Raw genomic sequence first — 771,116 nt, 5'->3', positions numbered from 1 at the left:
CGTTGCGGGGCCCGGTCTGGCGTGATGTCAGATGCAATTGGGGAGTTGACGAGTGCTTCGCACTCGTCTGAGGGTGTGTCCGCTGCGCTCCCCCACCCCGGGCCCTTCCGGCTTCGCCTTCAGGGCCTGAAGCCCGCTACGCGGGCTCGGCTGGCCATGCAGAGGTGGTGGGCATTCGTTCGTTTCGGGCTTCGGTGTAGTGGGTGCATCCAGTTTGATGCACATGTACTGTTGGCGGAAAGATGGGACACCCCGCCATCTGGAAAACTCCCTCACGTTCGAGAGGAACGACCGCTGATGACCAGTCACGGCGAATCTACCGGAAAGGCTCAAGCGCTGAGCAGCGATTTCCGTTCGGAAGGTGAAGCAGTACCAGACGGGGGGGGGCAGCAACGCCCAGTTGAAGCTGTTCGCGCTCCTGGTCGCCCAGGGCGCACCTGCGGCTGAGGCGGACGGTCTGGTGGCGGCGCTGGAGGCCTGGGCGGTCGCCGGGGCCAGTGCAAGGTCGTGGAGCTGGACAGGATGGCGCCGGCCTCTCGGGGTGAAGCGTTCGAGGATGGCTGGGATGAGGGCGCCATGGCCGTGAGCGAGGCCCTGGTGGGCATCTCGGACCGGGACTGGTCACGGCGTGGCGGCCGGCCGGGGCCGCTGAACTGGCTGCACATATCGCGGACGTGAGGCAGCGTGAGCGGGCGGACCTGGTGCGCCTGAAGATGTTCGTCCGGGAGACGGTGCTGCCGCGCATGTACCCGCACACCAAGGAGCGCCGCCACGTCCTGGAGGCGCTGGGGGCCAGGCCTGTGGTGGTCGGCCACCACCGGACGGCACGTCGCCGCGGGGTCGAACGCGATGCGCACCCAGCTCATGGTGCTGGACCGCGACCCCGACGTGACGGGCCTGGCTGGGCGGCCGGTACAGCTGCTGTGGCACGACCGGCTCGGGCAGGCGCGGTCCTGGGTGCCGCAGCTCTTCGCCCAGTACCGCGACGGCACCGCGCTGCTCGCCGACTGCCCCGGCCACCCCGACGCCGGCGGCGAACGCGCAATGAACGCCGCCGAAGCGATGGCGCAGATGCACGGACGTCGGCTGGGCCTACCGGCGCCTTGCACCGCTCGACGATGTACCGGCCGCCAATCCGAAGTGGCTGGCTGGCTACCGCCACCCCCGCAACGCCAGCCACCCGGGCCTGACGCCCACGGTTTTGGAGGCGTTCGCGCGGCCGCGGCCGCTGCTGGAAGGAGCCGAAGCTGTCGGTGACCCGATCAAGGTGCTTCCCGCCCTCTACCATGCCCTGTGGCACGGACAGCTCACGACGGACCTGGAGGCGCCGCTGCACGAACGCGTCCTCGTCGGCCCGCAGGGCACGAACGAGCAGGACAAGGCCGGAGGTGCCGGATGAACGCACGGCACAATACCCAGCCGGCCGCGTCCAGGACCGTGGTCCAGGAGGTGGCGCCCGGCTCCAGCACGGCGACAAAGGAGTAGGGCCAGCCCGGGATGAACTACGATGCCGTCTTCGACCGGCCGTAGACGTGGCAGAACAGCCGGTCCGCTGAGCACGGCGCGTCCGAGCGAAGCCACGGCGACACATCTACCGCGAGGACCAGCCGCCCGCCGGCAAACCGAGGCAGCGACAGTCCGGCCAGCACCGTCCGCAACCGACCGACGTCGATCCGGCCGTGGTTCAGGCCGTGGTTCAGGCCGCCGTACATCGCTCCGTGCCCACGTCGATGTTCGGGCAGCAGCGTCAGGTCCACCGGGGACTTCACCGCACCGTCCGCACACAGCACCGCGTCCACCAGCTCGAACAACTCGTCGCGCCGTGTGGTCAGACACTCATAGAACTCACCTCGAAGGCTGACGCTTGCGCGAACGCATCCCTCCGGACAGCACCAGGCAGCAGACTCACCCTCACGGCCTTCGTCTTGGTCACGTGCACCCTTGGCCGGAGCACATGATCAGACGAAGGCCGTTCCTGCGTCCGATGATTGCCAGGCTTACGATCAATTCCGACGGCCGTTCGAGGCCCACATGGGGGCGCAATGTCAGAGATCGCTCAGTGGCTCAAGGACTGGTATGCCGCACATGAACACGAGCTTCGCTCTCGTGGGATCAGCTCTACGGTAAAGCGACCCGTCCCAGGAACCCCATCCCGAGGACGGCCGAAGGCCACAGCAGTGAGCCTCACACTGGAATCCGACGAGCGCACAGGGATCATGTTCCTCTGGGAATCGGGTACTACTTCACTGCTCTTCATCGACTCCGGAACCGAGCACACCTGGCAGGACCAACCGGTGCTCACCTCCGAGAACGAACTGCCACAAATCCTGGCACCCCTCGTGAAGCTAGTCGAAACAGCTACCCACGGTAATCAAAGAACAAGCTGAGTCCTGACTCGTGAAGGAGCCGACGACCATGATGCTCAGCCACCTGGTCCCCACCTCATCCATGACCGCCGCTCGGACGACCTCCACTATCAGGGCCGGTGAGCGGGACGCTTCCGGGGCCCCCTGTTCGCAGGCGAGACGATCGCAGTGCGGGTGGAAATAGTTGGTCGTCGCCGTCGTAGAACACGATGTCCTCGCCCAGCCCGAGACACTCGGGCGCGGGGCCGTCTTCCTTGACCCCTGGGGCCCGCCGAAGACGATCATGCAGGGTGTGTCCTGAGACACTATGAGGGCCAGAGGCGGCAGGACATCCTCTCGGACGATCTCCGTGATCCCTTCGCCCGTCAGCAGCCGTGTCGCCTCTCACTCTTCACCCACCGCTGCCGCCTTCACGGACGGCAGTCAGCTGGTCGGGCACCTCGCGCAGGATCACCGCGATGCGGTCCTGGTCATCGGCGGCCATCCGATCACGCGCTTCGAGCAGCAGGGCCCGCTCAGCACGAAAGGCCCGGGCAGCCCCGCGAATCGATGCGTCCCCGATCCTGCCGCTGCAGGCGGCAATCACCACGTTCAATAACGCCCTCGCCCATTCGAAGACATCCACCTCCGCCGACGTCCAACGCGACAGCCTCATCCGATCAGACATGTCCCTCTCCCCCCTACCCCGCAGAATCAACGCCCCAAGGCATCCGACTCTGCACTCTCGTTACGACCAGGAGGATCATCATGACGCTCCCACTCATGAACTGCTGGCATAAGAGCAGCTACAGCACCGAATTCGAGGACGCCTGCGTGGAGGCCGCCCGGGCAGCCGGCGGCGTTCTCGTTCATGACACCAAGGACCTCAGCCACCACCCATTCACCACCCCCTCCCCCACCAGGACCACATACCTCAAAACGCTCGACGAAAACATACGAATCCAGCTCAGACACCCCCGGACCCCCACACACTGGGGCACAAGCCCCGGTATCCGGTGGGTGACTTGGTGCCCGCCCTTGATACAACCCGCGAAAGGGCCGGAGGAGCCGCGCAGCTGCTCGGCGCGGCGGGCGCAATAGCTGGCGATCGCTGTGGTCACCGCGGCTGTGCACAGGGGAACCTGCCCCTGGTCACCAGGGGCATCCAGCCGGACAGGTCCATGCACACGGAGGTCTGCCCGCTCGTCCACCACGGGGGCACGATCCCGGACAGCCATACGGCGTCGGCGACAGCGTGGCCCGAGGCCGCCCCTTTGCCATTTACTCCCCCTCTCTTCATGCCTGGTCCCGGAGCGGCTCCGCGCTACTGCCGTCCACGCCGTCGCGATGCAGGGCCGCCGCCCTGTCCCCGGAGCGGGTGGACCAGCTGTCCCAGGTCGGAATGCGGTGGTCGTGATGGGCGTCGTCACCGCGGTTGTCTCGCTCACGCCCCGGGCTGTGGGAAGCCCCCCAAACTGCTGTCGAACGCTGTTCTGTGAAGTGAACCGAGCCCACAGTGACTGCCGGCTATCGCTCCTGGCTCGGACAGGGGGCGCTGTAGGGGATGCCGAGCGCGTACTCGTTCCACTGGTCCTTGGACATGGACGTGCCGGTGTAGGAGCAGACTCGATCGGCGAGACCCGCGAGATCGGAGCTGTAGAAGGCGATCCCGTCCCTTCGGGCGACAGCGAGTGTGTCGCCCGAAGGGAGGAACTCTGTCCTCGTGATGTTGTTGTCCTGTGACGAAATAGTCGCCTTGTGGACCGGTTGGGCAAGGTCGCCGATGTCCCACAGCTGGATTTCGTCCATAGTCCGGACAGCCACCATGCGGCCGTCCTGGTCGAATGAGACGCCCTGGGTGCCTGCGGGGGTACGGACGCTGGCACGGAGTCGTGGGTGCCGGGGGTCGGAAATATCCCAGAAGCGCACGGAGCTGTCACCGCTGCCCGTGGCTGCGAACACCCCGGTGTCGGCGCTAAAGTTCAGTTCCGCGCCGACGGTCCCCTGGAGCCTGGACGACGCGGTCACCTTGCCTGCGCTGACTCTGAGCAGCCGGACGATGTTGCCGCCGCTGAAGTCGGAGGACTCCTGCGGGGTCGAGACAACCACCAGGTCACCGTCGGTTCCCAGACTCACCTTGTTCGCATTGGCGAGCCGTGTGGTGCCCCTGCGGACCGGATGCCGGGGGTCGCTAGTGTCCCACCACTCGATTCCCTTCGTGGTGGCGACCAGAGCGGTGCGTCCGTCAGGCATGATGCCGCTCCAGTTGTCGGGGTCAGAGAGAGGGAAGGAGCCGACCTCGGCCGCATGGTGTGCGTCCGTGACATGCCAGATGTGCACGCGGCGGTCGGTTCCCTGGACCGTGACAAGGTCGCCGGCTTCATTCGCAACGACTCCCGTGCCGACGATGACGTTCCCGATGGTGGGAAAGTGGGCGGCACCCAAGGACGTACCCCGTACCGGGTGGTGCGGGTCACGCAGGTCCCACAGCTGGATCTTGCCGTCGTGGGCGACGCTCAGCAGCGAGGTCTGACCGGCGAACTCCGCTTGCTGCACCGTGTCGGACAGCTTGATCGTGGCGACACGACGCGCGGTCGAGGTGTCCCAGACACCGATGGACGATGAGGAGTAGGGCGAGATGGCCCCCACCATCAGCCGTCCGTTGGCGCCGAAGTCCCACGACGAGTCGAGGTAGGGGGATTGCGCGTCGGCGACCAGAGGCAGGGGTGAGCGCCACGACCGCACCACGCCATCGGGGCCGCCGCTCAACAGTGCGCCGCCAGGCAAATACGCAAGCGCCAGGATACCGAAACCGGTCGGGGTACACGTGGCAGACGGGGAGTCGGACTGATTCGCTGCGGCAAGACCAAGCAGGCACAAATTGCCGTTTCTGGAGCTGCCCAGGCCGCTGACCGCCAGCGTGGCCCCGTCCGGGCTGAAGGCCACCGCCATCATGTTCGTCAAATCCGAACTGGCAAGGCTGAAGCCGTCGGCCCCCACCGACCGGGGCTTGGCGGGGTCACTGACCTTCCAGAGACCGAAATCCCTGTCCCCGGCCGCGGACAGCAGGGCGCCATCGGGGCTGAAGGCCACCGCAGCGTATCCCTTGGCGATCGTAGCCTTAGAGGCTGGAGCGGACGGGCGGGAGAGGTCCCACAGCCGGGTCTTTCCGCCCAGGACGGTGGTCGCAAGCAGGCTGCCGCGCGGGGAGAAGGCTACTGCGCCAAGGCCGTCAGACTTCCTGCTGGTCGGGGCTGGTATTTCGGCCACGAGTCGAGGCCGCGCAGGGTCGGCGATCGACCATACGAAGGTGATGCCCAGCCCTGATGCCGCAGCCAGGAGCTTGCCGTCCGAGCTGGTCGCCATCGACATGATCTTGTACATACTCTTGCCGGCAGGCCGGGGCAGGGGCGCGGCAACCTTGGGCTTGTGAGGGTCGGACAGGTCCCACAGACACAGACGGCGTTCGGTGGGACAGGTGGCCGCCAGCAGCCTGCCGTTCGGGGTCAGCGCGGTTGCCGCCGTTCCGGCGGTGCGAAGCCTGGCCTCCAGGACGGGTGCGGAGGCATCGGCGAAGTTCCAGATGCGAACGGACCCGTCGGTGCTGGAGGCCGCGGCCAGATCGCCGTCACGCTGAGTGGAAATCCGCATGATCTGACGGCCGGTCTTGCCGACGACGCTGTCAAGCGGCGTGGCGAGTGAGCTGTAGAGCTGAGTGGTGGCGTCCTCGGTCGGCGCGGAACGATAAGAGGCGACGGCGAGTTGGGCGGCCAGCCCCGGATCGGTGGCGGTGACCATGCTCGCGTCGGCGGCCAGGCTGGCCGAGCGGATCCGGGCCGTCTGGTGCATGGCCTGCCGGTGCTCACGCACGGAGATGAAGGTCACCACGGAGGCCAGCAGCGCCAGAACACACACCGCGGAGGTCACCCCACGGCGAGTGCGGCGCGCGCGGCGCTTCGCATGCTCCTGGATGTGCCGGTGTTCGAGACTTCGGTCCAGGAAGGCGCGCGTGACCGGGCCAAGGATCCGGTCCGTGCCATCGTCAGCCTGTTGCCCCCTCGCCGCGTGCACGGCGGTGTCCAGGCGAGGTCCGCGGTGCAGATCCGTCTCCTGCCGTCCGGCCTGGTCCCAGGCGAGGGCGGCGTCGGAGAGTTGTTGGAGGGTGAGCAAGGCGGCCCGGTCTTCGTCAATCCACGCGCGCAGCCGCGGCCAGGCGTACAGCAGCGCCTCGTGGGCGATCTCGACGCTGTCCGTGTCCACGGTGACGAGGCGGGCATCGGCCAGCGCCTGCATTACCTGCTCGGCCGAGGCGAGGTAGTGGGGAGAGGCCAGGTCGCCCAGAGGCAGTCTGCGGCGGGTGTCCTCGATGCCCTCACCCAGGCGCACCAACCGCAGCAGCAGGCCGCGCACGTGGGGCTGATCTTCATTTCTCAGGGCGTTGTACACCGCTTCCGCGGTGTTTGCGACTGACTTTTCAATCCCACCAGTGGCCTGGTACCCGGCCAGGGTCAGTTCGGTGCCCGACTTCTGCTGCCACGTGGCCAGCAGAGCGTGCGAGAGCAGTGGCAGCACAGCGGTCTGCCCGCCGGCGTGATGCACGCGGGCATGGTGGAGCAGAGTGGCGACCAGCCCTTCTTCCAGGAGCAGCCCGGCGGCCTCGGCCGGCCGCTCAATCACTGTTAGAAGCTGCTCGGGGGTCATGGGGCCGACGACTACCTGACGGCCTTCCAGTGCTTTGAACAGGGCCGGGTAGCGGGTGCAGGCCTCGTAGAAGTCGGCCCGGACGGCGATGACGACAGTGGTCGGGCCGCCGGCGAGGGCTGTGAGGTCCGAGATGAAGCGTTCCCGCTCGTCCTCCGGAACGTCCGCGGTGAAGAGTTCCTCGAACTGGTCGACCAGGAGCATGGCCCGGTCGTGGTCCGCGAGCGCATTGGAGTAGTTCGAGAGCGTGGCGGTCGGGGTAGCCGTTCCGGGCTTCATGGTGGCGGCCTTCCACCCCTCAGAGAGCGCTTCCAGCGCCGGGATCACCCCCGCACGCAGCAGGGACGTCTTGCCGCTGCCAGAGGCTCCCACGATCGCTATCAGGCCGCCGTCGCGGACGAGGTTAGTGATGTCCGCGACGGCCTTTTCTCGGCCGAAGAAGTACCGAGCGTCGGTAGGCCCGAAGGACTCCAGGCCCACAAAGGGGCACGGTACGTCGATTGTTTCGGCGCCCGGACCCTGGGACGCAGAGGCATCCGGGGCGGATCCTTGCTCCGCGGCCGGCACCGGGTGGCGAGGGCGGTAGGCGGAGTTGGTGGCGAGGACCAGCTCCCCGGCCTGGTCACTGCTGTGCCGGCGCGGCCTCGGGGCACCGGCGGCGGGCAGCGTCCGGTTGAGGTAGCGGTAGACATGATCGAGTGTCAGCCGCTCGGGCCCGGTGGGATCACCCTCCCGCAGCAGCTGGATCAGGCCACCAGTGAACGCGGTGTACATCTCGCCAGGGCGGGCCAGCCCGTGCTCTTCGCGCGCGGTGGAGGCCAGCAGAAAGCCTCCCCGCACCAGGCTCTGCTCAAAGATCGCGTCCAGAGCGGGAGGCCCCAGCGGCGTCTGAGCCCGGCCGGAGAAGCAGCAGTCCAGGATGACTGCCACGACATGAGCACTGCTGCGCCGGACCGCCTGACGCACGGCCTCGTACGCCAGCGCCTTGTAGGAGAGACCGTCCATCAGATCGTCGGTGGCGCACGTCGCAAGGTGCAGCTCGTTGTCGGGGCCCACCAGGCCATGGCCGACGACGTAAACCAACAGGGCGCGCGTCGCTTCCGCGGCCGCCCTGTCGACCGCTTCCCCCAACCTCAGCGGACTGGCCGGATCCACCAGAACACGCAGGTTCTCCTCCGGCACATGGCCGCGCTCCCGCAGGGCTGCGGCCAGCTCCCACAGCGACGGCTCCACCGCAGGAATGGAAGGTAACTGCGATCCTGGTGGGTGGGAGCCGGTCCCCACGAGCAAGACACGTGATCCCGGCTGGGCCAGCGCGCCCAGGCCCATTCCGGTGGGCCTGCCGCCGTGGTCACTCACCGTCGGGCCCGCTGATGCTGGCGTCCGAACGGACGGCCCCCGTATCACTGGCCCTCGCGCCTAGCTCGTGCCCGGGGCCGTCGGGCCACGCGGCTGAGAACAACTGGTCTACCTGAGCGCGCAGTTGTATGGCGTCCATGGCCCGGACCCGGTCCGCGTTCACTTCGAGTTCGAAGCCGTCCGGCCTCGTGACACGTACGGACACGCTCCCGGTACGACGTCTCAGCCAGGCCACAATCACGCTGGCCGCGGCGGTCGCAACCCCGCCGGAGGCCAGGCCCACCACTAGTTGCTGAAGGTCCCCGCCAAGAGCCCCCTCGGGGACGGGACTGGCCTCACGTCGCACGTGCCCGCGCAGGGTGTCCTCTTCATCCAGCCAGGCGGCCAGGTCGGCGGTCTGAGCCGCACCCTCGCTGACGGACAAAACGATGTTCCGCACCACGTCACCTTCTCCCTCGTCCCGATTCCCCGAAGACCGCTGTGCCCAAGCGTTCTCCCCGATGGCTACGACGTTCCCGCCTGAATGCGTTCTACGGGAGAGGGTCACACAACTCCACTCGGCGCGGCAGGCTGCCCGCAATCTTCCGACTGCGCTGGCAGCCCAATCCTCGGCACAGCGAGGCCACTGCGGCGCGATTCACCGTCTTCCAGGCCCTGGCGGCCGTCGGGATCTCGAACGAGCGGGCCGACGACATCGCCACCACCGGACGCGGGCGCGCCGCCTCCAGCGCCATACTGCTCGCCCACCTCCATCAGCCGGTCTCCCTCGCCCCGGAGAAGACGACGGCGGAAGAACCCGCCCTGGCTGCGTAGGTGAGAACGGAGAGCGAATGTCGATGGGGCTTGGCATCGGTTCTTGATCGACATGTCCAGGAATGTTGATGAGAACTGGTAGCACCCAGAGGTCGCGGCTCGGGCGTGTCGGCACTGGCGGACATAATGCGGTTGTGGATCTGAGACCGGAGTTGTTGCCGCCGCCTGTGAGTCGGCAGCGGCTGGACGAGCTGTGCGCCGAGGTGGAGCGGATCGCTGACCTGTTGGAGGCTCGCGCGGAGGTGGCGGGCGAGGCGATCGCGGCGTTCAACGCGACGACCGGTCACGACTATGTGGCGCTCGACTTCGTCGAATACGCCGAAAGCAGGAGCCTGGAAGAGTTCGCTCGGGAGGCGGCCAGGCCGGCTCGTCCCGAGGTTGCGGACATCACCCGGGACGAGCTCGTTGAGATCGTTCGCAGACTCCTGACGGCAGCATCGGAGAGCGACTACTACCTGCTGCTCCTGGAGACGAATGTGCCGCATCCCCGGGTGCGTGACCTGGTCTTCCATCCGTTGGACGGCCTTCAGGACGCGTCTGCGGCGCAGATTGTCGACGAGGCTCTGAAGTACCAGCCGATCGTGCTTTGAGCTGTGTGGGGAGTCAGCTGGCCGTGGCCTGATGTTCGGCGTGGGCTCGGGTGGTGGCGAGGCGGTAGGAGTCGGTGCCGGTCTCGATGATGTTGCCGCCGAAGGTGAGGCGGTCGACGATGGCCGCGCAGAGGCACGGGTCGGTGAATGTCTTGGTCCATCCGGAGAACGACTCGTTGGACGCGATGGCGACGCTGTCTTCTCCTCGCGTTTGGTCAGGACCTGGAAAGGGAGCTCGGCGCCGCGGCGGTCGAGTTCCATGTAGCCGAGTTCGTCGATGCAGAGGAGGTCGACGCGGCCGTAGCGGGCGATGGTCTTGGTCAGCTGCTTCTCGTCGGCGGCTTCGACGAGCTCGTTGACCAGTTTGGTCGCGAGGACGTACTTGACCCGGTGGCCCGCCATCGCGGCCTCGGTGCCGAGAGCGATCAGAAGGTGTGACTTGCCGTTGCCAGAGTCGCCGATGAGGCAGAGCGGCAGCCCCTTCCTGATCCATTCGCATTTGGCGAGGGTGTGGATCATCACCGGGTCGATGTTGGGGTTGGCGTCGAAGTCGGACTTGCGCAGCGACTTGTCACGGGGGAAGCCTGCGGCCTTGATGCGCCGCTCGGAGCGGCGGCGGGCCCGGTCGTCGCACTCGGCTAGGAGGAACTCGGAGAGGAAGCCGAGGTAGAACATCTGCTCGCGGCCGGCGGTTTCCGCGAGTTCGGGGAGCTGAGACCGGATGGTGGGCAGCCTCAGCATCCGGCATGCCTGGTCGATCGCGGCCGTGGCGGCCTGCTCAGTGAGTCCTCGCTGGCGGGGGATGGACACGCTGTTCTCCTTCAGGGGGTGGGGCGGTCGCGGCGGAGCCGCAGGACCTGGTCGTAGGGAGCGACCGACGGCAGAGGCCGTTTGTCGGGTGGCAGGTGGGCCCGGACGGAAGCAGGCAGCGGGGCGATGCCGGTCCGGCTCCCAGCCGAGGGGGCCGGGACTTCGGCGGTGTCGGTGTCTGCTGCCTTGCGGGCTTCAAGAGCGACGGCGTCCGCAGTCAGCGCCCCGGTCTTGAGGGCCGCGGCGAGTCCCGCGACCAGGTGTTCGTGGGGCAGGTGCCGGCCGAGGAGGAGAACTTCGATGAGCGCGCGGTTGCCGTCCCGCTGGCCGTGGGCCTTGACCGCGGCTTCCCACCAGGCGTCGTGGACGGGAGTGAATCGGCCCGCGGAGCGTGCCTGGTCGAGCGCGGTCGCTCCCGGGAGGGCGCCGGGCTTGCGCACGAGAGCTTCCAGGTAGTGGTCCAGTTCGAGGCGGGTACCACCGTCGGCGATCAGCCGCTCACGCCGGGCGACTTCGTCCCGTCCGTCATAGACGACCAGCTCGGAAGCGTGCAGCATCGCTCGGACGTTCCGGCCGATCAGCCGGACCGGCACCGAGTAGCGGTTGGTGCGGACGCTGATCTGGCCGTAGCGGTCGACCCGCAGCGTGAAGAGCCGACCAGTCTCGAAGGACTCCTCCGGAAGCGGTGCCAGCAGCGGTTGCTCGGCCGCGAAGTACTCGCCGATCGTGCGAGGACGCGAGCGGATCCGGCGGGCGTCGTCCTCCTGGTCCCACCGGTCGATCAGCGCGTTGAGCTCGGCGAGCGTCGCGACCTCGGGCACCGGGACGAGGTGGTTGCGGCGGAACCAGCCGATCTCGCCCTCAACGCCGCCCTTCTCGTGGGCCCCGCGGATCCCGGGCTGGCAGTAGAGGGCTTCCAGGCCATAGTGGGAGCGGAACGCGGTCCAGTGCTCGGCCTCGACGCGATGCCGGGAGAAGCCCAGCACCTGGGCGACCGCGGCCCTAAGGTTGTCGTAGCGGACCTTCCCGGTCGGCACCCCGCCCAACGTGTTGAGAGCGTGGACGTGGCCCTCGAAGAACGCCTCCTGACCTGCCGAGGCGAAGATTCGGTGAACGGCTTTGCCCGAGTACGACAGCCGGAACGCGAACAGGTAGCAGGTCACCAGCTCGCCGGCCAGCCGCACCGTCACGTCACCGAAGTCGACCTCTGCCTCTACTCCGGGCTTGTGCGTCTGCGGGACGAAGGCCTCCACCACACCCCGCCCGGCCTGGATCCGAATCTCCTCACGCCGGTCAGCGACGTAGCCGCGGACCATCTGGCACGAGATCTCGTCCGCACCGTGCTCGTCCAGCAGCCGCTCGAAGATCCGCTTCACCGTGTGGCGCTGCTTCCGCGGCGCGTCCAGGTCGGCCCGCAGCATCTCGTCGATCATCGGCTTGTACGGATCCAGCCGCGTCGGCCGCGGCGGAAGCTTTTTCCTCGGCTCAGGCCATGCCGACGTCAACGCCTTCTGCACCGTCAGGAACCCGACACCGTACTTTCGCTGAAGAGCACGGATCGACAGACCAGCCTTCGCATCACGGCGGATCGCCGCGTACAGATCGACCTTGCACTTCGGCAACACCCCGGCCCCCTCGTCGTGCAGAGCACAACCATGGTCCCGAAGCAAGCAGCCAGGCGTTCTCAAAACTCAGCGACATCACTCTCCCGTGAACGAGGGCGCTCTCACCCCTGGGCTACAGGCGCTCTCGCAACTCAGGTTCTGGCTCACTTTCCGTGAAGCGGTAACTGATCGTCACCGGGGAGATGTCTTCGAGGCGGCCCAGGTACCGACCACTCCTCCCAGGGCCGGTCCGGCCCATATCGCGATGGCGACGGGAACGGAGAGCGAGAGGTCCCAGATGGTCAGGGCGGTGATCAGCACACCCAGCCACAGCATTTGCAGCGCCGCAGCGGTAGTCACCTTGCGTCGTGTACTCCACTCACGCATTGCCAATGTCGGTCGCATGCGTTCCCCTATCCCTGTCTGTCTGCGCCTCGGCACGCATCCTGGCAGTCGCACGACATCCACGGCCAGAACTGGATGGTCGTGATGCTCGGCCAGGTTGTTAGCGAGGAGGACTCGCTTGCGGAGGAGCGAGAATCCCGCGCGTCCGAACATCTGGCGCTTGAGCATCTTGATCCGGTTGACGTGCCCTTCGACCACGCCTGAGTTCCAGGGCAGGGTGAGGCCGGCGATCACAGCGTCGCGGTCGCGGTCGATGCCCGCGGCGAGGGTGTGGAGACTGGGCAGGTCGTCTTGGCGAACGGCGTCGAGCCATTCGGGGAGTCGATTACCTTGGCGCTCGGTGAGCATCTGGGCGAAGGACCGGACGTGGCCAGTGAGGGCGTCAAGCTCGGGGCAGTTGGCCAGTACGGCCTTGAGCCGGAGCTGCTCGATTTCCGTGAGCGTTTCTGGGCGGCTGAGAATCCATTTGGCCACCTGGCGGGGTGCCGGGGGTTGTGCGGTGACCGGCCGGGGTGAGGTGCGCTTTTTCCTGATGTAGGCGCTGACGATGCCGTAGCTGCCCTTGTAACCGAGCGGGACGATCTCCTCCCAGAGCTTCCAGGCGTTGGTGCAGCCCTCGTTCCAGCGGCCGTCGAGGTGGGGCTTGTACTCGTCCAGCGCGGAGGCTCGGTTGAACTGGTACTGACCGGTGAAGAGGTCTTCCGGCCTGGCGGCGTCGGCAAGGCTTTTGACGGTGCGGTGCGTCATGTGGAGTTGGCGGCCGATGGAACGGCGGCTGTGGCCAGCTTCCAGCATCACGTGGACCGTGGCGTGCCTGGTCCGGATGCGGTTGGCGAACCGGTCGCTCTTCCAGGGCGAGGCTGGGTCCACCACGGAGGGTGCGGGTTCGGCGAGTTCCTCCTCGGCCGGTTCCGGGGCCAGGACGCGCAAGCATTGGCGGTGGTGGGCAACAGCCCGCTCGGCGGCCTCGCTGAGGTTGTGCCGCAGATGCCACCGGTCAGCGACCTGGATCGCTTGGGGTGCCCCGGCCGACGCGCCTTCGGCGAAGAACGGAGCGCGGTCCCGGCAGATCATCTCGATGCCGGGCCGTTTCGACAGCCACTCGGCCAGGCTGGACGCCTCCCGGTCAGGCAGCAGGTCCACCGGCCGACGGGTCTCGCAGTCGACCAGTACGGTGCCGTAGACGCGGCCCTTGCGCGTGGCGTACTCGTCGACGCCGACCACTCGCGGGGTCGGAACATCCGGCTCGGGCAGCATGTCGACCAGCCGCAGCACCGTACTGCGGCTGACGGGTACTCCGAAGACGCCCGCCATCCGGGCACCGGCCCGGCCCGCGAGGGCGAGCCCGACCATGGCCAGGGTCGACCGCAGACGTTCGGTCCACCGGCTGTATCTCCTGGTAAGCCCTGGCATCTGCTCGACGAACGTCCGCCGTCCGCATACAGCATCCAGGCAGAAGAACCTGCGGACTTGCAGGCACAGAACCACCCGTCGTCCCCCACTGGGCACATCGGCGGGAAACCGCAGGTAGGAGCTGTGTATTCGGCTTGAAGAGCACCCGCAGCTCGGACACACCGCCTCGGCCGCCGTACGGCGGGCCTCGACGCGTACCGCCTCGTCGCACATGTCTACCGACAGCACCGTCACGTCCGCGACCGAGGGAAACAGCAGAGCTTCCAGCCGGAGCAATCTCTCTTCCACGACGTCGAACTGTCGGCCACCCCGAGAACGGCACTGATCATTTTCAGGCAACTTCCCTAAGCCGCCGCGGACGTCAGCCGTCACTCAACGTATGCGCTTCACGGAAATTGAGCCAGAACCGCAACTCACCAACAAAGCCACCCGCCCCGACCTCGGCGCCGCCGCCGTACGCGAGGGTCTGTCAAACGAGCGGTGAAACTCTGGTTGTTGAGGGTTACTGACGGGCTGCGGAGAGCCGACCGTCGATGGTGATGTCGAAGGCGTTCAAGGCTTCTTCCAGCGCATGGTCCAGCGAGCCTGGCCCTGACCGGTCGGGTCCAGCGACATGATTGCCATGTAGACGCACTTCAGGGCGGCTTGCTCGTTCGGGAAGTGGCCGCGGGCTTTCACCGCCCGTCGGATCCGCGCGTTGACGGACTCGATCGCGTTGGTGGTGCAGACGATGCGGCGGATCTCGGTGTCGAAGCGGAGGAAGGGAGTGAACTCCTCCCAGGCGTTCTCCCAGAGCCGGGCTATCGCCGGGTACTTCTTGCCCCACGCGTCGGCGAACTCGGCGAACCGCTCGAGTGCGGCTTCCTCGGTTGCCGCGGTGTAGACGGGCTTAAGGAACTTGGCGATCTTGTCCCAGTCCTGGCGGGCGGCACAGCGGAAGGAGTTCCGCAGCAGGTGGACCACGCAGGTCTGCACGACGGCGCGGGGGCAGACGCTCTCGACGGCGTCGGGCAGGCCCTTGAGCCCGTCGCAGACCAGCATGAGGACCCCGTTCACGCCGCGGTTCTTGATCTCGGTGAGGATGTGTATCCAGTGCCTGGCGCCCTCGCCGCCATCACCGGCCCACAGCCCGAGGATGTCCCGCCGACCCTCGGCCGTGACCGCCAGGGCGACGTAGATGGGCCGTCTGGCGACCGCCACCAAGACTTCCTGGGCCTCGTGGGCAGATACCCGCCCCGCACCCCGCCCCGCTGGCACAAGCCAGTCTCCCTCCGGGTGACTGCACGGCCCGGCCCGTAACCGCGGCGGTGGCAGGATAGCCGCCATGTCCAACTCATATGCGCTACCCATCCTGAGAACTAGTGATCTCGCCGAGGCTGTTCGGGTTGTGGAGGTATTGCTCGAGATCGCCGATCTCAGAGACCTCGAAGTTGACTACGAGGCGGCGGTTTCCTCACCCAACACACTGAAAATGCTGCTGGAGTTACTGCCGTATGCCCGATGGTATGCCCGAGACGGCGAGATCACATCGTCACAGGCGAGTGACGAGTCGTCGATGCACCTGCCGCTCCGCTTGCGGGCTTTGGCCGAGCCACCGGAAACCGTCCACGGGTTTACCGCTACGTTGAATGGCACTCCGGCAACCGTGCGCTGGGACTTCATGGGGTGGCCTGCTGCCCCTGAGATCGGAATGGACATTGGTGGCGCCAGGGGGGCTTTCGTGACACTGTGTATCAACCTCCATGACCTTGAACTGGAGGAGCCTGCGAGCGATCACACCGTCTACGTTCACGTCAAGTACTTTGAGACTCAGCGCGCCCACTGGTTGGCTGAGCAAGTGGGACTTCAGGTAATCGGCGACGGGGTGGAAGCTCCATACTAGGCCCGCTGGTCCCCACGAAGCGCGTATTCCCTTCCTTGTCCTCGAACACCCCATTTTCTATCATGGGGTTGCGGTCATCCTGCGAAAGCCACACTTCTCCGGTACCCGGGTTATCCGGGTCAGTCCACACACCGGCTGTCTTTAAGGCCATCGTTCATAAATGACAGAGCGAACGTAGAATTCAGGTTATCGGGTGACTCGCCGACGATGTGCGGGATTCCGTATTGGTCATAGATCACAGGGCGGCGACCGTCCGGCGTTGTCCCCGTTGCCAGCTTAGGCTGGGACTTGCCTGAGCCTGAATGTACGTTACCGCTATCTTCGGTGACGATTCGTATCAGACCAGTGGGGTCAAATGCCGTTACCGGGGTGTTCTCTGCGTAGCTATACCCGTTAACAACCGCTAACACAATGACGTGGATCGGTCCTGTGACCGTGTCCGCGTCAGGAGTTGGGCGTTGTGCGGTCATGGGGACTTCGCCGTGGATCGTGTCGGATGACCTGTGGGAGCGGATCGAGCCGCTGCTGCCAGGCAAGGAACGCCGGGTTCGGCACCCGGGTCGCAAGCCGCTGCCGGACCGACAGGTGCTGTGCGGCATCCTCTTTGTCCTGCACACCGGCATCCAATGGGAGTACCTGCCCAAGGAGCTGGGCTTCGGCTCGAGTATGACCTGCTGGCGGCGACTGCGAGACTGGAACGAGGCTGGCGTCTGGCAGCAGATGCACGAAGTGCTGCTGGCCGAGCTCAACGCGGCGGCCCGCCTCGACTGGTCGCGTGCGGTGGTCGACTTCAGCCACGTGCGAGCCATAAAAGGGGGGACCGGACGGGACCGAGTCCGGTCGATCGTGGCCGAGCCGGATCGAAACACCACCTAATCACCGACGGACACGGCACCCCACTCGCCGTGATCCTGACCGGCGGCAACCGCAATGACGTCACCCAACTCATGCCGCTGATCGACGCCATCCCACCCATCAGAGGCCGAGTCGGGCACCCACGGCGCAAGCCGGACTCACTCTTTGCCGACCGCGGGTACGACCACGACATCTACCGCGACCAGGTCCGACAACGCCGCATCGTGCCGGCCATCGCCCGCCGCGGCACCCTCCACGGCACAGGGCTGGGTACCTACCGCTGGGTCGTCGAACGCAGCTTCGCCTGGCTCCACGGCTTCAAACGCCTCCGCATCCGCTGGGAGCGACGAGCAGACATCCACGACGCCTTCCTGAAACGCGCCTGCTACCTCATCACCCACCGACAGCTCAGGGTTCTGCGCTGACCCCGAACAGCGAGATTGGGACTGCTGCACGGATAGGTGACACCTGACCTGGCTTGCTGAGAGGCGGCCTGGAAGGATGTTGCAGTGCCCAAGCCGTATCCGAAAGAGTTCCGCGAGGACGTCGTGCGGGTCGCACGCAACCGCGAGCCCGGCGTCACGCTGGAACAGATCGCCGCCGACTTCGGCGTCCACCCGATCACGTTGTCGAAGTGGCTGCGCCGCGCCGACACCGACGAGGGCGGCGCCAAGCCCGCGCCGGTGTCGGGTGAGTCGGCCGAGCTGCGCGAGGCCCGTAAGCGCATCCGGCTCCTGGAGCAGGAGAACGAGGTACTGCGCAGGGCTGCGGCGTATCTGTCGCAGGCGAACCTGCCGTCAAAATGATGTACCCGCTCGTCCGCGAGCTGGCCGCCGCCGCTGCCCCTGACCGGGTGCCGGTGGCGGTGACGTGCCGGGTGCTCAATCTGGCCCGCCAGCCCTACTACCGGTGGCTGGCTTCACCGGTCACCGACACCGAGAGGGCCGAGGCATACCGGGCCGACGCCCTGTTCGACGCGCATCGCGACGACCCGGAGTTCGGACACCGTTTCCTGGCCGACGAGGCCCGGGCGGCCGGTGAGGCCATGGCCGAGCGGACCGCCTGGCGGATCTGCCGCGACAACCGCTGGTGGAGCGCGTTCGGCAAACGCCGAGGCCGAGGCAAGAACACCAAGGCCGGCCCGCCGGTCCACGACGACCGGGTCCGGCGGGACTTCACTGCTGCCGGGCCGAACCGGCTGTGGCTGACGGACATCACCGAGCACGCCACCGGCGAGGGCAAGCTCTACCTGTGCGCGGTCAAGGACGTGTACTCCAGCCGCATCGTGGGCTACTCCATCGACGCCCGGATGAAGTCCAGCCTTGCCGTCAAAGCCCTGGAATCCGCCGTCGCCCGCCGCGGCCAGGTCGCTGGATGCATCGTGCATTCCGACCGAGGGTCGCAATTTCGTTCCCGGAGGTTCGTTGCCGTTCTCGCACGTCACAGCATGATCGGATCGATGGGCAGAGTCGGTGCCGCCGGCGACAACGCGGCCATGGAAAGCTTCTTCGCGCTGCTGCAGAAGAACGTCCTCGACCGCCGCACCTGGGCCACCCGCCAGGAACTGCGGATCGCCATCGTCACCTGGATCGAGCGCACCTACCACCGACGCCGGCGTCAGAAACGCCTGGCCCGATTGACCCCCATCGAGTACGAAGCCATCATGACCCCACCCGCAGCCCTGGCTGCATAGAACCCGCTGTCACCTACGCGTGCAGCAGTCCCCCACCCGCCCGTCTCGCCGGCCGGTCCGAGGTGCCTCGCGTAATCGGGAAGCCGTATGGGCGCGGGATGCGGCAGACTTCGCCGGGTGATCGTCGTGCACCCCGTCCTGGAGACGTACGCGCCTGAGGGCTTCGGCCTCTGGCCTGTCACCGAGATCGAGCCGTTCAGCTGGCTGCCCCTCAGCGGTGAGCTCACGCCCGCCGAGGTCGGCACAGCCATGATGTGCATCGTCAGCTGCAATGACATCGACCCCGACGGCTCTCGGCCTCCTCGGCCCGCCGCCCCGCTCGACTCGTTCCTTCACGGGCTGCTGACGTTCGACAGCCTCTTCGCACCCGGCGGCCTGCGGGTCACCGACCAGTCCACAGGCGCAGCCTTTCTGCCCGGTTGTTGTGATGGGCTGGAGGACTGGCGTGACTGGTACCAGTTCGTCGGCGACGGCCGCACGCTCGGCTTCGGCCACGACCCCGTGTCACCGCTCGCGGAGCGTTTCGGCGACACCGCCCGTCTCACTGTCAACGCCGAGCAGAGCGACAGTCCCGTGATCGAGCTGTCCGTCGCCGACCTCCGCCATCTGATCGACGGCGCCGAGCGCGACTTGGCCGCCTTCCACGCGCTGGCCGTCGATTGGTCCTCCAGGTATCTGCCCGACCACCGCGCTGCCGTCACAGCTGCCCTCGCCCGCGTTCTGGACATTCCTTCGATGGTGTGCCCGGCCCGGGTGTAGGGCTTGGGTTTCAGGCCAGTGACGGTGAGGCAGCCGGCATTCGCGGCGACGAACTGGCGTAGCGGTGCTGTGCGGTCCGGTGGATGCGTGCGTTGTCTTCGCGCGCGCCACTGCCCCTCACGCCGAGTTGAACACGTTCAAAGGCTCTGGCAAGGTACCTCTCCATGGCCCTCCACTCCCCTACCGGTCGGCCAGTGCGGGCTGAGCGTGGGAGGTCCTGGTGGCGGGCAGAAGCAGGCTGCGTGCGTGGGAGGCCCTCGGCGGCCTGATGGTGGTGCCGGCCGTTCTGACGGCGTGCGCCGGCCCATCTCAGTACTACGAGGGAACAGGGCTCCACGACACTACGGCGGCCGAAGTCGCCGGGGGCTGGGGAGGCTTCGACGGGACCCGCGTGGCGCTTCACAAGGACGGAACGGCACTTCTCGAAAAGCTCGACGGGCAGGACTTCGACTTCGACGACGGCTGGCGCCTCTCCGGGACGGGAACTTGGCGACTGAGCGACAGCGATGGCGGACAGGTCGTCCGGCTCGCGCTGACGACCCGGAAACGAGTGGAGATGCGCTCCACCGCCGCGGCCCCTGACACCGAGGCTCCCGAGCCCCCGTCGACGTATGCGTGGTCCTTCTACGTGGACCGCGATCAGCACGATGCGTTGAAGCTGTTCTTCTTCTACGGCGATCCCGACATCGGCAACACCTACCTGATGACGCGAGAGACAAGGCCGTAGCCGTGCTCGCTCGGAGGTGGGCTCGGCCGCGTTCGTGGGTGAGCTGAGCGGGGACCGGGATGGTGAGGTGCCCGGGGTGCCGATGAAGCCGGGCAAGCCGGTGCGGGTACTGACAGACAGGGTGACTTCGGTGGGGCGCCCGCGCCTGCCTGGTATCTTCCGGCGTGAACTTCACTTCGGGCGGGACGAGCGGGCCACGTCTCGACGCTGCCGCCATGGCACAGGCTGATCGTGGCAACAACATATGCGGGTCCTTCACAGCAGCCGTCGGCGCTCGACTCGCGGCCGACGTGTTCCACTCAGCGGGCTGGAGGGTCCGCCGTTCGGGCCGGGCTGAGTTCGAGGTCGAAAGCGCCTATGCGGAGCTGGGGCTGACGCCTCTCGTTCCCGTGACCTTCAGCGGATTCGTGGACCCCGGCCGCATCGCCGTTCTTATAGCGGCTCTGAGCGAGATGGGCCTGTCATTCACCATCGAGTTCGAGTTCGACGACAGCGACGGTCGGATTCACCTTTATCAATGTGCGGGACCTCCCAGTTGCTGACCGGTGACCGTTCGGCGGGCCGCACCCGGTCGGGCCCGTGGGTCAGGCGTGCCGGTGCCTCGTGTGTACGCATGGCTCGGGAGCGGTACGGCTGAAGTGGACGTGCCAGTCGAGCCCTGCCGTCCTTGCTCTGCCTCTGTCCGCTGGGAGCCGCAGCCGGCAATCCAGGTCTCGACGCGATAGATCACGCCATGCCCACTTCATCGATGCCCAGGAAGAACCGGCCGTGGTCAGCCGGCCGAGCGGGTGAACCGATCGGACCCTCTGCGCCTGCCGCCTCAAGGCTGACGTCCTCGCGCGTCGTGCGATCTGTGTTCAGCTATCGGTGTACGTACGTCACGTCCCTGGAAGCCGCGCGGGCCGAGTTGCGGCTCCCGCACAGCCGGGACCTGCGCCCCGACCGGAGAGGAACGAACCACACCATGCGTGAGCGCACTCCCCAGCTCGTCGACCGCAGCGGCCGCCGCTACGCGCCCGACCAGCCCCGTTGGCGCGGTGACGACGGCACGCCGCTGATGATGGAGCCCCTGGCCGGCATCACCCGCCGGCAGATCGACGCCGGCGTCAACTCCCAGTGGCGCTACCGCGCCGCGCTCCCCCTGCCTCAGAGCGAACCCGTCACGTTGGGCGAAGGCCGCACGCCCTTGCTGCGACGCACGCTCGCCGGGCTCCAGGTCTTCATAAAGCCCGAGTCCATGAACCCCACTGGAAGTTTCAAGGACCGCGGCAGCTCCGTCATGATCAGCGCGCTGCGCCACCAAGGCGTCCGGCAACTCCTGGAAGACTCCAGTGGCAACGGCGGCTCATCCGTCGCCGCGTACAGCGCCGCCGCCGGCATCGAGGCCCGGATCATCGCTCCCGCGTCCACCTCGCCCGCGAAGATCGTGCAGAGCCGACTGCACGGAGCCGGCGTCGACCTTGTCCCCGGCAGCCGCCAGGACGTCGCCGACGAAGCAGTCCGCCGGGCGGGCACCCGCTTCTACGCAAGCCACAACTGGCACCCCCAGTTCCTTCAGGGCGTCAAGCTGATCGCCTACGAGATCTGGGAGGACCTTGGGTTCACCGCTCCATCGGCCGTCATCGTCCCCGCGGGGGCCGGCAGCCTCGTTCTGGGCTGCGCCATGGGCTTCGCCGAACTCGAACGGTCCGGCGAGATCGACCGGGTGCCCCGCATCCTGATCAGCCAGCCCGAGCGGTGCTGCCCTCTCGTCCGTGCCTTCGACGCCGGGGCCGCCGAGGTCGACGCCCGTACCTGGCCCAAGACGCTCGCCGAGGGGACGGCCATCGCGCAGCCGGTACGCGATCGGGAAGTCCTCCAGGCGATCCGGGACAGCGACGGCGCCGCCACCGCAGTGGCCGAGGACGAACTCCTGCCTGCCGTCCGAGAGCTCGCCGGCAGCGGCGTGTTCGTCGAGCCCACCAGCGCCCAAGTTCTGCCGGCCCTGCGCCGGTTCCGCTCCGCCGGACACGTCGGCGCGGACGACACCATCGTCCTGGTCCTTACCGGCTCCGGGCTGAAGGCCGCCCAGGCTCTCAGCCAGCTCGTCATCGGCTAAGGCAGTTCGTTTGGATCACCACCGGCGGGGAGTTTTGCGTCCTGCGGGCAGCCGCGCTGTCAGCACCACGGTCTACGGTGCGACCACGTCGTTTGTCCTGCCCGATGCTCTGCCTTCCGGCCGGCTTCTGTCCTTCGGTCCCACACGCTTGGGGGTCTCTGACGGATTTCCTCAAGACGTCGATCAGCTGTGGCCTCGCTTGCTGAGCGAGCAGAAGGCCCGTGGCCCGGTTCCGTTCCTGTGCTGGCCCGATGCCCTGGGAAGACCGCTCGGCCCGGACCGCGTCGATGCCGTTCGCCCGGAGGAGGTGGCGGCCACGGACTTCGCCGAGTACCGGCGCAGGAGGCTGCCCCTCTGGATGGACCCGGCACCGGCCCCGGTGCCTGAGGGAGTCGAGGTGCAGCCGCACGACCCCTGGCCACCCTTCGAGCAGTGGCCGGGCCTGGCGCCGCGGATACCGGCTGCGTCCGCAGATCCAAAGCCCGAGGAAGCGGCGGCAAGCCCGCTGGCCCGGCTCATCCAGACGGGCCAGTTCGGGCTGGACGAGTGCCGACTCGTTCTCGTCCCTGCCCGTCGCAGCAGTGACGCTCTGGCCTCGATCGGCTGGTCCGCGGAGGCACCGCTGCCTCTGCTGTGTGCACTCCTGCGGAGCTGGGAAGACCGCTTCGGCGCCCGGGTCGTGGCGGTGTTCCGCAGCGAGCTGCAGGGACTAGGCACGCCGGCCATGCGCGCTGCCCGCGTCGTTGGTTCGGGTGTGCCGTTGACTGCTGCCCAGTGGGCGAGGATCGAGCCGTTGCTCCCTGCTAGTACACCAGCCGTAGATCGTGATCTTGCTGGTGAAGGCTGCTGATGACGCTCTTCGAAAATGGCCAGGCATGCTCGTTGCCCTGCGTGGTTCGTCGTTCAACAGACCACGCGCCTGTGGCAACGACTGCCGGACAGCCGGACGTCAGCCTCCGTGCGAAGGGCGGCAGCCAGTCTTCACGTGCTGCGAGGCAGATCGAGTCGAGCGGTCCTCGGCGCCGAGCGCGGTTCGGTTGAGTCAGCCGGCCTGGCGGTTCGGGTCGGCCTCGTGCTCGGCGGCGGAACGGGCCGCCGCCGCGACTGCCTGGAGCGCGTCCAGGTGGGCTGCGAGCGCGTTGCCACCCTCAGGAGTCAGGGCGAGCCAGGTTCGGGCTTTGCGACCGGCACGTCCCTTTCTGACGTCGGTGTAGCCAGCTTCTTCGAGCGTCTTGGCGATCTTGCTCAGTGCCGAGTCGGACAGTTCGCATCGGTCGCGTACGAGCGCGAAGTCCGCCTCGATGCAGCCGGAGAGGAATGCCAAGACAGCCAGTCGGCTCGGATGATGCATGAGCTCGTTGAAGCCCGCTCCGGCCACGACCCCATCACCGGGCATGGACTGCTCCCTCAGGGCCGGGAGGCAGCGCCCGGTTGCGCCGCGCGAACAGACTCGAGGCCGCTGCGGCGCCAACGACAGCGGGTACAACGATGCACGTGGCGTGACTGCCGCCACCGAGGCGACACACTGCCCAGACGGCAACGCACAATGCGCAGAGCCCCACCGCCTCACCCACGAGCCGTATGTTGCGCAGGCGCTTGGAGGGGGCATCCCTCACCCCGGTGACCTGGACACTCATCCGGCGGATCAACCATGCTATGGGCCAGGTGAGCAATGCTCCCGGCAGCGCAGCGAGCGGTACCTCTCGCGTGGCGGCAAGCGCCGCCACGTCCACGCCGACGAGCAGGCCTGCCAGCATCGGGAACCAACCCGGTGCCCGTCGACCCCGCACCCCGGCACGAATCGACTCCACGCGGGCCAGCGCGCCCGCTGCCTGGTCCGGGGACACCTCCACAAACTGTGATTCGCCGCTATGAGCACCAAGGGACACGAGACCGCACGACCTTCCCGCCAGTAAGACGATGAGGTTGCCAGCATGGCACACACTTTCCTAGCCGGAAAGTCACGTGTCTGACTCGAGAGGCATGGCCACCCGCCGTGACATTGATGGGGAGATCCAGCGAGCAACTGTGGAGACAGCTCTGAGCAAGGGGTGTCCGTTTTCAATGAGCGTCATCCCTGCTGGGGAACGCATACGGCCACCGTTGATCATCGACGCGTGAAGGCAAACGATCATGTGGTGGCCGTAGGTCACAGCGTAGACTCTGCCCGCTGGGCCGAGGCATTCGGGCGCCTGATCGGCCGGATCGCGGGACGGTTCGCGCGGGTGGAACCGCGATGACGGGTCCGGCATCTGGTCCTCGGACTACTCTGTCGGACCTGCCGCGCAAGAACTGCTGGACCATCGCCGAGTGGGCCGGCGAGGCCACTCCGCACGGCATGCAGCACCTGCTCGGGAGGGCCAAGTGGGACGCGGACGCCGTCCGCGACTACGTGGTGGAGCACCTGCACGACGACCAGGCGGTGCTGGTGGTCGACGAGAGCGGCGACGTGAAGAAGGGCACCGGCACGGTCGGCGTCCAGCGCCAGTACACCGGCACCGCGGGGAGAATCGAGAACGCCCAGGTTGCTGTCCACCTGGTCTACGCGGGTCAGCGTGGGCGTGCCGCGGTGGACCGGGAACTGTACGTTCCACTCCTGGACCTCCGACCCCGCCCGCTGCCTCGCCGCCGGACTCGGCAAGGAGACGTCCTTCGCCACCAAGCCGGAGCTGGCCGCACGCATGGTCGCCCGGTTCCTGGACGCCGGCCACCAGGCCGCCTGGGTCACGGCGACGAGGTCTACGGCGGCAACCCCAAGCTGCGAGTCGGGCTGGAGGAACGCGGCACCGGCTACGTCCTCGCGGTGGCATGCTCGCACGAAGTCACCACCGGCGCGGGCAAGTTCCGCGCCGACGTCCTGGCCAAGAGGGTACCCAAGCGGGCCTGGCAGAAGCTGTCCGCAGGGACCGGGGCGAAGGGCCACTGCTTCTACGACTGGGCCGTCATCGACCTCGCCGACCCCGCCCCCGGCAGCCGCCAGTTGCTGATCCGCCACAACCGCACCACCGGCGAACTGACCTGCTACCGCTGCTACTCGCCCCGCCCGGTGCCGCTGGCCGAGCTGGTGCGCGTCGCTGGATCAAGGTGGCGGGTGGCGGAGTTCTTCCAGGCCGGAAAGGGCCTGGCCGCACTGGACGAGCACCAGGTCCGCCGCTACGCGTCCTGGTCCCGCTGGATCACCATGGCCATGCTCGCGCACGCCTTCCTCGCCGTCGTCCGAGCAGACGAACACGCCCGTCATCCCGCATCCGACACCCGCATACCGCTCACCCGCAACGAGGTCCAGCACCTGTTTATCCCGCTCGTCGTCCGCCCTGCACAGGACGCCCTCCACCGGCTCGGTTGGTCCGACTGGCGACGCCGCCGCCAAACACGATCCCAGACCAGCCACTACCGGCGGCAAGCCGCTCAAGCATGAAGATCACGATCTACGGCTGGAGTACCAGGCACGCCGGCCGTGCGCGCTGCCTGTGTCGTTGGTTCGGGTGTGCCGTTGGCTGATGCCCAGTGGGCGAGGATCGAGCCGTTGCTCCCGGCCAGCTGCAATGGCTCAGGATCGAGGCCGGCGACGAGCTGCGACTGGGCGTGGAAAGCTGCGTTCTGGAGCGCGTCTCCGACGATCCGATTCGCTTTCACGCCAACTAGAGCCCGCCAACGCCGGCCGACCGCAGCCTTCGTTCCTCGGCGGGACGGCCGGCCGTCCCGCGTTCGCGGTGTCCTCGGACAAGGTCTCAAGAATCGAGCACGGCGGCGACGCCTTCGATCTCGACGAGTTGGTCCTTGTAGCCGAGCACGGTGACGCCCATCAGGGTGCTGGGGACGTCATGGTCGGCGAACAGGTCCCGGACCACCTGCCAGGCAGCCACCAGGTCCTCCTGGCGAGCCGATGCGACGAGGACCCGGGTACTGATGACGTCCCGCAGTGAGGCCCCTGCGGCAGCGAGAGCGGCCTGCATGTTCTCCATGGCCTTCGCTGCCTGGCCCGCGTAGTCCCCGATCGCCGCTGTGGAACCGTCGTCGTTCAGCGGACACGCCCCGGCGAGGAAGATCAGGCGGGACTCGGCGGGCGCGGTGGCCGCGTAGGCGTACTCGGCGATGTCGGACAGGGCGGCAGAGCGGATCAGAGTAACGGCACGAGCCACGGTTGGCGGGTCCTTTCCCATCGGATAGTGAGCGAGGACATCCTGCCAACGGTCAGTCGGCTCCGCCTTCCCATTTTCTCGCGCACCCCCGGCCACGCTGTCCTTGCTGTCAGCCTGGGTGGTGTAGCCACGCCGGGTGGTCAGCGGATGGGTGGGGCACTGCGGGTCGCTGAGTCAGAACGGCGGGTCTTCGCTGTATCCGCCTGGCCAGTCGCCTCTCCGGGGAGCACATTAAACCGGTTGCCCGGTCGCGGGCCGGTGCGCAGAATCTCCTCCGTGATCCCTCAACGTCGTGACCGCCGCCGTCCGGACACCGCCGCACATGTCGAGGATCACTGTCTTGAGCTACGTCATACGTGAGTACGCCCCCGCCGACGAGACTGCCTGGCTGCGCTGCCGGGTGCTCTCCTTCCTGAGCACCGCCTATTTCGACGATGTTCTCAGGGCCAAGCCCGTGGTCGCCGCGCCAGGCTTCCAGTTGGTGGCAGCCGAGGAGCCGGGTGCCGTCGTCGGGATTCTGGATGTCGGCGTCGAGGGGGCGCTGGCAACCGTCGACACCGTCGCCGTCCACCCCGATCACCAGCGCCGCGGTATCGGCCGCTCCCTGCTCGCCGAGGCCCGCACCCGGGCCGGCGCCCTCGGTGTGCGGACGCTGGACGCCTGGACGCGGGACGACCCGGACACGCTGCGCTGGTACCGGGCGATGGGTTTCGCCGAGAGCGAGCACTACCTGCACGTCTACGCGAACTACTACACCGACGCCGCGGAGCCGGACCGGGCCGTCGCCCAACGGCGCCCGGGGCTACGGCCGATGCTGGCCTTCCTGCACGCCGACCTGCGTGACGAGGCGCTGCTGCGGGAGCAGTTTGCCCGGGTACACGTCTGCCGCCGCTTCGCCTTGGAGCTCTGAGCCCGGCGTACGCGCCCCGGCCCGTGGCCGGTCGTTCCGGCCACGGGTCCCGGCGTTCTCAGGCAACCGACCGGCGCCCCGTGGCCCCGTCGCGGAAGGTCTGAGGAGCCGGGCGCCAGGTCAGCGCACGATCCGGCCCCGCAGAATCACTCGTTTCGGTTGTCCGAGAACCTCGGGCTCCGCAGCAGGGTCCCGGTCGTACGCGACGAGGTCGGCGGGGGCTCCATCGACCAGGCCCGGCAGCCCGAGCCAGTCCCGCGCCGTCCATGAGGCGGCCCCGAGCGCCTCCTTGGCCGGCATCCCTGCCCGGAGCAGCCATCGGGACTCGTTGGCGACGGTGCCACAGGGGAAGGTGTCCGTGCCGGCCAGGACCGTGACGCCCGCTTCATGTGCCAGACGCACATTGTCGATCATGCCCTGCCAGCCGAGGAGCCAGTCCGAGCGCTTGGCGCTGGATTCGCGGCCGCGCCAGACCTCGGCGCTCTCGGCGAATGCCGAGAGGGTCGGTACGTACGCGGTGCCCTGCCCTGCCATCAGGTCCAGGAGATCCGGATCGAGGTGCATGCCGTGTTCGAGGCTGTCTGCTCCGGCCAGGACCGCGTTTCGCGAGCCCTCACCGGTCTGGCAGTGCACGGCGACCCGCCCACCGGTTGCATGCACCGCCTCCACGGTCGCCTTCAGCACATCCAGGGGCACTGCCGGCTCGTCCCACCGCCAGTCACCGATGACCTTGCACCATCCCGACGAAGCCGTGGCCTCCTCGACCGCGGCCCCCGCCAACTCGTGCTCGCCGACGTCTCGTCCTGCCCCGGGGAAGAACCGCCCGGGAGTCGCCAGCCACTGGCCCGCCGATCGGACGCGCGGCAACTCGGCTTCCGTGTCGACCCAGCCAGGCATCCGCTCCACGGTCCCCGGTGTCCGCACCAGCAGCACGCCCGCGTCCCGGTGCTCCGACAAGTGCCGCCGCAACAGTTCCTCGTCGAATCCGTCACCCGGGCTCTCCGCTCCCGGATGCGTATGGACATCGACAAGACCCGGCAGCAGCCAGCCGCCGTCCACCACGGTCTCCACCTGCTTCGCCGCCGCTTCAGCCGGTGGTTCGGTGCGCAGGTGCTCCCCGTCGACCCAGAAGGTGCGCTCCTCGCGCTCGGGCAGTACGACACCGCGTATACGCATGATCATGGTTACGAACCTACGCGCCTCGGCCGGAGCGTCCCCAGCCCTTGGGCAGCCCTTGAACGGCTCACGCTCTGAGCTTCCGGGCAGGAACTCGGCGCAGCTGCTCGGCCAGCCCGACGATGATGCCCTCCGGACCGCGGAGGTAGCAGACCAGATAGCTGTCCTCGAACCGGGCGATCTCACCGACGAGTTCCGCGCCGTGGGGGCGCAGGCGGGCGACGGTGTCCTCAAGGTTGTCGACGGCGAACATGACGCGGTGCGTGCCGAGAACGTTGTGCGGCCGGTCGCGCGGACCCTCGCTGATCGCTGCGGGGCTGTTGTACTTCGACAGCTCAAGCCGGCTGTGGCCGTCCGGGGTGCGAACCATCGCGATGTCGCAGCGGACGCCGTGGAGTCCGGTGCACCGGTCGGCGAAGGGGCCTTCGACCGTCGCTCTGCCTTCCAGTTCCATACCCAGCTCCACGAAGAACCCGATGGCGGCGTCCATGTCCTCGACGACGATGCCGACGTTGTCCATCCGCTGGACCGCCATGCTCGTTTCTCCTTCTCGCGCGAGCGGCCGGTGGGGGCCGCTGATCCGTCCCGCCTGCTCGCCTCCCCAGCCGGCGGAAACGGGGCGTCAGCTCCGAATCTCGCACACGTACTGGGTGAGGGCCCGGCCTGGAATCGAGCCGGAGGGAACTCGGCCGACAGGGACGCCTCCCATGGCCTCGTAGAACGGCTCGGCGTTCGGGTCCGCGTCGATGGTGAACCGGGTGAACCCCAGGGCCCGAGCGGTCTCGACCGCGCGGGTGAACAGCAGACGGCCGATGCCCTGTCCGATCGCGTCAGGATCGACGAACATCATGCCCAGAACGCCGTGCGGCGGCTCCCCCTCGAAGGTCGTGAAGCCCACGATGGTGCCGGCGCGCTCCGCAACGGCTGTGCGACGGCCTGCGAGCTCCGGGCCTGTGAGCGTGAGTTCCTCGCGACACGAGGCAAGGAACTCGGCGTCATACCCCCAGTGGGCCTTCGAACGGAGGGCCAGGTCGGACAGGAAGCTCGCTTCCTCATCCCGGGCAGCCCGAATCGCGATCGTCATGCAGCACCTCCACTTCGGTGTGGGAGGTTCCTCCCGGAACTTCCTGCCGAGCCAACGCGCGACCAGGGCTGCCGGTTCCGTCGCGTCCTTGAGCGCCGCATCAGCGCAGAGGCCGGAGCGCATTCCGAAATGCTCAGTACGGCCTGCCGGCGGCGCAGGGCCCCGCAGCCCCGCGCCGCCGGTCCTCCGGTCCGGCCGGGGTCACTTGCTGGTGATGCTCCACGTGCCGTCGTCGGCCGTAGCGGCGTTGTCGAGGGCGGTCCACGCGGCGGCGTCGAGGGCGAAGGTGTTGAGGAGGTACGCCGAGATCGCGTCGGCGACGAGGGCGACGCGGGCGGGGTCCTCGTCGGTGGTCTCGGCGGCGGCCTCGCCGGCTATGCCGCCCAAGGTGTGCTCGCCCTCGGCGATGGTGAGCAGGCTCTTCGGGGAGGGGCTGAGGTGGTAGGCGTCGGTGAACCACTCCGGTCCCCGGGTGGAGAGCTGTGACTGGTCCTTGCCGCCCGCGATGATCAGGGCCGGGGTGGTCATGGTGGAGTAGTCCGGCCTCATGAACGGGAGGTGCTCGGCGGCGAACGGGGTGAGGGTGTCACCGGTTCCGGTCGCGGCGATCAGTGCGCCGGCGGTGGGTGCGGCGTGGGAGAAGTCCTCTCCGGGTGTGCCGTCGGCGTCGAGCACGCGTGCGCCGAGGAGCGCTCCGGCGGTCTGGGCTCCCCAGGAGTGACCGACGATCGCGATGCGCTCGCGGTCGACGCGGGGCTCCAGGCCGCCGGCCTGGGCGAGGATGTCGCCGAGGCCGTCGAGGACCGCGTGGAGGTCGGCGATCCGGACGCGCCAGATGGTGGCGAAGCGCGGGTCGTCCCACCCGAGGCCGTTGCGGCGGGAGTCCAGGTGGGTGGGCTGCACGACGACGAATCCGGCGGCGGCCCATCGGTCGACGAGGGGCTCGTATCCGTCCATGGACCAGGCGTTGCCGTGGGAGAAGACGATGACGGGCAGGTTCTGGCCCGCGAGCGGGGCGGTGACCTTCACCAGCAGGTCGGTGCCGCGGCCGGGCGCGGGGACGGTGATGGGCTTGACCGCGACGATCCGCTGGTCGAGGTGGCTGGAAGACATGGGGGTCCTGCGCTTTCCCGGTGAGATCGCTCTGCCATACTTTGGCGGAGCACCGTTCCGCCAACTTAGCGGAACATTGTTCCGCGAGCAAAGGAGGGCGTCGTGCCGGAACCGGTCGGGGTACGCCAGGCACAGGCACAGCGCACCCGCAACGGCGTGCTGGCGGCCGCGGCGGCGGTCTTCGTGGACCAGGGCGTCCAAGCCCCCATCCGTGATATCGCCGAGCGTGCAGGCGTTGGCATCGGCACGATCTATCGGCACTTCCCGACCCGGGCGGATCTCGTCACAGCCGTCTACCGGCACCAGATCGACACGTGCGCCGCACTCGCGCCCCAGCTCCTGGAGGAGTCGGCCTCCCCGTTCACCGCGCTATCGCGCTGGGTGGACGCATTCGTGGAGTTCCTGGTGACCAAGCACGGGCTCGGCGCCGCGCTGGGATCCGGTGACGCGGGGCTGGAGAACCTCCACAAGCTCATGCTCGACACCCTGGTCCCGGCCTGCGCGACGTTGCTCGACGCCTGTGCCGCCGCCGACGAGGTCGGCCCCGATGTGACCGCCTATACGCTCATGCGCGCCATCGGGAACCTCTGCATCACGGGCCCCGACTACGACCGGGCCGACGCCGGGCGCATGGTCGCCACGCTCCTCGCCGGGTGCCGCCACCGCGGGAAGGTTTAGGGCCTCCCGGCGGATCTTCGCGGGCCCGAGAAGATCCGCGCGCAGGCTCCGGCGGCCCGCCTTCACCACCCCGCCGGGTCCGACATCGCTTCGGCTGCCGCGTGGAAGACGACGTCGTGAAGGTGACGTCGTGGAGGTGGAGCCGTGGAGGTGGAGCCGTGGCGTCCACCGCGCGGCGGCCCACCGACGCTGCTGCCCGCCCGCGCCTTGTCAGGGCCCGCATCCGGTCGCGGTGGGCGTAGGACGTCCCTGCGTGATGCCGTCGGCATGACGGTTTTCCCGCACCTCATTCCAGTTTCTTGAACCGGTGGCCCGCCCACATCAGGGCCCCCGCACCGCTGATCAGGAGCAGGGCCGCTTCCACGGGAAGGGGCAGCTGCCGGCCGGCCCATTCGACGCCACCGACCGCCGCGCTGTTGGGCACCCGCAGGGCGATGCTGCCGCGGAGCATGTCGACGCCGTAGGCGAGCGGGTTCGCGGCGGCCAGGACGTGGGTCCAGCCGGGGAGGGACCGGAGTGGGAAGAAGCCTCCGGAGAGGAACAGCAGGGGCATCATCACCACGCCGAGCAACGTGTGGAACGCCTCCGGTCTGCGAAGGCTTACCGCCAGGGTCAGGGCCAGGGCGGTGATGGTGAACGAGATGAGGACCATGCCGACGAGCAGCAGCGCCAGAAGGAGCGGGTCGTAGGGCAGACCGACCACGCCGGCCAGGCTCAGCAGTACGGCGCCCTGGGCCGTGGCGACGAGGGTGCCACCGGCGCAGCTGCCCAGGAGCAGCGTCGAGCGGTTGACCGGAGCCATCAGGAGTTCGCGCAGGTAGCCGCTCTGCCGGTCGGTGATCAGGCGGATGCCGACCAGGATGGCCGGTGTCTGCACCGTCATCATCAGCATGCCGGGGTAGAGGTAGGTCTGGTAGCCGACGCCCAGCGATGAGCTGGGGATGAGGGCTGCCAGTCCCCCTCCCAGGATCAGCAGGTACAGCACGGGGTGGAGCAGCATCAGCGCGGTGTGGGCGCGTTGGCCGGCCAGCCGCAGCAGGTCGCGGTAGATCAGGGCGTGGATCGCGCGCAGTTCGTGTTGCAGGCGGGTCGGGCGTTCAGCGGACGGGGCGACCGGGGTGTCGAGAGGGAGTGTGGTCATCGGTCGCCGCCGGTTGCCTGTGCGGGGTCGGCGGAGGTGGAAGTGGCCGGTGCCGGGTCGGGGCGTGCGCCGTGGATGCTGCGGCCCGTGTGGTGGAAGAAGACGTCGTCGAGCGTGGGCGGGGTCGCGGAGGCGGCGCGGACGGCGATGCTGTGGCCTTCCAGCGCCGCGCACAGGCGGGGGATCCAGGAGCTGCCGTCGGGTACGCGCAGGCATACGCCGTGGGGGTCCACGGTGACGGAGTGTTCGGGCGGTGCGATCCGGCGGACGATCCGGTGTGCTGTGGTGTCGTCGCTGGTGTGCAGCATGACGCTGTCGTCTCCGATCGCCGCTTTCAGTGCGCGGGGGGTGTCCTGTGCCACCAGTCGGCCGCGGTCGATGATGGCGACGCGATCGCAGTTCGCCGCCTCTTCCAGGTGATGAGTGGTGACGAAGAGCGTGGTGCCCTGCCGCTCGCGCAGGGCGTGGAGATGTGCCCAGATCTGCGCGCGGGCATGGGGGTCGAGGCCGGTGGTCGGCTCGTCCAGGAACAGCAGGCTGGGTGCGTGCAGCAGTTGCCGGGCGATTTCGAGGCGGCGCCGCATTCCGCCGGACAGGGTGCGTACGGGAGAGCGCCGCCGGTCGGTCAGTCCGGCGACCTCCAGTACCTCGGCGGCGCGCTGTCGGACGTGGACGCGTCGGATCCCGTAGAGGCGTGCGTGAATGCGAAGGTTCTGTTCGGCGGTCAGGTCCGGGTCCAGGGCGCTCTGCTGGAAGAGCATGCCGACCCGTTGCCGTACCTGGTGGGGCTGTGTGCGCACGTCCGCGCCCGCCACCGTGGCGTGTCCGGCGGTGGGGCGGGCCAGGGCGCACAGCATGGCGATCGTGGTGGACTTCCCCGCGCCGTTGGGGCCGAGGAAGGCGAAGGTCTCGCCTTGTCGTACGTCCAGGTCCAGCTCGCGGACGGCGTAGGTGGTCGTGCCGTCCGGGCCGGGGTAGCTCTTGACGAGGCCGCGGGTGCTGATGGCGTACTCGGGGTCCGGGGGGTGGTGTGCGGTGTGCGGGCTGGCGATGGCGGCCGTTGCGGGGGCCGCGTGGGCGAGATGGTCATCACCGGTGTGAAGCTGCATGGATCCGGTCCTCGTCTGGTGGTCACCATTCGGTTCCGCTCGGCCTGTGGCGCGAGGCCGTGCGCTGTCCGGTCCGCGTGCCGCGTGTCGGGGGAACAGTCGTGTCGGGTGTCGGGGCCGGCGGTCCGGCCGGTGGCTGCCCCGGGGCAGCCACCGGCCGGACGTGGTGCCGGTCCTAGGCGCAGCTGATGCCGATACAGACCGTGTTGAGCACGGTCAGCAGGCCGACGCACTCGCAGGTGGCCGAGAACTGGGCTCCGTCGGCGCCGACGGGGTCGGTCTCGGGAAGGGCGTGCAGGTGGGCGAGCAGTTCGAGGTCCTGGGCTTCCATTGGATTCTCCTTCTCCTGGGGGGTGGGCGGCAGATTTTCTGCCGCTCAGCCCGGCACCTGGACGAGCCAGTGCCGGGGGTCTGTGTGGCGGAGCCGTAGGAGGAACGCCAGGATTCCGGCGGCCCCGTCGCTCCAGCTGGTCGAGACGTCCGCGTACTCGTTGGGGAAGACCACGTGCCCGTGGCGGCGCGCTCCTTCGGTGAGGAGTAGGCGGCCCATCTCATCGGCCATCGCGCGGTAGGCGGGTTCCCCGGTGGCGGCACTCATGTCGAGCAGGAAGTCGCCGTTGCCCGCCAGTCCGTGGCACTGGGAGAGGGGGGCGCGGGAGGCGCGTTCCATGACGGCCCGAGTACTGCGCCGTGCGAGGTCACCGAATCTGTCGTCACCGGTGACCTGCCACAGCCGCACGAGGAAGGTGCCGATGCCTGCCGCGCCGTGGCACCAGTACGGGGCGGTGGGCTCGTCAGCGGCCTGGGCGGGCCACTGGGCTGCTTCACCGATGAGTACGGCGCTGTGCAGCAGGTGTTCGCCGACCTCGACCGCAAGCTCCAGGTGTTCCCGGCGTTGCGTCACCACCGCGGTGGAAAGGATGAAGCAGCCGATGCCGGCGGATCCGTGGGCGAAGCCCAGGTATCGCTTGCCGGTCTCCCCGGTGACCGCTTCCGCGGGTACCGCCCAGCTGACTGCGGAAGGGCCGCGCTGGGCGGCGGCCGTCAGCCGGTCGGCCGCGTCGGCGGCCAGTTCGGCGAAGCGCGGGTCGCCGGTGCGGTGCCACAGGTGGAGGGCGGCCATACCGCTGCCGGCGGTGCCATGGGTGATGTCCTGGTGGAGCGTGGGTTCTTGTGGGGCCAGGGCCAGTGTCAGCGCGTGTTCGACGAGCGCCGGGTCATCGATGGCGCGTCCGGCGTCGTACAGCGCCCAGGCCGTTCCGCGGCCCCCGAAGTGCAGGCCGGGGCGGGTGGAGCGGGTGTCGGTCCGGTCCGCGACCCAGTGGCCGGCGGTGGAGATCAGCTCGGGCAGTCCGGGGTCCGCGGTGAGTTCGAAGTACCGCGTCAGTACGGCGAGGGGGCCGGCGGCTCCCTGCTGCACGGTGCAGGGGTCGGTCTGCCCGGCCGTGGTGGACACGGGCCACAGGCGTCGGTCGTCCGCCGGGGTCATCGAGTCGATGAGGTGGTTCACGAGTCCGGCGACCGCGTCGTGCCGGTCCTCGTCCCGCACCGCGGGACCCTGGCTGCCGTGCCGGGGCGCCGCGGGGCGCGCCTTTTCCGTCCTGCGGAGGGCCTCGCGCGCCCGGGAGGGGTCCCAGCGCTCGGCGGGATCGTCCCTCATGAGCCCCAGGATCATGTCCGCCACGCCATCGGGGAGATCCGCGGGTCCGGCGCAGGCGCTCAGCCAGGCGGCGAGTCGCTCCTCGTCGGATCTCGTGGGCGGTTCCTCGGGCAGCAGGTTCGGCACCTTGCCGGCCAGGACGAGGCAGGCGGTCGCGCCGAGACTGTAGTAGTCGGCGGTCACGGATACGGGTGCGTCGTTCAGGCGTTCGGGGGCGCTGAAGCCGGGGGTTCCCACCCGGGTCGGCAGGCAGGAGGCGGCGTCGACGGTGGCGAGCTCCAGGTCGATGAGGCGTAGTTCGCCGTCCGGGCGCACCATGACGTTGCCGGGTGTGAAGTCGCGCAGGACGCAGCCGTGGGCGTGGGCTGCCGCGACCAGGTCGACCAGTCGCGCGACCTGGGCCAGAGCGTCGGCCCGGTAGCGTTTCGCGCCGACGTCGCGGAAGTGCTCGGCGACCCAGGTGCGCAGGCTGACGCCGGGGACTTCGCTCTGGGCGAGGAACAGGTGGTGGCCGTGCTCGAAGAGCCCCAGCGCGTCCGGGGCGAGTTCCGTGCCCCTGAGCGCTTCCAGCGTCCGGGCCTCGGCGCGGAGCCAGTCGCGGACGTCGTGGCCGGAGGCGTCGCCCTCCACGTGCGGCCGGGTTTCCTTGATGATGACGGGTGCCCCGGTGTCGATGTCGGTGGCCCGGTAGACACCGCCCTTGTTGGTGTGCCGGATCGCCTCCCGTACCGTGAATCGGCCGCCGAGCAGGACCTGGCCGCCGGCCGCCTCCCCCTTGGCGGGAGGCAGGGGCACCGCGGCGGGGAAGGGGCAGACCGCCCAGGAGGGCGGGCAGTAGCGGCCGCTGCGCTCGTCCTCCACGGGATTGCCGTCGGGGTCCTCGATGTACCAGATCAGCAGGCCGTCGTCGGACAGCCGCTGCCGGCCGGTGAAGGCCCCGTAGCGGTAGTGCACCAGGCTGTGCGGGGCGTAGGGCTGGTCGGAAAGGATCCGGGGGCCGGCCAACCCGGCTGTCACCGCGTGCAGTTCGCGGGCGAGCCGGACCGCGTCGTCGTCCGAGCGCGGGTAGACGGTGAGGAACTTGCCGGAGCTGCCGCGCGGCGTGGCACGGGAGTTGAGTGCGTTCACCTGGTCGAGGGAGCGGGCGAACTTGAAGGGGGATTCGTCCCGCAGGAGTACGTCCAAGGCCTTCGCGAGGACGGTCGGCGCGGTGGCGGCCGTTGCCGACAGGTGCAACTTCCAGCCCTGGTCGCGACCGGTCCCGGACCGCGCGGCGACCCGGCACCACGTCTCGTCGGTGGCGGCTGTCCAGCGCGCGGCCGTCCGGGTGTTCCGCAGGGCTTGGTGGAGAAGGCTTTCCAGCTCGGCTTGGGTTGCTTGGCTCGTCATGTGTGTCCCTCTCAACGGTGAGGACCGCTGATCGGAAATTGCCCATGTCACGTGAACGTGGAACGCGCACAGGCCGGAATCACCTGCTCCAGCGAGCGCACAGGGCTTGCTCTTGCCGTGTGCGGCGCCGCCCGGCGCGCGGTGAGGCGCACGGGTGGTGAGCGTCGGACGGTGGTCGGCCGAAGGTCACGGGATCCGGGGAGATGACGGGCCGGGAGGCGGGCCGGTCGCCGCGTCGCGGCCGGACGGGAACCCGTCCGGCGCGCGTCGCGGCCCGGCGGGTTCCGTTACCAGCCCGCCTTCGCCGCGTCGTACGCGGCACGGCAGTCGGCGTTGGTGGCGCCGGCGGTGAGCTTCTCCATGGAGCTCTTCCAGATCCGCTTGGCCAGCTTCTCCAGTTCACGCGTCTCGGCGGGCACGTTCGGAGCGTACTTCTTGATCGTCGCCAGGGATGACTTGGCGAACTTGTTGCACACGGGCCCGGCCGCGTTGCGGTAGCGGGTGTCCAGGTCTGCTGCGACAGCCTGGCCGTTGTCGGTCGCCCAGGTGTTCCAGGCGGCGCACGCCTTCTCGGTGAAGACCTTCTGGTCGGCCTCGCTGAGGCCGAGGACCTCGCCGAGCATGGTGTTCTTGGCCTTGTCCGGGACCGTGAAGTCGACGACGGGGAACTTGTCGAAGGTTTCCAGCAGTGCTTCCTGACACGCGGGCGGCAGGCCGGCGGCCTGCGCCGGGGACGGGACGGCGAGCGCGGACGCGGACAGGAGGGCGACGGCGAGGACCGTGCTGCGGGCGGTACGCGAAAGGGTCATGGGGGTGGTGCTCCTTGCACGAGGGGGTGTTGTCGCGGGCGCCGCTTCGGCGCCCGCGGCTACAGAACGATCACCGGCATTCGTAGGTCACGGCTGTCGCGAGCGGGATGGGCGCCGGGGTGTTTCCGGCCGGCCGGGGGCCTCCCTGGACCGGGCGGGCGCCGGGACGCTCGCCGTCCGCTGGGGCGGCAGCGCGTCGCGGGTGCGCCTGCGGAAGACCAGCAGTCCCGCGCAGGCGGCCCCGGTGAGCCAGAGGGCCTGGATCGCGAGGCCCTCGCCCACCGGGGCGTCGGAGAAGGCCGCGGCCATGCTGGCCTGCACGGCTCCGTACGTCGGCAGGAAGTGCACGACGGGGCTGTCCGAACCGGAGCTGGAGAGGGGGTTCTGCAGGGCGACGTCGAGGATGCTGATCATCAGGATGGCGAACATGCCTTCCACCTCGCGGCGGAGCACCGAGCCGAAGACCACGCCGAGCGCCCCGTAGGTCAGGGCGGCGAGGAACAGTCCGGCGGCCAGCATGAGGGGCTGGCGGGGGGACCAGGCGAAGCCGGCCGCGGCCGTGGCGTAGGCGGCGACGGCCGTGCAGACCAGGGTGAGCGCGGAGAGCTTGGCGAGGACGAGGTGGTAGCGCGGGTAACCCGCCATGGCCAGGCGGCGGTCGAAGGCGCCGCCGGTGAAGGTGGCGGCGAACATCATGAAGCCGGCGATCAGGGTGACCGCGTTCAGCGCGCCGGTGATCTGGGTGAGGTGGTTGCCGGGCGGGGACAGGACCTCGCCCGTGGCCCGCAGCCGGAACGGTGCCGGCCGGTCGGGGATGGCCACGTAGGCCAGGCCGATCCACACGGGGATGTACACAACGACCAGCAGCATCGCGAACCGGTTGCGGGCGTGGCCGATCAGCGCGTACCGGGAGGCTGTGGTGAACAGGGACCAGTGCCGCCTCACGCCGTCGCCTCCGTACGTGTGTCCTGGCGGTGCAGTCGCCCGCCCTCCAGACGCCACAGCAGGTCGAGCCGGTCGATGTCGTACGCGAGGTGCGAGACGACCAGCACCGAGCGTCCGGCGTCGCGCAGGCTCGTCGCCAGCTCCCAGAAGCGCAGATATGTCTCCCAGTCGAACCCCTGGTAGGGCTCGTCCAGCAGCAGGACGTCCGGATCGTGCATGAGCGCCAGGGTGAGGTTCAGCTTCTGCCTGGAGCCGCCGCTGAGCAGGCCCGCCCGGTGGTCGAGGTACTCGGTGAAGGCGAGGATCTCCATCACTTCGCGGGCCCGTAGCAGGTCGGGGAGGCCGAACGCGCTCCGGAAGAAGTCGAGGTGCTGGCGGACGGTGAACGAGTCGTCCAGGACGACGGCCTGCGGGCAGTAGCCGAATCTGCCGCGGTGTCGCACCGTCCCCCGGTCGGGCCTGAGTTCACCGGCGAGCACCTTGAGCAGTGTGGTCTTGCCCGCGCCGTTCTCCCCGACGATCCCGGCGAGCGTGCCGGGCCGCAGACGGAGGTCGACTCCTCCAAGCACGGCGTGCTGCCGGTAGGAGTGGTGCACATCCGTGACGTCCATCGCGCTGCTCCGTCGTGACAGGTCTTCCCGAGGGGCCCCGGGACGGGAGGTTCCGTGGCCCGGCGGGTGGTCCGGCCGGGCGTCCGGCCGCGTGAGCGGCCCGCCCGTGACACCAACGAGCGGACCGCACAGGGGAAACGGTGGCGTGCGGGTGCCGTGCACGGCAGGCCGTGCGGCGGCCGCCCGCCTCATTCCGGCGCCGAGCCGTCCTCCAGTTCCTTCACGGCCTGCTCCCACAGCTCCGGCAGGAGTTCGCCCAGCGGCAGGCCGCGGTGGGCGACCATGGAGACCTCGGCCCACTGACCGAAGAACGAGAGCCCGACCGCGAAGAGGTGTCCGGGCACGAGCAGGGGCAGCAGTGCGGTGCCGGTCACCTGGCTCTCCCCGAGGCTGCCCTTGTCGGCGAGGGGCATGGAGGTGGCCATGACGTTGGTGACGCGTGGGGAGAGGACCCTGCGCATGTACCACTCGGTGGGGCGGGCCGGCATGAAGCGGACCAGGTCCCCGATGGCCTGCCGCCACACGTCACCCCGGAGCTTCCGGGTAGCCGCCATGACGTGGTCCAGTCGCCGCAGGGCCGCGTCACGGTCCGGGGTCCCGTCCGGGTGGGACGAGGCGATCCGCACCGGGAGTTCCAGCGGCAGGGCGAAGCAGCGGTTTCCCCAGGTCTGTTCCTCGTCGGGGCGCCGTGCGTCGACGGGCAGTACGGCCGTCACCCGTGGGAGAGGTACACCCGAGCGCTGTGACCAGGCCCTCAACGCCCCGGTGAGCGCGGCGAGGTGCACGTCGTGGACCGAGCCGCCGCGGGCCTCGCCGATCCGGCGGAGGGTGTCCACCGGTACGCGGCCCCGCCACAACTGCCGTTCCCCGGCGGGGACGGACACGGCGACGGGGCGGTGTCCACGCACGACGAGGGTGCGCGCGACGAACTTCACGGCCAGACCGACGGCCGAGGCCACACGCCGGGGCATCGCGGCCCGACGGCTCCGGTCCGGCACCGGCCGGGCCGAGGGCTCCCCCTCACCGAGCATGGCCCGGAAGGTCATGGCCGCGGCCGAACCGTCCTGACAGGCGTGGCGGAAGCGGTAGCAGACGGCGTACGCGTCGGGGGCGTGGCCGTGGATCAGCCAGACCCCCCAGTAGGTACCGGCCGCGAACGGGGCGTTGAGCGCGGTGTGCAGGGCGCGGTCCCACCCGGCCGGGCCTTCGGCGACGACCTCGTGCACACGCAGGTCCACGTCGAAGCCGGCGTCCGGCTGCCAGCGGGGCCGCCTGCCGCCCTCGATCCGGCTCGTCAGCAGGGGCAGCTTCCCCAGGCCGTGGCCCACGTATGCGCGGAGGTCGGCGAGGGCGGGGGGCGGGCCGCTGAAGTACGCGACGCCGCCGGCGTCCCAATGGACGTCGGGGCGGCGGCGTTCCAGGTTGAGGAAGGCACGGTCGACGGAGTGGGCGGGCCGGTGGGGAGGGGAAGCGGGGCGCTCGGTCCGGCCCGGCTCGCTGGGGTGGTCCGGCTGAGCGGACGGGGCGGGCCGGGCGGGCGGGATCGACGGGGCGGTCGGCGTGGGTGCCGACTGCGCCGGGGAGCCGGACTGATCGGAATCGGACATGGGGCTTCGGCTCCAATGCGTGACGGTGCGTGCGGGCCGGCGGGGCGGAGGTACGGGTGCGGGCCGCGGACCGGCTCCGTGGCGGGACGTTGTGGACGGCGGCCGGCCATCCAGCCCCGCCGCGTTCCTCAGGATGACCGCGCGCGACGGTGTGCCGGCCCCGGCGGCCGACGCACGCCCTTCCCGAACGGCCCGCATTCCCGCGCGGTGCGGCGGCTGGTTCCGTAGCTCGTTTCGGACCGCTGCGATGCCCGTCGCCCGTGCCGTGTCTGCTCTCCCTCGGCTCGGAGGCCACGGCTGTCCGGCACGGCACGGTCGAAGACGCCTCGGCCGTGGCGCGCTCGGCAAGATCCCTCGAAGGGGGGACGGGCCTCTTGGGCGGGGACGGACGCGGGGACGGTTTCCGCCTTCGGTGGCGGCGTGCGCCTGCCGTCGTGCGCCGTACTCCGTTCGGGTGAGCAGGCCGAATCGGGGGCGTTCGCTCCGGCCGCCGTCTGTCATCGTGTGCCGTGCGCCGGAGATCATCGCGCCCGGAAAGGGCCGACGAGCTGATGGCGAGGCCGGGGACGTCGGGGAAGCGGCGAACGCTCGCAGCACCGGACCGGACCGGCCGGTCGAGCCGCTCGTGGCGTGCCCCGCCGCCGGGACGGCGTGTCGTGTCCCGTCCCGGTCGCCCCACCGACGCTCCCCTCCCCCGCCTCCGCGCGGGCCCGTCCTTCCGAAGCCCTTGGAGCCATGGCCGTGCAAGTCGCCCTCACCGGCGCCACCGGATTTCTCGGACTGCGCCTGCTGCGTCGTCTGCTCGACACGCACCGGTCGCTGACAGTCCTGGCCCACGCGGGATCGGGGGACGCGCTGCGCCGGATCACCCGGTTCTTCGAACTGACGGGCGCACCCGAGGCGTTCACCGCCGAGCTTCCGGTCCGGCTGCGGGTGGTGGAGACCGATCTCGCGCTGCCCAGGCTGGGGCTGCCGGAGCGGGCGTTCCGGGAGCTGGCCGACACCACCAGCGCGATCTGGCACAGCGCGGGCAGCATCAACCTGGAGGGCGACCTTCCCGAGCTGCGCCGGACCAATGTCGAAGGGACACGGCATGTCCTGGAGCTGGCGGCGGCGAGCCGTCTGCGGCCCCGCGTGCACCACGTGAGCACCGCCTTCGTGGCGGGGTCACGGAGCGAGGGGGTGGCGTACGAGGACGAACTCGATGACACCTGCGGCTTCGAGAACGCCTACGAACGCTCCAAGTACGAGGCGGAGCTGCTGGTTCACGCCTGGTCCAGGGAGCACGGCCGGCCGGTCCTGGTCCTGCGGCCGAGCATCCTGGTCACCGACCTGCCGCCGCACCCCGAACTTCCCTCGCATCCGCTGCTCGTCATCGAGCGGATCCTGCGGGAGGCGCTGCGCGCCGCGGGGCCGGCGGGCGACAGTGGTGTGTCACCGCACGCTCCCGGGCGTCACGCCGGGTCCGCCCCGCGCGTCCGGATGGTGGGGCACCGGCACGGCCGGCTGAACCTCTTGCAGGTGGAGCACGCGGCCGAGGTCATGGTGCGGCTGGCCGGGCGGACGCCCTCGGGCGGGGTCGACACGTACCACGTCGTCCATGACCGCGATGTGCCCGTGCCGACGTTCGTGGCCCTGCTGGAGCGGCTGGGTCCGTTCTCGATCGACCTGGTCACCGGCCGCTCGGGGAGGCCGTCGGCCCTGGAGGCTCTGCTGGACTTCTACCCGGGCATGACGGCCTACCTCGCCCACCGGCGACGGTTCGACGACACCCGCGTCAGGGCGCTGCTGGGCCCGTCGGCCGCATCCGCCCCGGTGGGCCTCGACTACCTCTGGTCCGGCCTGGCCCCGGGCCCCCTGCCGCTGTCCGGACCACCCGCGGCGGCGTCCCCGCCCGCTCGCTGCGCCTGACCTCGGGCCAGTCCACCTCAGAGCCCTTCCCCCTCGACCGATCCGCGTCCTGCCCCGTTGGAGCCTTCCCGTGCCCCTCCTCGCCACTGTTTCCGGCTCCCCTGCCGCGTCCCCGCCGGCCTTCGCGCCCGACGGGATCGCGGCCTGCGCCCGGCGCATCCGTGAGCCGGTCCACGTGGTCAGTGGGCCGGACGGCCGTGAGCTGGGGCTGGCGCACGGTCCCACGCCCTCGGGCCGGGTCGTCGGAACGCTGCCTCCGCTGTACCCCGAGTGGCTCGGCGGCCGTACCTTCTGCGAGGCGCACGGTGTCCGGTTCCCTTATGTCGCGGGCGAGATGGCGAACGGAATCGCGACCACGGCCATGGTGTCGGCGATGGCCCGGGGGGACATGCTCGGCTTCTTCGGCGCGGGCGGGCTGGCGTACGGGGAGGTGGAACGGGCCGTACGCACGCTGGTCGACGAGCTGGGCGGGCGCCGGAACTGGGGTGTGAACCTCATCCACTCACCGGCCGAACCGGCCCTGGAGACGCGCGTCGCCGAGCTTCTCGTGCGCTGCGGTGTGCCCCGGGTCTCCGCGTCGGCGTACATGGAGCTGACCCCGGCCGTCGTGTGGTGCTCGGCCCGGGGGCTGCGCCGGGGCGCGGACGGGGACATCGTCCGGCCGACCCGGATGCTCGCGAAGGTCTCCCGGCCCGAGGTGGCCGAAAGGTTCCTCTCCCCCGCCCCGTCCGCCCTCCTGGACTCCCTGGTGGCCGAGGGCAGGCTGACCCGGGAGGAAGCGGATCTGGCGGCCCGTGTGCCGGTGGCCGAGGACATCACGGTGGAGGCGGACAGCGGCGGGCACACCGACAACCGGCCGCTGTCGGTCCTGCTGCCGAGGATCGCCGCGCTGCGCGACACGCTCTGCCGGAGGTTCGGATACCGCCGGCCGGTCGGGATCGGTGCGGCCGGCGGCCTCGGCACTCCTGACGCGGTGGCCGGTGCCTTCGCACTCGGCGCGTCGTACGTGGTCATCGGGTCGGTGAACCAGACCTCCGTCGAGGCCGGTCTGTCCGACGAGGCCAAGGCGATGCTGTGCGACGCGGACATCGCCGATGTGGCCATGGCCCCGGCGGCCGACATGTTCGAGCTGGGGGTGAAGCTGCAAGTGCTGTCGCGCGGCACGATGTTCGCGCAGCGGGCCGGCCGGCTCCACGCGGCGTACCGGGCGCACGGCTCCTTGGAGGAGATCCCGCCCGCCCTGCGGGCCCTGCTCGAACGTGATGTGCTGCGGGCCCCGTTCGAGGAGGTCTGGCAGCGTACGCGGGCGTTCTGGGAGGAGCGCGACCCCGCCGAGATCACGCGCGCGGAGGCGGATTCGAAACACCGGATGGCGTTGGTCTTCCGCTGGTACCTGGGCAGTTCGAGCCGCTGGGCGATCACCGGGCACGGGGCGCGGCGGGCCGACTACCAGATCTGGTGCGGGCCGTCGATGGGTGCCTTCAACCAGTGGGTGGCGGGCAGCCGGCTGGCCGAACCCCGGCACCGGACCGTGGTGCAGATCGCTCTCAACCTGCTCGAAGGCGCGGCCGTGCTCACCCGCGCCCATCAACTGCGTACCCATGGAGTTCCTTTGCCGCCCCAGGCTTTCACCTACGTGCCGTGCGAGCTGGCGTGAGCGGCCCCGGCGTTCCGAAGGCGCCGGCCCTGCCGATGCCCCCGATTCCAGGAGATGCCGTGGACGCCGCCCCGTCCGGCCGCAACCCCGTCGCCGTGGTCGGGGTGGGCGCTCTGGTGCCCGGCGCGACGGACGCGGCCGGTTACTGGCGGATCGTGTGCGGCGGGAGGGACCTGATCACCGAAGTGCCCGCGTCCCGCTGGCGGGTGGAGGACCACTACGATCCGGACCCGGCCGCGCCCGACAAGACGTACGCCCGCCGGGGCGCGTTCCTGCCGGAGGTGGACTTCGACCCGATGGCGTACGGGGTGCCCCCCACCGGTCTGTCGTCGACGGACACGTCGCAGCTCCTCGCTCTGATGGTCGCCGACCAGGTGCTGGCGGACGCCGGGGGCCGGGACCGGGTGGACCGGGAGCGGACCGGTGTCGTCCTCGGCGCGGCCGCCCTGGAACTCCTCCCCCACATGTACGGGCGCACCCATCGCCCGGTGTGGCTCGCCGCGCTGCGGGAGAGCGGTCTCGGGGAGGCGGAGGCGCAGGCCGTGTGCGACCGCATCTCGGCGCGATTCGCTCCGTGGCGGGAGTCGACCTTTCCCGGCCTGCTGGGCAATGTCGTCGCCGGCCGGATCGCCAACCGGTTCGATCTGCACGGCATCAACCACACCACCGACGCCGCGTGTGCCAGTTCCCTGGCGGCGCTGTCCACGGCGGTCGGTGAGCTGGCGCTCGGCCGGGCCGATCTGGTGATCAGCGGGGGTGTGGACACGGGGAACGACGTCGGCATGTTCCTCTGCTTCTCCAAGACGCCCGCGCTGTCGCCCAGCGGTGACTGCCGGCCGTTCTCGGCCGCGGCGGACGGCACCATGCTCGGCGAGGCGGTCGTCATGTACGCGCTGAAGCGATTGGCGGACGCGGAGCGGGACGGCGACCGGATCCACGCGGTGATCCGGGGCATCGGCACCTCGTCCGACGGCAGGAGCACGGCGATCTACGCCCCGCTGCCCGACGGGCAGGCGAAGGCCCTGCGACGCGCCTACGAGGACGCGGGGTACGGGCCGGAGACCGTGGAACTGGTCGAGGCGCACGGGACGGGCACCAAGGCCGGGGACACCGCCGAACTGGCCGCTCTGGGCGAGGTGTTCGGGGCGTCGGGCCGTACGGACGGCCCCTGGTGTGCGATCGGTTCGGTGAAGTCGCAGATCGGCCACACCAAGTGTGCGGCGGGCGCGGCGGGGCTGCTCAAGGCCGTCATGGCCCTGCACCACAAGGTGTTGCCGCCGACCGTGAAGGTCGAGCGGCCCAACCCGGCGGCCGCCGCTCCGGACGGCCCGTTCTACGTGAACACCGAGACGCGCCCCTGGGTGCGGCCCGCCGGGCATCCACGCCGGGCCTCGGTGTCGAGTTTCGGCTTCGGCGGAAGCAACTTCCACGTCACGCTGGAGGAGTACGAACCCTCGGGCGCCCCGGGCCGCGTGGCCCTGCGCCACCGGACGGCGCCGGGCGAACTGGTCCTGTTCAGCGGCGCGTCCCCGGCGGACCTGGCGCTCCCGGGTCCGGACGACGGCCGTCCGCTCGCCGCGCGGGCGCGGGAGAGCCACACCGCCTTCTCCCCCACCGACCGGGTGCGCCTGGCGATCGTCGCCGACGACGGTGAGGACCTGAGGGAGAAGTACGGGCAGGCGCTCGCGCTGATCGGACAGCGGCCCGGCACGGCGTTCTCCACACCGTCCGGAATCCGGTACGCGTACGGGGAGCCCGAGCCCGGCCGCATCGGCTTCCTGTTTCCCGGACAGGGCTCCCAGTACGTCGGGATGGGCGCCGACCTCGCGATGCTGGCGCCCGCCGCCCAGGCCGTGTGGGACCGGCTGGGCGGCACCCGCTTCGAGGGGCGGCCCCTGCACCGGGCCGTGTTCCCGCCGCCCGCCTTCACCGAGGAGGAACGGGCGGCCCGGCGGGCGCTGCTGGACGCCACCGAGTGGGCGCAGCCCGCGCTCGCGGTGCACGCGCTGGCGGTGCTGGAGGTGGTGCGGGAGCTGGGGTTGCGTCCGGACTGCGTGGCGGGGCACAGCTTCGGTGAGCTGGTGGCGCTGCACTGCGCGGGTGTGCTGGACGCCGAGTCGTTGGTGGGGCTCGCCCGTCGCCGTGGTGAGCTGATGCGGGACGCGGCGGGTGTGCCGGGTGCGATGCTGGCCGTGGCGGCCGACCGGGAGCAGGTCGCGGAGGTGCTGGCCGGGGGCGGATTCGGTGATCTCTGGCCGGCCAATCACAACGCCCCCCGCCAGGTGGTGCTTTCGGGGTCCGCGGAGGCTGTCGGGCGCGCCGAGACGGCGTTCGCCGACGAGGGGGTGGTGACCCGGCGGCTGGCCGCGTCGAACGCCTTCCACAGCCCGCTGGTCGCACCGGCCGCCGAGCCGCTCTCCGCGTATCTGCGCACTGTGCCGCTCACGGGGCCCGGGATCGAGGTCTACGGCAACGCCGACGCGGCGCCGTACCCCTCGGCCCCCGAGGAAGTGCGCCGCCGGATCACCGGTCACCTCGCCTCGCCTGTGCTGTTCCAGGACCAGATCGGGGCGATGTACGCGAGCGGCGTGCGGACCTTCGTCGAGATCGGCGCGGGGAACGCGCTGACCGTCCTGGTGGGACAGATTCTCGGTGACCGCCGGCACGCGGCCGTCTCCCTGGACCGGCCGGGCCGCAACGGGGTCACCAGCCTGCACACCGCGCTCGGTGAACTCGCCGTGCTCGGTGTCCCCCTCGACCTCGGCACTCTCTGGGCCCCTTACGACTCGCCCGAAACCTCTGCGAAGGAGCGCGCGCCCCGAATGACCGTGAAGATCAGCGGAGCCAACTGCCACGCGGCCGCCGAGCCGGCCCCCGGGCCGGAGGGCGAACCGGAACACCGGCCGGAGCCCGCGCACGTATCCGAGTCCGACACCGAGGCGGCCCCCATGCCCGCGTACGCCCCCGCGTCCGCTCCCGTTCACGCCCAGCCGGCGGCGCCCGTACCCGCACCCACGCGCGCGCCCGAGGCCATCCCGCACAGTGCCGGCCTGTACGCGGCGGTCGACCAGGTACACCGGCAGACGGCCGAGGCCCACGCGGCCTGCCAACGCATGCTGGCGGACAGTCACATGGCCTTTCTCCGGATGACCGAGGCGAGCCTGGCCGCGATGCTTGGAATGCCTTCCGTCGGGGACACGGACACACTCACCGCACCCGTTCCCCCGGGACCGCTGCCGCTCTCCCTCCCCTCGTCACCGCCGCGGACGCCGGTCACGGGGGCGATCGGCACCACGGCGGCCGTGCCCGCTCCGGCCGCACCCGCCGACCCCGTACCTCGGGCACCCGCCGATCCCGTACCCGTACCGGCTCCGGTTCCGGTTCCGGTTCCGGTTCCGGTTCCGGTCGATGGTGACGGTGATGGTGTCGTGTCCCTGTCGCCGTCGGAGCTGGAAGAACTCCTCCTGTCGGCGGTGGCCCGGCTCACCGGCTATCCGGCCGACATGCTCGACATGGACATGGAGCTGGAGGCGGACCTCGGAGTCGACTCCATCAAGCGGGTCGAGATCCTGTCGGCCGTACGCCGTGAGCTGGGTGACCTCGCGGCCGGAGACTTCGGGCACCTCGGCCGGCTCCACACCCTGCGCGAGATCGTCGACGCGCTCGCCACGGGCCCCGGACCCGCGTCTTCCGCCGGCACCGCCGCTCCGGAGGGTGCCGGGTTTCCCGGACTCCACGCCGCGTCCGGCGAGCAGGCCGCGCTGACGAGGCTCGTCCCGCGCATGGTGGAGTCACCGGCCGCCGGCCTGGCGACAGCGGGGCTGCTGGGCGGTCCGGTCGTCGTGACCGGTGAGGGCCCGGACGGGTGCGGGCTGACCGGCCTGGTCGCCCGCAAGCTCGCGGAGCACGGCGTGAACGCCGTCTTCGCGGCGACGGTGCCCCCGGACGCACGGGCCGTCGTCCATCTCGGCGGGCTGACCGCGGCCGCCACGCGGGAGGCGGCCGGAGAGGTCCACCGGTCGGCGCTCCGTGCGGCGCGTACGGTGGCGGCGCGGGCGGCCGAAGGCGGCGCCCTGTTCGTGACCGTGCAGGACACCGGGGGCGACTTCGGGCTCGGCGGCCGCGCCGCCGGCCGTGCCTGGCTCGGCGGGGTCGCCGGTCTGGCCAGGACCGCGGCGAAGGAGTGGCCGGACGGCTCGGTCAGGATCGTCGACTGCGAGCGGGGCGGCCGGGACGACGAGACCGTCGCCGACGCGGTCGTACGGGAACTGCTCGAAGGCGGCGCCGACAGGGAGGTCGGCCTCCGCGCGGACGGCACCCGGGCCCTGTTGCGGATGGTGCCCTCCGCGGTGACGTCCTCCGGCGACGGTGCCCGGCGGATCACCTCCTCGTCCGTGATCGTGGCCACCGGCGGCGCGCGCGGTGTGACCGCCGCCGCCCTGCTGGACCTGGCCAGGACCCACCGTCCGCGGATCGTCCTGGTGGGCCGAACCGACCCGGGCACCGAACCCGAGGGGCTCCAGTCGGCGTCCGACGAGCCGTCGCTCACCCGCCTGCTCGCGGAACGCGCCGGTGCGGGCGCGGCGGCCTCCTCGCCCGCGCGGATCGCGGCGCGGGCCAGGGAGATCCTGGCGGCGCGCGAGGTGCGCGCGACGCTGGCGGCGCTGGAGGCGGCCGGCTCACCGGTCAGGTACGTCCGGGTGGATGCCCGCGACGGTGACACCCTCGCGGCCGCCCTTCGCGAGGTACGGGACACCTGGGGTCCGGTCACCGGCATCGTGCACGGTGCGGGTGTGCTGGCGGACAAGCGGATCGCCGACAAGAGCGACGACCAGGCCGAGCTGGTGATCTCCACCAAGGTGGACGGTCTGCGGGCTCTGCTGGCGGCGACGGCGGACGATCCGCTGGAGACGATCTGCCTGTTCTCCTCGGTGGCCGCCGTGTTCGGCAACCCGGGGCAGAGCGACTACGCCATGGCCAACGAGGTCCTTCATCAGGTCGCGTCGGCCGAGCAGGCCCGCCGCCCCGGCTGCCTGGTGCGGTGCGTGGCCTGGGGGCCCTGGCAGGGCGGCATGGTGACGCCGTCCCTCGCGGCGCACTTCGGCCGGTCCGGGGTTCCGCTCATCCCGCTGGAACAGGGCGCCGCCGCCTTCACCGCCGAGTTGGGCACCGCTCCCGGGGAGGCCCGCGTCGTCCTGGTGGCCGGGGACGACCCGGCCGCCCTGGCGCCGGCCGCCGGTCCTTCCGGGGCGCAACTGCTGGTCCGCTCCGACTCGCTGCCGCAACTGGCCGACCACGCGCCCGCCGACGTCCCCGTGCTGCCCGTGGCGATGGCCCTGAACTGGTTCGCCGGCGCGGCCGCTTCATGGCTGCCGGCCGGACCGTTCGCCTTGCGGGACCTGCGGGTGTACAGGACGTGCCCCCTGCCGGATCTCGCGGGTACGGGCCACCTGCTCTCCCTGCTCGGCAGCACGGGCGCGCCCGGTGCGCCCTCGGGGCTGGAGGCTGAGCTGCGGGGCGAGGACGGTCTGGCGTTCTACCGTGCGGTGCTGGACACCTGGGCCGACAGCCCGGTTGCGGACCCGTGGGAGACCCCCGAGGGTCTGAAGCCGCTCGACGCGTCCTCCCCGTACGCGGGGACGGCCCTGTTCCACGGGCCCCGGTTCCACGCGCTGCGAAAGGTGAGCGGCGTGTCGGACGACGGGGCCGAGGCGACCGTGGTGGGCGTGCGCGGCCTGGAGTGGGCGGGCGCGCACTGGCCGCTCGACGCCGCTGCCGCGGACGGCGCCCTGCAACTCGCCCTGCTCTGGGCGGAGGCGGTGCTCGGGGCGGGGACGCTGCCGATGGCCGTCGCCGAGTGCAGGGTGCACCGGCGCGGTCCGGTGGACGGCGCCGTGCGGTGTGTGGTCCGCGGGCGCAAGGCGCACACCACGGGGGCGCGCTGCGACGCGGCACTGGTCGATGCCGACGGGTCCGTCCTGCTGGAGCTGATCGGTGTCGAACTCGTCCGCCGTCCTTCCTGACACCGCCGTCGGACCCACGCCCTGCCGGTTTCCCGCCCTGTCCTCGAAGTGAGCGCCCGTATGGATTTCGAACCGATCGCCGTCGTCGGCCGGGGCTGTGTGCTGCCCGGTGCGCTCGACCCGGACACGTTCTGGGAGAACATCGCCGCGGGCCGCAGCAGCCTGTCAGCCGCCCCGGCGGGGCGGTGGCGGGTCCCGCGCCGCTGGGTGATGGGCTCGGTGGACGACCACCTCGACCGCACCTGGAGCGAGGTCGGCGGCTATGTCGAGGGGTTCGGTTCCGTCTTCGATCCGGGCGGTTTCCGCGTCGCCCCGGAGCGGATCTCCTCACTGGATCCGCTGTTCCACTGGGTCCTGTACGGGGTGCGGCAGGCGCTCGCCGAGGCGGGCCGGGTGGGTCCGCTGCCGCGCGGCGGGCTGGTGCTGGGCAATCTGTCGTACCCGACGCAGACCGGGGCCGCCTTCGCCGAACACGTCTGGCTCTCCGCGCAGCGACCGCCGCTGCGCGACGCCCTGCTGGCGGGTGCGCGCCGCCCACGTCCCGACGCCCGCAACCGCTTCTCCTCCGGGCTGCCCGCCGTGTTCGCGGCCCGCGCGCTCGGGCTCGGCGCGGGGGCGTGGTCCCTCGACGCCGCCTGTGCGTCCTCGTTGTACGCGGTCAAGCTGGCGTGCGACCGGCTGCATGACGGCACGGCAGATCTGATGGTGGCGGGTGCGGTCAGCCGGCCCGATCCGCTCTACCTGCATGTGGGGTTCTGCGGGCTGTCCGCGACCAGCCGTACCGGGCGCAGTCGCCCGTTCCACCAGGACGCGGACGGGCTGGTGCACGGCGAGGGCGCCGGGTTCGTCGCCCTGATGCGGCTGTCCGACGCCAGGGCCTCGGGTGTCTCCGTGCTCGGTGTGATCCGGGGCGTGGGGCTCTCCAACGACGGACGCGGATCCGGGCTGATCAGCCCGTCCGAGGAGGGCCAGGTCCGGGCCATGCGCCTGGCGTACGACATGGCGGGCGTCGCCCCCGAGTCGGTTTCGCTGGTCGAGTGCCATGCGACGGGGACGCCGGTCGGGGACGCGGTGGAGGCGCGTGGCATGGCCCGGGTCTTCGGTGCGGCGGATGACGTGCCCGTCGGCTCGGTGAAGTCCAATGTCGGGCATCTGCTGGCGTCGGCCGGTGCGGCCGGGCTGCTCAAGGTGCTCGGGGCGCTGCGGGCCGGGGTGCGTCCGGCGACGCTCGGGGTGCGACGGCCGCTCGACGCGCTGGCGGGTACGCCCTTGCGGGTACTCTCGGCGCCGGAGGAGTGGACGGGGCCGCGCAGGGCGGCGGTCAGTGCCTTCGGGTTCGGCGGCACGAACGCCCACCTGATCGTGGACCTTCCCGACGACGTGTCACGGCCGGCCGTGCCCCGGCCGGCGCGGGGCTCGGGGCGGACCGGCCGCGCTCAGGAGTCCCGCCAGGATTCCTACCCGGATTCGGCTGCGACTTCTGGGGCGGCGGCCGGGAGGGCGGACGGCCGTGCCCCGGTGGCGATCGTCGCGATCGGTGCCCGGGTGGGCGAGGGGAAGTCCGCGGAGGACTTGCGCCGGGCGGTGCTGGGCGGTGAACGGCGTGGTCCTGCCGCGGAGTTCGCCGTGGGGCTGACGGATCTGTGCTTCCCTCCGCTGGGTCTGGAGCGGACCGTACGCCATCAGCTCCTGGTGCTGGAGGCCGCCCGGGAGGCGGTGCGGTCGGTGCGGCTGCCCCGCGAGCGGACCATGGTCGTCATCGGGACGGGGGTGGACCCGGAGGTGGCTCGGGCCGGTGCCCGCTGGCGGGTGCCGCACTGGCTGGAGGAGGCGGGACCGAGCGCCCGCGTACCGGCGGACGCCGCCCGGGACGCGTTTGCTCCGCCGATGACGGCGGAGGGCGTGGTGGGCAGCATGCCGAATCTCGCAGCCAACCGCATCAGCACCCAACTCGACCTCGGCGGGCCGGGGTTCACGGTGTCCGCCGAGGAGGCCTCCGGGACGGTCGCGCTGGAGCTCGCGGCCAGGGCCCTGCGTGCGGGCGAGGCCGACGCCGCGCTCGTCGGTGCCGCCGACCAGTGCTGCCAGGCGGTCCACCGGGCCGCCCTGCGGGAGTTGGGGCACGAGGACGTGCCGGGGGACGCGGCGGTCGTCCTCGTCCTGAAGCTGCTGGACGCCGCGCGCGGGGACGGTGACACCGTCGTCGCCCTGCTGGACGAGGAATGCGCCGACGCGCCGGACGTGGTCATCGGCGACGGCCCCGACGTGGCGTTCGACCCGGCGGCGGCCTTCGGGCGTGCTCATGCGGCGTCCGGGCTGGTCTCCGTGGCAGTCGCCGCGCTCGCCCTCCAGCACCGCGCGGTCCCCCGCCCGGGTGAGCCGGCCGACACCGGGGCCGTTCCCCGGACCGCGCGGGTCGCGGTGGCGCCGCTGGAGGGACCGGCCGTGAGCGTACGGCTGCGCGCCGGGGACGCCCGGCCGTGGCTGCGCGGTCCTGCTCCGAGCCTGCACGTCTTCTCCGGGGCGGACCGCCGGGAGGTACTGGCCGCGCTGGATGCCGGGGTGGAGTCCGGCGCGGGCCCGGCCCGGCTGGCCCTCGTGGCCGACGGGGACACCGTGCCCGCGCACCGCAGGGAAGCCGCCCGCCGCTGGCTGGCGGAGGGCGGGGCCCGGCCGGCCGACGTGCTGTACCGGGACGCGCCGGTCGAGGGGCGGACCGCGTTCGTGTACACCAACGGCTCGGCCGCCTACGAGGGCATGGGCCATGAGCTGATGCTCGCCCTGCCGTCGCTGGCCGAGACCGTCCGCGACCGACACGGGGTACGGGGTACGCGGTTGCGGTCCGGGGTGCGACAGGGGGTGCTCCAGCAGATCTGGACCGCCGCGGAACTGGCGGTGTGCCACACGGTGTTCAGTCGCGAGGTGCTCGGGCTGCGGCCGGATGCCGCGATCGGCTACTCCTCGGGCGAGTCGGCCGCGCTGGTCGCGCTGGGGGCGTGGCCGGACGCGAAGGGGCTGTACGAGGCCACGCGGGAGAGCGGCCTGTTCACCACCGAGCTCAGCGGCGAGCTCCGGGCGGTGCGACGGCACTGGCAGCGGCGGGGCGTCCGGGGTTCCAAGTGGGCGAGTTACCTGGTCGGTGCCCCGCTGGACGTGGTCCGTGCGGCGCTCGCCGAGGAGGCCGCCGTGCATCTGATGGCGGTGAACGCTCCCGGGATCTGCGTCATCGGCGGCGAGTCCCGGGCGTGTGCGGGAGTCGTGGCCCGGCTGGGTGCCGGCCTCGCCATCGAGCTGGACTACGACATCGCGGCCCACGCACCGGAGCTGGCGGAGGTCAGGGAGGTGTGGCGCGCGGTCCATCACCGTCCCACGGTGGACGTGCCCGGTGTGCGGTTCTACAGCGGAGCAACCGGGCGGTCCTACCGGCCGACGACCGAACGGGCGGCCGATGCGATCACCGCGCAGGGCATGGGCACGATCGACTTCGCGGCCATGATCGAGCAGGCCTGGGCCGACGGGGTCCGGGTCTTCGTGGAGCACGGGCCGCGGAGGCTGTGCACCGGCTGGATCAGGCGGGTGCTCGGCGACCGGGAGCACGTGGCCGTGGCGCTGGACGCCCCGCAGGACACGGGTCTGCGGCAGCTGTGTCTGTCGGTGGCCGAACTCGTCGTCGCCGGAGTTCCGGTGCGCCACGAGGAGTTGCTCGCCCGGCTCGGCGGTGCCTCGACCGGACTCCCGGATCCCGGGCCCACCGTCACCGTTCCCGTGGTCCCGTCCCCGTCCCTGCCCCACCTGGAGCCCGCTGTGACGACCCTGCCCCGAGCCCCGGAACTGGCCCCGGTTCCCGACCACGGCAGTCCGGCCGCCCCGGCACCCCGGGTCTCCGAGAGCCCCGCCACGCTCCCGGCCGCCTCCCCCGCCGCTGTGCCGGTGCCGGAGGGCGCGCGGGCCGCGGTCGTCCGGCTCGGTCTGCGGGCCGCCGAGCTGCACCGGGAGGTGATGGCCTGCCACACCGGGACCCACCAGCGATTCCTGCGGATGTCGGCGCTGACCGTGACCGCGTTGGCTTCTGCCGGAACCCGGGCCCCCGCCCCCGGCCCCGTGCAGTCGCCCGGGCTCGCCGCGCCCCGTCCGGCCGGCCGGCTCGCTTCGCCCGCCCCGGTGCGGCCGAAGCCCGCCCCCGTGCCGGGTGCGCCCGCTTCACCGCTGCCCGCTTCACCGCCGTCGCCCGAGCCGAAGCCGGGACCGAAGTTCGACCGCGCGCAACTGGAGTACCTCGCGGCGCACGAGATCTCCGCCCTGTTCGGGCCCCGGTTCGCCGAGCAGGACGGATACGCGGTGCAGACCCGGATGCCGGGCCCTCCCATGCTGTTCGCCGACCGGGTCACCGGAATCGACGCGGTGCCCGCGGCCCTCGCCATGCCGGGGCCGGTGCGCACCGACGGCAGGATCTGGACGGAGACCGACATCCGGTCCGACAGCTGGTATCTGGACTCCACGGGGCGCATGCCGTCCGGCCTGCTGATCGAGGCGGGCCAGGCCGACCTGCTCCTGCTGAGCTGGCTGGGCGCCGATCTCCTCAACCGGGGTGAACGCGCCTACCGGCTGCTCGGCTGCGAGGTGACCTTTCACGGTCCCCCGCCGGGAGCCGGTGACACCCTGTCCTTCGAGATCCATATCGACGGCCACGCGGAGGCGGAGGGCGTGCGGCTGGCCTTCTTCCACTACGACTGTTACGTGGACGGCGAGCTACGGCTCAGTGTCCGCGAGGGCCAGGCCGGCTTCTTCACCCCCGCGGAACTCTCCGGAAGCGGCGGGATCCGGTGGGACCCGGCCGAGTGTCCGCCGGACGGCTCCCTGCCCCTCGACCCGCCCGCCGTGCCCTGCGAACGGACCCGATTCGGCACGGAGCGCCTCCGGGCCCTGGCCGAGGGGCGGCCGGCGGACTGCTTCGGTCCCGGCTGGGAGGCCACGGCGGCCCACATCCGCTCGCCGCACCTCGACGGCGGCAGGCTGCGGCTGTTGGACGAGGTGAGCGCCTTCGACCCGGCCGGAGGCCCGTGGGGCCGGGGCTATCTGCGCGCCGAGACGGCGTTGGCACCGGAGGACTGGTTCTTCGCCGGGCACTTCAAGAACGACCCCTGCATGCCCGGCACCCTGATGTTCCAAGGCGGCCTCCAGGCGATGGCCTTCTACCTGACAGCCATGGGGTACACCGTCGACCGGGACGGCTGGCGCTTCGAACCGGTCGACGGCCGGCCCTACCGGACCAAGTGCCGGGGCCAGGCGACGCCCGGGAACCGACGCGTCGTCTACGAGGTGTTCGTACGCGGTGTCTCGGCGGGCCCGGTGCCGACACTCCACGCCGACGTGCTGGGCTCGGTGGACGGGGCGAAGGCGTTTCTGGGCCGCGGCATGTCCCTGCGGCTGGTGCCCGACTGGCCGCTCTCGCAGTGGCGGCTGACGGGCCCCGGTGCCGTACAGACCGATGCAGCCCCGGTACCTCTGCCTCGGTTGGGCGGGCTGGTGGGCCATCGTGAGGACGGGCCGGTGGCCACGGCCGGCGACGGGTTCCCCTTCGACTACCCGTCGCTGCTGGCGTGCGCCTGGGGCAGGCCGAGCGAGGCGTTCGGCACGATGTACGAGCGCTTCGACGGCCCCCGGGGGGTGGCGCGGCTCCCCGGTCCCCCGTACCACTTCATGAGCCGGATCGTGTCGGTGGACGGGGCCCAGGGAGGGATGCGGGAGGGCAGTTGTGTCGTCGCGGAGTACGACGTGCCCGACCGGGCGTGGTTCTTCGAGCAGAGCGGTGGCCGCACCATGCCGTTCGCGGTCCTCATGGAGACCGCGCTGCAACCCTGCGGCTGGCTCGCCTCGTACGTGGGCAGCGCCCTGACGACCGACGTGGACCTGCTGTTCCGCAACCTCGACGGCACGGGGACGGTGACCGGCGAGGTGACCCCGGCGGCCCGCACGGTCCGTACCCGCGCCGAACTGACGCGCGTCTCGCGCAGCGGCGACCTGATCATCGAGTCGTTCCGGGTGTCGTGCTCGGCCGACGGCGTGCCCGTGTTCGCTCTCGAAACCGTCTTCGGCTACTTCCCGAGGTCGGCCTTCGAGGACCAGCAGGGCCTGGCCGCGTCGGCGGATGACCGGAACCGTCTGGCCGAGCCCTGCGACCGTACCGTCGACCTGACCTCGCGGCCCGACCGCTACTGCGGCGGCGAACTGCGTCTGCCGGGGCCCATGCTGCTGATGCTGGACCGGATCACGGGCTACTGGCCGCAGGGGGGCTGTGCGGGGCTGGGCCGGTTGCGGTCGGAGAAGGACGTCCGCCCGGACGCCTGGTTCTTCCGGGCCCACTTCTTCCAGGACCCCGTACAGCCGGGCTCCTTGGGCATCGAGGCCATGTGCCAGCTGCTCCAGTTCCACCTGCTCGACGGCGGTGCGGCCGCCGGTGTGCCGCGCCCCCGGTTCGAGCCGGTGCTCCCCGACCGGGAGACGGCCTGGACGTACCGCGGCCAGATCACCCCCGCCCACCGGCTGATCCGGGTGGACATGGACATCGTGGAGAGCGGCACGGACGAGCGGGGCCCCTACGCGGTGGCGGACGCGTCACTGTGGGGCGACGACACCTGCATCTACCGGGTGCGCGGGCTGGGCATGCGTGTGGTGTCGGAGCCGGACCGGGGATGAGGAGACCGAGGAGCCGGCGCCGGCTGCCGCCCGGCGGTGTCAGTGGCGTCCCGTAGGTTCGTTCCATGAGTTCTTCGCTGAGCGTCTACCTGCTCGATGTCGCGGCAGCACGCGCCCTGGTCGGTTCCCGCGACGACCAGTTGTTCGAGGTGCTGCGCGCCCGGTTCGCGGACAGTCTGGCGCGCGACGACGACTATCACGGCGACGAGATCGAGAAGGGCGCCCCCACGGCGGAAGCGGCTCTGCGCGCGGTCATTCATGGCGGGCCGTTCAGCGAGGACCGGAACCACGCCTTCCAGTACGGGTATGCCTACGAGCGGCTGTGCTCGTTCTCCGGCGCGTTCCTTCCCAACGACTGCTTCACACCGCACCGGGGCGACTGGCTGTCCGTGGTCGATCAGGGGCTCGGCGCCCTGGGCATCACCGCCGTGTCGGTGGAGTCCTTCAGCCACGGCGGCCCACCCGATCCGGTGCCGTACAGCTTCACGCCGGGCTGCGGAGAGTGGCCGCCCGACCGCGTCGCCCAGGCTCTGGAGCAGTACGGGGCCGCCAGGGGCGCGGACGCCGGGTCGGGTCCGGCCTCGCCGCGGGAGCCGGAGGCCGTGCGGGCTGTCGAGCAGTGCCTCGACTGGATGCGGCGCGCGAAGGCGCTGCCCGGCTTCGGCATAGTCGGCTTCCGGTACTGAGCCCGAGGACCGGGCCGGTAGGGCCTCAGTACGCGTCGGGCCGGGGCCCCGGTCCGGTGGGGGCGGCCGCCTCGGACCGCGGCCGCTGCTGCCGGTCGCGCAGGGCGGCGGACAGGATCGCCACCACGATTCCCCCGAAGGCCCAGGCGCCGAGGATCCACAGGGCCCCGGTGGTGTTGTTGCCGTCGAAGTAGACGGTGTTGCGGACCACCGTGGTCCCGGCTCCGGGCGGCAGGGCCTGGCCGATCGCGGCCCAGAACGGCGGCAGCAGCGACGCCGGATAGACCCCGCCCGAGCTGGGGTTGCCGAGAATGGTGAAGATGAGGATGGTGAGCCCCAGCCCGATCGTCCCGGCCAGCGACTGCAGGGCCACGCCCACGGCGCCCGAGGCGAAGACGACCAGCGTGCCGATGCCGACGAGTTCCCAGAAGGCGCCGGGCAGACAGTGGAGCACGGGCCCGACGATGATCGCGCCACCGATGCCGGAGACGAGGGCGTAGGGCAGCATCGCCGCCAGCCGCACGAGGGAGCGCAGGAGAGTGGGCCGCTTGGATCCGGCCGCCATGTTCAGCGCCGACGCGGCGAGGTAGCCGCCGATCGTCCAGCTGAGCACCAGGTAGAAGGACGAGAGTCCGCGCGAATCGCCTGCGGCGGGCGAGCGGATGTCGCGGACCACCAGGGCACGGTTCTGCGTGCGCTCCACGGCCTGCACGATCTTCGTGGCTGCGTCGGCCGCGGACGGCCCGCCCGCCGAGGCGACCAGCAAGGTGTCGGTTCGCCCGGTCACCGACACGATCAGGGCCGCGTCGGTCCTGCGCTCCAGCAGCCGCGCCCGGGCCTTTTCCCGGTCCTGGACCGGGGTGACGTGCAACGGGTCGCCGGGCAGTGCGTCGAGCCGGGCCACCAGGTCTGCCCGCACCGCCTGCGGGGCAACCAAGGTGATCGGGATCCGGTGGGGCTCGGGAGCGTGGAATGCCCCCATGTACGAGAGTGCGAAGCCCAATTGGAGCAGCAGCACTCCCACCATGACGAGTACGGCCCTGGTCGTGATCGCGTCGCGCACCTCCGTCCACGCGCCGGTCTTCGTCGAGGAGCCTGTTGCGTCCGCCACGTGAAGTTCCCGCTCTCAGCTGTGATTGGCCGGTGGCCCATACCGTTCACATCCTCGGCCTCGTCCAACGCCCCGCCGAGAGAACACGCATGTACCACTCCACGCCCACCCCATTTGGCGGAACGCCGCGGTGAGCGTGGAGTTCAACGGCTGCCCCTGGCGCGGCGGCGCGATGTCACCAGTCCCGGGGAGCGATCAGTTCCTCCGCGTCGGCGTCCGTGAATCCGTAGGACGAGGCGACAAACCAGAAGTCCTCGGCGATCTCCTCGCGCGCCACCGTTTCTATCTCGCTCCCGGCCGCCTCGAACTCCGCCTCCAGCCGGTTGAATTCCTCCGTCGCCGCGTGGGTCAGCGCGTACAGCCCCGTCAGGTCCCTGGGTTGCTCCGCCTCGATCCGCTCGCACAAGCGGATCAGGATCGCTCTGCCCTTGTCGAGGACATGGTCGGGGAAGTACGTGTCCGCGTACAGCGGCCGCAGAAACTTCCGTTCCGCCACCCGCTGATTCGTGATCGGCATAGCGTTCCCATCCGTAGGTTGAACCGATGCGCCGATCATGCACCGGACCACTGACAGGCCCGGGTCGGGGCATTCGCCCGCGCCCGGCCCGTGAGGAGGCGGCTGGCCTGCCCGTCAGGTGCGGACGCCGGGGGTCAAGGGGCCGGCGGGGGCGTGGCACGATGCCTGCCTGTGGCTTTCCGTACGGTGCCCGCCCGTGAGCGGCTCCCACCGTTCGGGCGCGTGGGCGAGGAGGGCGGACATGGACCGCGACGGTCTTGGGGAGCGGTTGTCGACAGCGGTCGGGTGCGGCGACGCGGCTGCGGTGCGGGGCCTGCTGGAGAAGGGCGCCGATCCGGACACGGCGGGCGTGGACGGGGTTTCGGTGTTGTGCGCGGCGGTCGCGGCATACGACACGGCGGTCGTGAACGCCCTGGTGGAGGGCGGCGCGGACCCCGATCTGGTCCAGCCTGACGGATCCACACCGCTTGGGCGTGGCGTGGACGGGGGTTCCCCGGACATCGTCACGGCGATGCTGGCCGGCGATGTGGTGCCGCGGCTCTCCGGAGCGTCCCGTGACCGGCTGCTGTCCTCCGCCAGGACCTGGTACGCGAACGGAGCCGCCGATGAGCTGCGGCGCAGGACGGGTGCCTGCGGCCCGGTCGTGTCCGTACGGCTGCTGGACGACGGGTACAACTACGTCGATGAGGTGTCGCTGGGCGGCCGCACCGTACGAGCGGGGCACGGCGCGGTCCTGACCGAACTGGAATGGTCCTTCCGTGTCCTGACGCCGGTGGACGAGCTCGTCGACCGGGCGATCCGTTCCGATGAGGACCACGTGGACTGGTGGACGGCCTGCTGGACCCTCAGCAGGCGCCGCAGTCCGCAGACATGGTCGGCCGTGGTGGCTCACCGGTCCCATCCCTCCCCCGAGCACCGTCGTTTCGTGGCGCTCTACCTCTGGCTCCTGGCATCGGCCATCGGCGACACCGCCTATCGCACGGCGGAATCCGGCGATCTGCTGGCCGTCTGGGCGCTGGAGGAGACCGACGGGGGCGTCCTCGCGAAAGTCCTCGACACGTACACCGAGCACGAGCACCCCCTTCTGGAGTCCGTCGGCCTCCGGCTCCGCACCCACCCGGACCCGCGCGTGCGCCGCAAGGTGCCGTACGCCCTGGTCGAGGAGCAAGTCGCCACGTCCCCGTCCGCCGGGGCCGCTCTGGCCGTCCTCGCCGACGACCCGGACCCCTGGGTGAGAGTGGAGGCGTGCAGGGCGGCCGGCAGGGACAGCGGTCTGCAACTGGACCTCATCCGTGCTCTGCTGGGGCTGGCCGAGGACTCCGACCCCCTTGCACGCCAGGCGGCAGCCGAACAGCTCGCGTTCTCGCCGGACCGCTCGGCCGCCGTCGCGGATGCGCTGGCGGCCCTTACCGGCGAGGAAAGCCAGTGGACACGGCTGGAAGCGGCCTACGGTCTCGCCCTGCGCGACGATCCCCGCACCGCGGAGGCGATCGAACGTGTCGGGCACCTGGGCGAGGGTTACGAACATGACCACCGCCCCGGCGTGCTGTGGACGTGGCAGTGGGACCGGAAGAAGCCGAGTCCCGCATGACCTCCGCTCCGGGCGCCGGGGGCGGCAGGGGGGCGTGTCACGAGTTCGGGTACGGCGACGCGCTCGGCCGGGTGCGGCGTCTCATGAAGGGGCAGGCGGCCCGCCGGAGAGTCGGTCCATGACCACTCGGACCCCTTCGAAGCGGATCCGCGCCGACAGACGGCAGCTACACCTCGCCCGTGGCGAACAGTTCGAGGTGGCCGCACTTAGGGCAGCGGAACGCCTCTATCTGCCGCCGAAGCCGGCCCATGCGCTTGGCTCCCCCGAAGACTCCCCGCTCCAGCGCGCCTTCGATCCATCGCGCGTATCCGCGCGAGTGGTCGCCCGCGTCCTCGACAAAGCCGTCGGCCAGGCCGACCGTCCCGCAGTGGGTACACCTGAGGCTGTTCATCCCGCGAGTGTAGGAACTCGCGGGCCGGGACGGACCAGCGGGGACAGGCCGCCGCGACGGCGCAGGGGAGAACGGGCCGGGTGCGCCCGCATGACACGGCGTTCGGCCGTGGTCCCGTACGGAGCGGAGTCCGAGGAGTTCCTTCTGAGCGACCTCTCCGGTTGGGCTCGGCATCACTTGGGGCAGGCCCTCGGGAGGCAAGATGGGCGCGTGCCGAAGAATCCTCTGGAATGGATGCGGCGGCGACTGAACCGCCGCGCCCCCGACCGCGCGGGCGACGTTCGCCTCGGCGCTCCCGCCCCGGCCGTCCGGGTCCCGGCAGGGCTCATCGTCCTCGTGGGCCCACCGGCTTCGGGCAAGACCAGCTTCGTTCAGGCGCTGATCGCGGGCGGGCAGATCCGTGCGGAAGCCGTGGTGTCCAGCGACGAGATCCGCGCGGAGCTCTTCGGGGCCCCGGCCACCGAAACGGAATCCGAAGTGGAATCCGGCGCCGAATCCGACGCGGCGGACACACGGATCTTCGAGGAACGCGACCGCAGGATTGTCGCCAGGCTCGCCGCCGGACGCAGCGCGGTCGCCGAGTCGACGAACGTCACGCCACAGGCACGCGCGCGGCTCATCGCCCTCGCCAGGCGCTTCGACGCCCCGGTGACCATGCTGCGGTTCGATCCGGGCGTCGCCCACCTCCTCCAGCAGTACACCGAACGTGGCCGCACCGACCTCACCGCCGCGGACATCCGCGCCTACGCCGCCCTCACGGCTCGGGACGCCGGTGCCGACCAGCTGCGTTCCGAGGGTGCGTCCGCCGTCCACGATGTCCCCGGGCGTCGTCAGGCGGTCACGCCCGCCGAAGCCGCCGCCCTCTTCTCCTTCGCGTGACGGATCCGGCGTGCCGCCTCGGAGCGGGCACCGGGTGCCCCGGTCCGTGGCGGGGCCGGGGAACGTCATACGGACGTCTCCTCCCTCGTCCAGGTGACCGCCCGCTTCCCGCGCCTGCTCAAGGAGTTCACCTTCGGCGGCGGCATACCTTACTCTGAAGTAAGTTTACTTCGGAGTAAGGAGTTTGCCTTGACTGCCTATCGGACCCTGTTGGTCGGCACGGATGGATCGGAATCGTCGTTCGCGGCGGTCGAGGCCGCTGCGCGGCTCGCCGCGGTGTGCGGGGCCGAGCTTGTGGTCACCTGCGCCTACGCACCCATGCGCGGCCCTGAACTCGCCCTCGCGAAGGACCAGTTAGGAGCGGAGGCCTATCAGGTCGTGGGGTCGGCGCCCGCTGAGGAGACCTTGAGGACCGCCCGGGACCGGGCCCGTCTCCAGGGCGCGGCCGAGGTGCGGTCGGTCGCCGTGGAAGGCGATCCGGTTCCGGCGCTCGTGCGCACCGCGCGGGAGTGCTCGGCCGATCTGCTGGTCGTCGGCAACCGCGGGCTGCGCTCACTGGCCGGGCGGCTGCTCGGTTCCGTGCCGGCGGATGTCGCCAGAAGGGCCGGCCTCGATGTGCTGATCGTGCACACCACGTGAGCGCCACGACTCCCGGGAGGCCGAAGGACTCGGCGCCGCGGTCCGTCGAGGAGGTGCTGCTCGGCGGGGGGCGTGTGTGGACGCGGCGGGAGGTCGCCGAGCGGGCCGGGGTGGGGTTCGAGCATGCCGTGCGGGTCTGGCGGGCGCTCGGTTTCCCCGCGGTCGACGAGGACGCGAGGGTGTTCACGGATGCCGATGTCGAGGCCCTGCGCGCCGGGGAGCGCCTGGTCGCGGCAGGGCTCATCACCGAGGAGAGCGAGACGATGATGGCCCGTGCGCTCGGGCATCATCTCTCCCGGCTCGCGGACTGGCAGATGCACACCCTGCGCGACTGGACGGACGGGGACGAAGGCCCGGCGCCCGGCCGGGACGCCCTGCTGGACCACATGGCGGCGCTGCTGCCGGAGATCGAACTGGTCCAGCGCTACGTGTGGCGGCGCCACCTCGTGGCGCACGCCGGTCATGTGCTCTCCGAGGTCCGGGAGGACGGCTCGGCGCCGGGCGCGCCCGGTGATGGTGCGCATGTACGTGACAGGGCGGTGGGTTTCACCGACATGGTGGGCTACACGCGGTTGAGCCGTGGACTGGACGGGGCCGCGCTCGTACGGGTGCTCGACCGGTTCGAGACCATGACGGGTGACGTGGTGGCCGAGGGCCTCGGGCAGGTGGTGAAGACCATCGGCGACGAGGTGCTGTTCGTGTGCGACTCGGCGGCGGCCGCCGCCGGCATCGCCCTGGAGCTCACCGCCCGCGCCGACGCCGACCCGGTGCTGCCGCAGGTGCGTACCGGGCTGGCCCACGGTGCCGTCATCGGGCGCTTCGGTGACGTGTACGGGGCGGCGGTGAACATCGCGGCCCGTCTCACCGCGGTGGCCCGGCCCGCCTCCGTACTGGTGAACACCGCGCTCGCCGGCGAGCTGGCGGGGACTGCGGGCTATGCGCTGCGGCCGCTGCGTCCCGTGTCCGTGCGGGGCTACAGCCGGTTGCGGCCGGTGCTCCTCCGGGCGGGCAAGCCGGCTTCGTAGCCCGGGGAGGTGGCGGGTCGCGCGGCGGTGGCGTACGGCCCGGCCGGCACGGCGTACAACAGCGAAGGCAGGGAGAACACTCTCCCTGCCGTGCCCAATTTATAGCGCACTGGGGGGCTTGCGGCAAGGCCCGGGGGTTGGCGCACAATCGTCGGCCAAGGCCACAACCTGCGGAAATGAGGCACTACGTGCGAGCAATGGTGGGACCGGCAGTGCGGGTGCGGAAGGCGGCCGCCGACCGGGCGCCCGAGGCACCGCGACGGGGCGCGGCCGGTCCGGAGGTCTCACGATGAGTGAGCCGTACGTGGTGGATCTTCACGAGGCCGGCGAGGAGCGGATCGCGGTCGTCGGCGGCAAGGGCGCGCATCTGGGGGCGCTGTCGCGGATCGAGGCGGTCCGTGTGCCGGACGGGTTCTGCGTGACGACGGAGGGCTTCTGGCGGGTGGTCGCCGCGGAGCCGTCCGTCGCCGCGCGGCTCGGTCAGCTGGCGCGGTTGGACGCGGACGACCGGGAGGCGGTCCGCGGGCTCAGCGCGGAGATCCGCCGGACCATCGAGGGCCTCGCCCTGCCGGGCGATCTCACGGCGGCCGTCACGGACGCGCTGGCCCGGCACGGAGGGCGGGCCGCCTACGCCGTACGGTCCAGCGCGACGGCGGAGGATCTGCCGACGGCGTCCTTCGCCGGCCAGCAGGACACGTATCTGAACGTCATCGGGGCGGAGCAGGTCCTGCGGCACATCAGCCGGTGCTGGGCCTCGCTGTTCACCGAGCGGGCCGTGACCTACCGGCAGCGCAACGGCATCGACCACCGCACGGTCCGGATGGCCGTGGTCGTGCAGCACATGGTGTTCCCGGAGGCGTCCGGCATTCTGTTCACGGCCGACCCCGTCACGGGAAACCGGAAGGTCTCCACGGTGGACGCCGGTTTCGGGCTGGGCGAGGCACTGGTGTCCGGTCTGGTGAACCCGGATGTCTTCAGGGTGCGCGGCGACGAGATCATCGACAAGTCGGTCGTGGCCAAGCGGCGGGCCGTGCGGGCCCTGCCGGCGGGCGGTACGCGGGAGGTGCCGATCGGCCCGGAGCAGCAGGAGCAGCCGGCGCTGACGGATGAGCAGGTGGTGCGGCTCGTGAGGCTCGGGCGGCGGATCGAGGCGCACTTCGGCAGCCCGCAGGACATCGAGTGGTGCCTGGCCGACGGCGAATTCCGGATCGTTCAGAGCCGGCCGGTCACCACGCTCTTCCCCGTTCCCGAGGCGGACGACGAGGAGAACCACGTCTACGTGTCCGTCGGACATCAGCAGATGATGACCGATGCCATGATGCCCCTGGGGCTCTCCCTGTGGCAGCTGACCGCCATGGTGCCGATGCACGCGGCGGGCGGGAGACTGTTCGTCGATGTCACGGCGCGCCTGGCCTCGCCGGCGAGCCGTGCCGGGCTCCTGGACCTCATGGGGAAGGGCGATCCACTGGTCAGGGACGCTCTGGAGACCGTCATCGGGCGCGCCGGATTCCTGCCGTCGCTCCCGGACGCCGCTCCCGGTGGGCGGCCCACCGGTGGGGCCTCCCCGGTGCCGGTCGAGACGGACCCGGCGGTCGTGCGCGAGCTGATCCGGCGCAGCGAGGAGTCCGTCGCCGCCCTGGAGCGGGGTATCCGGGCGCGGTCCGGTCCGGCGTTGTTCGATTTCCTGCTGGAGGCCTTCGACGAGCACAAACGCGTCCTGAGCGATCCGCTGAGCATTCAGGCGATCATGGCGGGGATGGAGGCCACGTGGTGGCTCAACGACAAGCTGTGGGAGTGGCTGGGCGAGAAGAACGCGGCCGACACGCTCACGCTGTCCGCGCCCGGCAACGTGACGTCCGAGATGGGGCTCGCGCTGCTGGATGTGGCGGATGCGGTGCGACCGTGTCCACAGGTGGTGGCGTATCTGCGGGGCGTCGGGGACGACGACGGCTTTCTCGACGGGCTCGCGAAGGTCGCGGGCGGGGCCGGGGCGCGGGACGCCATCGAGGCGTACCTGGACCGGTACGGCATGCGGTGTGTCGGCGAGATCGACATCACGAGGCCGCGGTGGCGTGAGCGCCCTTCCGCGCTGGTGCCCGTGGTCCTCGACAACGTGCGGATGTTCGAGCCGGGTGCCGCGGGGCGGCGCTTCGAGGAGGGGCGGCAGCGGGCTCTGGCGAAGGAGCGGGATGTGCTGTCCCGGTTGCGGGCCCTCCCGGACGGGGAGCGGAAGGCCGATGAGACCAAGCGGATGATCGACCGGGTCCGCACCTTCATCGGGTACCGGGAGTATCCGAAGTACGGCATCGTCAGCCGCTACTTCGTCTACAAGCAGGCCCTGATGCGGGAGGCCGGGCGGCTGGTGCGGGACGGGGTGCTCGCCGAGAAGGAGGACGTCTTCGCGCTCACTTTCGAGGAGTTCCGGGATGTCGTGCGCGCGAACGAGGTGGACGCGCGGCTCGTCCGGGGGCGCAAGGAGGCGTTCCGGGCGTACTGCTCGCTCACGCCGCCGCGGGTGCTGACGTCGGAGGGGGACGCCGTCAACGGGGCGTACCGGCAGCGGGACGATGTGCCGGACGGTGCGCTGACGGGTCTGCCGGTTTCCGCCGGGACCGTCGAGGGACGGGCGCGCGTCGTCCTCGATGTGGCCCAGGCGGATCTGGAGGCGGGCGACATCCTGGTCACGACGTTCACGGACCCCAGCTGGTCGCCGCTGTTCGTCGGCATCGCGGGGCTGGTGACGGAGGTGGGCGGCCTGATGACACATGGTGCGGTGATCGCCCGGGAGTACGGTCTGCCGGCTGTCGTGGGTGTGGAGAGGGCGACCCGGCTGATCCGGGACGGGCAGCGTATTCGTGTGCACGGAACGGACGGGTACGTCGAACTCCTGTCGTGACCTCGGGGTGGCGGGGCCCGTTCCGTACCCTGGAGGCATGCGCATGCGCCCCACTCTGAGCTGGACTCCCTCCGCCGGCCTGCCACCCGCCACCACCGATCCGGCCCCCGTCGTCGAAGCGCTCCGGGCCGGCGGTGTGCTGGTGCTGAGCGGGGCGGGCATCTCGACGGAGTCCGGCATCCCGGACTACCGGGGCGAGGGTGGCAGCCTGAGCCGGCACACTCCGATGACGTACCAGGACTTCACCGCCGGGCCTCAGGCCCGGCGCCGCTACTGGGCACGCAGTCACCTCGGCTGGAAGACCTTCCGGCGGGCGCGCCCGAACGCCGGGCACCGGGCCGTGGCCGCGTTCGGGCGCGGCAGGCTGCTCTCGGGGGTGATCACGCAGAACGTCGACGGTCTGCATCAGGCGGCGGGCAGCGAGGATGTCGTGGAACTGCACGGGGGCCTGGACCGGGTCGTCTGTCTTTCCTGCGAAACGTTCGTCTCGCGCGGGGAGGTCGCGCGGCGGCTGGAGGAGGCCAATCCGGGGTTCGAACCGGTGGCCGCAACGGTCAATCCGGACGGCGACGCGGACCTCACCGATGAGCAGGTCGGTGACTTCCGGGTGGTGCCGTGTGCGGTCTGTGGCGGTGTCCTCAAGCCGGATGTGGTGTTCTTCGGCGAAACCGTACCTGCGGCGCGGGTGGAGCACTGCCGGGAACTGATCGACGGGGCGACGTCGCTCCTGGTCCTCGGCTCCTCGCTGACGGTGATGTCCGGGCTCAGGTTCGTCCGGCAGGCCGCTGGGGCCGGAAAGCCGGTGTTCATCGTGAACCGGGAGCCGACCCGGGGCGACGACCGGGCCGTCACGCGGATCTCGCTGCCGCTCGGGCAGGCCCTCGGCACGGTCGCCGGCCTGCTGGGCATCGCCGTCGAGGACACGGAGGCGGCGGCCCGCCCGGGTGGCGGCGAGGGGTGTGTGAGCGCGTGAGGTGAGGCTGTGCGGGGCCTCGTCCCGTTCAGCCTCCTGCGTTGCGGTCCCGTCGTGCGGAGGGGGCCAGCTGGTCGCGTACCCATGCCGGGTCCGGGTTGGTGTGGGGTGTGCCCGCCACGACGACGGTCGGGACCGTTTCGTTGCCGTCGTTGGCCGCCCTCACCACCGCCGCACCCTCCGGGTCGCGCCAGATGTCGACCCAGTGCAGTTGGCGGGCACGGTGGCCGAGCCGGAAGCGCAGGCGCAGGCAGTACGCGCAACCCGGGCGCCAGAAGACGACCGGGCGGCCGTCGAGCGCGCTGCGGCGTTGTGCCTCCCGCGCGCCGAGCGACCTGGGAAAGATCAGGGGCGAGTTCAGGTACGCGAGCAGCGTGAAGGCCGCCGCGATGGTGGCGCCCTCGGCGATGTGTCCGCTGCGGAACGACCCGGTCGCGACGGCGCAGCCGCAGACGAAGAACACCATCGGCAACAACCAGGCACGCGTCATGGGGCAGCAGGCTACCCCTGACCCGGAGCGCTCCGCGGACCGGGTCGAAGCCGCCACCACCGGCGGCGCCGCGCGGACTGCCCGGGACCGGCCCGCCCGGGACCGGCCTGCCCGGGGTCCGGCAGTGGGGGCTCCGCGTAGATCCGGGCCCTGCGCTCCGGTTCCAGGCCGACCCGGCCGGGGTGTACGCAGACCGGGGTCCGGGTGTCCACGGTGTACCGGTAGCCGTCCGCCGCGTCGAACGGCCAGTCCCTGCTGGGCCGGTCCGCGACGAGGAAACCGGTGCGCGGAAACCGCAGGGCCGGGCAGAACCAGCAGCACGGGTAGTCCGAATCCGGGTCGATGAAAGGTGCCTCGGCCTCGTCGTCCATGGTCTTCAGGAAGGTAGCGCAGGGGCGGGGCGGCGCTCGCGGCGGGCGGGCCGAGCCGGCAGCTCACGGGGGTCGTGGTCTACGCCCTCGTGCTCCTGGCGCTGGTCGTGCGGCTCCTCGCCTGAGCCCGGGGAGGAGCCGCGGCCGCCGCGCCGGGTGAGGAGCGCGGATTCACGGTGCGGATGACGACCCGGCGGGACGCCAGGCGGCGGGCCAGGCCACGTCCCGGGCGACGGCCCCGGTCACACCGAGGCTGGCCCGTGCGCGCTCGACGTAGCGGTCTCGCGCGTTGCGGAATTCCAGATAGGCCTGGTTCCAGTCCTGTCCGGCCTCCATCTCCACGCCCCGGGCCAGGGACTCCAGCCGCCACAGGCAGTGGTCCAGCGACTTGGACGCGGTATTCGCCTCGGTGTCGCCGAGCAGTCCCAGCGTCTCCGACAGCGCGGAGCGCCGGGACTCCAACTGGCCCACCTCGGACAGCACTTCAGGGGTCGGCTCCAGCGGGACGGGGCCCGACGTCAGGCCGCGGGCGGCGGCGATCATCTGATAGCGCGCCGCCAACTCCTTGACGGCATGGGCGTACTCGGCGTACGCGGCGAGGCGGCGCTCGTCCCAGCGGACGGCCTGCTGTCTGCGCCACCTCGTACGCTCGGTCGTGCTGCTCACCAGGAACGACAGGACGGCTCCCAGGGCGACGCCCGCGAGCGGAAGTATCTGTTCGGCCGGGCTCACAAGGGACCTCCCCGTCGGGTAACACGCAACGCAGGCCATTCTCTCCACCGCGTCGTCTTCCCGGGGCGGGCGGGCCCGCGCACAATTCCGTGCACCGCCCGGCCGGTTCGGGGAACACTGAGCCGATGAGTCTCCCCTCCTCCATCCGGACACCGCAGCGGCGGGCCCTGGACCACGTCGCCTCGCTGGCATCGGGCCCTCGGGCGGACCCCGCGCTTCGGGTGACCCTCAACTTCCACCCGGACCGTCCGGTGCGTGGCGTGCCGATCCTGGAGTCGATGGCCCGAACCGGCTCCTACTGCTCGCAGTTCGTCACCGGAACCAGCAACGGCGGCCTGACCGCGTACCCGGGCGGTGACCGGTGGCGCTGGGAGAGCCGGATCTTCGCCGGGGCGTACGACACGGCACTCGCCCACGAGCGGCCTGTCTACGGAGCGTTGAACTTCCGCCGGCAGCCGGCCGGTGGGGCGCCGCGGTTCGGTTCGGCGCACTTCCGGCTGGGCGTCGAGACGCTGGAGCGCACCACGTTCTGCTACCCCGACAGCTTCCTTGAGCCAGTGGATTTCGGGGTCGTCTCCCGCATGGGGCTCGTCGGCCTCGCCCTGGCCGGCCGTCAGGACGCCCTGGACGACTACATCGAGGCGCAGGTGCACGGGCCGGTCCGCCCGGACTGCCATGTGGAGGCGCTGGTGCTGGACCCCTGCTACCGGGACACGGCCGTCGAGGCCGCCGCCCGGCGCCTCGGCTGCCCCGTGGAGTGGCATCCGGGATTCCGGCTCACGGTCGGGGAACTGCGCCGTCACCCGGGGTACCGCGGTCAGGAGTACGTCGACCTGGGCACGGCGATCGCCGTCGATGGTGTGCTCGACCCCCGCGTCATCGGGGCGGCGGCCCGCACGGGGCGTTTCGACGCCCAGGCGGTCAAGAAGGTGTGGCACTACGTGGCACGGTTCGGCCGGGTGTGGTGCGCGTAGTCTCCGCCCGTCGGACTCCTTCGGGGTCGGACGGTGCGGGCTGTGAACCGCCGAAGCACAGCATGCCCGGCGCGGGTTCAGTTGGCCGGGGGGCCTGCCGTGCGGGTCCTGTTCGCGACTTCCGCAGGGCGGCCTCCCCGGCCATGTCCCACGTGTGCCCCGTACGAGCGGCGGTATCGGGCCGGGCGACCCGTCGAGGTGGCCGGAATACGGGGAAGGTGGACGAACGTGTCCCTCAGGCGCCGGGGAGGAAGAGGCAGAACGGGTGGCCGTGGGGGTCGCGCAGGACGCGTACGTTCTTCTGGGGCTGGAGCTCCTCCAGCGTCGCGCCCAGGGCGCGGGCCCGCCGGGTCTCCGTCTCCAAGTCGTCGACCTGGATGTCCAGGTGCGCCTGCATCTGCTGGGTTCCCGGGAGTTGGGGCCAGACCGGGGGTGTGTGGTCGGCCTCCAGCTGGAAGCTGAGGCCGGGGCGCTCCTGTTCCGGGGCCCTCAGCCTGACCCATTCGGGCTCCCGGTCGACCTCCTCCCAGCCCAGCAGGGCGCGGTAGAAGTCGGCCAGAGCGGGCGGGTCGGGCGTGCCGAGGACTACGGCGCCGAGGATCGTCGTCATGTCCCCCACCTTGCCCCGCCGACTGCACCGGGTGCACGCACCGTGCGCCGCGGGCCGCGCCCTTCTGACGTGCGACGGGACTGCGTGGACACGGCCTAAGGGCTGTCCCGCGGCTCGGGGCCGGCGGTTCCGGCGCGAAGGGTGACCACGGCGAGCACGGAATCGAGAGGCGTCACGAGTCCGGCGGCGGCGACGGCCACGAGGTGCGCGGGCACATCGCCGTCCGCCAGGCCGTTGACGTATGCGAGGGCCGCCGCGGGCAGCAGTTCCGGGACCTTCCCGCGCAGCGTGCGCACCGCGTGCAGGCGTCCGCGCGCCGCGGCCACCGCGCGCAGTTCGTCGTGCAGGTCGTCCAGGGCCGTGCGTACGGGCAGTCCGCGTATCCGGGCCCGGTAGTCGTCCTCCCAGGCACCGGTCGCCATGGAGACGGCGCCGATGCGGTGCAGACCTCCGTCGGTGCGGTCGACCAGGTACGGGCCGCTGCCGATGAGCATGGACCGCGGGTTCCGGGTGCGTACGAATTCCTCGGACTGCCAGGAGACGATCCACACGAGCTCGTGTTCCTCCACCTGGACCACGACCGTGCGCACCGCGCCCACGTCCACCGCGCGCCACTTCCGGTAGTCGCGCTCCAACTGCTCTTCGACGGTGCGCACGGCGGCTTCTCGCTCGATCATCTGTGCAGCCTTGCGTACGGGCCCGGCCCCGGCCGGTGTTTCTCCTATTCGGTACGCAGGGACGCCGCCGTCCTGGCCCTGGCGGCCCGTCCCGCGGGCAGCAGGGCCCCCAGGGTGGCGATGACGAGGCCGCCGAGCGCCAGCGGGAGCAGCCCGGCCGTGTGGTAGACGGCGAGGACCTGTTCGGGGAGGCGCAGGCCCACGCTCTCGCCCATCGCGGGCAGGACCCGGCGGTGCAGGGCCACCCCGAGCGGTACGCCCAGGCAGCCCGCGACCAGTCCGGTCGCGGTCACCGAGGTGAGGACCGTTGCGACGGTCTGGCGGGGCGTCATGCCGAGCGCCTTGTGGATGCCGATCTCCCGTACGCGCTCGCGGGTGTCGAGGAGCACCCCGTTCAGCACGCCGAGCGCGGCGACGGCGACGAGCATCAGGGTGAGGACCGCGGACAGCGCGTTCAGTGTGACGACCATGTCGCCGCCGGCGTCGAGCGCGCCGGCTCGGGCGGTGGCTCCCAGCGGTGCCAGGGTCTTGTTGAGCGCGTCGGCGTAGCCGTGTGCGTCGGTGCCGGGCGCGAGGGCGATGTGGTGGCCGGCGTCGGTCAGGTCGGGGTGGGCGGCCTTGAGGGTCGCGGCGTCGGTGAAGACCTGCATGCCGTCGTTGCGCGGGTCGAGGACCTCGCCGACGATCCGTACGGTGACCGGTGCGGCCAGTCCACCGAGGGTGAGGCTGTCGCCGATCCGGGTGCCGGTGGCGGTCAGGAAGGCGGTCGGGACCGCTGCCTCTCCGGGCCGGTCGACCAAGCGGCCGGAGACCATGGTGTAGCCGCCCCAGGAGGCGTCTCCGGTGAAGGCGATCACATCGGGTGCCGGTGAGTCCGCCCACGGTCGCGCGTACCGTCGCGGCGCTGTAGTGCTTCGCGGTGCCGGGGGTGGCCCGGACGGCTCGGGCGACGGCGGCGGGATCGGGCCGCTCACCGCGGCGGCCGGCGGCGCCGGGCCCGACGTCCGGCAGGGGCGGGAGTACGACGACGTCGGCCGCGTCATGGGCCTTGGCGCTCATCACCTGGCCCAGCGAGGCGGCCATCCCGACGGTGAACGTGACGGCGACGGTGCCGAAGAGGACCGCCGCGCCCATGGCGAGGGAGCGGGCGGGCCGTGCGAAGGGCCGGACGAGACCGAGCGCGACCGGCTGCGGCAACGGCAGGCGCCCGGCCAGGCGGGCCGCCCACCGGCCGCGTCCCGCCGGGGCGGTGCGTCCGACGGCGAGGGCGTCGACCGTACGCAGCCGGCCGGCCCGTCCGGCACCGGCCCACGCGGTCACCGCCACCAGGCCGAGTGTCCCCGTGACGACCACCACGTCGACCCAGGGGGCTACGGCCAGGGACGAGGTGCCGTAGGCCGCTTCGGCCTCGGCCATGACGGGGACGGCGAGCAGGTGGCCCGCGACGATGCCGAGGGCGGTGCCGAGGGCCGCGGGGATCAGCGCCTGGGCCACGTAGGCCCGTACGACCTGGGCGGGGGTGAAGCCGACGGCCTTGAGGATGCCGATGCGGCGTGTTCCCGTACCGACGGCCGAGGCGACGACGTTGCCGACGGTGAGCACGGACATGACGAGGCCGAGGGTGCCGAACGCGAAGAGGAAGGGGACGTACAGGGCGGTGTCGCGCTCGGCGGACTCCTTGACGGTCAGCCACGACTGTTCGCCGATGGCGGCCTGCGGCGGCAGGGACGCCTTCACAGCGTTGCCGCCCGCGGTGATCTGTGCGGCCGTGGCCGCGTCGGTGAAGCGGTAGAGCATCTGGTAGCCGCCGCTGCCGGGTGCGGTGAGGGCCGGCATCTGGGACGGCAGCACCCAGGCGTCGGCGGTCCGGGTGACCGAGCGGGCCACGCCGACGACCGTCGGCGCCACGCCGGCGGCCGTACCGGTGAAGTGGATCTTCTTGCCGATGACCGGGATCAGGGCGGAGTCGGCGGACAGCACGATCTCGCCGGGGCGGGTGGGCCACCGCCCCTGGATGAGGTCGGCCTCGTCCACGTCCCGGCCCGGATCGCCGCGGCCCGCCACGGTCATCGGCCACCCGGGGCCGTCCGCGTCCGGGCGCGGGGTGAGCGTCGCCGTGCGGAAGGGTCCGGCCGCCTCGCTCACCCCTTCGGCGTTCCCGGTCCCCGCCAGTTGCCCGGCGCTCACCTCGTCCGCGTCGAACTGTACGGACAGGTGCGCGCCGTGCTGCCTGGCGAAGGCGTCGTCGAAGGGGGCCCCGGAGACGACGAGCAGCGATCCGGCGAGGACGGACGCGGCCACCGCCATCATCGCGGCGAGCCCGATGACCAGCGTCTGCACCCGGCGCCGCCCCACTCCGGAGCGCACCACCCTGCCGAGCGCGCTCATCGGACGGCCTCCGGGGCGACGGCCCGCGACGGCTGGTCGTGGGTGATCCGGCCGTCGGCGATACGGATCGTGCGGCTGGTGCAGGAGCGGGCCAGCGCGAGGTCGTGGGTGACGAGGACGACGGTCTGGCCCTCGGCGTTGAGTTCGGTGAGCAGCCGGCTGACGTCCTGTCCGGCGGCGGTGTCGAGCGCGCCGGTCGGTTCGTCGGCCAGGAGCAGCGCGGGCCGGTTCATCAGCGCGCGGGCCACCGCGACGCGTTGCCGCTCGCCGCCGGAGAGCCGGTCCGGGTGGGTGCGGGCGTGCCGGTCGATGCCCAGCCGTTCCAGGAGTTCCGCCGCCCTGCGTTCCGTCTCACCGCGTGGCAGTCCGGCCAGGCGGGCGGGCAGGGCGACGTTGTCGGTGACGGTCAGATCGTCCAGGAGGTGGAAGAACTGGAAGACCATGCCGATCCGGGTACGCCGGTGGAGCGCCGCACCTGTTTCGCCCAGTTGATCGATGCGCGCCCCGTCCACGGTCACCGTGCCGGTGTCGGGCCGGTCCAGGCCCGCGATCAGGTTGAGGAGCGTCGACTTGCCGCTGCCGGAGGGGCCGAGGATCGCGACGGCCTCGCCCGGCCGCACGGTGAGCGACACCTCGTGCAGGGCGGGCGGGCCGTCGTCGTACCGGCGGCTCACCTCGCACAGTTCGATCAGCGGCATGCTCATGAAGGGCTCCTTGCGCAGGGGAAGTCGGTGGACCGAACGCTAGGAGCGAGCCGGGCGGACGCGCGTCCGCCGCCGGGATCCCTTGCCGTCCGGCGCCGGGATGAGCGGCGGGTTCGTCGTCCCTGCGATGTAGGCGAGTGGTGTACGCGCCCCGGCGGGAATCGGTACCGGGTCGGACTCCGAGGGGCTGCGGGCCCGCGAGAATGAAGCGGTGACGGACGTACGTACACGGTTGGAGCGGCTGGGCGAAGGGGCCCGCCGGGCGGTTCGGGACGCCGGTTTCCCGAGCGGTCCGCCGCCCCGTCCCTCCCGGCGCGCGTGGCAGTTCGACGCGCTGGTGGCGCTGGCCCTCGGCGTCACCACCGTCTACTACGGCATCGACAACGCCGGCAACGTGGTGGTGCGGGAGATCGCCGGGGTGGCTCATGTCATGGCGCGCCCGTCCGGGCCCGGCGGCCTGGCGTTCATGGTGACGCTCGCGGCCGTCGCTTCGGCTGCCCTGGTGCTGCGCCGCCGCTGCCCGCTGGCCGTGCTGTGCGTCGTGACGGCCGCGACCCTGGCGACTCCGCAGAGCGTGATGCGCCTGACGTTCTACGCGTTCGTCATCGCCGTGTACAGCGCCGCCGTGTACAGCCCGCACCGGGTGGCGACGCTGGCGGCGCTTCCGGTGTCCGTCACCCTGGTCGGCACGGCCGGGAACTCGGTGACCCCGATCGTGCCCAACGAGTACATCGCGCTGCTGATCCTGGTTCCGATGGCCGTGGCGGCCGTGGGGCTGCGTACGTGGAAGCTACGGACCGACGAGGGCCGGTCCCGGCTCTCCGCGCTGGAACGCGAACAGGCCGAGGCGCTGCGCCGGGCCGTGGAGCACGAGCGGGCCAGGATCGCGCGTGAACTGCACGACGTCGTCACACACAACGTCAGTGTGATGATCATTCAGGCGGGGGCGGCGCGCACGATCATGAAGTCCGCTCCCGAGCAGGCCGGCGAGGCACTGCTCGCCGTGGAAGCGGGCGGCCGGGCTGCCATGACGGAGCTGCGGCACGTTATGGGGCTGCTCACCGTGGCCGACGAGGACGAGGCGACGGACACGGGCCCCGACCTGCCGGGTGCCGGGGTGCCGGCCCCTCAGCCGGGGCTGGACCAGCTGGAGGTGCTGATCGGCCGGGTCCGGGACGCCGGGCTGCCGGTGGGTCTGACGGTGACGGGCCGGCCCCGGCCGCTGCCGCCGGGCCTCGAACTCGCCGCCTACCGCGTCGTCCAGGAGGCGCTGACGAACACCGTGAAGCACGCGTCCGGCGCGGAGGCGGCCGTGACCGTCGCCTACGAGCCGCGGCTGCTCCGGGTCGAGGTGACCGATACCGGTGGGCGTCCGGGCACGGCCACCGGGAGCGGGCGGGGGCTGATCGGTCTGCGCGAACGCCTCACGGTGCTCGATGGCACCCTGCACACCGGCCCGCACCTGGCCGGTGGCTACCGTGTGGAAGCCCTGATCCCCTTGGAGACGCCGTGACCGAGCCGCCGCGTGTGCTCATCGCCGACGACCAGACCCTGGTACGCACCGGATTCCGGTTGATCCTGGGCGCCGACGGCATCGATGTCGTCGCCGAGGCGACCAACGGGGCGGAGGCGGTCGACGCGGTCCGCCGCACACGGCCCGACGTGGTCCTGATGGACGTCCGGATGCCCGAGATGGACGGCCTGGAGGCCACGCGCCGAATCCTCGCCGGAACCCTCGACCGGCCGCGCGTGATCATCCTGACGACGTTCGACCTCGACCGCTACGTGTACGCGGCGCTGTCCGCCGGCGCGAGTGGCTTCCTCCTCAAGGACGTGACGCCCGAGCAGCTGACCGCCGCCGTGCGCACCGTCCGTACCGGCGACGCCCTCCTCGCGCCCGCCATCACGCGCCGCCTCGTCCAGCGCTTCACCCGGCGCGGCGGCGAGACCGCCGCCCTCCACCACGACCTCGCCGCGCTCACCCCGCGCGAACTCGAGGTGCTCGGCCTGCTCGCCCGGGGGCTGAGCAACGCCGAACTCGCCGCCCGCCTGCACCTGGCCGAGGCGACCGTGAAGACGCATGTCGCCCGCATCCTCGCCAAGCTCGGGCTCCGTGACCGCGTGCAGGCCGTCATCGCCGCCTACGAGACGGGGCTGGTCAGCGTCGGCGAACGGGAAGCCGATGAGGACGAGGAGGGGACCGGCCCCTGACCGCGGGCGAGGACGGACGGGTCCGGCCCCGGCCCGATGCCCGATGCGGGGCAGCAGGCTCTGCGGGCTCAGCACCGTGGCCGCGAGCGTGCTCCTCAGGCCGTGTCCGGCATCGCCGGGCCCCAGGGGGCGTGGCCCGAACCCTCGGCCCAGGCGGCGAGCGAGGCCCCGTCCACGCAGTGGATGCCGCAGGCCCGCGCGTACTCCAGGGCGGGCGCCGTGAACTCACTGGTCGTCACCACGGTGGCGAGCTGTGCCCCGTGGACCGTCCAGCAGGTGCCTCCGAAGCGCTGGAGGTCCTGGGAGCCCACCTTGTGCGCGGGTCCGTACTGCTTGCACTGCACGACGACGCGCCGGCCGTCCGGTGCGGTGGCGAGGACGTCGGCGCCGAGGTCACCCGCGCCGCCGGTGACCTCGACCTCCTGGCAGCCGTCCCGTTCGCACAGCGCGGCCACGGCCGCCTCGAAGCCGTCGGGGTCGAGTGCGCCGAAGTCGAGCGCGGCCGGGTCGGCAGCCGGCGGCGGGAGTACGGCGGTGAGCCCGTCCCGTGCGCCGGGGACGGGGGCGGGTCCTGCCGCCCGGACCGGGGTGGAGGGGAACGGCTCCGGGACCTCGCCGTCGCGGGGCGCGCCGGCCGCTTCGCCGGGGGGTGGTGCCATGGCCTCGCGGGCGGCCCGGCGCAGTTCCCGGGTACGCGGCATCGCCCGGAACAGGATGTAGAGCACGGGGACGGCGAGCACGGCCAGGGTCCCGGCGGTGACCGGGTGGGCGCCGGCCCAGTGGGCGAAGCGCAGGAAGAGGAGGGCCGCGCCGCAGATCAGGGCGCCGGCCAGGGCGAGGATGAGGAGGGGGCTGCGCAGCGGTTCGGTGGTGCGGGCACGGCGTGTGCCGCTTCCCGGTCTGCGTATCGGCACGGCATCTCCCTCGGCAGGTCACGAACGTCGTCGATCGCCGTGTGCCCCGAACCGCGCGTTTCATGATCAGCGGGCCCGCCGCGAGGGTGCTGACCCGGCGGGCGGCCCTCAGGCCTGCCGGACGCAGTCGTGGATCTCGGGGCGCCGCAGAAGACCCGCCGACTCGTACGTGGCCACGGCGCCGGTGCGGGCGCTCGGGGTGCAGACGAGTGCGCTGGAGGCGCCCATGTCCCGCAGTGCGGCCGCCGCGGCGAGAGTGATCGCCCGTCCGTAGCCGCGGTGGCGGTGTTCCTGGTGCACGCCCATCGGTTCGAGCAGTCCAGGCCGTCCCTGGCCGGCCGACCACACCGTCACGGTCGCCACCGCCTCGCCCCGCTCGTCGCGGGCCAGCAGGCACCGGGCCTCGGCGAAGGGGAGCCCGGCCGCCATCGCGTGCCAGTGCCCTTCCGTGAACCGTGACCCGTCGAACGCCGAGCGGTGCACGGCGACAACGAGGCGTGCGTGTTCCGGCCCGGCCACGTCGATCCGCACGCCCGGGTCCTCCACGGGCCGCGCGAGGTCACGGGCCAGCGGCGTCCACGGCTCGTCGGCGTCCCAGCCCGCCTCGCCGAGCAGCTCCCGGAGCAGCGCGTCCTCCGGCGCCTCGACGTTCGCCCTCCCCCCGGGCAGCACACCGCGCGCGGGGCGGGTCACGTCCTCGGCCAGCCGGTGTGCCAGCTCCTCGTCGCCGCGGGCGTCCGGAGCTGTTGTCAGCCGCACCAGCCCGGGACCGTCGAGCAGCCCGACGGCGAGGATCCGGCCGGCCCGGCTCCAGGTCCGGACCCCCGCGGCGGCGGCCTCCGCGCCGAACCGCCGGAACCAGCCCAGGTCTCCCGGATGCAGCTGCATCGGCGCGCCCTCGTGCTGCCACTCCCACAGTGCGCCGACGGCGGCGCCCAGCCCGTCTGCCCGCGGTGTCGCGAGTGCGATCGTCATGCCGCCGATCCGACATCACCATGAGGGCGGTGCACAACCGGTTTTGGGCGCCGGGGTCACCTGGGCCCGGAGCTGAGCGGTCGTCACGGGCCCCCGGCGTCGCTCAGGTGCCGGACGCCGTCTGCGAGAGCGGCGTCGCGATGTCCTCCAGGGAGCGCTGCTCGGCGTCGACCGCGAGGAAAGCCGCGACGATCCCGGCCGCGCACATCAGGGCCGCGCCGATGGAGAAGGCGAGGGCCGTGTCGCCGGGGACCCCCGATTCGGTGAGGTCGGCGAAGATCAGGGGGCCGCTGATCCCGCCGACGGCGGTACCGACCGCGTAGAAGAAGGCGATGGCCATGGCCCGCGTCTCCATCGGGAAGACCTCGGAGACCGTCAGGTACGCGCTGCTCGCGCCCGCCGAGGCGAAGAACAGGACGACGCACCAGCACGCGGTGAGGGTGTTGGCGGTCAGCGAGCCCCGGTCGAAGAGCCAGGCCGTGATGAACAGCAGGATGCCCGGCAGGATGTAGGTACCGGCGATCATGATGCGCCGCCCGATCGTGTCGAACAGCTTGCCGAGCACGAGCGGTCCGATGAAGTTGCCGGCCGCGATCACCGCGAAGTAGTAGCCGGTGTGGCCGCTCCGCACGTCGTAGAACGTCGTCAGGATCGCGCCGAAGCCGAAGGTGATCGCGTTGTAGAGGAATGCCTGCCCGATGAAGAGGGAGAGGCCGAGCACGGCGCGCTTGGGGTAGCTTCGGAAGACGGTCCTGGCGATGAGCCCGAAGCCGATGCTCCTGCGTTCGTGGATGGTGATCTCACCGGCCGGGGGCGGCAGCTTCTCGTGCTTCTCGTCCTCGATCTCCCGCTCGACGGACGTGACGAGCTTGTCCGCCTCGTCCCCGTGGCCGTGGATGAACTGCCACCGGGGGCTCTCCGGCACATGCCGCCGCACGAGGAGGATCACGAAGCCGAGAACGACGCCGAGGGCGAAGGTGAGCCGCCAGCCGAGGTCCTTGGGGAAGTAGTCCGTGTTCAGCATGACGATCGACAGCAGCGCGCCCCCGACCGCGCCCAGCCAGTAACTGCCGTTGATGATGAGGTCGACGCGGCCCCGGTACTTCGAGGGGATCAGCTCGTCGATGGCCGAGTTGATGGCCGCGTACTCGCCGCCGATCCCGAAGCCGGTGAGGAAGCGGAAGAGGAAGAACCACCAGGCGCTGAAGGAGAGACCGGTCATGGCGGTCGCGGCGAGGTAGACCGCGAGCGTCACCATGAACAGCTTCTTGCGGCCGAACCGGTCGGTGAGCCACCCGAAGAACAGCGCCCCCGAGCAGGCACCCGCCACGTAGAGGGCCGCGGCGAGTCCGGTGACCTGCGCGGACGTGATGTCGAGGCCCGAGCCGTCCTCCGAGAGCCGGCTCGCGATGTTACCGACCGTCGTGACTTCGAGGCCGTCCAGAATCCACACGGTGCCGAGCCCGATGACGATCATCCAGTGCCAGCGCGACCACGGCAGCCGGTCGAGCCGGGCCGGTACGGCCGTCGTGATGGTGCCGAGTCCGGAATCACCCGGCGCCGCGGCCTCCTCGCGCGGATCGCGGCCTCCTCCCCCGCCGCGCCCCCCGTCCGGGCGTCGCTCCCTGCCTCCAGGTCCCTCCGATGCGGCGGGGGTTGTCACGGCAGCTACCTCCTCGTCCGGCGAACGCACACTGCGGGGCCGCAGAGCATCCAATATCCGCCAGTTGCCCGGGCGGCGCCCCCGCACACGCGGCCACTCGCCCACATGAGGTGCGCACACGGCACCATGACGGCCTGTCGGGTGAATCCCGGCCCGTATCGGGTGCGGTGGGGAATAGCGGGAGCCGGGCGCTGTTTTATCCCGGCATGACTTCTGAGACACATGAGGTATTCGGCCGGGTCGGCATCTGGAGCGGCGCGCTGCACCCGTCGAAGGTGGACGCCGCGGGGAAGGCGGCGATCGCGGAAGCGGTCGCCGAGCTCGAAGCGCTGGGGTACGGGACGCTGTGGATCGGCGGCAGCCCCTCGCCCGACGACGCCGCCGCGATCGTCGGCGCCACTCGCACGGCCGCCGTCGCCACCGGCATCCTGAGCATCTGGGACCACACCGCCGAGGAGGTCGCGGCGCGGGTCGCCGCGCTCGAGGCGAGCGCCCGGGGGCGGTTCGTCCTCGGCCTGGGCGTCAGCCACGGCCCGATGGTCCCCCAGTACGCGAAGCCGTACAGCGCGATGGTGGCCTACCTCGACGCGCTGGACACCGCCGAGCCGTCCGTGGGACCCGGCCACCGGGTGCTGGCGGCGCTCGGCCCGAAGATGCTGGAGCTCGCGGCGGGCAGGGCGCTGGGCGCCCACCCCTACCTCGTCACCACCGCGCACACGGCGGAGGCACGCGAGGCGCTCGGGCCCGGCGCGCTGCTGGCCCCCGAGCTGTCCGTCGTACTCGACACCGATCTCGACCGCGCCCACGCCACGGCCCGCGCCATGCTGGCGATGTACCTGAAGCTCCCCAACTACACCGACAACCTGCTGCGCCTCGGATTCGCGGAGAGCGACTTCGACGGCGGTGGCAGCGTCCGTCTCCTGGACGCCCTCTTCGCGCTGGGCGACGCCGACCGGGTGAAGGCGCGGGCGCGGGAGTACTTCGACGCGGGCGCCGACCATGTCGCGCTCCAGGTGGTCGCCGCCGGCGGGAAGAGGGACGGCCTGCCGCTCGCCGAGTGGCGTGAACTCGCCGACGCCTTCGGCGACGAGCTGTAGCGGGCCGGCGCCCGGTCCGCGCCGGCGCGGACCGGGCGCGCCGCCACTCTTGCGGGCGCGCCACCGCGTACGTACATTGTGAACCTGTTCGATGAACAGGTTCAGTCAACGCGTGCGGCGCAGAAGCTGCGCACTGCCACCCGGATCACGGAGACCGCCGCGCGGCTCTTCGCGGAGCACGGCTTCCAGAGCACGACGGTGCGTCAGATCGCGGCGGAGGCAGGGGTTTCCGTGGGGGCGGTCATGGCGGTCGGGGACAAGGAGTCCCTGCTGGGCCTGGTGTTCGACCGGGCCATCGCCGACCGCATCCCTTCCCCGCCGGAGCCCCCGGAGGCGGGGGCCGCCGCACCGTCGGCCGTGGCGTATCTGTCCCACTACTTCGACCCGTTCCTGGGTCTGTTCGCCGAGAACGACGACCTCGCGCGCGCCTACTTCCGGACGCTGGCCCGGGGCCAGGACGAGAACGCCTCCCTGGGCGCGCTGCGCACGCTCACCGAGGACAACCTCAGCGCCGCGATGGTGAACGCCGGTGTGCCCGAGGCGCGTGCCCGGCTCGGCGCACAGGTGATGTTCGCCGCCTACCTGGGTGAGCTGATGCTGCTCGCCGCGGGATCGACCGATCCCCGGCAGACGGCGGCGAGGATCAGGCGCACCGCCGCGTTCGTCACCGCACAGGAAGGGCTCTGACCGATGTCGCTCTCCGAACTCCCCTCCCCCGTCTGGCCGGTGGTGGTTCTGCTCGTCATCCAGGCGGGCGACGCGGCGATGATGCTGCGCCCGCCCCGGTTCATCGCCGACTGCCTGGAAAGCGTACGGCTGCCGCGTGACTGGTGGTGGGTGCTGACCACGGCGAAGACGGCTTCGGTCGTGGGGCTCGCCGTCGGCTTCCGGGTGCCCGGTGTCGCCATGACGACGACGGCCGCGATCGTCGTCTACTTCCTCGCGGCCGCCGCCGCGCACATCCGGGCGCGGGCGCTGAGCAGCGCGTTCTGGGTGAACTGCCTCGGCATGCTGGTGGTCTCACTGGCCGTACTGGTGGGCAGTTTCGTACGGGTGTGACACCCGGCCCGTGACCGCTGCCCGTCACCGAGGCCAATTTCGGCCGGGGCGACGGGCCGGCGCGTCAGGTCGTGTAGTCCGCGTTGACACGGATGTAGCCGGCGGACAAGTCGCAGCCGTAGACGGTCGCTTCGGCGGCGCCGAGACCCAGCGTGACGACGATGTCGACCTCGTCCCGGCTCATGGTCTCCACGAGCCGGCCGAGGGTGTCCGCCTCGGGCTCCTCGGGGTACACCTCGATGTCGCCGAACCGCACGGTGACGTCGCCCGGCACGATGTCGGTGTCGTCGGTGTTCTTGCCGATGGCCATGAGCACCCGCCCCCAGTTGGGGTCCGCGCCGTGGACGGCGGTCTTGACCAGCGGGGAGTTCACCACACTCTTGGCGATGCGCTTGGCCTGCGCGTGGTCGCGGGCGCGGGCGACGGTGACGCGCAGGAGCTTGGTGGCGCCTTCACCGTCACCGGCCAGTTGCAGCGTGAGGTCCAGGCACAGATCGGCGAGCACCTCGGCGAACAGCGCCGGGTCGACCGCTCCGGCCGCGCCGTTGGCGATGACCGCGACGGTGTCGGAGGTGGAGGTGTCGGTGTCGACGCTCAGGCAGTTGAACGTACGGTTCACCGCCCCGCGCAGGGCGGTGTCCAGGTCGGCCGGGGACAGCTCGGCGTCGGTGAACACGTAGGCGAGCATCGTGGCCATGTCGGGCTCCAGCATGCCGACACCCTTGGCGACGCCCACGATGCGGGCCTGCCCGACGGTGCGGACCGCGATCTTCGGGCGGGTGTCGGTGGTCATCATCGCGCGGGCGACGTCCAGCGGCCCGGCCGTGAACGCGGCGACCCCGCGCTCGGCGGTCCGGTCGAAGTGCGGAAGGATCGTGGTCATCGGCAGGGGACGGCCGATGACCCCGGTGGAGCCGATGAGCACCTCGCCCTCGGGGACGGCCAGGATCGCGGCGACGCGCCGGACCACCTCGGCGGCGTTCCGGTCGCCCTGGCGCCCCGTGGCGACGTTTGCGTTCTGCGCCAGGGTCGTCACGGCACGCAGACCGCGCCCTGCGGCGTGCCTGCGGCTGAGGACCACGGCCGGGCCGGCGAAGAGGCTCCGCGTGAACATCGCGGCACTGACCGCGGGGCGGTCGGAGGCGACAATCGAGATGTCGTCACCCTGCTCGCGCAGCCCGCCGTGCCCTGTGTACGCGAGGAAGCCTTCGGGCCAGGTCGCGGTGAAGACCGACCGAGTATGTGCATGATCATGCGTCATGACGCATATGTTTGCAGCAAGGGGGCGGGGTGTCCACCCCCTTTTCCCACCCCGCTCACGACGGGAGCCGCACTCACCCCGACCCGCAGAACCCGGGTGGTCGCCCGCGAATCCCCGAAGGGGCGCAGCACCCTCCACCGCGACCACTCCACCCCCTGGCTTCAACTCATGAACGACAGACAGCCCATTGACATGCCCATGGCTCTATCGCTTTGATGGCGCCGGGCCGCCGGTCATCGGCCCCGATCTCCGGGCAACGGGACGTCGCCACGGAGGGCCGGGGCGGCAGGCGCCCGCGACACCCCCGTCCCCCTGCCACAGGCGGTACGGCGCACAGCGAGGTGGGAGCGCTCCCATGTACGCCGGGCCGTACCTCCGAGAGAGGAACCAGCACCGTGCTTCACCCTCTCCGCACCCTCCGAAGAGCCGCCAGAACCGCCGCGGTGACCGCGGCGGCCCTGCTTCTCCCCGTCGCCGGCGCCCAGGCCGTCTCCGCCGCCGAGATCTCGTCCGGCTCCGGCTACTGGCACACCAGCGGCCGGCAGATCCTGGACGCCGGCAACCGGCCGGTCCGCGTCGCCGGCATCAACTGGTTCGGCTTCGAGACCGCCAACTACGTGGCCCACGGCCTGTGGTCCCGCGACTACAAGAGCATGATCGACCAGATGCGGTCGCTGGGGTACAACACCATCCGGCTGCCCTACAGCGACGACATCTTCACGGGGACGAAACCCGCGAGCATCAACTATTCCGGCGGAATGAACAGCGACCTGGAGGGCCTCGACTCGCTCCAGGTGATGGACCGCATCGTGGACCACGCGGGCAGCGTCGGCATGAAGGTCATCCTCGACCGGCACCGCCCGGACTCCGCCGGCCAGTCGGCGCTCTGGTACACCTCGGCCGTGCCCGAGTCCACCTGGCTCGCCAACCTCACATCGCTGGCCGGCCGGTACGCGGGCAACGACGCGGTGATCGGCATCGATCTGCACAACGAGCCCCACGACCCCGCCTGCTGGGGGTGCGGCGACACCACGAAGGACTGGCGGCTGGCGGCCGAGCGCGGCGGGGACGCGGTCCTGGCCGCCAACCCGGACCTCCTGATCTTCGTCGAAGGTGTGCAGACCTTCGACGGGGTGTCCGGATGGTGGGGCGGCAACCTCATGGGCGTCGGCCAGTACCCGGTGGAGCTCAGCGTGCCGGACCGGGTCGTCTACTCGGCGCACGACTACGCCACGAGTGTCGCCCAGCAGCCGTGGTTCGAGGACGCCTCGTTCCCCGGCAACATGCCCGGCGTCTGGGACACCTACTGGGGCTACATCTTCAAGCAGGACATCGCCCCGGTGTGGGTGGGCGAGTTCGGTACGACGCTCCAGTCCACCACCGACCAGAAGTGGCTGAAGGCGCTGGCCGACTACCTGCGGCCGACCGATCAGTACGGGGGCGACAGCTTCTCGTGGACCTTCTGGTCCTGGAACCCCAACTCCGGTGACACCGGCGGCATCCTCAAGGACGACTGGACCTCGGTCGACACGGTGAAGGACGGCTACCTGGCCGGCATCAAGGCGCCCGACTTCACCAACGGCGGCGGCAGCGGCGGCGGTGACACGCAGGCGCCCACCGCCCCGGCCGGTCTCACCGTCACCGCGACCACCGGCACCTCCGTCTCCCTCTCCTGGACGGCCGCGTCCGACGACACCGGGGTCACGGGCTACGACATCTACCGCGGCTCCACCAAGGCAGGCACGGCCACCGGCACCACGTACACCGACACCGGTGTGTCCGCCGGAACGTCGTACACCTACACCGTCCGGGCCCGTGACGCGGCGGGCAACACCTCGCCGCCCTCCTCCTCCGTCACCGCCCTCACCACCGGCTCCGGCGGCTCCGGCGGCGACAGCGGCTGCACGGCCGCCTACACGGTGAACGACGACTGGGGCACCGGCTTCGGGGTGGACGTGACCGTGACCAACACGGGCACATCGGCCGCCGCGTCGTGGAAGGTGACCTGGACCTGGGAGGGCAGCCAGAAGGTCACCAACATGTGGAACGCCTCCTACACCCAGAGCGGGGGCGCCGTCACCGTCACGAACACCGACTACAACGGCAGCCTCGCGGCCGGCGCCCACACCGCCTTCGGTTTCCAGGGGACGCCGGGCTCCGGCGGCGTACCGACCGTGAGCTGCACCCTGTCCTGACCCCGGCCGTCCGCGCCCCACCCGGCTCCGCAGGGAGCGCCGTAGCCCGCCCGCAGTCGGCGGGCTACGTCTCATTCGGGACGTACGCCTCGGCAGCCGCCACCCGCTGACGTAGGGTCCACGCCAGGAAGTGGCCGGGGTTTCCCGTCCATGGCTCGGCGGCCAATACTGAACCTCCGGTCAGGATTCCGCGTCCTTCCTACCAGCGATGACCAGCGAATCCCGTCCGTACCCCCTCCGCTAGCATGATCGCACCCCCGGCGACCGCCCTCATCGCCCGCACAACCATGCCATCCGGCATGAAAAGCGACCTATTTGACCAAAACCTAAGACATCGGCCAGAGAATTGATATCTATAGCATCGCGGGTGTTTTCGCGAATAAACCGCCGAATACCCTTCGCCGCGTGGCGCCAACCGCGAGCGATACTGTGGACGGCGGCGGCGGTGGTGACACTCGCGTTCCTCGTCGCGCTGGAGATCGCCGCACGCCACTACGGCTTGCCGGGGCCGGTCACCACGCAGGCCCAAGAAGTGATATTCGCCCCCAAATCCGGCTTTCTGCTGTACGCCAGCATGGGTTTGATGATGGTGGTCCTCACCTGGCGGCAGCGGTTCATCGCGGTCGGCGTCGCGGCCGGTATCGACGTCGTCATCGCGCTGGTGCGGTGGGTGGCCGACGCCCCCGTCACCGAAGGCCACTTCTTCGGCAACGGCGCGCTGTGGGTGATCCTGGGGGTCGCGGTCATCGCCGTCACCCGCCGCACGGGCCGGGAACGCGTCCTGCTCCTGAAGGGCGTCGGCCTGGGGCTGCTTCTCGTCGCCGGCCGCAAGACCGGTGACACCTGGCTGCTCATCACCTCCAAGACCCGCCCCGATGTGCTCGACCAGTACATGGCGAACGCCGACCACGCACTCGGCAGCCCCTCCTGGGCCGTGGGGCGGATGATCGAGGCGACCGGCCCGGTCGGCGCCCGCTTCCTCGACTACGTCTATACGCAGCTGGCGGTGGCCGCGGTCCTCGTCGCGCTGTACCAGCTGCGCAATGTGGCGGCCGACCGGCGTTTCCCCGGTCACCACCTGGTGCGCACCTTCCTGGTCATCGGCCTTCTCGGCCCGGCCATCTACATGATCTTCCCCGTGGTCGGACCGATCTTCGCGTACGGGGCGGACGGCGGACACTGGGCGGTGGCCAACCTGTGGCCGGACACACCGACGCCGATCGGGACTCCGCACCACATGCCCTTCGACGAGATCACGCCGCGCAACTGCATGCCCAGCCTGCACACGGCCTGGGCCACCGCGATCTTCATCCATTCCCGCAAGGGCCCGAAGTTCCTCCAGTACGCGGGCGCCTTCTGGCTGGTGGCCACGCTCGCCGCGACGCTCGGTTTCGGCTACCACTACGGCGCCGACCTCGTCGCGGGTGTGGTGTTCACGCTCACGATCGAAACGGGTATGCGCGCGCACGACCGCGGCTGGGACCGTTCGGGCATTCGGCTCGTCGCCTACGGCACCGCGGTGTTCGCGCTGCTCCTGGTGTCCTATCGCTATCTCTCGCTGGAAATGGCCCACTATCCCTGGGTGTTCGGGCCGCTCCTCATTCTGGCCATGGGCTCGGTGATTTACGGCTACGTACGGACCACCAGGCGGTGGGAGCCGAAGGCCGCTCCCGTCCCGAAGCTGGAACCTCAGCCCGAAATGGCCTGACCCTCCCGCTCACGTCCCGCGCCCGCCGGAACAGGAACTCCTCCTGCCCCGGCGGGCGCGTCGCCGTACGGGCGCACACACCCTGATCCGCAGTCCGGACTGCGCAAGCTAACCTGGAGACATGGACGAGGTCACCCGCACCAGCCGCACCACCGCCGACGGAGTCTCGGAATCGGCGGCGCGCGCCGCCCATGAGGTGCGTGTGGTGTTCAGCCGGCTCAGACGCCGGATGCGCGAGACGTACGACCCCGGCGACCTCACCCCGACCCAGACGTCCGTGCTCAGCCGGCTCGACAAGGACGGCGAGGCGTCGGTGAGCGATCTCGCGGCCGCCGAGCGCGTCCGCCACCAGTCGGTGGCCGCCACCGTCGGCGTGCTGGCCGAGCGCGGCCTCGTCGCCCGCCGCCCCGACCCCGGGGACGGCCGGCGGCAGCTGGTCTTCGTCACCGGGCAGGGCCACGCCTTCCTGGAGGACCGCCGCCGCGCCGGCGAGGGCTGGCTCACGCGCGCCCTGGCGGACGAGTGCACCGAGGAGGAACGGCGTACGCTCCTCGCCGCGACAGCCCTGCTGGAACGGATCATCCGGGCGTGACCGGGATTCTGCGGCGCATCCGTCCCGGCGGGGCGAACAGGCCGGCGGACGGCTTCGACCGGCGGCTGCTGGCCCCGATGATGCTGGGGTCGGTGCTCAATCCGGTCAACTCGTCCATCATCTCCGTCTCGCTGGTACCGATCGGCGCCGCCTTCGGCGCACCGCCCTCGCAGACCGCCTGGCTCATCTCCGCCCTCTATCTGGCGACCGCCATAGGGCAGCCCGTGGTGGGACGGCTGATCGACCTCTTCGGCCCCCGCCGCCTGTTCCTGGCCGGGACCGCGCTGACCGGTGTCGCGGGCGTCGTCGGGATGTGCGCGCCGAGCCTGGGCGTACTCATCGCCGCCCGCGTGCTCCTCGGCTTCGGCACCTGCTCCGGCTATCCGGCCGCGATGTACCTCATCCGCAGCGAGGCCGGGCGCACCGGGCAGAAGAGCCCGGCCGGTGTGCTCACCGCCCTCGCCGTCACCACCCAGACCATCGCCGTCATCGGGCCCAGCCTCGGCGGTCTGCTGATCGGTGTCGGCGGCTGGCGCGCCACCCTGGCCGTGAACATCCCGCTCGCGGCGGCCGGCCTGTACCTCGGCGCGCGGCGTATCCCCGCGACGCCGGCCCGGCGCCGCGAACCGGGCCACCATCCGGCGGGCGACCTGGACCTGCCGGGCATGGGCCTGTTCGCCTCGGCCCTCGTCTGCCTCCTGCTGTTCCTCATGGACCCGGGCGGCGGCACCTGGTACCTGCCCGTCCTGACGGTGTGCGCGGGCGTCGCTTTCACCTGGCGCGAGCTGCGCGCCCGGCAGCCGTTCATCGACGTACGCGTACTCGGCAGCAACCTGCCGCTGGTCGCCACGTACGGCAGGGCGCTGCTGTGTTTCGTCGTCACGTACGCCTTCCTGTACGGCTACACCCAGTGGACGGAGGAGGGGCGCGGGCTGACCGCTTCGCAGGCCGGTCTGGTGCAGTTGCCCCTGTTCAGCGTCGCGATCCTGGTGTCCACGCTCACCGGGCGGCGCCAGGCCGTCCGGGGCAAGCTGCTGGTCGGGGCGGCGGGGCAGATCGGCGCCTGTGCGCTGCTGTTCCTGCTGCACGCCGACAGCCCGGTGTGGATGCTGCTGGCCGTGGTGGTCGTGCTCGGGGTGCCCCAGGGGCTGAACAGCCTCGCTCTGCAGAACTCCGTCTACCATCAGGCCGACGCCGACCGCATGGGTTCCTCGGCGGGGCTCCTGCGTACCTTCGGCTATCTCGGCGCGATCATCGCCTCCGCCGCCAATGCCGCGTTCTTCGGCCATCACATCGATACCGTGGGTCTGCATCACCTCGCCTGGTTCATGCTCGCCGTCAGCGTGCTGTTCCTGGCGGTGACCGTGGCCGACCGGTCCTTGCAGGCCATCGGATCCGCCGAGCCGGATCGTCCTCGGCGTACCGACCGGTGAGGTGGGGTCGCCCACCTCCCGCGTATCAGATCCCGGACAGGAGCCGCCGCCCGTGACCGACCTGGGCCCGTTCACCGAGGCGCTCGACTGTCCGATGTATGTGGTGACCGCGGAGGCGGGCGGTGAGCGGGCCGGCTGTCTGGTCGGCTTCGGTTCGCAGTGTTCGATGCGGCCTGCCCGGTTCATGGTGTGGCTGTCGAAGGTGAACCGGACCTACCGGGTCGCCGCCCGTGCCGACCGGCTCGGCGTCCATCTGCTCCGGCGGGACCAGGACGGCCTGGCCCGCCTCTTCGGCGGTGAGACCGGTGACCGCACCGACAAGTTCGCGCGGGTCCCCTGGCACCCCGGGCAGGGTGGGGTGCCGGTGCTGGACGAGGCGCCCGCGTGGTTCGTCGGGCTGGTCGAGAATCGTGTCGACGGCGGGGACCACGTCGGATTCCTGCTCGCGCCGGAAGAGGTGCGGCACCCGGCGGACCAGGGATTCCGGCTCCTGGCCCTGTCCGACGGGATCGGTATCACGCCGGGCCACCCGGTGGACTGACCGTGGGGGTGGCCGGCGACAGGTCCTGAGGGCTGTCCCGCAATTCCTGGCGGGACAGCCCCTAGTCCAGCCAGGTCAGCGCGGCGACCACCAGGGCCTCCACCCCCGTGCTCAGCGTGGGCTCGACGACCGGGGCGAAGTGCGGGGAGTGGTTGCCCGGCAGCTCGTCCAGATGCCCTCGCGCGAGCGCGGCCATGGTCTGCTCCGCCTCCAGCCCGCCCCAGAACCAGAACACGGTCGGCACGCCGAGCGTCTCACCGAACACGCCGACGTCCTCACTCGCGTTCACCTGGGGCATCGGCAGCATCCGCTCCGCGCCGAAGTACGCGGAGAGCGCCGCCACGGTCGTTCCGGTGGCCTCCGGGTCGCTGACGAGGGCCGGTGCGGAGCCGAACCAGTGCAGTTCCGGCGGCCGCACCGCACCCGCGGCCTGTGCCTCGCCGGCCACGACACGTTCGATCGCGCCTCGGACCAGGTCGCGTACGGCCGGGGTGAACGCGCGGATGTTGATGCCGAGTTCGGCGGTGTCGGGGATGATGTTGTCCTTCGTGCCCGCTTGGAGGCGCCCCACCGTCACCACGGCGGATTCGGCCGGTGGCACCTCGCGGGCGACGATGCCCTGGAGTCGGGTGACCACGTTCGCCGCCATCAGCACGGGGTCGACCGTCGCCTCCGGCCGGGAGCCGTGGCCGCCCTTGCCATGGAGGGTGACGTTCAGCGAGTCGGCGGCGGCCATGAGCGGGCCGGAGCCGTGGCCGATGAATCCGGCAGGCAGCGGGCCCACATGCTGGCCGAGCACGATGCCGGGTTTCGGGAAGCGCTCGAAGAGCCCGTCCCCGACCATGTCGCGGGCGCCGACGGCCAGTTCCTCGGCCGGCTGGAACACCACCAGCAGGGTGCCCTTCCACTGGTCGCGGGCCCCGGCGAGCAGGGTGGCGGCGCCCGTCAGGCAGACGGCGTGCATGTCGTGCCCGCAGGCGTGCATCACCGGCACCTCGTGTCCCTCGCCGTCCGTGGCTCGGACCGTGCTGGCGTACGGCAGTCCCGTCTTCTCCTCGACGGGGAGGGCGTCGAAGTCCGCGCGGAGCATGACGACCGGGCCGTCCCCGTTGCGCAGAACGCCCACCACGCCGGTGCCGCCGACCTGCTCGGCGACCTCGTCGAACCCGGCGTCCCGCAGGCGCCGGGCCAGCAGGGCCGCGGTGCGGGTCTCCTGGCGCGACAGCTCCGGGTGCCGGTGCAGGTCCCGGTAGAAGCCGGCGAGATCCTCCCGGAGCTCCGCCAGTCCCGCGGTCACCGTCTTGGCCATGGCTCATGCCCTCCTCCGTGCCGGTTCCCGCACCGTATCCTCCGTCCGGTCCGCGGCGGGCGAGGACACCGGGTGCGGAGCGGCGGACGGCCTGTCACTTTCCGGCGGGGGCCCAGCCCTCGATCGTGGGCAGCACCTTCTCCGCGATGCGCGTCAGCGTCGCTTCGTCCGGGAAGCCGCCGTCCTCGCGCCACACCACCAGGTCGAAGGAGCCGCCGCTGTCCTCGGCGTCGAGGGCCACCGTGAGGGCGTGGGCCGCAACGCCGGGACCGCTCTCGGATTCGCCGCCGTCGAACCGGAACCTGATCCTGACGGTCTGTTCGGTGTGGAGGAACGCCGGGTGGCCGAGAACGGTCCGCTTCCGCGCGTCCCGCAGGTAGGTGCCGGACCCTGCCACCGGGGAGCCGTCGTAGGTGGCCGACAGATGCACGGTGTACGTGTCGAATCCGACCTCCGCGGTGGGGTGGGCGATGTGCTTGCTGCCGGGGAGTCCGATGGAGCCGTCGCCGCCGTGCGCGGACAGCGGGATCTCGCCGGGGACGCCGAGCAGGCCGGCGAGATCGGGGCGGTTCAGCGCCTCGCACAGTGCCGCACCGGAGACGCGCCGCGCGCTCCCCGGGCCGCTCGCGGACGTGTCCGGGGTCTTCGAAGACTCGTCGGCCGAGCAGACGGCGGGTGAGGGCGGGTCCTCGGCGGCTGAGGTCTTCGCCATCAGCCAGAACCCGCCCCCGAGCATCCCCACCAACGCGAACGCCGCGATGGCCTGACTCCACGCGCCCGGCTTCCTGTCGGACGCTCTGACATCTACGGCCATGTCCCCCACCTGCGCTGATCTCCCGTTACGTGCCCGGGGGACCGTAACCTGTGATGATCAAGTGGACAAGGCGGATTCGTCCGCTACGGCACGCCGGTTCCGGCCCCCGGGTACGGGACCGTCAGAAGTCGCCCCGCGCGCCAGGCAGGGCCGGAACGCTGACCGGCCGGCGGGCCGCCGGTCGGAGTTCCGGGGCGGCGCGTTTGACGTAGGACGTGATCAGCGCGGATTCCAGCCGGTCGACACCGTCGAGCAGGCCGAACCGTTCGGTGAGGTAGGTGTCGAGGGCCGCGGTGTCGCGGCAGACGGCGATGGCGACCAGGTTGTGGGGGCCGGTCGTGGTGGCGACGAAGGCTGCTTCGGCGTCGTCGGCCAGGGCGCGGGCCACGGCGCCGAGGCGGCCGGGCGCGACGGTCAGCCGGAGCATGCACTGCACGGAGAAGCCGAACAGCCCCGAGTCGATTTCGACGTCGAGCCGGAGGACACCGGAGCGGCGCAGTTCGTGCAGTCGGCGGCGGACCGCGGATTCCGACCAGCCGACCTCCCGGGCGAGGTCCGGGTAGGCGGCGCGGCCGTCGGCGGCGAGGGCGGGCAGCAGCCGGCGGTCGAGGTCGGTGAGTTCCACCGGCCGGGCGTCCTCGGTGGCGTCGGGTGTCAGCGCGGCGATCTGTTCGTCGGTGAGCGCCAGGGTGCGGCCGATCCACCGGCGGTCCATGACGGGGCGCAGGAGCCGGTGGGCGTCGATGTGGGTGAGGTGCGGCAGGCGGCCCAGTGAGGCGAGGGGTGCCGGGCCCTCGTCGGGGACGCGGAAGACGCAGACGACCTCGGTGCCGCTCGACAGGACGGCCACCCAGGCGGTGTCGGGCCGGTGGGCCAGTGCGCGGGCGAGGGCGGTGCTGCGGGAGGGCGGCAGGTGCAGGCGTACGAGCCATTCGGCGTGGCCGAGGCGCCGGCTGTCGGTCACACCGGCCACGCGGGCGATTCCGGCGGCCCGGAGTCTGCCGAAGCGCCGGGCCGCGGTGCGGTCGGAGACGTCGAGGACGTCGGCGATCCTGCTGAAGGGGGCCCGGCCGTCGAGCTGGAGGGCGTGCAGGAGCCGCAGGTCGAGTGCGTCCAGCGTGACCGATTCCATCCGGGCAGTGTAGGCCGGTGTCGGATGCCGTCCGGGCCGGGCGCGTTGGGGCCGGGGCGGGGGTCGGGCGGGGAAGCATGGCGTCGTGCCGGGCCGCGCGGGGCGGCCACGGATCCACTCGTGGAGCCCGAAGCCGCCGGTTCGACCCCGGCGCCCCGTGCTTTCCCTTTCTCTCGGAGGACATCCATGTTCGAATCCCTCCTGCTGTTCGCCGTTCCGGCGCTGGTGTTCCGGCTCCTGGGCGTCCTGGGCATCCGCCGGTTCGCGACCTGGCGGGCCGCCGTCGTTCACGGTCTCGCGGCGCTGCTCGTGGCGAGCGGGTCGGCGCACTTCGTCCCGGACGGCGGGAGCCTGATGCCCAGCCATGACGATCTGACGGCCATGGTCCCGCCGTTCGTCCCGCTCCCCCACCTCGTGGTGTACGTGACCGGTGTGCTGGAGCTCCTCGGGGCCGCCGGGCTGGTCCGGACGGCGACGCGCCCGGCGGCCGGGTTCTGCCTGGCGGTGCTCTTCGTGCTTATGCTTCCAGCCAATGTGTACGCCGCCATGGAGGACGTCCCGCTCAACGGTGATCCGGCCACCCCGTTGTGGTTCCGGGTTCCCGAGCAGTTCGTCTACATCGCCGTCGCGCTGCTCGCGACCACGGACCGGGGCACCGGCCGCACGGTCCGCGGGCGGCGCGCCGAGGTTTCATGGAGGTGAAATTTCTCGCCGGGCCGCGGCAACACCGCAGTTCGGCGACTTCTCCACTGGTCCAGACCTCAGAGGCCGGCCCGAAACCCTTTACGTCACAGTGGAGTTCATGCGTCACTCGTGACGTGCACCCGTCAAGCCAAAGGCCGTTTCGCCGCACCGACTGATGCACACCCCCGGATCAGACAACGCCGTTCCGTATCGCTTCGTGCTACGCGAGTAGACCATTCGGGTAGCCCACACCAGGAGGCCTCCTTGTCACGCATCCACAGCCGCAGACCCGCACTCCGCAAGCTGGTGGCCGCCGGAGCCGTCAGCCTCGGCATGGTGCTCGTTCCCGCCGTCTCGGCGACCCCTGCCTCGGCCCAGCCGGCCGGCGCGACCATCCCCTTCGGCGACGGATACATGGGCGCCGGCTATCTCGGGGACGGCAAGACCTTCGCACCGGACACCCGCGAGCTCCAGCTGGGTGCCGGGAACTCGGTCTCCGTGCAGGCGACGCAGCTCCCCGGTATCGACGTCTCGCACTACCAGGGTTCGATCAACTGGTCGTCGGTGAAGTCGGCGGGCATCAAGTTCGCCTACATCAAGGCCACCGAGTCCACCACGTACAAGGACCCGACCTTCAACACCAACTACGTCAACGCGTACAACGCGAAGGTGATCCGGGGCGCGTACCACTTCGCCCGCCCCAACCTGTCCAGCGGTGCGGCGCAGGCCACGTACTTCGCCGGCCACGGCGGGGCCTGGTCGCGGGACAACCTGACGCTTCCCGGCATGCTCGACCTCGAAGGCGGCTGCTACGGCAAGTCGGCCTCGGCGATGCAGTCATGGATCCTGGACTTCTACAACACGTACAAGGCGAAGACGGGGCGCGACGTCGTCATCTACACCAGCGCGAGCTGGTGGAACTCCTGCACCGGCGGCTGGAGCGGCATGTCCGCTCGCAGCCCGCTGTTCACCGCCCACTGGACGAGCGCGTCGAGCCCCGCCATCCCGAAGGGCTTCTCGCACTACACCTTCTGGCAGTACACCGACTCCGGTTCGGTGAGCGGCATCTCCGGTGCCGTGGACCGCGACCGGTTCAACGGCGACGCCAGCCGGCTGCTGGCCCTCGCCAACAACACGGCGTGACGAACGACTGAGCCGTCGCTCGGAACGGAGGGCGGCCACGCGGTACCGGGGCTCGGGGCCCGTGCCGCGTGGCCGCCCTTCCCGCCGTCTCAGCGGGAACCGGCGGCGAGCCACTCCTTGTACGAGGTGGGGGCGATGCGTGCGCCGGGGCCGGCGATGAGGACGTCACCGTCGACAGCGGCGAACATGCCCGCCTCGCCGTCGGTGACGACGGCGCGCCGGTCCTGGCGGGCGGCGAGCGTGAGGCGCCCGATCTCGTCGAGGGGGAAGACATCGGGGCCCGCGACATCGACCGTGCCGTCCAGCGGCTCGGCGGTGGCGACGTCGGCGAGGGCGGCGACCACGTCGGCCGTCGCGATGGGCTGGACACGCGTGCCGGGCAGGCGCACGGTCTGCTCGTCGGAGGTCCATGACATGACCGCGTCCATGAACTCGAAGAACTGCGTGGCGCGCACGATCGAGTACGCGGTGGGCCCGTTGCGCAGGAGTTCCTCCTGGAGCGTCTTCGCCCGGTAGTAGTCCAGCTGGGGCACCTGGTCCACCCCGACGATCGAGAGAATGACCTGGTGCCGTACACCGGCCCGCTCGCCCGCCGTCAGCAGGCGCCCCATGCTCGTGCGGAAGAAATCGGGGGACGCCGCGTCGAACGTGGGTGAGTTGGTCACGTTGACGACCGTCTCCGCGCCTTCGACCGCCGCGTCGAGCCCCTCCCCGGTGAGCAGGTCGACTCCGGTCGACAGGGACGCGGGGACCACCGTGTGGCCGCCCTCGCGGAGCCTGGTGACGAGCTGGGAACCGATCAGCCCGGTACCGCCGATGACTGTGATCTTCATGGTCGAGCCCTTCCGTGAGCCGAGCGCGGGCACCCCGCCACCGCTAACTCGGACATCTATTGTCCGTGATGCTACTCGGATAGTATGTATCCGAGTAGAGCGGGAGGGTGACATGAAACTGTCCGGCGGGGTGGAATGGGCACTGCACTGCTGCGTCGTACTGACGGCGGCGAGCGAACCGGTGCCGGCTGCCCGGCTGGCCCTGCTGCACGACATCTCGCCCAGTTACCTGGCCAAGCAGATGCAGGCACTCTCCCGGGCCGGCCTGGTCCACTCGGTGCAGGGCAAGACGGGCGGGTACATCCTGACCAGGAACGCCGCCAGGATCACCGTTCTGGACGTGGTGCAGGCGGTCGACGGCGCCGACCCGGCCTTCGTCTGCACCGAGATCCGTCAGCGGGGCCCCCTCGGGACGCCGCCCGAGAAGTGCACGGCGCCGTGCCCCATCGCCCGCACCATGGCCGCCGCCGACGCCGCCTGGCGGGAATCACTGCGAGGGGTCTCCATAGCGGACCTCGTCGGCTCGGTGGAGGAGACCGGCGGGCCCGGGGCACTGCCCGGCATCGGTACGTGGCTCAGCTCGGGGAGCGAGGCGAGCGGCTGAGCGGGCGCACCCGCGGGGCCGGCCGTCCAGCTCAGTGCGGCCCTGACGATGCATGCCGCCACCGGCCTGTCGGCGCCCTTGCCCAGGGTCACCACGGCACCCAGCCTGCCCGCCGGCGGTCCGCCGGGCCGGGCCGGTAAGTCGGTCCGCTCCGCGTCACGGCGGTTCGCCATAGCGAGGCACGCCGCAGTTTTGCAATGCTTGCGCGAATAATTTCAAGCTTGGCGTCGAGTCTTGCGGGCACATTCTCACGTCGTTACGATCCCCGGCATCGAGTCCCGGTCTGCTGCCTGCCCATGCAGGCGCGTCACGGCGGGAGTCGGCCTAGCCGGAGGAGCATCCAGATGGGTTTAACGCGCCGCACGTTTCTACAAGCCGCCCTCTCGGCCGGTGCGGTGGGCGCGGTCGGGGGCGCACAGACCGCCCTCGCCGGGCCCGCGTCGGCGGCCGGCGGTCCGCCGGGTGATGTGGTGGGCAAGGTCACCGTCGGCTACCAGGGCTGGTTCGCCTGCAAGGGCGACGGCGCGCCGATCGACGGCTGGTGGCACTGGACCCAGGACTGGGGCCGGTCCCCCTCCCCGTCGAACACCGGCATCAAGTGCTGGCCCGACCCGCGCGAGTACACGCATACCTACCCCACGGCGTACGGCAGCCTCGGCAACGGGCAGCCCGCGACGCTGTTCTCCTCGTACGACCAGCAGACCGTGGACACCCACTTCCGGTGGATGCGGGAGTACGGGATCGACACCGCGGCCCTCCAGCGCTTCAATCCGACCGGGGGCGAAGGCCCGACCCGGGACGCGATGGCGGCGAAGGTGCGGTCCGCGGCGGAGTCGAACGAGGTGAAGTTCTATGTGATGTACGACGTCACCAACTGGGACGGCATGCGCTCGGAGATCAAGGCCGACTGGACCGGCAAGATGAAGGCGCACACGGCGTCCCCGCAGTACGCCACCCAGAACGGCCTTCCGGTGGTGTGCGTCTGGGGCTTCGGCTTCAACGACGCCAACCACCCGTTCTCCGTCGAGGAGTGTCTCGACGTCATCAACTGGTTCAAGGCGCAGGGCTGTTACGTCATCGGCGGGGTGCCCCGCGAATGGCGTACCGGCGGGGCCGGCAGCCGCACCGGATACGCGGAGGTGTACCACGCCTTCGACATGATCTCGCCCTGGATGATCGGCGCCATCGGCAGCGCCCAGGACGCCGACAACGCCTACACCACCTACACCCTCGGCGATGAGGCGGACTGCGCCGCGCACGGCATCGACTACCAGCCGTGCGTGCTGCCCGGCGATGTGTCCGCCCGCCAGCGCGCGCACGGCGATTTCATGTGGCGGCAGTTCTACAACATGTGCCGGGCCGGAGTGCAGGGCCTCTACATATCGATGTTCGACGAGTACAACGAGGGCAACCAGATCGCCAAGACCGCTGAGTCCCGGGCCTGGACCCCCGTCGACTCGGGGTTCCTGGCACTGGACGAGGACGGGACCGCCTGTTCCTCCGACTACTACCTCAGGCTGACCGGAGACGGCGGACGCATGCTCAAGGGGCTGATCGCCCTCACCCCCGTCCGCCCCACCCCGCCCACGGCGGACTCCGCCGGTGACACCGACCTGGCCCTGCGGCGGCCGACCGAGGAGAGCAGCCACACCCAGAACTACGGCTCCGCCAACGCGGTGGACGGCGACCCGGACAGCTACTGGGAGTCGGCGAACGACGCCTTCCCCCAGTGGATCCAGGTGGATCTGGGGGCGGCGACAGCCGTGCGGCGGATCGTGCTCACCCTGCCTCCGTCCAGCGCCTGGGAGGCTCGGTCCCAGACCGTGTCGGTGCAGGGCAGCAGCGACGGCGGCGGGTTCGCCCCGCTGCTCGCCGCTTCGGACCACGCATTCGACCCCGCGAGCGGCAACCGCGTGACCCTGTCCCTCCCGGCGGCGGTCACCACGCGCCTGCTGCGGCTGGTCTTCACCGCCAACACGGGATGGCCGGCCGCCCAGCTCTCCGGGTTCGAGGTGTACGCCGCCTGAGCACCGGCCGCCCTCAGCCGGTGGCCGGCCCGGTCCGCGGTGCGAGGTGGTGCCACAGGAACGTATGCACCAGCGCGCTGTTGTGGGCGGCCTGTTCGTTGTCGCCGGCGCCCGCGTGCCCGCCACCGGTGTTCTCGTGCAGCAGGACCCGGTGGCCGAGTGCGCGCAGCCGCGCGGCCGCCTTCCGGGCGTGGCCGGGGTGGACCCGGTCGTCACGGGTGGAGGTCGTCAGGAGCACGGGCGGATAGTCCTGGTCCGCGGAGAGCCGGTGATACGGGGAGAGGTCCATGAGGTGCGGGCGGTCCTCCTCCCGGTCCGGGTCGCCGTACTCGGCGATCCACGACGCGCCCGCGAGGAGCTCGTGGAAGCGGAGCATGTCCAGCAGCGGCACCCGGGCGACGATCGCGCCGAACAGGTCCGGGTAGCGCGTGACCATCGCCCCCATCAGGAGGCCGCCGTTGCTGCCTCCGACGGCGCCCAGCATGGCCGGGGTGGTGAGGCCGCGCGCGACAAGGTCCGTGGCGACGGCCGCGAAGTCCTCGAAGGCGCGCGGCCGGTCCGCGCCGAGGGCGGCCCGGTGCCAGCCGGGACCGTACTCTCCGCCGCCCCGGATGTTCGCCAGCACATACGTCCCGCCGCGCTCCAGCCAGGCACGGCCGGTGACCCCGTTGTATGAGGGGGTCAGTGACACCTCGAAGCCGCCGTAGCCGTAGAGCAGGGCGGGCCCGGGGCCGGTGGCGGAGCGGTCGGGGCCGATCACGAAGTAGGGGACGCGGGTGCCGTCCTTCGAGGTGGCGAAGAACTGCCGCGCGGTGAGTCCGGCCGTGTCGAAGTGGGACGGGGCCTGCTTGAGGATCTCCGGCTCCCCGCCGATCCGCCCGTGGTGGAGGGTGGCCGGCTGGAGGAATCCCGACACGTCCATGAAGTACTCGTCGGAGGTGTCCGCGTCCGTGTCCACCACGGAGAGGGCCGACAGCGCGGGGACATCGGCGAGCGGTGCGCGTTCCCAGGTGCCGGGGGCGGGGGTGGGTGTGAGGACCTCGACGCGGGTGCTGACGTCCCGCATCGTTTCGAGAATCAGGTGGTTCCGGGTCCACGTGTGTCCGGCCAGGGCGGTCCGTTCGTCGGGCGTGAACAGCACCTGGGCAGTGCGGTCGCCGGCCAGGAAGGCTTCGAAGCCGAAGGCGAGCAGGGAGCCCGCCGGATGCCCGAGCCAGGCGGTCTTCGGAGCGACGATCAGATGCTCGCGGTGGGCGTACGCCCGGGCGTCGTCCGGGACGTCGATGCGGACGGGGGCGGTGTCGGGGGCCAGCAGGTACAGCTCGCTGGTGTGGAAGTCCGGCGAACGGCTGACGAAGCTGCGTTCGAAGCCCGGGGTGGCGTCGTGCAGGCCGCTGACCGACACATCGCGCGGGTCGCCCTCGAAGACCACGGTGGCCTGTTCCAGGGGTGTGCCGCGCCGCCAGGTGCGTACGGTCCTCGGATAGCCCGAGTCCGTGAGCGAGCCCGGTCCGAAGTCCGTGCCGATGAAGACGGTGTCCGCGTCGATCCACTCGATCCGGGTCTTGGCTTCGGCGACCCGGAAACCGCCCTCGACGAAGGTCCGGGTGGTGAGGTCGAACTCGCGGACGACCACGGCGTCGCCGCCGTCGCGCGACAGGCACACCAGCGCGCGGTCGTAGTCGGGCCGCCGCACCACGGCGCCGTCCCAGATCCACTTCTGGTCCTCGGCGGCGGCGAGCGCGTCGATGTCCAGGAGGACCTCCCAGACGGGTGTCTCCTCGCGGTACTGCTCAAGCGTCGTACGCCGCCACACACCCCGTACGTGCTCGGCGTCCCGCCAGAAGTTGTAGAGGAAGGCTCCGCGGCGCCGGGTGTACGCGATCCGGTCCGAAGCGTCCAGCACCTCGCGCAGGCGCTGTTTCAGGGAGGCGAAACCGGCTCCGGCGGCCAGTGCGGCGGCCGTCTCGGCGTTCCGCTCGGCCACCCAGGCGAGCGCGGCGTCGCTCTCCACGTCTTCCAGCCACAGGTACGGGTCGTTGTCGATCACATGCCGCATTGTGCCGGACCGCGTGTCGTGCCCCGGACGCGCGGTCCCCGGCCGGCACGCCGCTGACGCGTGCCGGCCGGGTTTCCGCGCTATTCGTGGATGAGCGTCCGGCCGGCCAGGCCGGCCAGGCCGTTGATGACGAACTGTGAACCGGGTTCGATCACCACGTCGCCGTCGGCCGAGCCGGTGATGGTGACATCGGTCAGGGTCGCGCTGCCCCGCGCCCCTCCATGGGCGAGGATTCCGGATCCGTTGACGGAGTTGTCGATGCGGACGTTCGAGATCTGCGCCCCGGGCACGGCGCCGCCGCCCGACTTGAACTGGATCCCGTCGTAGGTCGAGTCATGGATGTCGGTGTCGCGGATCGTGACCCCCGGGATGTCCTGTCCGGCCGCGAAGAGTGTGATCGCCCCGAACTCCTGGGCCTCGCCCCAGAACGCCCCGCCCGTGCGGTGGAGCGCGTTGTTGGCGATCAGCGTCTGCCCGGAGAAGGGCAGCGGGTCGTGGTCGGTCGCCAGCATGATCCCCGGGTAGTTCATCGTGTCGGAGATGATGTTGTTCTCGATGGTGTTGCCGTAGCCGCCGTAGACAGCGATCCCGTTGGCCCTCCAGGGCAGCTGGATGGTGTTGTTGCGGAAGTGGTTGTCGTGGCCGATGTCCACCGAGGGGTTCTTCACGTACTTGCTCGACCACACGGCGAGGGAGTCGTCGCCGGTGTACCTGAGCGAGGAGTTGAACACCGTGGAATTGCGGGTGCCGTTGGCGAAGTTGATGCCGTCGGCGTACGTGTTGCGGATGCGCATTCCCGTGAACTCGACGCCGTCGGCGGGGCCCCAGAGGTCCGGGATGTTGTCGTAGTCGCGTCCGACCCACACGCCCACGTTCGCGTGCTCGATCCAGACGTTGGTGATCTTGGTGTTCTTGCCGAAGCGGCCGTTGAGCCCGACGCCGCCCTCGGCGTTTCCGTCGCCGCCCCGGATGGTGCCGGAGCCGAAGATCGCGATGTCCGAGATCTTGGTGTTGTCGTCGATGTCGAAGCCGAAGTTGCCCTCGTGCGGGTGGTTGATGCCGCCCGCGTCCTGCGGCGGGGTGAGCGTGTAGAGCTGGGAGTGCCACATGCCGGCGCCCCGGATCGTGACGTCCCTGATGCCCACCTGGTTGTACTGTCCCCGGTCGAGCGGGTCGTCGGTGAGGATCTTCTGTTCCTGGCGCCACTGCCCCGGCGGAATCCAGACGCAGCCGATGTCACCGTTCTGGTTGGCCGTCACGGCACGCTGGATGGCGTCCGTGTCGTCGATCCCGTCGTTCGGCACCGCTCCGTAGGCCGTGATCGAGGTGCATCCGGCCGGCTGCGCGGTGGGGGGAGCCACCTGCTCCAGGTCGACGAGGTCGATGATGTAGAAGGACGCCGAGTCGTCCGCGTCGCGCTGGAGCCGGAACTTCGTACCGGCCGGGTAGGTCTCGCCGAGCAGCGCGCTGGACTCGTCGAACAGTCTGCGGGCGTCCGCCTGCGGCTGGTTGGTCAGGCCCTCCGGGCTGTCCGTGTCACCGTAGAGCCAGCTGTGCTTGGAGGAGAGGGTCAGCTTCCGGACGAAGGTGTCGTTGGCGTACAGGCTGATCGTGGCCTCCGTGCCCCCGCCGTTCGGGGCGTCGGGGATGGAGTTGCGTACCACGATCGAGTTCGACGGGACGGTCGATGTGACCTCGACGTACTGGCCGGTGGAGTCCAGCCGCACGGACTGGCGGCCGGAGGACTCGGTGGCGAAGTTGGTGTGCCCGAAGGTGCGCTTCTGGTCGGACTTCAGCAACGTGCCCCGGTAGTCGCCCGCTTCCGCCTCGTACTCGGTGTACGGGACCGCGGCCCCGCGGCCGACCACGATGGTGCGGGAGAAGACGTTGTTGTTCTCGTTGGTCTCGGTGACGGCGCCGGTCGCGTCCGCCGTCGCGGTCAGAGTGGCGCCACCGCTCTTCGCGGTCCAGCTGCCGGTGACGGGCACGGAGACGGTGCCACCGGCGGGAATCGCCGCGGTCGCGCCGTTCAGCGTGGTGCCTTCCACGAGGAGCCGGGTGACCGTCGGGGTGCTGACGGCCGTGGTCCCGCGGTTGTGCACGGAGACCGTGAAGGTGACGGCGGCCCCCACCGCGGGGTTCGAGGGGCTGGGCGTGATGCCGAGCACCTCCAGGTCCGGGCCCGGACTCTGGGCGATCACGAGCTTCGACGCCGCGGTGCGGCTGTTGTTGCTGTTGTCCTGCTCGATGACCGTGTCGGCCGGGTCGACGACCGCGGAGAGGCTGTACGCGCCCATCGGGTGCTTGCCCACGTCGACCCGCACGGTGGCCGAGGCTCCGGCGGCGAGGCCGCTCACGGGTGCGCTGCCGGCGACCACGCCCTCCACGCTGACGTCCAGCGTCGTCGCGGCGGACGCCGCCGTACCCACATTGCGCACGGTGGCGTCCACCGTGACGTCGTCCGTCTCGGACGGCGAGGCGGGAGACCACGTCAGCTCGGTGACGGTGAGGTCCGGGTTGGGGGCCGCGGTGCCGACCACCTGCATCTCGGCGACCTGGGCGCCGGGGGCACCGGTGTTGGAGAAGAACGTGAGCCGTACGTCCGCGTACCGCCCGCTCACCGGGATCGTCACCGTGTTCGCGTTGCCCGAGGGGCTGAACGCGTAGTCGGCCCTGTCCTTCAGCGAGGTGAATCCGGTGGCGGACTGGGCGCGTCCGAGCACCTGGATGCTCTGGGTGCGGGCCGCCCAGGCCTGGTCCGGGGAGAGCTTGACGACGACGGCCTCGATATCGGCGTCGGCGCCGAGCTTCACCGTCAGGGACGCCGGGTATCCGTTCGACTCCCAGTACGTGCCGGCCTCACCGTCGTTGGCGTTGGCCGGCACGAAACTCTGCACGGACGACGATGCCTCGATGGGCTTGTTCAGCGCCAGATCGGAGCCGACCGCCGGGGACGGGCCGGAGTCGTCGCCGGAGTCCTCACCGTGCACCTCGACCTGGGAGAGCTGAGCCGCGTCCCAGCCGCTGTTGGCGGTCACCCGCACGCGGACGTACCGTGCCTGCGTCGCGGCGAAGCCGATGGTGACGGTGTTGCCCGCCTGAGGGCTGAACGCCCGTGCGGCCGAGGCGGACAGGGTTCTGAAGCTGCTCCCGTCCGTGCTGCCCTCGATGCCGAGGGTCTGGGTCCTGGCCTCCCAGGCGGCGGGCAGCTTCAGCACCACCTGGTCGACGTCGAACCGGCCGCCGAGGTCGATGCGGACCCACTGCGGGAGCGCGCCGGAGCCCTCCCAGTACGTCTGCTGGCTGCCGTCCGTGACGTTGGACGCCGGGTAGGCACCGTGCGCCCCGCTCGTCGTGACCTGCTTACCGAGTGCCAGGTCGGGATTCTGCACGGTCGCCGCCGATGCGGCGCCCGGCACGAGCCCGACGGTCATCAGCGCGGCTGTCACCGCGCCGATGACCAACCGCCATCTGTATTGCTTCCATCTCATGCTGTCCTCTTGTTCCGTGGGCCGCGGGACCGGGCGGGCACGGGCAGGCGTCACCGTTCCGCACGACGCGTGACGCGCCCTGCGGAAGGCGTGGGCCGGGCGCGGGCTTCCGGTACACCGAGGGGACGATCGGGGACGCCGACAGGAGCGGGACCACCACGCCTGCCGGAAACTCACGCTCATTACCTAGATTTTTGAGTGATCCAGTCAATAATTTGCGGTGCTGCGGTGACAGGTTTCTAGCAGGCGACGTTTTTGTCAACGGTTCGCGCAGCGGCTGTCGTTGACCGGCGTGCGCCCGCCTCTGCCAGACTCGCCCCATGGCTGAGAACGACCCTGAGCACGGCTACCTGCTCGACAACCGGCAGACCGAGGCGGGGGTCCGCTTCGGTGCCCTGAGCGAGCTCTTCGATCCGGTGACGTTCCGCCATGTCGACGCGCTCGGGATCGGCGCCGGCATGCGGTGCTGGGAGGTCGGCGCGGGCGGGCCGTCCGTCCCCCGGGGCCTGGCCGAGCGCGTCGGCCCGGGCGGAGCGGTGGTCGCCACCGACATCGACGTGTCCTGGACCCAGGACGTGGCCGGGGGCGTCATCGAGGTGCTGGCGCACGACGTGGCGGCCGACCCCCCGCCGGGCGGCGGCTTCGACCTCGTCCACGCCCGGCTGGTCCTGGTGCACGTCGTGGACCGCGCCGAGGCGCTGCGCCGGATGGTCCGGGCGCTGCGGCCCGGTGGCCGGCTGCTCCTGGAGGATGCCGATCCCGGGCTGCAGCCGCTGCTGTGTCCGGACGAGTCCGGCCCCGAGCAGCGGCTCGCCAACCGCCTCCGGTCCGGATTCCGGTCCCTGATGGCGGCGCGCGGAGCCGACCTCGCGTACGGCAGGACCCTGCCCAGACTGTTGCGGGAGGCGGGCCTGGAGGACGTCCGGGCCGACGCGTACTTCCCGATCACCTCACCGGCGTGTGCGGTCCTGGAGGCCGCGACGGTCCGGCAGATCCGGGGCCGTCTGGTGGCGGCGGGGCTGGCCACCGACGAGGAGATCGAGCGCCATCTGGCGAACGTGGCCACCGGGCGCATCGACCTCGCCACCGCGCCGATGATCTCCGCGTGGGGGCGCCGCCCGTAAACCCCGTCCCGGGGTGGTGCGGTTCGGGGCGCGTTCATCCCTTCGGCTGGACCTTGGCCGTAAACGCCGCGAGCCGCGTCGGCTCTGATGGTGAATGGACGCGTATGCCGGATTCGGCACCACGGGCCCCGGCCCGTGGCCGGTGTCCGGCGGCAGCCCCCACAAGCACAAGGAGCGTGAAACCACCGTGGACAACGCAGACAGCGAGCCGCAGAGCGTGCAGAGGGTGTACGCGGAGCGGTTCGCCGCCGACCTCGCCGCCAACCGCTCGGAGCAAGGAGAACTCACCGCCCACATCGCGGAGTTGCAGGAGCGTGTGGGGCAGCTGAAGGAGGACGAGGGCTGGCTCGTGGGGATGCGGGACGCGCTGCCCGGTGAGGCCGCGTCACCCCGGCCGTCCCTCACCGCGGAGGCCGGCACCGCGGCGGTCGGCAAGGACGCACCGGCCACCGGAGCCGTCCCGCAGCCACGGCCGGCCAAGGGCTCGCAGACGACGGCCGCCCGCCCCGGGCCCACCGGCAAGGCATCGGCCGCCACGAAGGGAAGCCGGCGCAAAGCACCCAGGAAGGCGGCGGAGAAGAAGGGTGCGGCGGCGGGCGCTCCCGGGGCCTCCGGTGCCCCGCTGCACCAGCTGATCCACGCGCTCATGCCGGCCGGTGAGCCGCAGTTGGCGCGCGAGATCCACGTGGCCCTGGAGAAGGCGCACCCGGATCGTAAAACCTCTGTTCAGGTGGTGCGCAACACCCTGGAAACCCTCGTCAAGAAGGGCCTCATCGGCAAGAGGATCCAGAAGGGGGCGGCCATGTACACCGCGACCGGGCCGGCCGGCACGGCGCCGACCGCCGGACAGCGGGCACGCGCGGGGGCCGCGGCAGGATCCTGAAGCGGCCACGGCACAACCGGGTCGTCCCGCGCCGCCGGCGGCGCGAGGCCGGCACCGACGCGGTCCGGCCCCCTCGGAGCGTGCTCCGAGGGGGCCGGACCGTTGTGCTGTGGCGTCAGGCGGCCGTGATGTTCTCGGCCTGCGGGCCCTTCTGGCCCTGCGTGATGTCGAAGGTCACCGCCTGGCCCTCCTGGAGCTCACGGAAGCCGGTGGCGTTGATGTTCGAGTAGTGCGCGAAGACGTCCGGCCCGCCGCCGTCCTGCTGGATGAAGCCGAAACCCTTTTCGGCGTTGAACCACTTGACGGTTCCGCTGGCCATGCCGGTGCCTCTCAGTCGATATCGGGAGCCGCACCACGCGGTCCCGGTGGCGTCGTGTGTCCACCCTGCACAGCAAGGCGCCCGCGCCGGAGCACGGGCAGGTTCGGCGAACCACGACTTCCGGCAGTGACGCTACATGGCGAAACCGCTCTCCACCAGAGAGCAACGAGTTCGCGTCGCACCGGAATACGAAGGAAGGCGCTGATGGGGCGGCGCCCGCACACGACCGCCCGCCGGTGAACCACCTGGGCGGCCGGAGGCTCCCGCTCCCCCATCGAACAGGAGTCCTGCTTGAAGTTGCATGTAGTGGCAGCTGTTTGAGCAACTATTGACACGATCGAGCCCATGTACTGCACTGAGCGAGCACGCTTGTCATGTTCACCTTCACTGACTGGAGTTGCGGTTCATGTCGGAGAGAACACACCGGTCCCACGGATGGCGCACGGCCCTCACAGCCGTGGCCGCAGCAGTCGCGCTCTCGGGAGCCCTGGTCGTACCCGGCGCCCAGGCCTCCCCCACAGCCACCAGCCCGAGCGGCAACGCCCTGGCACTCACCCCGCCGATGGGCTTCAACAACTGGGCACGGTACGGCTGCGACACCGACTCCCCGAACACCGGGGACCAGGGGCCGAGCCAGCAACTCATCCTTGAGCAGGCCCAGGCCCTGGTGGACACGGGGCTGGCGGCCAAGGGCTACGACACCGTCACCATCGACGACTGCTGGACCACCACCGCTCGCGACTCCGAGGGGAATCTCGTCACCGATACCGAGAAGTTCCCGCAGGGCATGGCGTACATCGGCAGCCGGCTCCACGAGATGGGTCTGCGGTTCGGTATCTACAGCGACATCGGCACGGCGACCTGCGGCGGCTTTCCTGGCAGTTGGGGCCACTTCCAGCAGGACGTGGACCTCTTCGCCGCCTGGGGTGTGGACTACATCAAGCTCGACGGCTGCAACATGCCGTCCTCCGCCTCCGACGCCGACGGATACATCGACGCGTACGGCGACTTCGCGGCCGCGATGAGAGCGAACTCCTCGGGACGCGACATGGTGTTCTCCGAGTCGTCACCCGCCTACTTCTCCATCGGCGCCACGGACCTCTCCGACTGGTACGACGTGATCGACGGGGCTTCGAGGACCGGGCAGCTCTGGCGCGAGGGCTACGACGTCAAGATGCGCAACGGCGGCGGATCCGCCTGGGACAAGAACAGCAACGGCGCCGGAGTCATGACGCAGTACGGCTACAACTCGCTCCTGTCGCGCTACGCGGCCCCCGGCAGCTGGAACGACCCCGACTTCCTCATCACCGGTGACGGGCTGACAGCCGAGGAGTCCCGCTCCCAGTTCGCCCTCTGGGCCATGATGGCCTCGCCCCTCATCCTCAGCACGGACGTCGCCTCGCTGAGCACCGACTCGCTCGCCACCCTCGGCAACACCGACCTCATCGCCATCGACCAGGACCCGCTCGGCAGGCAGGCGGGTGTCGTCTCCCGGGACGGCACCGTCGACGTACTCGCCCGGCCCCTGGCCAACGGCGACCGCGCGGTATCGCTCCTCAACCGCGGCACCACGGCCGTCCCCGCGAGCACCACCCTGTCCGCGGTCGGCTTCCTCGGCGGCGCGGGCTGCTCGGCATCGGTCAAGGACCTCTGGACCGGGGCCACCACGACCACGTCCACGATCGGGGCCACCCTGCCCCCGCACGGCACGGCCGTCTTCCGGGTCACCCCGGGCGCGGGCTGCACCGGCCAGCAGCCGACCGGGCAGATCACCGGCATCGGCGACAAGTGCGCCGACGACAGCGGCTCGGGCACAGCTGCGGGCAACCCGGTCATCCTCTTCCACTGCACCGCGGGAGCCAATCAGCGCTGGACGCTGCCGAGCGACGGCACCGTCCGCGCGCTGGGCCAGTGCCTGGACGCCGTCCACCGGAGCGACAGCACCTACACCGGCTACCGGGCCGTCCTCAACCCCTGTGACGGCGGCTCCACCCAGAAGTGGTCGTACGAGCGCAACGGCTTCCTGGAGAACACCGGCCTGCCCGGTCGATGCCTGGACGCGTACGCCTCCGTGACCACCGACGGCAACCCCCTGATCGTCGACACCTGCGCCAACTCCCGGCCCAACCAGCAGAACCAGATCTGGGCCCTGGCCGAGTAGCGCGGGCAGGAGGGAAGGCGGTCCCGGAGGCATGAAGAAGGTGCGGTCGGCAGGGGGGCTGCCGACCGCACCGAGATCCGCCCCGCCTCGGTCCGGGAGATCGAGGTGGGTGACGGAAAGAGCCAGATCAGCGGACCATCCTGCGAAGGATGCCCCTCGGAGGGACGAAATACGGTCTGCTGGTCAAGCCCTTCCCGCCACCGTTCTGAACGGGCACGGAATTCCGGCTGCAAGCACTGCCAGGAGAGGACAGCAGGAAATCCGCACGTCAGGCACGGGCCGGCAGTTTCGAGGGGCCGCAGGCCAGTGCCTCACGCCGTCCAGCATGGAAGGTAAACAGACCGTTTTCTACGTCCAGTTTTTAGCGCTAAGCCACGTCGCGCCAATTAGGCTCACGCCCGCGCAACGTGGCCCTAACGCGGGGGATTTGATCGCATGACCAGCACCGACAAGGCAGCACTGCGGACTCTTCTGAGAGTCCGTCGTGCACTGATCGACCCCACAGGGCACGGTTTTCACCGTTCGTCCGGCCAGGGGCGCCGTGCGCCCGGCCTCTCGCAGCACCAGGTCGACCAGCTCCTGCACCGGACACCCGGTACGTACCGCCGCCTCGAATCCGGAGCGTGGCCGAGGCCCGACACCGGCTTCCTCCGTGATGTCGCGATGCTCTTCGCCCTCAACGAGCAGGAGTGGGTGTCGCTGTGCCGGTACGCCGGTATAGGCGACCCGCCCGGACCGCTCACCTCCCGCTCGGGCAAGGAGGTGCCCGGTGTGTGGCAGGAGGCCGTCGACGGGATGACCCATCCCGCGTACGTCACCGACGCCTCGTGGGAGCTCATCGCGCACAACAGGGAGTTCGCCCGGCTGTTTCCCGGCGGGCAGGTCCCGGCGAACACGATGCGGTGGATGCTGCTGGAACCGCAGGGGCGTTCCATGCTCATGGACTGGGACCGGGCCTGGGCCCCCCTCGTCGTGCCCCAGCTGCGGGCGGCGCTCGCCAGCCGGCCCGAGGACGAGGTGCTCCGCCGGATCGAGAAGGACGTCCTGGCCGACCCGCAGTGCGCGCCGATCTGGGACTCGGGCAGTGCGCACATCCATCCCGACGGCGACGAACGGCCCATTCGCCACGCCGTCGACGGGCCGGGCTGGGTCACCATGTGCGCGGCACAGCCCATGGCCGCACCCGGCGCGCGCCTGATCGTTCTCATCTTCCATCCCGGAGCGCGCCGCGCGCACTCCCGGATCCCTGTTCTGCGCGCCCCCTGACGTCTTCCCTCCGGCTTCCGCGATGCTCTGATCAGGGCATCGCGGCCTCTCGTGGCTTAGGTTGTGCCCTACCCCCACAACGTCGCCGCAACGTGCCCGCCGGAGGATGTCGTGCCCGCCTACATAGCCCGCCCCACCACCGTGTTTCCCGCCCACAAGATCACCACCGGAGAGATCGCCGACGACATCGGCGCGCATCACCCCGGCCACCCCCGGCTCGCCGCGATCCTCCGGATCGTGGCCAACACCGGTGTCCGCAGCAGGTACTTCACCCGGCCGCTGGACGCGCCGACGGTGTCGGGGAACGCGGGGGTCGCGGAGCGGGGTACCACGGCCTTCGGCGACGCGGTGGACATGGCGGAGCGGGCGGCGCACGGCCTCCTCGGCACGTACGGTCTCGGCCCCGGTGACGTGGACGCGATCATCACGACGCACTCGACGGGGTGGGCCGTGCCGAACATGGACATCCATCTCCTGGACCGTCTCGGACTGCGGCCCGGGGTCCGGCGGATCGCTCTGACATCGTTGGCATGCGCGGGTGGCGCCCAGGCGCTGATCCGGGCGGTCGACATGGTGACCGCGAGACCCGGCTCGACGGTCCTCGTCGTCGCGGCGGAAGTCATCTCCGCCGTCTACAGCCATGAGGACGACGCCGTCGAGCACATGATCTACAAGGCGCTGTTCGGGGACAGCGCCGCCGCCGTTCTCGTCACCAGCGAGCCTCTGGGCCCGGGCTTCCGTGTCGACTCCCCGGCCGGCACCTACGAGCACGTCCTGCCGCAGAGCCTGACGCGCTACGCCGGCCGCGTCGATCACACCGGTTTCCACTTCGACAGCACCAAGGAAGCGCTGAGCGCGGCCGACGACGTCCTGCCCGATCTGCTGGCGTGGCTCGGCCCGTCCGTCGTCGGCTTCGGGGTCATCCACCCCGGCAGCGCCCGCATCATCAGCGACACCGCGTCGGCGCTCGGCCTCGACGCCCACGACACCCGTCACTCCACCGCCACCCTCCGCGACGAGGGCAATCTCGGCGCGGTCTCCGTGCTGCGCATCCTCGAACGCACGCACGCCGAGCCCCCGCATGACGGCGCCACCGGAGTCATGGTCGCGTACGGACCGGGGTTCGCCACCGCCGCCCTGCGCGGCACCTGGACCGCCTGAGCGTCCGGCCCCGAAGGACCGGAGCGGTGCGCGAGGGAATCAGGCCGCCGGGCGCGGCAGCCGCCGGTAACCGGAGCCGTCCTTGTTCCGGCCCAGCAGCCCGCCGACGACCAGGTAGCGGCGGAGCGCGGCACAGTCGTCATGGACGGTGCGCAGAGCCTCGTTGACCTCGCGTTCCGTGTAGGTGCGCCCGGACTCGAAGAGCGTTTCCGCGAGGTGGACGAGGAGTTGTTCGCGGCGGGCCGTCTTGCGCGGGATCGCGGTGAGGCGGCCGTGGGAGAAGAGGGCGTGCACGCCGTGGCTGCTGCTGGTCTGCTGGTCGGACATGGCGCCGAGCCTGGCAGGGGGCCATGGCGGGGGGCAACTCGTTTCCGTCGGCCGCGTGCGGGCCCGGACGGGTGGCTGCTCGGGTTGACGGGTGGTCGGGGAGCCGGTTTGCTGACGCGATGACCGATCTTCGTATCGAACAGGTGGACGGCGACGCCGCCCTCCTGGACTGGCAGTTCGTCCACAACGCCATCATCCCGACGGCGCCGCTGTCATTCGCGGAGGTGGGTGAGCGCGCGCGGCGCAACCGGCTGTGCGTCGCGTATCGGGATGATGTCCTCGTGGGCTGTTCGACCGTGCGGCCGCCCACCGCGGACGCCTCGGTGGCGACCGTGATCGCGCGCGTCCTGCCCGCCCATCGCGGGCTGGGATTCGGCGGGGAGCTGTACACGCATGGTCTGACGCTCGCCAGGGGGCTCGGCGCCGGGGTGATCGAGACCTGCGTCCTGGAGTCGAACCCCGAGGGGCTGAGGTTCGCGCTGAGCCGGGGTTTCGTCGAGACGGAACGGTACGTACTGCCTGGTGACACCGTGCCGTTCATCGATCTCCGGCTCGCCTGACGGCCCCCGGCACGGCACGCACGAGCCCGGGGCCCGCCGTCACGTCCGGCAGGCCCCGGGCCCGGTGCTGGTGCTGGTGCTGGTGCTGGTGCTGGTCAGGCTGTGTGGAGCGTCAGCCCGTACCGGTTCAGGATCTCGTTGATCGGCTGGTGCCAGGTCTCGCCGCCCGAGGCGCAGTCTCCCCATCCGCCCGAGGTGACGCCCTGCGCCTGGTCACCACTGATGAACGAGCCGCCCGAGTCTCCGGGTTCGGCGCAGACACTGGTCTTCGTCATCTCGTAGACGGCGCCCTGGCTGTAGTTGACCGTGTCGTTGGTGGCGAGCACGTTGCCGCAGTGCCAGTGCGAGGTGGAGCCGGAGCGGCAGATCGACGCACCGATGGGGGCCACGTTGGAGCCCCGCACGAGCTGGTCGGAGACCGTTCCCCAGCCGAGGACCACGGGGACGGTCCACCAGCCGTTGCCGACGCTGACCCACGCGTAGTCGTCGCCGGGGAAGGAGGAGCCCTGGAAGTTGCCTATCGCCGAGCCGTCCCAGCCACTGACTCCGGCGCCTGCCTGGCCGCAGTGGCCGGCCGTGACGAAGCCGCCGTACACGGAGAAGCCGATGGAGCACCGCACGTTGCCCGTGTAGTACGGGTCACCGCCCACGGTTCCCGCCGAGAAGGTCCGGGGTGCCTCGGCGGTGTGCTCGACCGTGACCGGACCGGTCTTCTCGGCCCGCTCGATGAACTTCTGGACATCGTTGTCAGACTGCTTGGACGCGACGACGCCGATGACGACCTTGTTGACGCGCGGGTCGACGTGCCAGCTGCTGACGCCCGCCGGGGCGTCGAGCTTGTCGAGCTTCGCCTTCACCGAGTCGAGGCGCTGCTCGGTGTGGGTCACGAGCCGGACCGCGGCGCCCGTCGCCCGTACCGCCGCCGCCTGCTTGTCGTTGGTGACGGCGACGGTGAGGTCACCCGTCGCGGGGTCGAACCAGGAGCCGCCGTACGAGGCCCCGGCCGCGTGGCGCGCCTTGGGCTGGAGTGCGGTGGCGGTCTTCTCGGCGGAGAGCCGCGCCCTGGCCTGGCCTTCCGTCAGGCCGAGGTCCCTCTGCATGGCGGTGAGCAGCCCGTCCGAGGCCGGCGCGGCGGCGCGGGACGGGGCGGCGGGGGTGTCCGCGGCGGAGGCCGACGGGAATCCGGCACCCGCCCAGGCTCCGGCGAGGAGCACGACGGACAGTGCGGTTCTCAAGGCTGTGGTGCGTCTCAAGGTTTTGGCCCTTCTGGTGTTCCGGCTGGGTGGGGGAGGAACAGCAGGCGTCCGAGGCGTCTCTTCTGAGAGCGCTCTCAGAGTGTGCCGTTCGGGACTGTAGCCGAATACATGTGAGCAGGTCCATGCCAATGACATGAGTGGCCGTACGGTCCGCCCGATGAGTAGGCGTACTCATCCCCCCACACGCCCGACGGTCCTACTGTCACATCGGACACGCGGGCAGGTCCGGGCGCAGGGGCGTACCGGGATACGGAGCGGGCATGGGCAGATCGTCGAGAACACGCAAGGCCGGAGCGGGAGTTGCCGGCGCGCTGGCGTGCGCGCTCGCACTGGCGCTCACGGGGTGCGGGGTGGTGAGCACGAAGGAGGACCGCAAGTTCGCCGCGAAGCTGGCCGACACCTACTACCCGGGTGTTCTCAAGGTGATCGAGGCCCACAAGCTGTTCCCGCAGGCGGGTGGTTCGGAGATCACCTTCGCGATGACCGACGACCCCGACGCCGTGGTCCGCATGAGGGTGGACGCCGACGCGGGCACGTGCAACACCCACACGTGCCGGGGTGTCATGGACGACGCGGTGGAGCGCGGGCGGCGGGAAGCGGCCGCGCTGCGGGTGCTCGTGGACACCTTCCGGCGCTGCGGCCACGAGGTGATCGCGATCGAACCGCAGACCGGTGCTCCGTGGATCGTCGCCTCCCCCGCCAATGCCACGGTGACCGCCCTGCTGAAGGACATCGGCTCGTGCGTACGGCAGTGGAAGGAGGAGGCGGGCAGCGGAAAGGAGGGGACCGAGGTGAAGGGCGCCGCGGTGAACCTGGCCTCGCCGTCCGTCGCCGAGGGCCGGCCCAGGGGAAAGAAGTCGCAGCCGACGGCGATGCGGCTGGGCTCGACCTCCCTGCTGGCGGCCCTGACCTCGCACAACTACTACTCGGTGGGTTACGCGGCGACGGACGGACGCATCGACCCCGCTTCCGGCAGCGCCCGGATCGTCCGGCCGTTCGAGGCGCGGGAGAAGTTCGCCGCGGCCGTGCACGAGGCCGTGGGGAACCGGCTCCGGGCGACGTACCCGCGCGTGCAGGTCAGCGACTACGACTGGGTGTGGCGCCTGGAGCCCGGGACCGTCGACCGGGTCACCGGTTACGTGCTCTACTGCGAGGAGCCGGACGGGGACAAGTCGTGCCTGGGTGATCAGGCCGTGCTGGTGACCACGGATCTGCACGGCGAGCCGCTGGGCGAGCTGCGACACGTCGGCAAGGTGCGCGAGGGCCGGGGACCTCTGCGACTGCCCCCGATGTGACCCCCTGCACCGCCGTCTCCCCCGTCAGGTGAGGGCGGGACGGTAGGTGTACGTGCCCCACAGCGCGCGGACCGACGCGCTGTCGCGCCAGTGGCCCGGCGCCGCCGACGCGCCCTGCGCCCCCCACACCCGGACATGGCCGTCGCCCGGTTCCCAGCCCGGATCGCCGGTGGCCGCGAAGCCCGACCAGGCCGCGGTCATCAGCTCCGCGAGGCGGCGGTCCCCGGGCGTCGGCGCGCCGCCGATGAGGAAGTGAACGCTCTCCTCGTCCACGTTCCCGAAGGCGAAGGGCACGTCCGCGCAGTGCCAGGCGCGCACCCTCGACCGTCCTTCCCCTCGCCGCCGGTCGAACCGGGACAGGAACACCCGGCCACCCGCGCGGGCGTGCGCGTCGGCGAGCCGGTTGCTGTACTCGCCGAACATCAGGTCCCCGTAGACCGCGAGGTGGAGTTCGTACGCGCCGGCTTTGGGCATGAGCGCGCGGTATCCCTCCATCAGCGGGCCGGGGAGGCCGAAGTCGGAGGCGAAGCGCCGGAGCCGCTCGGCCGTGGCGACGTCGGCGCTGCTGCCGACGGCGTCCATCAGCCAGTACTCCTCGGTGGTGTGGCAGACGAGCAGGTCGATGTCCCGGGCGGTGCCCTCGGCGATCAGGGCCAACGGGTCGTCGCGCAGCAGGTGCCCGTCGGCGACCGGCCCGTAGACCACCGGGTCCCAGTGCAGCCGGCCGGAGTCCGGGTCCTTCCGATACGCCTCGGTGACCGCGTCGGACGCCCTGACCAGCGCCTGCGGGGACGCTTCGGCCAGTGCGGCGCCGGTCGCCGGGACGCCCGCCTCGGCGGCCACCCGTGCGGTGACGCGCCCGGCGAGCTCAGGGGCGAAGCAGGGGCCGACCGCGCTGTGCGCGATGACGCGGCGGAAGAGGCCCCGGGCGCCGTCCATCGTCATCAGGCAGACCGCGGCCGTGGCGCCGGCCGACTGTCCGGCCAGGGTGACGTTGTCCGGTGCCCCGCCGAACGCGGTGATGTTGTCGCGGACCCATTCCAGCGCGGCGATCTGGTCGAGCAGTCCCCGGTTGGGCGGGCAGGCGTCCGTGCCGTCGGCGGGTACGTGGCCGAAGCCCTCGAAGCCGAGGCGGTAGTTCAGGGTGACGACGACCAGTCCGGTGCGGGCGAGCGCGGCGCCGTCGTAGTCGGGCTGTGCGCCGGAGCCGAAGGTGTAGGCGCCCCCGGGGATCCAGACCAGCACCGGCAGCGGGCCGGACGCGCCCGCCGGCGCCCAGACGTTGAGGCTCAGCACGTCCTCGTCGCCGGGCGCCCAGGACGGGGCGCCGGGCAGCTCTGCCGACTGCGGCGGGACGGGGCCGAAGACCGTGCAGTCACGGACGCCCTCCCAGGGCGCGCGGGGGCGCGGCGCCCGGAAGCGGTTCGCGCCGAACGGGGGCTCGGCGTACGGGATTCCGAGGACGGCGACGACTCCCCGCGCCGGGCTCCGTCCGCGTACCCGCCCGCAAACCGTCTCGTACACACTGCTCATCAACGCCTCGCCGCTGCCCTTCACTGTTCGCCCCCCCCCCCCCCCCCCCCCCCCCCCCCCCCCCGGGCGGAGGCGGTGCTCAGGATCACGTACCGACCGGCCTCGGCGCGAACCGATTAAGCGGGGGTGACGAGGGCGAGGCCGCGTGCGGGCGGTGTACGGGAGCGGTGTCAGCCGGCCTGGCCGATGGCGCTGCGGAGCATGGCCACCGTGGTCGCCGCCGCGTCCCGTTCCGCCTCGTCGCCGGTGGCCCGTACCCGTTCCTCCAGCAGCACCACCGCCGCCTGGAGCACCCCGACGCGCACCGGAACGCTGCGCATGGCCGTCAGCACGGCTGCCGCCTGTTCGGCCGGCGAGGTGGTCGCGGCCTGCGGGATGAGGGTGGAGATGCCGCGCCCGAGCGCACGGTCACGAGGCGGCTGGGCCGCGGGTGTGGTCACCACAGAAGTCTGCCGCACGCGGCGCGCCGAATCGGTCAACGACCTGGCCGCGCCCCCGCGGTGTCCGGCGCCCCGTCGTGCACGCGGCGCAACAGGGCCGTCAGCCGGGCCCGTTCACGGGCGTTCAGCGGGGCCAGAACCTCTTCCTGCACCGACAGCGCGTCCGCCTTCAGGCTTTCGAGCAGGGCGCGGCCCTCGGGGGTGACGGTGACCGTGACCCGCCGCCGGTCGGCGGCGTCGCGGGCCCGCTCGACCAGACCCGCCGCACCGAGCCCGTCCACGATCTTCACGACGTCGCTGCGGTCGATCGAGAGCCGCCCGGCCAGCTCCCGCTGCACATGGGGGCCGAAGTCCGTCAGCGCGGCGAGCACCGCCATGTGCCAGAGCCGCAGCCCGCGTTCGGCCAGCCGGTCGGCGAGCCGGCCGCGCGCCGCCTTGCCCGTCTTCGTCATGAGGTAGGTCGTGAGTCCCAGGAGGCTGGGCGGGGTCTCGTTCACCGGACATATCGTAGGGCCGCACCCATGATGGGTGTGCACCTACTCAGGACGGGTCAGTTGCGCGCCCAGGTACGCATGGCGGAGCGCGAGGAGAAGTTCGCGACGTCCTTGTCGAGCGGGTGGTCGGTGTACTGGTGGATGCGCCAGGACGCCTTGACGCGCGGCTTTCCCGCGGTCACGTAGTCGGCGATCCAGAGCCCGTCGCCCGCGTAGGACGTGGTGTCGTGATTCAGCCAGAAGTAGCGGTTGCAGTAGAGCAGGACGCGGTGGTGCGGCCGCAGGCGTTTGACCTCGCGGATGAAGCGGTCCTTCTCGGCGTTGCTCGCGTGGGTGCCCTCGCCGTTCTGCTCCCAGTCCACGGCGAGCAGATCGCCCGCCTTCTCGGGCGCCTTGCTCACGAAGTACTCGGCCTGGGCCGCGATGTTCCCGGGCCACAGGAAGTGGTAGAAGCCGACGACGCAGTCGGCGTCGCGGGCCCGTTTCGTCTGGTCGGTCAGACGTGGATTGACGTAGGAGCGGCCCTCGGTGGCTTTGATGAAGACGAAGTCGAGTCCGTCCGCGTCGAAGGAGGACTGATGGGCGCTGACATCGACACCGTGCAGCATGGGGCACCGCCTTTACAAATGACTAGCACTGTTCCGGTTACCTTCCCCCCGCATCCGCTCCTCACCCCCGCGATGGCCTCACCGAAGCGTGAATGCGCATGTGTGCCGGGGCGCGCGCTCCGGCACACATGCGCGGGCCGCTCACTTCTCGGCGCTGTCCCCGGCCTCGGGCGCGGCCGGGAGGCTGTCCATGAAGGAGCTGACGGAGAACACGGCCTGCCCCGGTCCGGGCGGGCCGTAGCCGGGGGGCGAGCTGAGCCCGTACTCCTCCATCGTCGCGCGGTAGGCCTCCAGGAGCCGGATGTGGTACTCCAGCGGCGCACCGTCCGGGTTGGTCCTGCCGAGCGGCGTCGTCGGCTCGGGGCACCAGGTGGTGAAGCGCGGAGTGATGCCGTGCGACATGAAGAAGCGCAGGCCCTCGGTGGTGGAGTCGATGGCCTCCTTCACCGTGGTGAAGCCGAACGGCTCGGCCATCTCCACTCCGGCGACGAAGTTGGGGATGACGTTGCGGGCGCCGAAGACGTCGGCGGAGTCCAGGATGCGGCGGTGCCACTCGTCACGGCCGACGTAGCGCTCCTTGCCGGGGCAGTACAGCTCGAACAGCCGGCGGTCCCACACCTCGTAGTTGGGGTGGTAGATCTGCACCCCGTAGTCGTGGAAGCGCTGGACGTCGGCCTTGGGCAGGGCCTGGGCGACGACCTTGCCGATCCAGCGGCCCGGGAAACGCTCCTCGATGGCCTTGGCGTACTGGCCGTAGAAGTCCGCCTCGTCCCGGCCGCCGATGTGCGAGGTGATGGCGCCGCCGGTGAGGGTGTACGCGGTGGAGGTCTTCGCCGTGTCGTACCGGTCGATGACGGCGAGCGCCTCCAGGACCTCCTCGACGGGCTTCACCCCGGTGTACGGGCGGCCGGCCGCCTTGTGCTGGCGCCAGTTGTGGTTGATGTCGCAGTACTGGCACTCCTCCTTCGCGCCGAAGTACTGGCAGACGCGGAAGACGGTGAGGTAGACGAGGTAGCCCCACTGGATGGTCGGGGCGACCTCCATCACGGACTTGCCGTTGGCGAGGGTGTGCCGGTAGTAGTCCGGCATGGGCGGCAGGCCCACGTCGGAGATCCGCCTGCCGTCGAGGTAGAGCCCGAGCACGCCGTCGTCGTCCGCCGCGACCCGGTAGGGGGACGCCGGGTTGACCCGCACCGAGACGACGGTGCGCCGCAGTTCGTACGGGCCTCCGGTGAGCACGATCTCCTCCGGGGGGCGGCGCAGCGCGGCCGCGCCCAGCTCGGGCAGGGTGCCGTGGTCGAAGGAGAAGATGAAGTAGGACTTCGGCTTGACGTCGCCGTCCTCGTTGTCGCTGAGCGCGGACTCGTCGAAGGCGAGACCGCCGCGCAGCAGGTCCTCCTTGATGACGGCTTCCCGCGGCACGTGCGGGAACTGCTCCATCAGCCGCTCGATCAGGCGGGTGCGGCCGGTGTCGGTGCCGCCGGGCTCGGTGCGGCTGGGGTCGGTGCGGCTCGGCATGTGCGGGCTCCTCGGTCGGTCGTCGGCGGTGTTGCGGGTGCGACGTTCTGTGCAACGAACCACGGCCGCGGGGCGTTCTCGTTCCGGCTGCCGGATCCGTCACTCCCCGCCGCCGGATCCTAAGTGACCGGTCAGTAAGGTGTGGGGGCGGGAGCCCGTCGGCCGTGCGGCCGGCCCGACGCCCGGTGGTGACCGCAGCCGGCCGCGGAACGGAAGTGCCCCATGCCCCGCACCATGACCGTGTCGGACAGCATCGTCGTGCTCGCCGATCCCGCCGATGTGTACGCCCGGCTGAGCGACCCGACGGCGATGGGCCGCTGGAGCCCGGAGAACCGGGGAGCGCGGGTGCGGGGTGAGCGTCGGGACGCGTATGTCGGCATGGTCTTCGACGGCCGCAACAAGCGCGGCCCGGTGAGCTGGACGACGCGGTGCACGGTGACGGCGGCCGATCCGGGCCGCAGGTTCGCCTTCCGGGTCCATGCGATCGGTGTCCGGCGGCCGTTGCTGCGCGGGCCCATCGCCACGTGGGAGTACCGCTTCGAAGCCGTGGAGGGCGGTACCCGGGTCACGGAGACCTGGACCGACGACCGCAGGGCCTGGCCCGATGCCGTGGCCAACGCCTTCGACCGGGTGGCCACCAGGGGGCACACCTTCGCCGTGTTCCAGCGCCGCAACATCCGCACCACGCTCGAACGCCTCAAGGCGGCGTTGGAGACGCCGCGGTCCTGACGTGCTGGTGTCCCGTCACTTCGCCCAGTGCGCGGGACGTTCGAGCGACGGCGGGAGCCGGGTGGCGCCGCTCCCCCGGGCGGCGTTCAGCTGGGCCTGCGTCAGGAAGAGCGCACCGGTCAGGTCGGCGCCCGACAGGTCCGCGTCCCGGAAGTCCGCGCCGATGAGGTCGGCCAGGCGGAGGTCGGCGCCGCTGAGGTCCGCCGCGATGAGGTAGGCGCCGCGCAGATCGGCCCCTCGCAGGTCGGCGCCCCTGAGCCGGGCGCCGATGAGGTCGCCGCCGCGGTGGTTGCGCTTCCTGCGGCCGGGCGCCGTGGCGCGTACGAGTTCGCTGCCGCGCGCCAGCAGGGCGGCGACCTCGCCCCGGTGCGCCGCGACGTCGAGGTCCGCGAGGGCGTCGGCTTCGAGGCGGGTGAGGCGTTCGGTCGCCTCCAGGGTGCGCCGTATCTCGCCGTGCAGGGGGCGCGCCGGCGCCAGGGTGGCCGCCTCGGTGAGGTACCAGAGCAGTTCGTGGAGCTGCCGGACGACGGGGAAGACGTCGAACATCTGCCGCGCGGTCTCCGGGGCACCGCGCCAGTCCCGCCCTCCGAAGGTCTCCTGCGACACCTTCTGGCCCGCCCCGAAGCAGTCGTACACGGTGCAGCCGGAAAAGCCCTCGGTGCGCAGCCGGGTGTGGATGCCGCAGCGGAAGTCGTCCCGGAGGTTGCGGCAGGGCGTACCGGCGGCCTTGTCGACGGCGAAGTCGGCCGACCGGGTCAGGGTCAGTGCGACGCAGCACAGGGCGAAGCAGTTCCCGCAGTCGGCGCGCAGTGCGGCGCGGCCGGCTCCGGCCGGGCGGTCGTGGTCGGGCACGGTACGTGGATCCTCCGGGGCGGGGACTTCGTGAGCGGCTCTGGGGCCTGTCCGGCCCTGGTCCGCCGGACAGGTCCAGAGCCTATCGGCCCCGCGTGCCGTCCCTGGTCCGCGGAGCGGGCGGCCCCCGCGCGATAATGATGCGTAGTACATCCAATGTGGGAGGTGGCCACTCTCGTGGCGAACGCACCAGTCGACAGCATTCCGGCCCAGCGGGTGCTGACGGATCCGGCGGGCCTGGGCCGTTACCAGCACGACGAGGCCGAATGGGCTCCGTACGGGACTCCGATGGCCGTGGTGCGGCCGCAGAGCACCGCCGAGGTCCAGGAGGTGGTGCGCCACTGCCTGGCCCACGGCATTCCCCTGGTGCCGCGCGGCGCGGGCACGGGTCTGTCCGGCGGTGCCAACGCCGTGGACGGGTCGATCGTGCTGTCCTTCGAGGACATGAACCGGATCGTCTCCATCGACCGCGCGGAGCGGCTGGCGGTCGTGCAGCCGGGTGTGGTCAACGACGACCTGCGGGCGGCGAGCGCGGAGCACGGTCTGTGGTACCCGCCGGATCCGGCCAGTTCGCCCTGGTCGACCATCGGCGGGAACGTGGCGACCAACGCCGGCGGGATGTGCTGCGTCAAGTACGGCGTGACCCGCGACTACGTGCTGGGCCTGGAGGTCGTCAACGGTCTCGGCGAGGTCGTGTCGCTGGGCCGCCGCACCGCGAAGGGGGTGGCCGGATATGACCTGGCCGGGCTGATGGTGGGGTCGGAGGGCACGCTCGGGGTCATCACGGAGATCACCGTGCGGCTGCGTCCGGCGCGGCTCCAGGAGCGGACGGTGGCCGGATACTTCTCCTCGGTGGTCGCGGCGGGTGAGGCCGTGAGCGCCGTGACGGCCTCCGGGGTCATCCCGTCCGCGCTGGAACTGGTGGACCGGCACTGTCTCGCCGCGGTCGACGCCTGGAAGAAGATGGGGCTGTCCGCCGACGCCGACGTGGTGCTGCTCGGCCGGGTCGACACACCGGGCGCCGAGGGCGACGCCGAGGCCGAGCTCATCCGGGACTGCTTCGAGCGGGCCGGGGCGACCTGGGCCGCCGTCTCCACGGACCAGCAGGAGGCGGACGCGCTGTTCCAGGCGCGGCGCCTGGCGTATCCGGCGCTGGAGCGGCTGGGTCCGGTCCTGACCGAGGACGTCTGTGTGCCGCGCACCGCGGTCCCGGAGATGCTGGCCCGGATCGAGCGGACGGCCGCCCGGCACGACATCCTGGTGGCCAACATCGCGCACGCGGGCGACGGCAACCTCCACCCCCTCATCATCACGCCTCCGGGCGACGAAGCGGCCCGGACCCGCGCCCAGTCGGCCTTCGAGGACATCCTGGACGACGCGATCGCGCTCGGCGGCACGGTCACGGGTGAGCACGGGGTGGGGCTGCTGAAGATGCGCGGCATGGACAAGGAGCTGGGACCCGCGGTGCTCGGCATGCACCACGCGGTGAAGGCGGCGCTCGACCCGCACGGCATCCTCAACCCGGGCAAGGTGCTCGGAGCCGCCCGGCCCTGACCGCCGGTTGTCGGTGGGGCGGCGCACACTGGCACCAGGACGGTACGGCGGAGGGGATGCGGATGGGCGCCGAGGCGGACGGCGGCTTCGAACCGGCCACGGGGGACGGCCCGTCGGAGCCGGGACCGGCGCGGGCCGCTTCGGTGCGGACCGCGTTCGACGGACTGCTCCAGATCAGGCGCCTGGCCAATGCCGGCCACGCCGCCCCGGAGTCCGTACCGGCGCCATGGGAACTGCACCGGCCGGTGCGGGCCGTCGCCCTGGCGCTGGAGGCGGCGGGGCTGCCCGCCTCGGCCGTCGGCCTGTCAGGGCGGCGCACGGCGAAGGGGTACCGGGTGGCCGCCGGGTCCTCGCCGGGCACGGCGCGGGTGGAGTGGCCGGGGCCGCCCGGCAGTGGGGCCGCCTACGAGGAGGAGGGCGAACTGACCCGGTGCGCGGCGGCGCTGCGGGAGGCGGGGTGGACGGCGCTGTTGTACCGGGGACCGCGCGGCCGCCGGTTCCTGGAGGTCGAGCCTCCGGTGGGCGGGCGTCGGCCGGACGGCCGATAGAGGCCGTGCCGCACCCCTGACCGGGGGTGACTGTCAGACCCGTGGGGGATGCTTGTGGGTCCGACACCTCTGACCGGGAGATGCTGAGATGCGCAAGGACGAACTCGCCGCGGCGCAGGCCTATGTCCGTTTACTGGAGGCGACCCGGGCGGTCCTCTCCGATCCGCGGGACGCCCCGCTGTACCTGCCGTTGCTCGCCTCGCCGATCGAGGAGGCCGACGGGGCGCTGCGGCGCGCGGGGCTCTCGGGCAACGAGACCCGGTTCTTCGACCTCGTCCGGTCGATCCGGCCGAGCCTGTCGGGCAGCGGCGGCCACTGAGCCATTCGCCCCGACGCGCCGTGCGAGGTCTCGGGCCCCGGACGGACCGCTTCGGGTTCAGCCGGCTTCCGGTGCCGGTCCGAGACCGAGTTCGCGGTCGCCGAGGGGCGCGAAGTGGCGGGCGACGTCCGCGGGGGTGACGCGGGAGAGCTCGGCCGGGTTCCAGCGGGGGTCGCGGTCCTTGTCCACGATCTGCGCCCGGACGCCCTCCACCAGGTCGGGCCCGGCGAAGGCGGTGGTCGAGACGCGGTATTCCTGGTCGAGCACCGCTTCGAGGCCGCCGAGCCGGCGCGCCCGGCGCACGGATTCGAGGGTCACCTTCAGTGAGGTGGGTGCCTTGGCCAGGATGATGGCCGCCGTCTCCTTGGCCGCGGGGGCCTCGTGGCCGGTGAGGCGGTCGATGATCTCCTCCACGGTGTCCGCGGCGTAGCAGGAGTCGATCCAGGCCCGGTGGCCGGCCAGCACGCCGCCGGGTGCGGGGCGGGCGTGCCGCCCGGCGGTCGCGGTGACGGCCTCGGGCGTGGTGCAGGCACCGAGGTCGGCGACGAGGGCGGCGAGCCCCTGGGCGGGCACGAAGTGGTCGGCGAGGCCGCAGAGCAGCGCGTCGGCGGCGCCGATCGCCTCGCCGGTGAGGGCCAGGTGCGTGCCGAGTTCGCCGGGCGCGGTCCCCAGGAGGTACGTTCCGCCGACGTCCGGAACGAATCCGATTCCCGTCTCCGGCATGGCGATGCGGGAACGCTCGGTGACGATCCGGACGGAGCCGTGGGCGGAGACTCCGACGCCGCCGCCCATCACGATGCCGTCCATGAGCGCGATGTACGGCTTGGGGAAGCGGGCGATCCGTGCGTTGAGCCGGTATTCGTCACGCCAGAAGTCCAGTGAGGCGCGGCCGCCGGCCACGGCGTCGTCGCGGACGGCGCGGATGTCGCCGCCCGCGCACAGGCCCCGCTCCCCCGCGCCGGTGAGCAGCACCGCGGTGACGCCGGGGTCCTGCTCCGCCGCGTCGAGCGCTTCGGCCATGCGCAGCACCATGGCGTGGTTCAGCGCGTTCAGGGCGCGGGGGCGGTTGAGCGTGAGGTGGCGGACGCGTCCCTCGGTGTGCAGCAGGACGGGATCCTCGTGGTTCATGCGTGCGCTCCGGTCTGCCCTGGTGCCCTACCGTCCGCGGGGCGCGGACGATCTTCCGCTGCCATTGTGCGCGGCGCGCCGCGGCAGGGGGCACGAGGGGTGGCCCGGGGTGCCGGGCGGCGGTGCGGGGCGGTTCCCGCTGTGGCAGACGTACCGCACCGGCCCGACAATTGGGGCACGCCGTACGGCAGACCCGCCGGACGATCCTCGGAGCTGGAATGACCGATCAGAACGGGCCGCCGGTCATTCCCGGCCCGCCGGGCCGGCCCACCGGCAAGGCGCCGGCCTGCGAGACCGGTACGGCGGAGCGGCTTGCCATGAACCGGACCGGCAGCTTCGAGTGGGATCTCGGTGCCGGGACGCTCGACATCGACGAGGCCGGCCTGCTGGTCTTCGGCCTGGACCCGGCCTCCTACGACGCGCGGCCGGAGACCCTGGCGGAGCGTCTGGAGCCCGGGGAGCGCATCAGGCTCGGCGTGGAGACGGACGACGCGCTAAAGAGTTCTGTCAGCTCGTACAGCGTCCACTTCCGGATTCCGCTCGCCGACGGCCGCGAACAGTGGACCCATGTCCAGGGGCGCATCCTGCGCGGCGAGGACGGGAAGGCGCGCCGGGTGATCGGTCTGGTGCGTGACGCGACGGCCGAGGTCACCCATTCGGCCTTCGTGCTGGAACTGGAGAAACGCCGCCGACGGCAGACCGATATCGTTGAACGAACAACGAGTGCGTTGTCGCGGGCGGTGACGGTGGACGACGTGACCGCGGCCCTGACGGGGCCCGGTGGACTGGCACGGCTGGGCGCCGACGGGCTCGCGCTCGGGCTGCTGGACAACGCGGTGCTGAACGTCATCGCGGTGAGCGGCGAGTCCCTGGAGGCCATCGGCGACCTGGGTTCGGGCCGCCTCGACCCGAAGTTCCCGCTGGCCGACACCGTGCTGAGCGGCCGGCCGAGATTCGTGAGCTCCCTGGCGGCACTGACGCGGCGCTACCCGGTGCTCGAACCGTACGTGGGGCGTCTGAGGTTCCAGGCTGCGGCCTACCTTCCGCTGGTCGCGCAGGCGCGGTCGCTCGGCGGGCTGGCCCTCTTCTACCGTGAGCGCACCTCCTTCAAGCCCGACGAACGCATTCTCTGTCTGGGGCTCGCCGCGATCGTCGCCCAGTCCCTCCAGCGGGCCAAGCTGTTCGACGAGGAGCGCGAGTTCGCCACCGGGCTCCAGTCGGCGATGCTGCCGCCGCGCATCCACGACATCGAGGGCGGCGAGATCGCCGTCCGCTACCACGCGGCGTGGAGCGGCCGGCAGGTCGGCGGCGACTGGTACGACGTGATCGCGCTGCCGAAGAACCGCTTCGGGATCGTAGTGGGTGACGTCCAGGGCCATGACACGCACGCGGCCGCGATCATGGGCCAGCTCCGGATCGCGCTGCGCGCGTACGCCGCCGAGGGGCATCCGCCGTCGACGGTGCTGGCCAGGGCCTCCCGCTTCCTCGCCGAGCTGGACACGGAGCGGTTCGCCACATGCACCTACGCCCAGGTCGACCTGGAGTCCGGAACCGTACGGGTGGTGCGGGCCGGTCACTTCGGGCCCCTGATCCGGCACATGGACGGCCGGGTCGGCAGCCCCCAGGTGCGCGGGGGCATGCCGCTGGGCATTTCGACGGACTTCGGTGACGAGGAGTACCCGGAGACCCGGCTCGATCTGGTGCCGGGCGAGACCCTGGTCCTGTACACGGACGGGCTGGTGGAGGAGCCGGGCGCCGACATCGACGCCGGGGTGCGCACGCTGATCACCGAGGTCAGTGCGGGACCGGCGGGTGCGGAGGCGTTGGCCGACCATCTCTCGGACCGGCTGTGGGAACGCTGGGGCTCCGGTGACGACGTCGCGCTGCTGGTGCTGCGGCGCAGTCCCGACCCGGGCTCGCCCCGGGCGCCGCGCCTGCACCAGTACATCCACCAGGCGGATCCGGAGGGGCTCTCCGAGGCGCGGACGATCGTGCGCCAGGCCCTGACCGACTGGGAGATGGCCGAACTCGCCGACGATGCCGAGCTGGTGACCGGCGAACTGCTGGTGAACGTGCTGCTGCACACGGAGGGCGGCGCCGTCCTCACCCTGGAGGTGCTGCCCGAGCCGGTACGCCGGGTGCGGCTTTCGGTGCAGGACCGCTCCAGCACCTGGCCGAGGCGCCGCTCGCCGGGCGAGACCGCGACCTCGGGCCGCGGTCTGCTGCTGCTGGACGCCGTCGCCACGCGATGGGGCATCGAGCCCCGGGGCGAGGGCAAGGCGGTCTGGTGCGAGATCGGACCGGCGGCGCCGCCCACCTCGCCCCCCGTACACCGAAGCGTCGCCGAGCCGTTGAAGGACAACGGCGCCAACGGACCGGCAGCCGCCAACGGACCGGCAGCCGCCAACGGACCGGCAGCCGCCAACGGACCGGCAGCCGGCAACGGACCGGCGGCCGGGGACGGACCGCGGTGAGACCGGGCGGCCGTGTGTGTGCGTGTGTGTGGCGGACAGCGGCGGGAACAGGCAGCCGCGGGAGGCGGACAGCATGAGGGGCGTACCGCACACGCCCTGCGTGTGCGGTACGCCCCTCCGCCGGCTACCCGGGCGCGCTGTGCGCGTCAGGGCCGCCGGACCGCGTCAGTGCTGCGCGGTACGACGCTTGCGCACGGACCACATGATGCCGCCGCCGGCCAGCAGCACGGCAACGGCCGCGCCACCGATGATCGGAGTGGCGGACGAGGAACCGGTCTCGGCCAGATCCGGGCTGCTCGGGCTCGGCGTGGCTGCGGCGGGCGCAGACGGCGAAGCGGAGTCGCTCGGCGTGTCCGTCGGGGTGGGAGACGACGTGGTCGGCGTCTCGGACGGCTTCGTCTCGGTCGGAGTCGGCGTGGGCGTCGACGGCGGGGTCGGGGTGCTGTCCTCGCACACCGGCGCCTGCTTGGTGTCTTCCTTCGAGTACTGGTCGCCGTCACCGGCCTTGACGACCAGGTGCACCGTCAGGGGCTGGTCGTGCTCCGGGAGCGCGATCTTCTTGTCGAACCCCTTGCCGAACTTCTCCGTCGGCAGCAGGTCCTTGCCGTCCACGGTGACGGTCACCTCGTTGGTGACACGGTCGTTGTACTGGGTCAGGTGCAGGCTGACTTCGTCACAGGTCACGGCCCAGGTGGGGGTGTGAGCTGCGGCCGGACCGGCGGTGAGGACCGCGCCGGACAGACCGACAACCGCGGCGGCGGCGAGCGTTCCCGCAGCGCGCCACGATCTCCTGGGTATGGTCATGGATTTTTCCTCCGCAGATGTTTCATCGCCCGAATGGCGGTGGAGCGCACAGTACTGCCCTCGTCCCCGATGTGTGCACCCGCCCCACAACCGATTCCGTGTCACAACGGCCCCCACACCGTCGCCGGTTGGGACATGCCGGACACCGGGTCGGCCGGGGCGCCCGCCGCGTGGTGGCGTGAAGTGAGCGCCCGGCGCCGGTCCGTGCCGCCCGCCCGCGCCCCGGACGCCCGTCCGGCACCGTCGGGCCTCGCGCGCTCAGAGCCGGCGGTACATGATGTGCAGTCCCACGAAGCCCTTGGCCGGGTGGTTGAAACCCTCCGGCAGCGTGCCCAGGATCTCGAAGCCGAGCGAACGGTAGAGTCCCACCGCGGCGGCGTTGGTCTCCACCACCGCGTTGAACTGCATGGCGCGGTACCCGGCCGCACGGGCCCAGTCGAGCGTGTACTCGCACAGGGCCCGCCCTACGCCCTGCCCGGAGTGCCGGGGGTCGACCATGTAGCTGGCACTGGAGATGTGCGACCCGTTGCCCATGTGATTCTTGTTCATTTTCGCCGTGCCGAGGACGGTCCCGTCGTCGGCGACCGCCACTACGGTCCGGTGCGGTGGCTTCATGAGCCACCAGTCGACGGCGTCGGCCTCCTTGAGATCCAGCGGGTAGGTGAAGGTCTCGCCCGCGGAGACGATGTCGTGGAAGAAGGTCCAGATCGCGGGCCAGTCCTCGGTGGTGGCTTCCCTGATCAACATGGCGAGAACAATGCCTTGCCGACGCCGCGTCGACCAGCGTTTATCCGGGGTTCCCCACGTCTCCGGCCGCCGGCCCGCCTTCCCGCCCGGCGAACGCGCGGCCCCTGTCCGCCGCACGGCGACGGCGGCGGGCGGGCCGCCGCGACCCGGCTGCCGTCCCCTGCCTCAGTCCGCGCCGCCCCCATCCCCGGGCCCCGCGCAGCCGGAGCCGTGCCAGCAGCCCGCCCGGCCCTTCGGACCCGACGGCCCGGCAGGACGTGACCGGTGCGCCCGGGGCAGCCGCCGCTCCGGGTCCGCCCGCCCCGGCAAGCGGCACCGACTCGACAGGCCCGGCCACCTCGGTGGCCGGCACCGGTTCGCCGGCCGCAACCGGTGCGCCCTCCTGCCCCGGTCCCGTCGGCGGCTCGTCGCCCGGTCGCGGGGCCGGGCGGTGTTCGCGGGCGGCGTCCAGTTCCGCGATCAGGCTGACGCGGCGCCAGAGGATCTCGTCCGGTTCGTCCGCCGGCATCAGCCGCGCCATCGCTTCCCGCCCGGCGACCGTCCCTCTCCGGCCGAATACGGTGCCCGGACCGACCTTGCCGAAGTAGGCCCGCTCGTACGGATCGTCGACCACCTCGGCCAGCTGGACCGGGTCCAGTCCTTGCGCCACGATCGCCGCGCGCGCCCAGGGGTCCCGGGTGAGGGCCAGCAGGCGTTCGATCCTGCGCGAGCGCCAGTTGCGCGGCCGGCAGTCGCCCCCGCCATCGAGCCGGTCGCGCAACCAGGGCGGGCTGTTGCCCACCAGGAGTTCGGGCGACCGGGCCGCCAGCGCCCGTACCTCCTGGGCGAGATAGACCCATACGACCGCCCGGTAGCGGTTGAGGTAGAAGGCGACGGGCGTGACGCACCCGGCCCTCGCCAGCCGGGTGAAGCGGACCGGGCTGATCCCGAGCAGGGCCGCCCCCTCCGCCGTCCCGACCGTACGCACCCGCTCGCGCAGCGCGCCGGGGAAACCGTCCTGGGCCCGGAGGCTCTCCATCTCCTCCCGGTGGACCCCGGGCCGCACGCCGTCCGGGCCGCCACTTGTCACCCTGACCGCTCCCAGGTACACCGCCAGCTCGAACTCGCCCCGCTTGAGCCCGAGTTCTGTCGCGGCCCGGCCGGCCGCCATCGTATGGGCGCGGTCGTAGCGCGAGATAGCCGCTTCCGGCATCCCCGCTTCCCGTGCTTCCACCGCGAACGAGCGGATTCCAGGCACATTTCCGCGCGTCTCTGTTGTCGACATGGCGATACTCCCCCGTATGAACCAATTACTCTCTGTGACCAGAGTAGTCCGGGAAAGTCAACGGCCGCCCGGCCTGTGGATAACTCCACGGGCCGGGCGGCAGTCTGCGGTCGAGCGTCGTCAGATCCGGCTGATTCCCCCGGTGCCGTCCTGTCGTGACGACACGGAGAGGTGCTCTCCCACCCGGTTGACCATGAGCGTCATCTCGTACGCCACCTGACCGACGTCCGCCTCCGCCTCGCTCAGTACGCACAGGCAGCTGCCGTCCCCGGCCGCCGTCACGAAGAGCAGTGCCTCGTCGAACTCCACCATGGTCTGCCGGGCCCTTCCGGCGCGGAAGTGCCGTCCCGATCCGCGGGCGAGGCTGTGCAGCCCGGACGAGACGGCCGCCAGGTGCTCGGCGTCCTCCCGGGCCAGTCCGGCGCTCGCGCCGGTCACCAGGCCGTCGTTCGACAGCACCAGGGCGTGCCGTATGTACTCGACCCGCTTGGTGAGATCGTCAAGGATCCAGTCGAGTTCCTTGTCCAGCGCCATTGCGTTTCCTCCCCGTTCACGCGTTCCCCGTGCCTCGCTTGTGTACAAGCCTTGCGCACAGGTCACGTACGGGCAAGCACCCCCCTCGGCCCACCGGTCCGGAAGCGGTCGCCGGAGCTCACCCGTAGGACAGGTCCTCGCACGGGTCGTCGTCGGCGGAGCGGGCCCCGTCGGCGACGTCAGCCGGTACGCCGGACGCCGCGGAGGGGGACGAGGCGTCGGGGGCGGGCGACGGGGCGTCCGCGTAGTCCTGTCCGACGATCAGCTGGATTCCGGCGTCGGTGGACTGTTCGATCAGCGCCCCGGGGAAGAGCCTGGCCGTCGTACGGGCCTCGTCGCGCAGGCCGGGGCCGTAGGCGACGACGGTGCGGGAGCGGTTCTGGTCCTGCGCGGTGGCCCTGCCGGTGACACCGAAGTCGTGTGCGCTCAGGAGGCCGGCCGCCCGGGCCGCGAGTCCGGTCACCGTGGTGCCGTTGTAGACGGCGACGTCGATGCCCATACCGGAGACCGGCGGCTGCGATGCCTCGGGTGAGGCGCCGGATCCCGCCCTGCCGCCCTTGGTTTCCTTGCCGTCGAGCGTGCGGTCGGCCTTCAGCGCGGCCCACAACTCGTCCGCGTCCGGTTCCACGACGGCGACGCGGGCGCCCTCGTAGCGCCAGGGCACGGTGACGAACTTGGTGTTGTGCAGGTCGACGTTCTTCATCGACAGGGCGAAGGAGAGCAGTTTGTCGGCCGATCCGAGCCCCGGGTCGACGGTCATCGCGTCCGTCGCCGCATCGGCCAGTGGCAGCAGGGTGGTGGGGTTCATACCACGGGACTTGATCTTCTTCACCAGGGAGCCGACGAAGGCCTGCTGCCGCTTGATCCGCCCTATGTCCGAGCCGTCGCCGATGCCGTGCCGCAGCCGGACGTAGTCGAGGGCGCGCTGTCCGGACACCGTCTGCTCGCCCTTGGCGAAGACCCGTGAGCCCCGGGTCGCCAGCTTGGGGTTCAGATCGCGCTGGTACACATCCTGCGGCAGACAGACCCGCACCCCGCCGACGGCCGAGGTGAGTGCGGAGAATCCGGCGAAGTCGATCACGACCGTGTGGTCGACGCGCAGTCCCGTGAGGTGTTCGACGGTGTTCTGGGTGCAGGCGGGATTGCCCTCGGCGGTCTCCCCCACCGAGAACGCCCCGTTGAACTGGCTGTGCCGCCGCGGGTCCGTCCAGGTGCCGTCCGGCTTCCGGCAGGCCGGGATGTCGACCATGGCATCCCGCGGGACGGATACGGCCACGGCGTGTTTGCGGTCGGCGTAGACGTGAAGGAGGAACACCGTGTCGGAACGGCCGACCGCGCCCGTACTGCCGCCGAGTCCGCTGTTGTCCCCGGAGCGCGTGTCCGAGCCGATGACGAGGACGTTCTGCCCTCCGGCCGTGCCCGGTGGCCGGTCGCCCGAGATGCCGTCGGCGCTGAACGTATCGATGTTGCCGGTCAGTTTCAGGTATCCCCAGCCGACCCCGGCGACCAGCAGGACGAGGAAGGACAGAGCGGACACCGCGGTCCGCCGCAGGCGGCTCGCCCTGCCCCCCGCTCCCGTTCCCTTGTTCCTGCTTGTCATGGGCCACCCCGTTCATCCGGCTGACGTGCGGGGCGGCCTGTCGGCGGCACCGGCACGGTCGTGCTGTCGTGCGTTGTCAAGGTCGTGCAACTCTGTCGTAGGGCTTTGTCGTGAGGCTTTGTCGTAAGGCTTTGTCGTGAGGCTCTGTCGTGACGTGCTTGTCGTGCGGCGCTGTGAGGCGTCTCCATCGTCAATCCGATCCCCTGTCCCCACACGGACACCGGAAACATTGACCGGAAGACACCAGGAGAGAGCGCGGGAAGAGCGCTTCCGTTCACCGGACCCTTCCAGGAAGCGGGCCGGACCTCGCCCACGCCCTGGGCAAATCCTCTCGAATCGTGAAGAGTAAGGGCGGGGCCGCCGCCTCTTCGGCGACGGCCGGTGAACCACTGGATCATTGGAGGAAGTTCATGGGTGTGACCCTGGCCAAGGGCGGCAACGTCTCCTTGTCGAAGGAGGCGCCCGGCCTGACCGCGGTGACGGTCGGCCTGGGCTGGGACGTACGGACGACGACCGGTGCCGACCACGATCTCGACGCCAGTGCGCTGCTGTGCGCGGACCACGGGAAGGTCCTTTCCGACCTGCACTTCGTCTTCTACAACAACCTCAACAGCCCGGACGGTTCCGTTCAGCACACCGGTGACAACCTGACGGGTGAGGGCGAGGGCGACGACGAGTCCATCAACGTGAACCTCTCGGCGGTACCGGCCGATGTCGCGAAGATTGTCTTCCCGGTATCCATCCACGACGCGCAGAGCCGGGGGCAGAGTTTCGGCCAGGTCCGCAACGCGTTCATCCGCGTGGTGAACCAGGCCAACGGCGTGGAGCTCGCGCGCTACGACCTCAGCGAGGACGCGTCGACGGAGACCGCGATGGTGTTCGGCGAGCTCTACCGGCACGGCAGCGAGTGGAAGTTCCGCGCGGTCGGCCAGGGTTACGCCTCCGGTCTGGCGGGCATCGCGTCCGACTACGGCGTCAACGTCTGACCGCGACCGCCCCACCGGCCCGGCTCCGTGTCTGCGGCGGCCGGGCCGGCTGTGTCCGCACGGCCGTCACGCGGAGGCCGACGGCTCCGCTTCCCGCGCGGTCCGGCTGAGGGTGCTGGGCCACCATGCCCGGGGCCCGATGTCCACGACGAGCGCCGGAGCCAGCAGCGACCGCACGACCAGCGTGTCCAGCAGGACGCCGAAGGCCACGATGAACGCGATCTGGGCGAGGAAGGCGAGCGGGATCACGATCAGCGCGGCGAAGGTGGCGGCCAGCACCACACCCGCCGATGTGATGACCCCTCCCGTGCTGACCAGGCCCCTGATCATGCCCTTACGCGCCCCGTGCCGCAGCGCCTCCTCGCGGACCCGTGACATCAGGAAGATGTTGTAGTCGACGCCGAGGGCCACCAGGAACACGAACCCGTACAGCGGCACCGAGGCGTCCGTACCGCTGAAGCCGAAGGCGTGCTTGAAGACCAGGGACGAGACGCCCAGGGTCGCGAGGAAGTTGAGGCCCACGGTGGCCACCAGCAGGACCGGGACCAGGACGGACCTCAGCAGGCCCATCAGGATCAGCAGAATGATCACGAGCACCACCGGCACGATGATGCCGCGGTCGCGCTCGGCGGTGCGCTGGGTGTCGTACTGCTGCGCCGTGTAGCCGCCGACGAGCGCGTCCGCCCCGGGAACCTCGTGCACAGCGGTACGCAGGCGCTTGACGGTCGCCGTGGCCGCGTCGCTGTCCGCGGCGTCGTCCAGGGTCACGTCGATGCGCACCCGGCCGTCCACGACGAGCGGCTTGCCCCCGCCGGGCCGGCCCGACGCGGTGACGGGCGCCGCGGAGGACACCCCGTCGGTCGCCTCGGCCGCCGCGGTCACCTCCTCGGCCCGGCCGGCCGCCGCGACGACGACGGCCGGGTTGCCCGAGCCGCCGGGAAAGTGCTTGCTGAGGGTGGCCTGGGCGGAGACGGAGGGGGCGTCGTTCACGAAGATCTCGTCCAGCGGGACACCCTGGGACTTCAGCGTGGGCGCGAACGCGGCGCAGGCGACCAGGACCAGCGCGCAGGAGAGCCACACCTTGCGCGGGGACCCGTCGACCCGGGCGGCGATCCGGCGCCAGATGCCGTGCCCGCCGGTCGCCTCGTCGGCGGGGCGCGGCTTGGCGGGCCAGTACGCGGCCCGTCCGCACAGCACCAGGACGGCGGGAAGGAACGTCATCGTGCTCAGCACCGCGCAGACGATCCCGATGGCCCCCACGGGTCCCAGGGCGCGGTTGTTCGTCAGGTCACTGAGCAGCAGCGCCAGGAGTCCCAGGGCCACGGTGGCGGCGCTCGCGGTGATCGCCCCGAAGGAGCGGCGGAGCGCGGCCACGGCAGCGGTCGTCCGGTCGCCGTGCGCCGCCAGTTCCTCCCGGAATCGCGCGGTCAGCAGGAGTGCGTAGTCGGTTGCCGCCCCGATCACCAGGATCGACAGGATGCCCTGGACCTGGCCGTCCACGAGGACGACGTCGTGGTCCGCGAGGACGTAGACGACGGCGCAGGCGAGCGCGAGGGCGAAGACGGCGCTGATGATGATGAGGAAGGGCAGCAGCACACTCCGGTAGACGAGCAGCAGGATCACCAGCACGGCGGCCAGCGCCACCCCCAGCAGCAGCCCGTCGATGCCCGCGAACGCGTCCTTCAGATCGGCCTGAGTGGCGGCGGGCCCGGCGATCTCGACGGTCGTACCGGCCACCGACCCGGCCGCGTCACGCACCCGGTCGAGGGTGTCCGGCAGTTCGTCTCCCAGGTCCGAGCGCAGCTGCACGACGCCCGACAGGGCCTCGCCGTCTTCGGACGGCTGCGCGGGCGAGGGCCTGCCGACCACGCCGGGCTTCCCGGACAGTGAGGCGAGCGCCCGGGTCGCCGAAGCCCCGGCGTCGCTCGGGAGCCCGTCCTTCCCCGCCGTCCACACGACGATCGCGGGTACGGTCCCGGAGCGCTGGAAGGCCTGTTGTTCGTCCGCGACCTTGGTCGACTCGGCGCTGCGCGGCAGGAAGGCCGCCCGGTCGTTCGTCGCCACCTCGCCGAGCTTCCCGGCGAAGGGGCCGAGGGCGCCTCCGATGCCGAGCCAGACGACGAGCAGCGCTACGGGCACCAGCCATCGGACAACACGGTGCCTCGGTGCGGGCTTCATTGCTTCCCCAGGGGTCGACGCAGGACAGACATCCCGAATGTATCTCGTTCATTCATTATCTCAATGATCAAGAGATATTACTCTAGGGGCATGCGCACCGCAGACGAGAGCCCGGACAGAGGCACGGACGGCGGGCCCACGGGCCTCCAGTCGTTCGCTGTGCTGCTGCGCCGTATGAACAGTGAGTTCAACCGCATCACGCATGAGTTCGCGCAGGCCCAGGGGCTGCACCCGACGGATATGCAGGCTCTGGTCGCCGTCCTGGACGCGGACCGCGGCGAGGGAGGGCCGGCCATGACGCCGGGGCGGCTGCGCGAGCAGCTGGATCTCACCTCGGGTGCGGTGACGGCGTGTCTGGACCGGCTGGAGCGTGCGGGGCACATCAGGCGGGTACGCGACAGCGGCGACCGGCGGGTGGTGCATCTTCACTACGCCGCCCCGGCGAAGCGCGTCGCCCGCGATTTCTTCCAGCCGCTGGCGGCGGGGACGGAGGCGGCCCGTCAGCAGTTCGACGAGGACGAGCTGCTCGTCGTGGTGCGGTTCCTGCACGCCATGAACGACGAGCTGGGCCGGCTGCGGCGTACGGGGCCCCGGCCCTAGGGGCCTGTCCGGGCCTCCGGCGCGGCGAGGTCCCGGACCGGGCAGCCGCCGGTGCCCGGGGTGGGGAACGTGCCGAGCGCGGCGACCTCGTAGCCTCGTGGGTAGCCCTTGATCTCCGGGTTCTGCCTGGCGTAGTGCGGCGTGCCGCGCGGCGGCAGAAGGCGGACGGCGCGGGCCCTCAGACGCAACGCGCCCCGGGTGAGGCCGCGGGCCACGGGGGCCGGCCGCTCGTAGCGGAAGGCCCTCAGCAGCGAGTCGTCCAGGAGCGCGAGGCTCGCGCCCCGCACGAGCGGGGCGAGGGGGCGCGGATACCAGGAGGCCATCAGGTCCAGCGTGGCGTCGGACACCGCACGCGCGCCTTCGTCCCAGCCGAAGTGGGCGTCCTCGTAGGTGTCGAGGGTGTGCTCGAAGTCCGCGTACGTCTGCGGCAGGTCCTTGATGCCCATGCGCGCGCCCAGGGTCCGGTAGTACGCGGCACACGCCCGCAGCTCGTGGTCGCAGAGCCGGCGCCAGCCGTAGGCGTCGAGCCATCGTTTCGGCGTGACGACGAAGGTGCACAGGACGTAGCGCATGTCGTCGTTGCTGATGTCGTACGCGGCGTGCATCCGGTTGATCCGGCGCAGGGCGGTACGTCCGGGGTCGCTGTCGAAGCCGTGCTCGACGACGGTGTCCAGGAGCAGTGCGGTGTCGTCGTACCGCTTCTGGGAACGTTCCGTCAGTTCGGCGGTCTCGGCGAGCAGTCGTCCGATGCTGGGGACGGCATAGGTGCGGTACAGGGCGAGTTCGAGGGCTCGGGTGATGTCCCAGGGGAACTCGTACGTCGCGGTGATCCGATAGATTTCGAGGAAGTCCCGTTCCGGATCGAGGCGTTGGATCTCCTTCAGCCGGTCGTAACGCTTCACCGCACCGTCCCCCTTTGTCCAGGTCGAGTGTTCCAGCGTACGTCCGGGGGCAGGACGGTGAGTATGCGCGACGCACGCGCGTTGACGGAAGGCGGTTCCCCCATGACCGAGATATTCGGCGCCCTGCGCAGAGCCGTGGCTCCGGGCCGCAGGGGCGGCCGCTCGGCCGCGGCCCCGCCGGCGCCCGCACGCCGGCAGCACAACCTCTTCGAGGCGGCGGCCACCTTCGTCGCGGCGTCGGCCGAGGACGACGAGGAGCGGATGGACGAGGCGAGCGGCTGGGTGTCGCCGGAGCAGCTCTCCTTCGGCGTGAGCGAGCTGGCCTGCCGTGCGCTCATCGCGCTCGCCCGCGAGCGGAACGAATCACCGCAGAAGGTGGCCCGCGAGCTCCTGGGCCTGACCGACGGCTGAGGCACGCGCCGCGGGGGCCGCCCCGGGGATCGTCCTGCCTCGTCAGGGCCTCGACTAGGGGGTTACCCACTGGTTAAGGTGCGCCGACGGAAATCCATGACGGACGAGGAGGGTGCAGTGGCCGGGACGGACGACACAGTCGCCGACAACGACGCTCTGTATGTGCTGACCGCTGTCCTGCTGACTCCGGCGCAGTTCCCCGGCGTGCTCGGCGACGACTATCCGGCGGCGTGCGCGGCGCTGCGGCTGGAGCCGTACGCCGAGGGGTACGGACTCGTGATGGGCCAGGACGGCGACGGCGCCCGGTGGACCGTCGTCATCGACGACGTGTCGCTGGTGGCGGTGGCGATCGCGTCGTGGGACTGCGGCATGGAGTACGACCTCTCGCCGGACGACCGCTCGGTGGTCTGCGCGCTCCCCGGCTGGCCCCTCGCCATCGCCGTCGCCGCCCCCGGGGTGCCCGCCCCGCACGACCCGGCGCCCGACCCCGGGGCGGACGGTGAGGATCCCGCGCTGCTGTCGCCGCCCGACACCGAGGTCTGGGGGCCCGCGCAGCGGCGTCTGGGTGCGGACGCGATCGCCTCGCAGTGGGCGCACTGGCGCGACCAGATCGACGACGCGACGGCGTTCGCACCGCCGGGCGGCGAGAGCACGGCGGGCACGGAGGGCGGCGCGAGCGCTGACCCCGACAGGACCGGCACCGAGACCGGGGCTGGGAGCGGAGCGGCTGCCGTCGCGGGCACGGAGGCCGAGGACGGCCCCGAGGCGGGCCCCGGCGCCAAGCACGCTTCCGCCGCACGTCCCGGGGTGCGCAGGGCCCTGGCCGAGGCGCGGGCCTATGCCGACGAGCCGCCGCCGCCCGGCCGGGTCCGCTCCTCCTTCGCGCCGGGGGACGCCCGGATGATACGGGCCGACGGCCCCGGCTGGTCGATGGTGGCGAGGACCGACGACATCGCGTTCGTGCTGCTGGACGAGGTGCCGGGCGAGATCCTTCCGGTGGGGCGCGGCACGGAACTGCCGGGGCTCCTCACGGCCCTGGACGCGCTGGCCGTGCGCCCGTCCTGACCGCCGGCGGTCAGACACGCTCCAGGGGGCGGTGCGGCTCGGTGGGAAGCTCGACCTCGACCCGGTCGCCGGGCCTGACCACACCGCCGACCGCGACGACGCTCATGATCCCGGCCTTGCGGACCACATGGCCCTCCTCGTCCCTGCCGACGACCTGCTTGAGAAGGCCGCTTCGGAAGTTGTCGATCTGAAGGCAGGGGTTGCGCAGCCCGGTGACCTCGACGACCGCCTCGTCACCGAGGTGCAGCAGGGTGCCGACGGGCAGGCCCAGGAGGTCTATGCCGCGGGTGGTGATGTTTTCTCCGAGGTCTCCCGGGGCGACCTCGAAGCCGGCCGTGCGCAGCTCGTCGAACAGCTCCTCGTGCATCAGGTGGACTTGTCGCAGATTGGGCTGCGTCGGGTCCTGGGCGATCCTGGAGCGGTGTTTGACCGTCACCCCGGCGTGCACGTCCCCGTCCACCCCGAGGCCGGCCAGCAGCGTCACGCTCTGCCGGTTCGGCTTGGTGAAGGTGTACGTCTCGTTGCTGCTCACGACGGTGACTGTGCCGCTCACGGCGGGATCCCCCTTCTCGGTGGCCGGCTCTCAGCGGCCGATCTCCTTGCGCGTGATCCTACGGAGCCTGCGGCGCTGGGACGGGTCCAGTGCCAGATAGGCGAGCGTGGGGACTCCGACGAGCACCAGCAGGGACAGCCAGAAACCGATGAACGGCATCAGGACAACTGCGGCGACGACTCCCCCGATGGCGATCTTTGCGCTGTTCGACATCGTCAGTGCCTCCTTCGCGGCCTGTGGCCGCCTCTGATGTGAGAACGCCTGTGCGTGCCCATCGGTTCCGGCTTCCGCGTATTCGTCGCGGCGGTCATCGCAGCGGCGCGCCGACCTCGTGCATGTGGGCGAGCGCCTGCCGGTAGGACTCGATGAGTCCGGTTTCCGCGTACGGCAGGCCGATGGCCTCGCAGTGGGCCCTGACCAGGGGTTGTGCCAGGCGCAGGTGCGGGCGGGGCAGGCTCGGGAAGAGGTGGTGCTCGATCTGGTAGTTGAGACCGCCGAGGAACCAGTCGGTGAGGGCCGCGCCGCGCACGTTGCGTGAGGTGAGGACCTGGCGCCGCAGGTGGTCCCAGCGGTCCCCGTCCGGGTCGGGCATCTCCATGCCCTTGTGGTTCGGGGCGAAGGCCATGCCGAGGTGGAGGCCGAAGAGCGCGTGGTGCACGAGCGCGAAGACGACCGCCTTCCCGGGGGACATGACAGTGAGCAGCAGGGTGGCGTAGAGGCCGAGGTGCGCGGTCAGCAGCAGGGCCGACAGGGCACGTTCCCGTACAGGCTGCCGGCGCAGGTACTGGAAGCCGGAGATCTTCAGCGCGATGCCTTCGAGGAGCAGCATCGGGAAGAAAAGGCGGGCCTGGTTGCGGGTGAGCCGGCGGGCGAAGCCCTCGCGCTGGGCGGCCTGCTTCTGGGTCCAGACGAGGGCGCCGACGCCGACGTCCGGGTCCTTGTCGATGTGGTTGGGGTTGGCGTGATGGCGTACGTGCTTGTCGTTCCACCAGGCCTCGTTCATGCCGAGCAGCAGGTTGGCGTGGACCAGGCCGATGGCGCGGCCCGCTCGGCGGTTCCCGGTTATCTGGGCGTGTCCCGCGTCGTGTCCGACGAACGCGGTGCGGGACCAGAAGACGGCGAGGGGCAGGGTGAGCAGCAGGACCCACCAGGTGTTGCCGAGGAGGGCGATGCCGGTGAACACGGCGGCGAGGGCGAGGAGATTGACGGTGATGCCTGCCGCGTACCAGCCGGTGCGCCGTTCGAGGAGTCCTTGCCCCTTGACGGTTCGCAGCAGGGGCGCGAAGTCACTTCCGGTGGTTCCGGCGCTGTCGCGGGTGCGTTCCGCGACGGCCATGGCGGCCTGGGGCATGTTGTCTCCGGTCTCGAATCCGCTCTGACCTCATAAAACGTATGGTTCAGGGGGGTTCGGGAGCCATGGAGCCACCACCCGGGGTGTGCGGGGGCCAGCCCCCTCGCCGGGTGGGGGGCCGACTGCACCGGGTAGCCCCACCGAGGTCCAGGAGTGGCGTGTATCACAGCCCTCTGGGGCCATTCATCGGCATTGTTGGGGTACCCTCGGCGACTTCAGCCGACTAGTCAAATTTGAGGACTCTGACATCGCTGTGCACAGCCTCCCTGCCGTTTCGCTCGCCGAGATCTCCGCGCTCACCGGCTGTTCCGTGGTCTTCCAGCCCTCGGACCCCTCCCGCACCGGCCGCTTCGCCTTCTGGCGCCCCGACGGCAGCGGCCTGCCCGACGGCCCCGGGGAGGCCGGGGAGCTGACCGTGGCCGGTGCCGACGACCTCCCGTACGAGGTGCCGGCCCGCCTGCTGCCGGTGCGCGACGCGCTCCCCGTGCTGACGCGCGCGCGTGCGGCGGCCGAGGCGTCCGCGTCGATGGCGTTCTGGGGCGCGGCGGGGCTGCTGGCCCTCCAGTTCGCGGCCCGGGGCCTGCTCCTGCCGGGTCTGAGCGCGACGGACCACGACACCTGGCGGGCCGGGCCGCTGACCGCCGACGACCAGACCCGCATCCGTACCCTGGCCGCGTCCATGCCGCCCACGGCCCACGCGGTCCCGCTCGACACGACCGCTCGGCCGCTGCTCCTGCCCGAACCGGAATGGCTGGTGCGGGCGTTCCTCGACGCGGTCGCGGACTGCCTGCCCAGGACGCCCGCCGCTTCCCTCGCCGCGGGCGGTACCGCGTTCACCGCACGGGCGCCGCAGCTCGTTCCCGGCCATCGCGCGTGGGCCGCCGATGTCGCGGCCGGTCATGACGCGGGGGTCCGGCTGTCGCTGCGCGTGGAGGTGTCGGGACTCGGCCGGGACGACGCGTCCGCGGCGGGGCCGTCGTTCCGGGTGGTTCCGCAGATCCACAGCGTCAGCGATCCGGCCGTGGTCGCCGACGCCGCCGAGATCTGGGCCGGCGGCGGCCCGGCGGCGGCGGCCTTCGGCCCGCGCGTCCGGATGGACGCCCTGCTGATGCTGCGCCGGGCCGCCCGCGCCTGGCCGCCCCTGACCCCGCTGCTGTCGGCGGCCGTGCCCGATGCGGTGGAGCCGGCCGACGAGGAGATCACCGAACTGCTGGGGCCCGCCTCACGGGCGCTGGCCGCGACGGGCGTGCAGGTGCACTGGCCCCGGGAGCTGACCGCGCGCAAGCTCACGGCCCGCGCGGTGATCGGACCGGACGGCGAGGACGGCGACGTGCCCGGGAAGCAGTCGCGTTCCGCGTCGGATGCCGTGCCGCTGCTGTCCTCCGACGCCCTGCTGGCCTTCGACTGGTGGTTCGCGCTCGGGGACCAGAAGCTCAGCCGCGAGGAGCTCGACCGGCTGGCCGAGGCGGGCCGTCCGCTGGTGCGGCTGCGCGACCAGTGGGTGCTGATCGACCCCGACGAGGCGCGCCGCGCCCGGGAGGCCCAGGACCGCAAGGTGACCCCGATCGACGCGCTCGGCGCGGTCCTGACGGGTTCCACCGAGGTCGACGGCCGCCGGGTCGAGGTCCGGGCGACCGGCTGGCTGGAGCGGCTGCGCGAGCGGGTCGCCGACCCCGCGTCGCAACAGGACGGCGGCGGGGAGCCGGCGGTCGGTCAGCCGGCCGCGCTCACCGCGACGCTGCGGGACTACCAGCTCCGCGGCCTGAACTGGCTGCACACCATGACCTCGCTCGGACTCGGCGGGTGTCTCGCCGACGACATGGGGCTCGGCAAGACCATCACCCTGATCGCCCTGCATCTGCACCGCCAGAACCTGGACGGGGCCGCCGGGCCCACCCTCGTGGTCTGCCCGACCTCGCTGATGGGCAACTGGCAGCGGGAGATCGAGAGGTTCGCCCCGGGCACCCCGGTACGCCGCTTCCACGGCGCTGCCCGCGGCCTGGACGACCTGGCGGGTTCGGGGTTCGTCCTCACCACGTACGGGACGATGCGGCTGGACGCCCCGAAGCTCGCCGCCGCGGAGTGGGGCATGGTCGTCGCGGACGAGGCGCAGCACGTGAAGAACCCGTACTCGGCGACGGCCCGCGCCCTGCGCACCATCGGCGCGAAGGCGCGCGTGGCGCTGACCGGCACCCCGGTGGAGAACAACCTGTCCGAGCTGTGGGCGATCCTCGACTGGACGACCCCCGGGCTGCTGGGGCGGCTCGGCACGTTCCGCACCCGGTACGCGCGCGCGGTGGAGGGCGGCGACCCCGCGGCCGCAGAGCGGCTCGGCGCGCTGGTGCGCCCGTTCCTGCTGCGCCGGCGCAAGTCCGACCCCGGCATCGCCCCGGAGCTGCCGCCGAAGACCGAGACGGACCGGGCGGTGTCGCTGACGGCCGAACAGGCGGGGCTGTACGAGGCGGTGGTGCGGGAGACGCTCGCGGCGATCGCCGAGGCCGACGGCATGGCCAGGCGGGGTCTCGTGGTGAAGCTGCTGACCTCGCTCAAGCAGATCTGCAACCACCCGGCGCAGTACCTCAAGGAGGAGGAGCCGCGCATCGCGGGTCGCTCGGGAAAGCTGGAACTGCTCGACGAGCTGCTGGACACGATCGTGGCGGAGGGGGCGGGGGTCCTCGTGTTCACCCAGTACGTCGGGATGGCCCGGCTGCTCGAACGGCATCTGGCGGCGCGTGGGATCGGCACCCAGTTCCTGCACGGCGGCACGCCGGTCGCCGCGCGGGAGGCGATGGTGAACCGGTTCCAGGCGGGTGCCGAGCCCGTCTTCCTGCTGTCGCTGAAGGCGGCGGGAACGGGGCTCAATCTGACCCGGGCGGGCCATGTGGTGCACTTCGACCGCTGGTGGAATCCGGCGGTGGAGGCACAGGCCACCGACCGCGCGTACCGCATCGGGCAGACGCAGCCGGTGCAGGTCCACCGGCTGATCGCCGAGGGCACGATCGAGGACCGGATCGCGGACATGCTCGCCCGCAAGCAGGGGCTGGCGGACGCGGTGCTGGGCTCCGGCGAGAGCGCCCTGACCGAGCTGAGCGACGCGGAACTGGCCGATCTGGTGGAACTCCGAGGGGGGACTCGATGAGGGACGGATACGAGGCGGACGTCTTCGCCGACGGGGGCGACGGCGACGAGCGGGAGGACGCGCCGTCCGGTCAGGAGCGCACCTTCGCCGCCCTGCCCCCGGCACACGGCCGCGGTTTCGCCGACTCCTGGTGGGGCAGGGCGTGGCTCAAGGCGCTGGAGGACACCGCCCTGGACGGACGGCAGCTCAAGGAAGGGCGCCGGTTCGCCCGCGAGGGTCTGGTCGGTGCCGTTTCGGTGCGGCCCGGCCGGATCACCGCGGTGGTCCGCGAGCGGGACGGGAGCACGTACCGCAGCGATGTACTGCTCCAGGAGCTGGACGAGCAGGACTGGGACCGCTTCCTGGACATGGCGGTCGAGCGGGCCGGGCACATCGCGGCGCTGCTCGACCGGGAGATGCCGCCGCATCTCGTCGAGGACGCGGCGGCGGCCGGGATGGACCTGCTCCCCGGCATCGGTGACCTCGACCCCGAGTGCTCGTGCGAGGCGTGGGACCACTGCCCGCACACCGCGGCCCTCTGCTACCAGGTGGCGCGGCTGCTGGACCAGGACCCCTTCGTGCTGCTGCTGATGCGGGGGCGCGGTGAGCGGCGGCTGCTGGACGAGCTCCAGGAGCGGATCGCGTCCCTGGCCGGGGAGCCGGACCCCGTCGCCGGACCCGGGCAGCGGGCAGCGGGCGGCCGTGAGGTGCCCGGCGTACCGGCGGCGCAGGCGTACGCCGAGGCCGGCATCCTGCCCCCGCTGCCTGCCCCTCCGGAGCTTCCCGACGCGCCGGGCGCGGCGCCCTCGCTGGACACGGAGACCGATCCGGAGCCCGGGGTGGACCCGGCGGCGCTGGAGATGCTGGCGACGGACAGCGCGGCGCGGGCTCACCGGATGCTGGCCGACGCGCTGGCACCGGGCCACGAGCACCGCCCGCCGGCGGCGGAGCCGACGGTGCGGCAGGACGCGGTGCGGCTGGCCGCCGAGGCACGCCCCGAGCCGTGGATCGTGAAGCGGCTGGCGGCCGGCTCGGGGCGCCCGCGCGGCGGGCTGCCAGCAGCGGTCGCCGCCTGGCGGTACGGCGGCGCGGCAGCCCTGGCCGTGCTCGACGAGGACCGGGCGCCGGACTCCGATGTCCTGGTCCGGGCCAGGGCGCGGCTCGCCGAGGCGTGGGAGGAGGACGAGGCTCCCCGGCTGCGGGCCGAGCGCAACCGCTGGACCTCGGCGGACGGCGGCCTTCAGCTCCGCTACGGCCCCGACGGGCGCTGGTACCCGTACCGCAAGGAGAACGGGCAGTGGTTCCCGGCGGGTCCGGCCGACGACGATCCGGCGGCGGCGTGGGCGCAGGCCCGTGGCCTCTGAGGGGGCGCGGGCCGCCGGAGGGGCGCGCGTCGGATCCGCGCGCCCCCTCAACACCCTCTCCGTGGAAAGGATTTGGTGTTCCCGCCGTCTTCCGCGACCCGCGCGGCGCCCGTACGGTGGGGCCCGCACATCGCTCGGCCGCACATCGGACAGCGGGTTCCGGTCACCGGACAGGCCGCCGGCCCCGTGCCCGGCAGCCGGGCCGGCCGGACCCGAATCACCCACCCCCCACAGGAGTACGCATGGACCGCAGAAGAATCCTTCAGGGCGCCGCGGTGGCCGCGGCGGGAGTACTGCTTCCCCCTTCCGTCCGGGCGACCGCGGCGACGACAGGCGCCACGGACTACCCGTCGGCGCACTGGGTGCCCGCTTCGGCATCCAACTACACGGTCTCCACGCGCCCTTCGGCGTACCCCGTCCAGTACGTCGTCATCCATGTCACGCAGGAGACGTTCTCCGAGACGGTGGCGATCTTCCAGAACCCGGCGAAACAGGTCTCCGCGCACTACCTGGTGCGTTCGGGTGACGGATACATCGACCAGTGCGTGCGGGAGAAGGACGTCGCCTGGCACGCCGGGAACTGGGACTACAACACCCGCAGCATCGGCATCGAGCACGAGGGGTGGGTGGACCAGCCCTCCTACTTCACCGACGCCCTGTACGAGAAGTCGGCACTGCTGACGGCCGACGTCTGCGACCGCTACGGCATCCCCAAGGACCGCGCGCACATCCTCGGCCATGTCGAGGTCCCGGGCACCGACCACACCGACCCGGGCCCGCACTGGGACTGGACCCGCTACATCCGGATGGTCAATCTCCTCAGCGCGGGCTGAGCGCCGCCCGGCGGGCGGGACGGCACGGTCAGCCGGCGCCCCGCCCGCCGCGCCCCTCCCCCGTGACCGGGTAGCGCACGAAGAGAACGCCCTGCACATCGCCGTCGGGGGCGCCGTAGACATGGGGTTCGTCGGCGCTCCACCGCGCCGAGGCTCCGGGCCCGACCGTGCTGAGGTCGCCCGGCCGCCCGACGACCGCGGTGCCGGCCAGCACCATCAGGCTCTCGGACGTACCCGGCACATGGGCCCGGGACTCCTGGACCGCGCCGGCGTGAATGGTCACGCGGAACACATCGGTGACCGCCTCCCCGTCCTCGTACCGCTCCAGCAGGACCGCGGTGACGCCGCTGCCCGAGACACCCGGCCCGTTCCCCGTGCGGATGCCCGGGGGCGCGGGGTCGCTCAGGACCGCGCTGAGCGGGCGGCCGAGGGCGGTGGTCAGGGCGTACAGCGTCTCCAGCGTGGGGTTGCGCCGTCCGCTCTCCAGCTCCGACAGCGTCCCCTTGCCGACCCCGGAGCGCCTGGCCAGTTCCGACAGCGACACGTCCATGCCGCGCCGCAGGGCCCGCAGCCTGCGTCCGACGTCCTCGTTCAGCCCCATCGCCGCCCGCTCCGCTTTCGTGGTTGACGGGCACCGGCCCGTCTCTTTAGTGTTCCACAAACAGAACGTTCCATATACGGAACGCATGCACCGGGAAGTGGCTCACTCATGCTCGCGATCACCCGCATACGTTCGGCCGCACCCCCATCCGCCGTGGCCGCGGGGCTCATCGCCGTCATGGTCGGGGTCACCAGCTCGGCGGCGCTGGTGTTCACCGCCGCGAAGGCCGCCGGGGCCGACGCGCGGGAGATCTCCTCCTGGATGCTCGCCCTCGGCATCGGCCTCGCCTGCACCTGCGCGGGCCTCTCGCTGCGGTACCGGGCTCCGGTCGTGACCGCGTGGTCGACGCCGGGGGCGGCGCTGCTGGCGACCAGCCTGAGCGGGGTCTCCATGCCGCAGGCGGTCGGCGCGTTCATCTTCTCGGGACTGCTCATCCTGGTGAGCGGGGTGACGGGATGGTTCGCCCGGGTCATGAACCGCATTCCCGTGCCGCTGGCCTCCGCCCTGCTCGCCGGGGTACTGCTGCGGTTCGGCACGGGTCTCTTCAGCACCATGCACCACAGCTTCGCCGTCGCGTTCCCGATGTTCGTCGTCTACCTGCTGGGCCGCCGGCTGATGCCCCGTTACGCGGTGCTGCTGGCGCTCGCCGCGGGGGTGGTGGCCACCGTGTTCACCGGAGGCTGGCAGCCCGGCCAGGTCCGGCTCTCGCCGGCCGTACCGGTCTTCACCGCGCCCGAGTTCGACTGGAAGGTGCTCGTCAGCGTCGGCGCGCCGCTGTTCGTCGTCACGATGGCCTCGCAGAACCTCCCCGGCGTCGCCGTGCTGCGCGGCTCCGGATACGACGTGCCGGTCTCCCCGCTCATGACGTGGACGGGCGCGGCCAACGCCGTGCTGGCACCGTTCGGGGCCTTCGGGCTCAACCTCGCCGCCATCACCGCCGCCATCTGCACCGGCGAGGAGGCACACCCGGACCGTGACAAGCGCTATCTGGCAGCCGTCTGGGCCGGGGTCTTCTACCTCTGCGTGGGACTGCTCGGCGCGACCGTCGCCTCGCTCCTCACCGCGATGCCGCAGGAACTCGTCCTGGCGATCGCGGGGATCGGCCTGCTCGCCACGATCGAGTCCTCGCTGGCATCCGCCCTGGCCGACAAGGCGTCACGCGAGGCCGCCGTCGTCACCTTCCTGGCCACCGCCTCGGGCGTGTCCCTGCTGGGCATCGGCTCCGCCTTCTGGGGGCTGCTCGCCGGCCTCGTCACCAGCGCCGTCGCCTCGCTCGGCCGCCCCGCCCGGAGGGAACCCGCACCCGAACCGCGGCCCCGCGAACTCCCCGGGCGCTGACCACTCCCGGGCCGCCGCACGGACACGTGTCCCCTCCCTGGAACACAGTTGCCCCGGGCGCCGGCCGCGGGGTGGGATGGTCACCATGCAGAAAGCGGTCTCTCCACCCTCCGCCGAATCCCTGGCGCCCTTCGACCATCTCGACCACCGCTACCGCGGCGAGCACCCGGTGCGCACCCTCGCACTCCTCTTCCGCCCCGACCGCGGGCGGCTCGCGCTCGCCGTCGTCCTCTTCACCGTGAAGCACAGCCCCATATGGCTGCTGCCGCTGATCACCGCGACCGTCCTGGACGTGGTGGTCCAGCACGGTCCGGAATCCGGCCTGTGGAAGGCCACCGGGCTCCTCCTGTTCATCCTCGTCCTCAACTATCCGCTCCACCAGTGGTATGTGCGATGCCTGGGCGGCAGCGTCCGCCGCATGGGCATCACCCTGCGCTCGGCACTGTGCCGCCGCATGCAGCAGCTGTCCGTCGGCTACCACGCCCGGGTCAGTTCCAGCGTGTTGCAGGCCAAGGTGGTCCGGGACGTCGAGGCGGTGGAGCAGATGATGCAGCAGAGCGCCGACATGGGCCTCGGCGCCGTCGTGACCCTGGTCGGCGGGCTCGTCGTCATCGGCTTCCGGGTCCCCTCGTTCCTGCCCGTCTTCCTGGTCGTCGTCCCCGCCGCGGGGTTCCTCGTGATGAAGCTGCGGGCCCGGCTGCGCAGCCACAACGAGTCCTTCCGCCGCGAGGTCGAGCAGCTCTCCTCCCGCGTCGGCGAGATGACCACCCTCATCCCCATCACCCGCGCCCACGGCCTGGAGCGCACCGCTCTGGGGCGGGTGGACGGCTCGCTGCGGCAGGTGTTCGCCGCCGGACTGCGCCTGGACATGCTCAACGGCCGCTTCGGTTCCCTGGCCTGGGTCCTCCTCAACACGCTCGGTGTGCTGTGCCTGACGGGGTCCGCCCTGGTCGCGTACCACGGCTGGATGCCCGTCACCGCCGGTGATGTGGTCATGCTGAGCGCCTTCTTCACCGTCCTGACCGGCTCGGTGACCACCCTGCTCGGGCTCGCCCCCATCCTCACCAAGGGGCTGGAGTCGGTGCGTTCGGCCGGTGAGGTCCTCCAGGCGCCCGACCTGGAGCACAACGCGGGAAAGGCGCAGGTGGAGCACGTCACCGGCCGGATCGACTTCGAGGACGCCGGATTCGCGTACGACGACGCGGAGCCCGCCGTGGACGGGTTCACGCTCTCGGCGCGGCCGGGCGAGACCATCGCGCTGGTGGGCGCGTCGGGGGCGGGCAAGTCGACCGTCCTCAACCTCCTCATCGGCTTCATCCGTCCGACCTCGGGCCGGATCATGCTGGACGGAGCCGACATGGCCGGGCTCGACCTGCGCAGCTACCGGCGGTTCCTCTCGGTGGTGCCGCAGGAGTCGATCCTCTTCGAGGGCAGCATCCGCGAGAACGTGACGTACGGTCTCGGGGACACCGACGAGGCGACCCTGCTGGCCGCCCTGGAGGACGCCAACGCGATGGAGTTCGTCCGCCGTCTGCCGCACGGCCTGGACACGGTGGTCGGCGAGCGCGGAGCACGTCTGTCGGGTGGTCAGAAGCAGCGCCTCGCCATCGCCAGGGCCCTGATCCGCGACCCCAGGGTCCTGGTGCTCGACGAGGCGACCTCCGCCCTGGACAACCGGTCCGAGGCGCTCGTGCAGGAGGCGCTGTCGCGCCTCGTGCACGGCCGGACCGTCTTCGTCGTCGCCCACCGGCTCTCCACCATCCAGGGCGCCGACCGCATCGTGGTGATGGACGGCGGCCGGATCGCGGAGATGGGTACGCACGAGGAGCTGCTCGGCCGGCACGGGACGTACGCGGGCCTCCAGCCGGCGTTCCCGTGACAGCGGCCGGGCGGGGCCGCCGGGGCGATGACCGTCCCGGTGGCCGCGCACGGCCGGTCACCAGTCGTGGACGGTGCCGTCCCGGAGCCGGTTGACGGGCAGGTAGCTCTGCTCGTACGGGTGCGCCGCCGCCAGTTCCTCGTCCAGTTCGACACCGATTCCGGGTGCCTCGCCGGGATGCAGGTGGCCGTCGGTGAAGGTGTACGCGTGCCGGAACACCTCCTCGGTGAGGGGATTGTGGCCGGAGTACTCCTGGATGCCGAAGTTGTGGACGGCGAGATCGAGATGGACGGCCGCGGCCATCCCGACCGGTGAGATGTCCTCCGGCCCGTGCACCGCGCTCCGGATCTGGTACTGCGCGGCGAAGTCGAAGAGCTTGCGCAGCGGGGTGACGCCGCCGAAGTGGGTGACCGCGCTGCGCACGTAGTCGATCAGCTGCTCGGTGATCAGCGTCCGGTAGTCGTACACGGTGTTGAAGACCTCGCCGATCGCGAGAGGCGTGGTCGTGTGCCTGCGCACCAGCCGAAGCGCCTCCTGGTTCTCGGCGGGTGTGCAGTCCTCCAGCCAGAAGGGGCGGTACGGCTCCAGGTCCTTGCCGAGCCGGGCCGCCTGGACGGGCGTGAGCCGGTGGTGCGCGTCGTGCAGCAGCGGGAGCCCGGCGCCGAACTCGGCGCGGACCGCCTCGAACACGGCCGGTGTGTGCCGCAGATAGGCGTCCGTGTCCCAGTCCTCGACCAGGGGACGGGCCCGCTGGTGGAGGACGGGCGCACCGTGGTCGTCGGTGGCGTGCACCCCGTAGACGGCCCTGAGGCCGGGGATGCCCGTCTGGATGCGGACGGCCGGGTAGCCCTCGGCCAGCCGGGCGCGCACGGAGTCGAGGAGTTCGGGGATGTCGCGGCCGTTGGCGTGGCCGTAGGTGGTGACGCGGTCACGGGAGGCGCCGCCGAGCAGCTGGTAGAGCGGCAGCCCGGCGGCCTTCGCCTTGATGTCCCACAGCGCGACGTCGACGGCGGCGATGGCGGCCATCGTGACGGGGCCGCGCCGCCAGTAGGCGCCCCGGTAGAGGTACTGCCAGGTGTCCTCGACGCGGTGCGGGTCCAGGCCGGTGAGCAGGGGCGCCACATGGTCGGTGAGGTAGCTGACGACGGCGAGTTCCCGGCCGTTGAGCGTGGCGTCGCCGAGACCGGTGAGCCCTTCGTCCGTCGTCAGTTTCAGCGTCACGAAGTTGCGGCCGGGGCTGGTGACGACGACCTTGGCGTCGACGATCCTCATGGTGCTCTCTCCTTCGGGCCGCGACGGGCGGCGGCCCCCGCCATTGTCGGAGGCCGGCCCCCGCGCCGCGCACCTGCCCGTATGGCGGTACGTCACTTCGCCGGGCGCCGCCCGCCGGGACCCGGGGGCCGGCGCTGCATAGAGTGGCGTGCGTGAGCGTGCGCGAGGATGCGGAACGGACGGGCGGACACCGGGCGGGCTACTTGGCCGCGGCCGTCGTCTTCGCCATCGGCATGGCCGGCACCACGCTGCCGACCCCGCTGTACGGGCTCTACCAGAAGGAGATCGGCTTCTCCGAGCTGATGGTGACCGTGGTCTTCGCCGTGTACGCGGTCGCGGTCATCTCGGTCCTCCTGGTGGCGGGCAACTACTCGGACAAGGTGGGGCGCCGGCCCGTACTGCTGGCCGCCATGGCGCTGTCCGCCGCGAGCGCGGGCTGCTTCCTCCTGGAGAGCGGACTGCCACTGCTCTTCGCCGGCCGGGTGCTGTCGGGCGGCGCGGCCGGGCTGCTGAGCGGCGCGGCCACGGCTGCGGTCATCGAGCTGGCGGGCCCGGGGCAGAAGGGGCGCGCGGGTTTCGCGGCCACGGCCGCGAACATGGGCGGGCTGGGCTGCGGGCCGTTGCTGGCCGGGCTGCTGGCCGAGTACACGCCGTGGCCGCTGAGCCTGCCGTTCTGGGTCCATCTGGGCCTGGTCGCGCTGGCCTGCGTCATCATCTGGCGGCTGACGGAGACGGTCGCGGAGCCGAAGCGGTGGCCCCGGCTGGAACCTCAGGGTGTCAGGGTGCCCGCGGAGGTGAAGGGCGTGTTCGTGCCGGCCGCGCTGGCCGCCTTCGCGGGGTTCGCGCTGCTCGGCCTGTTCACGGCGGTCGCGCCGAGCTTCGCGGCCAGGACGCTGGGCGTGCACAACCTGGCGGTGACGGGCGCGGTGGTCTTCTCCGTGTTCTGCGCCTCGACGATCGGCCAGTCACTGGCTCCGGGGATCGGCGCCCGGCGCGCGCTCCCGCTGGGCTGCGCCGTGCTGATCGTCGGGCTCCTGCTGGTCGCCTCGTCGTTGCTGGCGAAGTCGCTGGTCCTGCTCGTCCTGGGCGCCGTCTGCGGGGGGATCGGGCAGGGACTCGCCTTCCGGGCCGCGCTCACCCTGGTCAGTGAGGCCGCCCCGGCCGAGCACCGGGGCGGCACCATCTCGGCGTTCTTCGTCGTCGCGTACGCCGGGATCTCCGTGCCCGTGGTGGGGGTGGGCGCGCTGGCCACCTGGCTGGGTCTGCGCGACGCCGGTCTGGTCTTCACCGGCTGCGTGATCCTGCTGGCGGCGGCCGCCGGTACGTACGCCGCGCTCCGGGCACCGACCCGGGCCTGACGTCCCCGTCAGCCGCACCCCTTCCCGTTGAGGGTGAAGGCGGCCGGGTCCGCCGCCGGGGCGCCGTTCGCCTGGAGCCCGAATGAGACGCTGCCGCCCGCCGCGACGGACGCGTTGTGCGCGGCGCCCGTCACGGTGACCCGGGTGCCGGCCTGCGCGGCGGTCGCGTTCCAGGCGTTGGTGACGCTCTCGCCTCCCTGGAAGTCGAATCCCAGTTGCCGGCCGTCGAGCGGCGTCGGCCCGGTGTTCTTCACCGTCACGTCGGCGGTGAAACCGGTGCCCCGGGCCTGGCGCGGTTGCGGCAGAACGCCCTGGTGCGATGAGCGGTCCCGGAACCCGGGGAGGATCGCGTCGGCCGTGCTCGCCGCCCACGGCGGGGCCGCCCGGAGCAGGGGCGTTCGGCCGCGCGGAGGTGTGCGTCGGACTCAGGCGAGGGCGGTGTCCCCGGTGTCGGCCGGTGCCGCCTCCATGAGTGCGAACCAGGCGGTCTTGCCCTCGGGTTCGGGCCGTACGCCCCACTGGTGGGCGAGGATGTCCAGGAGCAGCAGTCCGCGCCCCGAGGAGGCGAGTTCGCCGGGGGTGCGCTGGTGGGGCAGTTCGTCGCCGCGGTCCATGACCTCGACAAGCAGCCTGCGTGTGCCCGTCTCCCCGGTGACGGTGGCGTTGAGGGCGCCGTCCTGGTCGGTGTGCACGAGGACGTTGCCGAGAAGTTCGGTCGCCAGGAGCACGGCGGTGTCCACCTGGTCCGGCCGCGCCCAGTCGTGCAGCAGCGCCTTCAGTTCGGCCCGCGCCTCGGCCAGCCCCTCGCCCTGGTCCTGGCCCACGGTGAGCATCAGCCGGCGCTGGCTGACCTCGGCGCGTACGTGTCCGGCGTCGCGCCGCAGCAGCAGGAGGGCGATGTCGTCGCCGTCCCGCGCGGCCGCGCCCTCCCGGCCGCCGGGCCCGGGGCTGAGCACGGCGGCCATGAGCCGGTCGGCCATCGCCTCCAGGTCGTCGACGGGACCGGGTGCGAACGCGTCGCGGACCCGCACCCAGCCGGTGTACATGTCATGGCCACCGTTCTCGATGAACCCGTCCGTGCACAGCATGAGGATCTCGCCCTCGTGCAGGCGCACGGTGTCGACGGGGTAGTCCTCCTCGCCGGGCATGAGTCCGAGTGGCAGCCCGCCGCTGACGTGTTTGAGCACACAGGTGCCGTCGGGCATGCGCAGGACGGGGTGCGGGTGGCCGGCCCGCGCGATGTGCAGGTTTCCGGTGGAGGGGTCGGCCTCGATGTAGAGGCAGGTCGCGAAGCGGTCCTCGTCCAGGGTGGTCAGGAAGCGCGAGGCACGGGCCAGCACCGCGTCGGGGCCGTGCCCCTCGGCGGCGTACGCGTGGACGGCGGTCCTGAGCTGGGCCATCAGCCCGGCGGCGTGCACATCGTGCCCCTGGACGTCGCCGATGACGACGGCCATCCGGCCGTTCGGCAGGTCGATGCTGTCGTACCAGTCGCCGCCGACCATGAGGCCGCCGCCGGTCGGCACGTAGCGGGTGGCGACGCTCAGTCCGGTCGGGGCGGCGCCCGCGGTGTGCATGCTGCGGCGCAGACCGCGGGAGAGTTCGAGCTCGGCCCGGGTGGCGCGGGCGCGTTCGAGGACCTGGGCGATCATGCGTCCGGTCACGGTCAGCAGCGAGCGCTCGCCGGCGGTGAAGGTCAGCGGCGAGCGGAAGGCGGCCAGCCAGACCCCGACGACGCGGCCGGCGGTGACGAGCGGCAGGAACGCCCATGCCTCGCGGCTCTTGCGGGAGGACAGGTGCCAGGTCGCGGGGAAGCGGCGGCGGTACTCGTCGGTGGAGCCGAGGAAGACGGCGCGCCCGGTCCTGGCCACCTCGGCCGCCGGGTAGCCGGTGGTCATCGGCATGCGGAAGCCCCGGCCCGGCCCTCCGGGGCGGAATCCGTACTGCCCGAGGGCGGTCAGGTTCCCGTCGGCGACGCCGAACACGCACTGTCCGTCCAGCGGGAAGTCGGGGGCGTACAGTCCGGCCGCCAGCCGCAGCGCCTCGTCCAGGGTGTCGGCCTCGGCCACCGCGTGCCCGGCCGAGAGCAGCAGGGAGTCGCGGCGCCTGCCCTCCTCCGGCGTACCGTCGGCCCTGGCCACGTCGTCCGGTCCCGGAAGACGCGCCGGGCCGGAGCCGGACGCCTCCATCCGGTTCAGCGCCTCGATCTGGCGCAGCTCGGCCTCGAACGCGTCGGTCGGTGGCTCATGCCTTTCACCACCCATCCGGCTTCCCTTCGTCCCGATGTCGTCGCCGACTGTTCGTTCCATGCTCCGACGGGAGAGCCGGGTCCGCAGTACGAGACATCGTCGGCCGGCCGCCCCGGAGGTGTGCCGTACGGGGCGGCCGGCGGGAGCCGGGGGTGGCCCGTCCTCACGGGCCGCAGGCGGGTGAAACGCCGGATCGACAGGGCTCGGTCGGGGCTGAACGGGAAGGGTTCAGGGGCTACCGGTAAGCCGCTGACCTGCGTACATCACTGAAGTCGATGGCCCGGTCGGCCTCGCGCATGGTCTCCTCAGCCACCCGCCGCACCTCGGCCGGCACATCCCCGTGTTCCTCCACGAGACCGGCGTAGATCGGTGCTTCGGAACTGTCTGTGAAACTCACGTCGAACTGCCTCAATCGGTCGTGTCTGCCGTGGTCCGGCCGGAAACAGGGGCCGATTCTACGCAGGTCCGTGCCATGCTCCGCACCGGGCACCGGAAGAGTTGACCTCAAGTTCGATTGAGCTTTTAGCGTTCTTCCTGTGCCCCGGGTCCGCCGTCCGGCCGGCCCTGGGCCGACCCGACCCGCCCTGCCCCGGAGGCACCGCATGAGTATGGAAGTCACCGCCTGGTCGTCGCTGCACAGCGCGATGAACGCGCAAGCGGACCACAGGCCGTTCTCCCGGGCCACCGTGCGCCGGATCGCGTCCTTCGCCCGGCCCCGCCGCCGTGCGCTCTACCGCTTCCTGCTGCTCAGCGTGGTCACCGCGCTGCTGGCCGTGGCGACGCCGCTGCTTGCGGGCCGGGTGGTCGACGCGATCGTGCAGGGCAAGGAGAGCGGGACGGTGGTCCGTCTCGCCCTGCTGATCGCCGTGATCGCCGTGGCCGAGGCGGGGCTCGGCCTGCTGACCCGCCTGCTGTCGGCGACGCTCGGCGAGGGCCTGATCCTGGATCTGCGCACGGCGGTCTTCGACCACGTCCAGCGGATGCCGGTCGCCTTCTTCACGCGGACCCGGACCGGGGCGCTGGTGAGCCGGCTCAACAACGATGTGATCGGGGCGCAGCGGGCGTTCAGCAACACCCTTTCGGGGGTGGTCTCCAATCTGGTGACGCTGGTGCTGACGCTCGCGGTGATGCTGACCATCTCCTGGCAGATCACGCTGCTCGCGCTCGTCCTGCTGCCGGTGTTCGTCGTCCCGGCGCGGCGGATGGGTTCCCGGATGGCCCGCATGCAGCGCGAGGCGGCCGCGCACAACGCGGCGATGGGCACGCAGATGACCGAGCGCTTCTCGGCTCCGGGCGCGACCCTGGTGAAGCTCTTCGGTCGGCCCGCGGACGAGTCCGCCGAGTTCGCCGCCCGCGCCGGCCGGGTACGGGACATCGGCATCCGTACGGCGATGGCGCAGTCCACGTTCATCACGGCGCTGACCCTGGTCTCCGCGCTGGCGCTGGCACTCGTCTACGGGCTGGGCGGGTACTACGCGCTGCGCGGCAGCCTGGAGCCGGGCGCGGTCGTGACGCTGGCACTGCTGCTGACCCGGCTCTACGCCCCGCTGACGGCGCTGGCCGGTGCGCGGGTCGAGGTGATGAGCGCGCTGGTGAGCTTCGAGCGGGTCTTCGAGATCCTGGATCTGAAGCCGCTGATCGCCGAGAAGCCGGAGGCCCGCAGGGTGCCCGAGGGGCCGGTGTCCGTGGAGTTCGACGGTGTCTCCTTCGGCTATCCGTCCGCCGACAAGGTCTCGCTCGCCTCGCTGGAGGAGGTCGCGACGCTGGACTCCCGGGGCGGTACGCGGGTGCTGCACGATGTCTCCTTCCGGGCCGAGCCCGGCCGGATGGTCGCCCTGGTCGGCTCGTCGGGCGCCGGCAAGTCCACGATCGCCCAGTTGCTGCCCCGGCTGTACGACACCGACGAGGGAGCGGTGCGGCTCAGTGGTGTGGACGTACGCGATCTGACCGCCGAGTCGATCCGCGAGACCCTCGGCATGGTCACCCAGGACGGGCACCTCTTCCATGAATCGGTGCGCGCCAACCTGCTGCTGGCGAGGCCGGGCGCGACCGAGGACGAGATCTGGGACGCGCTGCGGCGCTCCCGTCTCGACGGGCTGGTGGCCTCGCTGCCCGACGGGCTCGACACGGTCGTCGGCGAACGCGGCTACCGGCTCTCCGGCGGTGAGCGCCAGCGGCTGACCATCGCCCGGCTGCTGCTGGCCCAACAGCGCGTGGTCATCCTGGACGAGGCGACCGCGCACCTGGACTCCACGTCCGAGGCGGTCGTGCAGGAGGCCCTGGCCGAGGCGCTGGAGGGGCGCACCGCCGTGGTGATCGCCCACCGGCTCTCGACGGTGCGGGCCGCCGATCTGATCCTGGTCGTGGAGGAGGGCCGGGTCATCGAACGCGGGACACACACCGAGCTGCTGGCGGCGGGCGGCCGCTACGAGGAGTTGTACCGCACCCAGTTCGCGTCGCCCGAGGGCCGGGAGCCGGCGGAGGAAGAGGAAGAGGGCCGGCAGGAGCCCGTGCGGTCCGTCTGAGGCGGGCAGAGGTGTGTCGCCGGGACCCGGCGGGTGAAGAATGGGGCCCCGGCGGCACTACTGCGATCGGGCGAAGGCGGCATGGACTCTTTTGACTTGGGGCGTCTGACGGACCACGACTTCGAGGTCGTCTGCCGCGACCTGTTCGGCGAGATCCTCGGCGTTCCGCTGGAGCTGTTCCCGCGCGGCCGGGACCGGGGCATCGATCTGCGGCACACCGCCGCGGACGGCACCACCACCGTCGTCCAGTGCAAGCACTGGCTCAGGGGCACCCAGGCGACGCTGACGACGCGTCTGGTCAAGGACGAGCTGCGCAAGGTCGTCGCGCTGAAGCCGGACCGGTATCTCATCGCCACGAGCGTGGGTCTGACCGTGGACGGCAAGGAGAAGATCCGGGACGCCTTCACTCCGTATGTACGCACCACCGGCGACCTCTACGGGCTGGACGACATCGTCGCGGAACTGCGGAACAGGCCGGCGCTGGTCCGGCGCCACTTCCGTCTCTGGCTGAGCAGCACCGCCGTACTGCAGACGGTGCTGAACCAGGAGAAGTACGTGCGCTCCTCCTGGCTGGCCAAGCGGATTCCGCGCGCGGCGGAGACCTTCGTACCGCACGAGGGTTTCGAGCGGGCGCGGGCGATCCTCGACGTGCAGCGAGTGTGTGTCATCTCCGGGATTCCGGGCGTGGGCAAGACGACGGTGGCCCTGATGCTCGCGGCCTGGCTCATGGGCGACGGGTACGAGGTGCACGAGATCTCCCAGGACGCCGAGGAGATCACCACGCTGTGGCGCGAGGGCACGCCCCAGCTCTTTCTGTACGACGACTTCCTCGGCCGGACGACGCTGGAGTCCCAGCTCAACAAGAACGAGGACGCCCGCCTCATCGACATCATCCGCGCGATCCGGGAAGCCCCGGACAAGGCCCTGGTGATGACGACCCGTGACTACATCCGGGAACACGCGCTCCTGAAGCACGAACGGCTGGGTTCCCCGGACGTGTCCGAGGCGACCAGCGTCGTCCACCTCACCGACCTGGGCCTCGGCGTCAGGGGCCGGATCCTCTACAACCACGTCCACCGGGCCCGGCTGCCCGCCGAGCGGAAACACCCCTTCGTCGACCCGGCCGTGTGGCAGCCGATCGTCCAGCACCGCAACTTCAGTCCGCGGCTGATCGAGGAGACCCTGCGGCTCGCCCCGGTCAGGGAGCAGGATGTCGCGGCCGCGGTGCTGAAGAACCTGGACGACCCCCGGCGCGTCTGGGAGCGGATCGTCGAGAACGACCTCACGGACGAGGCCGTTCATCTGCTCGAAGTCCTCTTCACCTTCCGTACGGTGGCAACGGACACCCTCCAGGAGTCCTGGACGTGGTACCGCAGGGAAATGGACCTGGAGGCGGATGCCCGGACCTTCCGCAGGGCGCTGCAGGTACTGGACGGCACGATGATCGCGGTCGACGAACACGGGGTGTCCTTCCACAACCCGTCCATCGCGGACTACCTCCGGTTCCACCTCGGCGACGGCCGGGCGCGGATGCGCGAACTCCTCGGCGCGCTGGTCGATCCGGTGCAGATCCACAGCCTGACCGAGGCGGCCGGATTGCCGGACGGAGCCGGCATCCTGGCGCAGCTCCGGGCCGAAGCCGATCGGACGGCGGCCGCGGTGGAGGAGACGGCGGAGTTCGTGGAGTGGTCCCCCTCCCCCGGGGAAGAGAGCGAGGCGTCCCATCTCCAGTGGGTCCTGGAGGTGGCCGAGCTCCTGGACTCGGCCCCGCTGGCGTCGTATGTGGCGAAGGAGGCGGGCATCGGCCCCTGGCACGGTGAGCATGTCGAGCACCTCGTGGCGCTGGTGCGCGCCGTGGATCACAGCCGGCTGATTCCGCAGGAGGACGCGGAACGTCTCGCCGGGGAAGTGGCACAGGGGATCCGGCTCGATCTGGCGGAGCGGCTGGAGGCCGACGACTGGTACGGGGCCATCGGTCTCTACCAGGAGCTCGAGGAGATTCCCCTGGGCTCGCTCGGGGGGTCTCTGCTGGACTCCCTGGTGGAGTGTGCGCTGCGCGAGGTTCACAGGCTCGCCGGGCAGGACCGCTCCGGTGTCGACAGCGGCCGGGTGTATGTGCTGGACCAGCTGCTGGAGTTCCTGTTCGAGCAGGGCTACGAGGGCGGCACCGGGGACGGGGCCGATGAGGCCGACGAGGACATCGCCGCCGTCCGGGAGCTGACGGAACAGCTCAGGGCGCCCCGCAGCACGCGACGGTTCGTGCCCTGGGAGGAGACCGCCGCTCCGGGCCCGTACACCGACGAGCTGCGGGACCGGCAGCTCGTCGCCGAGCTGATGAAGGGGCTGACCGACCCGGATGTCACGCCCGGGGAATAGGTGAGGCCCCCGGTCCCTGCGGGCCGGGGGCACAGCATCCGTGCTCCGCGTCAGTCGCGGTCGGTCTCCTCATGCGTGATGGAGCCGTTGTCCGCGTCGATGTCGAAGGTGGTCTTGTTCCAGTCCTTGGCGACGACGTCGACCTTCCAGACGAGAGCGTCGCTGTCGTTCTCGTCCAGGTCGAGGGACGTCACCGTGCCCTTCTTCTTGTCCGTGGCGGCCTTCGCGGCCTGCTGGGGCGTCTGCTTGGCGTTGGCGATCCGCTTGGCCGCCTTGCTCTTGTCCTCGGCGTCCTGATCGGTGTCCTCGGAGTTCTTGACGACCTTGCCGGAGACGGCGTCGATGCGGACGGTGTGCTTCGTCCCGTCCGTCGCGACGACGGCGGCGACCCACTGCGGAGCGGCGCCGGGCGTGGCGCTGCCCGTCGGCGAAGGGCTTCCCGTCGGCGAGGGGCTGGCCGACATGTCGTCGTCCGCGTCTCCCGGGCCCTTGAGTTCCAGCTCGGTGAGCTTGCTGTCCTTGACGGCGCCCTCGGCCGTGGTGATGGCCTTGTCGTAGGTGACCTTGGTGGCCGAGATCAGCTCCTTGCGTTCCTTCTGGTCCTCGGTCATCTGCGCGGGCGAGGCGCTCTTGCTCGCGCTGGGTGACGGGCTGCCCGTGGCCTCGGGGACGGCGCGGGCCGCCTCGGAGGTCTCGGCGGCCGTGGAGGAGCTGCCGCTGTCCTGGCCGCAGCCGGTCAGGAGGCCCGCGGTGAGCAGGACGCAGGCGGCGCCGGCCGCGCGGAGGCGGTGGGCGCGGAGGAATCCGGTGTTCTTGGGGTGGGGATCATTGGTCATGCCCGCATGCCTAACCGCCTCGCGGCTCCGGCATGTGGGATGAGCGGCCTGTGTCACCCGTTCGACCGCCATCCGGCCCCCGACCTGCTCATCGGCCCGGTCCGGAGCCTCTCATCGCGCTGTGGCCGGCGTCGGCGGACGGCCGGGGATTCCCCGTTCACGCGGGTCGCGATCCGGGCGCTTTGGTGCGAGCCTGGATACATGACCTGGGCGTCCTGGACAACACGCGGAGTCTATTCGGGGCACGGCGGCGTGCTCACCGAGGAGGTGGGGCCGCTGTCCGGAGACCTGACGATTCACACGACATGGGCCGAGGGCACGGCGCAGATAACCGTGCAGTACACCGACGCGGCCGACTGGTTCACCATGGCGGGCAGTCCCGTGCCCTGTCCGTCGGAGGAAGCGAGCCGCGCCCTGCACGCGGCCGCCGTGGAGGCGGTGCGGGAGGGGTCGGCGGCGACGGTTCCCGCGCTGCGGACCACCCCCGAGCAGGCCGCGGACGAAGCCACCGCCGAGTAGCCGGGCCCGTACGGGTACGGGCCCGGCCGCCGGGCGATGGTGCGCGCGAGCGGTCAGGGCCTGATGCTGCTGACCACGTCGGCGGTGGCCATGATGCCGTCCTGGATGGTGGGCGCCATGCTCGTGCCCGCCAGGAAGAAGCCGAGCAGCCCGCAGACCAGCGCGTGCGAGATCTTCAGTCCGCCGTTGCGGAGGAAGAGCACCGCGAGAATCAGCAGAAGCAGAACCACCGAGATCGAAATAGCCATGGCCAACCTCCTCCGCCGCACCCGATTTGCGGCATTCGGCGCAAGTGTGGCCCAGCCGGGGAGCGGCCCCGCGCACTGGCGTGTCCGCCAAACGGGTAGGGCTTGAGTCGCCCTGCCCGGAGCGGGGAAGGGGCGGTCCGCCCGGGAGCGGGGGGTGCGGCCTCGCGCACCCCCCGCTCCCGCGTACCCAAGGCCCGTTACGGTGCCGGCAGCTCCATGAGTGCCGCGACCGTCTCCCGGTGGCGTCCCGCCGTGCCGTACGCGGTCGCGTCGGCCTTGGCCCGCTTCAGGTAGAGGTGTGCCGGGTGCTCCCAGGTCATCCCGATCCCGCCGTGCAGCTGGACGCACTCCTCGGCCGCGTGGACGGCGACCTTCGAGCAGTACGCCTGGGCGACGGCCACGGCCAACGGCGTGTCGGGGCTGCCCGTCGCCAGGGCGTCGGCGGCGTTTCGCGCCGCGGCCCGAGCCGAGACGACCTCCAGCCAGAGCTGCGCCATGCGGTGCTTGAGCGACTGGAAGGAGCCGACCGGCCGGTTGAACTGGTGGCGCTCCCGGGTGTGTCGCACTGTTTCGGTCAGGCACCACTCGGCAAGTCCCAGCTGCTCCGACGCGAGCAGCCCGGCCCCTGCCAGCAGCCCCCGGTCCACGGCGCGTGCCGAGGCCCCGGCGTCCGCGAGCCGGGTTCCGGTGGCGCCGGTGAGTGCGACGGTGGCGAGCGGGCGGGTGAGGTCGAGCGGGACGAGCGGCTCGACGCGTACGCCGGGCGCGTCCGTGGCGACGGCGTGCAGGCCGTCGGCCGTGGGGACCAGCAGCACGTCGGCGGCGGCCGCGTCGGCGATCGGGCCGAGCGTCGCGTCGAGGGAGCCGGTCGCGGCCGGGGTGCCCGCGGACGCGGCGGAGAACGGGACGGCGAGCACCGCGACCTTGCGGCCCTCGGCGAGTTGGGCGAGGAGTCCGGCCACCGGCCCGTCCTGCGCGCCGAGCGCCAGCAGGGTCTCGGTGGCGACGACGGAGCTGGTCAGGTACGGCGCGGGCGCGACGCTGCGGCCCAGCTCCTCCAGGACGACTGCGGCCTCGCGGTGGGTGGCGCCCTGGCCGCCCAGTTCCTCGGGCACGAGGAGCCCGGCGGCGCCGATGCCGGTGGCGAGCGCCGTCCAGAGCCGCGGGTCGTACGGCGTGTCGGACTCGGTGCGGGCGATCACCGACGGCGCGTCGGCCCGGTCCGCGAGCAGGGAGCGGACGGCGGCGCGCAGGTCCTCCTCGGCCTCCGAGTAGAGGAGGTCGGGCGCCTGGCCCACTGCGGTCTGTGCGGTCATCGGGAGAGGTCCTTCCAGGCGACGTCCTTGTCGTTGCGCGGTTCGGCGGGCAGGCCGAGCACGCGTTCGGCGACGATGTTGAGCAGTACCTCGCTCGTGCCGCCCTCGATGGAGTTGCCCTTGGAGCGGAGGTAGCGGTAGCCGGCGTCGCGGCCGGTGAAGTCGACGAGTTCGGGCCGCCTCATGGTCCAGTCGCTGTAGAGCAGCCCCTCGTCACCGAGGAGTTCCACTTCGAGGCCGCTGATCTCCTGGTTGAGCCGGGCGAAGGCGAGCTTCATGCCGGAGCCCTCGGGGCCGGGCTGTCCCGCGACGAGCTGCTGGCGCAGGCGTTCGCCGGTGAGCCGGGCGACCTCGGCCTCGACCCATAGGGTCAGCAGGCGCTGGTGCAGGTCGGGGGTGCGCAGGCCGGGGCGTTCGCGCCAGGTCCTGGCGACGGGGCCGATCATGCCGCCCTCGCGTGGGATGCGCGCGCCGCCGATGGAGACGCGTTCGTTCATGAGGGTGGTCTGCGCGACCTTCCAGCCCTCGCCGACGGGGCCGAGCCTGCGGCTGTCGGGGATGCGCACGCCGGTGAGGAAGACCTCGTTGAACTCGGCCTCGCCGGTGATCTGGCGCAGCGGCCGGACCTCGACGCCGGGGTCGGTCATGTCGCAGATGAAGTAGCTGATGCCGCGGTGCTTGGGCACGTCCGGGTCGGTGCGGGCGATGAGGATCGCCCAGCGCGCCACGTGGGCGCTGGACGTCCACACCTTCTGCCCGTCGACCACCCAGCTCTCGCCGTCGCGCACCGCGCGCGTACCGAGGGCGGCCAGGTCGGAGCCGGCGCCCGGTTCGCTGAAGAGCTGGCACCACACCTCCTCGCCGGCCCACAGGGGCTTGAGGAAGCGCTGCTTCTGCTCGTCGGTGCCGAAGCCGAGGATGGTGGGAGCGGCCATGCCGAGGCCGATGCCGATGCGGCGGGGGTCGTTGTCCGGGGCGTTCGCGGCGGCGAGTTCGGCGTCCACGACGGGCTGGAGGGAGCGCGGGGCGTCCAGGCCGCCGAGGCCCACCGGGTAGTGCACCCAGGCGAGTCCGGCGTCGAAGCGTGCCTTGAGGAAGTCGGTGCGGCCGGTGGTGGCCGGAGGGTGTGCGGCGAGCAGTTCGCGGGTGAGGCGGCGCAGTTCGCCGGCGTCGGGGGCGGTCATCGGGCGGCTCCTGACGGGAGGACGACGATGCGGCCGGTGCTGGTGCCGTCGGCGACGCGCTGGACGGCGGCCGCCGCCTGCTCCATCGCGACCCGCTCGCTGATCAGCGGCTTGATGACGCCTTCGGCGGCGAGCCGGGTGAGTTCCGCGTGGCAGTCGCGTACCGCCTGCGGGTCCTTGGTGTTGTAGAGGCCCCAGTGGAGTCCGAGGACCGAGTAGTTCTTCACCAGTGCGTGGTTGAGCGCGGGGGTGGGAATGACGCCGCTGGCGAAGCCGACGACGACGACCCGCCCCTCGAAGGCGATGCACTTCACCGACTTGGCGTACGCGTCGCCCCCTACCGGGTCGTACACGACATCGGCGCCGCGGCCGCCGGTGAACTGCTTGACCGCCGCGACGATGTCCTCGGTGCGCCGGTCGATGACGAGGTCGCAGCCGAGTGCGGCGGCGGTCCTCGCCTTCTCCGGTCCGCCGACGACGCCGATGACGGTGGCGCCCGCGGCCTTGCCGAGCTGAACGGCCGCGCTGCCGACGCCGCCCGCTGCGGCGTGCACGAGAAGGGTCTCGCCCGCCTTCAGGTGCGCCCGGCGGTGCAGCCCGAACCAGCCGGTCTGGTAACCGATGTGCAGGGCCGCGGCCTCGGCGTCGTCCAGCGCCTCGGGGGCCGGCAGCAGGGCCGCCTCGTCGGCGACGACGTACTGCGCGAAGCCGCCGTCGGGCAGGGCGGGGGTGGCGAGCACCCGGCGGCCGTCCTCGGTGCGGCCGCAGATCTCGACGCCGGGAGTGAACGGGAGCGGTGGCCGTACCTGGTACTGGCCCCGGCAGAGGAGCGCGTCGGGGAAGTTGATGTTCGCCGCGAGCACCTCGACGGTCACCTGCCCGTCGCCGGGCGTGGGCCGATCCGTCTCCTCCAGCCGCATCACCTCGCTCGGCTCGCCGTTCCGGTGCACTCGCCATGCCTGCATGAGGGGCCTCCACAACACTGTCGGCATTACCACTGCTCCGGGGCATACTAAGCGGTCGCTTGCCTCTGTGGGAACAACCCTCGCGCATCCGGTCCGGCCGGCCCGCGACATGGCGGTGCGCCCGGCCCGCCCGCAGGACCGCGGGGGCGCCGGGCGCACGGCCGAGCGGTGGTGCTACTTCCCCACGACCACCTCGGCGACCTGGGGCGCGGCCGAGCCGGCCCGCCAGGCCAGGCGTACCGCGTCGGCGGTGCGCCCCTCGGTGTCGACGCGGGTGTACGCGCCGCGCAGCGCGCCGACGGTGTGCCAGGTGCCGTCCGCCTCGCGCAGCTGGATGTCGGCGGCGGCGCCGGATGCGGCCGGCCGCAGGACGGTCACGGAGCCGACCGTACGCGCGGCGACGAGGTCCACCTGGAGCGATTCGCCGTCCTCGGTGGCGCGCGCCGCCCGGTAGACGGTGGCCGGGTCGCCGTCGGCCGCCGCACGCAGCGTGGAGCCGGTGGCCGCGGGCGGGTTGCCGGTGACGGCGCCGTCGGTCGTCGTGACCTGGAATTCACGGACGACGACCCAGCTGGTCTGTCCGGCGGTCGCGCGGGCCCGCACGTAGCGCGCCTCGGTGCCGGCGGGCGGGGTCGCCGTGACCTCGGGCTTTTCGGAGAAGTCCGCGAGCTTCTGCCAGCTCTGCCCGTCGTCCGAGTACTCCAGGACCCCGGCGTGGAGGTAGTCGTCGGTGCTGCCCGGCTTGGCCATGACGAGCGTGATGTCACCGATGGACCGGGACTCTCCGAGGTCGACGGTCAGCTGGTCGCCCGCCGCGGGCGCCCCGTCGCTCCAGAAGTACGTGGAGTCGTCGCCGTCGAGCATCCGGGCGGCGGTGTTGTTCTGGTAGGTACCGAGGCTGGTCGAGGCCGTGGGCCTGCCGCTCACCCCGAGCAGCCGGTCGTACTCGGCGGTGGCCGCTTCGACGAATCCGTCCAGCTGCCCGTCCCCGACGAGGACCGGCACTTCGCGGCCGTCGAGTCCGGTGTACGTGAAGGAGGCGGCCCGCTCGATCTGTGCGGGCAGCTTCTGCCTCAGCTCCCAGGCCTGGGCGCCCTTGCCCGCGCGGGCGGCCTCGACCATGCCGAGGGCGGTGCGGGCGGCGGTCGCCCAGGACGCGGTGGCGTCCAGCCAGGGGCCCGAGTCCTCGATGAAGCCGCGGTCGGGGAGGTCTGCGCGCAGCCGGGCGGGGGCCGCGCCCAGCGAGGTCAGGACGGAGGTGAGCCGCCCGGCGTCGCCGGACTTCCAGTAGCGGGCGAACTCGGCGGACAGCTCGGGCGCCTTGTCGGTGTTGAGCGCGGAGCTGTAGTTGACGTCGGCGAAGGCCCTCAGTGCCTTCTCGGTGCGGGCGTCGCCTCCCGCGTATTCCTTGAGGCCCTTGCCCCAGGACTCGCGCGGGTCGTAGGCGGCGTCGTTCCAGGCGTAGTCCGCGACGGTGTACAGGGAGAGCTTCGAGGCGAACGGCTGGATCATCGGGTTGGCGGTGATCCCGGCGAGCCGCCCCGGCAGCCCCTTCTCGCGGCCGTTGAACGGGCCGAGCAGGAGGCGGTCGGTCGCGTAGTCGTTGACCGGGTAGTTGTCCCAGGTCAGGATCGGGTGCCCGAACACCTCCCGGGCCGCGTCGGCCTGGGCCACCGTCATGGTGGGGGCGACGACGCCGACGCCGGTCCACTCGACGAGCACATGGGGGTCGAGCTGTTCGGACAGGGCCGTCTTGTACGCCGAGGAGCTGACGTTGTAGTACTCGGTGGGCACCATCTGGAGCGGCTGGGCGCCGGCGTGGGTGGCGATGAACTCCTGGTTGACCCGGTTGAGCAGATGGGCCTGGGCCGCGCCCGCCGCACCGCCGCCGGTCCCCCACTTCTCCTGGTCGGCGTCGCAGTTCCAGTCGGTGTAGCTGATGTCGTCGAGCGGGACCGCGAAGGTGCGGACCCCGATGTCCCACATCGTCTGGAACTTGTCGACGAGCGCCTTCACGTCGTCCTCGGAGCTGTAGCAGACCGACAGGCCGGGTGAGAGCGCGTAGGTGAACTCGACATGCCGCTGGGCGGCCCGGTCGGTGAGGTCCTCGATCTGGGCCAGCTGCCCGGCGGGGTACGGCTCGCGCCACTTCGCCCGGAGGTAGTCGTCGTCCTTGGGCGAGTACACGTAGATGTTCATCTTGTGCTCGCCGTAGTAGTCGAGCTGGTCGAGGCGTGCCTCGTGCGACCACGGGGTGCCGTAGAACCCCTCGATGACCCCGCGCAGCGCGGTTCCCGGCCAGTCGCGCACGGCGAGGCCGGCGACCTTGCCTCCCGGCCGCGCCCGGTGCGGGAGCACCTGGCGCAGGGTCTGCGCGGCGTAGTAGGTGCCGGTGGTGTCCTTGCCGGCGAGGACGATCCGGCCCGCGCCGATCCCGAGCACGTATCCCTCGGCGGGCAGCGCGGAGGGGCCTTCGAGCTTCTGGGCGGCCAGGGCCGCGGGGTCACCCGCGTACACGGTGAGTCTGCCGGGGGCGGGCCGCTCCGCGCGGACGACGTGCCGGGCGCCCGCCTCGCGCAGGGCCGCCTCGACCACGTCGAGGGCGGGACCGTCGGCCGTCCCTCCCGCGACGAGCGTGACGGTGGGGGTGATGGTCACCCGGTCCGTGCGGTTGTTCACCGACCGCGGGGTCGGGGTGATGGCCGGGGTGTCCTGGGCCTTGGCCGAGGCGCCGGCCGGGGCGCCGTCAGCCGCGTGGGCGGACGGCCCGGCGGCCAGCAGGCCGCCTCCGAGCAGGGCCGCCGCGGCGGTGAGTGCGGTGATGCGGGGCGAGCGAGGCGTCACAGATCCTCCATTGGTCACTCAAGTCACCAGAGTCGCGCAACACAATGAGACTGAATTCAACATCCTGGCGCTTGCATGTCAATGGTCTGGACAACATCGATGCGCTGACCTGCGATTTCTCCTTCCGAAATGCCACTTCTGCACGGAGGAGTGCGGGTGGACCCCCGCCCGGAGTCAGCGGCCGAAGAGCTCGAACGGGATGGCCGGACGCCCGCCGAAGCGCTCGGCCGCCACCTCCGCGTTGGCGGTGAGGAAGGTACGGCAGTACGTCTCGGGGTCCTCGTCCGTGAGCACCTCGATGTACGTGCGGTGGGCCAGGAGGGACTGCACGGACCGTTCGAGCCCGGCCGTCGCGTCCACCGCGTGGGTGGGGGTGGACGATCCGGCCACGGCCACCCAGCGCACCCCGTCCCACGGTTCGAGGCCCTCTTCGGTCAGCTCGGGAAAGATCCAGCGGTTGCCCGCGTCGGCGGCCGCGTCGAGGGTGGCGCGTCCGACCGCACGGTGGTCGGGCGTGTTCCAGGCGACCGAGCCCCAGGTATCGCGGTGGTTGAGCGTGATCACCAGCTCGGGACGGTGCCGGCGGATGGCCGCGGCGATGTCGCGACGGAGCGGGACGCCGTACTCGATGACCCCGTCGCGGTGGTCCAGGAACTCGACGCGCGAGACTCCCACGGCGGCGGCGCTCGCGCGCTGCTCCCGTTCACGCAGCGGCGCGCACTCCTCCGGTTCGAGCGTGTCGATGCCGGCCTCGCCCCGGGTGGCCAGCAGATAGGTGATGTCGCGCCCGCCGTCGGTCCACCCGGCCACGGCCGCCGCGCAGCCGTACTCCAGGTCGTCGGGGTGGGCGACCACGGCGAGCGCGCGCCGCCAGTCCTCGGGCATGGGCTTCAGCTGCTCGGTCATGTCGGCAGGCTAAACCGGCAAGGAGGCCCCCGAGACCCATGACACGGCCGGTTCAATACCCCGAGGGGTATCCTGGGCCATCCGGGGCAGGAGAGAGCGTGTGCCTGCCTCACACCCGGTGAACGAAAGGAAACACAGCTCGTGACCAGCCCCGTCCCCGCATCCCTCTCCCCCGCCCAGGCCGCCGCCCGGCTCCCGGAGTTCACCGTGATCGATGTGCGGGCCCCCGGTGAGTACGCCGCAGGGCACGTGCCGGGTGCGCTGAACATACCGCTGGACCGTCTCTCCGACGCGGTACCCGCCCTCAAGTCCGCGTCCGCCCGCGGCGCGCTGCTCATCGTGTGCGCCTCGGGCGTCCGCTCGACGCGCGCGTGCGACATCCTCTCGGCAGCCGACATCGAGGCCGCGACGCTCACGGGCGGCACCTCCGCCTGGGAGAGCGAGGGCCACGGCCTGGAACACCCGGAGGGCGGCAGGGCCACCTGGCCGATGGAACGCCAGGTGCGGCTGGCCGCCGGCTCGCTCGTGGTGGCCGGGCTGCTGGCCGGGGTCAGGTATCCCGCCGCGCGCTGGCTGGCCGCCGGCGTCGGCTCCGGCCTCGTCTTCTCCGCGGTCACCGACACCTGCGGCATGGCGGCGGCCCTGTCCAAGCTCCCGCACAACCGCGCCCCGCGCTCTGCGGCCGGCCTGGACGCGACCCTGGACGCCCTCCAGGCCTGACGGGGCACCGCGGGGGCCGGCCGCACGACGCGTGCGGCCGGCCCCCGCGCGTTTCGCGGACTCGGCCCGGGTCTCAGACCTCGTCGCGGACCACCGCGAGCAGCCGGTCCAGCACGCGCGGCCCGCCCGCGCGGACCCCGTCGTGCTCGAACTCGTCGGTCACCCAGGTGCGCAGCCCGCGAATCGCGGCGGCGGTGCGCAGCGCGTGAGCGGTGTCGACGTACATGTCGTCGTGGTAGACGGCGGCGGCCACCGGGACCTCGTTGGCGGCGAGGCGCTCGGGGTCGTACAGCGGTGCCCAGTCGGTGCGGGCCGCGAGGAGTCCGGCCGTCTCGCGCAGCGGGCGCAGCGCCGGGTCCACGTCGAAGTGCCAGGGGTGGATGGACTCGCCCGTGAACAGGACCGGCCCGTCGCCCTCCAGCGCCTTCACGGCGTCGAACTGCGGGAACTCCGCCCGGACCCGCTCCGCCGCCCAGTCGGTGGGCCGGCCGTCCTGGCCGTAGATGGCCTCGTGCATCAGGGCGTACAGGGGGTGCCCGGCGAACGACGTCGCGGTGCGCATGGCTTCCTGGAAGGTGTCGGAGAGCTCCGTGCCGTGCGGGGTGCGGACGAAGGCGTTCTCCAGGAGGTAGTGCAGCTGGTGGCTGCCGCTGCCACCGCCGAGCAGGATGCCGAGGGACTGGAAGCCTTCGGGCGTCAGCCGGTGCCCGGCGCTCTCGGGGCGGTGCTCCGCGAGGTGAGCGGTGATCTCCCGGGCGCGTTCGACGTCCTGCGGGTAGCGGGCGTAGTGCGCGGCGACCTTGCGTTCGATGCGGGGGTACGCGGCCCGGTAGACGTCGTCCGCGTGGGCGTCGAGGGAGGGCAGGCCGCCGGTGATCAGGACCGTGCTGAGGCCCTCGGGAGCGGCGGAGAGGTAGCGCACGGCGCAGAAGCCGCCGAAGGACTGGCCGAGGACCGTCCAGGGCGCCCCGCCGGTCAGCTGCGGGCGGATGAACTCGCAGTCCCGCACGATGCTGTCCGCGCGGAAGTGGGCGAGGTAGTCGGCCTGCTCGCGCGGTCCGCCGCGCAGCGGGAGGGTCTGCCGGTTGGCCGGGGTGGACAGGCCGGTGCCGCGCTGGTCGAGCAGGAGCACCCGGAATTCGCGGACCGCCCGTCCGAGCCAGGCCTCCGCGCCCGCGAAGCGGCGGGCGCCGAAGCCGGGGCCGCCCTCCAGGTAGAGCAGCCAGGGCAGCTCCTGGTCCGCCTTGGAGGCGGCCACGATCTCCCGGCCGAAGATCTCGATCCGTTCACCGCCGGGGTCGGCGTGGTCGAGCGGGACGCTGAAGTGATGGTCGGTGAGGACGAGGCCGGGCTGACGGTAGCTGTTCAAGGGTGCTCCTGGATCGGACGGTTCCCGGACAGTTCAGCACACCGCTGTGCCCCGGACGGTCGCGGCCCGTGTGCGGGGCGGGCGCCCGGCTCCTACCGTGCAGTCATGATCCGGTTCGAACAGGTCGGCAAGGTCTATCCGGACGGTACGGCCGCGGTCGACGGGCTGTCCTTCGAGGTCGCCGAGGGGGAACTGGTCACCCTGGTGGGCCCGTCGGGCTGCGGCAAGACCACCACGATGATGATGGTGAACCGGCTGATCGAACCGACATCGGGCCGCATTCTCGTGGACGGCGAGGACATCGCGGGGACCGACCCGGTGAAGCTGCGCCGCCGCATCGGCTATGTCATCCAGCAGGTGGGGCTCTTCCCGCACCGGACGGTGCTCGACAACACGGCGACGGTGCCGGCGCTGGTCGGCTGGAAGCGGTCCAGGGCACGGGAGCGCGCGGCCGAGCTGCTCGATCTGGTGGGCCTGGACCCGTCGACGTACGGTGCGCGCTACCCCGCCCAGCTCTCCGGCGGCCAGCGCCAGCGGGTGGGGGTGGCGCGGGCGCTGGCGGCCGACCCGCCGGTGCTGTTGATGGACGAGCCCTTCGGCGCGGTGGACCCGGTGGTGCGGGAGCGGCTGCAGAACGAGTTCCTCAACCTCCAGTCCAGGGTGAGGAAGACGGTTCTGATGGTCACCCATGACATCGAGGAGGCGGTGCGGATGGGTGACCGGATCGCGGTGTTCGGCCAGGGGCGCATCGAGCAGTTCGACAGTCCCGGCGCGGTGCTCGGCTCCCCCGCGACGCCGTATGTGGCCGGATTCGTCGGCGCCGACCGGGGGCTGAAGCGGCTGTCGGTCACCGCGATCGAGCCGGACGATCTGGAGGAGCCGCCCGTGGCCCGGCTGGACGAGCCCGCCGGGGCCGCCGCGGCCCGGCTGGGCGCGGCGGGCTCGCGGTGGGCGGTCGTGCTGAACGCCGGGGGCGAGCTGCACGGCTGGGTGTCGGCGGACGCCCTTCGGATCGCCGGGGACCAGGGCACGGTGGGTGAACTGGCGCGCCGGATGGACGCGTGGGTGCCCGTCGGCGCCCCGCTGAAGCAGGCGTTCAGCGAGATGCTCCAGCACGACGCGGGGTGGATCGCGGTGCTGGACGGGGCGCGGTTCCTCGGGGTGCTGACTCCGGCGAAGCTCCATGAGGCGCTGCGGCGTTCGGTGGACGCGGACGCGCAGGGTGTGGGGCGCGACGAGGTCCGGTTCGACTCGGTGGCGGACGCCTGAGCCACGCCCCGTCCGGGGTCGGGCGCTCGTGGTGTACCGCCGGAAGTCGCGCGTCGGCCGCGGCGGGGATCCCTCACCCGTCCTTGCCGGGGATGAGGTGCTCGGATCTCAGGTAGGTGCGGGCCACGTCCTCGGGGAGCCGCCGCCAGCTGTCCACCTGTTCGTTCAGCCGGGCCAGGTCCGCGGTGGTCAGTACGGTGTTGAGCCTGCCCAGCGCCTTGCGCACGCCCGCGCCGCCGGCACGGGAGCGGTTCACGACGGGGACGAGGTAGTCGGCGTTCTGGAGGTGCTTGTCGTCGGCGAGCAGGACGAGTCCGAAGTCGTCCAGGGTGGCGTCGGTGGTGGTGGTCAGGACCATCTGGTCCCGGCCGCTCTGTACGGCCTGCTTGGCCTGGGTGGTGCCGACGCCCTTGGGGTCGACCGCGGTGATGTCGATCCCGTACGTCTTCCTCAGCCCCGGCGCGCAGTAGGGGCGCTCGACGCATTCGTCGCCGGCCGCGAGGCGTACCGGCAGACCGGACCGGCCCAGGTCGCCGAGCGTCTTCAGGTGGTGTTTCCCCGCGTAGGCGGCGGTGACGGCGAAGGCGTTCTGGTCGACCGCCCTGCCGGGGTCCAGGACGGTCAGGCCACGGGGTGCGGCGAGGGCGCGCAGGGCCTTCATGGTGGCGGCGAGGTCCGGCGATCCGACGGGGTCGGCGTCGGATCCGTTCTTCTTGGCGTTCAGCCAGTCGGCGAACGTGGCCGCGTACTCGGGGACGATGTCGATCTGGCCGTTCTCCAGGGCGGGTTCGCAGATCTCCCGGTTGGTGACGGAGATGATCTTCGTGGAGTATCCGGCGCGCCGGAGCAGCAGGGCGTACATCTGGGCGAGCAGGTCGCTCTCGGTGAAGCCGGCGGAGCCGATGGTCAGGTGCTTGCTGTCGCCGGGCGGTGCGGTGACCTCGCCCTGGTTCTCCAGGGCGGGGCCGGTGGAGCAGGCGGTGGCCGCCAGCAGCACGAGCGCGGTGAGCGGGCGCCGGGACCTCACCCGGTCTCCCCCGCGCGCAGCCCGAGCCTGCTGGGCGCGAGCCGCTGCGCCGCCTCGAAGATCCCCTCGACGACCAGCGCGAACACGGCGACCAGGACCGCTCCGGCGACCACCTGGGCGGTGGAGGCGAGGTTGAACCCGGCGGTGATGATGCGGCCGAGCCCGCCGCCGCCCGCCAGGGCCGCGATGGTGGCCGTGGCGACGAGCTGGACGGCCGCGATGCGCACGCCGGTGAGGATGAGCGGCAGGGCGAGCGGCATCTCCACCTGGAGCAGCAGTTGCCGGCCCGTCATGCCCATGCCCCGGGCGGCGCGGACGACGTCCTGGTCGACCTCGCGCATGCCGACGTAGGCGTTGGTGAGCAGTGGGGGCACGGCGAACAGGACGAGCGCCACGATGGTCGGGCCCTCGCCCCAGCGGCCGACCGGGGTGAGCAGGAGCAGCACCAGGACGGCGAAGGTGGGGACGGCCCGCCCGATGTTGGAGAGGTTGACGGCGAGTGCGCCGCCCTTGCCGAGGTGGCCGAGGAGCAGCGCGACGGGCAGGGCGATGAGGCAGCTGACGAGCAGGCAGACGGCGGTGAGGTAGAGGTGCTGGACGAGCCGGGCCCCGATGCCGTCCTGGCCGTGCCAGTGCGCGGAGGTCGTCAGCCAGGACCAGGCGTCCAGGAGGGTGTTCACGACCGGCTCCTGGTCCACGGGGTCAGCAGGCGTTGCAGCAGCAGGAGGAGCAGGTCGGCGGCGACGGCGATGACGACGCACAGGACGGACGCGGTGAGCACCTGGGCCTTGAAGTACGTGTTCATCCCGGAGTAGATGAGGTTGCCGAGTCCTCCGTAGCCGACGATCGCGCCGATGGTGACCAGGGAGACCGCGGAGACGGTGGCGATGCGCAGGCCGGCCATGGCTGCGGGCAGGGCGAGCGGGAGCTCCACGGCCAGGAGCAGTCGTACGGGTCCGTATCCCATGCCGCGCGCGGCCTGCCGGGTCTCCTCGGGGACCGCGCGCAGCCCGGCGAGGACGTTGCGTACGAGCAGGGTCAGCGAGTAGAGGACGAGGCCGGCGACGACGAGCGAGGCGGACAGTCCGTACACCGGCAGCAGCAGGGAGAACATGGCGAGCGACGGAATGGTGTAGAGAATCGTCGTCACCCCGAGCACGGGGCCGGCCGCCCAGTGCCAGCGGCGGGCGGCGAGGGCGAGCGGGAGCGCGAGGACGAGGCCGATGAGCACGGCCACCGCGGTCAGCTGCACGTGTTGCAGGACGGCGTCCCAGAGGATGTGCCGGCGGGAACTCAGGTAGGCGCCGCAGACCCACTCGTTGCGCGCGAGGCAGTCGTCGGGGGGCGCGGTCACCCGTCCATTGCAGCCCGCGCGCCGCGGGTGCGCGCCTTCTGGGCGTCCGTTCGGGGCGCGCGCACGGGCGACGGCGGGCCGAGGGGGCGGGCAACGCCGCCCGACCCGGGCTTCCCCCCGGCCGCGGCGCGGCTGTCCAGGATCTCCAGGACCCGCTGCCCCCACCGCAGGTTCTCCTCCTCGAAGGACCGGCCGCGCATCAGGGTCAGATAGGGGCCGATGCGTTCGGTCTCCGCGATGAAGGCAGCCTCGTCGCGGCCGGCCAGCAGGCGTTCGCGCAGCCGTTCGTACCGGTCGAGCTTGGCGCGTGCCCATTCCATGCGCTCCTCGACCGACGCGCGGACCGCGTCCCGGTCGCCGATGTCCACGGCTTGGGTCATCACCAGGAGCTCGTCCCGGATCGCCGTGGGGCGGGGCGCTTTCGCGGTGAACGCGGCGAGCGCGTCGTGGCCGGCCCCGGTCAGCGTGAACACCTTCTTGTTCGGGCGGCGCTGCTGCTCCACCACGCGTGACTCGATCAGCCCGTCCGCCGCCAGCCGGTCCAGTTCCCGGTAGAGCTGCTGCGGTGTGGCGGACCAGAAGTTCGCCACCGAGACGTCGAAGACCTTGGCCAGGTCGTATCCGGACGCCTCGTCTTCGAGCAGGGCCGCCAGGACGGCGTACTTGAGTGACATCTGGACACGCTAACACCGATGTGATTAATCTCGTTCACACCTATTCAACAAATTGACTATGGGAGTCCGGGATGCTTGCTTTCCGTAAGGCCGTCGAGGCACACGACATCGCGGCCGCCGAGGCCACGCTCGCCGAGGACGTCGTCTTCACCAGCCCGGTGGCATTCAAGCCCTACGCCGGAAAGCCGCTCACCGCCGCGATCCTGCGTGCCGTGTCCGAGGTGTTCACGGACTTCCGCTACGTGCAGGAGATGGCGAGCGCGGACGGACGCGAGCACGCTCTCGTCTTCACGGCGAAGGTGGGCGACCGCGAGATCAACGGCTGCGACTTCCTCCATCTGAACGAGGCGGGCGAGATCGACAGCCTCATGGTGATGGTCCGGCCGCTGTCCGCGGCACAGGCCCTGGCCGCGGAGATGGGAGCGCGGTTCGAGCAGATCGGCCGCGAGGCCGCAGCCGGCTGACCCGGCCCGGGGCGAGCCCGCACCCCGGGAAGCGCGCCATGACGGCGGGCATCACGGTGTCGACCGGAAGCGCCGGGCGTATTGTCCGCTTATGGGCAATGTCGGTCCTGTGACGGACTCCGTGGACGATCTCCTGGACGCGGCGGTGGCGCGTGCCGTGCGGGAGACGGGGGCCGCGGTGGCCATGCTGTACGTGCTGCCGCCCGGGAGCCCCACCCTGCGGCTCGCCGTGCTCGCCGGGGTGCCGCAGGAGATGGCCGACCCCTGGCTCCGGGTGCCGCTGTCCGCTCCCATGCCGGTGGCCGACGCGGTGAAGGACCGGCATCTGGTGTGGCTGGGCAGCCAGGAGGAGCTGGCCCGGAGCTATCCGCGTCCCGCGCTCGTCCTTCCCTACCGTTTCGCGCTGGCGGCCGCGCCCGTCCTGGCGGGGACCGAGGCTCTCGGCGGTCTCGTGCTGCTGTGGCCCGGCTCGCACCCGCCGCAGCTGGCACCGCGGGAGCGGGCAGCGGTCCACGACTGCTGCGGCGAGGCAGCGCGGGTGCTGCACGAGGCGCGGGAGAAGGGGCGGCCGGTCGGCGCGGGGGCCGGGCCCCGGGTGCTGCCGCCGGTCACCACCGCCCCGTCCGCACGCGCCGAGGCGGTCGCCGCGGCCGACTTCGTCGCCCGGCTGCCGGGCGGCTGCTGCACCCTGGACACGCACGGACGGATCACCTACCTCACGGACGCGGGCGCCGCCCTGGTCGGCAAACCGGCGGACGAGCTGGTGGGAACGCTGCCCTGGGAGTCGCTGCGCTGGCTCGCCGATCCGCACTTCGAGGACCAGTACCGGGGAGCGATGATCAGCCGCGAGCCGATGTCCTTCACCGCGCTGCGACCGCCGGACCAGTGGCTGTCCTTCTGCCTCTACCCCGACGCGTCCGGCATCAGCGTCTACATCACTCCCGTCGCCGCGCCGCACTCCCCCACGCCTCCCACGGCCGCCGCCGCACCGCCGAGCACCCCTGGCCGGGCGGTGGCGCTCTACCAGTTGATGCACCTGGCGGCGACGCTCACCGAGGCCGTCGGCATCCGCGACGTGGTCGAGCTGATCTCCGAGCAGTTCGTGCCGGCCTTCCGTATCCAGGCATTCGCCGTGATGACGGCGGCGGAGGGGCGGCTGCGGATCGACGGACACCGTGGTTTCACCGCCGAACTGATGGAGTGCTTCGAGGGCGCGCCCCTGAGTTCGCACGCCCCTGTCGCACACGTCCTGACCACGGGGGTGCCCGCCTTCTACCGCACTTTCGACGCGTTCAAGCGCACCTTCGAGCCCGCCACGCTCCAGCAGGACCTGGCCGCATGGGCGTTCCTCCCGCTGCTCGCCTCGGGACGCCCGGTGGGCACGCTGGTGCTCGGTTACGAACGTACGCGCCCCTTCGAGCCGGAGGAGCGAGCCCTGCTCACCTCGATCGCCGGGCTGATCGCCCAGGCCCTGGACCGGGCGCGCCTGTTCGACACCAAGGAACAGCTGGCGCACAGCCTCCAGGCCCACCTGCTCCCGCACACCCTCCCCGCGATCGACGGCCTGGACGTGGCCGCCCGCTATCTGCCGGCCACCCGGGGCATGGGGATCGGCGGCGACTTCTACGACGTGATCCGGCTGGACGCCACCACCGCCGCCGCGGCCATCGGCGACGTGCAGGGCCACAACGTGAAGGCCGCCGTCCTGATGGGCCAGGTCCGCACGGCGGTGCACGCCTCGGCGGGCGCGCCGCCCGCCGAGGTCCTGGAGCGGACCAACCGTCTGCTCACCGATCTCGACCCCGGCCTCTTCACCAGCTGCCTCTACGTCCACCTGGACCTGGCCGGCCACCGGGCCCTGCTGGCCACGGCCGGGCATCCGCCGCCGCTGCTGCGCCGTCCCGGAGGGCAGACCGAGGTACTGCGGCTGCCTCCCGGGCTGCTGCTCGGCATCGACCGGGCGGCGCGTTACCCGACGACCGAGATCCCGCTGCCGCCCGGCGCCGCCCTCGCCCTGTACACCGACGGCCTGGTGGAGGTGCCCGGCACCGATCTCGACGCGTCGACGGCGGCCCTCGCCGGCCAGTTCGCCCGGGGCACCGGCCGCTCCATGGACGCCCTGGCCGACAGCCTCGTCCGGTACGCGCAGCACGCCACGCCGGGCAGCGACGACATCGCGCTCCTCCTCATCGAGGCGCTGGGGAAGGAGCACGGCTGACGCGCCCCCGCCCACGGCCCGGGGCGTTGATACGATCACCGTCCCATGGACACTGCCGGCACGATCCCGATGGTCACCGTCCCCGCGGGCCGGGTCACCCTCTCCGACCGCCGCACACAGCGCAGTTGGGACGTGGACCTCTCTCCTTACCGGCTCGCCGCGCACCCCGTCACCCAGGAGCTGTACGCGAAGGTCACCGGCGAGCGGCCCAGCAGCGCGCGGGGCGAACGGCTCCCCGTCGAGGGCGTGTCCTGGCTTGACGCGGTCCGGTTCTGCAACGCCCTGTCCCGGCAGGAGGGCCTGGCACCCGCCTACCGCCTGGGCACGGCGGCCGAGGACACCGAGTGGGACGGGCACGCCGACGGATTCCGGCTGCCGTCCGAGGCGGAGTGGGAGCACGCCTGCCGCGCCGGCACGGACACGGCGCGGTACGGGGAACTGGACGAGATCGCCTGGCACCGGGGCAACTCCGGGGAGCGGCCGCACGAGGTCGGCGGACGGAGGCCCAACGCGTGGGGGCTGTACGACACGCTGGGCAATGTGTGGGAGTGGTGCTGGGACGTCTACGACGCCGAGGTGTACGGCAGTTACCGGGTGCTGCGCGGCGGCGGCTGGTTCGACGAGCGCTGGAGCTGCCGGGCCTCGGTGCGGCGGCGCAGCCACCCGACGTTCCGGATCGACGACACGGGGTTCCGAATCGCCCGCTCCGCTCCGCGCTGAGCCGTGAAGCTGCCGGGCCCGGCCGCGGCCCCCCGGGGCGTCCGGTTGCGGGGCGCTCCGGGGTGGCCTTGACTGGAACGAGGTGGGCGATTTCCTCCTCCCCTCCCCCCGTCTGGGGGTGAATGCCGTGCTGTTCGCCGACCGCGCCGACGCCGGCCGACGGCTCGCCGAGGCGCTCGGACCGCTCGCGCAGAGCGACCCCGTCGTGCTGGGCCTTCCCCGCGGCGGTGTGCCCGTGGCCTTCCATGTCGCGCGGGAGCTCGGCGCTCCGCTCGATGTGATCGTGGTCCGCAAGCTGGGCGTCCCCCGCCATCCGGAGCTGGGCTTCGGGGCCATCGGGGAGGACGGGGTGCGGATCATCAGCGAGGACATCGTGCGCCGGGCCGGGGTCGGTGAGGCCGACATCGCCGCCGTCCAGCAGGCCGAGGAGGCCGAACTGTCCCGCCGGGCAAGGGAGTTCCGAGGCGACCGGCCGCGCGTGCCGCTCGCGGGGCGCACGGTGATCCTCGTGGACGACGGCATCGCGACCGGTGCGACGGCCCTCGCCGCCTGTGCCGTGGCCCGTGCCCAGGGCGCGGCCCATGTGGTGCTGGCCGTGCCGGTCGCGCCTCCTTCCGCCGCCACCCGGCTGCGCGGGGAGGCGGACGAGCTGGTGTGTCTGTCGGCGCCGGCCGGGTTCTCCGCGGTGGGCGAGTGGTACCGGGACTTCGGCCAGACGCCGGACGAGGAGGTCGTGTCGCTGCTGGAGCGGGCGGCGCGGCGGTCCGGGCCCCTGGCGTCCAGCGACGTGCTGGTGGAGGCCGGCGGGGTGGCCCTGCCCGGCAGTCTCACCCGGGCCGGTGACACCGGGGCCCTCGTGGTGTTCGCGCACGGCTCCGGCAGCAGCAGGCACAGCCCGCGCAACCGGTCCGTGGCGGCGGCACTGAACCGGGCCGGCCTCGGCACCCTGCTGTTCGACCTGCTCACGCCCGACGAGGAGGCCGAGGGCTCCCACGTCTTCGACATCTCGACGCTCGCCGGACGGCTCGTGGACGCCACCGCCTGGCTGCGGCTCCACGCACCCGGCCCCCTCGGCGTGTTCGGGGCGAGCACAGGGGCCGCCGCGGCCCTCCAGGCGGCGGCGATGGTCGGGGCGGAGCCCGGCACGGGGATCGGCGCGGTCGTCTCGCGCGGCGGCCGGCCCGACCTCGCGGGTGCCCGTCTCGGCGAGGTCCGCTCCCCGACCCTGCTCCTCGTGGGGAGCAGGGACACCGAGGTACTCGAACTGAACCGCAGGGCCCAGGCGGAGCTGCACTGCGAGAGCCGGCTCGACATCGTTCCCGGCGCCACTCACCTCTTCGAGGAACCGGGCACCCTGGACGAGGTCGCGCAGCGGGCCCGCGCGTGGTTCATCGACCACTTGGCGCCGGGTACCGGCTGACGGGAGGCCCCGCCACCGGGTCCGAACGGATTCGCGCACACGAGGCAACCCTCGCCGTGGATACGCCGTCTTGATCCACAGCAAGGCGGCACACCGCACACACGACGACCCCACCCCTCCCCCCTTCACGAATGCACGGGCCGGAGAGCCGGCCAACTATACCCTCCATGTATACATGCGGCGTATAGTTGCGGCCGGGCCGGTCCGCCTATGCGCGAAAGGCTCCCATGCACAGCAAAGCACTGGCGCCCGAATACCAGGGCGCCCTCACCAAGATGTCCGTGAACGCATCCCTCACGGACGTCCTGGCCGAGGGGATACGCCACCTGGAAGCGGCCGAACGCTCCGGCTCCGCGCGGGAAGTGGCCCGGACGGGGCTCGCCGTGGCCGAGGCGCACCGCCGGCTCGGCCACGTGGCGGACGCCGACCGCGCGTGGAAGGCCAGTTACCGCGCCGCCCGGTCGGCGGACGACGCCGGGGCGATGGCCTGGGCGCTGTGGAGCGGTGGGACGCTCGCCCGCCAGCGCGGCCGACTCCGCCTGGCCTTCCGTCTGCTGGGCCTGGCGGCGGACATGGGCAAGCGGGGTGGCGACGTGGTCGCCCGCGGCTACTCGCTCGCCGGGCTCGCGGAGACCGGGCGGATCCAGGGCGACTACCGCACCGTCGCGTCCCTGCACGAGCAGTTGCTCGCCGAGGCCCGCGCCCGCGGAGAGGCCCGCCACACCGTCTGGGCCCTGGAGGGCATCGCGCAGATCCACCGCAACACCGGCTCGCTCGACACCGCGCTGGCGATGTTCGAAGAGGCGGCGCAGCTGGCCGGGGACGCCGACGACCGGCGGGGCCGGGCCTGGGCGCTGCGCGGCATGGCCGACATCATCTCCGTACGCGACAACGACCCGGACCGGGCGCTCGGCCTGCTCGCGGAGGCCGAAGTCACCTGCCGCGAGATGAAGTTGTCGAGCGCCCTGGCCTACAACCACAAGATGCGCGCCAACGTGCTCTACCGTGCCGGACGCTACGAGGAGGCCAGGCAGGTCTACGAAGGGGCTCTGGAGGAGTTCCGTGCGATGACCGAGCCCCGGGGCGAGGCACTCTCCCGGCTCGGTCTGGTGAAGTCGCTCGCCCGGCTCGGGCGTGACAGCGGGGAGACGGCCGCCGATCTGGACGCGCTGCGCGCCACGCTCGACGGGATCGGGCTGCTCAACGCCCGGGACATGGTCGACCGGGCCTACACGGAGCTGGGCGTCGGGCCGGCCGGTGACAGGGTGCCGGCCGCGGGCGGACGCCGATGACGCCTCCCGTGACCTCGCCGGCCACCGCGCCGCAGATACTCGCCCGCTGCCGCGGACTGATCCGTCCCGCCCTGTGCCGGGCCGTGCGGCAACTGCACCCGTGGCACGGTGAGATCACCGCGTTCTCGCTCGGCTGGGACGGGGTCGACGGCGGGGACGTGCCCGGTGCGCAGGGCAAGGGCGTCCGCCAGGCTCTGGCGGTGCTCGGCGCCGAGGCGGTCGGGGCGAAGGCGGGGAGCGCGGTCGCCGGAGCGGTCGCCGTCGAGCTGATCCACACGTTCTCCCTCCTGCACGACGACATCATGGACGGCGACGAGACGCGCAGGAGGCGGGCCACCGCCTGGAAGGCGTACGGGACCGGGCCGGCGGTGCTCGCGGGGGACGCACTGTTCGCGCAGGCCGTGCAGACCCTGGCCGACGCACCGGGCGGCACCTGTGTGCCGGCGGTCCGGCTGCTCGCCGCGACCCTCACCGACCTGGTGCGCGGCCAGGCCGACGACCTGCTCTTCGAGTCGCGGCCCTGGACCGGGCCGGACGCCGTCCGGCCGCACGAGTACCGGCTGATGGCCGAGCACAAGACCGGTGCGCTGCTGGGGTGCGCGGCCGGTCTCGGCGCACTGCTCGGCGGCGCCGGACGCACGGAGGCCGACGCCCTCACCGCCGCCGGGAGGCATCTCGGGGTGGCGTTCCAGGCGGCGGACGACGTGCTGGGCATCTGGGGCGATCCCGCGGTCACGGGCAAGCCGGTCCACAGCGACCTGCGGCGCGGCAAGAAGACGTACCCGGTGCTGGCGGCGCTCGCCTCGGGCGGGCCGTCGGCGACGGAGCTGGGGGCGCTGCTGCGCGGCGGCCTGCTGGACGACGCGGCCGTCGGGCGGGCGGCCGGCCTGGTCGACGCGGCGGGCGGGCGCGCCGCCGCCACGGCCGAGGCCCGCCGCCACCTGGAGAGCGCGCGGGCCTGCCTGGAGAGCGTTCCGCTGGCACCGCAGGCCCTGGAGGACATGCTCACGCTGCTCCCGTACGTGGTCGAACGCACCGGGTGACACGTCGTCGGTGGGCGGGGCGGGCCGCCCCGCCCACCGGGTGTCAGGGGTGCATGGACGCGCCCTTGAGGATCTTGTCCACGGCGTTGCGGGGGCCGTGCACGGCCAGGCCCACCAGGTCCATCCCGTCCCCGCGCACCGCGCGCACCGCCGCCCGGTTGTCCCGGTCGTTGCCCGTGGCGAAGAGGTCCGAGGTGAACACCGAAAGGGGAACTCCCCGGCCGACGGCGCGGCCGTGGGCGGTGGTCAGCAGTTCCTTCGTGCCCTCGAAGACCAGCACCGGCTGACGGAACATCGGCAGGTACGGGGTGTCGTCGGCGTCGGCGTAGGGCTCGCCGACCACCTCGGGGACGGCGGTGCCGAGGCCGCTGACCAGGAAGGCCGTGACGTTCAGCCGCTGCCAGGTCTCCAGGTCGTCCCGGAGCAGTACGGCGATCTTGGTGTCGAAGCGGACGGGGGCAGGGGCGGTGGTATCGGCTGTCATGCCCCGAGCCTGCCGGGCCGGAGGCGCCCGGTCTTGTACGAACTTTGCACGTCGGCGCGCGACCGCGTCCGGCGTACGATCGGCACATGGCTGCCCGTCCGGACATCACCGCCTGGTGTCCGCCCGTGGAGGGAATCGCAGAGGTCTTCCACGCGCACTTCACCGACCACGTCTACCCCATGCACACGCACGACGCGTGGACGCTGCTTCTGGTGGACGAGGGCATGGTCCGCTACGACCTGGACCACCACGAGCACGGCGTACTCACCCACACGGTGACGCTGCTGCCCCCGCACGTGCCGCACAACGGCGGGGCGGCCACCCCGGAGGGGTTCCGCAAGCGCGTCCTGTACCTCGATGTCCCGCAGGTGGACGAGCGGCTCATCGGCCGGGCCGTGGTCCGGCCCGTCCTCCACGATCCGGCGCTGCGCAGCCGCATCGACAGCCTCCACCGGGCCCTCGCGGGTCCGGGCGACGAACTGGAGGCGGCGAGCCGGCTCGCCCTGGTGTCGGAGCGTCTCGAACAGCATCTGCGCGACCGGCTCGACCCCGTCCCCTACGTCCACGACAGCAGGGTCGCGCACCGGCTTCGGGATCTGCTGGACGAGAAGTACGTCGAGGGCATCACGCTCCGGGAGGCGGCCGCCCGGCTGCATGCCCACCACGCGCATCTGGTGCGGGCCTTCAGCCGCGAGTTCGGCATGGCACCGCACCAGTACGTGACGGGGCGGCGGGTCGACCTCGCCCGCCGGCTGCTGCTGCGCGGAGTCCCGGCGTCGGCCGTGGCGTCTTCGGCGGGCTTCTACGACCAGTCCCATCTGACCCGCCACTTCAAGCGGGTGGTCGGCACGGGCCCGGGACACTACGCGCGTACGCGCGGGGCGTGAGCCGGGGTTCTAGCGGCGTTCCAGCACTCCCCGGACGAAAGCCGCCTGGCCCGCGTGCTGGAGGTCGTCCGACAGGACGCTCATCAGACGCACCCCCAGGGTGACCGGCGGCGACCAGGCCTCGTCGACGACCCGGTCCAGCGCGTGGCCGTCGAGGCCGCCGACGAAGCCGAGCGTGTGGTCGTGCACGGCGTCGTGGTAGCCGAGGAGCAGGTCCGCCGAGCCCACGCGCACGGCCCCGACCTGCTCGCTGCTCTGCCCGTACCCGGTCGCGTCGGCGGTGAACGGCAGATCGAAACGGCCGGCCCAGTCCTGGGCGAACCAGATCTGTTCCGTGCCGGCCGCGTCCGCGATGTGATCGTCCTGCACACGGGTCAGATGCCACACCAGCCAGGCGATCGAGTTGGCGCCGTCGTCCAGCCTGGCGTGGAGGTCGTCGGGTTCGAGCCCTTCGACGGCCATGTGCACGGTCTCCCGGATGCGGGAGTATCCATCCGTCAAAATGTCAGCGACGTTCATGCTGTCACCTTGGCCGCTCCCCGCGCCCGGAGCGCCCTCGACACGCCCTGCGGCGGGCGCCGGCGGGAAGGACCCGTCCGGCGCCCGCCCGGTGCTCAGCTGTAGACGCCGAACTCCCAGAGCGAGTAGCCCCAGGCCGTGCCCCGCTGCGTGAGGTCGAGCTTCACGTAGCGGGCGGTCTGCGCGATGTCGAGGTCGTCGGCGTCACCGTTCCCGTCGGTGGTGGTGTACACCGACCGCCAGGAGCTGCCGTCGTCCGAGACCAGCACCTCGTAGGACTTGGCGTACGCCGGGTCCCACACCAGCTGGAGGTGGCTGAAGGACTTCCGCTCGCCGAGGTCGACCTGGATGGACTGCGGGTCGCTCCAGTCGCTGGCCCACCGGGTGTCCAGCCGTCCGTCGGTCGCCATCCCCGCGGTGCAGGGGCAGCCGCTGCTGCCGGTCTGCGCGGAGGTGGCGGTGGCGGGGCGGCCGAGTGCCAGGTTGGTGCCGCTGACCGGGGGCACCACGACCTTCACCGACTTGGTCTCGATTCCGGCGTTGCCGTGCCCGTCCTCGGCCTGGATGTACACCTTCCACACGCCGAGCCGCGCGGGCGCGGTCACCGCGAAGGTGCCGTTGCCGGTGGACCGCCAGTCGGCCTCGACCAGGCCCTTGTCGCCGGTCGCGTAGTTGCCGCTCAGATAGATCTTGTACGTGACCGGGTCGTTGTCCGGGTCGCGCACGTCGGCCCGGACGGTGAACTCCCTGCCCGCGGGCGCGCCTCCGGCGTTCTCGACGGTCATGCCGCTGATGACGGGCGGGGTGTTGTCGCCCGCGGTGGAACCGGTGTACGCCTTCTTCAGGGCGTAGTACGAGAGCCGCTTCTTGCCGTCGGGCACCAGGTTGAACCAGACACCGCCGAAGTCGTGCTCCGTGCCGTAGTGGAAGAAGGTGGCGCCCAGAGCGACGCCCTGGTGGGCGGTGACGCAGTTCCACGCCTGGGTGTAGCCCTCGGCCTTCTGCACGTCGGTGGGCTCGTCCGGGACGCCGTTGGCGTCGTTCGGGACCTCCCACTCACCGGCCGGGCCGCCCTCGGTGATGATGTAGGGCTTGGTGTAGCCGCCGGCCTCCCAGGTGGCGCGGACGCCGCAGATGTCGCCGTAGGAGTTGACCGAGTACAGGTCGAGGTCGGGGGCGTTGCGCTTGTAGTAGGGCCAGGCGCCCGTCCAGGCGTCGGTCGAGGTCACGGGGTGGTCGGGGTCGATGGTGTGGATCTTCTTCGCCACGTCGTTGACGAAGGTGGTGTACGCGTCGCGCTGCCTCTCCAGCTCGTCACCGCCGTAGCAGTTCTGCAGCCCGAGGACCGACTCGTTGCCGACGTTCCACATGAGCACACCGGGGTGGCTCTTGTACGTGTCGACCCACTTGGCGAACTCGGTGAGCGAGGAGGACTTGTACGCGTCGTCGGTGAGGTAGTCGACGCAGCCGCCGCTGCCCGGACCGCCGCCGGGCTGGAGCCAGAAGCCGCTGACGACGCGGATGCCGTTGGCAGCCGCCGCGTCCAGGAGCGGCTTGGAGGTGCCGTCGGTGCCCCAGGTGCGGATGGTGTTGACGCCCATCGACTTGAGGTCGGGCATGTAGCGTGCCGCGTCGTTGACGGACGGCCCCCAGGTCAGGCCCTTGACCTGGTACGGCTTGCCGTCGACGGTCAGCTGCCAGTTGCCCTGCGATCCGGTGACGCGGACGGCTCCGCCGGTCGCCGGAGGTGTTCCGTCGGTGGTGCCGTACACCTGGAACTCCCACAGGGAGTAGCCGTATCCGCCGGAGCGGGCCGTGCCGTGCATCCTGACGTACCGTCCGGAGCCGGTGACCGCCAGATCGTCGGTGCCGCCGTCGCCGTCGGTGACGGTCTTCAGGGTGCGCCAGTCGGACCCGTTGTCGGACGCCTGGATCTCGTACGCCTTGCCGTAGGCGGATTCCCAGGTCAGGACGACCCTGCTGAGGTCCGCGGTGGCACCCAGGTCGACCTGGATCCACTGGGGGTCGCTCCACTCGCTGGCCCAGCGGGTGGAGGTCAGGTCTCCGTCCACGGCGGCCGAGGCCGCGTAGCCGTCTCCCTCGTGGGAGGAGTCGGTCGCGGGCCGGCCCTGCGACAGCAGGGTTTCCGCGGCACGGGCGTGCGGCGCGGTGAGCAGCACCAGCGACGACGCGAGAAGACCGAGAAGAGTGATCAGCAGCGTGCCCGTGCGGGGTCTCGCGGGCAGGGCTGCGCCGGGTCTGTGCACATTCTCTCCTGGCGGAAGAGTGCGGGAGGGTGTCCCGCTGCGGGTTGGGAGAGCGCTCTCCCAGGAGAGTGACGTGTACCCGTCCAGCTGTCAACGATCAGGACGTGCCCGGTTACCCGGATCGCCGGGGAAGGGCTACGACAGGACCCCGCGCCCGGCGTCGGCGGGCTCCTCCGGGCGCCCGCCCACCCCCGCGGCCCGCGCGGCCGCGTGCAGCGAGCGCAGCGCCAGCAGGAGGAACCCGATGTCATCGAGGTAGACGGGGTCCGGCAGCAGGTCGACCGGCGAGACGGTGTAGAGCACCGCAGCCCACACCAGCGCCTTGTTGTGCAGCGGGACACCCGCGTCGACCAGCAGTTTCCTGGCTCGCACCACCCGCACCAGCAGGACGCCCGCGACGGCCACGGTGAGCAGCACGAGAAACGCGCCGATGACGATCCATGCCGTGGTGTCCATGCTTCATCTTCCACCCTCCGGCCGCGAGAAGTCCGCGAACCGGGGCATCCGCCGGTGTGACACTGCCCTCGGTCCGGTGCCGTGCGGCGGTCTCATCCCGAGCCGTGCGAACCGTGCGCCCGCCGGCGGCCGCGGCGCTTGAGCGCGCGTCGTTCGTTCTCTCCCAGGCCGCCCCACACCCCGGCGTCCTGGTTGTTCTCCAGGGCCCACCGCAGGCACTGCTCCCGCACGGGGCAGCCCCGGCACACCGTCTTGGCCTCCTCGGCCTGGACAAGTGCCGGACCGGTGGTTCCGATGGGGAAGAACAGATCCGGGTCCTCGTCACGGCAGGCCGCGTGCATGCGCCAGTTCTCCATGAACTCCCACTCCTGACAGTCGTGTGCGTCGCGTTTGCCTCGGTACGCTGCGGGTGACCGGCATTCCGCGCCCGAAACCCCCGGCGGGGGCCTCTTCGCGTCCCGCGAAGCTGCGGGGGCGGTGGCTCAGGGGCGACCATGGGAGTTGGCGGGCCTGCTTCCGGGCGCGGTGACGGCATGGGAAGGATCGTCCGTGGGCGGCACTGATGACTTGCGGATCGGCTGGGGCGAGGCCCGTCGGGCGGGCGCGCACCGGTCGCCCGAAGGCGGTCTGCTCGACGTCCTCGGCGTCGCCGCACTGGCGCTGGACGCCCAGGGCCACATCGTCCTGTGGAGCCCGCAGGCGGAACGGCTGCTCGGCTACTCGGCCCAGGAGGCGCTGGGGCAGTTCGCCGCCCGGGTCCTGGTCGCCGAGGAACACTTCGAGCTGGTGCTGCGCCTGTTCGGCGAGGTGATGCGCAGCGGCGAGGCATGGTCGGGGGTCTTCCCCGTACAGCACAAGGACGGCACCACCCGGCTCCTGGAGTTCCGCAATATGCGGCTGCAGGACGACCGGGGCGAGTTCTACGCCCTGGGTCTGGCGGCGGACGGGGAGGTGCTGCGCCGGGTGGAGCGGGATCTGGCCCTGTCGGTGGGGCTGGTCGACCAGTCGCCGATCGGGCTGGCGGTGCTGGGCGACGACCTGCGCTATCTGGCGGCCAACGCGGCGCTGGAGCGGATGGACGGCATGAGCGCCGCCGGTCATCTGGGCCGGCGGGTGGGCGAGGCGCTGCCGTTCCTCGACTCCGAAGGCATCGAGGCGGCGATGCGGGAGGTGCTGGCCAGCGGGGTGCCGCAGGTGTCGCACCAGGTGGTGGGCCGCAGCCCGGCCGATCCCGGGACCGACCGCGCCTGGTCGGTGTCGCTGTACCGGCTCGACGACTCCGGGGGCCGGGTGCTGGGGATCGCCGTGTCGCTCATCGATGTCACGGACCGCTATCGGGCGGGGGCCGAGGCGGAGCGGGCCCGGCAGCATCTGGCACTGATCGCGGATGCCTCGGTGCGCATCGGCACCACGCTCGACCTGGAGCAGACCGCCCGGGAGCTGGCCGAGGTCACCGTGCCGCAGCTCGCCGACGTCGCCGCCGTCGATGTGCTGGACAGCGTGCTCAAGGGGCGCCCGGGGTCGACCGAGGGCCCCCTCCTCATCCAGGCCCTGGCGGTCGTCGCCGCGCGGCCGACCCCCGTGGTGGCGGCGGCCGACCCGCCGGGCCACGCCGCCCACTACGGCGCCGACCGCCTGGTCACCCGCTGTGTGCGGACCGCCTCACCGGTACGGGAGCCGTATCTCGACGCGGAGAAGCTCGGCCGCATCGCCCGCGACGCCCGCTCGGCCGCGCTGCTCGCCGAGGCCGGCGCCCACTCGTACCTGGCGGTGCCCCTGATCGCCCGGGGCGAGGTGCTGGGCGCGGTCGACCTGATCCGGACGGACAACCCGCTGCCGTTCACCGCTCAGGACGAGGCGCTGGCCGGCGATCTGGCCGCCAGGGCCGCGATCGCCATCGACAACGCGCGGCTCTACCGGCAGCAGCAGGAGACCGCGCTGACGCTCCAGCGCAGCATGCTGCCGCGCAACCACCACCACCCGGAGGACCTCGACGTGGTCTCCCGCTACCGGCCGGCCGCTTCGCGGTACGAGGTCGGCGGCGACTGGTTCGACGTGATCGGGCTGCGGGGCGGCAGGACCGCGCTGGTGGTGGGCGATGTGATGGGCAGCGGGATCAACGCGGCGACCACGATGGGGCGGCTGCGTACCGCCACCCAGACGCTCTCCCGGCTCGGCCTGGAGCCCGGCGAGGTGCTCCGGCACCTGGACGAGATCACCGCCGATCTGGACCCGTGGTTCGCCACCTGCGTCTACGTCGTGTACGACCCGGACGCCGGGCTGTGCCGGCTGAGCACCGCCGGGCATCTGCCGCCGGTGCTGATCCCGGAGGGCGGTGCTCCGGTGCTCCTCGATCTGCCGGCCGGGGTGCCGCTCGGGGTGGGCGGTGTGCCGTTCAGCGATGTGACGGTGCCGATCGGGCCGGGCGACCGGCTGGTCCTGTACACGGACGGGCTCGTGGAGACGCGTGACGACGACATCGACAGCCGTCTGGAGACGCTGCTGACCTTGCTGCGCACCCCGGACCCGTCGCTCGACGCGACGTGCGACCGGCTGCTGCGGGAGTTGCGGGATCCGGACGACCACGACGACGTGGCGCTGCTGATGGCCCGGGTCCGTACGTGAGGGCGGGCGGTGGCGCGGGGTGCGCCGCCGCCCGCCGTCGCCGCCGTCCGGTCAGCGGCCGCACCCGCGCCGGGTGCGGCAGTGCGCCTGGGCGCGGACCCGGTAGCCGCCGGCGCCCAGGAAGCCCAGGCCGATGCCGAACATCCAGGAGTCCTTGGCCAGCGGGACACCGCTCTGGCTCGGCCGCAGGCTGCCCGGCTCACGCATCCCGGGGGTGCGCAGATAGAGGCCGAGGAGGCCGCCGGAGAACCCGGTGAGGACGAGGCCGGCGAGCCTGGTCGGCACGAACGGGGCCAGCAGGGTGCCGCCGACCGCGATCTCGGACCAGGCGAGCAACCGGGTGAACCGGGCGGGTTCGAGCTTGCCGAGGAACGGATAGGCGGTGCTGGCCATACCGTGCAGTCCCTGGGCGGTCGCCTCGTCGGCCTTGAGCTTGCCCAGGCCGGAGTTGAGGATGAACGCGCCGGTGGCGAGGCGCGGCGGGATATCGCGCGGTTCGGGCAACGGCATCATGGCGTGAGCCTCCACGGATCAGGTTGTCGGCCCCCGACCGAGCCTAGCCAGCGGGTGTGCCGGGCGCGCGCCGAGAGCGCCCGGGTGCCGTAGCGAGGTGGGCCATACTGATCACGGCGGGAACACGAGAGGGGGCTCAGTGGTCCAACAGCAAACGGAATACGACGTCGTGGTGGTCGGCGGCAGCGGGGTGGACACGATCGTCCGCGTCGATGCCCTGCCGGTGCCTCTGGCCGACTCGGTCATGGTCGGCCCGATCCGGGAGTGGCCCGGTCAGACCGGGGGCAATGTGGCGCTCGGCGCCCGCGCGCTGGGTCTTGAGGTGGCGTTCCTGGACTGCATCGGTGACGACTGGACCGGGACGCAGGTCCGCGAGCGGCTGGCCGGGGGCGGTGTGGAGTTCCATCCGGTGATCTCTCCGGCGGGAACCCGCCGCGCGGTGAACCTGGTGGACGCGACGGGGCGGCGGATGTCGTTCTACGACGCCCGTGACCCGGAGGACCTGCGGATGCCGCGGGACTTCTATCTGCCCCGGCTGCGCCGGGCACGCCATGTCCATCTGTCGATCACGAACTTCACGCGGTTCCTGTTCGACGACATCGAGGAGCTGGGGGTGCCGGTCTCCACCGATCTCCACGACTGGGACGGACTGAGCGACCACCAGCGGGAGTTCGCGCTCCGCTCCGATCTGGTCTTCTTCAGCGCGGCGAAGACGGGAGAGCGTGCCCCCGCGCTGATGCGGAGGATCCTGAGCGAGGGCCGGGCCACCACGGTGGTCGCCACGGCGGGCGCGGAGGGCTCCTACCTCCTGACCCGCGAGGGCGGCGAGGACCCGGTCCATGTCCCGGCGACCGTGCCGCCCGCGCCGGTGGTCGACAGCAACGGGGCGGGCGACGCGTTCGTCACCGGCTTCCTGTACGGCAGGCTCGACGGCCGGGAGCCCGTGGAGTGCGCCCGGCTGGGCGCGGTCGCCGGTGCCCACGCCTGTACGGCCCCCGGGTCGACGGCCATGATCGGCCGGGCGGAGCTGCTGGGCTCGTAGCCGGCAGCCCTGCCGCTGCGGAGCACGAAGGCGCCCCGACGCCCGGAGTACCGGGTCCGTCGGGGCGCCTGTGCGTGCGGGGCCGTACGGGCTACTTCAGGTAGGGGCCGGCGGTCCCGATCCTGCCTGGGCCGTCCAGCACGTAGACGCGCATGTTGCCCTTGCCCGGGGCGGTGACGGTGAGCTTTCCGTCGGTGACGACGCGGGTGTCTCCGGTGACGGCGTCCGTGTAGGTGCCGTTGGGGATGCCGGTGTACGAGGCGCCGCCCGTGACGGTGACGAGGGCGAAGCTGTCGGTCGACCCGCTGGTGTAGCGGCGCTTGTACGCCATCTGGCCGGTGATGCCCTCCGTGGAGTACTGGCCCATCTGCAGGGCGGGCACGGCCCGGCGGATCCGGTTGAGCCGCTGGAGGTGTTTGACCAGGGGCTGGGACAGGGTGGTGGCGACCTCACCGGAGGCGGAGTCGACCTGCGAGAACTCCGAGGCGGTGACGTTGCCTTCGAGGTGGTCGCCGTAGTAGGCGCGGCCGGTGGTGGCCAGCGGGCAGCTGGGGCCGCAGTCGATCTGTTTGCCGGCCTGGAATTCGATCTCCGATCCGTAGTAGAGGGTCGGGATGCCGCGGAACGTCCACATCAGGGACATGTTCTCGGCCCAGGCGTCGGTGCCGCCCGCGTAGCGCTCGCTGCTCTTGTTGGGCCCGTAGTCGTGGCTGTCGACGTAGACGACGTTGTAGGTGGCGTCGTTGGTCGAGTCGTCGGAGTCCTTGCCGTTGTTGAACGCGTTGGTGGCATCACCGAAGTTCATGTGCATGCGCATGTCGATGATGTTCATCCCGGAGAACTTGCTGTGGTCCGGGGTGTGGTAGTCGTTGCCGTCCAGGAAGGCGTTGGTGGAGGTCGGCTGGGAGCCGGTGCCGAGCTGCTCCTCGTAGTCGTACATCTCCAGCGCGGCCTCGGCGTCGTCGGCGGCGTACTCCTTGCGTTCCTTCCACGTGAAGAACTGGGCGGAGTGGTTGACCGATCCGCGGTTCCACTTGTCGTTGACGAAGGCACCGACCTCGCCGAAGACGAGGAAGTTCTTCGCGGCCTCGGCGCCGAACTGCTGGGTGACCCGTTCCTGGATCGCGGGCAGGAAGCGGCGGTTCCAGGTGGTGCGCGGGATGTGGACCGCGGTGTCGACGCGGAAGCCGTCCACGCCCATGTCGATGTACTTGTTGTAGGCGCCGATCAGGTAGTTCTGCACCGGGGCCGATTCGGTGTTGAAGTCGGCCAGGTCCTCGTGCAGCCAGCAGGAACGGGAGTCCTCGCCCTCCCAGTTGCCCAGCCAGCAGGTGTGGTAGTACTCCTTCGGGAACATTCCGGATGTCGGGTTGGGCCACTGGCAGTTGTAGATCTTGTAGCCCTCGGCGGAGGTCCCTCCGGTGGGCTTGCCCCAGTCGAGGCAGGTGTTGCCCGCGGGTTCGGCCGTGGACCACAGGTCGCCGTTGTAGTACGACTTGCCGCTCTTGGGGTCGACGGTCAGGCCGTCGTACTCGAAGCCCTCGTTCTTCTCGTCGTAGTACCAGCTCCACTGCTCGTCCCGGACACCGTAGACCGTCGGGGTGTACAGGCCCTTGGCACCCCAGCGCGAGGAGTGGTTGTAGACGACGTCCTGGTAGATCTTGATGCCCTTGGCGTGGGCGGCGTTGATCAGGTCCTGGTAGGAGGCTCCGGCGGACTCCAGCCGGGGGTCGACCTTGTAGAAGTCGTATCCGTGGTAGCCGTGGTAGTCGTAGTCGGACCGGTTCAGGACGACCGGGGTGATCCAGATGGCCGAGAAGCCGAGCCCCTTGATGTAGTCGAGCTTGTTGACCAGACCCTTGAAGTCGCCGCGGAACATGGGGTCGTTGTTGGCGGCGTTGCCAGACTTCACGTCCTGGCTGCCGCCCCGGTTGTTGCTCGCGTCCCCGTCGTCGAAGCGGGCGGTGAGGACGAAGTAGATCGGGTCCTTGCGGGGGTCGGTGCCCAGCGGCCGGCCCTGCGCGGCGGCGGGCGGCCTGACCCCGGTCGTCGCTTCGGCGGGCGCCGAGGCGGCGGAGGTGTTGCCCGCCGCGTCGGCCGCCTTGACGGTGTAGGTGTAGGTGGTGTTCTCCTCCAGGTTCGACTCGGAGAGAACCGTCGACGTCACATCGGTGACGACGCTGCCCTTGGTGCCGCCCGTGCGGGTGACCTGGTACTTCGTCACCTTGGTGTTGTCGGTGGACGGTTCCCAGCTCAGGACGACCGCCACACCGTCCGCCTCGGCGCTCACACCGGCCGGCACGGTCGGCGCCTCGGTGTCCGCGGGTTCGGCGGCGCAGGGGTCCTCCGCGTTCTTGACGACCGCCTGGTTCTTCACGGTGCTGACGCCGGCGGGGATCACATAGTCGCTGCCGTTGTTGTTGTCCCAGACGCCGTTGCCGTTGTTGAACGCGGCCTTCATCGACGTCGCGGTGCCGAGGCCGACCGTCTTCTTCACCCAGCCGGTGCAGGCCGGCTCCATGCCGACGCCGGGCACGGTCGTCCAGGACCCGCCGGCCGGCTGGTAGTGCAGATTCGTGGTCGTCCAGCCGACGGTGGTGGTGGAGTAGTACACCGACGCGGTGTTGGCGCCGTCGGTCGGGTCCGGGCTCGGATCCGGGTCGTTGCCGCCGCCGCTGTCGCACGGATCGCTGTGGGCGACGACCCCGTCCTTGACGGTGATGTTCCCGCTGCCCAGGTCGTAGTTCCCGCCGGCGTTGTTGTCCCACACGCCCGAGCCGTTGTTGAAGGTCGCCTGGATTCCCCCGGCGCCCGAGAGCGGGACGGTCTTCTTGACCCAGTCGGTACAGGCGGCCTCCATGGCCACGCCCGGCACGGTGGTCCACGCGCCGCCGTCCGGGGCGTAATGCAGGTTGTACGCGGCCCAGTTCTTGGTCTTCGTGTAGTAGAAGACGGTCGTGGACGTGTCGGAGGCGGCTACGGGCCGCGCGTCGAGGCCGGACGCGGACGGCAGCGCCGTGAGCAGGGCGCACACTGCGGCGGCGGCCGAGGCGGACGCCAGGGTGCGTCTCAGCAGCCGGTGAGGGGTGCGTTTCATGGTCGTGTCTCCAGGGAAGGGCCACGGCGGCGGCGAAGCCGTGGCGACCGGGGCACAGGAAAGGGGCGACCTGCGCCGTTCCGCCGGAAACCCTGACGCGCCTCAAGGTCCGAGCGAGGGGGATCATCCGCCTGTAAGCACAGCCGGAATGTTGCTGAAATCTCTTGCGGCAAGAAAGTTACCGGCACATGACAAGGCCGTAAAGAGGTGCGACGCGGCCGTCCGGCCCCGCTCCCCCGCCGGCCCTCCCCCGCTCAGAACGGCACGGTCAACTGCGCCTGCACATGGGCCCGCAGAACGCCCGCCATGTCGGTCGCCCCGCCGCTGAGGAGCCACTGGGTCTGGAGCCCGTCCATCAGCGCGATCAGCTGCTGAGCCGCCGCGCCGGGGGTGATTCCCTCGCGCAGCACCCCCTTGTCCCGGGCCTCGGTGTAGGAGACGCGCGTGGTCAGGACCGAGGTGCGGTACCGCTCCACGAAGTAGGCGTGCGCCGGGTGGTCGGCGGAGGTCGCCTCGGCGGACAGGACGCAGAACAGCTCCACGATGCCGCGCCGCTGGGCGTTCAGCGCCGCGAGATCGACCAGGCGGCGCAACCGGTCGACGCCGGTGGGCCGGCCCGCCTCCAGCCACTCGCCGTCCACGGCGTCGCGGTGTTCGAGGACCGCCAGCAGCAGCGACTCCTTCGTCGGGAAGTGGTGCAGCAGTCCGGGATGCGAGATGCCGCAGCGGTTGGCGATCACCCGCAGCGAGGCGCCCCGGTATCCGGCCTCTCCGAACATGGCCATGGCCTGGTCGAGGATCTCCTCGCGTTTGGCCCGGCCCTTCGCGTAACCACGCCGCTCATCGCCGGTCACTCGGCACGCTCCCCGGTCACATCGGACTGCTCCGCTGGGTACGCTCGCATACTCACATACTTACCACCCGGTCGGGATTCAGCGTACGGTGGACCCGGAGCGCGGCCTCCGCGTACCGCCCCGACGAGAACGTCGCCGACGTCCTGAAAGGAACTCCTGTGGGCTCCTCCCTGCCCTATCTCGACCCCCGCCTGTCCGTACCGGAGCGCGTCGCCGACCTGGTCGGCCGGATGACGCTGCCCGAGAAGGTCGGTCAGATGCTCCAGCTGAACGCCAAGGACGGGGTGCGGCACCTCATCGAGGACATGCACGTGGGGTCGATCCTGCACGCCTCGCCCGAACGCGTCCTGGAGGCGGCCGAGCTGACCGGGCGGACCCGGCTGGGCATCCCGCTGCTGGTGGCCGAGGACTGCATCCACGGGCATTCGTTCTGGGAGGGCGCCACCATCTACCCCACCCAGCTCGGCATGGCCGCGAGCTGGGACCCGGAGCTGCTGGAGCGCGTGGCGCGGGCGACGGCGGTGGAGGTCGCGGCGACCGGGGTCCACTGGACGTTCTCGCCGGTGCTGTGCATCACCCGGGACCTGCGCTGGGGCCGGGTGAGCGAGACGTTCGGCGAGGACCCGTTCCTCATCGGCGAGCTGGCGTCGGCGATGGTGCGCGGTTACCAGGGCGAGGGGCTGGACGACCCGACGGCGGTCCTCGCGTGCGCCAAGCACTTCGCGGGCTACTCGGAGACCCAGGGCGGGCGGGACGCGAGCGAGGCCGACATCTCGCGGCGCAAGCTGCGCTCGTGGTTCCTGCCGCCGTTCGAGCGGGTGGCCAAGGAGGGCTGCCGTACGTTCATGCTCGGCTACCAGTCGATGGACGGCGTCCCGGTCACGGTCAACAACTGGCTGCTGAACGAGGTGCTGCGGGGCGAGTGGGGCTACACCGGGACCCTGGTGACCGACTGGGACAACGTCGGCCGGATGGTGTGGGAGCAGAAGGTCTTCGCGGACCACGCGCAGGCGGCGGCCGCTGCGGTCCGGGCGGGCAACGACATGGTGATGACGACGCCGGACTTCTTCGCGGGCGCGCAGGAGGCGGTCGCGGCGGGACGGCTCGACGAGGCGGCGGTCGACGCGGCGGTCGCGCGCATCCTGACGCTCAAGTTCGAGCTGGGCCTGTTCGAGAACCCGCGCCACCCGGACCGGGCGCGGCAGGCGGCGGTCATCGGCAGTGCCGGCCACCGCGAGCTGAACCTCGAAGCGGCCCGCCGCTCGCTGGTGCTGCTGGCCAACGACGGCACCCTGCCGCTGGACGGCGGTTACGAGGCGGGCGCGGACGGGCGTGCGGTCGCGGGGGCCGGCGCGGCACCGCGTACGGTCGCCGTGATCGGGCCCAACGCCGACGACGCGCAGACCCAGCTCGGGGACTGGGCGGGGTCGTCGGGGCAGGCGGACTGGCTGCCGGAGGGCCATCCGCGCGCCATGATCCGTACCGTACTCGACGGTTTCCGGGAGCATGTGCCCGCCGGCTGGTCGGTCACCCACGCGCGCGGGGCCGACATCCTGACGGTGGGCCCGGACCCGGAGGGTGCCTTCTTCCCGGACGGGCAGCCCCGGCCCGAGATCGTGGTCCCCGCCGAGCCGTCCGAGGCGCTGATCGCCGAAGCGGTCGCCGCCGCCGAGGCCGCCGACCACGTCGTCGCCGTGGTGGGCGACCGCATCGAGCTGGTCGGTGAGGGGCGGTCGACGGCGACCCTGGAGCTGATCGGCGGGCAGATCGCGCTGCTGGACGCGCTCGCCGGGACGGGCACACCGTTCACCGTGGTGGTCATCAGCTCGAAACCGCTCGTGCTGCCGCCGTCCGCGTACCGCGCGGCGGCCATCGTGCACGCCTTCAACCCGGGCATGGCCGGCGGCCGGGCGGTGGCGGAGCTGGTGCTCGGCCTCGTCGAGCCCTCGGGACGGCTGCCGGTGTCGTTCGCGCGTCACGCGGGGCAGCAGCCGACGTACTACAACCAGCTGCGCGGCCAGCACGGCACGCGGTACGCGGATCTGACGCAGCGGCCGGCGTTCGTGTTCGGGGAGGGCCTCAGCTACACGACCGTGGCCTACTCGGACCTGGAGGTGCTGACCGATGTCCTGGGCGCGGGCGACACACTGCGGGCGCGCGTCGTCGTCAGCAATACCGGCGGGCGTCCCGCGCTGGAGACGGTGCAGGCGTATGTGAGTGACACGGTCACGTCGGTGACCTGGGCCGAGAAGGAGCTCAAGGCCTACCGCCGGCTCACGCTGGCTCCCGGTGAGTCGCGCGAGGTCGTCATCGAACTGCCGGTGGCCGCGTGCAGTCTCGTCGACGCCGAGGGCCGCCGGGTGGTCGAGCCCGGCGCCTTCGAACTCCTCGTCGGTCCCTCGTCGCGTGACGAGGACCTGCTGCGGGCGGGCTTCACCGTCAAGGGCTGACGTCGAGGGCTGACGCCGAGGGCGGGCGGCCGGGTGCTCACGGGCCCGGCCGGCCGCTGCCGCGCAGCCGCTCCAGGTCCGAGGGGCGCACCTGGATGACGAACAGCGCGATGAGCGCGGCGACGAGGGCGAAGGCCGCGGCGGCGAGGAAGGCCGTGGAGACGCCCGAGGCCAGCACCTGGTCGCCCCAGTGGCCCGGGAGCTGTCCGGTCCTGCGGAACTGTGCCAGCTGCGCCGGCGTCGCCTCGGCCATGAACTTCGGCACCTGGTCCGTCGCCTCGTTGCGGCTGGCCGTGCCGAAGACCGTGACGAGGATGGACAGGCCGAGGGATCCGCCCACCTGCTGTGTGGTGTTGAGGATTCCGGAGGCCGCGCCGGACTCGTGGGGTGCGACGCCGGACAGCGCCATCAGCGTCAGCGACACGAACTGCAGGCCCATACCGAGGCCGAACACCAGCACCGGGCCGAGCAGACTTCCCAGGTACGAGCTGTGCACGTCGGTCTGTGTGAGCCAGCCCAGGCCCACCGCCGCGAGCACGGCCCCGGTCACCATGAAGGGCTTGGGGCCCCAGCGCGGCAGCAGCCGGGAGGTGAATCCGGCGCCGATCGCGATGACGACGCTGACCGGCAGGAAGGCCAGGCCGGTGCGCAGGGGGCTGAAGCCCAGGATGTTCTGCACGAACAGGGTGAGGAAGAAGAACATCCCGAACATCGCCGCGGCGAGGCTCAGCATCATTCCGTAGGTGCCCGCGCGGTTGCGGTCGCGGAACATCCACAGCGGTGTGATGGGCTGCCGGGACCGGTTCTCGATCGCGATGAACAGCCCGAGCAGCACCACGGCCGCGGCGAACGCGCCCAGGGTGAGGGCGTTGCTCCAGCCCTCCTCGGAGGCCCGGATGAAGCCGTAGACCAGGCACACCATGCCCAGTGTCGCCGTGAGGGCGCCGATGACGTCGAAGCGCCCCGGGCGGCGCTCGGACTCCGCGATGTAGCGGCGGGTGGCGAGCACGATGAGCACACCGATGGGCACGTTGACGAAGAAGATCCACCGCCAGTCCAGCCACTCCACCAGCAGGCCGCCCGCGAGCAGCCCGATGGCGCTGCCGCCCGCGGAGACGGCCGCGAACACGCCGAACGCCCGGTTGCGGGCGGGCCCTTCGCGGAAGGTCGTCGTGATGAGGGAGAGCGCGGTGGGCGAGGCGATCGCGCCCCCGACGCCCTGGAGGGACCGGGCGGCGAGCAGCTGCCACGACTCCTGGGCGAGGCCGCCGAGCAGCGAGGCGAGGACGAACAGGGCGACGCCGGTCATGAAGACCCTGCGCCGACCCAGGATGTCGCCCAGCCGCCCGCCCAGCAGGAGCAGACCGCCGAACGTCAGCGTGTAGGCGTTGATCACCCAGGAGAGGTTCTCGGTGGAGAAGCCCAGGGCGGTCTGGATGTGCGGGAGGGCGATGTTCACGATGGTGATGTCGAGGACCACCATCAGCTGGCACGAGCAGATGACGAGCAGGGCGATCCCGCCGCCTCGCCCCTTCCTAGGGGTTTCGGTGGCCTTCGGGGTTGTCGCGTGGGAGCCCGTCATAGGTTCGTACGTTCGTTCGCCGGCGCTCGTGTGCCGTCAGTGAACGCGATCGTTCACTCCCCCGACGTTAGACCTGCCCGTGTGCCGTCGCGAATCGATCTCCGGGTACGGCGGACGGGCGGCCGGCACCGGCGGTCCGGGGACCGCCGGCGCCGGCCGGGGCTCACTCGAAGGCGGCCGCCGCCTCCTTCAGCGCCGCCGCCACTGCCTCCGGGGAGTCGGGGCCGGGCTCACCGGGGGTGTAGGTCACCGACCGCAGCCGGCCCCGGTAGCGGAAGGAGCGGTGGCGTTCGAACAGTGGCCAGGAGACGGGTGACTTGCGGTCGACGCCGACGCTGATGCCCTGGAAGGGGGCCATCCCGATGAGCTGGTGAACGCTCGGCGGGGTCGCCCGTTCCTCGCCGTCGACGCCGACCGCGAAGCTCCAGCGCAGACCCGTCTGCGCCGTGGCCGCGAGGACGACGAGGTGCTCACCGGGCGCCAGGGGCCCGGCGTCGCTCTCGTGGAGCACGCCGTACTCGTTGTACGCGAAGCGCAGGCGGCCGTCCTCGACGTACAGGCTGTAGCCGCCGCCCTGGTCGCCGTGCGAGACGAGCACCCCCTCCCCCGTCTCCTCGATCGCGACGGCGATCTCGAAGGAGCGCAGGGCGACCAGCCGCGAGGAGCGGTAGCGCTCCAGCTCCGGGGTGCCGGGCAGCAGGGTCAGCGGGCGCGTGAGGCGCTGCTCGGCCGGGTTGCGCCGGGCGAGCGCCCCGCTGCCGTCGGGGAGCGGGAAGACGCCGTTGCGCCAGGCGGCCTGCTCCCAGGCGGCGGAGAGTTCCTTGACGAGGCCGGGCTGCCGGGCGGCCAGGTCGTGGATCTCGGTGGGGTCGGTCCTGATGTCGTAGAGCGCCCACTCGGAGTCGTCGTAGGGCGCGCCGGGCCGGTGAAGGGTGACGAGTTTGCGGCCGTCCCGGTAGTAGCTGCGGTTGCCGGTCATCTCGCAGTACTGCTCGGGGTGGGTGGAGGCGTGTTCCGGGTCGGCGAGCACGGGTGCGAGGCTGACGCCGTCCGGCTCCTGGAGTGTGACGCCGCGCCGCTGTTCCGGGCGCTCCAGGCCGGCCAGCTCCAGCAGGGTCGGCGCGATGTCGGTGACGTACTGGTACTGCGGGCGCAGCCCGGGGGCGAGCCGGCCCTCGCGGGTGCCCCTGGGCCAGGACAGTACGAAGGGCACGCGGACGCCGCCCGCGTAGGTGTGGCCCTTGTAGAGGCGGAAGGGCGTGTCGGAGGCCATGCCCCAGCCGCGCGGGTAGTGCACCAGGCTGCGCGGCCCGCCGATGAGTCCGGGGTCGCGGTCGACGTCGGGGGTCCAGTCGCCGGGCAGGGCGGGGTGGTGGACGAAGCGGCTGAAGTAGGAGCGGGTGCCTTCCGCGCCGCCCTCGCCGGTACCTCCGTTGTCGGAGGTGAAGACGATGATGGTGTTGTCGAGTTCGCCGAGGGCGTCGAGGGTGGCGGTGAGCCGGCCGAGGTTCTGGTCGATGTTGTCGACCAGGGCCGCGTACACCTCCATGTAGCGGGCGTACAGCCGCTGTTGCTCCTCGGTGAGGCTGTCCCAGGCGGGCACGTCGAGCCCGGCCTCGCTGTTGCGTTCGGGCAGTTCGGTACCGGGCGGGAAGAGGCCGTCGGCGAGCTGGGCGGCGAAGCGGCGCTCGCGCAGCACGTCCCAGCCCTCGTCGTATCGTCCGCGGTGGCGGGCTATGTCCTCCTCCTTGGCCTGGAGGGGTCCGTGGACGGCGTTGTGCGCGAGGTAGAGGAAGAAGGGCTTGTCCGGGTCGTGGGCGCGCAGCGACTTCACCATGGAGACGGCCTGGTCGGTGATGTCGTCGGTGTAGTAGTAGTCGTCGGGGAACTCGTCGATGTCCAGCGGGCTGTTGTCGCGGACGAGCTGGTGCGGGTGGAAGAGGCTGGTCAGTCCCTCCAGGACGCCGTAGTACTGGTCGAATCCCTTGCGCAGCGGCCAGTTGTCGCGGTCGTCGGCGGCGTTGGAGGCGGAGTCGCGGACCAGGTGCCATTTGCCGACGGCGTAGGTGGCGTAGCCGGTGTCGTGGAGGAGTTCGGCGAGGGTGGGGATGTCGTCGGCGATCTCCATTCCGTAACCGGGGAAGCCGGGGTCGGAGTTGGCGACCATGGCGTAGCCGACGCGGTGCGGGTTGAGGCCGGTGAGGAGGGCTGCGCGGGCCGGGGAGCACAGCGGCATGGTGTGGTAGTTGCTCAGGCGTACGCCGTCCTCGGCCAGGGCGTCCAGGGTGGGCGTCTCGATCTCGGAGCCGAAGGGGCCGATGTCGCTGTAGCCCATGTCGTCGATGAGGACGACGACGATGTTGGGGGCCTTCTCGCCCGGGGTGCGGGCGGCCGGCCAGGCCGGTTCGGAGGCGGCGAAGGTACGGCCGACGCGGCCGGGGAAGCCGTCGTAGGGGTCGCGGCGGGTGCTGGTGGTCATCGGCGGGAGGCTCCGTCGTGGGTCGGGGCGGGCGGGGGAAGGCGCGGGGTGAGGTCGCGGGCGCAGCGGAAGCCGCCGTGGCCGGTGGAGGAGTCGGGGGTGTTGTGGGAGCGTGCGGCGACGCGGTAGCGGTTGCAGTACGAGGCGTGGCACAGGTAGGAGCCGCCGCGGATGACGCGTTCGCCGGGTCCGAAGGCGTCGGCGCACCACTCCCAGACGTTGCCCGAGGTGTTGTGGAGGCCGTGGCCGTTGGGGGCGTACGCGGTGACGGGCACCGTGCCGGTGCGGCCGCCGGGCCGCTCGGAGCGGTGCGGGAAGGCGCCGCGCCAGATGTTGCACATCTCGCGTCCGCCGGGGGTGAGTTCGTCACCCCACGGGTAGCGGGCGCCGTCGAGTCCGCCGCGGGCGGCGTACTCCCACTCGGCCTCGGTGGGCAGGCGCAGCCCGGCCCAGTCGCAGTAGGCGCGGGCGTCGTCGTGGGAGATGTGGACGACGGGGTGGTCGGGCCGGTCCTCGGCCGAGGAGCCGGGCCCGCCGGGGGCGTTCCAGCCGGCGCCCTCGACGCCGAGCCACCAGGGCGCGCCTGGCACCTGCCCGATGACGTGGCGGGTGGCGGCCGGGGCGAGGAGCAGGTGGAACACGTAGGAGCTGCCGTACCGTTCGGCGTCGGTGCGGTAGCCGGTGGCGTCGGCGAAGCGGGCCCAGTCGGCGTTGCTGACGGCGGTGGTGTCGATGGCGAAGGGGGCCACGGTCACCTCGCGCACCGGGCCCTCGCGGTCGGCGGGGTAGCCCTCGCCGAAGGCGTCGCCCATCCGGAAGACCCCGCCGGGCAGTTCGGCCATCCGCCGCTGGGCCACGGCCGGCGGCGGGGCGGTCCGGCGCACCGACGGCAGGGGCAGTACGCCGGCGCACGGGCGGCCCGGTGCGCAGCACGCGCTCATGCGAGGGCTCCCGTCTTCTCGGCGTGCTCGGCACGGGCGGCCGGGGGTACGGGTTCGGGCGCCGCCGCGAGCAGGGCGCGGGTGTACGGGTCACGGGGGTGCTCGCAGACTTCGTCGGCGCTGCCGGTCTCCACGACGCGGCCCCGGTGCATGACGGCGATGCGGTGGCTGACCTGCCGGACGACCGCGAGGTCATGGGCGATGAAGACGAGGGACAGGCCCAGGTCGCGCTGGAGGTCGGTGAGCAGGCCGACGATCTGTGCCTGCACGGAGACGTCGAGCGCGGAGACGGGTTCGTCGCAGATGAGGACGGAGGGTTCGGGGGCGAGGGCGCGGGCGATGCCGATGCGCTGGCGCTGGCCGCCGGAGAAGGAGCGGGGGTGCCGGGCGGCGACGGCGGGGTCGAGGCCGGCCAGTTCGAGGAGTTCCGCGACGCGCGCCCGGCGGGTGTCCCGGTCCCCGAGGCCGAAGGCGATCAGGGGTTCGGCGACGATCTCGCCCACCGTCAGGCGGGGGTTGAGCGAGGCGTAGGGGTCCTGGAACACCATCTGGATCTGCCGGCGCACCGTGTGCAGCGCCCGCCGGGAGGGCCGGGTGATGTCCTCGCCGCGCAGTCGCAGGGTGCCGCCGTCCGCGCTGTGGGCGTGGGCCAGCACCCGGGCCAGGGTCGACTTGCCGGAGCCGGACTCGCCGACGATGCCCAGGGTCTCGCCCTGCGCGAGGGTCAGCGACACCCCGTCGAGTGCCGGTGCCCCGCGCCTGCGGGAGCCGCGGCCCCCGTAGGTCTTGGTCAGGCCGTCCGCCTCCAGGACGACCGCGCCGGGTGCGGGGCGGTCGATGGGGGCGGGCGGGGCGGGGGCGGGCAGGGGTCCGGTGCGTCCGGCGGCGGGCAGGCAGGCCACCCGTACGTCCGCCGCCACCCGTGCGAGGGGCGGGGTGGCGGTGCGGCAGCGGTCCTCGACGAGGGTGCAGCGGTCGGCGAAGGCGCAGCCGTCACCGAGCAGGGTCAGGTCGGGCGGGCTGCCGGGGATGCCGGTGAGGCGGGTGCCGGAGGGGGTGGCGAGGCGGGGTACGGCGGCCAGGAGGCCCGCGGTGTAGGGGTGGCGGGGGCGGGTGAGCACCTCGGCGGTGGGGCCGTCCTCCACGACAGTGCCGCCGTACATGACGAGGACACGTTCGCAGGCGCGGGCGACGACGCCCATGTTGTGCGTGATGAGGACGAGCGCGGTGCCGGTCTCGCGGTTGAGGTCGGCGAGGAGGGTGAGGATCTGGTCCTGGACGGTGGCGTCCAGTGCGGTGGTGGGTTCGTCGGCGAGGAGGATGTCGGGTTCGCCGGCGAGGGCCATCGCGATGAGGACGCGCTGACGCTGGCCGCCGGAGAACTGGTGCGGGTGGTCGCCGGCGCGGCGGTGCGGCTCGGGGATGCCGACCCGGTCCAGGAGTTCGACGGCACGGGCGCGGCGGGCGGCCCTGTCGCGGTTGCCGTGGGCGCGGAGGACCTCCTCGATGTGGCGGCCCGCCGTGAGGACGGGGTTGAGGGCGGTCATCGGGTCCTGGAAGATCATGCCGATGCGGGCGCCGCGCACCGCCCGCAGCTCCTCGTCCCCGGCGGCGGCCAGGTCCCGGCCCTCCAGGCGGACGGTGCCGGTGGTGATGCGGCCGGTGCCCGGCAGCATCCGGGTCAGGGCGAGCGCGGTGGTCGACTTGCCGGAGCCGGACTCGCCGACGACGGCCAGGGTCTCCCCCCGGCGCAGGGTGAACGAGAGGCCGCGCACGGCGCGCAGCGGCGACCCGTCGGGGGCGGTGAACTCGATGCCGAGGTCACGGACCTCCAGCAGTTCCTGGGCGGTCATCGGCGTATCTCCCGGTTGAGCGCCTCGGCGACGAGCGAGAGTCCGAGGACGAGCGCGGTCACGGTGATCAGGGGGCCGGCGGCGAAGTGGGGTGACTGGGCGAGGTAGGGCATGGACTGGCTGAGGACGGCTCCCAGGGTGGGTTCCGGTGGCCGTACGCCTACGCCGAGGAAGCTCATCGCTCCCTCGATGAAGACGGCGACGGTCAGCGAGACGGCGATCTGCACGACGAGCGGGTCGGCCGCGTTGGGCAGGATGTGCCGGACGAGCAGCCTGGGGGCCGAACTCCCGCCGACCCGGGCGGCGGTGACGTACTCGCGTTCCCGCTGGACGAGGACCCCGCTGCGCAGCAGCCGGCCGAACACGGGGACTTCGGCGAGGGCGATGACGAGGACGACGGGGATGCGTCCCGGGCCCAGGATCGCGGTGACGGCGAGCGCCAGGATCAGGCCGGGGAAGGCGAGGAGGAGGTCGAAGACCCGTTGCACGACGACGTCGGCCACCGGGTGGGCGGCCGCGACGAGGGCGAACAGGCAGCCGAGCACGGCCCCCGCCGGCACGGCGAGCGCGATGATGCCGAGGTCGGCGCGGATGCCGTACAGGACCCGGCTGAGCAGGTCCCGGCCGAGGTCGTCGGTGCCCAGTGGGTGCCCGGGGGTGCCGAGGGCGGCGAGGCTCTGGCCGCTCTGGTCGGTGGGCCCGTGTCCGGCGATGAGCGGGGCGAGCAGCCCGGCGAGGACCACCGCGCCGACGAGGACCAGGCCGGTGCGGGCGCGGGCGGTGGACAGGGCGCTGCGGTAGGGGTGGCGGTTGCGGGCCGGGCGGCGCGCCTTGCGGGCGGCCGGGGGCGGGGCGGCGGTGAGGAGGTCGGTCGTCGGGGTCATCAGGGTTACTCCCACCTGATCCGGGGGTCGAGCCAGGCGTGCACGAGGTCGGTGAGCAGCTGGACGAGGACGAAGACGGCGACCAGGAGCAGCAGGAGGTCCTGGACGACCGGGTAGTCGCGGCGCTGGAGGCCCTGCTCGGCGAGCTGGCCGAGGCCGGGCCAGGCGAAGATCGCCTCGACGAGTACGGCTCCGCCGAGCAGGTTGCCGACCTGCATGCCGAGCAGGGTGACGACGGGCGGGAGGGCGTTGGGCAGGGTGTGGCGCCACAGCAGCCGGCGCGGGGCGATTCCGGCGGCGGTGGCGGTGCGGATGTAGTCCTCGGCGAGGCCGCGTTCGATGCCGTCCTTGAGGTAGCGGCCGAGTACGGCGGCGCTGGGCAGCGCCAGGCAGAGCGCGGGCAGCACCAGGTACTGGACGGCGAGGTCGGGGGCGGTCAGGAAGGCGACCCGGCCGCCCGGCGGAAGCACCGGGAGGGCGACGGCGAAGAGCAGGACGAGCAGGACCCCGCTGACGAAGGGCGGTACGGCCAGGGCGGCGGTGGTGATCACGCGGACGGCGGCCGTGAGCCAGCGGCTGCGCGAGGTGGCCCCCAGCACACCGAACGCCGTGCCGAGCACGATCACGAACACGAGGGCGGCCACGGTGAGTTCGGTGGTGGCGCCGAGGCCGTCGCCGATGAGGTCGGCGGTCTGTCCGCCGATGGCGTACGAGGGTCCGAGGTCGCCCGTCAGGAGCGAGCCGATCCAGTGGGCGTACTGGGTGAGCAGGGGTGCGTCGAGGCCGAGCCGGCCACGGATCGCGGCGACGGTCGCCGCGTCCGCGTCGGGTCCGGCGAGTGTGGTGGCGGGGTCGCCGGGGACCAGCCGGAGGATGGTGAAGATCAGGAAGGAGGCGGCGAGCAGGACGAGGAGGGCGGACGGCAGCCGCCGGATCAGGTAGGTGCGCATGTCACACCAGGTAGGCGTTGTCGAGGTTGAGGTAGGAGAACTTGTTGAGCGTCACGCCGTGCAGCCGGGCGGCGGAGACCTGGAGTTGCCCGCGCACGACGAGGTCGATGAGGAACGCCTCGTCCAGGAGGATGGAGGAGATCTTCTCGTGGAGGGCGTTGGCGGCGGCCGTGTCGGTCTCCGGCTTCGTCCAGGCCTCCTGCACGACCTCGGTGTACTCGGCGGAGCGGTATCTGGACGTGTTCTTCGCCTCGTTGAAGGGGTACGCGCTCACGGCGAGGGTGGAGGGCTGCACCTGGGCGAATCCGTGTCCCATGGACCACAGGGCCGGCATGCCCTGCGAGATCAGCTTCTTCTGCGCGGTGGCCCCGTCGGTGGGCTGGAGCGTGACGTGGACGCCGATCTGCTTCAGGTCGTACTGGATGGACTCGGCGATCGCCGTTTCGCCGGGCAGCGCGATGTGCAGCATCGGAAGGTCGAGCCTGCTGTGCCCGGCGGACTTCAGGAGCGCCCGCGCCTTCGCGGGGTCGTGGGTGTAGTGGGTGCGGTGGGCCTCGGTGAAGGCGGGCGAGGACTTGGGCCAGGGCGCGGCGGAGGCGAGACCGTAGCCGCCGAGGGTCTGGGCGACCAGCCGGTCGCGGTCGACGGCCCGGGCAAGTGCCTGGCGGACGGTCCGGTCGTTCAGCGGGGCGACGGTGGTGTTGACGCCGAGGTAGATGGCTCCGGCGCCGGTGTCGTAGTCGCTGATGGTGAGGCCGGATTCGCTCTTGACGACGCCGATGCTCTTGCCGGGGACGTCGAAGGAGAGCTGGGACTGACCGGAGCGCAGCGAGGAGATCAGCGCGTCGGCCTGGGCTATCACCCGTAGCTCGACCCCGTCGAGGTAGGGGCGGCCGGGCTGCCAGTACGCGTCGTTGCGGGTGAGGCTCAGGCCGGAGCCGGGGCTCCACTTCTTCAGCTTGAACGGGCCGGTTCCGATGAACTTCTTCCCGGCGACGGCGTCCTCGACGCTCTCCGGGTCCGTGATGATCATGAACTCGAACAGGTCGAAAAGGTTGTTGACCGGGTGGGCCAGCTTGAGGACCAGCTCGTGGTCGCCGCGTTTCTCGAACCCGGTGATCGTGGCCGCCGTGCTGCGCAACTGGGCCGCGCGTACCGGGTTCTGAAGGTTCTTCACGGCGAAGACGACATCGTCGGCGGTGAACTCGCGCCCGTTGTGGAAGGTCACGTCGTCACGCAGCCGCAGCGTGATGCTGCGGCCGTCCTTGGCATACGTCCAGGAGGTGGCGAGCTCGGGTTTCGGGCGGAGGTCGTCGTCGTAACGGGTGAGGGTGTTGTAGATCAGCCGTTGCTGGAGCGACTGGCCGCTCTGGGCGAACAGCAGGGCGGGCGTGAAGTCGGCGTTGACGGCGACGTTCAGCACGCCGCCGCGGTGGGGTGCGGCGCTCGCGCCCTGCGGGCTGGACGAGGTGTTGGACACCGCCGAGCGGCAGCCCGCAAGACCCAGTCCGAGGAGCAGGGCGCCGCCGCCTGCGGCGCGCAGGGTGGAGCGCCGGGTCGGTCCGGAGGGCGTGAAGGGGTACAGCTCGGTCATCGATGCCTGCCTGTGACGGTGAGGAAGGGTGAAGGTGAGGGCGCGCCGGCGCGCGGGGCCGCATTCGTTCCGCTGCGGGATAAATGGAGCGACGGGGCGGCGCTGATCGAAGGACGTGCCGGGCCGCGTGGGCGGCGCACGGCATCAGCACGGAGGCGGAAGAGAGGGAGCCCGCCGCGAGGAGGAGTGTGCGGCCGGCCGGGCCGTGACGAGGAACCGGGCCCGGGTGATCCGACGGTGCCCGGGGAGTACGGCTCCCCGGAGACGGGTCAGCGGGGCGACGGGAGCGGCCGGGCGAAAGCCCTGGGAACTGCGGTCCGGGTCAGCTGTGGACGGCACAGACCGCGCTGGCCTGCCGACAGAGGTCGACGTGCCTGCGGGAGATGAGGCGCATGTCCGGGTTCACGGGAGCAATATGACAGCGGCCTCGGCGGGCGGTCAACCTGCCGCGTCCGCATCCTGGTACGACGCGTCTGTCCGCCCCCAGCGTGCGGCTACCGCAGGGACGCCGTCAGGGGGCTTCTGAAAAGGGAGTTCAGCACGACGGCGCCGGCCGCGACGGGGAGGACGGCCGTCCCGGCATGCGGACTGACGATGCGTTCGGGGTCCTGGCAGACGTGCGAGTGGTCGACCGCCGCGCCCCTGATCTCCTCCAGGTACTCGGGATTGATCAGGCTGGCGTGCTCGGTGACGACGACCAGGTCCGGGTTGAGGACGTCGAGCAGCAGGGCGGTCGCCCGGCCGACCGCGCGGGCCCGCTCGCGCAGCAGCCGGTCCGCCCGCCGGTCCCCCGCCGCCGCCGCGTCCACCACCAGCAACGCGTCCGGCCAGGGCACGATGCCCCGGCGTACGGCCGTCCGCGCCATGGCGACGTTGGAGACCGTCGCCTCCAGGCAGCCGGACCGGCCGCACGGGCAGACCACCGTGGAGTCCGGCACGGGCAGGTGTGCCACGTCCCCGGCACCGGACCCCGGCCCCTGGTGGACCACCCCGGTGATGCCGAGCGCCGCGTCGACCACGTTGCCGATGAACAGGTGGACCAGGCTCCGCCGTGCCTCGGGCCGGCCGAAGAGGATCTCCGACTGGGCGACCGCGCGGGCGTGGTTGTCGACGCGCACCTCGAAGCCGTCCAGGCCACGGGCGAGTTCGGCGGCCAGCGGACGGCCGGCCCAGCCGAGCATGGCGTGCCGCACGGCCGTGCCCGTGCCGGGGTCGACCCAGCCGCCCAGGGCCGCGCCCACCCCCAGCAGCCGCCTGCCGCGCCCGGCGACCCGGAGGAAGGCGCGCAGCCCCCGGACGATCTTCGCCGGCAGGTCGCCGGGGGCGATGCCGTCGTGCGGGAAGGCGCGCCGGTCGAGCAGGCGGCCACGCAGGTCCAGCAGCCCGAACGTCGAGTAGGGCACCCCTATGTGGACGCCGGCGGCCAGGGGCCCGTCGCCCTCCCCCGTGTGCAGGTCGACCGGGATCTGCGGGCGGCCCACCCCGTTGCTGGCGACCAGCTCCGGCAGCTCCCGCACCAGGCCCAGGTTCACGAGGTCGGTGCACTGCCGCGAGACGGCGGCCTGACTCAGGCCGGAGCGCTCGGCGATCGCCCGGCGGGCGACGGGTCCGTGGTCCAGGACGGTCCGCAGCACGGTGGCGGCGTTGGTCTCGCGCCGTCCGTCACCGGTGGCGCGGAAGAGGCGGGGAGCGGCAGTCATGAGGGCCTTCCTTCGGTCCTGCGCCGGCGGGCGCTCGCAACGTTACGGCGGCGTGAAATCGCGCGGGGCCTGTCACCCGACCCGGTACCGGCCTTCGCCCGCTACCCGACACCATGGATGAAATCCCAGGTCGGGCTGGGTTTTTGGGCGTGCTTCCGGAGGGATGGGGGCCGCGTGCAGGCGCCGATTGAACCACTGCCGCACGCCCTGCGGGGTGCCGGAGGGCGCTTGACGTACGCGGCGGGGCGCTGGAAGTCTCCGGGACATGTTCGCGACGGCACTTCCCGATGCGCGGCCCGCCCGCGCCGGCCGCCCCGCACCGCAGCCCGTGTGTCCGGGCCCCTGTACCGCCGCCTGACCGGCGGACACCTCACCGCGCTCCCGCGTCAACGCCCCGATCCCGCGCACCGTCGCGCCGGGCATCGCCCCGTCTCCACCCGTGGGCCGCGTTCCGCCCGAATTACTTCCTCTCCAAGATTAATCAGCTCGCCGTCGGCCGCGCCGTATCTCCGGCCGGGGACGAGCACGTCCTCCCGAAGGGAATCCGTCATGTCCTCCACCACCACCGCCGCACCCGCCGTCACCGTCCAGAAGCTCGGCGGCCGCATCGGCGCCGTCGTCTCCGGTGTCCGCCTCGGCGGCGACCTCGCCCCGGAGACGGTCACCGCCGTCCGGGACGCCCTGCTCGCCAACAAGGTGATCTTCTTCCGCGGCCAGGATCACCTGGACGAGGAGAGCCACGAGGCCTTCGGCCGGCTGCTCGGCACGCCCGTCGCCCACCCGACCGTCCCCTCGGCGGACGGCCGTTACTCGCTCGGCATCGACTCCGACCACGGCGGCCGGGCCAACCAGTGGCACACCGACGTCACCTTCGTCCCCGCCTACCCGGCCTTCTCCATCCTGCGGGCCGTCGTGATCCCCCCGTACGGCGGCAACACCCTGTGGTCCAACACGGCCGCCGCCTACGCGGAGCTGCCCGAGCAGCTGCGCACCCTGGCGGACGGTCTGCGGGCCGTCCACTCCAACGACTACGACTATGTGTCGGTGCGGCCCAACGCCCTGCCGGAGGCGCTGGAGCAGTACCGGGAGGTGTTCACCTCCACGAAGTTCCTCACCGAGCACCCGGTGGTCCGCGTCCACCCCGAGACCGGTGAGCGCGTCCTGCTGCTGGGCAACTTCGTACAGCGCGTCAGCGGTCTGACCGGCCGCGACTCGCGGGCCCTGGTCGACCTGTTCCAGTCCCACATCGAGCGCCCGGAGAACACCGTGCGCTGGGACTGGCAGGTGGGCGACGTCGCCATCTGGGACAACCGCGCCACCCAGCACTACGGCGTGGACGACTCCGACACCCACGAGCGCAAGCTGCGCCGCGTCACCATCGACGGGGACGTCCCGGTCGGTGTCGACGGCCGCTCCTCCACCCTGATCAGCCCGGAGGCGGTCCCGGACCCGTCCTTCGGTATCGCGTCGGGCGCCTCCAACGCCGAGGCGCCGGCTGCGTGAGCGCGTACTCCGCACTCCCGGCGGGCGGCGCTCCGGCGCCGCCCGCCGGGGCGCCCCCTCAGGTGATCGTGGTCCTCACCGACCAGCAGCGCTGGGACACGGCCGGTGTGCACGGCAACCGGGCGGGCGTGACACCCGAGTTCGACCGGATCGCCCGCGAGGGCACCCTGTTCGAGCAGGCCATCACGCCCAACCCGGTCTGTGCTCCGGCCCGTTCGGCGCTCCAGACCGGCCGCTACCCGACGTCGGCCGGCGTCTTCCGCAATGGGCTGCCGCTCCCCCAGGGCATCCCCACGCTGGCCGGCGAGTTCGCGGCGGCCGGATACGCCACCGGCTACATCGGCAAGTGGCACCTGGCGGGTGACGACAATCCCGACGGCCCCGTACCGCCCGGACGGCGGGGCGGCTACGACAGCTGGCTCGCCTCGGACAGGCTCGAATTCACCTCGGACACGTACCGCACGGTGGTGTACGACGAGGACGGGGAACCGGTCCGGCTGCCCGGCTACCGTTCCGACGCGCTGATCGACGCGGCGATCCGCTTCGTGGCCGACCACCACGACCGGCCCTACCTCCTCTTCCTCTCCCTCCTGGAGCCGCACCACCAGAACCCCACGGACGACTACCCGGCCCCGGACGGCTACCGCGAGCGGTACGAGGGTGCCTGGCTGCCGCCGGACCTGGCCGCGCTCTCGCCGGGTGCCGCGCAGGGCGGAGCCCACCGTCACCTGGGCGGGTACCTCGGGCAGATCAAGCGGGTCGACGAGGGGGTGGGCCGGCTCCGCGACGCCCTGCGGAGCCTGGGCACCGAGGAGAACACGGTCCTGGCGTGGACGGCGGACCACGGCTCCCACTTCCGTACCCGCAACAGCGAGTACAAGCGCTCCGCCCACGAGGCGTCGGTCCGGGTCCCGCTCGCCGTCACCGGCCCCGGCTTCACGGGCGGCGGGCTCGTCCGCCGGCCCGTCGGCACGCTGGACCTGATGCCGACGCTGCTGGCGGCCGCGGGGCTCACCGTTCCGCCGGGGGTGCAGGGGCGCTCCCTGCTGCCGCTGACCGGTGGGGGCCGCGATCCCGGCCGGCCGGATTCCGCGTTCGTCCAGATCAGCGAGGACCGGGTGGGGCGCGCGGTGCGCACCTCCCGCTGGAAGTACGCCGTCCAGGCACCCGGCGCGGACGCCTGGAACGACCCGGACGCGGACCATTACACGGAGACGGAGCTGTACGACCTGGCGGCCGACCCGTACGAGCTGGACAATCTCGCCGGCCTGGAATCGCACCGCGCGGTCGCCGACGAGCTGCGCCGGGAGCTGCTCGGCTGGCTGGAGCGGATCGAGGGCGCGAAGCCCACCGTGGAACGGGCTCCGGCGCGCCCGGCCGGGCAGCGCCGCGCGGAGTCGTTCCCGGACGGCACACCGTGGGAGGGGGCCCGTTTCGGCCATCGCCCGCGCCCCTGACGCGGTCCGGTCCCGCCTCCGTCCCGCGGCCCTGGGCCGGAGGCGGGACCGGACCTCCTGCTAGGATTGTCACGCTGTTCAGCGTGTACCGAGGAGACCAGACATGGCAGGCGACGACGACATCTCCGGGTGATACCCGGGGCCGATAGCCACAGCGGGCGCCGAGGGCGCCGCCGCGGTGGCCATGTCGTTGTTCCCTTTGGCCATTCCTCCGGGGCCGCGGTCCGTGCCGACCCCGGGTTCACACGCGAGGTCTCACGCATGTCCGACGCACCCGTCATCTGCTCGAACCTTTCCTTCTCCTGGCCCGACGACACGCCGGTCTTCGCGGGCCTGTCCTTCACGGTGGGCAACGGCCGCACCGGGCTCGTCGCCCCCAACGGCTCAGGGAAGAGCACGCTGCTGAAGCTGATCGCCGGTGAGCTGCGGCCCACCGCCGGTTCCGTCACCGTCGACGGCACGCTCGGCTACCTCCCGCAGAGCCTGCCCCTGACCGGCGGCCTGTCGGTGGCCGAGGTGCTCGGCGTCGACGCGGTGATCCGCGCACTGGACGCCGTGGAGTCCGGTGACGTGGGCGAGGAGCACTTCGCCGTCATCGGCGACGACTGGGACATCGAGGAGCGCACCCGTGCCCAGCTCGACCGGCTCGGGCTGGACGGCATTGCCCTGGACCGGAGCATCGGCACGCTCAGCGGCGGCCAGGTCGTCTCGCTGGGTCTGGCCGCCCAGCTCCTGAAGCGGCCGGACGTCCTGCTGCTGGACGAGCCGACCAACAACCTCGACCTCGACGCCCGCCACCGCCTCTACGAGACGCTGGAGGCGTGGAGCGGCACGCTGCTCCTGGTCAGTCACGACCGCGCGCTCCTGGACCGCATGGACCGCATCGCCGAACTCGGACCGGAGGAACTACGCCTGTACGGGGGCAACTTCACGGCCTACGAGGAGGCTGTGCGGGCCGAGCGCGAGGTGGCCGAGAAGAACGTCCGCAACGCCGAGCAGGAGCTGAAGCGGGAGAAGCGCGAGATGCAGCAGGCCCGCGAACGGGCCGAGCGCCGCGCGAGCAACGCGGCGCGCAACCTCAAGAACGCCGGACTCCCGCGCATCTTCGCCGGAAACATGAAGCGGGGTGCCCAGGAGTCTGCGGGCCGGGCCGGCCAGACGCACGCCTCCCGGGTCGGCGAGGCCCAGGCCCGGCTCGACGAGGCGGGGCGTGCCGTACGCGATGAACAGCACCTCACGCTCGACCTGCCGGACACCGACGTGCCCGCCGGGCGCACGGTCCTGCTCGGCGAACGGATGCGCATCCGCCTCGGCGGCCGGGAGCTGTTCACGGGCGAGGGTGCCGGCCTGACGGTCCGGGGGCCCGAACGCATCGCGCTGACCGGGCCCAACGGCGCGGGCAAGAGCACCCTGCTGCGGCTGGTCAACGGCGACCTGGAGCTGGACGGCGGCCTGATCAAGCGTGCCGACGGGCGGATCGCCTACCTCTCGCAACGCCTCGACCTGCTCGACCTCGACCGGACGGTGGCCGAGAACTTCGCCGCTTTCGCCCCGCACCGGACGGAGGCCGAGCGGATGAACCTGCTGGCCCGATTCCTCTTCCGCGGTGACCGCGCCCACCTGCCGGCCGGTGTGCTGTCGGGCGGCGAACGGCTGCGGGCCACGCTGGCCTGCGTGCTGTGCGCGGAGCCGGCCCCGCAGCTGCTGCTCCTGGACGAGCCGACCAACAACCTCGACCTGGTCAGCGCCGGTCAGCTGGAGAGCGCGCTCGCCTCCTATCGCGGGGCGTTCGTGGTGGTCAGCCACGACGAGCGGTTCCTGGAGCGGATCGGGGTGGAGCGGTGGCTCCGGCTGGCCGGCGGAGAGCTGCGGGAGACGGGGGCCCCGCAGACGTGAACCGCTGACGTGCCGTCCAGGCCCGCGCCCGAGGCCCCGTGCCCGGCGGGCCCAGAACCGATCACGTCGGAGGTACCCATGCCCGCCACCACCCCGCCGCCCGCCCTGCTCGCCCACGACCTCGTCCGCACCCTCGGCACGCAACGGGTCATCGACGGGCTGTCGCTCACCGCGTCGCCCGGCCACCGCATCGGGCTGATCGGCGAGAACGGCGTCGGGAAGTCGACCCTCCTGCGGCTGCTCGCCGGAGCGGACGAGCCCGACGCCGGCCAGGTCACCCGGCCCGCCGATGTGGGCTTCCTGCACCAGGAGATGCCCTTCGACGCGCACTCCACCGTCGCCGGCGTCCTGGACGACGCGCTGCGCGAGGCCCGCGCGGACCTGGCGGAACTCGACCGGCTCTCCGGGCTGCTCGCCCGTACGCCCGAGAGCGCCCCGGACCACGCGGAACTCCTGGAGACGTACGGCCGGCGTCTCGAACAGGCCGAGGAACGGGAGACCTGGGACGCCGACCGGCGCGCGGCCGTCCTGCTCGGCGGGCTCGGCCTCGCCGCGTTGCCGCACGGGCGGACCCTCGGTTCGCTGTCGGGCGGGCAGCGCGGCCGGCTGGCGCTCGCCGCGCTGCTGGTGCGGCGGCCGTCCGCCCTGCTGCTGGACGAACCGACCAACCATCTGGACGACGAGGCCGCCGCGTTCGTGGAGGAGCAACTGCGCACGATGCCGGGGCCCGTGGTGATCGCCAGTCACGACCGGGCCTTCCTCGACGCCGTCTGCACGGATCTGATCGACCTCGATCCGGCAGTGGACGGACCCGTGCGGTACGGGGGCGGGTACAGCGACTATCTGGCCGGGAAGCGGGCGGAGCGGGCGCGGTGGGAGCGGCGGTACGCCGAGGAGCAGGAGGAGATCGGGGCCCTGCGCCGCTCCGCCGCGGTGACCGCACGCCGGGTCGCGCCGGACCGCGGGCCCCGCGACAGCGAGAAGATGGGGTACGGGCTGCGGGCGGGCCGGGTGCAGAGCCAGATCGCACGCAGGGTGCGCAACGCCTCCCGCCGCCTCGACGAGCTGGAGCGCCGCCAGGTCGCGGAGCCGCCCGCACCGCTGCGCTTCCGCTACACCGCCCGCGCCGAGCCGTCCGTGCCGGGCACCCTGGTGTCCCTGCGCGGGGTGCGGGTCCCGGGCCGGCTGGCCGTCAACCGCCTCGACATCGCGGCGTCCGAACGTCTGCTGGTCACGGGTGGCAACGGGGCGGGCAAGTCGACGCTTCTCGCGGTGCTCGCCGGGCGGCTCGGCGCTCGGGGCGAGATGGACCGGCGGCCGGGTCTGAGCGTCGGGGTCCTCACGCAGGACACCGTGTTCGCCCGGCCGGACCGTACCGTCGGCGACACGTACGAGGGTGTGCTGGGCGTCGAGCGGGCGGAGCGGGTGCCGCTCGCCTCGCTCGGTCTGCTGCACGAGGCGGACGCGGACAAGCCGGTGGGGCAGTTGTCGGCGGGTCAGCGGCGCAGGCTCGCCCTCGCCCTGCTGATGGCCCGCCCGCCGGAACTGCTGCTGCTGGACGAGCCCACGAACCATCTCTCGCCCAGGCTGTGCGACGAGTTGGAGGAGGCGCTCGGCCCCGGGCCCGGCGCGGTCGTGGTGGCCGGCCACGACCGCTGGCTGCGCCGGCGGTGGCGGGGGCGCGAACTGCGCCTGGACAGCCCTTAGGGTCTGCTCTCCTGTCCGGGATCGCGGTGGATGGGGGTGTGCGAGCCGGTGAGCGGGGTGCCCGTGCCGCCCCGGCGCACCGCGACGATCTCCGCCGCGATGGACAGGGCGGTCTCCTCGGGTGTGCGGGCACCGAGGTCGAGGCCGATCGGGGAGTGCAGCCGGGTCAACTCGTCTTCCGTGACTCCGGCTTCACGCAGGCGCCGGTTGCGCTCCCGGTGGGTGCGGCGGGAGCCCATCGCGCCGACGTACGCGACGGGCAGCCGCAGGGCCGCCTCCAGGAGGGGCACGTCGAACTTGGTGTCGTGGGTGAGGACGCACAGGACGGTCCGGTCGTCGGTCGTGGTGCTCCGCAGATAGCGGTGCGGCCAGTCGACCACCACCTCGTCGGCCTCGGGGAAGCGGGCCCGGGTGGCGAAGACCGGCCGGGCGTCGCACACGGTGACGTGGTAGCCGAGGAACGCGCCCGCCCGGACGAGCGCGGTCGCGAAGTCCACGGCGCCGAAGACGATCATGCGGGGCGGGGGCAGGCTCGACTCGACGAGGAGCGTCAGGCCGCCGGGGCAGTGCGAGCCGCCCTCGGCGATCTCGACGGTGCCGGTGCGGCCGGTGTCCAGCATGGCGCGGGCCTCGGCGGCGGCCGACCGGCCGAGTTCCGGACGGCCGCCGATATGCCCCTCGTACGCTCCGTCGGCCGACACGGACAGCGCCCCGCCGAGCAGGTCGTCGGGGCCGCGCACCACCCGGGCGAGCGCCACCGCCTCCCGCCGGGTCGCGGCCGCCACCGCAGCCCGCAGCACCGGTGCGGCCGGGCGCACCGGTGCGATCAGGATGTCGATGACGCCGCCGCAGGTGAGACCGGCGGCGAAGGCGTCCTCGTCGCTGTACCCGAAGCGCCGGCGCACGGTCCGCCCGTCGTCCAGGGCCTGTTCGCAGAGCTCGTACACCTCCGCTTCCACGCAGCCCCCGGAGACGGAGCCCACGACGGTTCCGTCCCGGTCGACGGCCAGGGCGGCGCCGGGGCCGCGTGGCGCGCTGCCGTCGACGGCCACGACCGTGGCGACGGCGAAGTCCCGGCCGTCCTCGAACCAGGGGTGCAGCCGGTCGGCGATCTCAAGCACCCGGGGTGTCACCCGCCGCTCGCAGGACCCGGTCGGGGCGGATCGGCAGGTGCCGGTGGCGGACGCCCGTCGCGTGCCACACCGCGTTGGCGACGGCGGCTGCGACGCCGACGACGCCGATCTCGCCGATGCCCTTGATGCCGACGGGGTCGCCGGGCACGTGGTCGTCCACCCAGTCCGCCTCGATGAGCGGCACGTCGGCGTGGGCGGCGACGTGGTATCCGGCGAGGTCGGCGTTGACGTGACCGCCCGACGCCTCGTCGCGGACGGCCTCCTCGTGCAGCGCCATGGAAAGACCCCAGGTCATGCCGCCGATGAGCTGGCTGCGGGCGGTGAGCGGGTTGACGATGACGCCCGCGGCGAAGATCCCCAGCAGTCTGCGGGCGCGTACCTCGCCGGTGGTGATGTCCACGGCGACCTCGGCGAACTGCGCGCCGAAGGAGTGCCTTTCCTGCTCCGGGAGGGCCTCGATGGCGTCGGCGGTGTCCGAGCGGGCGGTGATTCCCTCCCGCGGGACGGCGCCGCCCAGGGCCAGCCGTTCGCGCACATCGCTCGCCGCGAGCCGGACCGCCCAGCCCCAGGAGCGGGTGCCGGTGGAGCCACCAGCGATCGCGGCGGGGCCCAGGTCGCTGTCGCCGATGCGTACGCGGACGCGGTCCGGGTTCACCTGAAGGGCGTCGGCGGCGACGAGCGCCATGGCGGTACGGGCGCCGGTCCCGATGTCCGCGGCGTTGATCCGTACGGTGAAGGTGCCGTCGGCCTCGGCGGTCACGGCGGCCGTCGACCGGCCGACCCCGGAGGGGTAGGAGGCGGCGGCCGTGCCGGTCCCGAGCAGCCAGCGGCCCTCTCGGCGCAGGCCGGGGCGCGGGTCGCGGTCCGCCCAGCCGAACCTGCGGGCGCCTTCCTCGAAGCAGGCGAGCAGGTTGCGGCTGCTGAACGGCAGGCCGGACACCGGGCCCGTCGCGGGTTCGTTGCGCACCCGCAGCGCGATCGGGTCCACACCGCATTTCCCGGCCAGTTCATCGAGGGCCGATTCGATGGCGAAGGAACCGGGCGCCTCCCCGGGGGCACGCATCCAGGTCGGTGTCGGCACGTCCAGCCGTACCACGCGGTGGCGGCTGCGGTGGGCGTCGGCGTCGTACAGGACGCGCCCCAGCACCGCGCTCGTCTCGACGAACTCGTGCACGGTCGATGTGAGGTTCAGCGCCTCGTGGTCGAAGGCGCGCAGCCTGCCGTCGGCGTCGGCCGCGAGCCTGACGCGCTGGGCCGTGGGGCTGCGGTAGCCGACGAGCGAGAACATCTGACGGCGGGTCATGACGACGCGTACGGGCCGCTGGAGGAGGGTGGTGGCCATGACGGCGGCGACCTGGTGGGCGCTCAGACCCTTGGAGCCGAAGGCGCCGCCGATGTGCTCGGAGCGCACCCGCACCGATGCCGGGTCCAGGGAGAAGAGCTGGGCGAGTTCGGCGCTCACCCAGGTGCTGCCCTGGTTGGAGTCGATGACGTCGAGCCGGCCGTCGTCCCAGCGGGCGGTCGCGGCGTGCGGCTCCATCGCGCAGTGGTGTTCCTCGGGAGTGGTGTACTCCTCGTCCACGAGGAACGCGGCGCCCCCGATCCGCGCCTCCAGGTCGCCCTTCTCGGCGTCCGCCCGCACCATCGGGGAGTCCTCGGGCCGGTAGGCGTCGTCGCGTCCGGCGCGGAACGCCACGTCGTGCGGCTCCTCCTCGTAGCTGACGGCGAGCGCTTCGGCCGCCTCCCTGGCCTGCTCGGACGTCTCGGCCACCACCAGGGCCACCGGCCAGCCGACGAACGGGACGCGGTCGTGCTGGAAGAGCCCGACGACCGGGTTCGGCCGGCCCAGCATCCCCACGTAGCCGGCGTCGACGCGGGGCGCGTTCCCGTGGTGCAGTACGGCGAGGACGCCGGGCATGGCGAGGACGGGCCCGTCCGCGACGGCGGTGATCCGTCCCCTGGCCACGGTGGAGAGGACCAGCCAGCCGTGGGCGAGGCGGGCGAAGGGGACCTCACCCGCGTAGCGGGCCGCCCCGGTGACCTTGTCGCGGCCCTCCACCCGGGTGCGGCCCGAGCCGACGGCTCCGGTGGCGGCGCTCGGGCCGGTGGTGGTGGTCATCGGGCGGCCTCCTCGGCGAGTCGGGTGAGCACGGCCACGACGAGGTTGCGCATCAGCGTCACCTTGTAGCCGTTCGCGGGGAGCGTCTTCGCGGCGGCCAGTTCGGCGCCGGCCGCCGCGGCGAAGGCGTCCGCGTCGGCCGGGCCGCCGGTCAGCGCCCGCTCGGCGGTGCGCGCCCGCCACGGTCGGGAGGCGACCGCCCCGAACGCGAGGCGGACATCGCGTACGACCCCGTCGCGTACGTCGAGGGCGGCGGCGACCGAACCGATCGCGAACGCGTACGAGGCGCGCTCGCGGACCTTGCGGTAGTGGGAGTGCGCGGCGGCCGGTGCGGGCGGCAGCGTGATGCCGGTGACGACGGCGCCGGCCGGGAGGGCGGTCTCGATGTGCGGGGTGTCGCCCACCGGGAGGTAGAAGGCGTGGATCGGCAGGTCGCCGGGGCCTTCGGCCGTTTCGTACGAGATGACCGCGTCGAACGCCGCGAGGGCGACCGCCATGTCGGAGGGGTGGGTGGCGACGCAGTGCTCGGACGCGCCGAGGATGGCGTGGTTGCGGTGCTCCCCCGCGATGGCGGCACAACCACTGCCGGGTGTGCGCTTGTTGCAGGGTTTGCTCAGGTCGGCGAAGTAGCCGCAGCGGGTCCGCTGGAGGAGGTTTCCGCCGACGGTCGCCATGTTGCGCAGCTGTCCGGACGCCCCGGCGAGCAGCGCCTGCGCGAGGGCCGGATAGTGGCGCCGTACGTCGGGGTGGGCCGCCAGATCGCTGTTGCTGACGGTCGCGCCGACGCGCAGTCCGCCGTCCGGGGTGAACCCGATGTCCCCGAGGGGGAGTTCCTGGACGTCGATGAGGAGCGTGGGACGCTCCACGCCCGCCTTCATCAGGTCGACGAGGTTGGTGCCCCCGCCGAGCAGCCGGGCCCCGGGGTCGCTGCCGAGGAGGGCGACCGCCCCGGCGACGTCATGGGCCCGTTCGTAGCCGAACTCCCTCATGCCACGGGCTCCTTGGTCTCGTCGGCGGCGTGCTCGGCCGCTCGCGCGACCGCCTGCACGATCGACGTGTACGCGCCGCAGCGGCACAGGTTGCCGCTCATCCGCTCACGGATCTCCTCGGCGGTGAGCGCGGGCGCCGCGGCTTCGGGCCGCACGTCCTCGGTGACGGCGCTGGGCCAGCCGGCGGCGTGCTCCTCGATGACCGCGAGGGCGGAGCAGATCTGGCCCGGTGTGCAGTACCCGCACTGGTAGCCGTCGAGATCCAGGAAGGCCTGCTGCACGGGATGCAGCCGGTCGCCGTCGGCCACGCCCTCGATGGTGGTGACCTCACGCCCCTCGGCCGCCACCGCGAGCTGGAGACAGGAAAGGGCCCGGCGGCCGTCGAGCAGTACCGTGCAGGCGCCGCACTGGCCCTGGTCGCAGCCCTTCTTGGTGCCCGTCAGGTCGAGATGCTCGCGTAAGGCGTCGAGCAGGGTGGTGCGGTGGTCGACGGGCAGCGTGTACTTTTCGCCATTGATGTGCAGGGTGAGGGCACTGGACGTCGATGGGGCCATGATCAGCCTTCTTTCGCATTGCTCGGGAGCGTCGGACGCGACGGTGCCGGAAGTCGAAGGGCGATGCGTGCGGGTGCGGGGCCCATGGGCACCGGTCGGCCAAGTGGCTTGATCCGGCGCTATGGTGGAGCCAAGCGGACAGCTGTCCGCTTGATTGTCGAACCTAACGGACAGCTGTCCGGTGAGCAAGGCCGTACCCGGCCGTGGCTCCGGGAGGGGAGAAGGCGTGCGGGAAGACCGGAGCACTCCCACGCGTCCGGACGCGCAGCGCAACCGCGAGCGCATCCTCGCCGTCGCGCTCACCGAGCTGACGCGCGACGCCGACGCGCCCGTCAGTCTGATCGCGAAGAAGGCCGGCGTCGGCCAGGGCACCTTCTACCGCAACTTCCCGCACCGCGAGGCGCTCGTCCTGGAGGTCTACCGCTACGAGATGCAGCAGGTCGCCGACACGGCCGCCCAACTGCTCCGTGACCGCCCCGCCGACCGCGCCCTGCGCGAGTGGATGGACCGGCTCGCGCGGTACGCCATGACCAAGGCCGGCCTCGCCGACGCCCTCCGTGCGGCGACGAGCGGACACGGCACTCTGGCCCAGGTCGGCCACGGACCGGTGACCGAGGCGATCACGCTCCTCCTGGAGGCGAATGAGCGGGCGGGGGGCATCCGCCCCGGGATGACCCCCGACGACTTCCTCCTCGCCATAGCGGGCCTGTGGCAGCTCGACCCCCGCAGCGACTGGCAGCCCCGCGCCGCCCGCCTCTTCGATCTCGTGATGGACGGGCTGCGCGCGGGGGCCGCGGGCTGAGGCGGCGCGTGTCCGGGGCGGGTGCCGCGTCAGCCGGCCAGGCCGGCCGCGAGGGTGGCGCCCAGTTCCCAGCACGCCTCGGTGTCGGCCCTGCCCGGCTCCCCCGTCACCTTCACGGCGTCCGCCGCCCGGCGCCAGCCCAGTCCCGTGGTGATCGTCTCGATGCCGCGCACGGCCCCGGTGACGTCGTTGCCGCCGTGCACGTAGTAGCCGAACGGACGGCCGCCCGTGGTGTCGAGGCACGGGTAGTAGATCTGATCGAAGAAGTGCTTCAGCGCCCCGGACATGTACCCGAGGTTCGCCGGGGTCCCGAGGAGCAGCCCGTCGGCGGCGAGTACGTCGGAGGCCGTCGCGGCGAGCGCGGCGCGGCGCACGACGCGTACGCCTTCGATCTCGTCGGTCGTCGCACCGGAGACGACGGCCTCGAAGAGGGCCTGGCAGTTGGGCGAGGGTGTGTGATGCACGATCAGGAGAGTGGGCACAGCACCGAACCCTGCCGTTCCCGTCCCGCCGCCGCAAGCGGGACGCGCCCCGCGAGCGACGGGGTCAGGAGCGGTGCCCGAAGAACTCGACCTCGGCGACCGCCACCCGGCGGCCCTTGCCGGTGCCGAACGCGGAGTCGAGCGTGAGCCGGACACGGACGGTCTGCGAGCCCCGTACGTCGAAGGTCTGCTGTCCCGCCTGGTCCGCCGGCCGGATCGTGTGTGTGCTCGTGCTGCCGTCCTTCGCGGTGAGTTCCGCGGTGATCCCGGCGGGCCTGGCCTGTGTGAGGAACTCGTCCTTGCGGGCCGATGTCCCGGAGAACACCACCATCTTGGTCAGCCGGACCGGCTGGTCGAAGTCGCACTCCAGGTACTCCCCCTGGCCGTCGCCGGGGTCCTTGGGCGCCCAGTACCGGTTGTTGAAGCCGTCGAACGCCGCGCCGGCGGCGTGCCCCGGTGCCGCGCTCGAACCGTGGCACGCGGAGGGCGGCAGGGACTCCGGCGCGCCCGTCTCCTCCTTGGCGAGGCCGAGCAGACCGGACAGGTGCGGGAGCGCGAACCACACGCCGGCCAGTACGACGAGCAGCGCGAGGGGCACCCCGAGCCTCGGCAGGCTCCGGCGCCGCCGGGGCCGCGCTCCGGCGGAGTGCGACCGCGCCGGGCCCCGGTGGAAGATCCGGCGCCACCACGGCGGGCGTACGGCGGGAGGGGCTCCCGGGTCGAGGAGCAGCGCGCACCGGACGCACAGGGTGCGCTCCGGAGCGTTCCGGGTGCCGCAGCCGGGGCAGACCACGGGCTCGCCGGCAGCCCTCGGGGCGGGGTCCGGTGGCGCGGGCGTGGTGGGTTCCTGGTCGGGCGTCCACGCCGCGGGGCCGGGCAAAGGCCCGTCCGGACCGTCGCCCGGCCGCCGGGGCGCGGCCCCCGCGGGCTGCACGGAGGCGCGGGCCGGGCCGGGGGGCGTACGCGGCGGGGCCGGGGCGGGCTCCCCAACGGGAGGGGCGGCTCCCGGCGGCCGTTGCGCGGGGACGGCCGGCAGGAGGCCGGCGGACGAGGGACCGGTAGCGGGCGGCCCTGGCGAAGGTCCGGCAGCGGGTGGCCCCGGCGGCGAGGCCGGAGGCACGGGCGCCGGGGGCACGGGCGTGTGGGCCCGGGGCGGCGGGGGGCCGGGCGGCGTGGACGCGTCAGCGGCAGGTCCGGTCATCCGCGGTGGCGGCTCGGGGGCCGGCGGGCCGGGTACGGGGCCCGACCGGCCGCCCCGGCCCGTCCCCGTATCCCCCTCGTCCGGCTCCCAGGCGAGAAACGCCTCGCAGGAGGCGCAGAATTCGCGCCCCGGCTCGTTCCTGCGCCCGCACGACTCGCAGATCACTGGGCAGCACCCCCCGCGCCCCCGTCCGGGGGCAGGATCTCCAGCGTGAAGCCCACATGGGCCGGGACCTCCGCGGCGATGAGCTCCTCCAGACGCGCCCGGTCGATGTCCCGGCCGCGCCGCTCCCGGACCCGGATCGTCACCCAGGGACGCGGGGCGCCCGGAAGCGCGGTCCGCGGCCCTGTGGACCAGGCGGTCCCGCCGCTCTCCGTGATCTCGGGTTCCGTACCCGTCCGCAGCCGTACCGCCTCGGCGAGGCCGCCCGCCGTGCCGCGCCGGGCGTGCCGGGCGACCGCGCCCCGCACCGTCTCGCGGCGTCGCACGTCCGGGCTGTCCTCGTGGGGCTCCGCCGCCACCCACTGGGCCAGCCAGGCGAGGAAGTCGTCCGGGGCGCTGCGCGGGTCCAGGTGGGCGGGCAGGTTGTCGATCGTGAGCAGGACCGGGGCGAGGACGTCGTCGAGGGCGCCGAGGAAGCGCCGGAGGAAGTCCTGCTCCAGGTAGACGGCGGGCAGTTGTTCGATGAGCGGGTGCGGGGTGGCCAGTCCGGGGACGCCGGTGCGCATGGTCTCAGGCCCCTCTCACCCGGAGCTGGTGCTCGTAGCTGAAGACCAGCGCGTGCCGGTCGAGTGCGATCTTGGTGGTGGCGTCGGTGCGCTCGCCGGTCACCGGGTCGGCGCGGTAGAGGCGTACGTCCTCCACCAGGTCGACGCCCGGCACCCGCTGGAGCACGGCGAAGGCCTCGCCCGCCTGGACCGGCCGGCCGAAGGGCCAGCCCTGTCCGTTCGGCCCGCCGGACAGGGGGTTGAAGTACCCGTAGAGCGCGGCCAGTGCCTCGTCGCGCACGCGGTCGCGGACCGCGCCGGGCTCGGCCTGCACCGAGGCGACGACGGTGACGCCCTGGTAGAACGGCGGCTCGACCACGAGCCGGGCGCCGATCGGGCGGCGCTCCTCCAGGTGCCCGGCGATCAGACGCAGGGTCGGGGCGGGCGGGATCAGCTCGTCGAACCCGATCCTGCCCTGTTCGTCGCTGCGCCCGGCGGGCACGACGAGGAGCCGTACGCCCTGGGCCTCGGCGCCGCTGTCGTCGCCGTCGGCCCCGGCCCGGATGCAGTGGACGCGGGCCGCGTCCGGGGCGACCTCGCGGGCGAGGAGTTCGTAGTCGTGGGGGACGACGGCCCGGTGCAAGGTGCGCAGCGTCATCGGGCCGCGCACCCGGGCGCTGTCGACGCTCTCCCCGTCGACGCCGCCCAGCGCGGGCCTGCGGTTCTCCACCCGTGCCACGTACGGGATCGCGCTGCGCAGGATCTTCAGGGTGGACCTGGCGACGTTGCCGCGCAGCCCGCCGCCCGTGCGGTAGGAGCGCACCCGCACGGTGGCGCCCTTGGCGGGGACCGCTCCGTAGTAGCGGATGGAGCCGTCCCGTTCCCGTACGGCCGGGCCGAACTCGACGCGGCCGGAGTTCGGGTCGAGCGTGATGTGCCGGTCCTCGGGTCCCGAGTGCGCGAAGTCGTCGACCCTGGTCCAGTGGGTGTACTGCGGATCGGGGCCGCTCGCCGGGTCGGCGACCTCGACGACGAAGTCCCCCGGCACCACGGGCGGCCGGGCGAGCGCGAAGGTCTGGCCCGGTACGCCTTCGGCGGCTCCGAGCACCTCGTCGGTGATGGTCTCGGCGTGCTCGGCGGCGGCGGTCGCGCCGATGGTGAACGCGGTGATCCCCCGGAGCACGGGCGGTGCCAGATAGGTCGGGCGGCCCGGCTCGGCCTCGATCAGGCGGCAGCGCAGCCAGCCTCCGGTACGCCGGACGACGGCGGCCGGGGTGTGGGTCCTCGGGAGGTGGAGGATGAGTTCGCCGGACCGGTTGAAGCCGCCGGTGCCGTCCTTCTCGACCTCGCAGACCGCCCAGCCGGTGCCGTCCCAGGCCTCCCAGACGAGCGGCGGCCGCAGCGGGTCGACACCGACGCCCTCGACGCGGCAGTCCAGCCGCAGCACGACGACCCCGGCCGGTACGGCGGCCGACAGACCCACGTAGAGGCAGTCGCCGGGCGCGGGAGTGGCTCCGAAACAGGCCACGTCACGGCCGATCGCCAGCTCCTCCGTGCGGTCGGCGACCTCCTCGGCGGCCGGCCAGGTGGCGAGGTGGGCGAACGAGCAGGGGACGACGGCCAGTTCGGCGGTGGTGGTGAAGACGACCGCCTCCTCCGTCTCGGTCCGGACGGTCGCCACCTCGGTCCCGGCGCGCACCACGACGGGGTCGGGGCGGGGCGCGGACAGCCGGAACGTCACATCGGTGCGGGCGGCCGTGGGCGGGTGCAGCTGGACGCCGATCAGGTCGAGGAAGGTGAGGTAGCTCTTCTCCGGCACCCGGTTCACCCGGTAGACGAGCTGGTCGACCATGGTCGCGAACGCCTCGATCAGCGTGACGCCGGGGTCCGAGACGTTGTGGTCGGTCCACTCCGGGCAGCGCTGCTGGACCAGGCGCTTGGCCTCGTCCACCAGGCCCTGGAAGCGGCGGTCGTCCAGATGGGGACTGGGCAGGGTCACGCGCCGGCCTCCTCGTCGTCGTGGCTCGTCTCCGGCCCGTGCTGGGGGATCACGTAGAACGGGAAGACGAGGTTGCGGGGGTCGTTGGAGCCGCGCACGGTGTAGCCGATGTCGATGTAGAGGACCCCGTTGTCCGCCGCGTCGAAACGGACGGTGACGTCGGCCACCTCGATCCGGGGCTCCCAGCGCTCCAGGGCGAGGCGCACCTCGTACGCGAGCTGCCCGGCCGTCCCGGCGTCGGCGGGCGCGAACACGTAGTCGTTGACGGCGCAGCCGAACTCCGGCCGCATCGGGCGCTCGCCGGGCGAGGTCGCCAGGATCAGCCGGATCGATTCCTCCAGTTCCCTCTCGCCGCGCACGAGTGCGATGGACCCGGTGGCGTCGGTGCGCGGCGGGAAGGCCCAGCCCGCTCCGATGAACTGCTCTCCCATGCCCGCTCAGCCTCCGATCAGCACGGTGGCGCAGCCCGCGACGATCGGTGATCCGCAGGCGCTCAGGTCTCCGACGCGGGCGGCGGGCCTGCCGCCGATGAACACACTGGTGCTGCCCGGGGGCGCGATCACGGACGGCGGGTGGACGAGCGGGGACGCGCACTGGTGGGGAGTGCCCACCGTGGCGGCGGGCCTCCCGCCGATCAGCACCGAGATCACCCCGGGCGGCCCGACCGTGCCGGGGTGTCCGGTGGGGTCGGCGACCCGTGCGGCTGCTGCTGGCGGCATGCGGTCCACTCCTGTTCACTGCGTGCGTGCGGTACGTCAGTTGAGCTGGATCATCGGTGCGCTGACGGAGACCGATCCCCCGCTCTTCACGTCCGTGCGCCGGCTGCCCTCGACCGTGACCTGGCCGCCGTGCACCTCCACCGCGCCGTCGGTGGAGAGCGCGACCCTGCCGTTCCCGCCGTTCAGGGCGAGGCCGTTGCGTGAGGTGAGGGTGACGCTGTCGCCGGTCAGTTCCAGCTCCCCGCGTCCGGCGTCCACGGTGACGCCCTTGGCCGCCTTGACGGAGACCTGCTCCTTGGCCTCGATGGTGACGCTGCCGTCGCTGTTGATGACGACGGCGGTGCCCCGCCGGTCCAGGTCGATGGTGAGCTTGCCGTCCCCGGTGCGCAGCCGTACGCCCTGCGGTCCGTCGGCCGCGTCCAGCAGCTCCAGCTGGTTGCCGCTTCTGGAGGCGAAGGCCCGGCGGTTGACGGCCCCGGTGGTGGGGTCGACGAGGTCACCGCCGCCCGCGTCGGGGGCGGCCGCGGCGCCCGGCCCGCCACCGCCGGGCCGGTCCTTGCCGTTGTACAGCCCGGCCAGCACGTACGGCCGGTCCAGGTGGCCCTGTTCGAAGCCGACCAGCACCTCGTCCCCGACCTCGGGGATGAACGCCTCGCCGCCGCCCGTCCCGCCGGACTGCGCGGTACGCGCCCAGTCGCTCGCGTACTCGTCCGACAGCCAGGGGAAGCGCACCTTGACCCGGCCGGAGCCCTCCGGGTCGTGGGTGTCCGTGACCGTCCCGCTGACCAGGCCGGCGCAGCGCGGGCCGCCGCTCTCCGGCCCGCCGCCCGCGGTGAGCCCGAACAGGGAGCGTTCCTGCTGCCCGGACACGGTGATCCAGGTCTCGTATCCGCGTACGGCGTCGAAGACGTGGCGTGAGGTGGTGACGGTGTAGCGCCCCTCGAAGGGCGCGCCGACGGCGTTCAGCGCGACGGCGCTGCCGGCCGTGACCTCGGGGTTGCCCCGGATCACGGCGTCCAGTTCCGCGAACGATCCGGCGATGCGCTCGGCCAGTGCCTTCGCCGCCTGGTCGACCTGGGCCTGGGTGCCGTAGGCGGCGTCGGTGACGACGAACCGCGCCTCGCCGAAGGGGGCGGTCACCTCGGCCGCGGTCACGCCGAGTTCGAGCGTGGCGGACGTACCGGCGGGTGCCTTGCCGACCAGGGGTTCCTTCGCGCCGACGTCCCAGCCGCGCACCTCCACCTCGGAGACCTGTTCGGCTGCCGAGACCCCGGCGCGGCAGCGGAGCAGGTTGCCGCCGAGTTCGAGGACGAGGGGATCGCGGTCGGCGCGCGCGGAGCTGTCCGGCGCCCCGCTCGCCTCGGCGGGCCGGGTGATGTGCAGCTGCCCGTCGCGTACGTACGCCTGGGCGCCGGCCTCCTCGGCGAGGCCGCGCACGAACTCCCAGTCGGTGACGTTGGGCTGGGCGATGTGTTCGATGACGGGGCCTGCCACGTCCACGTTGCCGGGTTTCAGTCCGGCGCGCTGGGCGACCTGGCCGCAGATGTCGGCGAGCGTCATGTTCTGGTAGGTGGCGACGCGCCGGCCCCGCAGCAGCCGGTGCGAGGCGTCGAGCCCCCGGATCACGGTGAAGGTGCCGGTCTCGTCGAGCTCCACCTCCAGGGCCGTGACCGCGCCTTCGAGGAGCGGTTGGGGGGCCGTGCCGCCGCCCACGCGGGCCAGCAGCCGGGCCTCGCTGCCGATCTTCAGGCCGGTCTGCCCGAGCAGGAGGCGGTCGGGGTCGCGGAACCGCAGCAGGAACAGGTCGGGGAGCGTGCGGCTGTCGTCCACGTACCCCTCGACCAGGGCGTTCATGAAGGTGGCCGGCAGCGGTCGGCCGTCGAACTCCACCACCAGCGCGCTGGCGACCCCCTGGTGTGTCATCGGCCCGCCCCCCGGTCCCCGGCGTCTCGCAGCCGGCTCAGCTCGTCCAGGGCGGGCAGCAGCAGCTGGGTGCCGGGGACGAGCCGCAGCGGGTCGTCGATACCGTTCGCCTCCGCGATGACCCGCCAGGCGCCCGCGTCGCCGTACTCCCGGTGGGCGAGCGACGGCAGCGAGTCCCCGGAGCCCACCCGGTGCACCCGCCGCGCCGCCAGCGCGCCCGAGGTGGGGTTCTGTCCGGGCGTCTCCCCGCTGATCTCCTCCATGGTGACCTGGCACACGGCTCGGATCGGCACGCCGGATGTCGTGAACAGGGTGTATTTCGCGGCGACTTGGCTCACGTACCCGGGGAATCCGGTCAGTCCGCCCCAGTGGAACACCACCCAGGGCGGCGAGGAGCGCTGCTGCTGCCTCGTCTCGCTCGTCGGCACACAGCACGTGAACAGCTGCTCCACCGCCGTGACGACGCGGGTGTCCTGGGTGTCGCCCGCGTCGAAGAACATCTCCACGGTGAGCTTGCTGGGCTGCGATCCCTGGTACTCGGGCGGGCCCGAACTCTTCGCGCCCTTGGCCGGAGTCCGCTTCCAGGACGCGGCCTTCGTCAGGCTCAGCTCCTTGGGGTTGAACTGGAAGTCGATCCGCCCGCACGGCCCGCCGGGGGTGAGGCCGCCCCCGGTGGGCGGCGTACGCAGCTCCAGGTAGGCGTGTTCCAGCTTGGGCCTGGCCGAGCCGCCCTTCGCGGCCGACGCAGCCCCGGACGTCCCGGCCGCGCTGAAGGCGATGGGTCCCGCGCCGCTCACGCCGCTCAGCCCTCCATCACGTAGCCGTGGTGGGCGATCTCGATCGTCTCCATCGCGACCTTGGGCGACTCCGGGGTGAACGAGGGACCGGTCCAGCGCACGGGCACGACCTCCAGCAGCCCCCACTGGGCCACCTTCCGGCCGTCACCCGTGCGCGCCTCGATGTGCGCGGTCTTGCGGCTGAACCCGGTGGTCATGGTGGCGAACCAGCGGGCCACCTTCTCCGTCTCCCGGGTGAGCGGCCGCGACAGCTTGACGTTGGAGTACTTCAGCCTGGTCGGCAGCTGCCACACATGCCCGTTGTTGCCGCCCTCCTCCCGGGTCTCCAGGACCACTTCGCAGCCCAGCCCGTCACAGGTGTTGAACGACCCGAGCTCGATGTCGTCGATCGTCACGACGAAGCAGACGCTGACGGCGGGGTCGTCCGGGGCGGAATCGGTGGCCATGGCACGTGCCTCTCGATCAGTGACGGGTGTTGATCAGGAATCCGGAGCGTTCGCGTTCGAGCCGCAGATCGGCCTTGAGGAGCCTGCTGAGCGGCGCGTACAGGGCGCGGACCAGCTCGTCGGTGACGGGCGGCGCTCCTCCCGCCCCCGTGGCTCCGCCGGCGCCGCTGCCCTGCTCCGCCGTCGGCGGCTCGGCGCCGGAGGGCGGCTCGGCGCCGGGCTCGGGCTGGGGCCCGGTCTCGGGTTCGGGCAGGGGCGGTGGCGGGGGCTCCTCCGCGATCTCCGAGTCCCGCTGGACGACCGGCCGCGAGGTGCCGGCCCGTGGCGCGGAGGCGAACACCACGCTCCCGTCGGCCATGCGCTGAGCCACCCCGGCAGCCACGGCGACCGCCCCGGCCGTCGGGGCGGAGGCCGGCGGGCGGCCCCTGGGCGCCGGCTGCGGCCGGGCGGGTGGGGCGTGCGTCTGCCGCTGTACGGGGGACACCGCGGGCGGCAGCGAGCGCGGGACCTCGTCCGCGTCGGGGAGGATCCAGCGGACGGCGGCGGCCGGATGCGACGGGACGGCGGCCGGATCAGGCGCGGACGGCTTCCCCGGACCGGCCTCGGCGGCACGCTGGACGGCCGCCGGGGTGCCGGCCGGGGCGCCGGACGCGCCAGGGGCGTCCGCCGTACGGAGGGTGAGCGGCCGGTCCCCGAGCAGGGGCGCGGTGGGTCGGTCCTGGGCCGGCGGGGGTACGGGCGTGGCGCCCGGCGCTACGGCGGAGCGCTGGACCGGGGCGGCGGGTGGCGGGCCTGCCGGGGCCGCGCCGTGCCCGCCGGACGTCTCTGCCGGCTCTCCCCCGGTCACCGCCGGGCCCGTCAGGGGGTCGTCGCCCAGCAGGGGGGCCACGGCCTCCGTCCCGTCAGGGGCATCCGGGGAGCCCGGCGTCTCGGGATCCGCCGGCCCCGACGCGCTCTCGGCGGGACCGTTCGCCGGGGCGTGGACCTCGTCCGGGGCCTCCCAGGCGGTGTCGCGTTGCACGAGCGGGGGCCGGGGCGCGGGCTCCGGAGCGGCGGGCGGCCGGACGACCCGGCGCTGGGCGGTGGGCGGGAGGCCAGGCAGCGGCGCCCCGAGCCCGCCCGCGGTGGGCCGGGGTGGAGGCGGCTGCGCGGCAGCGGCGGTGCGCTGAACGGCCGGGGCGCCCGGGGACGCGTCCGGCGGGGGAAGGGGCCCCGCGTTCGTGCCGTCGGCCACCCTCTCGTCCGCCGGTTCGGGTTCTACGAGCGGTTGCTCGCCGAGCAGTTGGCGTACGGGAAGACCGGCCGACGCGGACGAGTCCTCGGCGGAGGTCAGGGCCGGCGGGCCGTCTCCGTACGCCCGCTGGACGGCGACGGCTCCGGGCTGCGGCTTCCCACGGGCCGGCATCGGCATGTCCACGGATCGCTGCACCGCCGGGGCCGGACTCCCGGGGGCCGGGTCCGCAACGCCGCGCACCAGGCCCGCGGGCGCCTGCGGACTGACCAGATGCCCCAGCGGCCGACCGAGCGACGGCTCCTGACGTGTGATCAGGGATGCCTCGAATCCGCCGGGGTCGGTCAGGAGGTCCTGTCCCGTGACGGACCGCTGGACCGGATCCAGCCGGTTCACGTCGACCCGGTCGGCCCGGTCGCCCCGGCCCGGGGCCTCCGGGGGCATGGCACGGCCGGTGGTGCGGCCGCCGCGCAGCCAGGACATCAGCCCCATGGTTCCTCGTCCTCCTCCGCGCTCCTGGCTACTGCCCGTTGAGGCGGGCGACCTGTGCGACGAACTTCAGGCGTTCCGGGTGTTCCAGGTCCAGCAGGTCGTCCAGCGGCCAGTGGAAGTGGTAGGCGAGGTACGCGACCTCCTCGTAGAGCAGGTCGGCCGCGTACGTCACGATTCCCCCAGGCGACCGCCGGCGAGATTCACCGCGAACTCCTCGTCGCAGGAAGGACAGGTGACGGCGGCGCGGGTGTGCCCCTCGGCGTTGATGCGCCGGTAGAAGTCCTGGAGGAACGCCAGATCGGAGGCGAACAGGTCCTCGATGACACCCGGGTGGATGTCCTCGACCGTCCCGATCCGGGTCACCACCCGGGAGATCAGGACGACGGACAGATACGCGGAGTTCTCCCGCACCCGGTCGTCGCGCAGCGGCACCAGTTCGTCGCGTGCGGTCGCGAGCCGCATGACGCCGTCGCGGTGCACGGTTCCGGCCTCGTCCACGTAACCGCGCGGCAGCTCGAACGAGAACTCGGTCCGCAGCGGCTCGGACCCGCCCGCACCGGAGTCCCGGTCCGGGGGCGCCTGGAACTGGACCGAACGCCGCATCAGTCGAGCTCCATGCTCTCGTACGTGATCGCCAGCTTCTCCGTGAGCACCGAGGTGTCACCGGCCTTGAGCGTGCCGATCTCCAGCGACTTGGGCCAGGCGTTGATCAGCTTGTACCGCTTGATGGGCAGGCCCTCGTAGTCGTACACGATGACAGCGCCGTTGCGGCGGGCGTTGGTCATGCGGCCGAACCGCGAGTCCTTGATCCAGCGCTCGAAGCTGTTGTCCTCGGTCAGGCCGCGGGTGACGGTGACCTCGCCGGCCTTGGGGCGGCCGGGCAGCTTCTTGATGGCGTACTTGCCGTCGGCGGTGTTCTGCTTGAGCTCGATGACGTCCTGCTCCATCTTCAGACCGCTGACCTCGGTGATCTGCTTGATGACGACGCTGTCGAATTCGAGGCCGAAGGAGTGCCCGACGGAACTGTCGAGATCGGGAAGTGGCACAACAGGCTCCTTACGCGGGGTTCGGGGACGGGCCGGTCACTGGAGCGGCGAGCGGGCCGGTCACTCGTCCACGCCCCCGGAACCACCGGTCAGCTGGGAGAGCCGGAACACGACGAACTCCGCCGGCTTGACGGGTGCGACGCCGACCTCGCAGACGACCTGACCGGCGTCGACACTCGAAGGCGGGTTGGTCTCCCGGTCGCACTTCACGTAGAACGCCTCGTCGGGGGTGAGCCCGAACAGCGAACCCTTGCGCCACTCGTTCACCAGGAACGCCGAGACGGTGCGCCGGATACGCGCCCAGAGGGCGTCGTCGTTCGGCTCGAAGACGACCCACTGGGTGCCGGCGAGGATCGACTCCTCCAGGTAGTTGAAGAGCCGCCGCACGTTCAGGTAGCGCCAGGCCGGGTCGGAGGCCAGCGTGCGGGCGCCCCAGACCCGGATGCCGCGCCCGGGGAAGGCTCGGATGCAGTTCAGCCCGATCGGGTTGAGCAGATCGTGCTCACCCTTGGTCAGCTGTGTCTGCAACGCCACGGCTCCGCGCACCACTTCGTTGGCCGGTGCCTTGTGCACCCCGCGCGAGTCGTCGTTGCGCGCCCAGATCCCGGCCACGTGCCCGCTCGGCGGAATGAGGGTGGCACGGCCCGAAGCCGGGTCGGCGACGCTGATCCAGGGGTAGTAGAGGGTCGCGTACTTGGAGTCGAAGTTCGCCCGGTCGGTGCGCCAGGCCCTGATCTGCTGCGGTGACAGGCCGGGCGGCGGGTCGAGGATGGCGACGCGGTCACCCATCAGCTCGCAGTGCGAGATGAGCCCTTGCTGTACGGCGATGACCGAATCCAGGTCGAGCAGGCCGCGTTCGTACGCGCCCATCAGGTCGGGCACGGCGATCATCGTGACGTCGTCCACCGCTTCCAGCCCGCCGAGGCCCGTGCGCCGGTCGGCGTCACCGACGTACACCTCGGGGGCGAGCGCACCCGCGCTGCCGGCCGCGGGGGCGGCGGGGGCGAGGGTGACCGACTGGGGCGCGGGCCGGGCGGGGGCGGCGCCGCGCCCCGGCTCCCGGATCTCGATGAGCTCGGACTTGGCGTTGACCCGGGTGGCGACGTTCTCCTTGCTGCGCTTGGTGGTCACGGCCGGATACGTCTCCGCGACCTGGCCGTCGCGCTTCACGACGAGCTGGAACACGTCGGATGGCGGGTCGTCGCCCTCGGCCTCGGCGACCTCGACGCTGATCTCGCCGGCCACGCCCGGCCTGGGCTTGACGGAGTAGGGCCCGATCTGGACCTCGGCACCGGCCGCCAGTTCCCCTTCCTCGCCGCCGGCCACGGTGTCGGAGCCGTCGCCGACGCGGACGACGTAGCAGATGCCGCCGCCGTTGGCGAAGAAGCCGTAGACGCTGGAGGCGAGGTACGTCCCGTCGACGAAGTCGCCGAACGTGCTGACGAACTGGCTCCAGTTCGTGATCAGTGTCGGCTCGTCGAACGGGCCGCGCTGGGCGAAGCCGACGAAGGCGGCGACCGACGTGCCCACCCCTTCGATCGGCCGGGAACCCGACTCGACCTCTTCGACGTAGACGCCCGGGGACAGGTACGACGGCATATGGGCCTCTCCTCGACACTCCTCGACGTGCTTCCCACCCCGTTCCGCGGCCCGTGGTGCGACCGGGGAACTCCGGCGATTCTCGCCACTTCGGCGATCACCGGGAACGGATACTCGGCCGCCCTGCCGTGCACGGGGGGCTGCCCGATGAGGCAAGCGGGTGGCAACGGCCGCGCCACTCGTCGGTGCCCCGGGCGTGGCCCGAACCCTCTGCGCGCGTGCTGCGCGCGCCCGGCACGCTGACACATCGACCGCGTCCGGGTGGAGCTGTGCCGAGTTCCGGGCGGAGCTGTGCCGGGGGAGGGAGGGGCGGATGAAGGCGGTTCCGGAGAAGCCCCCCGCCGCCCCGTCCCACACTCCTCCCTCCCGCGCGGACGCCCCCCGCACGGCCCCCTCTCCCTCCCCCGCTCCCGCGTCCCCGGACCGCCGCGCCCTCCAGCGGCTGCAACGGGCGGCCGGCAACGCGGCCGTCTCGCGCCTGGTGGCCCAGCGCTACACGGCCCCGGTCAAACCGTCACCGGCCCAGGCCCCCGGCTTCCGCGGCGTCAAGGCGGCCGTGGCGGCGAAGAAGCAGCACCTCGCCCAGCACCGGCCGGCCGGTACGGAGTCCAAGGCATCGCAGGCCGCGGCTGTCGCCCCTCCGGACGACAAGGAGGCGCAGGGCAAGGCGGCCAACGCGGAGAAGATGAACACCGCGAAGCCGGGCGAGTTCGACAAGAACGCGTTCGTCGAGGCCGTGAACAAGGCGATCGACGCGCAGGCGCCGAAGAACCTCGACGAGGCCGACAAGTTCTCCAAGTCCGGTAAGGCGGACAAGATCAAGTCGGAGGTCGACGGCAAGGTCACGGACGGCAAGGAGTCGTCGGCCAAGGACATCGACACGGCGACGAAGGCCCCGCCGGACACGTCCGCCGCCAAGGACAAACCCGTCACCCCGCTGACCCCGGACCAGCCTCCCGGCAACCCGGGCGCCCCGTCCGCGGCGGCCGCGATCCCCGAGAAGCAGCCGGCGTCGGTCACGGACTTCTCCGAGGGCCCGGCCCAAAACGACAAGGCGATGGCGGACGCGGAGGTCACCGAGGACCAGCTCGCCAAGGGCAACGAGCCGGAGTTCAACGAGGCCCTCGGCGCGAAGAAGACCGCCGAGGCCGACTCGGCGAAGGCCCCGGCGAAGGGCAGGTCCGCCGAGAACCAGCAGCTGAACACCGCGAAGGCGGGCGCCGCCGCCTCGGGCGCCGCCGCCATGAGCGCGCTGACCGCGACACGCGCCCAGGCCGGCCAGAAGGTCGACGGCGGCAAGGGCGAGACGAAGTCGAAGGACGAGAAGAAGCGCGCCGAGGTCACGACGAAGCTCCAGAAGGTCTACGACGGCACGAAGAAGGACGTCGAGGCAACACTCGACGGCCTGGACAAGAAGGTCGACACGGCCTTCACGACCGGCGAGAAGGCGGCGCGGGACGCGTTCACCGCGGACCACAAACGCCGGATGAAGAAGTACAAGGACAAGCGCTACTCGGGCTGGCGGGGAAAGGCCCGCTGGGTGAAGGACAAGTTCGCCGGTCTCCCGGATGAGGCGAACAACCTCTACCAGGAGGCCCGCAAGCTCTACGTCTCGCAGATGCAGACGGTGATCTCGTCGGTGGCCGACATCATCGGCACGGAACTGGGCAAGGCGAAGGCGCGTATCGCCAAGGGCCGCAAGGAACTGAAGGCGGAGGTCGACAAACTCCCCACGGATCTCCGTCAGTTCGGCGAGGAAGCCGCCAAGGACTTCGCGGGCAAATTCGATGACCTGGAATCAACGGTCAACGAAAAGTCGGAACAACTGGTCCAGGACCTGGCATCGAAGTACACCGCCGCCCTGAACAAGATCGACGAGGACATAAAGAAACTCCAGGAGGCCAACAAGGGCCTGATCGACAAGGCGAAGGACGCGATCGTTGGTGCGATAAAGACGATCAACGACCTGAAGAACCTCCTCCTCGGCATCCTCGCCAAGGCCGCCGGCGCGATCATGAAGATCATCAAGGACCCCATCGGCTTCCTGGGCAACCTGGTATCGGCCGTCGGCGCGGGCCTGAACCTCTTCATGACGAACATCGTCGACCACCTGAAGACCGGGGTCGTCTCCTGGCTGCTCGGCACTGCGGTCAAGGCAGGCTTGGAATTGCCCCAAAAGTTCGACATAAAGGGAATTATCCAGCTCATCGGCTCCCTCTTGGGCCTGACCTGGGCCAACATCCGCGCCCGCGTGACCCGCAAGGGCGTCCCGGACCAGGCGATGACGGCGGTCGAGTCCTCGGTCCCGGTAGCGAAGAACATCGCGAACGAGGGCCCCGCGGGCGCGGTCAAGGAAATCCAGGAAGAGGCCGGCGACCTCAAGTCCACGATCCTGGAAAAGCTGACGAGCTATTTGATCCCGACGGTGATCATAGCGGGCATCACCTGGATCCTCTCCCTCCTGAACCCCGCCTCCGCGTTCGTCCGCGCGGTCAAGGGAATTATCGACATCGTCACGTTCATCGTGAACCAGGGCGCTCAGATAGTGGAGTTCGTCAATTCGGTGCTGGACGCGGTGGTGGCGATAGCCAACGGCGACAAGGCCGGCGTCCCAAAGATGGTCGAAACCGCCTTGGCCGCGAGCGTACCGCTATTGATCGGTTTCCTGGCTTCGCTGCTTGGTATCGGCAGCCTGGCCGCGAAGGTGAAGAGCGTCTTCCATGCGGTGGCGCGCCCGGTGAATCGAGCGATCGACAAGATCGTGAACTTCATCGTCAAGAAGGGGAAGGCGCTATGGCTGAAGCTCAAGGGCAGTCGGAGTAAAACGGAAAAGGCCGAGGAGAAGGACACCGAAAAGAGCATCGATGTAAAGAAGCAGGCACGTGATCAACTCGCTCCGCACACGTCTAAGCCCTTGCCGACGAAATCTGCACTCGATTCAGCGGTATCCAGCACTTTCAATCGGCTGCGACCGAAGGGGCTCAAGCAGCTTCACACAGAATCCGCAGGCGGGGATCCGGAACGATTCTCCGTCATAGCCAAGGCGAGCCCTCCAGAACCGGTCGCTCAAGCGACTGTGGAACTCACCAGCAAAGACTACAAGCTCATTCTGAGAAAGGCGATTCCCGGCGCCGCAGACATCGTCAGCTTCCTCAAAAAGATGGCACTGAATGAATCCGTAGAAGTGGAGTACGAGGGGTCCAAGATCAAGGTGGACTTGGAGTTCTTCAAAAAGGCCTGGGACAAGAAGCCGTACGGGCAGGCCCGCGGGTTCGTGAAAAAGCGCTTCAGGGATGCAACGCCAGGACATCACGAATGGATTCCGAGCGACTACATTCTCATTGTGATCGATCGCGCACAGAAAGCTGAAACCATCGTCGCCGGACAGAAGTGGATCGACGATCACCACGATTTGCGTAGCGACACGTCTCTGCTGGTGTTCCACAACCTCACTGAGGCCCCTCCGCACGTGGTATCAGATACACAGAACGGAAGGCGCCAGAATTTCACCGTTCCCACGGGACATGTCGGAGCAGTTTACTACAAGGGGAACCAGAAGACAAAGCACGAGAATAAATTCCACAACGCCGCACGTGACGTATTTAATAACGCGAATGACATATCCGGAGTGGCCGGCAACCTCAAAACGGTCGCCCAAAACTGGATTTGGGACGGCGACCGGGCATACCCTCATGAACTACACCCGGAGTGCCAGGACAAAAGAGGGATACAGATCACCGCGACTCGCCAGAAAGGGAATTACGCTCAAATCATCAGCAAGATAGAGACCTTGATCGATTAGGGAGTCGAGCATGAGCTCAGAGGAAACTCCGGATCGGATCGGCAGTTGCCACAACGCGCTCCAGTGGATCTCCGCTTCGCGCTTACCAATGATGCACAAACGGCACCTCGAAGTCTTCGTCACAAAATTCCAGCCCTTTACGTTTTTCCGCGACTCTCCGGAGCAACTCGATAACTATGAGAGCGCGGACCGATTGTCACTTCCTACCTGGTTTCGAACAGTTCGAGAAGTGCTTGGATTCATTCATACCACCTCACCGACCCATCCACCGGTACTCGCCCAGTTCGATGCACCGGACTATGACTGCAACATGGCCGATGCCGAACAGGTACAGTGGTACCAATTGAAACTTGGAGTCATGGGAGAAGACGACGCGGAACTCTTTGTGAATCAGGCAGGCTTATATCCGATTGCAACGTGGTTCGGGACCGATCAGTCGTACCTTGCAATCAACTTGCGAGATCGGGAAGACAAAAGGATTCACGAATTTTCAGGTGCAGACTTTTGGGACATGTCCTTCAATGGAGAGTCATTGAATGGGTCCAGTCAGCCCGCATTTTCTTCATACTCAAAAATGCTGTCACACATCTCACGACTAAAACTCCCCGACGGGGCCATTTTTTCAGCTCGGCATGAGTAGTAAACTTTGCATCATAAATAGCTTGACATGACCCCGTCATCTTCATGTGGGAACCGCCCTTGGCGCGAAGGCGATTGGCTCACACATCCACCACCCCCACCCGCAGCGACTTCACCCCGTTGATGAAGTTCGACACCAGCCGCCGCGGCGGCGCCGCAAGGCTGAGTCCCCCGGCCGGAAACACGCCGCACACCTCCTCGTACAACACCCGCAGCTGCAAGCGCGCGAAGTGCGCGCCCAGGCAGACGTGGGGGCCGTCGCCGAAGGAGATGTGGGGGTTCGGGGAGCGGGTGAGGTCCAGGGTGAGAGGGGACGGGAAGACGCGTTCGTCGTGGTTGGCCGAGGCGTGGAAGACGACCACCTTGTCGCCGGTGCGGATGCGCGTGCCCGCCAGGGCCGTGTCCTGGGCAGCCGTGCGGCGGAAGGTCAGGACCGGTGGGTGGCGGCGGAGGAGTTCGTCCACGGCCGTGGCGAGACCGACCTCGCCGTTGCGCAGGCGGGCGTACGCCTCGGGGTGCTCGGCCAAGAGGTGCAGGCCGCCCGGGGCCGCGCTGCGTACCGTGTCGTTTCCCGCGACCACCAGCAGGAAGAAGAACATCTCCAGCTCGGGCGCGGTCAGTTCGGGGTCCGTGGCCAACGCTGTCATCACGTCGTCGGCGGGGTTCCGGCGCTTGTGGACCGCCAGGGCGTGCGCGTAGTCGAACATGTCGCGCAGCGCCGCCGGGGAGCGCGGGTTCACCGGCTTGCCGTCCGGGCCGAGTGTGGGCACCCCGGCCTCGTCCGGGTCCTGGTAGCCGATGACGCGTTGGGTCCAGTGGAGGAGGAGCCCGCGATCGGTGTCCGGTACGCCCAGCAGGTCCGTGAGGTTGAGCAGGGCGTAGTCGTCGGTGACCTGGGTGACCAGGTCGCAGGTGCCGTCTCCGGCGCGCGCCTCGGTGACCGCGCGGGTCAGCAGGGAGCGGGCGCGCTCCCGTACGACCGTCTCGAAGCGGTCCACACGCTTCGGCGTGAACGCGCGGCTGACCAGGACACGCAGGCGGCGGTGGTGCGGCGGGTCCTGGTTCAGCATCATCCGGCGGATGAACGGCAGGTCCGCGGGGTCCGGGTCACGGATCTGGGTGGCGCCGAGGTAGGAGGAGTACGTCGAGGAGTCCTTCAGGACCCGGACCGCGTCCTCGTGCCGGGTCACCGCCCAGAAGCCCGGGCCCGCCGGCCAGCCCAGGACCTCCGGCTCCTCCTGCCACGCGACGGGGTGCTGGTCACGGAGCAGGCGGTAGCGGTCGTGCGGGACGCCGCGGGCATACTGCCTCGGGTCGAAGACGTCCGGTACCGGTACCGGGGAGGTGGGCCCGCTCACGCCTTCGCCTCGCCGGCCCCCGCGTCGGCCCGCAGGAAGTCCTCCATCACCCGGATCAGGTCGAGCGGCGCCTCGTCCATCGCGTAATGCCCGCACGAGGGCAGCTCCACGAGTTCGGCGCGCGGGAACCAGCGCATCCAGGTGGCGCGTTGCAGATCGGCGGAGAGAGCCGGGTCGAGCGCCCCCACAACCGTCAGGGCCCGCACCCGCGAACCGTCGATCCGGTCGTGGAAGTCCTCGCCCGTCCAGGAGTCCAGCCAGGTCCGGAACGCCTTCGCGTCGCTGCACTCGACCGAGCGGCGCACCATGCGTTCCAGCCAGGCCGCCGGGCGCCGGCCTCCGGTGGTGATGTCGAGGATGGCCCGGCGGTTGCCCGGGATCTGCGCCGCCCCGGCGAACAGCTCCCACTGCTCGGGCGGGAGGGACAGGCCGGATGCCGGGACCGGTGACACCCCGACGATGCTCCGCACCCGCTGCGGCGCGGTGGCCAGCGTCCGCTGGATGACGGACCCGCCCATCGAGTGGCCGATCAGCGAGAAGCGCTCCCAGCCGAGCCGGTCGGCCAGTGCGAGGACGTCCGCTGCGCCCTCCGTTGTCGTGTAGGAGCCGGCCACGTCCCTGGCCTCGCCGTACCCGCGCAGGTCCGCGACCGCGTACTGGAAGGAGCCGAGATCGAGGTCGCGCACCACCGGGTCGTACGCGGAACGGTCGGCCAGCCAACCGTGCACGGCGATCACCTTGTGCGGGCCGTCTCCGTGCAGTGCGTGGGGCAGAACTCCGTCAGGCAGAACAGGTAATGCGGTCACACCGGCTCCCGTCACCGTACGAATCGGACCTGTCGGCCAATGCACCGGCCGCGACCAACGGTGACGGCAAGGCCCGCCCCCGCGCAAGGGCGGCGCGCGCCCGCCGGTGCCGAGCAGGCGTCATGGGGCGGTCAGCAGCCCCAGATACGGCCCGAACTCCGAGGCCAGCGTCAGCCGCCCCAGCTTCTGGTACTCCCGCTGGATCGCGTGGATCAGCGTGGCCATCGTCACCGCGCCCCCCGAGTCCGCCGCCAGGTACGCCGCCGTGACCGCGATCGAGCGGATGTTGCCGCCGGCCAGTTCGAAGTTCTCGGCGCAGAAGGGGAGGTCCACATCCGCGTCGCGCGGCAGGACGCGGCCCAGGCAGCGCTCCCACAACACCAGGCGCTGTTCCGCGTCCGGGACCGGGAAGTCGATGACCAGGTCCAGGCGGCGGGTGAAGGCGTCGTCCAGGTTGGCGCGGAGGTTGGTCGCGAGGATGGCCAGGCCGTCGAAGGACTCCATGCGCTGGAGGAGGTACGCGCTTTCGACGTTCGCGTAGCGGTCGTGCGCGTCCTTCACGTCCGAGCGCTTGCCGAAGATCGCGTCCGCCTCGTCGAAGAGGAGCACGCCGTTGACGCCGGCGGCCTCGGTGAAGATGCGTTCGAGGTTCTTCTCCGTCTCGCCCACGTACTTGTCGATGACCGTCGCCAGGTCGACGGTGTAGAGGTCGAGGCCGAGGTCGGCCGCGATGACTTCGGCCGACATCGTTTTGCCCGTGCCGGAGTCCCCCGCGAAGAGCGCCGAGACCCCACGGCCCCGGCCGCCGCCCGGCCGCATGCCCCACTCCCCCAGGACCCGGTCGCGGTGGCGGGCGCGGGCGGTGAGTTCGCGCAGTTGTGCGTGGGTGTCGGGTGGGAGGACCAGGTCGTCCCAGGTCACCGTGGGTTCGATACGGCGGGCGAGGCGGTCGAGGCCGGCCGCGTTCTGGGCGCGGGCTCCCCGGCGTACGTGGTCCGGGGTGAGGGTCCCGCCGTCGAGCCGTGCCGTCTGGGCGGCGCTGACAGCCGCGCCCGTGACCTGCTCCGGTGTGAGGAGGAAGGGCGCCAGCAGGCCGTCCGGGTCGATGGCGGCCGGGACCGGGGCCGCTGCCGAACGGCGGTACGCCTCGCTCCACAGCGCGCCCCGCACCGAAGGCTCGACCCTCGGGGCGTGCAGGAGCAGCGGCGGGACCGGGGACCAGGAGGCGTCCCACGGCACCCGGCCCACCATGACGGTCGGTACCGGGGTGGCCGTCAGCAGCCTCAGCAGATGCGGGTGTTCGCGGGAGACGGCGTCCAGTGGGGCGCAGACCAGGCCCGCCCCGGTCAGCCGCGCCTCGCGGACGAGGCTGCGGACCGCGTCGGCGGGGGCCGGGTCGGCCGCCAGCCGGGCGAGGTCCACGCCCAGGACGCCCCGGCCCGCCAGCTCCAGCGCCGACGCGGCCAGGGCCGTGCCCGCGCCGCCCTGGTCCTCGCTCAGGTAGGCCAGCCGGACGCCGCCGGCCAGGACCCGGGCCAGGGGTGCGGGGTCGCCGACGCCCGCCATCGCGTGCCAGGGCGCTGTCAGGTCCGCGAGGCGCGGGTCCCTGGTGTCGTCGCCGAGGAGGTGGGCCGTGACCCGGTCGGGTACGCGCAGCGCGCGGCTCAGGAACGGGCGGTCCTGGTCCTCGGCCAGGAGTAGGGCGGCCTCACGGAGCGGGGCGCCCGCGGCGAGCCGGCCCCGGGCGACGGCATCGGCGGGCGGGACTCCGCACAGGCCCAGGGCCAGGCCGATGGACGGGCGCCGGCGGGTCACGTCGTCGTTGAGGTAGCCGTAGAACGCCTCGAACCGGTCGTCCAGATCCGGTACGAGCGCGATGATCAGGATCTCGGTGTCGAGTGGCGTGAGGCCGAAGTCCGTGGCCAGGGACGTGAGCCGGGAGGGCCGGGTGGTGCCTGCCGCCGCCTCGTCGTCGGGCGGCATCGGCACGGGGAAGCCCCTCGCCTGCTCCTCGTCCAGCAGCCGCGCGATGTTCTCGTCCGTCAGGTAGAGCCCCCGGAACGCGTCCTCCGGGTCCGGGTCGGTGCGCTGCCGGGTCTCCACCGCGTGGCGGACGCGTTGCTCGACGGCAGTCGCCCGGGCGAGCAGGTGGCGCAGGTCCGGGTTGCCGTCCGGGAGGGGTGGCCGGTCGCCGCCGTCGTGGTCCTCGTGGCCCGGGGGCGTCATGCGGTGGGGTCCTTCGCGGTGCCGTCGGCGGGCGGGCCGGTGACCGTACGGGCTTCGCGGGAGCCGCCGTCCGCCGCCCGGTTCTCCGTGATCCGCAGCGCGAGTCCGCGGCGGCTGTCGGGGGCGGCGGGCTCTTCCCGTGCGGGCCGGCCGGGGCGGCTCCCGTACACCGGGAGGCCGTCCCGGCTCCCTTCCGGGGACCGCGGCACGTCCCCGAAGCGCGCCCGCAATCCGTCGTCGCCCACCGGAGGCCCCGCCGGATAGGTCGGCGAGGCCGTCACCGGCACGCTCACCACCAGGTCCAGCGACGGTTTCAGCTCGCCGCCCAGCGCACTCCACACGTCCGCGAACGAGCGGTCCTCCGGTGGCGGCAGGGCGATCGACATCGGGACGGCCGCCCCGATCTCCGCGAGGGAGCCGGTCAGCCGCTCCGGGGGCAGCGCCTCGTACGCCAGCAGGCAGCCGAGCAGGGAGGACAGCAGCCGGTGCTCGTCCTCCGGGCGCTTGGTCCATGCCGTGATCAGGTAGGAGAGCTTGAAGTAGCGCGGCGGTCGGCGGCGGGCGACGACGGCGCCCCGCCCGTCGTACTCGTTGTGCAGGCCGCGCTCGCGCCTTCGCATGTCCTCGCGGATGTCGTACAGGTAGAGGTTGACCATGGGGGCGTTGACCTTGGCGGCCCACTCGCGGGTGGGGGCGTCGAAGACGACCGTGAACCGGCTGCCTCCGAGCACCTCCGCCCGGATCAGGGACCGCAGTACGTCGTCCACCTCATGGATCATCCGGAGACCGCCCCTCTCACGTGCGGCCTCTGAAGTCCGGTGGCTGGAGGTTGCGCTGCACGACCAGGACGGACTTCTGGAGCCGGGGAAGGCGGGCGATGTCCGCCCGCAGGACGCGGGGGCCGAGGGCGTCCTTGCGCAGTACGAGCACCTGGACCTCGAAGGTTCCGTCGCGGCCCACCCGTACGCCGGAGCGGTCGGCGGTGATGCCGGGGCTCCACGTCAGGTGCACGGTCTCGCCGGGCGGGTAGTCCTTGCCGCGGGCGAGGACGGGCTGTCCCGGCCTGGCGACCTGCGGGGTGACGGTGAGGGAGGGTTTGAGCACGCGCAGCCGGGCGGTGTCCTGGTTGTTGACGGGGCGCAGGTCGCCCAGCATGCCGCTCACCGTGGCGCGTACGTCCCCGGTGATCGCCTCGTGGTACGTGCCGGTCTGGGTCACCTCGATCCGGCCGCCGGGCGGGAGGGTGCAGGGCGCGGCGGCCGTGCAGCGGTTGAGGGAGGTCGGAGCGCGGTCCTCCGCCTTGCCGGGCTTCGGCCAGGTCGTGGCGACGACGACGTCCCGGGCGGTGTCCGGGCCCGCGTTGGTCACGGTGAAGCGGGCGTGGGCCGGGCGGCCGATGTACGTACGGTCGGGGCTGACGTCGGCCTTGACGGCGACGTCCGTCGCGGGCGGCGGGGGCAGGGGTGGCGGCGGCGGGTCGAGCACCTGGAAGACCGCCGTGTCGGTGGCGGTGTTGCCCGCCGAGTCCGTGGCGGTGCAGGTGACCGTGGTCGAGCCGATCGGGAAGAGGGACCCGGAGGCGGGTGCGCAGGTGACGGGGAGCCGGCCGTCCTGGGCGTCGCTCGCGGTGGCCCGGTAGCTGATCCTCGTACCGTTCTCGTCGTCCGCCCTGGCGATGCGGTCGTCCACGGTGACGACGGGGGCGTCGACGTCGTTCACCTCGATCGTGATCTGTTCCTCGAAGTCGGGATCGGGGGCCGCCGAGGGGGCGAGGGTGTTGGTGCCCGGAATCTGTGTGCCCAGCAGGAACTGGACCGTGCAGGTGAGAGTGGCGCCCTGCGGGGCGTCGGCCGCGACATCGACGGTCTCGGCGAAGTGGGCGGTACCGCCGCTGGTCAGACTGCGGGTGGGCGGGTCGAGGGCGACCGTGAGGTAGGGGCTGCACGCGTGGAGCTGGTGGCCGACGGAGGTGGGCAGGTTGTCCATGCCGTCGACGATGGCCTGGGCGACTTCGTCTCCCTGGATGCCTTCCAGCAGCCGGCCCTGGGTCGCGTTGATGATGCGGGTGGCCTGGCCCGCCTTGGTCCGTGGGTTCTCGATCTGTCCGGGGACACCGGCGTCGCCGGTGCCGTTGAGCCCGTCGCCGAGCTCACTGTCGACGTCGACGCCGACCACCCGGACGCCCTTGTCCTGGAGGGCGAAGATCGTGTCGTCGATGGTGTGGCCGGCGCTCGGTGAGTGGCTGGACGCGTCGCTCACCAGCACGATCACCGGGTTGGAGCCCTCGCGGAAGACCGTTTGACCACCGGCTCCGTTGGCGATCTGCCACAGTCCGTTGATCCAGTCCTCGGACGGGCCCATGCTGTAGGCCCCCCGGTCCGTCGTGAGCGCGTCGACGCCGTCCTGCACCTTGTCGAGGTCGTTCGTCAGTCCCTGAAGGACCGCGAATTCGCCTCCCGTGGGGTCGAATTGCTGGTCTCCGAAGGTGGCGACGGCGAATCGGGACTCGGGCTGCTCGGCGAGGACCTTCTCGGTGATGTCCGACAGGTTCTCCTGCACGTCGGCGATGGGCTTCTCCATGCTCCCCGTACCGTCCACCAGCAGGACGACCTCCGGCTTCGGGGGGATCGCCGGCGTACGCACCGACTTGTCGACGCCGGTCGAACCGCCCGGGTCGAGCGCCTCGTGCAGGACCGCGGGGGTGACCCAGGGGTCCGGAGGTACGGGCACGGCGGGAGCGGCGCCCGCCGCGCCCGGCGCGGGGACGAGCGCGGTGCTCAGGAGCAGCAGTGCGAGCGCCACCGAACGGCGTGCCCCCGGCAGTCCGCGTGGGCGTCCCGCCGGCCGAATCCACCGCACAGCTTCTCTCCCCCGCACCCGGACCTCCCACCGAAGAACAGCGCCCACACGATCCCTCGTGTGCACGGTGTCCACAGCGGGAAGTCAGCCCTTTCGGCGGGTAGCGCCCGCTGCCCTTTGGGGCAGCTCCCCCGGGACCCGGGCCCCGGGGAAGCCGGTCCGACGCCTCGTCAGATCAGGCCCTGCCGCATTGCGTACGCCACCGCGTGGGAGCGGTTGCGCAATTGCAGCCGGGTCATCACCGAGTGCAGGACGTTCTTGATCGTGCGCTCGGAGTAGGCCAGCTTCGTGGCGATGTCCGCGGTGTCGTACCCCTCGGCGACCAGGCGCAGCACGTCCACCTCGCGGGCGGCGAGTCCGGTGAAGTGCAGTCCGCGCGGTGCCAGCACCTGGCCCTGGAGCCGGCCGACCTCCGCGAGGAGCCTTCCGAGCAGGTCGGAGGGCAGGTGGCCCTCCCCGCGCGCGACGGTCTCTATGACGTGCACCAGGTGTTCGGGCGTGGACTCCGCACGCTTGATGACCCCGACGACCCCGCACTCCGCCGCGCTCACCAGCTTCTGTTCGTCGATGTCGGTGGTGACCAGCACGGCGCGGGACTCGGTCGTGCGCTGGATGTGGCGCAGCGCCGTCAGTACGTCCTCGTCGACTGCGTCGACGACCATGACGACCACCTCGGGCCAGGGCCCCTCTTCGTTCCATTCCACGACGCTGACTTCGGGCCGCGCTCTCAGCTGGCTGGCCACGCCCGCCTGCGAGATCGGGTCCTGGGCCCGTAACGCGACAGTAGTGCGCTCCATATCTGTGCTCCCCCCTGGACAACAGCTGGAAGGCCCACCGTGCACACGCCTCGCAGCCGTGTTCGTCGGCCCCACTGGTGGTGAGGCGGACGGAAGATGCCCCTCTTTACTGATGAGGAAACTAGAATGTTTGCCGGGGGCATCGGATGTGCCCGAAAGTGTTCCTTCCGGGCCGATGTACGACCCCTGTCGCGTCTTTACGGTCCGGCGTATGAGTCTCACGGCAAGCCTCGACGCAACCACCGTCAGCGCCGCTCCGGGCGAGGAGACGGCCGTCCCCCTTCAGGTCCGCAACTCGGGTCGGACCGTCGAGGAGTACCGCTTCGAGGTGGTCGGGGCGTGTGCCGCCTGGGCGGCGGTGGAGCCGGCGGTTCTGTCGCTCTATCCGGGTGACTCGGGGACCGTGACGCTCATGCTGCGGCCGCCCCGTGACGCGACGGTGCCGTCCGGTGAGACGCCGTTCGGGGTCAGGGTGGTGCCGACCGGCGAGCAGGACGGGACGGTGGTGCCCGAGGGCCGGGTGACGGTGCCACCGTTCACGGAGACGACGGCCGAGCTGGTCCCGCGCAGCTCGCACGGCGCGCGCAACGGACAGCACCGGCTGGCCGTCGACAACCGGGGCAACACGCCGGTGACGGTACGCCTGGGTGCCCAGCCCGGGACCGAACGGGCCCGGGTCGTGTTCGCCGCGACGGAGATCCACGTGGCCCCGGGCAAGGCGGAGTTCGCGAAGATGCGGGTGCGCCCGGTCAAGCGGATGTGGCGCGGCAACCCGGTCACGCACCCCTTCCAGGTGTTCGCCGCGACCCAGGTGGCCGAGGGCCAGGACCCGGTGGAGCCGGTCCTCGTGGACGGCTCGTACCAGCAGGAACCCCTGCTCCCCCGCTGGCTGCCGCGGGCCCTGATCACCGCGGCCGTCCTGCTGATCGCGCTGGTCGGCGTGTGGTACGCGCTGCTGCGCCCGGCGGTGAAGTCGGCGGCACGGGAGGCGATCACGCCCGAGGCGGTGCGTTCCGCTGCCGCGGCCGACAGGAGCAAGGCCCCGGAGCAGGGTGGTACGGACGGTTCCGGGGACAGCGCGGGCAGCGGGGGCGGGTCCGCCGGGACCGGATCGGGCGGCGGCGGGTCGAAGCCGACACCCGAGCCGAGCGCCTCGTCGGCGGCGGACGCGGGGGCGGCGACCCCGACCAGTGCGCAGGTCAGGGTGCAGGACTCGGTGGGCGGCGGGACGAACGTCGGGACGGCGCTGACCGTCCCGGCCGGGAAGACGTTCCAGCTCACCGACATCGTCGTGCAGAACCCGCAGGGCGACGCCGGAACGCTGGTGGTGTCCGCAGGCAAGGAGACCCGGGTGCTGAGCCTGGGCCTGGAGAACTTCCGTGACTCCGACTACCACTTCGTGACGCCGATCCTGGTCCCGGCGGGCGGCAAGGTCACCATGACCATCGACTGCCGCAAGGTGGGCAAGCCGGTGGGCGCGAGTACGCCTTCACGATGCTCGGAGTCGATGTTCCTCGGCGGCACGATGCGCGCCGCCGACGGAAACTGACGCCACGCCATCCCCCTTGGCCTGTGGCCGTCAGGCCGGCGCGGCGTCGTCCTCTTCCTCCTCCGCGCCCTTCTCCTCGGCGCGCTGGACGAACGACCCCTGTACGTCGGCGGGTTGCTCGTCCTCGTCCTCCGTGGCCTCCCGCTGGACGGCGGGGGCGGCCGACGGCGCGGTGGAAGCGGGGGCCGGGGTGGCCGCGGGCGCCGGGTCCGAGAGCACCCGGTCCGCGTTCGTGACGGCCTCGCGTTCGAAGCGGTCCGACGGGTCGCTGACCCGGATCCCGCCCGGCGCCTCGGTCCCCTCCACCGGCCCGTCGCGCTGTTGGATCACATGGGTCAGCTCGTGGGCCAGCGTCGTACGCCCCTGGGGTGAGGACGGGTCGTAGGCGTCGCGCTGGAAAACGACGTTGTTGCCCACGGTGTAGGCGTGCGCGCCGACGCCCTTCGCCGACTCGTGCGCGGCCGAGTCGTTGTGGATGCGCACGTCGGAGAAGTCGGCACCCATCCGGCTCTCCAGGTCCACCCGGGTCTCGCTGTCCAGCGGTGTGCCGCCGCCTGAGCCGACGACGTCGTGGACGGGCGAGCGCGTCTCCGCCTCCTCGGAGTGCTCGGCGGCTCCTGCCCGAGCGCGCTGGATCACCGGGCCGAGCGCGGCGTTGCCGACCGTGCGCTGGAGCATGCCCATGCCGGCCGCGCCCACCACGTCGGCCCGGCCGGTGGCGGCTGCCCGGAAGAGGTGGTGGGCCTCCGGGCCCCCGTCGCGGGTCTCCGCCGTGCCAGGGGCCGTCGCGCTCTCACCGTGCAGGTGCTCCGCCGGCAGGCGCTCGGGCCCGCCCCCGGTCTCCCGGGGCAGGGCGTGGTGGTCCCGTTCGACGTCGTCGTGCTGGTGATCGTGGTCCTGTGCGTTCATCGTCATCTCCCCTGACCGCACCGGGGCCGGCCCACCGCGCGGGGCCGCGGCGGCCCGCCCTCCTACCGGCCCTCCACCCTCGTGGACGCCTCCCTGCCCCGTCCAGCCCGCCGCTGTCCGGCACGGGGCATCGGATGCTGCCTCTTCGGGCAGCGGGGCGGTACGGATGCCCGGCGCCCGGGGCGGCGCAACCGGTCAGGAATCGAGAAGCGGGGCCGGGAGGCGCTGCCTAGCATGATCTTCATGGACATCACCATTCACACCAGCTTCCTCCCGCACGACGACCCGGACGAGTCGCTCGCGTTCTACCGCGACACGCTGGGCTTCGAGGTCCGCAACGACGTCGGCCGGGGCAAGATGCGCTGGATCACCGTCGGCCCGGTGGACCAGCCCGGCACATCCATTCTGCTGGCCCCGCCGGCCGCGGACCCCGGGGTCACCGACGACGAGCGGCGCACCATCACCGAGATGATGGCCAAGGGCACCTACGGCTGGATCCTGCTGGCCACCCGCGACCTCGACGCCACCTTCGAGAAGGTGCAGTCCGGTGACGCGGAGGTGGTGCAGGAGCCGACGGAGCAGCCCTACGGCATCCGCGACTGCGCGTTCCGGGACCCGGCGGGCAACCTGGTCCGCATCCAGGAGCTGCGCTGACCCCTCGGCCCGCCGGCCGGTGCGACGCCCCCGAGGGACGTACCGGCCGGCCGTGCGCGCTTCATGTGGTCAGTTCGACCCGGACCAGCGCGGCCGCCAGCCGGGGAAGGTCGTCGTCGCCGACGAGCGCCGCCAGTTTCTCCGGGGAGTGCGGCAGCCCCAGTCCCTCCGCGGCGCCCCGGGCCCGCTTATCGAACGCCGGGCGCAGTTCGGGCCAGACGCCCTGCGCCTCGCGGCTGAAGATGTCGGCGCCCACGGGCCCGATCCGGGGGAACTCGCGCAGCAGTCCGCGCAGCTTCTCCGGGTCGCCGCCGGCCTCGTCGCGCAGCCGTCGCAGGTCTCCGTGGTACCGGTCGAGCACGAGCCGCGCGCCTTCGCCGAGCGCGGTGGCCGTGCTCTCGTCGTAGCGGCGGTAGTGGGCGCGGCCCAGTGCGTCGACCCGGTCCTGCCAGGTGGCGTCGGCCATGCCCCTGGGTGTACTCATTCCGGCGTGGAAGAGTTCGCGGGCCGCGGCCACCGCGATGTCCGCCTTGATGCGGACCGAGAAGAGCACGCACAGCGTCAGCAGCTGGTACAGCGGCATGGGCGTGTCCTTCAGCCGGATGCCGGCTTCCTCGGCGTACGTCTGCCCGTGCTCGTCCAGCAGCCGTTTCACCTTCGTCGCTCCGGACATGGGTTCCTCCGTCGTGGGTCGGCTCTACGCGGTCAGCGCGTCGAGCAGGGTGCGGGCCCGGCTGAGGGAGCGGGGCCGCGGCGGGTGGCGCCAGGGGTTGCGTGCCAGGAGCGCGTCGGCGCCGCGCAGGGTCCAGCGGCGGGCGTCGAGGTCCGGGTCCTCGATGTCCTCCCAGGCCAGTGGGGCGGCGACGGGGGCGCCGGGGCGCGCGCGTACGGCGTAGGGGGTGACGGCGGTCTGGGCGTACGCGTTGCGCTGGACGTCGAGGTAGAGGCGGTCCCCGCGCGCCTTCTTCCTGGCCTCGGTGGTGAACCGGTCGGGCCTGCGGGCGACCAGGACGTCGGCGGCCGCGCGGGCGAACGCCCGTACGTCGTCGAAGGCGTCGCGGCGGTCGAGCGCGACCACGACGTGCAGGCCGCGCGATCCCGTGGTCATGACCAGGGACGGCAGCTCCAGCTCGTCCAGCAGGCCGTGCAGGGCGAGTGCCGCTTCGCGTACCGGGGCGAAGTCGTCGCCGGGCGGGTCGAGGTCGAACACCATCCGGTCCGGGTGGTCCGGCCGGTCGGCCCGGGAGAGGAAGCGGTGCGGGGTGACGCAGGCCTGGCCGGCGAGGTACACCAGCGTTGCGGTGTCGTCGGCGATCGGGTAGGTGACGGTGCCGTCCTCCTTGGGGAGTTCGACGCGGTGGACCCAGTCGGGGAAGTGGCCGGGCACGTCCTTCTGCACGAAGCCGTGGCCGCCGATCCCGTCGGGGAAGCGTTCCAGCATGAGGGCCCGCTCCCGCAGGTGGGGCAGCATGCGGCGGGCCACCGTGCGGTAGTACCCGGCGAGTTCGGCCTTGGTGATGCCGTCGTCGGGGAACAGGACCTTGTCCGGGCGGCTGATCTCCGGTACGCGGCGCGTGCGTGCGGTCATGTACGCTCACCGGCCCCCGGCCGGGCGTCCGCCGGCGCGTTCCTTCCTGCGGCCATCCGGTTCCTCCTCGTCGTGCGTCTTCGAGCCCGGACGGGCGTCGTGCGTCTTCGAGCCCGGACGGGCCCAGCCTCGTACGAACCCGGTACCCGAAGCCGGCACCTTCACCGGTCCGCGGTGCGGCGACTGCCCCGATCGGCCCTGTGGGCCCCGGCGGCCGGGTGCACGGGCCGCCCGCCGTGTCACCCGAGCGCGCGGCCCGGTGGGCGTACCCGCGTCGGCGGTGCCATGTTTCGGACGTGGCCCCCCGGCAACCCGGGGGTATGCCCGGGGACCGGGTCCTACAGGTCCTACGGGTCGAGGACGAGCACAAGGAGGACAGCGTCATGCCGGCAGGATCGAGCCCCAAGCGCGAGCGCCAGTACGAGCACGTGAAGGAGGGCGCGGAGAAGCGCGGCACGTCCGAGAAGCGTGCCAAGGAGATCGCCGCCCGCACCGTCAACAAGGAGCGCGCCCGCTCCGGTGAGTCGAGGACGGCGAGCAGGACGTCCACGCGCGACCCCAAATCGGCCTCGGAGCGCGGCGGCGAGCGCTCGCACAAGGGCGCGCGGGGCCGCACGAAGGACCAGCTGTACGAAGAGGCGAAGAAGAAGAACATCGAGGGCCGCTCCACGATGAACAAGGAGCAGCTCCTCAAGGCAGTGAGCCGCTGAACCGGCCCTGTGACTGGTGGGCGCGACGGCACTGTGGTTTTTCGTCCGCCGGTTCGTCCTTCCCTCCTGGGCGCTCGCCCGGTCGTCCTCCTCGTCGGACCGCGGGAAGCAGCTCTGCGCGCGCGTCCGTGTTTCCCGGCCGGATGCCGGGAAGCACGGGCGCGCGTACGCATGTCACATGGCGCGCAGAGCGGGCAGCAGCTTCTCCTGCGCCCAGTCGATGAACGGCCTCTGGTGGCCGCCGCCGATCTGTACGAGAGCGACCTCGGTGAACCCCGCGTCGACGAACGGGCGTACCGCCTCGACGAACTGCCCGACGTCGTCGCCGCACGGAACCGAGGCGGCGATGTCCTCGGGGCCGACGTACTGCGTGGCCTGGTCGAACGCGGCCGGGTTCGGAAGTTCGGAGTTCACCTTCCAGCCGCCGACCGACCAGCGGAACTGGTCGTGCGCCCGCTTCACCGCCGCGTCCCGGTCGGTGTCGTAGCAGACGGGCAGCTGGCCCACGCTCGGCTTTCCGCCGCCACCGTGCCGTTCGAATCCGGTGACCAGCTCCGCCTTGGGTTCCGTGGCGATGACGAGGTCCGCCAGCCGGCCCGCGATCTCGCACGACCGGTCTCCCGAAACGGCGACACCGAGGGGTACGGCCACGTCGGGAACGTCCCACAGCTTGGCGTTGTCCACGTCGAAGTGGGCACCGTGGTGGGTGACGGTGCCGCCGCCGAGGAGCGCCTTGATGATCTCCACCGCTTCCTCAAGCTTCTCCAGCCGCACCCGGGCGTCCGGCCAGCCCTCGCCCACCACGTGCTCGTTGAGGTTCTCGCCGGACCCGAGCCCGAGCCGGAAGCGGCCCTCGGAGAGCAGTTGCAGCGTGGCGGCCTTCTGGGCCACGACGGCGGGGTGGTAGCGGGTCGTCGGACAGGTCACGTACGTCATCAGCGGGATGCGCGACGTGGCCTGCGCCGCCGCGCCCAGCACGCTCCAGGCGTAAGGGGCGTGCCCCTGGGACGCCAGCCAGGGGAAGTAGTGGTCGGAGGTGACGGAGAAGTCGAAGCCTGCCTGCTCGGCCGCCACCACGTCCTCCACGAGGGCCCGCGGTCCCGACTGCTCGGTCATCATCGTGTATCCGAATTGCACCGTATGGGATGCCATGGATTTCATGGTGGCATCCGTTCGCTTGCGAGGCGAACTGTCGGCCCGGGAGTCCGTGCGCCTTTTCTGCCGGTCCGGGCGCCGCCCTCAGCTCCACCGGCTGCCGGCCGGCGGGGCGAGCGCCCGCGCGCCGTCAGGGCGCGGGAGGCCGCCCCTGCCCCACTCCACCCGGGGCAGGGTGAGGTCGCGCAGCCGGCGGGCGAGCCCGGGACCGAGCCCACGGCCGGGTCCCGTGACAGCGCCCGGACGAGGCTCGTTCCCACGTTTCCCGTCGCGCCCGTGACCACGACGCGCAGTCCTTGCGATGCGTTCACCGTGACTCCTTCCGTGCGGCGCTCCCCCGGTGGCCCACCGCGGTCCGCGTGCCGGTTCAGGGCCGCAGGAGCGTCTTGACCATGCCGTCGGACTTCGACTGGAAGGCCGCGTACGCCTGCGGTGCGTCCTCCAGGGGCAGGTGGTGCGTGGCGAAGCCGTCCACACCCAGCGGATCGTCGTCGCCGAGCAGCGGCAGGATGTCGGGCACCCAGCGCTTGACGTTCGCCTGGCCCATCCGCAGCTGGATCTGCTTGTCGAACAGGGTGAGCAGGGGCAGCGGGTCGGCCGCGCCCCCGTAGACCCCGGACACCGAGATCGTGCCGCCCCGGCGCACCACGTCGATCGCGGTGAGGAGGGCGGTGAGGCGGTCGATGCCCGCGCGTTCCATCAGCTTGCGGGCCGCGGCGTCGGGGAGGAGCCCGGTGGCCCACTGGCCCGCCCGGCTGATCGGTGCGCCGTGGGCCTCCATGCCGACGGCGTCGATGACCGCGTCGGTGCCGCGCCCGGCCGTGAGGTCCCGGACCGCCTGTGGCAGGTCCTTTCCGTACCGGCCCAGGTCCAGTACCTGGATGCCACGCGCCGCCGCGCGGGCCAGGCGTTCGGGGACGAGGTCCACGCCGATGACGAGGCCCGCGCCCCGGTGCAGGGCGATCCGGGCCGCCATGTCACCGATCGGCCCGAGGCCGAGGACCGTGACGCTGCCGCCGGGCGGAATGCCGGCGTACTCGACGGCCTGCCAGGCGGTGGGCAGGACGTCGGAGAGGTAGACGAAACGGTCGTCCGGCGGGCCGTCGGGGACCTTGACGGGCAGGGTGTTGCCGAAGGGGACCCGCATCAGCTGGGCCTGCCCGCCGGGCACCTGTCCGTAGAGCTTGGTGTACCCGAAGAGTGAGGCCCCGGTGCCGTACTCCTTCACCTGGGTGGTCTCGCACTGCGAGTACAGGCCCTGGTCGCACATGAAGCAGGTGCCGCAGGAGACGTTGAACGGGACGACGACCCGGTCGCCGCGCGCCACGGCGGTCACTTCGGGGCCCGTCACCTCCACGACACCCATCGCCTCGTGCCCCAGTATGTCCCCGGCGTCGAGGTAGGGGCCGAGCACTTCGTACAGGTGGAGGTCCGATCCGCAGATGCCCGTCGAGGTGACCCGGATGATGATGTCGGCCGGGTCCTGGATGACCGGGTCGGGAACGGTCTCGACGCGGACTTCGCGCTTTCCTTGCCAGGTCAGTGCACGCATGTCATCTCCTCGCTGTCGGGTGACGGCCGTGCCGCCCGTTCGGTCGTCCTGCGGGGGCGCACCCTCTCGGAGGCTTCCTTGCGACGGGTGCCCAGAGAGCGCGACTTCCACCAGAATGCGCGGTTTCGTCCCCTTGGGCCCGTTCCCGGCCCGGGGGGTACGAAAACCCCCGGACCCTCCCGCATGTCCGGGGCGGTTCGGGTACCCGCCGGCCGGGCGCCCGGCGTACGCGGGGGCAGGGGCTGACGATGGGGACAACAGCCGCAGCGCCGCCCTGCGGATTCCGGGTCGCGGACCGTGCCCGGTGTGCCCAGGACGGTCGTGCTGCCCGGGGAGCGGCTGACCGAACCCGTGCCGCGCTACCTCCTGAGCGGCCTCGAAACGGGCATGAACCTGCCCGATCCGGCGGACCCGGCGCCGCACACCGTGCGGGTCCGTGCGAACGACGGCTCCTGAGGCGACCGCTCCCGCACATCCGGTCCCGCGCCCAGGTCACCGAGGGCCGGGGCCGCACCTGCCGCCGCGCCGCGGCTCAGTCCCGCGGATTCCCGTGGGCCCCCGAAGATCCGCCGGACAGACCCCGGGCCGGGGCGCGCCAGTCGGTCAGGAGGCGGTCGGCGAGGCGGTTCTCCAGGAGGGCGGTGGTGTCGATGCCGAAGACGACGTCCGCCTCCAGGGCGGGTTCGTCGTCCAGCAGACCGCGTACGACGTCGTGGCGGACGACCTGTTCGTGGACCGCGTCGGCCTCGACGTGTTCGGTGTAGAAGTGCTCGGCGGCGGACCCGGCGTCTGCCCGTTTCATCGCGAGGGCGAGGCGGCGTGACGCGGGGGACGAGGTGATCTCCACAGCGGCGAAGTGGCCGACCAGCGCGCCGCGCAGCCTGCGGTGCAGGCCGAAGAGGGACATCAGGTTCACCAGGGCCAGCATTTCGGCGTGGCCCCGGTCGAGGTAGTGGCCGTACGCCGTCTCCAGTCCCAGGTCCGCCATGAGGTCGGCGAACAGCCGGGCGTGGACCCGTTCGGCGCGGCCGGCGCCGAACTCGTCGTACTCGATGGCGGCCATGCCCGCCTTGGCGCGCCCGCTGAGGCGGGGCAGCACCCAGGCGTGCGGGTCGGCCTCCTTCAGGTGGTAGAGGGAGCGCTGCACGGCGTACGCCCGCAAGCGCTCGCGTGTGCTGTGCTCCTGGAGGAAGTGGGACACCCCTGTGCCCTCGGCGGGTTCGACGAGCAGGGCGTCCAGGGCTTCGGTCAGACCGGTGCCTGGCGGGGTGTCCGCGCGCAGGGCCGACTCGAAGCGGCGTTCCAGCGCGGCCCTGACGGTGAGCAGGTCCGGGTCCCACTCGTGGTCGGGGTCGACCTCCGCGAAGCCCCGGTAGTGCAGTTCGTAGCAGATGTACAGGGCGAGTTGCAGATCGTCCCCGTAGGGCTCGGCCGCGTCCGCGAGGGCGGGGTCCGGCAGTGTGCCGCTCCCCCGCAGATGGGCGATGACCGCCGCCGAAAGGTCACCACGGGCCCGTGGAAGCGCCGGTCCGCCCGTCCGACCTGCCATGGCGTCACTCCTCGAACGTCTGCTCGCGCTGAACGGCCTGGTCCGCCGGCCGCCTCCGGGTACCCGCGGCCCGGCGCGTCAACCGCCCGGAGGGCCGCCCGCTCTCTCTCCCACCATGAGCGCCCGCCACGGATGCCGCTACAGCGGGGGCCGGGCGGCGGGTGTGCGGTTGCGGGGGCCTCTGCACCGCAGGAGGCTGCCGGAGGAGGGGCGGTCCATAGGGATGACCGCCGCCGTGGGGGGAACCCAGAGGCTGCGCCCGGGAGCAAGGTCACCGGGCGTGTTCCCCGCACGACGGAAGGACGAACGCACATGAGCGGCAGCGACAGCAAGCGCAGGGTACTGGCCATCGTCACCAACTACGGCGTGGAGCAGGACGAACTCGTCGTCCCGGTCGAGCACCTGCGGGGACGGGGTGCCCAGGTCGATGTCGCCGCGCTGAAGAAGGACGACATCGAGACCCTCGTCGGCGACAAGGACCCCGGCAGGACCGTACGCCCCGATCTCACGCTCGACGACGTCGATCCGGCGGCGTACGACCTGCTGCTGGTGCCGGGCGGCACGCTGAACGCCGACACGCTGCGGCTTCAGCGCACGGCGTGCGACATCGTGCGGTCCTTCACCGCCTCCGGCCGCCCCGTCGCGGCCATCTGCCACGGCCCCTGGCTGCTGGTGGAGACCGGCAGCGTCCGAGGCAAGCGGCTCACCTCGTACGCCTCGTTGCAGACCGATGTGCGCAACGCGGGCGGCGACTGGGTGGACGAGCCCGTCGTCACGGACGAGTCGGGAGGCTGGAAGCTCATCACCTCGCGCGACCCGGGCGACCTGGACCCGTTCCGCAAGGAGATCGACGCCGCGCTCGCCGGGCGCCCCTGAGGCGTTCTCAGAAGGGTTCGGGCACGAAGGGAAGGAACTCGTCCGTACCCGGCTGGACGACGCCGTAGCTGCTCTCCGGCACTTCCTTCCACACACCGGGCAGGCCGCCCAGCGGCTCCGACACCACCAGGCGGGTGGTGTCGGAGACGCCCCGCAGGAAGTCCAGGTCGGGGTGGAGGGCGCGTACGGTCTCCGCCTTGCTGCTGTGGAACAGCGAGCGGGACTCATGGAGGCTCGAATAGCGAAAGGACCACAGCCGAACGCCGTCGGACACCGCCACGGTCATCTGCAGCGGGTGCTCCACCCCTTCGTCGTGCCCCACACGCTCGATGAACCCGGCCATGCGCGCCACCGCGCCCGGCACGTCCTGGTCCAGCCCGAACGTCAGGGCGAGGTAGAACATCACCTCGGAGTCCGTCGACCCCTCCAGGGCGGAGAACAGCGCCGGGTCGAGCTCCAGGGCGAGGCTGCGGCGCAGGCGGTGGAAGTCGGCGATCTCCCCGTTGTGCATCCACAGCCACCGGCCGTGCCGGAAGGGATGGCAGTTCGTCTGCTGGACGGCCGTGCCCGTGGACGCCCGCACGTGCGCGAAGAACAGCGGCGAGCTGACGTGGGAAGCGAGTTCACGCAGGTTGCGGTTGTTCCAGGCGGGCCCGGTGTCGCGGATGATCGCGGGTGTCTCCCCGCCGGGCCCGTACCATCCGACGCCGAAACCGTCCCCGTTGGTCGTCTCGACGCCCATGCGTGAGCGCAGGCTCTGGTCGATGAGCGAGTGCTCGGGTTTGTAGAGGAGATCGCTGAGCACGACACTCGTGCCGGAGTAGGCCAGCCATCTGCACATGAGCGGCTTCCCTTCCCGGGCTGCGGTCAGGGGCCGTGGCCGGGCGTAACGGCGGTGGCTTCCCCGGTACTCGGTCCCTGGGCGTCCGGTCTCGTCGGTATGTCCACGCTACCGACTCCCCGGGCCGGTCGCCCGGCCGCGCCTCTACGGGACCGGAGCGACCCTGCGCCGGAAGGTCTCCGACAGGGCGGTGTTGATCACGACGAGGACGCCCAGGACCGCGGCGGCCGTGGGGTGCCCGACCCCGTACAGCGCGAAGGCGCTCCCGCCGAGCACCAGTGCCTTGACCGCCAGCACTCCGGCGAGCGGCGGGCGGAAGCGGGCGCGCGGTGCGGCGAACAGCGCCCACAGCACGATGGCCGCCGCGAGCACGGCGCAGCCGAGCAGGAGCCGGACGGCCAGGTTGTCCGCGAGGGAGAACCCCCACCGGAAGAGACAGGCCAGGGCCACCAGTTCCAGGAGGAACGCGAGGAGTTCGTTGGCCGCCCACCAGGGCCGCCCGGCCGTCGGGTTCGCCGCCGCCGTCTCCGCCGGTCTCTCGCGCACTGTGCCCCCATGTCGTTCGGTGGCCGCAAGCGTACTGGGGGCTCCGCCCAGCGGCACCGCGCCCTCGGCCGGGGCGGAGACGCCGGATGGCGCAACCCATGTGTCCCGCCGAGGGCCGGGGGGTACGCGTGGTCAGGCGATGCCGTCCCCGAGCGCGTGCCGACCTCTCCGCGCACGGCACTGCCCCTCCCCCCGCGAGATTGGAAGTCAGTGAGCGAGAAGAAGAATCCGGTGTCAGCCGCCGCGGAGAAGATCGCGGGCAAGGTGCAGGACGCCATCAGCCCGGGCAACGAGCTGCCCGGCGCCCCCGGCTCCGAGGCCCCCCAGGTCGAGGAGCCCACGAAGGCGCGCGAGCCGTTGCCGCCCAAGCACGACCAGACCGGCCCCGACACGTACAGCCCCACCGGGCAGCCGACCGGCGCCCCGCAGGACAGGGTGGCCCAGGGCGGCGCGTACCTCACCACCGCGCAGGGTGCGCGCCTGTACGACACCGACCACTCGCTGAAGGCCGGTCCCCGGGGGCCGGTGCTGCTCCAGGACCATCACCTGCGGGAGAAGATCACCCACTTCGATCACGAGCGCATCCCGGAGCGGGTGGTGCACGCCCGTGGGGCCGCCGCGCACGGGGTGTTCCGGGCCTATGGCGCGGCGGCGGGCATCACCAAGGCCGCCTTCCTCGCCGAGGGCGCCGAGACGCCCGTGTTCGTGCGCTTCTCCACCGTGCTCGGCTCGCGCGGCTCCGCCGACACGGTGCGCGACACCCGGGGGTTCGCGACGAAGTTCTACACCGATGAGGGCGTGTTCGACCTGGTCGGCAACAACATGCCGGTGTTCTTCATCCAGGACGCGATCAAGTTCCCCGACATCATCCACGCCGGCAAACCGCACCCGGACCGTGAGATCCCGCAGGCGCAGAGCGCGCACGACACGTTCTGGGACTTCGTCACCCTGCACACCGAGGCGACCCACCACACCCTGTGGAACATGTCGGACCGGGGCATCCCGCGTTCGTACCGGATGATGGAGGGCTTCGGCATCCACACGTTCCGGCTGGTCAACGCCGAGGGCGCGACCACGCTGGTGAAGTTCCACTGGAAGCCGAAGCTGGGGGTGCACTCGCTGGTGTGGGAGGAGGCGCAGCTCACCGCGGGCATGGACCCGGACTTCCACCGGCGTGACCTGGCCGACGCGATCGAGGCGGGCGCCTTCCCCCAGTGGGAGCTGGGGGTGCAGACGTTCCCCGACACCGAGGACGAGATGTTCGAGGGGATCGACCTGCTGGACCCGACGAAGATCGTTCCGGAGGAGCTGGCGCCGGTCCGCCCGATCGGTCTGATGACCCTGAACGCGAACCCGTCCAACTATTTCGCCGAGACCGAGCAGGTCGCCTTCCACGTCGGCCATCTGGTTCCGGGGATCGACGTCAGCAACGACCCGCTGATGCAGGGGCGTCTCTTCTCGTACGTCGACACGCAGATCACCCGGCTCGGCGGGCCCAACTTCGCGCAGCTGCCGATCAACCGGACCCACGCGCCGGTCAACGACATGCTGCGTGACGGCATGCACCAGACGGCCGTGCACCGGGGCGTCGCCCCGTACCGGCCGAACTCGCTGGACGGCGGCTGCCCGTTCGTCGCGGGCGCGGACACCGGCGCGTACATCGAGGTCCCCGCCGAGGTCCCGGCGGCACGCAAGGTGCGGGACGCGGCGGCCTCCTTCGACGACCACTTCAGCCAGGCGCGGCTGTTCTGGCTCAGCATGACGCCGACGGAGCGCGAGCACATCGTCGCCGCGTACACCTTCGAACTCGGCAAGTGCTGGGAGCCGGCGGTCAAGGAGCGGGGGCTCAGGTCGCTCGCCAACATCGACCCGGAGCTGTGTGCGCAGGTCGCGCGGGGGCTGGGCCTGGAGGCACCGGAGGCGACGGTGGCCCTGGCGTCGGTCGAGCCGAGCCCCGCGCTGTCCCAGCTGGGCCGCACCTGGCCGGTCGACGGCCGGGTGATCGGCATCGTCACCGACGGGAAGACCGGTCTGGACGCCGTGCGGGAGGCGCGCGGGGGCATCCTGGACGCCGGAATGGTCCCGCTGGTCATCGCGCCGACGGGCGGCGAGCTGGCGGCCGGCGGCGACCCGGTCGCCGTGCAGCGCACCTTCACCACCGCCCGGTCGACCGAGTTCGACGCGGTCCTCCTGGCCGGGTCCCCCGCTCCGGCCGCCGACGCCTACGGGGCCCGCGACGCCAAGACCGACGACGCCGCGGCCGCGCGTACCGGCGTCGACCCGCGCGTCCTGCTCCTGGTCACCGAGGCGTTCCGCCACGGCAAGGCCGTCGGCGCCTGGGGCGACGGGGCGACGGTGCTGGAGAAGGCCGGCCTGGCCGCGGACGCGGCCGGGGTCGTGTCGGGCGGCGCCGCGTCCACCGTGCTGGACGGCGTCGCCGCGCTTCTCGCGGGTCACCGTGCGTGGGACCGCTTCCCGCCGGCCCTGTGAGGATGCGCCGATCCCGAAATAGGGCCGCCCGAAACGACGCGGAACAGCCGCACACCTAGGGTGACAAACGGGGTGTTTTCACCGTGCCCGGCAGGGCACTCGCAAGGGTGTGAAGGGAAAGCGGCCGGGTGGCGGAATGCCACCCGGTGGCACCCCGGACACCCATGACGCCTCCGACGGAAGGACGAATCATGCCGACCGAGGCACGTGGCGACGACGTCTACCAGCCGCAGGACGATGGCCAGGACCCGCCGAACGACGAACTCGACATGGAGAACACCCTCGGCGAACGAGGGCTGGACGACCAGATGGAAGAGGGCTACTCCCCGCCCGAGCGTCCGCTGGCCGTCGACAAGTACGGAACGACGGGCGAGGAGGAGCGCCGCGGCGAGTCCCTCGACCAGCGCCTGGCCCAGGAGGTCGAGGACATCGAGCCGCCGGACGGCGACGGCATCGGTGACCTGCCCGAGGGCGAGGGCGAACCGGTGGAGCCGAAGGACGGCGACACGCGTTCCGGCCGGCTGAGCGCGGCGGACGACGTGCCCGGACGGCGCACCGACGTCTACGCCGACGACGTGGGCATCGACGGGGGTGCGGCGTCCGCCGAGGAGGCCGCCGTCCGTACGACGGACGACGAGGAGGACCAGGGCCGGGAGGCCTGACTTCTCCTCCTGAGCACCGTCCGGTCACTCCCCCGGTCCCGTGCCGGGCGAGGGAGGCGAGAACACCGCGTCTCCCGGGCACGGACGCCGCCCTGCGGAATCGGGCGCGGACAGGGAAGTGGCCGGGTGCGCGCCCCGGGCCGCGGGAGGATCGTTCTTCTGGGAGCGCCCCCCGGCGAAGGAGTGCCGTATGCCCAGCCTCGAGTGGAAGACGCCAGTGCCCGGTGCGCCCTGCTGGGTGAGTCTGACGGCGCGCGATCTGCGCGCGTCGCGGACGTTCTACGCCCAGGTCATGGGGTGGGAGTACCACGAGAGCAGTCTCGGCAGCGACTTCGTCCTCGCCCACGCCCACGGCAGGGGGGTCGCCGGGATCGGCTGCCCCGGCCCGGCCGCCCCCTCACCCGCGTGGATTCCGTACTTCGCCGTACCGGCTGCCGACGAGACGGCCGACCGGATCAGGGAACGCGGCGCCACGCTGGCCGTGGGGCCCCTTCCCCTGGGAGAGGGACGGGCGGCCATCGCGGCCGACCGCGAAGGGGCCGCCTTCGGATTCTGGGAGGGCCCCGCACCCGTCTGGTCGGACGGCCCGCGCGCACCGGCACGCGTCGACCTCCAGGCACGCCACGCCTTCGAGGCGGCCATCTTCTATGCCGAGGTGTTCGGCTGGGCCAGGCCGCAGAGCCGGTGCACGGTCGACTACGCGCAGGAGAGCGTGCTCGTCCGGGCCGGCGGGCACACCGTGGTGACACTGCGCGGCGGGGGTGTGGAGAACGATCCCGACCCCCGGGTCCGGGCCCGCTGGATCATCGACTTCTTCGTGGAGGACAGCCGCGCGACGGCGGCCGCGGCGGTGGCCGCCGGGGGCGAGGCGGCCCCCGCGGGCGGCCTTCCGGGGACGGCGTACGTGATCCGCGATCCCGAGGGCGCGCTGTTCACCGTCTCCGAACGGGACACCGGGACCTGAACCGTCGAGGGGGCCGGAGTCCGGACGGCTGGTGCCGCCGTGCCGCCGTGCCGCCGTGCCGCTTCGGCAGGCCCTCCGGGCACCGGGCGGACACCGTGGGGACGGGCGTCGGCGCTCACCCGTACGCCACAGGGCGGCCGCGTCAGTTCGGCTGGCCGATCGGCCGGACGACCAGCGTGTTCACGTCCACGCCGCGGGGCTGGGAGATCGCCCAGACGAGCGTGTCCACCAGCTGCCCGGCGGAGATCATCGGGCCGGCCGCCTCGGCGCCGCCCGGGCGGTCGTCCCAGAACGGCGTCAGCACCCGGCCCGGCGCGATCAGGGTCGTCCCGACGCCGTAGCCGGTCGTCAGCATGCGGACGTTCTCGGCGAGGCCGGTCACCGCGAACTTCGTCATCGAGTAGAGGTTGCCAGGGGTGTTCTTGAACCCCGCGACGCTCCCGATCAGCACGATCCGGCCCTGGCTCTCCTTCAGCGCCGGGAGCGCCGCCCGTACCAGCAGGGCGGGGCCCAGCACGTTGGTCAGCACCATGCCCCGCCACTTCTCGGGGTCGCCGGTCTCGACGTGGGCGTCGGCCGAGTACCCGGCGTTGGCGATGGCGTGATCAAGTCGGCCGAACACACGTACGGTTTCCTCGACGGCTGCCGACACATGCCCCCAGTCCGCCGCGTCCCCTTCGAACGTCAGCAGCCGGTCGCCCGTGCCCGCATCGGCCGCGGCACGGGCCAGCGCGGCCAGCTTGTCCGCACTGCGTCCGGTCGCCGCGACCCGGTGGCCGAGACCGAGCAGGCGGTGCACGCTCTCTGCCCCGATACCGCTCGAACCGCCCGTGATGAAGGTGACGGGGGCTTCGGTGTTCTCGGTGGACGCGTTGCCGTGGGTCATGGTCTCCCCGTGTTCCGGTGCGGTGCCGCGCACGGTGCTGCACCGTCGCTGTCCCGCCCGACGCTAGATCCTCCGCAGGCGCGGCGTCCACGATTCGCGGATCATGGACCGGTCCCGGAGCGGAACCGGAAAAAAAACTGGGCGAGGATGTCGAGAACCCGTCACCGGCTCCGTCCCCGTAGTGAAAGCGGCCGCAAGGGGCCGCACCGGCAAGGAGAGACACCATGGCGAAGTACCTGTTGCTCAAGCACTACCGCGGCGCCCCGGCAGCGGTCAACGACGTGCCGATGGACCGGTGGACGCCGGAGGAGATCTCGGCGCACATGCGGTACATGAACGACTTCGCGGCCCGGCTGGAGAAGACCGGCGAGTACGTCGACGGCCAGGCGCTCGCCCCCGAGGGGGCCTGGGTCCAGTACGGCGGTGAGGGGCGCCCGCCGGTGACCGACGGCCCGTTCGCCGAGACGAAGGACCTGATCGCCGGCTGGATGGTGATCGACGTCGACAGCCAGGAGCGCGCCTACGAGCTGGCCGGGGAGCTGTCGGCCGCCCCCGGGGCGGGCGGCAGGCCGATCCACGAGTGGCTGGAGGTGCGCCCGTTCCTGACCGCACCGCCCACCATCACGGAGTGACCTCTTCCATGGACGAGACCCTGCTCCGGAGTCTCACACCGAGCGTGCTCACCGTCCTCGTCCGCCGCGGAGCAGACTTCGCGGCGGCCGAGGACGCGGTCCAGGACGCGCTGATCGAGGCGGTCCGGGTCTGGCCGGCCGACCCTCCGCGTGACCCCAAGGGCTGGCTGGTCACCGTGGCCTGGCGCCGGTTCCTCGACGCGACGCGCGCGGATGCCTCGCGCCGCCGGCGTGAGGACCTCGCCGACGAGGAGCCCGTACCGGGCCCCGCGCCGGGTCGCGACGACACACTCCAGCTGTACTTCCTGTGCGCGCACCCGTCACTGACGCCGTCGTCGGCGGTCGCGCTCACCCTGCGCGCCGTCGGCGGGCTGACCACCCGGCAGATCGCGCAGGCGTACCTGGTGCCCGAGGCGACCATGGCGCAGCGCATCAGCCGGGCCAAACGCACTCTGGGCGGCCGGAGGTTCGACCGCCCCGGCGATGTCGCCACGGTGCTGCGCGTCCTGTATCTGGTCTTCAACGAGGGCTACTCCGGCGATGTCGACCTGGCCGCCGAGGCGATCCGCCTGACCCGGCAGGTCGCGGCCCTGGTCGACCACCCCGAGGTGGCGGGGCTGCTCGCCCTCATGATGCTCCACCACGCCAGGCGCCCCGCCCGGACCGCGCCCGACGGGAGCCTGGTGCCGCTGGCCGAGCAGGACCGGAGCCGTTGGAACTCCGCCGCGATCGCCGAGGGCGTGGCGATCCTGCAAGCGGCGCTCGCACGGGACCGGCTGGGCGAGTTCCAGGCCCAGGCCGCCATCGCGGCCCTCCACGCGGACGCGCCCACGGCCGAGGAGACGGACTGGGTGCAGATCGTCGAGTGGTACGACGAGCTGGCCCTCCTGACGGACAACCCCGTCGTACGGCTGAACCGCGCGGTGGCGGTCGGCGAGGCGGACGGCCCGCGCGCCGGTCTGGCGCAACTCGCGGCGTTGGACGGATCGTTGCCCCGGTACACCGCGGTGGCGGCCTACCTCCATGAGCGGGCCGGCGACCGGGCGACGGCGGCGCGGCTGTACGCCGAGGCCGCGCACCGGGCCTCCGGGATCGCGGAACGCGACCACCTGACGCGTCAGGCTGCCCGTCTCAACACCCTCCGGGGTGGCTGAAGGTGAGGCGCGGCGGGGCCCGCCGCGCCTCGTCCGGGAGGCCGGAACCTATGAGAGGTGCTTGCGCATCAGCGTGCACACCGTCTCGTAGCGGCGCGACGAGCCGTCCGGGGCCGTCTCGTCCCACGAGTCCGGCCGGCGGTCGAACGCGACGTAACCGAGCCGTTCGTAGAGCGCCCGAGCCCGTGGATTGCACTCCTCCACGCCGAGCTCCGCCCGCCACAGACCCCGCTCCCGGATGCGCCGCTCCGCCGCCGCCACCAGGAGCGTGCCGATGCCGCACGATTGCAGCGCGGGGTGGACCGCCAGCTGCCACAGCGTTCCGGCGCCTTCCTCGGCCCGGTAGTCGACTCCGCCCTTCGCCACTGGGATGCCCGTCGGGGGGCAGACAGCGAGATAGTCGACCTCCCCGAGCCGGGCGCGCTCCAACTGCCGTGCGACACCGGCCAGATGCTGCTCGGACCCCGACCACCCGCAGTGCTCCAGGTCCGCGGGCACCAGGTCGCGCACCGACAGCCGCAACTCGACCTTGACCATCCTCATCACCTCCGGCCGCACAGCCTCCACGCCCGCACCCACGGGACGCAACGCCGTTTCCTGTCTCCACTCCCGCTCGGAGGACTGTCGGCGTCTCCCGCCTCCCCGGCCACACCGGGCACAGCAAGTACGCGGGGTGGCGAGCCCGTCTCGCGGACGGCGGACGGCGACGCAGGGTGCCCGCTCGACGTGTCCCCGCGCACAGAGCGGTGACGAACCTAACCGAAGGGGTGGTCCGGGGCGTCGAGGGCCCGATAGCGGTCGAATGCCTCTCGGGCATCCGGGACGAACCCGGACCGCCGGACGGCCGCTTCGAGTTCGGGTGCGGTCAGCCAGTCGAACCAGGCGACTTCGCGGGGGTCGGGCCGAACCGGCGTCGTGATCACGGCTTCATGGACGCCCAGCCAGTAGGGGCTGATCGCGCCGTCGCAGAGGAATTTGAGCACGAAGCGGGGAGCGGCGTGCACCCCGAGCTCCTCCGCCAGCTCCCTGGCCGCGGCTTGCTCGTACGACTCACCCACGTCGACGGCGCCACCGAGCAGCCAGTTGAGCCGCCCCGGGAAGCGGGACGTGTGGTCCGGGCGACGGTGCACGAGGAACCGTCCGTCGCCGTCGCGGCACACGATCGTCGCGACGCGGTGCAGCCAGCGCTCCCGGATGGCCTCGCCACGCTCGACGACCGCCATGACGTGGTCCCGCTCATCGACGCGTTCCACCAGCTCGCCCATGGGACACATGATCGCAGGGGCCTTGCCGGCGGTCCGGGCCGGAGCACCGGCACCACGCGAGCCCTCCCCTACCGCGCGGGCCGACACCGCGGGAAGGAAGGGCTCAACGAACAGGATGCGCGGGAACGCTCAGCCGTCGCAGGCGCAGCCCGCGGCGGCCGTCGCGGGCTGCGCGTTCTCGTCCCGGCCGCCGCAGCAGGCGTCGCCCTCAAGGGCCTGGCTCTTGCCCATCCGGTCGGCGTCGGCCTTGACCACGTAGACCTCCCACGGCTCCTTGCCGGGGCCGTGGACCCACACCTTGTCCTGGAGGGCGTAGCAGCAGGATGTGTCGTTCTCCTCGAACGTGGCGAGTCCGGCGTCCTTGAGCCGGGTCGTGGCGGCGGTGACCTCGTCGGTGGAGTCGACCTCGACACCGAGGTGGTCCAGGCGGGTCTCCTGGCCCGGCTCGCCCTCGATGAGGACGAGCTTGAGCGGCGGGTTGGTGATCGCGAAGTTCGCGTAGCCGGGGCGCCGCTTGGCGGGTTCGACGCCGAACAGCTTGGAGTAGAAGGCGACCGATGCTTCGAGGTCGGCGACGTTGAGCGCGAGCTGGGCACGGGACATGACGGTCTCCCCGATCGGGTTGCATTGATGTCTGTCGATGCAACCTTGCGCCTTGCATCGAAAAACGTCAACATAGAAGCATGTCGAAACAAGAGCTTGTGGTGCTCGGCCAGGACGGCGCCGAAGGCTGCTGTCCCACTCTGCTGACCGCCCCGTTGGACGAGGACCAGGCCACCGGTCTGGCGAAGGTGTTCAAGGCCCTGGGCGACCCCGTACGGCTGCGGCTGCTGTCGATGATCGCCTCCCGCGCCGGCGGGGAGGTCTGCGTCTGCGACCTCACCCCTGCCTTCGACCTGTCGCAGCCGACCGTCTCCCACCACCTGAAGCTGCTGAAGCAGGCCGGGCTCATCGACTCCGAGCGACGCGGGACCTGGGTCTACTACCGGCTGCTGCCGGAGACGACCGACCACCTGGCCGCGGTCCTCAGCCGGCCCGCCGGGCAGCCGCTGCCCACGGTCACCGCCGCCGAGTCCGCCTCATGAGCGCCGAAGCCGCCACCGCGGCCGTGCCCGCCGGCCCGGTGGCCGGCCGGCTGTCGTTCCTGGACCGCTTCCTCGCCGTGTGGATTCTGATCGCGATGGCCGCCGGTCTCGGTCTGGGGCGTCTCGTGCCCGGCCTGGGGGACGCGCTCGCGAAGGTCACGGTCACCGGGGTCTCGCTGCCGATCGCGCTCGGTCTGCTCGTGATGATGTACCCGGTCCTGGCGAAGGTCCGTTACGACCGTCTGGACACCGTCACCCGCGACCGCCGCCTGCTCGTCCCGTCCCTGGTCCTCAACTGGATCGTCGGTCCGGCCCTGATGTTCGCGCTCGCCTGGGTGTTCCTTCCCGACCTGCCCGAGTACCGCACCGGCCTGATCATCGTCGGACTCGCCCGCTGCATCGCCATGGTCATCATCTGGAACGACCTCGCCTGCGGCGACCGCGAAGCCGCCGCCGTGCTCGTCGCCCTGAACTCCGTCTTCCAGGTGATCGCGTTCGCCGCGCTCGGCTGGTTCTACCTGACCGCGCTGCCCGGCCTGCTCGGCCTGGAGCAGACCACCCTCGACGTGTCGGTGTGGGAGATCGCCCGCTCCGTCCTGATCTTCCTCGGCATCCCGCTGCTCGCCGGCTTCCTCACCCGCCGCCTCGGCGAGAGGGCCGGGGGCCGCACCTGGTACGAGACGAAACTGATCCCGCGCATCGGCCCGTTCGCCCTGTACGGACTGCTGTTCACCATCGTCGTACTCTTCGCCCTCCAGGGCGACGCCATCACCTCCAAGCCGTTGGACGTCGCACGGATCGCACTGCCCCTGCTGGTGTACTTCGCCGTCATGTGGGCCGGGTCCCTGGCCGCCGGCCGTGCGGTCGGACTGGGCTACCCGAAGGCGACGACGCTGGCGTTCACCGCCGCGGGCAACAACTTCGAGCTCGCGATCGCGGTCGCCATCGCCACCTTCGGCGCCACCTCCGGCCAGGCCCTCGCTGGAGTCGTCGGCCCCCTCATCGAGGTGCCGGTCCTCATCGGCCTGGTCCACGTCTCGCTGGCCGCCCGCCGCTTCTTTCCTCAGCCCGCACCACCGGCCGGACCGCCGGTCTCCACGAACGGCCCCGCCCGCGCCTGAGTCCGGGCCGTCCGTGGTGTTCGTGGTGTTCGTGCTGTTCGTTGCGTCCACAACGCCGGACGCCCGCAGGCGGCCGCCGGCATCAACGACAGGCGATCCCGCCTCTCCTGCCGGAAGGTCACACCAAGGTCTACCGGACGTCACCCGAGCCCAGCACAATCGCCCGTATGACGATCACCACGGGTGCGCCGCCGCCCACGCACCGTACGCCCCTCGTCCTCGCGCGGGGGTTGCTGACCGGTGGTGTGGCCGGCACATCGCTCGCCGCGCTCGTCGTGGGCGGGATCGCCGAGAACGTACCCCTGTTCGTCACCGGGTTCGTCCTGCCCGCGCTCTACGGGCTGCTGTTCTTCCTCGCCGGGGTGCCGAGGCGTGCCCGGGAGGCGGCGGTCGTCCCGCGCACGGCGCTCGCGATGATCGAGAGCCTCCAAGCCGTCGGGGGCGAGTCGGGCGACATACCGGTGCGGTTCGACCTCACCGTCGCACCGGACGACGGGCCGGCGTACCGGGTGGAGATCACGCAGGACATCAACCTCGTGGACCTGTCCGACTACCGGCCGCGCGGCGTCGTGGTCGTCCAGTACCCGCCGGACAGCCCGTGGCGGGCGCGCATCGTCAAGCGGCCGACACCCGAGTGGGAGGACCGGGCGGACGCGGCCCGCATCGACTCGGCGCCCGGGACGGCCGAGGTGGCCGCGCCCCCGGAGGGCTGTGCCTTCGGCTCCGTCCTGCTCCTCGGCCTGCTGCTCGGCGCGGCCGTCGTGGTCCTGCTGTTCCGCGCGGACCTCTTCGACCGGGACGACACCGCGCAACCGCCCCCGGGCGCGCCACCGTCCGTCTCCGCCACGTCGTCCACCACGGTGTCGTCGTCGGCGTCCGGAACGGTCTCCCTGGGACCGGGACAGACGTTCCTCGACAAGGGCGAGCTGGACCGGGCCGTCGGCACACTCACCGGGGACGAGGACACACACCGGGCGCTCACCGTCGTCGTGCGGGAGCGCCTGCTGTCGGTCGTGTTCTCGCCGGCCGGTGCGCAGACCCCGGGGCTCGATCCCCGTGCGCTGCCCTACGACCGTTTCCCCGCCCTGGTCGAAGAGGCCACCTCCACCCTCGGTGTCCACTCCCCCCGCACCTGGCAGATCACCGCCGACCGTCTCACCGGCTCCCTCGTCATCAGGGTCGTCGTGACCGGGCCCGAGGACACGGCGTCGCTGGAGGCGAATGGAGCGGGCGAAGTGGTGCGGCGCGCGCCCGCGCAGTGAGGTGCCCCGGACCTCGGTGCTCCGGACGGCAGGGGTGCGCCCGGTGGCCGTCCCCCGAAGCGACAGGAGGAAAGACGGATGAGCCGGCACGGATATCTGGTGCTGTGGTGCGGTGTGTTCGGCACGGTCGCGCTGGTCGGCTACGGGATGGCGCTGGCCGGGATGACCCGGGCGCAGCGGGCGGTCCGGGTGAAGGGGCGGATCGAACGGGTGGGGGAACCCCGGCACGGCGGCTCCCCGCGCGACGGGATCGCCGTGGTCGTCTCCTTCCAGGACCCCTCCACCGGGCAGGAGTTCACCGTCACCAACGACGGGGAGCGGGGCGAGAGGATCAGCGTGGCGTGGACGGGCCGGGAGATCGGCGTCCGCTACCCGCCCGGCAGGCCCCACGCCTTCCGGTTCACCGATGACCCTTCCGAGGGCGGGCGCGGGCTCGGCCTGCCGGCCTTCGCGGTCTTCCTCGTCTACGCCGGCCTGGTCGTCGTCGCCGCGATCGACCGGGGCTGGCCATGGGCCCTGCTCGGCTTCTGCGGGCCGTGGGCCCTCTCCGGCGCGTACCACCTGCCCGGGAACGTACGCGACAGGAACCGCCGCCTCGGTACCCTGGCCGCCATGGCCGCCGTGCCCGGCCGTGTCGTCGCCGTACTCAAGAGCGTCCGCACCGACGACGACGGACACACCTCCACGTACGTGGTGCCGGTCGTCACCTTCACCACCCTCGACGGTACGGCCGTTACGGCCTACTGCGAGTCGGGGCTGCGCGACCCCGCCGGATCGCAGGGCCGGGACGTCACGGTCCACTACTCCCCCGACGACCCGGCGGCCCTCACCCTGGACGCCGAAGCCGAACGCCGTTCCTGGAAACGGGACATGGCCGTCAACGTCGTGGGTCTCGTGATCGTGGCGGCGGCGGCCGTGGTGGGGGCGGTCGCGCTGTGACGCGGGAGGCGGGCTGCCGGCGGTCGGCGGTCGGCTTCGTCGCCGCCTTGCGCGACAACTCGCCGAAAAGGTGCTGCTCCGCCCCGGAGACGACGCCCCGGCCGTTCCCGCCCCGCCCATCGGCTCCCTGCCCGGCAGGCCGGGCCCGTGGTATCCGATCGGCCACGCCGTACGCGGACGCTCCGTCGAGTGGTTCATCGCCTGGCGCATGTGCCTGGCCGCCGGCATCGCCGGGATCATCAGCCAGGTGGCCGGCGTCGGCCACCCTTACTGGGCCATCCTCACCAGCACCATCGTGATCAACCAGTGGACGGCCCGGGTCGCCGCCACCCGCCGGGCCGCGCACCGCACCGCCGGCACGCCCCTGGGCGTCGGAGTCGTCCGGGCCGTCGCCGGTCTCGCCCCCTGACCTGTGGTGGACCGCGGTCGTGGTCGTGGTCTGCATGATCGGGCAGTACCTGCTCTTCCCCCTCAACTACGCGCTCGCGCCGGCCGGTACTTCCCGCGCCGCCTCGTCCGAGCCCGGCCCGGGCGCGCCGAGCCAGCCGTCCCGGCTGCCCGGCGTGGGCCACGCATCCCGCGGGCCCGCGCGGCCGGTGGTGTTCACCGTCATCACCGCTCGCGTGTGCGCCGGGGGACACGGGCTCCCGTAAAGCAGACTGAAACGGAAATGCGTGCTCGAACGCTGAAGCCCGGTGCCGCACCGGACAGGGCTTCCGCGCGGCCGGCCCAGGGCGAATCCCATCCCCGTTCTTCCGCGACGGCGGAAGACCTCTCCCAGGAGCACCACCCGATGCGCGCAGCGACCGGACCGTCTCCCTGAAGGAGGTCCCGGCCGCCTACCAGGACATGGCCGACGGCGTGTCCTCAAGGCCCTCATCGCCCTCTGACCCATCCCCACCGCTCACAGGAGGCACTCATGGAAACCGTCACCCTGAACAACGGCGTCACGATGCCGATCCTCGGGTTCGGCGTCTTCCAGATCCCGCCGGAGGACACCGAACGGATCGTCAACGACGCGCTCGCCGCCGGATACCGGCTGCTCGACACCGCCGCCGCGTACGGCAACGAGGAGGCCGTGGGCCGCGCCATCCCGCGCGAGGAACTGTTCGTCACCACCAAACTGTGGATCCAGGACGCCCCCGCCGAGCAGAACACCGAGCGCGCCTTCGAGACGTCGCTGCGCAAGCTCGGCCTGGACCACCTCGACCTCTACCTGATGCACCAGCCCTTCGGTGACGTGTACGGGCAGTGGCGCGCCATGGAGGCGCTGCATCACGAGGGCCGTATCAGGGCGATCGGCGTCGCCAACTTCTACCCCGACCGGCTCGTCGACCTCCTCAGCAACAACGACGTGACGCCGGCGGTGAACCAGATCGAGACCCACCCCTTCTTCCAGCGCACCGCGGACCAGGACGTCATGCGCGAGCACGGCGTCCAGATCCAGTCCTGGGGCGGCTTCGCCGAAGGGAAGAACGGCCTCTTCACCAACCCGGTCCTGAGCGGCATCGGCGAGGCGCACGGCAAGTCCGTCGCCCAGGTCGTGCTCCGCTGGCTCATCCAGCGCGGTGTCGTCACCATCCCCAAATCCGTGCGGGCCGAGCGCATGGCGGAGAACTTCGATGTCTTCGACTTCGCACTCACCGACGACGAGATGGCTTCCATCGCCACGCTCGACACCGGCGCCTCGCTCTTCTTCGACCACCGGGACCCGGCCGTCGCCGGACAACTCGGGAAGCGGCGGCTGACCGACTGAGACCACCACGGCTCCCGGGTCCGTGGGCGCCGTCGGCCCGCCCACGGACCCGGGCTCCTGCGGCGGCCCGGTCCGGCGACCGGCCGGTACGCTTCCGGGATGAGCCAGCCCCTTGTGCCCGCCGAGCGGCGGCCCGCGAATCACGGGCCGAAGGTGGCTGCCCGCAATCGGAACGCTCTGATCGCCGCCGCGCGGGAGATCTACGCGACCCATGGACTGGATGCCCCGCTCTCCGCGATCGCGCGTCGCGCCGGGGTCGGACAGGGCGTCCTGTACCGGCATTTCCCCGACCGGGCGGCCGTGGCGATCGCGGTCCTGGAGGAGAACGTGCGGCAGGTCGAGCAGGCTGCCGCGGCCGAGGACGCGCGCTTCGCCGATGTCCTCGGCGTTCTGACCTGGCACCTGACGGAGTCGGCCGCCTTCCTCGGCCTGCTGCACAGCAACGGGGCCGCCGGCCACTCGGAGGCCCTCGCCCACGCCCTGGTCCTTTCGGACCGGGTCGAGTCCGCGCTGCGCCGGCACCTGCCGAGGAGGCACCGGCTGGGCGCGTCGGGAGACCTCATGCTCGCCGTCGCCATGGTCTCCGGCGCCACCGGCGGTCCCACACGCGAGGTGCGGGAGCGCCGGGCGAAGGCGGCGTGGCGGCTCCTCGATGTGGAAGTGGGTCCGGTCCGGCCCTTCGAGGGATGAGCGCCGGGGGTGTCAGCCCCCGTTGGACTGCCGGATGCCCTTCCCCAGCGCGTCGAAGGTGTACAGGTAGCCGCCGCCCGGTCCGCTGACGGTCATGTAGGCCTTGGTCCCGCCGGGCGTGATCGCCACGTTCGTCGCCGATTCGAGCCCCTTGGTGCCGGCGGGGATCTCGACGGTCGCCAGGCGTTCGCCGTGCTTGTTGTACACGATCATGGCGGCCCGGCCGTGGAGTGCCTGGTAGAGGTTGCCGTCCGCGTCCACGGCGATCGAATCGGTCTGGGCGATCCCGCCGTCCACGCGGATGGCGGTGTGCCGGGAGGTCACCGTTCCCGCTCCGTCGAGGCGGAGGTAGGAGATCCGGTCCTGCGTGAGTTCGCTGATCCACAGCCCCTGGTAGTCCGCGTCGAAGGAGATCCCGTTCACCGGGGCGAGACCCTCGGCGAGGACGGTGGACTTCTTGCCGTCCCGCTCGATCCGCACCACACGCCCGTGCGCGTCGCCCGTGGACAGACCGCGTGAGTCGCTGACGTACAGGTTGCCCTCCTTGTCGAAGGCGATGTCGTCCGGGTTCATCCCGGCTCCGTCGACTTCGCCGGAGAAGAAGGTCCGCGGGTCGCTTCCGTCCGGTGCCAGGCTGACGATCTCGCCGTGGGCGTAGTCGGTCAGGTAGAGGCGGCCGTCGTACGGACTGAACTGTGCCGAGGTGTAGGCCCCTCGGTCATCCGTGTGCACGGCCTTCGACGTCTTCCTCCTCACGTCGACCCGCATCACCTTCGGCTCGCCCGCGGGTGCGGTGACGTCGACGACGAGCAGATCGCCGTTCTCGTCGAAGGTCGGGCCTTCGAGCAACGTCATGCCGGTCTCCGCGTGCACCTCGGTCAGCCGCATGACCTGGTGGGCGCGGATGGTCCTGCCGGCAGCGGCGGTGGCCGGTGCGCCGCCGCCGGCGGTTTCCGTACCGCATCCGGTGAGGGCCAGCGTGCCGACGGTGGCGAGCACCGCGAGGGAACGGACCGGGAGTCGTCGCATGGAGGGATCACTCTTCCTGTCTGCGGGGAGCCCGCCGGGCCAGGTGGTTCGCCCGGCCCGTACGGGGGCGCGGCGGCGCCCTGCGCGCGTGTGAGGGTCACCCGCGCAACAACCGGACAGCACTGTCCGGTAGTTGCTACCGTAGCGGACGGCGGCCGTTCGATCCGGCGCGGCCGCCCGATCGGAGGCAGACCCCCACATGACGATCACTCAAACCCCTGACCCTGCTGGGCTCGACGCCCTGAGGCAGCGCTACAGGCTGGAACGCGAACGGCGGGTGCGGCCCGACGGCGCCCGCCAATACCGTTCGGCGGACGCCGAGTTCGGGTATTACGCCGACGACCCCTACGCGGGTGAGGCCGCCGAGCGCGAACCGGTGCGGAACACCGTGGATGTCGCGGTGGTCGGCGGCGGCTTCGGCGGCATCCTCGCCGGCGCGCGGATGCGACAGCGGGGTGTGGGACGCGTACGGATCGTGGAGAAGGGCGGCGACTTCGGCGGCACCTGGTACTGGAACCGCTACCCGGGCATCCACTGCGACGTCGAGTCGCACGTCTACCTGCCGATGCTGGACGAGACCGGCTACGTGCCGGAGTGGAAGTACGCCCCCGGCGAGGAGATCCGCCGTCATGCCATGCGCATCGCCCGGAAGTACGACCTCTATCCGGACGCCCTGTTCTCCACGGCGGTCACCTCGCTCACCTGGGACGAGGCGTCCGAACGGTGGCTCGTGGCCACCGACCGGGGTGACACCTTCCACGCCACGTACGTCGTCACGTCCACCGGGACCCTGTCCGATCCGAAGCTGCCCGGGATACCCGGCATCGAGAGCTTCCGGGGCCACACCTTTCACACGTCGCGCTGGGACTACGCCTACACCGGGGGCACACCGGACGGTGGCCTGACCGGCCTGAGCGGGAAGCGCGTGGGGATCGTCGGCACCGGCGCCACGGGGGTCCAGGCCATCCCGGTGCTCGCCGAGGACGCCCAGCACGTCTACGTGTTCCAGCGCACTCCGTCCAGCGTGGATGTGCGCGCCAACCGCCGCACCGGCGCGGAGGACGTCGGTGCCGATCACGTCGGCTGGGCCAGGGAGCGCCGCGAGAACTTCCTGCGCATCGTCTCCGGCGAGCCGGCCGGCCACGACCTCGTGGCAGACGGGTGGACCGCCTCGGCCGCTCTCCTGGAAAAGCTCCTGCCCAGCTTCCGCCGCGACGAGAAGGGGGCGGCCTTCGAAGCGGCCTACGAAGCGGCCGACGCCGCGAAGATGAACGAACTGCGCGCCCGTGTCGAGCAGACCGTCACCGACCCCGGGACGGCGGCGAAACTCAAGCCCTGGTACCGGTACGCCTGCAAGCGCCCCACGTTCTCCGACACGTACTACGCCGCGTTCAACCGCGACAACGTTTCCCTGGTCGACACCGCCGACACCCACGGCATCGAGCGCATCACGGAGCACGGGGCCGTCGTCGGCGAGAACACCTACGAACTCGACTGCCTGATCTTCGCCACGGGGTTCTCCGTGGGGGTCTCCGGCATCCACTCGGGCAAGCTCCCCGTCCACGGCCGGGGTGGCACCCAACTGCTGCACGCGTGGGCGGAGCGGGGCCCGCGGACTCTGCACGGCTTCACCGGCAACGGCTTCCCGAACCTGATCCACATGGGCACCCTGCACAACGCGAGCAGCGTCAACTTCACGCACGTACTCGACGAGCAGGCCGTGCACGCCGCCGCGCTCGTCGCAGCGGCCGAGAGCGGGCATGCCCTCATCGAGCCGTCCCCCGAGGCCGAGGACGCCTGGCTGGCCGTTCTCGCCGAGGACGCCGCGGACCACGAGTGGTTCCACGCCGAGTGCACCCCCGGCTACTACAACCGTGAGGGGCTCGGCCGCCCGAACTCCGCGAGCGCCTACCCCCACGGCTCGTTCGCGTTCCACGAACTGCTCAAGCGGTGGCGCAGCGAGTCCATCGCCGAGGCCCTCCGGCCCAGGACAGCCCTCCGGTCCTCCGGCTGACCGCACAGGTCCCGCATGGCGCCGGGACCGGTGGCGGAGCCGGACCGTTTCGGGCCCGGCTCCGCCGACTCGGTCTCAGCCGACCGCGCGACGGCGGCGGGCGGCGGCGAACACCCCTCCTCCGACGGCCGTTGCCGCCAGGGCGACGCCCGCGATCACGGCGGCGGAGGATCCCGTCGACGCGAGGCCGCCCGCGGGCTTCGGGTCATTGAAGGCACCCGCCGCGCCGCTCCCGGCAGCCGGCCCGGTGACCACGGCCGAGGAGGACGTCGCCGTCGCAGACCCGCCCTCCGGACCGGCGGAGCCCGACGCCCCGGGTGGGGGCGGCGTGGACGACGGCACCGAAGTCGGCTCCGACACCGACGGGGTCGGCGTCGCCGTGGGGGACGAGGTCGGCTCCCCGCCGTCGCCCGGGACCACTGCCGAGGGGTCGGTCCCGTTGCCCACGACCCAGGCCAGGGTTTCGGTGTCACGCACCGTACGGCCGTCCGCGAGCGTGGCGCTCACCGTGAAGGTCGTGCGGTACACGCCCTCGGCCGTGAACGCCCAGTTCCAGTGGCTATGGGCGTGCGCCGAGTGGGCCAGGACGTCCGGCAGCCCGTCGCGGCTGTCGAGACCGATGGTCACCGAACCCGTCGCACCGGTCGAGAACACCGCGACCGAGCCGGGGCCCTCGGCGGAATCCAGGCTGAAGGAGACGTCACCCCTCACATCCGAGGTGGCGAACTCCTCCGTGCTCCACCCCGGCCACACCAGCCCGTCGATCTGCTGCATGGGCAGCAGCCACATGGAGGAGCCCACATCGCCGACGAACTCGTACCCCTCCACGACCTTGCGTCTGGCCGCCGGCTTCACATGCAGGACCACCTCGTCGGGCTCGTGCCACGTGTGGACCTGGGCGCTGCCCTCCTTGATCTCGAACGAGAGCCCGTCATCGGCGGGGCGAGCCGCCAGGTCGAGATGCCCGTTGTCGATCACGTGCGCAGCCGGCGGTGTGGTCGTGGCCGGAGGGCTCACCGGAGGAGTCGCCGACGGTTCGGTGGGTTCGCTTCCGTCCCCGGGCGTCACCCCGGAAGGGTCGACGTCGTCGCCGACCACCACCGCCAGTGTCTCCGTGGCCGACAGTTCTCCCGCGGTCACGGTGAAGGTCAGGCGGTACACCCCTTCCTCCGTGAACGCCCAGGTGGGTTTCATCCCTCCCTCGCCCGCCGACAGGGTGAAGGACCGGGGCGCGTCGGCGTCACTGCCCAGGTACGGAACGGCCGGCTCGTCGTCGGAGTCCATTTCGGGCGTGTACGCGTAGAGAGCGAAACGCCCCGGCCCTTCGAATCCCGTGAGACCCACCTCGCTGTCCCCACCCGATTCGCCGCCCTTCCACACCGGCTCCGGGGCGTAGATCCGCCCCGAGTTGAGGAAGCCGTTCAGGAAGTACGCGTCGACCAGTTCGCCGAGGATCGGGTATGCGGGACTGACCACGGTCTCCTTCGTCGCCGGTCCCGCGTGCACGACGACCTGCGAGGGTGTGCGCACCGTGGGCGCGCCGCCGCTGCGGTCGTCGATCTCCAGCTTCAGCGCACCGTCGACGACGCGCGGGACGAGGTCCAGCTCGCCCTCTTCGATCACGGCCGCACCGCCGGCGGCGCGGGCGTCCCCGCTGCCGCCGGCGATCAGCCCCGCCGCGCCGATGAATACCGCGGCACACACAGCCGTCACGGCGACGGCCGGCGACCGCGAGCCGCGCGTCAGGGCCACCATCACGAACTGACGACCACGGTGTACGTCTCAGTGGCGGTCTCGGTGACCCCTGCCACCGTTCCGGAGACGCTGAAGGTCAGCTTGTACGTGCCCGCCTCCTCGAAGGCCCAGTTGGCGTGGTTGTGGGCGCCCACGGGGAACGCCTTCGACTTGTAGGACGTGGTCGCGGTGTTGCTGTCGTACCAGCGGGTGCCGCTGCCGGCGTAGACGCTGAAGTCCTCGGTCGAGGCTCCGTCGCGGGTGGCACCGACGAGACGGTACGAGACCGAGTCACCGGCGAACACACCGGTCGTCAGGGCTTCCGTGGAGAATCCCGCGAAGAGCACCCCACGCGCGTTGGCCACCGCCTGATCCTCCGGCAGCAGCCAGACCTCGCTGCCGGAACCCAGGAAACCGTAGCCGGGGTTGGCGACCTTCGCCGCGGCCGGGACGGACAGCACGACGTCGGCCGGCTCGTACTCCGTGTCGTTCTCCTCGTCGTGGACGTGGAGGTGGAGGCCGGAGCCGTCCCACTCGGCGTCGAGCACGTCGACGTGGCCGACGCCCAGAGTGGTCGCCGCGGTCGCCGGAGTGGCCACCAGGGCCGTCACGGCCAGCGCCGCTGCCACCGAACCGGCCACGGTCATCGTGCGGACGGGAATACGCATAGTGATCCCCCCAAGGATCAAGGGCGCACGTGTATGTGCGCGAACACTGAAAATGATAATCGTTTTTAATAGGACCGCAAGAGCCTGCCAGGACAGTCCTGGTGACGACGGGTCACCTCAACGATGCGGCCGGCCCGGAACGTGTCTCAAGGGTGGCTGCCGACAGGCGTCCGCCCCCGGTCGCGGCGCCGCCGCCCTGCGGCCAGGAGTCCGTGACGTGGCGCCAGGAGCCAGCAGAGAACGAAGACGCCGGTCACCACAAGGACGATCAGTCCCCCGGCGGCCAGGTTGTAGGCGTAGGAGAGATACAGACCGACAACCGCGGACCCGGCGCCGATGGCGGGGGCAAGCGTCATCATCACGCCGATCCGGTCGGTCAGCAGGCGCGAGCAGGCCGCCGGCGTGATCAGCAGGGCCAGGACCAGGATGTTGCCCACCGCCTGGAGCGAGATGACGACCGTGACGGTCACCAGGGCATACAGCACGATGTCGAGCGCGAACACCGGAAGCCCGGCAGCCCGGGCCGTCTCGCGGTCCAGACTGACCGTCACGAGTTCCTTGTGCACCGCCCCCGCCACCGCGAGCAGGACCAGGCCCATCACCGCGACCGTGCGCACATCGCCGTCGCTGATACCCAGGATCTGGCCGAACAGGAACGACTCGAGTGAGCCGCTGTAGCCGGGTGCCGTACTGAGGATGACAATGCCGAGGCCGAAGGCGGCGGCGAAGAACACCCCGATGACCGAGTCCTCCTTCAGCCTCCGGTTCTGCGAGAACACCGCCACCGCCAGCGCGGTCAGGAGACCGGCCACCGCGCCACCGAGAACCAGGTTGAACTGGAACACGAAGGCGATCGCGACACCCGGAAAGACCGAGTGGGACACGGCATCCCCGATGAAGGCCATTCCCCGCAGGACCACATGGCTTCCGACGACACCCGAGACGATGCCGCACATCACCGCCACCGCGAACGCCCGCTGCATGAACAGGTGCTCCCACGGACCTGCCAGGAAGTCTCCGAGCCCGCTCATCGCGACACCCCCAGGGAGGTCAGAAGCTGATCGGACTTCGTGACGCCGAAGGCCCGCAGCCAGACAGCAGGGTCGCGCAGCTCGTCGGGTGGCCCGTCGGCGATCACGGTCCTGTTGAGCAGACACAGCCGCGTCGCCATACCGGCGGCCGCGGGAAGGTCATGAGTTGTCATGAGCAACGCCTTCTCCTCCTGGCGCAGCTGCCTGAACAGGTCCGTCAGAAGTTCCTGGGTGGGCACGTCGAGCCCGGTGAACGGCTCGTCCAGCAGCATCAGGGTGGGGCGCAGAGCGAGTGCCCGAGCCACCAGCACGCGCTGCCGCTGGCCCCCCGACAGTTCGCCGATGGGGCGCTGTCCCAGATCGAGCATGGCGACGCGTTCGAGGGCTTCCTCCACAGCCTCCCGGTCGGCCGCCCCCGCGCGCCTGAGCCAGCCGATGCGGTGGGTACGACCGGTCAGCACGGCCTTCTCGACGGACAGGGGGAAGTCCCAGGCGAACTCATGGCGTTGAGGGACGTAACCGATGGTCCCCCGGCTCCCGCCGACGGCCTCGCCGCCGACGTGCACGGTGCCGGAGTGCGGGGCGAGCAGTCCGAGTGCCGCGCGGAGCAGGGTCGTCTTTCCCGCGCCGTTCGGGCCGATCAGACCGACGAGTTCACCGGTTCGCACGGTCAGATCCACGCTGTCGAGGGCGAGCCGCTCCCCGAGCCGCACGGAGATCGCCCGCACTTCGAGCGCGGGTGCCCCGCCGACGGGCGTGCGGTGGTCAGTCATCGCTGGTCCCTTCAGAGCGTTCGGTGGCTGCCGACGAGCCGGTGTCACGACGGCCGCGCCGCACCAGGGCGACGGCCGCCGCGGCCACGGCCACGGCCGCTCCCCCTCCCCACCACAGAGCGGCCGGGGAACCACCGGGATTCGCCTGCTGGTCCGTGCCGTCCCCCGCCGGCCCGTGGTCGCCGGTGGGCCGGGCGGCGAACGCCTGCCCGGGATTCTGGGGGCCCACGGAGAACCGAAGGGTGCGCCGGCTGTCATGCCGCTCGCCGTCCTTCGTCTCCGCGTACATCCGGATGCCGAGCAGGTACGTACCGGGCTCGGTGAACGCCCAGTTTCCGTGTACGTGACTGTTGATCTCGATGCCGGTCTCCTGTGGGGCCTTCCGTCTGCTGTCGAAGACCACCTTCGGAGTTCCGAAACTGCCGTTGAGGAAGAGGACGAAGTCACCCGGCCCCTCCGCACCGGTCAGCTGCCAGTTGACCTCTCGTCCCACCCTGGCCACCACTTCGGGGTCCTGGCTGTTCCAGCCGGGCCAGAGAACGCCGTCCCGCTGCGCCTGAGGCAGCAGCCACACGTCGTCGCCGGGGTCGCCCAGGAAGGCGAACGTCTTCCCTTCCGGCACCTGGGTCCTCGCCGTGTCCTTCACCTGAAGCACCACATCCGAGGTGTCGCGCCACGTCGCGGGGCGGGTCGTGTCATCGCGGATCTGCACGGTCCACGTGCCGCCGTCGAAGCGCGGGCCGAGATCCACGTGGCCGTCCCCGATGACCTTTCGGCCGGTACCGGTACGTGGTGCGGCGCCGGGGGGCAGGGTCTCGGAGGTGTGAGCGGGAGCGGCCGGGCCCAGCGCCAGAGCCAGGGCAGCGAGCGAGAGCGTTGCCCGCCGGGCGAGTGTGCGGGTCATTTCTGCGCACCCCCGAGGCAGGAGCGGAGCGCGTCGGCGTTGTGCCTCATCATGTCCGTGTAGTGCCGGACGTCGTCGTCGAAGGCATCGCCGTACAGCGTGCACACCTTGACGTGCTGGTCCTCGGCGACCTGGTTGAGCACGGTGGCGCGCTGCACGAGGTTCGGCTCCATGAACACCGCCGGGACCTTGAGGTTCCCGATGGTCCTCGACAGTTTCCCGACGTCGTCCGCGCTGGGCTCCTGCGCGGGGTTCGGCACGACGAATCCGGCCACCGTCATTCCGTAGGCGTCGGCGAGATATCCGAACGCGTCGTGCGTGGTGATCAGCTGACGTCTGCCGGACGGAATCGCGCCGACCTGGCGGCGCACGTACGTGTCCAGTTCGTCCAGCCGCTGCTCGTAGCGACGGCTGTTGGAGGTGTACCGGTCCGCCCCGTCCGGGTCCTCCTTCCTCAGGGTGTCCCGGATCAGCTGGACGTAGGACTTGGTGTTCCGCACGTCCTGCCACAGGTGCGGGTCGATCTCGCCGTGTACGTGCTTGCCGAGGACCGCCTGTGGAAGCTGGTAGACCTCGGCTCCGGGCTTGCCCAGGAACGCGAACCGCTTCTGGGCCGGAATCCTCTCCAGCGTCCGGTTGGGTACGTCGATGACCACGTCACCGGGCGGGATCTCCTCCTGCGCCTTTCCCTCCGTTCGCAGGTCGGTGAACGCGGACATCCTTCCGCTGTCGATGTTGACCGTCAGATCCGTGTGCCCGTTGTCGAGGACGGTGTCTCCGGGGCCTGCCACGGTGTGCGGGTCGACGCCGACGGCGAACGTGAAGGTGCCGGTGCCCACCGGCTGCGTCGTACCGTCCGCGTTCCTGAGCTTCGCGGCCAGACTCACTTCGTAGACACCAGGTTTTGTGAAGGCCCAGTTCAGGTGCGTGTGCGCGGCGGGCGGCAGGCTGGTGGTGTCCTCGGCCGAAAGGCCGTCCGCGGAGTTGAAGTAGATCTCGGGCCGGCCGAGGGACTCGGTCAGATACGCCACGAGGTCTCCCGGGCCCCGGACATCGGTGGCTGACAGGAGGACGTCGGAGGACCGGGTCGCGCCCCGGGACTCGCCCTCTCCGCGTACCCGCAGCCCGAGCCAGAGGACGTCCAGGCCGATGTCCTCGACGAGCGGAATGACGTGTGCCCCGTATGTTTCGGAAGCCTCGGCGAGGGAGACATTGGGAGTCCCCTTCCGGGCGTTCGCGTCGACCGTCTTGATGAGCGCGTGCTCTTCCAGCAGAAGATGGTTGGTGAACGTCACGTCCGCCTTCGAAACGGCAGTCGCGTCGGCAGGTGTGGGCTCGTACGAATGGGGGTCACCGCCGGGCGGCACGACCGAGTCGACCTGCACCCGCTCCCCGCCGACCTGGCGGACGAGATCGGCCAGGATCTCCGTCGTGGTCACGACGCGCAGCACGGCGTCCGGGTTGTCGGTCCCGGCTGCCGTCCCGGCATGGCCCCTGCACCCGGAGAGAACGGCTCCGAGGGCGGTCACGGTGACCAGGGACCGTACGACCGGTCTGGGTATACGCATGTATGAACTCCCGCTGAAGAAGGGGCCGGCGCCGGGGAGAAGGGACCGGGCGCCGGCCGTGGAGGAGTGCTCGCGGCCCCGGAGGGCCGCGAGCACCCGATCAGATCCGGACGGCGCGGTGGCCGGCGGCGGTACGCCGCCTGTTCGCCCTGCTCATCGCGATGGCGGCGCCACCGCCGGCCACCAGAAGCCCGGCGCCGATCCCGAAGGGGACGGCCAGGTCCGTCCCGGTGTGGGCGAGGCTGCCCTTGCCGTCTCCCCCGGTCGCGGCCCCGCCACCGGCTCCGCCCGTACCGCCGGTGGAGCCGGACGCCGAGCCGTCGGTGTCTGCCGGACCGGACGCCGCACCGTCCTCGCCTCCGCCGCTGCCGGTGGCAGCACCGTCGCCGTCCCCGTCTCCCGGGGTGGCGGCGTTCGGATCCCCGTCCCCCACCACGAAGGTGTACGTCTGGGCGTCGGACATCGCCGTTCCGTTCGCCGACGTGCCGCTCAGCTGGAAGGTCACCCTGTACGTACCTTCCTTGCTGAAGGCCCAGTTGCCGTGCGCGTGCACGCCGGGGTTCACCTTCTGAGCGTCGGGAAGGCCGTCGGCACTGTTGTAGAGCACCTGCGCGCCCCCCAGACCAGCCGTCTCCCAGATGGCCAGGGTTCCGGGCCCACTGACCTTCGTCAGCTTCATGTCGACCTGACCTTTCAGGTCGCCGTCGCCCAGCGCCTCCGTGTTCCATCCGGCCCAGACGACGCCTTGCTTCTGCACCTGGGGAATGAGCCAGAAGTCCCCGCCCGCCCTGCCGAGGAAGGAGTAGGTGTCGCCTGCCGGTATCCGCTCCTTGGCGGCGGGGCTGACGTGCAGCACCACGGAGGAGGGCTCACGCCAGATGATGTCGCCCGGGTCGCGGCTGTCCCTGAACAAGGTCCGCAACGTGCCGTTCACCATCTTCCCGGCGATCGCGTCGACATGGCCGTCCGCGATGACGGCCCGCTCGCTCGCGATACCGTCCGCCGCGGCCTTCCGGTCCGGGGCCTCGTCGGTGCGACTTCGGGCGGGGGCGGAGTCGTCGCCCCGCTGCACGGCGCCTTCACCTCCGTCCGGGGCGGCAGGCGGCCCGGCGGGCGGAGCGGACCGCTCGTCGGTGACCCGCACCGTCCACACCGTGTCCGTCCGGGCGCTGTCGCCGGACGCGAGTTCAGCGGTGGCCCGCGAGGAGATCCTGTAGTCACCGGCCCGGGTGAACGCCCATGCCAATGCGCCGCGCCGGGCGGCCGGAAGAGCCAGTGCGTCCGGCAGACCTTCGGTGCTGTCGAACACCACCTTCGGCTCCGCTGTCGCCCCCTCCCCCTCAACACCCCCGGGCTCAAAGGCCATTACGTCGCCGGGGCCTTCGACCCCGGTCAACTCCCAGTCGATGCGCGCGTCGGCAAGCTCCTCGGCCGGGACCCGGGTGGTGTCCCACCCGATCCCCGTATCGGCCGGGATCTCCTCGCGGGCCGGGGCCCGTCCGCCCACGATCCACAGGTCGTCGCCGGGCAACCCGGGAGAAACGGGGGCGCCGTCCTCCGGCACCGTCGTACTCGCCTCGCTGCCGATCGTCAGATCAGGGCGTCGCTCTCCGCCGGAAACACGCCCGGTGCCGTCCGAACCACCCTGCGACATCTCAAGCGCGAGGGCCTCACCCTCCAGCGACAGCACAACGCTTACGGACGGGGCAGGTGGCTGAGCGGCGTCCTCGGAGGTGCCGGCGAAAGCCGCCGGGGCAACTCCGGCCAGCGCGACCGACCCCACAACTCCGGCTGCTGCCCAACGGCGCTTCCTGGGTGATGACATGGTCAATGTGCTCCTCTGCAGATGGGCGCCACTCGGTGCGGACGATTCGCGGTGCCGGCTGGGGCGCGTGCGCTCAAGACCTCCCGGTCCTGGCGGATCAACAACGTGCGGCCTGCCGGTGGAGGGCACCTTCACCGCTGCCGGTACGACGCGGCTCGGCGGCCCGCGGTGCCGCCCCGAGCCGCTGCCCCCGCGTGACCACACCAACCCTAAGCACGATGGTAATCATTTTCAACTAGACATCAGCGGGTTGCCCGTAGCGGGATCCCATTCACCATGCTTTGCCCCATACCCGCATCGATCGGCGGCGCGCCGAGAGCGTTGAGGGGCACGGCGTTCGCCGGACGGTCGCCGCCGCGGTTGAAGCGACGGCGCCGCCGGCGCCCCGAGGAAACGTACTTACGCCACTGTCCGGGTCAGCCGCCGACCGTGAGCTGGATGTTGCCGATGCGCCCCATCCCGTCGAAGGAGACAACGGCCGCACCGGTCGGCAGGTCGGCGATCAGCCGGTCGCCCTCCACACGCTGCGGCACCCCGTAGTGCTCGAAGTACCCCGTGACGGCCTGTCGTGGCGAACGCCCGATGAGCGAGACCCCGGTCATGAGCACGCGCGGCAGGGCGACGGGATCGAGATCGGCGCTCGGGACCTTCGGGTCGTCGGGCAGGAAGTACACCTGTGTACCGGGCCCTGCGGGCTGCCCTATGTACCCGGGGGCGTCGGCCACCCCCATCCCCGCGAAGGCCAGCATCTCGGCGGCCCGCCGGGGATCGTCGAAACCGGACAGATCGATTTCCTCAGCGGTGAACTCGGGAATCCCGTGCGCCTGCCCGTACCGTGCCACGGCAGCGGACAACGCCACGACCTCACTCCCGCCGAGCCCGGGATTTGCCCAGCCCCACAGCCAGGAACCCCCCTCCATGTCGTATGTCCCCAGGACACCGACCCGTAGCCGCACCTCCCCCTGCTGGTAGGAACACGTCGCCAGGTCCGCGTTCCACGGCGCCTCGGGCAGGAACTCCATGAGCGTCTCGAGCTGAGCGGCGCCCCAGACGGAGTGCCGTTCCGCCTCAAGCAGGAACTGGTCGCTGAATCCGTTTGCCATGATCACGAGCGTAGAGGGCAAGCCCCGCTCAGGGAGAGCCAGCCCGGGGCCCAACTCCTGAGCGGCCGCGCCGGCGTCGGAACATTCCGCCCAGATGCCCTACCGGCATGGTCGCCTGACCGCGCACCGGCCCGGGGCCGGGCCGGTCGTGACCATCCGCAGCTGCCTGGCCGGCCATGGCTGGGGCCTGTTCGTTCATCCGTCGGGACCCGTCGAGCCGGCGACCCGGCGGGTGTCACGGGGCGGCGTGCCCGCCGCTCCCGTCCGTCTCGGCCCGGCGCGGGGAGCCGCGTCCGTCCGTGATCCGCAGCAGATACGTGTCCATGATCCAGCCGTGCCGCTCGCGCGCCTCCGCGCGGACCTGCCGGATGCGGTCGGAGACCTCGTGGAGCGGCCCCGCGACGAGGAGTTCGTCCGGGGTGCCGAGGTAGGCACCCCAGTAGATCCACACGTCGTTGCCCGCGACCTGGGTGAACGACTCGTGGGCGTCGAGCATGACGACGATGTCTCCGTCGTCGTTCTGGCCGACTTCGGCGAGGCGGCGGGCCGGGGTGATGTGCACCGGGCGGCCCACCTGGTTGAGCGGGATGCGGTGACGGGCGGTCAGGGAGGCGACGCTCGTGATGCCGGGGATCACCTCGACGCCCACCAGGAGCGCGCCGCGGTCCTCGATGTCCCCGAGGATGCCGAGCGTGCTGTCGTACAGGGACGGGTCGCCCCAGACGAGGAAGGCCCCTGTCTCGCCGGCCGTCATCTCCTCGCGCATCGCCCTCTCGAAGATCTCGCCACGCCGCTCGCGCCAGTCCTGGACGGCCGCTGTGTAGTCCGAGCGGCCCATCGCGCCCCGGTCGCGGCTGGGGTCCTCGACCTCCACCACACGGTAGGAACCCTCCGCGTGCTCCTCGATCATCCGGTGGCGCAGGTCGGTCAGGGACGCTTTGTGGGGTCCCTTGCCGACGATGAAGAAGACGTCGGCGCGCCGTATCGCCTTCACGGCCTGAAGGGTCAGGTGGTCGGGATCGCCGGCCCCGATGCCGATGACGAGGATCGCGCGCTGCTGCGTACTCATGCGGACAGTCTTCCAGGGACCTCTCCCCTGCACCTCGGCGCCCGACCCCGGTTTCCTCGTCCACCCGGTCACTACGTACGATCACCAGGTCAAAGCCGCGGCAGGAGCCAGGAAGCCGGTGCGAATCCGGCACGGTCCCGCCACTGTGACCGCGCACGTCCCTCGGGGCGTCCGCGGAAGTCAGGTCACTGACCTGCCGCGGGCCCGATCCGAGGAGCGCGGACTCCGCAGGAGGCTTCCCATGCACGACGGTCACAGCCGTCCCCATTTCTCGTTCTTCCCCTCGCACGCGGCGTCCGCGGCCTCACGCGGGCGCGGTCCGGCGCGCCTCGCCGCGGCCGTCACCGCGCTGTCGGCGATCCTGCTGACGGCCGGCTGCGGCTCCTCCGGCACCGCCGCCGGCTCCCCGGAGGCAAGTGCCTCGACGGCGAAGGGCTTCCCCGTCACCATCGACAACTGCGGTGTCAGGACGACGTACACGAAGCCGCCGTCCCGCGCGGTGACCATCCACCAGCATCCGGCCGAGCTGATGCTCGCGCTCGGGCTCAAGGACCGGATGGCCGGTACGTCGTACCCCGACTCGGCGGTCCTGCCCGCGCTGCGCGAGGACTTCGCGTCGATCCCGCAGCTGTCGAAGCAGGCGCCGTCGTTCGAGAAGGTCCTCGATACCGATCCCGATTTCGTCTACGGCGGGTACGCCAGCGCGTTCGCGGAGAAGGAGGGCCGCTCGCGCAAGGCGTTCGAGGACGCGGGCATCGACACCTACCTCAACCGGGAGAACTGCGCCGGGAAGAAGGGGGTGACCATGCAGGACACGTACACCGAGATACGCACGATCGGCAAGATCTTCGGCGTCTCCGACCGCGCGTCCGCACTCGTCTCCGAACTGCGCACCCGCGTCGACAAGGCGAGCGAGACCGTGAAGGACGCGCGCGACGTCTCCGTGTTCGTCTACGACAGCGGCGACAAGTCCGCCTTCACGGCCGGCGGCAAGGGCCTGGGCAACGAACTGATCAGGCTGGCCGGCGGCAAGAACGTCTTCTCCGACCTGGACGACGTGTTCGGCGACGTCTCCTGGGAACAGGTCGTCGACCGCAGGCCGGACGTGATCGCCATCTACGACTACGCGGGGACCGGCGTCGCCCAGAAGAAGAAGTTCCTGCTCTCCCAGCCCGCACTCGCCGACGTGCCCGCGATCAAGAACAAGCGTTTCGTGGTGCTGCCACTGACCGACACCCTCGTCGGCGTCCGCTCGGCGGACGCGGTGGGCGACCTGGCGCGCGGGCTGCACCCGGACAGCTTCAAGTGACCGCGTCCACCACGGGCGCCGCGAGCACCGCTGTGGTGAAGCCGCGCCGCCGGGCCGCGTTCGCCGTCACCCTGGTCGCGCTCACCGTGCTCCTGGCCGCCTGCCTGACCGCAGGACTCGCCGTCGGCTCGGTGCGCGTGCCGCCCGCCCAGGTGTGGGGCATCGTGACGCACGCGTTCGGCGCCGACTGGACGGAGCCCACCTGGACCCGGGCACGGGAGACGATCGTCCTCGACGTGCGCGGGCCACGCGTCCTGCTCGGCGCGGTCACCGGCGCGGGCCTCGCCGTCGTCGGAACGGCGTTGCAGGCACTGGTGCGCAACCCGCTCGCCGAGCCGTACCTCCTCGGGGTGTCCTCCGGTGCCTCGCTCGGGGCGGTCGCGGTGATCGTGTTCGGGGTGAGCCTCTTCGGCGCGGTGTCCCTGTCGGCGGCCGCGTTCACGGGGGCGCTGGGCGCGCTCGTACTCGTCTACGCCGCCGCCCGCACCGGCGGCCGCATCACCTCGCTGCGGCTCATCCTGGCCGGGGTCGCGGTGGCGTCGGTGCTCAGCGCGCTGCTGAACCTGCTGCTCCTGACGACGGACAACGGCAACGAGGCGCGCACCGTCCTCGCCTGGACGCTGGGCGGTCTGGGCGGTGTGTCCTGGAGTTCGCTCTGGCTGCCCGGTCTGGCGCTGCTGCTCGGGATCGCCGTCCTCATGGTGCAGTCCCCGAACCTGAACCTGCTGCTCGCCGGGGAGGAGGCCGCCGCCACCATGGGTCTGGATGTCGCTCGGTTCCGGGCCCGGATGTTCGTGCTCGTCTCGCTGGTCACCGGTGTGCTGGTCGCCGCCGCCGGACCGATCGGTTTCGTCGGTCTGATGCTGCCGCACGTCGTGCGGCTGCTCGTCGGCGGCGACCACCGGCGTGTGCTGCCCGCCGCCGCGCTGGGGGGTGCGTCGTTCCTGGTCCTGGCCGACATCGCGGCGCGAACCGTTGCGGCACCGCAGGAGATCCCGGTCGGCGTGCTCACCGCCCTGTGCGGAGGGCCGTTCTTCCTGTGGCTGATGCGGCGCGACGCGCGCAAGAAGGCGGGAGGCGCGGCATGACAGCGGCCGAACTGCGCGTCGAGGGCGTCACACTCACGGCCTGCGCCCGGCGACTGGTCCACGACGTCACGCTCACGGCCCGTCCCGGCGAGACCATCGGCCTCGTCGGCCCGAACGGCAGTGGCAAGTCGAGCCTGCTGCGCGCCGTCTACCGCGTCCTGCGCCCGGAAGCCGGAACGGTCCGCGTCGACGGCGCCGACGCCTGGACCCTGCCCCCACGCCGGCTCGCGCGCACACTGGCCGCGGTGGTGCAGGACACCCCGTCCGGCCTCGATCTGAGTGTGCGGGAAGTCGTCGCGATGGGCCGGACCCCGCACAAACGGCTCCTGTCGGGCGACACGGCCGAGGACGCCGCCACGATCGAGACGGCGCTCGCCTCGGTCGACGCCGTCACCCTGGCCGACCGCCCCTTCGACCATCTCTCCGGCGGCGAGCGGCAGCGGGTGCTGATCGCCCGTGCCCTGGCCCAGGAGCCGTCACTGCTCGTCCTGGACGAACCGACCAACCACCTGGACATCCGGCATCAGTTGGAGATCCTGTCCGCGCTGCGCCGACTGCCCGCGACGGTTCTCGTCGCCCTGCACGACCTCAACCTGGCCGCGTACTACTGCGATCGCCTGTACGTTCTGCGCGACGGCGGTGTCGTCGCGTCCGGACCGCCGCACGAGGTGCTCACTCCGCGCCTGCTCGCGGAGGTCTACGAGGTGACGGCCGAGGTCGCGGTGCATCCCCGCACGGGCCGCCCCCAGGTGACGTTCCTGCCGGCGGACGGGCCGCCGTTGCCCGGCGCGGAGAGGTGACCTCCGGTCCGGTGCCTGATCTCGCGACCGGACCCGGTCACCGGACCAGGCAGCAGTCCCCGCACTTCGAGCCGTTCGGCGCCCGGTAGTAGAGGCAGCAGCTGCGGCGGCGGAAGGTCAGCTCGGGGCCGGTGATCCGGCCGGTCCCGCGCAGCCGTCCGGTCTCCAGGAGTTCCCGTGTCAGCTCGGTGAGCGGCGCCCGCAGGCCGGGCCGGGATCTCAGCAGCTGCGCCGCCGAACCGGCCAGCGCGGAAGCGGAGTTCCCCGCGAGCAGCCGCGGCGCCATCTTGACGGGCAGGTGGCTCTCGACGCGCTGAAGGACGCCGTCGGTCTGCGTGGCCACGGCGTCCGCCGGTGACGACCCGGACGGGGGGACGCGGCTGCCCCGCGGCCCGGCCAGCCGAAGGGCTGAGCCGTCGCCGGCCCATTCCACGGTGGTCATCACCGGCACGATCCCGTGGACCAGGGCGCAGGCGAGGACCGGCGACCACAGGCGTGCCGCGAGTCCGAGGTGGGCGATGGAGACGCCGATACGGGTTTCGGCAGTGCCGTAGCGTTCGTTGACGGTCCTGGCCCGCGCCGCGAAACCCTCCCGCGTGAGACGCTCCTCACCGGAGCCGGAGCCGGAGCCGGACGCGAGCCCCCGGACCGTGTCGAGGGCGAAGAAGCCTCCCAGCCGCGCGACGTCCCGCAGCGCCTCGACGACCTCGTCCGCCGGTACGTCGTATGCCGGTACGTCGTCCATCGGTACGTCGTCCATCGGTACGTCGTCCGCCGGTACGTCGTCCGCCGTGCCCCGGCCGCCGTTCATGAGGCCGCTGTCCCGACGCGGCGGGGCGCGGCGATCACATAGAGGTCCAGGATCTCGGGGCGGGCCGCGACACCCGGCCCGCCGGCCCGCACCCATTCCACTATGTCCTCCGTCGCTGCCGGGTCATTGACCAGCCCGAGCCAGACCGGGCGGGCGCCTGCCGCCCGTGCGGCCGCCGAGGGCTGCACGACGACGACGTTGGCCTGATCGCACACGTCCAGGCACTCGGAGATCCGCACCGGGGCGATCTCCCGCAACCGCGCGGTCTGCGCCGCGTGATCGGCGTCGACCTTCACGGTCCCGCAGCAGCAGTCGCGGCACACCACCACCCGGCACGGGACCGCCCGGTCCGCTGTCGGTACGTTCTCGTCGGCGGGCTGTTCAAGCATGCCGCGTCCTCCCTCTCGCCGGGGAGTTCCGCCCCGGGGGTACGTCGAGGGGGCGACAGCGTGAGTCTCTGGCTCTCGGGCAAGCGCGCGCCCCGGTGCCCCGCCCGCGCGGGGCAGTGGCACGTCGGGATCCGCTCGCCGATCACAGTGGCGGTACCGCACCGGATTCACACCGGTTTCCTCGGAGCGCTGCCGCCCAAGTCACCAGCCATGATGCCACCCGTCCCTCACCGGAGGGACGTCGCCGGCGGAACAGCGCTCGCCCGCCCAGTCGTCGTTTCCGGCTGCGGATGCGCTCCGGCCCGGCATGGGTGATCCGGGCCACGCCCGGCGAGCCGGTTCAGGAGGCCGACGAGATCGCGTGGTCGGCGGCCCACGAGGCGAGGATGCGCAGCCGGTCATAGGTGGGTGATCCGGCCTCGGCGGTCCACAGGACGAGCTGCTGGTCGGGGTCGGTGCCGGCGGTGAGGGTGTCCCAGTCCAGTGACAGCCGCCCGGCGACGGGATGGTCGAGGACCTTGGTTCCGACGCCGAGGGTGGCGACGTGGTGGGCGGCCCACCACCTGCGGAAGTCTCCGTCCTGGACACACAGTTCGCCGACCAGGGCGGTCAGTCTCGGGTCGTCCGGGTATTTCGCTGCTTCCATGCGCAGTTGTGCAACCGCCATGCGTGCCACGCTTTTCCAGTCGGCGTAGAGCGTTCGCATGGCCGGATCGGTGAAAAGGACGCGGACGTAGTTCCGGTGCTTTTCCGGAACGGCTGCGAAATCGGTCACCATGGCGGCGGCGAGGGAGTTCCAGGCGAGAATGTCCATGCGGCGGCCCATGACGACGGCCGGGGTGGCCGCGAGGTCTTCCAGCACCCGGCGCAACTGCGGCTGGACCCTTTGGCGGGCGCGGCGGCGCGGCTTGTCCGCTTCCTTGCCCGCGAGCCCGAAGAGGTAGCGGCGCTGGTCTTCATCCAGGCCGAGGGCCTGTGCAACAGCTTCGAGTACGGGGGCAGAGGCAGGCAGACGCCCCTGTTCGAGTCGGGTGTAGTAGTCCGTGGAGATCGCCGCCAGCTGTGCGACCTCTTCACGGCGCAGACCCGCCACCCGGCGCTTTCCGGCCTTGTCGGGCAGGCCCACGGCGCGGGGGGTCAGCTCGGATCGGCGTGCCTTGAGGAACTCCCCCAGCTCGTTCAGATGCGGTGATGGGCTCATGCCTCCAGTCTGGCAGTGAACGCACCAGCTGTGAGGGGGAGAAATTCTTCCCAGGATGCCCTTCTCCCGGGAAGACATTCTCCTCTGCACGCGCGCCGGCAGGCGTGGCAGCGTGGAATTCGGCACGACAGCGCGTCACCGAAGGCGAAGGACAACGGGCTGCCCGAGGACGAGCTGAGCGAGGACGGGCTGAGCGAGGCCATCACCCGCCTGGCCTCCTACGCCGGACGGCCGAACGCCGTGGACGCCGGATCCAGCCCGCCGAGGCGTTCCGGAGCAGGCACAACACCATCAGGGTCACGGAGGCAGCCGATATGACCGACCACGGATTCGAGCAGATCTTTCCGCTCGGAGAGACCAACGACGCCTACGCCGAGAACTTCATCGGGCAGAGCTACCTGGCTCCCCTGGCCGGCGGAAGCGTACCGGTCAGCAACGTGTCGTTCGAGCCGGGCTGCCGCAACAACTGGCACATCCACCACGGCACGGGCGGCGGCGGTGATCAGGTCCTGCTGTGCACGGCCGGCAGCGGCTGGTACCAGGCCGAAGGGCAGGACGCGGTCGGCATGGAGCCGGGCACCGCGATCCGCGTCCCGGCGGGCACCAAACACTGGCACGGCGCGAAGGCCGACTCGTGGTTCTCCCACGTCGCCTTCATCACGCCGGGAGAAGACGTCAGCAACGAGTGGCTGGAGCCCGTCACCGACGAGGTGTACGGCCGACTGCCGAAGAGCGGAGAGAACGCATGAGCATCCTGACCGAGACCTACACCCTGTCCAATGGTGTCGAGATCCCGAAGCTCGGCCTGGGCACGTGGTTCATCGACGACGACAAGGCATCCGACGCCGTGCGCGCGGCGATCGGGACCGGCTACCGCAACATCGACACCGCTCAGGCATACGGCAATGAGCAGGGGGTCGGGGAGGGCATCCGCACCAGCGGCGTCGCCCGCGAAGACCTGTTCGTATCCACGAAGCTGGCGGCGGACATCAAGGACTTCGACCCGGCGGTCGCCGCGATCGACGCGTCACTGGCGAAGCTGGACATCGGCTACATCGACCTGATGCTGATCCACGCCCCGCAGCCGTGGGACGACTTCCGTGGCGGCGACTACGCCGAGGGCAACCGCCAGGCGTGGCGCGCACTGGAGGAGGCCCACGGGGCGGGCAAAATCCGCGCCATCGGAGTCTCGAACTTCCTCCGCTCCGACCTGGAGAACATCCTCGCCCACGGGACCGTGGCACCGCATGTGAACCAGGTACTCCTGCACGCCGGAAACACCCCGGCCGAGCTGCTGACCTTCTGCGAGGAGCAGAACATCCTCGTACAGGCGTACTCACCGATCGCACACGGCACGCTCCTCGGCAGCCGCCGGATCACCGCGATCGCCGAGAAGTACGCGGTCGGCGTCCCGCAGCTGTGCATCCGCTACGCCCTGCAACTGGGCACCCAGCCGCTACCGAAGACGGCGAACCCCGAGCACATGCGCTCCAACGCCGATGTCGACTTCGAGATCTCCGAAGCGGACATGGCCGCGCTGCGCACGCTCGACGAGCGGGACTACGGCGAGCACGCCGCCTTCCCCGTCTACAGCGGCAAGTAACCCGCATCCGGGGCGGCACCGCACTGCGAGAACCGTGCCGCCCACGTCTCAAGGGGAAGCCGCAGCTTGTTGGTGACGTAGGAGACCATGCAGTAGGAGCCGCAGAGCATCAGGATCTCCAGGCAGGGGGTGCGGTCAGGCATCAGGGTCTACTTCGGGGTGCGTGAACCGTACGGGCTTGCCCAGCGACCGGGCGTAGGCGATTTCCGCTCGGGTGCTGTCTCCGATGTAGTCGCCGACTACGAGCACCTCATCAGCGAGGCGGATCTTCGCCCGGTGCAGATCATCGAGTCGAACCTTCAGCGCCTCGGCCTCGACCGGATCAGCCCAGAGTTCGTGCGGCGACTTCATGTCACAGCCCGGTTTGACGACAATCCTTCCGTCTTTCGTCTCCCGCAGATCCGCCTCGGTCATCTCGGTCATGAACCGGGTGGACCCGCAGATCACGACAACAGGCGGAAGGCTCAACAACCTCTTCGCGTCAGCGAGCCTCTCCTCGGGGGTGAGCAGCTGCGGGTTCGACACTGGTTCCTCCTGGTGGTGTGACCCAAGGGGTGTCTGCGGAAACCGACCCCAAGATCGTTTCGCGACGAGCTACGCAGACACCCTTGCGCCGGCAACCGCACTTTACTGGCTCGCCCCCGATGCTCCACGACTCCCGCTCGGCTGCATCCGGCTCCGCTGGGAACCCGCGTCCCTCGCTGCTGGGACGTCACCGCCGCCCTGGGCCTCGCCACCACCGGGGTACATCTGGCGGCCTGGCCGGCCGCTCGCGACGACTGGCTCGGACTGGTCCGCGCGACTGGAACTCGATCAGACCGCGATCATCGTGGGTGCCCTGCGGTGGCCGGGCCGACAGAGTCCGGGAGGTGCGCCAGGGCCAGCGCCACCGCCTGCGCCGCGGTGGCGGTCTCTCCGTGCACGCCGGTGTTCGGGTACCGCAGCACCAGGTACGGCCCATCGCCGTACTGCGGAGCGATCGCCACCTCGCACCGGTAGCGGCGCCCGGTGCAGGAGCTGAAGGCGACCGTCCAGTGGCTGGTGAAGGGGAAAAGCGACCGCAGCCGGGGCTCCGCGTACGCAGCCTCCAACACCGCGGCGAACTCAGGGAATCTGGGTATGGCCGCCGCCTTGTCGCACAGCATCTCCCACTGGGCGGCGACCGCTGCCTCGGGTCCGCGCTCGTGTGCCTCGGCGACCGAGTCGAACTGCAGGAAGGGGAATGCCTCCCGCATCCGTGGCACGTCCGTGCCCACCCCCCAGGCGGCGCCGACCGCCACGACCTCCCGGAGGTCCTTAGTCACCCCGATGACGATGTTGACGCCCCCGGACCTGCCGATGATTTGGAACGCACGGCTTTCGATCCGGGGGAAGACCTCCAGTGGGAGCCGTCCGGGTGCGGTGGAATCGATGGTGACCGATTCGGGATTTCGCCCTGGCTTCTGAGTAACGGTGATCGGGGTGTGAGGTATCGCTGCACATTCCTCGAGCGCGGCGGCCAGGCCGCCCGCCCTGATCACGTCCGGATAGAAATCGGAATTCATCCGGGCAGTTTCGCATCACCGGCACGCTCTGACGTGCGTTCCCGCCGATCAGGCGCCGCGCTTCCGCCGCCGAGACCGGGTTCGACCCCGGACCTGGTGAGCCCGCAAGCCCGCACCAGCCCTGGTGCACGGCTACGAGCCGATGGCCCTGGCCGATACGCACCTCGATCAGCCAGTCGGGAGGCGGCGGAGGCGGCCCGCTCGCACGCTTCGATCCCCGGAGCTCACCCCCGATCGTCGAAGACTGGTCCGCCTCCGGAATGCCGATCGACCTCGGGAAGGAATGGACCGACCGCCTCGACCGAGTCGAAGCTCTCACCGTCAGCAAGAAGATCTCGGCCGAGGGCCGCAGTCACCTCGCGGCATTCCCCGAGACCGTGGTGCTGACGCACCTGATCCTCGACCCGCCCACAACCGCCCTCGACCCCAAGGAGCTCTACCTGGCGACGACCGCCGAGCTGAGCCGACGATTCGCACAGGTCTACACCGCCCTCGGAACCCAGGACCCCCTCTACCGACGCTTCTGTCTTTACCGCGAACGAGACTTCCGTGAGGCAGCAGGCCAGAGGACCGTCCGAGGGGTCGTCTGACGGGCCCCGCCGCTAGGCCAGCCCAGATGAAATAGTCTGTCAAGCTGCTTCGGTGTTCGAATATCGTCTCTGGCTTGCCGCAGTCCCGGAACCCCTACCTGAAGCCGAAGCCTGTATCTACTGGAACCTGAAGGATCTCCCCACTCCGACCCTCGACGGAGCGTTGAAGCAAGCGGACTACGCCTACGTCGGCTCCTGGCAGGACAGGCATCTGGCGGAAATGCCGCAGTCTGGCCGCTGCCCTGCTGTCCGGATCTTCGACTGGCTGTTCTACCGAGGAACCATCGACCGCTACCAAGCACCGATTCTGGATGCTCGGCTGCGGGATGAACTGATTGAGCTCTACCAGCCCCGGCCGGATGACCTGCCTGCGGAGTCCACCGATGCGGATGAGATCGCCACGTTCCTCACGGCGCACCTCGGCTGGAGCCTGCTGCCCGAGGAAGCGCCACCACCAACCACGGCACCGTCTCCGGACGACCACGGGCACCCCGGCCGACGAGCAGGACGACTGCGCTGACATTCTTACCGTCCAGTCCTCCGCAAAAGCCATGTCGTCTGAGAACGCCGCGAGGCAACGTCCTCAGACGACATGGCACGTCAGCAGCCCTCTACCCGCCAGACGAACTGCGACAGGACAACCAGACGCCGAGGTCGCCTCCCGGCAGGGACACGAACCTCCATCCTCCAGGTCCTGTGATCTGCCACGCCTCGAACGCCGCATCGGTTGGACACGTCAGATGCGTGCCATCCTCGAACACCATCCGAAGCGTGCCGGACTTGAAGGCAACCGCAGAGACGACCTTCGTCCCGAAGATCGGGAGGGCTGCGGCCACGTCCTGAGTCTCCGGCACCAGAAGCACGCCGGGATTGATGTGGGCCGGCCAGGATGAGAGCCGAGCAGGCGTTTCGAGGACGACTTCCCAACCTTCGTCGAGGGCCAGCGTGAGTCGGTAGTCGACAGTGATCCCAGCAACGCCCCGCCCTCGGAGATTCAAGATCCACCGGTCATCGTGTTCGACCGGTTCTGCCTCGGTGCTCATCACCCCACCATGGTGCACGGCCCAGCCGGGGGCGACGGACGGCCATCAGAGATTCCGCCGAAGCCACGCCTGTTGAGAATCCGGCGAGGTGCGTTCTCGATCCACTTGGCGAACCCCCAGCTCAGACCAAGATCCAGAGACAGCTCCGATGCGACAGGACAACTAGGTTGGTGTGCGTGGAGACACGGGGGCAGAGGTATCGGCATGTGGGTCCGGCTGAGCTGAAGGAGCTCGTCCGGGCGGGTGGTGAGGGGCGGAGCATCCGCTCGGCGGCGGACTTCGGCGAGTGGGTCCCGGCGCTGACCCTGGACGAGTTGACCGAGCCGTTCACGTTCATCGTCGATGGCGACGGGGTGCTGCGACTGGCTCCGCGCCGCAGTGAGCACGTGGTGTGAGAGGGAATCGGCACGCCGCGTACGCGAAAAGGCGCAGCTCAGCGCACCCGCCCCCGCGGCTTCAACGGCACATCGGGCAGGGCGGGAGCCTGGAGGGGCGGGCCGTCATAGCCGTGGACCGTGCCGAAGCGGTTGCCGTTCATCCAGTCCTCCCGAGCCCGCGCGATCTCGTCCTGGGTGCGGCCCACGAAGTTCCACCACCACTTGATTGATCAGCGTTTGCGCAGGTCAGATGGCATGAAGTCCGTCGAGGTCAGCAAAAGTCAGCGTTAGAGTGCCGCTTAGGGGCGAGGGCGGACAGCAGGGGCGGATGTCCTCACCTCGGCCGGGCCGCCGGCCGGAGCCAATCGCTCTCTTTCGGAGAGAGGCACCCACAACGCCAGTGCGACGCCGCGAATCCTGGATCCGAACCCCGGGCGACGTTCTTGACCCGGAGTTTGTGAGCTGCCGCGCTTTGAGCCGAGCGGCCCAGCATGGGCAAAGAGCTCGCGGCTGCAACTCAGGAACAAGAACCCCTGGCGTGCACTGAACAGCCGTCAGCGACGGGCGAGGGATGTGAGTGATGCGGGCAGCGGCAAGGTCGATGACCGGTTGGTGAGCAGGACGGTTGATGCGAGAGCGGCTTCCTGCGCGAGGCTTTTGTGTGCGCTGGAACTGACGTTCTGGGCTGGGGTCGGAAGCGGGTTGTCGACGAGGCCGTTGGCGAACATGGTGAGCAGAATGCGACGGGTGGGTCGACCCGGAGGATTGGAAGCGGTGGCGAGCCATACTGACGCGCCTTCGCGCACTGCTATCCCCGCCCCCCTTCCGCTGCGCTCTTCGATGTCCAGCCCTAACGGAGCCTCGCTCAGCACGGAAGATGAGCCAGAACCCTTTGAGACTGAACGAAGCCATCTGCCCGGCGGGCGGGAGTGTCCACTCGATTCGAGATCGGCTCGTGCGTCTCCTGGAAGCCGTGGATCACCGACCCGTCGCCTCGCCCGGGACGGTGATCCATGAGACGGCCGTCAGGGCGTGGTCCGGGGGCGGGTTGCGGCGAGGTCGTTGAGGGCGCCGTTCACCACCTGCCAGGAGACGTTGAACGTGTCGCGGTCGGGCCGGTATGCCTCGCGGTACTCGCGGTGGGGGTGGATGAAGTTGCGGTAGTCGCGCAGGGCGTGGCTGAAGGAAGTCACGTCCGCGTCGATCCAGCCGGCCTTGCGGCAGATGTCGATCAGCTCTTGAAGGCCGATGTTGCGGGGGCTCTTGTTGCCGAGCAGGGTGGCGTCCCGTTCCTGGACGGCGGAGAGGAGGACGCCTTCGAGGAGGCTGCCGAGCATGATGGTGGCCGCGACGTGGGCGCCGTTGGCGAAGCAAGTGCGGGCCTCGTCCAGGCGGTGTTCGAGTAGGGCGGCCATGCGTTCGTCGCCGATGATGTCGGACATGGTTGCTTTGAGTTCGAGGGGCGCGTGCTGGCCGGGGTGGGCGAGTGCGGGGTCGCATGGCACGAGACGTGGGCGGCCTCCCGGGTTCTCCAGGCGCAGGCCCTCATGAACGAGGAAGGTGTTGACGGCCGCGACGACCCTGGGAAGCTGCTCGGGTTCTTCGTAGTACTCGCGGGCGTCGGCGAGCCGGAGCAGCACGTCCTCCAGGGCACCGGGGTCCGTGCGGCGCTCCACGAGACGTTCGAGGGTCCACTCCGCGCGGGACTCCCCATCGATTTCGGGAAGGTTGCGCCAGCCGGCGTTCTCGAGGAACTCGGAGATCTTGTAGGCGGGGCGGTAGAGGAGATGGTCGTCGCCGCACAGGACGCGGACGAGTTCCTTGAGGGTGTTGGTGTCCAGCGGAGCCGCGATGGCGGCCGCGTGCGTCTGTGTCATGCGGGGTCCTTGATGGCGTGAAGGGTTTCGGCAGCCGCGTTGATCTCGTCTGCGGCGTCTGTGTGTGATGCTTCGGGGCCGGCGTCGGTGGTGTCGTCGTCCGGGGCGTCCGGGAGTTCGAGTGGCGTCCAGGGTGTGTCATCGGTGGGAGCGGGGGCGGGGCGGGAGTAGTCGGCCGGGCGGATGTCCAGCCGGTCGAGTTCGTCCCACAGCCCGCTCAGCGCTTCGTCCGGGTCGAAGCGGAACTCGCTCTCCCGCACCCGCCAGAACCGCCAGCCGACGCGGCGAAGTTCACGGTCGCGCTGGTGGTCGCGGTCGATCTGTTCGCGTGTGGTGTGGTGGAAGTACTCTCCGTCACATTCCACTGCCAGTCGTCCACGGGCGCCGACGACAACCAGATCGATGCTCTTCGTCCCCGCCGGGTACTGCGGCAGAACGTGATAGCCCAGCTCCTTGATCTTCAGATAGACCTGCTGTTCGAACAGGGACTGGAACGGCGGCCTGTGCACATCCGGGCGGACCGGGCCGATGTCGTCATTCGCGGCGAGGGATGCGGGCGGGTTCTCCATGTAGGTGAGGAGGTTGAGCCGCAGGTCATTCGGACGGAGACGATCGGGCGGAACCGAGTGGAAGAGCCACATCTGATCCTGGGCGCGGCTGGCGGCGACGTTGTACGCCTGCTGCTCGCTGCGGGCGCCGCCAGCAGCGCGGTGCGGGTCGGTGACGACCATCGACAGGAGGATGACGTGGCGTTCGTCGCCCTGGAAGGAGGCGGCATTGCCAGCTCGGATGCGGTGGTGTTCGCGTACTGGGGCGGGGATGCGTTTCTTGATCAGGTTTTCCAAGAGTCTGATCTGCCCGAAGCCCTGCAGCACGATCACGCCGATCGTCTTGTCACGGTACGCCTCGTCCGAGGTCAGCCGCTCCAAGGTGTCAACAATCGCCTCCGCTTCCTTGGGATTGTGGATGCGCCCTTCCCGGCCCACGGTCGCGGCGTCTTCGACGAAGGTGGTGCACAGCGGGTCGAGACGTTCGCCGCCGTACTGGCGCAGGGGCAGGAGCTTGTTGTCGTAGAAGGTGCTGGACGACCAGTTGATGATCTCCGGAACGCAGCGGAAGTGCTCGTCCAGCCGTACGACTTCGGGAAAGAACGTGGTGAGCAGGCCGTAGAGGTTGGTGTGCGGCATGTACAGCTCACGCAGGCCGGTGGGCATGTCGGGGAGGTGGGCCGCAAGCTTGTCGCGGATCGCCTGATGGCGTCCCTTGCCACTGACTGGGGGCGCGCACTGTTTGTCGTCGCCGACGACAATGACGCGGGGAGCGAGCCACAGCAGGAAAAGCGCGTCCATGCCGGCCTGACTGGCCTCGTCGACGATGACGACATCGAACGTGTCGTGCTGGGCCTGGACCATTTCGGCGACCTGGGCAATCGGCATGACCCAGGCGGGCACCGCCCCCTGCGCCACCGCCATCCGCTCGCGGGCGGCAGCCCGGAAATGCCCTGCGCTGCGGCCTTTGCCCCGTCCGACGGACGCCATGTGGGTGCGGTACGCCTGCAGGGCGGACTTCTGCTCCTGCGTCATGTTCTGTCGGCAGTGCAGCCGCCCCCACGCGGCGGCGAGGTCACCGGTTACTTCCTCCAGGCGGTCCTCCTGTTCGGTCAGCTCGGTGTCCAGCCGGCGTTCGAGTCCGGGCGCGCGGCGCACCCTGACGAACTGCGCCGCCTTGCCCCATGCCCACGCCCGGTCAAGTGCCGCCAGGCGTGACTCCCACGCGGGGTCGTCCGCCTCGTCAAGAAGCCGACCGGTGAGCAGCGGATGCGCGGCCCGCAGATCGTCGAGAAGCCGTCCGCACCGCCTTCGGCGGGTATCGCGAACGTGGGCGTGCTCCAGCGCGTCGACAGCCTTGGCGTAGGCATCGATGTCCTGGTCGCGCAGGGCCGAGACCAGTGACCTGGCCTCCTCACACATGTGCTCGCCCTCCTGGGTGGCACTCAGTTCCTCGTCCCAGGCGGCCAGCCGGGCGAGCGCCTCGTCGGCCGCGCGGCGTCCGCCCAGCGCGGTGACCGCGACTGCGAGGTCCTGCCACGCCTCCGGCGTGGTGAGCAGCATGCGGACGCCGTGCCGCACCAGGATGTCGTCGGCGCTCTCACGGGCCCGGGCGAAGGCGTCTACGTGTCCCAACTGAACCCTGCGATTGCTCAGTTCGGCCAGTTGCACCTCGAGGTCCCCGGGGGGCAGGGGTGCGTCCGCCTGCTTCCAGCGCAAGGCCACCGCGTCCAGGGCGATGTGGGCGCGTAACCGGGACAGGATGTGGTCGAGGTCGGCGGCGGTGCGAGGCGCATGGCCGTCGATGGTGCACGAGGTCAGGATCTCTTGGGCGTCCTTCTGCGCCCGAGAGGCGAAGCGCGGCAACCGGTCGCGTACGGTGCGGCCCTCCTTGGCCGCGAGGTGGTCACGCAATGCCTGCCCCGTGGTGACCATGCGCCCCGCCCGGTTCGCGTCCAGGTCTTCCGGGAGACGGACCGGGCGTAGGCCCGCCGCGTCCAGGGCCTCACGCGCGCCGGCGATGTCGGCACCCGTGGTGGTGACGCGCTCCCACAGCCCCAGACCGCCACGCGACAGCCGCAGCGTGAGCGCTCGCGTTACCCAGGAACCGGCATCCCAGCGGGTGGCATCAGAAGAGACACCGAGATGGTGCAGGGCCGTGGCCGCTTCCTCCAGCCGCAGCGCCAGCTCGTCGGTGACCGCCGGATCGAGCGAGGCCAGCAGGTTGCGCAACTCCACCGTTTGTGACGTCAGCCCGTCACTGGTGACACGGCTCGCACCGAATGTGTCCGCAACCTCGCTCACCGGCGGCACCTGTTCGAGCAAAGGCAGCGCACCTCCGGAGCGTGGTTCGCCTGCGCCATCGCGCAACAGAAGGAGCAGTTCCTGGGCCTGCTCCGCGGTGACCGCGGGCGAGGTTCCGGCGCCTTCCGGCAAAGCCCCGATCCAGCCGTGTGCCCCGCTCTGGTCCTGGACCTGCTGAACGATCCGGGCCAAGGTCCCGTCGTAGCCCGGGGCCACGGACCGGTGCCGGTACTCCTCCTCACGCAGGGAAAGCACCTGGTCGGTGAGGGTGTTGATCCTGCCGCGGATATCGAGGTGCAGCTTGGTGAGGCGGTCGATCTCGGCGCGGAGCATCTCGGTGTCCGCCCCAGCGACCTGCTCGGTCAGGGCGGTGACGGTGCGGTCCAGCTCACTCGTTCCGCCGTGGCGGGTCGAACTCAACAACAGGACACACAAGTCACGTACCGCCGAAGGCAATTTGTCCCGCAGCACGGTCAGCGGCTGGTCACGCGCACTGGTGACCAGAACACGCTGCCCCTGGGCAAGCAACGCCGAGACCAGATTGGCGATCGTATGGGTCTTGCCCGTACCGGGAGGGCCCTGCACCACGACCCCGGTCTCCTTCTCCAGGCGTCGCAGCACACTGCGCTGCTGCTCGTTGGTCTTGCCGGGAAAAAGCGGATCGTCACCGAACAACGGCGCCCGCCGCCCACCACGCACATCCCAGGCCGCACGCTCGGGAGGATCGAGGTTCATCACCATCTGGGCCAGGCCGAGCGGCGCGTGTGCCTCAGCCACTATGGCGTCCGAGATCTGACCGTACACACGCAGCAGCGCATTCATGTTCCGGGGCCGCAGCACCAGCGCCGGAGCATACGTCAGCCGCGCCACTGGCTCAGGAACCTGCGGCGGCTGCCACCGCGCACTGAACACGACGCGTTGCTCGGTCGCCCGCTCCTGCCACTGCGCCAGCAACTCCACCGCGTCGGGATGCAACGGATGCGTCGACCGGGCGGCGATCTCTTCGGCCAGTGCCGCCCCCCGTTCCCTCACCCAGCCGTCATCGGTGTCCAGGAAGTCCTGGTCCTCCAGCCTCAACGCGCCCTCGGCCGACAGCCGCACCGTCACCTGCGCCGTTCGGCGATCCATCGACGTCTCCACCCGCTGCGTGAGCAGATGTCGGTGCACCGTCTCCTCACCGGGCCTGGCCCACGCCAACAGCCCAACAGCCAGCACGAGTTCCGTGCGGTCGTCCTCCATCGCCAGCTGCTGATGCCACGCGTAGACCTTGTCGTACAGCGCCCGCAAGGGTCGTTCCTGGCGCTCCCGCTCGGCCCACTTGCGCCACCGCTGCAGCCAGGGGCCGTACGCGCGCAACACCTCACCGGCCTCATCGCGCGCCATGGTGGTGGCCGCGTCTTCTTCGTCCTCCTCGGTACCGCGCGCGGGAAGCAACGACCGGCCCGGCCCCGCCTCGGCCAGCGGCGGATCAATGCCGTCGGCGTCCAGACAGGCCGCCTGGTCCACCCACCCGTCGAGTACTTCGGGAAGCTCCGGCGGTGTGGTTTGCGAGACGTGATCGAGGCGCAGCACAATGCCGTCCTCGTGTGCGGTTGGTCGGCGCACCTGTTGAGGGAGGTCGTCCAGCCACAGCCGCTCCCGTCCACGGTCGTCGCGCTGGCGCTGATGGCTGCTGTGGACCATGTCCCGCAGAAAATTCACGAGCCCGGTGGTCTGTGCGATGACATCCGGATCGGCTGCATGGCGTCGCGGGGCGTTCACTTCTCTCCTTCCGGTCGATGACGAACGGTCCAGAATGAGGGATGCTCCGGTCAGCAAGCACACACATTGCCGAAGATGGCCAGATTCACTCCATGGAACAGAACCACGACAGACGACCCAAGAGATAAAACGCCAGTTCGACAGAGGAGGCGGAGCAGGAGGTAGAAGCGTTTCCGCAGGACCGAAGAGACGCACGGCCGGTGTCACGCGCAGCCGTCGAACAGCACCTCTCGATCTGGCAGGAACTGGCAGCTCCAACGCGGCTTATGGGGGGGGCGTCGGACCGCCCCGAAGGCGGTGAGCCTTCTCCGACCTGACGCAGGTTCTGGACGGAAGACACTGAAATAGCGCGGACGCTGGGTCGGAAAAGGCTCAGCGAATACCCCCGAGAATTCCGGGTCATCGGCAGGTGCAGATGACTCTTTCTTGGAGGCTGCGAGCAGACATCGGCCGTCAGGCCGGAAACCACCTCGCCTGAGCAGCCACATCGGCAAGATACATCGTGGCAACACGGCCGCCAGATGTAGCTGCCGCATCCACAATCGACATCGGATAATCAAATGGAGAGCTGAGGATGGTGGCAGCGACCTCCGAGGGAAAGACGACTCTGGTGGCGTTAATTTCGCTCTTGGGGCCAAGCGCCTTGAATGTCTGGAGCACGGAGAAGTCGAAGTTGCGATGATCATTGAGTGTGCGGGCCATAAGCGGCATGTGTACCGGCCAGGCGGCGGCAGAGAATAGGGCCATATCTGTCAAGGTCTCAGTGGAGAGACCAGGAATGTCGCGCCCCTCGAATGGCACCCGATCAGGTCGGTGTGCGTAGTGGGATATAGCGACGGCCATAGCGGGGGAGAGTGCGGCTGCCGCTAGCAACGTATCGTGGCTCAAGGGCCGGGCGATGGTGAGGCCTATACGACTGGAGCTCATCAGGAGAGCCTGCCGCATGTTCTCGGGCAGAGCGTTGAGGGTGGCGTTCATGAGCGGCAGGTACTGGTTGACCACATGCTCCTCGGCGACCGCGAACAGGCCGAGCAGCCATGTTGCACGCGTCAGCGGATCGGAATGGGCGCCGTGTTGTTCGCTCCACCAGGAGGCATCGGTGCGGTTGCGCCGGAGTTCGGCCAGGAGACGGCCGTGGTCGAGGGCCGGCCCCAGAGGTTGCGAGCCGGGGGTGAGATCCCCACCCGTGGTGTAGTTCGCTGCAGCAGCGCCGATCACCGTGATTTCTGCGGCCAGCCATGAGGGGCCGAAGAGAGTGGTGAGGACGCGTGCGGTATTGCTCCAGGGAGAGGTAGTGCGGCTCTGACCCTTCTGAAATTTCAGTGCGGTCTGAAGGCCGGCGAAGCGCGGATCGCGTTCTTTGAGGCGCTTGAATCCCCTTTGGCGCTGCTGGGCGTCAACGTCCGCAGCCAGATGGCCAACGACCGCGAGCAGGTGGGCAGCAGCATTGTCCGCCATTCTGAGGAAGTTCTGCGGCCGAAGTACGCGCATCAAGCTGGCGGCGAAGGTTGAAGCGGAACACGGCAGATCACTTGCATGCCCGTTGAGCACGGCCTGGATCATGCGATGTTCCTGCTGGGAACCTGGAGCGGGTGTCAGGCCGGCATCGAGGGCAGCAGCAGCCGCGAGGTCATCGGCAAGGGCGAGACGGGTGGTCTCTTGTGGCGTGAGTCGGCCGGCGCTGTGAAAGGCGATGCCTGTCCGCAGCCATGCGGTCTCGTGGCCGCTTCCCATGGCACGCTGCATGTGGGGGTGCCACCACTCGTAGAAGGCATCTGCGTCGTCAAGAAGGTAGACGGCAAGATCCAGCCGCTCCGGGGTGGCCTGCGATGCGGGGGCCTCGCTGACGAGGTCGAGGAGTTTGTCGGCAAGGTACTTTGCGCCGCGGTCGAGTGTGGGGACGGGAAGATCGTCCTGTTGCGTCAGGGCTTCGTGGATGAAACGGACGCTTAGGTCATCCAGGAACATGTCCGCGGCCCGGTTCTGGGTCTTGGACCGGCCGCTGAAAACCCCGTCGGCCAGGAGTACCCAGGCAGAAAGCCGTAGCTGTCTCGGCCGGGCGCCTTCGTCGCGCTCTTCTTCCAAGGCTTCCACCAGCCCAGCGAGCTCGTTGGGCCGTGCGAAGCCGGCGAAGAAGCGGCTGGTGTTCAGCCAGTAGCTCCGGCGTACGAGGTGACGCAGGATCTCGGAGCGGTCGAAGGTACGATCGTCGGCGCCGGCGAACTCGTACATGTAGCGCGCGGCGAAGTACTCGCGCAGAGGCTGAACGTCAAACTCGAAGGTTCCTTGCGTCTTGCTTGCCAGTGCCCACACGCGGTCGGTGACGCCGGTGAAGAGGTCGTCAACGAGGGTGATGTTCTTGTCCACGCTGAAGAGGTAGTTCAGGATCAGGCGCTTCAGCTCCCGGATGGGCAGCTGGCCGTTGCCGCTTTCCTTCTCCGCATCAGCTTGCAGCTGCCACCCGAGGAAGGCGGTCACTTCCTCAAGGTCGGTGCGGTGTTCGTTCACCGCCGGTGTCTTCGCGGCTTCCCGGTCGAGGAACGTCTCCATGTACGAGGTGTAGAGGTCGGTTCGGTTAGCCGGGACCGAATTGTCACGCTTGTACATCAGGGAGAGCAGGATCGTCAGCTGCATGGGGTTGTTGGCGAGCTGAGCGATATGCGGTTCGGCCGAGCGCTGATGGAAAATGCGCTCCAGATTACGGTGTTCTTTCTCCGAGATGGACCTGGCATCCACCCACTTGTGCAGATAGGTGGTACGCAGACTGTCACTGAGCCGGTCCAGGGCGATCATTTCGAAGCGGTCGGGGGTGGGCTCGGCCAGGCCGCCAACATTGGGACGGGTGGTGACGACCAGCTGTGCGTCGAAGGCGGTACGCAGCCGGGCGGTGAAGCGATCGATCTCCTCGACGACACGTTCGCGGGTCTGCGCCCGTGCTACTTCGTCCAGACCGTCCAGGACGATGAGTACGGGCAGGCGCTCGAGAATACCGGCGACCTCGACCGCTGTCGCCGACAGACCGCCGCTATGAACCGTGAGCACGTGTGCGAGAAACTCCTCCAGAGTCCCCTCGCGGCGGAGCGTCGCGCGAGGCTTTTGGACGGCGGTATCGAAAGGATCTATCCCCGCGAGCCAGGCCGCGTAGTCGTGCAAGTCCACCCGCAAAGGCAGACGCGGGTCCCCGCCTGGCTCCCTGGCGGCTGGTGCGCCATTCGGGATTGCTTCCCCCAGGTAGGCGGCACGATGGAGCTGGCACACGTACTGTCCGAGGGTGGACTTGCCCTGCCCGGGCTCACCTCTGATCAAGGTGAATGGCTGACGTGTGTTCATTAAGGTAGCTTGCAGCTCCGCCCAGGCCGGCGCTGTCGGGCTGCACGGATATGCGACCAACGATGTTGTTGGGCACTGCCACACGGACGGCTTCGACGTCGATGAACAGGTCTTCCAGGCGGTGTGAGGTGAGTTCCACCTGCTTGAACTTGACCTTCGCATCGTCTTCCTACTGCGTGGCGATCACGTTCATAGCGAGCTTGCGAAGCGCGTGATCGTGCGCCTGCGCTTTCGCACCATGGATGAGGTAGTGGACCAGGTCATGACCGGCCAGCATGTCGGAGTAAGCCCATTTGAGCGCGTCGGGGGCCGCATCCACGCGCGCGTCGATATCGGCACGCCACCACACGTGGATAGGAATACCCAAGTCTTCTGCGTGCTTGTCGAGAAGATCGTCCAGCCTGTCCATTGATCCGCGTTTCGGCACGGCTGTCCCGGTGACCGAGGTCATCAGATAGTAGGCCCTAGCGCCTTCCCTGACGAGCCGTCGAATGTTGTCGGCTTCGCCCGCGATTGCTTCGTTCAGCCAGGCCGCCGGCTTCTGCTGCGCCTTGCTGGTCCACTTCACCTGGTAGACGACCAGCTTTCCGTCCACCTCACGGGTGGCATCACGTCCCCCGTCGGAGTGTCCGACCGGATAGCAGCGCGTCTCAGGAAAGTTGTGAGCCAGCAGCGCATTGCACAGTCGCTGAAACGTCTTCTCATCGAGCCGCTCGTACAGGTAGCGCCCGTCGGCCTGCACTGCCCCACTCATACGCCCAGCCCCTGTTCTACGGCTCTGATCAGCACATCCAGCAGCACATCCAGCCTAGGCGACGCCGCTGACACAGTGAGCCCCTTCCATCTTGATCAGGTGGCGACTTCTAGAGCGACGACGGCACGGAGGACGGCAGTGATCCGGGTGGTGCTGCAGGGGGAGCTTCCGTAGTAGACGCCAGCCGCGCAGGATCTTGCCTCGGCACGGGACGCCAACAGCAGGTCGTGCGCCTTGATCCGCCTCTTTCCGCCCAGAACTTGATGTCGTTGGCGGCGAGAACGGCGGGAATGTGGTGGGTCCGGTCCGCGGTCAGATCGCGCACGTCTCCTGGTAGCGCGTCCAAGGCCCAGATCAGGCGACCGGCGGGATCCGCGAGGACCTGCACGTTCATCCTGTGGTGCTTCTTCTCCGAGCAGTACGGCCTGTCGGCGGCATTGCGGTCGATCGGCAACACGGCGGCGCCGGGACAAGTTCGTCACCGAGGCCATGGGCGACCGCACGAGCCCACACAGAGACGGGCGGGGGGCGAGGGCCAGCGTGAGAGCCCTCTCAACTCACAGAATCGCTGGGAGGAGTCAACACGGCGCTTACGGGGCGGCCCTCAAGGTGGCTGGGCTTGCTCTCCCTCTGCTGCCCCAGCTCCCGGCCGGCCCCCGCCGCCGCCAGCGCCGTGCTCGACTTCTCCATGCACAACCGCGTCAGGGTTTCGGTGAGGTTTCCCCGCGCACCCGAACCGGGTTCCTCACGCCGCCTCCTGGGCGCGCACCGTGGCAACTATGACAGCCCGAGGAGCAAGCGCCTGACATTGCTGGGCCGCAGCCACGCTCACCGGGGAGCGCCCAGAGCTAGCACCCCGGTCGGCGATCGGTCTCAACTGACACCTCATCAGGAAAGTCAGCATTAAGTCAGCATCCGTCCTGGCAGACGCGGAAACACGCTGGCACAGATGAGATAGCGCCGCCCAGCCCCAAGCGCCGCCCAGAGCGGTCTCGGCCTTGCTTGCACGCCTACCCCCACACGGCTCACCTCCGAAAAGGAAGCCACACTCCGCGCAAGCGAAGAACCGCAGATCAGCGCACCCGCCCCCGCGGCTTCAACGGCACATCGGGCAGGGCGGGAGCCTGGAGGGGCGGGCCGTCGTAGCCGTGGACCGTGCCGAAGCGGTTGCCGTTCATCCAGTCCTCGCGGGCCCGCGCGATCTCGTCCTGGGTCCTGCCCACGAAGTTCCACCACATGATCAGCTCCTCCTCGAAGGGCTCGCCGCCCAGGAGCATCACGGCGGCGTCGGACTCGGCGCGCAGCGGGAGTTCCGTGCGTCCGCAGCCGAGGTAGAGCATCGAGCCGGGCAGCACCGGGACGCCGTCGACCTCGGTCTCGCCGGACATCGACAGCACGGCGTACTCGAAGTCGGGGTCCAGCGGCAGACGGGCCTCGGTGCCCCGGTTCAGAGTGAGGTCGGCGCCGACGATGGGGGTGTAGGCCGTGCCGGGCGAGACGGCGCCGTCCAGTTCGCCGAGGATGACGGTGGCTGTGAGGCCCGGGGCGGTGACGGTGGGCAGGTCGCTGTGGTGCTGGAAGTGCGGCTCGACCGAGCGGTGCGCGTCGGGCAGCGCCACCCAGAGCTGGGCGCCGTGCAGCAGGGCGGCGTGCTGCTTGGGGCTCTCCTCGGAGTGGCTGATCGCCCGGCCGGAGGTCATCAGGCCGAGTTCGCGCGGGCGCACCGTCTGGAGGCTGCCGAGGCTGTCACGGTGCAGAACCTCGCCCTCGTGCAGCCAGCTGACGGTCTGGAGGCCCATGTGGGGGTGGGGCGGCACCTGCATGCCGGGTTCGTCGGCGATGTCGTCGGGGCCGTAGTGGTCGACGAAGGCCCAGGCCCCGACCATGCGGCGCCCCAGGTTGGGCAGCAGTCTGCGGACCTCGGTGGACTCGCCGAGGCGCACATGGCGCGGGGCGAGGAGTTCACGTACCGGTTCGGCGACGACGAAGCCCCGTCCTCCGCAGACGGAGGGGACGGCCTGGCGATCGAGATTGCTCATGGCCCTCAACCTATTCCGCCCCGGGTGGGCGCGGGTGATACCCACGCCGAAGAAGTAGTGGAATGTTCAACGACCTGCGGGTGTTGTGTGGACCGTACCGAGCACCTGCGGGAACGGCCCGGGGGGCCGGCCTGCGACCGCTCGACCGAGGAGGGCACATGAGCGACAGCTACTACGAGTTCGGCACCGCCGCCGAGCGCTGGGAGCGAGCGGGGTTCTTCTTCGACGCGAAGGAGTACATGACCGCCGCCCGCATCCTGGGCGGCCTAGTCGCGGAGGTTCCGGAGCAGGTCGCGCCCCGGCTGCTGCTGGCGCGGGCCTACTACCACTCCGCACGCCTCGCGCGGGCCGAGACGGAGCTGCGGGCGGTGCTGGAGCGCGACCCCGTGGAGCACTACGCGCGGCTGATGCTCGGCCGCACGCTGGAGCGGCAGGGGCGCCAGGCCGAGGCGGACACGCAGTTGCGGCTGGCCGCCGCGCTGTCCGGCGACTTCGGACCGGGCGGGGACGCGTAGTCGCAGATAACGGTGGTCATGGGCTACGGCTCCGGACACGTGGCCGCGGGTGTCGCGGCCACTGGCCCGGACCATGTAGCCGCGGGTATCCCGGCCACTCGCCCGGACATGCAGCCGCGGATATCCCGGCCACTCGCCCGGACCATGTAGCCGCGGATATCCCGGCCACTCGCCCGGACATGCAGCCGCGGATATCCCGGCCACTCGCCCGTACGCGTAGTCCTCGGTGGGCGCGGTCATGGCCGGGGCGCGTAGTCGCCGGTAGCGGCCGCTATATTCGCGTGCCCGGTCCCAACCGCCCGTGATAGTCCACATGTCCATGGACGACGATCTCGGAACCTCCCGTCTGCTGTTGCACGCGATGAGCGTCACCGACGCCGAACACGTGGTCGCCGGTAGCGCTCCCGCAGGCGTGCGCTGGGCCCTCGGCTACCCCTCTCCCGGTGACAAGGGGGCAGCCATGCGCTTCCTCACCACGTGCGAGGGGGTCGGCGACCCCAGCCCGTTCGGCTTGTACGAGATACGGCTGCGCGAGGACGGTGCGGTCATCGGCGGGGTCGGGTTCCACCGGGCGCCGGACGAGCGGGGAAGCGTCACCATCGGCTACGGGCTCGTGGAGTCGGCGCGCGGCAAGGGGTACGCCTCCGAGGCGCTCCGGGCACTGCTCCGGTTCGCCCGGGACCAGGGTGTCGCCCAGGTGCTCGGGGACGCCGACGCCGACAACATCGCTTCTCAGCGCGTCATGGCGGCGGCAGGCATGCGCCTGGTGGCCGAGGACGCGTCGGTGAAGTACTACCTCGTCGACTGGGGTGACGACGACGGGGATGAGTGAACGGGCGGAGCCCGCCGGATCGGTCCGGCGGGCTCCGCCCGTCGCGCGTGTGGGTAACGGCAGAGGGGCGAGGCTCATCCCACAGCCGTGGCCGCCCGGCCACGGGCGCCGGGCAGTGCCTCGGCCCTCGGCGCCAGCAGCCGTTCGGTGAGGTGGCCGAAGAGAAGGCCGAACGTGGTCCAGAGGGTGACCTGCACCGCGAGGGTGGCCAGCCGGAACTGCCACAGCAGCGTGGCCGGGAAGTCCGCGCCGACCTCGTTGAACGACGGCAGGAACACATAGGCGAGGGCGATCAGCAGCACATAGCCGGCTGCCGCCACGACCGTCGCGTTCCAGTTGCCCAGGCGGGGCGCGAGCCGCTTGCCGATGATGACCGCGGCGACGGCGAGCAGCACACTGAGGGCGACCATGAGGAAGAACAGCACGGTGCGTTTGCCGATGGTGTCGGGGTTGCCGACGGCCGGCGGGTTGGCCGGGTACTTCAGGAACGGCACGATGTACACGCTCAGCAGGGCCGCACCCGCGATCAGCGCGGCCGTGGCCCGCGGGCCGAACCGGCCCATCCGGCCGAGGGCGTAGCAGAAGACGAGCGCGGCGATGCCGCCGATGGCCACGCCGAACACGAGTACACCGGTGGCCAGGCCCGCGGTGGACTGCATGCTCCGGCTGACGAGTTCCTCGGCGGCGCCGTGGTCGTGGCCGTGGCCGCTGTGGGCGGCCTCTTCGAGCGCGATGGCGGCGTCCACCCGGGACTCGCCGAGGAAGTACGCGACGAGCATCGCGAGCGCACCCGCGACCAGTCCGGCCAGCATGCCGCGGACCAGCAGGGCTCTGACAGATATGGAGTTCATGAGGGATTCCCCTGGATCAGCAGGCAGGTCAGTGGCAGGGGAAACCGAGGAGGTGGCGGCCGTCGTGGACCCACTCGTGCACGCCTTCGCCCGAGATGACGGCCGTGGCACCCTGCTCGGCGCCGACGAAGTAGAGCAGGACCAGCATGAGAATGCCGAAGAAGACCGCCCAAGGGGCAAGGGCCTTCAGGGAGATGGGGGTGATGGCGGATGCGCCGGTGGCGGGGGCAGCAGTCTGCGCCATGGCAGAACCTCCTGTGGGAACACGCGTCCCGATCGTGGTGCCTGAGACGAAGGTGCTGGGTCTGACTTCCCGCGGGCGTGCGGGTACACAGTGGCGCGACCGTGCCGGATTCTCACCGGACTTCCGTCACACCCTCGTCATGTCGCCGAGACCATACCCCCTGGACACGGACGTCCGCCATGGCCCGTCCGGACCGCCCGAAGGCCCCGGATGCCATGGTGTGCTTGGCCGTGTGGCCACTGTTCGGGGAGTTGAGGGCGGGTATGACGGTACGGGTGATGTTGATCTCACCGGCGATGAACGCGGCGCTGCGCGAGGCCCGGTTCGCCGGTGACTCCGCGCTCGACGCCTCCGGCGTCGAGGCGGCGCGGCTCGCCGCCCCTCAGGTGCCCGCCGCGGACCGCGCCGTGCACGGGCCGTCCCAGCGGTGCGCCCTGACCGCCGAGGCCCTCAGGCTCCGGTCGGACGGCGAACCCGCCCTGGCCGAATGGGCGTTGGGGCGGTGGGCGGGTGCCCGGCTGGACGCGGTGAGTACGCGCGAACCGGAAGCGGTGGCGGCCTGGCTGGCGGACCCCGCCGCCGCCCCGCACGGCGGCGAGTCGTTGCTCGGCCTGTGCGCCAGAGCGGGCGCCTGGCTCGACTCACTGCACGACGGCGGCGGGAGCGGCGACGGGGGCGGGGGAGGCGACGGCCGGGTGCTGGCCGTCGCCGAGCCGTCCCTGGTGCGGGCGGCGCTGGTCCACGCGCTGGCACTGCCGCCCCAGGCGTTCTGGCGGCTCGATGTCGCCCCGTTGACCCTGACGGAACTCAGCGGCCGCTCGGGGCGGTGGAACCTGCGCTGCGGCCGGCCGCTCGCACCGGAGCGGGCCGGCTGACACACGACACGCCTCACGCGGCTCGTCAGCCCCGGTAGGTCTCCAGCAGCCGGAGCCAGACCTCGCTGATCGTCGGGTAGGCCGGCACCGCGTGCCAGAGCCGGGCGATGGGGATCTCGCCCACGACGGCCGTCGTCGCCGAGTGGAGGAGTTCACCGATGCCGGGGCCGACGAACGTGACGCCCAGCAGGACTTCGCGGTCGAGGTCCACGATCATGCGGGCGCGGCCCCGGTAGCCGTCCGCGTAGAGCCCGGCCCCGGCCACGGACCCGAGGTCGAAGTCGACGGCACGGACCCGGTGACCGGCCTCTTCCGCCTCGGCCAGGGTGAGGCCCACCGAGGCGGCCTCCGGGTCGGTGAAGACGACCTGCGGGACGGCCGCGTGGTCGGCGGTCGCCGCGTGGGCGCCCCAGCGGCCGGTGTCCAGCGGCGTCCCCTGGGCGCGGGCGGCGATCGCGGCGCCCGCGATGCGTGCCTGGTATTTGCCCTGGTGGGTCAGGAGCGCCCGGTGGTTCACGTCGCCGACCGCGTAGAGCCAGTCCGTGTCCTCGACCAGGCAGCTGTCGTCCACGGTGAGCCACGAGCCGGGTTCCAGGCCGACCGTCTCCAGGCCGAGGTCGTCGGTGCGCGGGGCGCGGCCGGTGGCGAAGAGGACCTCGTCGGCCTCGACGCTCTCGCCGTTGTCGAGTCCCACGGTGACCGGACCGTCCGGGCCCGCACGGCGGACGGAGGTGGCCGACACGCCCGTACGGATGTCGGCGCCGGCCTCGGTCAGCGCCTCCGCGACCAGCTCGCCCGCGAATGGCTCCATTCGGGGGAGCAGCCCCTTGCCGCGCACCAGCATGGTCACCTCGGAGCCGAGGGCGGCCCACACCGTCGCCATCTCCACGCCGACGACTCCCCCGCCGACGACGACGAGCCGGCCGGGCACCGCCTTGGCGCTCGTCGCCTCACGGCTGGTCCAGGGGCGGGCGTCCTCGACCCCGGGCAGGCCGGGGACCACGGCCCGGGTGCCCGTGCAGACGGCGACGGCGTGCCGGGCGGTGAGGCGGTGTTCCGTGCCGTCGGGCGCGGTGACGGTGACCTCCTTGGGTCCGGTCAGCCGGCCGTGGCCGCGGAAGACGGCGGCCCCGATCCCGTCGAGCCAGGCGACCTGGCCGTCGTCCTTCCAGTGCGAGGCGTAGTCGTCGCGGTGGGCGAGGACGGCGGCGGAGTCGAGCGGCCCCTGCACGGCGCCGCTGAGGCCGGGGACGCGGCGGGCGTCCGCTCGGGCGACGACCGGGCGCAGCAGGGCCTTGCTGGGCATGCAGGCCCAGTAGGAGCACTCGCCGCCGATCAGCTCGGACTCGACGACGGCGGCGCTCAGCCCGGCGGCCCGCGCCCGGTCCGCCACGTTCTCACCCACCGGACCCGCACCGATGACCACGACGTCGTACACGGCAGGCTCCGCAGCATGTGTCATGCGTCCATGATGTCCGGGGGTGTGGGTCGCGGCCACATGGGCAGGCGGAATAGCGCGAGTCCGGGCACCGTTGTCCGGGACACGTCTCATACGGGCAGAGGAAGAGGTAGCAACGCATGAGCACCGTAGAGCTCACCAAGGAAAACTTCGACCAGGTCGTCAGCGACAACGAGTTCGTACTGATCGACTTCTGGGCTTCCTGGTGCGGCCCGTGCCGGCAGTTCGCCCCGGTCTACGACTCGGCATCCGAGCGTCATACGGATCTGGTCTTCGCCAAGGTGGACACCGAGGCCCAGCAGGAGCTCGCGGCGGCCTTCGAGATCCGGTCGATCCCCACGCTGATGATCGTCCGGGACAACGTGGCGGTCTTCTCCCAGCCCGGCGCGCTGCCGGAGGCGGCGCTCGAGGACGTCATCGGCCAGGCCCGGAAGCTGGACATGGACGAGGTCCGCAAGTCCATCGAGGCCGAGCAGAAGGCGCAGCAGGAGGGGCAGCAGTAACCGCCGCCCCTTCCGGCGTCGCGCGTACCGGCCGGTGAACCGGTCGGTACCGCTCGTGTATCGGCCGGTTCCGGTCGTGGACCGGGACGGCGGACGAGGGGCGGGCGGCCTCAGCCGTCCGTTTCACGCGGGGTGCGGTCGCGTTCCGCGATGCGCGCCGCAAGTCCGTAGGCCAGTTCCGAACCGTCGATGAGCAGGCCTTCCACGGACTGCGTCCTCGGGTCGATGTCCGCGACCATGCCCTCGCCCGCGTAGCGCGGGTAGCCGGTCTCGCCCGTCTCGCCGGTGGCGGTCACGACGGCGGAGCGGATGGCGGCGCCGGGGCCCCCGCCGTCGGAGCCCTTGGCCGCCGCGCCCCGGACGCTGGAGCCGGTGGCGTCGCCCCGGGCTCCCTCGGTCCCGGGGGCCTTGTCGTCGGTGAACTCGGGGACGATGAGGATTTCGTAGCTCTGCGGATGGCTCATGGTCATGACGCTAAGGGCTGTCCCGCGATTACTGGTGGATCAGCGCGCGGCATCGGATGCGGCGCGCTCAAGGCGCAGGGCCGCCCGCGCACAGTGCCGCGCGGGCGCACGCACTCAGCTGGATTCCCGCCGCACCGGCCGCGCCCGCAGCAGGTCGTGGCGCTCGGGCGGGGTCCTCGGATGCCGTACCAGGCGGTCCACCAGGTCCGCCAGCGGCTGCGCCGTCGCCAGTTCCATCCGCACACTGCTGAGCCGGGGCCGCAGCAGCCGCCCGAGCATGGAGTCGTCGGCGCCCACCACGGCGGCGTCGGCCGGCACCCGGACCCCCACGTCCTGCAACGCCCGCATCAGGAGCATCGCGTAGGTGTCGTCGTACGCGAACACGGCGTCCAGGCCGAGTTCGGGCCATCGGGCGGCCAGCGTCGCCGCCGATTCCTCGTCGTAGCGCAGCGAAAGCGCCTCGATCCGGCCGCCCCCGGTCATCGCCGCCGCGCGGGCCCCGGCCAGGCGTGGAGCGGCGAACACGGCGGCGCCCGGGTCGTCGGGCATCACCACGCCGATGCGGCGCCGGCCGCGCTCCAGCAGATGGCGCACCGCGCAGCCGCCGACCTCACGCTGATCCATGATCAGGGCGTGGGCGCCCTCGACCGGCTGGGGCCCCAGGGTGATGACGGCCTTGGCTCCGGAGCGCCGGAGCACGGCTATGCCCTGCGGGGCGAGGGGGACGGATCCCGGCACGATGACGGCGGCCGGGCGGAGTTCGGCCCAGGCGCGGGCCGCGTCGTCGGCGCCGAGCCCGAGGGAGCCGTACTGGACGACCGTGTAGTCGAGGTGCCGCAGCCCCGCCTCCAGTTCGTGCAGGAAGCGCAGATGCAGGGGCCCGGTGGGCATGTTGCCGGTGGGCAGCAGCACCATGCGGGAGTGGCCCGCGCGCAGGGTCCTGGCCGCCGCGTGGGGTACGTAGCCGAGTTCGTCGGCGGCCTCCCGTACCCGGCGGCGGGTCGGCTCGCTGATCCGGACGTGCGCGTTGTTGTTGAGGACGTAGGAGACGGTGGCCCGGGAGACGCCGGCCAGTCGCGCCACATCGGCGCTGGTCGGTACGGGGCCTTCGGTGGGCTGCTCGGATAACTGACTCATGGCAGCGGGCAGTCTCGCAGACCTGGAGATCCCCGGACGCCATGGCCCCGTGCCCGCCCCGCTCCGCACGGACGGCGGGCCAGGTTCTACGGTGTTGCGATGACGATCCAGCACCGCACCGACAGCCATGACGATCCGGCCGCCTTCCCCGGCCGCTCGGGTTCCACCGCCACCGCGGAGGCCGAGCCGCGCGATGTGGGCCCGGTCCGCACCTCCTACGCCCCCGACCGGGACGGCAACCCCGATCCCGGGGAGATCGTCTGGACCTGGGTGCCCTTCGAGGAGAACGACGGGCGCGGCAAGGACCGTCCGGTGCTGGTGGTGGCGCGGGAGGCGGCGGGCACGCTGCTGGCCGTGCAGCTGTCCAGCAAGCAGCACGACCGGGACCGCGAGTGGGTGGCGCTGGGCGCCGGCCCCTGGGACAGCTCGGGGCGCCAGTCGTGGGTGGACCTGGACCGGGTGCTGCGGGTGCACGAGGACGGGATGCGGCGCGAGGCGTGCGCCCTGGACCGGGACAGGTTCGACCTGGTCGTCGGGCGGCTGAGGGAGCGCTACGGCTGGTCGTGACGGTGGCGGCCCTCACCCTGGACGTCAGGGTGAGGGTTCACACCACTGGGCGAAGACGCGCTCGAACGCGGTCTTCGTCGGTGAGGTGTCGTCGCGGCCGAGGATGCCGAACACGATCTGCTCGAAGTGGCCCGCGAACCGGCCCTCCCCGGTGAGCAGCGCGCGGAACGCGCCGGCCACCTCGGCGGGGTCGTTGCGGAAGACGCCGCATCCCCAGGCGCCCAGGACCAGCCGGCGGTAGCCGCGTACGGCCGCGACCTCCAGCACCCGTTCCGCGCGGGCGGCGAGCGCGGCGGGGATGCGGTGCGCCTCCTGCGGGGTCCGGGCGCGGATCACTCCGGCGTTGGGCGCGGGCGAGGTCAGGAAGCCCGCCGCGTACGGGGTGTCGAGCAGCCGGCCGCGGTCGTCGCGGAAGACGGGCACGCCCGGTGAGTGGATGACCCGGTCGGTGTAGAACGCGCCGCGTTCGGCGCGGTGGTGGGCGTAGTACTCGGGGGCCCGCAGCAGCGTGGCGTACAGGGCGGATGCCCGGCACAGGGCCTCTTCCTGCGCCTGGGCGCCGTTGAGGTAGCCGCCGCCGGGGTTGCGGGCGGACGCGTAGTTCAGGACAGCCACCTTGCCGGGCCGCTCGGCGGTCATCCGGGCGGCCGCCCGCAGGCTGCTCTCGCCCGTTACCTCGATGTCCGGGGCCCGGTCGCGGTCGAGCACGGCGACGGGCACCGGCTCGGGGCCGTACAGACGGGTGCCCGAAAGCGCGGCGGTCAGGGCACGTTCGATACTGATGTCGCGGCCCTGTGCGGTGCGGTAGGAACCCGCCCGGACGATGGCTTCGGTCTCCCGCGCGATGCCGCGCAGCCGGGCGCTCACGGCCTCTCCCCCTTAAGGTGCATACGGGGCATGGTCGACGCCCCTCCGCAGGAGACGCAACCCAATATTCGGCGCACAGGGCACTCTTGTGCGATCCCTTTACAGGGGTTTGGGTAGGACGGACGCACCGGAAGAAGGAGGCCCGGCATGTCATCCGACACACCCGGCGGCCACGGTCCGCCCGCTCCGGCCCCGCCCATCGGCGAGGGCGAGGCGGAGGATTTACTGCGCGGCATCTGCTTCAAGACGGGACCGCCGCGCACCGTGGGAGTCGAACTCGAATGGCTTCTGCACGATCGTGAACACCCCCACCGCCCCGTCCCGCCCCACCTGCTGGAGGCGGCCGCAACGGCCGTCCGGGCGCTGCCCCTGAGTGCGGCGCTCACCTTCGAACCCGGCGGACAGCTGGAGCTCAGCTCGCGCCCCGCCGCTTCCCTGATGGCGTGTGTCGATGACACCGCCGCCGATCTCGTCGCCGTACGGGCCGCCCTCGCCCGGCTGGGTCTCGTCCCCGCCGGTATGGGCGTCGATCCGTGGCAGTCACCGCGCCGGGTCCTGCGCGAGCCCCGGTACGAGGCCATGGAGAGCGCGTTCGACCGGCGGGGGCCGGCCGGCCGCGCCATGATGTGCACCACCGCCTCGGTCCAGGTCTGCCTGGACGCCGGGGAGGAGGAGCCGGGGCCGCTCGGGTACGCGCGGCGCTGGCAGCTGGCCCATGTGCTGGGCGCGGTGCTGGTGGCGGCCTTCGCCAACTCGCCGTTCCAGCGGGGCGCGCCGACACCCTGGCGGTCGACGCGCCAGTCCCTGTGGGCCGACCTGGACGCGTCACGGACGCTGGCGCCTTGCGATGCGTTGCCGCCGCGCGACGCCTGGACCGCGCATGTCCTGGACACGCCGGTGCTGTGTGTCCGGGGCGAGGGTCCGTGGGCCGTGCCGGAGGGGCTCGCCTTCCGGGACTGGATCCGCTCGGGGCTGCCCGGACGCCGCCCGGACCGGGGTGACCTCGACTACCACATCACCACGTTGTTCCCGCCGGTCCGGCCGCGCGGACACCTGGAGCTGCGCATGATCGACGCGCAGCCCGGTGACGGCGGCTGGATCGTGCCGCTCGCCGTCACGACCGCCCTGTTCGACGACCCCGAGGCCGCCGAGACCGTCTACCGCGCCGTGAAGCCGCTGGCCGAGACCGCGGGTGCCTCGGCCGCCCCGCGCAATCCGCTCTGGACGGCCGCCGCCCGCGACGGACTGACCGATCCGGAGCTGCGCCAGGCGGCTGCCGTCTGCTTCGCGCTCGCCCTGGAGGCGCTGCCCAGGATCGGCGCGTCCCGGGCGGTGGTGGACGCCGTGGCCGGCTTCCACGACCGCTACGTCGCCCGTGGCAGATGCCCGGCCGACGATCTGCGCGACCTGCTCACCACGGGCCCGGCCCACCGCCCGGACCATCCGAAGGGGACCCTGTCATGACCGAATCCCCCGCTCCCCCGCACACCGGGGACGCCGAGGCGCTGCGCGAGCGGGCTCTCGCCGCGCTGCTCACCGCCCGCAAGCGCACCACGCTCCTCACCGACAGCGTGGACGACCACGAACTGACCGCTCAGCACTCGCCGTTGATGTCCCCGCTGGTGTGGGACCTCGCGCACATCGGCAATCAGGAAGAGCTGTGGCTGCTGCGCGGCGTCGCGGGCCGGGAGGCGATGCGCCCGGAGATCGACGGCCTGTACGACGCCTTCGAGCACCCGCGTGCCACCCGTCCCTCGCTCCCGCTGCTGGCGCCGTCCGAGGCCCGTTCGTACGCCTCGGAGGTACGCGGCAGGGCGCTGGACGTGCTCGAATCCACTCCGCTCGACGGGGGCGCCGCACTGGTGCGGTCCGCCTTCGCCTTCGGGATGATCGCCCAGCACGAACAGCAGCACGACGAAACGATGCTGATCACCCATCAGCTGCGTTCGGGGCCGGTGGCGCTGACGGCGCCCGAGCCGCCCCGCGCGGTGGACGCCCCGGTGCTGTCCGCCGAAGTGCTGGTGCCCGGGGGCCCGTTCACCATGGGTACGTCGACCGAACCGTGGGCGCTCGACAACGAGCGCCCCGCGCACCGCCGGGAGGTCCCCGGCTTCCACATCGACACCGCCCCGGTGACCTGCGGCGCCTACCGGGCGTTCATCGAGGACGGCGGATACGGCGAGCGGCGCTGGTGGGCGCCCGAGGGCTGGGCGATGGTCCGCGAACACGCGCTGGAGGCCCCGCTGTTCTGGCACCGGGAGGCCGGTCAGTGGCTGCGCCGCCGCTTCGGGGTGACCGAGCCGGTGCCGGGCGACGAGCCGGTCCTGCACGTGAGCTGGTACGAGGCCGACGCGTACGCGCGCTGGGCGGGCCGCCGCCTGCCCACGGAGGCGGAATGGGAGAAGGCGGCCCGGCACGACCCCACTTCCGGACGCTCCCGCCGCTATCCGTGGGGCGACGAGGACCCGGCCCCGGTCCACGCCAATCTCGGTCAGCGCCATCTGCGGCCGGCGCCCGCGGGGGCGTATCCGGCCGGGCGGGCGCCGTGCGGGGCGGGGCAGCTGATCGGTGACGTGTGGGAGTGGACGGCGAGCGATTTCCTGCCCTATCCGGGGTTCGCGCCGTTCCCGTACCGCGAGTACTCGGAGGTGTTCTTCGGCCCCGGGCACAAGGTGCTGCGGGGCGGCTCGTTCGCGGTGGACACGGTGGCCTGCCGGGGTACGTTCCGCAACTGGGACCTGCCGGTCAGGCGGCAGATCTTCTCCGGTTTCCGGACCGCGAGGGACCTCTGATGTGCCGCCATATCGCCTACCTGGGGCAGCCGGTGGCCCTGGGCGAGGTGCTGACGCGGCCGGCGCACTCCCTGGTGCGGCAGTCCTGGGCGCCGCGCCGGCAACGGTACGGGACGGTCAACGCCGACGGCTTCGGGGTCGGCTGGTACGCGGACGGCGACCCCGTTCCCGGCCGGTACCGCCGCCGGGGGCCCGTGTGGGGCGACCAGACCTTCGCCGATCTGGCCCGGGTGGTCCGCAGCCACGCCCTGCTCGCCGCGGTCCGGGACGCGACCGCGGCCGACCCGGACGGTGAGGCGGCGGCCGCGCCGTTCGCCGCGGGCGACGTGCTGTTCAGCCACAACGGGGCGCTGAAGGACTGGCCCGGCTCGGCGGCGGCCCTGGCGGCCACCCTGCCCCCGGCCGAGCTGCTGCGGCTCACCGCCCGCAGCGACTCCGCCCTGGTGTGGGCCCTGGTGCGGCACCGGCTCGCGGCGGGCGACGCGCTCCCCCAGGCCGTGGCGGACACCGTCCTGGAGGTCGCGGAGGCCGCCCCCGGCTCCCGGCTCAACCTGCTGCTCACCGACGGCCGCACCATCGTGGCGACCGCCTGGGGCGACACCCTGTGGCATCTGTCCGAGCCCGGCCGGCACACGGTCGTCGCCTCGGAGCCGTACGACGACGATCCGCGCTGGTGCGAGGTCCCCGACCGCACCCTGCTGACCGCGACCAGTGCCGATGTCCTGCTCACCCCCCTGAAGGAGCCCCACGCGTGAGTCCCTTCCTGCTGACCCGCACCCTGCCGGTGGACGCGACGGACGCGGCGCTGCGCGCCGATGTGCTGCACGGCCTGACCCGGCAGCCGAAGACACTGCCGCCCAAGTGGTTCTACGACGCCCGGGGCAGCGAGCTGTTCGAGGAGATCACCCGGCTCCCCGAGTACTACCCGACGCGTGCCGAGCGGGAGATCCTGAGCGGCCGGGCCGCCGAGATCGCCGCCGCGTCCGGGGCCCGCACCCTGGTCGAGCTGGGTTCGGGCTCCTCGGAGAAGACCCGGTTCCTGCTGGACGCGCTGCCCGGCCTGGACACCTACGTGCCGGTCGACGTCAGTGAGAGCGCGCTGCGCGGCGCCGCGGACGCCCTGCTGGCCGAGCGGCCGCAGCTGTCGGTGCACGCGCTGATCGCCGACTTCACCGCCGGGCTCTCGCTGCCCGACACCCCCGGGCCCCGGCTGGTGGCGTTCCTGGGCGGCACGCTCGGCAATCTGCTGCCCGGGGAGCGGGCGGTGTTCCTGGAGTCGGTGCGCTCGCTGCTGGCGCCCGGTGACGCGCTGCTCCTCGGCACGGATCTCGTGAAGGACGAGGAGGTGCTGGTGGCGGCGTACGACGACGCGGCGGGGGTGACCGCCGCGTTCAACCGCAATGTGCTGTCGGTCGTCGACCGGGAGCTGGGGGCGGACTTCTCGCCGGACGACTTCGAGCATGTGGCCCGGTGGAATCCGCGCGAGGAGTGGATCGAGATGCGGCTGCGGGCCCGCCGGGCGCTGACCGTGAAGATCCCGCAGCTGGATCTGGTGGTGCCGTTCGACGCGGGTGAGGAGCTGCGCACGGAGGTGTCCGCGAAGTTCCGTGAGGACGGTGTGCGCCGTGAGCTGGCCGGTGCGGGGCTGCGGCTGACCCACTGGTGGACGGATTCCGGGGACAGGTTCGCGCTGTCGCTGGCGACGGTGGACTGAGCGGGGCGAGGCGCGGGGCGGGACCGGTCGTCCACCCGGTCCCGCCCCGCGCCGCCGGCCGGCTCGCCCGGCCCGGTCAGCTGCCGATGAGCAGCGCGGTGATCTTCTCGGAGGCGTCCTTCGCCTCGGTCCGCAGGTCCCCGCCCTGGAGGACCGCCGTCATGTAGGGCTTGATCGGGTTGTCGGCCTCGACCGCCGCCCATTGCGAGGAGTTCGGGGTCGCGTGGCCCTGCGTGGCACCCTCGGCCATCGCGGCGGTGCTCTCCTCGCCCTCGATGACATGGGCGAGGGAGGGCTTGTTGGGCACGTAGCTCATGGTCTTCGCCAGCTCCTCCTGCCACTTGGCGCCGGCCAGCGCCTTGATCACCTCGTACCCCGCGCTGCGCTGGTCGGCCTTCTGCGGGACGATCAGGTCGGAGCCGCCGGTGAACACCGAGCCGGGCGCCTTCGAGGTCTTGCCCGGAATGGGGAAGTAGCCCAGTTTGCCCTTGAGTTCGGGGTTCGTCTTCTCGATCAGCGTCGCGGTACTGGGGGTTGAGATGATCTGGGCGACATTCCCCTCGGCGAACACATCCGCCTGCGGGGGCTTTTCCTCGTCGGCGTCCTTGGGGCCCTGGCCCAGCGCCTGGAGCTGCGAATAGAACTCCATGCCCTTGAGCGCGGCGGGGCTGTCGAGAGTGCCCTGCCAGTCGCCTTCCTTGTCGGAGGCGAGTTGCCCGCCCTCGTCCCAGATGAACCCGGCCAGCACATACCAGTTCTGCCCCGGCAGATACATGCCCTGGTTTCCGTCGTGGTTGAGTTTTTCGCTGTCCTCGATCCACTCGGCGCGCGTCTTCGGCGGGTTCTTGATGCCCGCGTCCTCGAAGAGGTCCTTGTTGTAGATGACCACGCGGTTGGCCGCGTACCACGGGATTCCGTACTGGACGCCGCCGATGCTCCCCGGCTCGGCGAGACCGGGCAGCCAGTCCTCGCTTCCCAGGTCACGCATGGATTCCAGGGTCAGGTCGCGCAGGTTGCCGCTCGCGGCGTACTGGGCGACCTGGGTGTTGCCGACCTCGATGACATCGGGCGTGTCCTTTCCGCCCAGCGCCTCAAGAACCTTCGGGCCGATGCCGCCCCATTCCTGGATCTTGAATTCCAGCTCGACCGATGAGTGCTCGTCCTCGTACGACTTCTTGAAGCGGTCCAGGAAGTCGGCGGTCACGCTGTCCTTCATCAGCCAGATCGTCACCTTCTTGCTGCCGGAGCCGCCTGATCCCGGGATCATGCCGCACCCGCCCAGCGCAACAGTGGAAATCAGGGCAACAGCTCCGACGAGCATGCGGTTTTTCACGGAGTCACCTTCTGCGGAACGGCAGGACGAAATTGCGGACCCGGTGTGGGGGGACTGCGGGCTGCGCTCGCACGGGCGTGGCTGGATTTTGGTATGGACCAATACTTTGGTCAAGGGCCGTTCCGGACATGCGGGACCTCCGCGACCCCTCGCGAACCGGGCCGAGGTAGGGCACCTTGGTAAGGGCGAGAGGAGACATTCCATGTCAAACCACACGTATCGCGTCACTGAAATCGTAGGAACCTCCCAGGAGGGCGTGGACGAGGCCATCCGCAACGGCGTCGCAAGAGCCTCGGAAACGTTGCACAATCTCGACTGGTTCGAGATCACCCAGGTGCGCGGACAGATCGAAGATGGCCGAATCGCGCACTACCAGGTCGGCCTGAAGGTGGGCTTCCGCCTCGATGACCCGCAGTGACGCGAGCGGGGCGCGCACGGCGACCGGGCGGGTGCGGCGCACTTGGCCGGATCAGGTACGGCCCTCGCGCTCCTGTGCGTCCTTCAGCGCGGGTGACGCCGGCGTCCACCGGGCGCGCACCACGCGGATTCCGGCCAGCTCCGCGGCGTCGCAGACCAGCTCGTCGTCGTCGACCAGCATCCGCACCGTACGGTCGCGGCCGAGCCGCTGAAGGATCTCCAGCTTGGTCCGCCGGGCCGGCCGGCGGTCGTCGTTGCGCCGCATGTGCAGCGCACCCTCGGGCAGCCCCTGCCGCGCCAGCCAGGCGACGGTGTCCTTGCGGCACCGCTCGGGCCGCCCGGTGAGGTAGACGACCTCGCACTCCCGCGCACTGCTCAGCGCCAGCCGTACGCCTTCGGCCAGCGGCGGGTCGTCCACCGCGGCGGCGAAGAAGCCGGCCCAGTCCCGGCGGCGGCCCTCCAGATAGTGCCGGCGGTGGGCGGTGTCGGCGAGCGTACCGTCGAGATCGAATACGGCCAGCGGCCGGGCGTCGTTTCGCATACGGCCAGCAAACCAAGGGGCCGCGGTGTCCGGCGAACCGGCGCGGCACCGGCCGGCACGAACAGTTCGATACCGAGCGTACGGAGACCTCCTCCCCCATGACCTCCCCTCACGATCCGTACGTCCGGGTCCGCGGCGCCCGCGAGCACAACCTGCGCGATGTCGACGTCGACATCCCCCGCGACACCCTGACCGTCTTCACCGGGGTCTCCGGTTCCGGCAAGTCCTCGCTCGCCTTCGGCACGATCTACGCGGAGGCCCAGCGCCGCTACTTCGAGTCCGTCGCCCCGTACGCCAGGCGGCTGATCCACCAGGTCGGCGCGCCCGCGGTCGGCGAGATCACCGGACTGCCGCCCGCCGTCTCGCTGGAGCAGCGCAGGTCGGCGCCCGGCGCGCGGTCCTCCGTGGGTACGGTGACGACGCTGTCCAACTCGCTGCGGATGCTGTTCTCCCGGGCCGGGGACTATCCGAGGGGCGCGGAGCGGCTGGACTCGGACGCGTTCTCCCCGAACACCGCCGCCGGCGCCTGCCCCGAATGCCACGGCCTGGGACGGGTCCACCGCACCAGCGAGGAGCTGCTGGTCCCGGACCCGGACCTGTCGATCCGGGACGGGGCGATCGCCGCCTGGCCGGGCGCCTGGCAGGGCAAGAACCTGCGCGATGTGCTGGACGCCCTCGGTTACGACGTGGACCGGCCGTGGCGCGCGCTCGATCCCGCCGACCGGGAGTGGATCCTGTTCACCGACGAGCAGCCGGTGGTGACCGTGCATCCGGTGCGCGAGGCGGGCCGCATCCAACGCCCCTACCAGGGCACGTACATGAGCGCGCGCCGCTATGTGATGCACACCTTCGCCGATTCCAGGAGCGCCACCCTGCGGGCGAAGGCCGAGCGCTTCCTGACCAGCGAGCCCTGCCCGGCCTGCGGGGGCAGCCGGCTGCGGCCGGAGGCCCTGGCGGTGACCTTCGCGGGCCGTACGATCGCGCAGCTGGCGGGCCTCGCGCTCACCGAACTCGCCGGTGTGCTCACGGCGACGGGCGGTGGGGAGACCGCCCGGGTCCTGACTGCGGACCTGCTGGCCCGGATCGGGACGGTCACCGAGCTCGGGCTCGGCTACCTGAGTCTGGACCGCACGGCTCCCACGCTCTCCTCCGGCGAGCTCCAGCGGCTGCGGCTGGCGACCCAGCTGCGGTCGGGCCTCTTCGGTGTGGTGTACGTCCTGGACGAGCCGTCCGCGGGCCTGCACCCGGCGGACACCGAGTCGCTGCTCGCGGTGCTGGGCCGGCTGAAGGAGGCGGGCAACACGGTCTTCGTGGTGGAGCACCAGATGGACGTGGTGCGGCGGGCGGACTGGCTGGTGGATGTGGGTCCGCTGGCCGGTGAGCACGGCGGCCGGGTGCTGCACAGCGGTCCGCCGGCCGGGCTCGCCGACGTCGCGGAGTCCGCGACCCGGCGCTTCCTCCTCGACGACGGCCCCGCCCCGGTACGTGCGGTGCGCGCGCCCTCGGGGTGGCTGCGGCTGCACGGGGTGGAGCGGCACAACGTGCGCGGGGTGGACGCGGCTTTCCCGCTCGGGGTGTTCACGGCGGTCACCGGGGTGTCCGGGTCCGGCAAGTCGACGCTGGTGGGGCAGGTGCTGGCGGGCGCGGCGGCCGACCGGCGGGCCGCCGGAGCCGAGGAGTCGGAGCCGGAGCAGCCGGTGACGGGGTGCGTCCGGGCGGAGGGGCTGGAGGCGGTGGACCGGCTGGTCCAGGTCGACCAGCGGCCGATCGGCCGTACGCCCCGGTCCAACCTGGCCACGTACACCGGGCTCTTCGACGTGGTGCGCAAGCTGTTCGCGCAGACGCCCCTGGCCCGGGAGCGCGGCTACCGGGCCGGGCGGTTCTCGTTCAACGTGCCGGGCGGGCGGTGCGAGACGTGCCAGGGCGAGGGGTTCGTCTCGGTGGAGCTGCTGTTTCTGCCGAGTACGTACGCCCCCTGCCCGGACTGTCACGGCGCGCGCTACAACCCCGCCACGCTCGACGTCACGCTGCGGGGGCTGGACATCGCCTCCGTGCTCGATCTGACGGTGGAGGCGGCGGCGGACTTCCTCGCGGACACCCCGGCCGCCGCGCGCAGCCTGGGCACGCTGCTGGACGTGGGGCTCGGCTATCTGCGGCTCGGGCAGCCCGCGACGGAGCTGTCCGGCGGCGAGGCGCAGCGGATCAAGCTGGCGGCCGAGCTTCAGCGGGCCCGCCGGGGCCACACGCTGTATCTGCTGGACGAGCCGACGACGGGGCTGCATCCGGCCGATGTCGAGGTGCTGATGCGGCAGTTGCACGGGCTGGTCGACTCGGGCGGCACCGTGGTGGTCGTGGAACACGACATGGCCGTGGTCGCGGGCGCCGACTGGGTGATCGACCTCGGGCCGGGTGGCGGCGACCGGGGCGGCCGGATCGTGGCGGCGGGTCCTCCGGCGGAGGTGGCACGGTCCGAGGAGAGTCGCACGGCCCCGTACCTGCGGGCCGCGCTCCGTCTGGGCTGATCGCCCAATCCTCACCAACTCCCCTATTTGCCGCATGAGTTGTCGGCTCCGGCAAGCGACTGGGCATGAAACAGTAAAGAACGTTGACAGTTATCTGGTCCAGACCAATCATGGGCATGCCTCACGGCAATCCGCCCGTTGTCCCACCCCGCTGGGAGCTGCCCCATGAGACGTCCAAGAACACTCGGCGCCGTCCTGAGCGCCTTGGCCACCACCGTCGCGTCCGCAGGTCTGATCCTCGGATCGGGCGCCGGCGCGCAGGCCGCCACCACCGCCGCCACTCCCCTGCCCGCGCATGTCTTCGCGCCGTACTTCGAGGCGTGGAACGGGGACAGCCCGGCCGCGCTCTCACAGGCGTCCGGTGCCAAGTACCTGACCATGGCCTTCATCCAGACGGACAACCGTGGTTCCTGCACGCCGTACTGGAACGGTGATTCGAGCACGCCGATCACCCAGTCCGAGTTCGGCGCCGACTTCGCCACGATCCGCTCGCGCGGTGGCGATGTGATCCCGTCCTTCGGCGGCTACACCGCCGACAACACCGGCACCGAGATCGCCGACAGCTGCACGAACGTCGACTCGATCGCCGCCGCGTACGAGAAGGTCATCTCGACCTACGACGTGTCCCGCCTCGACATGGACATCGAGGACAACTCGCTGGACAACAGCGCCGGGATCGACCGCCGCAACAAGGCGATCAAGAAGGTCCAGGACTGGGCCGCCGCCGAGGGGCGCCCACTGCAGATCTCGTACACCCTGCCCACCACCACCCGTGGCCTCGCCGAGAGCGGGCTCGCGGTGCTGAGGAACGCGGTGTCCAACGGGGCGAAGGTCGACGTCGTGAACCTCATGACGTTCGACTACTACGACGGCGCCTCGCACGACATGGCCCAGGACACCCAGACGGCCATCACCGGCCTGAAGGGCCAGCTGGCCTCGCTGTACCCGTCGAAGACCGAGGCCCAGCTGTGGGGCATGACGGGGATCATCGAGATGCCCGGCATCGACGACTACGGACCGGCCGAGACCTTCACCACGGCCAACGCGCCCACCGTCTACGACTGGGCCGTCTCCAAGGGCGTCGGCACCCTGTCGTTCTGGGCGCTCCAGCGCGACAACGGCGGCTGCCCCGGTACCGGCGGGAGCGACACCTGCTCGGGCATCGCGCAGGACACCTGGTACTTCAGCCACACCTTCGCCCCGTTCACGAGCGGCGGCAGCGGTCCCGTGACCGACGACTACTCGGTGGCCGTCACCCCCTCGTCGGCGACGGTCGAGCCGGGCAAGTCGGCCACCGCGACCGTGAAGACCGCGGTGACCTCCGGCGCCGCCAAGACGGTCGCGCTGACCACGAGCGGCGCCCCGGCCGGGGTGACCGCGACGCTCAGCCCGACCTCGGTCACGGCCGGCGGCTCCTCGACGCTGACGCTCAGCGCCTCGGCGTCGGCCGCCCCGGGCACGTACACCGTCACGGTGACCGGCACCGCCGGCACGCTCAGCCACTCGGCGGCGTTCACCCTGACGGTGCCCGGACCGGGCGGCGGCACGGGATCGCTGGTCAACGGCGACTTCGAGACGGGTTCGCTGGGCCCCTGGACCTGTGAGTCCGGTGGCTCGGTCGTCTCCACGCCGGTCCACGGCGGTACGCACGCGCTGGCCGTCGCGGCCACCTCCTCGCAGACCGGCGAGTGCGCGCAGACGCTCACCCTCGCCCCCAACACCACGTACACGCTTCAGGGTTACGTGCAGGGGAACTACGCCTACCTCGGTGTCCGGGGCGGCGCGACGGCGAGCACCTGGGGCCTGTCGAGCGGCTACACCAAGCAGTCGGTGTCCTTCACCACGGGCGCGAGCGGCTCGGTGACGGTCTATGTACACGGCTGGTACGGCCAGGGCACGGTCTACGCCGACGACCTCTCCGTCACCCAGTCCTGAGCCGGGACACGTACGGGCCTTCCGGCCCCGGAGGCGGGCGGACTCCGGGGCCGGAAGGCGGTGGCCGGTTCAGCGGCGCGCCTTGCGGGTGGCCCGCAGCCACTCCTTGTTCATGGCCGAGATCGACGGCAGCGGAATGCCCTTCGGGCAGGCGGTGGCGCACTCCCCGGTCAGCGTGCAGCCGCCGAATCCCTCGCTGTCCATCTGCTCCACCATGTCCAGCACCCGGGTCTCCCGCTCGGGGGCGCCCTGCGGCAGCACGTTCAGATGGTTGACCTTCGCCGAGGTGAAGAGCATCGCCGAGCCGTTGGGACAGGCCGCGACGCAGGCGCCGCAGCCGATGCACTCGGCGTGCTCGAAGGCGAAGTCGGCGTCCGGCTTGGGCACGGGCGTGGCGTGCGCGTCGGGAGCCGTACCGGTCGGGGCGGAGATGTAGCCGCCGGCCTGGATGATCCGGTCGAAGGACGAGCGGTCCACGACCAGGTCCTTGACGACGGGGAAGGCCGAGGCGCGCCAGGGCTCGACGTCGATGGTGTCGCCGTCCTGGAAGGCACGCATGTGGAGCTGGCAGGTGGTCGTACTTCCCCCAGCTCTCGAACCCGCTTGAGCAGGGGAGACCCCATCCGGGCCATGGGCATCGCCGTTGATGACGAGGCTGCACGCGCCGCAGATGCCCTCGCGGCAGTCGTGGTCGAAGGCGACGGGATCGTCACCGGCGAGGATCAGCTCCTCGTTGAGGGTGTCGAGCATCTCCAGGAACGACATGTCCTGCGAGATGCCGTCCACCTGGTACGTGGACATGGCTCCGGATGCGTCGGCGTTCTTCTGGCGCCAGACGCGCAGGGTGAGCTTCATGCGTAGCTCCGCTGGGTGGGGTGGACGTACTCGAAGACGAGGTCTTCCTTGTGCAGGACGGGGGCCTCGCCGGTGCCGGTGAACTCCCAGGCGGCGCCGTAGGAGAACTCCTCGTCGCGGCGGGCGGCCTCGCCGTCCGGGGTCTGGGACTCCTCGCGGAAGTGGCCGCCGCAGGACTCGGCGCGGTGCAGGGCGTCGAGGCACATGAGCTCGGCGAGCTCCAGGTAGTCGACGACGCGGTTGGCCTTCTCCAGCGACTGGTTGAACTCGTCGCCGCTGCCGGGGACCTTGATCCGGCGCCAGAACTCCTCGCGGATCAGCGGGATGCGGGCGAGCGCGGTGCGCAGCCCCTCCTCGGTGCGGGCCATCCCGCAGTACTCCCACATGAGTTCGCCGATCTCCCGGTGGAAGGAGTCGGGTGTGCGGTCGCCGTCCACGGCGAGGAGCAGGCTGAGCCGGTCCTCGGTCTCGGCGACAGCCTCCTGGACGACGGGGTGTGAGGCGTCGACCTCCTCCTGCCGCGGGTTGCGGGCGAGGTAGTCGTTGATGGTGGAGGGCAGGACGAAGTAGCCGTCGGCGAGGCCCTGCATCAGCGCGGACGCTCCGAGCCGGTTGGCTCCGTGGTCGGAGAAGTTGGCCTCGCCGATCGCGAACAGGCCCGGAATGGTGGTCTGGAGGTCGTAGTCGACCCAGAGCCCGCCCATCGTGTAGTGCACGGCCGGGTAGATCCGCATCGGCGTCTCGTACGGGTTCTCCGCGGTGATCCGCGCGTACATGTCGAAGAGGTTGCCGTACTTCTCCTCGACCTTCGCCCGGCCCATCCGCCCGATGGCCTCGGCGAAGTCCAGGTAGACGCCCTGGCCGCCGGGCCCGACGCCGCGCCCCTCGTCGCAGACGTTCTTCGCGGCGCGGGAGGCGATGTCGCGGGGCACCAGGTTGCCGAAGGCGGGGTACTGGCGCTCCAGGTAGTAGTCGCGCTCGTCCTCGGGGATCTCGTTGGCCGGGCGGGTGTCGCCCTTGGCCTTCGGCACCCAGATGCGGCCGTCGTTGCGCAGCGATTCGCTCATCAGGGTCAGCTTGGACTGGTGGTCGCCGGTGCGCGGGATGCAGGTGGGGTGGATCTGGGTGAAGCAGGGGTTCGCGAAGTAGGCGCCGCGCCGGTGGGCCCGCCAGATGGCGGTGGCGTTGGAGTTCATCGCGTTGGTCGACAGGTAGAAGACGTTTCCGTAGCCGCCGCTGGCCAGGACGACGGCGTCGGCGAAGTAGGTGTCGGTCTTCCCGGTGACGAGGTCGCGGGCGACGATGCCGCGCGCCCTTCCGCCGACGACGATCAGGTCGAGCATCTCGGTACGGGGGTGCAGCTCGACGTTGCCGGCGGCGATCTGCCGGGACAGCGCCTGGTAGGCGCCGAGGAGCAGTTGCTGTCCGGTCTGACCGCGGGCGTAGAAGGTGCGGGAGACCTGGACGCCGCCGAAGGAGCGGTTGTCGAGGAGGCCGCCGTACTCGCGGGCGAAGGGGACGCCCTGCGCCACGCACTGGTCGATGATCTCGACGGAGATCTGCGCGAGCCGGTGCACGTTGGACTCGCGGGCGCGGAAGTCGCCGCCCTTGACGGTGTCGTAGAAGAGCCGGTGGACCGAGTCGCCGTCGTTGCGGTAGTTCTTGGCCGCGTTGATGCCGCCCTGGGCGGCGACGGAGTGGGCCCGGCGGGGCGAGTCCTGGAAGCAGAACTGGACGACGTGGTAGCCCTGTTCGGCCAGGGTGGCGCCGGCCGAGCCGCCCGCGAGGCCGGTGCCGACGACGATGACGGTGTGCTTGCGGCGGTTGGCGGGGTTGACCAACCTGGCCTCGAAGCGGCGGGTGTCCCAGCGTTCGGCGACGGGGCCTTCGGGGGCCTTGGTGTCGGCGACGGGTTCGCCGGTCGTGTAGTGCGTGTAGTCGTTCATGTCAGCTCACCACTCCGGTCATGACGGCGACGGGTACGGAGACGAAGCCCACCGTCAGCACCAGCGCGAGGACGTTGGCGAGGGTCTTCAGGACGCGGTCACGGCTCGCGCGGCCGGCGCCGAGGGTCTGCGCGGCGCTCCAGAACCCGTGCTGGACGTGGAGTCCGAGGGCGAGCATCGCGACGATGTAGATGGCGTTGCCGTACCAGGTGGAGAAGGTGTCGATGACGTTCTGGTACGGGTGGCCGGACTGGAATCCGCCGGAGTGCACGGTGCCGGTGGTGAGGTCCAGGACGTGCCAGACGATGAACAGGCCCAGGATGACGCCGCCGTAGCGCATGGTGCGGGTGGCGTAGCTCGCGCGCGCCCTCTTGTGCACATAGCGGCTGGGGCGCGCCCTGAGGTCGCGCCGGCTGAGCTGGTACGCGGATACGGCGTGCAGCACCACGGCCGCGACGAGCACCACGCGCACGATCCACAGCGCCCACTCGTGGTGCAGGAACGGCTCGCCCATCACCCGCAGCCAGTGCGCGTAGCCGTTGAACTCGTCGGCCCCGAAGAAGATCTTCAGGTTGCCGATCATGTGGACGACCAGGTAGAGGAGCATGACCAGACCGCTCACGGCCATGATCGCCTTCTTGCCGACGGTCGAGCCCCAGAGCGTGCGCGTCATGGACGGCCGTCGGTCCGTCCGGGTTGCCAATGCCATGGACACGACGCTAGGGCCGAATGGCCCGATCGGTCCAAGACATGGAATGCCTCATGTCCATAGGCTGTACCTATGTGAGGCGGTAGCGTGGGGTGATGCAGTTCCAGCAGCTGACCTATTTCGTGGCCGTCGCCGAGGCCCGGCACTTCACCCGCGCCGCCGAGGAGGTGCACGTCTCGCAGCCCTCGCTCTCCCAGCAGATCAGGGCTCTGGAGAACGAGCTGGGCGCCGAGCTGTTCAGCCGGGCGCGCGGGAACATCACGCTGACGGACGCGGGCGAGGCCCTGCTGCCGCTCGCCCGGCGCATCCTGGCCGACGCCGACACCGCTCGGCACGAGGTCCAGGAGCTGGCCCAGCTGCGTCGCGGCCGGGTCAGGCTGGGCGCGACGCCCAGCGTGTGCACGGGGCTGCTGCCCGAGGTGCTGCGCGCCTTCCACGACCTGCATCCCGGCATCCGGCTGCTGCTGGAGGAGGGCGGCTCGCACGACCTGGTACGGGAGCTGGCGCGCGGGGCGCTCGACCTGGCGCTGGTCGTGCTGCCGCTGCCGGCCGCCTCACCCGCGCTGACCACGGTCGAGGTGCTCCAGGAGGACCTGGTGGTCGTCTCGTCGGCGCACCGCCCCCGGCCCGGGAAGGGCGGCCGGGTCCGGATCGCCGACCTCCAGGGCGAGCCGCTCGTGATGTTCCGGCACGGCTACGACCTGCGGGAGCTGACGGTGGCCGCCTGCCGGGCCGAGGGCTTCGAGCCCTCGTTCACGGTGGAGGGCGGCGAGATGGACGCGGTGCTCGGCTTCGTCCGCGCGGGCCTGGGAATCGCGGTCGTCCCGAGCATGGTCGCCACCCGGGCGGGCGTCGGCCTGCGCACGACACCGCTGGCCCGGCCGGGGCTGCGCCGTACCATCGCGCTGGCGCACCGCAGCGACGTGGCCCCGCCGCGCGCCGCCCGGGAACTGCAACGGGTCCTGCTGGCCGGGCGGGCGGACACGGCCTCTTCGTAGGCCGCGCCCGCCCGGCTCACACCGCGTCGGCCAGCAGCAGCGAGTGGATGCGGTCCGGGGCCCCCGGGCGCGCGTAGTACCAGCCCTGGGCGGTGTCGCAGCCCAGCTGCCGCAGCTGCTCGGCCTGTGCGCCGGTCTCGACGCCCTCCACCGTGACGGCCAGGTCGAGGCTGTGCGCGAGCGACACGATCCCCTCGACGATCTTCAGGTCCACCGGGTCCGCCGGGTGGTGCTGCATGCCCTGGGTGAAGGAGCGGTCCAGCTTCAGCACGCTCACCGGAAGCCGCCGCAGGTTCGCGAGGTTGGAGTATCCGGTGCCGAAGTCGTCGAGCGCGATGTCGACGCCCATCTCGGCCAGCTGGCGCAGCGGCTTCAGCAGGTCCTCGTCGGCGCCGATGAGCGCCGACTCGGTGACCTCCAGGCAGAGCGCGCCCGCTTCCAGGCCCGAGCGTTCCAGGACGTCGATGGTCTCCGCGACCAGCTGCGGGTGGTGCAGCTGGGCCGGTGAGAGGTTGACGTTGATGCGCAGCGGACCGCCGTCGGTGCGCCGCTCCTGCCAGAAGTTGGCCTGGCGGACCGACTCCTCCAGTACCCAGCGGCCGAGCGGCACGATCAGCCCGGTGTGCTCGGCGAGCGCGATGAACCGGTCGGGCCCCAGCACCCCGTGCTGCGGGTGGCACCACCGCACCAGCGCCTCCGCGCCGTGCACCGTCCCGTCGCCGAGGTGCACCAGCGGCTGGTACTCGATGAAGAACTCGCCGCGTTCCAGGGCGGCCGGCAGCGCCGTCGTCAGGCCGTGCCGGGTGATGGCGCGGGCATCGGCCTCGGAGTCGGCCAGCTCGAAGCGGTTGCCGCCGGCCGACTTGGCCCGGTACATGGTGATGTCGGCGCTGCGCAGCACTTCCGCGGCGCTGCGTTCGCCCGCGGGTCCCTCGACGACGCCGATCGACCCGCGGACGGTCAGCTCGCGCCCGTCGAGCCGGATCGGGGTGGCGAGCACGCCGAGGATCCGGCAGGCGAGTTCGTCGACCTCGGCCGGTGAGTCGAAGTTCGTCGTCAGCGCCACGAACTCGTCGCCGCCGAGCCTGGCCACCATCTCGCCCGGGGCCGTGGCGCAGCTCTGGAGCCGGTCCGCGACCTCGACCAGCAGCCGGTCGCCGGCGGCGTGGCCGAGGCTGTCGTTGATCGCCTTGAAGCCGTCCAGGTCCAGGTAGCAGAGGCCGAAGCGGCTGCCGTCACCCGCTGAGAGCGCTTTCTCCAAGCGCTCGAAGAAGAGGGTCCTGTTGGGCAGTCCGGTGAGCGCGTCGTGGGTGGCCTCGTAGCGCAGCCGCAGGTTGAGCAGCCTGCGCTCGGTGGTGTCCTCCAGCAGGGCCAGCTGGTATTCGGGCCGGCCCTCGGAGTCGCGCAGCAGAGACACCGTCAGGTTGGTCCACAGGACGGTGCCGTCGTTGCGGTAGTACGGCTTCTCGACCCGGTAGTGCTCGCGCTCCCCGCGTACCAGCTCGTTGTAGAACCTCCACACGTGCGGGGAGTCCTCGGGGTGGACCCACTCGTTGACGCGGTGGCTGAGGACGTGGTTCTCCAGGCCGCCGAACATCCGGGTGAGGGTGTCGTTGACCTCCAGGACGTTGCCGTCGAGGTCGGCGATCCCGATACCGATGGCCGCGTCCTTGAAGACGGCCCGGAAGCGTGCCTCGGTGGCGTGCAGGGCCTGTTCGGCGTCGGTGCGGGCGGTGAGCGCCGAGCGGGCGATGGCCTCCTGCTCGGCCAGGGTCCGCTCGCGCAGGGCCTGGGTGAAGCCGGCCGCGACCGCGTGCTGGATGCGCGCGCAGCGCGAGCGGCTGTCCTCGGTGGTCAGGGGCGACGGCCCGTTGCTGCCGCAGTACAGCACCAGGTAGGAGTCGACGACGCCGAGCGTGGAGCTGAGGGCGTCCGGATCCGTGCAGTGTGCCGCGACGAGCGCGCCGCCCACCTGGTTCGCCGCGGCCGCGTCGAACGGGCGGGCGTGCAGGGTGTCGCTGAGCGTGCGGGCGAGCGGCAGCAGGTGCCGCTCGAATTCCGGCCGGGTCAGCGAGGTGGCCGTCGACGGGAAGATGGCCCGGCTCCAGATGGTGGCGAACCTGCGGAGCCGGTCCTCGGGGCCGTCGGGTTCCGCGTCCGGTCCTGCGGACGGCTGGGCGGGAGTACTCACGCCTTGCGTCCCACTCCCGCGATGCCCGAGAAGGCGTACGGGTCCTCGTTGTCGGGCGCTGTGGAGTTGTCGGGGCGCCATTCCGGCATCGCGACGAGGCCGGGCTCGACCAGTTCGTAGCCGTCGAAGAAGCGGCTGATCTCCTCGCGCGTACGCATGACGAGCGGATTGCGGATGTTCCGGTAGACCCCGACGGTGCCGCCGGCTTCCTCACGTGTCAGCGGAATGCCTTCGTAGGCGGCGTGGGTGACGACGAGGAGGCTGCCGGGGGCGAGCAGGTCGCGGAGCGCGGCGACGGCGGACCGCGGGTCGTCGGCGTCCTCGATGAAGTGGAGGACGGCCACGAGCAGCAGCGCCACCGGGCGGTCGAAGTCGAGCAGTTGGCCGACTTCGGGGTGTTCAAGGATCTCGGCCGGCCTGCGCAGGTCGGCGGCGGCGATCACCGCGCCGTCATTGCCCTCCAGGACGGCCTGGCTGTGCGCGACGGCGACCGGGTCGTGGTCGACATAGGCGACCTTGGCCGCGGGGTCGATCCCCTGGGCGACCTCGTGGACATTGCCGAAGGTGGGTATCCCGGAACCGATGTCGAGGAACTGGTCGATACCCTCGCCCAGCGCGTAGCGCACCGCGCGGCGCATAAAGGCCCGGTTCGCCTGCATGGCCTTGGGAAGTCCCGGCATGAACTCCATGGCCTTGCGGGCCGCTTCCCGGTCCACCTCGAAATTGTGCGAGCCGCCCAGATAGAAGTCATACATTCGGGACACGCTCGGCACCGAAATGTCAATGCCTTGCGGTGCCCAGGCGGGACGCTCCATCGATGTCTCCAACAAGTCGCCACGGCGATCCGGCCATGTCCATGGTCAGTGTTGACCAGAGGTTACTGATCGACCGCCAGGAGAGCGAGCCGAAACGGAAATTAGCCGTCCGTTATTGGTCACACTCCCGTGGCATGTGCAACCGGTCCGTCGCTGCCAGTTACATTCGGCGAACGGGAAGGGCCAAATAGTTCACTCCCGGACTACTTCGGCGCTCCGGCGAAATCGGACTCGGCCGGGTCCCGGCCTCATGTGCCCCCACCCGCTTGGCCGTTGGTGTCTCCAGGCCCGATGTCCGGAATGCGGGTACGGGGGTTGCGGCGACCGGTCACCTTCCGCTCCCGCTCCTCGCGGCCGTTCGGCGGCGACGAATGCTCGCGACCGGTGACGTCTCCTTTGCGGCCATTGCCGGAGGCAGGGTCGACAATCGGCCATTTCCAGAGAGAGATGGCACCGCGCACCCGTCCCATTTCGCTGCGGCCAAGGGCCCCGGCGCCGCCCGCCCCTTCGGCCGACGGGTCCGAGAGCACTTCCCGGGCCGCAAACCCCCAACGCCCCAGGTCCCCTCCATCAGGCGAATCCGGAAGCCGTCCGGCGTGCCGTCGCACGGCCCGGAACATGCTCCCCGTCGTGTACGGATCACTCTTCTGGCGGCTGACAGCGGCGGTCGCGCTCATCTGGCTGCTGACCGCCCCCGCCCCGGCGATCGCCGACAGCTGCGCGTACGCGTCCATCGGGGACGACGGCGGCGGCTCGGCCGTGGCCATCAGCGGTGACGGCGGCTGCTTCGCCGGGCCGGAGCCCGAGCCCACTCCGACGCCCACGCCGAAACCGGCCCCGCCCCCGCCGCCACCACCCCCGGCACCGTCCCCGCCGCCACCGCCGCCCCCTCCACCGCCGCCCGAGCCGGAGCCCGAACCGGCGCCCCCTCCACCGCCGCCCCCGCCCCCACCCGCGCCCCGGCCCGCGCCTCCGCGCTCGCCGTCGCCCTCGCCGTCGGCGCGACCGCCGTCCCCCGCGCCCGTGGCGCTTCCCTCCTACCGCCGCCCGGTCCGCAAGGCACCGGAGCGCCACACCTCCCTGGTCACGCTCACCCTGATGATCACGGCCCCCGCGGTGTTCGCCGTCGCCGTGCTGCGGCCTCGTTCCCGATGACCCCCGGAGACGCTCATGTCGGAATGGCTCGTCCTCACCATCGCCCTGGTCGCGGCCACCGCCGTCGTCCTGACCATCGCCCTCCTCAACAACCGCCGGCTCCCCGAGGACGACGACCCGTCCCAGACCCCCGATGTCATCGAGTACATGACGATGATGATCGGCGTGGTCTACGCCATCGTGCTGGGCCTCGCCATCGCCGGTGTCTGGGAGGGCCGCAGCGCGGCACAGGAATACGTACGCCAGGAGGCACAGGCCCTGCACGAGGTCAGCGCGCGCTCGTCCGTCTATCCGCAGGAGGTGCGCACCCGCATCCGGGCCGACGTGGACGCCTATGTCAGCTACGTGCTGCACGACGAGTGGCGCACCATGACCGAGCAGGGAAGGCTCAGCGACCGCGGCACCGAACTGCTGGACCGGGTCCGCGCCGATGTGACGGACTACCGGCCGAAGACCGACCACGAGGGAGAGGCCTACCAGCCGCTGGTCGACCAGGTGGCCGCCGCCGACGACGCCCGCAGCTCCCGGGGCCAGAGCGCCGGCGCCACGATGCCGGGTGTCGTGTGGTTCGGTCTGATCATCGGGGCCCTGGTGACCGTGGGACTGATCTTCACGCTCCAGATCCGCCGGACGTTCCGCGAACTCCTGCTGGCGGGCCTCTTCAGCGTGCTGATCGCGTTCCTCCTCTTCCTGATCTGGGACTTCGACTCACCCTTCGGGCGGGGCTTCTCGGCCACCACCGCACCCTTCGTCGATCTGTTCCCCGGGGCCGCCGGCGGGTAGCGGAATTCTCTCCGGGCGGGTCCGCCGCCCGGGGGACAGCGGTGCCCCATTCGCCGGACCCCGATCGCGGGCGAAATGCACCACTTCTAGCGTGGGCCGCATTCGAGGTGCATTTCTGACACTTTGTGGAAATCCGTTCCGCAGTTGCTCCTCGGGGACCCGGAGGATTCACCATGCGCGCAATACGTGTCGCCCCGCTCGCTCTGCTCGGGGCCGCGGCGCTCGCCCTGACCGCCCCGGCCGTCGGCGCGTTCGCCGCGACGGCGGGCGGGCCGTCGGGCGGCGGGAACGGATACACCGTCACACCGTCGGTGGTCGCGCCGGGCGGCAAGGTCACCCTGGCGGCCAGGGGCTGCTCGACCACGGCCACGGCCTCCTCGGGGGTGTTCGACACCGTCACCATCCCGGTGAACGGCAGCGCGTCGGCCACCGTCGACTGGGACGCCAAGCCGGGCGCCGCCTACGAGGTGACGTTCATCTGCAACACCTCGCCCAGTTCCACGGCCAAGGTGAACCTCACGGTCGGCGCGGCCACGAGCACGCCCACCACGAGTTCGACCAGCACCGCGGCTGCCTCGGCCTCACCGGCCGGAGTGCAGGGCGGGCTCGGCGGCAGCATCGACAGCGTGAACTCCGGTGAGATCGTCGCCGGCACCGCGCTGGCCGTGGCCGCCGGGGCCGGTGTCGTGTTCTTCGTGCGACGACGCAGGGAGAGCCGCTCGCACTGACGGGTGCGAGCGATGGGGAACGAGAGTCGCCCCGGGTCCTGTCACAGGGCCCGGGGCGACTTCGGTTATCGGTCCGGCGGGGACGTCCTCGCGGTCAGACCGCCCCATGGCCCGTCCTGCGACGGCGCATGAGGTACATGCCGCCGCCGAGCGCCGCCGAGGCGACCAGGCCCGCTCCGACACCCATCTCGGCCGGGGTCGTGGCCATCGAGCCGCCGAGGCCGCCCTGCGCGCCCCGGCTGTCGAGCACGGTGAAGCGGTGGCCGGCCGTCCGGTCGGTGCCGTCGCACCGCACGGTCAGGTTGTACGAGCCGGGCGTCGCGTCGTTGAGGATGCGGACCCGGGCGTGGCCGATCCGGCCGGCCGAGAGCCGCGTGGTCCGGAACGCGTTGGACGAGACGCTGCCGCCCCGGCCGCAGCCCTCGGCGCTGACCTGCATGGCCGCGCCCTGGTGCACGCGCTCGGGGTCGACGGTCACGTTGTTCGGGCCGTTGTTGCGCCCGTTTCCGTTCCCGTTGTTGTTCCCGTTGCCGTTTCCGTTCCCGTTGTTGTTGCCGTTGTTGTTCCCGTTCCCATTGCCGTTGTTGTTGCCGTTGTTCCAGCCGTCCTGGTCGTTCCAGCCGTTCTGGTTGTTGCCATTGTTCTGGTTGTTCCCGACATCTCCACCGGCGGCCGCCATCGGGGCACCGAGCCCGAGAGCGGCGACGGCGGTCGCGGCGACAACGAGAGCGCGTGTAGCACGCATCGTTCGAACCTCCACCGGGAAGCGCCCCGGGCTCTGTGCGCCCGGGATGGATCGACGAGAACGCCTCCCATGACGAACCCTCACCAGATCCTTGATCCACCGCATGTCGGCACTACTCCACACCAGCGATCCGACACGCCGGGCGCGCGCGCCGCGAACTGATGGACGCGCAGGTCACAGACCGTCAGAACTTTTATCCGCGCGCTACTCCGATAAGCATCCGGGTGCGTCGCCGCCACCCGTTCGCCCTTCTCTGATCGCCGCCCGCCCGCACCGCGCCTAGCGTTCTGCTCGTCGCGACGAAGGGATGACCATGGGCCGGGACAACTGGCGACCCGAACGGATCAGATACTCGCCCTGGGGCGCGCTCGCCCTGGCGATGCTCACCGGTCTGGCACTGATGCGCAACGGTGCCGACCTCTCCCCCGGCCCCCCGCAGCCGGTCGCCGCCGCCTCCGTCGGCCAGCAGAAGAACGCCCCCGCGGCCCCGGTGACGGTCCCGTCGGTCAAGCCCCTGGCGTACGCGCCCGTCGCCCGCGTGGCCATCCCGGCCATCCAGGTCGACGCGCCGGTCATCGATGTGAACCTCGATCCGGACGGCTGGATCGAGACGCCGCCGCCGGAGGACCCCAACCTGGCGGGCTGGTACCAGAACGGCATCGCCCCCGGGCAGCTCGGCACCTCCGTCGTCGTCGGCCACGTCGACAACAAGGCGGGGCCCGCCGTCTTCTACGGCCTCGGTTCGATGAAGAAGGGCGACCGCGTCGAGATCGAGCGCAGCGACGACCGGGTGGCAGTCTTCGAGGTCTACGGCGTCGAGGTCTACGCCAAGAACGACTTCCCCGGCGCCCGCGTCTACGGCGACACCGGACAGGCGGAGCTGCGGGTCATCACCTGCGGCGGCGGATACACCAAGGCCAACGGCTACGACGGCAACGTCGTGGTCTTCGCCCGTCTGGTGGAGACCCGCTGAACCCCCCATCCGCCGACTGCGCCGAACACGCTGTCAGCGGCGGTGCGGCACGGTGAGCCGGTATCCGTCGGCCAGCAGCTCGGGCAGATACCGGCCCAGCGCCGCCACGCTCTGCGAGCGGTTGCCGCCCGCGTCGTGGGAGAGCACCACGACGCCGGGGCCCGCCCCCTGGGTGACCCGGCGCACGATGCTGTCGGTGCCGGGCACGGTCCAGTCGAGGGTGTCCACGGTCCAGGCCATCGGCTCCATGCCCAGCGCGGCGCCGATCTCGAAGGAGTTGCGGTTCCAGGCACCGTAGGGCGCCCGGTACCAGAGCGGCGCGGCGCCGGTGATCTTCTCGATCACGTCGCTGGTGCGGCCCAGCTCGTCGGTGATGCCCGCCCGGGAGAGCTTGGTGACCAGGGGGTGCGTCCACGAGTGGTTGCCCACGGTGTGCCCCTCGTCGGCGATCCGGCGGACGAGGTCCCGGTTGTCGTTCGCCATCTCGCCGCAGAGGAAGAACATCGCCCGGACATCGTGCTCGCGCAGCGTGTCCAGGATGTGCGGGGTGTAGAGCGGATCGGGACCGTCGTCGAAGGTCAGCACCATCGCGTGGCCGATGTCGGTCAGCTTCTCGAACGGCCGGGTGCGCACCGGTGGCGCCGCCGGGCGGTAGCGGGGCGGCGTGTGTCCCGTCATGGGCCGCAGTTTATAGGCGAGCGGTCCGGTCCTGAGGGCGGCGGGCCGTGATCCCGCCGCTCCCGCGGCCTTCGGCGCGGGTCGTGGCGGGGAGCCGACGGGGTCCGCGGCGACGAGGCGCACGGCGGTGGCGGCGCCCAGGCCCGCGGCCAGCCGCAGGAGCGTTCTGCGCAGGGGCAGACTGTGATCACTCTTCATGCCCCACTGCTCGCACGTCTGCTCGGCCGCCGGCTTCAGCGACACCGCCCGCCGGGGGTTTTGCACCCGGATGGAGGGAGTACGTCCGCGCACGTGGCGGCGGGGGCGTCGCCTCCGGGAGGCCGGGGCGGGGGCGCGGGGCCGAGCCGATAGCCTCACTGCCGTGACAGCTCAGCAGCCCCACCAGTTCGAACGTGGCACAGACGGACCCAAGGTGATCGTCGCGGGCCTCGACGGTTCGGAGTCCTCGATGCGTGCCGCGGCCTATGCCGCCGGGCTCGCCCGCCGCCAGGGGGCCAAGCTCGCCCTGGTCTACGTCCAGCCGGTGCTGCCCGCGGGCGCCGCGCTCGGGGCTCCGATCGGTGACGCGACGGCGGAGGTCGCCGAGGGACTGGTGAGCGAGATCCGCGCGGCGACGGAGCGACTGAAGGACATATGGGACGTGCGCTGGGAGTTCCACACCTTCCGCGGTGACCCGTACAACGGTCTGGTGACGGCCGCCGACGAGCTCAAGGCGGACGCCGTCGTGGTGGGCGCCTCGGAGTCGGCGGGCCACCGCTTCATCGGCTCGGTCGCCGTCCGTCTGGTGAAGGCGGGCCGCTGGCCGGTCACCGTGGTCCCGTAACACCCCGCCCGGCAGCCGCCCGACCGCTCACCGCACCATTCGCCGCTCTGTGCGACCGCTCGTCGCACGGGGCGGCGTTTGTCCTGTCCCTCGTGGCCTGAATGCGCTCGTATACGCCAGTCAGCAGCGAGGCGGCAGGGCCTTGGCGGAAAGGGCGTTCACCATGACCACGACGACGACCGATGAGCGGGCCCTCGCGGAGCTCCAGCGTGAACACGGACCCGCCCTGTTCCACTTTCTGCTCGGCCTGACCTTCGGCGACCGGCAGCGGGCCGAGGACCTCCTCCAGGAGACGCTGGTGCGGGCCTGGCAGCACCCGGAGGCCTTCGACGGGCCGTACGAGTCGATGCGACCCTGGCTGTTCACCGTCGGGCGCCGGCTGGCGATCGACGCCCGACGCTCGCGGCTGGCCCGGCCCGCCGAGGTCAGCGACGTGGTCCTGGAGTGCGCCCCGGCCGGGACCGACACCGCCGAGTCCGCGGTCGCCGCGCTCGACGTACGCGAAGCCGTACGCGCTCTGAGCCCGGAGCACCGGTCGGTGCTCGTGCAGATCTACTTCCGCGGGCTGAGCGTGGGCGAGACGGCCCAGGTGCTCGGGATACCGGCGGGCACGGTCAAGTCCCGTTCGTACTACGCGCTGCGGCTGCTTTCCCGCAATCTGCCCGGTTACTCCAGCAGATCCTCCTCCCGCACCAGTGCCAGCAGCTGCGCCGCCTCCGCGACCGCCGCGTAGTCGGCGGCGCAACGGTCGCAGCGGCTCAGGTGACGGGCGACCGTGCGGGCCTCGGCGGCGGGCAGCGCGTCCAGGACGTAGGCGCCGAGCAACTGCCGCATGTGCGGTCCCTCCCCGGGGTCGGCGGTCATCGCAACCTCATGTCTGTGACGGATCGGGTCCGGCGGATCCTGCCCTTCTGGCCACGCGGGGCGCGCTCCCCCGGTTCAATGCTGCGTGGGGAACCGGCCGGGGGCCCGCGGCCGCACGGTCCCCGCACCCGGTGCCGAGAAAAGGAAATGAGGCGATTCGGGATGCGCCCGGAACGTCATGAGGGGTCCGGCGAGGGCGAACTGCCGGTCCCGATGGCCTGGATGTACGCGGAGTACCTCGCCGACGAGCTGCTGCTGACCGGTGACCTGATGGAACCGGCGACGCTGGAGTACCGGGCAGGGCGCGACGCGCTCGCGCTGACCATCTTCCTCCTGGACAGCGCGGTGGCCGAGGCCCTGCCCGCGGCTCGGGTGGACGAGCTGCGCCTGCTCACCGCGTACGGGCCGCCGTGGCGCCGGTGGGTGTGCGACCGGCTCGGTGCTCCCGCACCCGGATGCACGGACGCCGATCTGGCGCTGGCGCGGGCGGCCTGGCGGTGGCTGGAGGAGACCGAGCTGCTGGCTGCCGACCTGGAGGCCATCGGCCCGCTGCCCTGGGAGGAGGACGACGGCGCGGACCCGGTCGCCGAGGACGCCGCCCAGGTGTGGACCCCGGCGTGGCAGCTGGGCCTGCCGCTGGGGCATCTGGCGGTCCACCTGTACTGAGAGGCCGGCCAAAGTGGCGGGCGGTCAGGAACCGTGCACGCCCGCGCGGTACTTCGGCAGCCGTACGGTGATCCGCATCCCGGCGCCGATGCCCGTCTCGATGACGAGGCCGTAGTCGTCCCCGTACACCTGGCGCAGCCGTTCGTCCACGTTGAGCAGGCCGATGCCGGTGGATCTGCCGCCCTCGCCGCGCAGGATGTGGCGCAGCCGCTGGGGGTCCATGCCCGTGCCGTCGTCCTCGATGACGACCTCGGCCTCGGAGCCGGCGTCCAGGGCGCTGATGGTGATGCGGCTGGAGGTGACGGCGCCTTCGAGGCCGTGTTTGACGGCGTTCTCGACGAGCGGCTGGAGGCAGAGGAAGGGCAGGGCGACGGGCAGTACCTCGGGGGCGACCTGGAGGGTGACGGAGAGCCGTTCGCCGAAGCGGGCCCGGACCAGGGCGAGGTACTGGTCGATGGAGTGCAGTTCGTCGGCGAGGGTGGTGAAGTCGCCGTGGCTGCGGAACGAGTAGCGGGTGAAGTCGGCGAATTCCAGGAGCAGTTCGCGGGCCTGTTCCGGGTCGGTGCGGACGAAGGAGGCGATGGCGGCCAGGGAGTTGAAGATGAAGTGCGGGGAGATCTGCGCGCGCAGGGCCCTGATCTCCGCCTCGATGAGCTGGGTGCGCGAGCGGTCGAGTTCGGCGAGTTCCAGCTGGACGCACACCCAGCGGGCGACCTCGCCGGCCGCCCTGGCCAGGACGGCGGACTCGCGCGGGGCGTAGGCGACGAGGGTGCCGAGCACCCGGTGGTCGACGGTGAGGGGCACGGCGACGGCCCACTTCAGCGGGCAGTCCAGGTCCTCGCAGTCGCTGCGGAAGGCGGTGTCGCGGCCGGTCTCCAGGACGCCCGCGACCTGTTCCATGACGTGCCGCCCGTGGTGGTCGCCCTCGCCGTGCCAGACCAGGACCCGGTCGCGGTCGGTGAGGCACAGGGCGTCGGTGCCCAGCAGGGAGCGCAGCCTGCGGGCGGACCTGCGGGCGCTGTCCTCGGTGAGCCCGGCGCGCAGCGGGGGCGCGGCCAGGGAGGCGGTGTGCAGCGTCTCGAAGGTGGCGTGCTCCACGGGCGTGCCCACGTCGCTGGTGCGCACGGGTCGGGCGGTGCGCCGGCCGATCAGGAGGCCGCCGCCGAACAGGAGCAGGGCGAGCAGGACGATGACGGCGTATCCGGCCCCGGTCACCGGTGCCTCCCGGTGGTGAGCGCCTCGGGCAGGTGGAAGCGGGTCATGGCGGCGTTGGTGCCGGGGGGGATGCGGCCCGGGGTGGCGAGCGAGACCAGGATCATGGCGAGGAACCCGACGGGCACGGACCAGACCGCGGGCCAGGCAAGCAGGGCGTGCGGCCAGCCGGGCGGGCGTACCGCGCCGCTGACCGTGATGGCGACGGACAGCAGCGCGGAGCCGCCGCCCAGCAGGAGGCCGGCGACGGCGCCCGGCGGGGTGAGCCGGCGCCACCAGATGCCGAGGACCAGCAGCGGGCAGAAGGAGGACGCGGAGACGGCGAAGGCCATGCCCACGGAGTCGGCGACGGGGACCCGGCTGACCATCAGCGAGCCGGCCAGCGGGACGGAGATGGCGAGGACGGTGGACAGCCGGAAATGCCGTACCCCGCGCGAGGGCAGCACGTCCTGGGTGATGACCCCGGCGACCGCCATGGTCAGTCCGGACGCGGTGGACAGGAACGCGGCGAAGGCGCCCCCGGCGACGAGCGCGCCGAGCAGGTCGCCGCCGAGGCCGCCGATGACCCGGCCCGGCAGCAGCAGCACGGCGGCGTCGGCGTCGCCGCCGTGGATGAGCTCGGGGGCGTACAGCCGGCCGAGCGCGCCGTAGACGGGCGGCAGGAGGTAGAAGACGCCGATCAGTGCGAGGACGGCGACGGTGGTGCGGCGGGCGTCGCGGCCGTTGGGGCTGGTGTAGAAGCGGACGACGACGTGCGGCAGGCCCATGGTGCCGAGGAAGGTGGCGACGATGAGGCCGTAGGTGGCGTACAGCGGGTGGTCGGCGCGGAAGGCGGAGAGATGCTCGTCGAAGGTGATGCGGGGCTGCCCGTCGCCCTGCCAGGCCAGCACCAGGAAGATCGCCGGGACGAGGAGTGCGGTCAGCTTCAGCCAGTACTGGAAGACCTGCACGAAGGTGATCGAGCGCATGCCGCCGGCGGCGACGGCGAGGACGACCCCGGAGGCCACCAGCACGTTGCCGAGCCAGCCGGGCGCCCCGGTGAGGATCTTGAGGGTGAGGCCGGCGCCCTGGAGCTGGGGGACGAGGTAGAGCCAGCCGGCGCCGACGACGAGCACGCTGACGAGTCTGCGTACGTGCAGGGACTCCAGGCGTCCTTCGGCGAAGTCGGGGAGGGTGTACGCCCCCGAGCGGCGCAGCGGGGCCGCGACGAAGACCAGCAGCACCAGATAGCCGGCGGTGTAGCCGACCGGGTACCACAGCATGTCGGGCCCGTGGACGAGGACGAGCCCGGCGATGCCGAGGAAGGAGGCGGCGGAGAGGTATTCGCCGCTGATGGCGGCGGCGTTGAGCCGGGGGCGCACGGTGCGCGAGGCGACGTAGAAGTCGGAGGTGGTGCGGGAGATCCGCAGCCCGAATCCGCCGACGAGGACGGTGGCCAGGACGACGACGGCGACGGCCGCCACCGCGTACGTGCGGCTCACGGGGCGGGGCGGCCTTCCACGAGCCGGGCGAAGTCGCTCTCGTTGCGTTCGGCCCGGCGCACGTACCACCAGGCGAGCAGGGTGAGCGGCGGGTAGGCGGCGAAGCCGAGGACCGCCCAGACCACGGCGGAGCTGTGCAGGGCCTCGAAGACGAGGGGCAGGGTGCCGACGACGGCGGCGAGCACGGCGAAGGCGGTGAGCCCGGCCCGCAGCTGCCCGCGCATCAGCGAGCGTACGTACGCGCCGCCGAGTGCGGTCTGCTCGTCGATCTCCGACTGGGTGCGGTAGCGCGGCAGCGGGCGGACCCGCCGGGGCTCCCCCGTCACCACTTCGCGCCGGGGTGTGGGCTCTGCGGACATGGGGCCGGAGTGTAGGCGGCACCCGGCCCCGCTGGGAAGGGGTTTCGGGCCCGGTCGGCGCTGGTCAGCGGCCGGTGCGGCGCATCAGCAGATCGCGCAGCGCGCGGGTGTGGCGGCGGCTGACGGCCAGCTCGGCGGTGCCGATGCGCACGCTCATGCTGCCGGCGTCCAGGCGCAGTTCGTCGATCCTGTCGAGCGCCACGAGGTGGCGGCGGTGGATGCGGACGAAGCCGCGGGCGCGCCAGCGCTCCTCCAGAGTGGTCAGGGGGACGCGCACGAGGTGGCTGCCGGTGTCGGTGTGCAGCCGGGCGTAGTCGCCCTGGGCCTCGGCGTAGGCGATGTCGTCGATGGGGACGAAGCGGATGACGCCGCCCAGTTCGACGGGGATCTGGTCGTGGGCGGTGTCGTGGACGGGCGCGGTGCGGTCGCCGACCTGTTCGGCCACGCGCCGCACGGCCTCGGCGAGCCGTTCGCGGCGCACGGGCTTGAGTACGTAGTCGACGGCCTTGAGGTCGAAGGCGTGGACGGCGAAGCCCTCGTGGGCGGTGACGAAGACGATGAGCGGGGGCGCGGCGAAGCCGGCCAGCAGCTGGGCGACGTCGAGTCCGGTCAGGCCCGCCATGTGGATGTCGAGGAAGACGACGTCGATGGCGGACGGGTCGTCGGGGCCGGCGTCGACGGCGCCGCCGATGCGGCGCAGCGCCTCGGTGGCGCCGGTGGCTCCTTCGGCGCTGCGGATGCGGGGGTCGGCGCGCAGGAGGTAGAGGAGTTCCTCCAGTGCGGGTTCTTCGTCGTCGACGGCGAGTACGCGGAGCATGGGCGGGAGTGTAGGGCCTGCTCCTGACGTATGGGTGTCGCTACTTGAGCAGTCTGGACAGGCGGCGGTCCGCGAGGGGTTTCCCGCCGGTCTGGCAGGTCGGGCAGTACTGGAGCGAGGAGTCGCTGAAGGACACCTCGCGGATGGTGTCCCCGCAGACCGGGCAGGCCTGGCCGGTGCGCCCGTGGACGCGCATCGCGCTCTTCTTCTCGGCCTTGAGACGGCCGGCCTCCACCCCGCCGGAGCGGGCGACGGCATCCTCCAGCGTGGTGCGCAGGGCCGTGTACAGCCGGGTGATCTCCTCATCGGTGAGGCGGGCGGTGAGCTTGAACGGCGACATCTTCGCGACGTGCAGGATCTCGTCGCTGTAGGCGTTGCCGATGCCGGCGATGAGCGACTGGTCGCGCAGGGCGCCCTTGATCTGGCGGCGTTCCCCTTCGAGCAGTGCGGCGAACGCGTCCCGGCCGAAGGAGGGCACGAGCGGGTCGGGCCCGAGCCGGGCGATTCCGGGCACATCGGCGGGGTCGCGCACGAGGTGGACGGCGAGGCGTTTGGTGGTGCCGGCCTCGGTCAGGTCGAAGCCGTCGCCGCCGGTGAGGACGGTGCGCAGGGCGAGTGGGCCCTTGCCGGGGCGGGGCGGGGCCTCGGGGAAGCCGTCCTTCCAGCGGAGCCAGCCGGCCCGGGCGAGGTGGGTGATCAGGTGCAGCGGGCCGACGCCGATGTCGAGGAACTTGCCGTGCCGCGTCACGTCCGTGACCGTGCCGCCGTGCAGCGCGGTGAGGGGCGGGTCGTACGTCTTCAGGACGCTGATGGCGAGCGGGAGGACGCGGTCGATCTCCCTGCCGACGAGATGGTCGTCGAGGAAGAGCCGCAGGGCTTCGACTTCCGGCAGTTCGGGCATGGTTCCAGCCTGCCGCAGCCGCGACCCGGGCGCCTACCGGAGGCCGTACACCCGCTCGGCGGTGGTGGCGAGCACGGCGTCGCGCTCGTGGTCGTCCAGTTCCCCGATCAGGGTGCGGGCGGTGTCCAGGACCTCGGTGTAGGTCGCGGCGAGCCGGCACACCGGCCAGTCGGAGCCGAACATGAGGCGGTCGGGGCCGAAGGCGTCGATGACGGTCCCGGCGTACGGGCGCAGGTCCGCCGCGCTCCAGGTGCGCCGGTCGGCCTCGGTGACGAGCCCGGACAGTTTGCAGACGGTGTTGGGGAGCGCGGCGAACGCCCTGAGGTCGTCGGCCCAGGGGTGGGTGAGGCCCGCGGCGACGGGCGGTTTGCCGGCGTGGTCGAGGACGAGGACGAGTCCGGGCAGCAGGGCGGCCGCCCGGGTGGCGGCGGGCAGCTGGTGCGGGAGGACCACCAGGTCGTAGACGAGCCCGGCGTCGGCCACGGCGGCCAGGCCGCGCAGCACGTCGGGCCGCAGCAGCCAGTCGGGGTCGGGTTCGCCCTGGACCTGGTGGCGCAGGCCGACGAGCCGGTCGCCGCCCGGGAGTTCACGCAGGGCGGCCAGCGTGTCGGCGATGTCCGGGGCGGTGAGGTCGCTCCAGCCGACGACACCGGACACGAGGTCGCTGCCGTCGGCGAGCGCCAGGAGTTCGGGGGTCTCCTCGGCCACCGTGACGGTCTGGACCAGCACCGTCGCGCAGACCCCCGCCGTCCGGGCCTCCGGCTCCAGGTCGGCGAGGGTGAAGTCGCGGCGCAGGGGCGCCAGCTCCTCGCCCGTGATCCAGTCCTGGTCGCGCACCGCGAGGTCCCACACGTGGTGGTGGGCGTCGACGACGCGCGGCCGGGCGGTCATCTCACAGCTCCCAGACGACGGGGAGACCCGCCTCGGCGCCGTCGGCGGAGTAGTCGTGCGCGACGTCCAGGAGCCCGTCCATCCTGGCCTGCCAGGCGACGTTGACGGGCAGGTCCTCCAGTTCGGCGAGGAGGCGGGCGTAGTCGTCGCACTCGATGAGGTGGAACAGGTCGGTGCCGCTGCGCCAGATCGTCCAGGAGCCGGCGCCCGCGGCCCGGATCGCGCGGGTCAGCTCGGGCGGGACCTCGCGGTGCGCGGCCTCGTAGGCGGCGACGCGGTCGGCGCGGACCTTGGTGTGCAGGGCTATACGCATGTCAGTGTCCGTTCCCGGGCAGCAGGCCCTGGTCGCGCAGGTCGTCCCAGAGTTCGTCGGGGATCTCCCGGTTCAGCTGTTCGGCGGCGTCGCGCACCTCGTCCGGGGAGCGGGTGCCGACGAGCACCCCGGCGACGGCCGGGTGGGTGAGCGGGTAGTGCAGGGCGGCGGCGCGCAGGGGCACGCCGTGCGCCTCGGTGACGCTCTTCAGGTGCAGGGCCCGGTCCAGCAGGTTGAGCGGGGCGGTGGTGTAGTCGTAGGTCGCGCCGGGGCGGGGGTCAGCGAGGAGGCCGGAGTTGAACACCCCGCCGACGACGACGCTGCGGCCGCGTGCGGCGGCGGCGGGGAGCAGGCCGGTGAGCGCGGACTGGTCGAGGAGGGTGTGGCGGCCCGCGCAGAGGACCACGTCGACGTCGGTGTCCAGGACGAAGCGGGTGAGCATCGCGGTCTGGTTCATGCCGGCGCCGATCGCCCCGACGACCCCTTCCGCGCGCAGCCGCTCCAGTTCCGGGTACGCCTCGTGGAAGGCGGCTTCCGGGTGGTCGTCGGGGTCGTGGAGGTAGGCGATGTCGATGCGGTCGAGGCCGAGGCGTTCGAGGCTGTCCTCGATGCTGCGGCGGACCCCGGCGGCGCTGAAGTCCCAGCGGCGGCGGTGCGTGGCGCGTACGGCGAAGCCCTCGGAGAGCCCTTCGGGGGCGGTTTCCCCGGCGGGCAGCGGGTCGAGCACGCGGCCGACCTTGGTGGAGAGGGTGTAGGCGTCGCGCGGGCGGCTTCGCAGGGCTTCGCCCAGACGCCGTTCGGAGAGGCCGAGCCCGTAGTGCGGCGCGGTGTCGAAGTAGCGGATGCCGGCGTCCCAGGCGGCGTCGACCGCCGCCGCGGCGCGCTCCGGCTGCACCGCGCTGAAGAGGTTGCCGATGGCGGCCGCGCCGAAGGAGAGCGCGGTGACTTCGACCGTGCTGCTTCCCAGCCTGTTGCGCTGCATTCCTTCGCCGCCCTGCCCGATGATCGCTGCCACACAGCGAATATTCATCGGATCACTTGGGCGCGTCAACACCCCTGCAACGATCGAATACGACAACAGGGCGGTGATCTGTCCGATCTATGGCCGGGCTCAGGGCCTCTCCCCCACCACCGAGAGGAGTTCGGCCGCCTCCTGTTCGACGCACCGCGCCAGCCGCTCCAGATCCGGGAGCGCCTTGCCGTCGGCGACCAGACCGATGTGCACGCGCGAGCCGTACGTGGTCAGCGCGACGGCCATGGACTGCCCCCGGGCCAGCGGGGCCATCGGATAGAGGGCGCTCAGGGGGCAGCCGGCCAGCGAGAGCCGCGAGCGCGGCAGAGGCACGCTGGTGACCAGGACATCGAAGAGCATCCGGGCCGCGTTCCCGGCGAGCGGGGCGCCGAAACGGTGGGCCAGCGAGGGGAGCTGATCGGCCAGTACGGCGACCGCTCCGGCTCCCCGCAGCGGCCCCGCCGCCTTGTTGCGGTCCATCGCCTCGCGTACCGCCCGCAGCCGCTCCCAGGGGTCGCCCTCGGAGACGGGGAGGCCGAGGAGGTAGGCGGAGAGGCGGTTGCCGGTCGCGGCCGCACGGCCCGGCCGGCGGCGGGAGACGGGGACCAGAGCGCGCGGATCGTCGCCGGGCAGCGACTCGCCGCGCTCCAGCATCCAGCGGCGCAGCCCGCCCGCCACGACCGTGAGCAGCACGTCGTTGCCCGTGCCGCCGGAGATCCGGCGGATGCGCCGCACGGTTTCGAGGCCGAGGTCGGCCGTGGCCAGCCGCCGGGTCCCGCTGGAGCCGGCCCTGAGCGCCGGTGCGCCGCGCGGGTCGAGGCGGCCCGCCCGTACCAGTGACGCCCCGACACCGAAGGCCCGGCCGAGGTCCTCGATCCGGCCCAGGGCGAGCCCGGCGACCTGGCGCGGGCCCGGCATCCAGGAGCGGGGCGGCACCGGGCGCGGCCGGGCGGACGGGGCGGCGGACCGGGGACGGGCGGTGGCCGAGGCGATCTCGTCGAAGATCCCGGCCCCGATGGCGACCGCCCGCATGCCGTCGGCCAGCGCGTGGTGGAGCTTGACGAGTACGGCGAAGGGGCCGCCGGCGGGGCCGTCGATGAGGTACATCTCCCAGGGCGGCAGCCCCCGCCGCAGCGGCCGCTCCATCAGCTCGCCCGCCAGCCGGGTCGCCGCGGGCATGAAGCCCCCGTCCCGGGGAGCCGCCTCCTCCACGGGCAGCCGTACCCGGGTGAGATGGCGGTCCACGTCGAAGTCCTTGTCGGCGAACCAGGCCGCGCCGCCGACGGGCAGCAGCACGTCGCGTACCCGCATGCGCAGCCGGGGAATCGCCGAGGCCCTGGCGCCGAGCAGCCCGAGGAGCGCGTCGGGGCCGGGGGCGCCGCCCGGAGGCGGGGCGAACACGGCGAGCGCGCCGAGGTGCATGGGGTGGGCGGCGGACTCAAGGTGCCAGAAAGCCAGGTCGAGGGGTGCCAGCAGCTCAGTGCCCAACGGGTCCTCATGTCATCGAAGACGGAGACCGACCACGGCCAGCCAATCTCTCGCGGTCCATTACGGTCAAGTACGGTCATGTTACGTTGCGTTACATCCCTGTTCCGCTCAAATCGCGCTCCGTTCGGGCGACGCGCGGGCCGGTCAGCCGCGTGGCGGAATGACGAACTCGCACCAGACGCACTTGCCGGTTCCCCGGGACTCGACACCCCAGGCGTCCGCCAGCTGGTCGACCAGCATCAGTCCGCGCCCGGAGACCCCCGACTCGCCGGCGTCCCGGCGGCGCGGCAGCGCGCTCGACCGGTCCTCGACGTCGACCCGCAGCCGCCGCTCGGGGCCCGTGAGCACCCGGATGGTGACGATCGCGCCGCCGTCGGTGTGCATCAGGGCATTGGTGGTCAGCTCGTCGGCGGCCAGTTCGATCTCGTCGGCCCGGTCCTTCGCCCCCCAGGCCCGCACCGCCGCGCGGATCATGTGGCGGGCCGAGCTGAGCGCCTCCGGGTCGTTCTGTGCGACGTGCTGCTGGAGCCGGCCGCCCGGCTGCGGGGCCTGCGCGGCCTTCCGGCGCAGGAGCAGGATCGCCACGTCGTCCTCGCCGCCGTGCTCGTCCACCGATGTGCAGAGCCGGTCGGCCAGCTGCTGGAGGTCCTGCGGGCCGCTCCTGATCAGTTCGGTGAGCCGCTGCGTGCCCTCGTCCAGATCGGAGCCGGGCAGCTCCACCAGGCCGTCGGTGAACAGCACCATGGTCTGTCCCGGGTCCAGCTCGACCGTGCCGACCGGATACTCGAGCCGCCCGAACTCGGCGGAGAGCCCCAGCGGCAGCCCGCCCTCCGACGGCACCCTGCGGCAGCTGCCGTCGGTGTCGCGCAGCAGCGGGTCCACATGGCCGGCCCGGACCAGCTGGACCACCCCGGTGGTCAGGTCGGTCTCGGCGTAGGTGCAGGTCGCGAAGCGGTCGGTGTCGAGTTCGTGCAGGAAGACGGAGGCCCGCGCCATGACCGTGGCGGGACTGTGCCCCTCGGCGGCGTACGCCCGCAGGACGATGCGCAGCTGCCCCATCACGGCGGCCGCGTGCGTGTCATGGCCCTGGACGTCACCGATGACGGCGCCGACCCGGCCGCCGGGCAGCGGGATGACGTCGTACCAGTCGCCGCCGATGTCCCGGCCCAGCCGGGCCGAGCGGTAGCGCACGGCGATCTGGGCGCCCGGCACGTCGGGAATCCGGCGCGGCAGCATGGCCTGCTGGAGCCCCTCGGCGAGGTCGTGCTCCTGTTCGTAGAGCATGGCGCGCTGGAGGCTCTGGGCGATGGAGCTGCCGAGAGCGAGCAGGAGGTTGCGTTCGTCGGCGCTGAAGCCGTCCTTGCCGCTGTAGAGCAGGCCGAGCGCGCCGATGGGGCGGGCCTGGGCGATCAGCGGCAGATAGGCGGCGGAGGTGATGCCGAGGTGGCTGATGTGGGGCCACAGTCCGGGGTAGGAGGCGGCGAAGTCGTCGGCCGACTCGATGAAGCGGGGGCCGAGCGTGCGGACGACCTCGCTCATCGGGTACTGCTCGTCCGTGCGGGTGTAGCGGGTTCCCGGAACGAACGAACCCTCGGGCCCGTCGGCCACCAGGTGGATGCGGCCGGCCTCGATCAGTCCCATGACCAGGCTGGTCGCGCCGAGCAGGGCGAGCCCCTCGGAGTTCTTCAGGACCTCGATGACGTCCTTGACCGTACGGGCGTGGGCCAGCGCCGCCGTGGTGGCGTCCACGAGGCTGGTCCGGTGGCGCAGCCCTTCGTCCAGTCCGCGGCGGGCGGCGGATTCGGCGAGCTCCTGGGTGGCGTCCCTGACGATGCCGATGATCCGGCGCGGCCGTCCGGTGCCGTCGCGCCGCACGAAGCCCTGGGTGTGCGTCCAGCGCAGCGTCCCGTCGCGCCGCTGCACGCGGAAATAGGCGCCGTAGTTGCTCCGGCCGCTCTTGAGCGCCTGCGACACCATGGCGTCCAGCCGGACCGCCTCATCGGGCGGCACCCGCCGCCCGAGCGACTCCGGCCGGTTGTCGTACTCGTCGTCCCTCAGGTCGAACACGTCGAGGGCATAACGGTCCATGTGCATGAGGCCACTGTCGAGATCCCAGTCGAAGCTGCCCATTCGGTTCAGGGCGAGGCTGAGATCCGGGTGGGCGGGCCAGTCGTCCGGGAGTGACAGGGCACCCGCTACCCGATCATCCATGTGCGTCACTCTGCCACCATTTGTCCGAATCTTCGACCGAACCGTCCACCTGGTGAATGTGCAATGGAACACATTTACGGAAGGTCCGGAAGGGCCGGTTTCCAAGGAATTACGGCATCGGCCGACCGGGACGGAGGCCGGATACCACCTGGTAACACGGCACCCGCCCCGAAACCGGGCCGAAGCAGCGGCTAACGTGTCCGGCGGGGTCGACTAAGCCTTGCCTTACCAACCCGGCCCCGCTTCTGCTCATCCGTTCGAAGGAACAGCTCGCCATGACACGCCCCGTCCGCGTCGCCATCGTCGGAGCCGGTCCCGCCGGCATCTACGCAGCGGACGCGCTGCTCAAATCCGACGCCGCCGCCGACCCGGGCGTCTCCATCGACCTGTTCGAGCGGATGCCCGCGCCCTTCGGCCTGATCCGCTACGGCGTGGCCCCCGACCACCCGCGTATCAAGGGCATCGTGCAGGCGCTGCACCAGGTGCTGGACAAGCCGCAGCTGCGGCTCTTCGGCAACGTCGACTACCCGAACGACCTGGGCCTCGACGAGCTGCGGACCTTCTACGACGCGGTGATCTTCTCGACCGGTGCCGACGCGGACCGCGCCCTGGACATCCCGGGCAACGAACTGGACGGTTCCTACGGGGCCGCCGACTTCGTCTCCTGGTACGACGGCCACCCGGACGTGCCGCGCACCTGGCCGCTGGAGGCCGAGAAGGTCGCCGTGCTGGGCGTCGGCAACGTCGCCCTGGACGTGGCCCGCATCCTGGCCAAGACGGCCGACGAGCTGCTGCCCACGGAGATCCCCGCCAACGTCTACGACGGCCTCAAGGCGAACAAGGCCCTGGAGGTGCACGTCTTCGGGCGGCGCGGTCCGGCGCAGGCCAAGTTCAGCCCGATGGAGCTGCGGGAGCTGGACCACTCGCCGAACATCGAGGTCATCGTCAACCCCGAGGACATCGACTACGACGCGGGTTCGATCGAGACCCGGCGCGGGAACAAGCAGGCCAACATGGTCGCCTCCACGCTGGAGAACTGGGCGATCCGCGATGTCGGCGACCGGCCGCACAAGCTGTTCCTGCACTTCTTCGAGTCCCCGGTGGAGATCCTCGGCGAGGACGGCCGCGTCGCCGGCCTGCGCACCGAGCGCACCGAGCTGGACGGCACCGGCAATGTGCGCGGCACCGGCACCTTCCACGACTGGGACGTGCGCAGCGTCTACCGGGCGGTGGGCTACTACTCGCAGGAGCTGCCGAAGCTGCCGTTCGACGTCGCGTCCGGCACCGTGCCGCACGCCGCGGGCCGGGTGCTGGCGGGCGGGGAGCCGATGGAGTCCGTGTACGTCACCGGCTGGATCAAGCGGGGACCGATCGGCCTGATCGGGCACACCAAGGGCGACGCCAACGAGACGGTCGCCTGCCTGCTGGAGGACCACGCCGCGGGCCGGCTGCCCGCCCCGGCGCAGCCCGAGCCGGACGCGGTCACCGACTTCCTCCAGGCGCGCGGCATCCGCTACACGACCCGCGAGGGCTGGTACCGCCTGGACGCGCACGAGCGGGCCCTGGGCGCGGAGCAGGACCGCGAGCGGATCAAGGTCGTGGAGCGCGGGGCCATGCTGGACGCCTCGGAGTCCGGCAGCTGACGCGTACGGCGAGGGCCCCGCACGACCCGGACCGGGTCGTGCGGGGCCCTCGCCGTACGCGGGGCGGGCGTCAGCGTCCCTGGAGCGCCTTCACGTTGTCGCCGAAGGTCCAGTTCTTGGAGCCGTCCCAGTTCAGCGACCAGGTCATCAGTCCCTTGAGGCTGTCGCCGTAGTGGTTCCATGCCTGCGAGACGAGGCCGGGCGCCATGTAGCCGCCGCCTGCGCCTGCCTGGGCGGGCAGTCCGGGGACCTGCTTGTCGTAGGGGACCCTGATCGTGGTGCCCTGGATGACGAGTCCCTTGTCCAGGCAGTCCGTCTGCGCGGTGAAGCCCTCCACGGTGCCGGCGGAGTAGGAGTCGCCGGAGCAGCCGTACATGCTGCCGTTGTAGTACTGCATGTTCAGCCACCAGAGCCGGCCGTTGTCCGCGTATTTCTTCACGATGGGCAGGTAGGCGCCCCAGATCGAGCCGTAGACGACGCTGCCGCCCGTGACGTACGCCGTCTCGGGCGCCATCGTCAGGCCGAAGTCGGACGGCATCCGCGCGAGCACACCGTCGATGATGCGGATCAGGTTGGACTGCGAGGGGGACAGCTGGTTGATGTCGCCCGTGCCGCTGAGACCGGTCTCGATGTCGATGTCGATGCCGTCGAAGTTGTACTTCTTCAGGATCGGCACCACCGTGTCGACGAAGCGGTCGGCGACGGCGCTGGAGCTGAGGTCGATGCCCGCGGTGGCGCCGCCGATCGACATCAGGGTGGTGAGCCCGGACGCCTTCGCCTCGCACATCTCGGCCGGGGTCGGGACCTTGACGGTCGAGTCCATCCCGTCCTCCCACTGGACGGTGCCGTCCGAGAGGATGACCGGGAAGGCCGCGTTGATCACGTTGTAGCCGTGCTCCGTGATGCGGCTGTCGGTGACCGGGATCCAGCCCAGTGGCGGGTGCACCCCGTTGGACGCGCCGTCCCAGTTCTCCCAGTACCCCTGGAGCACCTTGCCCGCGGGCTTCGGCTTGACCGCGCAGGTATCCTCCTGCGCCACGGCGCCCGGCTTGGCCGCGACGAGCATCGGTACGATGCACGCCGCCGCGAGGCCGACCCCCAGCAGACGTGATGTGCGACCGAACATGGCGCTCCCTCTTCCTGGTTTGGCATGCCCCTGACAACAAGCAACCGGATCTCGAACGCCGCCCAACGTAAAGTGGTCCAGACCTTCCGTCAATAGGTCTGGACCAAAGTGGGGCCGCTGGGCTCATGGGGAGGCGTGCGCTTCACGGGCCCGCTCGCGCACGTGGTCCGGGTAGCGCTCGGTGAACCGGACGGCGAAGACCAGCAGGACGACGGGGATGATCCAGTTGTACCAGTCGGCGCCGGACGAGGTGTGCAGCGCCAGGAGGCCCAGCAGGGCCGTGACGGCGAAGACCGCGCCCCAGAGCAGCGTCAGCACCCTGTTGACATGGCGGAACACGGGCGAGCCCCACACCTCGCGGGGCGTGGACTGGCGGGCGTACTGCTCCGTGAACGGGACGAAGGCCAGCGAGCCTAGCGCCACCACCGCGATCACGCCGCTGGACAGGACCTGGGCGTATCTCTCCACCCAGTACAGGTCGTGCCGGTCCAGGAACAGCGCCAGGACGCTGAGGACCGCGAAGAAGACGATCCCGGTGACTTCCAGGATCTTGAAGGAACCCCGGCGCATGTCCGGCAGGTTGAGGACCACGGCGGCCACCAGGGCGGCCAGCGCGGCGTACTCCCAGGTGCTGGGAGAGGCGATGACGATGAAGAGGATCCACGGGGCGAACGCGAAGAACAGATTCCCGGTCCGCCGTCCCGGACGGGCTTGGTTCACCGGACACCTCCGGGGGTGTGGCCGCGCGGCGACCTGCCGCGTCTTCCATGGTGGGCCCGGGGCCGGGCCGCCGCATCCCGCGCGGACGGCCCCCGTTCCGCGTTGCGACGCGTCGGGGCCGGGGATTCAATTGAGGGTCAGCCCGGCCCGCGGCCGGGTGCGTACAGCCCCCGGCGAGGGAGGCCCGCCATGGCCGCACATGCCGCACACCCCTTCGACCCGAGCCGCGTCGTCCATCTCTCCGGCCGCTTCGCCCCGGTCACCGAGGAGGTCGACGAGGCGGACCTCCGGGTGACGGGCGTGCTGCCGGACGAACTGGACGGGGTCTTCCTGCGCAACGGCCCCAACCCCCGCTTCACCCCGATCGGTTCGTACCTCTACCCCATCGACGGGGACGGCATGCTGCACGGGGTGTGGATCTCCGGCGGCCGGGCCCGCTACCGCAACCGGTTCGTGCGGACACCGGCCGTGGTCGCCGAGGAACGGGCCGGGCGGGCGCTGTGGGGCGGGATCGAGTCGATGATCCTGCCCCGGGAACCCGACGTCGGGCCGGAACTGGCCGGCACCTTCCGCGACATGCCCGACATCAACGTGGTGCGCCACGCGGGACGGCTGCTGGCCCTCGCCGAGTCCGACTGCCCGTTCCTGATGACACCGGAGCTGGAGACCGCCGGGAAGGAGACGTTCGGCGGGGCGCTGCCGGCCGGGATCACCGCGCATCCGAAGACCGACCCGGTCACCGGCGAGATGCTCGTCTTCTGCTACGGCCTGGAGCCGCCCTACCTCACCTGGTCCGCGATCGGCCGCACCGGTGACGTGGTGCGCGGCCCGACCACGGTCGACGGGGTGGACGAGCCGATGATGATCCACGACATGGCGCTGACACCGCGCTTCCTGGTGATCGTGCTGGCGCCCGTGTTCTTCGACATCGACGCGGCCATGCACGGCGGCTCCATGATCGACTGGCGGCCCGAGCACGGCACCCGGGTCGCCCTGGTCCCCCGCGACGGCGGCCCCGTGCGCTGGGCGTCCGACGACGCCTTCTGGCTGTGGCACACGGTCAACGCCTTCGACACCGAGCCCGACGGCGGGAACGTGGTGCTCGACTACGTGCAGTGGACGCGCCTGGCCATGGGCACACCCGACGAGGGCGGCCGGCCCAACCACGCGGGCCTGGTGCGCGCGGTCATCGACCCCGAGGCGGGCACCATGCGCCGCACCGTGCTGGACGACGCCAGGATGGAGCTCCCCCGCACCGACGACCGGCTGATCGGCCGGCGCCACCGCCAGCTGGCCGTGGCCGCGGATTCGGGCAACCCGGATCTGCTGCCGGGCGAGTTCGACGAACTGCGCTGGTACGACGGCAGCGATCCCTCGGGCCGGCACCTCGCGTGGCGGGCCGGAAACCTGTCGGTGGGCGAGCCGGTCTTCGCCCCCGTCCCGGGCACCGGACCCGGCGAGGGCGGCTACTGGATGACGTACGCCACCGACCGCACCGATGCGAGCAGCTGGCTGCTCGTCATCCCGTCCGAGGACCCGACGGCGGGCCCGGTGGCCCGGGTGCGCATCCCGGTACGGGTCCCGCTGGGCCTCCACGGGAACTGGCTGCCCACCGAGGAGTGAACCCGCCGCCCCTCACCGCCGCCGCGCCGCGCCGCCGTCCACCGGCCGCTCGTGCCGGGGCAGCCGGATGGACGTCTGCGGCTCGCCGGTCATGGACGGCACGGGATCGCGCGGCGGCTCGTCCGGCTCGGGCTCATCGGACCGGGGTTCATCCGGCCGGGGCTCGGTGGGAGCCCCGGTGGGCGTGGGACAGTTCGTCTCCCCCGGCGATCTGGCGGGTGCGCCGGTGGCGCCCGCCGGCTCGCCGGGCGGCGTCGGCCCGGCGGACGGCGGGCAGTCGCCGGGCGGCCGGGAGCGGGACGGCGTCGGCTCCGCCGGCTCCTCGGGCCGCTCGGACCTCTTCGGCGGCCGGGGTTCCTTCGTACCGGCCGGCGGCAGCTCGGGGAGCGGGCCCGTGATGTCGGTGCCGGGGCCGTAGGGCGGCGGCACCGCGGGGGCCCGGTCCCCGGCACCCTCATCGCCCGAGGGCCGCGCGATCCACGCCCGGCGCTCCACATCGACGATCACCAGCTCGGCCACGGGCCGGGCGGCGGGCTCGATCACCACCGTCCGCGCCGGGTCGAACCCCGCCCAGCGCTCCCCCTTGCCGGCCGCCACGTCCGCCACGCCCGGCGGGTCCAGGGGGTTGCCGCAGGCGCAGCGGACGCGCGGGAGGCCGCGGCCGTCGACCATGACCGCGGTGCCCGCCTGGAGCACCGACCGGAACGCGGTGACCGAGCCCGCGCGGTAACCGTGGCCGGTGACCAGGGTGTCGGCGCGCAGCAGGACGGGGGTCAGGGCGCGCAGGAAGGCGGGGACCCGGGCGGGGCCGACGGACACGGTGCGCGCGAAGGCCGCTTCCCTGGCCGGGTCCGCGGCGAGCATGCGGATCTGGGTCTCGACGTCGCAGGACGGGACGGCGCGCGTTCCGCCGTAGAGGCCGGGCGTCGATCCGGTGCGGGTGAGCGGCTTCCCGCCGCCGGGCGGTGCCGGGGAGCGGCTGTCGGGGTGCGTGCCCGGCGCCGCAACGGGCGCGCCGGCCGAGGAGCCGGTGAACGGGGACGGGCCGGGGTCGGCGGCCGCCTGGAGCAGGACGTCCGCTGCGGCCGTCCTCGCGGGCCGGGAGGTCTCCTGTGCGCAGCCCGCGGCGAGGAGGAGGCCGGCGGAGAGAAGGGCGGGCGCGGTGCGTCGCAGACGTATGCGTGAGTGCACGAAGGGGTCTCCTGCCTGGTCACCGGTCTCCCGGTCGCTCCCCTCATGTCTGCCGCACTTCCCGGCCCGCCGCAAACGGACGGCGCCCCGGGCCTGTTCGGCGCGCGGAGGCTGGGGGCCCGATACTGGTAGCGATGGAGTGGTTCACCGCGGACGGGTACTGGCTCGGCCGGCTGGTCTTTCAGAAGGCCCTCGCCGTCGTCTATCTGGCCGCGTTCCTCGGCGCGGCGCTCCAGTTCCGGGCGCTGATCGGTGAACGCGGCATGCTGCCCGCCCCGGAGGTCCTGCGGCGCACCGACTGGCGCGGCGCGCCCGGCCTCTTCCGCCTCCACTACTCCGACCGCTTCTTCGCCGTGGTCGCCTGGACCGGCTGCGCGGTCGCCGTCGCGCTGATCGTGGGCGTGGACAACCGGGTGCCGCTGGGGGCCGCGATGGCGCTCTGGGCCCTGCCGTGGCTGCTGTATCTGTCGATCGTGCAGGTCGGCGGCGTCTGGTACGGCTTCGGCTGGGAGTCGCTGCTCCTCGAAACGGGATTCCTCGCCGTCTTCCTGGGCAACGCGGACACGGCGCCACCGGTGCTCGTGCTGTGGCTGCTGCGGTGGGTGCTGTTCCGGCTGGAGTTCGGCGCCGGGCTCATCAAGTGGCGCGGCGACGCCTGCTGGCGGAATCTGACGTGCCTGTACTTCCACCACGAGACCCAGCCGATGCCGGGGCCCCTGAGCTGGTTCTTCCACCGTCTCCCCCGGCCCGTGCACCGGGCGGAGGCGGCGGCCAACCATGTGACCCAGCTGCTCGTCCCGGTCCTGCTCCTCACCCCGCAGCCGGTGGCGAGCGTGGCGGCCGGGCTGATGATCGTCACGCAGTTGTGGCTGGTGCTCTCGGGGAACTTCGCCTGGCTGAACTGGCTGACCATCACGCTCGCCCTGCCGGTCATCGACTGGTCGCCGCTGACCGAGCCGCCGGCCCAGCGGGGCGCGCCCGTATGGTACGAGGCCGTGGTGATCGCGGTGACCGTGCTGATCCTCGCCCTCAGCTACCACCCGGCCCGCAATCTGGTCTCCCGCCGTCAGGTGATGAACCGGTCCTTCGACCCGTTGCACCTGGTCAACACGTACGGCGCGTTCGGCAGCGTCAGCCGGGTCCGGCTGGAGGTGGTGGTCGAGGGCACCGACGACGCGGTGGTGCACCCGGGCACGGTGTGGAAGGAATACGGCTTTCGGGGCAAGCCGGGCGACCCGCGCAGGCTGCCGCGCCAGTTCGCCCCGTACCATCTGCGGCTGGACTGGCTGATGTGGTTCGCGGCGCTGTCGCCCGCGTACGCCCGTGCCTGGTTCGGCCCGTTCGTGGAACGGCTGCTGGAGAACGACCGGGACACGCTGCGGCTGCTGCGGCACAACCCGTTCCCCGGCGCCCCGCCGGCCCAGGTGCGGGCCAGGGTCTTCCGCTACCGGTTCACCACGTGGCGCGAGCTGCGGGCCACCGGCTGCTGGTGGCACCGCACCTTCGTCCGCGACTTCCTGCGCCCGACCAGGAGGTAGTGGGGCTCGTCAGCGGTCCTCGCGGGCGCGCAGCAGGCGGCTGATCTGCTTGACCAGCTCGTCGTCGCTCGCCACCCGCTTGCCGGAGACCAGCGCGCCGAGGCGCTCGGCGGTCTGGAAGTCGTAGGCCCGCTCCGCCTCCGCGCCCGGAACGTTCCCGTACTCCTCCTTGGCCCGGAAGCCGACGGTCAGGTCGACCACCTTGGCGATGATCCAGGTGAGGATGAACGAGAAGGCGATCATGGAGACGATCGCGACGAGCTGCTTGCCGAGCAGGCCCCAGCCGCCGCCGTAGAAGAGGCCCTCCTTGCCGCTGACGCGCGCGGTGGCGAAGAGGCCGACCATGATCAGGCCGACCAGCCCGCCGACGCCGTGCACCCCGACCACGTCGAGCGTGTCGTCCACGCCGAACCGGAACTTGAGTGTGATCGCGAAGGCGCACACGGCGCCGACGACGAGACCGGTGATCACCGCGCCGAGCGTGTTGATCTCACCGCACGCCGGGGTGATGGCGACCATGCCCGCGACGGCGGACGAGACGACGCCCGTGGTGGTGACCCGCCCGGTGCGCCACTTCTCGACCAGCGGCCAGGTCACCATGGCGCCCGCGGCCCCGAGCTGGGTGTTGATGAACGCGGCGGCGGCCGTGCCCTGGTCGGTCAGCGCGGAGCCGGAGTTGAAGCCGAACCAGCCGAACCACAGCAGCCCGACACCGACGACCACGAGCGGGATGTTGTTGGGGCGCTCCTCGCGGCGGGCGAAGTCGCGCGGTGCCCGTAGCACGAGGGCTACGGCGAGTCCGGCGACCCCGGAGTTGAGCTCCACCGGCAGGCCCCCGGCGAAGTCCAGGGCACCGAGGTGCTTCACGATCCAGCCGTCCTTGTCGAACACCCAGTGCGCGGCGGGGACGTAGACGATCAGCAGCCACAGCACGACGAAGACGAGCCAGCCCCGCATCGTGGCGCGGTCGGCGATCGAACCGCTGATCAGCGCCACGGTGATGATGGCGAAGCCCATCTGGAAGGTGCTGTAGATGTACGTGGGGATGGCGCCGCTCAGCGTGTTCAGCTGGATGCCCTTCATGAACACGTGGTCGAGGTTCCCGATGAGCCCGGCCCCTCCCACGTCGGGCCCGAACGCCAGGGTGTATCCGATGACCCACCAGAGCAGGGTGCCGAAGGCGAGCGCGGCGAAGCTCATCTTGATCATCATGAGCACGTGCCGGGTGCGCACCATGCCGCCGTAGAAGAACGCGAGGCCGGGCGTCATGAGCAGGACCATGGCGGTGGCGGCGAGCAGCCAGGCGGTGTCCCCGGAGTCGTACGCGGCCGGCATGGGCGCGGGAGCGGTGATCATCGGCGGTCCCTCGTGTGGGGGTGGTGGGCGGGAGGGTCTACGGCTTGCGCAGGTCCGGCGCCGGGTGGCCGGTGAGCTGCCGGCGTACGGCGTGCCAGGCGGCCCGGTGCGCCGCGGCGACCCGGATCGGGCTGTCGTCGATGAGCCGCATCCAGGCGCCGCAGTCCCGGGGCAGCACGCTGACCCCGTACAGGACACCGAGGGGGGCGAGCGCCTCGTGCAGGGTGTCGGCCAGGCCGGAGGCCGGGACGCGGTCGGTGACGACGAAGAGCGAGGCGACGTGGTCGTGCCCGGCGAACACCCCGGGCCCGAGGACGCCCTGACCGGCCGTGCCGGGGGCCAGGCGCAGGGTGTCGACGGCGAGGAGGGTGCCGTCGGGCCTGCTGACGCGCAGGTCCGTCGCGAGTGTGCGGTAGACATGGCGTTCGCCCCGGGCGAGCCGGCCCGCGGTGAGGGTGTCGCCGATGAGGACCGTGGCACCGGGTGCGACGGTGACCTCGGTGCGCTGGTAGAAACGCGCGTCCTCGAACGGGATCAGCGGGTCGGGCAGGTATTCGACGTAGCTGCCGGCCTCTGCCGTCAGGTGCACGCGCTGGCTCGCGTAGTCGTGCTCCATCTTGAAGACCTTGGTGGCGGCCTGGGTGGTCAGGTGGACCTGGGTGTCCGGGCCGCAGTGGAAGTCCATCCGGTAGCGGTCGGCCTGGGCGATGCCGCCGCCGGTCGCCATCAGGTAGACGTAGCTCATACCGGGCAGCGCGGGGTCGATCCACAGCGGCCGCATGATCTGCAGGGGTGTCTTCTGGTAGCGCCCGACGAGTTCGGTGCGCTCGCCCCGCACGGCGAAGGCGAGGTCGAGGATGCCGACCTTGGCCGGCGATCCGGGGGCCAGCGTGTCCGGGACGGAGGCCAGGGCCGCGACGTCCGGGGGCACGCGGACCGCGGTGTAGTACTCCTCGGCGAGCCGGCCGGCCGTCGGCCGCTGCGGGGCGAGCGGCATGTCAGATCAGCACCTTGCGGCGCGATTCGAGGTAGCCCGCGATCTCGTCGATGCCGATTCCGGTCAGGCAGTCGGTGAGGACGACGGGGCCCTCTCCCCTGACCCGGTGGGCGTCGGACTCCATGATGCCGATGTCCGTGCGCACGTACTTCGCGATGTCGATCTTGTTGATGACGAGGAGGTCGGATTCGGTGATGCCGGGGCCGCGCTTGCGGGGCATCTTCTCGCCCTCGGCGGTGTCCAGCACGAAGAGGAACAGGTCGACCAGGGCCGGGCTGAACGTCAGGGTGAGGTTGTCGCCGCCGGACTCGTACAGCAGGGTGTCGACGTCCGGGTAGCGTTCCAGCATCTCGGCGCCGGCCGCCAGGTTCATCGTGGGGTCGTCGCGCACGGCGGTGTGCGGGCAGGCGCCCGTCTCGACGCCGACGACGCGCTCGGGTTCGAGGACGCCGGCCAGCGTGCGGCGCACGTGCTGGGCGTCCTCCTGGGTGTAGATGTCGTTGGTGATGACGGCGGGGCGGTGGCCGCGTTCGATCAGTACGGGTACCAGCGCCTCGATGAGCGCGGTCTTGCCGGAACCGACGGGTCCGCCGATGCCGACCCGCAGTACGTTGTCGTCCATGGTGCTCCCTGGTGTGGCGGGGTGTGTGGGTGTTCAGCTGGCGAAGAGCCGGGCCTCGGCGCGTTCGTGACGGCCCGACATGACGTCCGACGCGAAGACGGTGGCGCCGACGTCGTCGAGTTCCCTGCGCAGTGCCGCGTCGACGGTCGTCTCGATGACCGGCGCCGCTCCTCTGATCAGGGTCTGCGCCGTGCGGTGGTCGGTCAGCCGGAGCCGCAGGGCGGCGCCCGCGAAGCTGACACAGAACGCGAACAGGTCGGCGGCGACGGCCTGTCGGACCGGGACGCCGGTCGCCGCGTAGACGACCCCGGCCGCCACCGCCTGGGTGCCGGGGGCCTCGCGGCGTACGACCCGGCCGAAGTAGTCGCCGATCTCCGGGCGGCCGAAGACCTCCTGGCCGAGGTCCAGGAGCTGGCGCCCGGTCCGGGTGGCGGCCTGGCGCATCTCCCGGCCCAGCTTCGTGGCGAACAGGTGCTCGTCGATCCTGACGACGGTCTCCGGGTCGCCCGCCGCGGTCGCCCGGTGCGCGAGGGCGAGGGCGGTGGCGTCGGCGGGGCCGACGCCGTGCAGCAGCAGGTCCTGGAGCAGCAGCGGCAGGCTCGCGGCGTCCACGGCGCCCGCCTGGGCGAAGCCCTCCAGGCTGTGCGAGAGCGTGTAGAAGCCGCTCGGGAACGCGGAGTCGGTCAGCTGGAGGCTGACCAGCAGCGGTCCCAGTCCCACGGCGGGCGTGGTCCGCGTCGGGCCGGGTTCGCCCGCGATGTCGCCCTCCTTGCGGTACATCGGCCCTAGACCAGGAAGTAGAGGTGGTTGAGGGGCAGCGTCTCGGCCGGGTCGATGGTGGCGACCTTGCCGTTCAGCGTCACCTTGAACGTCTCCGGGTCGACCTGGACGTCCGGCAGGGCGTCGTTGCGGACCATGTTGTGCTTGCCGATGGTGCGGGTACGGCGCACGGGCAGGACCTTGCGTTCCAGGCCGAGCGTCTCCGGTACGCCCGCGGCGATGCCCGCCTGCGACATGAACGTGGCGTGGGTGGCCTGGAGCGCCTTGCCGTACTGGCCGAACATGGGCCGGTAGGTGACCGGCTGCGGGGTCGGCAGCGAGGCGTTGGGGTCGCCCATCTGGGCCCAGGAGACGAGGCCGCCCTTGATGATCATCTTCGGCTTGGCCGCGAAGGAGTGGATGGGCCACAGCACGATGTCGGCGAGCTTGCCCTTCTCGATCGAGCCCACGTAGTCGGAGATGCCCGTGGCGATGGCGGGGTTGATGGTGACCTTGGCGAGGTAGCGCAGCACCCGCTGGTTGTCGTTGCGCTCCGAGTCGCCCTCCAGCACACCGAGCTTGTCCTTGCAGTGGTGCGCGGTCTGGAAGGCCCGGGTCACGGACTCCCCGATCCGGCCCATGGCCTGGGAGTCGGAGGAGAACATGCTGATCACGCCGAGGTCGTGCAGCACGGATTCGGCGGCGATCGTCTCGGCCCTGACCCGGCTGTCGGCGAAGGACACGTCCTCGGGGATGTCATGGCTGAGGTGGTGGCAGACCATCACCATGTCGAGGAGTTCGTCCACCGAGTTCTTGGTGTAGGGCAGCGTCGGGTTGGTGGAGGACGGCAGGACGTTCGGCTCGCCGGTGACCCGCAGGATGTCGGGGGCGTGGCCGCCGCCCGCGCCCTCGCTGTGGAAGGTGTGGATGGCGCGGCCGTCGATCGCCGAGCGGGTGTCCTCGAAGAACCCGCCCTCGTTCAGGCTGTCGGTGTGGATGGCCACCTGGACGTCGTGCTCGTCCGCGACGTTGAGCGCGTTGTCGATGACGGCCGGGGTGGAGCCCCAGTCCTCGTGCACCTTGAGCGCGCAGGCACCCGCGACGACCTGCTCCTCAAGCGCCCCCGGCAGGCTGCCGTTGCCCTTGCCCATGATGCCGAGGTTGACCGGAAGGGTCTCCGCCGCCTGGAGCAGCAGGCCGATGTTGTACGGCCCGGGGGTACAGGTCGTGCCGTTGGAGCCGTCCGTCGGGCCGGTGCCGCCGCCGATGAGCGTGGTGATGCCGTTGGTCAGCGCCTGCTCGGCCTGCTGCGGGGCGATCAGGTGGACGTGGCTGTCGATGGCACCTGCGGTGGCGATCAGGTGCTCGCCGGCGATGGCCTCCGTACCGGGGCCGATGACCAGGTCCGGGTCGACGTTGTTCTGCGTCTGCGGGTTGCCGGACTTGCCGATGCCGACGATGAAGCCGTCCTTGATGCCGATGTCGCACTTGACGACGCCCACCATCGGGTCGATGACGACCACGTTGGTGATGACGGTGTCGAGCGCGCCCTGGGCCGCGGTGGCCTGGGGGTCGGACGCCATGCCGTCCCGCATGGTCTTGCCACCGCCGTAGACGACCTCGTCGCCGTACAGGCCCTCGCTGTAGTCCTTCTCGACCTCGACGACGAGGTTGGTGTCGGCGAGGTAGAAGCGGTCGCCGACCGTCGGGCCGAACATGTCGGTGTACTGCTTGCGCGGCAGGATGGGCATCAGCGCGAACCCTTCTTCTTGTCCTTGGCGGCCTTGGAATCCTTGGATCCGCCCTTGCCCGCGCTCCTGGACTCTCCCTTGGAGCCGTCCTTGGCGCTCTTGGCGGCGGGCGCGGCGCCCTGGTAGCCGCGCTCGATCGCCTTGCGGACGGCTTCGACGCGGGCGGGGTGGGAGGCGAGGCTGCCGTTGAGCAGCCCGCTGAAGCCGGTGAGCCGGCCGGTTCCGGCGTACGCGCAGAGCTCGACCTCGCGCGAGCCGCCGGGCTCGAACCGTACGGAGGTGCCGGCGGCGATGTTGAGGTGCATGCCGAGCGTCGCCTCGCGGTCGAAGGAGAGCGCCGAGTTGACCTCGAAGAAGTGGTAGTGCGACCCGACCTGCACGGCCCGGTCTCCGGTGTTGCTCACGGTGACCTTCAGTGTGCGGCGGCCCGCGTTGAGTTCGACGGGGTCCTTGCCGTACAGATAGTTCTGACGGAACGTCATGCGATGCTCCTGATGGCTCGGTCCGCCCCATCGGCGGACGGGTGGTGGTGCCGGTGCCCGGTGGCGGGGCCGTGGTCGTGGGCGTGTCCGTGCGTGTGGCCGTGCGTGTGGCCGTGGTCATGGCCCTCGCCCGGTGGGTGGGTATGGGCGTGGCCGTGGTGGTCGGCGGCCACGAGCCCGGTCGCGACGCCGTCGTCGCCGTGCTCGGCCCAGCGCCGCCGGGCGTCGGCCACCCGCTCGTCCAGCACCCGGCGCAGCGCCGAGGCCGGCATGAGGGGTCCCGCGCTCTCGGCGGGCACGGGCGGGGCGCCGCCCGCGTCCACGGGTGCGAACGAGGCTGGCAGCAGCGCCACGCGCTCCGCGCCGAGCAGGGCGCAGCGCCGCACGCCGTCGGCCGGGTCCGGGTCGCCGCCGCCGAACGCGACCTCGACCAGATCGTGCCGGCCGTAGCGGCGTACGAGCGCGGCGACGCGGTACAGCTCGGCGTCCTCGAAGGGGTCGCCGGAGGGGGCGGTGACGAGGAGCGCGGAGCTTGCGGGCACCCGGCCGGCCGCTGCGCGGAGATGGGCGACGAGGTGCTGTGTGGTGCCGAAGGGCTCGGCGAGCAGTGCGGCGCCGGGCCCGCCCGCGGGAAGCGCGCGCAGCGTGCGGGCGGTGTCGGCGACGAGGCCGGGTTCGCGGCCCAGCGTCATGGGGACGACCACGCTGTCCTCGCCGCGGCGGCGGTGTGCGGCCACGGCCCGGAACAGTGCGCGCCCGTTGGGGACCACACTCACGTGCGGGCCGAGCCGCCCGTCGAGCGCACGTCCGTAGTCGGCCTCGTGGCCGCACACGGCGATGACGGCCCCGCTCACGGTCATCGGTCAGCCACCGATGGGGTCGTGGCAGGAGACGAGCTTGGTGCCGTCCACGAAGGACGCCTCGACCTGGAGCAGGCCGAGCATCTCCCGTACGCCGGGCATGGTGTCTCCCTCGCCCACGACGTGGCGGCCCAGTTCCATGCAGTCCGCGACGCTCTTGCCGTCGCGGGCGGCTTCGAGGATCGCCTCGGTGATCAGCGCGACCGACTCGCTGTAGTTGAGCTTGAGGCCGCGGCCCTGGCGCTTGCGGGCCAGGTCGGCCACGACGTAGACCAGCAGTTTGTCGATCTCGCGAGGGGCGAGGTTCATCGTGGGTACCTTCCTCGGGATGGTGCGGTGGGAGAGCGGGAGGGACGGTGGCCGGGCCTTGTCAGTCGCTGCGGCGCAGGCGTGGCAGCAGGGGAACGGCCGCCATCAGAACCCAGGTGGTGAGGATGAACGGCCACGTGAAGGTGTGACCGCCGAACGGTTTGAAGAATGACGTCAGCGACGCGGTGAGACCGGTGGTCGCCGCCGCGCCGAACAGGGCGTAGACCCCGTTCCAGACCGTGTTGGCCATGAAGACGGCGCCGATGGCGATAGCCACGAGGACGGCGTTGTATCCGTAGATCCCGCTGGCGATCAACGCCGTGGGGGCGCCCAGGGCCCACGCGGCGAAGACTCCGACCACGCTGCCGGCCGCCGCGTACAGGACCACGCGGAGGCCGGCCAGGGCCAGTCCCACAAGCATGATCAGTCCGACGTACCAGGATTCGACCAGGAAGATCTGCGAGACGTTGTTGAAGAACGCGTGCCACAGGTCGTTCCAGGACAGCCCGGTGTCGCCCCTCGTCGTACTGGAGACGGCGGACGGGGCGCCGTGCCAGACGCGGTCGAAGGCCGGAGCTCCCACCACCATCACACCGGAGACCAGGCAGAAGGGCGCGGTCAGCGGTGTGAGTCCGTAGGGGGTGAGGAAGGTTCCCAGAGTCGCCATCAGAAGGGTGCACATGATGGCGCCGACCACCGTCAACACGTAGGTCGCGACGTGGTTGCCCAGCGAGGAGACGAGCGCGACGCCGGTGAGGCATCCCGAATACCCCTGAAGCCCCAGGGCAATGCTCGTCCGGTCAACGGCGAGTGCGTACGCGGTCGCGGTGGCGATCAGCGTGCCGAGTGTGGCGAACAGGCCCGTTTCCCAGCCCGCCGCCCACAGGGCGGCAAGGATCGCCACGCCTGTGAGCAGCGCGGGCTGGAGATCCACCTGCCCAACGCCCCGCACACTCGCCAGGAGGTAGGCGAACGGTTGGCGCTTTTCCAGCCGCCGCACAATTTCCGGCTCGGCAAAAGACAAGGCTGACTCCAACGACTCAGCGAAATGAGGACCTTCTGGAATGCGCATCGCATTCACACGTCACCATCAATACACAGAGCGATAGAATGGGCGCTCTGAGCGACGGGGGCAGTGGCCCAAGCGGGTGGCACCGTTCCCCCACCAGCGCGCTCCGCCCCTGCCCGGGGGTCGAATACGTAGGTTCGCCGCATGTCGATCAGAATGCAGCTGCACCGCCACAGTCACCCCGACCACCATCCCGGGGTCCAGCTTCCAGTCGTGGTCGTCGTCGCGATCGGCGGTGCCGCCGGAGCCGCAGCCCGCTTCGGCGCCGAGCGCCTCTGGCCGAACGGCACGTCGGCGTTCCCCTGGACGATCCTGCTGGTCAACACGGTCGGGTGTTTCCTGATGGGGGTCCTGATGGTCACCCTGAAGCTGCGTTTCCCCGGGGCGCCACGGCTGATCAGCCCGCTGCTGGGCACGGGCGTGCTCGGCGGGTTCACCTCGTTCTCGCACTACACGGACAACGTGCGGCAGCTGTTCGAGAACCACGAGCCGGGCTACGCCGTCGGCTGCCTGGTGCTGACCGTGGCCGCGGCGCTGGCGGCCGTGACGGCCGGGGCGTTCGTCGCGCACTTCTCGTTCGGCCGCTCCTACGGTTCGCAGGGCGAGGCGTCATGACCGACTGGCTGCTCGTCCTGGCCGGCGGACTGGTGGGCGCGCCGTTGCGCTATCTCCTCGGGGTGGACGCGAAGTTCCGCCTGCACAGCGTCTTCCCGTGGGGCACCTTCGCGGCCAACGCGGGGGCCGCCCTGTTCCTCGGTTTCATCGCGGAGGCGGCGATGAACGGTGATCTGAGCACCCGGCTGAATCTGCTGCTGGCCACCGGCTTCTGCGGGGCGCTGTCGACCTGGTCGACATTCTCCTACGAACTGCTGACCCTGAATTCGGCCCGCCGGCTCGGCCTGGCGGCGGGCTATCTCCTGCTCACCGTCGGCGCCGGAGTCGGACTCTCCTTCGGCGGTGCGGCGGTGGCGCGCGCGGTGTTCTGAGCACTCCGCCGCACGAGCGCGCCGCCGCATGAGAACGGGCCCCGGCCCGCCCCGCTGGGGGGCAGGGCCGGGGCCCGTGGAAGCACTCAGTCGATGCCTTGCAGGATGTGCGGCTCGGCGAGGTCTTCCTCGTAGCCGGCCAGCCGGATCGGCGCGGACCTGGCCCAGACCTCGATGTTCCGGAGCTTCTCGCTGCCGGAGCCCGGCTTTCCGGGCCGTTCGGCCGGCCGTTCCTCGTGCTTCGTCATTTCCGGTGTCGTCACCGCGCACTCCTTTGTGTCGCGTAGCCCCGGGCGTCGCCGACGCTCCGGATCTCATTGCCGGGAATCAGCCGCCCATACGGGGCAGGGGCAGAAACAGATCGGTCGCGGTGGCGCCGGGTACGGGGCGGGACGGCGACTTGGTTGACAAGCCTGTCCCAGGACGGTCGAGGAAGGTTTGTGGACTCCTCGATGACGTCCGTTCACATCAGAGTAACCAAATGAGCGCGTCCACGCTCGATGGAACGTGTGCCATGGGTCACTTTCAGCCACTGCGCACGGAAAAGACCCGGCCAGGAAAGCGTCCGGCCGGGTCTTCACGGGGCGCGGGTGCCGCGCTCCGGTCCTGCTACCAGTTGGCGGGGGCGTAGTCCTTGAGGAAGCAGCCGTACAGGGCCTCGCCCGCCTCGCCGCGCACGATCGGGTCGTAGACGCGGGCGGCGCCGTCGACCAGGTCGAGCGGGGCGTGGAAGCCCTCCTCCGCCAGCCGCATCTTGTCCGGGTGCGGGCGCTCGTCGGTGATCCAGCCGGTGTCGACGGCGGTCATCAGGATGCCGTCCTTCTCGAACATCTCCTGGGCGCTGGTGCGGGTCAGCATGTTCAGCGCGGCCTTGGCCATGTTGGTGTGCGGGTGGCCGGCGCCCTTGTAGCCGCGGCCGAACACGCCTTCCATCGCCGAGACGTTGACCACGTAGGAGTGCTTGGCCGCCGTCGCCGCCATGGCCGGACGGAGCCGGCTGATCAGGATGAACGGCGCGGTGGAGTTGCAGAGCTGGACTTCCAGCAGCTCGATGGGCCCGACCTCGTCGACTGTCTGGATCCAGCTGTTGGTGTCGTGCAGGTCCGGGACGAGCCCGCCCGCGTCGATCGCGGTGCCGGCGGCGATCCGGGCCGGTGAGGCGGAGCCCGTGACCAGGGCCAGATCCGTGACGTCCTGCGCGCTCAGCTGCTCCTTGCGGGCGGCGGGCAGTGCGGCGACCCGGTCGACACTGCCGCTGCCGAAGGTGCCGATCACCTCGGCGGCCGGCAGTTCACCGGCGGGCAGCGGCGCCGACTCGGCGCCGAGCAGCTCGCTGTAGGCCTGCGGCGAGCGGCGGACCGTCTGCGCCGCGTTGTTGATCAGGATGTCGAGCGGGCCCTCGGCCGCCACCGACTCGGCGAGGGCGACGACCTGGGCGGGGTCGCGCAGGTCGATGCCCACGATCTTCAGACGGTGGATCCACTCGTCGCTGTCCTCCATCGCCTTGAAGCGGCGGATCGCGTCGTTGGGGAAGCGCGTGGTGATCGTGGTGTGGGCGCCGTCGCGCAGCAGCCGCAGCGCGATGTACATGCCGATCTTGGCGCGGCCGCCGGTCAGCAGCGCCCGGCGCCCCGTCAGGTCGGTGCGGGCATCGCGGCGGGCGCGGTTCTCGGCGGCGCAGTCCTGGCAGAGCTGGTGGTAGAACGCGTCGACCTCGACGTACCGCGTCTTGCACACGTAGCAGGACCGGGGCCGCTGGAGGATCCCGGCGATCTCCGCCGAGGCGGAGGAGGACGGCAGGACGCCCTGGGTCTCGTCGTCGATGCGCTCCGCCGAACCGGTGGCGGTGGCCTCGGTCACCGCCTTGTCGTGCGCGGTCTTGGCGGCCCGGCGCTCCTGGCGGCGGCGCTGCTTCACGGTCCGGTAGATCCCCGCCGTGGCGCGTCGCACCGCGACCGCGTCCGGGTGGTCGACCTCGATGGTGTCGAGTTCGTCGAGCACGCTCAGGCAGACGGCCAGCCGCTCCGGGTCGATACCGGGACCGAATTCCTCGGTTCCGGCCACGATCTCGGGGCCGTTCTCTGTCACCGTCATTGCCGTTCCTCTGTACTCGTGCCGCTGGCCTTACTGCGGGCCGAACGCCCCGGTCAAGTCTGCCATGGTTCCCGAGCTGCTCCATTCGGGTGGGCGGGCCGGGTGGAGGGGGCGGCGGAGAAAATTCCGTACCGGCCGCGCATGCCCTCGCCGATTCGGGGCAGGCGGTGTGCGAAGCACTTGGCGACAAGGAGGGGTCACACACCATGGCGACCACGACGGAGCGGACCGGCGAAGTCTTCGGCGACACACACACGCTTGTAGAGCAGGACGGGACGCCGCAGGGCGCGGGGACTGCGGAGCTGCCGTGGATCGAGGACACCGGGAAGGTCGCCCCGAAGGACGCCCGCGCCCTGTCGAAGATGTTCCTGGACCGGCTTCAGACGCTGGAGGAGGGCACGCACGAGTACCAGTACGCGCGCAACACCCTCATCGAGATGAATCTCTCGCTCGTGCGGTACGCCGCGTCGCGCTTCCGCAACCGCGGTGGCGACGACGTCGAGGACATCATCCAGGTGGGGACGATCGGTCTGATCAAGGCCATCGACCGCTTCGACCTCACGCGTGAGGTCGAGTTCGCCACCTTCGCGGTCCCCTACATCGTCGGGGAGATCAAGCGCTTCTTCCGCGACACCACCTGGGCGGTGCACGTGCCGCGCCGGCTCCAGGAGCTGCGGGTCGACCTGGCGAAGGCGAAGGAGGAGCTGTCGTCGCGGCTGGACCGCGATCCGACGGTCGCCGAGCTCTCCGCCCACCTCGACCTGCCCGAGGAGGAGATCATCGAGGGCCTGGTCGCGGCCAACGGATACTCGGCCGGCTCCCTGGACACTCCCAGCGCCGAGACCGACTCCGGCAACGAGCAGCGGTCGTACGCCGATGTGATCGGTGAGGCCGACCCCGGCATGGAGACCGTGGAGAACCTCCACACCCTGGCGCCGCTGCTGGAGAAGCTCGACGCCCGCGAGCGCCGCATCGTCCAGATGCGCTTCGGCGAGGAGATGACGCAGTCCCAGATCGGGGCGGAGCTGGGCGTCTCCCAGATGCATGTGTCCCGGCTGCTCGCCCGCATCGTCAAGCGGCTGCGGGCGGGGATGTCCGTCGAAGCCTGAAACGGGCACCGGGGCGGGTGAGGACACCCGCCCCGGCCGCTCCCCCACCCTCTCGAATCGGCCACGCACCGGCAGGCTGTGGCCGAAGACGCAGCGGACGACGCCCTACGGCAGAGCGGAGGGCGTCGTTCACATATGCTGCGGGGCACACCGGCGGGCGGCCCGCTCGGTGGCAACGAGAGGGTGAAGCGTGGCTGAGATGCGCATGAGCGCCCCCGCTCGGCCTCCCGTCCCCGCCTCCTTCCCGCTCCAGACGGCCCACGAGGCCGACGGCGGGGGCTCCGTCTGGGACGTCACCGGTTCCATCCTGCTCGTCGAGGACGACGCGGGCGACGCGCTGCTCGTCGAGGAGATGCTCGCCGACGGTGAGCTGGACTCGGCGCTGACCTGGTGCAAGACCCTGTCCGAGGCACTGGCGTATCTGCGCTCGCACCGGGCGCCCGTCTGCGTCCTGCTCGACCTGCATCTGCCCGACGTCCACGGACTGCGGGCCGTCACACAGATCGTCGACACGTCCCAGGACGCCGCGATCGTGGTCCTGACCGGTCTCGCGGAGGCCGACGCGGGTCTGAAGGCCGTGGCGACCGGGGCGCAGGACTACCTCGTCAAGGGCCGGCTCGATCCGCAGGCGCTGTCGCGCGCGATCCGCTACGCCCTCCAGCGCAAGCAGGTCGAGCGGGCCGCCTCCGCCCTGCGGGCCAACCAGCTGATGGCGCAGGAGAACGCGCGCCTCGAACGCGGCCTGCTGCCCATACCGCTGCTGAACGACGACAGCTTCCAGGCCGTCGCCCGCTACGAACCGGGCCGCGCCCACGGCCTGCTCAGCGGTGACTTCTACGACGTGGTGCAGACGGCCGACGGCACGGTCCGGGCGGTCATCGGCGATGTGTCGGGGCACGGTGCGGCGGAGGCGGCGCTCGGCGTATGCCTGCGCGTGGCCTGGCGCACGGCCGTGCTGTGCGGAACCGATCCGCTGGAGCAGCTCGGGCTGCTGGAGTCGATCCTGGTCGCCGAGCGTTCCGATCCCCATGTCTTCGCGACCGTCACCTCGCTGGTCTTTCCGCCCGAAGGGGACCGGGTCCGCGTCGTCCGGGCCGGCCATCCGGGGCTGCTGCTGCGGCAGGGCGGAGACGTCGAGTGGGTGGAGCCCGAGGGCGGAATGGCGCTCGGGCTGCTTCCCGGGCACGGCCAGTGGCCGGTCAACGACGTGGAACTCACGCCCGGCGCCGCGCTCGTCCTGTTCACCGACGGCCTCTTCGAGGGGCGCAACGGTCCGGACACCCGGCTGGGCGAGGAAGGACTCCTCGACATGGCCCGGGGCCAGGCCCGCCTCGCCGCCCGCCCGTTCGTCGACGCACTCGTCGCGGGCGCCTCTCAGGCGGCGGCGCCGCACGGGGGGCTCGCCGACGACGTGGCCGTCCTGCACCTCGGCTGGAGCACCACCCATGAGCGGTGACATACCCGACACCACCGCGAAGCCGGCCGGATTCCGGGCTCGTCTGTCCGTCCAGAACTGGGTCCATCTGATCCTGGGCTGTTTCGTACTCGTCGTCTGCGGCTGTCTGGTGGTCGGCGGGCTGGTCCTGTCCCGGATCTCCGACCGGACCACCGAGCTGGTGGACCGTATCCAGCCGGCCCGCTCCGCCTCCTTCCAGCTGCAGAACGCGCTGCTCGACCAGGAGACGGGCGTACGCGGCTACGCGCTGACCGGTGACGCCTCGTTCCTGGAGCCGTTCGCCGCGGGCAAGGAGGCCGAACAGGACCGGCTGGCCCGGGTGCGCGCCGCGATGGGTGACAGCGCGCCGTACAACCGCGACCTGGACCGGATCGCCGCGGCCTCCGCACAGTGGCGCAGGGTGCACGCCGACCCGCTGATCGCGGTCGTCCGCCGCGACGGACCCGGGGGCCGCTCCTCGGAGCGGACCACGCAGAGCAAGGCCGCCTTCGACCGGCTGCGGCAGCTCTACGGCACCCAGCAGGCGCATCTCGATGCTGCCCGGGACCGGGCACGCACCCAGCTGGACGACGCGCGCCACACCCGCGACCGGGTGCTGATCGCCCTGGTGATCGGCTTCGTGGTGTGCGTGATCTCGCTCAGCGTGCTGCTGCAACGCATGGTGGGGCGCCCGTTGAACGCCCTGGCCGAGGCATCCGGGAGAGTCCGCTCGGGCAGCTTCCGCCGGCGCCGCATCGAGGTGCGCGGGCCGTCCGACGTACGGGCGGTGGCCGCGGCGGTCGAGGACATGCGCGGCCGGCTGGTGGCGGAGGTCGACGCCGCGCAGGAGCGGGAGGAACTGCTCGCACAGCAGACGGTGGAGCTGCGCAGGTCCAACTCCGAACTGGAGCAGTTCGCCTACGTCGCCTCGCACGACCTCCAGGAGCCGCTGCGCAAGGTGGCGTCGTTCTGCCAACTGCTGGAGAAGCGGTACGGCACGGAGCTGGACGGCCGGGGCAAGCAGTACATCGACTTCGCGGTCGACGGCGCCAAGCGCATGCAGGTGCTCATCAACGACCTGCTCACGTTCTCCCGGGTCGGGCGCGTCCACGACCGGTGGAACCCTGTCGACCTGGACGGGGCGCTGGACCGGGCGCTGGCCAATCTGGCGCTGGTGATCGAGGAGTCGGGGACCACGGTCGTCCGTGCCGCGCCCCTCCCCCCGGTCACCGGGGACCCCACGACGCTCACCATGATCTGGCAGAACCTGGTCGGGAACGCCGTGAAGTTCCGCCGCCCGGACGAGCCGTGCGTGATCACGGTCGGCTGCGAGCGGGAGGGCGACGACTGGCACTTCACCATGACGGACAACGGCATCGGCATCGCGCCCGAGTTCGCGGAGAAGGTCTTCGTCATCTTCCAGCGGCTGCACCCCCGCGACGAGTACGAGGGCACGGGCATCGGCCTCGCCCTGTGCCGCAAGATCATCGAGTTCCACGGCGGCCGGATCTGGCTCGATCCGGAGTCCCGCCAGGGCGCCCGCATCCACTTCCTCCTGCCCGCCGACGCCCCCGCGGAGCCGGCCGGCCCGACCCTCCCAGCCGAGATCTCCGGAGAGACCGCGTGAACACCTCCGTACTGCCCATCGAGATCCTTCTCGTCGAGGACGACCCCGGCGACGAGCTGATGACGCGCGAGGCGTTCCAGGACAACAAGATCCGCAACACGCTCCACGTGGCGCGGGACGGCGAGGAGGCGCTCGACTTCCTCTACCGCCGGGGCGCGCACGCCGAGGCGCCCCGCCCCGATCTGATCCTGCTCGACCTCAACCTCCCCAAGTACGACGGCCGCCAGGTCCTGGAGCAGATCAAGCAGGACCCCGTGCTCTCCCTCATCCCGGTCGTCGTGCTGACCACGTCCTCCGCCGAGGAGGACATCCTGCGCAGCTACAAACTGCACGCCAACGCCTATGTCACCAAGCCGGTCGACCTCGACCAGTTCATGGCGGCCGTGCGCCAGATCGACGAGTTCTTCCTCACCGTGGTACGGCTTCCCGGCCGCGCGTAATATTCGCTGAAGATGCTTGGGAGTGGGATCTCCCGACGCGGGTACACGATCAGCAGAAAGAGGTCTTCGACCTCCCCGCTGCGCCCTGGCTGGAGCACATGAACGAACAGGCGATCTCCCGGCCGGACGACTCCCCCCGGAGCTGTCCGCCCACGGAGGCATTGCACAGCGCCGAGGTGTTCGACGGCGAGCCGGGGTGCATTTCCCAGGCACGGGCGCTGGCCGACCGTTTCCTGGTCAGGCTGGTGTCCGAGTGGATGGCGGTGCTCGGCACCCACACCCGCAATGACCTGATGCTGGCGGTGAGTGAGCTGGTCACCAACGCCGAGCGCTACAGCCACGGCCCGTACCTGCTGGAGCTGGAGGGCACCGCGGAGCGGATCAGCATCACGGTGTACGACAGCAGCAGCGCGCTGCCGGTGTTCTACGCCCCCGATCCGAGCCGCCTGGGCGGTCACGGCATGGAGATCGTGGTGGCCCTGTGCGACCGGGTCACCGCCGAGCGGGTGCCGGTCGGCAAGCGCATCCGGGCCGAGTTCACGCTCAGCAGCTGAGCGGGCCCGCGGCGCCCGTCGCGGGCTCAGCCCCGGGCGTCCTGCCGGCCGAACCAGTCGATGCACATGACCAGCGCGTCGTCGAGCGTGTCCGACGAGCGGTGCTCCGCGAGTTCCCGCAGCACCGCCCCCGGCACCGCGGCGGCCGACAGCAGACGGGTGGCGAGGACCGCCCTGGCCAGGCCGCGTTCCGCGTACTTCTCACCGAGCGGTGACACCGCGTCGTAGACCCCGTCGCTGACGAGCAGCAGCCGGTCCCCCGGGCGGGCCTGGAGGTGCTGGACGACGTACTGCGACTCCTCGAACATGCCCAGCGGCAACTGGGCGTCCAGCGCCACCCGCGTCACCGTGCGGCCGCGCAGCCGCCACAGCTGCGGAGAGCCCGCGTCCACGGCGTCGACCGCCCCGGTGGCCAGGTCGAAGCGGAGCAGCAGGGTGGACACGTGGGCGGCGCCGCGGTGCTGGTCGTAGATGGCCTGGTCGGCGAGGGCCGCCTGGTCCGCGATGCCGATCCCGGCTCTCCTGGCGTTGCGCAGCGCGTTCACGGCGAGGTTGGTGAGCAGGGAGGCGCGGATGCCTTCGCCCAGGCCGTTGGTCACGGCCACGCTGAGCTGGTCGCCCTCCGCCGCCCAGTCGAAGTTGTCGCCGTGGATGGCGTAGGCGGGTTCGAGCTGGGCCCCTATGGCGTACTCCGGGGCGGCGAACGACCGGGCGGGAAGCAGCTGCCACTGCATTTCGGCGGCGAGGGTCAGGCGCGTGGTGCGGCGGGCCCGCTGGTAGTGGTCGGTCTCCCGCTCGGCGACGACCAGCTCGTGCCCCAGGAGTTCGGCCACATGCGTGAGGTCGTCCATGACGTGCGGGGTGGAGCGCGCGGACGGCAGCCGGACGGTGAGGATGCCGAGGCGCTCGCCCCGGACGGTGACCGGAAAGTAGTGGTCGGCCGCGTCGTCGGGTCCGGTCCGTCCCTCGTGCGGGCGCTGGCTGCCGAAGGCGCGGCCCTGGGGGCTGTTGTACACCGAGAGCGGCTGGCCGAGGCCGTCGGAGGGGTCGACCGGGTTGAGCACGGTCATTCCGTAGTCCGCCAGCAGCAGCTGCACCGAGCGTGCGCCGTATTTTTCCGCGAGGAAGTCGCGCACCGTCCCGACCAGGGCGTACGGTGCCGCCGCGCGTAGCGCTCGTTCGATCTCCGTGTGGGCATTCACGCTGTTTCGCCCATTCTTCGGTGGGTGGCGGGGACGGAGCCAGGCTGACAGGAGCACGTTACGGGTGACAGAGTGGAAGAATGCCCCACCGCACCGGACTTCCTCACCGCCCTGAACAGGTGTCCGAGGACGTCTGTGCCGCGTCCGAGCTTCTGGAGGTGTTGTGGGGCCGGGGCCAGGAGGCCGCCGCGCTCGGCGTGGTCTCCCCCTCCCAGCTTCGCGCGCTGCTCGTCATCGAGCAGCAGGAGGGGAGCAACCTCCGCTCGCTCGGTGAGGCGCTGGGCTCGCGGGCGCCCTCGGTGAGCCGGCTCTGCGACCGGATGGAGGCCATGGGCCTGGTCCAGCGGGACCCGAGCCCGACGAGCCGCCGGGAGGTCGAGCTGCGCCTGACCCGCAGGGGCCGGGAGCTGCTGGAGGAGTACCGGGCGATCCGTACCCGGGAGCTCACCGCCGTACTGGAGAGAATGCAGCCCTCCGAGGTGGCGGCTCTGGCCGCGGGGCTCACCGCCTTCCGCTCGGCGGCATCGCAGCGGCTCACCGGCGACCGGAGTCCGGCCGCGCGGCTTCGCGACGACGTCGCGGACAGCGCCTAGCTTCATGCAGCCCTGCTTCCGCGTTTCTGAGGCGCTCCCCGGACGGGCGACTCGTTGATCGTTCGGTACAGATTGTTGCCCGATGAAGAATGTTGTCAAATGGCAACTGTTACTTTTATCGTTGAGCATTCCCGCCGCGAGCAGGCACGGGGCAGAATCGGACCGTCCGCCTGATCCGGTGTTTTCCCACCGTCCAGTGCATCACGAGGTGAACGTGCTTCCACCCCCCAGCGCCGGCCGCGCCATGCAGATCGTCCCACGTCACGAACGGGGAGCGCTGGTGCTCGCGGTAACCGGCGACCTCGACATCGACAACGTCGCGCCTCTCGGCGCGGCGTTGGAGAACGCGTCGCTGGAGGGCACCGGGCCGGTCGTCGTCGACCTCTCGGACGTGAGTTTCGCCGACTCCACCACGGTGAACGTGCTCCTTCAGGGGCAGACCGCGCTCGGCCCCAGGCTGCGGCTGGCCGCGCCCTCCGTCTTCATGGAGCGGCTGATCGGCGTGCTGGGACTCGACTCCGCGCTCCCGGTCTTCCCGAGCGTCGCCGAGGCAATCGACCCGGGTCTTCCCGGCTAGGGCCTGTCCGAACCACGCGTACCGAGCGCCCTCCTTCCCGTCCGGACGGGAAGGAGGGCGCTCGGCCGTGCCGCCGCCGGGTCAGCCCAGGGCGGGCGGGGCGTCCTCGGGTGAGGTTCCCCACGCCGACGGCTCGGCGCCCACCGTGAAGGAGAGCGAGCGGGCCGAGCGGATGTCGTCCGTGGTGAGGTACGTACGCGCCCGGGGTGCGCCGTCGAGCCGGGCGGACTGGATGTAGCGGTCGGTGCCGGAGGTGCCGGGGGCGCTGACGGTCAGCGCGCCGCGCGGGTAGTAGCGGCGGTCGAGCCTGATGTCGACGCGCTCGAACGCCGGCGTGGACAGACCCCAGGTGTCGGTGCCGGGCTGGACCGGGAAGACCCCGATGGACGACAGCACCATCCAGGCGGACATCGTGCCCAGGTCGTCGTTGCCCGTCATGCCGGTCGGGCCGTTGGTGAAGAGCGTCAGGGCCGCGTGCACCACATCGGTCGTCTTCCACGGCTGACCGGTGGACAGGTAGGTGTACGGGGCGATGAGGTCGGGCTCGTTCTGCGGGTTGTACTTGTCGGCGTTGTAGTACGCGTACGGGCCGTTCACCCATACCTCACGGGCCGTCTTCGCCGGATCGGCGAGGAGTTGGTCGTACGCGAAGAACGAGTCGAGCCGTTCGTTCGCGGCGTCCTTCCCGCCGATCAGGCCGACCATGCCGGGGATGTCCTGCGGGACCATCCACTGGTACTGCCAGGACGTGCCCTCGTGGAAGCCCTCGCTCTCGGCCGGGTCGGCGGGGCCGGTGAACGCGCCGGAGGTGTCGCGGGCTCGGAAGAAGCCGGTCGAGGGGTCGAAGATCTTCCGGTAGTTCTGGGCGCGGGCCTCGTAGCGCGCGGCGTCGGCGTCGTGGCCGAGGTCGCGGGCCATCTCGGCGAGCATGCCGTCGGCCAGGGCGTATTCCAGGGTGGCGGAGGCGCCGTGGTCGAAGTCCGAGTCGCCCGGCTTGGCGTGCTCACGGTCCTTGATGTACGGAGCGAAGCCGTCCGCCAGGTACTGGACGTTGGCCTCCCGGCCGACCGGCGCGGAGCCGGCGGGCGGCACCCCGTCCGCGTTCTTCCTCAGCGCCCGGTACGCCTCCTCCTCGTACCCCTTCAGCAGTCCCTGCTGGTAGGCGTTGGTGAGGAAGGGGGTGACCGGGTCACCCGTCATGATGTTCGTCTCGACCGTGCCGTAGCCCCACTTCGGCAGCCAGCCGCTCTCCGCGTCGATGCGCAGGACGGATATCGCCATGTCGCGGGACTCGCGCGGGGCGAGCAGCGAGAGGAGCTGGGCCTGGGTGCGGTAGGTGTCCCAGAGCGACCAGTTCTGGTAGTAGGTGAAGCCCTTCGCGCGGTGCTTCTTCTGGTCCCAGCCGGTGTAGCGGCCGTCCACGTCGCTGCCCACGTTGGGCGCGAGGAAGGACCGGTAGAGGGAGGAGTAGAAGGTACGGCGCAGTTCGTCGCTGCCGCCCGTGGCCTTCACACCTTCGAGCCGGTCCTCCCAGGTGCGCTGCGCGGCCCGCTGGACGCGGTCGAAGCTGCGGCCGCCCTCGGCACGGAGGTTGAGCGCGGCGCCCTTGGCGTCGACGTAGCTCAGGGCGGTGGTGGCCTCGACCGTGCGGTCCTCGGTGGTGTCGAACCGCAGCCAGGCGCCGTTGCGGGCGTCGGCGGCCGTGGACTTCTTCGAGCCCTCGGTGACGGTGCCGCCGTTCCAGGTGCCGGAGGTGGTGAACGGCCGGTCGAAGCGGGTGACCGTGTAGAGGGTGTACTGCTTGGTGTCCTGGCAGAAGCCGCTGCCGGTGATGGCGGTCCGCACGGTGCGGCTGTCCAGGATCTCCACCTCGGAGGAGATCGTCCGGTGCAGCGACTGGCCCGCGTTGAGCAGCACGTTGGCCTTGTCGGTGGCCGGGAAGGTGTAGCGCTGCACCCCGGTGCGCGGGGTGGCGGTCAGCTCGGCCTCGATGCCGGTGCCCAGCCCGACCTTGTAGTAGCCGGGGCTCGCCTTCTCGTCGTCGTGGCTGAACTCCGCCGCGTACTTCGCGTAGTCGGTCTCGGTGACGTCCCCGGTGGTGGGCAGCGTCGGCAGGTCGCCGCCCAGCCCGCAGCCGACGCCGGAGAGGTGGACGGAGGAGAAACCGCGGATGTGGTCCTCCCCGTAGTCGTAGCCGGTGTTGTGGCCGGTGTCCGGGGAGAGCTGCACCATGCCGAAGGGCACGGAGGCGCCGGGATAGGTGTTGCCCTCGTTCTGGGTGCCGATGAACGGGTTGACCAGGTCGGTCAGCCGGCCGTCGCTCCTCGGGGCGGCCTCGGCCGTGGCCCCGGGGAGGAGGACACCGCCCAGGAGTGCGGCGGCGGCGAGTGCGGCCGCCGGGCCGCGCAGTCTCGGCCGTGGGGTCCGATGCATGGGGTTACTCCTTAGGACAACGTTGTCAGAGCGCGCTCATTCTTCGAGTCCGCCGTGATCCGCGTCAAGGGGTCCGACCGTCCCCTTCCGGCCGATGACGTGAAGGTACGGTGCGCGACCGCGCGTGCCACCACGGGTGGAGCCGGGTTGATCGTTCTGACGTGCGCCGCGAGGAGGACTACCGTCAGGAGGAGGACACCCTGACTGTTCCCGTACTACCAAAGCAGTACGCCGGATCGCCGCCTCAGGGACGACGACGCGGCGGCTGAAAAAGGGGATCGTGGTGTACATGAGTTCCCTCGCGCTGTCCGTGCTGCTGTCACTGGTCTCCGCGGTCGCCTACGCGGCCGGGGCGATCGTCCAGGAGCGCGTGGCCACTGCCTCCGACGGCCGCTCTCTCGCACCGCTGCGCGACCGTGTCTGGTGGGTGGCGGTCTCGCTGAACGGCGTGGGCGCGGTCCTGCACGTGGTGGCGCTGGCGTACGGCCCGCTCAGCCTCGTCCAGCCGCTGGGAGCGTTGACGATCGTCTTCGCGCTGCCGATGGCGGCCCTGTTCGTGGGGCGCAGGGCCGGGGCCACGGCCTGGCGCGGCGCGGTCATGGCGACGGTGGGGCTTGCCGGACTGCTCGCGCTGACCGGCAGTTCCGACGCGCACTCCCTGGGCCGTCCGCAGCAGTTGATGCTGGCCGTCGTGACCTTCGGCGCGGTGGCGGCGCTCGTCCTGCTCTCCCGGGCGATGCGCCGGCCGGTGATGCGCAGTGTGGTGCTGGCGGGGGCGGCGGGTGTCGCGTTCGGTATCGCGTCGGTGTACACGAAGACGGTGGCCATGGAGTGGACGGCCGGTTCCGTGGGATCGGGGCTGCCGACCCTGCTGGTGATCGCGGCGCTCGCCGGCGCCGGTCTGCTGCTGTGCCAGGCGGCCTACCGGGGCGCGGGGCTCACGGCTCCGCTGGCCACGGTGACCGTGGTGAACCCGGTGGTGGCCGCGGCGGTCGGCATCACGCTGTTCGGCGAGCAGTTCCGGCACGGCACCACGGGCACGGTGCTCGCCCTGGCCTGCGGGGTGGTCGCGGCCGGCGGGCTGATCATGCTGACCAGGGAGCGCATGGGCGCGGAGCGTCTGGATCCGGCGCCGAAGGACCCGGGAGGGCTCTCGGCCGCCACCGCGCCCGCCGACGGCGGGCCTTCGGCCGTGAGTGAGGAGGCCGGGGATTTCGACGGGCCCGCCGCCGGTTCACCGGCTCCGGCGGGCACTTTGCCGGTGCCGGCCGCCGCCTCCCTTCCCGAACCCGCGGGTCCGCGGCCGGTGACGGCTCCCCCGGCGCTTCCGCTGCCCGTGCGGATGCCGCTGGACCGGCTGGGCAGGCGGGTGGAGTTCGCCCCGCCTGCCGGCGGCGGGCACAGGACCGGGCCGCCCGCAGGGGCCGCCGGCCCGGAGGCCGGTGACCACCGCAAGGGCGTTCAGACCTTGACGCCGCCCGCCCTGAGGTAGGCCAGCGGGTCGATGTCGGAGCCGTAGTCGGGGCCGGTACGGACCTCGAAGTGCAGGTGCGGTCCGGTGACGTTGCCGGTGGCGCCGGAGCGGGCGATCCGCTGCCCGCCGCCGACGTGCTGCCCACCGCGCACCAGTAACGAGGACAGGTGCGCGTACTGGCTGTACTTGCCGTCGCTGTGACGGATGACGACCTGGTAGCCGTACGGTCCCGCCCAGCCCGCCGACACGACGGTGCCGGCCGCCACCGACTTCACCGAGGTGCCGGTGGGCACGGGGAAGTCGACCCCCGTGTGGTAGCCGCTGGACCAGGAACCGGCCTGGTGGTACTGCGTGCCGGTGCGGGCCGCGACCGGGGCGGTGAGCGAGGTGTGCTTCTGCGCCTGGGTCTTGTGGGTCTCGGTCTTGTGCGCCTGGGTCTTCGGCGTCTCGGTCTTCTTCGGCTGCGGCCTGGCCTGCTGCGTCTTCTGCTGCGGCTTCGGGGCCGTCGTCGGAGCTGATTTCGGGGCTGTCGTCGGGGCGGCCTTCGGGGTTGTCCTCGCCGCGGCCTCGGGTTCGGCCTTCGTGGCTGTCCTCGGCTCGGCCTTCGTGGCCGTCCTCGGTGTCCCGGCCAGGTCCAGGCTCAGGCGCTGGCCCGGGAAGATCAGGTCCGGGTTGTCACCGACGACCTTGCGGTTCGCCGCGTAGAGCCGCTGCCAGCCGCCTTCGAGGTGCCGTTCGACGGCGATCCCGGACAGCGAGTCGCCCGGCGTCACGGTGTACGAGTCCCGCTTGCCCGGCACGTGCGTCGGCGTCGCCGCGGCCGGCTTCGTCTGCGCCTTGCGCGGGGGCGAGGAGGCGCTGTCCGGCTTCTTCGGCGTCGTGACCCGCGCCGTGCGCTCGCTCTGCGGGCTGACGTCGGGCGAGTCGCCGCCCTGGGTCAGACCGGCCTTCCCGGAGCAGACCGGCCAGGCGCCCGGCCCCTGGCCCTCCAGGACCTTCTCCGCGATGGCGATCTGCTGTTCCCGGGTGGCCAGGTCGGCGCGTGCCGCGTAGACCGTTCCGCCGTACGCCGCCCAGGTGGAGCGGGTGAACTGGAGCCCGCCGAAGTAGCCGTTGCCGGAGTTTATGTGCCAGTTGCCCGTGGACTCGCACGCGGCGACCTTGTCCCACACGTCCGCCGACGCCGCGCCGGCCGACGCGGCCGCGATGAGCGGGAGCGCGAGCCCCGCACCCCCGGCCGTGACCGTGAGCGAAACGCGGTTGATGCGGCTCGGCTGATATCTGCGGTGCCGTCCGTTCACGGCCATGACTTGGCTCCCCCACTGGCTGTAGGACATGTCGCAAGCGGTCAACTTATGTGCAAACAGCGGGTGATGACAAGGCCACCGTACGTTCCGGCCACCGTCCCGGAGGGCGTGCGCGGGGCGTGCGGGGCGCGCCCGGTCAGCGCACGGCGAAGGTGAGCGGCGAGCGATGCCCAGGGAGCGTTCGGACGCGCCGGCGGCCTTCGCGTTGACCCGGGCTGTGATCGTGAGCAGGCGCGCGTCGCCGTCGAGTTGCTCACTCCCGGCGCATCCGAGCCTGAACCTCCGGGAGGAGTCCGCGGGCAGCGCACCGAGCGGCGCGGCCGGCGTCTCGGCGAGCGGGAAGCCCTCGCGAGGGGCGGACACCTCCTTCCGGCCGGCACCGCCGTACCACTGGGCGCGCGGGGCCGTGGTCGCGGCGGCGCGTGCCCCGGAGTCCGCCGCGGCCCGCCCCTGCCCCCATTGACACGGTCGGCGTCGGCCAGCAACGCTGGGCACCACAGCCCGGGAGAGCGCTCTCCAGCATAGGGGGGCGCTGTGCACGAAGGAGCATGGCCGCCATGACGGACGAAGAGACCGATCCGCTGCTCGACAAGCTCGACGCGGCCCAGAAGGTCCGTCTGCTGACGGGGGCCAGCACCTGGCGCACGTACGGCGAAGGGGCTGTCGGGCTGCGGCCGCTCACCCTCTCGGACGGGCCGGCCGGGGTGCGCGGCGAGGCCTGGGACGAACGGGAGACCTCGCTCGTCCTCCCCTCCCCCACCGCGCTCGCCGCCTCCTGGGACGAGCGGCTGCTGACCGATCTCGGCGCCCTGCTCGCCTCGGAGGCGAGACGCAAGGGCGTCGACGTGCTGCTGGCCCCCACCCTGAATCTGCACCGCTCACCGCTGGGCGGCCGGCACTTCGAGTGCTTCTCCGAGGACCCTCTGCTCACCGGGCGGACCGGTGCGGCCCTCATCAGGGGCATCCAGTCGGGCGGGGTCGCGGCCACCGCCAAGCACTTCGTCGGCAACGACGCCGAGACGGACCGCCTGAACGTCGACGTCCACATGGACGAGCGGACGCTGCACGAGGTCTATCTCGCCCCGTTCGAGGAGGCGGTCGCGGCCGGGGTCTGGGCGGTCATGTCCGCGTACAACAAGGTCGGCGGCGTCACGATGTCCGCCTCCCCGCTCCTGGAGCACCCCCTCAAGGACGACTGGGGGTTCGACGGGCTCGTGGTCTCCGACTGGGGTGGCGTGCGCACCCTCCTGGACGCCGCGCGCTCCGGCCAGGACCTGGCGATGCCGGGCCCGGACAGCCCCTGGGCGGCCGGTCTGCTCGCCGCGCTGGACCAGGGCCTGGTGTCCGCCGGCGCGGTCGACGACAAGGTGCGAAGGCTGCTGAGGCTGGCGGGGCGGGTGGGTGCGCTGGGCCCGGCCCGGCCGGTGCGGCGGCCCGTGCTGGCGCCGGACGCGCGGCGGGCGCTGCTGCGGCGCGCCGTCTCGGCCGGTGCGGTGCTGCTGCGCAACGAGGGCGGGGTGCTGCCGCTGGATCCGGCGGGTCTGGGCTCGGTCGCCGTCATCGGGCCGCACGCCACGGCGGTACGCGTCCAGGGCGGGGGCAGCGCGGAAGTGTTCCCGGAGCAGGTGGTGACCCCGCTCGCCGGAATCGAAAGGGCGCTGGACGGGGTGGCCGATGTGATCCACCGGCCGGGTCTGCCGCCGTCGGACCGGCCGGAGCCGCTCGGCCGCGACCGGACGCGCGACCCGCGCAACGGCGAGCCGGGGGTGCTCGTGCGGCTGCTCGACGGGCAGGGGGCCGAACTGCACGCCGAGCACCGGCTGTCCGGGCGGATCGTCGAGCCCTCGGTGCCGGCGGGTGACGCCGCCCTGGTCGAGATCCGGGCCCTGTACCGGCCGGCCGCGAGCGGGGTGTGGACCTGGGCGGTGGGCGGCTGGGGGGACATCGCGCTGTCCGTGGACGGCGTGGAGGTGCTGTCCGGCACGTTCCCGCTGGACAGCGACGACCCGACCCGGGTACACGTCGCCCCGCCCCTGCACACCGGCCCGGCCGAGCTGGCCGCCGGGCGGGAGGTGGAGGTGGTGGCGCGGCGCTCGCTCGCCCCGGGGTCGGGTGTCGCGACGGTCCTCGCGGCCGCCCCGCCCGCCGGTGACGCGGCCGCCGCGCTCGCCGACGCGGTGTCCGCCGCGCGGGCGGCCGACGTCGCGGTGGTGGTCGTGGGCACGACGGAGCAGAGCGAGTCGGAGGGACACGACCGCGAGAGCCTGGACCTGCCGGAGGGTCAGGACGCACTGGTGCGGGCGGTGGCGCGGGCCAACCCGCGCACCGTCGTCGTGGTCAACGCGGGCGGCCCGGTCGCCCTGCCCTGGCACACCCGGGTGCCCGCGCTGCTGCTCGCCTGGTTCCCGGGCCAGGAGGCCGGGGACGGGCTGGCGGACGTCCTGTTCGGCCGGACCGAGCCGGGTGGCCGGCTACCGACGACCTGGGCCGCCGCCCAGCACGACGTACCGGTGCTCGGAACCGCGCCCGGCGCCGACGGGCGGCTGCGCTACGAGGAGGGCCCGCACATCGGCTACCGCGCCTGGCTGCGGTCCGGGGCGGAGCCGGCGTACTGGTTCGGCCACGGTCTCGGGTACACCGGCTGGACGTACGAGGAGCTGACGGCCCCCGCGTCGGTGCGGGCCGGGGAACCCTTCGACGTGCGGGTGCGGGTGCGCAACTCCGGGCGGCGGCGCGGCCGGGAGGTGGTTCAGGTCTATCTGGCCCGCACCGACTCGGCGGTCGAGCGGCCGGTGCGCCGGCTCATCGGGTACGCGGCGGTCGAGGCGGACCCCGGGCAGAGCGCGGTCGCGGTGGTCCGGGTGAGCGGGCGCGCGCTGGCCCACTGGGCTCCCCGGCGGGGCGGCTGGGAGACGGAGCCGGGCGGGTTCACGCTGCTCGGCGGGGGTTCGGCGGGCGATCTGCCGCTCACCGCCGGGCTCACGGCGCAGGCGGGCCCGGACTCGGCCGGGAAAGGATCCGATAACGGTTCGGAGCACAATGGAGAGCGCTCTCCGCTGATGCTATAAATGCGCTCATGACGGATGATCTGCGACCGGCCGGAACACCCACCCTTGAGGACGTGGCGAAGGCGGCCGGCGTGTCCCGCGCCACCGTCTCCCGGGTGATCAACGGCGTACGGAATGTCGACCCGGTGATCCAGGAGGCGGTGCGCCGGGCCGTCGCCCTCACCGGCTACGCCCCCAACCGCGCGGCCCGCTCCCTGGTGACCCGGCGCACCGACGCCATCGCGCTGGTGGTCTCGGGCGCGGGTGTCGAACCGGAACCGGAAGCGGAGGAGACCGCGCCACCGGCCGATGCGGACGGGGCCGAGGCGGGCGGCGGGGCGTCGTTCACGGGACAGGTCTTCGCCGACCCTTTCTTCGGCCGGGTGGTGACCGGGGTCGTCAACTACCTGCGCCCGCGCGGTATGCACCCGGTGCTGATGTTCGCCGAGACGTCACGGGCCCGGGAGGACGTGGTGTCGTTCCTGCGGCAGGGCAGCGCGGACGGCGCCCTGGTCGTCTCGACGCACGCGGAGGACCCGCTGCCGGGGATGCTCACGGACGCGGGGCTGCCGGCCGTGCTCTACGCCCGCCCCGCCCGCGCCGCCCGGATCAGCTATGTCGACGTCGCCCACCAGGACGGGGCGCGGCTCGCCGCCGAGCATCTGCTCGCCCGGGGCTGCCGCCGCATCGCGACCATCACCGGCCCGCTCGACGTACCCGCCGTGCAGGAGCGGCTGGCCGGCTTCCGCGACACGATGGCGCGCAACGGCCACCCGTACATCGCGATCGCCGAGGGGCGGTTCACCCAGGAGAGCGGTGAGGCGGCGATGGAACGGCTGCTGACCGAGCACCCGGACCTGGACGGCGTCTTCGCGGCCAACGACCTGATGGCGACGGGCGCCTGCCATGTCCTGCGGGAGCGCGGCAAGCGGGTGCCGGAGGACGTCGCGGTGATCGGCTTCGACGACAGCAGCGCGGCCTCCGCCTGCCGTCCGCCACTGACCACGGTCCGCCAGCCGGTGGAGGCGATGGCCGCCGAGATGGCCCGGCTCCTGATCGAGCGGCTGTCGAAGCCGGAGGGGGCCGCGACGTCCGTGATCTTCGAGCCGTCGCTGGTGGTGCGGGAGTCGGCGTAGGCGGGGCGGCCACCGGGCAGCACGGCCCGGAAGCCGCCGGCCGGGCGCGCGGGACCGGGACGCGGCACGGGGGACGCGGCACCGGGCGCGCGACGCCCGGACGCCGGGGCCGGGCCGTGCGGACCGTGCGCGGGACGGAAAGGCGGGGCACCCCGCCCACGACGCCCGGACGCCGCGGCCGCGCCGTGCGGACCGCGCGCGGGACGGGAGGGCGGGGCCGCCCGGGAGCCCTGGGCCGGGTCCCGAGGCCCGGAGCCGCGCGTACCCGGAAGCACGCGCCCCGCGCGGCAAGGCGCACGGCTCCCCCTCAGCCCGCCTCCGACGCGGTCCGGGAGCGCTCCCTTCTCCGTACGGCGTCCGCCGGGGTGCGCGGCGCCGCGGCCGAGGCGTCGGCCCGGGGCGCGGGTGACGGGCGGCTGCCGCCGCGGGCCAGGAAGTCGGCCAGGGGGAGCGTCGCCGCGCCGACCGTGACCGCGTCGGGCCCGAGGCGGCCCATCTCGATGGTGGTGCGGGCCGCCGCGTGCTTCAGCGCGTACTCCTGGGCGTACCTGCGGATGTCCGGCAGCAGATGGGGGCCGATCAGCAGCCCCGCCCAGCCGCCGAGCAGGATGCGCTCGGGCAGGAAGAGGTTGATCAGGTCGCCCAGCGCCGCGCCCAGGCACTCGGCCGTCTCGTCCAGCAGCGCGACCGCCACGGGGTCGGGTTCGTCCCCGGTGTCCGGGTAGGCGGCGGCGAGCAGCGCGGCGAGCGCGGTCTCGTCGTCGGCGTCGGCGGGCAGCGGGCCGCCCGCCTCGTGCCAGCGCTCGCGCATCGCCTCGGCGCCCGCGTACGCCTCCAGGCAGCCGATCGATCCGCAGCGGCAGCGCCGGCCGCGCAGCTGCACCGTGCTGTGGCCCCACTCCAGGGCCTGGCTGCTGCGGTCCTCGTCGAGGAGGTCGCCGTGGTTCACGCAGGCACCGACACCGGAGCCGATCAGCGCGATGGCCGAGGCGCCCGCGCCGCGCCCGCCGCCGAACCACATCTCGGCCTGCCCGAGCGTCTTGGCGCCGTTGTCGATGAAGAAGGGGACCTCGGGCGGGACCCGCACGGCACCCCGGAGCAGCCGCTCGAAGGGCACGGCGCTCCAGTCGATGGTCTGCCCGTGCACGACGGAGCCCACGTCGCCGATGACGCCGTCCGGCGCGTCGCGCTCGATGATGCCGGGGACGCCGATCCCGATGCCGAGCAGCCGGTGCGGGTCGGCGCCGGCGTCCCGCAGCACGTCGGCGACGCCGCTGCGGACATGGCCGACGATGCGGGCGACGTCGTAGCCGTGCTGGGCGAGCAGCCTCTCGGTGCGGGCGAGTTCGGTCAGGGAGAGGTCGAAGAGCTCCACCCTGATCCGGGTCTCACCGATGTCGATGCCGATGAGGAGGCCGCCGCCGGGGGCGACACGCAGCAAGGTGCGCGGGCGGCCGCCGTCGGAATCGACGACACCGGCCTCCTCCAGGAGGCTCTCGGCGGCGAGTTCCGCAACGACGTTGCTGATGGAACCCGAGCTCAGCCCGGTGGCGGGACCCAGCTCCTGGCGGCTCAGCGGGCCGTCGAAATACAACCGTTGCAATACCCTCGCCCGGTTGCCCCGTCGCAGGTCACGCACGGTCCGTCTGTTGCGCTCAGCCATGTGGCTCCTTCCCTGCCCGCAACATACCGCGACCCCGGGACTTGACGCGACCTTCTCTCACCTCTTAAATCACGTCATAAATTAAGCCCTGAAGGTCGCCCGGCTCCCGGACCGGCCTTCTCCCCCGGAAAGGGGCCACCCAGCATGCGCAACATCAGAGCCGCGGCAGCCGTCACCCTCGCGATCTCCATAGCCGCCGGAGTCACCGGCTGCGGAGGGGGTTCCACGAGCGGCGGCAGCAACGATTCGCCGAAGACCCTCACGTACTGGGCCTCCAACCAGGGCCCCAGCATCGAGGCCGACAAGAAGATCCTGGCGCCCGAGCTGAAGAAGTTCGAGGAGCAGACGGGCATCAAGGTCAAGCTGGAGGTCGTGCCGTGGGCCGACCTGCTCAACCGGATCCTCGCCGCCACCACGTCCGGTCAGGGCCCGGACGTGCTGAACATCGGCAACACCTGGTCGGCCTCGCTCCAGGCGACGGGCGCGCTGCTCCCCTGGAGCAAGGAGAACTTCGACGCGATCGGCGGCCGTGACCGCTTCGTCGACTCGGCGGTGGCCTCGGCCGGCGCGGAGGGCCAGGACCCCGCCGCGGTGCCGCTGTACTCGCTCGCGTACGCCCTCTACTACAACAAGAAGAGCTTCGCCGAGGCCGGCATCGAGAAGCCCCCGGCCACCTGGGACGAGCTGGTCGCGGACGGCAAGAAGCTGTCCAAGGACGGCAAGTGGGGGCTCGGTGCCGAAGGCGCCAACCTCTCCAACAACATCCACCAGACCTTCGTCCTGGGCCAGCAGCACGGCGCGGACTTCTTCGACGCCGACGGCAAGCCGACCTTCACGTCGGACGGCGCGGTCGCGGCCGTGAAGCAGTACATCGACTTCATGGCCAAGGACAAGATCATCGCTCCGGGCAACGCGGAGTACGCCCAGAACCAGTCCCTCACGGACTTCGCCAAGGGCAAGACCGCGATGGTGCTGTGGCAGGCCGCCGCCTCCACCTTCGCCTCCCAGGGCATGAAGCCCGAGGACTGGGGCGCGGCCCCCGTCCCCGTCGCCTCCGGCACGCCCGGCGAGGGCAAGAACGTCAACTCCATGGTCGCCGGCATCAACATGGCGGTGTTCAAGAACACCAAGAACATCGACGGCGCCAAGAAGTTCGTGAAGTTCATGACGAGCGACGCCGAGCAGAAGCTGCTCAACAAGACCTACGGGTCGATCCCGCCGGTCAAGACCGCCCAGGCGGACGAGGCGTTCTCGGCGCCCGACCTCGCGGTCCTGCGCGACACGCTGGCCAAGAGCGCGGCCCCGCTGCCGCAGGTGCCGAACGAGTCGCAGTTCGAGACGGCCGTCGGTACGGCGGTCAAGGAGCTGTGGGCCGACGCCGCGGCAGGACGCCCCGTGACCACCGAATCCGTCAAGGCGCGCCTGGAAAAGGCCCAGCAGACGATGCAGCAGTAAGGCACCCTTCATGACCGCCACCGTGACCACCGACAGCCTGACGGAAAAGTCGGACAGGGTGACGAGCCGGGGCAGCGGGGGTGCGCGCAGGAGACTGCCGCGCATCCCCGACCGGATCCGCCAGGGCGGACTGCCCTATCTCCTGCTCCTGCCGGCCGTCCTGCTCGAACTCCTCGTCCATGTGATTCCGATGATCATCGGAATCGTGATGAGCTTCCGCCAGTTCACGCAGTTCTACATCAACAACTGGGGCGGGGCGCCCTGGAGCGGCTTCGACAACTACAAGATCGCCGTCGACTTCAACGCCCCGATCGGCGAGGCACTGCTCCACTCGTTCCTCGTCACTTGCGTCTTCACGTTCTTCGCCGTCGGCCTGGCGTGGCTGTTCGGGGTCGCGGCGGCGATCATGCTCCAGGAGAACTTCCGCGGCAGGGGCTTCCTGCGGGCGATCTTCCTCGTCCCGTACGCCCTGCCGGTCTACGCGGCCGTCATCACCTGGGCCTTCATGTTCCAGCGGGACAACGGCCTGATCAACCACGTGCTGCACGACCAGCTAGGCATCACCGACCAGCCGTCGTTCTGGCTGATCGGCGACAACAGCATCTACGCGCTGATCATCGTCTCGGTCTGGAAGGGCTGGCCCTTCGCCTTCCTGATCGTGATGGCGGGGCTGCAGAACATCCCGCGCGAACTGTACGAGGCCGCCTCGATCGACGGCGCCGGCATCTGGCAGCAGATCCGCAAGATCACGCTGCCTTCGCTGCGCCCGGTCAACCAGGTGCTGGTGCTGGTGCTGTTCCTCTGGACGTTCAACGACTTCAACACGCCGTACGTGCTGTTCGGGAAGGCCGCCCCGGAGAACGCGGACCTCATCTCGATCCACATCTACCAGTCCTCGTTCGTCACCTGGAACTTCGGCACCGGCTCCGCGATGTCCGTGCTCCTGCTGCTGTTCCTGCTCGTCGTGACGGCCGTCTACCTGCTCATCACCTCACGCGGAAGGAAGGGTGCCGATGCCTAGCCATGCCCAGCCGTCCGCGCTGCCGGCGAAGACGGGAGGGCGTTCGCGCTCCCGTTCCCCGATGGCCGCGCCGCAGTCCTTCCTCTGGACCCGCCGCGTCATCCTGACGTTCCTGGCCGTGTTCGCCCTGCTGCCCGTCTATGTGATGGTCAGCAGCTCGCTCAAGCCGCTCCAGGACGTCTCGGGGAAGTTCCACTGGATACCCTCAGGGCTGACCATCAAGCCCTACTTCGACATCTGGGACACCGTCCCGCTCGCCCGATACTTCGTGAACTCGCTGATCGTGGCGGGTACGGCGACGGTCCTCTCGGTGATCATCGCGGTGTTCTCGGCCTACGCGGTGAGCCGCTACAAGTTCCGCGGCAAGCGGGTCTTCACCGTCACGGTGCTCTCCACGCAGATGTTCCCGGGCATCCTCTTCCTGCTCCCGCTGTTCCTCATCTTCGTCAACATCGGCAACAGCACGGGCATCGCCCTGTACGGCTCGCGCGGCGGGCTGATCCTCACCTATCTGACGTTCTCGCTGCCGTTCTCCATCTGGATGCTGATCGGCTACTTCGACTCGATCCCCCGGGACCTGGACGAGGCAGCCCTCGTCGACGGCTGCGGACCGATCGGCGCCCTGTTCCGGGTCGTCGTGCCGGCCGCGGTGCCCGGCATCGTCGCCGTCGCGGTGTACGCGTTCATGACGGCCTGGGGCGAGGTGCTCTTCGCCTCGGTCATGACCAACGACACCACCCGCACGCTGGCCGTCGGCCTCCAGGGCTACGCCACACAGAACGACGTCTACTGGAACCAGGTCATGGCCGCCTCCCTCGTCGTCAGCGTCCCGATCGTCGCCGGCTTCCTGCTCCTGCAGCGCTATCTGGTCGCCGGCCTCACCGCGGGAGCCGTCAAGTGACCGCCAAGGAAAGGAAGTCCGTGAACGACCTCAGCGCCCTCCCGGCCGACTTCACCTGGGGCGTCGCCACAGCCGCGTACCAGATCGAGGGAGCCGTGGCCGAGGACGGCCGCGCCCCCTCCATCTGGGACACGTTCTCCCACACCCCGGGCAAGGTGGCCGGCGGCGACACCGGTGACGTGGCCTGCGACCACTACCACCGGGTGCCGGAGGACATCGGCCTGATCAAGGAGGTCGGTGCGAACGCGTACCGCTTCTCGCTCGCCTGGCCGCGGATCGTGCCCGGCGGCGACGGGCCGGTCAACGCGGCCGGCCTCGACTTCTACGACCGGCTGGTCGACGGTCTCCTGGACGCCGGGATCACCCCGTTCGCCACGCTCTACCACTGGGACCTCCCGCAGGCCCTCCAGGACCGGGGCGGCTGGACCGTACGGGAGACCGCGGAGCACTTCGCCGCGTACACCTCGGTGGTCGTGGAACGGCTCGGCGACCGGGTCAAGGACTGGGCGACCCTGAACGAGCCCCTCTGCTCGGCCTGGATCGGCCATCTGGAGGGCACGATGGCGCCGGGTCTCACCGACCTGACCGCCGCCGTGCGGGCCTCCTACCACCTGCACCTCGGGCACGGCCTCGCCGTCCGGGCGATCCGGAGCCTCTCCCCCGACGCCCGCGTCGGCATCGTCAACAACCTGAGCCCGGTGGAGGCGGCCACCGACCGCGAGGCCGACCGGGCGGCCGCGGTGCGCGGCGACGGGCACATCAACCGCTGGTGGCTCGACCCGATCCTGGGGCGCGGCTACCCGCAGGACATGGTCGACCTGTACGGGGTCGAACTCCCCGTGCGGGACGGCGACATGGAGCTGATCGCGGCGCCGCTGGACTGGCTGGGCGTGAACTACTACTTCCGCCAGGTCGTCACCGCCGACCCGGCCGGCCCCGTCCCGCACACCAAGCAGGTCTACCTGCCCGGCTCCCGCCACACCCACATGGACTGGGAGGTGCACGCCCAGGGCCTGGAGCAGCTGCTCCTGCGCCTGACCGAGGAGTACGGCGTCGAGCGCATATACGTCACCGAGAACGGCTCGGCCTACCAGGACGTCGTACTCGCCGACGGGTCGGTGCACGACCCCGAGCGGACCCAGTACCTGGAGGAACACCTCGCGGCCTGCGCCCGCGCCGTCCGCAAGGGCGCCCCGCTGGCCGGTTACTTCGCCTGGTCCCTCCTGGACAACTTCGAGTGGGCGTACGGCTACGACAAGCGGTTCGGCCTGGTCCACGTCGACTACGCGACCCAGCGCCGCACGGTCAAGAGCAGCGGCCGGCGCTACGCCGAGCTGATCCGCGAAGCGGCGGCCGACCGCGACGGCAAGGCCGCCTGACCCGGCGCCCTGCCCCCAGCAGCCTCCGGCCGCGGCGGACTACCGCCGCCGCCGGAGGTTTCGCGCCGTGTACTCACTGTCCGCCGGTCGCCGACGCCCAGTTCGTCAGAAGGAAGTGCAGCCCCTCCACCGCATGCTCCCAGGAGGTCTGCACGGGCCGCGGCGCCTCGAAGCCGCCGTCGGCCTCCAGGGCGGTGAACCCGTGGAAGGTGCTGCGCAGCAGCCGTACCGCGTCGGTGAGGGCGGGTTCGGTCAGACCGTACGCGCGCAGCATCGCCGACGTGGTGCGCAGGGTGCGGTGGTACGCGGGTGCCTCGGCGACGATCGCGGGGTCGACCCGCATCCGCGTGGCCTCGTACCGGCCGGGGCACTCCAGCGCGAAGGTGCGGTAGGCGTCGGCGAACGCGATCAGCGCGTCCTTTCCGGCCCGGCCGGCCACCGCCGCCTCGATCCGGTCGATGAACTCCTCGGCGGCCAGCAGCGCGACCCGGGTCCGCAGGTCGTTCAGGTTCTTGACGTGGGAGTAGAGGCTGGCGTCCTTGACGCCGAAGCCGCGGGCCAGCGCCGAGATGGTGACCTTGCCGAAGCCGGCCGAGTCAGCCAGGTCGGCCGCCGCCGCCACGACACGCTCGGTGGTGAGCCCCGCGCGAACCATCCCCACCCCCGCCGTCGCATTTCCTAGGACCCTTAGCTTTCCCGAATATACACAGGAGCCCGCAGTGGTCACGGATCACCGTGACCACTGCGGGCTTCCGTACCGTGCCGACAGCGGGGAGTGGGCCGGCACGGTGGTCCGGAACAGCCGGGAGAGCGCTCTCCCATGTGCGTTGTCAGTGTTGCGCCGCTGTCGACGGAGTGTCAAGAGTTGGCGTGGAACGGCCTTGCTCAGACGTGCACCGGGAAGGACGCCTGGTGGGCCGGACGCGGTTCGGCACCGTCACCGATCCCGCCGAGGATGTCGTCCAGGGCCAGGAACTCCTCCCACGGCTCCCGGCCACTCGCACGCACCAGGTGCGTGACGACGAGGTCCGGGCAGGAGCGGCGGGGCGCCCTCGTCGTACAGGGCGCGGGACAGCGGATCGCGGTACGGCGGCACCGCGACAGGCCGGCGGGACGCGGGCGCCCGGCCCCACCGGTCCAGCCCGGTTCCAAGGGGGAGCCGTTACCGTCCGCCCGTTGAACAGGCCGTCCCCCGCCCCCGTATCCATACTGGACAACGCCGGCTGCCGCAGCCCCGGCTCCCGGCTTCCCCCGCCTACCGCAGGAGCAGACAGATGAGCGCAACCGCGCAGATCGGCGTCACCGGGCTAGCGGTGATGGGCCGCAACCTGGCTCGCAACTTCGCCCGCAACGGCTTCACGGTCGCCGTGCACAACCGCACGGAGAGCAGGACCGACGCCCTGGTCGAGGAGTTCGGCGGCGAGGGTTCCTTCGTCGCCGCGCACAGCCCCGAGGAGTTCGTCCGGTCCCTGGAACGCCCGCGCCGCCTGGTCGTCATGGTGAAGGCGGGCGAGCCGACGGACGCGGTCATCCAGGAGTTCGCCGCGCTGCTCGACGAGGGCGACGTCATCATCGACGGCGGCAACGCCCACTTCGAGGACACCCGGCGCCGGGAGAAGGAGCTGCGCGAGCGCGGCATCCACTTCGTGGGCGCGGGCATTTCCGGCGGTGAGGAGGGCGCGCTGAACGGCCCGAGCATCATGCCGGGCGGCTCCTCCGAGTCGTACGAGTCGCTGGGTCCGATGCTGGAGAGGATCGCGGCGAAGGCCGAGGACGGCACGCCCTGTACGGCGCACATCGGGCCGGACGGCGCCGGCCACTTCGTCAAGATGGTGCACAACGGCATCGAGTACGCCGACATGCAGCTGATCGCCGAGGCGTACGACCTGCTGCGCACGGTGGCCGGCTACTCCCCGGCGAGGATCGCCGAAACGTTCCGCGGCTGGAACACCGGCCGCCTCGACTCGTATCTGATCGAGATCACGGCCGAGGTCCTGGCCCACACCGACGCGGCCACCGGCAGGCCGTTCGTGGACATCGTGCAGGACCGGGCGGAGCAGAAGGGCACCGGGCGCTGGACGGTGCAGATCGCCCTCGATCTGGGTGTGCCCGTCTCCGGCATCGCGGAGGCGGTCTTCGCCCGTTCGCTGTCCGGGCACAGCGATCTGCGCGAGGCGGCGCGGGGTCTGGCGGGCCCCACGGCCACCCCGCTCGGCGAGCGTGAGGCCGCCGCCTTCGCGGACCGGGTCGAGCAGGCGCTGTACGCGTCCAAGATCGTCTCGTACACGCAGGGGTTCCACCAGATCCGGGCGGGCAGCGAGGCGTACGGCTGGAACATCGATCTGGGCTCGGTGGCCTCGATCTGGCGGGCCGGCTGCATCATCCGGGCGGCGTTCCTCGACCGCATCCGCGCGGCCTACGACGCACAGCCGGGGCTGCTGAGCCTGCTGTCCGACGAGCAGTTCGCCGAGGAGATCGGCGCGGCGCAGGACGACTGGCGCTCGGTGGTGGCCGAGGCGGTGCGGCAGGGGGTGCCGACCCCCGGGTTCGCCGCGGCCCTCTCGTACTACGACGGCCTGCGCGCCGACCGGCTGCCGGCGGCGCTCACCCAGGGGCAGCGGGACTTCTTCGGCGCGCACACCTACCGGCGGACCGACCGCGAGGGCTCCTTCCACACCCTCTGGGGCGGGGACAGGAGCGAGGTCGAGGCCGGCTGAGCGGGTCGCCCGGGGCCCTGCGGCGGTCCCTCAGCGCAGTCGTTTGAGCAGTTCACCGGCGAGCGGAGCGGCCGACGCAGGGTTCTGGCCGGTGACCAGACTGCGGTCCACGACCACGTGCGGGGCCCACGGCTCGCCCTCCTGGAAATCGGCCCCGATCTCCACGAGGCGGTCCTGGAGCAGCCACTTGGCCTTGTCGGCGAATCCCGCCTGGCTCTCCTCCGTGTTGGTGAAACCGGTGAGCCGGTATCCGGCGAAGGTGTGGCCGCCGTCGTCGTCGGTTGCCGCGAGCAGGGCGGCCGGGGCGTGGCAGACGATGCCCAGGGGCATGCCCGACTCCAGGGCCCGGTTCAGCAGCCGGCCGGAGTCGGCGTTCACCGCCAGGTCCTCCATGGGGCCGTGTCCGCCGGGGTAGAACACCGCCGCGTAATCCGTGGGATCGATGTCCTCCACCCTGAGCGGGTGTTCGAGTTCGGTCATGCCGGCGACGGCCGCGGCCATCCGGTCGGCGTTCTCCTGGCCGTCGTTGAACTCGGGAGCAAGGCTGCCCCGGTCGACAGTGGGCACCACACCGCCGGGGGTGGCGACGACGATCTCGTGCCCCGCCGCCTCGAACGCCTCGTAGGGGGCGACGATCTCCTCCGCCCAGAAGCCGGTCGGATGTTCGGTCCCGTCGGCGAGCGTCCAATGGTCGGCGCCGGTCACAACGAACAGAATCTTTGCCACGTCATATCTTCCGCAGAGCCGGGTCGTCACCGCCCGGGAGGGTTTCGCGTGACGGCGATCCGGAAAGGGGGCGCCGTCACGCCGGGAGGCAGACCGTACGACCGCTGCCGTGCGAGGCATACGCGGGCCGCCGCGTGGGAACGGCGGTGCATCCCATGGGATGACGGCGATGAAGCAGACGGCGGTCCCCGGCCCCGCTGACGCCTTCCCTGGCCGGGCGGGGTGAAACCACGTCATCCCCCGGCGGCCCCGGTGCGGGAGTCACCGCCGTCGGTACGGGTACGGTGGTGATCGCGCCGCCGCACCAGCGCACCGCCCGGCCCGGTGGAGCCCCGGCGCTTCCCCTTCCGGGGGCCGGCCGCCCGGGAGGACGAGGGGTGGCCGTCCGGCACGACGCGCCGGACCGGCCCGACGGGCATCGGAGGTCTCGTGACACTCGACATCAACGAACCGTTCGGTCAGAACTGGACGCACGCGGCGCAGTTCGGCATCGCGTTCGTCCTGTCGTGTGCGATCGGTATCGAGCGTGAGATCCGCCAGAAGGCGGCAGGGCTGCGCACGTACACGATCGTCGGCCTCGGCGCCGCGCTCTTCACACTGGTCAGCAAATTCGGCTTCTCCGACGTCGTGGTCACGGGGCAGGTCGAGCTGGACCCGTCCCGGGTCGCGGCGCAGATCGTCTCCGGGCTCGGGTTCATCGGCGGCGGCGTCATCTTCGTCCACCGCGGCTCGGTGCGCGGCCTGACCACGGCGGCCTCGATCTGGCTCACCGCCGCCGTGGGCTGCGCGGCCGGAGCCGGGCTGCCCGTCCTCGCGACGCTGGCCACCCTCGCGTACTTCCTCGTGTCCTACGGCGTCCGCCCCCTCGCCCACCGGCTCCCCGCCCTGCGCAACGCCTCGATCGGCTACCGGATCACCTATACCGAGGGCGTCGGCGCGCTGCGGGAACTCGTCAACCACTGCACGGAGACCGGGTTCGCCGTCTCGGAGCTGACCACGCTCTCCGCCGACGGCTCGGGTCTGTTCCGGCGCCGCCGCTCGCAGCCGGACGCCGAGCGGACCGTCGAAGTCGCGCTGAGCGTGCAGGGACGCGGCGACCCGGACGCCCTGACGGCACGGCTGGCGGGCACGGTGGGGGTCCTGGCGTGCAACCGCAGCGACCTCGCCGACGAGTGAGCGGGGACCGGCCGCGCGAGGGACGGTCCCGCCTGCCCGTGCGCTCGTATGCTCGGCTGCCATGACGAGCCGTACGCCCGCCCCGGCGCAGCCGTCCGTCGCGCTGCGCGAGATCCTCGCCTTCGACGACGGCGGGAGCCTGCGGCTGCTGCTGGCACCGGCCGGGCACGACGTCGGTGTACGGGGTGTGGCCGTGGGCGACGAGGGCCCGGCCCGGCCGCTCGACGGCTGTCTGGTGCTGCTGACCGGCCCGCCCTCCGCGTCCCCCGGCGCCGCCGACCCGGTACGGGCGGCGGCCGACCGCGGCGCGTCCGGTGTGGTGCTGCGGGAGGTGGAAGGGGTGGCCGCCGCCCCGCAGGTGCTCGCCGCGGCCGAGGAGGCGGGGGTCGCCCTGCTGACCCGCGCGGAGTGGGCCGACTGGACGGACACCGCGGCGCTGCTGCGGTCCGCGCTGGCCTGCGCGCGGGCGGGCCGGGGCGACGAGGGCCCGGGGCCAGCGGCCGGCGGCGCGGAGAGCCTGTCCGAACTCGCCGCGGCCGTGGCCGAGTACACCGGCGGTTCGATCACTATCGAGGACACGCGGCTGCGGGTGCTGGCCCACTCCGCCACCGGGCCGGACGCCGACGTGCTGCGCCGGTCCACCATCCTGGGCGGCCGGGTGCCGGACTGGCGGGTCGCGGAGCTGCGCCGCAGCGGCATGCTCCGGGCGCTGTGGACGTCCCGGGACGTGATCCACCGGGCGGCCGACGCCGAGGGACCCGAGCGCCTGATCATCGCGGTCCGCAGCGGCCCCGAAGTGCTCGGCTCGATCTGGGTGGCGGGTGACGGGCGCCCCCTGCGCGCGGGCGCTGCGGACGCGCTGCGCCGGGCCGCCGATGTCGCCGCTCCCCTGCTGGTGCGGCACCGGCTGCGCGAGAGCGGGGCAGCCCGCCGCAGCGAACTCGCGCTGCGCGGCCTGCTGTACGGGGACGGCGACGCCCGCACCCATGCCTGGTCGCTCGGCCTGTCCCCCGACGCGGCGTGCGCGGTCGTGGTCGCCGAACGCCGCGCGGCCGCCCCGGCCCCGGGCGACCGCACCCTCGATGTGCTCGCGCTCCAGGCGGTCACCTACCGGCCGTCGGTCCGGGTGCTGCGCGACGGTGAGCGGCTGCTGGTGCTGCTGCCCGTGGAGGCCGGGCCGGAGCGCGGCGCCCTCGCGCTGGCCCGGGAACTGGCGGTCTCGGCGGCGCCCGGGGGCGCCGGGGTGCTGGCGGGCGCCGGTCCGGTGGTCTCCGGCGCCCCCGGGGCGCGGGCCTCGTGCGAGGAGGCGCTGCTGATCGTGCGGGTGCTGCGCGAACGGGCGGGCGCGGAGACGGAGCCCGACGGCACGCGGGCCGGCAAGCCCTACGCGGATGCCGCGGGCGTGGGTCCCTCGCTGGACGTCGCCCGTGTCCTGGACGCCGCCCGCCCGGTCTGGGAGGCGGGAAACGGTCCCGTCCACGACCTCGTGCGCGCCGATCTGGCGGCGGGCGGTGAGCTGGTCCGTTCACTGGCGGCCTACCTCGACTCATCGGGCGACGTCGCCCGCGCGGCGGCCCGGCTGGTCGTCCACCCGAACACGCTGCGCTACCGGCTGCGGCGCGCCCGGGAGCGGTTCGGCGTGGACCTGGACGACCCCGACACCCGGCTGCTGGTGACCCTCGCCGTCCGGCTCAGCGGGTAGGTTGCCGTCTGTTCGCGCGGCTGCGGCGGGCAGGCCGCGTCCGTCGTCCCGTACGGCTCCCGACCACCGGGGCCATTGGCTGCCCGGCCAAGGTCGTGCGCCATTGTTGGCCGCCCAGACAGAGACCTGGGGGCACCCATCAACGAATCTGGCTCCATGAGCCCCTCATCGTCGCCTTCCGCCCTGTCCCCCTCCGCCTCCGTCCCGCCGGCGCCGGCCTCGTCCGCGCGGGTCGCGGCAGCGGTCCGGCAGGCCGTGGCCACCGGGCTGCTCGGCGAATCCAGCCCGGTCGCCGGCTTCATCGACACGGACGGCGTGCGCGCGTCGGTCGCCGCCCTGCACGAGGCGTTCCCCGGGGTGCCGTCCGTGCTGCACACCTTCGCCGCGAAGGCCTCCTCGCTGGTGCCCGTGCTGCGGCTGCTCGCCCGGTGCGGAATGGGCTGCGAGGTCGCGAGCCCGGGTGAGCTGAGGCTCGCGCTGGACGCCGGGTTCGCGCCGTCGAAGATCGTGCTGGACTCCCCCGCCAAGACCCGGGACGAGATCCGCCGCGCCCTGGCGGTCGGTGTGGCGATCAACGCCGACAACCTCGACGAGGTGGACCGGATCGCGTCGCTGCGCCCGTCCGACGCGGTGTCCGCCATCGGCCTGCGGGTCAACCCGCAGGTCGGCGGCGGCTCCATCGGCGCGATGAGCACGGCGACGGCCACGTCGAAGTTCGGCGTGGCGCTGCGTGACCCCGGCGCGCGCGAGCGGGTCGTGAAGGCGTTCGCCGCGCACCCGTGGCTGACCCGCCTGCACGCGCACGTCGGTTCGCAGGGCTGCTCCCTGGAGCTGATCGCGGCCGGGATCGGCGAGACGTACCGGCTGGCCGAGGAGATCAACGCCGCGCTCGGCCGCCGGCAGATCACCGGTCTCGACATCGGCGGCGGGCTCCCGGTCAACTTCGCCGACGACGAGGTCCGCCCCAGCTTCGCCGCGTACGCGGCGGCCCTGCGGGCGGCGGTGCCCGGCCTCTTCGACGGCCGGTACGAACTGGTCACCGAGTTCGGCCGCTCGCTCCTCGCGAAGAACGGGTTCATCGGGGCGCTGGTCGAGTACACGAAGGACGCGGGCGGTCGCCGCATAGCGCTCACCCACGCGGGCGCCCAGACCGCCACCCGTACCGTTTTCATGCCGGAGGCGTGGCCGCTGCGGGTCGGCGCCTTCGACGCCGAGGGGCGGCCCAAGGACGGGCCCGCGCTGGTCCAGGACGTCGCCGGCCCGTGCTGCTTCGCCGGGGACGTCGTCGCGCACGCCAGGGAACTGCCCGAACTGCGGGCCGGGGACTATGTGGTGCTGTACGACACGGGCGCGTACTACTTCTCCACGCCGTGGTCGTACAACAGCCTGCCGCGCCCGGCGGTGTACGGGTTCGACGTGGCGGAACGGGCCGGGCAGGAGGAGCCCGCGGTCCGCTTCGCGCCCGTGCGCGACGCCCAGACGCTCGACTCGGTCTCCGCCGAGAGCGGCCTCGCACACGCGGACGCGCTGCTCGCCCTGCGCGACTGAGGCGGCACGCACCGGCCCTGGGGGGACGCGACCGATGGCGGGCCGGGGAACGGACAGAATTTAGTAGCCATGTACATAGTAGCTATGTACGGTATCCATCATGAGCAACGCGATCGAAGGCGCGACGCCGGGTTTCCTGGTCTGGCGCCTGTCCATGAAATGGCGAGTGGCACTCGACCGGGCGCTGGCTCCGGTCGGCCTGACCCACGCGCAGTACTCGCTGGTGGCGTCCCTGCTGGGGATGGAGCGGGCGGGGCTGCGGCCGAGTCAGCGCGCACTCGCCGAGCACACCGGACTCGAAGCGCTCTACGTCTCGAAACTGGCCCGTGGCCTGGCGGCCGCGGGGCTTGTCGAGCGCGCCGCCGACCCCTCGGACAGCAGGGCGGTCCAGCTGTCGCTGACCGAGGAGGGCCGCGCGGCGGCGAGCCGCGCGGTCGAGGTGGTGCGGCAGCTGATCGATGAGCTACTGGCACCCCTGGGCGGGCTCGACGGACCGGCCACCGAGGCGTTCACCCAGGCGCTGACGGCACTGCTCGACGTGCCCGTTCCCGCCCTCACCAGTTCTCCCGAGGAGTGACCATGGCTACCGCACCCCCTGTCAACGGCCAGATCATCGGAATGGCGCACTACGCCACCCGGGCCGTCCTGGAACAGCTGCTCGCGACCACCGGCACCACCTTCCACCAGTCCGTCGCGCTGACCGCGACCGCCGACAGGGGCGGGACCGTCGAGCGCCGGCAGCTGGTCGAGCGCATGACCAGGGCGGTGAAGCTGGACGTGGCAGTGGTGGAGCGGACCCTGTCGGAGCTGACGTCGGCCGGACTGCTGGAGGAGCGGCCCGGCGAGCGCCCCCTGCTGGCCCTGACCGCCGAGGGCGAGGCGCTGGAGCGTTCGCACCGGGCAGGCGTCGCCGCGGTCACGGCCACGCTGTACGGGGACCTGCCGGCCGAGGACCTGGCCGCGGCGGGCCGGGTACTGACCGAGGTGACCGCGCGGGCCGACGCGGTGCTGGCCGCGGGCTGACCGCTCGCAGGCCGTGCCCGGAAGGTCCCGTCGTACGCTCGAAGAACGCGACCCGGCGGCTCAGCCGACCGGTGACGGCTCCGGCTCGGGCGGCGGCACCGGCTCGGGGTCCGGCGCCGGCGGCTGCGGGATCGGGTCGGGCGCGGGCCCCGGCGGGGTGGGCGAGGGCGGGGTGGGCGCGGGTCCCGGCGGGGTCGGCGTCGGCTCGGGCAGCGGCTGCGGCGGTCCCGGAATCGGCCCGGGGGTGGGCGGCGTCGGTACGGGGTCGGGGAACGGATGAGTCATCTCGGGCCTCCGAACGGTCGGGGGTGGCTCTCTTCCACCGTCTCCCGGAGCGGCTTCCCCCGCCCGGCGAGCCCATACGTACCAACCAAGGACGCTGCCCCGGCCGGCTCAGCGCCCGGCCGCCGCCACGGCGGCGGCCAGCCCGGGGCGCGGGCTGGACAGCACCGGGACCCGGGTCGCCGTACGGTCGGCCGCCCCGGCCATGGAGCCCTGCGCGAGCACGATCACATCGGCGTCCGTCACCGCGTCGGCCGCGGCGACGACGAGGTCCAGGCAGCCGTCCCCGTCACCGGCCGCGAAGCGCTCCCAGGCGCCCGCCACCAGCACGGTGCGCACATCCGCCGCGGGCAGCCCGGCCCTGAGCGCCTCCTCGGCGAGCAGTGCGCGGGTCGGTGCCAGGGTGGAGGCGAGGGTGGCGAGGACGGTGACCCGCCCCGCGCGGACGGCAGAGGCCGCCATCGGCCGGTCGACGCGCAGGACCGGGGCACCGAACGCAGGACCGGCGGACTCAGCTACGGCACCGATGGTCGAACAGGTGCAGAGCACCGCGTCCGCCCCCGCGGCGACCGCCTCGGCGACCAGCGTCTCCACCTCGTCCGCCACCGCCTCGGGGCCCAGGGCCACGGCCCGGGTGAGCAGTTCCTCGCGCACGACATGACGCAGGACGAGCCCCGGGTGGTCGGCGTCGCGCAGGGCGTCGAAGACCGGGACATGGACCGGCGAGGTGTGCAGCAGCACGAGCGTCATCGGTGACACGCCGGACCTCCGCCGTCAGTACAGCTCGGGGTGCGAGGCGAGCTGCACCTTCGCGCGCTCCACCAGCCCGGCCGGCGCCTCGGGGGCCTGCTCGGGATGGCGTGAGGCCCACTTGGCGGCGTACGGGCACAGCGGAACAACGGGCACACCCTCGCGACCCGCCATGGCGTAGAACTCCGCGACCAGCGCGCCCGCGACGCCCTTGGCCTCGTGCCCGGACTCGACGACCGTGTGCACGGCGACGAGAGCGGCGGGCTCGCCGTCCATCACGAAGTACGCGATGGTCCCGACGGCCCCACCGTCCTCGTACGCCAGCAGCTTGCCCGCTGCCCGGTCGTCACGGATCTCGGGCTCGGTCTGCTCTGCCATGACGAGATACCCCTAGCTGGACGAGACGCTTCAGCGCGCCGCGGGCACCGCGTGCGGGCTGCGCTCGGTGTCGCTGCCCGGCACGGGCGCGGAGGCGTCGGCGCCGAGTGCGACGACGCGGTTGTCCGCGTCGACGTGAACGATACGCGGAACGAGGGCACGCGCCTCGGCATCCTCGACCTGGGCGTAGCTGATGAGGATGACCAGATCACCCGGGTGCACGAGGTGGGCGGCGGCACCGTTGATCCCGATCACCCCGGAGCCGCGCTCCCCCTCGATGACGTACGTCTCCAGGCGGGCGCCGTTGTCGATGTCCACGATGTGGACCAGCTCGCCGGGCAGCAGGTCCGCGGCCTCCATGAGCTCGGCATCGACCGTGACAGACCCGACATAGTGCAGGTCGGCCTGGGTCACGGTGGCGCGGTGGATCTTGGACTTGAACATGGTGCGCAGCATCGAGAAACTCCCGGTTCAGGCTCCCTGCCTGCGTTTTTGCAGGTCAAGGGCTAGTTGGCCACTCTACAACGGGTCGCATGTCCGGGCAGCGTTCCTCAGGTTTTTCAGGACTCATGCTGACCACTTGCTGACTTTGCTGACGCTTCATCAGGAGACGTAGAGATACCTCGCTCCCCCCGCCCCCCATCTCAGTGCCCTACGCAATCCTACGTGGCGCCCCGCCGAGTGCCCCTGCGATCGCCACCACACCAGAGCGCCCCAAGGCCGTCCAAAGGAGTCCGGCCACCGGCCGGCCAGCGAGGAGGGAGCCGATGGCGGCAGGACGTCGCTGGGAGCGTGTTGCAGGGCTTCCACAGTGGCTCTGCCCGCAGTCCCTCTTACGACCGCTGCGCTTCGTGACTCACCCCAGCAGCTCTGCGCTGATTCGGTCCCAACTGGGTCGCGGGCCGTCGATCGTGCGTACGGTTGTGAGCAGGCGGCCGTCGAGGAAGGTGTCGAGCCTGTCGCCCGTGAGATTGGTCAATCGCTTTCGCTGCTCGTGACGGTTCAGCTCTACGGGCCCTTGCAGGACTCCAACCAGCACTTCGTGCCGTGCCTCGCCCAGGACGTCGCCTCGGATCCAGCGTCCACGGACGGGCACGCCTCTGAAAGTCCCGAGTTGGTTCGCCTCCCGGTTGAAGGCCCGGCTCATCGCCTCCTCGGCCGCCGGGCCCACCTTGCGGATGGCTTGCCTCACGGCTCCCTGACCTGTGATTCCAGGAAGCGTCATTTCGTGGTCATCGTCCGTGATCGCATCCACGTCGTCAAAGATCATGTTGACTTCGCGTCGGCGGTCGGGACGTGGGACGTGGAACTGCCACGGCTTCTGATCCGTGGTGACCTTGAGCAATCCGGTCTTGAGACCCTTCAGGGCAGCGGATTGCTCTGGGAGAAAGATGTCGACGTACACGCCCCCCGGACCCAACCAGACCCAGCTCATGAAGTAGGCATGATCGCCATGGGCAACGGACCACTGAGCAAGCTTCTCCAGACGCTTCCTTTGATCCGTCGTACCTTTCCCCGCCGGGAACATCTGCTTCGCGCGGCGTCGTCGCCCGCGTGCTTCTCCGGCGACAGGTCCAGCGGCCAGGTCATACAGAAGGTCCGGCCTCACTCCGGTCTGCGCGAAGACGCCGCCGAGCTTTCCCGGCAGCACGTCAAAGCTGCTGAGGCCGCCAGTCGTGTGGGACCAGTCAAAGAGGACTTCGCTGGCTGCGCTCATCACTCCGAGCCCAGTGCACTCGCTGACGAAGCGCTGGATGTGGAGGGCGCTGGAGTCGAGAGCGGAGCAGTCAACACTGAGCGGGCCCTTGCCCTGACCGCCAAGGATGTAACTCAGCAGCAGGCTGATCTCGTGGTCGCGCACACTCTTGTCGACCGTCTTGCGCAGGTCGCAGGCGAGGGCGTTGACGTTGACCATCGCGGCCAGGGAGACGGGGATCGGACCCTGCGCGATCTCCCTGGCCTCGACGGCCTCCGCGCCGGCCTTCCCCTTCTGGATCGTGAAGCGCCACACCCGGGCGTGCACCGTGCTCATAGGGCAACCCTACGATCTGCTGTTCGTGGTTCCCGTCTTGGCTACCGGTCAAGGGCTCGGGTCCAGAGCGCCATCCAGGAGGGCCTGGATGATTCTCTGGGTGCGGGCCTGCGTCTCGCGCCGGTGACCGGCAAGATTGCGGTTGAGCTGGTGCCGCGGCATGTCGAGCACCGGCTGACGAAGGCGATCAGAATGACGGCGAAGAAGGGTTCGCTGTCCCACTCGGGGGTTCCGTCCATGCCGGCGAAGTTGCCCTTGCCGGTCAGGGCGACGAGAGCCCGGGGGAAGACGGGGAGCTGGAGGAAAAACGCCGCGGCCAGGGAGCGGGCTTCCTGCCATTCGGCATTGGTGGCGCTGGCCGGCGCTTCGGCCATTCGCGGCAGGGAGACAAAGTCGGCAGCGTCGTTGAAGGCGCTCACCGGACCAGTCAACCAAGGCTCGGAGCCTTCCACGCGCTGCCGTCTGCCCGGTGAAACGTCGAGGAGCTTCTCGATCGTCTGCGCCTCGGCTTCCGCCAGGCCCGACTGTGTGCCGAGTCCGAAGATCTGCAACAGGTGCACCACAGCGGTTGCTCGTTCGCCGGCCGGAACGCGGATCGGCCGTGGCCAGAGAGTTCTTCCCACACATCGCGGCCATGGTCATGGCGACGCCGCCCACGACCGTGTCCTTGTCGTCAACCGGATCGAGGCCCTGGCGGGATTGCCTCGGTCCCAAGGATCTGCTCCAGGCCGCGCGAGAGGTCCACAACAGCGGTCGCGGAGACCCGGGTCTAACTTACAAACGAACCAACTGCCGTTGCCGCCAGCGGCTTTGCGCTGCTTGTGAGAGCGTGTGACGCCGACTCATTACGCTCCCTCCCCGCGATCCGTGGTGGTGATGAGGGTGGGGTCGTCGAACGCAGGCGCGTCATCAGACCGCGGCGCTGCGTAATGGGCGTGGCGATGAAGTCGGCTGTCGGCCAGACGGTCGAGTTGGCGGGCCGCCCTCCGAGCCCTTGGTACCTTGAGCGCCGTACGTCCCGAACTTCCGGGTCATTCCTGGCATTTACCGTTTCCTCCACTGAGATGATCCCGCTGCAGTCATCCGGTCCGACAACGGCAAGAAATCCCGCAAGGGAACGGTCCGACCAGGGCCACCCCGAGCTGCAGCGAGTCGGACTGCCGTTCTCATCGGCGTTGCTGCGCTGCAGGCGCCGCCGTTCGCGGATACGGTCGGCGGTATGCCAAGATGGCGTGCTGCATCCTTCGTTCTGCGCATCGAGTGGAGCACAACATCAACCCATGCTGGCCGCCGTCGGTATCTTGTGGCTGTGGACGTGCCTGTGGCTCCCTCGTTGGAGCACTGGGGCGTACAGAATGTCGCCTCGCTTCTGCCGTCGCACACAATGTGCGCTGCTGTCCGGTTGGCAGGACCGGTGGACGCAATCCGCGGTCCGTGTCCGCATGCAGCCCCGTGCGCGGCCTCCCGGCCGGTGCTCCGGGCGGGCATAGTCCCTACAAGCTTCCCCATAGGGGGGCAGGGTCGAAGGGGTGCAGGACAACAGGAGAGTCGGCTGTGCGTCGCGGTCGATGCCTGCGCGCTCACTACCGGTGGCGCCGGAACCGGCACTCCGATGCGGGGGTCTTGGGCACCAGCCTCGTTGTCGCGATCCGTGTCGTACGGATCCCTGCGTTCGATCTGCCTGGAGGGCGTGTCAGGTGTACCCGTTAGAAGAAGCCGATCCGACACACATCGGTCGCTATCGGTTGCTCGGCCGGCTCGGATCCGGAGGGATGGGAAGTGTCTACCTCGGACGGACTCCGGGCGGCCGGCCCGCCGCAGTGAAGGTCGTCAATGCCCATCTCCGGACCAATCCCGAGGCGTTGGACCGGTTCCGGCGGGAGGTGGAGACCCTGGGCACCGTCCGCAACGCGTTCACGGCCGCCCTCATCGACGCCGAAGTCACCACCCCGCCCTTCTGGATGGCGACCGAGTACGTGCCCGGACCGACGCTGGCCGACGCGGTCGACGCCTCCGGGCCGTTCCCGGTCGACCTCGCGCGCGCCGTCCTGGCGGCTCTCGCCGAGGGGCTGGCCGACATCCACGTACATGGCGTGCTGCACCGTGACATCAAGCCGCAGAACGTCATTCTGTCGGCCACCGGACCCCAGCTCATCGACTTCGGCATCGCCCGCAGCGAGGCCATGGCGAACATCACGCTGCCCGGTGCCGCCATCGGCACCCCTGGGTTCATCGCACCGGAGACCCTCACCCAGGGCGAGACCGGACCGGCCGCCGATGTCTTCGCGCTGGGCGTCACCATGGCCTACTGCCTCACCGGACGAGCACCGTACGGCCGGGGCTCGGCGGCCACCGTCTCCTACCGCACCGTGCACGAGGAGATGGACCTCGCGGGCGTCCCCGCGGAAATGGCCCGGCTGATACGGTCCTGCGCCGAAAAGGACCCGGCCCGTCGGCCCGAGCCGCAGCGCATCGTGGAGCTGTGCGACAGCGAGATCGACATCGTGCGGCACCTCGCCTACCAGCGGATCACCGCGTCAACGCGGTCCCGGTCGAGGGAGGACACGGCGGCCGTCGCCGATGCCGGTCTTCTGCCGCCTGACGCAGATGCCGCTGCACCCGCGCCCTTGGCCCCGGTGGTGCACTCGGCTCCCACGGTCGCCGCCGGTACGCAGTTCCTGCCGCCTCAGGCGTACTCGGATCCGGCCGGTGCGTCCGCGGCCGTGTCCGCGCCCGGCGGGCGACCGGCCTGGTACCGCCGCACAGCGTTCCTCGCCGTCGTGGCGGTGGCCGTCGTCGCGGTCGTCGCGGCGACCATCCTCACTCTCCGGAGCTCCGGTTCGGCCGCAGACCTCAAGGAGCCGGAGGCGTCCGGGAATCACAGCGACTCCGGTGGCGGTCCGGGGGGTAAAGAGCTGCCGCAGTCGATGACAGTGCGTGGCCGCGAGGTGCTTAAGGCTGGGCAGACCCTCCAGACGGCTCATGTGCGGCTGGTCATGCAAAAGAACGGCAACCTGGTCTCCTACGACAAGGCCGATAAGCCCACTTGGGCGTCTGGGACGTCCGGCAAGAACTACGAGGCGGTGTTCCAGGAGGATGGCAACCTGGTCGTCTACACCGCCGCCCATAAGGCGGTCTGGGCCTCGAACACCGGAGCCTCCAAGGGCGCGGTTCTCGAACTGCGCACCGACGGTGACGTCGCCATCACCAAGGGCGGCCGTGATCTGTTCAGCACCGATACGGTCGCCGGGCTCCCGGAGACGAAGACGGTCCAGGCCCCCAAGACGCTGGAGACCGGTGAATTCCTCCAGACGGCACATGTGAAGCTGGTCATGCAGGAGGACGGCAACCTGGTCGCCTACGGCGACGACCGGAGCCGTTGGGCCTCCCGCACGTCCGGCGAGAACTACAAGGCGGTATTCCAAGAGGACGGCAACCTGGTCGTCTACACCGCCGACGACAAGCAGGTATGGGCCACCGATACGATGCGTCCCGAGGGTGGCGCGCTTCTGGAGTTCCGCGTCGACGGCACCGTCGCAATCGCCAAGGACGGACGGGATCTATGGAGCAGCGGCGACGGCAGCGAGTGATGCGCTGATCCATGACGCCGCTGCCCGCGCCGGTCAGCAGGGAGGGCTGGTTCACGATCGCCCAGGCCAGCCGACGCCGCCCGGCCGCGCGGACCGTCGCTCGTCCCAGTGCGGCCATGCCGTCGGTCGCCTCGAAACCCGGGCAGATCACGGCGACGGCTTCCGCCAGCAGCACTGTCGGGTCGCCCTGGTCGTCGGGGCACTGATCGCAGCGAGGCTGGCCGCAACGGTCGCGGGTGGAGACTCGCCGCTCGTCTCCACATCTGGCGCAGCTCCCGCCGAGCCGCAGCCACCGACGGGGCCGTGGTCTTCTTCTCCGCGTACACCTGCGTCAGACGTTCGATCGCATCGTCCTGCGTTCCGTGACCGGACTCTTCACGCTGCTTGCCGAGCGCGTCGCGGAAGCGGATCGAGTGCGGGTGAGGGCAGCGGGTCGGCTTCGCGCAGGCGCAGTCCTTGAAGAAGGACCTCATGCCGCGGGTGAGCTGTCGGGCGATGTGACGCACCATCCGTTCCAGCCCAAGAAACTGCTCAGGCACCGTGCCGCGGGGCAAGGGTCAGCAAGCGGGGACACGGCCGGGACGCATGCTGACCATTTGCTGACCTTCCTCACGCACATCACGCGACACCGCGAGGAAGCCTCGTCCGCTCCCCTGTGCCCAGCGTGGGGACCCGCCCACGTACGCGGCGCCGAGCAGGCCGCCGAAGTTCGGCGGCACACCCCACAGCGTGTCATCCGATCGGACCCGTCCCGGCGGGGAACTGTGGAGGGTATGACGACACAGCTCGGTCTTCCCGAAGACATCCAAGCCTGTCTCTTCGATCTCGACGGAGTGGTCACCAGGACGGCGGTGGTGCACGCTGCCGCTTGGAAGGCGACCTTCGACGCCTTCCTGCGCGAGCGGGACGGCGAGGACTTCCGGCCCTTCACCGACTCCGACTACGACCAGTACGTCGACGGCCGCCCCCGAGCCGACGGCGTCCGCTCCTTCCTCGCCTCCCGCGGCATCGAGTTGCCCGAGGGCACCCCGGACGATCCACCGGACACGCGGAGTGTCAACGGCGTCGGCAACCGCAAGAACGGACTCCTTCTGGAGAAGATCCGCACCGACGGCGTGGAGCCGTACGAGGGCACGCTGCGCTACATCGACGCGGTCCGGGCCGCCGGACTCGCCACCGCGATCGTCTCCTCCAGCGCCAACACCCGCGACGTACTGCACGCCATCGACGCCGAGCGGCTGTTCGACGTACGGATCGACGGCGTGGTGGCCAGGGATCGGAACCTGCCGGGCAAGCCTCACCCCGACACCTTCCTGGCCGCCGCCCGCGACCTCGGCTTCGAGCCGTCCCGCGCCGCCGTCTTCGAGGACGCGCTGGCCGGGATGGACGCCGGCCGATCCGGGCATTTCGGCTTCGTCGTGGGCGTCGACCGCGTCGGGCAGACCGACGCCCTCTACGCCCATGGCGCCGACCGTGTCGTCAAGGACCTCGCCGAACTCGGAGGCAGCGCGTGATCACCAACCGGACGTACACCGTGGAGCCCTGGCGGGTACGCGAGACGGCGCTCGACCTCGGCCTCCTGGCGCAGAGCGAGTCCGTCTTCGCCCTGTCCAACGGGCATGTCGGCTGGCGCGGCAACCTCGACGAGGGCGAACCGCACGGCCTGCCCGGCAGCTACCTCAACGGTGTGTACGAACTGCACCCGCTGCCCTATGCCGAGGCGGGCTACGGCTACCCCGAGTCGGGCCAGACCGTCATCAACGTCACCAACGGCAAGCTGCTCCGGCTGCTGGTCGACGACGAGCCCTTCGACCTGCGTTACGGGCGGCTCGGCAAGCACGAGCGCACCCTGGACCTCAGGCGCGGGGTGCTGGAGCGGAGCTGCGAGTGGACCTCTCCGGCCGGTACGACCGTCCGGGTGCGTTCCACACGCCTCGTCTCCCTCACCCAGCGCGCCATCGCCGCCGTGGAGTACGAGGTCGAGGCCGTCGACAGCCGGACCAGGGTGGTCATCCAATCGGAGCTGGTCACCAACGAGAGCCTGCCCACGTCCGACGGCGACCCGAGGACGGCCAGGGCGTTGCAGTCCCCGCTGGAGCCGGAGGAGGACCAGGCCATCGGGTCGCGGCTGCGTCTGGTCCACCGCACCCGGCGCAGCGGCCTCAGGGTCGCCGTGGCCGCGGACCATGTCGTCGAAGCCCCCGGGGAGATCACCACCAGCAGCGAGAGCAACACGGACGTCGCCCGCTTCACCATCACCTCGGTCCTGGACCCGGGACAGCGGCTTCGGGTCCAGAAGACCGTCGCCCACGGCTGGTCGGGGGCCCGCTCGCGGCCCGCGATGAGCGACCAGGTCGAGGCCGCGCTGGCCGCCGCCGCACATGGCGGCTGGGATGAGCTGGTGGCCCAGCAGCGGGCCTACCTCGATGATTTCTGGGCGCGCGCCGATGTCGAGGTGCACGGCGACGAGGAGATCCAGCAGGCCGTCCGCTTCGCCCTGTTCCATGTGCTGCAGGCCGGTGCCCGCGCCGAGCAGCGCGCGATCCCGGCCAAGGGGCTGACCGGTTCGGGATACGACGGTCATGCCTTCTGGGACACCGAGATGTTCGTGCTGCCCCTTCTCACCTACACCGAGCCCAAGGCGGTCGCCGAGGCACTGCGCTGGCGGCAGGCCACTCTGCCGGCCGCCCGGGACCGCGCCACCCAGCTCGGGCTGCGCGGGGCCGCGTTCCCGTGGCGGACCATCGACGGTTCGGAGGGGTCCGCGTACTGGCCGGCCGGCACCGCCGCCTTCCATGTGGCCGCCGACATCGCGCACGCCGCGGTGCGCTACACGGCGGTGACCGGCGACACCGACTTCGAACGGGAGACCGCCCTGGAACTCCTGGTGGAGACGGCCCGGCTGTGGCGCTCGCTGGGCCATCACGACCACCGGGGTGTGTTCCACATCGACGGCATCACGGGGCCGGACGAGTACAGCGCCGTCGTCGACGACAACACGTACACCAACCTCATGGCTCGCTCCAACCTGCTCGCCGCGGCCGATGTCTGCGAACGCCACCCGGACGAGGGGGCGCGGCTGAGCGTGGACGAGGAGGAGATGGCCGCCTGGAGGGACGCCGCCGAAGCCATGCACATCCCCTACAACGAGGAGATCGGCGTACACGAACAGCACGCCGGCTTCACCAGCCACCAGCGCTGGGACTTCGCGGGCACGGACGCCGACCAGTACCCGCTGATGCTGCACTTCCCCTACTTCGACATCTATCGCAAGCAGGTGGTCAAGCAATCCGACCTCGTGCTGGCCATGTACACCTGCGACAGCTGGTTCGAAGCCCACTGCGACGACGACCAGATGGCCGCGAATTTCGCCTACTACGAGCCGCTGACCGTACGTGACTCCTCCCTGTCCGCATGCTGCCAGGCCGTCGTCGCCGCCCGGACCGGACATCTGCGGCTGGCCTACGACTACGCCACCGAGGCCGCCCTGATGGACTTGGCCGACCTGGAGCACAACACCCGCGACGGACTGCACATCGCCTCCCTGGCCGGTACGTGGATGGCGCTGGTCGCCGGATTCGGCGGTACCCGCCGGGACGGCGACAGCCTGCGCTTCACGCCCCGCCTGCCCGAGAAGTTCAGCCGCCTCGCCTTCCGGCTCCAGTTCCGCGGCCGGTGCCTGCAGGTGGAGGTCGGCCCCGACAGCGCGACGTACTCGCTGCTGGTCGGTGCTCCGCTGACGATCCACCACCACGGCACGAAGGCGCATGTGAACGGGGAGGGGCCCGTCACTCTCGCCATCTCCGCGCCGAAGCGCCGGCCCACGCCCGAACAGCCGCCGCACCGCCGACCGGGCGCCGCCGACCGGTAGGGCCTTCGGGCCATTGCCGTCGTGGACCGCAGGGCGGCCGCGCGGCGGCAGGTGCTTCCCCACGTTCTCGGCTTCGCTCGAACAGGGGAGTCCCACTCCACGTAAGCTCGTGCTCCGGGCCGGAGGCCGGGCCGGAGCACGCGGTTCAGGGGGCGGCTATGCCTTTTTCAGCGACCACGCGTCGATGTTGACCGCGCCGTCGTCCTGCCCGGCGCAGATCAGTCCGACCGATGACAGTCCCTTCGGCAGGTTCACGGTCACCTCGGCCGTGCTCCAGGTGTCCCAGTCCGCTGTGACGGGGAAGGACACCGTGGCCGGTGGGGCGCCCGGTACGGCGAGCGTCATGGTGCGGGTCTTCTCCTCGTACGGTGCGTCCGCTCCGCCGAGGGAGTTGGCGTAACGGATGGTGAGGGTGTAGCTGCCCGCGGTGGGGGCGTCGAACTGTGTGGTGAACCCTGCTCCGGTGCTGAGCAGGCCGTCGACGAATCCCGCGCCTGTGTACCCCTTGTGGTTGGTGTTGACGCCGGCCGAGCCGACAAGTGCGGCCTTTTCTGCCTCGCAGGTCTCGCCCGGTTCGCAGGGGTCAATGATGGTGAGCGTGGCGGTGGCGCGGTCGGTAGCCGTGTGGCCGCCCTGCTCGCGGACCGCCGTGGCGGCGAGCGCCGATTCGCCCGGGGCGGCGTCGGCCGGTGCGACGATCTGCCACTCGACCTCGGCGGATGCCCCGGGGGCGACCTTCTCGAAGGTGTCGGTGCCCTGAGCGGTGGGCTGCCAGCTGGCCGGCACGTCCAGTGCGAGCTTCACATGGCGCGCCGTCGTCCTGCTGAGGTTGGTGTAAGTGGTGACCACGGTGGTGGTCCTGCCTGCCTCGGTGGTGTCCTGCGCGGGTGTCGCCCCGACGGTGGCGGCGTAGCGCCCGCCGCCGACGGCGAACTCGGCGATGCGCGGGATGTCGGTCCCGTCGGCGCCGGTGAAGTGCAGGCGCGCGAACCGGGCGTTCACCTCGGCGAAGCGGACGCGGTCGGCGCCGGCGCGGGGTGCTGCCGTGTGCCTGGTCGTCCAGGTCCTCCCGTCGGACGAGGTCTGCACCTCGTATCCGAAGACGCCCTTGCCGGCCCGCGACACGGAGGCGCCGGCCATCCGCTGGGCGCTGCCCAGGTCGACGGTGAGGTCCGCCTGCGCCTTCTCCGCCGCCCAGGCCGTGCTGCTGTTGCCGTCCACGGCGGCGGCCGGGTAGTAGCCGCTCTCGGCGGAGTCGGACGTCGCGGACGTGCAGCGCGCGATGTTTCCTGTCGGGTCGAGGTCCGGGCGTGCGGTGGCAAGCCGTACGGGCGCACGGCGGGTCAGGCGCACCTGTCCGTCCGGCGTGCCGAGGGTCGCGGAGGGGCCGCTGAGCAGGGTCACCGTGGTGGTCTTCGGGCCGATGGCGATCGAGATCCCCCGCCCCTGCCACTTCACTTCGCTGATCCGGACGCCGCGGGAGAGCTGCGGGGGCAGTGTGGGGGCGAGGTGGAGGCTGTCGGTTCCCCAGCGCAGGCCCGCCAGTCCGTAGGGGAAGGTCTGGAGGAAGCCGCCGGCACCGGTGAGGAAGGTGAAGGCGGGGGCTCCCGCGTTGTCGCCCGCCTTCTCGCCGCGCGACTCGGAGAACTGGGCGTACGGCTCACGGATGAACGGCTGCACCGACCGGAGGAGGTAGGTGTAGTCCACGCAGCCCGGATCGCCGATTCCGGCGGCGGCGATCATGTGCACGGAGTCCGTCATGGCCGGGCCCTCGGGGTCGGTGCGGGCCGCGAAGTAGTTCAGGTCGTTGCGCGCGATGTCCTTGGACATCGGCCAGTTGTACGGGTACTGCATCAGTACCGTGTCCGCCTGCTTGACCTTCTGCCCGGTGTAGCCCTCGTACTCGGGGTGGGTGTCCGTCGCGCTGTCGAGCGGGATTCTCAGCTTGCCGGCGATCGTGGACCACTGGGCGGGGGCGTCGGAGCCGACGACCGCGGCCGCCTCGGTCGCGATCTTCAGGGTCGTTGCCGCGCCCGCGTTGGTGGACACGTTGTCGTCACCGTGCGAGTACTCGTCGGAGCCCGCCACGTTGCGCACGCTGTAGTTGCCGTCGTCGTTCGCCGTGACCCGGGACGTCCAGAACTGTGCGAGGGACTTGATGACGGGCCAGCCGGTGGACCGCAGCCACTTCTTGTCGCCGGTCGCCTGGAAGTACTGCCACTGGGACAGCGCGATGTCGCTCTGCAGATGGGCCTGGGTCCCGTAGCAGGGGCCGATTCCGGTGCAGTCACCGGTCAGTGCCGAGGTCCACGGGTACAGGGCGCCCTCGAAGCCGCCGCCGGCCGCGTTCCGCTTCGCCTGTTCCAGGGTGCGGTAGCGGTAGTCCACGATCGGTCTGGCGAGTTCGGGGTGGGTGGCGAGCAGGGCGGGGAACATCCAGGTGTCGGCGTCCCAGTAGACCTGCCCGGCGTAGGTGTCGCTGGTCAGCCCGGTCGGCGCCAGCGACCAGGACTGGCCCTCGCGGACGCTGGAGAGGAGCGAGTAGTAGCTGCCGTTGATCCAGCCCTGGGTACGGTCCTGGCCGGGTACGGTGACGCCCGCGTCCCACAGCTTCGCCCAGGCCCTGGTGTGCTCGGCGAGGACCTTGTGCCAGCCGTCACCGGCCGCCGCGGCGGCCGCCTTCAGGGCGTCCTGCCGGGGAGCGTCGCTCGTCTGCCCGGTGTCCACTCCGACGAACTTGGTGAACTCGTACGCCTCCCCCGCCTTCACGGGGAAGGCGACGCGCTGCCCGGCGGTGAGATCGTCCTCGCCGGCCGCTGTGGCCGATGCCGGCCTCACTCCTCCGGAGTGCGTCAGGGTCGACGCCACGGTGCCCGCGATGTCGTTGCCCTCGGTCACGAAGGACACCTGGGAGGTCGAGGAACGCGCGTCGAAGCCGGTGCCGGTCTGCTTCAGCCTTCGCGCGCCGGCGCCGTCCAGCAGGTCCGTGACGGAGGCGGTGCCGGACCAGCGCGGGGTGATGGTCAGCCGGACCGCGCCGACGTGTGCGCGTTCGCGGTCGGCGAGCACCTCGTAGGTGAGGTCGGTCGTGCGTCCCGAGGCGGAGCGCCAGGACGTCCTGGTGGTGACCAGTCCCCGCCGCACGTCCAGTTCCTGCCGGTAGGACGTCAGCGTGCTGTTCGGCGCCGCCGCGTAACTGTCCTCGCCCTCGCCGTCGGTGGCGAAGTCCAGGGTCGACCAGGTCGGCAGCGCCGCGGCGAACTCGTTCGCCCCTTGCTTCGCGAACACCCCGGCGACCTGGGCCCCGTCGTAGCGGGGTGTGTACAGGGGGGAGCCGGTGGGGCCGCCGCTGGAGTAGTAGCCCATCCCCTTGGCCGGTACGCGTTGCGAGAAGTAGCCGTTGCCCACGTACGGATGAGCGTCGTACGCGTCGTCGGGGGCGTCCGTGGCCATGTGCCACGGGTCGGCCTGCGCGGTCCCGGCCGGGCGGGCGCCGGCCGCCGGTGCGGGCCGGCTCTGGCCGAAGGCCGTCGCCGGCAGCGCGAGTGTCAGGGGCAGCGCTGCCGCGGCAAGGCACAGTGCGGTGCGGCCCCCACGTCCTGGTCTCATGAAACCTCCACGGTTCGTGCGTGAAAATGATTGATGTAGCCAAGTTCCGAACAGCACGCCGCATCTAAACAGTGAACAACTTCACGGTCCAGGGGCCCGACTGCGTTAATTAATTGATGTCACGCGGGGTTGCGCCGGGCTCTGGGAGCGGGGTATCGAGCGCGCCGAGATCGCCGACGGGTACGGGTTTGACCGGCAGATGGGCGGAGAAGCGGCCGCCGAGACCGATGGGCTGGTCGCGGGCCGCCGCGAGCACGCCGGCGACGGTGTTCTCGCAGTAGCGGCCCTGGCAGGGCCCCATGCCGGTGCGGCAGGAGAGTTTGACGGCGTTGACATCGGTGACGAACGGCGCCGAGGCCAGGAAGTCGTCCACGTTTCCGCGGCTGACCATTTCACACCTGCAAATAGTTGTTTCCTGGGTCGCGAGTCGCCCCAGGGCTTCGCGGTCGGGCTCGAAGACGCGCTGCACCACGGTGGAGAACCGTGCGGCACGGGCCACCGCACGCTCGGCTTCGGTGAACGCGGCGGCCGGAACGGGGCGTCCGAGGTCGGCGGCGAGCGCGAGGGCCGCAAGCGCGCCCTCGGCGCGGGACGCGTCGGCTCCGGCGACTCCCGCGGGTTCTCCGGCGACGGACACCCCGGGGACGGATGTCCGCAGCCGTTCGTCGTGGGCGACCACCCAGCCGCCCCTTGGTGAGTCGAAGGTGAGTTCGCATCCCGCCTGGCGAGCGAGTTCGGTGGAGGCGACGAAGCCGTATCCGACGACGAGGTGCGATGCGGCGACGTCGCGGGGGGCGCCCTTCGCCTGCCACCGCCGGTCGACGCGGGTGAGCGTGACCCGCGAGACGTGTTCCGTGCCGTGCGCGGCGGTCACGACCGTACGGGGTGAGACGCGTACGCCACGGCGCAGGAGCCGGGTCAGGACGGTGCCCGTCTCGGCGAGCATCCTCAGGTGCCCGGGGACGGCGTTCAGGGCACGCAGCATCTCGGCCGGGGCCGGAATGCTCTGTGCGAACGCGACCTCGCGAACCGGCACCCCGTTGCCGACGAGCAGGTCGGCCACGAGCAGCAGGAGGGGGTGGGCACCGGCCAGCACCACCTCGCCGGCGGGCGCGACCTTCTGGGCCTTGACGAGGGTCTGGACGCCGCCCGCGGCCATGACGCCGGGCAGGGTCCACCCCGGGAAGGCGACGGGCAGGTCGTAGGCGCCCGTGGCGATCAGCAGCCGGCGCGCGGTGATCATGCCGGTGCCGCGGGTCGGGTGGTTGACGGCCACGCACAGGGTGTCCGGTTCGGCGTCCTCGTGCAGGATGCCGATCGCCGACCAGCCGAACCGTCCGACCACCCGGGTGTCGGCTTCGAAGCGCCGGATGAGGGCGGTGGCCCACTCGTAGCCGGCGGTGGGCCGGAACTCGCTGCCGGTGAAGGTCTCGGGGGGCCGGCGGAAGATCTGTCCGCCCGCGCGCCCCTGCTCGTCGATGACGACGACCCTCAGCCCGTGGTCCGCGGCGGTGAGCGCCGCCGCCATGCCGGCGGGACCGGCGCCGATGATCGCGAGGTCGAACATCACAGCCTGCCCTGTGTCTGCACGGCCATGTCCTCGCGTGCCGGAACGAGGCAGGTGCGGGTCAGCGGCCGGCCGTCGACGGTGGCGGCGCACTCGAAGCACGTCCCCATGTTGCACAGCGGTGCCCGGCGGGCCCCCGTGCGGTCACGGTCGAACGCGGCTCCGTGGGCCAGCATCGCCGTCGCCACCGTCTCGCCGGCGCGGGCGCGCAGCGGCCGGCCGTCCACGGTGATGGTGACGGCGGCCGCGCGTTCGTTCACGGTGCGGCGCCAGGTGTTGTCCTGGGTCATGGAGGGCTCCTTCACGCGAAGCGGGCGGGGTCGTACGGGGTCAGGTCGATGTCCGGGGAGGCTCCGGCGAGGAGGCCGGCGAGGACCCGCGCGAAGCTCGGCCCGAGGGTGAACGCCGATCCGCCGGTGGCGACGAACACGCCCGGGGCTCCCCCGACCGGGCCGACGAGGGGGAGCTGGTCGGGTGCCACCGTGGTCGCGCCTGCCCAGCTGCGCACGGCGGGGACCCGTGCGAGCGCGGGGACGGTGGCGACCGCGGCACGGGCGTTGCCGGCGAGCGAGGCGGGGACGAGCCGGGGCTTGATGTCGAGGTCCGGGGCGCCGTGCGCGTCGCTCATCAGCCGGGCCGGCCAGCCGCCGCCGATCAGGACCGTGTTGTCGAGCGACTGTTTGAGCGACAGCCGCGCGCCCGCGTGCTGGACGAGGTGCGGGATGAACCGGGGGACCTTCGAGGTGACCGTCATCATCAGGGCGAGCGGGACGGTGGGCAGCACGGCGTCGAAGAGCCGCCCGATCGCGGTGGTCCAGATGCCGGCGGCTATCACCACGGCGGCCGTGCGGACGGTGTGGGTCCGTTCGGTTCCCGCACGGTCCGTCTGCCGCAGGGTGAGGTCCCACCCCTTCGTCGCGCGGTGTGCGCCGACCAGGCGGGAGCGGGTGCGTACGGTCGCCCCGGCCGCGATGGCGGCCCGGCCGACGGCGGGGGCGGCGGTGCGGGCGTCCGCCTTTCCCTCCAGGGGGCTGAAGTTGGCCGCGACGATGCCGGGCGAGAGGTACGGGGCGACGGCGTCCAGCTCGGTCCGGTCGAGCGTGCGCACGTCGAGGCCCCAGGAACGTTCCAGCTCCGCCTTGAATTCGAGCACTCCGACCTGGTCGGCGTTCTCGGCGACCATCAGCCCGCCCGTCTGCCGCACACCGAGGGGCTCCTTGATCTCCTCCTCCATGCACGCCCACATGTTGGCGGCGTCCAGGTGCAGCGGCATGGCCTCCGCCGCGACGCGGGCGGCCTCCGCTCCCGCCTCGACCATCCGGTATTCGAGCTGGAAGTGCAGGCTGCCCGCGTTCTGGCCCGACGCGTGCTGGTTGACCTGGTCCTTGTCGACGAGCAGCACCCGCGCCCCGTCACGGGCGGACATCCACGCGGTGAGGCAGCCGAGCAGGCCGCCGCCGACGACCACGGTGTCGTAGTGCTCAGCCATCGCAGAGGGGGCCCGTCTCGATGCCGAGCTCGTGCAGGGTCGCCTCGACGCGGGCGACCTCCTGCGGCGTGAGCTCAAGGAGCGGCGCCCGTACGAACCCCGCGGGTATGCCGCGCAGCCGGAGCGCGGTCTTGATGATCGCCTGCTGGTTGCCGAAGCGGACGCCGTAGTCGGGGCGGAACCACGCGTCCATGTACACGCGGTCCTTCCCTCCCAGCCGGATCGCCGCCTCCCGGTCCCCCGCGTCGACGGCGTTCCAGAACCCGGCCTGGTCGCGGCCGAGGATGCCCCCGGTCCCCATCAGGCCGTCGCCGTGGCCGAGCATCGCGAGGTCGGCGCCCATGGCGTCGGTGGGCAGGCCGAAGTAGCGGACCTGGTTCTCCAGCGCGTACATCGCGGTGAGGAAACCCGCGAAGTCGCCCGTCGAGTTCTTGATCGCGACGACGTTCTCGATCCGCGCGAGCTCCGTGAGCAGATCGACGTCCATGTCCACGACGCAGCCGCGCGGCCAGTTGTAGACGGTCATCGGGATGTCCGTGGCGTCGCTCACCGCCCGGTAGAACGCGACGATCTCCTTGCGGTTGGGCACGATGTAGGGCGGCGGCGTGAGGAGGATGCCGTCGAGCCCGGCGGCCTCCGCGGCGCGGGCGTGGACGATCGCCTCGCCCGGGGTGAAAGCGTTGCAGGCACCGAGGACGGGGAACGCGTCGCCGCGGTGCTCGGCGCCGGCCGCGAACAGCCGCGCGCGTTCCTCCGGGGACATGGAGAACCACTCCCCGCTGGTGCCGGCCAGGATCGCGCCGTGGATGCCCTCGTCGACGAGCCAGGACATCTGGACGTGCAGGGCGTCGGTGTCGAGCGCGCCCTCGCGGGTGAAGGGGGTCGTGATGGCCGGGATGTAGCCGCGCCAGTCGACGGTCGTGCGGTCCATGGGTGCTCCAGAGGGTTCGGAATCGTTTCTGCGGTGGTCGTCGGTGGGGGCGGCTGTTCAGACCGGGGCCGGCGCGCGTTCGGGGCGCTTCAGCTCGGCGCCGTCCACGCCCTCGAAGCGGCGGCCCCAGCCGGTCGCGGCGGAGGCGACCATGACGACGGTGAGGACGAGCGGGTAGAGCATCGCGGTGAAGATCTCCGTCGTGGACAGGGCGGGCACGCCCTTGATCCCCGACGTCAGCTGTGCGCCGATGAAGAGGTAGGCGCTGAGCACGGGGACGATCGAGGCGATGCCCATCGCGAAGCAGTCCATGACGACCGCGCGGCGGTACGGGTGGAGGCCGACGCGTGAGCCGATCTCGTCGGCGACCGGGCCGAAGGTGAGCAGGGCGGCCGAGTTCACACCGCCGAACAGCAGGGTGGTGGCCGATATGCCGATGCCGATGGCGAACTCCGCGCCGCGCGGGGTGCGCGAGAGCGGCCCGTCGGTGAGGGCGCTCACCAGCCGGTCCAGGACGCCCGCGGCGGTGAGTACGCCCATGATGCCGAACACGCTCACCACCAGCGCGATCACGCTGAGCATGTCGGCGACGCCGGAGACCAGGAAGCCGGTGGGCGCCCCGTCCGAGACGCCGACGATCCCCTGCATGGTCAGCAGACCCGAGGCGAGGCCGGTGACGATGCCGGTTCCCAGCCCGACCGTGACCGCCTTGAAGATGTCGCGGGTGAGCAGTGCCACGGTGAGCATGAGGGCGACCGGGATGAGCATCACGAGGGCTTGCGGGTCCGCTGCCTGTTCCAGCAGGCGCTGGGAGTGGCCTGAGTCGCTGGAGTGGCCGGATGCCCCCAGGAGGAGGAATCCCGCGGCCGCCAGGCCCGCCGTGGTGAAGGCGAAGCGGGCGCGGCTGCGCACGACTCCGGCGATGTCGGCGGTACCGGTCTTCCGGCGGAACGTCTGCGTCGAGGAGGAGATGACGGTCGTGTCGGAGATGGGGGCCACGTTGTCCCCGAAGATCGCGCCGGAGATGATCGCGGCGGCGAGGAAGGCCGGCGAGGCCCCGAGGAGCACCCCGGCGGGGTAGAAGATCGGGAACGCGGTGAACATGGTCCCGATGGACGACGCCGTCGCCATCGAGATGACGCAGACCGCGGCGAACGCGAAGAGGGTGAAGGTGCCTCCGCTGACGCCGAGGAACCCGGCGAGCCAGACGAACCCGCCCGACACGTTGGTCTCCTTGATCAGCGCGGACATCAGCCCCACGCAGAACAGGATCATCACGATCGTCACCGCCGTGGGTGAGCCGATCCCCCGTGTCACGGCGGACCAGTACGCCGTGTACGGCTTGGCGCACACGGCGCCGACCAGCAGCGCCACGACGCCTCCGGCGGCCAGCGCGGTCATGTCGAACGTCTTGAACACGACGAAGAAGACGATGCAGAACGCGAGAAACACGACGACCGGCAGGAACGCCAGCGTCCTTCCTCCGCGGAAGACCAGATCCTTGTCGGCGGTCATGGCGGTGAACCTCATCTCCGCAGCACTGAGAAGAACTCAGCTGTGTACTTATTTACGTATGTACACAAGAGTGCACAGCGCTGCGGTTGTCAAGGGTCCCCGGAAGGTGCAATACAGAACACAGTCGGGCATATGCGCCACCAGCCCACTTCGGGGCGTGCAGAAAAGTACACAAGAGTGTGCACTGTTCCGTTAAGCTGAGGCTGTGATGGGAGATCAGCTACGCACCCTCCGGACGGAAGCGGGACTCAGCCTGCGCGACCTGGCGGCACAGACCGGCCTGTCCGCGACCCTGCTCAGCCAGGTCGAGCGGGGGGTCCGCGAGCCGAGCCTCAAGACGCTCCGGGCCCTGAGCGCCGCATTCGGCTCCTCGACCGCCTCCCTGTTCCACGAACAGACCCCGCTCACGGCCCACCACAGCCGTCCGAGCGAACGGTCCCGCCTCCTGATGCCGAAGGGCCTGGTGCAGTACGAGCGTCTGACACCCAGCAACGGCCGGCTCGAAGTCCTCCTGGGCACGCTCGAACCGGGGCAGTCCTCCGACTACGAGCAGTGGAGCCACGTCGCGGTCGAGTGCGCCTACGTCATCACCGGCACGGTCGAGGTGCACGTCGCCGAGCAGATTTTCGACGTCCGGGCGGGTGAGGCGCTGACCTTCGACGCGGCGCTGCCCCACCGCTACAGCAATCGCGGAGACTCGGTCGCGACCTATCTGGCCTCGGTGACACCACCCACGCCGTAGGGCCGGCCGCAGCCGGGCCGGCGCCCTCCCCGTCAACGGCATCGGTCCCCCCGCGGCAGCCGCGGGGGGACCGGGTGACGGCCGGGTGCGTCAGCGTGTGACCACGTGCCGCTCGTTCGGTACGCAGTGGGTCATCGTCAGTCCGCTCACATCGCGCGGCGGATTGTCGCCCAGGCGGGCGAGCCGCTGCCGGTCCTCGTCGGTCAGGTCCTGGCCGGCCAGCGGCTCCAGGCCCTTGACGTCCCCCGCGCCGATGCCGAGGCCTTCGCCGACCTTGAGGCCCAGCTCGTTCTCCACGAGCAGGAAGTGCCAGACCATACGCTCCTGGACCTGCCGGTCGCACTGGGAGAGCAGGTCGATGAAGTTGTGGACGAGGTCGTCCCGCTCCCACTGCTCCATCAGCAGGTAGCGCTGGCCCGCCTGGACGTAGTCGTTGGCGCGCGGGATGCGCTTGCGTGTGAGCCTGCCTCGGATCTCCGGCCCCACGTCGTCGTGCGTGGGGTACCGCGCCTCCCGCAGGCCGCCGGTGATCGACGGCTCGTAGTTGACGATGGGGTTCTCGCCGCCGCCGTCGACGTGATAGGCCATCAGGCCGTCGCGCTGGTTGGTGCGCACCTCCGCGTGCTTGGCCCGGTTGACCGGCAGTTGCAGATAGTTGGGGCCGACGCGGTAGCGCTGGGTGTCGCTGTAGGAGAAGGTGCGGCCCACCAGCATCTTGTCGTCGGAGAAGTCGAGCCCGTCCACCAGCACGCCGGTGCCGAAGGAGATCTGGTCGTTCTCCGCGAAGTAGTTCTCCGGCATCCGGTCGAGCACCATCCGGCCGACCGTCCTGGGCGGGAACTGCTGCTCGGGCCAGGTCTTGGTGTCGTCGAGCGGGTCGAAGTCCAGCTCGGGGTGGTCGTGGTCGTCCATCAGCTGGACGAGCAGCTCCCACTCGGGGTGTTCGCCGCGCGCGATCGACTCGTACAGGTCCTTGGTCGCGTGGCCGAGACCGTCCGCCTGGACGTTCGCCGCGTCCTGTTCGGTCATGCTGCGAACGCCGGCCTTGGGCATCCAGTGGTACTTGACCAGGAAGGACTCGCCCTCGGCGTTGACCCACTTGTAGGTGTTGACGCCGAAGCCCTGCATGTGGCGGTAGTCCGCCGGGATACCGCGCGGGCTGAACAGGTTGACCAGCATGTGCATGCACTCGGGCGTCTGCGACATGAAGTCGAAGATGCGCCTCGGCTGCTGCTCGAACGTGACGGGGTCCGGCTTGAGCGCGTGAATGACGTCGGGGAACTTGATGGCGTCCCGGATGAAGAAGATCCCCAGGTTGTTGCCGACGAGGTCCCAGTTGCCGTCCTCGGTGTAGAACTTCACCGCGAAGCCGCGCGGGTCGCGGGCCGCCTCGGACGAGTCGCGGCCGCCGATCACGGTCGAGAAGCGCACGGCGAGGTCGGTACGCTTGCCGCGCTCCTGGAAGAGCTTGGCGCGGGTGAAGCGGCTGATGGGCTCGTCGCCGAAGGCTCCGTACGCCTCGAAGTAGCCGTACGCGGTGACGCCCCGGGCGTGGACGACGCGCTCGGGGATGCGCTCCCGGTCGAAGTGGCTGATCTTCTCCAGGAACTGGTAGTTCTCCAGCGTGGCCGGGCCCCGGGCGCCGACGGTGCGCTGGTTCTGGTTGTCGTAGACGGGGTGGCCCTGCCGGTTGGTGAGCGTCCCGCGTTCGTCGCCGGGGGCGGGGCCCCTGCTCGATACGTCCGTCACGTGCGTCGACTCCTTCGAACCGTGTACGAATGCTCCGTTTCACCAAGCTATGCGAGGTTTGCCTGCACGGCCGGATGGAGCGGTCCGTGCGGCGGACGGCCGTCGCGGGCCCGCCGAACCGTCGTCGGCCCGTCGGTCCTGTCCGGTTCGGCTGTTCGGGTCGCCGCTCCCCCGCTCCTCAGAGCAGCAGGATGATCGCGTAGACCAGGAAGAACGCCGCGATGACCAGCGTCAGGCCGATGATCAGCGCCATCGGGGCCTTCGCCCAGCCCTTGGGCGGGTTGTAGACGGTGTCCTGGGGCCCCGTCTCCGACATGCCGCTCTCGGGGGGCGGGGTCTCGCCCGGCGGGACACCCCTGCCGGGTTCCAGGCCTGGGGTCCTGCGGGGTTCAGGATCGGGGTCCGGGGTCTGCGAAGAGGTCATGGCTTCCACGTTCCCCGATGACCGCCGGGTTCGCCCGCCCGGCGGCGGGGCCCTGTGCCCCGGGCGGGTGAGACGGCGGTGGGCCGGCCCGGGGAGTGCGGTGCTCCCCGGGCCGGCCCACCGGTCCGTCCGCCTAGCCGGCGTACGTCTCGAACTCCGCGATCCTCGGCGTGCCGCTGGAGCCGGTGATCTCGAAGGTGATCTTGCGCAGGGAGGTGGTGGGGATCGTGATGGCACCGGCACCGCTGCCGGTCTTCAGGACCGCCCCGGTGTCGGCGTCGAGGACCCGCCAGGAGCCGATGGCACCCTGGGCGCCCGCGGCCTCACGGATGTCGAGCGAGGAGACCGTGGTGGCGGAGGGCCACTTGATGGAGACGGAGCCGGTCGAGCCGGACGGGGACCAGTAGGTGTTCAGGTCACCGTCGCGTACGTTGCCGTAGCTCGTCCCGCTCGCCTTGCTGGAGCCGTCGGCGCCGGCGCCGAGGCTGAGGTTGGTCCCGCCGGGCGTGGTCGGGTCCGTCGGGTCGGTGGGATCGGTCGGGTCCGTGGGGTCGGTCGGGTCCGTGGGGTCGGTCGGGTTCGTCGGGGTGCAGTTGCCGTCCGAGACCTTCAGGCCCTTGTTGGCGCCCGCCGTCCGGGTCACGATGTCGGGCACGCAGGAGGCCGTATCGAGGTCGTAGGCGTAGGGGATGCTGACGGTGGTGTTGGACTGGGGGTCCGGGCCGGCCGGGTGGTTGTCGCCGCTGGGCGTGGACCAGGTCACGTTGTCGAAGGTGTTGCCGCTGACCTGCCAGTACCCGGTCGTGTCGGTGTAGAAGGTGCCCAGGACGTCCTTGGAGTCCTTGAAGTAGTTGTTGTCCACCTTGGCGTGGGCGCCGGCCCGGGAGTTGATCCCGGACTTGTTCAGCTTCACGTAGTAGTTGTTGTAGATGTGGGCGATGCCGCCGCGCAGCAGGGGCGTGCGGGAGTCGACGTTCTCGTACAGGTTGTGGTGGAACGTGACATAGCCGTTGTTGAGCTGGGTCTCGCTCGACCCGATGAGGCCGCCCCGGCCGGAGTTGCGCAGGGTGCTGTAGGACAGGGTCACGTACTGGGTGTTGGCCTTCATGTCGAAGAGACCGTCGAAGCCCTCCGACTCTCCGCCGGAGGCCTCCAGTGTGGCGTGGTCGACCCACACGTTGCGGACGTCGCTCTCCATGCCGATGGCGTCGCCGCCGTTGGAGGTGGGCGAGCCGGACTTCTTGACGTTCCTGACGGTCACGTTCTGGATGATGATGTTGCTGGACTGGCGTATGTGGATGCCCAGTTGGTCGAAGACGGCGCCGTTTCCGACGCCGACGAGCGTGACGTTGCTGATCTGCTTGAGCTCGATGACGCCGGCCGCCGTGTTGCAGCTGCTGCCGGACACCTTGGCGGTGTTGGCGTGATTGATGGTCCCCTCGACCTCGATGGTGATCGGGGTGCTGCTGCTGGCCCGGCCGCACAGGGCCTCGTGGATCTGGGTCCCGGTGGTGGCGCGTACGGTCTGGCCGCCGGCGCCGCCGGTGGTCCCGCCGTTCTGGCTCGCGTAGCCGGTGGCGCCTCCGGTCGCCGCCGAGGCCTCGGGCATGGTCAGGACCGCCCCGGTCGCGGCCGCCAGGGCCATCGTGGACAGCGCCGCGGAGAGTCGCAGCGCGACTGGTCGCCTCATGTTCGTCCTCATTCGTCGTCGGATCACGGGTGGGGAAGCCGCGTGGTGCGGTCGTGCCGGACGTGCAGGAGCCGCGTACCGCAGTGGTGCGGGCGGACCGCCGGAGTTGCCGCGGTGTGACGCCCGCCGTAACGAGGCTTGAATCAGGGGGAAAGCGCTTTCTGGTCGCTGAGAATAGAGCCGCCAAGGTTGCACTGACAAGGCTGTGAACACCACAGAACGCGCTCTCTTTTCAGGGACACGTCAAACCGGTGTGCGATCAGGGCGTAACTGGGTCGTAACGGCCGCGAAACCTTTCACCCGTCCGGCACGTCGGCCAGGGAACGGCTCCAACTGCCCGTCCGCAGCGGGGTGATGGGCACGGCGCGGGCGGCCGGCCCGGTACCGCGCGGCGGCATGACGGATCGGGCCGCCCGCCCAGAAGGGGCCGGACCGCCGGACTGGGGGCTTGCGGATCAGAGCAGCGCGGCCAGCGCGCCGGCGGAGACAAGGGCCAGGACGCAGCCGAGACCGGCGGTCAGCTCCCTGACGCGCCGCGCCCCGAAGCTGGGGGTGCGGGCGGTCGCGTCCTCGGGGGCGTCCTCCGCGTAGTACACGGTCACGATGTCACCCACGGACACATCCAGAGGGCGCTGGCGCTCCTCGAACGAGATGGCCCGGCCGTCGGCCGTACGGAAGCTCAGAGTCGGTTGCGAATGGGTGATCGGGACGCCCTCGACGTCCACCGTCTCCTCGGTGCGCACGGCCGTGCACCGCGCCTCGGCGCTGCGCCCGGCCCAGGCGGCCCGCAGCCTCGGTCCCTGCGACTGCCGGTCCACGATCCTCGCGAAGTTCACGGCCCCGGCCACGGCGAGGACGAAGTAGACGGCGGCGATGACCATGACTCTCCCGGATTCGGCGGCCCCCCGACCGGCGCCGTCCGGGCGCCGGGGCCGCGGCGGACCGTCATGGTCTCCCGGGGCGGCGCCCGCCGACAAGGCCCCGGCCGCCGTCCCGGGGCACACCAACACCACGCGCGCGCCCGCACCGTGGAGAGAACGTACGAATTTCCTACGCGGGGGTAGTGAGCGCGCCGCTCTTGCTATACCTTCCGTCTAACAGCTTGCTAGACACCGCGTCTAACAAGCGGGGCGGCGCCCGGCAGCCATCGACCTCATCGGCCCACGCGGGATGAGGGGGCCGGGCGGCGACGGGCCGATCCCACGAGTCAAGGAGCCGCAGCATGGCAAGCAGCACCGTCCGGGCGGAGGACCAGAACCGGGCCGCCGAGCAGGACGTCGCCCGGCGCCTGCTCGATTCGTCCGCGAAGCTCTCGTACGATCCGGCCACCGAGGTGGACTGGAACACCCCTCTGGACACGGACCACCACGGCGCGAGCCCCGAGTGGAGCACGCTCTACTCCACCTCGTACTGGGCGGAGTTGACGGAGGCTCAGCGCAAGGCGCTGACGCGCCAGGAGGCCGCGTCGGTCGCCAGCACCGGCATCTGGTTCGAGATGATCCTCCAGCAGATGGTGCTGCGCGACATGTACGCCAAGGACCCGACCGATCCGCGTTTCCAGTGGGCCCTGACCGAGGTCGCCGACGAGTGCCGGCACTCGATCATGTTCGCCCGGGGCGCCGCGAAGCTCGGCGCACCCGCCTACCGGCCGCGCCGGCCCGTGATCGAACTGGGCCGCGCCTTCAAGACACTTGCCTTCGGCGAGGCCGCGTACGCGGCGATCCTCGTGGCGGAGGAGGTGCTCGACGTGATGCAGCGCGACTGGATGCGGGACGAGCGCGTCGCCCCGTTCGTCCGCACGATCAACAACATCCATGTGGTGGAGGAGTCGCGCCACATGAAGTTCGCCCGCGACGAGACCCGTAAGCGGCTGCGCGGCGCGGGCCCGGTCCGCAGGCACCTCAACGCACTCGTGGTCGCCATCGCCTCGTACTACATCGTCACCAGCATGGTGAACCGGGACGTGTACGCGAACGCGGGCCTGGACGCCGCGCGGGCGCGTGCCGAGGCGAAGACCAACGAGCACCACAAGTCCCTGATGAGGTCGAGCTGTTCGGGGCTGATGGAGTTCCTGGCCTCGGCCCGCCTGCTGACGAAGCCGGCCCTGTTCTTCTACAAGCGCGCCTACCTGATCTGACCCGAGCCGAGAGCCCGAGCCGACCATGACCTACGCCATCACCCAGACCTGCTGCAGCGACGCCACCTGTGTCGCCGTGTGCCCCGTCAACTGCATCCACCCGACGCCGGAGGAAAGGGACTTCGGCAGCACGGAGATGCTGTACGTCGACCCGCGGACCTGCATCGACTGCGGCGCCTGCGCCGATGCCTGCCCGGTGGACGCGATCTTCCCGGTGGACAGCCTCTTCGGGGCACGCGAGGAGTACGCCGCCATCAACGCGGCCTACTACGCGGACCGGGAGCCGGAGCCGGCCTCCGGGCCCAACTTCCACGCCTGGGGCGCCCCTTCCTTCGCGCGCAGCCTGCCGTCGGACTTCGCGCCGATCCGGGTGGCGGTCGTCGGCACCGGCCCCGCCGGGATGTACGCCGCCGAGGACCTGCTGCTGCACACCAACGCCGAGGTGACCCTGGTCGACCGGCTGCCGGTGGCGGGCGGCCTCGTCCGGTACGGCGTGGCGCCGGACCACCCGGGGACGAAGGGGGTGGGCGAGACCTTCGCGCGCTTCCACTCCCACCCCCGGGTGCGGATGCACCTCGGGGTCGAGGTGGGCAAGGACATCACCGCCGATGAGCTGGCCGCGCACCACGACGCGGTGATCTACGCGGTCGGCGCCGGCGCCGACCGCCGGCTCGGCATCCCGGGCGAGGACCTGCCCTCCAGCATCGCGGCGACCTCGTTCGTCTCCTGGTACAACGCGCACCCCGAGGTGGCGCCGGAGGCCGTGGACCTGTCCGGCGCCGAACGGGTGGTCGTCGCCGGGAACGGCAACGTGGCGCTCGACGTGGCACGCCTGCTGGTCACGGACGCGGCCTCGCTGGCGGGCACCGACATCGCCGATCACGCGCTCGCGGCGCTGCGCGGCTCGGCGGTGCGCGAGGTCGTGCTGCTGGGGCGGCGCGGCCCCGAGGACGCCGCCTGCACCTCCTCCGAGCTGCTCGCGCTCAGCCATCTGCCGGGCGTGGAGCTGGTGGTGGACGACCACGATCCGCGCGTCGGCCTCGCGATCGAGGGCGCGGCGTACGGCAGTGCGGCCGCCGTGCTGCGGGGCGTGCGCCGGGAGTGCGTGGACTGGTCGCGCCCGCCGGCGGACGGGCGGCGCATCGTGCTCCGCTTCCACTCCGCGCCCGTCGAGATCGCCGGCCGGGACGCCGTGGAAGCCGTCCGGGTCACGGCCGGGGAGGGCGAGGCGAGGCTGCCGGCGCAGCTGTTCCTGCGGGCGATCGGCTACCGGGGCATGGCGCTCCCGGGCCTGCCCTTCGACGAGGCGAGCGGCACGGTGCCGCACGAGGGCGGCCGGGTAACGGGCCTGCCCGGGACGTATGTCGTCGGCTGGATCAAGCGCGGCCCCTCGGGTGGCATCGGCGCCAACCGCACCTGCGCGGCCGAGACGGTCGGCACGCTGCTCGCGGACGCGGTCGCCGGGGCGCTTCCCGCCCCCGCCCATCCGGCCAGGGCGTTCGGCCGCCTGGTGCGCGGCCGGAGCCGCCAGGTGGTCGACGCCCGGGGTCTGGCCGCCATCGACCGGGCCGAGCGGGCGCGCGGCCGGGACGGCGGGCGGCCGAGGGTCAAGTTCGCCACGGTGCCCGAGCTGGTCGCGGCGGCGAGGGGGCGCCGCCGGGCCGCGGGCTGATTCCGCGCCGTCCACGCCGCCGGCGCGGCCGGCCGGTCAGGACTTCTCCGGCTCCGGCACCCGCCGTGACCCGCCCCATCCACCCGCGTCCGCACGGCCGGCCGCTCAGGACTCCTCCGGCTCCGGCAACCGCCGTGACCCGCCCCATCCACCCGCGTCCGCACGGCCGGCCCGCTCAGAACTCCTCCGGCTCCGGGACCTGCGCCCTGGACCGCTTGCCGACCACGGCGGCGGCCGCTACCGCGCTGCCGGCGAAGGCGAGGGCGACCATCCAGGGCTGGTTGAACGCGTGGCCGGTGGCGTGGTCGACGGAGTAGCGGCCGGGGCCGGTCAGGCCGATCGCGGCGGCGGTGAAGCCGAGGAACGCCGGGTACTCGTAGCCGCCGCCCTGCGCGAAGAAGCCCGCGGGAGCGTGGACGGCCACCGCTCCGGCCATGGCGCCGGCCGCCGCCGCCCCGGCCGCCGGGGTGGCGAGGCCCAGAGCGAGCAGCGCGCCGCCGCCCGCCTCACCGAGCCCGGCGGCGATGGCGCTGTGCTTCGGCGGACGGAAGCCCATGGCCTCCATGGCCGCGGTGGTGCCCTCGACTCCCCCGCCGCCGAACCAGCCGGCGAGCTTCTGGCTGCCGTGGGCGGCGAGCACCGCTCCCGTGCCGACGCGCAGGACGAGCAGACCGAGGTCGTGACGGTTGACACAGCCCATGGGGGCCTCCGGTGGGTTTCGGGGTCCCGCCCGGACGACGCGGGTCCCTGGATGCCGTACGTCACCACTCTCCGTGCACCGCGCCGCGCGCGGACCGCGTTGTTACGCCGTCCGGGCGGCCCGCATCGGGGCGTGACCCGTGACACAGTGCGACGAACGCCATTGTGCAACTTGTTGCACAATGGCGTTCCGGTGGTCTAGAACTGGGGCGACGCCACAGCGAGGAGCCGCCGCATGAGCCCGTATCCGCATCTGCTGAGCCCGCTCGACCTCGGGTTCACCACCCTGCCGAACAGGGTCCTGATGGGGTCGATGCACGTCGGCCTGGAAGAGGTCGAGAACGGCTTCGAGCGCATGGCCGCCTTCTACGCCGAGCGGGCCCGCGGCGGGGTGGGCCTCATGGTGACCGGCGGCATCGCGCCCAACGAACGGGGCTGCTCGTTCCCGGGCGGGGCAAAGATGACCACCGAGGCGGAGGCGGCGGAGCATGCCCGGGTGACCTCGGCCGTGCACGCGGCGGGCGGGCGGATCGCCATGCAGATCCTGCACTTCGGCCGCTACGCCCACCACCCGGGCCTGGTGGCGCCGAGCGCGATCCAGGCGCCGATCAGCGCGTTCACCCCGCACGCGCTGACCGACGACGAGGTCGAGGCGACGATCGAGGACTTCGTCACGGCGGCCGCGCTGGCGCGCGGCGCCGGGTACGACGGCGTCGAGATCATGGGCTCCGAGGGCTATCTCATCAATGAGTTCATCGCCTCGGCGACCAACCACCGCGAGGACCGGTGGGGCGGCTCGTACGAGAACCGTGTGCGCTTCCCCGTAGAGATCGTGCGCCGGGTGCGTGAGCGGGTCGGCAGCGACTTCATCCTCATCTACCGGCTCTCGATGCTGGACCTGGTGCCCGGCGGCTCGTCGCTGGACGAGGTCGTGCGGCTCGCCCGGGAGATCGAGGCGGCCGGCGCCACCATCATCAACACGGGCATCGGCTGGCACGAGGCCCGCATCCCCACCATCGCCACCTCGGTCCCCCGGGGCGCGTTCACCTGGGTCACCGAGAAGGTGCGCGGCGCCGTCCGCGTACCGCTGGTGACGAGCAACCGGATCAACACCCCCGAGGTCGCCGAGCATGCCCTCGCGGCGGGCCGCGCGGACATGGTGTCGATGGCCCGGCCGTTCCTGGCCGACCCCGACTTCGTCGCGAAGGCGAGTGAGGGCCGCGCGGACGCGATCAACACCTGCATCGGCTGCAACCAGGCCTGCCTGGACCACGTCTTCAGCGGGCAGGTGACCTCCTGCCTGGTCAATCCGCGCGCCTGCCACGAGACGGAACTCGTCCTGTCGCCGACCCGCACCCGCAAGCGCGTCGCCGTCGTCGGCGCCGGGCCCGCCGGGCTCGCCTGCGCCGTCACGGCATCCGAGCGCGGTCATACGGTGACGCTCTTCGACGCGGCGGACGAGATCGGCGGGCAGCTGAACGTGGCCCGCCGGGTGCCCGGCAAGGAGGAGTTCAACGAGACGCTGCGCTACTTCCGCACCCGGCTCGCCGAGGAGAACGTCGAGGTGCGGCTCGGCACCCCGGTCGGCGCCGGGGACCTCGGCGGATACGACGAGATCGTCCTGGCCACCGGGGTCACCCCCCGGACTCCGGCGATCCCCGGGGCCGACCACCCCAGCGTGGTCAGCTACCTCGATGTGCTGCGGCACGGCGCGCCGGTCGGTGACCGGGTCGCCCTCGTCGGGGCGGGCGGGATCGGTTTCGACGTGGCCGAGTTCCTGACGGACGGCGGGCAGGCGGCGAGCCTGGACCCCGAGGTGTTCTTCCGGCAGTGGGGCGTCGACACCGAGTACCGCGAGCGCGGTGGCCTCGCGGCCCCGGAGCGCCCGAAGACCACCCGGACCGTGCACCTGCTCCAGCGCAAGGAGAGCAAGGTCGGCGCCGGTCTCGGCCGGACGACGGGCTGGATCCACCGCACCGAGCTGCGGCACCGCGGGGTCACCATGACCGCGGGTGTCACCTACGACCGGATCGACGACGAGGGGCTGCACATCACGGTCGGCGGCGAGCAGCGCCTGCTGCCGGTCGACACGGTCGTGCTGTGCGCGGGCCAGGAGCCCCGCCGGGAGCTGTACGAGGAGCTGCTCGCCGAGGGCCGCGCCGCGCATCTGATCGGCGGCGCGGACGTCGCGGCCGAACTGGACGCCAAGCGCGCGATCCGGCAGGGCACGGAACTCGCCGGCTCGCTCTGACCCGGACGGCCGGGCGGCCTCCGGGCCGTCCGGCCGTCCCTAGGATGCACCCCATGTCACTGCCGCACGCGATCCTCACCGCCCTGCTGGAAAAGCCCTCGTCGGGTCTTGAGCTGACCCGCAGGTTCGACCGGTCGATCGGCTACTTCTGGTCGGCCACCCACCAGCAGATCTACCGCGAGCTGGGCAAGCTGGAGCAGGCCGGGCAGATCAGGGCGCTGACCCCGGTGCAGCCCGCCCGGGGCCGGAAGAAGGAGTACGAGGTGCTGCCGGCGGGCCGCGAGGCGCTGTCCGCCTGGGTGGCCAGGCGGGAGGACCCCAAGCAGGTGCGTGATCCGCTGCTGCTGCGGATGCGGGCGGCGGCGGTCGTCGGAGCGCCCGGACTCGACGGGGAGCTGCGCCGTCATCTGGCGCTGCACCGGCGGCAGCTGGCGGAGTACCTGGAGATCGAGACCCGGGACTTCCCGCCGGGCCGGGACGCGCCGGAGGACCGGCTGCGGCATCTGGTGCTGCGCGGCGGCATCGACCTGGAGAACTTCTGGATCGGGTGGCTGACCCGCGCACTCGCGGACCTTCCCGCCCCGGCTCCTGACCCCGCTCAGACCGTGTCCCGCGAGGTCAGAGGCGGCCGGCCCTGATCCTGCGCGGCTGCTGAGGACGGACGGCCCCGGGGCTCCTGATGACCACCCTCGACGGGGTACCCGCCGGGGCGGGCGCCGGCTGCGACTGGGCGCGGCTGAGCAGGATCACGCCCCTCACGGCGGCCGCCGCGCCGAGCAGCGCCGGGACGAGCCCGGCCGGGCCGCCCTGGATCCGCTCCCCCAGCAGGGCCAGGCCGATGGCCGCGGCGGCGACCGGGTTGGCGAGGGTGACGACGGCGAGCGGGGCGCCGAGGCCGCCCCGGTAGGCCGTCTGGGCGAGGAGCAGCCCGCCCATCGCGAACGCGGACACGAGCACGGCGACGACCACCACGCGCGTGCTGAGCAGCGGTCCCGTGTGGTCGGTGACGGCGACGGTCAGGGTCTGGGTGAGCGCGGAGGCGACGCCGGATGTGATGCCGGAGGCCGCGGCGTGCCGGAGTCCGGGGCGGGCGCCCGGACGGCTGAGGCCGGTGACGAGGACCATGGTCCCGGCGCCGACGGCCAGTGCCTCGGTCAGGGTCAGCGTCTCGTGCGGGGCGCTCCCGCCGGCCGCCAGCAGCAGGGCCCCGAGGCCGAGCAGGGTGAGCAGGGTGCCGCGCCACTCGGTGCGGGTGACCCGGCGGCCCGCGGTCCTGGCGCCCAGCGGGACGGCCGCCACCAGGGTGAGCGCCCCGAGCGGCTGGACCAGGGTGAGCGGCCCGTACTTCAGGGCGGCCACGTGCAGGAGGGCGCCGCCCGCGTTCAGGCCGACCGCGCACCACCAGGCGCCGCGCCCGAGCAGCCGGAGCGTCCCGGTGTCCGGTGCGGTGCGGCCGGCCAGCCGTGCCTGGGCCACCGCGGCCGCCGCGTAGGCGGCCGCGGAGACGAGGGACAGCGCGACGGCGGCCAGGGTGGCGTTCACCGGCGCGCTTCCAGACCGGCGTAGGGCCCGGCGGGTTCCCGCTGTGCCACGACGGACGGCCAGGGGAGCGGCGGGCGGACCGGTTCGGCGCGCGGCAGCCGCAGCGCGGCGAACGCCACCGAGAGCAGAGCGGTCACCACAATCGAGTCGAGCCAGTAGTGGTTGGCGGTGCCGACGATGACGAGCAGGGTGACCGCCGGGTGCAGCAGCCACAGCCACCGCCACCGGGAGCGGGTGGCGACGACGAGGCCGACGCCGACCATGACCGCCCAGCCGAAGTGCAGCGAGGGCATCGCGGCAAACTGGTTGGCCATGGAGTCGGTGGCGGGAGTCGCCCCGTACACCGTCGGTCCGTAGACCTGGCCGGTGTCTACGAGGCCGGTGGCGGCGAGCAGCCGGGGCGGGGCCAGGGGGAAGACCAGATGCAGGGCGAGCGCGGCACCGGTGAGCACGGCGAGGATGCGGCGCGACCAGACGTAGTGGCGGGGGCGGCGCCAGTACAGCCAGCCCAGGAAGAGCAGCGTGGCCGGGAAGTGCACGGTCGCGTAGTAGGTGTTCGCGAGGCGGATCAGCGTCTCGTCGTGCAGGAGCAGGCCCTGTACGGCGCCTTCACCGGGCAGCCGCGCGGCGCGTTCCAGGTCCCAGACACGGCCGGCGTTGTGGAACGCCTCGTCGACGTGACCGTTCGCGGCCTGGCGGCCGAGCTTGTAGATCACGAAGAGCCCTGCGACAAGTAGCAGCTCGCGGACGAAAGGCGGTCGGGCTGTGGTGTCCGGCTCCCGGTCGGCGGGCTTGCTGCCGGTGTGCTTCACCCGGTGCCCCTTTGCTGACGATGCGGTGTCTCGGTCGCGGGACGGACCCGCCTTATCGATACGCCAGTGTACCGATACGCGACCGTATCGGAACACTCGCGTATCGGTACACTGGCGTATCGATGGACCTCGTCGCAGAGTCGCAGAGAGGGAAAGCGCATGTCGTCGCAGGAGACCGAGCAGGAGCACGCCCCCGCGCAGCGCCGCTCGAAGATCACTCCGGAGCGGGCCCAGGAGCTCTACACCGCCGTGCTCGACATGCTGAGGGAGAGCGGCTACGAGTCGCTGACCATGGAGGGCGTCGCCTCCCGCTCCCGCTGCGGCAAGTCCACGCTCTACCGCCAGTGGGGTTCGAAGCCCGAGCTGGTCGTGGCCGCCCTGCACGGCACCCGGCGCGGCGCCCTGCGGAAGATCGACACCGGTTCGCTGGCGGGTGACCTGCTGGAAGCAGCACGGGCCATCGGCGAGGGCTCGCGCCGCGACACGCCCCTGATGCTGGCGCTGAGCCACGCGGCGCTCCAGAACCCGGAGCTGCTGTGCGCGCTGCGCGAGTCGCTGATCCTGCCGGAACTGGCGGCGATCGACGCGCTCGTGCGGCGCGGAGTGGAGCGCGGCGAGGTGGCGGCGGACAACCCGGCGGCGGAGTTCGTCCCGGCCCAGCTGCTCGGCGTGATGCGGGCCCGCCCGATGCTCACCGGGGCCTACGCGGACGAGACCTACCTCGTCCGCTTCGTGGTGGGCGCGGTCCTTCCCGCACTCGGCCTGGACGCTCCGGCGTCCGGGTCCTGACAGACGTGGGCCGTCGTTCCAGCGGATGACGGCGGCCCGCCCGCGCCGCACCGTGGGGACGGGGGCGGCGCGCAACCCGGACGGCCGGCGACTTCTTTCCGGAGTCACCGGCCGTTCGCGTACCCGGACCCTCATTTTCGTCCCCTTGACGATAAGCCGAGCACCCTTTATCGTCTTCATGACGAGAAAAGATCGAGGGGGTCACCATGGCCGACATCACCCGCCGCTTCGGCTGGCGTCATCTGCGCTCCGCGCCCACCGCGCACATCCGCCACCACAAGCGCGGCCGGCTCGCCCACGACGGGGCGGGGCTGAGCTTCTGGTACCGGTCACTGAGCGCCGCGCTCTCCGAGGTCCCGGTCAACGACCGGGAGCTGGCCATGGCGTTCCACGCGCGCACCTCCGACTTCCAGGACGTCACCGTGCAGGCCACGGTGACCTACCGCATCAGCGACCCCGCCGAGGCCGCCGCCCGCCTCGACTTCTCCGTCGACCCGGACACCGGCGCCTGGCGCGGCGCACCCCTGGAGCAGATCGCGACCCTCCTCACCGAGACCGCCCAGCAGCACACCCTCGACGTGCTCGCCAGGACCCCGCTGGCCGGCGCCCTGGTGGACGGGGTCGCCGCCGTCCGCGAGCGGGTGGCGGCCGGTCTCACCGACGAGCCCAGGCTGCCCGCCACCGGCATCGACGTGGTGGCCGTGCGCGTCGTCGCCATCCGCCCCGAGGCCGAGGTGGAGCGCGCCCTGCGCACCCCGGCCCGCGAGCAGATCCAGCAGGAGGCCGACCGGGCGACGTACGAACGGCGCGCCGTGGCCGTCGAGCGCGAGCGGACCATCGCCGAGAACGAGCTGGCCAGCCAGATCGAACTGGCCCGCCGCGAGGAGCAGCTCGTCGAGCAGCGCGGCACCAACGCCCGGCGCGAGGCCGAGGAGGGCGCGGCGGCCGACGGCGTACGCGCCGAGGCGGAGGCCGCCCGCACGGTGCGGCTGGCCGGCGCCGAGGCCGAGGCGGCCCGCACGGTGGGCGCGGCGCGCGCCGAGGCGCAGGCGGCCTGGCTGCGGGCGCACGGCGAGGTGGAGGCCGGGACCCTGCACGCGCTGGCGGCCACCCGGCTCGCGGAGAACCTGCCGCACATCGAGAGCCTGACCCTCTCGCCCGACGTCCTCACCGGCCTGCTCACCAAGCTCGGCCGCCCGGCACCCGGTGCGCAGGCGTGAGCCTGGCCCCGCGGGCGGTGCTGGTCCACCGCACCACCGAGTACGAGGAGCTGCTCGCCCGGCACGGCACGCACGGCCAGGCGGCGTTCGTCCTGGCCGGGCGGGGCCGGTCCATCGAGGAGGTGGCCCGCAGGCACGAGCGGACCCGGCAGGCGCTGGCCGACGTGGCGGCGGCCGTTCCGCTCCAGTGGCGTCACAGCCGGGTGGAGCGGGCCGATCTGGACCGGTTCCTGTTCGCGCCCGAGGACGTGGTGGTCGTCGTCGGGCAGGACGGTCTGGTCGCCAACGCCGCCAAGTACCTCTCCGGCCAGCCGGTCATCGGCATCGACACCGACCCGGGCCGCAACCCCGGTGTCCTGGTGCGCCACCGGCCGGCCGACGCGGCGGCGCTCATGCGGGCGGCCGTGGCGGCCGGCGGGCGGGCCGAGGAGCTGACGATGGTCGAGGCGGTGGCCGACGACACGCAGCGGCTGCTCGCCCTCAACGAGATCTACCTCGGTCCGCCCGGCCACCAGACGGCCCGCTACCGGCTCGGCCCCGACCCGGCGGACTCCCCCGCCGAACCGCAGGCCTCCTCCGGTGTCCTGGTCGGGACCGGCACCGGGGCCACGGGCTGGCTGCGCTCCCTGTGGCAGGAGCGCCGCAGTCCCCTCGCCCTGCCGGGACCCGCCGATCCCCGGCTGCTCTGGTTCGTCCGGGAGGCGTGGCCGTCGCCCGCGACCGGCACCTCGTTCGTCTCGGGCGAGCTGGGCCCGGGGCAGGGGCTGCGGCTGACCTCGGAGTCCGACCGGGTGGTGGTCTTCGGTGACGGCATGGAGGCGGACGCGCTGGAGCTGACCTGGGGGCAGAGCGTACGGCTCGGCGTTTCGGACACCTCGCTGCGGCTGGCTCTCTGAGCGCGAAAACCGGTCCCGGCCGCCCCGTAGGCTCGACGCCCGAACCGAACCGGCCCCCGTCAGGAGACTCCATGGACACCGAGCGCCCCCTCGTCCCCTCCCGCAACTCCCGTCCCCCGCAGGCGCAGGCGGCGCTGGGGGTCGGTGTGATCGTGCGGGACGCGCAGGGCCGGGTGCTGCTCGGCCGGCACCACAGCGGCACCTGGGAACTGCCCGGGGGCAAGGTCGATCCGCCCGAGTCCGTCGCGGCGGCGGCCGTGCGCGAACTGCGGGAGGAGACGGGGCTGACGGTCGCCGAGGACGAGGTGAGCGTCTTCGCGATGCTGCACGACGCGGTCGCCGGCATCAACCGCGTCACGATGGCCGCCCTGGTGCACGTCGGCTCCGGCACCGCGCGGGTGACCGAGCCGCACCTCATCAGCACCTGGGAGTGGACCCCGCCCGACGCGCTGCCCACACCGCTGTTCGACCCCTCGGCCCAGATCCTCGCGACCTGGCGCCCGGACCTCGCCATCGGGCACCCGCCCGTGCACCGCCTCGCGCTCGTGGCCGAAGGCTCCCAGGTGAAGCCCTAAGCACATTAATAGTTTGCCTAGGGGGCATAGGCAGAGTTAGCTTCGTGGGTATGAAGGCCGTGACCGAGCAGGACATCCGCACATCGTTCGTGAATTGCTCCAAGGGGGAAGCCAAGCGCCTGCCGCTGCCCCGCGATTTCGCGGAGCTGCCGTGGGACGATCTCGACTTCCTGGGCTGGCGCGATCTGTCCGCGCCGGGACGCAGCTACCTCGTCACCGAGCACGCGGGCGAGCTGACCGGGATCTCGCTGCGCTTCCCCTCCCAGCAGCGCGGGTTCCTCCACCGGAGCATGTGCTCGCTCTGCCTGACCACGCACCCGGGCAGCGGGGTCTCGCTGATGACCGCCCGCAGGACCGGGCCCGCCGGGCGCGAGGGCAATTCGGTCGGCCTGTACATGTGCACCGACCTGGCCTGCTCGCTGTACGTACGCGGCAAGAAGGCCGTGGCCTCCGGCGGGCGCTTCAAGGAGACGCTGACGACGGAGGAGCAGATCGCCCGTACGGTCGCCAACCTCTCCGCGTTCGTGACGAAGCTCTCCGGCTGAGCGCGGTCCGGGTGCGGCCGTGAGCGCCCCGGCGGACCGCCGGGGCGCTCACCCCTTCGCTACCGGGCGGCGAGTGCCGCGTAGTCCGGGGCCGTGTTCGGCCGGCCGGCGACGCCCCCGAGGACGGTGCCCTGGTTCACCAGCCGGACCGAGTCGGGGCCGACGCCGCTCTGCTCGGCGGTGACCGCGAGAGCGACGGTGTTCTCGCCGTCCGGCTCCAGGAAGCCGGACGGGATGACGAACTCCTGCTGCGGGCCCACGTTGTTGACGTACTGGCCGGTGTTCCAGCCGTTGACGAAGAGCTGGACGCGGTACTTGTCCGTCCGGCCGCCCGCGTCCTCGATCCGCAGCGCGAGCGCGGTGTCGGCGCCCTTCGGCAGGTCGAGCCGGGCCGTGGTGCGGTACCACCGCACGCCGGGCCGGTCGCTCTTGAGCGAGCCGGTGCTCGCCCACGACGCGTCCGGCGCGCCCGGCAGATGCCAGCCCCGGCGCTCCCCGTACAGACCTCCGTTGTTGTAGAGCCCGCGTGCGGTGTCGGCGGGGTCGTTGCCGCCCTCGGCGCCCTGGATGCGCCATTGGGTCCTTCCGGCGCCGGCGATGTCGACATCGGCCAGGCCGCGGCCGCCCTTGGACCGGCCGTCGGAACTCCAGTCCTCGTACTGGCCCATGTTCCGCACCAGGACCGCCAGCACGGCGGGCTTCCCCGGCTCGGTCAGGCCGTCGGGGACGGTGTAGGCGGCGCTGCCGTCGCCCTGGGCGCCGAGGTAGTGGCCGTCGAGCCAGACCAGGGCGTGGCCGGCGGTTCCGGTCTTCACCGTGACCTTCACCGTGCTGCCGGCCTCGGTGGGTGTGTAGTGGCCGCGGTACCAGGTGTCGCCCTCGTGGAAGCCGTACTCGTCCGTGTCGAGCACGACTCCGGAGGCCGCGCCGGGGCCGTGCCGGGGGTTCGCGGCGGTGGTGCGGTCCGCCTTCGTCCACGCCGAGTCGTCGAAGTCCGCCGTGCGCTCGGGGTCGGACGCGGAGGTGCGCCAGGTGTCCAGGGCCGGCACCGGGACCGCGGCCGGTCCGGGCAGCCGGGCGACGAGCGCCCCGGAGGCGTCACGCTCGGCGCGGACGGCCCGGTTGTTCCAGGTGAGGGTCTTCACCCCGGCCGGTGCGAAGACCCGCAGCGTCCCGGCCTCGCGGGTGTCGCCGGTGAGGTCGAGCCCGGTCCCCTTCACCCGGGCGGTCCTGGCGAGTTCCGGGCCGAGGACCAGCACCTGGCCGCTGCCCGCGTCGAGCTGCCAGGTGCCGGCGACGCCTTCCCGGTCGCCGATCACGACGGTGAGGTCACGGCCGCCGCCGCCCGAGATGCGTACGGTGCGGCTGCCGCCGTGCTCGTAGTCGAGCCGCAGGTCCTTGCGTACCGGGTCCCAGACGCTCTCCACCGGCGCCCCGTCCACCGTGGTGACCTTCGGCCGTTTCGCGTAGCGCAGGACGGTCTCGCCGTCCGTGCCCCTCGCCCCGTCGAGTACGAGGAGATCGCGTCCGGCGTTCAGCTGGGTGAGGAGCTGGGAGGTGGAGTAGACGAGCCGGTGCGATCCGAAGGCGTAGTCCGCCACGAGGGTGGTGGCGTCCCGTCCGTCCACCGTGATCGCGGTGTCCGGTTTCTGCGGGACCCGCGCGTAGCCGCCGCCGTCGCCGGTCAGGTCCAGGGGGAAGGTGACACGGCTGGTCGTGGTGTCGTTGGAGTCGGGGTGGCGCAGCGTGATGAGCCGCATGCCGTTGCCGGAGACGGAGGTCTCGTCCGCCCGCTCGGTGGACCGGCGCTGCTGGGCGCTCACCGGGCCGCCGCCGGTGACGGTGAGGCCGGGCGCGGTGTCGGGCGCGGCGGAGACGATCGGCTTCACGGCGCTCTGCAGGTAGCCGAACTCCTTCTGGACGGCGAGCTTCGGCGTGATCGCGCGGTTCTCGGAGATGGCCGCCCCGTAGTCGTACGAGGTGAAGCCGGAGCCGGGGTCGCCGGTCCAGCCCCAGTTGGTGCCGCCGTACTCCATGTAGGTGTTGGAGAGGGTGGCCCCGTTGGCGAGGTTGTTCACGGCGAACTGGCGGGTGAACGCCTCGTCCGTGAACTTCGCGCACTCATCGGACTGGAAGTCGCGGCCCCACGCGGTGAACGCCCCGCCCTGGCCCTCGGCGATGAAGACCGGGGTGCCGGGCGAGTAGCCGCGGACGCGGGACTCGTAGTCGTTGAGCCCGCCCCGGCCGCCGGCGCAGTCGAAGCCCAGCGGGTAGGTGTCGAAGGCGTACAGGCCGAGCCTGGAACCTCCGGGGCCGCCGGGCACGTTCCAGCCGTGGCCGTTGCCGTAGTCGTTGTGGAACAGCGGGACGGTGATGCCCTGCTCGACGACCGCGCTCTGGAGTTTCTCGATGTAGTCGATGTGCTCCGCGGAGTTGTCGATCTGTTCGTTCTCGACCTGGTAGACGAGGACGCTGCCGCCGCCGTCGGTGATCTGGTGCCGGCCGATGATGCCGTTGACGGCCTTCAGCCACTCCAGGTCGGCCGCCAGGTTCTGCGGGTCGGCGGTGCGCTGCTCGCCGCCGTGGGTGCTCATGTACGGCGGCAGTCCGCCCATGCTCGCTTCGGCGTTGATGTACGGGCCGGGGCGGGCGATGACGTACAGGCCCTCCTCCTCGGCCATGGTCAGGAGCCGGTCGATGTCGCGGATGCCGCCGAAGTCGTAGGAGCCGGGCCGCGACGAGTGGTAGCCCCAGAAGAAGTACAGCGAGACGGCGTTGAAGCCCGACGCCTTGAGCTTCTGCAGGACGTCGCGCCACTGGTCGGGGCTGGGCAGCCGCCAGTAGTGGAACTCTCCGGACCAGACGACCAGCCGCTCCCCGTCGATCTTGAGGGACTTCTCGTCCCAGGTGACGGTGTGGGGGCGGTGGTCGTTGCCCGGGAAGCGGTGGGTGGTGGCCTCGGCGGCGGCCGCCCGCCCGGCCTCGGGAGCCGGGTGGGCGGAGACCGGGGAGGGGGAGAACAGGGACAGCGCGAGTCCGGTGGCCAGGCCGCCGACGACCGCGCGGCGCCGTAAGCGGCGCGGGCGTGTCCTCGGCGGGTGGGGGTGCTGTGTCATGGACGCCCTTTCGCTGGTGTGCTCTTGGTGCGGGTCCGTGGGCCGTGCGGCGGTACGGGTCAGCGGATGTCGGCGACCACCTGGGAGGCGACGAGCCGGGTGCCGTCGGCGAGGTGGAAGTCCAGCGTGACGGAGTGGGTGCCGGCCGCCGCGCCGGGCGCGGCGCTCACGGCGACCCGCTGGGCGTCGCCCCGGGTCCCGCGCACCTTGAGCGTGCCGTGGGACGGCCGTACGAGGACGCCGTCGGGTGCGGTGGCCGTCCAGCGCACGGTGTGGCCGGTGAAGTCGGCGTCCTGGGCCTCGACGTCGAGCCGGACGGCGTCGCCGCCCCTCTCCAGCACCAGGATCCCGGGGTCGGCGAACCCGGCGGCCGGGCTCGCGTAGCTGTCGACGACGTCCTGCCGGATCCTCGCGTCGTCGTACGGGACCTGGCCGTCTGGCCCGTTCCAGCGCCACCACGCCTGCATGTTGGGCAGGCAGATCCCGTTGAACCGGTTGCGGTGCACGAGCGCGCGGTACTCCCGGCGGGCGGCGTCGAGTTCGGCGCTGTCCGCCGGGGCCAGGCCGATCCGCGTATCGGCCAGTGCCAGGTCGGTGTTGCGGACCAGCCGGTCCAGGACCGTGCGGGGCGCCGCGCCTGGCACCTGCCCCGCCGCCTCCCGCAGCGCCGCTCGGGCCTGCCCGTACGCGGTGCTGAGCGCGCCGGCGGCGTGCGTGTCCGGGTCCAGGCGCGTCAGGTCGTAGTAGCGGCGCATGGCGGGCACCGCCCGGTCCCCGAAGCGGGCGTGCAGGTAGCCGTCGAGGAACTCCTCCGCGTCCAGGGAGCTGTCCCAGGCCAGCGCGGCGACCAGGCTCTGTACGTGCTCGTACGTGATCCAGTCGCCGGGCTCGCTGTACATGCCGATGCCGTCGAGCCCGAGTCCCGCCTCGAAGGCGGCGTCGCCCGCGATGGTGGCCAGCGGGTGCACGGGCAGGCTGCGCCAGCGGTAGCGCCGGTAGTACTCGTACATGGCGAGCGGGCCGCTGTGCGTGGTCCGCCAGGCGCGCAGCGCGTCCGCGAAGGGGACGTTGGCCCCGATGGCCGGGTCGCCGAGGTGGCCGTCGTAGTTCCGGGAGTAGGCGGCGAAGTCCACGACGACCTCGGGGTCGCTCGCGTACTCGGCGTCGGGCGGACGCACCGTGGAGGCGTACGCGATCCGTTCGACCCGGACTCCGGGCAGCTCCCGGCGCAGCACCTCGGCCAGTTCGTTGACCACCACCGACTCGGCGTTGGAGGCGGTGCCGTACCGGTCGAGGACGGGCTTCTGGAAGGCGCCGACGTCCGGGGGCCAGCAGTCGAACACCGTGATCTCCGGGCGCTCCCGGAGGAAGGCGACGACCTTGCCGACGTAGGCGTCGAGCGCCTCGGGGTTGTAGATGTCGAAGACCGGGCCGCCGGACTCGTAGAACTGCGGGTGGTCGGCCTTCGGCAGGAAGCTGTCGTAGCCGTGCCCGCCGGTCTCGATCCGCAGTCCCCGCTTGCCCGCCTCCCGGGCCAGTACGTCGCGCACCTTGTCGTACGCGGTGACGCCGAGACCCAGGTAGTCGGTCGGGTAGACGAAGGTGTTGAGCCGGTTCTTGGCCATCCAGTCGAGCAGCGGCGGCAGGCTCGCGGCGGTGTGGCTGAACCCCTCCTCGGCGTACTGCCGCCGCAGCCCCGTGGCGGGCCGGTCGGTGTGGCGTACGGCCGGCAGGGCGAGGTCACGGATGGCGGGTACGTGTTCGTGGTGGCCCTCGTACGCGGGGAACGCGGGGGCGAAGAAGCGGACGCCGGCCCGCTCCAGGAGTGCGTACACCGCGTACAGCGGGGCCCGGTCGCCGAGACCGGTCAGCAGGAGGCAGGTGGCGTCGCCGAGCAGGGTGAAGGAGTCCTCGGGGGCGCCGGCGAGTTCGTGTCCGGCGTCGGCGAGGCGGCTCGCGGTGATCCGGCCGCCGCCGGTCCCGGTGTGCAGGGCCACCAGGCCGGTGACGCCCCCGGGTGCGGCGGCGGGGGCGGGGACGGCGCGCAGCGGGAGGCGGGCGCCGGTGATCGCGCGGAGGTAGTCGCGCAGTTCGGCCGCGGCGAACCGGGCGCTCGCGCCGCCCCACCACAGGACCGAGGCGTGGGCCCGGCCGCCGGATGCCACCCGGAGCGGGCCGCCGGACGCGGCTGCCCCGGTGGCGGTGGTCCCGGCGATGAGGGCCGCTCCGGCGAGACCGGCCGCTCCGGCGAGGAAGCCGCGCCGTCTCACCCCTTCCGCCGGGGTGGTGGCGTCGGTGCGCGGCGAGTCGTTCATGAGCGGTCCGCCTTTCCGGCTGCGGCGTAGAGGTCGCCGAGGTAGTAGTCCTTGGCCTTGCCCGGGTCGGGCAGCTTGCCCATCCGGTTGAAGTTGGCGGCCAGTTCGTCGAACCAGCCGTCGACCGTGCCGTCCTGGGTGAGCTTCGTCAGCTCGGCGGACGGCAGGATCCTGACGTACTTCGTGGAGCCCTTGAGCGCGCCGGCCGGCAGCTTCAGGAAGTCGGCGGTGACGGTCTCCGACTCCTCGGGGTGGGCCGCGATCCAGTCACCGGCCGACTTGAGGACGCCGGTCACCTTCTTCACGAGTCCGGGGTCGCCGGAGGCGAGCTTCGGCTGGGTGACGAAGACGTTCGGGAAGGTCAGTTCGGGGTAGTAGTCCTCGGTCCTGCTGATCTCCTTGAGGTCGGGGACCTTCTTCTTCATCGTGTCGATCAGCGGGTACCAGGTGGCGGCCGCGTCGACCTGGCCGGAGGAGAACGCCGTGACGACGGTCGAGGCGTCCATGGCGACCTTGGTGATGTCGTCGGCCTTCAGCCCGGCCTTGCTGAGCGCCAGGTTGAGGATCATGTCGCCGGAGGTTCCCTCGGCGACGGCGACCTTCTTGCCCTTGAGGTCGGCGGGCTTCTCGATGCCGGAGCCGGGCCGGGCGATGACCCGGTCGGCGAGGCCCAGCATGTTGACGGAGACGATGGATGCCTTGCCGGAGGCGGGCAGCCACAGGGCGCCGGGGCCGAGGTAGCCGAAGTCCAGGTTGCCGGTGCCCAGGGCCTGGACCTGGAGCGGGCCGTTGGTGAAGACCTTGAGCTGGGGGTCGATGCCGGCCTTCTTCCACAGCCCCTGCTTCTGGGCGACGGCCAGGGCGACGGAGCCGCTGTAGTCGGCGATGTAGCCGAAGCTCACCTTCTTCGCGCCGTCGGCGGAGTCCGAGGAGTCGTCCCCGCAGCCGGCGGCGGTGGAGACGAGGGCGAGGGCGAGGAGCAGGCCGGCCGCGCGGCGGCGGACGGTACGGATCGGCTTCATGACGCGATTCCTTCGAGCGGGGCGGGCTGGTGGTGCACGGCGTGCCACACCTGGGCGCGCAGGGCGGCGAACTCGGGCGACAGGCGCATCTCCTCGGTCCGCGGGTAGGGCAGCGTGACCGGGATGACGGTGTGGATGCGGCCGGGGCGGGCCGCCATGACGACGACGCGGTTGGCGAGGAAGACCGCCTCGTCCACGTCGTGGGTGATGAACATGACGGTGCGCCGGTCGCGGCCCCAGGTGTCCAGGAGCGATTCCTGCATCCGGACCCGGGTGAGGGAGTCGAGGGCGCCGAAGGGTTCGTCCATCAGGAGGACCTTGGGGTCCACGGCGTAGGCGCGGGCGATGGCGCAGCGCTGTTTCATGCCGCCGGAGAGGGTCTTGGGCAGCGAGTCGGCGAAGTCGGTGAGGCCGACGAGTTCGATGACCTCGCGGGCCCGGCGGCGGCGTTCCTCCTTCTTGACCCCGGCGACCTTCAGTCCGTACTCGACGTTGGCGGCGACGGTCATCCAGGGGAAGAGCGCGTACTGCTGGAAGATGACGCCCCGTTCTGGGGAGGGCCCGCTGACCGGGACGCCGTCGACCAGCACTTCGCCGCCCGTGGCGTCGAGGAGTCCGGCGGCGATGTTCATCAGGGTGCTCTTGCCGCAGCCGGAGGGACCGACGACGGTGACGAACTCGCCGTCCTCGATGTCCAGGCCGACATGGTCCAGGGCGAGGAATCCGCCGTCCTTGACCGCGAAGTCCTTCGTGACGTCGTGGAAGTTGATGGTGGGCATGGGTTACCGCCGTTCCTGCCAGTGGGTGAGCCGGCGCTCGGTGAGGAGCAGCAGCCGGTCCATGGCGAGTCCGATCGCGCCGATGGCGATGAGCTGGACGAAGATGGTCGGCAGGTCGTAGTAGAGCTGCGCCTGCTGCATCCGGAAGCCGAGGCCGCCCTGGGCTGCGATGAGTTCGGCGGCGACGACGGTCGCCCACGAGGCGCCGAGGCCGATCCGCATGCCGACCAGGATGAACGGGGTCGACGCGGGCACGACGACGCCGAGGAAGACCTGCGGGTCGCGGGCGCCGAGGACCCGGGCCGCGTTGACGAGGGTGACGTCGACGGCGACGACGCCCTGGAAGGTGGAGACGACGCAGGACAGGAACGAGGCCAGGAAGATCACGAAGATCTTGGGTGTCTCGTCGATGCCCATGAGCACGATGGCCAGCGGGATGATCGCGAGCGGCGGCACCATGCGGAAGAACTGCAGCCAGGGCTCGATCAGTCTGCGGACGACCGGGTACCAGCCCATGACGAATCCGACGGGTATCGCGAGGGCGACGCCGAGGACGTAGCCGATGAGGACGCGTTCGAGGCTGGCGCCCGCGTCCTCGAAGAGCGTGCCGTTCGCGATGAGTTCACCGGCGCGGCGGCCCACGGCGACGGGTCCGGGGAAGCCGTCGACGCCGCTGTTCGCGAGGACGGTCCAGGCGAGCAGCCCGAGTGCCGCGGAGGCGAGGCCGAGGAGTACGGAGGTGAGCCGGCCGGTGCCGCGTTTCCTCGTGGCCCTGCCGGGCGGGCGTCGGGCGGCCGACGGCTCGGTGGCCGGCGGGCCGGGTGGTTTCTCCGGGTCCGGTGCGCGGGTCTTGTCCTGCACGCTCATGCCACTTCCTCCGCGACCCCATCGACGTCGGCCGCCCGGCCGCCGCCGATGTCGGCCATGTAGCTCATCCAGGTGTAGGCGGGGTCGCCGCGGCGCAGCAGTTCGCGGTAGAGCCGGACGGTGAGGTCGCGCCTGACCCGCGCGTAGGCGGGCGCCTCGTACACGTTGTGCAGTTCGTGGGGGTCGGTCTCCAGGTCGTACAGCTCGTGCACGCTCTCCGGGTTGTGGACCAGCTTGTGGCGCCGGTCGCGGATCATGCGCTGGGAGTACGGGAAGTGGTGGCCGTGGAATTCGGTGACGACCTGGTCGCGGGTGTCCCCGGCCTTCTCGCCGTGCAGCAGCGGCAGCAGGCTGGTGCCGTCGCAGGGTTCGGGCACGGGCGCGCCGGCCAGTTCGAGGATGGTCGGGTTGAGGTCGATGAGGGTGGCGAAGTCGTCGTTGACCTGGGCGGGGGCGCCGGGGACGCGGGCGATGCCGGGGATGTTGTAGATGTCCTCGTACATCGCGGGGCCCTTGTCGTTGAGCCGGTGGGCGCCGGTGAACTCGCCGTGGTCCGCGGTGAAGAAGACCGCCGTGTCGTCCCACAGGCCGTGGCCCTTGAGCGCCTCGACGAGTCGTCCGACCTGGTGGTCGATCATCGTGACGTAGCCCCAGTAGACGGCGATGAGCTTGCGCCAGGCGGCGGCGTCGAAGGCGTCGGACGACCAGTACGCGCTGTACTGGCGCTGCACCTCGGGCTTGCCCGCGAAGGTCTCGGCCATGGACGCGGGCAGGGGCACGTCGTCGGGGTCGTAGAGGTCGTAGTAGTGGTCGGGGATCAGGTAGGGCAGGTGCGGGCCGTACCAGTGGCAGGAGAGCATGAACGGCTTGCCGGTCGCCTTCCAGTCGGCGGCGTAGCGGTCCAGCAGGCCGAGTGTGCGGTCGGTGAGGAACGCCTCGATGGTGGCTTCGGCGGGCTGCTGGAGCCGTCCGGCGATGAGGTGGCCGCGTCCGGTGCCGTTGGCGGCGGTCCCGAAGACGGCTTCGCGTACCGCGAAGGGCGGGAAGCCGTTGTCGTCGAGCCACTTCTCGTACGAGGGGTGGTGTACGGGGTTGAGCGCGCCGGGCAGGTGCTCGCCGTCCAGGCCGTAGAACTCGGGACCGCGCTCGCGGCCGATGTGCCATTTGCCGACGTGGCCGACCGCGTAACCCCGGTCCGTCAGCTGCCGCCAGAGCATGGGGCTGTCGTCGGACAGCTCGTCCTTGCTGCCGCCGTTGCGCTCGGGGTTGTTGAGCATGCCGTGGCGGAACGGGTGCAGGCCGGTGGCCAGGGAGGCGCGGGCCGGGGTGCAGATGGCGGTCGGGGTGTAGAAGCGGTCGAAACGGGTCCCTTCGGCCGCCAGGGCGTCCAGGGCGGGGGTGTCGACGAGCGGGTTGCCGTAACACCCCAGGGTGTCGGTCCGGTGCTGGTCGGTCATCAGGAACAGGACGTTGCGCGGAGCCACTCGGGCCGCCCTTTCGGTGGACGCTCATGGTGGTGACGGGGGCCGGCCGGGGCGTGTTGCGGGGGCGCTCGACGCAGGCCGGCTCCGGCGATTGACGGGAACTGTAGGGAGGACCACTTTTTTACGTCAACCCTTGGGAATAAACATTGTGTGAATTCGTCCGGCGCGTTGACAGAAACCCCTTGACCGATCGACCATGCCTCCATGACCGAACGCACCGATGCCCTCCAGCGCCTGCGCAGAGCCAATGAAGCCGCCGTACTGGGCGAGTTGCGCAGGTCCGGAGCGCTGAGCCGGGGCGAGCTGAAGGACCGGGTCGGTCTGTCCCGTACGACCCTGTTCGCGATCGTGTCCGACCTGCTGGAACGCAATGCGGTGGTCGAGCAGCCGGCCCCCGACGCCGGGCGGCCCAGGGGCCGCGGCCGCCCGGCCCTGGAGATCTCGCTCAACTCGCGCGGCGCCGAACTGATCGGCATCGACCTCCAGCGCCACCACATCCATGTGGTCGTCGCCAACTGCGCCCACGAGATCGTCGGCCGGTACAGCGCCCCCGTCCCGGCCGACAGCCAGGCCGCCGAACGGGCCGCGCAGGCGATCCGCGCCGTGGAGGAGCTGGTGCGGAACGAGAACATCAGCCTGGCCCCGGTGCAGGGCATCGGCCTGGGCCTGCCCGGCTTCGTGCAGAATCCGGCCTCCGCCGACCGGCACACGATGACCCCGTTCGCCGGGCACGTCGCCGCCGAACTCGGCCGGCACTTCGGCGCCCCGGTGCTCACCGACAACAACTCCCGGCTGGCCGCGCTCGCCGAGGTCACCTGGGGCGCCGCGCGCGGCTTCGACAACGCCGTGTACCTGCGCTGGTCCCAGGGTGTCGGTGGCGGACTCGTCGTCAACGGCTCGCTGGTGCACGGCGCCCACGGCGCGGCCGGCGAGATCGGGCACACCAGCTGCGACCCCGAGGGCAAGCCCTGTCACTGCGGCGGCCGGGGCTGCCTGGAGGGCCTCATCTCCGTCCCGGCCCTGCTCGCCGCCTGCGCCGACCGCGGGGTGGACGCGAGGGACGCCGAGGAGCTGATCGGCCTCGCCGCCGACGGCCGGCCGGAGGTGTCCGACGTGCTCCGCGGCGCGGCCGTCACCGCCGGGCGGGTGCTGGCCGCGCTCGCCGCCCAGGTCGATCCGGAGTGCGTCGTCGTCTACGGCGAGCCGGCGGCCCTGGACGACCTCGTCCTCACCCCGATCCGGGAGCAGATCGCGGCGCTCTCCCTGCCATCCGCGCCCCGCTCCATCGAGGTCCGCGGCTCCACCCTCGGCGGCGACGCGGCCGCGCTCGGCGGCGTGGCGCTGCTGCTGCGCACCACGGGCCAGGACCTGGCGGAACTGCTCGACCGCCCGGCCACGGCGGGTGGCCACGGCGACGGGGTTGCCCGATGAGCGCCTGCTGCGGGCCGGGCCGCGGGAGCACCGCCCCCGCCGCGACCGTCGACAGCACCACTCCCCCGGCCGACTTCGCCGTGCCGGCCCGCAGCACCGCCGATCTCCTGCGGGGCACGGTCGCCGTGCCCGGGGGGCCGTTCCTGATGGGCGGCGCCGACGAGGACGCGTTCCCCGCCGACGGGGAGGGCCCGGTCCGCGAGGTGGTCCTCGCCCCGTTCCGGATCGACGCGGCCTGCGTGACCAACGCCGCCTTCGCCCGCTTCGTCAAGGCCACCGGCTACCGCACCGAGGCCGAACTCATCGGCTGGTCCTACGTCTTCGGCCCCTTCGTCCCCCCGGGGGCACGCCACGCCGTGCTCCCCGGGACCGTGCCCGGCGCGCCCTGGTGGAACGCGGTGGCCGGGGCGAGCTGGCGGGCGCCCGAGGGGCCCGGCACCTCGATCGGGGACCGCCGGGACCACCCGGTGGTCCATGTGTCCTGGCACGACGCCTCGGCCTACGCCCGCTGGGCCGGCAAGCGGCTGCCCACCGAGGCCGAGTGGGAGAAGGCGGCCCGCGGCGGACTCGCCCGCGCCCGCTTCCCCTGGGGCGACGAGCTCACCCCGAAGGGCCGGCACCGCTGCAACATCTGGCAGGGCGACTTCCCGGTCCGCAACACCCGGGAGGACGGCTACGCGGGCACCGCCCCCGTCAAGGCATACGCCCCCAACGGCTACGGTCTCCACAACGTCGCGGGCAACGTGTGGGAGTGGTGCGCCGACCGGTTCAGCGCCGACTGGCACGTCCCGGACCGGCCGGAGACCCGCGTCGATCCCGTCGGACCGCCGGACGGCGCGGGCCGGGTGCTGCGCGGCGGCTCGCACCTGTGCCACCGCTCGTACTGCAACCGCTACCGGGTCGCCGCCCGTACCTCCAACACCCCCGACAGCACCACAGGGCACGGCGGGTTCCGCTGCGCGGTGTCGGTGGACGCCTGAGACCGGGCTCCCCGGCGCCGGGCCCTCGGTCCAGGGACACACAGCCGTCACGAGACTGTCACGGAAAGACCGGAATGTGCGGTCAACTCCCCGCGTTTGCTCCTGTCATGACTGTGGGAGTAGCGCTCAGCGCAACCGAATCCGCCAACCAGATCGACGCCACCGTGCACCTCGCCCAGGAGGCCGCAGCCGCAGGGCTGCGGTCCGCCTGGTTCGGGCAGACCTTCGGCGCCGATTCCCCCCAGCTCGCGGCGATCGTCGGCCGTGAGGTGCCCGAGCTGCAGGTGGGCACGTCCGCGATCCCCGTCTTCGGACGCCACCCGCTGATCGTCTCCAGCCAGGCCCAGACGGCACAGGCGGCCACGCACGGCCGCTATCACCTCGGACTCGCCCTCGGCACGAAACCGCTGACGGAGTCGGGCTTCGGCATCCCCTACGAGCGGCCCATCGCCCGCCTGCGCGAGTTCCTCACCGCACTGCGGCAGCTCACCGAGACCGGCGGCGCCGACTTCCGCGGCGAACTCGTCACCGCGGTCACCCCGCTCCCCGCCCGCGTGCCCGGGGCGGAGGGCGGCGTCCCCCTCCTCGTGGCCGCCATGGGTCCGCAGGCGCTCCGGGTCAGCGGGGAGCTGGCGGACGGGATCCTGCCCTACCTCGCGGGCCCCCGCGTCCTGGCCGAGCACATCGTCCCGGCGGTCACCGCCGCCGCCGAGGCCGCGGGCCGACCCGCACCCCGGATCGTGGCCCTGGTGCACGGCGTCGTCACCGGCGACCCCGAATCCGCGCGCAGGACGGCCACCGAACAGCTCGCGTTCTACGAACAGTTCCCGTCGTACGCGCGGGTCATCGAACTCGCGGGTGCCACCCGGGCCGGCGACGTGTCCGTGATCGGCGACGAGAAGGCGGTCGCCGCCGAGGTGCGGCGCTACCGGGACGCCGGAGCGACGGAGGTGGTGTTCGCGGGGACGGACCTCGCCGGGGACGACGACCGGCGCCGTACGTGGGAACTGCTGGGGGATCTGGCGGGCTGAGCGGGCCGGCGGGCGAGCGGGCGGGCAGGAGCGGAGGGCGGGCGAGCGGGCGGGCAGGCGCGGAGGGCGGGCGGGCGCGGAGGGCGGGTGACGGCGCGTTCCGCGCCTCCGTCGCGCCCGGAGTATTGACGGCTGATGATACGGGTCAATACTTTCAGTATCTTCGACTCACAGGGCGTTCCCCGTGAGGCAGGGACCAGTCGGCACCACCACGGCCCGGGTCCGGCGCGCTCCCTCGCGCGGGCCCGGCCGTCCACCCCTCGTGTTCCGCGTCAGGAGACCCGATGACCGACACCACCCCACGCACGGCGACCTTCACCACACGCTCCCCCGCGACCGGCGAGCGGATCGCCGAACACCCGGTGGACGGGCCGGAGGAGGTCGCCCGCGCCCTGACCCGGGCCCGGACGGCCCAGACGGGCTGGGCGGCGCTGCCGGCCTCGCGGCGCAGGGACCATCTGCTGCGCTGGAAGAAGGCCCTCGCCACCGGTCTGGACACGGTGGCGAGGACCATTGCCGAGGAGACCGGCAAGCCGGCCGGCGACGCCGCGCTGGAGGTCGTACTCACGCTGGAACACCTGGCGTGGGCCGCCCGCAACGCGGAACGCGTACTGCGGAGGCGGAAGGTGGGCACCGGGCTGTTCACCGTCCACCAGCGGGCCTCGCTGGTGCACCGGCCGCTCGGCGTGATCGGCGTGATCGGCCCCTGGAACTATCCCCTGTACACGCCGATGGGCTCCATCGGTTACGCCCTGGCGGCGGGCAACGGCGTGGTCTTCAAACCGTCCGAACTGACCCCGGCCACCGGCCTCCTGCTGAGCGGGCTCTTCGACGCCGCCGTGCCCGAGTACGCGGGGCTGCTCACCACGGTCACCGGGCCCGCGTCCACCGGGGACGCGCTCGCCAGGTCCGGGGTCGACAAGCTCGCGTTCACCGGTTCGCCGGGGACGGCCCGCAAGGTGATGGCGGTGTGCGCCGGGACGCTGACGCCGTTCCTCGCCGAATGCGGCGGGAAGGACGCGGTGATCGTGACCGCGGACGCCGACCTGGACGCGGCCGCGGACGCCATCGTCTGGGGCGCGCTGAGCAACGCGGGCCAGACCTGCGCGGGTGTGGAACGCGTCTACGCGGTGCGCGCGATCCACGCGGCCCTGTGCGAACGCGTGGTGGAGCGGGCGGAGAAGCTGCGGCCCGGTGCCGGGACGGACGCCGCGTACGGCCCGATGACGCTGCCGGGCCAGGTGGCGATCGTGGAGGGCCAGGTGACCGGGGCGGTCTCGGCGGGCGCGCGGGCCCTTCTGGGCGGGCCCGGTTCGGTGCGCGCCCCGTACGTCGCGCCGGTCGTGCTGACGGAGGTGCCGGAGGACGCGGCGGCCATGACGGAGGAGACCTTCGGGCCGGTCGTGGCGATCAACGCGGTGGCGGACGTGGACGAGGCGGTGGAACGGGCCAACGCCTCCCGTTACGCGCTCGGGGCCGCGGTGTTCTGCCGCGGCGGGCGCGCCGGTGCGGCCATCGCGGCGCGGCTGCGGGCGGGGGCGGTGTCGGTGAACTCGGTGCTGGGTTTCGCGGCGGTTCCCGCGCTGCCGTTCGGCGGTTCGCGGGACTCCGGGTTCGGGCGGATCCACGGTGCGGAGGGGCTGCGCGCGTTCACCTCCGTGCAGTCGATGACGGTGCAGCGGTTCGCTCCGCCGATCGCGCTGACCTCCTTCGACGTACCGGCCGCGACACGGGAGCGCGCGATCCGGATGGCGCGGGCGCTGCACCGGCGCCGCTGAACGGCCGGGCGGGCCGGCCGGGGGCGGCCGGTCCGTCAGGCGTCCAGGAGCGGGGCCAGGTAGCGGCGGGCGAACTCCCTGGCCTGCTCCTCGTCCTCCATCTCGATGCAGCTGGCGGGGTTGAGCAGGAAGGACACGGCCACCCGCACCATGAGCTCGGCGACCGGGCGCGGGTCCTCGTCGGGGCGGCCCTCGGCCTGCTGGGCGCGGCGCAGATGGCCCGTCAGATAGGCGACGGTGGCGGAGAGCGTGGAGCCGCCCCGTACGGTCATGTACGGGAGCACCACCTCGGGCTCCAGCCGCAGCAGCCCGCCGAAGAGCGGGTGGGCACGGGTGTGGCGGAGGGCGACCACGAAGCCCTCGACGACCCGCTCCTCCATGGTGGGCAGCGCGGCCACCGCGGCGTCCAGCCGCTGGAAGAACCGGCCGTGTTCGCGCAGCAGGGTGGCCATGACCAGGTTGTCCTTGGTCTGGAAGCGCCGGAAGACGGTGACCCGGGAGACTCCGGCCCGCTTGGCGACGTCGTCCACGGAGGAGCGGCGCAGGCCCAGCAGGGTGAACTGCTCCAGCGCGGCGTCGAGAATCCGCCGCGCCGTCGGGTCCTGCGTCTGCGACTCGGCGATGGCCCGGGTGAGCGCCGAGTCGTTCGTGTCAGTTCTCATACCGCTCACGATACCGGCGAACCCCTCCCGATGAGTCGATGAAACGATTAGCATCACTCAGTAACACGCTTCCGATCCAGGAGGACCTGATGGGCAGTCGCCTCACCGAGGAACAGTCCGGTTTCGTCGCGGCCATCCGCGATTTCGCCAAGCGGGAGTGCGGCAGCCGGGAGCAGCGCGACGCGCTGACCTCCGGCGGCCGCGAGGCCCACAACCCCGAGCTGTACGGGCGGCTCGCCGGGCTGGGCTGGCTGGGGGTCTGCCTGCCCGAGGCGTACGGGGGTGCCGGCGGCGGGCTGGCCGACGCGTGCCTCTTCCTGGAGGAGACCTCGTACGGGATGGTCCCGGCGGGCGGCTTCATCACCACCGTCATCGCCGCGAAGGCGTACGAGAAGTTCGGCACCGGGGAGCAGCGGCGCACGGTGCTGTCCGGGGTCGTGCGCGGTGAGGTGCTGTCCATCGCCATGTCGGAGCCCGGCGCCGGGTCGGACGTCGGCGCGCTGCGCTGCCGGGCCCGGCGGGAGGCGGACGGCACATGGGTGGTGGACGGCCAGAAGACCTGGATCTCCAACGCGCACTGCGCCGAGCACATCCTGCTGGTGGCCCGGACCGGCGAGGACAAGCACGGCGGCCTGACCATGTTCCATCTGCCCGCCCGCACCCCGGGCGTGGAGATCCAGCGCATCGACACCATGGGCGGCCGTGAGGTCAACGACGTCTTCCTCAGCGGTGTGCGCCTGCCGGCGGACGCCGTCGTCGGGCATGTGGACGACGGCTGGCGGCAGCTGATGGCCGGGCTGAACCACGAGCGGCTGTTCCTCGCGTCGAACATGCTGGGCCTGGCGCGCCGCGCCTTCGACGACACGGTCGGCTATGTGCGCGAGCGGGAGCAGTTCGGCCGGCCCGTCGGCTCCTTCCAGGCGCTGCGGCACCGGATCGCCGACCTCGCCACCGAGATCGAGTGTGCCCGGCTGCTGGTGCGGGAAGTGGCTCTGGACTGCGACGCGCGGCCCGACAAGCTGTTTCCGCGCGAGGCCTCGATGGCCAAGCTGAAGGCGACCGAGACCGCCAAGAGGGCCGCCCTGGAGGGCATGCAGATGATGGGCGGCTACGGCTACACCACGGAGTTCGACATGGAACGCCATCTGCGGGCCGCGGTGGTCTCCACGGTCTACGGCGGGACCAGCGAGATCCAGCGGGACGTCATCGGCAAGTCCTACGGGCTCTGAGCCGGCCGGGGGGCGCGACGGGGAAGCACCCGCCGCGCACCCTGTTCTCCCCGGTCAGTCCTGGTAGAGCCCGGACAGCGAGTCGGCGTACTTGTCCCGGATGATCCGGCGCCGCATCTTCAGCGACGGCGTCAGCTCGCCGGTCGCCGGACCCCATTCCTCGGCCAGCAGCTCGTACCGCTTGACCTGCTCGCTGCGGTTGAGCCGGGCGTTGGCGGCGGCGACGGCCCGGTCCGTCTCCGCCAGGACGGCCGGGTGCCGGACGAGCCCGGCCGGTCCACCGTCCACGGGGACGCCGTTGGCCTCGGCCCAGGCGGGGGCGGCCTCGGCGTCGAGGACCAGCAGGGCGACGAGGTAGGACCGGTTGTCGCCGTGCACCATGGCCTGGCCGATCAGCGGGTGTTCCTTGAGCGCGTTCTCGACCAGGGCCGGCGAGACGTTCTTGCCGGTGGAGGTGACGATCATCTCCTTCTTGCGGTCGGTGAGCCAGAGGTAGCCGTCCTCGTCCAGCCGCCCGATGTCGCCGGTGGCCAGCCAGCCGTCGTCGTCCACGGCGGGCAGCACCGAACCGTCCGGCCGGAGGTAGCCGGAGCAGACGGAGGCGCCCCGCACCAGGATCTCCCCGTCCCCGGCGACCCGGACCTCCACGGACTCCACCGGGCGCCCCACCGAGCCGAGCCGGAACCCGGCCCGGGGGCTGTTGCTGGTGGCGACCCCCGTCGTCTCGGTCAGCCCCCAGGCATCCATGATGACGATGCCGAAACCGGCCCAGAACCGCACCACGTCGAGCGGCATCGGCGCCGACGCGCTCGCCGCCCAGGTCACCCGGTCCAGACCGCCCGCGGCCAGCATCGGCAGCAGCACGTCCTCGCGCACCCGGGCGTAGCGCTCCTCCAGTGCGGCGGGCGGGGTCTCGCCGCGCTCCCGGTACCCGACGTGCTCGCGCCCGACCTCGAACGCCTCGTCGATGACCTTCCGCTGCTCGGCCGGCATCAGCGAGAGGATGCCGCGCACGGTGGCGGACAGCTTCTCCCAGATCCTCGGGACCCCGAAGAACTGCGCGGGGCGCACCTTCCGCACCACCGCGGCCACGCCGGTCGGGTCGGCGCAGAGGTGGACGTGCGAGGCGCGGTGGCAGGGCAGGTAGATGCCGAGCATCCGTTCGGCGATGTGGGCGAACGGCAGGTAGCAGATGTGCTCGACGTGCGGCGGCAGCTCCACCACGGCGTCCAGCGCGAGCGCGTTGGACAGCACCTGGCGGTGGGTCAGGACGACGCCTTTGGGGTCGCCGCTGGTGCCGGAGGTGTAGACGACGGTCAGCGGGTCCTCGGGGCGCGCCGTGTCGAGTTCCCCGGCGAACCCGTCGGGTACCGGCTCCCGGAGCAGGGCGGCGTACGGGAAGTGCCCGCCCTCCGCGCCCGGCTCGGCCACCACCAGGGTCTCCAGCGGCGTTTCGCCGTCGCTCAGCAGCGGCTCCCACACCGCCACCTGGGCGGCCCCGTCCACCACCGCGAGGCGGGCCCGGCAGTTGCGGGCGATGTGGGTGATCTGCTCGGGGGCCGCGGTGCCGTAGACGCTGACCGGCACCGCGCCGAGCCGGACGAGGGCCAGGTCGGACAGCCAGTGTTCGGGCCGGTTGGGCATCATCAGCAGGACGCGGTCGCCGCGGCCGACCCCGAGGGCCCGGTAGCCGGCGGCGAGGTGACGGGTGTGCTCGTCGACCTCGGCCCAGTCGTACGTGGACCAGCCGCCGGTGTCCGCCGACTGCCAGGAGAGCGCGGGCAGATGGGGGTACGTACGGGCGTTGCGGGCCAGCAGCTGGGGCAGCGTGCGGTCGGCCGGAGCTTCGGGCAGGCCGCTCGTGGTGCGGGGTGCCGGTGTCATCGGGGCCTCCTTGCGGGTGGCGGCGGGCGGTGCGGTGGTGTCCTGCTCGGTCACAGCCAGCTCCTCACGCGTTCGATCAGCCGGGCCGGATCGGGGCCGACCGGGGTGACGTTGAGCATGGTCACGCCCGCCTCGCGGAAGACCTCGACGCGGTCGCGGACGTATCCCTCGGGGCCGGCCAGGCAGAGGCGCTCCAGCAGTTCGGCCGGGACGGCGGCCTCCGCCTCCTTCCGGCGGCCCGCGAGGTAGTGCTCCTGGATGGCCGCCGCCTCGCGCTCGTAGCCGTAGGAGCGGACGAGGTCGTGGTAGAAGTTGCGGCCGGGCGCGCCCATCCCGCCGACGTACAGGGCGACGGTGGGCCGCAGGTGGTCGCGGACCTGCTCGGCGTCGTCCCCGATGGCCAGCAGACCGCCCGCCACGACCTGGAGTGGGCCGAGCGAGGGATCGCGCCGGGCGGCGCCCTCGGACAGGGCGCCGCCCCAGACCTCGGCGGCGCGCTCGGGTACGTACAGGAAGGGCAGCCAGCCGTCCGCGATCTCGGCGGTCATCCGGACGTTGGCCGGGCCCAGCGCGGCGACGTACACGGGAATCGTGTCGCGCACCGGGTGGTTCAGCAGCTTCAGCGGCTTGCCGAGGGTGCCGCCCTTCTCCGCCGGCAGGGGCAGGTCGGTGATCCCGTGGTGCTCGATCACCTCGCGCCGCCAGATCCGCCGGGACAGCTCGATGACCTCGCGGGTGCGGCCGAGCGGGCGGTCGTAGCGGCGGCCGTGCCAGCCCTCGACCACCTGGGGCCCGGACGCGCCGACCCCGAGGAGGGCGCGGCCGCCGCTGACCGCGTCCAGGCCGGCGGCGGTCTGGGCGATCAGGGCGGGGGTGCGGGAGTAGACGTTGACGATGGCCGAGCCGATCCGCATCCGGTCGGTCCTCGCGGCCAGATATCCCATGACCGTGGGGGAGTCGAAGCCGTACGCCTCCGCCACCCAGACGGCGTCGAGTCCCGCCGACTCCAGGGCGGCGGCCCGGTCGGCGGCGGCACGCGGATCGCCGGCATACGTCAGGGGTGAGGACAGTTCCATGGATTCCTCTCTCGGCGCGCTCAGGGCCCGCCTCAGCCCGGCCGGGATCTACTGAGCGTTCGCTAAGAACGTAGAAGTGCGGAGTCGGGTGGTCAACTCCCCGTACGTCACCAGTTTTTACGGGCATCTACCGGCAAGGCACGCACAGGCAGTACGCTGACCGCCGGAGTTTCCTGATCGATCGCTAAGCAACAGGAACGAGGCACCCGCGACGCACGGGCCGCACGAGGTCGCCGGTCGCCGCCCGTCCCGAGGAGAGCAGTTGAGCACCGAGACCAGCCAGGACATCGCGGCGCCGGCGGAGCACTGGCGCTCCTACCGCCCGCTCGCCCTGCACCCGATCCTGTTGCGTGCCATGGAGGCGTTCAACGAGCACGGCTACCACGGAACCTCGGTCCGGGACATCGCCGGCCGGGTGGGTGTCACCGTGCCCGCGCTCTACTACCACTACGCGAACAAGCAGGCCCTGTTGGCCACCTTGCTGGAGACCTCCATCAAGGACGTCCTGGACCGGTGCCGGGCCGCGGCGGCCGAGGCCGGGGACGATCCGCTGGCGCGGTTCTGCGGCATGGTCGAGTCGATCGTGCTGTCCATGGCCCACCGCCGCCAACTGGCCTTCCTGGACACGGAGATCCGGAGCCTGGAGCCGGAGAACCGGGCACGTTACGTCGCACTGCGCGACTACCTCGAACACATGCTCCTGGACACCGTGGAGGCGGGGCGCGCCCGGGGGGTGTTCGCCACGCCGATCCCCGCCGACGCGGTGCGCGCGGTGCTCATCATGTGCCAGGGGGTCGCCAACTGGTTCCGCGAGGACGGCCCGCTCACCGCCGAGCAGGTCGCGGAACGGCACGTCCTGCTGAGCCTCGGCACCGTGGGCCACCCCCCGGCGCCGGCGTCCTGACCGATCCCCCGCTCCCCTCGGCCCGCCCCGACGTGGCCGTACCGACGAGAGGACACCCCCATGAACGTGCTCGACGCCCGCGCCCGGTTCCAGGAGCTGCGGGAGCAGGACGGCCCGGTCGATCCGCTCGAACTCGACGCCGTCTGGGCCGTGCTGGACACCGTCCGCCCGCAGGACATACTCGGCGCGTGGAAGGGCGGCGAGTTCCGCACCGGCCACCCGCTCGAAGGCATGCTGGCGAAGGCCGGCTGGTACGGCAAGACGTTCACCTCGGTGCACGACGCCAAGCCGCTGATCTGCCGTGACGAGTCGGGCGCGCTGTACTCCAACCTGGAGCTGGGCCAGGGCGAGGCCAGCCTCTGGACGGTCGAGTTCCGCGGCGAGGCGACGGCCACCATGGTCTACGACGGCAGGCCGGTCCTCGACCACTTCAAGCAGGTGGACGGGGTGACGCTGATGGGGATCATGAACGCCAAGGGGGTGCCCGCCGACGGCCCCTTCTACTACTTCTTCCTGGAACGGGCCCCCGAGGCGGCGCCCGCCGCCGGAGAGGACGCGTGAGGCGCGTCCGCGCGGCGGTCACCGACGCCCCCGGCGCCCCGTTCACCGTCCGGGACGCGGACCTCGAAGACCCCCGCCCGCACGAGGTGCTGGTGCGGATGACCGCGGCGGGCCTCTGCCACACCGACCTCGCGATGGCGGGCACCTGGCCGCCCCGCCTCACGCCGATGGTCTTCGGCCACGAGGGCGCCGGCCGGGTCGAGGCGGTGGGTGCGCGGGTGACCGGACTCGCGGCGGGCGACCACGTCTGCCTGACGTTCGCCAGCTGCGGGGCCTGCGAACAGTGCGCGGCGGACCACCCGGCCTACTGCCTCGCCGCGCGGGCCCTGAACTTCTCCGGGGGCCGCGACGACGCCACCTCGCCGCTGTCCATGGAGGGCGCGCCGCTGTACGCCGGCTTCTTCGGCCAGTCCAGCTTCGCCACGCACGCCGTCGTCCACGAGCGCGGTGTGGTCAGGGTGCCGTCCGGTCTTCCGCCCTCGGTCGCGGCCCCGCTGGGGTGCGGTGGCCAGACGGGTGCCGGGACGGTGCTCAACCGGCTGCGGCCCGAGCCCGGTTCCTCGCTGGTCGTCCTGGGGGCCGGCGGGGTCGGCCTGAGCGCGCTGATGGCCGCTGTCGCCGTGGGCTGCGATCCGGTGGTGGCGGTCGATCCGGTCGCCTCCCGCCGGGAGCTGGCGCTCTCGCTCGGCGCGGCGGCGGCCCTGGCTCCCGGGGACGGCCTGGCGGCGGCGCTGCGCGAGCTGACCGGGGGCGGCGCGCATCACGTCGTGGAGACGACCGGCCGCCCGGGGACGGTCCGCCGGGCGGTCGGCGCGCTGCGGCCGCGCGGTGCGCTCGCCCTGCTCGGCCTCGGCGGCGAGGTGACGTTCGACGTGATGGGGCTGCTCGCCAAGGGGGTCAGGGTGCACGGGGTGATCGAGGGCGACTCCGACCCCGGACGCTTCATCCCGGAGCTGATCGCCCTGCACGGGCGCGGTCTCTTCCCGCTCGACCGGCTGGTCACCACGTTCCCGTTCGAGGAGATCGGCAGGGCGGTGGCCGCCATGCGGGACGGCAGCGTGGTCAAACCGGTCCTCACCTTCTGAACGGCGGCGCGGCCGAGCCGGCGCCCACCGTCCGAGGCGTCACGGCGGGCCGGCCCTCTGACCCTGTGTGATTGACTGATCCGTATGGTCCCAGCCCCCCGATCCGCCCGCCGGGCCGCGACCGGCGACCGGGCGGCGGCGACCCGCCCCCGCAACCGCAGGCAGCTGATCGTCGAGGCGGCCGGGCGCGTCTTCAGCGAGCGCGGCTACCACACGGCGTCCATGGAGGAGGTGGCCTCCGCGGTGGGGATCACCGCCGCCGCCCTGTACCGGCACTTCCCGAACAAGTACGCCCTGTTCGCCGAGTGCGCCGACGTCATGGTGGACGGGCTGGTCGCCGCACTGGACGAGGTACCGCCCGGGGCGGCCCTGACCGACGTACTGCTGCCGCTCGCCCGGATCACCGTCACGCATCGCGCGTCGGGCGGGGTGTACCGCTGGGAGGCCCGCTACCTCAGCCGCGAGGACCGGCGGCGTCTCGCGGCGAAGTTCGGCCGCCTGGTCGAGCGGGTGGACGAGGCGGTACGGCGCGAGCACCCGCTGCCCGACGACCGCCTGCGGGCCTTGGCCGCCCTCGGTGCGATCGCCTCGATCACCATGCATCACACCTCCATCGCGCAGCGCCGGGCCGAGGACCTGCTGCTGGCGTCCGCGCTGGACGTGGCCTCCTGCGATCCCTCGGCGGGCCGGCCCGACGCGCGCCCGGTCGAACTGCCCGTACAGCCGGTGCCGCGCACCCGGCGCGCGCAGATCCTCGCGGCGTCCGTGCCGCTGTTCGCCCGGGACGGCTTCGCCAGCGTCACGAACGGGCAGATCGCGCAGGCGGTGGGGCTGACCCCGTCCGCGCTCTACCGCCATTACCCCGGCAAGATCGACATCCTGGCGGCGGCGTGCCTCCAGGCGGCGGGGCTGCTGGCCCAGGGCGTGGAGCAGGGTCTGCGGGGGGTGGCGGGCCCGCACGAGGCCATCCTCGCGCTGGCGGCGACGTACGTGGCCTACAGCTTCGAGCACACCGAGCTCAACAGTGTCGCCGAGGCGGAGGTGGCCGGCCTCCCGGCCGATCTGCGGCGGCCCCTGGTCCTCGCCCAGCGGGAGCACATCGCCGTCTGGGAGCAGCAGTTGCGCCTGGCCCGCCCGGAGCTGGATCCGCGCCAGGCCAGAGTGCTGGTGCACGCGGGGTTCGGGGTGGCGGTCGAGGCGGGACGCGGACTGCGATGGCGGGACAGCCCCGGTCACCGCCAGGCCGTGACCGCGCTGGTCGTGAGCGCGCTGGGTCTCTGAACGGCCCTTCCTCCCACAGCGGTTCCGGACCTCTCCGCGCCCCGCGCCCGGGGCGCGGAGAGGCCGGTACGCTCAGGCCGCCCTGTTCCCGGTGGGGATGGTGATGGGCGTGGTGGTCCCGGAGGAGCCCTTGTTGAGGAAGAGCATCGCGAGACCGCGGACCATCTGGTCGACCGCGTAGAACGTTCCCGGCATGATGGGCGAGAGCCCCTCGCGGAACAGGATGTACGCGGGCCACGCGGTGCGGACCAGCGCCGCCGCCACGTAGTCGCGTTTCAGGCCGAGCCAGTCGCCGACCTCGTCGCTCAGGACGTAGCGCACGAACTCGTTGAGGAACCCGCGGGTGACGCCGAGGTCGATCTGCGCGGTCAGGCCCAGCAGTTCCTTGGCCAGGTCGATGCCCTCGGTCGTCGGGGTGAGGATCGGGGTGAGTACCTGCGCCGACTGCGCCTCCGCCTCCGCCCAGGTCTGCGGGATGTACTCGTCCGGCACACCGAGCAGGTGGATGGCGACCTGCCAGGAGTGCAGGAAGGCGTCCTGGTCCGCCGCCGGGAAGGGCACCTTCCAGTCGAGCAGCTTGCGGTGCACGTAGGTGCCCAGGCTGTGGAAGGTGACCAGGATGTCGGCGGCGCTGATCGGGATGGACTCGTCGGCGACGGCCCGCCAGTGCGGTGACTGCGGCAGCAGGTGGCGCACCGCCGCGTGCACCACGCGGGTCTTGTTGGCGGTGACGACGAACTGCCCCTGCGGCCGGAAGGCCCCCAGCTGGGACAGGTCGTAGCCGAAGGTGAACGTCTTGGCCGCCCGGTCCTGCATGTTGGCGCCGCCCGCGGACCAGTAGACGCTCCTGGCCTCGCGGGGGATGACGGTGCTCATGATCCCGCTGCCGAGGCCGTACAGCATGAACAGGTACGTGTCCTTGCGGCGGTTGAAGTCGGCGGCGCGGTCCAGCTTGGCCTGGTCGGCCCAGGAGGGCAACCGGTTGACCTGCTGGAGGTAGGCGCTGAACTCGGCCGGCAGCCCGGTGGGCAGCGGGTCGTTGTTGTTCACCCACGACGCCCACGCGGTGTTGATGGCGGGCACCTGGCCGTTCTCCAGCATCGACACCATCAGCGGGTCCGCCGTGTCGTCCCAGATCCACTGCGGGCCGGTCCCGGCGTCGGCGGCGGTCACCGGGCCCGCGGACGCCCACGCCTGGGCCGGGACCGCCACACCCGCGATGCCGAGTGCGGCACCGAGCGTCAGGAGCTTTCGCCTGCTGAGATTTTCCATTGACTTACCTGCTTCCGTGAGGGACCAGACAGTTCCAGGCGCCTTCTCAGACTTGCTGATTGCGCGACCGACGCGCTGTGGATCTTGTCACGCAGATGTGATTTCTGATTAACATAGCGAGGTGCGTTGCCCTCGGCAATGGTGGTGACCGAGGGCATGTGGGCGAGGCATCATGGAGGCCGCCCGCACGCTTCCCGGAACGAGGACGCCGCATGGACACCGACACCGGACACCGTGGCCCGCGCGTGACGTCCGTACTGCGGGGCCTCCGCGCACCTGGGCTCGCCCCCTGGGCCCACCTGTACGAGCCGCCGGCGCCGCCCCTGCCGGGTGCGCCGCGCGCCGTGTTCCTGGGTGTGTCGACGCTTCTGCTGGACGACGGCGAAACCGCGATCCTCACGGACGGGTTCTTCAGCCGCCCCGGCCTTCTGCGGATGCGGTTCGGCCGGCTGCGCCCCGATCCCGCACGCATCGCGGCCGGTCTGCGCAGGGGCGGGATCGACCGGCTCGACGCCGTGTTCGTGGTCCACTCGCACTACGACCACGCCCTGGACTCGCCCCAGGTGGCCGCCGCCACGGGCGCCCGGCTCATCGGCTCCCCGTCCACCCGCAACATCGCCCGGGGCCAGGGCTTCCCCGACGACCGGTTCCAACACGCGGCCATCGGCGAGCCGTTCGCGGTCGGCGCCTTCACGCTGACCGCCCTGCCCGCCCGGCACGGTCCGGGCGACCTGGCCCCCGGACGGATCGACCGGCCGCTACGGCCGCCGGTCCGGGCCACCGACTACAGGACCGGCGACTGCTACACCCTCCACGTCCGCCACGGCGCGCGTGAACTCCTGATCCACGCCAGCGCCCACACCCTCCCCGGCGCCCTCGACGGCCACCGCGCCGAGACCGTGTACCTGGGGATCGGCGCGCTCGGCCATCAGAGCGAGGCGTTCCGGGAGGAGTACTGGCACCGCCTGGTCACCGGGACGGGCGCCCGGCGCGTCGTCCCCATCCACTGGGACGACTTCTTCCGCCCGCTCGACCGGCCCCTGCGCCCGTTCCGCGCGTTCCTCGACGACTTCCCGGCCACCATGGACTTCCTGACCCGCGCGGCGGACCGTACGGGCGTCCGTCTCGCCCTGCCCGCGCTGGGCCTGCAGACCGACCCCTGGCCGGCGGACGCCGCGCCGGGCACCGTCAGCAGAGCAGGGCGGCACGCAGGTCGAGCCGGTGATCGAGGCGGGACAGGTCGCGTCCGGTGAGGATCTCGATGCGCCGGACGCGGTAGTGGACCGTGTTGACATGCACGTGCAGGGCCTGGGCCGTCCTCGCCCAGGAGCAGTCGTGCGCGAGGAAGAGCTCCAGGGTCTCCAGGAGCACGCCGCCCGACTTCGCCCCGGCCTTCAGCAGCGGACCGAGGACCGTCTCGCGGTAGACGCTCCGCACCTCGGCGGGGACGCCGGCCAGCAGCAGAGCCACTCCCCCGGATTCGCGCGGACCGGCGACAGCCGGGGGCGGCGCGGCAGCGGCGTGCGCTGCCGCGAGGGAGTAACGGGCCTGCCTCAGCGCGGAGTTCAGCTCGGCGGGCGTGGCGACCGGTGCGCTCAGGCCGACCTGCCAGACGCTCTCCGGGCAGCAGTCCCGAATCAGCGGCCACACCTCGCGCAGCCGCTCCGCCACGGCGCCCGCGGCGTCGTACTCCTCGTGCGCGAGGACCGCTGTCGCCTCGCCGTCGACACCCCGGGCGGCGGCGAAGGCGACGGACGGCACATGGCTCAGGGCCTCGGTGAGCGCGGCGATTTGGTCCTCTCCCCTGCCCCCGCGCGTCTCCGGGGCGGCGGTGACCACGGTGTACGCGGCCCGGCCGGCCAGTCCGCAGGACTCCAGCGCGGCGCACAGCCGGCCGGGGTCGGCGCGCGGTGCGCCAACGGCTTCCAGAAGGCGGACGGCCAGGGACGTACGGGCGGCCAGGTCACGGTCCACGCGGCGGCGGTACCAACCGAGGAGCCCGGATATCTCCTCCAGATCCCCTGACGGCACCCGGCTCCCCTCGGGAAGGTACAGGTACCAGGCATCGAAGACCGCGCCCCCGGACCCGACCCGCACGGTCGTGCCCCGCCCCTCACGCAGGATCTCCACGGCCCGCCGGGCGGGGAGCGGGTCCGCGCCACCGGTGCGGGCGACGGTCCGGCCGCTGCCGGTGAGCAGATGGCAGTCGGGCGCCCCGAGGCGGGCAAAGGCCCGGTCGAGCAGTTCACCCGCCGCCGCGCCGCCCTCCCACGCCCGGTCGAGGTCCTGGCGGACGTGCATACGAGACTCCTTGCGCGCACACGGGACGGAACCCGCCCTCGCATTCACGAGGCGAATACGAGTCATCGCATCGTAGATGCACAGCTGACAACGTAAAACAGCTCTTGGCTGATCCACCAGGAACCCGGGGCCGACGTCTTGGTAGGGGTGCACGGGACGCCGTCGAAGCACGGGCCTGCCGCAACGTTTCCCCGGGTGAAATCGGCACCCACACGGGTGAGTTCCCGCCCCGGCCCCTGTTGCGGCGAGGTCCGCGGCCACTAGACACCATGGCTGTGATCAACGTGCATCTCACGGCGGGGACACGCCGTCGCTCATGCCGGGCCGGGAGGCCGGCCCCGGCCGCCGCCCTGGTCTGCGCGGTCATCACCGCCTGCACCGTCCTGGCCGGTTGCGCCGCCGGGACGTCCGGGCCCGCCGATGACCCGGACGAGGTGATCAAGGCGGCCACGCAGCGCCTGACGGACGCGTGCCTGACCCGGCAGGGACTCGTACCGCCCCGGGGCGGGCCGGGCAGCCGGCCGTCCGGGGACGGGGACGACCGGGTCGACGCGGCTCTCTTCGGGACGGGCCGGGCCGAACTGTCCGTGTCCCTGCCCACGGGCTACGTCGTCCGCGGTCATACCGATGGCTGTCTGGCCGCGGCGCAGCGGCGGCTCTACGGGGACCAGCCCGGCTGGTTCCGGGCGTCGGTCGTCGTCAACAACCTCCGGCCGGAGGCCGATCACACCCACCGGACACTCGCCGAGGTCCGGGCCCGCCACCACACCGAGATCGCCGACTGGCAGCGCCTGCGCGCGCACGCCCTCGCCGAAGCCACCACCGTTCTGAACAGCACGCCACCGAAGGGAAATCCATCCGCATGAAGCGCCTCCTCACTCTCCTCGCAGCCCTCGTGGTCTCCGTCACCGGTCTGCTGGCCACCTCCGCCTCCGCCGAGGCTGCCAGCTGCCGCAGCGGCTACTTCTGCGTCTGGACCGACGCCAACTTCAACGGCATGAAGATCGAGCATTCCGGCGACGACCACTGGTGGGAGGGCGACATGTCGAACCAGGACTCCTCCTGGGCCAACCACGGCGTCTCCGGACCGGGCGTGCCCGACCACGTCAAGATCTACGACGGCCGCGAGCTGACCGGCGGGGTCACGCTCTGTCTCGCCCCCGGCCAGGAGGTCGGCTACAACGCGGGCGCGAACGACCGCGGCAGCTCGCACACCTGGACCACCGGCTGCTGAGACCCTTCCCCGACCGCCTGCCACCGATGGTGCGCGGCGGCGCCGGCTCCCCGTGGGACGCGGGAGCCGGCGCCGCCGCCTTCCTCGGCTACGGGGTGACGCAGCCGATCGAGCCGACCGGGAAGTCGTTACCGGTCGATGTCGCCGTGAATCCGAAGGTCACGCTGCCGTCCGGCGGGATGGTCCGGTTGTAGTCGGCGTTCTTGACCGTGACCGTGCCGTCCGGCCCCGAGGTCAGCACTCCGCTCCACACGCTGTTGATCTCCGTGCCCGCGCCGGGCGCCCACTGCACCGCCCAGCCGTCACGTGCCGTCGTGTCGTGGTTCATGACCTCGACGGAGCCCTGGAAGCCACCGCTCCAGGAGCTGGTCACGCTGTACACGGCCATGCACCCGGTGTGCGGGTCCGTCGGATCGGTCGGGTCCGTCGGGTCCGTGGGGTCCGTGGGGTCCGTGGGGTCGGTCGGGTCCGTGGGGTCCGTCGGCGTCTCGCCCGACCCGCGAACGCCGGTCACCTCGCCGTTGCCGCCGTCGAAGACGATGTCGGAGCAGGAGAAGAAGTTCTCCTGGCTGTCCGAGCGCACCCACTGGATGAACATCAGCGCGTCACCCGAGCGGCCCGCCGGCAGGTCCAGATTCCAGTAGTAGTGCCCGCCGTCCGTGCCTGGCGATCCGACCTGCGGCGGGTCGGTGACGGTGTCGATCAGCTCCAGGTCGTCCCAGCCCAGTTCGTTGGTGGGCGAGTAGCCGGGCTTGGTGAGGTACACCCGGAACGAGCCGGGGTGCGCGGCCCAGTTGCTGTGCTTGACCTCGATCGTGCTCCCGGACGTCAGGTGGGTCAGGGGCCAGTCGTCGCGCGCGGCGTTGTATCCGGTGAAGTCGTACGGCGACCGGTCACCGGCGCTGCACAGCTTCCCGTCCGGCACATAGCCCTCGCCGCGTCCACCCGCGTTGGAGTCGAGTACGGCGAACCAGTTGTACAGCGCGGTCGGGCCGCTCTCGGCGAGCGCCGCCTTGCACGCCGGGTTGGTCGGATCGAGGGCGCCCGTGCTGGTCTGGGCGTCCAGGTAGCAGAGGTAGGTGCGCGATCCCGGCATCATCGTCACGCCGTGCGCCTGCGCGCTGCCCTGGCCCAGAAAGGTCAGAGCGATCCCGCCGAGCATCGTCGCGAACGCCACGATCAGGGAAGCGAGTTGTTTCCTGCGTCGAGCCATGGTGTCTCCTGTGCCTGTGTGAGGACTGCCTGCCGGTCGGACCTTTCTCCTCTCCTGCGGTCACACCGTTCGTGAACGAAACCTTCGTCCGCCCGGGGCCCGCGCGCCGGGGTGGGAGCGCGTGGTTCCGGGGCGGTCTGCGGGGTAGGGCGAGTGGGGTGCCCGGGAACGATTCAGGAAGGACCGGGTGGGGTGGCAAGGGGCATCGGAAGCGCCGACCGCCAAGCTTGGGAGCGCTCCCACTCAATGGTTCGTAGGGACTGTAGGAGCTAGCCATGCCCCTGACAACCCTCGCGGCGGAAACCGTCGCACAAGCCCGCCGGGACGGCTCCGGGACCGATCGGGGGCGGGAGTCGGCGGCCCGACGACGACAGCGGCTCAGGCCGGGCGGCAGCGCGGGGCGCGCGGTCCGCAGCCGCACGGAGCACGGAGGAGTGACAGAAGCCGCACGCGCACCGACCGGACCGAAGCCGCGCGCACCGGACGGACCCGAGCGGCGGCCCACCGCCGAACCGGCGCGGGGCGGCCGCAGCGATGCGCGCGGGCGCCGCCTCAGGCCGACTCGCGCACCACCAGCCGGGTCCGCAGGATCACATGGCGCCAGGCCACCTCGGGCTGGTCGATCTCCTCAAGGAGCAACCTCACCATGGTCCGGCCGATCTCCTCCATCGGCTGACGGACTGTGGTCAGCGCCGGCTCGGTCTGCTCGGCCAGCTCGAAGTCGTCGAAGCCGACCACCGCCACGTCCTGCGGCACCCGGCGGCCGGCCGCGTGCAGGGCCGCCACCGCCCCGGCCGCCATGCTGTCCGACGCCGCGAAGACGGCGTCCACCTCCGGGTGCCGCTCGATGAGCCCGGCCATCGCCCGCCGCCCGCTGGCCTCGGTGAAATCACCCCGGGCAACCAGGGACGGCACCTCGCCGAGCCCCGCGTCGCGCAGCGCTTCCCGGTAACCGAGCAGCCTGCACCGGGCGACGTACATCTCGGGCGGCCCCGTGATCGTGGCGATGGCGCGTCGCCCGCCGCTCACCAGGTGTCCGACCGCGGCCCGCGCGCCACCGACGTTGTCCGCGTCCACATAGGTCACCCGCTCCTCGCCCGAGCGCCTGCCCAGCAGCACCGTGGGCAGCCCGGCGTCGGCGAGCATGTCGGGCAACCGGTCCCCCGCCGGTACGGACATCAGCAGGGCCCCGTCGACCCGCCCGCCCCGCACGTACTCCACGAGCCGCTGCCGTTCGGTGTCCGTGTGCACCAGTGTGAGCAGCAGCTGCACGCCCGCCTCCGTCAGGGCGTCCCCGACCGCCCGCGCGACCTCCGAGAAGAACGGCTCCCCGAACAGCCGCCAGTCCGACTTCGTCATCACCAGCGCGACGGCACCCGCGCGCCGCCCGGCCAGTGAGCGCGCGGCCAGATTGGGCACGTAGTCGAGTTCGTCGATGGCGCGCTGCACCGCGCGGCGCGTGGACGCCTTGACGCCCGACGCGTTGTTGATCACCCGGGAGACCGTGCCCCGCCCCACTCCGGCCAGGGCGGCCACTTCCTCCAGCGTCGGCGTCCCGGAACCCCGTTTCGACATGCTCCCACCCCCAAGAACCCTTGATCCTACGGCTCGCCGGGGGCGCGGGCGGGGCTTCCGGCGGACCGTCCACGAGCGCCTGGATCACACGGCCGCCCGGGGCCGCTCGACCGGCGGCCGGGGCCGGACCCCGGCCCGCCCGCCACCGGGGAAGCAACGGCCAATCCTGTCCAACCGCTTGACGGCGCGTCGGAGAGCCCCGAGATTGGGAGCGCTCCCATCACTGCGGTGCCCCTTCGGCCCACTCCGGCACCGGACCGCGCCGACGCACCATCCGCTCACCTGGCGAAGTCCGGCCGCTCGCGCACCACCGGCCGTCGGGAGCGCTCCCACCGCATCGTCCCCGCGTCATACATGGAGGAATGCTGTGAAACGCCTACTGGCTCTGCTGTCGACCTGCGCGACGGTGGTGGGTCTCACCGTCGCGTTCAGCCCGCACGCGGTGGCCGCCGCGGGATGCAAGGTCGACTACACGGTCACCAGCGAGTGGCAGGGCGGCTTCCAGGCCGGGGTCAAGGTCACCAACCTCGGCGCCCCCGTCGACGGCTGGACCCTCGGCTTCACCCTGCCGGACCCGGGCCAGAAGGTCGTCCAGGGCTGGAACGCCACCTGGTCGCAGTCCGGCTCCGCGGTCAGCGCCGCCGGCATCGACTGGAACCGCGCGCTGGCCACCGGCGCTTCCGCCGACCTGGGCCTGGTGGGTTCGTTCACCGGCGCCAACCCCGAGCCCACGGCGTTCACGCTCAACGGCGTCGCGTGCACGGGCTCCGTGGACGATGAAACGACACCGCCCGACCCGGGCGACGGCACCCCGTCCGGCACCCCCGTGGGCATCAACGGACAGGTCCACGTGTGCGGCGTGAACCTCTGCAACCAGTACGACCGCCCCGTACAGCTGCGCGGCATGAGCACGCACGGCATCCAGTGGTTCGACCAGTGCTACAACGACGCGTCCCTGGACGCACTGGCGGACGACTGGAAGGCCGACCTGCTGCGCATCTCCATGTACGTCCAGGAGGACGGTTACGAGACCGACCCGGAGGGCTTCACCAACCGGGTGAACGGCCTCGTCGACCAGGCCGAGGCGCGGGGCCTGTACGCGTTGATCGATTTCCACACCCTGACGCCGGGCGACCCGAACTTCAACCTCGACCGCGCGAAGACGTTCTTCGCGTCCGTCGCGGCCCGCAACGCCGGCAAGACGAACGTGATCTACGAGATCGCCAATGAGCCCAACGGGGTGAGCTGGGCCGGCATCAAGAGCTACGCCGAGCAGGTCATCCCGGTGATCCGGGCCGCCGACCCGGACGCGGTCGTCATCGTCGGCACCCGCGGCTGGTCCTCGCTGGGCGTCTCGGACGGCTCCGACGAGAACGAGATCGTCAACAGCCCCGTCAACGCCGACAACATCATGTACGCGTTCCACTTCTACGCCGCGAGCCACAAGGACAACTACCGCGCCACGCTGAGCCGGGCGGCCTCCCGACTGCCCATGTTCGTCACCGAGTTCGGCACGGTGAGCGCGACCGGCGGCGGCGCGATGGACCGCGAGAGCACCACGGCCTGGCTGAACCTGCTCGATCAGCTGAAGATCGGCTACGCGAACTGGACCTACTCCGACGCCGACGAGAGCAGCGCCGCGTTCCGGCCCGGTACCTGCGACGGCGGCGACTACAGCGGCGACGGCGTACTGACCGAATCGGGCGCACTGATCAAGAGCCGGATCAGCACTCCGGACAGCTTCCCCACCGGCTGACCGTACGGCGGCACGACACGGGTGCGGGGCCACGGCGACGCCGGGGCCCCGCACCGCGCTGTTCCCATGACGGACACGCCCTGCCGCCCGGGGGCGGCGTGCCGGTTCGCGCGGTCCGCAAGTAGCGAGGCGCGCCGACGATTTCGGCCGTCCGGACGTCGACGCGTGCGGCGGCGGCACATCTGCCGGGCCGGAAGCCCCACAGCGGCTTTCACTCTATATAGTCGGACGTCCTAGTAATCAACCGGCTTCCGGCGCGCACCCCGCGCGCCCAAGGCCCGCGGCACCACCGCGATCCGGCTCGCCCGTATCGAGCCCGCCCTCGGCCCGCCCCCGCCGGCGCCTCGAAGTGGCCGCAAAAAGGCGGATAGGAACGGATGTTTCGTTCCGCACCTTTTGGGACCTTGCAGATTCTCCGTTCTCCGCGCGTCCACCATGGCGTTGAAAACTTTCGCGAAGTATGTCCGTTATGCGGCTTCGGCTTAACCGGATCGCGACCTGACCAGCCTTGACGTGCCCACAGGCAGTTGGAATCGTCAGCAGCGGCACTGCCGAATCGGGTGGTCGCCTTGAATTGACCCAATCCGACGCAAGGTTGTCGCTTCATGCCCGGCGCACCGCCCGTTCACCCCACCTGTGCAGGACCGCCAGCACGTCCCAGGCTCCTCCACCGGACCCCTCTCGCACCAATCATTTTCTGAACCCGAGGGTCCGCACGTCCTGTCCGAGCGCTCGCAACCCGGTGCCCGGTCAACGCGGCCAAGCGTCCAGTCACTCACCGGAACTGCGGGCCGATTCGTCCCATGTCAAGAAAGGCCGGCTCACAGTGCTGCGTTACATCGCCCGCAAAGCAGTCGGCTGGTTTTTGATGATCGCCATCGCAACCAACCTCACGTACTTCCTCGCTAATGCCTTCCTCAAGCCAGCGTCGAACTACACCGCGTTGCGACCGCCTCGAACTCCAGCCCAGATCAACCAATCGCTGGCGCTTTACAACCTCAATCCGGACAAACCGCTCATGGATCGGTGGTGGCACTGGATCTCCGGGGTCGTGACCCGCTTCGACTGGGGCCAGTCGCCGACCGGGGGCAGCGTCAACGACCAGGTCTCCTACCGGATCTTCGTCAGCGGCCAGCTGGTTCTGGCCTCGACGATCCTCTCCATCGTCATCGGGGTCGGGCTGGGTGTCTACACCGCGTCGCGTCAGTACAAGGCCGCCGACCGGGCGTGGCAGGGAATCTCCGTGATCTCCTTCAACACCCCCTCCGCGGTCGCCTCCCTCGGAGTGGTGCTCGCGGCCATCGCGCTGAACCAGTCCCTGGGCAGCACGCTGCTGCCGGTGGCCGGAGCGCAGAGCCCCGACGTGGTCGGGTTCTGGGCGGTCCTCGGGTCCAGAGCCATGCACGCGATCCTGCCGACCATTTCGCTGACGTTCATCTCGTACGCCGGATACCACCTGTTGCAGCGTTCACTCCTGCTGGACCACATCAACTCCGACTACGTCCGTACGGCACGGTCCAAGGGGCTGACCCGGAAGCAGGCGATCTACCGGCACGGACTGCGGACCTCGATCATTCCCGTCGCCACCCAGGTCGCGTTCGCGATGCCGGCGCTGTTCACCGGTGCGGTGATCACGGAGACGGTCTTCGCCTGGCACGGAATGGGTGAGTACTTCACCAGAACCATCAGTACGAACGACGTGCACGGCGTCGTCGCCGTAGCGGCCTTCGGCGCCCTCATGACGGCCGTCGGCGCGATCCTCGCCGACCTCGTCGTCGTGGCTCTCGACCCCAGGATCAGGGTGAGCTGACGTGGCCATCAACATGCCCGGTGCCGGACCCGCCGCAGAAGAGGCGCGTCCCGAGAACGCCGAAGCCCTGGAGCCGGGGAAGCCCGCGCCCGGTGGCAAGCGCCTCTCCCCGTCCAGGCTCTACATGCGGCGCTTCGCACGCAACAAGCCCGCGCTCCTCGGTCTGGTCCTCTTCGTCCTGCTCGTGCTCTTCTCACTGTTCGGCCGGTATCTGACCCAGTGGGACCACATGGAGGCGGACTTCACCGCGCTCTCCGTCGCCCCCGGAGTCGACGGCCATCTGCTGGGCACCAACAGCGCGGGCAACGACACCTACGCCCAGCTCGTGCACGGTCTCGGCAGGTCGCTGATCATCGCCGTGGTGGTGTCGCTCCTGACCACCGCCATCGCCGGCCTCTTCGGCACCACCGCCGCCTACTTCGGCGGCAAGATCGAGCGGGCGATGCTCGGCTTCGTGCACTTCCTGCTCATCCTGCCCTCGTTCCTCATCATCGCCCTGGTCGGTACGCACTTCCGGGGTGAGTGGCAGGTTCTGGTCGTGGTCCTCACGCTGTTCGGCTGGATGCTCACCGCCCGGGTGATCTGGTCCCTGGCCACTTCCCTGCGGGAGCGCGAGTACGTGATGGCGGCCCGCTTCATGGGCGTCAGCGCGATCCGAACCATCATCCGCCACCTGGTGCCCAACATCGGGTCCCTGCTGATCGTGACGTTCACCCTCGGTGTCGCCTCGACCGTGCAGTCCGAGACGGCACTCTCCTTCATCGGTTTCGGCGTCAAGCAGCCCGACGTGTCCCTGGGCTCCATGCTCGCCGACGGGCAGAACACCCTGTCCACCGCTCCCTGGCTGTTCTACATGCCCGCGGCGCTGGTGGTGCTGCTCACCGTGGCCATGGCCCTCATCGGTGACGGTCTGCGCGACGCCCTGGACCCCACATCGCAGTCTGGAGGCCGCGCATGATCGAGCAGCGCGCAGTCACGACCGAGCCCGGTACCAAGCGGGCACTGCTGTCCGTACGCGACCTGCAGGTGGCCTTCCCCTCGGAGGCCGGCCGGGTGGAAGCCGTCCGCGGCGTCTCCTTCGACCTGCACCGCGGCAAGACCCTCGGCATCGTGGGCGAATCGGGTTCGGGCAAGTCCGTCACGTCGATGGCCATCATGGGGCTGCTTCCCGAGTACGCCTCGGTCACGGGCGAGATCATGCTCGACGGGAAGAACCTCCTGGACCTGGACGACCGGCGGATGTCCAAGGTCCGCGGTCAGCAGATCGGCATGATCTTCCAGGACCCGCTCTCCTCGCTCACCCCGATCTTCAGCATCGGGGCCCAGATCGTCGAGTCCCTCCAGATCCACCAGGAGATGTCGTCCGCGGCGGCCTGGAAGCGGGCCGTCGAGCTGCTGGACCTGGTCGGCATCCCCAACCCCGACCGCCGCGCCAAGGGGTTCCCGCACGAGTTCTCGGGCGGCATGCGGCAGCGGGCCGTCATCGCCATGGCCATCGCGAACAACCCCGACCTGATCATCGCCGACGAGCCGACGACCGCCCTGGACGTCACCGTCCAGGCGCAGATCCTGGAAGTCCTCAAGACGGCCCAGCGTGAGACCGGCGCCGCGGTCATCATGATCACCCACGACCTCGGGGTGGTGGCCGGCTCCGCCGACGACGTCATGGTGATGTACGCCGGCCGTCCGGTCGAGCATGCCGGGGTGGACGAGCTCTTCGCGCAGCCCCGGATGCCGTACACCATCGGTCTGATGGGCGCGATCCCCCGTCTGGACGACCGTGCCAGGGAGGCGCTGACCCCGGTCCCGGGGACGCCGCCGCTCCTGGTGGACCTGCCCGACGCCTGCCCCTTCGCGGCGCGTTGCCCGGCGGTCCAGGACGCCTGCCGGGAGGCCGAGCCGCCCCTGCTGGCGGTCTCCGGTGACGACTCCGGTACCGGGCACTCGACCGCCTGCCGGCGCGCCGCCGAGATCAGCGACGGCGCCATCGGCGGCGAGCCGATCTTCCCCGTCCCGGCGGACCGGGAGGACCGCGTCGCGGCCGTCCCCCGCGAGGACCGGCCGAAGGTCCTGGAACTCTCCGGTGTCACCAAGACCTTCCCGCTCACCAAGGGCGGCCTGCTCAAGCGCAAGGTGGGCACGGTCTTCGCCGTCAACGGCATCGACCTGGACATCCGTGAGGGCGAGACGCTCGGGCTGGTCGGCGAGTCGGGGTGCGGCAAGACCACCACGCTGCTGGAGATCATGGGGCTGAAGCCGCCCGAGCAGGGCAGCATCGCCGTCTGCGGCCAGGACACGGCGGACCTGAAGCGCGGGCGGGACGTCAGCGCCGTCCGCCGCAACATCCAGATGGTCTTCCAGGACCCCATGGGCGCACTGGACCCCCGGATGACGGTCTTCGACATCCTCGCGGAGCCGCTGCGCGCGGTGGGCGAGGGCGACAAGAAGGTGCTCAGCACCAAGGTCTCCGAGCTGATGGAGCTGGTGGGCCTCGACCCCGAGCACCGCGACCGCTTCCCCTCGGCCTTCTCCGGCGGGCAGCGGCAGCGCATCGGCATCGCCCGCGCCCTCTCCACCAAGCCCCAGCTGCTGGTGCTCGACGAGCCGGTCTCGGCCCTCGACGTCTCGGTGCAGGCCGGAGTCATCAACCTGCTCAACGACCTCAAGGCCGAGCTGGGCCTGTCCTACCTCTTCGTCGCCCACGACCTGTCGGTGGTGTGCCACATCTCCGACCGTGTGGCGGTGATGTACCTGGGGCGGATCGTCGAGATCGGATCCACCGACTCCGTCTTCGACAACCCCAGGCACCCCTACACCAAGGCGCTCCTCTCCGCGATTCCCCTGCCCGACCCGGTCGCCGAACGCACCCGGGAACGAGTCCTGCTCGAGGGCGACCTTCCCAGTCCCACCGACGAACAGCCCGGTTGCCGGTTCGTCTCCAGGTGTCCGCTCCACACAACGCTGTCGGAGCCGCAGAAGGAGCAGTGTCGCGGTATCACTCCTCTGCTCACCGAGAGGGGGGACCCGGACCACCGCGACGCATGCCATTTCGCGGGCACGACCACGTCTGTCGACAACTAAGCTGAAAGGCCAAGGCCGTCATGAGAAAGATCTCTCTGAGTCTGGTGGCGCTCGCCGCCACCACCTCCCTCGTCCTCACCGGGTGCAGCAGCAGCGACTCCGACGACTCCGGCAAGGAGAAGTCCAAGGGCGCCACCTCGGAGAACGAGGTCCTGACCTCGTACAACCCGCAGCCCGCGAGCAACCTCAAGGAGGGCGGCAAGCTGACGCTGCCCATCGTGGAGATTCCCGACCAGCTCAACAACTTCCACGGCAACGCGTCGCTGTACACGTCGAAGATCGGCTGGTTCTACCAGCCGGTGCTGTCCTTCAACGACCCCAAGGGCAACATCACCTACAACAAGGACTACCTCACCGACGTCAAGCAGGAGACGGTGGGCGGCAACACCCAGGTCACGTACAGCATCAACCCGAAGGCCAAGTGGAACGACGGCCAGGACATCGACTGGACCTCGTTCCGGGACACCTGGACCGCGCTCAACGGCAAGAACAAGGGATACAACGTCGGCTCGACCGACGGATACTCCAGCATCACCTCGGTCAAGAAGGGCAAGGACGCCAAGGAGGCGGTCATCACCTTCGACGGGCCGTTCGTCTACTGGAAGTCCCTCTTCTCCGGGCTCGTCAACCCGCACATCGCCAAGGTCGACGACTTCGACAAGAAGTACGTGAGCAACCCGCACGCCGAGTGGGGTGCCGGTCCGTACACCATCTCCAAGTTCGACGCCAAGGGCGGCACCGTCTCCTACAAGCCCAACCCGAAGTGGTGGGGTGAGAAGCCGCATCTGGACGAGCTGACCTTCGTGCAGATGGAGTCGAGCGCCAGCATCAACGCGTTCAAGAACGGCCAGATCGACGGGGTCCAGGCGGCCAACGCCGAGGAACTCAACCAGGTGAAGTCGGTGAAGGGCTCCGAGCTCCGCCGTGGCTCCACCACCTCCAACAACCTCCTCGTCTTCAACAGCACCTCGCCGCAGCTGAAGGACCCGGCGGTGCGCAAGGCCGTGATGGAGGGCATCGACCGCTCCCAGCTCGCGAAGATCACCTTCCAGGGCATGGGCTACACGGAGCCGCTGCCCGGCTCCTTCAACCTGTACCCCTTCCAGAAGGGTTACCAGGACAACTTCGGCAAGCTCGTGAAGTTCGACGCCGAGACGGCGAAGAAGGACCTGGACGCCGCGGGCTGGAAGGCCGGCTCGGACGGTGTGCGCGCCAAGGACGGCAAGAAGCTCGAACTGAGCTTCCCCACCATCGGTGACAGCTCCACCGTCAAGGCCCGTGCCACCGCCGTCGCGCAGATGATGAAGAACATCGGCGTCAAGGTCGACATCAAGGCGCACCCGTCCGCCGACTTCAACAAGGTGTTCACCGAGCGCTCGTTCGACATCTTCGGCATGGGCTTCATTTCGAGTGACCCGAACGGTCTGCTCTACATCTGCCAGATGTACTGCTCCGACTCCTCGCTCAACGTCTCCCGCTCGGTGCCGAAGAGCATGGACAAGGAAGTCAAGGCCGTCACCAACCTGCCGACGCTCGACGAGCAGATCAAGGCCGGCAACGAGGCCGAGCTGAAGGCCATGGAGACCTACGGCATCATGCCGCTCCACAACGGCCCCACCATCTGGGCCGTCAAGAAGGGCCTCGCCAACTTCGGTGCCGCCCAGTTCTACGGCCACTACGGCAACATGGGTGCCCCCGAGCTGATCGGCTGGCAGAAGTAGAGAAGTAAGCAGCGGGGCTGCCCCGCCAGGGGCTCCGCGCAGTCACCTTCACGTGAGAGAGCCGCAACCCGGTCAGGGTTGCGGCTCTCCCGCGTTCACGCGGCCGTACGCGGGGCGCGTCGCCGGAAGCACGGCCACCGCGGCCATGCGATGCGGACCAACATCAGGGGCCGTGCCGGGCCTCGAACTCCTCGGGTGGAGGTAGTCGAGGGCGGAGCGCAGGCGCTCGGTGTCGTACCAGCCGACCCTCGTGGCTCAGCCCGGACTGATGGCCATCGTCACGGCCTTCGGCTCGGTGAAGAACTCCCGGCTGAAGGTGCCGCCTTCACGTCCGATACCCGAGTCGCCGAATCCGCCGAAGGGGGCGCGCAGGTCCCGGACGAAGAAGCAGTTGGTCCACACCGTGCCCGCGCGCAGTGCCGCGGAGACGCGGTGGGCGCGGGACAGGTTCTCTGTGAAGACCATGGCGTTGAGGCCGAACGGGGTGCCGTTGGCGGCCGCCACCGCTTCCTCCTCCGTGTCGAACGGTGTGACCACCACGACCGGGCCGAAGATCTCCTCCTGGGCGACACGCGCCGAGGCGGGTGCTCCGGTGACGACGGTCGGCCGTACTGTCCAGCCGTCACCGAGACCGCCGAGGGCCACGGTCCCGCCGTCCGCCTCCACCGTTTCGATGTACGAACGCACCTTGTCGTAGTGGGTCTTCGACGCCAGCGGACCGAGCTGGGTCAACGGGGACTTGGGGTCGCCGATCACCAGTTCCTCGGCGGCGGCGCAGAACCTCCGGAGGAACTCGTCGTACACCTCGCGCTGGACGAACAGCCGGCTGCCCGCCAGGCACACCTGCCCTGCGTTGCTGAAGATGGCCTTCACCGACCAGTCGACGGCCAGGTCGAGGTCGGCGTCGGCGAACACCAGGTTGGCGCCCTTGCCGCCCAGTTCGAGGCTGACCGGGGTGAGGTTCCCGGCTGCGGCGCGGCCGATGATCCGTCCCGTGCCTGACTCCCCGGTGAAGGTGATGCGGTCCACCCGGGGGTCCTGGGTCAGTGCCTCCCCGGCCGAGTCGGGCCCGTAACCGTGGACGACGTTGAGCACGCCGGGAGGCATTCCGGCCTCCAGGGCGAGGCGCGCCAGGATGGTCGCGGAAGCGGGGGTGTCCTCGGCCGGCTTCAGGACGACCGTGTTGCCCCAGGCCAGGGCGGGCGCGATCTTCCACGTCTCCAGCATGAGTGGGAAGTTCCACGGCGCGATGGCGGTGACGACGCCGGCCGGTTCGAAGCGGGTGTAGGTGTGGTGGCCGCTGTCCATCGGCAGGGCCTCGCCGGCCGACATCCGGGCGTGGTCGGCGAAGAAGCGGAAGTTCATCGCGGAACGCGGGACGTCCTTGGCCGTGCTGTCCGCGATGGGCTTGCCCATGTCGGTGGTGTCGGCCATGGCGAGTTCGTCGCGGTGCGCGTCGATCAGGTCCGCGAGCCGGTGCAGGACCGCGCCCCGTTCGGCGAAGCCCATCCGCGGCCACGGCCCCTTGTCGAAGGCGTCGCGTGCGGCGCCGACGGCCTCACCGGCTTCCTCCGCTCCGCCGAGGGCCACCTCGGACCACGGCTGCCGGGTCCACGGGTCGACCGTGTCGAACCGCGCCCCGTCGCGGGACTCCTGCTCCTTGCCGTCAATGATGTGCGGAATGAAGTCCTTCATCATTGCCCTCTTCTCTCTTCGATGGTCACGTCTCCCGCCGCCCAGTGCGTGGGCGGCACTTCGCGGACGATGACGCGGATGCTGTCTCTCGGCGCGCCGACGGAGGTCTCCACCGCGTCTGTCACCGAGGTAATGAGGGCGCGCAGTTGTTGCGGCGACCTGCCCTCCACGAGCGTCACCTCGATCAGCGGCATCGCTGTCCGGCCTCCACCGCGGCGGGGGCGAACGCCCCGGCAGCCTCCTCCAGGGGAACGACCTCGGCGAAGACCGTGCCCATCAGTCGCAGGCTGTTGTGGTGCAGTTCCTCGAAGTAGCCGGCGACGGCCTCCTCGGGCACGATCGCGTGCAGGTCGCGGAAGAAGGCGTCCCGCACGGTCGACTCGATGCAGAAGTCGGTGCGCACGCCGGCCACGACCACGGTGCCGACGCCGAGCCGCTCCAGTACGTCGGCCAGCGCGGTGCGGTGGAAGGCGCTGAAGCGGGCCTTGACCACGACGGTGTCGTCGGGCAGCTGGTCCAGGCCGGGCACGACGGCGGCGCCCCACGTACCTTCGCGCAGGCCCTCGGTGCGCAGGAAGGGGCTGCGCTGCGCGAGCAGCCCCACCGCCGCGTCGTCCGCCCACTCCATCCGGACCCAGATCACCGGCTGTCCGGCAGCGCGGGCCGCGGCGATCAGTGTGTTGATGTGCGCGGTGAGGGTGTCGAGTGCGTCGACGCGCAGGCCGGCCCGGGCGAAGACGCCCGAGGGGTCGCAGAAGTCGTTCTGCATGTCCACCACGACCAGGGCCGTCCTCGTGGTGGTGCCGTCCCGGCTGTCCGGGACTGTGGTGCGTTCTGTATTCATTCCGCTCCTCACGGGTCGGCCGTCAGCGCCGCGTGGGCCGCCAGCACCTCGTCGAGAACGGCCTGGTCTCCCCCACCGATGGCGTCCACCAGGCGTTGGTGCACCTCCGCTCCCTCCAGGGTCGATGTGGACTCGGCCGCGGGGGTCACCCTGCGCAGCCGGCTCTCGACGAAGTCCAGGAGAGATACGTAGGTGTGCCGCAGGATCTCGTTCGGGGTGATGGCCGCGATGCGTTTGTGCAGCGACCAGTTGATGGCCAGGTAGGCCGCCATGTCCGAGCCGACCTCCGTCATCTGCCGCACCAGGGCGTGCAGTTCTTCGAGGTCCGCGGGACTCCGGTGCCGCATGGCCTCAAGGGTGACCAGCGGTTCGAGGGCATGTCGCATGGCGAGGGCGTCGGAGACGGGTACCGAATCCCCGCTCAGTTCGAGCATCTTGCGGCCGAGGCGGACCAGGGCCGGCGGCGAGGAGACGAAGATGCCGCCCTTGGCACCGGGACGGACCGAGATGGTGCCCCGTGAGCTGAGCAGCCGCACCGCTTCGGTGAGGGTGGCCGCCGCCACGTTGAACTCCTGCCGCAGGGTTTCCTTCGTACCGAGACGGTGGCCACTGGGCAGGCTCTGTGCCGCGATCCGCTCCTCGATGGCCTTGGCCACCGTTTCGGCCCGGGACGAGGCCCGGAGGAGTTCGATGACGTCGCCATCTGCGTTCATGGTCCATGCCCTTCGACTGCGGTGGATTCGATCTCGAGCGTAGCGAGACCGGCCCCGATGTCCGAGCGCCGCCTCCGCGCTCGGAGGTCGGGAACCGGTGAGCCTGCCCCGCTCACCGTAGCCCCGGCGACCTCGGGAAAAAGGCCGCGCAGCAGTGCCGCGGCGTTGCCGCCGAGGACCGCGTCCTCCTGCGACACCTCCAGACCCAGCGCACGAACCGTCGCCACGGGCTGCTGGTCCCTCAGGTCGAACGGCGCGTCCGTGCCGAGGAGAACGTGCCGCGCGGTCATGTCCTCCACCAGCCTCGCCAGCGTCTTGGTGTCGAACACCGCCGTGTCGTAGAACAGGCGCCGCAGGTACTCCGTCGGCACCCGCTCGGTGACCCGGGCCACCGGTTTGCGGTGCCAGCCGAGGTCGAGGCGGGGGGCGACGCCCGGCACGCAGCCGCCGCCGTGCGTCAGGCAGAGCACCAGGTCGTGCCGGTCCAGGACGCCGCCGAAGATCAGCCGCGATACGGCCAGTGCGGTCTCCATCGGGTATCCCAGGAGCTGCACCAGGTGGTAGTCGGCCAGCCGGTCGCGCGAGGACACCCGGCTCGGGTGCAGGAGGGTGAAGCACCTGCGCTCGGCGAGCGCCGACCACAGGTCCTCGTTGACCGGGTCGTCCAGCTCCCGGCCCGCCCCGTAGCTGCCCAGGGTCGCGCCCGCGAAGCCCAGTTCGTCCATGCACCGGGCCAGCTCCTCGGCCGCGTCGGGCAGTCCGACGGGGACCGTTGCCAGGCCCACCAGGCGGCCGGACGACGCCGCGACGAACTCCGCGAGGGCGTCGTTCGCCCGGCGGGTGACGTCCATGACGAGCGAGGCGTCCGGTGACTCGGAGGCGAAGACGAACGGCGGTGCCGCGACCGCCTGGTGGGTCACACCCATGCTCTCCAGTGACGCCAGGCGCAGTTCCAGGTCGTACTGCTCGGGCGGGAACGGGATGGCGGCGCCGGGGGCCAGGCCGCACAGGTCGGGGTCGAGCCGAAGTACGTGATCGGCCATGCCCGACAGGTCCGCGAGGCCGCGGCGTTCCAGCTGCCGCAGCAAGGGCATCGGCAGGGCGTGCGTGTGGATGTCGATGACGGGCCGGTCTCTCGCGGCCCGAGCACTCATCAGCTGTTCACTCATCGCGCTCCGCCATGTACGTCTCGAACTCGTCGCCGAGCAGTGAGCGGATGAGTGCGGTGGCGGCGTCGGAGGTCCCGGCCTTCTCACCGTTGCCGTGCACGAGGCGGGCGAGCTGGGAGAGCAGGTAAGGGTGCAGTCCCAGCTCGTGCAGCGCGCGGTAGTCGCGGGTGCTGATGGCCGTGCGCTCCTCGTCGGTGAGCGGGTAGTCGGCCAGCACTCGCTGCTCGTCGGACTCGAACCGCTTGCGCAGCTCGGTGTCCCATTTCAGGTCCTGCACCAGGTCGTTGGTCCGCAGCAGCGGATTGAATCGGTCGAGCGCCATGTCACTGGTCCTTCCGTCATCCGGTCGTCGGGGAGGGAGCCGGTCGTCGTGGTGGTGGCCGGTCGGCCACCGCGAGGGTCACAGGTGCCACTGCACCGCACCGACGCCGCAACGCCACTGGTCGACCGCGGCGTATCCCAGCGACGTGCACGGCCGTGGTCCGACGGCTCCCATGACGACCGTCCAGGACAGGAGTTCGGCGGTGCCTCCGGAACCGGCTTCCTCCATGCGCTCGAAGGTGGCCTGCGACAGAACCTGCTCGTGGTCGCCGGCCTCCAGAAGGTCGAGGTACCAGCGGTCGAACTTCTCGTCGATGTCCAGGTAGCGCGGCCCGCCCGGTTCGTGGCTGAGTCCGCCGGACCCCAGCAGGCCGACCCGCAGTCCGTCGGGCAGTTGGGTCCTGATGGCGTCGCCGAGCGTCTGGCCGAAGCTGTAGCAGGCGCGTTCGTCCGGGACCGGGGGGACGGTGCAGTTCTGCAGCACCGGCACGATCGCCACCCCGGCGGACTCCAGGCGCGCCATGTGGACCGGGACCGACAGGTTGTCGTCGAAGCGGAGGTTGTGCTCGACACCCCTGACGTTCAGTCCGGTGTCGCGTACGGCCTCGTGGAGAATCGCGGCGCTCTCGGGTGAGCCCGGCAGGTCGTAGTCGGCCATGCGCAGCCACGGCTTGAACCAGTCGTCGGGGCCGGTGTGCCGGGGGGCCTGGCCGAAGGTGAAGTCGGCGTAGTCGTTGAGCCGGGCGTTGGCCACGTGGTCGTTGCCGATGACGAGGAGTACGTCCGTGCGCGACTCGACCACGGCGTCGTGGATCGCGTCGTAAGCCTTGCGGACCGTCGCCCGGTCCGCCTCGGGGGCCTTGTCGAACCAGCCGGCCAGGCCAGGAGCGTGACTGGCGGCCATCGCCAAAGATATCTCTGCCATCATTCCTCCGGATTCAGATACCGCCGTAGTTGGTTACGCCGGTTTCCTCAGGCTGCTTCAGCCTCGGTCGGCCTTGCCGGCGGCGGAGCCGTCGCTCGACGTGGTGGTGTGGTAGGTCTTCGCACGCTGCACCTGCTCGTGGACGTGGGCCCGCAGTTCCCCGAAGCGGGGCGCGGAGCGGGTGGTTATCTGGTCCCGCTCGGCGGGCAGGTCGACCGTGATGTCCTCCATGACCACCGTGGGTGAAGCGGACAGCACCAGGACGCGCTGGCCCAGGTACACCGCTTCGTCGATGTCGTGGGTGACGAACAGCAGCGTCATCCCCAGGCGCTGCCACAACGACCGTGTGAGGTCCTCCAGTTCGGCCCGGGTCTGCGCGTCCACGGCGGCGAACGGCTCGTCCATGAGCAGCACGGCCGGCTCGTAGGCGACGGCCCGGGCGATGGCGACGCGCTGCTGCATGCCGCCCGACAGCTGCCAGGGGTGGGCGTCGGCCACATCGGTCAGGCCGACCGCCTCCAGCGCCTGGGCCACCAGTTCGGCACGGCGCCCCTTGGACAGCTTCTTCTGCTTCAGCGGCAGGTCGATGTTGCCCTGGACCGTCATCCACGGAAACAGGCTGCGGCCGTACTCCTGGAAGACCACGGCCATGCCCGGCGGCGGCTCCACCACCCGCTCGTCACCGAGCCGCACCTCGCCGGAGGTGGGGGCAAGCAGGCCGGCGACACACTTCAGGAGCGTGGTCTTGCCCGCCCCGGAGGGGCCGACTATGCAGACCAGCTCTCCCCCGCCGAGACTGAAGGTGAGGTCGCGCACCGCCTCGACGCTCCGGCCGGCACCCTGGTAGATCTTCCGCACCCCCCGCACGTCGAGACGGGCTCGGTCCGCACCCGTGGACAGGGCGGAGTCAACATGCGTCATGGTCATTTCTCTCCCCTTTGGGAACGCCGCAGGCCGTGGTACCAACCGAGAACTCGGGAGTCGAAGCGGTCGAAGAGCAGTGAGAGGGCGAACCCGAGCAGGCCGAGCAGGATGATCCCGCTCCACATGGCGGGGACCGCGAAGCTGCGCTGGAACTGGACGATGGTGAAGCCGAGTCCGTTCGAGCTGGCGAACATCTCGCTGATCACCATCAGGATGATCGAGATGGACAGGGCCTGCCGCATGCCCGCGACGATCTGCGGACTCGCCGCGCGCAGGACCAGATGCCGCAGCCGGGCGAAGCCGGTGATGCCGTAGCACCGCGCGCTGTCCGACAGCACATTGTCGACGGCCCGTACGCCTTCCACCGTGTTGAGCAGGACCGGCCAGACGGCGCCCGAGATGATGACGAGAATCTTCATTCCGTCGCCGACACCGCTGAAGAGCATCAGGATCGGGATCAGTACCGTGGGCGGGATGGCCCGGAAGAACTCGAGGATCGGCTCGGTCAGGGCCCGCAGCCGGGGCAGGGAGCCCAGGAGCGTGCCGAGAGCCACGCCCACGCAGACGGCGCCCGCGTAACCGGCGGCGAGGCGGGCCAGGCTCGGCAGCACATCACCGGTGACGCGTTCCCACCCCCAGGTGTCGGCGAACGCGGACAGGATCCTGCCGAGCGAGGGGTAGTAGAAGCTGGTGGTCCGGCCGCCGAGCACCGCCCATGAAGCCACCAGCACCGCCGGTAGTGCGAGCAGGTAGGCCGCCTTGCGGGTCCATACGCCGAGGACGCTCACGCCGTGCCCTCCTTCCGTACCGAGGTGTGCCAGGACAGCAAGGTCCGCTCCAGCACCCGGAAGACGATGTTGACGCAGAGTCCGAGCAGCCCGGTCACCGCGACCAGCGCATAGGTCTCCGGTACGGCGTCGGCGGCCTGCGCCGAGGCGATCAGGCTGCCGAGCCCGGAACCGCCGATGATCAGCTCGGCGCTGACAGCCAGGATCAGGGCCACCGAGGCCGCAAGGCGCAATCCGGTCATGAAGTACGGCAGCGTGGTGGGCCACAGCAGGTAGCGCAGGCGCGCCAGTGGCGACAGCCGGTAGGAGGCCGCGGTGTCACGGGCCACCGGGTCGATGTCCCGTACCCCGCTGAGCACTTGGAGGAGCACGGGCCAGAACGAGGCATACACCACAAGGAGCAGGGTGGAGCGCAGCCCGGTGCCGTAGACAAGCACCGCCAGCGGGACGAGTGCCACCGAGGGGATCGGCCGCAGGAACTCGATGGTCGAGGCCGTGGCCTTACGCAGCACCTCCACGCTGCCGAGCAGCAGCCCGAGGGCCGTCCCCGCCACGACGGCGATGGCCAGTCCGATCCCCCAGCCCTGCAAGGTGTCCGTCAGCGCCGTCCAGAAGGCGGAGCCCCCGGCTTCCCCCGCCAGGGCACGGGCCATGTCGCTGACCGGCGGCAGGTGGCGGTCACTCACCAGGCCGAGCCGGGGCAGCGCCTCCACCACACCGGCGAAGATCAGCACTCCGGCCGCCCCGAGGACCGGGTCGGGTACGGACCGGCGCCGCGGCCGGCCGTCGGGGGCCGGTACCGGACGGACGTCGGAGGTCCGGCTCTTCGTCACGGACGCCGGACCGTCCGCGGTCCGTTCGTCCGCGGCAGATGCGGACGGTGCCGCCGGTCCGTCACCGCTGTGCGGCTGTAGTTTCATGTCGTCTCCCTCCTTGCAGACATCAAGTGACCCAGGTGCACGCTGAGTTCACGGAGCCACGCGTTCCTCACTTCGCAAGGAGGCTGTCCAGCGCGTCGGTGTTCTTGATGAGCCCCGCGTCGACGGTGTACTGCGCCAGCGGCTTCATCTCCGCCGCGTCCGTCGCCGGGTCCCATCCGGGCAGCGTCACCTTTTCGCTGACACCCGGCTTCAGCTTCAGGTAGGTCTTCAGGACGGCCCTCGCCTCGTCGGGGTGGTCCTCCGCGTAGGTCAGCGACTCCTGGAGCGCGGCCTTGAAGCGGGACACGACCTCGGGATTGGCGGCCGCGTACTGCTCGGAGGTGAACCAGCCGGCGAACGGGGACAGCTTTCCGAGGCTGGCGTAGCTGACCGGCAGTGCGCGAGCGCCGTCGGCCTTGGCCGTCGTGGTGAACGGCTCCCCGATCAGTGCTGCGGACACCTGCCCCTTCTCGATCGCCGTCTGCATGTTGGGAATCGGCACCTCGACCAGCTCGACGTCGCCGGCCTTGACGCCGTACTTCTCCAGGCCGGTGCGGACGGCGACTTCGCTGAGTCCCTTGAGCGTGTTGACCGCGACCTTCTTGCCCTTCAGGTCGCCGGCCTTCTTCACCTCCGGGTCACTGGTCAGCAACTGACCCGAGCCGTCTTCCGACACGTCGTCGGAGGCGCGGGCACCGACGGAGACCATCTTCACCGGCAGCTTCTCCGCACGGGCCACCAGCAGACTGACGATGTTCGAGTAGCCGAACTGGTAGCCGCCGCTCACCACCGCCGGAACGATGACGGCGCCACCCTGTGCGTCCTGCATGGTGATCTTCAGGTCTCGCTTGGAGAAGAAGCCCTTCTCGATGCCGAGCCGCACGGGTGCTACATCTATGACGGGCATCGTGCCGAGTTTGATCTCGGTGATACCGGACTTGGAAGAGGCTGCTGCTCCCCCCTGGCTGCCACCGCACGCGGTGACCGCTGTCAGCCCCAGGACGACGCACGACGAGGCGATCATGAGCCGGTGTTTTCTCGCGATGAAGGACATACGACGCTCCATGCTCCAGAGATTCGGGAAAGATCAATCCGCCACGGCCGGGGCCGATGACAGCTGGGGGCGGCCGGAAGGCCGGGCGCGCGTCACGTGCGGGGTGACGCGGAGGAACTCGGTTCGCGGTGCGCGTCCGCGAAAGCGGGAAGCCGTAGCGGCCGGGGAAGCCCGGTGCGCCCCGCGGCGGGCGTGGTCCGCGCCTTGAACTACAGGTGGCCGGAGGTCACCGTCAGGCTGCCGAGGTGGGCGAACTCCACCGCGACCGTGCGTCCCGGCTCCACGAACACCGCGTCCGTGAGCCCACCGGTCAGCACGGTCCAGCCCGCTTCCACCGCGATCCCCCGCCGGGCCAGGCTGTTGGCGGCGAGCGCCAGCGCCTGGGCGGGATGCCCCTGCACGGCCGCCCCGGTGGCCGAGTGGATCAGCTCACCGTCCACGGAGACCGTGCACGCCTCGCCGACCAGGTCGAGCCCGCCGGGTGCGAAGCCTTCGGCGCTCACCGCGAACCGTGACGACGAGGCGTTGTCCGCCACGACGTCGGGCAGGGCGAAGCTGAAGTCCCGGTAGCGGCTGTCGATGATCTCGAACCCGGCGTGCACGCTCTCCACGGCGGCCAGCGCCTGCTCCCAGGTCACCCCGGGGCCCTCAAGGCGCCGGCCCATGACGAACACGATCTCGGGTTCGACGCGTGGGTGGATCATCTCGGCCACGGGCACCGCCTCTCCCGTCGCGAGCGTCATGGCGTCCGTGAGCCATCCGGTCAGCGGCGAATCGATGCCCATGCGCTGCTGCTTGGCCTGCGAGGTGAGCCCGAGCTTCACGCCGACGATGTTCTCCCCGGCCCGGCGCTTGCGGTCGATCAGCGCGTCCTGGACCCGGTAGGCGGTGGCCAGATCGAGCTCGGGCCACTGGTCGGTGATCCTCCCGCCGTCCTGCCGTTCCCGCTCGCGCCGGAGGAGTTCCTCGACGGCCCGGTCGATGGTCCAGTCAGTCATTGGCGTTCTTCTCCCTTGAGCGGGTTTGTGGTCTGCGTGCGGCGGCGTCCGGGTGAGTCGGGTTCCTCGTCTGCGTGAGGCGTACGGCGCCGGGAAACTCAGGCGGGAAATCGGTACGCGGAGTCGCCACGAAGATCAGTACGCGGGGTCATTGAGCCGGGCCGGAGGCCGGGCCGGGTTGTCCGGCCGTCTCATCGCGTCCACGTGATTCGAACATCGACAACCGGGTCATCTCGGTCGAAGTGACCGTGTTCCGATGGCTTGAAGTATGCACATCAGAACCACCGGATTCAATAGGTTGAATATAGTCGCTTGGTGGTCTTCACTCGAGAGATGCGTACTTCCCGCGTGATCCGCTCGCACCGTCCCCGCGTGCCGCAGGACCCCTTCACCGGCCCGGCCCGACGCGACCTCACCCCTCACACACCCCACCTGAGCAAGGCATTCACCGGACTCGGCCGCAGGCCGAGAGCAACGGCGGCAACAGCGGCAACAGCGGCGATCACATACGAAGGGGCTTGACCGTGACGCCCCGCGCTACTGACACTCCTCGCAGCGAACAGACGCCGCACCCACATGATCAGGCCACAGGGCACGGACTGCCGGGCGGTCGCCCGGCCCGAGAGCGGAGGACACCCATGCACGGTGCCGACAGTTCGTACACGGACGGAACTCACGAGGACAGGCCGCGCGAGGACAGGCCGCGCGAGGACAGGCCTCACGAGGATGTCGACAGCGACGTCTTCCGCGACACCATCGCGGAGATGACCTGGCAGGAGGTGGAACGGGCCGCGGACGACGGCGCGGTCCTGCTGTGGGCCTTCGGCGTGATCGAACAGCACGGTCCGCATCTGCCGGCCGGCACCGACGTGTACCTCCCGTCGGCCCAACTTCGCGGTGTGCGCCGGGAACTGGCCCGACGCGGGGTGCCGGCCCTCATCATGCCCCCGTACTACTGGGGAGTTAACGTCGTCTCCGGGTCCTTTCCCGCCTCCTACAATGTGCGCCCCGAGGTGATGAAGGCACTGATGGCCGACGTGCTGACCGGAGTCCTCAAGGACGGCTTCCGCCACGTCTTCTGCTTCAGCGGCCACGGCGACGCGCTGAACAACCGGACCGTCCACGAGGGCATCAGGCTGGGCAGTCAACTGACCGGCCTGGACATCAGCTTCGTCATCGACCACCGGCTCGCCGAGCGGCTTGGGCTCGATCCCGACGATCCGCATGTGTCCCCCACCGGCGCGGCACTGCCGAAGTCGGACACGTCGGCGACGCCCGCCCACATCGACGTGCACGCCGGCGACTGGGAGACGTCGCAGATGCTGGCCGCCCAGCCGTCCCTCGTCAGGAACGACGTGCGGGCCGGGCTCAGGAGCACCGAGTACGGCCCCGAGGATCTCGCCGTCTGGCGGAAGGGGTACGGACATGCCCGCGTAAAGACCCCACTCGGCTACTTCGGCGACCCCGCGGCGGCCGATGCCGCCAACGGACGGCGCCTGCTGGAGCAGCAGGTGACGAACGCGGCGGACGCCATCCAGGTACGACTGCGCCTGATGGGACGGGCGTAGGTCTGTCCGGTGCCGGGGCTGCCGGGTGCCCCCAGGGTGGGAGAGTCTCCTCTATCGAGCTCGTGCACGGTGGCCGTGAGGCGTCGACGATCGCGGCCGGGCCCGATGTTCACACCGATCGTGCCACCGCCGGCCCTCCAAGTACCCGTCCTCCGCAGGATCGCCGGCCACGGTTCGCTGACCACCACCCAGCGCTACCTTCACCCGGACGTCCGCAAGATCACAGCGGCCGGGGCGGCACTCTCGGCCCACTTCGGCGCGCTGCGCGCACCACGGTCGCTGCCGGGCCCCGTAGTCATGACCCGCTGACCCGGTCAAGGACGCCGGACCTCCGGTTGGTCCCCAGCTGGTCCCCAAAAACGATCAGGGGCCAATTTCGGATGTCTCCGAAACCGGCCCCTGATCTACGACTGTCTCCAGTCGGGACGACAGGATTTGAACCTGCGACCCCTTGACCCCCAGTCAAGTGCGCTACCAAGCTGCGCCACGTCCCGCCGCGAATCCGCCCGGTCGGGCCGGGCGGCTGCTGCACGGCAAACATTACCTCACTCGGCGGACCGGATCGACGCGCGTGCCTGCTGGGCGCGGGCCGCCACTCCTTCGGCGCCGCAGGCCGTAGCCAGCTTGTGGGCTCGGGCCAGCTCCCGGGGCGAGCGCGTCGCGATGCCGAGGTCCACCAGGGCCTGGGCGAACTCGTACGTGGACGGGGACGCCTCCAGATGGCGCACGGCCTCGCCCAGGAGATACACGGCCTCCTCGGGCGGGGCGAAGAGGGCGACGCAGCGCAGGGCCTCACCGATGGCGGTGTCCGTGCCGAACCGCTCCGCGTGCACCCGTGCGGTGTTGGCGACCTGGGCGGCGCGGCCCGGGTCCTCCTCGGCCAGGGCGCGGGCCAGGTCACCGGCCCAGGGGCCCCAGATGCCGTTGAACCGGCCGCGCGGTTCCAGTGCCCGCCCGGCCGCCTCGAGCTCGGTCACGGCCTCCCTCGTACGGCCTTCGGCCAGGAGCAGGCGGCCGCGAACGCACGGGGCGTCGGGCAGCACCATGGCGCTGGGGTAGGGCAGGCCGAAGTTGTACTGGTCGGCGACCTTGCGTGCCTCGGGGACCCGGCCCCGGGCCAGGAGGGTGTCGATCAGCAGGCAGGCGGCGTCCCAGTGGACGGGGAGTCCGCTGCCGACCCGGTCGGCGAGGCGCAGTCCCTCGCGCAGGAAGCCCTCCGCCTCCGCGAGGCGTCCGCGGCGTCGGTGGACCAGGCCCAGAAGGGTGTGCGCGAAGGCCAGGTGGGCGCCGCTCCAGCCGGAGATCTCGAAGGCCCGGACCGCTTCGCCGAACAGCTCCTCGGCGCGGTCGAGCCGGTCGGTGAAGGCGTAGGTGATGCCGACCAGGGCCGGGAGCTCGAAGCCCCACTCGGTGTCGGTCCAGCCGAGTCCGCGTGCCGGGTGGCCGTCGACCAGGGCGCGTTCGCAGAAGTCGCCGACGATCTGGGCGTTCTCGCCCCGCAGCATCGCGTCGAAGGCCCGCAGGGTGAGCAGGGCGCGTTCGGCGTTGTCGCGGCCGGCGAGGTGGTCGGTGTTGGCGGCGAGCCGGCGCGACCTTCCGGGGCCGTCCTCCTCGGTGGCCTGCATGCCCTCCCAGAGGAAGTGCGCGGCCTGCAACCGCATCAGGCCGGGACCCGGCGCGGTGCGCTCGGCCTCGGCCGCCAGAGCCAGGGCGGCTTCCTTGAGCTGGTTGTTGTGGGAGAGCGCGGCGGCGAGCCGGAAGGTGGCGTCCACCCGCACGTCGTCGGCGAGACCCGGCATGTCGAGTGCGGCCCGCAGGTGCCGCACGGTGGTGGGCGGGGAGCTGAGGAGTGTCGCGCACCCCAGCTCGTACAGCAGGGTGGCGCGCACGTCGTGGCGCGGCGGCTCCTGGAGGGCGCGCTCCAGGCAGCGGCGGGCGGCCTCGGGGGCGCCGACGGCGAGGTGCTGCTTCGCGGCCGCCCGCAGTTGCTCGACCAGTTCCTGGTCGTCGTCCGGGTGGACTTCGAGCAGGTGGCGGGAGGCGGCGGCGGGGCCGAGCCCGGCCCGGGTGATCGCCCAGGCGGCCCTGCCGTGCATGGCGGTGCGGGTGGCCGGCGGGATGGAGCGGTACACGGCGGAGGCGATCAGCGGGTGCACGAACTCCAGCGGGTCGAAGCCGCTGACGATGCGGGCCTCGCGCAGCCGGGCGGTGCAGTCGGCCGCCTCGGCCGGGCTCATCCCGGCCAGGGTGGCGGCGAGGTCCTGGGAGATCTCGGTGCCGAGGACGGCGGCCGCCCAGGCGAACCGGTTGGCGTTGGTGCCGAGCCGTTCGAGCCGGGCGACAAGGCCGCTGCCCCGGGCGGACGCGCCGAGTTCGCGCAGCAGCCCGGCGGACTCCTCCAGCGGGACGAGCTCGCGGTCCTGGACCTTGGCGACGAGCTCGACCGCCTCGTAGGGGTTGCCGCCGGTGACGGCCCAGACCTCGCGGCAGAAGGGGTCGTCGGCGTGCTCTCCGAGGGCCGCGCGGACCAGTTCCGCGGTGGCGTCGGGGGTGAGGGCGCGCAGCGCGACGCGGATCTGCGCGGGGTGGCCGCCCGCCGCGTTGCGCGCGGCCTCGCGGGCCGCCAGCTCCTCGGGACGGTGTGCCTGGACGACGAGCACGCGCAGGTCGCCGAGGCGGGCGGTGAACGAGGCGAGCCAGGCCAGGGATTCGCCGTCCGCCCAGTGGGCGTCGTCGATGAGGAGCAGCAGCGGGCGGTGGCTCAGCCGGGAGGCGAGGCGCTTGACGACGTAGTCGAGGCCGTCGCGTACACCCTGGGGGTCGGGCTGCGGGCCGGAGGGCTCGGCGAGTCCGAGGGCCGGGGCCGCGATGTCGAACCAGGAGCCGAACAGGGCCCGCACGTCGTCCGCCGGGAACTGGTCCAGCGCGGGCTGGAGCAGCTGCCGTACGACGTGGAACGGCACGGAGGTGACGGTCTCCCCGCCGCGTGCGGACCAGATGGTGCACCGGTCCTGCGCCATGGCCCTGACCTCGGCCAGGAGCGCGGTCTTGCCGATGCCTGCCTCGCCGCTGTAGATCAGCAGCCCGCCGGTCGCCTGCGCACCGCAGAGCGCGTCGATGGCCTGCGCGGCGGTGGCGAGTTCCGGTTCGCGCTCATAAAGCGGCCGGGACGGCTTCATGCCTAGCCTCCCCCAAAGTCGTGAACATGGTGGTCGAGCCTAGTCGTGCGCGGGGCCCGACCGACAGTGGTTCGGACAGTTCACCGCAGGTACGGGGCACAATCGGTGGTGTGAACGAGACACGCAGGGACCGGGACTCCGAGGGCAGGGCGCACAACGCGCGCCCCCGCGACGGGCTGGGGCGCCCGTTGCCGTACGGGACACCGGGGGTGGAGCGGCAGCCGGAGGGGGTCGTGCGCACCGCCGACGAGACGGTGCGGGAGGCCCAGCGGCTGCTGGACGCGGGCATGCCCTTCCACGCCCACGAGGTTTTCGAGGACGCCTGGAAGTCGGGCCCCGAGGGGGAACGGGAGTTGTGGCGCGGGCTCGCCCAGCTGGCCGTGGGGCTGACCCACGCGGCCCGGGGCAACGCCACGGGTGGGGCACGGCTGCTGCGGCGTGGCGCGGCGGCCCTGGAGGCGTACGGGACGGCCGGGACGCATGGGATCGGGGCCGGGGCGCTGGCCGGCTGGGCCCGGGAGCTGGCGGCGCGGGTGGAGCGTACGGACACGGGGCCCGTCGACGCGGCCGCCGAGGCGCCGAGGCTCCGGGCGGACGCGTCATGACCGTGGCTGGGCACGGGGCCGGGGCCGGGATGAACTCGGCCTGGTTTCGACGGTGTTGGTTGACAGCGGGGAACAGGTGCGGTCGGAGCCATTACCATCCGGCCTCATGAGCACTTCTGACCAGGACCGGACCGTGGACGCCCCGATAGCCGACGAGGCGGCCGTGGACGTGGTGGAGGACGTCACGGACGAGGCGGCGGACGACGAGGGTGTGGCCGGGGCCGGCGGGGAGCGCCGGCTGACTCCGCGCCAGGCGAGACAGCTGCGCGTCGTGCTCTCGTCGGTGGGGATGGCGGCGATGGCCGTGGTGCTCGGTCTGCGGATCGCGAGCCGGTCCTCGGTGCTGGTGGTCGGGGTGTACGGGCTGGCGCTCATCCTGTGCGGAGTCGTGATCGAGCTGAGCCGCAACGGCCGTACTCGGCTGGGCAGTTGGCTGCTGGGTCTCGGCCTGATCGCCGCGATCGGCTCCGACTGGCTGCTGATTCCCTGAGTCTCGGACCGGCTGCTGATTCCCTGAGTCTCGGACCGGCTGCTGGTTCCCTGAGTCACTGAGCCGCTGGTCCCCCGGGCCACCGGCCCCCCGGGTCCGCGGTCACCCGCCGATGGTCAGGCGCACCGCGCCGCCCCGCGGGTCGGCCCGCTCCAGCCAGTCGGCGGCCAGGGGAAAGGCGCTGCCCGGCGGGACGGTCCTGACCACCCGGTGCCGGTGCAGCACGGCCCCGTCCTGTCGGGCGACGAGCAGGGGTGCGGTCAGCCGGCGGGCGGTGCGCAGCAGGAGGCGGGTGCCGCCGGGCCCGGCCAGGTTGGGGGCGGTCCATTCCAGGGGCTCTTCGACGGTGAGCGGCGGCCCGCTCACCGGCCAGGCGCCGGTGGCCAGGTGGCGCAGTACGGGTGCGGTGACGGCTCGGCCCTCGCGGGCGGCGGTGCCCGCGCCCTCCCCGCCGTGCAGGAGGCTGCCCACGGCGAAGACTCCCGGCTGCCCGGTGCGGTACGCGGGGTCGTGGGCGGGGCCCCGGGTGCCGGGGTCCATGGGCAGCCCGCCGCGCCGCGCGAGTTCGTGGTCCGGGATCCAGTCGGCGGTGAACACCACGGTGTCGCAGGCCAGGGTGGCCGTACGGCCGTCCTCGTGGCGCACCCGGACACCGGTGAGCCGGGGGCGGCCGGTCAGGGCGGTGACGGTGGTGCGGGTGAGCAGCGGTGCGCCGCCGCCCCTGCGTACGGCGGCCAGGGGGCGGGGCGGGTGGGTGGTGACCCGGGCGACGAGGTGGACTCCGGCGGTGCGCAGGGTGTCGGCTGCCGCATCGCTGACCGGTTCGTCGCCGATGACCACCGCCCGGGTGCCGATGTGCTGGTGATGGAGGTGGACGGCCTGCTGGAGTTCGCCGGTGGTGTAGACGCCGGCGGGACGGGTGCCGGGGACGAGCCGGGCGGCGCGGGGGCGCTCCCGGGCGCCGGTGGCGAGGACGACGGCCCGGGCGGTGATCCGTTCGAGGCCGCCGGGGCCGGTGGCGTCGAGGGTGCGGGGCCCGGCCCAGCCGGTGACGGTGAGGCCGGTGCGCAGCGTGGCACCGGCCCGTCGCGCCTCGGCCGCGCAGTGCAGGGCGTACGCGGGACCGCTGAGGTCGCCGGTCTCGCGCGTGCCGAAGCCGCCGTGGGCGCAGTGGCGGGGAATGCCGCCCGCGGTCTGTTCGCGTTCCAGGACCTCGATGTGGAGGGGGCCGGCCGCGGCGAGTCCGGCCGCGGCGGCGAGCCCGGCCGGCCCGGCTCCGACGACCAGGATGTCGACGGCGCGTTCGCGTCGGGTCATGAGCGGGCTCCCTCGATACGTGCGCGGATCGCGGCCCCGCAGTGGAAGCCCTGGCAGCGTCCGTTGCCGGCCCGGGTCCTGCGGGCGAGCCCTTCGGCGGAGCGGGGCGGGAGTGTGGAGGTGAGGGCGTCACGGATCTCGCCCTCGGTGACGCGTTCGCAGTGGCAGACCAGGGTGCCGTAGGCGGGGTCCCGGGCGATGAGGCCGGCGTCGAGGTAGGGGCGGTCGGCCCCCTCGCCGAGGCCGGGCATGGTCAGGGGGGCGAGTTCGGTGGGTTCGCCCGGGTCGAGTCCGGTGCCGGGGAGGAGGGAGACGACGTACTCGGCGATGGCCATGGAGGCGGTGAGGCCGGTGGAGCGGATGCCGCCGACGGTGATGGAGCGCTGCTCGGGCCGGGCCGTGATCCGGTAGTCCTCCTGGCCGGTGGCCGCCCGCAGGCCCGCGTAGACGGCGGTGACCTCCTCGTCGAGCAGCCGGGGCAGGATGCGGCGCCCCTTCTCCCGGAGCAGGGCGAGCCCTTCGGCGGTGGACTCGGTGGCGGTCTTGTCGTCCAGGTCCTCGGCGGTGGGGCCGAGCAGGACGTTGCCGAAGACGGTCGGGGCCACCAGGACGCCCTTGCCGGCCGCGGTGGGGACGGGGAGCAGGATGTGGCCGACCAGGTCGCGGGCGAGCTTGTCGAAGACGATGAGCTGGCCGCGGCGCGGGCGCACGGTGAAGGTGTCGTGGCCGAGCAGGCGGTCGATCGCGTCGGCGTACAGGCCGGCGGCGTTGATCAGCAGGCCGGTACGCAGGGTGCCCCGGCCGGTGGTGAGGGTGTGCAGGCCGTCGGCGTACGCGAGGTCCTGGACGGGGCAGTCCAGGTGGAGGTGGACCCCGGCCCGGACCGCCTGGGTGGCGTAGGAGAGCGGGGTGGTCCAGGGGCAGATGACGGCTTCGTCGGGGATCTCCAGGGCGCCGAGCGCGCCCGGCCCGATGTGGGGTTCGCGTGCGGCGGTCTCCTCGGCGTCCAGGAGCCGGGCGGCGTGGTAGCCGTTGCGTTCGGCCTTGGCCAACAGGCCCGGCAGGGCGTCCAGTTGTTCCTGGTCCCAGGCGATGAGGAGGGCGCCGACGCGTTCGACGGGGATACCGGTCCGTCCGGCGTGGGCGGCCAGCAGGCGCTGTCCCTCGCGTACGAGGCGGGCTTCCAGCGTGCCGGGGACGGCGTCGAAGCCGGTGTGCAGGATCGCGGTGTTGGCCTTGGAGGTGCCGTTGGCGATGTCGTCCGTGGCCTCGACCAGGGCGGTGCGCAGCGGGTGGCGGGCCAGTTCCCGGGCGATGGCGGTGCCGACCACTCCGGCGCCGATGACCGTGACGTCGTACGGGGGGCCGCCGGGCAGCGGCTGACCGGCCCTGGTGACGGTGGGCGTCACCGGGCGGTTCCGGCGGGGTTCATGACCGTTCCAGGAGGGTGTGCACGGCGGCGCGGAAGGCGCCGAGGCGTTCGGCGGCCTCGTCGGGGCCGATGCGTGGTTCGTAGACCGCGGCCGGTCTCCAGTCGGGGACGGCCCGGTCGAGCGGGAGCGTGGGGTCGTGGCCCATGCGGGCCACCGCGCCGACGCCGAGCGCGGTGACGTCGGGCAGCGCGGACACCTCGACGGGCCGTTGCAGCAGGTCGGCCTGGGTCTGCATGAGGAGGGCCGAGCGGGTCAGGCCGCCGTCGACGCGGAGCACGGACAGGGGTGTGCCCCGGTCAGCCGTGACCGCGCCGGCCAGCTCGGCCACCTGGGCGGCGATCCCCTCGCACAGGGCCCGCACCAGGTGCCCGGCCGAGGTGTCGAGGCCGAGGCCGGTGAGCGAGCCGCGCAGGTCGCCGCGCCACCAGGGGGCGGCGAGGCCCGCGAGTGCGGGGACGAAGGTGACGCCCGCGGAGTCGGGCACCGAGGAGCCGACCGGGTCGAGGTCGGCGGCGCCGGAGATCACCTTGAGGTCGGTGAGCCAGCGCACCGCGGAGGCGGCGGTGTAGACCTGCCCGTCCAGGCAGTAGCTGGTGTGCCCGCCGAACCGCCAGGCCACGCAGCTGACGAGGCCGCTGCCGCCCCGGACCGGCGTGGAGCCGGTCCCGGCCAGCAGGAACGCTCCGGTGCCGTAGGTGCACTTGGCGGTGCCCGGGTCCAGGGCGCTCTGCGCGAGCAGGGCAGCCTGCTGGTCGACGAGGAGGCCGGTGAGCGGGAGGTCGCCGCCGAACGCTCCGGTCGTACCGAAGGGGCCGGCGGCGTCGACCACGTCCGGCAGGCGTTCGCCGCCGAGCCCGAAGACGTCGAGGGCGGCCGGTGACCAGGCGGCGCGGTCCAGGTCGAGCAGCTGGGTGCGCCCGGCGGTGGCGGCGTCCGTGACGAAGGCGCCGGTGAGCTGGTGGACGAGCCAGGCGTCGCTGGTGGTGACGACGCCCTCCCTGGTCAGTTCGCGGCGGATCCACGCCATTTTCGGGGCGGCGAAGTAGGGGTCGAGCGGAAGTCCGGTGAGCTGCTTCAGCTCTTCCCCGTGGGGGGCGAGTTCCGTGCAGACCGTCTCGGCGCGCCGGTCCTGCCAGACGATCGCCTCGGTGAGGGGGCGCCCGGTGTCCGGGTCCCAGGCGAGTACGGTCTCGCCCTGGTTGGCGAGCCCCACGGCGTCAACGGTCCCGCCTGATTCGGCGAGCGCCCGTTCTCCCGCCCCGATGACCGATGCGAGTAATTCCGCGGGATCGGCCTCGACCGCTCCGCCCGGGCCGTATCGGGGACGCACGGGAGCGGAACCGGAACCGATCACGCCGCGCTCGGGACAGATCACCAGCGCCTTCGTTCCCGAAGTGCCCTGGTCGATTGCGAGCACCGGGCCTGTCATCGGTTCTCCAGCGGTACGCAAGCCCGGAGGCTTGAACGGAATCATGATCTACGGTCGCGGCAACCCAGAGTGGTGCAGACCAAGGGTTACGTCAAGCACCTGCCACCCGTATGTCCGGAACCGTGCGGAGATCACCAACACCGGCCGGTAGCAAGAGACTTGAATGAAATCCAGGATTCGTTCGAGAGTTCCGCGCAAAGGGCTCTACACTCACCGCCGAGCAGCAACCGGACGCCCAAGAGCAGTTCGCAATTCAACAGTTTCTTCGCCGCAATATTCCTGAGGATCGATGAATTCAGCACCCAGTCCCGAGCGCGTCCATGGCCAACGGTGAATTCCGGCCGGTTTACCATCCGGCCGGCCACGACAATGAGCTCAGAGCGGCGTTACAGGACTTACGCACCGGACGCTGGCTCGCCATGCGCGACCTCCTCGACCGCACCCCGGACTGGTCTCTGTGGACCCAGCGCACCCAGGTGCTCGGCGCGGTCGCCGCGGGCTCGGACGCGGTGCACGCCTGGCTGACCGAGGAGCCCGGGAGCGTCGCCGCGGTCGTGATGCGCGCCCGGGTCGCCGTGGAGCGGGCGGTACGGGCCAACCGCGCGGGACACCCCAGCGGTCAGGAGCTCTGGCAGGAGGCCTGGGAGGCGTGCCGGTCGGCGGCCCACGCCTCGCCGGCCGACCCGGTGCCGTGGGTGTGCCTGCTGGCCCTGTCCCAGCTCGACGACGACCAGCGCCTGGCCGAGCACCGGCTGCCGCCACCCGGCCCGATGCTCTTCCCCGGCCCCTGGGGGCTGCTGGCCGAGGCCGACCAGCGCGACCCGCACAACCGCGAGGCGTACCACCGGATGCTCCAGTTCGTGTACGCCTGCAAGACCCGCGGCACCCTCTCCGCGGCGGTCAACTTCGTTCAGTGGGCGTCCTCCACGGCACCCGACGGCTCCCCCCTCCACGTACTCCCGCTGTACGTCCGGGTCGAGCGCTACCGCCGCGAGCACGACCACGGCAAGGCGCTCGACCTGCACTGGATCACCGAGGACGCGGAACGCGAGGCCCTGCGCGCGCTGGAGATCTGGTACCACCGCTCCCCCGCCGCGGCCCGCACCCTGCTCGACCTCAACCACCTGGCGCACGCCTTGTGGGGGGCGCTCCAATTCGCGGACGCCGCAGCCGTGTTCAGGGAGCTGGGGCCGTATTTCACCTCGCTCCCCTGGGCCTACCGCTCCCGCACGCCCGACGACCCCGGCGGCGCCGAGGAAGTGTTCGTCCGCGCCCGCGGCCGCGCCCTCGCGGCGGACCGGGGCTCCGGCAGACAGGGCTGAGCACGGCTCCGCCTGCCCTCCCCCGCTCTCTTTTCCTGCCCATCCACCGCTCAGGAGGTTCCCCATGTCCGTGTCCACCTCTCCCCGGAAGGGCGCCGGAACGACCACGGCGAAGGACGAGGAGCAACGGCTCCGCGAACTCGGCTACCAGCCGGTCCTGGCCCGCCGCATGGGCGGGTTCGGCAACTTCGCCATCAGCTTCTCCGTCATCTCGATCCTCTCCGGGTGCATGACCCTGTACGGCTTCGGCATGTCGACGGGCGGGCCGTCGGTGATGCTCTGGGGCTGGGCGGGGGTCGGCCTGTTCGTGCTCTGCGTCGGCATGGCGCTCGCCGAGGTGACGAGCGCGTATCCGACGTCCGGCGCCCTGTACTACATGGCGGACCGGCTGGGCGGCCGCAAGTGGGGCTGGTACACCGGGTGGCTGAACCTGCTGGGGCTGCTCGGTGCGATCGCGGGCATCGACTACGGCGCCGCGCTGTTCACCGGTGCGCTGATGAACCTCCAGTGGGGCTTCACGCCCACTCCCGGCAAGACCATGATCATCTTTGTCTGCATCCTGCTCCTGCACGCCGTGCTGAACCTCTTCGGCGTCCGGCTCGTCAGCGTCCTGAACTCCATCAGCGTGTGGTGGCACCTGGCGGGTGTCGCGGTGATCGTCTCCGTACTGGCGATCGTGCCCTCGCACCACCAGTCGCCGTCCTTCGTCTTCACCGAGTTCGTCAACGACACCGGCTGGGAGAACCCTCTCTACGTGGCGGCGATCGGGCTGCTGCTGGCGCAGTACACGTTCTGCGGCTACGACGCCTCCGCCCACCTGTCCGAGGAGACGTCGAACGCCTCGGTCTCGGCCGCGCGCGGCATCGTCCGGGCGATCTGGGTGTCATGGGTGGCCGGTTTCGTGCTGCTGGCCGGCCTCACCTTCGCGATCCAGGACTACGCGGGAACGCAGGAGAGCGCCACCGGGGTGCCGCCCGCACAGATCCTGATCGACGCGCTCGGCACCTCGGGCGCCACGGCGATGCTGCTGATCGTGATCGCGGCACAGCTGTTCTGCGGGAACGCCGAGGTCGCCGCCGCCAGCCGGATGGTGTTCGCCTTCAGCCGCGACAACGCGCTGCCCGGTTCCGCGCTCTGGCGCAAGGTGAGCGCCCGCACCCAGACGCCCGTCCCCGCGGTGTGGCTCTCGGTGATCGTCGCCGGGGTGCTCGCCGTGCCGTCGCTCTACTCGGAGACCGCGTACGGTGCGGTGACCGCGATCAACGTCATCGGCATCACCCCGGCGTACGCGATACCGATCTTCCTGAAGCTGCGCGCGGGCAGCCGGTTCGAGCGCGGGCCGTGGCACCTGGGCCGGTGGTCGAAGCCGGTGGGCTGGATCGCGGTGGCGTGGGTGGCGATCGTGACCGTGCTGTTCCTGCTGCCGCAGTCCTCGCCGGTGACCATCGACTCCATGAACTACGCGTCGATCGCTCTGGTCGCCGTACTGGTCCTGGCCACGGTCTGGTGGTTCATCGCGCGACGCTCGTACGGCACGCCGTCGGCGTACGGGAACGCGCGCGAGCAGGCCGAGATCGAGGAAGGCATCATCTGACCGGTCCCTCCGGTCCCCCGGCCCCCGGCGGACGCCCTTCCGCCGGGGGCCGGCCGGTTCGCCCTCAGACCAGGAGCAGTTGGAGGCCGCCGACGACGGTGGCGGCCAGCACGAGCCGTTCGAAGAGCCGCTCGTTGATCCGGTCCACGCAGACGCGGCCGAGCCAGGCGCCCGGGAGCACGAACAGCAGCATGCAGGCGTCCAGCAGCAGCGTCTGCCCGTCGATCAGCCCGAGGCCGACACTGAACGGCACCTTCGAGACGTTGACGATCAGGAAGAACAACGCCGAGGTGCCCAGGAAGCCGAGTTTGCGGAACCCGGCCGAGAGCAGATAGAGCGACATCACGGGGCCGCCCGCGTTGGCGACCATGGTGGTGAATCCGCCGAGCACCCCGTACGAGCGGGCCTTGAGCCGCTCGGCAGCGGTGGGCGGCCCGTCCGGCTCGCCCGGTTCCCCGCCCGCCTCCGTCCGGCGCCGGCGCCAGATGGTGACGCCGGCCATGAAGACGAGGATCGCGCCGATGGAGGTCCGTACGGTGGCGTCGTCGGCCCACATCATGAACAGCGTCCCCGCCACCACACCGACCGCCACGGCCGGGAAGAGCCGCAGCAGGGTCGGCCAGTGCGCGTGGCGCCGGTAGACCAGGACGGCGAGCACATCGCCGGCGATCAGGATCGGGAGCAGCACTCCGGTCGACTCACGGGCGGGAAGTACCGCCGCGAAGACCGCGAGGCTGATCGTGTTGGCACCGCTGACGGCCGTCTTGGAGAAGCCGACGAGTGCGGATGCCGCGGCCAGTGCCGCCAGTTGCCAGAGGGTAAGTGTGTCCATGCCAGGCGGAGAGCCTAACCCCCAGGTCGACCACGCGTGCCCGGGGTCCGGCCTCACAGGGCCCCGGTACGGGCTGGCTATGCTGCGCCGAAGTCGCGCGGCGCCGGCAGGCAGCCGGGACCGTCCGCCCGCCCTCGCCACCTGGAGACCGATGCCCAGCACGACACCCGCCCACCGGCCCGCCGGGCACCGCCCGCGCGCCGCTTTCGCCATGGGACCCGAGACCGCCGCAGCGATCCTGGACGAGCGCACCCTGGCGGCGTTCTCCCAGGTGTGCGACCTGGCGCCGCCGCCCGTGCTCGACGACTTCACCACCGACCGGGCCCGCGCCGTGCTCGCGGACGCCGAACTCCTGGTCACCGGCTGGGGATGCCCGCCCCTGGACGCCGCGGCGCTCGCGTCGGCGCCCCGGCTGCGGGCGGTCGTGCACACGGCGGGCTCCGTGCGGGGACACATCACGGACGCCTGCTGGGAGCGCGGCATCGAGGTGTCGTCCGCCGCCGCGGCCAACGCGCTGCCGGTCGCCGAATACACCGTCGCGATGATCCTGCTCTCCGGCAAGCGGGTCCTGGAGCGGGCCCGCTCCTACCGTGCGGGCCACCGCGACGACTGGCTCACCGACTCCCCGGAGGTGGGCAACTACCGGCGGACCGTGGGCATTCTGTCCGCCTCGCTCATCGGCCGCCGGGTGGTCGAGCTGCTGCGCCCGTACGACCTGCGGGTGCTGCTGCACGACCCGTACGTCTCCGACGAGGAGGCCGCCGCGCTGGGCGTCCGGCCGGTGGGGCTCGGCGAACTCTTCGCGGACAGCGACGTGGTGAGCGTCCACACCCCGCTGCTGCCCGCGACCCACGGTCTGGTCGGCCGGGAACTGCTGATGTCCATGCGGCCGGACGCGGTGCTCCTCAACACCGCGCGAGGCGCCGTCATCGACCAGGACGCCCTGGTCGACGTGTTGCGGCAGGACCGTATCCGGGCGGTCCTGGACGTCACGGAACCGGACACCCTGCCGGCCGGACACCCGCTGTGGGAGTGCGAGAACGCCCTGATCACCCCCCATCTGGCGGGCTCCCAGGGCAACGAGTGGCAGCGCCTGGCCGATCTGGCCGCCACCGAGGCCGGCCGCTGGGCCACGGGCGGGGGCTTCGCCCATCCCGTACGACGCGAAAGGCTGGCGTTCCTCGCCTGAGCGCACCGCCCCCGGGCCGGCTGCCCCGGCTCCCGCCCGACGGGCTGCCGGGCTGCCGGGGGGCGCCCTGCGGTGCCCCCGCCCGACCCGCCGGGTGACACGGCGGCGGGGGCAGTGCGGCCCCGCCCGCCCCCGTCCTACGCGTCCGTGCGGATGACGACCGCCAGGGTGCGCGGGCCGTGGACGCCCTCGACGCGCTCCAGCTCGATGTCGGAGGTGGCCGAAGGACCGCTGATCAGCGTGGTCGGGCGCTCCGGTACCAGCCGGGCCACCGCCTCCGGTACGCCCACCTCCACGGTCGACAGGTCGACCACGCACACATGGAGGTCGGGCACCAGGGACAGCGCCCGCCGTCCCTGGTCGGGTGAGCCGTCCAGGAAGATGGTGCCGGTCTCGGCGCAGCTGACGGCGGAGGCGGTGACGACGCCGTCGAGGGCGTCCAGGCTCGGCGCGGGGATGTCCGCGGAGTCCTGCCGGACCTCGCCGTCGTGGGCGGAGAGCCACCGCGGGTCGAGCCCGGCGGGCACGCCGATCCGTTCTGCTCCCTGTTCGCGCAGCACTTCGGCGATGACCTCGGCGGTCCGGTCGGCGGTGCAGGGGTGGACCCGCGCCTTGTAGTCGGCCAGGCGGTCGGTGAACAGCGCGAGGCGTTCCTCGTCGGGCAGGGTGCGGCCGGTGCGGTAGGCACGCGGTACGGGGGCGCCGTCGGCGGCGGGTGCGAGGGCGAGTGCGTCCCGGACGCGGCCGAGGACGGTCTCACGGGCGGTCGTCACTTGTCCTCCTCCTGCTGCTGGTCCCGGGTGGGCTGCCCGCCACGGGTGTGCTCGTCGGCGGCCGCGCGCATGGTCGCCGCGCCTTCCGCCGAGGCCAGCCAGGCCCGGAAGGTCTGTTCGGGCGGGGCCGGGGTGTCGCGGCTTTCGCTCCAGCCGGAGAACGGCGGCGGCAGGTGCGAGAACTTCCCGTCGCGGCCGGCCAGGACCCGGCCGAGTCCTGATGCCTTCTGCGCCGCCGTGTACACCTTGGGCCTGCTCATCACCCCGGCGGCCGCCTTCATGGCCAGCTTCTCGGCGGTGGTGCCGGACCGCTCGGTGTGCTGGTGGCGCAGCTCGACCAGCAGGGACGGGATGTCGATCTTGACGGGGCAAGCGTCGAAGCAGGCGCCGCAGAGGCTGGAGGCGTACGGCAGCGAGCTGTTGGGGTCGTCCCTGGCCGCGTCCATGCCGGCGAGCTGCGGGGTGAGGACGGCGCCGATCGGTCCGGGGTAGGTCGAGCCGTAGGCGTGGCCGCCGGTGCGTTCGTAGACCGGGCAGACGTTGAGGCAGGCCGAGCAGCGGATGCAGTTGAGCGCCTCGCGGCCGATCCGGTCGGCGAGGGCCGCGGTCCGGCCGTTGTCGAGGAGGACCAGGTGGAAGGTCTGCGGCCCGTCTCCGGGGGTGACGCCGGTCCACATCGAGGTGTACGGGTTCATCCGCTCGCCCGTGGACGAGCGCGGCAGGAGCTGGAGGAAGACTTCCAGGTCCTGGTAGCGCGGCAGGACCTTCTCGATGCCCATGACGGTGATCAGGGTGTCGGGCAGGGTCAGGCACATGCGGCCGTTGCCCTCCGACTCGACGACGGACAGGGTGCCGGTCTCGGCGATGCCGAAGTTGGCTCCGGAGACAGCCACCTCGGTGGTCATGAACTTCTCGCGCAGATAGACGCGGGCCGCGGCGGCCAGGTGCGCGGGGACGTTGTCCAGGGACGGGTCGACGCCCGGGATCTCCTTGAGGAAGATCTGCCGGATCTCGTCCCGGTTGCGGTGGATCGCGGGCACCAGGATGTGCGAGGGCTTGTCGTGGGCGAGCTGCACGATGAGTTCCGCGAGGTCGGTCTCGTGCGCGGTGATGCCGAGCGATTCGAGGTGCTCGTTGAGGCCGATCTCCTGGGTGGCCATCGACTTGACCTTGATGACCTCCTCGCTGCCCGTCTCCTTGATCAGCCGGGCGACGATCTCGTTGGCCTCGACGCCGTCGCGTGCCCAGTGGACGGTGCCGCCGCGCGCGGTGACGTTGCGCTCCAGCTCCTCCAGGAGTTCGGGGAGGCGGTTCATGGTGTCGGTCTTGATGGCCGATCCGGCGTCGCGCAGCTCCTCCCAGTCGGGCAGCTCGCCGGTGACGGTCAGCCGTTTGGCGCGGATGGTGCGGGTGGCGCGGCCGAGGTTGCCGCGCAGCTGTTCGTTGCGCAGTTCGTCGTGGGCGGCGGCGGGGAACTTCCGGTCGCCGCGCAGGTTGCCCGTGCCGTACGGGGACCGGGGCGGGGTCGCGGGCATGCCGAGAAAGGTTGCGCTCATCGGGCGGCCTCCGTCAGGACGTGCGGCGAGGTGCGGGTGGAGGAGAGGATCTGCGCCAGGTGCAGGGTGCGGGTGCCGGACGTGATCCGGGAGAGCCCGCCGCCGATGTGCATCAGACAGGACGAGTCGCCCGCGGTGCACACGGCCGCGCCGGTGGCGGTGACGTTGCGCATCTTGTCCTGGAGCATCGCCGTCGAGGTCTCGGCGTTCTTCACGGCGAAGGTGCCGCCGAACCCGCAGCAGGCGTCCGCCTCGGGCAGCTCGGCCAGGTCGATCGAGTCGACGGCCCGCAGCAGCCGCAGTGGCTTGTCGCCGACGCGCAGCATGCGCAGCGAGTGGCAGGTGGGGTGGTACGTGACGCGGTGCGGGAAGTACGCGCCGACGTCGCTCACGTCCAGCACGTCGACGAGCAGCTCCGAGAGCTCGTACGTCTTCGCCTTGACGGTGGCGACGCCCGCGCGCAGGGCCGCGTCCCCGTAGCGCTCGGCGATGATCTCGTGCTGGTGGCGGACCGAGCCGGCGCACGAGCCCGACGGCATGACGACGGCGTCGATGGAGGCGTCGCCGAACTGTTCGGCGAAGTTGCGCACCAGGGGCACGGGCTCGCGCTGGTAGCCGGTGTTGACGTGCATCTGGCCGCAGCAGGTCTGGCCCGGCGGGAACACCACGTCGTGGCCCAGGCGGGCCAGCAGCACCGCGGTGGATTTCACCGCCTCGGGGAAGAGCGTGTCTCCCAGACAGGTGGCGAAGAGTCCGATACGCATGGAGCCTCCCCGATCGCAAGTTGTGGTCCGACCATACTACCCTCCGTCCGATATCGGCAGATGTACACGCACCCGGAGCTCCTGCCGGACGGTGTCGCCCCGACCCTGCCGAGCAGGATGCGTTCCGAGCCGGGCATCGCGACGTCGTCGCGGCGATGGCCAGATTCTGCGGGCTGATGACCATCTCGGCGGCCACGCCAACTCCTGGACGCCGCCGTAGCCGCACCGCACGGCCGCCGCGACGCGAAAGGGGCCGGTGCGTGGACCAGGTCCACGCACCGGCCCCACGCCGTGGGCGAGCGGGCGCTACTCGGCGGCGCCGGGCCGGTCCTCGTCGACCAGCGTGCCGTGGAAGCCGCGGATGTGCTGCTCGGCGAGGTCGGCGGCCTCCGCGCCGCGGCCGGCGCGCACCAGCCTCAGCATCTCGGTGTGCTGGCGGTTGAGATGGGCCTGGGCGGCCGGCCAGTCGTCCACGTCTTCGAGGGCCCGCAGGATGAGGGGGCGTACGGACTCACGCACCGCGGCGGTCAGCGTCGAGGTGAGCGCGTTGCCCGAACTGCTCGCCACCTTGACGTGGAACTCGGTGTCGAGCTCGTTGAACTCCTCCGGCTCGATGCCCTCGCGCGACATCCGCTGGACGATCTCGCCCGCCGCGTCCAGGTCCGCGCCGGAGGCGTGCGCCGCGGCGGCGGCGAAGCTGGCGCGCTCCAGGGCGACCCTGGCCTCCATCACATCGTGGAGGCTGTAGCTGCCCAGGGCGAAGTGGAGCCGCAGCAGCCGCCCGAGGGCGTCGTCCGGGTTGCGGACGATGCGGGCCCCGGAGTCGGGCCCCCGGCCGGGCTGCGCGACCAGCACCCCGATGGTCTCCAGCACCCGGAGCGCCTCACGCAGCGCGGAACGGCTCACCCCGAAGACGGGGGCCAGTTCACGTTCGGGCGGCAGCCGGTCACCGGCCCTGAGCTTCCCCGCGAAGACCTGCTCCTCGATGCTCTGCAGCACGAGTTCATGGGTCCGGACCTGCCGCACGGGCTGCCACTCGACAGGCATCCGCTACTCCCACTCCCCGTTCCGGTCTGTACGCATATCTCGACTATGTCACACATGCCATGTGGTCGGACCACAGAAGAATGAACCGCGCACCGCCGGAATCGCGCTCAGTACGTGACCACGATGCGCCGGGCCCGACCGTCCACCCGGATCCGGCCGCCGTACGGAATGATCACCTGCGGGTCGGTGTGCCCGAAGTCGACATCGAAGACGGCCATCGTCTCCGGGGCGTACTCCTCCAACACCCGCAGCACCGCCTGCCGCTGCTGCTCGCGGTACCGCTCACCGGCCGCGGCGTCGAGCGGCCGGTCGAAGGACCAGTTCTTGGCCCGGCCCATCAGCAGGGCGGGGAAGCGCCGCAGCAGGCCCCGCTCCCCCATGTTCCGCAGGATGCGGAACACCTCGTCGGCGCTCGGCAGTTCCTCGGACGTCTCCAGGAACAGCACCCGGCCCTCGTAGGCGTCCGGCGGCAGGATCTCCCGGTCGGCCATCAGCAGCCAGGAGAGGATCTCCAGGTTGCCGCCCCAGCCCGCGCCCTGGACCACCCGCCCGGGGTTGTGCCAGGTCCAGCCGCCGGCGGGGAGCAGCGTGGCTTCGCTGTCGAAGGTACGCGGGTCCTCCCAGGGCCGGTCGAAACTGCCGGTCTCCTTCGCCGGGGTCAGCTCGTGGTCGCCATGGGTGAAGAGCGCGGCCCGCAGGGACTCGGCCGTCATCGGGTGCAGCGCGCCGGGCCGCCCGAACTCGACCATCACCGAACCACCGTGGTAGCCGACGATGCCGAGGTTGTCGAGGAGCACCAGCAGGTTGACGCAGTCGCTGTAGCCGAAGAACGGTTTGGGGTGGGCACGCAGCAGTTCACGGTCCAGGTGGGGCAGCACGGTGATCTGATCGTCGCCGCCGATGCTGGAGATGACCGCCTTGATGTCCGGGTCGGCGAACGCCGCGTGGAGGTCGGCGGCCCGCTCCTGCGGGGTGGAGCCCATCTTCCGGGTGGACGGGTACTCCACCGGCTCCAGCCCGAAGTCCTCGCCAAGACGGCGCAGTCCCAGTTCGTACGGGAGCGGGAGGATGCCCGGAAGCCCGGACGACGGGGAGAGCACGGCGACGCGGTCGCCGGGGCGGGGCTTGGGCGGATAGTGGGATGGCGTCATCCCGTGAGCCTAATCAGGGCTGCTCGGGCTGTCCGCCGGATATTCCCCGGCCTGCTCCGGCTCACCGGCCGGGGTGCCCTGATGGAAGTACATGCGCCAGCGCCCGCCGGTCCGCCGCCAGAGCGAACTGCGCCGGAACAGGCGGCCGTCGCGCTCGCTGACGTACGTCAGGTGGACCAGGCCGGGGGCGAGCAGCGTGCCGGACATCGCGGTGGCGACGCTCGGGCCGGTGTCGTCCTCGCCGGCGGCCGAGGTGACCGTCAGAATGGAAGTGCGGTCGTAGCGGCGGCCGGAGGCGCCGAATTCGGTGAACTCCGGGTCCAGGAGCGCGCGCACCGCTTCGGGTGATGCCCGCACCGCTGGTTCGAGCAGCCGTAGCTCGCCCCGCATCGCGGCGCGTACGGCCTGCTCCTCCTCGTCGCTTCGCCTCATGCGCCCGACTGTACGGGCTGCCCCGCGGCCGCGGTGTCAGGCCAGGACCAGCAGGTCCATCCAGCTCACGGCCGGCCGGTCCGGCTCCTGCTCCGCGGCCGTGCGCAGCCGCCGCATGCCGCGCTCGAACTCGGCGTCGCCCAGGCCCCGGAGTTTCGCGTCGGTGTCCCGCCTGATCCGGTCGGCGAACGCGGCGAGGCTCGGGGCGCTCTCCTGCGGCACCGCGTGCAGCGCCACGCGGGCGAAGCCGGCCCCGGCGAACGCTTCGCAGGTCTGCTCGACGGTCGGACAGCCGTCGACGATGCGCTCGGCTCCGGGGAAGAAGCGGACCCGCAGGTCACGTGCGCACCGGCCGGGGAAGGAGTTACGGATGAGCACCGGGGCGCCCGGCTTCAGGGCTCTGCGCAACTCCCGTGCGGCGGCGGGCAGATCGCCGATGTGGTGGACGACCGAGCCCAGCCAGGCCGCGTCCGCACAGCGGTCCGGCACCGGCAGGGCCTCGGCCCGTCCGTCCAGCGGTTCGATCGTCGCGGTGCGGGGGATCAGCGCGCGCATGGCGGCCGCGGGTTCCACGGCGAGTACGCGCACACCGAACCAGTCGGCGAACGCCGAGGAGAAGGCGCCGGTACCCGCGCCGACGTCCAGCAGGGTCGCGCCCGGCGCGAGGTCCACCTCGGCCGCGACGGCCGCCCGCCAGGCGGTGAGCCCGTCGCGCGGGATCTCCCGGGCGAGGCGGTAGTCCTCGGCGAAACGGTGGTCGGGAGCGGTCGCTTCCACGGGGCTCTCCCTCCAGCCGCGATCGGGCGGGCGACGGGCGGGCGGCCCCGTCGCGCCTCGTCGGCGGATGTTAGCGAGCACCCCTCCAGTTGTCTAGACCAAGCGGGGCTCGAAATGGCACCTCGCCTGCTTCGGGCCGGATCATCCCAGGGATCGGCGCACCCAGTTCATAGGATTCTCAGGCAACCCGGATACGGTGTCCGGCGTGACCCAGACGAGCCCGCCCGGCTGGCATCCAGACCCCGGGTATTCAGGATTTGGCCCCCGCCAGGAGCGTTGGTGGGACGGCACCCAGTGGACCGACCATCTGCGCGTGCCACCGGCGTCCGTACGCAGCCGCCGGCTACGCGTCGGCGCCGGCATCACCGCCGCCGTGGTGGTGCTCGCCGCCATCGGGGGCGGTGTCTATCTGCTGACGGACGACTCGGGCGGCAAGAGCGACACCACGGCCTCCGCGCCTTCCGACTCCCCCTCCCCCTCCCCCGACCGGCAGCGCGGCGGTCCCGGCGGCGGGAACGGCGAGGACGGTGACAGCGGCGGGAGCGGCGGCGGGCGCGAGACGCCGGAGCAGCCGCAGACCGAGGACGGCTTCGCGACGGACCTGGCCAGCGGCATCAGCATCCCCGTCCCCGACGGCTGGGAGGGCGAGTCGGGCATGGGCGCCGGGGTGACCACCGGTTCGTACGCCTGCCCCGGTGACACCGACAAGAAGTGCGTGCGCGGCGGGGTGTTCTCCGCCCCGGCCGAGGCGCTCGAACTGACCACCAAGACCGCGAAGGCCACCGCCGAGAAGGACATCGAGGACAACGCCGAACAGTCCTACGGCGGGAAGATCTACGGCGGCATCACCTCGCACCAGCAGTTGAAGTCCGAGGCGGTCACGGTGGCCGGCCAGCAGGGCTACCGGGTGCGGTGGAAGGTGGTGACGAAGAACGGCGACGACGGCTACGTCGAGTCGCTCGCCTTCCCCTCGCCGCTGTCCAAGGACATGCTGGTCATCGTCCGCTCGGGGTTCGACATCAACACCAAGGCCCCGGAACTGTCCGTCCTGGACGACATCACCAAGGGCATCAAGGCGGCGTCGGGTGCGGGCTCGGACCCCGGCACCACCGCCTGACCCCGCGAAGGCCGGACCGTACGTCCCGGGTTGCTGAGTACCCGGGCCGTACGGTCTGAGTACGTCGTGCGGTCCCGCGCCACGGTCTGAGTACGTCAGCCGATCCCGGGGCGGGCCACGGGCGCTGAAATGGGGTCATGGCTCCCGACGCACAGCGCCCGCGCATGCGGCACGTCACCAGTGCCGGCACCACCCTGGCCCTCACACTCGCCCCGCTGGTGGTCGGCGTCCTGCTGGCGCGCACGATGGCCCTGGACCCGCACTCGCCGGTGAACGCCCTGATCACGCGGGGCGGCCGGGGCGCGGGTGTGTCGCCGGCCGAGTGGCGCGGCTGCGGCCGGAGCGCGATCCGCCGGTGCCGGGGCGCGTGGAAGCCCCTCACCCGGCGCCCGGTGCGGTACGGAACGGTCCCCGAACCGCTGCGGGACGGTGACGGTGCCGCCCCCGGCCGAAAAACCGGTTCCCCCGTGCGTACCCCACTCCCTAGACTCGCCGCACATCGCGCGCCGGCCCTCCGCCGCCGCGCCCGCCGTGACCGTTGAGGGGAGACCGCCGTGCGCCACCGCACCGCCGCCGTCGTCCCCCCGTCGCGGTTCGAGGTGATCCTGGTGTCCTACGGCGCCCGGAGCCGGCTGCGCGGCCGGCCCCGGACCCCGTGATGAACGCCCGGGTCCCGCACCTCTTCTGACACCCCGTCGCTCATCCCCCGTTGTGGCGGGGCGGCGGGCCCACAGACCGGACCCGCCCCCTCAGGGGGCACCGCTTCGTCCGGGCATCGCGCCGTCTTCTTCCGGATCATCCCGAAAGGCCACCGGCCGTGCGTACCGAACAGCACCGTCCTCTCGAATCCGCGCTCGACACCGTCCGCAACCTGGGCATCCTCGCCCACGTCGACGCGGGCAAGACCACCGTCACCGAGCGCATCCTCTACACCACCGGCACCACCCACAAGCGCGGCGAGGTCCACGACGGTACGACCATCACGGACTTCGACTCGCAGGAACGCGACCGGGGCATCACCATCTTCGCCGCGGCCGTCAGCTGCTCCTGGGCCGGTCACCGCGTCAACCTCATCGACACTCCGGGGCACGTCGACTTCGCCGACGAGGTCGAACGCGCGCTGAGGGTGCTCGACGGGGCGATCGCGGTGTTCGACGCGGTCGCCGGGGTGGAGCCGCAGAGCGAGTCGGTGTGGCGCCAGGCCGACCGGCACGCGGTCCCGCGCATCGCCTTCGTCAACAAGCTCGACCGGGCGGGCGCCGACCTCGACACCGCGGTCGCCTCGATCCGGGAGCGGCTGCACACGGTCCCGCTCGTGGTCCAGCTGCCCATCGGCCGGGAGGACGGCTTCCGCGGAGTCGTGGACCTGCTGCGCATGCGCGCCCTGGTGTGGGCCGACGGCGGTGACACGTACGAGGAGACCGATGTGCCCGTCGAACTGCGGGAGGAGGCCGGCCGGCGCCGGCGGCTGCTGGAGGAGGCGGTGGCGGAGCTGCACCCGGCCGCTCTGGAGGAGTTCTGCGCGGGGTCCGGCCTTGCGGAGCGGACGCTGGCCGGGGCGCTGCGGGATCTGACGCGGACCGGTGAGGGGGTCGTGGTGCTGTGCGGTTCGGCGTACCGCAACCGGGGCGTGGAGCCTTTGCTGGAGGCGGTCGTGGCGTATCTGCCCTCCCCCGCTGACGTGCCGCCGGTACGGGGTACGTGGGGCGGGACGGAGCAGGAGCGGGCCGCCGATCCGGCGGAGCCGTTCGCCGCGCTGGCGTTCAAGGTGAACGCGACCGCGACGGGCCGGCTGACGTATCTGCGCGTGTACTCGGGGACGGTCGGGAAGGGGGAAACGGTGCTGGACGCCGGCACGGGGCGCGGCGAACGCGTCGGCCGCATCCTGCGGGTCCAGGCGGACCGGCACGTCGATGTGGACTCGGCGGTGGCCGGGGACATCGTCGCGGTCATCGGCCCAAGGACCGTCCGCCCGGGTGCCACCCTGTGCGCGCCCGGTGCCCCGCTGGTCCTCGAACCGCCCACGGTGGCCGACCCGGTCGTGTCCGTGGCGGTGGAGGCGCGGCGGAGCACGGACACGCAGCGGCTGATGGCGGCCCTGGTGCGGCTGGCCGACGAGGACCCGTCGCTCGCCGTGCGGACGGACCCGGAGACCGGCCAGACCCTTCTTTCCGGCATGGGCGAGCTGCATCTGGAGGTGGCCACGGAGAAGGTCCGCCGCGACCACGGCCTCGATGTGCGGGTCGGCCGGCCGCGGGTCGCCCACCGCGAGACGCTCGTGCGCGGGGTCACCGGGCTGGTCTACCGGCATGTCAAACAGGACGGCGGGGCCGGGCAGTTCGCGCACATCGTCATCGACGTCGAACCGCTGGAGCCGACCGGCGGGGAGGGCGGCGAGGGTGAGGCGGAGTTCGCGTTCCGTTCGGTGGTCGTCGGCGGCCGGGTGCCGCAGGAGTACGTGCGGGCGGTCGAGGCAGGCTGCCGGGACGCCCTGGTGGAGGGTCCGCTCGGCGGGCATCCGGTGACCGGGGTGCGGGTGACGCTGACCGATGGCGCCACCCACTCCAAGGACTCCTCGGAGATGGCGTTCCGTACGGCAGGGAGGTTCGCGCTCCGGGAGGCGCTGCGCGCCAGTGCGATGGTGCTGCTCGAACCGGTGGCCGAGGTCACGGTCACCGTGCCCGACGACGCCGTCGGCGGGGTGCTCGGTGACCTGGCCGCCCGGCGCGGCCGGGTGTCCGGGTCCACCGCGCGGGCCGGCGCCGCGGTGATCACCGCGACCGTGCCGCTGGCCGAGCTGTTCGGTTACGCGACCCGGCTGCGCGGCCGGACGCGGGGCCGGGGGACGTTCACCACCCGGGCGACGGGGTACGCCCCCGTGCCCGCGGCGGTCTCCGGCACCGCCTAGAGGCAGGTCCCGCCCGCGGGAGCGGGCGGGACCTGCCGTCCGTCAGGCGACGGGCACCGGGTAGGTCGGGTACTCGACCCCGGAGACGTACTGCACGACCCGGATGACCTGGCAGGAGTAGCCGAACTCGTTGTCGTACCAGAGGTAGAGGATCGCGTTGTCGCCGTCGACCTGGGTGGGGCCCGCGTCGACGATGGAGGCGTGGCGTGAGCCGATGAAGTCGCTCGACACCGCGTCGGGAGCGGTGGTGAAGTCGATCTGCCGCTTGAGCGGGGAGGTCAGCGACACGTCGCGGAGGTAGTCGAGCACCTCGGCGCGGTTGGTCTCGCGGCCGAGCTTCAGGCTGAGGATCGCGATGGAGACGTCCGGTACGGGGACCCGGATCGAGCTGCCCGTGATCGTCGCTTCCAGGTCGGGCAGCGCCTTGGCGACGGCGGAGGCGGCGCCCGTCTCGGTGATGACCATGTTGAGCGGCGCGGAGCGGCCCCGGCGGTCGGAGCCGTGGTAATTGTCCAGCAGGTTCTGGTCGTTGGTGAACGAGTGGATGGTCTCCACGTGGCCGCGCAGCACGCCGTACTCGTCCGCCATCGCCTTCAGCGGCGGCACGATCGCGTTGGTCGTGCAGGAGGCGCAGGAGATGATCTGCTCGTCCGGCTTGATCGTCTCGTGGTTGACGCCGTGGACGACGTTGAGGACGTCGCCCTTGCCCGGCGCGGTCAGGACGACCTTGGCGATGCCCGGCCGCAGGTGGTTCGAAAGCCCCTCGCGGTCACGCCACTTGCCGGTGTTGTCGATGAGGATCGCGTCGTTGACGCCGTAGGCCGTGTAGTCCACCGACGTCGGGTCGTCGGAGTAGATGACCTGGATCTCGTTGCCGTTGGCGATGATCCGGCTGTTGGCCTCGTCCACGGTGATCGTGCCCTGGAACTGGCCGTGGATGGAGTCGCGGCGCAGCAGCGAGGCGCGCTTGACGATGTCCTGGCCCGCACCCTTGCGGACGACGATGGCGCGCAGCCGCAGGCCGTTGCCGGACCCGGCCTTCTCGATGAGCAGCCGGGCGAGGAGGCGGCCGATGCGGCCGAATCCGTAGAGGACGACATCGCGCGGCTCGCGGCGCTCGACCCTGTCGGCTCCGGTGGCGCCGGCGACGGCCTCGGCGGTGAACTCCGCTGCGCTGAGGCCGCGGTCGTCCGCCTTGTACGTCGCGGCGAGCATGCCGATGTCGATCTGGGAGGGGCCGAGGTCCAGCGTGGTCAGGGCCCGCAGGAAGGGCAGAGTCTCGGTGACCGAGAGCTCGGCGCCGTCGATCTGCCGGGCGAATCGGTGGGTCTTGAGGATGCTCACCACCGACTTGTTCACCAGGGAGCGGCTGTGCAGGAGGACGGTGACGTCCCGCTCCCGGTGCAGCTTCCCGATGATCGGGATCATCGACTCCGCGATTTCCTCGCGGTTCTTCCAGTTGGTGAACGCGTCGTCATTGACAGTCACAGGTTTATCTTTCGAGCTAGGGGGCGCTCATATGGTAACCAGACCTTGTTTTGATCATCGAACCGGCCTCGCCTCCCGCCCTCACCCCGCTTCGGGCCCCGCCTCCTCGACCCGCACCGGCCGTCCGGTACGCCGGGAGCGGTCGGCGGCCTCGGCGACCAGCAGCGCGGCCAGGGCGTCGGCCCCGGTGCACGGGCTGGGCCGCAGACCGGCGGCCACCTCGGTGAACGCGGTCAGTTCGGCGACGTACGCGGCACGGAAGCGGCTGAGGAAACCGTCGTGCCGGGCGGGGCCCGGCGGGGGTCCGCCCGCCGTGGTCCGCAGCGGGGTGCGGGCGTCGAAGCCGGTGGCCAGGGTGCCCAGGGAGCCGGCGACCTCCATGCGCACGTCGTAGCCGGCGCCGTTGTAGCGGGTGGCGGTGCAGCTGACCAGGGTCCCGTCGTCCAGGGTGAGGACGGCGACGGCGGTGTCCACGTCGTCCGCCGCGGCGAAGGAGGCGTCGCCCCGGTTGGCACCGGTGGCACTGACCTCGACGACCTCCCGGCCGGTCACCCAGCGCACGATGTCGAAGTCGTGCACGGCGCAGTCCCGGAAGATCCCGCCGGACAGCCGCAGGTAGCCGGCGGACGGCGGGGCGGGGTCGGCGGTACAGGCCCGCACGATGTGCAGCCGGCCCAGTTCCCCGGCGGCGACGGCGTCCCGCAGGGCGGCGTATCCGGCATCGAAGCGGCGCTGGAATCCGACCTGGAGCGGTACGCCGCAGGCGGCGAGGTCCGTCAGCAGGACGCGGGTCCCGGCGAGGGTGGCGGCGATCGGCTTCTCGCAGAAGACGGGCACCCCGGCGGCAGCGGCGGCGCGCACGAGGTCGGCGTGGGCGGCGGTGGGGGCGGCGATCACGACACCGTCGAGGCCCGAGGCGAGCATCGCGTCGAGGTCCCCGGCATGCTCGGCGCCGAGTTTTCCGGCCAGTTCGCGGGCCTGCTGCTCGACGGCGTCATGGAGGACGAGGCGGTCGACGGCCGGCAGCGCGGTCAGGGCCTCGGCATGGAACGCGCCGATGCGGCCGGTTCCGATGAGTCCGATGCGCATGCGTGAGTGCCTCCGGTTCGGGGAAGGGGCCGGGTGGGCTGCCGCCCCTGACGTGCATCGTCTTTGTATCCTCGCCGCACACGTAGAGTCAAGATTTTGTACTGACATATATACGTACAGAGCTTGAGTCGAACATGCGGCATACTGAGCGGGTGGCACAACCTTCCGAGGAGTCCGGCATGGAGCCGATCACCAGGCTGATCAGCATCGACCGAAGCAGCCCGGTGCCGCTGTACTTCCAGTTCGCGCAGCAGCTCCAACGCCTCATCGAGGACGGCACGCTGGCGCCGGGCGCCCGCCTGGAGAACGAGATCTCCCTCGCGGACCGGTTCGGCCTCTCCCGCCCGACGATGCGTCAGGCCATGCAGCACCTCGTGGACAAGGGGCTGCTGGCCCGCAAGCGCGGCGTGGGCACCCAGGTCGTCAACAGCCGGGTGCGCCGGCCGGTCGAGCTGACCAGCCTCTTCGAGGACCTGCGGCGCGAGAACCGCCGGCCGCGCAGCGAGGTCCTCTCCCTGCGGACCGCCCCCGCCGCCGGCCGGGTGGCCGCGGCCCTCCGGGTCGAACCCGGGACGGACACCGTGGCGCTGCGCAGGCTGCGGTACGCGGACGACGAGCCGATCGCGCTCATGGAGAACCACCTGCCGGCGAATCTGCTGGACCTCACCGAGGAGGACCTGGCCGAGCACGGGCTCTACGCCCTGTTCCGGCAGGCCGGCATCGCGCTGCGCTCCGCCGAGCAGACCATCGGGGCGCGCAGGGCCACGGCGGCGGAGTCCCGTCTGCTGACGGAGTCGCGCGGCGGCACTCTGCTCACCATGGAGCGCACGGCCCTGGACGACAGGGGCCGGCCGGTGGAATTCGGCTCCCACCTCTACCGGGCGTCCCGGTACTCCTTCGAGATGACGCTGACCGCTTCCTGAGCGGGGCTCGGGCACCGGACCCGCGCGGGACAGTGGAGCCCGCACGCCTGTTTACATCGATGTACATGCGGCTCTACTGTTTCGCCGTCAGCAGCGGCAACCCCCACGCCTCCGTGCCCCGAGGAAGGAAGCCTGTGCTCTCCTTGCGCCGACCACCCCGCCCCGCACCCCACCTCTCCCCCACGACGACGGGCCGGCTCACCCGCTGGACGGCACGTGCCGTGGCGCCCGTCCTGGCCGCGCTGCTGGGCCTGTCGCTCACACCGGCCTCCGCCGCGCCCGTGCCCGCGTCCCCCGCCACGACCGCCGCCCTCGTCCAGGCCAACGGCACTCCCCTGGGCAGCGGGACCGGCCTCTACCCCCGGGCCATCCGGCTCGAACACAGCGGCGCCGCCAACGGCCGGGTACTCGCGAGCGTCGTGACCTTCGACGGCGGCAACGGCGTCGGCGCCGTCCACGAGAGCACCGACGCCGGAGCCACCTTCCAGCGGGTGGGCAGCGTCACCGACCCGGAGTCGGCCGGCGGGCAGGGCCTGTGCTGCTCCACCCTGTTCGAACTGCCCCGGCAGGTGGGCGCCCTGCCGCCCGGCACGCTTCTGTGGGCGGCCTCCTCCGGGCAGGACGAGCCGGACCGGCGGATGGCCCTGCGCGTCTGGCGCAGCGACGACGTGGGCCGCACCTGGTCCTACCTCTCCACCTGCGCCACGGCGAACGGAACGGGCGGGCTGTGGGAGCCGGAGTTCTCGGTGGCCGCCGACGGGGCGCTCGTCTGCCACTACGCCGACGAGACCGACCCGGCGCACAACCAGAAGCTGGCCGCCGCCCGCAGCTACGACGGAGTCACCTGGCAGGACCGGCGCGACACGGTCGCCAGTGGCTGGGAGCCGGACCGGCCGGGCATGCCCATGGTGCGCCGGCTGCCGAACGGCACGTACGTCATGAGCTACGAGATCTGCAATCCGGGCGGCCAGTACCAGTGCGTCGTGCACTACCGGACCTCCCCGGACGGCTGGGACTGGGGCGATCCCGCCTCCCTCGGGTTCCGTCCGGAGACCGTGGACGGCAAGTACTTCCGCGCCGCGCCCACCCTCGCCTGGGCCCCCGCACCGGCCGGCGGACCGAACGGCCGGCTCCTGTTGACCGGCCAGCAGCTCCTCAACCGCGACGGCACGCCCGCCGCCGACAGCGGGCGCACGATCCTGGCCAACACCGAGAACGGCACCGGGCCCTGGTACGAGATCGAGGCCCCGGTGCGGGTCGGGGCCCCGACCGCGACCTACTGCCCGAACTACAGCTCCCCGCTCCTGCCGTCTGCGGACGGCCGGACCGTCCTGGAGATCGCGACGGACTGGGACGGCGATGTGTGCCGCCCGTACGTGGCCACGGGACCGGTCACCGGCAGCGGTGACGCGGCCGGTGTCGTGGACGCGGCGCGCTACCGGCTGGTGAACGCCAACAGCGGCCACTGCCTGGACGTGGCGGCCGACTCGCGGGACGCGGGCGGCAACGTACAGCAGTGGACCTGCAACGGCCTCGGTCCGCAGGAGTGGACACTGCGGGCGCGCGGCGGCGGGGACTTCACGCTCACCGGAGTCAACAGCGGCTACTGCGTGGATGTGGAGAACGGCTCCGCCGCCCCCGGCGCCAACGTCCGGCAGTGGTACTGCAACGCCCAGCCGGCCCAGGACTGGCGGCTGGAGAACGCGGGGCGGGGCTACTACCGCGTGGTGGTGGAGTCCTCGGGGCAGTGCCTGGACGTCTCCGAGGGCTCCCGTACCGCGGGCGCCAACGTCCAGCAGTGGACCTGCAACGGCCAACAGCCGCAGCTCTGGCAGCTCGAACGGGTCTGACGCACCACACGGGTGCCCGCCCCGGCAGGGACGGGCACCCGGCGGCCCTCCCCCTCAGCCGGCGTCCGGTTCCTCGATCGCGGCGGGCCGCAGCTGAGCCTCCCGGATACGGGCGATGTCCAGCTTGGTGCCCCGGTCGAAGCGGTAGACGCCGTTCTGCTCCTGGAAGACGTCGGTGAGCTGGGTGTAGCAGTAGCCGAACATGTCCGGGTCCTGGAGCAGCGCACCGGTCAGACCGGCGAAGCGCTCATGGAACTCGTCCTCGGTGCGCACCCGGTCGCCGTACCCCCAGGAGACCGTACGGTCGCTGCCGGACTGCTCGGCGGCGGCCTCCGGGTTCCACCAGATCCCGCCGAACTCGCTGACGAAGTAGGGCTGTCCCCGGTACGGCTGGGAGTAGGCGGCGCCGCTCTCGTGGGCGTTGACGAAGGGCTCCCCGCCGGCGAGGCCGGAGACCAGCTGCCGGAAGGCCGCCGGGTCCTGCTCGTAGGAGTGGGAGTCGTAGATGTCGGTCTCCAGGACCCGGTGGGAGTAGCCGGAGGCGTCGATCACCGGCCGGGAGGTGTCCATGGCCTTGGTGGCGAGGAACATCGCCCGGGTCACGTCGTCGAGCCGGGTGATCCGGTCGTGGAGCTTCTGGTACGTCTCGTTCAGCGGGCACCAGCCGATGACCGAGGGGTGGGAGTAGTCGCGTTCCACGGCTTCGAGCCACTGGGCGACGAAGGAGGCGTCGGGCCGCTGGTTGTCGCCGGAGGACCCCCCGACCTCGCAGCCCCAGTCGCCGAACTCGCCCCAGACCAGGTAGCCGAGGCGGTCGGCGTGGTAGAGGAAGCGCTCCTCGAACACCTTCTGGTGCAGCCGGGCCCCGTTGAAGCCGGCCTCCATGGCCAGTTCGATGTCACGGACCAGGGCCTCGTCGGTGGGGGCGGTCATCAGGCCGTCCCGGTACCAGCCCTGGTCGAGGACGAGGCGCTGGAAGCGGGGGCGGCCGTTGAGGAGCACCGCCCTGCCCCGGATGGCGACGGCGCGCAGGCCCGCGTAGCTCTCGACGGTGTCGGCCACCTGGCCGTCCGCGTCGAGGAGTTCGAGCCGCAGCCCGTACAGGAACGGGTCCTCGGGGCTCCACTCGCGGCGCCGGTCCTGCGGGAGGGACAGGTGCAGGCGGGGCGCGAGGTCGAGGTCGGCGCGGCCCACGGCGCGGCAGACCTCGCCCGCCTCGTCGCTGAGGACGGCGCGCACGCGCTGGCCCGCCCGGCCGGCGGACAGGGGCAGTTCGAGGGAGAAGGCGCCGCCGGCCAGATCCGGGGTGACGCGGGGGCGGCGCAGATGGGTCTCGGGGACCGGCTCGGCCCAGACGGTCTGCCAGATGCCGGTCGTACGGGTGTAGTTGCAGTCGTGGTTGGCGTACTGGACGGCCTGTTTGCCGCGGGCCTGCGGTCCGGACTTCGGGTCACGGGCCCGTACGGTGATCTCCACCTCGCGGCCGGCCGGGGCGAGGTCGCCGAGGTCGGCGGTGAAGGGGGTGAAGCCGCCCCGGTGGCGTACGACTTCGGTGCCGTCCACCCAGACGGTGGTGTCGTGGTCGACGGCGCCGAAGTGCAGCAGCACCCGGCGGCCGGCCCACTCGGCGGGCGGGGTGAACCGGCGCCGGTACCAGACGGCTTCCAGGAAGTCGGTGTCGCCGACGCCGGACAGTTCGGACTCCGGGGCGAAGGGTACGAGGATCTCGCCGGTCAGGTCGCGGCCGAGCAGACCCCGTTCGAGGCCGCTGTCCCCCTGGTCGGTCTCGAACTGCCAGGTCCCGTTGAGGTTGAGCCAGTCGCGGCGCACGAACTGCGGCCGCGGGTACTCCGGACGGGGGACGGAGGGGGTGTGCACAGGTACTCCAGTGGATCGTGGTGGCGGCCGGCCGGGAGGCCGGCGCCGGGACAGGAACGGGCCGGTGGGGTCAGCCGCCGCCGAGGCCGGTGGTGGCCACGGAGTTGACGATGCGCCGCTGGAAGAGGAGGAACATCACGATCAGCGGGAGCGCGGCCAGCAGGGCGGACGCCATGGACTGGGCGTACTGGATGCCGTAGGCGTCCTTGACGGTGGCGAGGCCGACCGGGAGCGTCATGAGGTCCGGGTCGTTGGTGACGACGAAGGGCCACATGAAGTTGTTCCACGCCCCGATGAAGACGAAGATCGCGACGGCGGCGACGATCGGGCGGGACAGCGGGAGCACGATCGAGCGGAAGACCCGCAGTTCGGAGGCGCCGTCGATACGGGCGGCGTCCTCCAGTTCGCGGGGTATCCCGTCGAAGAAGCGCTTCAGGATGAAGACCATCATCGGGGCCACCACCTGCGGCAGGATGACCGCCGCGTAGGTGTCGACCAGGTGGAACATCGTCATCTGCTCGAAGAGCGGCACGATCAGCAGCTGCGGCGGGACCATGATCGCGGCGACGGTGACGGCGAGGAGGGCGCGGCGCCCGCGGAAGGTGCCGCGCGAGAACCCGTACGCGGCGAGCGTCGAGACGGCCGTGGTCAGCACGGTGACCAGGACGGCTATGAGCACACTGTTGAAGGCCCAGGTGGGGACGTTCCCGCGGTCCAGGATCTGCCGGTAGGCGGAGAGCGTGAAGGCGCCCTTGAACGGCGACAGGCCCGACTTCATCACGTCCTGCTCGCTCTGCAGCGAGGTGGCGACCGCCCACAGGAAGGGCAGCAGCCAGGCGACGGCGAGGACGCTCAGCGCGGTCCCGGCGAGGACCCGGGGCAGCCGGCCGTGGCCGAGCAGCAGGGGCGATCCGGACTCCTCGCGGCGTGGCCGGCGCGGCCGGCGCACGGGGGTGGAGATGGCGGACACGGTCAGCCCTCCTGACGGAAGAGGCGGAGTTGCATGACGGAGACGACGATGACGATGGCGAAGAAGATGTAGCTGACCGCCGAGGCGTAGCCCAGCCGGTATCCGGTGAACCCGACGTCGTAGACGTACTCCAGGATCGGGCGGGTGGAACCGTTGGGGCCGCCCTTGGTGAGGATGTAGATCTGGTCGAACACCTTGAGCGAGGCGAGCACTTGGAGCATGGCGACCAGGACGGTGGTGTGGCGCAGCTGCGGCAGGGTGACGGACCACAGCCGCCGCCAGGCGCCCGCGCCGTCGAGCGCGGCGGCCTCGTCGTAGGTGACGGGCAGGGATTGCAGGGCAGCGAGGTAGAGCAGGAAGTTGAAGCCGACCGTCCACCAGACGGTGAGGGCGGCGACGGACCACATCGCCACCGATTCGTCGGAGAGCCAGCCGACGGGCTCCATGCCCAGCGAGGTCAGCAGCTGGTTGCCGAGGCCGATGTCGGGCTGGTAGAGCCACGTCCAGATGAGCGTGACCACCGTGACCGGCAGCAGGTACGGGGCGAAGTAGGCCAGCCGCCAGACCCATTGGCCGGCGAGTCCGCTGTGTACCAGCAGCGCCATGGCCAGGGCGACCAGGACGAGGGGTACGCAGGAGATGACGGTGAAGAAGACGGTGTTGCCGAGGCTGCTCCAGACGTCCGGGTCGCCGAACGCCTCGGTGTAGTTGGCGAAGCCGACGAACTCGGTGTCGCGCAGGCTGAGGGAGGCGTCGGTGAGGCTCATCCAGAGGCCCTGGACGACGGGCCAGACCAGGAAGAGCGCGAAGAGGACCAGGAAGGGCAGGACGAACAGCCCGCCGCCCCGGGTCAGGGAGCGGCGGCGCCGGGGCGCGGCCGGTGTGGTGGAGGGGGGCTGCTGCGGGGGCGCCGCGGTTCCGGCGGGCGCGGTGGTGGACACGATGCGGCTCCTTCGGCTGTCGTCAGGCGACCGGGTTGGGCCGGCGCAGCAGGGTGTCCGCCTCACGGACCATCTGCCGTACCGCCTTCTCGGCAGAGGTGTTGCCCAGCAGCGCCGACTGGAGCGGCTGGCACATGCGGTTCTGGAAGTTGCCGCCGGCTCCGGCGAACCAGTTCGGCGGGTCGAGTACGGCGATCTCGCCCGCGGCCGCGTAGGACGACTGGGGGTCGAGCTTCGCGTACTCGGGGCCGGCCTGGACCGGCAGGTAGGCCGGGATGTGGCCCGCGCTCGCCCAGGTCAGGCTCTGTTTGACGATCTCGGCGATGTAGCGGTGGGCCTCGCGGCGCCGGGCGAGGTCGGGGTGGTCCTGGTGCGGCAGCACGAAGCTGTGCGAGTCGGCGTAGACGGCCGGCCGCTCGAAGACCTGCGGGAAGGGGGCCGCGCCCAGGTGCTCGATGCCGGACTTCCGGAACGTCGGCAGCTCCCACTCCCCTGCCATGATCATGCCGCCGCGGCCGTCCATGAAGGCGGCCATCGCCCCGTTGTAGTCGAGGTTGTTGGGGTTGGTGCGGCCGTCGAAGAGCTGCTTCATGAAGGTCACGACCTTCACGGCGGCGTCGATGTCGATCTTCGGCGGGCCGCCGTCGGGCAGGGTGAAGGAGGCGCCGGTCTGGGCGTACAGGGCGGCGAACTGGCGCCAGCTCTGGGCGGTGTCGGTGACGTGTCCGAACAGGACGCCGGACTTGCCGGTGACCTCGGCGAGCTTCTTCCCGGCATCCAGGAACGCTTCGGGTGAGCCCATCGGTGCCAGGTGGCCCGACGGGTCGAGCAGGCCGGCCTCGTCGGCGGCGTCCTTGTCGTAGAAGACGATGAAGGGGTGCACGTCCAGCGGGATCGCGTAGACCGTGTCCCGGTGCTGGGCGCGCTTCCACACAGCGGGGGCGAAGTCCTTCTCGCCCACGCCGAATTCGGCGAGGAGGTCCAGGTCGAGCGGGTCGAGCAGACCGCCGGGGGCGTATCCGGCCAGCCGTGACAGATGCAGCACGGCGACGTCCGAGGCCCGGCCGCCGGCCGCCGACATGGCGAGTTTCGTGTAGTACGACGGGCCCCAGTCCAGGATCGTCCGGTCCACGTCGAATCCTTCGGCACCCCGCGAGACGGCCGCGATCATCTCGTCCATCAGCATGCCGTCGCCGCCCTGGAAGAGGTCCCAGACCTTCAGCGCGGAGGCCTCGCCCGCGCGGGCCGGCGAGGCGCAGCCGGTCAGCGGGCCCGCCGCGAGCAGCGCGGCGGCTGAGGCCGTCCCGTAACGCAGCAGCCCGCGGCGGCCGATGCCGGGCGGCCGGTCCGGGTCCCAGGCGCCGGGCAGCCCGCGGGCGGGAGGTGCAGAGTTCATCACTGACCCTTCGACGGCCGGACGACGTGCCCGGCCGACGGCAGGCGCCATCGGCGCGGCAGCCGTCGGCCGCCCGCGCACATCGGGGTGTTCCGCGCCGGTCTCCCGATGCGGTGACCCTGTTTTTACATCGATGTACATTGGCTGTAAAGAGCTGCGTCATCTCCTGTGCGGATGGGTGCCCGTCCGCACATCCCGGCGGCCCCCGGCCTGCCGGAGGGCACCACATAGACTCGGCGCGGACCGGATGCGGGAGGGTTGCGGGTGGCACGACCGAGGATCAAGGACGTCGCACGGCATGCGGGGGTGTCGGAGAAGACGGTCTCCAATGTGCTCAACGACTACGTGCACGTGTCCGACCGGACGCGGCGGGTGGTGCAGGAGGCCATCGACCACCTCGGCTACCGGATCAACCTCGCCGGCCGGCACCTGCGCAGCGGACGGACCGGAATCATCGCCCTGGTGGTGCCGGAACTCGACGTCCCGTACTTCGCCGAGCTGGCCCGCCATGTCGTCCGGGAGGCCGAAAAGCGCTCCCTGACCGTGCTGATCCACCAGTCCGGCGGCGACCGGGAACGGGAGCGGGCGGCGCTGGCCGGCTTCGGCTCGGACTTCGTGGACGGCGTCATCCTCAGCCCGCTCGCCCTCGCGCCGGAGGACCTGCGCGCACACACCGGACCTCCGCCGACCGTCCTGCTCGGCGAGCTGCTCAACGAGGGCGCGGACCATGTGGCGATCGACAACGAACGCGCGGCCCGCGAGGCCACCGAGCACCTGCTCGCCCTGGGCCGCCGGCACATCCTCACCGTCGGTGGCCGGGACGACGGCCACGTCGGCACCGCCCAGGCCCGCACCCGCGGCTTCCGCCTCGCACTGGCCGGGGCGGGCGTCGCGTACGACCCGGCGGCCCTGCTGCCGGTGGCGGCGTTCCACATGAGCGACGGGGCCGAGGCGGTGCGCCGGGTGCTGGCCGAAGGGGTCCGGCCGGACGCCCTGCTCTGCCTCAACGACCAGCTGGCGCTCGGCGCGTTGCGCGCGCTGCACGGTTACGGGGCGCGGGTGCCCGAGGACGTTGCGGTGATCGGCTTCGACGATGTGGAGGGCGGCCGCTTCAGCGTGCCGTCCCTGAGCACGGTCGCCCCGGACAAGGAGGCGGTGGCCCGGGTCGCGGTGGACCTGCTCCTGCGCCGCATCGACGAGGCAACCCGCCCGGACGACGCCGTCCCGCCCTCCGCCGTGTGCCCGCAGGACCGTGTCGTGGCGCACCGGCTCGTACTGCGGGAGAGCACGGAGGGGGAGGCGGGGGGCGGCGGGGTGTGGTGAGCGCGGGGGCCGCCTGCGTGGCCCCCTGCCGGGAGGCGAACGAGAAGGGCCGGTTTCGGATTGCTCCGAAACCGGCCCCTGATCTACGACTGTCTCCAGTCGGGACGACAGGATTTGAACCTGCGACCCCTTGACCCCCAGTCAAGTGCGCTACCAAGCTGCGCCACGTCCCGATGCCCGTCTGACCTGGGGATTCCCCCTGGCTGAACGCGCAAGAGAACAATACCGCACTTCATCGGGTGGTCACGAACCCCTTTGGGCGCTTGACCTCGACCTAGGTTGATGTTCAACGCTTTCAGCATGACACGGACGACTGCAGCGCCGGGGCCCGCCTACCGCGATCTGCCCCGGCTGATGAGCCTGATGACCGGCGACGAGAAGCACGGGCCCGCCGCCACCTCGACCCTGGACGCCCTGTGGGTGCTGTACGACCGGGTGCTGCGGGTGACTCCGCGGACCGTGGACGATCCGGGGCGGGACCGCTTCCTGCTCTCCAAGGGGCACGGGCCGATGGCGTACTACGCGGTCCTCGCCGCGCGCGGATTCCTCGGCGAGGAGTTGCTGAGCGGCTTCGGGGCGTACGACTCGCCGCTCGGGCACCACCCCGACCGGATGCTCGTGCCGGGGGCCGAGATCGGCAGCGGGTCGCTGGGGCACGGGCTGCCGCTGGCCGTCGGCAGCGTGCTGGGGCTGCGCGCCCAGGGGCTGACCGGGCCGCGGGTGTGGGTGCTCACCGGGGACGCCGAGCTGGACGAGGGCAGCAATCACGAGGCCATCGCGTTCGCCGGACCGGCCGGGCTGGAGCAGCTGCACACCGTCGTGATCGACAACGCCTCGGCGTCGTACGGCCGCCCCGGGGGCATCGCCGAGCGGTTCGCGACGGCGGGCTGGTCGGTCGGTTCCGTGGACGGGCGGGACCACGAGGCGCTGTACGCGGCCTTCACCGCGCCGCATCCGGGGCGGCCCCGGGCCGTCGTCGCCCGCGTCGCCCCCAAGCAGTGAGCACGGCCACCAGTGGAAGACGAGAGGAAGAGGACGCCCCCCATGGACACCATGCGTGACCGTTTCATCGCCACCACCGCACGCCTGCTCGACGAGGACCCCCGGCTGGCGCTCGTACTGGCGGAGATCAGCCGGGACGGCTTCGCCCGGGCGGAGCGGGACCATCCGGACCGGGTCGTCAACGTCGGCATCCGGGAGCAGCTGCTCGTCGGGGCCGGGGCCGGTATGGCCCTCACCGGCATGCGGCCGATCGTGCACACCTTCGCGAGCTTCCTGGTGGAGCGGCCGTTCGAGCAGGTCAAGCTGGACTTCGGGCATCAGGGGGTCGGTGGCGTACTGGTGAGCGCGGGCGCCTCGTACGACTGGCCGGCCGGCGGGTTCACACACATGGCGCCGGGGGACGTGGCGCTCATGGACACGCTGGACGGCTGGACGGTGCACGTGCCGGGCCACCCCGACGAGGCCGAGACCCTGCTGCGGGAGGCCGCCGCAGGGGAGGGGCGGGTGTACGTGCGGCTCTCGTTGCAGTCGAACCGGTCGGCGCGTCCGGTCGGCGGGGCCGGCGGGTTCAGCACGGTGCGCGAGGGTACGGGCGGTGTGGTCGTCGCCGTCGGGCCGATGTTCGACAACGTCCTGGCCGCCACCCAGGGGCTCGATGTCACCGTGCTGTACGCGACGACGGTGCGCCCGTTCGACGGGGAGGGCCTGCGCCGGGCGGTGGGCGGCCGGCCGGCCGGTGAGGTGGTGATCGTCGAGCCCTACCTGGCGGGCACGTCCACGGCGGCCGCCAACGACGCGCTGGCGGCGCTCCCCCACCGGATCCTGGGGCTCGGCGTGGCCCGCGAGGAGCTGCGCAGGTACGGGACGATGGACGAGCACCTCGCGGCCCACGGCCTGGACCCGCACGGACTCCGCGAGCGGATCGGCGGGTTCCTGGGCCGTTAGGGCGGAGCACCCGCCGGGCTCAGCGCGCGGCGAGCAGTTCTCCGTACCAGGCGAGTGTGGCGTCGATGGTGGCCGGCATCGGGTTCGGGACGAGGCCGTACGCCTTCTCGATGGCCGAGGAGTCGACGATCTGCGCCTCCGTGTGCTGGTAGAACATCTCGGCGTACTCCGCCATGAACACCTCGTCGAACGGGCCGAACGGGCGCGGCTCCGCGACGACGGTGAGGTCCAGGGGGCGGCCGACGCGCTCCGCCACCAGGTCCAGGATCCGGCGGGTGGTGAGCGCGGGCGCCGTGGGCAGGTGCCAGACGCGGCCGTCCCCGTCCGGGTTCTCGCCGAGCGTCGCGAGGCCGGCCGCCACGTCGCCGATGTACGTGTAGCTGTGCGGCAGGTCGATGTCGCCGAGCGCCGGGACCTCTCCCCCGGTGAGCGCTGCCGGGAAGACCGCCCCGCCGAGGGTGGAGTTGAGGACGCCGGGGCCGACGAAGTCGGCGGACCGGCCCAGCACGACGCGCAGCCGGCCCTCTTCGTGGGCGGCGAGGTAGCCGGCGTCCAGCTCCGCGCGCATGCGGCCCTTGCGGCTGGTCGCGTTCCACGGGGTGTCCTCGGTCATCACCGCGCCGTGCGTCTCGCCGTACGGGTAGAGCGTGTCGAGCACGACGAGGCGGGCGCCGGCTGCCTCGGCCGCCGTGAGGACGGCCCGCTGGATACGCGGCATGACCTCGACCTGGAGGTGATAGCCGACGTTCACGCAGTGGTAGGCGACCGCCGCCCCGTCGAGCGCGGCGCGCGCTCCCTCGGTGGTCGACACGTCGGCGGCGAACCGCTGGACGCCGGCCGGGGTGTCGCCGTCGCCGGACCGGTCCACCAGTCGGACCTGGTGGCCCCGGCGGATCAGCTCCGCGGCGAGCGCGGTGCCGGCGGGGCCGGCGCCGAGGACTGTGTGGAGATCACGTGCTGCGGTCATGAGGACTCCCGTGACTTCTGGTGACTGCTCATCGCTTTCGTTATTGACCATAACTCTTGCGATAGCTCGTCGCAATAGCTCTTGTTAGACTCCGTAACTGAAGTGAGCTTGCCTAGCGAGAGGGCCGGGAATGGCGGAGACGCAGCAGGGGCCGCGGGCCCGGTACCGGGAGCAGACCCGGGCGGAGATCAAGGAAGTGGCGCTGCGGCAGCTCGCCGACGGTGGCATGGCGGCGCTCGCGCTCACGCGGATCGCCAAGGAGATGGGCCTGTCGGGCCCCGCTCTCTACCGCTACTTCGCCAGCCGCGACGACCTGCTGAGCGCCCTGATCCGGGACGCGTACGACGACGCCGCCACGGCGATCGGCGCGGCGGCGGCCACCGCCGAGGACCGAGCCCCGCGTGAGCGGCTGCGTGTACTGGCCGGGGCCTACCGCGGCTGGGCGATCACCCAGCCGCACCGCTATCTGCTGATCCAGGGCTCTCCGGTGCCGGGGTATGTGGCCCCCGCCGACACCCTGGAGCGCGCCCGTGCCGTGCTCGGGCCCTTCCTGCCGGTGTTCGCGGGCGGTTCGCCCGGGGCGGGTGTGGCCTCGGTGGTGGACCGGATGGCGGCGTGGCTGGAGGCGGACGCCGGCGTGGGCGCCTGGGTGGCCGGGTACGCGCCGGACACCGCGGGCGACCCCGGGACGTCGGCCGCCGCACTGGCCGGCGCGCTGCTGGCGTGGGCTCAGTTGCACGGGGCGGTGGGCCTGGAGGTGGCGGGACAGTTCGCGGGCATGGGCCACGACGGTCAGACCCTGCTCGCGGCCCAGACCGGCATGCTGGCGGACGCCTTCGGCCTGGAGTGAGCCGTCCGCGACGCGCCTGCCGCGCCCGGTCGTCGGACCGGGCGCGGCAGGTGTACGGCTGCTGGGCGGCGGGTGTCAGGGGTGGACGAGCACCTGGGACAGCGCGACCCGGCCCGTGCCGGACGTCACGATCCTCACCGTGCGGGTCCGGCTGTCCAGGTTCACGACGGTGGGGCGCAGCGCCTTGCCGCTGACGTGGACGGTGGCGTCGTCGGTGACGATGTCGAAGTCGGCGGTGGTGGAGGAGGCGTCGTTCCAGACCTCGACCTGCCGGATGCGGCGTACGGCTCCGAGGTCCACCTGCCACCAGGCGCCGTCCTCGGAGAGGGTCGCGGTGTCGGTGTTGGTGTCGGCGTCCAGGGCGAGACCGGCCGCGGCCGTGCCGTCGGTGGAGGACTGGGTGGCCGTGCCCTTGCGGGCCAGGTCGGTGCGCAGTTGTTCGACCGGGCCGCCGTGCGCGCCGGCCCGGGCCGCGACGGCGAGGGCCGCCGCCGGGAGCCGGTCGAGACCGGTGTGGTTGCCCGTCATGACGGAGCCCGTCCCGCCGAGTTCGGGGGCGGCGGTGTCGGTCCAGTTGCCGCGCGCGGTGTTCTCGATGCCGTAGTCCGCCCAGTTGGAGACCCACTTGTAGCCGATGCGGGTGATGACGTTCTTCTCGACGGTGATGTGCGAGGACTGTTCGTCCAGGTAGATGCCGTTGCCGTCGCGCTCGGTGTTGCCGTACGCGGAGCGGTTGATGTAGTTGCCGCTCAGGACCGTGCCGGGCTGTGCGCCCTGGGTGTAGATGGCGCCGCCGTCGTGCTGCCGGCGCGCGACCTCCATGACGTCGGTGATGCGGTTGTCCGTCACCTTGTTGTCGCGGAGCACGGACTTCTGCGCCTCGGGCTGGTTCCAGCCCCAGCCGACGGAGATCGCGGAGTACGGGAGGTGGTCCAGGCTGTTGTGGTCGACGGTCAGCTCCGCCTCGTAACCGGCCCAGATGCCGACCGCGTCGGTGTACTCGACGCCGGTGCGGCTGATGGTGTTGTACGCGACGGTGTTGCGCTCCCCGGCGAGCGGGGCTTCGGGCATCGGCTCGGTGTCACCGACGTACACCGCGCCCGAGGAGAGGTCGGTGAACGTCGAGCGGGTCAGCGCGCTGTCCTTCGTGCCGGCTTCCAGGATCGCTCCGGCGCCGCCGAGGTGGGTGAACCGGCCGGTGTCGATGGTCACCCGCCGGCCGCCGCGTACGGTGACCGCGGCGGCGGGCTTGGTGTAGTAGCGGCCCGCGTGGTCGACGGGGCCGGTGGCTCCGGTCAGGGTGAGACCGGCCTGCATGCCCGCGTAGCCCTCGTCGGTGTCGGGCTGCCGGTAGGCCGCGTAGGCGAAGCCGATGGAGCTGACGGTGATGTCGTGACCGCCGTCGATGACGAGCAGCTGTTCGGTGTGCGGGGTCACGGCGCGCGCGTGGCGCATGTTCTCGCCCCGGCGCGGCAGGTAGGTGACGGTGCGGCCGGCCGAGTCCCAGACGAACTCACCGGGCTGGTCGAGGAGTTCGGGCGCGTTCTCGAAGAAGGCGACGCCGCTGTAGCGGGTGGAGTCGACGGCCGTGGAGTCCCACGCGGGGCCGGTGCGGTCGGTGCCGCTCGCGGAGTTGGTCCAGCAGGGCTGGGCGAAGGTGAGGGTGTCGCCGCTGACGTCCGCGATCCGGCAGTGGTAGTTGCGCCACCGGACGCGGATGACGGCTTCGGCGTCGGTGGGTCGCTGCCAGTGGTCGATGCCGGTCGCGGTGGCGCCGGTCATGCCGGTGGCGGTGGCGTCGCAGGTGCTCGCGGGGCAGGCGTCGCCACGGGCGCGGGTCGCGCGCCGGCCGTCGACGAAGAGCTGGCGCGGGGTGGTGCCGGCGGGGACGGCCGCGCTCCAGGTGCCGTCGGTGTTCTTCCGCCAGCCGGTGATGTCCTGGCCGCCGGAGAGGACGGGGTGGGCGCCGGGGGCCGCGGCCCAGGTGGTGCCGGAGTCCGCGGCGCCGAGCTTCAGGGGCGCGTCGAGCCGGTAGGTGCCGTCCTTCAGGAGTACGCGGACGGCCCGCCGGGTCTCGGTGCGGGCCAGGTCGCGGGCGCCCTCGGGGGTGCAGGGGCGGGCGGCGGTGCAGGAGGTGCCCCGGCCGTCGGGGGCGGCGTACAGGGTGCGGGCCCCGGGGGCGGCCCCGGCGGCGGGGGCGGCGAGAAGGGCGGCCAGGAAGACCGCGGTGGCGGCGGTGGCGCGTACGACGTTCGGGGGGCGGTTCACGCGGTGGCCTTCCAGTCGGGGTGGCCGGGCATGGGCGGGTTCACGGCCCCGAAGAGCCAGTCGCGCAGGAACCCGTCGAGTGACATGTCACGTGTGACATGCACGGTGTGACGGATGAAGGCCTCGGTGGTGTAGGTGGAGTCCTTGTAGCGCTTCACCCACTCGCGCATGACCTTGTCGAAGGCGCGCCCGCCGATCCGCAGGTTCAGGGCGTACAGGACGAGGGCGCCGCCGTCGTAGATGTTGGTGCCGCCGAGCGCGTCCGGCCGTCCGGGCGGGCCGTCGGCGGCGCGGACGGCGTCGAGCTTCTCGTAGGTGGCCTTCATCTTGTCGGCGAGTACGGACCAGCCGCGCTCCTCGCCGTACAGTCCCGCGTAGTACACGGCGGGGCCTTCGTTGAGCCAGGCCTGCTGCCAGTCGTGCGGGGTGACGGAGTCGCCGAACCACTGGTGGACGAGTTCGTGGACCATGGTGGTCTCGTAGCCGGGCTGCCCCTGGGCGTTGGGCTTGAACCAGCTGGTGGCGAAGAGCGAGAGGGTCTGGTTCTCCAGGGCGTCGGTGTAGCCGTCGTAGATGTGCAGCCCGTACACGGAGAACGGGTAGCGGCCGAACTTCGCCTCCAGCCAGGCCAGATGGTCGGCGGTGCGGGCGACGACCGGGGCGTAGGTGTCCTCCTGGCCCTGCGGGACGATGTGGCGCAGGGGCAGGCCGCGGTGGCTGCTGCCGTACAGGTAGGTGCCCTTGACGACGGCGATGCCGATGAGTTCGGTGGCCATGCGCTCGCGGAGGGCGAAGTGCCAGACGGTGGAGCCGTCGGCGCGCGGGGTGCGGTGGGTGAGTTCGCCGTTGGCGGTGGCGACGAAGCCCTTGGGGGCGCTGATGTGGAAGGTCCACGTCGCCTTGTCGGACGGGGTGTCGTTGCAGGGCAGGAAGGTGTCGGCGCGGGAGGACTGGGCGGCCGAAGCGAAGCCGCCGTCGCTGCCGAAGTTCCAGCCGGTGAGACCGAGCCGGGGCGCCTTGCCGTTGCCCCGGTAGCGGATCTCGACCGTGAACGCCTGGTGGTCGCGGAGGGGACGGGCGGGGGTGACCGTCAGCTCCTGGCCGCTCTGGCCGGACGTCAGTTCCCAGCGGGCGGGGCGGCCGGCGACGGTGACGGAGTCGATGGTGTGGCCGTCGGTGTCGAGGTTGAAGGCGGAGAGGTCCTGGGTGGCCTTCGCGCTGATCTTCACGGTTCCGGTGAAGTCGTACGTCACCGGGGTGAAGTCAAAGGTCAGGTCGTAGTGGGTGACCTGGTAGCCGCCGTTGCCGAGCGTGGGGAACAGGGGGTCGCCGACTCCGTCGGAGCCGGGCTCCGGGGCGAATGGGTGCGGCCGTGCCAGGGCCGGGGTGCCGAGGGCGGGTACGGCGGCCGCTGCCGCCACGGTGGCACCGCCGAGTGCGAGGACCGAGCGTCTTGTCGTCACTTCTTCCCCTTCTGGAAGGCTTCCTCGAACTCACCGCGAGCCTTCTCGCCGCCCTTGGCCAGGTAGTCCTTGACCAGCTGGTCGTAGGCGGACATGGGCTTGCGGCCGGAGATGATGTCCTTGAGGGCGTCGCCCTTGAGCGTGCCGAGGCTGCCCGAGCCCTTGGAGTCCCAGGTGGGCGAGGAGTACTGGAGCGTCGGGTCCGCCACCATCATCGGGATCATCCTGGTGAACGTGTCGTGCACGTGGCGCACGCCCTGCTCGGAGTCGGCGCTGAAGATCGCCGGCACCGCGGACGCGGCGAACTTCCAGGGCACCGTGACGTCCTGGGTGCCCTGCTTGGTCAGGGCCGGGTTGCCCTGGGCGTCACGGGTGAAGTCCCGTCCTTCGACGCCGTAGTTGATGAGGGTGTACTCCAGACTGCCGAACGGCGAGGCCGCGAAGTCGGCGAAGGCCAGGATCTCCTTGACGCGGTCCCCGGACGCCTTGCTGATGTGGGTGTTCTGGAGCGCGACGTTGTCCATCCAGGCGACGGCGTCCCTGCCGACCGGGACGAAGGGGCGCGGGTCGTACTTCTTGTCGATCGCCTTCATCGCGGCGATGTAGCCGACGCCCGGCGCCAAATACGTGGGCATCCCGTCGTACACGTAGGCGCCCTTGCCGTTCTTGAACATGTCCGTGTACTGGGCCTTCTGCGCCCCGGACATCTGGAGGGTGCCCGGGTAGTAGCAGCCGGCCTTGTACAGCAGGCGGGCCGTCTCCACCGCCTTGCGGTACTCGGGCGTCTCCAGGTCGGCGGTGAACTTGCCGGTCTTCTCGTCCAGCCGCCAGAAACTGGGCGCGCCCGCCGACATCGCGAGCATGGTGGTGGCGCCCGCGATGATCGCGTACTGGTCCTTCTTGGGGCGGGTCAGCTCCTTGCACACCTCGACGAAGCGGTCGAGGTCGGTGATCTGGTCCAGGCTGGTGACACCGACCTCCTCGAAGAGGTCGTGGCGGTAGACCCCGGCGCCGCCGGTTCCGGTGCGGGCGATGGGGATGCCGTAGAGCTTGCCGCCGAAGATCGCGCCCTGCCAGGCGCCCTTGGGGATCGCGGCGAGGTTGGGATAGTCCTTGATCGCGTCCCCGGCGAGGTGCGGGGTCAGGTCGGCGCACTTCGTCTGGAGGAAGGCGGACTTGTTGTCGACACCGCCGCTCTCCGGGTACATGAAGAGGTCGGGCAGGCTGTCGCTGGCGACCATGGTGGAGAACTTGGTGCCGTAGTCGTCGGCGGGCACGGCCGTGATGTTCACCTGGCCGCCGAGGAGCTTCTCGATCTCCCGCCAGGCGGCGTTCTTGCCGCGCGAGGGCGGCGGCGGTGAGAACGTCTCCATCGTGGCGCTGATCGGCTTCGCGCCCTTGAGCGGGGTGTTCTTCGTGGCCCGCAGCGGCTTGGCCGGGTAGCTGAAGAAGCCCTGCGGGACGCCGGCGGCGGTGCCTTCGAGGTCGGGGTTGAGCCCGATGTTGCGGATGGCGCTGTTCGGGAGCAGGGACGCGCTCTTGGCCTCTGCCTTCGCGGTCGTGCCGCCGTCGCCGCAGGCGGCGAGCAGCGGGGCGGCGGCGAGTGAGAGGCCGACGCCGGCGCCCAGGCGGAAGAGCGCTCTGCGGTTGATGGGGGTGGGGCTCGGCACCTGGATCTCCTTGGAAGAGGGAAAGGAAGGAGTGGGGGGGCGGTGGCTGCGCTCAGCCCTTGACTGCGCCGGTGAGCACGCCCTTGGTGAAGTAGCGCTGGAGGAAGGGGTAGACGCAGAGGATCGGGACGACGGCGATCACCAGGACCGCCATCTGGACGGCCTGCTGCGGGGCGAGCACTTCGCCGGCCGAGGCCGCGTTGAGGCTCTGGCCCTGGAGGACATAGGTCCGCAGCACCATGGGCAGCGGCCACTTGTCGGAGTCGTTGAGGTACAGGAGCGAGTTGAAGAAGGCGTTCCAGTACGTCACCGCGTAGAAGAGGCTGATCACGGCGAGGACCGCCTTGGACAGCGGCAGGACGATGCGCACCAGGATGCGGAAGTCGCCGGCTCCGTCGACCTTGGCGGCGTCGTACAGCTCCTCCGGCAGGTTCATGAAGAAGGAGCGCAGGACGACCAGGTTGAAGGCGCTGACCAGGGTGGGCATGACGAGCGCCGCGTAGGTGTCGTACAGGCCCAGTCCCTTGACCAGGAGGAAGTTCGGGATGATGCCGGCGTTGAACAGCATGGTGAACAGGGCCGTCATCAGGATGAAGCGGGAGCCGGTCACGTCGCGGCGGGAGAGTCCGTAGGCCATGCCGACGGTGACGAGCAGGCTGGCGAGGGTCCCGAACACGGTGATGCCGACGGAGACGATCAGTGCCCGGGTGACGACTCCGCCGGTGAAGATCGTGCGGTAGGCGTCGAGGGTGGGGTGGTCGGGCCACAGCACGAGGCCGGAGCTCTTGATGATGTCGGTCTGCGAGGCGAAGCTCGTCCCGATGACGCCGACCAGGGGGTAGGCGACGGCGAGCACGACGACCACGACGGCGACGGCCTTCGCGGTCTGACCGAGCCGGGTCGGGCGCTCCATCCACGGCGGCCGGCCGTCGGATGTGCGCAGGGGGGCGGGTCGGGGCGCGGGTCCGGTGGTCCGGGCCGTGGCGCGCGTCTTCTCAGCGGTCAGCACCGCGGTACACCCCTTCGTGGCCGAGTCGGTGGGCGAACTTGTTGGCGCCCAGCACGAGTGCGGTGCCGATGACCGCCTTGACGAGTCCGACGGCGGCGGCGACGCCCCAGTCGTTGTCCTTGATGCCGTGGTAGTAGACGTAGGTGTCAAGCACCTCGCCCGCGTCCGGTCCGACCGCGTCGCGCTGGAGCAGGATCTGCTCGAAGCCGACGGAGAGGATCTGGCCGAGGTTGAGGATGAGCAGCAGGATGAGTACGGGGGCGATGCCGGGCAGCGTGACGTGCCACAGGCGGCGCCGGGGTCCGGCCCCGTCGATCGCGGCGGCCTCGTACTGCTGCCGGTCGATGTTGAGGAGGGCCGCGAGGATGATGATCGTGCCCCAGCCGGCGTCCTTCCAGGCCACCTGGAGGGTGAGCAGCCAGGGGAAGGCGTCGGGGTCGCTCATCATGTCGTAGCGCGGCAGTCCCAGGCCGCCCAGGAAGTCGGGCAGCACTCCGGCGCCGCCCAGGATCTGCTGGAAGATCGAGACGATGATGACCCAGCCGATGAAGTGCGGCAGGTAGACGACGCTCTGCACGAAGCGCCGGATGCGGTCGCTGGCGATGCTGTTGAGCAGCAGGGCCAGGGCGATGGGTATGGGGAAGAAGAACACCAACTGGACGAGGGCGATCTCCAGGGTGTTGAACGTCGCGCTCCAGAAGGCCGGTTCGCTGAACGCCGCGGTGAAGTTGGCGAAGCCCACCCACACGCTGTGCATGTATCCGAGGTACGGCTGGTAGTCCTGGAACGCCACCACGTACCCGAGCAGCGGCACGTAGTGGAAGACGATGAAGTAGAGCAGGCCGGGCAGGGTGAGCAGCAGCATCACCCGGTCGCGTTTGATGCGCTGTCCGAGCGTGAGCCGGTGCGGTGCGGCGAGGGCCGGGCCGGCTTGCGGGGCGGGTTCTTCGCCCCGCTTTCGCCGCTTTCCGCGCGGCAGCGGGGGTGCTGTGTCAGCCATGGTGCGTCCTGTTCGGCTGGGTGGCGCGTGGTGAGCCTTCTGCGGCGGCAAGTTAGTAAGCGGTTAACCCAAGCGTCAAGGGATCCGGGCGAATGTCTTCGTCATGTGATGCGTCTCCACGGGAATTCCGGGCGAATGAATGCCCAAAAAGCCGCATGTTCCGCACATTTGGTGAGCGACCGAGCTTGACGGTCGGCCACTGACCTCCTTAGCGTGCCGGTCATTCCATAGAACGCGATTACTATCCGGAGGCAGGGTGCGAACCACCGAAGAGGCGCCGGCTCGGTCCGGCACCGATGCAGCGGCCCCGCCCGGAAGGCGGCCGCGCACGGTCCTGGTCATGAGCACCGGGCTGCTGGACGACGTCTTCCCACCCGCCGTCCGGTCCCGGCTGGAGGAGACCGCGGATCTCCTCGACCCGTCCGTGATCAGCGAGTTCGGCTCCCCGGCCGCGCTCCGCGCGCTCTCCGGGGCGGAGGTGCTGCTGACCGGCTGGGGCTGCCCGCCCGTCGACGCGGCGCTGCTGGACCGGGCACCCGGGCTGCGGGCGGTCATCCACGCGGCGGGCACAGTGAAAACGTTTCTGTCCCCGGCCGCCTTCGAGCGCGGGATCGTCGTCTCGTCGGCCGCCGCGGCCAACGCGGTGCCGGTGGCCGAGTTCACGCTGGCCGCGATCATCATGGGCGCGAAGCGGGTGTTCCCGCTGGCCGGCCTCTACCGCGCCCGCCGCACGCATCGCACCGCCGCCGACCTGGACCGCCACGCCTGGCTCGGCACGCACGGCCTGACCGTCGGCGTGGTCGGGGCGTCCAGGATCGGGCGCCGGGTGATCGAGCTGCTGCGGGTCCTGGACGCGGAGGTGCTGCTGCACGACCCGTATCTGAGCGCCGCCGAGGCAACGGCCCTCGGTGTCACCCCGGTCGACCTCGACACCCTCGTGGCGACCAGCGACGTGGTGAGCCTCCACGCCCCGGACACCCCCGAGACCCGGGGCATGATCGACGCGCGCCGGCTCAGCCTGATGCGCCCCGGAACCCTGCTCGTCAACACGGCGCGCGGCCCGCTCGTGGACACCGAGGCGCTGACCGGTCATCTGGTCGACGGCCGGCTCGACGCCGTCCTCGACGTCACATCGCCCGAGCCGCTGCCGCCCGGCCACCCCCTGTGGGACCTGCCCAACGTCTTCCTGACCCCGCACCTGGCGGGCGCCCAGGGCAACGAGGTGGGGCGGCTCGGCGCGCTCGCCGTGGACGAACTCGCGCGGTACGCGAGGGGCGAGCCGTTCGGGCATCCCGTGCACCGGGCCGACCTCGGGAGGATCGCGTGACCACGCTCCCCCGGCAGGCTCTAGGCTCATCGTCACACAACAGCCAGCAGGGGGTGAGCCGGATGCGCCGGCAGAGCACGGCCGGGGACGGACAACGGCGCGCGACGGTCACCGATGTGGCCCGGCGCGCGGGTGTCTCGACTGCCACCGTCTCCCGCGTCCTCAACCGCAACTACCCGGTGGCGGAGGCGACTCGGGAGCGGGTGGAGTCGGCGATGCGCGAGCTCGGCTACGTCGTCAACGCACACGCCCGCGCGCTGGCCGGGGTCTCCAACCGCACCGTGGGCATCATCGTCAACGAGGTCATCGACCCCTTCTACGCCTACATCGCGCGCGGTGTGGAGCGGGAGGCCGCACTCGGGGGACGGCTCTGCCTGGTCTGCTGCACCCAGGGCGACCCGCAGCGCGAGCTGGCCTTCATCGACCTGATGCACGAGCGCAGAGCGGATGCGGTCGTGGTGGTGGGGGGCTCCATCGCGGACCGGGGCTACACCTCGGAACTGGCCCGCCGGGCACGCGAACTGGAAGCCGGCGGCTCGAAACTGGTGCTGTGCGGCCGGCCCCCGCTGGGCGAGGCCGCGCCCACCGCGGCCGTCGAGTACGACAACGAGGGCGGCGCCTTCGCGATCACCGACCATCTGCTGATGCAGGGTCACGAGCGCATCCTCTACCTCGGCGGCCCGCCCAGGCTCTCCACCACCCGCGACCGGCTCGCCGGCCACCGCCGCGCCCTGGAACTGCGGGGCGTCCCCATCGACCCCGACCTGGCCCAGCCGGGCGCCTTCAGCCGCAGCTTCGGCTACCGCAGGATGGCCGAACTCCTCCGCGACGGGCCCTCGTTCACCGCCGTGTTCGCGGCCAACGACATGGTCGCGGCCGGCGCCGCACAGGCCCTGGAGGAGGCCGGTGTGCGGGTCCCCAAGGACATCTCGCTGGTGGGGTACGACGACATCCCGGTCGCCCAGGAGCTGCGCCCCCGGCTGACCACCGTCCACGTCCCGCTGGAGGAGATGGGCCGCCAGGCGGTACGGCTGGCCGTGTCCGGCGGGGACGAGGACGACTGGCGGGAGCCGACCACGGGGGCACTGCGGCTCGGCACCCACATTGTGGTACGCGATTCCGTGGCACCCCGGTCGGGCCGGCCGGCCCGGGTGTGACCGGTTACTTCCCGCCTGTCCGTAGTTGGCCATAGAAAATCACAGTAACTTCCCGACTCCCCTTGCGACTCGACAGCAACCGCTTACATGCTGACGGAGCACCCCCCACCTGTTCCGCACGCTTCCGCCCCTCGTTGATTTCTGCAGGGAGAGTTCCGCATGCGTAAGCCCAGCAACCCCCTCGCCCCGGCCACCGCCTCCCCCGCCGGCACCGCTGCCCCCCTGGGCCGCCGGGCCGTCCTCGCCGCAGCCGCGGGCGCGGGAACGGTGGCGGCGCTCGGCATCACCGCGACCACCGCCTCCGCATCCGCACCCGCCACCACCGCCTCGTCACGGGCCGCGGGCCGCCCGGCCTCCGTGACCGTCACGGCCCGCCCCGCCGCCGAGGCCGAACGGCTGCGGCTGGGGCAGGCGTTGCGCGGCTCGGAGTTCCAGCCGACCGGCCTGTACGCGCCCGCCGGCACCCCGCTCTCGCTGACCGTCCGGCCGCACGACGGCCTGGTCCCCACACTCTGGATCGGCGCCTGGGACTACTACGGCGAGATCACCGAACCCCGCGGCTATCCGCTGGCCCGGGGCGCCAACACGGTGACCGACCCGCACGGCGGACCGGTCTACCTGACCCTCACCGGGCACGGCGAGCGAGCCGATGTGCTGTTCCGGTCCGGCGCGGTCCGCATGCCGGTCTTCACCCTGGGCCGCACCACCGAGGCCGACTACCGGCACCAGCTGGACACGCTGACCGCGTCGCCCTGGGTGGAGCTGCACGCCCCGCACACGATCATGACGCTGACCCGCGAGGGCGCGCTGCTGTACCGCGACGAGGACCACGCCGCGCTGCTCCGGCTGGTCGAGACGATCATCGACTCGCACGCCCGGATCAGCGGCCTGGACGGCTCGAAGCCGGTGCACCGCAGGAAGGCGGGGCCGTACCACTTCACCGAGGTCAGCAAGGTCCCGACCGGGGTCGGCGCCTACGCCACGCACGGGTACAACGGCTTCCCGCGCGCCTACCTGGACCGGGCCACCACGGTCGAGGGCCTGCGCACCCGGGGCTGGGGGCTGTACCACGAGCTCGGCCACCTCCATCAGCAGATGGCGTACAAGCCGGGCGGCCTGACCGAGGTCACGGTGAACATCTACTCGCTGGCCGCGCAGCGCACCCTGAAGCAGCCGTCGAACCTGCTGACGGTCGACCCGGAGACCGGTCTGACGGTGTTCCAGACCTCGCGCGCCAAGTTCGGCACGGACGGACTCGCCTACGAGAAGTCCTTCGGCGCGTACGAGAAGCTCGTGCCGCTGCGTCAGCTGGAGCTCGCCTTCGGGGAGGACTTCTGGCCCCGGCTGCACAAGCTGGTGCGCGAGGAGAACCCGCAGTCCGACTACACGCAGGACGCCAAGCGCTACCGCGCGCTGGCCACGTACTCCAGCCGGATCGCGGGCTACGACCTGACGGACTTCTACGTGAACACCTGGGCATTCCCCATCGACGCCGTGGGCCGCGCCGAACTCGCCGCGCTGAACCTCCCCCGTCCGCCCGTCGACCCGAGCACACTCTCCGACTGAGGCAGAGAAGAGGAAGGACGAGTCACTATGCAGCTGAACCGAAGGACCCTTCTCGCTGCGGGCGGCGGCGCCACCGTGTCCGCAGTTCTCACGGCCGGTCCGGTCCGGGCGGCGCAGCCACGACCGGCGAAGGACGCGACGCGGGAGGCGGGGCAGATCACCGACGAGGACTTCGACGGGCTCCTGAGCCGGGCCGGGACCCTGCTCACCGGAGGCGCTTTCGACCCGGCCGACCCCGACTTCGCGACGGGCCTCGCCGCCCTGGACGACGCGGCGGACGAGCTGTGGCAGACCCTGGACCGAGGGGAGGAACGCACCGCGCTGTGGCCGGACCTCTCCCCCCTCACCGATCCGGGCAACTTCGGCCAGAGCTACACCCGGCTGCGCACCCTCGCCACCGCCTGGGCCACCCCCGGTACCGCGCTCTCCGGCCGGGCGGAAACCGCCGACGCACTTCTCCGGGCGCTGCGGTTCGCCTACGACACCGCCTACCACCCCACGGCCCCGGAGTCCGGCAACTGGTGGTTCTGGGAGATCGGAGCACCGCGCGCGCTGATGGACTGCTGCGTCCTGCTGCGCGGGCGCCTGGCCGCCGCCGATCTCGCGGACTATCTGGCGGTCGTGGACCGCTTCTGCCCGGACGCCGACCGCAGGACCAACTCCCCCACCCTGTCGGAGACCGGCGCCAACCGCACCGACAAGGCGGTGATCGTCGCGCTGCGCGGGCTGCTGGGCCGGGACGCGGACAAGGTCGCCGCCGCTCGCGACGCGCTCTCCGACGTCCGCGACGCGGGCCGCAACAGCCTGTTCCGCTATACGACTTCGGGCGACGGCTTCTACGAGGACGGTTCGTTCGTCCAGCACGGGGAGGTGGCCTACACCGGCTCGTACGGGACCGTGCTGCTCGGCGGCGCGGCCTGGCTGCTCTCGCTGCTCGCCGGTTCCCCGTGGGCCGTCACCGATCCTGAGGTCTCGGTGATGTACGAGGCCGTGGAGCGCAGCTTCGTCCCGGTGGTCTTCGACGGGCTGATGATGGACGCCGTGCGCGGCCGGGCGGTGTCCCGGGAGCGGGCGGGTGACCACCGGGACGGGGCGGCGGCCGTCGCCGCGATCCTGCTCCTCGCGACCGGCGCCCCGGCCGGCCCGGCAGGCCAATGGCGCTCGCTCGTCAAGGGCTGGCTCACCCGCAACCGCACCACCCCTTTCACCTCGCTCGCCGACCTCCCCCAACTCGCCCTGGCCAAGGCGGTCCTGGCCGACCGGGACATCCACGCGGCGCCGCGCACCACCGGCACCTTCGTCTTCGCCGACATGGACCGCGTTGTCCACCGCCGCCCCGGCTGGGCCTGCACCCTGTCGCTGTCCTCGAAGCGCATCTCCGCGTACGAGGCGGGCAACGGCGAGAACCTGCACGGCTGGTACACCGGCGACGGCATGACGTATCTGTACGACGGCGACGACCTCGGGCAGTACAACGACGGCTTCTGGCCGACCGTCGATCCGTACCGCCTCCCGGGCACCACGGTCGACACCCGCCCACGCGAGGACCTCGGCACCGGCGCCGGCACCTCCACCTACCGGCCGTCGAACACGGTGGCCGGCGGCGCCGCGCTGGACGGCCGGTACGGCGCGGCGGCGATGGAGCTGATCGGTGCCGAGGGCAGCAGCCTGCGGGCCAGGAAGACGTGGTTCCTCCTCGACAACACGGTCGTCGCGCTCGGCGCCGGCATCACCGCGGGCGACGGCTACCCGGTCGAGACGGTGATCGACAACCGCAGCCTCGGCGCGGCCGGCCGCAACCGCCTGCTCGTCGACGGTGTACCGCAGCGCGTGGAACAGGGCCGGGCCGGTGCGTTCGGCCGGGCCCGGTGGGCGCACATCGAGGGCGTCGGCGGCTATGTCCTGCCCGGTGGCACGGCCCTGCGCACGCTCCGCGAGGAGCGCACCGGCACCTGGCGGGCCATCGACACGGGCGCGGACACGGGTGGCAGCACCGACCCGGTCACCCGCCGCTACCTCACCCTCTGGCTCGACCACGGGCCGTCCCCTACGGACGCCGGATACGCCTATGTGCTGCTCCCCGGCGCCTCCGCCGCCGCCACCGCGGTGTGGTCGGCGTCCCGCCCGGTGCGGATCGTCGCCAACGACGCCACCGCCCAGGCCGTGGAGGACCGCAGGACCGGGCTGACCGCCGTGCACTTCTGGGGCCCCGGTACGGCGGCGGGCATCACCGCCTCCGGCCCGGCGACGGTCCTCGTGCGGCGGCGGGGCGGCCGGGTGTCCGTCGCGGTCGCCGACCCCGGCCGCACCGAGTCCTCGGTCACGGTCCGGCTGCCCTTCGCCGCACGCGCGATGGCCCGGGCGGACGACACCGTGACGCTCTCCCCGGGCCGCAGGCCCACACTCACCGTCGCCGTCGGCGGCTCCCGGGGCCACACCCACCACGCCGAACTCGTCCAGTGATCCCCCGCCCGGCACATCCGTTCCGGCTCGTCCGGTAATCCCCCGGCCCACCGAATCCAGCCGGGCTCGTCCGCCGACCGCCCCCGCTCATCGAATCCAGGAGCAGCACCACCATGTCCGTCGCCCCGCATCTGCACCTGCCGCCCACCGACCGGATCCTGTCCTCCCGCACCGGCTGGACCAGGGCGCACTGGGAGGTGACGGCCGACCGGATGCTGGACGCGCTGACGCCGTACGCGACACCGGGGTTCGCCCAGTACCGGCTGCCCGGCCGGGGCAGCTGGTCCGGTGTGGTCTCCGACGGCCTGGAGGGATTCGCCCGGTCGTTCCTGCTCGCCGCCTGCCGGATCGCGGGCGCGGGCGGGGCGGTCGACCCCGCGCTGACCGAGCGGTACGCCGCCGGTCTCGCGGCCGGCACGGACCCGGCGAGCGGGGAGGCGTGGCCGCGCCTGACGGACTGCTCGCAGCAGATGGTGGAGGCCGCGTCGGTCGCGGTCGCCCTGCACGAGACCCGGCCGTGGATCTGGGACCGGCTCGACGCCCGGGTGCGGGAGCGCGTCGTCGACTGGCTCTCGGGCTTCGTCGGCGGCCGCACCTGGGACAACAACTGGCGCCTGTTCCAGGTGGTCTCGGAACAGTTCCTGGCGTCGGTCGGGGCCCCGTACAGCCGGTCCGACATCGAGAACGGACTCGACAGGATCGAGGACTGGTACGTCGGCGACGGCTGGTACACCGACGGCAGCGGCCGCAACTTCGACTACTACATCGGCTGGGCCATGCACCTGTACCCGCTGCTGTGGGCGCGGATCGCGGGCCCCGACGGCGACGGCGGCCGGTCCGCCGCCTACCGGCAGCGGCTCGGCCGGTTCCTGGAGGACTACCCGCACTTCTTCGGCGCCGACGGCTCCCCCGTCCATCAGGGCCGGTCCCTGTGCTACCGCTTCGCCGCGCTGGCCCCGGTCTGGATGGGCGCGCTCGCGGACTGCACCCCGCTCGCGCCGGGGCTGACCCGTCGCCTCGCCTCCGGGGCGCTGCGCCACTTCGCCGAGCGCGGGGTCCCCGACGAGCGGGGGCTGCTCACGCTCGGCTGGTACGACACCTTCCTCCCGGCCACCCAGCCCTACTCCGGTCCCGCGTCACCGTACTGGGCGAGCAAGGGGTTCCTCGGGCTGCTGCTCCCGGCCGACCACGAGGTGTGGACGGCGCGTGAACTCCCGCTGCCCGTCGAGGAGTCCGACACCTACACCGCACTGCCCGCCCCCGGCTGGCTGCTGCACGGGACCCGCCACGACGGGCTCGTCCGGCTGGTCAACCACGGCAGCGACCACAATCCGCCCGCCCCCGACGCCGAGGGGCCCGACGCCGACCCGGACCGGGGCGCCGGCGAGGACGACCCGCACTACGCGAAGCTGGCGTACTCGACGGCGACCGCCCCCGAGTCCGCCCCGCACGCCCACGCCCGCGACATCGACAACCACCTGGCGCTGCTCGCCCCGGACGGCACCCCTTCCCGGCGCCGCCGCATCCACCCGCTGCGCTGCGAGGACCGCGTCGCCGCCTCCTGGTCGGCGGCCCGGCTGCCGGGCGACGCGCACGCGTACCGGATCGAGACGACCAGCGTGCTGCACGGCCCGTGGGAGATCCGGGTCCACCGGGCCGAAGCCCCCGAGGGCGCGGTGGTCCGGGAAGGCGGTCACGCCGTGGCGCATCCGCGGAGCCCGTACGCCTCGTCGGGGCCCGACTGGGCCCTGGCCCGTACCGCGGAGGGGCTGACCAGTGCGGTGGTCGGGCTGTACGGCTGGGACGGCGGCGCTGACGGGGCCGCGGTGGCGCGCGACGTGGAGTCCAACGCGTACGGTCCCCACTCGGCCGTCCCGTATCTGCGCAGCGCTCCCCGCCCGGCCGGGCGGAGCGTCCATGTCACGCTCGTGGTGCTCTCCCGCGACCGCGTCCACCCGGAGGCGCTGCGCACGGCCGTACGGGTGCGGGTCGACGGGGACACGGTGTCGCTGGCCTTCCTGGACGGGCGCACGGTCGAGGTGTGAGCGGGAAGGGCGCGGGCGTCAGAGTCCGAAGGCGTTGTCCTCCCTCCGGTGGAGGTGGCCGACCAGCTCCTGCGCCAGGGACTTGATGGTGTCGAGCCCGGCCCTTCCCCACGGGCGGGGCACGGTGTCCACCGCGCAGACGGCTCCCAGCGCGATCCCGGTACGGTCGATCAGCGGCGCCCCCAGATAGGAGCGGATGCCTATGTCGTCCACGACCGGGTTGCCGGCGAACCTGGGGTAGTCGCAGACGTCCTCCAGGACCAGCGCCTTGCGCCGGACGACCACGTGCGGGCAGTAGCCGTGGTCGAGGGCCACATACCGGCCGTTGCGGCCGCTGCCCGCCGCTGTGGCGCCCAGGTCCGAGCCCTTGCGGGTGCCCGCCGGGGTGTGCAGCCCCGCGTAGAACTGGCGGTTGCCGTCGATGAAGTTGACCATCGAGAACGGCACGTCCGTCACTTCGGCCACCCGGTCGGCGAAGGCGTCGAAGTTGTCGAACGAGGCGTCGGCCCGTTCCCCGAGGCCGAGGCTGCGCAGCCGCTGAGTGCGGACGGGCGCCTCGCCGTCCACGGGGGTGAGCAGCAGCCGTCCGGCGGCGTGCGGGATCACGGACGGACCCCGAGGCCGGCGTGGCCGGGGAGCGGCGCGGTCTCGTCGGTGGCGTTGATGAGGTGCTGGACGAGGGTGACGAGCGTGCCGGTGCCGGAGCTGGCGACGCGCGCGTCGCACAGGACGACCGGCACCTGGGGCGCCAGGTCGAGCGCGGCCCGCACCTCGTCGGGGCCGTAGCGGTAGGCGTCGTCGAACTCGTTGACGGCGACGATGAATCCGATGCCGCGTCGTTCGAAGAAGTCGACGGCCGCGAAGCACTCCTCCAGTCTGCGGGTGTCCGCGATCACCACCGCTCCCAGCGCGCCCTGGGAGAGTTCGTCCCACATAAACCAGAAGCGTTCCTGGCCCGGTGTGCCGAACAGGTAGAGCACATGCTGTTCGTCCAGTGTGATGCGGCCGAAGTCCATCGCCACGGTGGTGGAGGTCTTGGACTCGACGCCTTCCAGGCTGTCGGTGGCCGCACTGGCCTGTGTCAGCAGCTCTTCGGTGCTCAGGGGCGCGATTTCGCTGACCGCTCCGACGAACGTCGTCTTGCCGACCCCGAATCCGCCCGCCACCAGGATCTTGAGCGCGACGGGGAAGCCCTCGGGGGCGGCGGGGGCTTCGGCGTACCCGGACGTCGCGGTGGAGTGCGCGTACCCGTTGCCGGACGCGTCGTCCGCGTAGCCGTAGCCGTAACCGGAGTGGTCCGGGTAGCCGTAGCCGTCAGAGCTGTCGTCGTAAGCCATCGAGCACTGCCTCCAGCAGATGTCGGTCGGTGGGGGTGTCATGGAAGGCGGGCGCGTGGGCGGTGACGGCGCCGCAGTCGACCAGGTCCGAGAGGAGCACCTTGGTCACGACGGCGGGCAGCTTCAGGTGTGCGGCGATCTCGGCCACCGATGTGGGTCCCTCGCACAGCCCGAGTGCCACCGAGTGCTCGGGGCCGAGGTGGGTCTGCGGAACGGTCCCGGTGGCCATCACCAGGGACAGCAGGTCGAGCACGGCCGTGGGACGGGTACGGCCGTTGCTCACCGTGTAGGGGCGGATGAGGCGGCCCGCCGCGTCGTCGAGCAGCGGCCCGTCCTGGGTGACCGCCATGCTCACAGCCCCGCGGCGCCCGGCATCCCGGCCACCTGTCTGGCGGGTGTCGTGAGATAGGGCCGGACACTCTTGACCAGCATGGCCATCTCGTAGCCGAGCACGGCGGCGTCGGCGTTGCGTCCGGCGAGCACGGCCAGACACGTCCCGGAGCCGGCGGTGGCCACGAACAGGAGCGTCGAGTCGAGCTCCACGACCACCTGGCGGACCTCTCCGTTGTCCCCGAACCTGGCTCCGGCGCTGCGGCCCAGCGAGTACAGGCCGGCCGCCAGCGCCGCCATGTGGTCGGCGCTGTCGGCGTCCATGCCGTGGAGGGATTTCACCAGCCCGTCGGCGGAGAGCAGGACCGCGCTGCTGGTGTACGGCACACGCTGTACCAGCCCGCTCAGCAACCAGTCGAGGTCCGAGACCTGACCGGACGGCATATCGGTCGCCATGGTGCATCTACTCCTTGGTGGGGTTCGCTGCGAGGGGGTCGTGGTCGCCGGGGTAGGCCCCGGCACCATGCGGGTGCGCGGGCGCGGCCGCGCCCCGGACGGGGAGCGGCTGGAGCGGTGCCCCGACCCGCGCGGCCGTCGTGGTGCGGGTGGCACCGGCCGGCGCCTCCGGTGCGGGCTCCGGCTCGGCCTCTGACTCGGCGCGGGCCTCGGCGAGGTCGATACCGCGCCGGAAGGCGGCCACGAGCCCGGGGTCGTGCAGGACGGGCTCGTCATCGGGCCGCGGGGCGGGGGCCTCCCTGAGCTGCGGGACCAGGTGCTCCTGGTTGGCGCGTTTGGGGAGCTGGGGCCGGTCCATGGTGCCGTGGACCGCAGCCGTCTCGGGCGGGGCCTGGTCGGCGGGGGCGGGCGTCGCCGCCCGTTCGGCGCGCAGGGGAAGCGGTGGGGCCTCGTCCTGGCGGCGTGCCTGCTGCGGGGGGCGGTCGAGCCTCAGCTGCCGGCTGGGGACGTACGGTCGGCGCTCCGGCTCGGGGGCGGGCGCCGGGGCCGGGTCGCGGGGCGCGACGGTGTCCTCGTGGGGCGGCGGGCGGTGTACCGGCCCGGGGGCCGGGACCGGCGCGTCGGCGGTGGGGCCGGAGGAGTCGTCTTCGGCGCCGAGCAGGGTCTGCGGCAGCACGAGCACGGCCTGGGTGCCGCCGTAGATGTTGCTCTGGAGCCGTACGGCGATGCCGTGCCGCCGGGCCAGCGAGGCCACCACGAACAGCCCGATCCGGCCGTCCTGGAGCAGGCGGGCGACGTTGACCTGGTCGGGGTCGGTGAGCAGGGCGTTCATCCGCTTCTGCTCGTCCTCCGGCATGCCCAGTCCGCGGTCCTCCACCTCCAGGGCGAGCCCGGCGGTGACGTGCTGGGCCCGCATCAGCACCTGGGTGTGCGGGGCGGAGAACACGGTGGCGTTCTCCACGAGTTCGGCCAGCAGGTGGATGACGTCGGCGACGGCGTGGCCGCGGAGGGTGCCGTAGATCGGGGGCACGAGCTTGACCCGCGGGTAGTGCTCGACCTCGGCGATGGCCGAGCGCAGTACCTCGGTCATGGTGACCGGGTTGCTCCACTGGCGGCGGGAGACGGCGCCGCCGAGCACGGCGAGGTTCTCGGCGTGCCGGCGGATGCGGGTGGCCAGGTGGTCGACGTGGAAGAGGCCCTTGAGCAGGTCCGGGTCCTCGACCTCGTGCTCCAGCTCGTCGAGCAGCTGGATCTCGCGGTGCACGAGCGACTGGAGGCGGCGGGCGAGGTTGACGAAGACCTCGACCTTCTGGTCCTCGCCGCTGTTCTCGGAGAGCTGTGCGGCGTGGACGACGGCGGCCACGGCGGCTTCCTGCTGGCGGCCGAGCTCCTGGGCGAGCAGTTCGAAGGGGTCGCTGCCGGGTGCGAGGGGCTGCGGGGAGCGGCTGACGGGGACGGGCTCGCCGTTGCGGAGCCGCTCCACCACGCGTTGCAGCTCCGCCTGGCCCTGGGCGCTGGTCCGGCGCAGCGCGAGGCAGCGGCCGAGAACCGTGGTGGCGGCCCGGTTGGCGGCGAGGAAGGCGGCGAGGATCGAGGCGAGGGCGAGCGCGCCGGCGGCGCCCAGCGCGGTCCAGAGTTCGGTGGACGGCCGGGCGTGGCCCGCGCGGGCGGTGAAGATGACGGCCGCGGCGCCGGCCAGGGCGACGGCGAGGGCCGGCAGCACGGCGGTGCGCAGGAGTTGAGGGCGTATGCGCGCCTCGGGGGACGGCCGGGCGGCGCGTGGTCGGGCCGCGGCCGAGTGGGAACGGGCGCCCGGTCGGCCGTGCCGCCCGCCCTCTCGTCGATCCGGTCGCGCGTCGGGTGCGCGAAGTTGAGACATCAGCGTCCTCGGTACGTGGGGCCCCAGGAATCTGCATTCATGTGGTGGCACCTACGGTGGTCGGTCGTTCTCGGGGTCATCGGCCGGGCGGGCCCGGAGAATATGAGCCCACCGTTGATCACCGGGCACTCACGGTAGTCGTCAGGTGCGAGGGCGTGAGGGGCAGTTGGGGAACTTGCCCGCCATCCGTCCCGCTCTGGTATGAGCGCTCGCACGAACGACCGATTTCTCCGGGGCCCATTCCGGGTCAACTGCCCGCGAAGGGGGGTGCCGTGACGCGAGCGAGCCCCCTCGACGGCGGTCGAGGGGGCTTGCCTGCCTGGGTACGTACGCGCTACGCCTTGCGGAGCCTGCCGATGATTCCGTCGAGGTCGCGGGTGAACAGGGCGGGACGGACGAAGTGCCCGCCGGGTTCCTCGTGCCACTCGTGAGCGATCCCGGCCTGCCCGAGCAGTCCCCGGAATTCGCGCTGTCCGGCGAGCACCTGGTTCTCGTTGACCTGGTCGAACCAGTTGACCGGGTCGGGGCTGGTGCCGGCGACCAGGAAGACCCGCTTGTTGCGGTAGCTCTCGACGCGCTGGACCGGGTTGTCGGCGCTGACCCGGGCCTCGTCCCACAGCGGCATGCCGTAGACCGAGCCGCCGCCCAGCTCCACCGCGGCCGACGAGACGTTGGCCCAGTGCGTGACCAGACCGGCGTCACGGCGCAGGCTGGCCGGGCCGGAGTGCGCGCTCACGGAGGCGAAGTGCCCGTAGTACTTGGCCGCGTACTTCAGCGCGCCGAACCCGCCCATGGAGAACCCGGAGACGGCCCGGCCGTCGTATTCGGCGTACGTACGGAAGTTGGCGTCGATCCACGGGAGCAGCTGGGCGATGTGGAAGGTCTCCCAGTTGCGCGGGCCGGTGTTGGAGCTGACCGGGTTGGAGTACCAGCCCGCGTGTCCGCCGTCGGGCATCACCACGATGAGGGGCTTGCCGGCCGTCCAGGCGCGGATGCCCATGCGGTCGAAGGTGATGAAGTCCTGGTCGGTGCCGCCGCCGTGGAACAGGTAGAGCACCGGGTAGGTGCGGCCGCTCGTGTGGTAGCCGTCGGGGAGCAGGACGTTGACGCCCGGGTTCCAGCCGATCGCGTCCGTCGCGAAGCGGTAGTACCACATGCGCGGGTCGCTCTCGTTGCGGTCCACGATGCGCAGTCCGAATCCGTCGCCGGCCGCGCTGGCGGGCGAGGCCGACGCGAGCAGGCCGGCGGTCCCCAGGGCCATCGCCGCGGAGAGTCCTCCGGCGGCCCTGATGACGTTCCTGCGGCTGGGGCGGTGATCGCTCACCATGACCTCCTGGTGACAAGGGTGCGCGGACGTGGCCGGGACGGGGCGGGGGTGGTCATGCCGAGTAGCCCTTCGGCGGGATCAGCGTGGCGAGCTGGTCGAAGGAGATCCAGTAGATCTGGTTGCCGCTGAAGGAGGCGGGGTCGGCGATGAGGACGGTGCGGTCGACCTCGTCGTAGCCGAAGACCGTGAAGTAGTGGTAGATCGTCTGGTTCGAGGGGTAGCCGGGCGGCTGGTTGCCGGGCGGCGCCACGATGTTGGTGACCAGCGGGTAGTTGCGGTCGATGTCGAAGACGATGTCGTACCAGAGCAGGTCCCGCTGGGCCTGGGTCGGCGGGTCGTTCGGCATCTCCTTGGTCTCGTACCAGCCGCCGCCGAGGTTGGCGTTGAGCACCCCGGTGACCTGGGATATGTGGTCGGTGCCGTTCTCGGTGGTGCCGAGCTGCCAGGCGAGGTCGGCCTGGCTGGGCGGGGCGGTGCGGGCGGAGAGAGCGATGCGGGTGGCGGCCGGACCGCACCAGTATCCGGTCTGCTGGACCTGGTAGTCGATCTCCAGCCAGTGCGCGCTCGCCGTGCTTCCGGCGTCGACGGTCAGCCGGGTGCCCGGCTGGTTGTGCCCGCTGAGGACGGCGGTCCCGGCCGATGAGCCGTGGGCGAGCACGGCCGCGGGGGCGAGGTGCGGGGTGGGGGCGGACGCGAATGCGGTGCCGGGCTGGAGGAGGGCTCCGAGGGCGACCGCGGCGACGGCCGAGGACACGAGTCTCTTGCGCATGAGGGCTCCTGAGGGTGGGGGGCGGGCCTCGCGTGCAGAAACGGCCGGGGTACGCGCGGCCGTGTGCGACGGCCCTCAGGGTCGTCCCGGTCCGGCCACGGGCGCAAGCGCCGAAAGCTGGGGCTTACGCGTGCGGGTGACGCGCCGTCACTCGGGGCCGTACTCCTCGGCGGCCAGCAGGGCGCGTCCTTCGGCGGTGGCCACGTGGAAGGACCGTCCGGCGCGGCGCACGGTGGTGACCAGGCCCGCCGCCCGCAGCACGTTGATGTGCTGGCTGACGGCGGGGTGGGTCACATCGAGGAGGCGGGCCGCCTCCACGGTCGAACAGCCGGTGCGGGTGGCGCGCAGGATGCCGGCGCGGGTGTGCCCGAGGAGCGGTCCCAGCGGCCCGGAGCCGGCCGCCGGGCGGGTGCCGGGGGCGGGGGCGGGTCCGGCCCAGTCGGCGCTGTGGTGGATGGGGTAGACCAGCACGGGCGGCAGGTCCCCGTCGGCCAGCGTGATGGGCGTGGGCCAGCAGAAGAACGACGGCTGGAGCACGAGGCCCCGCCCGCGCAGCCACAGGTCCTGCTCGACGGGATACGCCGCTTCGAGCACCGGCGCGCGCCAGCGGAACTGCGGGCCGAGCCCGGCCAGCAGCCCTTCCGTGCCGCCGTCGAGGAGACCGCGCAGCCGCAGGGCGCGGTCGGCGTCGATGTCCGCGTGCACGCGCCGCCAGTAGGGGGCCAGCGCCTCCCGCTGGTACGTGCGCAGGGCGCCGCCCAGCTGGCGCAGGGCCTCCGCGTCGCCCCCGGCCAGCGCGCCGAGCCACCCGGGCAGTTGTACGGGGGTGGCGAGGCGTGCCAGTTCGGCCCTGAGCCGCCCGCGCGGGGTGCTCAGCAGGACGTCGACGGACGCCTGGAGGGTGCCCCGGTCACCGGAGGTGGGCGTGAGGAAGTCCGGCGAGTAGCCGCGCGGGGGCAGCAGGCGGGAGAGGAGGCGCGGGCTGCTGGAGAGCCGGGGCCGCACCCAGCGCCGCCAGTCGCCGAACTCCCTTTCCCCGTCGCGCCGTTGGAGGGTCTGGACGCTGTTGCTTATCTCCCAGAGGAAGTCCGGCCCGGGAGCCACACGGACCCGCGCGAGGTCGTCGGATGTGAAGTGCACCCGCAGCATCGCCGCTCCCTGAGGACGTGACCGTCTCGTCGGCGGAGCCCGTGCGCTCTCTTCCCTGCCCGGCGTACGCCCCGCCCGCCCGTCCGGGGCGTACGCCCGGCCCTCAGGTCTGGGGTGCCCGGTCGCGGTCCCGGTCGAAACCGAGGGCGGTGGTGTCCGGTGCGTCGGTGCCCTGTACGTGGACCGGGGGCCAGTTGCCCCAGCCGGGCGCGGGCTCGGCGGCCACCGCACGCCACCAAGGCTCGACGGGCGGCGGATCGGCGGGCTCGAACGGCTGGCCGGGCCGCGGGGACGCCATCGTCACGCCGACGGACCGGGTGGCGCGCATGGACCATTCGGCGGGCTCGGCCCAGGGGTGCAGCGCGAGGTTGAACGTGCCCCAGTGGATCGGCAGCATGACTCCCGCCGCGGGGTCGTCGCCCTGGAGGTCGAGGTGGGCGCGGACGCCCTCGTCGGGGCTCATGTGGATGTCCGGCCACGCGCCGGGCTCCGGCATGCCGTCCGTGCGGTCCTTGGACCAGAACTGGCTGTACGCGCCGATCTGGATCATGGTGGCGTCGAACGGCCCGTGCTCGGCCCCGATGGTCCTGAAGCCGGGGAAGTATCCGGTGTCACCGCTGTGGTAGATCCGGTGCTCGGGTCCCGCGACCGCCCAGGACGCCCAGAGGGTGTGCTGCTGGTTGCGCAGTCCGCGCCCGCAGAAGTGGCGGGCGGGGGTGGCGGTGAGGTTGATCCCGGCGACCGTCGCGGTCTCGTTCCAGTCGAGCTCACGGAGCCGGTCGGGCGCGACGCCCCAGCTCTCCAGGTGGGCGCCGACCCCGAGCGGGACCGCGAAGACCGTGTCCGTGCGGGCCAGGGCGCGGATCGTCGGGAGGTCGAGGTGGTCGTAGTGGTCGTGCGAGATCACCACCACGTCGACCGGGCCGAGGGCCGCGAGCGGCAGCGGCGCGGGGTGCAGGCGCTTGGGCCCGGCGAACGCGAAGGGGGAACAGCGCTCCCCCCAGACCGGGTCGAACAGGACGCGCCGCCCGTCGATCTCGGCGAGCACACTGGAATGCCCCATCCAGGTGATCCGGAGGCCGGAGGCGGGGGGCTCGGCCAGGTCGGCCAGGGTCGTGGCATGGACGGGCACGGTCCCGGCGGGCGACCTGAGCACCCGCTCCTCCTTGCGGAAGTAGACCCTGGCGAAATCCAGCGCCGAGCCGGAGGGTCTGATACTCGCCCCGACCGGGTTCTTGAAGACACCGTCGGCGAAGTTGGGGGAACGGCGGATGCGCTCCATGCGTGCGCCGTCCGGGTCGGCCCCGAAGGCAGCGGGGCGCAGCGCACGCAGCCGGGTGCGGAGCGGAAGCCTGTTGTCAGCGCCGGTCACAAGATCTCCTGAGGGAGTCGGTGTCGTCTCATTATGGACAGGGGGCACGACAGTGCGAGAGCAGAACACCCAAGGGGATGGTGTTCCGCGCCTGCCGCCTTACCCACGTTGCTGTCCGTACACGTGCTCGACACGCAGTCGCAGGACGACGCGCCGGTCCCGGACCATGGCCGCGCGGTAGTCGTCCCAGTCGGGGTGCTCGCCCCGTACGTCCCGGTAGAGCCGGATCAGCTCCTCCACGACGGCGTCCCCGGGCTCGGCGGCCGGCCCGGACAGCTCGGCGGTGCCGTCCGCGACGGTCCAGGCCCAGCGGTCCTCCGTCGTGACGTGGTAGCTCGCCCGGGGGTCCCGGCGCAGGTTCCGGGTCTTCGCGCGGCCCTCGGTGACCGAGACCCGGACGATGTGCTCGTCGGGGTAGTAGAAGTGGTTGACATTGGACAGCTGGGGCCTGCCGTCCTTCTTGAGTGTGACCAGGACGCCGCTGTCGCTCTCGCCGAAGAGCCGGAGCAGCGCCTCCTGTCGTGCGTCGAATCCAGTCATGCCGGATCCAACGAGCGGGCCTCCCCCAGGATTCCGCATCCGGCACGCCGTCCCGCCCCTTCCCCTCCCCTCGCGGACACCGGCGCGTTCCGGCCGGCGGGCGGTGCGGCGGCGGACGCCGCGTTGACAGGGGCGACCCGGCATCCCAATACTGACCGACTGTTCAGTAATAGGGTCGGCCCGCCGACAGTGCCCGCCGACAGTGACCGAGGAGCACTCCCGATGACCACGCCCACGGTGTCCCCGCCCGCCCCGCTCATCTCGCTGACCTGGACCGACCACGCCACCGGCCATCAGGGGCACCTCGTCGTCGACCGGCTGGTGCGCGGAGTGTCCAGCGGCGGGCTGCGGATGCGGCCGGGCTGCACGCTGGACGAGGTGGCGGGGCTGGCCCGGGGCATGACGATGAAGGAAGCCCTGCACTTCGACGCGGACCGGACCGGGGCCCGCTACATCCCGCTGGGCGGTGCCAAGGGCGGCATCGACTGCGACCCCAGGGACCCGGCCGCCTATGGCGTCCTGGTCCGCTATCTGCGGGCGATGCGCCCGTACATCGAGAGTATCTGGACCACCGGCGAGGACCTGGGCCTCAGCCAGGACCTGGTGGACCGCGCGGCGGCGGAGGCGGGCCTCGTCTCCACGGTCCAGGCCGTCTACCCGCTGCTGGAGGACGAGGCCGGGGCCCGCCGCCGCCTGGCCGACGCCTTCGCCGTCGAGGTCGACGGCATCGGCCTGGACGAACTGGCCGGCGGCTGCGGGGTCGCCGAGGCGGCGCTCGCCGCGCTGGACGCCGGCGGTGTCGCGCACGGCGATGCCAGGGTGGCGCTCCAGGGCCTGGGCACGATGGGCGGGGCGAGCGCCCGGTTCCTGTCCCGGGCCGGGCTCAAGGTGGTCGCGGTCGCCGACATCAAGGGCACGATCGCGAACCCGGCCGGGCTCGACGTCGAGGCGCTGCTCGCCGCCCGGGACGCGCACGGCACGGTGGACCGGGCGGTACTGCGCCCCGGCGACCGGGAACTGCCCGCCGGTGCCTGGCTCGTCCAGGACGCGGAGGTGCTGGTGCCCGCCGCCGTCTCCTACGCCGTGGACGCCGCGAACCAGGCCGGGATCACGGCCCGCTGGGTGGTCGAGGCCGCCAATATGCCGGTGCTGCCCGAAGCCGAGGCCCTGCTCGCCCGGCGCGGGATCACCGTGCTGCCCGACGTGGTCGCCAACTCCGGTACCAACGCCTGGTGGTGGTGGACCCTGTTCGGCGACATCGGCGCCGACGCGGACGAGGCGTTCGCCCACATCCGGCGCTCGATGCGGGCCCTGGTCGGCCTGGTTCTGGCCCGTGCGGAGGCGGACGGCTGCACGCCCAGGGCGGCGGCGCACGCGGTGGCCGCCGACCGGCTGCCGGTGATGGCCGAGCGCTTCGGCTGGTACCGCTGACCGCTCGGGCAGCCCCGCGACCCGCCCCGTGTATCCGGCGCCCGGACGGGCATTGGTTAGGGTGACGCCGTGGCAAGAGTGCGGTTGGGTGTGGCGGAGCGGCGCGAGGAACTGCTGCGCGCTGCCGTCGAACAGATCGAGGTGCGGGGCGTCGCCGCCGTGCGCATCGCCGATGTGGCGTCCGTGCTCGGCGTGAGCAACGCGCTTGTGCTCTATCACTTCTCCACCAAGGAGAAGCTGGTCGCGGCCGCCTTCGCGCATGCCGCCGAGATCGACCTCGCCCATCTGCGCAAGCTGTTGAGCCGCCGCACGACCGCCGTACGCAGGCTGCGCGCCGCCGTCCGCTGGTACGCGCCGACGGGCCAGGCCAAGGGCTGGCGGCTGTGGATCGAGGGCTGGGCGGCCTCCCTCCGCGATCCGGCGCTGCGCAATGTGGCCGGCGATCTCGACCAGCAGTGGAAGGCGGAGCTGGCCGAGGTCATCGAGGAGGGCGCGGCGGCGGGCGAGTTCCTCTGCGACGACCCGATGTCCGTGGCCTGGCGGCTGACCGCCCTGCTGGACGGGCTCGCGGTGCAGATGGCGTCGTACGCGGGTCCGCTGTCCCGGGCCACGATGCTGGAGTGGACCGAGCAGGCGCTCGCCCGTGAACTGGGCATCGACCACGAGGCCCTGACCGCCTGACGGCCCACGCCCCTGGGCGGGGCACGGCCGGGCTCTCTCCTTTCCGGCGCGGTCAGGTCTGCCGCAGCGGCGCGTAGGTCTCGCCGCTCAGTCCGAAGGTCCAGGCGACGCCCGCCCTGGCGGTCCTGGTCGTGGGCGGCACCCGCAGCCAGTACGTGCGGTGGGTGCCGTCCGGTTCGGGTGTCGAGTTGACCACCTCCACCATGACGACGTCCTCGTCCCCGGCGAGCGCGATCCGCCAGAGGATGCCCGTCTCGTCCCGGTGGACCGGTTCGGCGCCCGACTCGGTGAGGTAGCGGTCGTAGCCGTAGTACTCCAGCATCACGCGGCGCAGCTCCGCGTTCTCCTCGGTGCGGATGCGCCGGGGCGTCAGCGCGGACAGTTCGTCGAGGAAGTCCGGCGGGACCGGCATGCCGCGCCAGGCGTACAGGGCGAAGCCGTCGGGGTAGGAGAGCGCCGGTCCGTCGCCCCGGTCCAGCCGGCCCGCCTCGTCGCGTCGCAGCACCTGGGGGCGCTCGCTGATCACGGCGACGCGCTCGTAGGGCCACCACCAGCCGGCGTTGCGCGCCACCGCCGCCAGCCCGTCGAGCCGGTCGCCCCGGCCGTCGAACGCGGCGAGCCAGGCCGCGTCATGCTGCCCGAGGACCGCGTCGAGCAGGAGGAGCCGCACCCGGGACTCCGCGTCCGGGTCCCCGCCGAGGTCGGCCACCACCCCCGCCCGTATCCGCTCGGCGAGCCCGGCCGTGGTCTCCCAGAGCTGGGCGCCGGTGGCGGACCAGAGGGCGGACCAGCCGGCCGGGCCCAGCGCGTCGTACACCCGGCGCCGCTCCTCCGCCCAGGGACGGGTCCTCACCTCGTCGCGGACGGAGCGGCCCGCGTCCGCCAGCCCCGCCACGGCCTCGACGGCCGCCCTGGGCGAATCGGCCCAGACGATTTCCTCCGGCCCGGCGAGGCCCGCCGCCCGGTAGGCGAGCCGCACCCCGTCCTCGGCCGCCGCCCGGTCCGCCGCGCCGGTCGCCGCCGCCACGGCCCGCCAAGAGTCCACGTACTGCATCGGTTTCCCCGTCCCCTGTTCCGCTCTGTTCCCGGCCCGGTCCTCCCGGGGCCGGCCTTCAGGTCCTGCTGCCGCGCCCGTCCCGCCGTCGCTCAGTCCGCGACGATACGGACCGCCCCCGGCGCGTACTCCCGCTGGCGCACCACGCGGAACCAGCCCTGGGGCAGCGGGATCGTGGCGTGCTCCTCGTGCACCACGCGTCCGCCTTCGGGGAGGTGGAGCAGCATCGGGCCGAAGACCCCGCCCTCCCGGATCAGCCGTCCGGGGCCGGGCACGGCGTGCGCGTGTCCGGTCACCTCGCCGAGCGCGAGCACCAGACGGCCCCGCGCGTCGCGCAGTTCGCCCGGCGCCTCCAGGAGGTGCGCGGGCACCGCCGACTCCTCCAGAGCCATGATCAGTACGTCGCCCTGCCGGTACACAGACCTCTCCCCTCCGTGTCGGCACCCGCTGTGCCGGTCACATCGAAAACGCTACGGCGGGGGTCTGACAATCGGCTGCCGAGCCGTCACGGGCGGGGCCGGTCGCCCCGCTGTCAGTGGGGCTTGATAGACCTTGCGGACATCAAATCCGTCGCTGTCATCAGGAGCTCAGGGCCATGTCCGTGGACCACCTGCACGCGTTGCTGGGCCTTCCGGCCGTCGATTTCCAGTCCGGCTCGGACGGCGGCCCCCGGCCCGCGGCCGACGCCGCCGCCTGGCGGGTCTCGATCGACGCGTACGAGGACGAGGGGACGTGGGAGGAGGAGTTCGACGCCTTCCTGGCGGAGGTCGATCCGGCCGGCGTCCGCGCCCTGATCATCGGGCAGTGGGGCGAGTCGTACGAGGAGACGTCGTCGTACCCCATCGGTCTCGTCATCGCCGCGGCCGGCCGGCTGACCTCCCTGGAGGCGGTGTTCGTCGGGGATCTGACGATGGAGGAGGCGGAGATCTCCTGGATCGAGCAGAGCGACGTCACAGAACTGCTCGGCGCCTTCCCCGCGCTGGTGGAGCTGGGCGTGCGCGGCGGGTCCGAGCTGGTCTTCCCGGCCACGCGGCACGAGCGTCTGAAGGCGCTCACCATCGAGACGGGCGGGCTGCCGCGCGAGGTGGTGCGCGGTGTCATGGACAGCGAACTGCCGTCGCTGGAGCGGCTGGACCTGTGGCTCGGTGTCTCGGCCTACGGCGGCGACGCCCATGTGGCGGACCTGGCGCCGCTGCTGTCCGGTACGCGCTTCCCCGCCCTGCACCACCTCGGCCTGCGCAACAGCGAGATCCAGAACGAGATCGCCGCGGCCCTCGCCCCGGCCCCGCTCGTCGCCCGCCTGCGCACCCTGGACCTGTCCTGCGGCACGCTCGGCGACGAGGGCGCGGCCGCCCTTCTGGAGGGGCAGCCGCTGACCCACCTCGACGTCCTCGACCTGCACCACCACTTCCTCACCGAGCCGATGGAGCGACGGGTCACCCAGGCACTGGAGCCGCACGGGGTGCGGGTGGACCTCTCGGAGCGCTGCGAGCCGTGGGACGGCCGGGGCGCCGCGGGCCGCTACGTCACGGTCGCGGAGTGATGACGCGATGACCGGAATCGATCACCCCTGCTCCTTCCATGGCCTGCCCGTGTTCACCCTTCCGGCACCGGGTGACGACGGCGGGCTGCCGGACACGCTGCCCGGAGCGGACTCCATAGCCTGGCGGCTGGACTGTGCCTGGGACGGGCCGGAGTTCCCCGTGCTCTGGCAGCACTTCCTGGACACGGTCGACCCGGCGGCGGTCCGGGCCCTGCTCATCGGGCCCTGGTGGTCGGAGGAATACAGCCCTCTGAGTCCCGTGGTGGAGCTGATCGCCGCGGACGCCGGCCGTTTCCCGGCGCTGCGCGGCCTGTTCCTGGCCGATGTCGTGGGCGAGGAGTGCGAGGTGTCCTGGCTCCAGATGTGTGACATCACCCCGGTGATCGAGGCGTTCCCCCGCCTGGAGGAGCTGGTGGTGCGCGGCGGTGGCAGCGGGCTGAACGAAGAGACCCTGGAGCTTCGGCCGGTGCGGCACGAGGCGCTGCGGTCCCTGCGGTTCGAGTCCGGCGGCCTGCCCGGCCAGGTCGTGCGCGCGGTGGGTTCCTGCGAACTGCCCGCGCTGGAGCGGCTGGAGCTGTGGTTCGGCTCCCAGTGGTACGCGGGGGACGCCACGGTGGCGGATCTGGCCCCACTGCTCTCCGGCGGTGCCTTTCCGAGGCTTCGCCGTCTCGGGTTGCAGAACAGCGAGATCCAGGACGAGATCGCCGCGGCGGTCGCCTCCGCTCCGGTCGTCGCGCAACTGGAGTTCCTGGCGCTCTCGATGGGCACCCTCAGCGACACGGGCGCCCTGGCCCTGCTCGACGGCCAGCCGCTCACCCATCTGTCCGGTCTCGACCTGCACCACCACTACCTCACCGACCCGGTGATGGCGCGCTTCCAGGAGCTGTGCGACCGCGAGGGCGTCCACGTCGACCTCGCGGAGGCGGACCACTGGGACCCCGATGACGACGAGCCCCGCTATGTCGCGGTCAGCGAGTAGCGGGCCGCCGCGTCTCGCGGTCGTCGGCAATCCGGGCAGCCGTCGGGTGACCCTCTTCCAGGACGCGGTGGCGGCCGCCGGCCTGCCCGCGGCGCGCACGGTCTCCTGGCTCGACGTGCTGGACGGCGGTGCGCGCTTCCTGCCCGGGGAAATCGTGCGGATCGAGTCGCCCGGCGAGGACGCGGAGGTGGACCGGCTGCTGCGGGACGCCGCCGACCCGACGAGGGTGGAGGGTTCGGCGCTCTGGTACGCCCGGTTCACCGCCGCGGTACGCGAGGTGGCGCGGGCCGCGGCCGAGGCCGGGGCCGGGCTGCTGGACGACCCGGCCGACATCGCGGTGCTGTTCGACAAGCGGCTGTGCCACGGCGTGCTGGACGCGGCGGGGGTGCCCGTCCCCGCGTCCCCGACCTCCGGCCGGGCCGCGCCCCCGGTGCGGGGCTGGGACGACGTGCGTGCGCTGATGGCCGGGCACCGCATGCCGCGGGTGTTCGTGAAGCCGGCGCACGGGTCGTCCGCGTCCGGCGTGCTCGCGGTGGAGACGGCCGGCGGCGGCCGGGTCCGGGCGGCCACCTCCGTCGAGCGGGACCCAGCCGGCCGCCTCTACAACTCGCTGCGGGTGCGCCGGTGCACGACGGAGCGCGAGGTGGCGGCGATCGTCGACGCGCTCGCCCCGGACGGGCTGCACATCGAGCGCTGGCTGCCCAAGGCCGCGCAGGGCGGCCGGGTCGCGGATCTGCGGGTCGTCGTGGTCGACGGCCGGGCCACCCACGCCGTGGTGCGCACCAGCCGCTCCCCCATGACCAATCTGCATCTCGGCGGCGCGCGCGGCGACCTGGACCAGGTCCGCGCGGCCGTGGGGGCGGCGGGGGCCGACTGGGGCAGGGCCCTGGCCGTCTGCGAACAGGCGGCCCGGGTCTTCCCGGACACGCTGTGCGTCGGCGTCGACCTGCTGCCCCTGACCGGCTGGCGGCGCTTCTCCGTCGGCGAGGTCAACGCCTTCGGCGATCTGCTGCCGCGGCTGACCGGCCTGCCCGGCAGCGGAGCCGAGGGCCTGGACACCTACGCGGCGCAGGTCGCCGCCGTACTGAACCGAGCAAGGAACACCCGTGTCACCCCTGCCCCCTGAGCCCTCCCCCGGCGTCGCGGACGCCCCGGACCCCGACATGAGCGAGGTCGTGGGCAGCCACGACCTGCTGCTCGTCACCCTGGACACCCTGCGGTACGACGTGGCGGCGGAGCTCGCCGCCGCCGGGCGCATCCCGCATCTGGCCCGCCACCTGCCGGGGGGTGCCTGGGAGGAGCGGCATGCCCCGGGCAGCTTCACCTACGCCTCCCATCAGGCGATCTTCGCGGGGTTCCTGCCCACCCCCGCCACGCCGGGGCCGCATCCCAGGCTGTTCGCCGCCCGGTTCGCCGGCAGCGAGACGACGGCGGAGCGCACCTTCGTGTTCGACACCCCGGACCTGGTCTCGGGACTGGCGAAGGAGGGGTACCGCACGGTGTGCGTCGGCGGTGTCGGATTCTTCAACCAGCGGGGGCCGCTCGGCTCGGTGCTGCCGGGGATGTTCCAGGAGGCGCACTGGGAGCCGGAGTTCGGCGTCGCCTCGCCCACCTCGTTCGAGGCGCAGGTGCGCAGGGCCGAGCAGGTGGTCGCCGCGCTGCCGCCCGGTCAGCGGCTCTTCCTGTTCGTCAACGTCTCCGCGCTGCACCAGCCGAACTGGTTCCACCGCGCCGGGGCGACCCGTGATGCCGGGGACAGCCGTGACACGCACGCCGCGGCCCTGGAGTACGTCGACGCGCACATCGGCCGGCTCTTCGCCGCCGCGAGCAGCCGCCGCCGCGCCTTCGCCATCGTCTGCTCCGACCACGGCACGGCGTACGGCGACGACGGCTACACGGGTCACCGGCTCGGCCACGCGTCCGTCTGGACCGTTCCGTACGCCCATTTCTTCCTGGAACCGGGGACCGCACGATGACCACGCCACAGACCGTCCGCCCGTACCAGAGCTATGTGTACGCCTATCCGCACAAGACGGCGTACCGCCCGCTCGCCGAAGTCCCCGGCGGACGGCCGGCGCTGAGCGAGCTGTGGGCGGGGGAACGCAAGGACGCGCTCTCCCTCTATCTGCACATCCCGTTCTGCGAGGTCCGCTGCGGGTTCTGCAATCTCTTCACCCGGATCGGCGCGCCCGGCGAGCCGGCCTCGCGGTATCTCGACGCGCTGGACCGGCAGGCGGGCGCGGTGCGGGACGCGCTGGGCGACGGGGAGCCGGTCCGGTTCGCCGCGGCGGCGTTCGGCGGCGGCACGCCCACCTTCCTGGAGGCCGGGGAGCTGGAGCGGCTGTGCGACATCGCCGAGAAGCGCATGGGCGCCGATCTGCGGTCGGTGCCGCTGTCGGTGGAGACGTCCCCGTCGACCGCCACCGCCGACCGGCTGGCCGTCCTCGCCGAGCGGGGCACGACCAGGATCAGCATCGGTGTGCAGAGCTTCGTGGAGGCCGAGGCCCGCGCGGCGGTGCGCCCGCAGCGCGCCGCCGACGTCGAGCGCGCCCTCGGCCTGATCCGGGACACCTCCATACCCGTCCTCAACATCGACCTGATCTACGGCATCGACGGCCAGACCGAGCGGAGCTGGCGCACCTCGCTGGACACGGCGCTGCGCTGGCGGCCCGAGGAGCTGTATCTCTACCCGCTGTACGTGCGTCCGCTGACCCCACTGGACCGGCTCTCCGCCGGTGCGGCCGACCCGGCCTGGGACGAGCAGCGCCTGCGCCTCTACCGGGCCGGCCGCGACCACCTTCTCGCCCGGGGCTACGAGCAGGTGTCGATGCGGATGTTCCGTCGCGCCGACGCCCCGCGCACGGACGGCCCCGACGACCACGCCTGCCAGACCGACGGCATGATCGGCCTGGGCTGCGGCGCCCGCTCCTACACCTCGCGCCTGCACTACTCCTTCGACTACGCGGTGCGGATGGGCGAGGTGCGCGGGATCATCGACGCCTACACGGCCACCGCCGACTTCTCGCGCGCCGAGGTCGGGCGGTACACCGACGGGGACGAGGCGCGCCGCCGTCATCTCCTCCAGTCGGTGCTCCAGGCCGATGGCATGCCCCTGTCCGGCTACCGCGAGCGGTTCGGCACCTCCCCGTACGAGGACTTCCCCGCGGAGCTGGCCCGGTTCGAGGCCCGGGGCTGGCTGGACGCGGCGGCGCCGGCCGAGGGGCTGCTGCGGCTGTCGTCCGAGGGGCTCGCGTACTCCGACGCGCTGGGCCCCGAGCTCTTCTCCCCCGCCGTGCGGGCCGCGATGGCCGCGTACGAGCTGAAGTGAGTCATCCGTGGACCTGACGATTCTCTACCGGGGCCCGCTCGCCTCGTGCGACTACGACTGCCCGTACTGCCCGTTCGCCAAGCGGCGCGACAGCCGGGAGCAGTTGCGGGCCGACCGGGCGGCGCTGGAGCGGTTCACGGCGTGGGTGGCGGAGCAGACCGGGGACCGGATCTCGGTGCTGTTCACGCCGTGGGGCGAGGGGCTGGTGCGCTCCTGGTACCGCCGGGCGATCGTGGAGCTGGCCGGGCTGCCGCAGGTGCGCCGGGTCGCGATCCAGACGAACCTCGGCGGGCGGACACGGTGGCTGGCCGAGGCGCCCGCGGCGGCCCGTGAGCGGATCGCGCTGTGGTGCACGTACCACCCGGGGCAGACACCGTACGAGCGTTTCCTCGCCCGGTGCGCGGAGCTGCGGGACCTCGGGGTGCGCCACAGCGTCGGGGTGGTGGGGCTGGAGGCCCATCTCGGTGAGGCGCGGCGGCTGCGCGCGGCCCTGGCGGACGAGGTCTATCTCTGGGTGAACGCCGCCGAGGGACACACCTACACGGACGAGGAGGCCGGCCGGTGGACGGCGATCGACCCGCTGTTCCCGTACAGCCGTCATCCGCACCGCTCGGCGGGGCTGCCCTGCCGGACCGGTGAGTCGGTGATCTCGGTGGACGGGAACGGGACGGTGCGCCGCTGCCACTTCGTCCGGGCCGAGCTGGGCAATCTGTACGACGGCAGCTACCGCCGGGCGCTGGGGCCGAGGGCCTGCCCGCTCGCCGTCTGCGACTGCCACATCGGCTATGTGCATCTGGAGACGCTGCCGCTGTACGACGTCTTCGCGGGCGGGGTGCTGGAGCGCGTACCGGCCGCGCTGCCGCTGTCCCCGGCCGCCGCGGCGGGCGGCTGAGGACAGCGACGGTTCTGTCAGAGCGGCAGCAGGTCCGGCCGCTTCGGCTCGACGTGGTCCCCGGAGGACTCGCCGCGCAGCCGTCGTCCGATCCACGGGACGAGGTATTCGCGCGCCCAGTGGATGTCGTCGCGCCGGACCTCCAGGGTGCCGCGCGGGGGCTGCGGCGGCCATTCCTGGTCCGGGTCGGCCGGCACGTCGAGTCCGAGGACCTGGGCGGCGCGCAGCGCGACCCGGGTGTGCCCCTCGGGCGACAGATGCAGCCGGTCGCCGTCCCAGGCGCGCCGGTCCTGCACGGAGCGCAGCGACCACAGGTCGAGCACCGGGCAGTCGTAGCGGTCGGCGATGGCCCGTACGTGGGCGGTGTAGGTGGCGATCTTGCCGCGCAGATGGCGCAGCACGGGCACGCCACGGGTGTCGAAGCCGGTGGTGATCATGACGGTGCCGACCGAGCCGGTCAGGTCGGCGACCGCGCGCTCGAAGCGTTCGGCCACGTCGTCGGGGTCGGTGCCGGGCCGGATGATGTCGTTGCCGCCGGCGCAGAAGCTCACCAGATCGGGGGCGAGTTCCTTGGCGCGGGGCACCTGCTCCTCGACTATCTGGTCGAGGAGGCGTCCTCGTACGGCGAGATTGGCGTACCGGAAATCCCCGTGCGCGGGAACGGGTGAGACCTCGGCGTCCGCTGCCGTGCCGGGTTCCGGGAGCCGGTCCGCGAGAAGGACCGCGAGCCGGTCGGCCCAGCCGACGAACGTTCCGTCCGGGCCGGGGTCGCCGACTCCCTCGGTGAAACTGTCGCCAATCGCCGCGTACGACCCGATGGCGCCCTGTCGGTTGATGACGCCCTGTTGGATGTTTCTCGAATCGTCTGCCACAAGCGCATATCCTGCACCCCTTAATGTGACCTACGCGACCGTAATAAGGGGTTGACGGGTGGTGAGATAAACCACCCGGTCAGGTTTCGGTAAAGGGGGAATAAGCAGAGGGGCGGTGCGCCGCCGCGCACCGCCCCTCTCTGTCCTGCCGCGGCCCGGTTCAGCGGGCCGGTCCTGCTGGATCAGACGTTGATCCCGTGCGACGCCAGGTAGGCGATCGGGTCGATGTCCGAGCCGTACGCCGGGCCGGTGCGGACCTCGAAGTGGAGGTGCGGGCCGGTGGCGTTGCCGGTGGAGCCGGAGAGGCCGATCTGCTGGCCCGCGGTCACGGTCTGGCCCGCCGAGACGGAGAGCGAGGACATGTGGCCGTACTGCGAGTAGTGGCCGTCGGCGTGCTTGATGACGACCTCGTTGCCGTAGGCGCCGCCCCAGCCGGCGGTGACGACGGTGCCGGAGGTGATGGCCTTCACGCTGGTGCCGGTGGCGACGGGGAAGTCGATGCCGGTGTGGCTGCCGCTGGACCAGCTGGCGCCGGAGGCGCGGTAGGCGGTGGTGTGGTTGCCGGGGACCGGGTGGACGTAACCGGAGGCGTTGTCCTGGGCGGCCGGGGCCTGGGCCTCCTGGGACGCGGAGGCGCCGGAGGAGGATTCGGAGGCCGTGGTGGTCTTCGTGCCGGTCGTCTTGGCCTCGGTCTTCGGGGCGGCCTTCGCCTCCGTCCGGGCGGGGGCCTTCGACGGGGTGGTGGAGGCGGTCGCGGCCGACTTGGCGCCGAGCGTCAGCTTCATGCCCGGGAAGATCAGGCTCGGGTTCTCGCCGACGACGTCGCGGTTGTCCTGGTACAGCTTGTGCCAGCCGCCCTTGAGCTTGTGCTCGGCCGCGATCTTCGACAGGTAGTCGCCGGAGACGACGGAGTAGGTGGTGGTGCCGGCGCTCTTCGCGGACTTGGCCGGGGTGCTGTGCGCGGCGGCCGACTTCGAGGTGGCCGGGGCGGCCTGCTCCGCGGCGTTGGCACCGGTGGCGCCGAGCAGCGGAAGAGCGATGACGGCTCCGCCGGCGCTCGCGGCGACGACACCACGGGCGATGGTGCTGGACTTGGGACGACGGTGCTTACCCGAAATGGGCATGAAGGGTTTCCTCTCCGGCGCCTGCGAGGTGAGCTGTCGGGTTCGGGCTGGAGATGCCCGGCCGCGGCTGGCGCGGCTTCACCCCTAGCCGGCCGGTTCTCCCGGTCGGCGGCTTACCTGGTTCCCCCGCTCCTGCCACACGGTGAGTGGGTGCGAATTCCGGACGGCGGCAGGATTGGGCGTTCCATCCGGATTGACATGGAACGTAAGCGAGCCGGGACGGCGGAAACAAGCCACGGGTTCCGCCCGGGATTCGGCACCGGAAATTCGGCGCGGAATTCCGGTCACACTCCGTGGATTACGGATCTTGGCTTTCCGCGCGGCATACGGACTACCCCACCGCACCGCCACCACACACCGTCACGGATATGATCCCGCTCACGAGCGGGTGATCATCTCCCTTGCAACCGGGGCATGTTCGGCAAAACGCCACATTACGGACATGCCGTAGCCGTCACCCACGCCGCAGCCGCAGCACCCGCGCGTCCAGGTCCCCGCTCAGCCCGGTGCGCAAGCCGTGGTGCAGCAGCACCGAACCGTGGTGCGCGGCCCCCGTGTCCAGGCAGGTGTACGTGGCCTCCGGATCGAGACCGCGCAGCCGCAGGGCCGGCGGCTCCTCCCCGTACCGCTGGGCATGGAGCCACATCAGTACGACGGTGTCCGCGCCCCGCACGTACTGCACGGCGCCGAGTCCGCTGTCCGGCGCGCGCAGCCGGTACAGCTCCCCCAGCTGCACGACCGGGCGGATCTCCTTGTACAGCTCCACCCACCCGCGCGCCTCGTCCAGCTCGGCCCCGCTCCACTCGGTGAGGTCGCCGCCGATCCCCAGCACCCCGGCCATGGCGCTCACGAACCGGAAGCGCAGCGAGGAGAAGCGGCCGTTCAGCTGGAGGTTCGGGCTGTCCGTGACCCAGGCCGCCATCACCCGGGCGGGATGGATCTGCCCGAAGCCCTCCTGGATGGCGAGGCGGTCCAGCGGGTCGGTGTTGTCCGACGTCCAGACCTGGTCCGTACGGGAGAGGATGCCCAGGTCGACGCGGCCGCCCCCGCCCGAGCAGGACTCGAAGGCGACTGCGGGGTGGGCGGCGCGCAGCCGGTCGATCAGCGCGTACAGGCCGTCCACGTGCTCGGTCCAGAGCCGCTGCGGGTAGTCCGCGCCCGGCCAGCCCGCGTCCGAGAAGCAGCGGTTGAAGTCCCACTTCACATAGTCGACCGGCGTGGTGGACAGCAGCGCGTCCAGCCGCTCCCACAGATACGCCCGCACGTCCGGGCGGGCCAGGTTCAGGACCAGCTGATTGCGGAACTCCGTCCGCTCCCGCCCGGGGAAGTGCTGCACCCAGTCGGGGTGGGCACGGTAGAGATCGCTGTCGGGATTGACCATCTCGGGCTCGACCCAGATCCCGAACCGCATGCCCAGCCCGTGCACATACCGGGCGAGCGGGCCGAGCCCGTCCGGGAACCGCTCCGGGTTCGGCGTCCAGTCGCCGAGCCCGGCCCGGTCGCTCACCCGCTGCCCGAACCAGGCGTCGTCCACGACGAACAGCTCGACGCCCATCGCCGCCGCGCGCTCGGCGAGGGCCCGCTGCTGGTCCTCCGCGATGTCGAACCGGGTGGCCTCCCAGGAGTTGTAGAGGACCGGGCGCGGCTCGGAAGCGTCGGGGATCACATGGGCGAGCTGCCAGGCGTGCCAGGCGCGGCTGGCCCCGCCGAAGCCCGCCGCGCTCCACAGTCCGGCGAAGACGGGGCTGGTGTACGACCGACCGGGCGCGAGGCGCAGCAGCCCGGAGTCGTCGTAGCCGGCGCCGCCGGTGATCTGTACGAGCCCGTCGGGCAGCCGCTGTACGGCGATGCGCCAGGACCCGGACCAGCCGAGGGCGCAGCCGTAGACCTCGCCGTTCTCCTCGGTGGCCGCGCCGTCCGCGTCCAGGGCGAGCCAGGGCAGGCCCTGGTGGCCGGTGTGGCCGCGCCGGCTGGACAGGAGGTGTTCCCCGTACGCCAGCTCGGTGCGCTCCAGCTGGGTCTCCGCCGCCCAGCGGCCGTGCAGCCGGCTGAGCCGCCAGCCGTCGCGGGCGGGCGGGGACCAGGCCGCCGCGTCGGCGCGGAGCAGTTCGACGGGCGGGCCGTCCGGTCCGGTGTGGGTGAGCGTGGTCCAGCGCTCGATGACGTCGGAGTCGTCGCGCATCCGGTAGTGCAGGGTGATCGCGAGGCGGTGCAGCGGATCGTCGAAGGAGATCCGCAGCTCGTCGCCGTCCACGGCGTCGCCCGTGAACACCCACGCGGTCCCGCGCACCTCGTCGGTGCGCACCGAGAGTGCGGGGCGCACGAACCGCGGGCCGCCCTCCACCGGGTACTCCTCGCGGCCGTCCAGCGGGGACTCGAAGCCCCGGCCGGGCGGCGCGGGTGCGGCGGCCAGGGCTTCGGCGGCGGCCAGGGAGATCCGCGGGCCCCAGTGCAGGTGCAGCAGCTCGTGCCGGCCGGTGAGATGCAAGGCGTAGCTGCCGCTCGCCCCGGTCAGCAGCCAGGTCCGGCCCCGGTCGCCCGTCTCGATCATCGCGCCCCCGTCCACGTGCCACAGATTCACACAGTTCCGCACATCATCGACCGCGCGACGAGGGAGGGCAACGCCCCGCACACGGAAAATCGCACCCCGTCCACCGCCGGAGGGAGGCGCCGACCGAGATGATTGCCCCTGGAACCGATGTCGTATCGTCACGGGCGTGGGCCCGTCGGCGACAGGCGCCGGGGCAGAGCCTCCAGGAGTGACCGTGACGCAGCAGCTGCCGCAGACCCCGCCGACGGAGCCCGTGCTGGCCGGTGTCCGCAACTTCCGGGACGTGGGCGGACTGCCCGCCTCCGACGGCCGTCGGGTGCGGTACGGAAGCCTCTACCGCAGCGGCCACCTGGCCCACGCCACGGCCGAGGACACGGCCTTCCTCACCGGTCTCGGCCTGCACACCGTCTTCGACTTCCGCAACGCGGCGGACCACAAGCTGGACGGTCTCGACGTGGAGCTGCCGGGCGTGCGCAATGTGAGCATCCCGCTCAGCGACCCGGCGGACGGGGCCGAGTTCTGGCGGATGGTGCGCGACGGCGACATGGACGAGCTGCGCTCGATCCTGGCCGACGGGAAGGGGACCGGCCGCATGGTCGCCTCCTACCGCGCGATCATCCTGGACCGCACGGCCGAGCACAGCCGGGTCCTGCACGCGCTGGCCGAGGACAGCGTGCCGGCGCTGATGCACTGCGCGGCCGGCAAGGACCGGGCCGGGCTCTCCATCGCGGTGACGCTGCTGGCGGTGGGTGTCGGGCGCGAGGCCATCGAGGCCGACTACCTGAAGTCGAACGACGCGCACCGCCGCTACCGGGTCCGGCGCAGCGACACCTCGCCCGCCGGGATGTCGCCGGAGGTGATGGAGCTGCTGAACCCGCTGTTCGGCGCGCACCCCGACTACCTCGCCTCGGCGTTCGCGACCATCGACGAGACCTGGGGCGGCACCGACCGCTACCTCTCCGACGGGCTGGGGCTCGCGCCCGCCACCCTCGAACGGCTGCGCGAACGGCTCCTCGACGAGGGCTGAGCGCGCCGGGCGGGCCTACTGGTTGTGCATCCCCACCGCGAACAGCAGGTAGAGGAACCCGGCGATGACGTGCCCGGCCACCAGGTAGGCGAACAGCCGGATGACGAGCCCGCGGGGCATCTTCTTCTCGTGCGTGTCGGCGCCCGCCCGTTTGGCCGGGGTGAGCGGGTCGTAGTTCTCGGAATCGGACATGGCCGGCCTCTCTGGCGGCCGGGGGCGCCGGCCGCGGGACGTCTAGCGACGGTGGACTGCGCTGCCGAGACACAGCTCGGCGGCGGAGCTCTGGAGCAGGGTGTGGACGAAGAGCAGCTCCGAGCCGTCCGGCTCCGGGGCCACGATCCGGTGCGGAGTGAGCGAGTCGAAGTGCGCGCTGTCCCCGGGGGCCAGGTCGTGCACCGTGTCACCGAGGGTCACCCGCAGACGGCCCGCCAGGACGTACAGCCATTCCTCGCCGGGGTGGACGCGGACCAGGTCGCCCTGGGCTCCGTACGGGACGCGGACGCGGAGCGCCTGCATGGCCCGGCCGGAGCCGCCGGCCTGCTGGTACATCCAGCCGTTGGCCGCAGCGCCCTCGAAGGGGCGGCCTCGGACGATCGCGTCACGTTCCGGGGGCATCTCGCCGAGCAGCTCGGAGACCGTCGTACCGTAGATCCTGGCCAGTTGCAGCAGCATCGGCAGCGAGGGCTGGCGCCGGCCCGTTTCGAGCCGGGACAGGTGAGCGGGCGAGAGCCCGGCGCGCTGGGCCGCGGTCTCCAGGGTGAGGCCACGGCCGCGGCGCAGGTCGCGCAGGCGTGGGGCGACGCCGGGGAGTTCCTCGGCCACCTGGTCGTCCGGAGGGTTCATGCCTCCATTGGGCCAAAGTCTTTCCTCGGAGGCAAATTTCTTGCCTCCGAGGCAAGAACTCTCAGCGGTTGGCGACCGCCTGTTTGACCAGGGTCCGCCCGAAGTCCCACATCAGCCCGCCGCCGCTGTGCGCGTCGTCCATGACAGCCGTGAAGGCGCTCACGAACCGGTCCACGTCGGCGTCGTCGATCACCAGCGGCGGGATCAGCTTGATCACTTCGAGGTGGTCGCCGGACACCTGGGTGAGGATGCGGTGCTTCTGGAGCAGCGGCACGACCACCATCTGCGCGAAGAGGCCCTTGCGGGCCGCCTGGAGCATGGTCCAGCGGCTGCGCAGCTTCAGCGAGGTGGGGCGGCCGAACTCGATGCCGATCATCAGCCCGCGCCCCCGCACCTCGTGCAGCAGCTCGTAGCGGCCGACGAGGGCGGACAGCCGCTCGCGCAGCAGGTCCCCGGTGCGGCGCGCGTGCGCCACGGTCTCCTCGTCCTCCATCACCGAGAGCACGGCGAGTCCCGCCGCCATGGCCTGGGCGTTGGAGCCGAAGCTCGCGGAGTGGACGAGGACCCGGTCCATGGAGGAGTAGACCCGCTTGAAGATCCAGTCCTTGCCGACCGTCGCCCCGACCGGGACGTAGCCGCCGGAGAGCGCCTTGGCGACGCAGACCAGATCGGGTTCGACGCCTTCCTCGTGCTGGTACGCGTAGAAGTCGCCGGTCCTGCCCAGACCCGTCTGCACCTCGTCGGCGATGAGGAGGGCCTTGTGCTTGTGCAGCAGCTCCTGCGCCTCGCGCAGGAACCCGGGCGGCGCCGCGTGCACGCCCTTGCCCTGGATCGGCTCGACCACGAGCGCGGCCACGTCGCCGCGCTTGAGCTCCCGCCGCAGCGCGTCGAGGTCACCGAGTTCGATGGCGGTGTCGGGCAGCAGCGGGGCGAAGCCGTCGCGGAAGCCGCCCTCGCCGTTGACCGAGAGGGAGCCGGTCGTCAGCCCGTGGAAGGCGTGGTCGCAGTAGAGGATCCTCGGCCTGCCGGTGGCGTACCGGGCGAACTTGAGCGCCGTCTCGACGGCCTCCGTACCGCTGTTGCCGAAGAACACCCGGTCCAGGTGCGGGCTGTGGCTCAGCAGCTTCTCGGCCAGCAGCCCCGGCAGCGGCTGGCAGTCGAAGCGGGTGAGGTCGGCGAGCGAGGCGTCCAGGACGTCGTGCACCGCCTTGCGTACGACGGGGTGGTGCCGGCCGAGGCCCATCACCCCGAAACCGGCGAGCATGTCCAGGTAGTCGTTGCCGTCCGCGTCCCAGAAGTGCGCGCCCTCGGCCCGTTCGTAGACCTTGTCGAAGCCGATGGTGTGCAGCATGCGCGGGAGCTGGTGGTTGAGGTGCTTGGTGTGCAGCTCGTAGCGTTCGGCGCCGCGCTCGGCGAGAAGCCGCGCCAGATCGAAGCCCTTGGGCTCGTCGTCCTTCATGCCCCGCTCTCCTTGTGCCCGTTGGCCGGGGCTCCGTGCCCCGTGCCGTCGGCCGCCTTCCGGGCGGCCGTCGCGGCGCTGATCCGGCCCGCGATCTCGACCGGTGTGAGTCCGATGTCGGCCAGTACCTCGGCCCGTTTGCCGTGCGCGAGGAACTGCTCGGGAATGCCGAAGGTCCGCAGCGGTACGTCGACGCCGGCGTCCCGCAGCGCCTGGCCGACCGCCCAGCCGACGCCCCCGGCCCGGCTGTTGTCCTCGACGACGGCGACGAGCCGGTGCTCGGAGGCGAGCGGCGCCAGCCGCTCGTCGACCGGTTTGACCCAGCGGGGGTCCACCACGGTGCAGCGGATGCCGGCGCCTTCGAGCAGTTCGGCGGTACGCAGGCAGACGGGCGCCATCACGCCGACGGCGACGAGCAGCACATCGGCGTCCTCGGCGCGCCGCAGCACATCCATGCCGCCGATCCGCCCGATCGCCGGGACCGGCTCGCCCACCGACTCCTTAGGGAAGCGGACCAGGGTCGGCGCGTCGTCCACCGCGACCGCCTCGCGCAGCTCCTCCCGCAGCCGCTCCGCGTCGCGCGGGGCCGCGATGCGCAACCCGGGCACGACCTGGAGCACGGACAGGTCCCACATGCCGTTGTGCGAGGCCCCGTCGGGTCCGGTGACCCCGGCCCGGTCCAGGACGAAGGTCACACCGCACTTGTGCAGGGCGACGTCCATCAGCAGCTGGTCGAACGCCCGGTTGAGGAAGGTGGCGTAGACGGCGACGACCGGATGGAGCCCTCCGGTGGCGAGCCCCGCGGCGCTGACCGCGGCGTGCTGCTCGGCGATGCCCACGTCCCAGACCCGGTCGGGGAACGCCTCGGCGAACTTGGTCAGGCCGACGGGGTCCAGCATCGCGGCGGTGAGCGCCACGACGTCCGGCCGCTCCGCCCCGATCGCCGCGATCTCGTCACCGAACACGGAGGTCCAGGACGGACCGGCGGCGGGGGCCAGCGGAACGCAGGTCAGCGGGTCCATGGCGCCGACGGTGTGGAAGCGGTCGGCCTCGTCGCTCAGCGCGGGGGCGTAGCCGCGGCCCTTCTCGGTGATGCAGTGCACGAGCACCGGGCCGCGAAAGCGCCTGGCGTGCCGCAGTGCCGCCTCGACGGCCGCGGTGTCGTGCCCGTCGACCGGGCCGATGTACTTCAGCCCCAGGTCCTCGAACATGCCCTGCGGCGCGATGAAGTCCTTGAACCCCTTCTTCGCCCCGTGCAGCGACCCGTACAGCGGCTGTCCGATGACGGGGGTGCGTTCCAGCAGGTCCTTGCCCCAGGCGAGGAAGCGCTCGTAGCCGTCGGTGGTGCGCAGGGTCGCCAGGTGGCGGGCGAGGCCGCCGATGGTGGGCGCGTAGGAGCGCTCGTTGTCGTTGACGACGACGATCAGCGGGCGGTCCTTGGCGGCGGCGATGTTGTTCAGCGCCTCCCAGGCCATGCCTCCGGTGAGGGCTCCGTCACCGATGACCGCGACGACGTGGTCCGCCCTGCCGCGTACCTCGTTGGCCTTGGCGAGGCCGTCGGCCCAGCCGAGGACGGTGGAGGCGTGCGAGTTCTCGATGACGTCGTGCTCGGACTCCTCGCGGGACGGGTAGCCGGACAGCCCGCCCTTGCGGCGCAGCTTGGAGAAGTCCTGGCGCCCGGTGAGGAGTTTGTGCACGTAGCTCTGGTGGCCGGTGTCCCACAGGATGCGGTCCACGGGCGAGTCGAAGACCCGGTGCAGGGCGATGGTCAGCTCCACCACCCCGAGGTTGGGGCCCAGATGACCCCCGGTCCTGGCGACGGCCTGCACCAGGAACGTACGGATGTCGTCGGCGAGTTCGCCGAGTTGTGACGCGTTCAGTGCCTTGAGATCCTGCGGCCCCCGGATGCTCTGCAGCAGCGTCATGCCCGGGCCCCCTCTCTGGTCCTGTTCCAGCTCAGATGACGGCCGGGACCCCCGGAGGGGCCCCGGCGCCGTCCATGCCGGCGGGCGCGGCACCGGCCGCGCCCGCCGGCCCGGTGACCGGCTCTCAGCTCACCGGGTCCCGACGACGGTCTCCCGCGCGGCGCGCAGGGACTCCTTCAGCGACCCCATGGTGGCGAGCACGGCCGTGGGCTCGTAGCCGCAGTGCGCCATGCAGTTGGCGCAGCGCGGGTCCTTGCCCCGGCCGTACTTGTCCCAGTCGGTCTCCTCGATGAGCTGGCGGTACGTCGGCACGTAGCCGTCGCTCATCAGGTAGCAGGGCCGCTGCCAGCCGAACAGCGAGTAGTTCGGGATGGCCCACGCCGTGCACGGGAAGTCCGCCTTGCCCTCCAGGAAGTCCAGGAAGAGCGGCGAGTGGTTCAGGCGCCACCGGCCGCGGTTTCCCCCGGCGAAGGACTTCTTGAACAGCTCACGAGTCTGCTCGACGCCCAGGAAGTGCTCCTGGTCGGGTGCCTTCTCGTACGCGTAGGCGGGCGAGATCATCATCTCGTCGACCTTGAGGTCGTCGTTGAGGTAGTTGAGGACCTCGATGATGGTCTGCGGGGTGTCGGTGTTGAAGAACGTGGAGTTGGTGGTGACCCGGAAGCCGCGCCGCTTGGCCTCCTTGATCGCCGCCACGGCCTCGTCGAACACCCCTTCCTTGGCGACCGACTCGTCGTGCCGCTCGCGCAGCCCGTCGATGTGCACGGCGAACGCGAAGTACGGCGACGGGGTGAACTTCTCGATCTTCTTGCGCAGCAGCATGGCGTTGGTGCAGAGGAAGACGTACTTCTTCTTCGCCACGAGCTGGCGGACGATTTCATCGATCTGCGGGTGCATCAGCGGCTCGCCGCCCGCGATGGAAACCATCGGGGCGCCGGATTCGAGCACCGCGCCGACGGCCTGGGCCACCGGCATGCGCTGCTTGAGAACTCCGGCCGGATGCTGGATCTTCCCGCAGCCCTCGCACGCAAGGTTGCAGGCGAACAGTGGCTCCAGCTCGACAATCAGCGGGAACTTCTCCCGCCTGCGGAGCTTCTGTTCGGCAAGGTACGTCGCAACCTTGATGGTCTGACGAAGCGGCATGGCCATCTGGCTCACCTCCTGGGGAGCAGCAAAGATCGGTGCCATTCATAAAAAGCCGGTAGTACGGCACGGAGAACGCGGAAAGCCGATATTCCACCGCGGACCGTGCCGATGCGGACGAGCTCATGCTCCGGAGCGTCCACGACCACCCGTACGGCCGCAACCGGGCGGGGCCCGGACCGCAGGGCGGTGCGCAGAGTGGCGGCGGACTCCATGTCCACCGCGATCGCCCCGGTGGCCCGCAGTTCGGCCCGCTCATGTCCCCGGACGACATGATCGGAGCCGGTCAGCGGACCGGTGTGGACGGTGCGTCCCGGTACGGCCCTGGCCAGCGCTTCGGCCAGCAGGTCCGTGCCCGTGCAGCGGACGGGGTCCCCCGCCGCCCGGGTCTCCTCGGCCACCACCAGATCGCCCGGGTGCATTCCGGGCGCGAGGCCGGCGCAGAACCCCGAGGCGATGACCGCGGTGTCCGGCGCGCCGGCCCCGCTCCGGCCGAGCACGCGCGCCACAGCGGCTTCGGCCGCCTTGGGGCCCATGCCGGTACGGAGCACGGTGACCCGTTCCGGGGCCTTGCCCGCCCTCCCCCTGCCGGTGCGCAGGGCGAGCTGTTCGATGCCGAGCGCACAGGCGATCAGCAGCGGGGCGGCGGGGCCGGCCGGCCCCGGGCCATCGCCCATCAGACCTCCTCGCGCGTCGCCGTGCGGTCGGCGAACGGGTCGCCGTGCACGTACCGCCCGAGGGCGGTGAGCGGGAAGACCTGCCGGTAGAGGTGGTAGTTGATGGAGAAGTCCCAGGGGAAGCCGGTGCCGGTGAAGTACGGCTCGTCCCACGAGCCGTCGGCCTGCTGGGTCTCGGCCAGCCAGGCGATGCCGCGTGTCACGGCGACGGTGTCCCGCCGGCCGGCGGAGAGCAGCGCGAGCAGCGCCCAGGCGGTCTGGGACGCGGTGGAGGCTCCCTGGCCGATCCACTTCTCCTCGACGTAGGAGCGCAGGTCCTCGCCCCAGCCGCCGTCGTCGTTCTGGACGGATTCCAGCCAGTCGACCGCACGCCGGATCGCGGGGTGCGTGGCCGGCAGTCCGGCGGCGATCAGGGCGGGTACCACCGACCCCGTGCCGTATACGTAGTTGACGCCCCAGCGCCCGAACCAGCCGCCGCCCGCGTCCTGTTCGGCGAGCAGCCAGTCGATTCCGCGCCGGGTGACGGGGTGGCCGGCGTGGCCTTCGATGGCGAGCATCTCCACCACGTGCCCGGTGACGTCGGCGGACGGCGGGTCGATGACCTCTCCGAAGTCGCAGAAGGGCAACCGGTTGGGGAACGCGCTGGTGTTGTCCGCGTCGAATGCCCCCCAGGCCCCGTTGCGGGACTGCATGCCGACGTTCCAGCGCACACCGCGCGCGATGGCGGCGTCCACCCGGGCCTGTTCGGGGTGGCGGATCCGGCGCAGGGCGAGGACCACCTCCGCGGTGTCGTCGATATCGGGGTAGTTGTCATTGTGGAATTCGAAGGCCCAGCCGCCCGGCTCCAGCCGGGGCCTGCGCACCGCCCAGTCGCCCGGCCGGTCGATCTCCTCGCCGAGCATCCAGTCCGCCGCCCTCACGAGCGCCGGGTGGTCGGGGGCGACCCCGGCGTCGGCGAGCGCGATGGTGGCCAGGCAGGTGTCCCAGACCGGCGACTGACAGGCCTCGATCATGCGGGCGCCGTCCTCGCGCCACACGGCGAAGCGGTCGAGCGATTCGAGCCCGGCCCGCATCACCGGGTGTTCGAGGTCGTAGCCGAGGAGGTGCAGGGCGATGACCGAGTAGACGGCGGGCGGCTGGATGCCGCCCCAGCAGCCGTCGTTCTCCTGGCGTTCGATGATCCAGCGGGCTGCGGCATTCATGGCGACGCGGCGCAGCCGGCGCGGCGCGAAGCGGTGGTAGACATGCAGCGCCTTGTCGAGACGCTGGAAAATTCCGTCCCAACTCGCCGCCGGGGCCGGGCGTTTGGGCGGGTTCGGGTGGTCGGGGTCGGTGTGCAGCTCGTCCAGGGCGAACGGGGCCGGGCGTACCGGCCGCTTCGCCGAGACAACGGTCAGCGGCACAATGGTCTGGCGGGCCCAGCAGCCGAAGTCGTAGATATTGAGCGGGGCCCACTTCGGAAAGAACATCAGCTCGGGCGGCAGCTCCGGCAGGTCGTCCCACTTCCACCAGCCGAAGAGGGCCAGCCAGATCCGGGTGAAGACCCGGCTCGCCGCGATCCCGCCCTGCTCCCGGACCCAGCCGGCGGCCCGGAGCATATGGGGGTCTTCCGGCCGGTCACCGGCCAGCCGCAGCGCCACGTACGCCTCGATGGTGGCGGAGAGGTCCCCGGGGCCGCCGTGGAAGGTGGCCCAGGTGCCGTCGCCGAGCTGCTCGCCCCGGATGTAGTGGCCGGCCGCCCGGACCGTGTCCGGGTCCTGGATTCCGAGGAACTGGCGGAGCAGGAGGTCCTCGGCGTCCATCGTGACGTTGGTGGCGAGGTCGCCCTTCCACCAGCCCTGCTCGTCCTGCCTGCCGAGGAGGTGCTCCACCGAGCGCTCCGCGGCCCGCCGCGCGGCGGCCAGTACGGCGTCCGCGGCGATGGTTGATTCGGTTGTCGGTCTACTGGCCGAGGCCGCTCGGGGATCCACAGCCCCGGTGCTTCCGTCGGTCGTCGCTGTCATGGCTTCCCCTCCGTGCAGTTTGTCCTCTGCTGTGCTGGGGTCTCCGTCGGCCGGCGTCCCGTGCGGGGCGCCGGCCGGCGACTGCGAGTCATATGGACCAGATGGTGATCATCTCTTTCGTACGACGACGAAGTCCGCGAGCGCGGTGAGCTGCGCCCGCACGGTTTCCGGCATGTCGACACCGTGCAGCACCTCGATGGCGACCGCATGCTGACGACGCGCCTCCTGGGCGGTCCACTCGCGGCCGCCCGCCTCCTCGATGAGCGCCGCACGGGCGGCGAACTCCTCTTCGGAGAAGCTGTCGAAGTCACTGCTCTTGGCGTCCGCCGACAGCAGCTCGCCGAGCCGCTCGGAGGCCGGCCCGCCGGCGGCGAGCGCGGCGACGACCGGCAGCGACTTCTTGCGCTGGCGCAGATCGCTCCAGGTCTGCTTGCCCGTGGACTCGGGGTCGCCCCAGATGCCGAGGAGGTCGTCGACCGCCTGGAAGGCGAGCCCGAGGTGGTGGCCGTACGCCTCCAGGACGTCGGCGGTACGGTCGTCGGCTCCGCCGAGCACCGCGCCGATGGAGCAGGCGCAGGCGAGGAGGGCGCCGGTCTTGTTGCCCTCCATCTCCAGGCACTCCTCGACGGTGACGCGCTCACGGTGCTCGTAGGAGATGTCCTGGGCCTGCCCGTCGATGAGCTTGCGGGTGGCCGAGGTCAGCCGCCGGGCCGCGCGGCCCGCCTCGGGCGTGCCGAGCTCCAGCAGGACCTCGTTGGCCAGGGCGAACAGGGCGTCACCGACCAGGATCGCCTGGGCGGGGCCGTGCACCTTCCATACGGTGTCGCGGTGGCGGCGCTGCTCGTCACCGTCCATCAGGTCGTCGTGCAGCAGCGAGAAGTTGTGCACGAGTTCGACGGCCACGGCGCCGGGGACTCCGGCCTCGGCCGCGGCGCCGGCCGCTTCTGCGGACAGCAGGGCCAGCGCCGGGCGGACGGCCTTGCCGCCGTCACCGTCGGAGGGCCTGCCCTGGGCATCGATCCAGCCGAAGTGATAGGCGGCCACGGTGTCCATGGGCGGTGCGAGCCGGTCGACGGCGGCCCGGAGCACCGGCGTGGAAAGGGCCCGTCCGCGCTCCAGAAGCGCGGTGACGTCCGTGGTGTGGTCCGCCACGGTGTCGGAAGCCGGATTCGCCGGGGTCACTGACTCTCCTCTTGTTCCGGTGGTACTGCTCATGCCGCCTCCTGCAGCGGATGTTCATGGGAGCGGCCGAGCGCCAGGAGCGCGGCGTCCGCGGCGCTCGCGCCGCTGCGGACCGCGCCCTCCATCGTGGCGGGCCAGCCGGTGGCGGTCCAGGCACCTGCCAGGAAGAGGCCGGGAGCGCGGGTGCGCGCCCCGGGCCGCAGCCGGCCGGTGCCGGGCGCGGGCGCGAAGGTCGCGGTGCGCTCGCGGGTGACGAAGAAGTCCCGGATTCCCGCGCCGCGGGCGGCCGGCAGGAGCCGTTCGAGCTCGGGCAGGTAGCGGGCGCGCAGTTCGGCGACGGGCAGGTCGATCTCGTCGTCGGCCGCGGACTGGGAGACCGCGAGGTACTGGCCGGGTCCGGTGAGGCCGGACGTCGCGGTGCGGTCGAAGACCCACTGGACCGGCGAGCCGAGCGCGGCGAAGAACGGCCGCTTGAGCACCTTGCGGTCGTAGACGACGTGGACGTTGAGGATCGGCGATGTGCCGATGTCCAGGAGCCGGTCCGGTGCGTCGAGCGCGCCCTCGGGGAGCAGGCCGTGGGTCTCGCGCTGCGGTACGGCCAGCACGACGGTCTCGGCCTCGATCCGTTCGGCCCCGGTGTCGACCAGCCACCGTCCCTCGTCGGTGCGGGTCAGGGCGCCGGCCTTGGTGCGCAGTTCGGTGCGTACGCCCGCGGAGTCCAGGGCCTTGCGGCTCATGGTGTCGTGGATGTCGCCGAGCGGTACGGCGGCCCAGCCGATGTCGGCGGCGCCCGGCTCGGAGAGCAGCCCGGTCTTGAAGACCTTCGCGGCCAGGGCGAGCGAGGAGTTGGGGGCGGTGGCGTTGAGGGTGGCGACGCCGACCAGGTCCCAGAGGGCCTCGATGGTGCGGGGCGACTGGCCGTGGCGGGCGAGCCAGCTGCCGAAGTCGACCTCGTCGAGCGCGGGGTCGTCCGGGTCGAGCCTGCCGAGCGCCAGCGCGGCCCGTGCGACGCCGGCCCGTTCGGCGAGCGACAGGTGCGGATACCCGGCGAGCCCGGCGGCGAGGTGCAGCGGGACGGGCAGCGCGTTGCGGCGCAGTCGTCCGAGCCGGGGCCCCGAGGGCCGGCCGACATCGAGAACGGGCACGTCCAAACGGTTTTGCAGGGGCGCCAGCTGTGCGCTGTCGACCCGGTCGAGGAACCAGCGGTAGGCGGTGCAGCAGCGCAGGTAGACGTGCTGTCCGTTGTCGACCGTCAGTCCGCCGCGGCGGAAGGAGAAGGCGAGCCCGCCGAGCCGGGGGCGGCCTTCGAGCAGGGTCACGTCAAGCCCGGCGTCGGCCAGACGGAGGGCCGCCGTGACACCGGCGATCCCGCCGCCGATCACGACCGCCCGGGACGAGCGCGGCGCGTCGTCACTCATGCGTCCCCCTCTCGCCAGTTCTTTTCCCATGCGGTCCGTCCAGTCAGGGACGCAGTCGCCGGGCCGGGGGTTGCCCGCCGTCCGAACCGTTCATCCTTGATGCACATGGTGCGCGAGATGTACGTGAGGCGCATTCAGACACGCCCTCGTGCCGTGCGCCGGGAGATGTGGCGGGCGTCGAGTCCGGACAGGCCACGCACCGCCACGTACGCCTTCTCGTGGCCCGGCAGCGAGACCCTGCCGCGCAGCACCGCCTCGGGGTCGCGCTCGATGCGGTCCAGGAGCCTGCGGTAGATGCCGGCCATCGCCGCCACGCACGCTCCGCTGCGCCGGTCGAGCATCGGCAGCAGCCGGTATCCCTCGGCGAACAGGGCGCGGGCACGCCTGACCTCGAAGTGGATCAGGCCCGCGAAGTCGGAGCCGGGCGGCGGGGTGGCCCGGCGGAAGCCCTCGGAGCAGCCGAACTTGGCGAGGTCGTCGGCGGGCAGGTAGGTGCGTCCGTTGCCGGCGTCCTCGCGGACGTCGCGCAGGATGTTCGTCAGCTGGAGCGCGAGGCCCAGCGTGTCGGCGTACTCCGCGGCGCGCTCGGTGCCGGGTGCGCCCGGTTCCGTACCGAAGACGCCGAGGCTGAGGCGGCCGATGGCGCCCGCGACGCACCGGCAGTAGACCTTGAGGTCGTCCCAGGTCTCGTAGGTCGCGCCGCGCACGTCCATCAGCACACCGTCGATGAGCTCGTCGAGCCCTTCGAGCGGCAGCGGGAACCTGCGGGCGGCGTCCGCGAGCGCGACGGCCACCGGGTCGGTGTCGTCCTCCTCGACCGCGCCGGAGCGGACGCGGTCCAGCAGGGTGCGGGTGCCCTCCAGGCGGACGCGCTTGGTCTGCGGCTCCAGTTCGCCGTCGCCGATGTCGTCGACACGGCGGGAGAAGGCGTACAGGGCCGACATGGCCTGCCGCTTCCCGGTGGGCAGCAGCCTGATGCCGTAGGCGAAGTTACGCGCCTGCTGTCCGGTGACCGCCTCGCAGTAACTGTATGCGGCCTGTACCGGTGCCGACATGTACGTCGTCTGTCCCTCCACGGTCCGGCTCACCCCTCTCTACGCGCTCTTCGCAAGACAACTCCCACTTCGCGCAGCAGGCTGGGCTTGGTGGGTCCGGGTGGTCCGGGCAGTACGTCGAATCCGGCGGCCGCGATCGCGGTGAGGGCGGCGCGTCCTCCTCCCACGAATCCGGCGAGAAGCAGCCTGAGCCTGCCGTGGACGCTACCCACGAGGGGGGTGCCTTCATTCAGCAGATCCCGGGCGCGTTCCGCTTCGTACGCGATCAGTGCGCGCACCGAGGCGTTCGCGGTGGGCGCCGCCAGGTCGGCCTCGCCGACGTGGAACCGGGCCATGTCCTCGGCGGGCAGGTAGACGCGGTCGCGGCCGAGGTCCTCGGCGACGTCCTGGAGGTGCTCGACGATCTGCAGCGCGGTGCACACGGCGTCGGAGCGGCGCAGCCGTTCGGGGCTCGCGGTCCCGGTGAGCTGGAGGACCAGGCGGCCCACGGGGTTGGCGGAGAGCTCGCAGTAGGCGAGCAGTTCCTCGTACGTCCCGTAGCGGCGGACCTTCTGGTCCTGCCGGTTGGCCTCGATGAGGCCGAGGAAGGGTTCGGGGGTGAGGGCGCGGTCGCGGACGGTGGGGCGCAGCGCGCGCATCAGCGGGTGGTGCGGTGTCTCGCCGGTGGTGGCGAAGACGCGGCGCAGGTCGCTCTCCAGCGCGTCGAGCATCGCGAGCCGGTCGTCGGCCCGGGCGGGGTCGAGCCCGAGGTGGGCCGCGTCGGCGCCGCCGGGGGCGAGGTCGCCGTCGCCGATGTCGTCCACGAGCCGGGCGAAGCCGTAGACGGCCATCAGGTCGTCGCGCCAGGCGCGCGGCAGGAAGAAGGGGGCGACCGGAAAGTTCTCGGCGGCGGCCTTGTCGAGAGTTCCGGATGCGGCGGTATCGAGCCGCGCCTGCCGGGTACGGGTCACTGCGGACCGCCCTGCGCGGGGACGGCGTGAGCACCTCGGAGCTGGAGATCTTCCGTCATAGCCGTCACATCTCCCGTTCTACACTGCTGACCCAAAACATCCCATTCCGGACACGCCGCCCGCCGTCCCGAGTGCGGAGGACGGCTACGGGCCGTCCGCCCAGGCGGTATCGCCCCACTTGCGGCGAATCAGCACCGGTACAGCTTACGTTGTACAACGCTCATCCAAACGTCGGGGTACGGGCCGCACGCCGCGGGGTCCGTAGCCCGCGTCAACTCTGCTACCGCCGGAGGGCATTCACGTCATCCGGCGGTAGGAGATCATGCCGGGCCCCGTACGACGAGGCGTGGACGTCCGGGCTCCGGTCCACCATCCGGACACGGTGCGACCCCCGCCGGAAGAGTCCGGCGGAGGCCGCCCGGTGCGTGACAAGGGGTGATACGTCCTACTTGCCGGTCTCCCGCTCGTAGGCCTTGAGGACCTCTTCGGTCGGGCCGTCCATGAGCAGTTCGCCCTTCTCCAGCCACAGCACCCGGTCGCAGGTGTCCCTGATCGACTTGTTGCTGTGGCTCACCAGGAAGACGGTCCCGGCCTCCTTGCGCAACTCCCTGATCCGCGCCTCGGAGCGGATCTGGAACTTGCGGTCGCCGGTCGCCAGGGCCTCGTCGATCATGAGGACGTCGTGGTTCTTTGCGGCCGCGATCGAGAAGCGGAGGCGGGCGGCCATGCCGGAGGAGTAGGTGCGCATGGGCAGGGTGATGAAGTCGCCCTTCTCGTTGATGCCGGAGAAGTCGACGATCGACTGGTAGCGCTCGCGGATCTCCTCGCGGCTCATCCCCATCGCCAGACCGCCCAGGACCACGTTGCGCTCGCCGGTCAGGTCGCTCATCAGCGCCGCGTTGACGCCGAGCAGCGAGGGCTGTCCGTCCGTGTAGACGCTGCCGCTCTCGGTCGGCAGGAGGCCGGCGATGGCCCGCAGCAGGGTCGACTTGCCGGAGCCGTTCGTCCCGATGAGACCGATCGCCTCGCCCCGGTAGGCGGTGAAGGTGACGCCGCGCACGGCGTGGACCTTGCGCACCCCGCGCTGCTCCACGCCCTTGTCCCGGCGCAGGATCCGGCTCAGGGCCGCGGTGGCTCCGCCCTTGCCACCGCCGCCGCCGTTGACCCGGTACACGATGTGCACGTCGTCGGCGATCACGGTGGGGACGCGCCCCGCGGTGTTGTCGTCAGCCACGGCCGTACCGTTCCTCTGCCTTCCAGAAGTACACGAAGCCCACCAGGCCCACCACGATCGACCAGGCCAGGGCGACCGCCCAGACGTGTTCGGGCAGGTTCTCGGAGCCGTAACCGTCGATCAGCGCGAACCGGACCAGGTCCATGTAGATCGCCGCCGGGTTGTACTGGAGCACGTCGGTGATCCAGGCCGGCTTGTCCGCGAGCATCACCGGGATGGAGAACATGACCCCGGACGCGTACATCCAGGTACGCATGACGAACGGCATGAGCTGGGCCAGGTCGGGGGTCTTGGCCCCCATCCTCGCCATGGCGAGCGCCAGTCCGGTGTTGAAGAAGAACTGCATCACCAGGGCCGGAATCACCAGCAGCCACGACAGGCGCGGGTAGCTGCCGAATCCGACCGTGACCGCGAGCAGCACGATCATCGAGTACAGCAGTTGCTGGAGCTGCTGGAGCGAGAAGGAGATCGGCAGCGAGGCCCGCGGGAAGTGCAGCGCCCGGACCAGGCCGAGGTTCCCGGAGATGGAGCGGACGCCGGCCATCACGGAGCTCTGGGTGAAGGTGAAGACGAACACCCCGGTCACCAGGAACGGGATGAAGACTTCCTGCGTGAAGCCCTTCTTCGTGCCCAGGATCAGCCCGAAGATGAGGAAGTAGACCGCGGCGTTCAGGAGCGGGGTCGCCACCTGCCACAGCTGCCCCAGCTTCGCCTGGCTGTACTGGGCGGTCAGCTTCGCCCGGGAGAACGCCAGGATGAAATGGCGCCTCCCGCGCAGCTGGCTCACGTACTCACGGAGTCCGGGCCGGGCACCGCTGACCGCCAGACCGTACTTCGCGGCCAGCTCGGCCGCGCTCAGGCCGTCGTCGGCCGATGGCGGGCTGCCCAGCGCAACCGCACCACCATGGGTTGTGTCACTCACCAGAAGAAACTCTCGTATTCAAAATGCGCAGCCAGTCGCGGGCGCGGCTCAGGGCGGACAGGTCCCGACAAGAAAAATACGCCTCATGCTCCCAGAGGCGAGCCTCTCAGATCACCGGAGGGCGGCCTAGCCTGGTCAGTCGCCACACCGTACGCCACTTCATCGGGCGGCGGGGTCCGCACGGGGTCGTCCAGCCCTCCCGGAAGCCGCCGAACCAGGCCTTCAGCGCCTCGCCGGACGGCCTGCGCAGCAGGGTCAGCAGCATCCACACGCCCAGGTACACCGGGACGAGGGGCGCGGGCAGATTGCGCCGGGCCAGCCAGACCCGGTTGCGGGCCACCATGCGGTGGTAGACGGCATGCCGGGACGGGGCCGTGGCGGGGTGGTGCAGGACCATGTCCGCGCGGTAGTCGATGAGCCAGCCGGCGTCCAGCGCCCGCCAGGCGAGGTCGGTCTCCTCGTGCGCGTAGAAGAAGTCGCCGGGCAGCGGGCCGACCTCGGCGAGGACCCGGGTGCGCACCGCGTTGGCGCCGCCCAGGAACGTCGTCACCCGCGACGAGCGCATCGGGTCGGCGGCGCGCAGCCGGGGCACGTGCCGGCGCTGGGTGACACCGGTCTCCGGGTCGGCGATCCGGAAGCTGATGATGCCGAGCCGGGGATCGTCCGCGAAGGCCTGCCGGCACAGCTCGGCGGTGTCGGTGAGGGGCAGCAGCCCGTCGTCGTCCAGGAAGAGCAGGGCGTCCACGTCGGCGCCGGAGGGCCCGAAGGCCTCGATGCCGACGTTCCGGCCGCCCGGGATGCCGAGGTTCTCGGGCAGCTCGACGGTGCGCACGCCCGCGGGGACATCGGGGACGGGCGAGCCGTTGCCGACGACGACCACCTCGATCCGGTCGCCCTTCTGGGCGGCGACCGAGTCGAGCAGGGCGCGCAGCTCGGCCGGGCGGTTGCCCATCGTGATGATGACCGCGCCGAGTTTCATGGGTGTGCTCACTTCAGCCTGCTCGATGCCATGACCGACACGAGGTGCAGCAGGGTCTGCAGCAGGGCGATGCCGGCCAGGACCGCGACCGCGAGACGGCTGAAGAAGAAGTCGTCCCGCACCTCGTCCAGAACGGCCGCGACCAGGATGACCAGCGACGCCTCGACGCACAGGATCAGCCGGTGGAACTTGAGCGCGCCGGCGGCCCGGCGGGCGAGCGCCATGCCGGAGGAGCGCGGCTCGGACGCGGACTCCTTGACGGGCGGCAGCCCGCCCTGGTGGCGGGCGACGCCGACCAGGTCCGTCTCGGCCTTGATCAGGATCGCGCCGAGCGCGGCGAGCGTACCGAGGAACGCCCAGAGCCAGTCGATGCGCCCGGTGCCCCACAGGTCGGCGGCGCGCAGGCCGAAGCCGACGAGCACGGCCGCGTCGCACAGGTAGGCGCCGACGCGGTCCAGGTAGACGCCGCCGAGCGAGAACTGCTTCTTCCAGCGCGCTATCTCGCCGTCGACGCAGTCGAGCAGCAGGTAGAGCTGGACCATGACGACACCGAGGACCGCGCCGGTGATGCCGGGCACGAGCAGGGCCGGCGCCGCGAGCACTCCGGCCACGGTCATCAGGTAGGTGAGCTGGTTGGGCGTCACCTTGGTGTTCACCAGATACCGGTCCACGCGCAGCGAGATCTCGCGCATGTATATCCGGCCCGCCCAGTGTTCACCGCTGCGCCGGTCCTTGACGCCCGGGGGGTGAACGACCGGGCGGAGTTCAGCTACTGATGGTCTTGGCATAGTCGGCGTACGCGTCCCTGATCTGGTCGGTGGACAGGCTGAGGTGTTCCAGGACCGTGAAACGTCCCGGACGGGTCTGGGGGGCGTACTCGACGGCCTGGACGAACTCCTCGACGGTGAAGCCGATCTCCTCGGGCCGCACCGGCAGGCCGTGCCTGCGCAGCACCTCGGCGAAGAGGCCGGACTCCTGGTGGGCCCCGCGCAGGTGCATGGCGAAGGCGGCGCCGAGGCCGACCTGCTCGCCGTGGCTCGCGGCCCGCTTGGGGAAGAGCAGGTCGAAGGCGTGGCTGATCTCGTGGCAGGCGCCGGACGAGGGCCGGGTGTCGCCGCTGATCGAGATGGCGATGCCGGAGAGCACCAGCGACTCGGCGAGGACGGTGAGGAACTCGTCGTCCGCGACGGTGCCGGGGTGGCGCAGGACCGCCTCGCCGGCGGTACGGGCCATGGCGGCGGCGAGGCCGTCGATCTGCTCGCTGTTGACCTGGTGCGAGAGTTCCCAGTCGGCGATGGCGGAGATGTTGGAGATCGCGTCGCCGATGCCGGAGCGCACGAAGCGGTCCGGGGCGTCGCGGATCACCGACAGGTCGATCACCATCGCGATGGGCATGGGCACGCCGTAGGAGCCCCGGCCGTTGTCGTTGTCCAGGGTGGCGACGGGCGAGCACAGGCCGTCGTGGGCGAGGTTGGTGGCGACCGAGACCAGCGGCAGGCCGACCCGGGCCGCGGCGTACTTCGCCACGTCGATGATCTTGCCGCCGCCGAGGCCGACCACGGCGTCGTAGCGCTTGCCCTTGATGTCGTCGGCCAGCTGGACCGCCGCGTCGATGCTGCCGCCCGCGACGCAGTACCAGTCGGCGCCCGGCAGGGCCGGTGCCAGCTTCTCGCGCAGGGCCTGGCCCGAGCCGCCGCTGATCGCGATGGCGAGCTTGCCGGAGGCGGAGATCCGCTGGTCGGCGAGGAGGCCGGCCAGATCGTGCATGGCGCCCCGGCTGATGTCGACGAAGACCGGGGAGGGGATGAGTCGTGTCAGTACCGGCACGCGATCTCCCGCCCCTTCGCGAGGTCGTCGTGGTTGTCGATCTCGACCCAGCTCACGTCACCGATGGGGGCGACGTCCACGGTGAAACCACGGTTGACGAGCTCCTGGTAGCCGTCCTCGTAGTAGAGGTCCGGGTCGCGCTCGAAGGTGGCCTTCAGCGCGTCGGCCAGCTCCTCGGCGGCCTCGGGCTCGATGAGGGTGAGGCCGATGTACTCGCCGGTCGCCTCGGCCGGGTCCATCAGCTTGGTGATCCGGCGGACGCCCTTGCCGTCCTCCACGACGACCTTCATCTCCTCGTCGGCGAGCTGCTTCACCGTGTCGAGGGCGAGGATGATCTTCTGGCCCCGGCCGCGCGCGTCCAGCAGGGTCCGCTCGACGGAGACCGGGTGCACGGTGTCGCCGTTGGCCAGGAGCACTCCGCGCTTCAGCACCTCACGGGCGCACCACAGGGAGTAGGCGTTGTTCCACTCCTCGGCCTTGTCGTTGTCGATGAGGATGAGCTTCAGGCCGTACGTCGCCTCCAGCTCCTCCTTGCGCGCGTAGACGGCCTCCTTGCGGTAGCCGACGACGATGGCGACCTCGGTGAGCCCGATCTCGGCGAAGTTGGCCAGCGTGAGGTCGAGGATCGTCTTGTCGCCGTCCACCGGCACGAGCGCCTTGGGCAGTGTGTCGGTATAGGGGCGCAGGCGCCGTCCTGCGCCGGCTGCCAGTACGAGGCCGATCATGCGGGTTCTCCTTCGTCGTGAACGGCGGGGGCCCCGGAGGACACCCAGAAGCGGATGGACTCCACCAGCACGACCAGTGCCACGGCCACGGCGAGCACGGTGAGCGCCGTGGTGAAGCCGGATGCTCCGGTGAGTACGGCGGCGAACACGGCCACGACCAGGGTCCGGCCCTCGTGTCCGCCGATGGTGCGCACCAGCCACCGGGGCGGGGCACCGGTGCCGCCTCGGATGCGGTACACCGTGTCGTAGTGATGGTAGGCGACGGCCGAGACCAGCCCGAAGGCCGCGGGGAGCGCCCCGTCGATCTCGCTGCGCGCGGCCAGGGCGAGGATCGTGCAGTATTCGGCGGCGCGGAAGACCGGCGGCACGAGCCAGTCGAGCGGGCCCTTGAGGGGCCGCGCCACGGCTATGCCGGAGCAGAGCGCGTAGAAGACGGCGGCGATGATCATCTGCCGGCTGCCGAAGGGCTGCAGGAGCGCGGCGGCGATCAGGGCGCAGGCTCCGACGACGGCCACCACCGGGGCGCCCCAGGAGCCCGGGATACGGGGTCCGCGGGCGGCGACGAGTTCGGCGAGCGGGCCGGAGTCGGCGAGGTCCGCGAGGGCCTGGGCGGCGCGGTCGGTACGGCGGGCCTTGCGGGTCAGGGAGCGCAGGAGGCGGCCGGCGGTGGTGTAGCAGGCCGCGAAGGCGCATCCGATCAGCAGGGCGTAGAAGACGATGCGCGGGGTGGTGAGCGCGGTGAGCACGGCGATCATCGCCCAGCGCTCACCGATCGGGAGCACGATCATCCGGCGCACCCAGACCGTCCAGCCGACGCTGTCCAGCTTGTCGGAGAGGGCGGCCGTGGGGCTGGAGTTCGCCACCGCGTCGTGGTTGGCCTCGTTGAACGAGAAGTCGATGACATGGCGGCACGACTGGAGGACCATCGCGCCCAGTGCCAGCGCCCAGACGTCGTCGCCGCCGCGCGCCGCGCCGAGGGCGAGGCCCGCGTAGTAGGCGTACTCCTTGGCGCGGTCGAAGGTGGCGTCCAGCCAGGCGCCCATCGTGGAGTACTGGAGCGAGTAGCGGGCGAGCTGCCCGTCGGTGCAGTCCAGGACGAACGAGAACAGGAGCAGGAGGCCCGCCGCGACGTAACCGCCGCGGGTGCCGGTGGCCGCGCAGCCGGCCGCGACGAGCGCCGTGAGCAGCGAGGCGGTGGTGACCTGGTTCGGGGTGAGGCCCCGGCGGGCGCACCAGCGGGCGATGTAGCGCGAGTACGGGCTGATGCAGTGGGTGGTGAAGAAGCCGTCGCGGGCCTTCACGGCGCTGCGCAGCCGGACCGCCTCGTCGTCCACGGCCTCGACGCCCGAGCGGGCGGCGGCGCGGGCGGCCTCGTCGGGGGGCACGGTGGCGACGAGGGAGCCCAGCTCGGGGCGCTGCACCTCGGTGCCCTCGGCCTCCATGGTGGCCGCGAGCCGGCCGGGGACGGTGCGGTCGGTGACCGTGGCGGTGCCGCCCGCGGGCACGCCGGCGCCGACCGCCTCGGTGGTGGTGCGCAGCGCGCTGACGAGGGCGGGGCGCGCTTCGGCCTGCGCGGTCAGGGCGCCGGGGACGGCCGCCGCGGGGAAGCGGGGGTCGGTGAGGGCGAGCCGCAGGGCGTGGCGGTGGCCGACGAAGCGGGGGTCGACGAGGGCGACCCGGTGTGCGGGCGGGACGGCGGACAGCAGTCCGGCGGCTTCGGTGACGTCGGCGGCTGCCCGGACGTCGAAGCCCAGCGACCGAAGATCGTCCTCCAGTGACGATCCGGGCAGCGGAGCACCTGTGAGAATGGCGGTCGACAGACGAACTCACTCCTTGGGTGCTGACACGGATCGGCACGCGACAGTGCGGCCTGATACGGCCGGCGGCATGTCGGCAGAGGCTATCGGATGAACGGAAGCGGGAGTTCACTGCCCGTTTGTGCTCCGTTCCGGGTGGAGCCGGATCATGCGCGCCGCCCGGCGATCATCATCGTTGATGGCCGCCTCACCTGACAAAACACCGGCCGCGGCCGTCTGCGGGACCGACCGTCGGGCGGACTGCTCCACCCGGCTGACCTGCGGGCATTTCCGCAGGTCAGAGCCAATGACAACGGTGTTCAGTGCCGTGTTGCCCGATACCCCCCGCCCGTAGTTGACTGGGCAGCGCCCGGGGCGAGCGCACCGGGTCCGCGAGACGACCGGGAGGCGTCCCCATGGGGGCTGGGCACGACCACGGGCATGTACACGGCGGTCCCGCGCCCACCGGCACCGCGGCCGCCGCGCACAAGGGGCGGCTGCGTATCGCGCTGTGCATCACCCTGGCCGTGACGGTCATGGAGATCGTCGGTGGACTGCTGTCCGGCTCCCTCGCGCTGATCGCCGACGCGGCGCACATGGCGACCGACTCCCTCGGCCTCGGCCTGGCGCTGCTGGCGATCCACTTCGCCAACCGGCCGGCCGGCCCGAACCGCACCTTCGGCTACGCCCGGGCGGAGATCCTGGCCGCGCTCGCCAACTGCTGCCTGCTGCTCGGGGTGGGCGGCTATCTGCTCTTCGAGGCGGTGGAGCGCTTCGTCAGCCCGACCGAGACCCGGGGCGGACTGACGATCGCCTTCGCCCTGGTGGGCCTGGTCGCCAACGTGGTGTCGCTCTCGCTGCTGACGCGCGGGCAGAAGGACAGCCTCAATGTGCGCGGCGCCTATCTGGAGGTGCTGGCGGACACGCTCGGCTCGGTCACGGTGCTGGCGTCGGCGGGCATCGTGATGGCGACCGGCTGGCAGGCGGCGGACCCCATCGCCTCGCTGGTCATCGGCCTCATGATCGTCCCGCGTACGGTACGGCTCCTGCGCGAGACGCTGAACGTGCTCCTGGAGGCGGCCCCCCGGGGCGTCGACATGGGCGAGGTACGCGACCACATCACGGCGCTGCCCGGTGTCCTTGACGTCCACGACCTGCACGCGTGGACGATCACCTCGGGGATGCCGGTGCTCTCCGCCCATGTGGTGGTGCACCAGGACCTGCTGGACTCGATGGGCCACGAGAAGCTGCTGCACGAGTTGCAGGGCTGTCTCGGGGACCACTTCGACGTCGAGCACTGCACCTTCCAGCTGGAGCCGAGCGGCCACGCCGAGCACGAGGCGAGGCTCTGCCACTGACCCCTCGGCCGGGAAAACCCGGGGTGTAAGGTTTCGCAGAGGTGTACGAACCGGCGCACCGGCCGGTGCCCGCCCACCCCGAGGGTTTCTCACGTTGACCGACTTCTCCTGGCCCGCCCGTCCCGAGACGGCCGCCGACGCGGCCGCCGTGCGCGCGGTGAACGCGGCCGCCTTCCCGACCGAGGCGGAAGCCGCCCTGGTGGACGCCCTGCGCGTCGACACCTCGGCCTGGCTGCCCGGTCTCTCCTACGTCGCCGAGGCCCCCGACGGATCCGTCGCCGCCTTCGCCCTGCTGACCCGCTGCCGGGTGGGGGGCGCGCCCGCTCTGGCCCTCGCCCCGGTCGCCACGGCTCCGGAGCACCAGCGCCGGGGCGCGGGCCTGGCCGTGGTGCGGGCCGTGCTCGACGCGGCCCGGCTGCGCGGGGAGCCGCTGGTCCTGGTCCTCGGCCACCCCGAGTACTATCCGCGGTTCGGCTTCGTCCCCGCCTCGCGCTACGGAATCCGGCCGTCCTTCGAGGTTCCGGACGAGGCGATGATGGCGCTGGTGCTCGATGATTCCGCGCCCGTCGCGCGGGGCACGATTGAGTATCCGGCAGCTTTCGGGGTCTGACGCGCCGCTGGGGGCGGGGCGGACATGCCAGGACCCGAAGTGCGGACAAGCCGCTTTTGTACGGCAGACTTGATCAGACTCGACGGGACCGGCGCTCGGGGCCGGGACCACAGCGAAGGATGGGTATGCCGACCACACCAGCGACCGCGGCGAACACCTCGTCGAACGGCACAGCAGAAGCGATCATGCTCGAACTGGTCGACGAGAACGGCACCACCATCGGCACGGCGGAGAAGCTCGCCGCCCACCAGGCGCCCGGACAACTGCACCGCGCGTTCTCCGTGTTCCTCTTCGACGAGCAGGGCCGGCTGCTGCTCCAGCAGCGCGCCCTGGGCAAGTACCACTCCCCCGGCGTCTGGTCCAACACCTGCTGCGGCCACCCGTACCCGGGCGAGGCCCCCTTCGCGGCCGCCGCCCGGCGCACGTACGAGGAGCTGGGCATCTCGCCGTCGCTGATGGCCGAGGCGGGCACCGTCCGCTACAACCACCCGGACCCCGCCTCGGGTCTGGTGGAGCAGGAGTTCAACCACCTCTTCGTGGGCCTGGCGCAGGAGCGGCTGCGGCCGGATCCGGAGGAGGTCGGCGAGACGGACTTCGTGACGGCCGGGGAGCTGGCCGAGCGGCATGCCCGGCAGCCGTTCTCCGCGTGGTTCATGACCGTGCTGGACGCCGCCCGGCCCGCGATCCGTGAACTGACCGGGCCGGCCGCGGGCTGGTAGGGGCGTTCACCGGCGGGAGGGTCAGGGGGCCGTGCCGAGCGGAAGGGCCGCCCAGATGACCTTTCCGCCGCCCGCGGTGTGCTCGACGTCGCAGCTCCCGCCGGCTTCCCTGGTGATCTCCCGGACCAGCAGCAGGCCGCGCCCGCCGGTCTGCGCGTAGTCGGTCTCCAGCGCCGTGGGCCGGTAGGGGTGGTTGTCCTCGACGGACACCCTGACCCACTCCGCGCCCACGGCCACCTCCACGGCGAGCTCGGGCGAGAGCAGCGCGGCGTGCTTCACCGCGTTGGTGACCAGCTCGGAGACGATGAGCAGGAGCCCCTGGGTGATGTCGTCGTGGATGGGCACGTTCTGACGCTTCAGCAGGTCGCGCACGGCGTGCCGGGCCCGGGGTACGGAGACGTCCGTGGCCGGGGCGGTGAACCGCCAGACCCCTTCGTACGGCACGGGCCGGGCGGGGACACTCCCGCGGCTCTCCATAGTCCGGTACCCGCTCTCCACTCGAAGTGACTGCACGTGGAGTACAGAGTGCGGCGCGTAGTTGCCTCGGTCTGTACTACTGAACAGAAGTCGACTTCTATCGACCGGACTTGACCGATCTCACGCGCGAACATCTGCTTTTCGACCGCTTCTGGCCGGATAGGCTCCGGCTCATGGACCGTACGGAACCCCGGCTGGAGCACGGCCTCGCGGACGGTGTGGCCACCGTCGTCATCAGCAACCCCGCCAAGCGCAACGCGATGACCGCCGACATGTGGCAGGAGCTGCCGGTGCTGCTGGACCGGCTGGCCGCCGACCCCTCGGTGGGCGCCCTGGTCCTGACGGGCGCCGGCGACACCTTCTGCGCGGGTGCGGACATCTCCTCGCTCCGGGACCCCTCGCGCGACCCGCAGGGACTGGCCGTCGCGGCCGAGGAGGCACTGGCGGCCTTCCCGCTGCCGACGCTGGCGGCGGTGCGCGGCTACTGCGTCGGCGGCGGCAGCCAGCTCGCCGCCGCCTGCGATCTGCGCTTCGCGGCGGAAGGGGCCCTGTTCGGTGTCACGCCCGCCAAGCTCGGGATCGTCTACCCCGCGTCGTCCACCCGGCGTCTCGCCGCGCTGACGGGCCCCTCGACGGCCAAGCACCTGCTCTTCTCCGGGGAGCTGATCGATACGGAACGGGCGCTGCGGACCGGCCTGGTGGACGAGGTGCTGCCGGCCGGCGAACTGGACGAGCGGGTCGGCGCCTACGTACGGACCCTGGTGTCCCGTTCCCGGCTGACGCAGGCGGCGGCCAAGGAGTTCGCGGCGGGGCGCGAGGACCGGGACGGCCACTGGGCGGGGCAGGCACGGCACAGCGGCGACACCGCGGAGGGTGTCGCCGCCTTCCTGGAGCGCCGCACGCCCCGCTTCACCTGGCGGGCCGCGGCGCCTACTGAAGGATGAAGCGGCTCCGGCCGCGCCACTCCTCCACGAGCCCCGCCGGGGCCTTCTGGGGCGAGCCCGCGTCGTACGGCGGCTGCGGGTCGTACTCCGTCAGCAGCTGTACGGCCTGGGCGGTCCGGTCGCCGGCGATCCGGCCGAGCAGCGTGAGGCCCATGTCGATCCCGGACGAGACGCCGGCCGCGGTGACGTACTTGCCGTCGAGGACCACGCGTTCGCCGGTGGGCTCGGCCCCGTAGTCCTTCAGCGTGTCCAGGGCGAGCCAGTGCGACGTGGCGCGCCGCCCCTTGAGCAGCCCGGCGGCGGCCAGCAGCAGCGACCCGGTGCACACCGAGGTGGTCCAGGTGCTGGTCGCGTCCGCCCTGCGCAGCCAGCCGAGCAGGTTCTCGTTCTCCATCTGGTGGTGCTGCCCCGGGCCGCCCGGGACGATCACCAGGTCGGGGGCGGGGACCTCGTCCAGGGCGCGGTGCGCGACCAGGTCGAGGCTGCCGCTGTCGTTGCGCACCGCGCCCGCCCGCTCGGCGACGAAGACGGTCTCGGCACCGGGGGTGCGGGAGAGGATCTCGTACGTTCCCACGGCGTCCAGTGCGGTGAAGCGGTCGAAGAGGAGGATGGCGATCTGCATGGGTTGCTGCCCGTCTCTCGGCTCGGTCGGTTCCGGCGGCTCGGTCGGTTCCGGCGGCTCGGTCGGTTCCGGCGGATTCCCGGTAACTCGGTGGCTCGGTCTGTCGGTTTGCCGTCGCTCGTTCAGGGGCGGCCGGGTCCGGCGGGGCGGTCCGCCGGCCGGGGCCCGAAGCGGCGGCGGTACTCGGCGGGGGCCGTGCCGAGGGCCTTGACGAAGGCCCGGCGCATCGCCTCCGGGGTGCCGTACCCGGAGTTCCTCGCGATGCCGGCGACGCCGTCGGTCGTGTCCTCCAGGAGCCTGCGGGCGTGTTCGAGGCGCACCCGGTCGACGTACCGGCCGGGGGTCGTCCCGGTCTCCGTGCGGAACGCGCGGGCGAAGTGGCGCGGCGAGAGGCGGGCGCGGGCCGCCAGGGCCTCGACGCCGAGGTCGGCGCCGGGGTGTTCGGTGATCCAGTGCTGGACCTCGCGCAGCGGTTCGCGGCGGGCCGTCTGGGCGCTGAGCTGGGCGCTGAACTGCGACTGGCTGCCGGGCCTGCGCAGAAAGACGACGAGGTGCCGGGCGATCGTGAGGGCGACGTCGCGGCCGTGGTCCTCCTCGACCAGCGCGAGCGCGAGGTCGATGCCCGTGGTGACGCCCGCGGAGGTGGAGATCCGGCCGTCGCGTACGAAGATCGGCTCGGGGTCGACATCGACGGCCGGGTGGTCGCGGGCGAGGCGGTCGGTCACGTTCCAGTGCGTCGTGGCGCGGTGCCCGTCCAGCAGCCCGGCGGCCGCGAGCAGCAACGCGCCGCTGCACACGGACACCAGCCGCTCCGGCAGCGGGCCGTGGTCGCGCAGCCAGTCCACGAGGGCGGGGTCAGGCGTGCGGGTGCCCCCGCCGCCGGGGACCAGGAGGGTGTGGGGCGCCGGGGCGTCGGCGAGGCCGCAGTCGGGGACGAGGGTGAGGCCGCAGGACGAGCGGACCGGGGCGCCGTCCAGTGAGGCGGTGCGCAGTTCGTACGAGACCTCCGGGAACCGGGAGGCGCCGGCGAAGACCTCCATGGGGCCGGTCACGTCGAGGCTCTGGATGTCGTCGAAGAGGACGACGAGCACGGATCGCTGCTTCATGTCCGCCATCCTGGGCGGCCCCGCCGATGGCCGCAATGACGGGCTTCCCACCTTTCCTGCCATGATCGGCTGCGGCGCAGCTCACGCCGTCCGGGGACTTCCTGCCCGTACCGACCAGTCGGTAACGTGCGGGGTATGAGTACTCTCCCGCCCCGTGCCGGACGGCGCTGTCACAACGCCCTCAACCCGCTGCACTCCTCGCTCTACTTCTCCCCCGACCTCGGCAAGGAGCTCGGCGGGGTCGGGATCGACGACCCCGCCGCCGCCTACTTCGCCACCCGCGCGGCCGCCATGGGCGCCGTCGGCGCGGACACGGTCACCGCGACGTTCTACAACTTCAACCACGCGCTGGTCTCCCAGCATGTGCCCGCCATCTGGGACATCGCCTCGCCCGCGAAGGTGCTCGACGCGCGGCTGCGCGCCGCTGACTCGACGCTGCGCCGGCTGCTCGGCGCCGAGGTCATCGCCTCTCCCGAGATGGCCGAGGCCGCACGGCTCGCCCTGCGCGCCACCGAGGGCTGCACCCGGCACGCCCGGCCGCTGTACGCGGCGCACGCCGGCCTCCCCGTCCCGGAGGAACCGCACCTGGCGTACTGGCACGCGGCGACGCTGCTGCGCGAGCACCGGGGCGACGCGCATCTCGCCGCGCTCCTCGCGGCGGATCTCGACCCCGTCGAGGCGCTGGTCAGCCACACCGCGACCGGCAAGGGCATGGCGATCCGCTGGATCCTCGCCACCCGGGGCTGGCGCCGCGCCGACTGGGAGGACGCCTCCGCCCGGCTGCGGGAGCGCGGGCTGCTCACGGCGGAGGGCGAGCTGACGGACGAGGGCACCGCGCTGCGCAAGGAGCTGGAGGAGGCCACGGACCGGATGGACCTCGGCCCGTACGAGCACCTGGGCGGTCCCGGCGTGGCGCGGCTGACCGAACTGGGGCGCGGATTCCTCGCCACGGCGTGGGCGGCGGGCGCCTTCCCGTCCGACGCGACCGGCTGACACCGCCGGCCACCGGGGAATCCGGCGGCGGCTCGCTGGGGTGGCCGGGCGACACGGCGCCCGGCCACCCGGCACAATGCAGGCGTGTGACTCCGGGCAGGTCCGGGGCCCGAACAGCACAGCCAGCAGGAGAAGGCGAGTCGGTAGAACCGTGACGATGTCCATCGAAGGCAGGATCGCCGAGGAACTCGGCGTACGCGAGCGACAGGTGAAGGCGGCCGTCGAGCTGCTCGACGGCGGGTCGACCGTGCCGTTCATCGCCCGCTACCGCAAGGAAGCGACCGAGATGCTCGACGACGCGCAGCTGCGCACGCTCGAGGAGCGGCTGCGGTATCTGCGCGAACTGGAGGACCGCCGGGCGGCGGTCCTCGAATCCGTACGGGAGCAGGGCAAGCTCGACGACGCGCTGGAGGCGCGCATCCTGGCCGCCGACACCAAGGCGCGTCTTGAGGACATCTACCTGCCGTTCAAGCCGAAGCGGCGGACCAAGGCGCAGATCGCCCGGGAGGCGGGTCTCGAACCGCTCGCCTCGGGCCTGCTGGACGACCCCTCGGTGGACCCGCTCGCCGCGGCCGCGGCCTTCATGGACGCGGACAAGGGCGTCGCGGACGCGGCGGCGGCCCTGGAGGGGGCCCGCGCCATCCTCACCGAGCGCTTCTCGGAGGACGCGGACCTGATCGGCGAGCTGCGCGAGCGCATGTGGTCGCGCGGGCGGCTGATGGCCCGGGTGCGGGACGGCAAGGAGGAGGCGGGCGCCAAGTTCGCGGACTACTTCGACTTCGCCGAGCCGTTCACCGCGCTGCCCTCGCACCGGGTGCTGGCGATGCTCCGGGGCGAGAAGGAGGACGTGCTCGACCTGGTCCTGGAGCCCGAGGAGCCGTCCGATGCGCCCGGCCCGTCCGGTTTCGAGAACATGGTGGCCCGGCGCTTCGGCGTCAACGACCGGGGGCGCCCCGGCGACAAGTGGCTCGCCGACACCGTCCGCTGGGCCTGGCGGACCCGCATCCTGGTGCACCTCGGCATCGACCTGCGGCTGCGGCTGCGCACGGCGGCGGAGGACGAGGCGGTACGCGTCTTCGCGTCGAACCTGCGCGATCTGCTGCTCGCCGCACCGGCCGGGACCAGGGCCACGCTGGGGCTCGACCCCGGTTTCCGTACCGGGGTGAAGGTCGCCGTCGTGGACGCGACGGGCAAGGTCGTCGCGACCGATGTCATCCACCCGCACGTCCCGGCCAACAAGTGGGACCAGTCGCTGGCGACGCTGGAGCGGCTGGCGCGGGAGCACCACGTCGATCTGATCGCCATCGGCAACGGCACGGCGTCCCGCGAGACGGACAAGCTCGCCGGTGAGCTGTGCGAGAAGCACCCGGAGCTGAAGCTCACCAAGGTGATGGTGTCGGAGGCGGGCGCCTCCGTGTACTCGGCCTCCGCCTTCGCCTCGCAGGAACTCCCCGACATGGACGTGTCGTTGCGCGGCGCCGTGTCGATCGCGCGCCGGCTCCAGGACCCGCTGGCCGAGCTGGTGAAGATCGACCCGAAGTCGATCGGCGTCGGGCAGTACCAGCACGACCTGTCCGAGGTGAAGCTCTCACGGTCGCTCGACGCGGTCGTCGAGGACTGTGTGAACGGGGTCGGCGTCGACGTCAACACCGCGTCGGCGCCGCTGCTTTCGCGCGTCTCCGGCATCGGCGCCGGGCTCGCGGAGAACATCGTCGCGCACCGCGACACCAACGGCCCGTTCCACTCCCGCAAGAGCCTCAAGGACGTGGCGCGGCTGGGCCCGAAGGCGTACGAGCAGTGCGCGGGCTTCCTGCGTATCCGGGGCGACGATCCGCTGGACGCCTCCAGCGTGCACCCCGAGGCGTACCCGGTGGTGCGGGCGATGGTGAAGCGGACGGGCGGTGACGTGGCCGCGCTGATCGGCAACACGGACGTGCTGCGGTCGCTGCGGGCGGACGACTTCGTCTCCGAGAAGTTCGGGCTGCCGACGGTCGGCGACATCCTGAAGGAGCTGGAGAAGCCGGGCCGCGACCCCCGTCCCGCCTTCAAGACGGCCACCTTCAAGGAGGGCGTCGAGAAGATCGGCGACCTGGTGGCCGGGATGGTGCTGGAGGGCGTCGTGACGAACGTCGCCGCGTTCGGCGCGTTCGTGGACGTCGGGGTGCATCAGGACGGGCTGGTGCATGTGTCCGCGATGTCCCGGACGTTCGTGAAGGACCCGCGCGATGTCGTGAAGCCGGGTGATGTGGTCCGGGTCAAGGTGATGGAGGTCGACATTCCGCGGAAGCGGATCTCGTTGACGCTGCGGTTGGACGACGAGGCGGGTGCGGGCGCGGGCGCCCGGGGCGGCGGTGCGGGTGCGGCCGGTGGCCGCGGTGCGGGTGCGGCCGGTGGCCGCGCGTCCTCGGGGGGTGAGCCCGGCGGGCGGCCGCCACGGCCCCGGCAGGGAGGCGGTGGCGGTGGCCGTGGTGGCGGTTCGTCGTCGCGTGGTGCGGGGGGCGGGCGGCAGGCGCCTGCCGCGGCTCCGGCGAACGGGGCGATGGCGGACGCGTTGCGGCGGGCGGGGTTGTTGAAGGGGGACGGGGGGCGGTAGTCCGCCGGAGCGGGGTGGGGTGGGGTGGGGTGGGGTGGGGTGGGGTGGGGTGGGGTGGGTCGCCTGCGGCGGGCCCTGTCCCCTACCCGCCCCTTCCCGTAACCGGGGCTCCGCCCCGGACCCCGCTCCTCAAACGCCGGAGGGGCTGGGGATTCCGGGCCCCACTCCTCAAGCGCCGGCGTGGCTGGGGATTTCGGGGCCGGGGCCGTCCGCCACCACGTGGCCCCTGTGCAGCACCGTTCGGTCGTTGCCGCGGTCCATCACCGCCGACGTCACCGTCTCGCCCGCCACCAGCAGCAGGTCGGCCCTCGCGCCCGGCGTCAGGCCGGGGCGGTCCGTGGTGGAGGTCAGGCGGGCGGGGCCGTTCCGGAGGATCGAGGCGCCGCCCATGGTGGCCACGGCCACGCAGTGTTCGATCAGCTCGTCGGCCCGGTAACCGTTGGTGAAGGCGAGCTGCCAGGTGCGGTCCAGCATGTCGCCGTTGCCGTACGGCGACCAGAAGTCCCGCTGGCCGTCCTCGCCGAGGCCCACCCGGACACCGGCCGCGGTCAGGCCCGTCAGGGGCAGCGCGTGGTGCCGGGCCGGGGCGACGGTCGCCATCGCGATGTCCAGCTCGGCGAACTCCTCGATCAGGCGGCGGGTGGTCGTTTCGTCCACGGAGCCCAGGTCGTAGGCGTGCGAGAGCGTCACCTGACCGGCCATGTCCAGGGCCCGCACCCGTTCCAGGATCAGGTCGACGCTGAACACCCCGAGCGCGCCCGGCTCGTGGAGGTGGATGTCGACCGGGGCCCGGTGGCGCTCGGCCAGCTCGAAGACGATGTCGAGGTGGCGTACGGGGTCGCGGTCCAGGGTGCACGGATCGATGCCGCCGACGACGGCAGCGCCCGAGGACAGCGCGCGGTCCATCAGCTCAGGCACGCCCTTCTCCCTGAGCAGGCCGGCCTGCGGGAAGGCCATGATCTCGACCTCGCACCGCCCGGCGTGCGCCTCCTTGGCCGCGAGGACGCCCTCGAAGCGCTCAAGACCGCAGTCCGCGTCGATCTGGGCGTAGCTGCGGACACGGGTGGTGCCGCACTCGATCATGCGGCCCAAGGTGTACGTGGCCCGCTCGGCCACACTCCACTCGTCCTCGCGCCAGTGCGCGCGGTCGTTCAGCATCATCCCCCAGACGCCGGGGGCACCCGTGTGCGGGCGGAAGGGCAGCCCCATGCGGGTGGAGTCCAGGTGGCAGTGGACGTCCGAGAAGGACGGCAGTACGAGCCGTCCCCGGCCGGCCACCGTGTCGCCGTGGTGGGTGCGGGCCGGGTCGTGCGGGGCGACCGCGGTGATCACCCCGTCCTCGACCGTGAGGTCGCTCGGCTCCCCGCCCCACGGGCGGACGTCTCTGATCAGCATGCGGCGCGTCTCCTCGGTGGTTCGTGTGACGTGGTGTGGTGCGGAAGCGGCCGGCCACCCGGTACGCCCGGCCTACTCGGCCGGGAGCACTCCGGCCAGGGTCGCCAGGGAGGGGGCCCTGCCCCGTTCGATGTGTGCGTAGGAGAGGGCGGCGGCCAGTTCGGGCTTGCCCGCGTGGATCGCGGCGCAGATGTCCTGGTGTTCGGCGCACTGGACACGCGGGTCTCGGCCCCCGGTGAGGGTGAACAGCCACTGCACCAGGCCGAGCGAGGGCTGTAGCGCGTCCCGGAGCAGCCGGTTGCCGGTCATCGCGACGATCTCCGCGTGCAGGGCGGTGTTCGCGGCCGGGATCTCGTCGGCGTCACCGCGCCGGGTGGCGTCCTGCGCCGCCGCCATGAGGGCCCTCAGCCGGTCGCCGTCTCCCCCGGCGGCGCACGCCTCCGCCGCCCTGCGGGCGGCGAACACCTCAAGGCTGAGGCGGAGGTCGAAGAGTTCGGCGACGTCCCGCAGCGAGAGGTCGCGCACGGAGGCGCCCCGGCGCGGCGAGAGCACGACCAGGCCCTCGCCGGTCAGCCGGGTCAGCGCCTCGCGGACGGGGATGCGGGAGAAGCCCAGGCGCTCCGACAGCTCGCGCTCACGCAGCCGTGAACCCGGCGGGTGGGCGCCGGACAGGATGCCCGCCCGGATCGCCCGCTCCGCGTGGTCGGCGTGGGAGGCCCCGGGGCCGGGCGCGTCGGTCATCGTGCGGTCTCCTTGATCGGGCCGGGGGGTGGAGAAGGCCGGGACAAGGCGACGGTAGCACTTGGTATGCCAAGCGCTACCGTCTCGGGTACGTCACGAGGGATTATTGGAGTGGTGTGGGTGGATGGGCCGCTCTTTGGCATACCAAAGCGTGGCCGGGGTTTCTCAGGCCTCCGTCACCCTGCCGTCCGCGACCTCGATCCGGCGGGTCGTGTGGACCGCCTCCAGCATCCGGCGGTCGTGTGTGACCAGCAGCAGGGTTCCGGTGTAGGAGTCGAGCGCCGATTCCAGCTGCTCGATCGCCGGCAGGTCCAGGTGGTTGGTGGGCTCGTCCAGGACCAGGAGGTTGACGCCCCGGCCCTGGAGCAGTGCGAGCGCCGCCCGGGTGCGTTCACCCGGGGAGAGGGTGGTGGCGGGGCGCATGACGTGGTCGGCGCGCAGGCCGAATTTGGCGAGGAGCGTGCGGACGTCGGCCGGTTCCGTCTCGGGGACCGCCGCGCAGAACGCCTCCAGGAGGGACTCCGAGCCGTGGAAGAGCTTCCGCGCCTGGTCCACCTCTCCGACGACCACACCGGACCCGAGGCTCGCGTGCCCCGAGTCCAGCGGGAGGCGGCCGAGCAGCGCGGCCAGCAGGGTCGACTTCCCGGAGCCGTTGGCGCCGGTGATGGCGACCCGGTCCGCCCAGTCGATCTGGAGCGAGGCCGGACCGAACACGAAGTCGCCGCGCACGGCCCGCGCCTCGCGCAGGGTGGCGACGACCGAGCCGGAGCGGGGCGCGGAGGCGATCTCCATGCGCAGCTCCCACTCCTTGCGCGGCTCGTCCACCACGTCGAGCCGCTCGATCATGCGCTGGGTCTGCCGGGCCTTCGCGGCCTGCTTCTCGCTCGACTCGCTGCGGAACTTGCGGCCGATCTTGTCGGAGTCGGTGGCCTTGCGGCGGGCGTTCTTGACGCCCTTGTCCATCCAGGAGCGCTGCATCAGGGCGCGGCCCTCCAGCGCCGAGCGCTTGTCGGAGTACTCCTCGTACTCCTCGCGCGCGTGCCGGCGGGCGCGTTCGCGTTCCTCCAGGTAGGCCGCGTAGCCACCGCCGTACAGGTTGATCTGCTGCTGGGCCAGGTCGAGTTCGAGGACCTTGGTGACCGTGCGCATGAGGAACTCGCGGTCGTGGCTGATGACGACGGTGCCGGAGCGCAGCCCCGAGACGTACTTCTCCAGGCGCTCCAGACCGTCCAGGTCCAGGTCGTTGGTGGGCTCGTCGAGCAGGAAGACGTCGTAGCGCGACAGCAGCAGCGAGGCGAGTCCGGCGCGGGCTGCCTGGCCGCCGGAGAGCGCGGTCATCGGCAGGTCGAGCCCGACGGTCAGGCCGAGTTCGGCCGCCGTCTCCTCGGCCCGCTCGTCCAGGTCCGCGCCGCCGAGTGCGAGCCAGCGCTCCAGTGACTCGGAGTACGCGTCGTCCGCGCCGGGGGCGCCGTCGACCAGGGCCTGTGTGGCGGTGTCCATGGCGGTCTGGGCCTCGGCGACGCCGGTGCGGCGGGCCAGGAACTCCCGTACGGTCTCGCCGGGGCGCCGCTCGGGCTCCTGGGGCAGGTGGCCGACGGTGGCGGTGGGCGGGGAGAGCCGGAGCTCGCCCTCCTCCGGCTGGTCGAGCCCGGCGAGCAGCCGCAGGAGTGACGATTTTCCGGCGCCGTTGGCTCCGACGAGACCGATCACGTCACCGGGAGCGACGACGAGGTCGAGCCCGGCGAACAGCGTGCGGTCGCCGTGTCCGGCGGCGAGGTCCTTGGCGACGAGAGTGGCAGTCATCAGGGTGCCGATCCTAATCGGCGCGACAGGGCCACTGAGACGGCCGGGGCGGCCGGCGGGAGTCTCCCGGGCAGCCCCTAGAGTGCGGCCGTGGACGCGCATCCGGAGGCGAAGGGCGGAGCAGCGGTGTCGGACGTGATCGTGGTGGGCGGCGGGGTCAGCGGGCTGACCACGGCGATGGTGCTGGCCGGGCGGGGACACCGGGTGCGGGTGTGGTCCCGGGAACCCGCCGGCGACACGACGTCGGCGGTGGCGGGGGCCCTGTGGTGGCCCTACCGGATCGAGCCGCTGGACCGGGTCGGCGACTGGTCGCTGACCGGGCTGCGCTGGTACGAGGAGCTGGCCGCCCGCCCGGAGGAGACCGGTGTGCGGCTGGTCGACGGCCTGCACCGGGGCGAGCGCCTCGCGGCCCTCGGGCCGTGGGCCGGGGAGCTGAAGGGCGCTGTGGAGAGCTCCGATGGGCTGCGCTGCCGGCTGCCGCTGATCGATATGCCGGCCCATCTGGAGTGGCTGGAGGGGCAGGTCCGGGCCGCCGGGGGGTCGGTCGAGCGGCGCACGGTCGCCTCGTTCGGCGAGGCGGCCGCCGAGGCGGGGACGGTGGTCAACTGCGCCGGGCTCGGCGCCCGCGAACTGGTGCCCGACGCCGGGGTGCGGCCCGTGCGCGGGCAGTTGGTGCTGGTGGAGAACCCGGGCATACGGGAGTGGTTCACCGAGGCCGGTCCGGAGTCGAGCGAGACCACCTACTTCTTCCCGCAGCCCGGCCGGCTGGTCCTCGGCGGCACGGCGGTGGCCGACGACTGGAGCACCGTGCCCGATCCCCGTACGGCCGAGGAGATCGTGGCCCGGTGCGCCCGGGTCCGGCCGGAGATCGCCGGGGCGCGGGTCATCGGGCACCGGGTGGGGCTGCGGCCGGCCCGGGACGCCGGGGTCCGTATCGAGGCCGAGACCCTGGCCGGGGGCGGGCGGCTGGTGCACAACTACGGCCACGGCGGCGCGGGGGTGACGGTGGCCCTGGGCTGCGCCCGGGAGGCGGCGCGGCTGGTGGACTGAGCGCCGTGGCGCGCGGCCCGGGCGGCGGCGCGGCTGGTGGAGTGAGCGCCGCACGGCCCGGCGGGCGCGCGGCTATGGGCCGCGCCCCCACGCGGCCCGGTGGCGGCGCGGCTCCGCGCCTGCGCCGGGCCGCACGGGCAGCCGGCCGGTCAGGCGGGGCTGGAGCCGCCGGGCTCGTCGTGGCGTTCGGTGGTGATCTGGCTGCCGCCGGGGCCGATCCGGATCTCGAAGTCGCCGTCGTACTTGGCATGCCCCTCGATGACCGCGGACTCGACGGCCTCCACGCCGAACTCGCGGCGGACGATCAGCGGGTCGTGGCGGAGGTCCCGCATGAGGGCGATGCACATGCCGATCATCACCAGGGTGAAGGGCGCCGCCACCAGGATGGTCAGGTTCTGGAGTCCCGCCAGCGCGTCGCCCTTGCCGTTCCCGATCAGCAGCATGACGGCCGCCACCGCGCCGGTGACGACACCCCAGAAGATGACGACCCACCGGGCGGGTTCGAGGATGCCCTTCTGGGAGAGGGTGCCCATCACGATCGACGCGGCGTCCGCGCCCGAGACGAAGAAGATGCCGACGAGGACCATCACCAGCACGCTCATCACACTGGCGATGGGGAACTGCTGCAGTACGCCGAAGAGCTGGGCCTCCTGGGTGTCGGCCCCGCGCAGCTTGCCGGCCTCCTGGAGATTGATCGCGGTGCCGCCGAAGACGGCGAACCAGATCAGGCTCACCGTGCTGGGCACCAGGATGACGCCGCCGATGAACTGCCGGATGGTCCGGCCGCGGCTGATCCGCGCGATGAACATGCCGACGAAGGGCGTCCAGGAGATCCACCAGGCCCAGTAGAAGACGGTCCAGCTGCCGAGCCAGTCCGCGACCTTGCCCTCGCCGGTGGCCTCGGTACGGCCGGCCAGTTGCGGCAGGTCACCGAAGTAGGCGGCGATCGAGGTCGGCAGCAGGTCGAGCACGATGATGGTGGGGCCCGCGATGAACACGAAGACGGCGAGGATCAGGGCGAGCACCATGTTGATGTTCGACAGCCACTGGATGCCTTTCTCGACGCCGGAGACCGCGGAGGCGATGAAGGCCATCGTCAGCACGGCGATGATCAGGACAAGAAGGCCGGTGCCGGTCTTCTCCATCCAGTTCAGCTCGTGGAATCCGCTCCCGATCTGGAGGGCCCCGAGTCCGAGTGAGGCGGCCGAGCCGAAGAGCGTCGCGAAGATGGCCAGGATGTCGATGAACCTGCCGAGGCCGCCGTGGGCGTGGCGGGGGCCGATGAGCGGCTCGAAGACCGCGCTGATCGTCTGCCGCCTGCGGCGCCGGAAGGTGCTGTACGCGATGGCCAGGCCGACCACCGCGTAGATCGCCCACGGGTGCAGCGTCCAGTGGAACAGGGTGGTGGCCATCGCCGTCTGCATCGCTTCGGCGGCGTCGGCGGGGTGGGTGCCGGGGGGCGGGTCGGTGAAGTGGGCCAGCGGCTCGCTGACCCCGTAGAACATCAGACCGATGCCCATGCCGGCGCTGAACATCATGGCGACCCAGGAGACGGTCCGGAATTCCGGCTCCTCGCCCTCCTGGCCGAGGGTGATGTTGCCGTAACGGCTGACGGCCAGCCACAGGGCGAAGACCACGAATCCGGAGGCGGCCAGCATGAAGCCCCAACCACCGTTGTGGATGAGTCCGTTGAGGGCCTTGTCGGAGACGTCCTCCAGCGAGTCGGTGCCGACGGCGCCCCAGACCACGAAGGCGAGGGTGAGGCAGGCGGTCACGCCGAACACCACCCGGTCGGTGACGGGGCGCCGGTTCTGGGTCGGGTCGCCCGGCAGATCCGCCGTCACCGGCCGATCCCCCCTGCCGCCCGTTCTCTGATCGTCCTGATCGTCCTGCGACACGAATGGCACCTTTCCACGGAAACAGACAATTCGCTCTCCGTAGGCAGTACCACACGAAATGCCCAACTTCCGGCATCAACAAGCTGTATCGGGTTGCCCTTTTGTGAGGTGATATGCCGCCCGCACGTCCAGGAGCAGCGGGATCAGGTTCCGGGCGGGCTGCCGCAGGGGCACGTACACGCCGTCGCCGTCGGGCCGGGAGGTGACGCCGTGCAGGGCGAGTTCGTGCCCGACCCGGGCGTACTGCTCACGGGTGAGCCGGTATCCGCAGGGCGGGTCGTCCGGCGTCCCGCCCGGCTCCGGGGCCCCGCCGTCCACGCCGCCGAGGTGGACGGGCCCGCGGTCGGCGAGTCCGGCCGCACGGGAGGCCGCGGTGGCGGCGGCGATGCTCCCGCGCCGCTCGTCGGCGTAGCGCAAGAGCGCCTTGAGCACGGTGAGTTGCGAGGTCACGCGGCGGCGGTTGCCGAGGGCGGCATCGGCGCGCTCGGGCACGGTGAGCGCGTCGGTACGGGACTCGGCCAGCAGTCCGACCGCGTGCTTGAGGCCGGCGATGTTGCGCAGGATGCGTTCCTGGCCGTCACCCCCGATCCGCTTGACCACCCTGCCGGTGTCCGGGTCCGTCCACTCGCCGTAGACACCGCTGCTGAATCCGGCGTCCAGCGCGGCGGGGCGCACCCACCGCTCGGCCAGGTCCCGCGCCTCGGCGTGCAGCCGGGCGACGGTGTTGGGGTTGCGCGGCCACAGGACGAACAGGTCCTTGTCGTAGTACGGCGCGGTCGCCTCGTACTCGTGCAGGTCCTCGATCACGTCGGGCTCGTGGTCGCGCAGTACGGCGGCGACGGCACGGGCCTCGGCGGTACGCAGCGCGAGGTGGTCGCGGTTGATGTCCACGCCGTCCGCGTTGCCCCGGGTCCCGGCGGCCAGGCCGTCGGGGTTGGCGGTGGGCACGACGAGGATCTCGGTCCGGGCCAGAAGGGCGCGGGTGCGCGCGTCGGTGGCGTACACGAGGTCGCGGACCGCGGTCAGGCAGGCCTCGCGTCCGGCGGGCTCGTCGCCGTGCTGGCCGCAGACCAGGAGCACGGTGAGCGCGTCCGGGTCGCGGCTGCCGACGCGGACGAGGCGCAGCGGGCGCCCCTGCGCGGTGGTGCCGATCCGCCGCACGGCGACCCGGTCGCCGTGTCCACCGAGGCCCGCCAGCAGGGCGGCCTCCTCGGCCTGCCCGGTCCAGCGGGCCCCGGCGGAGACCTCGAAGCCGGTACGGGGCGGGGCGGTGCGGGCGGCGTCCGACGGCACGGCGATCAGGGGGACGGCCAGGGCGGCGGACGCGGCCGCCAGTGCGAGATTGCGGACGCGGCCGCGCCGGGGCGGCCGCCGTCCGCCGCCTCTCGGCGCGATCGGCATGGGCGGAAGATACTCCGGCCCGCGCCCGCGCGACAGCCCTTAGGCTGGCGGGGTTCACGCCGACCGGCCGGTCCCGGCTGTTTCCGGCCCCCTCCGCGCCCTTGAGGAGCGTCCCTTGCCCGGTCCGACCCCCGATGCCCCGCCGCCCGCGCGCCCCACGCTGGAAGCGGTGGCGGCCCGCGCCGGAGTGTCCCGGGCGACGGCCTCCCGGGTGGTGAACGGCGGCGCGGGAGTCCGGCAGCCGCTCGTGGACCAGGTGCGCAAGGCGGTCGAGGAGCTGGGCTACATTCCGAACCATGCCGCCCGGACCCTGGTGACCCGGCGCAACGGCGCGGTGGCCGTCGTCATCGACGAACCCGAGGCCCGGATCTTCTCCGACCCGTTCTTCTCCCAGCACATCCGTGGCATCAGCCGTGAACTCAACGCCCACGACGCACAGTTGGTGCTCCTCCTGGTGGAGGGGCGGGGGGATTTCGAGCGGGTAAGCCGCTATCTGGCCGGCGGCCATGTCGACGGGGTGCTGGCGTTCTCGCTGCACACGGACGACGAACTCCCGGCCGTCATCCGCCGGTTCGGGGTCCCGGCCGTGTACGGGGGCAGACCGGGCCGGCCGGGTGCGGGGTCCGGACTCGCGGTGCCCTTCGTGGACTGCGACAACCGGGGCGGGGCCCGGGAGGCCGTACGCCATCTGGTGTCGCTCGGCCGCCGGCACATCGCGCACATCGCGGGCCCGCGCGACCAGACATCGGCGCTCGACCGGATCGACGGCTACACCGACATCCTGCCCGACGCCGGCCCCGCGCTGGTCGCGGAGGGCGACTTCACGGTGGAGGGCGGCGCGCGGGCGATGGCCGAGCTGCTGGAGCGGCGGCCCGGTCTGGACGCCGTGTTCGCGGCCAATGACCTGATGGCATCGGGCGCGCTGCGGGTGCTGCGCGAACGGGGCCGGCGCGTGCCCGAGGACGTGGCGCTGGTCGGCTTCGACGACATGGAGTCCGTCGCCGAGGCCACGGACCCGCCACTGACGACGGTCCGTCAGGATGTGGTGGGCATGGGGCGGTTGATGGTGCGACTGCTGATGGAGCGGCTGAACGACAAGGGCGCGGGCCCGGAGTCGGTGATCACCCCGACGGAACTCGTCCACCGCGCCTCCGCCTGAGCCGAGGCCCCGCACCTGTCCGAAAAGCAAGTCCTGTTCGCGGGCCGCCCGGTAGGCGGCCCGTGCGCCCCCGCGCGCCCGGAGCCGGAGGGAACCGAGGGGCCCTCGCCGCCTCGCTGAGGTGGCGCACGCGGTGTTGACGGAACCCGTGAAACAAGTCGATAGTATTTGTAACTTTGTCTCTCCGGACTCGACGGACCGTCACACTCCTTGCCAGTCAGGGGAGTTGTCTCGCGCTTCCGCGGCGGGGAGCCCGATATCGACAGGAGGGCGCACCATGGGCCGGTACAGCCGCCTGCGTGAGATCCGCCGGATGGATCCGGCGCGGGATTACGCCGAGATCCTCCGGCTGATCTCTCAGTACGAGTTCCCCTGGGACTACCGCCAGGGCGTGAGCGTCGCGTTCCTGCGCGACTACGGCGTTCCCCGGATCTCCGTACTCCTGGACCGGACCCAGGAGTTCGAGCGCCACGGACAGAAGCGGTACGACGACACGGTGCTGATCGCCTACGAGATGGCCGCCGACGGCTTCGACTCGGAGCGCGGGCGGGCCGCGGCCCGGCACCTCAACCGCATCCACGGCAAGTACCGCATCCCGAACGACGACTTCCGGTACGTCCTGGCGACGACGGTCGTGGGGCCGAAGCGCTGGATCGACCGGTACGGCTGGCGCCCGCTGTGCGCGCAGGAGGTGCAGGCCCTCGCGGAGACGGGGCGCAGGACCGGGGCGATGATGGGCATCGAGGGCGTGCCCGACACCTACGAGGGGTTCGAGCGACTCCTCGAAGCGTACGAGGAGCGCATGTTCGCGTACGACCCGGCGAACCGACGGGTGGCCAGTGCCACGTTCCGGGTGATGGCGAGCTGGTATCCGCGCCCCTTGAGGCCGCTGATCGCGCGGTTCTCGCTGGCCCTGCTGGACGAGCCGCTGCTGAAGGCGCTCGGCTTCCGGCCGCAGCCACGCTGGGTGCGGTCCTCCGCGTCGACGGCGCTGCGGATGCGGGCGCGGTGCGTGCGCAGGATGCCGGCCAGGCCGCGCCGCTTCCCCGCGCGGCCGCAGCCCCGTTCGTACCCGTTCGGCTGGCGGCTGGACGACCTCGGGCCGCACTGGGCCCGCAGCCGCCCCCTGGAACCGCTGCCGGACGAGGCGGCGTAGGGCAGTCGTCTCAGGCCGCGAGCAGCGGGACCAGGCAGCGGCGGGCGAAGTCGCGTACCTGGGTGTCGTCGTCCAGCTCGAAGCAGCTGACGGGGTTGAGCAGGAAGGAGACCGTGATCCGCACCATCAGTTCGGCGACGGGGGTCGGGTCGCTCTCGGGCAGCCCCTCCAGGCGGCGGGCCTCGCGGAGCCGGCCCGCCAGGTACCCGCGGATCGCGAGGAAGGCGGGCCCGCTCTCCACGGTCAGGAAGGGCAGCATGGTCTCGGGCTCCAGCCGCAGCAGCCCGCCGATGAGCGGGTGCTCCCGGATGTGCCGCAGCACCGCGGCGAAGCCCTCGACCAGCCGGTCCTCCGTCGTGGGCAGCTCCGCCACGGCCTCGTCGACCTCCATGACGAACCGGCGGTACTCGCGCAGCAGGCACGCCGAGACGAGGCTGTCCTTGTTGCCGATCCGCCGGTACACGGTCACCCGTGAGACGCGGGCGCGTTTGGCGACGTCGTCCACGGTCGAGCGGCGCAGCCCGAAGGTCATGAACTGCTCACGCGCGGCGTCCAGGATCTGCTCGCTCAGCGCGTCGGAGGGCGCGGCCACCGCGCCGAGCCCCGGGACCGCGGGCGTCTCGTCGGTGCTGCGTGCCGTCATGGGCCCTCCCCCGTTCCGCCGGTCCGCCCCACGATAGGTGCTGGAACAGAGTGACACGCTCCGTATTCATGTACCAGGCCGGGGCGGGGCGGCCACCGGTCCGGGTGGCCGCCCCGCCTTGGGTGACGGTGAGGTGACAGGACCAGGGACCAGGGCCTGTCCGGGCGGCGGAGCGGGCGACCGGCCGGGGTTCCCGGTACGCGACCGCAGGGGGCCCGGAGTGGATCCGGGGCCCCCTGTGGTGCGAGGTGCGCGCTGCGCCGCGGCTCGCGGCCCTCGTTCAGACCGCTTGGTTCTCGGGCTCGCGATCGGGGAGCGGCGCCGGCTCCGCGAGGCTCACCGGCGGCATCCGGAACATGAAGACCGCGGCGACCAGACTGACCAGGCTGATCAGGGCGACGTAGAACGTCACACCGAGCGACGAGCCGGTGGCGTCCTGGAGGGCGAGGGCGATCATGGGAGCCAGTCCGCCTCCGATGATCGCTCCGGTCTGCATGACGATCGAGGAGCCGGAGTAGCGGACGTGCACCGGGAAGGTGTCGGCGATGATCGCGCCCTGCACGCTGTGCGTGATCGGCATGACGAGCCCCATCAGGAGGAACGCCACGAGGGTGACCGCCCGGGAGCCCGAGTCCATCAGCGGGAGGAAGGCGCAGCCCGCCACCAGGAGCGCGACCGAACCGGCGAGGAACATCCGGCGCCGGCCGAAGCGGTCGGCGACGGTTGTCCAGAACGGGATCAGACAGCACCACACGGCCGCCGCCGCGGTGACGCAGAGCACGAGGAACTGCCGGTCGAAGCCCACGGTCGAGGTGCCGTAGGAGAGGCTGAAGACCATGAACACGTACCCCACGGCACCGCTCGCCACCGCGGCGAAGAGGGTGACGGTGAGCCGGGGGAAGCCGACCTTGAGGGCCTCCGCCAGGGGACGGGCCACCACATGGTCGCGGGAGACGGCGGCTTCGAAGGACGGCGACTCGGCGACCCGGAGGCGCACGAAGAGTCCGACGACGACGAGCACGGCGCTGAGCAGGAACGGGATGCGCCAGCCCCAGGCGTTGAAGGCCGAGTCGGGCATCACGGCGCCGGTGGTGAGGATGACCACGTTCGCCAGAACCAGGCCGGCCGGCGTGCCCATCTGCGGGAATCCCGCGAAAAGGTTCTTCCTGCCGTCCGGGGCGTGCTCCATGGAGAGCAGCGTGGCCCCGGCCATCTCGCCGCCGAGTGCGATGCCCTGCACGAAGCGCAGCAGGACCAGCAGGATGGGCGCCCAGACCCCTATCACCGCGAAGTTGGGGACGAGTCCGATGAGTGTGGTGGCGATCCCCATCATCAGGAGGGAGACCACCAGGGTCGCCTTGCGGCCGACCCGGTCACCGAAGTGGCCGAACACCAGGCCGCCCACGGGGCGTGCGGCGAACCCCACGGCGAAGGTGCTGAACGCGGCGAGTGTGCCGGCGGTGGGGCTCAGCGAGGGAAAGAACTGCGAGTTGAAGATGAGGGCGGAGGTCGTTCCGTAGACGAAGAAGTCGTATCCCTCGAGTACGGTCCCGCTCAGGGTCGCGAGTGCGACCCTCCGGGTCGCCCCGGCGTCCTGGTTACTGCGTCGGCTGCTCTGCCTGTTCTTCATACCGTGGCCCTGTCAGGTCGGCGGGAAGGGAATTGCGCGGGTGCTGGCGTCATGTGCGTCGGCTCATTCCTCGAAGGGGACCGGGTCCGGAAAGGACTGCCGCGAAGTGCCCCAGACGGGGGCGGTGATGAAACGGTCGAGCCGGCCGCGGGCGATCACCTGCCGGGCCTCCTCGCCCGCCGCGGCGATCACTTCGGCTTCGTCTACGCGGGTGGGATGCCGGTTGCGCATGAGCACTCGGCCGGCCACGACGACGTGGCTGACGTCCTGGCCACCTGCCTTGTAGACCAGTGCGTGCACCGGCATGTGCAGGGGCTGGAGGTGCGGTTGGCGGGTGTCGACCACGATGATGTCGGCCGCTTTGCCCTCCTCCAGTGAGCCGATCTCGTCGTCCCAGCCGATCGCGCGTGCCGCGTCGATGGTGACCATTTCCAGCAGCTTGCCCGGGGGCAGCAGGAAGGTGTCCCGCAGTTGCAGCTGGGAGAGCGTCTGGGCCTGGCGTACGGCGGTGAACAGGTCGAAGCTCGACATGGGGGCGCAGCCGTCGGTGGTGACGGCCACCGTGACTCCCGCGTCCAGCAGTTCGGGGACCGGGCAGCGTCCGCGCAGGGCTCCGACCACCACGCCGGGACCGTGCGTCACGCTCGTGCCCGTTTCGGCCAGGATGGCGACTTCGCGGGCGCTGAGGCCGAAGCCGTGCTGGAAGTGGACGTCCGGGCCGAGCAGTGCGTGCGGGTCGAGCCGGTGGGCGAGTTCGACCATGCCGCCGAAGGCGTCCGTGTGGACGCGCGTGCCGTAGCGGGCCGCGAGGTCGCGTACGCGTTCGGACTGTTCCCGGTCCTGTGCGGTCAGGCGGGTGGCGCGGTCGGGGCTGGTCGGGCCGCTCGGGTCGAGGGAGGGGACCATGGTGTACGGGGTGACGGCCACCCGTATCCGGCCGTCGGCTCCGTTGTGCCAGGCGGCAACGGTCTCCTCCGCCCCGGCCATCATCCGGTCGAGGCCCACGCGTTCGCGGTGGTACGTGGCTCCGCCCGTCCAGTGGCCCACTTCGCGCGGCCAGGGCAGACCGCTCGGGCCGACGCCCAGCACCTGGCGGGTGCCCGCCTCGGCGTAGGCGCGGGCGTGGGCGTCGCCGAAGGCCGGCTGGTCGGAGCGGGGCTGGGAGCCGAGGACGCTCACCGCGCAGGTGACGCCGGACTTCAGCCGCTCCAGGGCGGCGAGGCGCCCGTCCGCGTACCAGTAGCCGGGCGTGACGTGCTCGAAGTAGGTGCGGGTCGCGATCCGCATCCACCAGGACAGGGAGTCGACGCCGATCGTCTTCAGCAGGGCGTGCCCGCCGTGGCCATGGGCGTCTATGAGCCCCGGCAGGACGACCTGGCCCGTGCAGTCGATCGTTTCGGGGGCCGTCCAGCCGGCCCGTATCTCCCGGGTGGGGCCGACGGCGGCGACACGGCCCTCGGTGACGGCGACCGCGCCGTCGGTGAGCACCCGCCGCCGCGGGTCCATGGTGATCACACAGCCGCCGGTCAGGAGGAGATCGGCCGGGCGGCGGCCGCAGTCGCCGTCGGTGGTCATGGTGCGGCCCTCCTGATGCGGTAGGTCGGCGGGAAGAGTTCCTGCTCGGTGCGGCCGAGGTGGTCGCGCTCGGTGTAGCCGGCCCGGTAGCGGTCGAGGTACGCCTGGGCGCGTTCCCGGTCGTCGTGGCGCGCGCCGAGGAGGGCGCCCTCGTCCACGACGGTGCGCCCGTTGACGACGACGGTGCGTACGTCCCTGCCGTTGGCGGCGAGGACGAGGGTGCGGATCGGGTCGTCGACGGGGCCGGTCCTGGCGCCCGACAGGTCCACCACGGTGATGTCGGCCCGCGTGCCCTCGGCGAGGCGCCCGAGGTCGGGGCGGCCCAGCGCGTCGGCGCCCCCGACCGTCGCCGCGTGGTACAGGTCGCGGCAGGAGCCGGCGGAGCGCCGGCGTTCCACCGCCTTGGTCAGGACCATCCCGGTGTCCATCGCGCGGATCATGTCGGGCGGGGCGGTGTCGGTGCCCATCGCCATGCGGATGCCATGGGCGAGGTAGCGGTCGAAGGACTCCAGGACCACGGCGTAGCGTGCCACCGCCATGGGGCAGAAGATCACGGTGGTGCCGCTGTCGCTCAGGAGGCCGAGGTCGTCGCCGGGGACGGGGAGTTCGCTGTGTCCCGCGACCGCCCAGGCGTGGGGGATCAGGGTGCGTGGCCCCAGGAAGCCGATGTCGTGGAGGAGTTCGATGGGGCGGCGGCCGTGGGCCTCGCGCAGGAGACCGACCTCGAACACGGTCTGTCCGGCGTGCAGTCTGACCGGGCAGCGCAGCTCGTCGCCGAGGTCGCGGGTGCGGCGCAGGAGCGCGGGGTCGACCGTCTCGATCCGGGAGGGGGCGAGCATTCCGCGTACCAGGCCGTGGCCGGAGCCGTCGAAGTCGGCCACGAACCGGGCGGCGCCGTCCAGTCCGGCTTCGCCGAGCCGTGGTTCGTGGTGCAGCAGGGTGCGGCCCCGGGCGTCGACCACGGGCACGGCCGAGCGGTAGCTCGGGCCGAGGTAGACGCGCAGCCCGAGTTCCACCGCGGCTTCGGCCGCGTCGGCCATCTCCTCGTAGGTCTCCGCCCATTCCTTGGATATCTCCGAGGCGATGGGCAGGGCGGTGGTGATGCCGTTCAGGAGCAGCTGCCCGAAGGCGTAGCGGCGTTTGAACGCCTCCTCCTCGCGGCTGAAGACCTCGTGGCGTCGCTCCAGATAGCTCTGCGACCACCGCTGGCCGGTGGCGAGCGCGTCGTCCTGGTAGGTGTCGAAGACCGCGTGGTCGATGTCGCCGAGGGCGTTGAGGTCGACGAAGCCGGGTCCGACCAGGGCGAGCCCCTCGTCGCGCTCGACATCGACGCGCCCTTCGAAGCCGTGGCCGACGTGGATGACCGTGTCGTCCTCGTAGACGACCGCGCCGTTCTCGTGGACGACGTGGTCGCTCCCGTCGTGGCCGACGACGAACCGGGCCGAGATGCGGGTCCTCATCGGGCCGACCTGATGGACTCGCCATCGGGATCGCCGCCGGGTTCGCCGTCGGGTTCGCCGTCGGGTTCGCCGTCGGTGGCGAGGATCTCGCGCAGATGGGCGGCGGTGCGTGAGATGAAGCGCAGCTGTTCGGGCCCGTCGCACGGGGTGCCGGTGAGGTGGTCGAACGTCGGCCTCTCCCCCGCCGCGGCCATGTCCTCGTAGGCATGGGTGAGGCGGAAGGTCTCGGCGAGCTCGGTGGTGGTGAGGTCGGGGTGCGCGGCCAGCCAGGCGGGGTCGTACACGTGCATCGGCATGATCGTGCGGTCCCGGGAGTTCTCTATGGACAGCCTGAGGCCGGGCCGGTGCTCACCCAGGGCTCCGAGGATCGCCGGCCAGTCCATGACGCCCTCACCGCAGGGTGCCAGCATGCGTCCGATCCCGTAGTCGGTACGGAACAGCGCGACGTCCCGGACATGGCTCATCCGTACGTACGGGGCCACGCGGCGGGCGGCCGCGACGGGGTCCTCGCCGCGGGCGACGACGTTGGCGGAGTCGTAGGTGATCCCGATGGCGTCCGGGCCGACGGCCTCCACCAGGCGGACCACCTCGAAGGAGGTGATCTCCTCGTGGGTCTCGACGTTGAGGTGGCAGCCCAGGTCCAGGGCCACCGGACGCAGGACGCGCAGGAACTTCTCGATGCCGGCGAGCTGATCGCTCCAGGACGCGTCGGTGCGGAACCGGTCGAACACGTGGTAGCCGGGCAGCCCCGGCTTGTAGTTGGCGGTGCCCACCCAGAGTTCACGGCAGTCGATCTCCGCACAGGCACGCATCATCCGGACCATGCCGGCGGTGTAGTCGCCGCCGCCCAGTTCCCGGACCTCGGGCGCCTCCGCGTTGGCGTACGGGTTGACCTTGGCCAGGCCCATTTCCAGGTAGAGGCCGAGTTCGTCCGCGCGCCGGCGCAGTTCTTTCAGGACGTGCCGGTCCAGCGTCGGGGTGACGTCGAGGACGGTCCTGAAGAAGACGCCGTCCATGCCGAGTTCGGCCGCCGCCTCAAGGTTCTCCACCGCTGAGCGCGTCGACGCCCCGGGAAGCTTGCGGCCGTCCACTCCAACCTTCATGCGTGTTTCTCCTTGCGCTGTTCCGTTGCGATTCATGACGGTCGTGATTCATGACAGCCGTGACTCATGACAGGGGGCGGCCGGGGCCGGAAAGTGGCACTTCACGGTGACCGAGCCGTGGGGCGAGACGAAAGGGGTGGGGCCGGGGACGTCGCGGCGGCAGCTTTCCTGGCCGCGGCCCCGCGGGCAGTGCGGTTCGAAGAAGCAGCCCCGCCCCGTCCCCGCACCGCGCGGGGGTGCGGCGGCTCCCGTGCGCAGCGTCTCGGTGAGCCCGTGCCGCGGGTGGGCACGGAGTTCGGCGCCGGGCCCTCGTTCGACGATCCGCCCGCCCGCGACGATCTGAAGCGTGTCGCAGAGCCGGGCGACCGCCTCGAACGGGCCGCCGACCACGATCAGCCCGGTGCCGTCCGCGTCGAGAGCCGGGGCCATGGCCCGCAGCCGGCCGGTGCGGGCCCCGGCCTCGTCGGCGGACAGGCCCGTCAGGTCGGCGACGAGAACCCGTGGCCCGGCCGGTGGACGCCCGGTGTGCGGGAGGGCGGGCGCCGCCGGGCCGAGCGGGGCGATGTTCCCCGCACCCCGGCGGGCCGGTTCCCCGGGCTCCGTCAGGCTGCGTACGGGCCCGCTCGCGAGCCGGGTCGTACCCGCGAGTACCCGGTCCCCGTGGGCCGGGCGGCCGGTCAGGACCCGGGCGAGCAGCGGGAGGGCCGACTCGGCCTCGCCCTGCACCCCGAGACGTTCGCCCCGGCGCAGGTCGAAATTCACGTCTTCGAGAACCGGGCACTCCGCGCCGCCGAGCGACACGGACGCGCGCAGACCGCGCACCTGGAGCAGTACCTCACGGGCCGCGACTCTCGGGCCCGGGGAGGCGGGTATGTGGTGGGCCGTCACGTCGTTCTCCCAGTCCGCCGGGGTGGTGCGGGCTTTCCCGGCCGTTCCTGCTGCGTTCGTTCCTGGTGAGTTTCGGCGCCGGAAGTCATGCGTGTCCAATACTTGTTACGGCCCACGGCATAGCCGTACGGGCATGACGAGGGCCACCCCGCTCGGAGGGCTTCCAGGGCTTCCCCTACCGCCACCCTTGCCTGTTTCGTCTGCTGGACCCCTTGTGCCATAGCCGTCGAGGCATACCCTGAGGCGATGGATCCCGAGAGGCTGTTGGACGGCCGCCTGAAGTTGCGCCATCTGGTCCTCCTCACGACCATCGCCGAGCACGGCAGCGTGATGCGGGCCGCCGAGCACCTGCGGGTGACCCAGCCGGTCGTGACCCGTGGTCTGCGGGAGCTGGAAGCGATCCTCGGCGCCGAGGTCTTCGACCGCGGTCCGCGCGGGGTGACGCCCACCGTCTGCGGAGAGGCGTTCATCGAGCACGCGCAGGTGGTTCTGGCGCATATCCGCAAGGCGGGCCAGCACGTGGCCGAACTGACCAGCGGCCAGGTGGGCACGGTCACCGTGGGCACGCATCTGGCCGGGGCCGGCCTGTTGCTTCCCAAGGCCATCACCCGGCTCAAGCGGGAGCGGCCCAAGGTGACGGTCGTCGTGAAGGAGGCCCCGCCGGACGTGCTCCTCGCCGACCTCATGGCCGGCCAGGTCGACCTGACCGTGGGCCGGCTCAACGCGTCGGACCACGGTGGCCGCACCCGGCAGATCCAGCTGTACAGCGAGCCGGTGAAGCTGGTGACGCGGGCCGGCCACCCGGCGCAGGCGCTCGACGCACCGCGGCTGGCGGACCTGACGCACTTCCCGTGGAGCCTGCCGGTGGCCAACACGTCCCTGCGCCGGGAGGTGGAGCGGGTCTTCTTCGAGGCGGAGCTGCCGCTGCCCGAGGACCGGGTGGAGTGCACGTCCATCCTGACGTTGCGCACACTGCTGGAGGAATCGGACACCGTGGCCACGCTGCCGGTGCTCATTCCCCAGCGTGACGACCGGCTCGCCGTCCTGCCCACCCCCTTGCCGTCGGTCTCCCGGCTCGTCGGTGTGACGCTGCCGCACGAGCGCGCCCACAGCCCCAGCACCCAGGCCCTGCTCCAGCATCTGCGGGATGTGGCGGCGGAGATCCGGGTCATGCTGAGGCCCGCGGCCGACGCCGGCTGACGCGCGTACGCCGGCCGGCTCCCGCGGGTCCTGCCCGAGCGGAACGCGGCTGTTGCCGGCCGTGGCGTCAGGCGGCCGTCCCGGTCACCGCCCACGACCGGGGCCGTGTCACTCCGCGGGCTCCAGGAGGCGGTCGAGTGTCCGGCGCCCCATGCGGCTCATGGCCGGGTTGCTCTCGGCGTAGTACCAGACAAGACCCATCGCCTGTTGGAACGCCCAGGCCCTGCCGCGCTCCCACTCCACGTCGTCACAGCCCAGCGCCGTGCGGAGCACTTCCCGGGGACCTGACCGCAACAGGTGCCAGGCACCGACCAGATCCAGCGCGGGGTCGGCCGGGCCGAAGCCGCCGGTGTCGAGTACGCCGACGAGCCGGTCTCCCGCGACCAGGACGTTGCCGGGGATCAGGTCACCGTGGCTCATCACGTCGGCACCCGTGCGCGGCAGCTCCCGGAAGAGGCTCCACATCCGGCGCAGCCGGTCCACGTCGAGCAGTCCCTCGCTCTCCTCGAAGCACTTCGCCATCCAGGCGTCGTGATGGGCGAGCACACCGCCACGGCCCTCGCCGCTGAACAGCCGCCCCCGCGTCCCGGCGGCGCGCAGGGCGGCGATGAAGGCAGCGAGGTCCTCGGCGAACGCGTCGGACCCACTCGGGTCGGCGTCGAAGGCGACCGTTCCCGGCAGCCATGTCTGGAGGGACCACGGCATGGGGTAGCCGGCCCCGGGCCTTCCCAGGGCGACGGGTTCCGGGGCGGGGAACGGAGACACCCGGGCCAGCTCCGCACTCGCCCGGGTCTCCTGTTCCAGGACCGCCAGCGCCTCGGCGGCATCGGCCGGACGCAGCGGGAAGCGCGCGGAGAGGTCGTTCCCGACGCGGAAGATGGCGTTGACCGTCCCCGTCGACGGCAGACGTCGCACGGCCAGGCCGCTCCACCGGGGGAACTGGTCCTGGATCAGGGCCGCGACGGTCTCGGGGGTCACGTCCAGTTGGTCGTCGTGCATGGTCATTCTCCCGGCCCCGCGGGCAGCGCCGCGACGAGGACGAGGTCCCCGGGCTCCGGGGCACGAGGCGGCAGCGGTTGGGGCAGTTCGGTCGGGGTCACCGCGGCAGTATCCCGGCGTCCCCTGCGACAGGCCACGCATTTTCGATCACCCGGCCCCGCGGGGGGCGCGGCGCGACCGCTCGCCTCAGCGCGGGGCGGCCGGGACCCTCAGCGCGGGAGGGCGACGAGTGGCGCGGTCAGGGGGCCCGGGTCGCCGGTACGGGCGAAGGCGGCCCAGGCCGCGCGTACGCCCCGGCCGGCCGCTTCCACCTCCGCCCAGGGGAGGGTGCCCAGCATCGGCGCGTGCCGCCAGGCATGCTCCGACCCGAGGAGCAGCGGGATCTCGACGCAGTGGGTGGCACCGTGGGGTGAGCCGGGCGGCCGCCAGTCCAGCCGGTATCCGTGGACGCGGGCGCCGTGGTGTGCCAGCCGCTCGTGCAGGGCCCGCAGCGGCTCCTCGTACACGCGGCGGGTGCGTTCCGCGACGCTTCCGCTGTCGGACGGGCCCTCGGGGAAGGCGGACATGTCGTCTGCGTTCCATCCGTACAGCACGTCCGGGGCGTGGCCGGCGAAGGGCGCCGGGCCGGTTTCGGCGGGCAGGGGCGCGGTGCCGCTCACCGGGCCGAACGGCGGGGCCAGGAAGTCGCCCATCCGGCGCTGATGGTCGGCCGCGGTCCGCGCCTGGGCGGCGATCAGTTCGTCCGTCGACGCGGTACGGGGGTCGCCGCCGAGGTGGGCGGCGAAGATCCTTCCGGTCTCGCGTGCCTCGGCCGGGGTGCGGGTGGCGATGGAGAGCGGCGGGCTCTGGAGGATCACCCGGCGGAACAGGGAGCGGGCTTCGGGCGTCCGCAGGAGCAGCAGCGCGGACAGGGCCCCCGCGGACTGGCCGAAGACGGTGACGTTGCCGGGGTCGCCGCCGTGGTCCGCGATGTGTGCCCGCACCCAGCGCAGCGCCTCCACCTGGTCGTACAGGCCGAGGTTGCCTTCGCTGACCCCGTCGTGGACGAGGTAGCCGAGCGCGCCGAGCCGGTAGCTCGCGCCGACCACGACGACGTCCTGCTCGGCGGCGAGGGCGCTGCCGTCGTACCAGTCGAGGATGCCCGAGCCGCTGTTGAAGCCGCCGCCGTGGAACCACACGAGGACCGGGCGGCCCGCCGAGGGGGCGGCGGGGGCGGTGACCGTGAGGTGGAGGCAGTCCTCGCTCCGCGGGTGCCGGCCGGGGGGCGGGCCCATCAGCGCTTCGAGGCGGGACGCCGGCTGGGGGCAGATCCCGTCGGACGGCGGGGCGGTGTCGCCGTCCGGCACGGGGCGGGGCCGGGCGAATCGTCCGGCCGTGGCGAACCGGATGGGGCCGCTGCGGACCGTCCGGGGAGTGTTCATGCTTCACCTGCCGGTTCGGGGACGAGCCGGGCCTGTCCGACGGGGCTCTCGGGAACCATACGGAACAGCGCCACCGCTCCGACGAGGCTGAGGGCGCACATGCCCACCAGATACCAGGTCACACCGGTCGAGGACCCGCCCGGTCCCAGGAGCGCGCTGGAGATCATGGGGGCCAGACCGCCACCGAGCACCGCGCCGACCTGGAGGACCAGGGAGGTGCCGGAATAGCGCACGCGTACGGGGAAGGTGTCGGCGATGATGGCGCCCTGGACGCAGTGGGTCACCGGGATGATCAGGCCCATGCCGGCGAGCGCGAGCAGGGCCGGCAGCCGGCCTCCCGTGTCGAGCAGGGGGAAGAACACCGCGCACCACAGCAGGATGGCGACCGATCCCCCGATGAAGAGCGTGCGGCGCCCCTTGCGGTCGGCGACCGCGGTCCACAGGGGTATCGAGACGAACCAGAGCACGGCGGCCGCGCTCACCCCGAGCACCAGGAACTGCTGGTCGAAGCCGAGGTGTTTGGTGCCGTAGGACAGCGTGAAGACCATGAAGACATAGGCGACCGCCGAGTTCGCCACCACGGCGAGCAGGGTGACGGCCAGCCGGGGCAGTCCGGTCTTCAGCGCCTCCGCCAGCGGGAAGCGGACCACCTCGTCCTCCTGCCGGGCCCGGTCGAAGGACGGCGATTCCGTGACGCGCAGCCGGACGACGAGTCCGACGCCCACCAGAACGAAGCTCAGCAGGAACGGGATGCGCCACGCCCAGGCGGTGAACGTGGCGTGTCCGGCCAGCGAGTTGGTGGCCAGGAAGACCATGTTCGCCAGGACCAGTCCGGCCGGTGTTCCCATCTGCGGGAACCCCGCGTACAGGTTGCGCCGCCCCTCGGGGGCGTGCTCCATCGACATCAGGGTGGCGCCGGCGCCTTCGCCGCCGAGGCCGATGCCCTGGACGACGCGCAGGACGACCAGGAGGACGGGGGCCCACAGGCCGATGGAGTCGTAGCTCGGCACCGCGCCGATGAGGGTGGAGCCCAGCCCCATCATCACCAGGGACACCACCAGCGTCGAGCGCCGTCCCAGCCGGTCACCGAAGTGCCCGAAGACCAGCCCGCCGAGCGGCCGGGCGACGAAGCCGACCGCGAGGGTGGAGAAGGCGGCCAGGGTGCCCGCCGCGGGGCTCAGGGAGGGGAAGAACTGCTTGTCGAAGATGAGGGCGGCGGCCGTGCCGTACAGAAAGAAGTCGTACCACTCCAATGTGGTTCCGAGAAGCGTGGCAAGCGCCGTTCTGCTCGCGCCCGTGGGACGGTCCGCGTCGCTCATGGATCACCTCGTCTGCTGGGGAAGCGGGGGAAGCCCGCGCTTTCGGTGGATCCTGGGCCCCCGGGCAGGGGGGAACAAATGCCGTTTCGTCCCGGAGCTATAGCGGTGCGGGTATACCGGGCGACCGAACCCGTCGCGCCGGACCGGGGCGATGCCGCTCGGGCACGGTCGGATGGAAGCTGCCGGGGCCGCCCTGACCTGCGTAAAGACCGGTGGGGCGGGAAGGGGCATCGTGGTGACATACCGAAGTCGGCATACCTGAAGCGCGAAACGTCATTTGTCGTCATGGCTTCGCGATCCCAGGGTGTAGACCATGACGGCACAGACTCCGCGGTGGATCCGCAACTTCGTCGATGGACACTTCATCGACCCCGACGACGGCGGCAAGAGTTTCGACGCCATCGACCCGGCCACCGGCCTCGCCCACGCCCGCGTCCACGAGGCCGACGCCCCGCTGGTCGACCGGGCCGTCACAGCGGCGCGCAAGGCGCTCGGGCCCTGGTCGGCGACCGCCGTGCGGGAGCGCACCGAGGTCCTGCGCCGGGCGGCCGACCTGATCGAGGCACGGTTCGACGAGTTCGTGGCCGCCGAGGTGGCCGACACGGGCAAGCCCGTGGCGCTCGCCCGCGACCTGGACGTGGCCAGGGCCGTCGCCAACTTCCGTACGTTCGCCGACATCGTCGCGGCCGCCGGCCAGGAGTCCTTCCTGACCGACCTGCCGGGCGGCCGGCACGCCCTCAACTACGCGGTGCGCAAGCCCCTCGGGGTGGTCGCGGTCATCGTGCCGTGGAACCTCCCGCTCCTGCTGCTCACCTGGAAGGTGGCCCCCGCCCTGGCCTGCGGCAACACCGTCGTGGTCAAGCCCAGCGAGGAGACGCCCGGTACCGCGGCCCTGCTCGCCGAGGTGCTCGCCGAAGCGGGGCTCCCGGCAGGCGCCTACAACGTCGTGCACGGCTTCGGCGGCGGCTCCGCCGGCGAGTACGTCACCACACACCCCGGCATCGACGGCGTCACCTTCACCGGCTCCACGGCGACCGGCGCCCACGTGATGAGGACCGTGGCACCGCGCGTGCGCCCGGTCTCCTTCGAGCTGGGCGGCAAGAACGCCGCACTCGTCTTCCCCGACGCCGACCTCGAAGAGACCCTGGACGGCCTGACCCGGTCGGTGTTCGCCAACACCGGACAGGTGTGCCTGTGCACCGAGCGGGTCTACGTCCACCGGTCGGTCTTCGCCGACGTCGCCGACGGCCTGGTCGAACGGGCCCGCTCCCTGCGCCTGGGCAGTCCGCTGGACCCGGCGACCACGACGGGGCCGCTCATCTCACAGGCCCACCGGCAGAAGGTGCGCGGCTATCTGGACCTCGCCGGTGAGCTGGGCGCGAAGGTCCTCACCGGCGGCGGCACCCCCGCTCTCGGAACGGAGCTGGACGGCGGCTCATGGATCGAACCGACGCTGTGGACCGGCCTGACGAACGCCGACCGCCCGGTGCGCGAGGAGATATTCGGCCCGGTCGCCGCGCTGATCCCCTTCGACACGGAGGACGAGGCCGTCGCCCTGGCCAACGACACCGACTACGGTCTCGCCGCCTCCGTGTGGACCCGTGACCTGCGGCGCGGGCACCGCGTGGCGCAGGCCATGAACGTCGGCATGTCCTGGGTCAACACCTGGTTCCTGCGCGATCTGCGCTCGCCGTTCGGCGGTGTCGGCCTCTCCGGTCTGGGCCGTGAGGGAGGCGCGTCCTCCCTGCACTTCTACACCGAGCCGACCAACGTGTGCGTGCAGCTGTGACGGCCCCCCGCAGCCCCGGCGGCAGGGGCTCCCCGGCTTCCCCGACCGTGACCGAGCAGGCCGCCCCCCTCCCGGGCGGCCGGAAGGACGTGACCATGGGCGACCACGCCCAGCACCGCGGCCGGGCCCCCGTGCCCGGCGCGCATCCGACCACGCGCGCGCCCGCCGCGCACCGTACCGAAGGAGGCATCCGATGATCCTGGAGGAAACGGTCCGGACGCTGGCTGAACGGCTCGATGCCGCCCAGAGCACCGTCACGGACATCCGCAGCCTCGCCGACACGCACACCCTGACCGTCGAGGACGCCTACGCCGTACAGACCGCGCTCCTCGCCCTGCGTCAGGGGCGCGGCGAGCGCGTGACTGGCGTCAAGCTGGGGTTCACCAGCAAGGCCAAGATGGAGCAGATGGGGGTCTCGGAGATCATTGTCGGCCGGCTGACCGACGCCATGTGCGTGGCGGACGGCGGCACGGTCGAGCTGGCCCGGTTCATCCACCCGAAGGTGGAACCCGAGGTCGCCTTCCGGCTGAGCCGTGACGTGGACCCGGATGATCCGGACACCGACATCGTCTCCTGCGTGGACGCCGTCGCACCCGCCCTGGAGATCATCGACTCCCGCTACCGGGACTTCCGTTTCACCTACGAGGACGTCGTCGCGGACAACACGTCGGCCGCGGGCTACGCCATCGGCCCCTGGCTCCCCGTCGGGGACGTGTCCGACCTGGCCGTGCGGCTGCACGGCCAGGGCCGCGAGGTGCGGGGTTCGACCGCGGCCGTACTCGGCGCTCCGGTCAACGCCCTGCACGCCCTGCTCGACATGGCCCGGCGGCGGCGCATCCCCCTGCGCGCCGGTTACGCCGTGCTCGCGGGCGCCGCCACCGAGGCGGTGCCCCTGGAAGCCGGAGTGATCACCTGCGAAGTCGACGGCCTCGGCCGGGTCGGCGTGAGGGGCGTCTGATGGAACAGGCACGAATCGTCCCGGGCAAGGCGCGGCCGCGTGGCCGCTTCCCGCACTTCCGCCGTGCCGGAGACCTCGTCTTCGTCTCCGGCACCAGCTCCCGCCGGCCCGACAACTCCTTCGTCGGCGTGGCCACGGACGAGCTGGGCACCACCGACCTCGACATCCGTGCGCAGACCCGTGCCGTGATCGAGAACATCGGGGACATCCTCGCCGAGGCGGGTGGCACGCTCAGCGACGTCGTCCAGGTCACGGCCTATCTGGTCTCCATGAACGACTTCGGCGGCTACAACGAGGTCTACGGCCGGTACTTCGACGAGAACGGCCCGGCCAGGACCACCGTCGCCGTGCACCAGCTCCCCCATCCCCACCTGCTCATCGAGATCCAGGCCGTGGCGCATCTGCCGGCCGCCAACGCGAAGGAGACATCGTGACGGACATCCCCGAGGTCATCGACTTCCAGGGCTGGATCGACGCCCACGCGCATCTGCTGAAGCCCCCGGTGAACAACCGCACCATGTCGCTCGGCAACGACTTCATCGTGCAGATCGTCGGCGGCCCCAATCAGCGCACCGACTTCCACCTGGACCCGTACGAGGAGTGGTTCTACCAGGTCAAGGGGGACATGCACGTCAACCTCATGACCGACGACGGCCCGCGGACCGTGCACATCAGGGAAGGGCAGGCGTGGCTGCTGCCGGGCAACGTCCCGCACTCCCCGCAGCGCCCCGACCCCGACTCCATCGGTCTGGTGATCGAGCGGGTCCGTGAGGAAGGCACCCTGGAGAAGTTCCTGTGGTTCTGCCCCTCGTGTTCCGCGACCGTGCACGAGGTGGAACTCCAGGTCCGCGACATCGTCGCCGATCTGCCGCCGGTCTTCGAGGAGTTCTACGGCGACGAGCGGGCCCGGGTCTGCTCCGCGTGCGGGACGCCGCACCCCGGGAAGGGCTGACCCGTGGCAGACCTGATCGACGTCCACACCCACTACGTGCCCCGGGGCTGGCCCGACCTGTCGGCCCTGGGCGGGCCGGACGCGCCCTGGCTGCGGATCGAGTCCGAGTCCGAAGCCATGATCATGACCGGCTCCTCGGAGTTCCGCCGCATCCAGGCGGACTGCTGGGACGCCGGAACCCGGCTGCGGGACATGGACGCGGACGGCGTACGCGCCCAGGTGGTCTCCCCCACCCCGGCCTTCTTCTCCTACGGGCGCAGCGGAGCCGAGGCCGAGAAGATCGCCCGGATCTTCAACGACCTGGCCCTGGAGATCACCGCCCCGGCCCCGGACCGGCTGATCCCGTTCTGCCAGGTCCCCCTCCAGGACCCGGACGCCGCGTGCCGGGAGGTGGAGCGGGCCGTCGCCGCCGGACACCGGGGCGTGGAGATCGGCAACCACGTCGGGGACCGGGATCTGGACAGCGAGGGGGTCGTCACCTTCCTCCAGCACTGCGCGTCGCTCGATGTGCCGGTGTTCGTGCACCCCTGGGACATGGATTCCTCGCCCCGGCTCGACCGGTGGATGGCGCGGTGGCTGACGGCGATGCCGGCGGAGACCCATCTGTCGATCCTCGCGCTGATCCTGGGCGGCGCGTTCGACCGGATCGACGAGCGGCTGAAGATCTGCTTCGCCCACGGCGGCGGTTCGTTCGCCTTCTGGCTGGGCCGGATGGAGAACGCCTGGCACGGGCGCAACGACATCATCGGCACCTCGCAGTACCCGCCCTCGCACTACCTGGGCCGGTTCTACGTGGACTCGGTCGTCTTCGACGACCGTGCGCTGCGGCTGCTGGTGGACACCGTCGGCGAGGACCGGGTCATGGTCGGCAGCGACTACCCGTATCCGCTGGGCGAGCGTCCGGCGGGCGCGGTGGTACGCGAGAGCCGTTCGCTCACCGAGGCGGCCCGGCACAAGATCACCCGTGGGAACGCGGAACGCTACCTGGGGCTCTGACCCCGCTGCCCGTCCGGCCCCCGGTCCGCTTCGCGCGGGTCCGGGGGCCTTGCCGTCAGCCCCGTGGCGGCCTCCTCCAGGCTCCGCGACAGTGCTTGCGCCGAGGGGCTGAGGGTGCGGTCCGCCGACAGGGTCAGTCCCACCCGGTGCCCGATCCGGTCCATCGGCACCGGGATCTCGGCCAGTCTGCCGTCGTCCCGGATCAGGGAGCTGGGCAGTACGGCCACCACGTCCGTCTCCAGCAGCAGTTGGCGCACGGTCAGGAAGGACGTGGCCTCCACCCGGTTCCGTGGCAGGCCGAGGCCGTGGAGTGCGAAGAGTTCCTCCACCTCGCGGCGGAGCACGGTCTGCCGGCCGGGCAGGATCCACGGGAAGCCGAGGGTGTCCGCCAGTTCGACACCGGGTGACGCGGTCAGCGCGTGGCCGGCGCGGACGACGAGGCCGACGGACTCGTCGTAGAGCGGGCGCCGGACCAGTCCCTCCCCGGAGGACGCGGTCAGCCGGCCCACGATGAGGTCGACCCGCCCGGCTTCGAGGTCCAGGAGCAGGTCCTCGGGGGATGCCTCGCGCACCACCACCGTGAGGAAGGGGTGGTCCCGCTTCAGCGCGGCCACGGCTCTCGGCAGCAGGATGTTGGAACCGGCCAGATGGGTGCCGACGACGACGGTCCCCCGGTCGGCCTCGGCCAGCTCCACGACGTGCCGGCCGGCCTGGGCGAGCTGGGCGAGGACGGCGCGCGCGTGCTGGGTGAACGCCTCGCCGAAAACGGTCGCGGTGACGCCGCGGGGGCCGCGCTCGAAGAGCGCGACCCCGAGGATGTCCTCCACCTCGTGCAGGCTGCGGGTGGCCGCCGGCTGGGTGGTGTGCAGCTCGGCCGCCGCCGCCACGACCGATCCCTGCCGGGAGAGCGCGTCCACCAGCAGCAGGTGCCGCATCTTGAGCCGGCCGTCGAGCAGGCGGGGAATGTCCACGGCACGACCCTAACGGAGCCGTCCCCGGCTCCTTCTTCGAAGCGGGGGCGGGCCCGGTCGTCCTTGTCCGGGACGACCGGGCCCGCCCCGCGCCTCACGCGGAGGCGTCGGCCGTCAGGTCCAACGCGATGTCGGTGATCATGTCCTCCTGGCCGCCGACCATCTTGCGCCGGCCCACCTCCACGAGGATCTCGCGGGTGTCGAGCCCGTACCGCCGGGCGGCGGCCTCGGCGTGGCGCAGGAAGCTGGAGTAGACGCCCGCGTAGCCGAGTGTCAGGGTCTCGCGGTCGACGCGGACCTCACGGTCCTGGAGGGGGCGGACCACGTCGTCCGCGGCGTCCATCAGGGGGAACAGTTCGCAGCCGTGGTCCCAGTCCATGAGATCGGCGACCGCGACGAACGCTTCCAGCGGGCAGTTCCCCGCGCCCGCGCCCTGGCCCGCGAGGGAGGCGTCGACACGGGTGACCCCGTTCTCGACGGCCACGACGGAGTTGGCGACGCCCAGCCCGAGGTTGTGGTGGGCGTGGATGCCGAGACCGGTGCCCGGGTCGAGGACGTCCCGGTAGGCGCGGACGCGGTCGCGTACGCCGTCCATGGTGAGCCGCCCGCCCGAGTCCGTCACATAGACGCACTGGGCTCCGTAGGACTCCATCAGCTTGGCCTGGCGGGCCAGCTCCGCCGGTTCGGCCATGTGGGACATCATCAGGAACCCGGCCACGTCCATGCCCAGTTCGCGGGCGGCCGCGATGTGCTGGGCGGAGATGTCGGCCTCGGTGCAGTGGGTGGCGACCCGGACGGAGCGGATACCGAGCGCGTGGGCCTGCCTCAGGTCGTGCAGGGTGCCGATTCCGGGCAGCAGCAGGGTGGTGGGGACGGCGTGCCCGACGCTGTCGCAGACCGCCTCGATCCACTCCCAGTCGGTATGGGCTCCCACGCCGTAGGTGATGCTGGAGCCGGACAGGCCGTCGCCGTGCGCTATCTCGATCGCGGCGACCCCGGCGGCGTCGAGAGCGGTGGCGATGGTGCGGGCCTGGTCGACCGTGTACCGGTGGCGGACGGCGTGCATGCCGTCGCGCAGGGTCACGTCCTGTACGTAGAGAGAAGTCATCGCGATGCCACCTCCGCGGCACGGTGTGCGGCCATGCGTTCGGCGGTGCGCAGTGCGGCCGACGTCATGATGTCGAGGTTTCCGGCGTAGGCGGGCAGGTAGTGCGCGGCGCCCTCGACTTCGAGGAACACCGACACCTTCGCGGCGCTGCCCTGCCGGGAGCCGGGCGGGAGGAGCGAGCGCAGGGGGTCGTCGCCCGCGACCCGGTCGAACTGCACCTTCTGCTTGAGGCGGTAGCCCGGCACATAGGCCTGGACGCGGGCCACCATCTCCTCCACCGAGGCGGTCACCGCGGCGTCGTCGCAGTCGCCGACCAGGCAGTGCACCGTGTCCCGCATGATCAGCGGGGGTTCGGCCGGGTTCAGGACGATGATCGCCTTGCCGCGCGTGGCACCGCCCACCCGCTCGATGGCCGACGAGGTGGTCTCGGTGAACTCGTCGATGTTGGCGCGCGTTCCGGGGCCGGCGGAGCGCGAGGAGATCGAGGCCACGATCTCTCCGTAGTGCACCGGGGTGACGGAGGCCACCGCCGCGACGACCGGAATCGTGGCCTGGCCGCCGCAGGTCACCATGTTGACGTTGCCGGCGTCCAGGTGCGCGTCGCCGTTGACCGGCGGTACGACGTACGGGCCGACGGCGGCCGGGGTGAGGTCGACGACCGTACGTCCCAGCGCGCGCAGCACCTCGTCGTGCCGGCGGTGCGCGCCCGCCGACGTGGCGTCGAAGACGATCGACACGTCCGCGAACTCGTCCAGCCCCACCAGGCCGTCCACGCCTTCGTGGGTGGTGGCCACCTTGAGCCGGCGGGCGCGGGCCAGGCCGTCGGACGCGGGGTCGATGCCCGCCATGGCGGCGATCTCCAGTGTTCCGGACAGCCGCAGCACCTTGATCATCAGGTCGGTGCCGATATTGCCCGACCCGATGACGGCGACCTTCGTGGTCATGCTCGCGCTCCTTGCGTGGTGGCGGACGCGAACGCGGTCGAGACCGTGCCCAGTCCTTCGATGTGTGCGGTGAACTCGTCACCCTCGGCCGCCACCGCCATGGGTCCGAGCGCGCCCGTCAGGACGAGGTCCCCGGCCTTCAGCGGATCGCCCAGTCCGGCGAGGGTGGAGGCGAGCCAGAGGGCGGCGGTGAGCGGGCTGCCCAGGCAGTCGGCGCCGGTGCCCCGCGAGACGGTCCCGCCGTTCTTCGTGAGGGTCATCCGCACGCCGCGCAGGTCGACCCGGTCCAGCGGCACAGGGGTGCCGCCGAGCACGTACAGCCCGCAGGAGGCGTTGTCCGCGACGGTGTCGACGATGCCGATGTCCCAGTCGGCGATGCGGCTGTCGACGATTTCGAGTGCGGGCAGGGCGAAGGCCGTGGCGCGCAGCAGGTCGGCGACGGTCGGGTCGTGGTGCGGCAGGTCGGTGCCCAGGACGAGGGCGACCTCCGCCTCCACCTTGGGCTGGAGCAGCCGGCCGGGGGCGATCGGCTGCCCCTCGGGCACGGCCATGTCGGCGAACAGGGCGCCGAAGTCGGGCCGGCCGACTCCGAGCTGGCGCTGCACGGCGGGCGAGGTCAGGCCGATCTTGCGGCCCACCAGCCGCCGTCCGTCCGCGAGCGAGCGCTCGACGTGCAGACTCTGTACGGCGTAGGCGGCCTCGACGTCCCCCTCGGGCAGCAGGGTGCGCACAGGGGGGCACGGCACGCCGGTCCGGGCGGCCTCGCGCAGGGCGGCCGCCGCCTCGTTCACGGCGTCGGCGGGCTTGGGGGCACTCACGGCCGGCTCCCGTCGGACGCGGTACTACGGTGTGGGACGAACATGCGGGTTACCTCCGGCAGCACGGCGGGTCGGGGCGGGGAGGCCGGGCGCTGTCGCGCGGCCGTCGGCCCATGTCAGGTATAGGCGGACGGTCCGGGGTGCGGCAAAATATGTTCCATGACACGGAACAGTGCGCTGGGGAACATGCTCGACAAGGCGGCATCCATCCTGGACTGCTACCGCCCGGACGGTGGCGCGTTCCGTCTGACAGAAATCGCCGCGCGTACGGGGCTGACCAAGACCACCGCGTTCCGTCTCTGCGGCGACCTGGTGCGGCTGGGCCTGCTCGACCGCGAGGGCGACACCTATCTGCTCGGCGGCAAGCTGTTCGAACTGGGCTCGCTGGTGCCGCGCCGGCACGATCTGCGGGAGGCGGCGCTCCCCTTCCTCCAGGATCTCTTCGAGGCGACGCACGAGACCGTGCACCTCGGCGTGCGCGACGGCTTCGACGTGGTCTACCTGGAGCGCATCCACGGCCATCAGGCGCTGGCCCTGCCGTCGCGCATCGGAGGCCGGCTGCCGCTGACCTGTACCGGTGTCGGCAAGGCCCTGCTGGCGTTCTCCGACAGCGCGCTCACGGAGGAGGTGCTGTCGCGGCCGCTGCCCCGGCTGAGCCCCCACTCGATCACCGACCCGGCGCGGCTGCGCACCGCCATCGAACAGATCCAGGTGTCCGGGCTCGCCTACGAGGAACAGGAATCGGCCATGGGGGTGAGCTGCATCGCCTCCCCCGTCTTCGACGGCGCCACGGCGGTGGCGGCCCTGTCGGTGGCCGTCCCGCTCGCCCGCTTCCACCCCGCGCAGCTGGCGCCCGCGGTGCGCACGGCCGCCCTCGGACTGTCGCGCGTCATGCGAGGCGGGGACGCGGCACCACTTTCACATCGATGGTGAGACAGCAATACTGTTGCACCGAGTGGGGCCCGCGCCTGGCCACCCGCTCACGAGGCCGGACACGAGGAGCGGACATGGCGACCGAGGCCGAGGAGCCGAAGCTCACCGTCGACGAGCTGGCGGCTCGCGCCGGGGTGACCGTGCGTACGGTGCGGTTCTACAGCACCCGGGGGCTGCTGCCGCCCCCGGAGATCGGGCCCCGCCGGGTCGGGCACTACGGGCACGACCACCTCTCGCGGCTGGCGCTCATCGAGGAGCTTCAGCACCAGGGCATGACGCTCGCCGCGATCGAACGCTATCTGGAGCAGCTGCCGCCCGACCTGAGCGCCCACGACCTGGCCATCCACCGGGCCCTGGTGGCGTCCTGGGCGCCGGACTCGGCCGAGGACGCGTCGCGGGCGGAGCTGGAGCGCCGGGCCGGGCGGCCGCTCGGCGACCAGGACCTCGACCGGCTGGCCGCGATGGGGGTGCTGGAGCGGTCCGCGCCGGAGGACGGCGTCTACCGGCTGGACCCGGGGCTGCTGCGGCTGGGCGTCGAGCTGCTCGACGTGCCGATCGCGCACGAGACGATCCTCGCCGCCCGTACGGTCCTGATGGAGCACACCCGCTCGGCCGCGCAGGAGCTGACCCGGCTGTTCCGGGACGAGGTGTGGAACCCGTACCGGGAACGGGAGTCGGACCCCGAGCACGTCAAGGCGATGAAGTCGCTGTCCGCGCACATGCAGCCGATGGTGCTCCAGGCGTTGGTCACCGCCTTCCAGCGCTCCCTGAAGGAGGAGCTGCGGGCGGCGTTCACCGCGCGGTGAGCGCGCGAAGTGCCGTACCGCCCCGGGCGGGGGTGGTACGGCACTTCGCGCGTCGGCTCAGTCGTGGAAGGTCTCGCCCTTCTCCGCCTTCTCCACGAGCAGCGCGGGCGGCAGGAAGCGGTCGCCGTAGCGTTCCGCGAGCTCCCGGGCGCGGGCCACGAAGCCGGGCAGGCCGCCCTCGTACCCGTTGATGTACTGGAGGACGCCGCCGGTCCACGGCGGGAAGCCGATGCCCATGATGGAGCCGATGTTGGCGTCGGCGACGGTGATCAGGACGTTCTCCTCCAGGCATCGGACGCTGTCCAGGGCCTCGGAGAAGAGCATCCGCTCCTGCATGTCGGTGAAGGAGATGTCCGTCTCCCCGGCGAAGTGCTCACGCAGTCCGGGCCAGAGGCGGGTGCGCTTCCCGCTCTCGTCGTACTCGTAGAAGCCCGCGCCGCCGCTGCGGCCGGGGCGGCCGAAGTCGTCGATCATCCGGTCGATCACCGCGTCCGCGGGGTGGCCGGGCCAGGTGCCGCCCGCCTCCTCGACGGCCTTGCGGGTCTCGTCGCGGATCTTGCGCGGCAGGGTGAGGGTCAGCTCGTCCATCAGCGAGAGCACCTTGGCCGGGTAGCCGGCCTGGGCGGCGGCCTGCTCGACGGAGGCGGGCTCGACGCCCTCGCCGACCATGGCGACGCCCTCGTTGATGAACTGGCCGATGACCCGTGAGGTGAAGAAGCCGCGCGAGTCGTTGACCACGATCGGCGTCTTCTTGATCCGGCGGACCAGGTCGAAGGCGCGGGCCAGCGCCTCGTCGCCGGTCTTCTCGCCCTTGATGATCTCGACCAGCGGCATCTTGTCGACGGGCGAGAAGAAGTGCAGCCCGATGAAGTCGGCGGGGCGCGACACACCTTCGGCGAGCACGGTGATCGGCAGGGTGGAGGTGTTGGAGCAGAGCAGAGCGTCGGGCTCGACGACGTCCTGGATCTCCTGGAACACCTTGTGCTTGAGGGCGGTGTCCTCGAAGACGGCCTCGATGACCGCGTCGCAGCCCGCGAGGTCGGCCACGTCACCGGTCGGGGTGATGCGGGCCAGCAGCTCGTCGCGCTCGGCCTCGGTCGTACGGCCCCGGGACAGCGCCTTGTCGAGCAGCTTCTCGCTGTACGTCTTGCCCTTGGCGGCGGCCTCGGTGGAGACGTCCTTGAGGACGACCTGGATGCCTGCCCTGGCGCAGGAGTAGGCGATGCCCGCGCCCATCATCCCGGCGCCGAGTACGGCGACCTTGCGGACCTGGCGCTCCTCGACGCCCTTGGGGCGGCTGGCACCGGAGTTGACGGCCTGGAGGTCGAAGAAGAACGCCTGGATCATGTTCTTGGCGACCTGGCCGGTGACCAGCTCGGTGAAGTACCGGGCCTCGATGGTCAGCGCGGTCTCGAAGTCGACCTGGGAGCCCTCGACGGCGGCGGCGAGGATGTTGCGCGGCGCGGGCATGGGGGCGCCGGCGAGCTGCTTCCTGAGGTTGGACGGGAAGGCCGGCAGGTTCGCGGCGAACTTGGGGTTCGACGGGGTGCCGCCGGGGATTTTGTACCCCTTGACGTCCCAGGGCTGCTGGGACTCGGGGTGCGCGTCGATGAAGGCGCGGGCCTTGTCGAGCATCTCCTCGGGGGTGGCGGCGACCTCGTGGACCAGGCCGTTGTCCAGGGCGCGCCGCGGGGTGTACTGGGTGCCCTGGAGGAGGACCTTGAGCAGCGCGTCGGCGATGCCCATGAGGCGTACGGTGCGGGTGACGCCGCCGCCCGCGGGCAGCAGGCCGAGGGTGACCTCGGGCAGGCCGATGCGGGAGCCGGGCGCGTCGAGGGCGACGCGGTGGTGGGAGGCGAGCGCGATCTCGTAACCGCCGCCGAGGGCTGTGCCGTTGATGGCGGCGACGACGGGCTTGCCCAGGGTCTCGATGCGGCGCAGCGAGTTCTTGATGGCGGTGCCGGTGTCGAACGCGAGCTGCGCGCTCGAAGGACCGATCTTGATCATGTCCTTGAGGTCGCCGCCCGCGAAGAAGGTCTTCTTGGCGGAGGTGTAGATGATCCCGCGGATGGAGTCCTTCTCGGCCTCGGCGCGGTCGGCGACGGCCGCGATGGAGTCCTTGAAGGCCTGGTTCATCGTGTTGGCGGACTGGTTGGGATCGTCCAGTACGAGGGTGACGACGCCGGTCTCGTCCTGTTCCCAGCGGATGGTCGTGCTCTCGGTCATGGGTTCGTGTTCTCCGTAAGCAGGGGTGGCCGGGACGGTCAGAGACGCTCGATGACGGTGGCGATGCCCATGCCGCCGCCCACGCAGAGGGTGGCGAGGCCGTAGCGCTTGTCCCGGCGTTCCAGCTCGTCGATGAGGGTGCCGAGGATCATCGCCCCGGTGGCGCCGAGCGGGTGGCCGAGCGCGATGGCGCCGCCGTTGACGTTGATCTTGTCGAGGGAGAGCCCCATGTCCCGGGCGAAGCGCAGGACGACACCGGCGAAGGCCTCGTTGATCTCGACCAGGTCGATGTCCTCGATGGCCAGCCCGGCCTTGGCGAGCGCCTTGCGGGTGGCGGGGGCGGGGCCGGTGAGCATGATGGTGGGCTCGGAGCCGGAGACCGCGGCGGAGACGATGCGGGCGCGCGGGGTCAGGCCGTAGCGCTCGCCGATCTCCTTGGAGCCGATCGCGACGAGCGCGGCGCCGTCCACGATGCCGGAGGAGTTGCCCGCGTGGTGGACGTGGTCGATCTTCTCGACCCAGTGGTACTTCTGGAGCGCTACGGCGTCGAAGCCGCCCATCTCGCCGATCGTCGCGAAGGAGGGCTTGAGCGCGGCGAGGGAGTCGGCGGTGGTGCCGGGCCGCATGTGCTCGTCGTGGTCGAGGACGACGAGGCCGTTGCGGTCCTTGACGGGGACGACGGAGCGCGCGAAGCGGTTGTCCTTCCACGCCTCGGCGGCCCGCTCCTGCGACAGGGCGGCGAACTCGTCGACGTCGCGGCGCGAGAAGCCCTCGATGGTGGCGATGAGGTCGGCGCCGACGCCCTGCGGGGCGAAGCCCGTCTCGTAGTTGGTCATCGGGTCCATCGCCCAGGCACCGCCGTCGGAGCCCATCGGCACCCGGGACATCGACTCGACGCCGCCCGCCAGGATCAGGTCCTCCCAGCCCGAACGGACCTTGGCGGCGGCCAGGTTGACGGCTTCCAGGCCCGAGGCGCAGAAGCGGTTCTCCTGGACGCCGGCGACGGTGTCGGGCAGACCGGCCGCGATGGCGGCGATCCGCGCGATGTCGGAGCCCTGGTCGCCGAGCGGGCTGACGACGCCGAGGACGATGTCGTCGACGGCCGCCGGGTCCAGGCCGGGGAAGCGGGCGCGGATCTCGTGGATGAGGCCGACGACGAGGTCGATCGGCTTGGTGCCGTGCAGGGCGCCGTTGGCCTTGCCCCGGCCGCGCGGGGTGCGGATCGCGTCGTAGACGAATGCTTCGGTACTCAAGACAGCTGCCTTTCGAGGGTGGTGGCGCGAGCGTGGTTCGGCGGGCGGGGGGTCAGGCGAGCAGCGAGCGGCCGATGATCTCCTTCATGATCTCGGTCGTGCCGCCGTAGATGGTCTGGATGCGGCCGTCGGTGAACGCCCTGGCCACCGGGTACTCGCTCATGTAGCCGTAGCCGCCGTGCAGTTGGAGGCAGCGGTCGGCGACGCGCTTTTGCAGTTCGGTCGCCCACCACTTCGCCATCGAGGCGTGTACGGCGTCGAGGGTGCCCTCGGAGTGGTCCACGATGCACCGGTCGAGGAAGGTCCGGGTGACCGCGCACTCGGTGGCCATCTCCGCGATCTCGAAGCGGATGTGCTGGAGCTTGGAGAGCGGCCGTCCGAACGCCTCGCGCTCCTTGACGTACGCGGTGGTGATCTCCAGGAGGTGTTCGGCAGCGGCGATCCCGGCGACGGCTATGCCCATGCGCTCCTGGGCCAGGTTGGTCATCAGGTGGATGAAGGCGCCGTCGCGCTCGCCGAGGAGGTTCTCCTTGGGGACGCGCACGTCGTTGAAGAACAGCTCGGCGGTGTCCTGGGACTTCTGGCCGATCTTGTCGAGGTTGCGGCCCCGCTCGAAGCCCTCCGCGCCCCGTTCCACGACGATCAGCGAGAGGCCCTTGGCGCCGCCTTCCGGGGTGGTCCTGGCGACGACGACCACGAGGTCGGCGAGGATGCCGTTGGAGATGAAGGTCTTGGAGCCGTTGAGCAGCCAGTGGTCGCCCTTGTCCTCGGCGGTGGTGCGGATGGCCTGGAGGTCGGAGCCGGCGCCGGGTTCGGTCATGGCGATGGCGGTGATGATCTCGCCGCTGCAGAAGCCGGGCAGCCAGCGCCGCTTCTGCTCGTCCGTGCCCAGGCCGGTGAGGTAGGGGCCGATGATGTCGTTGTGCAGCCCGAGTGCGAGGCCGGGGGCCCCGGCCCGGGTGAACTCCTCGGCGAGGACCGCGCTGTAGCGGAAGTCGGGGTTGCCGCCGCCCCCGTACTCCTCGGGCACGGCGAGGCCGAGCAGCCCCTGCCGTCCGGCGGCCCGCCAGGCCTCGCGCGAGACGATGCCGTCCTTCTCCCACTGCTCGTAGTGCGGAAGGACCTCCTTGGCGAGGAAGGTGCGGACGGTCCCGCGGAACGCGTCGTGCTCTTCGGTGAAGATCTGCCGCTGCATCAGTCGGTGGTGTCCTTCCGGGTGGTCCGCAGGCCGGGCACGTCCCAGTCGGCGGCGACGGCGTCGGTGTCCGCGCCCGGCAGGGCCGGGCCGCTGCGCACCGACGCGGGGGTGGCCGAGAAGCGGGGCGCGGGGGCGGGCTGGGTGAGGCCGCTGTGTTCGACGAAGGTGGCGCGGGCGGCGAGGTGCGGGTGGTGCGGTGCCTCGCGGAGCGAGAGGACGGGCGCCACACAGGCGTCCGACCCGTAGAAGACCTCGGTCCACTCGGCGCGGGTGCGGGTGCGGAACCGGTCGGCGACGGCGGCGCGCAGTTCGTCCCAGCGGGCGAGGTCGCCCCGGTCGGGGGCGGTGTCCGCGATGCCGAGGAGCCGGACGAAGTCGTCGTAGAACCGCTGCTCCAGCGGGCCGACCGCCATGTACTGGCCGTCGGCCGTCTCGTAGGAGCCGTAGAAGGGGCAGCCGCCGTCCAGCAGGTTGGAGCCGCGCCGGTCCTGCCAGCCGCCGGCCGCGAGCATGCCGTGGATCATCGTGGCGAGGTGGGCGGCGCCGTCCACGATCGCCGCGTCCACCACCTGCCCGGTGCCGCCGGGGGTACGGGCGTGCTGGAGGGCGGCGAGGATGCCGACGACGAGGTAGAGCGAGCCGCCCGCGTAGTCGCCGACCAGGTTGGCGGGGACGGTGGGCGGTTCACCGGGCCTGCCGATCATGGAGAGGGTGCCGGTGAGCGCGATGTACGAGATGTCGTGCCCGGCGCGCTCGGCCAGCGGGCCGTCCTGGCCCCAGCCGGTCATCCGCCCGTAGACGAGCTTCGGGTTGCGGGCCAGGCAGGCGTCGGGGCCGACGCCGAGGCGTTCGGCGACGCCCGGCCGGTAGCCCTCGATGAGGACGTCGGCGCGCTCCACCAGCTCCAGGACCGTGGCCGGCCCGTCGGCTGCCTTCAGGTCGAGGAGCACGGAGCGCTTGTTGCGGTTGGTGAGGTCGCGGGCCGGATCGATGCCGAGTCCGGCGCCGCCGGGGCGGTCGACCCGCACCACGTCCGCGCCCAGATCGGCCAGGAGCATCGCGGCGAACGGGCCGGGGCCGATGCCGGCGAGCTCCACCACGCGAGTCCCGTCGAGGGGACCGCGCGGGCCGCGCGGACCGTTCTCTGCTGTTGCCATCGAGCCCCCAGCGGTATGACACAACTGATGTAACATCGATGATGCTAAGAACGCACCGCGCTCCGCACAACCCCCTGGGCCGAGCAAGCGCTTAGTTCTTCTCGTGGGTACGCATGGATAATCCCCCATCGCCCCCTCCCGCCCGCAGACCGCCACGGCGACCGCGCTAACCTCTGCTCGCTCCGTCCGGCGCCGTCTTGCGTGGAGGCTTTCGTGAACAGGCAGAACGGGGCCGCGCGCCCCTATGACGTGGTTCTCTTCGGTGCCACCGGGTTCGTGGGCGGGCTGACCGCCGCATATCTGGCCGCCCGCGCGCCCGACGGCTGCCGCTGGGCCCTGGCCGGACGCGACCGCGCCAGGCTGGAGCGGCTGCGCACCCGGCTGGCCGTGCGCCATCCGCACTGCGCGGACCTCCCGCTGCTGGAGGCGGACGCGGACGACGCCGGCTCGCTGCGCGCCCTGGCCGAGTCCGCCCACGTGGTGGCCACGACCGTCGGCCCGTACGTCTGGTACGGCGAGAAGCTGGTCGCGGCCTGCGCCGAGGCCGGTACGGACTACACGGACCTCACCGGCGAGGCGGAGTTCGTGGACCGGATGTACGTGGAGCACGAGACCCGGGCGCGCGAGACGGGCTCCCGCATCGTGCACGCCTGCGGTTTCGACTCCGTACCGCACGACCTGGGCGTCTACTTCACGGTGGGCCGGCTCCCGGAGGGAGTGCCGCTGCGCATCGACGGGTTCGTCCGCAGCAACGCCGCCGTCTCCGGCGGTACGTTCGCCTCGGCGCTCACCGCGATGGGCCGGGGCCCGCAGATGCTGCGCGCCGCGAGGGAGCGCCGGCTGTACGAGCCGCGCCCGGCCGGCCGCCGCGTCCACGCCCCGCTCGCCCGTCCCCGCTTCAGCCCGGAGACCGGCACCTGGGCGCTCCCGCTGCCGACGCTCGACGCGCAGGTCGTCGCCCGTTCGGCGCGTGCGCTGGAGCGGTACGGCCCCGATTTCCGCTACCGCCACTACGCCTCCGTCAAGCACCTTCCGGTGGCGCTCGGCGGGACGGCGGCGATCGGCGCGCTGCTGGGCGCCGCGCAGGTGCCGGCCGCGCGGGACTGGCTGATGGGGCGCCTGGAGCCGGGCGCGGGCCCGGACGAGGAGCGCAGGCGGTGCAGCTGGTTCACCGTCCGGTTCGTCGGGGAGGGCGGCGGACGACGGGTGTTCACGGAGGTGTCCGGCGGCGATCCGGGCTACGGCGAGACGGCGAAGATGCTCGCGGAGTCGGCGCTGTGCCTGGCGCTGGACGAGCTGCCCGCCACCTCGGGGCAGGTGACGACCGCCGCCGCGATGGGCGACGCGCTGCTGGAGCGGCTGCGGACGGCCGGGCTGCGCTTCCGGGTGGCGGCGGAGCGCTGACCCGGGTGCGTCAGGCGGTCGCCTCGCGCAGGGCGCGGCGGCACAGCGCGTCGGCCCTGCGGGTGGTCTCCGGCTGGCGGAAGTCGCGGGCCAGCCGGAGGGTGTGGGCGACGGCGTTGTCCAGGCCGGTGCGGTGGCCGACGGAGACGTAGACCGGTTTGGTGCCGTCCCGCGTGCGCACCGCCCGGCCGACCTCCTCCCCCGCGTCCAGGAGCGGCGACTGGTCCCCGCGCCGGGGGCCGGGCGGTTCGCAGGTGAAGGTGAACGGGTTCTTGGCGACGCCGATGACCGGGAGCCCGGTGAGGACGCCGAGGTGGCTGGCCAGCCCGAAGCGGCGGGGGTGGGCCCTGCCGTAGCCGTCGCAGACGACGAGGCCCGGGTCGCCCGGCAGGGACTCCAGGGCGGCGAGCACGGTCGGGATCTCGCGGAAGGCCAGCAGCCCGGGGACGTACGGGAAGGTGACCCGGCCGACGGCGGTGGCCTCGGCCACCACCTCCAGCGTGGCGGCGTCGAGCACCACGGCCGCCGCCGCGACGACGTCGCGCTCGTCGTCGTAGGCGACATCGACCCCGGTCACCAGGCCCGTTCCCGGCGGCGGGCCCGGCTCGTCGAGGACCACCCGGGCGCGCAGGGCGTCCTGGACGGCACGGGCTTCGGCAGCGTCGGCGGGCATCTGAAGTGCTGTCATGATGCCGCCGACTCTAGAGTGCTTCCCTCCAGTAGCCTGAGATCATGTTCGTACTCGAGCTGTCCTACACCGCCCCGCTGGACCGCGTCGACGCGTTGCTGGACGCGCACGTCGCCTGGCTCGACGCGCAGTACGCGGCGGGGGTCGTCATCGCCTCCGGGCGCAAGAACCCCCGGGACGGCGGAGTGATCCTCGCGGTCGGCGACGACCGGGCGGCGATCGAACGGCTGGCGGCGAGCGACCCCTTCGCCGCCGAGGGCGTCTGCGCGTACCGGATCACCGAATTCATCGCCACGAAGACCTCGGACGCGCTCGCCCCCTACCGTCAGCGGCTCTGACGCTTTCGCGCCGGAACGGCCTCGTCCCGGGTGCGCCGTCCGCGACGGGGCACGTGAACAGGCAGCGGTGTGCGGTGATGCAGCTCACGCCGCCTCCCGATGCACGGATCGGCGACTTCCGTCGTCTGTACGAGTGCCGGGAACCGTTCGTCCGGTCGCGAGAGGGAGCAAGTTCGTGTCCACGGTCATCGAACAGTCCGTACAGGCCCGCATGGTTGCGTCCGCGCCGCAGATGGAGACCCTGCCCGCCGTCCTGAGCTACGACCGGGCAGATCCCTTCGCCGTGCGCATGGCGTTCCCCGCGCCGGCGACGCTGGAGGGGACGGAGGTGTCCTGGGAGTTCTCCCGGGAGCTGCTCGCCGCCGGGATGGAGGTTCCGTCCGGCCTCGGCGACGTGCGGATCAGGCCATTCGGCTACGACCGCACGGTGCTGGAGTTCCACGCCGCCGAGGGGATCGCCATGGTGCACGTGCGCACGGCGGATCTGCGCCGCTTCCTGCGGCGGGCGCAGCAGCTGGTGCCCTGCGGCCACGAGCGCCGGTTCCTGGACCTGGACCGGAATCTGACCGAACTGTTCGGCTCCCGCTGACCCCTCGGCCCGCGCGGACGCGCCCGCGCGGGCCGGTAAATCCGATTGCCCTCTCCCCGGGTCCCCCGTACCGTCTGCGGTGTCCTTGTTGTCGCCGAACGGAGTAGGACGTTGCTCGTCTGAGGTCTTGAGACACCGTGCCGCACGCCGTGTCAGGTTTTCGCCGTCCGCGTGCCCGAGTGTGACCTCAGCTCTCCGAGCCGTCCTCCGTGACCAGGGCCTTCCCTCCGTACTTCCGGAATTTCTCGTGGAACGCCCGTGGCCGGTGTCTCGCCCCGTTGCCCTGTCCGTTCCCCGCAACCGGGAGATGCTCATGTCTGCCCCCGCCACTCACATCAGCTGCTCGTCGCTCTCCTTCACCTGGCCCGACGGCAGCCGGGCCCTGGACGACTTCCACCTCACCGTGCGCCCCGGCCGCACCGGGCTCATCGGTCTCAACGGGGCCGGCAAATCGACCCTGCTCCGGCTGATCGCCGGGGAACTGCGGCCCACCGGCGGCCAGGTGAAGGTGGCCGGCGAGGTGGGCTACCTGCCGCAGAACCTGGTCCTGGACACCGGGCTGCGGGTCGACGCCGCCCTCGGGATCGACAGGGTCCGCGAGGCGTTGCACGCCATCGAGGCCGGTGACGTCGGCGAGGAGCGGTTCGCCGCCGTCGGCGACGACTGGGACGTCGAGGAGCGGGCCCGCGCCATGCTCGATGAGCTGGGCCTCGGACACATCGGGCTGGACCGCACGATCGGCGAGATGTCGGGCGGCGAGTGCGTGCTGCTGCGGCTGGCCGCGCTGCTGCTGGCCCGGCCCGATGTGCTGCTGCTGGACGAGCCGACCAACAACCTGGATCTGTACGCCCGTCAGCGGCTCTACGCGGCCGTCGACGGGTGGCACGGGGTGCTCGTCGTGGTCAGCCACGATCGCGAACTCCTGGAACGTGTCGACCAGATCGCCGATCTGCGGGACTCCGCCGTCACCTGGTACGGCGGCAACCTCACGGCGTACGAGGCGGCGCTCGCGGTGGAGCAGGAGGCGGCCGAGCGCATGGTGCGGGTCGCGGAGGCCGATGTGCAGCGGCAGAAGCGTGAACTGGCCGAATCCCAGGTGAAATCGGCCCGGCGCAAGCGGTACGGGCAGAAGCTGTTCGAGCAGGGGAGCGTGCCGAAGATCGTCGCGAGCGCCCGCAAACGCTCCGCCCAGGAGTCGGCGGGCAAGCAGCGTCTGACGCACGCGAGCCGGCTGGCCGACGCGAGGGAGCGCCTGGACGACGCCGTGGACGCGGTGCGCGACGACGACGAGATCCGGATCGAACTGCCGCAGACCAAGGTCCATCCGGGCCGGGGCGTGCTGGTCCTGCGCGATCTGGAACTCGCCCACGGGGCGCGGGTGCGGGGGGAGTACGAGGTGCGCGGCCCCGAGCGCGTCGCGCTGGTGGGGCGCAACGGAGCGGGCAAGACGACGCTGCTGCGCACGCTCGCCGGTGAGCTGGCGCCCGTCTCCGGCGAGGCCGCCGTCGATGTCCCGCTGCGTTTCCTGCCGCAGCGGCTCGATGTGCTGGACGACGCGCTGAGCGTGGTGCAGAACGTGGCGCGGTTCGCGCCGGACGCCACGAACAACCGGATCAGGGCGAGGCTGGCGCACTTCCTGTTCAGGGGGGCGCGCGCGGACCGGGCCGCGGGGACCCTGTCGGGCGGGGAGCGGTTCCGGGCCGCCCTGGCCGCGCTGCTGCTGGCCGAGCCGGCGCCCCGGCTGCTGATGCTGGACGAGCCGACGAACAGCCTGGACCTGGCGAGCGTGCGCCGGCTGACGGAGGCCCTGGAGGCGTACGAGGGCGCACTCGTCGTGGCGAGCCACGACGTGCCGTTCCTGGAGTCACTGGGAATCACGCGCTGGCTGCTGCTCGACGGGGAACTGCGGGACACCACGGCGGAGGAGGTGCGCGCCGGGCTCTGAAGGGGCCCGCCGAGCGAGGGGAGGCGGTCGCCGAGGGGACCCGGACTCGGCGGGCGGAGGCGGGCGCCGAGGACCCGGGCTCGGCGGGCGGAGGCGGGCTCTGGAGGGCCGGGCTTGGCGGGGACCTTAACGTCGCTTTAACCTACGGTCTCGTAACCTACGAGTCCGTAGGTAATTCTCCCGTCCCCAGGAGCCCCCGTGACGATCGCCTCTCCCCACCTCGGCAGTTCACAGACGTGGACCGATGCCCACCTGCTGTACGCCCTCGAAGAGGTGGTGGAGAAGGAGCTCAACCGGCACCTCAAGGTCGCCAAGGACTGGATGCCCCACGAGTACGTTCCGTTCTCCGACGGCCGGAACTTCCCCGGTGTGTTCGAGGACGGCGAGGCCTGGCGGGCCGACCAGTCCAAGGTCACCGACATCGGCAAGATCGCCCTGGTGGTGAACCTCCTCACCGAGGACAACCTCCCCAGCTACCACCACGAGATCGCCTCCCTCTTCGGCCGTGACGGAGCCTGGGGCAGCTGGGTGCACCGCTGGACGGCCGAGGAGGGCCGGCACGGCATCGTGATGCGCGACTACCTGCTCACCTCCCGCGCGGTCGACCCGGACAAGCTGGAGCAGTTCCGGATGGCGCACATGGCGGAGGGCTTCGAGTCCGACAACCGCCACTCGATGCTGCACTCGGTGGCCTACGTGGCCTTCCAGGAGCTGGCGACCCGGGTCTCGCACCGCAACACCGGACACCAGTCGGGCGACCCGGTCTGCGACCGCATGCTGGCCCGCATCGCGACCGACGAGAACCTGCACATGGTCTTCTACCGCAACCTCCTGGGCGCCGCCTTCGAGCTGGCCCCGGACCTGACGATGCAGTCCGTGCGCGACGTCGTCGTCAACTTCCGGATGCCCGGCCACGGCATGCCCGGCTTCGAGCGGGCCGCCGCGCAGATGGCGATCGGCGAGATCTACAACATGCGCATCCACCACGACGACGTGATCCAGCCGGTACTGCGCTACCTGAAGGTCCTCGACATCGACGGCCTGGGCCCGGAGGGTCTCCAGGCACAGGAGGAGCTCGGCCTGTACATGAACGGGCTGGACGGTGAGGCCGCGAAGTTCGACGAGAAGCTCGCCGCGCGCAAGGCCCGGATGGCGGCCCGCGCCCGGGGCTGACCGCACAGGAGCCGCCGCCCCCGGTCCCCGGCGGGGGCGGCGGCTCACGGTCTTTCCCAGCCCTCCCCCGCCGGGGTGCGCGTCCGGCCGCTCACTCCCGGACCGTGACCTCCGCGTACGCCGCGTCGCGCACCTCCGCGTACGCGTGCCGCCGCAGCAGCCTGAGCTGGGTGCGCCACGGGCCGGTCCAGCCCGTGTGCCGGCCGCCCACCGCGACCAGCCGCACCGCGAGCAGACCGTGCGCGAGGCCGCCGTCCTCGGCCAGGCGCCCGGCCACGGCGAGCAGCCGCTCCGCCCCGTCCGCGTCCTGCGGTACGCCCTGGCGCCTGCCGTACTCGGAGGCGGTACGGGCGGCGAGGCCGGGGCGGCCCTCGTGCAGCCGGGCGAGCCGGTCCAGCGCGGCGTGCAGGGCGTCCGGCCCGCTGTCCGGGTCCACGGCCCTGACCAGCAGTTCGACGGCCTGCGGTACGTGGTCGCGGTGGCGGGCGAGCAGTTCACCGGCGGCGGTGAGGACGGGCCGCAGGGTGTCGTCGGTGCGCGCTCCGGCCGCCGAGGCGATCCGCTTCACGAGGTGGACGGCGCGTTGCCGCGCGGGCCGGTCGCGGTCGCTGCCCGCGTCGTCCATGGCGACGGTGTCGGCGAGCGTGTCCAGCGCTCCCAGCAGCGCCCGCGCGGCCTCCCCGGACGCGGGCGCGGCCCCGGCCAGCGCGTCGGCGGCCGAGCGCCAGGAGCGGCGGCGGGACAGATCCGTCGTGGCGGCGGCCAGTACCGCACCGATGCCCGGCTCCCACGGTATCCAGCGGGCGACGACGGCATGGGCGGAAGCGGCCTGCTCCTCGTCATGGGTGGCGCACGCCTCGCGGACCAGGCGTGCGTATCCGGTGCGGTGCTCGCCGGGCAGGTCCATGGGCCGCACGCGCAGCACGGCGGTGCGCAGGACGGGGGCACCGGCCGCCGCGTCGGCGAGCAGCTGCCACATCCGCTCGTCGCCGAGCAGTTCGACGGCTCCGGCCACGCAGGCGGCCCGGACATCGGGGTGCTGGCCGGGCTCCGCGTAGGCCTCGGCGACCAGGGCGGCGGCCGTCCGGCGGGGCAGCCGGGACACGGCGAGCCGGACGGTCTCCTTGCGGCTGGTCACCTTGCCGGTGCCGGGTGCCAGGCGGGCCCGGAGCACCGGGGCGAGCACGGAGGGGCGGACGTGCCGGGCGGCCCGGCCGGCGGCGAAGACGGCGACCCGGGCCCGGTCGTCCCCGGAGCGGGCGAACAGGTCATCCAGCACGTCGCCGGCCCGGTCGGTGTGGCCGAGTGCGGTGAGGGCGGCCTCCGCGAGCACCACGTCGGCCGCACCGGTCCACTCCCGCAGCGCATCGGCGCCGGTCGCGGGGATGCGGGCCAGGGAGGCGATCGCGGCGGCCCGGGCGTGGAGCGGCAGCTTCTCGTCCCTGGCCGCGCGCCGCAGGGCCCGCGCGGCGGCGCGGTGCTGGCGCGGGACCCAGCGGCGGATCTCGGGGCCGGGGTGGACCGCCCACGGGGTTCCGGGTGTCAGGAAGCGGCCGTGGGGCGGCGGGGTGGCGAGGTAGGGGTCGAGCAGGTCGGTGCGGCCGCGGGTCAGGACGCGCAGCACCTCGGGGAGGGTTCCGGCGGAGGCGTCCAGCGCGAGGAGCCGTTCCACACGCTCGCCCCGGTGCGCGGCCGGCTCCAGCCACAGCGCGACGGCGGTCCGGGCGGTGGTGGTGCTCCCGAAGCGGACCGCCTGCCACAGCAGTTCCTGGAGATCGGGCAGCCCGGCAGCGCGCCGGCCGAGCGCCCTGGTCAGCGCGAAGACGAGCCCGTAGTCGCTCTTCTCGGCCCCCGCCTCCAGCCAGGGCCGCAGGGCCTCGAACACCGCGTGCTCCTGGCCCCCGCGCAGGGTGCGGTCGAGCTGTCCGAGGTCGGCTCCCCCGGTGTTGCCGGAGATCCGGACCAGGGTGCGCAGCGACCAGCTGACCAGGGCGCGGCGGCCGGTGGCGGCGTGTTCGCGCAGCAGCCGCAGGGCCAGGGTGCTCAGCGCGTGCCGGGTGGCGTGGGAGGAGTCCCGGGCCTCGACGGCGTCGGCGGCGATCCGGTCGAGGGCGGTGTCCATGGTCTCGGTGAACAGGCCCGCGGGCACGGCCGCCAGGGCGAGCAGGGCGGCCGAGCGGACGGGGTCCTGTTCGTTGCGCAGCCGGGCCATGTCGTCCAGGAGGACGGCGAGCGGTCCTGGGGCGCCGGTGCGGGCGGCGTTGCGGACGAGCAGCGGCCAGGCGAAGGCCCGGTCCTCGGCCGCCGGCCTGCGGGTGGCTTCCAGCAGCGGCTCCCACACCTCGGCGGCCGGGAGGTAGGACCGGGCGAGCAGCACGGTTCTCCCGTCCTCGCCGCGTTCGGCCGCCCGGTCGGCCGCGCGCCGGGCCTCGCCGGCGACGCCGCTGCGGGGCAGCGCGTCGAGCAGGACCGCGTCCACGGTGGCGTGGCCGGGCGCGCGCCCGGTCATGACCGAGGTGTGGAAGGCGGTGCGGCGGCCCGGCGGGAGGACGGCGAGCAGCCGGGCCAGGCCTCGGGAGTTCTGCGCCATGGCCCGGCCCAGCTCCACGACGAGCCCTTCGGGCGCGGTACGGGCCAGGCGGAACAGGGCTCCGCGCCCGATCGTGGTCCCGCCCCGCTCCAGCACCGTCCGGGTTCCGGGGCGCAGCAGGAGCCGGGCGGTCCCGGCGGGGTCGGTGGCGGCGAGAGCGCCGATGTGGCGGGTCAGCGGCGACGGCAGCGACGCGGGGCCGAAGCGTACGAGCAGGTCGAGGACGCGGGCGGGCCGGAAGGCGACGGTGGCCGCGACGGCGGGTGCGTGGCGCTGCCACCACTCGGCGCGCTGCGGCTCGGCCAGTTCGGCGAGTTGGCCCTCGACGGCGTCGAGGAGGGGATCGGGGTGCCGGCGGGCCAGGGTGCCCCAGCCGCGTACGGCGTACAGGAGAGCGGGCAGCAGCCGGGCCGCGGTCGGGGCGGGGCAGCCCGGGAGCAGCACGGTGGCCTCGGCGTCGCCCCAGTCGGCGCGTATCCGGTCGATCAGCCGGGCGGCGAGTTCGGTGCGCCCGTCGGTGACGACGGCCCGGAGCAGGCGGCGGCGTACGGTGCGGGGGAGGTCGTCCAGGGCCTGTTCGTACGCCTCGTCCGGTACGCCGAGGCTGCGCGCGGCCCGCAGGGCGTGCCCCTGGACGAAGGGGTCCGGGTCGGCGACGCGGGCGCCGATCCACTCCCGGTCGGCGCCGACGGCCGCGGCGACGACGGCCGTCCCCCGCTCGTAGGGCCCGCCCTCGTCCAGCTCTTCCAGCACGGCACGCAAGGTGCCCGAAGCGGACAGAACGCGCGCGCGGGCGGCGAGTTCACGCATGCGCCGCGGGTAGGGGAGGGGGTCGAGAGCCTTCAGCAGGGCATCGGTCATGGGCCGATTGTGCCGTGCGGGGGCGGGGCCCCCTCGGGGGCGTGGGGGACCGTACGCTGTGCCGGTGAAACCTGTGACCCGCGTTGTTCTCATCGGTGTGCCGATAGCGATAGCCGTCTCCATCGTCTTCAACAGCGGCGGAGACGCCGCCCTGCCGAAGAACTCCCCCACCGCCGAGGCGTCGGCCACCGTCCCCGCGAACCCCGACCCGTTCGCGGCGGCGGACGAGGAGGAGCGGGGCGAGATGAACAAGCGGATCGAGGCGGCTCCCGCCGGGCTCGCCACCCCGGCGATGCGGGAGATCGCGTGGAAGCTGCTGGCCAGCGCGGAGGGCTCCACGCTGGACTGGCGCACCCAGTACGCGACGATCGAGGACAGTGGCGACGGCACCGGCTACGCGGCGGGCATCGTGGGGTTCTGCTCGGGTACGCACGACATGCTGGCGTTCGTCGAGGCGTTCACCGAGGACCATCCGGACAACCCGCTGGCGCCGTTCCTCCCCGCGCTGCGCAAGGTCGACGGCACCGGTTCGCACGAGGGCCTGGACCCGGGTTTCACGGCCGCGTGGAAGAAGGCGGCCGAGGACGCGGCGTTCCGCGAGGCGCAGGACGAGGTCCGCGACAAGCAGTACTTCGAGCCGGCGGTGCGGCTGGCGAAGCTGGACGGGCTGGGGACGCTGGGCCAGTTCATCTACTTCGACGCCATGGTGCTCCAGGGGCCGGGCCACGAGGCCGACTCCTTCTACGGCATCCGGCAGGCGGCGCTGGCCGAGGCGGACACGGTCACCGAGGGCGGTGACGAGTCGGCCTATCTGGACATCTTCCTGGACACCGCGCGGGCCGTGATGAAGTCGAAGAAGACCCAGCACGACACTTCGCGCATCGATACGGCCCAGCGCGTCTTCCTGGAGGACGAGAACCTGGATCTGGAGCCGCCGCTGACCTGGAAGATGTACGGCGAGACGTTCCGCATCGCGTCGTGACCCGCAGGGCCCGCGCTACCTGCGGGCGTCCTGCCTGACCGGCCCGGCTGCCCGGGTCGTTCCCGGCGCCGGGGCGGCCAGGATCGATCAGGGCAGCCGACCGGGGGCGGCGCCGGCCGACGAAGGCGACGCCGAAGCCCCCACGGGCGGGCCGGGTTCAGGCCTGCTCCCGGCCGACTCTGCGCAGCCGTTCCCGCTCCTTCTCGGAGAGGCCGCCCCATACGCCGAAGCGCTCGTCGTTGTCGAGGGCGTACTCCAGGCAGGCCTGCCGTCCTTCGCAGGCGTTGCACAGCTGCTTGGCCTCCCGGGTGGAGCTGCCCGGGGCGGGGAAGAAGAACTCGGGACCCGCCTGCGCGCACAGGGCTGTCTCCTGCCAGGCGAAGGCGGGGTCGGTCGCGGTGTTGATCGGCATGGGCACCACAGTGCCCTGCCGCGATAAACGACTGATCAACGCCGCGTCAATCGGCGCCACGCCGTGGTGGCCGGAACAGTCCCCGGCCCGCTCCCCGCCCTTGACACCGGCATACGCCGCCGGCCTCGGCGTACAGCGGCGGGGCTCCGCGTTCCCCTCCCTGCCGAGAACGGCTGAATTGAGCGCAGCGGCGGCCGGCGGCTCCGGGGTATGGGGCCCCATCCGGCCGGTCCGCCGGGTGTCGGTGGTGCGTGGGACGATGGGCCCGTCCGGGCCGGTGCGGGACCGGAGCCGCGGCAAGGGGCGCGGGGGACAGAGGGACGCTGATGACTGAGGCCGGGTCCACGGAGGGCGGGGCACCGACCGGGCGGGCCGCCCGGGAGCTGCTCGCGCGCGCCGACAGCCTGCTGGAAGCGGCCCGTGGAGTGCTCGCGGACCACGCCCGTGCCGTCGCCGCCGTGCGCACCGCTCTGGACCCGCTGCTCGACGTCCTGGTCCGCTCCGGCCTCGCTTCCATCCCCGTCTCCCGCCTCAAGGACGTCACCGAGGGCCGGCTGCGCCTCGGCGCGGTCGAGCAGGCGGGCTTCACCACGGTCGGCCAGGTGTACGGGGCGAGCCGCCACGAGCTCCGCCAGATCCCCGGCGTCGGCGCGCAGACCGCCGACCAGGCCCTGGCCGCGGCGGGCCAGATCGCGCACGCGGTGCGGGACACCGTCGCGGTGCGCATCGACGTGGACGCCCCGGACGACGCCACGAGCGCCCTGGTCGGCGCGGTGTACCGGCTGGTGGAGGCGGGTCCGGACGTACGGCGCGCGGTGGACGGGGCCCGCCGGCTCGCCGAGCGCCTGGAGCCCTTGCTGACGGCGGCCGGACCGGCGCGGGACCGGCTGCGGATGCTCTTCACGGGACGGCGGGCGCGGGCCGGGGCGCGGGAGGCCGTGGCCGGCGTCCGGGCGGCCGTCGCCGACGCGGTGGAGCGTGAACTGCCGTTGCTGTTCGGGCAGGTGTCGGCCGACCTGCTGCGGGAGCCGGACTCGCCGGTCGCCGCCTGGGTCGACTTCGAGCTGCGCCCGGCCGAGTACTACAGCCTGCTCGCCGAGATGTCGGGCACCGGCCCCGACCGGGACGCGGCCGAGGGCTTCCTGCCCTCGGGCATCGCCGGCCGGGTGCGCGGGCTGCGGCTGGACGACACCCGGCTGCGGGTCTCGCTGCGCGGCTACCAGTCGTTCGGCGCGCGCTTCGCGCTCGCGCAGAAGCGGGTGATCCTAGGCGACGAGATGGGGCTCGGCAAGACCGTCCAGGCCATCGCGGCCCTGGCCCATCTCGCGGCGGGCGGGGAGACGCACTTCCTGGTGGTGTGCCCGGCGAGCGTCCTGATCAACTGGACCCGGGAGATCCGCGCCAGGTCCACGCTGCGCGCCCTGCCGGTGCACGGGCCGCAGCGGCGGGAGGCGTTCGCCGAGTGGCGCGAGGACGGCGGGGTCGCCCTGACCACCTTCGACACCCTGCACACCCTGCCGGACGCGGAGGACAGCGGTGTCCGGCCCGGGATGCTCGTGGTCGACGAGGCCCACTACGTGAAGAATCCGGCCACCCGCCGCTCCCAAGCGGTGTCCGGCTGGTCGCGGCGGACCGAGCGGGTGCTGTTCCTGACCGGGACGCCGATGGAGAACCGGGTGGAGGAATTCCGTAACCTCGTCCGCCGGCTCCAGCCGGAGCTGGCCCCCGCCATCAGCACGCGGCACGGCGCCGCGGGCTCGCAGGCGTTCCGCCGGGCCGTCGCCCCCGCCTATCTGCGGCGCAACCAGCAGGATGTGCTCACCGAGCTGCCCGCCCTGGTGCAGGTGGACGAGTGGGAGGAGTTCAGCGAGGACGATCTGCGGGCCTACCGGGAGGCGGTGGCCACCGGTCATTTCATGCGGATGCGCCGGGCGGCCTACGCGTGTCCGGAGAGCTCCGCCAAGCTGAACCGGCTGCGCGAACTGGTCGCGGAGGCGGCGGGCAACGGCGCGAAGGTCGTGGTGTTCTCCTACTTCCGCGAGGTGCTGGAAACCGTGCGCGAGGCTCTGGGGGACGGCGTGTTCGGCCCGCTGTCGGGGAGCGTGGCGGCGGCAAGGCGCCAGGAGCTGATCGACGGCTTCACCGCGGTGCCCGGCCACGCGGTCCTGCTGAGCCAGATCCAGGCCGGCGGCATCGGGCTGAACATGCAGGCCGCGTCCGTCGTGATCCTCTGCGAACCGCAGATCAAGCCGACGACGGAACACCAGGCCGTGGCCCGCGCCCACCGGATGGGCCAGATACGGACGGTCCAGGTACACCGGCTGCTCGCGGCGGACAGCGTCGACCAGCGGATGCTGGACATCCTGGCCCGCAAGGAGCGCCTGTTCGACGCGTACGCCCGGCGCAGCGATGTCGCGGAGACGACCCCGGACGCCGTGGACGTGTCGGAGGGGGCGCTGGCGCGCCGCATCGTGGAGGAGGAGCAGCAGCGGCTGCGGACCGGGACGGACGAGCGGACGCTGCCGGTCGACGGCTGAGGCGCGGCCGCTACCCGCTGTGCCCGGGTACGGTCCCGTCCCGGTCGGCGACGAGCAGCATCCCGCCCATGCCCCGGTCTGCGTGGCTCTGCACGTGGCAGTGGTACATCCAGGCGCCCGCGCCCACGTGTTCGCCCGCGATGACCTGGAAGCCGAAGGAGTCCGCCGGTCCGACGATCTTCGTGTCCACGATCCGGCTGGGGTCGTCGGGTCCGGTGAGCAGACCCGTACGGTTGTCCGCCCAGCGGTGACCGTGCACGTGGAACGTGTGGTAGAAGTCGCCGTGCGTGATCATGACGACTTCGAGGCGGTCCCCGAGCGTGGCCTCGAAGTCGGGGCTCCTGCCGGCCGGGGTGTTGTTGATCGACATGTCGTTGAAGACGATCGTGATCGTGCGGTCCGGCAGGATGTCGCCCCGTCGCCGGACGACCAGCGGCCCGTACAGACCCTTGCGGATGCCGCCGGTTCCGTGGTCCGAGCCGACGGCGTGGTCGTGGTAGTGCCAGTAGCCGGCGCTGCCGGGCTGCCAGGTGCCGTCGCGGCGCGGGCCCGGGGTGTGCGTGCGCCAGGTGTAGGTGCGGGTGCCGCCCGGCTCGACGGTGCTGTGGTTCATCCGGGTGCCGTCGCTGGCGATGTCGTAGTCGACGCCGTGCGCGTGCAGGCCGGCCGGCACGTCCAGGGTGTTCACGAACTCGATGTGCAGGGTGTCGCCCTCGTTGAGCTCGATGAGCGGCCCCGGGACGGTCGCCCCGCCCTTCTCCAGCCCGTAGCCCAGCCGGCCGTCCGGCAGCTTCTCCACGTACATCCGGATGTGGCGGACCACTCCCCCGGCGGGCGCCCGTCTCAGCGGGTACGGGGTGGCGACGGCCTCGGAAGGGGGGAGGGACAACGATGTCACACCGGTCGCGGCCGCGACCCCGCCGCCCATCAGAATCCGCCGGCTGAAGCTTCTGCGGTCCATCTCGAACTCCCCACTGCTGGACGGGTGCTGCCGAGGGCTCGGCGACGGGCCGTGACGAACCCGGGGATCATTGTTTACCCACAGTAAGGAGAAATCGCGTTTCCGTGCCGCCACAGCCGTGGCGAGTCGCGGAGCGGGCGCCCGGGATCAGCCGGCCGCGGTGTCCGTCGCCGCGTGCTGGGGCATGTGGTCGCGGCCTCCGGGGTGGCGGTGGCGCCACACCCAGAAGACCGTGCACGAGACCAGCGACCAGATCGCGAGCACCAGGAAGGGGAAGATCCGCTGATGGCCCTGGTAGTACACGGCGGTGTGCTGGGCGTTGACGGAAGCGCCCGGGGGCAGCCAGCGGCCGATGTGTCCGAGCAGCGAGGGCAGCAGCGGCCAGGAGACGGCTCCGCCGGAGGACGGGTTGCCCAGGAGCACCATCACGCCCCAGGTCGGGAGCATCGCCCAGCGGCCGATCAGGGTGTTGAACATGGTGAAGACCATGCCGGAGGTGAACATCGTGAACGCCAGGATCAGCCAGGACTCCACGAAGGGCAGGTCGACGGCCCCGAGCAGCCAGTCCACCACGGAGGCGATGGCGAAGGCGCCGAGCAGCGAGTAGGCGAGCGTGAACGCGATCCGCTCCAGCGGGATCAGGTCCCGGGCGTGCACGCTGAGCTGAATGGCACCGACGAAGCCGACGATCACGGCGGCGAGCGAGATGTAGAAGAGGGCGAGTCCGCGCGGGTCGCCCTTCTGGAGGGGTTTGACGTCCCGCACGGCGACCGGGATGCCGAGTGTGTCCCCCACCTTCACCGCGGACTCGGCCAGCAGCTGGGCGACGGCCGCCCCGGAGGCCGCGGCCACGTCGAACCGCACCCCTTGCTCGCCGGACCGCACGATCGCGAAGACCTCCTGCTCCTCCAGCGCCTCGCGCGCGGCGGCCGGTGTCGGGAAGACACGGATGACCAGGGAGGCGTCCAGGGCCTTGTCCATCGCGGCGACGAACTCCTTGCCGCGTGCGGTGTCGGGCCGGCTGACCACGGCGGTGGGGATGCGGTGCGGGGTCGGGTTGGCCATGGCGTACGTGTAGGAGCCGGCGAAGAGTCCGGCGGCGGCAGCGAGGATGAGCAGCAGGACCGTCGCCGGGAAGTACGGGGACTGTTTGAACCCGGCCCACTTCTGGCCCCGCGTCAGCGGCCGGCCGTGCGCCCCGTGCGGGGCGTCGGGCCCGGCGGCGGGCGCCGGTTCGCTCATGCGTCCGCGTCCTTGTCGCGGCGGGCGCGACTGGGCTGGACCCGTTTCGGTTCGCCGGGCATCTTCGGGTACTCGGGCGGGTAGGGCAGGTCGCCGGGGCCGCCGTCGCTCGCGTGCCGGTCGGCGAGTTCGAGCAGCGAGTCGAGCCGGAAGGCCTCCTGGTCCATGCCGGCGTGGACATCGCCGTGTTCCGCGTACCGCACGGGCATGGTGCGGATGTCGAAGTCGCGGGGTTCGGCGTCGTCCAGCTCCTCCCAGCGCAGCGGTGCGGAGACCGGGGCGTGCGGGAAGGGGCGCACCGAGTAGGCGGAGGCGATGGTCCGGTCACGGGCCGTCTGGTTGTAGTCGACGAAGATCCGCTCGCCCCGCTCCTCCTTCCACCAGGCGGTGGTCACCCGGTCCGGCATCCGGCTCTCCAGCTCCCGCCCGACGGCGATGGCCGCGCGCCGGACCTCGGTGAACGTCCAGCGCGGCTCGATGGGCACGAAGACGTGGATGCCACGGCCCCCGGACGTCTTCGGCCAGCCGCGCAGCCCGTGCTCGTCCAGGACGCCGCGCAGTTCGCGGGCGGCCAGGACCGCGTCGGCGTAGCCGGTGCCGGGCTGCGGGTCGAGGTCGATGCGCAGTTCGTCGGGGTGGTCGGTGTCGCCGCCCCGGACCGGCCAGGGGTGGAAGGTGAGCGTGCCGAGGTTGGCCGCCCAGATGACGGCGGCCACCTCGGTGGGGCACATCTCCCGGGCGGAGCGCCCGCTCGGGAAGGCGATCTCGGTGGTCGGAATCCAGTCGGGGAGGTTCTTGGGGGCGCGCTTCTGGTAGAAGAACTCGCCCTCGACGCCGTCCACGAACCGCTGGAGGGTGGTCGGCCGGTCGCGCAGGGCGCGCAGGATGCCGGGACCCACGGCGAGGAAGTACTCGGCCACGTCCCTCTTCGTGTAGCCCTTCTCCGGGAAGTAGATCTTGTCCGGGTGGGAGAGCCGGACCGCCCGTCCGGCTGCTTCCAGCTCCACCGCTGTGCCCGCTGCTGCCATGTCGGCCACCGTAGGCCGGGCACACATATGCCGCATATCGGGAGACTCCGCTCGCCGTACGGTTCACAATCGGTCCATGGACCTGCCGGTGATGCCGCCCGTGAAGCCGATGCTCGCCAAGTCGGTGAAGAAGATCCCGCCGGGCATGCAGTACGAGGCCAAGTGGGACGGCTTCCGGGCGATCGTGCACCGGGACGGCGACGAGGTGGTGATCGGCAGCCGGACCGGCAAGCCGCTGACCCGGTACTTCCCCGAGGTGGTGGCCGCGGTCCTGGACAGTCTCCCGGAGCGCTGTGTGGTGGACGGTGAGATCGTCGTCGCGTACGACGGCCGGCTGGACTTCGACCGGCTCAGCGAGCGCATCCATCCCGCCGACTCCCGGGTGCGGCTGCTGGCCGAGCGCACCCCGGCCGCCCTGGTCGCCTTCGACCTCCTCGCGCTGGGCGGCGACTCGCTCCTGGACACCCCGCAGGCGGACCGGCGCGCGGTGCTGGAGGCCGCGCTCGCCGGGGCGTCGGCGCCGGTGTACCTGGCGCCCGCGACCACCGATCCGGCCGTCGCCGGGGAATGGTTCGACCGGTACGAGGGGGCGGGGCTCGACGGTGTCGTCGCCAAACCCCTCGACGCGCCCTACCGGCCCGACACCCGGGCCATGTACAAGATCAAGCACGAGCGGACCGCCGACTGCGTGGTGGCCGGGTACCGCCTCCACAAGAGCGGCCCGGTCGTCGGCTCCCTGCTGCTCGGCCTCTACGACGCGGCGGGCGCGCTCCAGCACGTCGGGGTGTGCGCGGCCTTCCCGATGAAGCGGCGCGCCGAGCTGGTCACCGAGCTGGAGCCCCTGCTGACCGGGGTCGACGACCACCCGTGGCGTGCCTGGGCGCGGGCCGAGGCGCACGAGGGCGCCCGGCTGCCCGGCGCCCCGAGCCGCTGGTCGGGGAAGAAGGACATGTCCTGGGTGCCGTTGCGGCCGGAGCGGGTCTGCGAGGTGGCCTACGACCACATGGAGGGCGACCGGTTCCGGCACACGGCCCAGTGGCGCAGGTGGCGGCCGGACCGTACGCCGGAGAGCTGCACGTACGCGCAGTTGGAGGAGGTCGTGCGCTACGACCTGGCCGAGGTGCTGTCGGGCGGCGGCTGAGCCCCGGGGGCCGGGGCCCGGCCGCCCCCCGCTCTCAGTCCGCCGTGGGCGGCAGCGTCGGCGTGGTGCACGGCTCGTCGGACGCGGCGGGGCCGGACGAGGGCGATGCGGAGCTCTCCCCCGTGTCGCTCGGCTCCGGTGCCGGGGTGGTCGTCGTGCAGCCCGGGTCCGGCTTCGTCGTGCTCGGCTCCGGGTCGGGCGAGGTGCCCGGGTCGGGGCTGGTGCCGGGGTCCGGGGTGGTGCCGGGGTCCGTGGGGTCGGGCGAGGGGCCGGTGGTGTCGCCCGGGTCCAGGGAGCCCGATTCGCCCGGCGTGGGTCCGGTGCCCGGGTCCGGGTCCTGGGAGCCCGGCGCGGTCGGGCGCGTGCTGGGGCTGGGCTGCGGGCCGACCTCGATGCCGCCGCCGTCCTCGGAGCCGGGCCCGCCCACGGGGTGCTTGGGCTCCTCCGGGCCGCCCGCGCCGGGGCTCCCGGGGACGACGCCCTTGCCGTCGGAGACCGGGTGGGTGCCCTTGCGGTAGAACTCCAGCCAGGAGAGCACCGTGCGCAGATAGGTGTCCGAGTGGTTGTAGCTGAGGATCGCCCGGTCCAGGTCGGCGGGGACCGACAGGTCGCGCGGTCCGGCACAGAGGTAGGCGCCCGCGGCCAGCGCCGCGTCGTACACGTTGTTGGGGTCCCGGCGTCCGTCGCCGTTGCCGTCCCGGCCCCAGTGGGCCCAGGTCGAGGGGATGAACTGCATCGGGCCGACCGCCCGGTCGTAGGTCTTGTCCCCGTCGTAGGCCCCGCCGTCGGTGTCCGCGATGTGGGCGAACCCGGCGCCGTCGAGGACCGGGCCGAGGATCGGGGAGAGCGTCGTGCCGTGGGCGTCGACCCGGCCGCCGGCCGCGTGCCCGGACTCGACCTTGCCGATCGCCGCCAGTAACTGCCAGGGCAGCCGGCAGCCGGGGTCGCTGCGCCCGAGGGCGCTCTCGGCCTTGCGGTAGGCGGCCAGCACGGTGGCCGGGATGCCCGCCTCGGCCCATGACTGCTTGGCGGCCGGGGTCTGCTTCTCCCCCGCCCTGGGCGGCTTCGGGCTCTTCAGCGGCGGGAGTTCGGTGTGGTACGAGTCGTCGTTGGGCACCTCGGACCAGGTGACGTCCTCCGCCTCCTGGCGCTGCTCCGGGGTGTCCTTGTGGGCGGCGAGCTGGGGTGCCTGGGACGCGGTGAGCGCGGCCATCGCGGCGACGGCCGCCGCGGTGCCGCCGAATCCGCGGCGCATGGTGCCGTTGAACCTCATGCGTGCTCTCCTGTGTGGGTCACCGGGTGAACGTATCGATCGAGGAGATCCGCCAGCTGTCGCCCTTGCGGACGGCGTCCACGGCGAACATGGCCGCGGCGTAGGTGGTCTCCTCGGACTTGCCGGTACGGGTGTTGCTCTGGTCGGCGAAGATCAGCAGCCGGGCCCGGTCGCCGTCCAGCATCTCCACGCCGCTGTCGGTGACGGTCGTGGTGAGGACGAGCTTCTGCTTCGGCGCCTGGGCCCTGACCTCGGCGAGCATGTCCTGGTGCTGCTGGACCGCCTTGCCGGTCAGGTACTTCGCCACGGCGCTGTCCGCCTTGGCCGGTGAGGCGTAGTCGTACGAGAAGACCGCGCCGACGGCCTCGGTGATCTGGCCCTTCACCTCGCTGGTGCGGCTGATGTCGGTGAGCGCGGTGTTCTGCCGGCTGGGGTCGTCGCGCAGGCTCGCCGCCGAGGTGAACGCCCAGGCGGCAAAGGCGCCGAGCAGCACGGTCAGGGCGCACAGGACGGCGGGCAGCCGGACGCGGAGGCGGGGCAGGCGCCGGGCGGCGGGCTTCTTCCGGTCCGGGTCGCTCGCCGACTCCTCGTCCGGGTCGTCCCCGAAATCGCCCGCGGCGGCTTCGGGGAGGTCCTCGGACGCCTCATCGGGAGCGTCGTCGGGGGCGTCCTTCGCGGGGGTGCCGGAAGGCCCGCCGGGGCCCGCGGGGGTGCGGACGGGGGCGGTCGCGGTGCGCTCCGCGGTGGCGACGGTGGCCAGGCGGCGCCGACGGTTGACGAGGTGACGGGTCGTCGACATGTCCGGGGGTTCCTCTCGGTGCGGGGCGGGGGGTGTCAGCCGGCGGTGTTGCCGACGGGCGCCTGGCCGAGGGCGCTGAGCTTCCACCCCTCGGAGGTGCGGGTGAGCTGCCCGAGCATCCGGCTCTCCTTCACCGCGGGCTTGCCCTTCGGCGCGGTCACGGTCACCCGCAGCGCCACCATGACCCCGGCCTTCCCGGCCCGGTCGTCGAGCTCGGTGACCGCGCCGGACAGCACCTTGGCGGTGCTGACGGTCTTCGCCTCCTGGATCTGCTTCACGAACCCGTCCCGCCCGTCCACGAGCTGCTGGTGCAGGTCCCCGGTGGTGGAGTCCTCCCAGCTGTCCAGCCCCTCGGCGAGCCGGGCGTGGTCGAGCGTGTTCATGTTCTGTACGGCCTGCTCACCCGCGGCCAGCACCGCGTCGCGGGTCTCGGCGTACGCGGCCGAGCTGTCGTGCGCCGCCTGGTAGCGGGAGACCCCGCCCCAGCCCGCGGCGCCGGCCGCCGCGACCGTCAGCACGATCGCCGCCGCCACCAGCGGATTCCTCGTCGTCCCTGCCCGTGCCATCGCTGCCTCTCCCTGCCGGCCGGTCCGGCTGTGCTGTGCTGTGCCGTACGTGTTCGCTGGTGCGGTGCTATCGGGGAGTGATCTCCACGATCGTCCAGTGCCCTTCGCGCAGTTGGGCCGTGACGGACAGCTGCGCCGCCGCCTTGCCGGCGGCCTTGCCCTCGCGCTCGTAGACCTGGTCGAGGAAGACCAGGAGGTGGGCACTGTCGGGCGTCAGCCGGGTCACCCCGGCGCGTACGACATGGGTGGTGAGCGTGAGCTTCTGGTCGGCCGACTGCTTCTCGACCTGGCCGAAGAGCGCCGCGTACTGCTGAAGTGCCTTGCCCGCCAGGAGTTTCTGCGCGGACGCCTTGGTGACGGCGGTGCCGTCGGGGCTGTAGGAGAACACCTTGCCGAGGGCGTTGGTGACCTCCCCGGCGACCTGGGTGGTCGCCGCGCTGTCGGTCAGTGCCAGGTTGGAGGTGGCGGGGGTGTCACGCAGCTGACGGCCCGCCACGTACAGCGCGGCGCCGGCCGCGACCAGCACGACGGCCAGTACCCCGGCCACCACGCGCGGCCACCGCCGGCCCGGCCGGGCCCCGCCGTCGTCGTCGGCGCCGTCCGCTCCGTCGTCGGCCGCGCCGGCCGGCTCCTCGGGGTCCGCGGCCTCCTCGATGTCCGGGCCGTCGGTCACCACGTCGGTCGTACCGCCGCTGTTCATGCGCCGCTCCCTATGCCGAGCGCCGTGAGCGCCTTGATCTTCCAGCCGTCACCGGTCCGGGCGAGCGTGGCCTCGAAGCGCTTGCGTTCGGTGCCGGCCTTTCCGGTGCCCGGGGTGACCTCGACGTCCACGGTCGCGATCATCAGCGCGGTGCCGGTCCGCTCGTCCAGCTCGGTGAGCGCGGCGTCGGTGACCTTGCCGCGCGCGGTGGCGCCGGCCTTCTCCAGGTCGGCCGCGTCCTTCTTCCGGGTCCGCTCCAGCTGGTCGTGGAGCGGACCGGTGGAGGAATCCAGCCAGGCGGCGAGACCGGCCGCCACGCTCGCCGCGTCCTTGCCGTCCAGGGTGTTGAGCCGGGCCAGGTCCTGCCGGCCGTCCGCGAGCGCGGCGTCCCGGCTCTTGGCGTACGCCAGGTCGTCGTCGCCGCGCGCCCGCGCGTACGACCAGCCGCCCAGGCCGCAGACGAGCGCCGCGACCAGCAGCACGGCCCAGCCGCCGACGGTGCGGGTACGGGGGTTCACCGGCCGCCCTCCTGTCCGAGGCCCAGCAGCCCGGCCATGCCCCGGACGGGGTTCGCCCCGGTGGTGGCGCCGAGCGCGCCGGGCAGCCGCTCCTGCGGGGTGTCACCGAGGTTCAGCGCGCCGGCCCTGGCCGGTTCGGGCACGGCACCGCCCTTGGGGGCGTTGGCGCTGCCCCGGACGTCGATGCCGGTGCCGGGCGAGGCGGCGCAGCGGGCCTTGGTGTTGAGCGCGGGGGCGGTCGAGAGGTCGAGCCCGTTGCGGTAGGTCGTGCCCCCGTAGCCGGCGGTGCAGGGCAGCGGCTCGAAGAAGGTGATCGACATGCCGAACCTGGCGCCGTCCTCGTCCACCGCGCTGGCTCCGGCGGCCGCCACGGCGGGGAGTTTCACGAGGAGTTCCTCCAGGCCGCGCTGCCGGGTGACGGCGACCTCGGACGTGGTGAGGAGGTTGGCGACGACGACTCCGAAGCTGGGTTCGATGTCCCGCAGCAGCCCGCTGATCTGCCCGGTCGCGTCGGGGGCGGCGGCGATGAGCTTGCGCAGGTCCGTGTCGGAGCCCTTGAGCTGGGCGGCCAGTTCCTTGGCTCCGGAGGCGAATCCCTTGAGTGCCTCGCCCTGTTCGACCTGGGTGCGCAGCACGGTCTTGCCGTCCTCCATCAGCCGGGTGTTGACGGGCAGCGCCTCGTCGGCCGCGTCCACGAAGTCGCTGCCGGTGTCCAGCAGGACCTGGAGGTCGTCGCCGCGTCCGGAGAACGCGGTGCCGAATTCGTCCACGACCGTACGCAGCGACTCCAGGTCGACCGAGGAGGCGAGGTCGTTGACGCTGGTGAGGACGTTCGTCACGGGGGCCGGGACGGTGGTCTCGGCCTGGTCGATGACCGAGCCGTTCGCGAGGTAGGGGCCCTCGGTGCGGGTCGGCCGCAGGTCGACGTACTGCTCGCCGACCGCGGAGAGGTTGGCCACGACCGCCTTCAGGTCGTCGGGGATGCGGGGTGCGGACTTCTTGATCCGCAGTTCGGCCTCCACGCCGTCGTCGGTGAGTTCGATGGGGCCGACCCGGCCCACCGACACCCCCCGGTAGGTGACGTTGGAGTGGGTGAACAGACCGCCCGTGCGCGGGAGTTGCACCTTGACGGTGTAGTAGTCGCGCATGCCGACGTAGTGGCCGAGGTCGGCGTAGCGCACACCGAGGTAGCCGAGCACCAGCACCGCGATGATCAGGAACGCGATGTTCTTCAGCCGGATGGCGAGGGTGATCATCGGTTGCTCCCCTTCGCGGCCGGAGAACCGCTCGTCGTGGGCGCCGAGGTCGCGGGGAGCGGCAGGGGCAGTCCGGCGCCGGGGACCGCGGCGGCCTTGGGCGGCGTCTGCGTCGCCGCGTCCGGGTCGTAGGCGGGAATGATCTGGGTGCCGGGCTCGGCCGTCATGTCCAGGTACACGTTGAGGTAGTCGCCCTTCACACCGCGCAGCACCTCGTCCGTGAACGGGTAGGTCAGGAGCACCTGGAGGGAGTCGGGCAGGTCGTTGCCGGAGTCGGCCAGGGCCCTCAGGGTCGGGGCGATGGCCTTCAGGTCGGCGATGGTGTCCGCCTTGCTCTTGTCGATGGTGTCGACGGCGACGTCCGAGAGGGTGTCCAGGGAGCGGAGCATCGTCAGGAGCGAGCCGCGCTGTTTCTCCAGGACCTTCATGCCGGGGCTGAGCTTGGTGAGGACCGTCCCCACCTGCTGCTTGCGGGTGGCGAGGGTGGTGGAGAGCCGGTTGACGCCGTCGAGCGCCGCCGTGATGTCGCCCCGGTGGTCGTCGAGGTTGGTGACGAGGGTGTCCACGCGGTGCAGCATGGACTTGACCTGGGGTTCCTGGCCGGCCAGTGCCTTGTTGAGTTCGGTGGTGATGGTCTTGAGCTGCTGGACGCCGCCGCCGTTGAGGAGCATGGACAGGGCGCCGAAGACCTCTTCGACCTCGGGGTTGCGGTTGGTACGGGTGAGCGGGATGCGGTCGCCGTCGGCGAGGGTGCCCCGGGCGGTGCCCTTGGCCGGCGGCCGGAGCTGGACGTACTTCTCGCCGAGCAGGCTGGACTGCTCCAGGTGGGCGTAGGCGTTGGCGGGCAGGTCGATCTTCCCGTTGACCTTCATGGTGACGCGGGCCTGCCAGCCGTCCGGCGCCAGCGAGATCTTGGTGACACGGCCGACGGCGACGTCGTTGACCTTGACCGAGGACTGCGGGGCGAGGCTGAGCACGTCCCCGAAGTCCGCGGTGATCTCGTACGGGTGGTCGCCGAGGTCCGCTCCGCCGGGCAGCGGCACGTCTTCGATGCCGGAGAAGTGCGGGGCCCCGCATCCGGTGACGAAGAGGGTGCAGCACAGGCCGAGCGCGACGAGTGCCGCCCCGCCCGTGGTCCCGAGGGCCGCGGGTCTGCGCGGTCTGCGGCTCATTGCTTCGCCCCCTTCTTGTCCTTGCTGTCCTTCGGGGTGCCGTAGACCGTGCCCACCGCCGGGAGCGGCAGGGCGGGCAGGGCCCGCTGCCGGTCGGCGTCCACCGGGGACAGGCCCTTCAGGGCGAGGGTGGACTCGGTCAGCGGGCCGCCCATGCTGAGTTCGTTGAGGTTGGTCCGGCCGTTGAGCGTGCGGTGCTCGGGGTCGTACGCGTTGAGGACGTTGCCCGCCGACAGGGGCAGGACGTCCATCGACTCGGCGAGCGAGGCGCGCTGGTCGACGAGGGTCTGGGTGATCGGCACGAGGGCGTCCACGTTCTCCTTGAGGGCGCCCCGGTTGTCCTTGATGAACGTCTTGACCTGCCCGAGGGCGGTGCCGAGTTCCTTGAGGGCGGCGCCGAGGTTCTTCTTGTCGTCGGCGAGGAAGCCGGTCACGGAGTTCAGCTGGTCCTCAGCCGCCCGGACGTTGCCGTCGTTGTCCTTCAGCATGGTGGTGAAGGTCTGGAGGTAGGACAGCGTGTCGAAGAGGTTGCCGCTGGACTTGTCGAGCGTCTTCGTCGCCTTGCCGAACTGCTCGATGGAGTCGCCGATGTCCTTGCCGTTGCCCTTGAGGTTCTTCGCCCCGGTGTCCAGGAGTCCGGCGAAGGCTCCTTCGGCGTTCGCCCCGTCCGGGCCGAGCGCGGTGGACAGTTCGGTGATGGACGCGTAGAGCTGGTCCACCTCGACCGGGGTCGCGTTGTTCGCCGCGGGCAGTTCGGCACCGTCCGCGAGGACCGCTCCCCCGGTGTAGGCGGGGGCGAGCTGGACGTACCGGTCGGCGACGAGGCTGGGGGCGACGACGACGGCGTGCGCGTCCTTCGGCACCTGGATGCCCTTGTCGACGCGCAGCACGACCTTCACGTCCTTGCCGCGCGGCTGGACCGATTCGACCCTGCCGACGCGTACGCCGAGGATGCGCAGGTCGGACCCGGCGTAGACGCCGGTGGCCTGGTCGAAGTAGGCGGTGACGGTGGTCGTCCCCTCCTCCTCCATGGCCATCACGCCGGAGGTGGCGGCGACGGCCACGACGACGAGGCCGGCGCCGATGCCGATGACTCGGGTGAGTCTCATCTCAACTCCCGCCTTCCTGCTTGGGAGGCATGCATCCGGTCGCCGGCGGGGTGTTCGCGGGCAGGTAGTTCTTCGGGACGACACCGCAGACGTAGTTGTCGAACCAGCGGCCGTTGCCGAGGGTGTTGCCGACGAGCCGGTTGTAGGAGCCGGCGAGCGAGAGCACCTGGTCGAGCTGCTTGCGGTTCTTCTGGAGCACCGCCGTGACCCGGCCGAGCGCCTTCAGGGTGGGCTTCAGCTGCTTGTTGTTGTCGGCGACGAGACCGGTGAGCTGGGTGCCCAGGTCGCGGGTGCCGGTGAGGAGCAGGTGGATGGAGTCGCGGCGGGCCTGGATCTCGCCGAGGAGCAGGTTGCCGTCCTCCAGGAGGGTTTCGAAGCCGCTCTTCTTGTTGGCGAGGGTCTTGGTGAGCTGCTTGCTGCCCTTGAGCAGGGTCGCCAGCTCGGTGTCGCGTTCGGAAACGGTCTTCGACAGGGCGGACAGTCCCTCGGCGGCGCTCTTCACGTCGGGCGGGGAGTCCTTGAAGGTGGCGGAGATCGTCTCGAAGCTCTTGGCCAGCTGTTCGGTGTCGATCTCCCCGATGGTCTCGCCCAGTCCGTTGAACGCCTGGGTGACGTCGTACGGGGAGGTGGTGCGCGAGGCGGTGATGCGCTCGTCCGGGTCCTGCGCCGAGTCGCCGAGCGGGTCGACGGCGAGGTACTTGTCGCCGAGGAGCGTCTTGATGGCGATGCCGACGGTGCTGGAGTCGCCGATCCAGGCGTCCTTGACCTTGAAGGTGACCTTGACCTTGGCCCCGTCGAGGGAGACCCCGGTGACCTTGCCGACCTTCACTCCGGCGATGCGTACCTCGTCGCCCTCGCTGAGCCCGGCGGACTCGGTGAAGTCGGCGCTGTAGGTGGTGCCGCCGCCGATGAAGGGGAGCGAGTCGGCGCGGTAGGCCCCGAACCCGATGAGGGCCAGCAGGAGCAGTCCCACGATGCCGACGGCGACGGGGTTGCGGTGGCGTATCGGCTTGATCCTCATGACAGGCACCTCGGCTGGGTGATCTCGATGCCGGTCGGCGGGGTGCTGCCGTCGCTGGTCGTGACGCCGCTGACCTTGGCCTCGCAGAGGTAGAGGTTGAGCCAGGAACCGTACGAGGTGAGGCGGCCGATGGCCTCCATCTTGGCCGGGGTCTTCTCCAGGAAGTTGACGATCTTCGGGGAGTTGTCGGCCAGGTTCCCGGAGAGCCGGCCGAGTTCCTTGATGTCGGCCTTGAGGGGCGCCCGGCCGTCCTCGAAGAGGTCCGCGGTGACCGTGGTGAGCGCGCCCATCGCGGTGACGGCCTCACCGAGCGGCTTGCGGTCGCCCGCGAAGCCGGTGACGAGTTCCTGAAGGGTGTCGACGAGGTCGTTGAAGCCGGCCTCCCGGTCGTTGACGGTCTTCAGGACCGTGTTGAGGTTCTTGATCACCTCGCCGATCACCTTGTCCTTGGCGGCGACTGTGCCGGTCAGCGAGCCGACGTGCTGGAGGATGCTGTCGACGGTGCCGCCCTCGCCCTGGAGCACCTGGACGATGGAGCCCGCAAGCTGGTTGACGTCGGGCGGGGAGAGCCCTTCGAAGAGCGGCTGGAAGCCGTTGAAGAGCTGGGTCAGGTCGAGCGCCGGGGTGGTGCGCGAGAGCGGGATGGTGGAGCCCGGCGTGAAGCTCTCGCCGACGGGGCCCGCGCCCTGGTCCAGGTCGATGTAGCGCTGGCCGACCATGTTGAGGTACTTGATCGACGCGGTCACCGACGCGGGCAGCTTGCGGCCCTTGCGGACGCTGAAGCCGACCTCGGCGACCCGCCGGTCGGCGACCTTGACGGACTCGACCTGGCCGACCTTGACGCCGGCGATCCGGACGCTGTCCCCGACGATGAGGCCGGTCGCGTCGGTGAACCGGGCGCGGTACGAACGGGTGTCGCCCACCCCGGTGTTGGCGATGGACAGGGCCAGGACCGTGGTGGCCAGACTGGTCACCACGATGAAGACGATCGATTTCGCGAGCGGTCCCGCGATGGAGCGGCGCTTCACTTGAGCTTCACCTCCACACCGCGGAAGGCCGGGCCGATGAGCACGCTGCTCCACTCGGGCAGGGCCTGCGGCCGGACATTCAGTGAGGGAGCGACCAGTTCGTTGACGAGCCGGCTCTCCTGCGGGGAGTTGGGCATGCCGAGCGAGGCGTCCGCGGCCGGGACCTCCACCGGGGTGGCGGTGTCCGCGTCCTTCGCGGTGCCGGTGTCCGGGGCGGTCCTGACGTCGGCGGTCGGCACGGTCTGGCCGACATAGGGGATGGAGTAGCAGTGCGGTCCGCCGGTGGCGTTGTAGACCGGGGTGTCCTTGCCCGCCACGTACTTCCCCTTGGACGGCACGGTCTTGAGGGTGACGTGCAGTCCCGGCTGGTCGGTGCCCTTGCCGAGAGCCTTGTCCATGGCCGGGATGAAGCCGGCGACGGTGCGCAGCGTGCAGGGGAACTCCGAGGAGTACTTGGCGAGGGTTTCCAGGGTCGGCCTGCCGGTGGCGGCGAGCCGGATGAGGTTGTCCTTGTTCCGCTGGAAGAAGGCGGTGAGGTCGCGGGCCGACGCGGTGGTGGAGCCGTACAGGTCGGCGAGGTCGGCCTGCTCCTCGGCGAGGGTGCCGCTGGTGGTGGTGAAGTCGGTGAGGGCGTCCAGGACGTCGGGGGCGGAGTCCGCGTAGAGCCGGCTGACCTTGACGAGTTCCTTGATGTCCTCGTTGAGCGTGGGGAGTTGGGGGTTGAACTTCTGGAGGTGGGCGTCGAGCTTGACGAGGGTGTCGCCGAGCTGCTCGCCGCGGCCCTGGAGCGCCTGGGAGACCGCGTTGAGGGTGGCGGAGAGCTTCTCCGGCTTCACCGCGGTCAGCAGGGGCAGGACGTTGTCGAGGACCTCTTCCAGCTCGATGGCGTTGCTGGAGCGGTCCTGCGGGATGACGTCGCCGGCGCTGAGGGTCTTCGCCGAGGGCACGGGGGGCGGTACGAGGGCGACGAACCGTTCGCCGAAGAGGGTGGTGGGCAGCATCTGGGCGGTGACGTCGGCCGGGATGCGGTCCAGCTTGTCCGGCTTGATCGCGAGGGTGAGCCGGGCGCCGTCGCCGTCGGCCGCGATGTCGCGGACCTGGCCGACGACCACCCCGCGCAGCTTCACGTCGGCGTTGTCGTGCATCTCGTTGCCCACGCTCGACGTGCGTACGGTGACGGTCGCGTCGTGGGTGAACTCCTTCTCGTACACCGCGACCGACACCCAGATGAGGACGGCGGGCACGAGGAAGAAGGCGATGCCGGCGGTTCTGCGGCCGGTGGTCCTGGTGACACGGGAACTCATCAGCCGGCCACCTTCACGGTCGTCGTGGCGCCCCAGATGGCGAGCGAGAGGAAGAAGTCTGTGACGCTGATCAGCACGATCGCGTTGCGCACCGAGCGGCCGACGGCCACACCGACCCCGGCGGGGCCGCCGGTGGCGTGGAAGCCGTAGTAGCAGTGCGCGAGGATCACCATCACGCTGAAGATCAGCACTTTGAGCACCGACAGGAGCACGTCGGCCGGGGACAGGAAGAGATTGAAGTAGTGGTCGTAGGTGCCCGCCGACTGGCCGTTGAACAGGACGGTGACATAGCGGGAGGCGACGTACGAGGAGAGCAGCCCGATCGCGTAGAGCGGGATGATCGCGACCACCCCGGCGATGATGCGGGTGGTGACGAGGTAGGGCATGGAGCGCACGCCCATCGACTCCAGTCCGTCGACCTCCTCGTTGATCCGCATGGCGCCGAGCTGTGCGGTGAAGCCGGCGCCGACGGTCGCGGAGAGGGCGAGACCGGCGACGAGCGGGGCGATCTCGCGGGTGTTGAAGTACGCGGAGATGAAGCCGGTGAAGGCCGCGGTGCCGATCTGGTTGAGGGCCGCGTATCCCTGGAGTCCGACGACCGTGCCGGTCGCCAGGGTCATCGCGATCATGACGCCGATGGTGCCGCCGACCACTCCGAGGCCGCCGCTGCCGAAGGCGACCTCGGCGAGCAGGCGCTGCACCTCCTTGAGGTAGCGGCGCAGGGTGCGGGGTATCCAGAGCAGGGCCCGTACGTAGAAGGTGAGCTGGTCGCCGGATCTGTCCAGCCAGCCGAGCATCGACATGGGTCAGCTCCCCTTCGCGGGGACGATCTGGAGGTAGATCGCCGTGAGGACCATGTTCACGAAGAACAGCAGCATGAAGGTGATGACGACGGACTGGTTGACCGCGTCGCCCACCCCCTTCGGGCCGCCGCGCGGGTTGAGGCCGCGGTAGGCGGCGACGATGCCGGCGATGAAGCCGAAGATCAGCGCCTTGATCTCGCTGACGTAGAGGTCGGGCAGCTGGGCGAGGGCGGAGAAGCTGGAGAGGTAGGCGCCCGGGGTGCCGTGCTGGAGGATCACGTTGAAGAAGTAGCCGCCCAGGGTGCCGACGACCGAGACGAGGCCGTTGAGCAGGACGGCGACGAGCATGGTGGCCAGGACGCGCGGGACGACGAGGCGCTGTACGGGCGAGACGCCCATGACCTCCATCGCGTCGAGCTCCTCGCGGATCTTGCGGGAGCCGAGGTCGGCGCAGATCGCGGAGCCCGCGGCCCCGGAGACCAGGAGGGCCACGATGATGGGGCTGGCCTGCTGGATGACGGCGAGGACGCTGGCGCCGCCGGTGAAGGACTGTGCGCCGAGCTGCTGGGTGAGCGAGCCGACCTGGAGGGCGATGACCGCGCCGAAGGGGATGGAGACGAGGGCGGCGGGCAGGATCGTGACGCTGGCGACGAACCAGAACTGCTCGATGAACTCCCGTACCTGGAAGGGCCGTCGGAAGGTCTCCCGGGCCACCGTCCCGGCCAGGGCGAACAGCCGGCCGGTCTCGCGCAGCGGGGCGGTGAGCCGGCTGGGGCGCGGGGCCTCGGGCGCCTTCTCCGGCTCCGGGACCCGGTCCACCGGCTCCTCGGGGGGCCGTACGGGCAGCGGGGCGGTCACAGGCGTCCACCGCCCGCGGCCGGGCTGTAGCTGTTGAGGATGGCGGTACGGGCCGCCTCCGGCAGCTGCCCCATCATCGACATGACCCGCTCCCGGCGGCGCAGGGCGCCCTGACGGACCGGCAGGCCGGGCGAGGGCTCCAGCTGCGGGACGACGGTGCGCGGGGCGTTGGCCGAGCTGATGCCCTGGCCGTAGCCCTTCAGCTCCTCGGCGGCGAGGGTCGCGGCGTCCTTCTCCTCGGACATGCCGATGGGCCCTTCGCAGCGGCCGGCGAGGAACTGGTTGACGACGGGCAGGTCGCTGGTCAGCAGCACCTCGCGCGGCCCGAAGGTGACGAGGTTGCGGCAGAACAGCATGCCCATGTTGTCCGGCACGGTGGAGGCGATGTCGAGGTTGTGGGTGACGATGAGCATCGTCGCGTCGATCTGGGCGTTCAGGTCGACGAGGAGCTGGGAGATGTACGCCGTGCGGACCGGGTCGAGTCCGGAGTCGGGTTCGTCGCAGAGGATGATCTGCGGGTCCAGCACGAGGGCCCGCGCGAGGCCGGCCCGCTTGCGCATACCGCCGGATATCTCGCCGGGCAACTTGTTCTCGGCGCCGAGGAGCCCCACCACGTCGATCCGCTCCATCACGATGCGGCGGATCTCGGATTCCTTCTTGCGGGTGTGCTCCCGAAGCGGGAAGGCGATGTTGTCGAAAAGCGACATCGACCCGAAAAGGGCGCCGTCCTGGAACATGAGCCCGAAGAGCTTGCGGGTCTCCATGATGTCGCGCTCGGAACCGTTCACCATGTCGACGCCATTGACGAGAACGCGGCCGCGTTCAGGTTTGAGCAGGCCGATGATGGATTTCAGGAACACCGTTTTTCCCGTACCGGACGGGCCGAGCATGACACTGACCTCGCCTGCGGGAAGCGTGAGCGACACATCCTGCCAGATGTTCTGCTTGCCGAAAGACTTGGTGAGTCCCTCGACCACTACTTCGATTCCCATCCCACCTCCTGCATGCGCTCACGAAGTGACAGAAGTGCACCAAGGGGCGCACGTTAAGTTCACCTGCACCGCCAGGACAAGCCCTTGAACAGCCCATTCGCAAAGATCCGGCCCGTTTGTCATCGGATGACAAATCGCGGTCCCGATCTTGTGAACAACTGCGCACTCTCATCCGTCGTTGCAGGCCGGGACCCCGCAGCCCAGAGGGTCTGCGCCACGGGGTTCCGGAGGAGGAGCTCCGCCGGTGTGAAGATTCCTGGGGCCGATGCCCTCCTGGACCGGAAACCCGGACACTGGGGATGTGCCTGGGTCGCCTCCCGACGGGTGAGCAATCTCCGGACGCGCCGGAGGAGTTGCTGACGGAGGCGACGCTACGGGTGAGTAACCTGCCCCGCAATACCAGGTCATCAAGTTTTCGCGCGAGAGTGCGAAGCCGTCCGCTCTTTCGCACCGACTGAGCAGGAAGGCCGGAAAAACTGTCCGCGAGTGATAAGTTCCGCCTCCGGCCGACGCACGCCGCGCCGGTGCACGGAGCACCGGGAAGCGCTCGGGACCGGCTCGAATACACAAGTGAGAAGCGGAGTTCCGTATACGGTGCGGACCGCCGGCCGTCCGAAGCCCGCGAGGACGTACGCACGATGTGACAAGAAGGCCGGATCCCGTACTCACCCGCGGCAGAGATGACCGTCCGGCTCACAGATTCTCATACGGCGGGATTGTGCCCCGGTGTTTCCCGCCAGTAACCTCACGGCTCGGTGAATGGGATTTCGCCTCGGCACGGCCCGCCGCGAACCCAGCACCCGCATTCCTTCATTCCGCGATCAATTCCGCTGCGCACCGAGCATCTCCGGGTTCACCCGGCCGCCTCGACGGTGGCCGCCTCCCATTGGAAAAAGGGGAAGACATGAGAACTGGCTCGAACCGGGTACGTGTGGGGCTGCTGGCCTCCTTCACCGCGTTGGCCGCCGTCGCGTCGATGGGTTCGGCCACGGCCGCCACGACACTGAACGGCAGCTGGGCGCCGTTCAGCCGCTGTCCGGTGGACGCCCCCGCCATGCTGGCCGCGGACGGAGCGACGGACACCGCCATCTGTGTGTCGTCCCACTCGGCCAGCGGCTCCATCAAGCTGGGCAACACCGAGGTGCCGGTCGGCGCGAGCGACCTCCAGGTCGGTGTGGTCACCCACCCGGGCGGCCTGTCGACCGTGGTCTCACCGGCGGAGGGCGCGCTCGTCGCGGACTCCGCGAAGGTACCCGGCGGGCTGCTCGGCCTGATGTGCCCGAGCGACGTCCCCGTGATCACCGGCATCTGCAACACGCTCAGCGACGTCAGCCTGAACCGGGTGACGGCGACCATCGAATCGGTCAACTCCCCCACCGACTTCCAGCTCGTGGCGGGGACGACCACCGGCAAGCCGATCCTCACCCTGCCGGTCCGGATCCACCTGGAGAACCCGCTCCTCGGCGACAAGTGCTACATCGGCTCCTCCTCGGACCCGATCCTGCTCAAGCCGCAGAACCTGACCCAGCCGGCCATCAGCAGCGAGAAGTTCGCCGGCGACGGAACCCTGGACGCGACCGGTCCCATGAACCGGCTCAACCTCCTGGGCGCCGCCCAGACCGACACGACGTACTCGGTTCCCGGCACCAACGGCTGCGGCCTGCTCGGCGCGCTGAACTGGGCGGTCAACCTGAAGACGGGGCTGCCGTCGGCCTCGGGCAACAACAACGTCACGCTGGACGACGCCCAGACCTACGTGGCGACGATGAACAAGCCGCGTGACGCCGCGCCCGACGCGGGCAAGCTGCTGTCGCAGTACTGGCACTCGGCGGCGCGGTAACCGCTCTCGCGCCCGAAGCCCCGAAGGGGCCACTCTCCTCGCGGAGGTGGCCCCTTCGGTGTGTGCCGGTTCGGGCTGCGGATCTCGGTCAGGACTTCGAGCCGGGCAGTTCGGGCAGCGGGGGCGGGCAGTACGACCGGGTGGGGTTGCTCGGAATGCAGGTCGGAGCCTGATTCATGAAGACCCTGTTCCCGGGGCCCGAGAGGGAGGCGGTGAAGAGCGGGTTCAGGTCCTCTCCCCCCGTGCCGCACCCGGTGAACGGCGGGATGTCGACCTCACCCTCCAGTACGCCGCCCAGGCCCACGTTCGCGTATGCCGCGCCACCGTTCAGGACCACCTTGAACGGCTTCGACGTCTCGCAGCCGCTGCCCACATCCAGCGGGGTGCCATTGACCTTGACGTCGTGGAGGCGCAGGGACTGCTGGAAGTACGCGGTGGAGAACGACACCCGGTTGGGGGCGACGCCGTAGCTGCCTGTCGAGATGGTGATGGGGCCGTTCTCGAACGAGACCTTCGCGGTCACCGGCTGGAATCCGAAGGTCAGGAAGGTGGACTCGGCATCCGGAAGGTCGAGGTTCGCGAGCGAGTCGATGCGGGTGTACGGCCCGCCCTGCGCATTCGTCGCCCGGGACGCCACACGCTTCGAGGCGAGGACGCTGATGAGCGCCGGGTCGTCGGGATCATTGATGATCATGGCCCCGTCCAGCTTGAGTACGTTGGCCAGACCCAGCGCGTACGCGCAGCTGAAGGTCCCTCCCGTGGGGAGATCCGTGACCTTGACGGGATCGCCCGGCGGTGGCTGAGGAGCCTCACTCGCGTCCATCTCGCCCTCCGGGGGGTCGACGGGGCACAACTCGGGGTCCTCGTCCCCGGCGGCCGCCGGCTCCACCGCGACGCCCTGCCGCTCCGTCCTGCCCGAACCGCCCTCCGGACCGGTGGACGTCTCGGGGGTCGCGGACGGTTCGGTGCCGGACCCGTCGGTCACCTGCGTGGTGGCGAGATGCCCGCTCTCCCCCTCCTTCAGCCGGCACGTCAGCGTGGCGAGGGCCGGTTCGGTCCCCTCGGCCGCCGCGGTGGCGGACAACAGCTCGACCGAGAACTCCTCCACCGAGAAGTCGACATCGCCCGAGGACCCGAAGGTCACATGGGGGACCTCGCCGGAGTGGACCAGCGCCACGTCACCGTCGGCGGGAAGCGGAGTGCTCGCGGCGGTGAGTTCCCAGGGGGCCTCGGCCGACTCGCCGTTCTGGGCGACCTTGACCTTCAGCGACGCCCGGCTCACGACGGCCTCGGTGCCCTCCGGCAGCAGCTCGGCGAGGTCGGCCCGCGAGAGCGTGAGGGTGAGCGCCACGGGCCCCGGCTGCACGGGCCGGCCGACCTCACCGGTCGCCGGGATGTCCACCGCGACCTCCACCGCCGCCGCCGCGGACGCCTCGCTGCCGTCGTCCTCGGTTCCGCAGGCGGCCGCGAGGCCGACAGGCCCGGGGCTCTCGTCGGCGACCGAGCCTCCGCCGGACAACAGCCCGGCGAGCAGGGCGAGTCCGGCGACGGAGGCGACCCGCACGGATCGCCCCGCACGGGTCACAGGTATCTGGGTGTGCATAGGGGGCCTGTCCTCCAGGGGTGCGATCGGCGGTTCGTACTGCGGTCGCGCCCGGCCGATGGCCGGCGGCGGACCGATGGCCTACCCGATGACGTGGTAGGTGGCGCTGAAGTGGACCACGTCGTTGTCGTTGACGAGACCGAGGCAGTCGGCGTCGGACGCGATCAGGTCGTCGTCGATGACGAGGTCGTCGGTGCTGTTGTCGAAGTATCCGTGGAGCGGGCCGTCGAAGTCGGCGCTACAGCCGAAGCCCTCCATGTGGACCGAGAAACCCTGGACGACGACGTCGTCCCAGTTCGGGTTCGAGGTGTTCGGTCCGATGCCGACCACCTGCCAGGGTGCCGCCGTGATCGTCAGGTCCACGGTCATGCCGGCGATCTGGCAGTCGGTGAAGGAAACGAGGTCCACATCGGCGGCCACGGGGCCACTGGCGTAGAGCCAGCCCTGCGCGTCGGAGGAGTCGCACGTCATCGGCGCGAGCGTCTCCAGCGTCAGGGAGTCGGCATGGGCGGTGAAGGGCCCCGGTGGCGTCAGCGTCTCCACGCCGGCCGTCCCGGCCGAGGCGGACGACACCGCCGTGCCGAGAGCGGCGACCAGGGCGGCGGCCACGACGACGGATCTTCGCGTACGGGTTTTCACGGACTCACATCCTCAGGGTCATTGCGCCGCGCCCGCGACGCCCACAACGAGAAGGCCGGGCCGGCCGCGGGGGATCCCCCGCGGCCGGCCCGTACCTGGGTACTCCCGGCGCCTTACGGCGTGGTGATCACCGGGGACGCGCCCGCCGACGTCACGTTCACGTGGTACGCGGCGTTGAAGGACGCCACGTCGTTGTCGTTGACGAGACCGAGGCAGTCGGCGTTGGACGCGACCAGCTCGGTGCCCGACCCGTCGATGACCAGGTCGCCGGCGGCGTTGTCGTAGTAGCCGTACACCTTGCCGGTGAAGTCGGCGGAGCAGCCGAAGCCCTCGATGTGGGCGGAGATGCCGGTGACGTTGCCGTCGACCCGGTCGGCGTTCGAGGAGTTCACCCCGGTGACGTTGATCGTCCACGGCGTCGCGGTCATCGTGACGTCGAAGTCGAGACCGCCGACCGTGCAGTTGGTGAAGCTGATGTCGCCGATGGTGGCCATGTTGGCACCGGTGGCGCTGGTCGCGTTGATGGTGCCCGTGGAGACGTCGGAGGAGTCACACGCGAGACTCGCGAACGGGACGTCCAGCGTGGGGTTGTCCGCGTGAGCGGTGTACGCGCCGTTCGGGGTCGCCGACCACGTGGCGGTGGTGCCGGCGGAGGCCGTGGTCATCGCCATCCCGAGGGCGGCGCTGGCGGCGGTGACGACGATGGCGGCTCTACGTGCAAGGGTGTTCACGGATCCGGTTCCCTTCGAGGGTGTGTGACCGACACCGGGGGCCGCTTCCGGCCGGGTCAGCGGTACTCCCGGAGCGGGGGGTCACAGGACAGGAATGCGGCAGTCCGGCCTGACCGACTGCTCGACCTCTTGCGTTCGGCGATGACGCTACGGGTGAGTAATGTTGCTCCGCAACACGTTGGAACAAAGAATCTCCGTAATCCACCTTCTCTGTGGAGAATTTGCTGCGGTGCGAGTACGGCGCCCCAGTTTTTTATCGAGAAGTGAGCACTTTCGCCGCCGTACGGCTTCCCGAACTTGCTCACCGATTGAGGGCAGGGGCCCCATACCGGGCAACGTCGCACGTCACAGCCCTGCGACACCGACCGACACGATACGGCCACGCACGCGGCCCCCGCCCCGGACCGGCCGGCCACGGCCTGCCTCCGCATCCCGCGCCGAATCCACCGCTCCGAATTCCTCGCGATTGGAGAACACGTCTCGTTTCGCTCGCGCGTTGACGGAACGGGGGCGAAAGCCGTATCAAAGAAACGAGGTAAACACGCACCACCGCGTCCCGTCTCCGCTTCCGCGGCCCGGACCGCGCGGCGGCTTCACGGCGGCGGGCCCGGCCCGGCCGGTACATGGCCCCTACATTTCGTCTTGTCCTGCCTGTGTTCAGGGCCACAGCCTTGGACTATGTTCGGCAGCCGATGTCGGTACGCACCTGAGGACCGATGGGAGCGCTCTCCCGTCTGTCCACCCCCCATCGGGCGCCGGAGAGCAAGGGGTCAAAAGGTATGCCGGGAGTTGCACAGCCCTCGGAGCTGGGAGAGCCACTGGGACCGCTGCCGCAGGAGTTCGCCGCGATCGTGCGGCCCGAACTCCCGAGCCTCATCAAGGAGATCGGCCTTGAGGTCACACGCGCCTACCCCGAGTACGCGCGGCTCCTGGACGGTCCCTACGGCCAGGGCATCCGGGTCGGCGTGGAACAGAGCATCTCCGTCTTCGTGGACCAGGTCGCCGAACCGGCCTCGCCCTCCTCGCTGCGCGACGAGATGTGCCGCAGGTTCGGCAGGTTCGAGGCGTACGAGGGGCGCGGCCTGGACCAGTTGCAGGGGGCCTACCGGCTGGGCGCCCGGGTCGCGCTGCGCCGGGCGAAGAAGATCGGCAGGCGCTACAACCTCTCCCCCACCATGATGCTGACCTTCGCCGACGCCCTCTTCTCGTATGTCGACGAGCTCGAATCCCTCTCGCGCGAGGGGTACTTGGAGGTCAGGTCGGCATCCGACGACCACACGGACACGCTGCGGCGCAGACTGCTGCATCTGATCCTCGCCGGCCGGCCGGTGCCCCGCGTCGCCATCGCCGAGCTGAGCGAGCAGACCGGCTGGACCCTGCCGGACGAGGTGACCCTCGTCGCGGTGCGCCCCGCCCCCGATCTCGACCGGCTCGGGATCGACCGGGACATACTGGTGGACTTCAGCGACCCGCAGCCGCACTTACTGATCCCGGGACCGTTCGACGACATGCGAAGACGCATGCTCGAACACGCGCTCCCGGGTGTTCATACGGCCATCGGCCTGACCGTCCCCGCGTCCCTGGCATCGGACTCGATCCGCTGGGCCCGGCGGGTGCTCGAACTCGTGGACGCCGGTGTCATAGACGACGCGCCGGCCATCCTCTGCGAGGACCATCTCATCACTCTGTGGCTGCTCTCCGACCCGGTCCTCCTCGACCAGCTCGCGCGCCGCGAACTCGCCCCGATGGCCAACATCAGCGCCAACCGGCGCGAACGGCTCATCGAAACACTGCGAATCTGGCTCGACACCCGCGGCACCGCCGCCCAGATGGGTGAGCTGCTCGACGTACACCCCCAGACCGTCCGTTACCGGATGCGCAATCTGGAATCGATCTTCGGCGATCAACTCGTCGATCCGGAGGCCCGGTTCTCGACCGAGACCGTGCTCCGCGCCATGCAGCTGCGTGCCCGCAGCAACGAGACACCCATCTGAACAGCGCGACGCGGCCTCGATCGGACGAGCACCTCACGCGAAGTCAACCTACCTGCCGGTAAGGGGAAATAGCCGGTCATTCCCAAACGGTTGCCACACGGAGACGTTCTCAACAAGAAACGCGGAACTGCGTCCCGTTATATGGAGAGGAGCCGGCCGCCCACCAGGCGGCCCGGCACCCGACCTCCTGGCCACCATCGAGAGGGAACCCCCCATGACCGCCTCGCACTTGCTCGTCCCGGTCCCGATCCCGGACCGCATCGCGGCACTCATCGGCTCCTGCATTCCGGCGCACATCCTCCGGGCGGAGTTCGACGCCGCCTGCGCCGCGCGCGAGGTCCGCAGGTTCCGGGGTCCCCGGCTCGGCATCGAGGATCAGGCCGACCGCGAGCAGGCCCTCTCCGAGCTGGCCCGCGCCAACAAGGTGCTCGCCGCGCACCACCCCCGCCTGGTGGTGGGCCCCGGCAGCCCCTGGTGACTCCGTAACCCCCGCACCTCGCACGACGCCCCGCCGGGCCTTGCGAAGGGACCGTCCGGCCCTTACCTTACTCAAAAGTAAGTTTACTCCAGAGTAAGGAGCTGGCGTGGCCGACAACAGCACCGGCAGTGTCATCGACGAACTGTCAGCCCTCGACTTCGCGGCGGTCTCCCCGCCGGAGTTCGCGCGGATCGTGAAGGGCCTGTCCGCCAAGCAGCTCGGCGAGGCCATGCACGGCGAACTGCGCACCCGGGTGCTCGGCGAGGTCTTCGGCCGGATGAAGCAGCAGTTCCGCCCGGAGGCGGCCGGCCGGCTCACCGCGCTGATCCGCTGGAAGATCACGGGTGACACGGACGTGGTCTACGAGACCTCGATCGCGGAAGGCGCCTGCACCATCAGCGCGGGCCGCTCCGACGCCGAACCGCGTACGACGCTGATCATGGCGGACGCGGAGTTCCTCAGGCTGGTCTCCGGCAACGCCAACCCCGTGACGCTGTTCATGATGCGCAAGCTGAAAGTGGCCGGTGACGTCGGCCTGGCCTCGGGCCTGACCCGCTACTTCAACATCCCGAAGGCCTGAGCCGATGAGCTACTTCTCCCTCGCGCTCACCGAGGAACAGCAGGACCTGCGCAACTGGGTGCACGGCTTCGCCGCCCAGGTCGTACGCCCGGCGGCCGCCGAGTGGGACGCCCGCGAGGAGACGCCCTGGCCCGTCATCCAGGAGGCCGCCCGGATCGGCCTCTACGGATTCGAGTCGCTCGCCGACATGTACGGCGACCCGTCGGGGCTCTCCCTCCAGATAGCCAACGAGGAGCTGTTCTGGGGCGACGCCGGCATCGGCATGGCGCTGTTCGGCACCTCGCTCGCCGTCGCCGGGATCTTCGCCTCCGGCACTCCGGACCAGCTCGCCGAGTGGGTGCCCCAGTGCTACGGCGACGAGGACGACCCGAAGGTCGCGGCGTTCTGCGTCTCCGAGCCGCAGGCCGGCTCCGACGTCTCCGCGATGACCACGAAGGCCCGTTACGACGAGGCCAGGGACGAGTGGGTGCTCTCCGGCCAGAAGGCGTGGATCACCAACGGCGGGATCGCCGAGATCCATGTGGTCGTCGCCTCGGTCGACCCCTCGCTCGGCGCGCGCGGCCAGGCCGCGTTCATCGTGCCGCCCGCCACCAAGGGTCTGGAGGCGAGCCGCACCATCAAGAAGCTCGGACTGCGCGCCTCGCACACGGCGGACGTCTTCCTCGACGACGTGCGGGTGCCGGGGCACTGCCTGCTCGGCGGAAAGGAGAAGCTGGACGGCCGCCTCGCCCGCGCCCGCGAGGGCGGCAACGCCAAGGGGCAGGCCGCGATGGCCACCTTCGAGGTCAGCCGCCCCACCGTCGGCGCCCAGGCGCTGGGCATCGCCCGCGCCGCGTACGAATACGCGCTGGAGTACGCCGGACAGCGCGAGGCGTTCGGCCGGACGATCATCGAGAACCAGTCGATCGCGTTCGCCCTGGCCGACCTGCGTACCGAGATCGAGGCCGTGCGGCTGCTGATCTGGCAGGCCGCGTGGATGGCCCGCAACGACCGCACCTTCGACGCCGGCCAGGGCTCCATGTCCAAGCTGCGCGCCGGGGAACTCGCGGTGGCCGCGACGGAGAAGGCCGTCCAGATCCTCGGCGGCGCCGGGTACAGCCGGGAGCATCCGGTCGAGCGGATGTACCGCGACGCCAAGATCTACACGATCTTCGAGGGGACCAGCGAGATCCAGCGCCTGGTCATCGCCCGCGCGATCTCGGGCCGCCACATCCGCTGAGCCTCGGGGCGGGGGCGGCGGGCCGGCGCGGAACCGGGCCAGCGAGGATGGGCGGGTCCGCCCGCCACCGTCGCACCCGGGGGAAACACCATGCCCGCCGTCCCGCGCCCGTCCGTCCTCTTCGTCACCGACCTCGCCTACGAGGCGCGCGGCCGGCGCTACTGCGACGAGGACATCCACCTGACGTCACGGCTGCGCGAGGACTTCGACATCGCGCTGTGCCACCCGCGCGACGCCGCGGCCCTGCTCGACGGGTTCGACGCCGTCGTCGTACGCAACAGCGGCCCGGTGCTGCACTACCAGGAGGCGTACGACGCGTTCCGCGCGCGGGCCGGGGAGCTGGGCACCCGGGTCTACAACCCGCTGACCGGCCGCGGGGACATGGCGGGCAAGCAGTACCTCGTCGACCTCAGCCGTGCCGGATACCCGGTGATACCGACCGTGGACCGCGCGGCCGACGTGGGGCTGCTGCCCCGGGCCGAAAGCTATGTCATCAAGCCGAAGCTGGGCGCGGACTCGGTCGGGCTGCGCTTCGTGACGACTCCGCAGCCGGGGCCCGGGGCGGACGGCACCCAGCTGATCCAGCCCCGGATCGACTTCCGCTACGAGGTGTCCTTCTACTTCGTGGACCACGACTTCCAGTACGCGCTGCACGCCCCGCACCCGGAGCGGCGGTGGGTGCTGGAGCCGTACCCGGCGAGCGCGCGGGATCTGGCGTTCGCCCGGTCCTTCGTGGAGTGGAACACGCTCGACCACGGCATCCAGCGCGTGGACGCCTGCCGGACCGCGGACGGCGAGCTGCTGCTGGTCGAACTGGAGGACCTCAACCCGTATCTCTCGCTGGACCGGGTAGCCGCCCCCGTACGCGAGGCTTTCGCCGCCCGGATGACGGCGTCGCTGCGGGACCTGCTGGGCTGACACGTCCGGGCGTTCCCCGCATGCGGGTGACACAGCGCGATGTGAGGGTGCAAAGGTGACCACTGCCAGCGAGACCGCCCCCGTCGCGCGGAGTGCCGCAGCTCCGCCCGTCCTTGATCCCCGCCGCCGCAACATCGTCTTCGCCACGATCGTGCTGGGCATCCTGCTGGCGGCCCTGGACCAGACGATCGTGGGCACCGCGCTGCCCACGATCGTCTCGGACCTCGGGGGCGCCGCCCATATGTCGTGGGTGGTCACTGCCTACCTCCTCGCGGAGACCGTGGCGACCGTACTGGTCGGCAAGTTCGGCGACCTGTTCGGGCGGAAGATCGTCTTCCAGCTGTCCGCGATCATCTTCATCACCGGCTCGTTCCTCTGCGGTCTCGCGACGAACATGACACTGCTGATCGTGTGGCGCGGCCTCCAGGGCATCGGCGCCGGCGGTCTGATGGTCACCTCGATGGCGCTGATCGCCGATGTGATCCCGCTGCGCGACCGGGGCAAGTACCAGGGCGCGATCGGCGCCGTCTTCGGTGTGTCGACCGTGATCGGGCCGCTGCTCGGCGGGCTCTTCACCGACCATCTGACCTGGCGCTGGGCCTTCTACGTCAATGTGCCGATCGCGATCGTGGTGGTCATCGCGGCGGCCCGCACGATCCCGTCCGTCAAGGCTGCCGGGCGGCCGGTCATCGACTACCTGGGCATCGCGATGGTCACGATCGGGGCCAGCGCCCTGATCCTGGCCACGAGCTGGGGCGGCAACCAGTACGCCTGGGGGTCCTCGGTCATCATCGGCCTGTTCGTCCTCGGCCTGGCCGCGCTCGCCGTCTTCTGCCTCGTCGAGTTCCGGGCGAAGGAACCGATGCTGCCGATGCGGCTGTTCGGCAACCCGGTCTTCACGGTCTGCTCGATCCTCAGCTTCATCGTCGGGTTCGCGATGCTCGGCGCGATGATCTTCCTGCCGACGTATCTGCAGTACGTGGACGGCGATTCGGCGACCCTGTCGGGCGTCCGGACCCTGCCGATGGTCGTCGGTCTGCTCGCCGCCTCCATCTTCAGCGGCAACGTGGTCAGCAAGACCGGCCGCTACCGGATCTTCCCGGTCATCGGCTCCCTGGTCATGGCCGCGGGGCTGTTCCTGCTCTCCCGGATGGGGCCGGACAGCGGGGTCTGGCTGGAGTCGCTGTACATGGTGGTGCTCGGCATCGGCATCGGGCTCTCCATGCAGGTCCTGACGATCGCGGTGCAGAACACGGTCGACTACGCGGACCTGGGCACCGCCACCTCGGGCGTGACCTTCTTCCGTACGCTCGGCAGCTCCTTCGGCACCGCCGTCTTCGGGACGATCTACGCCAACGCGCTCGGCCCCCACCTGAAGGACGGGATCGCCGCGGCCGCGCGGGCCGGCGGCGACCCCGCCGTCCTGGCGAAGGCCTCCCAGAGTCCCGAAGGGCTGCACTCACTGCCCGGCACCCAGTCGGCGCCGCTGGCCCAGGCGTACGCCGACACCCTGCACACGGTGTTCCTGTGGACGGTGCCCGTCGCACTGCTCGGATTCGTCGTGGCGCTGTTCCTGAAGCAGGTGAAGCTGCGGGACACGGTACGGGCCGGCTCGACCGACATGGGTGAGGGCTTCGCCTCGCCGAACGCCCAGGACTCCGCCCGGCTCCTGGAGTTCTCGGTGGCGAAGGTCCTGCGGCGGGTGGACCCGGAGACGGCGCGGCGGATCGTGGCCGAGTCGGACACCCGGCTCGACATGGCAGGGGCCTGGGCGGTGATGCAGGTCGAGCTGTTCACGCGGATGGTCGGGCACGCGGGACTCCGGCTGATCGCGGCGCGGCACCGGATTCCGCCGGAGGTCCTGGTGCCGGTCTTCGACCGGATGATCGAGGAGGGCTTCCTCACCGGGGACGGCCATCTCTTCACGCACACCGCGGCCGGCAGCCGCGAGGCCAGGACCATCACGGACGCCTGGGCCCGCTGGCTGAACGGACAGCTGGGCGAGGACGGTGAGCGCCCGGACGACGCCCGGCTGCGCGCCGCGGTCGATGTGATCGCCAAGCGGCTGCTGGCGGAGGACCTGGCACAGGAGCTGTCGCCCGTCGCCCCGGCGGGCGCGCCCGTCTGAGCCCCGCCCCCGCGTCCGTCAGTCGGCGAAGACGGCGGCCTCGTAGACCCAGGCTCCCCCGTACCGCACGAAGCGGCTCTTCTCGTGCAGTGAGCCGGGGTGGCCGCCCACCTCGTAGTGGGCCCGGAAGGTGACGGTGCCGGTGGTGTGGAAGGCACTGCCCTCCGTCGTCCCCAGGACCTCCAGCCCCTGCCAGCGCTGCCCGGGATCGAGGTCGAGGACGTCCGGCCGGTGGTCCGGGTGCCAGGTCCGCAGCAGATACCCGGCGTCCCGGACGACGAAGGCGGCGTACCGCGAGCGCATCAGCGCCTCGCATGTCGGCGCCGCGGCCCCCGCGTGCAGCCGGCCGCAGCACTCGGCGTAGCCCGCGGGCAGCCCGCAGGGGCACGGCGAAGCCGGGGTGACCTGGGGGGCGGGGGTGGAACGGGGGCCCGCGGCGGCCGGGCGCCGGGAGCGGGAGGTGCGTCGGGACATGGGTCCATTGTGACGTGCGGGAGGAACGGGCCCGCCGTGCGGGTCAGGTCAGCAGGAAGTCCGCCTGGCCGGCCTTGGCGCCCTGGATGAAGGCGGCGATCTCGTGGGGGGTGTAGATCAGGGCAGGGCCGTCGGGGTCCGCGGACTGGCGCATGGCGATTCTCCCGTCGGCCAGCTTCATGGCCTCGACGCAGTTGCCCCCGTTACCGCCGCTCCACGGCTTGTACCAGCCTTCGGAGCCGAGGTCAGCGGCAGGCATGCCGTTGTATATGGGTGTCATCACAGCTCCTTGCGGAAGTCCCGGAGGATTTCCTTCGTGCGTTGTGCAGTCGCGGCCTGGGCCGCCATGCGGTCCATGACTTCGAGGTAGGAAGCCACCTCCGGTCGCGCGTCGAAGTAGACGGCCCCGGTCAGGTACTCGCTGTAGACCATGTCGGGCAGCTCGGGGACGGCGAACCGGAAGAGCACGAAGGGCCCGTACGTCCCCGGGTGGTGCCCGGTGGAGAACTCCGCGATCTGGAGGGTCACGTTGGGCATCGCCGTGGCTTCCAGCAGCTTGTCCGCCTGGGCGCGCATGATCTCGACACTGCCCACGGGGCGGCGCAGGACGGTCTCGTCCATCACCACCCACAGCCGCGGGGCGTCCGGCCGGGTCAGCAGGGACTGCCGCTCCATCCGCAGCGCCACATGGCGCTCGATGTCCTCGGGCCTGGTCTGGCCGACCGCGCCGGTGCGCATCACCGTGCGCGCGTAGTCCTCGGTCTGGAGCAGTCCTGGCACGAAATGCGGCTCGTACATGCGCAGCAGGCTCGCGGCGCCCTCCAGGCTGACGTACATGCTGAACCAGTCGGGCAGCACGTCGTGGAAGCGCTGCCACCAGCCCGGCCTGTTGGCCTCCTCCGCCAGTTCGACGAAGGCGTCCGCCTCCTCGTCCGAGATCCCGTAGGCCTTCAGCAGGACCTGCACATAGGGAATCTTGAGCGCGACCTCGGCGGTCTCCATCCTGCGTATCGTCGCCGGAGCGACGCGCAGCACCTTGGCGGCTTGGTCCCGGCTCATCCCGACACGTTCCCGCAGGTCCTGCAGGCGCTTGCCGAGAACGACCTGGCCCACGGTCGGGGCGGACCGCGGTTCGCTCACTTCAGACCTCCCCATGCGCTGTATCCGTGCAGTGTGCCATGCGCGTCCCGTCAAGAACACAGCCACTCTGGAATTTTCAGAGTGCCTCTTGCCAAGTGTTCGCGACAGGGGGAGAGTTGGTACGCGAATCAGTTGACCAGTCATACCCGTGACCTTCCTCGAAGATCGCGAAGCGTGACGCAGCCCCCACTGTGAGGATTCGGTCGTGGCACCTGGCAGTGCGCTCATCCCCAGGCTCATGGATCTCAGCCCGGGGACCGAAGCGCTCCGGTACTGCTTCGCGCTGCCCGCGCGCCCCGAATCGGTCGCCGGCGCCCGGCGCCTGACGAAGGCCCGGCTCGGCGAGTGGTGTACGGGCGAGGACACACGGGAGGCAGCGGTCCTGATCGTCTCGGAACTGGTCACCAACGCGGTGGTGCACACCGCCAGCGCACGGGTCGTGTGCGAGCTGCGGTACCTCCCGGCCGGTCTGCGCATATCCGTACAGGACCAGGGACACCAGCCCTGCGGGCCGAGACTGGGCCGGGGCGCCGACGACGAGCACGGACGCGGCCTGCTGCTCGTGGACTCGCTGTCGAGCGCCTGGGGCGCGCACGACGCCGGGGACGGCTCGGGCCGCATCGTCTGGGCAGAACTGCCGCACGGCACGGAGCACTCATGCTGAAGAACGCCATGCACCACATCCTCGGACACCGCCGCTCCCGCGAGCCCGGCCTCTCCCCCGGCACCGGCCGGGTCCAGCTGCCGCTGCCCGCGACCCTGTCGGCGAGCCTGGGCTGCGACGCGGTCGGGGTGCCGGCCCGCTACGGCTTCCGGCTGATGTCCCATCTGCCGCGCACCGGCTGCGTCTTCGCGGACGCCGAGCGCTGGTGGTGGATCGTGCCGGCCGGCTCCGATCTCGACCTGGACTGGCCCGAGCAGGCGGCGTACGCGCGCGGAACCTGCGTGCCCGCCGTACGGCCCCGGCTGATCCACCAGCCCGACAGCCGTACGCCGTACACCCCGCCGATCCCGCTGTTCCTGATGGTCTGCCAGGTGACCGGGGTGACACCGTCATGGACGCAGCCGATCGGGCCACGGGCGGTCTCCGCCCCCTGACCCGATCGCTGTCCTGCCTCCGGCCGCCCCAGGAGGCCGCACGGCCCCCGGCGGTCTCAGACCGTTGCCGCGAAGGCGTCGACGCCCGTGAGGCCGGCCGACAGCGCCCACAGCCGCGCGGCCTGGCCGGGGTCGGTCGCGGCTGTGTGCACTCCCCCTTCGCGGCCGTCTTCGGCCGGCTCGGCGATGTCGCAGTCCTCGCAGTACACGCCGCCCATGCCTGCCAGCAGGGGCGAGGTCGCCGCCCAGACCTGTGTCGCCGCGCCCTGTTCCGGGGTCTTGAAGGCGGGGTCGCTCGGGTTGCCCTCCTCGTCGATCCAGCCGGCCTCGACCATCTCCGCCCTGGGGAGGTGGCGTTGCAGTGGGGTGAGGATGCTGCCCGGGTGCACCGCGAACGCCCTGACTCCGGCGTCGCGGCCGAGGGCGTCGAGGTGCACGGCGAACAGCACGTTCGCCGCCTTGGCCTGGCCGTACGCCTGCCACCGGTCGTAGCCGTGCTCGAAGTGCGGGTCGTCCCAGCGCATGCCCATGCCGTGGGCGCCGGAGGACACGGCGACCACCCGCGCCCCGCCGGGGGCGAGCGCCGGCCACAGGCGGTTGACCAGGGCGTAGTGGCCGAGGTGGTTGGTGGCGAACTGTGCCTCCCACCCCGGGCCGACCCGGGTCTCGGGGCAGGCCATGACGCCGGCGCTGTTGATCACCAGGTCGACGGTCCGGCCGGAGGCCAGGAACCGGTCGGCGAAGTCGCGGACGCTCTCCAGGTCGGAGAGGTCGAGGTCGTCGGTCTCGACGCCCGCCAGCCCCTTGACCGCGTCCCGGGCGGCCTCCGGGCGCCGGGCGGGAACGATGACGCGGGCCCCCGCGGCGGCCAGTGCCCGGGTCGTCTCCAGCCCGAGCCCCGAGTAGCCGCCCGTGACGATCGCGGTGCGGCCGGCCAGGCCGATCCCGCTCAGGACCTCGTCCGTGGTGCTGCGGGCGCCGAAACCCGATCCGATGCTGTGCTGCGGTGTGGTCATGCAGGGGGACGTTAAGTGCTGGAGCGCGCTCCAAGTCAAGCGCGGGAAGGGGCGGCCGGCGTCCCCCGGCGCAGATGGGCCAGCCCCGGGTGGGCGTGCGCGTAGCCGTCGACCAGCCGGCGGGCCACGGAGACCGAGTCGACCAGGGGGTGCAGGGCGAAGGCCCGTACGGCGTCCTCGCGCGATCCGCTCGCCGCCGCGGCCAGGACCGCGCGCTCGACGGCCTTCACCGAGGTGACCAGGCCGGTCGCGTGGTACGGCAGCGGGTCGACGGAGACCGGATGGGCGCCGTTGGCGTCGACCAGGCACGGCACCTCGATGACGGCGTCCGCGTCGAGCACCGCAAGCGTGGACCCGTTGCGGACGTTGAGAATGAGCGAGGTCTGCTCGTTGCGTGCGACGGCCCGCATGAGGGCGACCGCGACCTGTTCGTAGCCGCCGGAGTCCAGGTCGCTCTCCTCGCGCTCACCCGCGCCGGCCACCTCCCGGTTCTCGGACATGTAGGTCGCTTCGCGCTCGGCGCGGGTGCGGTCCCAGGTGGCCAGGGCGGGGGTCGCCGGGTCCTTCATCCGGCCGTAGAAGCCCTCCTGCTGCTCACGCAGGAAGGCGCCCCGGGTCTGCGCGGCCTCCTGGTAGGCGCGGACCGCCTCGCGGTTGAAGTAGTAGTAGTGCAGGTATTCGTTGGGGACCGAGCCCAGCGAGCGCAGCCAGTCGGCGCCGAAGAGGCGGCCTTCCTCGAAGGAGCCGAGCAGCCCGGGGTCGGCGAGCAGGCGCGGGAGTTCGTCGCGGCCCCCGACGTACAGCCCGCGCACCCAGCCGAGGTGGTTGAGGCCGACGTAGTCGATGCGGGCCAGGTCCGGGTCGGCGCCCAGCACCCGGGCGATGCGGCGGCCGAGGCCGACCGGTGAGTCGCAGATGCCGATGACGCGGTCACCGAGGTGGTGGGACATGGCCTCGGTGACCAGTCCCGCCGGGTTGGTGAAGTTGATGACCCAGGCGTGCGGGGCGAGCCGGGCGATGCGCCGGGCGAGGCCGACGGCGACCGGCACGGTGCGCAGGCCGTACGCGATGCCGCCGGCGCCGACCGTCTCCTGGCCGAGGACGCCCTCGTCCAGCGCGACCCGTTCGTCGGCCGCCCGGCCCGCGAGGCCGCCGACCCGGATCGCCGAGAAGACGAAGTCGGCGCCGCGCAGGGCCTCGTCCAGGTCGGTCGTGGCGAGCACGGCGGGCGCGTCCGGGATGCCTTCGGCCTGTTCGGCGAGGACCCGGGCGACGGCGGTGAGCCGGTCGGCGTCCGTGTCGTAGAGGGTGACGGCCGATACGCGGCCCTCGGCGTGGTCGGCGAGCAGCGCCCCGTACACCAGTGGAACCCGGAATCCGCCGCCGCCCAGAATTGTCAGCTTCACGCTTCCGCATGGTACGGGGGGCGCCCTTGCGCCGGGCGCCCCGTCGCCGCCGTGTCAGTCGCCGTTCCACCAGCGGGTCACGACGCGCCACAGCCGGGTGGACGCGCCGGGCTTGCGCTGGCCCGGGACGCGTCCGGCCGCCGATCCGTCGGCCGTCGTGGTCGCCCCGGAGGGGGCGGAGGCCGACGGTGCCTGGTCCGGGTCCCCGGGGACGGTGGCGCGGACCGGGGTCGGCGCGGTGTGCCGGACGGCGGACCGCACCTCCCAGTCCTGGCGGGTGGCCGGGTTGGGCTTGCCCATCGACGGCGGCTCGCGGTCGTCCTGCGGGGATCGCGGGGCGAACTCGGCGGGGAGTTCGGCCAGGTGGCGGCTGACCAGGTTGCCGACCCACCGCAGTTCGGCGTCCTCGACCGCGAGTTCGAGGTCGGGCAGGCGCATCATCAGGGCGTCGACGCCGACGTCCGCGATGGCACGCCCGATGTCCTGCCCCGGGCACTCGTGGGGCCCGCCGCTGAACGCGAGGTGCGCGCGGTTGCCCTCCATGTCGGCGTTGAGGTCGGGACGCACCACCGGGTCGGTGTTGGCCGCCGCGATACCGACGATCAGAGCGTCGCCGGTCTTGATGTGCTGTCCGCCCAGCTCCGTGTCGCCGACCGCCCAGCGGCCGAGGATCGCGGCGAACGGCGGCTCGTCCCACAGGGTCTGCTCGACCGCCTCGGGCACGGTCATGTGGCCGCCGCTGAGCCTGGCCCGGAAGCGCGGGTCGGTGAGGACCATGCGCAGCACGTTGGAGATCAGGTTGGTGGTCGTCTCGTAGGAGACGATGAGCATGAGCCGCAGGTGCTCGGCGACCTCCTTGTCGTTCATGGCGGCGGGGTGCTCGACCAGCCAGGTGGCGAAGTCGTCCGCGGGTTCCCGGCGGCGGCGCTCCACGAGACGGGTCAGCGCCTCCACCATGTAGGCGTTGCTCTGGACGGCCGTCCCGGTGCCCCGGATCATGTCGCGGGCGGCCTGCACCATCCGGTCGTTGTACTCCTCCGGCATGCCGAGGATGGCGCACATGACCATCATCGGCAGCCGTTCGGCGAACTCGGGGACCAGGTCGGTGCGGCCCTCGCGGCAGAAGCCGTTGACGAGCCGGTTGCTGTACCGGTTGACGTGGCGCCGGACCCCGCGCGTGTCGATGCGGGCCATGGAGTCGGTGAGGGCGCCGCGCTGCCGTTCGTGGGTGGCGCCGTCGGCGAAGGCGCAAATCGGCTGCCAGGCGACCTGCGGGGCCAGCGGGTGGTCCGGCGCGATGGTGCCGTCCTGCAGGGCCCACCAGTGGCGCGAGTCGCGGGAGAACTGCGAGGGCGTACGGGTCATGTGCAGGTTCTCGCTGTGCCCGAGCACCAGCCAGGCGGGCACGTCGCCCTGCAGCAGCACCGGGGCCACCGTGCCGTGCTCGGCGCGCAGCTTCTCGTACAGGCCCCGCGGGTCCTGTTCCGCCTCGGGGCCGTAGAGCCGGCGCAGGCCTCCGGGGCCGACGCCCAGGCCGTGGGCCGGGCATCCGGGGGGCGGGACCGGCCCGGTGTCCCGGCCGTGGTCGTAGGGAAAGGGGGTTGTCACGATCGCTCCAGGGGTCAGGCCGCAACGGGCCGGACGGATGGGGTGCGCGGTGGGGGCGCGCGAACGGGTGCGGGTGGGGTGGTGCGCGGGTCAGCCGACCGGGAGGGCCAGGCTGTGCAGGTAGCGCATCAGCGTCATCAGCACATCGCGGCTCGAAACGCGCAGCCGGGCGTCGCAGTCGATCATCGGGACCTCTTCGGGCAGGTCCAGGGCGCTGCGCAGCGCCTCGACGGGGTGTTTCGGCGCGTCGGGGAAGGTGTTGATGGCGACGACGAACGGCACGCCGCGTTCCTCCAGGCGCCCGATGACGTCGAAGCTGACTTCGAGCCGGCGGGTGTCGATGAGGACGACGGCGCCGAGCGCGCCTTCGAACAGGCCGTTCCACAGGAACCAGAAGCGTTCCTGGCCGGGGGTTCCGAAGAGGTAGAGGATGAGCTCCTCGCTGATGCTGATCCGGCCGAAGTCCATGGCGACGGTGGTGGAGGTCTTGCTCTCCACCCCGGAGTTGTCGTCCACGCCGACGCCGGCCTGCGTCATCGTCTCTTCGGTGGTCAGGGGCCGGATCTCGCTGACCGAGCCCACCATGGTCGTCTTGCCGGCTCCGAACCCCCCGACGATCACGACCTTCACCGCGGCGGTCGCCGTGGTGGGCAGGACGTCCTCGCTGCGGGGGCCCGTGATCGTGTCAGAGTTTCTGAAGTCCATGCATCACCGCTTCGAGGAGGGACCTGTCCGGGAGGGTCGCGCGGACGATCGGGGCACGCGATTCGATCAGCCCGGTCGCGAGGAGTTCCGTGAGGAGCGAGGTCACCACGCTGAACGGCAGGCTGAGGTAGGCGGAGAGTTCCGCGACGGATAACGGGGCCCGGCAGAGCCGGAGGATCACTGCCTGCTCGGGCTGGACCATGGGTGACGGTTCGGCCTTCGAGACAATCATGGTGACCAGGTCGAGGGCTGCCCGCTCGCTGCCGTCGGGATCGCCGGTGATGACGTAGAGCCGTTCCGGATCGCTCGGGCCGGCTTCGGTCTTGCGGCGTTCTCGTCGGGGAACGTTCATACGACCTGCCCGTCGTGGCGGGGCGGACTCGTGAGGTGGGCGCCGATCCGTACGACCAGGTCACGCATCCGCGCCCCGACGAGTCCGGCGTCCACCGTCTCGCCCGCGAGCACCGCCAGATAGGCTCCGGTGCCCGCGGCCATCAGGTAGAAGAAGCCGCCGGTGACCTCGATGACGACGAGCCTCATCCGGCCGTCGCTGTACGGGATCTCGGAGGCGACGGCCGCCGCCAGGCTCTGCAGTCCGGCGCAGGCCGCCGCGAGCCGGTCCGCGACGTCGGGGTCGCCGCCGTGCCGGGCGATGCGCAGCCCGTCGGCGGAGAGCACGACGATCTGGTGGATGTCCGGGACATCGTCGGCCAGCTCTTTGAGCATCCAGTCCATGTTGCCCCGCTGCTGGATCACTTCAGGTCTCCCTTGTCCCACGCGTCGTCAGAGTCATCGCCCGTCCTGGGGTCCTGGGGCACGCCGTTGGCGGCCTTGGTGAACGCCTCCAGCCAGATCCCGGGCGGCGGTTCCTTGCCGTTCTCCTGGCCGTTGCCGTTGCCGTTGCCGTAGCTGTGGCCGTGGCCGTTGGTCCGGCCCGCGGTGGGGTCGGACGACTGGGCGGGGAGGTTGTGCGAGCCCAGCGGTGCGCGGCCCCGGCTGCGGCGCTGCGGGAGCCCGCCCGCGGTCCACTCGGTCACGACGGGCGCTTCGTCCTCCATGGCGACGGCCGGGATGACGGCGCTCGGGGCGGAGGACACGGGTCCGGTGGCGGGCCGGGCGGCCACGGGGCTCGGCTTGCGGCGGTTGCTGCGGGCCGGGACGACGTGCTTCATGTCGTCGAGGTCGATGTCGCTGGTGGGCCGCGAGGTGGCGCCGATGCCGTGGGCGATGCCGGGCGCGGGACCGGTGGTGATCATGGCGCGGGGCACGATGAGCACGGCCCGTACGCCGCCGTAGGCGGACTGCCGCAGCGAGACCTGGAGGTCGTACATCCGCGCGAGCCGGCCGACGACCGCCATCCCGAGGCGGGGGGACTCGCCGAGGTCGTTCATGCTGGAGCCCGCCTGGGCCCTGGCGAGCATGTTCTCGGCCCGTGCGCGGGCCTCCTCGCTGAGGCTGACGCCGCCGTCCTCGATCTCGATGGCGATGCCCGTCTGCACCTCGACCGCGGTGACGTGCACCCGGGTCTGCGGCGGCGAGTAGCGGGTGGCGTTGTCGAGGAGTTCGGCGCAGGCGTGGATGAGCGGTTCGACCGCGGTGCCGATGATGGCGACCTTGGCGATCGAGTGCAGATCGACGCGCGGGTACTCCAGGATGCGCGACATGGCGCCGCGCAACACGCTGAACAGCGGTACGGGCTTGGGCCACTGGCGGCTGGGGCGGGCTCCGCCGAGTACCGCGATGGAGTCGGCGAGGCGGCCGATCAGCGCGGTGCCGTGGTCGATGCGGAGCAGGTCGTCGAAGACGTCGGGGTTGCGCCCGTGGTGCTCCTCCATCTCCCGCAGTTCGCTGGCCTGGCGGTGGACGATCGCCTGGACGCGGCGGGCGACGTTGACGAAGGCGCGCTGGGCGGAGTCGCGGGTCGCCTCCTCGTTGTCGATGATGTCCAGCACGGTGTAGACGAGGGCGCGCTGGGCGTCGGGGAGATGGCGGTGGACCGGGTCGGCGTCCACGACGTCGCGCAGCACCTCGTCGGGCGAATTGCCCACCCGCAGACGGTGGATGGCGGCCGGCAGCAGTTCCCTGCTGATCCGCACGGTCTCGGTGTCGTGGTCGGCGATGCGTCGTTCCAGCGCGGCGACACGCTGCTCGTACTCCGCGCGACGGCGGCGGATCGTCCTGCCCCGGCGGGCGATCTCCACGGCGAGCGCGCCGACCACGACGGTGGCGAACGCTCCGCACCAGATGACTGGTATCCGCGCGGGCTCGGCAACCAGCGCCGCGGCGGCGGCAGTCGCGCCCGCCATCACGACGACGGGCAGCAACAGGGCGCGGGCGACGGGGGCTTCCCGTACGGCCGGCGGTGATTCAACACGGACCATCTGAACCTCTGGCGGTTGATTCGGCTTTATTCCGGAGATTCGGCACTTGCAGGGCAGTCGGGAGCAAGCGCTCGATTCATCTCAACTCGGCTTCACTGTGCGTGAGCTTAGTCAGATCGAATCAGTGCTTCCGCACATTCCTCCAACCCCCTGCGCGAGCGCTCCCGCGGTAATACACTCACGAGTTTTTGCACGCAGCGCCTTCACGCGTGTGCGGGGAGTGACGACACGGAGGAATGAGGAAGAATCGCCCCACAGAGCGACAGATGGGCACATGTGATCGAAGGGGCCCGTACGAGTGATGACGGGCCGGGGCGCGCGCCGGGCGCGCGCCCTCGGAGGGTCAGGGGCGGGCGCCGCCGATGCGGCCTTCCAGCTGGACCAGCAGCTCGCTGAGCTGTGCGCTCAGCCGGTCGCGGGACTCGGCGTCCAGGCCGGAGAGCACCGCGCGTTCGTAGGCCAGCTGCCGGGGCAGCAGCCCGTCGACCAGGTCGCAACCCTCGTCGGTGAGGCGTACGTAGGCGACCCTGCGGTCCCGTTCGTCACCGCGGCGGGCGATCAGGCCGCGCTCCTGGAGGCCGCGGAGCCGCTTGGTGACGGCGGCTCCGGAGGAGAAGGTCTCCCGGGCCAGCTCGCCGGGGGTCAGTTCGCGTCCGGTACGGCGTACGGCGCCCAGCAGGTCGAACTCGGCGCGGGTCAGCCCGGCCGCCCGCAGCGGCGCGTCCTCGGCCTGCTGGAGCAGGGCGGAGCAGCGGTTGATACGGCCGATGAGCTCCATCGGGCCGGTGTCCAGCTCCGGGTTGACGGCCCGCCACTGCCGTACCACCGAGGCGACGATGTCGTCGGTCACACCGCTCCGTTCTCCTGGGCGGGGGCGGTCGGCCCCTGCCGTTTCGCTGTCGCGGCGAGCGTACGGTGTCCGGCCTGCTCGGCGGCGAGCACCGCCTCCTGGGGCAGGGCGCGCTGCCACCATTCACCGGCCGCGGTGTCGTCGGCCTCGCGCAGTTCGACCAGGGAGCCGGTGAGCCTGCGGCGGGCGGCGTCGAGCGCGGCGGGGGCGGGCTCGGGGGCCGCGAGGGTCCGCACGGCATGGGCGCGGGCCTGTTCGGCGGCGGCCAGCGCGCGCTCGACGCGGCCGGTGGCGCGGCGGTTGGTGACGACGACGGCGGCGAGGAAGCCGACGGCCGCGCCGATCACGGTGTCCAGGACCCGGTCGCCGATCAGCTCGCCGGCCGGGTGGCTGCCGGCGTACTCCAGGACGAGCAGCGCCATCGGCGTGACGGCGACGGAGCCGAGCCAGTAGTTGCGGGTGATCAGGGCCTCGGCCGCGAAGCCGAAGAGGAGGCAGAAGCCGATGAGGGCCAGCGGGGTGCTCCGGGCGGCGGGGAGGACCGCGGCGAAGACCAGGACGCCGATGAGGTTGCCAAGGGTGCGCTGGAGCGTGCGGTTCCAGGAGAGCGTGACGTTGGCCTGGTAGAGGGAGGCGGCGGTGACGATCGCCCAGTAGGGGCGGCCGACGCCGACGGCCGAGCAGACGTAACCGGCCAGGGCGCAGCCGACGAGGGTGCGGGCGGCGACCGGCAGCAGTGGGGAGCCGGGGGCGAGGCCCTTGAGCAGGGTGCGCCACGAGCTGCCCCGGGCGGCGCGTTCGGCCTCGACGCCGAAGAGTTCGGCGTCGGTCCCGGGGGCCTCGGGCGGGGCGGGGACGGGGCCGCGGGCGCGGGTGCGCCGGGCCCACTCGCGCAGCCGGGCGGCGTCGGCCGCGTCCGGGGTGCCGGTCAGGGCCGAGGTCTCGGCGTGGACGACGAGGCGCTCCAGGGCGCGGCGCGCGGGGGTGGGGCGGCCGGCGGCGATGAGCGTCTGCCAGGCGGCGTGGACGGCGGCGACCGCGGCGCGGCGGGTGGCGTGTCCGGGCGCTTCGGCGTGGGCTGCGGCGGCGCTCAGCGCGCGGGCCGTCGCACGGCGTTCGGGTCCGTCGCGGCGGATCAGGGCGGGGGCGACGACGGCGACGAGCCAGGAGACCGCGCCCGCGCCGAGCGTGAGGACGAGGTGGCCCGGGACCTGGCCGAGCGTCTGCGGGACGAACAGGGCGGCGGAGCTGACGAAGGTGAAGATCACCGGCCCCGGGGGCCCGACCCGGGAGGCGTCGCACAGCAGCTTCTGCCCGGCCGCCAGGAGCGCGCCCGCGGCGATCAGCACGGCGGTCGAGCCGGTCAGCGAGGCCAGGACGAGGGCGATGCCCAGACCGGCGGTCATACCGAGGACGACGGCGGCGACGGTGCCGGCGCGGCGCGCGTACGGGAGGTTGTGGCCGTACAGCGCACAGAGCGAGCCGGCCATCGTGTACATCACCAGGTCGAGGCGGCCCAGACAGAGCAGCACCAGGTTGGGTACGGCCGTGGCCACGACGACGCTGGTGGCCGGCTTGAACCACATGTCCGACGGCCGGACCAGACGCAGCGGGCCGGTCAGCGGGAGCCTGCGGACGGCCGGCTTGCGGAACCTGATGCTTGTATCACTCACTCATATACCTTAACAGGTATTACACCAGTAAAATACTTGGCCCGGACCAGCCCGGGAGCCGGCCACGGGCCCCGGACGCACCACCGCCCGCGCCCCTCGCACGGTGTCGTGCGAGGGGCGCGGGCGGTCGCGCAAGGAGGGCGGAGCCTCAGCCCAGGCCGCGGGCGTCCTGCTTGAGGGCGGTGTCCACGGTCAGGGCCGTCGCCACCACCAGGCTCAGCAGCGGCTCGGGCAGCTGGTAGTGGATTTGGAGGACGTAGTTGTCCGCCGTCGTGAACAGGGTCTTCGCGAGGCCTTCCCAGGTCTTGGTGATCCGGGCGATCTCCGCGTCGTTGTGGTCGACGATCGCGAAGTTCCAGGCGCGCCAGTTCTCGGCCTTGATCGCGCCGACCTGCTGCCCGTCGACCATGATCGCGAAGTTGATCTTGCCGATGGCGTTCTGCTGGACGATCTCGCCGACCGGCTGCCCGTCGGGGCGCTGCACGATGACCTTGGACTTGATGAACTTCGCCGGGCGGGTCAGCAGCAGCTGCGGCTGCCCGTAGGCGTCGCGGATCTCCAGCCGGTGGGTCAGGTACTGGTCGATGCTGGTGAGGAACCTCACCACCTTGCGCACAGCGCCCTGGCCGACCTGGACGACCGACCCGATGGTGTTCCCGTGCTGGTCGAAGACGCTGTACTCGTTCGTCACCTCGATCAGCTTGGCCTTCTGGTTCACCACCAGGACCTGCTGATTGAAGAGCGAGCCCGCACCGGGGGCGCCGCCCTGCTGCGGGACGGCCGGGGGCTGCTGGGGGGCCGCCTGCTGCTGGGGCGACTGCTGAGGGGGCACCGGAGCCTGAGCGGGGGCCTGGGGCTGTCCCTGGGCCTGGCCGCCACCACCCGCGGGGTTGGTGTGCTCGGTCCACTGGGAGCCGTCCCAGTAGCGCAGCAGCTGAGGGGCGCCGTGCGGATCGGGATACCAGCCCGCAGATACGTTCGAGTGCGTTGTCACCGGGGCACACTATCCCGGCGCGCCGAAAGCGGAACCCCCTGTCCATGGATGCACAGGTTCACCGGACCCCGTCCCGTACTGCTTGAATCTTCACGCGCCGCGTACGATGTGCCGCGTGAAGAGGCTGAGCGAGGGCGCGGACCGGCTGCGCGGCACCGGCGCGCCGATGGTGCTCGCCTGGGTGCTCATCCTGGTCGCCCTGGTCTCCTGCTGCTCGTCGCCCTCGTCCGGGGAGCACGCCTCCTCCTCCCACGAATTCGCCCCCGCGTCCGAGTTCGCGCCCGCGTCCGCGCTCGCCCCGTGGACGGACCTCACGGCGGTGCGCACCGTGGTGGCCGACGCCCCCCGTCACCGGGGTACGGGCGACTCCTGCCACGGCACGTCGGAAGGCTCGGCGCCGGTCGTGCTGTCCGGCCAGCCGGCTCCGGCCGCGGTTCCGTCGGCCGCCGTCGCGGTCCTCCCGGCCCGCCCCCTCACCGGCGGCACCCGCATCCGGGGCCCCTCCAACGACGCCGTCGGCGACGTCGACCGGCTACGCCTCCAGGTTCAGCGGATCTAGGACGGCCGGGGATCTCCCCTGCCCGCGTGCGGACTCCCCCGTACGCCGTCCGTCCTGTCCCGATCCGATGAACCCGAGGACCCGTCATGGCTTCCGCCAACAAGCAGAACACCGCCTCCACCGCCCGCCGCGCCAAGCTGGAGGAGGCCCGCCGCCGGGAGCGGGCCCGCGAGCGCCGCTCCCGCGTCATCACGCTCACCGTCGGCGTCCTCGTGGTCGCCGGTCTCGTCGCCGGGGGCGGCTATCTGATGAACGCCGCCGACGACCAGGACAAGGCCGAGGCGGCCGCGAAGTCCTCGCCCGTCGACGGCGAGAAGAGCTGGGACGATCTCACGCAGAACCATGTGGAGAAGACGGTCGACTACCCGATGAACCCGCCGGTCGGCGGCGACCACAACCCCGTGTGGATGAACTGCGACGGTGACGTCTACACCGCGGCGATACCGAAGGAGAACGCCGTCCACTCGCTGGAGCACGGCGCGGTGTGGGTGACGTACACCAGCAAGGCGGCCCCCGCCGACGTGAAGAAGTTCACGGAACGGGTGTCGGGCACCCCGTACTCCCTGATGAGCCCGGTCGAGGACCAGGCGGCGCCGCTTATGCTCAGCGCCTGGGGCAAGCAGCTGACCGTGAAGAGCGCCACCGACGCCCGGGTCGCCCAGTTCTTCACCAAGTACGTGCAGGGCCCGCAGACCCCGGAGCCGGGCGCCGCCTGCACCGGAGGGATCGACAAGTGACATCCGATCCGCGCACGTCGCGGCCGCTGGTCCTGGCCGGCGGGGCCGTACTGCTGCTGGCGCTCGCGCTGGTCGCGCTGACGCTCGTACGGCCTTCGTCGCCCGCCTCCCCGGCGGTTTCCGCGTCGGCGCCCGCCGACTCATCGGCCGATGTGGGATTCGCGCGTGACATGGCGGTCCACCACCAGCAGGCCGTCGAGATGTCGTTCATCGTGCGGGACCGCACCTCCGACGAGGCGGTGCGCCGGCTCGCGTTCGACATCATCAACACCCAGGCCAACCAGCGCGGCATGATGCTGGGCTGGCTGGAGATGTGGGGGCGGGCGAAGAGTTCCCCGGGGCCGGCCATGGCCTGGATGGGGCACTCCTTCACTCCGCGCGGCGACGGCGCGCTGATGCCCGGCATGGCGACCGACGCCGAGCTGGACGCCCTGCGGGCCGCCGAGGGCAAGGACGCCGAGGTGCTCTTCCTGAAGCTGATGACCGCGCACCACGCGGCCGGTGCCGAGATGGCCGAGGCGGCCGCCTCGGCGGCGGGCACCGAGGAGATCAAGAACCTGGCATCGGGCATGGTCCTGGGCCAGCGGTCCGAGATCGCGCTCATGGCCGACATGCTCAAGGAACGCGGGGCCGCCGCGTCCTGAGCGACGTGCCGGGTCCCGCCCGCGGGCGGGGCCCGGCACGTCCGGACCGCGCCCGTACTGACGTACGGAATCGCATAGGCTCAGGACCGATATGAAGAGCAACCTCACACCGCTGGGGCCCAAGGCCGACAAGGACACCGTCCGGCGCAGCAACCTGAGCCTCGTGCTGCGGGCCGTCCGCGACGAGGGCGAGGGGGAAGCGACCAGGGCCGGTGTCGCCGCGCGCGTGGGGCTGACCCGGGCCGCCGTGTCCTCGCTGGTCGAGCAGCTGCTGGAGAGCGGGTTCCTCACCGAGTCCGGCAAGACGTTCAGCGGCCAGGCCGGCCGCCCCGGCACCGCGCTCAAGACGGCCCGCACGGGCCCGTCCGGGCTCGGGGTCGAGGTCAACATCGACTACGTGTCCGTCTGCGTGGTCGACCTGGCGGGAACCGGGCGGGTCCGGCTCACCGAGCATCTCGACAACCGGGGCACCCCGCCCGCCGAGGTGCTGGCGCGGGCGGCCCGGATCGCCGCGCGCACCCTGGACTCGGCGCGCGAGCAGGAGCTGTTCCCGGTCGGCGTGGCCCTGGCGCTGCCCGGCCTGGTCTCGGGCGGCGCGGTGCGCCAGGCGCCCAACCTGGGCTGGAACCAGGTGCCGGCCGAGGAGCTGTTCGCCGCCTCGCTGGCCGCCGAGCGCCCCGGCCGCCGCGAGCTGCCGGTCCGCTCGGAGAACGAGGCGAATCTCGCGGCCCTGGCCGAGCTGTGGTTCGGCGGCCTGGACCGCGTCCGCAGCTTCCTCTACCTGACCGGCGAGATCGGCGTGGGCGGTGCCCTGGTGATCGACGGCGAGCTGCTGCGCGGGGCGCACGGCTTCGCCGGGGAGATCGGCCATGTGGTGGTGGACGCGCGGGGCCCGCAGTGCCGCTGCGGTTCACGCGGCTGCCTGGAGCAGTACGCGGGGCAGGCGGCGCTGCTGCGGGCGGCCGGCGTCGAGGGGGGCGGCGGGCTCGCGGTCGCCGAGCTGGAGAAGCGGGTACGGGCGGGCGACGAGCGGGCGGTCGGCGCGGTGGCGGAGGCCGGCCGGATGCTGGGGCGGGTGCTGTCGGGGGCGGTCAACCTGCTGGACCCGGACGCCGTGGTGCTCGGCGGGATCTACCGGAACCTGATGCCGTGGCTCTCGCCGCACGTCGACGAGGAGCTGACCGGCCGGGTCGTCTCCGGGCTGTGGTCCCCGGGCGGGGGCAGGCTGCGCGCCTCGTCCGTGGCGGGTGACGCGGCGCGGGGCGCCGCGGCGCTGGTGATGACGGACGTGCTGGCCGACCCGGTGGCGTACGCGGACCGGGCGCAGGCCTGAGGGGTACGCGAAGGAGGGGGCGGACGCGCGGCGCGTCCGCCCCCTCCCGGGCCCTGTCCGGCGGTGTGGTCAGCGGACGCCGAGCAGGTGGTCCATCGCCAGCTGGTCCAGGGCCTCGAACGCCATGCCGCGGCCCGCCGCCGCGTCCACGTCGAAGTCCTCGAAGGCGGAGCGGTCGGCGAGCAGCCCGGCCACGCCGTCCTCGGCGGTGCGCTGGGCCAGTTCGTCCAGGCGGGAGGCGCGCAGGGCCTCCTGGACGGCCGGGTCGGCGCGGAAGGCGGCGGCGCGCTCCTTGAGGATGAGGTAGTTGCGCATGCAGCCCGCGGCCGAGGCCCAGACGCCGTCGTAGTCCTCGGTGCGCGGCGGCTTGAAGTCGAAGTGGCGGGGGCCGGTGTAGTCGGAGTTCTCCAGGAGGTCGACGAGCCAGAAGGCCTGGCGCAGGTCGCCGGCGCCGAAGCGGAGGTCCTGGTCGTACTTGATGCCGGACTGTCCGTTGAGGTCGATGTGGAAGAGCTTGCCCGCCCACAGGGCCTGGGCGATGCCGTGCGGGAAGTTCAGCCCGGCCATCTGCTCGTGGCCGACCTCGGGGTTGACGCCCACCATCTCGGGGCGCTCCAGGCGCTCGATGAAGGCGAGGGCGTGGCCGATGGTGGGGAGCAGGATGTCGCCGCGGGGCTCGTTCGGCTTGGGCTCGATGGCGAACTTGAGGTCGTAGCCCTGCTCGGTGACGTAGTCGCCCAGCAGGTCGAAGGCCTCCTTCATGCGGTCGAGGGCGACGCGGATGTCCTTGGCCGCGCCCGACTCGGAGCCCTCACGGCCGCCCCAGGCGACGTAGGTGGTGGCGCCCAGCTCGACGGCCAGGTCGATGTTGCGGATCGTCTTGCGCAGCGCGTAGCGCCGGACGTCGCGGTCGTTGGCGGTGAAGGCGCCGTCCTTGAAGACGGGGTGGGTGAAGAGGTTCGTGGTCGCCATCGGGACGACGAGACCGGCGGCGTCCAGCGACTGGCGGAAGCGCTTGACGATGCCCTCGCGCTCGGAGTCCGTCGAGCCGAACGGGATCAGGTCGTCGTCGTGGAAGGTCACCCCGTGGGCGCCCAGCTCCGCGAGGCGCTTGACGGAGTCGACCGGGTCGATCGCGGTGCGCGTCGCGTCACCGAAGGGGTCCCGGCCCTGCCAGCCCACGGTCCACAGGCCGAAGGTGAACTTGTCCTCGGGGGTCGGTGCGAAGCGATCCGTCATGGTGGTGCCGCCTTCGGGGCCGTGGGTCCGCAGCCGGTCGGGCGGCCGAACCTCAATTTGTTCACTGTCATGACTAATCATGCACGGACCGCCCGTGCGGCGTAAAGCCCCAGGGCGCGAAGATCTCCGCACACCCGCACCGGGAGAGCGGAACGACCCCTGTTCCGAACGGGTTCGATCACGTAATTTGTTTTCCGCACGATCAAATACATCAGCGAATGAGGTCAGCCATGCCGCCGCATACCGTCGTCATCGGTGTGGACAGCTCCACCCAGTCCACCAAGGCGGCGTTCGTCGACACCGCCACCGGCCGGCTGCTCGCCGTCGGCCGCGCCCCGCACGTCGTCACCGGCGAGGGCGGTGCGCGCGAGAGCGACCCCGAGGTGTGGTGGCAGGCCCTGCGCGACGCGGTCGCCGCCGGGCTGAAGGAGTCCGGCGTCGCGGCGGCGGACATCGCGGGGATCGCGGTCGCCGGACAGCAGCACGGGCTGGTCGTCCTGGACGGCGAGGGCCGCCCGCTGCGCCCCGCCCTGCTGTGGAACGACACCCGGTCCGCCCCGCAGGCCGCGGCCCTCACCGCCGCGCTCGGCGGCCCCGGCGCCTGGACCGCGCGCACCGGGTCGGTCCCGGTGGCCGCGATGACCGCGTCGAAGTGGCAGTGGCTGCGGGAGAACGAGCCGGAGACCGCGGCGGCGACGGCCGCCGTCCGCCTCCCCCACGACTTCCTGACCGAGCGGCTCTCGGGCCGGGCCGTCACCGACCCCGGCGACGCGTCGGGCACCTGCTGGTACTCCACCGCGACCGGCGCCTACGACCCCGAGCTGCTGGCGCTGCTCGGCCTCGACGCGGCGCTGCTGCCCGAGGTGGCGGCGAGCGGCGGGGAGCGGGCCGGTTCGCTGACGCGGGCGGCCGCCGACGCGCTGGGGCTGCCCGCCGGGATCGCCGTCGCGGCGGGCACCGGGGACAACATGAGCGCCGCCGTCGGGCTCGGCCTCGGCGGCGCCGGGCTCCTGGACCACCCGGTCCTGAGCCTGGGCACGTCGGGCACGGTCTTCGCCGCCTCCCGGGCGAGGCCGGCGTCGCCCGCGCTGTCGGGGTTCGCGGCGGCGGACGGCACGTATCTCCCGCTGGCCTGCACCCTCAACTGCACGCTGGCCGTGGACAAGGTCGCCGCACTGCTCGGCCTGGACCGCGATGACGCGGTGCCCGGCGGCGAGACCGTCCTCCTGCCCTATCTGGACGGCGAGCGCACCCCGGATCTGCCCACCGCCTCCGGTCTCCTGACGGGGCTCCGGCACGACACCACCCCGCAGCAGCTGCTCGGCGCCGCCTACGAGGGAGCGGTGGTCACCGTGCTGCGGGCCCTGGACGAGCTGCTGCGCGCCTGCGGTCTCGATCCGGCGGACCCCGAGGTGGCGGGCCGGCCGCTGCGGCTGATCGGCGGCGGGGCCCAGGGGCGCATGTGGGTGGAGACCGTACGGCGCCTGTCCGGGCGGCCGGTGACCGTGCCGGGCGCCGGCGAACTCGTCGCCCTCGGCGCGGCGGCGCTCGCCGCGTCGGCGGCCACGGGTGCGGACCCGGTCGCCGTCGCGGCCGGCTGGGACACCGGAGCGGACCTGCTCCTGGAGGCGGTGGGACGGGATCTGACGGCCTGGGAGCGGGTCGGTTCCGTACTGGAGCGGGCGGCGGCGCCCCTGCTGGGCGGGGACCGCACCGGCTGACCGGCGGTCAGGGGGCCGCCCCGCGAACGGCATCCGCCCGAGCGGCCCCCGGACAGCCGTCGCGGGGGCCGACGTGGGGCCGTCGTCGGCGCTGTCGCGGGCGGCCCCAACCAGCCGTTTTGGATAGCGAACTGATGTTCACTACTATCCGGCGATGATCATAAGAAGAAGGCTGACGGTCGGGGTGGGCATCCTGCTCGCCACCCTGACCGCCGGGCTCGGCTCGGCGCTGCCGGCGTCCGCCGATGAAACCCCCACCAAAGCCTCCCCCAAGGTCGAGCTGGTGCTCGACGTCAGCGGCTCCATGCGGACCCGGGACATCGACGGCCAGTCCCGGATGTCCGCGGCGAAGCAGGCGTTCAACGAGGTCCTGGACGCGGTGCCCGAGCAGGTGCAGCTCGGCATCCGCACCCTGGGCGCGGACTACCCGGGCGACGACCGGAAGGTGGGCTGCAAGGACACCAAGCAGCTCTATCCGGTCGGCCCGCTGGACCGCACCGAGGCGAAGACCGCCGTCGCCACACTGGCCCCCACCGGCTGGACCCCGATCGGGCCCGCCCTGCTGGGCGCGGCCGACGATCTGGAGGGCGGCGACTCCACGCGCCGGATCGTCCTGATCAGTGACGGCGAGGACACCTGCGGCCCGCTCGACCCGTGCGAGGTCGCCCGCGACATCGCGGCGCGCGGCATCCACCTGGTCATCGACACCCTCGGCCTGGTGCCGAACGCGAAGATCCGCCAGCAGCTGACCTGCATCGCCGAGGCCACCGGCGGCACGTACACCGCCGTCCAGCACGCGGACGAACTCTCCGGCCGCGTCAAGCAGTTGGTGGACCGGGCGGCCGAGCCCGTCGTCACCCCGGTCGCCACGAAGGGCGCCGACAGCTGCACGGACGCCCCCGAGCTCAAGCCGGGTCTCTACACCGACCGCGAGAAGTTCGCCGAGCACCGCTGGTACAAGGTCGACGTGCTCCCCGGCCAGGAACTGCGCGCCTCCGTCAGTGTCTTCGCCGACCGCGCCGTCAACAACGACTACGGGATGCTGCTGCGCGCGGTCACCGTACACGGCCGCGAGATCGTGCGCGGCTCCGAGTCCGGCACCGGGCGCACCGACGCCATCTCGTCCGGGCTGCGCTACCCGAAGGCCGAGCTGGACGACGACGAGAAGACCGCGGAGACCGTCTGCCTCCAGGTCAGCAACTCGTTCTCGGCCCCGGCGTCGGTGAAGACCGCACCCGGCATGCCCATCGAGCTGACCGTCGACCTGGTGGACGCCCCCGACGGGGCGTCCGACGTCGCGGCGTTCGGCCTGGGTCACGGCTGGTGGCTGCTGGGCGCGCTCGCCCTGACCGGGCTGATCGCGGGCCTGCTCATCGGCTGGATCTCGCGCTGGCGCGTCGCTGTCTGGAGGACCAACTGATGTCCCGTACAAGACGCGTGCTCGCGGGCGCGCTGCTGACCGGCCTGGCCCTGCTGACCGGGGCGGGGGCCGCCGCGGCCGACGACGCTACGGCGAGCCCGAGCCCGAGCGCGTCCGGTGACGGCTCCGGCCCCACCGAGGCGGGCACCACCTTCCGCACCGCCACGGCCCTCCAGCAGGACGAGACCGCCACCGCCGGGGCCTCGACCGGCGACTACCTGTACTGGGTCTTCCCGGCCGACGCCGGGCAGCGCGCCACGGTCACGGCCAAGGTGAACCTGCCCGAGAGCACCACCCGGCACGGGGCGCAGACCTGGCAGGTCGATGTGTACGACGGGCTGCGCCGCCGCCAGGCCTGCATGTACGGCAAGCAGACCGGCAGGGCCGGGGCGGACGCCTCTTCGGTCGAGCTGACCTGTGTGCTGCGTACCGTCCGGGCCCTGGCCGAGCCGTGGGCCAACGACCCGCTGCCGGGCAGTTATTACGTGCGCCTCACGGTCGTCGACCTGGCCTCGGCCGACCTGGGCCTGCCGGTGCACACCGAGGTCCGGGTCACCTCCGAGGGCCAGGGCGGCTCCGCCGATGTCGACGGCACCCTGTCGAAGCCGCTGGTGCCCGGGGTGTCCTCGGCCGAGCAGGCCTCGGACGGCTCGGACGACTCCGCCGAGCCGGTCGCGCTCGCGGGTGAGCCCGAGGACGGCTGGTCGTCGGGCTGGTGGACCAGCCGCTGGCTGTGGACGGCGGGCGGCGGCATCCTCGCCGCGCTCACGGCCGTCTTCGGCTACTCCCTGACGCGCGGCGACGGCCGCCCGTCCCGGGTGCCGCCGGGCGTCTGACGGCAGGCCGTCCGCCGGGCCGGGCCGTGTGCCACGGACCCGGCCCGGCGGACGCCGGCGCGTCACCGCGCCGGCATCACATGACGGAGCCCGCCCAGGAGATGGGCGAGAAAGTCCGGGTCGGTGTACGCCTCGGCCGCGTGCCCGAGCGCCGTGTAGAAGACCCGCGCCCCGCCGTGCTCGCGGGTCCACACCAGAGGGTGGTCGCTCCCCTCACCGCCCTCGTAGGAGGCGGCGTCGGCGGAGGCGATGACGTGGACCCGGCCGCGCGGGCTGTCCCTGAACTCGTACCACTCATCGGTGAAGTCCCAGGTGGCGCCCAGGTGGGCGGTGGCCGGGTGGTCCCGGTCCTCGATGACGAGGGTGCCCGGCTGGAAGGCGGGGTGGTGGTCGAACCGGGCGCCCAGCAGGTCCCCGTAGAAGGGCCAGCCGTACTCCGTACAGGCCGCCGCGTGCACCCCCATGAAACCGCCGCCCGCCGCGCAGTACGCCCGGAGGCCGGTGCGCCCGGCGGGTGTCAGGACGTCCCCGCTCGTGGAGAGGAAGACCACCGCCGCGTACCCCCGCAGCCCCTCCTCGAACACCGCCGGGTCCTCGGTCGCGTCCACCGCGAATCCGTGCTCCGCTCCGAGGGCGCGGAACGCGGCGACGCCGTCGGGGATCGAGTCGTGGCGGTAGTCCGTGGTGCGGGTGAAGACGAGAATCCGGGACTGGCTGGACGGCCGTGGCATCGGTTGCTCCAGGGGTGCGGGGACGGGCTGCCCATGATCCAGGACCCGCGCGGTGTCCTCGGTCAGGAAGACGCGGCGCTGCCCGGCCGCACGCTCAGCTGACTGCCCAGCTCGCGAAAGCCGATTGCCCTGGCCACGCGGCGCGAGGCTTCCAGGCGTGCCCGCCACTGCGGCAGGCGGCCCTCCGCGAGGGCGTGCGCGGTCGCGGCGGAGGCCACCGCGCGGGCAAGACCCCTCCCCCGGGCGTGCGGAGCGGTCAGGACGCACAGGTGGGCCGTCCCGCCGGGCCAGTCGCTGTGGCCCGCCGCCGCGACGACCGCGTCCCCGTCCCGTACGACGAAGGCCGGGGAGGTCTCGTCGAGCCCGCACTCCCCCGCGTCCTCCTCGCTCACCGAGGCGAGCAGCCGCGGGAGACCGGTGTGGTGCGCGGGCAGGTGCTCGACGGTGACGCCGGGCGGCTCGTACGGCAGGAAGTCGTCGGCGGACAGATAGGCGAGCGTCGCGGGACCCAGTACCCCGGCGACCGCCAACACCCCGGACACCACCGAGGGTTCGGTCAGCGAACGGGCCGGCACACCCGCCAGCGCGCGGCGCACCTCCCGCGCCACCGCGTCGGTGGGCGCCGTGACGAGGGCGGCGTCGCCCAGCAGCACCGTGCCCACCCAGGAGGGCGGCGCCAGGGCGGACGCGGGGGCCGTGACGACGACCGGGCCGCCGGACCGGGCGAACGAGACGGGCACCCCGGCCAGTGTCTCCCACAGTCGGCGGGCCCCGGCCATCAACGCGTCGTCGTCCATGGCCGGATCCTCTCCCGAACGCCCCGCGCCCCGTACTGATTTACGCGGCCGGGGCCCGGCCCCGGGGATCACGCGGCGGCGAACGGGCCGTCCGCCCCGAACGCCAGTCGGGCGAACCGGTCGCCCATGCGCAGATGGGTGGTGGCGTCCGGGTGGAGCCCGTCGGGCAGCGGGAGTTCGTCCACGTCCGCCTCGCCGTAGAGCTCGCGGCCGTCGAGGTGGGCCAGGTGCGGGTCGTCGGCGGACCGCCGCTTCACCAGGGCGGCCAGTTCGTCACGGATGATGCCCGTCGTCAGCTTCCCCACCGCCCGCTCCTCGGGGTCGCCGGCCGCCGCGAACCGGACCCTGCCCTCGCCGAGGCGGCTGAAGTCGGGGACGCTGGGGCCCGGCGTGTCCTCGTGGATGGGGCAGAGTACGGGCGAGATCACCAGGAGCGGGGTGTCCGGGTGGCCCTCGCGGAGGGTGTCGAGGAAGCCGTGCACCGCCGGGACGAAGGCGCGCAGCCGCATCACGTCCGCGTTGACGATGTTGATGCCGATCTTGACGCTGATCAGGTCCGCGGGGGTGTCGCGCATCGCGCGGGCGGTGAACGGGTCGAGCAGGGCGCTGCCGCCGAGGCCCAGGTTGACCAGCTCGACGCCGCCGAGCAGGGCCGCACGCGCGGGCCAGGTGGTCGTCGGGCTCGCGGCGTCGGAGCCGTGGCTGATCGAGCTGCCGTGGTGCAGCCACACCCTGCGGCCGGTGTCCGGGGCGGGTGTGACGGGCGCGTCGGTGCGCAGGGCGACGAGTTCGGTCCGCTCGTTGAACGGGAGCCAGAGCTCCACGTCCTTGTCCTGGCCGGGGAGCCCGTCGAACCGCACGGTCCCCACCGGTCCGGTGCGGAACTCCGTGGACCCGGTGGCCATGTCGACGTCGAGCACGTTGCCGCCGCTCGCCGAGGACCGGGCGGCGAGCTTCCCGTCCACCAGCAGGTCGTACACCCCGTCCGGCCTCGGCGGGACGCCCTGGTAGGCGGTCCGGGTGCGCCGTGCCTCCAGCTCGATGACGGTGGCCCGGGTCCGGAAGACCAGCCGTACGCCGGAGGGCTGGGCCTCGGCCAGGGCGATCTGGCCGTCCGGGGCCTGGGCGCGGGCCCGGACGGGCAGGCGGTGCGGGAGCAGCCCGACGTCGGTGCGCTCCACGTCGAGCGCGCCGCGCAGGAGGGCGGTGGTGACGGGTGTGGTGACGGGGAGGGGTGCGGGGTCGGTGCTCATGTCTCCACCTGCTGTCGCTGAGGGCTGGGGGTCCGGGGCGCGGGGGCGGCGGTCAGGGGGCGGGCCAGTTCCGCAGGAGGGCGTCGAGGGCGTCGATGACCCGGGACCAGGACTCCTGGGAGTCGGGGGCGCTGTGGCTGAAGCCTCCCTGGGCCTCCAGGCTGACGTAGCCGTGGAAGACGCTGCCCAGGAGCCGGACGGCGTGTGTCTGGTCCGGTTCGGTCAGGTCGTAGCCGCGCAGGATCGCCCGGGTCATCCGCGCGTGCCGGCCGCCGGCACTGGCCGCCGCCGCTTCCGGGTCGAGCTTCAGCTGGGCCGCCGCGTAACGGCCGGGGTGCTCGCGGGCGTAGTCGCGGTACACGTCGGCGAAGGCGCTCAGGGCGTCCTTGCCGGCCCGGCCCGCCAGTGCGGCGGCGCCGCGGTCGGCCAGTTCCTCCAGCGCGAGGAGGGCGATCCTGGTCCTGAGGTCCTGGGAGTTCTTCAGGTGCGAGTAGAGACTCGCGACCTTGACGTCGAACCGCCGGGCGAGCGCCGACACGGTGACCCGCTCGAAGCCGACCTCGTCGGCCAGCTCGGCTCCCGCCCTGGTCAAGCGGTCCGCGGTCAGACCCGCACGCGCCATGGTCGTCGCCCTCCTCGTCCGGTGACGGCCATCATGCGCCTGCCTAAAGCTTTTAGGCAAATTCGGAAACCCTCAAGGCAGCCTCCGGCCGGGCGGCACCCCGGCGCGTCGAGCCGGCACGACACATTGTCGAACCGATATGTCGCATTTATGGGCGTGTGCACGGCTTGCGGTCCAGACTGAAAGCCGGCCGAGCCAGTCGATCCAGGGGAGAAACCTCATGCGTCCGCGCTTCGCTCTCACCGCCGCCGTCACCGCTGCCGCCGCCGTCGCCCTGACCGCGCCCGGCGCGTCGGCCACGACCACCGCCGGGCCGCAGCTCCGCCCGGCCGCCTGTCAGGAGAAGGCCCTCCGTATCTCCGCCACGCCCGGCGGGCAGCAGAACACGGCACGGATCACCGTGACCAACGAGGGCGACCGCGTGTGCGCCGTGGACCGCGTCCCGACGGTCACGTTCCGGGACCTGGACGGATCGGCGCAGCCCGTACCTCCGGCCACGAGCGGCGTCCGCCTCCTCGCGCCGGGCGAGCAGGGGTACGCGGCCGTGCGCACGGCCGCGCCGGGGACCACCGAGGGCCACGTCGTGCGCGGCCTCTCCGTCGCGGCGGACCCCGCGCACCACGGGGTCACGTTCGGGGCGGCGGCGGTGGGCATGGCGGACGGCATCCGGGTGTGGGAACCGGTGACCACGCTGTGGCACGGTTCGCCGGGAGCCGCCGACCGGGCCCTGGCCGCCGGCACGCGCTGAGGCGGGGCGGCGGGGGCCCGGCCACCGCCGCCCCGCCCGTGCTCAGGCGCCGCGCACCGTCACCGTGCCCGTGCCCTCCCCCGTCGCTCCGGTCGCCTCGGCGACCACGCGGTAGGGGCGGTCGATCCGGTCGGAGGTGACGGTCAGGGTGTCCCCGTCCCGCGTCACCCGGAAGGCGGCGGCGCTAGCACCGGTCAGGTCCGGCACGGTGACCGACACGCCGTCGCCCCCGGGGCCGCCGCCGAAGACACGCAGGGTGAGCCCGTCGAGCCAGTCACCGTCGGGGCGCTGGTCGTCGTCGCCCCAGGGCAGGACCGCGCCGGGGCGTACGAGGACGGGCAGGCTGTCGAAGCCGTGCGTCTCGTGGCGCCAGACGGGACCGGTGATCGTCTCGCCGGTCAGCAGATGGGTCCAGGTGCCCTCGGGAACGTAGTACTCGACCTGGCCGTCCTCCGTGAAGACCGGCGCGACCAGCAGGTCCGGGCCGAGCATGTACTGCCGGTCCAGTGTCCGGGTGGCCGGATCGCCGGGGAACTCCAGCAGCATCGGCCGCATCATCGGGACGCCGGTGCGGTGGGCGGTGGCGGCGGCCTCGTACAGGTAGGGCATCAGCCGGTGCTTGAGGAGGGTGAACTTCCGGGCGACGTCCACCGCTTCCTCGCCGAACTCCCACGGCACCCGGTAGGAGACGTTTCCGTGCAGCCGGCTGTGCGAGGAGAGCAGGCCGAAGGCGAGCCATCGCTTGAAGACCGCCGGGTCGGGGGTGCCCTCGAAGCCGCCGATGTCGTGGCTCCAGAAGCCGAACCCGGACAGGCTCAGCGAGAGACCGCCGCGCAGCGATTCGGCCATCGCCGTGAACGAGGCGAAGCAGTCGCCGCCCCAGTGGACGGGGAACTGCTGGCCGCCGGCCGTCGCCGAGCGGGCGAAGAGGACCGCCTCGCCGTGGCCGCGCTCCTTCTCCAGGAGTTCGAAGACCGTCCTGTTGTAGATCTGCGCGTAGTAGTTGTGCATGCGCTCCGGGTCGGAGCCGTCGTGCCAGACGACGTCGGTGGGGATGCGCTCGCCGAAGTCGGTCTTGAAGCAGTCGACGCCCTGGTCCAGCAGGACGCGGAGCTTGGCGGTGTACCACTCGCGCGCGGCCGGGCTGGTGAAGTCGACCAGGGCCATGCCGGGCTGCCACAGGTCCCACTGCCACACGTCGCCGTTGGGACGGCGGACCAGATGACCGAGCTCGGCGCCCTCGGCGAACAGCGCGGACTTCTGGGCGATGTACGGGTTGATCCACATGCTGATCCGCAGCCCGCGCTCCTTCAGCCGGGTCAGCATGCCTTCCGGATCGGGGAAGACGTCCGGGTCCCACAGGAAGTCCGACCACTGGTACTCGCGCATCCAGAAGCAGTCGAAGTGGAAGACGGAGAGCGGGATGTCGCGTTCGGCCATGCCGTCCACGAACGAGGTGACGGTCTCCTCGTCGTAGGAGGTGCAGAAGGACGTCGTCAGCCACAGGCCGAAGGACCAGGCGGGGGGCAGGGCCGGGCGGCCGGTGAGCGCGGTGTAGCGGGCCAGCACCTCCTTGGGGGTCGGCCCGGCGACGATGTAGAACTCCAGCGACTGGTCCTCGACGCTGAACTGCACCTGCCCGACCGACTCCGAGCCGACCTCGAAGGAGACCTTGCCGGGGTGGTTGACGAAGACGCCGTAGCCGCGCGAGGAGAGGTAGAACGGGATGTTCTTGTAGGCGAGTTCGCTGCTGGTGCCGCCGTCGGCCTGCCAGATGTCCACGCTCTGGCCGTTCTTGACGTACGGGGTGAAGCGCTCGCCCAGCCCGTAGATGTTCTCCCCGACCGCCAGGGCGAGCTGGGTGACCATGTGGTGGGCGCCGTCCGGGGTGGTGGCGAAGGCGGTGCCCTTGGTGTCGACCCCCGTCAGGCGGCGGCCGTCGGCGTCGAGGAAGGTCAGACCCCAGGGGCCCTCGCCGTCCATGCGCAACGTCAGCGGGCCGCTGGTGAGTTCGGTGACCGCCCCGTCCTGCCGGGTGCGGGCGCCGGAGGCCGCCGGGTCGAGCCCGGGGAAGGCGAAGTCGGGGCCCCGGCGGGCCCTGCCCGCGTGGTGCGTGGTGCGGACGCCGATGATCCCCTCGGCCGGGGAGAAGCAGTCGACGGTGATGAGCGGGGTGTTGAGGGTGTCACCGCGGGCGTCGACCCGTTTCACCGCCGCGTACGCGGTGAACTGGTCGGCGCCGACGCGCAGATCGCGGATCTCGGTCGCGTAGGAGGCGCGTACGCCCTCACGCATGAGCCAGAAGCCATCGGTGAACTTCATACGGACTCCTTGCCGGGGGCAACGGGAGAGGGAGGAAGAGAGGGACGGGCCGGGGCGCGGTTCACTCGCCGCTCCCGGTGAAGGCGAGCCGGGCCAGGCGTACGGTGCCGCGCAGGGCGATCCGCAGGTCGCCGACGCCGGAGGCGTCCAGTCCGGCCCGGAAGGTGCGGTAGTCGTACGGCCCTTCGGTGGCCGGGACGGGGACGGTGACCGTGCTGCCGCCGACGGTGATCAGGACGGCCCCCTCGCCGGAGGCGAGGACCTCGACGCCGCTCACCCCTTCGGCGAAGTCGCAGCGCCGGTAGAGGAGTTCGTTCGCTTCGGCGCCGGCGGTGACCGCGTCGCCGTCCGTCTTCGCGCGGTCCACGATCTCGGTGGCCAGCTGTTCGTCGTAGTCGGCCGCCTCCAGGCCGCGGACCAGGAGCGGGCGCGGCCCGGCCGGATCGCCGTCGACGGTGAGGACCGTGACGAGCCGGATGTCCGCGCTGGAGGCGCCCGCCTGGATCTCGTACGCGCCGGGCTCGACGGTCCAGCGGCCGTGCGCCACATCCCAGTGGCCGAGTTCCCCGACCGGCACGGTGAGGGCGACGCGCTCGGCGGCGCCGGGGGCCAGGTGGAGCCTGCGGTGGCCGGCCAGCTGGCGCAGCGGCCGGGCGACGGACGGGGCGACGGCCCGTACGTACAGCTGGGCGACCTCGTCGGAGGCGACGGTGCCCGTGTTGGTGACGGTCAGCGAGACGTGCAGCAGGTCGCCCTCGCGTTCGGCGGTCAGGTCGCCGTAGGTGAACTCGCCGTACGTGAGTCCGTGGCCGAACGCGTAGAGCGGGGCGCCCTCGTAGTAGAGGTAGGTCTGCCGTGAGCCGATGATGTCGTAGTCGAGCAGGCCGGGCAGTTCCGCGTCGGAGGTGTACCAGGTCTGCGGGAGCCGGCCGGCCGGGGAGACGTCGCCCGCCAGGACCCGGGCGAGCGCGGTGCCCGCGGCCTGGCCGCCGTGCGCGGTCCACAGCAGCGCGGGCAGCGCGGCGGCCGCGTCGGTGAGGGCGTACGGGTAGGGCGAGGTGACCGCCAGGACCGTGCGCGGGTTGGCGGCGTGCGCGGCGCGCCAGAGGCGTTCCTGCTGGGCGGGCAGGGCGAGGGTGGTGCGGTCCTCGGTCTCGCGGCCGTTGATGTGCGGGTCGTTGCCGGCCACCACGATCACGGTGTCGGCCGCGGCGGCGGCGCGGGCGACGGCGTCCTCGCCGCGCTCGGTCACCTCGGTCTCGAAGACGGTCCCGGTGCCGCCGGAAACTTCTTCGCCCGGGGCGGCAACCTTTACGCCGTCGGCGGCGACAGAGACATACCCACCCGTTCCGATGTGCAGAAGGCGGTGACCGCCGGCGTGGCCTTCCACCTCTTCCCAGCGGAAGGTCTCCTGGACGACCCAGCCGCCGGGCTCGTCGGCGGAGGCGCGCACAAAGCCGTCCTCGGCGACGGACAGATAGCGTCCGTCCGGTTCCCGCAGGGTGATCACGCCGTTGCCCCAGTCCACGAGCGCCAGCTCGGACGGGGTGTCGCCGCAGGTCAGCGGGGGCAGGTCGGTGCGGCCGGCGAGCAGTGCGGGGTCGAGGGCGCCCTCGACCCCGCGCGCCGCCTCCTGGCCGCCGCGCGCCGGGGGCACCTGGAGCCAGCCGTCCGCGCACTTGATCCGGACCAGGTCGGCGCCCTCGGCGTGGACGACGCGGTCGGCGCCGAAGCGCGCCCGCAGCCCGTCGAGCGGGGTCGAGCGGTGGATGAGGGTGCCGCTGTACCAGTCGAGTTTGCAGGCGTCGGCGAGGAGCCCGACGACGGCGACGGTCTTTCCGGCGGCGGGGTCGAGCGGCAGCAGCCCGTCGTTCTTGAGGAGGACGACGGCCTGCTCGGCGGCCTCCAGGGCGAGGGCCCGGTGCTCCTCGGTGTCGAAGGCGGAGGTGTCCGCGTACGGGTCGAGCGCGGGGTCGAACTCGCCGAGCGCGAAGCGCATGTGGAGCAGGCGCCGGACGGCGGTGTCGATGTCGTGCTCGTCCAGCAGTCCGCGTTCCAGCGCGCCCCTGACGCGGCCGGTCATGACGGCGGAGTCCTGGCCGTGGTCGGTGAAGCTGTCGACGCCCGCGCGCAGGGAGGCGGCCGTCGCCTCCTCGTGAGTGTCGAAGTAGTGCTCGCTGTCGACGAGGTTGGTCGGTGCGCCGGCGTCGGAGCAGACGACCAGGGGCTGGTCCGTCCAGGTGCGCAGGTGGCGTGCGAGGAGTGGCGAGACGTGGTTGGGGCGCCCGTTGACCAGGTTGTACGCGGGCATCACCCCGGCCACCGCGCCCGCCCGAACGGCGTCCCGGAAGGCCTTGAGGTCGTATTCGCGCAGGACCCGGGGGCCGACCGAGGAGGACGAGGTGTCGCGGTCCGTCTCGTTGTTGTGGGCGAGCCAGTGCTTGAGGACCGGGGCGGTCCGCCAGTAGTGCGGGTGGTCGCCGCGCAGGCCCCGGGTGTAGGCGACCGCGATGGCGGAGGTGAGACCGGCGTCCTCGGAGTACCCCTCCTCACCGCGCCCCCACAGCGGATGGCGCAGCAGGTTCACGGTGGGGGCCCAGACGTTGAGCCCGACCCGGTCGTCCTGGGCGCGCTTGGCGCGGACCTCGTCGCCCACGGCTTCGCCGACCCGGCGCACCAGTTCGTCGTTCCAGGTGGCACCGAGCCCCACGGCCTGCGGGAAGACCGTGGCCGTGCCCATCCAGGCGACGCCGTGCAGGGCCTCCTGGCCGGTACGGAAGGCGCCGAGCCCGAGCCGGTCCACCGCCGGCGCGAACTGGTGCAGCATCGCGATGCGCTCGTCGAGGGTGAGCCGCTGAAGCAGATCCTCGACGCGCTCGGCGAAGGGCAGCTGCGGGTCGCGGAAGGGCTGCGGTTGTTCCGTCACGTGCGGGTCCTTCTTCAAAGGTGGGAGGTATGGCGGTGTCGGCGCCTCGTGCGAGCCCTCGTGGAGCCTCGGACGATCTTTCGAAGCGCTTCGATGCTCAACGGCCGACCCCGTACGTGTCAAGGGCCCGGCGCCGAGCCGCGCACCCGGTGCGACGCGGGGGCATCAGGAAACGGTTCGGAAACGGGTCGGAGGAATCTGGAAACGAAGCCTTGTGCCACACAGACCCTTCACTTAACCTCGCTGCAACATCGAAGCGCTTCGACAGAGCTTCGATGGGGCGCCCGGCGCCCTTGATTTCCCGGGACGGCGACACGCTCCACCGCCTCCTTGTTGAACCGCTTCACCTGGGGCCGGTGACACCGGCTCAGCCAGCAACGCTCCACCTCAGACACAGGAACCGGACGGCGGTCGCCCCGCCGCGTGTCGTCCTGGTGCGCCTCGAAGGGTTGACGCAATGACGCCGAATTCCTCCCCCTCCTCCACGGCCCCGAGCCGGAGAAGCTTCCTCGCCACCGGCGCGGTGGCGGCCGTCGCCGTGGCCGGCGGGGTGCCGCTGCTCGCCGCGTGCGGCGGCTCCGGCTCCGGTGCCGGGAGCAAGGAGGGCACGACCACGGGCAAGGCCCTGAAGAAGGTCGTGCCGAGCTACGCCCCGCTGAACCTCGTCGAGCCCGACGTCCCCGGTGTCAACGGTTCGAGCCCCGGCTTCACCAAGCTGCCGGACCCGCTGGTGGTCTCCGTCAAGTCGGTCCCGGGCAAGGGCTCGGAGTTCCGGGTCATGACCCCGCTGTGGGGCACGGTCCCGAAGAAGAACAACCCGTACTACACGGCCGTGAACAAGGCGGTCGGCGCGACGCTCAACTTCGACCCGCAGGACGGCAACACCTACCAGGACAAGATCGGTGCCGTGCTCGCCGGCTCGGACATCCCGGACGTCATGACCATCCCCGGCTGGAACATGCAGGGACAGATCCGCAACGCGATCACCGCCAAGTTCGCGGATCTCTCCCCGTACCTGGCGGGCGACGCCGTCAAGAAGTACCCGAACCTGGCGAACATCCCGACCGGCGCCTGGCAGTACTCCGTCTTCGGCGGCAAGCTGCGCGGGCTGCCCATGCCGACGCCGGTCATCGGCAACGCGATCTTCTACCGCAAGGACCTCATCGGCTCCGGAGCCGTCCCGGCGAGCGCGGACGACCTGCTGGCCTTCGGCAAGGAGTACACCGCTCCCAGGAACAAGGTCTGGGCCTTCGACGACCTGTGGACCTGCGTCCAGAAGATATTCGGCCTGCTGCCCGACGCGCCGCACTACTGGCAGCTGGAGAACGGCAAGCTGGTCCACAAGATCGAGACGAAGGAGTACCGCGAGGCGCTCGCCTTCGCCCGCAAGCTCCACGACGGCGGTTACGTCCACCCGGACGCCGAGGCCAACAAGGACGCCGACGCCAAGATCCGCTTCACCAGCGGCCACGTCGTCATGTACAACGACGGCACCGGCGGCTGGAAGGGCATGGTCACCGAACAGGCGGCCGCCAACCCGAAGTTCGACATGCAGGCGCTCGACTTCTTCAGCCAGGACGGCGGCAGGCCGGTGCTGTGGCAGGACGACCCGGCCGGCATCTTCACCTTCCTCAGCAAGAAGCTGTCCAAGGCGAAGATCGAGGAGTTCCTCGCGATCGCCGACTACGCGGCCGCGCCGTACGGCACCGAGGAGTTCATGCTCACCAACTACGGCGTGAAGGGCACCCACTACACGATCAAGGACGGGTCTCCGACCTACACCCCGCAGGGTGTCGAGGAGGCCCAGCCCTCCACCTTCCTGTTCGTCGCCTCGCCGCCCACCTCCATCGCCTACCCCGACCAGCCGCAGCTGGCCAAGGACTACGCCGGCTGGATGGCGCGCCAGGCCCCGCACGTCAAGAAGCCCCTCTTCTTCGGCATGCAGGTCGTCGAACCGCAGCGCTACGCCTCGCTGTACACGCCGTTCGACGACCTCCAGAAGGACATCCGCCGCGGCCGCAAGAAGGTCAGCGACGTGGACGAAGCGGTGAACACCTGGAAGAAGAGCGGCGGCGACAAGCTCCGCGACTGGTACCAGGACATTCTCGACAAGAACGGCTCCGGCAACTGACGCGTACGACGCGCACCGATCGTACGTACGAGAACGAAGGGGCCGCCGGGCGCACGATGCCCGGCGGCCGGGTTCAGGAGCACGACATGGGGAGCACAGGGTGAAGTCACGGGCCACGGTCGCGGCCGCCCCGGACCGCACCGCCGACGGGGCGAGCGCCCCGGCCGGCGGGAGCGGCGCCGGGGACGGTGACGGCAGGGAGACCAGCGGCGTTCGAAGGGGCAGGGCCCGCTCGGGCGGCGTCCGCAGACCCCGTACGGACAAGGGCGGCGGACGGGCGGACTCCGGCCCGCGGGCGGGCGGCATCACCTGGCGTCAGCGGCTGCGGCGCGACCGCACCCTGATCCTGATGACGATGCCGGCCATCGCGCTGCTGCTGATCTTCAACTACATCCCGCTGCTCGGGAACATCGTGGCCTTCCAGGACTACGACGTGTACGACCTGGGCATCACCGGCAGCCCCTTCGTCGGGTTCGACAACTTCACCCGGATCTTCGAGGACTACCGCTTCTGGGAAGTCCTCATCAACACGCTGGTCATCTTCCTCACCCAGCTCGTCCTGTTCTTCCCCATCCCGATCGCCATCGCCCTGCTGCTCAACACGATCATGAGCACCCGGGTCCGGGCGTGGGTGCAGGCGATCGTCTACCTGCCGCACTTCTTCTCCTGGGTGCTCGTCGTCACCGTGTTCCAGCAGATGTTCGGCGGCGCCGGTCTGGTCGCCCAGTGGCTGCGCGAACACGGTCACGAGGGCTTCGACCTGATGACCAACCCGGGCTTCTTCAAGTTCCTGGTCAGCGCCCAGGCCGTGTGGAAGGACGCCGGCTGGGGTGTCATCGTCTTCCTGGCCGCGCTCGCCGCCGTCAACACCGACCTGTACGAGGCCGCGGCGGTCGACGGGGCCGGCCGCTGGCGCCGCATGTGGCATGTCACCCTGCCCGCGCTGCGCCCGGTCATCGCCCTGCTGCTCGTCCTGCGGGTGGGCAGCGCGCTCAACCTCGACTTCGAGCAGATCCTGCTCCAGCGCGACCAGGTGGGCGCGGGCGCCTCGGAAATCCTGGACACCTACATCTGGTGGACGGGCATCAAGACCGGCGACTTCGGCTACGCGGCCGCCGCCGGCATCTTCAAGGGACTGTTCAGCGTCGCCATGGTGCTGGGTGCCAACAAGGTCGCCCACATGCTGGGCGAGCAGGGGGTGTACTCCAAGAAATGACAACTCTCCTGGACCACGAGAAGGACCCGGCGGCCCTCGCGCCCCCTGCGGAGACTCCGCTCCAGCGCGCCCTGCGCATCGAACCGCGCCCGGTGTGGGAGGAGGAGCCGACCAAGGCGGGACTCGCCTTCAAGGGCTTCGGCCTCGTCGCGATCTGCGCGGTCATCATCATCCCGATCTGGGTGGTGCTGGTCACCAGCCTCTCCGACACCAAGACCATCAACGACGCGGGCGGCCTGGTCGTCTGGCCCAGGCACATCACCTTCGTCGCGTACAAGGAGCTGCTGAGCGGGGGCGCGGTGACCCGCGCGGCCGCCGTGAGCGTGGGCCTCACCGTCGTCGGTACGGCCGTCAGCATGATCGTCTCGGTCCTGTGCGCGTACGGGCTGAGCCGCCGCGACTCCTACGCGCACCGTCCGCTGCTGATGACGCTGATGGCGACGATGTTCTTCGGCGCCGGCCTCATCCCGACGTATCTGCTGGTCACCGGCATCGGTCTGAGCGACAGCTACTGGTCGATGATCCTGCCCAGCGCGATCAGCGTCTTCAACGTGCTGGTCCTGCGGGGCTTCTTCATGGACACCGCGCCCGAACTCATCGACGCGGCCCGCATCGACGGCGCCGGTGAGTGGCGCATCCTGCTCCAGATCATCATGCCGCTGTCGCGTGCGGTGATCGCCGTGATCTCGCTGTTCTACGCGGTCGGCTACTGGAGCCAGTGGTTCAACGCGATGCTCTACATCCAGGACAGCGACAAGTACCCGCTCCAGATGATCCTGCGCCAGCTGGTCCTTCAGCACCAGGTGCCGCCCGGCGCCATGGGCGCGGCCGTCAGCAGCGGCCAGATCAACAGCCTCGCCGTGCAGATGGCCGTCATGATCCTCGCCCTGATCCCGGTCGCGGTGCTGTCGCCGTTCGTCCAGAAGCACTTCCAGAAGGGCATGCTGACCGGCGCCGTGAAGGGCTGAACCGCCGCCGTTTCCCCGTCCCCCTCCCGTCCGGAAGGTGTTCGCCATGCGCGCTTCGTCCGCGCCCACGCCCCGCCGCGGAACCGTGCTCGCCACCGCGGCCGGGCCGGCCCCTGCCGTGCTCGAACCGTCCTCCGCGTCAACGACGACTCCCACCAGTGGGGCCGGACCGGCGAAGTGATCACCGGCGATCCCCGCGTCCACGGCCGCGTCCACCCGGGCACCAACGGCCGCGGCATCCCGTACGCACAACCCCAGTGAGGAACGACGCCATGCCGTCCCTGCGCGACGCGGCCCGTGGCCGCATCCTCTTCGGAGGCGACTACAACCCCGAGCAGTGGCCCGAGGAGGTGTGGGAGGACGACGTCCGGCTGATGAAGGAGGCCGGCGTCAACTCCGTCACGCTCGGTGTCTTCTCCTGGGCGAAGATCGAACCCCGCCCCGGCGCCCGCGAGTTCGGGTGGCTGGACCGGCTGATGGACCTCATGCACGCACACGGCATCGGCGTCGTGCTCGCCACCCCGACCACGTCCCCGCCGCCCTGGATGGGGGCGCGGCACCCGGAGACGCTGCCCCGGGCGGAGGACGGGTCCATCGTCTGGTACGGCTCGCGCCAGCAGTTCTGCGCCAGCTCCCCGGTCTACCGGCGCTACGCCGCCGCCCTCACCGAGGACCTCGCCGCGCGGTACGCGGAACACCCCGCGCTCACCGTGTGGCACATCAACAACGAGTACTGCACGCACTGCTGGTGCGACGAGACGGCGGTCCACTTCCGCCGCTGGCTGTGCGCCCGTTACGGGACGCTCGACGCGCTCAACGAGGCGTGGGGCACGGCGTTCTGGAGCCAGCACTACGACTCCTGGTCGGAGATCCTGCCGCCGCGCAAGGCGCAGTACATGAAGAACCCGACACAGGTGCTGGACTTCAAGCGGTTCACGTCCGACGCGCTGATGGAGTGCTTCACCGCCGAGCGGGACATCGTCGCCCGGCACACCCCGCACATCCCCGTGACGACGAACTTCATGCCGCTGTGGTCGGGGCAGGACGCCTGGGCCTGGGCCGCCGAGGAGGACATCGTCTCGGTCGACATCTACCCGGACCCCCGGGACCCGTGGGGCGGCCAGTACAACGCGATGCTCGCCGACATGACGCGTTCCCAGGCGGCCGGCCCGTGGATGCTGATGGAGCAGGCGGCGGGCGCGGTCAACTGGCGTGGCGTCAACCACCCCAAGCCCGAAGGGCTGAACCGGCTCTGGTCGCTCCAGTCGGTGGCGCGCGGCGCCGACGCCGTGTGCTACTTCCAGTGGCGCCAGTCCCGGCAGGGCTCCGAGAAGTTCCACTCGGGAATGCTCGGGCACGCGGGTGAGCACGGCCGCGCCTTCCGCGAGACCAGGCGGCTGGGCGCCGAACTCGCCGCGATCGGCCCGGCGGTGGCCGGCACCGCCGTGGCAGCCGATGTCGCGGTCCTGCACGACTGGGACGCGTGGTGGGCGGGTGCGCAGGAGGGCAGCCCTTCCACGCTGCTGGACTACACCGAGGTGGTGCGGCGCTGGCACCGGGCGCTCTGGGAGAACGGGACGGCGACCGAGTTCGCCCGCCCCGACGCCGGTCTCAGCCGCTTCAAGGCCGTCGTCGTCCCGCACCTCTACCTGCTCGGCGACGCGGCGATCGACAACCTCGTGGCGTACGTGCGCGGCGGCGGCCGGCTGGTGTGCGGTTTCTTCACCGGGATCGCCGATGTGGACGACCGGATCAGGCCGGGCGGGATGGACGTACGGCTGCGCGAGCTGTTCGGCATCCGCACCCTGCACGAGTGGTGGCCGCTGGAGGCGGACACGGCCGTGCAGTGCGACGGCTTCCGGGGCACCGTGTGGTCGGAGGAGCTGGAGGCGGCCGAGGACGCGGAGGTGGTGGCCGCCTACCGCGAGGGCGAGCTGGCCGGGCTGCCCGCGGTGCTGCGCAGGGGCGGCGCGACGTATGTGTCGACCCTGCCGGAGCCCCCGGCGCTGCGGGCGCTCGTGGGCGACGTGGTCCGTGCGGCGGGTGTGCGGCCGGTCCTGTCCGGGCTGCCGGAGAGCGTGGAGGCGGTCCGCCGCGGCGAGCTGCTCTTCCTGCTCCACCACGGCCGCGAAATGGTCACCGTGACGGTCCCCGGCGCGTACGAGGACCTGCTGACCGGGCGCGTGGTGACGGACCGGGTCGCGCTCGGCCGCTACGGCGTCGCCGTGCTGCGGAGCACCGCACCATGACCGCACGCGCGCACATCGACTCCACCTGGGAGCCGCGCCCCGCCGCCCGCTGGGAGGACGCCTTCCTCGCCGGCAACGGCCGGCACGGGGCCATGGTGTACGGGGACCCGGCCGACGACCGGGTCGTCGTCAACCACCACACCCTGGTCCGGCCCAACGGCAGCGAGCACCTCCGTCCGCCCGAACTCGCGGACCGGCTCGACCGGTTGCAGAGCGCCCTGCTCGCCGGGGACACCACGGCGGCGGAACGCTTCGGCGACGGCCGCCCGCTGGTGTGGGTGCAGCCCTTCCACCCCGCCTTCCAGACCCGTATCCGACCCACGCCCGACGACGCCCCCGCGACGGTCCCGGCCGCGGACTACCGGCGCTCGGTCGACTTCGCCACCGGGGAGATCACGGCCGTCCGCGAGGCGCGGCGCAGCCAGGTCTTCGTCTCGCGCGCCGACGACGTGATCGTCCAGTACGTCACGGGCCCGGGGCTCGCGGTGGACCTGACCCTGGACCACGCCCTGCCGGGTGCCCCGCCGCGCCTGGCCGTGGGGCGCAGCACCGTGCTGACCCCGGACGGTGCCCGGCTGTCGCTGCGGGCCGGCTATCCGGACAGCGAACTCGCGTACACCGGGGTGACGGTGGTGCGGGCGGAGGGCGGCCGGGTGTCCGTGGCGGGCGAGGGCGTCCGGGTCGAGGGCGCCAGGAGCCTGCTGCTGCTCACCCGGGTGCGCCGGCACACCGGCCACCTGGACCTGGCGGCGGAGTGCGCCGCGCTGCCCCGGGACGGTTACGCGACGCTGTTCGCCCGGCACTGTGCGCTGCACCGCCCGGCCTTCGAGCGGGCGGCCCTCACGCTGGACGCCGATCCGGCCGAACGGCTGCTTCCCGGAAGCGAGTTGATCCGGCGGCCGGACAGCCCGGCGCTCCTTGAGCGGCTGTTCGCGGCGGGGCGCTACCACCTGTTGTCCGCGTCCGGGGCGCTGCCGCCCCGGCTGACCGGGCTGTGGACGGGTGACTGGGACACCGCCTGGTCGGGGGCGTTCACCACCAACGCCAACCTCAACCTCCAGATCGCCTCGGCAGCGGCCGCCGCGCTGCCGGAGGTGTCCGAGGCCCATGGCTCGCTGGTGTACGGGCAGCTCGCCGACTGGCGGGACAACGCGCGGGCGATCTTCGGTGCGCGCGGCATCGTCGCCCCGTCGCACACCGACGGCGAGTCCGGGCACACCCGGCACTACCAGCGCGCGTACCCGCTGCATCTGTGGACGGCGGGTGCGGACTGGCTCCTGGAACCGCTGGTCGAGCACGCCGAGACGACCGGGGTGACGGACCCCCGGCTGACGGCCGCCCTGGACGAGGCCGCCCTGTTCTACGAGGACTTCCTGACCCGCACCGGTCCCGACGGTTCGGTGGCCGTGGTCCCCTCGTACTCGCCGGAGAACCGTCCGGCGAACGCGAGCTGGGGGACGGTCAACGCGACGATGGACCTCGCGGCGGCCCGCCACGCCCTGACCGTCCCGGCCGGCCGCTCCCCCGCCCATCCGGTCTCCGCGCGGCGGCGGGCGCTGGCGGACCGGCTCGCCGGCTACCGGGTCAACGAGGACGGCGCGCTCGCCGAGTGGGCGTGGCCGGGCCTGGCGGAGACGTACGACCACCGCCACCTCAGCCACCTCTACCCGGTGTGGCCGCTGGACGCGGTCAATCCGTACGACACCCCGGAGCTGGCGGCCGCCGCGCACCGGGCGCTTGAGCTGCGCGGCGCCGAGAACGACTCCGCGCACGGCCATCTGCACCACGCGCTGATCGCCGCGCGCCTGCGGGACGGGGTGCGGGCCTCGGCCGCCGTGCGGTCGGTCCTGGCGGGCGACTTCTTCCACGACTCGTTGATGAGCGCCCACTACCCGTCCCGCGACGTCTACAACGCGGACGCGGCCCACGCCCTGCCCGCCGCGGTCATCGAGTCGCTCGTCCAGTCGACGCCGGACCGGCTGGTCCTGCTGCCCGCGCCCCTCGCGGGCTGTCCGAGCGGTGAACTGCGGGGTGTGCGTACGCGGTTCGGCGCCGGGCTCGATCTGCGCTGGTCGGCCGACGGCACCGCGACCGCCGTCCTGCACCCCACACGTGACGCCCGTGCCGATCTCCGTACGGGCGACGGCCACACCTTCACCGATGCCTTCGCCGGCTCCCCCTCCACTCTTCTGGAGCTGACGGCCGGCGTTGACCGCGTCCTCGAACTGGGGCCGCGGTAGCACTTCCCCCCACCCCCACCATGGAAGGACAACCATGGCACGACGCACCCGCACACTCAGCAGGTTCGCGCTGGCGCCGGCCGCGGCGCTGGCGGCGCTCATCGGCTTCGCCGCCGCCCCCGCCCAGGCCGCGGCCTGGTCCTCGTCGGACCAGTGGGGCACGTACGACACCTCGGACGGCTACACCCTCTACAACAACATCTGGGGATCGGGCGCGGGCTCCCAGAGCATCTGGGCCAACTCCTCCTCGGACTGGGGTGTCTGGGCGGACCACCCGGACACCGGCGGCATCAAGTCGTACCCCAACGCCAAGAAGGTGGTGAACAAGCCCCTCACCTCGCTGTCGTCGCTCACCAGTACGTACAACGTCACCGTCCCGTCGTCCGGCGCCTACAACACCTCGTACGACATCTGGGACAGCGACTACGACTACGAGGTGATGCTGTGGGTCAACCACACCGGCGCCGTGGGCCCGCTCGGCAGCGCACAGGGCACCGTGACGCTCGGTGGTCACACCTGGACCGTCTACAAGGGCGACAACGGCTCCAACGAGGTGTTCTCGTTCCTGCGCACGTCGGACTCCGCCTCGGGCACGGTGGACATCCTGCCGATCCTGAAGTGGATCAAGGACACCAAGGGCTGGTGGGGAAACGAGACCATCGGCGACGTCCAGTTCGGCTACGAGATCACCTCGTCGGCGGGCGGACTGGACTTCCGGACCAACTCCTTCGGTGTGTCGTTCGGCTGAGCCGTACGCACAAGGGAGCCGGCCCCCGCGCGGGGGCCGGCTCGTGCGCGTGTCGTCCAGGGGCTCAGACCGGGGCGGGTCCGGTGCTCTCCCGTACCGTCAGCTCGGGTGCCAGCAGCTCGACTTCGTCGGTGCCCCGGCCGGAGAGCTTGGCGACGACCTGCTCGACCGAGCGGCGCCCCATCTCCTGTGCGGGTATGGCCACCGAGGTGAGCCGCACCGATGCCTGGGAGGCGACCTGCTCGGGGCAGATCGCGACCACCGACACGTCCTCGGGCACCGCCCGGCCCTGCTGCCGCAACAGGTTGAGCAGCGGCTCGACCGCCGACTCGTTCTGCACGATGAAACCGGTGGTGCCGGGGCGCTCGTCGAATATCCGCGACAGCGTCTGCGCCATCGCTGCGTACCCGCCCTCGCACGGCCGGTGCAGCACGCGCACCCCGGTCTCCTGCGCCTTGGCCCGTACGCCGTCGACGGTCCGCTCGGCGAACCCGGTGTGCCGCTCGTACACCGCGGCGGCCTCGCCGATCACGGCGATCTCACGGTGCCCCAGGCCGGCCAGGTGTTCCACGCAGAGCGCGCCGGTCGCCTCGAAGTCGAGGTCCACGCAGGTCAGTCCGTCGGTGTCGGCGGGCAGCCCGATGAGCACGGCGGCCCGGTCGGTCTCGCGCAGCAGGGGCAGCCGCTCGTCGTGCAGTTCGACGTCCATGAGGATCATCGCGTCGGCGAGCGAGCTGCCGGCGATCCGCCGCACGGCGGCGGGGCCCTCCTCTCCGGTGAGCAGCAGGACGTCGTAGCCGTGGGTGCGGGCGGTGGTGGCGACCGCGATGGCGATCTCCATCATCACGGGCACGTACATGTCGGTGCGCAGCGGCACCATGAGCGCGATGATGTTCGACCGGCTGCTGGCGAGCGCCCTGGCCCCGGCGTTGGGGTGGTAGCCGAGCTGCTGGATGCTCTGTTCGACGCGCTCGCGGGTGGCCACCGAGATGGAGCGCTTGCCGCTGAGGACGTAGCTCACCGTGCTCGCCGAGACTCCGGCGTGCTGCGCGACCTCGGCCAGGGTGACCATTCAGCTCTCCATCACGGACGTCGTCGGGCCCGGCACGCGAACCGGTCTGCTCCGGCACTTTCGGTCAGATATGGCGAAGCGCTTCGACTCCGCCCTCTCCACCTGCCACATGGAGAGACAGCGCGAGCCTAGACCCGCTGGGTCCACATGTCCAGACCAGTGTCGAAGCGCTTCGACTCGGGGTGCCGCCGCTGTCCCGGCCCGAAAGCGCCCGTGGCGGCGGCCGCTTCGGCCACCGCCACGATATGCCTGTCCGCCGGTCCCGCGTCACATCGGCTCAGGTGCCGAGCTGGACCGGGAAGGACTCCATGTCGTTCTGCGTCATCACCGGGAGGTTGCGCAGCTCCGAGTCCGGTACGGCGAGCCGCAGGCGCGGGAAGCGCGCGAAGAGCGCCGGGAGGGCGATGCCCGCCTCGACCCGGGACAGCGCGGCGCCGGGGCAGATGTGCGGCCCGTGCCCGAAGGTCATGTGCCGGATGGGGGTGGCGCGCGTGATGTCGAAGGCGTCGGCGTCGGGTCCGTGCTGCTCGGGGTCACGGCCGATCACCCGGTAGGAGATGACCACGCCCTCGCCCTTGGCGATGACGTCGTCACCCACCTGGATGTCCTCGGTGGCGAACCGCATGAGCAGGTGGGTGGTGGGGGTGTCGAACCGCAGGGTCTCCTCGATCACGGTCTCCCAGGGGATCTCTCCGTCGAGGACCATCCGCAGCTGATCGGGGTGGGCCAGCAGGGCGCGTACGGCGTTGAGTATGAGCCCGATCGTGGTCTCGTGCCCGGCGGCGACCATCGCCTTGAGGTTGCCGATCACCTCCTCCTCGGTCAGCGGCTCGCCGCCCTCCTCGGCGAGGATGAGCCCGGAGGTCAGGTCGTCGGTCGGCCGCGCGGTCTTCTCGCGTACGAGCCCGGCGTAGAAGACGTCCAGGTCGGCGAGGAGGGCGAGGCGCTCGTCCTGCGGGGTGAGCATCGAGAAGAAGGCCTTGTACTGGCGGGTCAGCATGGCGTTCTCCGCCGGGTCGACCCCCATCAGCATGCCGACGACCCGCATCGGCAGCGGCTGGGCGAACACCGCCTTGAGGTCGACGACGGCTCCGTCCCGGCCACCCTCCTCCAGCGCGTCCAGCAGCTCCGCGGTGAACTTCTCGATGTCCGGCCGGATCGCCTCCAGCCGGCGGGGCGTCAGCGCCTGGGAGGTCTTGGTCCGCAGCCGGCGGTGTTCGGCGCCGTCGACCGTGAACATGGACCGCCCGGCGTCGATCATCCCGATGAGCGGCCACTCTCGCGTGACCGCTCCGCTCTGCCACAGCCCCCAGGCGCCGATGTCCTTCACCAGGCGCGGGTCGACCAGGAGCTGCCGGGCGTCCGCGTGCCGGGTGAGGGTCCAGGCGGGCACGCCCAGGAGCTCGATCCGCGCCAGCCGTCCGGCGTCGCGCAGCCGCGCCGTCTCCCCGTCCAGGTCCTGGACCATGGGGTCGATCACGACGGTCCCACCGTGCTGGGCCGCTGCCTGGGTGGCGTGGGGGCAGTTCACGAGAAGTCTCCTGTCGTACGTACGGGGGTGAACCGGACGGGGAGCGAGGTGTTGCCGCGCAGGAAGGCGGAGGGCCGTCGCACGAGCTCCTCGACGGGGACGTCGAGCCGGAGGTCGGGCAGCCGGTCGAGCAGCACCTCGATGCCGGTCCTGGCGATGATCTCGGCGATCTCCTGGGCGGGGAACGGGCACCGGTACTCGCCGTGGCTGAAGGCCAGGTGCGCGCCGTTGCCGCCCTGGGCGGAGAATCCGCCGGCGGACAGGCCCGAGCGGATCAACGGGTCGGTGTTGGCGGCCCCGAGGCCGAGCAGCAGCATGTCCCCGCGCCCGATCCGCTGTCCGCCGAGCTGGGTTTCGCGTGCGGCCCAGCGCCCGGCGAGGATCTGGGTGGGGGTGTCCTCCCACAGCACCTCGTTCATGGCCTCGCCGATGCTGCGCCGGCCGTGGACCATGGAGTCGGCGAACTCGTCCTCGGTGAGCATCAGCCGCAGGGAGTTGCTGATCCAGTCCGCGGTGGGCAGATGACCGGCGGCCGTGACGGCCATCAGGTCGAGCGTGTACTCCTCGTCGGTGAACTTCTCGGGGAAGGCCAGCATGCGCGAGGTGACGTCGTCCCCCGGCTCGGCCCGCTTGGCGGCGACCAGCCGCGCCATGTACTCCCCGAACCGCAGATGCGCGCTCTGCGCCTCCGGCCCGCCGTCCGCCAGGTCCTTCAGCACCTGGGCGATGCCGATGCCCTCGTCGTCGGGGAAGCCGACCAGACGGGCGAGGACGAGCACGGGGAGGGGTTCGCAGAAGTCGGCGACGAGGTCGGCGGTGCCCCGGCTGCACACGTCGTCGACCAGCCGGTCGGCCAGCTCCTCGCAGTGGCTGCGGATCCGGAACGGGTCGGCGCCTTCGAGTGCGGGCCCGACCATGCGGACGTGGCGCCGGTGTTCCTCCCCCGCGCTGAAGTAGATGGACGGCAGGGGCCGTCCCACCATCGGCAGCAGGGGCCAGTCCTCGGGGATGTGCGGCCACTGGTTCCAGAGGCCGACATCCCTCGGGAACAACTCCCCGTCGCTGGTGACGCGGTGGAGCTCGCGGTACCCGACGACCAGCCAGGCGGGGAAGCCGCCGGGCAGTTCGACGGGGACGACGGGCCCGTGGTCGCGCCGCATGGCGCGGTAGACCACCTGGGGCTCCGTCTGGAATCCGGGGCCCCAGAGCGGGACGGCACCGGAGTGGGCCGGGCAGCCGGGCGGGGGTGGCGGAGGGGCCACTGCGGGCTCCGCCGGAGAGGGGTGTGTCATGAATCCTGACTCCTGGGGCGACAACTGCACGCGTCAAGATCACGCGGTCAACACCCGTTCACTATAAGGAGTTTGCGTGACGCGGGAACTACAAACTGCGAGCATTTCCGAACCCCGGGCGATCAGAAAGGGTGACAACCATGCACCTTTGACGCGCTTCCGCTCCGGACCGCGCGGGCCGCGCGCCCCGCGCGACCACACCCGCCGTCCGGACCCCCGGGCCGCCGCCGGGGCCGAACACCTGCCCCGGCGGCGGCCCGTTCGCCCGGCCGGGAGTCACGCCGCGTACGGGTGGGCCGGGTAGGTCAGATAGCCCGCGTCGCCGCCCTGGTAGTACGTGGCCTCGTCGACGGGTGCGATCGGCAGTCCGGCGCGCAGGCGCTCGACGAGGTCGGGATTGGAGATGAAGGCCCGGCCGAAGCTGATGAGGTCGGCGCCCAGCGCGAGCCAGTGGTCGGCGTCGTCCCGGCCGGTCTGCTTGGGTCCCATCGGGACCACGGGGTTGACGACGAGCGTGCCCGGCCAGGCCCGGCGCAGGGTGAGGAGCACGTCCTCGTCCGCGGTGGCCTCAAGGTGCACGTAGGCCAGACCGAGCGGGGCCAGTTCGGCCAGCAGCGCGGCGTACAGCTCGCTGACCTCGCTCTCCCGGACCCCCCAGAACTCGCCGCCCGGGGAGAGCCGGATGCCGGTCCTGGCCCCGCCGACGGCGTCGACGGTGGCGGCGGCGGCCTCGACGGCGAAGCGGATCCGGTTGGCGACCGGGCCGCCGTAGCGGTCCGTGCGCAGGTTGGCGTTGGACGAGAGGAACTGCGAGATCAGGTAGCCGTTGGCGCCGTGCAGTTCCACGCCGTCGAAGCCCGCCTCGACGGCGCGCCGGGCCGCGTGGGCGTACGACCTGGCGTGCTCGGGCACTTCAGCCGTGTCCAGGGCGCGCGGTGTCGGGGCCGGCTGGGGCCCTGACGGGGTGAACACGTCCCCGGTGGCGGCCACCGCCGAGGGCCCCACCGGCCGCATGCCAGTGGTGTCGGGATGCGAGACCCGGCCGCCGTGCATGATCTGGGCGAAGATCCGTCCGCCGTTGGTGTGCACCGCCGAGGTCACCGGCCGCCACGCGGCGACCTGCTCGTCGGTGTACAGCCCCGGCGTACCCGGGTTGGACTGCCCGACCGCGCTGGGCTGCACACCCTCGCTGACGATCAGTCCGGCCGTGGCCCGCTGGGCGTAGTAGGCCGCCATCGACAGCGTCGCCAGTCCGCCGGCGGCGGCCCGGACCCGCGTCATGGGGGCCATGACGACTCGGTTGGGCAGGGTCAGGCCACCGAGCGGGTAGCTGCTGAAAAGGGTCGTCACGTCAGAACTCCTTCACGTCCGCGGCGCCCGGAACCGGGCACAGCAGCTACGCTAGAACCTGACACTGACGTCAGAGGCAAGTGTTTGTGACGCAGGACACAGACCCGGCTCGGACACGGGACACGGGACAGCGCGGAACACGGCCGGGAGGCTTCATGCGGATCGGGCAGCTCGCGTCACGGACCGGAGTCAGCGTCCGGTCCGTGCGCTACTACGAGGAGCAGGGGCTGCTCACCGGCACCCGCAGCCCCGGCGGCCAGCGGATCTATACGGACGCCGACGTGGAGCGGGTCGTGTTCATCCAGCGGATGTACGGCGCGGGCCTGTCCAGCCGCACCATCGCCGAGGTGCTGCCCTGCGTCGACGCGCCGAGCGAGGCGAACTCGGACTCCGCGCTGGAGCGGCTGGCGCTGGAACGCGACCGGCTCGACGCCCACATCGCCGAGCTCCTGCGGACGAGGGAGGCCCTCGATGTGCTGATGGCCACGGCTCGGGCCCACCGGGACCAGCTGGGGACGGCCGCGCTCAGCCGGTGACGAGTCCGGGGTCGCTCGTGCCGGGTTCTCCCGTCTCGACATGGCCGGCGAAACGGCGGAGGAACGTGGTGTCGCCGTCGTCGGCCACGGTGATGTCGTACCAGTGTGCGCTTCCCCGCAGATCGAGGGTGCGGATCACGGTCTCGCCCGCGGCCACGGTGACCGTCCGGACCGCTCCCCCGTAGGCCGCCGCACTGCGGACGGTCAGCCGGGCGCTCCCGGGGCCGGCGTGGGTGAAGGTGAGTTCCAGCTGTCCGCCGGCCGCCACATGACGGGCCGTCACCTCGGGCCCGGCCGTCTTTCCCGCGCCCCGGAACGAGCGCAGGAATCCGTTCGGGCCGTGGACGGTGAGGTCGGTCAGCCCGTCGGAGTAGGCGGTGTTCCAGGTGTCCGCGAGCATGTCGCCCGCCCCGGTGGTGTAGGTCCAGGGCCCGTCTGTGCGGTTGGCGGACGTCACGAGGAACTGCGCGCCGGCCGCCGGACCGCCGCCGAAGGTGAGGCGGTATGTGCCCGCGGCCGGATCGGCGGCCCCGTCGGCCAGCGGCGCGTAGGGCAGCGGGCGGGTGGGGCGCGTCCCGCGCTCCTGGCCCGGCACCGCCCCGGTGGCGGGCGGCACGGGCACGTAGTCGGGGTGCCGGTCGCCGTCCGGGGGCTCGTACCCGGCCGTGGAGGGCAGGTCGGGCGCCGAGGTGTCCGTACGCCGGAAGTCGAACGCGGAGGTCAGGTCGCCGCAGACGGCCCGCCGCCAGGGCGAGATATGGGGCTCGTGGACGCCGAAGCGCCGCTCCATGAACCGGATGACGGACGTGTGGTCGAAGACCTCGGAGCAGGCGTAGCCGCCGGTGCTCCAGGGCGAGACGACGGTCATGGGGACGCGCTGGCCGAGCCCGTACGGTCCGGCGGCGTAACGCGCGTCGCCGGGGAAGTAGTCGGCCGAGGTGTCGACGGTGGACAGTCCCTGCGCGGGGCCGGACGGGACGAAGGGCGGCACGACGTGGTCGAAGAAGCCGTCGTTCTCGTCATAGGTGAGGAAGAGGGCGGTACGTCCCCAGACCTCGGGGTCGGCGGTCAGTGCGTCCAGCACCTGGGCGATGTACCAGGCGCCGTAGTTCGCGGGCCAGTTGGGGTGTTCGCTGAAGGCCTCGGGGGACACGATCCAGGACACCGAGGGCAGCGTCCCGGCCCGGATGTCGGCCCTGAGGTCGTCGAGCAGCCCGCCGCCGCCCTTGATGTCGCTGCCGGTGCGCGCCTTGTCGTACAGGGGGTCGCCGGGCCGGGCGTCGCGGTAACTGTTGAAGTAGAGAAGCGAGTTGTCGCCGTAGGTGCCCCGGTAGGCGTCGTTGATCCAGCCCCAGGAGCCGCTGGCGTCGAGCCCGTCACCGATGTCCTGGTAGACCTTCCACGACACCCCGGCCCGCTCCAGCCGCTCGGGGTAGGTCGTCCAGCCGTACCCCGCCTCGTCGTTGCCCAGCTCGGGCCCGCCGCCGGTCCCGTCGTTGCCGGTGCAGCCGCTCCACAGGTAGTAGCGGTTGGGGTCGGTCGACCCGATGAACGAGCAGTGGTAGGCGTCGCAGACGGTGAACGCGTCGGCGAGCGCGTAGTGGAAGGGGATGTCCTCCCGCGTGAGGTGGGCCATCGTCGTCGCCGTCTTGGCGGGCACCCACTGGTCGTAGGCCCCCTTGTTGAACGCCCGGTGGCCGCCCGCCCAGTCGTGGTTCAGGTCCTGGAGGAACTGCATCCCGAGCTCATCGGCCGGCGGCCGGAACGGCAGCACCTCCCGCCCGGCCGCGTCCGCCTGGTGCCAGACCGGCTTCCCGCCGGGCAGCGTGACGGGCCGCGGGTCGCCGTACCCCCGTACGCCCTTCATCGTCCCGAAGTAGTGGTCGAAGGAACGGTTCTCCTGCATCAGGACGACGATGTGCCCGACATCCTCGATGGTGCCCGTACGCCCCCGCGCCGGGAGGGACGCGGCGCGGGCGATGCTGCCCGACAGCGCGCTGAGGGCGACGGAGCTCCCGGCGAGCTTCAGGAGCCGGCGGCGGTCGATGTCTGCCATGGGTGGGGGCCTTTGCGGGTGGGGGGATGGGCAAGGGGCGAACCTACCCGCCGCGCCGGTGTTCATTCCCCGGCCGGCCGCCTCGGCTCACTGCCCGGATCCGGCAGGCTCACGGCCACGTCGCTGCCGACTCGCCTTCTTGATGGCGGGGCCCGGGGCCGCGAGGCTGTGCGGGCAGTACGCACCGCCGACAGGGCGCGAGGGGGCCGCAGGTGAGACACGTACCGTTCTTCCGCTGGGTCCTGACACTCGGGGTGCTGCTCATCGCCTGCTCGGCGGCCGTCTACGCGGCCGTGCCGGAGATGCCGGAACTCCGCCAGATCGATCTGACCGTGCTGCGGGAGGAGCCGGACGGGGCGTGCACCGTCCGGTGGACGGACCCCTTCGACCACGGCGAGCACGAGGCGGCGCACCAGTGCGACGCCCGACGGGCCGACAGCCTCAAGGCGCCGAACTACGACCCGGAGACCGGGTACGGATGGGAGAGCGGCTTCGTGGTCGCCGAGGGCTCGGCCAGGGGCCGGCTGTACACGCTGGGCCAGGACGACGAGACCATCGACGACCGGATCGATCTGTCCGACACGCTGGTGATCATCGGTCTGCTGCTGGCCACCGCCGGCCTCGTCGGCGGGAACATCCGCGCGGCGGCCCGGCTGAGCGGTGTCCGGCCGGACGTCGTCCGCCGTGCCTGGCAACTGGCCTACGACGCCGCCGCGGTGGAGGAGGACCACACCCGCGCCGTCGAAGCGGTCCGTGCGGCATGGGCCCCCCTCCAGCGGGAGCGCGTACACGAGGAGATGGGCCGCGTCCCCGTGAAGTCGCTGCGCAACGACGCCGGGCAGCGCTTCCGGACGAAGGAGTGGGAGAAGGGCGGCATCCACACCGCGCGCGACGTGCTCGACGCGGGCGTCTGGAAGCTGGGACAGCTGCCGGACGTCGGCCGGCGCACGGCGGAGCAGGCGGTCGCCGCGGCACGGCACCTGGCCGACGGGGCGAGCCAGGACGTACTGGTGCGCCTCTCGGCCGACGACCGGTCCGACCCCCGGACCACCTCGCTGGTCACCGCCCTGCGCGTCCTGGTGGAGGCCGGGCCCCGGGGAAAGGAGGCCGCGGACACCGCCCGCGAGCTGGCCGAGCGCCTGGAACCCCTGCTGGCGGACGCCGACGCCGCCTCGACCCGATCCGCCATGTTCCGGGCCGGTCCGGAGCGCCGCGGCCGGGCCCGCGCCGCCGTGGCCGGACTCCGCCGCATCCTGGCGGAGGCGGAGCGGGACGCCCTCGTCCCCCGGTTCGGACAGACCTCCGTCGACCTGCTGCGCGGACCTGACAACGAACTGGACGCGCTCGCCGCGTGGACGGACTTCGAGCGCCGTCCGGGGGACTACTACCGGGTGCTCGCGGAGGTCACGGCAGCCGGCTCCGGATGGCGGGCCCCCTCCCCCGGCGGCGGGGTGAGCGTGGAGGTGTAGGTACCGCCCGCCGGCAGGCCGGCGGCGGCCATGCGGTCGTACTCGGCCAGGATCAGGTCCTTCGTGCGGTACGTGCCGTACCGGGCCTCGTCCCTGCGCCGGACGACGGGGAAGGTGTCCAGGATGTGGCCGACGTCGTCGCGGGCGATCTCGTAGAGGTGGAAGAGGAGCGCGTCGAGTTCGGCGCGGATGTGGCGCCGGCGGGCCTCGTCCCAGCAAAAGGGTGCGCCGGACTCGCCCAGGTCGGTGGCGAAGGGCCTCATGTCGTGGGCCGTGTAGGTGAGTTCGAGGACGCGCGGGGTCAGGAAGTCCGTGAAACGGCGGACGGTTTCGGGCGGCAGCACGGGGAGCTGGCGGATGTAGAAGAAGTTGAGGTTGAGTCCGGCGACCTTCTGGCGGGTGACGAAGTCGTAGACGAAGGAGTTGAAGTGCGCCGCGAGGGCGGCACTGTCCCGCGAGGTCCTGGTGCACAGCAGGAAGACGGAGTCGCCGATCGCCGCGGGCGGGAGGATGGCGGAGATCATGGTCCGCTGGTTGGTGGGGCTGCTGATGCGGAGGAAGGCGAGCCAGCCGGGCGGCGCGTCGTGCGGTGTCCCGGCGCTGTCCACCCAGCTGCCCGGCACGGCGAGACGGGATGCCGAGGCCCGGTCGGCGGCGCTCAGGTAGGACGGCTGGTTCTGACGCTTCACGGCGGTCGCGCTCTTGACGACGTCGGCGGCGCGATGGTTGTAGGCGTCGACCATCTTCGCCTCGTACAGCGGGAGCATGGACCGGTCGGCCCGCACGAAGCGGTTGCCGCAGGGGTGCCAGCCGGTGGCCGTCAACTCCTCCCGGGTGCGGAAGAGATGGGAGTCGTTGGACATGTGGAACATCGTCCTGAACGTCACGCCCCACGGGTTGCCGTCCGGATCGCCCTCCTTGATCAGGACGGGGACCCGGCCGTAGATGCCGAGGGTGATCTCGGCGTCGCGGCGGGAGCGGAAGACGGGGCAGGTGCCCGTGTTGGGGTTGAGGAGCGTGATCTCCTCGGGCGTGAGGGTGAACACCTTGCTCTCGTCGCGGAGTTCGGCCGGGTCGTGCAGGAAGAACGCGAACCTGGCGGCGGGTTCGCGCAGCGCCCGGCCGGTCAGGGACAGGATGCTGAACTTGAACGAGCGGTGGACGTCGGGAAAGACGGGCGCGGCGTTCTCGAAGTCGTACAGGGCGGCGATCGACCCCTCGGTCACCAGGTCCCGGAAGAAGAACTGGGTCGTCGCGTCGGTCGCGATGCCCGTCGGCACGATGACACCCATGCGCCCGCGCGGTCCGGTCAGCGCGCGGCCCGTCTCGGCGAAGACGGCGTACGTGTTGATGTCGCCGCGCCCGGTCAGCGGATGGCGTCCGGCGCCGCGCAGGAAGTGGCTCTCGCCCTCCGCCCTGCGTTTGGCCACCTCGAACTCGGCGTGGAGCCCGGTGCCGTCCCCGTCCTCCTTCAGCGCGGCGATCAGGCGCTTGCGGGTGGCGGCGGTCTTCGCGGCGGCGATCTCCGCGTCACGCCTGGCGAAGAACTCCTGTTCCTGGAGCTTGATGCGCTCCCACGGCGGGTTGCCCAGGACGCAGGCGAATCCGCCGGCCCACCCCGTGGCCGCGTCGACGCCCTCGCCGGACCCGGGGACGGTGAAGACCTCGGGGAACTCCAGGTGCCAGTGGAAGAACCGGTGCCGGCGCCGCAGGCGCACGATCTCCTCGTGGGTGGCCCGGGGCACCGCGTCCGATGCCGGGTCCTGGAGGCTGCGGAAGACCCCCTCGGTGACCGCCGGCGGGACGCCGTCCGCCTTGCGCGCCATGAACGCGGCGCACCAGGCGTCGGCCACATGCCGCGCGCGCACATACCGCGCGGACCCGGCGAGGTCGCGGTAGGCGGCTTCCTGCCCGCGCACCTCGGCGAGGGTGTCCGAGGGGGCGTCGGCGATGGAGCGCAGGCCGGTGGCCAGCGCGGTGTTGGCGGCCCCCGCGGCGGTGTCCTCGTCGAACGGACCGCTGTCACCCCGCCGTTCGGCCCGGTTCCGCCTCGCCAGGGCCCTGGCGTACTCCTTGTCGTCGCCGGCGAGCGGTCTGAACGCCGCGTCCGGGATACCGCCCCGCAGCAGGGCCGGGGTCGCCCCGATCAGCGCGTTGCCGTGCTTGACGTGCGCGTCCAGGAACCCCAGCGGCCTGCCCGGCTCCAGGGCCTCCAGCCACAACGACACCTTGGCCAGCTCGACGGCCATCGGGTTGAGGTCCACGCCGTAGACGCAGTGGGCGACGACTTCGTTGAGGGCATGCCGGAGCGTGCCCGGAGTGGGTTCCGGGGTGTCCTCCCGGACCGCGGCGACACGTTTGGCGATCCGCCGGGCCGCCGCGACGAGGAAGTGGCCGGATCCGCAGGCCGGGTCGCAGACGGTGAGGGCGAGCAGCTCGCGGACGACGGTTCCGGGCGCTCCGGTGGCGCCCGTCGCCGCCCGCTCGCCGCGGTCGACGGCGGCGTCCAGGACCGGGTCGAGCGCGGAGTCGAGGAGGCACTCGACGAGCGAGGAGGGGGTGTAGTAGGAGCCGGTCGTCTTACGGGTGTTGCCGGGCAGCTCGACCAGTTCGAAGGCGCGGCCGGCCGGGGCGAGCCGGGGGACGAGTTCGAGCAGGGACTCGTAGACGGAGCCCAGTTCCTCGGCGCCCAGGTGCCGGTAGCCGACCGTACGCGGACGGCCCGAGCCCGGGTCCCGGACCTGGGAGAGGTGGCGCACGGCCGTCAGCAGGTGCTCGTCGGAGAGGGACAGTCCGCGCAGCGGGGCGTCGGTCTCCGTAACGTCGAAGATGCCGCCGAGGCCGGGCAGGCCCAGTTCGGGGCGGCCGTTCTCGTCGCCGAGGGCGTCCAGGACGACACGCAGCGACTCGTACAGGCCGCCGTCCCCGGTGCCGCCGGGCTCGCGGGCGTGGGCGCGCAGCCGGGCGGAGGAGAAGTGCGCCTCGTAGCGGGATCGGGCCGGGGCGCCCGCCTCCGGGGACAGCAGGGCGTCGCGGTCCTCGGCGACGAACACGAAGAGCAGGCGGTAGACGAGGCGCAGGAGGGCGTTGTGCAGGGCGTCGGCGTCGGTGCTCGCGCGCAGGGCCGCGTTGGCGGGGTGGCGCAGGAAGCCGGTGCCCAGGGTGGTGAGGGCGGTCCGGACGCCCTTGCAGAGCTGGTCCAGGGTCCGGGTGCCGGAGGCGATGGCCTCGGTGCGCCAGGTCTCCAGCCGGCAGGTGGACGGCGCGGCTCCCGGCTCCACCGCGAAGCGGGAGGCGTGCAGCAGCCGGTACAGCAGGGCGAACTCGCTGAACAGCTCCCCGTCGAAGATCGCCTCCAGGTCGAATTCGAGGTAGGCCACGGTGGCCCGGGGGCCGGAGGACCGGAGCAGGCGCATCCGGCGGCCGTTGGTGAGGACACCCCAGAGGTGGGCCTCTGTGCGGTTGAGGCATTCCTGGAGCAGGGAGTGGGGCGGGGCCTGCCCGGCGCGGCGCGAGTCGAGACCGTGGTCCCAGGCCGTCTGGTGGATCACGACGTGGTGCCAGCGGTGCGAGACGGGAAAGGTCTTCGCCGGGCCGGAGTCGGCCGCGATGCCCGCCGGGCCGACGGCGGTGAGCGGGCCGTAGCCGAGTGCGTGCCAGAGGGCGGCCGGCCAGTCGCCGCCCGCGCGGCCGGCCGGTGGACGCGAGGCGGCCCCGGCCCCGGGGGTCCGGGGCAGGTGTTCGCGCAGTTCGCGCCAGAGGGGCTTCAGGTGCTCCCAGCTCCGTCCGGCCTCCTCCCGCACCGCGTGTGCGGTGGCCGGACCGTGGTCCTCGGGCCGGCCGCCGGTGACGTCCTCGCCCTCGGCGATCCGGACCAGCAGGTCGCCCGGCAGGAGCGCACCGGCTGTCCTGACGGCGGCGAAGACCTGGTTCGAGGGGATGGCGGACATCGGACGGACTCTACGTGGTCGCCGCGCGGGTCGGCGCCTCGGACGGGTGGCCCGCCCATCGCCCCGGCCGGCCGCGCGGCGTTTGGCTATCCTGGCCACCGTTCCAGGTGATCACGGTGGCCGTCCGCCACCGGTACGGGCCGCGCGCCCGTCGAGGGGGGAGTCACGTGCGGGGTGGCGCGGGCCGGGGTTCGGTCAGGAAGGCCGAGCAGGCGTGGAACCAGGCGGTGGTCCTCATGCGGCAGGGCGACAGAGGAGGAGCCTGCGCACAGTTCGCGCTCGCCACGCACCACGACCCCACCGCCGCCGACGCCTGGCTGGGTCTCCACCTGACGGGGGACGACCGGAAAGCGGCGCTGGACGGCATGCTCCGCGGCTCGGCGCAGTTCGGTGCGCTGCGGACGAAGTTCCAGCAGCCCTTCCGGTCCACGTTCCAGATCGGCCACTACGTCACCTTCCGTCTGGAGAACGCCCGCGACCTGTGGCTGGCGGCCATGTCGTCGCTCCTGGACGAGCGCAGACTCGACGAGGCGTGGGCGCGGCTCTCCACCGCTCAGCTGGACTGCGACGAGACACGGTTCGTCTGCACCCGGTACGCGTTCGTCAAGGAGGACTGGCCTCTCGTCCTGAAGTTCGCCACCGGGATCGGTGACGCGTTCCTGAAGGACGAGGCGCAGTTGTACGTCGGTGCGGCGCTCTTCGCCCAGGGCGTCCACCACGAGGCCGTGAACGTGCTGTCGCCGTTGCCGAGGAAGCTGGAGGCCGGCAGCCGGTTCGACGCCGAGGCCACGTACTTCATGGGGCGGGCGCTGGAGGAGCTGGGCCGGGAGGAGGAGGCGCTGAAGCGGTACCAGTACGCCTTCCGGTGCGCACCGGACCTCCTCGACGTGGAGTCGCGGGCCCGCGCCCGGCCGGTCGTCGCCGCCCCGGAGCCCGCCGCCCCGGTCGCCGCGACGGTGCGGGCCGAGCCCTCGCCGGACGCGGCCGCCGGGAGCGGCGGCACGCAGGGGCGGTCCGACGAGGAGCGGGAGCGGCTGCTCGCCGAGGCGCGGGAGTCGCTCGACGCGATGATCGGGCTCCAGCCGGTGAAGCGCCAGGTGCTGACCCTCATCGCCCAGTTGCGCATGTCCGCGCTGCGCGAGGCGCAGGGGCTGCCCGGCGGGGCCCGCCCCCGCCACTTCGTCTTCGCCGGGCCGCCCGGCACCGGGAAGACGACGGTGGCCCGCGTCATCGGCCAGGTCTTCGCCGGGCTCGGGCTGCTGAGTTCCGGGCACGTCGTCGAGGCCCAGCGCGTCGACCTGGTCGGGCAGCACCTGGGGTCCACGGCCCTCAAGACCAACGCGGTGATCGACTCGGCGATGGACGGGGTGCTGTTCATCGACGAGGCGTACGCCCTGTCCAACAGCGGCTACTCCGGCGGCGACGCCTTCGGCAAGGAGGCCCTCCAGGTGCTCCTGAAGCGGGCCGAGGACGACCGTGACCGGCTGGTCGTCGTGCTCGCCGGGTACCGGGAGGAGATGGCCGGGCTGCTCGCGACCAACCCCGGTCTGGTCTCCCGCTTCAACACCCGCGTCGACTTCCCGTCGTACTCCGCCGACGAACTGGTCCTCATCGCCCGGTCCGTGCTGGCGTCCCAGGGCGACGAACCCGACGCCGGCGCCCTCGACGTCCTCGCTTCCCTCTGCACGGCGATCGTGGAGCGCGGGATGGCCGACACCGTGGGCAACGCCCGGTTCGCGCGCGAGCTGTGCTCGAAGGCCTCGGCGCAGCGCGATCTGCGGCTGTACTCCGCGCATGCCGGCGGCACACCGACCCGCCAGGAGATGGTCACCGTCCTCGCCCGGGACGTGGTCGCCGCACATGACGAACTCATGGAGGCCCACAGCGGCGGCGAGGACGCCGGGTAGGGCGGCTCAGGCAGGAGGCTCCTCCCTCTACGATCGAGCACGTGTGCGCAAACGTGATCGTCGCCGAAGACGACGAGAATCAGGCCGAACTCCTCCGCCGCTACCTCGAACGGGAGGGCCACCGCGTGACCGTCGCGCCCGACGGACTCGCGGCTCTCGACGCGGTCCGGCACGGGGAACCCGACCTGCTGCTCCTCGACGTGATGATGCCCCGGGCCGACGGCCTCGACGTCGTACGGGTCCTGCGCGCCGAGCAGCGGGAGTTGCCGGTCCTGATGCTCACGGCCCGCACCACGGAGGACGATCTGCTGCTCGGCCTCGACCTGGGCGCCGACGACTACGTGACCAAGCCGTACAGCCCGCGCGAGCTGATGGCCCGGGTGCGTACGCTGCTGCGCCGCAACCGGCGGGGTGCGGGCGGCGAACCCGGCGACGCGGGCGTGCTGACGGTGGGGGCGCTGGTCGTCGACCCGGCCCGGCACGTGGTGTCGGTCCAGGGGCGGGCCGTGGAGTGCACCCCGGGCGAGTTCCGGATTCTCGCCGCGCTCGCGGCCGAGCCGGACCGGGTGTTCTCCCGGCAGCGGCTCCTCGCCGAACTCCACGGATTCGACCGCTACATCAGCGACCGCACGGTGGACGTGCACGTGATGAACCTGCGCAAGAAGATCGAACCGGCCCCGCGCAGACCGGTGCGGCTGCTCACCGTCTTCGGTGTCGGCTACAAGCTGACGGACCCGGCGAAGGCGGCGACCCGTGCGGCGTCCTCGTAGCGCGCGGCGCCCGGGGTCTGCCGGCCCCCGGGCGCAGGTCCCGTTGCGCAAGAGCCTGTTCGCCCGGCTGCTGGCGGTCTCGGCGCTGGTCGCCGCCTGTTCGGTGGCGGCGACCGCCTGGCTCGCCGTGCAGACGACGTCCGGCGCGATCCGCCAGGAGCAGGGCCAGAACCTCACCGCCGACGCCCGGATCTACCAGCGCCTGCTCGGCTACGCGGCGGCCCACCCCACCTGGGACGGTGTGGAGGAGACCGTGCGGGAGCTGGCCGAGCAGTCCGGCCGGCGGATCGCGCTGACGACGCAGGGGCGCGCCCCGCTCGCCGACTCGGCGGCGCCCGAGCCCGCGACCGCGCTTCCGGCGCAGGCGTCGGCCGTCGTGGACCCTCTGGCGGTGGACACGGCGCTGTCGGCGGAGAGCGCCGGCGGGTCCGGGACCACCACCGACCGGGTCGACCCGCGGGCGGTCGGGCCCTTCCGGCTGCCGGCGTCGGAGCGTACCCGGCTGCGGAAGGCCGCCGACCGGAGCGTGGCCTGCCTCAGCGACTTCGGGATCGCCTCGGACGTGGTCGCCGGCGCGAGCGGGCGGCCTCTGATCCAGGTGGTCGGCGGCAACGACCCGGAGCGCCTCCAGGGCACCCGCTGCGCCGTCGACGCGCTGGACACCCCGACGGCCACCGAGGAGAAGGCGCTGAAGGCACTGAACCAGCTGGCGGACGCCTGTCTGAAGCGCCAGGGCCGCGAGGGCGTCCAGCTGAAGCTGGGCCTGTCGTGGGGTCAGGCGGCCGACCCGGTGCCCGCGGAGGCGGTGCCGATGCCCGCCGAGGGGTACCCCTCCCTGCCGCCGACCGCCGAGCCGAGCGTCGCACCGAGTTCCGCGCCCGAGCCCGGGGTCCGTGAGGAGCGGACCGCGACGCCGGGCGCCACGCCGAGCCCCGGTTACGAGCAGGCGGCCGGCAACAGCGAGGACGACCGGGCCATCGCCTCGTGCGTGGGCACCGCCCGCCGTGAACAGCTCAGCTCGTACGTCGCCTCGCCCGCGCTGCTGTTCATCGGCGACACGGGCGGCGCCACCGTGCCCGGCTTCGACCTCTCCCCGGCGAACACCGCCCGGATCGCGGGCGCCGCGGCCCTCGTGCTGGCCCTCACCGTCGGCGCCTCCGTGCTCGTCGGGGCCCGGCTCGTACGCCCCCTGCGCGCCCTGACCGGTGCCGCCCAGCGCATGCGGGACGGGGAGGACACCGCGCCCGTCGTGGTCGCCGCCGACAACGAGATCGGGCGGCTCGCCGCCGCCTTCAACGACATGTCCGCCCACCGTGCCCGGCTCGAAGCCCAGCGCAAGGCCATGGTCAGCGATGTCGCCCACGAGCTGCGCACCCCGCTCAGCAACATCCGGGGGTGGCTGGAGGCGGCGCAGGACGGGGTCGCCGAGCCCGACCCGGCGTTCATCGCCTTCCTGCACGACGAGGCGGTGCAGCTCCAGCACATCATCGACGACCTCCAGGACCTGGCGCAGGCAGACGCCGACGCGCTGCGGCTGCATCCCGAGCCCGTACGGATCGAGGAGCTGCTCGGCCAGGTCGCCGCCGCGCACCAGGCCCGTGCCGACACGGCGGGCGTCGTGCTGAGCGTCCAGGCCCCGCCGCCCGGCCGCCCGCCGCCCGCTCTGACGGCCGACCCGGTCCGGCTCCGCCAGGCCGTCGGCAACCTCGTGTCGAACGCGGTCCGGCACACTCCGGCGGGCGGGGAGGTCACGCTGCGGCCGTACGGCTCCGACGAGGGGGACGCGGTGCTGGTGGACGTGGCCGACACGGGCAGCGGCATTCCGGCCGACGACCTGGCGCATGTCTTCGACCGGTTCTGGCGCGGCGAGAAGTCCCGCAACCGCCGCACGGGCGGCAGCGGGCTGGGTCTGGCGATCGTGCGCAAGCTCGTGGAGGCGCACGGCGGGACGGCCACCGCGGCGAGCGTCCCGGGGCAGGGGTCGGTGTTCACGCTCCGGCTTCCCGCGGACGGCAACTCTCCGTCCGGGCAAGGGTCCGGCGACCCTGATGCGATGACCACAACGATCTGACAGCTTCCTCACAAGTGGGCGCGAGCCTGTCCGTACGCCTCGCGCCGCGGTGCGCACCCGCACCGCGGCCGCTCCTGAGGCCGTTTCGGAATGGAGCTTCGCCCATGCCCCTGCGCACGTCCCTGCGTACCGCCCTCCTCGCCGCCGTCGTGGCCGGCGCGGTGTGCGTACCGGCCACGTCGGCCTTCGCCGACTCCGCCACCCCCTCGCCCGCGCGGACCGAGTCCCCGGCGGAGCCGTCCGCCGAGCCGTCCGTCGTGCCCTCGGGCGAGCCGACCGAAGCCCCTTCGGCGGTGCCCTCCGAGGCGCCGCGCGGCGGTGTCGCGGCCGGTGAGCAGCCGGCCGGCACCTCGGGCGGCCACACCGGCGCCATGACGGGCTCCGCCGCCGCGGCCGCGCTGCTCGTCGCGGGCGCCGGCACGGTCGTCCTGCGCCGCCGCACCGCCCGCCGCGACGGCTGACCCGTCCCGCAGCCGATGAGCAGGCAGTGGCGCCGCCCTTCCCCGGGCGGCGCCACTGCCGTTCGTACGACCCCTGGAGCCCGTTCCGATGTCCCGTAACCGCCCCGTTCGCCGCACCGCCCTGCCGGTGTCCGCCTGTCTCGCCGTCACCGCGCTCGTCGCCCTGACCGGCTGCTCGTCCACCATCGTGTCGCGGGAGCCCGCGGCCAAGTCCCCGGCGGCGGCCGCGAAAGCGCCGGCCTCCCCGGCCCCGGCCGACGCCGGCGCCACCGCCCGGCCGCCCGTCCACGTCTCCGTACCGTCCCTCGGCGTGGACAGCGAGGTGATGCGCCTCGGTCTCAACCCCGACCGCACGGTCGAGGTGCCGCCGGCCGACAAGGGCATGAAGGTCGGCTGGTACACCGGGAGCGCCGCGCCCGGCGAGCCCGGCGCCGCGGTGCTCATCGGCCACAACGACACCCGGTACGGGCGGGCCGTCTTCCACGATCTGAAGAAGATCGCGAAGGGCGCGGACATCGTGGTCCGGGACGGCCGGGGCACCGACATCCACTTCGAGGTCACGGGCCGTGAGACGGCGAGCAAGAACGCCTTCCCGACCTCCCGGGTCTACGGGCACACCACGGACCGCGCCCTGCGGCTGGTCACCTGCGACGGCGCGTTCGACGCCGACGGGCACCCCGTGGACAACCTCATCGTGTACGCGACGCGGAAGTGACGGGCGGGGGCCCGGCGTCCGGCACCTACAGGTGCCGACCGCGCTCCTTCGCGAGGCGCTGGCGGCGGGCCTCGTAGAGGACGACCGACGCGGCGTTGGAGGCGTTGAGGGAGCTGGCCGAACCGGTCATCGGGATGCTGATCACGTGGTCGCACCGCTCGCGCCAGGCCGCGCTGAGGCCCGCCGTCTCGTTGCCGATGACCAGCAGCACCGGCTGGGTCAGATCGAAATCGGCGGCCTCGCACTCCCCGTGCTCGTCGGTGCCGACGACGACCACGGGCCGCCCCCGCTCGCGTTCCCCGTCCAGCCACTGCGCGACCTCGCGGTGCGAGGGCGTGCGGACCACGGGCAGCGCGAAGAACGAGCCCGTGGTCGCACGGACCGCCTTCGGGTCGTACGGGTCCGCCGCGTGGCCCGTCACGACGAGTCCGCGCGCGCCGAAGGCGTCGGCGGAACGCACGATGCTCCCGATGTTCCCCGGCTGCGTCGGGCGGTCGAAGACCAGGCCGAGGAAGTCCTCGTCGACCGTGATCCGGGACAGGTCGTCCGGTGCCATCTCGACCACGGCCAGGACCTCGGGGGCGCCCTCGGTCTTCTCGCTGAGCTCGGACAGCAGTTCCGGGGCCATGGCGATGCGTTCGGTGGCCACGCCGCGCATCAGCTCCTCGGCCCAGCGGGACAGCGGACGGCTCGCGTCGTACAGCAGGGAGCGGACCGTCCACCCGTGCTCCACGGCCATGGTGACCGGCCGGACGCCCTGGACGAGGAACTCGCGGGCGCGCCCGCGTTTGGTCCGGTTGGTGAGCAGCGTCTGGAACTGCTGAAAGCGGGCGTTGCGGGTCGAGATCCGCTGCACAGCCACCGGGGGTCCTTTCAGAGGTGATCGCGGCGCCGACGGCGGCGGTCGGCCGCCCCCGGAAACCAGAAATTCCCACGGTTCGCGAAGAACCGTGGGAACTGGATGAGTGTCCGAGGGGGGACTTGAACCCCCACGCCCGATAAAGGGCACTAGCACCTCAAGCTAGCGCGTCTGCCATTCCGCCACCCGGACCAGGTGATCCGCCGCGGTCTCCCGTGGCGACAAAGAAAACAATACCAGGGGTTCGGGGTGCCTCTCACCTGCGTATCGGGTGACCATCCGGCCGTCCCCGCCCTGGTCAGCGCGGTGCGGGGGCGCCGGGGACGCCTTTCGCGCCGGGCATCGGCCGCTCACGTACGCTCCGTCGCGAACCACGCACGGAACGTGGCGCCGGAGGGTCGGCGGCGGGGTCCACCGGCCGGTGGTCGGGGCGGGTTACTTTCGCCTGCATGAGTGATCGCCGCTCCCGTCCGCCCCGCGCGCTGTCACCGCTGCGTGAGCACCTGCGCGACACGTTCTGGTTCGCCCCGGCGCTGACGCTGGTCTGCGCGTGCGTGCTCTGGTTCGCCGCGGCGGCGCTGGACGAGGAGATCGTCTCGTACCTGCGTGACGAGCGGGCGTACGACGAGCTCCAGGACCTGATCTCCGTCGCCGAGGACACCAAGCAGATCGTCGTCACGATCAGCTCGGCGATGATGACCTTCATCGGTGTCGTGTTCAGCATCTCGCTGGTCGCCGTGCAGATGGCGAGCGGGCAGCTCACGCCCCGGGTGGTGCGGATCTTCGTGCGGAGCCGGATCAGCAAGCTCACGCTGTCGGTCTTCCTCGCGACGTTCGTGTTCTCGCTGCTGGTCCTCAGCTCCTACGAGAGCGAGACCGATCCGCGCCGGGTCACGTCCCTGCCGTTCGTGCAGAGCGTGCTGACCGCGGTCCTCGTCGCGCTCAGCCTGCTCCTGTTCATCGTGTACGTGAGTTCCACTCTGCGTCTGATGCAGATCGGGCCCGTCCTCGACCGCATCACCCGGGACACCTTCCGGGTCCTGGGCCGGATGCCCGCCGGGCGGCCCGGCGACGGGGCGCTTCCCGACGAGACCGCGCGGATCGCGCACACGGGGCGGGCCGGGGTGCTGCGGGATGTCCATGTGGCGCGACTGGTGCGGGCCGCCCGGCGCCAGGGCGTCGTGCTGCGGCTGATCCCCCGGCTCGGGGACTTCGTGGTGCCGGGCACGCCGGTGCTCGCGGTGCACGGCGGGGCGCCGCCCGCCCGGTACGCGCTGCGGTACACGGTGTCCGTGGGCGTCGAGCGCACGCTCCATCAGGATCTGGCGTTCGGGCTGCGCCAGCTGTCGGACATCGCGCTGCGGGCGCTGTCCGCGGCGGTGAACGACCCGACGACCGCCGTGCAGAGCCTGGACCGGATCGTGCAGGTGCTCGCGGCCACCGTGCGGCTGCCGCTGGGCACGGTGCACCACCGGGACCGCAAGGGGGTGGTGCGGCTCGTGCAGGACGTGCCGGGGTGGGAGGACCTGGTGGACCTGGCCTTCGAGGAGGTACGCCGGTGTGCGACGGACACCCCGCAGGTGACGCGGCGGCTGCTGGCGGGGATCGACGACCTGATGCTGCTGGCCGCACCGGACCGGCAGGGCCCGCTGGTCCGGCACCGCGCCCTGCTGGTGCAGGCGGTGGAGCGCGCGGTGCCGGACGCCTCCGAGCGGGAGTTCGCCCTGTTCCCCGACCGGCAGGGCATCGGCTGAGCGGGCGCCTTTGGCCGGTTCAGCCGTTGCCGCCGAACGCCGCGTCGAAGGACGCGCCCGGCGGGTCGAAGTCGAACCGCTTCAGGGACGCCAGCGCCTCCGGGGCCCCGGCCAGCCGGTCCATGCCGGCGTCCTCCCATTCCACCGAGACCGGGCCCTCGTAGCCGATGGACCGCAGCATCCGGAACACGTCCTCCCAGGGCACGTCCCCGTGTCCGGCCGAGACGAAGTCCCAGCCGCGTCGCGGATCGCCCCACGGCAGGTGGGAGCCGAGCCTGCCGTTGCGTCCGTCGAGCCGCTTGCGGGCCTCCTTGCAGTCCACGTGGTAGATCCGGTCCCGGAAGTCGTACAGGAAGCCGACCGGGTCCAGGTCCTGCCAGACGAAGTGGCTCGGGTCGAAGTTCAGCCCGAAGGCCGGCCGGTGGTCCACCGCCTCCAGGGCGCGTTTCGTGGTCCAGTAGTCGTACGCGATCTCGCTGGGGTGCACCTCGTGGGCGAAGCGCACGCCCTCCGCGTCGAAGACGTCGAGGACCGGGTTCCAGCGTGCGGCGAAGTCCTCGTAACCCCGCTCGATCATGTGCGGCGGGACCGGCGGGAACATCGCAACCAGGTGCCAGATCGAGGAGCCGGTGAAGCCGATGACGGTGTCCACGCCGAAGGCGGCGGCCGCCCGCGCGGTGTCGGACATCTCCCGCGCGGCGCGGCGGCGCACCCCCTCCGCCTCGCCGTCGCCCCAGATGCGGGCGGGCAGGATGCCCTGATGGCGTTCGTCGATGGGGTGGTCGCAGACGGCCTGGCCGACGAGGTGGTTGGAGATGGCCCAGCACTTGAGCCCGTACTTGTCCAGCAGTTGGTGGCGGCCCTCCAGGTAGCCGGGTTCGGTGAGGGCCCTGTCGACCTCGAAGTGGTCGCCCCAGCAAGCGAGTTCGAGTCCGTCGTAGCCGAAGTCGCGGGCGTGCCGGCAGACCTCCTCCAGGGGGAGGTCTGCCCACTGGCCGGTGAACAGGGTGAAGGGACGGGGCATGCGGACGGCCTCCTAGAGGGGTACGGGGGTGAGGACGGAGTTCTTCGCGGCGCTCTCCTCGACCGCGGCCAGCACCCGTTGCACCTGGAGGCCGTCGGCGAACGACGGCACGGGCGGCGCCCCTTCGGCGATGGTGCGGATGACGTCGCGGGCCTGGTGGACGAAGGTGTGCTCGTAGCCGAGGGTGTGGCCCGGCGGCCACCAGGCCTCCAGGTAGGGATGGTCGGGCTCGGTGACGAGGACCCGCCGGAAGCCTGCCGTGGCGGCGGGTTCGGTGTGGTCGTGGAAGGACAGTTCGTTGAGCCGTTCCAGGTCGAAGGCGAGCGAGCCGCGCTCCCCGTTGATCTCCAGCCGCAGGGCGTTCTTGCGGCCGGCCGCCATCCGGGTCACCTCGAAGGAGGCGAGGGCTCCGGAGGCGAGCCGTCCGGTGAACACGGCGGCGTCGTCCACCGTCACCGCGCCCGTTCCCCCCGCCGCACCCCCGCCGCCGAGGCCCCCGGACGGCCCGGCGGGCAGGGGGCGTTCGCGTACGAAGGTCTCGCTCACCGCCGACACCGCCACCAGCGGCTCCCCCGCCAGGAACTGCGCGAGGTCCACGACGTGGGCCCCGAGGTCGCCGAGCGCGCCGGAGCCGGCGCGCTCCTTCTTCAGCCGCCAGGTGAGCGGCGACGCGGGGTCGGTCAGCCAGTCCTGGAGGTAGGCGGCGCGGATGTGCCGCAGGGTGCCGATACGGCCGTCGGCGATGAGGCGGCGGGCGTGGGCGAGGGCGGGCACCCTGCGGTAGTTGAAGCCGACCATCGCCGTGCGGCCCAGCGCGGCGGCGCGCCCGGCCGCCGCCGTCATGGCCAGCGCCTCGTCGACCGTGTTGGCGAGCGGCTTCTCGCACAGCACGTGCTTGCCGGCCTCCAGGGCGGCGACGGCGATCTCCGCGTGGCTGTCGCCGGGGGTGCAGATGTCGACGAGCTGCACGTCGTCGCGGGCGATCAGGGCGCGCCAGTCGGTCTCCGCGGCGGCCCAGCCGTGCCGGCCTGCGGCGGCTTCGACGGCCGTGCGGTCCCGGCCGCAGATCGCGGCGAGGACCGGCCGCATCGGCAGGTCGAAGACGTGTCCCGCGGTGCGCCACCCCTGGGAGTGGGCGGCGCCCATGAACGCGTACCCGACCATGCCGATGCCGAGCGGTGGCGCGGCCGTCTCCTGCTGCGTCTGATCCCTACGGGCCATCCGGGGCTTCCTCCTCGTCGGTGGTTCGGCGAATACGGGCGCGGGGCGGCTCAGTTGAAGCCCGTCGGCAGGTACTGGTCGACGTTGTCCTTGGTGACGACGGCGGAGTACAGGGTGAGGCTGGTCGGGATCTCCAGCTCGGCGAGGCCGGCCACCCCCTTGCCCTGGCCGAGGGCGCGGGCCAGGTCGATGGCCGACGCCGCCATGGTCGGCGGGTAGAGGACGGTGGCCTTGAGCACGGTGTTGTCGGCCTTGATGGCGTCCATGGCGGACTTGGCGCCCGCGCCGCCGACCATCAGGAACTCGTCGCGGCCGGCCTGCTGGATGGCGCGGAGCGCGCCCACGCCCTGGTCGTCGTCGTGGTTCCACAGGGCGTCGAACTTCTTCTGCGCCTGGAGCAGCTGGGCCATCTTGGCCTGCCCCGACTCGACCGTGAAATCGGCCGCCTGACGGGCCACCAGCTTGATGTTGGGGTAGTTCTTCAGGGCGGCGGCGAAGCCCTCGCTGCGCTGCTTGGTGAGCTCCAGGTTGTCGATCCCGGCCAGCTCCACGACCTTGGCGTTCGGCTTGTCCTTGAGCTGTTCGCCGATGTACGTACCGGCGTTGAGGCCCATGCCGTAGTTGTCGCCGCCGACCCAGCAGCGGTAGGCCTGCGGGGAGGCGAAGATCCGGTCCAGGTTGATGACGGGAATGCCCGCCCGCATGGCCTCCAGGCCCACCTGGGTGAGCGCCTTGCCGTCGGCCGGGAGGACGACGAGGACATCGACCTTCTTGTTGATGAGGGTCTTGACCTGGCCGATCTGGGCGGCGGTGTCGTTGGAGCCCTCGGTGGTCTCCAGGGTCACTTCGGAGTACTTCTTCGCCCGGGACCTGGCGTTCTCGTTGATGGCGTTGAGCCAGCCGTGGTCGGCCTGCGGTCCGGCGAAGCCGATGGTGACGGGTTTGCCCGGCCGGTCGTCGGCGGCGGGCGCGCCGCTGGTCGCGGCGGTGTTCTTCTCCTTGGGCTCGTTGCTGGTGCAGGCGGTCAGGAAGGCGCCGGCGGAAACCGCTGCGGTGCCGAAAAGCAGTCCTCTGCGGCTGGTTCGTGGCATGGCTGTGGAACCCTTCATCCGGTGGGTGAGCGGTGGTGGGGCGTGGGCCGGGGGCGCGGCCCGGTCAGGTCTCCGCGCGCGGCGAGGTGCGGCCCTGGACGAGGACGGCGGCGACGATGATCGCGCCCTTGGCGATCTGCTGCACATCGCTCTGCAGGTTGTTGAGCGCGAAGATGTTGGTGATCGTGGTGAAGACGAGGACACCCAGGACGGAGCCGACGATGGTGCCCTTGCCGCCGCTGAGCAGGGTGCCGCCGATGATCGCGGCGGCGATGGCGTCGAGTTCGTACAGGTTGCCGTTGGTGTTCTGGCCCGAGCCGGAGAGGACGATCAGCATGAAGGCGGCGATGCCGCAGCACAGCCCGGACAGCAGGTAGAGGTAGAGCCGCTGCCTGCGGACGTCGATGCCCGCGAGCCGGGCGGCCTCGGCGTTGCCGCCGACGGCGACGGTGCGGCGGCCGAAAGTCGTACGGTTCAGCAGCAGCCAGCCGGCGACGGTGACCGCGGCGAAGATCAGGACCAGCGGCGGGATGCCGAGGACGTAGGAGCGGGGCAGTCCGAGGTCGAGGACCGAGGTGACGGTGACGATCTGGGTCTTCCCGTCGGTGATCATGAGGGCCACACCGCGCGCGGAGGCGAGCATCGCCAGCGTCGCGATGAACGGCACCACCCGCCCGTAGGCGATGAGCACCCCGTTGACGAGACCGACGCCGAGGCCGACGAGTACGGCGGTGAACACGATGCCGGCGAAGCCGTACTCCTGGGTGGCGAGGGTCGTCGCCCAGACGGAGGCGAGCGCGACCATGGCGCCGACCGAGAGGTCGATGCCGCCCGAGGTGATGACGAAGGTCATGCCGACGGTGACGACACCGATCACGGACGCCTGGGTCAGGACGAGCTGGAGGTTCCCGGTGTCCAGGAAGGCTTCGGGTTCGGTGATCCCGCCGACGGCCACGAGCACGGCGAGGATGCCCAGCAGGGACAGGGTGTGGAGGTCCACGCGCAGCCCGAGGGGGCGCGGGGGGCCGGATTTCTTCAGGGTCACGGGGGCGGGGGCCCGGTCGGGTCCGCTCCGCCGCGCCGAGGGGGCTGGGTGGGTCATGCCGTCGGGCTCCCTTCCATCACGAGATCGAGTACGCGGTGCTCGTCGAGTTCGGTGGCGTCCGCGGTGTGCACGACGTGCCCCTCGCGCAGGACGAGGACCCGGTCGGCCAGGCCCAGCACTTCGGGGACCTCACTGGAGACGAGCAGGACGGCGAGCCCTTCGTCGGCCAGCCGGCGGATCACGGCGTAGAGCTCGGCACGGGCGCCGACGTCCACACCACGGGTCGGTTCGTCCAGCAGCAGTACCCGGCAGCCGCGCAGCAGCCAGCGGGCCAGGACCGCCTTCTGCTGGTTACCGCCGGAGAGGGTGCGCACGGGTGTGTCCGGGTTGTCGGGGTGCAGTGAGAGCGCGCGGGTGGCGTCCCGGGCCGCCTTCCGCTCCGCCCCGCGGTCGAGCCAGCCTGCCCTGGAGTAGCGGGACAGGGTGGACAGCGAGACGTTGCGGGTGACGGATTCGAGCATCAGCAGGGCCTGCGCCTTGCGTTCCTCGGGGGCGAGGCCGATGCCGGCGGCGACGGCGGCGCGTACGCTTCCGGGCCGCAGCGCCCTGCCCGCGACGGTGACCCGGCCGGCGGTGGGCCTGCGGGCACCGTAGACGGTCTCCAGGATCTCCGAACGCCCGGAGCCGACGAGTCCGGCGAGACCGACGATCTCGCCGGGCCGCACCTCCAGGTCCACCGGGGCGAACTCCCCTTCCCTGGTGAGGGATTCGATGGTGAGGACGGGGTCGGCGGTCCGCCCGGTCCTGGGCGCGGGACGGGGCGGGAAGACGTACTCGACCTTGCGGCCGGTCATCATCGCCACGATGTCGTGCGTGGGGGTGGAGGCGGCGGGGAGCCCGGAGGCGACGGCCCGGCCGTCCTTGAGCACGGTCACCCGGTCACCGATGCGGCGGATCTCCTCCAGCCGGTGCGAGATGTAGACGACGGCGACGTCCTCGGCGGTCAGCGCGGCGATGACCCGGAAGAGATTGCCGACCTCGTCGGGGTCGAGCGCGGCGGACGGCTCGTCCATCACGATGAGGCGCACGTCGTGGGAGAGCGCCCGCGCCATGGAGACGATCTGCTGCTGGGCCGCGGAGAGTTCGCCCACCGGGCGGGCGGGGTCGATCTCCGGGTGCCCGAGCCGGGCCAGCAGGGCTGCGGCCTCGGTGCGGCCCCGGCGGGTGCGGACGACGAAGCCGGCGCTGGTGGGCTCGTGGCCCAGGAAGACGTTCTCGGCGACCGACAGGCCCCGGACCAGGTCGAGTTCCTGATAGATGGTCGCGATGCCGAGCCGCATCGCGGCCAGCGGCGACTTGAGCTCGGCGGGTGCGCCGCGCCACGTGATCGCGCCCCCGTCGGGCTGGTGGGCCCCGGCGAGCACCTTGATGAGGGTGGACTTGCCGGCACCGTTCTGGCCGAGGAGGCAGTGCACCTCACCGGCCTCGACCTCCAGGTCCACGCCGTCGAGGGCGCGGACACCGGGGAAGGACTTGGTGATGCCGGACATGGTGAGCAGGGGTGGGTGCGGAGCCATGACGAATCCCCTCGGCGGATGGGGTCTTTCACGGTCGGACGGGCGGGAGGGTCACACGGGTGAGAAGAGGTGGTCGCTGATGAGCCTGGCCGCGCCGGTGACTCCGGCGACGGGCCCCAGCTCGCCCAGGACGATCGGAAGGTTGCCGGTGGCCAGCGGCAGCGAGCGCCGGTAGACCTGGGCCCTGACGCCGGCCAGCAGCGTGTGGCCGAGACCGGTCACCCCGCCGCCGATCACCACCAGGGCGGGGTTGAAGAAGCTGACGAGTCCCGCGATGACCTGCCCGACCCGGTTGCCGCCTTCGCGGATCAGGCCGAGCGAGGTGGCGTCGCCCATGGCAGCCGCGGCGGCGACATCGGCCGCGGTGAGCGTCCCGGACGCCGCCAGCCGGGCCGCGAGCTCCGCGGACTGGCCGGCACGCGCCGCGGTCTCGGCGTCGCGGGCCAGGGCGGCGCCGCTGAAGTGCGCCTCCAGGCAGCCCCGGTTGCCGCAGGCGCAGAGGCGGCCCTCGGGCTCCACCTGGATGTGGCCGATGTCGCCGGCACTGCCGGTGGCGCCCCGGTGGACGGTGCCGCCGACGACGATGCCGCAGCCGATGCCCGTACCGAGCTTGACGCAGAGGAAGTCGCTCACGGAACGGGCCACGCCCGCGTGCTGCTCCCCCATCGCCATCAGGTTCACGTCGTTGTCGACCATGACCGGGCAGCCCAGCTCCTGGCTGAGCGCCTCACGGACCGGGAAACCGTCCCAGCCGGGCATGATCGGCGGTGCGACGGGGACGCCCTCGGGGAAGCGGACCGGCCCGGGGACGCCGATCCCGGCGCCGTCGAAGCCTTCGGCGAAGCCGGAGTCCCGGAGCTTCGCCGCCATGGACAGCACCTGCTCGAAGACGGCGACGGGCCCTTCGCGTACGTCCATGGGGTGGTTGAGGTGGCCCAGCACCTCCAGCTCCGCGTTGGTGACCGCCACGTCGATGGAGGTGGCGCCGATGTCGACGCCGAGGAAGCGCAGCGCCGGGGCGAGCCGGATGTTGTGCGAGCGGCGCCCGCCCCGGGAGGCGGCGAGTCCGTCGGCCACCACGAGGCCGGTCTCCAGCAGCCGGTCCACCTCGACGGCGAGCTTGGAGCGGGAGAGGTCGACCTGATCCCCCAGCTGCGCCCGGGAGTTGGGCCCTCCGTCACGCAATAGCCGGAGCAGGCGCGCCTGATGGGCGTTCGCGGGTCGTGCCGTCATACGTCTCACGCGCCCCTCCCCGCCTCATCGGCCTGTCCGTCGGGCTTGGCACGGGAACGTAGCAGCGGTTGTCCGGGACGGGAAGAAGTCGCGCAGAAATCCGCCGAACTTTTCCCACTCCGAGGACAAAGCCCGGCGCGGCTCCGGTCGCGGCGGACTCAGGGGCAGCGGATCACCTGTCCCGCGTAGCTGAGGTTGCCGCCGAAGCCGAAGAGCAGCGCGGGAGCGCCGCTGGGGACCTCACCCCGCTCGACCAGCTTGGACAGGGCCATGGGAATGGACGCGGCGGAGGTGTTGCCGGAGTCCACCACATCGCGCGCGATGACGGCGTTGACCGCGCCGATCTTCCTGGCGACCGGCTCGATGATCCGCAGGTTGGCCTGGTGCAGGACCACGACGGCGAGGTCCTCGGGGGTGAGGCCCGCCTTCTCGCACACCTTGCGGGCGATGGGCGGCAGCTGGATGGTGGCCCAGCGGTAGACCGACTGGCCCTCCTGCGCGAAGCGGGGCGGTGTCCCCTCGATCCGTACCGCGTCCCCCATGGCGGGGACCGAGCCCCACAGCACCGGTCCGATGCCGGGCAGCGCCGCGTCCTCGGTGTCGGCGACCACGACGGCCGCGCCGGCGCCGTCCCCCATCAGCACACAGCTGGAACGATCCGTCCAGTCGACGATGTCGCCCATCTTGTCGGCGCCGATCACCAGCGCGCGGGTGGCGGCGCCGGCCCGCAGGGCGTGGTCGGCGGTGGCGAGGGCGTGGGTGAAACCGGAACAGACCACGTTGATGTCCATGACCGCGGGCGACACCATGCCGAGGCGGGCGGCGACCCGGGCCGACATGCTCGGCGAGCGGTCGATGGCGGTGGAGGTGGCCACCAGCACCAGGTCGATGTCGGCCGGCTGGAGGCCCGCCCCGGCGAGGGCCTTGGCCGCGGCGTGCGCGGCGAGCTCGTCGACCGGCTCGTCGGGGCGCCCGATATGACGGGTCCGGATGCCGACGCGGCTGGTGATCCACTCGTCACTGGTGTCGACCATGGCCGCCAGGTCCTCGTTGGTGAGTACCTTGGCGGGCTGGTAGTGGCCGAGCGCCACGACACGTGAGCCGGTCATAAACGGGGTCCCCTCGCTACATCGGGCAGGAACCAACCAGTCTTGGTCGCTACTGCCCGGTACGGGGGCAGGTGATCCCACAGGAATACCGGCTCAGGCTTGGAGGCTTGGCAACAGCGCGTCGCAACCTTTGATTGCACCATCCGGTTGCGGTGTCGCTTCCGATGTGCAGGACAATGTGTCTGTCGGGGCCCTCGGCCGCAGGTCGGGCAGGTGGCGTCCCGGCAGCCTACGCCCAGGGCCGCTCCCCGGCCCTCCCACGTACAGAAATCAGGTCCAACGGTCATGGGACGGGTCACCGAGCGCCGCCGCACCATCCGCATCCGGGACGGGGCCGTCTCCAGCCGCCCCGACACCCTCGTCGCCGAGGAGCCGCTGGAGATACGGCTGAACGGCAGGCCGCTCGCGATCACGATGCGCACCCCGGGCGACGACTTCGCGCTCGCGGCGGGTTTCCTGGTGAGCGAGGGGGTGATCGGTGACACCCGCGACGTGCAGTCGATCGTGTACTGCGCCGGCGCGACGGCCGACGGTGTGAACACCTACAACGTGGTGGACGTGAGACTCGCGCCCGGTGTCGAGGTCCCCGACATCACACTGGAGCGCAACGTCTACACCACGTCGTCCTGCGGGCTGTGCGGCAAGGCGAGCCTGGACGCGGTCCGCACCACGACCCGCCACCCGATCGCCGACACACCCCCGCTGCGGGTGGCCCCCGCGCTGCTGGCGCTGCTCCCCGACCGGCTGCGGGCCGCCCAGCGGGTCTTCGACCGGACCGGGGGTCTGCACGCGGCGGCGCTGTTCACCGAGACGGGCGAGCCGGCCGACGTCCGCGAGGACGTCGGCCGGCACAACGCGGTCGACAAGCTGGTCGGCCGCGCGCTGACCGACGGCCGGCTGCCGCTGTCCCGGTCGATCCTGCTGGTCTCGGGACGCGCCTCGTTCGAACTGGCGCAGAAGGCGGTGATGGCGGGCATTCCGATGCTGGCGGCCGTCTCGGCGCCCTCGTCGCTCGCCGTGGACCTGGCGGCCGAGACCGGCCTCACCCTGGTCGGCTTCCTGCGCGGGCCCTCGATGAACGTGTACGCGGGAGAGCACCGCATCGTGCTGGACGCGGGTGACGACGTGTCCGGCGGGTCGGTGACGGGGCCGCAGGGCAACCTCCGGTAGGTGCCGGCCGTCTCGTACTGCATGCGAATCTCTTTCCTCATCCACAATGCGTACGGGATCGGAGGGACCATCACCACGACGTTCAACTTGGCCCGAGCACTGGCCGATCGGCACGATGTGGAGATCATCTCCGCGCTCCGGAACCGGGAACGGCCGAGCATCACGCTCGACCCGCGCGTGCGGCTGCGGCCCCTGGTGGATCTGCGGCACGAGAAGGACGATCCGCGGCATCTGAGACCGGCGAAGGTCTTTCCCTCGTCCGAGTACCGCTACGGGGAGTACAGCGCGCTCACCGACGAGCGCATCGGGGCAGCGCTGGCGTCGCTGGACACCGATGTCGTCGTGGGGACCCGCCCAGGTCTCAATGTCCACCTGGCGCTCCAGGCTCCCGCGCGGACGGTGCGCGTCGGCCAGGAGCACCTCACGCTCGACCACCACTCGCCGCGGCTGCGCCACGCGCTCCGCAGGGCCTATCCGCGACTGGACGCGATCACCCCCGTGACGGAGGCCGACACCGCCGTCTACCGGCGCAAGATGCGACTGCCGGGTGTACGTCTGCAAGCACTGCCCAACAGTGTCCCCGCCCCGGCCCTCGCGCCGGCCGACGGCCGTGGGCGCATCGTGGTCGCCGCCGGCCGGCTGGCGCCGATGAAGCGGTTCGACCTGCTGATCGAGGCCTTCGCTCCGGTCGCCGCCGCGTACCCCGACTGGACGTTGCGCGTCTACGGCAGGGGTGAGGAGCGGGAGCGGCTGCGGGCGCTCATCGACCGGCTCGGGCTGTACAACAACGTCTTCCTGATGGGCGCGGTGACCCCCATGGAGTCCGAGTGGGTGAAGGGATCGATCGGGGCGGTGACGTCCGACTACGAACCCTTCGGCATGACCATCGTCGAGGCGATGCGCTGCGGGCTGCCGGTCGTGAGCACCGACTGCGCGTACGGCCCCGGCGAGATCATCACCCATGGCGAGGACGGCCGCCTGGTTCCCGTCGGCGACCGGGAGGCGCTGGCCGGCGCCCTGCTGGAGCTCGTGGGCGATGACGAGCTGCGCCGGCGCATGGGACGCACCGCGCTGGAGAACTCCCGGCGCTACGGCCCCGCCCCCGTCGTGGCCCAGGCCGAGCGGCTGTTCGAGGAACTGCTGGCGGCCCGGAAGGACGGCCGGGCGGTGACCGGGAGGGACCGCGCAGCGGCGAGCAGCGGCTACGCGGCCAGGGACGCCGTGCTCATCGCGGCAAGCAGTGTCGTGAGGGCCGCGCGGAAGGCGCGACGATGAGTACCAGGGACGGCGAAGACGTGAACGGGTTACTGGAGAAACCACGGGGAGCGGTGACGGTGCGGGAGGACGGGCGTCTGCTCGTGAGCGTCCGCCTGCCGCTGCCCGGCTCGGCGCAGCCGCGGCTGCTGCTCCGGCTGCGTCCGAAGAAGGGGGAGCCGGAGGAGACCGGCCGCGACCTCGCGCTGGAGCCGGCGGGGCAGGACCAGTGGCAGGCCGTCCTGGAGGCGGCCCCGGCTCTGGAGGAAGGCCGCTGGGACGCCTACGTCGTGGTGGCGCCGGGCGGGGATCGCGTGCCGCTGCTGCCCGGCCCGCGCGATGTGCGCTCGCTGGTGTCCGGCGGGGACGACGTGCCGGTCATGCCGTTGGCCGTCCGGATCCCGTACGCCACCAAGGACGGACGGCTCGCCGTACGGGCCTGGCGGCGCGCCGCGCACGCGGAGGCCGGCCGGATCGTCGTCGCGGGTGACTCGATGACCGTGACCGCGCGGCTGTTCGGCGCCCGCCTCGGTGAAGGCGCGGTGGTGTCACTGAAGCGGCGCGGGCAGCGTTCCGCGGCGACGGAGATCGCGCTGCGGGCCGAGGGGGACCGGGACTTCGCGTTCACCGTCGGCTACCAGGACCTCCTGGCGGCGGCCGGGCAGGCAGCGGTGGTCTGGGACGTGTACGTCCGGCCGGCCTCCGGTGCGTCGCGGATCCGGGTCGCCCGTCTGCTGGACGACATCGCGGACCGCAAGCAGGTCTTCGTCTACCCGTCCACCCCGCTCGGCGGGGTATCGGCGCGCCCGTACTACACCCTGGACAACGACCTGTCCGTGGAGCTTGCACCGCGGCGCCCGCGCTGAACGTCGCACGGGCGGCGGCTCGGCCACGGCATCACCGCCGCACGCCCGGTTGCCGCCCGCGCCCGCCGGACAGGCCCCGGCTCACCGCGACGGCGCCGGGCGCCGTGCCCTCCGGGCCGCCGTCCCCCGGGTCGCGGGCCCGTCGCTTGGCGATCACCGCGCAGACCATGAGCTGCATCTGGTGGAAGAGCATCAGCGGCAGTACGGCGAGGCTCGCCTGGGCGCCGAACAGGACGCTGGCCATGGGCAGACCCGAGGCCAGGCTCTTCTTGGAGCCGGCGAACTGGATCGCGATGCGGTCCTCCCGGCCGAAGCCGAGCCGCTTCGCCCCGTACCAGGTCACCGCGAGCATGGCCGCGAGCAGGACCGCCTCGGCGGCGAGGAGCGCGGCGAACCTGGCCGGGGTGACCTGGTGCCAGATGCCGGCGACCATGCCCTCGCTGAAGGCCGTGTAGACGACGAGCAGGATCGAGCCCCGGTCGACCAGGCCGAGGATCCGGCGGTGCCGGGCGAGGAAGCCGCCGATCCGGCGGCGCAGCAGCTGCCCCGCGACGAAGGGCAGCAGCAGTTGGACGCCGATCCTCAGCAGGGCGTCGGCGGAGAAGCCGCCGCCGCTGTTTCCGAGCAGTGCGGCGGCGAGCAGCGGGGTGAGGAAGATGCCGGCGATCGAGGAGAAGGAGCCCGCGCAGATCGCGGCGGGCACGTTGCCGCGGGCGATCGAGGTGAAGGCGATCGACGACTGGATGGTCGAGGGGACGAGGCACAGGAAGAGGAAGCCGCTCTGCAACTGCGGCGACAGCACGTACGGCACCAGTCCCCCGCTCGCCAGACCCAGCAGGGGGAAGACGACGAAGGTGGCGGCCAGGACCGCGAGGTGGAGCCGCCAGTGCCGCAGGCCCTCCAGCGCGTCGGCGGTCGACAGGCGCGCCCCGTACAAGAAGAACAGGAACGCGACCGCTCCGGTGGAGGCGCCGCCGGCCGCCTCGGCGGCACGGCCCGACGCGGGCAGCAGCGTCGCGAGGACGACGGTGCCGATCAGGGCCAGTATGTACGGGTCGATCGGCAGCCAGGACGGCGGCTGCGGGAGGCGGCGGCTCATGTGCTCCACGTGTCTTTCGGTCGGACCGGGCCCTGAACATCCTGCTCCGGTACACGACGATCGGGAATCCCGTACACCGCTCTCACTGCCATCACGGATCGCGATAGCGTGGCCGCCATGTACGACCCCGTGCAGCTGCGCACCTTCCTCGCCGTCGCCCAGACCCTCGGCTTCACCGCCGCCGCCCGCCGGCTCGGGGTGCGGCAGTCCACGGTGAGCCAGCATGTGCGGCGGCTCGAGGACGCGACCGGGCGGCAGCTGTTCACCCGGGACACGCACCGCGTCGAACTCACGGCGGACGGCGAGGCGATGCTCGGCTTCGCCCGGACGATCCTGGAGGCGCACGAGCGGGCTTCGGCGTTCTTCACCGGCACCCGGCTGCGCGGGCGGCTGCGGTTCGGCGCGTCGGAGGACTTCGTGCAGACCCGGCTGCCGGAGATCCTCCAGACGTTCCGCCGCGACCACCCGGAGGTGGAGCTCGAACTGACCGTCGAGCTGTCGGGGACCCTGCACCGGCAGCTGGAGGCGGGCCGGCTCGATCTGGTGCTGGCCAAGCGGCGGGCCGGGGACACGCACGGCGAGCTGGTCCGGCGGGACACCCTGGTCTGGATCGGTGCGCCGGGGCTGCGGATCGACCCGGACCGGCCGGTGCCGCTGGTGGTCTTCCCGCCGCCGGGCATCACCCGGGCGCGGGCCCTGGAGGTGCTGGAGGAGCAGGGCCGCTCCTGGCGGGTGGCCTGCACCAGCGGCAGCCTCAGCGGTCTGATCGCCGCCGCGCGGGCGGGGCTCGGGGTGATGGTGCACACCCGCGGACTGGTGCCACCCGCACTGGTGCCGGTCTCGGCCAGGGCGGGGCTGCCGGAGCTGGGCGGTGTGGACTTCGTCCTGCTGCACGGCCGGCGGCGGGGCGGTGCGCAGCAGGCGGCGGACGCGCTGGCGGCGGCGATCCTGGCGGGCGGTGACCGGCTGATCCGGCCGCCCGGCGGGGCCGGTGCGGAACCGGGGCGGGAGCAGGCATGACGGGGCGCGGGGAGGGGGAGAATGCACGGGATGCGGCGTCCGGCGCCGGGCGGACCGATCCCACCGGACCGGTCGTACGGGGGCGATCCGCCCGTACTCGCCCACACCGGCAGTGATCGCGGCGTACAGATTCGGTGGAGATTCCCGCGCGAGCCACTTACCCCGTGGTCCCAAGCACGTCCGAGCCTTGCCCATCTGGCCGGATTTCGGCCCCTGACCAGTGCAGATGACACGTTGTACGGACAGCTCCGGGCCCTCCCGCCGCGGCCGGTGGTGGGGTAGCGTCACGGCGCTGTGCGGAGCGCCACAAGGAGCAGGTCATTGCGCGAATTCACTGTCCCACCCATGGCGGCCGCGCCCCACGTGGGCGGCCTCGCCGATGTCGTGTTCGACCATGCCGACGAGGACCCGCACCGGGTCGCACTCGGCCGAAAAGATTCGGACGGACGCTGGCAGGACGTCACGTCGGCCGCGTTCCGCGACGAGGTGCTGGCCCTGGCCCGGGGGCTGATCGCCCACGGGGTGCGGTTCGGCGACCGGGTGGCCCTGATGTCGCGTACGCGCTACGAGTGGACCCTCTTCGACTTCGCCCTGTGGGCGGTCGGCGCGCAGTCGGTGCCGGTCTATCCGACGTCCTCCGCCGAGCAGGTGCTGTGGATGCTGCACGACGCCGAGGTGTCGGCGGTGATGGTGGAGCACGAGGACCACGCGATGACGGTGGCGTCGGTCATCGACCGGCTGCCGCAGCTGAAGCGGCTGTGGCAGCTGGACGCGGGCGCGGTGGAGGAACTGGTCGAGTCGGGCGCGCACGTCGAGGACGAGGTGGTCCACCGGCACCGGCGCGCGGTGACGCCCGAGTCGGTGGCGACCATCATCTACACCTCGGGGACGACGGGCCGCCCCAAGGGGTGTGTGCTCACACACGCCAACTTCATGTTCGAGACGCAGACGATGGCCTCGCGCTGGGAGTCGGTCTTCCACTCCAGACCGGGTGACGAGGCGGCGACACTGCTCTTCCTGCCGCTGTCGCACGTCTTCGGACGGATGGTGGAGGTCACCGCGGTCCGCGGCCGGGTGAAGCTCGGCCACCAGCCGGAGCTGTCGGCGAAGGCCCTGATGCCGGACCTGGTCTCGTTCCGTCCCACCTTCATCCTGGCGGTCCCGTACATCTTCGAGAAGGTCTTCAACGGGGCCCGGCGCAAGGCCGAGGCGGAGGGCCGGACGGGTCCGTTCGACAAGGCCGTCGACATCGCGGTGAAGTACGCGGAGGCGATGGAGGCGCGGGCGTTCGGCACCGGGCCCGGTCCTTCCGCCGCGCTGCGGATGCAGCACCAGTTCTTCGACAAGGTCGTGTACAAGAAGGTCCGCGACGCGATGGGCGGCCGGATACGGCACGCCATGTCGGGCGGTTCCGGCATGGAGCGGCGGCTCGGTCTCTTCTTCGCGGGCGCCGGGGTGACGGTGTACGAGGGGTACGGGCTGACCGAGTCGACCGCGGCGGCCACCGCGAACCCGCCGGAGCGCACCCGGTACGGCACGGTCGGGCAGCCGATCCCCGGCACGACGGTGCACATCGCGGAGGACGGCGAGGTGTGGCTGTACGGGGCCCATGTGTTCGGCGGCTATCTCGGCGACCCGAAGGCCACCGACGCGGTGGTCCACGACGGCTGGCTGGCCACCGGGGACCTGGGCGCGCTGGACGAGGACGGCTATCTGACGATCACCGGGCGGAAGAAGGAGATCCTGGTGACCTCCGGCGGCAAGAGCGTCTCTCCGGCCGCCTTGGAGGAGCGGGTGCGGGCGCATCCGCTGGTGGCGCAGTGCATCGTCGTCGGCAACGACCGGCCGTACATCGCTGCGCTGGTCACCGTCGACCAGGAGGCCGTGGAGCACTGGCTGACGATGCAGGGGCGGCAGTCGCTGACCCCCGCCGAGCTGGTGCGTGACCCGGATGTGGAGATGGAGGTGCGGCGGGCGGTGGTGGCGGCCAACACGGCGGTCTCGCAGGCGGAGTCCATCCGCACGTTCCGCATCCTGGCGCACCCGTTCAGCGAGGAGCACGGGCTGCTCACCCCGTCGCTGAAGCTGAAGCGCGGGGCGATCGAGGCTGCGTACGAGACCGAGGTGGCCGCGCTGTACCGCTGAGGTGCGAAGACGTCACCCTCCGGCGGGAATGCGCGGGCGCCCGCGATCGTTGTCGTGGGGAGTCCCACCCCACAACGTTAGGATCGACTGCTCGTGAGCCAGGTCCCCTCCCTCACTCTCAACAACGGCGTCGAAATGCCCCAGCTCGGTTTCGGCGTCTGGCAGGTGCCGGACGACGAGGCCACGAAGGCGGTCACCACCGCCATCGAGTCCGGTTACCGCAGCATCGACACCGCCGCGATCTACCAGAACGAGACGGGCACCGGAAAGGCCATCGCCGCCTCCGGCGTCGCGCGCGACGAGCTCTTCGTGACCACGAAGGTGTGGAACACCGAACAGGGATACGACTCGACGCTGCGCGCCTTCGACGCCTCGCTCGACAAGCTGGGCCTCGACCACGTCGACCTGTACCTGATCCACTGGCCGGTACCGGCCAAGGACGCGTACATCGACACCTACCGGGCGCTGGAGAAGATCTACGCGGACGGCCGCGCGAAGGCCATCGGAGTCTCGAACTTCCTGCCGGAGCACCTGAAGCGGCTGCTCGGCGAGACCTCGGTGGTGCCGGTGCTCAACCAGATCGAGCTGCACCCCCAGCTCCAGCAGGCCGAGTCGCGCGCGCTGCACGCCGAGCACGGCATCGCGACCGAGGCCTGGTCGCCGCTGGGTTCGGGCAAGGGCCTGCTGGAGGTGCCCACGGTCCTCGCGGTCGCCCGCAAGCACGGCCGTACGCCCGCGCAGGCCGTCATCCGCTGGCACCTCCAGACGGGCAACGTGGTGATCCCGAAGTCCGTGACGCCGTCGCGGATCGCGGAGAACATCGACGTGTTCGACTTCGAACTGGACGCCGACGACCTGGCCGCGTTCGCGGCGCTGGACGAGGGCAAGCGGCTCGGCCCGAACCCGGGCGAGTTCAACGCGGGGGCCTGAGCCCCGAAGCGGTACGGGACCGCCGCCCCGGCTCGTGAGCCGGGGCGGCGGTCCCGCCGTGTCCGGGGCCGGGCTCAGGCGCGGCGGCCCAGGTGCAGGGTGCGGGCCAGGAGCAGGAAGGTGTCGGGGCGCCGGTGCAGTCCGGCCGGGTCCTCGGGGTCCAGGAGCCGGTCGAGCACGGCGTTGTCCTCGGCGGTGAGGTGGTCGCCCAGTCCGGCGCGGCGGCGGGTGAAGTCGGCGATGACCTGTTCGCGCGCCGCGTCACCGAGGGGTGCGGGCAGGTCGAGCAGGAAGCTGCGGGTGCCCTGCGGGGTGAGCCCCGCCGCGCCGAACAGGGCCGCCCAGTCCTCCGCCTCCCGCCGGGCGTCGGGCAGTTCGGCGCGCATCTCCTCGAAGAGCTCCGCCTCCACCGCCTCCATCCGGGCTTCGATCCCCGGCCTGCCGAAGCCGAGATCGCGCGGGAGCTGCCGGACCTGGAGCCCGCCCTCGACGAGGGCGACGGTGCCGCCGGGGCGCAGCAGCGCGGCGAATCCGGCGAGGGCGGCGCGCTGGTCGCCCATGTGGTGCAGTGTGTTGCCGGCCCAGATCAGGTCGGCCTCGCCGAGGTCCGGGAGGCCGGCGGGGAGGGTGGCGTGCAGGGTGGTGACGCGGTCGGCGAGCCCGAGTCGCCGCGCGCGGGCGCGGGTGCGCTCCAGCAGGGCGGGGGTGCCGTCGACGGCGACGACCTCCGCCTCGGGGAAGACCTCGGCGAGCAGGCAGGAGATCACTCCGGGGCCGCTGCCGATGTCCAGGAGGCGGCGGACCTTCGGCGCGGTGGGCAGCGAGGCGATCCAGCGGGCCGCCTCGGTGTACTGCTCGCCGCTGATCTCGGCGTTCCGCTCCAGGAGCGGGGCCATGACGTCCCAGTCGGGTTCGGCCCCGCCGCGTCCGTGGCCGTGCCCGGCGGTGCCTTCGTGGTGGAGGCCCTGGTGGCCGTCGTGGTGGGGTCCGTGCCCGGTGTGCTCGCTCATGGGACCAGCCTCACCGCGCCCGGCTCGGCGCGCAATCTTCATTGCCGTTCCGGCAAGGTCCGGCCCCTGCGGTACTCCTGCGGGCTGACGCCCCGTACCCGCTTGAAGGCGGTGCTGAACGCGAATGCCTGGCCGTAGCCCACCTTGCGGGCCACGGCCTCGACCGTGGCATCCGTCTCGCGCAGGAGATCCGCCGCGACGGCGAGGCGGCGGCCGGTGAGGTAGGCCATCGGGGGCTCCCCCACCAGGTCGGTGAAGCGCCGGGCGAGGGCGGCCCGCGACACACCGGTCCTGGCGGCCAGCCCGGCCACGGTCCAGGGGTGTGCGGGCTCGTCGCGCAGCAGCCTCAGCGCCCGGCCGACGACCGGGTCGGCCATGGCCAGGTACCAGGTGGGCGGTTCGGCTCCGGGCCGGGAGAACCAGGTGCGCAGCGCGTCGATGAGGAGCAGGTCGAGCAGCCGGTCGAGCATCGTGCTCTGTCCCGGTTCGTCGCGCGCGATCTCGTTGTCCAGCAGGGTCAGCAGCGGTCCGGTGCGGCCGCCCGGCGGCAGGACGAGCAGCGGGGGCAGCGCGTCGAGCAGCCGCCCGCTGATCTCGCCGTCGAGCAGATACGTACCGACGAGGACGACCGCCGAACCGTCGCGGGCGTTGCCCCAGGTGCGCACGCCCAGTTCCATGGACTGGGACAGCGGCTCGCCGAGCAGCGTCGCGCAGGTGCCGCCGGGGCCGATCCGCGCCCTCGGTTCGGTGCCGGGCCGGTCGGCGACGGTGTACGGGTCGGGGCCCCGGGCCACGGCCAGGTCACCGGGGCGCAGCAGGACGGGTTCCGCCTCGCCCTCGGGCATGATCCACGCCTCGCCGCTGGTCACGGACATCAGGCAGAGCGGGGCGCGGTCCTCGATCCGGACGGACCAGGGCGGCTCCATCACCATCCGCAGCAGGAGAGCCCCACGGGCCCGTGGCCCGTCCAGCAGTTCGGCCAGTGCGTCCATGGTCAGCAGCGTAGACGCAGGCGTAGGTGGCCGAGAGCCTCGGGGATGGAGGGTGCCCGCCGGCCCGGGGAACCTGGGGTCATGGCTGATGAGACGCGGAAGCGGACACAGGAAACCGCCAACACCGCAGCGGTGTTGGTGACGAGCGGGACGGGCAAGACGGGCCGTCGGGTGGTGGAGCGGCTGACCGCGCGGGGCGTGCCGGTCAGGGTCGGCTCGCGCCGGGGCGAGGTGCCGTTCGACTGGGCGGACGAGTCGGGGTGGGAGGCCGCGCTGAGCGGAATGGAAGCGGCGTACGTGGCGTACGCCCCCGATCTGGGGGCGCCCGGGGCGCCGGGGGCGATGACCGCCTTCGGGGAGGTGGCACGGCGGTGCGGGGTGCGCCGCCTGGTGCTGCTGTCGGGGCGGGGCGAGCCGGAGGCGGAGGCCGCCGAGGAGGCGCTGCGGGCGGCCGCCGGGGACGCCGAACTCACGGTGCTGCGCTCGGCGTTCTTCACCCAGAACTTCAGCGAGGGAGCCCTGCTCGGCCCGGTGCGCGCGGGTGTGCTGGCGTTTCCGGCGGGCGACACCGCGGAGCCGTTCGTGGACGCGGACGACCTGGCCGATGTGGTGGTGCGCGTGCTGTGCGGGGAGGGCGGCGCGGGCCGGGTCCACGAGCTGACCGGCCCCCGCGCGCTGACCTTCACCGAGGTGGCCGCCGAGCTCACCGCGGCGACGGGCCGTGAAGTCCGCTATGCGGCGCTGACGGGCGCGGAGTACGGGGAGATGCTGGTCGGGTACGGCGTGCCGGAGGCGGAGGCGGCCTTCCTGGCCGAACTGTTCACGACGCTGCTCGACGGGCACAACGCGGCGGTCACGGACGGGGTGAAGCGGGTGCTGGGCCGCGACCCGAAACCGTTCGCGGCGTTCGCCGCGGAGGCGGCCCGGGACAGCGCCTGGGACGCGTAGGCGGTACGCCTCCGGTGGGCCGGGCCGGGCCGTGCGGGCGGGGGCCGGGCGCGGGGCTCAGCGGCCCGGCCGGCGGCGGAAGGCCAGCAGCCGGTATTCGGGGTCGGCTCGCCGCCGCTCCGGGTCGGGCAGGGCGGTCAGGGTGCGAGCGAGGTCTTCGGCGGCGGCTCCGGGCAGGGCCAGGCGTGAGGCGTAGTAGCCCCGGAGGGCGGCGCCGGCCGCGCCCAGCGGGCTCCGGCCCTGCCCGTGGCCGCGGAAGAAGGCGTCCCCCAGCACATCGAGGCCGGCCTCGGCGGCGTACGCGACGACCAGGTCCGTACCGTCGGACGGGCTGGGTGCCAGGTACGGGGCGAACGCCTCGTCGATGTCGCTGCCCACGTCGTGCGAGGCGTCCTTGTCGACGGTGGTGACGAACACGCCACCCGGCCGCAGCACCCGCGCGGCCTCGGCCACCACCGCCCGCGCCATGCCCTCCTCGCGCAGCAGGTGCAGCAGCCAGACGGCGGTGACCGCGTCGACCGCCGCGCCGGGCAGCGGGAGGCGGCGGGCGTCGGCGAGCACGACGGCTCCGACGCGGTCCCGGGCGACGCGGGCCATGCCGTGCGCGGCGTCGGAGCCGATCACCCGGAGACCGGGGCGGCCGTCCGCGATCCGGCCGGTGACCAGGCCCGTGCCGCAGCCGACGTCCAGCAGGGAGCCGGCCGCGGGCGGCACCAGGCCGAGCACGGCGGCGGCCGCCGCCTCGGCCCGGGGCAGACCGCCACGGGTCGCGTCGTAGCGGGCGGCCTCTTTGTCGTAGTCCAGCACCCGGCCGACCCTATGCCATGACCACGAACACACGTTCCCGGTCAAGGAGTCCGAACCGGCGACCTGTTGTGGCGGGGCGCCGGGGCCGTCACCGCGGTGGCGGGGGGCTAGGACCTGTCTTCAAACTGCCGTCTGCCGGGCGACGACGGCAGTTTGAAGACAGGCCCTACCGTGCGCCGTGCCCGGGGGCCACGGCCGTCACCCTGGCGGCCAGGCCGAGGTCCTTCTCGGTGACCTTGCCGCCCGCGTCGTGGGAGTTCACGGAGAGGGCGACCGTGTCGTAGCCGAGTGTCAGGTCGCTGTGGTGGTTCAACTCGTCCTGGATCGCGGCGACCTGGACGGTGAACGCGGCGGCTGCGAAGTGGGAGGGCAGCCGGTAGGTGCGGGCGATCCGGTCGCCCTCCAGCGTCCAGCCGGGCAGCTCGCGCAGCCGGTCCTCGATCTCGTTCCGCGGCAGCGGTGCTGCGGGCATACGGCGGCTCCCTCACTGGTGGTCGGTACCGGTCGGCGGTGCCGGTGACGTTACGGTCTTCGTATGACAACTGTCGCGCCCGACACGGGGGTAGGGCCGCTGCTGCGCAACTGGCGGGAGCGGCGACGGATCAGCCAGCTGGAGCTGGCGCTGCGGGCCGGCTCCTCGGCCCGGCACATCTCGTTCGTCGAAACCGGCCGTTCGCGCCCCAGCGAGGACATGGTCCTGCGGCTGGCCGAACACCTGGACGTGCCGGTCCGGGAGCGCAACGCCCTGCTGGTGGTGGCCGGTTACGCCCCGCGCTACGCGGAGACCGCGCTCGACGACCCGGCGATGGGGGCGCTGCGCGACGGGCTGGACCGGCTGCTGCGGGGCTATGAGCCGTATCCGGCGTTCGTCGTGGACGGGATGTACACGGTGGTGGCGGCC

The 771,116-nt window shown here is 71.8% G+C and carries 662 protein-coding genes, 3 tRNA genes, 11 pseudogenes and 4 riboswitches (1 of these 680 running past the window's edge); of the genes and pseudogenes, 280 read left to right on the top strand and 396 right to left on the bottom strand.

Annotated elements, in window-relative coordinates; all coding sequences use genetic code 11:
* Window positions 1-780: 780 nt before the first annotated feature.
* Window positions 781-1,399, top strand: a pseudogene (locus P8A18_RS33080) (TnsA-like heteromeric transposase endonuclease subunit); the annotation flags it as partial.
* A 25-nt stretch (window positions 1,400-1,424) separates the two neighbouring features.
* Here the strand turns inward: P8A18_RS33080 and P8A18_RS33075 are convergent.
* Window positions 1,425-1,903 (bottom strand): annotated as a pseudogene (locus P8A18_RS33075) (transposase); the annotation flags it as partial.
* Window positions 1,904-2,757: 854 nt separating this feature from the next.
* Entirely contained in the window at window positions 2,758-3,033 is a 276-nt protein-coding gene (locus P8A18_RS33070) for a hypothetical protein (RefSeq protein ID WP_306060597.1), read from the bottom strand.
* Here P8A18_RS33070 and P8A18_RS34405 point away from each other — a divergent pair.
* The gene (locus tag P8A18_RS34405; protein WP_371933746.1) at window positions 2,916-3,446 is read left to right on the top strand and encodes a DUF397 domain-containing protein; all 531 of its coding nucleotides are present in this window, start codon (window positions 2,916-2,918) and stop codon (window positions 3,444-3,446) included. The two genes, P8A18_RS33070 and P8A18_RS34405, sit on opposite strands and share 118 nt — an antisense overlap.
* Window positions 3,447-3,872: 426 nt before the next feature.
* Here the strand turns inward: P8A18_RS34405 and P8A18_RS33060 are convergent, their stop codons facing one another.
* Both P8A18_RS33060 and P8A18_RS33055 read right to left on the bottom strand, forming a co-directional pair.
* Window positions 3,873-8,375: a caspase, EACC1-associated type gene (locus tag P8A18_RS33060; protein WP_445978209.1), complete on the bottom strand. Its 4,503-nt coding sequence runs from the start codon at window positions 8,373-8,375 to the stop codon at window positions 3,873-3,875.
* Window positions 8,376-8,397: 22 nt separating this feature from the next.
* Complete coding sequence (locus tag P8A18_RS33055; protein WP_306060593.1) at window positions 8,398-8,847, bottom strand: effector-associated constant component EACC1; 450 nt, start codon at window positions 8,845-8,847, stop codon at window positions 8,398-8,400.
* A 433-nt stretch (window positions 8,848-9,280) separates the two neighbouring features.
* Between P8A18_RS33055 and P8A18_RS33050 the strand changes: the two genes are divergently transcribed.
* Entirely contained in the window at window positions 9,281-9,808 is a 528-nt protein-coding gene (locus tag P8A18_RS33050) for a bacteriocin immunity protein (protein ID WP_511101558.1), read from the top strand.
* Window positions 9,809-9,821: 13 nt separating this feature from the next.
* Here P8A18_RS33050 and istB read toward each other — a convergent pair.
* The 4 genes and pseudogenes from istB to P8A18_RS33030 all read right to left on the bottom strand — a co-directional run.
* Window positions 9,822-10,618 (bottom strand): annotated as a pseudogene (gene istB / locus P8A18_RS33045) (IS21-like element helper ATPase IstB).
* A gap of 11 nt (window positions 10,619-10,629) precedes the next feature.
* Window positions 10,630-12,240, bottom strand: coding sequence for an IS21 family transposase (istA, locus tag P8A18_RS33040; RefSeq protein WP_306061296.1), 1,611 nt, complete (start codon window positions 12,238-12,240; stop codon window positions 10,630-10,632).
* Window positions 12,241-12,729: 489 nt separating this feature from the next.
* Window positions 12,730-14,328 (bottom strand): annotated as a pseudogene (locus P8A18_RS33035) (ISL3 family transposase); the annotation flags it as partial.
* A 214-nt stretch (window positions 14,329-14,542) separates the two neighbouring features.
* Window positions 14,543-15,234 (bottom strand): annotated as a pseudogene (locus P8A18_RS33030) (IS256 family transposase); the annotation flags it as partial.
* A 130-nt stretch (window positions 15,235-15,364) separates the two neighbouring features.
* On the opposite strand from P8A18_RS33030, the gene P8A18_RS33025 reads away from it, so the two are divergent.
* The 8 genes and pseudogenes from P8A18_RS33025 to P8A18_RS32990 all read left to right on the top strand — a co-directional run bounded on the left by P8A18_RS33025 (window position 15,365) and on the right by P8A18_RS32990 (window position 22,904).
* Window positions 15,365-15,922 (top strand): hypothetical protein, encoded by a 558-nt coding sequence (locus tag P8A18_RS33025; RefSeq protein ID WP_306060587.1) that lies wholly within the window; start codon window positions 15,365-15,367, stop codon window positions 15,920-15,922.
* Window positions 15,923-16,333: 411 nt separating this feature from the next.
* Window positions 16,334-17,202 (top strand): annotated as a pseudogene (locus P8A18_RS33020) (IS5 family transposase).
* Window positions 17,203-17,286: 84 nt separating this feature from the next.
* Window positions 17,287-18,470, top strand: a protein-coding gene (locus P8A18_RS33015) for an IS3 family transposase (RefSeq protein WP_306053333.1) whose coding sequence is annotated in 2 segments (ribosomal slippage) — window positions 17,287-17,574 and window positions 17,577-18,470 — 1,182 coding nt in all. Because the reading frame shifts where the segments join, the coding sequence is not laid out codon by codon here.
* 117 nt (window positions 18,471-18,587) lie between these two features.
* Window positions 18,588-19,229: a hypothetical protein gene (locus P8A18_RS33010; RefSeq protein ID WP_306060583.1), complete on the top strand. Its 642-nt coding sequence runs from the start codon at window positions 18,588-18,590 to the stop codon at window positions 19,227-19,229.
* Between the two features lie 220 nt (window positions 19,230-19,449).
* A complete protein-coding gene (locus tag P8A18_RS33005; RefSeq protein ID WP_306060581.1) occupies window positions 19,450-19,956 on the top strand; it encodes a hypothetical protein in 507 nt (168 codons plus the stop codon).
* 215 nt (window positions 19,957-20,171) lie between these two features.
* Window positions 20,172-20,498, top strand: coding sequence for a hypothetical protein (locus P8A18_RS33000; RefSeq protein ID WP_306060579.1), 327 nt, complete (start codon window positions 20,172-20,174; stop codon window positions 20,496-20,498).
* Between the two features lie 422 nt (window positions 20,499-20,920).
* Complete coding sequence (locus P8A18_RS32995; protein WP_306060577.1) at window positions 20,921-22,054, top strand: threonine synthase; 1,134 nt, start codon at window positions 20,921-20,923, stop codon at window positions 22,052-22,054.
* Between the two features lie 199 nt (window positions 22,055-22,253).
* A complete protein-coding gene (locus P8A18_RS32990; RefSeq protein ID WP_306060575.1) occupies window positions 22,254-22,904 on the top strand; it encodes a DUF4253 domain-containing protein in 651 nt (216 codons plus the stop codon).
* A 192-nt stretch (window positions 22,905-23,096) separates the two neighbouring features.
* Here P8A18_RS32990 and P8A18_RS32985 read toward each other — a convergent pair whose 3' ends face one another.
* Window positions 23,097-23,450, bottom strand: coding sequence for a transcriptional regulator (locus P8A18_RS32985; protein WP_306060573.1), 354 nt, complete (start codon window positions 23,448-23,450; stop codon window positions 23,097-23,099).
* 840 nt (window positions 23,451-24,290) lie between these two features.
* On the opposite strand from P8A18_RS32985, the gene P8A18_RS32980 reads away from it, so the two are divergent.
* Entirely contained in the window at window positions 24,291-25,472 is a 1,182-nt protein-coding gene (locus P8A18_RS32980; RefSeq protein WP_306060571.1) for an IS701 family transposase, read from the top strand.
* A gap of 313 nt (window positions 25,473-25,785) precedes the next feature.
* On the opposite strand, the gene P8A18_RS32975 is transcribed toward P8A18_RS32980, so the two are convergent.
* Window positions 25,786-26,196: a RidA family protein gene (locus tag P8A18_RS32975; RefSeq protein WP_306060569.1), complete on the bottom strand. Its 411-nt coding sequence runs from the start codon at window positions 26,194-26,196 to the stop codon at window positions 25,786-25,788.
* Between the two features lie 340 nt (window positions 26,197-26,536).
* On the opposite strand from P8A18_RS32975, the gene P8A18_RS32970 reads away from it, so the two are divergent.
* Window positions 26,537-27,106 carry a GNAT family N-acetyltransferase gene (locus P8A18_RS32970; protein WP_306060567.1) on the top strand — a complete coding sequence of 190 codons (570 nt, stop codon included), beginning with the start codon at window positions 26,537-26,539 and terminating at the stop codon, window positions 27,104-27,106.
* A gap of 120 nt (window positions 27,107-27,226) precedes the next feature.
* Here P8A18_RS32970 and P8A18_RS32965 read toward each other — a convergent pair whose 3' ends face one another.
* The 4 genes from P8A18_RS32965 to P8A18_RS32950 all read right to left on the bottom strand — a co-directional run bounded on the left by P8A18_RS32965 (window position 27,227) and on the right by P8A18_RS32950 (window position 30,479).
* Window positions 27,227-28,288, bottom strand: coding sequence for an amidohydrolase family protein (locus P8A18_RS32965; protein ID WP_306060565.1), 1,062 nt, complete (start codon window positions 28,286-28,288; stop codon window positions 27,227-27,229).
* Window positions 28,289-28,349: 61 nt separating this feature from the next.
* The gene (locus tag P8A18_RS32960; RefSeq protein WP_306060563.1) at window positions 28,350-28,817 is read right to left on the bottom strand and encodes a VOC family protein; all 468 of its coding nucleotides are present in this window, start codon (window positions 28,815-28,817) and stop codon (window positions 28,350-28,352) included.
* An 87-nt stretch (window positions 28,818-28,904) separates the two neighbouring features.
* Window positions 28,905-29,366 (bottom strand): GNAT family N-acetyltransferase, encoded by a 462-nt coding sequence (locus tag P8A18_RS32955; RefSeq protein ID WP_306060561.1) that lies wholly within the window; start codon window positions 29,364-29,366, stop codon window positions 28,905-28,907.
* A gap of 201 nt (window positions 29,367-29,567) precedes the next feature.
* Window positions 29,568-30,479, bottom strand: a complete 912-nt coding sequence (locus tag P8A18_RS32950) for an alpha/beta hydrolase family protein (RefSeq protein ID WP_306060559.1) — start codon at window positions 30,477-30,479, stop codon at window positions 29,568-29,570.
* A 102-nt stretch (window positions 30,480-30,581) separates the two neighbouring features.
* Here P8A18_RS32950 and P8A18_RS32945 point away from each other — a divergent pair, with 102 nt between their 5' ends.
* The gene (locus tag P8A18_RS32945) at window positions 30,582-31,157 is read left to right on the top strand and encodes a TetR/AcrR family transcriptional regulator (RefSeq protein WP_306060557.1); all 576 of its coding nucleotides are present in this window, start codon (window positions 30,582-30,584) and stop codon (window positions 31,155-31,157) included.
* Window positions 31,158-31,443: 286 nt separating this feature from the next.
* Here the strand turns inward: P8A18_RS32945 and P8A18_RS32940 are convergent, their stop codons facing one another.
* The 8 genes from P8A18_RS32940 to P8A18_RS32905 all read right to left on the bottom strand — a co-directional run bounded on the left by P8A18_RS32940 (window position 31,444) and on the right by P8A18_RS32905 (window position 40,428).
* Window positions 31,444-32,298, bottom strand: a complete 855-nt coding sequence (locus tag P8A18_RS32940; RefSeq protein ID WP_306060555.1) for an ABC transporter permease — start codon at window positions 32,296-32,298, stop codon at window positions 31,444-31,446.
* Window positions 32,295-33,407, bottom strand: coding sequence for an ABC transporter ATP-binding protein (locus tag P8A18_RS32935; protein WP_306060553.1), 1,113 nt, complete (start codon window positions 33,405-33,407; stop codon window positions 32,295-32,297). The genes P8A18_RS32940 and P8A18_RS32935 overlap by 4 nt, the downstream gene beginning before the upstream one ends.
* Before the next feature lie 175 nt (window positions 33,408-33,582).
* On the bottom strand, window positions 33,583-33,738 hold the full coding sequence (locus P8A18_RS32930) for a VenA family class IV lanthipeptide (protein ID WP_018552847.1): 156 nt from the start codon (window positions 33,736-33,738) through the stop codon (window positions 33,583-33,585).
* 45 nt (window positions 33,739-33,783) lie between these two features.
* Complete coding sequence (lanL, locus tag P8A18_RS32925) at window positions 33,784-36,456, bottom strand: class IV lanthionine synthetase LanL (RefSeq protein WP_306060550.1); 2,673 nt, start codon at window positions 36,454-36,456, stop codon at window positions 33,784-33,786.
* Window positions 36,457-36,743: 287 nt separating this feature from the next.
* Window positions 36,744-37,265, bottom strand: coding sequence for a hypothetical protein (locus P8A18_RS32920; RefSeq protein ID WP_306060548.1), 522 nt, complete (start codon window positions 37,263-37,265; stop codon window positions 36,744-36,746).
* Between the two features lie 87 nt (window positions 37,266-37,352).
* On the bottom strand, window positions 37,353-38,210 hold the full coding sequence (locus P8A18_RS32915) for an ABC transporter permease (protein WP_306060547.1): 858 nt from the start codon (window positions 38,208-38,210) through the stop codon (window positions 37,353-37,355).
* Window positions 38,207-38,821: an ABC transporter ATP-binding protein gene (locus P8A18_RS32910; protein ID WP_306060545.1), complete on the bottom strand. Its 615-nt coding sequence runs from the start codon at window positions 38,819-38,821 to the stop codon at window positions 38,207-38,209. Before P8A18_RS32910 ends, P8A18_RS32915 begins: the two co-directional genes overlap by 4 nt.
* Window positions 38,822-39,009: 188 nt before the next feature.
* The gene (locus tag P8A18_RS32905) at window positions 39,010-40,428 is read right to left on the bottom strand and encodes a condensation domain-containing protein (protein WP_306060543.1); all 1,419 of its coding nucleotides are present in this window, start codon (window positions 40,426-40,428) and stop codon (window positions 39,010-39,012) included.
* A 735-nt stretch (window positions 40,429-41,163) separates the two neighbouring features.
* On the opposite strand from P8A18_RS32905, the gene P8A18_RS32900 reads away from it, so the two are divergent.
* The 5 genes from P8A18_RS32900 to P8A18_RS32880 all read left to right on the top strand — a co-directional run bounded on the left by P8A18_RS32900 (window position 41,164) and on the right by P8A18_RS32880 (window position 57,401).
* The gene (locus P8A18_RS32900) at window positions 41,164-42,339 is read left to right on the top strand and encodes an SDR family oxidoreductase (protein WP_306060541.1); all 1,176 of its coding nucleotides are present in this window, start codon (window positions 41,164-41,166) and stop codon (window positions 42,337-42,339) included.
* Window positions 42,340-42,409: 70 nt separating this feature from the next.
* Window positions 42,410-43,996, top strand: a complete 1,587-nt coding sequence (locus P8A18_RS32895; protein ID WP_306060539.1) for a PfaD family polyunsaturated fatty acid/polyketide biosynthesis protein — start codon at window positions 42,410-42,412, stop codon at window positions 43,994-43,996.
* Between the two features lie 35 nt (window positions 43,997-44,031).
* Window positions 44,032-50,019, top strand: coding sequence for an SDR family oxidoreductase (locus P8A18_RS32890; RefSeq protein WP_371933745.1), 5,988 nt, complete (start codon window positions 44,032-44,034; stop codon window positions 50,017-50,019).
* A gap of 60 nt (window positions 50,020-50,079) precedes the next feature.
* Window positions 50,080-56,715, top strand: a complete 6,636-nt coding sequence (locus P8A18_RS32885; RefSeq protein WP_306060535.1) for a polyketide synthase — start codon at window positions 50,080-50,082, stop codon at window positions 56,713-56,715.
* A gap of 65 nt (window positions 56,716-56,780) precedes the next feature.
* Entirely contained in the window at window positions 56,781-57,401 is a 621-nt protein-coding gene (locus P8A18_RS32880) for a DUF7691 family protein (RefSeq protein ID WP_306060533.1), read from the top strand.
* Window positions 57,402-57,426: 25 nt separating this feature from the next.
* Here the strand turns inward: P8A18_RS32880 and P8A18_RS32875 are convergent, their stop codons facing one another.
* Together P8A18_RS32875 and P8A18_RS32870 are read right to left on the bottom strand one after the other, a co-directional pair.
* Window positions 57,427-58,512, bottom strand: coding sequence for a DUF3533 domain-containing protein (locus P8A18_RS32875; protein ID WP_306060530.1), 1,086 nt, complete (start codon window positions 58,510-58,512; stop codon window positions 57,427-57,429).
* Between the two features lie 175 nt (window positions 58,513-58,687).
* Window positions 58,688-59,029 carry a DUF5713 family protein gene (locus tag P8A18_RS32870; protein WP_306060528.1) on the bottom strand — a complete coding sequence of 114 codons (342 nt, stop codon included), beginning with the start codon at window positions 59,027-59,029 and terminating at the stop codon, window positions 58,688-58,690.
* A gap of 241 nt (window positions 59,030-59,270) precedes the next feature.
* On the opposite strand from P8A18_RS32870, the gene P8A18_RS32865 reads away from it, so the two are divergent.
* Window positions 59,271-60,620 (top strand): HEAT repeat domain-containing protein, encoded by a 1,350-nt coding sequence (locus P8A18_RS32865; protein WP_306060527.1) that lies wholly within the window; start codon window positions 59,271-59,273, stop codon window positions 60,618-60,620.
* A 166-nt stretch (window positions 60,621-60,786) separates the two neighbouring features.
* Here the strand turns inward: P8A18_RS32865 and P8A18_RS32860 are convergent, their stop codons facing one another.
* Window positions 60,787-61,011 (bottom strand): hypothetical protein, encoded by a 225-nt coding sequence (locus tag P8A18_RS32860; protein ID WP_306060525.1) that lies wholly within the window; start codon window positions 61,009-61,011, stop codon window positions 60,787-60,789.
* Window positions 61,012-61,221: 210 nt separating this feature from the next.
* On the opposite strand from P8A18_RS32860, the gene P8A18_RS32855 reads away from it, so the two are divergent.
* From P8A18_RS32855 to P8A18_RS32835, 5 genes are all read left to right on the top strand, one after another.
* Window positions 61,222-61,890, top strand: coding sequence for an ATP-binding protein (locus P8A18_RS32855; RefSeq protein WP_306060523.1), 669 nt, complete (start codon window positions 61,222-61,224; stop codon window positions 61,888-61,890).
* A gap of 189 nt (window positions 61,891-62,079) precedes the next feature.
* On the top strand, window positions 62,080-62,529 hold the full coding sequence (locus P8A18_RS32850) for a universal stress protein (protein ID WP_026249858.1): 450 nt from the start codon (window positions 62,080-62,082) through the stop codon (window positions 62,527-62,529).
* Complete coding sequence (locus P8A18_RS32845; RefSeq protein WP_306060521.1) at window positions 62,526-63,554, top strand: adenylate/guanylate cyclase domain-containing protein; 1,029 nt, start codon at window positions 62,526-62,528, stop codon at window positions 63,552-63,554. Before P8A18_RS32850 ends, P8A18_RS32845 begins: the two co-directional genes overlap by 4 nt.
* 289 nt (window positions 63,555-63,843) lie before the next feature.
* Window positions 63,844-66,450 carry a rifamycin-inactivating phosphotransferase gene (gene rph / locus P8A18_RS32840; RefSeq protein ID WP_306060519.1) on the top strand — a complete coding sequence of 869 codons (2,607 nt, stop codon included), beginning with the start codon at window positions 63,844-63,846 and terminating at the stop codon, window positions 66,448-66,450.
* Between the two features lie 37 nt (window positions 66,451-66,487).
* Window positions 66,488-67,423, top strand: coding sequence for an NAD-dependent protein deacetylase (locus P8A18_RS32835; protein ID WP_306060517.1), 936 nt, complete (start codon window positions 66,488-66,490; stop codon window positions 67,421-67,423).
* Window positions 67,424-67,451: 28 nt separating this feature from the next.
* Here the strand turns inward: P8A18_RS32835 and P8A18_RS32830 are convergent, their stop codons facing one another.
* The 3 genes from P8A18_RS32830 to P8A18_RS32820 form a co-directional block, all read right to left on the bottom strand.
* Window positions 67,452-67,913: a glutaredoxin domain-containing protein gene (locus P8A18_RS32830; RefSeq protein ID WP_306060515.1), complete on the bottom strand. Its 462-nt coding sequence runs from the start codon at window positions 67,911-67,913 to the stop codon at window positions 67,452-67,454.
* An 11-nt stretch (window positions 67,914-67,924) separates the two neighbouring features.
* A complete protein-coding gene (locus tag P8A18_RS32825) occupies window positions 67,925-68,284 on the bottom strand; it encodes a hypothetical protein (RefSeq protein WP_306060513.1) in 360 nt (119 codons plus the stop codon).
* A gap of 171 nt (window positions 68,285-68,455) precedes the next feature.
* Window positions 68,456-69,016, bottom strand: coding sequence for a hypothetical protein (locus tag P8A18_RS32820; protein WP_306060511.1), 561 nt, complete (start codon window positions 69,014-69,016; stop codon window positions 68,456-68,458).
* 125 nt (window positions 69,017-69,141) lie between these two features.
* Between P8A18_RS32820 and P8A18_RS32815 the strand changes: the two genes are divergently transcribed.
* Complete coding sequence (locus P8A18_RS32815; protein ID WP_306060509.1) at window positions 69,142-69,990, top strand: DUF3626 domain-containing protein; 849 nt, start codon at window positions 69,142-69,144, stop codon at window positions 69,988-69,990.
* A gap of 235 nt (window positions 69,991-70,225) precedes the next feature.
* Here the strand turns inward: P8A18_RS32815 and P8A18_RS32810 are convergent, their stop codons facing one another.
* The 4 genes and pseudogenes from P8A18_RS32810 to P8A18_RS32795 form a co-directional block, all read right to left on the bottom strand.
* On the bottom strand, window positions 70,226-70,600 hold the full coding sequence (locus P8A18_RS32810) for a VOC family protein (protein WP_306060507.1): 375 nt from the start codon (window positions 70,598-70,600) through the stop codon (window positions 70,226-70,228).
* A gap of 95 nt (window positions 70,601-70,695) precedes the next feature.
* Window positions 70,696-71,277 (bottom strand): YrhB domain-containing protein, encoded by a 582-nt coding sequence (locus P8A18_RS32805; protein WP_306060505.1) that lies wholly within the window; start codon window positions 71,275-71,277, stop codon window positions 70,696-70,698.
* Between the two features lie 44 nt (window positions 71,278-71,321).
* A pseudogene (locus P8A18_RS32800) lies at window positions 71,322-73,665 on the bottom strand (ABC transporter permease).
* On the bottom strand, window positions 73,662-74,369 hold the full coding sequence (locus tag P8A18_RS32795) for an ABC transporter ATP-binding protein (RefSeq protein WP_306060503.1): 708 nt from the start codon (window positions 74,367-74,369) through the stop codon (window positions 73,662-73,664). Before P8A18_RS32795 ends, P8A18_RS32800 begins: the two are co-directional and overlap by 4 nt.
* 211 nt (window positions 74,370-74,580) lie before the next feature.
* Between P8A18_RS32795 and P8A18_RS32790 the strand changes: the two genes are divergently transcribed.
* Window positions 74,581-75,882: a sensor histidine kinase gene (locus P8A18_RS32790; RefSeq protein ID WP_371933744.1), complete on the top strand. Its 1,302-nt coding sequence runs from the start codon at window positions 74,581-74,583 to the stop codon at window positions 75,880-75,882.
* The gene (locus P8A18_RS32785) at window positions 75,879-76,580 is read left to right on the top strand and encodes a response regulator (RefSeq protein ID WP_306060501.1); all 702 of its coding nucleotides are present in this window, start codon (window positions 75,879-75,881) and stop codon (window positions 76,578-76,580) included. Before P8A18_RS32790 ends, P8A18_RS32785 begins: the two co-directional genes overlap by 4 nt.
* 95 nt (window positions 76,581-76,675) lie before the next feature.
* Here the strand turns inward: P8A18_RS32785 and P8A18_RS32780 are convergent, their stop codons facing one another.
* The 3 genes from P8A18_RS32780 to P8A18_RS32770 all read right to left on the bottom strand — a co-directional run bounded on the left by P8A18_RS32780 (window position 76,676) and on the right by P8A18_RS32770 (window position 80,132).
* Window positions 76,676-77,494, bottom strand: coding sequence for a restriction endonuclease (locus P8A18_RS32780; RefSeq protein WP_306060499.1), 819 nt, complete (start codon window positions 77,492-77,494; stop codon window positions 76,676-76,678).
* Window positions 77,495-77,602: 108 nt separating this feature from the next.
* Entirely contained in the window at window positions 77,603-78,469 is an 867-nt protein-coding gene (locus P8A18_RS32775; protein WP_306060497.1) for a GNAT family N-acetyltransferase, read from the bottom strand.
* Window positions 78,470-78,572: 103 nt separating this feature from the next.
* Entirely contained in the window at window positions 78,573-80,132 is a 1,560-nt protein-coding gene (locus P8A18_RS32770; protein WP_360461039.1) for an MFS transporter, read from the bottom strand.
* Between the two features lie 206 nt (window positions 80,133-80,338).
* Here P8A18_RS32770 and P8A18_RS32765 point away from each other — a divergent pair, with 206 nt between their 5' ends.
* The 3 genes from P8A18_RS32765 to P8A18_RS32755 all read left to right on the top strand — a co-directional run bounded on the left by P8A18_RS32765 (window position 80,339) and on the right by P8A18_RS32755 (window position 82,288).
* Window positions 80,339-81,229, top strand: a complete 891-nt coding sequence (locus P8A18_RS32765) for a TIGR03620 family F420-dependent LLM class oxidoreductase (protein WP_306060495.1) — start codon at window positions 80,339-80,341, stop codon at window positions 81,227-81,229.
* A gap of 78 nt (window positions 81,230-81,307) precedes the next feature.
* Window positions 81,308-81,916, top strand: coding sequence for a TetR/AcrR family transcriptional regulator (locus P8A18_RS32760; RefSeq protein ID WP_306060493.1), 609 nt, complete (start codon window positions 81,308-81,310; stop codon window positions 81,914-81,916).
* A gap of 3 nt (window positions 81,917-81,919) precedes the next feature.
* On the top strand, window positions 81,920-82,288 hold the full coding sequence (locus P8A18_RS32755) for a DoxX family protein (protein WP_306060491.1): 369 nt from the start codon (window positions 81,920-81,922) through the stop codon (window positions 82,286-82,288).
* A 64-nt stretch (window positions 82,289-82,352) separates the two neighbouring features.
* Here P8A18_RS32755 and argJ read toward each other — a convergent pair whose 3' ends face one another.
* Window positions 82,353-83,549, bottom strand: a complete 1,197-nt coding sequence (gene argJ / locus P8A18_RS32750) for a bifunctional glutamate N-acetyltransferase/amino-acid acetyltransferase ArgJ (protein ID WP_306060489.1) — start codon at window positions 83,547-83,549, stop codon at window positions 82,353-82,355.
* 395 nt (window positions 83,550-83,944) lie between these two features.
* Here argJ and P8A18_RS32745 point away from each other — a divergent pair, with 395 nt between their 5' ends.
* From P8A18_RS32745 to P8A18_RS32725, 5 genes are all read left to right on the top strand, one after another.
* Window positions 83,945-85,744: a cellulase family glycosylhydrolase gene (locus P8A18_RS32745; RefSeq protein ID WP_306060487.1), complete on the top strand. Its 1,800-nt coding sequence runs from the start codon at window positions 83,945-83,947 to the stop codon at window positions 85,742-85,744.
* Window positions 85,745-86,189: 445 nt separating this feature from the next.
* On the top strand, window positions 86,190-87,452 hold the full coding sequence (locus P8A18_RS32740) for a phosphatase PAP2 family protein (RefSeq protein ID WP_306060485.1): 1,263 nt from the start codon (window positions 86,190-86,192) through the stop codon (window positions 87,450-87,452).
* Window positions 87,453-87,573: 121 nt separating this feature from the next.
* The gene (locus tag P8A18_RS32735; RefSeq protein ID WP_306060483.1) at window positions 87,574-88,044 is read left to right on the top strand and encodes a MarR family winged helix-turn-helix transcriptional regulator; all 471 of its coding nucleotides are present in this window, start codon (window positions 87,574-87,576) and stop codon (window positions 88,042-88,044) included.
* Entirely contained in the window at window positions 88,041-89,477 is a 1,437-nt protein-coding gene (locus P8A18_RS32730; RefSeq protein WP_306060481.1) for an MFS transporter, read from the top strand. The genes P8A18_RS32735 and P8A18_RS32730 overlap by 4 nt, the downstream gene beginning before the upstream one ends.
* A 52-nt stretch (window positions 89,478-89,529) precedes the next feature.
* Window positions 89,530-90,018: a flavin reductase family protein gene (locus P8A18_RS32725; protein WP_306060479.1), complete on the top strand. Its 489-nt coding sequence runs from the start codon at window positions 89,530-89,532 to the stop codon at window positions 90,016-90,018.
* 61 nt (window positions 90,019-90,079) lie between these two features.
* On the opposite strand, the gene P8A18_RS32720 is transcribed toward P8A18_RS32725, so the two are convergent.
* From P8A18_RS32720 to P8A18_RS32710, 3 genes are all read right to left on the bottom strand, one after another.
* The gene (locus tag P8A18_RS32720) at window positions 90,080-91,327 is read right to left on the bottom strand and encodes an amidohydrolase (RefSeq protein WP_306060477.1); all 1,248 of its coding nucleotides are present in this window, start codon (window positions 91,325-91,327) and stop codon (window positions 90,080-90,082) included.
* A gap of 94 nt (window positions 91,328-91,421) precedes the next feature.
* Window positions 91,422-92,141, bottom strand: coding sequence for a DUF6215 domain-containing protein (locus tag P8A18_RS32715; RefSeq protein ID WP_306060475.1), 720 nt, complete (start codon window positions 92,139-92,141; stop codon window positions 91,422-91,424).
* A gap of 121 nt (window positions 92,142-92,262) precedes the next feature.
* Window positions 92,263-93,273, bottom strand: coding sequence for an Lrp/AsnC family transcriptional regulator (locus P8A18_RS32710; RefSeq protein WP_306060473.1), 1,011 nt, complete (start codon window positions 93,271-93,273; stop codon window positions 92,263-92,265).
* Between the two features lie 186 nt (window positions 93,274-93,459).
* On the opposite strand from P8A18_RS32710, the gene P8A18_RS32705 reads away from it, so the two are divergent.
* On the top strand, window positions 93,460-93,975 hold the full coding sequence (locus P8A18_RS32705) for a DoxX family protein (RefSeq protein ID WP_306060471.1): 516 nt from the start codon (window positions 93,460-93,462) through the stop codon (window positions 93,973-93,975).
* 246 nt (window positions 93,976-94,221) lie between these two features.
* Window positions 94,222-95,100 (top strand): GH25 family lysozyme, encoded by an 879-nt coding sequence (locus tag P8A18_RS32700; protein WP_306060469.1) that lies wholly within the window; start codon window positions 94,222-94,224, stop codon window positions 95,098-95,100.
* 89 nt (window positions 95,101-95,189) lie between these two features.
* Here P8A18_RS32700 and P8A18_RS32695 read toward each other — a convergent pair whose 3' ends face one another.
* Entirely contained in the window at window positions 95,190-95,933 is a 744-nt protein-coding gene (locus tag P8A18_RS32695; protein ID WP_306060468.1) for an SDR family oxidoreductase, read from the bottom strand.
* A 112-nt stretch (window positions 95,934-96,045) separates the two neighbouring features.
* On the opposite strand from P8A18_RS32695, the gene P8A18_RS32690 reads away from it, so the two are divergent.
* Together P8A18_RS32690 and P8A18_RS32685 are read left to right on the top strand one after the other, a co-directional pair.
* Window positions 96,046-96,537, top strand: coding sequence for an RrF2 family transcriptional regulator (locus P8A18_RS32690; protein ID WP_306060464.1), 492 nt, complete (start codon window positions 96,046-96,048; stop codon window positions 96,535-96,537).
* A gap of 344 nt (window positions 96,538-96,881) precedes the next feature.
* Entirely contained in the window at window positions 96,882-98,564 is a 1,683-nt protein-coding gene (locus P8A18_RS32685; protein WP_306060462.1) for a glycoside hydrolase family 99 protein, read from the top strand.
* A gap of 13 nt (window positions 98,565-98,577) precedes the next feature.
* On the opposite strand, the gene P8A18_RS32680 is transcribed toward P8A18_RS32685, so the two are convergent.
* Both P8A18_RS32680 and P8A18_RS32675 read right to left on the bottom strand, forming a co-directional pair.
* Window positions 98,578-100,623 (bottom strand): prolyl oligopeptidase family serine peptidase, encoded by a 2,046-nt coding sequence (locus P8A18_RS32680; protein WP_306060460.1) that lies wholly within the window; start codon window positions 100,621-100,623, stop codon window positions 98,578-98,580.
* A gap of 80 nt (window positions 100,624-100,703) precedes the next feature.
* On the bottom strand, window positions 100,704-104,114 hold the full coding sequence (locus P8A18_RS32675) for a CARDB domain-containing protein (RefSeq protein WP_306060458.1): 3,411 nt from the start codon (window positions 104,112-104,114) through the stop codon (window positions 100,704-100,706).
* A 320-nt stretch (window positions 104,115-104,434) separates the two neighbouring features.
* Here P8A18_RS32675 and P8A18_RS32670 point away from each other — a divergent pair, with 320 nt between their 5' ends.
* Window positions 104,435-105,238, top strand: coding sequence for a methyltransferase domain-containing protein (locus P8A18_RS32670; protein WP_306060456.1), 804 nt, complete (start codon window positions 104,435-104,437; stop codon window positions 105,236-105,238).
* A gap of 187 nt (window positions 105,239-105,425) precedes the next feature.
* Window positions 105,426-106,121, top strand: coding sequence for a hypothetical protein (locus tag P8A18_RS32665; RefSeq protein ID WP_306060454.1), 696 nt, complete (start codon window positions 105,426-105,428; stop codon window positions 106,119-106,121).
* 115 nt (window positions 106,122-106,236) lie between these two features.
* Here P8A18_RS32665 and P8A18_RS32660 read toward each other — a convergent pair whose 3' ends face one another.
* The gene (locus P8A18_RS32660) at window positions 106,237-106,440 is read right to left on the bottom strand and encodes a cold-shock protein (protein WP_018552900.1); all 204 of its coding nucleotides are present in this window, start codon (window positions 106,438-106,440) and stop codon (window positions 106,237-106,239) included.
* A 457-nt stretch (window positions 106,441-106,897) separates the two neighbouring features.
* Between P8A18_RS32660 and P8A18_RS32655 the strand changes: the two genes are divergently transcribed.
* The 3 genes from P8A18_RS32655 (at window position 106,898) to P8A18_RS32645 (ending at window position 111,028) form a co-directional block, all read left to right on the top strand.
* A complete protein-coding gene (locus P8A18_RS32655; RefSeq protein ID WP_306060451.1) occupies window positions 106,898-108,601 on the top strand; it encodes a ricin-type beta-trefoil lectin domain protein in 1,704 nt (567 codons plus the stop codon).
* 435 nt (window positions 108,602-109,036) lie between these two features.
* Window positions 109,037-109,867, top strand: coding sequence for a helix-turn-helix transcriptional regulator (locus P8A18_RS32650; RefSeq protein ID WP_018552902.1), 831 nt, complete (start codon window positions 109,037-109,039; stop codon window positions 109,865-109,867).
* Between the two features lie 111 nt (window positions 109,868-109,978).
* A complete protein-coding gene (locus P8A18_RS32645) occupies window positions 109,979-111,028 on the top strand; it encodes a beta-ketoacyl-[acyl-carrier-protein] synthase family protein (RefSeq protein ID WP_306060449.1) in 1,050 nt (349 codons plus the stop codon).
* Window positions 111,029-111,067: 39 nt separating this feature from the next.
* Here P8A18_RS32645 and P8A18_RS32640 read toward each other — a convergent pair whose 3' ends face one another.
* Window positions 111,068-111,355, bottom strand: coding sequence for a DUF2087 domain-containing protein (locus P8A18_RS32640; protein ID WP_306060447.1), 288 nt, complete (start codon window positions 111,353-111,355; stop codon window positions 111,068-111,070).
* Window positions 111,356-111,474: 119 nt separating this feature from the next.
* Between P8A18_RS32640 and P8A18_RS32635 the strand changes: the two genes are divergently transcribed.
* Window positions 111,475-111,915: a GNAT family N-acetyltransferase gene (locus P8A18_RS32635; RefSeq protein WP_306060445.1), complete on the top strand. Its 441-nt coding sequence runs from the start codon at window positions 111,475-111,477 to the stop codon at window positions 111,913-111,915.
* A 95-nt stretch (window positions 111,916-112,010) separates the two neighbouring features.
* On the opposite strand, the gene P8A18_RS32630 is transcribed toward P8A18_RS32635, so the two are convergent.
* Window positions 112,011-113,168 (bottom strand): S1 family peptidase, encoded by a 1,158-nt coding sequence (locus P8A18_RS32630; RefSeq protein WP_445978203.1) that lies wholly within the window; start codon window positions 113,166-113,168, stop codon window positions 112,011-112,013.
* Between the two features lie 263 nt (window positions 113,169-113,431).
* Here P8A18_RS32630 and P8A18_RS32625 point away from each other — a divergent pair, with 263 nt between their 5' ends.
* Window positions 113,432-114,466 carry an SCO7460 family lipoprotein gene (locus P8A18_RS32625; RefSeq protein WP_371933743.1) on the top strand — a complete coding sequence of 345 codons (1,035 nt, stop codon included), beginning with the start codon at window positions 113,432-113,434 and terminating at the stop codon, window positions 114,464-114,466.
* Between the two features lie 24 nt (window positions 114,467-114,490).
* Here the strand turns inward: P8A18_RS32625 and P8A18_RS32620 are convergent, their stop codons facing one another.
* The 5 genes from P8A18_RS32620 to P8A18_RS32600 all read right to left on the bottom strand — a co-directional run bounded on the left by P8A18_RS32620 (window position 114,491) and on the right by P8A18_RS32600 (window position 119,059).
* Window positions 114,491-115,999, bottom strand: coding sequence for a carboxylesterase/lipase family protein (locus tag P8A18_RS32620; RefSeq protein WP_306060440.1), 1,509 nt, complete (start codon window positions 115,997-115,999; stop codon window positions 114,491-114,493).
* Between the two features lie 170 nt (window positions 116,000-116,169).
* A complete protein-coding gene (locus P8A18_RS32615) occupies window positions 116,170-116,439 on the bottom strand; it encodes a hypothetical protein (protein ID WP_306060438.1) in 270 nt (89 codons plus the stop codon).
* A 35-nt stretch (window positions 116,440-116,474) separates the two neighbouring features.
* The gene (locus P8A18_RS32610; protein ID WP_306060436.1) at window positions 116,475-116,936 is read right to left on the bottom strand and encodes a MarR family winged helix-turn-helix transcriptional regulator; all 462 of its coding nucleotides are present in this window, start codon (window positions 116,934-116,936) and stop codon (window positions 116,475-116,477) included.
* A gap of 53 nt (window positions 116,937-116,989) precedes the next feature.
* Window positions 116,990-117,541 (bottom strand): glycoside hydrolase family 25 protein, encoded by a 552-nt coding sequence (locus P8A18_RS32605; RefSeq protein WP_306060434.1) that lies wholly within the window; start codon window positions 117,539-117,541, stop codon window positions 116,990-116,992.
* A gap of 141 nt (window positions 117,542-117,682) precedes the next feature.
* Window positions 117,683-119,059, bottom strand: a complete 1,377-nt coding sequence (locus tag P8A18_RS32600; RefSeq protein ID WP_306060432.1) for a radical SAM protein — start codon at window positions 119,057-119,059, stop codon at window positions 117,683-117,685.
* 222 nt (window positions 119,060-119,281) lie between these two features.
* On the opposite strand from P8A18_RS32600, the gene P8A18_RS32595 reads away from it, so the two are divergent.
* The gene (locus tag P8A18_RS32595; RefSeq protein WP_306060431.1) at window positions 119,282-119,788 is read left to right on the top strand and encodes an SRPBCC family protein; all 507 of its coding nucleotides are present in this window, start codon (window positions 119,282-119,284) and stop codon (window positions 119,786-119,788) included.
* Window positions 119,789-119,803: 15 nt separating this feature from the next.
* Here P8A18_RS32595 and P8A18_RS32590 read toward each other — a convergent pair whose 3' ends face one another.
* Entirely contained in the window at window positions 119,804-120,640 is an 837-nt protein-coding gene (locus P8A18_RS32590) for a pentapeptide repeat-containing protein (RefSeq protein ID WP_306060429.1), read from the bottom strand.
* A 177-nt stretch (window positions 120,641-120,817) separates the two neighbouring features.
* Between P8A18_RS32590 and P8A18_RS32585 the strand changes: the two genes are divergently transcribed.
* From P8A18_RS32585 to P8A18_RS32575, 3 genes are all read left to right on the top strand, one after another.
* Complete coding sequence (locus P8A18_RS32585; RefSeq protein ID WP_306060427.1) at window positions 120,818-122,194, top strand: FAD-binding oxidoreductase; 1,377 nt, start codon at window positions 120,818-120,820, stop codon at window positions 122,192-122,194.
* Between the two features lie 62 nt (window positions 122,195-122,256).
* Complete coding sequence (locus P8A18_RS32580; protein ID WP_306060425.1) at window positions 122,257-122,742, top strand: hypothetical protein; 486 nt, start codon at window positions 122,257-122,259, stop codon at window positions 122,740-122,742.
* An 88-nt stretch (window positions 122,743-122,830) separates the two neighbouring features.
* Window positions 122,831-123,061, top strand: a complete 231-nt coding sequence (locus tag P8A18_RS32575) for a hypothetical protein (protein WP_306060423.1) — start codon at window positions 122,831-122,833, stop codon at window positions 123,059-123,061.
* Window positions 123,062-123,118: 57 nt separating this feature from the next.
* Here P8A18_RS32575 and P8A18_RS32570 read toward each other — a convergent pair whose 3' ends face one another.
* Entirely contained in the window at window positions 123,119-124,189 is a 1,071-nt protein-coding gene (locus P8A18_RS32570; protein WP_306060421.1) for an enoyl-CoA hydratase/isomerase family protein, read from the bottom strand.
* Window positions 124,190-124,407: 218 nt separating this feature from the next.
* Here P8A18_RS32570 and P8A18_RS32565 point away from each other — a divergent pair, with 218 nt between their 5' ends.
* A complete protein-coding gene (locus tag P8A18_RS32565) occupies window positions 124,408-126,663 on the top strand; it encodes a SpoIIE family protein phosphatase (protein WP_306060419.1) in 2,256 nt (751 codons plus the stop codon).
* Window positions 126,664-126,828: 165 nt separating this feature from the next.
* Here the strand turns inward: P8A18_RS32565 and P8A18_RS32560 are convergent, their stop codons facing one another.
* The 5 genes from P8A18_RS32560 to P8A18_RS32540 form a co-directional block, all read right to left on the bottom strand.
* The gene (locus P8A18_RS32560; RefSeq protein ID WP_018552920.1) at window positions 126,829-127,467 is read right to left on the bottom strand and encodes an LAETG motif-containing sortase-dependent surface protein; all 639 of its coding nucleotides are present in this window, start codon (window positions 127,465-127,467) and stop codon (window positions 126,829-126,831) included.
* Window positions 127,468-127,725: 258 nt separating this feature from the next.
* Window positions 127,726-128,214 (bottom strand): GNAT family N-acetyltransferase, encoded by a 489-nt coding sequence (locus P8A18_RS32555; protein ID WP_306060416.1) that lies wholly within the window; start codon window positions 128,212-128,214, stop codon window positions 127,726-127,728.
* A gap of 40 nt (window positions 128,215-128,254) precedes the next feature.
* Window positions 128,255-129,406, bottom strand: coding sequence for a DUF6397 family protein (locus tag P8A18_RS32550; protein ID WP_306060414.1), 1,152 nt, complete (start codon window positions 129,404-129,406; stop codon window positions 128,255-128,257).
* A gap of 192 nt (window positions 129,407-129,598) precedes the next feature.
* Window positions 129,599-130,012, bottom strand: coding sequence for a roadblock/LC7 domain-containing protein (locus P8A18_RS32545; RefSeq protein WP_018552922.1), 414 nt, complete (start codon window positions 130,010-130,012; stop codon window positions 129,599-129,601).
* A 118-nt stretch (window positions 130,013-130,130) separates the two neighbouring features.
* Window positions 130,131-131,612, bottom strand: a complete 1,482-nt coding sequence (locus P8A18_RS32540) for an LCP family protein (protein WP_445978202.1) — start codon at window positions 131,610-131,612, stop codon at window positions 130,131-130,133.
* A gap of 410 nt (window positions 131,613-132,022) precedes the next feature.
* On the opposite strand from P8A18_RS32540, the gene P8A18_RS32535 reads away from it, so the two are divergent.
* Window positions 132,023-132,598, top strand: coding sequence for a TerD family protein (locus P8A18_RS32535; protein ID WP_018552924.1), 576 nt, complete (start codon window positions 132,023-132,025; stop codon window positions 132,596-132,598).
* 66 nt (window positions 132,599-132,664) lie between these two features.
* Here P8A18_RS32535 and P8A18_RS32530 read toward each other — a convergent pair whose 3' ends face one another.
* Complete coding sequence (locus P8A18_RS32530; protein ID WP_306060412.1) at window positions 132,665-134,776, bottom strand: MMPL family transporter; 2,112 nt, start codon at window positions 134,774-134,776, stop codon at window positions 132,665-132,667.
* Window positions 134,777-134,866: 90 nt separating this feature from the next.
* Between P8A18_RS32530 and P8A18_RS32525 the strand changes: the two genes are divergently transcribed.
* Window positions 134,867-135,376, top strand: a complete 510-nt coding sequence (locus P8A18_RS32525; RefSeq protein ID WP_306060410.1) for a MarR family winged helix-turn-helix transcriptional regulator — start codon at window positions 134,867-134,869, stop codon at window positions 135,374-135,376.
* Here the strand turns inward: P8A18_RS32525 and P8A18_RS32520 are convergent.
* The gene (locus P8A18_RS32520) at window positions 135,373-136,278 is read right to left on the bottom strand and encodes an oxygenase MpaB family protein (RefSeq protein WP_306060408.1); all 906 of its coding nucleotides are present in this window, start codon (window positions 136,276-136,278) and stop codon (window positions 135,373-135,375) included. The genes P8A18_RS32525 and P8A18_RS32520 overlap by 4 nt on opposite strands.
* Window positions 136,279-136,380: 102 nt before the next feature.
* Between P8A18_RS32520 and P8A18_RS32515 the strand changes: the two genes are divergently transcribed.
* Both P8A18_RS32515 and P8A18_RS32510 read left to right on the top strand, forming a co-directional pair.
* The gene (locus tag P8A18_RS32515; RefSeq protein ID WP_018552928.1) at window positions 136,381-136,689 is read left to right on the top strand and encodes a hypothetical protein; all 309 of its coding nucleotides are present in this window, start codon (window positions 136,381-136,383) and stop codon (window positions 136,687-136,689) included.
* A gap of 117 nt (window positions 136,690-136,806) precedes the next feature.
* Window positions 136,807-137,754 (top strand): hypothetical protein, encoded by a 948-nt coding sequence (locus tag P8A18_RS32510; RefSeq protein WP_306061287.1) that lies wholly within the window; start codon window positions 136,807-136,809, stop codon window positions 137,752-137,754.
* Between the two features lie 10 nt (window positions 137,755-137,764).
* Here P8A18_RS32510 and P8A18_RS32505 read toward each other — a convergent pair whose 3' ends face one another.
* The 3 genes from P8A18_RS32505 to P8A18_RS32495 form a co-directional block, all read right to left on the bottom strand.
* The gene (locus P8A18_RS32505; protein WP_306060406.1) at window positions 137,765-138,307 is read right to left on the bottom strand and encodes an MOSC domain-containing protein; all 543 of its coding nucleotides are present in this window, start codon (window positions 138,305-138,307) and stop codon (window positions 137,765-137,767) included.
* 30 nt (window positions 138,308-138,337) lie between these two features.
* Window positions 138,338-138,520, bottom strand: a complete 183-nt coding sequence (locus P8A18_RS32500) for a tail-anchor membrane protein (RefSeq protein ID WP_018552931.1) — start codon at window positions 138,518-138,520, stop codon at window positions 138,338-138,340.
* 94 nt (window positions 138,521-138,614) lie between these two features.
* Window positions 138,615-139,658, bottom strand: coding sequence for a fatty acid desaturase family protein (locus tag P8A18_RS32495; RefSeq protein WP_306060404.1), 1,044 nt, complete (start codon window positions 139,656-139,658; stop codon window positions 138,615-138,617).
* A gap of 253 nt (window positions 139,659-139,911) precedes the next feature.
* Here P8A18_RS32495 and P8A18_RS32490 point away from each other — a divergent pair, with 253 nt between their 5' ends.
* From P8A18_RS32490 to P8A18_RS32480, 3 genes are all read left to right on the top strand, one after another.
* Window positions 139,912-142,797 carry an SCO1167/SCO6262 family helicase gene (locus tag P8A18_RS32490; RefSeq protein ID WP_306060402.1) on the top strand — a complete coding sequence of 962 codons (2,886 nt, stop codon included), beginning with the start codon at window positions 139,912-139,914 and terminating at the stop codon, window positions 142,795-142,797.
* On the top strand, window positions 142,794-144,140 hold the full coding sequence (locus tag P8A18_RS32485) for an SWF or SNF family helicase (protein WP_306060400.1): 1,347 nt from the start codon (window positions 142,794-142,796) through the stop codon (window positions 144,138-144,140). Before P8A18_RS32490 ends, P8A18_RS32485 begins: the two co-directional genes overlap by 4 nt.
* 242 nt (window positions 144,141-144,382) lie before the next feature.
* Window positions 144,383-144,973, top strand: a complete 591-nt coding sequence (locus P8A18_RS32480; RefSeq protein WP_306060398.1) for an N-acetylmuramoyl-L-alanine amidase — start codon at window positions 144,383-144,385, stop codon at window positions 144,971-144,973.
* A gap of 28 nt (window positions 144,974-145,001) precedes the next feature.
* On the opposite strand, the gene P8A18_RS32475 is transcribed toward P8A18_RS32480, so the two are convergent.
* Complete coding sequence (locus tag P8A18_RS32475; RefSeq protein ID WP_306060396.1) at window positions 145,002-145,574, bottom strand: helix-turn-helix domain-containing protein; 573 nt, start codon at window positions 145,572-145,574, stop codon at window positions 145,002-145,004.
* A gap of 108 nt (window positions 145,575-145,682) precedes the next feature.
* Here P8A18_RS32475 and P8A18_RS32470 point away from each other — a divergent pair, with 108 nt between their 5' ends.
* Window positions 145,683-146,912, top strand: coding sequence for a benzoate/H(+) symporter BenE family transporter (locus tag P8A18_RS32470; protein ID WP_306060394.1), 1,230 nt, complete (start codon window positions 145,683-145,685; stop codon window positions 146,910-146,912).
* A gap of 85 nt (window positions 146,913-146,997) precedes the next feature.
* Entirely contained in the window at window positions 146,998-148,791 is a 1,794-nt protein-coding gene (locus P8A18_RS32465; protein ID WP_306060392.1) for an ABC transporter ATP-binding protein, read from the top strand.
* Window positions 148,792-148,848: 57 nt separating this feature from the next.
* Here the strand turns inward: P8A18_RS32465 and manD are convergent, their stop codons facing one another.
* Window positions 148,849-150,063 (bottom strand): D-mannonate dehydratase ManD, encoded by a 1,215-nt coding sequence (gene manD, locus P8A18_RS32460; protein WP_306060390.1) that lies wholly within the window; start codon window positions 150,061-150,063, stop codon window positions 148,849-148,851.
* Between the two features lie 152 nt (window positions 150,064-150,215).
* Here manD and P8A18_RS32455 point away from each other — a divergent pair, with 152 nt between their 5' ends.
* Entirely contained in the window at window positions 150,216-151,421 is a 1,206-nt protein-coding gene (locus tag P8A18_RS32455; RefSeq protein WP_306060388.1) for an MFS transporter, read from the top strand.
* An 8-nt stretch (window positions 151,422-151,429) separates the two neighbouring features.
* Here the strand turns inward: P8A18_RS32455 and P8A18_RS32450 are convergent, their stop codons facing one another.
* From P8A18_RS32450 to P8A18_RS32440, 3 genes are all read right to left on the bottom strand, one after another.
* Window positions 151,430-151,681 (bottom strand): cellulose binding domain-containing protein, encoded by a 252-nt coding sequence (locus tag P8A18_RS32450; protein ID WP_371933742.1) that lies wholly within the window; start codon window positions 151,679-151,681, stop codon window positions 151,430-151,432.
* 165 nt (window positions 151,682-151,846) lie between these two features.
* A complete protein-coding gene (locus P8A18_RS32445; RefSeq protein ID WP_306061283.1) occupies window positions 151,847-153,682 on the bottom strand; it encodes an ATP-binding SpoIIE family protein phosphatase in 1,836 nt (611 codons plus the stop codon).
* Window positions 153,683-153,902: 220 nt separating this feature from the next.
* Entirely contained in the window at window positions 153,903-154,064 is a 162-nt protein-coding gene (locus P8A18_RS32440; RefSeq protein WP_168712285.1) for a hypothetical protein, read from the bottom strand.
* Window positions 154,065-154,269: 205 nt separating this feature from the next.
* On the opposite strand from P8A18_RS32440, the gene P8A18_RS32435 reads away from it, so the two are divergent.
* A complete protein-coding gene (locus P8A18_RS32435) occupies window positions 154,270-156,192 on the top strand; it encodes an ABC transporter ATP-binding protein (RefSeq protein WP_306060386.1) in 1,923 nt (640 codons plus the stop codon).
* 96 nt (window positions 156,193-156,288) lie between these two features.
* Window positions 156,289-158,568 (top strand): nSTAND3 domain-containing NTPase, encoded by a 2,280-nt coding sequence (locus tag P8A18_RS32430; RefSeq protein WP_306060384.1) that lies wholly within the window; start codon window positions 156,289-156,291, stop codon window positions 158,566-158,568.
* A gap of 50 nt (window positions 158,569-158,618) precedes the next feature.
* Here P8A18_RS32430 and P8A18_RS32425 read toward each other — a convergent pair whose 3' ends face one another.
* Entirely contained in the window at window positions 158,619-159,404 is a 786-nt protein-coding gene (locus P8A18_RS32425; protein WP_306060382.1) for a PepSY domain-containing protein, read from the bottom strand.
* A gap of 201 nt (window positions 159,405-159,605) precedes the next feature.
* On the opposite strand from P8A18_RS32425, the gene P8A18_RS32420 reads away from it, so the two are divergent.
* A complete protein-coding gene (locus P8A18_RS32420; RefSeq protein WP_026249715.1) occupies window positions 159,606-159,923 on the top strand; it encodes a hypothetical protein in 318 nt (105 codons plus the stop codon).
* Window positions 159,924-159,976: 53 nt separating this feature from the next.
* Here the strand turns inward: P8A18_RS32420 and P8A18_RS32415 are convergent, their stop codons facing one another.
* From P8A18_RS32415 to P8A18_RS32390, 6 genes are all read right to left on the bottom strand, one after another.
* The gene (locus P8A18_RS32415) at window positions 159,977-160,171 is read right to left on the bottom strand and encodes a hypothetical protein (protein WP_026249714.1); all 195 of its coding nucleotides are present in this window, start codon (window positions 160,169-160,171) and stop codon (window positions 159,977-159,979) included.
* Between the two features lie 197 nt (window positions 160,172-160,368).
* A complete protein-coding gene (locus P8A18_RS32410) occupies window positions 160,369-161,487 on the bottom strand; it encodes an acyl-CoA dehydrogenase family protein (protein ID WP_306060380.1) in 1,119 nt (372 codons plus the stop codon).
* A complete protein-coding gene (locus P8A18_RS32405; RefSeq protein WP_306060379.1) occupies window positions 161,484-162,671 on the bottom strand; it encodes an acyl-CoA dehydrogenase family protein in 1,188 nt (395 codons plus the stop codon). The genes P8A18_RS32410 and P8A18_RS32405 overlap by 4 nt, the downstream gene beginning before the upstream one ends.
* Window positions 162,668-163,636: an NADPH:quinone oxidoreductase family protein gene (locus P8A18_RS32400; RefSeq protein ID WP_306060377.1), complete on the bottom strand. Its 969-nt coding sequence runs from the start codon at window positions 163,634-163,636 to the stop codon at window positions 162,668-162,670. Before P8A18_RS32400 ends, P8A18_RS32405 begins: the two co-directional genes overlap by 4 nt.
* A 174-nt stretch (window positions 163,637-163,810) precedes the next feature.
* Entirely contained in the window at window positions 163,811-166,480 is a 2,670-nt protein-coding gene (locus P8A18_RS32395) for a glycoside hydrolase family 84 protein (protein WP_306060376.1), read from the bottom strand.
* A gap of 174 nt (window positions 166,481-166,654) precedes the next feature.
* Window positions 166,655-167,386 carry a PIG-L deacetylase family protein gene (locus P8A18_RS32390; protein WP_018552113.1) on the bottom strand — a complete coding sequence of 244 codons (732 nt, stop codon included), beginning with the start codon at window positions 167,384-167,386 and terminating at the stop codon, window positions 166,655-166,657.
* 141 nt (window positions 167,387-167,527) lie between these two features.
* On the opposite strand from P8A18_RS32390, the gene P8A18_RS32385 reads away from it, so the two are divergent.
* Window positions 167,528-168,106 (top strand): rhodanese-like domain-containing protein, encoded by a 579-nt coding sequence (locus P8A18_RS32385; RefSeq protein ID WP_306060372.1) that lies wholly within the window; start codon window positions 167,528-167,530, stop codon window positions 168,104-168,106.
* A gap of 73 nt (window positions 168,107-168,179) precedes the next feature.
* Here the strand turns inward: P8A18_RS32385 and P8A18_RS32380 are convergent, their stop codons facing one another.
* The gene (locus P8A18_RS32380) at window positions 168,180-169,475 is read right to left on the bottom strand and encodes an alpha/beta fold hydrolase (protein ID WP_306060370.1); all 1,296 of its coding nucleotides are present in this window, start codon (window positions 169,473-169,475) and stop codon (window positions 168,180-168,182) included.
* Window positions 169,476-169,580: 105 nt separating this feature from the next.
* Between P8A18_RS32380 and P8A18_RS32375 the strand changes: the two genes are divergently transcribed.
* Complete coding sequence (locus tag P8A18_RS32375) at window positions 169,581-170,744, top strand: ABC transporter ATP-binding protein (RefSeq protein WP_306060368.1); 1,164 nt, start codon at window positions 169,581-169,583, stop codon at window positions 170,742-170,744.
* 73 nt (window positions 170,745-170,817) lie between these two features.
* Here the strand turns inward: P8A18_RS32375 and P8A18_RS32370 are convergent, their stop codons facing one another.
* From P8A18_RS32370 to P8A18_RS32355, 4 genes are read right to left on the bottom strand one after another with little or no spacing between them, the layout of a single operon-like run.
* The gene (locus P8A18_RS32370) at window positions 170,818-171,771 is read right to left on the bottom strand and encodes an ABC transporter substrate-binding protein (RefSeq protein ID WP_306060367.1); all 954 of its coding nucleotides are present in this window, start codon (window positions 171,769-171,771) and stop codon (window positions 170,818-170,820) included.
* Entirely contained in the window at window positions 171,768-172,451 is a 684-nt protein-coding gene (locus P8A18_RS32365; RefSeq protein WP_306060365.1) for an ABC transporter permease, read from the bottom strand. Before P8A18_RS32365 ends, P8A18_RS32370 begins: the two co-directional genes overlap by 4 nt.
* Complete coding sequence (locus tag P8A18_RS32360; protein ID WP_306060363.1) at window positions 172,448-173,125, bottom strand: ABC transporter permease; 678 nt, start codon at window positions 173,123-173,125, stop codon at window positions 172,448-172,450. The genes P8A18_RS32365 and P8A18_RS32360 overlap by 4 nt, the downstream gene beginning before the upstream one ends.
* Window positions 173,122-173,799, bottom strand: coding sequence for a PadR family transcriptional regulator (locus P8A18_RS32355; protein ID WP_306060361.1), 678 nt, complete (start codon window positions 173,797-173,799; stop codon window positions 173,122-173,124). Before P8A18_RS32355 ends, P8A18_RS32360 begins: the two co-directional genes overlap by 4 nt.
* 71 nt (window positions 173,800-173,870) lie before the next feature.
* On the opposite strand from P8A18_RS32355, the gene P8A18_RS32350 reads away from it, so the two are divergent.
* The 6 genes from P8A18_RS32350 (at window position 173,871) to P8A18_RS32325 (ending at window position 180,956) form a co-directional block, all read left to right on the top strand.
* Window positions 173,871-174,263 carry a nuclear transport factor 2 family protein gene (locus P8A18_RS32350; RefSeq protein WP_306060360.1) on the top strand — a complete coding sequence of 131 codons (393 nt, stop codon included), beginning with the start codon at window positions 173,871-173,873 and terminating at the stop codon, window positions 174,261-174,263.
* Between the two features lie 91 nt (window positions 174,264-174,354).
* Window positions 174,355-176,481, top strand: a complete 2,127-nt coding sequence (locus P8A18_RS32345; RefSeq protein WP_306060358.1) for a SpoIIE family protein phosphatase — start codon at window positions 174,355-174,357, stop codon at window positions 176,479-176,481.
* 45 nt (window positions 176,482-176,526) lie between these two features.
* Window positions 176,527-177,201, top strand: coding sequence for a formylglycine-generating enzyme family protein (locus tag P8A18_RS32340; protein WP_306060356.1), 675 nt, complete (start codon window positions 176,527-176,529; stop codon window positions 177,199-177,201).
* Between the two features lie 127 nt (window positions 177,202-177,328).
* Window positions 177,329-178,621, top strand: coding sequence for an alpha/beta family hydrolase (locus P8A18_RS32335; protein ID WP_306060354.1), 1,293 nt, complete (start codon window positions 177,329-177,331; stop codon window positions 178,619-178,621).
* A 227-nt stretch (window positions 178,622-178,848) separates the two neighbouring features.
* Window positions 178,849-179,913, top strand: a complete 1,065-nt coding sequence (locus P8A18_RS32330) for a tetratricopeptide repeat protein (RefSeq protein WP_306060352.1) — start codon at window positions 178,849-178,851, stop codon at window positions 179,911-179,913.
* A complete protein-coding gene (locus P8A18_RS32325) occupies window positions 179,910-180,956 on the top strand; it encodes a polyprenyl synthetase family protein (RefSeq protein WP_306060350.1) in 1,047 nt (348 codons plus the stop codon). The genes P8A18_RS32330 and P8A18_RS32325 overlap by 4 nt, the downstream gene beginning before the upstream one ends.
* Window positions 180,957-180,999: 43 nt before the next feature.
* Here the strand turns inward: P8A18_RS32325 and P8A18_RS32320 are convergent, their stop codons facing one another.
* A complete protein-coding gene (locus P8A18_RS32320; RefSeq protein ID WP_306060348.1) occupies window positions 181,000-181,440 on the bottom strand; it encodes a DUF2000 domain-containing protein in 441 nt (146 codons plus the stop codon).
* A gap of 86 nt (window positions 181,441-181,526) precedes the next feature.
* Between P8A18_RS32320 and P8A18_RS32315 the strand changes: the two genes are divergently transcribed.
* Entirely contained in the window at window positions 181,527-182,327 is an 801-nt protein-coding gene (locus tag P8A18_RS32315) for an AraC family transcriptional regulator (protein ID WP_306060346.1), read from the top strand.
* Window positions 182,328-182,336: 9 nt separating this feature from the next.
* On the opposite strand, the gene P8A18_RS32310 is transcribed toward P8A18_RS32315, so the two are convergent.
* The 4 genes from P8A18_RS32310 to P8A18_RS32295 form a co-directional block, all read right to left on the bottom strand.
* On the bottom strand, window positions 182,337-182,846 hold the full coding sequence (locus P8A18_RS32310; protein WP_306060344.1) for a mycothiol transferase: 510 nt from the start codon (window positions 182,844-182,846) through the stop codon (window positions 182,337-182,339).
* Window positions 182,847-182,941: 95 nt separating this feature from the next.
* Entirely contained in the window at window positions 182,942-185,113 is a 2,172-nt protein-coding gene (locus P8A18_RS32305; protein ID WP_306060342.1) for a discoidin domain-containing protein, read from the bottom strand.
* A 135-nt stretch (window positions 185,114-185,248) separates the two neighbouring features.
* Complete coding sequence (locus P8A18_RS32300; RefSeq protein ID WP_306060340.1) at window positions 185,249-185,569, bottom strand: YkvA family protein; 321 nt, start codon at window positions 185,567-185,569, stop codon at window positions 185,249-185,251.
* Between the two features lie 92 nt (window positions 185,570-185,661).
* Window positions 185,662-185,925: a WhiB family transcriptional regulator gene (locus tag P8A18_RS32295; protein ID WP_306060338.1), complete on the bottom strand. Its 264-nt coding sequence runs from the start codon at window positions 185,923-185,925 to the stop codon at window positions 185,662-185,664.
* Window positions 185,926-186,118: 193 nt separating this feature from the next.
* Here P8A18_RS32295 and P8A18_RS32290 point away from each other — a divergent pair, with 193 nt between their 5' ends.
* Window positions 186,119-188,194 carry a SpoIIE family protein phosphatase gene (locus tag P8A18_RS32290; protein WP_371933741.1) on the top strand — a complete coding sequence of 692 codons (2,076 nt, stop codon included), beginning with the start codon at window positions 186,119-186,121 and terminating at the stop codon, window positions 188,192-188,194.
* A 51-nt stretch (window positions 188,195-188,245) separates the two neighbouring features.
* Here the strand turns inward: P8A18_RS32290 and P8A18_RS32285 are convergent, their stop codons facing one another.
* Entirely contained in the window at window positions 188,246-188,707 is a 462-nt protein-coding gene (locus P8A18_RS32285; RefSeq protein WP_306060336.1) for a hypothetical protein, read from the bottom strand.
* Window positions 188,708-188,846: 139 nt separating this feature from the next.
* On the opposite strand from P8A18_RS32285, the gene P8A18_RS32280 reads away from it, so the two are divergent.
* Complete coding sequence (locus tag P8A18_RS32280; RefSeq protein ID WP_306060334.1) at window positions 188,847-189,749, top strand: carbohydrate kinase family protein; 903 nt, start codon at window positions 188,847-188,849, stop codon at window positions 189,747-189,749.
* 91 nt (window positions 189,750-189,840) lie between these two features.
* Here the strand turns inward: P8A18_RS32280 and P8A18_RS32275 are convergent, their stop codons facing one another.
* Window positions 189,841-192,846 carry a carbohydrate binding domain-containing protein gene (locus tag P8A18_RS32275; RefSeq protein WP_306060332.1) on the bottom strand — a complete coding sequence of 1,002 codons (3,006 nt, stop codon included), beginning with the start codon at window positions 192,844-192,846 and terminating at the stop codon, window positions 189,841-189,843.
* 254 nt (window positions 192,847-193,100) lie between these two features.
* Window positions 193,101-193,700, bottom strand: coding sequence for a TetR/AcrR family transcriptional regulator (locus P8A18_RS32270; protein WP_306060329.1), 600 nt, complete (start codon window positions 193,698-193,700; stop codon window positions 193,101-193,103).
* Between the two features lie 158 nt (window positions 193,701-193,858).
* On the opposite strand from P8A18_RS32270, the gene P8A18_RS32265 reads away from it, so the two are divergent.
* Complete coding sequence (locus P8A18_RS32265; protein ID WP_306060327.1) at window positions 193,859-196,150, top strand: exo-beta-d-1,3/1,6-glucosidase; 2,292 nt, start codon at window positions 193,859-193,861, stop codon at window positions 196,148-196,150.
* A 37-nt stretch (window positions 196,151-196,187) separates the two neighbouring features.
* Here P8A18_RS32265 and P8A18_RS32260 read toward each other — a convergent pair whose 3' ends face one another.
* From P8A18_RS32260 to P8A18_RS32225, 9 genes are all read right to left on the bottom strand, one after another.
* On the bottom strand, window positions 196,188-197,732 hold the full coding sequence (locus P8A18_RS32260) for an MFS transporter (RefSeq protein ID WP_306060325.1): 1,545 nt from the start codon (window positions 197,730-197,732) through the stop codon (window positions 196,188-196,190).
* 163 nt (window positions 197,733-197,895) lie between these two features.
* Complete coding sequence (locus tag P8A18_RS32255) at window positions 197,896-200,211, bottom strand: arylsulfatase (protein WP_306060323.1); 2,316 nt, start codon at window positions 200,209-200,211, stop codon at window positions 197,896-197,898.
* The gene (locus P8A18_RS32250; RefSeq protein ID WP_371933740.1) at window positions 200,208-201,152 is read right to left on the bottom strand and encodes a formylglycine-generating enzyme family protein; all 945 of its coding nucleotides are present in this window, start codon (window positions 201,150-201,152) and stop codon (window positions 200,208-200,210) included. Before P8A18_RS32250 ends, P8A18_RS32255 begins: the two co-directional genes overlap by 4 nt.
* Window positions 201,149-203,005: a dipeptide ABC transporter ATP-binding protein gene (locus P8A18_RS32245; protein WP_306060321.1), complete on the bottom strand. Its 1,857-nt coding sequence runs from the start codon at window positions 203,003-203,005 to the stop codon at window positions 201,149-201,151. Before P8A18_RS32245 ends, P8A18_RS32250 begins: the two co-directional genes overlap by 4 nt.
* The gene (locus P8A18_RS32240) at window positions 203,002-203,889 is read right to left on the bottom strand and encodes an ABC transporter permease (RefSeq protein ID WP_306060319.1); all 888 of its coding nucleotides are present in this window, start codon (window positions 203,887-203,889) and stop codon (window positions 203,002-203,004) included. Before P8A18_RS32240 ends, P8A18_RS32245 begins: the two co-directional genes overlap by 4 nt.
* A gap of 5 nt (window positions 203,890-203,894) precedes the next feature.
* Window positions 203,895-204,839 carry an ABC transporter permease gene (locus P8A18_RS32235; protein WP_306060317.1) on the bottom strand — a complete coding sequence of 315 codons (945 nt, stop codon included), beginning with the start codon at window positions 204,837-204,839 and terminating at the stop codon, window positions 203,895-203,897.
* 1 nt (window position 204,840) lies between these two features.
* Entirely contained in the window at window positions 204,841-206,433 is a 1,593-nt protein-coding gene (locus tag P8A18_RS32230) for an ABC transporter substrate-binding protein (protein ID WP_306060316.1), read from the bottom strand.
* A 322-nt stretch (window positions 206,434-206,755) separates the two neighbouring features.
* On the bottom strand, window positions 206,756-206,827 hold the full coding sequence (locus P8A18_RS34400; protein ID WP_317824983.1) for a putative leader peptide: 72 nt from the start codon (window positions 206,825-206,827) through the stop codon (window positions 206,756-206,758).
* A 100-nt stretch (window positions 206,828-206,927) separates the two neighbouring features.
* On the bottom strand, window positions 206,928-208,133 hold the full coding sequence (locus P8A18_RS32225; protein ID WP_306060314.1) for an ROK family transcriptional regulator: 1,206 nt from the start codon (window positions 208,131-208,133) through the stop codon (window positions 206,928-206,930).
* Between the two features lie 549 nt (window positions 208,134-208,682).
* On the opposite strand from P8A18_RS32225, the gene P8A18_RS32220 reads away from it, so the two are divergent.
* From P8A18_RS32220 to P8A18_RS32205, 4 genes are all read left to right on the top strand, one after another.
* Complete coding sequence (locus P8A18_RS32220; RefSeq protein ID WP_306060312.1) at window positions 208,683-209,636, top strand: TauD/TfdA dioxygenase family protein; 954 nt, start codon at window positions 208,683-208,685, stop codon at window positions 209,634-209,636.
* Complete coding sequence (locus tag P8A18_RS32215; protein ID WP_306060310.1) at window positions 209,633-211,093, top strand: sulfatase-like hydrolase/transferase; 1,461 nt, start codon at window positions 209,633-209,635, stop codon at window positions 211,091-211,093. Before P8A18_RS32220 ends, P8A18_RS32215 begins: the two co-directional genes overlap by 4 nt.
* A gap of 261 nt (window positions 211,094-211,354) precedes the next feature.
* Window positions 211,355-212,989, top strand: a complete 1,635-nt coding sequence (gene abc-f, locus P8A18_RS32210) for a ribosomal protection-like ABC-F family protein (RefSeq protein ID WP_306060308.1) — start codon at window positions 211,355-211,357, stop codon at window positions 212,987-212,989.
* Window positions 212,990-213,067: 78 nt separating this feature from the next.
* Window positions 213,068-214,696, top strand: a complete 1,629-nt coding sequence (locus P8A18_RS32205) for an ABC-F family ATP-binding cassette domain-containing protein (RefSeq protein WP_306060306.1) — start codon at window positions 213,068-213,070, stop codon at window positions 214,694-214,696.
* Here the strand turns inward: P8A18_RS32205 and P8A18_RS32200 are convergent.
* Genes P8A18_RS32200 through P8A18_RS32185 form a run of 4 tightly spaced genes read right to left on the bottom strand, consistent with a single transcriptional unit; the run spans window position 214,693 to window position 219,491 of the window.
* A complete protein-coding gene (locus tag P8A18_RS32200; protein ID WP_306060304.1) occupies window positions 214,693-215,817 on the bottom strand; it encodes an XdhC family protein in 1,125 nt (374 codons plus the stop codon). The two genes, P8A18_RS32205 and P8A18_RS32200, sit on opposite strands and share 4 nt — an antisense overlap.
* Window positions 215,810-217,948, bottom strand: a complete 2,139-nt coding sequence (locus tag P8A18_RS32195; RefSeq protein ID WP_306060303.1) for a xanthine dehydrogenase family protein molybdopterin-binding subunit — start codon at window positions 217,946-217,948, stop codon at window positions 215,810-215,812. Before P8A18_RS32195 ends, P8A18_RS32200 begins: the two co-directional genes overlap by 8 nt.
* Window positions 217,945-218,937, bottom strand: coding sequence for an FAD binding domain-containing protein (locus P8A18_RS32190; RefSeq protein WP_306060302.1), 993 nt, complete (start codon window positions 218,935-218,937; stop codon window positions 217,945-217,947). Before P8A18_RS32190 ends, P8A18_RS32195 begins: the two co-directional genes overlap by 4 nt.
* Window positions 218,934-219,491: a 2Fe-2S iron-sulfur cluster-binding protein gene (locus P8A18_RS32185; RefSeq protein WP_306060301.1), complete on the bottom strand. Its 558-nt coding sequence runs from the start codon at window positions 219,489-219,491 to the stop codon at window positions 218,934-218,936. Before P8A18_RS32185 ends, P8A18_RS32190 begins: the two co-directional genes overlap by 4 nt.
* Window positions 219,492-219,717: 226 nt before the next feature.
* On the opposite strand from P8A18_RS32185, the gene P8A18_RS32180 reads away from it, so the two are divergent.
* On the top strand, window positions 219,718-220,293 hold the full coding sequence (locus tag P8A18_RS32180) for a TetR/AcrR family transcriptional regulator (RefSeq protein WP_306060300.1): 576 nt from the start codon (window positions 219,718-219,720) through the stop codon (window positions 220,291-220,293).
* Between the two features lie 29 nt (window positions 220,294-220,322).
* On the opposite strand, the gene P8A18_RS32175 is transcribed toward P8A18_RS32180, so the two are convergent.
* The 14 genes from P8A18_RS32175 to P8A18_RS32110 all read right to left on the bottom strand — a co-directional run bounded on the left by P8A18_RS32175 (window position 220,323) and on the right by P8A18_RS32110 (window position 232,935).
* Complete coding sequence (locus tag P8A18_RS32175; protein WP_306060299.1) at window positions 220,323-220,775, bottom strand: flavodoxin family protein; 453 nt, start codon at window positions 220,773-220,775, stop codon at window positions 220,323-220,325.
* A gap of 64 nt (window positions 220,776-220,839) precedes the next feature.
* Window positions 220,840-221,655 carry an NADase-type glycan-binding domain-containing protein gene (locus P8A18_RS32170; protein WP_306060298.1) on the bottom strand — a complete coding sequence of 272 codons (816 nt, stop codon included), beginning with the start codon at window positions 221,653-221,655 and terminating at the stop codon, window positions 220,840-220,842.
* Window positions 221,656-222,137: 482 nt separating this feature from the next.
* Window positions 222,138-222,704, bottom strand: a complete 567-nt coding sequence (locus tag P8A18_RS32165; protein WP_306060297.1) for a phage tail protein — start codon at window positions 222,702-222,704, stop codon at window positions 222,138-222,140.
* Window positions 222,705-222,708: 4 nt separating this feature from the next.
* Window positions 222,709-224,682 carry a putative baseplate assembly protein gene (locus P8A18_RS32160; RefSeq protein ID WP_306060296.1) on the bottom strand — a complete coding sequence of 658 codons (1,974 nt, stop codon included), beginning with the start codon at window positions 224,680-224,682 and terminating at the stop codon, window positions 222,709-222,711.
* The gene (locus P8A18_RS32155; RefSeq protein ID WP_018552066.1) at window positions 224,679-225,113 is read right to left on the bottom strand and encodes a gp25 family contractile injection system sheath assembly initiator; all 435 of its coding nucleotides are present in this window, start codon (window positions 225,111-225,113) and stop codon (window positions 224,679-224,681) included. Before P8A18_RS32155 ends, P8A18_RS32160 begins: the two co-directional genes overlap by 4 nt.
* Window positions 225,114-225,119: 6 nt before the next feature.
* Window positions 225,120-225,401: a PAAR domain-containing contractile injection system baseplate protein gene (locus P8A18_RS32150; RefSeq protein WP_306060295.1), complete on the bottom strand. Its 282-nt coding sequence runs from the start codon at window positions 225,399-225,401 to the stop codon at window positions 225,120-225,122.
* A 36-nt stretch (window positions 225,402-225,437) separates the two neighbouring features.
* Window positions 225,438-227,324, bottom strand: a complete 1,887-nt coding sequence (locus P8A18_RS32145; RefSeq protein ID WP_306060294.1) for a VgrG-related protein — start codon at window positions 227,322-227,324, stop codon at window positions 225,438-225,440.
* Window positions 227,321-228,121 (bottom strand): CIS tube protein, encoded by an 801-nt coding sequence (locus tag P8A18_RS32140; RefSeq protein ID WP_306060293.1) that lies wholly within the window; start codon window positions 228,119-228,121, stop codon window positions 227,321-227,323. Before P8A18_RS32140 ends, P8A18_RS32145 begins: the two co-directional genes overlap by 4 nt.
* A 5-nt stretch (window positions 228,122-228,126) precedes the next feature.
* A complete protein-coding gene (locus P8A18_RS32135) occupies window positions 228,127-228,567 on the bottom strand; it encodes a phage tail protein (protein WP_018552062.1) in 441 nt (146 codons plus the stop codon).
* 16 nt (window positions 228,568-228,583) lie between these two features.
* A complete protein-coding gene (locus tag P8A18_RS32130; protein ID WP_306060292.1) occupies window positions 228,584-230,290 on the bottom strand; it encodes a hypothetical protein in 1,707 nt (568 codons plus the stop codon).
* A gap of 28 nt (window positions 230,291-230,318) precedes the next feature.
* A complete protein-coding gene (locus P8A18_RS32125) occupies window positions 230,319-230,462 on the bottom strand; it encodes a DUF6760 family protein (protein WP_018099790.1) in 144 nt (47 codons plus the stop codon).
* The gene (locus P8A18_RS32120) at window positions 230,459-230,893 is read right to left on the bottom strand and encodes a hypothetical protein (RefSeq protein ID WP_306060291.1); all 435 of its coding nucleotides are present in this window, start codon (window positions 230,891-230,893) and stop codon (window positions 230,459-230,461) included. The genes P8A18_RS32125 and P8A18_RS32120 overlap by 4 nt, the downstream gene beginning before the upstream one ends.
* A complete protein-coding gene (locus P8A18_RS32115) occupies window positions 230,893-231,336 on the bottom strand; it encodes a phage tail protein (RefSeq protein ID WP_018099792.1) in 444 nt (147 codons plus the stop codon). Before P8A18_RS32115 ends, P8A18_RS32120 begins: the two co-directional genes overlap by 1 nt.
* 60 nt (window positions 231,337-231,396) lie before the next feature.
* Window positions 231,397-232,935: a phage tail sheath family protein gene (locus tag P8A18_RS32110; RefSeq protein WP_306060290.1), complete on the bottom strand. Its 1,539-nt coding sequence runs from the start codon at window positions 232,933-232,935 to the stop codon at window positions 231,397-231,399.
* Between the two features lie 313 nt (window positions 232,936-233,248).
* Between P8A18_RS32110 and P8A18_RS32105 the strand changes: the two genes are divergently transcribed.
* Window positions 233,249-236,737, top strand: coding sequence for a hypothetical protein (locus tag P8A18_RS32105; protein WP_306060289.1), 3,489 nt, complete (start codon window positions 233,249-233,251; stop codon window positions 236,735-236,737).
* A gap of 10 nt (window positions 236,738-236,747) precedes the next feature.
* Window positions 236,748-237,377, top strand: coding sequence for a hypothetical protein (locus tag P8A18_RS32100; RefSeq protein WP_306060288.1), 630 nt, complete (start codon window positions 236,748-236,750; stop codon window positions 237,375-237,377).
* 79 nt (window positions 237,378-237,456) lie between these two features.
* On the opposite strand, the gene P8A18_RS32095 is transcribed toward P8A18_RS32100, so the two are convergent.
* From P8A18_RS32095 to P8A18_RS32070, 6 genes are all read right to left on the bottom strand, one after another.
* The gene (locus P8A18_RS32095; protein WP_306060287.1) at window positions 237,457-238,734 is read right to left on the bottom strand and encodes a cytochrome P450; all 1,278 of its coding nucleotides are present in this window, start codon (window positions 238,732-238,734) and stop codon (window positions 237,457-237,459) included.
* On the bottom strand, window positions 238,731-239,471 hold the full coding sequence (locus P8A18_RS32090) for an alpha/beta fold hydrolase (protein ID WP_371933739.1): 741 nt from the start codon (window positions 239,469-239,471) through the stop codon (window positions 238,731-238,733). The genes P8A18_RS32095 and P8A18_RS32090 overlap by 4 nt, the downstream gene beginning before the upstream one ends.
* Before the next feature lie 189 nt (window positions 239,472-239,660).
* Entirely contained in the window at window positions 239,661-241,766 is a 2,106-nt protein-coding gene (locus P8A18_RS32085; RefSeq protein WP_306060286.1) for an ATP-binding protein, read from the bottom strand.
* Window positions 241,763-242,545 (bottom strand): Pvc16 family protein, encoded by a 783-nt coding sequence (locus P8A18_RS32080; RefSeq protein WP_306060285.1) that lies wholly within the window; start codon window positions 242,543-242,545, stop codon window positions 241,763-241,765. The genes P8A18_RS32085 and P8A18_RS32080 overlap by 4 nt, the downstream gene beginning before the upstream one ends.
* Before the next feature lie 16 nt (window positions 242,546-242,561).
* Window positions 242,562-244,568 carry an HYR domain-containing protein gene (locus P8A18_RS32075; protein ID WP_306060284.1) on the bottom strand — a complete coding sequence of 669 codons (2,007 nt, stop codon included), beginning with the start codon at window positions 244,566-244,568 and terminating at the stop codon, window positions 242,562-242,564.
* Window positions 244,569-244,795: 227 nt separating this feature from the next.
* Window positions 244,796-245,422 (bottom strand): helix-turn-helix transcriptional regulator, encoded by a 627-nt coding sequence (locus tag P8A18_RS32070; protein ID WP_306060283.1) that lies wholly within the window; start codon window positions 245,420-245,422, stop codon window positions 244,796-244,798.
* A 211-nt stretch (window positions 245,423-245,633) separates the two neighbouring features.
* Between P8A18_RS32070 and P8A18_RS32065 the strand changes: the two genes are divergently transcribed.
* The gene (locus P8A18_RS32065) at window positions 245,634-246,971 is read left to right on the top strand and encodes a COG1470 family protein (RefSeq protein ID WP_306060282.1); all 1,338 of its coding nucleotides are present in this window, start codon (window positions 245,634-245,636) and stop codon (window positions 246,969-246,971) included.
* Window positions 246,972-247,001: 30 nt separating this feature from the next.
* On the opposite strand, the gene P8A18_RS32060 is transcribed toward P8A18_RS32065, so the two are convergent.
* Window positions 247,002-247,886, bottom strand: coding sequence for an eCIS core domain-containing protein (locus P8A18_RS32060; protein WP_306060281.1), 885 nt, complete (start codon window positions 247,884-247,886; stop codon window positions 247,002-247,004).
* A gap of 237 nt (window positions 247,887-248,123) precedes the next feature.
* Between P8A18_RS32060 and P8A18_RS32055 the strand changes: the two genes are divergently transcribed.
* Complete coding sequence (locus P8A18_RS32055; RefSeq protein WP_306060280.1) at window positions 248,124-248,534, top strand: VOC family protein; 411 nt, start codon at window positions 248,124-248,126, stop codon at window positions 248,532-248,534.
* A 61-nt stretch (window positions 248,535-248,595) separates the two neighbouring features.
* On the opposite strand, the gene P8A18_RS32050 is transcribed toward P8A18_RS32055, so the two are convergent.
* Window positions 248,596-249,207: an endonuclease gene (locus tag P8A18_RS32050; protein ID WP_306060279.1), complete on the bottom strand. Its 612-nt coding sequence runs from the start codon at window positions 249,205-249,207 to the stop codon at window positions 248,596-248,598.
* A 24-nt stretch (window positions 249,208-249,231) separates the two neighbouring features.
* Window positions 249,232-250,122: a non-homologous end-joining DNA ligase gene (ligD, locus tag P8A18_RS32045; RefSeq protein WP_306060278.1), complete on the bottom strand. Its 891-nt coding sequence runs from the start codon at window positions 250,120-250,122 to the stop codon at window positions 249,232-249,234.
* Window positions 250,123-250,505: 383 nt separating this feature from the next.
* Here ligD (P8A18_RS32045) and P8A18_RS32040 point away from each other — a divergent pair, with 383 nt between their 5' ends.
* A complete protein-coding gene (locus P8A18_RS32040; RefSeq protein ID WP_306060277.1) occupies window positions 250,506-250,832 on the top strand; it encodes a plasmid stabilization protein in 327 nt (108 codons plus the stop codon).
* Between the two features lie 174 nt (window positions 250,833-251,006).
* On the opposite strand, the gene P8A18_RS32035 is transcribed toward P8A18_RS32040, so the two are convergent.
* Complete coding sequence (locus P8A18_RS32035; RefSeq protein WP_306060276.1) at window positions 251,007-251,984, bottom strand: LLM class F420-dependent oxidoreductase; 978 nt, start codon at window positions 251,982-251,984, stop codon at window positions 251,007-251,009.
* 370 nt (window positions 251,985-252,354) lie between these two features.
* Window positions 252,355-253,539 (bottom strand): alcohol dehydrogenase catalytic domain-containing protein, encoded by a 1,185-nt coding sequence (locus P8A18_RS32030; RefSeq protein ID WP_306060275.1) that lies wholly within the window; start codon window positions 253,537-253,539, stop codon window positions 252,355-252,357.
* A gap of 306 nt (window positions 253,540-253,845) precedes the next feature.
* Between P8A18_RS32030 and P8A18_RS32025 the strand changes: the two genes are divergently transcribed.
* Window positions 253,846-253,995: a hypothetical protein gene (locus tag P8A18_RS32025; protein ID WP_371933738.1), complete on the top strand. Its 150-nt coding sequence runs from the start codon at window positions 253,846-253,848 to the stop codon at window positions 253,993-253,995.
* A 76-nt stretch (window positions 253,996-254,071) separates the two neighbouring features.
* Here the strand turns inward: P8A18_RS32025 and P8A18_RS32020 are convergent, their stop codons facing one another.
* Window positions 254,072-255,088 (bottom strand): iron-containing redox enzyme family protein, encoded by a 1,017-nt coding sequence (locus P8A18_RS32020; RefSeq protein WP_306060274.1) that lies wholly within the window; start codon window positions 255,086-255,088, stop codon window positions 254,072-254,074.
* 312 nt (window positions 255,089-255,400) lie between these two features.
* On the opposite strand from P8A18_RS32020, the gene P8A18_RS32015 reads away from it, so the two are divergent.
* On the top strand, window positions 255,401-255,964 hold the full coding sequence (locus P8A18_RS32015) for a type 1 glutamine amidotransferase domain-containing protein (RefSeq protein ID WP_306060273.1): 564 nt from the start codon (window positions 255,401-255,403) through the stop codon (window positions 255,962-255,964).
* 7 nt (window positions 255,965-255,971) lie between these two features.
* Here the strand turns inward: P8A18_RS32015 and P8A18_RS32010 are convergent, their stop codons facing one another.
* Together P8A18_RS32010 and P8A18_RS32005 are read right to left on the bottom strand one after the other, a co-directional pair.
* Window positions 255,972-256,805 carry a class II glutamine amidotransferase gene (locus P8A18_RS32010; protein ID WP_306060272.1) on the bottom strand — a complete coding sequence of 278 codons (834 nt, stop codon included), beginning with the start codon at window positions 256,803-256,805 and terminating at the stop codon, window positions 255,972-255,974.
* A gap of 144 nt (window positions 256,806-256,949) precedes the next feature.
* Window positions 256,950-257,351, bottom strand: coding sequence for a YrdB family protein (locus P8A18_RS32005; RefSeq protein ID WP_306060271.1), 402 nt, complete (start codon window positions 257,349-257,351; stop codon window positions 256,950-256,952).
* A 210-nt stretch (window positions 257,352-257,561) separates the two neighbouring features.
* Here P8A18_RS32005 and P8A18_RS32000 point away from each other — a divergent pair, with 210 nt between their 5' ends.
* The 3 genes from P8A18_RS32000 (at window position 257,562) to P8A18_RS31990 (ending at window position 261,467) form a co-directional block, all read left to right on the top strand.
* The gene (locus P8A18_RS32000; protein WP_306060270.1) at window positions 257,562-259,841 is read left to right on the top strand and encodes a catalase; all 2,280 of its coding nucleotides are present in this window, start codon (window positions 257,562-257,564) and stop codon (window positions 259,839-259,841) included.
* Between the two features lie 191 nt (window positions 259,842-260,032).
* On the top strand, window positions 260,033-260,503 hold the full coding sequence (locus P8A18_RS31995; protein ID WP_306060269.1) for a DUF5709 domain-containing protein: 471 nt from the start codon (window positions 260,033-260,035) through the stop codon (window positions 260,501-260,503).
* A 190-nt stretch (window positions 260,504-260,693) separates the two neighbouring features.
* Window positions 260,694-261,467 carry a VOC family protein gene (locus P8A18_RS31990; protein WP_306060268.1) on the top strand — a complete coding sequence of 258 codons (774 nt, stop codon included), beginning with the start codon at window positions 260,694-260,696 and terminating at the stop codon, window positions 261,465-261,467.
* Between the two features lie 142 nt (window positions 261,468-261,609).
* Here the strand turns inward: P8A18_RS31990 and P8A18_RS31985 are convergent, their stop codons facing one another.
* The gene (locus P8A18_RS31985; protein ID WP_306060267.1) at window positions 261,610-262,353 is read right to left on the bottom strand and encodes an SDR family oxidoreductase; all 744 of its coding nucleotides are present in this window, start codon (window positions 262,351-262,353) and stop codon (window positions 261,610-261,612) included.
* A 224-nt stretch (window positions 262,354-262,577) separates the two neighbouring features.
* Between P8A18_RS31985 and P8A18_RS31980 the strand changes: the two genes are divergently transcribed.
* Together P8A18_RS31980 and P8A18_RS31975 are read left to right on the top strand one after the other, a co-directional pair.
* A complete protein-coding gene (locus tag P8A18_RS31980; protein WP_306060266.1) occupies window positions 262,578-262,985 on the top strand; it encodes a YciI family protein in 408 nt (135 codons plus the stop codon).
* Between the two features lie 8 nt (window positions 262,986-262,993).
* A complete protein-coding gene (locus P8A18_RS31975; RefSeq protein ID WP_306061275.1) occupies window positions 262,994-264,139 on the top strand; it encodes an RNA polymerase sigma factor in 1,146 nt (381 codons plus the stop codon).
* Between the two features lie 48 nt (window positions 264,140-264,187).
* On the opposite strand, the gene P8A18_RS31970 is transcribed toward P8A18_RS31975, so the two are convergent.
* The 3 genes from P8A18_RS31970 to P8A18_RS31960 form a co-directional block, all read right to left on the bottom strand.
* Window positions 264,188-264,676, bottom strand: a complete 489-nt coding sequence (locus P8A18_RS31970; protein ID WP_306060265.1) for a GNAT family N-acetyltransferase — start codon at window positions 264,674-264,676, stop codon at window positions 264,188-264,190.
* A 218-nt stretch (window positions 264,677-264,894) separates the two neighbouring features.
* Window positions 264,895-265,404: an NUDIX hydrolase gene (locus tag P8A18_RS31965; RefSeq protein ID WP_306060264.1), complete on the bottom strand. Its 510-nt coding sequence runs from the start codon at window positions 265,402-265,404 to the stop codon at window positions 264,895-264,897.
* A 129-nt stretch (window positions 265,405-265,533) separates the two neighbouring features.
* A complete protein-coding gene (locus P8A18_RS31960; RefSeq protein ID WP_306060263.1) occupies window positions 265,534-266,007 on the bottom strand; it encodes an ArsI/CadI family heavy metal resistance metalloenzyme in 474 nt (157 codons plus the stop codon).
* Between the two features lie 80 nt (window positions 266,008-266,087).
* Here P8A18_RS31960 and P8A18_RS31955 point away from each other — a divergent pair, with 80 nt between their 5' ends.
* The 8 genes from P8A18_RS31955 to P8A18_RS31920 all read left to right on the top strand — a co-directional run bounded on the left by P8A18_RS31955 (window position 266,088) and on the right by P8A18_RS31920 (window position 272,257).
* Complete coding sequence (locus P8A18_RS31955; protein WP_306060262.1) at window positions 266,088-266,489, top strand: ArsR/SmtB family transcription factor; 402 nt, start codon at window positions 266,088-266,090, stop codon at window positions 266,487-266,489.
* Window positions 266,486-267,610, top strand: a complete 1,125-nt coding sequence (gene arsB, locus P8A18_RS31950) for an ACR3 family arsenite efflux transporter (RefSeq protein WP_306060259.1) — start codon at window positions 266,486-266,488, stop codon at window positions 267,608-267,610. Before P8A18_RS31955 ends, arsB begins: the two co-directional genes overlap by 4 nt.
* A gap of 167 nt (window positions 267,611-267,777) precedes the next feature.
* Window positions 267,778-268,872: a hypothetical protein gene (locus P8A18_RS31945; protein WP_306060257.1), complete on the top strand. Its 1,095-nt coding sequence runs from the start codon at window positions 267,778-267,780 to the stop codon at window positions 268,870-268,872.
* A 78-nt stretch (window positions 268,873-268,950) separates the two neighbouring features.
* Window positions 268,951-269,811 (top strand): DUF3592 domain-containing protein, encoded by an 861-nt coding sequence (locus tag P8A18_RS31940; RefSeq protein ID WP_306060255.1) that lies wholly within the window; start codon window positions 268,951-268,953, stop codon window positions 269,809-269,811.
* A gap of 70 nt (window positions 269,812-269,881) precedes the next feature.
* Window positions 269,882-270,220, top strand: a complete 339-nt coding sequence (locus P8A18_RS31935) for an FUSC family protein (RefSeq protein WP_306060253.1) — start codon at window positions 269,882-269,884, stop codon at window positions 270,218-270,220.
* A 19-nt stretch (window positions 270,221-270,239) separates the two neighbouring features.
* Window positions 270,240-270,464: a hypothetical protein gene (locus P8A18_RS31930; RefSeq protein ID WP_306060251.1), complete on the top strand. Its 225-nt coding sequence runs from the start codon at window positions 270,240-270,242 to the stop codon at window positions 270,462-270,464.
* 266 nt (window positions 270,465-270,730) lie between these two features.
* Window positions 270,731-271,567 carry an aldo/keto reductase gene (locus tag P8A18_RS31925; protein ID WP_306060249.1) on the top strand — a complete coding sequence of 279 codons (837 nt, stop codon included), beginning with the start codon at window positions 270,731-270,733 and terminating at the stop codon, window positions 271,565-271,567.
* Between the two features lie 99 nt (window positions 271,568-271,666).
* Window positions 271,667-272,257, top strand: coding sequence for a TetR family transcriptional regulator (locus tag P8A18_RS31920; protein WP_306060247.1), 591 nt, complete (start codon window positions 271,667-271,669; stop codon window positions 272,255-272,257).
* A 12-nt stretch (window positions 272,258-272,269) separates the two neighbouring features.
* Here the strand turns inward: P8A18_RS31920 and P8A18_RS31915 are convergent, their stop codons facing one another.
* Entirely contained in the window at window positions 272,270-273,286 is a 1,017-nt protein-coding gene (locus P8A18_RS31915; RefSeq protein WP_306060244.1) for an SMP-30/gluconolactonase/LRE family protein, read from the bottom strand.
* A 199-nt stretch (window positions 273,287-273,485) separates the two neighbouring features.
* On the opposite strand from P8A18_RS31915, the gene P8A18_RS31910 reads away from it, so the two are divergent.
* On the top strand, window positions 273,486-275,300 hold the full coding sequence (locus tag P8A18_RS31910) for a flavin-containing monooxygenase (protein ID WP_306060243.1): 1,815 nt from the start codon (window positions 273,486-273,488) through the stop codon (window positions 275,298-275,300).
* 75 nt (window positions 275,301-275,375) lie between these two features.
* Here P8A18_RS31910 and P8A18_RS31905 read toward each other — a convergent pair whose 3' ends face one another.
* From P8A18_RS31905 to cobF, 9 genes are all read right to left on the bottom strand, one after another.
* Window positions 275,376-277,004 (bottom strand): choice-of-anchor M domain-containing protein, encoded by a 1,629-nt coding sequence (locus tag P8A18_RS31905; RefSeq protein WP_306060242.1) that lies wholly within the window; start codon window positions 277,002-277,004, stop codon window positions 275,376-275,378.
* Window positions 277,005-277,054: 50 nt separating this feature from the next.
* Complete coding sequence (locus tag P8A18_RS31900; protein ID WP_306060241.1) at window positions 277,055-277,702, bottom strand: choice-of-anchor M domain-containing protein; 648 nt, start codon at window positions 277,700-277,702, stop codon at window positions 277,055-277,057.
* A gap of 146 nt (window positions 277,703-277,848) precedes the next feature.
* Entirely contained in the window at window positions 277,849-278,733 is an 885-nt protein-coding gene (locus P8A18_RS31895; RefSeq protein WP_306060240.1) for an anchored repeat-type ABC transporter permease subunit, read from the bottom strand.
* Window positions 278,730-279,506: an anchored repeat-type ABC transporter ATP-binding subunit gene (locus tag P8A18_RS31890; RefSeq protein ID WP_306060239.1), complete on the bottom strand. Its 777-nt coding sequence runs from the start codon at window positions 279,504-279,506 to the stop codon at window positions 278,730-278,732. The genes P8A18_RS31895 and P8A18_RS31890 overlap by 4 nt, the downstream gene beginning before the upstream one ends.
* Complete coding sequence (locus tag P8A18_RS31885; RefSeq protein WP_306060238.1) at window positions 279,499-280,410, bottom strand: TIGR03773 family transporter-associated surface protein; 912 nt, start codon at window positions 280,408-280,410, stop codon at window positions 279,499-279,501. The genes P8A18_RS31890 and P8A18_RS31885 overlap by 8 nt, the downstream gene beginning before the upstream one ends.
* Window positions 280,407-281,978 (bottom strand): anchored repeat ABC transporter, substrate-binding protein, encoded by a 1,572-nt coding sequence (locus P8A18_RS31880; RefSeq protein ID WP_306060237.1) that lies wholly within the window; start codon window positions 281,976-281,978, stop codon window positions 280,407-280,409. The genes P8A18_RS31885 and P8A18_RS31880 overlap by 4 nt, the downstream gene beginning before the upstream one ends.
* Window positions 281,979-282,078: 100 nt before the next feature.
* Window positions 282,079-283,803: a choice-of-anchor M domain-containing protein gene (locus P8A18_RS31875; RefSeq protein ID WP_511101557.1), complete on the bottom strand. Its 1,725-nt coding sequence runs from the start codon at window positions 283,801-283,803 to the stop codon at window positions 282,079-282,081.
* A 416-nt stretch (window positions 283,804-284,219) separates the two neighbouring features.
* On the bottom strand, window positions 284,220-284,906 hold the full coding sequence (locus tag P8A18_RS31870) for a DUF6882 domain-containing protein (RefSeq protein WP_306060234.1): 687 nt from the start codon (window positions 284,904-284,906) through the stop codon (window positions 284,220-284,222).
* Window positions 284,907-285,141: 235 nt separating this feature from the next.
* Entirely contained in the window at window positions 285,142-285,975 is an 834-nt protein-coding gene (gene cobF / locus P8A18_RS31865; protein WP_306060232.1) for a precorrin-6A synthase (deacetylating), read from the bottom strand.
* 69 nt (window positions 285,976-286,044) lie between these two features.
* Window positions 286,045-286,186, top strand: a riboswitch (cobalamin riboswitch).
* A gap of 30 nt (window positions 286,187-286,216) precedes the next feature.
* Between cobF and P8A18_RS31860 the strand changes: the two genes are divergently transcribed.
* The 3 genes from P8A18_RS31860 to P8A18_RS31850 are packed head-to-tail and all read left to right on the top strand — an operon-like array spanning window position 286,217 to window position 289,172.
* Window positions 286,217-287,284 carry an ABC transporter substrate-binding protein gene (locus P8A18_RS31860; RefSeq protein WP_306060230.1) on the top strand — a complete coding sequence of 356 codons (1,068 nt, stop codon included), beginning with the start codon at window positions 286,217-286,219 and terminating at the stop codon, window positions 287,282-287,284.
* Entirely contained in the window at window positions 287,281-288,372 is a 1,092-nt protein-coding gene (locus P8A18_RS31855) for a FecCD family ABC transporter permease (protein ID WP_306060228.1), read from the top strand. Before P8A18_RS31860 ends, P8A18_RS31855 begins: the two co-directional genes overlap by 4 nt.
* Window positions 288,369-289,172: an ABC transporter ATP-binding protein gene (locus P8A18_RS31850; protein WP_306060226.1), complete on the top strand. Its 804-nt coding sequence runs from the start codon at window positions 288,369-288,371 to the stop codon at window positions 289,170-289,172. Before P8A18_RS31855 ends, P8A18_RS31850 begins: the two co-directional genes overlap by 4 nt.
* 37 nt (window positions 289,173-289,209) lie before the next feature.
* On the opposite strand, the gene P8A18_RS31845 is transcribed toward P8A18_RS31850, so the two are convergent.
* From P8A18_RS31845 to P8A18_RS31835, 3 genes are all read right to left on the bottom strand, one after another.
* Window positions 289,210-289,932 (bottom strand): (2Fe-2S)-binding protein, encoded by a 723-nt coding sequence (locus P8A18_RS31845; protein WP_306061271.1) that lies wholly within the window; start codon window positions 289,930-289,932, stop codon window positions 289,210-289,212.
* A 47-nt stretch (window positions 289,933-289,979) separates the two neighbouring features.
* On the bottom strand, window positions 289,980-290,372 hold the full coding sequence (locus tag P8A18_RS31840) for a (2Fe-2S) ferredoxin domain-containing protein (protein WP_306060224.1): 393 nt from the start codon (window positions 290,370-290,372) through the stop codon (window positions 289,980-289,982).
* Window positions 290,373-290,434: 62 nt separating this feature from the next.
* Window positions 290,435-290,555, bottom strand: a riboswitch (cobalamin riboswitch).
* Window positions 290,556-290,712: 157 nt separating this feature from the next.
* The gene (locus tag P8A18_RS31835) at window positions 290,713-291,573 is read right to left on the bottom strand and encodes a helix-turn-helix domain-containing protein (protein ID WP_306060223.1); all 861 of its coding nucleotides are present in this window, start codon (window positions 291,571-291,573) and stop codon (window positions 290,713-290,715) included.
* Window positions 291,574-291,887: 314 nt separating this feature from the next.
* Here P8A18_RS31835 and P8A18_RS31830 point away from each other — a divergent pair, with 314 nt between their 5' ends.
* Together P8A18_RS31830 and P8A18_RS31825 are read left to right on the top strand one after the other, a co-directional pair.
* Complete coding sequence (locus tag P8A18_RS31830; RefSeq protein ID WP_306060221.1) at window positions 291,888-292,322, top strand: cupin domain-containing protein; 435 nt, start codon at window positions 291,888-291,890, stop codon at window positions 292,320-292,322.
* A complete protein-coding gene (locus P8A18_RS31825; RefSeq protein WP_306060219.1) occupies window positions 292,319-293,176 on the top strand; it encodes an aldo/keto reductase in 858 nt (285 codons plus the stop codon). Before P8A18_RS31830 ends, P8A18_RS31825 begins: the two co-directional genes overlap by 4 nt.
* Here P8A18_RS31825 and P8A18_RS31820 read toward each other — a convergent pair.
* From P8A18_RS31820 to P8A18_RS31810, 3 genes are all read right to left on the bottom strand, one after another.
* The gene (locus P8A18_RS31820; RefSeq protein WP_306060217.1) at window positions 293,161-293,319 is read right to left on the bottom strand and encodes a hypothetical protein; all 159 of its coding nucleotides are present in this window, start codon (window positions 293,317-293,319) and stop codon (window positions 293,161-293,163) included. The genes P8A18_RS31825 and P8A18_RS31820 overlap by 16 nt on opposite strands.
* A complete protein-coding gene (locus tag P8A18_RS31815) occupies window positions 293,312-293,701 on the bottom strand; it encodes a TIR domain-containing protein (protein ID WP_306060215.1) in 390 nt (129 codons plus the stop codon). The genes P8A18_RS31820 and P8A18_RS31815 overlap by 8 nt, the downstream gene beginning before the upstream one ends.
* A gap of 299 nt (window positions 293,702-294,000) precedes the next feature.
* A complete protein-coding gene (locus P8A18_RS31810; protein ID WP_306060213.1) occupies window positions 294,001-294,480 on the bottom strand; it encodes a DUF6193 family natural product biosynthesis protein in 480 nt (159 codons plus the stop codon).
* A 500-nt stretch (window positions 294,481-294,980) separates the two neighbouring features.
* Here P8A18_RS31810 and P8A18_RS31805 point away from each other — a divergent pair, with 500 nt between their 5' ends.
* Window positions 294,981-295,310, top strand: coding sequence for a hypothetical protein (locus tag P8A18_RS31805; protein ID WP_306060211.1), 330 nt, complete (start codon window positions 294,981-294,983; stop codon window positions 295,308-295,310).
* A 52-nt stretch (window positions 295,311-295,362) separates the two neighbouring features.
* The gene (locus P8A18_RS31800; RefSeq protein WP_306060209.1) at window positions 295,363-295,830 is read left to right on the top strand and encodes a hypothetical protein; all 468 of its coding nucleotides are present in this window, start codon (window positions 295,363-295,365) and stop codon (window positions 295,828-295,830) included.
* 91 nt (window positions 295,831-295,921) lie between these two features.
* On the opposite strand, the gene P8A18_RS31795 is transcribed toward P8A18_RS31800, so the two are convergent.
* The gene (locus P8A18_RS31795; RefSeq protein WP_306060207.1) at window positions 295,922-296,353 is read right to left on the bottom strand and encodes a DUF6188 family protein; all 432 of its coding nucleotides are present in this window, start codon (window positions 296,351-296,353) and stop codon (window positions 295,922-295,924) included.
* 206 nt (window positions 296,354-296,559) lie between these two features.
* Between P8A18_RS31795 and P8A18_RS31790 the strand changes: the two genes are divergently transcribed.
* Window positions 296,560-296,748, top strand: coding sequence for a hypothetical protein (locus tag P8A18_RS31790; protein WP_371933737.1), 189 nt, complete (start codon window positions 296,560-296,562; stop codon window positions 296,746-296,748).
* A 38-nt stretch (window positions 296,749-296,786) separates the two neighbouring features.
* On the opposite strand, the pseudogene P8A18_RS31785 reads toward P8A18_RS31790, so the two are convergent.
* From P8A18_RS31785 to P8A18_RS31750, 9 genes and pseudogenes are all read right to left on the bottom strand, one after another.
* Window positions 296,787-296,948, bottom strand: a pseudogene (locus tag P8A18_RS31785) (pirin); the annotation flags it as partial.
* 336 nt (window positions 296,949-297,284) lie between these two features.
* Complete coding sequence (locus P8A18_RS31780; protein ID WP_306060205.1) at window positions 297,285-297,458, bottom strand: hypothetical protein; 174 nt, start codon at window positions 297,456-297,458, stop codon at window positions 297,285-297,287.
* A 297-nt stretch (window positions 297,459-297,755) separates the two neighbouring features.
* Window positions 297,756-298,607 (bottom strand): hypothetical protein, encoded by an 852-nt coding sequence (locus tag P8A18_RS31775; RefSeq protein WP_306060203.1) that lies wholly within the window; start codon window positions 298,605-298,607, stop codon window positions 297,756-297,758.
* Entirely contained in the window at window positions 298,604-303,220 is a 4,617-nt protein-coding gene (locus P8A18_RS31770; protein WP_306060201.1) for a PDDEXK-like endonuclease domain-containing protein, read from the bottom strand. The genes P8A18_RS31775 and P8A18_RS31770 overlap by 4 nt, the downstream gene beginning before the upstream one ends.
* A gap of 453 nt (window positions 303,221-303,673) precedes the next feature.
* Complete coding sequence (locus P8A18_RS31765; RefSeq protein WP_306060199.1) at window positions 303,674-306,379, bottom strand: NACHT domain-containing protein; 2,706 nt, start codon at window positions 306,377-306,379, stop codon at window positions 303,674-303,676.
* 133 nt (window positions 306,380-306,512) lie between these two features.
* Window positions 306,513-306,689: a hypothetical protein gene (locus tag P8A18_RS31760; RefSeq protein ID WP_306060197.1), complete on the bottom strand. Its 177-nt coding sequence runs from the start codon at window positions 306,687-306,689 to the stop codon at window positions 306,513-306,515.
* Window positions 306,690-306,719: 30 nt separating this feature from the next.
* Window positions 306,720-307,292: a hypothetical protein gene (locus P8A18_RS31755; RefSeq protein WP_306060195.1), complete on the bottom strand. Its 573-nt coding sequence runs from the start codon at window positions 307,290-307,292 to the stop codon at window positions 306,720-306,722.
* Between the two features lie 107 nt (window positions 307,293-307,399).
* Window positions 307,400-307,761 (bottom strand): annotated as a pseudogene (locus P8A18_RS34470) (IS5/IS1182 family transposase); the annotation flags it as partial.
* Between the two features lie 616 nt (window positions 307,762-308,377).
* Window positions 308,378-309,343: a pirin family protein gene (locus P8A18_RS31750; protein WP_306060194.1), complete on the bottom strand. Its 966-nt coding sequence runs from the start codon at window positions 309,341-309,343 to the stop codon at window positions 308,378-308,380.
* Between the two features lie 158 nt (window positions 309,344-309,501).
* Between P8A18_RS31750 and P8A18_RS31745 the strand changes: the two genes are divergently transcribed.
* Both P8A18_RS31745 and P8A18_RS31740 read left to right on the top strand, forming a co-directional pair.
* Window positions 309,502-309,858, top strand: coding sequence for a tetratricopeptide repeat protein (locus P8A18_RS31745; RefSeq protein WP_306060192.1), 357 nt, complete (start codon window positions 309,502-309,504; stop codon window positions 309,856-309,858).
* Window positions 309,859-310,171: 313 nt separating this feature from the next.
* Window positions 310,172-310,690, top strand: coding sequence for a GNAT family N-acetyltransferase (locus P8A18_RS31740; RefSeq protein WP_306060190.1), 519 nt, complete (start codon window positions 310,172-310,174; stop codon window positions 310,688-310,690).
* 74 nt (window positions 310,691-310,764) lie between these two features.
* Here P8A18_RS31740 and P8A18_RS31735 read toward each other — a convergent pair whose 3' ends face one another.
* A complete protein-coding gene (locus P8A18_RS31735; RefSeq protein ID WP_306060188.1) occupies window positions 310,765-311,541 on the bottom strand; it encodes a CbtA family protein in 777 nt (258 codons plus the stop codon).
* 28 nt (window positions 311,542-311,569) lie between these two features.
* Window positions 311,570-311,785, bottom strand: coding sequence for a CbtB domain-containing protein (locus tag P8A18_RS31730; protein ID WP_018554223.1), 216 nt, complete (start codon window positions 311,783-311,785; stop codon window positions 311,570-311,572).
* A 2-nt stretch (window positions 311,786-311,787) separates the two neighbouring features.
* A riboswitch (adenosylcobalamin (AdoCbl) riboswitch) is annotated at window positions 311,788-311,936 on the bottom strand.
* A 112-nt stretch (window positions 311,937-312,048) separates the two neighbouring features.
* Between P8A18_RS31730 and P8A18_RS31725 the strand changes: the two genes are divergently transcribed.
* Window positions 312,049-312,660: a histidine phosphatase family protein gene (locus P8A18_RS31725; protein WP_371933736.1), complete on the top strand. Its 612-nt coding sequence runs from the start codon at window positions 312,049-312,051 to the stop codon at window positions 312,658-312,660.
* A gap of 25 nt (window positions 312,661-312,685) precedes the next feature.
* Here the strand turns inward: P8A18_RS31725 and P8A18_RS31720 are convergent, their stop codons facing one another.
* A complete protein-coding gene (locus P8A18_RS31720) occupies window positions 312,686-314,122 on the bottom strand; it encodes a dihydrolipoyl dehydrogenase family protein (RefSeq protein WP_306060183.1) in 1,437 nt (478 codons plus the stop codon).
* Window positions 314,123-314,238: 116 nt separating this feature from the next.
* On the opposite strand from P8A18_RS31720, the gene trxA reads away from it, so the two are divergent.
* Window positions 314,239-314,622 carry a thioredoxin gene (gene trxA / locus P8A18_RS31715; protein ID WP_306060181.1) on the top strand — a complete coding sequence of 128 codons (384 nt, stop codon included), beginning with the start codon at window positions 314,239-314,241 and terminating at the stop codon, window positions 314,620-314,622.
* Between the two features lie 110 nt (window positions 314,623-314,732).
* Here trxA and P8A18_RS31710 read toward each other — a convergent pair whose 3' ends face one another.
* Both P8A18_RS31710 and P8A18_RS31705 read right to left on the bottom strand, forming a co-directional pair.
* Window positions 314,733-315,086: a hypothetical protein gene (locus tag P8A18_RS31710; RefSeq protein ID WP_306060179.1), complete on the bottom strand. Its 354-nt coding sequence runs from the start codon at window positions 315,084-315,086 to the stop codon at window positions 314,733-314,735.
* 114 nt (window positions 315,087-315,200) lie between these two features.
* Window positions 315,201-316,223, bottom strand: a complete 1,023-nt coding sequence (locus P8A18_RS31705) for a LacI family DNA-binding transcriptional regulator (RefSeq protein ID WP_306060177.1) — start codon at window positions 316,221-316,223, stop codon at window positions 315,201-315,203.
* A gap of 99 nt (window positions 316,224-316,322) precedes the next feature.
* On the opposite strand from P8A18_RS31705, the gene P8A18_RS31700 reads away from it, so the two are divergent.
* Window positions 316,323-316,790 carry a type II toxin-antitoxin system PemK/MazF family toxin gene (locus P8A18_RS31700; protein WP_018554217.1) on the top strand — a complete coding sequence of 156 codons (468 nt, stop codon included), beginning with the start codon at window positions 316,323-316,325 and terminating at the stop codon, window positions 316,788-316,790.
* Between the two features lie 24 nt (window positions 316,791-316,814).
* Here P8A18_RS31700 and P8A18_RS31695 read toward each other — a convergent pair whose 3' ends face one another.
* Window positions 316,815-317,657 carry a TIGR02452 family protein gene (locus tag P8A18_RS31695; RefSeq protein ID WP_306060175.1) on the bottom strand — a complete coding sequence of 281 codons (843 nt, stop codon included), beginning with the start codon at window positions 317,655-317,657 and terminating at the stop codon, window positions 316,815-316,817.
* A gap of 147 nt (window positions 317,658-317,804) precedes the next feature.
* On the opposite strand from P8A18_RS31695, the gene egtA reads away from it, so the two are divergent.
* The 4 genes from egtA to egtD are packed head-to-tail and all read left to right on the top strand — an operon-like array spanning window position 317,805 to window position 322,163.
* Window positions 317,805-319,121, top strand: coding sequence for an ergothioneine biosynthesis glutamate--cysteine ligase EgtA (gene egtA / locus P8A18_RS31690; protein WP_306060173.1), 1,317 nt, complete (start codon window positions 317,805-317,807; stop codon window positions 319,119-319,121).
* Window positions 319,118-320,449 (top strand): ergothioneine biosynthesis protein EgtB, encoded by a 1,332-nt coding sequence (egtB, locus tag P8A18_RS31685; RefSeq protein WP_306060171.1) that lies wholly within the window; start codon window positions 319,118-319,120, stop codon window positions 320,447-320,449. Before egtA ends, egtB begins: the two co-directional genes overlap by 4 nt.
* Entirely contained in the window at window positions 320,449-321,204 is a 756-nt protein-coding gene (gene egtC / locus P8A18_RS31680; protein WP_306060169.1) for an ergothioneine biosynthesis protein EgtC, read from the top strand. The genes egtB and egtC overlap by 1 nt, the downstream gene beginning before the upstream one ends.
* Window positions 321,201-322,163: an L-histidine N(alpha)-methyltransferase gene (gene egtD / locus P8A18_RS31675; RefSeq protein WP_306060167.1), complete on the top strand. Its 963-nt coding sequence runs from the start codon at window positions 321,201-321,203 to the stop codon at window positions 322,161-322,163. The genes egtC and egtD overlap by 4 nt, the downstream gene beginning before the upstream one ends.
* 76 nt (window positions 322,164-322,239) lie before the next feature.
* On the opposite strand, the gene P8A18_RS31670 is transcribed toward egtD, so the two are convergent.
* Window positions 322,240-323,496, bottom strand: coding sequence for an extracellular solute-binding protein (locus P8A18_RS31670; RefSeq protein ID WP_306060165.1), 1,257 nt, complete (start codon window positions 323,494-323,496; stop codon window positions 322,240-322,242).
* Window positions 323,497-323,698: 202 nt separating this feature from the next.
* Between P8A18_RS31670 and P8A18_RS31665 the strand changes: the two genes are divergently transcribed.
* The gene (locus tag P8A18_RS31665) at window positions 323,699-323,914 is read left to right on the top strand and encodes a dodecin (protein WP_018554210.1); all 216 of its coding nucleotides are present in this window, start codon (window positions 323,699-323,701) and stop codon (window positions 323,912-323,914) included.
* Window positions 323,915-323,965: 51 nt separating this feature from the next.
* On the opposite strand, the gene P8A18_RS31660 is transcribed toward P8A18_RS31665, so the two are convergent.
* Window positions 323,966-324,454: a phosphatase domain-containing protein gene (locus P8A18_RS31660; protein ID WP_306060163.1), complete on the bottom strand. Its 489-nt coding sequence runs from the start codon at window positions 324,452-324,454 to the stop codon at window positions 323,966-323,968.
* 98 nt (window positions 324,455-324,552) lie between these two features.
* Here P8A18_RS31660 and P8A18_RS31655 point away from each other — a divergent pair, with 98 nt between their 5' ends.
* Both P8A18_RS31655 and P8A18_RS31650 read left to right on the top strand, forming a co-directional pair.
* Complete coding sequence (locus P8A18_RS31655) at window positions 324,553-326,976, top strand: excinuclease ABC subunit UvrA (protein ID WP_306060161.1); 2,424 nt, start codon at window positions 324,553-324,555, stop codon at window positions 326,974-326,976.
* Between the two features lie 165 nt (window positions 326,977-327,141).
* A complete protein-coding gene (locus P8A18_RS31650; protein WP_306060159.1) occupies window positions 327,142-328,911 on the top strand; it encodes a glycosyl hydrolase family 18 protein in 1,770 nt (589 codons plus the stop codon).
* A 69-nt stretch (window positions 328,912-328,980) separates the two neighbouring features.
* On the opposite strand, the gene P8A18_RS31645 is transcribed toward P8A18_RS31650, so the two are convergent.
* The 3 genes from P8A18_RS31645 to P8A18_RS31635 are packed head-to-tail and all read right to left on the bottom strand — an operon-like array spanning window position 328,981 to window position 332,421.
* The gene (locus P8A18_RS31645; RefSeq protein ID WP_306060157.1) at window positions 328,981-329,766 is read right to left on the bottom strand and encodes a succinate dehydrogenase/fumarate reductase iron-sulfur subunit; all 786 of its coding nucleotides are present in this window, start codon (window positions 329,764-329,766) and stop codon (window positions 328,981-328,983) included.
* Window positions 329,763-331,712 (bottom strand): fumarate reductase/succinate dehydrogenase flavoprotein subunit, encoded by a 1,950-nt coding sequence (locus P8A18_RS31640; protein WP_306060155.1) that lies wholly within the window; start codon window positions 331,710-331,712, stop codon window positions 329,763-329,765. Before P8A18_RS31640 ends, P8A18_RS31645 begins: the two co-directional genes overlap by 4 nt.
* A 1-nt stretch (window position 331,713) precedes the next feature.
* A complete protein-coding gene (locus tag P8A18_RS31635; protein WP_306060153.1) occupies window positions 331,714-332,421 on the bottom strand; it encodes a succinate dehydrogenase in 708 nt (235 codons plus the stop codon).
* Window positions 332,422-332,516: 95 nt separating this feature from the next.
* Between P8A18_RS31635 and P8A18_RS31630 the strand changes: the two genes are divergently transcribed.
* The gene (locus tag P8A18_RS31630) at window positions 332,517-333,419 is read left to right on the top strand and encodes a LysR family transcriptional regulator (RefSeq protein WP_018554203.1); all 903 of its coding nucleotides are present in this window, start codon (window positions 332,517-332,519) and stop codon (window positions 333,417-333,419) included.
* Between the two features lie 16 nt (window positions 333,420-333,435).
* Here P8A18_RS31630 and P8A18_RS31625 read toward each other — a convergent pair whose 3' ends face one another.
* Both P8A18_RS31625 and P8A18_RS31620 read right to left on the bottom strand, forming a co-directional pair.
* Window positions 333,436-335,610 (bottom strand): putative bifunctional diguanylate cyclase/phosphodiesterase, encoded by a 2,175-nt coding sequence (locus P8A18_RS31625; RefSeq protein WP_306060151.1) that lies wholly within the window; start codon window positions 335,608-335,610, stop codon window positions 333,436-333,438.
* Window positions 335,607-336,425, bottom strand: a complete 819-nt coding sequence (locus P8A18_RS31620) for an SAM-dependent methyltransferase (protein WP_306060150.1) — start codon at window positions 336,423-336,425, stop codon at window positions 335,607-335,609. Before P8A18_RS31620 ends, P8A18_RS31625 begins: the two co-directional genes overlap by 4 nt.
* A gap of 630 nt (window positions 336,426-337,055) precedes the next feature.
* On the opposite strand from P8A18_RS31620, the gene P8A18_RS31615 reads away from it, so the two are divergent.
* The 3 genes from P8A18_RS31615 to P8A18_RS31605 all read left to right on the top strand — a co-directional run bounded on the left by P8A18_RS31615 (window position 337,056) and on the right by P8A18_RS31605 (window position 339,091).
* Window positions 337,056-337,580, top strand: coding sequence for a hypothetical protein (locus tag P8A18_RS31615; protein WP_306060148.1), 525 nt, complete (start codon window positions 337,056-337,058; stop codon window positions 337,578-337,580).
* 15 nt (window positions 337,581-337,595) lie between these two features.
* Window positions 337,596-338,363 carry a bestrophin-like domain gene (locus tag P8A18_RS31610; protein WP_306060146.1) on the top strand — a complete coding sequence of 256 codons (768 nt, stop codon included), beginning with the start codon at window positions 337,596-337,598 and terminating at the stop codon, window positions 338,361-338,363.
* A 173-nt stretch (window positions 338,364-338,536) separates the two neighbouring features.
* A complete protein-coding gene (locus tag P8A18_RS31605) occupies window positions 338,537-339,091 on the top strand; it encodes a hypothetical protein (protein WP_306060144.1) in 555 nt (184 codons plus the stop codon).
* 94 nt (window positions 339,092-339,185) lie between these two features.
* Here P8A18_RS31605 and P8A18_RS31600 read toward each other — a convergent pair whose 3' ends face one another.
* Window positions 339,186-339,836, bottom strand: coding sequence for a hypothetical protein (locus tag P8A18_RS31600; RefSeq protein ID WP_306060142.1), 651 nt, complete (start codon window positions 339,834-339,836; stop codon window positions 339,186-339,188).
* 313 nt (window positions 339,837-340,149) lie between these two features.
* On the opposite strand from P8A18_RS31600, the gene P8A18_RS31595 reads away from it, so the two are divergent.
* Window positions 340,150-340,809 (top strand): class F sortase, encoded by a 660-nt coding sequence (locus tag P8A18_RS31595; protein ID WP_306060140.1) that lies wholly within the window; start codon window positions 340,150-340,152, stop codon window positions 340,807-340,809.
* A gap of 33 nt (window positions 340,810-340,842) precedes the next feature.
* On the opposite strand, the gene P8A18_RS31590 is transcribed toward P8A18_RS31595, so the two are convergent.
* Window positions 340,843-341,685, bottom strand: coding sequence for a polysaccharide deacetylase family protein (locus P8A18_RS31590; protein WP_306060137.1), 843 nt, complete (start codon window positions 341,683-341,685; stop codon window positions 340,843-340,845).
* 163 nt (window positions 341,686-341,848) lie between these two features.
* Between P8A18_RS31590 and P8A18_RS31585 the strand changes: the two genes are divergently transcribed.
* A complete protein-coding gene (locus tag P8A18_RS31585) occupies window positions 341,849-342,310 on the top strand; it encodes a universal stress protein (RefSeq protein WP_306060135.1) in 462 nt (153 codons plus the stop codon).
* 163 nt (window positions 342,311-342,473) lie between these two features.
* Window positions 342,474-343,043 (top strand): sigma-70 family RNA polymerase sigma factor, encoded by a 570-nt coding sequence (locus P8A18_RS31580; protein WP_306060133.1) that lies wholly within the window; start codon window positions 342,474-342,476, stop codon window positions 343,041-343,043.
* On the opposite strand, the gene P8A18_RS31575 is transcribed toward P8A18_RS31580, so the two are convergent.
* Complete coding sequence (locus tag P8A18_RS31575) at window positions 342,977-343,174, bottom strand: zf-HC2 domain-containing protein (RefSeq protein WP_018554193.1); 198 nt, start codon at window positions 343,172-343,174, stop codon at window positions 342,977-342,979. The genes P8A18_RS31580 and P8A18_RS31575 overlap by 67 nt on opposite strands.
* A gap of 162 nt (window positions 343,175-343,336) precedes the next feature.
* On the opposite strand from P8A18_RS31575, the gene P8A18_RS31570 reads away from it, so the two are divergent.
* Window positions 343,337-343,840: a hypothetical protein gene (locus P8A18_RS31570; protein WP_306060131.1), complete on the top strand. Its 504-nt coding sequence runs from the start codon at window positions 343,337-343,339 to the stop codon at window positions 343,838-343,840.
* Between the two features lie 24 nt (window positions 343,841-343,864).
* On the opposite strand, the gene P8A18_RS31565 is transcribed toward P8A18_RS31570, so the two are convergent.
* The 10 genes from P8A18_RS31565 to P8A18_RS31520 all read right to left on the bottom strand — a co-directional run bounded on the left by P8A18_RS31565 (window position 343,865) and on the right by P8A18_RS31520 (window position 354,525).
* On the bottom strand, window positions 343,865-345,055 hold the full coding sequence (locus P8A18_RS31565) for a sensor histidine kinase (RefSeq protein WP_018554191.1): 1,191 nt from the start codon (window positions 345,053-345,055) through the stop codon (window positions 343,865-343,867).
* Complete coding sequence (locus tag P8A18_RS31560; RefSeq protein ID WP_306060129.1) at window positions 345,052-346,533, bottom strand: sodium/solute symporter; 1,482 nt, start codon at window positions 346,531-346,533, stop codon at window positions 345,052-345,054. The genes P8A18_RS31565 and P8A18_RS31560 overlap by 4 nt, the downstream gene beginning before the upstream one ends.
* A complete protein-coding gene (locus P8A18_RS31555; RefSeq protein ID WP_037710719.1) occupies window positions 346,530-346,892 on the bottom strand; it encodes a hypothetical protein in 363 nt (120 codons plus the stop codon). The genes P8A18_RS31560 and P8A18_RS31555 overlap by 4 nt, the downstream gene beginning before the upstream one ends.
* A gap of 64 nt (window positions 346,893-346,956) precedes the next feature.
* Entirely contained in the window at window positions 346,957-347,709 is a 753-nt protein-coding gene (locus P8A18_RS31550; RefSeq protein ID WP_306060126.1) for a LytR/AlgR family response regulator transcription factor, read from the bottom strand.
* 40 nt (window positions 347,710-347,749) lie between these two features.
* Entirely contained in the window at window positions 347,750-348,610 is an 861-nt protein-coding gene (locus P8A18_RS31545) for an Fpg/Nei family DNA glycosylase (RefSeq protein ID WP_306060124.1), read from the bottom strand.
* Window positions 348,611-348,643: 33 nt separating this feature from the next.
* Window positions 348,644-349,501 (bottom strand): amidohydrolase family protein, encoded by an 858-nt coding sequence (locus P8A18_RS31540; protein ID WP_306060122.1) that lies wholly within the window; start codon window positions 349,499-349,501, stop codon window positions 348,644-348,646.
* A 1-nt stretch (window position 349,502) separates the two neighbouring features.
* Window positions 349,503-349,814 carry an L-rhamnose mutarotase gene (locus P8A18_RS31535; RefSeq protein WP_306060120.1) on the bottom strand — a complete coding sequence of 104 codons (312 nt, stop codon included), beginning with the start codon at window positions 349,812-349,814 and terminating at the stop codon, window positions 349,503-349,505.
* 1 nt (window position 349,815) lies between these two features.
* Window positions 349,816-350,796: an aldo/keto reductase gene (locus P8A18_RS31530; RefSeq protein ID WP_306061269.1), complete on the bottom strand. Its 981-nt coding sequence runs from the start codon at window positions 350,794-350,796 to the stop codon at window positions 349,816-349,818.
* A 129-nt stretch (window positions 350,797-350,925) separates the two neighbouring features.
* Window positions 350,926-352,314, bottom strand: coding sequence for a wax ester/triacylglycerol synthase family O-acyltransferase (locus P8A18_RS31525; RefSeq protein WP_306060118.1), 1,389 nt, complete (start codon window positions 352,312-352,314; stop codon window positions 350,926-350,928).
* Between the two features lie 144 nt (window positions 352,315-352,458).
* Complete coding sequence (locus tag P8A18_RS31520; protein ID WP_306060116.1) at window positions 352,459-354,525, bottom strand: SpoIIE family protein phosphatase; 2,067 nt, start codon at window positions 354,523-354,525, stop codon at window positions 352,459-352,461.
* 275 nt (window positions 354,526-354,800) lie between these two features.
* On the opposite strand from P8A18_RS31520, the gene P8A18_RS31515 reads away from it, so the two are divergent.
* The gene (locus P8A18_RS31515) at window positions 354,801-356,168 is read left to right on the top strand and encodes an FAD-dependent oxidoreductase (RefSeq protein ID WP_306060114.1); all 1,368 of its coding nucleotides are present in this window, start codon (window positions 354,801-354,803) and stop codon (window positions 356,166-356,168) included.
* 70 nt (window positions 356,169-356,238) lie between these two features.
* Here the strand turns inward: P8A18_RS31515 and P8A18_RS31510 are convergent, their stop codons facing one another.
* On the bottom strand, window positions 356,239-357,294 hold the full coding sequence (locus tag P8A18_RS31510; protein ID WP_306060112.1) for a chitinase: 1,056 nt from the start codon (window positions 357,292-357,294) through the stop codon (window positions 356,239-356,241).
* A gap of 123 nt (window positions 357,295-357,417) precedes the next feature.
* Entirely contained in the window at window positions 357,418-358,014 is a 597-nt protein-coding gene (locus P8A18_RS31505) for a DUF3159 domain-containing protein (protein WP_306060110.1), read from the bottom strand.
* 189 nt (window positions 358,015-358,203) lie between these two features.
* On the opposite strand from P8A18_RS31505, the gene P8A18_RS31500 reads away from it, so the two are divergent.
* A complete protein-coding gene (locus tag P8A18_RS31500) occupies window positions 358,204-359,637 on the top strand; it encodes a carotenoid oxygenase family protein (protein WP_306060108.1) in 1,434 nt (477 codons plus the stop codon).
* A gap of 12 nt (window positions 359,638-359,649) precedes the next feature.
* Here the strand turns inward: P8A18_RS31500 and P8A18_RS31495 are convergent, their stop codons facing one another.
* On the bottom strand, window positions 359,650-360,828 hold the full coding sequence (locus P8A18_RS31495; protein ID WP_306060106.1) for a DUF6777 domain-containing protein: 1,179 nt from the start codon (window positions 360,826-360,828) through the stop codon (window positions 359,650-359,652).
* Between the two features lie 134 nt (window positions 360,829-360,962).
* Here P8A18_RS31495 and P8A18_RS31490 point away from each other — a divergent pair, with 134 nt between their 5' ends.
* Window positions 360,963-362,366, top strand: a complete 1,404-nt coding sequence (locus P8A18_RS31490; protein ID WP_306060104.1) for a lipase maturation factor family protein — start codon at window positions 360,963-360,965, stop codon at window positions 362,364-362,366.
* 9 nt (window positions 362,367-362,375) lie between these two features.
* Here P8A18_RS31490 and P8A18_RS31485 read toward each other — a convergent pair whose 3' ends face one another.
* The 9 genes from P8A18_RS31485 to P8A18_RS31445 all read right to left on the bottom strand — a co-directional run bounded on the left by P8A18_RS31485 (window position 362,376) and on the right by P8A18_RS31445 (window position 370,526).
* Complete coding sequence (locus tag P8A18_RS31485; protein WP_306060102.1) at window positions 362,376-363,722, bottom strand: ammonium transporter; 1,347 nt, start codon at window positions 363,720-363,722, stop codon at window positions 362,376-362,378.
* A 37-nt stretch (window positions 363,723-363,759) separates the two neighbouring features.
* A complete protein-coding gene (locus P8A18_RS31480) occupies window positions 363,760-364,719 on the bottom strand; it encodes an urease accessory protein UreD (protein WP_306060100.1) in 960 nt (319 codons plus the stop codon).
* A gap of 1 nt (window position 364,720) precedes the next feature.
* Window positions 364,721-365,341 (bottom strand): urease accessory protein UreG, encoded by a 621-nt coding sequence (gene ureG, locus P8A18_RS31475; protein ID WP_306060098.1) that lies wholly within the window; start codon window positions 365,339-365,341, stop codon window positions 364,721-364,723.
* Window positions 365,342-365,374: 33 nt separating this feature from the next.
* On the bottom strand, window positions 365,375-366,121 hold the full coding sequence (locus tag P8A18_RS31470; protein ID WP_306060096.1) for an urease accessory protein UreF: 747 nt from the start codon (window positions 366,119-366,121) through the stop codon (window positions 365,375-365,377).
* A 5-nt stretch (window positions 366,122-366,126) separates the two neighbouring features.
* Window positions 366,127-367,851: an urease subunit alpha gene (gene ureC, locus P8A18_RS31465; protein ID WP_306060094.1), complete on the bottom strand. Its 1,725-nt coding sequence runs from the start codon at window positions 367,849-367,851 to the stop codon at window positions 366,127-366,129.
* Window positions 367,851-368,333: an urease subunit beta gene (locus P8A18_RS31460; protein ID WP_306060092.1), complete on the bottom strand. Its 483-nt coding sequence runs from the start codon at window positions 368,331-368,333 to the stop codon at window positions 367,851-367,853. Before P8A18_RS31460 ends, ureC begins: the two co-directional genes overlap by 1 nt.
* The gene (locus tag P8A18_RS31455) at window positions 368,330-369,193 is read right to left on the bottom strand and encodes a cobalamin biosynthesis protein CbiX (protein ID WP_306060090.1); all 864 of its coding nucleotides are present in this window, start codon (window positions 369,191-369,193) and stop codon (window positions 368,330-368,332) included. Before P8A18_RS31455 ends, P8A18_RS31460 begins: the two co-directional genes overlap by 4 nt.
* Before the next feature lie 3 nt (window positions 369,194-369,196).
* Window positions 369,197-369,502 (bottom strand): urease subunit gamma, encoded by a 306-nt coding sequence (locus P8A18_RS31450; protein ID WP_018554168.1) that lies wholly within the window; start codon window positions 369,500-369,502, stop codon window positions 369,197-369,199.
* A gap of 61 nt (window positions 369,503-369,563) precedes the next feature.
* The gene (locus P8A18_RS31445; protein WP_306061267.1) at window positions 369,564-370,526 is read right to left on the bottom strand and encodes an urea transporter; all 963 of its coding nucleotides are present in this window, start codon (window positions 370,524-370,526) and stop codon (window positions 369,564-369,566) included.
* A 189-nt stretch (window positions 370,527-370,715) separates the two neighbouring features.
* On the opposite strand from P8A18_RS31445, the gene P8A18_RS31440 reads away from it, so the two are divergent.
* A complete protein-coding gene (locus P8A18_RS31440) occupies window positions 370,716-371,186 on the top strand; it encodes a fluoride efflux transporter FluC (protein ID WP_306060088.1) in 471 nt (156 codons plus the stop codon).
* Window positions 371,183-371,557, top strand: coding sequence for a fluoride efflux transporter FluC (locus tag P8A18_RS31435; RefSeq protein ID WP_306060086.1), 375 nt, complete (start codon window positions 371,183-371,185; stop codon window positions 371,555-371,557). Before P8A18_RS31440 ends, P8A18_RS31435 begins: the two co-directional genes overlap by 4 nt.
* A gap of 86 nt (window positions 371,558-371,643) precedes the next feature.
* Here P8A18_RS31435 and P8A18_RS31430 read toward each other — a convergent pair whose 3' ends face one another.
* Both P8A18_RS31430 and P8A18_RS31425 read right to left on the bottom strand, forming a co-directional pair.
* Entirely contained in the window at window positions 371,644-371,820 is a 177-nt protein-coding gene (locus P8A18_RS31430) for a hypothetical protein (protein WP_306061307.1), read from the bottom strand.
* 346 nt (window positions 371,821-372,166) lie between these two features.
* On the bottom strand, window positions 372,167-373,651 hold the full coding sequence (locus tag P8A18_RS31425; protein WP_306060084.1) for an SDR family NAD(P)-dependent oxidoreductase: 1,485 nt from the start codon (window positions 373,649-373,651) through the stop codon (window positions 372,167-372,169).
* A 206-nt stretch (window positions 373,652-373,857) separates the two neighbouring features.
* Here P8A18_RS31425 and P8A18_RS31420 point away from each other — a divergent pair, with 206 nt between their 5' ends.
* The 5 genes from P8A18_RS31420 to P8A18_RS31400 all read left to right on the top strand — a co-directional run bounded on the left by P8A18_RS31420 (window position 373,858) and on the right by P8A18_RS31400 (window position 378,816).
* Window positions 373,858-374,760: an RNA polymerase sigma factor SigF gene (locus P8A18_RS31420; RefSeq protein WP_306060082.1), complete on the top strand. Its 903-nt coding sequence runs from the start codon at window positions 373,858-373,860 to the stop codon at window positions 374,758-374,760.
* Between the two features lie 199 nt (window positions 374,761-374,959).
* Window positions 374,960-376,216, top strand: a complete 1,257-nt coding sequence (locus tag P8A18_RS31415; protein ID WP_306061265.1) for a PP2C family protein-serine/threonine phosphatase — start codon at window positions 374,960-374,962, stop codon at window positions 376,214-376,216.
* The gene (locus tag P8A18_RS31410) at window positions 376,206-377,822 is read left to right on the top strand and encodes a sensor histidine kinase (protein WP_306060080.1); all 1,617 of its coding nucleotides are present in this window, start codon (window positions 376,206-376,208) and stop codon (window positions 377,820-377,822) included. The genes P8A18_RS31415 and P8A18_RS31410 overlap by 11 nt, the downstream gene beginning before the upstream one ends.
* Window positions 377,819-378,262: a response regulator gene (locus P8A18_RS31405; RefSeq protein ID WP_018554159.1), complete on the top strand. Its 444-nt coding sequence runs from the start codon at window positions 377,819-377,821 to the stop codon at window positions 378,260-378,262. Before P8A18_RS31410 ends, P8A18_RS31405 begins: the two co-directional genes overlap by 4 nt.
* A gap of 98 nt (window positions 378,263-378,360) precedes the next feature.
* Window positions 378,361-378,816, top strand: coding sequence for an ATP-binding protein (locus tag P8A18_RS31400; protein WP_018554158.1), 456 nt, complete (start codon window positions 378,361-378,363; stop codon window positions 378,814-378,816).
* Between the two features lie 26 nt (window positions 378,817-378,842).
* Here P8A18_RS31400 and P8A18_RS31395 read toward each other — a convergent pair whose 3' ends face one another.
* A complete protein-coding gene (locus P8A18_RS31395) occupies window positions 378,843-380,018 on the bottom strand; it encodes a PP2C family protein-serine/threonine phosphatase (RefSeq protein ID WP_306060078.1) in 1,176 nt (391 codons plus the stop codon).
* A gap of 80 nt (window positions 380,019-380,098) precedes the next feature.
* Between P8A18_RS31395 and P8A18_RS31390 the strand changes: the two genes are divergently transcribed.
* On the top strand, window positions 380,099-380,611 hold the full coding sequence (locus P8A18_RS31390) for a MarR family winged helix-turn-helix transcriptional regulator (RefSeq protein WP_306060076.1): 513 nt from the start codon (window positions 380,099-380,101) through the stop codon (window positions 380,609-380,611).
* A 244-nt stretch (window positions 380,612-380,855) separates the two neighbouring features.
* A complete protein-coding gene (locus P8A18_RS31385) occupies window positions 380,856-381,188 on the top strand; it encodes an STAS domain-containing protein (protein ID WP_018554155.1) in 333 nt (110 codons plus the stop codon).
* 81 nt (window positions 381,189-381,269) lie between these two features.
* Here the strand turns inward: P8A18_RS31385 and P8A18_RS31380 are convergent, their stop codons facing one another.
* Entirely contained in the window at window positions 381,270-383,621 is a 2,352-nt protein-coding gene (locus P8A18_RS31380) for a GH92 family glycosyl hydrolase (RefSeq protein ID WP_306060074.1), read from the bottom strand.
* Between the two features lie 280 nt (window positions 383,622-383,901).
* Between P8A18_RS31380 and P8A18_RS31375 the strand changes: the two genes are divergently transcribed.
* A complete protein-coding gene (locus tag P8A18_RS31375; RefSeq protein ID WP_306060072.1) occupies window positions 383,902-385,113 on the top strand; it encodes a DMT family transporter in 1,212 nt (403 codons plus the stop codon).
* Here the strand turns inward: P8A18_RS31375 and P8A18_RS31370 are convergent.
* Window positions 385,083-386,402 carry a transglycosylase family protein gene (locus P8A18_RS31370; RefSeq protein ID WP_306060070.1) on the bottom strand — a complete coding sequence of 440 codons (1,320 nt, stop codon included), beginning with the start codon at window positions 386,400-386,402 and terminating at the stop codon, window positions 385,083-385,085. The genes P8A18_RS31375 and P8A18_RS31370 overlap by 31 nt on opposite strands.
* 548 nt (window positions 386,403-386,950) lie before the next feature.
* Between P8A18_RS31370 and P8A18_RS31365 the strand changes: the two genes are divergently transcribed.
* Entirely contained in the window at window positions 386,951-389,470 is a 2,520-nt protein-coding gene (locus tag P8A18_RS31365) for a glycoside hydrolase family 3 C-terminal domain-containing protein (RefSeq protein WP_306060068.1), read from the top strand.
* Window positions 389,471-389,478: 8 nt separating this feature from the next.
* Window positions 389,479-390,585 carry a LacI family DNA-binding transcriptional regulator gene (locus P8A18_RS31360; protein ID WP_306060066.1) on the top strand — a complete coding sequence of 369 codons (1,107 nt, stop codon included), beginning with the start codon at window positions 389,479-389,481 and terminating at the stop codon, window positions 390,583-390,585.
* A gap of 307 nt (window positions 390,586-390,892) precedes the next feature.
* Here the strand turns inward: P8A18_RS31360 and P8A18_RS31355 are convergent, their stop codons facing one another.
* Window positions 390,893-392,248, bottom strand: coding sequence for an ROK family transcriptional regulator (locus tag P8A18_RS31355; RefSeq protein WP_306060064.1), 1,356 nt, complete (start codon window positions 392,246-392,248; stop codon window positions 390,893-390,895).
* 144 nt (window positions 392,249-392,392) lie between these two features.
* On the opposite strand from P8A18_RS31355, the gene P8A18_RS31350 reads away from it, so the two are divergent.
* The 4 genes from P8A18_RS31350 (at window position 392,393) to P8A18_RS31335 (ending at window position 397,004) form a co-directional block, all read left to right on the top strand.
* Entirely contained in the window at window positions 392,393-393,703 is a 1,311-nt protein-coding gene (locus P8A18_RS31350) for an ABC transporter substrate-binding protein (RefSeq protein WP_306060062.1), read from the top strand.
* Window positions 393,704-393,713: 10 nt separating this feature from the next.
* Window positions 393,714-394,724, top strand: a complete 1,011-nt coding sequence (locus tag P8A18_RS31345; RefSeq protein WP_018552256.1) for a carbohydrate ABC transporter permease — start codon at window positions 393,714-393,716, stop codon at window positions 394,722-394,724.
* Window positions 394,725-394,785: 61 nt separating this feature from the next.
* The gene (locus P8A18_RS31340) at window positions 394,786-395,625 is read left to right on the top strand and encodes a carbohydrate ABC transporter permease (RefSeq protein WP_018552257.1); all 840 of its coding nucleotides are present in this window, start codon (window positions 394,786-394,788) and stop codon (window positions 395,623-395,625) included.
* A 20-nt stretch (window positions 395,626-395,645) separates the two neighbouring features.
* Entirely contained in the window at window positions 395,646-397,004 is a 1,359-nt protein-coding gene (locus P8A18_RS31335) for a GH1 family beta-glucosidase (protein ID WP_306060059.1), read from the top strand.
* A gap of 73 nt (window positions 397,005-397,077) precedes the next feature.
* Here P8A18_RS31335 and P8A18_RS31330 read toward each other — a convergent pair whose 3' ends face one another.
* Both P8A18_RS31330 and P8A18_RS31325 read right to left on the bottom strand, forming a co-directional pair.
* Window positions 397,078-397,659: a TetR/AcrR family transcriptional regulator gene (locus P8A18_RS31330; RefSeq protein WP_306061262.1), complete on the bottom strand. Its 582-nt coding sequence runs from the start codon at window positions 397,657-397,659 to the stop codon at window positions 397,078-397,080.
* Window positions 397,660-397,889: 230 nt separating this feature from the next.
* Window positions 397,890-398,012, bottom strand: a complete 123-nt coding sequence (locus P8A18_RS31325; RefSeq protein ID WP_306060057.1) for a hypothetical protein — start codon at window positions 398,010-398,012, stop codon at window positions 397,890-397,892.
* A gap of 266 nt (window positions 398,013-398,278) precedes the next feature.
* Between P8A18_RS31325 and gnd the strand changes: the two genes are divergently transcribed.
* Window positions 398,279-399,721, top strand: coding sequence for an NADP-dependent phosphogluconate dehydrogenase (gnd, locus tag P8A18_RS31320; RefSeq protein WP_306060055.1), 1,443 nt, complete (start codon window positions 398,279-398,281; stop codon window positions 399,719-399,721).
* Window positions 399,722-399,751: 30 nt separating this feature from the next.
* Here gnd and P8A18_RS31315 read toward each other — a convergent pair whose 3' ends face one another.
* On the bottom strand, window positions 399,752-400,447 hold the full coding sequence (locus tag P8A18_RS31315) for a type 1 glutamine amidotransferase domain-containing protein (RefSeq protein ID WP_306060053.1): 696 nt from the start codon (window positions 400,445-400,447) through the stop codon (window positions 399,752-399,754).
* Window positions 400,448-400,876: 429 nt separating this feature from the next.
* On the opposite strand from P8A18_RS31315, the gene P8A18_RS31310 reads away from it, so the two are divergent.
* The 5 genes from P8A18_RS31310 (at window position 400,877) to P8A18_RS31290 (ending at window position 405,896) form a co-directional block, all read left to right on the top strand.
* Complete coding sequence (locus P8A18_RS31310; protein ID WP_306060051.1) at window positions 400,877-401,623, top strand: MgtC/SapB family protein; 747 nt, start codon at window positions 400,877-400,879, stop codon at window positions 401,621-401,623.
* A 61-nt stretch (window positions 401,624-401,684) separates the two neighbouring features.
* Window positions 401,685-403,325 (top strand): PucR family transcriptional regulator, encoded by a 1,641-nt coding sequence (locus P8A18_RS31305; protein WP_306060049.1) that lies wholly within the window; start codon window positions 401,685-401,687, stop codon window positions 403,323-403,325.
* A gap of 156 nt (window positions 403,326-403,481) precedes the next feature.
* Window positions 403,482-404,873, top strand: coding sequence for a type III PLP-dependent enzyme domain-containing protein (locus P8A18_RS31300; RefSeq protein WP_306060047.1), 1,392 nt, complete (start codon window positions 403,482-403,484; stop codon window positions 404,871-404,873).
* Window positions 404,874-404,973: 100 nt separating this feature from the next.
* Window positions 404,974-405,450, top strand: a complete 477-nt coding sequence (locus tag P8A18_RS31295; RefSeq protein WP_306060045.1) for a MarR family winged helix-turn-helix transcriptional regulator — start codon at window positions 404,974-404,976, stop codon at window positions 405,448-405,450.
* Between the two features lie 2 nt (window positions 405,451-405,452).
* Window positions 405,453-405,896 (top strand): winged helix DNA-binding protein, encoded by a 444-nt coding sequence (locus tag P8A18_RS31290; RefSeq protein ID WP_306060043.1) that lies wholly within the window; start codon window positions 405,453-405,455, stop codon window positions 405,894-405,896.
* Window positions 405,897-405,956: 60 nt separating this feature from the next.
* On the opposite strand, the gene P8A18_RS31285 is transcribed toward P8A18_RS31290, so the two are convergent.
* The 6 genes from P8A18_RS31285 to P8A18_RS31260 all read right to left on the bottom strand — a co-directional run bounded on the left by P8A18_RS31285 (window position 405,957) and on the right by P8A18_RS31260 (window position 409,901).
* Window positions 405,957-406,181: a hypothetical protein gene (locus tag P8A18_RS31285; protein WP_306060041.1), complete on the bottom strand. Its 225-nt coding sequence runs from the start codon at window positions 406,179-406,181 to the stop codon at window positions 405,957-405,959.
* Window positions 406,182-406,289: 108 nt separating this feature from the next.
* Window positions 406,290-406,928: an aspartate/glutamate racemase family protein gene (locus P8A18_RS31280; RefSeq protein WP_306061260.1), complete on the bottom strand. Its 639-nt coding sequence runs from the start codon at window positions 406,926-406,928 to the stop codon at window positions 406,290-406,292.
* A 24-nt stretch (window positions 406,929-406,952) separates the two neighbouring features.
* Window positions 406,953-407,306 carry a GNAT family N-acetyltransferase gene (locus P8A18_RS31275; RefSeq protein WP_306060039.1) on the bottom strand — a complete coding sequence of 118 codons (354 nt, stop codon included), beginning with the start codon at window positions 407,304-407,306 and terminating at the stop codon, window positions 406,953-406,955.
* 30 nt (window positions 407,307-407,336) lie between these two features.
* Window positions 407,337-407,762, bottom strand: coding sequence for an aspartate 1-decarboxylase (gene panD / locus P8A18_RS31270; protein WP_306060037.1), 426 nt, complete (start codon window positions 407,760-407,762; stop codon window positions 407,337-407,339).
* 400 nt (window positions 407,763-408,162) lie between these two features.
* Window positions 408,163-409,338 (bottom strand): hypothetical protein, encoded by a 1,176-nt coding sequence (locus P8A18_RS31265; RefSeq protein ID WP_306060035.1) that lies wholly within the window; start codon window positions 409,336-409,338, stop codon window positions 408,163-408,165.
* A gap of 41 nt (window positions 409,339-409,379) precedes the next feature.
* The gene (locus P8A18_RS31260) at window positions 409,380-409,901 is read right to left on the bottom strand and encodes a hypothetical protein (protein ID WP_306060033.1); all 522 of its coding nucleotides are present in this window, start codon (window positions 409,899-409,901) and stop codon (window positions 409,380-409,382) included.
* 1,005 nt (window positions 409,902-410,906) lie between these two features.
* On the opposite strand from P8A18_RS31260, the gene P8A18_RS31255 reads away from it, so the two are divergent.
* The 3 genes from P8A18_RS31255 (at window position 410,907) to P8A18_RS31245 (ending at window position 416,799) form a co-directional block, all read left to right on the top strand.
* A complete protein-coding gene (locus P8A18_RS31255) occupies window positions 410,907-412,928 on the top strand; it encodes a protein kinase domain-containing protein (RefSeq protein ID WP_371933805.1) in 2,022 nt (673 codons plus the stop codon).
* 773 nt (window positions 412,929-413,701) lie between these two features.
* Window positions 413,702-414,442, top strand: coding sequence for a beta-phosphoglucomutase family hydrolase (locus P8A18_RS31250; protein ID WP_306060029.1), 741 nt, complete (start codon window positions 413,702-413,704; stop codon window positions 414,440-414,442).
* A complete protein-coding gene (locus tag P8A18_RS31245) occupies window positions 414,439-416,799 on the top strand; it encodes a glycoside hydrolase family 65 protein (RefSeq protein WP_306060027.1) in 2,361 nt (786 codons plus the stop codon). Before P8A18_RS31250 ends, P8A18_RS31245 begins: the two co-directional genes overlap by 4 nt.
* 156 nt (window positions 416,800-416,955) lie before the next feature.
* On the opposite strand, the gene P8A18_RS31240 is transcribed toward P8A18_RS31245, so the two are convergent.
* The 6 genes from P8A18_RS31240 to P8A18_RS31215 form a co-directional block, all read right to left on the bottom strand.
* Window positions 416,956-420,408: a discoidin domain-containing protein gene (locus P8A18_RS31240; RefSeq protein ID WP_306060025.1), complete on the bottom strand. Its 3,453-nt coding sequence runs from the start codon at window positions 420,406-420,408 to the stop codon at window positions 416,956-416,958.
* 109 nt (window positions 420,409-420,517) lie between these two features.
* Window positions 420,518-421,975, bottom strand: a complete 1,458-nt coding sequence (locus tag P8A18_RS31235; protein WP_306061258.1) for an NAD(P)/FAD-dependent oxidoreductase — start codon at window positions 421,973-421,975, stop codon at window positions 420,518-420,520.
* A complete protein-coding gene (locus P8A18_RS31230; RefSeq protein ID WP_306060023.1) occupies window positions 421,975-422,265 on the bottom strand; it encodes a (2Fe-2S)-binding protein in 291 nt (96 codons plus the stop codon). Before P8A18_RS31230 ends, P8A18_RS31235 begins: the two co-directional genes overlap by 1 nt.
* An 11-nt stretch (window positions 422,266-422,276) precedes the next feature.
* Window positions 422,277-423,464: an NAD(P)/FAD-dependent oxidoreductase gene (locus P8A18_RS31225; RefSeq protein ID WP_306060021.1), complete on the bottom strand. Its 1,188-nt coding sequence runs from the start codon at window positions 423,462-423,464 to the stop codon at window positions 422,277-422,279.
* On the bottom strand, window positions 423,457-424,395 hold the full coding sequence (locus tag P8A18_RS31220; RefSeq protein WP_306060019.1) for a dihydrodipicolinate synthase family protein: 939 nt from the start codon (window positions 424,393-424,395) through the stop codon (window positions 423,457-423,459). The genes P8A18_RS31225 and P8A18_RS31220 overlap by 8 nt, the downstream gene beginning before the upstream one ends.
* A gap of 57 nt (window positions 424,396-424,452) precedes the next feature.
* Complete coding sequence (locus P8A18_RS31215) at window positions 424,453-425,910, bottom strand: Na+/H+ antiporter NhaC family protein (RefSeq protein WP_306060017.1); 1,458 nt, start codon at window positions 425,908-425,910, stop codon at window positions 424,453-424,455.
* 208 nt (window positions 425,911-426,118) lie between these two features.
* On the opposite strand from P8A18_RS31215, the gene P8A18_RS31210 reads away from it, so the two are divergent.
* Entirely contained in the window at window positions 426,119-426,652 is a 534-nt protein-coding gene (locus P8A18_RS31210; protein WP_306061256.1) for a helix-turn-helix domain-containing protein, read from the top strand.
* A 90-nt stretch (window positions 426,653-426,742) separates the two neighbouring features.
* Here the strand turns inward: P8A18_RS31210 and P8A18_RS31205 are convergent, their stop codons facing one another.
* From P8A18_RS31205 to P8A18_RS31190, 4 genes are all read right to left on the bottom strand, one after another.
* Window positions 426,743-428,401 carry a catalase gene (locus tag P8A18_RS31205; RefSeq protein ID WP_306060015.1) on the bottom strand — a complete coding sequence of 553 codons (1,659 nt, stop codon included), beginning with the start codon at window positions 428,399-428,401 and terminating at the stop codon, window positions 426,743-426,745.
* A gap of 178 nt (window positions 428,402-428,579) precedes the next feature.
* Window positions 428,580-428,825: a DUF6480 family protein gene (locus tag P8A18_RS31200; RefSeq protein ID WP_306060013.1), complete on the bottom strand. Its 246-nt coding sequence runs from the start codon at window positions 428,823-428,825 to the stop codon at window positions 428,580-428,582.
* A gap of 133 nt (window positions 428,826-428,958) precedes the next feature.
* On the bottom strand, window positions 428,959-430,515 hold the full coding sequence (locus tag P8A18_RS31195) for a pectate lyase family protein (RefSeq protein ID WP_306060011.1): 1,557 nt from the start codon (window positions 430,513-430,515) through the stop codon (window positions 428,959-428,961).
* 455 nt (window positions 430,516-430,970) lie between these two features.
* A complete protein-coding gene (locus tag P8A18_RS31190) occupies window positions 430,971-431,396 on the bottom strand; it encodes a DUF3592 domain-containing protein (RefSeq protein ID WP_306060009.1) in 426 nt (141 codons plus the stop codon).
* A 341-nt stretch (window positions 431,397-431,737) separates the two neighbouring features.
* Between P8A18_RS31190 and P8A18_RS31185 the strand changes: the two genes are divergently transcribed.
* Window positions 431,738-432,652, top strand: coding sequence for an AurF N-oxygenase family protein (locus tag P8A18_RS31185; RefSeq protein WP_306060007.1), 915 nt, complete (start codon window positions 431,738-431,740; stop codon window positions 432,650-432,652).
* Window positions 432,653-432,677: 25 nt separating this feature from the next.
* On the top strand, window positions 432,678-434,324 hold the full coding sequence (locus P8A18_RS31180) for an FAD-dependent oxidoreductase (RefSeq protein WP_306060005.1): 1,647 nt from the start codon (window positions 432,678-432,680) through the stop codon (window positions 434,322-434,324).
* A 175-nt stretch (window positions 434,325-434,499) separates the two neighbouring features.
* Here the strand turns inward: P8A18_RS31180 and P8A18_RS31175 are convergent, their stop codons facing one another.
* Window positions 434,500-435,024 carry a DoxX family protein gene (locus P8A18_RS31175; protein ID WP_306060003.1) on the bottom strand — a complete coding sequence of 175 codons (525 nt, stop codon included), beginning with the start codon at window positions 435,022-435,024 and terminating at the stop codon, window positions 434,500-434,502.
* A gap of 234 nt (window positions 435,025-435,258) precedes the next feature.
* Between P8A18_RS31175 and P8A18_RS31170 the strand changes: the two genes are divergently transcribed.
* Together P8A18_RS31170 and P8A18_RS31165 are read left to right on the top strand one after the other, a co-directional pair.
* Complete coding sequence (locus P8A18_RS31170; RefSeq protein WP_306060001.1) at window positions 435,259-437,274, top strand: NADPH-dependent 2,4-dienoyl-CoA reductase; 2,016 nt, start codon at window positions 435,259-435,261, stop codon at window positions 437,272-437,274.
* A 53-nt stretch (window positions 437,275-437,327) separates the two neighbouring features.
* Window positions 437,328-437,912, top strand: a complete 585-nt coding sequence (locus P8A18_RS31165) for a PadR family transcriptional regulator (protein ID WP_306059999.1) — start codon at window positions 437,328-437,330, stop codon at window positions 437,910-437,912.
* On the opposite strand, the gene P8A18_RS31160 is transcribed toward P8A18_RS31165, so the two are convergent.
* Both P8A18_RS31160 and P8A18_RS31155 read right to left on the bottom strand, forming a co-directional pair.
* The gene (locus P8A18_RS31160) at window positions 437,893-438,816 is read right to left on the bottom strand and encodes a DMT family protein (RefSeq protein WP_306059997.1); all 924 of its coding nucleotides are present in this window, start codon (window positions 438,814-438,816) and stop codon (window positions 437,893-437,895) included. The genes P8A18_RS31165 and P8A18_RS31160 overlap by 20 nt on opposite strands.
* On the bottom strand, window positions 438,813-439,628 hold the full coding sequence (locus tag P8A18_RS31155; protein WP_306059995.1) for a phosphatase PAP2 family protein: 816 nt from the start codon (window positions 439,626-439,628) through the stop codon (window positions 438,813-438,815). The genes P8A18_RS31160 and P8A18_RS31155 overlap by 4 nt, the downstream gene beginning before the upstream one ends.
* A gap of 159 nt (window positions 439,629-439,787) precedes the next feature.
* On the opposite strand from P8A18_RS31155, the gene P8A18_RS31150 reads away from it, so the two are divergent.
* The 5 genes from P8A18_RS31150 (at window position 439,788) to P8A18_RS31130 (ending at window position 443,653) form a co-directional block, all read left to right on the top strand.
* Window positions 439,788-440,417, top strand: coding sequence for a TetR/AcrR family transcriptional regulator (locus tag P8A18_RS31150; protein WP_306059993.1), 630 nt, complete (start codon window positions 439,788-439,790; stop codon window positions 440,415-440,417).
* Between the two features lie 206 nt (window positions 440,418-440,623).
* The gene (locus P8A18_RS31145) at window positions 440,624-441,637 is read left to right on the top strand and encodes an SPFH domain-containing protein (RefSeq protein ID WP_306059992.1); all 1,014 of its coding nucleotides are present in this window, start codon (window positions 440,624-440,626) and stop codon (window positions 441,635-441,637) included.
* Entirely contained in the window at window positions 441,634-442,533 is a 900-nt protein-coding gene (locus tag P8A18_RS31140; protein WP_306059990.1) for a hypothetical protein, read from the top strand. The genes P8A18_RS31145 and P8A18_RS31140 overlap by 4 nt, the downstream gene beginning before the upstream one ends.
* Before the next feature lie 71 nt (window positions 442,534-442,604).
* Entirely contained in the window at window positions 442,605-443,108 is a 504-nt protein-coding gene (locus P8A18_RS31135; protein ID WP_306059988.1) for a nucleotide triphosphate diphosphatase NUDT15, read from the top strand.
* 50 nt (window positions 443,109-443,158) lie between these two features.
* The gene (locus tag P8A18_RS31130; protein WP_306059986.1) at window positions 443,159-443,653 is read left to right on the top strand and encodes an FBP domain-containing protein; all 495 of its coding nucleotides are present in this window, start codon (window positions 443,159-443,161) and stop codon (window positions 443,651-443,653) included.
* Between the two features lie 59 nt (window positions 443,654-443,712).
* Here the strand turns inward: P8A18_RS31130 and P8A18_RS31125 are convergent, their stop codons facing one another.
* The 6 genes from P8A18_RS31125 to P8A18_RS31100 are packed head-to-tail and all read right to left on the bottom strand — an operon-like array spanning window position 443,713 to window position 453,236.
* Window positions 443,713-446,769: a beta-galactosidase gene (locus P8A18_RS31125; RefSeq protein ID WP_306059984.1), complete on the bottom strand. Its 3,057-nt coding sequence runs from the start codon at window positions 446,767-446,769 to the stop codon at window positions 443,713-443,715.
* Window positions 446,770-446,828: 59 nt separating this feature from the next.
* The gene (locus P8A18_RS31120) at window positions 446,829-449,084 is read right to left on the bottom strand and encodes a DUF4838 domain-containing protein (protein WP_306059982.1); all 2,256 of its coding nucleotides are present in this window, start codon (window positions 449,082-449,084) and stop codon (window positions 446,829-446,831) included.
* Complete coding sequence (locus tag P8A18_RS31115) at window positions 449,081-450,106, bottom strand: aliphatic sulfonate ABC transporter substrate-binding protein (protein ID WP_306059980.1); 1,026 nt, start codon at window positions 450,104-450,106, stop codon at window positions 449,081-449,083. The genes P8A18_RS31120 and P8A18_RS31115 overlap by 4 nt, the downstream gene beginning before the upstream one ends.
* Window positions 450,103-450,885, bottom strand: a complete 783-nt coding sequence (locus P8A18_RS31110; RefSeq protein WP_306059978.1) for an ABC transporter ATP-binding protein — start codon at window positions 450,883-450,885, stop codon at window positions 450,103-450,105. The genes P8A18_RS31115 and P8A18_RS31110 overlap by 4 nt, the downstream gene beginning before the upstream one ends.
* A 3-nt stretch (window positions 450,886-450,888) precedes the next feature.
* Window positions 450,889-451,752: an ABC transporter permease gene (locus P8A18_RS31105; RefSeq protein ID WP_306059976.1), complete on the bottom strand. Its 864-nt coding sequence runs from the start codon at window positions 451,750-451,752 to the stop codon at window positions 450,889-450,891.
* The gene (locus P8A18_RS31100) at window positions 451,749-453,236 is read right to left on the bottom strand and encodes a sulfatase family protein (RefSeq protein ID WP_306059974.1); all 1,488 of its coding nucleotides are present in this window, start codon (window positions 453,234-453,236) and stop codon (window positions 451,749-451,751) included. Before P8A18_RS31100 ends, P8A18_RS31105 begins: the two co-directional genes overlap by 4 nt.
* 204 nt (window positions 453,237-453,440) lie before the next feature.
* Between P8A18_RS31100 and P8A18_RS31095 the strand changes: the two genes are divergently transcribed.
* From P8A18_RS31095 to P8A18_RS31080, 4 genes are all read left to right on the top strand, one after another.
* Complete coding sequence (locus tag P8A18_RS31095; protein ID WP_306059972.1) at window positions 453,441-454,667, top strand: ROK family transcriptional regulator; 1,227 nt, start codon at window positions 453,441-453,443, stop codon at window positions 454,665-454,667.
* The gene (locus P8A18_RS31090; protein WP_306059971.1) at window positions 454,664-455,647 is read left to right on the top strand and encodes a formylglycine-generating enzyme family protein; all 984 of its coding nucleotides are present in this window, start codon (window positions 454,664-454,666) and stop codon (window positions 455,645-455,647) included. Before P8A18_RS31095 ends, P8A18_RS31090 begins: the two co-directional genes overlap by 4 nt.
* Window positions 455,648-455,754: 107 nt before the next feature.
* Window positions 455,755-456,678, top strand: a complete 924-nt coding sequence (locus tag P8A18_RS31085; RefSeq protein WP_306059969.1) for an LLM class F420-dependent oxidoreductase — start codon at window positions 455,755-455,757, stop codon at window positions 456,676-456,678.
* 284 nt (window positions 456,679-456,962) lie between these two features.
* The gene (locus P8A18_RS31080) at window positions 456,963-458,456 is read left to right on the top strand and encodes an aldehyde dehydrogenase family protein (RefSeq protein ID WP_306059967.1); all 1,494 of its coding nucleotides are present in this window, start codon (window positions 456,963-456,965) and stop codon (window positions 458,454-458,456) included.
* A 35-nt stretch (window positions 458,457-458,491) separates the two neighbouring features.
* Here P8A18_RS31080 and P8A18_RS31075 read toward each other — a convergent pair whose 3' ends face one another.
* Window positions 458,492-459,118, bottom strand: a complete 627-nt coding sequence (locus P8A18_RS31075) for a TetR/AcrR family transcriptional regulator (protein WP_306059966.1) — start codon at window positions 459,116-459,118, stop codon at window positions 458,492-458,494.
* 89 nt (window positions 459,119-459,207) lie between these two features.
* On the opposite strand from P8A18_RS31075, the gene P8A18_RS31070 reads away from it, so the two are divergent.
* Window positions 459,208-460,347, top strand: coding sequence for an acyl-CoA dehydrogenase family protein (locus tag P8A18_RS31070; protein ID WP_306059964.1), 1,140 nt, complete (start codon window positions 459,208-459,210; stop codon window positions 460,345-460,347).
* Window positions 460,348-460,401: 54 nt separating this feature from the next.
* On the opposite strand, the gene P8A18_RS31065 is transcribed toward P8A18_RS31070, so the two are convergent.
* Together P8A18_RS31065 and P8A18_RS31060 are read right to left on the bottom strand one after the other, a co-directional pair.
* Window positions 460,402-462,231 (bottom strand): AMP-dependent synthetase/ligase, encoded by a 1,830-nt coding sequence (locus P8A18_RS31065; RefSeq protein ID WP_306061254.1) that lies wholly within the window; start codon window positions 462,229-462,231, stop codon window positions 460,402-460,404.
* A gap of 50 nt (window positions 462,232-462,281) precedes the next feature.
* On the bottom strand, window positions 462,282-463,307 hold the full coding sequence (locus P8A18_RS31060) for an LLM class F420-dependent oxidoreductase (RefSeq protein WP_306059962.1): 1,026 nt from the start codon (window positions 463,305-463,307) through the stop codon (window positions 462,282-462,284).
* 262 nt (window positions 463,308-463,569) lie between these two features.
* On the opposite strand from P8A18_RS31060, the gene P8A18_RS31055 reads away from it, so the two are divergent.
* From P8A18_RS31055 to P8A18_RS31040, 4 genes are all read left to right on the top strand, one after another.
* Entirely contained in the window at window positions 463,570-464,211 is a 642-nt protein-coding gene (locus P8A18_RS31055; RefSeq protein ID WP_306059960.1) for a TetR/AcrR family transcriptional regulator, read from the top strand.
* Between the two features lie 60 nt (window positions 464,212-464,271).
* Complete coding sequence (locus P8A18_RS31050; RefSeq protein ID WP_306059958.1) at window positions 464,272-464,772, top strand: DUF4334 domain-containing protein; 501 nt, start codon at window positions 464,272-464,274, stop codon at window positions 464,770-464,772.
* Window positions 464,769-465,857, top strand: coding sequence for an NAD(P)-dependent alcohol dehydrogenase (locus tag P8A18_RS31045; RefSeq protein ID WP_306059956.1), 1,089 nt, complete (start codon window positions 464,769-464,771; stop codon window positions 465,855-465,857). The genes P8A18_RS31050 and P8A18_RS31045 overlap by 4 nt, the downstream gene beginning before the upstream one ends.
* Window positions 465,858-465,941: 84 nt before the next feature.
* Complete coding sequence (locus P8A18_RS31040) at window positions 465,942-467,138, top strand: TetR/AcrR family transcriptional regulator (protein ID WP_306059954.1); 1,197 nt, start codon at window positions 465,942-465,944, stop codon at window positions 467,136-467,138.
* Window positions 467,139-467,210: 72 nt separating this feature from the next.
* Here the strand turns inward: P8A18_RS31040 and P8A18_RS31035 are convergent, their stop codons facing one another.
* Complete coding sequence (locus P8A18_RS31035; RefSeq protein WP_306059952.1) at window positions 467,211-468,410, bottom strand: oxygenase MpaB family protein; 1,200 nt, start codon at window positions 468,408-468,410, stop codon at window positions 467,211-467,213.
* Between the two features lie 212 nt (window positions 468,411-468,622).
* Between P8A18_RS31035 and P8A18_RS31030 the strand changes: the two genes are divergently transcribed.
* Window positions 468,623-469,663 (top strand): MBL fold metallo-hydrolase, encoded by a 1,041-nt coding sequence (locus tag P8A18_RS31030; RefSeq protein WP_306059950.1) that lies wholly within the window; start codon window positions 468,623-468,625, stop codon window positions 469,661-469,663.
* Here P8A18_RS31030 and P8A18_RS31025 read toward each other — a convergent pair.
* Complete coding sequence (locus P8A18_RS31025; protein ID WP_306059948.1) at window positions 469,599-470,711, bottom strand: PucR family transcriptional regulator; 1,113 nt, start codon at window positions 470,709-470,711, stop codon at window positions 469,599-469,601. The two genes, P8A18_RS31030 and P8A18_RS31025, sit on opposite strands and share 65 nt — an antisense overlap.
* Window positions 470,712-470,980: 269 nt before the next feature.
* Between P8A18_RS31025 and P8A18_RS31020 the strand changes: the two genes are divergently transcribed.
* Window positions 470,981-471,577, top strand: coding sequence for a hypothetical protein (locus P8A18_RS31020; protein WP_306059946.1), 597 nt, complete (start codon window positions 470,981-470,983; stop codon window positions 471,575-471,577).
* Window positions 471,574-471,945, top strand: coding sequence for a peptidase inhibitor family I36 protein (locus P8A18_RS31015; RefSeq protein ID WP_306059944.1), 372 nt, complete (start codon window positions 471,574-471,576; stop codon window positions 471,943-471,945). The genes P8A18_RS31020 and P8A18_RS31015 overlap by 4 nt, the downstream gene beginning before the upstream one ends.
* Before the next feature lie 88 nt (window positions 471,946-472,033).
* Here P8A18_RS31015 and P8A18_RS31010 read toward each other — a convergent pair whose 3' ends face one another.
* Together P8A18_RS31010 and P8A18_RS31005 are read right to left on the bottom strand one after the other, a co-directional pair.
* Window positions 472,034-473,158 carry a lytic polysaccharide monooxygenase auxiliary activity family 9 protein gene (locus P8A18_RS31010; protein WP_306059942.1) on the bottom strand — a complete coding sequence of 375 codons (1,125 nt, stop codon included), beginning with the start codon at window positions 473,156-473,158 and terminating at the stop codon, window positions 472,034-472,036.
* A 552-nt stretch (window positions 473,159-473,710) separates the two neighbouring features.
* The gene (locus tag P8A18_RS31005; protein WP_306059940.1) at window positions 473,711-474,733 is read right to left on the bottom strand and encodes a LacI family DNA-binding transcriptional regulator; all 1,023 of its coding nucleotides are present in this window, start codon (window positions 474,731-474,733) and stop codon (window positions 473,711-473,713) included.
* 367 nt (window positions 474,734-475,100) lie between these two features.
* Here P8A18_RS31005 and P8A18_RS31000 point away from each other — a divergent pair, with 367 nt between their 5' ends.
* The 5 genes from P8A18_RS31000 (at window position 475,101) to P8A18_RS30980 (ending at window position 483,101) form a co-directional block, all read left to right on the top strand.
* Window positions 475,101-476,489, top strand: a complete 1,389-nt coding sequence (locus P8A18_RS31000; RefSeq protein WP_306059938.1) for a cellulase family glycosylhydrolase — start codon at window positions 475,101-475,103, stop codon at window positions 476,487-476,489.
* A gap of 1,018 nt (window positions 476,490-477,507) precedes the next feature.
* On the top strand, window positions 477,508-478,299 hold the full coding sequence (locus tag P8A18_RS30995) for an ABC transporter permease (protein WP_018552321.1): 792 nt from the start codon (window positions 477,508-477,510) through the stop codon (window positions 478,297-478,299).
* A gap of 1 nt (window position 478,300) precedes the next feature.
* A complete protein-coding gene (locus P8A18_RS30990; RefSeq protein ID WP_018552322.1) occupies window positions 478,301-479,257 on the top strand; it encodes an ABC transporter permease in 957 nt (318 codons plus the stop codon).
* The gene (locus tag P8A18_RS30985) at window positions 479,254-481,380 is read left to right on the top strand and encodes an ABC transporter ATP-binding protein (protein WP_306059935.1); all 2,127 of its coding nucleotides are present in this window, start codon (window positions 479,254-479,256) and stop codon (window positions 481,378-481,380) included. Before P8A18_RS30990 ends, P8A18_RS30985 begins: the two co-directional genes overlap by 4 nt.
* Before the next feature lie 20 nt (window positions 481,381-481,400).
* Window positions 481,401-483,101 (top strand): ABC transporter family substrate-binding protein, encoded by a 1,701-nt coding sequence (locus P8A18_RS30980; RefSeq protein ID WP_306059933.1) that lies wholly within the window; start codon window positions 481,401-481,403, stop codon window positions 483,099-483,101.
* 255 nt (window positions 483,102-483,356) lie between these two features.
* On the opposite strand, the gene P8A18_RS30975 is transcribed toward P8A18_RS30980, so the two are convergent.
* The 12 genes from P8A18_RS30975 to P8A18_RS30920 all read right to left on the bottom strand — a co-directional run bounded on the left by P8A18_RS30975 (window position 483,357) and on the right by P8A18_RS30920 (window position 493,452).
* Complete coding sequence (locus tag P8A18_RS30975; RefSeq protein WP_371933804.1) at window positions 483,357-484,796, bottom strand: aldehyde dehydrogenase; 1,440 nt, start codon at window positions 484,794-484,796, stop codon at window positions 483,357-483,359.
* A complete protein-coding gene (thmT, locus tag P8A18_RS30970; RefSeq protein WP_018552326.1) occupies window positions 484,796-484,990 on the bottom strand; it encodes a 2-hydroxymuconate tautomerase in 195 nt (64 codons plus the stop codon). Before thmT ends, P8A18_RS30975 begins: the two co-directional genes overlap by 1 nt.
* Entirely contained in the window at window positions 484,981-485,640 is a 660-nt protein-coding gene (locus tag P8A18_RS30965) for a cysteine hydrolase family protein (RefSeq protein WP_306059928.1), read from the bottom strand. Before P8A18_RS30965 ends, thmT begins: the two co-directional genes overlap by 10 nt.
* Before the next feature lie 8 nt (window positions 485,641-485,648).
* Entirely contained in the window at window positions 485,649-486,353 is a 705-nt protein-coding gene (locus P8A18_RS30960) for a FadR/GntR family transcriptional regulator (RefSeq protein ID WP_306059926.1), read from the bottom strand.
* Complete coding sequence (locus P8A18_RS30955; protein ID WP_306059924.1) at window positions 486,350-487,522, bottom strand: amidohydrolase family protein; 1,173 nt, start codon at window positions 487,520-487,522, stop codon at window positions 486,350-486,352. Before P8A18_RS30955 ends, P8A18_RS30960 begins: the two co-directional genes overlap by 4 nt.
* Window positions 487,515-487,844, bottom strand: coding sequence for a hypothetical protein (locus P8A18_RS30950; RefSeq protein ID WP_018552330.1), 330 nt, complete (start codon window positions 487,842-487,844; stop codon window positions 487,515-487,517). The genes P8A18_RS30955 and P8A18_RS30950 overlap by 8 nt, the downstream gene beginning before the upstream one ends.
* Before the next feature lie 78 nt (window positions 487,845-487,922).
* Window positions 487,923-488,747, bottom strand: coding sequence for a DODA-type extradiol aromatic ring-opening family dioxygenase (locus P8A18_RS30945; protein ID WP_306059921.1), 825 nt, complete (start codon window positions 488,745-488,747; stop codon window positions 487,923-487,925).
* A 78-nt stretch (window positions 488,748-488,825) separates the two neighbouring features.
* Window positions 488,826-489,695 carry an ABC transporter ATP-binding protein gene (locus P8A18_RS30940; protein ID WP_306059919.1) on the bottom strand — a complete coding sequence of 290 codons (870 nt, stop codon included), beginning with the start codon at window positions 489,693-489,695 and terminating at the stop codon, window positions 488,826-488,828.
* Window positions 489,692-490,480, bottom strand: coding sequence for an ABC transporter permease (locus P8A18_RS30935; RefSeq protein ID WP_306059917.1), 789 nt, complete (start codon window positions 490,478-490,480; stop codon window positions 489,692-489,694). The genes P8A18_RS30940 and P8A18_RS30935 overlap by 4 nt, the downstream gene beginning before the upstream one ends.
* Window positions 490,477-491,400 (bottom strand): ABC transporter permease, encoded by a 924-nt coding sequence (locus P8A18_RS30930; protein ID WP_306059915.1) that lies wholly within the window; start codon window positions 491,398-491,400, stop codon window positions 490,477-490,479. Before P8A18_RS30930 ends, P8A18_RS30935 begins: the two co-directional genes overlap by 4 nt.
* Before the next feature lie 67 nt (window positions 491,401-491,467).
* Complete coding sequence (locus P8A18_RS30925) at window positions 491,468-492,454, bottom strand: ABC transporter substrate-binding protein (RefSeq protein ID WP_306059913.1); 987 nt, start codon at window positions 492,452-492,454, stop codon at window positions 491,468-491,470.
* Between the two features lie 209 nt (window positions 492,455-492,663).
* Window positions 492,664-493,452, bottom strand: a complete 789-nt coding sequence (locus P8A18_RS30920; RefSeq protein ID WP_306059911.1) for a 2-keto-4-pentenoate hydratase — start codon at window positions 493,450-493,452, stop codon at window positions 492,664-492,666.
* A 638-nt stretch (window positions 493,453-494,090) separates the two neighbouring features.
* Between P8A18_RS30920 and P8A18_RS30915 the strand changes: the two genes are divergently transcribed.
* Complete coding sequence (locus tag P8A18_RS30915) at window positions 494,091-495,020, top strand: creatininase family protein (RefSeq protein ID WP_306059909.1); 930 nt, start codon at window positions 494,091-494,093, stop codon at window positions 495,018-495,020.
* A 135-nt stretch (window positions 495,021-495,155) separates the two neighbouring features.
* Window positions 495,156-495,329 (top strand): annotated as a pseudogene (locus P8A18_RS30910) (site-specific integrase); the annotation flags it as partial.
* 111 nt (window positions 495,330-495,440) lie between these two features.
* Here P8A18_RS30910 and P8A18_RS30905 read toward each other — a convergent pair.
* Together P8A18_RS30905 and P8A18_RS30900 are read right to left on the bottom strand one after the other, a co-directional pair.
* Window positions 495,441-495,514, bottom strand: a tRNA-Pro gene (locus P8A18_RS30905).
* Window positions 495,515-495,565: 51 nt separating this feature from the next.
* The gene (locus tag P8A18_RS30900; protein ID WP_306059904.1) at window positions 495,566-498,199 is read right to left on the bottom strand and encodes an ATP-binding protein; all 2,634 of its coding nucleotides are present in this window, start codon (window positions 498,197-498,199) and stop codon (window positions 495,566-495,568) included.
* Between the two features lie 110 nt (window positions 498,200-498,309).
* On the opposite strand from P8A18_RS30900, the gene P8A18_RS30895 reads away from it, so the two are divergent.
* Together P8A18_RS30895 and P8A18_RS30890 are read left to right on the top strand one after the other, a co-directional pair.
* Entirely contained in the window at window positions 498,310-498,804 is a 495-nt protein-coding gene (locus tag P8A18_RS30895; RefSeq protein WP_306059902.1) for a DUF309 domain-containing protein, read from the top strand.
* Between the two features lie 106 nt (window positions 498,805-498,910).
* Complete coding sequence (locus P8A18_RS30890) at window positions 498,911-499,294, top strand: hypothetical protein (RefSeq protein ID WP_306059900.1); 384 nt, start codon at window positions 498,911-498,913, stop codon at window positions 499,292-499,294.
* Between the two features lie 102 nt (window positions 499,295-499,396).
* Here the strand turns inward: P8A18_RS30890 and P8A18_RS30885 are convergent, their stop codons facing one another.
* The 3 genes from P8A18_RS30885 to P8A18_RS30875 are packed head-to-tail and all read right to left on the bottom strand — an operon-like array spanning window position 499,397 to window position 503,473.
* Complete coding sequence (locus tag P8A18_RS30885; protein ID WP_306059898.1) at window positions 499,397-500,611, bottom strand: FAD-dependent oxidoreductase; 1,215 nt, start codon at window positions 500,609-500,611, stop codon at window positions 499,397-499,399.
* Entirely contained in the window at window positions 500,608-502,020 is a 1,413-nt protein-coding gene (locus P8A18_RS30880) for an NAD(P)/FAD-dependent oxidoreductase (protein WP_306059896.1), read from the bottom strand. Before P8A18_RS30880 ends, P8A18_RS30885 begins: the two co-directional genes overlap by 4 nt.
* 19 nt (window positions 502,021-502,039) lie before the next feature.
* Entirely contained in the window at window positions 502,040-503,473 is a 1,434-nt protein-coding gene (locus P8A18_RS30875; protein WP_306059894.1) for an FGGY family carbohydrate kinase, read from the bottom strand.
* Window positions 503,474-503,793: 320 nt separating this feature from the next.
* On the opposite strand from P8A18_RS30875, the gene P8A18_RS30870 reads away from it, so the two are divergent.
* Together P8A18_RS30870 and P8A18_RS30865 are read left to right on the top strand one after the other, a co-directional pair.
* Complete coding sequence (locus tag P8A18_RS30870) at window positions 503,794-504,795, top strand: hypothetical protein (protein WP_306059893.1); 1,002 nt, start codon at window positions 503,794-503,796, stop codon at window positions 504,793-504,795.
* A gap of 64 nt (window positions 504,796-504,859) precedes the next feature.
* The gene (locus tag P8A18_RS30865) at window positions 504,860-506,389 is read left to right on the top strand and encodes an amino acid permease (RefSeq protein ID WP_306059891.1); all 1,530 of its coding nucleotides are present in this window, start codon (window positions 504,860-504,862) and stop codon (window positions 506,387-506,389) included.
* 64 nt (window positions 506,390-506,453) lie between these two features.
* On the opposite strand, the gene P8A18_RS30860 is transcribed toward P8A18_RS30865, so the two are convergent.
* Complete coding sequence (locus P8A18_RS30860) at window positions 506,454-507,221, bottom strand: sulfite exporter TauE/SafE family protein (protein ID WP_306059889.1); 768 nt, start codon at window positions 507,219-507,221, stop codon at window positions 506,454-506,456.
* 151 nt (window positions 507,222-507,372) lie between these two features.
* On the opposite strand from P8A18_RS30860, the gene P8A18_RS30855 reads away from it, so the two are divergent.
* Window positions 507,373-508,410 carry a hydroxyacid dehydrogenase gene (locus P8A18_RS30855; protein WP_306059887.1) on the top strand — a complete coding sequence of 346 codons (1,038 nt, stop codon included), beginning with the start codon at window positions 507,373-507,375 and terminating at the stop codon, window positions 508,408-508,410.
* A 137-nt stretch (window positions 508,411-508,547) separates the two neighbouring features.
* Here the strand turns inward: P8A18_RS30855 and P8A18_RS30850 are convergent, their stop codons facing one another.
* From P8A18_RS30850 to P8A18_RS30820, 7 genes are all read right to left on the bottom strand, one after another.
* The gene (locus tag P8A18_RS30850; protein ID WP_306059885.1) at window positions 508,548-509,183 is read right to left on the bottom strand and encodes a LutC/YkgG family protein; all 636 of its coding nucleotides are present in this window, start codon (window positions 509,181-509,183) and stop codon (window positions 508,548-508,550) included.
* On the bottom strand, window positions 509,180-510,739 hold the full coding sequence (locus P8A18_RS30845) for a LutB/LldF family L-lactate oxidation iron-sulfur protein (RefSeq protein WP_306059883.1): 1,560 nt from the start codon (window positions 510,737-510,739) through the stop codon (window positions 509,180-509,182). Before P8A18_RS30845 ends, P8A18_RS30850 begins: the two co-directional genes overlap by 4 nt.
* A complete protein-coding gene (locus tag P8A18_RS30840) occupies window positions 510,736-511,503 on the bottom strand; it encodes a (Fe-S)-binding protein (RefSeq protein WP_306059881.1) in 768 nt (255 codons plus the stop codon). The genes P8A18_RS30845 and P8A18_RS30840 overlap by 4 nt, the downstream gene beginning before the upstream one ends.
* Before the next feature lie 306 nt (window positions 511,504-511,809).
* Window positions 511,810-512,550: a FadR/GntR family transcriptional regulator gene (locus P8A18_RS30835; protein WP_306059879.1), complete on the bottom strand. Its 741-nt coding sequence runs from the start codon at window positions 512,548-512,550 to the stop codon at window positions 511,810-511,812.
* Between the two features lie 107 nt (window positions 512,551-512,657).
* Window positions 512,658-513,701, bottom strand: coding sequence for a S66 family peptidase (locus P8A18_RS30830; protein WP_306059877.1), 1,044 nt, complete (start codon window positions 513,699-513,701; stop codon window positions 512,658-512,660).
* A gap of 9 nt (window positions 513,702-513,710) precedes the next feature.
* Entirely contained in the window at window positions 513,711-514,133 is a 423-nt protein-coding gene (locus P8A18_RS30825; RefSeq protein ID WP_306059875.1) for a nuclear transport factor 2 family protein, read from the bottom strand.
* A gap of 36 nt (window positions 514,134-514,169) precedes the next feature.
* On the bottom strand, window positions 514,170-514,910 hold the full coding sequence (locus P8A18_RS30820) for a class I SAM-dependent methyltransferase (protein ID WP_306059873.1): 741 nt from the start codon (window positions 514,908-514,910) through the stop codon (window positions 514,170-514,172).
* 205 nt (window positions 514,911-515,115) lie between these two features.
* Between P8A18_RS30820 and P8A18_RS30815 the strand changes: the two genes are divergently transcribed.
* Window positions 515,116-516,027 carry a DUF2510 domain-containing protein gene (locus P8A18_RS30815; protein ID WP_306059871.1) on the top strand — a complete coding sequence of 304 codons (912 nt, stop codon included), beginning with the start codon at window positions 515,116-515,118 and terminating at the stop codon, window positions 516,025-516,027.
* 817 nt (window positions 516,028-516,844) lie between these two features.
* Complete coding sequence (fusA, locus tag P8A18_RS30810) at window positions 516,845-518,935, top strand: elongation factor G (RefSeq protein ID WP_306059868.1); 2,091 nt, start codon at window positions 516,845-516,847, stop codon at window positions 518,933-518,935.
* 42 nt (window positions 518,936-518,977) lie between these two features.
* On the opposite strand, the gene P8A18_RS30805 is transcribed toward fusA, so the two are convergent.
* Both P8A18_RS30805 and P8A18_RS30800 read right to left on the bottom strand, forming a co-directional pair.
* Entirely contained in the window at window positions 518,978-520,423 is a 1,446-nt protein-coding gene (locus P8A18_RS30805) for a glyceraldehyde-3-phosphate dehydrogenase (protein WP_306059866.1), read from the bottom strand.
* Between the two features lie 81 nt (window positions 520,424-520,504).
* Entirely contained in the window at window positions 520,505-521,512 is a 1,008-nt protein-coding gene (locus P8A18_RS30800; RefSeq protein WP_306059864.1) for a Gfo/Idh/MocA family protein, read from the bottom strand.
* A 179-nt stretch (window positions 521,513-521,691) separates the two neighbouring features.
* Between P8A18_RS30800 and P8A18_RS30795 the strand changes: the two genes are divergently transcribed.
* Window positions 521,692-522,435: a GntR family transcriptional regulator gene (locus P8A18_RS30795; protein WP_306061252.1), complete on the top strand. Its 744-nt coding sequence runs from the start codon at window positions 521,692-521,694 to the stop codon at window positions 522,433-522,435.
* 134 nt (window positions 522,436-522,569) lie between these two features.
* Window positions 522,570-524,285, top strand: a complete 1,716-nt coding sequence (locus tag P8A18_RS30790; RefSeq protein ID WP_306059862.1) for an RICIN domain-containing protein — start codon at window positions 522,570-522,572, stop codon at window positions 524,283-524,285.
* Window positions 524,286-524,339: 54 nt separating this feature from the next.
* Here P8A18_RS30790 and P8A18_RS30785 read toward each other — a convergent pair whose 3' ends face one another.
* The 4 genes from P8A18_RS30785 to P8A18_RS30770 form a co-directional block, all read right to left on the bottom strand.
* Window positions 524,340-526,163 carry a glycoside hydrolase family 2 protein gene (locus P8A18_RS30785; protein ID WP_306059860.1) on the bottom strand — a complete coding sequence of 608 codons (1,824 nt, stop codon included), beginning with the start codon at window positions 526,161-526,163 and terminating at the stop codon, window positions 524,340-524,342.
* Window positions 526,164-526,233: 70 nt separating this feature from the next.
* The gene (locus P8A18_RS30780; protein ID WP_306059858.1) at window positions 526,234-527,133 is read right to left on the bottom strand and encodes a carbohydrate ABC transporter permease; all 900 of its coding nucleotides are present in this window, start codon (window positions 527,131-527,133) and stop codon (window positions 526,234-526,236) included.
* Window positions 527,134-527,135: 2 nt separating this feature from the next.
* A complete protein-coding gene (locus tag P8A18_RS30775) occupies window positions 527,136-528,074 on the bottom strand; it encodes a carbohydrate ABC transporter permease (protein WP_306059856.1) in 939 nt (312 codons plus the stop codon).
* A 22-nt stretch (window positions 528,075-528,096) separates the two neighbouring features.
* Entirely contained in the window at window positions 528,097-529,470 is a 1,374-nt protein-coding gene (locus P8A18_RS30770; RefSeq protein ID WP_306059854.1) for an extracellular solute-binding protein, read from the bottom strand.
* 264 nt (window positions 529,471-529,734) lie between these two features.
* Here P8A18_RS30770 and P8A18_RS30765 point away from each other — a divergent pair, with 264 nt between their 5' ends.
* A complete protein-coding gene (locus P8A18_RS30765) occupies window positions 529,735-530,793 on the top strand; it encodes a LacI family DNA-binding transcriptional regulator (protein ID WP_306059852.1) in 1,059 nt (352 codons plus the stop codon).
* A 99-nt stretch (window positions 530,794-530,892) separates the two neighbouring features.
* Here P8A18_RS30765 and P8A18_RS30760 read toward each other — a convergent pair.
* Window positions 530,893-530,966: transfer RNA gene (locus P8A18_RS30760), tRNA-Pro, on the bottom strand.
* Window positions 530,967-531,093: 127 nt separating this feature from the next.
* On the opposite strand from P8A18_RS30760, the gene P8A18_RS30755 reads away from it, so the two are divergent.
* Together P8A18_RS30755 and P8A18_RS30750 are read left to right on the top strand one after the other, a co-directional pair.
* Window positions 531,094-531,795 (top strand): thiamine pyrophosphate-binding protein, encoded by a 702-nt coding sequence (locus P8A18_RS30755; protein WP_306059850.1) that lies wholly within the window; start codon window positions 531,094-531,096, stop codon window positions 531,793-531,795.
* 42 nt (window positions 531,796-531,837) lie between these two features.
* Window positions 531,838-532,740, top strand: coding sequence for a transketolase family protein (locus P8A18_RS30750; RefSeq protein WP_306059848.1), 903 nt, complete (start codon window positions 531,838-531,840; stop codon window positions 532,738-532,740).
* A gap of 19 nt (window positions 532,741-532,759) precedes the next feature.
* Here the strand turns inward: P8A18_RS30750 and P8A18_RS30745 are convergent, their stop codons facing one another.
* On the bottom strand, window positions 532,760-533,707 hold the full coding sequence (locus P8A18_RS30745) for an NAD-dependent epimerase/dehydratase family protein (RefSeq protein ID WP_306059846.1): 948 nt from the start codon (window positions 533,705-533,707) through the stop codon (window positions 532,760-532,762).
* A 130-nt stretch (window positions 533,708-533,837) separates the two neighbouring features.
* Between P8A18_RS30745 and P8A18_RS30740 the strand changes: the two genes are divergently transcribed.
* A complete protein-coding gene (locus P8A18_RS30740; RefSeq protein ID WP_306059844.1) occupies window positions 533,838-534,557 on the top strand; it encodes a TetR/AcrR family transcriptional regulator in 720 nt (239 codons plus the stop codon).
* Window positions 534,558-534,632: 75 nt separating this feature from the next.
* On the opposite strand, the gene P8A18_RS30735 is transcribed toward P8A18_RS30740, so the two are convergent.
* The 5 genes from P8A18_RS30735 to P8A18_RS30715 form a co-directional block, all read right to left on the bottom strand.
* The gene (locus tag P8A18_RS30735) at window positions 534,633-536,825 is read right to left on the bottom strand and encodes a right-handed parallel beta-helix repeat-containing protein (protein ID WP_306059842.1); all 2,193 of its coding nucleotides are present in this window, start codon (window positions 536,823-536,825) and stop codon (window positions 534,633-534,635) included.
* Window positions 536,822-538,288: a M1 family metallopeptidase gene (locus P8A18_RS30730; RefSeq protein ID WP_306059840.1), complete on the bottom strand. Its 1,467-nt coding sequence runs from the start codon at window positions 538,286-538,288 to the stop codon at window positions 536,822-536,824. Before P8A18_RS30730 ends, P8A18_RS30735 begins: the two co-directional genes overlap by 4 nt.
* Window positions 538,285-539,958, bottom strand: coding sequence for an extracellular solute-binding protein (locus P8A18_RS30725; protein WP_306059838.1), 1,674 nt, complete (start codon window positions 539,956-539,958; stop codon window positions 538,285-538,287). The genes P8A18_RS30730 and P8A18_RS30725 overlap by 4 nt, the downstream gene beginning before the upstream one ends.
* A 52-nt stretch (window positions 539,959-540,010) precedes the next feature.
* The gene (locus P8A18_RS30720; protein WP_306061250.1) at window positions 540,011-540,871 is read right to left on the bottom strand and encodes a carbohydrate ABC transporter permease; all 861 of its coding nucleotides are present in this window, start codon (window positions 540,869-540,871) and stop codon (window positions 540,011-540,013) included.
* 82 nt (window positions 540,872-540,953) lie between these two features.
* Window positions 540,954-541,967, bottom strand: coding sequence for an ABC transporter permease (locus P8A18_RS30715; protein ID WP_018552398.1), 1,014 nt, complete (start codon window positions 541,965-541,967; stop codon window positions 540,954-540,956).
* A 340-nt stretch (window positions 541,968-542,307) separates the two neighbouring features.
* Here P8A18_RS30715 and P8A18_RS30710 point away from each other — a divergent pair, with 340 nt between their 5' ends.
* The 5 genes from P8A18_RS30710 to P8A18_RS30690 all read left to right on the top strand — a co-directional run bounded on the left by P8A18_RS30710 (window position 542,308) and on the right by P8A18_RS30690 (window position 550,525).
* Window positions 542,308-543,294, top strand: coding sequence for a hydroxyacid dehydrogenase (locus P8A18_RS30710; RefSeq protein WP_306059836.1), 987 nt, complete (start codon window positions 542,308-542,310; stop codon window positions 543,292-543,294).
* Window positions 543,295-543,356: 62 nt separating this feature from the next.
* Complete coding sequence (locus P8A18_RS30705; RefSeq protein WP_306061248.1) at window positions 543,357-544,451, top strand: LacI family DNA-binding transcriptional regulator; 1,095 nt, start codon at window positions 543,357-543,359, stop codon at window positions 544,449-544,451.
* A 159-nt stretch (window positions 544,452-544,610) separates the two neighbouring features.
* Window positions 544,611-546,017, top strand: a complete 1,407-nt coding sequence (locus tag P8A18_RS30700; protein ID WP_306059834.1) for a M60 family metallopeptidase — start codon at window positions 544,611-544,613, stop codon at window positions 546,015-546,017.
* Between the two features lie 27 nt (window positions 546,018-546,044).
* The gene (locus tag P8A18_RS30695) at window positions 546,045-548,480 is read left to right on the top strand and encodes a polysaccharide lyase 8 family protein (RefSeq protein ID WP_306059832.1); all 2,436 of its coding nucleotides are present in this window, start codon (window positions 546,045-546,047) and stop codon (window positions 548,478-548,480) included.
* A gap of 113 nt (window positions 548,481-548,593) precedes the next feature.
* Entirely contained in the window at window positions 548,594-550,525 is a 1,932-nt protein-coding gene (locus P8A18_RS30690; RefSeq protein ID WP_306059830.1) for a DUF2264 domain-containing protein, read from the top strand.
* A gap of 18 nt (window positions 550,526-550,543) precedes the next feature.
* Here the strand turns inward: P8A18_RS30690 and P8A18_RS30685 are convergent, their stop codons facing one another.
* The 10 genes from P8A18_RS30685 to P8A18_RS30640 all read right to left on the bottom strand — a co-directional run bounded on the left by P8A18_RS30685 (window position 550,544) and on the right by P8A18_RS30640 (window position 559,684).
* On the bottom strand, window positions 550,544-551,131 hold the full coding sequence (locus P8A18_RS30685; RefSeq protein WP_306059828.1) for a GAF domain-containing protein: 588 nt from the start codon (window positions 551,129-551,131) through the stop codon (window positions 550,544-550,546).
* On the bottom strand, window positions 551,128-551,862 hold the full coding sequence (locus P8A18_RS30680; RefSeq protein WP_306059826.1) for a GTP-binding protein: 735 nt from the start codon (window positions 551,860-551,862) through the stop codon (window positions 551,128-551,130). The genes P8A18_RS30685 and P8A18_RS30680 overlap by 4 nt, the downstream gene beginning before the upstream one ends.
* Complete coding sequence (locus P8A18_RS30675) at window positions 551,840-552,211, bottom strand: DUF742 domain-containing protein (RefSeq protein ID WP_306059824.1); 372 nt, start codon at window positions 552,209-552,211, stop codon at window positions 551,840-551,842. Before P8A18_RS30675 ends, P8A18_RS30680 begins: the two co-directional genes overlap by 23 nt.
* A gap of 2 nt (window positions 552,212-552,213) precedes the next feature.
* Window positions 552,214-552,648 carry a roadblock/LC7 domain-containing protein gene (locus P8A18_RS30670; RefSeq protein ID WP_306059822.1) on the bottom strand — a complete coding sequence of 145 codons (435 nt, stop codon included), beginning with the start codon at window positions 552,646-552,648 and terminating at the stop codon, window positions 552,214-552,216.
* Between the two features lie 7 nt (window positions 552,649-552,655).
* Window positions 552,656-554,527 (bottom strand): sensor histidine kinase, encoded by a 1,872-nt coding sequence (locus P8A18_RS30665; RefSeq protein WP_306059820.1) that lies wholly within the window; start codon window positions 554,525-554,527, stop codon window positions 552,656-552,658.
* A gap of 334 nt (window positions 554,528-554,861) precedes the next feature.
* Window positions 554,862-555,854: an alpha/beta hydrolase gene (locus tag P8A18_RS30660; protein WP_306059818.1), complete on the bottom strand. Its 993-nt coding sequence runs from the start codon at window positions 555,852-555,854 to the stop codon at window positions 554,862-554,864.
* 52 nt (window positions 555,855-555,906) lie between these two features.
* Window positions 555,907-556,623, bottom strand: a complete 717-nt coding sequence (locus P8A18_RS30655) for a C39 family peptidase (protein WP_306059816.1) — start codon at window positions 556,621-556,623, stop codon at window positions 555,907-555,909.
* Window positions 556,624-556,770: 147 nt separating this feature from the next.
* Window positions 556,771-557,772 (bottom strand): ArsR/SmtB family transcription factor, encoded by a 1,002-nt coding sequence (locus tag P8A18_RS30650; RefSeq protein WP_306059814.1) that lies wholly within the window; start codon window positions 557,770-557,772, stop codon window positions 556,771-556,773.
* Between the two features lie 103 nt (window positions 557,773-557,875).
* A complete protein-coding gene (locus P8A18_RS30645) occupies window positions 557,876-559,144 on the bottom strand; it encodes an MBL fold metallo-hydrolase (RefSeq protein ID WP_306059812.1) in 1,269 nt (422 codons plus the stop codon).
* Window positions 559,145-559,243: 99 nt separating this feature from the next.
* Window positions 559,244-559,684 carry a PPOX class F420-dependent oxidoreductase gene (locus tag P8A18_RS30640; protein WP_018552413.1) on the bottom strand — a complete coding sequence of 147 codons (441 nt, stop codon included), beginning with the start codon at window positions 559,682-559,684 and terminating at the stop codon, window positions 559,244-559,246.
* Between the two features lie 222 nt (window positions 559,685-559,906).
* Between P8A18_RS30640 and P8A18_RS30635 the strand changes: the two genes are divergently transcribed.
* Both P8A18_RS30635 and P8A18_RS30630 read left to right on the top strand, forming a co-directional pair.
* Window positions 559,907-561,115: a Glu/Leu/Phe/Val dehydrogenase dimerization domain-containing protein gene (locus P8A18_RS30635; RefSeq protein WP_306059809.1), complete on the top strand. Its 1,209-nt coding sequence runs from the start codon at window positions 559,907-559,909 to the stop codon at window positions 561,113-561,115.
* A gap of 90 nt (window positions 561,116-561,205) precedes the next feature.
* Window positions 561,206-561,796 carry a TetR/AcrR family transcriptional regulator gene (locus P8A18_RS30630; protein ID WP_306061246.1) on the top strand — a complete coding sequence of 197 codons (591 nt, stop codon included), beginning with the start codon at window positions 561,206-561,208 and terminating at the stop codon, window positions 561,794-561,796.
* A 52-nt stretch (window positions 561,797-561,848) separates the two neighbouring features.
* On the opposite strand, the gene P8A18_RS30625 is transcribed toward P8A18_RS30630, so the two are convergent.
* Together P8A18_RS30625 and P8A18_RS30620 are read right to left on the bottom strand one after the other, a co-directional pair.
* Window positions 561,849-562,850 (bottom strand): DUF6745 domain-containing protein, encoded by a 1,002-nt coding sequence (locus tag P8A18_RS30625; protein WP_306059807.1) that lies wholly within the window; start codon window positions 562,848-562,850, stop codon window positions 561,849-561,851.
* Between the two features lie 92 nt (window positions 562,851-562,942).
* Entirely contained in the window at window positions 562,943-563,269 is a 327-nt protein-coding gene (locus P8A18_RS30620; protein ID WP_306059805.1) for a DUF8820 family protein, read from the bottom strand.
* 176 nt (window positions 563,270-563,445) lie between these two features.
* Between P8A18_RS30620 and P8A18_RS30615 the strand changes: the two genes are divergently transcribed.
* Genes P8A18_RS30615 through P8A18_RS30590 form a run of 6 tightly spaced genes read left to right on the top strand, consistent with a single transcriptional unit; the run spans window position 563,446 to window position 569,592 of the window.
* Window positions 563,446-564,393 (top strand): STM4015 family protein, encoded by a 948-nt coding sequence (locus P8A18_RS30615; protein WP_306059803.1) that lies wholly within the window; start codon window positions 563,446-563,448, stop codon window positions 564,391-564,393.
* Window positions 564,394-564,400: 7 nt separating this feature from the next.
* Complete coding sequence (locus tag P8A18_RS30610; protein WP_306059801.1) at window positions 564,401-565,372, top strand: STM4015 family protein; 972 nt, start codon at window positions 564,401-564,403, stop codon at window positions 565,370-565,372.
* Complete coding sequence (locus P8A18_RS30605) at window positions 565,353-566,498, top strand: STM4014 family protein (RefSeq protein ID WP_306059799.1); 1,146 nt, start codon at window positions 565,353-565,355, stop codon at window positions 566,496-566,498. The genes P8A18_RS30610 and P8A18_RS30605 overlap by 20 nt, the downstream gene beginning before the upstream one ends.
* Before the next feature lie 37 nt (window positions 566,499-566,535).
* The gene (locus P8A18_RS30600; protein ID WP_306061244.1) at window positions 566,536-567,348 is read left to right on the top strand and encodes an STM4013/SEN3800 family hydrolase; all 813 of its coding nucleotides are present in this window, start codon (window positions 566,536-566,538) and stop codon (window positions 567,346-567,348) included.
* The gene (locus P8A18_RS30595; RefSeq protein WP_306059797.1) at window positions 567,345-568,700 is read left to right on the top strand and encodes an STM4012 family radical SAM protein; all 1,356 of its coding nucleotides are present in this window, start codon (window positions 567,345-567,347) and stop codon (window positions 568,698-568,700) included. Before P8A18_RS30600 ends, P8A18_RS30595 begins: the two co-directional genes overlap by 4 nt.
* A 7-nt stretch (window positions 568,701-568,707) precedes the next feature.
* The gene (locus P8A18_RS30590) at window positions 568,708-569,592 is read left to right on the top strand and encodes an STM4011 family radical SAM protein (protein ID WP_306059795.1); all 885 of its coding nucleotides are present in this window, start codon (window positions 568,708-568,710) and stop codon (window positions 569,590-569,592) included.
* Window positions 569,593-569,609: 17 nt separating this feature from the next.
* Here the strand turns inward: P8A18_RS30590 and P8A18_RS30585 are convergent, their stop codons facing one another.
* The 3 genes from P8A18_RS30585 to P8A18_RS30575 all read right to left on the bottom strand — a co-directional run bounded on the left by P8A18_RS30585 (window position 569,610) and on the right by P8A18_RS30575 (window position 574,139).
* On the bottom strand, window positions 569,610-570,464 hold the full coding sequence (locus tag P8A18_RS30585; RefSeq protein ID WP_306059793.1) for an SGNH/GDSL hydrolase family protein: 855 nt from the start codon (window positions 570,462-570,464) through the stop codon (window positions 569,610-569,612).
* Between the two features lie 182 nt (window positions 570,465-570,646).
* A complete protein-coding gene (locus P8A18_RS30580) occupies window positions 570,647-571,588 on the bottom strand; it encodes a M23 family metallopeptidase (RefSeq protein ID WP_306059791.1) in 942 nt (313 codons plus the stop codon).
* Between the two features lie 3 nt (window positions 571,589-571,591).
* A riboswitch (cyclic di-AMP (ydaO/yuaA leader) is annotated at window positions 571,592-571,751 on the bottom strand.
* Window positions 571,752-572,042: 291 nt separating this feature from the next.
* A complete protein-coding gene (locus P8A18_RS30575; protein ID WP_306061242.1) occupies window positions 572,043-574,139 on the bottom strand; it encodes an alpha-galactosidase in 2,097 nt (698 codons plus the stop codon).
* Between the two features lie 214 nt (window positions 574,140-574,353).
* On the opposite strand from P8A18_RS30575, the gene P8A18_RS30570 reads away from it, so the two are divergent.
* Complete coding sequence (locus tag P8A18_RS30570) at window positions 574,354-575,166, top strand: tyrosine-protein phosphatase (RefSeq protein WP_306059789.1); 813 nt, start codon at window positions 574,354-574,356, stop codon at window positions 575,164-575,166.
* Between the two features lie 15 nt (window positions 575,167-575,181).
* Here the strand turns inward: P8A18_RS30570 and P8A18_RS30565 are convergent, their stop codons facing one another.
* The 18 genes from P8A18_RS30565 to P8A18_RS30480 all read right to left on the bottom strand — a co-directional run bounded on the left by P8A18_RS30565 (window position 575,182) and on the right by P8A18_RS30480 (window position 595,214).
* Window positions 575,182-575,358 carry a DUF6126 family protein gene (locus P8A18_RS30565; protein WP_306059787.1) on the bottom strand — a complete coding sequence of 59 codons (177 nt, stop codon included), beginning with the start codon at window positions 575,356-575,358 and terminating at the stop codon, window positions 575,182-575,184.
* A 42-nt stretch (window positions 575,359-575,400) separates the two neighbouring features.
* Window positions 575,401-576,009 (bottom strand): helix-turn-helix domain-containing protein, encoded by a 609-nt coding sequence (locus P8A18_RS30560; RefSeq protein ID WP_306059785.1) that lies wholly within the window; start codon window positions 576,007-576,009, stop codon window positions 575,401-575,403.
* Between the two features lie 61 nt (window positions 576,010-576,070).
* On the bottom strand, window positions 576,071-577,468 hold the full coding sequence (locus tag P8A18_RS30555; protein ID WP_306059783.1) for an aspartate aminotransferase family protein: 1,398 nt from the start codon (window positions 577,466-577,468) through the stop codon (window positions 576,071-576,073).
* The gene (gene dxs / locus P8A18_RS30550) at window positions 577,465-579,393 is read right to left on the bottom strand and encodes a 1-deoxy-D-xylulose-5-phosphate synthase (protein ID WP_306059781.1); all 1,929 of its coding nucleotides are present in this window, start codon (window positions 579,391-579,393) and stop codon (window positions 577,465-577,467) included. Before dxs ends, P8A18_RS30555 begins: the two co-directional genes overlap by 4 nt.
* 129 nt (window positions 579,394-579,522) lie before the next feature.
* On the bottom strand, window positions 579,523-580,542 hold the full coding sequence (gene hpnH / locus P8A18_RS30545; RefSeq protein ID WP_306059779.1) for an adenosyl-hopene transferase HpnH: 1,020 nt from the start codon (window positions 580,540-580,542) through the stop codon (window positions 579,523-579,525).
* A 5-nt stretch (window positions 580,543-580,547) separates the two neighbouring features.
* Window positions 580,548-581,213, bottom strand: coding sequence for a phosphorylase family protein (locus P8A18_RS30540; protein ID WP_018552433.1), 666 nt, complete (start codon window positions 581,211-581,213; stop codon window positions 580,548-580,550).
* The gene (shc, locus tag P8A18_RS30535; RefSeq protein WP_306059777.1) at window positions 581,213-583,216 is read right to left on the bottom strand and encodes a squalene--hopene cyclase; all 2,004 of its coding nucleotides are present in this window, start codon (window positions 583,214-583,216) and stop codon (window positions 581,213-581,215) included. The genes P8A18_RS30540 and shc overlap by 1 nt, the downstream gene beginning before the upstream one ends.
* Before the next feature lie 108 nt (window positions 583,217-583,324).
* On the bottom strand, window positions 583,325-584,431 hold the full coding sequence (locus P8A18_RS30530; protein ID WP_199783798.1) for a polyprenyl synthetase family protein: 1,107 nt from the start codon (window positions 584,429-584,431) through the stop codon (window positions 583,325-583,327).
* A complete protein-coding gene (gene hpnE, locus P8A18_RS30525; protein ID WP_306059775.1) occupies window positions 584,428-585,816 on the bottom strand; it encodes a hydroxysqualene dehydroxylase HpnE in 1,389 nt (462 codons plus the stop codon). The genes P8A18_RS30530 and hpnE overlap by 4 nt, the downstream gene beginning before the upstream one ends.
* Window positions 585,817-585,950: 134 nt before the next feature.
* A complete protein-coding gene (hpnD, locus tag P8A18_RS30520; protein ID WP_306059773.1) occupies window positions 585,951-586,871 on the bottom strand; it encodes a presqualene diphosphate synthase HpnD in 921 nt (306 codons plus the stop codon).
* A gap of 29 nt (window positions 586,872-586,900) precedes the next feature.
* Complete coding sequence (hpnC, locus tag P8A18_RS30515; protein WP_306059771.1) at window positions 586,901-587,821, bottom strand: squalene synthase HpnC; 921 nt, start codon at window positions 587,819-587,821, stop codon at window positions 586,901-586,903.
* 445 nt (window positions 587,822-588,266) lie between these two features.
* Window positions 588,267-589,055 carry an ABC transporter ATP-binding protein gene (locus P8A18_RS30510; protein ID WP_018552439.1) on the bottom strand — a complete coding sequence of 263 codons (789 nt, stop codon included), beginning with the start codon at window positions 589,053-589,055 and terminating at the stop codon, window positions 588,267-588,269.
* On the bottom strand, window positions 589,048-589,977 hold the full coding sequence (locus tag P8A18_RS30505; RefSeq protein ID WP_306059769.1) for an ABC transporter permease: 930 nt from the start codon (window positions 589,975-589,977) through the stop codon (window positions 589,048-589,050). The genes P8A18_RS30510 and P8A18_RS30505 overlap by 8 nt, the downstream gene beginning before the upstream one ends.
* Before the next feature lie 106 nt (window positions 589,978-590,083).
* Window positions 590,084-590,956, bottom strand: coding sequence for a glycosyltransferase family 2 protein (locus P8A18_RS30500; protein ID WP_306061240.1), 873 nt, complete (start codon window positions 590,954-590,956; stop codon window positions 590,084-590,086).
* An 8-nt stretch (window positions 590,957-590,964) separates the two neighbouring features.
* Window positions 590,965-591,744, bottom strand: coding sequence for a CDP-alcohol phosphatidyltransferase family protein (locus P8A18_RS30495; RefSeq protein ID WP_026249778.1), 780 nt, complete (start codon window positions 591,742-591,744; stop codon window positions 590,965-590,967).
* The gene (locus tag P8A18_RS30490) at window positions 591,722-592,783 is read right to left on the bottom strand and encodes an iron-containing alcohol dehydrogenase family protein (RefSeq protein ID WP_018552443.1); all 1,062 of its coding nucleotides are present in this window, start codon (window positions 592,781-592,783) and stop codon (window positions 591,722-591,724) included. Before P8A18_RS30490 ends, P8A18_RS30495 begins: the two co-directional genes overlap by 23 nt.
* Complete coding sequence (locus P8A18_RS30485; protein WP_306059768.1) at window positions 592,771-593,508, bottom strand: phosphocholine cytidylyltransferase family protein; 738 nt, start codon at window positions 593,506-593,508, stop codon at window positions 592,771-592,773. The genes P8A18_RS30490 and P8A18_RS30485 overlap by 13 nt, the downstream gene beginning before the upstream one ends.
* A complete protein-coding gene (locus P8A18_RS30480; RefSeq protein ID WP_306061238.1) occupies window positions 593,505-595,214 on the bottom strand; it encodes a DUF5941 domain-containing protein in 1,710 nt (569 codons plus the stop codon). The genes P8A18_RS30485 and P8A18_RS30480 overlap by 4 nt, the downstream gene beginning before the upstream one ends.
* Here P8A18_RS30480 and P8A18_RS30475 point away from each other — a divergent pair.
* The 4 genes and pseudogenes from P8A18_RS30475 to idi all read left to right on the top strand — a co-directional run bounded on the left by P8A18_RS30475 (window position 595,152) and on the right by idi (window position 597,991).
* Window positions 595,152-595,286, top strand: coding sequence for a hypothetical protein (locus P8A18_RS30475; protein ID WP_306059767.1), 135 nt, complete (start codon window positions 595,152-595,154; stop codon window positions 595,284-595,286). The genes P8A18_RS30480 and P8A18_RS30475 overlap by 63 nt on opposite strands.
* 434 nt (window positions 595,287-595,720) lie before the next feature.
* Window positions 595,721-596,662 carry a cation diffusion facilitator family transporter gene (locus tag P8A18_RS30470; RefSeq protein ID WP_306059765.1) on the top strand — a complete coding sequence of 314 codons (942 nt, stop codon included), beginning with the start codon at window positions 595,721-595,723 and terminating at the stop codon, window positions 596,660-596,662.
* A 109-nt stretch (window positions 596,663-596,771) separates the two neighbouring features.
* Window positions 596,772-597,272 (top strand): annotated as a pseudogene (locus tag P8A18_RS30465) (GNAT family N-acetyltransferase); the annotation flags it as partial.
* Between the two features lie 125 nt (window positions 597,273-597,397).
* The gene (gene idi, locus P8A18_RS30460) at window positions 597,398-597,991 is read left to right on the top strand and encodes an isopentenyl-diphosphate Delta-isomerase (protein WP_306059763.1); all 594 of its coding nucleotides are present in this window, start codon (window positions 597,398-597,400) and stop codon (window positions 597,989-597,991) included.
* A 21-nt stretch (window positions 597,992-598,012) separates the two neighbouring features.
* Here idi and P8A18_RS30455 read toward each other — a convergent pair whose 3' ends face one another.
* On the bottom strand, window positions 598,013-598,468 hold the full coding sequence (locus tag P8A18_RS30455) for an ATP-binding protein (protein ID WP_306059761.1): 456 nt from the start codon (window positions 598,466-598,468) through the stop codon (window positions 598,013-598,015).
* Between the two features lie 173 nt (window positions 598,469-598,641).
* On the opposite strand from P8A18_RS30455, the gene P8A18_RS30450 reads away from it, so the two are divergent.
* Window positions 598,642-599,412: an enoyl-CoA hydratase/isomerase family protein gene (locus tag P8A18_RS30450; protein ID WP_306059759.1), complete on the top strand. Its 771-nt coding sequence runs from the start codon at window positions 598,642-598,644 to the stop codon at window positions 599,410-599,412.
* Here the strand turns inward: P8A18_RS30450 and P8A18_RS30445 are convergent.
* Together P8A18_RS30445 and P8A18_RS30440 are read right to left on the bottom strand one after the other, a co-directional pair.
* Window positions 599,399-600,034, bottom strand: coding sequence for a DJ-1/PfpI family protein (locus tag P8A18_RS30445; protein WP_306059757.1), 636 nt, complete (start codon window positions 600,032-600,034; stop codon window positions 599,399-599,401). The genes P8A18_RS30450 and P8A18_RS30445 overlap by 14 nt on opposite strands.
* Window positions 600,035-600,156: 122 nt before the next feature.
* Window positions 600,157-601,140 (bottom strand): GlxA family transcriptional regulator, encoded by a 984-nt coding sequence (locus P8A18_RS30440; protein WP_306059755.1) that lies wholly within the window; start codon window positions 601,138-601,140, stop codon window positions 600,157-600,159.
* Window positions 601,141-601,275: 135 nt separating this feature from the next.
* Here P8A18_RS30440 and P8A18_RS30435 point away from each other — a divergent pair, with 135 nt between their 5' ends.
* Window positions 601,276-602,133 (top strand): SCO6745 family protein, encoded by an 858-nt coding sequence (locus P8A18_RS30435; protein ID WP_018552453.1) that lies wholly within the window; start codon window positions 601,276-601,278, stop codon window positions 602,131-602,133.
* 151 nt (window positions 602,134-602,284) lie between these two features.
* Window positions 602,285-604,726, top strand: coding sequence for a Tex family protein (locus P8A18_RS30430; RefSeq protein WP_306059753.1), 2,442 nt, complete (start codon window positions 602,285-602,287; stop codon window positions 604,724-604,726).
* Between the two features lie 168 nt (window positions 604,727-604,894).
* Here the strand turns inward: P8A18_RS30430 and P8A18_RS30425 are convergent, their stop codons facing one another.
* The 3 genes from P8A18_RS30425 to abc-f (P8A18_RS30415) all read right to left on the bottom strand — a co-directional run bounded on the left by P8A18_RS30425 (window position 604,895) and on the right by abc-f (P8A18_RS30415) (window position 608,665).
* Complete coding sequence (locus P8A18_RS30425) at window positions 604,895-606,121, bottom strand: amidohydrolase family protein (protein WP_306059751.1); 1,227 nt, start codon at window positions 606,119-606,121, stop codon at window positions 604,895-604,897.
* Between the two features lie 72 nt (window positions 606,122-606,193).
* The gene (locus P8A18_RS30420; protein ID WP_306059749.1) at window positions 606,194-606,862 is read right to left on the bottom strand and encodes a GntR family transcriptional regulator; all 669 of its coding nucleotides are present in this window, start codon (window positions 606,860-606,862) and stop codon (window positions 606,194-606,196) included.
* Window positions 606,863-607,027: 165 nt separating this feature from the next.
* Window positions 607,028-608,665: a ribosomal protection-like ABC-F family protein gene (abc-f, locus tag P8A18_RS30415; RefSeq protein WP_306059747.1), complete on the bottom strand. Its 1,638-nt coding sequence runs from the start codon at window positions 608,663-608,665 to the stop codon at window positions 607,028-607,030.
* Window positions 608,666-608,791: 126 nt separating this feature from the next.
* Between abc-f (P8A18_RS30415) and P8A18_RS30410 the strand changes: the two genes are divergently transcribed.
* A complete protein-coding gene (locus tag P8A18_RS30410; protein ID WP_306061236.1) occupies window positions 608,792-609,715 on the top strand; it encodes an FAD-dependent oxidoreductase in 924 nt (307 codons plus the stop codon).
* Between the two features lie 149 nt (window positions 609,716-609,864).
* On the opposite strand, the gene P8A18_RS30405 is transcribed toward P8A18_RS30410, so the two are convergent.
* Both P8A18_RS30405 and P8A18_RS30400 read right to left on the bottom strand, forming a co-directional pair.
* A complete protein-coding gene (locus tag P8A18_RS30405; protein WP_306059746.1) occupies window positions 609,865-611,559 on the bottom strand; it encodes a BCCT family transporter in 1,695 nt (564 codons plus the stop codon).
* Between the two features lie 129 nt (window positions 611,560-611,688).
* Window positions 611,689-613,014 (bottom strand): M14 family metallopeptidase, encoded by a 1,326-nt coding sequence (locus P8A18_RS30400; RefSeq protein WP_306059744.1) that lies wholly within the window; start codon window positions 613,012-613,014, stop codon window positions 611,689-611,691.
* Window positions 613,015-613,129: 115 nt separating this feature from the next.
* On the opposite strand from P8A18_RS30400, the gene P8A18_RS30395 reads away from it, so the two are divergent.
* On the top strand, window positions 613,130-614,173 hold the full coding sequence (locus tag P8A18_RS30395; protein ID WP_306059742.1) for a LacI family DNA-binding transcriptional regulator: 1,044 nt from the start codon (window positions 613,130-613,132) through the stop codon (window positions 614,171-614,173).
* Window positions 614,174-614,450: 277 nt separating this feature from the next.
* Window positions 614,451-615,329 carry an oxygenase MpaB family protein gene (locus P8A18_RS30390; protein WP_306059740.1) on the top strand — a complete coding sequence of 293 codons (879 nt, stop codon included), beginning with the start codon at window positions 614,451-614,453 and terminating at the stop codon, window positions 615,327-615,329.
* A 10-nt stretch (window positions 615,330-615,339) separates the two neighbouring features.
* Here the strand turns inward: P8A18_RS30390 and P8A18_RS30385 are convergent, their stop codons facing one another.
* From P8A18_RS30385 to P8A18_RS30360, 6 genes are all read right to left on the bottom strand, one after another.
* On the bottom strand, window positions 615,340-615,972 hold the full coding sequence (locus tag P8A18_RS30385; protein ID WP_306059738.1) for a TetR/AcrR family transcriptional regulator: 633 nt from the start codon (window positions 615,970-615,972) through the stop codon (window positions 615,340-615,342).
* Between the two features lie 280 nt (window positions 615,973-616,252).
* A complete protein-coding gene (locus P8A18_RS30380) occupies window positions 616,253-617,602 on the bottom strand; it encodes an MFS transporter (RefSeq protein WP_306059736.1) in 1,350 nt (449 codons plus the stop codon).
* Window positions 617,603-617,665: 63 nt separating this feature from the next.
* Window positions 617,666-619,177, bottom strand: a complete 1,512-nt coding sequence (locus P8A18_RS30375; protein WP_306059734.1) for an amidohydrolase family protein — start codon at window positions 619,175-619,177, stop codon at window positions 617,666-617,668.
* A complete protein-coding gene (locus P8A18_RS30370) occupies window positions 619,174-620,637 on the bottom strand; it encodes a chlorohydrolase family protein (protein WP_306059733.1) in 1,464 nt (487 codons plus the stop codon). Before P8A18_RS30370 ends, P8A18_RS30375 begins: the two co-directional genes overlap by 4 nt.
* Entirely contained in the window at window positions 620,634-621,740 is a 1,107-nt protein-coding gene (locus tag P8A18_RS30365) for a sugar phosphate isomerase/epimerase family protein (protein WP_306059731.1), read from the bottom strand. The genes P8A18_RS30370 and P8A18_RS30365 overlap by 4 nt, the downstream gene beginning before the upstream one ends.
* Window positions 621,741-621,788: 48 nt before the next feature.
* Window positions 621,789-622,628, bottom strand: a complete 840-nt coding sequence (locus tag P8A18_RS30360) for an ABC transporter ATP-binding protein (protein ID WP_306059729.1) — start codon at window positions 622,626-622,628, stop codon at window positions 621,789-621,791.
* Window positions 622,629-622,874: 246 nt separating this feature from the next.
* Here P8A18_RS30360 and P8A18_RS30355 point away from each other — a divergent pair, with 246 nt between their 5' ends.
* Window positions 622,875-623,828 (top strand): LysR substrate-binding domain-containing protein, encoded by a 954-nt coding sequence (locus tag P8A18_RS30355; RefSeq protein WP_306059727.1) that lies wholly within the window; start codon window positions 622,875-622,877, stop codon window positions 623,826-623,828.
* Between the two features lie 108 nt (window positions 623,829-623,936).
* Here P8A18_RS30355 and P8A18_RS30350 read toward each other — a convergent pair whose 3' ends face one another.
* The 3 genes from P8A18_RS30350 to P8A18_RS30340 all read right to left on the bottom strand — a co-directional run bounded on the left by P8A18_RS30350 (window position 623,937) and on the right by P8A18_RS30340 (window position 627,567).
* Window positions 623,937-624,833: an aminoglycoside phosphotransferase family protein gene (locus P8A18_RS30350; protein ID WP_306059725.1), complete on the bottom strand. Its 897-nt coding sequence runs from the start codon at window positions 624,831-624,833 to the stop codon at window positions 623,937-623,939.
* A gap of 203 nt (window positions 624,834-625,036) precedes the next feature.
* On the bottom strand, window positions 625,037-626,248 hold the full coding sequence (locus P8A18_RS30345) for a carboxylesterase family protein (protein WP_306059723.1): 1,212 nt from the start codon (window positions 626,246-626,248) through the stop codon (window positions 625,037-625,039).
* Window positions 626,245-627,567 carry an MFS transporter gene (locus P8A18_RS30340; protein ID WP_306059721.1) on the bottom strand — a complete coding sequence of 441 codons (1,323 nt, stop codon included), beginning with the start codon at window positions 627,565-627,567 and terminating at the stop codon, window positions 626,245-626,247. The genes P8A18_RS30345 and P8A18_RS30340 overlap by 4 nt, the downstream gene beginning before the upstream one ends.
* Window positions 627,568-627,880: 313 nt before the next feature.
* Here P8A18_RS30340 and P8A18_RS30335 point away from each other — a divergent pair, with 313 nt between their 5' ends.
* The 5 genes from P8A18_RS30335 to P8A18_RS30315 all read left to right on the top strand — a co-directional run bounded on the left by P8A18_RS30335 (window position 627,881) and on the right by P8A18_RS30315 (window position 632,262).
* The gene (locus tag P8A18_RS30335) at window positions 627,881-629,356 is read left to right on the top strand and encodes a 2-hydroxymuconic semialdehyde dehydrogenase (RefSeq protein ID WP_306059720.1); all 1,476 of its coding nucleotides are present in this window, start codon (window positions 627,881-627,883) and stop codon (window positions 629,354-629,356) included.
* A 193-nt stretch (window positions 629,357-629,549) separates the two neighbouring features.
* Window positions 629,550-630,314, top strand: coding sequence for a 2-keto-4-pentenoate hydratase (locus P8A18_RS30330; RefSeq protein ID WP_306059718.1), 765 nt, complete (start codon window positions 629,550-629,552; stop codon window positions 630,312-630,314).
* Window positions 630,314-630,748 (top strand): RidA family protein, encoded by a 435-nt coding sequence (locus P8A18_RS30325; RefSeq protein ID WP_306059717.1) that lies wholly within the window; start codon window positions 630,314-630,316, stop codon window positions 630,746-630,748. The genes P8A18_RS30330 and P8A18_RS30325 overlap by 1 nt, the downstream gene beginning before the upstream one ends.
* Entirely contained in the window at window positions 630,745-631,266 is a 522-nt protein-coding gene (locus P8A18_RS30320) for a 3-hydroxyanthranilate 3,4-dioxygenase (protein ID WP_306059714.1), read from the top strand. The genes P8A18_RS30325 and P8A18_RS30320 overlap by 4 nt, the downstream gene beginning before the upstream one ends.
* A gap of 3 nt (window positions 631,267-631,269) precedes the next feature.
* A complete protein-coding gene (locus P8A18_RS30315) occupies window positions 631,270-632,262 on the top strand; it encodes an amidohydrolase family protein (RefSeq protein ID WP_306059712.1) in 993 nt (330 codons plus the stop codon).
* On the opposite strand, the gene P8A18_RS30310 is transcribed toward P8A18_RS30315, so the two are convergent.
* The 4 genes from P8A18_RS30310 to mhpD form a co-directional block, all read right to left on the bottom strand.
* The gene (locus P8A18_RS30310) at window positions 632,247-633,233 is read right to left on the bottom strand and encodes a LysR substrate-binding domain-containing protein (RefSeq protein WP_306059711.1); all 987 of its coding nucleotides are present in this window, start codon (window positions 633,231-633,233) and stop codon (window positions 632,247-632,249) included. The genes P8A18_RS30315 and P8A18_RS30310 overlap by 16 nt on opposite strands.
* Window positions 633,234-633,327: 94 nt before the next feature.
* A complete protein-coding gene (gene dmpG / locus P8A18_RS30305; protein ID WP_306059709.1) occupies window positions 633,328-634,341 on the bottom strand; it encodes a 4-hydroxy-2-oxovalerate aldolase in 1,014 nt (337 codons plus the stop codon).
* Window positions 634,338-635,285, bottom strand: a complete 948-nt coding sequence (locus P8A18_RS30300) for an acetaldehyde dehydrogenase (acetylating) (protein ID WP_306059707.1) — start codon at window positions 635,283-635,285, stop codon at window positions 634,338-634,340. The genes dmpG and P8A18_RS30300 overlap by 4 nt, the downstream gene beginning before the upstream one ends.
* On the bottom strand, window positions 635,282-636,103 hold the full coding sequence (mhpD, locus tag P8A18_RS30295) for a 2-keto-4-pentenoate hydratase (RefSeq protein ID WP_306059706.1): 822 nt from the start codon (window positions 636,101-636,103) through the stop codon (window positions 635,282-635,284). The genes P8A18_RS30300 and mhpD overlap by 4 nt, the downstream gene beginning before the upstream one ends.
* A gap of 186 nt (window positions 636,104-636,289) precedes the next feature.
* On the opposite strand from mhpD, the gene P8A18_RS30290 reads away from it, so the two are divergent.
* Entirely contained in the window at window positions 636,290-637,036 is a 747-nt protein-coding gene (locus tag P8A18_RS30290; RefSeq protein WP_306061234.1) for an IclR family transcriptional regulator, read from the top strand.
* A gap of 74 nt (window positions 637,037-637,110) precedes the next feature.
* Window positions 637,111-637,842, top strand: coding sequence for a MerR family transcriptional regulator (locus tag P8A18_RS30285; RefSeq protein WP_306059704.1), 732 nt, complete (start codon window positions 637,111-637,113; stop codon window positions 637,840-637,842).
* A 57-nt stretch (window positions 637,843-637,899) separates the two neighbouring features.
* Here the strand turns inward: P8A18_RS30285 and P8A18_RS30280 are convergent, their stop codons facing one another.
* The 4 genes from P8A18_RS30280 to P8A18_RS30265 are packed head-to-tail and all read right to left on the bottom strand — an operon-like array spanning window position 637,900 to window position 643,676.
* Window positions 637,900-640,068, bottom strand: a complete 2,169-nt coding sequence (locus tag P8A18_RS30280) for a 3-hydroxyacyl-CoA dehydrogenase NAD-binding domain-containing protein (protein ID WP_306059702.1) — start codon at window positions 640,066-640,068, stop codon at window positions 637,900-637,902.
* Between the two features lie 38 nt (window positions 640,069-640,106).
* Window positions 640,107-641,321, bottom strand: a complete 1,215-nt coding sequence (locus tag P8A18_RS30275; protein WP_306059701.1) for an acetyl-CoA C-acetyltransferase — start codon at window positions 641,319-641,321, stop codon at window positions 640,107-640,109.
* Between the two features lie 52 nt (window positions 641,322-641,373).
* Entirely contained in the window at window positions 641,374-642,516 is a 1,143-nt protein-coding gene (locus P8A18_RS30270) for an acyl-CoA dehydrogenase family protein (protein ID WP_306059699.1), read from the bottom strand.
* Window positions 642,516-643,676: a CaiB/BaiF CoA transferase family protein gene (locus P8A18_RS30265; RefSeq protein WP_306059697.1), complete on the bottom strand. Its 1,161-nt coding sequence runs from the start codon at window positions 643,674-643,676 to the stop codon at window positions 642,516-642,518. Before P8A18_RS30265 ends, P8A18_RS30270 begins: the two co-directional genes overlap by 1 nt.
* Before the next feature lie 213 nt (window positions 643,677-643,889).
* On the opposite strand from P8A18_RS30265, the gene P8A18_RS30260 reads away from it, so the two are divergent.
* Entirely contained in the window at window positions 643,890-645,080 is a 1,191-nt protein-coding gene (locus P8A18_RS30260) for a saccharopine dehydrogenase family protein (RefSeq protein ID WP_306059695.1), read from the top strand.
* Between the two features lie 10 nt (window positions 645,081-645,090).
* On the opposite strand, the gene P8A18_RS30255 is transcribed toward P8A18_RS30260, so the two are convergent.
* A complete protein-coding gene (locus P8A18_RS30255; protein ID WP_306059693.1) occupies window positions 645,091-645,768 on the bottom strand; it encodes an endonuclease V in 678 nt (225 codons plus the stop codon).
* Between the two features lie 44 nt (window positions 645,769-645,812).
* On the opposite strand from P8A18_RS30255, the gene P8A18_RS30250 reads away from it, so the two are divergent.
* From P8A18_RS30250 to P8A18_RS30235, 4 genes are all read left to right on the top strand, one after another.
* Window positions 645,813-646,106 carry a YciI family protein gene (locus P8A18_RS30250; protein WP_306059691.1) on the top strand — a complete coding sequence of 98 codons (294 nt, stop codon included), beginning with the start codon at window positions 645,813-645,815 and terminating at the stop codon, window positions 646,104-646,106.
* A gap of 175 nt (window positions 646,107-646,281) precedes the next feature.
* Window positions 646,282-646,695 (top strand): spore wall synthesis regulator SsgD, encoded by a 414-nt coding sequence (ssgD, locus tag P8A18_RS30245; RefSeq protein WP_018552494.1) that lies wholly within the window; start codon window positions 646,282-646,284, stop codon window positions 646,693-646,695.
* 313 nt (window positions 646,696-647,008) lie between these two features.
* Complete coding sequence (locus P8A18_RS30240; protein WP_306059688.1) at window positions 647,009-648,640, top strand: ABC-F family ATP-binding cassette domain-containing protein; 1,632 nt, start codon at window positions 647,009-647,011, stop codon at window positions 648,638-648,640.
* 198 nt (window positions 648,641-648,838) lie between these two features.
* Window positions 648,839-649,813: an acyl-ACP desaturase gene (locus tag P8A18_RS30235; RefSeq protein WP_306059686.1), complete on the top strand. Its 975-nt coding sequence runs from the start codon at window positions 648,839-648,841 to the stop codon at window positions 649,811-649,813.
* A gap of 91 nt (window positions 649,814-649,904) precedes the next feature.
* Here the strand turns inward: P8A18_RS30235 and P8A18_RS30230 are convergent, their stop codons facing one another.
* Window positions 649,905-653,264, bottom strand: coding sequence for a hypothetical protein (locus P8A18_RS30230; protein ID WP_306059684.1), 3,360 nt, complete (start codon window positions 653,262-653,264; stop codon window positions 649,905-649,907).
* A gap of 73 nt (window positions 653,265-653,337) precedes the next feature.
* On the opposite strand from P8A18_RS30230, the gene P8A18_RS30225 reads away from it, so the two are divergent.
* Window positions 653,338-654,246: a chitosanase gene (locus P8A18_RS30225; RefSeq protein ID WP_306061232.1), complete on the top strand. Its 909-nt coding sequence runs from the start codon at window positions 653,338-653,340 to the stop codon at window positions 654,244-654,246.
* Between the two features lie 157 nt (window positions 654,247-654,403).
* On the opposite strand, the gene P8A18_RS30220 is transcribed toward P8A18_RS30225, so the two are convergent.
* A complete protein-coding gene (locus P8A18_RS30220) occupies window positions 654,404-654,658 on the bottom strand; it encodes a WhiB family transcriptional regulator (protein ID WP_018552499.1) in 255 nt (84 codons plus the stop codon).
* Between the two features lie 326 nt (window positions 654,659-654,984).
* Between P8A18_RS30220 and P8A18_RS30215 the strand changes: the two genes are divergently transcribed.
* Window positions 654,985-657,195: a DEAD/DEAH box helicase gene (locus P8A18_RS30215; RefSeq protein ID WP_306059681.1), complete on the top strand. Its 2,211-nt coding sequence runs from the start codon at window positions 654,985-654,987 to the stop codon at window positions 657,193-657,195.
* A gap of 10 nt (window positions 657,196-657,205) precedes the next feature.
* Here the strand turns inward: P8A18_RS30215 and P8A18_RS30210 are convergent, their stop codons facing one another.
* The 3 genes from P8A18_RS30210 to ligD (P8A18_RS30200) form a co-directional block, all read right to left on the bottom strand.
* Window positions 657,206-658,156, bottom strand: a complete 951-nt coding sequence (locus tag P8A18_RS30210; protein ID WP_306059679.1) for a multicopper oxidase domain-containing protein — start codon at window positions 658,154-658,156, stop codon at window positions 657,206-657,208.
* Between the two features lie 147 nt (window positions 658,157-658,303).
* Window positions 658,304-659,398 carry an ABC-2 transporter permease gene (locus P8A18_RS30205; protein ID WP_306059677.1) on the bottom strand — a complete coding sequence of 365 codons (1,095 nt, stop codon included), beginning with the start codon at window positions 659,396-659,398 and terminating at the stop codon, window positions 658,304-658,306.
* Window positions 659,395-660,405 (bottom strand): non-homologous end-joining DNA ligase, encoded by a 1,011-nt coding sequence (ligD, locus tag P8A18_RS30200; RefSeq protein ID WP_306061230.1) that lies wholly within the window; start codon window positions 660,403-660,405, stop codon window positions 659,395-659,397. The genes P8A18_RS30205 and ligD (P8A18_RS30200) overlap by 4 nt, the downstream gene beginning before the upstream one ends.
* Before the next feature lie 97 nt (window positions 660,406-660,502).
* On the opposite strand from ligD (P8A18_RS30200), the gene P8A18_RS30195 reads away from it, so the two are divergent.
* Window positions 660,503-661,567 carry an ATP-dependent DNA ligase gene (locus P8A18_RS30195; protein WP_306059675.1) on the top strand — a complete coding sequence of 355 codons (1,065 nt, stop codon included), beginning with the start codon at window positions 660,503-660,505 and terminating at the stop codon, window positions 661,565-661,567.
* A gap of 34 nt (window positions 661,568-661,601) precedes the next feature.
* Here P8A18_RS30195 and P8A18_RS30190 read toward each other — a convergent pair whose 3' ends face one another.
* The 14 genes from P8A18_RS30190 to P8A18_RS30125 form a co-directional block, all read right to left on the bottom strand.
* The gene (locus P8A18_RS30190; protein WP_306059673.1) at window positions 661,602-662,840 is read right to left on the bottom strand and encodes a lytic transglycosylase domain-containing protein; all 1,239 of its coding nucleotides are present in this window, start codon (window positions 662,838-662,840) and stop codon (window positions 661,602-661,604) included.
* Window positions 662,841-662,859: 19 nt separating this feature from the next.
* A complete protein-coding gene (locus P8A18_RS30185; RefSeq protein ID WP_306059671.1) occupies window positions 662,860-663,639 on the bottom strand; it encodes a hypothetical protein in 780 nt (259 codons plus the stop codon).
* A gap of 35 nt (window positions 663,640-663,674) precedes the next feature.
* Window positions 663,675-664,205 (bottom strand): Rv1363c family protein, encoded by a 531-nt coding sequence (locus tag P8A18_RS30180; RefSeq protein WP_371933734.1) that lies wholly within the window; start codon window positions 664,203-664,205, stop codon window positions 663,675-663,677.
* 67 nt (window positions 664,206-664,272) lie between these two features.
* Window positions 664,273-664,905: a hypothetical protein gene (locus P8A18_RS30175; protein WP_306059669.1), complete on the bottom strand. Its 633-nt coding sequence runs from the start codon at window positions 664,903-664,905 to the stop codon at window positions 664,273-664,275.
* A complete protein-coding gene (locus P8A18_RS30170) occupies window positions 664,902-665,423 on the bottom strand; it encodes an Rv1363c family protein (protein ID WP_018552509.1) in 522 nt (173 codons plus the stop codon). The genes P8A18_RS30175 and P8A18_RS30170 overlap by 4 nt, the downstream gene beginning before the upstream one ends.
* Window positions 665,420-666,679 (bottom strand): MCE family protein, encoded by a 1,260-nt coding sequence (locus P8A18_RS30165; protein ID WP_306059667.1) that lies wholly within the window; start codon window positions 666,677-666,679, stop codon window positions 665,420-665,422. Before P8A18_RS30165 ends, P8A18_RS30170 begins: the two co-directional genes overlap by 4 nt.
* A complete protein-coding gene (locus P8A18_RS30160; RefSeq protein WP_306059665.1) occupies window positions 666,676-667,851 on the bottom strand; it encodes an MCE family protein in 1,176 nt (391 codons plus the stop codon). The genes P8A18_RS30165 and P8A18_RS30160 overlap by 4 nt, the downstream gene beginning before the upstream one ends.
* Window positions 667,848-668,960, bottom strand: a complete 1,113-nt coding sequence (locus tag P8A18_RS30155; RefSeq protein WP_306059663.1) for an MCE family protein — start codon at window positions 668,958-668,960, stop codon at window positions 667,848-667,850. The genes P8A18_RS30160 and P8A18_RS30155 overlap by 4 nt, the downstream gene beginning before the upstream one ends.
* 1 nt (window position 668,961) lies before the next feature.
* Window positions 668,962-669,981 carry an MCE family protein gene (locus P8A18_RS30150; protein ID WP_306059661.1) on the bottom strand — a complete coding sequence of 340 codons (1,020 nt, stop codon included), beginning with the start codon at window positions 669,979-669,981 and terminating at the stop codon, window positions 668,962-668,964.
* Entirely contained in the window at window positions 669,978-671,009 is a 1,032-nt protein-coding gene (locus P8A18_RS30145) for an MCE family protein (protein ID WP_306059659.1), read from the bottom strand. Before P8A18_RS30145 ends, P8A18_RS30150 begins: the two co-directional genes overlap by 4 nt.
* Window positions 671,006-672,313 carry an MCE family protein gene (locus P8A18_RS30140; protein ID WP_306059657.1) on the bottom strand — a complete coding sequence of 436 codons (1,308 nt, stop codon included), beginning with the start codon at window positions 672,311-672,313 and terminating at the stop codon, window positions 671,006-671,008. The genes P8A18_RS30145 and P8A18_RS30140 overlap by 4 nt, the downstream gene beginning before the upstream one ends.
* Window positions 672,313-673,116: an MlaE family ABC transporter permease gene (locus tag P8A18_RS30135; protein WP_136204253.1), complete on the bottom strand. Its 804-nt coding sequence runs from the start codon at window positions 673,114-673,116 to the stop codon at window positions 672,313-672,315. The genes P8A18_RS30140 and P8A18_RS30135 overlap by 1 nt, the downstream gene beginning before the upstream one ends.
* Before the next feature lie 3 nt (window positions 673,117-673,119).
* Window positions 673,120-673,974 carry an MlaE family ABC transporter permease gene (locus P8A18_RS30130; protein WP_306059654.1) on the bottom strand — a complete coding sequence of 285 codons (855 nt, stop codon included), beginning with the start codon at window positions 673,972-673,974 and terminating at the stop codon, window positions 673,120-673,122.
* The gene (locus P8A18_RS30125; protein WP_018552518.1) at window positions 673,971-674,966 is read right to left on the bottom strand and encodes an ABC transporter ATP-binding protein; all 996 of its coding nucleotides are present in this window, start codon (window positions 674,964-674,966) and stop codon (window positions 673,971-673,973) included. The genes P8A18_RS30130 and P8A18_RS30125 overlap by 4 nt, the downstream gene beginning before the upstream one ends.
* A 904-nt stretch (window positions 674,967-675,870) precedes the next feature.
* On the opposite strand from P8A18_RS30125, the gene P8A18_RS30120 reads away from it, so the two are divergent.
* Entirely contained in the window at window positions 675,871-676,806 is a 936-nt protein-coding gene (locus P8A18_RS30120; RefSeq protein WP_306059652.1) for a hypothetical protein, read from the top strand.
* A gap of 88 nt (window positions 676,807-676,894) precedes the next feature.
* Here P8A18_RS30120 and P8A18_RS30115 read toward each other — a convergent pair whose 3' ends face one another.
* From P8A18_RS30115 to P8A18_RS30105, 3 genes are all read right to left on the bottom strand, one after another.
* Entirely contained in the window at window positions 676,895-678,370 is a 1,476-nt protein-coding gene (locus P8A18_RS30115) for a DUF6801 domain-containing protein (RefSeq protein ID WP_306059650.1), read from the bottom strand.
* 120 nt (window positions 678,371-678,490) lie between these two features.
* Entirely contained in the window at window positions 678,491-679,048 is a 558-nt protein-coding gene (locus P8A18_RS30110; RefSeq protein ID WP_306059648.1) for a PraA/PraB family alkane oxidation protein activator, read from the bottom strand.
* A gap of 113 nt (window positions 679,049-679,161) precedes the next feature.
* Window positions 679,162-679,779 carry a hypothetical protein gene (locus P8A18_RS30105; RefSeq protein ID WP_306059646.1) on the bottom strand — a complete coding sequence of 206 codons (618 nt, stop codon included), beginning with the start codon at window positions 679,777-679,779 and terminating at the stop codon, window positions 679,162-679,164.
* Window positions 679,780-680,558: 779 nt separating this feature from the next.
* Between P8A18_RS30105 and P8A18_RS30100 the strand changes: the two genes are divergently transcribed.
* From P8A18_RS30100 to P8A18_RS30075, 6 genes are all read left to right on the top strand, one after another.
* Complete coding sequence (locus tag P8A18_RS30100) at window positions 680,559-681,773, top strand: PucR family transcriptional regulator (protein ID WP_306059644.1); 1,215 nt, start codon at window positions 680,559-680,561, stop codon at window positions 681,771-681,773.
* 214 nt (window positions 681,774-681,987) lie between these two features.
* A complete protein-coding gene (locus P8A18_RS30095; RefSeq protein WP_018552524.1) occupies window positions 681,988-682,251 on the top strand; it encodes a hypothetical protein in 264 nt (87 codons plus the stop codon).
* A gap of 106 nt (window positions 682,252-682,357) precedes the next feature.
* On the top strand, window positions 682,358-682,831 hold the full coding sequence (locus P8A18_RS30090) for an SCP2 sterol-binding domain-containing protein (RefSeq protein WP_306059642.1): 474 nt from the start codon (window positions 682,358-682,360) through the stop codon (window positions 682,829-682,831).
* A gap of 4 nt (window positions 682,832-682,835) precedes the next feature.
* A complete protein-coding gene (locus tag P8A18_RS30085; RefSeq protein WP_306059640.1) occupies window positions 682,836-684,050 on the top strand; it encodes an acyl-CoA dehydrogenase family protein in 1,215 nt (404 codons plus the stop codon).
* 90 nt (window positions 684,051-684,140) lie between these two features.
* Complete coding sequence (locus P8A18_RS30080; protein ID WP_306059638.1) at window positions 684,141-684,968, top strand: ATP-grasp domain-containing protein; 828 nt, start codon at window positions 684,141-684,143, stop codon at window positions 684,966-684,968.
* A 55-nt stretch (window positions 684,969-685,023) separates the two neighbouring features.
* The gene (locus P8A18_RS30075) at window positions 685,024-687,096 is read left to right on the top strand and encodes an MDR family MFS transporter (protein ID WP_306059635.1); all 2,073 of its coding nucleotides are present in this window, start codon (window positions 685,024-685,026) and stop codon (window positions 687,094-687,096) included.
* Between the two features lie 18 nt (window positions 687,097-687,114).
* Here the strand turns inward: P8A18_RS30075 and P8A18_RS30070 are convergent, their stop codons facing one another.
* Genes P8A18_RS30070 through P8A18_RS30060 form a run of 3 tightly spaced genes read right to left on the bottom strand, consistent with a single transcriptional unit; the run spans window position 687,115 to window position 688,710 of the window.
* Window positions 687,115-687,570: a YchJ family protein gene (locus P8A18_RS30070; RefSeq protein WP_306059633.1), complete on the bottom strand. Its 456-nt coding sequence runs from the start codon at window positions 687,568-687,570 to the stop codon at window positions 687,115-687,117.
* A gap of 43 nt (window positions 687,571-687,613) precedes the next feature.
* A complete protein-coding gene (locus P8A18_RS30065) occupies window positions 687,614-687,850 on the bottom strand; it encodes a DUF397 domain-containing protein (protein ID WP_018552530.1) in 237 nt (78 codons plus the stop codon).
* Entirely contained in the window at window positions 687,850-688,710 is an 861-nt protein-coding gene (locus tag P8A18_RS30060) for a Sco1979 family transcriptional regulator (RefSeq protein WP_306059631.1), read from the bottom strand. Before P8A18_RS30060 ends, P8A18_RS30065 begins: the two co-directional genes overlap by 1 nt.
* A 205-nt stretch (window positions 688,711-688,915) precedes the next feature.
* On the opposite strand from P8A18_RS30060, the gene P8A18_RS30055 reads away from it, so the two are divergent.
* Together P8A18_RS30055 and P8A18_RS30050 are read left to right on the top strand one after the other, a co-directional pair.
* Window positions 688,916-689,374 carry an ATP-binding protein gene (locus tag P8A18_RS30055; protein WP_306059629.1) on the top strand — a complete coding sequence of 153 codons (459 nt, stop codon included), beginning with the start codon at window positions 688,916-688,918 and terminating at the stop codon, window positions 689,372-689,374.
* Window positions 689,368-689,808: a hypothetical protein gene (locus P8A18_RS30050; RefSeq protein ID WP_306059627.1), complete on the top strand. Its 441-nt coding sequence runs from the start codon at window positions 689,368-689,370 to the stop codon at window positions 689,806-689,808. Before P8A18_RS30055 ends, P8A18_RS30050 begins: the two co-directional genes overlap by 7 nt.
* A gap of 56 nt (window positions 689,809-689,864) precedes the next feature.
* On the opposite strand, the gene P8A18_RS30045 is transcribed toward P8A18_RS30050, so the two are convergent.
* From P8A18_RS30045 to P8A18_RS30000, 10 genes are all read right to left on the bottom strand, one after another.
* Window positions 689,865-690,824, bottom strand: a complete 960-nt coding sequence (locus tag P8A18_RS30045; RefSeq protein ID WP_306059625.1) for an SDR family NAD(P)-dependent oxidoreductase — start codon at window positions 690,822-690,824, stop codon at window positions 689,865-689,867.
* Between the two features lie 35 nt (window positions 690,825-690,859).
* Window positions 690,860-692,230, bottom strand: coding sequence for a 6-phospho-beta-glucosidase (locus P8A18_RS30040; RefSeq protein WP_306059623.1), 1,371 nt, complete (start codon window positions 692,228-692,230; stop codon window positions 690,860-690,862).
* Between the two features lie 54 nt (window positions 692,231-692,284).
* Complete coding sequence (locus P8A18_RS30035) at window positions 692,285-693,838, bottom strand: cytochrome P450 (RefSeq protein ID WP_306059621.1); 1,554 nt, start codon at window positions 693,836-693,838, stop codon at window positions 692,285-692,287.
* A 90-nt stretch (window positions 693,839-693,928) separates the two neighbouring features.
* On the bottom strand, window positions 693,929-694,543 hold the full coding sequence (locus tag P8A18_RS30030; RefSeq protein WP_018552537.1) for a GTP-binding protein: 615 nt from the start codon (window positions 694,541-694,543) through the stop codon (window positions 693,929-693,931).
* The gene (locus tag P8A18_RS30025) at window positions 694,524-694,895 is read right to left on the bottom strand and encodes a DUF742 domain-containing protein (protein ID WP_018552538.1); all 372 of its coding nucleotides are present in this window, start codon (window positions 694,893-694,895) and stop codon (window positions 694,524-694,526) included. The genes P8A18_RS30030 and P8A18_RS30025 overlap by 20 nt, the downstream gene beginning before the upstream one ends.
* Window positions 694,892-695,299: a roadblock/LC7 domain-containing protein gene (locus P8A18_RS30020; RefSeq protein ID WP_306059619.1), complete on the bottom strand. Its 408-nt coding sequence runs from the start codon at window positions 695,297-695,299 to the stop codon at window positions 694,892-694,894. Before P8A18_RS30020 ends, P8A18_RS30025 begins: the two co-directional genes overlap by 4 nt.
* A complete protein-coding gene (locus P8A18_RS30015) occupies window positions 695,296-696,924 on the bottom strand; it encodes a sensor histidine kinase (protein ID WP_306059618.1) in 1,629 nt (542 codons plus the stop codon). The genes P8A18_RS30020 and P8A18_RS30015 overlap by 4 nt, the downstream gene beginning before the upstream one ends.
* Before the next feature lie 343 nt (window positions 696,925-697,267).
* Window positions 697,268-697,774 (bottom strand): MarR family winged helix-turn-helix transcriptional regulator, encoded by a 507-nt coding sequence (locus P8A18_RS30010; RefSeq protein WP_306059617.1) that lies wholly within the window; start codon window positions 697,772-697,774, stop codon window positions 697,268-697,270.
* Complete coding sequence (locus P8A18_RS30005; RefSeq protein ID WP_306059616.1) at window positions 697,771-699,447, bottom strand: FUSC family protein; 1,677 nt, start codon at window positions 699,445-699,447, stop codon at window positions 697,771-697,773. The genes P8A18_RS30010 and P8A18_RS30005 overlap by 4 nt, the downstream gene beginning before the upstream one ends.
* A 148-nt stretch (window positions 699,448-699,595) precedes the next feature.
* Window positions 699,596-700,441 carry an LURP-one-related family protein gene (locus tag P8A18_RS30000; RefSeq protein WP_306059614.1) on the bottom strand — a complete coding sequence of 282 codons (846 nt, stop codon included), beginning with the start codon at window positions 700,439-700,441 and terminating at the stop codon, window positions 699,596-699,598.
* A 106-nt stretch (window positions 700,442-700,547) separates the two neighbouring features.
* Here P8A18_RS30000 and P8A18_RS29995 point away from each other — a divergent pair, with 106 nt between their 5' ends.
* The 4 genes from P8A18_RS29995 (at window position 700,548) to P8A18_RS29980 (ending at window position 703,714) form a co-directional block, all read left to right on the top strand.
* Complete coding sequence (locus P8A18_RS29995) at window positions 700,548-701,000, top strand: hypothetical protein (RefSeq protein ID WP_306059612.1); 453 nt, start codon at window positions 700,548-700,550, stop codon at window positions 700,998-701,000.
* Window positions 701,001-701,086: 86 nt separating this feature from the next.
* On the top strand, window positions 701,087-701,737 hold the full coding sequence (locus tag P8A18_RS29990; RefSeq protein ID WP_306059610.1) for a thioredoxin-like domain-containing protein: 651 nt from the start codon (window positions 701,087-701,089) through the stop codon (window positions 701,735-701,737).
* Entirely contained in the window at window positions 701,734-702,381 is a 648-nt protein-coding gene (locus P8A18_RS29985; RefSeq protein WP_306059609.1) for a DUF305 domain-containing protein, read from the top strand. The genes P8A18_RS29990 and P8A18_RS29985 overlap by 4 nt, the downstream gene beginning before the upstream one ends.
* Before the next feature lie 91 nt (window positions 702,382-702,472).
* Window positions 702,473-703,714: an ROK family protein gene (locus P8A18_RS29980; protein WP_306059606.1), complete on the top strand. Its 1,242-nt coding sequence runs from the start codon at window positions 702,473-702,475 to the stop codon at window positions 703,712-703,714.
* A gap of 69 nt (window positions 703,715-703,783) precedes the next feature.
* On the opposite strand, the gene xylA is transcribed toward P8A18_RS29980, so the two are convergent.
* Complete coding sequence (xylA, locus tag P8A18_RS29975; protein WP_306059604.1) at window positions 703,784-704,953, bottom strand: xylose isomerase; 1,170 nt, start codon at window positions 704,951-704,953, stop codon at window positions 703,784-703,786.
* A 230-nt stretch (window positions 704,954-705,183) separates the two neighbouring features.
* Between xylA and xylB the strand changes: the two genes are divergently transcribed.
* From xylB to P8A18_RS29960, 3 genes are all read left to right on the top strand, one after another.
* Window positions 705,184-706,674, top strand: coding sequence for a xylulokinase (gene xylB / locus P8A18_RS29970; RefSeq protein ID WP_306059602.1), 1,491 nt, complete (start codon window positions 705,184-705,186; stop codon window positions 706,672-706,674).
* Between the two features lie 154 nt (window positions 706,675-706,828).
* Window positions 706,829-708,094, top strand: coding sequence for a VWA domain-containing protein (locus tag P8A18_RS29965; protein ID WP_306059600.1), 1,266 nt, complete (start codon window positions 706,829-706,831; stop codon window positions 708,092-708,094).
* Window positions 708,094-708,930: a hypothetical protein gene (locus P8A18_RS29960; protein ID WP_306059598.1), complete on the top strand. Its 837-nt coding sequence runs from the start codon at window positions 708,094-708,096 to the stop codon at window positions 708,928-708,930. The genes P8A18_RS29965 and P8A18_RS29960 overlap by 1 nt, the downstream gene beginning before the upstream one ends.
* A gap of 62 nt (window positions 708,931-708,992) precedes the next feature.
* On the opposite strand, the gene P8A18_RS29955 is transcribed toward P8A18_RS29960, so the two are convergent.
* The 4 genes from P8A18_RS29955 to P8A18_RS29940 form a co-directional block, all read right to left on the bottom strand.
* Window positions 708,993-709,661: a ThuA domain-containing protein gene (locus P8A18_RS29955; RefSeq protein ID WP_306059596.1), complete on the bottom strand. Its 669-nt coding sequence runs from the start codon at window positions 709,659-709,661 to the stop codon at window positions 708,993-708,995.
* Window positions 709,662-709,723: 62 nt separating this feature from the next.
* Window positions 709,724-710,458, bottom strand: coding sequence for a GNAT family N-acetyltransferase (locus tag P8A18_RS29950; RefSeq protein WP_306059594.1), 735 nt, complete (start codon window positions 710,456-710,458; stop codon window positions 709,724-709,726).
* A gap of 68 nt (window positions 710,459-710,526) precedes the next feature.
* Entirely contained in the window at window positions 710,527-711,711 is a 1,185-nt protein-coding gene (locus tag P8A18_RS29945; RefSeq protein ID WP_306059593.1) for an SGNH/GDSL hydrolase family protein, read from the bottom strand.
* 52 nt (window positions 711,712-711,763) lie between these two features.
* Entirely contained in the window at window positions 711,764-712,333 is a 570-nt protein-coding gene (locus P8A18_RS29940; RefSeq protein ID WP_018552554.1) for a TetR/AcrR family transcriptional regulator, read from the bottom strand.
* A 220-nt stretch (window positions 712,334-712,553) separates the two neighbouring features.
* Here P8A18_RS29940 and P8A18_RS29935 point away from each other — a divergent pair, with 220 nt between their 5' ends.
* Window positions 712,554-713,081 carry a DUF4232 domain-containing protein gene (locus P8A18_RS29935; protein WP_306059591.1) on the top strand — a complete coding sequence of 176 codons (528 nt, stop codon included), beginning with the start codon at window positions 712,554-712,556 and terminating at the stop codon, window positions 713,079-713,081.
* A gap of 42 nt (window positions 713,082-713,123) precedes the next feature.
* Here P8A18_RS29935 and yicI read toward each other — a convergent pair whose 3' ends face one another.
* A complete protein-coding gene (gene yicI, locus P8A18_RS29930) occupies window positions 713,124-715,403 on the bottom strand; it encodes an alpha-xylosidase (protein WP_306059589.1) in 2,280 nt (759 codons plus the stop codon).
* A gap of 61 nt (window positions 715,404-715,464) precedes the next feature.
* Window positions 715,465-718,329 carry a glycoside hydrolase family 3 C-terminal domain-containing protein gene (locus P8A18_RS29925; RefSeq protein ID WP_306059587.1) on the bottom strand — a complete coding sequence of 955 codons (2,865 nt, stop codon included), beginning with the start codon at window positions 718,327-718,329 and terminating at the stop codon, window positions 715,465-715,467.
* 523 nt (window positions 718,330-718,852) lie between these two features.
* On the opposite strand from P8A18_RS29925, the gene P8A18_RS29920 reads away from it, so the two are divergent.
* The 6 genes from P8A18_RS29920 to P8A18_RS29895 all read left to right on the top strand — a co-directional run bounded on the left by P8A18_RS29920 (window position 718,853) and on the right by P8A18_RS29895 (window position 727,881).
* Window positions 718,853-720,460: an extracellular solute-binding protein gene (locus P8A18_RS29920; protein ID WP_306061227.1), complete on the top strand. Its 1,608-nt coding sequence runs from the start codon at window positions 718,853-718,855 to the stop codon at window positions 720,458-720,460.
* A 100-nt stretch (window positions 720,461-720,560) separates the two neighbouring features.
* Window positions 720,561-721,676 (top strand): ABC transporter permease, encoded by a 1,116-nt coding sequence (locus P8A18_RS29915; protein WP_306059585.1) that lies wholly within the window; start codon window positions 720,561-720,563, stop codon window positions 721,674-721,676.
* Window positions 721,673-722,644, top strand: coding sequence for a carbohydrate ABC transporter permease (locus tag P8A18_RS29910; RefSeq protein WP_306059583.1), 972 nt, complete (start codon window positions 721,673-721,675; stop codon window positions 722,642-722,644). Before P8A18_RS29915 ends, P8A18_RS29910 begins: the two co-directional genes overlap by 4 nt.
* A 272-nt stretch (window positions 722,645-722,916) precedes the next feature.
* The gene (locus P8A18_RS29905) at window positions 722,917-724,893 is read left to right on the top strand and encodes a beta-galactosidase (RefSeq protein ID WP_306059581.1); all 1,977 of its coding nucleotides are present in this window, start codon (window positions 722,917-722,919) and stop codon (window positions 724,891-724,893) included.
* Complete coding sequence (locus tag P8A18_RS29900) at window positions 724,890-727,133, top strand: glycosyl hydrolase family 95 catalytic domain-containing protein (RefSeq protein WP_306059579.1); 2,244 nt, start codon at window positions 724,890-724,892, stop codon at window positions 727,131-727,133. Before P8A18_RS29905 ends, P8A18_RS29900 begins: the two co-directional genes overlap by 4 nt.
* A gap of 34 nt (window positions 727,134-727,167) precedes the next feature.
* A complete protein-coding gene (locus tag P8A18_RS29895) occupies window positions 727,168-727,881 on the top strand; it encodes a GH12 family glycosyl hydrolase domain-containing protein (RefSeq protein WP_306059577.1) in 714 nt (237 codons plus the stop codon).
* Between the two features lie 64 nt (window positions 727,882-727,945).
* Here P8A18_RS29895 and P8A18_RS29890 read toward each other — a convergent pair whose 3' ends face one another.
* The 4 genes from P8A18_RS29890 to P8A18_RS29875 all read right to left on the bottom strand — a co-directional run bounded on the left by P8A18_RS29890 (window position 727,946) and on the right by P8A18_RS29875 (window position 733,126).
* Window positions 727,946-728,953: a LacI family DNA-binding transcriptional regulator gene (locus P8A18_RS29890; RefSeq protein WP_018552565.1), complete on the bottom strand. Its 1,008-nt coding sequence runs from the start codon at window positions 728,951-728,953 to the stop codon at window positions 727,946-727,948.
* 277 nt (window positions 728,954-729,230) lie between these two features.
* The gene (locus P8A18_RS29885; RefSeq protein WP_371933733.1) at window positions 729,231-730,484 is read right to left on the bottom strand and encodes a cytochrome P450 family protein; all 1,254 of its coding nucleotides are present in this window, start codon (window positions 730,482-730,484) and stop codon (window positions 729,231-729,233) included.
* Entirely contained in the window at window positions 730,481-731,776 is a 1,296-nt protein-coding gene (locus tag P8A18_RS29880) for a cytochrome P450 (RefSeq protein WP_306059575.1), read from the bottom strand. Before P8A18_RS29880 ends, P8A18_RS29885 begins: the two co-directional genes overlap by 4 nt.
* Before the next feature lie 276 nt (window positions 731,777-732,052).
* The gene (locus tag P8A18_RS29875; protein WP_306059573.1) at window positions 732,053-733,126 is read right to left on the bottom strand and encodes an alkene reductase; all 1,074 of its coding nucleotides are present in this window, start codon (window positions 733,124-733,126) and stop codon (window positions 732,053-732,055) included.
* A gap of 155 nt (window positions 733,127-733,281) precedes the next feature.
* Here P8A18_RS29875 and P8A18_RS29870 point away from each other — a divergent pair, with 155 nt between their 5' ends.
* Window positions 733,282-733,662: a MerR family transcriptional regulator gene (locus P8A18_RS29870; RefSeq protein ID WP_306059571.1), complete on the top strand. Its 381-nt coding sequence runs from the start codon at window positions 733,282-733,284 to the stop codon at window positions 733,660-733,662.
* Here P8A18_RS29870 and P8A18_RS29865 read toward each other — a convergent pair.
* Entirely contained in the window at window positions 733,652-735,718 is a 2,067-nt protein-coding gene (locus P8A18_RS29865; RefSeq protein ID WP_306059570.1) for a phosphocholine-specific phospholipase C, read from the bottom strand. The two genes, P8A18_RS29870 and P8A18_RS29865, sit on opposite strands and share 11 nt — an antisense overlap.
* Window positions 735,719-735,930: 212 nt before the next feature.
* Between P8A18_RS29865 and P8A18_RS29860 the strand changes: the two genes are divergently transcribed.
* Entirely contained in the window at window positions 735,931-737,187 is a 1,257-nt protein-coding gene (locus P8A18_RS29860; protein WP_306059568.1) for a hypothetical protein, read from the top strand.
* Here P8A18_RS29860 and P8A18_RS29855 read toward each other — a convergent pair.
* Window positions 737,103-741,137, bottom strand: coding sequence for an Eco57I restriction-modification methylase domain-containing protein (locus tag P8A18_RS29855; RefSeq protein ID WP_306059566.1), 4,035 nt, complete (start codon window positions 741,135-741,137; stop codon window positions 737,103-737,105). The genes P8A18_RS29860 and P8A18_RS29855 overlap by 85 nt on opposite strands.
* 167 nt (window positions 741,138-741,304) lie before the next feature.
* Here P8A18_RS29855 and P8A18_RS29850 point away from each other — a divergent pair, with 167 nt between their 5' ends.
* The 5 genes from P8A18_RS29850 to P8A18_RS29830 all read left to right on the top strand — a co-directional run bounded on the left by P8A18_RS29850 (window position 741,305) and on the right by P8A18_RS29830 (window position 747,061).
* The gene (locus P8A18_RS29850) at window positions 741,305-743,044 is read left to right on the top strand and encodes an AAA family ATPase (RefSeq protein WP_306059564.1); all 1,740 of its coding nucleotides are present in this window, start codon (window positions 741,305-741,307) and stop codon (window positions 743,042-743,044) included.
* A 41-nt stretch (window positions 743,045-743,085) separates the two neighbouring features.
* Window positions 743,086-743,814: a response regulator transcription factor gene (locus P8A18_RS29845; RefSeq protein WP_306059562.1), complete on the top strand. Its 729-nt coding sequence runs from the start codon at window positions 743,086-743,088 to the stop codon at window positions 743,812-743,814.
* Window positions 743,815-743,857: 43 nt separating this feature from the next.
* Window positions 743,858-745,885, top strand: coding sequence for a sensor histidine kinase (locus tag P8A18_RS29840; protein WP_371933732.1), 2,028 nt, complete (start codon window positions 743,858-743,860; stop codon window positions 745,883-745,885).
* A 104-nt stretch (window positions 745,886-745,989) separates the two neighbouring features.
* Window positions 745,990-746,346 carry a sortase-dependent protein gene (locus tag P8A18_RS29835; protein ID WP_306059557.1) on the top strand — a complete coding sequence of 119 codons (357 nt, stop codon included), beginning with the start codon at window positions 745,990-745,992 and terminating at the stop codon, window positions 746,344-746,346.
* 88 nt (window positions 746,347-746,434) lie between these two features.
* Window positions 746,435-747,061 (top strand): sortase domain-containing protein, encoded by a 627-nt coding sequence (locus P8A18_RS29830; protein WP_306059555.1) that lies wholly within the window; start codon window positions 746,435-746,437, stop codon window positions 747,059-747,061.
* A 25-nt stretch (window positions 747,062-747,086) separates the two neighbouring features.
* Here P8A18_RS29830 and P8A18_RS29825 read toward each other — a convergent pair whose 3' ends face one another.
* Entirely contained in the window at window positions 747,087-747,917 is an 831-nt protein-coding gene (locus tag P8A18_RS29825; RefSeq protein ID WP_306061223.1) for an RNA methyltransferase, read from the bottom strand.
* A 110-nt stretch (window positions 747,918-748,027) separates the two neighbouring features.
* Window positions 748,028-748,112 (bottom strand) — tRNA-Leu (locus P8A18_RS29820).
* 257 nt (window positions 748,113-748,369) lie between these two features.
* Between P8A18_RS29820 and P8A18_RS29815 the strand changes: the two genes are divergently transcribed.
* Window positions 748,370-749,674 (top strand): DUF2254 domain-containing protein, encoded by a 1,305-nt coding sequence (locus P8A18_RS29815; protein ID WP_306059552.1) that lies wholly within the window; start codon window positions 748,370-748,372, stop codon window positions 749,672-749,674.
* A 19-nt stretch (window positions 749,675-749,693) separates the two neighbouring features.
* Here the strand turns inward: P8A18_RS29815 and P8A18_RS29810 are convergent, their stop codons facing one another.
* The 7 genes from P8A18_RS29810 to P8A18_RS29780 all read right to left on the bottom strand — a co-directional run bounded on the left by P8A18_RS29810 (window position 749,694) and on the right by P8A18_RS29780 (window position 757,974).
* Complete coding sequence (locus tag P8A18_RS29810; protein ID WP_306059550.1) at window positions 749,694-750,698, bottom strand: sugar phosphate isomerase/epimerase family protein; 1,005 nt, start codon at window positions 750,696-750,698, stop codon at window positions 749,694-749,696.
* A gap of 12 nt (window positions 750,699-750,710) precedes the next feature.
* Window positions 750,711-751,919 carry a Gfo/Idh/MocA family protein gene (locus P8A18_RS29805; protein WP_306059548.1) on the bottom strand — a complete coding sequence of 403 codons (1,209 nt, stop codon included), beginning with the start codon at window positions 751,917-751,919 and terminating at the stop codon, window positions 750,711-750,713.
* Between the two features lie 50 nt (window positions 751,920-751,969).
* Entirely contained in the window at window positions 751,970-753,010 is a 1,041-nt protein-coding gene (locus P8A18_RS29800) for a substrate-binding domain-containing protein (protein WP_306059547.1), read from the bottom strand.
* Between the two features lie 64 nt (window positions 753,011-753,074).
* Window positions 753,075-754,112, bottom strand: coding sequence for an ABC transporter permease (locus tag P8A18_RS29795; protein WP_306059546.1), 1,038 nt, complete (start codon window positions 754,110-754,112; stop codon window positions 753,075-753,077).
* A complete protein-coding gene (locus P8A18_RS29790; protein WP_306059544.1) occupies window positions 754,109-755,632 on the bottom strand; it encodes a sugar ABC transporter ATP-binding protein in 1,524 nt (507 codons plus the stop codon). The genes P8A18_RS29795 and P8A18_RS29790 overlap by 4 nt, the downstream gene beginning before the upstream one ends.
* A 51-nt stretch (window positions 755,633-755,683) precedes the next feature.
* Complete coding sequence (locus P8A18_RS29785; protein ID WP_306059542.1) at window positions 755,684-756,865, bottom strand: ROK family transcriptional regulator; 1,182 nt, start codon at window positions 756,863-756,865, stop codon at window positions 755,684-755,686.
* A 158-nt stretch (window positions 756,866-757,023) separates the two neighbouring features.
* Window positions 757,024-757,974, bottom strand: coding sequence for a beta-ketoacyl-ACP synthase III (locus P8A18_RS29780; protein ID WP_306059539.1), 951 nt, complete (start codon window positions 757,972-757,974; stop codon window positions 757,024-757,026).
* 285 nt (window positions 757,975-758,259) lie between these two features.
* Here P8A18_RS29780 and fdhD point away from each other — a divergent pair, with 285 nt between their 5' ends.
* From fdhD to P8A18_RS29765, 3 genes are read left to right on the top strand one after another with little or no spacing between them, the layout of a single operon-like run.
* Window positions 758,260-759,144 carry a formate dehydrogenase accessory sulfurtransferase FdhD gene (gene fdhD / locus P8A18_RS29775; protein ID WP_306059537.1) on the top strand — a complete coding sequence of 295 codons (885 nt, stop codon included), beginning with the start codon at window positions 758,260-758,262 and terminating at the stop codon, window positions 759,142-759,144.
* Window positions 759,145-759,165: 21 nt separating this feature from the next.
* Window positions 759,166-760,419 carry a glycosyltransferase family 4 protein gene (locus P8A18_RS29770; RefSeq protein WP_306059535.1) on the top strand — a complete coding sequence of 418 codons (1,254 nt, stop codon included), beginning with the start codon at window positions 759,166-759,168 and terminating at the stop codon, window positions 760,417-760,419.
* Window positions 760,416-761,264 (top strand): hypothetical protein, encoded by an 849-nt coding sequence (locus P8A18_RS29765; RefSeq protein ID WP_306059533.1) that lies wholly within the window; start codon window positions 760,416-760,418, stop codon window positions 761,262-761,264. Before P8A18_RS29770 ends, P8A18_RS29765 begins: the two co-directional genes overlap by 4 nt.
* Window positions 761,265-761,295: 31 nt before the next feature.
* Here the strand turns inward: P8A18_RS29765 and P8A18_RS29760 are convergent, their stop codons facing one another.
* Window positions 761,296-762,363 (bottom strand): bile acid:sodium symporter family protein, encoded by a 1,068-nt coding sequence (locus tag P8A18_RS29760; RefSeq protein WP_306059531.1) that lies wholly within the window; start codon window positions 762,361-762,363, stop codon window positions 761,296-761,298.
* A 117-nt stretch (window positions 762,364-762,480) separates the two neighbouring features.
* Here P8A18_RS29760 and P8A18_RS29755 point away from each other — a divergent pair, with 117 nt between their 5' ends.
* From P8A18_RS29755 to P8A18_RS29745, 3 genes are all read left to right on the top strand, one after another.
* Window positions 762,481-763,383, top strand: coding sequence for a LysR family transcriptional regulator (locus tag P8A18_RS29755; protein ID WP_306059529.1), 903 nt, complete (start codon window positions 762,481-762,483; stop codon window positions 763,381-763,383).
* Window positions 763,384-763,728: 345 nt separating this feature from the next.
* Window positions 763,729-765,528 (top strand): AMP-dependent synthetase/ligase, encoded by a 1,800-nt coding sequence (locus P8A18_RS29750; RefSeq protein WP_306059527.1) that lies wholly within the window; start codon window positions 763,729-763,731, stop codon window positions 765,526-765,528.
* 93 nt (window positions 765,529-765,621) lie between these two features.
* Entirely contained in the window at window positions 765,622-766,458 is an 837-nt protein-coding gene (locus tag P8A18_RS29745) for an aldo/keto reductase (RefSeq protein ID WP_306059524.1), read from the top strand.
* 74 nt (window positions 766,459-766,532) lie between these two features.
* Here the strand turns inward: P8A18_RS29745 and P8A18_RS29740 are convergent, their stop codons facing one another.
* Both P8A18_RS29740 and P8A18_RS29735 read right to left on the bottom strand, forming a co-directional pair.
* Window positions 766,533-767,468, bottom strand: coding sequence for a class I SAM-dependent methyltransferase (locus P8A18_RS29740; RefSeq protein ID WP_306059522.1), 936 nt, complete (start codon window positions 767,466-767,468; stop codon window positions 766,533-766,535).
* A 38-nt stretch (window positions 767,469-767,506) separates the two neighbouring features.
* Entirely contained in the window at window positions 767,507-768,460 is a 954-nt protein-coding gene (locus P8A18_RS29735) for an AraC family transcriptional regulator (protein ID WP_306059520.1), read from the bottom strand.
* An 81-nt stretch (window positions 768,461-768,541) separates the two neighbouring features.
* Between P8A18_RS29735 and P8A18_RS29730 the strand changes: the two genes are divergently transcribed.
* Window positions 768,542-769,408, top strand: a complete 867-nt coding sequence (locus P8A18_RS29730) for a Rossmann-fold NAD(P)-binding domain-containing protein (RefSeq protein ID WP_306059518.1) — start codon at window positions 768,542-768,544, stop codon at window positions 769,406-769,408.
* Between the two features lie 57 nt (window positions 769,409-769,465).
* On the opposite strand, the gene P8A18_RS29725 is transcribed toward P8A18_RS29730, so the two are convergent.
* Together P8A18_RS29725 and P8A18_RS29720 are read right to left on the bottom strand one after the other, a co-directional pair.
* A complete protein-coding gene (locus P8A18_RS29725; RefSeq protein ID WP_306059516.1) occupies window positions 769,466-770,215 on the bottom strand; it encodes a class I SAM-dependent methyltransferase in 750 nt (249 codons plus the stop codon).
* Between the two features lie 166 nt (window positions 770,216-770,381).
* On the bottom strand, window positions 770,382-770,687 hold the full coding sequence (locus P8A18_RS29720) for a 4a-hydroxytetrahydrobiopterin dehydratase (protein WP_306059514.1): 306 nt from the start codon (window positions 770,685-770,687) through the stop codon (window positions 770,382-770,384).
* Between the two features lie 63 nt (window positions 770,688-770,750).
* On the opposite strand from P8A18_RS29720, the gene P8A18_RS29715 reads away from it, so the two are divergent.
* Window positions 770,751-771,116 carry the 5' end (the start) of a helix-turn-helix domain-containing protein gene (locus P8A18_RS29715; RefSeq protein ID WP_306059512.1) on the top strand. Its footprint extends 444 nt past the window's final position, so the window shows 366 of its 810 coding nt (coding positions 1-366); the start codon lies at window positions 770,751-770,753; its stop codon lies beyond the right edge, outside the window.

Origin of the sequence: Streptomyces sp. Mut1 (genome assembly GCF_030719295.1) — a bacterium.
GTDB classification, from domain to species: Bacteria; Actinomycetota; Actinomycetes; order Streptomycetales; family Streptomycetaceae; genus Streptomyces; species Streptomyces castrisilvae.
The sequence above is the reverse complement of the archived record's forward strand: the minus strand, read 5'-3'. Positions and strand labels throughout refer to the sequence as shown.

Coding starts and splice junctions, on each gene's coding strand:
- P8A18_RS30690 (WP_306059830.1), top strand. CDS start 548,594: ATGTCCGTCGCCCCGCATCTGCACCTGCCGCCCACCGACCGGATCCTG.
- P8A18_RS31630 (WP_018554203.1), top strand. CDS start 332,517: ATGCAGTTCCAGCAGCTGACCTATTTCGTGGCCGTCGCCGAGGCCCGG.
- P8A18_RS30595 (WP_306059797.1), top strand. CDS start 567,345: ATGACCACGCCACAGACCGTCCGCCCGTACCAGAGCTATGTGTACGCC.
- P8A18_RS30045 (WP_306059625.1), bottom strand. CDS start 690,824: ATGACCACACCGCAGCACAGCATCGGATCGGGTTTCGGCGCCCGCAGC.
- P8A18_RS30575 (WP_306061242.1), bottom strand. CDS start 574,139: ATGATCGAGACGGGCGACCGGGGCCGGACCTGGCTGCTGACCGGGGCG.
- P8A18_RS30300 (WP_306059707.1), bottom strand. CDS start 635,285: ATGACCACGAAGGTCGCCGTCATCGGGTCGGGCAATATCGGCACCGAC.
- P8A18_RS30840 (WP_306059881.1), bottom strand. CDS start 511,503: ATGCGTATCGGACTCTTCGCCACCTGTCTGGGAGACACGCTCTTCCCC.
- P8A18_RS32995 (WP_306060577.1), top strand. CDS start 20,921: ATGCGTGAGCGCACTCCCCAGCTCGTCGACCGCAGCGGCCGCCGCTAC.
- arsB (WP_306060259.1), top strand. CDS start 266,486: ATGAGCGCCGAAGCCGCCACCGCGGCCGTGCCCGCCGGCCCGGTGGCC.
- P8A18_RS30450 (WP_306059759.1), top strand. CDS start 598,642: ATGGACCGTACGGAACCCCGGCTGGAGCACGGCCTCGCGGACGGTGTG.
- P8A18_RS31295 (WP_306060045.1), top strand. CDS start 404,974: ATGAGCAACGCGATCGAAGGCGCGACGCCGGGTTTCCTGGTCTGGCGC.
- P8A18_RS31745 (WP_306060192.1), top strand. CDS start 309,502: ATGAGCGACAGCTACTACGAGTTCGGCACCGCCGCCGAGCGCTGGGAG.
- P8A18_RS31440 (WP_306060088.1), top strand. CDS start 370,716: ATGTCGATCAGAATGCAGCTGCACCGCCACAGTCACCCCGACCACCAT.
- P8A18_RS30700 (WP_306059834.1), top strand. CDS start 544,611: ATGCGTAAGCCCAGCAACCCCCTCGCCCCGGCCACCGCCTCCCCCGCC.
- P8A18_RS32155 (WP_018552066.1), bottom strand. CDS start 225,113: ATGGGAGAGCAGTTCATCGGAGCGGGCTGGGCCTTCCCGCCGCGCACC.
- P8A18_RS32555 (WP_306060416.1), bottom strand. CDS start 128,214: ATGTTGATCAGGGAAGCCACCACCGAGGACTGGCCCGCGATCTGGACC.
- P8A18_RS30715 (WP_018552398.1), bottom strand. CDS start 541,967: ATGGCTGACACAGCACCCCCGCTGCCGCGCGGAAAGCGGCGAAAGCGG.
- P8A18_RS31180 (WP_306060005.1), top strand. CDS start 432,678: ATGACCTACGCCATCACCCAGACCTGCTGCAGCGACGCCACCTGTGTC.
- P8A18_RS32015 (WP_306060273.1), top strand. CDS start 255,401: ATGAGCGGCAGCGACAGCAAGCGCAGGGTACTGGCCATCGTCACCAAC.
- P8A18_RS32870 (WP_306060528.1), bottom strand. CDS start 59,029: ATGCCGATCACGAATCAGCGGGTGGCGGAACGGAAGTTTCTGCGGCCG.
- P8A18_RS32955 (WP_306060561.1), bottom strand. CDS start 29,366: ATGACGATCGCGATTCGGGCTGCCCGGGATGAGGAAGCGAGCTTCCTG.
- P8A18_RS30455 (WP_306059761.1), bottom strand. CDS start 598,468: ATGGAGAGCCGCGGGAGTGTCCCCGCCCGGCCCGTGCCGTACGAAGGG.
- P8A18_RS32865 (WP_306060527.1), top strand. CDS start 59,271: ATGGACCGCGACGGTCTTGGGGAGCGGTTGTCGACAGCGGTCGGGTGC.
- P8A18_RS29790 (WP_306059544.1), bottom strand. CDS start 755,632: ATGGCTCCGCACCCACCCCTGCTCACCATGTCCGGCATCACCAAGTCC.
- P8A18_RS30710 (WP_306059836.1), top strand. CDS start 542,308: ATGAGCACCGGGCTGCTGGACGACGTCTTCCCACCCGCCGTCCGGTCC.
- P8A18_RS32775 (WP_306060497.1), bottom strand. CDS start 78,469: ATGACGATCGCACTCGCGACACCGCGGGCAGACGGGCTGGGCGCCGCC.
- P8A18_RS31220 (WP_306060019.1), bottom strand. CDS start 424,395: ATGGACCGCACGACCGTCGACTGGCGCGGCTACATCCCGGCCATCACG.
- P8A18_RS32320 (WP_306060348.1), bottom strand. CDS start 181,440: ATGACAGCCGATACCACCGCCCCTGCCCCCGTCCGCTTCGACACCAAG.
- P8A18_RS32230 (WP_306060316.1), bottom strand. CDS start 206,433: ATGACCGAGCTGTACCCCTTCACGCCCTCCGGACCGACCCGGCGCTCC.
- P8A18_RS31895 (WP_306060240.1), bottom strand. CDS start 278,733: ATGAGCGGGCTCGGAGACTTCCTGGCAGGTCCGTGGGAGCACCTGTTC.
- dxs (WP_306059781.1), bottom strand. CDS start 579,393: ATGACGCTGCTGCAGAGCATCCGGGGGCCGCAGGATCTCAAGGCACTG.
- P8A18_RS31605 (WP_306060144.1), top strand. CDS start 338,537: ATGCGCGCAATACGTGTCGCCCCGCTCGCTCTGCTCGGGGCCGCGGCG.
- P8A18_RS31655 (WP_306060161.1), top strand. CDS start 324,553: ATGACCTCCCCTCACGATCCGTACGTCCGGGTCCGCGGCGCCCGCGAG.
- P8A18_RS30080 (WP_306059638.1), top strand. CDS start 684,141: ATGCCCGCCGTCCCGCGCCCGTCCGTCCTCTTCGTCACCGACCTCGCC.
- P8A18_RS31350 (WP_306060062.1), top strand. CDS start 392,393: ATGCGCAACATCAGAGCCGCGGCAGCCGTCACCCTCGCGATCTCCATA.
- P8A18_RS32635 (WP_306060445.1), top strand. CDS start 111,475: ATGACCGATCTTCGTATCGAACAGGTGGACGGCGACGCCGCCCTCCTG.
- P8A18_RS33000 (WP_306060579.1), top strand. CDS start 20,172: ATGGCACAGGCTGATCGTGGCAACAACATATGCGGGTCCTTCACAGCA.
- P8A18_RS31050 (WP_306059958.1), top strand. CDS start 464,272: ATGAACGTGCTCGACGCCCGCGCCCGGTTCCAGGAGCTGCGGGAGCAG.
- P8A18_RS32330 (WP_306060352.1), top strand. CDS start 178,849: ATGCACAGCAAAGCACTGGCGCCCGAATACCAGGGCGCCCTCACCAAG.
- P8A18_RS31635 (WP_306060153.1), bottom strand. CDS start 332,421: ATGGCATTGGCAACCCGGACGGACCGACGGCCGTCCATGACGCGCACG.
- xylB (WP_306059602.1), top strand. CDS start 705,184: ATGCCGCCGCATACCGTCGTCATCGGTGTGGACAGCTCCACCCAGTCC.
- P8A18_RS29910 (WP_306059583.1), top strand. CDS start 721,673: ATGACAACTCTCCTGGACCACGAGAAGGACCCGGCGGCCCTCGCGCCC.
- P8A18_RS31775 (WP_306060203.1), bottom strand. CDS start 298,607: ATGACACAGACGCACGCGGCCGCCATCGCGGCTCCGCTGGACACCAAC.
- P8A18_RS30345 (WP_306059723.1), bottom strand. CDS start 626,248: ATGAACACTCCCCGGACGGTCCGCAGCGGCCCCATCCGGTTCGCCACG.
- P8A18_RS32400 (WP_306060377.1), bottom strand. CDS start 163,636: ATGCAGGCATGGCGAGTGCACCGGAACGGCGAGCCGAGCGAGGTGATG.
- P8A18_RS31725 (WP_371933736.1), top strand. CDS start 312,049: ATGACGGTACGGGTGATGTTGATCTCACCGGCGATGAACGCGGCGCTG.
- P8A18_RS31025 (WP_306059948.1), bottom strand. CDS start 470,711: ATGCACGTCCGCCAGGACCTCGACCGGGCGTGGGAGGGCGGCGCGGCG.
- P8A18_RS31665 (WP_018554210.1), top strand. CDS start 323,699: ATGTCAAACCACACGTATCGCGTCACTGAAATCGTAGGAACCTCCCAG.
- P8A18_RS31020 (WP_306059946.1), top strand. CDS start 470,981: ATGGCTGTGATCAACGTGCATCTCACGGCGGGGACACGCCGTCGCTCA.
- P8A18_RS32410 (WP_306060380.1), bottom strand. CDS start 161,487: ATGACCGCACAGACCGCAGTGGGCCAGGCGCCCGACCTCCTCTACTCG.
- P8A18_RS32720 (WP_306060477.1), bottom strand. CDS start 91,327: ATGGCCAAGACGGTGACCGCGGGACTGGCGGAGCTCCGGGAGGATCTC.
- P8A18_RS31640 (WP_306060155.1), bottom strand. CDS start 331,712: ATGAACGACTACACGCACTACACGACCGGCGAACCCGTCGCCGACACC.
- P8A18_RS30155 (WP_306059663.1), bottom strand. CDS start 668,960: ATGAGACTCACCCGAGTCATCGGCATCGGCGCCGGCCTCGTCGTCGTG.
- P8A18_RS32640 (WP_306060447.1), bottom strand. CDS start 111,355: ATGTCCGACCAGCAGACCAGCAGCAGCCACGGCGTGCACGCCCTCTTC.
- P8A18_RS32415 (WP_026249714.1), bottom strand. CDS start 160,171: ATGGCTATTTCGATCTCGGTGGTTCTGCTTCTGCTGATTCTCGCGGTG.
- yicI (WP_306059589.1), bottom strand. CDS start 715,403: ATGAAGTTCACCGATGGCTTCTGGCTCATGCGTGAGGGCGTACGCGCC.
- P8A18_RS30665 (WP_306059820.1), bottom strand. CDS start 554,527: ATGTCTCAACTTCGCGCACCCGACGCGCGACCGGATCGACGAGAGGGC.
- P8A18_RS30210 (WP_306059679.1), bottom strand. CDS start 658,156: ATGGACCGCAGAAGCTTCAGCCGGCGGATTCTGATGGGCGGCGGGGTC.
- P8A18_RS32765 (WP_306060495.1), top strand. CDS start 80,339: ATGACTTCTGAGACACATGAGGTATTCGGCCGGGTCGGCATCTGGAGC.
- P8A18_RS32040 (WP_306060277.1), top strand. CDS start 250,506: ATGCCGGCAGGATCGAGCCCCAAGCGCGAGCGCCAGTACGAGCACGTG.
- P8A18_RS30265 (WP_306059697.1), bottom strand. CDS start 643,676: ATGGCAACAGCAGAGAACGGTCCGCGCGGCCCGCGCGGTCCCCTCGAC.
- P8A18_RS32250 (WP_371933740.1), bottom strand. CDS start 201,152: ATGAGCGCGTGCTGCGCACCGGGCCGCCCGTGCGCCGGCGTACTGCCC.
- P8A18_RS30135 (WP_136204253.1), bottom strand. CDS start 673,116: ATGTCGATGCTCGGCTGGCTGGACAGATCCGGCGACCAGCTCACCTTC.
- P8A18_RS31170 (WP_306060001.1), top strand. CDS start 435,259: ATGAGCCCGTATCCGCATCTGCTGAGCCCGCTCGACCTCGGGTTCACC.
- P8A18_RS30580 (WP_306059791.1), bottom strand. CDS start 571,588: ATGCCCATTTCGGGTAAGCACCGTCGTCCCAAGTCCAGCACCATCGCC.
- P8A18_RS31645 (WP_306060157.1), bottom strand. CDS start 329,766: ATGAAGCTCACCCTGCGCGTCTGGCGCCAGAAGAACGCCGACGCATCC.
- P8A18_RS32255 (WP_306060323.1), bottom strand. CDS start 200,211: ATGACCACCAGCACCCGCCGCGACCCCTACGACGGCTTCCCCGGCCGC.
- P8A18_RS32830 (WP_306060515.1), bottom strand. CDS start 67,913: ATGACGCGTGCCTGGTTGTTGCCGATGGTGTTCTTCGTCTGCGGCTGC.
- P8A18_RS30230 (WP_306059684.1), bottom strand. CDS start 653,264: ATGACCGATGCCCTGCTGAAGGCTCTCGACCCCCTCCCCTACCCGCGG.
- P8A18_RS32715 (WP_306060475.1), bottom strand. CDS start 92,141: ATGGCCGTAGATGTCAGAGCGTCCGACAGGAAGCCGGGCGCGTGGAGT.
- P8A18_RS32525 (WP_306060410.1), top strand. CDS start 134,867: ATGCGCACCGCAGACGAGAGCCCGGACAGAGGCACGGACGGCGGGCCC.
- P8A18_RS32475 (WP_306060396.1), bottom strand. CDS start 145,574: ATGGGGCTGAACGAGGACGTCGGACGCAGGCTGCGGGCCCTGCGGCGC.
- P8A18_RS30600 (WP_306061244.1), top strand. CDS start 566,536: ATGAGCGAGGTCGTGGGCAGCCACGACCTGCTGCTCGTCACCCTGGAC.
- P8A18_RS31175 (WP_306060003.1), bottom strand. CDS start 435,024: ATGGGCTGTGTCAACCGTCACGACCTCGGTCTGCTCGTCCTGCGCGTC.
- P8A18_RS30985 (WP_306059935.1), top strand. CDS start 479,254: ATGATCGAGCAGCGCGCAGTCACGACCGAGCCCGGTACCAAGCGGGCA.
- rph (WP_306060519.1), top strand. CDS start 63,844: ATGAGTGAGCCGTACGTGGTGGATCTTCACGAGGCCGGCGAGGAGCGG.
- P8A18_RS31340 (WP_018552257.1), top strand. CDS start 394,786: ATGGCCGCGCCGCAGTCCTTCCTCTGGACCCGCCGCGTCATCCTGACG.
- P8A18_RS32195 (WP_306060303.1), bottom strand. CDS start 217,948: ATGACCACCACCACCGGCCCGAGCGCCGCCACCGGAGCCGTCGGCTCG.
- P8A18_RS30900 (WP_306059904.1), bottom strand. CDS start 498,199: ATGAAGCCGTCCCGGCCGCTTTATGAGCGCGAACCGGAACTCGCCACC.
- P8A18_RS31280 (WP_306061260.1), bottom strand. CDS start 406,928: ATGACGCTCGTGCTGCTGCACACCTCGCCGGTCCATGTCCCGGTCTTC.
- P8A18_RS33025 (WP_306060587.1), top strand. CDS start 15,365: ATGTCCAACTCATATGCGCTACCCATCCTGAGAACTAGTGATCTCGCC.
- P8A18_RS30845 (WP_306059883.1), bottom strand. CDS start 510,739: ATGAGCGCAACCTTTCTCGGCATGCCCGCGACCCCGCCCCGGTCCCCG.
- P8A18_RS29855 (WP_306059566.1), bottom strand. CDS start 741,137: ATGTCCGCCATCCCCTCGAACCAGGTCTTCGCCGCCGTCAGGACAGCC.
- P8A18_RS30960 (WP_306059926.1), bottom strand. CDS start 486,353: ATGAACGCAGATGGCGACGTCATCGAACTCCTCCGGGCCTCGTCCCGG.
- P8A18_RS32755 (WP_306060491.1), top strand. CDS start 81,920: ATGTCGCTCTCCGAACTCCCCTCCCCCGTCTGGCCGGTGGTGGTTCTG.
- P8A18_RS32120 (WP_306060291.1), bottom strand. CDS start 230,893: ATGCGGCGTTCGGTCCAGTTCCAGGCGCCCCCGGACCGGGACTCCGGT.
- P8A18_RS32240 (WP_306060319.1), bottom strand. CDS start 203,889: ATGACCCCGACGACCGACCTCCTCACCGCCGCCCCGCCCCCGGCCGCC.
- P8A18_RS31135 (WP_306059988.1), top strand. CDS start 442,605: ATGGACACCGAGCGCCCCCTCGTCCCCTCCCGCAACTCCCGTCCCCCG.
- P8A18_RS30015 (WP_306059618.1), bottom strand. CDS start 696,924: ATGGTCCGTGTTGAATCACCGCCGGCCGTACGGGAAGCCCCCGTCGCC.
- P8A18_RS30120 (WP_306059652.1), top strand. CDS start 675,871: ATGAGAACTGGCTCGAACCGGGTACGTGTGGGGCTGCTGGCCTCCTTC.
- hpnD (WP_306059773.1), bottom strand. CDS start 586,871: ATGTCGGCACCGGTACAGGCCGCATACAGTTACTGCGAGGCGGTCACC.
- P8A18_RS32390 (WP_018552113.1), bottom strand. CDS start 167,386: ATGACCGAGCAGCTGAAGCCCATGCCCGAGGACTGGCGGCGCGCGCTC.
- P8A18_RS31520 (WP_306060116.1), bottom strand. CDS start 354,525: ATGGATGATCGGGTAGCGGGTGCCCTGTCACTCCCGGACGACTGGCCC.
- P8A18_RS30270 (WP_306059699.1), bottom strand. CDS start 642,516: ATGCAGCGGCAGATCTTCACCGAAGAGCACGACGCGTTCCGCGGGACC.
- P8A18_RS32375 (WP_306060368.1), top strand. CDS start 169,581: ATGATCCGGTTCGAACAGGTCGGCAAGGTCTATCCGGACGGTACGGCC.
- P8A18_RS32150 (WP_306060295.1), bottom strand. CDS start 225,401: ATGCCGCCAGCAGCAGCCGCACGGGTCGCCGACCCCACCGGACACCCC.
- P8A18_RS30680 (WP_306059826.1), bottom strand. CDS start 551,862: ATGGCTTACGACGACAGCTCTGACGGCTACGGCTACCCGGACCACTCC.
- P8A18_RS30655 (WP_306059816.1), bottom strand. CDS start 556,623: ATGCGCAAGAGACTCGTGTCCTCGGCCGTCGCCGCGGTCGCCCTCGGA.
- P8A18_RS31590 (WP_306060137.1), bottom strand. CDS start 341,685: ATGAAGAGTGATCACAGTCTGCCCCTGCGCAGAACGCTCCTGCGGCTG.
- P8A18_RS30495 (WP_026249778.1), bottom strand. CDS start 591,744: ATGCCAAGACCATCAGTAGCTGAACTCCGCCCGGTCGTTCACCCCCCG.
- P8A18_RS31060 (WP_306059962.1), bottom strand. CDS start 463,307: ATGGAACTGTCCTCACCCCTGACGTATGCCGGCGATCCGCGTGCCGCC.
- P8A18_RS32070 (WP_306060283.1), bottom strand. CDS start 245,422: ATGGAGCGCACTACTGTCGCGTTACGGGCCCAGGACCCGATCTCGCAG.
- P8A18_RS29950 (WP_306059594.1), bottom strand. CDS start 710,458: ATGGACGACGACGCGTTGATGGCCGGGGCCCGCCGACTGTGGGAGACA.
- P8A18_RS29980 (WP_306059606.1), top strand. CDS start 702,473: ATGAAGAGCAACCTCACACCGCTGGGGCCCAAGGCCGACAAGGACACC.
- P8A18_RS31985 (WP_306060267.1), bottom strand. CDS start 262,353: ATGACCCACGGCAACGCGTCCACCGAGAACACCGAAGCCCCCGTCACC.
- P8A18_RS31360 (WP_306060066.1), top strand. CDS start 389,479: ATGACGGATGATCTGCGACCGGCCGGAACACCCACCCTTGAGGACGTG.
- P8A18_RS29770 (WP_306059535.1), top strand. CDS start 759,166: ATGCGAATCTCTTTCCTCATCCACAATGCGTACGGGATCGGAGGGACC.
- P8A18_RS30205 (WP_306059677.1), bottom strand. CDS start 659,398: ATGAGCGAACCGGCGCCCGCCGCCGGGCCCGACGCCCCGCACGGGGCG.
- P8A18_RS30975 (WP_371933804.1), bottom strand. CDS start 484,796: ATGAAGGACTTCATTCCGCACATCATTGACGGCAAGGAGCAGGAGTCC.
- P8A18_RS30920 (WP_306059911.1), bottom strand. CDS start 493,452: ATGACTGACTGGACCATCGACCGGGCCGTCGAGGAACTCCTCCGGCGC.
- P8A18_RS31825 (WP_306060219.1), top strand. CDS start 292,319: ATGAGCATCCTGACCGAGACCTACACCCTGTCCAATGGTGTCGAGATC.
- P8A18_RS32065 (WP_306060282.1), top strand. CDS start 245,634: ATGAGTCTCACGGCAAGCCTCGACGCAACCACCGTCAGCGCCGCTCCG.
- P8A18_RS29865 (WP_306059570.1), bottom strand. CDS start 735,718: ATGGCAGACATCGACCGCCGCCGGCTCCTGAAGCTCGCCGGGAGCTCC.
- P8A18_RS32085 (WP_306060286.1), bottom strand. CDS start 241,766: ATGACGCCCCCGGGCCACGAGGACCACGACGGCGGCGACCGGCCACCC.
- P8A18_RS30965 (WP_306059928.1), bottom strand. CDS start 485,640: ATGAATACAGAACGCACCACAGTCCCGGACAGCCGGGACGGCACCACC.
- P8A18_RS30440 (WP_306059755.1), bottom strand. CDS start 601,140: ATGAAGCAGCGATCCGTGCTCGTCGTCCTCTTCGACGACATCCAGAGC.
- P8A18_RS32110 (WP_306060290.1), bottom strand. CDS start 232,935: ATGCCGTCGTACCTGTCCCCGGGCGTCTACGTCGAAGAGGTCGAGTCG.
- P8A18_RS30355 (WP_306059727.1), top strand. CDS start 622,875: ATGGATCCCGAGAGGCTGTTGGACGGCCGCCTGAAGTTGCGCCATCTG.
- P8A18_RS32285 (WP_306060336.1), bottom strand. CDS start 188,707: ATGATGCCGTTGCCCGAACCGCGCGATATCCCGCCGCGCCTCGCCACC.
- P8A18_RS32145 (WP_306060294.1), bottom strand. CDS start 227,324: ATGACACACCAGGGGGTCGCCAGCGCGCTGGTGGTGGAGTTCGACGGC.
- P8A18_RS29810 (WP_306059550.1), bottom strand. CDS start 750,698: ATGCCCCGTCCCTTCACCCTGTTCACCGGCCAGTGGGCAGACCTCCCC.
- P8A18_RS32130 (WP_306060292.1), bottom strand. CDS start 230,290: ATGGGGCTGATGTCCTGGCTGCGCGGCGGCCGCACCACCGGCCGTGCC.
- P8A18_RS32705 (WP_306060471.1), top strand. CDS start 93,460: ATGTTCGAATCCCTCCTGCTGTTCGCCGTTCCGGCGCTGGTGTTCCGG.
- P8A18_RS32225 (WP_306060314.1), bottom strand. CDS start 208,133: ATGACTGCCGCTCCCCGCCTCTTCCGCGCCACCGGTGACGGACGGCGC.
- P8A18_RS32935 (WP_306060553.1), bottom strand. CDS start 33,407: ATGCAGCTTCACACCGGTGATGACCATCTCGCCCACGCGGCCCCCGCA.
- P8A18_RS30890 (WP_306059900.1), top strand. CDS start 498,911: ATGAGCACTTCTGACCAGGACCGGACCGTGGACGCCCCGATAGCCGAC.
- P8A18_RS32165 (WP_306060297.1), bottom strand. CDS start 222,704: ATGCGCACCGGCGTCCCCGGACTGGCCACCCCGCACCCGCTCATCGAA.
- P8A18_RS31185 (WP_306060007.1), top strand. CDS start 431,738: ATGGCAAGCAGCACCGTCCGGGCGGAGGACCAGAACCGGGCCGCCGAG.
- P8A18_RS32080 (WP_306060285.1), bottom strand. CDS start 242,545: ATGATCCATGAGGTGGACGACGTACTGCGGTCCCTGATCCGGGCGGAG.
- P8A18_RS30190 (WP_306059673.1), bottom strand. CDS start 662,840: ATGAGGTTCAACGGCACCATGCGCCGCGGATTCGGCGGCACCGCGGCG.
- P8A18_RS32565 (WP_306060419.1), top strand. CDS start 124,408: ATGACCGATCAGAACGGGCCGCCGGTCATTCCCGGCCCGCCGGGCCGG.
- P8A18_RS31435 (WP_306060086.1), top strand. CDS start 371,183: ATGACCGACTGGCTGCTCGTCCTGGCCGGCGGACTGGTGGGCGCGCCG.
- P8A18_RS30185 (WP_306059671.1), bottom strand. CDS start 663,639: ATGTCGACGACCCGTCACCTCGTCAACCGTCGGCGCCGCCTGGCCACC.
- P8A18_RS32405 (WP_306060379.1), bottom strand. CDS start 162,671: ATGACCGCCCCCGACGCCGGCGAACTGCGCCGCCTCACCCGCGAACTG.
- P8A18_RS29780 (WP_306059539.1), bottom strand. CDS start 757,974: ATGACCGGCTCACGTGTCGTGGCGCTCGGCCACTACCAGCCCGCCAAG.
- P8A18_RS30670 (WP_306059822.1), bottom strand. CDS start 552,648: ATGGCGACCGATATGCCGTCCGGTCAGGTCTCGGACCTCGACTGGTTG.
- P8A18_RS31095 (WP_306059972.1), top strand. CDS start 453,441: ATGACCGAACGCACCGATGCCCTCCAGCGCCTGCGCAGAGCCAATGAA.
- P8A18_RS30180 (WP_371933734.1), bottom strand. CDS start 664,205: ATGGCACGGGCAGGGACGACGAGGAATCCGCTGGTGGCGGCGGCGATC.
- P8A18_RS31890 (WP_306060239.1), bottom strand. CDS start 279,506: ATGACTGACCACCGCACGCCCGTCGGCGGGGCACCCGCGCTCGAAGTG.
- P8A18_RS30770 (WP_306059854.1), bottom strand. CDS start 529,470: ATGAACTCTGCACCTCCCGCCCGCGGGCTGCCCGGCGCCTGGGACCCG.
- P8A18_RS31165 (WP_306059999.1), top strand. CDS start 437,328: ATGTCACTGCCGCACGCGATCCTCACCGCCCTGCTGGAAAAGCCCTCG.
- P8A18_RS30030 (WP_018552537.1), bottom strand. CDS start 694,543: ATGGACTTCAGAAACTCTGACACGATCACGGGCCCCCGCAGCGAGGAC.
- P8A18_RS31900 (WP_306060241.1), bottom strand. CDS start 277,702: ATGCGTATTCCCGTCCGCACGATGACCGTGGCCGGTTCGGTGGCAGCG.
- P8A18_RS31285 (WP_306060041.1), bottom strand. CDS start 406,181: ATGACTCATCCGTTCCCCGACCCCGTACCGACGCCGCCCACCCCCGGG.
- hpnE (WP_306059775.1), bottom strand. CDS start 585,816: ATGAGTGACGACGCGCCGCGCTCGTCCCGGGCGGTCGTGATCGGCGGC.
- P8A18_RS30755 (WP_306059850.1), top strand. CDS start 531,094: ATGACACGGACGACTGCAGCGCCGGGGCCCGCCTACCGCGATCTGCCC.
- P8A18_RS31010 (WP_306059942.1), bottom strand. CDS start 473,158: ATGGCTCGACGCAGGAAACAACTCGCTTCCCTGATCGTGGCGTTCGCG.
- P8A18_RS31235 (WP_306061258.1), bottom strand. CDS start 421,975: ATGTTCGACCTCGCGATCATCGGCGCCGGTCCCGCCGGCATGGCGGCG.
- P8A18_RS30325 (WP_306059717.1), top strand. CDS start 630,314: ATGGAACAGGCACGAATCGTCCCGGGCAAGGCGCGGCCGCGTGGCCGC.
- P8A18_RS31420 (WP_306060082.1), top strand. CDS start 373,858: ATGGCGACCACGACGGAGCGGACCGGCGAAGTCTTCGGCGACACACAC.
- P8A18_RS29815 (WP_306059552.1), top strand. CDS start 748,370: ATGAGTGATCGCCGCTCCCGTCCGCCCCGCGCGCTGTCACCGCTGCGT.
- P8A18_RS32190 (WP_306060302.1), bottom strand. CDS start 218,937: ATGAGGGAGTTCGGCTACGAACGGGCCCATGACGTCGCCGGGGCGGTC.
- P8A18_RS32670 (WP_306060456.1), top strand. CDS start 104,435: ATGGCTGAGAACGACCCTGAGCACGGCTACCTGCTCGACAACCGGCAG.
- P8A18_RS31400 (WP_018554158.1), top strand. CDS start 378,361: ATGAACGAACAGGCGATCTCCCGGCCGGACGACTCCCCCCGGAGCTGT.
- P8A18_RS31215 (WP_306060017.1), bottom strand. CDS start 425,910: ATGACCGCCGACAAGGATCTGGTCTTCCGCGGAGGAAGGACGCTGGCG.
- P8A18_RS32835 (WP_306060517.1), top strand. CDS start 66,488: ATGCGCATGCGCCCCACTCTGAGCTGGACTCCCTCCGCCGGCCTGCCA.
- P8A18_RS32980 (WP_306060571.1), top strand. CDS start 24,291: ATGACGGGTCCGGCATCTGGTCCTCGGACTACTCTGTCGGACCTGCCG.
- P8A18_RS29730 (WP_306059518.1), top strand. CDS start 768,542: ATGGCTGATGAGACGCGGAAGCGGACACAGGAAACCGCCAACACCGCA.
- P8A18_RS30825 (WP_306059875.1), bottom strand. CDS start 514,133: ATGAGGCGAAGCGACGAGGAGGAGCAGGCCGTACGCGCCGCGATGCGG.
- P8A18_RS32205 (WP_306060306.1), top strand. CDS start 213,068: ATGCCCGCCACCACCCCGCCGCCCGCCCTGCTCGCCCACGACCTCGTC.
- P8A18_RS30065 (WP_018552530.1), bottom strand. CDS start 687,850: ATGACACCCATATACAACGGCATGCCTGCCGCTGACCTCGGCTCCGAA.
- P8A18_RS31455 (WP_306060090.1), bottom strand. CDS start 369,193: ATGACCGTGAGCGGGGCCGTCATCGCCGTGTGCGGCCACGAGGCCGAC.
- P8A18_RS32595 (WP_306060431.1), top strand. CDS start 119,282: ATGCCCCGCACCATGACCGTGTCGGACAGCATCGTCGTGCTCGCCGAT.
- P8A18_RS30650 (WP_306059814.1), bottom strand. CDS start 557,772: ATGCTGCGGGTGCACTTCACATCCGACGACCTCGCGCGGGTCCGTGTG.
- P8A18_RS31595 (WP_306060140.1), top strand. CDS start 340,150: ATGGGCCGGGACAACTGGCGACCCGAACGGATCAGATACTCGCCCTGG.
- P8A18_RS31490 (WP_306060104.1), top strand. CDS start 360,963: ATGGAGTGGTTCACCGCGGACGGGTACTGGCTCGGCCGGCTGGTCTTT.
- P8A18_RS30930 (WP_306059915.1), bottom strand. CDS start 491,400: ATGAAACTACAGCCGCACAGCGGTGACGGACCGGCGGCACCGTCCGCA.
- P8A18_RS30085 (WP_306059640.1), top strand. CDS start 682,836: ATGAGCTACTTCTCCCTCGCGCTCACCGAGGAACAGCAGGACCTGCGC.
- P8A18_RS30830 (WP_306059877.1), bottom strand. CDS start 513,701: ATGACGCCATCCCACTATCCGCCCAAGCCCCGCCCCGGCGACCGCGTC.
- P8A18_RS32575 (WP_306060423.1), top strand. CDS start 122,831: ATGCGCAAGGACGAACTCGCCGCGGCGCAGGCCTATGTCCGTTTACTG.
- P8A18_RS29940 (WP_018552554.1), bottom strand. CDS start 712,333: ATGGCGCGTGCGGGTCTGACCGCGGACCGCTTGACCAGGGCGGGAGCC.
- P8A18_RS30660 (WP_306059818.1), bottom strand. CDS start 555,854: ATGGTGAGCGATCACCGCCCCAGCCGCAGGAACGTCATCAGGGCCGCC.
- P8A18_RS32900 (WP_306060541.1), top strand. CDS start 41,164: ATGGCCGTGCAAGTCGCCCTCACCGGCGCCACCGGATTTCTCGGACTG.
- P8A18_RS29965 (WP_306059600.1), top strand. CDS start 706,829: ATGATCATAAGAAGAAGGCTGACGGTCGGGGTGGGCATCCTGCTCGCC.
- P8A18_RS31535 (WP_306060120.1), bottom strand. CDS start 349,814: ATGCGTATAGCCCTGCACACCAAGGTCCGCGCCGACCGCGTCGCCGCC.
- P8A18_RS32890 (WP_371933745.1), top strand. CDS start 44,032: ATGCCCCCGATTCCAGGAGATGCCGTGGACGCCGCCCCGTCCGGCCGC.
- P8A18_RS32690 (WP_306060464.1), top strand. CDS start 96,046: ATGAAACTGTCCGGCGGGGTGGAATGGGCACTGCACTGCTGCGTCGTA.
- P8A18_RS31210 (WP_306061256.1), top strand. CDS start 426,119: ATGGGAGATCAGCTACGCACCCTCCGGACGGAAGCGGGACTCAGCCTG.
- P8A18_RS32625 (WP_371933743.1), top strand. CDS start 113,432: ATGGGCAGATCGTCGAGAACACGCAAGGCCGGAGCGGGAGTTGCCGGC.
- P8A18_RS29890 (WP_018552565.1), bottom strand. CDS start 728,953: ATGGTCACCCTGGCCGAGGTCGCGCAGCACGCCGGAGTCTCGGCGAGC.
- P8A18_RS30240 (WP_306059688.1), top strand. CDS start 647,009: ATGTCTGCCCCCGCCACTCACATCAGCTGCTCGTCGCTCTCCTTCACC.
- P8A18_RS29830 (WP_306059555.1), top strand. CDS start 746,435: ATGTCCCGTAACCGCCCCGTTCGCCGCACCGCCCTGCCGGTGTCCGCC.
- P8A18_RS31925 (WP_306060249.1), top strand. CDS start 270,731: ATGGAAACCGTCACCCTGAACAACGGCGTCACGATGCCGATCCTCGGG.
- P8A18_RS30375 (WP_306059734.1), bottom strand. CDS start 619,177: ATGACCACCGACGGCGACTGCGGCCGCCGCCCGGCCGATCTCCTCCTG.
- P8A18_RS30610 (WP_306059801.1), top strand. CDS start 564,401: ATGACCGGAATCGATCACCCCTGCTCCTTCCATGGCCTGCCCGTGTTC.
- P8A18_RS30855 (WP_306059887.1), top strand. CDS start 507,373: ATGCCCAGCACGACACCCGCCCACCGGCCCGCCGGGCACCGCCCGCGC.
- P8A18_RS32445 (WP_306061283.1), bottom strand. CDS start 153,682: ATGGGTGGTGAAAGGCATGAGCCACCGACCGACGCGTTCGAGGCCGAG.
- hpnH (WP_306059779.1), bottom strand. CDS start 580,542: ATGGCCATGCCGCTTCGTCAGACCATCAAGGTTGCGACGTACCTTGCC.
- P8A18_RS31575 (WP_018554193.1), bottom strand. CDS start 343,174: ATGACCGCCGACCCCGGGGAGGGACCGCACATGCGGCAGTTGCTCGGC.
- P8A18_RS29735 (WP_306059520.1), bottom strand. CDS start 768,460: ATGGACGCACTGGCCGAACTGCTGGACGGGCCACGGGCCCGTGGGGCT.
- P8A18_RS30565 (WP_306059787.1), bottom strand. CDS start 575,358: ATGTCCGATTCCGAGAACTACGACCCGCTCACCCCGGCCAAACGGGCG.
- P8A18_RS30640 (WP_018552413.1), bottom strand. CDS start 559,684: ATGACTGGATTCGACGCACGACAGGAGGCGCTGCTCCGGCTCTTCGGC.
- P8A18_RS31740 (WP_306060190.1), top strand. CDS start 310,172: ATGTCCATGGACGACGATCTCGGAACCTCCCGTCTGCTGTTGCACGCG.
- P8A18_RS31015 (WP_306059944.1), top strand. CDS start 471,574: ATGAAGCGCCTCCTCACTCTCCTCGCAGCCCTCGTGGTCTCCGTCACC.
- P8A18_RS31705 (WP_306060177.1), bottom strand. CDS start 316,223: ATGAGTCAGTTATCCGAGCAGCCCACCGAAGGCCCCGTACCGACCAGC.
- P8A18_RS30340 (WP_306059721.1), bottom strand. CDS start 627,567: ATGAGCGACGCGGACCGTCCCACGGGCGCGAGCAGAACGGCGCTTGCC.
- P8A18_RS32545 (WP_018552922.1), bottom strand. CDS start 130,012: ATGGCGCTGGACAAGGAACTCGACTGGATCCTTGACGATCTCACCAAG.
- P8A18_RS30285 (WP_306059704.1), top strand. CDS start 637,111: ATGGCGACCGAGGCCGAGGAGCCGAAGCTCACCGTCGACGAGCTGGCG.
- P8A18_RS32910 (WP_306060545.1), bottom strand. CDS start 38,821: ATGGACGTCACGGATGTGCACCACTCCTACCGGCAGCACGCCGTGCTT.
- P8A18_RS32985 (WP_306060573.1), bottom strand. CDS start 23,450: ATGCCCGGTGATGGGGTCGTGGCCGGAGCGGGCTTCAACGAGCTCATG.
- P8A18_RS30750 (WP_306059848.1), top strand. CDS start 531,838: ATGGACACCATGCGTGACCGTTTCATCGCCACCACCGCACGCCTGCTC.
- P8A18_RS30605 (WP_306059799.1), top strand. CDS start 565,353: ATGTCGCGGTCAGCGAGTAGCGGGCCGCCGCGTCTCGCGGTCGTCGGC.
- manD (WP_306060390.1), bottom strand. CDS start 150,063: ATGAGGATCGTCGACGCCAAGGTCGTCGTCACCAGCCCCGGCCGCAAC.
- P8A18_RS30675 (WP_306059824.1), bottom strand. CDS start 552,211: ATGGCGGTCACCCAGGACGGGCCGCTGCTCGACGACGCGGCGGGCCGC.
- P8A18_RS30875 (WP_306059894.1), bottom strand. CDS start 503,473: ATGACAGGCCCGGTGCTCGCAATCGACCAGGGCACTTCGGGAACGAAG.
- P8A18_RS32030 (WP_306060275.1), bottom strand. CDS start 253,539: ATGCGTGCACTGACCTGGCAAGGAAAGCGCGAAGTCCGCGTCGAGACC.
- P8A18_RS31110 (WP_306059978.1), bottom strand. CDS start 450,885: ATGCCCACCATCAACTTCCACGACGTCACGAAGGACTTCGCGGTCAAG.
- P8A18_RS30835 (WP_306059879.1), bottom strand. CDS start 512,550: ATGCCTGTCGAGTGGCAGCCCGTGCGGCAGGTCCGGACCCATGAACTC.
- P8A18_RS30095 (WP_018552524.1), top strand. CDS start 681,988: ATGACCGCCTCGCACTTGCTCGTCCCGGTCCCGATCCCGGACCGCATC.
- P8A18_RS29835 (WP_306059557.1), top strand. CDS start 745,990: ATGCCCCTGCGCACGTCCCTGCGTACCGCCCTCCTCGCCGCCGTCGTG.
- P8A18_RS32500 (WP_018552931.1), bottom strand. CDS start 138,520: ATGTCGAACAGCGCAAAGATCGCCATCGGGGGAGTCGTCGCCGCAGTT.
- P8A18_RS32560 (WP_018552920.1), bottom strand. CDS start 127,467: ATGACCATACCCAGGAGATCGTGGCGCGCTGCGGGAACGCTCGCCGCC.
- P8A18_RS30560 (WP_306059785.1), bottom strand. CDS start 576,009: ATGAACCCTCCGGACGACCAGGTGGCCGAGGAACTCCCCGGCGTCGCC.
- P8A18_RS32220 (WP_306060312.1), top strand. CDS start 208,683: ATGTCCTCCACCACCACCGCCGCACCCGCCGTCACCGTCCAGAAGCTC.
- P8A18_RS31600 (WP_306060142.1), bottom strand. CDS start 339,836: ATGCGTGCTACACGCGCTCTCGTTGTCGCCGCGACCGCCGTCGCCGCT.
- P8A18_RS32345 (WP_306060358.1), top strand. CDS start 174,355: ATGGGCAATGTCGGTCCTGTGACGGACTCCGTGGACGATCTCCTGGAC.
- P8A18_RS30740 (WP_306059844.1), top strand. CDS start 533,838: ATGGCGGAGACGCAGCAGGGGCCGCGGGCCCGGTACCGGGAGCAGACC.
- P8A18_RS32185 (WP_306060301.1), bottom strand. CDS start 219,491: ATGGCCCCATCGACGTCCAGTGCCCTCACCCTGCACATCAATGGCGAA.
- P8A18_RS31200 (WP_306060013.1), bottom strand. CDS start 428,825: ATGACCTCTTCGCAGACCCCGGACCCCGATCCTGAACCCCGCAGGACC.
- P8A18_RS29935 (WP_306059591.1), top strand. CDS start 712,554: ATGCGTCCGCGCTTCGCTCTCACCGCCGCCGTCACCGCTGCCGCCGCC.
- shc (WP_306059777.1), bottom strand. CDS start 583,216: ATGACAGCGACGACCGACGGAAGCACCGGGGCTGTGGATCCCCGAGCG.
- P8A18_RS31190 (WP_306060009.1), bottom strand. CDS start 431,396: ATGGTCATCGCCGCCGTCTACTTCGTCCTCGCCGTGGCCGGGGCCGTG.
- P8A18_RS30425 (WP_306059751.1), bottom strand. CDS start 606,121: ATGCTGATCAGAGACGTCCGCCCGTGGGGCGGGGAGCCGAGCGACCTC.
- ureG (WP_306060098.1), bottom strand. CDS start 365,341: ATGGACGACAACGTACTGCGGGTCGGCATCGGCGGACCCGTCGGTTCC.
- P8A18_RS30980 (WP_306059933.1), top strand. CDS start 481,401: ATGAGAAAGATCTCTCTGAGTCTGGTGGCGCTCGCCGCCACCACCTCC.
- P8A18_RS30215 (WP_306059681.1), top strand. CDS start 654,985: ATGACTGAGGCCGGGTCCACGGAGGGCGGGGCACCGACCGGGCGGGCC.
- P8A18_RS30420 (WP_306059749.1), bottom strand. CDS start 606,862: ATGACCGACGCGCCCGGCCCCGGGGCCTCCCACGCCGACCACGCGGAG.
- P8A18_RS30500 (WP_306061240.1), bottom strand. CDS start 590,956: ATGAAACTCGGCGCGGTCATCATCACGATGGGCAACCGCCCGGCCGAG.
- P8A18_RS31700 (WP_018554217.1), top strand. CDS start 316,323: ATGACGATCCAGCACCGCACCGACAGCCATGACGATCCGGCCGCCTTC.
- P8A18_RS30945 (WP_306059921.1), bottom strand. CDS start 488,747: ATGGCCGCCAGTCACGCTCCTGGCCTGGCCGGCTGGTTCGACAAGGCC.
- P8A18_RS31545 (WP_306060124.1), bottom strand. CDS start 348,610: ATGCCCGAACTGCCGGAAGTCGAAGCCCTGCGGCTCTTCCTCGACGAC.
- P8A18_RS31365 (WP_306060068.1), top strand. CDS start 386,951: ATGGCCGCCATGACGGACGAAGAGACCGATCCGCTGCTCGACAAGCTC.
- P8A18_RS32470 (WP_306060394.1), top strand. CDS start 145,683: ATGCTCGCGATCACCCGCATACGTTCGGCCGCACCCCCATCCGCCGTG.
- P8A18_RS30330 (WP_306059718.1), top strand. CDS start 629,550: ATGATCCTGGAGGAAACGGTCCGGACGCTGGCTGAACGGCTCGATGCC.
- P8A18_RS32530 (WP_306060412.1), bottom strand. CDS start 134,776: ATGAAGCCCGCACCGAGGCACCGTGTTGTCCGATGGCTGGTGCCCGTA.
- P8A18_RS33060 (WP_445978209.1), bottom strand. CDS start 8,375: ATGGGCCTGGGCGCGCTGGCCCAGCCGGGATCACGTGTCTTGCTCGTG.
- P8A18_RS31385 (WP_018554155.1), top strand. CDS start 380,856: ATGCAGATCGTCCCACGTCACGAACGGGGAGCGCTGGTGCTCGCGGTA.
- P8A18_RS31035 (WP_306059952.1), bottom strand. CDS start 468,410: ATGGAAAATCTCAGCAGGCGAAAGCTCCTGACGCTCGGTGCCGCACTC.
- P8A18_RS31955 (WP_306060262.1), top strand. CDS start 266,088: ATGTCGAAACAAGAGCTTGTGGTGCTCGGCCAGGACGGCGCCGAAGGC.
- P8A18_RS31820 (WP_306060217.1), bottom strand. CDS start 293,319: ATGCCTGACCGCACCCCCTGCCTGGAGATCCTGATGCTCTGCGGCTCC.
- P8A18_RS29750 (WP_306059527.1), top strand. CDS start 763,729: ATGGCGGCCGCGCCCCACGTGGGCGGCCTCGCCGATGTCGTGTTCGAC.
- P8A18_RS31305 (WP_306060049.1), top strand. CDS start 401,685: ATGACGAGCCGTACGCCCGCCCCGGCGCAGCCGTCCGTCGCGCTGCGC.
- P8A18_RS30625 (WP_306059807.1), bottom strand. CDS start 562,850: ATGCAGTACGTGGACTCTTGGCGGGCCGTGGCGGCGGCGACCGGCGCG.
- P8A18_RS32940 (WP_306060555.1), bottom strand. CDS start 32,298: ATGACCACACTCCCTCTCGACACCCCGGTCGCCCCGTCCGCTGAACGC.
- P8A18_RS30915 (WP_306059909.1), top strand. CDS start 494,091: ATGCACGGTGCCGACAGTTCGTACACGGACGGAACTCACGAGGACAGG.
- P8A18_RS29955 (WP_306059596.1), bottom strand. CDS start 709,661: ATGCCACGGCCGTCCAGCCAGTCCCGGATTCTCGTCTTCACCCGCACC.
- P8A18_RS32035 (WP_306060276.1), bottom strand. CDS start 251,984: ATGGCATCCCATACGGTGCAATTCGGATACACGATGATGACCGAGCAG.
- P8A18_RS31065 (WP_306061254.1), bottom strand. CDS start 462,231: ATGACACCGGCACCCCGCACCACGAGCGGCCTGCCCGAAGCTCCGGCC.
- P8A18_RS31920 (WP_306060247.1), top strand. CDS start 271,667: ATGAGCCAGCCCCTTGTGCCCGCCGAGCGGCGGCCCGCGAATCACGGG.
- P8A18_RS32815 (WP_306060509.1), top strand. CDS start 69,142: ATGAGTCTCCCCTCCTCCATCCGGACACCGCAGCGGCGGGCCCTGGAC.
- P8A18_RS31970 (WP_306060265.1), bottom strand. CDS start 264,676: ATGGTCAAGGTCGAGTTGCGGCTGTCGGTGCGCGACCTGGTGCCCGCG.
- P8A18_RS31660 (WP_306060163.1), bottom strand. CDS start 324,454: ATGCGAAACGACGCCCGGCCGCTGGCCGTATTCGATCTCGACGGTACG.
- P8A18_RS31390 (WP_306060076.1), top strand. CDS start 380,099: ATGCCCCACCGCACCGGACTTCCTCACCGCCCTGAACAGGTGTCCGAG.
- P8A18_RS31805 (WP_306060211.1), top strand. CDS start 294,981: ATGCCGATCGACCTCGGGAAGGAATGGACCGACCGCCTCGACCGAGTC.
- P8A18_RS32535 (WP_018552924.1), top strand. CDS start 132,023: ATGGGTGTGACCCTGGCCAAGGGCGGCAACGTCTCCTTGTCGAAGGAG.
- P8A18_RS30800 (WP_306059864.1), bottom strand. CDS start 521,512: ATGCGCATCGGACTCATCGGAACCGGCCGCATCGGCGCGTTCCATGCC.
- P8A18_RS30745 (WP_306059846.1), bottom strand. CDS start 533,707: ATGACCGCAGCACGTGATCTCCACACAGTCCTCGGCGCCGGCCCCGCC.
- P8A18_RS31795 (WP_306060207.1), bottom strand. CDS start 296,353: ATGAGCACCGAGGCAGAACCGGTCGAACACGATGACCGGTGGATCTTG.
- P8A18_RS31075 (WP_306059966.1), bottom strand. CDS start 459,118: ATGAGAACTGACACGAACGACTCGGCGCTCACCCGGGCCATCGCCGAG.
- P8A18_RS30470 (WP_306059765.1), top strand. CDS start 595,721: ATGGGGGCTGGGCACGACCACGGGCATGTACACGGCGGTCCCGCGCCC.
- P8A18_RS30795 (WP_306061252.1), top strand. CDS start 521,692: ATGGAGCCGATCACCAGGCTGATCAGCATCGACCGAAGCAGCCCGGTG.
- P8A18_RS32295 (WP_306060338.1), bottom strand. CDS start 185,925: ATGGAGAACTGGCGCATGCACGCGGCCTGCCGTGACGAGGACCCGGAT.
- lanL (WP_306060550.1), bottom strand. CDS start 36,456: ATGACGAGCCAAGCAACCCAAGCCGAGCTGGAAAGCCTTCTCCACCAA.
- P8A18_RS32605 (WP_306060434.1), bottom strand. CDS start 117,541: ATGCTGCACGGTGTCGATGTCAGCGCCCATCAGTCCTCCTTCGACGCG.
- P8A18_RS32465 (WP_306060392.1), top strand. CDS start 146,998: ATGCAGAAAGCGGTCTCTCCACCCTCCGCCGAATCCCTGGCGCCCTTC.
- P8A18_RS31845 (WP_306061271.1), bottom strand. CDS start 289,932: ATGGACGACGTACCGATGGACGACGTACCGGCATACGACGTACCGGCG.
- P8A18_RS31840 (WP_306060224.1), bottom strand. CDS start 290,372: ATGCTTGAACAGCCCGCCGACGAGAACGTACCGACAGCGGACCGGGCG.
- P8A18_RS32300 (WP_306060340.1), bottom strand. CDS start 185,569: ATGGACACCACGGCATGGATCGTCATCGGCGCGTTTCTCGTGCTGCTC.
- P8A18_RS32860 (WP_306060525.1), bottom strand. CDS start 61,011: ATGAACAGCCTCAGGTGTACCCACTGCGGGACGGTCGGCCTGGCCGAC.
- P8A18_RS29960 (WP_306059598.1), top strand. CDS start 708,094: ATGTCCCGTACAAGACGCGTGCTCGCGGGCGCGCTGCTGACCGGCCTG.
- P8A18_RS31130 (WP_306059986.1), top strand. CDS start 443,159: ATGAAGGCCGTGACCGAGCAGGACATCCGCACATCGTTCGTGAATTGC.
- dmpG (WP_306059709.1), bottom strand. CDS start 634,341: ATGACTTCTCTCTACGTACAGGACGTGACCCTGCGCGACGGCATGCAC.
- trxA (WP_306060181.1), top strand. CDS start 314,239: ATGAGCACCGTAGAGCTCACCAAGGAAAACTTCGACCAGGTCGTCAGC.
- P8A18_RS31145 (WP_306059992.1), top strand. CDS start 440,624: ATGGCCGACATCACCCGCCGCTTCGGCTGGCGTCATCTGCGCTCCGCG.
- P8A18_RS32660 (WP_018552900.1), bottom strand. CDS start 106,440: ATGGCCAGCGGAACCGTCAAGTGGTTCAACGCCGAAAAGGGTTTCGGC.
- P8A18_RS31780 (WP_306060205.1), bottom strand. CDS start 297,458: ATGTTCGCCAACGGCCTCGTCGACAACCCGCTTCCGACCCCAGCCCAG.
- P8A18_RS34405 (WP_371933746.1), top strand. CDS start 2,916: ATGCGTCCCCGATCCTGCCGCTGCAGGCGGCAATCACCACGTTCAATA.
- ligD (WP_306060278.1), bottom strand. CDS start 250,122: ATGACCGCACGCACGCGCCGCGTACCGGAGATCAGCCGCCCGGACAAG.
- P8A18_RS31540 (WP_306060122.1), bottom strand. CDS start 349,501: ATGACCGCCCGGCCGCGCGTCGTCGACGCCCACCACCACGTGTGGGAC.
- P8A18_RS32480 (WP_306060398.1), top strand. CDS start 144,383: ATGGACCGCAGAAGAATCCTTCAGGGCGCCGCGGTGGCCGCGGCGGGA.
- P8A18_RS32275 (WP_306060332.1), bottom strand. CDS start 192,846: ATGAAACGCACCCCTCACCGGCTGCTGAGACGCACCCTGGCGTCCGCC.
- P8A18_RS31550 (WP_306060126.1), bottom strand. CDS start 347,709: ATGCTCCGCGTACTCGCCGTCGACGACGAAGAACCCGCACTGGAGGAA.
- P8A18_RS30335 (WP_306059720.1), top strand. CDS start 627,881: ATGACGGCACAGACTCCGCGGTGGATCCGCAACTTCGTCGATGGACAC.
- P8A18_RS31120 (WP_306059982.1), bottom strand. CDS start 449,084: ATGAACGACTCGCCGCGCACCGACGCCACCACCCCGGCGGAAGGGGTG.
- P8A18_RS31735 (WP_306060188.1), bottom strand. CDS start 311,541: ATGAACTCCATATCTGTCAGAGCCCTGCTGGTCCGCGGCATGCTGGCC.
- P8A18_RS30125 (WP_018552518.1), bottom strand. CDS start 674,966: ATGGGAATCGAAGTAGTGGTCGAGGGACTCACCAAGTCTTTCGGCAAG.
- P8A18_RS31500 (WP_306060108.1), top strand. CDS start 358,204: ATGGCCGCACATGCCGCACACCCCTTCGACCCGAGCCGCGTCGTCCAT.
- P8A18_RS31355 (WP_306060064.1), bottom strand. CDS start 392,248: ATGGCTGAGCGCAACAGACGGACCGTGCGTGACCTGCGACGGGGCAAC.
- P8A18_RS30100 (WP_306059644.1), top strand. CDS start 680,559: ATGCCGGGAGTTGCACAGCCCTCGGAGCTGGGAGAGCCACTGGGACCG.
- P8A18_RS31980 (WP_306060266.1), top strand. CDS start 262,578: ATGGCGAAGTACCTGTTGCTCAAGCACTACCGCGGCGCCCCGGCAGCG.
- P8A18_RS31255 (WP_371933805.1), top strand. CDS start 410,907: ATGCCTGCGCGCTCACTACCGGTGGCGCCGGAACCGGCACTCCGATGC.
- P8A18_RS32485 (WP_306060400.1), top strand. CDS start 142,794: ATGAGGGACGGATACGAGGCGGACGTCTTCGCCGACGGGGGCGACGGC.
- panD (WP_306060037.1), bottom strand. CDS start 407,762: ATGCTGCGCACCATGTTCAAGTCCAAGATCCACCGCGCCACCGTGACC.
- P8A18_RS29740 (WP_306059522.1), bottom strand. CDS start 767,468: ATGAGCGAGCACACCGGGCACGGACCCCACCACGACGGCCACCAGGGC.
- P8A18_RS32325 (WP_306060350.1), top strand. CDS start 179,910: ATGACGCCTCCCGTGACCTCGCCGGCCACCGCGCCGCAGATACTCGCC.
- P8A18_RS32620 (WP_306060440.1), bottom strand. CDS start 115,999: ATGAGCAGTGTGTACGAGACGGTTTGCGGGCGGGTACGCGGACGGAGC.
- P8A18_RS32050 (WP_306060279.1), bottom strand. CDS start 249,207: ATGTCCGGAGCGACGAAGGTGAAACGGCTGCTGGACGAGCACGGGCAG.
- P8A18_RS32650 (WP_018552902.1), top strand. CDS start 109,037: ATGACCAGCACCGACAAGGCAGCACTGCGGACTCTTCTGAGAGTCCGT.
- P8A18_RS32675 (WP_306060458.1), bottom strand. CDS start 104,114: ATGAGATGGAAGCAATACAGATGGCGGTTGGTCATCGGCGCGGTGACA.
- P8A18_RS32235 (WP_306060317.1), bottom strand. CDS start 204,839: ATGCGCACCTACCTGATCCGGCGGCTGCCGTCCGCCCTCCTCGTCCTG.
- P8A18_RS30220 (WP_018552499.1), bottom strand. CDS start 654,658: ATGCCGATCAACACCGCGACCGACCCCGCCTTCGCCTGGCAGGAGACA.
- P8A18_RS32885 (WP_306060535.1), top strand. CDS start 50,080: ATGGATTTCGAACCGATCGCCGTCGTCGGCCGGGGCTGTGTGCTGCCC.
- P8A18_RS32810 (WP_306060507.1), bottom strand. CDS start 70,600: ATGACGACGATCCTCGGCGCCGTAGTCCTCGGCACGCCCGACCCGCCC.
- P8A18_RS32135 (WP_018552062.1), bottom strand. CDS start 228,567: ATGGCCACCGATTCCGCCCCGGACGACCCCGCCGTCAGCGTCTGCTTC.
- P8A18_RS31005 (WP_306059940.1), bottom strand. CDS start 474,733: ATGTCGAAACGGGGTTCCGGGACGCCGACGCTGGAGGAAGTGGCCGCC.
- P8A18_RS30385 (WP_306059738.1), bottom strand. CDS start 615,972: ATGACGGCACGCAGCACCGACGAGACGCCCGCGGTCCCGGGGCTCGGC.
- P8A18_RS32580 (WP_306060425.1), top strand. CDS start 122,257: ATGGGCGCCGAGGCGGACGGCGGCTTCGAACCGGCCACGGGGGACGGC.
- P8A18_RS31330 (WP_306061262.1), bottom strand. CDS start 397,659: ATGGTTCGCGCGGGGCTCACCACCGAGCGTGTCGTGGCGGCGGCGGCC.
- P8A18_RS31610 (WP_306060146.1), top strand. CDS start 337,596: ATGTCGGAATGGCTCGTCCTCACCATCGCCCTGGTCGCGGCCACCGCC.
- P8A18_RS30365 (WP_306059731.1), bottom strand. CDS start 621,740: ATGAAGGTTGGAGTGGACGGCCGCAAGCTTCCCGGGGCGTCGACGCGC.
- P8A18_RS32920 (WP_306060548.1), bottom strand. CDS start 37,265: ATGACCCTTTCGCGTACCGCCCGCAGCACGGTCCTCGCCGTCGCCCTC.
- P8A18_RS31345 (WP_018552256.1), top strand. CDS start 393,714: ATGACCGCCACCGTGACCACCGACAGCCTGACGGAAAAGTCGGACAGG.
- P8A18_RS31225 (WP_306060021.1), bottom strand. CDS start 423,464: ATGGCTGAGCACTACGACACCGTGGTCGTCGGCGGCGGCCTGCTCGGC.
- P8A18_RS32350 (WP_306060360.1), top strand. CDS start 173,871: ATGCTTGCTTTCCGTAAGGCCGTCGAGGCACACGACATCGCGGCCGCC.
- xylA (WP_306059604.1), bottom strand. CDS start 704,953: ATGACGGATCGCTTCGCACCGACCCCCGAGGACAAGTTCACCTTCGGC.
- P8A18_RS29900 (WP_306059579.1), top strand. CDS start 724,890: ATGACCGCACGCGCGCACATCGACTCCACCTGGGAGCCGCGCCCCGCC.
- P8A18_RS31195 (WP_306060011.1), bottom strand. CDS start 430,515: ATGAGGCGACCAGTCGCGCTGCGACTCTCCGCGGCGCTGTCCACGATG.
- P8A18_RS29880 (WP_306059575.1), bottom strand. CDS start 731,776: ATGACACACCCCTCTCCGGCGGAGCCCGCAGTGGCCCCTCCGCCACCC.
- P8A18_RS31620 (WP_306060150.1), bottom strand. CDS start 336,425: ATGGAGCGTCCCGCCTGGGCACCGCAAGGCATTGACATTTCGGTGCCG.
- P8A18_RS31570 (WP_306060131.1), top strand. CDS start 343,337: ATGCGCCCGGAACGTCATGAGGGGTCCGGCGAGGGCGAACTGCCGGTC.
- P8A18_RS31460 (WP_306060092.1), bottom strand. CDS start 368,333: ATGACGTTCCGTCAGAACTATCTGTACGGCAAGGACCCCGTCGAACTC.
- P8A18_RS30380 (WP_306059736.1), bottom strand. CDS start 617,602: ATGAAGAACAGGCAGAGCAGCCGACGCAGTAACCAGGACGCCGGGGCG.
- P8A18_RS31860 (WP_306060230.1), top strand. CDS start 286,217: ATGCACGACGGTCACAGCCGTCCCCATTTCTCGTTCTTCCCCTCGCAC.
- ureC (WP_306060094.1), bottom strand. CDS start 367,851: ATGCCCATCCTGCCGCGCAAGCAGTACACCGACATGTTCGGCCCGACG.
- P8A18_RS32805 (WP_306060505.1), bottom strand. CDS start 71,277: ATGATCGAGCGAGAAGCCGCCGTGCGCACCGTCGAAGAGCAGTTGGAG.
- P8A18_RS31850 (WP_306060226.1), top strand. CDS start 288,369: ATGACAGCGGCCGAACTGCGCGTCGAGGGCGTCACACTCACGGCCTGC.
- P8A18_RS32825 (WP_306060513.1), bottom strand. CDS start 68,284: ATGGACGACGAGGCCGAGGCACCTTTCATCGACCCGGATTCGGACTAC.
- P8A18_RS31990 (WP_306060268.1), top strand. CDS start 260,694: ATGCCCAGCCTCGAGTGGAAGACGCCAGTGCCCGGTGCGCCCTGCTGG.
- P8A18_RS30955 (WP_306059924.1), bottom strand. CDS start 487,522: ATGAGTGAACAGCTGATGAGTGCTCGGGCCGCGAGAGACCGGCCCGTC.
- P8A18_RS32010 (WP_306060272.1), bottom strand. CDS start 256,805: ATGTGCAGATGGCTGGCCTACTCCGGCACGAGTGTCGTGCTCAGCGAT.
- P8A18_RS31875 (WP_511101557.1), bottom strand. CDS start 283,803: ATGTCATCACCCAGGAAGCGCCGTTGGGCAGCAGCCGGAGTTGTGGGG.
- P8A18_RS30390 (WP_306059740.1), top strand. CDS start 614,451: ATGGGCCGGTACAGCCGCCTGCGTGAGATCCGCCGGATGGATCCGGCG.
- P8A18_RS31975 (WP_306061275.1), top strand. CDS start 262,994: ATGGACGAGACCCTGCTCCGGAGTCTCACACCGAGCGTGCTCACCGTC.
- P8A18_RS29755 (WP_306059529.1), top strand. CDS start 762,481: ATGTACGACCCCGTGCAGCTGCGCACCTTCCTCGCCGTCGCCCAGACC.
- P8A18_RS32950 (WP_306060559.1), bottom strand. CDS start 30,479: ATGTCTTCCAGCCACCTCGACCAGCGGATCGTCGCGGTCAAGCCCATC.
- gnd (WP_306060055.1), top strand. CDS start 398,279: ATGAGCGCAACCGCGCAGATCGGCGTCACCGGGCTAGCGGTGATGGGC.
- P8A18_RS30865 (WP_306059891.1), top strand. CDS start 504,860: ATGTCCGTGTCCACCTCTCCCCGGAAGGGCGCCGGAACGACCACGGCG.
- abc-f (WP_306059747.1), bottom strand. CDS start 608,665: ATGACTGCCACTCTCGTCGCCAAGGACCTCGCCGCCGGACACGGCGAC.
- idi (WP_306059763.1), top strand. CDS start 597,398: ATGCCGACCACACCAGCGACCGCGGCGAACACCTCGTCGAACGGCACA.
- P8A18_RS32315 (WP_306060346.1), top strand. CDS start 181,527: ATGGCTGCCCGTCCGGACATCACCGCCTGGTGTCCGCCCGTGGAGGGA.
- P8A18_RS32055 (WP_306060280.1), top strand. CDS start 248,124: ATGGACATCACCATTCACACCAGCTTCCTCCCGCACGACGACCCGGAC.
- P8A18_RS31940 (WP_306060255.1), top strand. CDS start 268,951: ATGAGCCGGCACGGATATCTGGTGCTGTGGTGCGGTGTGTTCGGCACG.
- P8A18_RS31105 (WP_306059976.1), bottom strand. CDS start 451,752: ATGAGCGTGCAGGACAAGACCCGCGCACCGGACCCGGAGAAACCACCC.
- P8A18_RS32100 (WP_306060288.1), top strand. CDS start 236,748: ATGAGCTCAGAGGAAACTCCGGATCGGATCGGCAGTTGCCACAACGCG.
- P8A18_RS31885 (WP_306060238.1), bottom strand. CDS start 280,410: ATGACCCGCACACTCGCCCGGCGGGCAACGCTCTCGCTCGCTGCCCTG.
- P8A18_RS32600 (WP_306060432.1), bottom strand. CDS start 119,059: ATGCCGAGCCGCACCGACCCCAGCCGCACCGAGCCCGGCGGCACCGAC.
- abc-f (WP_306060308.1), top strand. CDS start 211,355: ATGTCCGACGCACCCGTCATCTGCTCGAACCTTTCCTTCTCCTGGCCC.
- P8A18_RS31250 (WP_306060029.1), top strand. CDS start 413,702: ATGACGACACAGCTCGGTCTTCCCGAAGACATCCAAGCCTGTCTCTTC.
- P8A18_RS31515 (WP_306060114.1), top strand. CDS start 354,801: ATGACACGCCCCGTCCGCGTCGCCATCGTCGGAGCCGGTCCCGCCGGC.
- P8A18_RS31300 (WP_306060047.1), top strand. CDS start 403,482: ATGAGCCCCTCATCGTCGCCTTCCGCCCTGTCCCCCTCCGCCTCCGTC.
- P8A18_RS31710 (WP_306060179.1), bottom strand. CDS start 315,086: ATGAGCCATCCGCAGAGCTACGAAATCCTCATCGTCCCCGAGTTCACC.
- fdhD (WP_306059537.1), top strand. CDS start 758,260: ATGGGACGGGTCACCGAGCGCCGCCGCACCATCCGCATCCGGGACGGG.
- P8A18_RS29795 (WP_306059546.1), bottom strand. CDS start 754,112: ATGACCCACCCAGCCCCCTCGGCGCGGCGGAGCGGACCCGACCGGGCC.
- P8A18_RS30370 (WP_306059733.1), bottom strand. CDS start 620,637: ATGAGGACCCGCATCTCGGCCCGGTTCGTCGTCGGCCACGACGGGAGC.
- P8A18_RS30695 (WP_306059832.1), top strand. CDS start 546,045: ATGCAGCTGAACCGAAGGACCCTTCTCGCTGCGGGCGGCGGCGCCACC.
- P8A18_RS30070 (WP_306059633.1), bottom strand. CDS start 687,570: ATGTCCCGACGCACCTCCCGCTCCCGGCGCCCGGCCGCCGCGGGCCCC.
- egtC (WP_306060169.1), top strand. CDS start 320,449: ATGTGCCGCCATATCGCCTACCTGGGGCAGCCGGTGGCCCTGGGCGAG.
- P8A18_RS30925 (WP_306059913.1), bottom strand. CDS start 492,454: ATGTCCTTCATCGCGAGAAAACACCGGCTCATGATCGCCTCGTCGTGC.
- P8A18_RS29760 (WP_306059531.1), bottom strand. CDS start 762,363: ATGAGCCGCCGCCTCCCGCAGCCGCCGTCCTGGCTGCCGATCGACCCG.
- P8A18_RS31995 (WP_306060269.1), top strand. CDS start 260,033: ATGCCGACCGAGGCACGTGGCGACGACGTCTACCAGCCGCAGGACGAT.
- P8A18_RS32310 (WP_306060344.1), bottom strand. CDS start 182,846: ATGAACGTCGCTGACATTTTGACGGATGGATACTCCCGCATCCGGGAG.
- P8A18_RS31125 (WP_306059984.1), bottom strand. CDS start 446,769: ATGACACAGCACCCCCACCCGCCGAGGACACGCCCGCGCCGCTTACGG.
- P8A18_RS30175 (WP_306059669.1), bottom strand. CDS start 664,905: ATGAACAGCGGCGGTACGACCGACGTGGTGACCGACGGCCCGGACATC.
- P8A18_RS29720 (WP_306059514.1), bottom strand. CDS start 770,687: ATGCCCGCAGCACCGCTGCCGCGGAACGAGATCGAGGACCGGCTGCGC.
- P8A18_RS31910 (WP_306060243.1), top strand. CDS start 273,486: ATGACGATCACTCAAACCCCTGACCCTGCTGGGCTCGACGCCCTGAGG.
- P8A18_RS31650 (WP_306060159.1), top strand. CDS start 327,142: ATGAGACGTCCAAGAACACTCGGCGCCGTCCTGAGCGCCTTGGCCACC.
- P8A18_RS32060 (WP_306060281.1), bottom strand. CDS start 247,886: ATGACGATGAACGCACAGGACCACGATCACCAGCACGACGACGTCGAA.
- P8A18_RS30485 (WP_306059768.1), bottom strand. CDS start 593,508: ATGATCGGCCTCGTACTGGCAGCCGGCGCAGGACGGCGCCTGCGCCCC.
- P8A18_RS32425 (WP_306060382.1), bottom strand. CDS start 159,404: ATGACCAATGATCCCCACCCCAAGAACACCGGATTCCTCCGCGCCCAC.
- P8A18_RS31380 (WP_306060074.1), bottom strand. CDS start 383,621: ATGCATCGGACCCCACGGCCGAGACTGCGCGGCCCGGCGGCCGCACTC.
- P8A18_RS29945 (WP_306059593.1), bottom strand. CDS start 711,711: ATGAGCACCGACCCCGCACCCCTCCCCGTCACCACACCCGTCACCACC.
- P8A18_RS31880 (WP_306060237.1), bottom strand. CDS start 281,978: ATGCGTATACCCAGACCGGTCGTACGGTCCCTGGTCACCGTGACCGCC.
- P8A18_RS31830 (WP_306060221.1), top strand. CDS start 291,888: ATGACCGACCACGGATTCGAGCAGATCTTTCCGCTCGGAGAGACCAAC.
- P8A18_RS31470 (WP_306060096.1), bottom strand. CDS start 366,121: ATGTACCGCAAGGAGGGCGACATCGCGGGCGAACCCGGCCCGACGCGG.
- P8A18_RS31750 (WP_306060194.1), bottom strand. CDS start 309,343: ATGAGCAATCTCGATCGCCAGGCCGTCCCCTCCGTCTGCGGAGGACGG.
- P8A18_RS32880 (WP_306060533.1), top strand. CDS start 56,781: ATGAGTTCTTCGCTGAGCGTCTACCTGCTCGATGTCGCGGCAGCACGC.
- P8A18_RS30885 (WP_306059898.1), bottom strand. CDS start 500,611: ATGACCCGACGCGAACGCGCCGTCGACATCCTGGTCGTCGGAGCCGGG.
- P8A18_RS29870 (WP_306059571.1), top strand. CDS start 733,282: ATGCGGATCGGGCAGCTCGCGTCACGGACCGGAGTCAGCGTCCGGTCC.
- P8A18_RS32795 (WP_306060503.1), bottom strand. CDS start 74,369: ATGAGCATGCCGCTGATCGAACTGTGCGAGGTGAGCCGCCGGTACGAC.
- P8A18_RS30445 (WP_306059757.1), bottom strand. CDS start 600,034: ATGCAGATCGCCATCCTCCTCTTCGACCGCTTCACCGCACTGGACGCC.
- P8A18_RS32540 (WP_445978202.1), bottom strand. CDS start 131,612: ATGACAAGCAGGAACAAGGGAACGGGAGCGGGGGGCAGGGCGAGCCGC.
- P8A18_RS31150 (WP_306059993.1), top strand. CDS start 439,788: ATGTCGTCGCAGGAGACCGAGCAGGAGCACGCCCCCGCGCAGCGCCGC.
- P8A18_RS30250 (WP_306059691.1), top strand. CDS start 645,813: ATGTTCGTACTCGAGCTGTCCTACACCGCCCCGCTGGACCGCGTCGAC.
- P8A18_RS32355 (WP_306060361.1), bottom strand. CDS start 173,799: ATGTCACTCAAGTACGCCGTCCTGGCGGCCCTGCTCGAAGACGAGGCG.
- egtB (WP_306060171.1), top strand. CDS start 319,118: ATGACCGAATCCCCCGCTCCCCCGCACACCGGGGACGCCGAGGCGCTG.
- P8A18_RS32680 (WP_306060460.1), bottom strand. CDS start 100,623: ATGCGGCATGTGATCGACAACGACCCGTACCTGTGGCTGGAAGACGTG.
- P8A18_RS29905 (WP_306059581.1), top strand. CDS start 722,917: ATGCCGTCCCTGCGCGACGCGGCCCGTGGCCGCATCCTCTTCGGAGGC.
- P8A18_RS30615 (WP_306059803.1), top strand. CDS start 563,446: ATGTCCGTGGACCACCTGCACGCGTTGCTGGGCCTTCCGGCCGTCGAT.
- P8A18_RS30860 (WP_306059889.1), bottom strand. CDS start 507,221: ATGGACACACTTACCCTCTGGCAACTGGCGGCACTGGCCGCGGCATCC.
- P8A18_RS31450 (WP_018554168.1), bottom strand. CDS start 369,502: ATGAACCTCGCCCCTCGCGAGATCGACAAACTGCTGGTCTACGTCGTG.
- P8A18_RS31965 (WP_306060264.1), bottom strand. CDS start 265,404: ATGGGCGAGCTGGTGGAACGCGTCGATGAGCGGGACCACGTCATGGCG.
- cobF (WP_306060232.1), bottom strand. CDS start 285,975: ATGAGTACGCAGCAGCGCGCGATCCTCGTCATCGGCATCGGGGCCGGC.
- P8A18_RS31915 (WP_306060244.1), bottom strand. CDS start 273,286: ATGCGACGACTCCCGGTCCGTTCCCTCGCGGTGCTCGCCACCGTCGGC.
- P8A18_RS31070 (WP_306059964.1), top strand. CDS start 459,208: ATGGGCAGTCGCCTCACCGAGGAACAGTCCGGTTTCGTCGCGGCCATC.
- P8A18_RS29895 (WP_306059577.1), top strand. CDS start 727,168: ATGGCACGACGCACCCGCACACTCAGCAGGTTCGCGCTGGCGCCGGCC.
- P8A18_RS29800 (WP_306059547.1), bottom strand. CDS start 753,010: ATGCCACGAACCAGCCGCAGAGGACTGCTTTTCGGCACCGCAGCGGTT.
- P8A18_RS31080 (WP_306059967.1), top strand. CDS start 456,963: ATGACCGACACCACCCCACGCACGGCGACCTTCACCACACGCTCCCCC.
- P8A18_RS30400 (WP_306059744.1), bottom strand. CDS start 613,014: ATGCCGATCGCGCCGAGAGGCGGCGGACGGCGGCCGCCCCGGCGCGGC.
- P8A18_RS32965 (WP_306060565.1), bottom strand. CDS start 28,288: ATGATCATGCGTATACGCGGTGTCGTACTGCCCGAGCGCGAGGAGCGC.
- P8A18_RS30950 (WP_018552330.1), bottom strand. CDS start 487,844: ATGGCGCTCGACCGATTCAATCCGCTGCTGCGGACCAACGACCTGGTG.
- P8A18_RS32710 (WP_306060473.1), bottom strand. CDS start 93,273: ATGGAATCGGTCACGCTGGACGCACTCGACCTGCGGCTCCTGCACGCC.
- P8A18_RS30140 (WP_306059657.1), bottom strand. CDS start 672,313: ATGAGTTCCCGTGTCACCAGGACCACCGGCCGCAGAACCGCCGGCATC.
- P8A18_RS31090 (WP_306059971.1), top strand. CDS start 454,664: ATGAGCGCCTGCTGCGGGCCGGGCCGCGGGAGCACCGCCCCCGCCGCG.
- P8A18_RS31085 (WP_306059969.1), top strand. CDS start 455,755: ATGACTGTGGGAGTAGCGCTCAGCGCAACCGAATCCGCCAACCAGATC.
- P8A18_RS30290 (WP_306061234.1), top strand. CDS start 636,290: ATGCTCGACAAGGCGGCATCCATCCTGGACTGCTACCGCCCGGACGGT.
- P8A18_RS31720 (WP_306060183.1), bottom strand. CDS start 314,122: ATGACACATGCTGCGGAGCCTGCCGTGTACGACGTCGTGGTCATCGGT.
- P8A18_RS31115 (WP_306059980.1), bottom strand. CDS start 450,106: ATGAAGCCGATCCGTACCGTCCGCCGCCGCGCGGCCGGCCTGCTCCTC.
- P8A18_RS32495 (WP_306060404.1), bottom strand. CDS start 139,658: ATGCCCCAGGCCGCCATGGCCGTCGCGGAACGCACCCGCGACAGCGCC.
- P8A18_RS30870 (WP_306059893.1), top strand. CDS start 503,794: ATGGCCAACGGTGAATTCCGGCCGGTTTACCATCCGGCCGGCCACGAC.
- P8A18_RS32340 (WP_306060356.1), top strand. CDS start 176,527: ATGGACACTGCCGGCACGATCCCGATGGTCACCGTCCCCGCGGGCCGG.
- P8A18_RS31485 (WP_306060102.1), bottom strand. CDS start 363,722: ATGATCACCGCTCCCGCGCCCATGCCGGCCGCGTACGACTCCGGGGAC.
- P8A18_RS30160 (WP_306059665.1), bottom strand. CDS start 667,851: ATGAGCCGCAGACCGCGCAGACCCGCGGCCCTCGGGACCACGGGCGGG.
- P8A18_RS31835 (WP_306060223.1), bottom strand. CDS start 291,573: ATGAGCCCATCACCGCATCTGAACGAGCTGGGGGAGTTCCTCAAGGCA.
- P8A18_RS29805 (WP_306059548.1), bottom strand. CDS start 751,919: ATGGCCCGTAGGGATCAGACGCAGCAGGAGACGGCCGCGCCACCGCTC.
- P8A18_RS30025 (WP_018552538.1), bottom strand. CDS start 694,895: ATGAACGTTCCCCGACGAGAACGCCGCAAGACCGAAGCCGGCCCGAGC.
- P8A18_RS31425 (WP_306060084.1), bottom strand. CDS start 373,651: ATGACGGTGACAGAGAACGGCCCCGAGATCGTGGCCGGAACCGAGGAA.
- P8A18_RS32960 (WP_306060563.1), bottom strand. CDS start 28,817: ATGGCGGTCCAGCGGATGGACAACGTCGGCATCGTCGTCGAGGACATG.
- P8A18_RS31230 (WP_306060023.1), bottom strand. CDS start 422,265: ATGACCCAGGACAACACCTGGCGCCGCACCGTGAACGAACGCGCGGCC.
- argJ (WP_306060489.1), bottom strand. CDS start 83,549: ATGACGCATGATCATGCACATACTCGGTCGGTCTTCACCGCGACCTGG.
- P8A18_RS31510 (WP_306060112.1), bottom strand. CDS start 357,294: ATGTTCGGTCGCACATCACGTCTGCTGGGGGTCGGCCTCGCGGCGGCG.
- P8A18_RS31730 (WP_018554223.1), bottom strand. CDS start 311,785: ATGGCGCAGACTGCTGCCCCCGCCACCGGCGCATCCGCCATCACCCCC.
- P8A18_RS30940 (WP_306059919.1), bottom strand. CDS start 489,695: ATGACCATGACGCATGTTGACTCCGCCCTGTCCACGGGTGCGGACCGA.
- P8A18_RS31555 (WP_037710719.1), bottom strand. CDS start 346,892: ATGTCCGCAGAGCCCACACCCCGGCGCGAAGTGGTGACGGGGGAGCCC.
- P8A18_RS31240 (WP_306060025.1), bottom strand. CDS start 420,408: ATGAGACCAGGACGTGGGGGCCGCACCGCACTGTGCCTTGCCGCGGCA.
- P8A18_RS30165 (WP_306059667.1), bottom strand. CDS start 666,679: ATGATCACCCTCGCCATCCGGCTGAAGAACATCGCGTTCCTGATCATC.
- P8A18_RS30350 (WP_306059725.1), bottom strand. CDS start 624,833: ATGACCATGCACGACGACCAACTGGACGTGACCCCCGAGACCGTCGCG.
- P8A18_RS30280 (WP_306059702.1), bottom strand. CDS start 640,068: ATGACCGAGAGCACGACCATCCGCTGGGAACAGGACGAGACCGGCGTC.
- P8A18_RS32020 (WP_306060274.1), bottom strand. CDS start 255,088: ATGGCAGGTCGGACGGGCGGACCGGCGCTTCCACGGGCCCGTGGTGAC.
- P8A18_RS31530 (WP_306061269.1), bottom strand. CDS start 350,796: ATGCAGCGCAACAGGCTGGGAAGCAGCACGGTCGAAGTCACCGCGCTC.
- P8A18_RS30540 (WP_018552433.1), bottom strand. CDS start 581,213: ATGGGCGATGGCCCGGGGCCGGCCGGCCCCGCCGCCCCGCTGCTGATC.
- P8A18_RS29990 (WP_306059610.1), top strand. CDS start 701,087: ATGGCTTCCGCCAACAAGCAGAACACCGCCTCCACCGCCCGCCGCGCC.
- P8A18_RS31945 (WP_306060257.1), top strand. CDS start 267,778: ATGACGATCACCACGGGTGCGCCGCCGCCCACGCACCGTACGCCCCTC.
- P8A18_RS32245 (WP_306060321.1), bottom strand. CDS start 203,005: ATGACCGCCCAGGAACTGCTGGAGGTCCGTGACCTCGGCATCGAGTTC.
- egtA (WP_306060173.1), top strand. CDS start 317,805: ATGTCATCCGACACACCCGGCGGCCACGGTCCGCCCGCTCCGGCCCCG.
- P8A18_RS32420 (WP_026249715.1), top strand. CDS start 159,606: ATGACCTGGGCGTCCTGGACAACACGCGGAGTCTATTCGGGGCACGGC.
- P8A18_RS31040 (WP_306059954.1), top strand. CDS start 465,942: ATGGTCCCAGCCCCCCGATCCGCCCGCCGGGCCGCGACCGGCGACCGG.
- P8A18_RS30705 (WP_306061248.1), top strand. CDS start 543,357: ATGCGCCGGCAGAGCACGGCCGGGGACGGACAACGGCGCGCGACGGTC.
- P8A18_RS29995 (WP_306059612.1), top strand. CDS start 700,548: ATGTGCCGCGTGAAGAGGCTGAGCGAGGGCGCGGACCGGCTGCGCGGC.
- P8A18_RS31960 (WP_306060263.1), bottom strand. CDS start 266,007: ATGTCCCGTGCCCAGCTCGCGCTCAACGTCGCCGACCTCGAAGCATCG.
- P8A18_RS32735 (WP_306060483.1), top strand. CDS start 87,574: ATGGACGAGGTCACCCGCACCAGCCGCACCACCGCCGACGGAGTCTCG.
- P8A18_RS30720 (WP_306061250.1), bottom strand. CDS start 540,871: ATGGAGCGCCCGACCCGGCTCGGTCAGACCGCGAAGGCCGTCGCCGTC.
- P8A18_RS32685 (WP_306060462.1), top strand. CDS start 96,882: ATGGGTTTAACGCGCCGCACGTTTCTACAAGCCGCCCTCTCGGCCGGT.
- P8A18_RS30530 (WP_199783798.1), bottom strand. CDS start 584,431: ATGAGCAGTACCACCGGAACAAGAGGAGAGTCAGTGACCCCGGCGAAT.
- P8A18_RS30555 (WP_306059783.1), bottom strand. CDS start 577,468: ATGAAGGACGACGAGCCCAAGGGCTTCGATCTGGCGCGGCTTCTCGCC.
- P8A18_RS31290 (WP_306060043.1), top strand. CDS start 405,453: ATGGCTACCGCACCCCCTGTCAACGGCCAGATCATCGGAATGGCGCAC.
- P8A18_RS31415 (WP_306061265.1), top strand. CDS start 374,960: ATGCGCATGAGCGCCCCCGCTCGGCCTCCCGTCCCCGCCTCCTTCCCG.
- P8A18_RS30255 (WP_306059693.1), bottom strand. CDS start 645,768: ATGACAGCACTTCAGATGCCCGCCGACGCTGCCGAAGCCCGTGCCGTC.
- thmT (WP_018552326.1), bottom strand. CDS start 484,990: ATGCCGCTGATCGAGGTGACGCTCGTGGAGGGCAGGTCGCCGCAACAA.
- P8A18_RS30435 (WP_018552453.1), top strand. CDS start 601,276: ATGAGTACTCTCCCGCCCCGTGCCGGACGGCGCTGTCACAACGCCCTC.
- P8A18_RS33050 (WP_511101558.1), top strand. CDS start 9,281: ATGTTGATGAGAACTGGTAGCACCCAGAGGTCGCGGCTCGGGCGTGTC.
- P8A18_RS31870 (WP_306060234.1), bottom strand. CDS start 284,906: ATGGCAAACGGATTCAGCGACCAGTTCCTGCTTGAGGCGGAACGGCAC.
- P8A18_RS33070 (WP_306060597.1), bottom strand. CDS start 3,033: ATGTCTGATCGGATGAGGCTGTCGCGTTGGACGTCGGCGGAGGTGGAT.
- P8A18_RS32515 (WP_018552928.1), top strand. CDS start 136,381: ATGACCGAGATATTCGGCGCCCTGCGCAGAGCCGTGGCTCCGGGCCGC.
- P8A18_RS31370 (WP_306060070.1), bottom strand. CDS start 386,402: ATGGCCGTGAACGGACGGCACCGCAGATATCAGCCGAGCCGCATCAAC.
- P8A18_RS32550 (WP_306060414.1), bottom strand. CDS start 129,406: ATGCCGGAAGCGGCTATCTCGCGCTACGACCGCGCCCATACGATGGCG.
- P8A18_RS31480 (WP_306060100.1), bottom strand. CDS start 364,719: ATGCCGCTCGCCCCGCAGCGGCCGACGGCCGGCCGGCTCGCCGAGGAG.
- P8A18_RS32105 (WP_306060289.1), top strand. CDS start 233,249: ATGAAGGCGGTTCCGGAGAAGCCCCCCGCCGCCCCGTCCCACACTCCT.
- P8A18_RS32260 (WP_306060325.1), bottom strand. CDS start 197,732: ATGACGGGCTCCCACGCGACAACCCCGAAGGCCACCGAAACCCCTAGG.
- P8A18_RS32905 (WP_306060543.1), bottom strand. CDS start 40,428: ATGTCCGATTCCGATCAGTCCGGCTCCCCGGCGCAGTCGGCACCCACG.
- P8A18_RS30635 (WP_306059809.1), top strand. CDS start 559,907: ATGACCACGCCCACGGTGTCCCCGCCCGCCCCGCTCATCTCGCTGACC.
- P8A18_RS30150 (WP_306059661.1), bottom strand. CDS start 669,981: ATGAGGATCAAGCCGATACGCCACCGCAACCCCGTCGCCGTCGGCATC.
- P8A18_RS32435 (WP_306060386.1), top strand. CDS start 154,270: ATGAGTATGGAAGTCACCGCCTGGTCGTCGCTGCACAGCGCGATGAAC.
- P8A18_RS31410 (WP_306060080.1), top strand. CDS start 376,206: ATGAGCGGTGACATACCCGACACCACCGCGAAGCCGGCCGGATTCCGG.
- P8A18_RS31275 (WP_306060039.1), bottom strand. CDS start 407,306: ATGGCAGAGCAGACCGAGCCCGAGATCCGTGACGACCGGGCAGCGGGC.
- P8A18_RS32570 (WP_306060421.1), bottom strand. CDS start 124,189: ATGAACCACGAGGATCCCGTCCTGCTGCACACCGAGGGACGCGTCCGC.
- P8A18_RS31265 (WP_306060035.1), bottom strand. CDS start 409,338: ATGAGCACGGTGCACGCCCGGGTGTGGCGCTTCACGATCCAGAAGGGG.
- P8A18_RS29765 (WP_306059533.1), top strand. CDS start 760,416: ATGAGTACCAGGGACGGCGAAGACGTGAACGGGTTACTGGAGAAACCA.
- P8A18_RS30995 (WP_018552321.1), top strand. CDS start 477,508: ATGGATCGGTGGTGGCACTGGATCTCCGGGGTCGTGACCCGCTTCGAC.
- P8A18_RS31030 (WP_306059950.1), top strand. CDS start 468,623: ATGGACACCGACACCGGACACCGTGGCCCGCGCGTGACGTCCGTACTG.
- P8A18_RS31580 (WP_306060133.1), top strand. CDS start 342,474: ATGACCACGACGACGACCGATGAGCGGGCCCTCGCGGAGCTCCAGCGT.
- P8A18_RS32695 (WP_306060468.1), bottom strand. CDS start 95,933: ATGAAGATCACAGTCATCGGCGGTACCGGGCTGATCGGTTCCCAGCTC.
- P8A18_RS30195 (WP_306059675.1), top strand. CDS start 660,503: ATGGACCTGCCGGTGATGCCGCCCGTGAAGCCGATGCTCGCCAAGTCG.
- P8A18_RS29785 (WP_306059542.1), bottom strand. CDS start 756,865: ATGACGGCACGACCCGCGAACGCCCATCAGGCGCGCCTGCTCCGGCTA.
- P8A18_RS30050 (WP_306059627.1), top strand. CDS start 689,368: ATGCTGAAGAACGCCATGCACCACATCCTCGGACACCGCCGCTCCCGC.
- P8A18_RS32930 (WP_018552847.1), bottom strand. CDS start 33,738: ATGGAAGCCCAGGACCTCGAACTGCTCGCCCACCTGCACGCCCTTCCC.